The sequence below is a fragment of the Janibacter terrae genome (assembly GCF_039636765.1).
Taxonomy (GTDB): domain Bacteria; phylum Actinomycetota; class Actinomycetes; order Actinomycetales; family Dermatophilaceae; genus Janibacter; species Janibacter terrae.
Window position 1 is genome coordinate 946,756 of record NZ_CP144167.1, and the last position, 910,919, is coordinate 1,857,674.

The window sequence follows — 910,919 nt, forward strand, 5'->3', positions numbered from 1 at the left end:
CTGCAGGCTGGCGGCGGTGGCCGCATCCTCAACGTCGCCTCCGGCGCCGGACTCGACCCCTTCCCCGGCGCTGCCCACTACTCGGCCGCCAAGGCCGGTGTCATGGCGTGGACCCGCTCGGTGGCGCACGAGTGGGGCCGGCACGGCATCAGCCTCAACGCGATCGTCCCGGCCATGTGGACGCCGATGTACCAAGCGACCCGTGACCACTTCACCCCCGAGCAGCTCGCGGCTCACGACGTCTTCATGGCCGGCCGGATCCCTGTGGGGGGCAAGCTGGGCGATCCCACGACCGATCTCGCCCCCGTGATCGTCACCCTCCTCTCGGACGTCACCCACTTCGTCACCGGTCAGATCATCTGCATCGACGGCGGCCTCAGCAGTGTCCGCTGACCCGGATGTCCTCGCACTGCGCGCCTGGCTCGATGCCCAAGGGGTCGAAGGGGGCGCGCTGACCGACGTCCGGACGCTGCGGGGCGGTACGCAGAACCAGATCGTCGCCTTCGTGCGCGGCGGTCGAGCACTGGTCGTGCGACGTCAGCCGGTGCGCGAGGGGAGCGCCGGGGTGGACTCGGCTCGTCGCGAGGCCAGGGTGCTGCGGGCCCTCGCCGGCACCGATGTCCCTCACCCCCGGCTCGTCGGCGTGTGCCTGACGGCGGACGTCCTCGGCACTCCCTTCCAGGTGAGCGAGCTCGTGGAGGGCACCAGCCTCTGGGAGGCGGCCGACCCGAGCGACCGGGAGACTCGCGCGCTGCGCGCCGAGCCGAGCCGGATGCACGAGATCGGGGCCCAGGTCGCGACCGGCTTCGGCGTGCTGGCCCGGCAGGACCCTCGGGCGCTCGGCCTCGACGACCTGGGCCGGGGGCCCGGCTGGGCCGCTCGGCAACCCGAGCGTTGGGACCGCGTGCTGCGGACCCAACGCGCCCAGGTTGGTCTCGCGGCGCGCCTGGAGGGGGCTGACGAGATCCACGACTGGCTCGTCGACCACGTGCCCGCGGACGATCGGCCGGGCGTCGTCCACGGGGACGCGCACCTCGGCAACGTGCTGGTCCACCGTGACGGCAGCGGCGTGAGCATCATCGACTGGGAGCTGGCCACCGTCGGTGACCCGCTCCTCGACCTGGCCGAGCTCCTCGTCACCTGGCCGACCCCAGGGTCCCCCTACGCCTGGAGGGTCCGGGACCACGGGTTGCCCGACGAGTCCGTCGTCATCGACCGGTGGCGTGCGGCCAGCGGGAGGAGCGTCGACCGGCTGCCGTGGTTCCGGGTGCTCGCCGGCTACCGGCTCGCGGTGCTGCTCGAGGGCACGCACGTCCGCGCTCTCCAGGGGAAGGCTCCGCAGGAGATCGGCGCCGACCTCCACCGCCGAGCCCAGGAGCTGATGCGGAACGCCCTCTACACGTCAGCCCTCATCAACATCTCGATCGAACCCGCCGCCGACACCCCGAGGACCACGCATGTGGAGCTTTGAGACCGACCCCGACCACCAGGCCGAGCTCGACTGGGCGGCGGACTTCATCGCCACCGAGGTCGAGCCGCTCGACATGCTCCTGGGGTCCCCCTTCGATCGCTCGGACCCGGCGGTGGCAGCGCACGTCCGCAGCCTGCAGGGCGTCGTGCGCGACCGCGGTCTGTGGGCCTGCCATCTCGGGCCGGAGCTGGGCGGGCAAGGGTACGGGCAGCTGCGCCTGGCGCTGCTCAACGAGGTGCTCGGCGGCTCGATCTGGGCCCCGACGATCTTCGGCTGCCAGGCCCCGGACTCCGGCAACGCCGAGATCCTGGCGCGCTTCGGCACGCCGGAGCAGCGAGAGCGCTATCTGCAACCCCTGCTCGACGGGGAGGTCTGCTCGACCTACGCGATGACCGAGCCGCACGCCGGCGCCGACCCGCTGCTCTTCACGACCACCGCCCGCCGAGACGGCGACGAGTGGGTGATCGACGGGGAGAAGTGGTTTGCCACCAATGCCCGGTTCGCCGCCTTCCTCATCGTCATGTGCGTCACCGACCCTGACGCGCAGGACCCGCACCGACGCATGTCGATGCTTCTCGTCCCGGCCGGGACTCCCGGTGTCGAGGTCGTCCGCAGCGTCGGGGTGGGGACCGACCGGCCCGGGGAGGGGACCCACGGCTATCTGCGCTTCACGGGCGCCCGGGTCCCGGCCGACGCGCTGCTCGGCGAGGAGGGGCAGGCCTTCGTGGTTGCCCAGACCCGCCTCGGCGGTGGCCGGATCCATCATGCGATGCGCACGATCGGGCAGGTGCGTGCCGCCTTCGACATGATGCGCGAGCGGGCGGTGTCACGCTCGACGCGCACCGGGGCCCTCGGCTCGTTGCAGATGGTGCAGGAGCAGATCGCCGACAGCTGGATCGAGATCGAGCAGTTCAGGCTGCTCGTGCTGCGCACCGCCTGGCTCATCGACAAGGAGCAGGACTACCTCAAGGTTCGTAAGGAGATCGCGGCGGTCAAGGCCTTGATGTCCAAGGTCTTCAGCGATGTCGTGAGTCGGGCGATGCACCTGCACGGTGCCCTCGGGGTCTCAGAGGAGATGCCCTTCATGGCGATGCTCAGCCGCGCCGAGGTGATGGCCGTCGCCGACGGGCCCACCGAGGTCCACAAGGTGACGGTGGCCAGGCAGCTGCTGCGCGGGGTCGAGCCGGTCGACGGGCCTTGGCCGAGTGCGCACCTGCCGAGCCGCCGAGCTGCCGCACAGGCGCGACTCGGCGCCACGCTCGAAGCGGGAGTGGTCTCGTGAGCGAGTCGACGGAGCGGTGGACCGGTCGGGTCGCCGTGGTCACCGGCGGCACGCGCGGTCTGGGTCGCGAGATCGCCACGGGACTTGCGAGGAGAGGGGCCGAGGTCGTCGTCGTGGGCCGCGACGAAGCGCGGGCGGTGACCGCGGCCCACGACATCGCCTCTGCAACAGAGGGCCTCGTCACCGGGATGGGATGTCACGTGGGCCGCTGGGCAGAGTGCGACGCGCTGGTCGAGCGGATACGAGAGACTCACGGGCGCCTCGACGTCCTGGTCAACAACGCCGGGATGTCGCCCCACTACGACGAGCTCACCGGCGTGACCGAGGAGTACTTCGACAAGGTTTTCGCGGTGAACCTCAAGGGTCCCTTCCGGCTCAGCGCGCTGGCTGCCGAGCTGATGACACAGGGGGATGGCGGTTCGATCGTCAACATCACCAGCATCGCCGCCGTGCGGCCGAGGCGGGGCCAGGTGCCCTACGCGATGGCCAAGGCCGGACTGGCCACCCTCACCCACGCGATGGCTCATGCGTGCGGCCCGCAGGTGCGGGTCAACGCTGTCATGGCCGGACCCTTCCTCACCGACGTGTCCCGTGCCTGGGACATGGATGCCTTCGAGGCCCGGGCCCGTCGCGAGATCCCACTCCAGCGAGCCGGTCGGCCCGAGGAGATCGTCGGAGCGGTCCTCTATCTCGCGGGCCCCGACTCGACCTACACCAGCGGTGCCGTCGTCAAGGTCGACGGTGGCGAGTCCTGGGCTCCGGCATGAGCACGACGTATCGCACGCTGGGGAGGTCCGGGCTGCGGGTCGCTCCCTTCGGGCTCGGGACGATGACCTTCGGCCAGCCCGGTTGGGGTTGCGACGAGGAGGTCGCCGGCCAGGTCCTCGACACCTATCTGGGCTGGGGCGGCAACCTCATCGACACCGCGGACATCTACGCCGGTGGCGAGTCCGAGCGGATCATCGGGCGCTATCTGGTTGACCGCGGGGCGCGTGCTGACGTCGTCCTCGCGACGAAGTACTCCATGGGCGCACGGCCGGGCCACCCCAATGCCGGCGGCAACGGGAGAGTCGCCATGCGTCGGGCGCTCGAGGGCTCGCTCGAACGACTGGGCACCGACCACGTCGACCTCTACCTCGTCCACGCCTGGGACGGCATCACCCCGGTCGAAGAGGTGATGCGGGCCCTCGACGAGGTCGTGAGGGCAGGCTTGGTCCGACATGTCGCACTCTCGGACGTGCCGGCCTGGTACGCGGCCCGAGCAGCGACGATCGCCCAGTGGCGTGGCTACGAGCCGCCGGTCGCCGTCCAGCTCGAGTACTCGCTCGCCGAGCGGGGTCTCGAGCACGAGTTCCCCGCCCTCTGCCGCGAGATCGGCGTGGGGCTGATGACGTGGGGGCCGCTCGCCAACGGACTGCTGGCCGGTGCCTACTCCTCGGTCGCACATGCCGAGGACCCGGAGGAGGCCGAGCTCCCGGACGGACGGATCAAGGCGACCTCCGCACGGCGCAACCCGGCGACGGACAAGCGAAACGAGCGCACCTGGGCCGTGGTCCGCGCGCTCGAGGAGCTGGCCGCCGACGTCGGCGCGACGCCTGCGCAGGTAGCCATCGCCTGGCTGCGGGGTCGCCCCGAGGTGTCGACGGTGCTCCTCGGTGCCCGGCGTCCCGAGCAGCTGGAGCAGAACCTCAGGGCCGCTGACCTCGAGCTGCCCGCCGAGGCACGGGCCCGGCTCGACGAGCTGAGTGCCCCTCCCCGCACCGTGCCCTACGGCTTCATGCCGTGGGCCCAGTCCCTGATGAACGCCGACCTGGAAGAAGACACCCTGTGAAGATCGCTCGATACCTGGCCGACGACGGACCCACCTGGGGCCTCGTCGAGATCGCCGCGGAGCGGGCGACTGTTCGCCCGATCCGCGGAGCCATCTCCGAGTGGGCGCCGGCCCTCGTCTCGTCCGGCTTCACCGACCTGCCGGTCGAGGACGAGGAGCTGCCGCTGGAGAGCGTGCGGCTCCTCGCGCCGGTCGAGGCCTCCACCAAGGTGCTGGGCGTCGGCGCCAACTTCTGGGAGCACCTGCGGCGCTTGGGCCGCACCGAGCGACCCACCCATCTCGCCTCCTTCATCAAGCCGATCAGCGCGATCATCGGACCGGACGACGAGATCCGCTACCCCCTTCTGACCCAGGAGCTCGACTACGAGGTCGAGCTGGTCGCCGTCATGGGCACTCCGGTGACACCGATGACTGCCGACGCTGTGCCCGCGGTGCTTGGGTACACCGTCGGCAACGACATCAGTGCCCGCGACTTCCGTCACGGCGACAAGGGGCCCGATCTCGTGAGCATGAAGGCCAACGACGCGACGACGCCCCTCGGGCCCTGGATCGTGACCGCCGATGAGCTCGCACCGGCCGACCAGCTCGACCTGACCATCACCTGCCGCGTGGACGGCGAGGTACGCCAAGAGGACTCGACCTCGCAGATGCTCTGGAGGGTGCCCGAGATCCTCGACTTCTTCCGACTGCGGATCTCGCTGGCGCCCGGTGACATGGTCTTCACCGGGACGACCTGCGGGGTAGGGCTCGAGGACGGCCGCTTCCTCACCGAGGGCCAGACCGTCGAGACCGAGGTCCAATCGATCGGCGTCCTGCGCAATGTCGTCGGCGCTCGCGGCGATCGAGGCTAGACGTGCGCGCGGCTGTCGTCACGCAGCTGGGAGGCCCCGAGGCCGTCGTGATCCAGGACGTCGAGCGGCCATCGCTGCGGCCGGGCACGGTGCGGGTCGCAGTCTCCCACGCGGCCCTGAACTTCCCGGATCTGCTGATCATGGCCGGTCGGTACCAGGCCAAGGTCGACCCTCCCTACGTGCCCGGTTGCGAGTTCTCGGGGACGGTCCTCGAGATCGCCGACGGGGTGAGCGAGGTCGCGCCCGGTGACACCGTCTTCGGCCTGGCGACCCACGGCGCTCTCGCCGAGGAGATCGTCATCGACGCCTGGCGGGTCACGCCGGTGCCGACCGGGCACGACCTGGACTTGCCGACCCTCGCGGCCTTCGGTGTCACCTACACGACGGCCTACCACGCCCTGCGGACCTTCGGCCGGGTGGCGCAGGGGGAGTGGGTCACCGTCCTCGGGGCAGCCGGTGGCGTCGGGCTCGCGGCAGTGGACATTGCGGGCGCGCTCGGCGCGCGCACCGTGGCCGTGGCACGCGGCCACGACCGGCTGGAGGTCTGCCGACAGTCGGGCGCCGACGTGCTCGTCGACTACTCGACGAGTGACGTGAAGCAGGTGGTGAAGGACGCCACCGGTGGGGGCGCTGACGTCGTCATCGACCCGGTGGGGGGCGACCTGGCCGAGCCGTCCCTGCGGGCGATGCGGTGGGGCGGTCGTTATGTCGTGGTCGGGTTCGCGTCCGGCGAGATCCCGAAGATCCCGCTCAACCTCGTGCTGCTCAAGGGCGTGTGGGTCGTCGGGTTCGAGAACCGCACCATCCTCGAGCACCTGACCGAGGTCGCCCGGGAGCATCGTCACGAGGTGCTCCAGCTGTTGCTCGAGGAGCGGGTGCATCCGCGCATCGCCGCGGTGCACCCCCTTCGCCAGGTCGTGACCGGACTCCACCAGCTCCAGGACCGCACCATCGCAGGAAAGGTTGTCATCGATGTCCGAGCACAGTGAGCCCACTGGGCAGGTCGCCCTCATCACCGGTGGAGCGAGAGGTTTCGGGGCGGCCTTCGCCGCGTCGTTCGCCGCCGACGGCGTCGCCGTGGTCCTGGTGGACCTCGACGGCGCGGCTGCCGAGGAGACCGCCGCCGGGCTGCGCGCGCAGGGGGCCAGAGCGCTCGCGATCGAGGCCGACGTCACGGACGAGATCGGCATGTCCGCCGCAGTGGCCCGGACGGTGGACACCTTCGGATCCCTCGACCTCCTCGTCAACAACGCCGGCCTGCACCTCGTGCGTTACAACCGACCCTTCGCCGAGCTGGGCGTGGACGAGCTGAGGCGGCTGCTCGACGTCAACGTCGTCGGCCTCGTGGTCACGACCCTGGCGGCGCGCGAGGCGATGCGGGTCGCCGGCGGGGGCTGTGTTGTCAACATCTCTTCGATCGCGGGATACCTGTCGAAGACCCCCTACGGGGTGTCCAAGCTGGCGGTGCGCGGGGTGACGGTGGCGCTGGCGAATGATCTGGCCGCCGACCAGATCCGGGTGAACGCGGTGGCGCCCGGCCTCATGGGGACCGAGAGCGCGCTCGCTGAACTGCCCACGGCGATGGTCGAGGACTTCGTCTCGAACCTGCAGCTCGTGCACCGCCTGGGGGAGCAGGATGACGTCGTCGCCGCGGTCCGGTACCTGTGCAGCCCGGCCGCGTCGTTCATCACCGGGGAGACCATCAAGGTGTCGGGAGGCTACCCGCTCGGCCTGATGTAGCGACGCGTCCCGGTGCGCAGGGACCGAACCGTCAGCTCGCGGCGTCCTTGACCTCGGGTCGGTAGCACACCGCCATGAGCAGAGCAGCCGCCGCAATCCCGCCGACGAGCGAGACGACAGCCCAGACCGGGCCGGCGACGTCCAGCCCCAGGGCGTCATCGAGCGACCAGGCGCCCGGGCCCGTGGCGGCGAGGCCGACCGCCACCATGGCGACCAGCAGCGTGTACTCCCACCCGCCCTTGAAGACGAAGTACCCCTTGCCGCGGTGGTCGGTGAGCGCGGCGACGGCCATCAGACCGACGACCGCAGTCAACGAGAAGCCGGTGAGGAGGCCGAGGGTGATGAGCACTCCCGCGCCCATCTCCGTCGCCGCTGCTACTCGCGCCTGCACCGCAGGGAAGCGGAGGCCGAGGGCGCGGAACCAGCCTGTCGTCCCGTCCAGCCCGCCGCCGCCGAAGACCTTGTTCCAGCCGTGGACGATGAGCATCGGGCCTAGCGCGAGGCGCACGACGAGCAGGCCGAGGTCGAGATCCATCACAGTCCTCCGAAGAGTTGTCGAGCGTTGGTCCGCAGGATGCGGCTGAGCACGTCAGGGGTGAGTCCGCTGGCGTCGTGGTGTGCCATGGTCTGCGCGTAGGTGTTGAAGGGGAGCATCACGGGGTAGTCGCTACCGGCCAGCAGCCGGTCAGCCCCGAAGGCCTCGACGGCGGCGCGCAGGGCTGCCGCCGAACCGTGGGCCACCGTGTCATACCAGAAGCGGCGCGCCGTCTCGCTGGGCCGCTCGGTCAGCCCGGGCACACTCATCGGCAGCTGGTTGTCGAGCCGGTGGAGCAGCATCGGCAGCGCCCCACCGAGGTGGGGGACGATGATGTCGATGCCGGGGAAGCGCTCGGGCACGCGCGCCGTCATGAGGTGCAGCGCTGCGACGGTGTCCTCGAAGACCGTCCCCGCGGTGGGCGCCAGCCCCCAGTCCGTGACCAAGGGCGAGCGGAGCCCGTTGACGCTGGGGTGGAGGAAGAGCGCGCCGCCCCGCCGGTCGAGCTCGGCGAGGACCGGCTCGAAGGCCGGGTCGGCGACCGAGCGTCCACCCACCGAGCAGTGGATGATCACGCCGACCGCGTCGAGGGTGTCGAGCGCGTGCTCGACCTCGTCGAGCGCGGCATCGACGTGGGGGAGCGGCAGGGCGGCGAAGAAGGAGAAGCGATCCGGGTGCGCGGCGACCAGCGCGGCGTGGGTGGTGTTGACCAGCCGGGCAGCACGCCGGGCCGAGTCCTGGTCGGCTGCGTAGGGACCGACTGTCGGCGAGAGGACCTGGCGCGCGACACCGGCCCGGTCCATGTGCTCGAGGCGGCGCTCGATGCTGCTGGGGTCTGCGCCGGAGGGAGCGGGACGCAGGGGCTCGCTCGGGGTCGGGGCCGGGAATACTGCCTGCTCGTAGCCGGGCAGGTCGAGACCGGCCGCGCGCAGCAGCGATGAGTAGTCCGGCAAGGAGACGTGCGCGTGCACATCGATGATCGAGGGGTCCACGTGATCCATGCGGTCAGGCGCCGCGCTCGTCCGCCTTGCACCGGCAGGTCCCGGCCTGGTGCAGCTCGATCATGTTGCCGCTCGGGTCGTGGAGGAAGATCTGCAGCTGCTCGTCGCGCCCGATCCGCCAGTACACGGCCTCGAGGCGGTCGAGCTCGGCGCGCGCCGCGGTGATGTCCGGTACGCCGAAGGCGACGTGAGGGGTGAAGGGGTCGCGATCGGGGGTGCGGGCGTGCTCCGACACCCCTTCGAGTGCGAACAGGTGGACCTGCGACTGGCCGACGTCCATCCAGAGGAGGGGGATGCCGGGCACCTCGCGTGCGCCGGGGTCGGGGTGCAGCCCGAGGACGTCACCGAAGAAGTTGCGGGTCGCCTCCTCCCTGCCGGGCACGATACGAATCGCGTGGTGGTGCAGCTCGAGTCCGTCGAGTGCCATCGGGTCTCCTCGGGGTGTGGGCGGAGGTGGAAGGGAGCGGAGTGCGCGTTATCGGGTGAGCAGGAGCGCGCCGCCGTGCGGGCCTCCGCCCGCGGCCGCCAGCGCGACCTCCGCGCCGTGGACCTGCCGCGCGCCGGCCTCGCCGCGCAGCTGGAGGCAGGCCTCGTAGAAGTGGCCCCACCCGTGGAGACGACCGGCGGACAGCTGACCGCCGCTGGTGTTAAGCGGGAGCGTGCCCGTCAGCGAGATGTTGTCGCCCCCTTCGACGAAGGCGGGAGCCTCGCCGTAGCCGCAGAAACCCAGCGACTCGAGCCACATGATCGTCAGGAAGGTGAAGCCGTCGTAGAGCTGCGCCGTGTCGACGTCGGCGGGGCGCAGGTCGGTCCGGCTCCACAGGTGCTTGGCGGCGTCGGCAGCGGCCATGTCGTGCGGGTGCTGCCACTGGTCCCAGCCCGGGTCGTTGCGCATGGCCGAACCGATGGCCTCGATCCGCACGACCTTGGGGGAGTCGCCGGCGGTCTCGGCGGCAGAGACGACCGCCGCGATGCTGCCGTCGGTCGGGACATCGCAGTCGAGCAGGCAGAAGGGTTCGCTGATCATCCGCGCCGCGAGGTAATCGTCGATGGTGACCGGCTCGGTGAAGACGGCGTCGGGGTTGTCGGCGGCATAGCGGCGCTGGCTCACGGACAGCCAGCCCACCTGGTCGCGGCGGGCTCCCGTCTCGTGGACGTAGCGTTGGTAGTTCATGGCGAGCCAGTTGGCTGCCGAGAGCGCCCCGAAGGGGCGCTGCCACTGCAACGAGCCGGTGACCCCACCCTGGTCGGCGCCGTTGGTGAGGACGCGCCCGCCCGTGCCCTGGGCGGTCGACTCCTCCGTGGTGCGGTAGACGAGGATGTGCCGTGCGACGCCGGCGGACACCGCCATGGCCGCCGCCATGATCGGCGTCAGCTGGGCCGGGCCCTCCTGGCACGCGAGGTGCCACTTCAGGTCGAGGTCGAGCGCCCCCTTCACCCGCCAGGGGCTGGGTCCGTTGAAGCCGGGTGCGGCAGGGTACTCGCCGGGCCACGCGACGACTCCGTCGATGTCGGCCATGGTGAGCCCGGCGTCAGCGACCGCGGCTCGAGCGGCCTGGACGGTGAGGTCGAGGCCGGAGCGCCCGAGCCGTCGGCCGGTGTCGGAGCGGCCGATCCCGGTGATGACGGCGTCGTGCTCGAAGTGGTCGCGGCTCATGCTGGTCCCCTTTCGTCGGTCGTGGTGAGGGGCTCGAAGAAGGGGAGGTATATCTCGCCGTGCTGCTCGAAGGTCACCTGCACCCGCTGGCCGATGTGCACCGACTCGGGGTCGCAGCCGACGATGCGGGTCATCAGCTGCAACCCCTCCTGCTCGTCCAGCTCGACGATCGCGATGGCATACGGCGGCGTGATCGCGGGGAGGAAGGGCTGGCGGTTGATCGTGTAGCTGTAGACCGTGCCGAGTCCCGACACCGGAGTGGGCACCGGGGTGCAGGCGCCGTCGGGAGGGCAGTCGGGCCGTGGTGGGTGGAACCAGCGCCCGGTCTCTGCGCAGCGCTGGATGCGCAACCGGCCGTCCGCGCCGGAGGTCCAGAAGAACTCGGTCTCGGGCGTGAGCCGAGGAAGGGGAGGTTCGAGCGCTGGCACCGTCATGTTTCGAAAGATACACTAGTGACGAATAGTGTTTTATCTGGCACAGTGGCGACATGGTCGCGCCGCGCGGCCCCAGGGGTGAGCATCCTCACCCGGGCAGGCGAGGAGGGCAGATGGGCAACGTTCTCGACGGGGTCCGGGTCATCGAGGTGGCGATGTGGACCTTCGTCCCCTCGGCAGGAGCGGCCCTGGCGGAGTGGGGCGCCGATGTCATCAAGGTCGAGCACCCGGTCACCGGCGATGCGCAGCGGGGGCTGGTCAACTCCAGGTTCCTCCCGCAGCAGACGGGCGGGGCCAACTACATGATGGAGGTGCCCAACCGGGGCAAGCGCTCCATCGGTCTCGACCTCGGCACGGACGAGGGGCGCTCGATCCTCTACCGGCTCTGCGAGGACGCCGACGTCTTCCTGACGAACTTCCTGCCGGATGCCCGGGCCCGCCTGGGCATCGACGTCGCCGACATCCGGGCGCACAACCCCACGATGGTCTACGCCCGAGGCAGCGGCGCCGGGCAGCGCGGCCCGGAGGCGCACAAGGGCGGCTTCGACAGCTCGTCCTACTGGGCGCGCGGCGGCATCGGTTACGCCGTCACCCCGCCCGATGCGTCCTACCCCGTGCGGATGCGCTCGGCCTTCGGCGACGTGATGGGCGGCTTGACGATCGCCGGTGGCCTGACCGCGGCGCTCTTCCACCGCGAACGCACGGGGGAACCCAGCGTCGTCGACGTCTCCTTGCTCAACCTCGCGATGTGGAACCTGTCGGTTGACATCGCGTCGGCGCCGCTCTTCCCCGAGGAAGGGGTGCACCGTTACGACCCCGAGGCGATGATCAACCCGACGGTCGGCATGTACCCCACCCGGGACGGTCGCCACCTCAACCTCACCATGCTGCAGTCGGACCGATACTGGGCCGAGCTCGTCGACGCGATGGGGTGCCCCGAGCTCGCCGACGACCCGCGGTTCATCGATCACGCTGCGAGAGAGCGCAACTCGGCGGCCTGCACGCAGGCGCTCAAGGCGGTCTTCCTCGGCCGGACGCTCGACGAATGGCGCGATGCACTCGCAGCCATCGAAGGGGTCTGGTCGCCGCTCCAGACCCCTCTCGAGGTCCATGACGACCCGATGGTCGCCGCCAACGGCTACCTGCCGGTCGTCGAGACGACGAGCGGCAGGTCCTTGGCCCTCGTGGCCAACCCGGTGCAGTTCGACGAGCAGCCCGCCCAGCCGACCGGCGCGCCGGAGCACGGTCAGCACACCGAGGAGATCCTGCTTGACCACGGCTACGACTGGGACGACCTCATCGGCCTCAAGGAGCGAGGGGTGATCACGTGAGCCGGTCAGTGCCCCCGACGGACCTCACCGCCCCCGCGTCGCGCGTACCCCTGCGGGCCGACGCCGACGGGGACGCGCTGCTGCGGACCATCTACGACAAGGTCACGGCGACCACCGGTCGGGTCCCGACCCTCTACCAGGCGCTCGGCAACGCGCCCGCCCAGCTGCAGGGGTGGATCGACGCGGCCTGGGCGCTCCGAGCGCAGGCGCACAGCGACCGGGCGCTGCGCGAGCTCGCGATCCTGCGCTGCGCCTACCTCGCCCAGAGCGAGTACGTGTGGTGCAGCCATGTCCGCCTCGCCGCCGTCGAGGGGGCTAGCGAGCAGCAGGTGGCCCACATCGCCCAGTGGTCGGCTCACCGGGCGGACTACCCGCCCGCGGTGCAAGCGGTGCTTGCCCTGACCGACGATCTCGCCGGTCAGGGCAAAGTGGCAGAGGCGACCTGGAAGGCCGCGGCCGAGCACCTGGACCCCGAGGCCCTTGTCGAGGTCGTCCTGACGCTCAGCTGGTACCTGCACGTGGCGCGCGTCGTCGACACCCTGCACATCCCGCCCGAGGGCTACCACGCCCGCGTCGCCCCCCTTCCACCACGCCCCGGCACCGGGGCCCCGGACCAGGAGAAATGAACATGCGAGCAGCAGTCCTGCAAAAGCGCGGCGGCACCCCTGTGGTCGTCGAGCACGAGGAGCCCTCGGAGCAGGCGGGTGCCGTTCTCATCGACGTCGACACCGCCGGGCTCGGCGGCTGGGACGTCGTCGGTGCCTATCGCGAGTCCGTTGACTTCCCTTGCGTCGTGCGGGGAGAAGGGGTGGGGCGCGACCAGGACGGACGCCGGGTCTACTTCGGCGAGCGCTCGGTCCTCCCCTTCGGCGCGCTGGCCGAGCGCACAGTCGTGCCAGTGCCCGAGGTCTGGCAGGTGCCGGACGGTGTCGACGATGCGACCGCGATCACCATGGCCATCGCCGGGACAGGTGCGCTGCTGCCCCTCGAAGCGACCAGGATCGAGGCGGGGGACTGCGTGCTCGTCGTCGGCGGCACGGGTGCGCTCGGTCGCATCGCGCTCCCGCTGGCCCGCCACTTCGGCGCGGGCCGGGTCGTGGCGGCCGCTCGGGATGCGGATGCGCTGGCCGACCTCAAGTCGGCCGGCATCGCCGATGAGGTCGTCACCCTGACGGGTGAGGACGATGCCGCGCGGCTGCGCGACGCGAGCGACGGCGATGGTTTCGACGCAGTGCTCGACCTCGTCTACGGGGCGCCGCTGGAGGCGGCGATCGCCGCCACCCGCTGGGGTGCGCGCATCGTCAACGCCGGCACCCTCGCCGGCCGCCAGGTCACGCTCGGGCCGGGTGCGCTGCTCTTCCGCACCCTGACGACCATCGGCACTGGTCAGCGGCCACCCGCCGAGCGCGAGCAGATCTGGCGCCGCCTGCTCCAGCTGTCGACCGAGGTCGACCTGTCGATGCCGACCACGCACTATGCGCTAGAGGACGCTGCGGCCGCTTGGCAGGCGCAGGTGGCGAGCCCCCACGGCAAGGTCATCGTCGACATCCGCTGAGCCGGACGCATCCCTCGGCGGCCGGGGTCAGCCGTCGAAGTGGGCCCGCAAGGCGAAGAGGCTGGCGTCGAGCAGCGCCAGCAGGTCGGAGCCGGGGTGGTCGAGCCACTGGTCATAGGCCGTGACCGCCAGGGCGAGGCTGACCCGGCCGACCAGCCGTGGCTCCAACGACGTCGGATCCACGCCTCGGTCTGTCGCGACGTGATCGGCGATCACCTGGCGCCACTCCGCGTAGCGGAGCGCTGAATGAGCCTGCAGGGCGGGTGTGCGCAGGATCAGCTCGAGGCGTTGGCGGTGGGCGGGGAGGACCTCGTCCGGGTAGGTGTTGAAGGCGAGGACCCCCTGGTGTACCCGTTGCCAGAGAGGCAGGGACGAAGGGAGCGACTCGAGGATCGCGCGGAAATCCTCCAAGGTCTGGTCGAACTGCCCCCACGGGATGTCGTTCTTGGACGGGTAGTAGCGCGCGAGCGTCCGCCGCGCGACGCCTGCCTCGGCGGAGATGGCGTCAAGCGTCGTGGCCTCGAAACCCTGCTGGGCGAAGAGGCGGAAGGCGGCGTCCTCGATCTCGCCATGAGTGATGATCGATGGCCGTCCGCGGGGTGCAGGCGTTCGAGGCATACCCGGAACGTATCAAGGCGGACGACGCCCCTATCATTTCTGCCCTCTGTGCCATAAAGTTCGGGTCACCATCGATCAACGACGATCCCCGAGAGGTCACCATGACGGTCCCGGCCCAGACTCCTGCTCCAGAGCTCGTCGACCAGCAGCGCGACGAGCGCTCCAGCGAGCAGCGCGACGAGCTGACGGTCGAGGACCTCGTCGAAGAGGTCTCCATCGACGGCATGTGCGGCGTGTACTGAGCCGATGTCCAGCATCGATATCGGGGCCTGCCTCGAGGACGACGTCCCGGCAAGGCGCCTGACGGTCACCCTGGACCGCGCATGGTCACTCGCCCCGTCGGTCGCTCTGCGGCCCGAGCCCTTCGGGGCGTTGGCCTACAACTTCGACAACCGACGGCTGACCTTCCTCAAGCGACCCGGGCTCGTCGCTCTGGTGCGTGGCCTGGGCGAGCACGCCGACGTCCGTTCGACGCTCGTCGCCGTCGGTGTCCCCACCCCCCAGCACGCGGCCTATCTCGAGGCACTCGACGCGCTCGCGGCGGCCGGCGTCATCCTTCCGCGGCACGAGGTCGCGACCAGCACGGCCAAGGAGTCGGCATGAAGCTCGTCGAGCACTTCGAGCGTGGGCTCGACGCACCCGTCTGCCTCACCTGGGAGCTCACGTACGCGTGCAACCTTGAGTGCGCGCACTGCCTCTCGAGCAGCGGCCGCCGCGACCCCCGCGAGCTGACCACCGAGCAGTGCGAGGCGGTGATCGACGAGCTGCAGGCCATGCAGGTCTTCTACGTCAACATCGGTGGTGGCGAGCCGACGGTTCGGCCCGACTTCTGGCACCTCGTCGAGTACGCCGTCGCGCACGACGTCGGGGTCAAGTTCTCGACGAACGGCGTGCGCCTGACCCCTGACCGCGCGCGATGGCTGGCCGGCACCGATTACGTCGACGTGCAGATCTCGCTCGACGGCGCGACCCCCGAGGTCAACGACCGGGTCCGGGGCGAGGGCTCCTACGCGATGGCGATCCAGGCGCTCGAGAACCTCGCTGCGGCGGGCTTCCGCGATGCCAAGATCAGCGTCGTCTGCACCCGCGAGAATGTCGGCCAGCTCGACGACCTCAAGGCGCTCGCCGACCGCTACGGCGCCACCCTGCGACTGACCAGGCTACGCCCGAGCGGGCGTGGCGCTGACATCTGGGAAGAGCTGCGGATGCGGCCCGAGCAGCAGCGCGAGCTCTACGACTGGCTCATCGCCCACGGCGAGGGAGTGTTGACTGGGGACTCCTTCTTCCATCTCTCTGCGTTCGGGGAGTCGCTGCCGGGGCTCAACCTCTGCGGCGCAGGCCGAGTCGTCTCCCTCATCGACCCGGTCGGCGACGTCTACGCGTGTCCTTTCGCGATCCACAGCTCCTTCCTCGCCGGCAATGTGCAGGACGAAGGAGGCTTCGCCGGTGTGTGGCACAACTCTCGGCTCTTCGCCGACCTGCGGGCGCCGCAGACCGGCGGCACGTGCGCCAGCTGTGCCCACTACGACTCGTGCCGTGGCGGTTGCATGGCGGCGAAGTTCTTCACCGGGCTGCCGCTCGACGGTCCTGATCCCGAGTGTGTCCAGGGAGGCGGCGAGCTCGCCCTGGCCGGAGAGCGGGCCGTCCCCGCCACCAGCCAGGACCACTCGCGCACCACCCCCAGCAAGCGAGCTCCGGTGCTCCTGGCGCTGGGGCGTCGACCTGACGACGCATCGAGCGTGGTGGCGGTGCGCGCACCGGTCAGCGCCTGCGCCGAGTCGCCGCTGGCTGATTTCGTGCCCCGATGAGCGGGTGACGTCCCCCTTTCGCGCTGCCCCCTTCCCCTGCACGATGAGAGAAACCGAGAACACTTCATGCCCGGTCCCGCTTGGTTGGACAACCCTTGGAAGCAGAACCCGTGGTTCGAGTCCGTCGCCGTCGCCCAGAAGCGCGCTCGTAGACGACTGCCCAAACCCGTCTACGACGCGCTGCTGGCCGGGTCGGAACGCGGGCAGACAGTGGCCGACAACGAGGCAGCCTTCCGAGAGCTCGGCGTCGCGCCGCACGTTGTGGGTCAGCAGGCCGAGCGCACGCTCGCGACCTCGGTCATGGGACAGGCGGTCAGCCTCCCCGTGATCATCAGCCCGACCGGTGTCCAAGCGGTCCACCCCGATGGCGAGGTCGCCGTGGCTCGAGCCGCTGCCGCGCGCGGGACGGCCATGGGCCTGTCCAACTTCGCTTCCAAGTCGGTCGAGGAGGTCGTGGCTGCCAACCCGGCGACCCTCTTCCAGATGTACTGGACCGGCGACCGGGACGTCGTCGTGCAGCGGATGCAGCGTGCGCACGCTGCGGGCGCCCAGGGCCTCATCGCGACGCTCGACTGGTCCTTCTCGATGGGGCGTGACTGGGGTAGCCCGGAGATCCCCGACAAGGTCGATCTGCGCACCATGGTCCGGATGGCGCCGGCCGTCGCGACCAAGCCCCGCTGGCTCGCCTCTTTTGCCCGGTCGGGTGCGATCCCCGACCTCACCGTGCCCAACCTCGCGCCGACCCTGGCCGACGGCACCCGCGGGGAGGCGCCGACCTTCTTCGGGGCGTACTCCGAGTGGATGACGACTGCGCCAGCCACGTGGCAGGACGTCGCGTGGATGGGCCAGACCTGGCGAGAGATCTCCGGAACGCCCTTCATGCTCAAGGGCATCTGCCGGGTCGACGACGCACTGCGGGCCGTCGACGTCGGGGTCGACGCGATCTCGGTCAGCAACCACGGCGGCAACAACCTCGACGGGACCCCGGCGACGATCCGTGTGCTCAACCCCATCGCGGAGGCCGTCGGTGACCAGGTCGAGGTGCTGCTCGACGGTGGCGTGCGACGAGGCTCGGACGTGGTCAAGGCGCTCGCGCTCGGTGCGCGCGCCGTGCTCATCGGCCGGGCCTCTCTCTGGGGACTGGGGGCCAACGGGCAGGCCGGTGTCGAGAACGTGCTCGACATCTTCCGCTCCGGCATCGACTCCTCGCTCATGGGTCTCGGTCTGTCGTCGATCGACGAGCTGCGTCCGGAGCACCTGCTGATCCCTGACGGCTTCCACAGGGCGCTCGGGATGCCGGCCGAGCGCGCGGACGTCAGCTGTCCCGGATGACCCTCGCCGACGCGTGCTGGCCGGAGGTCCCAGAGGGGGGTCTGGTGCTGGTGCCCATCGGGTCGACCGAGCAGCACGGCCCACACCTGCCGCTCGACGTCGACACGGTGGTCGCCGTCGCGGTGGCGCGTGGGCTCGCGCCGGCGCTCGGGGGCCTCGTCGCGCCTGCCGTGGCCTTCGGGGCGAGCGGAGAGCACCAGGACTTCCCCGGAACGGTCTCGATCGGGACGCCAGCGCTCACGACCGTGCTCGTCGAGCTCGGCCGCTCGCTGACCACCTGGGCCGGCCGCGTGGTCCTCGTCAACGGGCACGGCGGCAACCACGAGGCGGTCAGTGCCTCCGTGAGACAGCTGCAGGCCGAAGGGAGAGACGTGGCGTGGGTGCCCTGCGCTCCAGACCCCTGCTGCGGCGCAGGTCTTGATGCTCACGCCGGACGGGTCGAGACCTCTGTGATGCTCCACCTCGATCCGGCGCGGGTGCGGCTGGACCTGGCCGAGGCGGGCGTGACGCACCCCTTGGCCGAGGTGCTGCCCGTCCTGCGCGCCGAGGGTGTCCGGGAGGTCGCCCCCAACGGGGTCCTGGGGGACCCGCACGGGGCGACCTCCGACGAGGGTGCCCGGCTGCTCGACCAGATGGTCGCCCGTGCACTGCAGCGACTTGGCGCAGGGATGCGGTCATGAGGGTCCAGGGTGTGGATGGTGATCGGGTCGCGTTGGTGACTGGTGCCGCCCGGGGGATCGGCGCGGCGACGGTTCGTCAGCTCGTCAGCGACGGCTTCCGGGTGGTTGCCGTCGACTGGTGCGTTGGTGAGCGGTCCCCTGTGGGGTACGCCCAAGCGACCCGTGCAGATCTCGCTCGGCTCGTCGACGACCTCGTCGACGGCGCGGTCCTGCCCCTCGTCGGAGACGTCCGGGACCCGGCCGTGCTCGACGAGGGCGTCCGGGCGGCGTTGGAGACCTGGGGCCGGCTCGACGTGGCCGTCGCCGCGGCCGGAATGGTCGCTGGTGGGGTGCCGCTGTGGGAGGACGAGAGCCTCGCGCTCCAGTGGGAGATCAACGTCACCGGCGTGTGGCACACCGCCGCCGCCAGCGTGCCGGCCATGCTCGCCGGACTCGATCCGGCGAGCTGTCGATTCGTCGCCGTGGCATCAGCGGCCGGTTCTCACGGACTCCACTGCCTCGCCGCCTACACCACCGTCAAGCACGCCGTCGTCGGGCTGGTCAAGGGGCTCGCTGCGGACCTCGTGGGTACGGGTGTCACTGCCTGCGCCGTCTCGCCCGGATCGACTCGCACCGCGATGCTGGGGGCCACAGCAGACCTCTACGGGGTCAGCCCGGAGGATCTCGCCGACCACCAGCTCCTGCGACGAGCCCTTGCACCGGAGGAGGTTGCGGCGACCATCGCCTTCGCCTGCTCATCCGCGGGCGCGGTCCTGAACGGGTCCGTGGTGGCTGCTGACGGCGGCTTCGGAGGATGACGGTGCCGCGGCTGCCGCCGGGGTCCGGGGCTCGGATCCGAGCCGATGTGCGGTGGCTCCCGCGCGCTGACGGGAGCCTCGTGCTCGTCGGTGGGTCCCCCCTTCGGGTACTGACCCTGTCGTCCACAGCTGCCCGGCTGGTGGACGAAGGCCGGGTGACGATCACGGATGCGGCGGGTGGGCCCGCTGCAGTCGTCGCCCAGCGCCTGCTCGACGGCAACCTCGCGGACCCGGTCGGGCTCCGTGCGGCCACCCCTTCCGACATCACCGTGGTCGTACCCGTCAGGGACCGTCTCGAGCAGCTCGACCGCTGTCTGACGGCCCTCGAGGGCCTGGCTGTCGTCGTGGTGGATGACGCGTCGCACGAGCCCCGAGCTGTCGCCGAGGTCGTTGCACGGCACGGGGCGCAGCTCGTCGCGCTGACGTCCAACCGTGGTCCCGCAGCCGCGCGCAACATGGGACTGCTCAGGGTCGAGACCCCCTTCGTCGGCTTCGTCGACTCGGACGTGGTGGTCCGCCCGGACGTGCTGCTCGGGTTGTGCCGTCACTTCTCCGACCAGCAGGTGGCGGCCGTCGGTCCGTTGATCCACGGTGTGGCGCGCAGCGGCCGGCCCAGGTGGTTCGAGCTCTACGACGTGGTGGCCGGGTCCCTGGGTCTGGGGTTGCGCAGCGGCCAGGTCCGACCCGGCGCCGCTGTCGGGTGGCTACCGAGCGCCTGCTTGGTCGTGCGCACTGATGTGCTGCGGGACAAGGTCATCGGTGGCTTTGCGCCCGAGATGAGGCTCGGCGAGGACGTCGATCTCGTGTGGCGACTTCTGGACGTCGGCCACGTCGTCCGCTACGAGCCGTCCCTGGTGGCCCACCACGACGTGCGCGGAACCATCCGGGCTTGGTTGGGTCGCAAGTTCCTCTACGGCACAGGAAGTGCGGAGCTGGGTCGTCGGCACGGCGACGCAGTGGCGCCCGCTGTCCTCAGCCCGGTGAGCGGCCTCGCCGCTGCCGCGCTGCTCAGTCGCCGCTGGTGGTCGGTGCCGCTCGCGATGCTCGCCCTGGTCCTGGGCCAGCGTGCAGTGCGGACAGCCATCCCGGCCGCACCCGGGAGAGAGGTGCTCGCCTGGCGCCTGGCCGGGTCGGGTCTGGTCTGGGCGGTTCGTCAGGAGTCGGCGCTGTTGGTCAGGCACTGGTGGCCGGGTTCCGCCGGGTCGGCCCTCGTGTACCGACCTGTTCGTCGCGCGCTCGTGAGCGCCCTCCTGGTCGATGCAGTCGTCGCCCTCGCCGAGGAGTCACGTCCGGACCCCCTGACCCGTCTCCTGGGACGACGTCTGGACGACCTCGCTTACGGTGCGGGAGTGTGGATCGGTGCGCTGAGAGGCCGCTCCTTGCAGTGCCTGCGACCCCGGATCGTCAGAGGCCGGTATCACGTGCGCCGGAGGTGGTGTGCACGGCCGTGACGCGCGAGAATACGATGTGCACCCATGACCACCCCTGCTGCGCCTCCGGTGGAGGCCTCCGCGATCGAGCGGTACTTCAAGATCCACGAACGAGGTTCGACGGTCGCGCAGGAGGTCCGCGGCGGGTTCGCGACCTTCTTCACGATGGCCTACATCGTCGTCCTCAACCCGCTGATCATCGGCACCCAGGCCGACTCGACGGGTGGCTTCCTCGGCGGGGGTGACGCACCCAACCTCCCGATGGTCGCGGCCGCCACGGCGCTCGTCGCCGGCGTGATGACGCTCCTCATGGGCGTCGTCGCCAACTACCCGCTGGCGCTCGCGGCGGGTCTGGGGCTCAACGCCTTCGTCGCCTTCGGCATCGCCAAGCTGCCGGAGATGACGTGGGCAGACGCGATGGGCCTGGTCGTCCTCGAGGGCCTGATCATCCTGCTGCTCGTCCTCACCGGGTTCCGCAAGGCCGTGCTGCACGCCGTGCCGCCGCAGCTGAAGACCGCGATCTCGGTCGGCATCGGCCTCTTCATCACCATCGTCGGTCTCGTCGACGCCGGCTTCGTGCGCAAGGCCGCGGGCGGTCCCCTCGGTGAGCTGGGCGTCGGCGGCTTCCTCGCCGGCTGGCCGCTGCTCGTCTTCGTCATCGGCCTCTTCATCATCGTCACGCTCCACGTGCGCGGGGTGAAGGGCGCGATCCTCTACGGCATCCTCGGCACGACGGTCCTCGCGATCGTCGTCGAGGCGGTCTTCGACATCGGCTCGCAGACCAACAGCAAGGGCGAGCTGGTCAACCCGACCGGGTGGGGCCTCAACGTCCCGACCATCCCGGGCTCGCTCGTCGCGGCGCCCGACTTCGGCCTGCTCGGTGACTTCAGCCTGCTCGGGTCCTTCGAGAAGATCGGCATCGTCTCGGCGATGCTGCTCGTCTTCACGATCCTGCTCGCGGACTTCTTCGACACGATGGGCACGATGGTCGCCGTCGGTGCCGAGGGCCACCTGCTCGACGAGGAGGGCAACCCGCCCAACTCGCAGCGCATCCTCATCGTCGACTCCCTCGCCGCCGCCGCCGGTGGTGCCGCGTCGGTCAGCTCCAACACGAGCTACATCGAGTCCGCCTCCGGTGTGGGCGAGGGGGCGCGCACGGGCCTGGCCTCGGTCGTGACCGGCGTGCTCTTCCTGCTCGCGACCTTCCTGTCGCCGCTCGTCTCGGTCGTCCCGTACGAGGCCGCCACCCCGGCGCTCGTGCTCGTCGGCTTCCTGATGATGCAGCAGGTCAAGGAGATCGACTGGGACGACCTGGAGATCGCGATCCCGGCCTTCCTCACGATCATCCTCATGCCGTTCACGTACTCGATCACCGCGGGCATCGGCGCCGGGTTCGTCACCTACGTCTTCATCAAGGCCGTGCGTGGCCGGGCCGCGGCGATCCACCCGCTCATGTGGCTCGTGGCCGCGCTGTTCGTCCTCTACTTCGCGATCGACCCGATCAAGGGGATGCTCGGGGTCGGCTGACCTCCCCCCTTCGTCCTCCGCGGGGTCCGACCCGCACCTGAACCCGCATTCCCCTAGGGCAATGCGGGTTCAGGTGTGCATTGCCCTAGGGGAATGCACACAGGGGCGGAATAGTTAGCACGGGTAATGAGTTGTGCTAACTTGTTGCGAGACGAAGGGAGACCCGTGAGCCAGACGACCACGAGGGCGAAGGGAGTGGGCTCGCTCAGCGAGGACCTGCGCCTGGCATGCATGCGCATCAGCCGCCGGATCCGCTTCGAGAGCACCGACGAGGTCGCGCCGCACCACTTCTCCGTGCTGGCCCGGCTCGAGGGCGGCCCGCTCACCCCCCGCGCGCTCGCGGACGTCGAGAAGGTCTCCGCCCCGAGCATGACGCGCACCGTCGGCTGCCTCGTCGACGACGGCCTCGTCGAGCGCCATGACGACCCGCAGGACGGGCGCCGGGTGCTCCTCGAGCTCACCGCCGAGGGCCGCGAGACGCTCGAGCGCACCCGTCGGCGCCGGGACCGCTGGATGTCCGAGCGGGTGGCCGAGCTGACCCGCGAGGAGCGGCAGGCCCTCGAGGTCGCCGCCGAGATCCTCGGCAGGATCGCGGCCCGTTGAGCCCGACCTTCGCCTCCCTCTCGATCCGCAACTACCGCATCTACGCGAGCGGCGGGCTCGTCTCCAACGTCGGCACGTGGATGGGTCGCGTCGCCCAGGACTGGGTCGTGCTCACCGAGCTGACCGACCACTCCGCGAGCGCGCTCGGCATCGTCACGGGACTGCAGTTCCTGCCGATGCTGCTCCTCGCTCCGTGGACCGGCGCGGTCGCCGACCGCTACCCCAAGCGCGTCCTGCTGCTGCTGACGCAGACCCTCCTCGGCCTGAGCGCGCTCGTCGGCGGTGTGCTCGTCGTGACCGGCAGCGCGCAGCTGTGGCACTTCTACGGCCTGGCGCTGCTCACGGGCGTCGCGACCGCCTTCGACAACCCGGCCCGACAGACCTTCGTCGCCGAGATGGTCCCGCGGGAGCGGCTGGCCAATGCCGTGGCGCTCAACTCCGCGTCCTTCAACCTCGGCCGGCTCATCGGTCCGGCCGTCGCCGGCCTCGTCATCGCCTGGGTCGGCTCGGGGCAGGCGCTGCTCGCCAACAGCCTGACCTTCGTCTCCGTGATCATCGCGCTGCTGCTCATGCGGGCGAGCGAGCTGACGCCGGCACCGCGCGCGACCGGGCGCGGCTCGGCGCTCGAGGGCCTGCGCTATGTGCGCGGGCGGCCCGACATCGTCCTTGTCATGGTGCTGATCTTCATGCTCGGCACCTTCGGCATGAACTTCCAGATCACCATCGCGCTCATGGCGACCAAGGTCTTCGACCGCGGGGCGCAGGACTACGGCCTGCTCGGCTCGATCATGGCGGTCGGCTCGTTGAGCGCCGCGCTCATGGCCGCCCGCCGCAGCGAGCCGCGGTTGCGGGTGCTGCTCACCTCGATGGTCGGCTTCACCTTCGCCGCGACGGGCGCCGCGCTGGCGCCGACCTACGTGACCTTCGCCATCGCGCTGGCCGCCTGCGGCCTGACCGCGCTCACGGCGATGACGACGGCCAACGCGATGGTCCAGATGCGCACCGATCCGGTGATGCGCGGTCGGGTCATGGCCCTCTACATGGCCATCTTCTTCGGCGGCACGCCCCTCGGCGCCCCGATCATCGGCTGGGTCGGGGACGTCCTCGGGCCGCGGTGGACGATCGGCATCGGGGCGATCGCGATGGCCATCACCCTGGTCGGTGTGTCGACCTGGCTGGCTCGGCACGAGAATGTGGAGGTGACGTACTCCAGCCAACGCCGCCCGAGGGTCCGGGTCTCCTCCGCACCCACCCACGACATCCCGCAGGCCGCCCAGTGACCCCCCGCTTCCGCCGCACGATGACCTGGCTCGTGCTCGGGTCGCTCGTCCTCGTCGCGGTGCTCTCCGCCTTCCTCTAGCCCCCCGGGCGGCGAAGGGGGCGCGGCCGCGCCCCCCTTCGTCAGTTCGAGGTGACACGGGACGAAGGGCGACCGACCGGATAGCCGGTCGGTATTACCTCGACCCGATGGGGCGGGGGAGCAGGGGGAGGCAGCGCGGCGCTGGCTCGAAGGCCGGGTGCGGGTCGGCCCGGCGCACGAGGAGCAGCAGCTCGCCGATCTCGTGCTCCTCGTAGCCCACCGGTCGGCAGGACCGCCACAGGTCCAGGTCCGTCGCCGCGGAGCCGCGCGCGACGGCGGGGTCGACGAGCAGCGCCCGGGGTGCGAGGGAGCCGGGCATCCGCGTGGTCAGGTGGCGCTCGGGCAGCGCCGTCCTGACCGTCCACGGGTCCGCCCAGACGGTGAGGGTCGTGCCGGCAGGGACCTCGGCGCGCACGACGTCCGGAGCCAGCACGAGGCCGGAGGGCTGGGTCCGGGCCACGACCTCGACCTGCTCGACACCGAGCCGGACGGCGGGCAGCAGCGCCAGCGCAGCCACCACCGTCGCAGCGACGGCCCGTCTGCCCGAGCGCGAGCCCGAGCTCGGGGCCAGACCGGCGCCCGCGAGCGCCACGAGGAGCGGCCACCACACGTACTGGTAGTGCGGCAGCTGCACCGGGGAGAGGGAGAGCGCCAGGACCAGACCCAGCAGGGTCACGCCGACCGGGGTGGCCCGCAGCCCGTGCCGCACCCACCCGACGAGCAGCGCGACGACGAGACCTGCGGCGACCGGCACCCCGAGCCGCTCCACGCTGAACCACAGCGAGGACCAGATCGGCGCGTGCTGGTGGGTCTCGCCGGCCACGACGACGGCGTGGCCGGCCTCGGCGTGCTCGAGCTGGAAGGTCACCGGCGTCGTCATCGCCGCGACGGCGTCGCCGTCCATCGGCACGAAGGGGAAGAGCCAGGCCAGCCCGGCGACGACCGCGGCCCCCACGGCGAAGGGGAGGACCCGCGCCGACCCGCGTGGCCCCCGGAGCGCGACCGCTGCCGGCAGCAGCCCGAGCAGGGCGACCGCGCCGGTCATCTTGCAGGCCGCGGCGAGCCCGGTGAGGGCACCGCCGACGAGCAGCCAGCGGGTCTGCCGTCGCGCGACCGCGTGCAGCCAGGCGAGCTGGGCCGCGGCGATGAAGAACCCCATGACGGCCTCGAGCGTCGCCGTGCGCCCCGGCGCGAAGGGCAGCGCCCACCACACCAGCGCCGTGACCACGCCGGCGACGGTGCTCCAGCGCCCGGGCCGTCCGATCCGCCACACGAGCACGGCGATGACGAGCCCGGTGAGCCACGTCGCGACCGCCGAGGGGAGGCGGTCGGCCACCAGCGTGTCACCGAGCGCCAGGTGTGCCAGGGCCATGAGCTCCTTGACGAGCGGTGGGTGCTGGGCGTTGACGAGCCAGTCGCCCTCGAGCAGCCCGAGCGCGGCCTCGTGGTAGAACAGCTCGTCGCCGCGCAGGTGCACCGCGTCGAGGCGCCACCCGACCGTGAAGGCCCCGAGCCCGCTCGCGGTGAGCAGGGCGAGGTGTCGCGCCCGGGGGCGCAGGGTCAGAGTCGCTCCAGCACGAAGTCGACGCAGGCGAGCAGGGCCGACACGTCCTCCGGGTCGACGGCCGGGAAGGTGGCGATGCGCAGCTGGTTGCGCCCCAGCTTGCGGTAGGGCTCGACGTCGACGATCCCGTTGCGGCGCAGGGTCGCCGCGATCGCGGCCGCGTCCACGTCGTCGACGAAGTCGACCGTCGTGATGACCTGCGACCTGGCGGCCGGGTCGGTCACGAAGAGGCTCGTGGCATCCCCCTTCGTCGCCCAGTCGTGGATCCGCGACGAGCTGTCGGCCGTGCGGCCCGACGTGAAGGCCAGCCCCCCGGACTCGTTCATCCACCGCACCTGCTCCGCCATGAGCGCGAGCGTCGCCACGGCGGGCGTGTTGAGGGTCTGGTCCTTGCGGGAGTTGTCGATCGCCGCGGTGAGGGAGAGGAAGTCCGGGATCCACCGGCCGCTCGCCGCGAGGTCCTCGGCGCGCGCGATGGCTGCGGGGGACAGGACCGCGAACCAGATGCCGCCGTCGGCACCGAAGGACTTCTGCGGGGCGAAGTAGTAGGCGTCGGTCTGGGAGATGTCGACGGGCAGACCGCCGGCGCCGGAGGTCGCGTCGACGAGGACGAGCGCGTCCTCGTCCGCGCCGGCCGGGCGCACGACGGGCGCCATGACACCGGTGGAGGTCTCGTTGTGCGGCCAGGCGTAGGCGTCGACGCCCGGGACGGCCTCGGGGGAGGAGAGCGAGCCCGGGTCGGCCGAGCGCAGGTCGGGATCGGCGAGGAAGGGGGCCTTGCGCGTCACCGCGGCGAACTTGCTCGAGAACTCGCCGAAGACGAGGTGCTGGGAGTGCTCGCGGACGAGGCCGAGCGCGGCGATGTCCCAGAACGCGGTCGACCCGCCGTTGCCGAGCACCACCTCGTAGCCGTCCGGCAGGGACAGGAGCTCGCCGAGTCCCTCGCGCAGCCCGCCGACGATCGCGCGCACGGGCGCCTGGCGGTGGGAGGTCCCGAGGACCGTCGAGGCGATGGAGGTCAGGTACGCGACCTGCTCGGCACGCACGAGGGAGGGACCGGAGCCGAAGCGCCCCTCGCGCGGGCGCAGCTCCTCGGGGATCGTGATGTCGTCAGCCACGACAAGGATCTTGGCGCATGACGGTGGATTCGGCCCAACCGGTCCGACGGGTGGGTCAGCCGCCCCTGGCGATCTGCGAGGGCCTGGGCTCGTCGATCGTCACCGGCTCGCCCCACCTGCTGGCGGTGAGCGTGGCCTCCAGGCCGTTGAGGTCGAAGGACATCTTGCGGATGAGGTCGTCCTCGTCGAGCCACACGTCGTAGACGACCGTCTCGGGCACACCGTCGCCGCGCTCCATGCCGAGCTCGGCGAAGGCCTTGTCGGTGTCGACCTGCGCGGTGTAGTGCGTGGTCGTGGTCCCGTCGACGTCCTCCTCGCCCTTGGTGCCCGCCTTCTCGACCCCCGCGACGAAGGCGTCGAGCTGGCTGCGCATGCTCAGCAGGTTGACCTGGTCGAGGGTCTGCTCGACGAGCGGGTTGCCCGAGCCCTTGGCTACGCGGACCCACTTGGGCGGCTGCTCGAGGTAGTACTGGCCGTCGACGAGCCGGTAGCCGAGCTCCTGACCGCTGAGGTCGACGTCCATGTCGAGGGCGTCGGCCTCGAGGTCCTGCACGCCGGTCGCGGTCGTGGCCTGCTGGCCGCCGAGGGTCGCCTCGACGTCGATGTGCACCGTCGGGTTGGCAGCGACGGCCGCCTCGAGCTTGTCGGCGAACTCCCGGGCGTCGAAGGGCGTGCCGGTGTAGGTCGAGGTCGCCGTCGGGGCCGCCGTCGACGAGCCGGCGGTGGTGCTCGAGGACGTCGACGTGGCCGAGGAGGGGTCGGCGGTCCCGGGGGTGGGCGTCGAGGAGTTCGAGCGCCCCCCGGTGGACGAAGGGGAGTCCCCGGACGATGCCGAGGTGGCCGCGTCGGTCGAGCTCGCCCCGGACCCGGCCGTCGGGCCGGGTCCGCCGTCGCCACCGCAGGCGGCCAGGGCGAGCGCCGCGGATGCAGCGACGATCGTCAGCGAGGTCGTGCGCATGTGTCCCCTTCGTCGCCCGTGGTCAGACGGTCGGCAGCGCGTCGTACCCGGGGACCTCGGTGATGTCGCGGGGGCCGGGGCCGATGTAGTTGCTGCTCGGGCGGATGAGGCGACCGGTGCGCTTCTGCTCGAGCACGTGCGCGGACCAGCCGGCGGTGCGGGCGCAGACGAAGAGCGGGGTCATCATCTCGCCCGGCACATCGGCGAAGTCGAGCAGCACCGCGGCCCAGTAGTCGACGTTGGTCTCCATCTTGCGGTCCGGGTAGCGGTCCGCGAGCTCGGCGATCGCTGCCTTCTCCAGCTCGAGGGCGACCTCGTAGCGGGGGGCGCCGAGGCGCCTGCAGGTCTCGCGCAGGACGGCCGCGCGCGGGTCGTAGGCCCGGTAGACGCGGTGGCCGAAGCCCATGAGGCGCTCCTTGCGGTCGAGCGCGTCCTTGACGTACTTCGTCGCGTCGCCGGTGCGCTCGACGCCCTCGATCATGTGCTGGGCGCGCGAGGGGGCACCGCCGTGGAGCGGGCCGGACATCGCGCCGACCGCGCCGGAGAGGCAGGCCGCGACGTCGGCGCCGGTCGAGGCGATGACGCGGGCGGTGAAGGTCGAGGCGTTCATCCCGTGCTCGGCGGCGGAGATGAAGTACGCGTCGACGGCCTCGACGTGCTTGGGGTCGGGCTCGCCGCGCCAGCGGATCATGAAGCGCTCGACGATCGTCCTGCCCTCGTCGACCCGGGCCTGCGGCACCATCGCCGTGTTCTGGCCGTGGGCCGACTGGGCGATGAAGGACAGCGCCATGACCGAGGCGCGGGCCAGGTCGTCACGGACCTGGGTGTCGTCGATGTCCAGGAGCGGCTTGAAGCCCCACAGCGGCGCGAGCTGTGCGAGGGCGGACTGCACGTCGACCCGGATGTCACCGCTGTGGACGGGGAGCGGGAAGGGCTCCGCCGGCGGCAGGCCGGGGTCGAAGGAGTCGTCCACGAGCAGGCCCCAGACCCGCCCGAAGGAGACCTTGCCCACGAGGTCGTTGATGTCCACCCCGCGGTAGCGCAGGACACCCCCGGCCTTGTCCGGCTCGGCGATCTCCGACTCGAACGCGACGACGCCCTCGAGGCCGTGCTTGACATCGGTGTCGGACATGGATGCTGCCTCCCTTGGTCAACGGCTGTGCTCGTGCTCATTGAAGCACTCTCGTTGGAGAGGACCGGCCGGTAGCATGCCCGGAGCCGCTCCGGCGGCCACCTTCCCACGATCCACGAGGAGCCCGCCGTGGCACGTTCCCGCCTGGGGTACAGCCCCGCGCTCGACGGCGTCCGCGGGCTCTTCATGCTCGGTTTCATGGCCTACCACTTCGGGGTGGACCAGCTCGCGGGCATGTGGGTGTGCATCAACCTCTTCTTCGTCCTCTCTGCCTTCCTCATCGTGCGTCTGCTCGTGGAGGAGAAGGTCACCCGCGGCGACATCGACGCCCTGGCCTTCTACGGGCGGCGGGCCCGGCGCCTGCTGCCGGCGCTCTTCCTCGTCCTCGCCTTCGTCATCACCTACGCCGTCGTGTGGGCCGACGACACCGTGCGGCGCAGGATCGGCGGGGACGTGCTCGCGACCCTCGGCTACGTCATGAACTGGCGACTCGTCGCCGACGGCGACCAGTACTTCGGCACCGCGGGCGGGGCGTCCCCCCTTCGTCATGCCTGGACGCTGGCGATCGAGGAGCAGTTCTACGTCCTCGTCCCCTTCGTCGTCCTCGGGCTCATGGCCGTGGCGCGCTCGCGACGCCTCATCACGCTCGTCCTCCTCCTCGCCGCCGTGGCCTCGGCCGTGTGGACCGCGGTCGTCGGCTTCCACGACGCGAGCGACTACCCCCGCGTGTACTACGGCACCGACACCCGCGCCCAGGCCCTCTTCCTCGGAGCGGCCCTCGGCGTCTGGCTCGCGCCCGGCCGCGGCGGGGCCGTCCCGACCTTCTCCCGGCCCGTCGTCGCGGTCGCGGGGGTCGTCGGTGTGGTCTCGAGCGTCTTCTCCTTCGTCGTCGTCGACCCGTACTCCGGGTGGATGTTCAACCTCGGCGGCATGTTCTTCTTCGCCGTCGGCAGCGTGCTGCTCGTCATCGCCTGCGTCGACGAGCGGCCGAGCTGGGTCCAGACCGTCTTCGGCTGGCGCCCGCTGGCCTACGCCGGGCGCCTGTCCTACGGGCTCTACCTGTGGCACTGGCCGATCTGGCTGGCCGTCGGCGACGGGCGCCTGTCCGACAACGCGATCGTCGACTTCGTCCTGTGCTCCGTGCTCACCGTCGCAATCGCGCACCTGAGCTACCAGCACCTCGAGCGCCCGGTCATCAAGCACGGCGTGCGGGGGATCGCCCCGTCGCTGCGCCGCACGCCCGCCGTCGCCGTCGTCGTGCCGATCGCGCTGCTCGCCGGTGGCGGACTGGCCGTCGCCCAGAGCGCCCCGCAGGACGGCAACGACACCGAGGTCGCCGCGGTCGTCCCCGCCGGCCCGCCGCCGGACATCGTGCGCGGCCAGTCGACGTACGCGCCCGACGAGCCGGCGCGGATCGGCGTCTACGGCGACTCCGTCCCCTTCTTCCTCACCGAGCGCTTCCCGCGGGAGACCTTCCCCGGGGTCGAGCTGCACAACTACTCGCGCGAGGGCTGCGACCTCCTCTCCGAGCCGATGAGCTGGGCCCCCGGGTTCCAGATGGGCAACGAGGAGCTGTGCACGCAGATGAAGCGGGAGTGGCCCGGCCGCTTCGAGAGCGCGCAGGACGACGTGCTCCTCGTCTTCGCCTCGCCGCTGCTCGCCGTGCCGCACGTCGTCGACGGCGAGCGCCTCTGGCTCGACGACCGGGAGTACCGCGCCCTCATCACCGACCGCCTCGACACGGTGCGAAGGGAGGCCCTCGACGCCGGCGCGGAGCAGGTCCAGATCGTCAACGTCCCCTGCCGCAAGCCCAACCGCGAGTCGATCCCCGAGGAGTTCCGCGTCGTCTTCGACTCCAGCCCCGAGGTCGTCAAGGAGTACGAGGACCCCCGCCGGATCAACGCGCTCGTCAAGGGCTGGGCGGCCGGCCACGACGACGTCGAGCTCGTCGACCTGCACGGCGCGCTGTGCTCCGACGGCTACCCGGACCGGATCGAGGGCATCCAGGTCTTCAACGACTACCTGCACTTCTCGCCCGAGGCGACGCCGATGGTCTGGAGCTACCTGCTCGGCGAGGTCAGCGACAACTACGCGAAGGCGCGGCCGTGAGGTGGTCCCGTCTCACCGGTGAGCTCACGACCTCCGCCGGCACGCAGCGCCTCGCCGCCCTCGACGGGTACCGCGGGCTCTTCGTCACCCTCGTGCTGCTCTACCACTTCGGCGTCACGGCGCTCGTCGGCGGCTGGGTCGGCATCAACCACTTCTTCGCCTTCTCCGGGTACCTCATCACCCGGCTGCTGATCTCCGAGCGGGCGCAGACCGGTCGCATCGACGTCGTGCGGTTCTACAGGCGGCGGGCCGAGCGGCTCGTGCCCGCGCTCGTCGTCGTGTGCGGCGCGGTGCTCGTCGCCTCGCTCTTCGGTGGCTCGGCCCACCGGCACCGCGACGCCGGTGACGTGCTGGCCTCGCTCTTCTTCGTGCAGAACTGGCGACTCATCGGCCGGGACGACGCGTACTTCGAGCAGGTCGGCAACCCCTCGCCGCTGCAGCACGCGTGGACCCTCGGCGTGGAGGAGCAGTTCTACCTGCTCGTGCCGCTGCTCGTGCTCGCGCTCTTCGCCCTCTTCCGGACCAGCCGCACCGCGCGCCTGGTCGTCGTCGGCGCGCTCGCCGTCGCGTCGACGGTCTGGACCGCCCACCTGGCCGGTCAGGGCGTCGACTTCGCCCGGCTGTACTACGGCACCGACACCCGCGCGCAGGCGCTGCTCGTCGGTGCCGGGGTGGCGGTGCTCCTCGGGCGGGACCACCGCGGTCGACCGGGGCGGCGCCCTTCGCTCGCCGCGACCCAGGCCATCGGGGTCGTCGGCCTGCTCATCTCGCTCTCGGCCTTCTTCGTCGTCGGGCCGCGCAGCGAGTGGCTCTTCACGAGCGGCGGCATGCTGCTCTTCGCGATCGGCGCCGCGATGATGGGCGTCTCCGCGACCGACCCGCGGCCGATGGCGCTCAACCGGCTCGCGAGCTGGGGGCCCGCGGTCCTGCTCGGCCAGATGACCTACGGCCTGTACCTCTACCACTGGCCGATCCATCTCTGGCTCGGTCCGGTGCTCGACGGGCTGCCGCTCGCGCTGTCGGTGGCCGTGCAGCTCGCCGTGACCGTCGTCGTCGCCTTCGTCTCCTTCCGCTGGCTCGAGGTGCCGGTGCTGCGGCACGGCTTCGGCGTGCTGGTGCCGCGGCGGACCGGGCCGCCGCGGTGGACGGTGCCGGTCGCTGCGGTCGGGGCCGTGGCGCTGCTCGCGGGCTTCGTCTTCACCCGTCCGGTGAGCCGCGACGACCTCGACGTCCCGCCCCTCGTCGCATCCGACGGCGACTTCACCGCGGCCGACCCACCGGTCTCCTTCGCGCTGCTCGGCGACTCGGTCGGCGTCTCGCTCGCCGACGGCTGGCAGGCCGATGCCTACCCCGGCGTGACGATGACCAGCCAGTCGCGCATCGGCTGCGACCTCGTCGACGCCCCGATGCTCTCCGGCGGCCAGCCCGTGCCCGAGGACGCCTCGTGCGACCGGTGGCGCGAGGAGTGGCCCGGCAAGGTGCGCCAGGCGGGGGCGAGCGACCTGCTCGTCCTGCCCGGTGCGCAGCTCATCGGGGACCACGAGGTCGACGGGCAGACCATCGGCTCCCGCACCCCGGAGCACGCGGCGCTCGTCCGCCGCACCCTCACCGACATCGAGCGGCGGGCGCACGAGGCCGGCGTCACGCACGTGCAGGTCACGACGATGCCCTGCCGCGAGGTCGACCCCGACAGGCTCGACCCGTCGCTGCGGCAGTTCGCCGGCCCGGTCTCGGACCCCGTCAACATCGCGTGGGTCAACGAGACCGTCACGCAGTGGGCGAAGGGGGAGGGAGACGGCGCCGAGCCGACCGCCGGCGTCCGGCGCGACGTCCTCGACCTGTGGGAGCCGTTGTGCGCCGACGGCTTCACGCCCGAGATCAACGGTGTGCCGCTCTACAGCGACACCGTGCACTTCTCGCCGGCCGGCGCCGCGTCCGTGTGGACCTGGCTGACGCCGCGGGTCGTCGAGGCATCGCAGTCGTCGTCGTAGTGTGGCGCCCATGAGCGCCTCGCCCGACGGGATCATCCCCCGCACACCGCCGTCGCCGGACCACGTGGACTACTCCGGCGAGGGGCTGTCCGAAGGGGAGGTGCCGGGCGCTCCCTTCGCTCTCGTGACGTCGTGGGTCGAGCAGGCCCGGGCGCGTCAGGTCGATCGCGGCGACGTGCCCGAGCCGCTGTCCTTCGCCGTGGCCACGGTGGACGCAGACGGGCGCCCGGACGTGCGCACGGTGCTCATGCGCTTCCTGGACCCGGTGGGGCCGGGGTTCGTCACGAGCCTGGCGTCGACGAAGAGCCGGCAGCTCGAGGCGACGCCCTTCGTCGCGGCGACGCTGACCTGGCCGGCGATGTTCCGCGCGGTCCGCTTCCGCGGGAGGGCCGAGCGGGTCGACGACGCGCACCTCGACGCGTACTTCGCCGGGCGGCCGCGCGGGTCGCAGCTCAGCGCGTGGGTCTCCCACCAGTCGCAGCCGGTCGAGGGCCGCGAGCCGCTCGAGCGGGCCTGGGCCGAGGTCGAGGCGCGGTACGAGGGGCAGGACGTGCCGCGACCGACGGACTGGGGTGGCTGGCGGATCGTCGTGGACGAGCTCGAGGCCTGGGCGGGGCGCAGCAACCGCCTGCACGACCGCTTCCGCTGGACGCGGGTCGGCGAAGGGGGACTCGACGTGGCGAGCGCGTGGCGGGTGGAGCGGCTGCAGCCCTGACCCCGCCCCGGAGACCGGGTGGGCGCCGAGCCGGCCGCCTCACCAGTGGTGCATCGAGGCCCGCACCACGCCGGCGATGTCCTCCTCGGTGACCTCGCGAGGCGCCGTCGCCAGGAGCCGCTGCTGCTGCATGGTCCCCGACACGATGCCGTCGACGTCCGCCTCGCCGTAACCGAGCTCGGCCAGACCGGACGGCTGGCCGATGTCGCGCATGAGGCGGCGCAGGACCGCCGAGAGGCGCTCCGGCTCGGGCACGTCCGCGTCGAGCCCCCCCGGGTCCAGCCACCCGGCGGCTGCCAGGTGCCGCTGCGGGTCGGCCTCGAAGGTCAGCGCGAAGGCAGCAGGTGCGGTCGACGCGACCGCCATGCCGTGCGGGACCATCGCCTCGTCCACGTCGTACCCGTCTGGTCGGAAGTCCGAGCCCAGGTCGTGGACCCGACCCGCGACGGGGTAGGCATTGGCGTGCGGCACGTGCACCCCCGCGTTGCCGAAGCCCATGCCCGCGAAGGTCGCCGCGAGCGCCATGTCGGTGCGCGCCGCCTCGTCGCCCGAGACGGCCCCGCGGAAGGCGCCGGCCAGGAGGCGCATCGCCTTCTCCGCGTAGAGGTCCGCGATCGGGTTGGACCCGCAGTAGGGCACCCGTTGCCCGGCGCTCTTGTGCTCGTAGCTCGTGTACGGCCGCGCGGTCCACGACTCGAGGGCGTGGCAGAGGATGTCCATGCCGGCCGACGCGGTGACCCCGGGCGGCTGGGTCGCGGTGAGCTCCGGGTCGACGACCGCGAGGACGGGGCGCAGCCGCTCGTGGCTGATGCCCGTCTTGACCTTCGCTGCCAGCACGTCGAGCACGCAGACCGTCGTGGACTCGGCTCCGGTGCCCGTCGTCGTCGGGACCGCGACGACCGGCAGCACCGGCTGCTCGGGCGCACGACCGCCACCGACGGGCGCGTTGACGTAGTCCATGAGCTCGCCCGGGTTGGTGAGGAGCAGGGAGACCACCTTGGCCGTGTCGATGCTCGACCCGCCACCCACGGCGACGACGGCGTCGAAGGGGGCCGCCCCCTTCGCCCGCTCAACAGCGGCAGCCAGCGACGCATCGCTCGGCTCCACGGCGGCGGAGTCGTGGACCTCGACGCGCAACCCGGCCGAGCGCAGGGCCTCGGCGACCCGCTCCGGGTGACCGGTCGCGGCCAGACGCGGGTCGGTGACGACGAGGGCCGAGCGCGCACCGAGCGCACCCACGTCGTGACCGATCTCGGCGATCGCGCCGGGACCGAACTTCAACCTCGGCGCGGCATAGGTGAAGACCGTCTCCGGCGTGCTCGGGGTGGGCAGCATCATCAGGACTCCCGGTGGACCTTGTGCGCAGCGGCCTGCGCGCGTGGCTTGATGACCATGAGGTCGACGTTGACGTGCTTGGGGCGGGTCGCCATCCACGTGATCGCATCGGCGACGTCCTCCGCGACGAGCGGCTCGGCGACGCCCGCGTAGACCTGGTCCGCGCGCTCGGCGTCACCCTTGAACCGCGTCAGCGAGAAGCCCTCCGTGTGCACCATGCCCGGCGCGATCTCGGTGATCCGCACCGGCTGGTCGACGAGCTCCAGGCGCATGGTCTCCGTCATCGTCGCGAGCGCGTGCTTGGCGGCGGTGTACCCGGCGCCGCCCTCGTAGGAGGTGCGTCCAGCGGTCGAGCCGACGTTGACGATGATCCCCTCACCCGCGACGAGCGAAGGGAGCAGCGCCTGCGTCACGCGCAGGGTCCCGATGACGTTGGTCTCGTACATGGCCCGCCAGTCCTCGACGTCCCCGGTGGCGACCGGGTCGAGGCCGTACGCGCCGCCGGCGTTGTTGACGAGGACGTCGAGCCGGTCGCCGACCTCGGCAGCGAGTGCTCCGACCGAGGCGGCGTCCGTGACGTCACAGGTGACCGCGCGGCCGTCGATCTCGGCGGCGAGCTCGATGATCCGCTCGGTGCGCCGGGCTGCGCAGACGACCTCGTGGCCGGCAGCGGCGAGGGCCCGGGCGGTGGCGGCGCCGATGCCGGAGCTGGCACCGGTGACGAGGGCGAGGGGGCGGGTCATGAGGTCTCCTCGGCGGGGGCGATCCAGGTGGCGGCGGCGGAGGCGAGGACGCGCTCGCCGTCGAGCAGGGCGGTGCCGGTGTGGCGCTTGCGGCCCTCGCGCCCGGTCTCCCAGGCGATGACGACGAGCTCACGCCCGAGCGGGACCTCGGCGTGGACCGTCGAGGTGAAGGTCCCGAGCAGCAGCGCCTCCTCGCCGAAGCCGACGGTGAAGGCACCCGGGCAGTCCAGCGCCGCGAGCACCGGCGGCAGTCCCTCCTCGGTGAGGGTCACGGGGGAGGCGAGGACGTCGTCGCGGCCGGTGACCGGTCCGACGAAGACGCCCAGACCCCCTTCGGCGTCGGGCCCGCACACGTAGCACCCGGGGTAGGGGTGGCCGGCCGCGTCGAAGCGACCCCACGCAGCCCGGGCCTCCTCGAGCGACACGGGCGCGGGGATCGTGAGGTCGGGAGCAGCGCTCCGGCGGGCGGTGGCGAGCAGCGTCTCCCCGGCGAGCAGGTGCACGGCCAGGTCGGGGCCGTCCGCGACCGACCCGTCGACCTCCCACCGCAGTGGACGCTCGAGAGGCGTCGGGGCGCTCAGGCGTACCGTCGCCGAGGTCAGGTCCCCCTCGGCGGGGACGAGATCGTCGAGTCGTTCGGTGAGCAGGCCGCTGACCCAGCCGCCGTTGCCGCACCCGGGAGGGCCGGCGTGGCGCGCGGTCACGGTGGTCGTCTCGGCTGTGGTGTGCACCACCCCAACCTAGCGACCCGGGGGCGACGGAGAGGATGAGCGGGTTGGCGGGCACGGAGACCTTCGGCTGGCGGCGGATCGCGATCCCCGCCTACGGCCCCACGCTCCTGTCCGCGTCGGCCACCGGCGCGGTCGTGCCGATCGCTGCCCTGCGCGCCGACGAGCTCGGCGCGAGTCTCGGGACGGCCGCCTTCGTCGTGGCCCTCACCGGGGTCGGCCAGCTCCTCGGGGTCCTGCCTGCCGGGTCGCTCGTGGCCCGCATCGGTGAGCGCCGCACCCTCGTTCGCGCCGGCCTGCTCGACGTCGTCGCGCTCGCCGTCGCGGGCTGGGCGCCGTCGCTGTGGCTCATGGCGCTCGCGCTGCTCACCTCGGGACTGGCCTCGTCCGCCTTCTTCCTCGCCCGGCAGGGCTTCATGATCGACGTCCTGCCGCCGTCGCTCCTCGCCCGTGGCATGTCGCTGCTCGGTGGCGCGATGCGCGCCGGGCTGCTGCTCGGCCCGGTGCTGGGCGCGCTCGCGATCGGCCCGCTCGGCCTGCAGGGTGCCTACGGCGTGGCGGTCGTGCTCGCGGTCGGCTCGGTCGCCACGGTGCTCACGGCGCCCGACCTCACCGCCGACCACGAGCGCGCCCGGGCCGCCGAGCCGCACACCGGGGTGCTGCGGGTCGTGCGCCACCACGCCCACCTCCTGCTCACCCAGGGTGTCGGGGCCGCGGTGATCTCCGCCCTTCGCTCCGCGCGCCTGGTGATCCTGCCGCTGTGGGCCGTGCACATCGGTCTCGACGGGGTCGACGCCTCGCAGGTCTTCGCGGTCGCGGGTGCCGCGGAGCTGCTCTTCGTCTACCCGGGCGGCTGGGTCATGGACCGGCTCGGCCGGGTGTGGGTCGTGACCGCGCTGCTCACGGTCGTCTCGGCGTCCTTCCTCGTCCTGCCGCTCGCGGGGACGAAGGGGGGACTGCTCGCCGTCGCGCTGCTCATGGCCCTCGGCAACGGTCTCGGGTCGGGCATCGTCATGACGCTCGGGGCGGACGCGGCGCCGACGCGCGACCGGGCCCAGTTCCTCAGCGCCTGGCGGTTGTGCGGGGAGCTCGGCCACGCCGGCGGGTCGCTGGGGCTGGGTGCGGTGACGGCCCTGGTATCGCTGCCGGCCGCCGCGGTGGTGCTCGCGGCCACCGGTCTTGCCGGCCTGGCGTGGACGAGCGTGTGGATCGCCCGGGCCGACCGCGAGCGGGTCAGGGCATGATGGTGCCCGTGAAGGACCTCATCGACACCACGGAGATGTACCTGCGGACGATCTTCGAGCTCGAGGAGGAGGACATCCCTCCGATGCGGGCTCGGATCGCGGAGCGTCTGGGCCACTCCGGCCCGACCGTCTCCCAGACGATCGCCCGCATGGAGCGCGACGGCCTCGTGAGCCTCGGCCACGACCGTCGGCTGGTCCTCTCCGACGAGGGGCGGTTGCTCGCCACCCGGGTCATGCGCAAGCACCGGCTCGCCGAGCGCCTGCTCGCCGACGTCATCGGGCTCGAGTGGGAGCACGTCCACGACGAGGCCTGCCGCTGGGAGCACGTCATGAGCGAGCGGGTCGAGCGCAAGATCCTGGCGATGCTCCCCGAGCACCGGGAGTCGCCGTACGGCACGCCGATCCCCGGCCTCGAGGAGCTGCTCTCCGGCGAGGAAGCCACGGTCGACTACCTCTCGGGGCTCTCGAGCCTCACGGACGTCGTCGACGGGGGCCTCGCCGGCCCCTTCCGGGTGCGCCGGATCGGCGAGACCGCGCAGGTCGACCACGAGGCCCTGGCCCTGCTCACCGAGGCGCGGCTGCGCCCCGGCGAGGTCGTCACGGTGGCGGAGGAGGAGGACCGGGTCATCGTCACGCGGGCCGGCTCGGCCGCCGCCGACGGGGTCTCGCTGCCCCGCGAGGTGGCCGAGCACGTCTTCGTGGAGTCCATCTCCTCGTGACACACCGTGACCTTGGTGTGACATTCCCGTGATCTGCAGGTACGGTTCACGGGTCCACCTCCCCTGGGTGGGCCCGTCACGCGGACGCTGAGTCCTGTCACCGCAGCGACGGTTGTGCAACACACCGCATGGCAGGAGCGGGGGACCCACTCATGGGGCATCGCGGATGCTCCTCGGGGTGAAGTCCTGGGACGCAGCGGATCGCAGGGTCGATCCGGTGTCGCAGGACCGGGCCACACCTCTGGCCCGAACCCGACAGCTGACCTCGCAAGCGGGACAGAGGTAACACACGTGTCGCACAATGTCGGACGCCACCGCGCTGCCGGTCGCTACAACCCGGTGACCGAGCTCGGCCAGATCATCCACCAGACGGGCACCCCGATCGCCAAGGGCTCGGCCGTGCTGGCCGCCTCCGGTGGTCTCATCGCCGCGATCGCCATCCCCGCCCAGGCCGCCACGCCGGCCGCCGAGCTGGACCGGACCCCCGTGCAGACCGCCTCGGCGCCGGCCGCGCAGGCCGCCCCCGCGGTGACCGCGCCGAGTGCCCCGGCCTCGCAGTCCCCGGTGGCCTCCGCCTTCGGCAAGATCGCCGTCGAGCCGGTCGCCAAGCCGACCGGCCCCACGCCGTGGCAGCTGCGCATGCGCGCCGAGCGAGAGGCAGCCCGCGAGCAGGCCGCGCAGGAGCGTCGTGAGGCGCAGGAGCAGGCCGCGCAGGAGCGGGCCGCGGAGCAGCAGGCGCAGGAGCAGCAGGAGCAGGAGCAGCAGACGCAGGAGCGCACCGAGAGCGCGCCCAGCCGTTCGCAGGAGCGTCAGGCGCCCGCTCCCGCTCCCGCTCCCGCTCCCGCCGCGCCCGCCGCCCCCGCGGCCTCGAGCAATGTCATCGAGATCGCGAAGCAGTACATCGGCGTCCCGTATGTCTACGGCGGTACGACCCCGTCGGGCTTCGACTGCTCCGGCTTCACGCAGTACGTCTTCGCCAAGGCCGGCAAGTCCCTGCCCCGCACGACGACCGAGCAGCAGGCCGCGACCACCCCGGTCTCCAGCCCGCAGCCCGGCGACCTCGTCTTCTTCGGCTCGCCGGCATGGCACATGGGCATCTACGTCGGCGACGGCATGATGATCGACGCGCCGCGCACCGGCAAGTCGGTCTCGATCCGGCCGATCTTCGACGGTGTCTCTGGCTACGGCCGCGTCTGAGCGGACCACCCGCACGAAGGGGGCCGAGCGAGCTCGTCTCGCTCGGCCCCCTTCGTCGTCCCCGGGCGTGGTGGGGCATGGGCTCAGTCCTGCTGCTCCCGGCGCCGCAGCGCGTCACCGAGCTCGTCGTGGTGCATGAGGTCGTCCTCGGTCACACCGGCGCGGTAGCCGGCCCGTCCGAGCATGTGCGCGGAGACGGGGGCCGTGAGGGCCTGTGCGGCGACGATGATGAGCAGGGTCGCGACCGAGGCCCAGGTCCGCACGGACAGGGCCAGCCCGAGCAGGACGAGCAGGAGCCCCAGGGTCTGCGGCTTGGTCGCCGCGTGCATGCGGGCGTACAGGTCCGGCAGGCGCACGAGGCCGATGGCGCCGACGAGCGCGAGGGCGGCGCCGAGCACGAGGCTGATCGCGCCGGCGATGTCGAGGGCGTGCTCCCAGCTCACTGGTCGTCCTTCCGCGGGGCCATGAAGCGGGCGACCGACACCGAGCCGACGAACCCGGTCAGGCTGAAGACGACGAGCACGGGCAGGGTGCCCGCGTCCTCGCTGCGCACGATCTGGGTGGCGAGGATGCCGGTGACGATGACGATCATGACGTCGACGCTCAGCGCGCGGTCGAGGTTGGTCGGGCCGAGCGTGATGCGCACGAGCACGAGCGCGCCGGCCGCGAAGAGCATGCCCAGGGCCAGTCCGAGGATGATGCTCATGAGGTCACCTCCGTGCACTGCGCGATCTCCGCGCGGCTGCCGATGGCGCGCACCACCCGCAGCTCGAGCGCGAGTACGTCGCGGCGCAGCTCCTCCATCTCCTCGGGCGTCGTGATGTCGAAGCCGTGCACGTAGAGCACGTGCGCGGTGCGGCGTGCCTCGACGACGATCGAGCCGGGGACGAGGGAGACGAGCGCGGAGACGATCGTCAGGTAGAACTCCGAGGGCGTGCGCAGCTGCACCTCGACGATGGAACCACCCTTCGTCGGGACGCGGCTCAGCGTGGCCACGCTGATCTGGACCGCGGCGGCCACGAGGTCCGACAAGAAGCGGGTCCCGAGCACGAGCAGGTGCCACGGGTGGATCCGGCCGAAGTACTGGATGGACGGCAACGGGAAGACCTGCGTGACGACCGCCCCGACGATCAGCCCGTTGACGACGTTGCCGAGCGAGACGCGGTCCCACAGGAGCACCCACACCACGGCGATGGCGATGATCGCTCGTGGCTGGAACCCGCCGCGACGTCGGGCGCTGTCCGGCGGCGGGCCGTCCGGCTCGAGGATCTCGGTGCTCACGGCCCCTCCTGCGGCAGGACGGCCTTGACGTAGCCGTCCCGGGTCACCATCTGGCGCGCGGCCGCGTCGGTGTAGCTGAAGAGCGGCCCGGCGAAGAGCGAGAGGCCGAGGGAGAAGAGGACGACGGTCGTGGTCGCGCCGAGCATGAGCGGCGGCATCGGGCGTTCGACCCGGGTGACCGCCGGCGGCGGCGCGATCGGCGTGGAGGGGTATTGCTCGGCGACGGTCGCACCGATCGCGTCGCTCAGGCGCCCGAAGGACGGGGTGAGCGTCGGGAACTCGAAGGTCTGCTCCTGCCCCTCCTCGGCCCGCGGCCGCCAGAACGCGTGCCCCCACGTCTTGGCGATCGCGTAGAGCGTGAGGATCGAGGTGACGACCGACCCGACGACGAGCGCCCACGCCATCCCGCTCCCTTCGTCCGCGCCGGCCTGCAGCAGGCCGACCTTGCCGACGAACCCGGAGAAGGGCGGGATGCCGGCGAGGTTCATCGCGGGGACGAAGAAGAGGAAGGCGAGGACCGGCGAGCTGGCCGCCAGCCCCCCGAGGCGGCCGATGACCGTGGACCCGCCGACCCGCTCGATGAGGCCGGAGATGAGGAAGAGCGCGGTCTGCACCGTGATGTGGTGGGCGATGTAGAAGATCGCGGCCGACAGCCCCGCCTCCGTGGCCAGCCCGATGCCGAAGAGCATGTAGCCGATGTGGCTCACGAGCGTGAAGGAGAGCATCCGCTTGATGCCCGGCTGGGCGACCGCCCCGAGGATGCCGATGACCATCGTCGCGAGCCCGGCGCCCATGATCAGGCCCTGCAGCGGGGAGTCCGGGAAGAGGAGGAACTGGGTGCGCACGATCGCGTAGACGCCGACCTTGGTGAGCAGGCCGGCGAAGACCGCGGAGACCGGCACCGGCGCGGACGGGTAGCTGTCGGGCAGCCACGCGGACATCGGGAAGACCGCGGCCTTGATGCCGAAGACGGTGAGCAGCATCAGCTGCAGCGCCAGCGCGACCGTCGAGTCGACCTCGGGCAGGCGAAGGGAGAGCTGCGCCAGGTTGACCGTGCCGGCCGCGGCGTAGGTCGCCGCGATGGCGACGAGGAAGAGGAAGGAGGAGACCATCGAGACGATGACGTAGGTCGTCCCCGCGCGGATCCGGGCGCCGCTCCCGCCGAGCGTCAGGAGGACGAAGGAGGCGAAGAGCAGCATCTCGAAGCTGACGAAGAGGTTGAACAGGTCACCGGCGAGGAAAGCGTTGGACACGCCCGCCGAGAGCACGAGGTAGGTCGGGAAGTAGATCGCGAGCGGAGAGTCCCCGTCGCCGTCGGCGACGCCCTGGCCGATGGCGAAGACGAGCACGACGAGGATGACGAAGCTGCTGACGAGCAGCATGAGGGCCGACAGGCGGTCGGCGACGAGCGCGATGCCGAGGGGCTCGGACCACGCGCCGAGCCACAGGACGATCGGGCCCTCGCGGTGGGTGCCCCACATGAGGACGACGGCGATCGCCAGGCAGGCGGCGAGCACGGTGATGCTGATCGCGACCTGGGCCCGCGGGCGGCGGCGCGCGACGAGGGTGAGCGCGGCGCCGAGCAGGGGGAGCAGGACGGGCAGCGGGAGGAGGTTGTGGAGCGTCATGCGGTGGCGTCCTCCTCGTCGGCCTCGGTCGTGGACTGGGTGTCGGGGTCGTAGGTGCTCGAGACCTCGTCGCGCTCGGCGAGCTGCTTGATGAGGTCGTCCTCGGCGTCGTCGGGGACGTCGTCGCTGCCGGTGATGCGCCACTGCCGGTAGGCGAGCGAGAGGACGAAGGCGACCGAGGCGAGCGCGATGACGATCGCGGTGAGCACCATGGCTTGGGGGAGGGGGTCGCTCATGTCCTCGGGAGGGCGGTCGCCGACGAAGGCGGCGCCCTTGGCCGGTCCGGAGACGACGAGGTAGAGCGTGGCCACGCCGTTGGACGCGAGGACGATCCCGAGGAGGAGCCGGGTGAGGGCGCGCTCGAGGAGCAGGTAGACACCGCAGGCGATGAGGAAACCCGCGACGACGACGAGGGTGAGGCTGGGGGCGATGGCGTTCATGCGGTGGCCTCCTCTTCCTCGGACTGGCGGTCGATGCCGGCGCCGAGGGAGCGCACGACGTCGAGGGCGAGGCCGATGACGATGAGGTAGACGCCGATGTCGAAGCCGAGCGCGCTGACGATCTTCACGTGGCCCCAGATCGGCAGGTCGACCTCGAGGACCGCCGACTGCAGGACGGTGCCGCCGAAGGCGAGCGGCGCCAGGGCCGACACCGCGGAGACGACGAGGCCCGCCCCGAGGACGAGGCCGGCGCTCACCGGCGCGGCCCGGTCCAGCTCCTCCCGGCCGCCGGCGAGGTAGCGCACCAGCAGGGCCAGACCGAACACGAGGCCGCCGCTGAAGCCGCCACCGACCTGGTTGTGGCCGGAGAAGAGCAGGTAGACCGACAGCGCGAGCATGACGTGGAAGACGAGGCGGGTCGCGGTCTCGAGGATGACCGAGCGGCGCTCGCGGGCCAGCGGCGTGATTTGCCCCTGGTTGCGGCGGCGGGTCCAGGAGCGATCGACGTCCTGGGTCCGCACGAAGACGAGGGAGGCGATGCCGGTCGCGGCGGCGACGAGGACGCTGATCTCACCCAGGGTGTCCCAGGCGCGGATGTCGACGAGCGTCACGTTGACGACATTGCGGCCGTGGCCGAAGTCGTAGGCCTCCCGGGGGAAGGCGCGCGAGATCGGCTCGTGGATGCGTGCGTTGGCGGCGGCGACGACGAGCGCCGAGATCGCCAGGCCGATGGCGCCGGAGAGTGCGACCTTCCAGTGGCGGCGGTGCGTGCGTGGGCGGCGGCGGAAGTCCTGGGGCAGCTTGCGCAGCACGAGGACGAAGAGCACGAGCGAGAAGGTCTCCACGAGCACCTGGGTCAGGGCGAGGTCGGGCGCGCCGTGCAGGTGGAAGAGGAGCGCGAGGCCGTAGCCGGTCAGGCCGACGAACATCACCGACTGCAGCCGGTTGCGGCCTCGGATCGACAGGATCGCCGAGACGATGACGAAGAGGCCGACGGCCGCCTGGCTGGGGGTGTCCCACAGCCGCACCTGCGACCCCGGGAGCGCCGAGGTGGCGACGACGCCGGGCAGCAGGATGACGACGAGGAAGATCGTGCCGAGGTAGGTCGGCAGGGAGCCGCCCTGCGACAGCGCGGTGACCTCGACGGCGAAGCGGTCCAGCGCCCGCATGAACCGCTGGTAGACCCGCTCGGCGTCGACGACCTGCGGCACCCGCCCCTGGAGCTCCGCGAAGGGCCCGCGGACCGCGAAGAGGGCCAGGCCGCTCGTGATCGCGAGCAGGGACAGGCCGAGGGCCGGCGTCAGCCCGTGCCAGAGCGCCAGGTGCTCCGGCTCCGCGCCCGGCAGGGTCGTCGCGTAGGGCTGGAAGAGCTCGGTGAGCGGGTCGCCGAAAAACCCCGACGCGAGCGTCGTCAGGGAGAGCAGGGCCGGGGCGATGAGCAGGGCCCTGGGCGCGGCGAAGGGGGTGGGGCTCGGCGCGGCGCGGGATGCCCCCTTCGTCACGAAGGCACCCCAGACGAAGCGCGCGGAGTAGGCCACCGTGAGCGTCGAGCCGGCGACGAGGCCCACGACGGTCAGCCACCCCGCCGTCGTCGACAGGGGGCCGTGTGCGGACTCGATGGCCGCGGTGAGCGCCGACTCCTTGGCGACGAAGCCGACGAGGGGTGGCAGGCCGGCCATCGAGGCCGCCGAGAGCGTGGCCGCGACCGCGAGGACCGGGGCGCTGCGCGCGAGGCCGTTCAGCTGGGTGAGGTCACGGGTGCCCGTGCCCTTGTCGATGATGCCGACGGTGAAGAAGAGGACCGACTTGAAGAGCGCGTGGGACAGCACGAGGGCCAGGGCGGCGAGGCCGGCGGACTTGGTGCCGATGCCCGAGAGCACGGTCATGAACCCGAGCTGGCTCACGGTGCCGTAGGCGAGCAGGAGCTTGATGTCGTCCTGGCGCAGGGCACGCCAGCCGCCGAGGACCATCGTCCACAGGCCGAGGACGACCAGGACCGGCCGCCAGCCGGGGGCGTCGGCGAAGATCGGCTCGAGCAGCAGGATGAGGTAGATGCCCGCCTTGACCATCGACGCGGCGTGCAGGTACGCGCTCACGGGCGTCGGGGCGGCCATGGCGCCGGGCAGCCAGAAGTGGAAGGGGATCTGCGCGGACTTGGTGAGCGCGCCGAGGAGCATGAGGAGTGCGGCGGTGGTCGTGAGCGTCCCCGCCGGGGGCGGCGAGACGAGGACCTCGCTGATCGTGTAGCTCGAGGTCTGGCCGATGATCACGGTGCCGACGAGCATCGCGAGCCCGCCGAAGGTCGTGACGAGCAGGGCCTGCATCGCGGCGCGGCGGTTGGCCGAGCGCACCGGGTTGTGCCCGATGAGCGTGTAGGAGAAGACCGTCGTCAGCTCCCAGAAGACGTAGAGCGCGAGCAGGTTGTCGGCGAGGACGAGCCCGAGCATCGCGCCGGCGAAGGCGGTGAACACCCCGGTGAAGCGCCACAGGCTGGGGTCGCCCCGCCGGAAGTACCAGGCGCAGTAGACCAGCGCCAGGGCGCCGACGCCGCTCACCAGCAGACCGAGCAGCCACTGCAGGGTGCCCAGCCGCAGGTCGAAGTCCATGCCGAGGGTCGGGACCCAGGAGACGTGCTCGACGACCGGGTGCCCGTCGGTGATCCTCGCGGTCTGCGCGAGCAACCAGCAGAAGGTCGCCGCCGGGACGAGCGCCAGCACGAGGAAGGAGCGTCGGTCGAGTAACTTGGTGAGCCCGGGCGCAGCTGCGGCCGCCACGAAGTGGGCAAGCAGCAGCAGGGTCACGAGGTCCTCTCGACGGGTCCGGGGACGAGGGGCCAGTTTACCGGCCGCTCGCCCGCCGGCCGTCGGCGGGGCGAGGGTGGCCACCGCGCGCGCCGCCTCCAATTCATCCCCGTCGGGCGTACCGTCATGCTCGTGAGTTCGGTCCGTGTGGACGGTCCCGAGGAGCCAACCGACGAAGATGTCGAGGCCCTCGTCCCTGTGCTGCGCCGTGTCGTCGGGGCCCGGGTGGGCAACCACCCCTCCGCGGAGGACCTCGTCCAGGAGACGATCGTCCGGGTGCTCGCGGCGCGTCATCGGATCGAGCCCGGGATGCTCGAGCCCTACGCGATCACCACCGCGCGCAACGTCGTCGCCTCGATGTGGCGGCAGGGGGCGCGGGCCGACCGCAACGCGCACCGGCTCTTCGACCCCAGCGTGCCCGACGCCGCCGACGAGCTCCTCGTCGCCCAGGAGCAGTCGGACGCGATGTCGACGGCGCTCGGACGGCTCACCGAGCGCGAGCGCCAGCTGCTCCTCGCGCACGAGGTCTCCGGCGAGGACACCCGCTCGCTCGCCCGGGGCACGGGCTCGACCGCCGGTGCGGTCGCCGCCCAGCTCAAGCGCACCCGCGCGCGCCTGCGGGTGGAGTACCTCCTCGCCCTCGACGACGTCGAGCCGCCCACCGACCGATGCCGGCCGGTCCTCGTCGCCCTCTCCAGCTCCGACCGCCGCCGCCAGGAGGAGCTCGACGCCGCACGCCACCTCCTCGAGTGCGAGCTGTGCGAACGGCTGGGTGCGCCCCTGCGCCAGCGCGGGCCGGAGCGCCCCGACGAGGCCCATGTGCCGATCTCGGGCGACCCTGACATCGTCACGGCCCGTCAGGCCGCCCGCGAGCTGGCGGCCCGGGCCGGCTTCACCGGCGTGGACCTCACCCTCCTCGCCACCGCGGTCTCCGAGATCACCCGCAATGTCGTGCGCTTCGCGGGCAGCGGAGAGGTCCGGGTGCAGCTGCTCACCAGTCCTCGTCCCGGCATCCGCGTGGTGGCCCGTGACACCGGTCCGGGGATCCCGGACGTCGAGCGGGCGATGCAGGACGGCTACAGCACCGACGAGGGGCTCGGGCTCGGGCTGCCAGGGGCCCGCCGCCTCATGGACGAGCTCGTCGTCGAGACCGAGATCGGCAGGGGCACCACCGTGACGATGACCAAGTGGATCGAGAAGGGATGACGATGGCACCCGAGGAGATGCAGGACGGGTACGAACCGGACCTCACGAGGGCCGACCAACTGCTGCCGCAGCTCGTCGCGCACCTGCGCGAGCACCGCGCCCGGCTGAGCGAGGAGTGGGCGTCGCGCATCCGCGACGCGCACCTCCTCGAGGCGATGACCCCGCAGGAGATGGTGGCCGAGACGACCGCCGTCTACGACAACTACGTCGAGGTCCTCGAGACCGGCAGCGTCGAGGCGCTGCAGCACTACGCCCGTGACCTCTCCGAGCGGATCATCCCCCGGGGCGTGGAGACCCACGAGGTCGTCGGCATCGTGCTCCTGCTGCGCGACGTCCTCGCCCGCTCGCTCTTCGAGAAGTACGACGGCGACTTCCGGCTGCTCAACCAGGTGCTCGACGCGTACGAGCCCGCGGCCAACCGGATCGCCAACACCGTCGCCGTGAGCTTCGTCGACGAGCGGGAGCGGGTGATCCGTCAGCAGCAGGACTCGATCCGCGAGCTGTCGACACCCGTGCTGCCGGTGCGCGAGCGGCTGCTCGTCCTGCCGATCATCGGCGTCCTCGACAGCGACCGTGCCCGCCAGCTCACCGGTCAGCTCCTCGCCGGCATCCGCACCCACCGGGCGAAGGTCGTGGTCATGGACGTCACCGGCGCACCCGAGGTCGACCAGACCGTCGCCAACCACCTCGTGCAGACCGTCGACGCGTCACGTCTGATGGGCGCGAGCGTCATCATCACCGGGTTGTCACCGACGATCGCGCAGACCCTCGTGACCATCGGCGTCGACCTGAGCAAGATGAACACCATCGGAGACCTCCAGGGAGGTCTCGAGGAGGCCGAGAGGCTGCTCGGCTACTCCGTGATCCGGAAGGAGCCGTCGACCTGACGTGAGCACCGGTCCCGCACTCGTGTCGATCCTGCGACAGGGCAGCACCCTCGTCGCGTCGATCCACACGGCCCTCGACGACACGGAGATGGTCCGCTTCCGCGGTGACCTCGTCCGGCAGATCGGCGTGCACCGGGCCAGCGGGGTCATCATCGACGTGGCCGCGCTCGACGTCCTCGACAGCTTCGCCACCCGGACCCTGCGCGACATCACCGAGATGGCGCGCCTGCGTGGGGCGCGGGTCGTCGTCGTGGGGGTGCAGCCCGACGTCGCCTACGCCATGGCCCAGCTCGGCATGGGTGTCGGCCAGCTGACCACCGCGTTGGACCTCGAGGACGGCCTGGCGAGGCTCGCCGAGGGGTCGGACCGGCTGCGATGAGCGACCGCGAGCCGCTGGTGCGGGACTACCGCGTGGCCTTCTTCCGCTACCTGCCGCACGAGGACGAGGCCGCGCTCGCCCAGGCGTACGACATCGGCCGGCGCGCTCTCGGCGAGGGGACGAGCGTGCTCGAGCTCGCCGAGATCCACCACGTTGTCCTCGCCGAGGTGCTCACGACCGTCCCGTCGCCCGACCTGCCGCGGATCTCGACGGCTGGCGCGGCCTTCCTCATGCAGGTCCTCGCGCCGTTCGCGATGACTCAGCAGGACCACTCGGACCGACCGGACGCCTCCACCCCCGTCGCATGACGCGAGATCCGGCTCCCGGGGCCCACGCCGTCCCCCGGGTTGTCGGGCGGCCGCCCGTGGCGAAGGGGGAGACCGCCGCGTCATCGACGGCGCCCTGACGACTCTTCACTCCTGCACGGTCCGCACACGGGCACCCCTTCGCAAGGAGTCAACGATGACCACTCGACGCACCCTCATCGGCACCGCTACCGCCGTCGCGCTAGCCGGCGCACTCGGCCTGGCTCCCGCGGCGACCGCCGCGCCCCAGGCTGCCGCAGCCCCGACGGTGGCCGCTGCCCAGCCGGCCGCCACGACGCAGGCGGTGACGGGCACCCTGCCGGACGGCAGCGCCTTCACCGGTCAGATCAGCAACCTCACGGCACGCACCGTGGACGGCGTGATCACGCTCACCGGCACCATCACCGGCACGGGTCTGCCCGCCGCCGGCACTCCCTTCACGACGACCGTCACCGATCTCGCCGTGAGCGGTGGTTGCACGATCCTCGACCTCGACCTTGGGCCGTTGAATCTCGACGTCCTCGGTCTCGTCATCGACCTCAACCAGGTCCAGCTGGACATCACGGCCGTCCCCGGAGCAGGCAACCTCGTGGGCAACCTGCTCTGCGCGGTGGCCGGTCTGCTCGACGGTGGCGGCCCCCTGCAGGGCATCGGGGCGCTGCTCAACCGTCTGCTCACCGGTCTGGGTCTCTGACCGACGTCACCACAGTGCCGCGGCCGGTACCGGAACCCCCCGTTCGGTGCCGGCCGCACCTGTGCCTGCAGCTGGGCCGGGCCCCCGCACACCTGACAGGCACGGGGTCTAGCGGTGCCCCCGGCTGGATTCGAACCAGCGACACCTTCTTTAGGAGAGAAGTGCTCTTCCCCTGAGCTACGAGGGCTTGGCACCGCAGCGCCAGAGGACAGGGTACGCGTTCGAGCCGGTGCGGCCACGCTGGTGCCGCCCGAGGGGTCCACGGATTGTTAGCGTGGGTAGGTGACCGAGCCGCCGACGACCCCTGCCCCGGTGCCGGCCTCCCTGACGGCGCTGCGCCGGGAGCTCATGGAGCTCGGCGGTCCCAACACCCTCCTCTGGCCGGCCCGCGACCCCAACGTCGTCGACCTGACGACCGCCCACCCCGGCGGCGTCGCGATGCTCCTGTCCGGGCGCCCGGCGCGGCTGTCCGACCTCGTCCGCGAGCCGGGTGCGCTGCTGCGCGCCCAGCGGCACGCGGCACACCTCGCCGAGCACGTCGAGCGGGTCGCCGAGGAGCACGGTGTCGAGACGTGCTTCCTCGCGATGGGGGCGGCGTCCTGGCAGGTGCCGGGGGAGGACGAGCGTCCGCTCGCCCCCGTGATCCTGCGGCGGGCCTCCCTTCGTCGGCTGCGTCCGGGTCCGGACTTCGCGCTCGACCTCGCCGCGCGGGTCGAGGTCAACCCCGCGCTCCTCACCTACCTGCGGGGCGCGCTCCGCCGCGACATCGACGGCGAGGCGCTCGCCGGCCTCGGCCGCGGCGACGGCCACGGGTTCAACCCGACCCCGGTCCTCGACGCGCTGCGCGAGCAGTGCGCGGACCTGCCCGAGCTCAACATCAGCCCGCGGATCGTCGTCGCGTCCTTCCCCTACGGCAAGGCCGAGGCGCTCGCGGACCTCGCCGCGCTCGACGCGGCGGGCCGCTTCACGCAGGGTCCGGCCGCCGCGCTCCTCGCCGGCGACCCCCTTCCCGAGGACGAAGGGGAGGTCCCGAGCGTCGCCGAGTCGGCCGTCCTCGACGTCACCGCCGACCAGCAGGGCGTCCTCGACCGCGTCGCTGCCGGTCACGACCTCTACGTCGACGCCCCGCCCGGGACGGGCGTCGCGCGGCTCGTCGCCGCGACGATCGCCCAGGCGGCCGGCGAGGGCCGCAGCGTCCTGCTCCTCACCGAGAAGCGTGCGGCCATCGAGAGCGCCCTCGCCGAGCTCGGTCTGGCCGGCCTCGAGGACCTCGTCGCGCACGTCACCGACCCCGCGGCCGAGGTCGACACCGCCCGGATCACCGGCCGCTGGCCGAGCCGCCCGCCGGAGTCCCCGCGCTCCTTCGACCTACCGGGCCAACGGGCCGCCGAGGCCGCCCGCGTCCTCGACGGGCACACGAGGGCGATGCACCAGCCACGCGAGCCGTGGGGCGTCTCGATCGCCGACGCGCAGGACGCGATCGTCGGCCTGGGCGCCCGTCGCCCCGCGCCGCGCTCCCGGGTCCGTCTCGACCGTCGGGTCCTCGCCTCCCTCGACACCGAAGGGAGGGACGCCCTCGTCGGGCAGCTGACCGGCGTCGCCCACCGCCGTGCCTGGCGGCCCGGACGCGACCACGAGCCGTGGGCCGGCGCCGAGCTGCACTCCCAGGACGACGTCGACGAGGTGCTCGCCGCCCTCGAGCGGCTGCGCGGGAAGGGCGGCAGCCTGGCCTCCCTGCGCGCCACCGTGCGCGACGTCTTCCGCGACATCGCCGAGCCGCGGGCCGCGTGCCCCGCCGACCACGGCCGCTTCCTCGCGGGCATCGAGGAGATCCGCGACACCCTCGAGGTCTTCCGGCCCGAGGTCTTCGACACACCGCTCGAGCACCTGCTCGCGGCGACCGGGCCCAAGGGCACCGACCCGGAGGGCGAGCCGCTCGGCGTCATCGAGCGGCGCCGGCTGCGCGCCCAGGCCCGCCGGCTGCTCCGCCCGGGCCGTCCGCCGGAGGACCTCCACGCCGCCCTTCGTCTCGCGGCCGAGCAGCGCCGCAGCTGGTCGCGGCTCACCGGGGGCGGCGGTCGCCCGCGCATCCCGGCCGAGATGGACCGGGCGCACACCGCCTACGAGCGCGTGTACGCCGACCTCACGCACGTCCGATCCGTCGTCGGTGGCGACGACCTGCTCGACGTCCCGTGGGACGACCTCACCGCTCGACTCGACGAGCTGGCCAACGACGTCGCCGGCGCCCGGGTGGTGCCCGAGGTCATCGACGACCTCGACGACCTGCGCAGGCGCGGCCTCGGGCCCCTCGTCGACGACCTCGCCACCCGCACCGTCGAGCCGCGCGCCGTCGCGGACGAGGTGCTCTTCGTCTGGTGGACCTCGGTGCTCGCCGAGGCGGGCCGGGACGAGCGCTTCGCCTCCGTCACCGGTGCGGGCCTCGACGAGGCGCTGCGCACCTTCGTCGAGGCCGACCGGGCGAGCCTGGGAGCCAACGCCGCCCGTGTGGCCACCCGTCAGCGTGAGCGGTTCCACCTCGAGGGCCGCCGGCACCGGCGGGCCGCCCGTGAGGTCGCCGCGTGCGAGCAGGGTCTCGCCGCGCCGCCGTCGTGGACCCAGGCGTTCGCGCAGTGGGGCGGGCTGCTGCGGGCGGCGGCGCCGGCGTGGGCGATGTCCCCCTTCGTCGTCGGTCAGGTGCTGCCCCGGGAGGAGCGGTTCGACCTCGTCGTCGTCGACGACGCCTCCCGCACGACGCTCGCCCGCACGATCGCGGGCATCTCCCGCGGTGGGCAGCTGCTCGTCATCGGCGACCACGGCCAGCTGCCCCCGGACACGTGGACCGCCGACGCCGGGGTCGCGGCGCCCGCCCGCCCGCGGACCTCGCTCGCCGTCCTCGCCGGCACGGTCCTGCCGACCGTCGCTCTCCGCGACAGCGCCTACCCGCGCCCGCGCGTCGCGCGGCTGCTGGGTGCCGACGCGACCGCCGGCGAGGTCGTGCACCCGCCCGAGCCGCTCACCCGCGAGGGCATCCACCACGTCCGCGTCGAGGGCCTCGGGGTGCTCGACGAGCGCACCGGCCTGGTCGAGACGAGCGCCGACGAGGTGGCCGCCGTCATCGAGCGCGTCCGCCACCACCTGACCCGCCACCCGCGCCGCTCGCTCGGCGTCGTGACCTTCGGGCAGCTGCATGCCGAGCGCATCCGCGATGCCGTCGCCGACCTCCTCCAGTCCGACCCCGAGCTCGCCGCGGCCATCGCCGCGCTGCCCGAGCCTCTGGTCATCAAGCCCGTCGACCGCTGGCAGCGCGAGCAGCGCGATGCCGTGGTCGTCAGCCTCGGGTTCGGCCGCACCCCGCAGGGCCGGGCCGTCCAGCGCCTCGGCGCGCTGAGCGGTGACGTCGGCGCCGAGCTCGTGCTCCTCGCCGCGACCCGTGCCCGCCGCACCGCCATCTGGGTGACCGCGCTCGACGCCTCCGACCTCGACGGCGAGCGCGCCGGCCTGCCCGGCCACGCCGCGCTGCGCACCCTCCTCGCCGGTCTCGCCGACACCGCGCCCGCCGAGGAGGGCGACGACGGCGAGCTCACGCCGCTGCTGGCCGGGTTCGTCGAGCGGCTGCGGGCCGCCGACCTGGTCGTGCGCACGCACGTCGGCGTGGGAGAGCACTGCGTCGACATCGCGATCGCCGACCCCAGGGACCGCTCGCGCATGCTCGTCGCGGTCGATGTCGACGGCCCGGGGTACGCCGGGCTGGCGTCGACCCGGCAGCGCGACCGGATCCTCGTCGAGCGCCTCACCGACCTCGGGTGGCACCACCTGCGACTGTGGGCCACCGACATCTTCGCCGACCCCGCCCGCCAGGAGGCCCGGGTCCAGCGCGCCGTCCGAGAAGCCCTGGCGATGGAGGAGTCATGAGCGAAGACCCGCAGGAGCACGAGGACGAGCCCCGGGACGACGAGGCCCGCGCCGAGGAGGCACAACAGCTCGGGCACGAGCAGGCCGAGGAGGACGACCCGCGCTCGCGCCGCCGCCCCGAGCAGACCCGTGACGACACCGACCGGGGCTGGGGCGAGCGCCCCGACGAGTCCGAGCACGACCGCTGGCTGCGCGAGCAGCGCCCGCCCCACTGGGAGTGACGCCGGACGTCGCCACCGAGACTCGGGGGATGGCCGCAATCCACCCCGGATAGGGGCCATCCCCCGAGTCTCGGCGCGGGGGAGCACGCCGAAGGGGGTCGGTCACCGTGACGGTGACCGACCCCCTTCGGGTGTGGCGTGGCGTGACTCAGGCGCGGCCGGCGCGCAGGGAGTCGCGGATCTCGCGGAGCAGCTCGACGGACTCGTCGGTGGTCTCCTCCTCGGCAGCGACGAAGCGCTGACGCATGTGCGTGTAGGGCTTCACGACGAAGAAGTACACGACGAAGGCGAGGATGAGGAAGGCGATGACGGCGGTGATGAAGACACCGACCGGGAGGCCGCCCGGCTTGTAGGCGGAGAAGTCCGGGTTGGCGCCGATGACCTTGGCGATGGCCGCGAGCAGCAGCTCGGTGAACGTCGCGACGACCGCGCCGAACGAGGTCGCCATGATCAGACCGACGGCGATCTCCACGAGGTTGCCGCGCATGAGGAAGTCCTTGAAGCCCGACATGAGGGCCTCCTTTCGGATGGGTTTACAGGGGTCGCGACGGGGTGGGTCCCGCCACTCACGCCCAAGTCTGGACCCTGGACCTCGATCCTGCGGGTTCATCCGGCCTCGCCCGTGTCGGGACGTGCCCTCCCGACGAGCACGAATCCGCCACCTCCCGCGCCATCCGGGGCCATCTGGCGCAGCAGCGGACCGACGTCTTGGTCGCGCAGGGTGATCCGCGCCACGTACCCGCCCGAGGGCGCCTCGGACGTGCCGCCGAACCGGGTGCTGGCGACGACCGGGGACTCCCGGCCCGGCAGGTAGACCCCCACCTCGTCCCCCGCGGACAGGTGGTCAGCGGGCAGGGCGAGCGGCAGCGAGAGCGTCGGGCCCGAGGGGGCGTCGGCCTCCGGCGTCGGGGACGAAGGGGGCGCAGCCGCACCGAGCGTGAGCTGCAGCGCCAGCAGCAGGGCAGCCGCGGCGAGCCCGCGGCGCACGAGCGAGAGCCGCCAGGCGGCCCGGCGTCCCGGGCCGAAGAGCGAGGGCAGGTGCTGGGCGAGCGAGGATGAGGCCATGCCCCGACGCTAGGGACGGGGAGGGCCTGCCGGCGGGGGCCTCAGTCCGCGGTGGACGACGCGGCAGCCGCCGCGGGGGCTGTGGACGAGCCGTCGGACGAGCTCGAGCTGCTCGACGAGCTCGAGCCGTTGCCCGAGGAGCGGGAGTCGTTGCGGTAGAACCCGCCTCCCTTGAAGACGACGCCGACGGCGTTGAACTGCTTGCGCAGGGTGCCCCCGCACTGGGGGCACGACGTCAGCGCGTCGTCGCTGAAGGACTGGACGATGTCGAAGGCGTGGCCGCAGTCGGCGCAGGCGTAGGCATAGGTAGGCATATCGACGCATATCATACGTCGCTTCGCCACCCCGCCAGACGCCCGTGCCGGGAGACGGAACGCAGCCGGGCCTCGACCGCCTCCCGCTCGCTGCCCGGGGTGACGACGAGGAGCCGGTCGTGGGTCCACAACCGCGTCTGCGCGTCGGGGACGAAGGTGGTGTCGCCGCGGACGACGAGCGAGATGTTCGCCCCCTGCGGCAGGCGCAGCTCGTAGACCTCGACGCCGGCGAGCCGCGAGCCGGGCGGGACCGCGACCTCGAGCAGCTCCGCGCCGAGCTCCTCGAGCGGCATCGCCTCGACGATGACACCGGAGGCACGGGCCGGCTCGGTGACCCGGAGCACGCGGGCCACCCACGGCATGAGCGGGCCCTGCACGAGGGTGAAGATCACCACGAGCATGAAGACGAGGTCGAAGACCCACTCGACGCCCGGCACCGAGTTGGTGATCGGGACGGTGGCGAGGACGACGGGCACCGCCCCGCGCAGGCCCGCCCAGGAGATGAAGGCCTGCTCCCGCCACGGCACCCGGAAGGGGGTGAGCGAGACGATCACCGACAGCGGTCGGGCGAGGAGGAGCAGGACGAGCCCCACGAGGACCGCGCGCGGCACCTCGTCGATGAAGCCGGACGGCGTCGCGAGCATGCCGAGCATGACGAAGAGCCCGATCTGCGCCAGCCAGCCGAGCGCCTGGGCGAACCCGGTCACGGCTTGGCGGTGCGGCAGGTGCATGTTGCCCAGCACGAGCGCGGCGAGGTAGCAGGCGATGAACCCCGAGGCGTGCACCGACGCGGCGCTCGCGTAGGCGAGGACGCCGATGGCGACGACGCCGAGCGAGAAGAGCCCCGACGTCCCCGTCGCCAGCCGGCTCATGAGCTTGCCGCCGAGCCACCCGACTGCCAGGCCGACGAGCGCGCCGCTCGCCAGCTCGGCGACGGCGAGCAGCCCGATGCGCCACCACGGCTCGGCCTCGGCCGGCTGGGCGATCTGCAGGGACAGCGCCGTCACGAGGAGCACGACCGGCGCGTCGTTGAACCCGGACTCCGCCTCGAGCATCCCGGACAGCCGCCGCGGCAGGGGCACGACGCGCAGCACGGAGAAGACGGCCGCGGCGTCGGTCGAGGCGAGGATCGCGCCGATGAGCAGGCTGATCTGCCAGTCCGTGTGCAGGATCTCGTGGAGCGCGACGGCGACGACCGCGACGGACACGAGCACGCCGACGGTGGAGAGGGCGAGCGCCGGGGCGACGGAGCTGCGGATCGAGGACCACTTCGTCGTGAGGCCACCCTCGACGAGGATCAGCACGAGCGCGCAGTACCCGAGCACCTGCGCGGCCTGGTCGGAGTCGAAGGGGATGCCCAGCCCCTCCTTGCCGACGGCGAGCCCGATGGCCAGGTAGAGCAGGAGGGTCGGCAACCCCGCCCTGGAGGCGAGGCGCACGGCGGCGACCGAGACGACGATGACGAGCGAGCCGGCGAGCAGCACGAGCGAGAGCTCGGCCAGGCCGAACCCGGTGGCCGCGTCGGCCGCGGTCACGGGGGCCCCGACCCCTCGGACGCGGGGGAGAGCCCGCCCGCCGTGAGGACCCACCGGACCGGCACGTCGTGCGGGTCGCGGGGGAGAGGGGCGTCCGTGTGCTCCCCCGGGTGGAGCAGCACGAGCACCGGCGTGGACGAAGGGAGCGCCGGCAGCACCCGGTCGTAGCAGCCACCGCCCTGCCCGAGGCGCGTGCCGGTCGTGTCGACGGCCAGGGCCGGGACGAGCGCGAGATCAGCGCCCGTCGGGGCGTCGGTGCCGAGCGGGGTGCGGCCCGCGTCGGCGAGGTCGCACCACTCGAGACGCATGTCCGGCAGCGTGATCGGCACGAGGACGCGGAGGCCGAGCTGCTGCAGCCGGGCGTTGAGCGCGGCGGTCGGCGGCTCGTGGGGGAGCGACTCGTAGGACAGGACGGTCGCGCCCGTCGGCAGACCGGCGAGCCGCTCGCCGCCGAGCGCGGACTCGAGGACGGCGGCGAGGGCCGCACCGTCCGCGGCGAGGTCCCGCGCGGCGGCCAGCTCTCGACGCTGGGCGCGCAGGAGCCGACGAGCATCTCCCTTCGCGCTGCTGCCCCGTCCCATGACGGCATCGTAGGGTGACGGGCATGACAGCGAAGGGGCCCGAGTCCGCCGTGCTGAAGATGACCGAGCGTGGGGTCGACCGTCGCGCGATCGCGGTCTTCGAGGACTACTGGCGCCAGCTCGCCGATGGTGCGCAGGGCACGATCCCCGAGGAGACCATCGAGCCGCTCGTCGAGCTGCCGGAGCTCGCCGCCATCGAGGTCTCCGACGACGAGCGTCGACAGGCACTCGCGCAGGTGGCCGTCATCAAGCTCAACGGCGGGCTCGGCACGAGCATGGGCATGTCCGGGCCGAAGTCGGCGCTCGTCGCTCGCGACGGGCTGACCTTCCTCGACGTCATCGCCCGCCAGCTCGTCGGGCTGGAGGAGCGCTACGGCAGCCGGCCGCCGCTCGTGCTGATGAACTCCTTCCGCACCCGCGAGGCCTCCCTCGAGATCCTCGAGCGGTACCCGCAGCTGGCCCGCCAGGCCCTGCCGCTGGACTTCCTGCAGAACATGGAGCCCAAGCTCGACGCCGCGACCCTCGAGCCGGTGCAGTGGCCCGACGACCCCGAGCTCGAGTGGTGCCCGCCGGGGCACGGCGACGTGTACGTGGCCCTCGCCGCCTCCGGCCTCCTGCAGCAGATGCGCGACGCCGGCATCCGCTACGCCTTCATCTCCAACGCCGACAACCTCGGCGCGACCTGCGACCCCGACATCGCGGCCTGGCTGATCGCCGAGGGCATCCCCTTCGCGGCCGAGGTCGCCGAGCGAACCGTCAACGACCGCAAGGGCGGTCACGTCGCGGTCCGCAGGAGCGACGGCCGGCTCATCCTGCGCGAGTCGGCGATGGTCGTCGAGGAGGAGCAGGACCTCTTCCAGGACACCGGCCGCCACCAGTGGTTCAACACCAACAACCTGTGGGTGGGGCTCGACGAGCTCGACGCGCTGCTCACCGCGCGCGACGGCGTCCTCGGCCTGCCGATCATCATCAACCGCAAGACCGTCGACCCGACCCGGCCCGACTCGCCGCGGATCATCCAGATCGAGTCGGCGATGGGTACGGCGGTCGAGGCCTTCGAGGGCAGCGTGGCGCTGCGCGTGCCGCGCTCGCGCTTCCGCCCGGTCAAGACGACCAACGAGCTGCTGCTGCTGCGCAGCGACGTCTTCGAGCTCGACGAGACCTCGCGCATCGTCTCGCGCATCGACCACAAGGAGCCGCGGGTCAGTCTCGACGACGCCTACAAGTTCGTCACCGACTTCGATGCGCGCTTCCCGTCGGGTGTCCCGTCGCTGCGGCAGTGCACCTCCTTCGCCGTCGAGGGTGACGTGACCTTCGGCGCGGACGTGAGCGCCGTCGGGGACGTCGTCGTCGAGGCCACGGAGCCGGCTCAGGTCGCCGACGGCACCCGGCTGGAGGGCCGGGTCCGGTTGTCGGAGTGAGGCGCTCGCGCGAGGTCGTCCTCGTCGGGACCACCCCGTCGGGTGAGTCGATCACCCTTCGTCCCGTGCGAAGGGGGGACCGCGACGAGTTCCTCGGCCTGCGCGCCCGCAACGCGGCCTGGCTCACGCCGTGGGAGCCGACGGTCCCGCCGGGCGGTCCCCCGCGCCGGGACATGGCCGCCGACTGGCGCGGCTACGTGCGGGCGCTGCAGCGCGAGGCGCGCTCCGGCGCCGGCCTGAGCCTCGTCATCGTCGTGGACGAGCGGATCGTCGGGATGGTCTCCGCGAGCAGCATCGTCGAGGGTGCGCTGCGCTCGGCGAGCATTGGCTACTGGGTGGCGCAGGAGGCTGCCGGGCGCGGGTACGCGCCGACCGCGACCGCGCTCCTCGTCGACCACCTCATGGACCCGAACGGCCGTGCGCTGCACCGGGTCCAGCTCGAGATCCGCCCGGAGAACGCAGCGAGCCTGGCGGTCGTCGCCAAGCTCGGCCTGCGCGAGGAGGGGACCAAGCGGGCCTTCCTCCACCTCGACGGGGCGTGGCGCGACTGCCGCTCCTTCGCGGTCGTGCGCGAAGAGGTCGGCCCCGGAGGGCTGCTCGCGCGTTTGTCACACCCACAACACCCGTCACGTGCGCGACACACCGAGTAGCCTGCGCCACGGTTGCGCTCCGACTGCCTAGCGTTGGGTCCGTGCAGCCGAGCAGCCTGATCTTCGTCCTTGTCGTGGCGATCTGGGCTGTCTACCTGCTCCAGTACTGGATCAAGCGCCGCGACCACCTCGCCACCGTCCGATCCGTCGACCGCTTCTCCGCGGCGATGCGCGTCCTGGACGACCACCGCTTGCGGCGCACGGCCGACCCGGTGCCCCGCTCCTACGCCGTGGCGCCCACGCGCGCCGCGCGCCCCCAGGTGACCGTCAAGCACGCCGAGGCGCCGCAGCGCGCCCGGGTCGTCGAGCCGGTCGTCGGTGCCCCGCGCCGGGTGCGGGGCCTGGTCCTGCTCGCGATGGTCGTCCTCCTGCCCGTCGTCGCGCTCGTCGCCGCCCTCGGCCCGCTGCCCTGGTGGGTCGGCGTCGCCTGGCTCGTGGGCACGGTCGCCTCCTTCGGCTGGCTGCGTCAGGCCGTCCAGGCCGAGCGCGCCTCCCGGGCGCACGCCCGCAGCGAGCAGCGCCGCGCCGTCGCCCCCCTTCGCACCGCTGCCCCCCGTCCCGCGCGCGTCGCGCGTCCCGCGGTCCAGGCGCAGGCGCCGGTCGCCACCGACCAGGAGCCCACCCCGGTCCACCGTCGTGCCGAGCGCGTCTACGACGTCGCCGCCACCTCGCGCACCGCGCCGGTCACCGTCGAGGTCGACGAGCCCGTGCAGTCGGCCCCGCCGGCGCCCGGCACCTGGGAGCCGACGCCGGTGCCCCGGCCCATGTACACGATGAAGGCCCGGGCCGAGCGTCCCGCGCCCGCCCCGATGCCCGCTGCCCCCGTCGCCGACGAGGTCCCGCAGGTCATCGAGGTCGAGGACGAGGAGCTGCCGGCGATCGCCGGCTGGCGCTGACCTCCCCTTCGTGCTCCGTCCTCACGGCCGGGTCGAGGTGAGGGCGACCGCCTGCCCGGTCGCTCGCCCTTCGCCCGCTCAGACGTCGAAGGGGGAGTCCCCCGGCTCGAGCCGTGACCGCTCGTCCGCTTCCGCGATGTCCTCGTCGATCTCGGCCTCCTGCGCGGGGGTCGTCAGGTCGTCCGGGTGGTCGACGTCGTCCGGCACCGGCTCGAGCAGGTTGTGGCCCACGGCGTTGAGCACCGCGGCGAGCGGGACGGCGACGAGCGCCCCGATGATCCCGCCGACGATGATCCCGGTGGCGATCGCGAGGATCACCCCGAGCGGGTGGACGCGCACGGCGCGGCCGAGCAGCAGGGGCTGGAGCACGTGCGACTCCAGCTGCTGCACCGCGATGACGACGCCGAGCATGATGAGGGCGGTGATCGGCCCCTTGGCGACGAAGGCGAGCGCCACGGCGACGAACCCGGACAGCAGTGCTCCGACGATCGGGATGAAGGAGCCGACGAAGACGAGCAGGGCGACGCCGGAGGCGAAGGGGACGCCGAGGACGAGCGCGCCGAGCCCGATGCCCAGGGCGTCGGTGCCGGCGACGAGGACGGTCGCGCGGGTGAAGGCCTTGAGCTGGTTCCAGGCGATCGCACCCGAGGAGAGGACCTTGGTGCGGGCGCCGCGGGGGAAGAGACGCACGACCCAGGCCCAGATGCCGGCGCCGTCGTAGAGGAAGAAGAAGAGGGAGAACATCGCGAGGAAGAACCCCGTGAGCATCTGCCCGATCGTCAGGCCGGCCTGCGCGGCCCGGCTCGACCACTGGTCGCCGGCGGACACCTTGCCCCACTGGTCGCTCAGCCAGGTCGTGATCTGGCCCTCGGTGAGGCCGAAGGTGTCGACGATCCAGCGGCGGGACTCGTCGATGCCCTGGGTCACCTGCCGGGTCATGTCGGGCAGCTGGTCGGCGAACTGGTTGCCCACGAAGCTGAAGAGCGCGATGAGGCCCGCGAGCGTCCCGAGCACGGTGACGCCGGCCGCCGCGCCGCGTGGCAGCACGTACCGCAGGTGCTGGAAGGCCGGCTCGAGCAGCGCCGCGAGCAGCAGCGCGACGATGACCGGGAAGACGACGTCGGTGAGCTTGGAGGCGACCCACAGCAGGGCGAGGATCCCGGTGCCGATGACCAACGAGCGCCACACCCACTCGGAGGCCGCGCGGAAGGTCGGCGGCACGGTGGCCGACCCGGTCGGCGGCGGCGGGACGGTCTGGATGATGATCCGTCGATCGTCCGGTGGCGCCGCCGGCAGCTGGGGAAGTCGGCGAGGAATCCGGGGCAGCCGCACCCCTCGCAGGCGACGATCGTCGGTCATGCGACTCCTCACGGTCCAGGGTCTTCGACTCTAACCGTCCGGATTGTGGCGCCGCGTCATCACGGTGTTATGGTTACCGACGTTCTTGGGGCTGTGGCGCAGTTGGTAGCGCGTCTCGTTCGCAATGAGAAGGTCAGGGGTTCGAATCCCCTCAGCTCCACCACTCGGACGCCCCGGCACAGCAGCGAAAACGCTGGTTCTGTGGCCGGGGTTTCTCTTTGTCATTCCGACCTCACCTCCCGATCTGCCCCCCGGGTGCCCCCCGACGGTGCGTTGAGCCGCTCCAGGCCGGCCCGATCGGCACCCGTGCCGAGGAAGTGCAGGTACCGGTTCGTGGTCGCGATCGACTCGTGCCCCATCCACGCCTGGACGGTGCCCGGGTCCACGCCGCGGCTTAGCCAGAGGCAGGCCGCCGTGTGTCGCAGGTCGTGCACCCGACGGCCCTGGCCTGTCCTCGGCCAGTGGAGGCTGCGGAGCACGGCCGAGCGGTGCAGCTGGGCGCCGCGCTCGGTCGTGAAGAGCAGGTCCCGCTGGTTCTTGCCCTCGCTCAGGTGCTGGACGATCGGCAGCACCCGGTTGGCCAGTGGGACGCGTCGGGATCGCCGGCCCTTGGTGCCCTTGATCGCGTGGCCCTCGGGCTGGGAGCGGCGCACCAACAGTCCGGGCGTGGGCACCTGCATGACGTCCTCGATCCGCATCGCCCGGGCCTCGGCCCAGCGCAACCCGGTCCACGCCAGCACGAGCATCAGGTCGGCCAGGTGCGGTGAGATCGCGGTCCACTGGGCGTGGGCCGCCTCCAGCGCCTCCTCGCTGAACGGGTCCATCTCCTCGACCTCGCCGGACTGCTTGGGGACGCGCACCCCCGTCACCGGGTTGGCCACGACGATCTTCTCCCGCACGCACCAGGCGAAGAAGGAGGACAGGCTGGCCCGGAACCGCTGAACGGAGCTCTCCGCGAGACCGTCCGCGAGGAGCGCCTCGAACGAGCGCGCGACCTCCCGCCCGGAGACGGTGGACACGTGCAGCGCCAGCATGCTCGTCGGCATCAGGCGCAGCAGGTCCTGGTCGCTCCGGTAGGTCTTGGCGGCGACGGTCGTGGACCGCACCTTGAGCCACTGGGCGACGAGGACGCGCACGCGTTGCCGGCCGGCGCGGGGGTCGACCCCGCCGGCCAGTGCCGCCCGCTCGCGGGCGAGCCATCCCTTCGCCTCCCGCTGGGTGTCGAAGACCTTGCTCGCCACATCGACCCGGCCGCTCTTCAGCTTCGCGCGGAACCGACCGTTCGGCAGCTTCCGCACGCTCACGCCGCGCTCCGCTTCACCCAGGCGGCCACGTCCTCCCGCTGGTAGCGCGGGCTGAAGGGGGTCAGCCACGTCACCCGTGGCCCGTGGCCCACCTGTCGCCATCGGCACAGTGTCGACGGCGAGATCTGCAGCGCCTCTGCGACCTCCGCGGTGGTCAACAACCGCTCGAGCGCCGGTGTTGGTTGGTCCTGCATCTGTTGCTCCATCATCGTCCCCTCGTGTCTAGCGCATCTCGGTCCCTGCGGCGTTCGGCTTTCCACAGGTCGTACTCGCGGTTGCGGGCTGCGACCGCCAGGGCGAGGGCTTGTTCGAGGTGGTCGCGCCAGCCGGTGCCGACGTAGGTCCAGGTTCCGATCACCTGGGTGGTCTCTTCTGCGTCGTCGGCGAGGAGGCGGGCTTCGAGGTCGCGGGTGTCGAGGGGTTGGCCGGTGCGGCGGGACTCGGCAGCCAGGGCCTGCCACCGCGAGCGGGCACGACGCAGGGCGCCGAGGGTGAGGGAGTAGCGCCGGGACTTGGTGCCGAAGTGGCCACGGAAGCCCAGGCAGTGCACCCACTTGCCCATCCGTTGGTAGTCGTGGTCCTGGTCGTGGAAGGTCGCGGCCCGGGCAGCCATCTCCGCGCATTGCCGCCGCAGGGCGAGGATGTGCGGGCGTTGTTGGCCGTGGCCGTGCAGGCCGGAGGAGTCCTTGGTGGAGTACTTGGCCAGGTATCCGGCGACTTGGTCGGGGGTCAGTGGGCCGGCCGGGTCGTCGGTGCGCGAGCCGGCACGGACGGTGCGCACGTCGACCTGGGTGCCGAAGGCCAGCACGCGTGGGGTGTCCTCGTGGTCGACCGGCTCGGCGACGGTCGTGACGGTCGGGACGACCCGGTGAACGAGGGCCGCGAGGGTGTCGCCGTCCAGTGTTGGGGGAGCGGGCGAACCGGTGCCGCCGGCGGCGGGGCCGTCGAGGCGGATCAGCGCGTGGAAGTGGATCAGGCCCCGGGTCTGGTGCTCGGCGACCTTGGCGTACTGGATCGACGCGTGCTCGCCCAGGCGCGAGTCGGGGACGGCCAGGTGGTGGGCGACGGCCCGGCGGAAGGCGATGGTGAAGCGTCGCCACAGCTCGGGGGCGTGCCACTGCCACATCACCGCCGACGCGGTGTCGTGGCACTGGAAGCACAACGGCGATCCGTTGACCTCGTCGTCGCGATCGTGGAGGCGGGTGCACCACAGCGGCCGGCCGTGGGGGCAGCGGCTGCGGCTGTCGCGTCGTCGTGGCCGGCACGCGCGTCCTTTCCGGTGGCCGTGGACGGGTCCGAAGGATGGGGCGGTGAGGGTGATGAACAGCAGCGGGTTCTCCCGCACCCGCTCGGGGACGGTCTTGCCGCCGGCGACCCCCGCATGGATGAGGGCGTAGGTGTCACGGGCGTAGGTGCGTGAGCAGGCCGGGCACACCGAGGCACGGCGGTTGCCGCACGCGCGGTGCAGTACCCCGAAGGGCAGGTCACTGGCGTCGAAGGACGAGAGGATCTCGCCCGTGGTGGTGTCGACGGTGACCGAGGACCCGGCCAGCCGGACAGGGTGGGCGCAGTTGTGCGTGGTGCCCAGGGCCTGGGAGAAGTCATCCATGCTCCCGTCGCGCATCCGCTGGGCGATCAGCTTGGCGTTCTCGGGGTGGTTGAGATCGGGGATGTCCAGGGGCGCGTCCTCACCGAAGCCGGGGAAGCGGTCCTCGCCCGCGGCAGGGGCGTGGGTGTCTGTGGCGGCCACGGTCCCCTCCCAACCAAAGAGGGTGTGCCACGCGGACCGGAGTGCGGCTCTGGGATCCGCGCGGCACACCCGGACTGTGGGGTGAGCGGCGATGCGTGGTCACCGACGTTCCAGAGCCGCTCAACGCCGGGCACACCCGAAGGGGGTGCGGGTGCGGATCCAGTCAGTGAGTCTCTGTAGCGGCTATCGGTGAGTGCGAGCCGTCAGGCCCGAGAGGGGAGCCGACCCCCGGGGATGCTTCCCGTCCATCGTGTGCGTCTGTGTTGATCCGCACCAGCCACGTTGGCCCCCAAGGGGGCCCAGTTCCACTTTCGCGGAGATCCTTGACGCAAACCTGACTCTTTCCTAACGGTCCCCGAGGCTTGGTCGCGTCTGCCCACGTCGACTGGCTTGATATGTGATCGGAGCGATCGGGTGGCTGCACGAGCGCGGCAAGTCCCCTCAGAGGATCGATCCGAGGTCCGACCCGACGGTGGGGTAGGCGGCGGTCATTGACTTCAGCTGACGGGTGGTCAGCTCGAGCTTTATGGCCAAGCCCAGGAAGTTGATCAGCTCGCCGTATCCCGGGCCAAGTAAGTGCGCCCCGAGGATCTTGTCCGTGGCTCGCTCGACGAGGATCTTGGTGGCTGCAGTGGTCTCGCCGATCCGGTAGTTGGAGAACCAGCTACTCGTGTCGCGGTAGCGGACGTCGACGTCGAGGCCGTGGTGGTGGGCGTCTTGTTCGAGCATCCCCACTCGGGTGAGTTCAGGGATCGTGAAGACCGCAGTGGGCACCCCCGCGTAGTCGGGTGCGGTCGCGGTCCCCTTGAGCATGTTCGACGCGGCAACTTTGCCCTCGAACACCGCTACCGGTGTCAGTGGCATCCCGGGGCTGCTGGCTGCGTCGCCGGCGGCGTAGACCGCCGAGTTGCTGGTGCTCCGCAGATCAGCCCCTACCCGCACTCCACGTTCGTCCCACTCGATCCCAGCGGCCTCGAGGTCAAGTCCGTCCAGATCCGGTACCCGGCCCGCGCCCTGCACGACAAGGTCGAACTCCACCGTCTCGGGCTGGCCAGACCGTTCCATCTCGACCCGGTAAGAGGCAGCGGACTTCTCGATGGCGGTGATGGTGCTGGAGCGCCACAGCCCGACTCCGGCATCAGCGCCGCGGCTGATGAGGAGCTCGACCAGGTCGGGGTCGAAGGCCTTGAGCGGTCGGGGCCCGCGGTCGAGGATGACCGGAGTGCTGCCCGCGCGCGCCGCGATGTGGGCGAACTCGAAGGAGACGAAGCCACCACCGACGAACAGAATCCGCTCTGGCAACTCGGGAAGGTCCATGAAGTCTGTGCTGTCGATCAGGTGCTCATGGCCCGGAAAGGCCAGTGAGCGGGGGCGGGCGCCCGCGGCAATCAGAAAGTGTGCCGCCTCGTACGGAGTGCCGTCGACCGTGAGTGTGTTTCGACCGGTGAACCGTGCCTGTCCGTGCAGTGTGTCGACGCCATTGCCCGCGAGGCCATCCTCTATGCCTGCTGGCACCGGGTCGGTGAACCCGTGCTTGTGCTTCACCAGATCCGCCCAGTTGATCGACAGATTGGCGTCGTCGATACCCTTGCCGCGCATCAGGTGCGCACTGTCGATGATCTCGGCACCCCGGCGGAGGATCTTCTTCGGGTCGCACCCACGCAGAGCGCATGTGCCGCCGTACGGCAGCGCGTCGATGATCGCCACGTTCCACCCCGCCGAGGCGCACTTATTGGCCGCTGCCACGCCGGCCATGCCCGCTCCGATCACCATCAAGTCGTAGCCCCGCATCGTCATGCCACCGCCACGTCGAATTTTGCTCGAAGCTGCTCCATCGTGGGCGCCCCCGCCAAACCGTCCGGTGTGGGGTACAGGCGGCAGGACAAGCCCACTTCCGCACCTGGCCCGGCGAAGACGTCGACCCCGCCGACCAGGATGCTGGGCGACCCGTGGAAGCCCAGCCTTTCGGCCTCATCCACGGTCTCAACGCGGCGCCGGGTCACCACAACATCAGGGCGCTCGACGGCGATCGCGGCAAGCCGCTGATCGGCCAACTTCCAGTTCGGGCAGTCATCGAAGTACAACAAGGCGACGTCCATGCTCCGACGGTAAACGTTGTACTGTACTAGAAGGTCAAGGCTGGAGGTGGACGACATGTTGATCGGTGAGCTCGCCGAGGCTGCCTCAGTGAGCAGCCAGACCATCCGGTTCTACGAACGCAAAGGCCTCTTGCCCCACGCCGAACGGAGCACCAACGGCTACCGCGTCTACGACGAATCCACGCTGGTCAGGTTGCGCTTCATCCGCGTGGCCCAAGGCGCCGGTCTCACGCTCTCCGAGATCCGCAGCATCATCGACCTCCGTGACGACGGCACAGCGCCCTGCGAGCACGTGGGCGGACTCATCAACATAAAACTCTCCGACGTCCGGGAACGGATCCGGCACCTTGCCGGGCTACAAACTGAACTCGAAACACTGCACGAGCGCAGCCGGCAGCTGAATCCCGCTGACTGCACAGACGACCACATCTGCCACGTACTCTCCACAGGGACCTAGCCTCAAACGCTCGGATTCGGCAGCCACAAGGCGCCAATCCCGGGCGTCACTGTGGCGCGCCAGGCGGGGGATGTGAGAACTTTCTCTACTGACTCAAGGCGGCGACTCCGTCGCCGCTGGCCGCCCGCTTCGCGGGCGCCCGCTGCGCATGCGGCCTGGCGGCCGTTCTCGCGGCCGCCCTATCGCGATCGGCCAGGCATGACGAAGGCGCCCCGGTTCAGTACCGAGACGCCCTCACCCTTCGATCCGCCGACCCGTCGCTACACGATCCGTCCTCCACGGTCACGGATCAAGCGGCCAGTGGTTGCACCATCCGGGACGCGCTCCGCGCCTGCGGCCCATGCCTTCCCGAGTCGATCGCCGCTTGATCCGAGCCCGCTCCGGCCGGGGCTGCTCCGCTATCGGGTCGGCGGCTCTTCGTGCCCCCCGGATGCCCCCCGAGCGGATGGCGACCGCCAGTAGGTGCAATGGATTGCAAACAACCGTGCCAGATCCTCGGGGCAGGACAACCCCGGATTGCCTTCGCAATGAGAAGGTCAGGGGTTCGAATCCCCTCAGCTCCACCAGCAAGGCCCCCGGCATCGCCGGGGGCCTTCGTCGTGCTTCACGTGCCACGATGGCCGCCGTGAGCCACCACGCCCTCTCGCCCGGCCAGGCCGAACGCCTGCGGTCGGCTGACCTGACGTACCCGTCGCGCGGCGGGACCCGGGCCGGTGAGGTGCCGGACGGGTACACCGAGCTCAGCCGCAGCCGCCTCGTAGGGACAGGACAGGCGCGCTTCGACCAGGCCGCTCGGGCCTTGCTCACGTGGGACACGCATCGTCGGGCCGGGCTGGGCGTGCGGGCCTCCCCGGACGTCGTGGTGCCGGGCGCGGTGGCCGTCCTGCGGCTGGGAGTCGGTCCGCTGGCGATCTCGGCGCCCGTCCGCGTCGTGTACCTCGTGGACGAGCCGCGGCGCCGGGGCTTCGCCTACGGCACCCTCCCCGGACACCCCGAGAGCGGGGAGGAAGCCTTCGTCCTCGAGCTGCAGGAGGACGATTCGGTCGTCTTCGCCATCACCGCCTTCTCCCGACCCGCGACGTGGCCCGCCTGCGCAGCGGGTCCGGTCGGGCGCCACATCCAGTCACGGGTCACAGACCGGTACCTGCGGTCCGTGGGTGACCTCCGAGCTGAGGGCACGAGCTCAGGGTGAGGCTTGCCGGTGCACGACGCAGGCGCGCACCATGCCCTCATGGACTTCGGTGAGTATCTCGCTGCGCATGAGGACTCCCGCAGGATCCTCGACGCACTGCGCCCCGTCATCCTCCGCCTCGGTCCGGTGACCGAGCGCTACTCCACGAGCCAGGTCGCCTACCGGGGCCGTCGGACCTTCGCCCTCGCCTGGGCGCCAGGGCAGTACCTGGGAGAAGGTCGAGCGCCACTGGTGCTCTCCCTGGTGCTCCCGGAGAGAGACCTCGACCCCCGCTGGAAGGAGGTCGTCGAACCCCGGCGCGGGGTGTTCATACACCACCTCGAGCTCCACGCCGTGCGCGACATCGACGACCAGGTCGAGAGATGGCTGGCGAGGGCATACGCAGCGGCGCGCGGGTCCACTCCGACGCCAACGGCTCCAGCCGCGGAGGGAGACGAGTGATGCCCCGTCGTGCCCGGACCTCAGGTCCTGTGGGCCGAGGTGCGCAGGATCTCGGAGCGGGCCCGGTACTCCGGCTCCTCGATCTCGCCCCGGGCGAAGCGCTGGTCGAGGATGTCGATCGCCTCCTGACCGCGGGACCGTTGGCTCTGGTCGGTCCGGCCGAACCGGAGCAGCGCGACCACCACGTAGACCACGAGCGCCCAGAACGCGATCATGCTGAACGACATCAGGATCCAGCCGAACCAGCCCATCCCGTCGTTGTACCAACCCATCATCACCCTCAGCTCCTTCGTCGTCCTGACACCTCAGCCTCCCGCGACCGTCCGGCACGTCCGGTCGTCGTTCCATGAAGATCCTGTGAAGAAGGCGCGGTGTGCCGGGCCGTCGACGCGATCCACCCGGGGTGCCACGATGAGACATGGAGTCACGCCCACCATCGGGGCTGCGGGCCCTCGTCGTGGAGGACGAGGTGACGATCGCCCAGCTGATCGGCAGCTACCTCGAGCGCGATGGGTTCGACGTGGTGCAGGTCCACGACGGGCTCGAGGCGGTCGACGCGGCCCGGGCGACGGTCCCCGACGTCGTGGTGCTCGATCTGGGACTGCCGGGCCTGGACGGGGTGGAGGTGTGCCGCCGGATCAGGACCTTCTCGGACTGCTACGTCCTCATGCTCACCGCCCGCGTCGACGAGGTCGACACCCTCATCGGGCTGTCCGTCGGTGCCGACGACTACATGACCAAACCCTTCAGCCCGCGCGAGGTCGTCGCCCGGGTCGCCGCGATGCTGCGGCGTCCCCGGGCTCCGTCGGGACCGACCGACGAGGCCCGGGGACACTCCTTCGGGAGCCTGCGGATCGACGCGCTGGGCAGGGAGGTGTGGCTCGACGGGCGGCCGATCGCCCTGACGCGTACCGAGTTCGACGTCCTCGACGCCCTCGCCCGGCACCCGGGGACGGCCTTCTCGCGACGCCAGCTCGTCGAGCGGGTCTGGGGCGGGACCTGGGTGGGCGACGAGCACCTCGTGGACGTGCACGTCGCCCACCTGCGTCGCAAGCTCGGCGACGACGCCGGCCGGGGGAGATACGTGCGCACGGTGCGCGGCATCGGCTACCGGATGGGGACCGGCGAATGAGCGCCGGCACGGTCCGCCGGACGGGGACGACGCGGTGGCAGGGCGGCTTCGCCACCCGTCTGGTGCTGGCCCAGGGACTCGTGCTGGCTGCCGGAGCCCTCACCACGTGGTTGGTCGCCTCGGCGGTCGGGCCGAGCATCTTCCACGACCACCTCGACCGAGCCGGCGTCCCCCACACCGCGTCGGAGACGCAGCACGTCGAGCAGGCCTTCGCGTCGGCGCTGCTCATCTCGATCGGGGTCGCCCTGGCCACTGCGTCGGCTGCGGCCTTCGCCGTCACCTGGTACCTCGGTCGGCGGGTCCGCCGCTCCCTCGCTCGGATCGCCGACGCCTCCACCGAGATCGCCGCAGGTCGCTGCTACGCCCGGATCGCCGACCCCGGCCTGGGCGCGGACTTCGCCGTCCTCGCGGACAGCTACAACGCCCTCGCCGCCAGGCTGGAGTCCACCCGGGCCACCCGACGACGGATGCTCGCCGACCTCGCCCATGAGATGCGCACGCCACTGGCCACCATCGACGCCCACCTGGAGGCGGTGGAGGACGAGGTGCGTGATCTCGACGACGAGACCCTGTCGGTGCTGCGCGATGCCACCCGTCGCCTGCGCCGGCTCGCCGAGGACGTCGGGACCGTCAGCCGCGCCGAGGAGGGCAGCCTCGACCTCCGGCCGCGGCGCGTCGAATCCGGTGCACTCGTCACGGCGGCCGTGGCTGCCGCCGCCGACCGGTACGCGGCGAAGGGGGTGTCGCTGCACGGCGACCTCGGGCCGGCGGGGTCGCTGACGGTCGACCCCGAACGGATGGGGCAGGTCCTCGGCAACCTCCTCGACAACGCCCTGCGCCACACGCCGCGCGGTGGTCGGGTGCTGGTGGCGGCTCGACGGGTCGGCGACTGGGTGGAGTACACGGTGACGGACTCGGGCGCCGGGATCGCCCCCGAGCACCTGCCCCGCCTCTTCGACCGCTTCTACCGCGTCGACCCGGCGCGCAGCCGAGACGGTGGTGGGTCGGGCATCGGTCTGGCCATCGCGCGTGCCCTCGCCGAGGCCCACGGGGGTGGGATCTCGGCGAGCAGCCCCGGCCCCGGTCGCGGCGCGACCTTCACCCTGCGCCTGCCGGTCGACCGGGAGCACCGACAGGGGTGACGGGCGCCCCCCTTCGGCAGTAGCGTCGTGGACCCACGACCTCCGGGAGGCGACGATGCGCCAGGTGACCTACTCGATGGGCTGCTCGCTCGACGGCTATGTCGTCGGGCCGGACGGTGGCTTCGACTGGTCCGAGCCCGACGAGGAGGTCTTCGCCGCGCACATCGAGGAGCTGCGGGGGACCTCCGTGCACCTGCTGGGACGGCGCCTGTACGAGACGATGCTCTACTGGGAGACCGTCGACCAGGAGCCCGGGACGGACCACTCCACGACCGAGTGGGCCCGGATGTGGCGCGAGCTGCCCAAGGTCGTCTTCTCGTCGACGCTCACCGGGGTGACCGGCACCAACACCCGGCTCGCCACCGGCTCGCTCGCGGATGAGATCGGCCGGCTCCGCTCGGAGCCGGGCGAAGGGGAGATCGCCATCGGTGGCGCGGTGCTCGCCGCGGACGCCGCGGACGAGGGCCTCATCGACGAGTACCGGCCCTTCGTGTACCCGGTGCTCCTCGGCGGTGGTCGACCGTACTTCCCCGAGCTGGAGCGACGGGTCGACCTGGAGCTCGTCTCGAGCCGGCCCTTCGCCTGCGGCGTCGTCGCGTGGCGCTACCGCGTGGTGCGCTGAGTCGGCGGCGGGACCAGCCGGCGAGCCGGTCGGTGGTCAGTGATGATGGCCCGTCGAGGGAGCGACCGGTCGCCCGGTGTCCTGCTGGTGCCGCAGCGCGAGCGCGGCCAGGCCGGTCGTGATCGGGACCGCCGCGATGAGCCCGAGCGTGGCCACGATGCTGCGCACGATCTCCTGCGCCACGAACTGGCTCGTGAGGACCGATCCGAAGGACGAGTTGTTCGCCACGACCAGGATGAACAGGGGAAGCGAGGCTCCTGCGTACGCCAGGACGATCGTGTTGACGACCGAGGCGATGTGGGAACGCCCGATCCGGGTCGCCGCCGTGTAGACCTCGCGCGGCCCGGACCCGGGGTTGGCGCGGGCCAGTTCGTCGACCGTGACCGCCTGGGTGACGGTGACGTCGTCGAGGATGCCGAGGGAGCCGATGACGATCCCCGCGAGCAGCAGCCCCGTCATGTCGATGCCGTGGGTCAGCTGGACCGCCATCGTGTCGTCGTCGGTGATGCCGGTCAGGTGCAGGGCCCACACCGCGACCGCGGCGAGGAGCCCGGTGAGGACGAAGCTCATCACCGTGCCGATCACGGCCATCGTCGTCGTCAGGGAGAACCCGTGCGTCAGGTAGAGCACCGTGAGCATGATCGCTGACGAGCCGACGAGGGCGACCAGCAGCGGCGGCTCGCCCGCCAGGATCGCGGGCACCACGAAGGCCAGCAGGACGACGAAGGTCACGGCCAGGCCCGCCAAGGACGTCAGCCCGCGCCACCGTCCGAAGGCGATCAGGGTCAGGGCGAAGGCGAGCCCCAGCACCCACAGCCCCGGGCCGCGCTGGTGGTCGACGATCGCGTAGGCCCAGCCCTCCGGGAGCTGCGAGCCGAGGACCACCACGTCGTCGCCGACGGAGACATCCCGTGCACCGGCCGCACCGGGCATCTGGACGTCCTCCAGGGCCTGCCCGTCCTCCAGCTGCACGGTGGCCGTGCCGCAGCCGGCCGTCTGCGCGAGGGCCTCGTCGGTGCACTCCTCCTGCTGGACCGCGGTGACCCGGCCCTGGTGCTCGGCCGCACCGCCGCCCGGCCCGCCGGGGGTGGTCTCCGCGGGCCAGAGCCAGACCAGTCCGACCACCGTCAGGAGCGCGAGGGGGGTGATGATCAGCAGCGCGAGGCGCCGCAAGCGGTCGTGCTGCGGCGGTGCGGAGTGACTGCCCATGAGTTCTCTCCCGCCGCGCCGCGTGCTCGGCTCAGGCCTGCTGCTCGACCACCAGGCGCCGGACCGGGCCGAAGGTCAGCGCGAGGGTCAGGGCGGCGGTGATCGCGAGCAGCCACAGGCCGATCGCGTAGGAGTCGGTGCGACCGTAGACGTAGCCCATCAGCAGCGGCGGGACGAAGCCGCCCAGGCCGCCGGCAGCGCCGACGATGCCGGTGACGCCACCGACCCGGGTCGGGTCGGTGACCTGCGCGATGAGGGCGAAGACGGCACCGCTGCCGGCACCGAGGGCCGCGGCCATCGCGAGGAAGGCCACGGTGCCACCGGCGTGCAGCGGGGGGTTGCCCGCGGCCATGGCGGCGCACACGGCGGTGACGGCGAAGACCACCCCGAGCACGGGGATGGCGCCGAGCTTGTCGGCCATCGCTCCGCCGACGGGGCGCATGATGACCGCGACGACGACGAACCCGGCCATCCGGTAGGAGGCGTCGGCCGCGTCGAGGTCGTGCGCGGTGATGAGGTACGCGGGCAGGTAGACGGAGAAGGCGACGTACCCGCCGAAGGCCACGGCGTAGAGGATCCCGGCCATCCAGGTGACCGGGAGGGTGACGTTGGCCCGCAGCCGCTGCCCGAGGCTCGTCGTCGGCGCGACCCGGCCGGGGGCGTCCCGCATGATCAGCCACGCGGCGACGGCGTAGACCGCGAGCAGGGCGGCGGTGATGACGAAGGGGAGGGCCGCCCCCTTCTCGAAGAGGCGCACGGTGGTGAGCGCGCTGATCGCCGTCCCGCCCATGCCGGCACCGAAGATGCCGATCGCCAGGCCGCGGCGGGCGGGCGGGAACCAGGCGTTCACGAAGGGCACGCCGACGGCGAAGATCGTGCCGGCGATCCCGAGGAAGAAGCCGGCGAAGATCAGCAGCGAGTAGGAGTCGATCGCGATGAAGGCGATGAAGAGGACCGGGAGGATCGTCAGCGCCGTGATGATGGGGAACATGACCCGACCGCCGTAGCGGTCGGTCATGGCGCCGGCGATGATCCGTCCGAGGGACCCCACGACGACGGGCACGGCGACGAGGAGCGAGACCTGCATCTCGCTCAGCTCCCCGAGGTACCCGGTCTTGCGGAAGAGGGGCCCGAGGGGGCTGATGAGGGCCCACGCCCAGAAGTTGATGGCGAACCCGAGGGTCGCCATGGCGAGCATCACCCAAGGGGTTGCCGCCCCCGCCCGTGCCTCGCCCGATCGAGTCGTCTCTCCGAGAGCAGCCATGGAGCAGACGATGCCGACATTTTGCGGATCCGTCCACTCCGGGCGTGTCAGAGGGACGGTCCGGTGACGAGGCGGCCGGACTGCGAGCGCGGCCACGGGTTGGGGCGGCAGCCGCGCAGGCCGAGCGTCTGCTGGAGCATGACGGGCGCCGTGCGGCCCGCGCCGGTGCAGCCCTGGTGCCCGAGCCCGAGACCGTGACCGACCTCGTGGTTGACGAGGTAGTGGCGGTAACCGGTGAGGCTCGGCACGTGCGGCACGCCGACGTGCCACCGGTCGAGGTTGAGCATGATGAGGTCGCCGGCGCGGCACGACGTGTAGCCGTCGGTGTCGGCGCCGGCGGCGGCGCACGCCTGGTCGACGGTGTCCGGCGTCGCGAGCCGGATCGTCAGGGAGGGGTGGGCGCGCACGACCCGCTGGAAGCGCCAGTGCCCGCCGGCCGTCCAGCCGCGGGGGTGCTGCAGCGTCGCGTCGACGGCGTCCGCGAACTCACGCGTCGTGACGCCTGCGCCCTGCTCGACCTCGACCCGGTAGGTCACGAGCCGGCCGGACGTGCCGCGCACCGGGGTGCCGGTGCGCATCCGCGTGTACCGGCCGGACGAGGCGTACGCCGGCAGCGTCGGGCCGGATCTGGCCGGCGTGGGCGTCGAGGCGGTCGAGGCGGGAGACGGCTGCGCGGAGGTCGTCGCGGTCGGCTCGGCGAGGGGCACCCCCGGGTCGTCGGCCGTGCGGACCCCGAGCAGGACCGCCAGCAGGACGGCCACGGCGACCGTGGCGGCCCCGAGCCGGCGGCGCCGCGCCTGCGCAGGCCCCGAGGGGGCCGACGACCGAAGGGGGGACACGTCACCCAGCGTAGATCGCCCCGGCCTCAGTCCGCGTGGGTCAGCAGCCAGTCGCGCAGGCGGAGCGTCGAGAGGCAGTCGTACTCGTTGTAGGCCCGCAGGGCCTCGAGCCGGGCGGCGGCGTCGGCGTCGTCACCCGCGGCGACGGCCTCCCGGTAGCGCTGGTACTCGATGATCGAGTCGCCGCCGGCGGTCACGCCGTCGGCGTCGCGCAGGTCGTCGCCCATGTAGAGCGGCTCGAGCCGCTTGATGGAGTACGAGGCGCTGCCGACGCGCACGGCGGACTTCACCACGGCGTAGAGGTCGACGAAGACCCCGTCGGCGATCAGCTGCGCGACCTCCGCCTCGAGCACGCCGTGGCGGGCGGCGAGCCTCGTGAGCGCCGACTTCTCGTAGTCCGCGTAGTGGTAGACCCGCAGGGCCGGCCAGCGGCGGCGACGCTCCTGCAGCCACGCGACGAACTCGATGAGCGCCGCGCGCTCCTGCTCCCGGTCGTGCGCCCAGAAGGCGACGAACTCCTCTTGCGGCGTCAGGCAGCCGAAGAGGTACTCCAGCCCGACGTGGTCCGCGGGCCCGTCCCGCCACACGGGGTCGCCCTCGAAGTCGAAGAAGACGTCCCCGTCCGTCGGCGCGGGCATCGCCGCGAGCGCGGCCGGGTCGTGGACCTCGTAGGCGAGCGGCTGGGCGTCCGTGGGCTCCGTGAGCTGCAGTCGCGCCTGGCTCGACAGCGCGACGAGCGTCTCGGGGGCCACGCCCTCGACGGGTTCGGTCCGGGCAGCGAGGTCGGCCATCGAGCGCACGCCGGCGTCGATGAGCAGCAGGCGGGTCGGCGGCCGCACGCCGCGGACGAGCCCGACGTCGCCCCGCGCCTCCATCTCGGCGCGGCAGGCGTCGCAGTGCAGGCACGCCTTCCACCGCGGGTCGCCCCAGACGACGGGGCCCGGTGCGTCCTGGTGGGTGTCGAGGACCTCCCGCAGCCGGCCGGTGACGCGGGCCAGGTGCTCGGCGAGGTCCTCGCGGGGGATCTCGACGACCGACCCGTCCCCGAGGTAGAGCCGGACGAAGGGGGCGACCGCCACCCCGTCGTCGGCGAGGGCTTGCGCGTAGGAGGCCACCTGCAGCTGCGCGAAGAGCTTGGCCGAGGAGGCGAGCTTGGTCTCCGCGACGACCCACCCGGCCTCCTCGCGCAGGAGGTGGTCGGCCCGGCCGGCGAAGCGCTCGCCGCGCACCGGCGCCTGGTGCACGAGGCGGGTCGCCGGGTCGGCGAGGAGCGCGGGCAGGTCCTCGGGTCGCAGTGTGTCGGCGTGGACGACGCCCTCGCCGACCTCACGGCTCAGCACCTCGGTGACCTCGGCCTCGCGCTCGCGCCCCAGGTCGCCGAAGCGCTCGCGCACCGGGTCCGGGGCCGCGAGGACGATCTCGCGACGGCCCAGCAGGACGTCGGCGGTGACGAGCACCCCGAACTCGCAGGTGAGCACCGAGCGCAGGTCACCCGCGGTGGTGATCGCGCGCTGGGTGGTGCCGCCGACGGTGGGGAAGTGCATGGCCCCGACCCTACGAGGTACCCCCGTCAGACCCAGCTCGGGAACCACATGCGCCAGCGCCAGTGGTCGTAGGGGATGACCTGGGCCGTGTAGAGCGGCCAGTAGAAGGCGAAGTTGGCGAGCACGACGAGCAGGTAGACCCCGACGACGAGGTGTCCGACCCGTCGGCGCCGGGCGCTCGCACCCCGGGGCCCGAGCACGAGCCCGATGACGAAGACGACCGCGAGGACCACCCAGGGCTCGAAGGAGATCGTGTAGAAGGTGAAGATCGTGCGGTGCTGCAGGAAGAACCACGGCAGCCACCCGCCGACGAAGCCGGCGAGGATCGCGCCCGCGCGCCAGTCGCGCCGCAGCGCCCAGTGGTAGAGCAGGACGAACAGGGCGGCGGTCGCCACCCACCAGATGGAGACGGAGCCGAGCGACGTGATCGCCTTGGAGCACTTGTCGACCTCGCAGCCGGTCATGCCCCGGGTCGGCGCCTCGTAGAAGAAGGACGTCGGCCGCGACTGGATCATCCACGACCAGGGGTTGGACTGGTACGTGTGCGGCGAGGTCAGGTTGTCGTGGAACTGCAGGACCTGCACGTGGTACTGCCACAACGAGCGCAGGGCGGGTGGCAGCCACTGCACGCCCTCACCGGGGTTGTCCTGCGCCCAGGTGCGGTTGAAGCCGGTGCGGGTGAGGAACCAGCCGGTCCACGACGCGAGGTAGGTCGCGAGGACGACGGCGGTCATCGAGACGCCGGCCCAGACCCCGTCCTTGAAGATCCCGGCGCTCCACCAGTGCCGGGCGCCGGCCGCGCGGCGGGCACCCATGTCCCAGAAGACCGTCATCAGGCCGAAGGCCGCGAAGAAGTACAGGCCGGACCACTTGGTGCCGCATGCCAGACCGAGGCAGAGCGCGGCGACGAGCCGCCATGGCCGCCACCACAGCCACGGCCCGGTCCCGAACCCACCAGCGGGGAGCCCGGCGACCTTGCGCGCCAGGCGAGCTCGTGACCAGTCGCGGTCGACGAGCAGCGCGCCGAAGGCCGCGAGCGCGAAGAACATCAGGATGATGTCGAGCAGCCCGGTGCGGGAGTGGACGAAGTGGTGCCCCTCGAAGGCCATGAGGAAGGCCGCGATCGCCCCGAGCCAGCTCGAGCCGAACATCCGGCGCGCGATCCGCCCGACCATGAGGATCGAGATCGTGCCGAGCAGCGCGACGGAGAAGCGCCAGCCGAAGCTCGAGGTCGAGCCGAAGACCCACTCGCCGAAGGCGATGACCCACTTGCCGACCGGCGGGTGGACGACCATGTCGCCCTCGGTGGTCTTGAAGACGGCGGTCGTGCCGTGGGTGAAGAGCGGGTCGACCTCCTCTCCCTTCCCCTTCCACTGCATCTCGACGCCGTGGTCGAGCATCGAGACGCCCTGCTTGACGTAGTACGTCTCGTCGAAGACCAGCTGGTGCGGGCGGCCCAGGGACCAGAAGCGCAGGATGCCGCCGAGGACGGCGAAGAGGAGGGGGCCGAGCCAGCCCCACAGGACGTCGGTGGGGCGGAAACCGAGCAGGCGCTCGCGCAGCTCGATCCCCCGGTCCATGGGCGCCATCGTAGGTGAGGGGGGTGGGCGCGGCGGACGTGCTGGGATGATGGCAGGCATGCCTCTCGTCCTCGCTGCCACGCCCATCGGAGACCCCCGCGACGCCAGCCAGCGGCTACGGGAGGAGCTCGCGGGAGCCGACGTCGTCGCGGCGGAGGACACCCGTCGCCTGCGGCGCCTCGCCGGCGAGCTCGGCGTCGAGCTCACGGGGCGCGTCGTCAGCTACCACGAGCACAACGAGGCGTCCCGCACCGCAGACCTCCTCGAGGCGGTGACGAAGGGGGAGCGCGTGGTCCTCGTCACGGACGCGGGTATGCCCTCGGTCTCGGACCCCGGGTACCGCCTCGTGCGGGCCTGCATCGACGTCGACCAGCCGGTGACCTGCGTGCCGGGGCCGAGCGCGGTCCTCATGGCGCTCGCGGTCTCGGGGCTGCCCGTGGACCGCTTCTGCTTCGAGGGGTTCCTGCCGCGCAAGGGCGGTGAGCGCCGCTCGGTGCTCCAGGAGCTCGTGACCGAGCGGCGGACCATGGTCTTCTTCGAGGCACCGCACCGCATCGCCACCTCGCTCGAGGCGCTCGCCGAGGCCTTCGGGCCGGAGCGCCCGGCGGCCGTCTGCCGCGAGCTGACGAAGACCTACGAGGAGGTGCGCCGCGGCGGGCTCGCCGAGCTCGCGGCCTGGGCCGCCGACGGGGTGAGGGGCGAGATCACCATCGTCGTCGCGGGAGCGGAGCGCGTCGCGATCCCGATCGAGGACGCGGTCGCCGAGGTCCTCGCGCGCCGCGACCACGGCGGCCGGCTCAAGGACGTGTGCGCCGCGGTCGCCATCTCGACCGGGCACGGCAAGAAGGCGCTGTACGACGCCGTGGTGGCCCACCGCAGGTCCCTCTCAGACTGAGGTGGGACAATCCGCGGCATGACCGAGCCGATGCCCGACTCCGGCACCGACCTGCCCTTCGACCAGGAGTCCGCCGCCCAGGCCGAGGGCGCCGCCAGCGAAGCCGCCGCTGGTGCCCGCGAGGCCCACGCCCAGCACCCCTCGACCGCAGACGGGACCGAGCGGACCGTCGTGCACCTCCTGCGCCACGGCGAGGTGCACAACCCCGACCGGATCCTCTACGGCCGGCTGCCCGACTTCCACCTGTCCGACCTCGGTCGGCAGATGGCGCAGGTCGTCGCCGAGCACCTCGCCGACGCCGACCTCGCGCTCGTCGTGCACAGCCCGCTGGAGCGGACCGCGGAGACCGCGGCCCCGACCCTGAAGCACCACGGCCTCACCGCCGTCGTCGACCCGCGCATCATCGAGGCGGGCAACAAGTTCGAGGGGCGCCGCTTCCGCAAGCGCCTGCTGCTCGACCCGCGCCGCTGGTGGTGGGTCCGCGATCCCACCAAGCCCACGTGGGGCGAGCCGTACCGCGGCATCGGCAAGCGGATGATGGCTGCCGTCGAGGACGCCCGCGACCACGCGCGCGGCCGCGAGGCCCTCGTCGTGAGCCACCAGCTGCCGATCTGGACGCTCCGCAGCGTCCTCGAGCGTCGCCCCCTGTGGCACGACCCTCGTCGCCGGCAGTGCAACCTCGCCTCCCTGACCTCCGTCACCTTCGTCGGCGACCGCGTCACCGACGTCACCTACAGCGAGCCGGCCGCGCACCTCTACGCGCACGCCGCCACGACCCCTGGAGCCTGACCCCCTTCCGATGAAGAGCACCCGCGTGACCCGCACCCTCGTCGCCGCCGTGAGCGCCCTCGCCCTCGCGGGCGGCGTCGCCGCCTGCTCCGGCGAGTCCGCCTCCGAGAGGGCCGCCCAGGAGGTCGGCTCCCGCAACGGCGACGGGTCGGCGCACCTCGTCGCCGCCGAGGATCGTGGCGAGCCGGTCGAGCTCGCCGGCGGCACGATCGACGGCAGGACCTGGGACAGCGCGGACCACCGCGGCAAGGTCGTCGTCGTCAACCTCTGGGCCAGCTGGTGCGGGCCGTGCGCCAAGGAGGCCCCGCACCTCGTCGAGGCCTACGAGGAGACGAAGGGGGAGGACGTCGAGTTCGTCGGCATCGACTACCGCGAGTCCTCCGAGGCGACCGGGCGGGCGCAGGCCAAGGAGTGGGGCTTCGTCTGGCCCTCCGTCTACGACAAGACCGGCACGACCGCCCTCGACATGCAGGGCACCATGACCGCCCAGCCGTCGACCGCCGTGCTCGACCGCGAGGGCCGGATCGCCGCGGTCGTCCTCGGCCCGGTGACGACGACGACGCTGGTGGGGCTCGTCGAGGACACGGCGGCTGAGCAGGAGTGACGCCCGCCGCACTGTCCCCGCTCGCAGCCGTCCCCGCCGCGCTGAGCGACCAGGTCACGGACGGCGCCCTGCCGCTCGCGGTCCTCGTGGCCGCGCTCGCGGGGCTCGTCTCCTTCGCGACGCCGTGCGTGCTGCCGCTCGTGCCCGGCTACCTCGGCTACGTCACCGGCCTGTCCGACGTCGCGCTCGAGCAGCGCTCGCGCGGGCGGATGGTCCTCGGGACCCTGCTCTTCATCCTCGGCTTCAGCGCCGTCTTCGTCCTCGCGTCGATGTTCGTCGCGACGGCCGGCCGGGCGCTCGTCGAGCACCGCGAGCTGCTCATGCGCATCGGCGGCGTCCTCGTCATCCTCATGGCGCTCGTCTTCCTCGGTGCCGGGTCGCAGCGCACGCTCCGCCTGCCCATCAGGCCCGCGACCGGGCTGGCCGGGGCGCCGGTGCTCGGCGCGGTCTTCGGCCTCGGCTGGGCGCCGTGCATGGGCCCGACGCTCGGTGCCGTCCTCGCGCTCAACCTCGCCGGGGACGCGTCGACCACCCGGGCCGTCATCCTGGCCGTCGCGTACTGCCTCGGGCTGGGTCTGCCCTTCCTGCTCATCGCGGCCGCCTACGAGCGGTGGGCGCCGGTCTCCGCGTGGCTGCGCCGGCGGCAGCGCGCCATCCAGGTGCTCGGCGCGGTCCTGCTGATCGCGGTCGGGCTGCTCCTGCTCACGGGCGGCTGGGACGCGATCACCCAGTGGCTGCAGGTCCACCTCATCTCGGACACGGAGGTGGTCCTGTGACGTCCGGCGACGAGGTGACCCAGCCCAGGCTCGGGCCCGTCGGCTACCTGCGGTGGGGCTGGCGGCAGCTGACGAGCATGCGCACGGCGCTCTTCCTGCTCCTGCTGCTGTCCGTCGCGGCCGTCCCCGGCTCGGTGTTCCCGCAGCGCAGCCTCGACCCGGCCCGCACCGCCGACTGGCTCGCGCGGCACGAGACCACCGGGCCGTGGCTCGACCGGCTCGGAGCCTTCGACGTCTACTCCTCGCCGTGGTTCTCGGCGATCTACCTGCTGCTCTTCATCTCGCTCATCGGCTGCATCGTCCCGCGCACGGCAGTGCACTGGCGGGCCATGCGGGGCCGGCCGCCGCGCGCCCCCAGGCGACTGGCCCGGCTCGAGGCGCACGCCGACGGCGTCGTCGAGGGCTCGCTCGAGGACGTGCGCGAGGCCGCGGTCCGGGTGCTGCGCGGACGGCGCTACCGCGTGGCCAGCCACGACGACGTGTCCGTCTCCGCCGAGACCGGGTACCTCAAGGAGACCGGCAACCTCGTCTTCCACTCCGCGCTCGTCACCCTGATCATCGGCGTCGCCATCGGTCACCTGTGGGGGTGGAAGGCCGATGTCATCGTCCCCGCCGGCGACTCCTTCGTGAACACCGTGACGCGCTACGACACCTACGCCCCGGGGCCGCTCGTCGACGAGACGAAGCTGTCCCCCTTCGTCGTGAAGGTCGACGAGATGACCGCCGACTTCAACGACCGCAAGCCGGGCACCCAGACCTTCGGCCAGCCGCGGGACTTCGAGGCCCGCGTCTCGGTCGCCGACGCGGACGGCACGGAGTACACCGACGTCGTCAAGGTCAACCACCCGCTCGAGATGGACGACGCGACGGTCTTCCTCCTCGGCAACGGGTACGCGCCCGTCGTCACGGTCAAGGACGCCGACGGCGAGGTGCTCTACGAGGGGCCGACGCCCTTCCTCGCGCAGGACGGCAACTACCGCTCGACCGGCGCGATCAAGGTCGGCGCGGCGAGCACGCCCGAGCAGTTCGGCTTCGTCGGGCTCTTCCTGCCGACCGCCTACATCGACCCCCAGCAGGGACCGATCTCGCTCTTCCCCGACACCCGGGAGCCGAAGCTCGCCCTGAGCCTCTACACCGGCGAGATCTTCCCCGACGGTCGCCCGCAGTCGGTCTTCACGCTCGACACCGCGTCGATGCAGAAGGTCGAGACCACCGACGGCAAGGACCAGCTGCGGCTGTGGCTCTCCCCGGGCGAGGGCGCCAAGCTGCCCGACGGCCGCGGCACGATCACCTTCGACGGCATGGAGCGGTGGGCCGGGTTCTCGGTCCGCCACGACCCGGGCAAGGAGCTGACGCTCGTCTCCGCGCTCGCGGCGCTCGCCGGCCTCATCGCGACCCTGACGATCAAGCGGCGACGGGTCTTCGTGCGCCTCACCGAGGCCGCGGACGGCGTGCGGATCGACGTCGGCGGGATGAGCCGGGACGACGACGAGGGCCTGGCGGACGTGGTCACGGAGGTCCGGGACGAGCTCGTGGGAGAATCGAGGACATCATGACGAACGAGATGCTGGCCCAGTACGCCAACTACGCGCTGGCCTCGGCCGCGCTGGTGATCACGGTGGCGATGCTCTGCTTCGCCCTCTACCTCGCGCAGGCCGTGCCCGTGCGCGAGCGGGCGGAGGCCGAGACGCGCGCCGGTGCCAAGGTGCCCGCTGGCGTCGGTGCCGGTCCGGCGACGGGGGAGGAGCCCCCTTCGTCCGAGGTCGCGGAGACGCCGGCACGCGCCCGCAAGGCCGCCGGCATCGCCGGGTCGCTCTCGTGGCTCGGCGCGCTGCTGCTCCTCGTCTCCTTCGCCTGCCGCGGCTTCGCGGTCGAGCGCTTCCCGCTCGGCAACCTCTTCGAGTTCAGCGTCGCGGGCGCCTTCTTCGCGATGGCGACCTTCTCCGTCGTCGGGCTGCGGCGCGACGTGCGGTGGCTCGGCGTCTTCGTCACCGCCTTCGTCGTGCTGCTGCTCATGGTCGCCTCGACCGCCTGGTACGTCGAGGCCGACGAGGTCGTGCCCTCGCTGAAGTCCTACTGGCTCCCGATCCACGTGACGGTCGCCACCCTGTCGGTCGGCATCTTCGTCGTCGGCGCGATCATCAGCGCGCTCTACCTCATGAGCGACCGCGGGGTCGGGGGCGAGCGCTTCTGGCGCAAGCTGCCGCCGGCCGCCGCGCTGGAGAAGCTGTCCTACTCCCTGCACATCATCGGTTTCCCGCTGTGGACCTTCACCCTGATCGCCGGCGCGATCTGGGCCCGCGAGGCCTGGGGTGCCTACTGGAACTGGGACCCCAAGGAGGTGTGGACCTTCGTCATCTGGACCGTCTACGCCGCCTACCTGCACGCCCGCGCCACGAAGAACACCTCGCGCCGCACCGCGAACTGGATCGCCATCGCGGGCTTCGCGTGCATCGTCATCAACTACACGGTCGTGAACTTCTACTTCATCGGCCAGCACAGCTACGCGCAGTGAGGCACTGAGTCACCCCATGGTCCGCTACACCCTGCTCCGTTTCCTGATCTTCTTCGGCTGCCTGGCGCTGCTGTGGCTGCTCGGCCTGCGCGACGGCAACGAGCTGCCCTGGCTCGTCGTCATCGCCGCCCTCGCGTCGATGGTCATCTCCGCGATCGTGCTCCGCCCCTTCCGCGTCGAGATGGTCGAGCAGATCCAGGCCCGCCAGGCCGCCAAGGCCCGCGCCCGCTCCGAGCGCACCGACACCGACGAGGCCGTCGAGGACGCCGCGCGCGGGTCCTCGGACGAGGGGCCTGAGTCCTACCGCTGAGGTCGCCTCAGGGGCCTCAGGTTTATCGGGTGACCCGATAAACCTCGCCTTCGCAGGAGTTTCAAACTCTTGCGAAGGCGAGGTTTGTCGTGCAGAGCGAGGGGCGAAGGGGGAGCCGCCTCGCCGTGCGTGCACAGGAGGTCGTCCTGCTGCAGACGGTGGCAGATCCAACCACGAGATGCACGAGCACGACCGGTTGTGCTCGCCCGCGGCAGAGGATCAGCGGGCGAGCGGCGCGAAGAGCCAGACCGCCCACATGACCTCGGCGAAGCCGGTGAGGCCCAGCGCCGGGATGAGTGCCCTGCCGGTCGCGCCGGAGCGGACGGCCTGGATGCCGGGCCAGGCGATGACGAGGCCGAGGAGGCCGATGGGCGCCCACGACCGCCAGAAGGCCATGAGCAGCGTGCACACGATGGCCACGCCGAAGAGACCGACGTAGAGCTGGCGCGTGCGCGCGTCGCCGAGGCGCACGGCGAGGGTCTTCTTGCCGGTGACCGAGTCGGTCGGGATGTCGCGCAGGTTGTTGGCGACGAGGATCGCGGTGGCCAGGGCGCCGACGCCGACCGCGCCGAGGACCCCGACCGGGGTGATCATGTTGAGCTGGGTGTACTGGGTGCCGAGCGTGGCGACCAGGCCGAAGAAGACGAAGACGTAGAGCTCGCCGAGCCCGCGGTAGCCGTACGGGTTGTCGCCGCCGGTGTAGCGCCACGCGGCAATGATCGCGAGGACGCCGACGGGGATGAGGATCCACGTCTGGCTCAGGGCGACCAGGGCGAAGCCGGCGAAGGCCCCGATCCCGAAGAAGGTGAAGGCGGCGATCTTGACGTTGCCGGGCTCCGCCAGGCGCTGCCCGACGAGGCGGACCGGGCCGACCCGGTCCTCGTCCGTGCCGCGGATGCCGTCGCTGTAGTCGTTGGCGTAGTTGACGCCGACCTGCAGGCAGCAGGAGACGATCATCGCGAGGAGCGCGAGACCGAGGTTGGCCCCCTTCGTCCCCTGCTCGAGGTCCCGGTGGGCGGCCGCTGCGGCTGTGCCGACGATGACGGGGGCGATTGCTGCGGGGAGGGTCCGTGGGCGTGCGCCCGCGGCCCACTGCTTGAAGGTGGCCACGACAGGCGATCTTACGAGGCGCTCAGCCTCCCAGCAGACGCGCCACGGCGGCGCGGTCGGGCTTGCCCGGCCCGCGCATCGGCAGCTCGGCGACGACGTGGACCCGTCGGGGGAGCGCGGCCGGCTCGAGGTGGGGGCGGAGCATCTCGCGGATCTCGGCGACGCCGGCATCGGGGACGGGCCCGACCGGCGGGCCGCCGGGGGAGGTGACGGCGGCCAGGGCCACGGACTGCCCCCACTCCGGGTCAGGGAGGCCGACGACGACGGCCTCGGTGACGGCCGGGACGTGCGCGAGCACGGCCTCCTCGACGACGCGCGGCGCGATCTTGAGGCCGCCGGTGTTGATGACGTCGTCGGCGCGGCCGGTGATGCTCACCCGCCCCTGGCCGTCGACCGAGCCGAGGTCGCCGGTGCGGAACCAGCGCTGGCCCCCTTCGCTGCGGAAGGCGTCCGTCTCGAGACCGAGGTACCCGTGCGCGACGACCGGACCGCCGAGCTCGAGCACCCCGTCGGCCCCGGTGCGCGCCGCGACGCCCTTGAGCGGCGCGCCGTTGTAGACACAGCCGCCGGCGGTCTCGGACATCCCGTAGGTCGTCACCACGCGCACACCGAGGGAGCGCGCACGGTCGAGCAGCGTCGCGGGGGTGGCGGCACCGCCGACGAGGATCGCGTCGAAGCGTCGCAACGCCTCCAGCCCGAGCGGGTCCTCGACGAGCCGGCCCAGCTGGGTCGGGACGAGCGAGGTGTACCGGCGGTCGCCGTGCATGCCCGCCGTGGCCTCGACGAAGGCGAAGGCGCCGCCTGCGGCCGGGTCGAGGACGACCGGAGTCGTGCCGGCGGCGATGCTGCGCAGCAGGACCTGCAGGCCGGCGACGTGGTGCGGCGGCAGGGCGAGCAGCCACTGCCCCGGACCGCCGAGCCGCTCGGCGGTCGCCTCCGCGCTCGCGATGAGGTTGGCCGCGGTGAGCAGCGCGAGCTTGGGGGTGCCGGTCGAGCCGGAGGTCGCGATGGCGACGGCGAGGTCAGGCGGCAGGTCGCCCCCGGGCAGGCTCGGGATCTCACCCGGCGCGTGGGGGTGGATCGGCGCGGTGCCGGTCAGCGCGCGCTCGAGCGAAGGGAGTACATCAAGGATCGCTGGTCCGGCGGGGAGGGGCAGGGGTGTGATCGGCACGGGGTCATCGCCCGATCAGAAGTACCAGGGGAAGGGCGACCAGTCCGGGTCCCGCTTCTCCAGGAACTGGTCGCGCCCCTCGACCGCCTCGTCGGTCATGTACGCGAGGCGCGTCGCCTCGCCGGCGAAGACCTGCTGGCCCATGAGCCCGTCGTCGGTGAGGTTGAAGGCGAACTTGAGCATGCGGATCGCGGTCGGGGACTTCGCCATGATCTCGCGGGCCATGGTCAGCGCCTCGGTCTCGAGCTCGGCGTGGTCGACGACCGCGTTCACGGCGCCCATCTCGTACATCTCCTGGCCGGTGTACGCGCGGCCGAGGAAGAAGATCTCCCGGGCGCGCTTCTGCCCCACCATCTTCGCGAGGTAGGCGCTGCCGTACCCGCCGTCGAAGGAGCCCACGTCGGCATCGGTCTGCTTGAACCGCGCGTGCTGGCTGGCGAGCGTCATGTCGCACACGACGTGCAGCGAGTGGCCGCCGCCGGCTGCCCAGCCGTTCACGAGCGCGATGACGACCTTGGGCATGGTGCGGATGAGGCGCTGGACCTCGAGGATGTGGAGGCGCCCCCCTTCGGCCTTGACGCGGCGCTCGTCGATGCCCGCGACGCTGTCGTCGCCGGTCGGGTCCGCCGCGTACTGGTAGCCGGAGCGGCCGCGGATCCGCTGGTCCCCGCCGGTGCAGAAGGCCCAGCCCTCGGTCGTCGCGCTGCTGCCCTCGCGCGGGGTCGGGCCGTTGCCGGTGAGCAGGACGACGCCGACGTCGGGGGTGCGTCGGGCGTGGTCGAGGGTCCGGTAGAGCTCGTCGACGGTGTGCGGGCGGAAGGCGTTGAGGATCTCCGGCCGGTCGAAGGCGATGCGCACGCACCCGACGTCCTTGGCCCGGTGGTACGTGAGGTCGGTGAGGTCCTCGAACCCGGGGACCACCTCCCAGGCCTGCGGGTCGAAGGTCTCGCTGACGTTGTCCAGTGCGCTCACGGGGGCGAGCCTACTGACCGTCGGTTTGGCGAGCGGACCCGATGATGATTAAAGTAACAACTGTTGTAGTTGCAATCAATTGGAAGGACGCGACGCATGCGCCGCACCCAGATCGACCTCGCCCTCGTGATCCTGCGGATCGTCATGGGCCTGACCATGTTCCTGCACGGCTGGCAGAAGCTCACCGCCGCCGGCTTCGGCGGCGTCGGTGAGATGTTCGCCGGGATGGGTGCACCGCTCGCCGGCGTCACCGGTCCGCTGACCCTGCTCGTCGAGCTCGTCGGCGGCGTCCTGATCGTCCTCGGCCTCGGCACCCGCGTCGTCGGTGCCGTCTACGCGCTCGTCATGCTCGGCGCGCTCTTCGTCGTCCACCTGTCGGCGGGCTTCTTCGTCGGGGAGGGCGGCTACGAGCTCGTCCTCCTGCTCGCCGGCATCGGCGCGGCCCTCGCCGTCGCCGGCCCCGGCGCCTGGTCTCTCGACGCGGTCCTCGCCGGTCGTCGCGCCGTCACGCAGGTCGACGCCCCCGAGCGGGAGCGCGTCGCGGCCTGACCGTCGCGCACCGCCGCCGGGGAGCCCCCTTCGTCACGACGACGAAGGGGGCTCCCGCGTCAGGCGACGATGCTCGCCAGGAGCACCAACGGCAACGACACGACCGCGCCGAGCGAGGTCGCGAGCGTCAGCGTCTTGAGCGCGCCCTTGGTCGAGAGACCGAGCAGGCTCTTGAACATCCAGAAGAAGTTGCTGTTGACGTGCAGCGCGAACATCGCGCCGGACGCGATGGCCAGGGCCACGACGACCGGCTCGACACCCGTCGAGGCGACGACCGGGCTGATGATGCCCGACGCGGTGATCGCGCCGACCGAGACCGACCCGATCGCGAAGTGCAGCAGCGCGGCGATGAACCACGCGAGCAGCACGGTGATGAGGACGGGGGCGGTGGCGTCGGCCGAGAAGAGCTTCTTGAGGGACGCGTCGAGCCCGGTCTCGGTGATGACGGCCCCGAGCGAGCCGCCGATGCCGGTGATGAGCAGGATCTCGCCGGTGGTCCGGAAGCCCTGCGAGAGAGCCGCCTCCGTGCCGTCCCCGCCGAGCGCGCCGCGCCCGATGAGGAAGGCGATGAGCAGGCCGATGAACAGCGCCATGTTGGCATTGCCGAGGAAGGCGATCGTCGCGTTGCTCTTGTCGAAGAGGTCCATGAAGGCGCCGAAGGCGATGAGCACGAGCGGCACGAGGATCGGGGACAGGCGCAGCAGCAGCGGCAGGCGCAGCGCGCGGTCCGGCACCGCGTCGGGGTCCTCGAGGTCGGCGTCCACGCCGTCGACCGTCGGTGCTGCGCCGGACCCCGCTGTCGCACCGGACCCGGCGCCGGGACGGGCCGCAGCGGCCTCGGCCGCGGCGCGGGCGAGGTAGGCGCGGTGCCCCGGGTTGTCGGGGTGCTCCTCCTCGTCGGCATCGATGTCGGTGGTCTCGTCCCAGAAGCGGGTCTGCAGGAGCAGCCGGAAGAGGAAGGTCGTGATCAGCGCGGTCGCGACGCCGATCGGGGCGCCGAAGATCAGGTACTCGCCGAGCGGCAGCTTCAGCTGGCCGGCGATGGCCACGGCGGCCAGGCCCGGCACGAAGAAGACGTACCCGGCGAAGATCCCGATGCCGATCGCGCCGGCGAGCCACGGCAGGCCGCGCTTGCGGTCGACGACCGGCGCCGCCTGGCGGGCCATGGGGGAGGCGAGGACGACCTGCACGTCGACGTAGATGGACGGGAAGATCGCCGACAGCGCCGCGGTCATCGCGTACGGCAGCTTGCCGCCGACCCGGCGCGCGATGATCTCGACGAGCGCCCGGAAGGTGCCGGTCGCCTGCAGCAGCGACCCGATGAGCACGCCGAAGCCGATGAGCAGACCGACCTCGCCCATGATCTCGCCGAAGCCGGTGGTGATGGCCGTGACCGTGCCCTCGGCCCCCACCCCCGCGGACAGACCGAGGAAGACCGAGGAGATGATCAGCGAGATCACCGGGTCGACCTTGAAGCGGATGATGAGCACGATCGCGACGGCGATCGCGATGAGAGTCAGGGCGATGTCCACGGGCAGCGACCCTACGCCCGTCCCCAGCCCCCGCCGCGCTCGGCGTCCGTCCACAGCCCGCCGAAGGGGGTCCCCCTCGCCTCCCGCAGCCGGTGGGGTGGACCTGTGGCCGGTCACCCGGACCGTCACGGGCGAGAGGACGCGACATGACGGACCGATGGCTGTACGGGATCGACGGCGGTGGCGGCGGCCCGGTCATGGGCGATGAGTGGGGGCCGGTCCCGCCGCCCGGTGAGGACCTGACGTACGGGCTGCGCGAGCCGGTGCCGCAGCAGACGATGCGTGGCTGGCTCCAGCGGGTCGTCGGTGGGCCGGAGGAGCTCGAGCGACTCGTCGGCGACCCACTGCCGGTCGACGAGCCACTGCACCCGGACGCGCTGGCCGGCCCGGTCCCGCCGGGATGGGTGCGCTCGATCGACGCGGTCCTCATGGCGTCCGGCCCGCCGCCGCTGGCGGCCGCCGAGCTGCCCACGGTCTACCGACGGCTGCTCGCCGCGAGCGCCCGGGCGCGGCTGCTCGAACGGTGGCGGTCCGCCGAGCCGGCCCGGGTCGCGGCGGGGATCATCCACTGCGCGGCCAAGGCCAACGGCCTCGTCGGGGGCGCGGCCGTCTTCAGGGTGCGCGACTACCTCGCGGGGGTCCCCGTGCAGTCCTACCAGGACCGCTCCCGGGCACTCGCGATCACGCTCGGGGGTGACGCCTGGTGCCACGGGCAGCGGCCGCCGGGAGTGCCGGACGTGTACGTCCTGGGTGACACGGCCTTCCTCGTCAGTCGCTTTCGTCTTGACCTGATGAGCCTGCGCGACGTGCTCCTCGAGACCGAGGCGGCCCGGGCGGCGGCGACGGCCGGGTGAGGGCCGAGCGCGGGTTACCGTCCTGTGCATGGCACTGCACTGGTACCAGACGGCGATCGACGCGCGTGACCACCGAGCCCTTGCGCGGTGGTGGGCCGACGTCCTGGGGTGGCGGATCGGCTACGAGGACGAGTACGAGGCCAATGTCGTGCCGCCCGAGCACACCGAGGACCCGGTCGACGACCTGGCGACCTGGCAGGGCCTGCGCACCTCGCTCGTCTTCGTCCCCGTGCCCGAGGGCAAGACGATCAAGAACCGCCTGCACCTCGACCTGGCGCCTCACGTCGAGCAGGAGCGCGACGCCGAGATCGAGACGCTCCTGGCCCAGGGCGCCACCCGCGTCGACGTCGGCCAGGACGAGCAGGAGGTCACCTGGACCGTCCTCGCCGACCCCGAGGGCAATGAGTTCTGCGTGCTCTCGAGCCGGGACCGATGACCGCGCTCGCATCCGTCGAGGAGCTGCTCGACGGCCTGCACGTGGTCACGCTGCCGCTCAACACCCGGTTCCGCGGGGTCACCGAGCGCGAGGTCGCGCTGGTGCGCGGACCCGCCGGGTGGGGGGAGTTCGCGCCCTTCCTCGAGTACGGGCCGACCGAGGCCGCGCGCTGGCTGGACGCGGCGATCGAGGCCGCCTGGGACGGGTGGCCGCAGCCCGTGCGCGACGAGGTCCCGGTCAACGCGACCGTCCCCGCCGTCCCCGCTGCCGACGTGGCGACCGTCCTCGCCCGCTACGACGGCTGCACGACCGCCAAGGTCAAGGTCGCCGAGCGGGGCCAGGACCTGCGCGACGACCTCGACCGGGTTGCCGCCGTCCGCGACGTCATGGGGCCGGACGCGCGCATCCGCGTCGACGCCAACGGCGGCTGGTCCCTGACGCAGGCTGCCGACAGCCTGTCCCTCCTCGCGCAGTACGGCCTCGAGTACGCGGAGCAGCCCTGCGCCGACGTGCGCGACCTCGCTCGGCTGCGCGTCGAGCTCGCGCACCAGGGCGTCGACGTCCGGGTCGCCGCCGACGAGTCCATCCGCAAGGCGGAGGACCCGCTCGAGGTCGCCCGCCTGCGCGCGGCCGACGTCATCGTCGTCAAGGTCGCGCCCCTCGGCGGGGTGGCCTCCGCGCTGCGCGTCGTCGAGCAGTGCGGCCTGCCGGCCGTGGTCTCCTCTGCCATCGACTCGAGCGTCGGCCTGCGCGCCGGTGTCGCCCTCGCCGCCGCGCTGCCCGAGCTCCACCACGCGTGCGGGCTCGGCACCGGCGCCCTGCTCGCCGCCGACGTGACGGGTGAGCCCCTCCTCCCCGTGGCCGGTGCCCTGCCGGTCCGCGACGTCGCCCCCGACCCGCGACTCCTCGCCGCGCACGCCGCGTCGCCGGCCCGGGAGCACTGGTGGCGCGAGCGGGTCCGCGCGGCCTGGGCGGCGCGCGTCTGACCACAGGCCCGGTGGTGGCGCTCCCTTCGTCCACAGGAGCGCGAAGGGGGTCCCGCCCGCCCTGCCCAAGGGGTGGGGTGGACCCATGGACACGGGGATCGACAGGCTGCTCCCGGGGGAGCTGACAGCGGTGGCGGTGCGGCTCGAGCGCCACGCCGACCGGCTGGACGCGTGCGCCGTGCAGGCGCGCAGCGCGACGGCCACGAGCTGGCAGGGGGAGGCGGCTCGGCTGCACCGCGACGTCGTCGGCGAGCACGCCGACGACCTCGCCACCTATGCCCGTCGCGTGCGCCAGGCCGCCGCCGACGTGCGGCACCTGCAGGCCGTCGCCGAGTCGCGCCTGCACATGGTCGGCGCCGTCGACCTCACGGCCCGGGTGCTGCCGTGAGCGGGATCAGCGTCACCGGGGGCGCGGCCGGGCTGTCGGTCGGGCTCGACGAGCTCGAGGAGTCCGCGGGACGCCTGCGGCGGATCGCGCTGGACGTCGGCGAGGTGGGCCTGGCGATCGGCCTCGCCGCGGTGGACCCGGGGCTCGCGCTCGCCGGGCTGCTGGCCCCGGTGGAGGCCGTCACCGCCGAGCTGGCCATCGGCCGGTGCACCGGGGTCGTCGCCGTCGGGGTCGAGGTCGGCACCACCGCGGCCGCGACGACGGCGGCCGTCCACGCCTACCGCGACGCCGAACACAGCGTCCAGGCCCTCACCGACGGCATCGCGACGAGCGCGGGCGCGTGGGTCGGCCGATCGGTGGCCCCGGTCGTCCTCGGGGCCGGGCTGGCGAGTGTGCCGGTGGTCGCGGCCGTGATGACCGTGCCCGGTGCCCGAGCGGCGGCGATCTCGATCGGGCTGGGTCTCGGCCAGGAGGCCGACGAGATCCTCTTCGACCACCCGTGGCTCGTCCCCGCCGCGGCCGACGGCCTCGACGGGCTGCTCCTCGGTCTCGGCGAGGGGGTGCCGGTGCTCGGCCTGTGGCTCGGCTGGCGTAGCGGCCGGGCCGGCGTGCCCTACCCGCCGCGCGACCACGCCGGCGCGCTCGCCGTGGTCGTCGCCGCGACGAAGGGCGCCGTCCTCGACGAGTCGGGCCGCCGGGTCGACCTGCGGCCCCGACCGGCAGGCGTCGGTCGGGCGCCCCGCGGCGTCGCCGACCTCGTCGCGGCCGACGGACCGACGTCGGGTGGGTCGCGGCTGCGCGTGACCGGCATCCCCCAGGCCGACGGCACCTGGGCCTGGGTCGTGGACATCCCGGGGACGCAGACCTTCGACCCGCGGGCCGGCGCCAACCCGTGGGACCTGACGAGCAACGCGTTGCTCCTCGCGGGGGAGACGACCGCCTCGATGCTCGCCGTCGAGCGGGCCGTCACCGACGCCCGCCGCCGCGTCGGGGACACCGGACCGCCGCGCGTCATGGCCGCCGGGCACAGCCACGGCGGGATCACCGCGGCGGCACTCGCCGCGAACCCGCACCTGCGACGGCGGCTCGGGATCACCCACGTCGTGACCTCCGGAGCCCCCGTCGCCTCCCTCGGGGTGCCGGAGGACGTGTCGGTGCTGAGCCTCGAGCACACCGAGGACCTCGTGCCCGGTCTCGAGGGCGCGGCCAACCCCGACCGCGCTGGCTGGGTGACCGTCGAGCGCTCCCTCGCCGACGACCTGGGCCGGGACGCCCGCGCGACCCAGGCGCACGACAGCGGCCGCTACGCCGAGACCGCGCGCCTGGTCGACGCGAGCGAGGACCCCTCCCTCGCGGAGTGGCGGCAGGGGGCAGCCCCCTTCGTCGGGACGGCCGGGACGCCGACCGTGACGATCGACTACGACGTCGAGCGGATCTGAGGGGAGCCCGCCCGCCCGACACCGGCCCTGCGGGGTGGCAGGATCGGGTGGGTGAATCCCTCGACGACCGGTGCTCGTGTGCTCCTCGACGAGCTCGCGCGGCTCGGCGTCCGCGAGGTCGTCCTGTGCCCCGGCTCGCGCTCGGCCCCGCTCGCCTACGCGGCCCACGACCTCGAGCTGGCAGGGCGGCTGCGCCTGCACGTGCGGGTCGACGAGCGGAGCGCGGCCTTCCTCGCGCTGGGCCTGGCCAAGGCCTCCCGCCGGCCGGCCGCCGTCATCACGACGAGCGGGACGGCCGTGGCCAACCTCCACCCCGCAGTCCTCGAGGCCCACCACGGCGCGGTCCCGCTGCTCCTCCTCACCGCCGACCGGCCCCCGGAGCTGCGCGGGGTCGGCGCCAACCAGGCCACGGGCCAGTTCGGCGTCTACGGCGAGCACGTCCGGCTGGCCCTCGAGCTCGAGACGCCCGCCGACCCCGCCCGCCAGGCCGCGGGCTGGCGGACCGCCGCCGCCCGGGCCGTCGCCGCCGCGACCGGCGCCCTCGCCGGGCAGGGGAGTGCCGGGCCCGTCCACCTCGACCTGCCCTACCGCGACCCGCTCGCCCCGACGGCGATCGCCGCCCCCGCGACGGGTCGAGGGCACAACGACCGCCCACCCGGTCGGGGACACCTCGACCCGGTGGTCGGTCGCGAGGGCGACCACCCCTGGGTCGCCGTGACCGGCCCCGCCCCCGTCACCGCCGGGCATGCAGTCCCCCTCGAGCACGACCCCGACACCCTCGTCGTCATCGGTGAGCTGCCCACCGCCGACCACCGGGCCGCCGCGCTCGCCTGGGCGAGCCACCACGGCGCTCCGGTCGTCGCCGAGCCGGGGCCGGGCACGAGCGACCTCGTCCTGCCCCACGGCGACCTCGTCCTCACGGCGACGGACTGGGTGGCGGCGCACCTCCCTTCGCGCCTGCTCGTCGTCGGGCGCCCCACCCTCGGCCGCTCCGTGCCGGCGCTCACGCGCACCCCCGGGGTCCGGGTCGAGGTGGTCACCACCGGAGAGCCGGGCGCCGACGGCTGGGCCGACGCGACCCACGCGGCGGCCGCGGTGCACCCCTTCGCCGCGCTGTCGCTGGAGGGACCCGGGTGGGAGGAGAGCGACCTCGCCCGGACCTGGCGCGAGGCCGGCGAGCGCCTCGCCGCCGCCGTCCCCACCGATGCCGCCGGCCCCGCGGTCGCCCGGGCCCTGCACGACGCACTGCCACCGGACGCCGCCCTCTTCCTGGGCAGCTCGAGCGTCGCCCGTGACCTCGCGCACGGCGTCGCCCACCCGCGCGCCGACGTCGAGGTCCTCGCCAGCCGCGGGCTCGCGGGGATCGACGGCTGCGTCTCGACCGCCGTCGGCATCGCGTTGTCCCGCCCGGGGCCGACCGTGGCGCTGCTCGGCGACCTGACCTTCCTGCACGACGCCAACGGCCTGCTCATCGGGCCCGCCGAGCCCCGCCCGGACCTGACGATCGTCGTGCTCGACGACGACGGGGGCAGCATCTTCGGCACGCTCGAGTACGGCGCGCCGGAGCTGTCCGGGCCGATGACGCGGCTCTTCACGACACCCACGGGCAGTGACATCGGGTTGCTCTGCGCGGCCCACGGGGTGCCCTCGACCACGGCGCACAGCCCGGACGACCTCGCCGGCCTGCTGCATCACGGCAGCCCGGGGATCCGCGTCATCCGGGTGCCGGTCCCCGGCCACGCCCGGCGCGCGGCCGGTCAGCGAGTGCGCGCGGCCGTCGCCGCCGCTCTGGCCTGACCCCGGCAGTCCACGTCACCGAGACTCGGGAATTGGCTCCTGTCCGGCCGAAATTGCGGCCATGACCCGAGTCTCGCGCAGGGTCAGCCGCCGAGCGCCGTCCGCATCGGCAGCAGCTTGGCGACGGACTCGGCGACCTCGTCCCCGGCGACCGACCCGGCCACGATCCCGCAGCCCGCGTACAGGCGCAGCGAGGTCGCGTCCTCGTACCAGCCGCAGCGCAGCGCGATGCCCCACTCGCCGTCGCCCGAGGCATCCATCCAGCCCACCGGCCCGGCGTAGCGCCCGCGGTCCATCTGCTCCAGCTCGGCGATGACCCCGTCGGCGACCGGCGTCGGCGTGCCGCACACGGCGGCCGACGGGTGCAGCGACGCGGCGAGGGCGAGCGAGGTCGAGTCGTCGTCGACGACCCCCGCGACGTCCGTCGCGAGGTGCATGACGTTGTTGAGATGCAGGACGAAGGGGGAGTCCGGCACGTTGATCGAGGACGTGTGGTCGGTCAGGGCGTCCGCGACCGAGCGCACCGCGTACTCGTGCTCCTCGAGGTCCTTGCTGCTGCGGGCCAGCGACCCGGCGAGCGCGAGGTCGTGACTGTCGTCGCCCGTGCGCCGGATCGTGCCGGCGAGCACGCGCGAGGTGACGAGGCCGCGCTCGAGCCGCACGAGCATCTCGGGGGTGGCGCCCACGAGGCCGTCGACCGCGAAGACCCACGTCGTGTCGTAGTCCGCGGCGAGCCGTTGCAGCAGCCACCGCGGGTCGATGCGCTGCTGCGCGGTCGCCTGGACGGCGCGGGCGAGCACGACCTTGTCGAGCGAGCCGGCGTTGATCCGGCGGACCGCCTCCTCCACGGCCTCGGCCCAGCGCTCCGCGGTGAGGTCCCGGTCGGCGAAGTCCACCGGCCCCGGGTCGCGCGGCGCGGGCTGGCGAGCGAGCGCCTGGTCCGCGGCGGGCACCGTGGCATCGGTCGTGATCGTCGTGACCCACGCGAGGTTGCCGCGACGGCCGACGACGACCTCGGGGACGACGAGCACCGACTCGGAGGGGGAGCGGCGCGAGTAGGCCATCGACCCGAAGGCGATCGGCCCGGTCCCCGGCTCGTCGACGTCGTCGCGCACGATCGCCTCGGCGGTGACCTCGCGCCACCACTCCTGCGCCTGCTCGAAACGGTGCGGACCCGTCGCCCGGAAGGTCGCGACCCGGCCCCAGCCGACGAAGCCCTCGCCCTTGCGGACCCAGGAGACGATGTCGCCCGCGTCGTCCGGCTCGGGCAGCAGCCCGAGCAGGTCCGTGACGCGGGGGAGGGGGACGGACACCGTCCGCACGACGAGCGCGGGGTGCGGGACGCCGGAGGTGGAGGGGACGTCGGCGGGCGATGGAGAGGTCATGTCGCGGTCCAGCGTACGACTGCGGGTGCGAGGATGAGCACATGAGCCGCGCCACCCTCCAGAAGGACCCCAAGGACGTCGCCGCGATGTTCGACGAGACCGCCGCGAAGTACGACCTGATGAACGACGTCCTGTCGCTGGGGCAGACGAGGCTGTGGCGTCGGGCCGTGGTCGCCGCCATCGACCCGAGGCCGGGCCAGCGCATCCTCGACATCGCCGCCGGTCCCGGCTCCTCCTCCCTCCCGCTGCGCGCGGCGGGCGCCCACGTGGCCTCCGCCGACTTCTCCCTCGGGATGCTCCGCCAGGGCCTGAAGCAGAGCCCCGAGCTCGACTTCGCCGCCGCGGACGCGACCCGCCTGCCCTTCGCCGACGCGTCCTTCGACGTGGTGACGATGTCCTTCGGGTTCCGCAACGTCGTGCAGCCCGAGGTGGCGCTCGGCGAGTTCCTGCGCGTGACCCGACCGGGTGGGCGCCTGCTCGTCTGCGAGTTCAGCCAGCCGGTCAACAAGACCTTCCGCACGGTCTACAGCGAGTACCTCATGGCAGCCTTCCCGCCCGTCGCCCGCCGGCTGAGCTCCAACCCGGACTCCTACGTCTACCTCGCCGAGTCGATCCAGAGCTGGCCCGCGCAGGAGCCGCTGGCCCGGATGATCGAGGGCGCCGGATGGTCGGGGGTCGAGTGGCGCAACCTCACGGGCGGGATCGTCGCCCTGCACCGCGCCGTCAAGGCGGGCTGAGTCCCCCTTCGTCCGGACGCGCCCGCAGGTTAGGTGAACCTGTGTCCGCCTCGTTGTTCCCAAAGAGTAGGCTTCCCGGCGATCGTGAAATGCTTCACAAGCAGCTGAGGGAAGTTTCGTGACCAGTGCACTGCCGGCGGCCGAGGGTGGCCGCAGCGTCGACGTCATCGTCGTCGGGGCCGGACCGGGTGGCAGCGCCACCGCGGCCTGGTTGGCGAAGGCCGGCAAGGACGTCGTCCTGCTGGAGAAGTCCCGCTTCCCCCGGGACAAGATCTGCGGGGACGGGCTCACCCCCCGAGCGGTCCGCCAGCTGATCAACCTCGGCATCCCGCTGTCGGAGACCGACGGCTGGGCGCGCAACAAGGGCCTGCGGATCATCGGCGGCGGCATGCGGCTGCAGCTCGACTGGCCCGATGTCACCTCCTTCCCCGGGTACGGCATGGTCCGCGCCCGCCAGGACCTCGACGAGGTCCTCGCCCGCCACGCCGCGTCGAGCGGGGCCGAGCTCCTCGAGGGACGCAATGTCTCCGAGCCGCTGCGTGACGAAGGGGGGCGCATCGTCGGCGTCGTCGCGAAGGTCGTCGACGAGCGCGGTCGCGCCACGGGCGAGACCGAGACCTACCGGGCCCCCGTCGTCGTCGCCGCGGACGGCGTCTCCTCCCGCCTGTCGGTGAAGATGGGCCGCGAGAAGCGCGAGGACCGGCCGATGGCCGTCGCGGTGCGCGCGTACTACGAGACCCCGCGCCACGACGACGACTACCTCGAGAGCCACCTCGAGCTGTGGTCCACCACCCCCGACGGCGGCCGGATCCTCATGCCGGGCTACGGCTGGCTCTTCGGCCTGAACGACGGCCGCTCCAACATCGGCCTCGGCGTCCTCAACACCTCCGAGGCCTTCGGCCGCACCGACTACAAGGACGTCATGCGTCGCTGGGTCGAGACGATGCCGGCCGAGTGGGGCATCAACGAGGACACGATCACCGGCGAGATCACCGCGGCGGCGCTGCCGATGGCCTTCAACCGCCAGCCGCTCTACGCCGACGGCCTCATGCTCGTCGGTGACTCCGGCGGCATGGTCAACCCCTTCAACGGCGAGGGCATCGACTACGCCCTCGAGGCCGGTCACGCCGCTGCCGAGACGATCGTGCAGGCGCTCGCCCGGCCGACCGCCGCGGACCGCGAGCGCGTGCTCCAGTCCTACGTCGGCCGGATGAAGGACATGCACGGCGGCTACTTCACCCTCGGCGCGCAGTTCGCCAAGCTCATCGGCAAGCCCGAGATCATGCGCCTGGCGACGAAGTACGGCCTCCCGCGCCAGACCCTCATGAAGTTCATGCTCAAGCTCATGGCCAACCTCCCGGAGGAGAAGGGCGGCGGTCTCGACGACCGGCTCGTCCAGCTCATGACCAAGGTGGCTCCCAATGCGTGAGCCCGGCGTCGGCGTGCTGCCGGCCACCCCTAGGATCGGTGGCGTGCATCACATGTCAGAAAGCGAGGCGCAGCGATGAACCCGTACATCCCGCTGCTCATCCTGTTCCTGCTGGGGCTCGGCTTCGCCATCGTCTCGGTGGGCACGAGCCTGGTCGTGGGCCCGGCCCGCTACAACGCGGCGAAGGCCCAGGCCTACGAGTGCGGCATCCAGCCGACGCCGCAGGCATCCGAGGGTGGTCGCTTCCCGGTGAAGTACTACCTGACCGCGATGCTCTTCATCATCTTCGACATCGAGGCGCTCTTCCTCTACCCCTTCGCTGTCGCGTTCGACGAGCTCGGGGCCTTCACCCTCGGTGCCGTGGTGCTTTTCCTGTTCAACGCGTTCTTCATCGCCGACGCCTACGTGTGGCGTCGCGGTGGGTTCGAGTGGGACTGACGAGGACGGAGACAAGACATGGGACTCGAGGAGAAGCTGCCCGCGGGCATCGCCCTCACGACGGTCGAGCACCTTGCCGGCTACATGCGCAAGGCCTCGATCTGGCCGGCCACCTTCGGCCTGGCCTGCTGCGCCATCGAGATGATGGCCGTCGGCACGCCGCACTACGACCTGGCGCGCTTCGGCATGGAGCGCTTCGCGGCGACGCCGCGCCAGGCCGACCTGATGATCGTCGCCGGCCGGGTGAGCAACAAGATGGCCCCGGTCGTGCGCCAGGTCTACGACCAGATGGCCAACCCCAAGTGGGTCATCTCGATGGGCGTGTGCGCCAGCTCCGGCGGCATGTTCAACAACTACGCGATCGTCCAGGGCGTCGACCACATCATCCCGGTCGACATCTACCTGCCCGGCTGCCCGCCGCGACCGGAGATGCTGCTCAACGCGATCATCACCCTCCACGAGCAGATCCAGAGCACGCCGCTGGGCGTCAACCGGGTCGCCGCGGCCCGTGCCGCGGAGCAGGCGGCGCTCGGCGCCACCCCGACGGAGCTGCAGCCCCCGACGCACGACCACGAGGGCCTGCTCGGAAGGAACCTCCTGGCATGAGCGACGAGAAGAAGGACGTCGGCACGCCGGCGCCCGACGGCGTCCACCCCACGGGTCCGGGCCTCGGCGGCACGGCCAACAAGGGCTTCCCCGACACCTCGGGTCTCGTCGGCGGCAACCGTCCGGTCGAGTACACCAACGTCCGGCCCGAGGGCGAAGGGGAGGTCCCGCCCGAGCGCGCACCCGTCGTCCGGGACGAGCGCCGGGGCATGTTCGGCGCCCGCGAGGGCCAGGACACCTCTGGCTACGGCGGCCTGAAGCGCACGATCGCCTTCCCCGGCGCCGCCCAGCGCCCCTACGGCGGCTGGTACGACGAGGTCGTCGACCGTCTCGCCGACGCGACGGGTGGTGACCTGCTCGAGCGGGTCGTCGTCCACGCCGACGAGCTGACCCTGCACGTGCACCGCGACGACCTGCCGGTCGTCATGCGCGCGCTGCGTGACCGGCCCGACCTGCGCTTCGAGATGTGCATGTCGGTCTCCGGCGTGCACTTCCCTCACGACGAGGGCGCCGAGCTGCACGTCGCCTACCACCTGCTGTCGATCACGCACGGCGGCCGCCGGCTGCGCGTCGAGGTCACCGCACCCGACGCCGACCCGCACGTCCCGAGCGTCGTCGCCACCTACCCGGCGGCCGACTGGCACGAGCGGGAGACGTGGGACATGTTCGGCGTCGTCTTCGACGGGCACCCCGCGCTCACCCGCATCCTCATGCCCGACGACTGGGCCGGGCACCCGCAGCGCAAGGACTACCCGCTGGGTGGCATCCCGGTGGAGTACAAGGGCGGCACCGTCCCGCCGCCCGACGAGCGGAGGTCGTACAGCTGATGGCCACGTACACGCACAGTGCGGGGGTGCACTCGACCCCGGGTGCCGACGACCTCGCCGAGGGCCACGTCGTCAACGTCCAGGGGGGTGACTGGGACCAGGAGATGGGCGAGCTCGGGATGAACCCCGAGGAGCGCATCGTCCTCAACATGGGTCCGCAGCACCCCTCGACCCACGGCGTGCTCCGCCTGATCCTCGAGCTCGACGGCGAGACGGTCACCGAGGCCCGCGCGGGCATCGGCTACCTGCACACCGGCATCGAGAAGAACATGGAGTTCCGCACCTGGACGCAGGGGGTCACCTTCTGCACCCGGATGGACTACCTGACCCCGATGTTCCAGGAGACCGCGTACTGCCTGGCGATCGAGAAGGTCCTGGGCATCACCGCCGACATCCCCGAGCGGGCCAGCGCGATCCGCGTGCTGATGATGGAGCTCACCCGCATCTCGAGCCACCTCATCTGCCTGGGCACCGGCGGCATGGAGATGGGCGCGACGACGATCATGACGATCGGCTTCCGCGAGCGGGAGCGGATCCTCTCGGTCATCGAGAACATCACCGGCCTGCGGATGAACAACGCCTACGTCCGCCCCGGCGGCGTGGCCTCCGACCTGCCGCACGGCGCGATCGACAAGATCCGCGAGACCGTCCCGCAGGTGCGCCGGGGCATCGGCGAGCTGGAGAAGCTGCTCCTCGAGAACCCGATCCTCAAGGGTCGCACCAAGGACGTCGGTGTCCTCTCGCTCACGGGCTGCACCGCCCTGGGCATCACCGGCCCCGTCCTGCGCTCCACAGGGCTCCCGCACGACCTGCGCAAGCTCAGCCCGTACTGCGGCTACGAGAAGTACGACTTCGACGTCGTCACCCGCACCGGCGCCGACGCGTACGACCGCCTCTGCATCCGCCTGGACGAGATGCGCGAGAGCCTGCGGATCGTCGAGCAGGTGACCGACGAGCTGCAGCGCAACCCCGGCCCCGTCATGGTCGCCGACAAGCGGATCGCCTGGCCGGCGCAGCTGGCCGTGGGCGGCGACGGCATGGGCAACAGCCTCGACCACATCCGCGAGATCATGGGCACCTCGATGGAGTCGCTGATCCACCACTTCAAGCTGGTGACGGAGGGCTTCCGCGTCCCGCCGGGCCAGGCCTACGTCGCGGTCGAGTCGCCGAAGGGGGAGCTCGGCTGCCACGTCGTCGCCGACGGCGGCACCCGCCCCTACCGGGCCCACTTCCGGGACCCTAGCTTCAACAACCTGCAGGCCGTCGCGGCCATGTGCGAAGGGGGCAACCTCGCCGACGTCATCGTCGCCGTCGCCTCCATCGACCCGGTGATGGGAGGAGTCGACCGATGAGCTCAGGATTCGGTGAGCAGACCGCCTCGGGGCACCTGCACGTGCCCTCGGAGAGCAAGGAGCCGTACCCCGCCGACGTGCTCGAGCGGCTCTCCGTCGAGGCCGAGCAGGTCATCGCCCGCTACCCGCAGCCGCGCTCGGCGCTGCTGCCGCTGCTGCACCTCGTGCAGAGCGAGGACGGGTACGTCACGGGTCGTGGCATCGACTTCTGCGCGACCACCCTCGGCCTGACGACGGCCGAGGTCTCGGGGGTCGCGACCTTCTACACCCAGTACAAGCGCCACCCCAACGGCGACTACACCGTCGGTGTCTGCACCAACACGCTGTGCGCCGTCATGGGCGGCGACCAGATCTGGGACACGGTGAGCGAGCACCTCGGCATCGGCCACGACGAGACGACCGAGGACGGCAAGATCACCCTCGAGCGCATCGAGTGCAATGCCGCGTGCGACTACGCCCCGGTCGTCATGACCAACTGGGAGTTCTTCGACAACCAGACGCCCGAGTCGACCGTGCGGCTCGTCGACGACCTGCGCTCCGGCGTCCCGGTGGCGCCGACCCGCGGACCGAGCCGGGTGTGCACCTTCACCCAGGTCTCCCGCGTCCTCGCCGGCTTCCCCGACGGCCTGGCCGACGAGGGCGTCGGCGCCGGGCCCGCGTCCCTGCGCGGGGTGGAGCTGGCCAGGCGCGAAGGGTGGACCGCCCCCGGTGACGACGCGGTCGCCACGAGCCCGGACGCCGCCGGCGCCTCCCTCGACGGCATCGCCGTCGGCGAGCAGGGCTCCGTCGACACCCCGGTCAACGAGCCCGACGAGCGTCCCGGTGGCCAGGACGCGCAGGAGCAGGCCAAGGAGGACGACAAGTGACGACGCTGACGCCGATCCTCACGAAGTTCTGGGACCACCCGCAGTCCTGGACCCTCGGGACCTACGAGGACAACGACGGGTACGCCGCCCTCCGGCAGGCGCTGCAGACGGACCCGACGGACCTCGTCCAGTCGATGAAGGACTCCGGCCTGCGCGGCCGCGGCGGCGCCGGCTTCCCGACCGGCATGAAGTGGGGCTTCCTGCCCCCGCCGGACGGCGGCCCCCGCTACCTCGTCGTCAACGCCGACGAGTCCGAGCCGGGCACCTGCAAGGACATCCCGCTGCTCATGGCGGCCCCGCACTTCCTCGTCGAGGGCGTCGCGATCACCTCCTTCGCCATCGGCTGCAACCACGCCTTCATCTACCTGCGCGGCGAGGTCGTGCACGTCTACCGCCGCCTCATGCGCGCGGTCGAGGAGGCCTACGCGGCGGGCTACCTCGGCAAGGACGTCCTGGGCACCGGCTTCGACCTCGACGTCACCGTGCACGCGGGTGCCGGCGCCTACATCTGCGGCGAGGAGACCGCCCTCCTGGACTCCCTCGAGGGGCGACGGGGCCAGCCGCGGCTCAAGCCCCCCTTCCCCGCCGTCGCCGGCCTGTACGCCCGCCCGACGGTCGTCAACAACGTCGAGTCGATCGCCTCCGTGCCACTCATCGTGCGCAAGGGCGCCGAGTGGTTCTCCGACATGGGGACCGAGAAGTCGCAGGGCTTCGGCATCTTCTCCCTGTCCGGCCACGTGAAGCACCCCGGCCAGTACGAGGCGCCGCTCGGCATCACGCTGCGCGAGCTCATCGACATGGCCGGCGGCATGCGCGACCCGGGCCACCCGCTGAAGTTCTGGACGCCCGGTGGCTCGTCGACGCCGATCTTCACCGACCAGCACCTCGACGTCCCCCTGGACTTCGAGTCCGTCGCGGCCCACGGCTCGATGCTCGGCACGCGCGCGCTGCAGATCTTCGACGACACCGTCTCGGTCGTGCGCGCCGTGAGCCGCTGGACCGACTTCTACAAGCACGAGTCCTGCGGCAAGTGCACCCCGTGCCGCGAGGGCACGTGGTGGCTGGCCCAGATCCTCGAGCGCATCGAGCACGGCAAGGGCACCCCCGAGGACATCGACAAGCTCGTCGACATCTGCGACAACATCCTCGGCCGTTCCTTCTGCGCCCTCGGTGACGGTGCCACGAGCCCGATCACCTCCGCCGTCAAGTACTTCCGGGAGGAGTTCGAGGCGGGCTGCCACACGCCGGCCGCGGAGCTCTTCCCGCCCGCCGCCTCGACGCTCTTCGCCAAGGAGCAGGTATCCGCATGACCGCCACGAGCGACCAGGACCAGACCGTGGCCGAGGCCCGGCCCGAATTGATCAACCTCAGCATCGACGGCATCGCCGTCTCGGTGCCCAAGGACACCCTCGTCATCCGCGCCGCGGAGGAGGCGGGGATCGAGATCCCGCGCTTCTGCGACCACCCGCTCCTCGAGCCGGTCGGCGCCTGCCGGCAGTGCCTCGTCGAGGTCGCGACGCCGGACCGCGAGGGCAACGTCAAGGCGATGCCCAAGCCCCAGGCGAGCTGCACCATGACGGTGAGCGAGGGCATGCAGGTGCGCACCCAGCACACCTCGGCCGTGGCCGACAAGGCGCAGCAGGGCGTGATGGAGATGCTCCTGATCAACCACCCGCTCGACTGCCCCGTCTGCGACAAGGGTGGCGAGTGCCCGCTGCAGAACCAGTCGATGAGCAACGGCCGGGCCACCTCGCGCTTCGAGGACGTCAAGCGCACCTACCCCAAGCCGATCAACATCTCCTCGCAGGTCCTCCTCGACCGCGAGCGCTGCGTCCTGTGCGCCCGCTGCACCCGCTTCTCCGACCAGGTCGCCGGCGACCCGTTCATCGCGCTCGTCGAGCGCGGGGCGCTGCAGCAGGTCGGGATCTACGAGGAGCAGCCCTTCGAGTCCTACTTCTCGGGCAACACCGTCCAGATCTGCCCGGTCGGGGCGCTCACCGGGGCGGCCTACCGCTTCCGGTCGCGTCCCTTCGACCTCGTCTCCACCCCCGACGTCTGCGAGCACTGCGCCGACGGCTGCTCCCTTCGCACCGACCACCGCCGGGGCACGGTCCTGCGGCGCATGGCCGGCAACGACCCGCAGGTCAACGAGGAGTGGAACTGCGACAAGGGGCGCTGGGCCTTCGCCTACGCCAACCTGGGTGACCGCTTCGAGCTGCCGATGGTCCGCGACGAAGGGGGCGTGCTGCGCGTCGTCTCGTGGCAGGAGGCCCTCGCCACCGCCGCGGCCGGCCTGCGCGCCGCGCAGGGCCACGGCGTCCTCGTGGGTGGCCGCGTGAGCGTCGAGGACGCCCACGCCTACGCGACCTTCGCCCGCTCGGTCCTGGCGACCGACAACATCGACCACCGCGCCCGCCCGCACTCCGCGGAGGAGCGCGACTTCCTCCTGCGACACGTGGCGGGGACGACGCCCACCAGTGGCGGCGTCACCTACGAACGGCTCGGCCGGGCCGGGTCCGTGCTCCTCGTCGGCCTCGAGCCGGAGGAGGAGAGCCCGATCCTCTTCCTGCGGCTGCGCAAGGCCTACCGCAAGGCCAAGACCTCGATCCACGCGATCGCGCCCCTGGCCACCCGCGGTCTCGACAAGCTGGGCGGCACGCTCATCCCCTCCGCCCCGGGGACCGAGACCGAGGTCCTCACCGCGCTGGCCGGCGCGAGCGCCCCCGGCGCCGAGGGCGACCCGATCGCCACGGCCCACGCCGCGCTGCGCGGCGAGGGTGCCTTCATCCTCGTCGGCGAGCGCATGGCGACCGTCCCCGGCGCCTTGGCCGCGGTCGCCGAGCTGGCCGACGCCACCGGCGCCGAGATCGCCTGGGTCCCGCGCCGCGCGGGCGAGCGCGGAGCCATCGAGGCCGGCTGCCTCCCCGGCGAGCAGGGCCTCGACACGGCTGGCATCGTCCGGGCCGCGGCCGACGGCACGCTCGGCGGACTCGTCGTCGGCGGCGTCGACGCCCACGACCTCGCCGAGCCGCTGGCCGCCCAGGCCTTCGAGCGCGCCTTCGTCGTCTCCCTCGAGATCCGGCCGAGCAGCGTCACCGAGCACGCCGACGTCGTGCTGCCGGTCGCCCCGCACGCGGAGCGCGCGGGTGCCTTCGTCAACTGGGAGGGGCGCGTGCGTCCCTTCGAGGCCTCGCTCGACACGACCGCGCTGCCCGACCACCGGGTGCTGCACATGCTGGCCGACGAGATGGGCGAGTTCCTCGGCACCCGCACCGTCGCCGAGGCCCGCCGCTCCCTGGAGTCCACGAGTGCACCCCGCGCCCAGGGCTACCCGCCGCGGGTGCGCCGTGCGCCGGTGCCGCAGCCGGGGACCGGCGAGCTCGTGCTCGCCACCTGGCGGCTCATGCTCGACAAGGGCACCCTGCAGGACGGCGAGCCCTTCCTGGCCGGGACCGCCCGGGCGCCGCGGGCCCTCGTCTCGCCGGTCACCGCGCAGGGCCTCGGGGTCGCCGAGGGCGACCTCGTCACCGTGAGCGCCGACGACGTGCGGGTCACCGTGCCGGTGCTCGTCCACGACATGGTCGACCACGTCGTGTGGCTGCCGACCAACTCGGAGAGCTGTGACCTGCGCAGCCTCTCCGGCCGAGCCGGAGCGATCGTCTCCGTGACCAAGGGTGGTGCGGCATGACCGGGTTCTCCACGCTCGCCGGGCTGGGCGCGCTGTCCGCCGCGGCGGACAAGCCGGTGGCGGCGGACTTCAGCGACACCCCGCTGTGGCTGTCGGTGGTCAAGGCGCTCCTGCTCTTCGTCTACCTGCTCGTCTCGGTGCTGCTCGTCATCTGGTTCGAGCGCCGCATCATCGGTCGGATGCAGCAGCGTCCCGGCCCCAACCGCAACGGCCCCTTCGGCCTGCTGCAGACGCTCGCCGACGGCATGAAGTCGATGCTCAAGGAGGACGTGCGGCCCAAGGCCGCCGACGCGTTCATCTTCACCATCGCGCCGGTGATCTTCGCGTCGATGGCCTTCGTCGCCTTCTCGATCATGCCGCTCGGCGGCATGGTCTGGATGTTCGGCCACCACACGCCCCTGCAGCTGACCGACCTGCCGGTCGCCGCGCTGCTCGTCCTCGCGGTCGCGGGTGTCGCGGCCTACGGCATCGTGCTCGGCGGCTGGTCGGCCGGCTCGACCTACCCGCTCCTCGGCGGCCTGCGCGCCACGGCCCAGCTGATCTCCTACGAGATCGCCATGGGCCTGGCGCTCGTCGCGGTCTTCATGTACTCGGGCTCGATGAGCACGAGCGAGATCGTCGCCGCCCAGAGCGACCTCTGGTACATCGTCCCGGCCTGCGTCTCCTTCGTGATCTACGTGATCACCATGGTCGGCGAGACCAACCGGCTGCCCTTCGACCTCGCCGAGGGCGAGGGCGAGATCGTCGGTGGCTACTTCACCGAGTACTCGGGCATGCGCTTCGCGATGTTCTTCCTCGGCGAGTACATCAACATGTTCACCGTCTCGGCCCTGGCCACGACGCTCTTCCTCGGCGGCTGGCAGGCGCCTCCCGGCATCGCCGCCATCGGCGACGGCATGCTCAACACCGGCTGGTGGGGTCTGCTGTGGTTCACCGTCAAGCTCTGGCTCTTCATGTTCTTCTTCGTCTGGCTGCGCGGCACGCTCCCGCGCACGCGCTACGACCAGTTCATGCGCTTCGGCTGGAAGTTCCTCATCCCGGTGACCGTCGCCTGGGTCATCGCGGTGGCCTTCATCCGCGGCGCCGACGCCGGCTTCTTCGGGGACGGCACGGTCGGCCTGCTCGGACGTGAGTTCCCGATCTCCTCGCTGATCATCGTCGCCGTCCTCGCGGTCCTCGTCCTCGGCTCGACGTGGATCTGGGAGACCAAGGTCGAGGCCCGCACCCGCGCCCAGGAGGAGGCGGCCGTCGTGCCCGAGGAGATCGACCCGTGGGCCGAGGGCTACCCCGTGCCACCGATGCCCGGTCAGCGCCTCGTCGAGCCGTCCCGTGGCGGCACGGCGATCGCCGACGCGCCCGCGCCCACCGCCCCGTCCAGCCCCCAGGAGGAGCACCGTGGCTGACGAGTCCCAGGGAGGGTTCTTCTCGGACCTCTTCGCCCCTGTCGCCGGATTCGGGGTGACCTTCGCGACGATGTTCCGCAAGGTCGCCACCCAGGAGTACCCCGAGGTCAAGTGGCCCACCCAGCCGCGGTTCCACGGGCGCCACCAGCTCAACCGTCACCCGGACGGGCTGGAGAAGTGCGTCGGTTGCGAGCTGTGCGCCTGGGCCTGCCCCGCGGACGCGATCCTCGTCCAGGGCGGCGACAACGACGACGAGCGGGGGCTGCGCTTCAGCCCCGGCGAGCGGTACGGGCACATCTACCAGATCAACTACCTGCGCTGCATCTTCTGCGGGCTCTGCATCGAGGCCTGCCCGACCCGGGCGCTCACGATGACCAACGAGTACGAGCTCGCCGACAACAACCGCGCCGACCTGATCTTCACCAAGGAGCAGCTGCTCGCCCCGCTGCAGGAGGGCATGCTCCCCGCGCCGCACCCGATGGTCGAGGGCATGGAGGAGCGCGACTACTACCAGGGCAAGGTCGCCACCGCCACGCCCGAGCAGCGCACCTGGGTCGAGCAGCACGCTGCCGCCCGTGCCGAGCAGGACGCCGCCGCGTCCGTGGGCACCGACGAGACGGGGGAGGCCCGATGACCGGCACCGGTGAGGCAGTCGTCTTCTGGATCCTCAGCTGCATCGCCGTCCCCGGGGCGCTCGCGCTGCTCTTCGCCCGCAAGGCGGTGCACGCGGCCATCGGCATGGTGACGACGATGATCGTCCTCGGCGTCTTCTACCTCCTGCAGGAGGCGCCCTTCCTCGGTGTCGTGCACATCTTCGTGTACACGGGCGCCGTGATGATGCTCTTCCTCTTCGTCGTCATGCTCGTCGGCGTCGACGCCGCCGACTCGCTCGTCGAGACGCTCAAGGGCCAGCGCCTGCTGACCGCCCTCGTCTCCGTCGTCGCGCTGCTCGTGCTCTTCGCCGCCATCGGCCGGGTCGCCTGGGACGGGGACCCGAGCCTGGCTGAGGTCAACACCGACCCGGGCAACGTCGAGGGCATCGCCTACCTCGTCTTCGGCAGGTACGTCTGGCTCTTCGAAGTCACCGCCGGTCTGCTGACGGTCGCCGCGCTCGGCGCCATGGTCTTCGCCCACCGCGAGCGGATCATCGCCAAGCCGACGCAGAAGGAGTGGATGGAGCGCCGCTTCCGCGAGGGACGCCACCTCGCCGGCCTCCCCGTGCCCGGTGTCTACGCGCGCCACAACGCGGTCGACACCCCGGCCCTGCTGCCCGACGGCAGCACCTCCGACCTCTCGCTCAACCGCGTGCTCGTCGCCCGGGACCAGGTCACCACGCCGACCCGGTACCGCGAGCTCGAGGACACCGACTCCACGACCGAAGGGGGTGAGCGCCGGTGAGCCCGATGAACTACATCTACCTCGCGACGATCCTCTTCGCGATCGGTGGGTCGACCGTGCTCCTGCGCCGCAACGCGATCGTCGTCTTCATGGGGGTGGAGCTCATGCTCAACGCCGCCTCGCTCGCCTTCGTGACCTTCGCCCGGATGCACGGGTCGCTCGAGGGCCAGGTGATCGCCATGTTCGTCATGGTCGTCGCCGCCGCCGAGGTCGTCGTCGGGCTGGCCATCATCATGGCCGTCTTCCGTGCCCGCCGGTCGGCCTCCGTCGACGACGCCAACCTGCTGAAGCTCTAAGGGGTCATCTTGATCACCGAACTCGCCTGGCTCCTCGTCGCCCTGCCGCTGCTCGGCGCCGTGCTGCTGCTCGTCGGCGGCCGGCTCACCGACTCCTTCGGCCCCCTGCTCGCGACTGCCCTGTCGTGGGGCTCCTTCCTCGTCGGTGCCGCGATCTTCGTGTCGATGCTCGCCTCGGACGCGGGGGAGCGGGCCTCCAGGGTCGAGCTGTACGACTGGGTGCCCGCCGGCTCGATCGACGTCACGGCCGGGCTGCTCGTCGACCCGCTGTCGATGGCCTTCGTCCTGCTCGTCACCTTCGTCGGCTCGCTCATCCACGTGTACTCGCTCGGGTACATGGAGCACGACCCGGACAAGCGGCGCTTCTTCGCCTACCTGAACCTCTTCGTGGCGTCGATGCTCCTGCTCGTCCTCGCCGACTCCTACCTGCTGCTCTTCGTCGGCTGGGAGGGCGTCGGCCTGGCCTCGTGGCTGCTCATCGGGTTCTGGAACCACAACCCGGCCTATGCGACCGCCGCCAACAAGGCCTTCGTCGCCAACCGCATCGGTGACGTCGGGCTGATCCTCGCGATGTCGATCATGTTCGCGACCTTCGGCACCGTGGACTACGCGGCCGTCGACGGCGCCGTCGGCGCCGCGGGCGAGGGCACGCTCACGGCGATCGGCCTGCTGCTCCTGCTCGGCGCCTGCGGCAAGTCCGCGCAGTTCCCCCTGCAGTCCTGGCTCGGGGACGCCATGGCCGGACCGACCCCGGTCTCGGCGCTCATCCACGCCGCGACGATGGTCACCGCCGGCGTCTACCTCGTCGTGCGCAGCCACCACATCTTCGACGCGGCCCCGAACGCGCAGCTCGCGGTCGTCGTCGTCGGCGCGATCACCCTCGTCTACGGGGCGATCGTCGGTTGCGCCAAGGACGACATGAAGAAGGCGCTGGCCGCCTCGACGATGAGCCAGATCGGCTACATGATGCTCGCGGCCGGGCTCGGCCCGGTCGGCTACGCCTTCGCGATCTTCCACCTCGTGACCCACGGCTTCTTCAAGGCCGGGATGTTCCTCGGTGCCGGCTCGGTCATGCACGGGATGGACGACCAGGTCGACATGCGTCGCTTCGGTGGCCTCTCGAGGCTGATGAAGATCACCTGGGTGACCTTCGGCCTGGGCTGGCTCGCGATCCTCGGGGTGCCCCCCTTCGCCGGCTTCTGGAGCAAGGACAAGATCATCGAGGCCGCCTTCGTCGGCGAGGGCTGGCGCCCGTGGGTCTTCGGTCTCACCGCCCTCATCGGCGCCGGCATCACGGCCTTCTACATGTCGCGGCTGTTCTTCATGACCTTCCACGGCAAGCGCCGCTGGACCGATGACGTGCACCCGCACGAGTCGCCGCTGACGATGACCATCCCGATGATGGTCCTCGCCGTCGGCTCGGCCTTCCTCGGTCTGGTCCTCGCGACCGTCGCCCCGATCTCGACCTGGCTCGAGCCGGTCCTCGGCCACGTGGAGCACCACGAGCCCGTCCTGCCGGTCCCGGTCATCATGGCGGGCACGCTGCTCGTCGTCGCCGTCGGCGCCGTGTGGGCCTGGCTGGTCTACGGCCGAGGTGAGGTCCCGCAGGTCGCTCCCGAGGGCAGCGCCCTCACGCGCGCAGCCCGTCGTGACCTCTACCAGGACGAGGCGAACGAGGTGCTCCTGCAGTGGCCCGGCATCGGCCTGACCCGCGGCCTGGTCTCCGTGGACGCCGACGGCGTCGACGGGGCCGGTGTCGGCGGGCTCTCCCGGTCGGTCCAGCGCAGCTCCGCGTGGTTGCGCCGCTCGCAGAACGGCTATGCCCGCTCCTACGCCCTGACGATGCTCTCCGGCGTCGTCGTCTTCCTCGCTGCCATGTGGGTGATGAACTGATGAACGACCTGCCCTGGCTCAGCCTGCTCATGGTGGTGCCGCTCACCGGCGCCGCTGTCGTGGCCGTGCTCCCTGCGAGCAGCGCGGCGCTGGCTCGCCCGATCGCCCTCGGGACATCGCTGCTCACCCTCCTGCTGGGCATCGTCGCTGCCGCGACGAGCTTCACGCGCGGGAGCACCGCGCAGTTCCAGATGGTCGAGCAGCACGAGTGGATCCCGCAGTTCGGCGTCAGCTACGCGCTGGGCGTCGACGGCATCTCGCTCGCGCTCATCCTCATGGCGCTCGTGCTCGTGCCCGTGTGCATCCTGGCCGCGTGGGACGACGTGCCCGAGGGAGGCGCCCGGCACAAGGGGTACTTCGCGCTGCTGCTGTCGCTGCTGCCCTTCATGATCGGCGTCTTCTCGGCGACCGACGTCTTCCTCTTCTACGTCTTCTTCGAGGCCATGCTCGTCCCGGTGTACTTCCTCATCGGGATGTACGGGGGCGCGCACCGCCAGGCCGCCGCGATGAAGTTCCTCCTCTTCTCCCTCGCGGGCGGGCTGATCATGCTCGTCGGTGTCATCGCGCTCTACATCCAGGGGCCCGGGGGTCCCGACGGCTTCCTGGTCGAGAGCCTCACCGGCCTGGGCATCGGCGGCGCCACCGAGCGCTGGCTCTTCGTCGCCTTCTTCATCGCCTTCGCGGTCAAGGCCCCGATGTGGCCGGTCCACACCTGGCTGCCGGACGCCGCGGCCGCCTCGAAGCCCGCCGTCGCGACGCTGCTCGTCGGCGTGCTCGACAAGGTCGGCACCTACGGGATGATCCGCTTCTGCCTCCAGCTCTTCCCGGAGGCCAGCCAGTGGGCGACCCCGGTCGTGGTGACGCTCGCCGTCTTCTCGATCCTCTACGGCGCGATCCTGGCCATCGGCCAGGCGGACATGATGCGCCTCATCGCCTTCACGTCGGTCAGCCACTTCGGCTTCATCGTCCTGGGCATCTTCGCCTTCACGTCCGTCTCCCAGGTCGGGGCCAACTTCTACATGGTCAACCACGGCTTCGCGACGGCTGGCCTCTTCCTCCTCGCCGGCATGCTGATCGCCCGGCGCGGCAGCCAGCGCATCGAGGACTACGGCGGCTGGCAGCGGGTCACCCCGGTGCTCGCCGGTTCCTTCCTCGTCGCGGGGCTCGCGACGCTGTCGCTGCCCGGCCTGTCGACCTTCGTCTCGGAGTTCCTCGTCATCGCCGGGTCGTGGCCGCGCTACCCGGTCGCCACCGCCTTCGCCGTCTGGGGCGTGGTGCTCGCAGCCCTCTACATCCTGCTCATGTACAAGCGGATCTTCACCGGCCCACCTCCCGTCGTGGGCGAGCCCGAGCTCCAGCCGGAGCCCGTCGGGGCCGTGGCGCAGCGGACCACCGGGTCCACGACCGTCGGGTCCCCGGCCGGCGACCTGCCGTACGTCCGGGCCGACCTCGACGAGGGCCGGCCCCCGGGTCGGCTCGCCGTCGCCGTGCGCGACCTCGACTGGCGGGAGAAGGCCGTCGTCGCCCCGCTCGTCGTGGCCCTCGTCGTGCTCGGGTTCTTCCCCAAGCCCGTCCTGGACACCCTCGACCCGGCGGTCGAGCGGACCCTCCAGATCGTCGGCATCACCGACACGGTCCCGTCCGTTCCGGCCGGCCCCACCGACGGCTCGACCTCCGGGAGTGACCACTGATGACCCTGCCCGTCCCCACGGCCTTCGAGGCCGTCGAGATCAGCTACTGGGCCCTCTCGCCGATGATCATCCTCCTCGTCGGGGGTTTCGTCGGGGTGCTCGTCGAGGCCTTCGCGCCGCGGTCCGTGCGGCACCTGACGCAGGTCGGGGTGGCGGTGCTGACGATCCTGCTGTCGTTCGCGGCGCTGCTCCTCATGACCGGTGACGAGATGGGCGTCACCGTCGGCGGGACCGTCGCCGTCGACGGGCCGACCCGCTTCATGCAGGGCACCCTGCTCGTCCTCGGCCTGCTGGGCCTGCTCGTCATGGCCGACCGGCTCGGCGGCGACACCGCCGATGCCTTCACGCCCATGGGTGCGGCCAGCCCGGGGTCGAGCCTCGAGGCGCAGGCCGCCCGCAAGGGGTGGTCGACGACCGAGGTCTTCCCGCTCGCGCTGTTCGCGCTGGCCGGCATGCTCCTCTTCCCGGCGTCCAACGACCTGCTGACGATGTTCGTCGCCCTGGAGCTGCTCTCCCTTCCCCTGTACCTCATGTCGGGCCTGGCCCGTCGCCGTCGGCTGCTCTCCCAGGAGGCGGCGCTCAAGTACTTCCTGCTCGGAGCCTTCTCCTCGGGCTTCTTCCTCTTCGGCGCGGCCCTCCTCTACGGCTACGCGGGCTCGATCGACCTCGCGGCGATCGCGCAGGCCGCGACCACCTCGACCGGCGAGTTCGAGGGGCTGCTGCTCCCGGGTGTCGTCATGGTGCTCGTCGGGCTGCTCTTCAAGGTCGGCGCCGTGCCCTTCCACTCGTGGACCCCGGACGTCTACCAGGGGGCTCCGACCCCGGTCACGGGCTTCATGGCCGCGTGCACCAAGGCGGCTGCCTTCGGCGCGCTGCTCCGCCTGGTGTACGTCGCCCTGGAGACCACCCGCTGGGAGTGGCGCACGGGCGTCATCGTCATCGCCGCCCTGACCATGGTCGTCGGCTCGGTGCTGTCGGTGACCCAGACCGACATCAAGCGGCTGCTGGCCTACAGCTCGATCGCGCACGCGGGGTTCATCATCGTCGCGCTGATCAGCTTCGACCGCTCGGCCGTCGAGGGTGTGCTCTTCTACGTCGTCACCTACGGCATCACGACGATCGCGGCCTTCGCCGTCGTCAACCTCGTCCGGGAGCGCGAGGCCGAGGCCACGCACCTGTCGCAGTGGGCCGGGCTGGGCCGCAACCACCCCTACCTCGCCGGGGCCTTCGCCCTCTTCATGCTCGCCTTCGCCGGGATCCCGCTGACCTCCGGCTTCACCGCCAAGGTCGCGGCCTTCCTCCCGGCGATCGAGCACGGTGGCCTGGCCGGGGTCGTGCTCGTGGTGATCGCGGTGCTCATGTCGGCGATCACTGCCTTCGTCTACATCCGGCTCATCGTCCTGATGTTCTTCACGGAGCCGAGCGGTGACGTGACCGCCGCCGCGCCCGCCACGTTGTCCCTCGTGGTCATCGGCGTCGGGGTGGTCGTTACGATCGTGCTCGGGATCTTCCCCGGGCCGCTCCTCGAGCTGGCCGAGCAGTCCAGCGTCTTCATCCCGAGGTGACCTCCGTGAGCAGCCCGACCCCGCCTGTCCTCGCCCTGCCCGGGGCCAGTGACGACCTGACCGCACGTCTGGGTGTTGGGCTGGAGCAGGTGGAGGCCCTGATCGTCGAGCGCACCCGCAACGAGGACGACTTCATCACCGAGGCCAACCTCCACCTGGCGCGGGCGGGCGGCAAGCGCTTCCGGCCGATGCTCACGATGCTCGTCGCGGAGCTCGGCGAGGGCATCAACGACCGGGTCGTCGCCGCCGCGGCGGGGGTGGAGCTGACCCACCTCGCGAGCCTGTACCACGACGACGTCATGGACGAGGCGGACCTGCGACGCGGGGCGCCGAGCGCCAACGCGCTGTACGACAACTCGACCGCGATCCTCGTCGGCGACCTGCTCTTCGGCACCGCCTCGGACATCATCGCCGACCTGGGCGCCGACGCAGTGAGGATCCAGGCGCGGACCTTCATCCGGCTGTGCTCCGGGCAGATCCGCGACGACCGTCCCTGCCCGCCGGGGCAGGACGCCCGGGAGTACTACCGGGGAGTCCTGGCGGACAAGACCGGCGTCCTCGTGGCCACCGCCGCGCGCTACGGCGCGATGTACAGCGGCTGCACGCCCGAGGTCGTCGAGCTGGTCACCGAGTACGGGGAGCGGCTCGGCATGGCCTTCCAGCTCGCCGACGACCTCATCGACATCTCGAGCGAGTCGGGGGAGACCGGCAAGACGCCCGGGACGGACCTGCGCGAGGGCAAGCGGACCCTGCCGGTCCTCAACGCCCTCGCCTCCGAGGACCCGGCCGACGCCGAGCTGCGCGAGCTGCTGACCTCCGACCTGCGCGAGCCCGAGCGGCTCGAGCGCGCCCTGGAGCTCCTGCGGCCGCACCGGGCGATGGCCGACGCCCGCGAGGAGACCCTCGCCGTCGGCCGGCAGGCCGTCGAGTCCCTCGCCCCGCTGCCCGACTCCGATGCCAAGGCTGCGCTCATCGCGCTCATGGAGGGCGTCGTCCACCGCGTCGGTTAGGCGCGGTCCACCCCCTTCGCCCTCGCCCGACCCTGCATTGCCCTAGGGGAATGCGCACCTGGCCGTGCATTGCCCTAGGGGAATGCGGGGTCAGAGCGGCTCGACGGGCTCCAGGGACTCGCACTCGTCCGGCGCCGGGCGACGCCGTCGGTGCGCGGTGCGCAGCGAGTCGACCGTCAGGCAGGCGAGCGCGACCCAGACGATCGCGAAGCCGACCCAACGCTCCGGGGCGAGGTGCTCGTCGAGCACGGTGACGCTCGTGATGAGCTGCAGCACCGGGGTGATGAACTGGATCAGGCCGATCGTCACGAGCGGGATGCGCCGGGCGGCCTCGGCGAAGAGCAGGAGCGGGACCGCCGTCACGATCCCGGCCGAGACGAGCAGCAGCGGGTGCCAGGGCGCGTCGACGGTGAAGGTCCCCTCGCCGGTCGCCGTCAACCACCACACGAGCCCGACGGCCGGAGGCAGCAGGAAGATCGTCTCGGCGGAGAGCGAGTGCAGCGCCGGCAGGGTGGCGCCCAGGCGCTTCTTGGTCAGGCCGTAGCCGCCGAAGGAGAGCGCCAGCGCGAGCGAGATCCACGGCAGGCCACCACCGGCGAGGGTGAGGTAGAGCGCGGCCACCGCGCCGATGCCGACCGCGACCCACTGGAGCGGGCGCAGGTGCTCGCGCAGCACGAGCACGCCGAGACCGACGGTGACGATCGGGTTGAGGAAGTAGCCGAGCGCCGCCTCGTTGGTGCGGCCGATGCCGACCGCGTAGACGTAGACGAACCAGTTGATGCCGATGAGGTAGGCGGCGATCCCGACGCCCAGGGCGAGGCGTCCCCGCAGCTGCCGCGCGAGCGCGACGAGCTCGTGCCGCAGCACCAGGACGACGAGGCACAGCACGAAGGTCCACAGGATCCGGTGGGCGAGGATCTCGCTGGCACCGGCGGGCAGCAGGGCGTGGAAGTACAGCGGGAAGGCGCCCCAGATGCCATAGGCGAGCCACGCCGCGAGGACGCCGCGGGCGTCGCGTTGAGGGGTCACCCGGCGAGGCTACCCCCGGCCCGGCGTGCGGTCAGGCGGGGATCTCGGCGACCGCGACGAAGTTGGCCCTGCGGTGCCCGTCCTCGCGGAAGCCCAGCTGGTCGTCGCAGGTGATCAGGACGATGCGCCGGGTGTCGGGGTTCGTGCCCCACACGTCCTCGCTCGTCGTCAGCGCCTCCTTGTCGACGATCCTCGTGGACGTGACCTCGAAGCGCAGCCGCACGCCGCCGGGGTAGCCGAGGACGACGCCGTCGCCCTTCGCCAGCTGCTCGAGGGCGGCGAAGGCGTCGGGCCGGCCCGAGGAGATCACGTGACCGGCGATGACCGTCGTGCCCTTCGCGCCGGGCTGCACGCGGTCGTACCCGGTGAACCAGATGACCTCGCCGGGGGAGGGGTTGACCTTGCCGCCGCGCAGGCCCTGGGGCTCGATCCGCGTGGAGAGGCCGACCGCGGGGATGCTCAGGGAGGTCGCGGCGGTCTCGGCGTCCGCGGCCCGGGTGCCCGCACGTGCCTCGGCGGCCGACTGCGGGGCGTCCTCGCCCTGCGTCACCCGCACGCTCGGGTCGGGCGCGACGGTCGCGGACGAGCTGCCCCCGGACGAAGGGGAGGTCCCGGGCCTCGCCGTGCCCTCACCGGCGCCGCCGCAGGCGGCGAGCGCGAGCGTGAGGGCGGCGGCTGCCGCGCTGCGCCCCGGGCGGCGCGGGAGGGTCATGTGGTTCACCTTGTCATGCGCGGTGGGCCGCCCGCGACAGTCGCGGACGGCCCACCCGGTGGTGCGTCGGATCAGGCCTTCGTGGACCGGGCGGCCTTGCCCTTGCCCTTGCCCGCGGAGGGGCTCTGCGGCCAGATCATGATGACCGCGGGGCGCGGCTGGGTGTTGCCCCGGTAGGGGAAGGTGCTCTTGACGTTGGTCGTCGAGGCGCCGTCGTCCTCGCCCGGGTGCTGGACCGCGGCGAAGACGACCCGCTCGTCCCACTCGATGAGCGGGCCGCAGCACTCGGAGAAGGCGGGGACGGAGAGGAACTGCTGCAGGTGCCCCTTGTGCTCGCCCTCGAGCGGCATGAGGTACATGCCGTCGCAGCTGCCGAGGGCGTTGCCGTCGGTCGCGATCCACAGGTTGCCCTCGCCGTCGAAGGCCACGTTGTCCGGGCACGAGATGGCGCTGACCTCGGACTTGTCGTAGCCGTTGAAGTACGTCTGCGGGTCGCTCGGGTCACCGCAGACGAGGACGAGCTTCCAGTCGAAGCCGGCCACGGTGTGGTCGCCACCCCGGGGCGTGATCTCGAGGACCTGGCCGTGCTTGTTGTTGGCCCGGGGGTTCACCTCGTCGACCTGCGCGGGGGCGCGCCTGGAGTTGTTGGTGAGCGCGGCGTAGACGCGGCCGTTGACGGGGTTGACCTCGACGTCCTCGGGGCGGTCCATCTTGGTCGGGCTGACCGCGTCGGCCGCCAGGCGGGTGTGGACGAGGACCTCCTCGAGGGTGAACCCGTCGACGGCGGACCGGCCGTCGACGACGAGCGGCAGCCACTCCCCGTCGCCGTCGTGGATCCCGTCGACCGAGCCGTTGCCGTTGAACTTGGCGACGTAGAGGTCACCCTCGTCCAGGAGGGCGTGGTTGCCCGCAGCATCGCCCTCGACGTAGGTCCTCGAGGAGACGAACTTGTACATGTAGTCGAAGCGCTCGTCGTCACCCATGTAGACGACGACGCGGCCGTCACCCGCGACCGTGACATTGGCGCCCTCGTGCTTGAAGCGGCCCAGCGCGGTCAGCTTGCGCGGGGTGCTCGACGCGTCGAAAGGGTCGACCTCGACGATCCAGCCGTGGCGGTTGGCCTCGTTGGGCTCGCGGGTGAGGTCGAAACGCGGGTCGAGCCGGTCCCAGTCGTGCTGGGCCCGGTTGCCGCTGGCGAGGCCGTAGCGGGCGGCGGCGCGACCGGCGCGGTCGTCGCTCGGGGCGGCCGGCTGGGTGAAGTAGAAGTTGAAGTTCTCCTCGCCGGACAGGACGGTGCCCCACGGCGTCGTGCCCCCGGCGCAGTTGCCGAAGGTGCCCAGCGGCGTCGTGCCGGCGGGGTCGGCCGAGGTCTTGACGAGGTCGTGGCCGCGGACGGGGCCGGCGAAGGTGAACGGCGTCTGGGCCGTGATGCGGCGGTTGAGCGGAGCGCCCTGGGTGTACGTCCACTTGCTGTTGGGGTTCTTGCGGGTGATCTCGACGACCGTCATGCCGTGGGCGTTGAGGGTGATGCCGACCTGGTCGTCGGTGAGTGCGTCGGCGCTGGTGTAGCCGGCGAACATCAGCTCGTTGTTGGTGTACTCGTTGTTGACGACGAGGACGGCCCGGTTGGCGCTGCCGTGGCGCAGGACCCCGACGTAGTCGCAGTTGTAGCCCATCTGGCCGGCCTGGGCGGCGGCGGTCTGGTGGTCGAAGTCGAACGCCGGGGCGCCCTTGAGGATGGGGTCACCCCACGCGATGATCGGGGCCCACTGGAAGCCCTCCGGGACGACGACCTCGTCGACACCCGCGGGGACCGCGTCGATCGGCTCGAAGCCGAAGGGCGCCTTCTTGCCGGTCGGGGCGGCGGTGGCGGCAGCGGCGGGCTGGGCGAACGAGGTCGCGGCGACGGTCGTCAGGCCCGCGACGGCCGCGGTGGCGCCGCCGGCCTTGAGGACGGAGCGGCGCGACGCGGCGACGACGTCGCCGAAGTACGCGTTGTCCGTGGAGTTGGGGACCGGCTGGCTGCAGGCGTCCCCGCACTTCCAGGTGCACGTGGCGGCCGAGCGGCCGCCGTCGCGGTGCCCGCCGGCGAGCGGCAGCATCGTGCGGTCGTTGCGGGGTGGGGTCATGGTGCTCTCTCCTCCTGGGGCCCTGACCGCCTCGCGGGCAGGGGTGGTGCGCGGACCTCCGCAACCTAGGGAGGCCGGGGACCCGCCGGGCGGCATCGACATGACGAGCAGGTGACGGGCAGTCGAACGCTGGTCCCCGCTCGGTGACCCGCGGGTCACGTGGCGGGGTGAGCACCGCCGAGACCCGGCACCGGGTGACGAAGGGGAGGTCCGCCCCCTTCGCCGTCGTCGACCTCGACCCGTGACCCTCCGAGGAGCGACGAGCGGGCCCTCTGCATTGCCCTAGGGGAATGCAGAGGGCCCGCTCGTCGTACCGGGGTCGAAGGGGGAGTGCCGGGTCAGCCCTCGACGGTCCAGGTGTCCTTGCCGTCGAGCAGGGCCTGCAGGTCGTCGTCGGTGGCGGGGCCACCGGCGAGCTCGACCGCGGACTCGACCTGGGCGCGGGTCTGGTCGTCGTAGGTCGGTCGGGAGACCGCGCGGAAGATGCCCATCGGCACGTGGGTCATCGACTCGGAGTCCAGGCGGCTGATGGAGAAGGCCTGGCTGGGGTCGGTCAGCGTGACGTCGTGGACGACCACGTGGTCGGCGAGGCCCTGCTCCGTGACCTCGGCCTCGGCGACGAAGCGCACCGAGCCGCCCTCGCCGCGCACGAGCAGCTCGCGCTCGCCGTCCTCGCCGATGGCCACCGGCTCACCGTCGCGCAGGTGGACCAGACGGGCCTTCTGCTGCTCGACGTCCTTGATGAGCTCGAAGGCGCCGTCGTTGAAGATCGGGCAGTTCTGGTAGATCTCGACGATCGAGGTCCCACGGTGCGCGGCAGCCGCCTTGAGCACCTCGGTGAGGTGCTTGCGGTCGGAGTCCATGGTCCGCGCGACGAAGGTGCCCTCGGCGCCCAGCGCGAGCGAGATCGGGTTGAAGGGGGCGTCGACGCTGCCCATCGGCGAGGACTTGGTGACCAGGCCGGGCTGCGACGTCGGGGAGTACTGCCCCTTGGTCAGGCCGTAGATGCGGTTGTTGAAGAGCAGGATCGTCATGTTGACGTTGCGTCGCATCGCGTGGATCAGGTGGTTGCCGCCGATGGACAGGGCGTCGCCGTCACCCGTGACGACCCACACCGACAGGTCCGGGCGGCTGGTCGCCAGCCCGGTCGCGATCGCCGGCGCGCGGCCGTGGATCGAGTGCATGCCGTAGGTGTCGAGGTAGTACGGGAAGCGTGAGGAGCAGCCGATGCCGGAGACGAAGGTGATGTTCTCCCTGCGCAGGCCGAGCTCGGGCAGGAAGCCCTGGACCGCCGCGAGGATCGCGTAGTCACCGCAGCCGGGGCACCAGCGGACCTCCTGGTCGGAGGCGAAGTCCTTGCGGGTCTGCTTCTCGCCGTCGGGCAGCGTGGGGACACCCTCGGTGCCGGACGCGACCGTGGGGATGCCGAGATCGATGCTCATGCCGAAACCTCCTGGAGGGCTGCGTCGATGACCTCGGCCAGGTCGGCGACCTTGAAGGGCAGGCCGCGGACCGAGGTGTGGGAGCGGACGTCGACGAGGTACTTCGCGCGCAGCAGCATCGCCAGCTGCCCGAGGTTCATCTCGGGGACGATGACGCGGTCGTAGGCACGCAGGACCTCACCGGTGTTCGCCGGGAAGGGGTTGAGGTGGCGCAGGTGCGCGTGGGCGACGGACTGGCCGGCCGCCCGCAGGCGGCGCACCGCGGCGAGGTTGGGGCCGTAGGTCGAGCCCCAGCCGAGGACGAGGACCCTGGCGTCGCCGCTCGGGTCGTCGACGACGAGGTCGCCGATCCCATCGGCAACCTTGGCGACCTTTTCAGCGCGCGTGCGGACCATGAGGTCGTGGTTGTCCGGGTCGTAGGAGATGTTGCCCGTGACCGAGTCCTTCTCGATGCCACCGATGCGGTGCTCCAGCCCGGGGGTGCCCGGCACCGCCCACGGGCGGGCGAGGGTCTCCTCGTCCCGGACGTAGGGGTGGAAGACGGGGTTGCCCTTGGCGTCCTCGCCGTTGGGCTCGGTGGCCAGCTCGACGGGGAAGGAGGGCAGCGAGTCGACGGAGGGGACCTGCCAGGGCTCGGAGCCGTTGGCGAGGTAGCCGTCGGACAGGAGGAAGACCGGCGTGCGGTAGACCGTCGCGATGCGCACGGCCTCCAGGGCCGCGTCGAAGCAGTCGGCGGAGGTCTGCGGCGCGATGATCGGCACCGGCGACTCGCCGTTGCGGCCGAACATCGCCTGGAGCAGGTCGGACTGCTCGGTCTTGGTCGGCAGGCCGGTGCTCGGACCGCCGCGCTGCACGTCGACGATGACGAGCGGCAGCTCCAGGCTCACGGCCAGGCCGATCGTCTCGGACTTCAGGGCGACGCCGGGGCCGGAGGTCGTCGTCACGCCGACGGACCCGCCGAAGGAGGCGCCGAGCGCGATGCCGATGCCGGCGATCTCGTCCTCGGCCTGCAGGGTCGTCACGCCGTGGCGCTTGTACGCCGACAAGGCGTGCAGGATGTCGCTCGCCGGGGTGATCGGGTAGGAGCCGAGCACGAGCGGGCGGCCCGCGCGGTGGGCGCCGGCGACGAGGCCGAGGGACAGCGCGGCGTTGCCGGTGATGTTGCGGTAGGTGCCGGGGGGTGTCGGGGCGGCGGCGACGGTGAAGGGGACGGCGAAGTCCTCGGTCGTCTCCCCGTAGTTCCAGCCGGCACGCAGGGCGGCGAGGTTGGCGGCGAGGATGTCCGGCTTGGCGCCGAACTTGCCCGCGAGGAAGTCCTCGGTGGCCTGCGTCGGGCGGGAGTACATCCACGACAGCAGGCCGAGGGCGAACATGTTCTTCGCCCGCTCCTTCTCCTTGCGCGTCAGCGAGCTGAACTCGGCGAGCGCCTCGACGGTGATCGAGGTGAGCGGCAGCGCGTGCACGTGCCACGACTCGAGCGTGTCGTCATCGAGCGGGCTGGTGCTCCAGCCGACCTTCTTGAGGTTGCGGGTGGAGAACTCGTCGGTGTTGACGATGATCGTCGCGCCGCGGGGGACGTCGGAGAGGTTGGCCTTGAGCGCGGCCGGGTTCATGGCGACCAGCACGTCGGGGGCGTCGCCCGGGGTGAGGATGTCCCAGCTCGCGAAGTGCAGCTGGAAGGAGCTGACCCCCGGGATCGTCCCCTGGGGGGCACGGATCTCGGCCGGGAAGTTCGGCAGCGTCGACAGGTCGTTGCCCAGGGCCGCGCTGTCCGCGGTGAACCGGTCTCCCGTCAGCTGCATCCCGTCGCCCGAGTCACCGGCGAAGCGGATGATGACGCGGTCCTTGGCCTGGGTCGTCGCTGTGCTGCTCATGGTGGGTGGTCGTGCCCCTATGCAGGTCGGTCGTGTCGAGGAGATCCCCCCGGTCTCCTCCCATGGTAAGGCGGACCTGCCCGGTGTCTGTAGTTGGTCACGTTATGAGATGGATAACGCCGCGTTATGCAAAGCGCGCCTGGCCCTCGGCGACCTCGAGCCGCAGCGCATCGCCGGGCGCCAGCCCGCGCAGCCGCGGCAGGAGCAGCTCGACGACGGTCGCGGGCTGGTGGTGCATCGGCTTGGTCTCCGGGTGCGGGTGGTAGACGAGTCCCTCGACCCGCTCGCCCCGGCGCGTCACCGCGCACTCGACGAAGGAGAAGGTCTCCGCCGGGTGCACGTCGGTCCACCGCACGTCCGCGAACGTCCACCGCGGCTCCTCGAGCACGAGCCGCAGCGGGGCGAGGTCGACGTTGACGGTCGCCATGACGAAGGGGGTGAGGTCCAGCCCTCGTGCCGCGAGGTGCGGGGCCTGGAGCTCGATCGTCCCGGCGGCGAAGGGGGAGTCGGCCGCCCGGCCGGAGGCGACCCCGTGACCGGCGACGACGACCCCCTTCGCCCCCGGGCCGCTCACCTGACGAGCTGGGGCGTGAGCGGCGGGGTCCACCACTCGCCGTTGTTGGCCTTGATCGCGCCCACGACGTGGATGACGGTCGCGGCGACGATGACGAGCGGGTAGGTGAGGAAGCCGATGAGCACGAGCATGAGCACGCTCGAGACGATGAGCAGGATCGCGGTGATGATCTGCACGTTGAGGCTGTTGGCGGCGTGCTGGCGCACGAAGGGCCCGCGGTCCTTGTAGATCAGGTAGATGACGAGCGAGCCGACGAAGCCCAGGGTGCCGGCGCTCAGCGGGAGCAGGATCGCCGGCACGAGGTGCGCCAGCATCCCGAGGTTGCGCTCCTCGCTCGGGCCGAGCGCCTGCTGGGCGTACTGCGGGGGGTTCGGGTGCTGCGGGTGCTCGCTCACGGGGTCCTCCTGTGTGGGTCGTTGCCCTCGACTCTGCCCCGTCGGCGCAGCCGGATCCATCCGGGGCGCCGCCGGGCCGAAGGGGGGACATCCCCCCTTCGGCCGGCGGTGGCGCGGTGGTGCGGTGGTGCGGTCAGGCCGCCTCGACGCCGTCCGGCAGGACGGTGGGTCCGGGCTTGCCGGACGTGCCGCGGCTGGTCTTGCCGTTGATGTCCTTCGTCGACTGGGCGAGGGTGATCGTCGCGTGGGCGATCGCGTCGCTCATGATGTCGAGGGCATCCATGTTGACGTTGGTGATGTCGTCGGCGGGGGTGTGGTAGTTCGGGTCGTAGATGACGCCGGCCTCACCGCCGAACATCTCGACCTCCTCCGGGGTCTTGGTCCCGTCGGCGCCGGTGAAGAGGCCGGAGGCCGGGACGCCCGCGGAGATGAAGGCCGAGTAGTCGCTGCGACCGGAGAACTCGGTGTCCACCCACGGCTGGCCGTCGGCGTCGAAGTAGTCGGTGAAGACCTGCTCCGTCGCCGCCGAGCCGGCCGGCACCTCGACCGGGGCCTCGTAGGTCGACTCGTTCGCGTCGTACACACCGATGATGTGGTTGGGCGAGGCGATCATGTCGAAGTTGAGGTACGTCGCGATGTCGTCGAGCGCGGCCGGGTCGTTCTCCTGCAGGTCGGCGACGTAGTGCTCCGACCCCAGCAGACCGAGCTCCTCGGCGCCCCACCAGGCGAAGCGGACCTTGTTGTTGAGCTTGTTGACCTTGCCGAGCTGGACGGCGGTCTCGAGGATGCCGGCCGAGCCGGACCCGTTGTCGTTGATGCCGGGGCCGTCGTGGACGCTGTCGAGGTGCGCGCCGAGCATGACGACGTTGTCGTCGCGGCCGGTCCGGGTCTCGGCGAGGACGTTGAAGGTCTGGCGCTCCTCCAGGGTCTTGGTGAGGACCATCTTCATCGTCACCGGGCCGTTGGCCATCTTGGCCAGGAGCGCCTGGCCCTCCGCCTGCGTCACACCGGTGGCGGGGGCGCCCGCCGGGTCGACACCGCCGAGCGTGCCGTTGAGGGTGCCTGTGGTGTTGTTGTAGATGATCACGGCGTCGGCGCCGGCGGCCTTGGCCGCGACCGCCTTCTGCGCGAAGGAGCACTCACCACGGCTGACGAGCGCGATCTTGTCGACGACGTCGGCGCCGGCGTAGTCGCCGTCGGTGCAGCCGATCGCGGTGGTCGGTGCCGCGAGCTCGGCGGTGACCCCCTCCGCGGGCGTCGGCTGGCTGTAGGACATCGGCACGCCGTCGACGGTGCGCGCGTCGGGGGAGATCTCCTCCAGGCTCGAGGTGTGCACCTCCTCGTAGATGAAGGAGAAGTTCTGCCGCTCCGTCGTGTACCCGGCGTCCCGCAGGGTCTGCTCGACGTAGCGGGCACTCGCCTCGTAGCCGGACGTCCCGGCGCCGCGGTTGCCGTCGTTGGCGTCCGCGATGGCCTGGAGCTGCTCGAGGTGCTCGTGGACGTTGTCCACGGTGACGGCCTGCGTCATCTTCTTGCTGTTGTTCGGGTTGACTGCCTGGGCCGGGCTGCTGGCGAGGGTGGTGATCGCCAGGGCAGCGGTCGCGGCGGCCGCGGTAGCGGCGGCGGTACGTGATCGCACGATGGTGTCCTCCGGTCGGCCGGGAGGCGCCGTTGCCCCCCGGTGTCCGAGTGAACCTAGGGCCCCACGACGCGCAACGGGGCTTTACGCGACGCCATGTCGGCGGGCGGCGCGGATAGGGTGCGGACGTGGATGGTTACCTCGTCGTCGCCGGGACGCTCGCCGTGGGCGTGCTCCTCGTCGTGGCCGCGTACACCGCCCGCCGCCTGCTCGCCCCCTCCGCCCCGACCCGCGCCAAGCTGACGACCTACGAGTCCGGTGTCGACCCGGTCGGGCAGGACTGGGCGCAGACCCGCGTCCGCTACCTCACCTACGCCTTCCTCTACGTGGTCTTCGCCGTCGACGCGGTCTACCTCTTCCCGTGGGCCCTCGTCCTGCGCTCCGACCTCGGCCCGATCAGCCTGCTCGAGGTCGCGATCTTCATCGGCGTCGTCCTGCTCGGTCTCGTGCACGCGCTGCGGCGCGGCCTGCTGCGGTGGACGTGAGGCCATGACGACCGACCTGCCGATGCCGCGCGTGGGGGCCGTGGGCGCCCATGCACCCAAGCCGATGAAGGTCGTCCTCAACTGGGGTCGGCGCTACTCGCTGTGGGTCTTCAACTTCGGGCTCGCCTGCTGCGCCATCGAGTTCATCGCTGCCTCCATGGCCCGGCACGACTTCATCCGGCTGGGGGTCATCCCCTTCGCCCCCGGTCCGCGGCAGGCGGACCTCATGGTCGTCTCCGGCACCGTCACCGACAAGATGGCGCCGGCGATCCGCCGCCTCTACGACCAGATGCCGGAGCCGAAGTACGTCATCTCCTTCGGCGCCTGCTCCAACTCCGGTGGCCCGTACTGGGACAGCTACTCGGTGACCAAGGGCGTCGACCAGCTCGTCCCCGTCGACGTCTACGTCCCGGGCTGCCCGCCGCGCCCGGAGGCGCTGCTCCACGGCATCCTCACCCTCCAGGACCACATCGCCGCCGAGTCGCTCTCGACCGGCGCCCTGCGCGCGCGCTACGCGGGCCACCGCACGGCCGGGGCGGGCGAGGTCCGTCGCGGCCTGCTGCGTCGTCCGACGAAGGGGGGCTGACGTGCCCGAGGAACGCCTCACCGTCGCGCCGCACGAGTGGCGCCGGGCCGTCGGCGACGCCCGGGACCGCGGCTACACCTTCTTCGACTGGCTGAGCGCGGTCGACGAGAGCGACCGCGAGGAGCACCCCGGGCTCGACGTCGTCTGCCACCTCATCGACCCGCGCCCGACGCCCGAGCGCGACCAGCGCACCCTGCTCCTGCGTGCCCGTGTCCCTCTCGGCGAGGCGCTGGCGAGCATCACCGGGGTCTTCGCCGGCGCCGCGTGGCACGAGCGCGAGACCCACGAGATGTTCGGCCAGGAGTTCACCGGCTTCGTCGACGGCACCGGCCTGGGGCTGCGCCCGCTCCTCCTGCCCGACGGCTTCGAGGGGACGCCCCTGCGCAAGTCCTTCGTCCTCGCCGCCCGCGCGACCCGTCCCTGGCCCGGCGGCAAGGAGCCCGGCGAGGGGCACTCCACGAGGTCGCCGAGCCGCCGCCGGGTGGCGGCCCCCGGGGTGCCGGGGCCCGAGTGGGGGCCGCGAGAGCCATGAGCCTGCTCGAGATCTCCCTCCGCTCCCTGGCCGCGCTCGCGGCCCTGCTCGTCCTGCCGCTCGTCGCGGGCCAGGCCGAGCACAAGGTCATGGCGCACATGCAGGGCCGGCTCGGCCCGATGTACGCCGGGGGCTTCCACGGCTGGGCCCAGCTCGTCGCCGACGGGGTGAAGTTCGTCCAGAAGGAGGACATCACCCCCGCCGCCGCCGACCGCGGTGTCTTCCGCCTGGCCCCGGCCGTCGCCCTCGTCCCCTACCTCGTCGCCCTCGCCCTGCTGCCGATCCACCCGGGGGTCTCCGCCGCGGACGTCCCCGGCAGCGTGCTGCTCGTCCTCGCGGTGACGGGCGTCGGTGTCCTCGGCACGCTCATGGCCGGCTGGGCGAGCGCCAACAAGTACGCACTCATCGGCGGGATGCGCTCCGCCGCACAGCTGCTCGCCTACGAGCTGCCGCTCGTGCTGTCCGTCGCGTCCGTCGCCATGGCCGCCGGGACGCTCTCGCTCCCCGGGGTCGTCGACGCCTGGTCGCCGTGGTGGCTCGTGTGGCAGCTGCCCGGGGCGCTCGTCTTCCTCGTGGCCGCGACCGCGGAGCTGCAGCGTCCCCCCTTCGACGCCCCGATCGCCGACAGCGAGGTCGTCATGGGCCCCCTCACCGAGTACACGGGGCTGCGCTTCGCCTTCTTCATGCTCGCCGAGTACGCGGGCATGGTCGTCATGGGGCTGCTCTTCGGCGTGCTCTGGCTCGGCGGCTGGCAGGGCCCGCTGGCCGACCACCTCGGGTGGCTGTGGACCCTGCTCAAGGGCTCGCTCGTCGTCCTGCTCATCATCTGGATCCGCGTCTCCTGGCCACGCATGCGCGAGGACCAGCTGCAGCGGCTCGCGTGGACGGTGCTCGTCCCGCTCGCGCTCGCGCAGCTGGCGCTCACGGCCGTCGGGGTGGTGGTGACCGCGTGAGCAAGGACTTCGTGCCGGGCCTGGCCAAGGGCATGGCGGCCACCGCCAAGCAGCTCTTCGCCACGCCCCACACCGCCGAGTACCCCGACGTCGCCCCCGAGCTGCCGGCTCGCTCCCGCGGCGTCATCGCCCTCGTCGAGAGCAACTGCACCTCGTGCATGCTCTGCGCCCGCGAGTGCCCCGACTGGTGCATCCACATCGACTCGCACAAGGAAGAGGTGCCTCCGGCGAGCGAAGGGGGGCGCGCCCGCCAGCGCAACGTCCTCGACCGTTTCGCCATCGACTACTCGCTGTGCATGTACTGCGGCATCTGCGTCGAGGTCTGCCCCTTCGACGCGCTCTTCTGGAGCCCGCAGTTCGAGTACGCCGAGACCGACATCCGCGACCTGCTCCACGAGAAGGAGCGCCTGGGGCAGTGGGTCGCCGACGTCCCCGCCCCGCCCGAGCTCGACCCGGGGGCCGCCGACGCACCCGAGGTGGGCGCCGCCAGCAAGCCGACCCGCGGGGGCCGGCGTTGACCGGGCTCGACCTCGCCTTCGCCGCGACCGGCCTGGTCACCGCCGGCTCCGCCGCGCTCGCGGTGACGACCCGCCAGGTCGTGCACTCGGCCCTGTGGCTCGTCGTCGCGCTGCTCGGCCTCGCCGGCTGCTACCTCGTCCTCGGCGCCGAGCTCGTCGCGCTCGTCCAGGTCCTCGTCTACGTGGGTGCGGTCGTCGTGCTCGTCATCGTCGCGCTCATGCTCACCCGCGCGCCCATCGGGCCCCGGGCCGAGCACTCGAGCGGCCCGGCCCACCGTGCCCTCGCGGCCGTCGTCGGCGCGGGCACCGCCGGGCTCGTCGCCGCCGTGCTCCTGCCGACCGCCACGCGCACCGAGGTCCGCCCCGGCGGCAGCGCCGAGCTCGCCCGGCAGATCTTCTCGACGTGGGCGTGGCCCTTCGAGCTGCTCTCGCTGCTGCTCCTCGCGGCCCTCGTCGGGGCCTTCGCGGTCTCCGGCCTCACGCGGGAGGACCGTCGATGATCCACGCCGCCGGCCCGTACCTGCTCGCGAGCGTCCTCGTCGGTCTCGGCCTCTACGGGATCCTCGCCCGGCGCAATGCCGTCCTCGTCCTCGTCGGCGCCGAGCTCGTGCTCGCCGGCGGCGGGCTGCTCCTCGTGGCCGCCGGCGCGCTCGGCCACGACGCGACGTGGTCGGGCCAGGTGCTCACCCTCTTCGTCATCACCATCGCCGCCGCCGAGGTCGTCGTCGCCCTGGCCGTGATCGTCGCGGCCTACCGCCGCCGCGGCCACATCGACCTGTCCCAGGACGCCGGCTGATGGCCTGGGCCCTCGTCGCGCTGCCGTGCCTCACCGCCGTGCTCGCACTCCTCGCGGCCCGCAGCGGCCCGTTGGCCGTCCTCGTCTCGCTCGCCGGGTCCGCGGCGACGCTGCTGCTGTGCGTCGTCGCGCTCGCGCGCGCGGTGCCCGGGGTGGGGGGAGCCCCCTTCGTCCCGGTGTCGCCGACCGGGCCGGCCCTCGTGCTCGGCGGTTTCGACCTGCCGCTGACGCTCGGGCTGACGGCGACGAGTGCCTTCATCGCCCTCGTGGTCGTGCTCGTCGCGACGCTCGTGCAGACCTACTCGGCCTGGTACCTCGCCGACGACGACCGGCGCGCGGTCTTCCACGCGACGATCTCGCTCTTCGCCGCCGCGATGCTCCTCGTCGTCCTCTCGAGCGACGTCGTCCTCACGGTCGTCGGCTGGGAGGTCATGGGCTGGTGCTCCTACCTGCTCATCGGGCACTGGTCGCGCCGGCCGGAGCCGCGCCGGGCGGCGCACGGCGCCTTCATGGTCACCCGCATCGCCGACATCGGGCTGCTCCTCGGGACCGCCGTGCTCGTCGCCGGGGCCGGCACCACCGACCGGGCGGAGGTCATCGCCCACTGGACCTCCGCCGCGGGCGACCCGGCGACCCGCTCGACCGCTCTCGTGCTGGTCGTCATCGGCGTGCTCGGCAAGTCGGCCCAGCTGCCCTTCCACCACTGGCTGCTCGACGCGATGGAGGGCCCGACCCCGGCGTCGGCGCTCATCCACGCGGCGACGATGGTCGCCGCGGGCACCGTCGTGCTGAGCCAGCTGCTGCCGCTGCTGCTGCGCGCCGACGCGGCCCGGGCGCTGCTGGCCGTCTCGGTGGCGCTGACGATGCTGCTCGCGGCGCTCTGCGCGCTCGTCGAGCCGGACCTCAAACGGCTGCTCGCCTGGTCGACCGTCAGCCAGGTCGGCGTCATGCTCGCCCCCCTCGCGGCGGCCGGGGCCGGCCCGTCCGCGGGCGCCGCACTCGGCCACCTCTACGGGCACGCGATCTTCAAGTCGCTGCTCTTCCTCGCCGTCGGGTGGCTCGCCACCACGCGCGGGTCGACGGCCGCGAGCGCCCTCGTCGGCAGCGGCCGGGCCCACCCCGTGGCCCTCGGCGCGTGGGCCGCGGGGCTCGTCTCCCTCGCCGGCGTCCCGCTCGTCCTCGGCGGCCTCACCAAGGAGCACGTCGTCGCCGCCGTCGGCGAGGACGTCGGCTCGCGTGGGGCCCTCGCCGGCCTCGTGCTCGTCTCCCTCCTCGCGACCGCCGCCGTCACCGCGGCGTACGCGACCCGGGCGCTGCTCGTCGTCGCGCTCGGGGACGAAGGGAGGGCCCGCTCGCGTGCGGTCATGCCCGCGGCCGTGCTCGCGATCCTGCTCGTCCTGGCCGTCGCGAGCATCGTCGGCGGCCTGGCGCTCGGGCCGCGACTGCCCGACGCCGGGCACGTCCCGGCCGGGCTCTTCGTCATCGTGCTCCTCCTCGTCGTCGTCGGCATCGCCATCGGGTGGCTGCTCCACCGGACCGGTCAGCAGGAGCGTCTCGTCGCCGGCCCCGGACGCCTCGTCGGCGCCGGGCTGGGCGTCGACGCCGTGCAGCGCCTCGCCGTCGTGCGCCCGGTCGCCGCGCTCGCGCGCCTCGTCGCCTTCCTCGACCGCGAGGTCCTCGACACGTACGTGCGGGGCATCGCATGGGGCGCGCTCGGTCTGGCCGACGCCGGGACGACCGCCCACCGCCGGGCGCGGCCGTCCTCCGGCCTCGCGCTGCTCGGTGGCGGACTGCTCGCCCTCGCGGCCGTGACCGGCCTCGTCCTGTGGGGGGTCGCGTGATCGGTCTGGCCTGCGTCCTCCCGCTGCTCGTCGGCACCGTGCTCCTTGGGGCCGGCACCGAGCTGTCGGCCCGCACCGCGGGCCGCGCCGGTCTGCTCGGCGCGCTCCTCACGCTCGCCCTCGTCGCCGTCGCCTGGGGGAGCGGCGCCGTGGTCGACATCCCGTGGCTCCCCGCGCTCGGTCTGCGGATCCACCTCGGGCTCGACGGCATCAGCGGGCCGCTCGCCGTGCTGGCCGCCGCCGTGACCGCCGCGGCGTGCGGCACCACCTTCGGTGAGCGGCCGCGCGGCGGGAGCGCGGCGACCTTCGTCGGGTGCCTGCTGCTCACGCTCGCCGGTGCGGTGGCGACCTTCGCCGCGCGCGACGCGCTGCTCTTCGTCGTCACCTTCGAGCTCGTGCTCGTGCCGATGTGGGTGCTCATCACCCGCTTCGGTGACGACCGCGACCCGGGGGCCCGGCGCGAGGCGGGCGCCCGCTTCGTCCTCTACACCGGGTTCGGCTCGACGCTCATGCTCCTCGGGGTGCTGCTGCTCGTGAGCCGCTCCGGCACCGCCGACCTCGCGGCCCTCGGCGCCGCCCGCGGTGAGGGTCTCGGCCTCGGCGTGCAGGTGACGGTCGCCGTCCTGCTCACCCTCGGGCTGGCCGTCAAGGTGCCGGTGTGGCCGCTCCACTCGTGGCTGCCGCTCGCGCACACGACCGCGCCGACCGCCGGGTCGATGCTGCTCGCCGCCGTCCTGCTGAAGATGGGCACCTACGGCCTCGTCCGGCTGCCGCTGGCGACCGTGCCCGACGGCTTCGCCCGCCTCGCCCCGGTGCTCGCCGTGTGCGGCGTCGTCGGCATCATCTGGGGTGGGCTCGTCTGCCTCGTCGAGCGCGAGCTCAAGCGGCTCATCGCCTGGTCCTCGATCGCCCACATGGGCTTCGTCGCGCTCGCCCTCGCCTCGGGCAGCGACACGGGCGTCACCGCGGCCCTCTACGCCAACATCGCGCACGGGGTGATCTCGGCGCTGCTCTTCCTCGTCGTCGGCGGGCTCAAGCACCACTGGGGCGACGACGACCTCACGATCCCGCGCGCCGCCCTGCGCGACACCTCACCGCTCACCGGGTTCCTCCTCCTCGTCGGGCTCGCCGCGGGGCTGGGGCTGCCCGGGCTCGCCGGCTTCTGGGGCGAGTTCAGCGCGGTCGTGGCGGCGCTCTCGCCCGCCGGGGGGCGCCCCGCTGCGCTCTTCGTCGTCTGCGCCGTCGTCGCGGCCGTCGGCGCCGCGCTCGCCGCCGCCTACTCGCTGCGGGTCGCCCGCCTCGTCTGGCTGGGTGAGGGGAGCGAAGGGAGCGCCCCACCCGGGCGTGAGGTCCTCACCCGGTCCGAGCTCGTCCCGGGTGCGCTCCTCGCGCTCGCCGTCCTCGCCCTCGGCGTCGTCCCCGGGCTGCTGCTCGCCGTCACCGAACCCGCCCTCGTGGGCGTGGTGAGCCGATGAGCGCCCCGCAGCTCGACGTCGTCGTCGCGGCCCCGGTGCTCGCGCCCGCGATCGCCTCCGTCGTGGTGCTGGTGCTCGACGCCGTCGCGCCCCGGCGGCGGCGACCGGCGGTCGCCGTCGGGGTCCTCGCGCTGCTCACCACCCTCGTGGTCGCCATCGGCCTGCGCCTGCGGGCCTCTGCCGGCGGGGAGGTCACGACGCTCTGCCTGCCGGGCGACCCCGCTCTCGCCGTGCGCGATGCGCCCGGCCAGACCGCCAGCGAGTGCCTGCTGCGGGTCAGCCAGTCCGGTGCCCTGCTGCAGGCGGTGGCCGCGGCCGCCGGCCTCGCCGTGCTGCTGCTCCTCTCGCGCCGGCTGGGGAGCGCGCCGGAGCAGCTCGACAGCGAGGCGCCGGCCCGCCCCGACCCCGGCGTCGAGGTCGCGATGCTGCTCGCCACGGTCACCGGGGCCAACGTCGTCGCGGTCGCCCACGACCTCGGGACCTGGCTCGTCGGGCTCGAGCTCGCGACGTTGCCCATCGTCGCGCTCGCCGTGCTGCGCGGCGGGACCCGCGACAGCGGCGCGCTCAACCTCGTCATGACGTCGATCGCCTCCTTCGCGATCGCCGTCGTCGGCGCCGGCCTGTGGGTCACCGCGACGGGCAGCCTGCGCCTCGGCGGGGTGGCCTCGTGGGCCGCCGGCCAGGAGCCCGGTGACCGGGCGGTGCTGGTCCTGGGCATCCTCCTGCTCGTCGTCGCCGTCGGCTTCAAGCTCTCGCTCGTGCCCTTCCACGCGTGGGCCCCGGTGACCTACCCCCGGGCCGGTGTCGAGGTCACGACCCTGCTCGCGTCGGTCTCGACCGTCGCCGCGGTCGGCGGGCTCGTCGCCGTGGTCCGCGGAGCCGCGAGCGTCCACGCCGTGATCCAGCCGGCGTTGTCCGTCGTCGCGGTCGTCTCCATGCTCGGGGGCGCCGTCCTCGCGCTGCGGGCGGACGACCCCCTTCGCCTCATCGCCTGGTCCGGCGTGACGCAGGGAGGGTGGATCCTCGCCCCGCTCGTCGCCGGGGACACCGATGCCGCCGTAGGGTACCTCGCGGTCTACGCCGTCGCGGTCGTCGCGGCCCTGGCCGTCGTCGCCGCCCTCACGCCCGGAGCGCCCCGCCGGCTCGAGGACGACCGGGGGCTGCTGCGGCGGCGCCCCGTCCACGCCGCCGTGCTCACGCTCGCGCTGCTCACCCTCGCCGGGCTGCCGCCGGGGGTCGCGGGACTCCTCGCGAAGTTCATGGCGCTGCGCCCGCTCGCCGACGAGGGGCTGTGGTGGGTGGCCCTGCCCGCCGTCGTCGCCGCCGTCCTCGGGCTGGCGGTCTACCTGCGGTGGGTGGCGCTGCTCCTGCTCCCCGCCGAGGACCACGGGGCTCCCGAGGAGGTCGACCGCACGGCCACCCTCGTCGCCGTCTCGGCCGGTCTGGTGCTCCTCGGCGCCACGTGCGTGCCGGTCCTCCTCCTGGGCGCGGGAACGTCCTGAGCCGTACCGGGCGTTGAGGACGACATGCACAACCACTTCAACGGGCTGAAGACCGCGGCGCTCTTCGGCGCGATCTTCTCGTTGCTCCTGCTCGTCGGCTACGCCATCGGTGGCGCACGCTACATCTGGCTCTTCGCCCTCTTCGGCGTCGCCACGACCGCCTACACCTACTGGAACTCCGACAAGCTCGCGATCCGGGCCATGCGCGCCGTGCCCGCGGACCCGCAGCAGTACCCGCAGATGTACCGCATCGTGCAGGAGCTCAGCCAGCGCGCCGGCCAGCCGATGCCGCGGCTGTTCGTCAGCCCGACCGCCGCCCCCAACGCCTTCGCGACGGGGCGCAACCCCGAGCACGCCGCGGTGTGCTGCACCGAGGGGATCCTGCAGCTCCTCGACGAGCGAGAGCTGCGCGGCGTCCTCGGCCACGAGCTGATGCACGTCTACAACCGCGACATCCTCACCGGGTCGGTCGCGGGTGCCATCGCCGGTGTCGTCTCGTCCGTGGCCTCGATCGCGCTGTGGTTCGGCGGCAGCCGCGACCGCAACCCGCTCGCCGGCATCGCCGTGGCCCTGCTCGCGCCCGTCGCGGCGATGGTCATCCAGATGGCGATCTCACGCACCCGCGAGTACGACGCCGACGAGGACGGTGCCCGGCTGACCGGTGACCCGCTCGCCCTGGCCTCGGCCCTGCGCAAGCTCGAGACGGGCGTGCAGCGGGCACCGCTCGAGCCGACGCCGCAGCTGCAGAACGCCAGCCACATGATGATCGCCAACCCCTTCAGCACGCGCGACCTGTCGAAGATGTTCTCCACCCACCCCCCGATGGGCGAGCGCATCGCCCGCCTCGAGGGGATGGCAGGTGGTCACCACCTGCGGTGACGGGCTCCCTTCGTCCACGATGCGGCACGAGCGGTGACAGGATGCCGAGGTGCCCTCCCTCACCCGTGATGAAGCCCTTGCCCGCGCCGACCTGCTGGCCGTGAACCGGACCGAGGTCGAGATCGACCTCGACCTGGGAGCGGAGACCTTCGGGTCGCTCACCCGGATCCACCTCACGGCGGCCGCCGGCGGGGAGACCTTCGTCGACGTCAAGCCGCGTGAGCTCCTCCGGGCGAGCCTCGACGGCGTCCCGCTCGACGTCGACGCCTGGGCCGAGGGTCGGCTGCCGCTCACGCTGACGCCCGGGGAGCACGTCGTCGAGGTCGAGGCGACGATGGCCTACAGCCACGACGGCGAGGGGCTGCACCGCGCGACCGACCCGGCCGACGGCGAGGACTACGTCTTCAGCCACCTCTTCCTCGACGCGGCGCCGGCGGTGTTCGCCTGCTTCGACCAGCCCGACATCAAGTCGACCTACGCGTTCTGCGTCAAGGCGCCGGCGGAGTGGCGGGTCATCGGCAACGGCTCGGGGGCCGTCGGCGACGGGGGCGTCTGGCACCTCGCCGAGACCCAGCCCCTGTCGACCTACTTCGTCGCGCTGTGCGCCGGCCCGTACGTGTCGGTGACCGACGAGCACGACGGGATCGCGCTCGGCCTGTACGCGCGTCGCTCCATGCAGGAGCAGCTGCGGGAGGCCGCGCCGGAGATGCTGGAGATCACCCGGCGCAGCTTCGACTACTTCCACTCGATCTTCGGCATCCGCTACCCCTTCGACGACTACGACCAGGTCTTCGTCCCGGAGTTCAACGCCGGCGCGATGGAGAACCCGGGGTGCGTCGTGCTGCGCGACAGCTACCTCTTCCGCGGCGCGGTCGGCCGCGACGAGCTGCTCACCCGGGCCAACACGATCAGCCACGAGATGGCACACATGTGGTTCGGCGACCTCGTGAGCCCGCAGTGGTGGGACGACCTGTGGCTCAACGAGTCCTTCGCCGAGTACATGGCCCACCGCTGCCTCGTCGAGGCCACCGAGTACACCGAGGCCTGGGTGGACTCGACGATGTCGCGCAAGTCCTGGGGCTACGGCGCCGAGCGGGCTCCCTCGACCCACCCGGTCGCCGGGTCGCCCGCCCCGGACGCGAAGTCCGCGCTCGCCAACTTCGACGGGATCTCCTACGCCAAGGGCGCCGCGGTCATCCGCCAGCTCATCGAGTTCATCGGGGACGAGGCCTTCCTCGCCGGCATCCGGCAGTACCTGGGTGACCACTCCTTCGGCAACGGCACGCTCGCCGACTTCCTCGGCGCCATGGAGGCGGCGAGCGGCCGGTCCCTGCACGACTGGAGCCGGGGCTGGCTCGAGACGGCCGGCGTGGACACCATCGCCGTCGACCGGGCCGGCGCGGTGACGCGCACCGCCCCGCGGGCCCACCCCGCCGACCGCCCGCACGCCTTCGACATCGCGACCTACTCAGGTGGCCAGGAGACCTCCCGGGTCGCCCTCACCCTCGACGCCGACCGCGCACCCGTCGCCGGCCTCGACCTGGCCGCCGCCCTCGTGCTGCCGAACGCCGGGGACCTCACCTGGGCCACCCCGCTGCTCGACGAGGACTCCCTTCGCGCCCTGCCCGCGGAGCTGCCGCGCCTGTCCGACGCGCAGGCCCGGGCGGTCGTCTGGGTCGGGCTGCGCGACGGCGTGGCCCTCGCGCAGGTCGACCCGCGCCTCATGGTCGACCTCGGCGAGGCCGCGCTCGTCGGCGAGACCAACGACTCGATCTTCTCGCGCGCGGGGATGCACCTGACCAACCGCGTCATCCGGGTGCTCCTGCCCGACGACGAGCAGGACGCCGCGCGCGCCCGCATGGCCGCGGTGGGGGAGCGGGTGCTCGCCGAGGCCGAGCCGGGCTCCTCCCGCGCACTGCACGCCGCCCGGCTGGTCGCCCGCACGACCGACGACGTCGAGGGGCGCCTGCTCCCGTGGGCGCAGGGCCGCGACCTGCCGGCCGGGCTCGAGGGCGACGCCGACTTCCGCTGGATCCTCCTGGGTCAGCTGAGCCGGCGCGGTCTCGTCGGCGAGGCCGAGATCGACGCGGCGCGCGCCGCCGACAACACGATGTCCGGGCAGCTGGGGGCGCTCACCGCCCGCTCGGCGATCCCGACCGCCGAGGGCAAGGCCGCCGCCTGGGCCGACCTCACGACCAACCGCGCGCGCAGCAACCACGAGCTCGTGGCCATCGCGGCCGGGTTCTGGGGCCCGCAGGACCGCTCGCTCGTCGAGCCGTACGTCGCGCGGTACTTCAGCGACATCCCCCCGATGACCGAGTGGCTCGGCGAGGACGCACTCGCCCGGGTGACGTCGATGACCTACCCGTCACGCTTCGTCAGCGAGCGCACGCTCGAGCTCTCCCGGGTGGCGCTCACCGGCGACCTCCAGCAGGGTGTCCGCCGGGCGATCGTCGACGCGCAGTCCGAGCTCGAGGAGGCGCTCGCCTCCCGCCGCGCCTTCCCCCCTTCGCGCGCCTGACCCGGACCCGCATCGCCCTAGGGCAATGCAGACCTGAACCCGCATTGCCCTAGGGCAATGCGGGTTCAGGCGGTGACGACGATCCGGCCCGTGCTCGACCCGCCCGCGAGGCGGGCGAGCGCGGCCGGCGTCTCCTCGAAGGGGAAGGTCTCCGCGACGAGCGGGGTGATCTTCCCGGCGTCGGCGAGGCGGACGAGCTCGTCGTGGCAGGCGGGGACCGACTGCGGGTCCCGCTCCTTGTACAGGCCCCAGTGCAGGCCGAGGATCGAGTAGTTCTTCACCATCGCGTGGTTGAGGCGCGGCTCGGGGATGCGCCCGCTCGCGAACCCGACGACGACGATCCGCCCCTCGAAGGCGATGCACTTCGTGCTCGCCGCGTACGACGGCCCGCCGACCGGGTCGTAGACGACGTCGGCCCCGTGGCCGTCGGTGACCGCCTTGACGGTCTCGACGACGTCCTGCTCGCGACGGTCGATGACGACGTCGCAGCCCATCTCCCGCGCGATGGCGACCTTGTCCGCCCCGCCGACGACGCCGATGACGTGGGCCCCCGCGGCCCTCCCGAGCTGCACCGCAGCCGACCCGACCCCACCGGAGGCGGCGTGGACGAGCAGGTGCTCGCCCGCGCGCAGCCCGGCCCGGCGGTGCAGGCCGAACCACCCGGTCTGGTAGCTGACCATCAGCGACGCGCTCGCCGCGTCGTCGAGCCCTGCGGGAGCGGCGAAGGTGCTCGCGGCCTCCATGAGGCACTCCGTCGCGAAGCCGCCGTGCGGCACCGCGGTCCCGCCGAGCACCCGGTCCCCGACGGCCACGTGGGTCACGCACTCGCCGACCTCGAGGACGTCTCCGCACACCTCGAGCCCGGGGACGAAGGGGGGTTCCGGCCGGACCTGGTACTCGCCACGGCACATGAGGGTGTCGGCGAAGTTCACCGCGCTCGCGCGCACCCGGACGCGGACCTGACCCGGCCCGGGGCGCGGCACCTCGGTGTCGACGAGGGTGAGGACCTCGGTGGGCTCGCCGAGCTGCTGGACCTGCCATGCGCGGATGCTCATGGCGGGAGGCTACCGATCTCACGCGGGCGCACCTCGTCGCGTTCATCGGACATGATCGAGATCATGACCACACGGCACGCCGTCCTCACGACGCCCCTCGGTGAGCTGACGGCCGTCGTCGACGACGTGCCTGACGGGAGCGCGCTCGTCGGCCTGTACTTCCCGGGGCACTGGACGCTGCCCGACCCCGCCGGCTTCGGGCCGCGGGTCCCGTCCGGCAGCGACGAGATCTTCGAGCGACTGCAGGGTGAGCTCGACGAGTACCTCGCGGGGGAGCGGCGTGACTTCGACATCCCGCTGCAGCTGCGCGGTGGCGAGCACCACCGCCGGGTCTGGGACCTGCTCCTGCGCATCCCCTACGGCGAGACGATCACCTACGGCGATCTCGCCCGGGAGACCGGCGGGGCCGCGCAGGCCGTGGGGCGCGCGGTCGGGGCCAACCCGATCTCGATCCTCGTGCCCTGCCACCGGGTCGTCGGGTCCGACGGCTCGATCACCGGCTATGCCGGCGGGCTCGATCGCAAGCGGGCGCTCCTGGCGCTCGAGGAGCCGGCAGCCGAGGAGCGCGATGCCCTCTTCTGAGGCGCTGCCCCCCTTCGAGCAGGTCGTGCGGGAGCACGGGCCGCGGGTCCTCGCGATCTGCCGGGCACGGGTCGATGCCGCCGACGTCGACGACGCGTGGAGCGAGACCTTCCTCGCGGCGCTGCGGGCGTGGCCCGACCTGCCGGGCGACCTCGACGTGCGCGCGTGGCTCGCCACCGTCGCGGCCCGCAAGTGCATCGACGTCCACCGGGCGCGGCAGCGGCGGCGCGCCGAGCCGGTCGCGGACGTCCCGGACGTCGGGTTCGAGGAGACCACCGATGACGAAGGGGTGTGGCGTCACGTCGCCGAGCTGCCCACCAAGCAGCGCCACGTCATCACCTACCGCTACCTCGGCGGGCTGCCCTACGCGCGGATCGTCGAGCTCGTCGGCGGGAGCGAGCCGGCGGCCCGCCGGGCTGCCGCGGACGGACTGAGGACATTGCGGGACAAGGAGATCCGATGAGCACCGCGCACCTGGAGGGACTGCACGCGCGACTCGTCGCGCGCGCCGACGACGAAGGACTGCTCGACATCGCCTACCGGGTGGTCGACTCACCCGTGGGCCGACTGCTGCTCGCGGCGACGGAGCAGGGGGTGGTGCGGGTCGGCTTCGAGAGGGAGGGGCACGACAGGGTCCTCGCCGAGCTCGCCGAGCGGGTCAGCCCGCGGGTGCTGCGCTCGCCCGCCCGCCTGGACGACGCAGCGCGCTGGCTCGAGGCGTACTTCGCCGGGCACGGGCCCGGGCCCGAGGTGCCGCTCGACCTGCGGCTGCTCGCCGGCTACCGGCGCGAGGTGGTCACGGCCCTGCCCCGCATCCCCTTCGGCCGCACCGCGACGTACGCGCAGATGGCCGCGATGACCGGGCGCCCCCGCGCGGTCCGGGCCGTCGGCAGCGCCTGCGCGCACAACCCGGTCCCGCTGCTCCTGCCCTGCCACCGCGTCGTGCGCAGCGACGGGGGCGCGGGGGGCTATCGCGGTGGGCCAGAGGCGAAGGAGCTGCTGCTGCGGCTGGAAGGCTCCGCGGCGGGGCGTACCGTCGCCCCATGAGCTCCACCGGCGCAGGGCCGACCCGTGCGGAACGACTCGGAAGGGTGCCGTACACGCGTCGGCACACCCGGCTCCTCCTCGGGTCGGGCACGGGGTGGGCCCTCGACGCGATGGACGTCGGTCTCATCTCCTTCGTCATCGTCGTCCTGACCCAGCAGTGGGGCCTCACGACGACCGAGCGGTCGTGGATCGTCACGACCGGCTTCGTCGGGATGGCGCTCGGCGCCACCCTCGGCGGACGCCTGGCCGACCGCTTCGGCCGCCGCACGGTCTTCGCCGCCACCCTGGTCGTCTACGGCCTGGCGACCGGCGCCTCGGCGCTCGTCGGAGGCATCGCGGTCTTCCTCGTCCTGCGCTTCCTCGTCGGCCTCGGTCTCGGTGCCGAGCTGCCCGTCGCCTCGACGCTCGTCAGCGAGCTGTCGCCGACGCGCATCCGCGGCCGGCTCGTCGTCGTGCTCGAGTCCTTCTGGGCGGTCGGCTGGATCCTCGCGGCCGTCATCGGCTTCTACGTCGTCCCGCGCGGCGAGGACGGCTGGCGGTGGGCGCTGGTCCTCGGGCTCGTGCCGGCGGTCTACGCCGTCGTGGTGCGCCTCGGCCTGCCCGAGTCGGCGGTCTGGCTGGAGAGCCGCGGCCGGCACGAGGAGGCGGAGGAGGTGGTCCGTGGGTTCGAGCGGTCCGCGGGTCTGCGGCCGGACGCCACGACGAGCGCGAAGGGGGCGACCGGCCCGGCCGGCCCCGACGTCGGGCCCCGGGAGGCCGGGGGTGCGGGCCTGTGGTCGACCGCGCTGCGTCGGCGCACGGCAGGCATCTGGCTCGTGTGGTTCGGGGTGAACTTCGCCTACTACGGGGCCTTCCTGTGGATCCCCTCCCTGCTCGTGGCCCGCGGTCACGACGTGACGACCTCCTTCGGGTACACCCTGGTCATCACGCTCGCCCAGCTGCCGGGCTATGCCCTCGCAGCGGTCCTCGTCGAGGTGTGGGGACGGCGCTCGACGCTCGCTCTCTTCCTGATCGGCTCGGCGCTCGCGGCGTGGTTCTTCGGGCAGTCGGGCTCGGTGGCCTCGATCATCGTCGCGGGCAGCGCGCTCTCCTTCTGCAACCTCGGCGCCTGGGGCGCGCTCTACGCGATCACCCCGGAGATCTACCCCACGGCGGTGCGTGGCTCCGGGGCCGGGGCGGCTGCCGGCTTCGGTCGGCTCGCCTCGATCGCCGCCCCGCTCACCGTGCCCGTCCTCCTCGAGCGCGGCGGGGCGGACGGCGACGTCATCGTCTTCTCGCTCTTCGCCGCCGCCTTCGTGGTGGCCGCGGCAGCAGCCTTCCTGTTGCCGGAGACCAGGGGGCGCGAGCTGCTCGACTGACCGGCCACCTCGAGGGGTGGGTCAACCCACGGCGTCGACGAGCTCCAGCACGCGCCGGGTGAGGATGCGCGCCTCGTCGGGCTGGTACTCCGCGGGCAGCGAGGGGTCGTTGAAGAGGTGGCCGTCGCCCTGGTACTCGACGTAGGTGAACGCGCCGCCGGCGTGCTCGACGTCGTCCTGGAGGTGCTCGTCGACCATCGGGTCGAACTGGCGGTCCTCCTCGTGGAAGGGGTCGCCGGCGCTCACATGCACCTGGCCCGGGACGCCGGGTGGCCACGTCGCCTCGAGGTCGCGCATCGGGATGCCCCCGCCGACCATGACGACGCCGCGCGCGTCGTCGGGACGCTGCGCGGCGACCCACTGGGCCAGGCCGGCTCCGTTGGAGAAGCCGACGGCGACGAAGGGTCCCTCGGTCTGCCGGGAGGCCTGCAACGCCGCGGCCATCTGCGCCGGGAAGCCCATCTCGCGGGAGCGGGCGGCCGCGGGCTCGTAGTCGTCGAAGACCTGCCCGTCGAGCAGGTCGACGACCTGGACGGTGTGGCCGGCGCCGGTCAGCGCATCGGCGAGATCGGTGACGCCCTGACGCACACCGAGGACGGACGGGAAGAGGATGACCTGTGCCATGGACCCAACCTAGGGCCGGCCACCGACAGCGGTCAGCGCGAGAACACCGGGGGCCGCTTCTCGACGAAGGCGCGTGCCGCCTCGACGTGGTCGGCGGCGAGGCCGCACTCCTTGTGGCGGGGCACCTCGGCGGCCATCGACTCCGACAGCGTCTGGTGCGCAGCCTCGAGGAGGTTGCGCTTGATGTGCGCCAGGGTGAGGGCCGGGCCGTCCGCGAGCCGGGTGGCGAGCTCGCGCGTGCGCTCCTCGAGCTCGTCCTCGGTGACGAGCTGCGTGAGCAGACCCAGGTCGAGGCAGGCCTGCCCGTCGAGCCGCGGGCTGAGCAGCATGAGCTCGCGCGCCCGCGCGGGGCCGACGATCCGCTCGAGCAACCACGCCACGCCGAAGTCCCCGGACAGGGCGATCGTCGCAAAGGCGGTCGCGACGAGGGTGCGCGGCGTCCCGATGCGCAGGTCGGTCGCGAGCGCGAGCCCGAGCCCAGCGCCCGCGGCGGCCCCGGGGAGCGCGGCGATCGTCGGCTTGGTGAAGGCGTGGAGGCGACCGACGGTCATCTCCTGGTGACGCAGCTGCTCCGCGACGGCAGCCGGGTCGACCTCGGTGGCGCCACCCCCTTCGCCCCCGTCCGCGTCGAACTGCTGGACGTCACCCCCGGCGCAGAAGGCGCGACCAGCTCCGGTGATGACGAGCGCGCGGACCGCCGGGTCCGCCTCGGTCTCGTCGAGCAGCTCCTCGAGCCGCTCGATCATCGGGCGCGAGAGCGCGTTGCGTCGCTCCGGTCGGTTGAGCGTGATCGTCGCGATGCCGTCGGTGAGGTCGTGCAGGACGTGGTCGGTGTCGGTCATGGGATCTCCTGGGTTCGGGGTCGGGGTGGGTCCGGGGTGGGGGACGAAGGGAGGGGGCGGGCGAAGGCGAGGGCGGCCACCGTGGGCAGGGTGGCGAGCACGAGCAGGGCGCGCGGGAAGCCGATGGCGTCGCCGAGACCGCCGACCGTGGCGGCCCCGAGGCTGCCGCCGAGGAGGAAGACCAGGGTGAGCAGCCCGAGGGCGCCACCCCGGGTGCGCACCGGCACCGAGTCGGCGACGAGGGCCGTCATGGCGGGCTGGCCGAGGCCGAAGGAGATCATCAGCAGCAGGGTCGCGGCGACGAGCACCGCGGGGCGGACCCCGGCTGCCCCCACCGCGGCGAGGACCACCGCGAGCGCCGTCCCCGTCGTGGCGAGCAGCTGCCCGCGGGAGGCGCCGAGACGGATGAGGGCCGGACCGGTGATGCGCGGGGCGACCACCCCGAGGGCGGCGCACGGCACGAGCAGCAGGCCGACCCGGGTCCCCGACCACCCGTGGGCGGTGAGGACGGTGGGGACCGCGACGAGCAGCCCGAACCACGCGGAGGGCAGGCTCGCGGCGGTGAGCAGGCTGAGGCGGGCGGCGCGGTCGCGCACGAGGGCGGCCGGGACGACGCCGTGCGGCCGGGCTCGTGAGCGCAGCACGGCTGCGGGGGCGGCGGCGAGCAGGAGGACCAGGCCCACGAGCGCGGTGCCACCGCCGAGGGTGGCCGCCTGCAGGGACAGGACGGCGCCGATGGCGGCCGCGGCCACGAGCAGGGCGCCGACCGGGTCGAGCGTCGCGCCGGGGTGCCGCCGGGTCGGCAGGTCCCGCCACACGAGGGGTACGACCGCCAGGGTCAGCACGGGGATGGCGACGACCGGACGCCAGCCGAAGGGGTCGACGAGCAGGGCGCCGGCGACCGGGCCGAGGGCGTTGATCGTCGCCCCGATGCCCGAGTAGGTGGCCATCGCCCGCGCCCGGCTGTCACCCGCGAAGAGGGCCTGCACTGCGGCGAGGGTCAGGGCGGGGACGGCGGCGGCGCCCAGCCCCTGGAGGGTGCGTGTGGCGATGAGGGCGGGAAGGGAGTCGACGAGGGCGCCCGCGCAGGCGGCCGTGACCATGACGGACATCCCGACGAACAGCGGCAGGCGGATGCCGAACATGTCACCGAGCCGGCCGAAGACGGCGCTGCCGACCGCGAGGGCGAGCGAGTAGCAGCTGACGACGAGCGCGGCGCGGCCGGTCGTCAGCCCCAGGTCCACGGTGAGGGCGGGGAGGGCCACGGCGACCGCGGCGCTGCCGAGGCCGGTCACCCCGAAGAGCACCGCGATGGCGCTCGCGAGGGCGGCGCGGTGGGGCTGCGGTGGCAGGGCAGCGGCGGAGATGGCGGCTCCTCGGACGGCGTCGTCATTGACTTGAATCTGAATCTAAGTTCAACTATACCTGTCACGACACCGCAGAAGCCATTGGAGTGCTGACATGACGACGACGTCACCCGGCCCGACCGCCGCCGAGGCGCGCGCCACGGCGCTGCTCATCGACTTCGGTGGTGTGCTCACCGCCCCGATCGGCCCGGCCTTCGGCGCGCTCGCCGCCGACGCCGGCCTGGTCCCCGACGCCGCGCTGCGCCTGCTGGCCACCCACGAGGGGGCGCGCACCGCCCTCGCCGAGCACGAGGTCGGACGGCTCGACGACGAGGGCTTCGAGGACGCCTTCGCCGCCGCGATGCTCGAGGCGGGTGGCCGCATCGAGCCCCGCGGTCTGCTCGCCCGCCTCGCCGCGCACCTCCACCTCGACGAGCCGATGATCGACGTCGTCCGGCAGGCGCGCGCCGCGGGTGTCCCGGTCGCGCTCGTCTCCAACTCCCTGGGGCGCGACTGCTACGCCCGCGTCGACCTCGACGAGCTCTTCGACGTCTCGGTGGTCTCCGGCCAGGTCGGGGTGCGCAAGCCCTCGCGCGAGATCTACCGGATCGCCTGCGAGCGCCTGGGCGTCGAGCCGGCGGACTGCGTGCTCGTCGACGACCTCGAGCACAACCTCGTCGGGGCCGCCCGCCTCGGCATCCGCGGCATCCTCCACCGCAGCGCCGACGAGTCCCTGCCCCGCATCCGCGAGGCACTCCGCCTCCCGGCCCCGACCGGCACCCGCTGACCGGTCCCCGAACCCCGACCCCCACCACCCCGAAGGACGGCCACGATGTTCGAACTCAGTGAACGCGGACAGGACTACCGCGAACGACTCCTCACCTTCATGGACGAGCACGTCTACCCGGCGGAGAGCGTCTACCACGAGCAGATGCGCGCCTCCGGCGACGCCAACCACCACCCGCAGGTCCTCGAGGACCTCAAGGCGGAGGCACGCAGCCAGGGCCTGTGGAACCTCTTCCACCCCCACCCGGAGTGGGGCCCGGGTCTGACCAACCTCGAGTACGCGCACCTCGCCGAGATCACCGGGCGCAGCATCGAGATCGCCCCCGAGGCGATCAACTGCAACGCCCCGGACACCGGCAACATGGAGGTGCTCACGCTCTTCGGCACCGACGAGCACAAGGAGAAGTACCTCAAGCCGCTGCTCGCGGGCGAGATGGCCTCCGCGTTCGCCATGACCGAGCCGGCCGTCGCCAGCTCGGACGCGACCAACGTCGAGACGCGCATGGAGCGCGACGGTGACGAGTACGTCATCAACGGCCGCAAGTGGTGGACCTCCAACGCCCTGCACAAGAACTGCAAGGTCATGATCGTCATGGGCAAGACCGACCCGGACGCCCCGACGCACCGCCAGCAGTCGATGATGGTCGTGCCGATCGACGCCCCCGGTGTGACCATCGAGCGCGGGCTGCCGGTCTTCGGCTACATGGACCGCGAGGGCCACGCCGAGGTGACCTTCACCGACGTGCGGGTCCCGCGCGAGGCGCTGCTCGCCGGCGAGGGCGACGGCTTCATGATCAGCCAGGCCCGACTGGGTCCCGGCCGGATCCACCACTGCATGCGCGCGATCGGCGTCGCCGAGCGGGCCCTGGACCTGATGATCGACCGGGCGCAGTCGCGGGTCGCCTTCGGCGAGCCGATCGCCAACCGGGCCAACATCATGGACTGGGTGGCCGAGTCCCGCATCGAGATCGAGATGGCGCGACTGCTCACCCTCAAGGCCGCGCACATGATGGACACGGTGGGCAACAAGGTCGCCCGCACGGAGATCGCCGCCATCAAGGTCGCCGCCCCGGCGGTCGCGCTCAAGGTCATCGACCGCGCCATCCAGGTGCACGGCGGCGGCGGCGTGAGCGACGACTTCCCGCTGGCCATGTGGTACGCGCACATGCGCACCCTGCGGCTGGCCGACGGCCCCGACGAGGTGCACAAGATGACGATCGCCCGTCGCGAGTACCGCCGCCGCAGCCCGCAGTGGGGGAAGTCCCAGTGATCGAGGGAATCGACACGGCCGCGATGGCGGCCTGGATCACCGAGCGGGTGGACGTCGAGCCGCCGCTGGTCCACGAGCGCGTGGGCCTGGGTCAGTCCAACCTCACCTACCTCGTCACGGACGCGAAGGGGGAGCGCCTGGTCCTGCGGCGCCCCCCGATGGGCGAGCTGCTGGCCTCGGCCCACGACGTCGGCCGGGAGCACCGGATCCTCTCCGCGCTCCAGGGGACCGACGTCCCCCTTCCCGTCGTGCACGGGCTGTGCGAGGACCCGGCGGTCGCCGACCGGCCGGTCCTCGTCGTCTCCTTCGTCGACGGGCTCGTCCTCGACGAACGCAGCGACGCGGAGGGCCTGTCACCGGCGGCCCGGCACGCGGTCGGCCTCTCTCTCGTCGAGACCCTGGCCCGCATCCACGCGGTCGACCTGGACCGGGTGGGGCTCGCCGACCTCGCGAGCCACAAGCCCTACGCGGCCCGCCAGCTCAAGCGGTGGGCGGGGCAGTGGGAGCTGTCCCGGACCCGGGACCTGCCCGAGCTGGACCGGCTCACCAGCCGGCTCCACGAGCGCGAGCCCGCCCCGGCGGAGGTCGTGCTCGTCCACGGCGACAGCCACCTGCGCAATGTCATCGTCGACCCCCGCGACGCGCACGTCCGGGCGATCCTCGACTGGGAGCTCGCCACCCTCGGCGACCCGCTCGCCGACCTCGGGACCGTGCTGGCCTACTGGCCCCAGGCGGGCGACCCCCCGACGATGCGCTTCGACGCCTCGACGGTGCCCGGCTTCGCCACCCGGGAGGAGCTCGTGGCGCACTACGCGCAGGTCTCCGGGCGGGATGTCTCGGCCGTGCCCTTCTGGCACGGGCTCGGGCTGTGGAAGGTCGCGATCATCCTCGAGGGCGTCCGGCGCCGGCAGCTGGACGACCCGCGCAACCTCACCGCCATGGGCGAGATCCCCGCAGAGGCCGTCGACCAGCTCGTGTCCGCTGCGCACGTGGTGCTGGACGAAGCGGTTTAGCATGGCGGCCATGCCCAGCGACAGCGAGACCACGAGCGAGGTGCCCGACCTCGTCGACGCCGCCAAGCTCGGCACCCGGCCGCAGACCGCGCGCGGCCAGCGCACCCGGGACGCGCTCATCGCCGCCGCCCGCACCGTCTTCGAGCGCGACGGCTTCGTCGACTCCCGCCTGGTCGACATCGCCGCCGAGGCGAAGTGCTCGATCGGCAGCTTCTACACGTGGTTCGACAGCAAGGACGAGGTCTTCGCGGCGGTCCTGCACCAGGCGCAGAGCGAGATGCTGCACCCCGGGACCCACCGGATGGAGGCGACCGACGACCCGGTCGCGATCATCGCCGCGAGCAACCGCGCCTACTTCGAGGCATACCGGCGCAACGCGCGGCTCAACCAGCTGCTCCTCCAGGTCGCCGCGGTCGACCCGCGGTTCCGGCGGCTGCGCCAGGCCAGGGCCCAGGCCTTCGTGGTCCGCAACGGCAAGGCCATCGCCGACCTGCAGTCCCGCGGGCTCGCGGACCGCGGGATCGACGCGATGACCGCGGCCATGGCGCTCTCGGGCATGGTCTCGCGCTTGGCCCAGGACGCCTTCGTCAACGACTTCCTCCTCGTCCCCGTCGAAGAGCTCGTCGAGGGCGCCACGCGTCTGTGGACCAACGCGCTCGGGCTCACCACGCCCGAGCTGCGCGCGGACTGAGGTCTCCTCGCCGGCGCACGAAGGGAGAGGCCAGCGGCCCCTCCCTTCGTCACGTGGTGCGGCTCAGCGCGCGATGTTGACCCCGCCGTCGACGGTCAGGGTGCTGCCGACGACGTAGTCGCCGGCGTCGGATGCCAGGTAGACCGCGGCGGCGGCCATGTCCTCGGGGCGCCCGATGCGACCCGAGGGGATGTGGCCGGAGATCTCTTCCCCGTGGTCGCGCGCCTCCTTGTTCATGCTCGAGGCGAAGGCGCCCGGCGCGATCGCGCTGACGACGATGCCCTCGGGCGCGAGCGTGACGGCCATCCGCTTCGTGAGGTGGACGACCCCCGCCTTGCTCGCGTGGTACGAGTACGTCTCGAGCGGGTTGAGGGAGAGCCCGTCGATGGAGGCGATGTTGATGACCTTGGCCAGGTGGCCGCTGCGCTCACGGCCGGCGAGCAGCAGGCCCTTGGCCGCCTGGGTGAGGAAGAAGGGCGCCTTGACGTTGAGGTCCATGACCTTGTCCCAGCCGCTCTCGGGGAAGCTGTCGAAGGGCTCGGCCCACGCCGCGCCGGCGTTGTTGACGAGCACGTCGAGGTGGTCCTCGTGCTCGGCCAGGGCGGCGAGCAGGTCGGCGATGCCGGCGGTCGTCGACACGTCACCGGGCAGCGCCGTGCAGCGACCCTCGCCGTGCTCCTGCGACAGCTCTGCGGCCGTGGCCAGGCAGGCCTCCGCCTTGCGGGCGGTGATGTAGACCGTCGCGCCCTGGCTGAGCAGGCCCTCGGTGATCATCCGGCCGATGCCGCGGGAGCCGCCGGTCACGAGGGCGACGCGGCCCTCGAGGGAGAAGAGGGAGGGGATGTCCATGGTGGTCCTTCGCTCGGGGGTGGTGGCTCGACCGTAGTCGCACTTGAATCGTGGTTCAAGAGTAGTTGAACGCAGATTCATGTTGTGGCAGGGTGGCCGTGTCACCGTCGACCCGACCCAGGAGCCACCCAATGTCCCGGACCTCGCAGGAGATCCGCCTCGCCGCCCGCCCGCACGGCCGCCCCGACGCGAGCACCTGGGAGCTGGCCACGACCGACGTCCCCGACCCCGGTCCGGGGGAGTTCCTCGTCGAGCTGCAGCAGATCTCGCTCGACCCCGCGATGCGCGGCTGGCTCAACGACGTGCGCTCGTACCTGCCTCCGGTGCAGATCGGCGCCGTCATGCGGGCCTTCGGTGCCGGCACGGTCGTCGCCTCGCAGCACGAGGACTTCGCCGTCGGTGACGTCGTGAGCGGCACCTTCGGGGTGCGCGAGTACGCGATCTCCAGCGGGAAGGGGGTCGCCCGCCTCGACCTGGACCTCGCCCCGATGAGCACCTGGCTGGGCGCGCTCGGCATGCCGGGCATGACCGCATGGTTCGGCCTGGAGGACATCGGACGGGCGCAGCCCGGCGACACCGTCCTCGTGTCGGCTGCGGCCGGTGCCGTCGGCAGCACCGTCGCCCAGCTCGCCAAGGCCAAGGGGTGCCGGGTCATCGGCGTCGCCGGGGGCCCGGACAAGGTCGCCTGGCTGCGCGAGCTCGGGCTCGACGAGGTCATCGACCGCCGCGAGGGGGACCTGCTGCGCCAGGTGCGCCGGGCCGCACCCGACGGCGTGGACGTCTACTTCGACAACGTCGGCGGGGAGCTGCTCGACGCCGCCTTGGCCAACCTGGCGCACGGTGCCCGCGTCGTCGTCTGCGGGGCCATCTCGACCTACAACGACGAGACGCTCGCCGAGGGGCCCCGGCGGTACATGGCGCTGCTCGTCTTCCGCGCGAGCATGCAGGGCTTCGTCGTCATGGACTACGCCGACCGCTACGGCGAGGCCATCGCAGGCATCGGCGAGCTCATCCGCGACGGCCGTCTCGTCGCGACCGAGACCGTCCTCGAGGGCGGCGTCGCCGCCTTCCCCGACGCCCTGCTCGGCCTCTTCGACGGGGTCAACACCGGCAAGCTCCTCCTCCAGGTCTGAAAGGTCTCCCACATGCGCGCAGTCCACATCTCCTCGCTCGACGGCCCCGAGGCGGTCGAGCTCGTCGACCTTCCGGAGCCCGGTGACCCGCGGCTCGTGACGATCGACGTCAAGGCGGCCGGGGTCGCCTTCCCCGAGCTGCTCCAGACCCGGGGCCTGTACCAGGTCAAGCCGGACCTCCCCTTCGTCCCCGGCGCCGAGGTCGCCGGGGTCGTCGTCGCCGCCCCCGAGGGCAGCGGGTTGTCCGTCGGTGACCGCGTCGCCGCGCTCACCCTGCTCGGTGGCTTCGCCGAGCAGGCACTGGCCCGGCCGGACCTGACCTTCGCCCTGCCCGACGAGGTCTCCTTCGAGGAGGCCGCGTCCTTCACCTTCAACTACGCGACGGTCTACTTCGCGCTCCTCGAGCGCGGTGGCCTGACCGAGGGCGAGACCGTGCTCGTCCACGGCGCCGCCGGCGGCATCGGCACCGCGGCCATACAGATGGCCAAGGCCTTCGGTGCCGGGCGGGTCATCGGGGTCGTCTCCACCGAGGCGAAGGGGGAGATCGCCCGGGCCGCCGGTGCGGACGAGGTCGTCCCGGCCGACGGGTTCCTCGCGGCGGTCGGCAAGGGGAGCGTCGACATCGTCGTCGACCCCGTCGGCGGGGACCGCTTCACCGACTCCCTGCGCGCCCTGCGCGAGCACGGGCGGCTCCTCGTCATCGGCTTCACGGCCGGTGGGATCCCCGAGGTCAAGGTCAACCGGCTGCTCCTCAACAACGTCTCGGTCGTCGGCGTCGGGTGGGGTGCCTACGCGATGTCGCGCCCGGGCCACGTGCGCCGGGAGTGGGACGCCATGCTCCCGCACCTGCGCAGCGGTGCCCTGCGCCCCGTCGTCGGTGCGGTCCACCCGCTGGAGGAGGCCGCGACCGCGCTCTCCTCCCTCGAGGGGCGCACCGTGACCGGCAAGGTGGTCCTGGTGCCGTGACCGTCGACCAGCTGCCCACCGTCGCCGAGGTCGCGCGGATCCCCGAGGCCTGCCGCGTCGTCGCCGGGCCGGAGTGGGAGGACGGCAACGGCCACGTCAACGTGGCCCACTTCTACGGCTTCCACATCCGCGCGGCGCACGAGTCGCTGCTGCGCATCGGCGTCGACGACGCCTACCGCTCCGGTCGTCGGCTCGGCGTGTTCAGCATGGAGCAGCACCTGCGCTTCCTGCACGAGGTGCACATCGGCGAGGAGATCTCCGCGCACGTGCGCTGGCTCGACCGGGGCGACAAGGTCTTCCACGGGATCTCGGTCGTCGTCAACCACACCACCGGTCGGATCGCCAACACGCTCGAGGTGCTCGAGGGGCACGTCGACCTCGTGACCCGCCGGGCCACCCCCTTCCCGGCGGACCTGGCCCGGCGCATCGATGCGGAGATCGCCGCCCACCGGGCCCTGCCCTGGCAGCTGCCCCTGTCGGGCACGATCGGCGTGCGTCGCTGAACCCGAGCCCGCCGACAGGAGAACCGCATCCGCCACGGCGGATGCGGTTCTCTCGTCCGGCTGGGTCAGGAGCTGAAGCGGCCGATCGACTCCGCGACGAGGATCGGCTTGTCGATCCCGTCGGCCTCGACCGTGAGGGTCGTGACGACCTTGACGGCGCCGGGGGCGGTCTCCTCGACCGAGCTCAGCATCGCGCGCAGGCGGATGCGCGAGTCCACCGGCAGCGGGTGGATGAAGCGCACCTTGTCGTAGCCGTAGTTCAGGCTGTGGGCGAACCCGTCGAAGGCCATGAGCTCCTCGAGGAAGGCCGGCGTGCGCGAGAGGCTGTAGAGGCCGTGCGCGATCGTCGAGCCGAAGGGGGAGTCCGCGGCCCTGGCAGGGTCGACGTGGATCCACTGGTGGTCGCCGGTGAGGTCGGCGAAGCCGTCGATCTTGGCCTGGTCGACGACGTGCCACTCGGTGGGGCCGAGCTCGACCCCCACGAGGTCCTTGAGGTCCTGGACCGAGGTCGGGCGGTGCTGGGCTGTCTGCGTCATGGTGAGCTCCTTCGATCACGAACGGGATGCCCCGAACCTAGTTGAACTTGAAGCCGGGTTCAAGTATGTTCGAGACGTTCCGCAGTCGAGACCACAGGAGTTCTCAGATGACCACTGACCAGCAGCGCGTCGCCGTCGTCACCGGCGCGGCCCGAGGGATCGGGGCGGGCGTCGCCCGCCGCCTCGCCGCGGACGGGATGGCCGTCGCCGTCCTCGACCTCGACGAGTCGGCCTGCGTGCCCGTCGTCGAGGAGATCACCGCGGCCGGGGGGCGGGCGCTCGCCGTCGGCGCCGACGTCTCGGACCCCGAGCAGGTCGAGGCCGCCGTGCGGCGGATCGCCGACGAGCTCGGTGGGCCGACCGTGCTGGTCAACAACGCCGGCATCATCCGCGACAACCTGCTCTTCAAGATGTCCGTCGAGGACTGGGACTCCGTCATGGCGGTCCACCTGCGCGGCGCCTTCCTCATGACCAAGGCCTGCCAGGCGTTCATGACGCAGGAGCGGTACGGGCGCATCGTCAACCTCTCCTCGACCTCCGCCCAGGGCAACCGCGGCCAGACCAACTACTCCGCGGCCAAGGCCGGCGTGCAGGGGTTCACCAAGACCCTGGCCATCGAGCTGGGCAGGTTCGGCGTGACCGCCAACGCCATCGCGCCCGGCTTCATCGAGACCGAGATGACCCAGGCGACTGCGGAGCGGGTCGGTGTCCCGTTCGAGGACTTCGTGACCCACGCGGCCCAGCAGGTCCCCGTCGGGCGGACCGGCCAGCCCGAGGACATCGCCCACGCCGTCTCCTTCTTCGCCAGCGAGGGGGCCGGCTTCACCACCGGTCAGGTCCTCTACGTCGCCGGCTCCCCCTGCGACTGATGCCCGGGATGCGGATCCAGGGCAAGGTCGCCGTCGTCACCGGCGCGGCCGGTGGCATCGGGGCGGCCCTCGCGGAGGCGCTGATCGCCCGCGGCGCCCGAGTCGTCATCGCGGATCTCGACGCGCAGCGCCTCACCGCCACCGCCGAGCGGCTCACCGCCTCGGTCGGTCCAGACGCGGTGCTGGCCGTGCCGGGTGACGCCTCGAGCGAGGCGGACATCACCCGCACGATCGCCGCCGCCCGGGAGCACTTCGGCGAGGTCGATCTCTACTTCGCCAACGCCGGCGTCGGTGACGGCAGCGGTCTCGGGGCCACCGACGACCAGTGGCAGCTCGCGCTCGACGTCAACCTGCTCGCGCACGTGCGTGCCGCCCGGCAGCTCGTGCCGGGCTGGGTCGAGCGGGGCAGCGGCTACTTCGTCTCCACGGCGTCGGCCGCAGGACTGCTCACCCAGATCGGCTCGGCCACCTACTCGGTGTCCAAGCACGGCGCCGTCGCGTTCGCCGAATGGCTCGCCGTGACCTACGGCGACGACGGGATCGGGGTCAGCTGCCTGTGCCCGATGGGCGTCGACACCGACATGCTGCGCTCCGGCATGACCTCCGGCGGGGGCGAAGGGGGCCGGGTCGCCGCCGCCGCGGTGACCGGTGCGGGCGAGGTGCTCGCCCCGCGAGACGTCGCCGACCAGGTCCTCGCCGCGGTCGCCGAGGGTCGCTTCCTCATCACGCCGCACGAGGACGTCCGCGAGTTCGCACAGCGCAAGGCCGCCGACCACGACCGGTGGATCCACGGCATGCAGCGCTACCAGCGCCACCTGAGGGGAGACGCGTCATGACCAACGGAGCCAGCCTCATCTGGCGGTGGGCGCAGGAGACGCCGGACGCGCCCGCGCTGCGCGATGACGGGCGCTCGTGGAGCTTCGCCGAGCTGCGCACCGCCGTGCGCGGCGCGATGGAGGCGCTCGCCGAGCGTGGCGTGCGCCCGCAGGACCGGGTCCTCCTCGTCGTCCCGACGAGTGCGGAGTTCGTCATCACCTACCACGCGGTCCTCGCCCTCGGCGCGACCGCGGTGACGGTCAACCCCTTGTGCACCCAGCGCGAGCTCACCCACTTCGTCGAGGACGCCGGATGCACCCTCGCGCTCGGCTGGCACGAGTCGCCGGAGGCGGTCGCCGCCACCGCTGCCGCGCTCGAGCTGCCCCTGTGGCTGCTCGAGCCGGACTGCGTCCCGGCGCCCCGGGGCACGCTCGACCCGGTCGACGCGGGCTCCGACGGCCCGGCGGTCCTGCTCTACACCTCGGGCACGACCGGTGCGCCCAAGGGCGCGATCCTCACCCACGGCAACCTCCTGTCCTGCGGCGAGTCCCTCGCCGAGGCGCTCGCCCTCGGCTCCGGGGAGAGCATGGGCACCGCCCTGCCGCTCTTCCACGTCTTCGGGCAGTCGTCGTCGATGTTCACCGTCTACACCGCCGGGGGGTGCATGTCGCTGCTGCGGCCCTTCGACCCGGCCAAGCTGCTGCGGATGGCCGCTGACCAGCGGCTCACCTCCGTCGCCGGTGTCCCGACGATGTGGAATGCCATGCTCCACGCCGAGACGGACGTGACGCGGGAGGACCTCGCCTCCCTCCGCCTCGCGTGCTCCGGCGGGGCCGCGCTGCCGCTCGAGGTGGGCAAGGCCTTCCACGACCGCTTCGGCGCCGTCGTCCTCGACGGCTACGGCCTGAGCGAGACCGCGGGTGCCGCGACCTTCAACCGTGACGACTGCCCGCGCAAGGAGATGAGCGTCGGCCGGGCACTGCCCGGCGGAGCGCTCGCGATCCTCGACGAGGACCACCAGGAGCTGCCGCCCGGCGAGACGGGTGAGGTCGGCATCCGGGGGCCGTACGTCATGAGCGGCTACTGGAACCGTCCGGAGGCCACCGAGGCGGCCTTCGCGAACGGCTGGTTCCTCACCGGCGACATCGGTCGCATGGACGAGGACGGCGACCTGTGGATCGTCGACCGCAAGAAGGACCTCGTCATCCGCGGTGGGTACAACGTCTACCCGCGGGAGATCGAGGAGGTCCTCTACGGGCACCCCGACATCCTCGAGGCCGCCGTCGTCGGGGTCCCCGACGAGCGCCTCGGCGAGGAGATCGCCGCCGTCATCACCCCGCAGCCGGGAGCGAGCATCGACCCGACGCGGCTGCGCGCCTGGCTCGAGGAGCGCCTCGCGGCCTACAAGGTGCCGCGCATCTACGAGGTCGTCGACGAGCTCCCCAAGGGGGCGACCGGCAAGATCCTCAAGCGGGCGATCGACCGCCCGACCATCGCGATCACCGGTGAGCGGCCCGCTCGGGTCACCACCCCCACACGCTGAGCGAAGGGAGCGGACCGTGGACTTCACGACGGACGCCAGGACCACCGAGCTGCAGGAGCGGCTCACCGCCTTCATGGACGAGCACGTCTACCCCATCGAGGCGACCTACCAGGAGCAGCTCGACGCGGCCCCGGACCGCTGGTCGCCGCCGCCGGTCGTCGAGCAGGCCAAGGAGGCCGCCCGCAGCCTGGGGCTGTGGAACCTCTTCCTGCCCGGTGAGTCCGGCGCCGGCCTGACCAACCTCCAGTACGCGCCCCTGTGCGAGACCCTCGGCCGGAGCCTGCACATCGCCCCGGTCGCGACCAACTGCGCGGCACCGGACACCGGCAACATGGAGGTGCTGCACATGTTCGGCACCCCCGAGCAGCAGGAGCAGTGGCTCACCCCCCTCCTCGCCGGCGAGATCCGCTCGGCCTTCGCGATGACCGAGCCGCGCGTGGCCAGCTCCGACGCGACCAACATCGAGACCTCGATCGTGCGCGACGGGGACGAGTACGTCATCAACGGCCGCAAGTGGTACATCTCCGGCGCGATGAACCCCGACGCCAAGATCTTCATCCTCATGGGCAAGACCGACCCGTCGGCCGACCGTCACCGGCAGCAGTCGATGATCCTCGTGCCGCGCGACACCCCCGGCGTCGACGTGCGCCGCGGCATGAAGGTCTTCGGCTACGACGACCGCGACCACGGCGGCCACGCCGAGATCGACTTCACCGACGTGCGCGTGCCGGCCGCCAACCTCATCGGCGAGGAGGGCTCCGGGTTCGCGATCGCCCAGGCCCGCCTCGGCCCGGGCCGGATCCACCACTGCATGCGGCTCATCGGCATCGCCGAGCGGTCGCTGGAGCTGATGATCGACCGCGCCGCGAGCCGGGTCGCCTTCGGCAAGGCGCTGTCCGAGCAGGGCGTCATCCGCGACTGGATCGCCGAGTCCCGGGTGCGCATCGAGCAGCTGCGGCTGCTCACCCTCAAGGCCGCGTGGCTCATGGACACGGCGGGCAACAAGGGCGCCCACACCGAGATCCAGGCGATCAAGATCGCCGCGCCCGCCACCGTCGAGTGGATCCTCGACAAGGCCGTCCAGGTGCACGGCGCCGGCGGCCTGAGCCAGGACTTCCCCGTCGCCGAGTGGTACGCCCAGGTGCGCACCCTGCGCTTCGCCGACGGCCCCGACGAGGTGCACAAGAACGCCCTCGCCCGACACGAGATCCGCAGGAGGACCGCACATGCCTGATCTGCAGCAGCGGGTCGAGGAGCTCCTCGCGAGCCACGACCCGCAGACGAGCGACCCCGCGCAGTTCCTCGGCGCCCAGTTCGACGCCGGCCTCGCCTGGGTCCACTTCCCGCAGGGGAAGGGAGGCCTCGGCCTCTCGCGTGGACGCCAGCTCGAGGTCGACGCCCTCCTCGAGGAGGCCGGCGCGCCCCGTCCGGACTTCGCGAAGAACAGCATCGGCCTGGGCATGGCCGCTCCGACGCTGCTGGCCTTCGGCACGGAGGAGCTGCAGCAGCGATTCCTGCGCCCGCTCTTCACGTGCACCGAGATCTGGTGCCAGCTCTTCAGCGAGCCCGGTGCCGGCTCCGACCTCGCGGGTGTCGCGACCCGTGCCGTCCCCGACGGTGACGAGTGGGTCGTCGACGGGCAGAAGGTGTGGACCTCCGGGGCGCACAACGCCCAGTTCGCGATCCTCGTGGCCCGCACCGACCCGACGGTCCCCAAGCACGCGGGGATGACCTACTTCGTCGTGGACATGTCCGACCCCGGGATCGAGGTGCGGCCGCTGCGCCAGCTCACCGGCGAGGCGGAGTTCAACGAGGTCTTCCTCACCGGGGTGCGGGTGCCCGACACCCACCGGGTCGGCGCCGTGGGTGCCGGCTGGAAGGTCGCGACGACGACGCTGAACAACGAGCGCGTGGCGATCTCCGCCGGCAACGAGCGCGAGGCCGGCCAGATCGGCGTCGTCACCCAGCGGTGGCGCACCGACCCGTCGGTGCGCACCCCCGGCCACCACACCGAGCTCATGCAGTGGTGGGTCGAGACCGAGGTCACCCGCCTCGCCGGGGAGCGCCTGCGGCAGGGCCTGGAGGTCGGTCAGCCCGGCCCCGAGAGCTCGGCGATGAAGCTCGCCTTCGCCCACCAGGCGCAGCAGGTGAGCGGGTTCGCCCTCGAGGTCGCCCCCGAGGAGGGGCTCGAGTACCACGACTGGACGATGGTCCGCCCCGAGGGCGGCTCCTTCCTCGGTCACGGCCCCGGCTTCCGCTATCTGCGCGCCAAGGGCAACTCGATCGAGGGCGGCACGAGCGAGATCATGCGCAATGTCATCGCCGAGCGCGTGCTCGGCCTGCCACCGGACCACCGCCCCGACAAGGGGATCGCCTTCAAGGATGTGCCGCGATGACCGACCTGCTCTACACCGACGTCGAGGAGGCGCTGCGGGACAGCGTCCGCTCGACCCTGCGCCGCGCGCTGGACGAGACGCTGCCCACCCATCTCGCCGACGAACCCGACACCGACGTGTCCGGCCTGTGGCGCTCGCTGGCCGAGCAGCTCGGCCTCGCCGGCCTGCTCGTCCCCGAGTCGCTCGGCGGCGCGGGAGCCAGCGCCCGAGAGGCGGCCGTGGTCCTCGAGGAGCTCGGCGGGGCCGTCGCGCCCGTCCCCTTCCTCACCAGTGCCGTCATCGCGACGACCGCCCTCCTCGAGGCCGGCGACGAGACCCGTCTGCCGACCCTCGCCTCGGGGGAGCGCACCGCGGCGCTCGTGCTGCCGTGGACCGCGCGCCGTGGGGCGTGGACGGCCGTCGACCCGAGCGCGGGGCCGGTCGCACCGGTCGCCGGTGCGCTCGGTGCCGACCTCTTCCTCGTGCCGACCCGGGGCGAGGGGGGCGTGACCTCCCTTCGTGCTCTCGATCGCGACGAGGTCGAGCTGGAGCCCATCACGTCGCTCGACATGACCCGCCCGCTCGCCCGCGTGAGCGTGACCGGTCAGGGGAACGAGATCGCCTCCGGGACCGCCGCCGACGAGGCCGTCGACGCCGCGCTCGCCGCCGGCGCCGCGCTGCTCGCCTCCGAGCAGCTGGGCGTGGCGCAGTGGTGCCTCGACACGACGGTGGAGTACGCGAAGACGCGGGTGCAGTTCGCCCGACCGATCGGCTCCTTCCAGGCGATCAAGCACCGCCTCGCCGACCTCTACCTGGAACTCGTCGGCACCCGGGCCGCCGCCCGCCACGCCGCCGGCACGCTCGCGGACGGCGACCCCGACCAGCTGGTCTCGCAGGCCGTGGCCCAGTCGTACTGCTCGGACGCCGCGGTGCGGGCGGCCGAGGAGGCCCTGCAGCTGCACGGCGGCATCGGCATGACGTGGGAGGCGTCGGTGCACACCCGGCTCAAGCGGGCCAAGTCCGACCAGCTGGCCCTCGGCACCCCGGACCGGCACCGCAGCGATCTGGCCGAGCTCGTGGACCTCCCGGCGAGCTGACCGAACCCCCTTCGACCCACCCCCTTCGACCTCCCCTCACCCACAGGAGTGACCCCCATGCGCGAAGCAGTCATCGTCTCCACCGCCCGCACCCCGATCGGCCGCGCCTACCGCGGCGCCTTCAACGACACCCAGGCCCAGGAGCTCATCGGCCACGCCGTGCGCCATGCCGTCGAGCGCTCCGGCGTCGAGGGCGAGCGGATCGAGGACGTCGTCATCGGCGCCGCCCTCCAACAGGGCTCGACCGCGATGAACATCGGCCGGCAGGCGGCGCTGCGCGCCGGCCTGCCCGTCACGGTCGCCGGCATGTCCGTCGACCGCCAGTGCGCGAGCGGGCTCATGGCCATCGCCACCGCCGCCAAGCAGGTCGTCCTCGACGGCATGGACGTGGCCGTCGGTGGCGGGGTCGACTCGATCTCGCTGGTGCAGAACGAGCACATGAACACCTACCGCGCGCAGGACCCCTGGCTCGTCGAGCACGTGCCGGCGACCTACATGTCCATGCTCGAGACCGCCGAGATCGTCGCGCAGCGCTACGGCGTCGGCCGGGATGCCCAGGACGAGTACGCCCTCGAGTCCCAGCGACGCACGGCAGCCGGCCAGGAGGCCGGCGCCTTCGACGACGAGATCGTGGCGCTGCCCTCGACGATGCTCAGCAAGGACAAGGCGACGGGTGAGGTCTCCTCGCAGGAGGTCACGCTCGCCAAGGACGAGGGCAACCGCCCCAGCACGACCATCGAGGACCTGGCCAAGCTGAACCCGGTGCTCGCCAAGGACGGCACCGAGGGCTTCTCGATCACCGCGGGCAATGCCTCGCAGCTGTCCGACGGCGCGTCCGCGGCAGTCGTCATGGAGGCCGCCGAGGCCTCCCGCCGCGGGCTGACCCCGCTCGGCGCCTTCCGCGGCATGGCCGTCGCGGGCTGCGAGCCGGACGAGATGGGCATCGGCCCGGTCTTCGCCGTGCCGAAGCTGCTCGCCCAGCACGGGCTCACGGTGGACGACATCGACCTGTGGGAGCTCAACGAGGCCTTCGCCGTCCAGGCGCTCTACTGCCGCGACACGCTCGGCATCGACCCGGCGAAGTACAACGTCAACGGCGGGGCCATCTCGATCGGCCACCCGTACGGCATGAGCGGTGCGCGCATGGCCGGTCACCTCCTCATCGAGGGCCGGCGCCGAGGCGCGCGCTACGGCGTCGTGACGATGTGCGTCGGTGGCGGCATGGGCGCGGCGGGGCTCTTCGAGATCTTCTGACCCGCGCACCCCTTCGCCCCACCCCGTCACGTCCCCGAGGAGCAGCCGTGCCCGTCTTCGTCGCCAACCGTGGCGAGATCGCCGTCCGGATCGTCCGAGCCGCCAGGGAGGCCGGTCTGGACGTCGTGGCGGCCGTGACCCGGGCGGAGGCCGACTCGCTGGCCGCCCGGCTCGCGACGGCGGTCCACGTGCTGCCGGGGGAGGGTGCGGCCGCCTACCTCGATGCGTCCTCCCTCGTCGCCGGGGCGATCGAGCACGGGTGCACGATGCTGCACCCGGGGTACGGCTTCCTCAGCGAGAGTCCGGCGCTCGCACGGGCGTGCGTCGAGGCCGGCGTGGTCTTCGTCGGGCCGGACGCCGAGCTGCTCGAGCTCTTCGGGGACAAGGGCAGCGCCCGGGCGGTGGCGGAGCAGGCCGGGGTCCCGGTCCTGCCCGCCACCCCCGTCGGCGTCACCGAGGCGCAGGCGGAGGCCTTCGCCCTGGCGCAGCGCCCCGCAGGCGTCATGGTCAAGGCGGCGGCGGGCGGCGGCGGCCGCGGCATGCGGGCGGTGCCGGCCGGCGAGCCCCTCGGCGAGGCCTGGGAGCGCGCGCGCTCCGAGGCGGAGCGCAGCTTCGGCTCCGGCGAGCTCTTCGTCGAGCTGTACGTCGAGCGGGCCCGGCACGTCGAGGTCCAGGTCGTGGCCGACGGCGAAGGGGGAGCCACCCACCTCGGCGAGCGGGACTGCACCCTGCAACGCCGCTTCCAGAAGGTCGTCGAGGTCGCGCCCGCACCGGCGCTGCCCGACGACGTCCGGGCGGACCTGCACGCCGCCGCCGTGCGGCTGGTCTCCGGCCGCGGCTACCGCGGGCTGGCCACGGTCGAGTTCCTGCTCGACGCCGACGACCCGAGCCGCTGGTGGTTCATCGAGGTCAACCCGCGTCTGCAGGTCGAGCACCCGGTGACCGAGATGGTCACGGGCGTCGACCTCGTGCTCGCCCAGCTGCGGCTGGCTGCGGGGGAGGGCCTCGCCGACCTCGGCCTGGCGACCCCACCGGCGGTCACCGGCGCCGCCGTCGAGCTGCGGGTCGCCGCAGAGCGCACCGGCAGCCACGGCGAGGCGCTGCCCGCCCACGGCGTCGTCTCCCGACTCGCCCTGCCGACCGGGCCCGGGGTGCGGGTGGACACGCACCTCGTCGAGGGGACCCGCGTCGACGGCTCCTTCGACTCGCTCGTCGCGAAGGTCGTCACCCACAGCCACAGCGGCCTGGCCGCGGCGCTCGGCAAGGCGCGACAGGCGGTCGCGGAGTGCACCGTCGACGGGGTCGAGACCAACCTGCCGCTCCTGCGCGAGGTCCTCGACCACGAGGACGTCGCCGCGTGGGACGTCACGACCCGGTGGTTCGACGAGACCGGCCCGATCCGTGCTCTCGACCGCCCGGACGTGAGCGACGGCGAGGTCCTCGCGGAGATGGCCGGCACCGTCCTCGCCGTCCTCGTCGAGCCCGGCCAGGAGGTCGCCGTCGGGACGCCCCTCGTCGTCGTCGAGGCGATGAAGATGGAGCACCTGGTGCCCGCCCCCGCCACCGGGACGGTCACCGCCGTCCGGGTCCGGGCCGGTGCGACGACCGCGGCCGGTGACCTCCTGGTGCGGCTGCTCCCTTCCTCCGACCAGTCGTCGACCGGCGCGCTCGACGAGGGACCCGACCTCGACGCCGAGCGGGCCGACCTGTCGAGGCTGCTCGAGCGCCGCGACCGGCGCCTGGACGCGGCTCGCCCCGAGGCGGTCGCCAAGCGCCATGCGCGCGACCGACGCACGGCCCGGGAGAACATCGCCGACCTCGTCGAGGAGGGCAGCTTCATCGAGTACGGCGGTCTCGCCGTCGCGGCCCAGCGCGCGCGGCGCAGCGAGGAGGACCTCATCGCGAGCACCCCGGCCGACGGGATCGTCACGGGGATCGGTCGCATCGGCAGCACCCCCGCCGGAGACTCCCGCTGCGCGGTCCTGGCCTACGACTACACCGTGCTGGCTGGCACCCAGGGCTACCTCAACCACAAGAAGACCGACCGCCTCCTCGAGATCGCCGAGCAGCAGCGCCTGCCCGTCGTCCTCTTCGCCGAAGGGGGCGGGGGCCGTCCCGGGGACACCGACACCACGGTCGCCAGCGGTCTCGACGTGCCGACCTTCGCGACGATGGGCCGGCTCAGCGGGCTCGTCCCGACCATCGGCATCGCGGCCGGTCGCTGCTTCGCCGGCAATGCCGCGCTCCTCGGCTGCTGCGACGTCATCATCGCCACGCGTGACTCGACGATCGGCATGGGCGGTCCCGCGATGATCGAAGGGGGTGGCCTGGGCGTCTTCGCGCCCGAGGAGGTCGGCCCGATCGAGGTGCAGGGCGGCAACGGCGTCGTCGACGTGGTCGTCGACGACGAGGCGGAGGCGGTCGAGGTGGCCCAGCGCTACCTCGGCTACTTCCAGGGGGCGCGCGAGGAGTGGACCGCCGCCGACCAGCGGGCGCTGCGCCACGTCGTCCCGGAGAACAGGGTGCGCGCCTACGACATCCACGCCGCGATCCGCACCCTCGCCGACGAGGGCTCGGTCCTCGAGCTGCGCGCCGGCTTCGCCCCCGGCGTCGTCACCGCGCTCGTGCGCATCGAGGGTCGTCCCATGGGGCTGGTCGCCAACAACCCGCGCCACCTCGGCGGGGCGATCGACACCCCGGCCGCGGACAAGCTCGCGCGCTTCCTCCAGCTCTGCGACGCGCACGGGCTGCCCGTCGTCTCCCTCTGCGACACCCCGGGGTTCATGGTCGGGCCGGAGCACGAGCGCACCGCGACGGTGCGCCACTTCGCCCGCCTCTTCGTCATCGGGTCGCACCTGCGGGTGCCGATGGTGACGGTCGTCCTGCGCAAGGCCTACGGCCTGGGCGCGCAGGCGATGGCCGCGGGCAGCTTCCACCGCCCGGCGGCGACGCTGGCGTGGCCGACGGGTGAGGTCGGCGGCATGGGCCTCGAGGGTGCGGTCCGCCTGGGCTTCCGCCGCGAGCTCGAGGCGGTCGCGGACCCCACGGAGCGCCGGGCGCTGGAGCAGCGGCTCGTCGACGACCTCTACGAACGCGGCCGCGCGGTCAACTCTGCGGCGGTCGTCGAGCTCGACGACGTCATCGACCCGGTCGACACCCGCCGGTGGATCCGCACGGCGATGGCGTCCGTCGTCCCCGACGAGCGGCCGACCCGCTACGTCGACACCTGGTGACCCGAAGGAGCCCCCATGGACTACACGCAGCACCTGCAGGACCTGCGGCAGCGTCAGGAGCGGGTCCGTCCCGCCGGCACCCCCCGCGACGTCGTCCACCCGCTCGGTGACCTCACGGTCCCCGGGTACGTCGACGCGTGGGCGCAGCGGCAGCCGGAAGAGGCCGCGATCGTCCACGACGAGGTCGTCATGGACTACCGCGAGCTCGCCGACCGGCACGCGCGCTGGGCCGGCTGGTTGCGGGCGAAGGGGGTGGCCCCCGGCGAGCGGGTCGGCGTCCACCTGGGCAATGTCCCCGAGTTCGTCATCGCCTTCCTCGGCACGCTGCGGGCCGGGTGCGTGCACGTACCGGTGAACCCGATGTTCCAGCACGCCGAGCTCGTCCACGAGCTGCGCGACTCCGGGGCGAGCGTGGTCGTCACGAGCGCCGCACTCGCGGAGCGGCTCTGCGCGGCCGCCGCCGCGACCGACGTGCACACGGTGGTCGTCCTCGCCACCGGCGGGGACCCCCTTCCCGCCGTCGAGGGGCTCGAGGTCGTGCGCTGGAGCGACACCGAGGCGACGGCGCCGCTGCGCGAGGTGGCCGGGGACCTCGACGCCCTCGCGGCGCTCAACTACACCGGCGGCACGACCGGTCTGCCCAAGGGGTGCGAGCACACCCAGCGGCACATGGTCTACACGGCCGTGAGTGCCTCGGGGGCCAACGGCTTCGACGGGACACGGGTCGTCTCGCTGTGCTTCATCCCCGTCTTCTGGATCGCGGGGGAGGACCTGGGCATCCTCATCCCCCTCGTCACGGGCGGGACCACCGTGCTGCTGGAGCGCTGGGACGCCGCCACCGTCGTGGACCTCGTCGAGAGGTGCCGCGTGACGACGACCGCGGCCACCGTGGAGAGCTACCTCGACCTGCTGCGGGTGCCCGGCGTCGCCGAGCGCGACCTGTCCTGCTTCACCGCGCCGATGACGATGTCCTTCATCCGCAAGCTCACCCCGGAGGTGCGCCGGCAGTGGTCCGAGGTCGTCGGACCCGGCTCGGTCCTGCGCGAGGGCTCCTACGGCATGACGGAGAGCCACACCGTCGACGTCGTGCCGTACGGGTTCCACGAGGGCGACCACGACCTGCTCACCGAGCCGGTGTTCTGCGGGCTGCCCGTGCCGGGCACGGACGTCGTCGTCGTCGACCCCGCGACGGCGGAGCCGATGCCCCTCGGAGAGGCGGGGGAGATCCTCCTGCGCAGCCCCTCGATCATGACCGGATACTGGCGCAACCCGCAGGCGTCGGCGCAGCAGCTGCGGGACGGCTGGCTGCACACGGGCGACACCGGCTACCTCGACGACGACGGGTGCCTGCACTACCTCGCGCGCAGCAAGGACATGATCAAGGTCAACGGCATGAGCGTCTTCCCGGCCGAGGTCGAGATGCTGCTCGCCGGCCACCCCGACGTCGCCTCCGTCGCCGTGGTGCCGGCGGACGACGCGTCCACCGGGCAGCGGCCCGTGGCCTTCGTCAGCCTGGTCCCCGGGTCCTCCGTCACCGCGACCGGGGTGGAGGAGTGGGCTCGCGACCAGATGGCGACGTACAAGCTGCCGCTCGTCGAGGTCGTCGAGGCCTTCCCGCTCACCGACACGGGCAAGATCCGCAAGCCCGAGCTGCTGGGTCGCGCGCAGGACCTCGTCGCCGCCCTCGCCTGACCGTCACCGAGCAGTCGAGGCGACCCTTGACTCGAACTTGAATCCCGATTCAACATATACCTGAATCATCCTTCACCTACAGGAGATCACACATGACTTCACCGACAACGACGTCGGACCAGGTGCATGCGCGGGCCACGCGGAAGGCCTTCGTGCGTCTGGTGCCCCTGCTCATGGCCGCGTACTTCATGGCCTTCGTCGACCGCACCAACGTCGGCCTCGCCAAGACCTCCCTCGAGGTCGACGTCGGGATCGACGCCGCGGCGTACGGCCTGGGCGCCGGGCTGTTCTTCATCACCTATGCCGTCCTCGAGGTGCCGAGCAACCTGCTCCTGCACCGGATCGGGGCGAAGGTGTGGATCAGCCGCATCGCCGTCACCTGGGGCCTGATCACCATGGCGATGATGTTCATCTCCAGCCCGACGGTGTTCTACGTCCTGCGCCTGCTCCTCGGCGCCGCCGAGGCCGGTCTCTACCCGGGGATCATGTACCTCATCACGACCTGGTTCGCGCAGAAGGACCGCGCGACGGTCGTCGGCCTCATCCTCACCGCATCCTCGGTCGCCTTCATCGTGGCCAACCCCATCGGTGGCGCGCTGATGAAGCTGGACGGCCTGGGCGGCCTCCACGGCTGGCAGTGGCTCTTCGTGCTCGAGGGCATCCCCACCGTCCTGCTCGGCATCTACATCTTCTTCACCCTGCCCAGCTCGCCGGCCACGGCGAAGTGGCTCGAGCCCGAGGAGGCCCGGGAGCTCACCCGGCGGGCCGTCGGCGAGGAGCCGGAGGAGACGCGTCCGGGAGCGATCATCCGCAACGCGATGTCCAAGCCCTTCCTGCTGACCATCGCGGCGATCTACTTCATGAACCAGATCGCCACCTACGGCGTCATCTTCTTCGTCCCCTCGATCGTGGAGGCGATGAACGTCTCGGACAGCTTCATGATCGGGTTGATCTCCGGTGTCGTCGGTATCGGTGCCGTCATCGGCGTGCTCGTCGTGCCGCGGGTGCTCCGGCGCGACCCCGGCTCGGAGGTGCGGCTCATCGGCATCACCACCGCCGGCGCGATCGTCTTCGCCCTGATCTTCATCGCCGTCGGCAACCCGGTGGCCAAGATGATCGTCCTCAGCGCCACGATGCTCTTCATCGTCGGGGTGCAGCCGCTCTACTGGTCGGTCCTCATGGCCCGGCTCGGTGGGGTCGCGGCCGCGGCCGGGCTGGCCTTCGTCAACACGATCGGCCTGACCGGGGCCTTCGTCGGCCCGTACGCGTTCGGCCTGACCGAGAAGGCCACCGGCTCGCCCTCCTCGGGCCTGTGGGTCCTCGTCGGCGCGACGCTGCTCGGACTCCTGCTCGTCCCTCTCCTGGGACGTCTGCTGGGTCGCCACGACCGGGCGCACCCCGCCGTGGCGGAGCCGGCCACCGCGTCGATGGTGCCCGACCCCGTCTGACCGACGCGCCCCCGCACGCACCTGAACCCGCATTCCCCTAGGGCAATGCGGGTTCAGGTGCGTCCGCGCTGGCTGCGCGAAGGGGTGGTCAGCGGTAGTTCGTGAACTGCAGTGCGACGTCGAGGTCCTTGCCCTTCAGCAGCGCGATGACCTCCTGCAGCTCGTCGCGCGACTTGCCGGTGACCCGCAGCTCGTCGCCCTGGATCTGCGGCTTGATCCCCTTCGGGCCCTCGTCGCGGATGATCTTGGAGATCTTCTTCGCGTTGTCCTGGTCGATGCCCTCCTTGGTCGGGCCCGAGAGGACGTACTCCTTGCCCGAGGCCTGCGGGTCCTTGTCGCCGAAGTCGATGTTCTTCAGCGAGACCCCGCGGCGCACGAGCTTGGACTCGAAGACGTCGAGCACGGCGAGCACGCGCTCGGCGCTGTTGGCCTTGATGACGACGTTGTCGCCGCTCCACTCGATCGAGGCGCCCACGCCCTTGAAGTCGTACCGCTGGGAGACCTCCTTGGCGGCCTGGTTGAGCGCGTTGTCGACCTCTTGGCGGTCGACCTTGCTCACGATGTCGAAGCTGCTGCTGGCCATGGGTCCTCGTCACTCCTTCGGCGGTGGATCTGCCCGGATTTGCGTCCTCGGGCGGTCAACTTGCTATCCTTCCAGACGCACACGGCAGGTTGTCCGAGCGGCCAATGGAAACGGACTGTAAATCCGTCGGGTTATCCCTACGAAGGTTCGAATCCTTCACCTGCCACCCACGTGCACGCAGGCCCCCGCGGAGCGATCCCGGGGGCCTGCGTCGTGCCCGTGGCAGCATGCTCGCCATGGACGTGGTCATCGGTGAGGACGGGCTCGCGCGGCCGGCGTGGGCGCAGGGGAGCGGAGCCCACGGCGAGCTCCTGCGGCACTACTACGACACCGAGTGGGGCATGCCCGTGCGCGACGAGCGCGGGCTCTTCGAGCGGTTGAGCCTCGAGGCCTTCCAGTCCGGCCTGTCCTGGGCCACGATCCTGGCCAAGCGGGAGTCCTTCCGCGCGGCCTTCGCCGGTTTCGACCCGGACGTCGTCGCGACCTGGGGCGAAGGGGAGGTCGCCCACCTCATGCAGGACGCCGGGATCGTGCGCAACCGCGCGAAGATCGTGGCGACGATCCGCAACGCCGGCGCGACGGTCTCCCTTCGCGCGGACGGGGGCCTGGTCGACCTCGTCTGGTCCCACCGCCCCGAGCGCACCCCGATGCCGCGGACCTTCGCCGAGGTGCCGACGACCTCCGACGAGTCACGTGCCCTGGCCAAGGAGCTGAAGCGGCAGGGCTTCACCTTCGTCGGGCCGACGACGGCCTTCGCGCTCATGGAGGCCGTCGGCATCGTCGACACCCATCTGCTCGACAGCCACCGCCGCGGCACCTCCGGGCTGTGGCGGGCCGACGGGACGCCGGTGCAGGATGACTGACGTGAGCGACACCTTCGACCGCGCCCGATACCCGCACTGGGTCACGATCCCGACCCGCTGGAGCGACAACGACCAGTTCGGCCACGTCAACAACGCCGTGCACTACTCGGTGATGGACACGGCGATCAACGACTGGCTCAAGGCGCACGGCTTCGACGTCGCCGCGGGCGGGGACACGATCAACCTCATCCCCGAGACGGGCTGCCGCTACCTCGCGGAGATCTCCTACCCCGACGCCTTCGAGGTCGGCCTGCGGGCGCTGTCCGTCGGCCGCTCGAGCGTGCGCTGGGAGTGCGCGCTCGCCCGATCGGGCGACGGCGAGCTCGTCGCCCTGGCGACGTCCGCGCACGTCTTCGTCGACGCGACGAGCCGCCGTCCGACGGCGGTCCCGCAGGTCCTCCGGCCCGCCCTGGAGGCGCTCCTCGGCGAGGCAGCGGCGCCGGTCGAACCCCCGATTTCATGACCACGGCCCCGGGCGTGTAATCTCTCCCGAGGTCGTCCACCGGATCGCTCCTCGAAGCACTCGGTGGTCCTGCCCCCTTAGCTCAGTCGGCAGAGCGTTTCCATGGTAAGGAAAAGGTCGTCGGTTCGATTCCGACAGGGGGCTCTGGTCCGGCCCGCGCGCAGCGCAGGTCGACCGCCAAGGCGGGGTAGCTCAGCTGGTTAGAGCGCACGACTCATAATCGTGAGGTCGCGGGATCGAGCCCCGCTCCCGCTACGCAGTACCACGGTGCGCAGCCACCACCGATTTCCGGTGGTGGTCGTCCGTGGACTATTCTTGTGCGTCGCCGTGTTGAGCCGTGTGGGTCAGCAGGCCCGCACCTCCCGCCCAGCGCAGACCGGCGCCAGGCGAGTACCACCCCGAAGTGTCTGAGAGCAGGTTCTTACCGTGGCCACCAAGAGCGCCGACGTCCGCCCCAAGATCACCCTGGCGTGCACGGAGTGCAAGGAGCGGAACTACATCACCAAGAAGAACCGCCGCAACACGCCCGACCGCATCGAGCTGGCGAAGTTCTGCAACCGGTGCCGCAAGCACACCCCGCACCGCGAGACCCGCTGAGGTCCTGCACCCGCGAACCCACGACGCGGCCGTCGAGCACCTGCTCGGCGGCCGCGTCGTCGTGCTGGGGGCACCTGCCTAGACTGTCGGCATGGCCGTGAACGAGGACTTCCTGGGTCGGACCTATGATCCGACGCCCCCCTTCTGCGTCGGGCGGGAGCACATCCGCGACTTCGCGGAGGCCGTCGGTGCGACCGACCCGGTGCACCACGACCTCGAGGCCGCCCGCGCCGCCGGGTACCCCGACCTCGTCGCCCCGCCGACCTTCGCGGTCATCCCCGGCCAGCGCACGGACGCGCAGTTCGTCGCCGACCCGGAGGCCGGCGTCGACTACTCGCGCGTCGTCCACGGCGAGCAGCGCTTCACCCACCACCGTCCGATCGTCGCCGGCGACGAGCTGCGCGGCGTGCTGCACATCGACGCGATCCGGGCGGCCGGCGGCCACCAGATGGTGACGATGCGCAGCGAGATCATCGATGTCGACGACGCACCGGTCGCGACGAGCCTGTCGACGATCGTCGTGCGGGGAGGGGAGTGAGCATGGCCGTGCGCCGCTTCGACGACGTGAGCGAAGGGGAGTCCCTCCCCTCCCGCACCCTGCCCGTGACCCGGGCCCGGCTCGTGCACTACGCGGGCGCCTCCGGCGACCGCAACGTCATCCACTGGGACGAGCGGACCGCTCAGGCGGTCGGCCTGCCCGATGTCATCGCCCACGGCATGTGGACGATGGGCGCGGCCGTCCAGGTCGTCACCGACTGGGTCGGGGACGCCGGCCGCGTCGTCGACTACGGCACCCGCTTCACCAAGCCGGTCGTCGTCCCGCACGGCGAGGGCACGAGCCTCGACGTCACGGGCGTCGTCCGCTCGCTCGACGCCGACGCTCGTCGGGCGACGGTCGAGCTGACCGTCACGTGCCGCGGCGACAAGGTGCTCGGCCGCTGCCGCGCCGTCGTCCAGCTCGACTGATGCCGGTGACGGAGCACGGCGCCCCGCTGGCGCCGCTCACGACCATGCACGTCGGCGGGCCGGCCGACACGCTGGTCACCGCCACGACGAGCGACGAGGTCATCGAGGCCGTCCGCGCCGCCGACGACGCGGGGACACCCCTCCTGCTCCTGTCCGGCGGGTCCAACCTCGTCATCGCCGACGCGGGCTTCGCAGGCACCGTCGTGCGCATCGCGAGCCGCGGGATCGAGGTCGTCCCCGTCGACGACGCGCACGTCGACGTGACCGTCGCCGCCGGCGAGGTCTGGGACGAGGTCGTCGCCCGCGCCGTCGCCGAGGGCTGGTCCGGCATCGAGGCGCTCTCGGGCATCCCCGGCCTGACCGGGGCGACCCCGGTGCAGAACGTCGGCGCCTACGGCCAGGAGGTCGCCCAGACGATCACGAACGTGCTCGTCTGGGACCGCGAGGCGCAGCGCCACACGACCTTCGGCGCCGCCGACTGCGCCTTCACCTACCGCCACTCCGTCTTCAAGGCCACGAGCCGCTTCGTCGTCCTCGAGGTGACCTTCCGTCTCGGCCGCGGCGGGCTGTCCGCACCGGTGGCGTACGCGGACCTCGCCCGACAGCTCGGCGTGGAGCAGGGCGAGCGGGTCCCGCTCGCCGCCGCCCGCGAGGCGGTCCTCGTCCAGCGCGGCAACCGGGGCATGGTCCTCGACGCGTCCGACCACGACACGTGGAGCTGCGGCTCCTTCTTCACCAACCCGATCCTGCCGAGCGCGCAGATGGACCAGCTCCGCGCGCGCGCCGCGCAGCGTCTCGGCCCGGACGGGCCGGTGCCGCCCGTCTTCCCTGCGGGAGAGGGGCTGGCCAAGACGAGCGCCGCGTGGCTCATCGACCGGGCGGGGTTCGGCAAGGGCCACGGCATGCCCGGCCCGGCCGCGCTCTCGACCAAGCACACGCTGGCGATCACCAACCGTGGCGAGGCCACCGCGGCCGATGTCGCCGCCCTCGCCCGCGAGGTGCGCGACGGGGTGCGCGAGGCCTTCGGCGTCACCCTCGTCAACGAGCCGGTCTTCGTCGGCCACGAGCTCTAGGCGGCCAGCCAGGCGTCGATGTCGTCGAGGGCACGGTCGACGACCTCTCGCGGCGCCCGGCTCGCCCGGAAGGAGCCGCGGGCGAGGTCGGCGAGCTCCGCGTCGTCGAGCCCGTGCACCCGGCGCGCGGTCTCGTACTGCGCCAGCAGGCGCGAGTCGAAGAGGAGGGGGTCGTCGGCCCCCAGGGCGATGGTCGCGCCCGCGTCGACGAGCGCGCGCAGCGGCACGTCCTCGTGCTCGCGGTAGACGCCGAGCGAGACATTGGACCCGGGGCAGACCTCGAGCGCCACGCCCGCCGCGACGACGGCCTCGAGGACCCGGGGGTCCTCGGTGCTGCGGATCCCGTGGCCGAGGCGGTCGGGGCGCAGCGACTCCAGCGTCTGCGCGATCGACTCCGGGCCGAGCAGCTCGCCCGAGTGCGGCACCAGGGCCAGCCCGGCGCGGTCGGCGATGCGGAACGCCGGGGCGAAGTCGAGCGTGTCCCCCCTTCGCTCGTCGTTGGACAGGCCGAACCCGAGGACGCCCTCCGGCCCGCGCCCCGCGTACTGCGCCGCGAGACGGGCGAGCGTGCGGGCCTCGAGCGGATGGCGGATGCGGCTGGCCGCCATGAGCACGCCGACACGGGCCGACCCGGTCGCGTCGGCCGTCGTGTTCACGGAGCGCGCCTCGTCGAGGACGATCTCCATCGCCGGGGTGATGCCCCCGACGAAGGGGGCGTAGGACGTGGGGTCGACCTGGATCTCCAGCCAGCGCGAGCCCTCGGCCCCGTCGTCGAGCGCTGCCTCACGCACGATCCGCCGCATGTCCGCCTCGCCGCGCACGCAGTGGCGCGCCGCGTCGTACAGGCGCTGGAAGCGGAACCACCCGCGCTCGTCCGCCGCGGACAGGTGCGGCGGGTACTGCGAGCGAAGGGAGTCCGGCAGCCGCATGCCGTGGCCCACCGCCATGTCACGGACGGTCTCGACGCGCATCGAACCGGTGAAGTGCAGGTGGAGGTGCGCCTTGGGCAGGGCGCGGAGGTCGCGGCCGGAGGTGCTCAGTCGCGGGGCCCGTCACCGTCGATGATGTGCACCGCGGCCTCCTCGGCGGAGGCCGCGCCGCCGTCGACGCCGACGTCCCGGCCCCAGGCCTGGTCGTCGGTGTCCTCGTGGCTGCCCTCGTCCGGGCTCACCAGCCGACCGGCGCGGGCGTCGCCGACCTCCTGGTCGCCGAGCCAGTCGTCCTCGGCGGCGATCGCGTCCGGGTCGTCACCGCCGACGCGGTCGGCTCCGCGTCGACGGTCGTCATCGGTCACCGCGGCGAAGGGATCGGGCTCCTCCTGCTTCAGCCGCTCGTCGATCGTCTCGTCGACGGCCTGCTCCGCGGCGGTCACCCCGTGCGCGTAGGAGCCGCGCGCCGAGTCGGGAGGGGAGTAGCCCACGTCGAGCGCGTCCTCGTCCCCGGAGCCGGTGCCCATGAGGCTGTCCTCGGGCTGCAGCTGGTCTTCGTCGTCGAGGCTGTAGCTCGTGAGGTCGGTGTCGAGGTCCTCGCGCTCTGACATGGTCACTCCTTCGTTGCGCCCAGCTGCTCCGCCGCCGCGATCAGGACGCAGGTCGCGACCGTCTCCATGGCCTCGGTGAGCTCCGACATGGGCGGCATCGTCGGAGCCAGGCGGATGTTGGTGTCCTCGGGGTCCTCGCCGTGGGGGAAGGAGGCTCCGGCCGGCGTGAGGGACAGGCCGGCCTCCTTGGCCAGGGCGACGACCCGCGAGGCGGTGCCGGGGAGCACGTCGAGGTTGACGAAGTACCCCCCGGTCGGGGTGTTCCAGGTGGCCACCCCGAGACCACCGAGGCGCTCGGAGAGCACCCGGTCGACCTCGGCGAACTTGGGGCCGAGGATCTCGGCGTGCTTGCGCATGTGGGCTCGCACGCCCTCGGCGTCGCCGAAGAACTCGACGTGGCGCAGCTGGTTGACCTTGTCCGGGCCGATCGAGCCCTTGCCGAGGTGCTCGAGGTACCAGCGGACCTGCTCCACGGACGAGGCGAGGAAGGCGACGCCCGCGCCTGCCCAGGTGATCTTGGAGGTGGAGGCGAACATCACCGCGCGGTGCGGGTGCCCGGCGCCGGAGCACAGGGTGATGATGTCGGCGCTCTTGACCTCATCCTGCGTGAGGTGGTGGACCGCATACGCGTTGTCCCAGAAGATCTTGAAGTCGGGCGCGGCGGTCTCCATGCCGGCCAGGCGGCTGGCGATCTCCTGGCTCACGACCGCGCCGGTCGGGTTGGAGTAGGTCGGGACGACCCACATGCCCTTGATCGAGGGGTCGGACGCCGCCAGCCGGGCGACCTCGTCCGCGTCCGGGCCGTCCTCGCGCATCGGGACGGTGACCATCTTGATGCCGAGGTCCTCGAGGAGGGCGAAGTGGCGGTCGTACCCGGGCACCGGGCAGATGAAGGTGATCTCCTCCTCCCGGGCCCACGGGCGCGGGGAGTCGATCGCCCCGAAGAGGAGCAGGTCGACGAGCACATCGCGCATCATCGTCAGCGACGAGTTGCCGCCGGCGACGATCTGGTCGGTCTCGACCCACAGCAGCTCGGCGAAGATCTCGCGCAGCTCGGTCAGGCCCGCGAGCCCGCCGTAGTTGCGCACGTCGGTGCCCGCCCGGTCCGTGGTCGCCGAGGGGAGGGAGAGCATCGGGTCGGCGAGGTCGAGCTGCGCGGCGCTCGGCTTGCCGCGGGTGACGTCGAGCTTGGTGCCCTTGGCGGCCTGGGCGGCGTGCGCCGCGCGCTGGGTCGTCGCGAGGGCGTTGAGCTCCTCGGCGGAGAGGTCGGACAGGGGGCGGCTGCTCTGCTCGGTCACGCGCCCAGTGTTCCACCTCGCGCGCGCGTGGCGACAGGGAGGCCGCCCCGGCGTGTGCTCGGTTCGCGGTGTGCGCCCTGCGTGACGTAGAGTGGCCCCTCGGTTGACTTCGACCAGACTCTCCGGCGTGCCCGTATGCGTCGAGACGAAGGGGGAGTCGACCCGGGAGACCGGCCCCATCGCGGTCCCCCGAAGGGCAGTGGCTCAATTGGTAGAGCACCGGTCTCCAAAACCGGCGGTTGGGGGTTCGAGTCCCTCCTGCCCTGCGTTGCACGACACCCGTTGCGCAGCCATGTGTGAACCCGGACGAGAAGAGACGATGTGAGCCAGCTCGGAGCGCAGCCGACCAAGGCGCGGCGCGACCCGAAGGGTGGCAATCCCATCTCCCGCTTCTTCGGATCGATCGGCCTCTTCCTGGCCCAGGTCCTCGACGAGCTGCGCAAGGTCGTCCGGCCGACCCGGTCCGAGCTGATCAACTACACGCTCGTCGTCATCGTCTTCGTCGCGATCATGATGCTCATCGTGTCCGGTCTGGACGCGGTGTTCACGCGGGTCGTGCTCTGGGTGTTCGGCGGCTGACGCCGCCGCAGATGCCGCAGTCCGGGCGCACCACCGCGCCGTCGATCGAAGTGTGAAGTGAGGAAACAGGTCATGTCCGAGCAGGCCGGGACCCCCGAGCCCCAGGAGACCGAGACCGAGGGCACCTCGAGCATCGTCGCCGCCGAGCAGGCCGAGCGCGCTGCCCAGCCGCCGGCCGACCTCCCTTCGGCCCAGGACGTCGACGACGCCCGCGCCGCCGACGAGGCCCTCGAGGAGGCCGCCTCCGAGGAGGTTGAGGACGACGGAGCCGAGGCAGGCACCGCTGAGCACGACACCGCCGGCGTCGACGAGGACGGTGACGTGCTCCCCGAGGAGGCCGCCGACCCCGTGCAGGCCTTCAAGGACGACCTCGCCTCGAAGTTCGGTGACTGGTACGTCATCCACACCTATGCGGGCTACGAGAACCGTGTGAAGCACAACCTCGAGACGCGTGTCGCCAACCTCGACATGGAGGACTACATCTTCGAGGTGGCCGTCACGATCGACGAGGTCACCGAGATCAAGTCCGGCCAGAAGAAGGTGCGCAAGCAGCCGCGCATGCCCGGCTACGTCCTGGTGCGCATGGACCTGACGGACGAGTCCTGGGGCGCCGTCCGGCACACCCCGGGCGTCACCGGCTTCGTCGGCAACGCGCACGACCCCGTGCCGCTGAGCCTCGACGAGGTCTTCACCATGATCAAGCCCGCCGACCTCGACAAGCCCGCCGCGCCCAGCGCGGGCGGCGCCCCCTCCCACGACGGGCTCACCCCCGCCACCGCGGTGGACGTCGACTTCGAGATCGGCGAGTCGGTCACCGTCATGGACGGCCCCTTCGAGACCATGCCCGCGACGATCTCCGAGATCCTCCCGGAGAGCCAGAAGCTCAAGGTCCTCGTCTCCATCTTCGGCCGGGAGACCCCGGTCGAGCTCGGCTTCCACCAGGTCGCCAAGCTGTAAGGGACGTGCGGGAGCGACCTGCTCCCGTACGTCGTGCAACCGGGTCATCGCCCACGGCGTGGGCCCACAACACGAAAGCAGGAACACCGCATGCCTCCCAAGAAGAAGGTCTCCGGCTACATCAAGCTGCAGATCCAGGCGGGTGCCGCCACCCCGGCCCCGCCCGTCGGCCCGGCCCTCGGTCAGCACGGCGTCAACATCATGGAGTTCGTCAAGGCGTACAACGACGCCACGGCGGACATGCGCGGCAACGTCGTGCCGGTCGAGATCACGGTCTACGAAGACCGCTCCTTCACCTTCATCACGAAGACGCCGCCGGCCGCCGAGCTGATCAAGAAGGCCGCGGGCGTCAAGAAGGCCTCGGGCGAGCCGCACAAGGTCAAGGTCGCCTCCCTGACCGCCGACCAGGTCCGCGAGATCGCAGAGACCAAGATGCCCGACCTCAACGCCAACGACATCGACGCCGCGATGAAGATCATCGCCGGCACCGCCCGTCAGATGGGCATCGAGACCCCGGGCGTCTGACGCCCGACCCCGTGGGAGGGCCAGCGCTGGCCCGGACCACACCTCCACCACCATCCAAGGAGCAGCACATGAAGCGCAGCAAGAGCTACCGCGCCGCGGCCGAGAAGATCGACCGCGACGTCGCCTACGGCCCTCTCGAGGCGGTCCGCCTCGCCAAGGAGAGCGCCAAGACGTCCTACGACGAGACCGTCGAGGTCGTCTTCCGTCTCGGCATCGACCCGCGCAAGGCCGACCAGATGGTCCGCGGCACGGTCAACCTGCCGCACGGCACGGGCAAGACCGCCCGCGTCCTCGTCTTCGCCAACGGTGACAAGGCCGACGCCGCCCGCGAGGCCGGCGCCGACTACGTCGGGTCCGACGACATGCTCGAGAAGGTCCAGGGCGGCTGGATGGACTTCGACGCCGTCGTCGCCACCCCGGACCTCATGGGCAAGGTCGGTCGTCTCGGCAAGGTCCTCGGTCCCCGCGGCCTCATGCCGAACCCGAAGACCGGCACGGTCACGATGGACACGGCCAAGGCCGTGACCGACATCAAGGGCGGCAAGATCGAGTTCCGCAACGACAAGCACGCCAACCTGCACTTCATCATCGGCAAGGCGAGCTTCGACGAGACCAAGCTGGTGGAGAACTACCAGAGCGCGCTCGAGGAGATCCTGCGCCTCAAGCCCTCCGCCTCCAAGGGCCGCTACATCACCAAGGCCGTGCTCAGCACGACCATGGGCCCGGGCATCCTGATCGACAGCTCGCGGACCAAGAACCTGCTCGAGGAGGCCGCCCCGGTGGCCGCCGACGAGGTTCCCGCCGGCGAGTGATCCACTGCCCCGGCGAGAGCGAAGGGGGCCGCTTCCCGACAGGGGGGCGGCCCCCTTCGTCGTCGATTTGGCCGGTGCCCCGCCCTGCCGTACGCTGATCCACGACCATTGACCGTCGGTTGCCGCCCTCTGGGTGGCTGAAGGTTCCGCGAGAGCGGGCGACCCACGCAGGCCACCCGATTGCTGCACACCTCGGTGTGCGTGGAGTCCCGTGCCTGCGCCGGGGCTCCTTTTCTCGTTCCGGGCCCCGACGGCACCACACGAGAAGGGAGGCCCGCATGGCGACTGCCGAGAAGAACGCCGCCATCGCCGAGATGGCGGACAAGCTCCGCACCTCGAGCGCGGCGGTTCTCACGGAGTACCGCGGTCTGACCGTGGCCCAGCTCGCCGAGCTGCGCAACAACCTCCGTGGCAACGCCACCTACTCCGTGGTGAAGAACACGCTGGCCGAGCGCGCTGCCAAGGAGGCGGGCGTCGAGTCCGCCTTCGAGGGTCAGCTCGTCGGCCCGAACGCGATCGTCTTCGTCGAGGGTGACCCCGTCGAGGCGGCCAAGGGCCTGCGTGACTTCGCCAAGGACAACCCCCTCCTGGTGATCAAGGGTGGGCTCCTCGACGGGAACCCGCTCACGCCGGAGGACATCGAGAAGCTCGCGAAGCTTGAGTCGCGCGAGGTTCTCCTGGGCAAGCTTGCTGGGGCCATGAAGGCCAAGCTCACCCAGGCCGCATACCTCTTCAACGCGCCGCTGTCGCAGACCGCTCGGGTCGTCGACGCGCTGCGCGCGAAGGTGGAGGAGCAGGGTCCGGTCTCGACCGACGCTGCTGCGGACACCGAGGAGCCGGCTGCGGCCGACGCCTCCACCGAGACCACCCCCGAGGGTGGCGACGAGGCCTGAGGCATCCGCCTCGAGCCACAGCACATCCCCGCCACTCACGGCACAGACGTTTGACAAGAAAGGACGCCCATCATGGCGAAGCTCAGCACCGACGAGCTCCTTGAGGCCTTCAAGGAGATGACCCTCATCGAGCTCTCCGAGTTCGTGAAGCAGTTCGAGGAGACCTTCGAGGTCACCGCCGCCGCCCCGGTCGCCGTCGCGGGTGCCGCCCCGGCCGCCGCCGGTGGCGACGCTGGTGCCGAGGCCGAGGAGCAGGACGAGTTCGACGTCATCCTCACCGCGGCCGGCGACAAGAAGATCCAGGTCATCAAGGAGGTCCGCGCGCTCACGAGCCTCGGCCTCAAGGAGGCCAAGGACCTCGTCGACGGCGCCCCCAAGCCCGTCCTGGAGAAGGTCGACAAGGAGGCCGCCGAGAAGGCCAAGGAGGCCCTCGAGGGCGCCGGCGCCTCCGTCGAGCTCAAGTGATCTCGGCCCGTCACTGACGGGCACTGATCTGCGCGAAGGGCGGGTCGCACCTCACGGTGCGGCCCGCCCTTCGCGCTGCCCCGGCGCCTACAGCAGCGGACGCCAGGGGGAGAGGACGCCCTCGGAGACCCGGGCGATGAGCGGCCTGCGGACCCACTCGGCGAGCGTGAGCTCGGTGCAGTTGCCCGAGTCCAGCTCGAAGATCTCCTCCATCCGCCGGGCGACGTCGGCGTCGAGGATCTCCATGTTGACCTCGTAGTTGCCGGCGAGGCTCAGCCGGTCGATGTTGGCGGTGCCGATCGTCGACCAGATCCCGTCGATGGTCGCGGTCTTGGCGTGCACCATCGCGTTCTCGAAGCGCAGCAGCCGCACCCCGCCCCGCAGCAGGCGCTCGTAGGTGACCCGGCTCAGCCAGTCGGCGACGATGTGGTTGCTGAAGTGCGGGACGATCACGCGCACGTCGACCCCGCGCCCGGCCGCCTGCACGAGGCTGCGGACGAAGGCGTCGTCGGGGATGAGGTAGGCGGTCGTGAGCCAGACCCGCGTGTCGGCGCGGTCGATCGCCTCGAGGTACATGTTGCGGATCGGGTAGACCATGTCGGTCGGCAGGTTGCGGTGGACCCGCATCTCCCGGCTCCACGTGCGGCGGGCCGGCTGGGGGAGCGGGGGCCTGCCGTCGTAGTTGTTCCAGTAGTCGACGAAGGCGTTCTCGAGCTCGACGACCATGTCGCCCGAGAAGCGGGCGTGCGTGTCGCGCCAGCGGTTGGCGTAGTCCTGACCGATGTTGTAGCCGCCGACGTAGGCGGCGGTCCGGTCGACCACGAGCAGCTTGCGGTGGTTGCGGCCCCAGTGGCTGGGGAAGAAGAACTTCGCGCCCCCGGTCATGAGCGGGTGGCGCTTGACGTGGATGCCCTCGGGCAGGTCCCTGTAGAACGCTGGTGGGACGACGAGGTTGGCGAAGGCGTCGAAGACGACGTAGACCTCGACGCCCCGCGCGTGGGCGTCGACCAGCGCCTGGCGGAAGCGGCGCCCGACGGCGTCGTCCTTCCAGATGTAGGTCTCGAAGAGGACACGGGTGCTCGCCGCCTCGATGTCCGCCAGCATGTCCTCGAAGAGGTTCTCCCCGAAGGTGTAGATGCGCACCTCACCGCCGTCGACGGGCACCGGGTCACCGTGGCGGTGGGGGAACTCGTGGTCGGGGCGGTCCTTGCGCCGGGCGCTGTCGAAGACGAGCAGGCCTGCGACAGTGGCGACCTGGGTGCCCAGGGTGGCCAGCGCGGCCCGTCGGACGACGCGCCGCACGTGCTGGCGCCGGCGACGTCGGCGAGTGGCGCGGAGCTCCATGGGCCCCACCCTAGGGCGAGGCCGAAGGGGGTGCCCCCCGCCCTCGTCCGCGGCGCGCCGCGGGTCGGCGCTGCGCGACCCGCCGGGACGAGTCTTGACGTCGCTCGCTTCGTCGTCCATCCTCATGGCGTCGAATGATTCGGTCGCCCCGCCACCGCGGGTGTGTGGCCGATGACCACCGTCGCGCCGTCGGCTCGCTCGGGTTGGACACACGTGTGTTGATGCGTCTATGCTGTCGCTTTGCGCTGACTTGTTCCTGTCGTGCTGTCGTCGGGTCGCTCCAATCCCCTCACCGCTGAGGTGTGTCGAGCCCCTGGCGGGACGCGCGCACAGGATGCCCGAGCGCGCCGCCCGACTCTCAAGGCCCGTGGAAGGATCCATCCTTGGCTGCCTCGCGCACCGCTTCCCCGATGTCCACCGCACGGACGGCCAGTGGCCGTCTGTCCTTCGCCAAGATCCGCGAGCCCCTCGAGGTCCCCGACCTCCTGGCACTGCAGACCGAGAGCTTTGACTGGCTCCTCGGCAACGAAAAGTGGCAGGAGCGCGTCGCGGAGGCCCTCGACGCCGGCCGTCGTGACGTCCCGGAGCACCCGGGTCTGGAGGAGATCTTCGAGGAGATCTCCCCGATCGAGGACTTCTCCGGCTCGATGAGCCTCTCCTTCCGGGAGAGCCGCTTCGAGGAGCCGAAGTACTCCGTCGACGAGTGCAAGGAGCGCGACCAGACCTACTCCGCGCCCCTCTTCGTCACCGCCGAGTTCATGAACGCCGAGACCGGGGAGATCAAGAGCCAGACGGTCTTCATGGGCGACTTCCCGCTCATGACCGAGCGTGGCACCTTCATCATCAACGGCACCGAGCGCGTCGTCGTCTCGCAGCTCGTGCGCAGCCCCGGCGTCTACTTCGAGCGCACGGCCGACAAGACGTCCGACAAGGACATCTACTCGTCCAAGATCATCCCGAGCCGTGGTGCCTGGCTCGAGTTCGAGGTCGACAAGCGCGACATGGTCGGCGTGCGCGTCGACCGCAAGCGCAAGCAGTCCGTCACGGTCCTGCTCAAGGCCCTCGGCATGACCTCCGCCGAGATCCTCGAGGAGTTCGGTGACTACGAGTCCATGCGCGCCACCCTCGAGAAGGACACGGTCGAGGACCAGGACGCCGCGCTGCTCGACATCTACCGCAAGCTGCGCCCCGGCGAGCCGCCGACCCGTGAGGCCGCGCAGAACCTGCTCGACAACCTGTACTTCAACCCCAAGCGCTACGACCTGGCCAAGGTCGGTCGCTACAAGGTCAACCGCAAGCTCGGTCTCGAGGCCGAGCTGCGCTCCTCCGTGCTCACGCTCGAGGACATCGTCGCGACGCTCAAGTACCTCGTCGCGCTGCACGCCGACCAGGCGACCCTGCCGGGCACGCGTGACGGCGAGGCCATCGAGGTCCCCGTCGAGACCGACGACATCGACCACTTCGGCAACCGTCGCGTCCGCAGCGTCGGGGAGCTGATCCAGAACCAGGTCCGTACCGGTCTCTCCCGCATGGAGCGCGTCGTCCGCGAGCGCATGACCACGCAGGACGTCGAGGCCATCACGCCGCAGACCCTGATCAACATCCGGCCGGTCGTCGCCTCCATCAAGGAGTTCTTCGGCACCAGCCAGCTGTCGCAGTTCATGGACCAGAACAACCCGCTGTCGGGTCTGACGCACAAGCGTCGCCTGAACGCGCTGGGCCCGGGCGGTATCTCCCGTGACCGCGCGCAGATGGAGGTCCGTGACGTCCACCCGTCGCACTACGGCCGCATGTGCCCGATCGAGACCCCTGAGGGTCCCAACATCGGTCTGATCGGCTCGCTCGCCAGCTACGGGCGGATCAACGCCTTCGGCTTCATCGAGACCCCCTACCGCAAGGTCGTCGACGGCCGCGTCACGGACGAGATCGTCTACATCTCCGCGGACGAGGAGGACAAGGTCGTCGTCGCGCAGGCCAACGCGGTGCTGCTCGACGACGGCAACTTCGCCGAGGAGCGGGTGCTCGCGCGCACCAAGGGTGGCGAGGTCGACCAGATCCCGGCCGAGGACGTCGACTTCATGGACGTCTCGCCGCGGCAGATGGTCTCCGCCGCCACCGCGATGATCCCCTTCCTCGAGCACGACGACGCCAACCGCGCGCTCATGGGCGCCAACATGCAGCGTCAGGCCGTGCCGCTCGTGCAGTCCGAGGCCCCCTACGTGGGCACCGGCATGGAGCACCGCGCCGCGCTCGACTCCGGTGACGTGGTCCGTGCGCTCAAGGCCGGCGTCGTCACGGAGGTCTCCGCGGACCTCGTGACGGTCACGCAGGACGAGGGTGGCTCGCACACCTACAAGATGATGAAGTTCTCCCGGTCCAACCAGGGCAACAGCTACAACCAGCGCGTCATGGTCACCGAGGGTGACCGCGTCGAGGCCGGCCAGCTGATCGCCGACGGTCCGGCGACCGACGGTGGGGAGATGGCCCTGGGCCGCAACCTCCTCGTCGCCTTCATGCCGTGGGAGGGCTACAACTACGAGGACGCGATCATCCTCAGCCAGCGTCTGGTGCAGGACGACGTCCTCTCCTCGATCCACATCGAGGAGCACGAGGTCGACGCCCGTGACACCAAGCTCGGCCCGGAGGAGATCACCCGGGACATCCCCAACGTCTCCGAGGACGTCCTCGCCGACCTGGACGAGCGCGGCATCATCCGCATCGGTGCCGAGGTCCGCGACGGCGACCTGCTCGTCGGCAAGGTCACGCCCAAGGGCGAGACCGAGCTGACCCCGGAAGAGCGCCTGCTGCGCGCCATCTTCGGCGAGAAGGCCCGTGAGGTCCGCGACACGTCGATGAAGGTCCCGCACGGCGAGACCGGCACGGTCATCGCGGTCAAGGTCTTCGACAAGGACGAGGGCGACGAGCTGCCCCCGGGCGTCAACCAGCTCGTCCGCGTCTACGTGGCCAACAAGCGCAAGATCACCGACGGTGACAAGCTCGCCGGCCGCCACGGCAACAAGGGCGTCATCTCCAAGATCCTCCCGGTCGAGGACATGCCCTTCCTCGAGGACGGCACGCCGGTCGACGTCGTGCTCAACCCGCTCGGTGTCCCCGGTCGCATGAACATCGGGCAGATCATGGAGCTGCACCTCGGGTGGGCCGCCAGCCGCGGCTGGGACATCGAGGGCTCGCCCGAGTGGGCCCAGATGATCCCCGACGACGCGCGCCAGGCCCCGGCCGACACGCGTGTCGCCAGCCCCGTCTTCGACGGTGCCCGCGAGGAGGAGATCGCCGGTCTGCTCGACTCGACGACCCCGACCCGCGACGGTGTTCGCTTGATCGACAGCAGCGGCAAGGCGCAGCTCTTCGACGGCCGCACCGGCGACCCCTACCCGGCCCCGACCTCCGTCGGGTACATGTACATCCTCAAGCTGCACCACCTCGTGGACGACAAGATCCACGCGCGCAGCACGGGGCCGTACTCGATGATCACCCAGCAGCCGCTCGGTGGTAAGGCCCAGTTCGGCGGCCAGCGCTTCGGCGAGATGGAGGTGTGGGCCCTCGAGGCCTACGGCGCCTCCTACGCGCTCCAGGAGCTGCTGACGATCAAGTCCGACGACGTCACCGGTCGCGTCAAGGTCTACGAGGCCATCGTCAAGGGCGACAACATCCCGGAACCCGGTATCCCGGAGTCCTTCAAGGTGCTCATCAAGGAGATGCAGAGCCTCTGCCTCAACGTGGAGGTCCTCAACTCCGAGGGCGGCACCATCGAGATGCGCGACAACGAGGACGACGTCTTCCGCGCGGCCGAGGAGCTCGGCATCGACCTGTCCCGGCGCGAGCCGAGCAGCGTCGAGGAGGTCTGACCCTCCGGGGGGTCCACGGCCCAGCGGGCCATGGACCCCTCGGACCCCCTCGACAGCCCGCACGGTCACCCTCACGGTGACCCAGGGCCACAGAACTTATCGAGTCATCCTCGACAACGAGAGAAGGAAGCACGAAGTGCTGGACGTCAACTTCTTCGACGAGCTGCGCATCGGTCTGGCCTCCGCGGAGGACATCCGTAACTGGAGCCACGGCGAGGTCAAGAAGCCCGAGACCATCAACTACCGCACCCTCAAGCCTGAGAAGGAGGGCCTCTTCTGCGAACGGATCTTCGGTCCGACGCGGGACTGGGAGTGCTCCTGCGGCAAGTACAAGCGGGTCCGCTTCAAGGGCATCATCTGCGAGCGCTGCGGCGTCGAGGTCACTCGCGCCGGCGTGCGTCGTGAGCGGATGGGCCACATCGAGCTCGCCGCCCCCGTCACCCACATCTGGTACTTCAAGGGCGTCCCCTCGCGCCTGGGGTACCTGCTCGACCTGGCCCCGAAGGACCTCGAGAAGGTCATCTACTTCGCGGCCTACATGATCACGAGCGTCGACGTGGACCAGCGCCACACCGACCTGCCCTCGCTCGAGGCCCAGATCGAGGCCGAGAAGAAGGAGCTCGAGAACCGCCGCGACGCGGACGTCGAGACCCGCGCGCAGAAGCTCGAGAAGGACATCGCCGAGCTCGAGGCCGAGGGCGCCAAGTCCGACGCCAAGCGCAAGGTCCGCGACTCCGCCGAGCGCGAGATGAACCAGATCCGCAAGCGTGCCGACCAGCAGGTCGAGCGCCTCTCCCAGGTCTGGGACCGGTTCAAGAACCTCAAGGTCCAGGACCTCGAGGGCGACGAGGTCCTCTACCGCGAGATGCGCGACCGCTTCGGTCTGTACTTCGAGGGCGGCATGGGTGCCGCGGCGATCCAGAAGCGTCTGGAGACCTTCGACCTCGAGGCCGAGTCCGACAAGCTGCGCGAGATCATCGCCACCGGCAAGGGGCAGAAGAAGACCCGTGCGCTCAAGCGCCTCAAGGTCGTCACCGCCTTCCTCACCACCGACAACAAGCCCGCGGGCATGGTCCTGGATGCCGTCCCGGTCATCCCCCCGGACCTGCGCCCGATGGTCCAGCTCGACGGTGGCCGGTTCGCCACGTCCGACCTGAACGACCTGTACCGCCGGGTCATCAACCGCAACAACCGCCTCAAGCGCCTGCTCGACCTCGGTGCGCCCGAGATCATCGTCAACAACGAGAAGCGGATGCTGCAGGAGGCCGTCGACAACCTCTTCGACAACGGTCGTCGTGGTCGCGCGGTCACCGGCCCGGGCAACCGGCCGCTGAAGTCCCTGTCCGACATGCTCAAGGGCAAGCAGGGTCGCTTCCGTCAGAACCTCCTCGGCAAGCGCGTCGACTACTCCGGCCGTTCGGTCATCGTCGTCGGCCCGCAGCTGAAGCTGCACCAGTGCGGTCTGCCGAAGGCCATGGCGCTCGAGCTCTTCAAGCCCTTCGTCATGAAGCGGCTCGTGGACCTCGACCACGCCCAGAACATCAAGTCGGCCAAGCGCATGGTCGAGCGGCACCGTTCCGTGGTCTGGGACGTCCTCGAAGAGGTCATCACCGAGCACCCGGTCCTGCTCAACCGCGCGCCCACGCTGCACCGTCTGGGCATCCAGGCCTTCGAGCCGCAGCTCATCGAGGGCAAGGCCATCCAGATCCACCCGCTCGTCTGCACCGCCTTCAACGCGGACTTCGACGGTGACCAGATGGCCGTCCACCTCCCGCTGAGCGCCGAGGCGCAGGCCGAGGCCCGGATCCTGATGCTCTCGAGCAACAACATCCTCAAGCCGGCCGACGGTCGACCCGTCACGATGCCGACCCAGGACATGATCATCGGGCTCTTCCACCTCACCTCCGAGGTGGACCTGGAGACCGAGCACCCTCGCGCCTTCTCCTCGACGGCCGAGGCCCGCATGGCCTACGACGCCGGGGCGATCAAGATCGGCACGCCGATCCGGGTCCGCCTGCACGACATCGTCCCCACGGCCGGTCAGCTCCCCGAGGGCGCCGAGACCGACGAGCAGGGTCGCGTCACCAGCTGGACCGCGGAGACCACCCTCGGCCGCGCCCTGTTCAACGGGACGCTGCCGGAGGACTACCCCTTCGTCAACGAGCCGGTGGACCGCAAGCGCCTGTCGACGATCGTCAACGACCTCGCCGAGCGCTACACCAAGGTGCAGGTCGCGGCCTCCCTGGACGCCCTCAAGGAGGCCGGCTTCCACTGGGCCTCCCGCTCGGGCACCACGGTCGCGCTGTCCGACGTCGTCACGCCGCCGCGCAAGCCCGAGATCCTCGCGGCCTACGAGGAGAAGGCGACCAAGGTCCAGAAGCAGTACGAGCGCGGTCTGATCACCGACGACGAGCGTCGCCAGGAGCAGATCGAGATCTGGACCCAGGCCACCAACGAGGTCTCCGCAGAGATGCAGGAGAACTTCCCGAAGGACAACCCGATCTACCGGATGGTCTCCTCGGGTGCCCGTGGTAACTGGTTCCAGCTGCGTCAGATCGCCGGTATGCGCGGCCTCATGGCCAACCCGAAGGGCGAGATCATCCCGCGCCCGATCCGCACGAACTTCCGTGAGGGTCTGTCCGTCGTCGAGTTCTTCATCTCGACGCACGGTGCGCGCAAGGGACTGGCCGACACCGCCCTTCGTACCGCCGACTCCGGGTACCTCACCCGTCGTCTCGTCGACGTCTCCCAGGACGTCATCGTCCGCGAGGACGACTGCGGGACCGAGCGCGGCCTGACGATGCCGATCGCGCAGTTCGACGAGCTCACCGGCACCCGTCGCCTCCACGACGACGTCGAGTTCACCGTCTACGCGCGCTGCGTCGCCAGTGACGTGGAGCACGAGGGCCAGGTCCTGGCGCCGGCCGGGTCCGACCTCGGTGACGTCGTCATCGACCGCCTCTACAAGGCGGGTGTCGACGAGGTCAAGATCCGCTCGGTCCTCACCTGCGAGTCCAAGGTCGGTACGTGCGCCAAGTGCTACGGCCGCAGCCTGGCCACCGGCCAGCTCGTCGACATCGGCGAGGCCGTCGGCATCATCGCGGCCCAGTCGATCGGTGAGCCCGGCACCCAGCTGACGATGCGGACCTTCCACACCGGTGGTGTGGCAGGTGACGACATCACGCAGGGTCTGCCGCGTGTCGTCGAGCTCTTCGAGGCGCGCACCCCCAAGGGTGTGGCCCCGATCGCCGAGGCCGACGGCAAGGTCACGATCGAGGAGACCGACAAGGGTCGTCGTCTCCTGCTCGTCGCGGACCGCGACGGCGAGGAGCACGCCTACCCCGTGAGCAAGCGTTCACGCCTGCTCATCGAGGACGGTCAGCGCGTCGAGGTCGGCACCCAGCTCGTCCAGGGCGCCATCGACCCGAAGCAGGTCCTGCGCATCCTGGGCCCGCGCCAGGCGCAGAAGCACCTGGTCGACGAGGTGCAGAACGTCTACCGCCAGCAGGGTGTGTCGATCCACGACAAGCACATCGAGGTCATCGTCCGGCAGATGCTGCGCCGGATCACGATCCTCGAGTCGGGGGACACCGGTCTGCTCCCAGGCATGCTCGCCGAGCGGGGTCGCTTCGAGACCGAGAATCGTCGCGTCGTCTCCGAGGGCGGGCGCCCGGCCTCGGGTCGTCCGGAGCTCATGGGGATCACCAAGGCCTCGCTGGCCACGGACTCCTGGCTCTCCGCCGCCTCCTTCCAGGAGACGACCCGCGTCCTCACCGAGGCCGCGATGGAGGGTCGCTCCGACCCGCTGCTGGGTCTGAAGGAGAACGTCATCCTCGGCAAGCTCATCCCCGCCGGTACGGGCCTGCCCCGCTACCGCAACGTGGACGTCGAGCCCACCGAGGAGGCCAAGGCGGCGATGTACTCGCTGCCCAGCTACGACGAGTACGCCTACCCGGTCTTCGGTCCCGGTTCGGGCGAGGCGATCCGCCTCGACGACCTCGACCTGGACGTCTGAGTCGACGCACCTCCCACGAAGGGCGTCCCACCGCGGTCGCGGTGGGACCCCCTTCGTCGTGGGGCTGTCGGGACGGGTGGGGCTGCGATGCCCGGATCTGGCGGAAAATCAAGGGAAACACGCCGTAGGGCAAGTCGACGAGGCCCGCGTTTTCGTGGTTGATTGGTCTCTGTTCGATTCACGAACTTCAAGGATGGAGATCCACATGAACAAGTCTGAGCTCGCCAGCGCCGTCGCCGAGAAGGCGGGCGTGTCCGCCTCCGCGGCGTCCGAGGTCATCACCGCCCTCCAGGCGGTCCTGTCCGAGTCCGTCGGCAAGGGCGAGAAGGTCACCGTCCCCGGCTTCTTCAGCCTCGAGCGCGTCGAGCGCGCCGAGCGCAAGGGTCGCAACCCGCAGACCGGTGCCGAGATGACGATCCCCGGTGGCTACGCCGCCAAGCTCACCGCCGGCAGCGCCCTCAAGGCCGCCGCGAAGGGCTGATCCCAGCCGCTGCACGAAGGGGGCCGGTCACCGTCGAGGTGACCGGCCCCCTTCGTGCTGCCCGCAGTGCCGTGGGGGAGGATGAGCGCATGACCGAACCCGACCGCCGCCACCCGATGTCGGTGCGCGCCACCGCGGCCCGCTGGGGTCTGGGGGCCGTGCTCGTGGTGGGCGCCCTCGTGCTCCTGGTCAAGCCCGGGGGAGTGAGCAAGCTGCTCGGCCTCGCCCTGGCCGGCGCCGCCGTCGTCACCTTCACCCGCCGCTCACGCAGCGACGCGACGATCGTGACGGTCGTGCTGCTCCTGGTCGCCGCGGTCTACGTCGGCGCCTTCGTCAGCGGCAACAGCCACTGGATCACGGACCGGTACTGATGCGCGACGACCTGGTGATCCGCCGGGAGACCCCGGCCGACGCCCTCCCGACGGAGCTCCTCCACGACGCGGCCTTCGGCATCCCGCACGGACGAAGGGAGACCATCGAGCGCGAGCTGCTGCGCTGCCTGCGCGCCGACGGCTCGGTCCTCGACGAGCTGACCTTCGTCGCCGAGCTGGACGGCGAGGTGGTCGGGCACGTCGTGTGCAGCCGGGCCGCGCTGGGTGGGTCACCCTCCGTCGCGCTGGGGCCCCTCTCGGTCCGTCCCGACCTGCAGGGGCAGGGGATCGGCGCCGCGCTCGTCATGGCCGTCGTCGCCAGCGCCGAGCGGATCGCGGTCCCGGTCATCGTGCTCCTGGGGGACCCGGGGTACTACGGCTTCTTCGGCTTCGTCCCGGCCGCCGGGCACGGCATCGGGTCCCCGGGGCCGTGGGGGGAGCAGTACTTCCAGGCGCTGACGCTGCGCGCCTGGCGGCCGCAGATGGCCGGCGACTTCCGCTACGCGCCCGCCTTCGACCGTCTCGGCTGACATCCCGCGACGGGCGCGGCCGGATCGGATTTGTGGCGCTCGGGACCCGCCGGTATCGTTGATCAGCGTGCGTGGCACGGCTGTGCCGTGAAGCGCGCCGGGAGCGGTCGGTGACGACCGCCTCCGCCCTCTTGCCGGGCGCCCGGGCGCGGTCCATCCGGACCGTGGTGGGGAGTGCAGGGAAGAGCACCATCGACGACACACCCGAGTGCGGGGGTCGTGGATGGCATCCAAGGAGCGTCGCCCGGGTCCACCCGGTCGGCGCAGACAACATCACCAACGTACGGAGATCAGGTTGCCTACCATCAACCAGCTGGTGCGCAAGGGTCGGCAGGACAAGCCGTCCAAGGCCGCCACGCCCGCCCTCAAGGGCTCGCCGCAGCGCCGTGGCGTGTGCACGCGTGTGTACACCACCACCCCCAAGAAGCCGAACTCTGCCCTTCGCAAGGTCGCCCGCGTGCGCCTGACGAGCGGCATCGAGGTCACCGCCTACATCCCGGGTGTCGGTCACAACCTGCAGGAGCACTCCATCGTGCTCGTGCGCGGTGGCCGAGTGAAGGACCTCCCCGGTGTCCGTTACAAGATCGTCCGCGGGTCCCTCGACACCCAGGGCGTCAAGGGTCGTCAGCAGGCCCGCAGCCGTTACGGCGCCAAGAAGGAGAAGAAGTAATGCCTCGCAAGGGTCCCGCCCCGAAGCGCCCGCTCGTCGTCGACCCGGTCTTCCAGTCCCCGCTGGTGACCCAGCTGGTCAACAAGATCCTCCTCGACGGCAAGAAGTCCATCGCCGAGTCGATCGTGTACGACGCCCTCGAGGGTTGCCGTGAGAAGACCGGCACCGACCCGGTCCAGACGCTCAAGCGCGCGCTCGACAACGTCAAGCCCTCCTTGGAGGTCAAGTCCCGCCGTGTCGGTGGCGCGACCTACCAGGTCCCGATCGAGGTCAAGCCCGGCCGCGCCACGACCCTGTCGCTGCGCTGGCTCGTCGGCTACGCCCGTCAGCGTCGCGAGAAGACGATGACCGAGCGCCTCATGAACGAGATCCTGGACGCCAGCAACGGCCTCGGTGCCGCGGTGAAGCGTCGCGAGGACACCCACAAGATGGCCGAGTCCAACAAGGCCTTCGCGCACTACCGCTGGTGACAGCAGGTCGGGGCCGGCACCCGTCGGCCCCGACCACCAGCCCGCACGGGCAGACACGACCGCAACGAGCGAGATGAGATAACGAGTGGCACAGGACGTCCTGACGGACCTGACCAAGGTCCGCAACATCGGCATCATGGCGCACATCGACGCCGGCAAGACGACGACGACTGAGCGCATCCTTTTCTACACCGGCGTCAACCACAAGCTGGGCGAGACGCACGACGGTGCCTCCACCACGGACTGGATGGAGCAGGAGAAGGAGCGCGGCATCACCATCACGTCCGCCGCGGTCACCTCCTTCTGGGACGACACCCAGATCAACATCATCGACACCCCCGGCCACGTCGACTTCACCGTCGAGGTCGAGCGGTCGCTGCGCGTGCTCGACGGCGCGGTCGCGGTCTTCGACGGCAAGGAAGGGGTCGAGCCCCAGTCCGAGACCGTGTGGCGCCAGGCCGACAAGTACGACGTCCCCCGCATCGCGTTCGTCAACAAGATGGACAAGCTCGGCGCGGACTTCTACTTCACCGTGCAGACGATCAAGGACCGCCTCGGTGCGGAGCCGCTCGTCATGCAGCTGCCGATCGGCGCCGAGAACGACTTCGTCGGCGTCGTCGACCTGATCAAGATGAAGGCGCTCGTGTGGCCCGGCGACGCCAAGGGTGACGTCACCCTGGGTGCCTCGTACGAGACCCAGGAGATCCCGGCGGACCTGCAGGCCAAGGCGGAGGAGTACCGCAACCACATCGTCGAGCGCGTCGCCGAGGCTGACGACGAGCTCATGGAGAAGTACCTCGGTGGCGAGGAGCTGACCGACGAGGAGCTCAAGGCGGGCATCCGCAAGCTCACGGTCAACTCGGAGCTGTACCCGATCTTCTGCGGCTCGGCGTTCAAGAACCGTGGCGTCCAGCCGGTGCTCGACGCCGTGCGCGACTACCTGCCCAGCCCCCTCGACGTCGCCGCCATGGAGGGCCACGCCCCCGGTAACGAGGACGAGGTCGTGCTGCGCCGGCCGAGCGTCGACGAGCCCTTCTCGGCGCTCGCCTTCAAGATCGCGGCGCACCCCTTCTTCGGCACGCTGACCTTCATCCGCGTGTACTCGGGCAAGCTCGTCCCCGGCACCCAGGTCATCAACTCGACCAAGGGCAAGAAGGAGCGCATCGGCAAGCTCTTCCAGATGCACGCCAACAAGGAGAACCCGGTCGACGAGGCGATGGCGGGCCACATCTACGCCGTCATCGGTCTGAAGGAGACCACCACGGGTGACACCCTGAGCGACATCCAGGCGCCGGTCATCCTCGAGTCGATGTCCTTCCCCGCCCCGGTCATCCAGGTGGCCATCGAGCCCAAGACCAAGGGCGACCAGGAGAAGCTCGGCTCCGCGATCCAGCGTCTCGTCGCCGAGGACCCGACCTTCCAGGTCTCCCTCGACGAGGAGACGGGCCAGACCATCATCGCCGGCATGGGCGAGCTCCACCTCGACGTCTTCGTCGACCGGATGCGGCGTGAGTTCAAGGTCGAGGCCAACATCGGCAAGCCGCAGGTGGCCTACCGCGAGACCATCCGTCGCGCGGTCGAGAAGTACGACTACACGCACAAGAAGCAGACCGGTGGGTCCGGCCAGTTCGCCAAGGTGCAGATCACCTTCGAGCCCCTCGTCACGGACGAGGAGAACGAGGGCGAGATGTACGAGTTCAAGAACGCCGTCACCGGTGGTCGCATCCCGCGCGAGTACATCCCGAGCGTCGACGCCGGCATCCAGGACGCGATGCAGTACGGCGTCCTCGCCGGGTACCCGGTCGTCGGTGTCAAGGCCACCCTGATCGACGGCGCCTACCACGACGTCGACTCCTCGGAGATGGCCTTCAAGATCGCCGGCTCGATGGCCTTCAAGGAGGCCGCCCGCAAGGCCGACCCGGTGCTCATGGAGCCGATGATGAAGGTCGAGGTGCGCACCCCCGAGGACTACATGGGTGATGTCATCGGCGACATCAACTCGCGCCGTGGCCAGATCCAGTCCATGGAGGACGTCAGCGGCGCCAAGGTGGTCACCGGTCTGGTCCCCCTGTCCGAGATGTTCGGCTACGTCGGCGACCTGCGGTCGAAGACCCAGGGCCGGGCGAACTACTCGATGGAGTTCGACTCGTACGCAGAGGTCCCCAAGGCCGTTGCCGAGGAGATCATCAAGAAGACCCGAGGCGAGTGACCGGTAGCATTACCGGGATCCCGACGCGGAACATCCACACACACCCCCAATCGACGCCACCCTGCCGGGATAAGGCGTAACCAAAGAAGACGTCCTGAGGAGGACACACAGTGGCGAAGGCAAAGTTCGAGCGGAGCAAGCCGCACGTCAACATCGGCACCATCGGTCACATCGACCATGGCAAGACGACGCTGACGGCCGCGATCTCCCGCGTGCTGCACGACAAGCTCCCCGACCTCAACGAGGCATCGGCGTTCGACACGATCGACAAGGCTCCTGAGGAGAAGCAGCGCGGTATCACCATCTCGATCTCGCACATCGAGTACCAGACGGAGTCGCGTCACTACGCGCACGTCGACTGCCCGGGTCACGCCGACTACGTCAAGAACATGATCACCGGTGCGGCTCAGATGGACGGCGCGATCCTCGTGGTCGCCGCCACCGACGGCCCCATGCCGCAGACGAAGGAGCACGTCCTCCTGGCCCGCCAGGTCGGCGTCCCCTACATCGTCGTGGCGCTCAACAAGGCCGACATGGTCGACGACGAGGAGATCCTGGAGCTCGTCGAGATGGAGGTCCGCGAACTGCTGTCCTCCTACGAGTTCCCGGGCGACGACGTCCCGGTCGTCAAGGTCTCGGCGCTCAAGGCGCTCGAGGGCGACGCCACGTGGGGCGAGTCGATCATGGAGCTCATGGACGCTGTCGACTCCTACATCCCCGAGCCGGAGCGTGACCTCGACAAGCCGTTCATGATGCCCGTCGAGGACGTCTTCACGATCACCGGTCGTGGCACCGTCGTCACCGGTCGCATCGAGCGCGGCATCCTCAACGTCAACGAGGAGGTCGAGATCGTCGGTATCCGCGAGGAGAAGACGACCACGACCGTCACCGGCATCGAGATGTTCCGCAAGCTCCTCGACGAGGGTCGCGCGGGCGAGAACGTCGGTCTGCTCCTCCGCGGCACCAAGCGCGAGGACGTCGAGCGCGGGCAGGTCATCTGCAAGCCGGGCTCGATCACCCCGCACACCGAGTTCGAGGCGCAGGTCTACATCCTGTCGAAGGAGGAGGGTGGCCGGCACACGCCGTTCTACGACTCCTACCGTCCGCAGTTCTACTTCCGGACCACCGACGTCACCGGCGTCGTCTCCCTGCCCGAGGGCACCGAGATGGTCATGCCCGGTGACAACACCGACATGAAGGTCGAGCTCATCCAGCCGATCGCCATGGAGGAGGGCCTGAAGTTCAACATCCGCGAGGGTGGCCGCACCGTCGGCGCCGGTCGCGTCACCAAGATCCTCAAGTGATCCTGGGCTGACCCCGGTCAGCGACCACGCAGGGCCCGTCTCCCCGTCAGGGGGAGGCGGGCCCTGCGTCGTGCCTCGGCCGTACCGTCGTGTCGGGAGGGCGGAGACGCTCCCTTCGGCCTAGGGTTGGGTCGACCGCTGTACCCGAGCACGGAGAGGCCGCGCCATGGCCACCGCCGAGACCACAGGCGCCGACAGGCGCACCGAGCACGACGGGTTCGACGAGGACGTCAAGCCGTCCCTGCGCGAGCTCAAGGGACGCAGCTGGCGCTTCGCGGCCAAGCGGGCCCTCAAGGAGTTCAGCGCCGACGGGTGCACGGACCTCGCAGCGGCGCTGACCTACTTCTCCGTGCTCTCGATCTTCCCCGCGCTCCTCGCGCTGGTCTCCATCCTCGGTCTGGTGGGGGAGCCCGAGCAGACCAAGACGACGATCCTCGACGTGCTCGACCAGCTCGGCACCGGCAGCGTGAGCGACACGCTCGAGGGGCCGCTGGAGCAGATGGTCACGTCGTCCGCAGCCGGGCTCGGCCTCGTCGTGGGTCTGGCCGGTGCGTTGTGGTCGGCCTCCGGCTACGTCGGGGCCTTCGGCCGGGCACTCAACAAGATCTACGAGGTGCCGGAGGGCCGCAAGTTCATCAAGCTGCGCCCGATGCAGCTCGTCGTCACCGCCGTGCTCCTCGTGCTGGCGGCCGCGATCATCCTCTCGGTCGCGGTGAGCGGCGACCTCGCCCGCGTCATCGGCGACACGATCGGCCTCGGCGACGCGGCGGTGATGGCCTGGAACATCGCCAAGTGGCCGGTCATCCTGCTCGTCGTGGTCTTCATGGTCGGCCTGCTCTACTGGGCGACCCCAAATGTCCGTCAGCCCAAGTTCCGCTGGCTCAGCCCGGGCGCAGCGGTGGCGATCGTCGTCGCGATCCTCGCCTCGGTCGTCTTCGGCTTCTACGTCTCCAACTTCGGCTCGTACAACAAGACCTACGGGTCGCTCGCCGGCGTGATCGTCACACTCCTGTGGCTGTGGATCATCAACAACGTCCTGCTCCTGGGTGCCGAGCTCGACTCCGAGATCGAGCGCTCCCGGCAGCTGCAGGCGGGTCTGCCCGCCGAGGACGAGCTGCCGCTCCCGTTGCGCGACACGACGAAGTCCGATGCGGCCGCCGAGGCCCAGGTCGAGATCGTCGAGGAGGCCCGTTCGCTGCGCATCGAGGGCCTGCACGACCAGGGTCGTTCGGCCGCCGATCTCGCCGACCGGGACCGCCCGGAGTAACCCCCTTCGCCTCCGATTTGGACCAGGCGCGCAGCCTCTGGCACACTTGTCAGGTTGCTTGTTGAGCGGTGGTGCCGCGACCAGCCCTGTGCTGTGGTCGCCGGCGTCCTCGCCAGCCCGATGACAACGCATCGCACCGCGCAGCGGGGCGACACATCGGAGCCAGAGCACGATCCGGTTCGTCCGGGTCGACGACCAGGCGCACGATCTGCCCTTCGGCATGTCGTCGCGCTGCGGAGCGGGTGCGACACACCCGACCGCGGGGGTCGGAGACCGGGCCGGGCCCACACAGACCACAGCACGACGGCGAGAGAGAGACGGACACACAGATGGCGGGACAGAAGATCCGCATCCGGTTGAAGTCGTATGACCACGAGGTCATCGACAACTCGGCGCGAAAGATCGTCGACACCGTGACCCGTGCCGGCGCAACGGTGGTCGGCCCCGTGCCGCTGCCGACGGAGAAGAACGTGTTCTGCGTCATCCGTTCGCCGCACAAGTACAAGGACAGCCGCGAGCACTTCGAGATGCGCACCCACAAGCGCCTCATCGACATCATCGACCCGACGCCCAAGGCCGTCGACTCGCTGATGCGTCTCGACCTCCCGGCTGACGTCAACATCGAGATCAAGCTCTGATCCGGGGAAGACGAGACATGACCACCACTGCCACCAAGACCGTCAAGGGCGTGCTCGGCGAGAAGCTCGGCATGACGCAGGTCTGGGACGAGGAGAACCGCCTCGTCCCGGTCACCGTCATCCAGGCCGGCCCGTGCGTCGTCACCCAGGTCCGCAATGTCGAGACCGACGGGTACGACGCCGTGCAGATCGCCTACGGCGCCATCGACCCCCGCAAGGTGAACCAGCCCACGAGCGGCCACTTCGCCAAGGCCGGCGCCACCCCGCGCCGCCACCTCATCGAGCTGCGCACCGCCGACGCCGCCGAGTACACCCTCGGCCAGGAGGTGACGGTCGAGCTGTTCGAGAACGGGCAGGCCATCGACGTCACCGGCACCACCAAGGGCAAGGGCTTCGCCGGCGTCATGAAGCGTCACGGCTTCGCCGGCGTCAGCGCCTCCCACGGTGCCCACCGCAACCACCGCAAGCCCGGCTCGATCGGTGGCTGCGCCACCCCGGGTCGCGTCTTCAAGGGGATGCGCATGGCCGGCCGCATGGGCGGCGTGCGCCAGACCACCCAGAACCTGACGATCCACGCCGTGGACGCCGAGAAGGGCCTGCTGCTCGTCAAGGGCGCCGTCCCCGGCCCCCGCGGTGGCGTCGTCCTCGTCCGCACCTCGGTGAAGGGAGCCTGACGTGCCGAGCATCGACATCATCAACCCGGCCGGAACCGCTGCCGGGACCGTGGAGCTGCCCGCCGAGATCTTCGACGTGCAGGTCAACGTCCCGCTCATCCACCAGGTCGTCGTCGCCCAGCTCGCCGCAGCGCGCCAGGGCACGCACTCGACCAAGACCCGCGCAGAGGTGCGCGGTGGTGGCCGCAAGCCGTACCGGCAGAAGGGCACCGGCCGGGCCCGTCAGGGCTCGACCCGCGCCCCGCAGTTCGCCGGCGGTGGCGTCGTCCACGGCCCGCAGCCGCGTGAGTACAGCCAGCGCACCCCCAAGAAGATGAAGGCCGCCGCCCTGCGCGGTGCCCTCTCCGACCGGGCGCGCCACGGCCGCATCCACGTGCTGAGCGCGCTCCTCGAGGGGGAGACCCCCTCCACCAAGAGCGTCGCCGCGATCCTCGGTGGCCTGAGCGAGCGCAAGAACCTGCTCGTCGTCATCGAGCGCGGCAACGACGCGGCGTGGAAGTCGGTCCGCAACCTCGTGGACGTCCACGTGCTCGCGGCCGACCAGCTCAACACCTACGACGTGCTGTGCTCCGACGACGTCGTCTTCACCCAGGCGGCTCTCGAGGCCTTCCTCGCCGGGCCCGCGCCCAAGAACGCAGAGGAGACGGACAAGTGAGCGAGTCCATCACGAGCGCGTCCCAGATCAAGGACCCGCGCGACATCCTGATCCGTCCCGTCGTCTCGGAGAAGTCCTACGGTCTCCTCGACGAGGGCAAGTACACCTTCATCGTCGACCCGCGGTCCAACAAGACCGAGATCAAGATCGCCGTCGAGCAGATCTTCGGCGTCAAGGTCGACTCCGTGCACACCATGAACCGAGTCGGCAAGGCCCGACGCACCCGGTTCGGCACCGGTAAGCGCAAGGACACGAAGCGCGCGATCGTCACCCTCCGCGAGGGCACGATCGACATCTTCGGCGGCCAGGGCTGACGGAGAGGACAAGGAAGAACCAATGGGTATCCGTAAGTACAAGCCGACCACCCCGGGTCGTCGCGGCAGCTCTGTCGCCGACTTCGTCGAGGTCACGCGCTCCACGCCTGAGAAGTCGCTGGTCCGTCCGCTGAGCAAGACCGGTGGCCGCAACTCCACCGGCCGCATCACCACCCGTCACATCGGTGGTGGCCACAAGCGTGCCTACCGCGTCATCGACTTCCGTCGCCACGACAAGGACGGCGTGCCGGCCAAGGTCGCTCACATCGAGTACGACCCCAACCGCACCGCCCGCATCGCGCTGCTGCACTACGCCGACGGCGAGAAGCGCTACATCCTGGCGCCGAACAAGCTCGCGCAGGGCACGGTCATCGAGAACGGCCCGTCCGCCGACATCAAGGTGGGCAACAACCTGCCGCTGCGCAACATCCCCAACGGCACGACGATCCACGCCGTGGAGCTGCGTCCGGGTGGCGGTGCCAAGCTGGCCCGCTCCGCGGGTGTCAGCATCCAGCTGCTCGCCAAGGAAGGGCCGTACGCCACGCTGCGCATGCCCTCCGGTGAGGTCCGTCGCGTCGACGTGCGCTGCCGCGCCACCGTCGGTGAGGTCGGCAACGCCGAGCAGTCGAACATCAACTGGGGCAAGGCCGGCCGCATGCGGTGGAAGGGCAAGCGCCCGACCGTCCGTGGTGTCGTCATGAACCCGGTCGACCACCCGCACGGTGGTGGCGAGGGCCGTACTTCCGGTGGCCGTCACCCCGTCTCGCCCTGGGGTAAGCCCGAGGGCCGTACCCGGCGTCCCGGCAAGGCGAGCGACAAGCTCATCGTCCGTCGCCGCCGCACCGGCAAGAAGCGCTGATAGGAGCCTTTGGACATGCCTCGTAGTTTGAAGAAGGGCCCCTTCATCGACGACCACCTTCAGAAGAAGGTCGACGTCCAGAACGAAGCGGGCACCAAGAACGTCATCAAGACCTGGTCGCGCCGTTCGGTGATCTCGCCGGACATGCTCGGCCACACCTTCGCCGTGCACGACGGCCGCAAGCACGTCCCGGTGTTCGTCACCGAGGCGATGGTCGGCCACAAGCTCGGCGAGTTCGCACCGACCCGCACCTTCCGCGGTCACGTGAAGGACGACAAGAAGGGACGTCGTCGCTGATGCCTGCCACCGAGACCACCGAGCAGGAGACGCTGTTCGCCCGTGCCTCCGCACGTCACGTCCGCGTGACGCCGCAGAAGGCGCGTCGTGTCGTGGACATGATCCGCGGCAAGGACACCATGACCGCGATCGCGACCCTGCAGTTCGCGCCGCAGACCGCGTCCGAGCCGACCCTCAAGGTCCTGCAGAGCGCCATCGCCAACCTGCGCGTCAAGGCCGACGAGGCGGGGGAGCCCTTCGACGAGCGCAACCTCGTCATCTCCTCGGCCTTCGTCGACGAGGGCCCGACGATGAAGCGTTTCCGTCCGCGGGCCCAGGGCCGCGCCGGCCGGATCAACAAGCGCACCAGCCACATCACCGTCCTCGTGACGAGCAAGCCTGAGAAGGCCGCGAAGGGAGGGACCCGCTGATGGGTCAGAAGATCAACCCGCACGGCTTCCGTCTGGGCATCACCACCGACCACAAGAGCCGCTGGTTCGCCGACTCCAACAAGGAGGGCCAGCGCTACCGCGACTACGTCAAGGAAGACGTCGCGATCCGCAAGCTCATGTCCACGGGCATGGAGCGCGCCGGCATCGCCCGCGTCGAGATCGAGCGCACCCGTGACCGCGTGCGTGTGGACATCCACACCGCGCGCCCGGGCATCGTCATCGGTCGCCGTGGCGCCGAGGCCGACCGCATCCGCGGCGAGCTCGAGAAGCTCACCGGCAAGCAGGTGCAGCTGAACATCCTCGAGGTCAAGAACCCCGAGATCGAGGCCCAGCTCGTCGCCCAGGGCATCGCCGAGCAGCTCGCTGCTCGCGTCACCTTCCGTCGCGCCATGCGCAAGGGGATGCAGTCCTCCCTCCGCGCCGGTGCGAAGGGCATCCGGATCCAGTGCTCCGGCCGCCTCGGTGGTGCCGAGATGTCCCGCTCCGAGTTCTACCGCGAGGGTCGCGTGCCGCTGCACACCCTCCGCGCGAACATCGACTACGGCTTCTACGAGGCCCGCACGACCTTCGGCCGCATCGGCGTCAAGGTCTGGATCTACAAGGGCGACATGACCGAGAAGGAGTTCGCGGCGCAGCAGGCGACCGCAGCTCCCCGTGGTCGTGGCCCGCGTCGCGACCGCGACGACCGCCCCGCCCGCGCCCGTCGCGGTGGCGACCGCAACGAGGGTCAGGCCCAGGCCGCCCCCGCTGAGGCTCCCGCCGCCGAGGCTCCGGCCAAGACCGAGGGAGAGTCCTGAGATGTTGATCCCCCGACGGGTCAAGCACCGCAAGCAGCACCACCCCAAGCGCTCCGGCATGGCGAAGGGCGGCACGGCCGTCACCTTCGGTGACTACGGGCTCCAGGCGCTCTCGCCGGCGTACGTCACCAACCGGCAGATCGAGGCCGCTCGTATCGCCATGACGCGCTACATGAAGCGTGGTGGCAAGGTCTGGATCAACATCTACCCGGACCGTCCGCTCACCAAGAAGCCGGCTGAGACCCGCATGGGTTCCGGCAAGGGCTCGCCCGAGTGGTGGGTCGCCAACGTCAAGCCCGGCCGGATCATGTTCGAGATCTCCGGCGTGGACGAGGAGACCGCTCGCGAGGCCATGCGCCTGGCGATGCACAAGCTGCCGATGAAGTGCCGCTTCGTCGCGCGTGAGGGTGGTGACATCTGATGGCAGTCGGATCGAAGGACCTGACCCCCACGGACCTGCGTGAGCTGACCGACGAGCGTCTGGTCGACGAGCTGCGCAAGGCCAAGGAGGAGCTCTTCAACCTCCGTTTCCAGTCGGCCACCGGCCAGCTGGACAACCATGGCCGCCTCCGCGCGGTCCGCAAGGACATCGCTCGGATCTACACCGAGATGCGCGAGCGCGAGCTCGGGATCGGTGGGTCCAAGTGAGCGAAAACGTGAAAGGACCCGTGAGCTCCACCGTGCGAAACGACCGCAAGACGCGCCGCGGCTACGTCGTCTCCGACAAGATGGACAAGACCGTTGTCGTCGAGGTCGAGGACCGCGTCAAGCACGCGCTGTACGGCAAGGTCATGCGCAAGACCTCCAAGGTCAAGGCGCACGACGAGCAGAACAGCGCCGGCGTCGGCGACCACGTCGTCATCATGGAGACCCGACCGCTGTCCGCCACCAAGCGCTGGCGCATCGTCGAGATCCTCGAAAAGGCCAAGTAAGGCCACCCCGGACGCGAAGGGGGCACACGCCCCCTTCGCCCGGACGAAGACCACATCAGTTCGGCCAGGCTCGCCGCGGCGAGAACCAGCACGACGACAGGAGTGAGAAGTGATCCAGCAGGAGTCGCGACTTCGCGTCGCCGACAACACCGGTGCCAAGGAGATCCTGTGCATCCGTGTGCTCGGCGGCTCCGGTCGCCGGTACGCCGGCATCGGCGACACGATCGTCGCCACCGTCAAGGACGCCATCCCCGGTGGCAATGTCAAGAAGGGTGACGTCGTCAAGGCGGTCATCGTTCGTACCACCAAGGAGCGTCGCCGCAACGACGGTTCCTACATCAAGTTCGACGAGAACGCCGCCGTCATCCTCAAGGCCGACGGCGAGCCGCGCGGGACGCGCATCTTCGGCCCGGTCGGTCGCGAGCTGCGCGACAAGAAGTTCATGAAGATCGTCTCGCTCGCACCGGAGGTGATCTGATCATGGCAAAGCTCAAGATCAAGAAGGGCGACCTCGTCCAGGTCCTGTCCGGCAAGGACAAGGGCCTGCAGGGCAAGGTCATCTCGGTCGACACCGAGACCCAGCGCGTCGTGGTCGAGGGTGTCCAGCGGGTCACCCGCCACACCAAGGCCGGCATGGGTGGCCAGGCCGGTGGCCTGGTCGTCTCCGAGGCGCCGATCCACGTGAGCAACGTGGCCGTCGTCGACCCCGAGGACAACAAGCCGACCCGCATCAGGACCCGCGTCGAGACCGTCGAGCGTGACGGTCGCACCAAGGCGAGCCGCACCCGCGTCGCGGGCCGCTCGGGCAAGGACCTCTGAGATGACTGACACCATCGAGACCCAGGCCGTCGAGGCCCCGCGCCTCAAGGGCAAGTACGCCGACCAGGTCGTGCCGGCCCTCCAGGAGCAGTTCGGCTACGGCAACGCGATGCAGGTTCCCCGCGTCGTCAAGGTCGTCGTCAACATGGGCGTCGGCGACGCCGCCAAGGACAGCAAGCTGATCGAGGGCGCCATCCGCGACCTGACCGCCATCACCGGTCAGAAGCCGCAGGTGACCAAGGCCCGCAAGTCCATCGCGCAGTTCAAGCTCCGCGAGGGCATGCCGATCGGTGCGCACGTCACGCTGCGCGGCGCCCGCATGTGGGAGTTCCTCGACCGCCTCACGGCGATCGCGCTCCCGCGCATCCGTGACTTCCGTGGCCTGAACCCCAAGCAGTTCGACGGCAACGGCAACTACACCTTCGGTCTCACCGAGCAGTCCATGTTCCACGAGATCGACCAGGACAAGATCGACCGCGTCCGGGGCATGGACATCACGGTGGTCACCACCGCGACGAACGACGACGAGGGCCGCGCGCTGCTCAAGCAGCTGGGCTTCCCCTTCAAGGAGAACTGACATGGCGAAGACCGCCCTGATCAACAAGGCGAACAAGAAGCCGAAGTTCAAGGTCCGCGGTTACACGCGGTGCCAGCGCTGCGGCCGGCCGCACTCGGTCTACCGCAAGTTCGGCCTGTGCCGTGTGTGCCTTCGTGAGATGGCGCACCGCGGCGAGCTCCCCGGCGTGACCAAGTCCAGCTGGTGACCCACCCGGGCCGACCGACCCCGGCCGGCCCACTGCGACCCCAGGTCGCACCACCCCCCACGAACCGTTCTACATCGAAGGTCGCTCCGGTCCCCGGAGGGAAACCGCGATGAGAGAGGGCAGGCAGAGCCCATGACCATGACCGACCCGATTGCGGACATGCTGACCCGCGTCCGGAACGCCAACTCGGCGCACCACGACGAGGTCTCCATGCCGTACTCCAAGCTCAAGTCGCACATCGCGGAGATCCTCCAGGCGGAGGGTTTCATCGCGGGTTGGACCGTCGAGGAGGCGACCGTCGGCAAGACGCTGACCGTCTCCCTCAAGTACGGCCCCAACCGTGAGCGCTCCATCGCGGGCGTGCGCCGGGTGTCCAAGCCCGGTCTGCGCGTGTACGCGAAGTCCACCAACCTGCCGAAGGTGCTCGGCGGCCTGGGCGTGGCGATCATCTCCACGTCCTCCGGCCTCCTCACCGACAAGCAGGCCGCAACCAAGGGTGTGGGTGGGGAAGTCCTCGCCTACGTCTGGTAAGGGGAAGCAGACATGTCGCGTATTGGACGACTCCCGGTCGCCATCCCCAGCGGTGTCGACATCGCCATCGAGGGCCAGACCGTCAAGGTCAAGGGCCCCAAGGGCGAGCTGCAGGTCAACGTGACCGAGCCGATCACGGTCGAGAAGACCGAGGCCGGCGTCGAGGTCAGCCGCCCGAACGACGAGCGCGAGTCGCGTTCGCTGCACGGCCTGACCCGCAGCCTCATCCACAACATGGTCATCGGTGTCACCGAGGGCTACGAGAAGAAGCTCGAGATCCACGGCACCGGTTACCGCGTGGTCAACAAGGGCGGTTCCCTGGAGTTCGCTCTGGGCTACAGCCACCCGATCACGATCGAGGCCCCCGAGGGCATCAGCTTCAACGTCGAGAACCCGACGCGCTTCAGCGTGCAGGGCATCGACAAGCAGCTCGTCGGCGAGACCGCTGCCGTCATCCGCAAGCTCCGCCGTCCCGACCCGTACAAGGGCAAGGGTGTCCGGTACGAGGGCGAGCACATCCGTCGCAAGGTCGGAAAGGCTGGTAAGTAAGCCATGGCCAAGATCATCAAGCGTGCCAAGGGCAAGAGCGCTGCTCGTGGCCGTCGCCACCTGCGCCTGCGCAAGAAGGTCAGCGGGACCGCCACGCGCCCCCGTCTGGTCGTGACGCGCAGCAGCCGCCACGTCTTCGTCCAGGTCGTCGACGACACCGTCGGCAAGACCGTCGCGTCCGCGTCGACCATGGAGGCCGACGTGCGCGCCCTCGATGCCGACAAGACCGAGCGGGCCAAGAAGGTCGGTGAGCTCGTCGCCGAGCGCGCGAAGTCCGCTGGCGTCGAGGCCGTCGTCTTCGACCGCGGTGGCAACCGCTACCACGGTCGCGTCGCCGCCATCGCGGACGGCGCCCGCGAAGGGGGTCTGACCCTGTGATGCAGGCCCAGAACGTCGAGAAGAGGAACATCTGATGCCCGGACCCCAGCGTCGAGGCGCCGGTGCCGCCGCAGGCACCAACGAGCGCTCCAGCAACGACCGTCGTGACAACCGTGGCGGTGGCCGCGACCGTCGTGACGGTGGCCGTGACCGCACCGAGAGCCAGTTCCTCGAGCGCGTCGTGACCATCAACCGTGTCTCCAAGGTCGTCAAGGGTGGTCGTCGCTTCAGCTTCACCGCCCTGGTCGTCGTCGGTGACGGCGACGGCACCGTGGGTGTCGGCTACGGCAAGGCCAAGGAGGTGCCCGCGGCGATCGCCAAGGGTGTCGAGGAGGCGAAGAAGAGCTTCTTCACCGTCCCGCGCATCCAGGGCACCATCCCTCACCCCGTCCAGGGTGAGGCCGCGGCCGGTGTCGTCATGCTCCGTCCGGCCTCCCCGGGTACCGGTGTCATCGCCGGTGGTCCGGTGCGCGCCGTGCTCGAGTGCGCCGGCATCCACGACGTGCTGTCCAAGAGCCTCGGCTCGGACAACGCGATCAACATCGTCCACGCGGCGGTCGCGGCCCTGAAGGGTCTCGAGCGTCCGGAGGCCGTCGCGGCTCGCCGCGGTCTGCCCCTGGACCAGGTCGCCCCGGCAGCCATGCTGCGTGCCCAGGCCGCTGGTCGCGCCGAGGCCGCCGACAAGGCGAAGGCGGGTGCATGATGGCACGTCTGAAGGTGACCCAGACCCGTTCCGAGATCGGTGGCAAGCAGAACCAGCGCGACACCCTGCGCAGCCTCGGTCTGAAGCGCATCGGCGACGTCGTCGTCAAGGAGGACCGCCCGGAGATCCGTGGCATGGTCCAGACGGTTCGCCACCTGGTGACCGTCGAGGAGGTTGACTGATCATGGCTGACTCCAAGGCCACCCCGAACCCGGAGCAGGGTTCCACCCACGCGCTGAAGGTGCACCACCTTCGTCCCGCCCCCGGTGCCAAGACCGCGAAGACCCGTGTGGGTCGCGGTGAGGGCTCCAAGGGCAAGACGGCCGGTCGCGGTACCAAGGGCACCAAGGCCCGGTACCAGGTGCCGGAGCGCTTCGAGGGTGGTCAGACGCCGCTGCACATGCGTCTGCCCAAGCTCCGTGGCTTCAAGAACCCGTTCAAGACCGAGTACCAGGTCGTGAACCTCGACCGCATCTCCGCGCTCTTCCCCGAGGGCGGCAGCGTGGGCGTCGAGGAGCTCGTGGCGAAGGGGGCCGTCCGCGACGGCCACCTCGTCAAGGTGCTCGGCTCCGGCGACATCACGGTGAAGGTCGACCTCACGGTCGACGCCTTCTCCGCGAGTGCCAAGGACAAGATCGAGGCGGCCGGCGGCAGCATCACCGCTCGCTGACCCCCTTCGGTCCCGCGTGAGGCCGCCCCGTGCTCGGGGCGGCCTCGACGCGTCTTCTTGACCCGTGCCGGCGCACCCGGGCGAGCGGGTCATGTCGCGGCCTCCCGGACGCGGCAGGTATCGTCTGACAGGTTGCGCCGCCGCCGGTGGCCACCTGCCCGCAGCACACCCACTGCACCCACGGCACCGTCCCTGGAGGAACCCACGTGCTCTCCGTCTTCACCCGGGCGTTCAAGACGCCCGACCTGCGGCGCAAGCTGCTCTTCACGTTGGGCATCATCGTGCTCTTCCGCCTCGGCTCCCACGTGCCGACGCCGAACGTGAACTACACGGCCGTGCAGGCGTGCATCGCCGGTGCCCGGGACGACGCCAGCAACAACTTCCTCGGCATGGCCAACCTCTTCAGCGGGGGTGCCCTCCTGCAGCTGTCGATCTTCGCGCTCGGGATCATGCCGTACATCACGGCGAGCATCATCGTGCAGCTGCTGACGGTCGTCATCCCCCGCTTCGAGCAGCTGAAGAAGGAGGGGCAGCAGGGCCAGGCGAAGATGACGCAGTACACGCGGTACCTCACCATCGCGCTGGCCGTCCTGCAGTCGGCCACCTTCATCACTTTCGCGCGCAACCCCGCGAGCCTGTTCAACAACGCGGACTGCGGACCGATCCTCTACCGCGAGTCGATGTTCTCGATCATCCTCATGGTGCTGACGATGACCGCCGGCACGGGCCTGATCATGTGGCTCGGCGAGCTCGTCACGGACAAGGGTGTCGGCAACGGCATGTCCCTGCTGATCTTCACCTCGATCACCGCGACCTTCCCCGGCTCCCTGTGGGCCATCCAGCAGAAGGACGGCCGCTGGGACATCTTCTTCCTCGTCATCGCCATCGGCCTGGTGATCATCGCCGCGGTCGTCTTCGTCGAGCAGAGCCAGCGCCGCATCCCGGTGCAGTACGCGAAGAAGATGGTCGGGCGCCAGATGTACGGCGGGACCTCCACGTACATCCCGATCAAGGTCAACATGGCCAACGTCATCCCGGTCATCTTCGCCAGCTCCATGCTCGCGCTGCCGCAGATGATCGCCCAGTTCCAGACCGACCCGGCGGGCAACAACCCCGGGTGGGTGGACTGGATCAACACCTACCTCGTGCGGGGTGACCACCCCATCTACATGGCGGTCTTCACCGCGATGATCCTCTTCTTCACCTTCTTCTACGTCTCGATCACCTTCAACCCCACGGAGGTCGCGGACAACATGAAGAAGTACGGGGGGTTCATCCCCGGTATCCGCGCCGGGCGACCCACGGCCGAGTACCTCCAGTACGTGCTCACCCGCATCACCGTGCCGGGAGCCATCTACCTCGCTCTGGTCTCGTTGATCCCGCTGATCGCCCTCGTGCTCGTCGGCGCCAACCAGAACTTCCCCTTCGGCGGTACGTCTATCCTCATCATGGTGGGCGTCGGTCTGGAGACGGTGAAGCAGATCGAGTCCCAGCTCCAGCAACGCCACTACGAAGGATTCCTCCGCTGATGCGTCTCATCATCCTCGGCCCGCCCGGCGCCGGCAAGGGCACCCAGGCCACCGCGATCGCCCGGCACTACGGCATCCCGGCTGTCTCCACCGGTGACATCTTCCGGGCCAACATCAAGAACGAGACCGAGCTCGGGCTCCAGGTCAAGGAGATCCTCGCGACGGGTGGCTACGTCTCCGACGACATCACCAACGCGATCGTCGAGGCCCGCCTCGACGAGGCCGACGCCGAGCCCGGCTTCCTCCTCGACGGCTACCCGCGCACGACCGCGCAGGTGACCGCCCTGGACGCCATGCTCGCCAAGAGCGACCACTCCATCGACAAGGTGCTCGAGCTCGTCGTCGACGACGAGGTCGTCGTCCAGCGGCTCCTCAAGCGCGCCGAGCTCGAGGGGCGCGTCGACGACACCGAGGACGTCATCCGCGAGCGGATGGCCATCTACCACCGCGAGACCGAGCCGCTGTCCGACGCGTACGAGGCCCGTGGGCTCCTCGTCACCGTCGACGGCGAGGGCGAGGTCGAGGACGTGGCGCGGCGGATCTTCGCCGCCCTCGACGCCTGAGCCTTGTCGTTCTTCGGCCGCGAGCGGTTCCGCGCGCGCACCCCGGACGAGCTCCGGGCCATGCGCGTGGCGGGGCTGCTCACCGGCCGCACCCTGGAGATGCTGCGGGGGGAGGTCCGCGCGGGCACCACGACCGGGCACCTCGACGCGCTCGCGGAGGAGTTCATCCGCAGCGGCGGGGGAGTGCCCAACTTCCAGCTCGTGCCCGGCTACGCGCACACCCTCTGCACGTCGGTCAACGACGAGATCGTCCACGGGATCCCCGGTGACCGCGTGCTGCGCGAGGGTGACCTGCTGAGCATCGACTGCGGTGCCGAGGTCGACGGGTGGAACGGCGACAGCGCCATCACCGTCGTCGTCGGCGGGGACGACGCGGCGCACCCGGCCGCGGCGCGCCTGTCCGAGATCACCCGACGCTCCCTGTGGGCCGGGATCGCCGCCCTTCGTCCCGGTGGGGACCTGAACGACGTCGGGGGCGCGATCGAGGACTCGATCCGCGACGACGGCCGGGCCGACGGCGTGGCCTACGGCATCGTCGAGGACTACACGGGGCACGGCATCGGCGAGCACATGCACCTGCCGCCCAACATCCCCAACTACCGCGTCCGGGGCCGCACCCCGCAGACGCCCGTCGGCACCACGATGGCGATCGAGCCCATGGTCACCCTCGGCGACCAGGCCAACCACGTCCTCGACGACGACTGGACCGTGGTCACCGACGACGGCGGGCCCGCGGCGCACTGGGAGCACTCCGTCGCCCTCACCGCGCGCGGCATCTGGGTGCTCACGGCTCTCGACGGCGGCGAGGCCGAGCTCACGGCCCGCGGCGCCCCCTTCGCCCCCCTGGACTGACCCCGACGAGGACCGGCGGATGTGGCGCACGCGACGTCGGGTGCCGGTTCGTGGGCCGTCGTCGCTCGGTAGGGTGCGAGTCAGTCATGCCATCGGCGGCGCGCCGGTGCCTGCGTCGATGAGGAGAGCTGCCCGGATGTCCCTTCCCCCTGCACACGACGACGTGATGGGGCTGGCTGCCGGCTTCCCGAGCACGGGCCCCGATGCGTGGGCCGAGCTCGCCGCCGCGGTGGTCAACAGGTCCCGTCCCGAGGACCGTCGGGTCGACGGCGCCGGCGCCCGTGAGGCGCTGACGAGCCACCTGCCCGGTGGGCTCGACATCGACCCGATCTACTGGCCGGAGCCGGGGCGCGCGCTCGGTCTGCCGGGGGCGATGCCCTTCACCCGCGGCCGCGGCCCGCGCCACCCCGACCTGCCGTGGGACGTGCGCCAGCTCCACGACGACCCGGACGCCGCGACGAGCCGCGCCGCCGTCCTCGACGACCTCGAGCGCGGCGTCAGCTCGGTCTGGTTGCACGTCGGCGCCGACGGCATCGCCGCCGGTGACGTCGCCGAGGTCCTCACCGACGTCATGGTCGACCTCGCCCCGGTCGTCGTCAGCTCGAGCGACGACCAGCCCGCCGCCGCCGCCGCGCTCGTCGCCGCCTGGGAGACGAAGGGGGTCGACCCGGCCCTCGTCGCCGGCAGCCTCGGTCACGACCCGATCGGCCAGGTCGCCGCCCGTGGTGGCACCCCAGACCTCGCTCCGCTGGCGGACGCCGTCGCCACCTGCCGCGACCGGTTCACCGGGGTCCGCGCGATCACCGTCGACGCCCGCGTCCACCACGACGCCGGCGCGAGCGACCAGGACGAGATCGCCCTCGCCCTGGCCACCGCGCTCGACTACGTGCGCCACCTGTCGCAGGCGGGCGTCGATCCGGCCGAGGCCTTCCGCCGCATCGACTTCCGCGTGGCGGCCACCGCCGACCAGTTCGCGACCATCGCCAAGCTGCGCGCGCTGCGCCGCACGTGGGCGCGCGTCGGCGAGGTCCTCGAGGTCCCCGAGCCCGACCGGGGTGCATGGGTCCACGCCGTCACGTCCTGGCGCATGCAGACCCGCACCGACCCCTGGGTCAACCTCCTGCGGGACACGATCGCGTGCTTCGCCGCCGCTGCGGGCGGCGCCGACGCGATCACCGTGCTGCCGTACGACCACGCCCTGGGCCTGCCGACGGCCTTCTCCCGCAGGGTCGCCCGCAACACCCAGTCGCTGCTGTCGTCCGAGTCCAATGTCGCCCGGGTGGCCGACCCCGCGGGTGGCTCGGCCTATGTCGAGTCGCTGACCGACGAGCTGGCCCGCGCCGCCTGGGCCTGGTTCGGCCAGCTGGACGCCGCTGGTGGTGCCGCCGCCGGCCTGGCGTCCGGCGCGGTCGCCGAGCGCCTCGCCGCGACCCGGGCCGATCGCGACGCCGCCCTGGCCACGCGGACCCTGCCGCTCACCGGCACCTCGACCTTCCCGCTGGCGGGGGAGCAGCTGCTCCAGCGCACCGCCCGGGTGCGGCTGCCCGGCGAGGGCCTGCCCCGCCGTCGTGACGGTGAGGTCTTCGAGGCGCTGCGCGAGCGCACCGCCACCGGGGACGTCAGCGTCCCGGTGCTGGCCCTCGGCCCCGCCCGCGAGCACACCGCCCGCCTGACCTTCGTCGCCAACCTCCTCGGCGTCGCCGGCATCCGGCCCGACGTCGTGGAGGTCACCGACGCCGCCGACATCGCGGCCGCCGACGCCCCGGTCGTGATCATCGCCTCCTCCCGGACCGGCTACGAGGCGCTCGCCGAGGCGAGCGTCGCCTCCCTTCGCTCCGCCGGCGTGCAGCGCGTCCTCGTCGCCGGCTCGGCCACGGAGCTCGGCGGGACCACCGTCGACGGCGAGATCCGCGACGGCATGGACGTCGTCGCCTTCCTCACGGAGCTCTTGGACCTCCTCGACACCCCCCGCGCCCCGCAGGCAGGAGCAGACGCATGAGCGCGCAGATCCCCACCTTCGACACCGTCGACCTCGGCGAGGGCACCCCGTCCCCGGACGCCGCCGCCCGCTGGCAGGAGGCGCTCGACGCGACCCCCGGTGCGGCCGACGGCTGGGAGACGCCCGAGAAGATCGCGGTCGCCCCGGTCTACACCGAGGCCGACACCGCGGACCTCGACTTCCTCGAGACCGCCCCGGGCGCGGCCCCCTTCCTCCGCGGCCCGTACCCCACGATGTACGTGAACCAGCCGTGGACGATTCGGCAGTACGCGGGCTTCTCCACGGCCGAGGAGTCCAACGCGTTCTACCGGCGCAACCTCGCTGCCGGGCAGAAGGGCCTGTCCGTCGCCTTCGACCTGGCGACGCACCGCGGGTACGACAGCGACCACCCGCGCGTCTCCGGTGACGTCGGCATGGCGGGTGTCGCGATCGACTCGATCTACGACATGCGCACCCTCTTCGACGGCATCCCGCTGGACCGGATGAGCGTGTCGATGACGATGAACGGCGCGGTCCTGCCGATCCTCGCCCTCTACGTCGTCGCGGCCGAGGAGCAGGGGGTGAGCCCGGAGCAGCTGAGCGGCACCATCCAGAACGACATCCTCAAGGAGTTCATGGTCCGCAACACCTACATCTACCCGCCGACGCCGTCGATGCGGATCATCTCCGACATCTTCGCGTACACGAGCCAGCGGATGCCGCGGTTCAACTCGATCTCCATCTCCGGCTACCACATGCAGGAGGCCGGGGCGACGCAGGACCTCGAGCTCGGCTACACGCTCGCCGACGGCATCGAGTACATCCGGGCCGGCAGGGCGGCCGGCATGGACGTCGACGCCTTCGCGCCGCGGCTGTCCTTCTTCTGGGCCATCGGGATGAACTTCTACATGGAGGTCGCCAAGCTGCGCGCTGCGCGGCTGCTGTGGGCGCGCCTGGTCAAGGAGAACTTCGAGCCGACCAACGCCAAGTCGCTCTCGCTGCGCACCCACTCTCAGACCTCCGGCTGGAGCCTCACCGCGCAGGACGTCTACAACAACGTCGTGCGCACGTGCGTCGAGGCGATGGCCTCGACGCAGGGCCACACGCAGAGCCTGCACACCAACGCGCTCGACGAGGCGATCGCCCTGCCGACGGACTTCTCCGCGCGCATCGCCCGCAACACCCAGCTCGTCCTCCAGCAGGAGTCGGGCACGACGCGCGTCATCGACCCGTGGGGCGGCAGCGCCTACGTCGAGCGCCTGACGCACGACCTCGCGCAGCGCGCCTGGGCCCACATCGAGGAGGTCGAGGCGGCCGGCGGCATGGCCAGGGCCATCGAGGCCGGCATCCCCAAGATGCGGATCGAGGAGGCGGCCGCCCGCACGCAGGCGCGCATCGACTCCGGCCAGCAGCCCGTCATCGGTGTCAACACCTACCCGGTCACCGAGAGCAGCGTCGACGAGGCCATCGAGATCCTCAAGGTGGACAACGCCGCGGTCCGTGCCTCGCAGATCGCCAAGCTCGAGCGCCTGCGTGCCGAGCGGGACGAAGGGGAGGCCCGCGCCGCCCTCGCAGCGCTCACCGAGGCGGCACGTGCCGAGGGCGGCACGATGGAGACCAACCTCCTGGCGCTCGCGATCGACGCGGCCCGCGCCAAGGCGACCGTCGGCGAGATCTCCTCCGCGCTGGAGGAGGTCTACGGCCGCTACACCGCGCAGATCCGTACGATCTCGGGTGTGTACCGGGACGAGGCAGGCAAGGGCGGGGCCGTCGACGAGGTCCTGGCCAAGGTCGAGGAGTTCGAGCAGGCCGAGGGCCGGCGCCCCCGGATCCTCGTCGCCAAGATGGGCCAGGACGGCCACGACCGCGGGCAGAAGGTCATCGCGACCGCCTTCGCCGACCTCGGCTTCGACGTCGACGTGGGCCCGCTCTTCCAGACGCCCGCGGAGGTGGCCCGTCAGGCCGTCGAGGGCGACGTGCACGTCGTCGGGGTGTCCTCGTTGGCCGCGGGGCACCTCACCCTGGTGCCCGCGCTGCGGGCCGAGCTCGACGAGCTCGGGCGCGAGGACCTGATGATCGTCGTGGGCGGTGTCATCCCCGACCAGGACTTCGAGGAGTTGCGCGCCGCCGGTGCCGACGACATCTACCCGCCGGGGACCGTCATCGCCACGGCGGCCGGTCGCCTCGTCGACCGGCTGCGGGAGCGGGCCGCCGGCACCGATGCCTGAGTCGGTCGCCGACCTCGCCCAAGGGGTGCGCGATCGCTCCCGGGCGCACATCGCCCGGGCGATCACGCTCGTCGAGTCCTCGCGCCCGGACCACCGGGAGCGAGCCCGCGAGCTGCTCGCGCTGATCGCCCCGCACACCGGTCAGGGCATGCGCGTGGGCGTCTCGGGGATCCCGGGCGCCGGCAAGTCGACCTTCATCGACGCCCTCGGCACGCGGCTCATCGAACGCGGCCACCGGGTCGCCGTCGTCGCGGTCGACCCGAGCAGCGCGCGCACCGGCGGCTCGGTCCTCGGTGACCGCACCCGGATGGCGTCGCTGACCGCGAGCGAGGACGCCTTCGTCCGGCCGTCGCCGTCGGGTGCGCACCTGGGTGGCGTCGCGCGGGCGACCCGTGAGGGGATGCTCGTGCTCGAGGCAGCCGGGTACGACGTCGTGCTCGTCGAGACCGTCGGTGTCGGCCAGTCCGAGGTCGCGGTCGCGGAGATGGTCGACACCTTCCTCATGCTCGCCCTGGCCCGCGGCGGCGACCAGCTCCAGGGCATCAAGCGCGGCATCCTCGAGATGGCCGACGTCATCGCCGTCAACAAGGCCGACGGCGAGCACGCGGGCGATGCCCGCGTCGCCGCGCGCGAGCTGGCCGGCGCGATGCGCCTGATGAACTCCGACCCCGACGCCCGCCGTCCCCCGGTCCTCACCTGCAGCGCGCACACCGGCGACGGTCTCGACGAGGTGTGGGAGGCCGTGCTCGAGCACCGTGCCTACCTCGAGGAGCAGGGCTCGCTCCTGGGCCGGCGCGCGGAGCAGCAGCGCGAGTGGATGTGGGCGATGGTCGACGCCGAGCTGCGTGACGCCGTGCGCCGCTCGCCGCGGGTGCGGGAGCTCCTCGGGGCGCTCACGAGCGGGGTGCGCTCCGGCGAGGTGAGCGCCGTCGACGGTGCCGCGCGCATCATCGAGGCCTTCTCCGCCGACCTCGCCGAGCGATCCGGCGACTGACGCGTCCCCGGAGTCCGCGTCCCGGAGCCCGCGTCCCGGAGCCCGCATTCCCCTAGGGCAATGCACATCCCGTGTGCATTGCCCTAGGGGAATGCAGCTTCAGGCGAGTGGGTCGGCAGGCGCGGGGGAGCTCGTGGCCGGGGCGCCGAGCTTCTTCGGGGCGACGCCGGCGCGGCGCGCCTGCCACAGCAGGATCGCCGTCATGACGAAGGTCGCGAGCACCCCGAGCCCGGCGGTCCCCGCGGTGCTCGTCGTCTGCTCGGTGACGTACGCGTCCTGGAGCCCGCCGAGCAGGGTCAGGCCGATGGTGATGACGAGGTTGTTGACGACGTGGAGCACGATCGCGGCCTCGAGCCCACCGGTGCGCCACGTGAGGTAGCAGCAGGCGATCGCCATGCCGCTGAGGTCGAGGAGCACCCACGGGTCGAGCGAGGTGTGCGCGAGCGCGAAGAGCGCGGCCGACAGGACCGTCGTCACGACGAGGGCGATCACGGGGCGCCGGATCCACGCGCCGACGCCCTGCATGAGCCCGCCCCGGAAGGCGACCTCCTCACCCGCTGCCTGCAGGGGAGTGGTGAGCACCGTGATGACGAGCAGCCAGGGCCAGTGCTCGGGGCGCGCGCTGGTCTCCTCGCCGCCGGCGAACCACATGACCGCGAGGTAGGCGCCCCACACGATCGTCGTGACGAGCGCCGCGCGCAGCAGCCACCGCCAGCGGATGCGGCCCGCGACGGAGAAGAGCTTGCCGACGGGCCGCCAGTGGCCCACCCGCGTCGCGACCATCGTGGCCGGGATGAGCCCGGCGAGGATGAGGTTGCCGATGAGCATCGTCACCGGGGCGGCGGGGTCGACGTCCGCGCTCCCGGTGGCGTCGAGCATCGACGGGTCGAGGACGAACCACAGGATGCTGAGCGCGACCGCGATGACGACGAAGGTCGCGATCCCCGCGGCGAGCGCGAGCAGGGGCCGCCACCAGCGGTAGCCGGTGGTGCGCATCTGGTGGACGTAGCTGCGCGGCTCGTCGTCGGGCAGTGGGGCGAAGGGAGATCGCGCGGCGGTCGTCGGACCGGCGTGCCGGCGGGCGGCCTCGACGAAGGCCACCGCCACCGGGTGGATCCCCGCCTCCGCTGCCAGCGGCAGGGCCGAGAGGGTCGCGAAGGGAGCTCCGCCGGACCGCACGGTCGCCGGAGCGGCCGGCCCCGCGGGCTCGTCCGTCGTCCAGGTCGTCCCGGGAGCGGTGAGGTAGTCGCCGGCCGGGCGGGCGCCCCCTTCGTCCCCGCCGAGCGGACCGACGACCGGCAGGCCGAGGTGGAGAGCCCAGGAGATCGTCGGGTCGTGCGCCGTCGGATCCGTCTCGGGCGAAGGGAGGACCCACACCCCGTCGAGGTCGGGCGTGGGCGCGGCGCCGGTCGGCAGGCTCACCACCTGCGCGTCCGGGGCCAGGACGGACAGCGCGCGCCGCGCGTGGAGTGCGTCGGGCCGGTCCGTCGGTCCGACGAGGGCGATCCTGGGGCCGGTCATGGCTCGACCCTACGTGGGGGTGAGGATTTCCCTCTGGGTGGCCCCATGCCGTAATCTTGACTGTCGGTCACGTCTGTCATGCCTTCCCGGTCCCCGGGGAGGCGTTGCACGCGTGCCGCCCAGGCCACTCCCACCCAGGGATCGGCCACCAACGGATTGAGAGGGTATGGCCAAGAAGGACGGTGTCATCGAGGTCGAGGGCACGATCGTCGAAGCTCTCCCGAACGCAATGTTCCGGGTCGAGCTCACGAACGGTCACAAGGTTCTCGCCCACATCTCGGGCAAGATGCGGCAGCACTACATCCGGATCCTCCCCGAGGACAAGGTTGTCGTGGAGCTCAGCCCGTACGACCTGACCCGCGGCCGGATCGTCTTCCGTTACCGCTGATCGAGGCGGTCGTCGGCCTGCCGACGACCGACGAGTGAAGCACCACGAGCACGACCCGTCACCACATCCTGGGGCGGGACAGATCGAGAAAGATGCGAGACGGCAATGAAGGTTCAGCCGAGCGTCAAGAAGATCTGCGACAAGTGCAAGGTGATCCGCCGCAACGGTCGGGTCATGGTGATCTGCGAGAACCTGCGCCACAAGCAGCGCCAGGGCTGATCGCGTCCACCAGGACCCCCGTACGGCGGGGACCACGGCTTGTCGCCGGATCCTCGAGCAACGCCCAGTGAAGAAGCACGCACCACCCGGCCCCTTCCCCTTCGCGGGGCAGGACGTCACCCCCGGCTCGGAGGCCGGGGACCGATGGCCCGCTGACAGCAGCGGGAGACACCGTCGGACCGGTGGTGTACCAGACCTCCGAGAGAAGCAAAGGAAGCCAGCACATGGCACGACTTGTTGGAGTCGACCTCCCGCGTGAGAAGCGCGCCGAGGTCGCCCTGACCTACATCTTCGGTGTGGGACGCACGACCGCGCAGAAGGCCCTCGCCGCCACCGGCGTCGACCCGAGCATCCGGGTCAAGGACCTGGACGACGAGCAGCTCGTCGCCCTCCGTGACTACCTCGAGGCGAACGTCCAGCTCGAGGGTGACCTCCGCCGCGAGGTCGCTGCCGACATCCGCCGCAAGGTCGAGATCGGCACCTACGAGGGTCTGCGGCACCGCCGCGGTCTCCCCGTCCGCGGTCAGCGCACCAAGACCAACGCCCGGACCCGCAAGGGCCCGAAGCGCACCGTCGCGGGCAAGAAGAAGGCCTAAGACACCCCGCGTCGCCGCCCTGGGCCAGCCCACGGAGCGGTGACGACCCCACCGAAGAACCTCGTAGGAGAAACATGCCCCCCAAGACCCGCTCCGGCGCCAAGGTGCGCCGCAAGGTCAAGAAGAACGTGGCCGTGGGCCAGGCCCACATCAAGAGCACGTTCAACAACACGATCATCTCGATCACCGACCCCACCGGCGCCGTGATCTCCTGGGCCTCCGCCGGCCAGGTCGGCTTCAAGGGTTCGCGCAAGTCCACCCCGTACGCCGCCCAGATGGCCGCCGAGGCCGCCGCGCGCCGCGCCATGGAGCACGGCATGAAGAAGGTCGACGTCTTCGTCAAGGGCCCGGGGTCCGGTCGCGAGACCGCCATCCGCTCCCTGACCGCCGCCGGCCTCGAGGTCGGCGCGATCTCGGACGTCACGCCCAGCCCGCACAACGGTGTCCGCCCGCCCAAGCGCCGTCGCGTCTGAGCAGCAGAGATACGGGAGACAGATAAGACATGGCTCGTTACACCGGCCCCATCACCAAGAAGTCCCGCCGCCTCAAGCTCGACCTCGTCGGCGGCGACAAGAACTTCGAGCTCCGTCCCTTCCCGCCCGGCCAGCACGGCCGTCGGCGGATCCAGGAGAAGGAGTACCTCACCCAGCTGCAGGAGAAGCAGAAGGCCCGCTTCACCTACGGCGTCATGGAGAAGCAGTTCGTCCGGTACTACAAGGAGGCGGCCAACCGCCCCGGCCAGACCGGTCACAACCTGCTGATCATCCTCGAGTCACGCCTCGACAACGTGATCTACCGCGCGGGCCTGGCCCGCACGCGTCGTCAGGCCCGTCAGCTCGTCACGCACGGCCACTTCGAGGTCAACGGCGTGCGCACCGACGTGCCCAGCCAGCGGGTCGAGCAGTACGACATCATCACCGTCCGCAAGCAGTCGGTCGAGGCCTTCCCGATCCAGCTCGCTCGCGAGACCTTCGGTGAGCGTCCGATCCCGGCGTGGCTGCACGTCATCCCCGGCAGCCTCAAGGTGCTCGTGCACCAGCTGCCGACGCGCGAGCAGATCGACACCCCGCTCACCGAGCAGCTCATCGTCGAGCTCTACTCGAAGAACTGATCCAGCTGCACTGAGGGTGGCTCCCGCGGACCGATGCGGGAGCCACCGTCCGGCTCACGACCGGACACCTTCACGAGGCGTCATATAGCGGTCGCCCGTGGGAAGGAAGAATCACCGTGCTCATCGCACAGCGCCCCAACCTCAGCGAAGAGGTCATCGCCGACAACCGCTCGCGGTTCGTCATCGAGCCCCTCGAGCCCGGCTTCGGGTACACCATCGGCAACTCGCTGCGTCGCACCCTGCTCTCGAGCATCCCGGGTGCCTCGCTCACCTCGATCCGCATCGACGGGGTCCTCCACGAGTTCTCCACGATCCCCGGGGTCAAGGAGGACGTCACCGAGATCATCCTCAACATCAAGTCCCTCGTCGTCTCCAGCGAGAACGACGAGCCGGTCGTGATGTACCTGCGCAAGTCGGGTGCCGGTGCGGTCACCGCCGCCGACATCAACCCGCCCGCGGGTGTCGAGGTGCACAACCCCGACCTGCACATCGCCACGCTCAACGACAAGGGCTCCATCGAGATGGAGCTGACGGTCGAGCGCGGTCGCGGCTACGTCTCGGCGCAGCAGAACAAGTCCGGCGACCAGGAGATCGGCCGCATCCCGGTCGACTCCATCTACTCGCCGGTCCTCGCGGTGACCTACAAGGTCGAGGCGACCCGTGTCGAGCAGCGCACCGACTTCGACCGCCTCGTCGTCGACGTCGAGACCAAGAACTCGATCGCCCCCCGGGACGCGCTGGCCTCCGCCGGCAAGACCCTGGTCGAGCTCTTCGGCCTGGCCCGCGAGCTCAACGTCGAGGCCGAGGGCATCGACATGGGCCCGTCGCCGACCGACGCCGCGATCGCGGCCGACCTGGCGCTGCCGATCGAGGACCTCGACCTCACCGTCCGCTCGTACAACTGCCTCAAGCGCGAGGGCATCCACACCGTGGGTGAGCTCGTCGGGCGCAGCGAGGCCGACCTGCTCGACATCCGCAACTTCGGTGCGAAGTCGATCGACGAGGTCAAGGCCAAGCTGCACGAGATGGACCTGGCCCTGAAGGACAGCCCGCCCGGGTTCGACCCGACGTCCATCCCCGGCTACGGCGAGGACGACGACGAGTCGGTGGACGAGGATGCCTCGTTCGCCGAGGACGAGCAGCTCTGACCCACCGCCCTGTTGACCACCGCTGACGCGCGGTAGGTCAGAAACCAAGGAGAACCACATGCCCACCCCCACCAAGGGTCCCCGTATCGGTGGCGGCCCGGCTCACGAGCGGCTCATCCTCGCGAACCTCGCCACCGCGCTCTTCGAGCACGACCAGATCACGACGACGCAGGCCAAGGCCAAGCGTCTGCGTCCCCTGGCCGAGCGCCTCATCACCTTCGCCAAGCGTGGTGACCTCCACGCCCGCCGCAAGGTCATGACGGTCGTCAAGGACAAGAGCGTCGTCCACCGCCTCTTCGTCGAGATCGCGCCCGACGTGGCCGACCGCCCGGGTGGCTACACCCGGATCACGAAGATCGCCGCCCGCAAGGGTGACAACGCCCCCATGTGCGTCATCGAGCTCGTCCGCGAGCCCGTCGACGCCAAGCCCCGGCGAGCGGTCGTCGCCGAGGCGGAGGCCGCCACGCAGCGCTCCGCCCGTGACGAGGCGGCCGAGACCGAGGCCGAGACCGCTGCCCCCGCCGCGCTCGTGGACCTGCCCGAGGGTGCCGTTGCGCCGCTCGAGGACGGTGCCGCGCCGAGCGACGAGTACACGGTCAAGGGCAACCTCGACTCGATGAAGTACCATGTCGCGGGCTCGCAGTGGTACGACCAGACCACCGCCGAGGTCTGGTTCAAGAACGCCGACGAGGCCAAGGCGGCCGGCTTCGAGCCGGCCGGCGGCGAGGCCAAGCAGCAGGAGTCCGACGAGGAGGCCTGAGCCGCCTGAGTCCTCGGACACCCCGGCGAAGGGGGCCGCACCCGTGACGGGTGCGGCCCCCTTCGTCGTCGGCTCGCCTACGCTGGCCCGCATGCGGCTGCGCCTCGACCTCGCCTACGACGGGACCGACTTCCACGGGTGGGCGGCGCAGCCCGGACTGCGGACCGTCGAGGCCGAGCTGTCGGCGGCGATCACGACGGTGCTGCGTCTGGCCGAGCCGGCGCGGCTGACCGTCGCCGGGCGCACCGACGCCGGCGTCCACGCGGCCGGGCAGGTCGTGCACGTCGACATCGAGCCGGATGAGTTGGAGCGCGCGGTCGGGCACTCGGGCCGTCGCCCCGAGGAAGCCCTGGCGACCCGCCTGCGCGGCGTCCTGCCGCCCGACGCCGTCGTGCACCGCGTACGGGTCGCGCCCGAGGGCTTCGACGCGCGCTTCTCGGCCGTGAGCCGGCGCTACCGCTACCTCGTGTGCGACGACCCGGCGCGGGTGGACCCCCTTCGTCGGCGCGAGGTCGTCAGCCTGCGCACGCCGCTCGACGTGGACGCCATGAACTCCGCCACCCGGCAGCTGCTCGGGCTGCGCAACTTCGCGGCCTTCTGCAAGAAGCGCGAGGGGGCGAGCACCACCCGCACGCTGCTGCGCTACGACTGGACCCGCCGCGAGGACGGGCTGCTCGAGGCGAGCGTGCTCGCCGACGCCTTCTGCCACTCGATGGTGCGCGCGCTCATCGGCGCGCTCGTGCCGGTGGGGACGGGGGCGCGCGGGACGGACTTCCCCGCCGAGGTCCTCACCACGGGTGTGCGCGACCCGCGCGTGAAGGTGATGCCGGCGCACGGGCTCTGCCTCGTCGAGGTCGGGTACCCGGCCGACGACGCGCTGGCGGCCCGGGCGCTCGAGGCCCGGGCCCGACGCGAGGAGTGACCTGGTCGCGCTCGGCGGACCCGGGTGGCAGCGGCCACCCTACGGGCGCCGGGGGAGCGGGGTGAGCGCCACGGTGGCCGTGACCCGTCGCGCTCCGGGTGTGCCCGCGCCACGCCGTCGGTAGCGGTCGAGGACGGCGCCGAGCTCGGCGCGCAGTGCGGCCAGCTGGGTCTCGTCGACGAGCACCTCGCGGTCCTCGATGCCGCACTCCTCCTGCCACACGAGCGGCCACGAGACCTGGGAGTCGATCCACGCGTGCTGTCGCTGGGCGTGGTGGTCGACGAGGTCGTGGGCGAGCCAGAGCGCGTCGGCGAGCTCCTCCGCGTCGTCGATCGTGCTCACGGCGACCGTCTCGAGGTCCTCCTCCTCGTCGCTCTCGGCGGCGGCCCACACCCGCGAGCGCCCGTCACCCAGCCCGGTGTCCTCGAGCAGCCCGGCCTGGGCGAGCACGCGGGCGTGGTAGCTCGTGGCGCCGGTGTTGGTGCCGAGGGCGCGGGCCAGCTCCGCGGCCGTCGCGCCGCCGTGCAGCCGCAGGTGGGCGAGGATCCGGGAGCGCAGCGGGTGCGCCAGCAGGCGCCAAGGAGCGGCGGACGGGGTCTCGGTCACCGCCCAAGAATTGCACAAGTATTGTGCAGTTGTCCGGCGCAGATCCTGCACGCAGCGGTCGAAGGGGGCGAAAAGCCCTGTCCTGCAAGGGTTGTGACCCGTCCGCACGGATTTCGGCAGGCCGCACGGCCCCCGTAGAATTGATCGAAGCGGCGCCGCGTCCCTGCGGGGACGAGCGGCGCCTCCCCTTCGCTCAACCACGAGGGGGACGGACGAGCAGAAGGCATGAACATGCGCACGTACACCCCCAAGGGCGGTGAGATCACCCGTCAGTGGCACGTCATCGACGCCACGGACGTCGTGCTCGGCCGCCTCGCGAGCCAGGCCGCCATCCTGCTGCGCGGCAAGCACAAGACGACCTTCGCCCCCCACGTGGACACCGGCGACTTCGTCATCATCATCAACGCCGACAAGATCGCGCTCACCGGCGCCAAGGCCGAGCAGAAGCGCGCCTACCGCCACTCCGGTCACCCGGGCGGCCTGTCGTCGATGAACTACACCGAGATGCTCGAGAAGCACCCGACCCGCGCCGTGGAGAAGGCCGTCCGCGGCATGCTCCCGCGCAACAGCCTCGGCCGCCAGCAGCTGGACAAGCTCAAGGTCTACGCGGGTGCCGAGCACCCGCACGCCGCCCAGCAGCCCACCCCCTACACGATCTCGCAGGTCGCGCAGTAAGCGCGCCCGATCAGGAACTGAGGATTACCCGTGGCTGAGACCACCGAAAACACCGAGGTGCTCGAGGGCGACGAGCCCGAGCTGAGCTCCTACACCTCCGAGTCCGAGGGCCCCGTCGCCGGCGGCTCCGACGAGCCCGTGCGCCGTCCCTCGGCCTCCGCTCCCGGCGCGGCCACCGGTCGCCGCAAGCAGGCCATCGCCCGCGTCCGGATCGTCCCGGGCACCGGCGAGTGGAAGGTCAACGGGCGCACGCTCGAGGAGTACTTCCCGAACAAGGTCCACCAGCAGATCGTCAACGAGCCGCTCGTCGCGCTCGAGCTCGACGGCGCCTACGACGTGCTCGTGCGCGTCCACGGCGGTGGCCCCTCCGGCCAGGCCGGTGCCGTGCGGCTCGGCGTCGCGCGCTCGCTCAACGGGGTCGACCCCGAGCTCAACCGCGCCACGCTGAAGAAGGCCGGCTACCTCACCCGTGACGCCCGCGTCCCGGAGCGCAAGAAGGCCGGTCTCAAGAAGGCCCGCAAGGCCCCGCAGTACAGCAAGCGCTGATCCACCGATCACCCGCTGTCGAGGAGCGTGCGCAGCACGCACCCGGAGACCACGAAGGGCGCCACTCACCTCACGGTGGGGGGCGCCCTTCGCCGTGCGCGGGGCCTAGGCGGGCAGCGGCCGCCCGGCCCGCATCTCGGCCGCGAGCGAGCGCGCCACCTCGACGAGGTCACCGTCGTGCGCCTGGGCCACGGCGAGCTGGCGCTGGTAGCTGGCGCCGCTGCGGATGATGTCCTCGACCCCGGCGAGCTCGGCCTCGCAGCCGAGGCGGCGGGCGATGGGGGAGAGGCGCTCGAGCAGGTCGTGCAGCTCGTCGGTGACGAGGCGCTCGCGGTTGCGCGAGTCGAGGATGATGATCGCGTCCATGCCGTAGCGGGCGGCGCGCCACTTGTTCTCCTGGACGTGCCACGGCGGCAGGACCGGGATCGTGCCGCCGTCGGTCAGCCGGTCGTCGAGGTGGACCATCAGGCACTGGGTGAGGGCCGTGATGGCGGCGATCTCGTGGATCGTCGGGACACCGTCGCAGACCCGCACCTCGAGGGTGCCGAGGCGCGGTGAGGGCCGCAGGTCCCACCGGATCTCCTTGATCTCGTCGATGACGCCGGTGACGAGCAGGTCGTCGACGTAGCGCTCGTACTCGGCCCAGGTGTCGAACTGGAAGGGCAGGCCGGCCGTCGGCAGCTGCTGGAACATCTGGGCCCGGTTGCTCGCGTAGTCGGTCGGGACCCCGCCCCACCACGGCGACGACGCGGAGAGCGCCTGCAGGTGCGGGGCGTAGGTGAGCATGCCGCCGAGGAGGGGCAGCACCTTGTCGCGGTGGGTCACGCCGACGTGCGTGTGCACCCCGTAGATGAGCATCTGCCGGCCCCACCACCGGGTGCGGTCGATGAGAGTCGCGTAGCGCGCGCCCTCGCTGACCTGCTGGGACTCCCACCGAGCGAAGGGGTGCGTGCCCGCGCAGAGCATCTCCAGACCCAGGTCGTCGGTGAGCGAGCGCAGCCGGGTGAGGCTCGCGGAGAGGTCGGCGACCACCTCGGGCACGGTCCGGCACTTGTCCGTGACGATCTCGACGGTGTTGGTCAGCAGCTCGCGGTGCAGCTTGGGCGCGAGGCCGTCCTCGGCGGCGAGCGGCTCGACGACGCTGTCCGCCAGCGGGACGAGGTCGAAGGTCTCGCCGTCGACGAGCGCGATCTCCCACTCGACCCCGAGGGTGGGGCCGTCGGACGGCGTGAACTCGATCATCGTGCTCTCTCTCGACACCCTGGACCTGCGGTCCTCCAGCGTAACCAGCGGGTATCGTCGATCAGGCCCGCTGCCCCTGCGACATGCGGCGGTCCCCCCACGAGAGGTAGTTCCATCCATGTCCCGACTCTTCGGTACCGACGGTGTGCGCGGTCTGGCCAACGGCGAGGTCATCACGGCCGACCTCGCCCTGCGACTGGCCCAGGCGGCGGCACTCGTGCTGCGCGACCCCGAGGGCACGGAGGGGCGGCGACCCCTCGCCGTCGTGGGGCGGGACCCACGGGCCTCGGGTGAGTTCCTCTCCGCGGCGGTCATCGCGGGCCTCGCGAGCAGCGGCGTCGACGTCCTCGACGCGGGCGTGGTCCCCACCCCGACCGTCGCCTACCTGACGGCCGACACGCGCGCCGACTTCGGCGTCATGCTCTCCGCCTCGCACAACGCCATGCCGGACAACGGGATCAAGTTCTTCGCCCTCGGTGGGCACAAGCTGCCCGACGCCGTCGAGGACGCCATCGAGGCCGCGATGGGCGAGGAGCCGGAGCGTCCGACCGGTGTCGACGTGGGCCGCGTGACCCGCATGGAGGACGGGGGCACCCGCTACGTGCGCCACCTGCTCCAGGCCGTGCCGCAGCGCCTCGACGGGTTGACGATCGTCCTCGACACCGCCCACGGCGCCGCGAGCGAGGTCTCGCCGGAGGTCTTCCGCCTCGCCGGGGCCACCGTGCACGTCATCGGCGCCCACCCCGACGGGCTCAACATCAACGACGGGGTCGGCTCCACCCACCTCGAGCCGCTGCAGGAGGCGGTCCTGCGCCACGGCGCCGACCTGGGCATCGCCCACGACGGCGACGCCGACCGCTGCCTCGCGGTCGACGCCGCGGGCCAGCCGATCGACGGCGACCAGATCATGGCGATCCTCGCGATCGACCTCAAAGAGCGCGGGCAGCTCGTCGACGACACCCTCGTCGCGACGGTCATGAGCAACCTCGGGCTCATCCGGGCCATGGAGCGGGCCGGCATCACCGTCGTCCAGGCAGGCGTCGGCGACCGCTACGTCCTCGAGGAGATGCGCAGGGGCGGCTACTCGCTCGGTGGCGAGCAGTCCGGCCACGTCATCATGCTCGAGCACGCCACGACCGGCGACGGCGTCCTCACCGGCCTTATGCTCGCCGCCCGGGTCGCCGCCACCGGGCGGCCGATGTCCGAGCTCGCCGCTGCGATGACCCGCATGCCCCAGGTCCTCATCAACGTCAAGGGCGTCGACAAGCACCGCGTCGACGGGGACGAAGGGGTGCGCGCCGCCGTCGTCGAGGAGGAGACCTCGCTCGCCGAAGAGGGTCGCGTCCTGCTGCGCAAGTCCGGCACCGAGCCGGTCGTGCGGGTCATGGTCGAGGCCGCGACCCACGAGCGGGCCCTCGCCACCGCCGAACGGCTCTCCGGCGTCGTCAGGGAGCGCCTGGCGCTCTGACGCCGCTCAGACGATGCTGCCCGTGGTGACAGGGGACGTGCGACCCCTGTCGCCACGGGCGGGTCCGACTCAGAAGTGCTGGGCGAGCAGGCCGGTGTCGACGTCGTAGACGAAGCCGCCGACCTTGGCGCGCCCGGCGATGAGCGGGTGCGTGCGCACGGCGGCGACATCCTGGCGCAGGGCGTCGAGCTGGTCGTGGACGACGTGGAAGCCCTGCCACGAGGCGTCCTGGCCGGCGGAGGCGCCGACCTTGGCCCGGAACTCGTCCTCCGTGGCGCTGCCCATGGCGCACCGGGTGTGCGGGATGACGAGGATGCGCTCGACCTTGAGCAGGTGCACGCCGAGGACGAGGGCCTCGAGCGCGGCAGAGGTGACGCGACCGCCGGGGTTGCGGAAGATCTTGGCGTCGCCCGGGGCGAGGCCGAGCATGCCGAGCGGGTCGATCCGGCTGTCCATGCAGGTGACGATCGCGACGCCCGCGTGGGCGATCCCGTCGAAGCCGCTCAGCGCGAAGCTCTCGGAGAAGGTCTGGTTGGCCGCCATCAGGTCGGCGAAGTCCTCAGGGGCGGACGGGGTTGCGGGCATCGGGTTCCTTTCGACGTGGTCCTTGCACACTAGACCCGGCGCCGGACCCCACTTGACCCCTGTCATCACAAACACGTCGCGACCCGAGATCGTGGCCGCGGGAACGTGGTGCGGACCACGTCCGGGGTGTAGACAAGGGCGCAGGGAGGCGACGTCGTGTGTCCTTGTCGCGCCCGGGACGAGAGGAGTGACGTGGTGACACGACGACGGCGTCGGATCGCCTTCATGGCGGCCGCGGCCACCGCCGCCAGCCTCGGGCTGGCCGCGTGCGGCGACGACAGCAGTGGCGGGGGTACCGCCCATCTCACCTGGTACATCAATCCCGATGGTGGTGGTTCCGACCCCGCCGGTGGCGGCCAGGCCCAGCTGGCCAAGGAGTGCTCGGACGCCTCCGACGGCGCCTACACGATCGGCGTCCAGCTCCTGCCCAACAGCGCGAGCGACCAGCGCCAGCAGCTCCTGCGGCGCCTCGCCTCGCAGGACAAGGGCGTCGACCTCATGTCGATCGACCCGGTCTTCGTCGCTGAGTTCGCCGAGGCCGGCTTCCTCGCGCCGGTGCCGCAGGACAAGAAGGAGGAGTTCACCGGCGACGCGGTGGACCCCTCCGTCACCAACGCGACGTGGAAGGACGAGCTGTACGCCGCTCCCTTCTGGGCCAACACCCAGCTCCTCTGGTACCGCAAGTCGGTCGCCAAGAAGGCCGGACTCGACATGACCAAGCCGGTCACCTGGGACCAGGTGATCAAGGCTGCCAAGGAGACCGACAGCGAGATCGGTGTGCAGGCCTCGCGCTACGAGGGCTACATGGTGTGGATCAACGCGCTCGTCGAGGGCGGCGGTGACCACATCGTCGAGAACCCCGGTGCCGACGGCGGCCAGCTGAAGTTCGGCCTCGAGTCCGAGGGGGGCAAGAAGGCCGCGGAGATCATCCGCTCCGTCTCCTCCGAGGGCGTCGGTGGACCGGCCCTCAGCTCGACCAACGAGACGACGACGCTGGACATGTTCCAGAACGAGCAGGCCGGTTTCATGGTCAACTGGCCCTACGTCTACGCCGCGCTCTCGGGCGCGAAGGTCGACTGGATGAAGGACCTCGCCTGGGCGCGCTACCCGCAGACGGTCGAGGGCACCAAGTCCAAGCCCCCGCTCGGCGGCATCGAGATGGCCGTCGCCTCCTCCTCGGAGAAGCAGGAGCAGGCGTGGGACGCCGTCGAGTGCCTGACCTCCGAGGAGAGCCAGAAGAAGTACATGGTCGGCACCGGCAACCCGGCCGCCCGCAAGGCGGTCTACGACGACCCGGAGGTGAAGAAGGCCTTCCCCATGGCGGCCCTGATCCGCCAGTCCCTCGACTCCAGCGGACCGCGTCCGCTGACGCAGTACTACGGCGATGTCTCCAGCGGGATCCAGCGTGAGTACAGCCCACCGGGGTCGGTCGACCCGGGGAGCACGCCGCAGCAGACGACTACCTTGCTCCAGGACGTGCTGAAGGGAGATGCGTTGCTGTGAGTACCGTGACCGACCCGTCGCCGGAGGTGACGAGGACGAGGAGGGCCAAGCCCCGCCTGTCCGACCGCTCCCGGGCCGAGGAGCGACTGGGCTGGAAGCTCGCCATGCCGGCCTTCGTCGTCATGCTGCTCGTCACGGCCTACCCGATCCTGCAGGCCGTGTGGAACAGCTTCTTCGCTTACCGGCTCACCGACCCCGCGAACCGCGAGTTCGTCGGGCTCAACAACTACATCGTCTCCTTCAGCGACTCCGTCTTCTGGAGCGCGATGTGGGCGACGGTACTCATCACCGTCATCACCGTCGTCGTCGAGCTGATCCTCGGCTTCATCATCGCCCTGGTGATGCACCGGATCGTGCTCCCGCGGCGCACCTTGCGGACCATCGTGCTCATCCCGTACTCGATCATCACGGTGGTCTCCGGCTTCACCTGGCTCTTCATGTACCGCACCGACACGGGCTTCGTGAACAGGTGGACGAGCTGGGTCCCGGGCGTCAGCGAGAACTACGACTGGTTCGGCAGCTTCTGGCCCTCGATCTTCGTCATCTGCCTCTCGGAGATCTGGAAGACCACGCCGTTCATGTCGCTGCTGCTCCTGGCTGGCCTCGCCCAGGTCGACACCTCGATGGAGGAGGCGGCCAAGGTCGACGGCGCCTCGTGGCTGCAGGTGCTGGTCAAGGTGATCCTGCCGAACATGAAGCCGGCGATCATGGTGGCGGTGCTCTTCCGCACCCTCGACGCCTTCCGCATCTTCGACAACATCTTCATCATGACCGGAGGTGCCAACGGGACGAACTCCCTCTCCGGCCTGATCTACCGGCAGACGATCGACCGGACGGAGATCGGCCTCGGGTCGGCGCTGTCGGTGATCCTCTTCCTCTGCGTGCTCGCCATCGCGGCGCTCTTCGTCCGCGGCTTCAAGGTCGACCTGACCCAGGGGAGGAACTGACATGGCCAAGGAGCCGATCAAGGGGTCGGGACTGTGGACCGCCCTCGCCGTGCCGATCATGATCTGGACCGCGCTGCCGCTGCTGTGGATGCTCTCGCTCTCGCTCAAGAGTGCCGACACCCTCGCGGACCCGGAGTCGAGCTATCTCGGCAACTTCTGGCCGAAGGACCCGACGCTCGACAACTACCGGCTGATCTTCACCGGGGGAGCGAGCGACCTCTTCATGCCGGCGTTGCGCAACTCGCTCATCGTCTGCCTGCTCGCGACCCTCATCTCGGTCGTGCTCGCGATGTTCTGCGCGTACGCGATCTCGCGGCTGGAGTTCAAGGGCAAGAAGATGATCCTCACGACCGCGCTCGCGGTCAGCTTCTTCCCCGTCGTCGCGATGGTCACGCCCCTGTTCGACGTGTGGCGGCGGGTCGGGCTCTTCGACACGATCCCGGGCCTGATCATCCCCTACCTCGCACTCACCCTGCCGCTGTCGATCTGGACGATGTCGGCCTTCTTCACGCAGATCCCGTGGGAGATGGAGCAGGCCGCCCAGGTCGACGGCGCGAGCAGCTGGCAGGCCTTCCGCAAGGTGATCATCCCGCTCGCCGCACCCGGCGTCTTCACCACGGCGATCATCACCTTCTTCACCGCGTGGAACGACTTCGTCTTCGCGATCTCGCTGACCTCCGACCAGGCCCGCACGGTCCCCGCCGCGCTGGCCTTCTTCACCGGGGCCAGCCAGTTCGAGCAGCCGACGGGCGCCATCATGGCGGCCTCCGTCGTCGTCACCATCCCCGTCGTCATCCTCGTGCTGATCTTCCAGCGCCGGATCGTCGCCGGCCTGACCTCGGGCGCCGTCAAGGGCTGACCCCCGCCTTCAAGAACTGGAGAATCCCATGGCTGAGATCACCCTCAACAACCTCGTCAAGAAGTACGGCGACGGCTTCCCGGCGGTCAACGACGTGAGCCTGGACATCAAGGACGGCGAGTTCATGATCTTCGTCGGCCCGTCCGGGTGCGGGAAGTCGACGCTGCTGCGCATGGTCGTCGGGCTCGAGGACATCACGAGCGGCGACCTGCTCATCGACGGCGAGCGGGTCAACGACAAGTCCCCGAAGGACCGCAACCTGTCGATGGTCTTCCAGAACTACGCGCTCTACCCGCACCTGAGCGTGTTCGAGAACATCGCCTTTCCCCTTCGTCTGGCGAAGGGGGCGCACAGCGAGGAGGAGGTCCGGCAGAAGGTCACCGCCGCGAGCGCCATGCTCGAGCTCGACGAGCACCTCGAGCGCAAGCCGGCCAACCTCTCCGGCGGCCAGCGGCAACGAGTCGCGATGGGGCGGGCGATCGTGCGTGACGCGGACGGCTTCCTCTTCGACGAGCCGCTGTCCAACCTCGACGCCAAGCTGCGCGGGCAGATGCGCACCGAGATCGCACGCATGCAGCGGCGTCTCGGTGTCACGACGATCTACGTCACCCACGACCAGACCGAGGCCCTGACCCTCGGTGACCGGGTCGCAGTGCTCAAGAAGGGCGTCCTGCAGCAGTGCGCCAGCCCCCGCGAGCTCTACGACCAGCCGGTCAACCTCTTCGTCGCGGGCTTCATCGGCACCCCGCCGATGAACTTCCTGCCCGCGGAGATCGAGGGCGACGAGCTCGTCCTGCCCTTCTGCCGGGTGCCGTTGCCGGCGGCCGTGCGCGAGCGGGCCGGCGGCACGGGCCTGCTCATCGTCGGCATCCGACCCGAGCACATCAAGGACTCCGACCTGGGCGACGTCCCGAGCCAGGGCGTGCACTTCGATGCGCCCGTCGACCAGACGGAGTGGCTGGGCAACGAGCAGTACGCCTACGTGCCCTTCTCGGTCGAGGGTGACGTCAAGGCCAAGCTCGACGAGCTGGACAAGGAGCTCGACGGCGAGGGCATGCGCACCCAGATGGTCATCAACCTCGACCCGCGTTCGCGGGTGCGTGAGGGCGACGACGGGCACTTCGTCTTCGACCCGGCCCTCATGCACGTCTTCGACCCGGAGTCGGGGGACTGCCTCACCCGCGACGAGGAGCGGGCAGCGGACCTCGCCCGGCAGTCGGAGGAGGACCGCACCCGCGCGCTCGAGCGGGCCAAGGCACGCGAGGCGCAGCCCACCGCCTGACGGGACACCCGACCGCCCCCGGCCGCATCAGCGGTCGGGGGCGTCGCCGTCCCGGGTGTACTCGGCGACCCACAGCGGGCCGGGGACCTCGTCGAGGGAGACCAGGCGCAGTCCCTGGCCGAGGGCGAGCATCGCGTCGCGGGTCTGCGCGAAGGGCGGTCCGTCCTGCGGGGACCCGCTCCCGTCGTGCCGGTACTGGATCGCGAGGAGCCGCCCGCCGGGCGCGAGGAGGCTGCGCACACCAGTGGCCAGGGTCGGACGCACGCGGGCCTCGACGGCCTGGAGGGTGAAGATCTCGACGACGAGGTCGAAGGCCCCGGCCCACTCCCGCGGCAGGTCGGTGAGGTCGGCGACGTGCAGGTCGAGCGCGGGGTGCCGGCGCCGCGCCTCGGCGATGGCCGAGGGGGACAGGTCGAACCCGGTGGTCGTCCAGCCCTGAGCAGCCAGGAAGGCGACGTCGGCCGCGAGCCCGCAGCCCACGACGACGGCGCGCCCGTCGAGGGTCGGTCCGCGCGTGGCCGCCCAATGAGCCAGCTCGGGGTGGGGGTCGGTGCGTGACCACGGCATGCCGATCGTGCCGGAGCTCGCCTCGGCGTAGAGCCGTTCGAACCACGCCGTGGGCTCGCCCGCGGCGATGGCCTCGTCGCTGAGCTCCCCGGCCCGGCGGCCCCAGTCGCTCACCGGGCGAGGTCGGCGCGGGTGGGCGGCTGTGCTCCCGGGCGCTGCACGGTGAGCGCCGACGCGTCGATGCCGCGCTGCACCGCGGGCACCACGACGGAACCGCGCGCCTTGCGCAGGCGCCTGCGCGCGTCCGCGCCACCGAGCAGGCCGGCGTCGAGGAGCCCGGAGACCAGCCCGGCCATGAAGGAGTCCCCGGCACCCACGGTGTCGGCGACCACCACCTGACGACCCGGCAGGTCCACGCGGCGACCCGAAGGGAGGATGACCATGGCCCCCTTCGCCCCCAGGGTGGCGACGGCGAGGGTGGGTCCGAGCGCCCGCCAGGCGCGGAGCCGGTCGGCGACGGCGTCGCCGTCGAGCGGGCCGCCGGCGAGCCACTCGAGGTCCTCGTCGCTCACCTTGACGACATCGCTCACGGCGACGCGGCGCTCGATCTCCGCGAGCGCGACCTCGCGATCGGGCAGGAGCGCGGGGCGCACGTTGGGGTCGTAGGAGACGGTGGTGGTGCGTGCCGCGCCCGACATGGCAGCGAGCACGTCGACGCCGCCGCGACCGAGCAGCGCGCCGATCGAGCCGGTGTGCAGGTGCCCGGTGACCTGTGGCAGCTGCGGCATCCGCCAGGTGAGGTCGAAGTCGTAGGTCGCGGCGCCGGTGGTGTCGATCGTCGCGGTCGCGACCGAGGTCTCCTCGGCGCTGTCGCTGCCGGGCAGGAGGTGGACGTCGGCATCGGCGAGGTGGGCACCGATCGTCGCGCCGCGGGCGTCCCGGCCGAAGCACGTCGCCAGGCTGACCCGGTGGTCCAACCGGGCCAGCCCCACCGCGACGTTGAGCGGACTGCCTCCGACGTGCTCGTCCCGGCTCCCGTCCGCGCCGACGACGACGTCGACGAGCGACTCGCCGACGACGAGGGTGGGGGCCGGGGCGGGAGTGCGGCGGAGGCTGGGCACGGCTAGGAGGTGAGCGCGGGGGAGAGCCGCTGCACCTTGGTCAGGTTGTGGTGGGCCTCGACGAGGCGGGTCGTCCCGGACTTGCTGCGCATGACGAGGGAGTGGGTCGTCGCGCCGCCGGCGCGGTAGCGCACCCCACGGAGCAGCTCGCCGTCGGTGATGCCGGTGGCGACGAAGTAGCAGTTGTCGGTCTGCACGAGGTCGTCGGTCGTGAGGACCCGGTCGAGGTCGTGGCCCTCGTCGATCGCGTGCTGCTGCTCCTCGTCGTCGCGGGGCCACAGCTTGCCCTGGATGACGCCGCCGAGGCACTTGATCGCGCAGGCGGTGATGATCCCCTCGGGGGTGCCGCCGACACCGAGGAGCAGGTCGATGCCGGTGTCGGGGCGCGCGGCCATGATCGCGCCGGCGACGTCACCGTCGGAGATGAAGCGGATCCGCGCCCCGGCAGCCCGGACCTGCTCGGCCAGCTCGGCGTGACGGGGACGGTCGAGCATGACGACCGTGACGTCCTCGGGCTGGGTGCGCTTGGCCTTGGCGATGCGACGGATGTTCTCCGCGACGGGCAGGCGGATGTCGACGGTGTCGGCGGCGTCGGGACCGGTGACGAGCTTGTCCATGTAGAACACGGCGCTCGGGTCGTACATGGTCCCGCGGTCGGCGACGGCCATGACGGAGACCGCGTTGGTCATCCCCTTCGCGGTGAGGGTCGTGCCGTCGATCGGGTCGACCGCGACGTCACAGGCGGGGCCGGTGCCGTCGCCGACCTTCTCGCCGTTGTAGAGCATCGGGGCCTCGTCCTTCTCGCCTTCGCCGATGATCACGGTGCCGTCCATCTGGATGCTCGAGATCATCTCGCGCATGGCGTCGACGGCGGCGCCGTCGGCGGTGTTCTTGTCACCACGACCGACCCACCGCCCGCCGGCGAGGGCGGCGGCCTCGGTGACGCGCACGAGCTCCATCGCGAGGTTGCGGTCGGGGTGCATCACCGCGGCGCTCTGGGTGGGCTTGGACTCGCTCATCGTTCTCCTCGGGTGGCGTGGTGCTCGTCGCCTCCGAGCCTATCTGCCGCTCCCATGCGCGCGTGCGACCATGTCATCCATGAGTTCGACCCCCGGCGAGCCCGCCGAGACCGCCCCCGCCGACGCGCCGCAGCGCGATCTGACCCCGACCGAGCTGGCCGCGCAGCAGGGGGTGCCCGCGCGTGGCGCCAGCCACTACGCCAAGGGCACGACCGCCAACATGGTGCGCTCGATGGCCGTCATCGTCGCGATCACCCTGGCCCTGTTCTTCATGACCGGCCGGGCCAACAACCGCACGCCCGAGTCCGTCGACGTCGCCGGTACCGCGCAGTACCGCGCGCAGCAGGCCGGGCAGCCCTTCGCCCACGCGAAGGGCCTGCCGGACGGCTGGGTCGCCACGAACGTGCGCTACGTCCGCTCCAAGGACGGGGTCATGGTCTGGAACGCGGGTTACACCACGCCCGACGGCGAGTACGTGTCGGTGCAGCAGGCCCTCGACCCCGGCAAGGCCTGGGTCGACACCCAGACCAACAACGGCGCCCGCGTCGGTGTGCTCGAGACCAAGGACGGGACCAGCTGGGTCAAGCGGGACCGTGAGGGCAAGATCCAGCGCAGCCTCGTCCACGTCCCCGAGGACAAGGGCGAGCTGACCACGCTCGTGACCGGTACCGGGAGCTGGGAGCAGCTCGAGCTCTTCGCCGATCACCTGGAGCCCGCGAAGGTCACCAACCCCACACCCTCCGCGAGCAGCTGAGGACCTGCATTTCCCTAGGGCAATGCGGACCTGAACCTGCATTGCCCTAGGGGAATGCGGGCGAGCGGTCAGTCGTCGGTGGGGCTGTCGGTCGGTGCGGGCGTGGTGGCCGACGAAGGGGGAGCGGCCGCGTCCGGCGACAGGCTCGCCTCGGCCTTGTCGAGCCACGCCTCGCAGTGCGCGGCCAGCGCCTCGCCGCGCTGCCACAGCCGCATCGACTCCTCGAGGCCGGCCTGACCCCCTTCGAGCCGGGCGACGAGGTCGATCAGCTCCTGCCGCGCCTCCTCGTAGCTGAGGTCGGCGACGTCGGTCTGCTCCTGCTCGGTCTGCTGCGGATCGATGGCCATGGACGCCACCCTATGCGTGGCATCCGACGTCGGTCCCGGCTCGTGACCCGCGGGTACGACGACATGCTGGCGGGATCTGCGGTGGCCGAATCCCGAGATCTCGGGGTTCGTGCGCGCTTCTGCTCCTGTAGTGCACGTCGTACCCGCAAGTAACTTTCCGGCGACGAAGGGCGGTCAGGATCCGGTGACCCGCACGGCGAAGTCGCCGTCCGCCACCGTCACGCGCAGCAGCTCGTCGACGGCGAGGGGCTCACGTGAGGTGATGACCTCCCCTTCGGGCCGTTGGACGATCGCGTACCCGCGCTCGAGGGTGGACGCGGGGGAGAGCACCCGGGCCTGGGCGCGCAGGTGGATGATGCGGTCGCGCTCGCGGTGCAGGCGCGCCTCGACCCGGCCGTGGGCGCGCCGCCGCAGCGACTCGACGACCTCGCGCTGGCCGCGGACGAAGGCCGTCCGGTCGGTGAGCACCGGCCGGCTCGTGAGGTGCACCAGGCCGCGGCGCTCCCGCTCGACCAACCCGGCCAGGGCCGCCCGGGCGCGACCCCGGGCGTCGAGGACCCCGGCGCGCTCGGCGGCGGCGTCGGGGCACACGAGCTTGGCGGCATCGGTCGGGGTGGAGGCACGCACGTCGGCGACGAGGTCGAGCAGCGGGGCGTCGACGTCGTGCCCGATCGCGCTCACGACGGGGGTGCGCGCCTCGGCGACGGCCCGCACCATCGTCTCGTTGCTGAAGGGCAGCAGGTCCTCGACCGACCCGCCGCCGCGGGTGACGATGATGACGTCGACGTCGTCCATGGCGTCGAGCTCGGCGATCGCCGCCACGACCTCGGTCACCGCGGTGGGTCCCTGCACCGCGACCTGCTTGACGGCGAAGGGGAGGCCCGGCCAGCGGCGACGGGCGTTCTCCACGACGTCGCGCTCGGCGGCGCTCGCGCGCCCGCAGACGAGCCCGACGCGGCGGGGCAGGAAGGGGAGGGACCGCTTGCGGGAGGCGTCGAAGAGCCCCTCCGAGCGCAGGTGCTGCTTGAGGTACTCGATGCGGGCGAGCAGCTCACCGACGCCGACCGGACGGATCTGGCGCACGTCCATCGACAGCGAGCCGCGCTGGGTCCAGTAGCTCGGCTTGGCCTGGACGACGACGCGGGCCCCCTCGCCGAGCGGCGTGGGCATGGCGTCCAGGGCCGTCGTGCGGACCATGCACGACAGGGACATGTCGACGTCGGGGTCACGCAGGGTCAGCCACGCGGTGCGCGCGCCGGGCCGGCGAGTCAGCTGGACGACCTGCCCCTCGACCCAGGTGACCGACATGCGATCGACGTACTCGGCGATCTTCATGCTGAGCAGGCGCACCGGCCAGGGTTGCTCGGCCGTGGTGTCGGCGGCCTTGTCCGGCAGGGGTGCGCTCACGGGGCCAGCGTACGAGGCCCCCGACGGCGGCGCTCGGTCCCGGGGCCCTACGGTCAGGGCCCGCTCAGGGCCCTCACCTACGATGGGGCCATGACCACCAGTGCGACCCAGCCCATCGCCGGCGCGGCCCCGCAGGACGCCAAGCGCGTCCTGCTCGCGGCCCCCCGTGGGTACTGCGCCGGCGTCGACCGCGCCGTCGTCACCGTCGAGAAGGCCCTCGAGCTCTACGGGCCGCCGGTATTCGTCCGCAAGGAGATCGTCCACAACAAGCACGTCGTCACCACGCTGGAGAAGCGCGGCGCGATCTTCGTCGAGGAGACCGACGAGGTCCCCGAGGGCGCGACCGTCGTCTTCTCCGCGCACGGCGTCGCCCCGGTCGTCCACGAGGAGGCCAAGGCGCTCAGCCTCAAGACGATCGACGCGACCTGCCCGCTCGTGACCAAGGTCCACCGCGAGGCCGTGCGCTTCGCCGACGACGACTTCGACATCCTGCTCATCGGTCACGAGGGCCACGAGGAGGTCGTCGGCACCTCCGGGGAGGCGCCCGAGCACATCACGCTCGTCGAGGGCCCCGACGACGTCGCCAACGTCGAGGTCCGCGACCCCGACAAGGTCGTCTGGCTCTCCCAGACCACCCTGTCCGTCGACGAGACGATGGAGACCGTGCGGCGCCTGCGGGAGAAGTTCCCCCAGCTGCAGGACCCGCCGAGCGACGACATCTGCTACGCGACGCAGAACCGCCAGCTCGCCGTGAAGCAGATGGCCCAGGAGTGCGACCTGATGATCGTCGTCGGCTCGCGCAACTCCTCCAACTCGGTGCGTCTCGTCGAGGTCGCGATCGAGCACGGCTCGCGCGACGGGCACCTCGTCGACTACGCCGAGGAGATCGACGAGGCCTGGCTCGAGGGGGTGCGCACCGTCGGCGTCACCTCCGGTGCGTCCGTCCCCGAGATCCTCGTGCGCGGGGTCCTCGACTTCCTCGCGGCGCGTGGTTACGGCGAGCCGCAGCCGATCGTCGCCGCCGAGGAGTCGCTCCTCTTCGCCCTGCCCAAGGAGCTGCGTCGCGACCTCAAGGCCGCGGGCATGAGCGACCAGATGAAGCACGACGCCGGCGCGCTCGGCGACGCCGGCCAGCTGCACTGACACAGCACCCACGGCGAGCGCCGACTGACCCGTCCTCGGCGAGCTACCCGTCCACGACGCGGTAGTCCCCGCACTGGCCAGCTCCCCGTCGATCTGCTCCGGTGAGGGCTGCACGTCCGGCGCGGTGCCTGACCGGGGCGCCCACGACGATGCGCATGACCGCCCAGCCCTTCTTCGACGACGACGTCCCGTCGCACTCTGGCACAGGGGGGCGCTGCGTGGCGTCAGAGGCGGGCGCTGATCCGGCCGGCCGTCTCCCGGGCGCTCGCGGCGAGGCCGGCGGCACCCCCTTCGTCCACCTCATCGCTGCGGTAGGTGAGCGCCACCGCGGCGACCGGGTGGCCGTCGCGGTCGAGGACCGCCGCGGCGACGGACGAGAGCCCGGGGGAGACGGAGCCGACCTCCACCGCGAAGCCCCGTGCCCGCACGTCGACGAGCTCGCGTCGCAACGCCGACGGGGTCAAGGGGCCCTCGCTCACCATGACCGTGGCCGACGGGTACAGCGCGGTCACCTGGCGCCGCGGCAGCGCCGCGAGCATCGCCAGACCGCTGGCGGTCACCGTCGCGGGCAGGCGCACGCCCACGTCCGTGACGAGCGAAGGGCGTCCCGCCGCACGTTCCTCGATGACGTAGAGGACGTCGCGCCCCGAGAGCACCGCGAGGTGGGCGTTGTGCGTCGTGGAGTCGACGAGGCGCTCGACGAGCGGGCGGGCGAGGCGCTGGAGCGGGTCCTGGCGCTGGTAGCCGGCGCCGAGCTCGTGGACGGCAGCACCGATGCCGTAGGTGCGCTCCTCCTCGTAGTGGACGACGTAGCCGTGCTCCACGAGCACGCTGAGCAGATGGTAGGTGCTGCTGCGCGGCAGGCCGAGGGCCCGGGCGAGGTGGGCCGCCGGGATCGGCTCGGCGCGACTGGCCAGGTGGGTCAGGGCACGCAGGGCATGGCCTGCGGCGGAGGCATTGGGCATGAGGCTCCTGTCTCGTATCCGAGACACTATCCGGTCTGGTCGGTGCCCGGGCAGGGGCGGGGAGGAGTTGCATGGACGCATGAGCACCGACACCAGCGCCGTCATCCTCGGCGACCGGCCCCTCACCATCGACGAGGTCGTCGCCGTCGCCCGGCACGGCGCGCCGGTCACCATCAGCGACGCCGCCTGGGAGCGCGTGCGCGCCGCCCGCACGGTCATCGAGGGCCTGGCGCAGGACACCGAGGCGCACTACGGCGTCTCCACGGGGTTCGGTGCGCTCGCCACGACCCACATCCCGCACGAGAAGCGCACGCAGCTGCAGCGCTCGCTCGTGCGCAGCCACGCCGCCGGGGCCGGCGCGGAGGTCGAGGCGGAGGTCGTCCGCGCGCTCATGCTCCTGCGCGTGCAGACCCTCGCGACCGGCCGTACCGGCATCCGCGAGGAGACCCTGCGCCTCTACCTCGCACTCATCCAGCAGCGGATCACGCCCGTGGTCCACGAGTACGGCTCACTCGGCTGCTCCGGTGACCTCTCGCCGCTCAGCCACTGCGCCCTCGTCCTCATGGGCGAAGGGGAGGTCGTCGCGGACGGTGAGCACCTCCCCGCCGCCGACGCGATGGCCGCCGCGGGACTGACCCCGGTCGAGCTCCACGAGAAGGAGGGCCTCGCCCTCATCAACGGCACCGACGGCATGCTCGGCATGCTCTGCCTCGCCGTCCACGACCTGCGTCGGCTGCTCACCACGGCCGACATCGCCGCCGGGATGAGCATCGAGGGCCTCCTCGGCACCGACGACGTCTTCGCCGCCGACCTGCACGCCCTGCGCCCCCAGCCGGGCCAAGCGCTCTCCGCGGCCAACCTGCGAGCAGTGCTGCGGGACAGCCCGATCCGCGACAGCCATCGCGACCCGACGGCGTGCACTCGTGTCCAGGACGCCTACTCGCTGCGCTGCGCACCGCAGGTCCACGGCGGTGCCCGCGACACCGTCGAGCACGCCGCGACGGTTGCCGGGTACGAGCTCGCCTCGGCCATCGACAACCCGGTCGTCACGCTCGACGGCCGGGTCGAGTCCAACGGCAACTTCCACGGGGCGCCGATCGCCTACGTCCTCGACTTCCTCGCGATCGTCGCCGCGGACGTCGCGAGCATGAGCGAGCGACGTACCGACCGCTTCCTCGACGTCGCGCGCAACCACGGCCTCCCGCCCTTCCTCGCGGACGACCCCGGCACCGACTCCGGGCTGATGATCGCCCAGTACACGGCGGCGGGCATGGTCTCGGAGATGAAGCGCCTCGCCGCCCCCGCGAGCGTCGACTCGATCCCGAGCAGCGCGATGCAGGAGGACCACGTGTCGATGGGCTGGGGCGCGGCGCGCAAGCTGCGTCGCTCGGTCGACGCGCTCGCGCGGGTCGTGGCCGTCGAGCTGCACACCGCGGCGCGGGGGATCGCGTTGCGGGCCCCCCTTCGCCCCGGTCCGGCGTCGGGCGCCGTCATCGAGGCCCTCGCCGCGCACGGCCGGGTCACCCCCGGACCCGACCGCTTCACCTCACCGGACCTGGCGGCCGCCCACGCGGCCGTCGTCGACGGGTCCGTCCTCGCCGCCGCTCAGTCCGCGACCGGCCCACTCAGCTAGTCCATCCCAGCACGACCCCTTCGAGACGGTTGCTCCGCAACCTCCTCAGGGAGCGTGCTCCTCACGAAGGAGTGATCACCATGGACGGAGCCCGTCCCGTGCGTGCCGCCCGCGGCACCGAGCTCACCGCCCGCAGCTGGCAGACCGAGGCGCCGCTGCGCATGCTCATGAACAACCTCGACCCCGAGGTCGCCGAGCGGCCCGACGACCTCGTCGTCTACGGCGGCACCGGCCGTGCCGCGCGGTCGTGGGAGGCCTTCGACGCGATCGTCGAGACGCTCACCGACCTCGCCGACGACGAGACCCTCCTCGTGCAGTCCGGCAAGCCGGTCGGTGTGCTGCGCACCCACCCGTGGGCGCCGCGCGTGCTCCTCGCCAACTCCAACCTCGTCGGCGACTGGGCGACGTGGCCGCAGTTCCGCAGGCTCGAGGCGGAGGGCCTGATGATGTACGGCCAGATGACGGCCGGCTCGTGGATCTACATCGCGACCCAGGGGATCCTGCAGGGCACCTACGAGACCTTCGCGGCCGTGGCCCGCAAGCGGTTCGACGGCACCCTCGCGGGCACGATCACGCTCACCGGCGGCTGCGGCGGCATGGGCGGCGCGCAGCCCCTCGCCGTGACCCTCAACGGCGGTGTCGCGCTCGTCGTCGACGTCGACCGCACCCGCCTCGAGCGTCGCGTCGCCAAGCGCTACCTCCACGAGATCGCCGACTCCGTGGACGACGCGATCGCCCGCGCCACCCAGGCGAAGGGGGAGCGTCGCGCGGTGTCCATCGGCATCGTCGGCAACGCCGCGGACGTCTTCCCCGAGCTGCTCGCCCGGCACCGTGCCGGTGACCTGACGATCGACGTCGTCACGGACCAGACGAGCGCGCACGACCCCCTGAGCTACCTTCCCTCGGAGGTGTCGTTGGAGGAGTGGCAGCGCGAGGCCGCGGCCGACCCCGAGGGATTCACGAAGAAGGCGCGGGAGTCGATGGCCCGGCAGGTGCAGGCGATGGTCGAGCTCCAGGACGAGGGGGCCGAGGTCTTCGACTACGGCAACAGCATCCGCGACGAGGCCCGGCAGGCGGGGTACGCGCGGGCCTTCGAGTTCCCGGGGTTCGTCCCGGCGTACGTCCGGCCGCTCTTCTGCGAGGGCCTCGGCCCCTTCCGCTGGGTGGCGCTGTCAGGGGACCCGGAGGACATCGCCGTCACCGACGCCGCACTCAAGGAGCTCTTCCCGGACAACGAGCACCTGCACCGGTGGCTCGACGCCGCGGCCGAGTTCGTCGAGTTCGAGGGCCTGCCCGCCCGCATCTGCTGGCTCGGCTACGGCGAGCGCCACAGGGCCGGCCTGCTCTTCAACGAGCTCGTCCGCGACGGCAAGGTCAAGGCGCCCATCGTCATCGGTCGTGACCACCTCGACTCAGGCTCCGTCGCCTCGCCCTACCGCGAGACCGAGTCGATGCTCGACGGCTCCGACGCGATCGCCGACTGGCCGCTGCTCAACGCGCTCACCGCAGCCTCGTCCGGCGCGACCTGGGTCTCGATCCACCACGGCGGGGGCGTCGGGATCGGGCGCTCGATCCACGCCGGCCAGGTGGGCGTCGCCGACGGCACCGAGCTGGCCGCGCAGAAGCTCGAGCGCCTGCTCACCAACGACCCCGGCATGGGCGTCCTGCGGCACGTCGACGCCGGCTACGCGCGGGCGGCGGCGGTCGCGGCCGAGCGCGGCGTGCGGGTGCCGATGGCGCCGACGATCCGCGACGCGGAGACCACGGGCTGATGGCCCCCTTCGCGTGGGAGGGCCGGAGCGACGGCGACGGACCGCAGCACCGTCGCTTCTGGAACGCGGTCGTCGAGCCGGGTGCCCGTGCGGACGTCGCGCTCGTCGGCTTCGCGAGCGACGCGGGGGTGGCGCGCAACGGCGGCCGGGTCGGTGCCGCGGAGGGGCCGACCGCACTGCGGCAGGCGCTCGCCTCGCTCGCCGTGCACGACGACCTCGTCGTCGCGGACCACGGTGACGTCGAGGTGACCGACGACGACCTCGAAGGGGGGCACGCCCGCCTCGGCCGGGCCGTCGCCACCGCCCGGGAAGGCGCACCGCTCACCGTCGTCCTCGGCGGCGGGCACGAGACGGCGTACGGCAGCCACCTGGGACTGGGGCTGCGGCCCCGGCTCGGGGTGCTCAACCTCGACGCGCACTTCGACCTGCGGGAGGCCGACCGACCCACGTCGGGGACGCCCTTCCTGCAGATGGCACGCGAGCGGCAGGCCGCCGGCCTCGACGTGCACTACGGCGTCGTCGGCATCAGCCGGACGAGCAACACGAGCGCGCTCTTCGACACCGCCCACGCGATCGGTGCGTCCTGGGTGCTCGACGACCACTGCCAGACGGAGGCCGGGCCGCTCGCGTACGTTCGGCGCTTCCTCGCCGGTGTCGACGAGGTGCACCTGTCGATCGACCTGGACGTGCTGCCCGCGGCGGTCGCCCCGGGCGTGAGCGCGCCTGCGGCACTGGGGGCCCCCCCCTTCGTCATCCAGCGCGTGTGCGACGCGGTCGTCGCGAGCGGCAAGCTCGTGCACCTCGACGTCACCGAGCTCAACCCGCGGTACGACGTCGACGCGCGCACGGCCCGCGTCGCCGCCCGGCTCGTCCACCGCGTCATCACCGGTCAGACCGCACGGCAGAAGGGCTGAGCACATGTCCACCCTCGTCACCGGCATCGGTGAGCTCGTCACCTGCGACGGGAGCGGCGAAGGGGGCGCCGGCCCCCGCGCCGACCACGCCCTCGTCGTCGAGGAGGGCCGCATCGCGTGGCTCGGTCCGGCGTCGTCTGCACCCGCGGCGGACACCGTCATCGACGTCGAGGGGCGGTGCGTCACACCGGGGTTCGTCGACAGCCACGCGCACCTGGTCTTCGCGGGGGACCGGTCCGCGGAGTTCGCCGCCCGGATGGCCGGGGAGGCCTACGACGGAGGCGGCATCGGCGTCTCGGTCGCGGCGACCCGCGCGGCCGGCGACGAGGTCCTGCGGGCGGCGCTCGCGGCCCGCGTGGCCGAGATGCGCGCCCAGGGGACGAGCACCGTCGAGGTGAAGTCCGGCTACGGGCTGACCGTCGCCGACGAGGAACGGGCCCTGCGGCTGGCCGCGGAGGTCACCGACGAGGTGACCTACCTCGGCGCCCACGTGGTGCCCGCCGAGATGCGCGAGGACCGGGCCGGCTACCTCGAGCTCGTGACGGGGGAGATGCTCGCGGCCTGCGCGCCGCACGCGCGCTGGGTCGACGTCTTCTGCGAGCCCCACTCGCCGCACGCCTTCACGGGCGAGGAGTCGCGGGTCGTCCTCGAGGCGGGGCGTGACGCCGGGCTCGGGCTGCGCGTCCACGGCAACCAGCTCGGCCACGGGCCGGGCGTGCAGCTCGCCTGCGAGCTCGGCGCCGCGAGCGTCGACCACTGCACCTACCTCTCGGACGCCGACGTCGACGCCCTCGTCGGCTCGGCCGGGACCACGACCGCGACCCTGCTGCCGGGCGTCGAGTTCTCCACCCGTTCGCCCTACCCGGACGCGCGGGCGTTGCTCGACGCCGGGGTCTCGGTCGCGCTCGCCAGCGACTGCAACCCGGGCACCTGCTACTCGAGCTCGATCCCCTTCGTCATCGCGCTCGCGGTGCGGGAGATGGGCTTGACCCCGAGCGAGGCGCTCGTCGCCGCCACGCGCGGGGGGGCGCGGGCGCTGCACCGGGAGGACATCGGCCGCATCGAGGTCGGCACGCGCGCCGACCTGGCGGTGCTCGACGCGCCCAACCACCTGCACCTGAGCTACCGCGCGGGCGTGCCGATCGCTCGGGTGCTGGAGGTGTGACGCCTCACCACGGAGGCACCGGACCGGCGTTTTCCACGGGACGGAACTCGTGCTTGGTCGGTCCGCATCGCCTCCGTACGTTCGGCCCTCAAGACATGGGGCAACGGGGCCCCATGCCGGCGAGAGGCACCCTGCATGTCCGCAACCACCGCTCCAACGGCCGAGCCCCAGGGGCTCAAGCGCGTCGTCGCTGCCGGCTTCATGGGCACGACGATCGAGTACTTCGACTTCTTCATCTACGGGACGGCCGCCGCGCTCGTCTTCCCGAAGCTCTTCTTCCCAGCCCTCGGGACGGCAGCCGGCACGGCCGCGTCCTTCGCGACCTTCGGCGTCGCCTTCCTGGCGCGCCCGGTCGGCGGCCTGGTCTTCGGCCAGATGGGCGACCGCGTCGGTCGCAAGGCCACGCTCATCACGACGATGCTCCTCATGGGTGCGGCCACCGTGCTCATCGGCCTGCTGCCCTCGGGCAACACGATCGGCCTGGCCGCGCCCATCCTCCTCATCGTCCTGCGTTTCCTCCAGGGCCTGGCCGTCGGCGGTGAGTGGAGCAGCGCCGCCCTCTTCGTCGTCGAGCACGCCCCACCCGGCAAGCGTGGTCTGTACTCCCTCGCGCAGACGCTGGGCACGACCTTCGGCCTGCTCCTCGCGACGCTGACCTTCCTCGTCATCGGCCTGAGCATCTCCGAGGCCGCCTTCGCCTCGTGGGGCTGGCGCATCCCCTTCCTGCTGAGCGCGATCCTCGTCGCGGTCGGCATGTGGGTCCGGCTCGGGGTGACCGACACCCCGGTCTTCAAGGACGCGATGGCACAGGCCGAGCACGCCAAGGCGGCCAAGGCGCCGGTCCGTGAGCTCTTCGCCAACCAGCGCAAGGAGGTCTTCCTCGCCTCCGGGTCGGTGCTGATGTGGCTGTCCTTCTTCTACATGGGGGCCGTCTACCTGACGAACTACGGCACCAAGGTCCTCGGCATCCCCAAGAACACGATGCTGACCATCCAGTTCATCGCGATCGCCGGCTGCATCCTCGGCCAGGTGATCGGCGCACGGATGTCGGACAAGGTCGGGCGCCGCGCCATCCTCCTCGCCGGCAACGGTGCCGCCGTGGTGTGGGCCTTCGTCCTCTTCCCGATGGTCGACACGGGCAAGCCGGTCATCATCGGCATCGCGCTGACCGTCACCCTCTTCGTCGTCGGTCTGTCCAACGCGTCGACGACGGTCTTCCTCCCGGAGACCTTCCGTACCGCGTACCGCAGCACGGGCACGGGCGTCTCCTTCAACATCGGCAGCGTCGTCGCCGGTGCGCTCCCGCCGATCCTCGCGGCCCCGATCCTCGCGGGCTACGGGAGCATCGGTCTGTCGATCATGCTCGCGGTCCTCGCGGCCGTGGCCGTCGTCTCCGTCGTCCTCATGCGGGAGACGAGCAAGGAGTCGCTCTACGACCACGACCACCGCGAGATCGAGGGGGGCACGGAGAGCACGGACGCCGCGCCTGCCGTGACCGCCTAGGTCCGCGACCACGACGAAGGGGGTGTGTCCCGGCTCGACCGGGATCCACCCCCTTCGTCGTGCGTGGGCTCACGGCGGCCCAGTGGGTTCCGGGCGCCGGAACCTCCTCTCGGGCGCGCGCACGCGCGTGGCTAGCGTCACGCACACACCAGTTCCACCACTGCCCAGGAGGCATCCCCCATGAGCGCACAACTCACCGTCGAGCAGAGCGCCGAGCTCACCGCCGAGAGCACCAGCCGCTTCGTGCAGACGGCCACCCACCGGATCCACTACAACGAGGCCGGCTCGGGGCATCCCGTGATCATGCTGCACGGGAGCGGCCCCGGCTCGACCGGGTGGAGCAACTTCCGCACCAACATCGCGACCCTCGCCGAGGACTTCCACGTCTACGCGGTGGACATGCCCGGGTGGGGCGACAGCGACACGCAGACCGCCGAGACGGGCTACGACCACGTGGCCGCGCTCATCGCCTTCATGGACGCGCTGGACATCGACAAGGCGGCGCTCGTCGGCAACTCGATGGGCGGCATCACCTCGATCTCGACCGCGATCCTCCACCCGGAGCGGGTCAGCCACCTCATCTCGATGGGCGCTCCCGTGCCCGGCCAGAACACCTGGGCCGCGGGCGGTCTGAGCGAGGGCCTCAAGGTGCTCTTCCGCACCTACCAGGACCCCACGATCGAGAACATGCGGCAGGTCACCGAGGTCATGGCCTTCGACGCGTCGTCGACCTCCGGCGACCTCGCCGCGCTGCGCCTCGAGGCTGCCCTCGCCCACCCCGAGCACCTCGACAGCTGGAACAACGCCCCGGGTGGCAACCCGCTGAGCACCGAGTACTTCACCTACGGCCCGCGCCTGGCCGAGATCACCGCCCCGACCCTGGCCATCCACGGCCGGGACGACCGGGTGGTCAGCTACGAGCAGAGCCTGCGCCTCGTCGCCGCGGTCGGCAACTCGCGCCTGCTCCTGCTCAACCGCTGCGGCCACTGGGCGCAGATCGAGCACGCGGTCGAGTTCAACCGCGTCGTCCGCGACTTCATCCAGAACAACTGAGCAGGAGACCCGTCATGACCCTTGCAGCGTCGCAGGTGCGTTCCGATGCCGACCTCGTCCGTGCGGTCGAGGACTTCCTCTACCGCGAGGCCACCCTCCTCGACGAGTGGCGGCTCCACGAGTGGCTGGCCCTCTTCACGCCCACCGGCCGCTACCTCGTGCCGTCCACCGACAAGCCGGACGGCGACCCGACCAAGGACCTCTTCCTGGTCCAGGACGACCGCTTCCTCCTCGAGCAGCGCGTCAACTCGCTGCTGACCCGCGCCGCGCACGCGGAGTACCCGCACTCGCGCACCCGCCACCTCGTGACCAACACCCAGGTCGCCGAGACCGAGGACGGGCAGGTCGAGGTGCGGGCCAACTTCGCGGTCTTCCGCTCCCGCAACGGGGCGGTCGACACGTACTTCGGGCGCTACGTCCACGTGCTCGAGCGCGATGGTGACAACTTCCGCTTCGTCACCCGCAAGGCGATCCTCGACCTGGACGCCCTGCGGCCGCACGGCAAGGTCAGCATCATCCTGTGAGCAGGCTCGAGGACCGCGTCGCCATCGTCACCGGTGCCAGCCCCAACATCGGCGGAGTGCTCGCCGCGGGGCTGGCCCGTGAGAGGGCCAGGGTCGTGTGCGCCGACATCAGCGCGGACACGGCCCACCTGGCCGCCGAGCGGATCACCGCCGCCGGCGGCCAGGCCGTCGCCGCCGTCGGCGACGTCACCGACCCCGCGCACGCGGACGAGGTGGTGCAGCTCGCGCTCGAGCGGTGGGGGCGGGTCGACGTGCTCGTCAACAACGCCGTGAAGTTCGACCAGCGCGGCCTGCTCGACATGCCCGTCGAGGACTACCGGCGCCAGACCGACATCATCCTCGGGGGCTCCTTCCTCTTCACCCGGGCGGCCGCCCGGGCGATGATCGACGGGGGCCGGGGCGGCAGCATCATCAACGTGCTGTCGACCGCCGCGTGGCAGGGGCAGCCCGGCAACATCGGCTACTCCACGGCCAAGAGCGGGATGATCAACTTCACCCGCTCGGTCGCCATGGAGCTGGCCGAGCACGACATCCGGGTCAACGGCTTCACGCCGACGGCCACCCAGCCGCAGGACCCGGAGCTGGTGCGCCAGGTGGGTCAGCTCGGTCGGATGGAGGGCCGGTTCACGATGGACTTCGCCGCGCAGTTCCCCATGCGGCGCCTGCCCACGCCCGACGACTACGTCGGTGCCGTCGTCTTCCTCGCGAGCGACGACTCGGCCATGGTCACGGGCAGCAACATCACCGTCGACGGGGGCGCGACCGCCAAGTACTGGCCCTGGCAGCCGCACCCGGTCTGACCGGTCCTACGACGAAGGGAGCCCGCCACCGGTGATCCGGTGGCGGGCTCCCTTCGTGCTGGTCCAGGCGGTGCTGCTCTCAGGCGTCGACGGTGGCGGGGGAGAGCGGGGGCTCGAGGTCGGCCGCAGCGAGACCCTTGGTGACCGCCTTGCGCAGCTTCATGAAGGTGCGCGAGTCGTCGACGACGACGCCCCCGACGACGGTGCCAGACGCGTCCGCGTAGACGGCCACGAGGTCCTGCGGGCCGTCGCCACCGAGGTGGACGAGCTCCCCGCGCGCGGGGAGGCCGACGATCTGGATCCTGCTGCCGTACTGGTCGGACCACACGTAGGGCAACTGTGCGCGGGGAGCGGGGGAGCCCATGATCGTCGCCGCGGCGAGGGCCCCGTGCTCGTTGGCGTTGGTCCAGTGCTCGATGCGGACGGGGTCGCCGTAGTGGGCGTGCGGCCAGCGGGCGACGTCGCCCGCGGCGAGGACCTCCGGGTGGCCGACGACGCGCAGGTCCTCACCGCACTCGAGACCGTTGTCGATCGGCAGCCCCGAGTCCGCGAGCCAGTCGGTGGCGGGGGTGGCGCCGATGCCGACGACGACGAGGTCGGCGGGCAGGACCTCTCCGTCCGCGAGGGCGACGCCCTCGACGGCGTCCTCCCCGACGAAGTGGTCGAAGCGGGCGGAGGTGCGCACGGTGACACCGTGGTCGGTGTGGAAGCGGGCCAGCCGCTCGCCGACGCGGTCGCCGAGGATGTGGGCCATCGGCGTGGCCTGCGCCTCGACGATGGTCACCTCGCACCCGCGGGCGCTCGCGGCTGCGGCGAACTCCGCGCCGATGAAGCCGGCGCCGATGACGACGACCCGAGGTCGGGACGCGAGCTGCTCACGCAGCCACGTCGCGTCGTCCGCGGTGCGCACCGTCCGCACGCCGGCCAGGTCCGACCCGGGAAGGGTCCGTGGGGTGACGCCGGTGGCGATCACGAGGTGGTCGTAGGGGTGCTCCCCGGCGCCGGTGTGCACGACCTGCGCCGAGGTGTCTACGCCGGTCGCCCGCACGCCGAGGTGGAGGTCGACGTCGAGCCGGTCGAGCTCGTCGACGCTCAGCAACGGGGTCGGCTCACCGCTCTCGAGCTGCTCCTTCGACAGGGGCGGCTTGTCATAGGGGTGGTGCGGCTCCTCGCCGATGAGGGTGAGGGGACCCTCGAAGCCTTGCTGGCGCAAGGCCTGGGCGGTCCGGATGCCGGCGACCGAGGCGCCCACGATGACGACACGAGCCATCGCTCAGGCCACCGCGCAGTCGGCCGCGGAGCCTTCGGCGACCTCGACACCCGGGCCGTCTGCCACGGTCTCGGAGAGGACGACGTGGACCTCCTCGCCCTCGACGACGACCTCGTGCATCCGCAGCGCGATGGTCGCGGGGAAGCACAGGGCCTTGCCCGTCCGCAGGTCGAAGCGGGCCATGTGCAGGGGGCAGACGACCTCGTCGTCCTCGAGGTCGCTCTCGGTCCCGAGGGAGAACTGCTCGTGGGTGCACGAGTCGTCGCTGGCGAACCAGTCACCGTCCTCCGTGCGGTACAGGGCGACCGGGACGGGGCCGTCCACGGTCATGGTGCTCCCGGGCTCGAGCTCGTCGACCCGGCAGGCGAAGATGCGCTCCATCGTGTGTCCTTCCTCGACGGTGAGGGGTGTGGGGACGGGACGTCCCGCGCTGTGTCCCACCGAGTGTGCGGCCGCCTCGGGTACCGCTCCAGACCCGGTTTCAGCCACCGGAATCTTCAGCGGCCCGCCCAGCCGGTCGCGCGTAGCGTCGGGGTGATGAGGACTCCCACGATGCTCGCGGTCCGCACGGACGGGGCGGCGGTCACGGTCGAGGAGGTGCGCCGCGTGCGCCCCGCCACGGGCGAGGTCCTCGTGCGCGTCGGGGCCGTGGCGGTCGACCGTCGCGACGGTGAGCACTGTGACGGGCACTTTCCCCTTCGCCTCGACCCGCGAGGGGGCCGCACGCTCGGGCGGCATGTCACGGGGACCGTCGCGGCCCCCGGCGCCGGGGTGGACGGGTGGCCGCTCGGACGACCCGTCGCGCTCCAGCCGGAGACCGCCGTGCGGCGGGGGTGGCACGTGCCGGGCGTGACGGACGACGGCGGTCTGGCCGAGTACGTCGTCGCCCCGGCGGCGGGCCTGGTGCCCCTGCCGCGCGACCTGCCCCTCGCCGACGCTGCGCAGCTGCCCCTGGCCGCTCGGGCCCACAGCATGCTCGTGCACGCGCGGCTGGCGCCGGGGGAGGGCGTGGGTGTCTGGGGTGCTGGGTCGCTGGGTGCCTGCGCGGTCGCCGTGGCGCGCTCCATGGGCGCGGCCCCGGTGGTCGTGGTCGACCCCGACCCGGTCGCGCGCGCCACCTCGCTCGACCTCGGTGCCGACCTGGCGTTGGACCCGGACGACCCCGAGCTCGACGCGCTCCTCCGCTCGGCAACCGCCGGAAGGGGGCTCGACGTCGCCCTGCACGCCGCGCCCGACCCGGGCGTCGCGCGAGCGGCGGTCGACGCGCTGGCCGCCGACGGGCGGGCCGTCCTGGCGGGCCCGGTGACCTCGGTCGGAGACGGCAGCCGGTGGGACGGCCGCACGCTCTCGGGGCCACCCCGGACGTCGCCCGGGTCGCTGGCCCTCCTCGCCCACCTCGTGGACGCCGGGCGGCTGCGCCTGCCGGTCCTCGCGCAGTCCCGCGGTGGGCTCGTCGCCGCGGCAACCGCTCTCGACCTCGCGGTCCGCGAGCAGCGATCCCTCGGTCGGCACCTCGTCGTGCCCTGACGGTCCCGAGGGATCGGAGGTTCCGGCGGTCGGAACCACCTCTGTCACCCGGCTCACATGGTCCCGACAGTGGGGCCAGCCGTCGCCCCCGTGGCCCGGCAGGTGTCGAACATGGAGGTTTGATGACCGCGCAGCCAGTGATCCCCCGGTCGCAGAGCACGCACGCCCCACCCGGCGGTGAGCAGCAGTCCTCGGCGTCGAAGGTCCTCAGCGTGCTCACCACGATGCTGCGTGGCGGCCGGCGCGCGGTGAGCCTCACCGAGATCGCCGTGGCCGTGGGCCTGCCCAAGAGCACGACGCACCGTCTGCTCAAGGTCCTCGAGGACCAGGGTTTCGTGGACCGTTCGGGTCCGCTGTACCGCCTCGGCGACACCTTCCTCGACCTCGCCGAGACGGCGCGCTGGTCCCCCTTCGCCGACCTGCGCGATGCGGCCTACCCGCTGCTGGCCCCCCTGTTCGCGCGGTCCGACGCCGTCGCCGTGCACCTGGCCGTGCTGCGCGGCTCGTCGATCCACTACGTCGACAAGCTCATGCGGCCCGAGGGGGTCCGGGTGCCCTCGCGCGTCGGAGGGCGCTTCCCCGCCGCCTGCACCGGGCTGGGCAAGGCGATGCTCGCCGTGGCGCCGGCGGAGGTCGTCGAGCAGGTGCTCGATGACCCGCTGCCGCGTGCGACTCCCTACTCGGTCACCGCCCGCGGACAGCTCCTGGGCCAGCTGTGCGCGGTGCGCGACACGGGGTTCGTCGTCGAGCGCGAGGAGGCCTGCCACGGCTTCGTCTGCGTCGCCGCGCCCATCCGCTCCGGCGGTCGTGCCGTGGCTGCGCTCTCCGTGGTCGTGCCGACGCTCGAGGTCACCCGTGCCGGCTCCGGGCGCCTGGAGGCGCTCGGTCGGATGGTGTCCGGGACGGCCCGCGCGGTCGACCGCGTGCTCCCGCTCGAGGAGGACCCGCGGGAAGTTCCGGCGGCCGGGACCGTGCATTCCCTGCGCGGTCGGCGCGGGGTTGACTCCCCGTCATCCAGCCCGAAGACGAGCCAGGAGTAACGACGTGTCCACCGATGTGCGCATCGAACCAGAGGTGTCGACGACCCCCCTCGACGGGGCCCCGGTCCGGGTCCTCTCCCTCCTCCTCGGCGGGGTCCCACGCGGTGCCGTGGCCCTCGTCGCGGGACCGGACGGCCTGGGCGAGATCGCTGCCGTCGAGACGATGAACGCCTTGGCGCAGCACGGCTACGAGTCGGTGCTCGCCTCCGGCGAGAGCCCGGACGGCACCGTCGTCGTCGACCACCTCGTCGCCGTCCTCGCCGAGCGCGGCTGGGAGGACGAGCAGATCGCCGTCGTCGGGTACGGGCGAGGCGCCCGCACGGCGCTCGTGGCCGCGGCCGGCCGCGCCTTCGGGGCGGCCGTCAGCATCCCCCGGGAGTCGCGCCACCTCCTCGTGCCGGAGCCGGTGACGCAGCTGCGCACCGCGTGGCTCGGCCTGGTGGGTCTGGGTGGGCAGCGAGCCCTCTCCGGCGATCTCGCCGCCTACCGCGAGGACCTCGACGCGCGGGCGCTCGAGCACACCCGCATCGTCGGGTACCCGGGAGCCGAGCACTGCCTGCGCGACTCGACCGACCCGCGCGAGCACGCTGCCGCCTTCGACGCCTGGCAGCGCACCGCGGAGTGGCTCAACACGCACGTCGCCCCGCGACCGACCCCCTTCGCCCTGGCCTGGCGTGAGCGCCTGCGCTCCCTCCAGCCCACGACCTGACCACTCCCGATCTCCTGCACAGAAACGAAGGTGTTTCCCATGTCCCAGTACATCGATGACGACCGCCAGATGCCGCGCTTCCGGGTCAACCGCAATGTCATGACCGACCCCGAGGTCTTCGCCCAGGAGAAGGAGAAGATCTTCGACACCACGTGGCTCTACCTGGGTCACGAGTCGGAGCTGAAGAAGCCCAACGACTTCAAGACGCGCAGCGTCGGTGGTCGGCCGCTGATCTTCGCCAAGGACAAGAAGGGCACCGTCCGCGTGTGGGTCAACTCCTGCCCGCACCGCGGCGCCATGCTCTGCCGTGAGGACGGTGGCAACGCCCGCTTCATGACCTGCGCCTACCACGGGTGGAGCTTCAGCACGAGCGGCGACCTCGTCTCGATGCCCGGCGACCAGGCCTACGGTCCGGAGTTCGAGCGCCCCGGGCTCGCGGCGCCCGCGCAGGTCGACTCCTACCGCGGCTTCGTCTTCGTGACCTTCAACCCCGACGCTCCCGACCTGCTCACCCACCTGGCCGGTGCCGCCGAGTACCTCGACCTCGTCTCGGACATGTCCGAGGAGGGCATGGAGGTCCTCGAGGGGACCCACCACTACTCGGTCAAGGCCAACTGGAAGCTGCTCGTGGAGAACAGCTTCGACGGGTACCACGCGATGTCGACCCACCAGCGGTACTTCGAGATGATCGTCGCCGCCCGTGGCCCGATCGACGCCGGCGCGTCTCTGAAGAACTCGCGCTCGATCAACCTCGGCAACGGCCACGCCGTGACCGTCGGCGGTCCCGGCAGCGGTGACATCTTCGGTCGCGAGCTGTCCGCGGAGGCACGCGCGGAGAAGGAGGCACGCTACGAGCGGCTGCGCGCCAAGCACGGTGACGGCTGGGTCAAGCGCCTGGACGGCATCCGCAACATGGTGATCTTCCCCAACCTCGTGATCATCGACCTCGTCATGGGCGTCGTCATCCGCAAGATCGACCCGGTGACGCCGGACTACATGGAGGTCACCGCGTGGGAGCTCGCCCCGCCGGAGGAGGGCGCGGAGCTGAAGCGCCAGCGCCTGGACAACTTCCTCACCTTCTGGGGCCCCGGCGGCCTGGCCTCCCCGGATGACGTGGAGATGCTCGAGAGTGCGCAGCGCGCGTACGCCTCGGTCAAGGAGCTGCAGTGGTCCGACATCTCGCGCGGCATGCACTCGGACGTCCCCGTCCAGTCGGACGAGTACCAGATGCGCACCTTCTGGCGGCAGTGGAACGAGATCGTCACCGGCGAGGTGCTGCCCCCCGAGGACTACGAGGAGCTGCCGGAGTACTGGACGGCGCCGCGCCTGGACCGGGACGCGGACTCGACCGTGTCCGCGTCCTGAGTCCGACGAGTCGACGAGGAGATACCCCATGGGTGACGTGATCGGGCTGGGCATGACCCACTACCCGCTGCTGCTCGGACCGGACGAGACGATGGCCGCGCTGCTGTCGTCGACGCTCAAGGACCCGGACATCCCCGCGGAGGAGAAGGACCCCGCCAACTGGTCCGAGATGGCTCGACGGGAGTGGTCCGACGACAACGGGACCGCTGCGGCGGCCGAGCACCGGGCGACCCTGCGCGCCCACCTGGACCGCGTGCGGGCGGAGCTCGACGAGTTCCAGCCGGACGTCGTCCTCGTGTGGGGCGACGACCAGTACGAGAACTTCCGCGAGGAGGTCATCCCCAGCTTCTGCGTCCTGGCCTACGACGACACCGAGGTCGACCCCTTCGGCGTCATCACCAAGCTCGGCCTGCCCAACGCGTGGGGGCTGCCCAACGACCAGTCCTTCACGATGCGGGGCGCGCCGGACTTCGGCAAGCAGGTCGCGACGGCGGTGCTGAACGACGGCGTCGACATCGCCTACTCGTACATGCCGCGGCCGGGGACCAACTTCCCGCACGCCTTCGCGAACACGCAGATCTTCCTCGACTACGACAACGTCGGGAAGGAGTTCCCGTACCCGATCCTGCCGATCGCGGTGAACTGCTACGGCGAGCACGTCATCGCCCGGCGCGGTGGCATCGCCCGCTTCGCGGAGATCCAGGCGGGCGAGGACCTCGACCCGCCGGGCCCCACGCCGGCACGCTGCTACGAGCTGGGGCGCGCCGTCGGCCGCATGGTGCGCGAGAGCGACCTGCGGGTCGCCCTCGTGGCGTCGTCGAGCTGGTCGCACGCCTTCCTCTACGACGAGGGCTGGCATCTGCGTCCCGACACCGAGTCCGACCGCGCGCTGTACGAGGCGATGGTCGCGGACGACCACGAGCCGTGGGTGGGCCGCACGAGCCAGGAGGTCGTCCACTCCGGCCAGCACGAGATCCTCAACTGGCACTGCCTGCTCGGTGCCACCCGGGAGCTCGGCCTCCAGCTGGAGTGGAGCGAGCTCGTCGAGACGGAGATCTTCAACTCCAACAAGGCCTTCGCGGTCTACAAGTGATCTCGTGGCGTCCTCAGGTGGGATCGTGATCCTCGTCCGCCGGCTCGGGAGCGGCGAACTCCCGGGCCGGCATCCAGCGCTTCTCCTGGCCGAGTGCGCTGAGCCGGTCGGCGATCTCGGTCGACAGCCGCGCCACGGTGCTCAGCAGCGCCTGCGGGGCCTGGGCGGGCAGCTGCACCGACGAGGGGTGGACGATGCCCAGCGCGCCGACCGCCTCACCCTTGATGATGATCGCCGACGCGATGCCGGCGATGCCCTCGAGGCTCTCGTCGAGCTGGTGGGCCACGTTGGTCGCGCGGATCTGGCGCAGCTGGGCCATGAGCACGTCACGGTCGGTGATCGTCGCCGGGGTCACGGCGGGAAGCGGGTTGGGGAGCAGCGTCTCGAGGGCCTCGCGCGGGTCCCACGCGAGCAGGGCCTTGCCCAGCACCGAGCAGTGGGCCGGGATACGAGCACCCGCCTGGTACGCCTCGGGATGCCAGGCCGTGGAGCCGACCTGATCGAGGATCACCGTGTCGAACCCGCGCAGGACACCGAGGGTCACCGTGTGCCCCGACCAGTGGTGCAGCCGCGCCATGTGGGGCAGCGCGAGATCCCGCATGAGGTTCGCCGGCGACAGGGAGGCCAGCCGCGCCATGCTCAGGCTGATGCGGTAGCCCTCGTCCGTGGGCTCGACGACATCGAGCTCGACGAGGCGGGCGAGCAGGCGGTGGACGGTCGACTTGGGCAGGTCCGCGGCGCGCGCCAGCTCGGTGAGGGTCATGACCCGGTTGGTCACGTCGAAGGCGCGCAGCAGGTCGAAGGCCTTCGCGAGGATCGAGGGCGACTCCCCCTGGGGCGCGCCGCTGTGGCTGCTGATACCGCACCTCCTCGTCCGTCTGCCTGGGCGCGAGGGCGTTCTCGCCCGGGCCGCGCGAAGTGTTCAGCCTATCGACAGGAGGACGACCAGTGAGCATCTCGGTCTGGCCGGGTGGGGTCGTCGACACCCACGCCCACTTCTTCCCCGGGGGGCTGCGCTCACCGGACGCGGGCGCCGACCCGCGCTGGCCGGTCCTGCGACCGGACCCGCAGGAACCCGCCCGAGGTGGCATCCACCTCGGTGACAGGCTCTTCCGTGCCGTCGACAGCCGGCTGTGGGACGTCCCCGACCGCCTCGCCTCGATGGACACCTTCGGCATCGAGCAGCAGCTGATCTCGCCGGTGCCGGTCATGCTGACGACCTGGGCCGACGCCGGGCCCGCGGCCGACTTCGCACGGGAGGTCAACGACGGCATCGCCGCCGCGGTGTCGGCCTCCGGCGGCAGGCTCGTCGGCCTGGCCGGTGCCCCCCTCCAGGACGTCGATGCCGCGATCACCGAGCTCGAGCGGGCGGTCGTGGAGCTGGGCCTGGCCGGTGTGGAGATCGGTACCCGCGTCGAGGACAGGGAGCTCGACGACCCGCAGCTCGCCCCCTTCTTCGCCGCCGCTGCGGACCTCGACGCCACGATCTTCGTGCACCCGATGGACGGGGGTACCGGAGCGGTCCGTCGCGCCGGTCAGCCCTACGACTTCGGGCTCGGGATGCTCACCGACACCGCGCTCGCAGCGACCGCGCTGCTCACCGGCGGGGTCCTGGACCGCCACCCCGACCTGCGCATCGGCTTCGCCCACGGGTGCGGCACCCTCGCCTGGGCCGCGCCCCGCCTCGCTCTCGCGCTGTCCATCTGGGGGGAGGAAGGGCGCAGCGCCGCCTTCGACGACCTGCTGCGCCACCTGTGGGTGGACACCCTCGTCCTCGACCCGGCGCACCTGCCCCTGCTCGTCCACCGCTTCGGCGCCGACCACGTGATGGTCGGGACGGACGCCCCCTTCATCCCCGGCCAGCTGACCGGGCTCGCCGGTCTCCTCGCCGGCGGCCTCGAGCACGGACTGGCCCGAGGAGACGTCGACGCCATCGCCCGGTCGAACGGCCGGGCGTTCTTCACCCGAGAGGACCGCCCATGAGCACCCACCGGACCACTGCAGAGTCCCCGGCGACCATCGCCTACCGCGCGGCACGGGACCAGCTGCTGCAGCTGCGCGGCGACCAGGCCCGGGCCGTCCGTGAGTTCCGCTACCCCGACGTGGGGGACACCTTCAACTGGGGTGTCGACTGGTTCGACGCGATCGCGCGGGGCAACGACCGGCCGGCCCTGACGGTCGTGGCCGAGGACGGGTCGAGCGAGAGTGTGAGCTTCGACGAGATGGCCCGGCGCTCCGACCGGGTCGCCGCGTGGCTCGCGGGTCTCGGCGTCGAGAGGGGGCAGGCGGTCCTCGTCATGCTCGGCAACCAGGTCGAGATGTGGGAGGCCCTGCTCGGCATCATGAAGCTCGGTGCGGTCGTCATGCCGACCGCGACCGCCGTGGGTCCTGAGGAGCTGGCCGACCGCATCCGTCGGGGACGTGCCGTCGCCGTCATCACCAACGCGGTCGACACCCGGACCGTCGACGAGGTGGAGGGCGACTTCCTGCGCATCGCCGTCGGCGGCAGCGAGGACGGCACCTGGCTCGACCTCGCGGACTCGGGATCCGTCGTGACGGGGCCGGCGCCCCACCCGGGGACCGCGTCGGACGACCCCTTCCTCTACTACTTCACGTCCGGCACGACGTCACGACCCAAGCTCGTGCAGCACAGCCAGGTCTCCTACCCGGTGGGGCACCTGTCGACGACGTACTGGCTGGGTCTGCGTCCCGGGGACGTGCACCTCAACATCTCCAGCCCGGGCTGGGCGAAGCACGCCTGGTCCTCGGTCTTCGCCCCGTGGATCGCCGAGGCGACGATCTTCGTGCTCAGCTACGCGCGCTTCGACGCGGACTCCCTCATGCGCACGCTGCGCACCCACGAGGTCACCTCGCTGTGCGCCCCGCCGACCGTGTGGCGGATGCTCATCAACGGTGACCTCTCGGGCGGACCCGGTGCGCTGCAGGAGGTCGTGGGCGCGGGCGAGCCGCTCAACCCCGAGGTCATCGACCAGGTCCAGCGGGCCTGGGGCCTGACGATCCGCGACGGCTTCGGGCAGACGGAGACCACCGCGTCCGTGGGCAACGCCCCGGGGTCGGCGCTCAAGCCCGGCTCGATGGGCCGACCCCTGCCCGGTGTGCCGGTCGCCATCGTCGACCCGAGCACCGACGAGGTCGTCGACGGGGCGGGCGAGGGCGAGATCTGCATCGACCGGCACGCTCGCCCGGTCTCGCTCATGTCCGGCTACGTCACGGACGACCGCGGTCTGGTCGAAGGGAGCACCGCCGAGGGCCGGTGGTACCGCACCGGTGACGTGGCGTCCGTCGACGAGGACGGGTACATCACGTACATCGGCCGCACCGACGACGTCTTCAAGGCGAGCGACTACAAGATCTCGCCCTTCGAGCTGGAGTCGGTGCTCATCGAGCACCCGGCCGTCGCAGAGGCAGCGGTCGTCCCGGCGCCCGACGCGGTACGCCTCGCGGTGCCGAAGGCCTACGTCTCCCTGCGGGCAGGTCACGAGGCCGGGCCGGAGGTCGCCAAGGACATCCTGGCCCATGCGCGGGCCCGGCTGGCTCCCTGGCAGCGGCTGCGGCGGATCGAGTTCGCAGACCTGCCGAAGACCATCTCGGGCAAGATCCGTCGGGTCGAGCTGCGGGGTCGCGAGGAGACCTTCGACCGGGCCGACGGCGGCCGGCCGGACCTCGAGTGGCGGGACGAGGACTTCCCGGAGCTCAAGGGCTGAGGCCGCTCCTCCGGGGGCCGACCGGTCAGGCGGGGCGGCGCGCGACCATCAGGCCGATCGCGCCGCGCTGCACGACGACGTCGTCCTGGTTGGAGAGGACGAACTCGCGCTCGAGGATGCCGGCGCGGCCGGTGCTCGTCGCGCGCGCCCCCGTGATGTGGATGGTGCACGTCACGGTGTCGCCCACGAGGACCGGCGCCTCGAAGCGCCAGCCGTCGATGCCGAGCAGGGCGATCGAGCAGGCCTCGAAGATCCCCAGGCGGGAGGCCAGGCCCATGGCGACCGACAGGCCGAGCACGCCGTGGGCGATGGGCCGGCCGAAGCGTCCGTCCGCCGTGCGCACCGCGTCGGTGTGCACCGGGTTGGTGTCCCAGCTCCACCCCGCGAAGCCCACGAGGTCGGCCTCGGTGATGGTGCGGCCCTGGGTGCGGAAGACCTGCCCGACGGCGAAGTCCTCGAAGTACCAGTCGGCCGGTGATCCCGTCGCAGTGGTCATGGGGCCATCATCGCCCGGGACGAAGAGGGTGCCTCCGAGCGGTTCCGAGGCGTGGAAAGAGCAGTGCGGGTCGATCGTCGGCGCGGGCGAGGATGCGGGCAACCCATCGTCAGCGCGGCATCGCGCAGGAGGCATGAGCATGAGCGACAACGACGTCATCATCGTCGGTGCGGGCCCGGTCGGGCTCATCACCGCACTGGGACTGGCCCAGCAGGGGGTGTCCGTGACGCTGCTCGACGCGGCCGAGGACATCCTGGACGAACCCCGGGGCATGACCTACCACTGGGCGGTGCTGGCCGGGCTCGAGCGGCTCGGGGTCCTCGACGACGCCATGGCCGCCGGGTGGCTGAACCACGACTGGAGTGCGCAGGTGCTCCGCACGGGCGAGCGGCTGTCGATGGACATCGGGCTGCTCGCGGACGACGTGCGTCACCCCTACAGCCTCATCCTCGGGCAGGACGCCCTCGCCGGTGTCGTGCGCAGCCACCTGGAGCGGCTGCCTGACGCGCAGATCCGCTGGGGGCACGTCGTCACGGGCTTCGAGCAGGACGACACCGGCGTCACGGTGCAGGTCGAGACCGCCGACGGGACCCACGACCTGCGCGCCGGCTGGCTCATCGGCGCAGACGGCGCCCGCAGCGTGGTGCGCAGGGGACTCGGCCTCGACTTCGCGGGCATGACCTGGGGTGAGCGCTTCGTCGCGACCAACTGCCGCGGTCGGTACGAGGACCACTTCGTCTCGGGGTACCTCATCGACCACGAGCACGGAGCCGTGATCCACAAGATCACCACCGACGGCCTGTGGCGCCACACCTTCTCCGAGTCCCTCGACCTGCCCGAGGAGGGGATCGAGCAGCGGATGGTCGAGCACTTCCGGGCCGTGCTGCCGGCGGAGGACTTCGAGCACGAGATGATCCTGTGGAGGCACTACCGGATGCACCAGCGTTCGGCCGAGACCTACCGCGTCGGACGGGTCCTGCTCGCGGGAGATGCCGCCCACGTGACCAACCCGACCCGCGGCTTCGGCCTCGTCGGCGGCATGTTCGACGCCTTCACGCTGACGGAGGCGCTCGGCGCCGTGATCGACGGGGCCGACCTCGAGCTCCTCGACCGGTACGCGCAGGAGCGCCAGCGCGTCTTCTGGGACTATACGACGCCGATCTCGAGCGACAGCAAGCGGCTGGTCTTCGAGCCCACCGAGGAGCGGCTCAACGGTTTCCGCAGTGTTGCAGCCGACCCCGCGAAGACCCGCAGCTACCTGCTGAGTGGCGTCGCGCTCGCCACGCCCTCGCTGCTCGGGACGATGGACGTGTGGGAGACGGTCGGCGCCGAGCCGGGACTCGGGGCGGCGCTCGGCGGGTGAGCGCACGGGTCCGGGTCGGCCGTCGTCAGGCCGGGGGCCAGGCCCAGTCGTCCGGCGGGTCCTCGCCCGTGCGTCCGTCAACGGACTCGCGGATCAGGTCGGCATGGCCGGTGTGCCGGCCGTACTCCTCGAGCAGGTCGAGCAGGAGGCGGCGCAGGTTGGCACTGCCGCGGTCGGGGTCCTCGACCTCGACCCTCTGGTCGAGCCCACCGGCCGCGACCGCCTCGGCGATGCGGGTGCGCGCCCGGGCCACCGCGTCGTCATAGCGGGCGTACAGCTCTTCGGCCGACTCGCTCGGCGCGAAGATCGCCGACCACCGGTCCGGCTCCCTCGGGTCACCCCAGTGCTCGGGGATCTCGGTGCCGTCCAGCGAGTGCGTCGAGGCGAGGTCCTCGATGAAGGCCAGGTGGTTGAGCAGGCCGCCGAGCGAGAGCTCGGAGACGCCGACCCGGTGGGCCAGGCCCGTCTCGTCGAGACCGTCGGCCTTCCACCGGAAGGTGGCGCGCTGCCGGTCGAGGGCGGCGACGACCTGCTCGGCGTCGGTGCCGGCGACCGGCGGCTCCCACGGCGGGATGTCCGGGTGCGCCTGCGGTGACTGCGTCATGAGGCCTCCTCCTGCGCGGTGCTCGTCCGGCCACCCTCCCACCGACCCTGCGTGCTGTCGACGTCCAGCTCGGGGCGTGCGTCCTCGACGGCCACCGCATCGAGGAGCTCGGGGGCGGTGAGCGGCCGCGGGGCCACGGTCACCGGCTGGACCTCGGCGATCGTGTCCGTCGCCAGGCCGAGCTCCTGCATGCGGCGGGCGCTCACGAGGACCCGGCTCTCGAGCGAACCGACGAGGCGGTTGTAGTCCTCGACCGACCGCTGGAGCGAGCGACCCATGCGGGTCGCGTGCTCGCCGAGGTTGCCGAGCCGCGCGTACAGCTCCCGTCCGACCGCCAGCAGCTCACGGGCCTCGCTCGTGACGGTGTCCTGCTGCCAGGTGAAGGCCACGGTGCGCAGCAGCGCCAGCAGGGTGCTGGGTGAGACGAGCACGACCTTGCTCGCCATCGCCTCCTCGTGGAGTCCGGGCACCCGGGCCAGCGCGGCGGCCAGCGTCGCGTCCGACGGCACGAAGCACACGACCATCTCCGGCGACGGGTCGAAGGCGGTCCAGTACCCCTTGCCCGAGAGCGTGTCGACGTGCGCGCGAAGTGAGTCCGCGTGCCCCTCGAGCAGACGCTCGCGCTCACCCGGGTCGATGTCCTCGGCCTGGGCCTGCAGCCAGTGCGACATGGGGGCCTTCGCGTCGACGACGAGGTGCTTGCCGCCGGGCAGGCGGACCACGACGTCGGGCCGCACGTCACGTCCGGCGGAGGTCACCCCCTTCGCCTGCTCGTCGAAGTCGCTGCGCGCCAGCATCCCGGAGACCTCGAGCACCCGACGCAGCTGCACCTCGCCCCACGCACCCCGCACGGAGGACACGCGCAGCGAGGAGGCGAGCGAGGACGCCTCGTGCCCGACGCGCGTCGTCGTCTGCTCGACCCGGCCCAGCGCCTCACGGACGGAGGCGAACTGGTCGACCCGGTCGCGCTCGAGCTCCTCGACCTTGCGCGAGACGCGCCGCAGCACCTCACCCATCGGGGCCAGCGCGGCCGCCGTGCGCGAGTCGTCGTCGTGCGCCGAGGTGAGCTCGTCGACCCGCTCGCGCAGGCCGTCACGTTCGGTGCGTGCAGTGGCCACCCGGGCCTGTGCGGCCAGGTGCGCGACGAGTGCCCCCACCAGCGCGCCGATCACCAGTCCGGTCAGCAGCGTCGTGATCTCCATGGCCCCAGCCAACCAGCGGCCGCCGACAACGCGGGTCAGAAGGGTGGCGCGTCGTAGCTCCGGGGCGCCGACCCGGCCGCCTCGTTGGTCCCCGTGGGTGGGGACGAGGTCCCGGCCTGCGCGTCTGCGTCCACGGCGTGCGCCGGGAAGGTGAAGGCGGTCGTGCCGCCGGGGGTGACCCACTCGGTGGACCCGTCAGCCCGCAACCGGTGGGTCCAGCGCGGGGCGTGCTTGACCCGGTGGTGGTGCCGGCGGCACAGCACCGAGAGGTTGCCGGGCGTGGTCCCGCCCCGCGGCCACGGGGGCGCGTGGTCCACGTCGGCCTGCCAGCCGAGTCGCGTGGACTCCACCGGGCGACCGCAGCCCCACATGCGGCACGTGCCGTCACGCGTCGCGACGAACTCGCGCTGGGCCCTGGGGACGACGTATCGGTCGGTGGACGTCTCGAGGAGGGTGCCGGTGCGGGCGTCCAGGAGCGCTCTGCCCACCCGGGTGTCCAGGCGCCCGACGATGGCGGCGACGACGTCCGGCGGGACGAACCCGACACCCGGGATGGTCGTGCCGGAGATCCACGGCGACTGGTCCGAGTCGCCGAGCCGGACCTGGGTGGTGACGTCCGCCATCCACTCCTCGGCGAGGACCTCGACCGCGTCCGTGCCCGACCCGGTGACGAGGCGCACCCTCCCCGTCGTGGCTCCGCAGCACCCGCGCGGCGGAGCGAAGGTCAGGCGGGACACGGCGGAGGCGATGACGGGGATCCCCAGGCGTACCTGTGCCTCCACCTCGACCCCGCGCAGGACCAGGTCCGCGAGACCGAGGGCTCGCGCGCTCCCGGCGGTCAGCGTCGGGTCGCTCTCCCGCCGGACCCGCCCGGCGGCGTCGACCGCAGCCTTGATCGCGGCCCCCACCTCGGTGGGCAGGGTCGCCGTCAGGCACGTCGTGCCGACCGGCCCCGGGTCGGTGCGCACGTCGAGCCGGTCCCGGCGGTTGGCCTCGGCCCGTGCCTGCATGAGGTCGGGGTCGAGCCGGCTGATCAGCCGTCGGCAGGTCTTGGCGATCTCGTGCGGCTCCATCCCGCAGATCCGGACGGAGCCAGGCTGACCTCGTCGGGCCCCGAGGAGGTGCTCGACGATCGTCTGCGTCGTCTCCGCGCTCGTGTCCTGCGTGTGCCGGTGCACCTGCTCCAGCGCCCGGCGGCTCACCTGGCCGCTGGCAAGCAGGGGAACGATGCCGGCCAGGTCGGTCGCAGCGCGGGCAGCGAGCTCGCAGCGGCGCCCGGCCTCCGTCGGCCCCACCGCGACCGCGAGGGGGAGGACGTCCGGTGCCATGTCGGCGACCCGGTCGGCCGGCAGCCGGAGCTCGCGGAAGAGCCCGTCGGGGCCCCGCTCCTCGCCCCGCCGGTTGAGCTCCGCCACGAGCGTGAGCATCGAGGGCATCGAGGGCATCGAGGGCATCGATGGTGCGGCGTGCCGCCTCGGTGCTCCGGAGTGCCGCCTCGAGGTCCCGGTCGTCCATGCCCGGTGCCGCGGTGCGGGCACCCGCGTGGGCCCGGGCCACGCCTGAGATCACCGCGGCGATCGCCCCCGGTGGCCCCTCCCCACCTCCTGCGGACCCCGCGCCCCTCGCGTCCATCGGATCTGTCTCGACGACTGCCACGTCATCCCCCTTCGTCCGTGTCGACGACCCCATGACTGATCCTCTCGTCGACCACCGACAACGGTGCCGACCCGTTGACCACCGGCAGGCGCCGCAGGATCGTGGAGCCATGAGCGACACCCAGCGCGCCGAAGGCCTCGTCGACGCGAGCGGACGCGACCCCCGCTCGCCCCAGGACCCCGCGGGCGACGAGCGCACGATGCTCACCGGTTTCCTGCGGCGGCAGCGCGAGACGCTCGAGGCCAAGTGCGCCGGGCTGGGCCCAGAGCAGCTCGCCGAGCGCGCGGTGGAGCCGTCGACGATCTCCCTCCTCGGGCTCGTCCGCCACATGGCGCGCGTCGAGCGCGGGTGGTTCCGCCAGTGCGTCGAAGGGGAGGACGTCGCCACCCTCTTCCGCGGTCCGGGCAACATGGACGGCGAGTGGGACGACGCGGTCGGGACGCGGGAGTGCGTCGACGAGGCCTTCGCGGCGTGGCGGGCCGAGTGCCGCTCGTCGGACGCGATCATCGCCGCGCGCGGGCTCGAGGACACCTTCGTCGACCACAGCGGGTGGCCGTGGAACCTGCGCTCCCTGCTCGGGCACATGATCGAGGAGTACGCCCGGCACCTCGGCCACGCGGACCTGCTGCGTGAGCGCATCGACGGCCGTCTGGGGGAGTAGCGCGGGTAGCCTCGGGGCCATGACGCACGACGAGCCCACCGAGGAGCAGGTCAAGGCCTCGACGGCTCGTCCCGACCTCGGGACCGAGGCCGGGCGCCTCGCCTTCAACACGGTCCTCAACGCCCGCCTGCCCAAGAAGCGCCTCATCGCCCAAGGGGTCCTGCGCACGGACGGCGGTCGCGTCGCCCTGTGCGAGCTGGTCTACAAGCAGGACTGGGACCTGCCCGGCGGCATCGTCGACCCGGGGGAGTCGCCGGCCCACTGCGTCGTGCGCGAGGTCAGGGAGGAGCTCGGCCTCGACGTCACCGTCCGGGGACTGCTCGCTGTCAACTGGCTGCCGCCCTACCGCGGCTGGGACGACGCTCTGCTGTGCCTCTTCGACCTCGGCCACGTCCCGGAGGAGGTCCTCGCCGACGCCCGGCTCCAGGCACACGAGATCAAGGCGGTCCACTGGGCCGACGCGCAGACCGTCGCCGAGCGGGTGGCCCCGTACACCGCGGCCATGGTCGCGGAGGTCGCCATGGGCGCCGTCGACGCCACCGCCTACCTCGAGAACTCCATCCCGCCGGAGGACGCGTGAGCGACCCCCTGGAGGGCCTGCACCTGCCGCGGCGGACGACGCGCCTGCCGTTCTGGTCCATGTGGGGGCGGGAGACCGCCAAGGACTTCGTGCTGCTCCTCGCGGCGATCCCCGTGGTCTGCGTCCTGCTCTACGTGCCCGTCCTCGCGACCTCCGGCGGGTCGTGGCCGCGGCTGGTCGGCCTGCTCCTCCTCTTCGTCGCGATCTGGTGCGTCCTGCGGGTCGTGCTCCACCGCTGGGTGGCCGCGGGGACGGGTGAGGCCGGGGATCCCCCTTCGCGCGGTTAGACTCCTGTCCCCGTGGCACTCTCCATCGGAATCGTCGGTCTCCCCAACGTCGGCAAGTCGACGATGTTCAACGCCCTGACGAAGAACAACGTCCTCGCCGCGAACTACCCCTTCGCGACCATCGAGCCGAACGTCGGCGTCGTCCCGCTGCCGGACGCACGCCTGAAGCGGCTCGCCGAGATCCACGGGAGCGAGAAGATCCTCCCCGCGACGGTCTCCTTCGTCGACATCGCCGGCATCGTCCGTGGCGCGAGCGAAGGGGAGGGCCTCGGCAACAAGTTCCTCGCGAACATCCGCGAGTCGGACGCCATCTGCCAGGTGGTGCGCGCCTTCGTCGACGACGACGTGACCCACGTGGACGGCAAGATCGACCCGGCCTCCGACATGGAGACGATCAACACCGAGCTCGTCCTCGCCGACCTCCAGACCCTCGAGTCCGCGATCCCGCGGATCGAGAAGGAGGTCAAGGGCAAGAAGACCGACAAGGACGTCCTCGACACCGCGCTCGCCGCCCGCGAGGTGCTCGAGGCGGGCGACACGCTCTTCGCGAAGGGGGCCGCCGCCGGGGTCGACATGAAGATCGCCTCCCAGCTCGGTCTCCTCACGACCAAGCCCTTCCTCTACGTCTTCAACGTCGACGAGGACCAGCTGACCGACACCGAGCTGCAGGCGCAGATGCAGGCGCTCGTCGAGCCGGCCGAGGCGATCTTCCTCAACGCCAAGCTCGAGTCCGAGGTCGCGGAGCTCGACGACGAGGACGCGCGTGAGCTCCTCGAGAGCGTCGGCATCGACGAGCCGGGTCTGGACCAGCTGGCGCGCAAGGGGTTCAACACCCTCGGCCTGCAGACCTACCTCACGGCCGGCCCCAAGGAGTCGCGCGCGTGGACGATCCACCGCGGTGACACCGCCCCCAAGGCGGCTGGCGTCATCCACACCGACTTCGAGCGCGGGTTCATCAAGGCCGAGGTCGTCTCCTTCGAGGACCTCGACCGGCTCGGGTCCATGGCCGAGGCCAAGGCCGCCGGCAAGGTCCGCATGGAGGGCAAGGACTACGTCATGGTCGACGGCGACGTCGTGGAGTTCCGCTTCAACGTCTGACCCGCACCCGCTCAGCGCGCGGCGAGCGCCAGCTCGGCCGCCAGGGCCACCTCGGCGACGCGGGCATCGGTGCCGCGGGGTCCCGCGACCATGAGGCCGACCGGCAGCTCGCCGGGCGCGTGGCAGGGCAGCGAGAAGGCGCAGCCGTCGAGCCAGCTGACGACGAAGGGGTTGCGCAGGAGCAGCCGGTTCGCGGCGAAGTAGGCCTCGTCGGAGGCCTCCAGCTCGGCGATCGCCGGCGCCACGATCGGCACCGTCGGGCACAGCACGGCGTCGAAGGGAGCGAGCGCCCGCTCGGTCTCGGCGATCCACCGCGCGCGGCGGTCCTGGATGGCGAGGTAGTCGGCCGCGCTGATCCCGTGCCCCGGCGCCATCCGCTGCCAGACGCGGGGGTCGACCTCGTCGTGACGGGAGCGGACCAGCTCTCCGTGCGCGGCGTAGCACTCGATCGGTGACAGGCCGGCCGGTTGGTTGAGCTCCGCGATCCGGCCGAGCTGCGGCAGCGGCACCTCCTCGACGCTCGCCCCCGCATCGGCGAGGATCCGCAGGGCCCGCTCGTAGGCCGTGGCGACCGCCGGCTCGAGGTCGTCGAGGACGAGCGTCGTGGCAGCCGCGAGCCGCATGCCCGACAACGGACGCGCGGCCACGTCGAGCGGGTCGTCGGCCAGGACGGCGTCCAGGGTGAGGCAGTCGGCGACCGAGTGGGCGATCGGCCCGACCGAGTCCAGCGAGCGGGACAGCTCGACCGCCCCGGTCAGGGGCACCCGCCGCTGGGTGGGCTTGAACCCCACCAGTCCGCACAGGGCTGCGGGGATCCGCACCGACCCGGCGGTGTCCGAGCCCACGGCAGCGACCGCCAGCCCCAGCCCCACCGACACCGCGGCCCCGGACGACGAGCCGCCCGGGACGCGCGCCACGTCGGGGTCCGCGGGGTTGCGCGGGGTGCCCAAGTGCGGGTTCAGGCCCACCCCGCCGAAGGCGTACTCGACCATGTTGGTCAGTCCGGTGATCGCTGCGCCGGACCGGCGCAGGCGCGCCACGACGACGGCATCAGCCTCGGCGGCGGGCAGCCCCCGGCGCACGGACGTGCCGGACAGCGTGGTCTCACCAGCGACGTCGAAGAGGTCCTTGATCGTGACCGGCAGGCCGGCCAGGGGCCGCTCGGGCCCCGGGGCGGCAGCGTCCGCCGCGCGAGCCGCGGCCAGGGCATCCGCGGCATACGTGCGCGTGAAGACGTGCGCCGCCGCCGGGTCCGTCTGCCCGCGCTCCAGGACCTCCGCGACGGTCACCTCGGCCCCGTGGCCGCCCCCGCTCACCCTTCGTGCCGGAAGCCCAGCTTGATCGTCACCTGCCAGTCGGCGACCTGGTCGCCCTCGACGTGACCGCGGACGGACTGCACCTCGAACCAGTCGAGGTTGCGCAGCGTCTGCGATGCCTCGGAGATCGCGTTCCTCACGGCCGCGTCCACCCCGTCGGGGGACGTGCCGACGATCTCGCTGATGTTGTACGTCCGGTTCGCCATGACTGCCTCCAGGTCGGCCCCGGCGCCGTTGCCGAGGATCGGTCCCGTCACGCTAGTGGAGGTCGCGGCCCTACGCTCGACCCGTGAGCACGTGGAGCGGTGAGCGGCTGAGCCTGCGGTACGACCCGGGTCGCGCCGGCCGGCAGCTCGTGGGCTTCGGCCTCGCCACGCTCCTGATGATCGCCCTGGGCGCCCTCGGGGTCTGGATGGTCATCGGCTCCCTCGAGCAGCTGGACCTCGCCGGCAAGATCGTCGGCTGTGGGTTCGGGATCTTCTTCTTCCTGCTGGCCCTCGCGACAGTGGTCAGTGCCGTCGAGGTGCTCACCAAGGTCCTGCGGCAGTCCCGGCAGGCCGACGCCCTGGTCGTCGTCGACGACCGCGGTCTGGACGGGCTCGTCGTCCTCGACGGGATGGTCAGCGTCGGCCAGCCCCACATCGACTGGGACGAGATCTCCTCGCTCACCCTCGGGAGCCATCTGCCGGGAGCTCGCCGCACCAACGCGCTCGCCCGGCTCGATCCCGGGTACCGCCTGCGAGCCGCGGTCCAGGGCGGCCTCGACCGCACGGCCGGCACCGGGCTCGGCATGCGTGACGGGCGGCGGTCCATCGAGCTCGAGCTCGTCGACGGTCGCAGCGCCCTGCGCGACCTCACGCTCCCGCTGTCACCGCAGTCCTTCGCCGACATCGCTCCGCGGCTCGTCGACCTCGCGCACGCCCACGACGTGGAGGTCCACCTGAGCGGGAACCTCCTGGCCTGAGGGAGCCGGCGCGGTCGGGTCAGCCCAGCTCTTCGGCCAGGCCGATGAGGATGCCCTCGGGACCACGGATGTAGCAGAGCCGGTAGGCGTCCTCGTACCGCTCGACCTCTCCCACGAGCTCGGCGCCCTTGGCCCGCAACCGCTCCAACGTCGCGTCGAGGTCGTCCACCGCGAACATCACCCGCAGGTAGCCCAGCGCGTTGACCGGCGCGGTGCGGTGGTCGGCGATGACGGCCGGCTCGACGAAGCGGCTGAGCTCGAGGCGGCCATGGCCGTCCGGTGTGCGCATCATCGCGATCTCGACGCGTTGGTCGCCCAGACCGGTGACGCGACCGGCCCACTCGCCCGCGACCTCCCCTTCGCCCTCAAGCTCGAGACCGAGCTCACGGAAGAACTCCACCGTCGCGGCGAGGTCCTCGACGACGATGCCGACGTTGTCCATCCTCAGGGCCATGACCTCAGGCTAGAGTCCGGACCCATGAGCGACCAGCTGCCGGCGTGCCCCGAGTGCGCGGGCGAGTTCACCTACGCGTCCGGCGCACTCCTCACCTGCCCGATGTGCGCCCACGAGTGGTCGCCCGACGACGCGTCGCAGCCGGGCCCGGACGCGGCCGAGCCGGTGACCAAGGACGCCGTCGGCAACGTCCTCGTCGACGGCGACAGCGTCACCGTGGTCCGGGGCCTGAAGGTCAAGGGATCCGGCGGCGGCGTGCTCAAGATCGGGACGAAGGTCCGCAGCATCCGGATCATCCCCGACCGCGGTGACGGGCACGACCTCGAGGCCAAGGTGGCTCCCTTCGGCGAGATCCTCCTCAAGTCCAGCGTCGTGAAGAAGGCGGACTGAGCCCCGCGCGGAATGCGCACGCGCCATCGGGCCGTTGACCCCACCATGCGAGCGATGACCTATGACCGGTACGGCGACGACGACGAGCTGCGGATGGCCGACCTGCCCGTCCCCAAGGTCGGGCCCGGTGAGGTCCGCATCCGCGTGACCCGCGCCGCGGTCAACCCGGTGGACTGGAAGGTCATGTCCGGCGGGCTCGACGCCCTCATGGACGCAAGCTTCCCCGTCATCCCCGGGTGGGACGTGGCCGGCGTCGTCGACGCGGTGGGCCCGGACACCCCGGAGCTCGCCGAGGGCGACCGGGTGGCTTCCTACGCGCGCAAGCAGATCGTCTCCGCCGGGACCTTCGCCGAGTACGTGACGGTCATGGCCGACGACGTCGCGGCCGTCCCGGACGAGGTGGGCGACGACGTCGCCGCCGCCCTGCCGCTCACCGGGCTCACCGCGCTGCGCGTCCTCGAGACGCTCGCCGTGACGAAGGGGGACACCCTCCTGGTCCACGCCGCGTCCGGAGGCGTCGGGTACCTGGCCTCGCAGCTGGCCGTGGCCGCCGGCGCGACCGTGCTGGGCACCGCGTCGCCCGCCAACCACGACCGCCTGACGGCGATCGGGGTGACGCCGGTGGCCTACGGGGAGGGGCTGCGCGAGCGCCTCGCGCAGGCGGCGCCGGACGGGGTCGACGCCGTGGCCGACCTCGTGGGCGGCGTCCTCAAGGTCTCCCTCGACGTGCTGCGCGAAGGGGGGCGCCTCGCCTCGGTCGCCGACCCCACCGTCGAGGAGCACGGCGGCCGGTGGGTGTGGGTGCGGCCCGACGGCGAGCGTCTGGCACAGCTGCTGCAGGAGGTCGCCGCCGGGCGGCTCGCGGTCGAGATCGACCGCTCCTTCGCCCTCGAGCAGGTGGCCGACGCCTTCGCCCTGAGCCGCAGCGGCTCCGCCAACGGCAAGATCGTCATCGCGGTCACCGACTGACGTCGCACCCTAGGGTGGGTGCCATGGACGAGACCAGGGTCGTCAGTGCCACCGCCGTCGTCGACGCGCCCCCGGAGGCGGTCTTCGAGCAGATCGCCGACCCCGCCCGCCAGCCCGCGTGGGACGGCAACGACAACCTCGCCGAGGCGCCGTCGGGGCAGCGCGTCCGGGCCGTCGGTGACGTCTTCGTCATGGTCCTCACCAAGGACGGCATGCGACGCGACAACCACGTCGTCGAGTTCGAGGAGGGGCGGCGGATCGCCTGGCGACCCGCCGAACCCGGCAGCGTGCCCCCCGGCCACCTGTGGCGCTGGGAGCTCACCCCGACCGACGACGGCCGCACCGAGGTCACCCACACCTACGACTGGAGCGAGCTGACCGACGAGCGGCGCCTCGCCCGCGCCCGCCGCACCACGAGCGATAGGTTGCAGGCCTCGCTCGACCGGCTCGCCGCGCTCTTCGCCTGACGGTCTCCCGGATCCGCGTCAGGAGTCACAGGATGCAGCGTCCGGACCGGGTCGAGGCCGCGATGCGCGCCTGCCCACGTGAGCGGTTCCTCCCCCCGGCACGTCGAGCGTCGGCCCACCTCGACGCCCCCCTGGCCATCGGGTACGAGCAGACCAACTCCCAGCCTCGTACGGTCCTGGCCATGCTGCGCCTGCTCGACGTGCGCCCGGGCCTGAGCGTCCTGGACGTGGGCAGCGGCTCGGGCTGGACGGCGGCGATCCTCGGCGAGCTCGTCGGCCCCTCCGGCAGCGTCCTGGGGGTCGAGCGCATCCCGCAGCTGGTGGCAGCAGCGCGGGATGCGCTCGCCCTCGACCCCCGACCCTGGGTGCACGTCGAGCGGGCCGAGGCCGGCGTCCTCGGGGCCCCGGACCGGGCCCCCTTCGACCGTGTACTCGTCTCGGCCGAGCCCGCCGCGCTGCCCGACGCGCTGGTCGAGCAGCTGCGCCCGGGAGGAGTGATGGTCATCCCCGTCGCCGGCGAGATGCTGCGCGTGGTGCGGGGGTCGGGCGGCACGACCGTGACCCGTCACGGTCGCTACCGGTTCGTCCCCCTCGTCGAGGACTGATCCCGACCGCCCGACCACCCCACCCGATCAGGCCTGGTCGGCCATACACTGCTCGATCGCCATCCCGAGGCCCTCCTCGAGGATCGCGAAGTCGGCGTCCCCGAGGTAGGCGAAGGGCTTGACGGTCTTGCCCTGGTGGGCGGCGCCGCCCCCGACGGTCGCCTTGGTGTGGATGAGCGGCTCGGTGGTGGTGCCGGTCTCGGTCATCCAGTGATGGACGGCGATGTGGGCGTAGCCGGAGCACTCCGGCAGGCCGATGTCCTCGGCGATGATCATCGCCCCGAGGTTGGTCAGCGGCATCCACGGCGAGCCGTTCGTGGACTGCTGGGCGTAGGCCTTCTCGTTCCAGTCGACCTTGTAGCAGTGGTGGGCGCTGGCCGTGCTGGCGACGCCGAAGGTGAGTGCGGCCGTGCCGGCCGTGACGGCCAGGGCCCTGCGCAGGATCGTGCGTGACATCGGATGGTTCCTCTCCCCGGGCCACCGGCCCGTCCGGTGGTCACGGGTCCAAGCACACCGCTGCGCCGCAGGGCCTCGCCATGGGTACATCTACCCATGGCGCGGGGGTGGGCGACCGGTCAGCGCTTCCCGTGGTCGGAGGGCTCGAGCTCGAAGGCCGGCCCCTCCGCGAGCAGGCCGAGCTGCTGGGCCCGGGTCACCGCCGTCAGCCGGTCGCCCACGTCGAGCTTGCCGTACACGTTGGACAGGTGCCGGTGCACCGTCCGCTGGGAGCACCCGATCCGGCGCGCGATGGAGCTGGCCTTGTGCCCGCCGGCAAGCAGCCGCAACACCTCCTCCTCGCGCGCCGTGAGACGGGCGACCCGCAGACTCGGGACGATCAGGTGCTCGGGCTCGAGGAGCTGTGCCAGACCGGCGACGACCGGTTGGACCGACCGCAGCAGGTCCAGGTCGTCGTCGTCGTAGTCCTCCCCGTACCGCCCGATGAGGAAGGCCACGAACTCCACGCCACCCCTCACCGGCAGGGCTGCGACCTGGTTGATGCCCCAGATCTCGATGCTGCCGATGCACTTGGCACTCGCCTGCCAGGCCTCTTGGCCGCCGTGGGCGCGAGCCGCGGTGGTCGGCTCGATGGAGCCGCGGCGGAAGGGGTCGAGCAGCGGGTCGGGGGCGCCGGTGATGCGCATCTCCTCGCCCATCCGACGTCGCGCGTCCGGCGTGGCGGCACGACCCACCGCCCGCACGGCAAAACCGTCGGGCGCGCCGTGGACCATGAGGCCCACGTCGGAGTGCAGACGCTCGGACAACAGGTCGACGATGACCTCGAGTCGTTGGTCCGGCTCCTGCGAGGCACTCCCCACCCGGGTCACGAGCTCGACCACCGTCGCGAGGGTTTCGGTGGTGGGATCGTTCGCCACGCCCACCAGTGTGGTGGACGTTAAGCATTCAGTAAAGAGCCCGAGTGGCACCATGGCGGTCATGGACGCCACGCCTCCTCCCGCCACGCCCGACGCCCGCGACTGGACCTTCGTCGTGGACGACGGGTGCCGGGAGTGCGGGTACGCCCCCCACGACCCCGTGCTGACCGGCGAGCGTCTGCAGACCGCAGCCCGCCGCTTCGCGACGGCGCTGCAGCGCCCGGACGCCGGCGAGCGACCGGCCCCCGGCGTCTGGTCGACCGTCGAGTACGCCGGCCACTCCCGTGACCTCGTCCGGGTCCTGCGTGAGCGGGTCGAGGCGATGCTCGCGACGCAGGGCGCTGCCTTCGCCGACTACGACGGGGAGGCCGAGGCGGTCCGTCGTCGGTTCTGGGCCGCAGACCCGGCGCAGGTCGAGCGCGAGATCGCCGACGAGACGCAGCGCACCGTTGCCGTCCTGGCCCGGGTGCGCGGCGACGACTGGGAGCGGACGGGTCTGCGCGGAGACGGCCGGCCCTTCACCGTCACCCAGCTCGCCCGCTACCTCCTGCACGACGTCGAGCACCACCTGCACGACGTCGACGCCTGACATGGACCACGTGCGCTCGGCCGTCGCGGGTCTGCCACCCGGAGCCTTCGCCTTCGTCATGGCGACCGGCATCGTCTCGGTCGGGATGGACCAGCAGGGGCGGGCCCTCCCTTCGACCGTCCTGCTCGTCGTCGCCGCGACCGCGTGGGTCGCCCTGGTGCTCGCGCTCGTCGTCCGACTCGTGGGCCACCGCGAGCGGGCGCTCGCCGACCTGCACGACCCGCGGCTCGCCTTCGGCTACTTCACGGTCGTGGCCGGGACGGGCGTGCTCGCCGTCCGGCTCATCGAGATCGCGCCCGGCGTGAGCGCCGTCCTCCTCGTCGCTGCCACGACCGCCTGGGTCCTCCTCGGCTACGGGGTGCCGTGGGCCGCCGTCCTCTCCCGGGCGGAGCGACCCGTGCTCACGGAGGCCAACGGCACCTGGTTCATCTGGGTCGTCGGCAGCCAGTCGGTCGCCGCGGCCGCCGCGGGGCTCGAGCCCGTCGTCACCTCCGGGAGGCAGGCGCTCGCCGTCCTCGCGGTCCTCGCGTGGTCTGTCGGGGTCGTCCTCTACGCCGCCTGTGCCGTCTTCGTCGCGCTGCGGCTCGTGCTCTACCCGCTCAGCCCGCAGGACCTCAACCCCCCGTACTGGGTCTCGATGGGTGCGGTCGCGATCACCGTCGTCGCGGGCGCCAAGATCGTCGAGATGGACTCGACGCCGATGGTGGACGCGACCTCGGGGCTCATCGCCGGTCTCGTCGTCCTGTGCTGGGCCTGGGCGACGTGGCTGATCCCCGTGCTCTTCGCGGTCGGCGTCTGGCGCCACCTCGTGCACCGCATCCCCCTGCGGTACGAGTCCACGTGGTGGAGCATCGTCTTCCCGCTCGGCATGTACGCGGTCGCCGGGATGTACCTCGGGCGGGCCGACGCCCTGCCGCTCGTCGAGGCCATCGGGGCGGCGTGGCTGTGGGTCGCCGTCACGGCGTGGCTGCTCGCGGCAGGGGCCATGGCGGTCAGCTGGGTGCGGGCCGGGCGCCGCGAGCGGTAGGGCCGGCCCCGGGGACGCGGCTCACCCGCCGACCGGCGCCCGCCACCGCTCGTGCTCGTGGAAGTGGTGCACCGGCCCCGGCCCCCGGCCGATGTCGAGGGCCTCACCGTGACGCAGTGCCTCGGTGAGCCACGCCTTGGCCTCGATGACCGCGGGCAGCCACTCGTCGTGTCGGGGACGAAGGGCGGCGATCGCCGAGCTCAGCGTGCAGCCGGTACCGTGCGTCGCCCCCGTCGTGATGCGAGGAGCCTTGAGCGGCAACGGGTCCGAGGCGTCGAGCCAGATGTCGACGGACGCGTCGCCGGCGAGGTGCCCTCCCTTGGCCAGCACCCTGCGTGCGCCGAGCTCGCGCAGGCGCCGGGCCTGGTCCGCGAGCTCGTCCGGTGACCCAGCGACCGGCTCGTCGAGCAGGACCGCGGCCTCCGGGACGTTGGGCGTGATGACGTCGGCCCGGGGGAGCAGCTCGCGCACCGCGGCGACGGCGCCCTCGGCGAGCAGACGCGACCCGGAGGTGGACACCATGACCGGGTCGAGCACGACGGGCACGTCGCCCAGGGCACCGTGGGAGAGGAGCTCGTGCACGGTCTCGACGAGCGCCCGCGAGGCCAGCATCCCGACCTTGACCACGTCGATGCGCACGTCCTCCACGAGGGTCTCGACCTGGGCCCGGACGACGTCGACCGGTACGTCGTGGACGAGCGTGACCCCACGAGTCGACTGGGCGGTCAGGGCGGTGATCACGCAGGTGCCGTAGGCGCCCAGTGCGCTGAAGGTCTTCAGGTCCGCTTGGATGCCGGCGCCTCCCGACGGGTCGGATCCGGCGATGGACAACGCGATCGGCGGCCGAGGGAGGGGGGCGCTCATGCGAGCACAGTAGCGATGTGGTTAGTGTGGTGGCACCCCCACGGGAGCTCGGGCACGAGCTGAGATCGGACTACCGCCGTCCGGACCGTCTGAACCTGTCCGGATCATGCCGGCGAAGGAAGAGGAGGCGCTGCATGCGCACACCCCTTGAGTCCGAAGTCCACCCCCAGCACCGTCGGGTCGAGGTCGTCGACCCGCACGACGAGAGCATCCGCGTGCCGGTCACCGCGATCTCCTTGGCGCCGGCTCCGGACGGCACCCCCCACGAGGACGTGCACGTCTACCGGACCCGTGGGCCGGGCTCGGACCCGCAGGTCGGTCTGCCCGACCTGCGCACCGAGTGGATCCGGGCCCGCGGTGACGTCGAGGTCTATGAGGGTCGCCCGCGCGATCTGGCCGACGACGGACGCTCGGCCATGCGCCGCGGCGAGGCCTCGCTGGCCTGGCGCGGACGCGAGCGGACCCCCCTTCGCTCCGAGGGCGGCCGCACGGTCACGCAGATGCACTACGCGAGGCGCGGTGAGATCACCGCGGAGATGCGCTTTGTCGCTCTGCGAGAAGGCTGCTCACCCGAGCTCGTCCGTGACGAGGTCGCTGCCGGTCGGGCGATCATCCCCAACAACGTCAACCACCCCGAGTCCGAGCCGATGATCATCGGGCGGGCCTTCCTGACGAAGATCAACGCCAACATCGGCAACTCCGCGGTCACCTCCTCGATCGCCGAGGAGGTCGAGAAGCTGACCTGGGCCACCCGCTGGGGCGCCGACACGGTGATGGACCTGTCGACCGGCGACGACATCCACACCACCCGTGAGTGGTTGATCCGCAACAGCCCGGTGCCGATCGGGACCGTGCCGATCTACCAGGCGCTGGAGAAGGTCGATGGGCAGGCGGAGGCGCTCACCTGGGAGATCTTCCGCGACACGGTCATCGAGCAGTGCGAGCAGGGTGTTGACTACATGACCATCCACGCGGGCGTGCGGCTGCCGTTCGTCCCCATGACGGCCGACCGCGTCACCGGGATCGTCTCGCGCGGCGGCTCGATCATGGCCGGTTGGTGCCTGGCCCACCACGAGGAGTCCTTCCTGTGGACCCACTTCGACGAGCTGTGCGAGATCTTCGCGCGCTACGACGTCGCCTTCTCCCTCGGCGACGGTCTCCGTCCCGGATCGATCGCCGACGCCAACGACGAGGCCCAGCTCGCCGAGCTGCGCACCCTCGGCGAGCTGACGCAGCGGGCGTGGGAACACGACGTGCAGGTCATGGTCGAGGGCCCCGGCCACGTGCCGATGCACCTGGTCAAGGACAACATCGACCTCGAGCAGGACTGGTGCCACGGTGCGCCCTTCTACACGCTCGGCCCGCTCGTCACCGACATCGCACCCGGCTACGACCACATCACCTCCGCGATCGGTGCCGCCGAGATCGCCCGCCACGGGACGGCGATGCTCTGCTATGTCACGCCCAAGGAGCACCTCGGCCTGCCCAACCGAGATGACGTCAAGGTCGGCGTCATCACCTACAAGATCGCGGCACACGCGGCCGACCTGGCCAAGGGCCACCCGGGCGCCCGGGTGCGCGACGACGCGCTGAGCAAGGCCCGCTTCGAGTTCCGCTGGCACGACCAGTTCGCGCTCTCCCTCGACCCGGAGACGGCGATGGCCTTCCACGACGAGACCCTGCCGGCCGAACCGGCGAAGACCGCGCACTTCTGCTCGATGTGCGGCCCGAAGTTCTGCTCGATGCGGATCAGCCAGGACATCCGGGACGCCTACGGCTCGGCCGCGGAGCAGCGTGCCGTCGTCGAGGCGGGCATGGCGGCGAAGTCCCGCCAGTTCGTCGAGCTCGGCGCCAGCGTCTACGTCGCCGGCGAGCCCGGCCGATGAGCCTCGTCCCGGGCCTGCCGCCGGCCGGGCGGGCCGCCGTGCGTGCCGGCGTCGTCGGCAACTACGTCGACCAGGTCCACATCTTCCTCCCGGTGCTCGCCCTCGCCCCCGCGCTGACGACCCTCGCCGGCCCGGACGCCGGCGTCACCACCGGGGCAGTCGTCGTCGTCGCCACCCTGCTCGGTCGTCCGATCGGGTCGATGGTCTTCGGTCGCGTCGCCGACCGGGTGGGCCGCACCCGCACGACCCAGGTCGCCATCGCGGGCACCGCCGCGTGCACCCTCGCCATCGCGGCGGTCCCCTCGCACGAGAGCATCGGGACCGCCGCGATCGCGCTCGTCGTGCTGCTGCGCTTCGTCGGGGGCGTCTTCATCGCGGGGGAGTACACCTCGGCCATCCCGCTCGCCATGGAGTGGTCGCCCCCGCGCCGCCGTGGCCTCGTCTCCGGCCTGATCATGTCGATGGCCCCGTGGGCGCAGTCGACGATCGCCTTCGCGACCGCCGGACTGATCGCGCTCCTCGGTCCGGCCGCGTACGCCGGGTGGGGCTGGCGCCTCTCCTTCGTCGCCGGGGGGCTGGCTAGCCTGGCGCTCCTCGCCTACTACTCGGCGCGCGTCGCCGACGCGCCGGGCGTCGTGCGGGAGCGCGAGCTCGCGGGCGAAGGGAGGGCCCGCACCTCCCTCGGGCTGCGCGCCGTCCTCGGCGGTGCGTACGCAGGCGCCTTCTGGCAGATGTTCGGGCTGATGAGCGGGCTGTGGCTCATGACCAACATGGTCGTCATCCTGGCCACCGGTCGACTCGACGCGGACGCCGGTCTCGACGGCGGTGCCGTCGCCGTCGTCATGGGCGTCGCCGCAGTCACCCAGGCCCTCGTCATGTCGACGACCGGCCACCTCTCGACGCTCGTCGGCCGCCGCCGGTTCCTCGTCGGCTGGGGACTGACGGCCGCCCTGCTCGCGCCGGCCCTGTGGGTCGCCACGATGACCGCGGGCGTCCTCCCCTTCGTCGTCGGCATCGCGCTCCTGCAGGTCATCACGGTCTGCGGTTACGGACCGGTGGGCGCGTACCTGTGCGAACGGCTCCCCGCCCACGTGCGCTCGACCGGCTACGGCACGGCGTACTCGCTCTCGATCGTGGGACCGGCGCTGTGGCCGTGGTGGATGCCGCAGCTCGAGCGGGTCCTCGGCCACGACGGCTCGGTGGCCGCCGTCCTCGTCGTCGCGGGCCTGCTCGTCGCCGGGTGCGGTGCGCTCGGCCCACGGCTCGCGCCCGCGGACCTCGACCGCGACCTCGCCCGGGTCGCGGGTGAGCGCGTCGACGCGCGGGCCGCGGTGGGGGTCGGCAGATGAGCGACGTGGACGACCTGCGGCCCCGGGTCGCCGCCGCGGTCGGGGCGCTGCGCGAGCGAGCGCCCCTCGTGCACGGCGCGACCGGATCCGTGACCCGGGCACTCGTCGCCGACGGGCTCCTCGCGGCCGGCGCGCGGCCCATGCTCACCGAGAGCGCCGCGGAGGCTCCGACCCTCGTCACCGTCGCGGATGCCCTCCTGGTCAACCTCGGGTCGCTGAGCACGGACGGCATGGTCGGATTCCTCCCGACGGCGCGGACCGCGGCCGAGCGCGGCGTGCCGTGGGTCCTGGACCCGACGGCGATCGGCGTCGCGCCCGTGCGCACGCCCCTCGCCCGCGAGCTGCTCGCCCTGCGACCGTCCGTGGTCCGCGGCAACGCCTCCGAGGTCCTCGTGCTCGCCGGCGGGACGACGGGGGGTCGCGGCGCCGACAGCACCGCCTGCCCCGAAGCGGCCGCCCGCGCGGCCCGGGCGCTCGCCCTCGACCACGCCTGCGTCGTCGCCGTCTCCGGTGAGGTCGACCTCGTGACCGATGGCCGGCGCTCCGCCCGGATCTCATCGGGGACACCGCTGCTCACCCGGGTCACCGGGACGGGTTGCCTCCTGGGGGCGCTGACGGCGGCGCACCTGGCGGTGGCGACCCCCTTCGTCGCAGCGGTGGCCGCCACCGCCCTGCTCACCGTGGCGTCGGAGCGGGTGGCACACCTGCGGCCCGGGAGCTTTCGCGTCGGCCTCCTCGACGCGCTCGACGAGGTGGGCGCGGACGAGGTCGCGGGGGAGGTGCGGCTGGCATGGGGCTGATCGACTGGCGCGCGTACCTCGTGACCTCGGGCGACGGGCCGGCCACGGTGGCCGCCGCAGCGGCGGCGGCCGCTGCAGGAGCCGGTGTCATCCAGGTGCGGGCCAAGCACCTGCTCGCCGGTGAGCTGCTCGACCTCGTCATCGACGTGGCCGGGGCGGTCGCCGCGGTGGCGCCGGCCACCCGCGTCCTCGTCGACGACCGCGCCGACGTCGCCCACGCCGCCCGCCGCCACGGTGCCCCCGTGCACGGGGTCCACCTCGGGCAGGCCGACCTGCCCGTCGCCGCGGCCCGGGCACTCCTCGGGAGCGATGCGCTCGTCGGGCTCACGGCGGGCACCCTCGAGCACGTCCGCGAGGCGGAGTCCCGCAGGGGCGCCGCGCGACCCGACTACCTCGGCAGCGGGCCCTTCCGCCCCACGCCGACCAAGGACGTCGGTCGCCCACCGGTGGGGCTGGCGGGCTACCCCCTGCGCGTGGCGGCGACGCGCCTGCCGGTCATCGCGATCGGCGACGTCACGCTCGCCGACGTCCCGGCGCTGTCGGCGACCGGTGTCGCCGGGGTCGCCGTCGTGCGCGAGGTCATGGGTGCCGCCGACCCGGGCGCCGCCGCAGCAGCGGTGCTCGCCGCGTGGGGCTGAGTCAGGTCCCCTCCGCCACCTCGTCGTCGACGAAGACCGGACGCGCGACACGCAGACCGGAGAGGGTGATGCCGACGCCCGTGGCCATGAGGAGCAGGAGCGCCGCCGTCCACCCTCCGGTCGCCTCGTGGAGGACACCGACGACGAAGGGCCCCACCCCCGCCACGAGGTACCCGATGGGCTGGACGAAGCCGGACAGCTGGGCCGTGACGTGCGGGTCACGGGTGCGCGCCGTGATGAGCGAGATGGCCGTGGGGAAGGCGAAGCCGGACAGGCCGAGCAGCGTCGCCCACAGCCACGGCGCGGCGGCCGGTGCGACGAGCAGACCGAGGTACCCGGCCACCGCGAGCACACCGAAGCCGACCATCCAGGCCGACAGGTCCCGGCTGCGCGCGATGACCGTCGGCATCATCAGGCCGCCGACGATGCCGAGCCCCGCGACGATCGAGGTGTACGCGCCCGCGGACCCGGCCGAGAGCCCTGCGTCGCGGTAGATCTGCGGCAGCCAGCCGAACTGCACGTACGCGTTGGTGGACTGCACGCCGAAGAGGACCGTCAACGCGATCGCGGTCGGGGAGTGGCGGATCCGCGACGTGGGGTTCTCGCCGGCCGAGCGGCGGTGCACCCGGTCCCTGAGGCTGATGACGACCCACGGCACCAGCGCGGTGAGCGCGACGAGCCCCCACATGCCGAGGGCGCCGCGCCACTCGCCGGGCGCGACGGCCGCGACCGGGGCCGCGAGCAGCGGACCGAGCGTGCCGCCGACGGTCAGGCCCATGCCGTAGACCGTCATCAGCCGCACCCCGCCGTCCCTCGAGTGCCTCTTGATCCACGCGGGCACGAGGACATTGCCCAGGCCCATGCCCGCGAGGCCGATCGCGGTGAGGACGAGGAAGACCGCGGCGGAGTCGGTGAGCACGCGGGTGACGAGCGTGACGACGACCGCGAGGACCCCGAGGGTGATGCCGGCCGAGACACCGACGCGACGGGCGAGCCCGACGGCCGCGCCCCCGGCGACCGCGAAGGCGAACCCGGGCAGGGCCGTGAGCACGCCGGCGAGCGTCGACCCGAGGCCGAGCGTGGCCCGCACCTCCTGCAGCAGGGGTCCGAGGGAGGTCGCGCCCGGGCGGAGGTTGACGGAGACGAGCGCCACCGCGGCGACGACCAGGACGGGGCCGAAGGGGGGAGTCCGGTGGATCTTCCCCGTCACCGGGGTCTCGTGGCTGCTCACCACCGTGGTCTACCACCGGTGGTGCCCGGTCGCCGCATCGGTCCCACCCCGCGCCCTGCCTAGGATCACCCTCATGCCCGACCTGACGACGCCCGAGCGGACCGTACCGAGCTGGGACGAGTACTTCCTCGGCATCGCCGGCGCGGTCGCGGCGCGCGCCAAGTGCACGCGGCGGCGGGTCGGTGCCGTGCTGACGATCGACCACCGGATCATCGCGACCGGGTACAACGGCGCGGCCCCCGGCGAGGCGGACTGCCTCGAGGGGGCGTGCCCGAGGGGGCGGCTCGACTACGACGCCGTGCCCGGCTTGGGGGACTACGACCGCCCGGGCACGCCAGGGTTCTGCATCGCGATCCACGCGGAGGTCAACGCGCTGCTCTTCGCCACCCGGGACACCAAGGGGGCGACGGCGTACATCACCGACCCGCCCTGCCCGGGCTGCCGCAAGGCCCTCGCCGCGGCCGGCATCGTCCGGGCCGTGTGGCCCGAGGGCTCGCACGACCGGCAGGGACTCACCGACTGGGGGTGACCCCCCTTCCCGCGGCGACGCGGCATGGGGACAATGGGGCATGAGCAACGACGCGAGCCCCCACGACACCCCGACCCCAGCCGCCGCCGTGGTGGCGGCGCTCGACGGCAGCCACCGGGACGCCGCAGTCCTCGCCTGGGCCGCCGCCGAGGCCACGGCCATCGACGCGCCCCTCCACCTCGTCCACGCCGTCGACCTCGGCACGCCGCTCTCCGCGTACGGCGAGCTGCTCACCAGCCCCGAGATCGTCGAGCGGGTCGAGGAGGAGTCCGAGCGGGTCGTCGCGCAGGCCCGCGCCCAGGTCGTCGCCGAGCACCCCGACCTGTCGGTCACGACAGCGCTGCCCACGGGTGCCCCGGCCGGTGCCCTGCTCAACGCCGCCAGCGGTGCCCGCGTCCTCGTCGTCGGCTCGGCCCGCAAGAACCGCGCCCAGCGCATCGTCCTCGGCACGACCTCGCTGAGCGTCGTCGCCCACGCCCCGTGCCCGGTCGTGCTGGTGCCCGAGGGCAGCTCGACGAAGGGGGACGGGCGCGTCGTCGTCGGCGTCGACGGCAGCGACCACAGCCGCCTGGCCTTCCGGCACGCGCTCGACGCCGCCCAGGTGCGCGGCAAGCAGGTCACGACGGTCACGACGTGGAACGTCGAGGTCGAGCACGGCGTCGTCGTCACCGAGCCCGGCACCCCGGCGTGGGAGGCGGTGGATGCTCGCTACCGCACGATGGCCGAGCGCACCATCGCCGAGGACCGTGCGGCGCACCCCGAGATCGACGTCACCGTGGAGGTCCACCACGGCCGGGCCGCCGACACCCTCGTCGAGGTGTCCGAGGGCGCGGACATGCTGCTCGTCGGCTCGCGGGGTCGTGGCGGGTTCCGCGGGATGCTCCTGGGCTCGGTCTCGCAGCGCGTCCTGGCGCTCGCGACCTGCCCCGTGGCGGTCCTGCACCGGCACTGAGCCACCGTGCGCGGGGCCCGGCGACGGGCGTCAGGCCCCGTGCGCGTCCCAGAACTCGTGCATCGCGGCCAGGCCCTCCGGGGTGTCCTGGGGGCGGTGGCCGCAGCCCGGGACGACGCGGTGGGTCGCCCCCTTCGCCTCGAGCGCGGCGGCGACCTCCGCGTACATCGGGTCGACGCCTCCGGTGATCACGAGCGTCGGCACGAGGGCCGGGGTGTCCGTGCGCAGCGACACCTGCCAGGGCGCCGGGGTCGCCCGGATGCGGGCCGCGACGTCGGCGCAGGTCTCGTCGTCGAGGGCGGGTGCCGGCGCCCCCATGCCCTCGGCGAACCGGGTGATGAACTCGCGCCCGTCGACGCTCGGGTCGTCGGCGACGGCGAAGACCGGGGCCATCGCGCTGATGTGCCGCTCCACCTGTCGGCCGCCGCGGGCCACGTCGTAGCAGGCCGGCTCGATGAGGACCAGGCTGCGCAGGCAGTCGGGTCGGCGCTGCGCGGCGAGCATCGCGGTCACCGCGCCGTAGGAGTGCCCCACGAGGTGCCCGCGACCCTCGAGGGCAGCCAGGGCACGGTCGGCGTCGCGCTCGGGCTGGTCCGCCTGGCAGGTGCGCTCGAGGAAGACGTGGGTCGGGTCGTGCTCCGCCGCCACGAGGGGCCAGGCGGCGGCGCCGGTGCGGCCGCGGCCGTGGACGAAGACGGTGCGCACGGTGGGGGTGGCCCAGACGCCCATGTCAGCCACGCGCCCGGAGTCGGCCGCCCGGCAACGCCGGGGCGGGCAGCGGGGCGGGCTGGTCCGGGGCGAAGGGACCGAAGCGGCCCTCGACCTGAGGTCTCTCCGCGATCTCGGCCATCCACGCGTCGCGTGCGGCGACGACGTCCTCGTGGGAGCGACCGACGAAGTTCCACCACATGACGATCTGCTCCCCGAGGGGCTCGCCGCCGACGAGCACCAACCGGGCGCCCGTCGCCGAGCGCAGCGTGATCCTCGTGCGGCCGGGCGCGACGTAGCCGAGCTCGGACTGCTCGAGCGCGGTGCCCTCGACGGTGATGTCGCCGTCGTCGAGCAGGATCGCGTGCTCGTGGTCGGCCGGGACCTCGATGACGGTCTCGGCGTCGGCGTCGAGGAGGATCTCCGCGCCCGTGAGCGCCCCGTCGGTGACGACCGGGGAGCGCTCGCCGAAGAGCTCGCCGAGGAAGACCCGGGCGATGCCGCCGGGCACGTAGACGGGCTCGGGCACGTGGTGCTCGAAGGTCGGCTCGCGGTCGACCGAGGCGGCGGGCAGGGCGAACCACAGCTGCACGCCGTGGAGGGTGGTCGTGCCGTCGGTGGAGAACTCCGAGTGGCTCACCCCACGGCCGGCGGTCATGAGGTTGAGCTCGCCGGGTCGGACGATCGCGTGCGCGCCAGTGGAGTCACGGTGCTCGATCTCGCCGGTGAAGAGCCACGAGACCGTGGCGAGCGCGGTGTGCGGGTGCCGCGGGACGACCATGCCGCCGGTGCTCGCGACGTCGTCGGGGCCGTAGTGGTCGAGGAAGCACCATCCGCCGACGAGGGAGCGCTGCCGCGACGGCAGCGTCCGCCGCACCGGCATGGCACGCGGTCCACCGAGGGGTACCTCACGGGGCTGCAGGATCTGTACGTCGTCCACCTGATCACGCTACCCCGCGCCCGTTGGACACGGCCCGGTCGACTGCTGGAGGGTGGGCCCGTGACGGATGCGACCTCCTTGATCGTCCACCTGGCTGCTGCGCGGGGGGTCGACACCCAGTGGTGGGACTGGCGCGGCGAGCACCGCGACGTCCCCGAGGACACCCTGCGGGCGGTGCTCGAGGCCATGGGCGAGGACGTCGGCAGCGAGGCCGAGGTCGCCGCGGGCCTCGAGCGGGCCCGGACCGCGCCCTGGCGCCGGACGCTGCCCCCGACCGTCGTGCAGCGTGAGGGGGACCCCCTTCGCCTCCTCGTGCACGTGCCGCACGGGAGCGAGGTGGCGGTCCACGTCCTGCTCGAAGGGGGGTCCCGCCGCGACCTCGATCAGCTCGAGCACGTCGTGGAGCCGGTCGACGTCGACGGCGCGCTCGTGGGCGAGGCCGCGTTCGCGGTGCCGGCGGACCTGCCGCTCGGCTGGCACGAGCTCGTGGCCCGGACCGACGCGTCGCCGGACCCGGGGAGCCGGGCGGTGCTCGTCACCGTCCCGCAGCGGCTGGAGCTGCCCCCCGTGCTCGCGGAGGAGCCGAGGACCGGGCTCATGACGCAGCTGTACCAGGTGCGGGGCTCCGGCAGCCAGGGCATCGGGGACCTCGGCGACCTGGCGACGTTGGGGGAGTGGGCCGCTCGCGCGCACGACGCGCACTTCGTGCTCGTCAACCCGCTGCACGCGGCCGAGCCGGTCGCGCCGATGGAGCCCTCGCCCTACCTGCCGACCTCGCGCCGGTTCCTCAACCCCGTCTACACCGACCTGCGGCAGGTACCCGGGCTCGACGCGCTGCCGACCACGGCACGCACGGAGTACGACGCGCTCGTGGCCGAGGCGGCGGCTCTCAACGCCGCGGACACGATCGACCGCGACGCAGCCTGGGCCCTCAAGCAGGCCGCCCTGCGGATCGCCTACCGGCACCTCGCCGAGGACCACGCGTCCGGGGTCGCGGCGCTGCACGCCAGCGAGGGCCAGGCGCTCGTCGACTTCGCGACGTGGTGCAGCCTCGCGACCGAGCACGGGACGCTGTGGGAGACGCAGTGGCCGCAGGAGCTGCACGACCCGGCATCGGACGCCGTGGCGGCCCACCGGGACGCGCACCGCGCGGAGATCTCCTTCCACGTGTGGCTGCAGTGGGTCGTGCGCGGGCAGCTCACGGCCGCGCAGGCGCGGCTGCGGGCCGCCGGGATGGGGATCGGCGTGGTCGCAGACCTCGCGGTCGGCATCCACCCCGAGGGGGCCGACGCCTGGGCGCTCGGCGACGCGCTCGCGCGCGGCATCGACGTCGGAGCCCCGCCGGACCAGTTCAACCAGCTGGGGCAGAACTGGTCCCAACCGCCGTGGCGCCCGGACCGGCTCGCCGAGCTCGGCTACGCCCCCTTCCGCGACATGCTGCACGCGGTGCTGGCCGACGCCGGTGGGCTGCGCATCGACCACATCATCGGCCTGTTCCGCCTGTGGTGGGTGCCGGAGGGCCACGCGCCGGGCGAGGGCGCCTACGTGCGCTACGACCACGAGGCCCTCGTCGGCATCCTGGCGCTCGAGGCCCACCGGGCCGGGTGCCTCGTCGTCGGTGAGGACCTCGGGGTCGTCGAGCCGTGGGTGCGCGAGCACCTGCTCGAGCGCGGCGTGCTCGGCACGAGCGTCGCGTGGTTCGAGTGGGGCGAGGACGGCCGCCCGCTGCCGCCCGAGGACTACCGGGAGCTGTGCCTGGCCACCGTCACGACGCACGACCTCCCGCCGAGCGCGGGCTACCTCGCGCTGGAGCACGTGGCGATCCGCGAGCGGCTGGGCCTGCTGACCCGGCCCGTGGAGGAGGAGCGCGCGGCGGAGGAAGGGAGTGTCCGCGCCGTGCGCGAGGCCCTGCGGGAGCGGGGCCTGATCGAGGACGTCGACGCCCCGGTCGCTGCGGTCGTGGCGGCGCTGCACGCGTGGATCGGCCAGACCCCTTCGCGGATGCGTGGGGTGGCGCTCACCGACCTCGTCGGCGACGTGCGTGCGATCAACCAGCCCGGGACCGACGAGGAGTACCCCAACTGGCGCCTGCCGCTGGCCGGGCCGGACCGCCGGCCGGTGCTGCTCGACGACCTCGTCGAGGGATAACCCTGCATCTCCCGCGCGGGGTGCCGGAGCGGTCACCGAAGAGTCACAGTTGTGTCTCACCCCACACCGGTTCGTGGTCTGGGCCCGCCGCGTGGTTTTTGATGTGCGGAGCAGTCGCGACAGCGCTGCTCCCAGGGGTGGACCCGTACCGTCGGGAACGCCGTATGAACCCGCCTTCCCGGCGGCATGACGTAGGAGGACATCCATGCGAGTCAAGTCTCGCGCGATGGCTGTTGCCAGCATCTCCGCGGTCGCGCTCCTCGCGACCGCCTGTGGCGGCGGCAGCGACGACGAAAGCACTTCGGGCGGTGGCGAGGGCGGCACCATCACCGCGTCCGGCTGCAACCCGGAGAACCCGCTCGTCGCGGGTAACACCGCTGAGACCTGTGGCGGTGACGTCCTCGACGTCCTGACCGCGAAGCTGGTCCACTACAACCCGGAGACGGCCGAGCCCGAGAACGACATCGCCGAGTCCATCGAGACCGACGACAACCAGACCTTCACGGTCAAGCTGAAGAAGGGCTACAAGTTCCACGACGGGAGCGAGGTCCTGGCCAAGAACTTCGTCGACGCGTGGAACTACACCGCCAACGGCGAGAACGGTCAGCAGGGCAGCTACTTCTACGAGCCCATCGAGGGCTTCGCGGACCTGCAGTGCACCGGTGACGACGAGAAGAAGCCGTGCGCCGGCAAGGGTGCGCCGAAGGCCAAGGAGCTCACGGGCCTCAAGGTCGTCGACGACCACACCTTCACGATCAAGACCACGGAGAAGGTCTCCAACCTCCCGCTGCGCCTGGGCTACACCGCCTTCGCGCCGCAGCCCGACTCCTTCTTCGACGACCCGGAGAAGTTCGGCGACAAGCCGATCGCGGCCGGGCCGTACAAGCTCGACTCCTGGGAGAAGAACCAGGCGATCACCCTGAGCAAGTTCGCCGACTACTCCGGTGACTTCGGGGGCAACGCCGACAAGATCATCTTCCAGAACTACCAGGACTCCGACGCCGCCTACGTGGCCCTGCAGTCCGGTGACCTCGACGTCGTCCGCGAGATCCCCGCGAGCGCCCTCGTCGACAACAAGTTCAAGGACGACCTCGGTGAGGGTCGTTACCTGGAGAAGGAGAACTCCACCCTCCAGTTCATCGGCATGAACTACCACGTCGACCCGAAGCTGAAGGACGTCAAGGTCCGTCAGGCCCTCTCCATGGCGATCGACCGCAAGACGATCGTCAAGCAGATCTTCAACGACGCCTTCACCCCCGCCACCGGCTGGGTCTCCCCGGTCGTCGACGGCTACAAGGAGGGCACCTGCGGCGAGTTCTGCGAGTTCAACCCGGAGAAGGCCAAGCAGCTGCTCAAGGAGGGTGGCGGCTACGAGGGCAAGCTGACCCTGACGTACAACGGTGACGCCAGCCACAAGGGCTGGACCGAGGCCGTGTGCAACTCGATCAACAAGACCCTCGGCATCGACTGCGTCGCGACCCCCACGGTCGACTTCGCGACCATGCTGACCAAGCTCGGCAACGACGAGCTCAAGGGCATGTTCCGCATGGGCTGGGTCATGGACTACCCGTCGATCGAGAACTACCTCTCGCCGATCTACGGCAAGGGTGCGAGCTCGAACTACTACGGCTACGCCAACGACGACTTCCAGAAGAAGATGCGTGAGGCCGGTGCCGCCGAGACGCCCGAGGAGGCCAACAAGCTGTACCAGGAGGCCGAGGGCATGATCGCCAAGGAGTTCACGACCATCCCGACGTGGTACGGCAAGACCATCATCGGCTGGTCCGAGAACGTCTCCGACGTCCAGGCCACCCCGTTCGGCAACCCCGACCTGGCCGCGATGAAGGTCAAGAGCTGACCCTGATCCAGGGTTGACGACGCACGACCGCCGGCCGGCCATCGCACTCGAGATGGCCGGCCGGTAGTCGTGCCGACCGGCGCCCGCACGGCGTAGCGTCGGCCACATGCACATGAGTTAGCCTCGCCCGGCACCCCGGGTCGAGGTGCATCCCAGATCCGAAGGAGGTGCCGTGGGCAAGTACATCGTCCGTCGATTGCTCCAGATGATCCCGGTGATCATCTTCTCCACGTTCCTGATCTACGCCATGGTCTTCGCCATGCCGGGTGACCCCACGGCTGGCAAGTGTGGTGAGCGGCCCTGCCCGCCGGCCTACATCGCCGCGTTCAACGAGAAGTACCACCTGAACGAGCCGTTGCCGATCCAGTACTACGAGTACGCCAAGGACGTCGCCCAGGGTGACCTCGGTGAGAACCAGTTCGGCCGCCCCGTCTCCGAGGAGCTCGCCGAGCGCTTCCAGGTCACGGCCAAGCTCGGTGTCATGGCCCTCGCCTTCGAGGGTGTGCTCGGCATCGCCGCCGGAGTCCTCGCCGGCCTGCGCAAGGGCGGGTTCATCGACAACCTCGTCCTCGTCAGCACCCTCTTCGTCATCTCGGTGCCGGTCTTCGTCATCGGTACCGTCCTGCAGTACACGATCGGCCTCAACCTCGAGCTCCTGCCGCCGCTCGCCCGCGGCAAGAACCCGGAGTTCACGGCGCTCATCCTGCCGGCGATCGTGCTCGGCTCGACCTCCCTGGCGTACATCGCACGCCTCATGCGGACCAACATCGCCGAGAACGTGAAGTCCGACTACGTGCGCACGGCCAAGGCCAAGGGGCTGACCCCGCGCCGGATCATCGGTGTGCACACGCTGCGCAACTCGATGATCCCCGTCATCACCTTCATGGGCTACGACTTCGGTGCCCTGCTCGGTGGCGCGATCGTCACCGAGGGCATCTTCAGCATCCAGGGTGTCGGTGGGTACATCTTCGAGGGCATCCGCCACCGGGACGGCGTCGCCGTCGTCGGTGCGGTCACGGCGCTGGTCATCGTGTACCTCCTCGTGAACCTGCTCGTCGACCTGCTCTACGGCGCCCTCGACCCGAGGATCAGCAATGACTGACGACCACGCGACGCGCGACGTCGCCACCCAGCCCGGACCCGGCGAGGACGAGGTCGGCGCCACGACGACCCGCGGCGGGGCCCTCGCCGCGGACACGACGCAGGACACCGGTCAGGCGCGCTCGCTCACCTCGGACGCGTTCCAGTCCTTGAAGCGCAACCCGCTCTTCTGGATCTCCAGCGTGCTGATCATCGTCCTCATGCTGATGGCCGCGTTCCCGTCGATCTTCACGCCCTACGACCTGAAGTTCAACGACCTGAGCATCGCCCGTCAGGGACCGAGCGCAGACCACTGGTTCGGCACCGACATCCAGGGCGCCGACATCTACACGCGCACCGTCTACGGCGCCCGGGCCTCGATCCTCGTCGGCGTCCTCGCGACGCTCGGCGTGCTGCTCCTCGGCTCCTTCCTCGGGCTCGTGGCCGGCTACGTCGGTGGCACCGTCGACACCCTGATCAGCCGCATCGGCGACATCTTCTTCGCCATCCCGCTGCTGCTCTCGGGCATCATCTTCCTGTCCTCGCTGCAGGACACCGAGAAGCTGCTGGGCATCCCGATCCAGGGCTACCTCGGCGTGATCATCCAGGTCGTGCTCGTCTTCGTGATCTTCGGCTGGCCGAGCCTCATGCGCCTCATGCGCTCCTCGGTCATCCAGGTCAAGCCCAACGACTACGTCCAGGCGGCCCGGGCCCTCGGCGCCTCGCCGATGCGGATCATCCGCCGGCACGTCCTGCCGAACGCGATGGCACCGGCGATCGTCGTCTCGACGATCAACCTCGGTGCCTACATCGCGGCCGAGGCGACGCTGTCCTTCCTCGGTATCGGTCTGCGTCCGCCGACCGTCTCGTGGGGCGTCATGATCAGCGACTCGCTGCAGACGGTGCGGGCCTCGCCGCACATCCTCTTCTTCCCCGCCCTCTTCCTCAGCCTGGCGGTCCTGGCGTTCATCATGCTCGGCGACGCCGTGCGTGACGCCTTCGACCCCAAGAGCCGCTGAGAGTCAGGTGAACCAGTACATGAGCACGACGACACCAGCGGGCGAGCACCTCCTCGAGGTGGACGACCTGTACGTCGAGTTCCACACCCATGAGGGCGTGGCCAAGGCGATCAACGGCGTGAACTTCAGCCTCGACGAGGGCGAGACCCTCGCGATCCTCGGCGAGTCGGGGTCGGGCAAGTCGGTGACCGCCCAGGCGATCATGGGCATCCTCGACATGCCGCCCGCCAAGATCCCCGGCGGACGGATCCTCTACAAGGGTCGCGACATCCTGACGATGCCCGAGGAGGAGCGGCGCAAGATGCGCGGCCCGGAGATCTCGATGGTCTTCCAGGACGCGCTGAGCTCCCTCAACCCCGTCTTCCCCGTCGGGTGGCAGATCGGCGAGATGTTCCGCGTCCACCAGAAGATGAACCGCTCGGACGCCTACGCCAACGCGGTCCGCCTCATGGAGCGGGTCAACATCCCCGGCGCCAAGGACCGCGTCAAGGCCTACCCGCACCAGTTCTCCGGCGGCATGCGCCAGCGCATCATGATCGCGATGGCCATCGCCCTCAACCCCAAGATCCTCATCGCGGACGAGCCGACGACGGCACTCGACGTGACGGTCCAGGCCCAGATCATGGCCCTCCTGCAGGAGCTGCAGGAGGAGTTCAGGATGGGTCTGATCCTCATCACGCACGACCTCGGCGTCGTCGCCGACGTCGCCGACCGGATCGCCGTCATGTACGCGGGGCGGATCGTCGAGCGCGCCGAGGTGAACGACATCTACGCGAAGCCCGCGCACCCGTACACCAAGGGGCTGCTCGAGTCGATCCCGCGTCTGGACCAGAAGGGCCAGAAGCTCTCGGCCATCGGCGGTCTGCCGCCGAACCTCACCCGCATCCCGCCCGGCTGCGCCTTCCACCCGCGCTGCGTCATGGCGCAGGACATCTGCCGCACCGAGCGCCCCGAGCTGCTCGACGTCGGTCCGATGCGCCAGTCGGCCTGCCACTTCAGCCAGGAGGTGCTCGATGCCTGATGTGATCCTCAAGGCCCAGGGCCTGAAGAAGCACTACCCGATCAAGGGTGGTGTGCTCCGCACGACCGTCGGCCACGTCAAGGCCGTCGACGGTGTCGACTTCGAGCTCTACAAGGGCGAGACGCTCGGCATCGTCGGTGAGTCCGGGTGCGGCAAGTCCACCCTGGGTCGCCTGCTGATGCGGCTCGAGGAGCCGACGGAGGGCACCGTCACCTTCGACGGCACCGACATGTACTCCCAGTCGGGCAGCGACATGCGCAAGCTGCGTCGCGACATCCAGATCGTCTTCCAGGACCCCTACACCTCGCTCAACCCGCGACGCACCGTCGGTGAGATCGTGGCCGAGCCCCTGGAGATCCACACGGACGTCGTGCCCAAGGGCAAGCGCAAGCAGCGGGTCCAGGAGCTCCTCGAGCTCGTGGGCCTCAACCCCGAGCACATCAACCGCTACCCGCACCAGTTCTCCGGTGGCCAGCGGCAGCGTATCGGGATCGCGCGCGGCATCGCGCTCAACCCCAAGGTGCTCATCTGCGACGAGCCGGTCTCCGCACTCGACGTGTCGGTTCAGGCACAGGTCATCAACCTGATGGAAAAGCTGCAGGACGAGCTCGGGCTGTCCTACATCTTCATCGCCCACGACCTGTCCGTCGTGCGCCACATCTCCGACCGGGTCGGGGTCATGTACCTCGGCCGCATCGTCGAGATCGGCGACGAGGACGACATCTACTCGCGGCCGACGCACCCGTACACGCAGGCGCTGCTGTCCGCGGTGCCGGTGCCGGACCCGACGCTGCGTGGGCAGCGTGACCAGATCGTCCTCTCGGGCGATGTCCCGTCACCCGCCAACCCGCCCTCGGCCTGCCACTTCCACACCCGCTGCTGGAAGGCGCAGGACATCTGCACGACGGAGACCCCGCTGCTTGAGCTGCGCAGCGACGGTGACGGAGAGCACCTCTCGCGCTGTCACTTCGCCGAGCCGCGGGTCATCGTCCGGACCGAGGACGTCAGCGACCAGCAGGGCGGTGGTCTCTTCGCCGGGCAGGGCCTCGTGGACCAGTCCGACGCGGTGGTCGCCGGCCAGGCCGGTGGTGCCACCGGCACTGCCTCGCCGGACACCTCGACGGCCGGCGCCTGAGGCCGACCGCAGGACGCGCGAAGGGGGCGCCCCGCCGGATCACCGGTGGGGCGCCCCCTTCGTCGTGGTGCGGGGTGGTGACGGTCAGGCGAAGGGGATGTCCCCGGTGATGCGCTCGGCCTCGGCCTCCGCGGCCAGGCGCGCCCCGGTCTCGTCCACCGACCCGGTCACCGCGTGCGGCTGCAGCTCGCCGGAGGCGATCTGCTCGGCCCAGTGGCAGGCGACCTTGTGCTCCGGACCGGCGTCGTCCCCGAGGGCGCCGCGGATCTCGACCACGCGCAGCTGAGGCCGGTCGGTGTCGCACATCGTCTCCTGCCGCCAGGGGCAGCGGGTGTGGAAGCGGCAGCCGGTGGGTGGGTTGGCCGGCGAGGGGAGGTCGCCCGTGAGGAGGATCTGCTCCCGCGTGTCCTCGACGACCGGGTCCGGGACGGGGACGGCCGACAGCAGCGCCCGCGTGTAGGGGTGCAGGGGAGCGGCGTACAGGCCGTCGGCCGGGGCCTCCTCGACGATCCCGCCGAGGTACATGACGCCGACCCGGTCGGAGATGTGGCGCACGACGGCGAGGTCGTGGGCGATGACGAGGTAGGTCAGCTCGTACTCGTCCTGCAGGTCCGACATGAGGTTGATGACCTGCGCCTGCACGGACACGTCCAGGGCCGAGACCGGCTCGTCGGCGACGATGAGCTCGGGGTTGACGCTCAGGGCCCGGGCGATGCCGATGCGCTGGCGCTGGCCCCCCGAGAACTCGTGGGGGTACTTCTTGAGCGCGGCCGGGGGCAGGCCGACGTCGGCGAGGAGCTGGCGCAGCCGCGGCTGCGCCTCCTTGGCGTTGCTGACGATGCCGTGGGCCTTCATGCCCTCGACGAGCAGCGCCTCGACGCTCTGCCGCGGGTCGAGGCTGCCCATCGGGTCCTGGAAGACCATCTGCAGGTCCTTGCGCCGGCGGCGCAGGTCCTCGCCCGTGAGCGTGCTGATCGGCTCGCCGTCGAAGGTCACGGTGCCGTCGGTCGTCGGCTCCAGATGCAGGATCGCCCGGCCGAGCGTGGACTTGCCGCAGCCGGACTCGCCGACGAGGCCGTAGGTCTCGCCACGGCGGATCTGCAGGTCGACGCCGTCGACCGCGTAGACGTGGCCGACCACCTTGTCGAAGACGACGCCCTTGGTGATCGGGTAGTGCACCTTGAGCCCGCGCACGTCGACGAGGACGTCGTGGGCCGCGGTGCCGGACGGGGTCTGCGGCTCGGTCGTGGTCGTCATCGGACCTCCTGGGTCGTCGCGCCCTCGGCGGGCGAGGGCTCGCCGGCGAGGGGGTTGAAGCAGCGCAGGGCGCGGGACCCGCTCAGGGCGAGCGCCGGCGTCGCCTCCCGGCAGTGGTCGGTCGCGCTCGAGCAGCGCGGGGCGAAGGCGCAGGCGCTCGTCCACGGCAGGTTGTCGGCCACCGACCCCGGGACCGGCTCTAGCCGTGCTCCGCGCTCGCCGTCCAGGCTCGGCACGCTGGCGAGCAGCCCACCGGTGTAGGGGTGCCGGGGCTCGCCGAAGAGCGCGTGGCGCTCCGCGCGCTCGACGATCCGACCGCCGTAGAGGACGTTGATCTCGTCGCAGAGCCCCGCCACGACGCCGAGGTCGTGCGTGATCATGATCAGGGCCGTGCCGGTGTCCTCGACGAGCTCGCGCAGCAGCGCGAGGATCTGCGCCTGGATCGTCACGTCGAGCGCGGTCGTCGGCTCGTCGGCGATGAGCAGCCGCGGCTCGCAGGACAGCGCCATGGCGATGAGCGCCCGCTGCCGCATCCCGCCGGAGAGCTGGTGCGGGTAGTCCCGCAGCCGGCGGTCCGGGTCGGGGATGCCGACCTTGGCGAGCATGTCGCGGGCGTGCGGCGTCGCCTCCTTGCGGGACATGCCCTTGTGCCGCTCGAGGACCTCGGTGACCTGCCGACCGATGGGGACGACGGGGTTGAGGGAGGACTGCGGGTCCTGGAAGATCATGCCGACGTCACGACCCCGGCGCGCGCGCATCTCCTTGTCGGACAGGCCCAGCAGGTCGGTCCCCTCGAGCTCGACGGTGCCGGTGACCTGGTTGCCGCGGGTGGGCAGCAGGCCCATGATCGCGAGCGAGGTCACGGACTTGCCGCAGCCGGACTCGCCGACGAGGCCGATGGTCTGGCCGGGTTGGACGTCGAAGCTCACGCCGTCGACGGCGACGAAGGGTTCGGCCCCCTGCCGGGTGAAGGTCACCGACAGGTCGCGCACGGACAGCAGGGGAGAGGCCGCGTCGGCGGCCCGGTGGGTCGAGGCGGTCGCCATGCCGCTCACCTCCGGCTCTTGGGGTCGAGGGCCTCGCGCAGCGACTCACCCATGAGGGTGAACCCGAGCGCGACGACGATGATGCACAGCGCGGGGTAGACGGCGAGGTGCGGGTGGTCCTGGAAGTAGGTCTCGGAGGTGCCGAGCATCTGCCCCCACTCGGGGACACGGTCGTCGGGCAGCCCGAGGCCCAGGTAGGACAGCGCTGCGGCATCGATGATGGCGGTCGCGAGCACGAGCGTCGTCTGCACGATGACCGGCCCGAGCGAGTTGGGCAGCATGTGCCGCAGCACGATCGCCGACCGCCTGACGCCGAGGGCCCGGGCCGCGAGGACGTGGTCCTTGCTGCGTTGCGCGAGCATCGAGCCCCGCAGGAGCCGGGCGAAGATCGGCACCTGCACGACCGCGATGGCGATGATGACCGTCCACTGGCTCGGCCGCGCGGCGATGGCCGCGATGGAGAAGGCGAGCAGCAGGCTCGGGATGGAGAGCATGACGTCGACGACGCGCATGATGACGGCGTCGACCGCCCCGCCGAAGGCCCCCGAGAGGGTGCCGAGGACGAGCCCGCCGCCGAGCCCGCCGATGGTCGCGGCGACCCCGACGATCAGCGTCTGGCGGCTGCCGACGATGAGCCGGGAGAGGAAGTCGCGGCCGGAGCTGTCGGCGCCCAGGGGGTAGCCGGGTTCCGGGCCGGGGATGGGGTTGGACTGCGGGCTCACCTTGTCGATGAGCGGGTTGTCGGCCGGGTCGTGCGGTGCGATCCACGGCGCGATGACCGCCAGGACGATGAAGGCGATCGTGATGGCCAGGCCGATGAGGAAGATCGGGTTGCGGCGCAGCCGTCGCCACGCCGAGGCGACCAGGCCGACCCCGCCGGTGTCCTTGATGTGCCCGGCCTCGGCGACGGTCGTCGTACCGCTGCTCGCGGCGAGCGCGTCGATGCGTTGCTTGCGACGGGAGTTCATCGGGTCCTCACTCGGGGGTCGACGACGGCGTAGAGGATGTCCACGAGCAGGTTGACGAGCACGTACGTGCACGCGGCCGCGAGGATGAGCACCTGCAGGACCGGGTAGTCGCGCAGGCTGAAGGCCTGTCGCAGGGCGTCCCCGATGCCGGCGAGGTTGAAGACCGACTCGGTGAGGACGGCGCCGGCGAGCAGCCCACCCATCTGCAGACCGATGGCCGTGATGACCGGCAGCAGCGCGTTGCGCATGACGTGGCGGCCGCGCACGACCCGCTGGGTGAGGCCCTTGGACTCGGCGGTGCGCACGTAGTCCTCGTCGAGGACCTCGAGCACGCTGGCCCGGGTGATCCGGAAGATCATGGCGAAGGGGATGGAGGCCAGGGCGATCGCCGGCAGCAGCAGGTGCTTGAGCGCGTCCCACGCGGCGTCCCACTCTCGGGTGAGCAACCCGTCGAGGACGAAGAAGCCCGTGACGCGTGTGGCGTCGACCTCCTGCCGGCCGGAGACCGGGAGCCAGTGCAGCTCCTGCGCGAAGAGGTAGCGCAGCAGGAAGGCGAGGAAGAAGACGGGGACCGCGACGCCGACGAGCGACCCGACGACGCTGAGGTTGTCGAGCATGCTGCCGTGCCGCTTGGCGGCGAGGTAGCCGAGGGGGAGGGCCAGGCCGATCGCGATGACGAGGGCCAGCACGCTCAGCTCGATCGTCGCGGGGAAGCGGTCGAGGAGCAGCTCCATCGCGGGCTTGCCCGGCTGGACGCCGTTGGAGACGCCGAAGTCCCCGGTGACCGCCCGCTTGAGGAAGGTCCAGTACTGGACCCAGATGGGTTCGTCGAGCCCGAGCTCGTGGGTGAGGCGGGCGCGGCTCTCCGGGGTGGCGCGCTCGCCGAGCATCGCGGAGACGATGCCGCCGGGCAGGGCCCGCAGCCACAGGAAGAGCAGCAGCGAGAGGACGAAGACGACGAGCACCAGCTGCATGAGCCGGCGGAAGATGAATCTCAGCACGGATGCGCTCCTGACGTGGATCGCGGACGGGGGCCGCCTCGACCGGGTGGTCGAGGCGGCCCCGTCACGTGGTCACCTGCGGTTGGGCGTCACTTGCCGCCGACGGAGACCGTGGAGAAGCGCTCGGCGGTCAGCGGGCTGGCGACCAGGCCCTCGACGTCCTCGTTGACGACGATGGCCGGCGGGGAGTGCGAGATCGGCAGACCGGGGACGTACTCGTCGTGGATCTTCTTGTTGAGGTCCTCGTACATCGAGGTCCGCTCACCCTCGTCCACCGTCGAGTCGGCGGCCTTGAGCTCCTTGCTCAGGTCGGCACCGAAGTCCGTCGCCGAGGTGTGGAAGTCGTTGGACTTGAGGTTGCCGAAGAAGGTGCCGATGAAGTTGTCCGCGGTGTTGTAGTCACCGGTCCACCCGAGCAGCCACGCGTCGAACTGGCCGTTGTCGACGCCGTCGAGGTAGCCGCCGTTCCACGGCTTGGTGACGACCTTGACCTTCACGCCCACGGCCTCGAAGTCCTTGCGGATGGCCTCGTGGATCTTCTGCGGGTTGGGCATGTACGGGCGGGTGACCTCGCTCGGGTAGGCGAAGGTCAGCTCGAGGTTCTCCTCGCCGGCCTCCTTGAGCAGCTTCTTGGCGCCCTCGGGGTCGTACTCGGTGACCGCGACGTCCTTGTTGTAGCCCTCGACGGTGTCGGGGATGAACTGGGACGCGGCGGACGCGCCCTCGGGCAGCTGCGACTTCACGAGCTGCTCGCGGTTCACGGCCATGTCGAGCGCCTGGCGGACCTTGAGGTCCTTCAGCGCCGGGTTCTTCTCCGGGTTGAAGGCGACGTAGAGGATGTTGAAGGGGTCGCGGATCTCGACCTTGTTGCCGTCGTCCTCGAGGCCCTTCCAGTCCACCGGGTTGGGCAGGTCGTAGCCGTTGATGCTGTCGGCCTCGAGCTCCTGCCGGCGGGTGCTCTCGTTGGGGATGATGTTGAAGACGACCTTGGCGTTCTTCGCCTTCTCGCCCCAGTAGTCGTCGTTGCGCTCGAGGGTGACGGTCTTGTTCGCCTCGTCGTACGTGCCGAAGGTGTACGGGCCGGTGCCGACGGGGTTCTTCGAGTTCGCCGGGTAGGCGAACCCCTCGCCCTGCTTCTTGACGTCGTTGGCCTTGCCCTCCTCCAGCGCCTTCGGCGACTGCATGGCGAAGGCGGACAGCGAGAGCATCGCGGGGAACTTCGAGGTCGCGCGGGCGATCTTCAGCTCGACGGTCTGCGCGTCCTTGGCGGAGCAGCTGCGGTAGAGGGCGTCCTTGCCGAAGCCCTCCATCGTGTAGGCCCAGTACTCGGCCGGGCCGGCCTGGGCGGTCGCGTTCTGGTCGGCCATGCGCTCGAAGTTGGCGCAGACGGCCTCGGCGTCGAAGGTCTCCCCGTCGGTGAACTTCACGCCGTCGCGCAGGGTGAAGGTCCAGGTCGTGCCGTCCGCGGACGGCTCCCACTCGGTGGCGAGGCCGGGCCCGATCTCGGAGCCGCCCTCCTTGACCTCGACGAGGCCCTCGAAGATCTGGCGGGTCACGCGGAAGGTCTCGCCGTCGCTGGCGTAGAAGGGGTCGAAGACCTCGGGCGCGCCGGCGGCGCCGAAGGTGAAGGTGCCGTCCGTGCTGCCGCCGCCGCCACCGCCGTCGCCCGACTCGTCGCGGTCGCTCTGCGCGCACGCGCTCAGGGTGAGTGCGGTGGCGGCGAGAGCGGCCAGCGGGGCTGCTTTCCTCATCGACATGGTGTTCCTCGCTCCGTGTCCGGCCCGGGCAGGGTTCCCGGGGGTTGGCCCGGGCACGGGGACGCGGCCCACGACACACCGGGTAGAGCGGAACCTAACCCCATCCTGCGGCCGATGTGGGTCTGCGCCCTCACCTTTACCGGAGTGAGACCACGGGGGCGCAGATCGTGCGGTGACAGCGGGAAAACCCTCGGCGCCACCGACGAAGGGAAGGTCACCCCCCTTCCATTTGGGGCATGGGGAGGTCGGCTGAGAGAATCGCGGACATGCCCATGACTTCCCGCAGCGACATCCGCAATGTCGCCATCGTCGCCCACGTCGACCACGGCAAGACCACCCTCGTCGACAAGATGCTCTGGCAGGGGGGTGCCTTCGGCGAGCACGACCACGTCGACGAGCGGGCGATGGACAGCGGTGACCTCGAGCGTGAGAAGGGCATCACCATCCTCGCCAAGAACACGGCGATCCACTACAACGGCCCCTCCGCGGCCGCCCACGACGCCCCCGACGGCGTCACGATCAACATCATCGACACCCCCGGTCACGCCGACTTCGGCGGCGAGGTCGAGCGCGGCCTGTCGATGGTCGACGGGGTCGTCCTGCTCGTCGACGCCTCCGAGGGCCCGCTGCCCCAGACCCGCTTCGTCCTGCGCAAGGCGCTCGCGGCGAAGATGCCCGTCATCCTCGCGATCAACAAGGTCGACCGTCCCGACAGCCGCATCGCCGAGGTCGTCGACGAGGCCTACGAGCTCTTCATGGACCTCGACGCCGACGAGGAGCAGATCGACTTCCCGATCGTCTACACCTCCGGCAAGAACGGCGCCGCGAGCCTCAACCGTCCCGAGGACGGCACCCTGCCGGACAACGACGACCTCGAGCCGCTCTTCAAGACGATCATGGAGACGATCCCGGCGCCCTCCTACGACGACGACGCGCCGCTCCAGGCGCACGTCACCAACCTCGACTCGAGCAACTTCCTGGGTCGGCTCGCCCTCCTGCGCGTCCACAACGGTGAGCTGCGCAAGGGCCAGCAGGTCACGTGGTGCCGCCACGACGGCACGACCGAGAAGGTCAAGATCACCGAGCTGCTCATCACCGAGGGCCTCGAGCGCAAGCCGCTCGACCAGGGGTCCGCGCGCCCCGGCGACATCATCGCCATCGCCGGCATCCCGGAGATCATGATCGGCGACACGATCGCCGACGCCGACAACCCGATCCCGCTGCCGGTCATCACCGTCGACGAGCCCGCCATCTCGCTGACCCTCGGCACCAACACCTCGCCGCTCGTCGGCCGCGGACCGACCAAGGGCACCAAGGTCACCGCCCGCATGGTCAAGGACCGCCTCGACAAGGAGCTCGTCGGCAATGTCTCGCTCCGCGTGCTGCCGACCGAGCGCCCGGACGCCTGGGAGGTCCAGGGCCGTGGTGAGCTCGCGCTGGCCATCCTCGTCGAGCAGATGCGTCGCGAGGGCTTCGAGCTGACCGTCGGCAAGCCGCAGGTCGTCACCAAGGAGGTCGACGGCAAGGTCCACGAGCCCGTCGAGCGCCTGACGATCGACACGCCGGAGGAGTACCTCGGCGCCATCACCCAGGTCCTCGCCGCACGCAAGGGCCGCATGGAGCAGATGACCAACCACGGCACCGGCTGGATCCGCATGGAATTCCTCGTGCCCTCGCGCGGTCTCATCGGCTTCCGCACCGAGTTCCTCACCGAGACCCGCGGCGCGGGCATCGCCCACCACATCTTCGAGGGCTATGAGCCGTGGTTCGGCGCCATCACCACGCGCGTTTCCGGCTCGCTCGTCGCCGACCGCTCCGGGCCGGTCACCGCGTACGCGATGGTCAACCTGCAGGAGCGCGGCTCGCTCTTCACCGAGCCGGGCACGGAGGTGTACGAGGGGATGATCGTCGGTGAGAACTCCCGCGCCGACGACATGGACGTCAACATCACCAAGGAGAAGAAGCTGACGAACGTGCGCGCGTCGTCGGCCGACAACTTCGAGAAGGTCGTCCCCGCCCGCAAGCTCAGCCTCGAGCAGTCGCTCGAGTTCTGCCGCGAGGACGAGTGCGTCGAGGTCACCCCGGACGCGATCCGCATCCGCAAGGTCGAGCTCGCCGCCAACCTGCGCGCACGCGCGGCCTCCAAGGCCCGCAACTCCTGAGAGGAGCGCCGATGAGGCGCAGCAGAGGACTCACCGCCGTCGCGGTCGCACTCACCCTCGTGGTGGGTGCGACCGCGTGCACGGACGACGAAGGGGGTGCCCCCCGGGCCAGCACCACGTCCACCGAGGGCAGGGTGAGCGGCGCGAAGGACCAGCTGACCGTCGTCGCCGCCGGGCCGGTGGACGCCTGGGACCCGCAGCGCATCACCTCGCGCCAGGCCGCGGGTTTCGCCTCGCGCACCTGGATGCGCACGCTCACCGCCTACGAGCCCGCGACCGACCTCGCCGGGCAGCGCACGCTCACGGGCGACCTCGCCCGCAGCACCGGCCTGCCCAACAAGGACGCGTCGGCGTGGACCTTCACCCTGCGCAAGGGCGTGACCTGGCAGGACGGCTCACCCATCACCTGCCAGGACGTCCGGTACGGGGTCGCCCGCTCCTTCGACGCCAAGATCTCCTCCAGCGGCTACGCACTGAACTACCTCGACATCCCCAAGAAGCCGGACGGCACGTCGACCTACCGCGGGCCGATCGCGGCGGGCGGGACCTCGGCGAGGTCCAAGGAGCTGATCCAGGACGCCGTGGAGTGCAAGGACGCGCGCACGGTCGTCTTCCACCTCGCCGAGCCGGTCGGCAACTTCGACGAGGTCGTCTCGCTGCCCGAGTTCGCGCCGTACAAGCGCTCGCGCGAGGGCAAGGGCGGCTACGACGCCTTCTCCTCGGGCCCCTACGAGCTCGAGGACGGCTGGACCCCGAGCTCCGGCGGCACGTGGGTGCGCAACCGCGAGTGGGACGGCGCGAGCGACCCCCTGCGTCGTGTCGGACCGGCAACGATCCTGCACAAGGAGGGCGTCGAGCCCAAGGACGCGCTCGAGACGATCGTCGAGGGCGACGACGGCGGGCGCACGCTCATGCTCGACCCGCTCCCGAGCGCCCTCACCCCGGCCCTCGACGAGGCCGGCGAGACGGCCCAGTCGGTCGACGTCGACGGCCAGCTCGTCGACTACCTCGCGGTGAGCGCCACGAGCACGTCGCTGAAGAAGCAGGCCGTCCGCCGGGCCCTCGCCACCGCGACCGACCGGGAGGCCTACACGCAGGAGCGCGGAGCCGCGACCGGTACGCCGACGTGGTCACTGCTCGGCGCGGCGCTGCCGTCCGCCCACGAGACCGTGCTCGATCGCGGGCCCGCCGGCGACGCCGCCGAGGCCCGCCGGATGCTCAGGAAGGCCAAGGTCAAGGTGCCCGTCAGGATCAGCGTCGCCCACCGCGGCGGCGACCTCGACGCCGCCATGAAGCGCCTCGAGGGTCAGTGGGAGGACGCCGGCTTCGACGTCACCCTCAAGGCCCTCGACGACGACTACTTCACGCAGATCGGTCAGCGCAAGGTCGCGCAGGAGCATGACGTCATCTGGGCCAACTGGGGTCCCGACTTCCCGTCCGCGGGCACCGTGCTGCCGCCGCTCTTCGACGACCGGATCAACCTGTCCAGGACCTCGGTCGGTCGCGACTACGGCGCCTTCGCCGACAAGGACGTCAACCGGGCCATGGACAAGGCTGCCCGCACCCGCGACCCCGCGGACCGCGCCGACGCGTGGGCGAAGATCGACACCGGGCTCCTCGAGGACGGGGCGTACATCCCCCTTCGCCAGAGCCGTCTGACGTACGCGGCCGGCTCTGAGGTCACCGCGCTCATCGGCAACCCCGTGTACGGAGGTGTCCCCGAGATCGGGGTCATCGGGGTCTCCGAGTGACCGCCGCCGAGCCCGTCGTGGTGACCGGGCGGCCGGCGCGGCTGCTCTTCGTCCACGCGCACCCCGACGACGAGTCCCTCGCGACCGGCGTCGCCATCGCCCACCACCTCGCCGTCGGCGACGACGTCCACGTGCTCACCTGCACGCTCGGCGAGCAGGGCGAGATCATCCCGCCGGAGCTGGCCCACCTGGATGCCGACCACGAGGACACGCTCGGCGAGTTCCGCAGGGACGAGCTGCGTGGGGCCATGACGGCGATCGGCGCCGGCAGCACCGTCCTCGGGGAGGACCAGGAGGCCGGTCGCCTCTCCCGCTGGCGCGACTCCGGCATGGCCGGGACCCCGAGCGCCGACGACCCGCGCGCCTGGGTCCGCTCCGACGACGCGGAGGCCCTCGCGGCCGTCGGCGAGGTCATCGCCCGGGTCGCCCCGGACGTCGTCGTCACCTACGACGCGCACGGCGGCTACGCGCATCCGGACCACATCCGCACCCACGAGGTGACCCGACGGGCCGTCGCCACGATGGACGCGGGGGAGCGACCGGCCCTCTTCGGGACCTTCACCCCGCGCTCGTGGGCGCAGGAGGACCGTCGCCTCCTCGCCGACCTCCTCGTCGGGGTCCCGCAGCTCGCCGACCTCGGGTGGACGCAGCCGACGGGGGACTTCCCCCCTTCGGTCGTCGACGACGCGGTCGTGACCCACGCGGTGGTCGACGCGGACGCCGTCGCCGGGCAGGTCGCCGCCCTGCGGCACCACCGCACGCAGGTGACGCTCGGCCCCGCGCGCACCTACGCGCTGTCCAACGACATCGCCGCGCTGCTGCCCGGGCGCGAGGGCTACGCCCGCCTCGACCTGCGCACCGGCGAACCGGTGCCCGCGGACCCCGACGCGCGCCCGGGGCTGGTGGTCCGCCGATGAGCGGGCTGGCACCGACGGGCCTGCGGCACGCGATGGCGCACTTCGCGACCGGGGTGACCGTCGTGACGACCGTGCAGGACGGTCACGACCACGCGATGACGGCCAACTCCGTCACCTCCGTCTCGCTCGAGCCGCCGCTCGTGCTCGTCTGCGTCCAGAAGGACACCGGCTGGCACGAGGCCGTGACCGAGGCCGGGATCTGGGGCGTGTCGATCATGCCGCGCGACGGGCGACCGGCCGCGAGCTGGCTGAGCACCGGCGGGCGGCCGCTCCACGGCCAGCTGACCCGCATCTCGCACCACCGCGGCGAGCTCGGGGTCGCGCTCGTCGACGACGCACTCGCCACCCTGGAGTGCCGCACGAGCGGCCTGCACGACGCCGGGGACCACACGATCGTCGTGGGGGAGGTCGTCGCGAGCCGCGCCGACGCCCACCGGGATGACCCACTGATCTACTACCGCAGCCGCTACACGACCACGAGGTGACCACATGACGCAGGACGCGAACTGGACGGACGAGGACGTGCTCGACCGTCCCGGGCGGGGCCGTGGGCTGCTCGCCGGCGCCTTCGTGCTCGTCGTCATCGCCGCGCTGTACGCGGCGGCGGCGCTGTACCTCGGCGACAAGGTTCCGGCCGACACCCGCGTCGGCGGGGTCGCCATCGGCGGCCGGACCCCGAGCGAGGCGCAGCAGACCCTCGAGGCCGAGCTGGCCGACGAGGAGGCCGAGCCGGTCGTGGTCGACGTCGCGGGGACCGAGGTCGAGCTCGCGCCCGCGGACTCGGGCCTGTCCTACGACTACGAGGGGTCCGTCGCCGGGCTCACCGGGTTCAGCCTCAACCCTGCCGACCTGCTCGCCCACGTGCGCGGCGGCATCGAGCGTGAGGTCGAGGTCGAGGTCGACGAGGACGCGCTCTCCGCGGCCGTCGAGGACAAGACCAAGGCCCTGGACAAGAAGCCGGTCGAGGGCAGGGTGCGCCTCCAGGGCACGAAGATCGTCAAGACCGCTTCCAGGCCCGGTCTGACCGTCCGGCGCGAGGAGCTCGTGCAGGCGATCGCCGACGGCTGGCCGCGGACCCGCACCCACGAGGCGCCGACGAGCGCGCCGGCGCCTGAGCTCTCCCAGGACGAGATCGACCGGTTCGCCGAGGACGACCTCGCCCCGCTCGTCTCCGGCCCGGTGACCGTGCGCACGACCGACCCGCAGGGCAAGGGCGCCGACAAGGACATCTCCTTCGGCGTCCCGGCCGAGTCGCTCGCCGCCGCGGTCTCGATCAAGGACACCGACGGCACGCTCTCCGCGAGCGTGGACGAGAAGAAGGTCGCCGAGAGCACGCTCGCCGCCGGCTCGGCCTCCGGGCACTTCCGCGAGGCCGTCGACGCGGGAGTCGTGCACCGCGGCGGCTCGCAGTTCGCGGTCACCCCCTCGCGCACCGGCCTGGCCCTGCGCGAGGACGGCCTGGGTGCGAAGGTCGCCGGGGCGATGACGAAGTCCGGCGACCAGCGCGCGGTCACGGTCGACTCGCAGGAGTCCGAGCCCGAGCTCACGACCGCCGAGGCCAAGAAGACGCTCCCGAAGGAGCAGATCTCCACCTTCACCACGTACCTGCCCGACAACCCCGTGCGCACCAGCAACATCAAGATCGCCGCCCGCCGGCTCAACGGCGCCTACGTCGCACCCGGCGAGACCTTCTCGATGAATCAGCGGCTCGGTGAGCGCACGCCCGGCAGGGGCTACCAGAAGGCGGGCGTCATCAACGCCGGGCGGCTGACCAACGACTACGGCGGCGGCATCTCGCAGCTGTCCACGACGCTCTTCAACGCGGTCTTCTTCTCGGGCGCGCGGATCGAGGAGTTCCACCCGCACTCCTTCTACATCTCGCGCTACCCCGAGGGTCGCGAGGCGACGATCTCCTGGCCGGACGTCGACAACCGCTTCACCAACGACACGGGCGCGGGCATCCTCATCACGGCGCAGGTCAACGGGGACGAGGTGACGGTGACCTTCCACGGACGCAAGCCCTACGACGAGGTCACGGCCGACAAGAGCGCCCGTCGCAACATCACCCCACCGAAGAAGATCACCGACGACAGCAAGGGCTGCGTGCCCCAGTCGCCGGCGCCGGGGTTCACCGTCGACATCAAGCGCAGCTTCGTCGAGGGCGGCAGGACGGTCAAGACCTCGACCTTCACCACGACCTACATCCCGCAGGACGACGTGACCTGCACCAGGTCCTGACGCCCGCGGCTCGCCCGCGTCAGTCCCGCGCGTAGACGAGCACCGGGCCGTCGACGCTCACCGGGACCTGCTCGCCCGGCTCGGGGGCGCGTCGGCCGGGCACGCGCACGCTGACGAGCGTGCCGTCGGCCAGCGCGACCCGCACGAGAGCGTGGGCCCCGTGGTAGCCGATGTCCTGGACGGTGCCGTGCGGGCAGCGCGGGGAGTCGGTGAGCGTGAGGTCCTCGGGCCGCACGACGACGTCGACCTCGGGAGCAGCCGGGACCTCGCCCCGCGCGGTGACGACGCCGAGGGCGCACGTGACACCACCGGTGCCCGGGTGGCCCGGCAGGCGCATGACGTCGCCGAGGAAGCCGGCCTCACGGGCGTCGACGGGCGCCTCGTACACCTCCCGAGGTGTCCCGATCTGGCTGAACCGTCCGTCGCGCATGATCGCGACCCGGTCGGCGAAGGACAGCGCCTCCTGCTGGTCGTGCGTCACGAGGATCGTGGTCGCCGAGGTCTCGGCGAGCGCGGTGGCCACCGCCTCGCGCGTGCTGGCGCGCAGTGCCGTGTCGAGCGAGGAGAAGGGCTCGTCGAGCAGGACGACGGCCGGGGACAGGGCCAGGGCCCGGGCGAGCGCCACGCGCTGCTGCTGGCCACCGGAGAGCTGGTCGGGGCGACGGGTCGCGGTGCTCGCGGGCAGTCCGACGAGCTCGAGCAGCTCCTCGACGCGGTCGCCGCGTCGCCGGGCCGGTCGGTCCATGCCGAAGGTGATGTTGCCGGCGACGTCGAGGTGTGGGAAGAGCCCGCCGTCCTGGCGCACGTAGCCGATGCCGCGGCGCTCGGGCGGCACCGAGCGACCCTGGCCGTGGACGACCCGGTCGCCGATGCGCACGGTGCCCGCGTCCGGGGTGAGGAAGCCGGCGATGACGCGCAGCAGCGTCGTCTTGCCGCCGCCGGAGGCGCCGAGGACGGCGGTGGTCGTGCCGGTCGGCACGGTGAGGTCGACCCCGTGCAGGATCGGCTCGGAGCCGTACCCGACGGTGATGCCGGCGATGTCGACGGTGCTCATTCTTCGATCCCACTCTGTCGGAGCATCAGGATGGTCAGGGGGGCGGACAGCAGGATCATCATCGCTGCGAAGGGGGCCGCCCCGGCGTAGTCGAACTCGTCGCTCGCGGCCCAGAAGGCGGTGGCGAGGGTCGAGGTGCCGGTGGGTGACAGCAGCAGCGTCGCGGTGAGCTCGGTGGCGGTCGCGATGGCGACGAGCGCGGCGCCGGTGAGGACGGACGGCAGGATGAGTGGCAGCACGACGCGGCGGAAGGCCGCCGCGGGGCTGCAGCCGAGCGAGCGGGCGGCCTCGCCGAGCTCCGGCGGCGCGGCGGCCAGGCCCGCGCGCAGCGAGACCATCGCGCGCGGGATGAACAGGATCGTGTAGCCGAGGACGAGGAGCAGCGGGCTCTGGTAGATCCCCGGCACGTAGCTCACCGACACGGTGATCAGGGCCAGGGCGATGACGACGCCCGGGAGGGAGCTGGCGACGTAGGTGACCCGCTCGAGGACGAGTGTCCAGCCGGAGCGGCGGCGGCTCAGCAGCCACGCGCCGGGCAGGGCCATGACCGTCGTGAGCACCGCGGCGGCGAGCGCGAGGGAGATCGTCGAGCCGGTGGTGAGCAGGAGCGAGGGCCGGATGCCGAGGTCGTCGGCGGGTGCCGCGAGGTGGGCGAGCAGCCACCTGCCGACGAGAGTGACCGGCACGACGAGGGCGACCAGGACGAGCCCGGCGAGGACGACGCAGGCCAGCGGCGCCCAGCGTCCGAGGCGCACCTGGGTGCCGCGACGGTGCACCCCGCGCCCGACGCGCGAGGTGCGGGCGGAGCCGCGCACGAGGTGCTCGAGGGTGAGCACGGTGACGCACAGCAGGGCGAGGACGAGCGCGAGCAGGCTGCCCTGGTTGCTGCTGAAGCTCACCTGGTACTGGACGAGGATCGCGGTGGTGAAGGTCGGGTAGCGCATCATCTCGAGCACGCCGAACTCCGCGAGGAGGTGCAGCCCGACGAGGAGGCCGCCACCGCTGATGGCCGGGCGCAGCCGCGGCAGGACGGTGCGTCGCCAGGCGGCCAGCGGGCTCGCGCCGAGCGCGCGGGCGTCCTCCTCGGGCGCGGCGTCGAGGTCGCGCAGGATCGCGGCGACGGGCAGGTAGACGAAGGGGAAGTACGCGGCGGTCGTCACCAGGGCGGCCCCCGCGAGCCCGTCGAGCCCCGGGCGGAAGGAGACCCAGGCGTACGCGGCGACGAAGGCAGGCACGGCGAGCGGGGCGCCGAGCAGGACCCGCCACACCCCGGCGAAGGGGAGGTCGGTCCGCTCGACGAGCCATGCGGCCCCGACCCCGATGAGGATGCACGCGGGGACGGTGACCAGGACGAGCAGGAGGGTGTTGCTGAGCAGCTCGGCCGTGCGGGGCCGCAGCAGGTAGTCGATGGCGCCCGCGGGCGAGCTCCCGAGACCGTCGACGGCGACGACGGCGATCGGGAGCAGGGTGATGGCCGCGACGATGATCGCCGCGGCCATCATCGGGTGCCTAGAGGAGGCCGGCATCGGTCATCAGCTGGGTCACCTTTTCGGAGTCGAGGTCGAAGGGGTCGACGGCGGGTGCCTGGAGCGACTCAAGCGTGGGCAGGTCGGGGTCGGAGTCGGCGCCCTCGGCGACGGCGTACTCCTTGGACCCGCTCGTCTCGAGAACCTGCTGGCCCTCGTCCGAGAGAATGTAGTCGACGAACTGCTGCGCCTCGTCGGGGTGCTTGGCGCCCTTGAGCACGCCGGCCGCGGACAGGCTGACGAAGGCGCCCGGGTCCTCGTGCTTGAAGTAGTGCAGCTTGGTGTTGGCCGTGCCCTCCTTGGTCTCGGCCTGGTCGCGGTACCAGTAGTAGTGGTAGATGACGCCCATCGGGACCTCGCCGGCGTTGACCGCCTTCATCGTCGCGATGTTGTTCTCGTAGATCCGGGCATTGGTCTTCATGCCCTCGAGCCAGCTCTTCGTCTTGTCCTCGCCCTGGTCGGCGAGCATCCCCGCGACGATGGCCTGGAAGTCGGCGCCGGTGGCGCCCGCGCCCCACTGGTCCTTGTACCTCGGGTCCTGCAGGTCCATGAGGGAGGCCGGCAGGTCCTTCTCCGAGACCTTGTCCGGGTTGTAGACGAGGACCGTGGAGCGGGCGGCGACACTGGTCCAGTCGCCGCTCGAGGGGCGCCGGTTCTCCGGGACCTGCTCCAGGGTCTTGGCGTCGATCGGGGCGAGCAGCTTGCTGTCCTCCACGAGGGTCATCGCGGGGCTGTTCTCGGTGAGGAAGACGTCGGCGGGGGACTTCGCGCCCTCTCGCACGATCTGGTGGCCCATCGAGGAGTCCTTGCCGGGGCGGACCTGGGTCTTGATGCCGGTCTTCTGCGTGAAGCCGTCCGCCCACGCCTTGGTGAGGTTGTCGTGCTGGCTGGAGTAGATCTGCAGCGCGTCCGGGTCGGTCGCCGGGCCGTCCGCGCCGCCGCAGGCGGCGAGGGCGAGGACGGACGCGCCGAGGGCGCTCACCATGAGGGTGCGTCGGGTCATCATCGAGGGGTCTCCGATCGATCAGGCGGTCCCGGCCCGGGGGCCGGTCGGGGCGGGGGTGGGACGTCGGTGCCGGGTGGCCAGGTCGGCCAGGGCGAGGGTCGGGCGCTGCAGGAGCCACCACAGGGCGACTCCCAGCGCGAGGGAGGCGATGAGGGCGGCCCACGGGTCGTCGACGACCCGGAAGACCTGCCACTGGACCAGGTAGATGTGCAGCGACGCGGCGGCGACGAGCCCGAGGGGCAGCACGAGCGGTCGCGGCAGCGGGACGCGCGGGACGAGGGCGAGGACGACGATCGCGACGAGCACCGTGAGGCCGCGGCTGGGCTCGACGAAGAAGTCCCACATCCCGACCGCGGTGAGCGCCAGGGTCGCCAGCCGCTGGCGGTGGGTGCGGGCCGCGCCGAGGGCCATGCCGAGGGCGAAGAGCCACAGGACGGACCCGGGCAGGCCGCGCGTCGCGCCGGTCGACTCCGGGACGAGGATCCATCGGGGGACCAGGGCGATCGCCGCGAGGGCCATGCTCCACGCCCACGGGTGGCGCACGTGGAGGCGGCCGAGCCCGGGCACGGCGACGAGCGCGAGCGCGAGGACGGTGCAGGCGAGCAGGGCCTCGATGAACCACAGGTTGATCCGCGCACCCCACTCGACCTCGCCGACGAGCCAGTTGACGAGCAGCACGTTCTCCCAGCCGTAGCCGGAGGCGGTGGCCAGCCCGAAGAGCGCGACGGCCATCGACGGCACCGCGAAGGTGGCGATCGAGCGCAGCCCGCGGCGGCGCCGCTCGGCGGGTCGGGGGTCGTCGAGGGTGAACCGGGTGAGCGACCAGCCGGCGAGCGCGAGGAGCGTGTGCGCGCCGCCGGGGACGGCGACGATCCCGAGGTGGCTGGCGCAGATCGCGAGGGCGGCGACCGCGCGCAGCACGACCGGGGTCTCCGCCCAGCGCACGATGTCGCCGGGGGTGCGCGCCTGCGCCGCGAGAGCACGAAGGGGGACCCGGTGCCAGCCGTCGGGGAGGGGGCCGAGGACCCGCTCGAGCGCCACCGACGTCTGCACGAGGCTGTAGGAGTCGCCGCCGAGGTCGGCGAAGGAGCGGTCCGGGTCGACCTCGTCGCGCCGCAGGGCGCTCGCGACCACGGCCACGGTGGCGGCGAGGAGGTCACCCGTCGGCACGGCCTCGCCTCCCGTCGCCGCAAGCGCGCGCTCGCGGCAGGCGGCCCGGTCGGTCTTGCCGTTGGGGAGGCGGGGCAGGTCGCTCACTGTGTCGACGACGACGGCCCCGGGGGCCAGGCCGGCGGCCCGGACCGCGGTCTCGCGGACGGAGCGGACGAGGTCCGGGGTGCCCCCTTCGTCCGTGACCAGGGTGACGAGCAGGTGGCGGGCGTCGGCGGTGACGACCACCTCGTGGCCGGCGTCGGTGAGGGCGGCGGCGACCCGTCCGAGGTCGATGCGCAGCCCGAGGACCTTGGCGATCTCGTCGCGGCGGCCGACGACCCGCACGCGACCGCCGTCGAGCCGGCCGAGGTCGCCGGTGCGCAGCTCCGCGACCATGCGGCCGAGGGCGAGCTCGTCGGGGTGCTCGGCATAGCCGAGCATGACGCCGGGCCCGGTGAAGACGAGCTCGCCGACGTCCGGTCCGCCGCCCGGGACGTCGCGGTCGAGACGGAAGTCCGACCCGGCGATCGCCCGCCCGACGGCGTCCGGGTGCTCGAGGACCTCGGCGCCGCGCTGGATCGCCATGCGCGCGGTCGCCTCGGTCTGGCCGTACATGACCGCGAGCTCCCAGCCCTGCCGGCGGCCGAGCGTCGCGAGCTCGCGCACCCGCTCGGCGCCCAGCGCACCGCCGGCCTGGGTGACGAGACGCAGCCCGGGCGTCCCGGCGCGCAGGCGCGCGTCGACGAGGTCGAAGGTGTGCGGCACCCCCGCGAGGACGCTGACGCCGTGCTCGGCCTGCAGCCGCCAGAACTCGTCGTCCGTCACGGAGCGCTCGGTGACGACGAGGCTGCCGCCGGCGAGCAGCGTGCTGTGCAGGACCGACAGGCCGTAGCAGTAGTGCAGGGGGAGCGAGGTGATCGCGCGGTCGTCCGCCCGCAGGCCAAGGCCCTCGGCGATCGCGGCCGCGTTGCTCGTGAGGTTGTCGTGCGAGAGGCGCACGAGCTTGGGGCTGCCGGTGCTGCCGGACGTCGACAGCAGCAGCGCGAGGTCGGGGTGCAGCAGGTGCTGGGGCTCGGTCGAGAGGGCCTCGACGTACTCGCCGACGAGCCGCACGTCCGGGGCGAACCGCTCGGTCACCGACTCCCCGCCCGGCCCGGTGACGAGCGCGACGTGGCCGGCCGCGAGCACCGCCAGGTGGGCGACGACGCCCGGGACGTCGCGGGTCGGGTGGAGGTGGACGAGGCGCCGGCCGGTGGCGACGTCGGGCAGCCGGTCGGCGAGCGCCTGGACGCGCGCGGCGAGGTCGCCGTGCGTCAGCACCCGGTCGCCGTCGAGCAGCGCCGGACGGGTCGATCCGGGGTGGACGAAGGGAGCCGCCGACCGGCCCCGGACGCGCTCGGGAGCCGGGGCGGCCGTCTCGGTGAGCGTCGCTGTGAGGGTCATGTTGGTGTGCCTATCCTTAGTACTCAGGGCGAGCGTACAACCGTCGACGGCAGGACCTCACATGCACACCCACGTCGTGGACACCTGGTGGTCGGACCTGCGGGCGATGGACCTGGACCTCTTGCCGCTCCTCGACCCGCTCGAGGCGTCCCGGGCCGCCGGCATCGCCCGGCCCGCGGACCTGGGGCGCTTCGTCGTCGGGGCCTGGCTGCTGCGGGTCGCGGTGGGGGCGGCGGCCGGGACCGACCCGCGCGCCGTGGTCGTCGACCGCACCTGCACCGACTGCGGCGGGCCGCACGGCCGGCCGATCGTCGACGGGGTGCACGTGAGCGTCGCGCACGCCGGGCCGCTCGTCCTCGTCGCCACCGCGCCCGTGCCGGTGGGCGTCGACGTCGAGTCCGGCTCCCGCGGAGGGGACATCGCCGCGTGGGTCGTGCAGGAGGCGACCTTCAAGGCCACGGGCGCACGCTCCCCGGCCGGCGTCCGGGTGGTCGGCCTGCAGCCGCCCCTGCCCGGCTACCACGCAGCGCTCGCGGTCGGTGGCGAGGCAGTCGCCGGCGACGCGGTGGACGTGCGCGCGCACGGGCCGGAGGAGTCGGCGCTCGCTCAGCGCCGGGCGAGGTAGACGTACTCGTGGTGCGTCGTCAGGCCGAGGCCGCGGTAGAGGTGCTGGGCGGGCTCGTTGCCCGGCTCGACCTGGAGGTAGGTCAGGCTCGCGCCGGCGTCGAGGGCCGCCCGGGCGGCGGCGACCGTGAGCCAGCGGCCGATGCCGCGACCGCGGCGCGAAGGGGGGACGTGCAGTCCGTGGAGACCCGCCCAGCCGTCGTCGAGCGAGACCCGCACGACCCCGGCCGGTCCGTCGGCGTCGCGCGCGGTGAGGAAGACCTGTCGTGGCGGCCGCGCGAGGACCGCGCGCGCCGCGTCGAGGTGGTCGCGCAGGCGGGGTGACCCGCCGGCGAACCAGTCCGCGTCCGGGTGGTCGCTCGTGCTGAGCGTGAGCCCGGCGGGTGCGGGCTCGACGCCCACCAGGGTCTGCGTCCGGCCGGTCAGGACGTCGGTCCGGTGGCCCTCGAGCCAGCCGCGCTCGAGGAGCAGCGCGCCGAGCGGGTCCTCCCTCGTCGCCAGGCCCGTCGGCCGGGGCAGCATGACGAGCGGCGTGAGGTCCCGCTCGCGGTACCAGTCCTCGACGGCGTCGACGGCCCGCGGCAGCGGCAGGCCGGGGTCGCCCGCGGGCAGGGTCGAGTTGGAGCGGCCCGTCCAGCCGGCGCCGGCGCGCAGGAGCCAGCCGACGCCCTTCGTCCCGAGCCACGACTCCTCGAGCCCCGGCTGGCCCTTGGTCATGACGAGGTGGAGGTCCTCGATGGTGACGGCGCGGTGCGGGGCGCCGCGGCGCCCGGGCCTGGGCGGGATGGCCCGGGCGGCGACGACGAGCTCGCGCCGGAGCGTCACCTCCCCGCGGCGGGTGGCGATGAGCACCCGGTCGTCGTCGAGCGAGAGGAGCTCGCCGACGGTGTCCGTGAGCGTGGGGCCGTGCTCGGGGACGGGGTCGATCCGGGTGCGGACCGCGACGCGCGTCCCTGTGGTGAGACCCACCATGAGATCGCTCATGGGGCGACATAGTATGTCGGGCATGACGTACGTGATCGCGCAGCCGTGTGTGGACCTCAAGGACAAGGCCTGCATCGAGGAGTGCCCCGTCGACTGCATCTACGAGGGCAAGCGCAGTCTCTACATCCACCCCGACGAGTGCGTCGACTGCGGCGCCTGCGAGCCGGTGTGCCCCGTCGAGGCCATCTACTACGAGGACGACACCCCCGAGGAGTGGGCCGACTTCTACAAGGCCAACGTCGAGTTCTTCGACGACCTCGGCAGCCCGGGTGGCGCGGCCAAGATGGGCATGATCGACAAGGACCACCCGATCGTCGCGGCGCTGCCTCCGCAGGAGCACTCCGAATGACGCAGCGTGAGGACTCGTGAAGTCCCTGCCCGACTTCCCCTGGGACTCGCTCGCTCCTGCCAAGGAGCGGGCGAGAGCCTTTTCCTCCGACGACCCCGCGCAGGGCGAGGGCATCGTCGACCTGTCGGTGGGCACGCCCGTCGACCCCACGCCGCAGGTCGTCCAGCAGGCCCTGCGCGACGCCGCCGACGCCCCCGGCTACCCCCAGACCTGGGGCACGCCCGACCTGCGTGAGGGCATCGCGGCCTGGTTCGAGCGACGCCGGGGCGCACCGGACGTCGACCCGGACGGGGTGCTGCCGACGGTCGGCTCCAAGGAGCTCGTCGCGTGGCTGCCGACCCTCCTCGGGCTGGGGCAGGGGGACGTCGTCGGCTTCCCCCGCGTCGCCTACCCCACGTACGACGTGGGCGCGCGGATCGCAGGGGCGACCCCCTTCGCCGCGGACGCCACGACAGCCTTCGGGCCCACGACGCCGGCCACCGCGCCCCGGCTGCTGTGGCTCAACTCCCCGAGCAACCCGACCGGCAAGGTCCTCGGCGTCGAGCACCTGGCCAAGGTCGTCGCGTGGGCCCGCGAGCGCGGGGTCGTCGTCGGCTCCGACGAGTGCTACGCCGAGCTCGACTGGCGCTCCGAGGCCGAGCGCGGGCAGTCCTACGCGCAGCTGCCGACGACGCCCAGCCTGCTCGACCCGCGCGTCACGGGCGGCTCCCACGAGGGGCTGCTCACCGTGTACTCGACCTCCAAGCAGTCCAACCTCGCGGGCTACCGGGCGGCCTTCGTCGCCGGCGACCCGATGCTGGTGCGCCAGCTCACCGAGGTGCGCAAGCACGCCGGCATGATCGTGCCCTGGCCCGTGCAGCGGGCCCTGCTCGCCGCGGTCCGCGACGACGAGCACGTGGCGCAGCAGCGGGAGCGCTACCGGGCCCGGCGCGCGGTCCTGCGGCCGGCGCTGGAGGCCGCCGGCCTGCGCATCGACGACTCCCAGGCCGGCCTCTACCTCTGGGCGACCGCTGGGGAGCCGAGCCGCACGACCGTCGACCGGCTCGCGGCGCGCGGGATCCTCGTCGCCCCCGGCGACTTCTACGGCGCCGCCGGCGCCGAGCACGTGCGCGTGGCCCTCTCCGCGAGCGACGAGCGCATCGCCGCCGCCGCGGCGCGGCTCTCCGCCTGACCCCGCACCCGCGTGGTGGCGCGTGCCGTCGCTGGGGTAGTTTCGGACGTGAAACCGCATGCCCGGGGCCATCGCCTCCGCGGCACGGCACGACCGAAGGGCAGATACCTCATGACCGCTGATGCCACCTTCTCCGCCGCGGGCAAGGACCTGACGTTCCCGCTCGTCGAGGCCTCCGAGGGCAACGACGGCTACAACATCTCCAGCCTGCTCAAGGAGACCGGCAACGTCACCCTCGACGTGGGGTTCGTCAACACCGCCTCCTGCAAGAGCGACATCACCTACATCGACGGCGACGCCGGCATCCTGCGCTACCGCGGGTACCCGATCGACCAGCTCGCCGCGTCCTCCACCTTCGTCGAGGTCGCCTACCTGCTGATCTACGGCGAGCTGCCGACGGCCGACCAGCTGGGTGCCTTCGAGGAGCGCATCTCGCGCCACACGATGCTCCACGAGGACCTCAAGGCCTTCTTCAACGGCTTCCCGCGCGACGCGCACCCGATGCCGGTCCTGTCCTCCGCGGTCTCCGCGCTGGGCACCTTCTACCAGGACAGCCTCGACCCCTTCGACCCCGAGCAGGTCGAGATCTCCACGATCCGCCTCCTCGCGAAGCTGCCGACGATCGCCGCGTACGCGCACAAGAAGAGCGTCGGGCAGCCCTTCCTGTACCCGGACAACTCGCTGAGCCTCACCGAGAACTTCCTGCGGATGACCTTCGGCTTCCCGGCAGAGCCCTACGAGCTCGACCCCGAGCTCGTGCGCGCGCTCGACCAGCTGTTCATCCTGCACGCCGACCACGAGCAGAACTGCTCGACCTCGACCGTGCGCCTCGTCGGCTCGGCCCACGCCAACCTCTTCAACTCCGTCTCCGCCGGCATCCACGCCCTCTCCGGGCCGCTGCACGGTGGCGCCAACCAAGCCGTCCTCGAGATGCTCCAGCAGATCCAGGCGGCCGACCACGGCGCCGAGGACTTCATGAAGAAGGTGAAGAACAAGGAGGACGGCGTCCGCCTCATGGGCTTCGGCCACCGGGTCTACAAGAGCTACGACCCGCGCGCGGCCATCGTCAAGGACACCGCGCACACCATCCTCGAGAAGATGGGCGGCAACGAGCAGCTCGAGATCGCCATGAAGCTCGAGGAGATCGCCCTCGCGGACGACTACTTCGTCGAGCGCAAGCTCTACCCGAACGTGGACTTCTACACCGGCCTGATCTACACGGCCATGGGCTTCCAGCCGAAGATGTTCACCGTCCTCTTCGCCATCGGCCGCCTCCCGGGCTGGATCGCCCAGTGGCGCGAGATGATCGAGGACAAGGACACCAAGATCGGCCGTCCGCGCCAGATCTACACCGGCCCCACCGAGCGCGACTACCTCGGCATCGACAAGCGCTGACCTGTGTCGACGGCCGTCGGCCCCCTTCGTCCTCGGGCGAAGGGGGCCGACGCGCGTGCGGACCCGCTCAGCCCTCGTGGAGGCGGACGACGACCCGCCCGGCGGGGACGGGCTCGTCGGCGTCCGACCACCCCATGGCGTCCTCGCCGGCACCTCGGGTCCACGTGCGGGCACCGACCTGCACGCTCACGACGTTGCGGGCCTTGGCCTGACCGACCGACCAGGCGCCGACCGCCCAGGCATGGCGCTCGTCGGTCGCGGCGATCGTGACCGTCCGGCCGTCGGCGGTGCCGCTCTGGCCGGTCTCCTCGGACAGGGCCCGGATGAAGGTGTCGGGACGCCCCGCGGCCGTCGGTCCGTCGAGGCGGCAGACGAAGCCCTCGGGGGAGTGGCCGCTCATCGCCGAGGCGATGGTGCGGCCCTCGTGCTCGTGGTCCGCGTAGGCGTGCGGGTACCCGCTGCGCTGGACCTCCTGGGCGATCTCGGTGATGACCATGCCCTCCCAGCCGTCGACCTTGACGAGCGCGTCGTAGAAGGCGTTGGTGGCGTACACCGGGTCCTGCAGCTGCTCCGGTGTGCCCCAGCCCTGGCTCGGCCGCTGCTGGAAGAGGCCGACCGAGTCACGGTCGCCGTAGGAGAGGTTGCGCAGCTTGCTCTCCTGGATCGCGGTCGCGACGCCGATCGTGCCGGCGCGCGCGGGCAGGCCGCGCTTGACGCCGAGCAGCACGATCGTGCTCGCGTGGTGCATCTGGTCCGGCGCGAAGCTCACGCTCTGCTCGAGCGCGGTCGCCCGGCACTGCTCACCGAGGAAGAGGCCGATCCGGTCCCGGGCGTACCAGGCGCCGACCCCGCCGAGCAGGGCGAGGACGCACACGGCCGCGACGACGACCGGCCACCGGGTGGCGCGGTCCTCGTCCAACGGCGGGTGCGCGGTCCGGGGCATCGTCAGTCGTTGGCGTGCAGCGCGTCGTTGAGCGCGATGCCGTGGCCCGTGCGGTCACGTGCCTCGACGGTGCCGGTGACCGAGTTGCGCACGAAGAGCAGGCCGTCGCGGCCGGAGAGCTCGGCGGCCTTGACGACCGAGCCGTCGGGCAGCGTGACCTTGGTACCCGCGGTGACGTACAGGCCGGCCTCGACGACGCAGTCGTCGCCGAGGGCGATGCCCACGCCGGCCTCGGCGCCGACGAGGCAGCGCTCGCCGATCGAGACGCGCTGGGTGCCGCCGCCGGAGAGGGTGCCCATCGTCGAGGCGCCGCCACCGATGTCGGAGCCGTCGCCGACGACGACGCCCTGGCTGATCCGCCCCTCGACCATCGAGGTGCCGAGCGTGCCGGCGTTGAAGTTGACGAAGCCCTCGTGCATGACGGTCGTGCCGGACGCGAGGTGCGCGCCGAGGCGGACCCGGTCGGCGTCGCCGATGCGCACGCCCGAGGGGGTGACGTAGTCGGTGAGCCGGGGGAACTTGTCGATGCTGCTCACCTGGACCGGGCCCCGCGTCCGCAGCCGGGCTCGGGTGGACTCGAAGCCCTCGACCGCGCACGGGCCGTGGTTGGTCCACACGACGTTGCTCAGCTGGCCGAAGAGACCGTCGAGGTTGATCGTGTTGGGCGCGACGAGCCGGTGCGAGAGCAGGTGCAGGCGCAGGTAGGCGTCGGACGCACCCTCGGGGGCGGCGTCGAGGTCGATGGCGACGGTGACGACCTCGGTGCGCACACCGCGGGCCTCGTCCTCGCCGACGAGGGCGAGCAGCTCTGGCGGGACCTGCGTCGCCTCCGGTGCCTCCCCGAGGACCGGCTCGGGGTACCACGTGTCGAGGATGGTGCCGTCGGTCGTCACGGTGGCCACTCCGTGGCCCCAGGCTGCGCGCGTCGTCGTCATGGCCGAATACTACGAAACCCTCACCGCGGCCGCCGCCAGGTCCACTCGGCCTCCTCACGCCCGTCGCCGAAGACCAGCCTGCGGTCGCTCTCGCGGTTCCAGGTGACCTCGCCGTGGGGAGGGAGCCGCCGGCCCTGGGCGTCGCGGGCCAAGAGCTCCACGGTGCCCCACGTCTCGTCGGGGTCCTCGCCGGGCCCCGGCTCGGTGCCGGTGCCGACCCGCACGATCGCCAGACGGAACCCGGCGTGCCGCAGCAGGCACTCGATCTTGTGCACGCTCAGACTGGCGCCGTGTCGCTCCGCTCGGTTGAGGCTCGGCTGGCTCCAGCCCAGGTCGTCGGCCAGCGCGCGCTGGCTCAGGCGCTGCAGCCGCCGGTGCCGTCGGCTGACGAGACCGATCCGGGCCCCGATGTCGAGTGCGGACCGTCGGGCCTGCAGGGCCTGCGTGCGCAGGGGCGACGTGCGGCCGGGCAGGTCTGGGTAGGACCGATCTCGAGGTGGAGGCAGCTCTGGCCACAGGAGGCAGTCAAGGCAGTCCTCGCACCCGCCCGGGCCGAGCTCGTCGCAGGTCGCGCACGGCACGGGGCAGATGACCTGGTCGCCGGAGTCATCGATGATCAGAGGGTCGTCGATGCGCTCTTCGTCCATGGCCCCATCGTGGGTCCGATGCCGAGCGCCGGACATCGCCGTCGTGGACCTGTGGGCAGCACATCGCCGGGGCCGGCCCTGTGGACGGCCACTGGTATCGAGGTTCTCCCGGCACTTCACCCCTGACTCGTGCTCTGGATCGCTGATCGGCCCCGGAGCTGGGTCGCCCGGACGCCGTGGTGTGGGCGCCACGTGATTCACAGGACGAGTCAGGACCGAAGGGACGGAGTCGGCCCCCGGGTGCCTAGGCTGGCGACCATGCCGAGCCTGGACCTCACCGCCGACGTCGTCACCCTCACCCAGCAGCTGTGCGACATCGAGTCCGTCAGCCACGACGAGGCCGCGATCGCCGACGCGATCGAGACGGCGCTGGCCCCCCTTCGTCATCTCGAGGTGATCCGCCGGGGCAACACCGTCATCGCACGCACCGAGCTCGGCCGTGACGAGCGGGTCGTGCTCGCCGGTCACATCGACACCGTGCCGCTGACGAGCGACCCGGCGAACCTGCCGACCCGGCGCGAGAGCGTCGGCGGTGTCGACGTCCTCTGGGGCCGCGGGACCGTGGACATGAAGGGCGGCGTCGCCGTCCAGCTCAAGGCCGCCCTCGTCGAGGAGCCGAGCCGCGACGTCACCTTCCTCTTCTACGAGGCCGAGGAGGTCGACGCGGTGTACAACGGCCTGCAGCTGCTCGCGGAGTCCGACCCGCAGCTGCTCTCCGCCGACTTCGCCGTCCTCCTCGAGCCGACCAACGCCATGGTCGAGGGAGGGTGCAAGGGAACCATGCGGGTCGAGGTCGTCACCAAGGGGATCGCCGCGCACTCGGCCCGCCCGTGGAACGGCCACAACGCGATCCACGACGCCCACGAGGTCCTCGCCGCGCTCGCCGCGCACGAGGAGCAGACCGTGAGCGTCGACGGCCTCGACTACCACGAGGCCCTGCAGGCGGTCGGGATCTCCGGTGGCATCGCCGGCAACGTCATCCCGGACTCGTGCAGCGTCCTGGTCAACTACCGCTTCTCGCCCGACAAGGACGCCGAGGCCGCGCTCGCCTACGTGCAGACCGTCCTGCCCGGGCGCGAGCTGCACCTGCGCGACGTCGCGGAGGGCGCGCGTCCCGGCCTCGACCTGCCGGCCGCGCAGGCCTTCGTCGCCGCGCTCGAGGTGCCCGTCGGGCCCAAGGAGGGCTGGACCGACGTCGCGCGGTTCAGCGCGCTCGGCATCCCGGCGGTCAACTTCGGGCCGGGCGACCCCAACCTCGCGCACCACGACGAGGAGCGCTGCCCGGTCGAGCAGATCACGACGGCGGAGGCGGCCGTGCTCCGCTGGCTCGCGTAGGGTCGCGACCGTGACGGATCAGGGGAAGCAGCCCGCCAGCGACCGGTGGTACCACAAGGGGCCCGTGGTCATGCGCGGCCGTCAGGTGCCCAAGTCGACGACCGACCAGAGGCTGCTGGACGACCGCGGTCATGCCGACTGGCTGCACACCGACCCCTGGCGCGTCATGCGCATCCAGGCCGAGTTCGTCGAGGGTTTCGGCGCGCTCGCCGAGCTCGGGCCGGCCGTGAGCATCTTCGGCAGCGCCCGCACTGCGCCGGGCTCCGAGGAGTACGCCCGGGGCGTCGAGCTCGGTCGCCTCGTGGCCGAGGCCGGCTACGCCGTCATCACCGGTGGCGGTCCCGGCGCCATGGAGGCCGCCAACCGGGGGGCCCGCGAGGCGGGCGGCACGAGCGTGGGCCTGGGCATCGAGCTGCCCTTCGAGGCCGGTCTGAACCCCTACTGCGACCTCGGCATCAACTTCCGCTACTTCTTCGCCCGCAAGACGATGTTCGTCAAGTACAGCGAGGGCTTCGTCGTGCTCCCGGGCGGCTTCGGCACCCTCGACGAGGTCTTCGAGGCCGTGACGCTCGCGCAGACGGGCAAGGTGACGAGCTTTCCGATCATCCTCGTCGGCAGCGGGTACTGGGGCGGGCTCATCGACTGGCTGCGCGGCTCCGTCCTCGACGGGGGCATGATCAGCGCCGAGGACATCGACCGCCTCCACGTGACCGACGACCTCGCCGAGGCCGTCGAGTACCTCGTGCGCGAGTCCGCCCGGGTACGTCCCGAGCCGGCGAAGCAGCCGGAGTAGCCGTGGTCTGGATCTTCTTCATCCTCGTCGCGCTCCTCGTCGTCGTCGCCCTCGCGGCCGTCGTCACGGGTCGCTTCACCCCGGACCCGATGGCCGAGCCGGTCCGCTCGACCCCGCACCACGGTCTGCCGTCGGACCCGGTCTCCGCGCCCGACATCGACCTCGTCCGTTTCGACACGGCACTGCGGGGTTACCGGATGGACCAGGTGGACGACGTCCTGGACCGGCTCCAGCAGCGCCTCGCCGAGCTCGAGGACGTCCAGCGCCGTCATGACGACCCGCCCCGCGACTGACCCCGCCACCACGGGCGAAGGGGGCGCCCCCCGCCCCGCCCGGTGGCGCACCTCCGCGGGCCGCTCCGAGCTGGCCCGGGTCGCCCTGGCCCACCCGGTCCGCTCGCTGCTCGTCATCTACGCCCTGAGCCGGGCCGTCGCGCTGCTCGGCATCTGGGTCGCGGCGAGCTACTACCAGTCGCCCGCCGGCGTCGGCCACCTCGACCCGGGCCTGGCCGACATGTTCCGCCTGTGGGACACCGAGTGGTACCGACGGATCGTCACCGACGGCTACCCGATCCCGCTGCCGGCCGACCCGGAGACGGGCTCGATCACCTACAGCGCCTGGGCCTTCTTCCCGCTCTTCCCGGCGCTCGTGCGCCTGGTCATGCTCACGGGACTGGGCTTCACCGCGTCGGCCGTCGTGCTCAACCTCGCTCTCGGCGCCGCCGCGACGGTGCTGGTGTGGAAGGTCCTGAGCTTCCCCGGGCACGCCGCGAGCCAGCCGGCCCGCGAACGGCTCGCCTTCGTCGCGACCGCCCTCTGGTGCTTCTACCCGGCCACGGGCGTCATGCTCCTGCCGTACACCGAGGCCCTCGCGGCCGCGCTCATCGCCGGCGCCCTCCTCATGCTCATGCGCGGCCGCTACCTCACCGTGGCCGCCATCGCCCTGCTGCTCGGCTTCACCCGCGGCGTCGCCGCGCCGCTCGGGCTCGCGGTCCTCGCCCACCTGTGGCTGCGCTGGCGCGAGGACCGGGAGAGCGGCTCGGCCCCCTTCGCCCACGACCGCACCCGGATCGCGGTCATGGTGCTGGCGACCGGGATCTCCGGCGTCGCCTGGCCGCTCACGGTCGGGTACCTGTCGGGGCTGCCGGACGCCTTCTTCCAGGTGCAGGCCGCGTGGGGGCAGCGCCCGGACCAGGGCCCCTTCGTCCTCTGGTTCAGCTGGGCCTGGGAGCAGCGTGGGCTCCTCGCGGTGATCGTCATGGTCGCGCTCGTCGGGACGTACCTCGCGCTCGTCGTCGGTCGCCACGGCGCGTGGATCCCGATCGAGGTGCGGATGTGGGCGCTCGTCTACCCGCTCTACCTCTTCGCGGTCGTGCGGCCGATCACGAGCATGTGGCGCTTCCTCCTGCTGGACTTCCCCCTCGCCGCCCTGCTCGCCTCGGTGGTCGTGCGCACCTCGTCCGGCGGCCGGGTCGTGCGGCACTGGCGCCGCCGGGCCGCGCTGGTCGTCGTGGTGCTCGCGGCCGGTGTCCTCGCCTGGTCCAGCGGTCTGCTGCCGTACGTGCCGTGGCACGTCACCCCGCCGTGACCCGTGGCGGGCCGCGGTGTGCTGCAAGGGACCTGATTAGGAGCCCGGCAGCCCACAGGTGGATAATGGCGCTCAGCGTCGACGCGAGGGCGTCGTCCGGTCGGGGTGAGGCTCCGACCGGTGGAGATCGAAGGGAACGCACATGGCGGCAATGAAGCCACGCACGGGGGACGGTCCTCTCGAGGTCGTCAAGGAGGGCCGCGGGATCGTCCTGCGCATGCCGCTCGAGGGCGGTGGCCGGCTCGTCGTCGAGATGAAGCCGGACGAGGTGCTCGCCCTCGGCGAGGCCATCGACAACTGCGAGGGCCTGCAGAAGTAGTCCCGACGAGGAGCCCCCGGGCGTCGAGCGCCCGGGGGCTCCCGCATGCCCGGGTGGGTAGGGTCGGGGGGTGCCCGAGACCGATCTGCTGTCCCCGCCCACGACCGACCTGACGACCGCGCCGGACCTCGCCGCAGCGCTCGCCGACGCCACGGGCGAAGGGGGGATCGACCTCCTCGTCGTCGACGCGGCCCACCTGTCCGCCCTCGCCGACGCGGGCGTCGCGCTGCCGGACGGCGCAGCGGGCCTGCTCGTCGACGCCGACGACCTCGTCGAGCTCACCCGACCGGACGCCTCGCGCTCCATCGCCCGGGTGGCCGGGGTGACGACCCCCGCGGACCGGGACGCGCTGCGACGCCTGGGTGCCCGCACCGGGCGGGCCGGTGCCGACCTCGGCCGGGTCGTCGTCGCGGTCGCCGCCGACGACCTGCGCCCGCTGGTCGAGGGCCTCGTCCTCGGCGGGTACCGCTCCGCCAGACGGGGACCGGAGGGACCCGTGCCGGGCCTGCAGCCCGCGGCCGCGACGGTGCTCGTCACCGACGGCGCCGCGCTCGACGTCGACCATGTCGTGGCCGTGACCTCCGCGAGCCTCGTCGCGCGCAACCTCGCCAACACGCCGTCCAACCTCAAGGACCCGCAGTGGATGGTCGAGCGGGCCCGTGAGGTGGCCGAGCGGCGTGGCCTCGAGATCGAGGTGTGGGACGAACAGCGGCTCGCCGCAGAGGGTTTCGGCGGCCTGCTGGCCGTGGGCGGCGGCTCGGTGCGTCCGCCGCGCCTGGTGCGCCTCACCCACGGGGCGAAGGGGGAGTCGCCGCACGTCGTCCTCGTCGGCAAGGGCATCACGTTCGACACCGGTGGCATCAACGTCAAGCCCGCTGCGGGCATGGTCTCGATGCGCACCGACATGTCCGGCTCGGCGGTCGTCCTGTCGGTCATCGACGCGGTCGCCCGCCTCGACCTGCCGGTGCACCTGAGCGTCCTGCTGCCCTTGGCGGAGAACGCCTTCGGTGAGACCTCCTACCGGCCGAGCGATGTCATCGCCCCGTACGGCGGGCGCCGCACGGTCGAGGTGACCAACACCGACGCCGAGGGCCGCATCGTGCTGGCCGACGCGCTCGCCTACGCGGACGATCACCTCGAGCCCGACGTGCTCGTCGACGTCGCGACGCTCACCGGCGCGGCGCGCGTGGCGCTTGCGCGGAGCATGGCCGCCCTCTTCACCCCGGACGACGCGCTCGCCGAGGAGCTGTCGGTCGCCGGCGCGGCGACCGGCGAACCGTACTGGCGACTGCCGCTGCACGAGGAGTACCGCGCGTACCTGCGCAGCGACGTCGCCGACCTCGACAACGCGCCGGGCAAGGTCGGTGCGGTCACCGCGGCCCTCTTCCTCCAGGAGTTCGTGGGGGAGCGCCGCTGGGCCCACCTCGACATCGCCGGTCCCGGGCGTTCGGATGATGACACGGGCCTGCTGAGCGTCGGCGCCACTGGTTACGGTGCCCGGACACTGTTGACCTGGCTGGAGCAGCCTGAGGGGATCTGATGAACGCTGGATACGGACTCGCCGTGCGCTGGTCGCTGACCGAGGCGCCCGGTGACGTCGCCGAGCAGCTGCGGGAGTATGTCGTCGGGACCTCGATGGCCAGCTTCATGTTCCTCGACGGGCTGGCCTTCAAGACCTGGCGCATGCGCGAGGGCGAGTGGTTCGAGGGCACCTACGTCTTCGACGCCGCCAAGGACCGCGACGACTTCTGCGCGGAGTTCACGGCCACCGCCCGGGACTCGGCCGGCACCAGGATCATCGGCTCCGCGCCGATCGAGATCACGCCCTTCGAGGTCGTGGCCATCGCGGAGGGCCCGGCCCAGTTCCGCCGCGGGCCCGGCCCCGGCAGCGTCTGAGCCGTCAGCCCGCGCGCTTGACGGCCGTCAGCAGGCCGTCGCCCACCGGCAGCAGGCTGACGACGAGCCGGTCGTCGTCGCGCAGCTGCTTGCCGAGGTCCCGCAGCAGCACCGTCGTCGCGTCCCGGGCGGCCGGGTCGGCCACCTTGTCGTGCCAGAGCATGTTGTCCATCGCGAGGACCCCGCCGGGGCGCAGCAGCCGCACGGCGTGCTCGACGTAGGCCGGGTAGCCCTCCTTGTCGGCGTCGATGTGCACGAGGTCGTAGGACGCGTCGTTCATCCGCGGCAGCACGTCGAGCGCACGGCCGGTGATGACGCGGGTGCGGTGCGCGGCGTAGCCGGCGGCGGTGAAGGAGCGCTTGGCCCGCATGACGTGCTCGGGCTCGATCTCGATCGAGGTGAGCACCCCGTCCTCGGGCATCCCGTCGAGGAGCCACAGACCGGACGTGCCCGCGCCGGTCCCGATCTCGACCACGTGCCGCGCCCCGGACGCGGCCGCGAGGAGGCGAAGGGCGGCGCCCCCGCCCGTGCCGATCGGCACCGCGCCGAGCTCGGTCCCCGTGCGACGGGCGGACTCGAGGGTCTCGTCCTCGGGGACGAACTGCTCGGCATAGGCAAGGCTGGTGAGCTGGGCAGCGGTCATGGGAGTCCACCCTAGTCGCGGACGACGTCACAGACTTCCTTCAGGTTGGGCGCCCAGAGTGGTGTGGGTGACCAGCGAAGCGACCGCCAGCACCGCGCCCGCGCCCGTCGAGGGATGGGTCCCGCCGACGTGGGGCGAGGTGGTCGAGCAGCACAGCGAGCGGGTCTACCGCCTCGCGTACCGCCTCACCGGCGACGTCCACGACGCCGAGGACCTCACCCACGACGTCTTCCTCCGGGTCTTCCGCTCGCTTGACGGCTACACACCCGGCACCTTCGAGGGCTGGCTGCACCGCATCACGACCAACCTCTTCCTCGACAAGGCCCGGCGCAAGCAGCGCATCCGCTTCGACGCCCTGACCGACGAGTTCGCGGCCCGGCTCCACAGCGGCACGGCCAGCCCCGAGCAGATCGTGCTCGCCCACCACCTCGACGGCGACGTGCAGCGCGCCCTGGACGCCCTGCCGCCGCAGTTCCGCGCCGCGGTCGTGCTGTGCGACATCGAGGGGCTGACCTACGACGAGGTCGCCGAGGCGCTCGACATCAAGCTCGGCACCGTCCGCTCCCGCATCCACCGCGGCCGCGCCCTGCTGCGGGAGAGCCTCGAGCACCGCGCCCCGAAGCCCACGACGCGGACCGAGAGCCGTCGTCGTGGCGGGTCCGGCTTCCCGATGGCCCGACCGGTCACCGGGACCCTGTGACGCCCCCTTCGTCCGACAAGGCACAATCAAGGCCATGAGCTCTCCGCAGCCCGGCGAGGAGCCGCGTCCCGACGGCCAGCCTCCCACCGAACCCGTGCCGGTCGCCGGCGCGGGGGAGCCGGGGCCCCGCACGCAGCCCGTCGAGCCGGGTCCGTACCTGCCGTACGAGAGCTTCGCGTCCCATCAGCAGCCCGCGCCGGCCCCGTTCGCGTCCCCGCAGCAGGCGCCCGCAACCCCTCGCCGCGGACCCGGCTGGGGTGGCGCGCTCGCGATGACTGCGGCAGCCGCGCTGCTCGCCGGCGGCGTCGGGGGCATCGGCGGCGGACTCGTCGCGGCTGAGGGCGGCGGTGGACCGACGATCGTCACGCGCGGGGACGACCCGACCCGACGCGCCGACGGCTCGGTTGCCGACATCGCGGCCGACGCGGTGCCGAGCGTCGCGACCGTGCGCGTCAGCGGTGCGGGCGGCGGCGGGACCGGCTCGGGCTGGGTCTACGACGACCGCGGGCACGTCGTCACCAACAACCACGTCGTCGCTGCGGCCGGCGACTCCGGCAAGGTGAGCATCGAGCTGCCCGACGGCAGCCGCCGGGCGGCCGAGGTGGTCGGTCGCGACAGCTCCTACGACCTGGCCGTCCTCGAGGTCGACCCCGACGGGCTGGAGGCCCTCGAGATCGGCACATCCGAGGACGTGGTCGTCGGCGACGAGGTCGTCGCCGTGGGCTCCCCGCTGGGTCTGGGGTCGACGGTCACCGCCGGCATCGTCTCCGCGCTCGAGCGGCCGGTGACCGCGGGGGAGGCGGGGGACGAGTCCTTCATCTCCGCGATCCAGACCGACGCCGCGATCAACCCCGGCAACTCCGGCGGGCCGCTCCTGGACGACCGGGGACATGTCATCGGGGTGAACACCGCCATCGCCCAGGTGCCCGGCCAGCAGCAGGCCACCGGGTCGATCGGCGTCGGTTTCGCGATCCCCTCCGACGTCGTCGTGCGCACCGTCGACCAGCTGATCGCGACCGGCAGGGCCGAGCACCCGATCATCGGGGTCAGCCTCGACCGTCGCTACACGGGCCAGGGGGCCAAGGTCCTCGAGGACGCCGACGTCGACTCCGGCGCGGCCGTCGTCCCCGACGGGCCCGCCGACCGCGCGGGCATCGAGCCGGGCGACGTCATCACCGAGCTTGACGGTCGCCGCATCACGGACCTCGAGCAGCTGATCGTGCGGATCAGGGCCAAGGCCGTCGGCGACGAGGTCACCCTCAAGGTCCTCAGGGACGGCTCCGAGCAGGAGCTGTCGATGACGCTCGAAGCCGCGAAGGAGAACTAGCGATGCCCGTGCACGGGACCGAGTTCCTCGTCCTCATCCTGCTCGCCTTCATCATCCTCGGACCCAAGCAGCTGCCGGAGTACGCGGCCAAGCTGGCCCGCCTCGTCGTCAGGGCCCGGCGCATGGCCAACGACGCCAAGGTCCAGCTCAAGGAGCAGATGGGGCCCGAGTACGAGGACCTCGACTGGCGCCAGTACGACCCGCGCCAGTACGACCCCCGACGCATCGTCAAGCAGGCCCTCCTCGAGCCGCTCGACGACGCCTTCTCGACCCGCGACGCCTTCTCGGTCGACGACGAGCCCGCGGCGACCGCCGAACCGCGCGCGGGGCTGGCCGCGCCCCTCGCCACCGGCACCCCCTGGGACCGCGACGCGACCTGATCGACCGTTCGTCTGCATTCCCCTAGGGCAATGCAGGGTTCTCGACCGTTCGTCTGCATTCCCCTAGGGCAATGCAGAGGGAAGGGGGCGAGGAGACCCGGTCTCCTCGCCCCCTTCGTCGTGCTGCCGGGTGTCAGCGACCCATCGGGGTCAGGCCGAGGCTGCGGCCGGCGAGGCCGCGGGAGCGGGTCGCCAGACCGCGGGCGATCCCGCGCAGCGCCACCGCCGCGGGGCCGTCGGGGTTGGACAGCACGGCCGGCTCGCCGTTGTCGGAGCCCTCGCGCAGCGAGACGTCGAGGGGGATCTGGCCGAGGAGGGGGACGTCGGCGCCGACGGTCCGGGTCAGCGAGTCGGCGACGGCCTGGCCGCCACCGGAGCCGAAGAGCTCCTGGCGCGAGCCGTCGGGCAGCTCGAGCCAGGACATGTTCTCGATGACGCCGACGAGGCGCTGGTGGGTCTGCATGGCGATGGACCCGGCGCGCTCGGCGACCTCGGCGGCGGCCTGCTGCGGGGTCGTCACGACGAGGATCTCGCTGTTGGGGATGAGCTGCGCGATCGAGATGGCGATGTCACCCGTGCCCGGCGGCAGGTCGAGCAGGAGGACGTCGAGGTCGCCCCAGAAGACGTCGCCGAGGAACTGCTGCAGCGCGCGGTGCAGCATCGGGCCGCGCCAGACGACCGGCTGGTTGCCGGGGACGAACATGCCGATCGAGATGACCTTCACGTCCGAGGCGATGGGCGGCAGGATCATGTCGTCGACCTGCGTCGGCGCGTGCGTCACGCCGAGCATGCGCGGGATGGAGAACCCGTAGATGTCCGCATCGACGACACCCACCTTGAGGCCCTCGGCGGCGAGCGCGGCGGCGAGGTTGGCGGTGATCGAGGACTTGCCGACGCCGCCCTTGCCGGAGGCGATCGCGTAGACGCGCGTCAGCGAGCCGGGCTTGGCGAAGGGGATCTCCTTCTCCGCCTGGCCACCGCGCAGGTGGGTCTTGAGCTCGCCACGCTGCTCGTCGTTCATCACCCCGAGCGTGACCTTGACGTCGGTGACGCCCTCGATGGCGGCGAGCGCCGTGGTCGTGTCGGTCGTCAGGGTGTCCTTCATCGGGCACCCGGAGACGGTCAGCAGGATGGTCGCGGAGGCGAGGCCGTCGGCGTCGACCGCGGCCGTCTCGACCATGCCGAGCTCGGTGATCGGGCGACGGATCTCGGGGTCGATGACGGTGCTCAGCGCGTCGCGCAGCTGCTCGTCGGTGATCGTGGGGTGGGTCGAGGCCATTGGCCCATGGTAGATCGGCCGTGGCACGGCTCCGAATGCGGTACCCCGCCGGGTGTGCGCCGCGCTCAGCGCTCGCGCGGGGAGTCGAGCCGTCCGTCCGGGCCGTCGTCATGTCGCTCGACGCCCTTGCGCTCCAGCTCCTCTAGCAGGTCGCGCAGCTCGCCGCGGATGAAGTCGCGGGTCGCGGCGTCGCGGAGGGCGATGCGCAGGGCCGCGACCTCGCGCGTCAGGTACTCGGTGTCGGCGAGCGCCCGCTCGGCCTGCACCCGGTCCTGCTCCAGCGCCACCCGGTCGCGGTCGTCCTGCCGGTTCTGCGCGAGGAGGATCAGCGGCGCCGCGTAGGAGGCCTGGAGCGACAGGATGAGCGTGAGCAGCGTGTAGTTGAGCGCCCGGGGGTCGAACTGCGCGGCCTGCGGGGCGAAGGTGTTCCAGGCCAGCCAGACGACGACGAAGAGCGACATCCAGATGAGGAAGCGCGGCGTGCCCATGAACCGCGCGAACTTCTCCGAGATGACGCCGAAGGACTCGCTCGAGAAGGCCGACGGTCGCTGGATGAGCCGGCGCCGCACCTCCTGCGGGGTGTCGACGCGGCTCTGGCGGCGCTCGTTGCGCTCAGTCATCGGTCACCTCGTGCCGCTCCTCACGCCAGTCGTCGGGGAGGATGTGGTCGAGGACGTCGTCGACCGTCACCGCGCCGAGCAGGTGCTCGCCCTCGTCCACGACGGGCGCCGAGATGAGGTTGTACGTCGCGAGCGTGCGGGTCACCTGACCGAGCGGGGCCTCGGGGCGAAGGGGGTCGATCGCCTTGTCGAGGTAGCGCCCGATGCTCTCGTGGGGCGGCTCGCGCAGCAGGCGCTGGATGTGGATCATGCCGAGGTACTTGCCGGTCGGCGTCTCGAGCGGGGGGCGGCAGACGTACACGGTCGCCGCCAGCGCCGCGGTGGTCTCCTCGCGTCGCACGACGGCGAGCGCCTCGGCGACGGTGTCCTCGGGCGCGAGCACGACCGGCTCGGTCGTCATGAGACCACCGGCGGTGTTCTCGTCGTAGCTGAGCAGGCGCCGCAGCGGCTCGGCGTCGTCGGGCTGCATGAGCTGCAGCAGCGTCTCCATGCGCTCCGGCGGCAGGACCGAGAGCAGGTCCGCCGCGTCGTCGGGGTCCATGGCCTCGAGGACGTCCGCGGCGCGGGACTGGGTGAGCAGCCGGAGGATCTCGGCCTGGTCGTCGTCGCCCATCTCCTGCAGGACGTCGGCGAGCCGGTCGTTGTCGAGCGCGGCGATGACCGCCTCGCGCCGCTCGGGCGCCAGGTCGGCGATGACCTCGGCGAGGTCGGCGACCTTGAGGTCCTCCACCGACTCCAGGAGCTTGACGGCCGAGTGCTCCGCGGCGCTCACCGACGCGGACAGGCCGGTGACGTCCTCGACCGGCACGGTGAAGGTCTCGCCACGACGGCGCACGAGCAGCCCCCGGCGGGCCTGCCGACCGGCCCGCACGAAGACCTTGGTGACCGACCAGCTGCGGCTCGCCGACTGCTCGACACCGATGTCCTCGACCGTCGCCTCGACCTCGCCGTCGTCGGTGCGCACCGTGACCGGCCGCTCGAGCAGGTCGGCGAGCACGAGGGTCTCGGTGGCCCGCTGCTCGAAGCGGCGCATGTTGACCAGGCCGGTCGTGATGACCTGGCCGCCCTCGACGGAGGTCACCCGGGTCATGGGCACGAAGACGCGCCGGCGACCGGGCACCTCGACGACGAGGCCGATGACCCTGGGTCGGCGCGAGGGGGAGAAGCTGACGACGACGTCGCGCACCCGGCCGACCTGGTCACCGAGGGGGTCGAAGACGTTGAGGCTCGCCAGTCGCGCGACGTAGAAACGGGTGGGAGCACTCACGACCCACAGCCTAACGGCGCGTCCCGCGCCCGCCCGTCAGCCGCGACGCGCGCCGCGACCGCCGAGGTGCCACGGTCGGCGCACCCGCGTGGCGGCCTCGCCGGCGGTGACGGGAGCGGCGGCGCGACCCCCTTCGCCCGGCTGGCCGGGGGCCTGCACCGGGGCGCCGAAGGGGGAGAGGAGCCACACCGTGGACGCCTCCCGCCAGCGGTCGAGCAGGTCGGCCGGGGCGTTGAGGCGCTCACCGAGGAGGGCGGTCGTCGCGGGCTCCCACCACGGGTTGTCGGGCGGGAGGGTCTGCGCGCGGGCGCGCAGCGTGAGCAGGCGGCCGCCGTCGCCCTTGCTGCGCAGGACGACCTCGACCTGCTCCGGGATCGGGCCGAGGTCGGCCTCGGCGCCGCCGGAGACGAGCAGGACGTGACCGTCGAGGTCGTCGGACCCCGTCGCGAACCACGTCAGGCGCTCGCCGCCGGCGAGGCGCAGCCAGAGGACGCCGGACTTCGACAGCGCCTCGGTCGTGAGCGCGGAGAGGTTGACCTCGGACATGCCCCACACCCTAGGCGCGTCCGGGTGACGTGCGTCATGAACCGCGGCCCGGGTGCGCTGCTAGGTTGCGCGGGATCCCCCTTCGCCACCCTGAGAGGACTCGAGCCAGCCCATGCGCAGCGCCAAGGACTTCTTCGCCCCCCTCGCCGTCGGGGCGCCCGCCCCGGTCCGCGAGGTCCCGGCGCGACCCAGCCGGATGATCCACTTCTTCGACCCGAGCAACGAGAAGATGGCCGCCAAGATCCCGGCCATGGTCGGCGTCTCGGATGTGCTCCTCGGCAACCTCGAGGACGCCGTCGTCGCGGAGAAGAAGGAGGCGGCCCGCCTCGGTCTCGTGAGGATCGCCCGGGACACCGACTTCGGCGAGCACACGCAGCTGTGGACCCGCGTCAACTCCCTCGACAGCCCGTGGGTCCTCGACGACCTCACGACGCTCGTCACCGAGATCGGCGACAAGCTCGACGTCATCATGGTCCCCAAGGTCCAGGGCCCCGAGGACATCCACTACGTCGACCGTCTCCTCGCGCAGCTCGAGGCGAAGGGGGGCGTCCAGCGCCCGATCCTCGTCCACGCGATCCTCGAGACCGCGCGCGGCGTCGCCAACGTCGAGGCGATCGCGGGCGCGAGCCCGCGCATGCAGGGCATCTCGCTCGGTCCGGCCGACCTCGCCGCCGACCGCCGGATGAAGACCACCCGCGTCGGTGGCGGCCACCCCGGCTACCTCGTCCGCCAGGACCCGACGCGTGGTGACGACGGGACGCCCGACTACCAGGGCCAGCGCGCCGTCTTCCAGCAGGACCTGTGGCACTACACGATCGCGCGGATGGTCGACGCCTGCGCGACGCACGGGATCTTCCCCTTCTACGGCCCCTTCGGCGACATCAAGGACGTCGTGGCCTGCGAGGACCAGTTCCGCAACGCCTTTCTCCTCGGCTGCGTCGGCGCGTGGAGCCTGCACCCGGTGCAGATCGACATCGCCAAGAAGGTCTTCAGCCCCTCCGCGGAGGACGTCGCGCACGCACGCCGGGTCAAGGAGGCCATGCCGAGCGGCGGCGGCGCCGTGATGCTCGACGGCAAGATGGAGGACGACGCCAGCTACAAGCAGTGCATGGTGATCCTCGAGCTCGCCGAGCGACTGTCCGCCAACGACCCGGAGCTCGCGAAGCTCTACGCGGAGGCCTGAGCCGTGGCCGACAGCGCCTACACCCCCCGCCGCTCGGTCCTCTACATGCCGAGCTCCAACGCCCGCGCGCTGGACAAGGCCAAGACCCTGCCCGTCGACGCGCTGATCCTCGACCTGGAGGACGCGGTCGGTCCCGACGACAAGCCGGCCGCGCGCGAGGCCGCCTGCGCCGCGGTGCAGTCCGGTGAGTACGGCGACCGGGAGCTGACGATCCGGGTCAACGGGATCGGTACCCAGTGGCACGACGAGGACATCGCCGCCGCGTCGAAGGCCGGCCCGCACGGCATCGTCGTGCCCAAGGTCGACAGCGCGGACCAGGTGCGACAGCTCGTCGCCGCGATGGAGGCCGCCGGCGCCCCCGAGCACACCAAGCTCTGGGCGATGATCGAGACCCCCGCGGCCATCTTCAACGCCCGCGAGATCGCGCACGCCTCGGACCGCCTCGTCGCCTTCGTCCTCGGCACCAACGACCTGGTCAAGGAGCTGCAGGCGGCGCACGTGCCCGGGCGCACGCCCCTGGTCACCTCGCTGTCGCTGGCGCTGCTCGCCGGTCGCGAGGCCGGCATCGCCGTCCTCGACGGCGTGTACAACGCGGTCAAGGACATCGAGGGCTTCACCGCGGAGTGCGAGCAGGGCCGCGACATGGGCTTCGACGGCAAGACGCTGATCCACCCCGGTCAGGTCGAGGTCTGCAATGCCACCTTCGCGCCGAGCCAGGAGGCCGTCGAGGAGGCGCAGGGCATCCTGCAGGCCTGGGAGGACGGCGCCGGCTCCGGTGTCGTGACCTTCAACGGCAAGATGATCGAGAACCTGCACGTCGACATCGCCCACCGCGTCCTCGCGACGCACGAGGCCATCGTCGCCCGCGGCTGATCCTGCGACGGGTCCGTCACGGCTCGGACACGACACGCGCTCGCCGGTGTGGAAACCCTGTGGTTCCCACGCCGGCGAGCGCTATGTTTTCCTCCACCACCGCGCAACCGAGCGGACGTCCCGGGCGTCTGAGCCGGTACCAGCGCCCACTTCATCCAGGGGGAAACCATGGACAGCATCTCGCTCGATCGCCGCGACCTCTTCCGCGCCGCTGCCGCCACCGCCGTCGCCGGCGGGCTCGTCGTCACCGCCGGGGAGGACGCCCGCGCCGCTCGGCCCAGGACGCTGCGCCAGGGTGACACCGGCTGGTGGGTCCAGAACATCCAGCGACGCCTGCTCGCCGCGCGCTTCTGGCTGCGCCGGGCGAACGGCGCCTTCGACGACACGACCCAGCAGGCCGTCATGGCCCTGCAGAAGGCGCACGGCCTGAGCCGTGACGGCATCGTCGGCCCCGACACGTGGGCGGCGATCTACAACCCGAGGACCCCCCGCCCGCGCACCCGCTCGGCCTGGGAGATCGACAAGACCCGCCAGCTGCAGATCGTCGCCCGCTGGGGCTGGGCCCAGTGGGTCTTCAACACGAGCACCGGCAACGGCGAGCGCTACTGGTCCTCCGCCTCCGGCCGCTACCTCTACGCGACCACGCCGTCGGGTACCTTCCGCTTCTACCGTCGGGTCAACGGCATGCGCATCGCCCCGCTCGGCGAGCTGTGGCGCCCGATCTACTTCAACGGCGGCATCGCCATCCATGGGTCCCCGTCCATCCCGGGCTACCCGGCCTCGCACGGCTGTGCCCGCCTGAGCAACCGCGCCATCAACTACATCTGGTGGAAGAACCTCGCCCCGAACGGGCGCGTGGTCAAGGTCTACTGACCCCGCACGGGCGAAGGGGGGAGAGCCGCGACTCTCCCCCCTTCGTCGTCCTCGGGGGCGGCGACCGACGTGGCCCAGCCCACCATGGACACCACGGCGTCCCGGGCGAGGTGCTGGGATACTGGCGCAGATCCCTGTTCCCCCGACGCAACGAGGTAGCACGCGCATGTCACGACTGCAGACGACCGACGGACTGACCGAGGAGCAGGTCGACCTGCTGGGCCTGGTCAAGGAGTTCGTCGACGAGCAGATCATCCCGGTGGCCCAGGAGCTGGAGCACGCCGACGAGTACCCGCAGAAGATCGTCGACCAGATGAAGGAGATGGGGATCTTCGGCCTGATGATCCCCGAGGAGTTCGGTGGCCTCGGCGAGTCCCTGCTGACCTACGCGCTGTGCGTCGAGGAGATCGCGCGCGGCTGGATGCCCGTCTCCGGCATCATCAACACCCACTTCATCGTGGCGTACATGATCCTCAAGCACGGCACCGAGGAGCAGAAGCAGCACTACCTGCCCAAGATGGCCACCGGCGAGATCCGCGGCGCCTTCTCGATGAGCGAGCCGGGCCTGGGGTCCGACGTCGCCGGCATCAAGACCAAGGCCGTGCCGGGCGAGGGTGACGAGTGGACCATCACCGGCCAGAAGATGTGGCTGACCAACGGCTCCACGGCCAACCTCGTCGCGGTGCTCGTCAAGACCGACCTCGGTCACGACGGTGCGCACAAGAACATGACGACCTTCCTCATCGACAAGACCGAGGGCTTCGGCGAGACCGCCCAGGGCGTCACCGTCCCCGGCAAGATCGAGAAGATGGGCTACAAGGGCGTCGACACGACCGAGCTCATCCTCGAGGGCCACAAGACCTCGACCGGCCAGATCCTCGGTGGCGAGCCGGGCAAGGGCTTCTACCAGATGATGGACGGCGTCGAGGTCGGCCGCGTCAACGTCGCCGCCCGCGCCTGCGGCCTGGCGATGCGCGCCTTCGAGCTCGGTGTCGCCTACGCGCAGCAGCGCGAGACCTTCGGCAAGAAGATCGTCGACCACCAGGCGATCCTCTTCCGCATCGCCGACATGGCGAGCAAGGTCGAGGCCGCGCACCAGCTGATGGTCAAGGCCGCCCGCCTGAAGGACAAGGGCGAGCGCAACGACCTCGAGGCCGGCATCGCCAAGTACATGGCGGCCGAGTACTGCGCCGACGTCGTGGGCCAGTCCTTCCGCATCCACGGTGGCTTCGGGTACTCCAAGGAGTACGAGATCGAGCGGATCTACCGTGAGGCCCCGATGCTGCTCATCGGTGAGGGCACCGCCGAGATCCAGAAGATGATCATCGGCAAGAGCATCCTCAAGGACTACCCCGTCAAGGGCTGAGTCCGCACGCCCAACGGCCGGTCACCCCTCAGGGTGGCCGGCCGTGACGCGTCTCAGGCGATCGGGCCAGCCGCCCGCGTCCATCCCTCCGGCGATCACGGCGCCGGGGGAGGCAGCAGCTGCGGGCCGGTCATGCCTCGACACCCTGCCAGACCCCCTTCGTCCCGTCGTGGGCCATTATGCCGCCGCGCGCCGGGGTGGGACAATCGGGGCATGAGCACCCAGCCGCAGATGTCCGCCCTCCTCGAGAACCAGCTCGGCCTCGACTACCCGATGTCGCTGGGGACGTACGACAGCTACCGCGAGGCGCAGCGGGCCGTCGACTACCTGGCCGACAACGAGTTCCCGGTGCAGGACGTCATGATCGTCGGCACCGACCTGAAGCAGGTCGAGCGCGTGCGCGGGCGGCTCACATCGGGCAAGGTCGTGCTCGGCGGCGTCCTCTCCGGCATCTGGATCGGTGTCTTCGTCGGCCTGATCTTCGCGATGTTCGAAGGGGGCGAAGGCCTCCTCGTGCGCATGCTCTCGACGATGGCCATGGGCGCCGTCTTCGGGGCCGTGTGGGCGTGGCTGGGGTACCGCTCGACAGGTGGCCAGCGGGACTTCACCTCGGTCAGCCAGGTCGTCGCCTCCCGCTACGAGGTGCTCACCGAGCACAAGCACGCGCACGCCGGCCGCGAGCTGATGACGAAGCTGGACCCGATGCGCGCCGCGCAGGAGCAGCTGCGCCGCAACCAGGAGCAGGCGCGCGCCGAGCACGAGCGACAGCAGCAGCGCGGGGGTACCGACCCGGTGGCCTGACCCGTTAGCGTCAGTGCCATGAGCACGCAGCCCGAACTGGCCGTCCTCGACGAAGACACCTTCGACTCCGTCCTGTGCGTCGTCGCGCATCCCGACGACATCGAGTACGGCACCGCCGCCGCGGTCGCCAGGTGGACGGCGGCGGGCAAGCGGGTGCGCTACTTCCTCCTGACCCGCGGTGAGGCGGGCATCGACACCATGGACCCGGTCGACGCCGCCCCCGCGCGCGCCGACGAGGAGCGCGCGAGCGCCGCGGTCGTCGGCGTCGAGCAGGTCGAGTTCGGCGACCACCAGGACGGGGTTGTCGAGTACGGTCTGCCGCTGCGCCGCGACATCGCCGCGGCGATCCGGCGCGCCCGGCCCGACCTCGTCATCGGCACGACCTTCGACATCGCCTTCGCCGGCGGGTTCCTCAACCAGGCCGACCACCGCGCGGTCGGTCTCGCGACCGTCGACGCCGTCGCCGATGCCGGCAACCGCTGGATCTTCCCCGAGCTCGTCGCCGACGGGCTCGAGCCGTGGAACGTCAAGATGCTCGCGATCGGCGGCAGCCAGCGGCCCACCCACTACGTCGACGTCACCGGCCACCTCGACGACGCGATCGAGTCCCTCGAGGAGCACCGTCTCTACAACTCGGCGCTGCCCGACGAGTTCCCCAAGCCGCCCGAGCTGCTCGGCCGCATCCTCGGCGGTGGTGGCCAGGCCGTGGCCGACCCCGCGGTCGAGCACGCCCTCCTGCTCGAGGTCTACCCGAGGTAGCGGAACCCGTGCTCCCCGCGCTGCGTCCAAGGACCATGACGAAGGGAGCGACGGTGCGAGGTGTCGTGTGGGCGGGTGCGGTCGCCCGGGTCCGGACACGGGGCTGCGGCACCGACCTGCTGGCGGCTTGGAGGTCCGGCCGGTGGGAGGGGGTGACGCGATGAACGGGATGGGGACCGGGCGGGCGCTGCTGCTCGGCGCCGTGATCGCCGCGGGACTGGCCGTCGTCGTCCCGGCCGGGTCGCGAGGGGACCCATCGCCCGTGCCGCTCACGTGCCCGGCGGCGTACACGGGCGATGAGCACGTGCCGAGCGGGTGGACGGGGCTGCTCGGACGCACGGGTGACCCGGACCTGCCGAGGGTCCACGGCCCGTCGGGCTTCGACCCCCACGACGCGCTGGCCCCGCGCCGCCCGCCGACCCGGGTGCTGGTCTGCAGCTACGCAGCCGGCCCCAACAGCGACATCACCCCGGCACCCAACCCGCTGACGAGCACGTGGGAGGTGCCGGACGGGCTCGCCCAGGTGGCCACGGACCTCTCGTCGGTCCACGCGGAGGATGCGGAAGGGTGCACCGACGCCGGCGGCGACGTCACCCGGCAGCTCGTCGGTCTCGAGTACGACGAGACCGCGGTGTGGGTCTCCGTGACCGACGAGCCCAACGGGTGCATCCTGGCCTCCAACGGCAGCTTCCGCGGCAGGGGCGGGATCGGGCACCTCGTTGCGGAGGCGGTCGACCACCGGGCCTGGGTGCAGCCGACGCACGGACGCCGCCGGGTGTGCGGCGAGCCCATCGCCGACGGTCGGGACGAAGGGCGGACCGCACTCGTCCCCGGGACGCCGAGCCGGGTGGCGATCTGTCGGTCCGACGACGAGGCTGCCGGGACCTTCGGCGTCCAGAGCGGGCTGCGGGCGCAGCTGCTGACGGAGCTCGCCACGCTCGACACCCGACCTGCCTCGGGCGAGGTCCCTGACTGTGGCGAGGGCTCACGGCAGTACGACCTCGTGCTGCGGTACGGCCGCGGCGCCGACGTGGTGATCCGGGCGAGCATCGGGTGCGACCGCGACGAGGTGGGCAACGGTGACCTCGTGGCGACGGCGACCCCCGAGCTCGCTGCGCTGCTGAAGACCGCGACCACGCACCCGTGAGGCGGGGCAGATGACCGTCTGGGCAGGAGGCGGGCATGCCTGTGGCCCGGCCTGTGGGGGCCGGGTGCGGAGCGTGGCAGCTAGAGGTGCCAGGTGACGCCGCGGGGGGTGGTGGTGGCGGTGAGGTCGTGTTGGTGGACGTGGGTGTGGTGGCGTTCGCAGAGGAGGGCGGCGTTGGACAGGTCGGTGGTGCCGCCGTGGGCCCAGTGGGTGATGTGGTGGGCGTCGGTCCATTGCGGGGGCATGGTGCAGCCGGGGTAGGTGCAGCCGCCGTCGCGCAGCCACAGGGCTTTGCGTTGGCCGGGGGTGAACAGTCGGGTGGTGCGGCCGAGCTCGAGGGGTTCGTGGTTGGTACCCAGGATCGCGGGGATGATCCCGGCGGTGCAGGCCAGCTTGCGCACGGTGGTGGGGGTGAGGACCTGCCCGGTGGCGGTCAGGCCACCGGCGTGGCCCCCGCTGGGAGGGTCGAAGGCTGCCCCGCCGAACACTTGACCGGTGGCGCCGGGGGCGTGGCCGGGCAGGTCCTGCCCGCAGGCGACGCAGCAACCGTCGGTGACCGCACTGGCGAGGGCGTGGAGGCTGATGGTCACCAGGATCTGGGCCTTGTCGGCCCGTGGGACGCCTTCGGGGGCGGCGACGCCGCGGCTGATGATCGACAGCAGCGCGTCGGCGCGGCGCCGGGCGGGGGTCCGCTCGTCCGGGGCGCCGTCGGGCCCCTTGACGGGTGCGGACAACGCGGCCAGCGCGGCGTCGACGATCGCGGCGCCCTCGGGGTCGAGGTCGACGCGGTAGCGGGTCATCCCGCAGGGTCCGGGGGCCTTGGTCAACGAGCGGGAGGCCCTGGCCGCGGCGTCCTCGTCGTCCAGGTCCTGCTCCGGGCGCAGCATCCGCCCGGTCTGGGTGATCGCGGCCGCGAGCTTCTTCTCGTCCAACCCGCCGACCCGGTCGGTGACCCGGGCCCCGTCGGCCGAGGTCAGCACCTCGTCCCGGGCGACCCCCAGCAGGATCCCCAGGTCCTCCTGCAGCAGGTCCGGGTCGGCGACCCGGCGCACCGACTCGTGGAAGCGCATCAGCTGGTCGGCCTTGCCCAACGGCAGACGGCCCTCGGACACCGCGGCCCGCACCTCCTGCGTGGCCGGGCCGGCCGATGCCACCCGCACCACCCGCGCGACGTGCTGGGTCGAGGGGCGGGGCGCGCGGCGCCCTTCGCTGACCCCGACCCAGTCGTGCGCCGACCACGACGACTCGCCCGGCAGGCCCCGGCAGATGCCCTCGGCGACCAGCGCGACCTCGGCCGACTCCAGCAACTGACGCGCCTGCCCGATCGCCGACAACGCGTCCGCGATCTGCCCGTCAGCGGCCTGCCAGGCCGTGGACTCATCCGTGTACAGCAGCGCGCGCACCGCGTCCCGCAGGCCCGTCACGAGGCCCCGATCGCGGTACTGCACGTCCCCCACTGACATGACTCGATCATACGTTCGATGACCTGCGTCACACGAGACTGACACGCGGTGTGGACAAGAACCTGCGATCGCGGGGTCTGTGGACCTGACCTGGGCCGCGCCACGCATGTGGCGGTGCGGCCGCGGCAACCGAACCGTCGGCCCAACCGGTATACCTCGTGGAGGAGGTGACCGACGTGCGCGAGCCAGAGGGTCTGCGCGAGTTCGTCGAGGCGAGCTCGCCCTCGCTGCTGCGCACGGCGCGTCGTCTCACCGGCGACGAGCACCTGGCCCACGACCTCGTCCAGGCGGCGCTGGCGCGGTGCTGGCCGAAGTGGGAGCAGATCCGCGACCGCTCGCCCGAGGCCTACGTGCGCACGACGATGGTGCGGCTGCAGGCGTCGTGGTGGCAGCGCCGATGGCGCGGCGAGGTGCCGACCGAGGTCCTCCCGGACGCCGGTTCGCCCGGTGGCGAGGAGGCCGTCGCCGACCGGGACCTGCTGGGTCGAGCGCTGCAGCACCTGCCGGTCGGGCAGCGCCAGGTCGTCGTGCTTCGCTACGTCGAGGACCGCTCCGTCGACGAGGTCGCGGCCCTGTGCGGGATCGCGCCCGGCACCGTCAAGAGCCAGTCGGCCAAGGGCCTGGCCGCGCTGCGCCTGCTCCTCGACGACGAGGGACGACCGGCCCACGACGACGAGGAGGTCGCGCGATGAGCGAGCACGAGCTGGAGGAGCAGCTGCACCGATGGGGCGAAGGGGGGTCCGCCCACCGCGACGAGCCGGTCTCCTTCGCCGGGGTGCGGGCGCGCGTGCAGCGCCGTCGGCGCCAGCGCCTGGTGGGTGTGGCCGCCGCGGCTGCTGTCGCCGTCGCGGTGCCCCTGGGCTGGGCGGCCATCGCCGGCACCGGAGGGGCGTCGACCGCTCCTGCGACGGAGCTCGACCGGCCGGCGTGCCCGCAGAAGCTTCCGCAGGGCGCGGACGCGGAGCAGGTGGCGCGGATGCTGCCGTCGACGGTCAAAGCGGGGACGGGCCGGCTCGTGCCGGAGGGGGACGTCGTCGCGGTGACGGTGTGCCGATATGACAGCCCATACCGGGGCGAGGCCTTGGCGGGGCAGCGCGCGCTGGGCGGCGATCTGGAGGCGATGGTCGCCGACCTGCGTGAGGTTTCTCCGAGGCTGGGTGCGGCCCCGACGGGTTGTCTCACCCGAGGCTCCTCCGGGTCGCACCTCGTCAGGGTCGACTACGAGGGGGGATCTGCCTGGCTGGTGACCAAGGACGGCCGGTGTTGGGACACCGCACGGCTGGGGAAGATCGGCGTCGAGAGCTTCGACCCCGTGAATCCAGAGATCATGAAGGCCTACGACGACTCCACGTGGCCGGGCATGACGGTCACCGGGTGCGATGGGCGGTTGCCGATGAGGCGGGGCGCGGCCGACGAGCTCGTCCCGGGCGACCCGGTCGGCGCGGTGATCTGCCCGTGGCCGGGGGGCGGCACCCCTCGAGCTGTGCAGGACCTACCTGCACTCGTGACCGCGCTGCGCGCGGCGCCGATCAGCGCGGTCACCGACGCCGGGGCAAGGCCGGTGCCACCTGGCAGCGCTGTTTGCGGGTTCTCCGGGGACGAGCAGCGGGTCATCCTCCGGTACACAGCCGGGCCGGATCTCCAGATCATGGTCGATCCGGGGTGCCACACCAGCCTGTACACCCAAGGCATCGGGGCGCAGCTGACTCCAGAGCTGGCGACGATCCTCGGCGTCGACATCGACTGAGACCGGGCTCAGCGACGCGGCATGAGCACCGTGTAGTCGAGGTCGAGCACGACCTCGGGCAGGTATTTGCCGTCCTCACCCTTGTACGGGAACTCCGCGCACGGGGTGTCCTTGGTCGCGACGGTGCGCAGGCGCAGCGCGCCGACGTCGGTGCGGCCGGGGATCTCGATGCGCTCGAGGACCTCGGACCAGGCGTAGACCGTGTCGCCGGCGAAGGTCGGGTTGGCGTGCGCGCCGGCGTTGATCGCGGCGATCATCTGCCCATTGGCCAGGCCGTTGAAGGACAGGCCGCGGGCGAGGCTGATGATGTGGCCCCCGTAGATGAGCCGGCGCCCGATCCTGGACGAGGACTGGGCGTGCTGGTTGAAGTGGACCTTCGCGGTGTTCTGGTACAGCCGCGTGGCGAGCATGTGGTCCGACTCCTCGATGGTCATGCCGTCGATGTGGTCGATCCGCTCACCCACCTCGTAGTCGTCCCAGACGAAGGGGGAGCCGGCCAGCTCGACGTCGTAGTCGCGCCCGGTGAGGTCGAAGGGGACGAGCAGGTCCTCCGCCGCGACCGCACCCGGCAGGTCGGGGACGACGGTCTCGGGGGCGGGGGAGGACGGGTCCTGCTTGTGGACCATGACCCAGCGGACGTAGTCGACGACCATCTCGTCGTGCTGGTTGACGCCGACGGAGTTGACGTAGACGACGCCGGTCCTGCCGTTCGAGTTCTCCTTGAGCCCGATGACCGTCGAGGTCGTCGTCACCGTGTCACCGACGTGCAGCGCCGCCCCGAAGCGCCCGCCCGCGTAGCCGAGGTTGGCCACCGCGTTGAGCGAGATGTCGGGGACGGACTTGCCGAAGACGAGGTGGAAGGCGAGCAGGCTGTCCACGGGCATCCGCTCGAAGCCCATCGACTCCGCGAAGGTCGACGCGCTCGTCGCCGCGAAGCGCGAGCCGTAGAGACCTGTGTACAGCGCGATGTCGCCGTCGGTCACCGTCCGCGGCGTGGCGTGCCGGATCTGCTGACCGATCGAGAAGTCCTCGAAGTAGTTGCCGGGGACCGTCTTGGTGGACATGCTCGGGGCCTTTCGGTCGACGAAGGGGGATGCTGCGGTCATCCTCCCCCGTCGTCCCGGGCCGCGACGGCCGGTCCGGCTGTTGGCCCGGCCACACCCCTCAGCGGGCCTGGACGTCCTTGATCCAGGCCTCGATCTCGTCGGCGGCGTGCGGCCAGCCACCGGAGAGGTTCAGGTGGCCGTCCGGCGTGACGACGACATCGTCCTCGAGGCGCACGCCGATGCCCCGGAAGCGCTCGGGGACCTTGAGGTCGTCGGCCTTGAAGTAGAGGCCGGGCTCGACGGTCAGGACCATGCCGGGCAGCAGCTCGGCGTCCGAGTACTCCTCGCGGGTGGCGAGCGCGCAGTCGTGGACGTCGATTCCGAGGTGGTGGCTCGTGCCGTGGACCATCCACCGGCGGTGGTACTGGCCGTGCTCGGTGTCGAGGGTGTCCTCGACGGTGACGCCCTCGGGGAGCAGGCCCCACGCGTGCAGGTGCTCGGCGATGACGCGGATGGACGCGGCGTGGATGTCGGAGAACTTCGCGCCGGGCCGGACCGCCGCGATGCCGGCCGCCTGGGCCGCGACGACGGCCTCGTGGATCTCGCGCTGGGCGTCGGTGAAGGTACCGCTCACCGGCAGCGTGCGGGTGATGTCGGCGGTGAAGAGCGAGTCCATCTCGACGCCGGCATCGAGGAGCAGGAGGTCGCCGTCCCGGACGTCGCCGTCGTTCTTGATCCAGTGCAGCGTGTTGGCGTGGTCGCCGGCGGCGCAGATCGAGTCGTAGCCGACCCCGTTGCCCTGGTGGCGGGCGTGCAGGCCGAACATCCCCTCGACCCACCGCTCCCCGCGCCCCCGCTCGGCGAGCGTCGGCAGCTCACGGATCACGGCCTCGAAGCCGACGCGGGTCGCGTCGACCGCGGCCTGCATCTGCTCGATCTCCCAGTCGTCCTTGACCATGCGCAGGTGCGACAGCGCGTGGGCGAGGGCGGCGTCGCCCTCGGCGAGCGTCTCCTGCTCCGCACCGCCCTGGGTGCGCACGGTGTCGAGGCGGGCGGTCAGGTCGCGGTCGGCGTCGCGGACGAGACGCACGGTGACCTGCCCCGCGTCCTTGCCGACGGCGTCCTCGAGCTGGTCGACGTGGCGGCCGGTGAGGCCGAGCTCGTCCTCGACGTCCTCGATCGAGGGGCGCGCGCCGACCCAAAACTCGCCGTAGCGGCTGTCGGCGAAGAACTCGTCGGAGTCGCGGGGCGCGAGCGGACGGAAGTAGAGGACCGACTCGTGGCCGGCGTCGTCGTCGGGCCCCCCGAGGGGCTCCATGACCAGGACGGCGTCGGGCTCGCGGTCGGCGCCCAGCCCGGTGAGGTGGGCGAAGGCGGAGTGCGGCCGGAAGACGTAGTCGCTGTCGTTGCTGCGGACCTTGAGCCCGCCCGCGGGGATGACGAGGCGCTCGCCGCGGTGGGCGGCGGAGACGGCCTCGCGACGCACGGCCGCGCGGGCAGCGGCCTCGGTCAGCCCGGCCCGGTCCTGCGAGCGCGGCGCCCAGTCCTCGGCGACGAAGGCCCGGAACTCGTCCGTCGTCGGCCGCTTGCGGTTCTCTGCCTGCTGCTGCTCCTCGCTCATCGGGACATCGTCTCACCACGCGCGACGCAGGACGGGGACGGGGCGCGGCCCCCTTCGCCGGCGGAAGTTCTACACGACTACTAGCGTCGCGACATCGATGTGTGGCATGTTGGTCGACGACGAAGGGAGTCGACGATGACCACTGCCCTGGTGCTGGGCGGAGCCGGCGGGATCGGCGCCGCCGTGACCCGCCGCCTCGCGGCCGACCACGACGTGACGATCACCCACCACGGCCACCCCGAGCGCGCGGACGCGCTCGTCGCGGAGCTGGGGGAGCGGGTGCGCTCGATCGCAGCCGATGCGACGACCGAGGAGGGTGTGGTCGCCGCCTTCGACGCGGCGCAGGAGCGTGGCGAGCTCACCGTCGTCGTCGACTGCGTCGGCGGCTGGGACTACCCGCGGATCACCGAGCTGACCCGCGAGCAGATCGACGCCTCGCTCTCCCTCAACCTCGTCTCGGCCCTCCTCGTCCTGCGCGAGGCGACCGCCCGGGTGGCCGACGGCGGACGCATCGTCATGGTCTCCAGCGCCGCCGCCCGGGTCGCCCCGGCACGGCAGAGCACCTACGCCGCGGCCAAGGCGGGGCTCGAGGCCGCGAGCCGGGTCGCCGCGAAGGAGGTCGCCAGGCGCGGGGTGACGGTCAACGTCGTGCGCCCCGGCGCCACCGACACCGAGTACCTGCGCTCGATCACGAGCGACAAGGCCATCGACGCGATGGCCGCGAGCAACGCGATGCGCCGTCTCGGCACCCCCGAGGACATCGCGGGGGCGATCGCGCTCCTGCTCTCCCCGGACGCCGGGTGGATCACCGGCGACATCATCGACGCCACGGGAGGCCTGGCATGACCGACGGACACATCCCCGACCGGACCGGGGTGGTGGGCGGTGGCCAGATGGGCGCCGGCATCGTCCACGGGCTGCTGCTCGCCGGCAGCGAGGTCGTCCTGCTCGAGCGCGACGACGCGGCGCAGGGGGCGGTGGCGCGGGTCCAGCGCTCCTGCGACAAGAGCGTGGAGCGGGGCAAGATCACCGACGCGGCCGAGCCCATGGGGCGCCTCACGACGACGACCGATGCCGCCGACCTCGCCGGCTGCGGCCTCGTCATCGAGGCCGTCCCCGAGGACGAGCAGCTCAAGCGCGACACCCTCCAGCGCGTCGAGGCGGTCATCGCCGACGACGCGGCGCTGGCCACCAACACCTCGAGCATCTCGCTCGACGCGCTGGCGACCTCCCTGCGCCACCCCGAGCGACTCCTCGGGCTGCACTTCTTCAACCCCGTGCCCGCGAGCCGTCTCGTCGAGATCGTCATCGCGACGGCGACCGACGAGGTCTGGCGCGAGCGGGCGGTCGAGTGGGTGCGCGAGGGCCTGGGCAAGACGCCGGTCGTCGTCGCGGACTCGCCGGGCTTCGCCAGCAGCCGTCTCGGTGTCGCGATCGGCCTCGAGGCGATCCGCATGCTCGAGGCCGGCGTCGCGTCGGCGGAGGACATCGACGCGGCCATGTCGCTCGGCTACGGCCACCCGATGGGCCCCCTTCGCCTCACCGACCTGGTCGGCCTCGACGTGCGCCTGGGCATCGCCCGCTACCTCGAGCGCGAGCTCGGTCCCCGATTCGCCCCGCCGCAGCTGCTCATCGACCTCGTCGAGCAGGGCCACCACGGCCGCAAGACCGGACGCGGCTTCTACGACTGGAACGACCCCAAGGAGCAGACAGCATGAGCGAGACCCTGCAGAGCTATGTCGCCGGCCGATGGGTCGCCGGCAGCGGTGAGGGCCGCGAGGTCCGTGACGCCGTGACCGGCGAGACCGTCACCCGGGTGACGAGCGAGGGCATCGACCTCGGCGCCGCCGTGGCCCACGCCAGGACGAAGGGGGGTCCCGCCCTGCGTGCGATGACCTTCCACGAGCGGGCCGCCGCGCTCAAGGCCGCCGCGGCCGCGGTGCAGGAGGGCAAGGACCGGCTCTACGAGCTGTCCGCCCGCGCCGGCTGCACGGCCCGCGACGCGGCCGTCGACGTCGACGGCGGCATCGGGACCGCGATGGTCTACTCCTCGCTCGGCCGCAAGGGCCTGCCGGAGGGCACCGTCATCGTCGAGGACGACTTCATCCAGCTCGGCAAGGAGGGCGTCTTCGGCGGGCGGCACGTGCTGACGAGCCCGCACGGGATCTCGCTGCAGATCAACGCCTTCAACTTCCCGGTGTGGGGCATGCTCGAGAAGCTGGCGCCCGCGCTCCTCGCCGGCGTGCCGACGATCGTCAAGCCCGCGACGCCGACGGCCTACATCGCCGTCGAGGCGGTGCGGATGATGGTCGAGTCCGAGGCGCTGCCCGAGGGGGCGCTGCAGGTCGTCGCCGGCTCGATCCCCGGGCTCTTCGACGAGCTCGGCGGCCAGGACCACATCGGCTTCACCGGCTCCGCCGACACGGCCGCGAGCCTGCGCGCGGACGCCGCGGTGACCCGTCGCTCCGCGCACTTCAACGCCGAGGCCGACAGCCTCAACGCCTCCGTCCTCGGCCCCGACGCGGCGCCGGGCGAGCCGGAGTTCGACCTCTTCGTCAAGGCGCTCGTCACCGAGATGACGGTCAAGGCGGGGCAGAAGTGCACGGCCATCCGCCGCGCCCTCGTCCCCGCCGAGCGGGTCGACGCCGTCGCGGAGGCCGTCGCGCAGCGGCTGGGCGGCATCGGCATCGGTGCGCCCGGTGCAGAGGGCGTCCGGATGGGCGCGCTCGTCGGCACCGCCCAGCGTGACGACGTGCGCGATGCCGCCCGTCGCATCGCCGGGGCCGGCACCGTCGTCTTCGGCGACGTCGACCGCGTCGACGTCATCGGCGCCGACGCCGAGCGGGGCGCCTTCATGTCGCCCGTCCTCGTGCGGGTGGACGACGCCGACCGCAGCGAGCCGCACGAGGTCGAGGCCTTCGGCCCGGTCAGCGCGCTCATGGGTTACCGCGACCCCGAGCACGCCGTCGCGCTGCTCGCCCGGGGCGAAGGGAGCCTCGCCGGCTCCGTCGTGTCGGCCGACGCCGACTTCGTGACCCAGGTGGTCACCGGTGCGGCCCCCTTCCACGGCCGCGTCCTGGTGCTCGACCGCGACAGCGCCCCGGAGTCCACCGGCCACGGCACGCCCATGCCGCAGCTCGTCCACGGCGGTCCCGGCCGCGCCGGCGGCGGCCAGGAGGAGGGCGGCCTGCGCGCCGTCCACGCCCACCTGCAGCGCACCGCCGTGCAGGGCAGCCCGGCCGTCCTGGGCCGGCTCGGCTGAGGCGCGGGGGACCCCCTTCGTCCCCCGCTCGGCGAAAAACGTTCGACAAACTCTTGTCGTACCGACAGATAGCCTGTAGAACATAAGTGACCTCGCAGTGACGCGACCCAAGGAGATGGCATGACGACCACCGACGACCGCATCGGCTCCGCTCCCGACCCCTCGGGGCCGACGAGCCCGATCGACTACAGCCAGCGGATCCCCAACAACGTCAACCTCAACGACAACCGTCGCCTGCAGCGCGCGCTCGAGGGCTGGCAGCCGAAGTTCCTCGACTGGTGGCGCAACCTCGGCCCCGAGCTGCCGACCAAGGACGTCTACCTGCGCACCGCGGTCGCGGTCGGCCGCGACGGCTGGGCGCACTTCGAGCACGTGCCGATGGAGGAGTACCGGTGGGGCATCTTCCTCGCCGAGGGCGACCCGGACCGCACGGTCAACTTCGGCAAGCACAAGGGGGAGAAGGCCTGGCAGGAGGTCCCCGGTGAGTACCGGGCCGACCTGATGCGCCTCATCGTCATCCAGGGCGACACCGAGCCGGCCTCCGTCGAGCAGCAGCGGGTCCTCGCCAACACGGCGCCCTCGATCTACGACATGCGCAACCTCTTCCAGGTCAACGTCGAGGAGGGCCGTCACCTCTGGGCGATGGTCTACCTGCTCCACGCGTACTTCGGTCGTGAGGGACGCGAGGAGGCCGAGCAGCTCCTCAAGCGCAACTCGGGTGACTACGACAACCCGCGCATCCTCGGTGCCTTCAACGAGGAGACCACCGACTGGCTGCAGTTCTTCATGTTCACGTACTTCACCGACCGGGACGGCAAGTACCAGCTCGGCACCCTCAAGGAGAGCGGCTTCGACCCGCTGGCCCGCACCTGCGAGTTCATGCTCAAGGAGGAGGCCCACCACATGTTCGTCGGCACCACCGGCGTGCAGCGCACGGTGGAGCGCACCGCCGAGGAGATGGCCAAGCACGGCACCGACGACGTGTGGGAGCACGGCGTCATCCCGCTGAGCGTCATCCAGAAGTACCTGAACTTCCAGTTCTCCGTCTCCATGGACCTCTTCGGGTCGGAGCAGTCGACCAACGCGGGCAACTACTACACCTCCGGCCTCAAGGGCCGCTGGCAGGAGACCCGCCGCAAGGACGACCACACGCTGCTCGACGGCGAGCGGGAGATGTCCTACGTCGAGGACGGCGAGATCCGCACGAAGACGGTCCCGATGATCTCGGCGCTCAACCTCGACCTGCGCGACGAGTACGTCGCCGACTGCGCCAACGGCGTCAACCGGTGGAACCAGGCGCTCGAGGACGCCGGTCTGGACGAGCGCCTGTATCTGCCGCACGAGGGCTTCCACCGCCAGGTCGGCGTCTACGCCGGTCACCACGTGAGCCCCGACGGCGAGGTCCTGGACGACGCGACGTGGGAGACCCGCAAGGACGAGTGGATCCCGAGCGAGGAGGACCGCGCCAAGGTCGCCGCCCTCATGGTCCCGGAGTACGAGCTCGGCAAGTTCGCCAGCTGGATCGCCGAGCCCCCGACGGGCATCAACGGCCAGCCGGTCGAGTACGACTACGTCCACCTCTACGAGCAGGGACTGCGCGAGGAAGGCCTGTCGTGACCTCTCTGACCTGGGAGCACGAGGCCCGACCCGTCTGGGACGCGGACAAGGCGCGCATCGCCGCCTCCGCCCCGGACGGTGCCCTCGTCCTCGACTTCGCGGACGGGGCCGAGCTCCCGGGCGACTGGTTCGTCGCCCGGGACGGCGCCGAGGTCGTCGGCCTGGGCGTCCTGGACACCACGTGGGGCGGTGACGCCGAGATCACCCTGGCCGTCGACGCCGCACGCCAGGGGCAGGGCGTCGGCTCCTGGGTCATGGAGCACCTCGAGCAGGAGGCCCGCTCGCGCGGGATCAACTACGTCTACAACACCGTCCCCGACGCCCACCCGCAGCGCGACGACGTGCACGACTGGCTCCTCGTCCGCGGCTACCGCGGCAACGAGGGCGACGCGTCGCTGCGCAAGCGGGTCGGTGCCGTGGAGGAGGAGGCCACGGCCGCGCCACGGTCCGTGCCGGCCACGACGGCGCCGCCGGCCGACTCGCGTTCGCAGGGTGAGGAGGAGAGCGGCGACTACGTCGACGTGGAGAAGCATCGCTACTGAGACGGCGCAGTACGAGCGCAGGTGTCGATCACCCGCGCACCTGCGGGTCGAAGGTCACCTCGGGAGCCTTCGTCGCGGCATGTCGGCGAGCGGGCAGCGCTATCCGGTCGCGCAGCTCGAAGAAGATGTCGGCGGCTTCGACCCCACGCCAGTCATCGGGTAGCAGGTCTCTCGGAAGTCCCGGATCGAGGTACGGGAGTCTGCGCCAGCTGGTGAGCAGCCCGACGTAGTCGACGAAGGCGGTGGCGTCGTCCTGGGTCGAATCCCTCCACGCATCCAGGGTCGATCGGTACGTCCCCACGATCTCCGAGTGCATCAGGTTCAAGGTCTCCAGGTCCCACCAGCGAGCCACCTGCTCGGGCAACGGGCGGAAGCCCAGGTGCTCGGACCGAAAGAGGTCGAGGTACTCCGCCAGGCCGGCCTCGTCGAGGGTCTCGCGGGTGAGACCCTCGACGTGAGCCGGCGCGATCCACGCGCCTGCCGAGACGGTGCCGAACCCCAGCTGGGTCAGCAGGCTGCGCAGCTTGTGTCGCTGGTCGCGCTCGGACTCGGGCACGCTGAAGACTGCGAGGAGCCACTGGTGGTCGCCCTCGGCTCGCGGCCGAGCGAAGATGCGCCGGTCCCCTTCGAGCAACACGTCGCGGGCCCGCTCGGAGAGTGTGTAGCCCGCGAGACCGTCCCACTTCTCGGGGACCAGGAGGCCGCGCTGCTTCAGCCGTGAGACTGCCGAGCGGACTGCCTGGCCGTCGACGCCCACCTCACCGAGCAGCTGGATCAACGACCGGACGCTCAGCCAGCCGCCGGTCTCTCGGGCGTAGAGACCGTAGAGGGTGAAGATCAGGGCGCGTGGGGGACTCGTCCCGAGGGTGCGCGTCACCTGCACCAGCCCCTACTCACCGGATCGGTCGGGCAGCTGGGCCACGCCCTGCACCTCCACGAGCGCTTCGACATCCCAGAGTCGGGCCACACCGATGCCAGCCATCGCGGGGTAGTGGGCTCCCACGAGACGCTTCCACACCCGACCGATGTCACGGGATCGTGCCTTGTAGTCGTCCATGTCGACGATGTAGACGGTCATCGACACGAGGTGCTCAGGTGTCCCGCCAGCGGCCTCCAGTGCGGCGAGGAGGTTGGTCAGGGCCCGCTCGAACTGCTCCACGACGTCGTCGCCGACGATCATCCCGTCCGCGTCGAGCGCGGTCTGGCCGGCGAGGTGGACCGTGGCCCCACCGGTCACGCGGACCGCGTGGGAGAACCCCGCGGCCGGCGCGAGGTGGGATGGGTTGATCCGCTCGGGACTCATGACTGGACTGCTCCTCCGTCGACGTTGATGCCTTGGGCGTTGATCGCGCCGTTGGCCACGCAGAGCGCCACGACGTCGGCTACTTCCTGGGTCGTCACCAGCCGCCGGATCGGCTGCTTGCGCTCCAGCAGCCGCCGGACCTCCTCCTGGGACCGGGCGCTCCGCTCGGCGATGTCGGCCACCGACTGGTCGGTCATCGGGGTGTCGACGTAGCCGGGGCACACCGCATTGACCGTCACCCCGGTGCTGGCGAGCTCGGCCGCGGCCGACCGGACGAGGCCGAGGACACCGTGCTTGCTGGCGGTGTAGGCCGCGACCTGCTTGTCGCCGACCTTGGCCGCGATCGAGGCGACCACGACGACCCGGCCCCACCCGCGCTCGAGCATGCCGGGCAGCGCTCGCCGCAGGCACCGGAAGGGTGCGGTGAGGTTCAGGTCGAGCATGCGCTGCCAGTCCTCGTCGGTGGTCTCGGCCAACGGGGCGCCGATGCCGTTGCCGGCGCTGAGCACCAGCACCTCCACCGGCCCCCAGGTCTGCTCGACGGTCCGGTAGGCCGCGTCCAGCTGCTCGCTGTCGGTGACGTCGGTGGGCAGGACCAGCGATTCCCCGGGCAGGGTGGCCGCGGCGTCGGTCAGGGCTGCCTCGTCCCGGGCGAGCAGCGCGACCCGCATCCCGTCGCGAGAGAGCCGCTGGGCAGCCGCGAGGCCGATCCCCGTGCTGGCCCCGGTGACCAGGGCGACCCGGCCGCTGAGCGGCCTGGTGGCGGTCTCGACTGCGCCGTTGCTCATCAGCGTCCCGTCCACTTCGGGGGGCGACGTGCGTTGAAGGCGGCGTGGAACTCGGTGTGGTCCTGCGTGGTCATCAGCAGTGCCTGCGTCGAGGCATCGAGCTCGACGGCCGCAGCGAGGCTCATGTCGAGCTCCCGGGTGATCAGCGACTTGGTCTCGGCGTAGGCCAACGTCGGACCGTCGGCCAGGCGTCGGGACAGGTCCTGGACGGCGTCGTCGAGCTCGGGGTCCTCGACCAGCCGGCTGACCAGTCCGTACCGGTCTGCGGTCTCGGCATCGATGGTCTCGCCCAGCATGAGCAGCTCGGTGGCGCGGCCCGCGCCCACGATCCGGGGGAGCAGGTAGGCGGCGCCCATGTCTCCCCCGGAGAGTCCGACCTTGGTGAACAGGAAGGCGAACTTGCCCGACCGGGCCACGACTCTGAAGTCGGCGGCCAGTGCCAGCACCGCACCCGCTCCGGCGGCGATGCCCTGGACGCCGACGACGATCGGGATCGGGCACTCGCGCATGGCCCTGATGACGTCGCCGGTCATCCGCGTGAAACCGATCAGGTCACGGGCGTCCATCTGGATGAGCTCGCCGATGATCTCGTTGACGTCCCCGCCGCCGCAGAAGCCCCTCCCTTCACCACGGATGACGAGTACCGACACGTCCTCACGGGTGGGCAGCTCGTGGAGCAGGTCACGCAGGTCGGCGTAGCTCTCGAAGGTCAGCGCATTCATCTTCTCCGGACGGTCGAGGGTCACGGTGGCGACGCCGTCGGCGACCTCGAAGCGGAAGTGTCGCCACTCCTGGGTGAACTCGGCTGATGCGCGGAATCGGGTCATCGCGTGCTCCTCATGGGCGCTCGTCGGTGGTGGTGGTCCGAGCCTCTCGGACGAGAGCTCGGCCGATGATGGTGCGTTGGACCTCCGAGGCGCCTTCGTAGATCCGGGGCGCGCGGACCTCGCGGTAGAGGTGCTCCAGCAGATGGCCTCGCTGCAGGGCGCGGGCACCGTGCAGCTGCACTGCCTGGTCGACGACCCGCTGAGCGGATTCGGTGGCGTACAGCTTGGCCATGGCGGCCGCCTTGGTGACATCCGCGGCGGGGGCCCCTGAGTCGTAGGCGGAGGCCGCCGCGCGGACCAGCAGTCGCGAGGCCTGGACCTGCGTGGCCATCTCAGCGAGTGCGTGGGACACCGCCTGCTGCTCGTGCAGCGGGCCGCCGTGGACCTCACGCTCGATCGACCAGCGGACTGCGCTCTCCAGCGCTGCCTGGGCCATACCGACGGCGAAGGCGCCGACGCTCGGGCGGAAGAGGTCGAGGGTGCGCATGGCTACCCGGAAGCCCGCGTCGACCTCGCCCAGCACGTCCGCACGCTCCACCCGGACACCCTCGAAGGTGAGCCGACCGATCGCGTGGGGTGTCAGCAGGTCGAGGTGCTCGCCCCCGAGACCTTCGGCGTCGCCCGACACCGCGAAGGCGGTGACCCCCCTGGCGCCTGCATCGGAGGTGGTCCGGGCGAAGACGGTGTAGACGTCGGCCTCTGGCGCGTTGGAGATCCAGGTCTTCTCCCCGAACAGCCGCCAGCCGTCGCCATCCGGCTGGGCGCGCAGCGCAAGAGCCGCGGCATCGGACCCTGCGCCCGGCTCGGAGAGGGCGAATCCGGCCACCACCTCGCCGGTGATGACACCGGGGAGCCAACGCTCGGCCGTCTCGCGGGCGCCGGACTGGAGGATCGGGTAGCTGCCGAGCCCCTGCAGGGCGAGGGCGGTCTCGGCCGCGGTGTCCACGCCGGCGAGGGTCTCGCGCAAGAGGCACAGCTGCATCGCTGCCGCATCGTGCGGGGCTTCCTCCGGCTCGCCTCCGAAGAGACCGCGGAGGAGGCCGAGGTCACCGAGCCGGCGGAGCAGTCGTCGGTCCACATGTCCCTGCTCGCCCGGCTCGTGGCTCTGCCGGAGGTCGCGGCCGGAGAAATGGGTGCGCGCGAGGTCACGAACGCGGTCGGCGTACTCCTGCTGATCAGCAGTCAGACCGAAAGACGTCATGACGGCGACGCTATAACGCATTGACAACGACCGTCAACGTTCCAATACACTGACGTTCGATCACACGAAGGGACATCGCATGCGCATCGCTGTCGTCGGTGGCGGGCCGGGTGGGCTCTACTTCGCCCTGCTGGCCAAGCAGCTGGGGCCGGACCACGAGATCACCGTCTGGGAGCGCAATGCCGCCGATGACACCTTCGGGTTCGGCGTGGTCTTCTCCGACGAGACGCTGGGTGGCATCGAGCACGCCGACCCGGTGATCCACGAGGCGATGAAGGCCGAGTTCGCGCTCTGGGACGACATCGACGTCCACTACCGCGACGAGGTCATCACCAGTGGTGGGCACGGCTTCGCGGCGCTCTCCCGCAAGCGGCTGCTGCAGATCATGCAGGCGCGCGCAGCCGCGGTCGGTGTCGCCGTCCACTTCGAGACCGCGGCCCCCGACGTCGAGGAGCTGTCGCGCACCCACGACCTCGTGGTGGCCGCCGACGGACTCAACTCGCCGATCCGGGAACGTTACTCGGACACGTTCGGCCCGACACGGGACGTGCGGGACTGCAAGTACATGTGGTTGGCGACCGACAAGGTCTTCGACGCCTTCAAGTTCTACATCCGCCAGACACCCCACGGGGTGATGCAGATCCACGGCTACCCCTTCGACGCCACCGGCAGCACGTTCATCGTGGAGATGAACTCGCGGGTGTGGGAGCGGGCGGGGTTCAGCCACGGCGACTTCGGGCCGGGCGAGTCCGACCTGGCCTCTATCGAACGGGTGCGCGAGCTCTTCGCCGAGGAGCTCGAGGGTCATCAGGTCATGTCCAACAACTCCAAGTGGATCACCTTCACCACGATCCGCAACGAGCAGTGGCGCCATCGCAACATCGTCCTGCTCGGCGATGCCGCCCACACCGCTCACTTCTCCATCGGGTCCGGCACCAAGCTGGCGATGGAGGACGCGCTCGCCCTCGCGGCCTGCCTGCACGAGCAGACCGACCTCGACGCGGCCCTGACGGCGTACGAGGCGGAGCGCAAGCCGGTGGTGCAGTCGACCCAACGAGCAGCGCAGGCGAGCCTGGAGTGGTTCGAGAACCTCGGGCAGTACACCCACCAGGAGCCGCTGCAGTTCGCGTTCAACATCCTCACCCGCAGCCGCCGGGTCACCCACGACAACCTTCGGGTGCGTGACCCGGAGTTCGTCCAGCGGCTGGACGAGTGGTTCGCCGAGCACGAGCAGCGGCGCGGCCACGGCTGCGGGGACCACCGGCCGCCGATGTTCCAGCCCTTCGTGCTCGGCGGGCCGGGCAAGGGCGAGCTCGAGCTGCCCAACCGCGTCGTCGTCTCACCGATGGACATGTACAAGGCCGTCGACGGGATGCCGACGGACTTCCACTTCGCGCACCTCACCGGCAAGGCGCTCGGTGGTGCGGGACTGGTCATGACCGAGATGGTCTGCGTGTCCCCGGAGGGGCGGATCACCCCCGGCTGCACCGGCTTGTGGTCTGACGCGCAGGCTGCCCGGTGGCGCCGGATCACCGACTTCGTCCACGCAGAGACGCCGACGAAGGTGGGCCTGCAGCTCGGGCACTCCGGGGCCAAGGGGTCGACGAAGCTGATGTGGGAAGGAATCGACGAGCCGCTGGACGTCGGTAACTGGGACGTCGTCGCGGCCTCCCCGCTCGCCTACGACCCGGACCGCAACCAGGTCCCGCGCGAGCTCGACCGAGCGGGTATGGACGAGATCCGCCAGCAGTTCGTCTCGGCGGCCCGGCGCGGGGCCGAGGCCGGCTTTGATCTGCTGGAGCTGCACTGTGCGCACGGCTACCTGCTCTCCGGTTTCCTGTCGCCGTACACCAACCGGCGCACCGACGAGTACGGCGGCGACGTCGACGGCCGGCTGCGGTTCCCCCTCGAGGTCTTCACCGCGATGCGCGAGACATGGCCCGAGGACCGGCCGATGACGGTGCGGATCTCGGCGACCGACTGGGTCGAGGGTGGGATCTCGACGGAGGACACGATTGCCATTGCCGAGGCCTTCTCCGCTGCCGGCGCCGCGGCCATCGATGTCTCCACCGGCCAGGTCACCTCCGCGGAGAAGCCGGCCTTCGGCCGCTCGTACCAGACTCCCTACGCCGACGCGATCCGCAACCGTGTGGACATCCCCACCATCGCCGTCGGGGTGATCTCGTCGTGGGACGACGTGAACTCGCTCGTGCTGGCCGGGCGGACCGACCTGTGCGCCATCGGCCGAGCGCACCTCTACGACCCCAGCTGGACCCTGCATGCGGCCGTCGAGCAGGACTACGACGGCCCGGGGGCGAGCTGGCCGGACCCGTGGCGGGCCGGCCGCCGCAAGCCGCAGACCGGACGCTCCGACGGACCGAAGCCCCGTCTGGAGCTCGTCAGGCAGGGCGGTCCGGCGACCGCCCACCGCAGGTGGCGACCGTGACCTCCCGTCGCGCAGCCACACGCATCTCGCCACGTCCCTGCGAGTGAGGAGACCCCGTGCCCACGTCAACGACCCCGTCCCCGGAGACGCTGTCCCCGTCGGCCCACACCGACACCTTCTGCCGCGACAACCTGCCCGATCCTGCCGACTGGCCCGAGATCGTGCTCGGACCCGACACCAGCTACCCCGATCGGTTGAACTGCGCCACCGCCCTGCTGGACGACGTCATCCGAGAGCACGGTGGGGACCGTCCGTGCCTGCTCAGCCCCGATGGTGAGGAGTGGTCCTACGAGGAGCTGCGCACCACGGCCAACCGGATCGCCAACCTGCTGGTCGAGGATCTCGGTCTCGTGCCCGGCAACCGGGTGCTGCTGCGCGGCCCGAACAACCCGTGGACGGTGGCCTGCTGGTTCGGCGTCCTCAAGGCCGGCGGTGTCGTCGTCGCCACGATGCCGTTGCTGCGCGCGGGAGAGCTCGCCGCCGTGGACGAGATCGCTCGGATCGACCTGTCACTGTGCGACCACCGGTTCCTCGACGAGCTGCAGGCGGCGGGGACTTCGGCGCCCGTCGTCGCCTACGGCGGGTCGTCGGCCGACGACCTGTGCCAGAGGATCGCCGAGGCATCCACCGAGCACGACGACGTGGTCACCGCTGCCGACGACGTCGCCCTGCTGGCCTTCACCTCCGGGACAACCGGCCGGCCGAAGGCCACGATGCACTTCCACCGCGACGTGCTGGCGATCGCCGACACCTTCTCGCGCCACGTGCTGCAGCCCACCCCCGAGGACCGGTTCACGGGGACACCCCCGATCGCCTTCACCTTCGGCCTCGGTGGGGCAGTGGTCTTCCCCCTGAGAGTCGGCGCGAGCACGCTGCTGGTGGAGAAGGCGACCCCGGCGGAGCTGGCGGGCCACATCGAGACCCACGGCGTCACGATCTGCTTCACGGCACCGACGGCCTACCGGGCGATGGTCTCCGGAGGGCACACCGGGTCGCTCGGTTCGCTGCGCCGGGCCGTGTCCGCGGGCGAGCACCTGGACGAGGCGACGTGGCGGACCTTCCACGAAGGCACGGGGATCCGCATCATCGACGGCATCGGGTCCACCGAGATGCTGCACGTCTTCATCGCGGCGGCCGACGACGACATCCATCCGGGCTCGACCGGTGTCGAGGTGCCGGGGTACACCGCCAGGGTCGTCGACGAGGACGGCCGGACGGTCCCCGACGGCACCCCCGGCCGGCTCGCCGTCAAGGGCCCGACCGGGTGCCGCTACCTGGCCGATCCCCGCCAGCAGGTGTACGTGGAGAACGGCTGGAACATCACCGGCGACACCTTTGTCCGCGACGACGAGGGGTACTTCTGGTACCGGGCCCGCAACGACGACATGATCATCTCCTCCGGGTACAACATCGCCGGACCCGAGGTGGAGGAGGCGGTGCTCTCGCACCCGGACGTCTCCGACTGCGCCGTGGTCGGGCAGGCCGACCCGAGCCGGGGCCAGCTGGTCGTCGCCTACGTCGTGCTCCGGGACGGGGCGCAGGCCGGCCCGGAGCTGGCTGCCGCCATCCAGGACCACGTCAAGAGCCGAATCGCTCCCTACAAGTACCCGCGCCGGGTGGAGTTCATCGACGCGCTGCCCCGCACGGCCACCGGCAAGGTGCAGCGGTACAGGTTGCGCGACCAGACCGCATGACGTGTCGCCCTCGTCGTGGCGGGGTTCGGGACCACCTCCACCCGCGGCGGGTCAGGTGCGTTCGCCGGCCGCGGTCTCCATGCGCTCCCACTCGCGCTGGGCGAGCCGGTGCCAGCGGTCCCGACGGGTGTGGAAGAGGGTCGCGGCCTGCGGTCCGGGCCAGTCCGGCGGGAGCAGCTCGGCCGGGAGGTCCGGGTCGACGAAGGGGAAGGCGCGCCAGGCCTGGATGAGCTCCACCTGCGCGACGAAGGCCGCGTCGTCGCCGGCGACCTCCCGCTCGCCGAAGTCGTCGGCGAAGTCCCGGTAGCGGGCGCGCACCTCGTCGAGGTCCCAGGCCGCGTCGATGAGCGCGGTCGGGTCGGTGCCGGCGGCCCGGCGGCCGACCCACGCGAAGGCCCGGTCGCCGAGGTCGAGGTCGGCGAGGGTGTGCTGGACCTCGGTCTCCTTGTCGGCGTCGGGGATGATCCACAGGCCCGGGGTCGGGCAGCCCAGGCCCAGCCAGGTCATCCGGGTGCGCAACCGGTGCCGCGTGCTGCGTTGCGACTCGGGGACGGCGGCGGCGACCACGAGCCACTGGCCGTCCCAGGCGCGCGGGCGACGCAGGAAGCCGTAGATCCGGTCGGTGCCCTCGGCGAGCAGGGCGCGTCCGTGCTCGGTCAGCTGCCACCGCACCCGGCGGCCGTGCCGTTCCGACTCGATGATCCCCTGGCTCGCCGTGCGGGCGATCGTCTGCCGCGCGGACTTCTCCTCGACGCCCAGGGCGCCGAGCGCGGACACGAGTGTGCCCGTCCACGCCGCCCCGTCGCGGGGGTGGACGAACTCGCCGAGGATCGTCAGCAGGAGCGAGCGAGCGCTTGCCGGGGTCGATCGATCGCCCACCTCGGTGGGGGCCTGCAGATTGGTCGTCACTCGTCCTCCTCGGGGTGAAGCAGACCCTAACCCAATTTGCTACGAAATTGTTTCGAGGCGCCTATTGACTGTAGAACAATTCCCCACCATTCTCGGTGTCACCGACGACGGGGTCGGATCCCACCGACCCGTCGTGCCCTCAATGACGAGACCGCACCCCTGGAGTCCCGATGCGCGCCACCCGTACCCTCCCGCTGGCCCTCACCATGACCTTCGCCCTCACCGCCTGCGGTGGGTCGGCCCTCTCCGGCGGAGGGGGTGACGAAGGCGGCGACGACGACAAGGTCAAGATCGCCCTCCTCGTGCCGCAGTCCGGCGTCTACGCGCCCCTCGGCAAGGACATGGAGGCCGGCTTCCGCCTCTATCTCGACGAGAACGACAACAAGCTCGGCGGCAAGGAGGTCGAGCTGACCGTCGTCGACGAGGGGTCCGGTCCCGAGGACGGCGTCCCCGCCGGCACCAAGCTGGCCCAGGACGAGTCCGTCGACGCCGTGGTCGGCATCGTCAACTCCGCCGTGGCGCTCGGCCTGACCGACTCCTTCACCGAGGCGAAGAAGCCGCTCATCATCACCAACGCCGGCGCCAACGACATCACCGGCAAGTCCTCCTCCCCGTACGTGTGGCGGACCAGCTTCTCCAACGGTGAGGTCAGCGAGGCCATCGGTGCCCACGTCGCCAAGGAGGTCGGTGACGGCAAGGTCTACCTCGTCGGTCCCGACTACGCGGCGGGCCAGGAGTTCCTCGCCAGCTTCAAGAAGTCCTTCGAGGGCGCGGGCGGCAAGGTCGCCGGGACCCAGATGACCCCCTTCGGCAAGACGACGAACTTCCAGCCGTACCTGCAGAAGGTCCGCAACGCCAAGCCCAAGGCGGTCTTCGCGTTCTACGCCGGCGCCGAGGCGGTCACCTTCGTCAAGCAGTACGACCAGCTCGGTCTGCACAAGGACATCCCCTTCTACGCCACCGGCTTCCTCACCGAGGGCGGCGCCCTCACGGCGCAGGGCAAGTCCGCGGAGGGCATCTTCACCTCGCTGCACTACTCCTCGGAGCTGGACAACCCGAAGAACAAGACCTTCGTCAAGGCCTACACAGCCGCCAACAAGGTGCCGCCGACGGTCTACGCGATGCAGACGTACGACGCCGGCGCCGTCCTGGACAAGGCGCTCGACAAGGGCACCAGCGGCGACCAGATCGTCGAGGGCCTGAAGGCGACCGGTGAGGTCGACAGCCCCCGCGGCCCGTGGTCCTTCTCCGACACGCAGGGCCCGGACCAGACCTACTACCTGCGCAAGGTCGAGAAGAAGGGTGACGCCTGGACCAATGTCATCGAGAGCGAGCTCACCAAGCCCTCTTCCTGACCCGTCCGCCCCACCCACTGCTGGGAGATCCACGTGACCGCACTGACGGCCAACTTCATCACCGACAACGGGGTGACGATGATCGACGGGCTCGCCACCGGCGTCCTGCTCTTCGTCATCGCCCTCGGGCTCTCGCTCGTCTTCGGCGTCATGGACGTGCTCAACCTCGCCCACGGAGCGATCTACCTCGTCGGCGCCTACGTCGCCGTCGCGCTGATCGGCGGGGGATCGACCATGACGCTGGTCGCCTTCGGCGGCGCCGTGCTGCTCGCGGCACTCATCGGCGGCATCGGCGGGTGGGGGCTGTCGGCGATGGTCCGACCGGTGGCCCACCGCGGCCACCTGGACCAGGCCCTGCTCACGCTGGGCATCGCGCTCGTCGTCTCCGACCTCGTCTCGATGCGGTTCGGCAACGACGTGCGCTCCATCCCGGCGCCGCAGGGCCTGGACGGGAGCGTGACGATCTTCGGGCAGTCCTACCCGCTCTACCGGTTGGTCGTCATCGTCGTCGGCGCCCTCCTGGCAGTGGCGGCGCTCTACGTCATCGAGCGCACCCGCGTCGGCTCGCTCGTGCGGGCCTCGGTCGTCGACCCCCAGATGGTCTCCGCCCTGGGGGTCGACACCAAGCGCCTCGTGACCGGCGTCTTCGCCGTCGGTGCGGCACTGGCCGCGGCCGGCGGCGTCATCGGCGGGCCGATCCTCTCGGCCTACCCGGGCCTGGACAACCGGATCCTGCTGCTCGGTCTCGTGGTCGTCGTCATCGGTGGCCTCGGCTCCGTGAGCGGGGCCCTCGTCGGGGCCCTCGTCATCGGCCAGATCGAGACCCTCGGCGTCTCGCTCCTGCCGGACCACGCGTCCTTCCTCGTCTTCGGCGCGATGGGCCTGGTCCTGCTCCTGCGACCCCAGGGCCTGCTCGGCACCAAGGAGGCGGCGGCATGAGGGACAAGCTCCCCGCGCTCCTCGCGGTCATCGTCGTCCTGCTCCTCGCGGCCGTCCCGCTGATCTTCCCGGCCGACACGGCCAACACGCTGAGCAGGGTGCTCGCGCTGGCTCTTCTTGCCGTGAGCCTGGACCTGCTCGTCGGGGTCTCCGGCATGCCCTCGCTCGGGCACGCGGCCCCCTTCGGCGTCGGTGCCTACACGGCCGCGCTCGTGGCCCGTGACATCGATGCCTTCGCCCCCGTGGCGCTGCTCGCGGCCGTGGTGACCGGAGGCGTCTTCGCCCTCGTCACCGGGGTGCTCATGGTGCGCACCAAGGGCACCTACTTCCTCATGCTCACCCTCGCGATCGCCGAGCTCGTGCACGTCCTCGCGCAGCGCTGGAGCGGCCTGACCGGCGGGACCAACGGGCTCTACGGGATCCCGTCGATCACCCTCGCCCCCGGCGGTGAGCCGGTGACGCTCGCCGGCGTCCGGTACTGGTGGGTGCTGCTCGTCTTCCTCGTCGGCTTCGCCGTCGTCTGGTGGACGTCGCGCTCGACCCTGGGTCGCTCCCTTCGCGGCCTGCGGGACAACGAGGAGCGGATGGGCTCGCTCGGCTACTCCACCTTCCGGCTCAAGCTCGTCGTCTACGGCATCGCCGGGGCGGTCGCGGGCGCGGCCGGGTCCCTGTGGGTCGCGCAGAACCGCTTCGTCTCCCCGGAGGACCTCGCCTTCGAGGTCTCGGCCATGGCGCTGCTCGCGGTCGTCGTCGGCGGCCGCGGCCGCCTCTGGGGCGCCGTGCTCGGCGCGGCCCTGGTGACGATCGTGCGCGACGACATCGGCGCCTCCCTCGGGGGTCGCGGACCGCTGCTGCTCGGTCTCGTCTTCATCGCCGTCGTCTACCTCCTGCCGCACGGTTTCGCCGGCACCAGCTGGCGCCGGCTGCTCGTCCGACGATTCCAGGAGAAGAAGGCATGACCGTGCCGACCACCGATGTCCCGGCCCTCTCCCTGCGCGGCGTCACGAAGAAGTACGGCGCGCTCGTCGCCGTCGACGACGTGAGCCTCGACGTGGCGAAGGGGGGACGCCACGCCCTCATCGGCCCCAACGGAGCCGGCAAGTCGACCCTCTTCAACCTCGTGGCCGGCGGGCTGCCCGTCACCTCCGGCCAGGTCCTCCTCGCCGGGGAGGACGTCACCCGCCGCTCCGCGGCCTGGCGGGCGCGCCGCGGGCTGGGCAAGACCTTCCAGCACAGCTCGCTCTTCCTGTCGATGAACCCGCTCGACAACGTCGCCCTCGCGGCCCAGCGGGTCGCCGGCAAGGGGATGTCGTGGCTGACCTCGTCCCACCGACGCAACAGCGAGATCGACGACCTCGCCGAGCAGTGCGTCGCCGACGTCGGGCTCGCCGACCGGTCGCACATCATGACCGGCAACCTCAGCCACGGCGAGCGACGCCAGCTCGAGGTCGCGGTGGCCCTGGCCACGCGGCCGCAGCTGCTCCTGCTCGACGAGCCGGCCGCCGGCATGTCGCCCGCGGAGAGCCAGCGCTTCGCCGAGCTGGTCCACTCGCTGCCCGAAGACCTGACGGTCGTCATCATCGAGCACGACCTCGAGCTCGTCTTCCGGCTCGCCGACCGGGTGAGCGTGCTGCACCTCGGCGCACTCATCGCCGACGGCCCCGCGGACGAGGTGCGCGAGGACCCCACCGTCCAGCAGGCCTACCTGGGGGAGGACTCCCTCGAGGAGCTCTTCCACGAGGCACCCACCACCGAGGAGGCGGCCCGATGAGCGGCACCGGAGCAGACCTGAGGATCGCGGGCGTCGAGTCCGGCTACGGGGGCAGCACCGTCCTCACCGGGGTCGACCTGCACGTGGCGGCCGGCGAGACCGTGGCGCTGCTCGGGCGCAACGGCGTGGGCAAGACGACCCTCATGTCGACGATCATGGGGTTCGTCCCGACCCTCGCCGGCAGCATCCACGTCGGCGACGAGGACATCACCCGGATGCCGACGCACCGCAGGGCGGGTGTCGGGCTGGCGATCGTGCCCCAGGGGCGGCGGGTCTTCGCGCCGCTCACGGTGCACAACAACCTGCGCATCGCCGAGGGCAAGCACTCGGGGGAGTGGACGCTCGAGCGCGTCTACGAGCTCATGCCGCGGCTGCGCGAGCGACGCGGCAACCGGGGCGACCAGCTCTCCGGCGGCGAGCAGCAGATGCTCGCGATCGGGCGGGCGCTGCTGCTCGGCCCACGCGTGCTCCTGCTCGACGAGCCCTCCGACGGGCTCGCGCCGGCCATCGTGCAGCAGGTCATGGGCATCGTCTCCGAGCTCGCCCAGGAGGGCATCACGGTCCTCGTCGTCGAGCAGGACCTGCGTGCGGCCTTCTCCGTCGCCGACCGCGTCGTCGTCATGGAGAAGGGCCGCATCGTCCACGACAGCACCACCCACGAGTTCCGCGGGGACGCGGCGCGGGCGCGGCGGCTGCTCGGCGTCGGGTGAAAAAAGTGCTACACGCTCTTGACGTAGCGTGGGTGCGATGTAGAAGATAGGGACGTACCCCGACGTCGTGGTTCCTTCCGCGACGTCCGATCGGCACCGACGGAAGGTTTGACCGTGAGCGAGACCACCATCGACCAGGCCGCGGCCCCCGGGACGAGCGCGGAGCCCGCGTCCGCCCCGCCGGTCGTCGAGTTCCGCACCTCCCCGGAGCGCTACCGCCACTTCACCGTGGAGTACGACGGCGACGTCGCCACGGTGAAGCTGGCCGTCGACGAGCAGGGCGGCCTCGTCCCCGGCTACGAGCTGAAGATGAACAGCTACGACCTGGGCGTCGACATCGAGCTCTACGACGTCGTCCAGCGGATGCGCTTCGAGCACCCGGAGGTCAAGGCGGTCGTCATGACCGGTGGCCTGGAGCGGATGTTCTGCGCCGGCGCCAACATCCGGATGCTCGCGGCCTCGCCGCACAGCTGGAAGGTGAACTTCTGCAAGTTCACCAACGAGACCCGCAACGGCATCGAGGACGCGACCGCCAGCTCCGGCCAGAAGTGGATCGCGGCCCTCAACGGCACCGCGGCCGGTGGCGGCTACGAGCTCGCCCTGGCCTGCGACGACATCGTCCTCGTCGACGACAACAGCTCGACGGTCTCCCTGCCCGAGGTCCCGCTCCTGGGTGTCCTCCCCGGCACCGGCGGCCTGACCCGGGTCGTGGACAAGCGGCACGTGCGCAAGGACCGCGCCGACCTCTTCGCGACGAAGTCCGAGGGCTACCGCGGCAGCACCGCCGTCGAGTGGGGCCTCATCGACGCGACGATCCCGCGCGGTGCCTGGGACGAGGAGATCAGCAAGCGGGCCCACGCCGCGGCCGCCGAGTCCACCCGTGGTGGGCAGGCGGGCGAGGGTGTCGAGCTCCCCGAGCTGGAGCGCACGATCGACGGCGACGTCATCTCCTACAGCCACGTCGCCGCGACCCTGGACCGCGCCGGCCGACGGGTCGACATCACCGTCTCCGCACCGACCGAGGCGCCGCCGGCGGACGCCGAGGCCGCCCGGGCGCAGGGGGTCGACTACTACCCGCTCGCCCTGGCCCGCGAGCTCGACGACCTCATCCTGCACCTGCGCACCAACGAGCTGCAGCTGGGCACCTGGGTCCTGCGCACGAGCGGTGACCAGGAGCTCGTCCTCGCCCACGACGCCAAGCTCGAGGAGTGGTCCGAGCACTGGTTCGTCAACGAGGTGGTGCACTACCTCAAGCGCACGCTGAAGCGTCTCGACGTCACCTCGCGCAGCCTCATCGCGGTCATCGAGCCCGGCTCGGCCTTCGTCGGCACGCTCCTGGAGCTCGCGCTCGCCGCGGACCGCCAGTACATGCTCGAGGGTGTCTACGAGGACGTCGACCCCGACGCGACCCCGGCGACCATCCGCCTGACCGACGTCAACGACGGCCGCTACCCGATGGGCAACGGGCTCACCCGCCTCGAGTCGCGCTTCTTCGGTCGCGAGCAGGACCTCGAGACCGCGCGCGCCGCCAAGGGCACCGACCTCGACGCCGCCGCCGCCGACGCCGCCGGGCTCGTCACCACCGCCCTCGACGACATCGACTTCGAGGACGAGCTGCGCATCGTCCTCGAGGAGCGGGCCGCCCTCAGCCCCGACGCCCTGACCGGCATGGAGGCCAACCACCGCTTCGTCGGCCCCGAGACGATGGAGACCAAGATCTTCGGTCGGCTCACCGCCTGGCAGAACTGGATCTTCATCCGCCCCAACGCCTCCGGCCCGGAAGGCGCCCTGCGGCGCTACGGGTCCGGCCAAAAGGGCGAGTACAACCTGGAGAGGGTCTGAGGCGCATGTCGGACGCCGGCTTCAACGCTGCAGCCTGGCTCGTCGACCGGGTCGCCGTGGAACGCGGTGACCACCCGGCCGTCGAGACGCCCTCGCAGACGGTGACGTACACCGAGCTCGTCGAGCTCACCGGCCGCGTGGCCGCGGGACTGCGGTCCCTCGGCCTGCGCCGGGACGACCGGGTCGTCTTCGTCGCCAACGACGACATCGCCCTCTTCACGGGCATCCTCGGGGCCATCCGCGGCGGATTCGTCGCGGTCCCGGTCTCGACGATGTACGGCCCCGCCGAGCTGGCCGAGATCATCGGCGACTCGGGCGCCGTCGCCCTCGTCGCGAGCGACACCTTCGCCGAGCCGGCGGCCCGGGCCGCGGCCGCGTGCCCGGAGCTGCGCCAGGTCATCTGGGACGGCGACCCCGGCGAGGCCGCCGCTGCGGCCCAGGGCGTCGAGCAGCTCTCGTTCGATCAGCTGCTCGAGCGCGGGGCGGCCGCCGACGCGGCCGGGCGCGAGCCCGTGCCCGCCGGACCGGACGCCTGGGCCCTGTGGCTCTACACATCCGGCACGACGGGCAAGCCCAAGGGCGCGATGCACCGGCACGACAACATCCGCATCGTCACGCAGACCTACGGGACCCAGGTCCTGGGCATCACCGAGGACGACCGCTGCCTGTCCGTGGCCAAGCTGTTCTTCGCCTACGGCATCGGCAACTCGATGTTCTTCCCGCTCTCGGTGGGGGCGACCGCCGTCCTCAACCCCGAGCGCCCCACCCCGACCGGCATGGCCGAGCGGGTCGTGCAGGGCCGGGCGACGCTCTTCTTCGGGGTGCCGACCTTCTACGCCGGGCTGCTGGTCAGCGACATCCCCGACGACACCTTCGCCGGTGTCCGCCTCGGGGCCTCGGCGGGCGAGCCGCTGCCGCCCGGGGTTCAGGAGCGGATGCTCGCGCGCTTCGGTCTCGAGATCCTCGACGGGATCGGCTCGACCGAGTGCCTGCACATCTTCCTGTCCAACCGCCCGGGAGAGATCCGCATGGGCACGACCGGCCGGGCCGTGCCGGGCTACGACCTCGAGATCCGTGACCTCGACGGCACGCTCGTCGAGGACGGCGAGCCGGGCACGCTCTTCGTGCGCGGCGCCTCCTCGGCGCTGGGGTACTGGCGCCGGGCGGAGGCCACGCGCACCGTCTTCCAGGGCGAGTGGGTCAACACGGGTGACACCTACGTGCGCGACGCCGACGGCTACTACACGTGCATGGGCCGGGCCACCGACCTGCTCAAGGCCGGTGGCATCTGGGTCAGCCCGACCGAGGTCGAGGACCGACTGCTCGCCCACGACGCCGTGCTCGAGTGCGCCGTCGTCGGCCAGGAGGACGCCGACGGTCTCGTCAAGCCGGTCGCCGCGGTCGTCACGCGCTCCGCGGTGAGCGCGGAGGACCTCGACGCCTGGTGCCGCGAGGGGCTGGCGCCCTTCAAGCGGCCCCGTCACGTCTACTTCGTCGACGAGCTGCCCAAGACCGCGACCGGCAAGATGCAGCGGTTCAAGGTGCGTGCCCTCGTCAAGGAGCTGCAGGCCAAGGAGGCCGTCTCATGACCACCACGACCGTCGACCTGCTCATCGTGGGCGCGGGACCCGTCGGGCTCTTCGGGGCCTACTACGCGGGCGTCCGCGGCCTGAGCACCGCCGTCATCGACAGCCTGAGCCAGGTCGGTGGGCAGGTGAGCGCGATGTACCCGGAGAAGCAGATCTTCGACATCGCCGGCTTCCCGGCCGTGTCCGGACGCCAGCTCATCACCAACCTCGTCGAGCAGGCCGCGCCGTACGCCCCGACGTACCTGCTGGGGCAGGAGGCCCAGCAGCTCGAGCACGTGCCGGGCGAGGACGGCCGCGAGCGTCTCGTCGTCACGACGAGCACCGGGGACCGCATCGACGCGGGTGCGGTCGTCGTCACCGGCGGCATCGGCACCTTCACGCCGCGCACGCTGCCCGCGGGCGAGGACTTCCTCGGCCGTGGCCTCGAGTACTTCGTGCCGAGCTCGGCGGAGTACGCCGGCCAGGACGTCGTCATCGTCGGCGGCGGCGACTCCGCGGTCGACTGGGCCAACATGCTGCACCCGATCGCGCGTAGCGTGACCCTCGTGCACCGCCGGGACCAGTTCCGTGCCCACCACGCGTCGGTCGAGCAGATGCAGGCCGCGCCGGTCGAGGTCGTGCTCAACGCCCAGGTCACCGAGACCGTCGGCGACGGGACGCTCCAGTCGGTGACGATCACGCCGAAGGGGGAGGAGCCCCGGTCCCTCCCGTGCACCCGCCTCGTCGCGGCCCTCGGGTTCACCGCGAACCTCGGCCCGCTGCGCGAGTGGGGAGTCGAGCTGCACGACAACCGGCACCTCGTCGTCGACCCGGCCATGCGCACCAACGTCGCGGGCGTCTTCGCCGCCGGTGACATCACCGACTACGACGGCAAGGTGCGGCTCATCGCCGTCGGCTTCGGCGAGGTGGCCACGGCGGTCAACAACGCGGCCGTGCACATCGACCCCGACGCGCAGCTCTTCCCCGGTCACTCGACCGACAACCAGCCCGCGGTCCCGCAGCCCGCCTGACACACCGCAGAGAGGACATCGACATGCCGTACGTCATCGCCGGCCACTGCCTCGACGTCATGGACACCTCGTGCACCGAGGAGTGCCCCGTCGACTGCATCTACGAAGGGGAGCGCAAGCTCTACATCAACCCCAAGGAGTGCATCGACTGCGGCGCCTGCGAGCCCGTGTGCCCGGTCGAGGCGATCAGCCAGGACCGTCGGGTGCCCGAGGACATGGCCGAGCACATCGAGGACAACCGACGCTTCTTCACCGAGGTCCTGCCGGGCCGTGACGAGCCGCTCGGCGCCCCCGGTGGCTCGCACAAGACCGGTGCCATCGGGGTCGACACCCCGATGGTCGCCGACCTGTAGAGCGCGCCGTGCTCGACGGTCACGTCCTCGTGGACGCCCACATCCACCTGCCCGTGCTCTCGACGCTGTCGTCGTCGTGGATCGACTGGGCTCGCCAGTTCGGCCCCGACGGGGTGCTCGAGCGGGCCTGGGACGGCGAAGGGATACCCCGTCCCGCCGCCGTCGACGAGCTCTTCGCCGAGCAGGGGGTCGACATCGCGATCCTCTTCTGCGAGTACAGCCCCAAGGCCACCGGGATGCAGCTCTTCGACGACCTGCTGCCGGTCGTCGAGCACAACCCGGCGCGCTTCCGGCCGATGGCCAATGTCAACCCGCACCTGCACCACCCGATCGGCGACGAGGTGCGGCGCCAGCTCGGCCACGGTGCGGCGGGCCTGAAGCTGCACCCCGTGCACGGCGGCTTCACCTGCGACGACCCGATGCTCTACCCCGCCTACCAGGTCCTCGTCGAGGAGGGGGCGCCGCTCGTCGTCCACTGCGGCACCTCGACCTTCGCCGGGTCGTCCAACCAGTACGCGGACCCGAGCCATCTGCTCGCCGTGACCCGGGACTTCCCGGAGCTGGACATCGTGCTCGCCCACGGCGGTCGAGGCTGGTGGTACGAGCAGGCCGCCTTCATGGCGATGAGCAACCCCCGCGTGTGGATCGAGCTGTCCGGGCTGCCGCCCAAGCGGCTGCCGCAGTACTACGCCGCGGCGGGACTGGAGCGGCTCGCCAAGAAGATGATCTTCGCGACCGACTGGCCCGGCGTGCCCGGCGCCGACGTCAACGCCCGCGCCGTCGCGGACCTGGTGCCCGAGGCAGACGTCGCTGCGGTCCTCGGGGGCAACGCCCTTCGTCTCTACCGTGGGCTGGAGGTGCAGTGAGGTGGCGGTCTACGCGCTCGGTGAGCTCACCCCGCACATCCCCGACTCCGCCTTCATCCACCCGGACGCCGTCGTCATCGGCGCGGTGACGCTCGGCGAGCAGGCCTCCGTGTGGCCGACCGCGGTGCTGCGGGCCGACTTCGGCCGGATCGTCGTCGGCGACCGGACCTCGGTGCAGGACGGCACCGTCGTGCACTGCATCGAGGAGCAGGCCACCTCCATCGGCGCCGACTGCGTCGTCGGGCACAACGTCCACCTCGAGGGCTGCACCGTCGGCGACCGGTGCCTCGTCGGCTCCGGGTCCGTGGTGCTCAACCACGCGAGCGTCGGCGACGGGTCGGTCATCGGGGCCGGTGCCGTCGTCACCCAGCACACGGTCGTCCCGGCCGGGTCGATGGCCGTCGGCGTCCCGGCCCGGACCCGACCCGTCCCCGCCGAGGCCACCGAGTGGGTCCGCTTCGGGGTCGGCGAGTACCTGACCAACTCCGCCCGCTACCGCGACCAGCTGCGCCGGCTCGACTGACGCACCGCCCGACCGACACACCACGAAGGGATCGATCATGAACGACGCAACCCAGGGTGTCCCTGCCGCCGAGCTGAGCGACGAGGAGCTCGAGGCCCAGGGCACCCGAGCCCACGAGACCCGCAACTGGGTCTTCCTGCACGGCAGCGCCGAGCAGTTCGCCCATCACACGGCCCGCATGCTCGAGCTCGAGCGCGAGTACGTGCGCCGTTTCCCCAAGCGCACCTGGCAGGGCAGCGGCGGCGCGCCGACCGACCTCGCCCAGACCGCCGCGTCGTGGCGCGAGACGGTGCGCGGCGTCATCGCCCAGCTCGAGGCGCTCGTCGAGCTGCCCGACCCGCAGACCCCCGCGGGGTCCGGCGACGGCGACCCGGTCCGGGCCTTCCTGCAGCGGCTCGCCGACAACGGCGGTCGGCTCAACAAGCTCGAGGCGCACCAGGCCGCCCGCGAGGTCGGGCTCGACCCCGCCGTGCGCGCCGACCTCTACAAGGCCGACCCCCAGCTCGTCGCCACCGAGGGCACCGACCGCGTCCTCACCGACGCCGGCCGTGCCCGGCTGGCGGGGGAGGCATGAGCCGGACCCGGCACGCCTACCTCGTCGACGGGGTCCGCACGCCGATCGGACGCTACGGCGGCGCGCTGTCGGGCGTGCGCCCCGACGACCTCGCGGCGCACGTCGTGGCCGAGCTGCTGGACCGGCACGTGGGCCTCGACCCCGCCCGTATCGACGACGTGGTCCTCGGCAACGCCAACCAGGCGGGCGAGGACAACCGCAACATCGCGCGCATGGCCGCGCTGCTCGCCGGTCTGCCCGTCAGCGTGCCGGGGACGACGATCAACCGGTTGTGCGGCTCGGGCCTCGACGCCGTGGGCTACGCCGCCCGGGCCGTCGTCGCCGGTGACGCCGACCTCGTCGTCGCCGGCGGTGTCGAGAGCATGAGCCGGGCCCCCTTCGTCCTGCCCAAGGCCGAGACCCCCTTCGCCCGCGGCATGACGGTGGAGGACACGACGATCGGCTGGCGCTTCGTCAACCCGCACATGGAGCGGATGTACGGCACCGACCCGATGCCGCGGACGGCGGAGAACGTCGCGGTCGACCACAAGATCTCCCGCGAGGACCAGGACGCCTTCGCGCTGCGCTCGCAGGAGCGGGCCGCGGCCGCGATCGCCTCGGGCCGGCTGGCGCGCGAGATCGCGCCGGTGAGCGTCCCGCGGCGCAAGGCCGACCCGGTCCTCGTCGACACCGACGAGCACCCGCGCTCCACGTCGCTGGAGGCCCTCGGCGGGTTGCGCCCCCTCTTCGAGGGCGGCACCGTCACCGCCGGCAACTCGTCGGGGGTCAACGACGGCGCCGCCGCCCTCCTCGTCGCCTCGGAGGCCGCCGTCGAGGAGCACGGGCTCACGCCGCTCGCCCGCGTCGACGCGGTGACGGCGATCGGCGTCGAGCCGAGGGTCATGGGCATCGGTCCGGCCCCGGCCGTGCAGCGCCTGCTGGCGCGCACCGGTGTCGCGCTCGAGGACGTGGGTGTCATCGAGCTCAACGAGGCCTTCGCGTCGCAGGGCCTGGCGGTCCTGCGCGAGCTCGGGATCGCCGATGACGACCCGCGGGTCAACCCGCACGGCGGCGCGATCGCCCTCGGCCACCCGCTCGGCATGAGCGGCGCGCGGATCGCGCTCTCGGCGGCGATCTCGCTGGCCGACGACGACCTCGACCACGCGATCGCGACGATGTGCATCGGGGTGGGCCAGGGGATCGCGGCGCTCATCTCCCGCCCGTGACCCCTGATTGGATGACCCCATGACCGACTCACCGCTCATCACCACCGTCCGCCACGACGCCGGCGTCGTCGAGGTCGTCCTCGACCGTCCGGAGGCGATGAACGCCGTCTCCACCGCGATGGCCGGTGCGCTGACGACGACCGGCGCCGTGCTGCGCGACGACACCTCGGTGCGCGCGGTCGTCGTGACGTCGAGCCACCCCAAGGCCTTCTGCGTCGGCGCGGACCTGAAGGAGCGCAACGGGTTCAGCGACGACGACCTGCGGGCCCAGCGCCCCGGCAACCGCCGGGCCTACCGTGCCCTGCTCGACCTGCCGGTGCCGACGATCGCGGCCGTCGACGGTCACGCCCTCGGCGGCGGCTGCGAGATCGCGCTCGCGTGCGACCTCGTCGTCGCCGGTCCGCGGGCGAGCTTCGCGTTGCCCGAGGTGGGCGTCGGGGTCATCCCGGGTGGCGGCGGGACGCAGCTGCTGACCCGTCGCATCGGCTGGTCGCGCGCCGCGGACCTGATCTTCACCGCACGCCGGGTCGACGGCCACGAGGCGCTGCGCCTGGGCCTGGCGGACCGGTGCGTCGACGACGCGCGCGCTGAGGCGCTCGCCCTGGCCGCCACGATCGCCGAGCACTCGCCGGTGGGCGTGCGCAACGCGAAGGCGGCGATGCGCGGCGGGCTCGACCTCACCCTCGACGAGGGCTTCGACCTCGAGGACGCCCGCTGGCACGACACCGCCTTCAGCGCCGACCGGGCCGAGGGAGTGCGCGCCTTCGCCGAGAAGCGCAAGCCGCGGTGGCCCGGCCTCGACTGACCGCAGGGGGCGGTCCGCTCAGTCCTGCTCGGTGAGCCCCGGGGCGGCCTCGCGCCACTGGGCGTGGGTGCGCGCCACGAACGCCTCGCCGCGGTGGGTCGCGTGGTCGTCGGCGATGAGCCGGCAGGTCGGGTCGTCCTGCGGCAGCAGGCTGACCACGGCGTCGGCCGTGTCGGCCAGTCGGCACTCGCCGTGCTCGAGGGCCGGGCAGGTGCGTCCGGCGTCGTTGACCGGGCCCTGGCACTTGCGCACCTCCACGCCCGCCTCCCACAGCGCCTCGACCTCGGGGGTGTCGAACAGGGTGCGGGTCTCGATGAGCACCTTGCGCGCGGCGCGCCCGGTCGGCCACGGGGGCATGAGGTCGTCGGTCGCGAGGTCGAAGACGACCTCGCCCTGCTCCACCGGCGCGGCGATCGCCGCGCTCGTCGTCCGCAGCAGGCGCAGCATCCCGCGGTTGTCCGTGCGCACGACGGCCCGGAGCGTGAGGAGGCCGTCGGCGGCCGCCCGTTCCCGCAGCGCGCCGAGCATCCGGGTGCCCAGACCGCGGCCCTGCTGGCTGTCGGCCACGGCCATCGCGAGCTCCGGTGGCTCGTCCTCGCTCGTCCGCTCGTACCGGGCCTCGGCGACGACGACCCCCGCGCGCAGCGCGACGAGGGAGGTGGTGCCCGGGCGCAGCACCGCGAGGTCGGCGATCTCGTCGGGTGCGACGGCGTGGGAGAAACGCAGTCGGGCAGACGTGGGCGAGAGCTCCGCGAGGAGACGCGCGATGCCCCCTTCGTCCCGGGGTGTGGCCGCCCGGATCATGAGCTCGTCCTGCGCCATGGCTCCTCCTGCGAGCAGTCTACGACCGGCGCCGCAGCCGAACCGGGTGTCGGTGCCCGGGCATAGGCTGACGGCGTGATCGACCTCCACGCGCACTCCTCCCAAAGCGACGGCACCGACGCGCCCGCCGACCTGCTCGCGCAGGCCGCAGAGGCGGGTCTGACGACCCTCGCGATCACCGACCACGACACCACCGCCGGGTGGGACGAGGCGGCTGCAGCCGCCGCTCGCCGCGGGGTCGCGCTGGTGCGCGGGGCCGAGCTCTCGACCCGGCACCGGGGCAAGTCCGTGCACCTGCTCGCGTACCTCTTCGACCCGGCCGACGAGCCCTTGTCCGAGGAGATGCGCCGGATGCGCGAGGACCGCGTGCCGCGGCTGCGGCGGATCGTCGAGCACATGGCCGACGACGGCTTCGGCGTCACCTGGGAGGACGTCCTCGAGCAGGTCGAGCCGGGCGCGGCGCTCGGGCGACCGCACCTGGCCGACGCGCTCGTCGCCAACGGGGTCGCGGCCGACCGCAACGAGGTCTTCACCCGTTGGCTGCACAACGGCTCGGTCTACTACGAGCCGCACTACGCCGTCGAGACCGCCGAGGCCGTGCGGCTGGTCCTGGCCGCCGGTGGGGTGCCCGTGGTGGCGCACCCCTTCGCCACCAAGCGGCAGCGCTCGCTCGACGCCGACGACGTCGCCGGGCTCGCCGCGGCCGGGCTCGTGGGCATCGAGGCCGACCACCGCGACCACGACGACGCCGGTCGCGCGCTCGCGCACGAGCTCGCCCGGCGCCACGAGCTCGTCGTCACGGGGAGCAGCGACTTCCACGGTGACGGCAAGGACAACCGCCTGGGGGAGAACACCACCGCGCCCGAGTCCCTCGAGCGCATCGTGGCGGCGTCCTCCGGCACCGTCCCCGTCCTCGCCTGAGGCAGCAGATCCCCAGCAGGAGGGCATAGCGTCGCGGCATGACCGATCAGCAGCGTCAGCAGCTCGTCATCGACACCCTCGAGGCGGCCTTCGCCGACCTCATGGAGGCCTCTCCCGCCGCGTTCCGGGTGAAGTTCCGCAAGATGGCCGACCACCCCTTCGCCTTCTACCGGGGGACCGCCTGCCTCTTCCACCGCGACCTCGCCGGCACGGAGGAGCCCTGGGCCGACGAGCGGACCGGACGGGTGTGGATCCACGGTGACCTGCACGTCGAGAACTTCGGGACGTACATCAACTCTCACGGCGAGCTGGTCTTCGACGTCAACGACTTCGACGAGGCCTACATCGGCCCCTTCACCTGGGACCTGCGCCGCTTCGTCGCCGGGCTGGCCGTCATGGGGTGGCGCAAGGCGCTGCCCGAGCAGGCGGTGCGTGACCTGGCCACCACCTACCTCACCAGCTACATCGAGCGCGTCCACCAGTTCGTCGGCAAGAGCGACGACTCCGAGTTCGCCCTGCGGCTGGGCAACACGCAGGGCGCGATCCACGCCACCCTGCAGCTGGCCCGCCGCAGCAGCCGCGTCGGGATGCTCGACTCGATGACCGAGGTGCACGACGCCGGCCGGCGGTTCCTCGACGGGCCCGGCGTGCGCCGCCTCGAGGAGGACGAGCGCGAGCTGGTCCTCGAGGCCTTCGCGGGCTACCTCGGCACCATCCCCGAGGCCAAGAGGATGGAGCGGGAGAACTTCTACGCCGTCAAGGACGTCGTGGGCCGCTCCGGGTTCGGCATCGGCAGCGCGGGTCTGCCCGCCTACAGCGTGCTGATCGAGGGGTTCAACGAGGCCCACGAGAACGACATCGTCCTGTCGATGAAGCAGGCCAACCACCCGGCGCTGGCCGACGTGGTCGACGAGCCGCGCATGCGTGACCTCTTCGCCCACGAGGGTGAACGCACCGTGGTCAGCCAGCGGGCGCTGCAGGTCCACGCCGACCCGCTCCTGGGGTTCACGAGCGTGCGGGGTGTGGGCTACGTCGTCGACGAGGTCTCGCCCTACGAGCTCGACCTGTCCTGGTCCGACCTGCACGAGCCCGACGACATCGCGATGGTCGTCGCCGACCTCGGCCGGGCCACGGCCAAGATCCACTGCGTCTCGGACGCCGACAGCGACCACACCGTCGTCGACTTCCAGACGGAGGAGGCGATCGCCCGGGTCATCGAGGGCCGCGAGGAGGATCTGGTCCGGGACCTCGTGGACTTCGGCATCGACTACGCGGCGCGGGTGCGCTCCGACCACGCCCTCTTCGTCGAGGCCTTCCGGGAGGGACGGATCGGCTCGGTGCAGGCCGTCTGAGGCCCCATTGGCGCGTCGCGGTGGCGCCGCGGCGGAGCCCGGGTGAGAGGATGAGCGCGGCATCGACTCCCATCGAAAGGCGTCACACGTGGCACGGGCGAAGAAGGCAGCCATCATCGCTGTCGCGAACCAGAAGGGCGGCGTCGCCAAGACGACGTCGGTCGCGTCCATCGGTGCCGCGATGGCCGAGCTCGGTCAGCGGGTCCTGCTCGTCGACCTCGACCCGCAGGCGAGCCTGACCTTCAGCCTCGGGGTCGATCCGGACGCCGTGGAGCTGTCCGTCAACGAGGTCGTCCTCGGCCAGGCCGAGATCGGCGACGCGATCCTCGAGGCGGGGGAGGGCATCGACCTGCTGCCCTCGACGATCGAGCTCGCCGGCTCCGAGGCCCAGCTGCTGACCCGCCCCGGGCGCGAGTTCGTCCTCCAGTCCGTGCTCGAGGACGTGCGCGGGGACTACGACGTCATCCTGCTCGACTGCAGCCCGAGCCTGGGTGTCCTCACCCTCTCGGCGCTGACCGCCGCGACCGGCCTGATCATCCCCATGCAGGCCGAGATGCTCAGCCACCGCGGCGTCGGCCAGCTGCTCGATACCGTCAAGGACGTCAAGAAGCTGCTCAACAAGAAGCTCAAGACCATCGGGATCCTGCCGACGATGTACGACGGGCGCTCCAACCACGCCCGCGAGGTCCTCGACGACCTCGGGACGCGGTACAAGCTGCCGGTCCTGTCGCCGCCGATCCCGCGCACCGTCCGTTTCGCCGAAGCCCCCGCCGCCGGTCGGTCCATCCTCGACACTGCGCGCAGCAGCAAGGGCGCCGCCGCCTACCGCGAGGTCACCGAAGCGATCCTCGCCGCGATCTGAGCCGCCCGTGCCCACCCTGCAACGCGCCCGTAGCCTCGCCGTCGGTGGCCTCCGCGCCGTCCTCACCGGGGACCCCGCCGCCCGCCGGCGGGTGATCGACCCCCTTCGCGCCCGCGTCCGACCGACCCCGCTGCGCGGGCTCGACCCGCTCGTCGCCGGCTACGCCCGCGGCGCCGAGCAGATCGGCGTCGACGACCTCGTCGCCACCGGGCTGCGCACCCGCTCGACCCTGCTGCGTGAGGTCGCACGGACCCTCGCGGAGCGGACCGGAGCGCCGACCTGGCGTGCAGGCTACGCGGAGCTGCTGACGACGAGCGGGGACGAGGAGCTCGTGCGGGAGGGCTCGGCGATCCTCCGCGAGCTGATCGAGCAGGGGCACGCTGCGAGCCTCACGACCCGCCAGGCGCTCCTGCACGCCCACACCCTCCTGCTGCGCCAGACCGCTGCCGGTGAGGGGGCCGACGTGCTGCGCGCCCACCTGCCGCTGCTCACCCAGCTCTCCGAGGACGAGCGGCTGGACCTCGAGACCGACCTCGCGCACCCGTCGATCACCGGCGACGAGGCCGCGTGGTGGCGCCTGCTCACCCGCCGCTGGCGGGACGCCGGTGCGCTCGTGCCGCGCCTGCTGGACCAGGCCGAGCTCGCTGCGGTCATCGGCGAGGAGACGGCCGCGCAGTTCCCCGGCGGCGCTCCTGCCTACGACCGTGTCGGGGCCGACCCGGACGAGCTCGCGACGCTGAGGGCCGGTGTGGCACAGCGGGTCTCGGCAGCGGTGGGCCGCACGGTCACCGAGGACGAGCTGCCGACCGTCAGCGTCATCGTCACGGCGCACCGGCCGGGCCCGTGGCTCGCGACCGCGATCCGCGCCCTGCGCGACCAGACCTGGCCGCACCTCGACGTCGTCGTCGTCGACGACGCCTCCGGCCCCGAGCACACGGCCGAGATCGCCCGCATCGCCGGCCTGCACCCGACGGCGCGCATCATCACCCGCGAGCGCAACGGTGGCGCCTACCGTGCCCGCAACCTCGGCATCCGGAAGGCGAAGGGGGAGTACCTCGCCTTCCTCGACGCCGACGACTGGAGCCACCCCGAGCGCATCGAGCGCCAGGTGACCCCACTGCTCGCCGACCCGGACCTGCCCGCGACGCACGGCATGACCATCCGGCCGAGCGACGACCTGACGCTCGTGTGGCTCGGCTACCCGTCGACGCGGCTCAACGCCTCGGGGCTCGTCATGCCGCGTGCGACGATCGACCGGGTCGGCTCCTTCGACGACGTGCGCAAGAGCGCCGACAGCGAGTACGACGCGCGCATCGCCGCCGTGACCGGCATCGAGCCGCTCCTCGTCGAGCCCCCGCTGCAGCTGACCAGGCTGCGCGCAGGGTCCTTGTCCCGCAGCGACTTCGGCGTCGGGTGGGGCGTCGGCGCACGCATGGCCTACCGCTCGGCCTACAAGGTCTGGCACCGCCGCCTCGCGGTGGAGCGCGAGCGCGGCAGGCCCCTCACCGACCTCGACTGGGCGACCCGGCACGGCGAGTCCGACCCGGCGCGGGAGCGCGCCGAGGGGCGTCCCTTCGCGGCGCCCCACGTGTGGGTGTCGACGAGGCCCCACGCCCCCTTCGACGTCCTCGTCGTCGACGACGCGGCGGACCCGATGGCCGACGCCGGCGACCTCGTGGGCGCGATCGAGCGCCTGCGCGAGCTCGACGTGCGGATCGCCCTGCTGCACCGCGAGAACCCGGCGCGCCTGCGCCTGTACCGCAAGCCGCTGCTCGCCCCGGTCCGCCGGCTGCTCGACACGTGCGACGACGTGCTGCAGGTGCACCCCGAGGAGCGCGTCGAGGCGGCGGTGACCTGGGTGCGCCGCGCCGAGTCGCTGTCCGTGGGGCGCCCGGCGCCCGACGTCGTGACCGGTGACGTGGTCGTCACCGAGCCCGTCGGCACGCGGACGCACCGCGTGGACCCGGCGTGGACCCGGGTGGCCGTCGAGACCGAGCTCGCGACGTGGGGTGTGCCGGAGGGCGCGGCGACGTGGCTGCCCGAGCACGCGGGCGAGGCCCGGGTGCACCACCTGCTGCGGGAGCGGCGATGAGCGCGCTCGGCGGCTCCGCCAAGGCTGTGCGCGCCGCCGTCCGGGACGCCACGGCCGGGCCGCGGGCCCGTCGCGAGGCGGTCCGGCGCCTGTCCCGGGTCAACGCCCCTGCTGCCGGGACGGCACCGAGCCGGGCCACCCTGCGCGTCGACGTGCACGCCTCCGAGCGGGTGCGTGCGGGCCTCGCGGACGAGTGGACCCTCACCGCCGTCGACCCCGACGCCGTGCTCGTCGAGGTGGACGCGCGGTCGGCGGTGACCCTCGAGGCCCCCTTCGCCGGGCAGCGCGCCGCCGTCCTCGCGGCCACCGTCCCGGTGCTCGTGTGGGTCACCGGGAGCGCGCGGGTCGCGGCCGACGCGGTCGAGCGGCTCGTCGCCGGTGCCACCGTCCCCGTGCACGTCTGCGTGGACGACGAAGGGAGCCTCCCGGACTGGGCGGCCCGGCTCGGTCGCGAGGTCCACCTCCTGCCGCCCGCCGCCGCCACGCGCATCCACTCGCCGGCAGCCGTCGGCGCGACCCGACGTCGCGAGCAGGTCGTCGCGCTGGTCGGCGACGCCGGCTACGACCGGGGGCGGCTGGCCCCGGTGCAGCCGCAGCGGCTCGACCTGCTCGGCGGGGACGACGCCGCCACCGAGATCCCCGGGGACCGTCCGGTGCTCGGCCGGTACCGGGCGGCGGCCTTCGTCGCCGACCGTCCCGCGACGCCGTGGCAGGTGCTCGAGGCCGCAGCCGCGGGCACCGCCCCCATCGCGACCCCCGCGGTGCTCGACCGGTTGCCGGACGCCGTGGCGGCCGAGACCGCCCGCGTCGAGGACGACACCCAGCTGGCCCTGCACGCCCGCGCCCACCTGTGGCAGGACGAGCTCGTCGACCGGGCCGGCCTGCGGGCCGGTCGCGAGGTGCGGGCCGCGCACGGCTTCGTCCACCGCGCTGCCGACCTGGAGGCCCTGCTCGAGCGGCCTCGCCCCCTGCGCGGGGTGCGGGGGACCCCCTTCGACCGCAGCGTGAGCGCCGTGATCTCGACCAACCGCGCCCACGAGCTCGGCACCGTCGCCGACAACATGGCCCGCCAGTCGCTCCTGCACTCCGGCGAGGTCCAGGTCGTCCTCGTCCTGCACGGGCTCGACGTCGACGAGGCAGAGGTGCGCGCACGCTTCCGCGACAAGGGGATCGACGAGATGACGGTCGTGGCCGCGGATGCCTCGCTCACCCTCGGCGCCTGCCTCAACCTCGGCATCGACGCCTCCGACGGTGCCCACGTCGCCAAGATCGACGACGACAACTTCTACGGCCGGCACTACCTGGTCGACCTCGTCGACGCGCTCGAGTACTCCGGCGCGGGGATCGCGGGCAAGTGGGCGCACTACACGTGGCTGCGCAGCACGGGTGCGGTGATCCTGCGGTTCCCGGCGAGCGAGCACCGCTTCGAGCGGCTGGTCCAGGGCGGGTCGATCCTCATGCGCGGCGACGTGGCCCGCGACCTGCGCTTCTCGGACCTGCCACGGGCGGTCGACACCGACCTGCTCGACCGGGCACAAGCCGCCGGCGTGCGGACCTACTCCTCGGACCGCTTCGGCTATGTCAGCATTCGCGGCACCGATCGGCACGCGCACACGTGGACGGTCGAGGACGCGTCCTTCATGAACAAGTCGAGCACAGTCGTCTTCTACGGCGACCCGCGCGAGCACGTCGACGTCTGAGCCCGCCCGCGACACTCGGGTGATGGCTCCAACAGGGGCTCGATAGGCGCCATCGCCCGAGTCTCGGCGGGCTCAGCCCCGGTGGGAGCCCAGCACCTGCTCGTAGATCTCGCGGTAGCGAACGCCGTTGGCCTCCCAGGAGCGCTCGGTCTCGACCCAGGCCCGCCCGGCCGCGGCCAGCTCGGCCCGGCGCGCCGGGTCCCCGGCCAGGCGCACGAGGGCCTCGGTGAGCGCCTCGGCGTCCCCGACGGCGAAGGACTCGCCGCGCTCGCCGTCACCGGTGATCTCAGTCAGGGCCGGCAGGTCGGACACGAGCACCGGCAGGCCGGCGGCCATGGCCTCGAAGGGCTTGAGCGGCGTGACCAGCCGCGCCGCCCGCTCGTCCACGCGGGGGACGACGAAGACGTCGACGAGGGCGTAGTGGTCGAGGACCTCCTCGTGGGGGACGCGGCCGGTGAGGACGACCGCGTCGCCCGCGCCGACCGCCGCGGCGTGCGCCTCGATCTCGGCCCGGCGGGTGCCGTCGCCGACGATGAGCGCGACCGCGTCGACGCCCCGCTCGCGCAGCGCGACGGCGGCGTCGACGAGCAGCTCCTGCCCCTCTCGGTAGTGGTCGAGGTTGGAGACGTAGCCGAAGACGAACCGCCCTGCGAGGCCGTACTGCTCGACGAGGTCGTCACGACGCGGCCGGGGGGCGAAGGCGCTCGCGTCGACGCCGTTGGGCACGACGTGCACCCGCTCGGCGGGGATCCCGCGGCCGACGATGTCCGAGCGCATCGACTCGCTGAGCGTGATGACCGCGTCGGCCGCTGCCATGCAGCGGGTGTCGGTGTCGCGCCGGCGACGGTAGGTCTCGGCCGACTCCGCCCGGTCGAGATCTTGGCTCCAGATCGCCTCGAAGAACCCGCGCACCTCGTAGACCCAGGGGATGTCGAGCGCGTCGGCGACGGCCCCGCCGACGAGGGCCGCGTCGTAGCCGCGCGAGCCGGAGTGCACGTGCAGCAGGTCGGGGGCCTCCTCGGCGACGACCGGCAGCAGGTGTGCCGCGTAGGCCTCGAGGTGGGCGTCGACGGTCTCCGCGCCCGGGACGTCGGCCCGCAGCAGGTGGCGGTGCCGGATCCCGTGGACCTCCTCGGCCGCGGGCGTGCCGGCGTCGCCGGGGAAGTCGAGCGCGGTGATCGCCACCGGCTCGACCCCGGACGCGACCTGCGCGGCGAGGTTGTATCGGGTGCGCACTGAGTAGCCCGACTGCCGGTGGGGCAGAGCGATCTTCAGCAGGTGGGCGACGCGGAGGGAGGGTTCCCTCCCTTCGCGCTCCTGCACGGTGCGCGCGGCGCGCACGGCGGTCGGGTCGAGGTGCGGTGACCAGTCGGGGTCGGTCTCCCGGAGGCGACCGGTCACCTGGGCCAGGGCGGCCTCGAGCCGGGTGCGCGCCGGCCCCGCGAAGCGCGGGGTCACCGTGAGCTGCTGCCGCGTGATCGTCTGCTGCAGGCTCGGCTCGCCGGCGCGCGAGGCACTGCGGCGGGCCTGGTCGAGGAAGGCGGAGTCCGTGCCGAGTGCCGGCAGCTCGCTGCGGACGAGCTCGACGGCCGCCGCGTGGTCGCGGGCCTCGGTCAGCGTCGCGACGCGCGCCGTGACGTCAGCGGCGCTCGACCCGTCGGACGCCGTCGGCCGGGGCCGCAGGCGCTGCAGGGTCGAGTAGGCACGGCGGGCGGCGCCTCGGGCGAGTGTCTTGGGGTCACGCACCCGGGCAGCCTAGTTCGCCGGGGCGAAGGGGGACGGGAAGGCGTCCCCCTTCGCCATCAGCCTGCGTCCTGGGCCTGGCCCGACTGGCCGCCGTGCGTGCGACGACGGTTGCGGCGACGGCGCGGACCGCCCTCGCCGTCGGCCTTGGCCTCGCTGCGGCCGCCGTCACGGGAGCCGTCACGGGAGCCGCTGCGGCCACCGCCAGAGCCACCGCGACCGCCACCGGAGCGGCGCCCGCCGGACTTGCCGGTCTCGCCGAGGTCCTCGATGCGCTCCGCGTCCAGGCCCTCTCGGGTGCGCTGGGCGCGCGGCAGGCGGCCCTTGGTGCCCTCGGGGATGTCGAGGTCGCTGAAGAGGTGCGGGCTCGAGGAGTAGGTCTCGACGGCCTCGGGGATGCCGAGGTCGAGCTGGCGGTTGATGACCGCCCACTTGGTCTCGTCGTCCCAGTCGACGAAGGTCACTGCGATGCCGGTGTTGCCGGCGCGGCCGGTGCGGCCGATGCGGTGGACGTAGGTCTTCTCGTCGTCGGGGCACTGGTAGTTGATGACGTGGGTGACGTCGGTGACGTCGATGCCGCGGGCGGCGACGTCGGTGGCGACGAGGACGTCGACCTTGCCGTTGCGGAAGGCGCGCAGCGCCTGCTCGCGGGCACCCTGCCCGAGGTCACCGTGGATCGAGGCGGCCGCGAAACCGCGGTCGGTGAGCTCGTCGGCGACCTTGGCGGCGGTGCGCTTGGTGCGGGAGAAGATGATCGTCAGGCCGCGGTCCCTCGCCTGCAGGATGCGGGCGATCATCTCGACCTTGTCCATCGCGTGCGCGCGGTAGACGAACTGCTCGGTCGCCTTGACGGTGTGGCTGTCGGCCTCGCCGTCCTCGCTCATCGCGCGGATGTGCGTCGGCTGGGTCATGTAGCGGCGGGCGAGCGCGACGATCGCGCCGGGCATCGTCGCGGAGAAGAGCATCGTGTGCCGGGCCGGCGAGGTCATCGCCATGATCTTCTCGACGTCGGGCAGGAAGCCGAGGTCGAGCATCTCGTCGGCCTCGTCGAGCACGACCGTCTTGGTGTTGGACAGGTCGAGGTGCTTCTGCTGGGCCAGGTCGATGAGGCGACCGGGGGTGCCGACGACGACGTGGACACCCTTCTTGAGCGCCTCGATCTGCGGCTCGTACGCGCGGCCGCCGTAGACGGTGAGGACCTTGATGCCGCGGCGCTTGCCGGCGCGCTCGAGGTCGGCGGCGACCTGGCTGGCGAGCTCACGGGTCGGCGCGACCGCCAGGGCCTGCGGGCGGGGGTCGTCGGTCTCGGTGTCGACGCGGTCGAGCATCGGGACGCCGAAGCCGAGCGTCTTGCCGGTACCCGTCTTGGCCTGACCGATGATGTCGTGCCCGCCGAGCGCGACCGGGAGGGTCATCGCCTGGATCGGGAAGGGGTGGATGATCCCCGCGTCGGCCAGCGAGGCGACGATGTCGGGGTGGACGTCGAAGTCGCCGAAGGTCTGCTGCGCGGCCTCGGGGGCCGTGCCCTCGATGTCGGGCGTCGCCTGGACGTCCTCGGGCGTGGTGGTCTCGGACATGGGGTCTCTCGATCAGCGTGGGACGGCGAGATGCGCCGCTCAGGTGGCACGGGCCGATCGGAGGTCTTCAGTGCGATCCGCCACGAAGGGGGCGACCGCGCCGGACGTCTCGTCCGGGCAAGAGGTGGATGCCGACCGGGCACCGCTGGTCCCGATCATGCTACCCGCCGGTGGGCCGCGGAGCCGAAAAGCACCCGGCCGCGCACTAGGCTGGCCGGATGAGCGAGCCGGTCCTCCCTTCCTCCTCCGCCGAGCCGTCGCACCGTGAGGGGGCGGGGACGATCGACCTCCTCGGCGTGATCGCCTACGGCGCGATCTCCGGTTTCACCCGCATCGCCGCCGACTCCGAGATGGCCGACGACCTCGCCCTCAAGCGCGCGCTGGCCGGCATCGCGGTCAAGGAGTTCCGCAACCACGAGCTGCTCAGCGACCACATCGTCGCGCTCGGCGGCGACCCGATCGCGGCGATGGAGCCCTTCCGCGAGGCCTTCGACGCCTACCACGCACGCACCCATCCGCAGGACCTGCTCGAGGGCCTGGTCAAGGCCTACATCGGTGACGGGATCGCGTCGGACTTCTTCCTCGAGGTGGCCCGCTACGTCGACCCGACGTCGCGCGCGATCATCGAGCAGGCGGGCGGCAGCCACCGGGACGTCGACGTCATCGTCTCGGCCGTGCGCCGCGGCATCGCGCAGGACCCGAGGCGGGGCGGGCCGCTCGCGCTGTGGGGGCGCCGTCTCGTCGGCGAGGCCCTCACCCAGGGGCAGGTCGTCGCCGCCCAGCACGAGTCGCTCAGCGACCTCGTGCTCGGTCTGGGCCCCGATCGCCCGGGCGCCTCCCTCGAGGAGGTCGGGCGCCTGATGCAGCGGCTCACCGACCGCCACCAGCTGCGCATGGGGCGGCTCGGCCTCGCGTCCTGAGGCGCGCGCCCGGAGCACGCGAAGGGGCCCCGCCTGGATGGCGGGGCCCCTTCGGTGCCGGCGTCCTTCGAGACGGTTGCCGAGCAACCTCCTCAGGACGGCGCGTCAGACCTGCTTGCGACCGACGACCATGCCGTAGATGACGATCAGGATCGCGGCGGCGATGACGCCGAGGATGAACGCGATCCAGTCGATGCCACTCGTGTTGTCGTTGCCCGACAGCGCGGTGTAGGCCCACGAGCCGATCAGGGCACCCACGATGCCGAGGATCACGGTGACGAGGGTGGAGATGTTCTGCCGCCCCGGCAGGACGAGACGGGCCAAGGCGCCGATGATGGCACCGACGATGATCGTGACGATGATGGTCCACAACATGCTGATCAGCTCCTTCTTGCGCCCGACAGGGGTGAGCGGGCGCGCTCAGGTAGCCCCGTGTGGGCTCTCCGTGACCAACATAGACTCCTGAGGCTGCTGGGGCGACTGTCAGGAAGTGACGATCTCGCTGCGGTGGATGCTCACCGCGTGACAATCAGGCCCCGAAACCGACCCGGCCACGGGTGGGCTCACCGACGTCGACGTACCCGAGCGCACCGGCGGGGACCATGACGCGACGGCCCTTGTCGTCGGTGAGCACGAGCGGTCCGCCGTCGAGCGCGGCGCGCACGGCGGTCTCGATCTCGGTCTCGGAGCCCTCGGCCTCGATGACGACCTCACGGGCCACGTTCTGGATGCCGATCTTGACCTCCACGGTCACTCCTTCGGTGTCGGGGGATGACGGTGACATCGTGTCACCCGGGGATGTCAGCGGCCCTGTCGGGGTCGCCCATGCGGTTGATCGGGAAGGACCCCATGCCGCGCCACGCGAGGTGGCCCGCGGCCTGCTGGGCGACCTCCCTCGGGAACTGGCTGCCGTGCGCCAGCCACGTGCGGGCCATGACCTGCGCGGCACCGGCCATCGCCAGACCGAGCATCTCGGCGAGCTCCTGCGGCAGCGGGGTGTCCTCGGTGATGCGCTCGGCGATCGCCTCGCCGAGCTGGGCCTCGAGGGCGTCGATGCGGTGCCGCACCTGGGGCTCGTTGGTCAGGTCCGACTCGTAGATGAGGCGGAAGGCGCCGCCCTGGTCGGCGACGAAGCTGAAGAAGGCGGCGACGGTCGCGTAGACGCGCTCCTCGTGGTCGGTGCTGGAGCCCAGGGCCTCGAGCACCAGCGCCTCGAGCGTGTCGCACTGGACGTCGAGGAGGGCCAGGTAGAGCTCGAGCTTGCCGGGGAAGTGCTGGTAGAGCACCGGCTTGGAGACGCCCGCCTGGTCGGCGATGTCCTCCATCGCAGCCGCGTGGTAGCCCCGCGAGACGAAGACGGTGAGCGCGGCCTCGAGCAGCTGGGCACGGCGCTGCGCTCGGGGCATGCGCTGCACTCGCGTGCCGGGCGCGTGGGAGCTCATGGGTCCTCCGGGTGTCGATGACCGCCACGTGGCGGGGCTCACCAGCCTACCTGCGGGTAGTGCCGACCCCGGCCCCGGATGCGCCACCGGTCGTTGTCGGCCCGGGGTGGTGGGATGGGGGCGTGACCGAGCAGCTCCCCACCGTGCACCTGCGACCGCCGACGACGAAGGGCGGTGCCGTCGCCCCATCGCTCGACGCCGACCAGACGTCCGCGGTCGGCGCGCGCGGTGACGTCGTGCGGGTCCTCGGTGCGCCCGGGACGGGCAAGACGAGCGTCGCCGTCGCCGCCGTGCTCGACCGGGTCGCGCAGGGGGAGTGCGCCCCCGACGAGGTCCTCCTCGTCGCCGCGACCCGGCTGGCCGCGGCCGAGGCCCGTGACGCCGTGACGGCGGGCCTCTCCGGGGCGACGACCGAGCCGATGGCGCGCACGATGCAGTCGCTCGGCTTCGCGGTGCTGCGCCAGCACGCGGTCCTCGCCGGTGCCCCGGCGCCGCGGCTCCTCTCCGGCGCGGACCAGGACCTCGTGCTCGGCGAGCTGCTCGACGGGCACCGCGAGTCCGGCGCCGGTCCACGGTGGCCGGAGGACCTCGCCGAGGCACTCACGACGCGCGGGTTCCGCGAGGAGCTGCGCGACCTGCTCATGCGCGCGATCGAGCACGGCGTCTCCCCGCACGACCTCGCGCGGCTCGGCGTCGAGCACGACCGCCCCGAGTGGGTCGCCGCCGCGCAGGTCGCCCGGGAGTACGACGAGGTCACGGCGCTGTCCAGGCCGGGCGCCTTCGACCCGGCCTGGGTGCTCACCGCGTCTGCCGAGCTCCTCGAGGACGACCCGGAGGCGCGCGAACGGGTGCGCTCGGGCCTGCGGCTCGTCGTCGTCGACGACGCCCACGAGCTCACCGCGCCTGCGGCTCGACTGCTGCGGGTGCTCACCGGGGACGGCGTCGACCTCGTCCTCGTCGGTGACCCGGACGCGACCGTGCAGGGCTTCCGCGGCGCCGACCCGCACCACCTCGTCGGCGATTGGGGCGGGCGGACGGTCATCGACCTCGTCCTGCGCCGGGGGTACCGGATGCCCGAGGCGGTGCACGCGGCCGCGGCCCGCGTCACGCCCAAGATCGCGGCGCTCGGCGGAGGCCGGCAGCGCGCAGCGGCCGCTGCCCGGCCCGGCGGCAGCGTCGAGGCCCACGTGCTCCACTCCAGCGCGCAGGAGGCGGCCTTCATCGCCCACGAGCTGCGCCGGGCCCACCTGCTCCACGGCGTGCCGTGGTCCGAGCTGGCGGTCGTCGTGCGCGGCTCCGCGCGCCAGGCGACGCTGCGCCGGGTGCTCGCCGCCCGCGGGGTGCCGGTCCTGGCCGACGCGCACCGGGTGCCGGTGCGCGACGAGCCGGCGGCACGCCCGCTGCTCCACCTGCTCTCCCTCGTCGTCGACCTCGCCCGGGGGCGCCTCGACGCGCTCCCGGCGACCGACGTCGTCGACCTGCTCGCCAGCCCGCTCGTCGCCGCGGACACCGTCGCCATCCGTCGGCTGCGTCGCGTGCTGCGGCGGGAGGAGCTCGCTGTCGAGGGCACCCGCACGAGCGACGAGCTGCTCGGGGAGCTGGTCCTCGACCCCGAACGGTTGGCCCACCTCGGTGAGGATGCGGCTCCGCTCCTGCGGCTCGCCACCGTCCTCGCGGCCGGGCGGGCCGCGGCGCCGACCTCCGATGACGGCCGTGGGTGGGCGAAGGGGGTGACCGCCGAGTCCGTCCTGTGGCAGCTGTGGCAGGCCACCGGCCTCGCCGAGCCCTGGCGCGCCACCGCGCTCGCCGGGGGACCCGCGGGCGCGCGCGCCGACCGCTCGCTCGACGCGGTCGTGGCGCTCTTCGACGCGGCAGCCGCGCACCAGGACGCCCTGCCGGCCTCCGGCCCGGACGCCTTCCTCGACGCCGTGGCCGGTCGGTCGGTCGCGGCGGACTCGCTCGCCGCGCGCAGCCCCGACCCGGACGCGGTCGCGCTCGTCACCCCGCAGACGGCGGCCGGCAACCAGTGGCACACCGTCGTCCTCGCCGGCGTCCAGGAGGGCGTGTGGCCCGACCTGCGCCTGCGCGGCTCCCTGCTCGGCTCGGAGCGCCTCGTCGACGTCGTCACCGGGCGCGACCGCGCCGGAGCCGGGGCGGCCGCCGCGGTGCGGCACGACGAGACGCGGCTCTTCCACGTCGCCCTCACGCGGGCGAGCGAACGGGTGCTCGTCACCGCCGTGGCCGCCGAGGACGAGCAGCCCTCGGTCTACCTCGACCTCGTCGACCCCCTGCCCGACGACGGACGTCGTCGTGAGCCGACCGACGTGCCCCCGCCGCTCGACCTCACCGGTCTGGTCGCCCGGCTGCGCCAGCAGCTCGTGGGCACCGAGGGCCACCCGCGCTCGCCCGAGGAGGTGGCCCGTGCCGTCGCCCGGCTCTCCTACCTCGCGGCGGCGGGTGTCCCCGGCGCGGACCCGTCCTCGTGGTGGGCGCTGCGCGACCTCACCGACGCCCGCCCCGTGCGGGCGGAGGGCGTGCCGGTCGGCGTGAGCCCGTCCAAGGTCGCCCAGTTCTCCGAGTGCGGCCTGCGGTGGCTGCTGCAGTCGGCCGGTGGGCAAGGGCCGAGCAGCACCTCGATGGAGGTGGGCACCCTCGTCCACGACATCGCCCACGAGCTCGGCGACGCGGGCGAGGAGGCCTTCCGCGCGGAGCTCGAGCGTCGGTGGCCCCAGCTGGGCATGGCTCCGGGGTGGGTCACCGAGCAGAAGTACGAGCGCGCGCAGCAGATGATCCACTGGTTGGCCGAGTACCACCGGCGCTCCGCCGCCGAGGGGTGGCGGCCGGTGGCGACGGAGGAGCGCTTCCGCGTGGAGCTCGGTCGGGCCGTGCTGAGCGGCAGCGTCGACCGGCTCGAGGCCGATGCCGACGGGCGCCTGCGCGTCATCGACTACAAGACCGGCAGCTCTGCGCCGACGGCGGCGGAGGTCGCCGAGCACCCACAGCTCGGGGCCTACCAGGTCGCCGTGGCCGAGGGCGGCTTCGGGCAGCACGGCAGCGAGGTGGCCGGGGCTGCGCTCGTCCAGCTCGGTCGCGGGCACTCCTCGGGCAAGGCCGTGCAGCAGCAGGACGCCATCACGGGGTCGGCGGAGCCGCGCCGCTTCCACGACCTCGTCACCGACACCGCGGAGGGAATGGCCGCGGCCACCTTCGTCGCGACGCCGAGCGAGAAGCAGTGCCGGATCTGCCCGGTCCGCTCCTCCTGCCCGGCCCACGAGGAAGGGGGGCGGCTGCGATGACGCCACCGCCGAAGATCTCCGCCGTCGACCTCGCCCGTGCGCTCGGTCAGGAGCACCCGCCGACCGACGAGCAGCGCCGGATCATCGAGGCGCCGCTCGCCCCGTTGCTCGTCGTCGCTGGCGCCGGGTCCGGCAAGACCGAGACGATGACCGCCCGCGTGGTCTGGCTCGTCGCCAACGACCTCGTGACGCCCGAGCAGGTGCTCGGTCTGACCTTCACCCGCAAGGCAGCCGGGGAGCTCGCGGAGCGGGTCGCGCGACGGCTCGCGACGCTCGAGCGGGTCGGCCTCTGGAGCCCGGCGCAGGACGCCGACGCCGACGGGCTCGGCGGCACGCCCACCGTCTCGACGTACCATGCGTACGCGGGTCGGCTCGTGCGCGAGGGCGCGCTGCGCCTGGGCTACGAGAAGGACTCGCGGATGCTCTCCGAAGCGGCCACCTGGCAGCTCGCCCACGAGGTCGTCATGGCCTGGGACGGGCCGATGGAGGACCTCGACAAGGTCGAGTCGACGGTGACCAGCGCCGTCGTGTCGCTCGCCGGTGAGCTCGCCGAGCACCTGCGCACCCCCGGCGACATCGAGTCGCTCACCGCGCGGACCCTCGCCCACCTCGAGGCGGTCGAGGCGAGCGACAAGGCGCTGACCAAGGACTACCGCAAGCAGGTCATCACGCCGATGAGCGAGCAGCGGCTCATCCTGCCGATCGTCGAGCGCTACCTCGAGGTCAAGCGGGAGCGCTCGGTCATGGACTTCTCGGACCAGATGGCGCTCGCGGCGGCGCTGGCGACCCGCTTCCCCGACCTCGGTCGCGCGGAGCGGGAGCGGTTCCGTGTCGTCCTGCTCGACGAGTTCCAGGACACCTCCGAGGCACAGATGGTCCTCATGCGCCGGCTGTTCGCACCGGACGGGCAGGTCCCGGCTGCGGTGACGGCGGTCGGCGACCCGCACCAGTCGATCTACGCCTGGCGCGGCGCGAGCTCGACCACCCTGTCGACCTTCCCCGAGTACTTCGCCACCGAGGGGCGACCTGCGCCCGTCGAGCACCTGTCGATCAGCTGGCGCAACGACGAGACCATCCTGGAGGTCGCCAACGCCGTGGCCGGTGAGCTGGCCGCGACGACCACGGTGCCGGTCGCCCCCCTTCGTCCTCGGCCGGGGGCGGGGCGTGGCCAGGTGGAGGCGCTGCGCTCGCTCACCGCCCACGACGAGGCGGCGGCCATCGCCGCGTGGATCAAGCCCCGGCACGAAGGGGGTCTGCGCACCGCCGCGGTCCTGTGCCGCAAGCGCTCGCAGTTCACGGCCGTCGTCGACGCCCTCGCGCTCGCCGGGATCCCCTACGAGGTCGTCGGTCTCGGCGGCCTGCTCCTCACCGCCGAGGTCGCCGACGTCATCGCGCTGCTCACCGTCGTGCAGGACCCCGCCCGCGGCGACCGGCTGATGCGTCTGCTCACCGGACCGCCTGGCCTGCTCGGCCCGGCCGACCTCGACGGTCTCGGCGCGTGGGCACGCCACCTCGGTCGGCAGGCCGCGGCCGAGGTCGCCGACGGGGCGCCGACGCCCGGTCCCGAGGACGCGGTGACGATCATCGACGCGCTCGACCAGCTGCCGGAGCCGGGGTGGGCGGGCGACGGCGGCCAGTCCATCTCCGCGGAGGGGTTGGCCCGGCTGCACCGTCTCGCCGGGATGGTGGCTCGGCTGCGGCGGCACGCCGGCATGCCGCTGCCCGACCTCGTCGGCGAGGCCGAGCGCGAGCTGGGCGTCGACGTCGAGGTGCTCGCCCGGCCCGGCTGGTCGCCGGGTGCGGCGCGCGCCCACCTCGACGCCTTCGCCGACGTGGCAGCGCAGTTCTCCTCGAGCGCGGACCGGCCGACGCTCGGCGGGTTCATCGACTGGATCGAGGCCGCCGTCGCCGAGGAGCGCGGCCTGGAGAAGCCCGTCGTCGAGCCGACCAAGGACGCCGTCCAGGTCCTCACGTGCCACGCGGCCAAGGGGCTGGAGTGGGACGTCGTCGCGGTGCCCGGGCTCGTCGAGGGCGGCTTCCCGGCCCACGCGTCGCGGGCCTCGTACCGGGACGGGGACTGGGTCCTCGGCCAGGTCAACGAGTCCGGGTGGATCTCGGGCCTCGACGGCGTGCCCTACCCGCTGCGCGGCGACCGCGGCGGGCTGCCCGTCCTCGACCTCTCGCTCGGTCAGGCCAAGGCGCTGCAGGACGAGCTCAAGCGCTACCGGGCCGAGGGCGGCGAGCACGCGCTGCTCGAGGAGCGCCGGCTGGCGTACGTCGCGTGCACCCGCGCGCGCAGCCAGCTGCTGCTCGGGTCCTGGGTCTGGGGGCCGACGGGCGCGACGCCGCGGCTGCCCTCGCGGTTCATCGAGGAGGCCCGGGCGACGGGCGTGGTCCGCACGATCGAGTGGGCGGCCATGCCGCAGACCAAGGACGAGCCCAACCCCGCGCTCGCCGTCGGCCGCCAGGTCGTGTGGCCCGGGGACGACGTCGCGCCCGAGCGGCCGGGACTGGCCGCCGCTGCCGTCGCGATGGTCGACGGGAGCGACCCCGGCACCGACCTGGGTGCCGACCCCCTCGACGACGAGCTGCGCATCCTGCTCGAGGAGCGCGAGCGACGGCGGCGGGCGCGTGGGGCCGATGTCGCGGTCGAGCTGCCGGCGCACCTGTCGACCTCGCAGCTGGTCGGGCTGGCGCGGGACGCGCAGGCCTTCGCGCTGGACCTGCGCCGGCCGATGCCCCAGGCACCGCAGGTCGCGGGGCGGCGGGGGACGGCCTTCCACGCGTGGGTCGAGGAGCACTACTCGCGGGCCGGGCTGGTCGACATCCTCGAGCTGCCCGGCAGCGCGGACGAGTCACTCGGCGACGAGGACCTCGCGCTCATGCAGGAGCACTTCCTCGCCAGCGAGTGGGCCGAGCGCGTGCCCCTCGACGTCGAGCTGTCGCTCGAGACCGTGATCGGGGACCACGCGATCCGTGGTCGCGTCGACGCGGTCTTCGCCGACGACGACGGCGGGGTGACGGTCGTGGACTGGAAGACCGGTCGCCCGCCGCGGGGCGAGGAGATGGCCGTGCGTGCGGTGCAGCTGTCGGCCTACCGGATCGCCTACGCGCGCTGGCGCGGGATCGACCCGGAGCGGGTGCGCGGAGCCTTCTTCCACGCCGCGACCGGCGAGACGACGCGCCCCGAGCTGCTCGACGAGGACCGCGTGGCGGCCCTGCTCACCGCCTCTGCCTGAGGAGCGCGGCTCAGGACCGCTGGGTGTCCGGGGAGACGACGTCGTCCTCGTCGTCGTGGCCGAGCGGGGTGATCTCCGCGGTCTCGTGCTCGCCGTCCCCGGGCGAAGGGGGTCGCTCGGCGTCCGCCACCGGCAGGGTGACCGGGGTCGGGGCGCCGGCCCCCTCGACGACGACCGCGTCCTCCTCGGAGTCGGCGGAGGCGTCCTCCGGCTCAGGTCGGGCCCCGGTGGGCTGCATCTCGATCGGCTGGGTCTCGGCCGGCTGGGTCTCGGCCGGCTGGGTCTCGGTCGGCTGGGTCTCGGCCGGCTGGGGCGGCACGGTCGGTGCCGCGGCGGCAGCGCGCTCCTCCTCGGCGGCCAGCTCGTCGTCGAGCCGGCGCAGGCGGGAGGCGTGGCCCTCGGCGGCGACGTCGTCCCCCGCGGCGACCGCGTGCATCATCGAGCGCACGAGCTGCATCTCGTGGACGAGCCGCGCGCGGCGCTGCAGGTGGCGGTCGGGGCGCTCGACGCGGGCGTGGGCGTAGGCCTCCAGGACGGTGTCGAGGGTCTCGGGGTGCAGCGCGCCGACGAGGGCGGCCAGGTCGTCGGCGGGGTCGGCGACCTGGGCGTGCTCCCAGCCGAGGAAGCCCTTGACGTCCGGCTCCTCGCCGTCGTCGGGGGTCGCGAGGATCGTGCTCGGCCCGATCGCGCCGTGCGTCGGGGTCGTCGTGAAGCGCCACAGCGAGACGTCCTCGAGGGTGCGCTCCCACCGGGTGAGCAGGCCCGTCGGCACCCGACCGGTGGCTGCCGCGCGGTCGAGCTCGGCGAGCCGGCGGGCGCGGTAGGCGTCCGCGTCGTAGACGGGGACGCCGGCCTCCTCGTAGATGCGCCGGTCGAGGCTGTGCAGGTGGGCGAGCGCCCGGCCGAGGCCGGCGGCGAGCTTGGTGCCCGGGGCGATCGACTCCAGGTCGACCATGCGCCCGGTGAGGTACGTCGTGACGGCGGCGCGTCCCCCTTCGGGCAGCGCGACCCAGCCCTTGACGGCCGGGACCGGCATCGTCAGGCGACGGGCCAGCAGCGCGAGGAGCGCCGCGGACTGCTCGAGCTGCGCCGACGCGGCGGGCGTGCGCGGCGAGCGGATGACCCACCGCCGGTGCTCGTCGTCCTGGACGAAGGCGACCTCGAAGGGGTGCGACGCGTCGGTGACGACCCCCTCGACGGAGTCGGGGTCGAGGCCCGGCACGGCGGCGCTGGCCAGGGCGGCGAGTTGCAGCGGTCCACGTGAGGTCACCCGCCCACCGTACGAGTCGGGCGGCCCGGATGCCGGGAGCGACGCCCTCCGGACCACGAATCGGGCCCGGGCCTAGGGTGGGCGACGTGGACCACGACCCGATGCGCGACCTGCCCATGACGGATCCGATCCTCGACCGCGACGGGCCCGCGCGCAGCGAGCCGGGACTCCTCCGCGGACTCCTGGAGGACCCGGCCACCCGGGTCGTGGAGCTCGTCGGTGACCGGGTCCCCCTTCGCCCGGACCGCTCGTTGGCGCTGCGCCCGCCGGCCCCGGAGGACGCCGACACCCTCCTGCTCTACCTCGGCCGGCACGAGGGCGTCGCGCACCTCGCCGCGTGCCGGCCCACCCCGCCCGGCAACCCGGTGCCGCGCGAGGAGCGGCTGGACGCCGCCCCCTTCGCCGGTCTGCGCGAGGTCGCGGTCGACCTGAGCCCGGCGCAGGCCTCGCTCTTCGCCACCGCGCTCGGCCTGGCCAACTGGCACGTGCGCCACCCGCGCTGCCCGCGCTGCGGCGAGCCGACCGAGGTCGTGCAGGCCGGGTGGGTGCGCCGCTGCACGCGCGACGGATCCGAGCACTACCCGCGCACCGACCCGGCCGTGATCATGGCCGTGACCGACGCGGACGACCGCCTGCTCCTCGCGCGCAACATCGGCTGGCCCGAGGGCAGGTTCTCGGTGCTCGCCGGGTTCGTCGAGCCGGGGGAGACCATCGCCGGCGCGGTCGTCCGCGAGGTCGGCGAGGAGGTGGGGGTGACGGTGACCGACGTGCGGTTCGTCGGTGACCAGCCGTGGCCCTTCCCCGCGTCGCTGATGATCGGCTGCACCGCGCGGGCCACGACGAGCGAGCTGACCTGCCAGCCCGACGAGATCGCCGAGGCGCGGTGGTTCACCCGCGAGGAGTTCCGCGAGGAGCTGCTCGCCGGGTACGTCAGGGCGGCGGGGCGGCTGTCGATCTCCGGGCGGCTCATCGAGGGCTGGCTCGGCGGGCGGCTCGACGAGGTCGGCTGAGCGGGTCGTCAGGCCCGGGTGAGAGAGTGCCGGGGTGATCGACGTGACCGGCCCGCAGTCCGCCGACGACGTCCTCGCCGCGCTCGACCCCGAGCAGCGCGAGGTCGCCGCCAACCCGAGCGGCCCGATGGCCGTGCTCGCGGGTGCCGGGACCGGCAAGACGCGGGCGATCACCCACCGCATCGCCTACGGCGTGAGCGCCGGCGCGTACCAGCCGCAGCGGGTGCTCGCGGTGACCTTCACCGCCCGGGCGGCCGGCGAGATGCGCACCCGGCTGCGCGACCTGGGTGTGATCGGTGTGCAGGCGCGGACCTTCCACGCGGCGGCGCTGCGCCAGCTCCACTACTTCTGGCCGCAGGCGATCGGCGGGGCGGCGCCCGAGGTCATGGCCCACAAGGCGCCGGCGGTCGCCGAGGCCGCGTCGCGGATGGGCATGCGGCTCGACCGCAGCGAGCTGCGGGACGTCGCCGCCGAGGTGGAGTGGTCCAAGGTCTCGCTCCTCACCCCGGAGACCTACGCCGCAGCGGCCCGACGGGCCCGCCGCGAGCCTCCGGGCATGGACCTCACCGCGATGGCCCGCCTCATCTCGACCTACGAGGACGTCAAGGGGGAGCGGGGCGTCATCGACTTCGAGGACGTGCTGCTCCTCACCGTCGGCATCCTCGAGGAGCGCGAGGACATCGCGCGCACGGTTCGCGACCAGTACCGGCACTTCGTCGTCGACGAGTACCAGGACGTCAACGCCCTGCAGCAGCGGCTGCTCGACCTGTGGCTCGGCGGGCGTGGCGACATCTGCGTCGTCGGCGACCCCGCGCAGACGATCTACTCCTTCACCGGCGCCACGCCGCAGCACCTGCTGCGCTTCACCGACACCCACCCCCAGGCGTCGACCGTGCGCCTCGTGCGCAACTACCGCTCCACGCCGCCGGTCCTCGCGCTCGCCAACAAGCTCCTGACGGACCCGAGCGGCCAGCGTCGCGGTGGGGCCGTCGAGCTCGTGGCCCAGCGCGAAGGGGGAGATCCACCGCGCCTGACCGCGCTCGACGACGACCCGGCCGAGGCCGCGTGGGTCGCCGACCGGGTCAAGGAGCTCGTCGCCGCCGGGCGGCCGCTTCGGGAGATCGCGGTGCTCTTCCGGACCAACGGGCAGTCCGAGGCCTTCGAGTCCGCCCTCGCCGACGCCGAGATCCCCTACCTCGTGAAGGGCGGGGAGCGCTTCTTCTCCCGCAAGGAGGTCCGCGAGGCGATCCTGCTCCTGCGCGGGGCCGCCCGCACCGACGACGGCAGCAAGCCACTCCCTTCGCTCGTCGGGGACGTGCTCGGCGGCATGGGCTGGCACGAGGACGCGCCCGCGAGCACCGGGGCGGTGCGCTCGCGGTGGGAGTCGCTCAAGGCGCTCGTCGACCTGTCCGCGCGACTGGCCGCCACCAGCCCGCAGGCGCGGCTGCCCGAGCTCGTCCGCGACCTCGACGAGCGGATCGCCGCGCAGCACGCCCCGGACGTCGAGGGCGTGACGCTGGCGTCGCTGCACGCCGCGAAGGGCCTGGAGTGGGACGTCGTCTTCCTCGTCGGCTGCTCCGACGGGCTGCTGCCGATCATGATGGCGGAGGGCGCGGACGAGATCGAGGAGGAGCGACGCCTCATGTACGTCGGCGTCACCCGCGCCCGCGAGGTGCTGCACCTGTCGTGGGCGCGCGCCCGGACGCCAGGGGCCCGGGGGACACGGCGGGTCAGCCGCTTCCTCGACCAGACGGCCGGCATCCTCGGCGAGGGCGCGCGGTCGACGCCGAAGAAGTCGTCGGCGCCCCGCGGGAGCAAGCTCAAGGCGGCGCGCCCGAAGGTGTGCAAGGTGTGCGGCACCGAGCTCGGCACCGCGACCGAGCGGGCCTCCGGCCGCTGCCCCGACTGCCCGCCGTCGTACGACGAGGCGACCTTCGAGCGGCTGCGGTCGTGGCGCCTCGCGGTCTCGCGGGCGGCGTCGGTGCCAGCCTTCGTCGTCTTCACCGATGCCACGCTCGAGGCGATCGCCGAGGCGGCGCCGACGCACCAGCGGGACCTCTCCGCGATCAGCGGTGTGGGCCCCCGCAAGCTCTCCCTCTACGCCGACCAGGTGCTCGCCGTCATCGGTGGGGCGGACCCCGACGAGGTCGCGACGGCCGCCGCCGAAGATCCTGCGGACTGACCGGGGAACATCCGCAGATTTAATGGGTTGGCGCGCTCCCACCGGGTGGTCTACGTTTGATCCTGTCAGTCGGGACGTGCGCGAGCGTGTGGCCCGAAGAGCGCAACCGACGAGAGGAGGGCAGCACCCATGGACACGATCACCACGATGATCCTCGCTCCGATGACGGCTGCCCTCGTGCCGTCCGCCGACCTCCTCGGCGGCGCCACCGGCGTCTTCATCGATCGCGACCGCACGGTCGCCGAGCCGAAGACCCCCTTCGTCGTGGACCCGCGCCCTGCAGGACTCTCCGTCTAGTCGAGACGGACCCAGGTCCTCCCTCTCAGGCCGCGGCATCCCACACACCGGGAACCGCGGCCTTCGTCGTGCTCGGACGTCGCCGCCCCACCCCTCGAACAGCACAGCACCGCACGCTCGCCACAGGAGACCCCGTCGTGACCGCACTGACCACCCACCCACCGATACAGCGGCTGAGCATCCTCACGCCCTGCCAGGTCGAGGATCCGGAGATCTGGTTCGCCGAGACCCCCGCCGGCGTCGAGTACGCCAAGGCCCTCTGCCGGGACTGCCCCTTCCGGGAGCTGTGCCTGGACGGCGCCCTCGAGCGCCGCGAGCCCTGGGGCGTCTGGGGCGGAGAGCTCTTCGACTCCGGCCGCATCATCCCCCGCAAGCGGCCCCGCGGCCGCCCGCGCAAGCACCCCGTCCCCGCGTGAACGACCCCTCGAGAGGAGGTACCGCGATGAAGTTCCTCAAGCTGCCCCGGCTGCGTCCCCTCGACCAGCCCTTGTCCTACGTCCCCGACGTGGAGCGTCGCCTCGCCGAGGCCCGCCGCCACGACCGTCCCGTTCACCTGAGCTTCCGATGATCGGATCTCCCGTCGCCGAGACTCGGGCGATGGCTGCTATTACGAGTGAATAGCAGCCATCACCCGAGTCTCGGCGCGCGGCGAGTGCCGTGGGAGGCTGGAGCGCATGGCACCCTCCCTTCGCATCGCCCAGGACGAGACGGCCGACGAGCTGCTCTCGAGCGACCCCTTCGCCCTGCTGCTCGGGATGCTGCTCGACCAGCAGTTCCCGATGGAGCGCGCGTTCGCCGGGCCGGCGAAGGTCAAGGAGCGCTTCGGCACGCTCGACCCCGCGGCGCTGGCGGAGGCGGAGCCGGAGGCCTTCGCGGACCTGTGCGCGACGCCGCCCGCGGTGCACCGCTACGGGCGCTCGATGGCCGGCCGCATCCAGGCCGTCGCCGCCGTCGTGCGCGACGAGTACGACGGTGACGTGACGCGGATCTGGACCGGTGTCGAGACCGCCGAGGTCGTGCGACGGCTCAAGGCGCTGCCCGGCTTCGGTGACCAGAAGGCGCGCATCTTCGCCGCGCTGCTCGGCAAGCAGCTCGGTGTGCAGCCCGCGGGCTGGCGCGAGGCGATCGGCCCGTACGCCGAGGACGGCTCCCGCCGCTCGGTCGCCGACGTGACCGACGAGACCTCGCTGCAGGAGGTCCGGGACCACAAGAAGGCCGCGAAGGCCAAGGCAAAGGCCGACAAGACCAGCGGGGCCTAGACCGCGGCGAACCCGGGGAGGTGGCGCTCCATCGCCCCGCGCGCCGCGACCGTCGCTCCCAGCTGGCACAGGACCCCGGTGGAGCCGAGGAAGACGCGGTGGATCATCGCGTACTCGCGCGGCATGTTGATCCGCAGCCCGGTGGCGAACTCCGGCGCGCGCAGGTCGGTCACCCCGCGGGTCACCGAGCGCAGCCACTCGCGGGTGAAGGCGTGCTCGGGCTCGCGGAGCGGCTCGATGAAGGGGAGCAGGTAGCGCAGCAGCTCGTCCGCGTCGAGCTCGATGCCGGGCAGGACGAAGCCCTCGGCGCGCAGCCCCTCCAGGACAGCGGCGCTGTCACCGGCGAGTGCGTGACGCGCGAGGGCGCCGATGACCGGCGGGAAGCCCTGGGGCAGGCGGGCGACCGCGCCGTAGTCGACGACCCCGAGGCGCCCGTCGGGGGTGAGGCGGAAGTTGCCGGGGTGCGGGTCGGCGTGGAGGAGCCCCGCGCGCGCCGGGCCCGACAGCATGAACCCGAGGTACAGCTGCCCGACCCGGTCGCGCACGTCCTGGTCGGCCTCCCGGATCACCTGTCCGAGGGGCGCGCCGTCGAGCCACTCGCTGACGAGCACGTGCCGGGTCTGCAGGACGACGTCGGGGACCGCGTAGTGCGGGTCGTCGCGGAAGGCCTCGGCGAAGGCGCGCTGGTTGGCGGCCTCGAGCGCGTAGTCGAGCTCCTCGTCGGCGGCAGCGAGCAGCTCCTCGGTCACCGGCTTGACGTCGAGCGCCGGCATCCACGTCGTCGCGACCCGGGCGAGGCGGGCGATCTGCTGCAGGTCGGACCGGAGCGCCTTGTCGGCGCCGGGGTACTGCACCTTGACCGCGACCCGTCGCCCGTCGGGCATCGTGCCCCGGTGGACCTGCCCGATCGAGGCGGCGGCGACGGGCGTGTCCTCGATCTCGAACTGCTCGCGCCACCGCGGACCGAGGTCTCGGACGAGCACACCGTGCACCTCCTGCGTCGTCATCGGGGGAGCGGCGTCCTGCAGGCGCACGAGCATCTCGCGGTAGGGCTCGACGAGGTCCTCGGGCATGGCGGCCTCGAGGACGGAGAGGGCCTGCCCGACCTTCATCGCGCCGCCCTTGAGCTGGCCGAGCACGGCGAAGAGCTGCTCCGCGGTGCGGCGCTGGATCTCCTCGTTGACGACGTCGGCCGGCGTGCCGGTGAGGCGTCGGCCGATGCCGCGGGCGCTGCGCCCGGCATGGCCGAGCGGGAGCGAGGCGAGGCGCGCGGCCCGGCCGGCGGCTCCGCGTGGGATCTGGGTCACCCGGCCATTGTGTCGCCCCATCCTGAGCGCGGGGCGGAACCCCCTTCGTCCGTGGGTGTCGCGACCGGACGCGCGCTCGGTTGGCCGCACTCGGGGCAGCCCGGCTGGGCCGGCCACCGGTGGCGCTCGAGGGTCGGGCCGGGCGTCGCGACCTCGAAGGACCACTCGGGCCACTCGACCCGCCCCGCGGCGTGGTCGAGGACGAGCGCGGCCGCCAGCCCGGCCGCGAGGAGGCGAAGGGCGGGACGCCCGTCGGCCGGTTCGGGCCCGGTGACCCGCGGCCGGGTCAGCTGGGCGCGCAGGGTCGGCCACCCCGGGTCGAAGCCCGCCCGGGTCAGGTCGAGGCAGTGCAGGCACGGCCGGCCTGCCGGCGCCAGGACCGGGCCGATGCTGGCGTGCTCGGGCTGGCACCACAGCGGCAGGACCGCGGTGCCCCGGGCGAGCCACGGCTGGACGGCGAGCGGGTCTGCCGGCGCGGGGCTCACGACGACGGCCAGGTCGGCGCTCCCTTCGCCTCCGGGACGCACCCGCGCGGCGTCCACCTGCTCGCCCTGCCGCAGGACGTCGACGAGGAGGGCGGGCAGCGCCCCGGCCCCGACGACCGCGACCCGGGGCGTGCGCCCGGCGTCGACGGGAGAGAGGACGCCGCGCCCGACGAGCCGGTCGAGGACCTCGGTGGCGCGGGCAGGGTCGATGCCCTCGAGCGCCGCGGTCGTCACGGCCTCGGTGAGCGCGCGGGCGGGGTCGAGCGAGGCGAGCCAGCGGCACTCCGCGTCGGTGAGCCCGACGAGCCGCACCGAGCGTGGTCCGACCCCGAGCTGGACGCTCCCGTCAGGCCGACGAAGGGGACGCAGGCGCGCCCCGCGCAGGTGGGGAGATGGGTGCATGGCGACTCGCTCGACTCGGGTGCGTGGTGCTCTGGGGCACCACTCTGGCCGAGTCCGCGATCGCGCGGCCGCCGTCATCCACAGGCCCCACCCGAACCCGCATTCCCTTGGGGCAATGCACGATCGAGGCTGCATTGCCCTAGGGGAATGCGACCTCGGTGGCGTCGGCGGCGAGGGTGAGGACGGAGGCGTCCGTGTCCGGCGGGAGGGCGTCGACGGGCCACCACGCGACGTCGAGCGACTCGTCGGAGACGACCGGGTCGACCCCGGCCGCGGCCACGGCGACCCAGCGCAGGTCGAGGTGCTCGGTGCACCGGCGAAAGCCCGACCCGAGCGCGTGCCGGTCGAGCTGGGCCAGCCCCGGCAGCAGGGTCAGCGCACCGGCAGGCAGGCCCGACTCCTCGACGGCCTCGCGCAGCGCGGCGTCGGCGACCGACGCGTCGCCGGGCTCGATGTGCCCGCCGAACTGCAGCCACCGTCCGACCTTGCGGTGCAGCGTCAGCAGCACCCGCTCACGAGCCTCGTCGACGACGAGGCAGGAGGCGGTGAAGTGGGCGGGGGGTCCCCCCTTCGCCAGGACGTCGGGGGAGGCACCGGCGTGCGCGTCCAGGTGCGCGAGGTACTCGGCGCGCAGCGCCTCCTGGGCGGCGTCCGGCGCCGACCACGAGGTGAGCAGCGCCCGGAGGTCGTCCTCCCGGGTCACTCCTCGTCCGCCTCGCGCAGGATCGACTCCAGCGCGGCGTCGAGGTCGCTCGTGTCGGCCCCGCCGGCGGCCGTGCGATCGACGAAACCGAGCACGTCGTCGAGGTCGGCGCCCGTGGGCGCGACGTCCGGGTGCGCCCACACGCCGTCGCGACCGGTCGCGCCGAGCCGCTCCTCGAGCGCGGCGAAGAGGTTGGCGGCGTCGCGCAGCCGGCGCGGCCGCAGCTCGAGCCCGACGAGCCCGGCGAAGGTCCGCTCGGCCGGCCCACCCGTGGCCCGGCGCCGCCGGATCGTCTCGGTCATCGCGGCCGTGTGCGGCAGGTGCTCGCGGGTCGCCTGCGCGGCGACGTGGTCGACCCAGCCCTCGACGAGCGCGAGCAGCGTCTCGAGCTGCACGAGCGCCTGCCGTTGTGCGGCCGTCGGGCTCGGGTGCAGGAACCCGCCGGTGAGCGCCTCCTGCAAGGCCTCTGCGTCGGTCGGGTCGGCGTCGCGCACCGCGGCGTCGATCGCGTCGGTGTCGATGGCGATGCCGCGGGCGTAGGACTGGATCGCCGCGAGGATCTGCGGGCCGATCCACGGCACGGCGGTGAAGAGGCGCATCCGCGCCGCCTCGCGCGCCGCGAGGTGCAGCCACACCTCGTCGAGGCTCACGTCGAGCCCGTCGGCGAACCGCGCGACATTGCCCGGGAGCAGCGCCACCCGCGTCGTGAGCAGCGGCACGCCGGCCTCGGTCGCGGTGAGGGTGTCGGCCGACAGCGTCCCCACGGCCTCGGCCGTCTGCGCGGTCATCAGCTGCGAGGCCATCGTGTCGACGAAGGGAGCCAGCTGCTGCGTGAGTGCCGACAGGTCCATCCCGGGCGGCAGGCCCATCGCCTGCAGGTCGGGGGCCTCGGGGCCCTGCAGGCGTGAGGTCATCGACTTCCGGATCGCGGCGGACAGGCCGTCGGCGACGGGGTCCACGAGCGAGGCCCACACGGGCATCGTCGCCTCGATCCACTCGGAGCGGGAGAGCGCGGCGCCCGTGAGCGAGGGCGCCTCGAGCTCGGTCACCTGGTCGAGCCACATCGAGGCGACGTGCACGGCCTGCTCGGCGAGGACGGCCTCCCTGGCGCCCATCTCGTGGTCCTCTGACTCGGCGACCTCCTGGGCGGTCGTGGTCGCGGAGGTGACGTCGACCCCCTTCGTCATGGCCCCGGGGGTGAACATCGACCTGACCTGCGAGGTCATCGCGGCCACCTGCGCGGGGTCGGCGTCGGCGATGCCCATGGCCTTGAGCTGCTCGACGACCTGGGGTGGCAGGTCGCGGCCGCCGTTGAGGTCACGGAAGATCTTGGCGATCTCCGGTGGCAGACCGTCGTCCCCGGGGGAACCGGACGGGGTGCTGGGGTCGTTGCTCACGCTGGCGTCTCGTCTCTTCCTGAGAGGATGTGCTGTCCCCCAACCCAACCACGAGCGGTCCCGGATGGTTCCCACCCGGGCAGGAGGCCCTGTGAGCGATCCGACCCACACCACGTCGCGCAGCGAACGCGTCGCCACGTGGCTGATCGTGGTCTCGTTGGTCCTCCTCATCGTCGTCCTCGCGGGCACCTTCATCAAGGTCCCGTACGCGGTGGAGAAGCCCGGGCCGGCCACCGACACCCTGGGTCGCCTCGACGACGGCAGCCCGCTCGTCCGGGTCGAGGGCGCCAAGACGTACCCGACGGACGGCGCGCTGTTCTTCACGACGGTCCGCGTCCTCGGTGGCCCCGAGCGGCACATCAGCGGCTGGGAGTGGGTCGCCGGGCACCTCAACCCCGACGCGCGCGTGGTGCCCGAGGAGCAGATCTTCCCGAAGGACACGAGCGAGCAGGAGATCGAGCAGCTCAACGAGGCCCAGATGCAGGGCTCGCAGAAGAACTCGATCGCCGTCGGCATGCGCAGCACGGGTACCAAGGTCCCGCAGCGCAATGTCGTCGCCTCGATTGCCACGGGCCTGCCCGCCGACGGGGTGGTCAGGCTGCGTGACCGGGTCACCGCGGTCGACGGCAAGCCGGTCGCGCACGTCGCCGACATCGTCGCGGCGATCTCCGACCGCCAGCCGGGCGACGACGTCGAGCTGGGCATCACCCGCGGGGGCACGGCGCGCGAGGTCACGGTCAGGACGGCGGACCTCGGCGGCGGCCGCGCCGGCGTCGGGATCGGCGTCGAGGCGACGTACGACTACCCCTACGAGGTGCGCATCGACGCGGGCGACGTCGGCGGGCCGAGCGCGGGCCTGATGTTCGCCCTCGCCGTGCGTGACCGCCTCACCCCGGGCGCGATGACCGGCGGTCAGCAGATCGCCGGCACCGGCACCATCGACGACGCCGGCACGGTCGGCCCGATCGGCGGCATCGCGCAGAAGATGGTCGGCGCGCAGGACAGCGGGGCCACGTGGTTCCTCGCGCCCGACAGCAACTGCGCGGACGTCGTCGGCCATGTCCCGGACGGCCTGCACGTGGTCCCCGTCGGGGACTTCGAGGAGGCGTCCTCGACCGTCGAGGCCATCGCGAAGGGGGAGACCGCGGACTTCCCGACGTGCGAGGACGTCGTCAGGCAGTAGCGACCGTCTCCGCTCCCTGAGGAGGTCGCGAAGCGACCGTCTCCGCTCCCTGAGGAGGTCGCGAAGCGACCGTCTCCGCTCCCTGAGGAGGTCGCGAAGCGACCGTCTCGAAGGGTCAGTCCTCGAGCGTCGCCCGCAGCGCGTGCACCAGGCCGGGGGCGATGTCCTCGCCGGTGGCGACGCGGTCGTCGCGGTCGTTGGCCCGCTGGCGCAGCAGGCACACGGCGCGACCATCGCGGTGCACGGCGACGAGCAGGCGCACGTCCTCGCGCTGCGGGTGGGCCGCGAGCGCGGTCATGGCATCCGCCGGGTCCTCCGGCAGGTCGCGCTCGGCGCCCGGCGGGATGACGATGCGCTCGACGGCGAGGGCGACGCCGTGGACGGTGTCGGGCCAGGCCATCCGCCCGAGGAGCGACTCGATGTCGGCGGTGCGGGGCAGGTCCTCCTGCTCGATCGCCGTCAGCGCACCCGGCGCCCGGTCGGCGGGGGAGCCGAACTGCGCGGCCAGGCCCGGCTCGGCCGCGACGAGCTCGGCGGTGTCGACGAGGGCGAAGACGCGCGGGTTCTGGTCCCACCCGGCCGAGGCGACGTGGCGCTCGGTCTCGAGGGCGGTGACGGCCAGGGGCTCCGTGGTGGACCCGGCCGGGGGCTCGGGGGACGTGTGGTCAGGTGACGAGTCGGGCACGGGGACCATGCTGCCCCATCGGCTCCCGGGTGGGCTGGGTACGGTAGCCCCACCATGAGCAGCGCGAGTTGGCCGGACGACGACAGAGGGGCGCCGCCGCCCCGGGACGAGGGTCCTCCACCCTCCCGACGCGTGCCCCGACGGCGGTTGGTCCGGGTGGCGGTCGCCATCGGTGTCGCCCTCGTGCTCGTGACGCTCGCGGCGAGCCTGTGGACGGAGTCCCTGTGGTTCGGCTCGCTCGGCTACTCCGGGATGTGGTGGTCGCGCCTGCGCACCCAGCTCGTCCTCTTCGTCGTCGGCGCGCTGGTCACCGCCGTGCCGATCGGGGTGAGCCTGTGGCTGGCCTTCCGCACCCGGCCGCTCTCGGTCCCGATGACGCCCGGCGAGCAGGCGCTCGCCCAGTACCGACGGGCCATCGAGCCCTTCCGCAGGGTGACGGTCCTCGCCCTTCCCGCCGTGCTCGGCATCCTCGGCGGTCTGGCCGCCGCCGGTCAGTGGCAGACCTGGCTGCTGTGGCGCAACGGCAGCGGCACCGGGGTCTCGGACCCCGAGTTCGGTCGCGACGTCAGCTACTACCTCTTCGCGCTGCCGTGGTGGAGCTTCGTCGTCGGCTTCCTCACCGTGGCCGCGATCTCCTCGCTGCTCGCGGCGGTCTTCGCGCACTACGTCTACGGCGGCATCGTGCCGCCCGGTCGCGGACGCTCGACCCGCGCCGCCTTCCTCCACCTGGCGATCATCGCCTCGGTCCTCGCGCTGCTGCGGGCGTGGAGCTACCTCCTCGACGCCCACGGCCTCACGACGCGCGAAGGGGAGGTCCTCACCGGCGTCGGGTACACGGGCGCGAACGCCATCATCCCGACGAAGTACATCCTCGCCGTCGCCGCGGCCGTGTGCGCCGGGCTCTTCCTCGCGTCCGTCCGGTCACGCTCGTGGCGGCTGCCGCTCATCGCCGTGGGCACGCTCGTCGTCCTCTCGGTCGTCGTGGGCGCGATCTACCCGGCGCTGGTCGAGACGTACAAGGTCTCCCCGTCGCGCAACTCGCTCGAGGAGCCGTACCTCCAACGCAACATCGACGCCACCCGCGCGGCGTACGGCGTGACCGGGGTGTCCACGTCGACCTACGACGCGGTCTCCGACGTCTCCTCGGGGCAGCTGCGCGAGGACGCGGCGTCGATCCCGGGCATCCGCCTGCTCGACCCCTCGGTGATGAGCGCGACCTACCAGGAGCTGCAGGCGCAGCAGCCGTACTACACCTTCCAGGACGACCTCGACGTCGACCGCTACGACGTCGACGGCGAGACGACCGACGTCGTCGTCGGCGCCCGGGAGCTCGACCTCGCGAAGGTCCCCGCCGACCGGCGGGACTGGGTCAACGACCACACGGTGTACACGCACGGCTACGGCCTCGTGATGGCCCGCGGCACCCAGGCCCGCGCCGGCAACCCGCAGTGGATCTCGCCGGAGAGCGAGATCGGGGAGTACGAGCCGCGCATCTACTTCGGTGAGGAGATGGACCACTTCTCGATCGTCGGGGAGGGCGACACGTCGACGCCGCGGGAGGTCGACCGCCCGACCGGCGGTGAGGAGTCGCGCTACACCTACCAGGGCAAGGGTGGCGTCTCGATCGGCTCGTGGCCACGCCAGCTGGCGTACGCGATCACCCACCGCGACACCAAGTTCATCCTCTCCGACGCCGTCGGCTCGGACTCGCGGATGCTCGAGCACCGCACGCCCAGGGAGCGCGTCCAGCGCGTCGCGCCGTGGCTGACCCTCGACGACGACATCTACCCGACGATCGTCGACGGCCGCATCCAGTGGGTCGTCGACGGCTACACGACCTCGCAGAACTACCCGTACTCGACGGCCTTCTCGCTCTCGGGCGTGCAGACGGGCCAGGTCTCCTCGGTCCAGACGCAGCAGCAGAGCTCGCTCGTGGGTGACCGGGTCAACTACATGCGCAACTCGGTCAAGGCCACGGTCGACGCCTACGACGGGACGGTCAACCTCTACAGGTGGGACGAGACCGACCCGATCGTCGACGCCTGGGACAAGGCCTTCCCGGGGACCCTGAAGAGCAAGAGCGAGATCAGCGGCGACCTCATGTCGCACCTGCGCTACCCGGAGGACATCTTCCGGATGCAGCGGGCGGTCCTCGCCGACTTCCACGTGACCTCCGCGGCCGACTTCCGCGCCGGCCAGGACCGCTGGCGGGTGCCGGACGACCCGTCCCGCGGGGACGACGGCGTGGCCCAGCCGCCCTACTTCCTGTCCCTGGCGATGCCGGACCAGTCCTCCCCTTCGTGGTCGCTCACGTCGACGTACATCCCCCGGGGGTCGCGCAACGTCATGGCCGGCTACCTCGCCGTGGACGCCGACGCCGGTGACGTCAAGGGCAAGCCTGCGTCCGGCTACGGCGACCTGCGCCTGCTGTCGGTGCCGCGCAACACGACCGTGCCCGGCGTGGGCCAGGTGCAAAATGACATCGTCTCGTCCAACGCGACGTCGGGCGAAGGGGGGCAGACCCTCACCGACTACCTCAACAACGCCAACCGCGGCGGGTCGCAGGTCTCCTTCGGCAATCAGCTCGCGCTGCCGGTCGGGGAGGGCTTCCTCCACGTCGAGCCGATCTATCTCTCGTCGGCCTCCGGCACGAGCTACCCGCAGCTGCGGATCGTCGTCGTGACCTTCGGGGGCAAGGTGGCCTGGGCCCAGGACCTGGAGACGGCGCTCGACGAGCTCTTCGGCGGTGACGCCGGCGTCACGGGCGGCGGCGATCCGACCCAGCCGCCGAAGGAGCCGACGAAGCCGCCGAAGGAGCCCAAGAACCTCACGGCGGACGAGAAGAAGCTGCGCGAGGCGATCGCCGGGATGCAGAAGGCCTACAAGGACGGCCAGGACGCGCTGAAGGAGGGCGACTTCGCCGCCTACGACGAGGCGCAGAAGGAGCTGAAGGAGCAGCTCGAGGAGGCCGCGGAGGCCCAGCCCGGTGGGGGATCGGCGGACCTCGAAGGGAGCTGATTTGGTCTGCTCCGTCCGTTCACGTAGAGTTTCATCTTGCAAGGCAACGACGCGGGGTGGAGCAGTTCGGTAGCTCGCCGGGCTCATAACCCGGAGGTCGCAGGTTCAAATCCTGCCCCCGCTACCAAGGTCCTGAGGCTCGGCACCGTTCACACGGTGCCGAGCCTCAGGTCTTTTCGTGATGCGGGTCCTCAGACGACGGTGCCCTCGACGACCTCGGAGATGCCGGGGATGCCGTCCCGCACGACCGCGGTGGCGCGGGTGAAGACCGGGGCGTCCGGGCGGGTGACGTAGGGCAGCACCTTGATCTCCTGGCGCAGCTCCGACTTCGTGCAGATCGTCTTGTGGTAGCCGCGGCGGGTGTTGCCCACCTTCAGCCAGGGGCTGGCCGCCATGCGGTCCCTGGCCTTCGCGTTCTGGTCCGAGCCGTCGCCTCCGGAGGTGATCGAGGTGGCCATGAAGTCGGCCCCGACGACCGCAGAGCCGGGCTCGTCGAAGTTGACCAGCAGGTCGGAGGCCATGTTCCAGTGGCCGTTGCCGGCCATGTGCACGAAGTTGCGCACACCCAGGTCGTGGATCCGGCTGAGCAGCTGGGTCCGGTACCACGCGTACCCGTCCCACGGGTCGTTGGGGACGTCCATCGCGGGGCCGACGGCTGCGTCCTGCTGGGCCATCTGGACCGGGTCGGCCATGACGCGCCAGCGCACCGACCGGTCCGCCAGGCCGTCGAGCAGCCACTTCTCCTGGGTGTCGCCCAGCATCGTGCGGTCCGGGGTCCATCGATCGGTGGCATTGGTCGCCCCGGGGTTCTGGAAGGAGCGGTACTGGCGGGTGTCGACCATGTGCACGTCGGCGAGGCGCCCGAACCGGAGGCGCCGGTAGGCCTGGATGTCGTTGCCGACCGGACGCTGGGCCTTGCGCAGGGGGAGGTTCTCGTACCAGGCCTGGAGCGCCCGGGCGCGGCGCGCCAGCCACACGTCACGATCCTGGTCGGGTTCGCTGTCGATCTGGGACCTGTCCGCCGCCCAGTTGTTCTCGACCTCGTGGTCGTCGAAGACGCAGAAGAAGGGAGCCGACCCGCGGGCGGCCATCAGGTCGGGGTCGGCGTTGTACTGGCCGAAGCGCACGCGGTAGTCGGCCAGGTCCCAGATCTCCTTGCTGGGAGCATGCGCGCGACCGATGGAGCCGGCCCCCGCGCCTTCGTAGATGTAGTCCCCCACGTGCATGACCAGGTCGACGTCCTCGTCGGCGATGTGGCCGAGCGCCGTGAAGTAGCCGGCGGGGTAGCTCTGGCAGGTCGCCAGGACCGAGGTGAACGACTGGATGTCGGCTCCGGGGGCGGGGGCCGTCTTGGTCCGCCCCACCTGGCTGATCTCGGTGCCGACGCGGAAGCGGTACCAGTACTCGCGGCCGGGCTCGAGGCCGTCGACCTCGGCGTGCACGGAGTGGCCCCACTCCGGGGTTGCCAGCTCGACACCGCGACGCACGATCGCCCGCGCGGCGAAGGACGGGTCGGACGACACCTGCCACTCCACCGGGATCAGCTGGCGCGGATCGCGCAGCCCGCCGAGTCCGTCCAGGGCTGTGGGTTCGGGCGCGAGTCGCGTCCAGAGCACGACGCTCGTAGGCCACGGGTCGCCGGACGCGACACCGCAGGCGAAGGGGTTTGATCCGACCCGAGGGTCGGCCGCGGCCACCATTGGCGGGGCCAGGACTGCGGAGCCGGCGGCGGCGCCGGCGACGAGGAGCGAACGGCGTGACAGCGTCATGTGAGAGAACCTCCAGGGGGGGAACAGGCCATGACGGAACCTAGGCAGCGCCGGTGGCCCCTCCCTGAATGGCAGACGACGGCCAGCGGGCCCCGTGACGACGAACGGGGGCCGGGCGACGGACGGGGGGTCCGCTCAGCCGGTGAACCCCTGCAGCCACCCGATGATCGCCTGCAGCGTCGCCTGCGAGATGCCGTGCCCACCCGGGTCGCGGTGGCCGGTCACGGTGGCGCCCGACTCGTCGTGCAGGTAGCTCCACGTGCGGTCGAGCAGCTCGCGCGGGATGACGTGGTCGGCGTCGCCCTGGGTGACGACCACCGGCAGGCCGGCGAGGCGCTGCGGCGTCACGGGCACGCCCGCGTCGAAGGGCAGTGTCGCGTGGAGGATCCCGGCGCCCGCGTAGCGCTGCGGTTCGTCGAGGACGAGCCCGCCGGCGAAGGCCCCGCCGCCGCTGAAGCCGATGACCACGACGGCCCGCCCGGCCGGGGCCGCCTCGTCGAGCCACTCGCGGAACCACGCCATCGTCGCGGTGAGCGACTCGGCGACGGGTCGGCCGATGCCGCGGTTGGCGAACCAGGCGAAGCCACCCCCTTCGGCGATCGGCGCCCGCACGGCGGCGTAGGAGAGCCCGCTCGGGAGGTGGGGTGCCAGGGTGAGGATCTCGCGCTCGTCGGAGCCACGACCGTGCAGCAGCACGACGAGCGGCTGGGTCGGGTCGTCCTCGCCGTGGTGGGCGACGACCGCCGGGGCGAAGGCCGCGCTCATGCGTCCACCTCGCGCGGGACGAGCTCACCGGCGGTGGCCACGCCGGCCCACCGCTCGATCTCGCCGGGCAGGTCCAGCGCCTCGACCGGGGCGGCGTTGTCGTACGCGCCCCACTCGCTGCGCGGCAGCATCCACATGACCTCGAACTCGTTGCCGTCGGGGTCGTGGGCGTAGATGCTCTTCGTCGCGCCGTGGCTGGACTCGCCGGCGTACGCGCCGAGCTCGATGAGGGTGGTGCGCGCCTCGTCGAGGTCCTCGATCGTGTCGACCTGCCACGCGAGGTGGTACAGCCCGATCGAGCCGCGCGGGCGGGGCGGCTGGGCGCCGACCCCGAAGAGGCCGAGGTCGTGGTGGTTGGTCGAGCGCGGCATCCGCAGGAAGGCGGCGTGCATCCGCGGCTCGTACGCAATGGTCTCCGCGCCGAAGGCGGCCCGGTAGAAGGCGATGCTGCGCTCGACGTCGGCGACGAAGAGCACGGCGTGGTTGAGGCGGACGGCTGGGATGGGCACAGGTGGTTCCTTCCGTTGGAGGGGGAGCGAAGGGGGCGTCAGGAGACGATGCCGAAGCCGTCGAGAGCGGCCTGGATCGCGCTGCCCATGTTGCCCGTGCCGAGGATGGAGATGCTGGTCATGGTGACTCCCTAGAAGTTGTCGGATCAACTAACTGATTGGAATCAACGTACTCCGGTGTACTTGTAGCGTCAAGTAATGTGCGTTGAGCGGTCGCCCGGCGCTCACCCGCGGGTGGAGACCCCGACCAGCTCCCGCAGCGCATCCGCCTCGACGTTCGCCCCGAACGCCGGCGCCCCAGGCTCGAGGCGGCGACCGTCGGCGAGCGACCCGATGGCCACCGGGTCGAAGCCGAGGCCGTCGACGAGCTCCGCCACCGCGGCCACGTCCTGCGCGGAGTCCCCGGCGATCGCGATCGCGCGGCGGCCCGCCGCGCCGGCGGGCCGGGCCCCGTCCTCGAGGTCGTGGTAGCCCATGTGGTTGAGCCCCTTGACGACGCGCGAGCCCGGCAGGTGGGCCGCGACGATCTCGCTGGTCGTCGTGCGCGGGTCGGTCAGGTCGTCGCGGATGCCGTCGACCTCCCACCAGTAGTTCATCGCGTCGACGACGAGCTTTCCGGCGAGCGCGTCGGCCGGGATGTCCGCGTACTTCCCGAGGGGAAGGGCGAGGACCACGACATCCGCTCGGGTGGCCACCTCCTGCGCCGTCGTCGCCACGGCACCGGGTGCCAGGACCTCGACGGTGAGCGCGATCCGCTCGGGGTCGCCGGAGCCGGCGACGAGCACCTCGTGGCCGGCGGCGACCGCGAGCCGGGCGAGGACGGTACCGAGCTTCCCGGCGCCGAGGATGCCGACGGTGCTCATGCGTCGCCCCCTTCGTCCGTCGTGCCCGCGAGCAGCTCCCGCACCCGCGGCGCGACCTCGCGGCCGTAGAGCTCGACGGCCCGCAGGCGGGCGTCGACCGGCGTGCTCCCGCTCGTGTAGACCATGTCGAAGCGGCGCGCGTCGATCGCGCGCATGGCGCCGGCGATGCGCTGGGCGACCGTCTCGGGGGAGCCGATGTACAGCGAGCCGTGGGCGATCTCGTCCTCGAAGGACTCGCGGGTCACCGGCGGCCACCCGCGCTCCGCCCCGAGCCGGTCGCGGTTGCGCTTGTAGTGCGGCCAGACGATGTCCGCGGCCTCCTGGTCGGAGTCGGCGACGAAGCCGTGCGAGTGCATCCCGACCGGGTGGGCCGTCGTGCCGAGCTGCGCGGCCGCCCTGCGGTAGAGGTCGACGTAGGGCGCGAAGCGCCCGGGAGCACCGCCGATGATCGCCAGCATGAGCGGGAAGTCGTAGCGGGCGGCGCGGATGACCGACTGCGGCGAGCCGCCGACCCCCACCCAGGTGTCGAGGTGGCCGGACTCGGTCCGGGGGTGGATATCGGCGCCCTGCAAGGGTGCTCGCGTCGTCCCCTGCCACGTCACGGGCTGCTCCTTGAGCACCTCGGCGAAGAGCTCGATCTTCTCCTCGAAGAGGGTGTCGTAGTCGGCGAGGTCGTAGCCGAAGAGCGGGAAGGACTCGGTGAAGGAGCCACGTCCCAGGATGACCTGCGCGCGACCGCCCGACATCGCGTCGACGGTGGAGAAGCGCTGGAAGACGCGCACCGGGTCGTCGGAGGAGAGGACGGTGACGCCGGACGCGAGCTTGATGCGCTCTGTGCGCGTCGCGAGCCCGGCGAGGACGGTCTCGGGGGAGGAGATCGCGTAGTCGGAGCGGTGGTGCTCACCGAGCGCGATGACGTCCACCCCCACCTGGTCGGCGAGGACGCCCTCCTCGACGACCCGGCGGATCGCCTCCGCCTCGGAGACGAGGTTGCCGCGGCCGTCCTCCGGGATGTCGCCGAAGGTGTCGAGCCCGAGCTCGATCTGGGTGATGGGCGTGGTCATCGTGACCTTCCGGGAAGAGGGTTGTTGTCGAATCAATCAACTGGTGGCGTCGACAGGCTATTCCGTCGGGCGGCTACCTGCTGCCCCGCCGGGTGTTCACCTCGGTGCGGGATCATGCGCCGGTGACCTCCCTTTCGCCCCTCCTCCCGTCGCTCCTCGCGGGTGACCGCGCGCCGGCGCCGCGCACCCTCGTCGACATCTTCACGGGTGTCGTGGCCGCGCACCCGGACGCGCCGGCCGTCGACAGCGGGCAGGAGATGCTCACCTACGCCGAGCTCGCGGAGGCCGCGTCCGCGCTCGCCGAGCAGCTCGCGGAGCTCGGCATCGGGCCAGGGGACAAGGTCGGCGTGCGGATCCGCTCGGGGTCGACCGACCTCTACGTCGCGATCATCGGGATCATCCTCGCCGGCGCCGCCTACGTCCCGGTCGACGCCGACGACCCTGACGAGCGGGCGCGGGTGGTCTTCGAGGAGTCGGCGACCGTGGCGATCGTCGGCAACGACCTCGTCGTCACGACCACCGCTGTGGGACAAGGCCGCCCGCCGATCGAGCCGACGCCGCCGACGACCGGTGACGACGCCTGGGTGATCTTCACGTCCGGCTCCACCGGCAAGCCGAAGGGGGTCGCCGTCACCCACCGCAACGCGGCCGCCTTCGTCGACGCCGAGGCACAGATGTTCCTGCGGGAGGACCCGATCGCGCCGGGGGACCGGGTCATGGCCGGGCTGTCGGTCGCCTTCGACGCGAGCTGCGAGGAGATGTGGCTCGCGTGGGCGTACGGCGCCTGCCTCGTGCCGGCCCCGCGCTCGCTCGTGCGCTCCGGCGTCGACGTCGGGCCGTGGCTCGTCGCCAACGAGATCACCATCGTCTCGACCGTCCCGACGCTCGTCGCGCTGTGGCCGCCGAGCTCGCTCACGCGGGTGCGGCTGCTCATCATGGGCGGCGAGGCCTGCCCGCCGGAGCTCGCCGCCCGGCTCCAGGCGCCGGGCCGCGAGGTGTGGAACACCTACGGCCCCACCGAGGCCACCGTCGTCGCGTGCGGCGCGATGCTCGACGGCAGCGCCCCCGTGCGCATCGGCCTGCCGCTGGCCGGCTGGGACCTCGCGGTCGTCGACAAGGAGGGCGTGCCGGTCCCCGAGGGCGCCTCCGGCGAGCTGATCATCGGCGGCGTCGGCCTGGCCCGCTACCTCGACCCCGTCAAGGACGCCGAGAAGTACGCCCCCATGCCCACCCTCGGCTGGGAGCGCGCGTACCGCTCCGGCGACGTCGTGCGCAACGACCCGCTCGGCCTCGTCTTCGCCGGCCGGGCCGACGACCAGATCAAGCTCGGCGGTCGCCGCATCGAGCTCGGCGAGATCGACGAGCAGCTGCTGCGCGTCCCGGGGGTCGTCTCCGCGGCCGCCGCGGTCCGCTCCACCCGGGCGGGCAACAAGCTCCTCGTCGGGTACCTCACCGTCGCCGACGACTACGACGCCGCCCTGGCCCGTGACCTCCTGCGCGAGCGGATGCCCGCGGCCCTCGTCCCGCGCCTCGCGGTCGTCGACGAGCTGCCGACCCGCACCTCCGGCAAGGTGGACCGCGACGCGCTGCCGTGGCCCCTCCCTTCCTCCGGGACGAAGGGGGAGCCCCCCACCTCCTCGCTCAGCCCGACCGCGCAGTGGATCTCCGCGATCTGGGCCGAGGTCATCGGGGCGCCGGCGAGCAGCCCGACCGATGACTTCTTCGACCTCGGCGGCGGCTCGCTCACCGCGGCGCAGGTCGTGAGCCGGCTGCGCGACAAGCACCCCGAGACCACCGTCGGCGACGTCTACGAGCACTCGAGGATCGGCGATCTCGCGGCGTGGCTCGACGAGGCGTCGGCGAGCTCGACGATGGTGCGGTCCGACCGTCGCGTGCAGCCGATCCGCACGGGGACCCAGGTCGCCCAGCTCGTCGGGATGGTCCCGCTGCGGGCGCTCGCCGGCCTGCGCTGGCTCGCCTGGCTGGCGCTCGGCTCGACGGTGGCGGCCGCGCTCGGCGGGCCCGACTGGCTGCCGACGACCTCCCCGTGGCTGCTCGTCGTCTCGACCCTGCTCCTGCTCACCGCTCCCGGGCGGATGACCCTCGCCGCCCTGCTCGCCCGCGCGGTGCTGCACGGCGTCGAGCCCGGCTCGCACCCGCGCGGCGGGGCGGTGCACCTGCGGCTGTGGTTCGCCGCGCGCATCCAGGACGAGCTCGCGGCCGCGGGCCTGTCCGGCGCACTCTTCTTCCGGTGGTACGCCCGGCTGCTCGGGGCGCGCGTCGGCACGGGCGTCGACCTGCACAGCCTGCCCCCGGTGACCGGGTGGCTCACCGTCGGCCGGGGCGCGGCGATCGAGCCCGAGGTCGACCTGCAGGGCCACTGGATCGACGGTGACGTCGTCCACGTCGGTCCCATCAGCATCGGCCCACGCGCGCGCGTCGGTGCCCGCAGCACCCTCTCGCCCGGCGCGGTCGTCGGCGAGGGCTCCGAGATCGCGCCCGGCTCCCACGTGCTCGGCGCGGTCGCCGCGGGCGAGTTCTGGTCCGGGTCGCCTGCGGAGCGTCAGGCAGCGGCCCGTGGGCCCTGGTCGTCCGAGGAGGCGCCCGCGCCGCGCGGGTGGCTGGCCGGGTACGGCGTGCTCGCGCTGCTGGTCTCCGCCCTGCCAGGTCTGGGCGTGCTCGCGGGGGCCGCGCTCGTGTGGCCGGCCGTCTCCGACAGCACCGGTCTCGGTGACGCGCTCGTCGCGGCCCTGCCGTTGCTGCCGCTCGCCGTGGTCGTCGGCTTCGTCGTCCTCGCGCTGCTCGTCGTCGTGCTCACCCGCGTGCTCGCGACCGCGATCGAGCCGGGGCACTACCCCGTCCGCTCGCGGCAGGGTCTGGCCATCTGGGGCACGGTCCGCCTCCTCGACGAGGCCCGCGACTGGCTCTTCCCGATCTACTCCAGCGCCTTCACGCCCGTGTGGCTGCGGCTCCTCGGCGCGCGGATCGGCACCGGCGTCGAGGCCTCGACCGTGCTGATGATCCCCAAGCTCGTGCGGGTGAACGACCACGCCTTCCTCGCCGACGACACCCTCGTCGGCTCCTACGAGCTCGGCGGTGGCTGGATCCGCGTCGAGCGGGTCAAGGTCGGCAAGCGATCCTTCGTCGGCAACTCCGGCATGCTCGCGCCGGGTCGGCGGGTGCCCAAGCGCTCGCTCGTCGCCGTGCTCTCCGCGGCTCCCGGTCGCTCGGTCGCCAGGGCCGGCCAGTCCTGGCTCGGCTCGCCCCCGCGCAGGCTGCGCCGCACCGCCGCGGAGCAGGACTCGAGCCGGACCTACGACCCGCCGACCCGGCTGAAGGTCCTGCGCTCGCTCGTCGAGCTGGGCCGGGTCGTGCCGCTCTGGTGCACGATCGCGCTCGACGTGCTCGTCGCCGCCGCGCTCCTGCGGCTGCTCGCGGTCTCGCCCTGGCTCGCGCTGCTCCTCGCCGGACCGGTGATGATCCTCGGCAGCCACGTCGCGGCCGGCACCACGGTCGCCGCCAAGTGGCTGCTCGTCGGTCGGCACCGCCCGGGCGAGCACGAGCTGTGGACCTCCTTCGTCTGGCGCAACGAGCTCGCCGACACCTTCACCGAGATGCTCGCGGCGCCGTGGTTCGCGCGGATCACCGCCGGCACACCGGCGCTCAACGCGTGGCTGCGGCTCATGGGGAGCAAGGTCGGGCAGGGTGTCTGGTGCGACACCTACTGGCTGCCCGAGAGCGACCTCATCGAGCTCGGCGACGGCGCGACCGTCAACCAGGGCTGCGTCGTGCAGACGCACCTCTTCCACGACCGCGTGCTCAGCATGGACACCGTCACCCTCGGCGCCGGGGCGACCCTCGGCCCCAACAGCGTGATCCTCCCGGCCGCCAGCGTCGGCAGGCACGCGACCGTCGGACCCGTCTCGCTGGTCATGCGCGGCGAGGGCGTACCCTCGCGGACACGCTGGATCGGCAACCCGATCGGCCCGTGGGAAGGAGAGGACGCATGATGCGGCGAGGGAGCGACCCCTACGTCCCCGGGCACGGCGACTCGTCCTACGACGTCGAGCACTACGACCTCGAGATCGGCTACCGCGTCGACGGCAACCGGCTCGACGGCGAGGCGACCCTGCGGTGCCGGGCCAACGAGCCGATCGACCGGATCGACCTCGACCTCCACTCCCTTCGCACGGTCAAGGTCCACGTCGACGGTGCGGTCGCCAGGCACCGGGCCCACCTCGGCCGCGTCACCGTGCAGCTCGGGCGGACGGTCCCCGAGGGAGAGGACTTCGAGGTCCGGGTGCGCTACTCCGGCAACCCCGGGCCGATCCGCAGCCGCAAGCTCGGCGAGGCCGGCTGGGAGGAGCTCGAGGACGGGGTCATCGTCGCGGCCCAGCCGCACGGCGCCCCCTCGTGGTTCCCGTGCAACGACCGCCCGGACGACAAGGCGACCTACGACATCGCGCTCACCGTGCCCAAGGGCTACCACGTGGCCGTCGCCGGTGAGCCCGCCGGGCAGACCCACGGCCGCTCGGTCACGTGGCGCTACACGCAGCAGGCGCCGATGCCCACCTACCTCGCCACGGTGCAGATCGGCCGCTACGAGGTCATCGAGCAGACCGGCGCCCCCGTGCCGGTGCGCGTCGTCGCGCCCAAGGACCGTCCGCGCGAGGGCTTCGAGGCCGCCTTCGGCATGCAGCCGCAGATGCTCGGCTTCTTCGCCGAGACCTTCGGCGACTACCCCTTCGAGTCGTACACCGCGGTGATCACCGACGACGACCTGGAGATCCCGCTCGAGTCGCAGGGGCTGTCGACCTTCGGCCGCAACTTCATGTGCGACGACTGGGAGTGCATCCGCCTCGTCGCCCACGAGCTGAGCCACCAGTGGTGGGGCAACTCGGTGACGCTCACGCACTGGCGCGACATCTGGCTGCACGAGGGGTTCGCCTGCTACTCCGAGTGGCTGTGGTCCGAGCGCATCGGCCTGATGACCGTCGGCGAGCGCGCCGAGGTGCACCACGCCAAGGTCCGTGACGACGACGGGCCCGACCTGCTCCTCGGGGACCCGGGCCCCGAGCTGATGTTCGACGACCGCGTCTACAAGCGCGGCGCGCTCACCCTGCACGCGCTGCGGGCGAGGGTGGGGGACGCGAGGTTCTTCGACGCGCTGCGCACCTGGGCCGATACGCACCGCCACGGCAATGTCACGACGGCGATGTTCGTCGAGCACGCCGAGAGGGTGACGGGTGAGGACCTCGGCGGGCTCTTCGAGGAGTGGCTCTACTCCGTCGAGCTGCCGCCGCTGCCCGTCTGAGACCCGAGCACGGCCACCGCGGCCACGAGCCCGGCGGGGGCCTCGAGGTCGACGAGCTGCCAGTCGGCACAGCGGATCTCGCTCATCGGTGTGCGCATGCCCGCGCCGAGCGCCTTGAGCACCGCCTCCTTGCGGCACCACATCGCCGCGCGCTCGGCGGGGGCGTCGGCGCGCTCGTCGGGGTGGAGCACGAGAGCCGGGTCCCAGCGGGCCGCGACCGCCTCGAGCGACTCGACGTCGACGCCGACGGGGCTCGCGGCGACGGCGGTGAGCACGTGGTCGCCGCAGCGGGAGAGGCTCACGTGCGGCGAGCTGCCGTCCGCCAGGCGCACCCACGGGCGGCCGTGGGAGCCCGAGCCGCAGGCCGGGCAGTGGTGACCCGTGGTGACCGGCAGGGGGTGGTCGACGTGCGCGCGGAGGGCGTCGTGGGTCGAGGCGCGGTGGTGCCACATGACGTCCGGTCGGTCCACGGCCGTGAGTCTAGGAGCAGGCAAGTACTTGACGCGACAACTACTCTCTTCGTATCTTGGTTGTACTGACAACCGAAGGGCTTCACCATGCGCACCTCCACGACCCCCGTCGTCGCGACCGCCGGTTCCACCGACCCGACCGCGCCGCTCGTCGTGCTCCTGCACGGCCGCGGCTCGGACGAGCAGCAGATCATCGGGCTCGCGGACCACCTGCCCGTCGGCCCCGCGTACGCCGCCGTGCGCGCGCCCATCGCCGAGGGCGGTGGCTACGCGTGGTTCGCCAACCGCGGCATCGGCCGGCCGGTCGCGGAGTCGCTCGCCGAGCACATGACGTGGTTCCGCGGGTGGCTCGACGAGGTCGCGCCGGCCGGTCGACCCGTGCTGCTCATCGGGTTCAGCGGGGGAGCGGCCTTCGCCGGCGGCCTCGTGCTCGGCGACCCGTCGCGGTACGCCGGTGCCGCGATCCTCTACGGCACGCTGCCCTTCGACGCGGGCGTGCCGGTCGAGGCCGGCGCGCTGGCGCACCTGCCGGTCTTCGTCGCGCAGGGGGAGGGTGACCACGTCATCCCGCGTGAGCTGCTCGAGCGCACCTGGGAGCACCTGACCCGCGACTCCGGCGCGCCCGTCACGGCGATCCGCGAGCCCGGCGGACACCATCTGACCGGCACCGGGGTGCACCGCCTCGCGCAGTGGGTCGCGGCCCGCGTGCACCACCTGGGGGCCTTCGGTGCCGCCCCCGTCGGTGCGCCCCAGGACGTCGCGTGGCCGACCCTCGCCGGTGGTCGCCTCGACCCGCGCGAAGGGGGTCGCCCCGACGTCGCGTGGTCCATCCCGCAGCAGCAGCTGAGCGACAACGCGCCGGTCGAGCTGCAGGGCGCGCTCTTCGAGCGGGTGCGCGGCCTCGCGGGCGTCACCGTCGTGGACTCGCAGATCTCGGTCCCGGGCGCGCGCGCCCTCGTCCTCGACGCCCCCGAGGGGCCGGAGCCGGCCTTCCTCGTGCCGCAGGTCGGGGAGTTCGCCCACCTGCACCCGGCCGAGGACGGCTCGATGCACCTCGCGCTGCCGCCGGAGCAGGCCGCCGACCTCGTGGCCCGCGGCTGGGGCACCTTCCACCACTGGGCCGGTACGCGCCTGTCCGCCGGCTTCGTCATGGTCTTCGGCCCGCGCACCCCCCATGAGGTCGACGTCGTCGAGGGCATCGTGCGCGCCAGCCACGCCTACGCGACGGGGCGCTGACGTGGCGGGTGTCTCGTCCGTCACACCGGGCCTCTCGGGGGCCGCGGGGATTTCTCCCTTCGTCAGGGCTGGGTCACAATGGGACGTGTGAGCGCTAACTCTGGCAAGCACCGCGTCGTCATCATCGGGTCCGGCTTCGGCGGTCTGTTCTCCGCCAAGGCCCTGAGTGGCAAGGACGTCGAGGTGACCCTCGTCTCGCGCACCGGCCACCACCTCTTCCAGCCGCTGCTGTACCAGGTGGCCACCGGCATCCTCTCCGAGGGCGACATCGCCCCCGCGACGCGCGACATCCTCGCCCGGGACAAGAACGTGCGCACGATCCTCGGCGACGTCGAGGACATCGACATCGAGGCGCGCACCGTCACCTCCCGCTCGCTGGGCCAGCAGACGGTCACCCCGTACGACAGCCTGATCATCGCCGCCGGCGCCGGGCAGTCGTACTTCGGCAACGACCACTTCGCCCGCTACGCCCCCGGCATGAAGGACATCGACAACGCGCTCGAGCTGCGCGGGCGCATCTTCGGCGCCTTCGAGCTCGCCGAGACCACGACCGACCCGCAGGACCGCGAGCGGTTGCTCACCTTCGTCGTCGTCGGCGCGGGCCCGACGGGCGTCGAGATGGCCGGCCAGATCGCCGAGCTGTCGCACAAGACGCTCCGCCACGAGTTCCGCCACATCAACCCGCGCGACGCCCGCGTCGTGCTCCTCGACGGCGCCGACCAGGTGCTGCCCACCTTCGGTGACCACCTCGGCGGCAAGGCCCGCGCGAGCCTCGAGAAGCGCGGGGTCGAGGTCCAGCTCGGCGCGATGGTCACCGACGTCGACGGCACCGGGCTCGACGTGAAGTACAAGGACGGCTCGACGCGGCGCATCGAGGCCGTGACCAAGGTCTGGGCCGCCGGTGTCGCCGCCTCCGGGCTCGGCACCATGGTCGCCGACCAGGCCGGTGCCGAGACCGACCGCGCCGGGCGCGTCCTGGTCGAGGAGAACCTGACCCTCAAGGGCCACCCCGAGGTCTTCCTCCTCGGCGACATGATCAACCTCAAGGGCTACCCGGGCGTCGCGCAGCTCGCGATCCAGGGCGGTCGCTACGCGGCCAGGGAGATCCTCGGCCGGCTCGAGGGCAAGGAGCCGCAGGCCCCCTTCGTCTACAAGGACAAGGGCTCGATGGCGACGATCTCGAAGTACTCCGCCGTCGCGAGCATCGGCAAGATCAGCTTCTCCGGCTTCGTCGCCTGGCTGGCGTGGCTCGCCGTGCACCTCATGGCGATGGTCGGCTTCAAGAACCGCATCTCGACGCTGCTCAACTGGATGATCACCTTCCTGGGCAACAACCGCAACGAGCGCGTGACGACGATGCAGCAGGTCTTCGCGCGGCGGGCGATGGAGGACCTCGGTCCCGACGCCTACCCGGAGCTGCCGCGCCGCGGTCACGAGGAGCAGCGCGACGCGACGTAGGGTGCCTGCATGCCCCTGGACTTCACCATCGAGGACCACACCCTCGCCAACGGGCTGCGCGTGGTCGTGCAGCCCGACGCCACGACGCCGACCGTCACGGTCAACCTGTGGGTCGGGGTCGGCTCCCGCCACGAGGAACCGGGGAGGACGGGCTTCGCGCACCTCTTCGAGCACCTGATGTTCCAGGGGAGCGAGCACGTCGACAACGGCGAGCACTTCCAGGCGCTCATGGGCGTGGGCGGGCGGCTCAACGCGACGACGTGGTTCGACCGGACCAACTACTTCGAGACGATCCCCTCGGGGGCGCTCGAGCTGGCGCTGTGGCTCGAGGCCGACCGGCACGCCAACCTCCTCGCTGCCGTCAACCAGGCCAACCTCGACAACCAGCGCGACGTGGTCAAGGAGGAGAAGCGCCAGCGGTACGACAACCAGCCCTACGGCCAGGCGCTCACCACCGTCTACGCCACGGTCTTCCCGGAGGGGCACCCCTACCACCACCCGACGATCGGGTCCATGGAGGACCTCGACGCCGCGTCCGTGCAGGACGTGCACGACTTCTTCACTGCCCACTACGCGCCGGACAACACGGTCCTGACGATCGTCGGTGACGTCACGGCGGAGCGGGCGGTCGAGCTGGCCGAGCGCTACTTCGGGCACATCACGCACCGGGCCGCTCCGCGCCGCGCGCCGGTCGACGCGCTGCCGCCGCTCGACGAGCCGGTGCGGGTCGAGGTGGCCGACGAGGTCCCCAACGACCGCATCCACCTTGCCTTCCGGCTCCCCGCCGAAGGGGGCGACACCCGGGACGAGTTCCTCGCCGCCTCGATGGCCCTGGACTGCCTGGGCGGGCTGAGCTTCTCCCCGCTCGAGCAGACGCTCGTGCGGGAGGAGCAGCTGGCCAACAGCGTCGACGTCGGGGCGATGGGGTTCGTCGACGGCGTCTCGCTCGGGCTCGTCGTCGCGGACGTGGCGGAGGGCGTCGACACCGACATGCTCGAGGAGCGGATCTGCGCCGAGCTGACGGCCTTCGCCGATGCCGGGCCGACAACTGAGCAGATGGAGGCGGTCAAGGCGCAGGCCGAGCGCGGGTGGCTCTCGGCGCTGGCCGCCAAGGACGAGCGGGCCGACGTCATCGGGCACTACACCTGCCTCCACGACGACCCCGGCTACGTCAACACCTTCCTCGACCATCTCGCGGAGGTGACGCCCGAGCAGGTGCGCGCCGCCGCGGACCGCTGGCTGCGTCCGCACTCCCGAGCCGCCGTCGTCTACCGCGTCGCCCAGGAGGTGGCCGCATGAGCACCACGATCGTGCCCCGTCCGCAGGTCGCTCCTCCGGCCGACTGGTCCTTCCCGCAGCCGCGCGAGATCGAGCTGCCCAACGGCATCCGGGCGCTCGTCCACGACGTGCCGGGGCAGTACGTCGTCTCGGTGCGGGTGACGATCCCGGCCGCGCTGCGGCACGAGCCGCGCGAGGTCGAGGGGGTCGCGTGGATCATGGCGCGGCTGCTCGACGAGGGCACCCGCACGCACGGGCAGCGCGAGCTGTCTGAGTTGCTCGAGCGCCGTGGCGTGGCCATCGGTGCCGGGATGAGCGAGGCCACGCTCGGCGTCGACATGGACGTCCCGCAGCGCAACCTCGCCGCGGCGCTGGACCTGCTCACCGAGTGCATCACCGAGCCGGCCTTCGCCGAGGAGGAGGTCGCGCGGCTGCGGCGCACCCGCCTGGCCGAGATCGAGCAGGAGCGCGCCTCCGCCAGTCGTCGGGCGCTCAAGGAGTGGGCCGCGACGTACTACGCCGCGGACAGCCGGGCCAGCCGTCCCGGGTCGGGGACCCCCGAGAGCGTCGCCGCGATCACGCGCCAGGACGTCGTCGACTTCCACGCGACGCACGTGCACCCCGAGGGCGCGACCATCGTCGTCGCCGGCGACCTCACCGGGATCGACATCGAGGAGCTCCTCACGGGGTCGCTCGGTGCGTGGACGACCGGTGGTCGCAGGGTGTCGGTCGATCGCACGCCGGCGCCCCGGGCCGCCGACGCGGCGCGCGTCGTGCTCGTCGACCGGCCGGGCTCCGTGCAGTCCGAGATCCTCATCGGCGGGCCGGGCCCGGACCGACGGGTCGACTCGGGCTGGGCCCCCTTCCCGGTCATCGCCTATGTCGTCGGTGGTGCACCCAACGCCCGCATCGACCAGGTGCTGCGCGAGGACAAGGGCTACACCTACGGCATCCGAGCCGGCTTCCGGCCGCGCCAGGTCGGGTCCGCCTTCGCCATCTCGGGGTCGGTGCGCGCCGACGCGACGGTCGACTCGCTCCGCCTGCTGCGCGAGATCCTCGACGGCGTCGGCGAAGGCTTCTCCGAGGCCGAGACCCGCGCCGGGATCGACTTCCTGACCCTCACCGCACCCGGCCGCTACGACACCGCCGACGCCATCGCCGACGAGACGGTCGGGCTGGCGGGCGACGAGCTGCCGCTCACCTTCACCAGCGACGTCATCGCCGCCATGCGCGAGCTGACCCCGGCCGACCTCGACGCAGCCTGGCGCTCGCACGTCGACCACAGCTGGACGATCGTCGTCGTGGGTGACGCGTCGACGTACCGGGACGAGGTCGAGGCCCTCGGTCTGGGCCCGGTGACCGTCGTCCCCACCTGATGGTTGTGTGTTGAAGCGGTAGTCCTGCGAGCCGGGGACCCGGTATCCAGGAGTGCCGGCTCCCGGGACTACCTCTTCAACACACCACCTTGACCTGGGCCGGCTGTCCACAGGTCCGCATATCCCCTGCGCGGCGGGCCGCTCGGCGGCTGTGCTGGTCCGATGATCAGGACACGGGACCAGTGGCGGGGGACTGCGCGCGAGCTGGCCGCGGCCGTGGCACGAGGCGAGGTACTGAGGGTCGGTCGGTACTATGTCGCGCCCGACGCGCCGCAGGAGATTCGGGCGGCGCTGGCCGAGGGACTGCGGCCGACCTGCGCCACGGCGGCCGAGCAGCACGGGCTGTGGGTCCCCCCGGTTGCGGGCGTGCACGTCTACTCGCGTCGAGGGAGCACGCACCCCGGGTTCGTGGGGCACGGGTGGCACCACCGATGGCCCGAGGACTCTGCTGTCGCCTCACCCCAGCTCGCGCTGAGGCACGCGATGGGCTGCCTGGACCCGCTGGATGTCGGGATCATCGTGGACTCCGCGCTCCACCAGGGTCTACTCGGCGCACAGCAGGTGAGGGACCTGGCCGAGGGCGCACCGCGGGGGGTGGCCCGCGTCTTGGCGCGCGCCTCCGGCCAGGCGCAGTCCGGGACCGAGAGCAAGGCCAGGCTCTTCATGCAGCTGCACAACGTGACGGTCACCCCGCAGGTGGAGATCGACGGTGTGGGGAGGGTGGACAACCTGGCCGGGCGCCGGTGGATCCTCGAGTGCGACAGCCGGGCGCACCACACCGGTGTGACGACCTACGCCACTGACCGTGCGCGGGACCTGCGGGCTCTCGAGCTCGGGTACTTCACGACGCGCCTGACGCACTGGATGGTCTTCACCGGGTGGCGCCGGACGTCGGCCACCCTGCTCCGGGTGATCCGCAGCGGTCGGCACCTGGATCCACCCGAGCGGTGGGCTCTCTGAGCCGATGGTTGTGTGTTGAACCGGTAGTCCTGCGAGCCAGCAACCTCGTGGACATGGGTGCCGGCGCTGCCAGCTACCACTTCAACACACAACCACACCCCCTCAGGCGTCGGGCGACAACCGGGCCAGCACCTCGTCGTGCAGCAACCCGTTGGAGGCCACGGCGTTGCCGCCCCAGGGGCCCGGTGCGCCCTCGAGCGAGGTGAACCGGCCGCCGGCCTCCTCGACGATGGCGACGAGCGCGGCCATGTCGTAGACCTCGAGGTCGGGCTCGGCGGCGATGTCGACCGCGCCCTCGGCGACGAGCATGTACGACCAGAAGTCCCCGTACGCACGCGTGCGCCACAGGTCCGAGGTGAGGTTGAGGAAGGCCCTGCCGCGGCCGCGCTCGCGCCAGCCCTCCAGCGAGCTGTACGACAGGGAGGCGTCCTGGAGCCGCGAGACCCGGGAGGCCCTGATCTGCTTGGCCTGGGAGAGCGAGCGGCCGGTCCACGCCCCCGCGCCCTTGGCGGCCCACCAGCGGCGACCGAGCGCCGGCGCGGCGACGAGGCCGACGACGCAGTCCTCGCCGTCGACGAGGCCGATGAGCGTGGCCCAGACGGGCACGCCGCGGACGTAGTTCTTGGTGCCGTCGATCGGGTCGATGATCCAGCGACGCTGGGAGGTGCCGGTGCTGCCGAACTCCTCCCCGAGGATCGCGTCGCGGCCGCGGGCACGGCTCAGCTGGGCGCGGATGGCTTCCTCGCAGCTGCGGTCGGCGTCGCTGACCGGGGTCAGGTCCGGCTTGGACTCGACGACGAGGTCGGAGGCCTGGAACCGTGCCATCGTGATCCGCTCGACCTGGTCGGCCAGCACGTGGGCGAGGCGCAGGTCATCGGCGTAGTCGGAGGGGAGCATGCCGCCAAAGTACCTGTCCGCCAGCGTCAGCCGTGGCCCTCCTCGCCGGAGCGTGCCCGCAGCAGCCGACGAAGGGAGTCCAGCCGCAGCTCCCCGCCCGACCCCGCGTGGCCCTCGGCGACCCACGCGTCCAGGGCGCAGTCGGGCTCGTCGTGGGTGCAGCCGCGGGGGCAGCCGGCGTCGGCGCCCTCGGCGAGCTCGGGGAAGTGCCCGATGATCGTGTCGGCCTCGACGTGCGCGAGGCCGAAGGACCGGATCCCCGGGGTGTCGATGATCCACCCCGCCGCGTCCGGGTCGGATCGGGACTCCTCGGTCGAGGCCCCGTCGACCAGCGGCAGACGCAGCGCGAGGGCGCTCGTCGAGGTGTGGCGGCCCCTGCCCGTGACATCGTTGACATGGCCCGTCGCTCGGTGCGCGGCCGGGCACAGCGCGTTGACGAGCGTCGACTTGCCCACGCCCGAGTGCCCCACGAGCACGGACACCCGGCCGGCGAGGCGGCGGCGCAGCTCTGCCAGGCCCTCGCTGCCCTCGGTGAGGACGGAGGTGACGACGTGCGGGACGTCGAGCGGCGCGTACTGGGCCAGGAAGTCCTCCGCCGAGGCCAGGTCGGACTTGGTGAGCACGAGCAGCGGGTCCATGCCGGCGTCGTAGGCCGCGACGAGGCAGCGGTCGATGAGCCGGGGCCGCGGCTCGGGGTCGGCGAGCGCCGAGACGACGACGAGCTGGTCGGCGTTGGCGACGATGACGCGCTCCACCGGGTCGGTGTCGTCGGCGGTGCGGCGCAGCACCGTGGAGCGCTCCTGGATCCGCACGATGCGGGCGAGGCCGTCGGGCCGACCGCTGGTGTCGCCGACCATCGCGACGTCGTCACCGACGACGACCGGTGAGCGCCCGAGCTCACGGGCGCGCATGGCGATGACGACCCGCTCGGGCTCGGAGCCGGTGGCCGGCACGAGGGTGGTCCAGCGACCGCGGTCGACCGCCGTCACGCGTCCCACGACGGCGTCCTCGTGCTTGGGCCGGTCCTTGGTGCGCGGCCGGGAGCCACGACGGTTGGGGCGCACCCGCACGTCCGACTCGTCCCAGCTGCGCGCCGACCGGCCCATCAGCCGCCCGTCTCCACCGCGGACTCCCAGAGCTGCACGAAGTCGGGCAGCGTCTTGCCGACCGTCGCCGGGTCCTCGATGACCGTGCCCGGCGCCCGCAGCGCCAGCAGCGCTCCCGCCATCACCATGCGGTGGTCGGCGTAGGTGTGGAAGGTGCTCGGCCGCAAGGGTGCCGGGTCGATCCGGAGCCCGTCCTCGAGCTCGGTGACCCCGACCCCCAGACCACCCAGCTCGCGCGAGAGGGCGCTGATCCGGTCGGTCTCGTGGCCGCGGATGTGCGCGACGCCGCGGATGATCGACGGGCCGTCCGCGCACGCGGCGAGGGCCGCGACGACCGGGGTCAGCTCGGCCGCGTCGTGGAGGTCGACGTCGATGCCGCCGGGGCGCCCTTCGCCGGTGACGGTGAGGCGCCGCGAGTCCAGGGTGACGTCGGCACCCATCTCGTCGAGCACGTTGCGGATCATGTCGCCGGCCTGCGTCGTGTGCTGCGGCCAGTCGGGCACCGACACCGAGCCGCCGGCGACGAGCGCGGCGGCGAGGAAGGGGGCCGCGTTGGACAGGTCCGGCTCGACGGTGACGTCGAGCGGGAGCAGCTCACCGGGCTCGACCCGCCAGGTGTTGGCCTCGGAGTCGTCGACCGCGGCGCCGGCGTCGCGCAGCGTCTCGACGGTCATCTCGATGTGGGGGAGCGAGGGGACCGGCTTGCCGTCGTGGACGACCGTGATCCCCTCCTCGAAGCGAGACCCGACGAGCAGCAGCGCCGAGATGAACTGCGAGGACGCGGAGGCGTCGAGCACGACCCGGCCTCCGCGCACGGACCCCTCACCCTGCACGACGAAGGGGAGGGTCCCTCGCCCTTCGTCCTCGACGCCCACCCCGAGGTCCCGGAGGGCGTCGATGATCGCGGCCATGGGCCGCACCCGAGCGTGCTCGTCGCCGTCGAAGGTCACCGGCCCCGACGCGAGCGCCGCGACGGGCGGGAGGAAGCGCATCACCGTCCCCGCGAGGCCGCAGTCGACGGTCCGGCCGCCGCGCAGCGTCGCCGGCGTGATGATCCAGTCGGGGGAGCCGCCGAGGGAGGTGGCGTCGTCGACGCCGGCGCCGAGCTGGCGCAGCGCCTGGGCCATGAGCTCGGTGTCCCGGGAGCGAAGGGGGCGGCGCAGCCGGGAGGTGTCGGTCGCCAGTGCGGCGAGGACGAGGTAACGGTTGGTGAGGGACTTGCTCCCCGGCAGCGTCACGGTCGCGTCGAGGCGGCCGGACGCCGCCGGGGCATGCCAATCAGGACTGGTCATCGCGGGTCAGGACACCGCGTTCTTCGCCTGGAGGGCGGCCAGCTTGGCCTCGCGACGAGCGGCCTGGCGGGCGTGGCGCGCGGTGCGCCCGACGTTCTCGCTAGCGAGCTTGGCGCGGTAGGTGACGCCGGGCTTGCCTGCGGTGTCGACGGCGGCGAGCATCAGGCCGCCCATGAGCGACAGGTCCTTGATGAACTGCGTCATCTTGCCCTGCTTGGCCTGCGGGTCCGACTCGGCCCAGAAGTCGTGCGTGGCGGCGGTCGGCACGAGCGTGCCCATGAGGACGGTCGAGGCGAGGCGCGGGGCCTTGCCCGTGGCGAGGAGGGCGCCACCGAGGACCATCGCGGCGCCGTTGGCGCGCACGAGCATCTCGGTGTCGTCCGGGAGCTGGGTCTTGGCCGCGAGGGGCTTGGTGACCTTCTCGGCGGCGGGGGCGTGGGCCGAGGGGTAGCGCAGGGCGTTGATGCCACCCCACACGAAGATGCCGGCCAGCAGCGGGCGGGCGATGCGACGAACGATCATGGTGGTGCCTCCTTGTCGTCGTGGACGTCGCCGGGGAGGTCCCGACGGGTACGTGACTACCGTAGTCGCGATCCCGGTGGGCCTACGCTCGGAGGGTGTGCGGACGCTATGCGGCAACGGCCGGCCCCGATGACCTCGTCGAGGAGTTCGAGATCGACGTGGACCGGACGGGCGACCCGGCCCGCTCGCTCCTGAAGTCGCCCCAGGACCCGCCGCCCGGCCGGCCGGACCACAACATGGCGCCGACCAAGCAGGCGCCCGTGGTGCTCACCCGCGCGTCGAAGGACGAGCCGGGCGACCCCCTTCGCCAGCTGCGGCTGCTCACGTGGGGCCTCGTGCCGTCGTGGGCGAAGGAGACGAAGGTCGGCCTGCGGATGACCAACGCCCGCGCGGAGACCGTGCTGGAGAAGTCGAGCTTCGCCAAGGCCGCGGCGAGCCGACGCTGCCTCGTGCCGGCCGCGGGTTGGTACGAGTGGCAGGTCTCGCCCGTCGCGACAGATGAGAAGGGGAAGCCGCGCAAGCAGCCCTTCTTCGTCCACCGCGGCGACGGGGCGGACCTCGCCTTCGCGGGGCTGTACGAGTTCTGGCGGGACCGGGCCGTGGCGGACAACGACGACCCGGACGCGTGGCTGACGACCTTCACGATCATCACGACGGCAGCCGACCCCGGCATGGACCGCATCCACGACCGGCAGCCGCTCGTGCTCGAGCCGCGGGACTGGGCGCGCTGGCTCGACCCGACCCTCACCGACCTCGCCGAGGTGGGGGAGATGCTCGCCTTCGCGCAGCCGGGGCGGTTCGCCGCGTACCCGATCTCGACGGCGGTCAACGCCACGCGCAACAACGGCCCCGGGCTGCTCACGCCGCTCCCGGAGTCGGAGCTCGTCGGCGTCGTCGACCCGGAGACCGGGGAGATCCACGGGGGCCAGGATGGGTGAGGTGCCCACCACCCAGGGCCCGGCGCGCCTCCACGTCACCGAGGCGAAGGGGGACCCCCGCGGCACCCTGCTCCTCACCCACGGCGCGGGCGGGGGCGTCGACGCCAAGGACCTCGTGGCGATCGCGGCGACCCTGCCGGAGCACGGCTGGCAGGTCGCGCTCGTGGAGATGCCGTGGAAGGTCGCCGGCAAGAAGGTCGCGCCCATGCCACCGAAGCTCGACGCCGCCTGGCGGGAGATCGTCGCGGGAGCAGGGGACTCGCTCCCCGGCCCGGTGGTCTTCGGTGGGCGCAGCGCCGGGGCCAGGGTGGCCTGCCGGCTCGCGTCGGAGCTCGGCGCCGGCGGCGTGCTCGCGCTGTCCTTCCCGCTCGTGCCGCCCGGCAAGGGACCGGACCGGTCCCGCATCGGTGAGCTCGTCCTCCCCATCGAGGCGGGCCTGCCGGTGCACGTCGTACAGGGGGCTCGGGACCCCTTCGGCTCCCCGGACGACGTGCGCACGGCGCTCGCCGCCGCAGGGATCGCCCCGGGGGTGGTCGGCGTCGACGAGGCCCCCGGCACCCACTCCTTCACCGGCGGTGGCGCCGTCGCCGAGTCCGTCGTCCGCTGGGTGGAGTCTGCATTCCCCTAGGGCAATGCAGACTCTCGACGTCAAGATGTGCCATTGCCCTAGGGGAATGCAGGTCAGCGGTCACCGCCCGCGGCCGAGGGCCAGCAGGATCGTCAGCACCTCGTCGGGGTCGTCGAGGCGCTCGCCGAAGAGGTCGCGCACCTGGTTCATGCGGTACCGCACGGTCTGCGGGTGCACGTGCAGGCTCTCGGCGACGAGCTCGCGGCGGCCCTGCAGGAGCAGCCACGCGCGCAGCGTCTCCGAGAGCCGGTCGGCCGCGCCCTCACCCACCTCCGCGAAGGGGGCCAACGCGGCCTCGCGCAGGTCGGCCAGCGCGGCCGGGTCGGCCTGCAGCACCAGCTCGGGGAGCACGGAGTCGGTGTCGACCACCCCCGGGCCGAGGTCGACGGCGCGGGCGGCACGCTCGTAGGACTCGTGGGCTCGCTTCCACGGACGGGCGGGGCCGACGACGGCTTCGTGTCCCTCCAGGAGGGCGAGCAGCCGCTGCCGGGAGGGCCCCCCGCTGTCGGGGACGAGCAGCACCGAGCGGGTCACGACCCCGTCGGCGACGGGCAGGTCCTCGCCGAGGGTGAGGGTGCGCGGGTCGAGCAGGCCGGCCGTCGCGGGCAGTCGGCCGCGGGGGACGAGGACGGCGGTGAGCGTGCGGGGCGGGGTCCAGCGCGCAGCGGCCGCCGCACCGTCGAGCTCGACCTCCCCGAGGCCGGTGAGGAGCCCGCGGGTGAGCCGGTCGAGGTGGACGATGCGGTCGCGCTCGGCACTGCTCGTCTCCTGGTTGTGCCCGGCGACGGAGGCGGCGGACAGCTCGTCGATGTAGGTGAAGACGAGCTCGGCGAAGCGCCCCAGCGTCGGGGCGTCCACACCGGCGGCCAGGGCCTCGACGGACAGCTCGCGCCACGCGGCCCGGGCGCCGACGCGGTAGGCGGCGAGCAGCGCCTCGACGGGCCGGCCGTTGCGGGCCTCGGCCCGGCCCAGCTCACTGGCGGCGGCGGCGCCGACCCCGACGGGCGCGCCCTGGGGTGCGGACCCGGAGGCCAGCGCGACGAAGCTCTCGAGCGAGACCTGCACCGCCTTCTCGATGACCCGCCCCATCCGCCCCTGGAAGGGCACGTCGTAGGCCGGCACCTGCTCCATGACCTCGGCGACGACGAGCTTGGCGACCCGCGGCAGGTGGGAGCGGACGGCCGTGACGGTCGTCTCGTCGAGCGCGAGATCCGGGGTGCTCATGGGCGTCCTTTGTCCTCAGCGAACAATTCCTTGCACCAAAGCCTACTCGCGAGAGACATGGTGCCGCACTCGTTGAGGCGGGAGGATGGACACATGACAACTTTCGCGACCCGTGACGCCGTCCGGACCCAGCCCTTGCTGAAGGCCCGCGACACGGCTGTCCGCATCGCGCGCGGCCTGGCCACGCCGGTCGTGCCCGAGGAGTACCTCGACCTCTTCGCCCCCCTTCGCTCCGGGGCCGACCTGCGCGGCCGCATCGTCGCGGTCGTGCCCGAGACCCGCGACGCCGCCACCATCACGATCCGCCCCGGCCGGGACTGGCAGGGCCACGCGCCCGGTCAGTACATCCGCCTGGGTGTCGACGTCGACGGCCGCCGCCACTGGCGGGCGTACTCGCTGACCTCCGACACGAGCGCCCGTGACGGCCTCATCTCGATCACCGTCAAGGCGATGCCCGACGGTCTCGTCTCCCGGTACCTCGTGCACCACGCCCGACCGGGCACGATCGTCCAGCTCGACCAGGCGACCGGCGACTTCATGCTCCCGCAGACCGTCCCCGCCAAGGTCCTCTTCCTCACCGGTGGCTCCGGCATCACGCCGGTCATGGGCATGCTGCGCAACCACGACTTCGACGGGCTCGACGTCGTCCACGCGCACTCCGCGCCGACGGCCGACGACGTGATCTTCGCCAAGGAGCTCGCCAGCCCGGCGCCGGGCGTCCGCGTCATGGTCCGCCACACCGACGACGAGGGCATGTTCACGCCGGACCTGCTCGACGAGCTCGTCCCCGACTGGCGCGACCGCGAGACCTGGATCTGCGGGCCCGCCCCGATGCTCGACGCCTTCGAGACCCACTACGAGGCCGCTGGCCACAGCGACCTGCTCCACGTGGAGCGCTTCCGCCCGACGATCGTCGAGGCCGGCGAAGGGGGGACCGCCTCCCTTCGTACCGGGGCGGACACGACCACCCTCGAGCTCGACGGCGCCACGACCATCCTCGACGCCGCCGAGGACGCCGGCGTCCTCATGCCGAGCGGGTGCCGGATGGGCATCTGCTTCAGCTGCGTCCTGCCCATGACCGACGGCGCCGTGCGCGACCTGCGCACCGGCGACCTGACCACGACGACCCCCGACGACCCGCCGGTGAAGGTGCAGACCTGCATCTCCGCCGTCGCGGGTTCCTGCACCATCGAGACCCAGGAGAAGTGACCATGACTGCCACTCTCGAGCGCCCCCGCGCGACCGATGCCCGCATCACCGGCGGCAAGGCCGACGTCGTCCACACGACCGTCAACCTCGCCGACTCGCCCATCGCCCACCTCACCCCCGAGCGGATCGAGGAGCTCGGCCGCGAGCTCGACGAGATCCGCGCGTCCGTCATGGACTCGTTGGGGGAGAAGGACGCCCAGTACATCCGTCGGGTGATCAAGGCCCAGCGCTACCTCGAGATCGGTGGCCGTGCGGCCCTGCTGTTCTCGGGCAACCCGATCGCCTGGGTCGCCGGTACCGCCGCGCTCAGCGCGTCGAAGATCCTCGACAACATGGAGGTCGGGCACAACATCATCCACGGCCAGTGGGACTGGATGCGTGACCCCGCGATCCACTCCTCGACGTGGGAGTGGGACAACGTCACCCCGGCGGACCACTGGAAGAACAGCCACAACCAGGTGCACCACACGTACACCAATGTCGTCGGCCACGACAACGACCTCGGCTACGGGATCATGCGCGTCGACGACGCCCAGAAGTGGTACCCGGGATACCTGATCCAGCCGATCACGCAGTTCATCAACGCGACCTTCTTCGAGTACGGCATCGCCGCGTACGACCTGGAGCTCGGCAAGCACTGGGCGACCCGCAAGGACAACCCGGAGTGGATGGCCGAGGCGAACAAGGTCGTCAACAAGATCAAGAAGCAGGCCGCGAAGGACTACCTGCTCTTCCCGCTGCTCTCCGGGCCGAACTTCCTCTCGACCCTCGGCGCGAACGTGGTCGCCAACCTCGTGCGCAACTACTGGACGCACTCGGTCATCATGTGCGGTCACTTCCCGGCCGGCGTGAAGACCTTCACCAAGGACTCGATCGACGGGGAGACCCGCGGCGAGTGGTACCTGCGCCAGATGCTCGGCTCGGCCAACATCTCCGGCTCGACGCCGATGCACATCGCCACCGGTCACCTGAGCTACCAGATCGAGCACCACCTCTTCCCCGACATGCCCAGCCGCCGCTACCCGGAGATCGCGCCGCGCATCCGGGCGCTCTTCGCGGAGTACGGGCTGGAGTACCTGACCGGCCCGCTGCACAAGCAGGTCGGCTCGGCGTGGAGCGAGATCATCCGCCTCTCCCTGCCCAACGACACCTCGCTGCGGCAGGCCGTGGGCATCCTGCGCACGTCCGGCATGAAGGGCCTGAAGGCGCGCGCCCGCCAGACGCGCTTCCGCCTCGCCGGCTGACCACGAGACTCGGCTGATGGCCGCTATCCACCCCGGATAGCGGCCATTGCCCGCGTCTGGGCGGGTCTAGGCCGGGTAGCCCTGCGGGTTGGCCGACTGCCAGCGCCACGTGTCGGCACACATCTGCTCGATCGTGCGCGTCGCGCGCCAGCCGAGCTCGGCCTCGGCGCGGCTCGGGTCCGCGTAGCAGGCGGCGAGGTCCCCGGCCCGGCGAGGGGCCAGCTCGTACGGGACCGGGCGCCCGCTCGCGGCGGCGAAGGCGGCGACCATCTCGAGCACCGACGTGCCGTGGCCGGTCCCGAGGTTCCACTCGCGCACCGGGGTCTCGGGGTGCCGCTCGAGGTACTGCAACGCCGCGACGTGGCCGGCGGCGAGGTCTTCGACGTGGATGTAGTCGCGAAGGGGGGTCCCGTCCGGCGTGGGGTAGTCACCGCCGAAGACCCGGAGCCGCTCCCTCCGCCCGACCGCCACCTGCGCGATGAAGGGCATGAGGTTGTTGGGGGTGCCCTGGGGGTCCTCGCCGATCCGCCCCGAGGCGTGCGCACCCACCGGGTTGAAGTACCGCAGCAGCGCGACCTGGACGGCTCCGGTCGCCGCGACGTCCCGCAGGATCTGCTCCTGCATGACCTTCGTCCACCCGTAGGGGTTGGTCGCGCTCGTCGGGAGCTCTTCGGGCATGGGCACGGTCTCGGTCTCGCCGTACACCGTGGCGGACGAGGAGAAGACGAGCTTGCGCACTCCCTGCCGGTCCATGGCCCGCAGGAGCGAGAAGGTCGTGCCGAGGTTGTTCTCGTAGTACTCGAGCGGGATCCGGCTCGACTCGCCCACCGCCTTGAGGCCGGCGAAGTGGATGACGGCGTCGAACCCCCCTTCGCCCAGGAGCGCGGAGGTCTTGTCCGCGTCCCGCAGGTCGAAGCCGTGCGTCTCGACCCGCCGGCCCGTCAGCTCCTCGAGCCGGCCGATGACCGACGGGCGCGAGTTGACGAAGCTGTCGACGACCACCGGCTCATGGCCGGCGGCGACGAGCTGGACGACGGTGTGGGAGCCGATGTACCCGGCTCCGCCGGTGACGAGGACGCGCATGGCGTCAGGGTACGGCTCAGCCCTCGGTGGAGATCTGCCGGATCTGGGTCACTTCGGTCCACGACCCGTCGTTGCAGATCGTGGTGATCTTCTGCATGATCGTCGCGCGCAGCTGCGGCGGGGCCTGCTCCCGCGCGCAGGAGCGCTGGAGGACCTGGCGCATGACCTGGTCGAGGTCGTGCTCGGCCAGGCACGGGCCGCACTGCGCGAGGTGCTCGGCGATCCCCTGGGCGTCCTCGCGCGACATCTCGCCGTCGAGGTACTCCATCATCCGGTGGAGCGCCTGGGAGCAGTCCATGTGCTCGGGGTCGTGGCTCATGCCTGACCCTCCTTGGCGGATGCGATGCCGCGGTCGGCGGCGTAGTCGGTGAGCTTTTCGCGGAGCTGGCGACGTCCCCGGTGCAGGCGCGACATCACGGTGCCGATGGGCGTGCCCATGATGTCGGCGATCTCCTTGTAGGCGAAGCCCTCGACGTCGGCGAGGTAGACCGCCATGCGGAAGTCCTCGGGCAGCTCCTGCAGCGCGCGCTTGACCTCGGTGTCGGGCATGCGGTCGAGCGCCTCGACCTCGGCGGAGCGCAGCCCCTTGGAGGTGTGCTGCTCGGCCTTGTGGAGTTGGTAGTCCTCGATCTCGGGGGAGTCGGACTGCTTCGGCTCGCGCTGCTTCTTGCGGTAGCTGTTGATGTAGGTGTTGGTGAGGATGCGGTACATCCACGCCTTGAGGTTGGTGCCCGGCCGGTACTGGTGGAAGGCGGCGAAGGCCTTGGCGAAGGTCTCCTGGACGAGGTCCTCGGCGTCGGTCGGGTTGCGCGTGGTGCGAAGGGCGGCCGAGTACAGCTGGTCGAGCAGCGGCATCGCCTCGCGCTCGAAGCGCGCGCGCCGCTCCTCCGTCGTCTCCTGGGAGACGTCGACGGAGGCATCCGCTGCGGCCATCGCCTCCAGCTCGTCAATCGTGGGATCAGTCATCGCGCTCCACCCTAGCGGGGCGGCGGTGCGCTCTCCGGCGTGCAGTACCAGCACGTGCACTCCTGTCCTTCGTGGCCGTTGTGCTGGTGGGTCCAACGCCCTCGCCCGGCCCCTCATTCCCCCTCGCCGAGACTCGGCTCATGGCCGCAATGTCGCCACTTTTGAGGCCATGGCCCGAGTGTCGATGAGTCCACAGGCGAAGGGGGCGGACCCGCACCGTCCACAGAAGGCCGGTGGGGGTGTGCCCGAGGCGCTGGGGAGGGTGGGGTCGGTACATGGGAAGACGACCGCAGCAGCTGCCGGGGGACCTGTCCGGTGCCGGCTTCACGATGGCCGACGCGCGGGACCTGGGCGTCCGGGGGCGTCTGCGCACGGGCTTCGAGATCCCGTCGCACGGACTGCGGTTCCGCCCGGGTGAGCAGGGGCCGTCCGACGTCGGGGAGCTGGCGAGGCTGGTCCGCTCGGTGGTGCCCGAGGACGCGGTCATCAGTCATCTCACGGCGGCCAGGTTGCTCGGGCTGCCGACGCCTCGGCCATGGGGCCGCGACGAGCCGGTCCACGTCAGTCGCGACAGCGGCCGGCCGTGGCTCGAGCGGCGCGGCGTGCTCAGCCACAACGGCCTCGAGGCGCGCGCCGTGACGCAGGTGCATGGGTTGCCGGTCGTCGCCGCCCTGCACACCTGGTCGGACCTGGCCGGCAGCTGGACGCGCCCACAGCTCGTGGCCGCCGGTGACGCCCTGCTCCGCGACCATGACGTGACGCCGGCCCAGGTCCTGCGCCACCTCGAGACGCTGTCCGGCCGACGCGGCATCCGCACGCTGCGGGAGGTCGCCCCCTTCCTCGACCCGGGATCCGCCTCCCCGAAGGAGTCCGAGGCCCGACTGCTGTTCCGGGACCACGGTCTGCCCACGCCGGAGCTCAACGTCAGGGTCTGCGACGACTGGGGCGTCCTCATCGGCGTCGCGGACTTCCTGTGGCGCGAGCCCAAGGTCGTGGCGGAGTACGACGGCGACCAGCACCGCACCGATCGGAGCGCGTGGCAGTACGAGCGGGACCGTCGGGCGCGGTTCGAAGCCGCGGGGTGGACGTACGTGGAGATGACCAACATCCACCTGGTCAGGGCGGCCTACACCCGGCGGCTCATCACCCGGCTCGGCGATCTCCTCCTCTGACCGGCCACCCAGACTCGGCGCATGGTCGCAAAGAGCGGGGTTTTGTGGCCATCGCCCGAGTCTCGGCGAGGCATGACGAAGGGGGCCGGCCCGGGTGGGCGGCCCCCTTCAGTGCACGAGGTGCGGATGCTCAGGCGTTGGGCTTCTTGCCGTGGTTCGCGGACTTGCCCTTGCGCGAGCGACGCTTGCGGGCGCGCTTGCTCATGAGGTGACTCCTTGCTGGATGCCCCCGGCGACGTGCCGGAGCGGTGATCGACGAGTCATTGTGTCATAGCGTTATCAATGACCCTTCCTCTTTGGCCCACATTGATGGCATCATGAGGATCGTGAAGAAAATCACCGTAGCCCTCGCCGTTGCCGGCCTCGTGACCGCCCTCTCTGGTTTCACCACCATGCGCAGCGTCGACTGGGCGGGCGCCCAGGCTGACAGCGTCGACTGGGCGGGCTCCAAGGCCGCCAGCGTCGACTGGGCGCTGCCGTCGCCTGACGCACCGTCCACCGACGCCTGAGCTTGACCACGGCGTCGACCGGGGTACCCCCTCGCTCGACGCACGCTTACGTCGCGACGACTGCCATCCTGGCGGTGGTCGCGACAGGTGTGTCCGCAGCCCTCGCGGGCCCCCCTCGAGAGCTGAGCTGGGTCGTGGCGCTGCTCGTCGTGGCCAGCCTCGCCTCGATCAGCAAGCCCCAGGCGGTCGGGCCCTTCCAGCTGTCGGTCGCCGGCATGATCCACATCGCCTCCATCCCCCTCGTGGGACCGGTCGGGGCGATCGTCGTCGCGGTCCTACCCGTCCTCCTCGACCGCAACAACACGGTCAAGCGGGTCTTCAACGCTTCGCAACGTGTGCTCCTCGTCATCGCCGGCTCGGCCGCCTACGCCGCGGCAGGAGGCTGGCAGCTGGGCATGACGGACACGATGCCGACCCCCCAGAACCTCGCCCTGCGCGTCGCCGTCACCGCGGTCGCGGCGAGCCTCATCAACGCGTTCCTCCTCGCCGGGGTCCTGCAGCTCAGCACCAACGCCCCGTGGCGCGTCGTCCTCGTCGACGTCCTGAAGCAGACCAGCTCCGCCTACGCGCTGTCCATCGTCGGGGCCTACCTCCTCGTCGTCCTCTGGGCCCCCGCCGGCCTGGGGTGGGTCGCCGCCCTGTTCTTTCTCCCTTCGCTCCTCGTCATCCAGTGGGGTCTGCGTCAGCACGCGGAGGAGTGGGCGACGCGCCACGACGTGCTCGCCCCCTTCGTCGGCGCGCTCGAGCTGCGCCACCCGGGGGCCGCCGAGGACGCGCGGGTCGTCGCCGCCGCAGCGGGCGCCATCGCGACCACCATGGGTCTGTCCGCGCGGGTCGTCGACCAGGTCACGGCCGCCGCGCGCCTGCGTGATGTCGGCAAGCTCGCGCTCGAGGACGCGCCGCCGGCCATCCGCCGCCGGGACCACGCCGACGCCTCGCGCCGCGTCTTCGGGTCGATCGCCTTCCTCGACGAGTCGATGGAGATCATCACCGCGCACCAGGAGCGCTACGACGGCGAAGGTCGCCCGCACGGGCTCATCGGCCGCAGCATCCCGGTCGGCGCCAGGGTCCTCGCGACCGCCGACGCATGGGGCACGTGCGTGCTCGAAGGGGTGTCCCCGGAGGAAGCGGTCACGTCCTGCGAGCGCATGGCCGGGCACGCCCTCGACCCGAAGTGCGTCATGGCCCTGAGGCGGGCACTCGAGCGGGACCAGCTGCCGAAGGCCGTGGTGTGACCGAGCGTCCCGGCCGATCCGGCCTGATCCTCTTCGTCGGCGCGATCCTCATCGGGTCCTACGCCGCGATCAACGCCAACTTCAGCGCAGACGTCCTCACCGGCTTCACCGTGGTGGCCGTCATCGCGATCATCATCGGTGAGCAGGTGCCGCTCGTCGTCGCCGGTCGCGCCATCGCGCCGCTCACGACCGCGCCCGCGCTGGGGCTCGTCCTCGCAGCGTCCACCGGCACCGTGGTCGACGGCTGGACCGTCCTGGCCGTCGTGTGGCTGAGCATCCTCATCGGTGGCCTCCTCGTCCGGGCCCGGGGCGGTTCGGTCATCGAGGGCTCGCTCGGTGCGCGCTTCCTGGGGGTGGCCGTCACGACCTACCTCTCCCATTCCCCGGCGGTCCGGGGGGAAAACCTCGTCGAGTGGACGTTCGACCCCGCCCACTCGTCCACCCTGGGCGCGCTCGGCATGCTCGCGGCCGCTCTCGCGGGTGGTCTCGTCGAGCGCGCGCTCGAGACGCTCGTGCTGTGGCTGGGGGAGGAGCGGCCGCTGGCACGAGTGCTCGCGGTCGAGGTCGGGCCGCTGGCCGGGATCGGGGGCGCGACGATCGCGACCGGACCGCTCATCGCCTTGTCGAGCCCCTACCTCGAGTGGGCCGCGATCCCGCTGCTCATCATCCCCGTCGTCCTGACGTACGTGGCCGTGCGGCGCGTCATCGGCATCCGCGATGCCCTCGAGCAGTCGATGCTCGCCATGTCCCGGCTCAGCGAGGTCGCCGGCCTCACCCGTCCCGGCCACTCCCAGCGGGTCGCTCGGCTCGCGGTCGCGATCGGTCGCTCGCTCGAGATGGACCTCGCTGCCCTGCGCCTCGTCGAGCGCACGGCGCTGCTCCACGACTTGGGCCAGCTGGGTCTGGCGGAGCCGCTGCGCGGTGGCGCGACGATCCACGCCACCGCGATCCAGGAGGCCCAGATCGCGTACTCGACCCGGCGCCTGGTGGCCGGGACCCCGCAGCTCGCGGAGCTCCTCCCGCTGCTGGACCAGGTCCGTACCCCCTTCCGCCGCACGCGCGAGTTCGGCGAGCACATCCCGATCGCCTCGCGCATCGTGCGGGTCGCCAATGCCTGGGACGACATCACCGAGGGCGCCCGGTCCCCGCGTGCGCAGGCGGTGGCGCTCGAACGACTGCACCTCGGCCTGGGGTACGACTACGACCCGGAGGTCGTCGCCGCACTCGAGCAGGCCGTGATGGAGCGCGCGGTCTGACGACGACAACGTCTGACGACGACAACGTGGCCGCCACCCCGGAGGGTGACGGCCACGCAGGAGGACGAAGGGGGGTCAGCCCTGCTTGGTCTCCTTGAAGATCTTGTCGATCTCGGCGATCTTCTCGAGCAGCTCCTCGGCCTTGGCCTGGTCGAGCTCACCCTTGGTGCCGCCGGCGCCGGCGAGCTTGGTGGCCTCGTTGACGAGGGTGTGCAGCTGCGGGTACTTCTCGAAGTGCGGCGGCTTGAAGTAGTCCGTCCACAGCACCCACAGGTGCTCCTTGACGAGCTGGCTGCGCTGCTCCTTGATGAGGATCGCGCGGGTGCGGAAGTCGGGGTCGTCGTTGTCGGCGACCTTCTTGATGATGGCGAGGACCGACTCGGCCTCGATGCGGGCCTGGGCGGGGTCGTAGACGCCGCAGGGGAGGTCGCAGTGGGCGCTGGCCTGGGTGATGCGGAAGATGTCACGAAGTCGCATGGAGTGCCTTCCTCTCGTGGGGGCTGGATCGCCCGCGGTGCGGACGACGCTGGTTTCAACGTACCCAACGCACGTCGCTGCGTCACGCAAAGGGCCTTCTCCTGCAAGGGAGTCGCAACAGGACGCGGGCGAGCACGGCGTCCTCGGCGAGCGAGCCGACCGACCACGAGTCGACGCCCTCGCGGGGGTTGTCCCGCTCGACCCACCACCGGGTGGGGTCGGCGGGGTCGCGCCCCGTCACGCGCTTGACCGCGACCGGGCGCGCGAGCCCGGCGTCGTCGTCCGGGAGGCGCACGAGCGCGAGGCCGCCGGTGCGCGGTCGTGCGCCCCACAGCACGAGCAGCAGGTCGCCGTCACGCAGCGTCGGCTCCATCGAGCGTCCGACGACGCGGGTCAGGCCGGGCAGGAGCATGCGCGCATCCTCGCAGCCCTTCGAGACGCTTGCTGCGCAAGCTCCTCAGGGAGCGTGGGCCGGGAGCGGGGTCGCGTGCTGCGCAAGCTCCGCAGGGAGCGGGGTCAGCGCGCGATCGTCTTGCTGTACGTGTAGATCGAGCCGCTCGAGTAGCCGGTGCGGCGGGCGACGACCTTGGCCTTGACCAGCTGGCCGCGGTCGATCGATCGCACCACGTAGGTCTTGCTCGTGGCCCCCGAGATGGCCACGCCGTTGCGGTACCACTGGTAGGCGTACGTGCTCGGCGTCGGCGTCCAGCTCCCGTTCGTCACCGCGATCGTGCTGCCGGCGCGGAGGGTGCCGGAGATGCTCGGTCGCGTCGTGTTGTAGATCGGGATGCCGACGCGGGCCGAGGTCGCGGACTTCGAGGTGTAGCCCGAACGCCGTGCGGTCACGGTGACGGTGAGGTAGCGGCCGGCGTCCGAGCGGGTCGGCGTGTACGTCTTGGCCGTGGCGCCGTAGATGCTCGTCCCGTTGCGCTTCCACCGGTACGAGTACGACGTCGGCGTCGGCGACCACGTGCCGTTGGACGCGGTGAGGAGCCTGCCGACCCCCTTCGTCCCGGTGATCCTGGGGGCCGTCACGAGCGTGAAGGGGGAGAGGGTCGCCGAGTTGGTGACTCGCACCGTCGCCCCGGTCGACGTCGCCGAGAGCGTCGTGATCGTGATGCGGCCGTCGTAGCTCCTGAGGGTGCGCCCGACGGTCAGCACCGAGTTGTCGTCCGGACTGCCGGTCGGAGACGCGTCGAGCAGGACGCTCGAGCCCTCGTAGGGGTTGTGGCGCAGGACCTTCACGCCGGGCGGGACCCACGTCGAGGCGAACGTGTCCTGGCCCGCAGCGGTGCGGTACTCGACGAGGTACACGGCGCGGGTGATCGCATTGGTGATCTGCGCGACGCGGACACCGCTCGTCCCCGCCATCGGCTTGAGCGTGACGGTGGTCGTGCCGGTGCCGACGAGCACGCGCGCGGCCGACTCGAGGGTGCTGTAGTGGCGGGCCTGCGGGCTGGAGAGCATCGCCGGGGGTCCGCCGAGGTCGGGTCCCATGACGTCCATGTAGTCCGCGTACTCGTACTCGCCGCAGCCGCTGAAGGCGCCGGTGGAGTACGCTCCGTCGCTCTTGCCGCCGGCGCAGGCGATCGCGTTGGCGTGCCCGAGACCCATGTTGTGGCCGACCTCGTGGGCCAGCACGCTGGTCGTGTACGACCCGAAGTACACGTAGCCCCCGCTGTTGGGGTCCATGCCGACCGAGCCCAGGCCGTAGGAGCAGCCTCCGCTCACGTACGACGCCTCGGGGAACTTCAGGGCCAGGGTGGAGTCCTGCTCCGCGACCCACCCGCGCGCGTTGGCCACGTCCTCCCACAGGGCGAAGGGGTTGTCCGCGCAGCGGTAGGGGGAGGCGTAGTGCGAGCGCATGATCGGCGTGCCGAGCCGCAGGGTGCTGCGCGAGTTGAGCCGCCAGTAGGCGTCCGACGAGGACACCTGCGTGCTCGCCTGCGAGCTGCTGAGCGGCTCACGGGTGATCCCCCTCGGCGTCACCTCGATGTAGGTGATCTTGCGCGTCGCCGGCGTGTACGCGGCGGCGGTGCGCGGGGTGCTGGAGACGAGACGCTTCACCGGCAGCGGGTCGGCGCCGGGAGCCAGCGGCACCGTCGTCGTCGCCCGCCCGATGGCGCTGTCGGCGCTCGCCGGCGTCGCGTCGGAAGCCGCCCGCAGGTCCGCGGGGGAGAGGTCGTGCTGGCGGGCGCGACCGCCCAGGCCCGGGATCGAGATCGTCCGGTCCGCGGCTGCCGCGCTGCTCACCGTGGCGGGCACCTCGACGTCGACGGTCACGGTGCTGCCGGGCCTCACCCGCCCGAGGACCGCGCCCCGCACCGGCACGAGCCGGTCACCGTCGCGCACCGCGTACCAGGCCGTGGGCGAGCCGCGCTCGACCGAGGTCGCGAGCAGCGTGCCCGATACCCGGACCAGCGCGTCGGGCGCCGAGGCGGTCGAAGGGGGTTGGGCCGAGCTCGTCGTCGACGCCGCGGCGAACGCGACTCCGGCGGCGAGGATGGCGGGCAGGACTCGACGTGCGCGCATGGCAGCCCCCGTGGCGTGGGATCGGCGTCGTGGCGGGGAGTCCCGCTCGGCGATGAGCACACGCTAGGACCGGCGGATCTGCGGCACGTATGGGTAGTTGGTGCCACCCCTTCGAGACGCTTGCTGCGCAAGCTCCTCAGGGGGCGGGGCGCGCTTGCTGCGCAAGCTCCTCAGGGGGCGGGGCGCGCTTGCTGCGCAAGCTCCTCAGGGGGCAGGGCGTCGGGTCAGGGGCGGATGGTCGTGCTGTACGTCAGCTGCATCCCGGTGGAGTAGCCGGTGCGGCGGGCGATGACCTTGGCCTGGATGCGGTGGCCGCGGTCGATCGAGCGGACCGTGTAGGTCTTGGCGGTCGCGCCGCTGATGGCGCGGCCGTCGCGGTACCAGCGGTAGGCGTAGGAGGTCGGCTTCGGCGTCCACGACCCGACGTAGACGGTGAGGCGGGACCAGGCCCGAGGGGTGCCGACCAGGTACGGGCGCTGGGTGGCGTGGATCGGGATCCCGACGCGGGGGGAGACCGAGGACTTCGAGGTGTAGCCGGTGCGACGGGCGGTGACCGTGACGGTCAGGTAGCGGCCGGCGTCCCAGCGGGTCGGGGTGTAGGTGCGCCCGGTCGCGCCGCTGATCGCGACGCCGTTGCGCCGCCACCGGTAGCCGTACGACGACGGGGTCGGCGACCACGACCCGTTCGTGGCGGTCAGGGTGCGGCCGACCCCCTTCGTCCCGGTGATGCGGGGCCCGGCGACGAGCGCGAAGGACTTGGGCGTCGAGGTGTTGGCGATCCGCACGACGGCCTGGGTGGAGGAGACCGACTCCGTCGTGATCGCGATCGTGCCGTCGTAGCTGGTGAGGGTGCGGCCGGCGGCGAGCGACATGGAGTTGTCGCGGGTCCCGGTGGGGGTGGGGTCGAGGAGCACGCTGGTGCGCTCCTTGGAGTTCAGCCGCAGCACGCGCACGCCGGTGGTCTGGCCGAGCGGGTTGGTCGCGTCGCGGCCGGTGGCGGCGCGCAGCTCGACCCAGTACTTCACGCCGGAGCCGCGGTTGGTGACCACGGCCGCGCGGGTGCCGGCCATGCCGGAGACCGGCCGGAGCGTGACGCTGGTGGTCCCGGAGCCGACGGCGGTCGCGGCGGAGGAGGGCATGAGGCCCTTGGCGAGGGCCTGCGGCGAGGAGAGCATCGGCGCGGTCGAGCCGGAGATGCCCATGACGTCGAGCGAGTCGCCGTAGTCGGCCTCGCGGCAGCCGTTGTCCCACCAGCCGTCGCTGAGGTTGCGCGTGTCGCTGCGGCCGGAGCACACGAGCGAGTTGGCGTGGTCGAGCGAGATGTTGTGGCCGAGCTCGTGGGCGAGCACGGGGTACTTGGTGTCGGCGACATGCAGGAGCCCGGGTGACGAGGTGGTTTCGCCGAGGGTCCCGAGGCCGTAGCCGCAGGTGCGCTCGGTGGAGCGCGGCAGCGCGAGCACGAGGCTCGAGTTGTCCTCGACCCGCCAACCGGTCTCGACGAGCGCCTCGTCGAAGCGCGCCATCGGGTCATCGCGGCACGTGTAGATCGAGGTGTAGTGCGGCTTCATCGTCGGCGCGCCCATCCGGATCCGACCACCGGACTGGTCGCTCCAGTACGCGTCCGCGGCCGAGACCTGCCGCGCCGCGACGGTACTGGTGACCGGGTCGCGGGTCACTCCCTTCGGCGTGACCTCGACGTAGGTGATCTTGCGGGTGCTCGTCGCGGCCTGCGGTGCGGCCTCGGCGGAGAGGACCTCGGTGACGGGCAGGGGGTCGCCGCCGGGGGCGAGGGCGGTGTCCCGGCTCGCGGCACGCAGCGTCGCCGTGGGCGCGGTGGGGGAGGAGCGGCGCAGGACGGCCCGCGGGACGGCGACGTCGATGCTCACCCGGGAGCCGGGCGCGGTGTGCTCCAGCCCGGCGCCGTCGACGGGGACGACCCGGTCCTCGCTCAGCACGCCGAAGTGCTGCCGGCCACCTGCCTCCTCGACCGCGGTGCGCACGAGCGTGCCCGTGACACGGACCTGCGGGTCGGGAGAGGTCGTCGGTTGCGCCTGGGCGGTGAGCGCGGTGCCGCTCAGGGCTGCGGTGAGCAGGGCGGCGAGCAGGGTGCGCGAGCGCATGGACGACTCCGGTGGCGAAGGGGGTGGTTCGCCGAGCGTAGTGGCTGGATGTGCGAGGATGGGCGCGGCTCACCAGCCGCCCGCTGCGACCCACCAGGTCGCCCAGGGCGCTCCGTCTCCTGTGTCTGGTATCGATTCATCCGAGGTCTGTCTGCCGTGTCTGCGCCCGAGCCCACCACCACCTACGACCTGACTGCCCCGCAGTTCGTCGCCCACGAGGGCGGCAAGGTCGAGGTACGGGCCACGAAGCCGCTGCGCGACCAGGACGACCTGTCCCTGCTCTACACCCCGGGCGTCGCCGACGTGTGCCTGGCCATCGAGCAGGACCCGTCGCTCTCGCGCACCTACACCGCCCGCAACAACACGGTCGCCGTCATCACCGACGGCACCGCGGTGCTCGGCCTGGGGGACATCGGGCCGCTCGCGGCGATGCCGGTCATGGAGGGCAAGGCGGTGCTCTTCAAGCACTTCGCCGGCGTCGACGCGATCCCGGTGTGCCTCGAGTCCGGCTCGATCGACGAGCTCGTCGACGCGATCGCCCGGATGGCGCCGAGCTTCGGCGGGATCAACCTCGAGGACATCTCGGCCCCGCGCTGCTTCGACCTCGAGCGTCGGCTGCGCGAGCGCCTGGACATCCCCGTCTTCCACGACGACCAGCACGGCACGGCGATCGTCGTGCTCGCCGGGCTGATCAACGCCTGCCGCGTCGTCGACCGCACCATCAGCTCGCTCAAGGTCGTCGTCGGCGGTGCCGGCGCGGCCGGTGTCGCCGTGACCCAGCTGCTGCAGCTCGCCGGCGTCGTCGACATCGTCGTCTGCGACTCGCGCGGCATCATCGGCAAGCACCGCAACGACCTCGTCGCGCACAAGGAGATGCTGGCCGCCACGACCAATGTCTCGGGCCGGACCGGCTCGATGGGCGACGCGCTCAAGGGCGCCGACGTCTACATCGGCGTTTCCGGCGGCACTGTGCCGGAGGAGCAGATCGCGACGATGGCGAAGGGGCCGATGATCTTCGCACTGGCCAACCCCACGCCCGAGGTGCACCCCGACATCGCGCACAAGTACGCGTCGATCGTCGCGACCGGCCGCAGCGACTTCCCCAACCAGATCAACAACGTCCTGGCCTTCCCCGGCATCTTTCGCGGGGCGCTCGACGCCGGTGGGGTGCAGATCAGCGAGGAGATGAAGCTCGCCGCCGCGCGCGCCATCGCCGACCTCGTCGAGGAGCCCACGGCCGACTGCATCGTCCCGCCGGTCTTCCAGGAGGGCGTGGCCGAGGCCGTCGCAGCTGCCGTGGCGGCCCACGCGGGCTGACCCCATGAGTGACCAGCGATCGAGCGGGCGCGTCCGCGCCGACGCGCTCGGCGTGCTGGGAGAGCTCGTCATCACTGCGGGGGTGCTCGTCCTGCTCTTCGTCGGGTGGCAGCTGTGGTGGACCGATGTCACCGCCGAACGGGAGCAGGCGCACGTCGTGGACCAGCTCGAGCGGCGGTTTGCGGATGGGCCAGCCGCACGCCGGGGCGGCGCGCACCCCGAGACCGACGAGGGAGGCGCCGAGGTGGCCAGCGGCGCGGACGCGGACGCCATCCTGCGGATACCTCGGTTCGGCTCGGACTATGCCCGCCCGATCTACTCCGGGACGGACGAGGGCACACTCCGCAGGGGTGTCGGTCACTACCCCCGCACCGCGGAGCCGGGTGCTGTCGGCAACTTCGCCCTGGCGGGGCACCGGACGACCTACGGCCGCCCCTTCAGCGACGTCGAGCGTCTGGTCGTCGGTGACCGCGTCCTCGTGGAGACAGCACGGGAGTACCACGTCTATCGGGTGACGTCCTCCACGATCGTCGACCCGAGCGAGTCGTCGGTCATCGCGCCTGTGCCGGGTCGGGTCGGGTCGGTGCCGACCGAGGCGCGACTGACCCTGACCACGTGCCATCCCCGCTACAGCGCCCGGCAGCGATACATCGTCCACGCCGATCTCGTCCACACCTATCCTCGGGCGGCGGGGCTGCCACCGGAGGTCCTCGCCGCACCCACCCAGGAGGCCTGACATGTACGCAGCCATCTGGCGTCGGCTCCCCGGGCCGACCGCGGTCAAGGTCGTCGAGGCGCTCGTGCTGCTGGTGTCGCTCCTCGTGGTGCTGGCGCAGTGGGTCTTCCCGTGGGTCGCGTCGCTCCTGCCGCCCGACGCCACCACCGTCGGCTGAGACGGCGCCCGACGACGAAGGGAGGCGCTGCGTCCGATCTCGGACGCAGCGCCTCCTCTCGGTCAGGTGGAGCGGTGAACCCGCTCAGCCCTCCTGGACTGCTCGGTGGGCGCCTCGGACCCGACGTCCGCCGGCGGCCCGGCGAGTCAGCAGCAGGCCCGTCCCACCCAGGAGGAGCAGGGTCGCCAGGACCAACTGTGGGAGGACACTGGCGCCGGTGAACGCCAGCCCCGGCCCCGCCGTCGGGGCCCCGTCGTCGCCCATTCCATCGTCGCCCATGGCGTTGTCGTCGCCGGCGCCGCCGCCGGTCGAGTCGTCAGGGGTCGTGCCCGGGTCAGAGCCGTCCTCGCACGTCAGCGTGAAGGACACGGTGGCGCTGGTGGAACCGCCGTCGTCGGTCGCCGTGGCGATGACCTCGTGCTCACCGCAGGCGAGCTCATCCGTCGGGGTGTAGGTGAAGTTGCCGTCGCCGTCGGTGGGCACGGTGACGGGGTCGCCGTCGTCGATGGTCAGGGTGATCTCGCCGTCGATGACGTCGGAGGTGCCGGTGATGGTGGGGGTGGTGTCGGTGGTGGTCGAGCCGTCGGTGGGCTCGGTGATCTCGATGACCGGCGGCGTGGTGTCGACCGGGGCGATGGTGAAGTCGGCCTGGTCGGTGGCGGTGTTGCCGGCCTCGTCGGTGGCGCTGGCCTCGACGGTGTGCGCGCCCTCGTCCAGGGGAGTGGTGGGTGTGTAGGTGAAGTTGCCGTCGCCGTCGGTGGGCACGGTGACGGGGTCGCCGTCGTCGATGGTCAGGGTGATCTCGCCGTCGATGACGTCGGAGGTGCCGGTGATGGTGGGGGTGGTGTCGGTGGTGGTCGAGCCGTCGGTGGGCTCGGTGATCTCGATGACCGGCGGCGTGGTGTCGACCGGGGCGATGGTGAAGTCGGCCTGGTCGGTGGCGGTGTTGCCGGCCTCGTCGGTGGCGCTGGCCTCGACGGTGTGCGCGCCCTCGTCCAGGGGAGTGGTGGGTGTGTAGGTGAAGTTGCCGTCGCCGTCGGTGGGCACGGTGATGGGGTCGCCGTCGTCGATGGTCAGGGTGATCTCGCCGTCGATGACGTCGGAGGTGCCGGTGATGGTGGGGGTGGTGTCGGTGGTGGTCGAGCCGTCGGTGGGCTCGGTGATCTCGATGACCGGCGGCGTGGTGTCGACCGGGGCGATGGTGAAGTCGGCCTGGTCGGTGGCGGTGTTGCCGGCCTCGTCGGTGGCGCTGGCCTCGACGGTGTGCGCGCCCTCGTCCAGGGGAGTGGTGGGTGTGTAGGTGAAGTTGCCGTCGCCGTCGGTGGGCACGGTGATGGGGTCGCCGTCGTCGATGGTCAGGGTGATCTCGCCGTCGATGACGTCGGAGGTGCCGGTGATGGTGGGGGTGGTGTCGGTGGTGGTCGAGCCGTCGGTGGGCTCGGTGATCTCGATGACCGGCGGCGTGGTGTCGACCGGGGCGATGGTGAAGTCGGCCTGGTCGGTGGCGGTGTTGCCGGCCTCGTCGGTGGCGCTGGCCTCGACGGTGTGCGCGCCCTCGTCCAGGGGAGTGGTGGGTGTGTAGGTGAAGTTGCCGTCGCCGTCGGTGGGCACGGTGATGGGGTCGCCGTCGTCGATGGTCAGGGTGATCTCGCCGTCGATGACGTCGGAGGTGCCGGTGATGGAGGGGGTGGTGTCGGTGGTGGTCGAGCCGTCGGTGGGCTCGGTGATCTCGATGACCGGAGGCGTGGTGTCGGCGCACTCGACCCCACCGAGGGGAGCGGTGGCGTCCGCGTGCAGCGCCAAGAGGTCCACGTCCACGGATCCGAGCAACGGGGTTCCGGTGGGATCGAGCAGGGAGATGGTCGCGGTCAGCGCGACGGCGTCGCCGCTGGCACTGGTCCCGTCCGCTGCCACCGTCTCGTTGGTGAGCTCGTCACCGGATGTCAGGTGCAGGGTGACCGATCCCAAGCCGTCAGGGAGGTCCAGGACGGTGTCGGCACCCGCCACCAGTGTTGTGGTCACACCGCCGACGGTCACCGTGGCCTCGGCGGGGGTGAACTCCACGCCGGAGCCGGTCGGTGTGCCGGTGGCCGTGGCGACGAGGCTGGGGCTGTTGAGCACCGACACGGTCACGAGGTCGTTGAGGAGCGTGAGACCGGTCAGGAAGCCTGTGCTCGTGGCGACGACCGCACGGGTGTCGTTAGTGGCCGTGGTGGGGACCAAGGAGGTGGTCCCGGTGGTGGAAGAGACGCCTGTCGCGAGGATCTGCTGGTTGAGCAGGGTGAGGTCGGCTCCAGCTGTGCGGGTGGTCGCGGACGAGATCGGGGTCCCGGCGGCGACGCACGCGTCGGCTCCTGCCCAGTTGACCGTGTCGGTGTAGGTCACGACGCCGGTGCTCAGACCCAAGGCTGACGCCGTGAGCAGAGTGCCGTCCTCGGTGTGGCTCGGCGGGGCGGTCTCGGTGTTGGTGGCGGTGAGTCCGACGAGGCCACCGACGCGCACGCCGAGGTTGGACGAGGTGGCGGTCGCGGGGGTCGCTGCATCGGTGCTGTCCACGCCGGCCTCCGAGTGCACCACGTCGACATTCGCCAACGGTGCGCCGAGCACGGTGCTGCTGACCCGCAGGACGTCGCCGGAGCCGGTTGCCGTGTAGGCGGTCGGGACGGGTGCGGCTTGGGCCTGCGGGGCCATCGAGACGGCCACGCCGGCGGTGGCGAGGACGATCGCCAGGATGGCTGCAGCGAATGCGACACCCCGCTCGCGTAGCCCTGTCGTCATGAGATGTGCGTTCGCCATGTAGATGCTCTCCCCGTGAGACCCAAGAGTTTCCGCACGGGCCCTGGGCTCCGGCGGCACTGCCGATCCTTACTATGGAGAGCGGTTGGTTCGCCTTACAACCAGACATTGGTAATGAACACGTAAGGTGCGATGCCGTTCGGTGGTCAGGACGTCAGCATGGACGAGCGTGGACGGTGTCGCCCGTGGCGGGTCGATGAGGATGAAGGACTCGGCCGCTCCTCCAGAGAAGAGTCGCCGGGCGCGAGGGACACCGCGACGAGGTCGGCCGCGACAGCGAGGTCGGTGGAGTGCTCGTCGTACTCGCTCTTGCGCGTCAGCACCAGGGACTCCCCGTCGCGGTGGGTCACCTCGACGGGCGACTCCTCCGCCGAGCGGCAGACCCTGGCGCTGCGACCGAGCGGCTCTCTCAGATCGAGTACTCGACTCCGTGCGTGCCCGAGATCATCCCGGCGCCCACGGTGTTGCCCGTGGCCGGGTCGATGAGGATGAAGGACCCCGTCGCCCGGTGGGTCGCGTAGGCGTCGACCGCGAGCGGCTGCGACAGGCGAAGGGAGACGGTCCCGACCTCGTTGAGCCCCAGCTCGCTGGCCTCGCCGTCTCGCTCGAGGGTGTTGACGTCCAGGCGCGCTCCGAGGCCGTCGACGATCGCCTTGACCGTGCGGGTCGTGTGCTTGAGCAGCAGCTTCTGCCGGCTGTGGAGCGTGCCGGTCGTCATCCAGCAGACCGTCGCGGTGATCTCGCGGGTCACCTCGGGGGCGTGCTCGGCGTCGGCGATGAGGTCGCCGCGGGAGACGTCGACGTCGTCACCGAGGCGCAGCGTGACGGATTGGCCGGTGACGGCCTGCTCGTGCGTGGCGTCGAGGGTGTCGATGCCGGCGATCGTCGTGCGCACGCCGCTCGCCAGGACGACGACCTCCTGGCCGACGTGGAAGGTGCCCGCATCGACGCGGCCGGCGTAGCCGCGGTAGTCGCGGTGCTCGCCCTGCTGCGGCCGGATGACGTACTGGACGGGGAAGCGGTCCCCCTTCGTCTCGAAGAGGTCGGCACTCTCCGCCGTCTCGAGGTGCTCGAGCAGGCTCGTACCCGAGTACCAGGGCATCGTGTCGCTCGTCTCGACGACGTTGTCGCCGACGAGGGCCGAGATGGGGAAGGTCGCGACCGCGGGCACCTGCAGCTGCTCGGTGAAGGCGAGGAACTCGTCACGGATGCGCGTGTAGACGGACTCGTCGTAGCCGACGAGGTCCATCTTGTTGACCACGAGGGTGATGTGGGGGACCTGCAGCAGGGACAGCAGGACGGTGTGCCGGCGGGACTGCTCGGTCAGCCCGTGGCGGGCGTCGACGAGGACGAGCCCCAGGTCGGCGGTGGAGGCACCGGTGACCATGTTGCGCGTGTACTGCGCGTGGCCCGGGGTGTCGGCGAGGATGAACTTGCGCCGCGGGGTGGCGAAGTAGCGGTAGGCGACATCGATGGTGATGCCCTGCTCCCGCTCGCTGCGCAGGCCGTCGGTCAGCAGCGCGAGGTCGGTGTGGTCGTGGCCCTTGGCCTTGCTCGTGGCCTCGACGGCCTCGAGCTGGTCCTCGAAGATCGCCTTGCTGTCGAGCAGCAGGCGCCCGATGAGCGTCGACTTGCCGTCGTCCACGGAGCCCGCGGTGGCCACGCGCAGCAGCCCGAGGTCCAGGTCGGTCCCCGTCACGCCCCCTGAGGTGCGAGGAGCGCCAGCGACGAGCCTCGAAGGGTCGGTCACGTTCTCAACATCAATACTCATCAGAAGTACCCCTCCTTCTTGCGGTCCTCCATGGCGGCCTCGCTGAACCGGTCATCGCCCCGGGTCGCGCCGCGCTCGGTGAGGCGGGCGATGGAGATCTCGTCGATGATCTCCTCGACGGTGCCGGCCGAGGACTCCACGCAGCCGGTCAGCGTCAGGTCACCGACGGTGCGGAAGCGCACGGTGCGCTCCTGCGCCTCTTCGCCGGGACGAAGGCGGTTGTGCTCGCTCTCGGTGAGCAGCATCCCGTCGCGCTCGAAGACGCGACGCTGGTGCGAGAAGTAGATCTCGGGGATGTCGAGCTGCTCCCGGCCGATGTACTGCCAGATGTCGAGCTCGGTCCAGTTGGAGAGCGGGAAGACCCGCATGTGCTCGCCCTCGTGGATGCGCCCGTTGTACAGCGACCACAGCTCGGGGCGCTGGTTCTTGGGGTCCCACTGGCCGAAGTCGTCGCGGTGGGAGTAGATGCGCTCCTTGGCGCGCGCCTTTTCCTCGTCGCGGCGTCCGCCGCCGAAGGCTGCGGTGTACCCGCGCTCCTCGATGGCGTTGAGCAGCGTGCCGATCTGCAGCCGGTTGCGCGAGGTCTTGCCGTCGTCGATGACGATGCCGTCGGCGATCGCCTGCTCGACGGACGCGACGTGCAGTTCGATGCCGAGCCGGTCGACCCAGCGGTCGCGGGTGGCGAGGACCTCGGGGAAGTCGAACCCGGTGTCGACCTGGAGCAGGCCGAACGGGATCTTGGCGGGCGCGAAGGCCCGCTCCGCCAGCCGGAGCATGACGATCGAGTCCTTGCCGCCGGAGAACATCAGGACGGGGCGCTCGAACTCCGCGGCGACCTCACGGATGATGTGGATCGACTCGGACTCGAGGACGTCGAGGTGCGTCAGGGCAGCCTGTGGGGCAGCAGTGGGCACGAGGGAACCTCTCTTCGGATGGACCCCCGGAGCATAACGTCTCGTTATGGATGTCCAAACTGGTGTTCAGGTGTTGGGCACCGCGTCCGGCGACGACAGGAACGAGCCATGGCAAGCGATGCGCGAGGTCGGAGCAAGGCCGGAAGTTAGAGCCCTGTCCAGAGTGGCGCAGGTCAACGCGCGAGGTGGGTGCCCGTCGAAGGCATCGGCTCCTCAGTGAAGTGCCCCAGCTTGGCACATCCGAAAAGATCGCCCACGACGACAAACACTCTGTGCGAGGTCAATTCTTGCCAGCGACACCTCGCGCCACGACCAACCCCATACTCAGAGCCAGAGACTCAACCCAACGTCTCCGAAAGTGCTTCGTGTGAACCACCAACCAGATTCGTCCCGACCAGCTAGAGGCAAGAAGATGCTTCATCGGTCGTGAATCGCGGGCACCGACCGAGACGGCGATCAGTCGAACCTGGTCCAAATACCAGCCTCTGCGAATCTGGCGGAGGCGGCCAGCGGCCGCCCTCAGGCCAATGTTGGCCCCCAGCTGATTACGCCCGTGCTGACGATACAAAATTCCGGGAATCGAGTCGATAAACCACCCATGGCCACGCTCGCGGGCGAAAGCGTAAAGGAGCCAATCGTGGTAATCGATGTTACGCACGCTGGACCAAGAACCAATTAGAAACTCTTGGAAGCTGACCGCCAACTCAGACGAAAATACTTGAGTACATCCGGGGCCAGGAGCCGAAAACAAATGGTCCCAGGTTCGTTCACAACCTACCTTATCCAATAACCTCGTCCGGCCATTCGGATACCAAGCCAGGACGCTGCTGGAGTACCCTGAGTACGGCCCATGCAAAACTGCCTGAGCGGCGCGCCACAACTTATCCGGGTACCAGTAGTCGTCTTGGTCACAGAAAGCCGCGAGATCCACATTTCCAAAATCTGCCTCCTTAACGAGACGGAAGAAGTTCGCTGACGCTGAGCCATATCGCTCACCGTACGGCAAGACCTGCACGCGCGGATCGACCTGAGCAACCTTCGATATCCACTCGAATGACCTGTCCGCGCTCAGGTCAACGCTGACTATGACCGAGACGTCAACATGTTGTTGATTCAATACCGAGGCCAACTGCATCGGTAGAAAATCCATTCCCTCGTAAACGGCGACTAGAACGCAAACTCGCGGAAAGGGGAGCCCATCTCCCCCACTGACTGTCGATGCCTGCGAAATTCCGAAGTCGCGTCGGCGACCACTAAGTCTGGCCGTGCGGCGCAATACGCTACTCATACTGACCTCCTGATAACCCTCGCGGGTACCCCACCAACTACATCACCAGGAGCGACATCGCTCAAGACCACGGCATTGGCTCCCACAGACGCCCCCGCGCCGATAAATACATCGCCCAGGATGCACGCGCCCGCACCAACGGCTACACCCTCGCCCAGAACCGGCACGCCCGGACCGCCGCGCCCACCGATCGTGACGTTCTGCAAAAGCGTGCATCCCGGACCAATTACTACCCCGTCACCGACAACGACGCCGAGTCCCTTATGGGGCAAACGCGTAGAGCGGTCAATGTCAGCCAGGTAACTAATTTCGCAGCCGTAGACCAAGCGGACCAGGCGACCGATGATAGAAGGAACAATAGGAACCCCAGCATCGCGAAAAGTTCGTGCGATCCGCAACAGACGAAGTATCAATTCAACAGCCTCCTTGAAACGACAGCAACTGGGCTCGAAAATCCCATTTTCAACAATTGGAGGGACGTCAATTCAACCTCGCGCGCCGCACGGCGAAGCCAAAACCAAGCATTGAAACTCAATGACGCTGCGAGGGTCGGTATAGCCAGCCCCCACAGACCCCAGCCGAGCCATTGAATGGAGATCACTTGTCCGACGATAGCAGCCACGGCGGTGCCCAAGTAGGCCCAGTGCATGGGAATCCGATTCCCGGTCGCCAAGAACCCGGTCGTAAGCGCATACTGATTTATAACCAGTTCGCTGAGAAGAAACGCGAAACCCGGCGCTATAGGCATCAGCCCCACATCGGAGCCGACGAGTTTGAGTAGTGGGTCTCCCAATGTAAGGGCCATCGCGCCGACGCCAGCGATCGAGTATGTCGCCACGCCTAAAGACAGAGACAAGCGGTACTTCAGAGCACGAACGTCCCCAGTCATTCTTGCCTGACCGAAATATGGCTGAAAGACGTTGAATAGGGTGTTTCCGAATACCTTGATCAGTCCCAGCACCTGCACGGTCAGCCCTACGACAGCAACTGTGGGTAGGGCAAGGAATGCCGAGGCCACAAACACCGGCCCCGACGACAGAACAAACTGAGACACACTGACGAGCCCCTGTCTTAGAGAGTTTGGCCAAACGATCCTAAGGGTTATAGCTCGCTCCTTGAGTGAAGCCCGGTTCTCAACGCGAAGACCGACACCCGCTCGCGAGTAGAAGAACCGTTTAGACAGGGCCCTGAATACGAGAGAGGACAACAAGAAGGAAGCGCACACGCCTGCAAGTCCGAAGCCAGCTACTAATGCTGCGGAGGTGAGGGCCAGTTGAGTAACCTTCCCCGCTACGTTCGCCTTACCGCTCGCCGCTACTTCACCAATCCCCCGAAGCAGCGGATTCCAAAACGAAAAGGCAACATTCCACCAGATAGACACCGCGTAGATTAACCAACACGCGATGATGTATCCGGCAGCATCGGATCCTCCGACCACTCTATCGATATGCCACGTCCCGAAACCGATGCATAGACAAAATATTGTAAGTCCAAGAATGTGGTAGACGAGCTTGGCCGCGCCAAGAATGCTAGATAGGAGCGAGTAGTTCGGAGCTCCAACCGAGGAGGGCCGATAGCCTGTAGCAACGAGTTCTTCGGCGCCACACCATACGAAAGTCACGTGTCGCGCGAGGGTTGTCATGAGACCCATGTCAAGTACGAGAGCCAGGCCGCCAATGGCCGTGAATAGATACCAAGCCCCTACTTCATCCGGCGTCAGGGCCCAAAGAATAAGTGGCATTAGAGCCAAGTTCACGCCGCTAGTAAGAAGAAGGTTGGCGTAGCTCCACCTGACGTCTTGGGCCCCGACGACAATTTTGCTCATGAGCTATATCCAGTTTGAGTCTGGCGTCTAGACTTCCTCGGCGACGTCGCTAAAGACTGCCCCAGTCTTCGGTCTAGCGAACCAACCACCAGAAGGGGTATGAGGGGGAAGCTAACTAGCGCCAGAAGATTAGACACAGCGTTCGTGTAGTAAATGGTGCCCGTCACGATCGCAAAAAAAGCCAAGTAGAGACCTGCTGCAGTCGCTGTCCCCTCTTGCAACTGTCGCTCGCCCAAGAGCGCGAGCGCTAACCCTAGAGTTGCTGCTAGCGGCCCAAGCAGTACCCCTATATAGAACGCACCCTGAACCGACGCCGGCACAATGAACCCGCCACCCTCGAATGAACTCGAGCCCAGGTAACTCCAATTGTAGAACTGGCTGGTCCGGTTGCTGAGTTCGGCCATAGCGGATAATACGGGCACATTGCCCAACACATCAGAAAGGAGAGTGGAGCGATCTGCGAGGGTCCCATAGGCGGCAATGCTGCGCAACCCGACAGCATATTCCTGAGGACCCATTAGGTAGATCGACAAGTAGTCCGCTAGCCAGGCAGCAGTGGATCCATTGCCGCCCCCTCCGGCCTTTCGAAGCGTAACGACCGACGTGGTCACGATCAGCGCCCCCCCCACTAACCTAGTTAGCATCCGTTTCTCACGCGGCAGAGCAACTCGCAACGCCAAAACTGATGCGACAAGAGGTATGAAGAAAGATGCCCTACTCGTGGAGATGTAGAACATGTTCACGAAGATGATGGCGAAACTCGCCAAGACAGGGATCCCAGCCCGGGGGCTTTTTCGGTAGGCGGCTATAGCCCATGCGATGAATGCGATGGGAGCGGCAAATCGGGCGAGGTTCGCTAGAGCGGCGAGGCCGTCGAATGCGGGGGAGTAACCCGACACTATCTCACGTGCGGTACCTTCAATCGCGGTCGTAAAGAACGAAAAGCGCTCTCGAACTTGGGGAAACATGACCGCACCGAGGCCTACGGCCATTAGCAATAGGTATGGCACGAAGTTGCCGGGTTGAACAAGCCAACTGCCGTCATCACTACCCTTTGAAACTAGTTTCCTCGTTCCAATCAGGCGGCTCCGTAGCAGTATAAATGCAGCCGTAGTAAAAATGGTCTCATAGGCTAAGTACTGAGTCCCAGCCTCCATGTCACTACTGGAAAGACTCGAAATCCCGGTGTAGAACTCGGAACCAGCACTCTGCATAACTGCTGGAATCAAAACTAGCCGAGCGAAGAGCAGACCAACGAGTAGAATTTCGGTTACGGTACACCCAAAGTTTCCCGGTACCGTCAGGACAACTAGTCCTGTGCAACCCAAGTAGACCAAGGGTAGCCAAGAAAGGCTGGGAAAGATCGTGCTTCCAGCGGTGGCAAGCCAGAGGCTCGTGGCCATCGCCGGAACGATTGACAAAAGCCAGAGAGAACGCAATTTAGACATTTGCACCCAAACTTGCGAAGAACAAGTTGACAGACAGATGGTCGCCTTCGCGCTGGGGCGTGAGTGCGAACTCGGTCTCCAGTGCTCGGTGGACGCTACTGGCAATGTCGGCGGGCGAGAAATCACAAATAAGGCCGCTGACCCCATGAGAAACTTGGGAGGGTGCAGTCCGGTAATTTGTGACTACGGCAGGGGTACCCATTGCAATGGCTTCGTCAACAGCGATCGATCGCCCCTCGCTCAGAGAGGAATGCACCAGGATGTCGGCCTCCTGGAGATACTGCGCGACGTTATTGCGGAATCCGAGGAGAAAGAACTCCCCGCCCACCCCTAGGTCGGAAATCAAACGCTCCAATCGCGGGCGCTCTTTGCCGTCCCCTAGTACCACCCAACAGACATTGATATTCCGCTGCTTCAATTCGGCACAGGCGCGGACCGCCAAATCAATTCCCTTCCCCGGGTCCAATCGGCTAACCGTGACGATCTTATGGGCACGTGGAGCATGGGAGAACTCGAGCGCTTCTTCCGATCGCTGACCCGCGTAGAACTTCCACGGCACTCGGTGCGTGAAAACTGTTGGAGAGTAGGCGATCTCAGGAAACATGCCCGTGAAAATTTCAGCGCATTGTTCAGAAACGGATATCGCGCCGTGCGTTGATTGAAAGTAGCTCAGGTCGACATTGTGATTGATGACAGTCTGGCTATAATCGCCCACGATCCAGTGATACTTGCGTGACGCCGTCACGCCATCGACCAAGAAGTACGTTGCCGGTCCTGGACTCATGGAGATGGCCAAGTCAAAGGGTCGGCCTGTCTTGGGCACGTGCCCAGAACCAAGCTTCCATAGGCGCTGTCTATGCGGGTTCAACGGTTGCCTGCGGAGCGCCGCCCACAGCGTTCGAATGCCAGCGCAGGACGCTTTCGGTCCCACTGTCCAAGTGATGTCCGCGAGGTCCTTGAGGGCCCGACCGCGGTTGATCTGTAGTGATCGCGCTAACCGGGGCGCGTCAATGACAGTCGCATACTTTTCAATCTCGCGCCTGAGTTGTCCGCGAGGTTGCAACGAAATCACCGTGGCGTCGAATATATTTGGGTCCAACACTTCCAAGATGGCCAAGAGCCCCTTTTGCGGTCCACCGATGTCAAGATTGTTCACGATGAATGCTAGACGGGAATTCATCCGATCGGCTCCGTAGTGCGGGCGCGGCGAGAGGCCGAATGTATCTGACTGCGAGCAAACATCATTAGGTGGATCACTCGGAAGTGGCGGAAGCGGTAGATTGCGCAGACTAGGCGTTTACCAAGTGAGAGCTCCCTCCAAGCAAGCGACTCGAATGCCTCAGAACGATCTGTGCGAGAGAGGTGGGCCAACATGTATCGGTAGGACGATTGCCACTCGCTGACCCGCAAGCCTCTATACATGTAGGTGAGCGATGACAGGTCTCCATGGAGCTCGGCGAACTTCAACTGCTCGTTCAGAAAGGGATGACGAGCCGCGATTCTGACGAACTCCGCATCTTGCGCGCGATAGTTTTCCCAAGCCCTTGGTAGAGGCGTCCTCGTTCGGGACCGGTCATTCCAACCGTAGTGATAAGCGCCATGCCCCTTGAGATAGTAGAAATCTTTCGCAACGAGCGTGGCTTCAACAGCGAATACGAAGTCCTGTGCCGCCCTAAGGCCATTGACGAAAGTCACGCCGTTGTCGGAGAGCGTCTTCCGGCGATACAGTTTCGCGACAGCACGATACGGCCACGGCCTCGTCAGCCTATCTGAGGATATGATGTTCGGGAAGATGCGCTCATGCATCGACTGGCGACTATAGGCGCCGCCATCGAGCGGGTGTGACTCTATGTACATACCCTTAGGCGTGTGTACGATTAGGTCCGCGGCTACAATGTCGAAACCTCCATTTTCCGCCAATTCTGCCAGCGGGCGCAACATGTTTGGATCTAACCAGTCGTCAGCGTCGACAAAGGTCACATAATCACCGTTCGCCGCTTGAAGGCCGGAGTTCCTGGCTGATGAGACGCCGCCGTTCTCGGTTGCGATTAGTTTAATGCGGTCGTCGTCCCGCATCAGATGCCGCACAATCGCGCCGGTATTGTCGGTTGATCCATCATCAATCACGACGATTTCCAGAGTCCCAAACGTCTGCAACTGCAAACTGCGGACGCAGCGTTCGATGTGGGCCTCGGCGTTGTAGGCGGGAATGACAGCCGTGATGGTGGGGCGCATCAGGTGACGTCCTTCGGAACTTTCCAGGTGTTGCGAAGAGTCGATGCCAAACGCAACCACTCATCGATCCCATACCTGGGCTGCCAACCAGATTCCGTCAGAGAAGAGACCGATTGCTGCTGCCCATACCACATCATTTCCAGCCTCCGTTTATTGGATACCACCCGCGGATGGGCAGGTAGGTAGCTCCAGAATGCTAATGTCCGCTCGGCTAGACGTTGTGGAATCAGTACTGGCTCCTTGCCGCCCAAGGTAGTAAGTATGGAGGCCGTCGTGTGTCCTTCGCTCGGGTGTAGGACAATGCGCGGGAGGCGGTCGTGTTGCTCGACAATGAAACGTGTCGCATCCGCGACATTCTGTACTAGAACTTGGGGAGTGAAATTAGTCCCGGGCGCGACTACGGCGGCGTATGGTGACCGCGCAAAGCGAGCCAAGGACTTAGAGACCCTACGTGTTGGCCCGTGAACCGACGTTGGACGATAGATAATCGTGGCTGGGGCATCGTTTAGCAGTACCTCGCCGAGTGCCTTGCTTCTTGTGTAGGGAGAAATTGGCGAATACTGTGAAGTCTCGTCGAGGCGCTTACTTCCCGCCTGCACGCCTGCTGACGACAGATGGATGTACATCGAAGCACCGGTGGCTGCTGACGCATTCTGTAAGAGTGACGGTAGGAGTGAGTTCGCCCCGTAGATCGCCCTACCGCTGGCACCGGCGTCAGCCAGTCCAGCGGCGTTGATTACGACGTCGCACCCTTCGAGTTCGCGAAGTAGATGCGACGTCACCTTCAGGTGCCTGACTTGGTCCCGGAGGGCCAGCAAGGATGAGGCACCCGCCTCGAGCCGAGGTGCACGGATGGCCTTGACCCGATGCCCGTGCGTCGCCAAGGCCTCGGCAATTTGCTTGCCTACGAATCCCGTGCTCCCCGCCAACGCGACAATCGCGGTCATGAAATCTCACACTTAAAGTTGGTTAGATTCTGTAACCTACTGGAAGCTCGCCGTATGAGGCCTTGCTTAGTCCTGGTCGGTGATCCGATGAGGTGTGGAGATAGAACGTAGCCGGCCGAGGTGGCGGCGGCACCAAGCAGGGACACCCAGGGGCTCTTGTGTCTGGCAAAGAGAGTAACTAAGCTCGCTGCAGCGGCATGAAGTAGCGTCACCTGAGTGTGGCTTAACCCACATCTATGCACCAGTTGCTGATAGACGTGCTCTCGATGGGCGGCCATCAGTGGCTGGCGGCGTAGGGCTCGCTGAACCAAGCATGAGCCCGTGTCGGTGACGTAAAGCAGAAGGGGGGCGTTGAGGCGAGTAAGGCCTCGCAAGCTCTGATTGCGTTGGACGCTCGCCGTAGCGAAAATGGCACCAAACAGATAACTTCCTACGTCTCCCAAAAATAGGGTGGCATCTGGAAAGTTATAGGGAAGAAAGCCAATGCCACCTCCAACGGCTAGTGCACCTAGACTTCGCATAGATTGCGTGCCGGTTCCGAGTGATATTGCGTTTATGCCCCAGATGGTGGACGTGGTCCCTGTGATCCCATTGATTCCGTCCATAAAGTTTACGGCGTTGACTAGGGCAGGCAGTATCAACACGCTTGTTAAACCCAGGTCCGGGGAGTGGTGCAACGTGAGTGCCGTACCCCCCAAGAACTGCGACGCTAGTCGCAGGCTTGCTGGGACGTTGAACAGGTCGTCGAGGAAGCCAACTGACGCCATGGTTGCCACGGCTGCCACATCAAAATGCGAAGGGCGTTCGCTAGTCGTGCAAGTAGCGATTGCCATCCCAATAACGCAACTTAGGCCGCCACCTCTGACGACGGCTTGCTGATGTGACGAGCGGCTATTAGGGACGTCGAGGGAGCCTATAGCGAGCAGCCCCCGACGGATCAACGGCGCAACGAGGAAGGTTGTAGTTGCGCTCGTCAAAGCCATTAGCGCAACAGTGTGCAGTGGGCTCTTCCGGCAATCGCTCATGTCTCGTTTACCTCCTGCGCTCAGGCTTCGCGGGGACGGTTTGCCTGAATGACGTTCCGCAGCTCAGCCACCCGCGTCCTCTGCTCTTGCGTCCAATCGTCTTCAGGGATTAGCGTGCCTGTTCCGCTTGCAAGACCGATGATCTTCCTAGGCCCCTTGATAGCGTCAACTACAACTTCCCCTCTCATGCCGATGAGGCCGCCTGCCACTAGGTCGCTCTCACCAATGCGTGTACGGCCCGCAACGTCGCTGAAGAACGAGTTCGGGTGAGAGGGCAATGGGTTACCAGCGGAGCGTACGTCCAAACGAACGCAGGTATGCCCATGACGTGTGGCTTCACGGATGAAGGTGGGTGCGAGATTCCCGATTCCGACGTCGATACACAAGGCACCTTCAGGCGCAAGTATGGCGATGTGGTCTTGGGTGATGATGTCCGCGGCGGCGACGGCGCTGATCAACACGTTGGAATTAGGTATGGGACGATTGGCGACCTTGTGGGGAGTGAATCGTGGGAGAGCTGTGTTAGCCGCATCTACCAGCCGATACACGCGGGCCGGGTCTCGGCCTGTAAGGCCGACTTTCGCGCCGACTTCAGCTAGCCTGAGAGCGAGTTTGAATCCGATGTTTCCTGCTCCGACCACAGTGACCGTTGCATTGGTGATCCCGTGGCCAATGTGGTGGTCAAGAAGGGCAAAGCATGCGTCTACCGTAATGTCGTTGGGTTTGATTATGTGGATGCGAGCATTCTTGACAGTAGCCCGAGCGAGCTTTATGAGGTCGAGGTTCTGCTTGCGTTCTACATCGACATAGAGTGAGTACCGCGTGGCATCGAATCGTCTAAATACGTCTCTGGCTTGATCTGGCGTCTGAACCTGATATGCGGCGACTGGGGTGCCTGACTGATCCCTGTCGGGTAGGCGCTGTATTCCTTTATAGTGTTGGTTTGCAGTGGACAAGATCATGATGTCAGTTGCAGGGCCGACATCGTAGAGATCGTATGTGTTCATTTGTCTGAAATGGTGGCTGAGTTCGTGTCTCGCGGATTACGACGGGATTGGTGGTCGGGGATGACGTCGTTCGTAGTCACTTGCTCCATCCATGCCCGTCGCGCTTGTCCGCTGAAGTTGCGGAGCTTCTGAACGTCGGAGACGTGGAGCGGAGGTACCGGGACGCTCGATACCAAGCCATGGCCCGTCTCTTGGATCTCCTCACCTGGGGTGAATAGTTCTTCTGACATTTTCTCGCCTGGCCGGAGGCCCGTGTAGACGATGCTGATGTCCTTTCGACCAGACAATTCGATCAAGGTCCTTGCCACGTCGTCGATCTTGGCTGGTTCTCCCATATCGAGCACCATGACGTCGCCGTCGCGGCCGATTGCCGCTGCCTGCAGAACGAGCTGACAAGCTTCGGGGATCAACATGAAGTAGCGCTCGACGTCTGGGTGGGTGACGGTCACCGGTCCGCCTTGCTCAATCTGGGCGGTAAAGGCGCTAATGACGGAACCACGGGAGCCCAGGACATTGCCAAAGCGGACGCTGACGTACGTGTGCTCGCCCTTGGCTGCAAAGTCTGCGGTAAGGCGTTCGGTGATGCGCTTGCTATAGCCCAAGACGCAAGAAGGATTGGCCGCCTTGTCCGTTGAAACGTTGACGAAGGTAGATACCCTTGTGTGGCTCGCCGCTCGCAACACGTTCAGTGTTCCGATGACGTTCGTTTTCCATGCCTCATCGGGGTACATTTCCAAGAGGGGGAGGTGCTTCAGCGCGGCCGCGTGGAAGACCACGCTTGGCTGGTGGTACTCGAAGACCTCGAGCATTCGATCCGGATCGCGGATGTCTGCGAGGACGACGTCGTCGGACTCAAAAAGACCTTGCCCAGTTACCGATAGCAGTGTGCCATGCAGGGCGGACTCGTCACGGTCCAACATGACGAGGTGCTTCGGTCCAAATTTGCTGATTTGTCGACATAGTTCGGACCCGATGGATCCGCCTGCCCCCGTGACCAGGACGGTTTGTCCAGAGATCGTGTTGGCGATGGCAGCCGCGTCGAGTTCGATTGGCCGGCGTCCCAGGAAGTCGGCGAGGTCGAGACTGCGAAGGTCGCCGCCGCCGATACGCCCCAGAATCTCGTGGGCTGGCGGGAGTATGAGCGTCTCGAGTCCCGCGACTTGTGCCGCCTGCCGCAAGTTCTTAACGAGGTCGGGCTGGGCGCTGGGGACCGCGATCGCAAGTGTGGTGGCCTCGGTCTGCTCCGCCGCGCGGAGAACGTCCTGCCTGGTGCCGAGCACCCTAACTCCGTCGATTCGCATGCGGCGCTTCGACCGGTCGTCATCGAGAAGCCCGACGGGCTTTATCGAGGACAACTGGTCGCGAACAAGTGCACGGACTAACTGTCGGCCACCCTCGCCGGCGCCGAAGATGAGAACACGGGACTCGGCCGTGCCGCCCGGGTCGATATAGCTGCGCGTCGCGCGCAATACATACCGGGCGCCAAACATGCCCAGAAGTGAAGCGGCAGCAGCCGCGAGCGGAAGCGACCGGGGGCCTATGTCGACTAGTCCTGCGAGCGAGAACGCGAGGAGCGGCAGCGACCACAGCACTACGGTTTTCATGAGGTCGACGATCTCTTCGTACGAGCCTCGGTGATGGCCGACGGCATAGGGTCCTACTGTGGCCCCAATGAGCAGGTGCAGCGCACCAGCAAGCACCGCTAGCCATAGGATGGGGAACGTTACCGCCTGGTTTAGATCAAAGTCGTAGCGGAGGACCGCGGCGAAGAGAACCGCCATGCCGATCACTACCAAATCAACCGAGGCCCACAGCCAGCGATTGTTCCCCGGCTTACTTCCGGGCAGGAGGGGGCGAACCATCAGAGACAAAACCGATGTGGCATGTGCGGAACCTTTTCGTGGAGCGGGCAGACGCGACTAGTTTGGCATATGCTGTGGCGCAATCGTGGACCTGGCTGGCTAATGTCAGTGCCTCTGTCCCACGCGGAGGACACCGCGCTTTGGATCGCCTTTGCGTCGAGCCGAGCGTGAGGTCGGATGCGTCTCGGGGTCGTAATAGCCGTAGTAGCCCGCACCCTTACCGCCCGCCGACTTGTGCCCTACTCGGTTGAGCACCAGCCCAAGCAGGGTGTTGTTCACCGCGCCGAGGGCCTCGAGGGTGGCGCTGAGCTGCTCCTTGCGCACGATGGTGGTGCCGACGAGGACGATCACCCCGTCGACCTTGGTGCTCAGCACGACCGCGTCCGTCACGGGGAGGACGGGTGGGGTGTCGATGAGGACATAGTCAAACCGTGACGCCAAGCGCATCAGAACCAAGCTCATCGCTTCGGAGGCCAAAAGCTCACTTGGGTTCGGAGGGATAGCTCCGGCCCCGATAACCTCAAGCCGATCTGCGCCGTAGGGTTGGAGCACGTCGTCCAGGTCGGCCCGCTCGATGAGGACATCCGTCAGGCCGGCGCTGCCCTCCAGGCCGAGGTAGTCGAGTAGCCGCGGCCGGCGCAGGTCGCCCTCGATGAGGCAGACGCTTGAGCCCGACTTGGCCAGGGTAAGTGCGAGGTTGGCGATGGTTGTCGACTTGCCCTCGCCCGGGATGGACGATGTGAGCAGGATCGTCTTCGGGTGGTTGGCTGCGTCGACGAACATCAGGTTGGTCCGCACCGCCCGGAAGGCCTCCGAACGCGGAGACGAGGGATCTGATTCGACGATGAGTGGCTCCTTGCCGGCCCTGGGGTCGAAGTGGACCGCGCCGATTACTGGCTCATCGGTGATCTCCTCGATGTCGTCGTCGGTGCGAACGGTCGTGTCGAGCAGGTGACGCACGATTGCCAAGCCGAAGCCCAGCAGTAGTCCCAGCACGATGCCGAGGCCAAGGTTTCGTGCGGGTACGGGGCTCGTCGGTGACGAGTCGGTCGAGGCGGGCTCGACGAGAGAGACCTTGATCGGGGAGGCGCGGCGGGAGCCCTCCGGGCGCTCGATCTCGGAGACGACCTCGGGGAAGGTCTCGCCGATGGCTGTGGCCACCTGCTGAGCGTGCTCGGGGGAGGCGTCCGACACCGAGACCTCGAGGAGGACCGTCTCGGGCGGGGTGGTCACCGCGATGGCACTCGCCAGGTCGTCGACCTTCGTCCCGTCGCCTAGCTCCTCGACGACAGGATCCAGCGCTCGCGGGGTCTTGAGCAGCTGGGCGTAGGACTTCACCCGCTCCTGGGTGAAGGTGCTGCCCTGTTGGAGCGCGGTCGTGTCAGCACCGGAGACGGAGACGAAGAACTGCGTCTTCGAGGTGTACTGCTTCGTCTGCAGTCCGGTCAGCAGGGCCGCGAGGCCGGTGACGACGAGGGTGGTGATGACGATGGTGATCCACCGCTTCTTGAGGATCCTCAAGTAGTCCTGCAGCTCCACGAGCCCTGGCCTTCCGCACGCGATCTGGGGTGAGCAAACACCGGGGAGTCTTCCACAGCCCCACGCTCCGGGCATGATGGGCCGCATGAGCGTGCGCCTCCTGACCGTGTGCACCGGCAACATCTGCCGGTCGCCCTACGCCCACCTCGCCCTCCAGCACGGGCTCGACGAGGTCCGTCCGGGAGCCTTCGAGGTCTCGAGCGCCGGCACCATGGCGCTCATCGGCAATGCCGTCGACCCGGGCAGTGCGAGCATCCTCACCTCGCGGGGTGTCTCCAGCGAGACCTTCGCCGCCCGACAGATCTCCGAGCAGATCCTGGAGGACACCGACATCGCCCTGCCGCTCGAGGTCGAGCACCGCAAGGCGGTGCTCCGCTACTCGCCGCGCCACCTCAAGCGGACCTTCACGCTCAAGGAGTTCGTCCGACTCCTCGACGCGGCCGACGCACGCGAACCCTGGACGGAGCGACTCGCCGGGCTCGCCACCGTCGAAGAGAGGTGGGGGGCGCTCCCTTCGCACCTGGCGCGCGAGCGCGGACTCAGCCGCGTCGCCGAGGGCGCGGACAACATCGCTGATCCTTATCGTCAGCCGCAGGAGGTCTTCGACCGGATGGCGGCGGAGGTGGACGCGGCGGTCGAGCGGATCGTGGCCTTCGAGCGGCAGTTCGCCTAGAGGGTGCAGATACTGTCGGGCCATGGTTCGTAAGGCGCTGAGTTCAACGATCGGTTCTGCGGCAACGGTCGTGGTGCTTCTGCTCGTCGTCGGTGGGCTGTGGGCGTACGTGTTCGCCGAGCAGGGTGGCGCCGACGCGACCGTGACGCCCGCGACATCGTCGTCCTCCCCTTCGTCCGAGTCCTCCCCGGGCGCCTCCGCGCCTGTCGAACAGACGTGGTCGATGGGTGACGCCCGCGATGCACTCGCCCTGGAGGACTCCAAGGTGCTCGTGCTGGGCGACTCGACCGGCAACGGCAAGGACGAGTGGACCAGCCTGTGGGCCCAGTCGATGGAGACACCGGTGGCGCGCTGGGACACCGACACCGAGTCGGGGTATCTCGGTGAGAGCGCCCGGACGCGCGTCTGGTCAGGTGCGATGTTCAAGGCCACCGCCGACTACCCGGCCGAGCACGAGGAGATCTGGCCCGCTCAGGACCCGGACCTCGTGCTGCTGAGCTACGGGCACTTCCACGAGTCCGGCGAGGAGGCCACCGCTGCACTCGAGGAGCTGCGCACCGACCTCGCCAAGCGCTACCCCGACGCCCCGATCGTCGTCGTGCTCCAGAACCCCGAGGTCGACGACGCCAACGCGGACACGCGGACCGCGATCGGCGACTGGGCTGAGCGCGCTGGTCTGCCGACGATCGACGTGGCCAAGGAGTTCGAGGGGGCTGAGTCGCCGGATGGACTGCTCGCGGACGACATCAACCCCTCGCCCGAGGGTTCGCAGCTGTGGGCCGAGACCGTGGAGCTGGCGCTGGTGGGGTGAGGCTCCCCTTCGAGACGCTCGCTGCGCGAGCTCCTCAGGGAGCGAGGGGTGGCCAGTCGCTCAGGAACGTGTAGGCGGCGAGCACCGGATGCAGGCCACGCGGGGGATGTGGTTCTGTATGTGGCGTCTGGTTACTCCTGTGGCCGGTGTTGCTCGTGAAGGAGGAGGCACATGATCGAGGTCGCGGAGCGCGCGTCCCTCTGGTGGTGCTCACGTTGCTACCAGGTCAACGGAGTTGCGTCCTTGGCTCCCGCCCCCATCTTCGAGGGCTACCACTCGTGCCCGTGGTGTCCAGGCGTGTGCCTGGTGCTGCCGGCCCGGTTTCGTGAGTATGCGAGGTCGGCCTTGGTCGTCCTTGCCTGGGACGAGCGCACCGACCCTGCTCCGCTGGTCGAGCTGGGCCGCGTCATCGGGTACGCACGTACTCAGCACGCCAGCCGGTCAGCGGCGAGCCGGGTGGCTGCTGTGGTCGACGCCGAGCCGGGGCTGCGGGATCTGCTGGTGAGCGCTCAGGGGTGTGGCGAGCTCGACGACGCCCTGCTCACCCTGTGGATCGTGGTCGGCGAGCTGCGCATCGCCGCCCAGGATCCGTCCGTCATCGAGATCGCCGGGACAGGCGATGGCCGCGACCGGCTGGGGTCGCTGTTTCGGGTGGTCTTCGGGGCCGGGTGAGGGTGGGGGCGTCCCTTCGAGACGCTCGCTTCAGCTCCTCAGGGAGGGGTGAAGGGGTGGGCGAGTTCCTCGGAAGACGGGGATGGGTCAGGAGAGCAGGTCGAGTAGGTACTGCCCGTATCCGCTCTTGACGAGCGGCTCTGCGCGCTCACGCAGTCCGTCGTCATCGATATAGCCCATTCGCCATGCAACTTCTTCGGGCGCTCCGATCTTGGTGTCCTGCCGGTTCTCCAAGGTACGGACGAAATTGCTCGCGTCATTCAGCGAATCGAACGTGCCAGTGTCCAGCCATGCCGTGCCTCTTGGGAGTACCTGGACCTGCAGCTTGCCGTCATCGAGGTAGGAGCCGTTGAGGTCGGTGATCTCAAGCTCGCCCCGCGCGGAGGGTTGAACCTGTTTTGCCCGCTCCACCACTGTGTCGTCGTAGAAGTAGAGGCCGGGCACGGCGAACCGACTCCTCGGGGCCTTGGGCTTCTCCTCGAGCGACAGGACCCGCCCATCAGCATCGAACTCGACGATGCCGTAGGCGCGCGGGTCGGCGACTTGGTATCCGAAGACGGCTGCCCCGTCGATGTCAGCGAAGCGTCGGAGCTGGGTGCCCAGACTCGGGCCGTAGAAGATGTTGTCACCGAGAACGAGCGCGGCTGGCCCACCTGCGAGGTGCTCTTCGCCGATGATGAAGGCCTGGGCCAATCCATCTGGGCTCTTTTGTTGAGCGAAGGTGATGGAGATCCCAAACTGAGACCCGTTGCCAAGCAGGTTCTGGAACTGCGGCGCGTCATGGGGTGTCGTGATGACCAAGATGTCGCGGAGGCCGGCGAGCATAAGGGTGGTTAGCGGGTAGTAGATCATCGGCTTGTCGTACACGGGGACCAGTTGTTTCGAGATGCCCAAAGTGATCGGGTGCAGCCGGGATCCAGTTCCCCCGGCGAGAATGATGCCGCGCATGCGAGCCACCATATGGGACTGGTTAGCCTCGCTGCACGGACCTGTCCGTCGAGCAGGCCCCAGTCCCTGGCCTTCTCGTGGTGCGCACCGCGGTGCACCGCGATCCTCGGGGGTGATTCGAGGAGGCGTGGCAGCGGGCGAAGATGGTCGCGGCGGGGTTGCCGGACTTCGGGCCTGCCGTCCGGCTCAGTGCCGTCGTCGCAGCTCGCGGATCACGGCGCGCTGCTCGGCGAGCAGGTGACCGACCTGGCCGGCGCCGTCCGCGCGGTCCTGCAGCCGCGCGAGGTTGAGCTGGTCCTCGGTGCGGGCGAGCCGCGCGATCAGCTCCCGCACGGTGAGGGAGTCCAGCGGTGTCGCGGGCGTGCCGATGTCCCGCGTGGCGTGCCGGTCCGCGCCACGGGCCGGCGGGAAGGGGAGCGCTCGGGTGTCCACATCCGTGTCCTTCCAGGGGGTGTCAGGGCTGTCGTGCTCGGGTGAGCTCCTCGTTCAGGTCGTCGATCTCGTCCTGCAGCTCGATGACCATCGCGACGCCGGCGGTGTTGAGCCCGGCGTCCAGGAGCGCGTCGATGCGGCGCAGGCGCGTCAGGTCGTCGTCGCTGTAGCGCCGGGTGCCTCCGGGCGTGCGGTCGGGGCTCAGCAGCCCCTGCGTCTCGTACCAGCGCAGCTGCTGCGAGCCCATCCCCACCAGGTCCGCCGCCACCGAGATCCCGTACACCCCACGTGTCGGATCAGCCGCCGTCATCTCGCTCCTCGGGTCTTGTGTGTCTTGCTCGATCTTGCTATAAAAAATCTATCACCGCCACCACAGATCAGGTGGTGGCCCAGCACGAGGGAAGGAGTTGGACACGATGGCACAGATGCTGATGCGCACCGATCCGTTCCGGGAGCTCGACCGCGTCACTCAGCAGCTGTTTCGCGGTGACGGGAGCCTGGCTCCCACGGCGATGCCCATGGATGCGTGGCGTGAGGGCGAGACCTTCATCGTCGAGTTCGACCTGCCCGGACTCGCCTCGCAGGACATCGACCTCGACGTCGAGCGCAATGTCGTCACCGTGACGGCCGAGCGGCCGGCGAGGAGCGGGGACCAGGAGATGATCGCGGCGGAGCGCCGCAGGGGGACCTTCAGCCGGCAGCTCGTCCTCGGCGACAACCTCGACACCCAGCACATCGAGGCCTCGTACGACGCCGGCGTGCTCACCCTGCGGATCCCGGTCGCCGAGCAGGCCAAGCCCCGCAAGATCGAGATCGCTGCCGGCCGTGGTGAGGGCCGGCAGGCGATCGACGCCTGAGCGAGGTGCGCCGTGCTCGCCGGCACGATCCCGCCGGACGACCTCACCGAGGCAGCCGTTGAGCGGTTCCTGGAGGTCCTCGGCGATGACGAGCTGCTGCTCCTGGAGCTCGACGCGGTCATCGACTCCGACCCTCCAGCCGAGACCGCCTGCGCCAGGGGTGGACGCGACCGCGATCGGGTGGCACTGACCCCCGAGGACGACGTCCCCGGACCGACGCTCCACCCGCCGCCCATCGAGCCCTGGGCTCGGGAGCGCTCACCTCCGCGCAGCTGAGGCCGGTCTGCCGGAGGCCGCCGCCCCGCCCCCGTCCTTCACCCTGCCCACGCCGGTCGGCACGACGGCGTCCCGGGTCACGACGACACCACGGTCGAAGGGGGCCGGGCCCGGCCTTCGGCAGACCGCGCCGATAGCCTGTGCCCATGGACGTGTCCGTCGAGCAGACCCCAATCGCTGGCCTTCTCGTGGTGCGCACCCCGGTGCACCGCGATCCTCGGGGGTGGTTCGAGGAGACGTGGCAGCGGGCGAAGATGGTCGCGGCGGGGCTGCCGGACTTCGGGCCGGTCCAGCACAACATCAGCCACAACGACGCGCGGGGCGCGACCCGCGGCATCCACGCGGAGCCGTGGGACAAGTACGTCACGGTCGTCCACGGGCGGATCTTCGGTGCGTGGGTGGACCTGCGCGCGGGGGAGGGCTTCGGGACGAGCTTCACCCTCGAGGTCGAGCCGGGCACGGCGGTCTTCGTGCCGCGTGGCGTCGGCAACTCCTACCAGGCGCTCGCCGACGAGACCGTCTACAGCTATCTCGTCAACGCCCACTGGCGCCCCGGCCTGACCTATCCAGCGCTCGCGCTGGACGACCCGAGCGTCGCGATCGACTGGCCGATCCCGTTGTCGCAGAGCGAGATCAGCGACAAGGACCGGGCGAACCCGCAGCTGGGGGAGATCACCCCCTTCGCCCCGAGGCCGGCGCTCGTCCTCGGCGGCACCGGGCAGATCGGCCGGGCCCTGCGCGCGCTCCTGCCCGACGCGGTCGCGCCGACGCGCGCCGAGCTCGACCTCACCGACCCCGCCGCGCTCGACGACTACGACCTCACCCGGCACGACCTCGTGATCAACGCCGCCGCGATGACCGCCGTCGACGACGCCGAGACTCCCGAGGGCTCCCGGCTCGCCTGGCGCCTGAACGCGCAGCTGCCGGCGCAGCTGGCCCGGTGCGCGGTGAGTGACGGCTTCACGCTCGTGCACTACTCCTCGGACTACGTCTTCGACGGGCAGGTCGAGACACACGACGAGGGCGAGGCGCTCGCCCCGCTCGGCGAGTACGGCCGCACCAAGGCCGCCGGTGACCTCGCCGTCGCCGTCGCGCCGCGGCACTACCTGCTGCGCACGTCGTGGGTCGTGGGGGAGGGTGGCAACTTCGTGCGGACCATGGCCCGACTCGCCGACGAAGGGAGGTCCCCCTCCGTCGTCGACGACCAGACCGGGAGGCTGGCCTTCGCGGACGAGATCGCCGCGGCGACGCTGCACCTGGTGGCGCGCTCGGCCCCCTTCGGCACGTACAACGTCACGCAGGACGGGCCCCCGCTCACCTGGGCCGGGATCGCGCGGGAGGTCTTCGCGCTGCGCGGCCGCGCCCGAGAGAACGTCGTGGCGGTGACGACGGCCGAGTACGTCGCCGGGCGGACGATGGCGCCGCGGCCGACGCACTCGACGCTGGCGCTCGACAAGCTGCGGGCGGCCGGGTACGAGCCGGTCGACCAAATGGATGCGCTGCGGCGCTACGTGGAGGGGATCTGACATGCGCGTACTCGTCACCGGGGGAGCCGGGTTCATCGGGAGCAACTTCGTCCACCAGACCCTGGCGACGCGGCCGGACGCTGAGGTGACGGTGCTCGACGCGCTGACCTACGCGGGCCACCCGGCCTCGCTCGAGGGGACCGGCGTGCGGCTCGTCGAGGGCAGCGTCGGTGACGGCGAGCTCGTCGACGCGCTGGTGCGGGAGTCGGATGTCGTCGTGCACTTCGCCGCGGAGTCGCACAACGACAACTCGCTGGCCTCGCCGGGGATCTTCGTCGAGACCAATGTCATGGGCACCTACCAGCTGCTCGAGGCCGTGCGCCGCCACGACGTGCGCTACCACCACATCTCCACCGACGAGGTCTACGGCGACCTCGAGCTCGATGCGCCGGAGCGGTTCACCGAGGAGACCCCGTACAACCCGTCCAGTCCCTACTCGTCGACGAAGGGGGCGTCCGACCTGCTGGTGCGGGCGTGGGTGCGGTCTTTCGGTGTGGCCGCGACGATCTCCAACTGCTCCAACAACTACGGACCGCGCCAGCACGTGGAGAAGTTCATCCCGCGCCAGGTCACCGAGATCATCGACGGGCGCCGTCCGCGGCTCTACGGTGACGGGCTCAACGTGCGCGACTGGATCCACGTCGACGACCACAACAGCGCGGTGTGGACGATCATCGACCGCGGCCGGCTGGGGGAGACCTACCTCATCGGCGCCGACGGCGAGGTCGACAACCGTCGGGTCGTGGAGGCCGTGCTGCGGCTGATGGGGCGGTCCGCGGACGACTTCGACCACGTGACCGACCGGCCGGGCCACGACCGGCGCTACGCCATCGACGCCTCGCGGCTGCGGTCCGAGCTCGGGTGGGAGCCAGCGTACGGGGACTTCGAGGCCGGGCTGGCGGCGACGATCGAGTGGTACCGGGACAACGAGGCGTGGTGGCGGCCGCAGAAGGCCGCCGCCGAGGAGAGGTACTTGGCGACCGAGCGGGTGCTGGGCGCCTGAGCCCTCGGCGTGGCGGTTGAGCCTCTGCTGCTGAGCGCCGAGTGGGGGTGTGCGGGGCGGAGGAGGACCTCTAGCCCAGCCACTCGCCCCAGCCGTGGTGCAGCACGAGCCAGGCGATGAGGCCGTAGCCGGCCTGGCCGGGGTGCGTGCCGTCCACGGAGGCGGCGAGGTCGGACTCCCACTGGTCGTGCCCGACGAGCGGGGTGAAGGTGTCGACGAAGGTCACGCCGCGGCGGTCGCAGACATCGCGCTGGGCCTCAACGACGTGCCGCAGCGCGTCGTTGGTCTCGGGGTCGGCGGACGGCGGGGGACCGACGACGAAGGTCGCGACGCCCTGGCTCGAGGCCTCGTCGAGGATGTTGGCCAGGTTGAGCCGCAGCCGGGCGATCGAGGTGCCCGCCTGCACGTCGGCGTGACCGACCTGCACGACGAGCCGACGCTCGGTGACGCCGTCGAAGCGACGCACGCCCTCCGTGAGCCACCGCTCGGCGACCCCACCGGCGGTCTCGCCGCGCACACCGAGGTTGTACTGCGCGACGACGGCCTCGGGGACCGAGGTGCGGGCCATGACCCGACCGGTCCAGCCGAGGGCCTTGTCGTCACCGACACCGGCGACGAAGCTGTCGCCGATGAAGACCAGCGCGATCTCCCGTCGTCCGTCCTCCGTGGTGAAGGTGGCGCTCGGGGTGAACTCGTTGCCGGCAGCGTCGGTCATCGGGTGGCCGCTCACGTCGGGGGTGCTCCTGGGGTCGGTACGGAAGTGGACTGGCCCCTGACGTTACTCGTCGTCGAGCTCATCGTCGTCGAGGCGTGCCAGCCACGACGCGAGTCTCTCGATCGGCGTCTCGAACTCGGGGTGGAGGTCGACGAAGGTGCGGAGCTGGTCACTCACCCACTCGAGAGTGACCTGCTCCTCACCACGCCGGTCCGCGAGCTCCTCGATCCCGCGGTCGGTGAAGTACATCAGCGATCGAAGGCGGTGCGGATGATCTCCGCCTGCTCCGCTGCGTGCTTCTTCGCCGTGCCGGCCGCCGGGGAGGCGCTCGCCGGGCGGGTGACCGCACGCAGGGTGCGGGTCTCGCCGTGGGCGGCGAGGTCACCCGGCAGGTTCATGGCGAGGAAGGGCCATGCACCCTGGTTCTGCGGCTCCTCCTGCACGAGCACGAGCTCGGCATTCGGGTAGTGCTTCAGCTCGGCCGCGAGCTCCTCGCCCGGCAGCGGGTAGAAGCGCTCGAGGTGCAGGATCGCGGTGGTCTCGTCGCCCCGCTTCTTGCGCTCGGCCTCGAGGTCCCACGTCACCTTGCCGGCGGCGATGAGCACGCGGGTGACCTGGTCCCCCTTCGGCTGGACCAGGTCCGGCAGGACCGCGCGGAAGGTGCCCGTCGTGAAGTCCTCCGGCTGGCTGCTCGCGGCCTTGAGGCGCAGCATCGACTTCGGCGTGAAGACGATGAGCGGACGACGCGGACGGTGGTAGGCCTGACGACGCAGCAGGTGGAAGTAGCTCGCCGGCGTCGACGGGAAGGCCACGGTCATGTTGTTCTGCGCGCACAGAGCGAGGAAGCGCTCGATGCGGGCGGACGAGTGGTCCGGCCCCTGGCCCTCGTAGCCGTGCGGCAGGAGGAGGACGACCGAGGAGTTCTGGCCCCACTTCTGCTCCGAGGAGGAGATGAACTCGTCGATGATCGTGGCCGCGCCGTTGACGAAGTCACCGAACTGGGCCTCCCACAGCACGAGCGCGTCGGGACGCTCGACGGAGTAGCCGTACTCGAAGCCGAGGGCCGCGAACTCCGACAGCAGCGAGTCGTACACCCAGAAGCGGGCCTGGTCGCCACCGAGGTAGTTCAGCGGCGTCCACTCCTCACCGGTGTTCTTGTCGATGAGGACGGCGTGACGCTGCACGAAGGTGCCGCGACGCGAGTCCTGACCGGCCAGACGCACCGGGGTGCCGTCCATGAGGAGCGAGCCGTAGGCGATCATCTCGCCGGTGCCCCAGTCGATCCCGCCCTCGCTGACCGAGGCGGCGCGCTTCTGCATCGCCTGCTGCAGCTTCGGGTGGATCGTGAAGTCGGCCGGGGGGGAGTCGAAGACGTCACCGATGTGCTTGAGGTCGGTCTCCGAGATCGCCGTGTCGACCGCCGAGTGCTTCGTGCGGTCGCTCGTCTGCGCCGCAGGGCGCTCGAGGCCGGCGTTGTCGGGGGCGTCGCTCGACCCGGGCCCGGCCTTGTCGGCGGGGGAGTCGGGACCCCGCTTGAGGGCCTCCTTGGTCTCGACGAAGACCCGCTCGAGCTGGGCCTGGTAGTCGCGCAGCGCGGCGTCGGCCTCCTCCGGCGTGATGTCCTTGCGGCCGATGAGGTTCTCCGTGTACAGCTTGCGGACCGAGCGCTTGGACTCGATGAGCTTGTACATGAGCGGCTGGGTCATCGACGGGTCGTCGCCCTCGTTGTGGCCGCGGCGGCGGTAGCACACGACGTCGATGACGACGTCCTTGTGGAACTTCTGGCGGAACTCGAAGGCGAGCTCGGCGACCCGCACGCAGGCCTCCGGGTCGTCACCGTTGACGTGGAAGATCGGCGCCTGGATCATCCGCGCGACGTCGGTCGAGTAGACCGAGGAGCGGCTCGCCGACGGCGAGGTGGTGAAGCCGACCTGGTTGTTGACGACGACGTGGATCGTGCCGCCGGTGCGGTAGCCGCGCAGCTGGCTCTGCTGCAGGGTCTCCGCGACGACGCCCTGCCCGGCGAAGGCCGCGTCGCCGTGCATGAGGATCGGCAGCACGGGGAAGTCCTCGCCGCCGTGGTTGAGCCGGTCCTGCTTGGCGCGCACGATGCCCTCGAGCACCGGGTTGACCGCCTCGAGGTGGCTCGGGTTGGCCGCGAGGTAGACCTTGGTCGTCTCGCCGTCCTCGCCGGTGAACTCGCCCTCGGTGCCGAGGTGGTACTTGACGTCGCCGGAGCCCTGGACGGACCTGGGGTCGAGCTGCCCCTCGAACTCGCGGAAGATCTGCCCGTAGGACTTGCCGGCGATGTTGGCCAGCACGTTGAGGCGACCGCGGTGCGGCATGCCGATGCAGACCTCGTCCAGGCCCTCGCTCGCGGCGCGGGTGAGGATGCGGTCGAGCACCGCGATGACGGACTCGCCGCCCTCGAGGGAGAAGCGCTTCTGCCCGACGAACTTCGTCTGCAGGAAGGTCTCGAAGGCCTCGGCAGCGTTGAGGCGGCGCAGGATCCGCAGCTGCTCGTCGCTCGTGGTCTTGGCGTAGCCGACCTCGACGCGCTCCTGCATCCAGCGACGCTGGTCGGGGTCCTGGATGTGCATGTACTCGATGCCCGTGGTGCGGCAGTAGGAGTCCCGCAGGATGCCCAAGATGTGGCGCAGCTTGAGGAAGGGCTCGCCGCCGAAGCCGCCGGTGGCGAAGTGGCGGTCGAGGTCCCACAGCGTCAGGCCGTGGCTCGTGATGTCGAGGTCCTCGTGGCGACGCTGCTTGTACTCCAGCGGGTCGATGTCGGCCATGAGGTGGCCGCGGACCCGGTAGGAGTGGATGAGCTCCTGCACACGAGCGACCTTGTTGATGTCGTCGTCGTGGGTCGTGGAGATGTCCTGGACCCAGCGCACCGGCTCGTAGGGGATGCGCAGGCTGGCGAAGATCTCGTCGTAGAAGTCCTCCGCGCCGAGGAGCAGCTGGTGGACGACCCGCAGGAACTCACCGGACTGCGCGCCCTGGATGATGCGGTGGTCGTACGTCGAGGTGAGCGTCACCAGCTTGGAGACCGCGTTGCGGTTGAGCGTCTCGGTGCTCGCGCCCTGCCACTCGGCCGGGTAGTCGAGGGCGCCGACGCCGATGATGGCGCCCTGGCCCTTCATGAGGCGGGGGATCGAGTGGACCGTGCCGATGCCGCCGGGGTTGGTCAGCGACATCGTCGTGCCCTGGAAGTCCTCGACGGCCAGCTTGCCGTCGCGGGCCTTCTTGACGACGGCCTCGTAGGCCCGCCAGAAGCCGGTGAAGTCCATCGTCTCCGCGGGCTTGACCGCGGGGACCATGAGCTGGCGGGAGCCGTCGTCCTTCTGCAGGTCGATGGCGATGCCCAGGCCGATGTGCGCGGGCTGGACGACGACGGGCTTGCCCTTCTCGTTCGTCGTGTAGCCGACGTTCATCTCCGGCATCATCCGCAGCGCCTTGATGAGCGCGTAGCCGATGAGGTGGGTGAAGGAGACCTTGCCGCCACGGCTGCGCCCGAGGTGGTTGTTGATGACGATGCGGTTGTCGATGAGCAGCTTCGCGGGGATCGCGCGCACGCTCGTCGCGACCGGGACCTCGAGCGAGGCCTCCATGTTGGTGACGACCCGGGCGGCAGCGCCACGAAGGGGGGTGTGCACGTCCTCGGCGACCGGCGCCTCCGACTTCGCGGGCTTCTGCTCCTCGCGAGGGGTGGGCTCGGCCTTCTTCGTCTCGGCCTTCTTCGTCTCGGCCTTGGCCGGGGCGGCCTTGGCGGGCTCGGCCTGCTTGGCCTCAGCCTTCTTGGGCTCGGCCTTGGCGGCGGGCGCGCTCGCGGCGGGGGCATCCCCCTTCGCCGTGGTGCCGTTGGAGCTCCCGCCAGCCTGTCCCGGCGTGTAGTTCTCGAAGAACTCCCACCACGCCTTGTCTACGCTGTTCCGATCCTGCGTGAACTGCTGGTAGAGCTCGTCCACCAGCCACTCGTTGGGGCCGAAGTCGTCCATGGACACGGAGCCATCCTGGGGGTCAGGCACGGCGCATACGCCTCTTTCGTCACAGTCGCGATCAGGGCCCGAAGTCAGCGCGGACCCACCGGGTCAGCCTAACGTGACGAACACCATGCCCGGCCACCGGGCACACCAGACGAGACTCGGGCGATGGCCGCGATCCGCGAGGGATACGAGCCACCACCCGAGTCTCGCTCAGGGCGAAGGGGGAACCCCCTCAGCTGATGTCCTTGCGGTTGCTCAGGAACGAGCCGACGACCGTGAGTGCGGCCGCGTACCCGATGAGGATGAGCGCGCACACCCACCAGGTGAAGTACGGGCTCTCCGCGCCTGCGGTCATCGTGCCGTTGGTCGGGTCGCCCGTGACGAGCATCCCCGTCGTGAGGTTGCCCGGGATGAACTTGCTCGCGGTGGTCCACCCCAGCAGGCCGAAGGCGATGTTGAGGATCAGCTGGCCGAGGAAGCCGAAGGCCACCGCGAGCAGCACGGCCGCGATCTGGTTGCGCACGAGCATGCCGAAGCCGAAGCCGATGAGCGTCCAGACGATCGTCGCGACGACCGAGGTGCCGAGCGAGGAGAGCACCTCGCTGTTGCCGAGGAGCAGGGGAGCGCCGTCCTTGAAGAGGGTCAGCACGAGCGCGCCGCCGCCGACCGAGGCGATGACGTGGACGAGCCCGAGGACGGCACCGACGACCACGACCGCGAGGGTCTTGGCCACGGCGACGACCCACCGGCGCGGGGTGGCCAGGTAGGTCGCGGTCGCGGTCTTGTGCCGGTACTCCGTCGTGATGAGCAGGACACCGAGCGCCAGCGGGAAGAGCGCCGAGAGGCTGCCGAAGTTCCCCAGCAGGCCGGCGGTGTAGATCATCTGGCCCAGCGCCGGGGTCATCTCGTCGAAGCCGGCGCTGGAGCCGTCCGGGTTGGTCAGGCCGAGGAAGGAGGCGCCGGCCATCGACAGGAGGAAGGCGGCGACCGCCATCCCGATGCCCATGCCCCACCAGAGCTTGGTCGTGAAGATCTTGCGGATCTCGGAGGTGATGGAACCCCACATCAGCCGTTCACCCCTTCCTTGCCCTCGATCGTGGCGGCCGTGACCGGGGCGGAGGGCCCCCCGGTGGCGAGATTGCGGTTGGTGCCCTCGGTGAGGGAGAAGAACAGTTGCTCGAGGTCGGCGCCGAGGGAGCGCAGCTCGTGCACCGGGACGCCGGCGCGCAGCGCGACGTCGCCGATGAGGCGCAGGTCCTCGGTCTGGGCGATGATGCAGCCGTCCTCCTGGCGGGAGGCGACGACGTCGGCGACCCGAAGGGCGCCGAGCAGGGAATCGGGGTCGGTCGTGCGCACGAGGGTGGTCGCGCCGCCACGCAGGTCGTCGACCGTGCCCTCCTTCACGAGCTTGCCGTTGGCGAGGATGACGACGTCGTCGACGGTCTGCTCGATCTCCTGCAGCATGTGGCTGGAGATGAGGATCGTGCGCCCCTCGACGTCGGCGAGGTGGCGCAGGAACCCCCGCAGCCACCGGATGCCCTCGGGGTCGAGACCGTTGGCCGGCTCGTCGAGGACGAGCAGCCGGGGGTCGCCGAGCAGGGCCGCGGCCAGCCCGAGGCGTTGGCGCATGCCCATGCTGTAGCCGCCCGCGTTCTTGCGGGCGGCGGCCGGGATGCCGGTGAGCTCGAGGAGCTCGTCGACACGGCTGTTCGGCGCGCCGATCGTCGCGGCGAGCACCCGCAGGTGGTCGCGGCCCGAGCGGCCGGGGTGGAAGTTGGTCGCCTCCAGCGCGGCACCGACGACCCGCAGCGGCTGGTCGAGCTCGCGGTAGGTCTTGCCGTCGATGGTCGCCGTGCCGTGGTTCTGGCGCACGAGGCCGAGCAGCATGCGCAGGGTCGTCGTCTTGCCGGCGCCGTTCGGGCCGAGGAAGCCGGTGACCCGGCCAGGCTCGACCGAGAAGGTCAGGTCGTCGACAGCGGTGAAGCTGCCGAACCTCTTGGTCAGGTTGCGCACCTCTACGCGCGCGCCCTCTTTCGTCATGGGGTCCCCTTCGTCTGGAAATGCTGGCCCCATGCAACCACGCGGGCCGTGGTGCCCCCCAATAGGTTTCGTCCGCGTCCCCTCCCCACCGCTCCCTGAGGAGGTCCACCCCACCGCTTCCTGAGGAGGTCGCGCAGCGACCGTCTCGAAGGGGGGCGCCCCACCGCACTCTCCATCCACCGCTCCCTGAGGAGGTCGCGCAGCGACCGTCTCGAAGGGGGCGCCGCCGCGCACTCTCCACCCACCGCTCCCTGAGGAGGTCCCACCCCACCGCTCCCTGAGGAGGTCGCGCAGCGACCGTCTCGAAGGGGGCGCCGCCGCCGACAACTGTGGATAACTCCCTTCGTCCCCTCGCCGACCCTGCTGGGATCGAGCGATGGCACACGTCTACATGCTCAGGTGCGCCGACGGGAGCTACTACGTCGGCAGCACGCACCACCTGGAGTCGCGCCTGCGCCAGCACAGCGCAGGCAGGGGAGCGCAGTACACGAGTACCCGCACACCCGTGGAGCTCGTCTGGTCGCTGGAGACCGAGCGCGTCGTCGAGGCGTATGCGCTGGAGCGGAAGCTGCACGGCTGGTCGCGCGCGAAGAAGGAGGCGCTCATCCGGGGGGACTTCGGCGCGATCCAGGCGGCGGCCAGGCGGCGGAGCTGAGGACGGCGCCCCCTTCGAGACGGTCGCTGCGCGACCTCCTCAGGGAGCGGTGGGGCGGGCGCCCCCTTCGAGACGGTCGCTGCGCGACCTCCTCAGGGAGCGGTGGGTGGAGCGTGCGCGGGGCCGGCGCCCCCTTCGAGACGGTCGCTGCGCGACCTCCTCAGGGAGCGGTGGGGCGGGGAGCCTCAGGGAGCGGTGGGGGACGCCCCGTAGAATCCGACGGACCATGACCATCGGTCTCTTAGTCCTCGCCCTCGTCCTGACCCTCGGTACCGCCCTCTTCGTCGCCGCCGAGTTCTCGCTCGTGGCCCTCGACCGCCCCTCCGTGCAGCGGGCCGTCGACCAGGGGGACGCCGGAGCCAAGCCGGTCCTCACCTCCCTTCGCACCCTCTCCACCCTGCTGTCCGCGTGCCAGATCGGCATCACGGTCACCACGCTCGCCCTCGGTTTCATCGCGAACCCGGCGATCGGCGCGCTCATCTCGCCCGGGCTGGAGGCGGCGGGCATGTCCGAGGCCGTCGCCGACTCCACGGCGTCCGGGCTCGCGCTGGTCATCGCCACCGCGTTCTCGATGATCCTCGGCGAGATGGTGCCCAAGACCCTCGCCGTCTCGGCACCGCTCGCCACGGCCAAGGTCGTCGCGCTGCCGATGCGCATCATCGGTGTGCTCTTCAGGCCGCTGATCTTCATCCTCAACGGCAGCGCCAACTGGGTGCTGCACCGCCTGGGCGTCGAGCCGCAGGAGGAGCTGTCCGCCGCCCGCAGCCCCGCCGAGCTCGCCTCGCTCGTGCGCACCTCCGTCGAGGCCGGCACGCTCGACTCCGGGACGGCGCGCCTGGTGACCCGCTCGCTCGGCTTCGGCGACCAGACCGCCGCCGACGTCATGACTCCGCGCAACCGTGCCACCTCGATCGACCGCACCGCCTCCGCCGAGGACCTCGTCGCGCTCGCGCGCAGCACGGGCCACTCGCGCTTCCCCGTCACGGGTGAGGACTGGGACGACGTCGACGGCGTCGTCCACGTCAAACGCGCCATCGCTGTGCCGCACGAGCGTCGCGCGTCCGTGCCGATCTCCGCGCTGATGATCGACGCCGTCGTCGTCCCCGAGACCCTGCGCCTGGACCCGCTGCTCATCCAGCTGCGCGACTCGGGTCTGCAGATGGGCGTCGTCGTCGACGAGTACGGCGGCACCGCGGGCGTGGTGACGCTCGAGGACCTCGTCGAGGAGATCGTCGGCGAGGTCAACGACGAGCACGACAAGGCGCAGACGACCGGCCGCGCGCTCGGCGACGGTGTCTGGACCGTGCCCGGCCTGTGGCGCCCCGACGAGGTGCGTGACCGCATCGGCGCGCCCGTGCCCGAAGGCTCGTCCTACGAGACCGTCGGCGGCTGGGTCATGGCCGAGCTGGGCCGGGTCCCCGAGGTCGGCGACGTCGTCGAGCTCGAGGGCTGGCAGGTCACGGTGGCCGACATGGACACCCGACGTGTGGACCGGTTGCGGTTCGTCGAGACGGACGCCACGAGCGACGAAGGGGGTGAGCCGGCATGACCACCGTGCTCATCACCGCGGCGCTCTTGCTGGCCAATGCCTTCTTCGTGGGCGCCGAGTTCGCCGCGATGTCCGCGCGGCGCTCGCAGCTCGAACCCCTCGCCGACGCCGGCAACAAGCGGGCGGCCATCGCCGTCGAGGCCCTGCAGCACACCGGCGTCCTGCTGGCCACCTGCCAGCTCGGCATCACCATCTGCTCGGTGCTCCTGGGTGCCATCTCCGAGGCGGCGCTGCACCACGCGCTGCACCCCGTCATGGAGCGCATCGGTGTGCCGGACGCCTTCACCGACGCGACCTCGCTCGTCCTGGCGATCCTCGTCGTCGTCTACCTGCACGTCGTGGTCGGCGAGATGGTCCCCAAGAACCTCGCGATCGCCGGCCCGGAGAAGTCGGCGACGATCCTCGTGCCCCCGCTCATGCAGGTCATGAAGGTCGCCAAGCCGATCATCCTCGCGATGGACTGGGTGTCCAAGGCCTTCGTCCGGGCGATGGGCATCGACCCCAAGGACGAGGTCGGTGCGGCCTTCACCGCCGAGGAGGTCCAGCACATCGTCACCGAGTCCCACCGGGAGGGGCTCGTCGAGACGGAGAAGTACGGGCTCGTCGGCGCCGCCCTCGAGTTCTCCGACAAGGACGCCGCCGACGTGGGCGTGCCGGTCGCCGACCTCGTGACCGTCCCGCGCGACGCCACCCCGGACGACATCGAGCGGCTCGTCGCCAAGCACGGCTTCTCGCGCTACCCGACGGTCGACGAAGGGGGAGAGCTCACCGGATACCTCCACCTCAAGGACGTCCTCTACGCCGACGAGACCGAGCGCAGCGAGCCGGTGCCCCGCAAGCGCCTGCGCCGCATGGCCACGGTCCGCCCGAGCGACGAGGTCGAGGACGTGCTCGCGACCATGCAGCGCACGGGCACCCACCTGGCCCGGGTCAGCGACGAGGAGGGTGTCGTCCTCGGTGTCGTCTTCCTCGAGGACGTCATCGAGGAGCTCGTGGGAGAGGTGACGGACTCCACGCAGCGGGGGTGACCCCCTTCGCCCGCGGACCGTGGACCCACCCCCCACCCCGGTAGAGGGTCACGTCATGCACCAAGATCTCGGTTTTCGTGCATGACGTGACCCTCTGCGGGGCTGAGGGAAGGGGGGGATGTGGAGAACTCAGCGGCCGCACCCCGTGAGCTCGGCACCCTGTGGGGATGCCCAGACCCCTCGACCTGCCCGAGCCGTACACGGCCGGGACCTTCGCGGTGGCGGCCGCCACCCGTGACGGCGCCAAGATGAGCAGCCTGCGGGCGCTCCCCAACCCCTACCGCGGGGTGCGCAGCCACGTCCTGCCGACCACGCTGACGGAGCGGGCCGAGGCGCTGAGGCTCGTGCGCTCGGACGGGTTCGCGCTGTCGCACTGCTCGGCCGCGGTGCTGCACGGCCTGCCGGTGCCGCTGCAGTGCGGGCACGACGAGATCCACGTCATGAGCGCAGGGTCGCGGGTGCGCAGACCGGGACTGATCGGTCATCGCGGGCTCGAGCTGCGGGAGACCACCGAGGTCGGCGGACAGCGGGCCACCACCCTCGTCGACACCTGGCTCGACCTCGTCCCGCTCCTCACCCTCGACGAGCTGGTCGTCGCGGGGGACGCGGTGGCCCGACGACTCGAGTCGGTGGCGCCGCTGGTCGCGGGGTCGCCCCGGGCCAGGACCCACCGCCAACGGGTGCGTGAGGCCCTGCGCTGGGTCCGGGTCGGCTCGGCCTCGCCGATGGAGACGCGCTCGCGGGTCCTCTTCGTGCGTGGCGGGCTGCCGGAGCCGGAGCTCAATGTCCCGATCTTCGACGCCCGGGGCGGGTGGCTCGCCGAGGGTGACCTCGTGTGGCGCGAGGCCAGGACCGTGGGGGAGTACCAGGGGGCCGTCCACTTCCAGGGGTACCGGCGCGGCGACAAGGACCTCGTCCGCCGTCGCTCGCTCGAGGCGGAGGGCTGGGTGTACGTCGACTTCACCAAGGACGACTACTACCGCCGGGCCCGCCGCGTCCGGCTCGTCGAACGCATGGCTGCAGCCGTGGGGGTCCAGCCGACACGGGCGCAGCTGGCCGAGGTCGCGCGGGCGCCCGGGCTGTTGGGGCCCGCTCCCTCACGGTGCGCGACCGCCCGAGGTGGGTCACCTGATGCACCATGACCGAGGTTTTGCTGCACGACGTGACCCACCGCGCAGGACTTGACCGGAGCGGGCCAGATAGGGGGACAGCACCGGGGTCCTGCGTCCCCTGCGGATGGGCCCCCGGTGCTGCTCCCACCAGCATCCGTCGTCGCGGCCCGGCACGCATCTGCTCGAGGAGGCGAAGGGGGGCCAGGCGATTAGCACGACGTGACAGGGGCGGTGGGATTCGTCATCGCGGATAATCAGCGCACCCGGTCACCCGGCCGGTGGAGGGCGTGAGGGAGGCGCGAGGGGATGGGCCAGGTCGACGAGCGGGTGCAGGGCACCGGCGAGCTGCTCGATCTCGTGGGTCTGGTGGACCTGGGGGAGCTCACGAGTGTGCTCATCGAACGGGTCGGTGAGGAGCTCGGCATCCACCCGCTGCCGGCGCGCCACCAGTGGCCCGGCGACGTGCACGAGCTCGCCCGCCGGTTCCTGCAGTACGTGGCGCAGGGACAGGTCGCGCGGATCAGCGAGCCGGGCAGCATCTGGGTGGGCGTCGGCGCCGAGTGCGCCCGGGCCGGTCTGGACTTCGAGACCCTGGCCGCGGGCATCCGCCTGTCGACGCGCCTGACGCACGGCCACGTGCACCGCTCGCTGCTCGCCCAGGGCCCGGGCGTGGACCACGAGGCCCTGCTCGACCTCCTCGACCGCATCTTCGTCGGGGGCGAAGAGGTCGTCGCGGCCGCACGCGCCGGGTACGCGACCGCCGGCACCCCGCCGAGCGCGGAGGACGAGGCCGCCCGCCGGCTCGGGGGAGTGCTCCTCCACGGTGACGACGGCGCGCTCGTCCTGGCCCACGAGTGCGGGTGGGACGACGACGCGGTCGTGTGCGCGATCATCACCTCGCCCGAGTCCGCGGCGCAGATCCGCCGCGAGTCCGAGTGCCAGGTCGCCTACTACCCGCGCAGCCGCGACGTCGTGCTGCTCCACCCGGTGGCCGAGGACCAGCTGGCGACCACCCTTCGTCCCCTCCTGCGCGGGCACCGGTGCGCCGTCGGACCCGCCGTGCCGATGCTCGACGCGGCCGCCTCGCTCGACCTGGCCTTCCGGGCGCAGCAGCTGGGCCTGGGCTCGGCGGAGGCGACCTTCGCCGACGACCTGATGCTCGAGATCGCCTGCAGCGCCGACCAGGTCGTCTGCGACTCGCTGCGGCGGACCTACCTCAGCGAGCTCGACGACCTCCCGAGCGACCAGCGGGCCATGCTCCTGGCGACGCTCCTGTCATGGCTGCGGCACTGGGGCCATCGGCCGAGCGTCGCCGAGGCCCTCGGCGTGCACCCGCAGACCGTGAGCCACCGGATCAACCGGCTCAAGGACCTGCTCGCCGACGAGCTCGACGAGCCGCACGTGCGTGCCGAGCTGCTCGTCCTGCTGACCGCGATGTCCGTGAGCGAGGCCTGGCAGGTCCCCTGAGGCGCGATCGGCGTGGCGCCCGCCACATCTGGCCGCGATGCTGGAGCATGCTGGGGTTCTCCGCATCGACCAGGAGTGTGAGCATGTCCAGCACAGAGACCACAGAGGTGAAGCCCAGAGAGGGCTTCTCATCACGCAGGGTCTTCATCTTCGCCGCGATCGGATCAGCCGTCGGGCTGGGCAACATCTGGCGCTTCCCCTACGTGGCCTACGAAGGGGGCGGCGGCGCCTTCATCATCCCGTACCTGTGCGCGCTGCTCTTCGCAGGCATCCCGCTGCTCTACCTCGACTACGCGATCGGCCACCGCTTCCGCGGGTCGGCCCCCCTCTCCCTTCGCCGGCTGCACCGTGGCGCGGAGTGGCTCGGTTGGTGGCAGGTGCTCATCTGCACCGTCATCGCCGTCTACTACGCCGCGATCCTCGCCTGGGCCGCGAAGTACACGCTGCTGTCCTTCACCAAGGGCTGGGGCGCCGACCCGGAGGCCTACTTCTTCGGTGACTACCTCCAGGCCGCGCCCGAGCCCGGGCCGACCTTCGACTTCGTCCCCGGCATCCTCATCACGATGGTGCTCGTCTGGGTCGTGACGATCGGCGTCCTCGCGCTGGGTGTCCAGACCGGCATCGGCCGCACCGCCGTCATCTTCATCCCCGTGCTCATCCTCGCCTTCATCGTGCTCGTCGCCCAGGCGCTCACGCTCGACGGGGCCATGGACGGGCTCAACGCCTTCTTCACCCCCGACTGGGGCGCGCTGACGCACGGCAGCGTGTGGATCTCGGCCGTCGGGCAGATCTTCTTCAGCCTCTCCGTCGGCTTCGGCATCATGATCACGTACTCCAGCTACGTCGACCGCAAGACCGACATGACCGGCTCCGGCGCGGTCGTCGGCTTCTCCAACTCCGGCTTCGAGCTGCTCGCCGGCATCGGTGTCTTCGCCGCGCTGGGCTTCATGGCGCAGGCCGCGGGCAAGGAGGTCAGCGAGGTCGTCGCCAACGGCATCGGCCTGGCCTTCGTCGCCTTCCCGACGATCATCAACGAGGCGCCCGGTGGCCTCGTCATCGGCGTGCTCTTCTTCGGCGCACTGCTGCTGGCCGGCCTGACCTCGCTCATCTCGATCGTCGAGGTCGTCATCGGCGCCGTCCGCGACAAGGTCGGCATCTCGCGCCGGGCGGCGACCTTCGTCGTCGGTGTGCCGATGGCTGCCGTGAGCATCCTGATGTTCTCGACCACCGGCGGCATCTACGTGCTCGACACGATGGACGCCTTCGTCAACAGCTTCGGCATCATCGCCGTCGCGGCCGTGATGATGCTGGCCGTGACCTACGCCTTCCGCAAGCTCGGTCTGCTGCGCGCCCACCTCGACGCGCGCAGCTCGATCAAGCTCAAGGGCTGGTGGCCGGCCCTCATCGCCGTGGTCATCCCGCTGCTGCTCGTCGTCATGCTGTGGCAGGAGCTCACGGCGAAGCTCGACGCGCCCTACGAGAAGTACCCGGCCGACCTGCTGGGCGTCTTCGGCTGGGGCATGGTCATCGCCCTGCCGATCCTGGCGATCCTGCTCTCGCTGCTGCCGTGGCGGGGCGACGTGTCGCTCGACGACGCACCCGACGTCCTCGTCGACGGGGGTGAAAACCCATGACCACGACGGCCATCATCATGATGATCATCTCGATCCTCGTCATCTGGGGCGGCCTCGTCCTCGCGATCGTCAACCTGCTCAAGCGGGGTGACTCCGCGGTGGACGACATCCGCGAGTTCGAGATCCACCGCGACCTCTGACGAGACCTCCCCACGAGGGAGCGAAGGGGGGCCGGACGACACCACGTCGTCCGACCCCCCTTCGTCATGGCGCGCCCGGGCATGACGAAGGGCCGCCAGCTGGTGCTGGCGGCCCCTCGGAAGAACGCGCCCCCGGCAGGATTCGAACCTGCGGCCCCTGGTACCGGAAACCAGTGCTCTATCCCCTGAGCTACGGAGGCGGGATTGTGCCCGGTGAGGTTAGCACCGGGCAGGCCCGTCCCGAGAATCGACCGGCGCACCGGGCACGGACACCGCGCACCTAGACTGGGCGACCGTGACCCCCGAAGAGCTTTCCGCAGCGATCCGTGCCGCCCTGACCGCCGCCGTCGAGACCGGCGAGCTGAGCGTCGAGGTGCCCGCCGAGATCCGCGTGGAGCGACCCAAGCAGAAGGGCCACGGCGACTGGACGAGCAACCTGTCCATGCAGCTGGCCAAGCCCGCCGGCATGAAGCCCCGCGACGTCGCTGCGGTCCTCGCCGAGCGGCTGCGCGCCCACCCCGGCATCGCCGACCTCGAGATCGCCGGGCCGGGGTTCATCAACATCACCCTCGACGCGGCGTCCGCGGGGGAGCTCGCCCGCAGCATCGTCGAGGCCGGCGCGGTCTACGGGCACAACGAGGCCATGGCCGGGCACACGATCAACATCGAGTTCATCTCCGCCAACCCCACCGGCCCGCTGCACATCGGCCACACCCGCTGGGCCGCGCTCGGTGACGCGATGCGCCGGCTCCTCGCGGCCTCCGGGGCCGACGTCACCGCCGAGTACTACATCAACGACGCGGGCGCGCAGATGGACAACTTCGGCGCCTCGATCGTCGCCCGGGCGAAGGGGGAGCCCACCCCCGAGGGCGGGTACCCGGGTCCCTACGTCGACGACCTGGCGGCGACCGCCCTTCGTGCTCGTCCCGACCTGCTGCAGCTGCCCGCCGACGAGCAGCTGGCCACCGCCCGCCGGCTCGGCTACGAGGCCCAGCTCGCCGACATCCGCTCGACCCTCGAGGACTTCGGCGTGCACTTCGACGTCTGGTTCTCCGAGCAGACCCTGCACGAAGGGGGAGCGGTCGAGTCCGCGATCGCGCGGCTGCGCGAGCAGGGGCACGTCGACGACCGGGACGGCGCCGTGTGGCTGCGCACGACCGACTTCGGCGACGACAAGGACCGCGTGCTCATCCGGGCCGACGGGGTGCCGACCTACTTCGCCGCCGACGCCGCGTACTACCTGAGCAAGAAGGACCGCGGGTTCCCCGAGAAGATCTACCTGCTCGGCGCCGACCACCACGGCTACGTCAGCCGGCTCAAGGCGATCGCCGCCTGCGCCGGCGACGACCCGGCGACCAACATCGAGATCCGCATCGGCCAGCTGGTCAACCTGGGTGGGGCCAAGCTGTCCAAGCGCGCCGGCAACATCATCGAGCTGCGCGACCTCGTCTCGTGGATCGGCACCGACGCGGTGCGCTACTCGCTCGCCCGGTACCCCGCGGACTCGCCGCTCAGCCTGGACGGCGAGGAGCTGCGCAAGCAGACCAACGACAACCCGGTCTTCTACGTGCAGTACGCCCACGCCCGCACCTCCAACGTCGCCCGCCTCGCGGCCGAGGACGGCGTCGACCGCCTGGCCGGCTTCGACCCGAGCCTGCTGTCCGACCCGACCGAGGCGACGCTGCTCGCGGCGCTCGGCGACTTCCCGCGGGTCGTCGCGCACGCCGCCGAGCTGCGCGAGCCGCACCGGGTCGCGCGCTACCTCGAGGACCTCGCCGGCCACTTCCACAAGTGGTACGACACCTGCCGCGTGCGCCCGCGCTCGGACGAGGAGATCACGGACACCCACCGCACCCGCCTGTGGCTCAACGACGCGACCCGCCAGGTGCTCGCCAACGGCCTCGACCTGCTCGGCGTCTCCGCGCCCGAGCGGATGTGAGGTCGGCATGGCGACCAACATGAGGGCCCACGAGGCCGGCATCCTCCATGCCGAGGGCTACGGCGCGGCACCGCAGTGGCTGCCCTTCCCGCAGGACGTCATGGAGCTGCTCCCGCAGCTGTGGCCGGTCAACATCGGGCGCGACGGCAGCGGTGTGCTCACCGTCGCGGGCGTGCCCGTGACCGACCTCGCCCGGGACTTCGGCACCGCGGCGTACGTCGTCGACGAGGACGACTTCCGGGCGCGGGCCCGGGCCTTCCGCGACGACTTCACCGCCCCCTTCGAGGCCGTGGCCGGCGCGGACGTCTACTACGCCGGCAAGGCCTTCCTGTGCTCCGCGGTCGCCCGCTGGGTCATGGACGAGGGCCTGAACCTCGACACCTGCAGCGGCGGCGAGCTCGCCGTGGCGCAGCGCGTCGGCTTCCCGCCCGAGCGGATCGCGCTGCACGGCAACAACAAGAGCGTCGCCGAGCTGCGCCGCGCGCTCGAGTACGGCGTCGGTCGCATCGTCGTCGACTCCTTCGAGGAGATCGACCGGGTCGCGGCGCTCGCCGCCGAGCTCGGTGTCGTCGCCCCGGTCATGGTGCGCGTCACCGTCGGCGTCGAGGCGCACACCCACGAGTTCATCGCCACCGCCCACGAGGACCAGAAGTTCGGCTTCTCCCTCGCCGGCGGCCAGGCCCGGGCCGCGATCGACGCGATCGTGGCGAAGGGGGAGCACCTGCGCCTCCTCGGCCTGCACAGTCACATCGGCAGCCAGATCTTCGACGTCTCCGGCTTCGAGATCGCCGCCCGCCGCCTCGTCGCCCTGCACACCGAGGTCGCCGACGAGCACGGCATCGCGATGCCGGAGATGGACCTCGGCGGCGGCTACGGCATCGCCTACACGTCCGAGCACGAGCCCCTCACGCCCGGGCAGCTCGGCACCCAGATGGCCGAGCTCGTCGACCGCGAGCTCAAGGAGTTCCGCGACGGCCACCCCGACGCGGCGCTGCCCCGCATCTCCATCGAGCCCGGCCGCGCGATCGCCGGCCCGAGCGCCTTCACGCTCTACGAGGTCGGCACCGTCAAGGACGTCGAGCTCGGCCACGGCGCCGTGCGCTCCTACGTGAGCGTCGACGGCGGCATGAGCGACAACGTGCGCACGGCCCTCTACGGCGCCGACTACTCGTGCACGCTTGCCGGACGCTCCTCGAGCGCGCCGCCGCGGCTCGTGCGCGTCGTCGGCCGGCACTGCGAGAGCGGCGACATCGTGGTCATGGACGAGTACCTCCCGGCCGACATCGTCCCCGGCGACCTCATCGCCGTGCCCGGCACCGGCGCGTACTGCCGCAGCCTGTCCAACCAGTACAACCACACCCCGCGTCCACCGGTCCTCGCCGTGCGCGAGGGGCAGGCGCGGGTCATCGTGCGTCGCGAGACGATCGATGACCTGCTCGCCCTCGACGTCGACGAGCCCAGTCCGTCCCAGGAGGTCCGATGACCACCGCGCCCGCCCCCCTTCGTGTCGCTCTCCTCGGTGGAGGCGTCGTCGGCGGCGCCGTCGCCCGCCAGCTGGCGCTGCAGGCCGACGACCTGGCCCACCGGGTCGGCCGGCCGCTCGAGCTCGTCGGCATCGCGGTGCGCCGCCCCGGCCGCGACCGCTCCGAGCTCGGCGTCGACCCGGCGCTCTTCACGACCGACGCCGAGGAGCTGGTGACCCGCGCCGACATCGTCGTCGAGGTCATCGGCGGCATCGAGCCGGCCCGCAGCCTGATCCTGTCGGCCATGGAGCACGGCGCGTCCGTCGTCACGGCCAACAAGTCCCTGCTCGCCGAGGACGGCCCGACGCTCTACGCCGCGGCGGCCGAGCACGGCGTCGACCTGTACTACGAGGCGGCCGTCGCCGGCGCGATCCCGATCCTGCGGCCGATCCGCGACTCGCTCGCGGGCGACTCCATCCGCCGCGTCATCGGCATCGTCAACGGCACGACCAACTTCGTCCTCGACGCGATGGACACCAGCGGCGCCGGGTTCACCGAGACGGTCGAGCGCGCCCAGGCGCTCGGCTACGCCGAGGCCGACCCCACGGCCGACGTCGAGGGCTTCGACGCGGCCGCCAAGGCCGCGATCCTGTCCTCGCTCGCCTTCCACACACGGGTCTCCAGCGCAGACGTGCACCGCGAGGGCATCACCGAGGTGAGCGCCCGCGACATCGCCGCTGCGCGCGAGATGGGCTGCGTCGTCAAGCTGCTCGCGATCTGCGAGCGGGTCGACGGCCCGGACGGACCGGGCATCTCGGCCCGCGTCCACCCCGCGCTCATCCCGCTCTCGCACCCGCTCGCCTCGGTGCGCGAGGCGTACAACGCCGTCTTCGTCGAGGCGGAGGGTGCCGGTGACCTGATGTTCTACGGCCAGGGCGCCGGTGGCGACCCGACCGCCAGCGCGGTCCTCGGCGACATCGTCGCCGTCGCCCGCACGCGGGTCCTCGGCGGTCGCGGGCCGGGGGAGAGCGCCTACGCGGAGCTGCCCGTCCTGCCCATCGGCCAGGCGATCACGCGCTACCACGTGAGCCTCGAGGTCGCCGACAAGCCGGGCGTGCTCGCCGCCGTGGCCACCGTCTTCGCCCGCCAGGGCGTGTCCATCGAGACCGTCCGCCAGCAGGTCGTCGCCGACGACCAGGACGTATCGCGGGCGATGCTCATCATCGTCACGCACGCGGCGACCGACGCCGCGCTCTCCGCGACCGTCGACGAGCTCGCCGGGCTCGACACGGTCAACGAGGTCACCTCCGTCATGCGTGTTGAAGGGAACTGATCCATGGCAGCCCACCAGTGGCGCGGCGTCATCACCGAGTACGCAGACCGGCTCCCCATGCTGGCCGGGGCCCCGGTCATCACCCTGCGCGAAGGGGGGACCCCCCTCATCCCCGCCGAGCACCTCAGCGAACTCGTCGGCGCGCAGGTGCACGTGAAGTACGAGGGCCTGAACCCGACCGGCTCCTTCAAGGACCGCGGGATGACGGCCGCGATGACGATGGCGGCGGGCAAGGGCGCCAAGGCGGTCATCTGCGCCTCGACCGGCAACACCTCTGCCTCGGCCGCGGCCTACGCCACCAAGGCCGGGATGACCTGCGCCGTCCTCGTCCCCGAGGGCAAGATCGCGATGGGCAAGCTCTCGCAGGCCATCGCCCACGGCGCGACCCTGCTGCAGGTCGACGGCAACTTCGACCACTGCCTCGACGTCGCCCGCAAGCTCGCCGAGGCCTACCCGGTCGAGCTGGTCAACTCGGTCAACCCGGCCCGGATCGAGGGGCAGAAGACCGCCTCCTTCGAGATCGTCGACGCCCTGGGCGATGCCCCGGACATCCACTGCCTGCCGGTCGGCAACGCCGGCAACATCACCGCGTACTGGCGCGGCTACCGCGAGTACGCGAGCGAGACCGAAGGGGTGTCCGGCCTGCTCGCGCCCGTCGCGACGCGTCTGCCGCAGATGTGGGGCTTCCAGGCCGCCGGCTCCGCGCCGATCGTCCTCGGTCACCCGGTCGACGAGCCCGACACGATCGCCACCGCGATCCGCATCGGCAACCCGGCCTCGTGGCAGCAGGCCGTGGAGGCCCGCGACGACTCCGGCGGCCGCATCGAGGCGGTCACCGACGAGGAGATCCTGGCGGCGCACCGTCTCCTGTCCTCGCGCGAGGGGATCTTCGTCGAGCCGGCCTCCGCGGCGTCCGTCGCCGGCCTGCTCAAGGCCTCGGCCGCCGGCCTCGTCCCGGCCGACGCGACGATCGTCTGCACGGTGACCGGCCACGGCCTGAAGGACCCGCAGTGGGCGCTGAAGAACGCCGACGGCAGCGACATCGCCCCGGTCAGCGTGCCGGCGGAGGCCTACGCGATCGCCAGCGAGCTCGGTCTGCAGGGCTGAGGGTGACGATCGCTCCGGGGACCGCGGTCAGCCTCAGGGTGCCCGCGTCCAGCGCCAACCTCGGACCGGGCTTCGACTGCGTCGGCATGGCGCTCGGCGTCTGGGACGAGTGCACCGTCACCGTCACGCAGGAGCCCGGGCTCGTCGTCGAGGTCGCCGGGTCGGGGTCCGAGTCGGTCCCACGCGACGAGAGCCACCTCGTCGTGCGCACGCTCATCACCGCGTGGCAGCACCTCGACGTGCCGGTCCCGACCGGGCTGCGGCTGAGCGCGACCAACACCGTGCCGCACGGTCGCGGGCTCGGCTCGTCGGCGACCGCGATCGTCACCGGCGTCGCCGCGGCGCACGCGCTCGCGGTCCGCGGGGGCGCCCTCGCGGGGGAGGAGATCGACCTCGAGGTCGTCAACACCATCGCCGCCGCGCTCGAGGGCCACCCGGACAACAGCTCCGCCAGCGTCTACGGCGGTGCGACCCTCTCCGTGACCACCGCGGGCTCGCCGATGCCGCGGACCCGGACCGTCCCCCTTCGCCTGCACGAGGACATCGTCCCCGTCGTGCTCGTGCCGGACGCGACGCTTAGCACGCACACGGCCCGCTCGGTCCTGCCCGAGGTCGTGCCGCTCGGCACCGCCGCGGCCAACTCGGCGCGCACGGGCCTGCTCGTGCACGCGCTCACCGCCGCACCCGAGCTGCTCGTCGAGGCGACGACCGACCTGCTCCACCAAGAGGCGCGGCGCCCGAGCTACCCGACGAGCATGGCGCTCGTCGACACGCTGCGCGGCGCCGGGTACGCCGCGACGATCTCCGGCGCCGGCCCCTCCGTCCTCGTCCTCACCACCCACGAGCGGGTCGACGGGGTGGCCCCGCTCGTCCCCGCCGGCTGGCAGGTCCTCACGCCCGGCGTCCCCACCGAGGGCGTCCACCTCGTCTGACGCGCGGCGCGATGCGGCTGCAGGCAGGTGCAGTGATACATTGGCCATGCTCCTTCGAGGTCCGGTGCATCGACGAACCAGTCGAGTCGCACAGGAGGGCCCGGAGCTCCCCCCACGTGAGTGCCCTCGGCCTCCGGGCCCGGCACACAGCCGTGGGGATCTCACCACACATCCCGCTCTTGACGGGACTCATCAGGCCCGCCCTGTGCGGCTGGCCCTACGAGGGAAAGGGTCCTTCGTGACCGACACCACCACCGGCGCCAGCGCCGAGACCGCTGAGCAGCCCCGCCGCTCCGGCGCTCTCAGCGCGATGCGCCTCGCCCAGCTCCAGCAGCTCGCCTCGAGCATGGGGATCACCGGCACCGCCAAGATGCGCAAGAGCGACCTGCTCGCGGCCATCCGCGAGCGGCAGTCCGGCTCGTCCGCCCCGGCGCGTACGTCTGCCCCGGCCGGCGACGCCCCGCGCGCCGACAGGGCTCCCGCCGAGACGGCGCGTGCCGCTGAGGTGCCCGTCGACACGGCCCCGGCGACCCAGGCGTCGGCCGCCCAGGCGCCTGCCGTCGAGGCCCCGGCCACCACGGCGCCTGCCGAGGCCCCGAGCGCCCGGCAGACCGACTCCGGGCAGCAGGAGGGCGAGCGCGAGCAGGCCGACCGCGGCCGCGAGCGCTCCGCCGACCGCGACCGCGGTGGCAACGACCGCCAGCAGGGTGAGCGCACCGACCGCCAGCAGGGTGGCAACCGCGACCGCAACCAGGGCGGCAACGACCGCCAGCAGGGTGGCAACCGCGACCGTCAGCAGGGCGGCAACCGCGACCGCAACCAGGGCGGCAACGACCGCCAGCAGGGCGGCAACGACCAGGGCGGCAACCGCGACCGCAACCAGGGCGACCGCAACCAGGACGACCGCAACCAGCAGGGTCGCCACGACCAGGGTGGCGACGACGAGCGCGGCGGCCGTCGCAGCCGCAACCGCAACCGCAACCGCAACCGGGACAAGCGTCGCGGCGGCGGCCAGCAGTTCGACGAGACCGAGCCGCAGATCTCCGAGGACGACGTGCTCGTCCCCGTCGCGGGCATCCTCGACGTCCTCGACAACTACGCCTTCGTGCGCACCTCGGGGTACCTGCCCGGCCCGGGCGACGTCTACGTACCGCTCGGCATGGTCAAGCGCAACGGCCTGCGCAAGGGGGACGCCGTCACCGGTCAGGTCAAGGCGACCCGCGAGGGCGAGGAGCTGCAGCAGCCGACCGTCGGCACCAAGGGCAACCGCGGGAAGTACAACCCGCTGGCCAAGCTCGAGACGATCAACGGGATGACGCCCGAGGACGCGAAGCGTCGGGTGGAGTTCGGCAAGCTCACGCCGCTGTACCCACAGGAGCGGCTGCGCCTGGAGACCGAGTCCAACATCCTCACCACCCGGATGATCGACCTCGTCGCCCCCATCGGCAAGGGCCAGCGCGGCCTCATCGTCGCCCCGGCCAAGGCCGGCAAGACGATGGTCATGCAGTCGCTCGCCAACGCCATCACGACCAACAACCCGGAGTGCCACCTCATGGTCGTCCTCGTGGACGAGCGTCCCGAGGAGGTCACCGACATGCAGCGCGCGGTCAAGGGTGAGGTCATCGCCTCCACCTTCGACCGCCCGGCCGACGACCACACGACGGTCGCCGAGCTCGCGATCGAGCGCGCCAAGCGCCTCGTCGAGATGGGCCACGACGTCGTCGTGCTCCTCGACTCGATCACCAAGCTGGGTCGCGCCTACAACCTCGCCGCCCCGGCGAGCGGGCGCATCATGTCCGGTGGTGTCGACTCCGCGGCGCTCTACCCGCCGAAGAAGTTCTTCGGTGCCGCCCGCAACATCGAGAACGGCGGCTCGCTGACGATCCTGGCGACCGCACTCGTCGAGACCGGCTCGCGCATGGACGAGGTGATCTTCGAGGAGTTCAAGGGCACGGGCAACATGGAGCTCAAGCTCGACCGTGGCCTGGCGAACCGGCGCATCTTCCCGGCCGTCGACGTCAACGGCTCCGGCACCCGGCGTGAGGAGATCCTCCTCGCGCCCGAGGAGCTGCGGATCATGTGGAAGCTGCGTCGGGTCCTCGCGGCCCTCGACACCCAGCAGGGTGTCGAGCTGCTCCTGGACCGGCTGCGCAAGACCAAGACGAACTACGAGTTCCTCTCCCAGGTCGCGGCGACCAGCTCCATCAAGCTCGGCGACGAGGACGAGACCGCCTGACGGTCAACGCGATTCGTCGACCCGGCCGGCGTCCCTGAGGGGCGCCGGCCGAGTCGTGCCGCCACCACGCAGAGCCCCTAGGATGACGACCACCATGCCTCTCGACCTCTCCGACCCCGTGCTGCGTGCGGCCCTGTGGCTCACCGTGGGACCGGTCGTCCTCGGCCTCGTCGTGTGGATCCTGCGACGGATCGCGACCCGCTGGGTGCGCCGTCGTGCCCGGCGGGACGGCCGCTGAGCCTCAGTCCTCTGTCGCGGCCGGCCGCTCGACCCGTCGACGCATCTCGGGGAAGGGCGAGGGCTCGAAGCCGAAGTTCTCGTAGATGTCCCGCCCCGCCTCGGTGGCGTTGAGCGTGATGACCTCGACGTCGGTCTCCTCCTCGAACCACTCGAGCAGCGCCCCGAGGACGGCGTGGGTGAAGCCCAGCCGACGGTGGCGGGGGAAGGTCGCGATGTTGGTGACCAGGCCCCCTGCGCCGGCGCGGGTCGGCGAGGGCATGAGGTCGAGGACCTGGCCGATGGCGCACGAGACGACCGTGCCGTTGGCCTCGGTGACGACGACGTGGGTGCTCCCGTCGGCGAGGCGACGCTGTAGCCAGCGGGAGGAGTCCTGCTGCCACCGGATGTCGGACACCTCCTCGGTGGAGGTGCCCATGGCCTCGAACATCAGGGCCCGCAGCGCCACGATCGTCGCGATGTCCCCGACGACCGCCGGGCGGATCACCGAGCCCTCGACGGGGCCGGGGGTGGACCCCCTTCGTCGATCGCGTGCGGGGCGACGGGGCAGGCGGGGGCGGGGTGGAGCCATGGGCCCATCCTGCCAGCGCGGCGACGGGCTGCCAGCGGGAACATCCGCGCCCACCCCCGTGTTTTGACCACCGTGCCACCACTGCGGCACAATTCATGGTTGGTCCGGTTCACGGCACGCGGCACAGAGCCCGCAGCTGTTCGGCCCCGAGCAGGGGCGCAGCGTCGACCCGGATGACATCGACCCGAGGAGCACCACGTGAAGAAGGACATCCACCCCACCTACGAGATGACGACCGTCTCGTGCACCTGCGGCAACACCTTCACCACCCGCAGCACCAAGGGCGACGGCCAGATCCGCGCCGAGGTCTGCAGCCAGTGCCACCCGTTCTACACGGGCAAGCAGAAGATCATGGACACCGGTGGTCGCGTGGCCCGCTTCCAGAAGCGCTACGGCCAGAAGGCTCCGGCCAACTGACCCGCACGATGCGCCGGCCAACCCTCGGGGGTGGCCGGCGCATTCGTGTCCCCACCTGCTGTCCCACCCGTGACCCGCCAGGAGGCACCGTGCTCGAGTCCGTCGAGGCACTGATCGCCGAGCACGCCGAGCTCGAGCGCTCGCTCGCCGACCCCGCGGTCATCGGTGACCCCGACCGGCTGCGCACCGTCAACCGCCGCTACGCGGAGCTCACGCCGGTCGTGACCGCTCAGCACGAGCTCGACCTGGCGACCGGGGACCTCGAGGCGGCGCGCGAGCTGGCCGCCGAGGACGCGGCCTTCGCCGTGGAGGTCCCGGCCCTGGAGGAGACGGTCACCGCCCTCGAGGACCGGCTGCGCCGGCTGCTCGTCCCCCGCGACCCCGACGACGACCGCGACGTGATCCTCGAGATCAAGGCGGGCGAAGGGGGAGAGGAGTCGGCCCTCTTCGCCGGCGACCTGCTGCGCATGTACCTGCGGCACGCGGAGAAGCGCGGGTGGAAGACCCAGATCCTCGACTCCACCGACTCCGACCTCGGTGGGTACAAGGACGTGCGCGTCGCGATCAGTGCCAAGGGCGCGGTCGAGCCGGGCAGCGCCCCGTGGGCCCGCCTCAAGTACGAAGGGGGAGTCCACCGCGTCCAGCGCGTCCCCGTCACCGAGAGCCAGGGCCGCATCCACACGTCCGCGGCGGGCGTGTGGGTCATGCCGGAGGTCGAGGAGGCGACCGACACGGACCTCCTGCACCCCAACGACCTGAAGATCGACGTCTACCGCAGCTCCGGCCCGGGCGGCCAGTCGGTCAACACGACCGACTCGGCCGTGCGGATCACCCACCTGCCGACCGGCACGGTCGTCAGCTGCCAGAACGAGAAGTCCCAGCTGCAGAACAAGGAGTCGGCGATGCGCGTCCTGCGCGCCCGGCTGCACCAGATGGCGATGGACGAGGCGGCCGCCGAGGCCAAGGAGGCGCGCGCCTCGCAGGTGCGCACCGTCGACCGGTCCGAGCGGATCCGCACGTACAACTTCCCGGAGAACCGGATCAGCGACCACCGGACCGGCTTCAAGGCCAACCGTCTCGACGCCGTCCTCGACGGCGACCTCGACGCCGTCGTCGACTCCGCCGTGCAGGCCGACGAGGACGCGCAGCTGGCGGCCCTCGCGGGGGACGGGGAGTGACGCTGCGCGGTGAGGTGGACCTGGCGGTCGCCTCGCTGGCGGAGGCGGGTGTCCCCTCGCCGCGCACCGACGCCCTGCTCCTCGCCGCCCACGCCCTCGGCTGCGACCGGGGTGAGGTGGAGCGCCGCCTGCTCATGGGGTGGGAGCCGGACGAGGGCTTCCTCCAGCGCTTCGGCGGCCTCGTCGAGGAGCGCGCCACCCGGCTGCCGCTGCAGCACCTCACCGGCACCGCCCCCTTCCGCCGCCTGGAGCTGCACGTCGGGCCGGGCGTCTTCGTCCCGCGACCCGAGACCGAGCAGGCCGTCGACCACGTGCTCGCGGCGCTCGTCGGGCTCGACGCCCCTCTCGTCGTCGACCTGTGCACCGGCTCGGGCGCGCTCGCGCTGGCCGTCGCCGACGAGGCGCCGACCGCGTCGGTGACCGCCGTCGAGGTGAGCGACCTCGCGCTGGCCTGGGCCGCGCGCAACATCGAGTCGACCGGCCTGCCGGTGGAGCTCGTCGCCGCCGATGCCACAGCCGACCCGGTCGGCGTCCCCAGGCTCGCGGACGTCGTCGGTCGGGTCGACGTGGTCGTGAGCAACCCTCCGTACATCCCGACGGGCATGGTGCCGCTCGAGCCGGAGGTCGCCGAGCACGACCCCGACATCGCGCTCTACGGGGGCAGCGAGGACGGTCTCGCGATCCCGCTGGCGGTCGCTGCCGCCGCTGCGCGGCTGCTGCGCCCCGGCGGGCTGCTCGTCATGGAGCACGCGGACAGCCAGGGGCGGTCGCTGCCGCGTGCGCTCGCGGCCACCGGTGCCTGGCTCGACGCGGTCGACCACGCCGACCTCGCCGGTCGGCCGCGCACGACGACGGCCCGGCGGGCCTGAGCGCCCCGGGCACGACGACGGGGCCCGGCCGGTCGGCCGAGCCCCGTCGTGTCCCGAGGGCTGTCAGAGGATGTAGATGAGCAGGGCGATGATCAGCAGCACGCCGACGATCGTCCAGATGAGACTGGATCCACGCATGTGTTCCTCCTTGTCGTGACGGGGTACATCAGGCGCCAACATACCCAGCCCGTGGCCCGGACATGCGTGAACGGGCGGGAGCAGTGTCCGGCCGCGTCATAGGGTGGACCCATGAGTCCTGTCGTCGATGCCACCACCGCCGACCGCGAAGGGAGCATCGCCACCTGCGTCGATGCCGTCCGCCGGGGCGAGGTCGTCGTCATCCCCACCGACACGGTCTACGGGATCGGGGCGGACGCGTTCGACCCGGCGGCCGTCGCGAGCGTCCTCGCGGCGAAGGGGAGGGGCCGGGACATGCCGCCGCCCGTCCTCGTGCCCGACGTGCGCACGCTCGACGGGCTCGCCCGCGCCGTGCCCGAGTGGGCCCGCCGGCTCGTCGACGAGCTGTGGCCCGGACCGCTGACCCTCGTCCTGTGGGCGCAGCCCTCCCTCCACTGGGACCTCGGCGAGACCGCCGGCACCGTCGCGCTGCGCATGCCGCACGACGAGATCGCCCTCGAGGTGCTGCGCGAGACCGGCCCCCTGGCCGTGACGAGCGCCAACCGCACCGGAGAGCCCGCCGCGACGACCGTCACCGAGGCCGCCGTCCAGCTTGGCCCCGCCGTGAGCGTCTACCTCGACGGCGGACCGCGGGCCACCCAGCAGGCCTCGACGATCATCGACTGCACCGGCGAGCACCCCGTCGTGCTGCGCGACGGCGCGGTGGACCGGGCCCGCCTCGAGGCGCTCCTCGGGCCCGGCTTCGACACGCCGGACGTCGCCGACCCGACCGGCCCGACCGATCCGCCGGAGTGGGAGGATCTCCCTTCGGACGCCACGTCCATCCCCGGACCCAGCACAGACACACCCCACACGGAGGCCCCGCGATGACCGACGACACCTTCTACGGCTCTGACTTCGGCGCCCTGAGCGCCTTCGACCCGGAGATCGCCGCCGTGCTCACCGGCGAGCTCGACCGCATCCGCGGTGGTCTGCAGCTCATCGCCAGCGAGAACATCTCCTCGCCCGAGGTGCTCACCCCGCTCGGCTCGACGCTGAGCAACAAGTACGCCGAGGGCTATCCCGGGCGTCGGTACTACGGCGGGTGCTCCGAGGTCGACAAGGCGGAGAACCTCGCGATCGAGCGCGCCAAGAGCCTCCTCGACGCCGAGCACGCCAATGTCCAGGCGCACTCCGGGGCCAGCGCCAACCAGGCCGTCTACGGCGCCTTCCTGCAGCCGGGGGAAAAGATCCTCGCGATGTCGCTGCCGCACGGTGGCCACCTCACCCACGGCACCAAGGTCTCCTTCTCCGGCAAGTGGTTCGACGCCGTCCACTACGGGGTCCACCCCGAGACCGAGGACGTCGACTACGACGAGATGGAGCGCCTGGCCAAGGAGCACCGCCCCAAGGTCATCTGCTCCGGCGGGTCCGCGATCCCGCGCCTGATCGACTTCGAGCGCATCCGCGCCATCTGCGACGAGGTCGGCGCGATCATGTGGGTCGACGCCGCGCACTTCATCGGCCTCGTCGCCGGCAAGGCGATCCCGAGCCCGGTGCCGTACGCCGACGTCGTCACCTTCACGACGCACAAGGTGCTGCGCGGCCCCCGCTCCGGCGCGCTCGTGTGCAAGGAGGAGCACGCCAAGGCGCTCGACAAGGCGATCTTCCCGATGATGCAGGGCGGGCCGCAGATGCACACGATCGCGGCCAAGGCCGTGAACTTCAAGGAGTGCGCGACCCCCGAGTACCAGCAGTACGCCCGCGACGTCATCGCCAACTCCAAGGTGCTGGCCGAGGAGCTCCTGCAGCGCGGCATCCGCCCGACGACCGGCGGCACGGACACGCACCTCGCGCTGCTCGACCTCCAGGGCGTCGGCGTCACCGGCGTCGACGCCGAGGCCCGCTGCGACGCGGCCGGCATCACGCTCAACAAGAACGCCATCCCCAACGACCCGCAGAAGCCGTCGATCGCCTCGGGCATCCGCGTCGGCACGCCCTGCGTCACGACGCAGGGCATGGGCACCGACGAGATGGTCAAGATCGCGGAGCTCATCCACACCGCCGTGACGACGGGCGACGCGGACCCCGAGCACGAGGTCTCCCGCGAGGTCCGTGCGCAGGTGACCGACCTGGTCACCCGCTTCCCGGCCTACCCTCGCTGATCCGATCCGCGTCGGACGGGACGGAGGCGACGGGTGAGGGAGTACGTCTACGTCTTCCTCGTCGCCCTCGTCACGACGTACCTGCTCGTCCCGCTCATGCGGACCCTGGCGGCCCGCGTCGGGGCCTTCACCGAGGTCCGCGAGCGGGACGTGCACGTCGTGCCGATCCCGAGGCTCGGCGGCGTGGCGATGTTCCTCGGCTACGCCGCCGCGACCCTCGTGGCGTGGCGGATGCCCTTCCTGCGGCAGGTCTTCGAGTCGGGTGAGCTGCTCGGCATCCTCCTGGGCGCCGGTGTCGTCTGCCTCGTCGGCGCGATCGACGACGTGCGCGAGCTCGACGCCCTGACCAAGCTCGGCGGGCAGCTCGTGGCCGCGGCGATCATCGCCTTCTCGGGCGTGCAGTTCTTCTCGCTCCCGCTCGGCGTCGTCACGGTGCTGCCCGCACCGCTGCTCGTGCTCATGACGATCTTCATCGTCATCCTGTGCATCAACGCGGTGAACTTCATCGACGGCCTCGACGGCCTCGCGGCCGGTCTGGTGGCCATTGCCGCGGTGGCCTTCTTCATCTACAGCTACCTGATCTCCGCGAGCTACGCCCCGCCCAATGTCTTCTCCTCGGCGACCTTCGTCTCGGCGGCGCTCGCCGGGGCCTGCCTCGGCTTCCTCCCGCACAACGTCTTCCCCGCGCGCCTGTTCATGGGCGACTCCGGGGCGCTGACGCTCGGGCTGCTCCTCGCGGCCGCGACGATCCTCAACGTCGGGCAGATCGACCCCGCGCAGGTGAGCCGCAACCGTCTGGCCGCGACGATCCTGCCGCTGCTCATCCCGATCTCGATCATGCTGCTGCCGCTGCTCGACGTCGTGTGGGCCGTCGCGCGCCGCACCGCGCGCGGCCAGCGCCCGTGGCACGCGGACAGCCAGCACCTGCACCACCGCATGCTCCAGATCGGTCACGGCCACCGCCGCGCGGTGCTCCTGCTGTGGCTGTGGGCCCTCGTCGTCGCGATGGGCTCGGTGAGCTTCGTCTTCGTGCCGCCGCTGCTCGCCGCAGCCGGGGGAGTGGTCATGCTCGCCGTCGCAGCCGGCCTGACGGCGTGGCTCCCGAAGTTCTCCGCGCCGGGCCACCGGCCCAAGGAGTTCGACAGCCGCGGACGGCGTCTGGACGCCTGAGCAGCCGGTCGATTGTCGGCATCCGGGGCGCTTGTGTAAACTTTCACAAGCGCCCACGGACCGTTCGGTCCGACCCGTCGAGCACCTCGTGCTCCCGTCCCGAAGTGAGCCGATGCCGACGACTCCCCGCAGCCCCGTGCAGGGCATGCGTCGTGGTGTCCTCGTCTCCGGAGTCGTCGGGACCGCGCTGACCGTGCTCGTCGCCGCCATCGCGAAGGGGGTCGACGGCGCCCTGAGCGCGCTCGCCGGATCGCTCCTCGCCTTCTTCGTCGTCCTCACGGGGTTGCTGGCGATCACGCTCATCGTCGCCGGTGACGTGGGCACCTCCACGGCCGGGGCCGGGGTCGTCTACCTCGGGCAGCTGATCATCCTCGTCGCCGCGATCGCCGTGCTGCGCGAGATGCCCTGGCTCGACGGGCGCACCGCCGCACTCTCGGCCGTCGCCGCGACCGTCGTCCTCCAGGTCGGCGTCGTCGCGGGCTACGTCCGCGGCCGCCACCTGATCCACCCGTCCGGAGCCGGCGCATGAGCGCGCTCGCCCGACGGCCGAAGGGGGAGACCCCCCGACTCGTGACCAAGGCGCTCCCGAGCGTCGAGGAGTCCGCGGCCCAGACCGCGCGCTACCGGCATGACCCGACCGCGCCCCATCCCGTCGCAGCGTCGGACGCGATGGCGGCGACGGTGCTCGCACACCTGATCACCGGGCCCATCCTGTACGGCGCCATCGGCTGGCTGCTCGACCGATGGCTGGGGACCTCGTTCCTCGTCGTCATCGGAGTCCTCGGCGGCATGGCCCTGTCCCTGTACGTGATCTGGCTCCGGTACGGTACGTCCCAGGCACCCCACCCCGACAGCGTCACGACGTCGCTTGATGGTGCCCAGCCACACAACGAGGAGAACCAGTGATCCTGACTGCGCCCGCGCTGCCTGCTGCCGGTGGAGGAGAGGGCTTCGAGTCCCCCACGCCGGAGATCTTCTGGCAGCCGCTCTTCGAGGTCGGCGGCATCGTCGTCACCAACCAGATGGCGTGGGCCGCCATCGTCACCGCGGTCGTCTCGATCGTCCTGGTCGTGCTGAGCCGCAAGGCCGCGGTCGTCCCGAGCAAGGGCCAGTGGCTCCTCGAGGGCTTCTACAACTTCCCGCGCAACAGCGTGGCCCGCGACATGATCGGGACCAAGGAGTTCCGCCGGTTCGTGCCGCTCATCGTCACCCTCTTCACGATGGTGCTCTTCTACAACCTGATGGGCATCTTCCCCTTCGCGATGAACCCGGTCACGGGCAAGATCGGGTTCCCGATCGCCCTCGTCGCCGTCGTCTACGTGGTCTACCACTGGATCGGCTTCCAGAAGATGGGCTTCATCGGGTACTTCAAGCACATGATCCCGCCGGGCCTGCCGGGCTGGATCGTGCCGGTCGTCTTCCTGCTCGAGCTGATCACCTACTTCGTCACCCGCCCGCTGACGCTGGCCCTGCGACTCTTCGGCAACATGTTCGCCGGCCACATGGTGATCTTCCTGTTCGTCTCGGCCGGTGCCTACTTCCTGCTCGACGGCGGGGCCCTGCTGAAGCTGCTCTCCCTGCCGACCTTCCTCATGGCCGGCGTCATGGTCCTCTTCGAGGCCCTGGTCCAGTTCCTCCAGGCCTTCGTCTTCGTCCTGCTGACCTCCAGCTACATCGCAGGCGCCCTGGCCGACGACCACTGAGTCGGCCGCACGCACGTACAACTGAACATCGACCCAGCACTTCCTCAGGACACAAGTCCCGGGGTCTCACGAAACACACGAAAGAGGAATCATCGTGGAAGGCAACCTTTCGCTCGTTGGCTACGGCCTGTCCGCCATCGGCCCGGCCATCGCCGTCGGTCTGATCTTCGCCGCCTACATCAACGGTGTGGCTCGCCAGCCCGAGGCCCGTGGCCTCCTGCAGCCGATCGCGATCCTCGGCTTCGCCCTCGCCGAGGCCCTCGCCATCTTCGGTCTGGTGCTCTTCTTCCTCTGAGCCTGCCGGCAACGGCCATCCGTCATCGGCACCAGTAACTAGGAGTACCCGTGCACATCACCGCAACCGCCTCGTCGGTCGTGGGTCTCGCCGCGGCCACGGGAGAGAGCATGCCGCTCATCCCGCACATCCCGGAGCTCGTCTTCGGTCTCGTCATGTTCGCGATCCTCTACTTCGTCGTCGCGAAGTACGTCGTGCCGAACATCGAGAAGGCCTACGCCGAGCGCCACGCCGCGATCGAGGGTGGCATCGCCCAGGCCGAGAACGCCCAGGCCGAGGCCGAGGCCGCCAAGGCCCAGTACGAGGCCCAGCTCGCCGAGGCCCGTGCCGAGGCCGCCAAGATCCGCGAGGACGCCCGCGCCGAGGGCGCGGCCATCGTCGCGGAGATGCGTGGCCAGGCGCAGGAGGAAGCCACCCGGATCACGGACTCGGCGCACAAGCAGATCGAGGCGGAGCGTCAGCAGGCGGCTGTCTCGCTGCGCGGTGAGGTGGGTCGTCTCTCGACCGACCTGGCCGGTCGCATCGTCGGCCAGGAGCTCCAGGACTCCTCGAGCCGTCAGGGCCTCATCGACCGGTTCCTCGCGGAGCTGGAGTCGGGTCAGGTCCAGCCGGAGAAGGTCGGCTCGTCGGGGCGTGACGCCTGATGCGAGGCTCTTCCCGCGCCGCCGTCCTCGAAGGACGCGCGTCCTTCGAGACGGCGCTGACGTCCGGGGACCCGGCCGTCATGGCGGACGAGCTCTTCGCCGTGGCGGAGCTGCTCGACGGCACCCCGACCCTGCGTCGCGGCGCCGCCGACCCCTCCCGCGAGGGCAAGGACAAGTCCGACCTCATCACCCGGCTGCTCCACGGCAAGGTGTCCAACGAGACCGTGGCGGTCGCCTCGGTGCTCGTCGGGCAGCGCTGGGCGCAGGAGCGCGACCTCACCGACACCATCGAGCGGTTCGCCGTCGAGTCCCTCCTCAAGGGGGCCGAGGACGGCGGGGCGATCGACCAGGTCGAGGACGAGCTCTTCCGCTTCGAGCGCGTCGTGGCCGGCAACCCCGAGCTGCGCGACGCCCTGGCCAACCGTCTGGGTGACCCCGCCGGCAAGGCCGAGCTCGTCGGTGGCCTGCTGCAGGGCAAGGCGCGACCCGAGACGATCCGGCTGGCCCGACAGTCGGTGCTCGCACCGCGCGGTCGTCGCTTCGACCGGGCGATCGAGAGCTACCTCGATGTGGCCGCCGACCGTCGGCAGCAGCTGACCGCCGTCGTCACCACCGCCGTCGACCTCACGGACGAGCAGCGCACCCGCCTCGCGGGCGCCCTGCAGCAGATCTACAGCAAGCCCGTGCTGCTGCAGGTCGTCCTCGACGAGGAGGTCATCGGCGGGATCCGCGTCCAGATCGGCGACGAGGTCGTCGACGGGACCGTCCTGCGACGCCTCGACGAGGCCAAGCGCCACCTGGCCGGCTGAGCCGTGCTCACCCACTTCATGCAGACCACCCACTCGGCCGTCACCGCGGCCGGCAACGAGGAGAAGACATCATGACGGAGCTTTCGATCCGTCCGGAGGAGATCCGGGACGCCCTGGATGGCTACGTCCGGTCGTACAACCCGGGCGCGGCCTCCCGCGAAGAGGTCGGTCGCGTGACCGACGCCGGTGACGGCATCGCGCACGTCGAGGGACTCCCTTCGGCCATGACCAACGAGCTGCTGGAGTTCGAGGACGGCACCCTCGGCCTCGCGCTCAACCTCGACGTCCACGAGATCGGTGTCGTCGTCCTCGGCGACTTCTCCAAGATCGAGGAGGGGCAGGAGGTCAAGCGCACCGGCGAGGTCCTCTCCGTCCCCGTGGGTGACAACTTCCTCGGCCGCGTCGTCAACCCGCTCGGCCAGCCGATCGACGGCCTGGGCGACATCGAGACCACCGAGCGCCGCGCGCTCGAGCTGCAGGCCCCGAGCGTCGTCGACCGCAAGTCGGTCCACGAGCCGCTCCAGACCGGCCTGAAGTCGGTCGACGCCATGACCCCGATCGGCCGTGGCCAGCGTCAGCTGATCATCGGTGACCGCCAGACCGGCAAGACCACGGTCGCGGTCGACACGATCATCAACCAGAAGCAGTTCTGGGAGACCGGCGACCCGCAGAAGCAGGTCCGCTGCATCTACGTCGCCATCGGCCAGAAGGGCTCGACGATCGCGTCCGTCAAGGGCACGCTCGAGGAGGCCGGCGCCATGGAGTACACGACGATCGTCGCGGCTCCCGCCTCCGACGCCGCGGGCTTCAAGTACCTCGCCCCCTTCACCGGCTCGGCCATCGGCCAGCACTGGATGTACCAGGGCAAGCACGTCCTCATCGTCTTCGACGACCTGAGCAAGCAGGCCGAGGCCTACCGCTCGATGTCGCTGCTGCTCCGCCGCCCGCCGGGCCGCGAGGCCTACCCGGGTGACGTCTTCTACCTGCACTCGCGCATGCTCGAGCGCTGCGCCAAGCTCTCCGACGAGCTGGGCGCCGGCTCGATGACCGGTCTGCCGATCATCGAGACCAAGGCCGGTGACGTCTCGGCGTACATCCCGACCAACGTCATCTCGATCACCGACGGCCAGATCTACCTGCAGGCCGACCTGTTCAACTCCGACGTCCGTCCGGCCATCGACGTGGGTGTCTCCGTCTCCCGCGTCGGCTCGGCCGCGCAGACCAAGGCGATGAAGTCGGTCTCCGGTCGACTCAAGCTGGACCTCGCGCAGTACCGCTCGCTCGAGGCCTTCGCGATGTTCGCCTCGGACCTGGACCCGGCGTCCAAGCAGCAGCTGGCGCGAGGTGCTCGCCTCGTCGAGGTCCTGAAGCAGAAGCAGGCCGACCCGTACCCCGTCCCGGAGCAGGTCGTCGCGATCTGGGCCGGCACGACCGGTGAGCTCGACCCGATCGCCGTCGAGGACGTCAAGCGCTTCGAGGCCGAGTTCCTCGACCACCTGCGTCGCAACAAGCAGGACCTGCTCGACGGCATCCAGGAGACCGGCAAGTTCGAGGACTCCACGATCTCGGCGCTCGAGGCCGAGATCGCCTCCTTCCGCGACACCTTCGTCCCCTCCAACCAGGACAACGTCCCGGTCGGCAGCGCGGAGGAGTCCGGTGAGGACGCGCAGGAGTCCGAGCAGGTCCAGATCGTCAAGCAGAAGCGCTGAGCACCACCGGTCGGGCGCCCTCATCGGCGCCCGACCGGGGCAGCACCACCCCACGGCCACCGGCCGTGAGCCGACCACAGACCACAGGAGAGGCGGAAGCACATGGGAGCGCAGATCCGGGAGTACCGGCAGCGCATCCGGTCCGTCAGTGCGACCAAGAAGATCACGCGGGCCATGGAGCTCATGGCGGCCTCGCGTGTCGTCAAGGCCCAGCAGGCCGTGCGTGAGTCCACGCCGTACGCCCGCGCGCTGACGCGCGCGGCCTCGGCCGTCGCCACGTACTCGGACGAGGACCACCCCCTGACCACCGAGCCGGAGGACGTCAAGCGCGCGGCGCTCGTCGTCATCGCGGCCGACCGTGGGCTCGCCGGCGGGTACAACTCGAACGTCCTCAAGGAGGGGGAGCGTGTCGCTGCCGCCCTCCGCGACGAGGGCAAGGAGGTCGTGCCCTACCTCGTCGGTCGTCGGGCCGTCTCCTTCTACTCCTTCCGCAAGCGTGAGTACGCGGCCGAGTGGACGGGCAGCTCCGAGAAGCCGACCTTCGACAACGCCCGCGAGATCGGCGAGCGGCTCGTGGCCGACTTCGTCCGGGACACGCAGGACGGGGGCGTGGACGAGGTGCACATCGTCTTCACCCGCTTCATCTCGATGGTGGCCCAGGAGGCCGAGGTCATCCGGCTGCTGCCGCTCGAGGTCGTCGAGGGCGTCGAGGATCCGGGTGAGGAGTCCGAGCTCTACCCGCTCTACGAGTTCGAGCCGAACCCCGAGGAGCTGCTCGACACGCTGCTGCCGCGCTACGTCAACGCGCGCATCTTCAACTGCCTCCTCCAGGCGGCGGCCTCCGAGCTCGCGGCTCGTCAGCGCGCGATGAAGTCGGCGACCGACAACGCCGAGGAGCTCATCAAGAAGTACACCCGGCTGGCCAACCAGGCCCGCCAGGCCGAGATCACCCAGGAAATCTCCGAGATCGTCGGCGGCGCCAGCGCCCTCGCCGATTCCAAGTGAGAAGGTAGAGAGAACCCATGACTGCCACCGTCACCGAAGAGAACACCACCACTGCAGGCGGGGTCGGGCGCATCTCGCGCGTCATCGGCCCGGTCGTCGATGTCGAGTTCGGCGTCGACACCATGCCTGAGCAGTACAACCTGCTCACCACCGAGGTCACCCTCGACGACAACACCCGCACGCTGAACCTCGAGGTCGCCCAGCACATCGGCGACAACATGGTCCGCGCCATCTCGCTGCAGCCCACCGACGGCCTCGTCCGCGGTGCCGCGGTCCAGGACACCGGTGGCCCGATCACCGTCCCGGTCGGCGACGTCACCCTCGGCAAGGTCTTCAACGCGACCGGTGCCTGCCTCAACCTCGCGGAGGGCGAGACCCTCGACATCACCGAGCGCTGGGGCATCCACCGCCAGGCCCCCGCCTTCGACCAGCTCGAGTCCAAGACCGAGATGTTCGAGACGGGCATCAAGGTCATCGACCTCCTGACGCCCTACGTCCTCGGAGGCAAGATCGGCCTCTTCGGTGGCGCCGGCGTCGGCAAGACCGTGCTCATCCAGGAGATGATCGCGCGTGTGGCCCGCAACCACGGTGGTGTGTCCGTCTTCGCCGGTGTCGGCGAGCGCACCCGTGAGGGCAACGACCTCATGGTCGAGATGGAGGAGGCCGGAGTCCTCGGCCAGACCGCCCTGGTGTTCGGCCAGATGGACGAGCCGCCGGGCACGCGTCTGCGGGTGGCGCTGTCTGCTCTGACGATGGCGGAGTACTTCCGCGACGTGCAGAAGCAGGACGTGCTGCTCTTCATCGACAACATCTTCCGCTTCACCCAGGCCGGCTCCGAGGTCTCCACGCTGCTGGGCCGCATGCCCTCCGCCGTGGGGTACCAGCCGACCCTCGCCGACGAGATGGGCACCCTCCAGGAGCGCATCACCTCCACGCGTGGTCACTCCATCACCTCGATGCAGGCCATCTACGTCCCCGCCGACGACTACACCGACCCGGCCCCGGCGACCACCTTCGCCCACCTCGACGCGACGACCGAGCTCAACCGTGAGATCGCGTCGATGGGCATCTACCCGGCCGTGGACCCGCTCACCTCGACGAGCCGGATCCTCGACCGCCGCTACATCGCGGAGGACCACTACACCACCGCGGTGCGCGTCAAGCAGATCCTCCAGAAGAACAAGGAGCTGCAGGACATCATCGCGATCCTCGGTATCGACGAGCTGTCCGAGGAGGACAAGATCCTCGTCAACCGCGCGCGTCGCATCCAGCGGTTCCTCTCGCAGAACACCTACGTCGCCAAGCAGTTCACCGGCATCGAGGGCTCGACCGTGTCCCTGCCGGACACCATCGAGGCCTTCACCAAGATCTGCGACGGCGAGTACGACCACGTCGCCGAGCAGGCCTTCTTCATGTGCGGTGGCCTCGACGACGTCGAGCGCCAGTGGGCGGAGATCCAGAAGAACCTCTGACCCGACCCACGGTCGACGTGACGGCCGCCCCCCTTCGTCCTGGCGAAGGGGGGCGGCCGTCCGCTGTCCCGGACCCGGTCCGGCACGGGTGACGCGGGCACCTACACTGGCCGCATGACGACCCCCGGTGAGCAGTCCGACCAGCCCGGCCCCGGCGGCCCCCCGTACCCCGGGCCCCCCGCCCCGCAGGGTCCGCCCGCGCCGCCCCAGGGCTACCAGCCGCCGGCGCCCGGGTACACCCCGCAGCCGCAGCTCGGTGCGGGTCCCGCCGGCCGCTACCACCTCAACGTCATGGGGCAGGAGTACGGCCCGTACGGCCTCCAGGAGCTGCTCGGCATGGCGCTGGGCGGCCAGCTCAAGGGCGACTCGCCGGTGCGGGCCGAGGGCCAGCAGAGCTGGTTCCCGGCCTCGCAGGTCCCGGGCCTGTTCTCGAGCCGCGAGTGGATGACCACCCTGCTGCTGTCGATCTTCGTCGGCGGTTTCGGCGTGGACCGCTTCTACCTCGGCCAGACCGGCCTCGGCGTGCTCAAGCTCGTCACCTGCGGCGGCATGGGCATCTGGTCGCTCATCGACATCATCCTCGTCGTCATGCGCAAGCTGCCCGACGTGGACGGCCGGCCGCTGCGATGACCCACCCGGTGAGCCCGGCAGGCCGGACCGTGTACCTCTCGAAGGGGGTCCGCGTCACCGAGCGCATGATCGTGCCCGTCCTCGCGGCGATCAGTTTCGTCGGGCTCGTCGTGGCGCGGGTCTGGCCGGTGCCGTCCGTCGACGGCGGCCAGCCGACGTGCATCCTGCGGATCCTCACCGGCATGCCGTGCCCCGGGTGCGGCATGACCCGCTCGTGGGTGCACCTCGCGCACGGTGACGTCGCGACCGCCTTCGAGTACAACCTCTTCGGGCCGATCGGGATGGCGGCGGCCGCGGGCCTCGTCGTCTACACGGCCGTCTCCCTCGTGCGCCGACGACCACCCCAACGGCTGCTCGACCAGCTCAACCCCCGCTTCCTCATGGTGCTCGTCGGCGTGTGGCTCGCCTACTCCGCGGTGCGCATCGTGAGCCTGTCCCTGGGCCAGGACTACTTCGCCCTCGTCGTCGCCTGACGCGGCGTCGGACCATCTCCCACCGCGGGCTAGGATGAACCCCTCAGCCGCACCGACACGAAGGACCCCCCACGTGAGCTCCCTCAACGTTGAACTCGTCGCCGCGGACCGCAAGGTCTGGTCCGGTGAGGCCACCATGGTGCGTGCGCGCAGCACCGAGGGCGAGATCGGCATCATGCCCGGCCACACCCCCCTGCTGGGTGTGCTCGTGGAGGGCGACGTCGTCATCCACACCGAGGGTGGCGACCAGACCGCGACCGTCGACGGTGGTTTCCTCTCGGTCGACCACGACAACGTGACGATCGTCGCCGAGACCGTCCAGGCCCCGGCCAAGGCCTGACCCTGTGACGGCCCTGCAGGTGGTGGAGGTCCTCCTCCTCGCAGGGTGTCTCGTCGTCGCGCTGTGGCTGGTCCTCCTCTGGCTGCGGCGACGCTCCATCGCCGCGCACGGACCCGTGAGCCCGTGCGCCATCCGCCTGCCCGAGTCGCACCGCTGGCGGCTCGGTCTGCTGCGCATGGGGTCCGTGGACCTCGAGTGGTTCAGCGTCGGCGGCCTCACGACGACCCCCACCATGGCCTGGGTCCGGGAGGGCCTGGAGATCTCCACGCCCGACTCCGACGTGGTCTCCGTGCCCGGTCTCGTCGACGCCGTCTCGGTGACGCTCACCGGGCCCGACGGCCGACCGCTGGTCCACCTCGCCCTCGAGCAGAAGATCTACCCGGCGGTGCGCTCCTGGCTGGAGTCGGCGCCCCCGGGACGGGGCGTCAACGTCACCTGACCGGTCGCTCCTCGCGGCCGCCGCCCGGCTGCCACAGGACGTCGCCGCCGATCGGCAGGTTGGCCACGCGGGCGAGGATGAAGAGCAGGTCGGACAGTCGGTTGAGGTAGGTCGCCGTGAGCGGGTTGACGCCGCCGCTCCCGCGCTCCTGCGCCGTGTCGGTGCCGTACTGCTCGATCGCCGCCCAGGCCGAGCGCTCGGCGCGGCGCACGACGGTCGTCGCGTGGTGCAGGTGGGCCGAGCCCGCGGTGCCGCCGGGGAGGATGAAGGAGCGCAGCTTGTCCACGCGTCCCAGGTAGGTGTCGCAGTCGGCCTCGAGCTCGTCGATCCAGACCTGCTTGACCCGCAGCGGGGGGTACTCCGGCGCCTCCTGCAGCGGCGTCGACAGGTCGGCGCCGAGGTCGAAGAGGTCGTTCTGCACCCGCGTCAGCGTCGTGACGACCTCCTCCTCGAGACCGCCGGTCGCGACCGCGACCCCGATGACGGCGTTCGCCTCGTTGGCGTCGGCGTAGGCCTGCAGGCGCGGGTCGGTCTTGCTGGTGCGACTGAAGTCCCCGAGCGCGGTCGTGCCGCCGTCTCCGGTGCGGGTGTAGATCTTCGTCAGGTTCACCATGGGCCCATCGTGGCAGACCCCCGTGACCGGCGAACGGGGAGCGCCTGACCAGACGCTGGTGTGCGCGTGATCACATCGTTGCCCGAGGGTGCAACCCCCGTCGTGGGTCGCGCGTCACACTGGGTGCACGGTCTCAGCAGGGGAAGGCAGGTGCCGTGATGAGCGCAATGGTCGCGCTGACGCCAGTGGGTGGCGAGGGCAGCACCCGGGTCCGGGTCGTCGTGCCCTTCGACCTGCGCCACAGCGCGGATCTGCGGCAGGGCTTCGTCGAGGCGATCCGGGCCGGGCGGGACCCGATCGTCGTCGACCTCGCCGGGTCGACCGTCGTCGACCAGGTGGGCTTCGCGACGCTCCTGGGTGCGCACGCCCGCGCCGCCCGGGCCGGACGCCGGCTGCGCTTCGCCAACGCCGACGAGCGGACCGAGCGTCTGCTGCGCCGGGCCGGGCTCGTCCGGCTCCTCCACGACGTGCCCGCGCCGCGGATCGCCGTCCGCCGCCGCGCCGCCGTCTGACCTCCCCTTCGTCCCCGGCCGGCTGCGGCCACCCGGTGTGGCGTCATTCACCGTCGCCGGGCCTGTGGTGAGCCGCGGGGCGCGGGTACCTTGCCCTCATGGCCGACCGCACTGATGCCCCGACCCCTGCCGCCGAGGCTGCTCGCCCCGAGCGCGACCGCCCCTGGGTGATGCGCACCTACGCCGGGCACTCCAGTGCCGCGGCGTCCAACGAGCTCTACCGCCGCAACCTCGCCAAGGGCCAGACCGGGCTGTCGGTCGCCTTCGACCTGCCGACGCAGACGGGCTACGACCCCGACCACGTGCTCAGCCGCGGTGAGGTCGGCAAGGTCGGCGTGCCGATCAGCCACATCGGTGACATGCGCCGGCTCTTCGACCAGATCCCGCTCGGCGAGATGAACACGTCGATGACGATCAACGCGGTCGCGATGTACATGCTCGCGATGTACCAGGTCGCCGCCGAGGAGCAGGCCGAGGCGGCGGGTCAGGACCCCGCCGAGGTCCGGGCGCGCCTGGCCGGCACGACGCAGAACGACATCATCAAGGAGTACCTGAGCCGCGGGACGTACGTCTTCCCGCCCGGCCCCTCGATGCGCCTGATCACCGACATGGTGACGTACACCGTCGGCGAGATCCCCAGATGGAACCCGATCAACATCTGCAGCTACCACCTGCAGGAGGCCGGGGCCACCCCCGTGCAGGAGATCGCCTACTCGATGTCGACCGCCCTCGCGGTGCTCGACGCCGTGCGCGAGTCGGGCCGCGTGCCCGAGGACGAGTTCGGCACGGTCGTCGCCCGCATCTCCTTCTTCGTCAACGCCGGCGTGCGCTTCGTCGAGGAGATGTGCAAGATGCGCGCCTTCGTCCAGCTGTGGGACGAGATCACCCGCGAGCGCTACGGCGTCACCGACGCCAAGCAGCGCCGCTTCCGCTACGGCGTCCAGGTCAACTCCCTGGGCCTGACGGAGGCGCAGCCGGAGAACAACGTCCAGCGCATCGTCCTCGAGATGCTCGCGGTCACACTGAGCAAGGACGCGCGCGCCCGGGCCGTGCAGCTGCCGGCGTGGAACGAGGCCCTCGGCCTGCCGCGTCCGTGGGACCAGCAGTGGGCGCTGCGCCTGCAGCAGGTCCTCGCCTTCGAGTCAGACCTGCTCGAGTACGACGACCTCTTCGCCGGCTCGCCCGTCGTCGAGGCCAAGGTCACGGAGCTCGTGACCGGGGCCAAGGCCGAGATCGAGCGCATCCAGGCGATGGGGGGCGCTGTGCCGGCCGTCGAGTCGGGCTACATGAAGTCCGCCCTCGTCGCGAGCCACTCGCTGCGCCGCCAGCGGATCGAGGCCGGCGAGGACATCGTCGTGGGCGTCAACAAGTTCGAGACCACCGAGCCCAACCCGCTGACCGCCGACCTCGACACCGCGATCCAGACCGTCGACGCCGACGTCGAGGCCAAGGCCATCGAGGCCGTGCGTGCCTGGCGTGCCGAGCGCGACGCCGACCCGCAGCAGGCCGAGGCGGCCAAGGCGGCGCTCGCCACCCTGCAGGAGACCGCGAGGACGAGCGACAACCTCATGGAGGCCTCGCTCGACTGCGCCCGGGCCGGGGTGACGGTCGGGGAGTGGGCCCAGGCCCTGCGCGAGGTCTTCGGCGAGTTCCGTGCTCCCACCGGCGTCTCGGGCTCCGTGGGGATCGCCGACGCCGGGTCCACCGACCTGCTCGCCGTGCGCGACCGCGTACGTGCCACGAGCGAGGAGCTCGGCGAGCAGCTGCGCGTCCTCGTCGGCAAGCCCGGCCTCGACGGTCACTCCAACGGGGCCGAGCAGATCGCCGTGCGGGCGCGCGACGCGGGCTTCGAGGTCGTCTACCAGGGCATCCGCCTCACCCCCGAGCAGATCGTGTCCGCGGCCGTGGCCGAGGACGTCGACCTGGTCGGGGTCTCGATCCTCTCCGGCTCGCACATGGAGCTCGTCCCCGACGTGCTCGAGGGCCTGCGGGCCGAGGGCGCCGGGGACATCCCCGTGGTCGTCGGCGGGATCATCCCCGAGTCGGACGCGGCGAGGCTGCGCGAGCTGGGCGTCGCGGCCGTCTTCACCCCCAAGGACTTCGGCCTCAACGAGATCATGGGTCGCTTCCTCGACATCATCCGCGAGAGTCGCGGCCTGTCGGCCGTGCAGGCCGAGGACGCGACCTCGCAGGTCTAGCCTTCGAGGTATGTCCTTGCACTGCCCGGCGACACTCCTCGTCACCGCACCGCCCACGGACGAAGGGGGTCTGGCCCACCTCGTCGGGGCGCTGCGCGGCGTGGGGATCCTCGCCGTCGTCACGGGGTCGGAGGACGGCGTCGGTGCGCGCCTGGCCGACGCGCTGGACGTGCCGCTCGAGGTCGACGCGGCCCTGTCGGGCGCCGAGGGCGACCCGCTGGCCGGGGTCGCCGACCTGCACCGCGGCGAGACCGTGGCCGTGCTCCTGCCGTCCGCCGCACAGGGGGTGGAGCGGCTCGAGCTCGGCGACTAGAAGAGGCGATGCATGCTCGTGTCGATGCCCTTGAGCTCGTCGTAGTCGAGGGTGACGCAGCGGATGCCTCGGTCCTCGGCGAGGGTGCGGGCCTGCGGCCTGATGACCTGGGCGGCGAAGACCCCCGTGACCGGGCGCAGCGCGGGGTCGCGGTTCATCAGCTCGAGGTAGCGGGTCAGCTGCTCGACACCGTCGATCTCGCCGCGGCGCTTGATCTCGATGGCGACGGAGACCCCCTTCGCGTCCCTGGCGAGGATGTCGACGGGACCGATCGCCGTCATGTACTCGCGACGCACGAGCGTGTAGCCGTCGCCGAGGGTCTGGATGTGCTCGGCGAGCAGCCGCTGCAGATGGGCCTCGACGCCGTCCTTGACCAGGCCGGGGTCGAGGCCCAGCTCGTGCGCCGAGTCGTGGTGCACCTCGTGCAGCCTGACCCGCAGCCGGTCCTCGGTCTTGGCGTGCTGGACGTTCCAGACGGCGGTCACCCCCTCTGTGGCCTCGGTCTCGTCCGGCTCGACCTCCGCCATCGAGCACGGGGGAGCCATCCAGTTCAGCGGCTTGTAGGAGCCGCCGTCGCTGTGGACGAGCACCGACCCGTCCGCCTTGACGATGAGCAGACGGGTCGCCAGGGGCAGGTGGGCGTTGAGCCGCCCCTCGTAGTCGACGCTGCAGGTCGCAATCACCACTCGCACGGCGACGACCCTACGCGCACAAGGTTTCCCCTGTGCGGACCGTCACGCCGCGGGCCCCTGTCCCGGGGTCACCACGGCTGCGATAGTGCCACTCATGTCAGACTCCCGCGCTCTTGCAGACGCCCTGGTCTTCCCGTACCTGAACCACGCCGCCTCGATGTTCGAGGAGCAGTACGCCTCCCGTGAGGACGTCGACAACGGCATGCGCTTCGGTTGCGGCCTGCCCGCCGGCCCCCTCGCGGTCCTCGACGAGATCGGTCTCGAGACCGTCCGGGACGCACTCGCCGCGCGCTTCGCCGAGAGCGGGGACCCGCGCCACCGGCCGGACCCTGCCATCGAGCGGCTGATCGCCGAGGGGCGCACGGGCAAGGCGGCCGGCAAGGGCTTCTACACCTACGACGGGGACGAGGTCGTCGCCGACGAGCTCACCCCCTCCCAGGTCGGCCAGGGGGCGGCTCGCCCGGTCAAGACCGTCGGCGTCGTCGGCTCCGGCACGATGGCCAGCGGCATCGTCGAGGTCTTCGCGGTGAACGGGTTCCCCGTCACCTACGTGGCCCGCACCGGCGACAAGGTCGACGCGGTGCGCGCGCAGATCGCCAAGAACCTGGCCCGTCAGGTCGACAAGGGTCGGATCGACCAGGGTCAGGCGGACGCCGTCCTCGGCCGCCTCACCGGCGCGACCGAGCGCGAGGCCCTCGGTGACGTCGACATCGTGGTCGAGGCGATCGCCGAGGAGATCGGCATCAAGAATCAACTGTTCGCCGACCTGGACCGCATCTGCAAGCCGGGTGCCGTCCTGGCGACGACCACCTCGTCGCTGTCCATCGCCGACCTCGCCGCGCAGACCAGGCGTCCGCAGGACGTCGTCGGGATGCACTTCTTCAACCCGGCCCCGGTCATGAAGCTGGTCGAGGTCATCAACCACGCGACGACCGGCCAGGACGTGCTCGACACCGTCCAGGACCTGTGCCGCAGCACCCGCAAGGTCGCCGTCAGCTGCGCCGACCGCTCCGGCTTCATCGTCAACGCGCTGCTCTTCCCGTACCTCAACGACGCCATCAGGGCGCACGAGGAGGGTGCCGAGCTCGACGCCGTCGACGGGGCGATCACCGAGCACTACGGCTACCCGATGGGCCCCTTCGCGCTCCTCGACGTCGTCGGCAACGACGTGGCCCTGGCCATCGAGGAGGAGCTGCTCGCCGAGTTCGAGCACGAGTCGCTCACCCCGGCCCCGCTCCTGCGCGAGCTCGTCGGCGCCGGCAAGCTCGGCCGCAAGACAGGTGAGGGCTTCCGCACGTACTGAGCCCGAGCACACGAGGTCGTCCTGGTGCATCTGGTGGCGGATCCAGCCACTGCGTGCACCAGGACGACCTTTTGTGTCCGCTCGCGTCACGGGAGACCATGAGCCCATGCCCCGCAGCAACCGTCGACGCCGTGACGAGCACCGTCCGCTCGCGCTCGAGGGTTCGCCGCAGACGCGGGAGACGTGGATGGGCCGCGCCTGGATCGTTCGTCGGCTGAGCGGGCAGACCTCGACGCGGGTGTACACCTGCCCGGGCTGCACCCACGAGATCCAGCCGGGCACGCCGCACGTCGTCGTCTGGCCGGACGACGGGCTCGGGGGAGCGGACGACCGCCGGCACTGGCACTCCGCCTGCTGGAAGGCCCGCAACCACGGGCGCTACGGGCGCTGACCGCAGGACAGCCCGGTTGGTGGAGTACCTGCACGGTGCAACAATCGTCGGGTGCTCCTCCGCCTCGTCCGCCGCCACCTGGACGGCACGGGCGGCCGGGTCGCGACGCTGCTGCTCCTCCAGCTCGCCGCCACCCTCGCCTCCCTCTACCTGCCCAGCCTCAACGGCGAGATCATCGACAACGGCGTGGCCACGGGCGACACCGGTTACATCGTCCGCCACGGCGGGCTGATGCTGGCCGTCTCGGTGCTGCAGATCGTCGCGACGATCGCGGCGACGTGGCTCGGTGCGGGCCTGTCGGCGACGATGGCCGCCCGGCTGCGGGCCGCGGTCTTCTCGCGTGTCGGCAGCTTCAGCGCCCAGGAGGTCGCGCGCTTCGGCGCTCCGACGCTCATCTCGCGCACGACCAACGACGTCACGCAGGTCCAGACCGTCACCAACATGGCGCTGACGATGATGGTCACCGCGCCCCTGATGATGGTCGGCGGCGTGGTCATGGCGCTGCGCGAGGACGTCGGGCTGTCGTGGCTCGTGGCCGTCGCCGTTCCGCTGCTCGCGGTCTCGGTGGGCCTGGTGATCCGCCAGATGGTCCCCAGCTTCCGCCGGATGCAGACGAGCGTCGACACGGTCAACCGCATCCTGCGCGAGCAGATCACCGGCGTGCGTGTGGTCCGGGCCTTCGTGCGCGAAGGGAGCGAGCGCGAGCGGTTCGAGGTGGCCAACACCGAGTACACCGGGTCGGCGATCGCGGTCGGGCGGCTGATGGCGCTCGCCTTCCCGATCGTCATGGTCATCCTCAACGCGTCGACGGTGGCGGTGCTGTGGTTCGGCGCCCAGCGCGTGGGGAGCGGTGAGATGCAGATCGGTGCCCTCACCGCGTTCATGACCTACCTGATGCAGATCCTCATGTCGGTGATGATGGCGACCTTCATGTCGATGATGCTCCCCCGCGCAGCCGTCTCCGCCGGACGCATCGACGAGGTCCTCTCGACCGAGTCCTCCGTGGTGCCGGCGCTCGCGCCGCGCCCGATGACACAGGCCCGGCCCTCCGTCGTGCTCGACGCCGTCGAGTTCGCCTACCCCGGCGCCGACGCGCCCGTCCTCTGCGACGTCAGCCTGCGCGCCGAGCCGGGTCGCACGACGGCGATCATCGGCTCGACCGGCGCCGGCAAGACCACGCTGCTCGACCTCGTGGCGCGCCTGCACGACGCGACCGGTGGGCGGGTCCTCGTCGGAGGCACCGACGTGCGCGAGCTCGAACCGGCGGAGCTGTGGAGCCACCTGGCCGTCGTGCCGCAGCGCGCCTTCCTCTTCAGCGGGACGATCGCCAGCAACCTGCGCCAGGCCAAGCCCGACGCCACCGACGAGGAGCTGTGGGAGGCCCTGCGCATCGCCCAGGCCGAGGACTTCGTGCGCGACCTCGAGCAGGGGCTCGGGGCACCGGTCGCGCAGGGAGGGACCAACCTCTCGGGCGGCCAGCGCCAGCGGGTGTCGATCGCCCGGGCGCTCGTGCGCCGACCCGACATCTACCTCTTCGACGACGCCTTCTCCGCGCTCGACCTGACGACCGACGCGCGGCTGCGCGCCGCCCTTCGTCCCGTCGTCGCCGACAGCGTCGTCCTCGTGGTCGCCCAGCGCGTCTCCTCGATCATCGACGCCGACCACATCGTCGTCCTCGACGACGGCCGGGTCGTCGGCGACGGGACCCACGAGGAGCTGCTCGCGGGCTGCCCGACCTACGTCGAGATCGTCGAGAGCCAGGCGGCGCGGGAGGAGGCGGCGTGAGCGAGGTCCCCACCGCTGAGGAGAAGGCCGCCCAGGCGCGCCGCGGGCCCGGGTCCGTCATGCGCCGTGGCCCGATGCAGATGGGCACGCCGGGGGAGAGGTCGAAGAACTTCCTGCCCTCGGCGCGGCGCCTCGTGGGGCGGCTGCGACCGCAGCGCGCCCGGGTGCTCACGGCCATCTCCCTGACGGTGGTCTCCGTCGGCATGAGCGCCCTCGGGCCGCTCATCCTCGCGCGGGCCACCGACCACATCTTCGCCGGGTGGATCGGCTCGAAGCTGCCCGCCGGCGTCCCGCTCGAGTCCGTCGTCGAGCAGCTGCGCGCGTCGGGCGAAGGGCGCCGGGCCGACATGATCGAGGCGATGCCCTACGTCGTGCCGGGGCAGGGCATGGACCTCGGCGCGATCGGGCGCATCCTCCTGCTCGCGCTCGCGCTGTACGTCGTCGCCGCCGTCCTCTCGTGGCTCCAGGGGCGCGTCATCGTCCATGCGGTCAACCAGGTCGTCTTCGACCTGCGTGCCCAGGTCGAGGCCAAGCTGCACCGGCTGCCGCTGCCGTACTTCGACCAGCAGCCGCGCGGAGAGCTGCTCAGCCGCGTCACCAACGACATCGACAACGTCGCGCAGTCGCTGCAGCAGACGCTCAGCCAGCTGCTCACCAGCCTCATCACGGTCGTCGCGATGGTCTCGATGATGGTGTGGGTCTCGCCGCTCCTCTCGCTCATCGCGCTCGTGACGATCCCGATCTCCATCGTGCTCACCGGGGTGATCGGCAAGCGCTCGCAGCGGCACTTCATCCAGCAGTGGAAGTCCACCGGCGAGCTCAGCGCGGTCGTCGAGGAGACGTACACCGGCCACTCGCTCGTCAAGGTCTTCGGCCGGCAGGCGGAGGTCGACGCGGCCTTCGCCGAGCGCAACGAGGAGCTGCGCGGGGCGGGCTTCGGGGCGCAGTTCGTCAGCGGCATCATCATGCCGGCGATGATGTTCGTCGGGAACCTCAACTACGTCGTCATCGCCGTCGTCGGGGGCCTGCGGGTCGCCTCCGGCCAGATGACGCTCGGCGACGTGCAGGCCTTCATCCAGTACTCGCGCCAGTTCACCCAGCCGCTGACGCAGGTCGCCTCGATGGCCAACCTCATGCAGTCCGGTGTCGCCTCCGCGGAGCGCGTCTTCGACGTGCTCGACGCGCCGGAGCAGGTCGAGGACCCGAGCACGCCGGTGGCGCGCGGCGACGGCCACGGGCGGGTGGCCTTCGAGGGAGTGAGCTTCAGCTACGACCCGACCCGGCCGCTCATCGAGGACCTCGACCTCGTCGTCGAGCCGGGCCAGACGGTCGCGATCGTCGGCCCGACCGGCGCCGGCAAGACGACGCTCGTCAACCTCGTCATGCGCTTCTACGAGCTCGACTCGGGACGGATCACCATCGACGGCATCGACATCACCGACATGTCGCGCGCCGAACTGCGCTCGCGCACCGGCATGGTCCTGCAGGACACGTGGCTCTTCTCCGGGACGATCGGCGACAACATCGCCTACGGGCGCCCGGGTGCCACCCGCGAGGAGGTCCGGGCGGCGGCCGAGGCGACCTACGTCGACCGCTTCGTCCACTCCCTTCCTCAGGGGTACGACACGCACCTCGACGACGAAGGGGGGAACATCTCGGCCGGCGAGAAGCAGCTGGTGACGATCGCCCGCGCCTTCCTCGCCGACCCGAGCCTGCTCATCCTCGACGAGGCGACGAGCTCGGTCGACACCCGTACCGAGCGGCTCGTGCAGCAGGCGATGGCGGCGCTGCGCGGGGACCGGACGAGCTTCGTCATCGCCCACCGGCTCTCGACGATCCGCGACGCCGACCTCATCGTCGTCATGGAGGAGGGGCACATCGTCGAGCAGGGCACGCACGAGAGCCTGCTCGCCGCCGATAGTGCCTACGCGCGCCTCTACCGCAGCCAGTTCGCGGCCGCGGTGACGGAGCTGGACACCTCGGTCAACCTGGCCTGAGCCCCCTTCGCCCCACCGGGCAGGCACCCGCTCAACAAGAGAAACCTCGCCTTCGCAAGGGTTTGAAACCCTTGCGAAGGCGAGGTTTCTCGGGTGACCCGAGAATCTTGGGGCAGGAGGCGGGCTCAGACCGCCTGGAAGCGGTTGATCTCCTTCTCGAACTTCGCGCGCTTGTCGGTGTCGGTGACACCCAGGCCCGGCTCGGGGGCGAGGGTGAGCACGCCGACCTTGCCCTGGTGCTTGTTGTGGTGCACGTCGAGGGTGGCCTGGCCGACCTCCTCGAGCGTGTAGGTCCGGCTGAGGGTCGGGTGGACGAGACCGCGGTTGATGAGCTCGTTGGCCTCCCAGGACTCGCGGTAGTTCGCGAAGTGGCTGGAGATGATGCTCTTGAGGTTCATCCACAGGTAGCGGTTGTCGTACTCGTGCATGTAGCCCGAGGTCGACGCGCAGGTGACGATCTTGCCGCCCTTGCGGGTGACGTAGACCGAGGCGCCGAAGGTCTCGCGGCCGGGGTGCTCGAAGACGATGTCGACGTCGTGGCCGCCGGTGAGCTCACGGATCTTCTTGCCCAGGCGCTGCCACTCCTTGGGGTTCTGCTCCGTGTTGTCCTCGTTCCAGAACCTGTAGCCCTCGGCGTTGCGGTCGATGATCAGCTCGGCGCCCATGTCGCGGCAGATCTGCGCCTTCTCGGGGGAGGAGACGACGCAGATCGGGGTCGCCCCGGCGGCGAGCGCCATCTGGGTCGCGTAGGAGCCGAGGCCGCCGGAGGCGCCCCAGATCAGGACGCGGTCACCGAGCTTCAGCGCGGCGCCGTTCTTGGAGATCAGCTGCCGGTATGCGGTGGAGTTGACCAGACCGGGGGAGGCGGACTCCTCCCAGGTGAGGTGGCCGGGCTTCGGCATGAGCTGGTTGGCCTTGACGATGGCCAACTCGGCGAGACCGCCGAAGTTGGTCTCGAAGCCCCAGATGCGCTGCTGCGGGTCCATCATCGTGTCGTCGTGGCCGTCGGCGTCCTCGAGCTCGACGGACAGGCAGTGGGCGACGACCTCGGTGCCGGGCTTCCACTTCGAGACGTGCTCGCCGACGCGCAGGACGACGCCGGAGAGGTCGGAGCCGACGATGTGGTACGGCAGGTCGTGGCGCTTGGAGTACTTGTTCAGGCGGCCGTAGCGCTCGAGGAAGCCGAAGGTCGAGACGGGCTCGAAGATCGAGGTCCACACGGTGTTGAAGTTGATCGCGCTGGCCATGACGGCGACGAGCGCCTCGTCGGGGGCCAGCTCCGGGATCGGCACGTCGTCGATGTGCAGCGACTTGCGCGGGTCCTTGTCGCGGCTCTTCAGGCCCTTGAACATCTCCACCTCGTCCTTGTGGACGGTCGCGGCACGGTAGGTGTCGGGCAGGGGGAGGTTGGCGTAGGTCTCTTCGCTGCGGTCACCGGAGAGGATCGCGTCGCGGATCTGGTCGATTGCCATGAGTGGGGGCTCCTCGGCCTCAGGGGGAATGGTCGGGGGTCGTGCGTTGCGTGAAACCTAGGTGGTCGCGGCGGCCGCGGGTATGGGGTCATGACCCAGTTCACACGCGGATCCGTGTCGTCCCGATCGGTCTCGGCGGGACGAAGGGGTGGGCTCAGTGGGCGTCGGCCGCCGGCTCGACGAGCTCGACGAGGATACCGCCGGCGTCCTTGGGGTGGATGAAGTTGACGCGGGAGTTGCTCGTGCCCCGCTTCGGGGTGTCGTAGAGCAGGCGGAGGCCGCGCTCGCGCAGGGTCGCGCCCACGGCATCGATGTCCTCGACGCGGTAGGCGAGCTGCTGGATGCCCTGGCCGTTGCGGTCGAGGAACTTCGCGATCGTGGACTCGGGGGAGAGCGGCGCGAGCAGCTGGATGCACGAGCCGGACTCGCCGACGCGCATCATCGCCTCGCGCACGCCCTGCTCCTCGTTGGTCTCCTCGTGGGCGAGCTCCATGCCGTAGGTGTCACGGTAGAAGGCGATGGCCTCGTCGAGGTCGGGCACGGCGACACCGACGTGGTCGATGGCAGTGAAGAGATCGTTCATGTGCGGCAGCCTAGGGACGCGAAGGGGGGCGGCGCGCCCCCTTCGCGTGTGGTCTGGCCCACCGTCCCGGGGCTCGTGGCACGGGTCACCGGTCGTTCCCCTCGGCACCCCGCCCGCCGCTGCGTAGAGTCGACCCATCCACGCACCCACTGCACCCGGAGGCCAACGCATGTCCACCGACCCCACTGTCATCGTCGCGGGGGCCCGCACCCCGATGGGCCGCATGAGCGGCTCGCTCAAGGGCTTCTCCGGCTCCGACCTCGGCGGCTTCGCCATCAAGGGCGCCCTCGAGAAGGCCGGCGTCAAGGGCGAGGACGTCGACTACGTCATCATGGGCCAGGTCCTCACCGCGGGCGAGGGCCAGATCCCCGCCCGCCAGGCCGCGATCAAGGGCGGGATCCCGAAGAACGTCCCCGCCCTCACGGTCAACAAGGTCTGCCTCTCGGGCATCGACGCGATCGCCCTCGCCGACCAGCTGATCCGCGCCGGCGAGTTCGAGATCGTCGTCGCCGGGGGCCAGGAGTCGATGACCAACGCGCCGCACCTGCTCCCCAAGAGCCGCGAGGGCATCAAGTACGGCGACACCAAGCTCAAGGACTCGATGGCCTACGACGGCCTGCACGACATCATCACCGACCAGGCGATGGGCGCGCTCACCGAGGCCAAGAACGCGGAGAACTCCGACTTCACCCGTGAGCAGCAGGACGAGTTCGCGGCCGCGAGCCACCAGAAGGCTGCCAGGGCCTGGGCCGAGGGCACCTTCGCCGACGAGGTCGTGCCGGTCGAGATCCCGCAGCGCAAGGGCGACCCGGTCCTCTTCGACACCGACGAGGGCGTGCGTGCCGACACGACCGTCGAGTCCCTGGGCAAGCTGCGTCCGGCCTTCGCCAAGGACGGCACCATCACCGCCGGCTCTGCCTCGCAGATCTCCGACGGCGCGGCCGCGGTCGTCGTCATGAAGAAGTCCAAGGCCGAGGAGCTGGGCCTGTCCTGGCTCGCCGAGATCGGCGCCCACGGTGTCGTCGCCGGTCCTGACTCGACCCTGCAGTCGCAGCCGGCCAACGCCATCGAGGTCGCCGTCGCCAAGGAGGGCATCGCGGTCTCCGACCTCGACGTCGTCGAGATCAACGAGGCCTTCGCGGCCGTCGGCCTGGCCTCGGCCCAGCAGCTCGGCCTCAAGGACGAGCAGGTCAACCCCAACGGCGGCGCGATCGCCATGGGCCACCCGCTCGGCATGTCCGGCGCGCGCATCACCCTCGCGCTCGCCCACGAGCTCAAGCGCCGCGGCGGCGGTGTCGGCGCGGCCGCCCTCTGCGGCGGTGGCGGTCAGGGTGACGCCCTGATCATCCGCGTCCCGAACGCCTGAGCTTGAGCCGCAGCATCGACGTCCCCGTCCTGGTCGAGGAGGCCAGGGCGGGGACGACCCGCGCCGTCGGGCGGCTCATCTCGCTCGTCGACGACCAGCACCCCGCGCTGCCGGAGGCGATGGCGCTGCTCGCGCCGCACACGGGTCGGGCCCACGTCATCGGCCTGACCGGCGCCCCCGGTGTCGGCAAGTCCACGACGACCGACGCCCTCGTCCGCGCGCTGCGCGAGCAGGGCGCGCGGGTCGGCGTCCTCGCGATCGACCCCTCCTCGCCCTTCAGCGGCGGCGCGCTCCTGGGTGACCGCATCCGCATGAGCGCGTCCGCGAGCGACCCGGGCGTCTACATCCGTTCGCTCGCCAGCCGCGGCCACCTGGGCGGCCTGTCGGTCTCGACGCCCCAGGCCATCCGCGTGCTCGACGCCTCCGGGTTCGACGTCGTGCTCGTCGAGACCGTCGGCGTCGGTCAGTCCGAGGTCGAGATCGCGGGCGCCGCGGACACGACCCTCGTCCTCCTGGCGCCCGGCATGGGCGACGGGATCCAGGCGGCCAAGGCGGGGATCCTCGAGGTGGGCGACGTCTTCGTCGTCAACAAGGCCGACCGCGAGGGTGCGGACGCGACCGTCCGCGACCTGCGGCACATGATCCAGCTCGGTGAGGGGACGCGGCCCGGCGGTTGGCGACGCCCGGTCGTCAAGGCCTCCGCGACCGACGGCACAGGCGTGGGCGACATCGTCACCGCGATCGGGGACCACCTCTCGTGGCTGGCCGCGAGCGGCACCCTGCGCCAGCGCCGCACCGGGCGCGCCCGTGCCGAGATCACCGCTCTCGCGCTGGCCCGGCTGCAGGCCCGCATGGGTGACCTCGGTTCCGGCGGCACGCTCGACGGGCTCGCCGAGCGGGTCGTCGACGGGGCCACGGACCCGCACGCGGCGGCCGACGAGCTGCTCGTCGGGCTCGGCGCGGACTGAGCCGGGTCAGAAACCCTCGCCCACGCGGATCTCGTCGTGGTCGTCGATGTCGAAGATCGCCGACACGCACGTGGGGGCGGCGTCGGTCGCGCCGGCGTCGAGGAAGTCGGTGTTGCAGGTGACGTCGTCGATGACGTTGCCGTCCTTCATGAAGTAGAAGGTCAGGAAGAACGAGTTGCTGCTGCCGCTGTCGTTGCGCACACTCAGGCCGGAGATGTCGTCGGTCGAGGTCAGCACCGACCAGCCGGGCTGGATGGCGGCACCGTCCACGGTGACCGAGGAGCCCTCGGAGACGGGCGTGGCGCCGGCCGCGTCGGCGTTCTTGGACGAGTTGGCCGAGGAGCTGTAGCTCGAGATCCCTTCGCTCGCCTCGTTGGCGACGAAGATGAAGAACCCGGCGACACCGCAGCAGCACAGGAGGATGACGCCGCCGATGATGCCGAGGATCCACCAGAGGGTGTTGTCCTTCTTGGGGGCGCTGCCGGGGGGCGGGTAGGCGCCCGGGGTGCCGTAGGCCGGGGCCTGGTACGGGTTCGGGTTGCCGGAGCCTCCGGGCGGTGGCGGCGCTGGGTAGGACACGGTGATTTCCCCCTGATACTTCGTGGCGTGCGACGCGGACGACGTCCGCGGCGGCAGTCTACGTGCCGGTAGCCGAGCCCGAGCACTACGCTGGCCCGGACATGACTGACGACACGACGCCCGAGCTGATCGGCGGCCGCTACGAGACCGTGCGACCCATCGGTCGCGGTGGGATGGGGACCGTCTGGCTCGCCCGCGACACCGTCCTCGGCCGCCAGGTCGCGGCCAAGCAGATCGGCGACTTCCCCGGGGAGAGCGAAGGGGAGACCCGCCGGGCTATGCGCGAGGCCCGGGCGGCGGCCGCGCTCAACCACCCCAACGTCGTCGCGGTCTACGACGTCACCGAGCACCACGGCACCCCGTGGCTCGTCATGGAGTACGTGGCCGGCCCGACGCTCGCCTCGGCCATCCGCGAGCGCGGTCCGATGACGCCGAAGGGGGCTGCCGACCTCGGCGCACAGCTCGCGGGAGCGCTCGCCGCGGCGCACCGTGCCGGCATCGTCCACCGCGACGTCAAGCCTGCCAACGTCCTCATCGGCGGCGGTCGACCCAAGCTGGGCGACTTCGGCATCGCCCGCTCCGGTGCCGACGACCAGCTGACCCAGACCGGTCTGGTGACCGGCACCCCGAGCTACATGGCCCCGGAGGTCGCCATCGGTGGCGACCACGGCCCTGCGGCCGACGTGTGGGCGCTCGGCGCGACGATCTACTTCGCGGTCGAGGGCACCGACGCCTACCCCTCGCAGGGCAACGCCCTGGCCACCCTGCGCAGCATCTCCTCGCAGCCGCCGCGGCGACCCGAGCGGGCAGGACCCCTCGAGCCGGTGCTCGCCGACATGCTCTCCCGCGACCCGGCGCGACGCGGGACGATGGACGAGGTGCTCCGTCGCCTCGAGAGCGTCGCCGCGGGCGGCTCGGGTGGCGCCTCCCGCGCGGGCGAGGCCTTCGCGCCCACGCCGACGCCCACGCCGACGCCGCCGCGACGCCGAGGCGGCTGGCCGTGGATCCTCCTCCTCGCCGGGCTGGCCGTGCTGCTCGCGGCCGGGATCGCCTGGGCCGCGTCGCGCGACGACGAGCCGACCACAGGGTCCTCGACGAGCTCGACGAGCACCTCGTCGAGCACCACCTCGACGGCCACGAGCAGCGAGCCCCAGCCGCCCGTGACGACCACGACGACGGCCACGGTGACCTCCAGCCCGAGCGAGACGTCGACGAGCAGCTCCACCTCGAGCTCCACCTCGAGCTCGTCCTCGAGCTCCACTTCGCGTGGCATGCAGGACATCACGCAGGCCGAGGCCACGACCTTCATCACCGACTACTTCTCGACGGTGACGAGCGACCGCGACGCCGCCTGGGCGATGCTCGCTCCCTCCCGGCAGAAGGACCGGGGCGGCTTCGACGGGTTCTGGTCGGGGATCGAGTCCGTCGACACCCAGGTGCTCTCCTTCGACACCAGGACCGACACCGTGACGGTGCGCCTCACCTACCACCCCAAGGACCGCGCGGAAGAGGTCGAGGAGCACGAGTACCGGCTGCGGCGCATCGACGGCGTCGTCCGGATGACCCAGTAACCCACCAGCTCCCGACCCCGGAGGTCCCCGTGCTGCTCGCGTTCTCCATCGCCCCGTCCTCCCCGGACGCCGACGGCTCCTACGCCGAGGCGGTCGCCGCCGCGCTGCGCGTCGTGCGCGACAGCGGGCTGCCGCACGACCTCGGCTCGATGTTCACGACGATCGAGGGGGAGTGGGACGAGGTCATGGCCGTCGTCAAGGCCTGCGTCGATGCCATGGAGCCCTTCGGCGACCGCGTCGGGCTGGTCATGAAGGCCGACATCCGGGCCGGTCGCACCGGCCAGATGAGCGCGAAGGTCGAGCGCGTGGCGGGCCTCCTCGCCGAGGACTGAGCCGTCCCGGCTCCGTGACCGATTTGTGACCTTCTGCAGGATTTGTCATGGTTGATCGTCCGCCCGAGCGGCAGACGGCCCCTGAACCCTGACCGAAAGCACCCACGTGAGCACGCTCATCCAGCGCGTCGCCGGCGTCGTCCTGGCCCTCGTCGGCCTCGTCGCCGCGATCGTCGGGGGTTGGTTCCTCGCCAACCTCGGCACCTCCGGCACGGCCACCTTCACCGCCGACCCCGGCCAGCGGGTCGTCGTCCTCGACCCCGACGTGCTCAACCGCGTCGACCACCCCGTCGAGGTCACCGCCGCCGGCTCCGGCGAGCTGTGGGCCGGCACCGCCCGGCCCTCCGACGCCGAGGCCGTCCTGGGTGACGCCACGCGCGCCGAGGTCTCGGGCGTCGCGGTGTCGGACTGGGCGCTCACGAGCGCCGAGGTCGGGTCCACGGACCCCGTCGACCCCGCGGGCCTCGACGTGTGGCAGGAGTCCGGCACCGCGTCCGGCGAGATCAGCCGCACGATCGAGCAGTCGCAGGCGCCGCAGACCCTCGTGGTCGCCGCTGCCGACGGCGCCGAGATCGACTCCGTGACCATGACCGTCGAGGACAGCGGCTGGGGGACCACGGCCGTCGTCACCCTCGTCGTCGGTCTCGTCCTCCTCCTCGCCGGGCTGGCCCTGCTCGTCCGCAGCGGGCTCGTGGGGATGATCCGCCACCGGGCCGCGCGCCCCGATCCTGAGGAGGCCGCATGAGCCGGCGCACCACCCTCGTCGCCGCCCTCGTCGCGGCACCCCTGACCCTCGGCGGCTGCGGCCTGGGGACCTCGATCGCCGGGATCCGCGACGCCCCGGCCGAGCAGTCCTCGGGCGCGTCCGTGACCTCCACCACGGCACGGCAGGTGGCCGACCGCGTCGTCACCGAGGCCGTCGACGTCAGCCGCAAGAGCGGCAAGGCCGCCGAGACCGCGCGTGAGGAGGTCCTCTCCGGGCCGGCCCTGCGCGAGGTGCGGGCGGCCGTCGCCAGCAAGGACAGGACCACACGCACCTCGACGCAGGTCGAGGGGCTCAAGGTCCTCGCGGTGAGCCGCGGCGCCACGTGGCCGCGCGCCGTCCTGGCCACCTCGCGCTCGGGCGACGTGCAGTACCTGCACGTCCTCGTCGCCGAGCAGGCCGACCAGCCCTTCACCCTCTTCGCCGACGTGCCGATGGCCGCGGGTGCCAGCGTGCCCGCGCTCGCCCCGCTCGACGAGGGGACCAAGGTCACCGTCGCGGCGCCCGGCAAGGACGTCCGGGACGCGGCGACCGCCTGGGCGAAGGGTGTCGCCTTCCCTTCGTCGTCGACGAAGGCACCCGAGGACGTCTCGGTGAGCGATGCCTTCTCCGCGGCCCTGCGCAAGAACGCCCGGTCGACGAAGGCCGACCTGGGTGACCTCGCGTACTACCGGCAGCGCCAGGCGGTCGCGGAGGGCGACGCGGTCTCCTTCGCGCTGGCCGACGGCGGAGCGATCACCTTCCTGCCGATGACGCGCACCGACACGATCACCGCGACGAAGAAGCTCAAGGAGCTCAAGCTCGAGCAGGCCGCGCTCAAGGACGTGCTCGACACCTCGACCGTCGAGCGCGCCCTCTCGATCAAGCATGCCGAGACCCTGGCGCTCGTCACGCCGGCCGAGGGCAAGGCCCGCGTCGTCGGCGCCAGCGACGTGCTCGAGTCGGCGAAGGGCTCCTGACCGGGGGGTCGACGCGCGGCCCCGGCCGTGGGAGACAATGGCTGGCATGAGCGACCCGACCCGAGCCCTGCGCGGCGCCGTCGACCTGTCCCGTCTCACCGGATCGGCCCCCGGTGCCGGCCCGGGGGCTCCCGCAGCCCCCGCTGCCGGTGGCGCCGCTGGCGCCGCTGGTGCCGCTGGTGCACCTGCCGACGGTCTCCTCGTCGAGGCGACCGACGCGACCTTCAACACCATCGTCGGTCGGACCTCGGTGGTCCCGGCCGTGGCCGTCGTGTGGTCCTCCGAGCACCCGCAGAGCCGTGTGCTGCTCGACGACGCGCTCGCGATCGCCGGCACCCTCGAGGGACGCGTACAGGTCGTCGGGATCGACGTGGCGACCAACCCCGGCATCATGCAGGCGGTCCAGCCGCCGGAGGTGCCGCTCGCGCTCGGTCTCGTGGCCGGGCAGCCGGTGCCGCTCTTCAGCGGGATCGTCGACCCGGAGCAGTTCCGCCAGGTGGTCGACCAGCTGCTCCAGGTGGCGGTGCAGCACGGCGTCACCGGGCGCGTCAGCGCGCAGCCCGCCGAGGCCGACACGCAGGACGACCTGCCGCCGCTGCACCAGGAGGCCTACGACGCGATCGAGCGCGACGACCTGGACGCCGCGGCCGCCGCCTACGAGCAGGCGATCGCCGCTGACCCCAAGGACACCGACGCGCAGCTCGGGCTCGCCCAGGTCGGCCTGATGAAGCGCACCCGCGGGGTGGACCTCCACGCCGCCCGGGCGGCCGCGGCCGGTGACCCGCACGACGTCGACGCCGCCCTCGTCGTCGCCGACCTCGACGTGCTCGGTGGTCATGTCGAGGACGCCTTCACGCGCCTGATCGACCTCGTCCGCGTCACCGCGGGGGAGGACCGCGACCGGGTCAAGGCGCACCTGCTGGACCTCTTCGCCGTCGTCGGCAACCAGGACGAGCGCGTCCGCAAGGGCCGTACGACGCTCATGAGTGCCCTCTTCTGACGCCTCTTCCTACGCTCCGAGACCCTGCATTCCCCTAGGGCAATGCAGGGTCTCGCGCTCCCGGGGCGTGCATTCCCCTAGGGCAATGCAGGGTCCCGGGCGGTTCAGGAGGGCGTCAGGGGCGAGTCGGGGGCGAAGGGGGACGGCTGCATCGTCGACGCCCCGTCCTCCGGCCGCACGGTCTCCACGCGCAGGATGTGGTCCGGCACCCGGACCTACGGCACCCTGCGCCCGGCTTGATGGTCGACTACCCCGCAGGGGTGAGGTAGACCGCCGAGAGCGCGGCCACCCGCACCTCGAGCGACCACGGCTGGTCCTGCCAGGGTCGCTCCTGCGCCTCGATGACGACACCCGCCTGGCTCGGTGAGCCGGCGGCGTCGTAGCCCGAGGTGTCGAGACCGACCACCCAGCGACCCCCCTTCGGCACACCGATGCGAAGGGGGGCACGGTCGGACCCGCCGAAGTTCACGACCACGGCGACCACGTCGCCGGAGCCGTCCGCCTGCCCGAAGCGCAGGAAGGAGACGGTGTTGCCCTGGTTGTCGTCGGCGTCGAGCCAGCGGAACCCCGCCGGCTCCGCGTCGAGCGCCCACATCGCGGGGTGCTGCTCCGCGAAGGCGTTGAGCCCCCCGACGAGGTCGAGCAGCCGCCGGTGCGGCGCGTGCTCGAGCAGGTACCAGTCGAGCGACCGGCTCTCGGACCACTCGCTCGTCTGGCCGAACTCGGTGCCCATGAAGAGCAGCTGCTTGCCCGGGAAGGCCCACTGGTAGGCGTAGAAGGCGCGCAGGGTCGCGAAGCGCTGGTCGTCCTCGCCCGGGATCTTGTAGGGCATCGACCCCTTGCCGTGCACGACCTCGTCGTGGCTGATCGGCAGCAGGTAGCTCTCGGCGTACGCGTACATCATCGCGAAGCTCAGCAGCTGGTGGTGGTGCTGCCGGTTGACCGGGTCCTCGCCCAGGTAGCGCAGGGCGTCGTTCATCCAGCCCATGTTCCACTTCAGCCCGAAGCCCAGACCGCCCTCGTGCGTCGGGGCCGTCACGCCCGGCCAGGCGGTCGACTCCTCGGCGACGGTGACGATGCCGGGGGAGCGGCGGTAGGCGGTGGCGTTGACCTCCTGGAGGAGGGCGACGGCCTCGAGGTTCTCCCGGCCACCGTGGTGGTTGGGGATCCACTCGCCGTCCCTGCGCGAGTAGTCGAGGTAGAGCATCGAGGCGACGCCGTCCACGCGCAGCCCGTCGACGTGGAACTCCTCGAGCCAGTACAGCGCGTTGGCCACGAGGAAGTTGCGCACCTCGGGTCGCCCGAAGTCGAACACGTAGCTGCCCCAGTCGGGCTGCCACCCGCGCCGCGGGTCCGGGTGCTCGTACAGCGGCAGCCCGTCGAAGCGCACGAGCGCCCACTCGTCGGTGGCGAAGTGCCCCGGCACCCAGTCGAGGATGACCCCGATGCCGGCCGCGTGCAGCTCGTCGACGAGGTGGCGCAGGTCGTCCGGGGAGCCGAAGCGCGAGTTGGGCGCGAAGTAGCTCGTCACGTGGTAGCCCCACGACGGCGGGTACGGGTGGTCCATGACCGGCATGAGCTCGACGTGCGTGAAGCCGTGCTCGCGCACGTACTCGACGAGTTCGTCGGCCAGGCCGCGCCACCCGAGGCCGGGGCGCCAGGACCCGGGGTGCACCTCGTAGATGCTCATCCGCTGGTCGTGCGGGTCGCGCTGGGCGCGCTCGGCCAGCCACGCGTCGTCGCGCCAGGTGTACGTCGAGCCGGTGACCACCGAGCCGGTCGCGGGGGCGGTCTCGGCGAGGCGGGCCATCGGGTCGGCCTTGTGCCGCAGCACGTCGTCGGCGCCGCGCACGGCGAACTTGTAGACGTCGCCGAGGTCCACCCCCGGGACGAAGAGCTCCCAGACGCCGGAGTCGCCGAGCAGCCTCATGGGCAGCAGCGACTCGTCCCAGCCGTTGAAGTCACCGATGACGTGCACGGCCTTGGCCCGCGGCGCCCACACGGCGAAGGAGACACCGGTGACCGTGCCCATCGGCCCGTCGTAGGAGCGCAGGTGCGCACCGAGCACGGTCCACAGCTGCTCGTGGCGACCCTCGCCGACGAGGTGCAGGTCGACCTCGCCGAGCGTCGGGGCGAAGCGGTACGGGTCGTCGCCGAGGTGCTCGACGCCGTCCTCCCACGTGGTGAGCACGCGGTAGTCCATCGTGCGGCTCGCATCGGTACGCACGCCGGAGAAGATCCCGTCCCGCTCGTGCTCGAGGTCGACCACGACGTCGTCCTCGAAGCGCACCCGCACGCGGGTGGCGAGCGGTCGCCGGACCCGCACGCGCAGGCCGGCGGCCTCGACGTGCTGGCCGAGGACGTCGTGAGGCTGGGCGCTGCGGCCGTTGGCCACGGCCCACAGGGCGCCCGGCAGGGCGGACTCGGGGACGGGTGTCATGACGGGACCTCCCGGACCAGTGCTTCGACGGCGGCCGTGGGCAGCGCGAGCCACCCCGGCCGATGGTGGGCCTCGTAGACGACCTCGTAGAGGGCCTTGTCGAGGACGTGGGCGGTGAGCAGCGCGCCGTGCGTGCGGGGATCGGTGCCGACCTCGGCGTAGCCGTCGAGGAAGGCCGTCTGCGCGGCCCGGCCCCACGGCCCGGCGTCGACGCCGGGGTGGGTCCGGGCGACCGTGCCGACGACGTAGTCGATGGAGCGCAGGACACCGGCGACATCGCGAAGGGGGGAGTCCACGTCGTTGCGCTCGGCCAGCGGCCGCAAGGGCTCACCCTCGAAGTCGATGAGCACCCACCCGCGGCCGGGGACGTCGAGCACCTGGCCCAGGTGCAGGTCGCCGTGGATGCGTTGCAGCGCGGGCCAGTCCGCCTCGAGCGCGCGGTCGAGCACGTGCTCGACCGCGGCCTGGTGGGCAGCGAGCGCGGGCACCTCGCTCATGGCCCGCGCGGAGCGGCGGCGCATCGAGCCCACGTGCTGCTCGACGACGTCGCGGTCGGCGGGCACGCACGGCAGGGCCCGCGCGAGGTCCTCGTGGACGCGCGCCAGCACCCGGCCGAGCTCGCGGGCCCGCGGTGAGAAGTCCTCGCCCTCGGCGGCCTGCCGCAGCGCCACGCGCCACGCGTCGGTCGCGCCCTCGAGGTACTCCTGCGCGAAGACGACCTGGCCGAGGTCGCGCCCGCTGCCGTCGGGGCGCTGCCACGCGCCGGCCACGTGGCCCACGCTCGCCGGGACGAAGGGGGAGTGGCTCGCCGCGAGCGCGCCCTGCAGCGTGATGTCGGGGTTCTCGCCGGGGGAGAGGGTGCGGAAGACCTTGATGATCACCGGGGCGCCGGTGCCGGGCTCCGGGGTGACGATGATCGAGGTGTTGCTCTGCTCGCCGACGAGCACCCGGCTCGTCGCGACGACCGGGTCGTCCTGCCACGCCGGGTGCGGCGCCCCGACGACGTCGGGGTCGACGGTGTCGGAGACCGAGCCCGCCTGGGCGGCGACCTGGCCGCGGACGAGCCGGAGCAGCTGGGCGACGTACACCGGGTCGTGCGGTGCGTCGTAGACCCAGCGGTGGCCGAGGACCGAGTGCTCCATCTCGCCGACGAGGGCCGCCTCGGCACCCTCGAGCGGGGCACCGCGGTAGGTGAGGGGGACCTGGTAGACGACCGGCGTCGTGCCGGACTCGTCGAGGAAGGCGATCGTCTCGATGCCCACCTCGCCGGCCGGGTCGTCCAGGCGCCACGAGTCGAGCCGGGTGAGCCGGGGACGCCGTCCGGCGCCGACGTACCAGCGCTGGCCACCCATCCACGCGGTGACGAGCTCGACCTTGTCCGGGCGCAGCACCGCGTCGTGGATCGTCGCCATCAGCTGCTCACCACCGAGACGATGTGGACCGGCTCGGCCTCGGCGCCGACGCGCACGTAGTTCGCCTCGCCCCAGTGCCAGCGCTCGCCGGTCACGTGGTCCTCGACCTCGAAGCGGTCGGCCCAGTCCATGCCGAGCGCCGCCATGTCGAGGCGCAGCGTGGACTCGCGGGTCGAGTGCGGGTCGACGTTGGCCACGACGATGACGGTGTCGGTGCGACCGTCGGGCAGCGTGCGCGACTTGGAGAAGGCCAGCAGGTTCTCGTCGTCGACGTGGTGGAAGGTGAGGTTGCGCAGCAGCTGGAGGCCGGGGTGCTCGCGCCGCACCCGGTTGAGCATCGTCAGCCAGCCCGCGAGCGAGCCGCCGGACGCGGCGACCTCGTCCCAGCGACGGTCCTTGAACTCGTACTTCTCGTTGTCGATCTGCTCCTCGGCGCCCGGGCGGGCGACGTGCTCCATGAGCTCGTACCCGGCGTAGACGCCCCACGTCGGGACCATCGTCGCGGCGAGCGCGGCGCGCACCTTCCACGCGGCCGGTCCGCCGAACTGCAGGTACGGCGTGAGGATGTCGTGCGTCGTCGGCCAGAAGCTCGGGCGCATGTACGCCGCGGCCTCGCCGGCGACCTCGGTGCCGTACTCGACGAGCTCGGGCACCGTGTTGCGCCACGCGTAGTACGTGTAGCTCTGCTGGAACCCGACCTTGGCGAGCGTGTGCATCATCGCCGGCTTGGTGAAGGCCTCCGACAGCCAGATGACCTCGGGGTGCTCCCGCGCCACGTCCTGGATCAGCCACTGCCAGAACTCGACCGGCTTGGTGTGCGGGTTGTCGACGCGGAAGAGCGTCACCCCGTGGTCGATCCACACCTGCACGACCCGGCGCACCTCGGCGTAGACGCCGGCGGGGTCCCTGTCGAAGTTCACCGGGTAGATGTCCTGGTACTTCTTCGGCGGGTTCTCGGCGTAGGCGATCGTGCCGTCGGCCCGTGTGGTGAACCACTCGGGGTGCTCGGTGACCCACGGGTGGTCGGGCGAGCACTGCAGCGCGAGGTCGAGCGCGACCTCCAGCCCCAGCCTCCTCGCGTCGGCGACGAAGGCGTCGAAGTCGGCGAAGGTCCCGAGGTCGGGGTGGATCGCGTCGTGCCCACCGTCCGGGGAGCCGATGGCGTACGGCGAACCCGGGTCGTCGGGGCCGGCGCCGAGCGTGTTGTTGGGTCCCTTGCGTGCGGTCGTGCCGATCGGGTGGATCGGCGTCAGGTAGACGACGTCGAAGCCCATCTCGGCGATCGCGGGCAGGCGCTGCGCGGCGGTGCGCAGGGTCCCGGAGACCCACCGGCCGGTGTCCGGGTCGAGCCGGGCGCCCTCGCTGCGCGGGAAGATCTCGTACCAGGAGCCGAAGAGCGCCAGCTCGCGCTCGACGAGCAGCGACAGGTCGGTGCCGGGCGTCACGAGCTCGCGCAGGGGACGCGCGGCGAGCTCGGCGGCGGCGGACCCGGTCGTCACGAGGTGCAGGGCGGCGCTGGCGTGGTGACCGTCGAGGTCGCGCAGGATCGCGGCGGCGGAGCGAAGGGTGGAGCGCCCCCCTTCGTCCCTCGTCCGCTCCGCGGCGGCCCGGTCGAGGACGAGGGCACCCTCGGCGCGCATCAGGTCGGTGTCGATCGCGGCGGCGATCTTGATCGTCGCGTCGTGCACCCAGGTCCCCCACGGGTCCGACCAGCCCTCGACCCGGTAGGCCCACAGGCCCTCGCGGTCGGCGACCACCTCACCCTCCCAGATGCTTAGACCCGGGTTGGTGCACGTCATGGGCAGGTGGCGCTCGACGCCGTCCGGGTCGGTGAGGACGATCGTCGCGCCGACCGCGTCGTGGCCCTCGCGGAAGACCTCGGCGGAGACGGTGAAGGGCTCGCCGACGACGGACTTCGCCGGCCGGGCGCCGTGGTCGACGCACGGGCGCACGTCGCTCACGGGGATGCGGCCGAGCGGCTGCTGGGGTGGCGTCGAGGTGGGGACGCGGGTCGGGGCGGACGGGACGACGGTGAAGTCGGTGCTCACCTCGGCCACGTTACCCGCGAGGTCACCGCTCGGCAGTTGGCGTGCCGCCGCGATAACCCCCAAGATGGTCTGGGTGAAGGCCATCCGACGTTTCAGTGTCCGCACCGCCCTGCCCGAACCGATCTCCGCCCTCGGCGACCTCGCGATGAACCTGAGGTGGAGCTGGCACTCGCCCACCCGCCGGCTCTTCGCCGAGCTCGACCCGCAGCGGTGGACGGAGGTCAACCGCGACCCCGTCCGCCTCCTTTCCACCTACTCCTCGACCGAGCTCGAGGAGCTCGCCACCGACCGCGACCTCGTCGCGCGGGTGGCGGCCGCCAAGGCCGACCTCGACGAGTACCTCTCCTCGCGACGCTGGTACCAGGACGCGGGCGACGGGCTGCCGGCCTCCATCGCCTACTTCAGCCCCGAGTACGGCATCACCGAGGTGCTGCCGCAGTACTCCGGCGGTCTCGGGATCCTCGCCGGCGACCACCTCAAGGCGGCCTCGGACCTCGGGGTGCCGATCGTCGGCGTCGGCCTGTTCTACAAGACCGGTTACTTCAAGCAGAGCCTCAACCACGAGGGCTGGCAGCAGGAGACCTACCCGGTCCTGGACCCGCAGGGCCTGCCCCTGCACCTGCTGCGCGAGGAGGACGACACCCCCTGCGTCGTGACGGTCGCGATGCCCGGGGGCGGCTCCCTTCGCGCGCACGTGTGGCGGGCCCAGGTCGGCCGCGTGCCGCTGCTCCTCCTCGACTCCGACGTGCCCGGCAACGACGACTCGATGCGGGCGGTCACCGAGCGCCTCTACGGCGGTGGCGGCGAGCAGCGGCTGCAGCAGGAGATGCTCCTCGGCATCGGCGGCGTGCGCGCACTGCGCCTGTGGTCGCGGCTCACCGGGGCGCCCGAGCCCGAGGTCTTCCACACCAACGAGGGCCACGCCGGATTCCTGGGGATCGAGCGGATCAGCGAGTTCACCCAGTCCGCCGGCATGACCTTCGACGAGGCGACCGAGGCCTCCCGCGCCGGGACCGTGTTCACGACTCACACGCCCGTGCCCGCCGGCATCGACCGCTTCGGCACGGACCTGCTCGAGCGCTACTTCGGCGGGTCGCAGGAGCTGCCCGGCGTGCCGCTGGACAAGCTGCGCGAGCTCGGCGCCGAGACCTACGAGGGCGGTTCGCCCGACATGTTCAACATGGCCGTCATGGGGCTGCGGCTCGCCGTGCGCGCCAACGGCGTCTCCCAGCTGCACGGCCACGTCTCCCGCGAGATGTTTGACGGGCTGTGGCCGGGCTTCGACGACGACGAGGTGCCGATCACCTCGATCACCAACGGCGTCCACGCCCCCACCTGGGTCGACGACACCGTCTACGACATCGCCGCGCAGCACCTCGGCGGCCGCGACGTCGAGGCCTCCGACCGCTGGGACTCGATCCCGGCCGTGCCGGGCGCGGACATCTGGGCGGCCAAGGCGCAGATGCGCGCGCGGCTCGTCGAGGACGCCCGGGCACGCCTGCGCTCCAGCTGGGCCAAGCGCGGGGCGACCGACGCCGAGCTCGGCTGGACCGACGGCGTGCTCGACCCCGAGGTGCTGACGATCGGCTTCGCCCGACGGGTGCCGACCTACAAGCGCCTCACCCTCATGCTGCGCGACCCCGAGCGGCTCAAGGCGCTGCTGCTCCACCCCGAGCGGCCGATCCAGCTCGTCATCGCCGGCAAGTCGCACCCCGCCGACGAGACCGGCAAGCAGCTCATCCAGCAGATGGTGCACTTCGCCGACCAGCACGACGTGCGCCACCGCATCGTCTTCCTGCCCAACTACGACATCGCCATGGCCCGCACGCTGTACCCCGGCTGCGACGTCTGGCTCAACAACCCGCTGCGTCCCTTCGAGGCGTGCGGCACCTCGGGCATGAAGGCCGCCCTCAACGGCGGGCTCAACCTCTCCATCCTCGACGGGTGGTGGGACGAGTGGTTCGACGGCGAGAACGGCTGGGCCATCCCGACGGCCGACGGCGTGGCCGACGAGGGCCGTCGCGACGACATCGAGGCCGCGGCCCTCTACGACCTCATCGAGCACGAGGTCGCGCCGCGGTTCTACGACGTCGACGAGCAGGGCCTCCCGCAGCACTGGCTCTCGATGCTGCGGCACACGCTCACCACGCTCGGACCCAAGGTCCTGGCCACCCGCATGGTGCGTGACTACACCGAGCAGCTCTACGCCCCGGCCGCCAGGCACAACGCGCGCGTCAACGCCGAGGACCACGCGGGGGCCAAGGCGCTCGCCGACTACAAGGCGCGCGTGCGGGCCGGCTGGCCCGCGGTCCGGGTCGACCACGTCGAGGGCTCCGGGGTCTCCGACAGCCCCCTCGTCGGCGAGCTGCTGAGCGTCGACGCCTACGTCGCGCTCGACGGCCTGGCCCCGCACGAGGTCGACGTCCAGGTGATCGCCGGCCGCGTCGCCCTCGGCACGGACGACCTCGTCGAGTGGGACGCAACCTCGCTCGACGTCGTCGAGTCCTACGAGGACGGCAAGGCCAAGTTCTCCGGCCGGGTCCCCATCGAGCGCACCGGCCAGTTCGGCTGGACCGTGCGCGTCCTGCCCCGGCACGAGCTCATCGCCTTCCCCGCCAGCATGGGGCTGGTGGCCAACGCCTGACCCCTCGTCCCCCTTCGCAGAGGGTCACGTCGTGCACCAAGAGCGCTCCGGTGCTGCACGACGTGACCCTCTGCCGGTCAGCGCGTGTACAGGCGCAGGCTGAGCGGGGTGAGGGTCTCGGGCTCGGCGCCGCGGCCCTCGGACTGCGACTCGCGTCCGTCCTCGGGTCGTTCCCAGGCGCTGTCCCAGCGCAGGGTCCAGCCGGGCTCGCCGGGGAGGGTCACCTCGATCTCGTCGAGGCCCCCGTGCAGGACGAGCAGGGCGGAGGGCTCGCCCTCGAGGGTGAGCTGGAGGGTGCGGCGCTCGTCCTGGGCCCAGGTCTCCTCCGTCATCGGCTCGCCCGTCTCGTCCCACCAGCCGAGGACCGACTCGTCGTGGTCGCGCAGGACGGGCACCTCGCGACGCAGCGCCGTGAGGTGCGCGACGGTCGCGAGCAGGTCCGTGCGCTCCTCGTCGAGGTCCCAGTGCAGCCAGCTCATCTCGTTGTCCTGGCAGTACGGGTTGTTGTTGCCCCCGTGGGTGCGGCCGATCTCGTCGCCCGAGGAGATCATCGGGACGCCGGCCGACAGGAGCAGCGTCCCGATGACGTTGCGCGAGGAGCGTCGGCGCGCGATGCCGATGACGACGTCGTCGGTCGGTCCCTCCGCCCCGTGGTTCCACGAGCGGTTGTGGTCGTTGCCGTCACGGTTGTCCTCGCCGTTCGCCTCGTTGTGCTTCTGGTCGTAGGCGACGAGGTCGGCGAGGGTGAACCCGTCGTGGGCGGTGACGAAGCCCATCGACGACAGCGGCGTCCGGTCGCCGAAGAGGTCCCGGCTGCCGACGAGCCGGGTCGCGATCTCGCGCACGCCCGGCCCGGGCTCCTCGCCGCGGGAGAGCGCGCCCGACCCGGCGACCCAGAAGTCGCGCGCGGTGTCGCGGAACCGGTCGTTCCACTCCGCCCACGCCCCGGGGAACTGCCCGGTGCGCCAGCCGTCGGGCCCGAGGTCCCACGGCTCGGCGACGTGCAGCACCTGCGAGAGCACGGGGTCCTCGCGCAGCGCGACGAGGAAGGGGTGGTCGGGCGTGTACCCGAGGTCCTCGCCGCGGGCGAGCGCCACCGCGAGGTCGTAGCGGAACCCGTCGACGTGGCACTCGGTGACCCAGTAGCGCAGCGAGTCGAGGACCATGTCGAGCACGAGCGGCTCGGTGAGGTCGAGCGTGTTGCCGCAGCCGGTGACGTCGACGTCGTGACCGTCCTCGTCGAGGCGGTACCAGGTCGGTGCCTCCAGGCCGCGCCAGCACAGCGTGGCGCCGTCGGTGCTCTGCTCGGCGGTGTGGTTGTAGACGACGTCGAGGAGTACCTCGATGCCGGCGGCGTGGAGCTCCTTGACCATGCCCTTGAACTCGCGCAGCACCTCGTGCGGGTCCTCGCTGCTCGCGTACGGGGCGTGGGGGGCGAAGAAGCCCATCGTGTTGTAGCCCCAGTGGTTGGTCAGCCCCAGGTCGACGAGGTGCGGCTCGTCGGCGAAGGCGTGCACGGGCAGCAGCTCGACCGTCGTCACGCCGGTGCGCCTCAGGTGCTCGACGGTCGCCGGGTGGCACACGCCGGCGTACGTCCCGCGCAGGTGCTCGGGGACGTCCTCGAGCAGCATCGTCAGCTCGCGGACGTGTGCCTCGTAGACGACGCGCTCGTCACGGGGGACCGCCGGGGGAGCGTCGTCGCCCCAGTCGAAGCTCGTGTCGAGCACGACGCTGCGCGGGACGAAGGGGGCGGAGTCGGCCTCCGAGCGCGTCGGCACCTCGGCGTCGCCCTCGAGGACGTGCCCGAAGACCTCGGGCCGGTAGTCCACGGCGCCCTCGATCGCGCGGGCCCACGGGTCGAGGAGCAGCTTGGCGGGGTTGTAGCGCAGGCCCGCCGGCGGGTCCCACGGGCCGTCGGCGCGCAGCCCGTAGCGCGTCCCGGGGGTGACGTCCGGGACCAGCCCGGCCCACCACCCGTCCCCGGTGGCCGGCAGCGCGTGGCGGGTCTCACCCCCTTCGTCGTCGAAGGTGCACAGCCACACGGCGGTCGCGGAGGCGGCGTGGACCGCGACCTCGACGCCGCCCTCCACGGGCCGGACGCCGGGCTGCGGGAGATGGGGGAGTGCCTGGACGGCAGTGGTCGACATGGCCCACAGCGTAAGCAGTTGGGTAGCGTGGCGGCATGAGCGATCCCACCGCCCTCCCCAACTTCGGCCCCACACCCACCAACGACGCCGACCAGCCGGAGCCCGAGGCCCCGCTGCGCGACCGCGTCGTCGACGCCCTGGGTGACCTGGGTCTGGAGACCCGCATCGACGACGAGGGCGACGTGGCCTTCATCTTCTCCGAGCAGCAGATGTTCATCCGCTGCGCGGACGACGAGTCCAACGTGCTGCGCGTCTTCGGCCAGTGGGCCCTCGAGGACCCCGTGCCCACCGACCCGATGGAGCGCCTGCAGGTCAGCAACGACCTCAACGTCGCCTTCAACCTCGTCAAGGCCGCCGTCGCCGGCGACACCCTGCTCGTGACGAGCGAGCACATCCTCCCGCGCGGCGCCGACATCCGCGGGCTGCTCGGCCTGGCCCTCCCGCTCGTCCTGCAGGGTGTGCAGCTGTGGCACCAGCGCGCCACGGGCCAGGAGCTCGAGGACGGGACCGCCGCCGACGGCGAGCCGCAGGCATGAGCGAGGTCGTCCGCCTCGAGGTCGCCGACGGCATCGCCACGATCGTCCTCGACCGGCCGAAGATGAACGCCCTCGACGCGCAGATGCAGCAGCGTCTCGTCGAGGTCGCCGAGGAGGTCTCCACCCGCACCGACGTCGCGGCGGTCGTCGTCTGGGGCGGCGAGCGCGTCTTCGCCGCCGGCGCCGACATCAAGGAGATGGCGGAGATGTCCTACCCGGACATGGCCGCCCACGTCCGCCTGCTGCAGCGCTTCTCGCAGGCGCTCGCCGCGATCCCCAAGCCGACCGTCGCCGCGATCACCGGGTTCGCGCTCGGTGGCGGTCTCGAGACGGCGCTGTGCTGCGACTTCCGCGTCGTCGCCGACAACGCCAAGCTCGGCCTGCCGGAGATCACCCTCGGCATCATCCCCGGCGCCGGCGGCACCCAGCGCCTGCCGCGCCTCGTCGGCCCGGCCCGGGCCAAGGAGCTGATCTTCACCGGTCGGATGGTCTCCGCCGCCGAGGCCCTCGAGATCGGTCTCGTCGACGAGGTCGTCCCCGCCGCCGAGGTCCTCGAGGCCGCCCGGCGCAAGGTCGCCCCCTTCGTCGGCGGTCCCGCCCAGGCGCTCCGCGCGGCCAAGGAGGCCGTCGACAGGGGGCTCGAGGTCGACCTCGGCACGGGCCTGGGCATCGAGGCGCAGCTCTTCAGCGCGCTCTTCGCGACGCAGGACCAGAAGTCCGGCATGCGCAGCTTCATGGACCACGGTCCCGGCAAGGCCACCTTCGAGGGGGTCTGATGGGTCCGAGCCCGAGCGGGACGGCCAGCGCGGAGCAGGTCGAGGCCGCTTGGCAGGACAACAAGCTCGCCCAGGTGCTCTACCACGACTGGGAGGCGCAGACCTACGACGAGAAGTGGTCGATCAGCTTCGACGAGCGGTGCACGAGCATCGTGCGTGACCGCTTCCTGCACGTGCTGACCTCGTCCCCGGCGCAGGGGGAGGCCATCCCCTTCGGGCGCACGCTCGAGCTCGGCGCCGGTACCGGGTTCTTCTCGCTCAACCTCAAGCTCGCCGGCCTCGTCGACGAGGTGCACGTCTGCGACCTGTCCCCGGGCATGGTCGCCGCGGCCGAGCAGAACGCGCAGCGGCTCGGCTTCACGATCGGGGGGCGCGTCGCCGACGCGGAGGCGCTGCCCCACGCGGACGACACCTTCGACCTCGTGGTCGGCCACGCGGTCCTGCACCACGTCCCCGACGTCGAGGCGGCGCTGCGCGAGGTCGTGCGCGTGCTCAAGCCCGGCGGGCGCTTCGTCGTCGCGGGCGAGCCGACGACGATCGGGCACTGGTACGCGCGGCACCTCTCCCGCGCGACGTGGGAGGCGGCGACGCGGGCCAGCAGGCTGCCGCCGTTGCGCCGCAAGTGGGCCCGCGACCGCGCCGAGCTCGACGAGTCCTCCCGCGCCGCGGCCCTCGAGGCCGTCGTCGACCTGCACACCTTCGACCCGCGCGAGCTGGCTGCGACCGCGCGCCGGGCCGGGGCGGACCATGTCGGCACGGCGACGGAGGAGCTGCTGTCCGCCTTCGTCGGCTGGCCCGTGCGCACCTTCGAGTACGCGGTCGCCGAGGACGCCCTCGGCCTCGGCTGGGCCTCCTTCGCGTACCGCTCGTGGAGGCGCCTGATGCGCGTCGACGCCGCCCTCGGGCGGGTCGTGCCGCAGCGCTTCTTCTACAACGTGGGCGTCACGGGCACCAAGCCCGCGGCGTGACCGGCCCGCACTGATGGCGCAGGACCGCCTCACGTGGTGGCACTGGACCCGGTGGGTGGTCGCCAACCGGGCCTGGAGCCACCACCACGTCCTCGGCTACCTGCGCATGGTCCGGGCCCGCGCCCGCACCCCGGGCCTCGTCTTCGAGGGGCCGTGCTTCATCGGCCCGGACGTGCAGCTCCAGGTCGCGCCGGGGACCGCGCGCCTCATCATCGGCGCGTACACGCACATCGGCGGGGGGTCCGCGCTGCGCGCCCACGAGGGCACGCTGCGCATCGGCGCCAAGACGGTCATCGGGATCCGCAACACCTTCAACACCTGGCTCGACATCGAGGTGGGGGAGGCCTGCCTCTTCGCCGACGACGTGTACGTCTGCGACTTCGACCACGTCACCACCGACCTGACGACCCCGATCAAGGACCAGGGCATCGTCAAGTCCCCGGTCCGCGTCGGCGACGACGTGTGGGTCGGGACCAAGTGCGTCATCACCCGCGGCACCGACATCGGCGACCACAGCGTCGTCGGGGCCGGCGCCGTCGTCCGCGGGGCGCATCCCCCCTTCGTCGTCCTCGGCGGGGTGCCCGCCCGCGTCCTCCGGCGCCGTCGGCCCGTCCCCGTGGCCGCCGGCGAGCTCGACCTGCCGGAGGGCTGGTGACATGGCGCGCGAACCCCTCGACGTCCTCGTCGTGCACATCCCGGTCGACGCGACCGAGGAGGTCCTCGCCGCGCTCTTCGCCGTCGGCGCGGGTGCGGTGGGGGAGTACCGCGAGTGCGCCTTCGTCGTGAGGGGCGAAGGGAGGTTCCGCCCCGTGGGAACGGCGAACCCGACCATCGGTGCCGTCGGCCGCCCAGAGCGCGTCGTCGAGGACCGCGCAGAGGTCACCTTCCCGAGGTCGCTGCGCGCGGATGTCGTTGCGGCACTGCGCTCCTCGCACCCGTACGAGGAGCCCTCCTTCCACGTCCTGGAGAACGCCGCAGGCTGATCCTCCCGGGGACATGTGGCGAAGGGCACCCTGCCCCGCGTTGGTGGTCGGTCACCCCGCTGGATAGCGTGAGCGGACTGGGACTCTCCCCGCACCGCCGGCTGCACGCAGCGGGACCGGTGGGAGCATCGCCCGGTATCCAGCCCCCTCACCCAGGAAGAGGACGATCGCCGATGAACATCGTCGTCTGCGTGAAGTACGTTCCGGACGCACAGTCCGACCGCGGATTCAACGAGGACAACACGACCGACCGCGAGGGCGTGGACGGTCTGCTGTCCGAGCTCGACGAGTACGCCGTCGAGCAGGCCCTGCAGCTGGTGGAGGCCGGCGAGGGCGAGGTCACGGTGCTGACCGTCGGCCCGGCCAACGCCGCCGAGGCCGTCAAGAAGTCCCTCCAGATGGGTGCGGACAAGGGCGTGCACGTCTCCGACGACGCGATCGCCGGATCCGACGCCCTGGCCACCTCGCTGATCCTCGCCGAGGCGATCAAGAAGATCGGTACGCCGGACATCGTCCTCACCGGCATGGCCTCCACCGACGGCACCATGGGCGTCGTCCCGGCGATGCTCGCCGAGCGCCTCGGCCTGCCGCAGGTCACCTACGCCTCCGAGCTGACCGTGGACGGCGGCGTCGCCCGCATGCGGCGCGACGGCGACACCGCGAGCGAGACCGTCGAGGCCACGCTCCCGGCGCTGATCTCGGTCACCGACCAGATCAACGAGCCGCGCTACCCCTCCTTCAAGGGGATCATGGCCGCGAAGAAGAAGCCGGTCGAGCAGTGGGGTCTCGCCGACCTCGGCGTCGACGCCGGCCAGGTCGGCCTCGCCAACGCCTGGACCGCCGTGGAGTCCACGACCAAGCGTCCCCCGCGCGAGCAGGGCACGATCGTCACCGACGAGGGTGACGGCGGCACGAAGCTCGCCGAGTTCCTGACCACCAACAAGTTCGTCTGATCGACGACCCGGACATCAAGGAGCAATAGACATGGCTGAAGTCCTCGTCCTCGTCGACCACGCAAACGGTGAGGTGAAGAAGCCCGCCGCGGAGATGCTGACCATCGCCCGCCGGCTGGGTGAGCCCTCCGCCGTCTTCATCGGCCCCGGCGCCGAGACCGCCACGGACCTCCTCGCGCGCTACGGCGCCGAGAAGATCTACGCCGTCTCCGACCCGGCCGCGGTCGAGCACCTCGTCGCCCCCCAGGCCGAGATCCTCGCGCAGCTGGTCCAGGAGAAGCAGCCCGCCGCGGTGCTCATCCCGAGCAGCGCCTCCGGCAAGGAGATCGGTGCGCGTCTGGCCGTCAAGACCGAGTCGGGTCTGATCACCGACGCCGTCGACGTCCAGGCCGGTCCCGACGGGCCGGTCACCACCCAGTCGGTCTTCGCCGGCAGCTACACCGTCCAGGCGAAGGTCACCAAGGGCACCCCGATCATCTGCGTCAAGCCCAACTCCGCCGCCCCGGAGCAGGCCAACGGCGCGGGTGCCTTCGAGGAGCTCTCCGTCACCATCTCCGACGGCGCGAAGGCCGCCAAGGTCACGGCCGCCGAGCCGAAGAAGGCCACCGGTCGCCCCGAGCTCACCGAGGCGGCCATCGTCGTCTCCGGTGGTCGTGGCACGGGCGGTGACTTCGCCCCGGTCGAGACCTTCGCGGACGCCCTCGGTGCCGCCGTCGGCGCCTCGCGCGCCGCGGTCGACGCCGGCTGGTACCCGCACACCTCGCAGGTCGGCCAGACCGGCAAGCAGGTCTCCCCGCAGCTGTACGTCGCCGCGGGCATCTCCGGTGCGATCCAGCACCGCGCCGGCATGCAGACGTCCAAGACGATCGTCGCGATCAACAAGGACGAGGAGGCCCCGATCTTCGAGCTCGTCGACTTCGGTGTCGTGGGCGACCTCTTCCAGGTCCTCCCGCAGGCCACGGAGGCCGTCAAGGGCAAGTGACCTCCCGTCACTCCCGACGAAGGGGGCCGCGCACCGTCGGGTGCGCGGCCCCCTTCGTCGTGGGTTTACCAAATCGTGACATTTGCCGTTACAGTTGCCGACGATCGCTTGGTCATCCACTGATCCCCACCCAGAGGTCCCCTGTGAGCACCACCCGATACGTCAGCCGGCACGGCAGCCCCCGCCGCGGACCGCTGACCCGTCTGAGCACCCTGCCCTCGTCGGTCGGCAGCAGCGGCGCCCGCGCCGCCGCGAAGGCCGTCGCCGGGGTCGGCATCGTCCTGGGCTCCGGCGCCTTCGTCATCGCGCCGAGCTCCGCCCAGGGCACCGGCCCGCAGGCGTCTGCGGCCGCACCTGCCGACGCCACCGCCGCGCAGGTCCGGGCCCTCCTTAACGGACGGGGCGACGAGTCGGCCCCCTCCCGCTCCGCGTCGCGCACGACGGCTGCCGTCACGGCCCCCACGTCCGGCGACGCCGGCGAGGTCCACGACGCCTCCGGCGCCCTCGCGGTCGACGCCGTCGTCAAGCCGGCACCGAAGCCCGAGCCGAAGCCGAAGCCGAAGCCGGAGCCTGTCGCGCAGACCGCGACGGACACCGAGGAGACGGCGCAGGAGCCCCCCGCCGAGGAGGCGCCGGTCGAGGAGGCCCCGCAGGAGCAGCCCGAGGCCGACCCGGAGACGCAGACCGCCGACGAGGAGTCGCAGGCCCCGCAGACGGGGTCGGTCACCACGAGCAACTACGCCTCGGAGGCCGCCGGGCTGGGGCTGGGTCCCAACGCGCAGAAGGTCTACTCGGCCGTGCGCACGCAGTTCCCCGACATGACCGACATCGGTGGCTACCGCGCCGGCGACCCCGGCGACCACGGCAGCGGCCGCGCCGTCGACATCATGGTGACCGGTGCCCGCGGCGACCAGGTCAACGCCTGGCTGCAGCAGCACGCCGGCGAGCTCAACATCACGTACATCATCTGGCAGCAGCGCATCTGGTACCCCAACGGCAGCTCCAACATGATGGAGGACCGGGGCGACCCGACGCAGAACCACTACGACCACGTGCACGTCTCGGTCGGCTAGGACGCGCGAGGACCCGTCTCGGGACGGCGGCCACGCAGGTCGCCCACCGCGAAGGCCAGGGCCACGAGCACGACGACCGCGACCAGACCCAGTGCGGCGCTCATCGCGGTCGTCCAGCTGCCGCTCGCACCGAGCACGGCGAAGGCCGCGGAGGTGATCACCGCGATGCCGATGGAGGTGCCGATCCGCTGCCCGGTCTGCATGACGGCCCCGGAGCTGCCGGCGTACTCGAGCGGCACCTCGGCCAGGGCGAGGGTCTGGTTGGGGCTGATGACGGAGCCCTGCGCGGCGCCGACGAGGACGAGGCTGGCGACCAGCCACCACTCGCTGAGGTGCCCACCCGCCCGCAGCTGGACGACGACGATGCTCGTCAGGACACCGAGCAGCGCCAGGACCAGGCCTGCGATGACGACTCGGTGGCCGTGGAGCGCCACCCGCCGCCCGGCCCAGCCCGAGGCCACCGCGGCCGTCAGTGCCGCCGGCACGCCCACCAGGGCGGTCTGCAGCGCGGACCTGCCCGTGCCGACCTGGAAGTAGAGGGCGACGAGCACCCAGATGCTCGTCATGCCGAGGAAGTAGAGCAGCGCGATGATGCTGCCCCGGGTGAAGCTGCGGATGGTGAAGATCTGCAGGTCGACCATCGGGCTGCGCCCGCGGTCGCGGTGGTGGCGCTCCCACCGCACCCAGCCCCAGCCCAGGACCAGACCCGCCGGCAGGGTGAGCCAGAACCAGGGCGAGGAACCCCCTTCGACGAAGGGGAGCATCGTCGCCAGGACGGCGAGGCCGAGGAGCAGCGACCCGACCGGGTCGAGCGAGCGCCAGACCCCTTCCGCGCGGGTCGTGCCGGTCGGACGGTGGAGCAGGGGCCTCGGGAACCACAGGAAGGCCAGCACGAGGCAGAGCAGGCCGGCCGGCAGGTTGATGAGGAAGGTCAGGCGCCACCCGATCTCCGGACCGCCAGCGCCGATGAGCAGCCCGCCGATCACGGGGCCGATGCCGACGGCCACGCCGACGGTGCTGCCGAAGAGCCCGAAGGCCCGCCCCCGCTCGTCGCCGCGGAAGTACTGCTGGATCATGCCGATGCCCTGGGGGTTGATCAGGCCCGACCCGACTCCTTGGACGAAGCGCGCGATGTTGAGCCATGTCGCGTCCGGCGCGAGGCCTGCGGCGACCGAGGCCAGGGTGAAGGTCGCGACGCCGATCATGAAGACCCCGCCGCGCCCGAGGAGGTCGCCGGCCCGTCCGGCGGCGACGAGGACGACGCCGAAGGTGAGCGCGTAGCCGGACAGGACCCACTGGACGTCGGAGTCGGTGGCTCCCAGACCTGACTGGATGGAGGGGACGGAGACGTTGACGATGCTCACCCCGACGAGCGACATGAAGATCGCCACGAGGAGCACTGCGAGGACGCGTCGTCGCTGGGCGTCGGAGAGGACGTGCCCAGGGTCCGCGACCGCGGTGGTCCCACCCGTCACCTGACCTCCTCGGCTCGACCCGTGCACCCTGGGGGGCAACCTCGGTCCGGTGGCGTTCATTCCCGGTGTCCGGGCTTCCGTAGACTCTCTGTGATGACCACCTACCTCGACCATGCGGCGACCACGCCGATGACCCCCGCGGCGCGCGAGGCGATGGTCGAGCAGCTCGCGATCACCGGCAATGCCTCGAGCCTGCACGGGCCCGGGCGCGACGCGCGTCGGGTCGTCGAGGAGTCCCGCGAACGCATCGCCGCCGCCCTCGGCGCGCGCCCGAGCGAGATCGTCTTCACCTCAGGCGGTACCGAGGCCGACAACCTCGCCATCACCGGCAGCCTGCGCGCGGCCCGTGCGGTGGACCCCCTTCGCTCCCGCATCGTCGTGAGCGCCGTCGAGCACCACGCGGTGCTCGACCCCGTCGACCACGCGGTCGAGCACGAGGGCGCGAGCGCGACCTTCGTCGCGCCGGGGGAGTGCGGCACGGTGCACCCGGACGCCGTGCGCGCCGCGATCGAGGAGTCCGCGGAGACCGTCGGCCTGGCGACCGTCATGTGGGCCAACAACGAGGTCGGGACCGTCCAGGACGTCGCCGCGATGGCGGCGATCGCCCACGAGCACGGCATCGCCTTCCACACCGACGCGGTCCAGGCGACCGGGCACCTGCCGGTCGACTTCGCCGCGAGCGGCGTGGACCTCATGAGCGTCAGCGCGCACAAGCTCGGTGGCCCGATCGGCATCGGAGCGCTCGTCGCCAAACGCGACGCCCGGCTCGTCGCCCTGAGCCACGGTGGGGGCCAGGAGCGCGGCGTGCGCTCGGGCACGCTCGACGTCGCCTCGATCCGCGCCTTCGCGGTCGCCGTCACCGATGCCGTGGACCGGCGGGAGGCCGAGGCCGCCCGGATCGGCGCCCTGCGCGACCGCTTCCTCGCCGGCACCCAGGCGCTCGACCTCGGCATCCGGGTCACCGGCTGCTGGGAGGTCGGTGACGTCACCACGCGACTGCCCGGCAACGCCCACATCACCATCCCCGGGTGCGAGGGCGACTCGATGCTCTACTTGCTCGACGCGGCCGGGGTGGCCGTCTCGACCGGGTCGGCCTGCCAGGCGGGCATCCCGCAGCCCTCCCACGTCGTCCTCGCGATGGGGCGCTCGGAGGAGGAGGCGCGCGGCTCCCTTCGCGTCTCCTTCGGCTGGACCTCCACCGACGCGGACGTCGACGCGGTCCTCGCCGCCCTGCCCGAGGCCGTCGCCCGAGCCCGGCGGGCCAGCGGGGCCGCCTGATGCGTGTCGTCGCCGCGATGAGCGGGGGCGTCGACTCCGCGGTCGCCGCCTCGCGGATGATCGAGGCGGGGCACGAGGTCGTCGGCGTGCACCTCGCCCTGGCCAAGGAGGCCAAGACGCTGCGCGAGGGGGCCCGAGGCTGCTGCACCATCGAGGACGCCGGCGACGCCCGCCGGGTCGCTGACCGGCTCGGCATCCCCTTCTACGTGTGGGACATGGCCACCCCCTTCGCCCGGGACGTCGTCGAGGACTTCGTCGCCGAGTACGAGGCCGGGCGCACCCCCAACCCCTGCCTGCGCTGCAACGAGAAGATCAAGTTCGCCGCCCTGCTCGACAAGGCGCTGGCGCTCGGCTTCGACGCCGTGGCGACCGGTCACTACGCGCAGGTCGTCGACGGGTCCCAGGGGCGCGAGCTGCACCGCGCGGTCGACACGGCCAAGGACCAGTCCTACGTGCTGGGTGTCCTCGACGAGGAGCAGCTGGCGCACGCCTTCTTCCCGCTCGGCGACACGACCAAGCCGCAGGTTCGCGAGGAGGCGGCCGAGCGCGGCTTCGCCGTGGCCAAGAAGCCCGACAGCCACGACATCTGCTTCATCCCCGACGGCGACACCCGCGGGTGGCTGACCCGGCGCCTCGGCGAGCAGGAGGGCGAGATCGTCGACGAGGGCTCCGGCGAGGTCGTCGGTGGGCACCGCGGGGCCTACGGGTTCACCGTCGGCCAGCGCCGCGGGCTCGGGCTCGACCGCTCCGGCCTCGACGGCGAGCCCCGCTACGTGACGAGGGTCGAGGCCTCCACCAACCGCGTCTTCATCGGGACGGCCGACCTGCTCGGCGCCGACGAGATCGAGGCCGACCACGTGCGCTGGTGCGGTCCCGCAGCCTCCGGTCGGCACCGGCTCGGCGCGCAGATCCGGGCGCACGGCGAGGAGATCCCCGCCACCGCCGAGGTGCTGGGCGAAGGGGACGACGCGCGCCTGGTCGTGCGGCTCGACACCGCCGTGCGGGGCGCCGCCCCGGGGCAGTCGATCGTCCTCTACGACGGCACGCGAGTCGTCGGGTCCGGCACCATCGCTCGGGCCGGCCGGAGCGCGGCGGTCACCCGATGACGCTCGCCTCCGGTATCGGCTCGTGGCCCGGGCAGTCCCCGCGGGAGGCCGTCGTCGCCGTCCGGGACCTGCTCGGGGACGGCATCGCGCACCTGCCCGAGCTGCCCGCCCGCGGCGTCGGCGCCGACATGGTCGGTCGCGCCGCCGCACTCCTCACCGACCTGCACGTCGAGACCCAGCCCTACGGGTGGCGGTTCGTCGACCGCCCCGGTGCGGACGAAGGGAGGGCCCGCGCCCTCCTCCGCGAGGACCTCGACGAGCTCGCCGAGGCGTACGACGGCTGGACCGGCCCGCTCAAGGTCCAGGTGACCGGGCCGTGGACCCTCGCCGCGAGCATCGAGCTGACCCGGGGCGAGCGCGCGGTCGGCGACCGCGGTGCCCGCCGCGACATCGCCGAGGCGCTCGCGGACGGCGTGGCGAGCCACCTCGGTGACGTGCAGCGCCTCGTGCCGGGCGCGCAGCTGGTCGTCCAGGTCGACGAGCCCGGCCTGCCGGCCGTGCTCGAGGGCCGGCTGCCGACCCAGTCCGGGTACGGGCGGCTGCGTGCCGTCGAGCGCAACGAGGTGCGGGACGGGGTGCGGACCGTGCTCGCCGCGGCCGGTGAGCTCGAGACGGTCGTCCACTGCTGTGCCGGCGATGTGCCCGTGGAGCTGCTGCGGCAGACCGGCGCGCGTGGTCTCTCGCTCGACCTGTCCCTGCTCGGTGGGCGTGGCTGGGAGCAGCTGGCCGAGGGGGTGGAGTCGGGCACGCGGCTGTGGGCCGGCGCCGTGCCGACGTCGGGCCCCACGGACTGGCGCACCGCGAGCGAGCGACTCGTCGGTGCCTGGCAGCGGATCGGCCTGCCCGTCGCGTCGCTCAGTGACGTCGTGGTCACGCCGACCTGCGGGCTGGCGGGGACGGCGCCCTCGTCCGCCGTGTCGATCCTGCGCACGACGACTGATCTGGCCGCCGCCCTCACCGACCTGGCGGCCGGCTGAAGCGCGTGCACAAAAGGTCGTCCTGGTGCATCAGGTGGCTGGATCGACCACGAGATGCACCAGGACGACCTCGAGTGCACGGGACCCGTCAGGCGGGGGCGTGGATCTCCCGCTTGAGGATCTTGCCGGTCGGGCCCTTGGGCAGCTCGTCGAGGATCCAGATCGTGCGGGGGTACTTGTAGGCCGCGATCCGGTCCTTGACGTACTGCTTGATCTCCTCGGTGTCGCCCGTGGCGCCCTCGCGCAGCGAGACGGCGGCGCCGACGTCCTCGCCGAGCTCGGGGTGCGGGACGCCGACGACGGCGCACTCGAGCACGTCGGGGTGCGTGTAGAGCACCTCCTCGACCTCGCGCGGGTAGATGTTCATGCCGCCACGGATGATGAGGTCCTTCTTGCGGTCGACGATCGTGTAGTAGCCGTCCTCGTCGACGCTCGCGATGTCGCCGCTGCGGAACCACCCGTCGGGGATCGCCTCGGCGGTCGCCTCGGGCTTGCCCCAGTAGCCCTTCATGATGTTGTCGCCGCGGATCGCGATCTCGCCGACACCCTCGCCGGGGCCGACGTCCTGGCCGTCGGTGCCGATGAGCTTCATCTCGCAGCCGGGGATCGCGCGACCGATGGTGCCCGGCTTGGTCGGCTGGTCGAGCATGTTGAAGGAGGCGACGGGCGAGGTCTCCGAGAGGCCGTAGCCCTCGAGGAGCTGCACGCCGAAGGTCTCCTCGAACTCGCGCAGCGTCTCGCCCGGCAGCGAGGAGCCGCCGGAGACGCAGGTGCGCAGGCTGCTCTTGTCGGTGTCCTGGACCGCGGGGTGGTGCAGCATCGCGCCGTACATCGTCGGCACGCCCTCGAAGATCGTCACCCGGTCGCGCTCGATGACCTCGAGGGCCTTGCCGGGGTCGAAGCGCGGGATGAGGGTCAGCGTCGCGCCCTGGCGGACCGCGGTGTTGAGGCCGCACGTCAGGCCGAAGACGTGGAAGAGCGGCAGGCAGCCCATGATGACGTCGTCGGGGCGGATGCCGATGATGTCTTCGGCGGAGCGCTTGGCGTTGAGGTCGAGGTTGTCGTGGGTGAGCTCGGCGCCCTTGGGCCGTCCGGTCGTGCCGGAGGTGTAGAGGATGACCGCGGTGTCGTCGCCGGCGCGCTCGACGGGCGTGGCGATCGGCTCCCCGGCCGGCAGGTCCTCCTCGCTCGGGCCGACCGGGCCGGAGGCGATGACCCGGGTCGAGGTGCCCTCGGCGCCGGCCTGCGCCTCGGCGGCGAAGTCGTCCCAGACGAAGGAGAACTTCGCGTCGGAGTCGGTGTAGAAGTACTCGATCTCCTGCGCCTTGAGCAGCGGGTTCATCGGGACGACGATGCCGCCCGCGAGCAGCGTGCCGTAGAAGAGCACGGGGAAGGCCGGGACGTTCGGCAGGATCAGCGAGACGCGGTCACCGGGCTCGAGGCCGGCCGCGCGCAGCGCCCCGGCGGTCTGGGCGGCGAGGCCGTGCAGCTGGGCCCACGTGAGTTCCGCGTCGTCGAGCTTGATGGCCACCCTGTCGGGGTGGGCCTGGGCGGTCGCGACGAGGTTGCTCGCGAGATTGGTCATTTGTTGGCTCCTGAATGAGGGTTCGGGTGACCCATCCAACCTTGTCGTCGTGTCGGATGGAAGGGGGTGTCGGTGCCCTGCGGCAGGATGGTCGGGTGAGCGAGATCCCCGAGGACGCCCGGCACGAGTGGGCCGACCTGGCCGAGCAGGCGAGCGCTGCCCAGTTCGCCTACCACGTCAAGGACGCGCCGACGATCAGCGATGCGGAGTACGACCGCCTGATCCGGCGGCTGCAGGAGCTCGAGGAGGCGCACCCCTCCCTGCGCACCCCCGACTCGCCGACGCAGACGGTCGGCGGCGCGATCTTCTCGACCGACTTCACCGCCGTCGACCACCTCGAGCGGATGCTCAGCCTCGACAACGCCTTCGAGGGCGACGAGCTGCTCGACTGGGCGCGCCGGGTCGAGCAGGAGGTCTCCGGGTTCCACTACCTCTGCGAGCTCAAGATCGACGGCCTGGCCATCAACCTCCTGTACGAAGGGGGTCGGCTCACCCGCGCGCTGACGCGCGGTGACGGGCGCACCGGTGAGGACGTGACGATGAACGTCCGGACCATCGAGGGCATCCCGACCCGGCTCGACGACAGCGTCCACCCGGTGCCCGACCTCGTCGAGGTCCGGGGCGAGGTCTTCTTCCGGCTCGAGGACTTCGCCGAGCTCAACGCGGGCCTCGTCGAGGCGGGCAAGCCCCCCTTCGCCAACCCGCGCAACTCGGCCGCCGGATCCTTGCGGCAGAAGGACCCGCGCGTCACCGCCCGCCGGCCGCTGCACATGCTCGTGCACGGGATGGGGCGGCGCGAGGGCTTCGAGGTCGACAGCCAGAGCCACGCCTACGAGCTGATGGCGTCGTGGGGGCTGCCCACCTCGCCGCACTACCAGGTCTTCGACTCGATGACCCAGGTGCGCAGCTTCATCACGCGCGTCGAGCAGCAGCGCCACGACTACGACCACGAGATCGACGGCGTGGTCGTCAAGGTCGACGAGATCGCCGTGCAGCGTCGGCTCGGCACGACCTCGCGCTCCCCGCGGTGGGCGATCGCGTGGAAGTACCCGCCCGAGGAGGTCAACACCAAGCTCCTCGACATCCGGGTCAACGTCGGACGCACGGGGCGGGTCACCCCCTTCGGCGTCATGGAGCCCGTCACGGTCGCCGGCTCGACGGTCTCCCTCGCGACCCTGCACAACGCCCACGAGGTCAGGCGCAAGGGCGTGCTCATCGGCGACACCGTCGTCCTGCGCAAGGCAGGCGACGTCATCCCCGAGATCCTCGGCCCGGTCGTCGACCTGCGCGACGGGAGCGAGCACGAGTTCGTCATGCCGACCCACTGCCCGGCGTGCGGCACCGAGCTCGCCCCGCAGAAGGAGGGCGACAAGGACATCCGCTGCCCCAACTCGCGGACCTGCCCCAGCCAGCTGCGCGAGCGGCTCTCCTCGCTGGCCGGCCGGGGCGCCTTCGACATCGAGGCGCTCGGCTGGGAGGGTGCGGTCGGGCTGCTCGACTCCGGCGTGCTCACCGACGAGTCCGGGCTCTTCGGGCTGGACGCCGAGGACATCGCCAAGGTGCCGCTCTTCACCCGGGCGGCGAAGAAGAGCGACCCGGAGGAGCTCGTCCACGACGGGCGGGTGCTCTCGGCCAACGGCGCCAAGCTCGTCGACAACCTGCAGCAGGCCAAGGAGCAGCCGCTATGGCGCGTGCTCGTGGCGCTGTCGATCCGGCACGTCGGGCCGACGGCCGCGCGGGCGCTCGCCCAGCACTTCGGGTCGATGACCGCGATCCGCGAGGCCGACGAGGCGGCGCTCGCCGACGTCGAGGGCGTCGGTCCGACGATCGCCGCGTCGGTGCGCGAGTGGTTCGACGGCGAGGGCAACGAGTGGCACGGCGGCATCGTCGACCAGTGGGCCGCCGACGGCGTGCGCATGGAGGACGAGCGCGACGAGTCCATCACCCAGACGCTCGAGGGCGTCACGGTCGTCGTCACGGGCTCGCTCGAGCGGTACTCCCGCGACAGCGCCAAGGAGGCGATCCTCGAGCGCGGCGGCAAGGCCTCGGGCTCGGTGAGCAAGAAGACCGACTGGGTCGTCGTCGGCGACAACGCCGGCACCAAGGAGGCCAAGGCGCGCGAGCTCGGCCGGCCGATCCTCACCGAGGACGAGTTCACCGAGCTGCTCGAGACCGGCAGCGTGGCGCGCTTCTCGGAGAGCGAGGGGGAGGAGAGCTCGTGAGCGCGGACCTCGCCACGATCCAGTGGTACGTCGACTCGGCGCTGGCCAAGCTGCTGGCGCGGGCCGACGACCTCGTCCTGGAGCGCTGATCCCGGCGGCTCGACTACCGTCGTCCTGTGAGCACCGACAGCACGCCCCCTCCCGAGCCCGACCAGCCGACCTTCGCCGACCTCGGCCTCGACGACCGCGTGGTCCGGGCGCTCAAGGACATCGGCTACGAGACCCCCTCGCCGATCCAGGCCGCGACGATCCCCGCGCTCCTCCAGGGACGCCACGTCGTCGGGCTCGCGCAGACCGGCACGGGCAAGACCGCGGCCTTCGCGCTGCCGGTCCTCAGCCAGCTGGACCCCAAGCAGAAGTCGCCCCAGGCACTCGTCCTCGCGCCCACCCGCGAGCTGGCGCTGCAGGTCTGCGAGGCCTTCGAGAAGTACGCCTCGCGGATCCCCGGCGTGCGCGTGCTGCCCGTCTACGGCGGGCAGGGCTACGGGGTGCAGCTGAGCGCCCTTCGCCGTGGTGTGCACGTCGTCGTGGGCACCCCCGGCCGGATCATGGACCACCTCGAGAAGGGCACGCTCGACCTGTCGCAGCTGCGCTTCCTCGTCCTCGACGAGGCCGACGAGATGCTCAAGATGGGGTTCGCCGAGGACGTCGAGACGATCCTCGCCGAGACACCCGAGGACAAGCACGTCGCGCTGTTCTCCGCGACGATGCCCGCCCAGATCCGCCGCATCTCCAAGAAGCACCTGACCGACGCGCTCGAGATCACCGTCGAGCGCAAGACTGCGACGGCGCCCAACATCACCCAGCGCTACCTCGTCGTGTCCTACCCGCAGAAGGTGGACGCGCTCACCCGCATCCTCGAGGTGGAGAACTTCGAGGCGATGATCGTCTTCGTGCGGACCAAGCACGAGACGGAGACGCTCGCCGAGCGGCTGCGAGCCCGAGGCTTCTCGGCCGCAGCGATCAACGGCGACGTCGCCCAGGCCCAGCGCGAGCGGACCGTGGCCCAGCTCAAGTCCGGCCGGCTCGACATCCTCGTGGCCACCGACGTCGCCGCCCGCGGTCTCGACGTCGAGCGGATCAGCCACGTCGTCAACTACGACATCCCCACGGACACCGAGTCCTACGTGCACCGCATCGGTCGCACGGGTCGGGCCGGGCGCTCCGGTGACGCGATCTCCTTCGTCACCCCCCGCGAGCGCCACCTGCTGAAGTCGATCGAGAAGGCGACCCGCACGACCCTGGCCGAGATGCCGATGCCGTCCCCCGAGGACGTCAACGCCACACGGCTGGGCCGGTTCGACGACCGGATCACGGCCGCGCTCGCCTCGTCCGACCTCGCGACCTTCCGCGACGTCATCGCGCACTACGTCGAGGAGCACGACGTGCCGGAGGGCGACGTCGCCGCCGCCCTGGCGATCGTCCTGCAGGGCGACGAGCCGATGCTTATGGGTCCCGACCCCGTGCGTCCGCCCAAGCGCGAGCGGACCGAGCGCCCACCGCGTCGTGACGACCGTGGCGACAACCCGGACCGGGCGAAGGGGGGCAAGCGCGGCCCACGCGGTGCCTCCGGCCCGATGGGCACCTACCGGATCGCCGTGGGGCGCCGGCACAAGGTCGAGCCGCGTCAGATCGTCGGCGCGCTCGCCAACGAGGGCGGCCTGAGCCGTCAGGACTTCGGGCACATCGACATCCGCGGGGACCACTCGATCGTCGAGCTGCCGTCGCCGCTGCCGCCCGGCACGGCCGACCGCCTGCAGAGCACCCGCATCTCCGGCCAGCTCATCGAGCTCAGCGAGTCCGGGGAGCCCGGCGGACGACGTGACCGGAAGCCGCACCGCAAGGGTCCGCGCACCTGATGGCTCCCGAGCTCGACCCCGTCGACCGGCTCCTGGTCGACGAGCTCGGTGACCTCCCGTCGGGCCGTGTCGCGGTCGTCGGTGACGATCACGGTGCGCTCACCTCGGCGGTCGCGGACCTGGCCGGGGGCGATGTCATCGCGCACAGCGACAGCATCGTCAGCGAGCAGCGGGTCGCCGCGGCGGGAGGCACGGTCGTCCCCGACCTGGCCGAGGCGCTCACGGGGGCCCGGCTCGTCGTGCTGCGCCTGCCCGGCTCGCTCGACGCCCTCGACGAGATCGCCCGCACCGCGGCGGTGGTCGGCGCGGACGACGTCCGCGTCGTCGCCGGCGGCCGGGTCAAGCACATGACCCGGTCGATGAACGAGGTGCTCGCGGCGAGCTTCACGGACGTGACGGCCAGCCTCGGCCGCCAGAAGTCACGCGTCCTCCACGCCTCCGGCGCCCGTGCGGTCGAGCAGACCTGGCCGCGCTCACGCCACCACGACGACCTCGACCTGACCGTCCACGCGCACGGGGCGGTCTTCGCCGGAACGCGGCTGGACGCGGGGACGGCACTGCTCGTCGCTCAGCTCGACCGGGTCGGTGGCACGGAGGGCACCGTCGTCGACCTGGGCTGCGGCACGGGGATCCTCGCCGCGCTGCTCGCGCGGCGGTTCGACGACGTGGTGGCGGTGGACGTGTCCGCCGCGGCGGTGGCGTCGACGCGCCTGACGACGGCCGGTGCGGTCGAGGTGCGCCGCGGGGAGGGGCTGGTCGGCTTCGACGACGTGTCGGTCGCCGCGATCGTCAGCAACCCGCCCTTCCACGTCGGCACGGCCAAGGACTCCACCCCGACGCTCGAGATGATCGACGACGCCGCCCGCGTCCTCGTGCCCGGGGGTGAGCTGGTGCTCGTCTACAACGCGCACCTGCCGTACCTGCCGCGCCTGCGCGGGGTCGGCGAGACCGAGATCCTCGTCCGCGACCGCAGCTACCTCGTCACCCGGACCTTCCGCGCCTGACATGACGAAGGGGGGAGCCGCCCACCCGGGCGGCTCCCCCCTTCGTCATGGGGTCGGTGGGCGGTCAGCCGAGGGCCTTGACGGCCGCGTCGTAGTCGGGCTCCTGGGTGATCTCCGGGACGAGCTCGGTGTGCAGGACCTTGCCGTCGGCGTCGAGGACGACGACCGAACGGGCGAGGAGACCGGCCATCGGGCCGTCGGTCATCGTCACGCCGTAGTCCTCGCCGAAGGAGGAGCGGAAGGCCGAGCCGACCTTGACCTTGTCGATGCCCTCGGCGCCGCAGAAGCGGGCCTGGGCGAAGGGGAGGTCCTTGGAGACGTTGACGACGGTCGTGTCGTCGAGGGAGGCGGCGAGCTCGTTGAACTTGCGCACGCTCGCGGCGCAGACGCCGGTGTCGATACTCGGGAAGATGTTGAGCACGACGCGACCGGGGACGTCGGCGGAGGTCAGCGCGGAGAGACCGTCACCGACGAGGTCGAAGGCCGGGGCGCTCGCGCCGGCGGCCGGCAGCTCGCCGGCGGTGTTGACGGGGTTGCCCTTGAATGCAGTGGTAGCCATGCCCCATGCCTACACCCCGGACGAGGCCATCGCCACCACGGGTCTGCAGTGCGGTCAGTCGAGCAGGGCCTGGACGACGAGCACGGCGGGCACGACGACGGCGGCCGAGAGGCCGAGGCCGCCCATGACGAGCGCGCCCCTGGCCTCCGCGTCGAGCGTCGCCCGCCAGCCGGCCATCCGCATGATCTCCCGGACCGGCTCGTTGATCTCGTCGGTGGAAAACTCGTAGTCGACCCGCCGCCTGAAGCCGTCGAGGCCGAGGCCGTACTCGATCCGCCGCGTGTACCCCCACTGCCGTCCGGAGGCGACCCCCAGCTGGGCGCCGAGCCGGGTCGGTCCCGCCGAGGTCTCCAACCGGCGCGACTCGTCGGTCCGCCGGATCACCCCCGGCCGGCCCGTGGGGACGAACCGGGTGACGAAGGTGTGCCGCAACCGGTGGGTCGTGGCGACGTGCTGCCACCGGGTGTCGACGAGGTCGGCCCGCACGAGGATCGAGCTGCCGTTGCTCATCACGACGTAGGGCGTGCCCTCGAAGGCCTGGGCGAGTGCCGGGGCCAGCCACTCGTAGGGCCAGGGGTCCTTGCGGTCGGTCGCCGGGGGAAGGGGGCGGGACGGCGCCTCGACGACGACGTGACCCCCTTCGTCCACGAGGTCCGGGTCGGTCTCCCGCAGGAAGCCGACGAGTCCCGCGGACGTCACGATGGTCCCCACCGCCAGGAGGAGGGTCCACGCGAGCGCGGCCCACGGCTGCCCGTCGGCGACGAAGAGGACGGCGCCGCCGAGGAGCATCACGGTGAAGGCCGCGATGAGGGCGGCGAACATCGCGGCCTTCGTGCGGCGGGACATCATGCGGGAAGCGCCCCCGGGCCCGGGACGTGGGCGGCGTGGCCATCGGCGCGCAGCCGGGCGCGCAGCCGCTCGGCTGCCTCCTCGAAGCGCTCGTCGCTGACGTCGCGCATCGGCGCGTGCGGGTCGAAGTCGTCGGGCGAGAAGGCCGGCCACGTGTGGATGTGCAGGTGCGGCACGAGGAAGCCCTCGAGCAGCATCCCGATCCGCGGCGCCGCCCACTCCGCCTGCTGCGCGCGGCCGATGGTCATCGCGACCCGCTGCAGGTGCGCCCACGTCTGCTCGTCGGCGTCGGTCCACTGCTCGAGCTCGGCACGCGGCACGACCATGGCGTGACCGTCGGTGAGCGGCTCGATGGTCAGGAAGGCCACGCAGGTCTCGTCGGACCACACGAACCGACCCGGGATCTCGCCGTCGATGATCTTGGTGAAGAGAGTCGCCATGGCCCTCACCCTAGGGTGGAGGCATGCCACAGGTCAGCGCCGACGTGCACGTCCCCATCAGCCCCGACCTCGCCTTCGCCGTGTCGCAGACGACCGGCGCGGTCCGCCGCCGCTGGGACCCCTTCATCCGCGAGCAGCGCTTCCTCGACGGGGCGAGCGAGCCCGGGGTGGGGGTGCGCATGTACACGCGGTCCTCCTTCGCCGGGCCGGTCTCACCGAGCATGGTCAGCGAGTACGTCTCGTGGCGACCGCCGACCTCCGTCGGGATGACGATGGTCAGCGGACCGTGGTTCTTCGCCCGCTTCGGCGGCGGGTGGCGCTTCCAGCCAGACGGCGACGGCACGCTCGCGGTGTGGAAGTACACGTACGACGTGCGTCCCGCCCGGCTGCAGCGCATCGCCCACCCGATCGGCCAGTGGTTGCTCGGCCGCGAGATCGCGGCGCGCATCGAGGGGTTCGCCCGCGGGTGCCGTGACGAGCAGGTGCTCGCCGCGGCCCGGGCCGACATGGCGCGGCGCGAGGAGGCGGCATGAGCCCCCTTCGCCTCGCGGGCTGCCAGTGGACCGCCACGGCGGACCCGGCCGACAACCTGCGACGCATCGACGAGCTCACCGGCCGCGCGGCCGGTCGGGGTGCGCGGCTCGTCGTCCACCCGGAGGCGGCGATGGCTCCCTTCTCCCGGCGGCTCGACACGGCCGCCGAGCCGCTCGACGGACCCTTCGCCGACGGGGTGCGCGCGCTCGCCGAGCGGCACGGGGTGACGGTCGTCGTCGGGATGTTCACGCCGGCGGACGCGATCACGACCGGTGCGGGCCAGCAGCGCTCGCGGGTGCACAACACCCTGCTCGTCACCGGTCCCGGCACCACCGAGACGACCTACCGCAAGATCCACCTCTACGACGCCTTCGGCAGCACGGAGTCCGAGACGGTGGCACCCGGCGACGAGGTGGTGACCGTCGACGTCGACGGGTGGCGGGTCGGCCTGGCCACCTGCTACGACGTGCGCTTCGCCGACCAGTTCACCGAGCTCGGCCGCGCCGGCGCCGAGCTCGTCGTGCTGCCCGCCTCGTGGGGCGACGGTCCCGGCAAGGCCTCGCAGTGGGACCTGCTCACCCGTGCCCGGGCGCACGACGCGCAGGCCTGGCTGCTCGCCGTCGGCCAGGCGTGGACGCGCGAGTCGGTCGACGGGCCCTACGGCATCGGCCGGTCCGTCCTCGCCGACCCGACCGGCGAGGTGCGCGCGCGGTTGGGCGGGGGAGAGGACGTGCTCGTGGCCGAGATCGACGGGGAAGCGGTGGCCGCCGCCCGCCGGAACGTCCCCCTGCTGGACTGACTCACGGGTACGACGTGCACTGGTGGCCGACGGCGAGTCCTGGCGTTCGGGATCTCGGGGTTCCCGGCTCGTGGGCGCTCGCGAGTGCACGTCGTACCCGCGGGTCACGCAGGGCCACGGTCCGCGCGACGAGGTCGCGCACCCGCTCCGGGTGGTTCATCACCATGTCCCAGGTGAACCGGAGGACCACCCAGCCGTCCGCAACGAGCCGGTCGTAGCGGATGCAGTCGCGCTCGAGGGACTCCCGCTGACCGTGCCACTCGAAGGAGTCCGCCTCGAGCACCAGCCGTAGATCCTCGTCGGCCAGGTCGACGATGCCTACGAGACCCGCGTCGTCGTCGATGCGCACCTGGGGTCGCACCGTCAGACCGGGGACGTCCGAGACGATCCAGCGCAGGACCGACTCGAAGGGGTTGGCTGCGAGGGGATGAGCGGCGCGGATCAACCCGTCGACCCTGCGCCGGTGGCGGAGCGGCAGGCCCGGGGCGGCCGAGAGCAGCTCGTCCCGCGTGACCACGCCCTCGCGCAGGGCCGAGTCGGCGACGGCGAGTGCCTCGTCCGGTGGCAGCAGGCTGGCGCAGTCGAGGACGGTCCGCACGCGGGAGGTCACCCAGCCCCCTTCGCGGTCGTCCGGCGATACGTCACGGAAGCGCACGTCGAAGCGACGCCGGACCGCCGGCGGCACCTTGCGATTGCGGGGGAGCGCGATCTGGGGCCTGGTCGGCACCCACTTCGTCGGCCAGTCCCAGTGCGCGGCAGCGCTCAGCAGGATGGCCGTGCCGGTGACCTCGTGCGCCGCCCGGCGTCCGGCGCGGGCCAGGTCGCTGCGGTCGACCCGTTCTGTCGTCGGCGGCGGGGACGGCACGGCATAGCGGCCACGCGCGGGGCGATCCACGGACCCGGCAGCCAGGGCTCGGCGCAGCTCGTGCTCGCTCACGCGCTGGAGCAGCTCGGCGCGGGAGGCGCACCCGCCGAGCTCGGCGAGGACCTCCTCCACCTGCATGGGATGCATCCTCGCGCCCACCGCCCGGGCGCGCCGGCAGTTGTCCACAGGTTCGTGACGCGCGAGTACGACGTGCTCTCGTGAGGGTCCTTGGCGGCGCGGTCCCGCGGCGTCAGGGGCCGCGGACTCCGCGGGAAGCCGAGTGCACGTCGTACCCGCGGATCGACCGGGGGCGGCGCCCCCTTCGCCGGCTCCTAGACTGTCCCGCATGGCTGACCTCTCCCGCGACGACGTGGCGCACCTGGCCTCGTTGGCCCGCATCGACCTCTCCGACGCCGAGCTCGACCGCATGGTCGGCGAGCTCGCGACCATCATCTCCTCCGTCGAGGCCGTCTCGCAGGCCCCGATCGAGGGCGTCGAGCCGATGAGTCACCCGATGCCGATCGTCAACGTCACCCGCCCCGACGAGGTGCGTCCCTCGTTGACCCCCGAGCAGGCCCTCGCGATGGCGCCGGCCTCCGAGGTCGAGCGCTTCGCCGTGCCGCGCATCCTCACCGAAGACTGAGCCAGAAGGACCTTGATGAGCGACCCCACCCGCATGACCGCTGCCGCGCTCGCCGACGCGCTGGCCTCCGGCGACCTCTCCTCCGAGCAGGTCACCCGCGCCCACCTCGACCGCATCGAGGGGGTCGACGAGCAGGTCGGCGCGTACCTCCACGTCGCGGGCGAGTCCGCGCTCGCCGAGGCCCGCGCGGTCGACGAGCGCCGGGCGAAGGGGGAGACCCTCCACCGTCTCGCCGGCGTCCCGATCGCCGTCAAGGACGTCATGACGACGACCGGCATCCCGACGACCGCCGGGTCCCGGATCCTCGAGGGCTGGATCCCGCCGTACGACTCCACGGTGGTCACCCGGCTCAAGGCGGCCGGACTGCCGATCCTCGGCAAGACCAACATGGACGAGTTCGCCATGGGGTCCTCGACCGAGCACTCGGCCTACGGCCTGACCCGCAACCCGTGGGACCTCGAGCGCATCCCCGGCGGCTCCGGCGGTGGCTCGAGCGCTGTCGTCGCGTCCTGGCAGGCGCCGCTCGCGACCGGTACCGACACCGGCGGCTCGATCCGCCAGCCCGCCGCCGTCACCGGCTCGGTCGGCGTCAAGCCGACCTACGGCGGCGTCTCCCGCTACGGCCTCATCGCGATGGCCTCCTCGCTCGACCAGGCCGGCCCGTGCGCCCGCACGGTCCTGGACACCGCGCTGCTCCACGAGGTCATGGCCGGGCACGACCCGCTCGACTCGACGTCCATCGACCAGCCGGTCCCCGACGTCGTCGGCGCCGCCCGGCGCGCGGACGTCACGGGCATGCGCATCGGCATCGTCAAGGAGCTCACCGGCGAGGGCTTCTCGCCGCTCGTCCAGGCGCGCTTCGACGAGTCGGTGCAGCACCTCGTCGACGCCGGCGCCGAGGTCGTCGAGGTCTCCTGCCCCAACTTCGTGCACGCCCTCGGCGCGTACTACCTGATCATGCCGAGCGAGGCGAGCAGCAACCTCGCCCGCTTCGACGCGATGCGCTACGGTCTGCGCGTCTCCCCGCAGGGTGTCGAGGACCCGAGCGCCGAGCAGGTCATGGCCGCCTCGCGCGACGCGGGCTTCGGTGACGAGGTCAAGCGCCGCATCATCCTCGGCACCTACGCCCTGTCGTCGGGCTACTACGACGCCTACTACGGCAGCGCGCAGAAGGTACGTCGCCTCATCGCCGACGACTTCGCGAAGGCCTTCGAGATCGCCGACGTCCTCGTCAGCCCGACGGCCCCGACGACGGCCTTCCGCTTCGGCGACAAGACCGACGACCCGATGGCCATGTACCGCGGCGACATCGCGACGATCCCGGCCAACCTCGCCGGTGTACCCGGCATGTCGCTGCCGAGCGGCCTCGCCGAGGACGGGCTGCCCGCAGGCTTCCAGGTCCTCGCGCCCGCCATGGCCGACGACCGCCTCTACACCGTCGGCGCCGCCCTCGAGCAGCGCCTCGTCTCCGCCTGGGGCGGGCACCTGCTCGAGCAGGCCCCCGAGCTGGCCATCACGAAGGGAGCCTGAGACATGGCGACGACCACCACCGACGAGGTCCTCGGGTACGACGGGGCCCTGGCCACCTTCGACCCCGTCATGGGTCTCGAGGTGCACGTCGAGCTCGGGACGAGCACCAAGATGTTCTGCGGGTGCGCGACCGGCTTCGGCGCCGAGCCCAACACCCAGGTCTGCCCGGTCTGCCTCGGTCTGCCCGGCGCCCTCCCGGTCGTCAACGCGACCGCTGTCGAGTCCGCGATCCGCATCGGCCTGGCGCTCAACTGCGAGATCGCGCAGTGGTGCCGCTTCGCCCGGAAGAACTACTTCTACCCGGACATGCCGAAGAACTTCCAGACCTCGCAGTACGACGAGCCGATCGCCTTCGACGGGTACCTCGACGTCGACATCCCGGCTGCCTCCGGCGAGGGCACCGAGACCTTCCGGGTCGAGATCGAGCGCGCCCACATGGAGGAGGACACCGGCAAGAGCCTGCACGTGGGTGGGTCCACCGGTCGCATCCACGGCGCCGAGTACTCGCTCGTCGACTTCAACCGTGCCGGCATCCCGCTCATCGAGATCGTCACCCGGCCGATCGTCGGTGCGGGGGAGCGCGCCCCCGAGGTCGCCAAGGCCTACGTCGCCGCGCTGCGCGACCTGCTGCGTGCCCTGGACGTCTCGGACGTGAAGATGGAGCAGGGGTCGATGCGCTGCGACGTCAACCTCTCCCTTCGTCCCAAGGCGGGCGAGGACCCGGCCGGGCCCGCCCAGCTCGAGGTCCCGCTCGGCACCCGCACCGAGACCAAGAACGTCAACAGCCTGCGCTCGGTCGAGCGGGCGGTGCGCTACGAGGTCTGCCGCCACGCCGCGGTGCTCACCGGTGGCGGCTCGATCCTGCAGGAGACCCGCCACTGGCACGAGGACACCGGCGCCACGACGAGCGGCCGTCCGAAGTCCGACGCCGACGACTACCGCTACTTCCCCGAGCCCGACCTCGTCCCCGTCGCCCCGAGCCGTGAGTGGGTCGAGGAGCTGCGCGCCACCCTGCCCGAGCCGCCGGCCGAGCGCCGCAAGCGGCTACAGGACGACTGGGGCTACTCCGACCTCGAGATGCGCGACGTGCTCAACGCCGGCGCCGTCGAGCTGATCGAGGCCACCGTCGCCGCGGGCGCCAAGCCGCAGGCCGCTCGCAAGTGGTGGCTCGGTGAGCCCTCACGCCGCGCCAACACGCAGGGCGTGGACCTCGTGACCTACGCGGAGCAGGTCGGGGTCACCCCGCAGCACGTCGCCGAGCTCGAGTCGATGGTCGGCGCGGGCCGGCTCAACGACAAGATGGCCCGTCAGGTCCTCGAGGGCGTCCTCGACGGCGAGGGCACGCCGACGGCCGTCGCCGACGCGCGCGGGCTGGAGCTCGTCCAGGACGACGGTGCCCTCGAGGCGGCCGTCGACAAGGTCATCGAGGCCAACCCCGACGTCGCGGACAAGATCCGCGGCGGCAAGGTGCAGGCCGCGGGCGCCCTCATCGGCCAGGTGATGAAGGAGATGCGCGGTCAGGCCGACGCCGGCAAGGCGCGCGAGATCATCCTCGCCAGGCTCGGCGCCGAGGGCTGAGGTCAGGCGGGTCCGTACCCGCCGATCGTGCCGTAGCGCTTGGTGCCGGAGAGGATCGGCTTGCCGGCGAAGGACCCGTGCGGGGTGGCGTCGCGCCACCACGAGTAGAAGGTCCCGTCACCGTCGTCGGTCACCGCGGACGACGCGTACAGCCGGAAGTCGGCGTCGAAAGGCCACGCCCTCGACCCGCTGACCCCCATGAGGTAGTCGCGCTGGGTCGCCCGGGTGCCGCTGCTGCTGACCCAGCCGACCCACGGGTTGTCGGGGGTGTTCTTCAGCCAGATCGTCTGCCGGTGCGTGCACCGCGCGGAGGCCCAGCGGGGTGAGACGCTCGCGCCGCTCGGGCAGTAGAACGAGCGGATGAAGCCGCTCACCCGACCGTTGTCGGTGCGCAGCCTGACCTGGTGCCGGTTGCCGCGGATCGGCGAGCCGAACTCGACGGTCCACGCGCCGCCGAGCACCACCTCGGACTGCGCGTACCGGTGGTGGGTCGTCGGCGGGTCCTCGATGGTGGGTGCGGCCTGGGCGGTGCTCGTGAGCGCGAGGCCCGCGGTGCAGAGGCCGGACGTGACGATGGTGCTGAGCATCCGCTTCATGGCGGTGTCCTCTCGGGGTGCGGGGACGTCTCCCCACGGGACATCCCTGACCTCCATGGACCCACCGCGGTCGCACCGCGTCCATGGGTAGTTGTACCCATGCCGGATGGCCCCGGCCTACCATCGGCGCATGGTCACCGTCTCCTTCCCCGACCGCAGCTGGCTCGACGACGTCGGTCCCGTCGACGGCATGACGCCCGTCGTCTGGGACCCGCGCACCGGACCCCCCGGTGAGGCGGTCGACCTCTACATCGCCCCGTACATGACCCGGCCCGACGGCGTCGCCGTCGTCGCCGAGCAGCCCTCGGTGCGGCTCGTGCAGCTGCTGTCCGCAGGCTTCGACAACATCGTGCCGGTGCTGCCGGACGGCGTCGCCCTCGCCAACGCGAAGGGGGTCCACGACGCGGCCACCGCCGAGCTCGCGCTCGCCCTCGTCCTCGCCTCGCAGCGCGGCTTCGACGAGTTCGCGCGGGCACAGGCGAAGGGGGAGTGGCTGCCCCGGCAGTTCCGGCCCGGTCTGGCCGACAAGCGCGTCCTCGTCCTCGGCTACGGCTCCGTGGGGCGGGCGATCGCCGAGCGGCTCGCCCCCTTCGAGGTCACGACGACGGCGGTCGCCGCGCGCGCCCGCGCCGGCGACGACCTCGTCGACGCGGTCCACGGCACCGACGAGCTGCTCGACCTGCTCCCCGAGCACGACATCGTCATCTCGGTCCTGCCCGGATCGGACGCCACCGCGCAGATGCTCGGTGAGGAGGCCCTGTCCGCCCTCGCCGACGGCTCGCTCGTCGTCAACGTCGGGCGCGGGACGGCCCTCGACACGGAGGCGGCGCTGCGGCACGCGGGCCGGTTGCGCTTCGCGCTCGACGTCACCGACCCCGAGCCCCTGCCCGAGGGCCACCCCCTCTGGTCGGCGCCGGGCGTCATCATCAGCCCCCACGTCGGTGGCGTGACCGAGGCCTTCCGGCCGCGTGCGGTGACGATGCTGCGCCGTCAGATCGCCGCGATGGTCGCGGGTGAGCAGCCGATCAACCTCGTCCACGCAGGCTGAGCGCCCCCGCCACGGTCACGGACGCAGGCGGAGCACCCGGTCGTCCCCGTCGCGGGGCTCCCCGCGGAAGGTGTTGCTGGTGAGCACCCACAGGCTCCCGTCGGGCGCGCGCTCGACGTCCCGCAGCCGCCCGTACTCGCCCTGCAGCAGCCGCTCCGGGGTGCCGACCCGCAGGTCGTCACCGCTGCCGGTGACCGGCACGCGCCACAGGCTCTCGCCGCGCAGCGCGGCCATGACGATCGACCCGTCCCGCTCGACGGCGATGCCGCTCGGGGAGGCGTCGGCGGTGGACCACGTGGCGACGGGGTCGACGAACGCCTCGCGGCCCCCTTCGCCCTCGACCTGCGGCCAGCCGTAGCTGCCGCCGCGGGTGATGCGGTTGAGCTCGTCCCAGGTGTCCTGACCGAACTCGCTGGCCCACATCGTCCCGTCCTCCCGCCACGCCAGCCCCTGGACGTTGCGGTGGCCCGAGGTCCACACGGGGGAGCTCGCGACCGGGTTGCCCGGTGCCGGCTCGCCGTCGGGCGTGATCCGCAGGATCTTGCCGCCGAGGCTCGCCGGGTCCTGCGCGGAGTCGGTGTCGCCGGCATCACCGGTCGCGACGTAGAGGTAACCGTCGGGACCGAAGGCGATGCGCCCGCCGTTGTGGTTGCCCGCCTTGGGGATACCCGTGAGCACCGGCTCGACGTCACCGATCCCGCTGGCGCCCAACGTCATCCGCAGCACGCGGTTGTCCTCGGCGGTGGTCGCGTAGACGAAGAGCGTGTCGTCCTGGGCGAAGTCGGGGGAGACGGCGAGCCCCAGGAGACCCCCTTCGCCCTCGGCCACGACACCCGGGACGGTCCCGACCGCCTGCTGCTCGCCGTCGGAGATCCGCACGACGTCACCGCTGTCGCGCAGCGTCACCAGCGCGTCACCGCCGGGGAGGAAGGCGAGGTCCCACGGCACCTGGAGATCGGTCGTCACCACCGTGACAGCGCCCTCCACGGTGGTGCCCGACGAGCCCGACGAGCCGGACGAGGACGGGGCGGACGAGGACGTCCGGGACGACGAAGGGGAGGTCCCGCCTCCTTCGTCCACGGAGCCGCAGGCCACCAGCCCGAGCGTCAGGCCCAGGGCGAGGGTGGTGCGGACGGCGCGGCGCGTCATGTCCCGACGCTACCGCTGCGCAGGGGTGGCGCGCAGGTGTGTCGCGGGCCACACTCGGGGCATGACGACGTCAGCAGAGGACCGGACCCTGATCCTGCTGCGGCACGCCGAGCCCGAGCCGGGCCGTGCCGGTCAGGACGACCGCGAGCGCCCCCTGTCCGAGCCGGGCCGCGCCCAGGCGCAGGAGGTGGGCCGCTGGCTGCGCGAGCGGGGTCTGGGCTGCGACGAGGTCATGTGCTCGCCCGCCCTGCGCACCCGGGAGACGATGCAGGAGGTCGCCGAGGCCGGGTGCGCGGAGGCCGAGGTCCGGATCGAGCACCGGTTGTACAACGCCGACGCCGAGGACGTGCTCTCCGTGGTGCGCGAGTCGACGGACGACGCGAGCGTGCTCCTCGTCATCGGCCACGCGCCCGGGCTCCCCGCGGCCGCGAGCCTGCTCGCCGACGGCGAGGGCCGGGCGCACGCGCACGAGTGCCTGGGTCAGGGGTTCCCGCCGGCCGCGGCAGCGGTGCTGCGCTTCTCGGGGCACTGGGAGGACCTCGCCTTCGGGGCGGCGCAGCTGGACGACTTCCGCCTGCCCTGAGCGCCCGCCTGCGGGGGAGGACTCCCCATGGCGCGCGCCCGGCGCGGGCGCCAAGATGTCCACCGGGGCGGCCACCGGGGCCGCCACCACCACACCAGGGGAGTCATCCATGAAGTCCGTCATCACCCGTGCCGCCGTGGCGTCCGCCGCCGTCGCGCTCACCGCCACGACCCTCGCCACCGCGCCCGCCGGCGCGGCCGTCACCCAGGACTCCTCGTCCGCGGCGACGAACTACTACGGCGCCATCGCCCTCAACACCCGCACCCTCGCCGTCGGCACGTCGGTCAACGCCAAGTACCGCAGCAGCGCCCAGAGCGCGGCCCTGAAGCGCTGCAAGCAGTACAGCTATTCCTCCTACTGCACGAACGTCGTGTGGGTCAGCAACGGGTGCGCCGCCGTCGCGGTCAAGTACGACTCCAAGAACCGCCCGGTCCGCTACGGCAGCGCGTACGGCAAGTACAAGTGGCCCACCGTGCGCCTGGCCAAGAAGCGCGCCATGGGCACCTCGACGGCCGGCACGGTGAAGACCCGCGTGTACCTCTGCACGACCCGGTACTACTGATCGGTCGTCCCTCGTCGTCCCTCACACCGGGATCGCGAGGTGGCGGAAGGTCGCGGTGACCTCCATGCCGACGTGCTCGTACAGGCCGAGCGCACCGGTGCGCGAGTCGGTCGACAGCCCCGCACGGGCCAGCCCGCGCCGACGTCCTTCCGCGAAGGAGTCCGCGAGCAGGGCACGGCCCAGGCCGAGGCCGCGGTGCGGGGCGGCGACGGCGAGCTGGTCGACCCAGAGCATCCCGTCCTCGCTGCCGATGACCATCGCCATGGCCACGACGCGGCCCTCGCGGTCGCGCACGACGCGGCAGCGCCACGGCGCGGCCTCCTCGCCCTCGAGGAAGTCGGCCGCCCACTCCTCGTAGCTCGTCGGGCGCCGGCCGGGCCACTCGTCGAAGGCGGCCTCCTTGACCAGGTGCACGGAGTGCATCTCCTCGGGCCGCCCCTCGCCGAGCGTGAAGCCGTCGGGGAGCGCCTGCTCGGGCAGGCGGCGGTCGGCCGGCAGCTCGAGGATCCAGGAGTCCCAGGTCGCGGTGCCGCCGGCCGCGTCGAGGAAGCGGTGGGCGGGACTGCCGACGGGCACCGTCTGCGAGACCTCCGGGTCACCTTGGTTGCGGGCCACGACCATGGCGTGGTCGAGCAGGGCGCGCCCGATGCCGCGGCCGCGGTGCGAGGCCGCGACGACCGCGTCGAGGCGACCGTGCGCCCCGACGACGAGGTAGCCGACGAGGCGGGTGCCGTCGAGGAGGGCCAGCGAGCGGTGGTCGAGGTCGGTGGTCGGCAGCCGCCAGGCCCGCTGCACGTCGACCAGCTCCGTGATCGGCTCCGCCAGCGACTCGGCCTCGTCGGCGCGGGCGAGCGCGACGACCGCCTCGGCGTCCGTGGCCCGGAGCGGGCGGACGGTGAGGTCCACGCCTGCCGGCAGGGCGAAGGGGGTCGACGCTGCGGTGCTCATGGAAGGGAGGATCCTCCACTTCCCGGGCGGTGTCACGGGGATTGTCGGCGGCACTCCCTTCGCCTGCGTCCGGATGGTGGACGCTGCCGTCTCATTCATTGACACGGGGGAGGCGGCGGGGGAGAGTAACGACATGGTCCTCCTCCTCGTACTTCCCCGGCGCGCTGCCTGAGCGACGACGTCGTCGACGCAGCGCGCGCCCTTCATGTCCGTACCCGGACTGAGGGGCTTTTTCATGCCAGGAGAAGATGTGAGGAGCAGGACGGATGGCACGACTGACCGAAGGACACACGGTGACTGACACGACCAGCAGCGCCCCGAGCCCGGCCGCGATGGCGCGCCGGGCGGAGGCTCGACCGACCCCCGAGCAGGTGACGGGAGCGAAGAGCCTCGTCCTCTCCCTCGAGCACGTCGGCGCGGAGGTCGTCTTCGGCATCCCCGGCGGCGCCATCCTGCCCGCCTACGACCCGCTCATGGACTCGACGAAGGTGCGCCACATCCTCGTGCGGCACGAGCAGGGCGCCGGCCACGCCGCCGAGGGCTACGCCTCCGCCACGGGCAAGGTCGGGGTGTGCATGGCCACCTCCGGGCCCGGGGCCACCAACCTCGTCACCGCCATCGCCGACGCGCACATGGACTCCGTCCCGATGGTCGCGATCACCGGCCAGGTGGCCTCCGCCGCCATCGGTACCGACGCCTTCCAGGAGGCGGACATCCGCGGCATCACCATGCCGATCACCAAGCACAACTACCTCGTGACCGACGCGGCGCAGATCCCGCGCGTCATCGCCGAGGCCTTCCACATCGCCGGTACCGGTCGCCCCGGTCCCGTGCTCGTGGACATCTCCAAGGACGCGCTGCAGGCCACCACCACCTTCGCGTGGCCGCCGCAGATCGCCCTGCCGGGTTACCACCCGGTGACGCGTCCGCACGCCAAGCAGATCCGCGAGGCCGTGCGCCTCATGGCCGCCGCCCGCCGGCCGGTGCTCTACGTCGGCGGCGGCGTGATCCGCTCCGGCGCGCACGTCGAGCTGCTCCGCTTCGCCGAGCTCACCGGCATCCCGGTGGTCACGACCCTCATGGCGCGGGGCGCCTTCCCCGACGGGCACCGCCTGCACCTCGGCATGCCCGGGATGCACGGGTCCGTCGCGGCCGTGACCGGCCTGCAGCGCAGTGACCTGCTCATCACGATCGGTGCCCGCTTCGACGACCGGGTGACCGGTCACCTGCCGTCCTTCGCCCCGGGGGCCAAGGTCATCCACGCCGACATCGACCCGGCGGAGATCTCGAAGAACCGCACCGCCGACGTGCCGATCGTCGGCGACGCCAAGGCGATCCTTGGTGAGCTCATCGCCGCCGTCGAGTCCGGCTCCGGTGACGCGGCAGACGTCAACCCGCACACCTACGCGGTCTGGGCAGCGGAGACCGCGGGCTGGTCCCAGACCTACCCGGTCGGCTACCAGTCGCACGGCGAGGGCGCGCTCATGCCGCAGGAGGTCATCGAGGCCATCGGCCGGGCCGCCGGTCCCGAGGCGATCTACGCGGCGGGCGTCGGCCAGCACCAGATGTGGGCCGCGCAGTTCATCGACTACGAGCGCCCCAACTCCTGGCTCAACTCCGGCGGCGCCGGGACGATGGGCTACTCCGTGCCGGCGGCCATGGGCGCCAAGGTCGGCGAGCCCGACCGTGTCGTGTGGTCCATCGACGGCGACGGCTGCTTCCAGATGACCAACCAGGAGCTGGCGACCTGCGTCATCAACGACATCCCGATCAAGGTCGCGATCATCAACAACTCGAGCCTGGGCATGGTCCGCCAGTGGCAGTCGCTCTTCTACAACGAGCGCTACTCCAACACCGACCTGCACACCTCGGTCGGCAGCCGCATCCCCGACTTCGTCAAGCTCGCCGAGGCCTACGGCTGCGTCGGCTTGCGCTGCGAGCGTCCCGAGGACCTCGAGGCGACGATCGCCGAGGCGATGTCGATCAACGACCGCCCCGTCGTCGTCGACTTCGTCGTCGAGCGCGACGCCATGGTGTGGCCGATGGTGGCCGCCGGCGTGAGCAACGACGAGATCCAGATCGCCCGGGACTCCGCGCCCCAGTGGGACCGCGAGGAGTCAGAGGCCATCGAGCAGCCGACCGACGCCGACCACAGCGACTCCCAGGGAAAGTGAGCGCAGGCCACCCATGAGCACGAAGCACACCCTGTCCGTCCTCGTCGAGAACAAGCCCGGCGTCCTCGCCCGGATCTCGGCGCTGTTCTCCCGTCGCGGGTTCAACATCGACTCGCTGGCCGTCGGCCCCACGGAGCACCCCGAGGTCTCCCGGATGACCGTCGTCGTCGAGGTCGACCTGCTCCCGCTCGAGCAGGTGACCAAGCAGCTCAACAAGCTCGTCGAGGTGCTCAAGGTCGTCGAGCTCGACCCGCTGGCCTCGGTCACGAGCCAGGTCGTCCTCGTCAAGGTGCGCGCCGACGCGACCAACCGCAGCGCCATCCTCGAGACCGCGCAGATGTTCAAGGCCAAGATCGTCGACACGACGCCCGAGGCGATGACCCTGCACGTGTACGGCAACTCCGACAAGATCGCCGCGATGCTCGAGATCCTCGAGCCCCACGGCGTCAAGGAGCTCGTCCAGTCCGGCGTCGTGGCCATCGGCCGCGGCCCCCGGTCCATCACGGACCGGTCCAGACACTGATCCCTTGCGTCGTCGGCTCGCCGGACGCGAGACGATGACGCCCAGACTCGACTGCAGTATCGACACCACAAGGAGAAGAGCCACATGGCCGCTGAAGTGATCTACGACGACGACGCCGACCTGTCCATCATCCAGGGCCGCAAGGTCGCCGTCATCGGCTATGGCTCGCAGGGCCACGCCCACGCGCTCAACCTGCGCGACAGCGGCGTCGACGTGCGCGTCGGCCTGCGCGAGGGCAGCTCGTCCCGGGCCAAGGCCGAGGCCGAGGGCCTGAAGGTCCTCACCCCGAACGCCGCCGCCGCCGAGGCGGACGTCATCGTCATCCTCGCCCCCGACCAGGTGCAGCGCCACCTCTACGCCGACGAGATCGCCTCCGCGCTGGGCGAGGGCGACGTCCTCGTCTTCGGTCACGGCTTCAACATCCGCTACGGCTACATCCAGCCGCCGGCCGGCGTCGACGTCATCCTCGTCGCGCCGAAGGCCCCCGGCCACACCGTGCGCCGTGAGTTCGTCGACGGCCGTGGCATCCCCGACATCATCGCGGTCGAGCAGGACGCGTCGGGCCGGGCGTGGGAGATCGCCAAGTCCTACGCCAAGGGCATCGGTGGCACCCGTGCGGGCGTCATCACCACGACCTTCACCGAGGAGACCGAGACCGACCTCTTCGGCGAGCAGGCCGTCCTCTGCGGTGGTGTCTCGCACCTCGTCCAGGCGGGCTTCGAGACCCTGACCGAGGCGGGCTACCAGCCGGAGATCGCCTACTTCGAGGTCCTCCACGAGCTCAAGCTCATCGTCGACCTCATGTGGGAGGGCGGCATCGCCAAGCAGCGCTGGTCCTGCTCCGACACGGCGGAGTACGGCGACTACGTCTCCGGCCCGCGCCTGATCGACCAGGGCGTCAAGGACCGCATGCAGGGCGTCCTCAAGGACATCCAGGACGGCACCTTCGCCACCCGCTTCATCGAGGACCAGGACAACGGGGCCGTCGAGTTCACGCAGCTGCGCGAGAAGGAGGCCGGCCACCCGATCGAGGCCACCGGCAAGGCGCTGCGCGCGCACTTCGCGTGGAAGTCGGGCGACGACGACTACGTCGAGGGCTCGGCCGCTCGCTGACGCGAGCACCCAGGACTCCCGTCGCGGCGACCCCGCGCGGGCCCCGAAGGGGGCGCCCACCGGCTCACCGGCCGGGGGCGCCCCCTTCGTCATGCCCTGGACCCACCGTCCCGCGGGACGAAGGGGATCAGCCGGCCAGGTGCCCCCACGTCGGGGAGAGGTCGGACCAGGCACCGACCGCGACCGCCCGGCCACCGTCGAGGACGACGACGCGGTCGGCCTGCTCGAGCGCCGCCCGCTTGGAGGTCGCACCGATGACCGTCGCTCCCCGCTCGCGCAGACCGCGCCACAGGTCGATCTCGGTCGTCGCGTCGAGTGCGGACGAGACGTCGTCGGCGAGGAGCAGCTCGGCCTCGGTCGCAAGTGCCCGGGCGAGCGCCAGACGCTGGACCTGGCCGCCCGACAGACGCACGCCGCGGTGGCCGACGAGCGAGTCGGGCCCGCCTGCGGCAGAGACGTCCTCGGTCAGCCGGGCGAGCGCGACCGGCGCGTCGAGGGGTCGCTCGTGCCCGAGCCGCACGTTGTCGGTGAAGGTCCCCGACAACACCCGGGGCACCTGGGCGACGTGCGCGACGCGACCCGGCCGCAGGGTCCGCTGGGGGTCGGTGACGGGGGAGCCGTTCCACAGCAGGTCGCCGCGGTGGTCGACGAGCCCGGCGAGCGAGGCGAGCAGGCTCGACTTGCCCGACCCGACCTGGCCGACGAGCAGGACGAGCTCACCGGCGTCGACGGTGAGGTCGATGTCGCTCGCGCCGACGGTGCCGTCGTCGTGGACGACGCTCAGCCCGCGCAGCTCGAGGCGCCGCAGGGGCTCGCGCTCCCCGGTGACCGGCAGGGGAGCGGTGCCCTCGACGAGGTCGACGCCCGCGGGTAGGTCCATGAGGTCGACGCCGCCGGCGAAGCGGGCCGTCTCGACCTGCCAGGCCCGGGTGCCGGGTGCCTCGGTGACGACCATGCTGGCGACGCGGCCGAACCAGTCGAAGCCGGCCACGGCGCCGGACACGAGGATCGCCGTCCCGAGGCCCCAGCCGCCGGCGACGTGGATCCACCACGTCGCGACGATGCCGCCCTGGACCATGACGAGCGGCACGGCGTCCAGCACGGCCTGGACCCGGTGCTCCTTGACGGCGGCCTCGACGCGTCCGCCGTCGACCTCGCGCAGGTGGCGACGGACGAAGGGGGTGGCCGCCGCCAGCTTGACCGTGCGGACCGACTCCAGGGCAGAGACGACCGCGCGGCCGAAGCGGGCGCGGGCCAGTGACGCCGCCGCGGCGGAGCGGCCGGCGACCGGACGGCCGAGGCTCGCGGCCAGCGCCGAGCTGATCATGACGGTCAGCAGGACGGCGCCGGCGACCCACGTGCCGGCGAGCACGGCCGTGACGGCCGCGATGACCAGGCCGTTGATGAAGTCGACCCACCGGTCGGCGTAGCGCGCGTACCGGTCGGCGTCCATCGACCGGGCGACGACCTCACCCGGGGGTATGCGCGGCAGCCGCTCCGCGCGCGTCTGACCGACGAGCACCGCCATGCGGGTGCGGAGCATGACCTCGATCCACCACAGCGGGTAGCGGTAGAAGGCCTGCGCGGTGATGAAGGGGACGACGAGCAGGCAGGCGACGAGCACGGCGGCGAGCAGGGTCGGCGTCCGACCGGCCTGCAGCTCCTCGATCGCGCGGCCCCACACGAGCCCGGTGATCGCACCCTGCGCCCCGAGCAGCGACAGCAGGAGGAAGCAGGCCGCCCCGGCGATGCCCCACGCCGGCTTGACCAGCAGTGCGTGCGTGATGCCCCGGGCCAGCGACGGACCGTCGCCGACCTCGGGCAGGTCCGGCGGGGTGGTGGTGCGCCGTCGGCCGCCGACGGGGTCGAGGTCGGCGTGGTCGACGTCGTGGTCGCCGGCGGACCCCGCGGCCGGAGGGAGGTCGGTCGCCGACTCCGCCCGGCTGTCGACGAGGAGGGTGCGGAAGGGGCCGGGTGCCTGCGCCAGGTCGGTGCGCCGGCCCTGCTGGATGACCCGGCCGCGGTCGAGGACGACGACGTGCGGTGCCCGCTCGATGGTGTTGAGCCGGTGGGCGATGAGGATGCCGGTGCGGCCGAGCAGCAGCCGGTCGGCGGCGGAGACCACCCGCCGCTCGGTGAGCGGGTCCATGCGGGCGGTGGCCTCGTCGAGCACGACGACGCGCACGTCGCGCACGAGCAGCCGGGCGAAGGCGACGAGCTGCTCCTCGCCGGCGGACAGGGTCGTGCCGCCGGGGCCGAGGAGGGTGTCGAGACCGTCGGGCAGCCCGTCGACCCAGTCACCGAGCCCGAGCTCGACGACGGCCGCCCGGAGGTCCGAGCGCGGGGTGTCGTCGAAGAGGGCGATGTTGTCCGCGAGGGTCCCGGAGATGATCTCGGTGCGCTGGGTGACGACGCCGACCTCGGTCCGCAGCAGCTGCAGGTCGATGTCGCGCACGTCGACGCCGCCGACGAAGACGCTGCCGCGGGGCGGCTCGATGGCCCGGGAGACGAAGGACGCGAGCGTCGACTTGCCGGACCCGGTGCGCCCGACGAGGGCGACGGTCTCGCCGGCCGGGCAGCTGAAGGTCACGTCGCGCAGCGCGAAGCTGCCCTCCGCGTAGGAGAAGTCCAGGCCGCGCACCTCGACCGTGAGCTCGGCCCCCTCGGGCACGGGCGCGCCACCCTGCGGCTCGGGCTCGACGGCGAGCATCTGCCGCAGGCGGATCACCGCACCCAGTCCCGCCTGCAGGTCGGGGAGCTGGTGAGAGAGCATCGTGATCAGCCCGACGAAGCTCGAGGTGACGATGAAGAGCGTGACGAGCTCGCCGACCGACAGGGAGCCGCGGACCGAGAGGGCGATGCCGGCGACGCCGATGCCCGCGAGGAGCCCGTGCAGGAGCAGGCCGGCGCGGCGGGCGAGCCGGCTCTCGATCTCGAGGACGCTGGCGAAGCGCGCGTGGACGGCCGCGGTCAGCGTCGCGAGCCGCTGGACCATGTGCGCCTGCCCGAGGCTCGTGCGCAGGTCGTCGCGACCCGCGATGCCCTCCTCGAGCGCGCTCGCGTGGTCCGTCCAGGCCATCTCCTCGACGACCTTGCGACGGGAGATCTCGCCGAGCAGCGGGCGCACCGCGGCGCCCGTCACGAGCCCCAGCAGGGGGAAGAGCAGCCACGCGGGCCACCACGTGAGGCCCGCGACGACCCACATCGGGATGACGGAGAAGGCGGTCCGCGCGAACATCCACACCTGCCACCTCATGAGGTTGCCGACCTCGTGGGTGTCGTCGTCGACCCGGTCGAGGATCTCGCCGGCCGCCTGCTCCGAGAGGGTCGCGACGGGCTGGGCGAGCGCGGCGTCGAGCAGGTCGTCGCGCAGCACCCCCTCGGCCCGGTCGGACAGGCCGACCCAGACGACCTTGCCGATGTTGTCGACGAGCGCGCCACCGACGACGAGGAGCGCGAGCAGCTGCACGAGGCCGGTCGTCGGGTCCTCGGCGAGGCGACCGATGACGACCGTGCCGAGGGTGATGAGGACGGCGGCGGTCGCCGAGCAGGCCAGGGCGAAGCCGGCGGCGGGCGAGCTCATGCGTCGCCAGTCGACGGTGCGCTCCGGCGGGGTCGACTCGGTGGTCGTGGGGGGCGGCGTGGCGGTCCGCTCGAGGGTCTGCGTCATGACCTGTCAAGGCTATGTCCACCCACCGACACGCGCCTCCGATTTTCCCTGGGACCCGGTGACGACGACCCACGTCTGCCAGCCGAACCTCGAGACGCGCGTCCAGGTGGTGGACATGGCGTATCGGTACGGGACCCGGGCGGCGTACCGTCGCACGATCGGTGCCACACCCGGCGCCACCCCCTTCGCACCACCGGCACCCCACCCACGTCGTGCCCGACCGGACCCACCCGCACGTACGAGGAGCCGACATGAGCGACGACGCAGCCGAGGCCCGCCGGGCCCTGCAGGAGAGCCTGGACCGCCGCGACAGCGGCGAGTGAGCCAGCCCACGAACCACTGACCGCCCCTCCCGCGCCGTGCGGGCAGGGGCGGTCTGCATGTGAGACGCGGTATCACTGCCCGGACCGGCGAACTACCGTGGGGTCATGCCTGAGCTGCGTTCCCGAACCACCACCCACGGTCGCAACATGGCCGGTGCCCGTGCCCTCTGGCGCGCGACCGGCATGGGCGAAGGGGACTTCGGCAAGCCGATCGTCGCGATCGCCAACTCCTTCACCCAGTTCGTCCCGGGGCACGTCCACCTCAAGGACATGGGCCAGCTCGTCGCCGGCGCCATCGAGGAGGCCGGGGGAGTGGGCAAGGAGTTCAACACCATCGCCGTCGACGACGGCATCGCGATGGGCCACCACGGCATGCTCTACTCGCTGCCGAGCCGCGAGGTCATCGCCGACTCGATCGAGTACATGGTGAACGCGCACTGCGCCGACGCGCTCGTGTGCATCTCCAACTGCGACAAGATCACGCCGGGCATGCTCCTGGCCGCGCTGCGCCTGAACATCCCGACGGTCTTCGTCTCCGGCGGCCCGATGGAGGCCGGCAAGGCGATCATCGGTGACGACGGCGAGACGTACACCCGGCTCGACCTCGTCGACGCGATGGTCAAGGCCGTGGACGACAACGTCTCCGACGAGGAGATCACCGCGATCGAGCAGGCCGCCTGCCCGACGTGCGGGTCCTGCTCGGGCATGTTCACCGCCAACTCGATGAACTGCCTCACCGAGGCGCTCGGTCTCTCCCTCCCCGGCAACGGCTCGACGCTCGCCACGGCCAGCGCCCGGCGGGACCTCTTCCTCGACGCGGGCAAGCTCGTCGTCGACCTGTGCCGCGACTACTACGACGGCGACGACGAGTCGGTCCTGCCGCGCTCGATCGCGACCAAGCCGGCCTTCGCCAACGCGATGCGCCTGGACATCGCCATGGGCGGCTCGACCAACACGATCCTCCACCTGCTCGCAGCGGCGCAGGAGGCGGAGGTCGACTTCGACCAGCACGACATCGACGCGCTCTCGCGGGTCACCCCGTGCCTGGTCAAGGTCGCGCCCAACAGCGGCGACTACTACATGGAGGACGTGCACCGTGCCGGCGGCATCCCTGCGATCCTCGGCGAGCTGCACCGCGGCGGCATGCTCGACGCGGGCGTGCGCTCGGTGCACAGCCGCGACCTCGACTCCTGGCTGTCCGACTGGGACATCCGCTCCGGCGCGACGTCGGCCAAGGCCACCGAGCTCTTCCACGCGGCGCCCGGCGGCGTGCGCACGACCCAGGCCTTCTCGTCGACCAACCGGTGGTCCTCCCTCGACCGGGATGCGGAGACCGGGTGCATCCGCTCCGTCGAGCACGCCTACACGAGCGAAGGGGGACTGGCCGTCCTCCACGGCAACCTCGCGCCCGACGGCTGCATCGTCAAGACCGCCGGCGTGCCCGAGCACCAGTGGAACTTCGCCGGCCCGGCACGCGTCGCCGAGTCGCAGGAGGCGGCGGTCGAGATGATCCTGTCCAAGCAGGTGCAGGAGGGCGAGGTCGTCGTCATCCGCTACGAGGGCCCCAAGGGCGGCCCCGGCATGCAGGAGATGCTCTACCCGACCTCCTACCTCAAGGGCACCGGCCTCGGCCCGAAGTGCGCCCTGATCACCGACGGGCGCTTCTCCGGCGGCTCGTCCGGCCTGTCCATCGGCCACGTCTCCCCGGAGGCCGCCTCCGGTGGCGCGATCGGCCTGGTCAAGGACGGCGATGTCATCGAGTTCGACATCCCGGGTCGTCGGGTCAACCTCCTCGTCGACGACGAGGAGCTCGCCCGCCGCCGCACCGAGCAGGACGCGAAGGGGTGGGCCCCGGTCGACCGCGAACGTCCCGTCTCCCCGGCGCTGAAGATCTTCGCGAAGTTCGCTCAGTCCGCCGACAAGGGCGCCGCGCGCAAGGTCGACTGAGACGTCCGCATGGCGGGACGTGAGGTTCACATGTCGGGACGGCCGCATAGCCTGACCGCATGACCGACGCGCAGACCAAGAGCTTTGACATCGCCGTCATCGGCGGCGACGGGATCGGCCCCGAGGTGGTCGCGGAGGGCTTGAAGGTTCTCGGCGCCACCGGGGTCGACATCTGCACCACGGAGTACGACCTGGGCGCCGCCCGCTGGCACCGCACCGGCGAGACCCTGCCCGACTCCGTCGTGGACGAGCTGCGCGGCCACGACGGCATCCTGCTCGGCGCCATCGGCGACCCGACCGTCCCCTCCGGTGTCCTCGAGCGCGGCGTGCTGCTCCCCCTTCGTTTTGCGCTCGACCACTACGTCAACCTGCGCCCGGCCAAGCTCTTCCCGGGTGTGCAGAGCCCGCTCGCGGAGCACGTGACGAGCAAGGGGCTCGACTTCGTCGTCGTCCGCGAGGGCACCGAGGGCCCGTACGTCGGCAACGGCGGCGCGCTGCGCGTCGGCACCCCGCACGAGATCGCGACCGAGGTCAGCGTCAACACCCGCTTCGGCGTGGAGCGGGTCGTCCGCGACGCCTTTGCCCGCGCCCAGGCCCGGCCGCGCAAGCACCTGACGCTCGTCCACAAGCACAACGTGCTCGTCAACGCCGGCCACCTGTGGCGCCGCACCGTCGACGAGGTCGGCGCGGAGTTCCCCGATGTCGAGACCGCCTACCAGCACGTCGACGCCGCGACGATCTTCCTCGCGACCGACCCGGCGCGCTTCGACGTCATCGTCACCGACAACCTCTTCGGCGACATCATCACCGACATCGCCGCGGCCGTCGCCGGCGGCATCGGCCTGGCCGCGAGCGGCAACATCAACCCCACCCGCGAGGCCCCGAGCATGTTCGAGCCGGTCCACGGCTCGGCCCCGGACATCGCCGGCCAGGGCAAGGCCGACCCCACCGCCGCGATCCTCTCCGCCGCGATGCTGCTCGACCACCTCGGTCTCGCCGAGGACGCCCAGCGGCTCGAGGCGGCCGTGGCCGCCGACCTCGCCGAGCGCTCGGGCGAGCGGTCGACCAGCGCGATCGGTGACGCGGTGGCCGGCCGGCTCTGAGGCCTCCCTCCCGGGGGGTAGCCTGCAACACACCAGACCCCCGAGGAGACGTGCCACCGATGACCGCTGAGCTGACCTTCACGACCACCCGCAGCGAAGCCCCCCTTCCCGACGCCGAGCGCGAGGCGGTCCTCGCGAACCCGGGGTTCGGGTCCACCTTCACCGACCACATGGTCACCGCGACGTGGACGAAGGGGGAGGGCTGGCACACCGGTGAGGTGCGGCCCTTCGGGCCCCTCCGGATCAGCCCGGCCGCGGCCGTCCTGCACTACGCGCAGGAGGTCTTCGAGGGCATGAAGGCCTACCGTCACGCGGACGGCTCTGTGTGGACCTTCCGGCCCGACCGCAACGCCGCGCGCATGGCGCGCAGCTGCGAGCGCCTCGCGCTGCCCGTGCTGCCGCAGGAGGACTTCATCGGGGCCATCACGGCGCTCGTCGAGATCGACGAGGCGTGGGTGCCGGCCGCCGACAGCGGCGAGATGAGCCTCTACCTGCGCCCCTTCATGTTCGCCTCCGAGGCCTTCCTCGGCGTGCGCCCCGCCAACGAGGTGACCTTCTCGGTCATCGCCAGCCCCGCGGGTGCCTACTTCGCGGGCGGCCTCAAGCCGGTCAACCTCTGGCTGAGTCGTGACTACGCGCGCGCCGGCGCGGGCGGCACCGGCGCCGCCAAGTGCGGGGGCAACTACGCCTCCTCGCTCGCCGGCCAGCTCGAGGGCCAGGCGCAGGGCTGCGACCAGGTCGTCTTCCTCGACTCCTCGACGCAGACGTACATCGAGGAGCTCGGCGGGATGAACCTCTTCTTCGTCACCCGGGACGGCCGTCTGCGCACCCCCGCGCTCACCGGCTCGATCCTCGAGGGCGTCACCCGCGACTCGATCCTGGCGATCGCTCCCGACCTCGGCCTGACCCCCGAGGAGGCGCGCATCGGCATCGACGAGTGGACCGAGGGCGTCGCCTCCGGCGAGATCACCGAGGTCTTCGCGTGCGGCACCGCCGCGGTCATCACCCCCGTGGGCGAGCTGCGCTGGGCCGGTGGCTCGGCCCCGTCCACGGCCGGCGAAGGGGGCGGGGAGTACACCCGCAGGATCCGCCAGGCCCTCCTCGACATCCAGTACGGCCGCGCGGAGGACACGCGTGGCTGGATGACCCGGCTGGTCTGAGCGGCACGCTCGCCGACCCCCCTCGGCCACCGATCCCCGTGACCCCGCGCCTCATCGCCACCGACCTCGACGGCACCCTGCTGCGCAGTGACGGGAGCGTGTCGGCACGCTCGGTCGACGCCCTTCGTGCCGTCGCCGACGCGGGCCTCGAGACGGTCCTGGTCACCGCCCGGCCGCCGCGCTGGCTCGACGAGCTCGCGCACGTCGTCGGGGCTCGGGGCGTGGCGCTCTGCGGCAATGGCGCCTTCCGCTACGACGTCGCGGAGCGGCGGATCTTCGGGGTGCGCTCGATCCCGCGGGATGTCGTCACCGAGATCGTGCACGACCTGCGCGAGCAGCTGCCCGGGACCGGCTTCGCCGCCGAGCGGCACACGGGGCTGGCCGCCGAGAGCATGTTCGCCGCGATCCACGACCACCCCGAGGACCTCGTGACGACGCCCTCGATCGAGCTGCTCACGGACGCCTCCGTCGGCAAGCTGCTCGCGCGCAACCCGCACCTCAGCGACGAGGAGTTCATCGCCGTCGTCACCGAGGTCGTGGGGGACCGGGCGATCGTCGCCTTCTCCGGGGCAGGCGGGCTCGCCGAGATCTCCGCGGCGGGGGTGACCAAGGCGGCTGCGCTCGCCGGGTGGTGCGCCGAGCTCGGGATCGACGCGGCCGACGTCTGGGCCTTCGGCGACATGCCCAACGACCTGCCGATGCTCACGTGGGCGGGGCGCTCCTTCGCCGTGGCCAACGCGCACGAGGAGGTGCTGGCCGTCGCGACCGATCGCGTGCCGACCAACGACGAGGACGGCGTCGCGGTCACCCTCGAAGGGCTCCTCGCCCGGCTCGCCTGACGGCACCGCGATCCCATCATGCGGACGTCGGGTGATGCCTCGCGGCGGTGGTGCCAAGGTGATCGGGTGATGCTGCAGATGACGACCCGGGCTGCCACCGCGGCCGAGCTCATTATCTAGGCGCGACGAGCCACCTGCTCGTCGCGCGGACCTCCCACACCCGGGGGGTCTTTTGCATTTGTCGGGCAGGGAACGGCAGACGCAGACGGGTCCGGAGCACACCCCAGCCACGGACGGGCGCGACGAGCAGGTGTCACACTGCCGCGGGAGGCGAGTGCCTCCCCTTCGTCCCGAGCGAGAGACCCACCATGCACGGCTTCCACGTCTACGACACGACCATGCGCGACGGTGCCCAGCAGGAGGGCATCAACCTGTCCGTCGTCGACAAGCTGGCGATCGCCCGTCACCTCGACGACCTCGGCGTCACCCACATCGAAGGGGGTTGGCCCGGCGCCAACCCCAACGACACCGAGTTCTTCGCCCGCGCGCGCACCGAGCTGCAGCTGCACACCGCGACCCTCGCGGCCTTCGGCGCCACCCGTCGGGCCGGCGGGTCCGCCGCCAGCGACCCGCAGGTGCAGGCGCTGCTCGACTCGGGCGCCGAGGTCATCACCCTCGTGGCCAAGATGCACCCCGGCCACGTCGAGCGTGCGCTGCGGACCACCCGCGAGGAGAACCTCGCGATGATCACCGACACCGTGACCCACCTGCGCGAGCAGGGCCGCACGGTGATCGTCGACGGCGAGCACTTCTTCGACGGCTACCACCTCGACCGCGACTACGCGCTGGCCTGCGTGCGCGCCGCCCACGAGGCCGGGGCCGAGGTCGTCGCGGTGTGCGACACCAACGGCGGGATGCTGCCCGGGCAGGTCCGCGACGCGGTCGCGGACGTCATCGCCGCCACCGGCGCGCGCCTCGGGGTCCACTGCCACAACGACACCGGCTGCGCCGTCGCCAACACCATGGCCGCCGTCGAGGCGGGCGCCGACCACGTGCAGGGCACGGTCAACGCCTACGGCGAGCGGACCGGCAACGCCGACCTCATCACCGTCGTCGCCAACCTCCAGCTCAAGCTCGGCATGGACCTCGTCGAGCCGCACCGCCTCCAGGACGCGACCCGCATCGCGCACGCGGTGAGCGAGGTGACCAACTTCCCGCACTTCTCCCGGCAGCCGTACGTGGGGTCGGGAGCCTTCGCGCACAAGGCCGGGCTGCACGCGAGCGCGATCAAGGTCGACCCCGACCTCTACCAGCACATCGAGCCCAAGGACGTCGGCAACGACATGCGCATGCTCGTCTCCGACATGGCCGGGCGCGCGACCGTGGAGCTGAAGAGCCGCGAGTTCGGCGTCGACCTCTCCGGTGACGACGACGCCCTGACCCGGGTCCTGGCGCGGGTCAAGGCACTCGAGCAGCAGGGGTACACCTTCGACGCGGCCGACGCGAGCTTCGAGCTGCTGCTGCGCCGCGAGCTCGAGGAGGACGCCCCGGAGTACGCGCAGATCGAGTCCTGGCGGATCATGATCGACGCCCGTGGCGGCGCCGACGCGCTGTCCGAGGCGACGGTCAAGGCCGTCGCCGGTGGGCAGCGGCTCGTGGCGACGGGGGAGGGCAACGGCCCGGTCAACGCGCTCGACCAGGGACTGCGGCAGGCCCTCTCGGTCGTCTACCCGGAGCTCGAGGGCATCGAGCTCATCGACTACAAGGTGCGCATCCTCGACGCCGCGCACGGCACCGACGCCACGACCCGCGTGCTCATCGAGCACAGCGACGAGCACACCTCGTGGACGACCGTCGGCGTCGCGCCCAACATCGTCGAGGCCTCGTGGTCGGCGCTCCTCGACGGCGTCACCTACGGGCTGATGCGGGCCGGGGTGCCCGTGCGCTGACGCGCTCGAGACTCGGGTGATGGCCGCTATCCACGTCGGATAGGGCCCATCACCCGAGTCTCGCGGGCGCTCAGGCGCCGGCCACGTGACCGAAGCGGTGACGGGTGGTGCTCACCGCCTGCTCCCGGACGAAGGGGAGGAGCTCGCGTCGTCCCGTCGCCAGGACCTCGCCGGTGATGACGTCGACGCCCGCGGCGACGAGCTCGTCGACGAGCGTGGCCGGCACGCCGCCGACCGCCCGGACCCGGGCGTCCGCGGCGCGGGAGGCACGGGCGAGGTGGGCAGCGTCGGTCTCGGTGACGACCTGCACGTGCCCGATGCTGCTCGGCAGCCCGGCGGCGGTGTCCGCCGAGACGAGGACGTGGGCGCCGGTCAGGGTGGCCGCGGCGACGAGGCGCAGGACCTCGACGACGCGGGTCTGCGCGCCGGCGCGCACGAGCACCTGCGGGTGCGGCCGGTAGCGGAAGACATTGCTCTCGACGACGAGGGCGCTCTCGTCGTGCTCGACGCCGAGCTCCTGGGCCCACGCGGCCGCGTCGCTCGCGACCGCCGCCTCGAGCCAGGTCCGCTCGACCTCGGTGACCCGCTCGCCGAGCGAGGCCAGCTGCGCGTCGACGGTCGCACGGACCGCGGAGGTGACGGCGCCTCCCTTCGTCGGCAGGCCGTGGGCCGACCACGTCCCGAGCTGGGCGACGTAGTTGGGGCCACCCGCCTTGGCGCCGGGGCCGATCGAGCTGGCCTTCCAGCCGCCGAAGGACTGGCGACGCACGATGGCGCCGGTGATGTGCCGGTTGACGTAGGCGTTGCCCACGGCGACCGCGTCGGTCCAGTGCGCGATCTCCCCCTCGTCGAGGCTGTGCAGACCGCCGGTGAGACCGAAGTCCGTCGCGTTCTGCAGCTCGATCGCCTCGTCGAGCGAGTCGGCGCGCATGAGGCCGAGCACCGGGCCGAAGACCTCGGTGAGGTGGAAGAAGGAGCCGGGGCGCACGCCGTCCTTGACGCCGGGCGACCACAGGCGACCGGTGTCGTCGAGCTGCCGGGGCTCGACGAGCCAGCTCTCGCCGGGCTCGAGCGTGGTGAGCGCGCGGCGCAGCTTGCCGCTCGGCTCCTCGATGACCGGGCCCATGCGGGTGCCGAGGTCGACCGGCCAGCCGACGGCGATCGACTCGACGGCGTCGACGAGCTGGCGGCGGAAGCGCTCGGAGGTGGCCACCGACCCGACGAGGATGCCGAGCGAGGCGGCGGAGCACTTCTGGCCGGCGTGGCCGAAGGCGGACGAGACGAGATCCGCGACGGCGAGGTCGAGGTCGGCGGACGGGGTGACGACGAGCGCGTTCTTGCCCGAGGTCTCACCCAGGACACGGGCGCCGTGCTCGCGGCCGGCGCGCCACCCGGCGAAGAGCCGCGCGGTCTCGCTGGCCCCGGTGAGGACGACCGCGTCGACCCCCGGGTGGGAGACGAGGTGCTGGCCGACCTCGTCCTCCTCGGTGCGCACGACCTGCAGGACGTCGCGGGGGATGCCGGCGGCGTGGAGCGCGTCGACGGTCGCCTCCACGCAGACCGGGGTCTGCGGGGCGGGCTTGATGACGACGGCGGACCCGGCGGCGAGCGCGGCGAGGACGCCGCCGATCGGGATGGCGACGGGGAAGTTCCACGGCGGCGTGACGAGCGTCAGCGCGAAGGGGGTGAAGCGCGCGCCGTCCGCCATCGCCCCGTCGGCCAGCTCGAGCGCGCGGTCGGCGTAGTAGCGGGCGAAGTCGGCGGCCTCGGAGATCTCCGGGTCGGCCTCGGCGACCGTCTTGCCGGCCTCGGCGGCCATGACGGCGAGCAGCTCCTCGCGCCGGGCGTCGATCTCCCGAGCGGCACGGCGCAGGAGGTCTGCCCGCTCGGCGGCCGGGCGGGCGGCCCAGGCAGCGTGCGCGTCCCGGCCGGTGGCGACGACCTCGTCGACGGCGGCGACGCTGCCGAGGTGCGGGGAGGTCGGCTCGGGGCGCGAGGCGGCGACGGCGCGGGCGGCCCACTCGCGGTTGGCGGGCAGCGCCGGGTCGGAGTCGGGGGTGTTGGCGAAGACGTCGCCGATCGGCCGGCGCTCGGCGGAGCGACGCGGCCCGACGGGTGTGGACCCGATGGCCTCGACGCTGGCCCGGAAGCGCGCCTCCTGGTCGGGCATGGCCCCCGGGTCGTCCGCGAAGGAGGCGTGGAGGTAGTTCTCCGGCGAGGCGGTCTCCTCGAGGCGGCGCACGAGGTAGGACACGGCGGCGTCGAAGTCCTTGGGGGCGACGACCGGCGTGTAGAGGACCACGGTGCCGACCTCGTCGCGGACCGCGCGGGCCTGCGCGGGGGACATGCCCTGGAGCATCTCCACGTCGAGCGCGTCCTGGACGCCGCGGTGCTGCGCGAGCAGGTGCGCCGCGGCGACGTCGTAGAGGTTGTGCGAGGCGACACCCAGGCGCAGGGCGCCGGCGAGCTCGGGGCGCAACGCCCGCTCGATGCAGCGCAGGTAGTTGGCGTCGACGTCGGCCTTGGTCGTGTAGGGCGCCTGCTTCCAGCCGTGCAGGACGGCCTCGACGCGCTCCATGGCGAGGTTGGCACCCTTGACGAGCCGGACCTTGATCGGGGCGCCGCCGGCGTCGCGGCGCGCGGTCGCGAACTCGATGAGGCGCTCGAGCGCGGGGAGGGCATCTGGCAGGTACGCCTGCAGGACGATGCCGGCCTCGAGGTCGTGGAACTGCGGCTCGGACAGGAGGGCCATGAAGACCTCCATCGTCATCTCGAGGTCGCGGTACTCCTCCATGTCGAGGTTGACGAAGGCGTGCGGCGTCGACGCGCGGGCGGTCTCGTAGAGGGGGCGCAGGCGCGTCAGGCAGCGCTCGACGGTGCCGGCGGTGTCCCAGGTGCTGATCTGGCTGACGAGCGAGGAGACCTTGATCGAGGCGTAGTCGACGTCGGGACGCTGGAGGATCTCGCGGGTGCGCTCGGTGCGGGACGCGGCCTCGCCCTCACCGAGGACGGCCTCCCCGAGCAGGTTGATGTTGAGGCGGAACCCGTCCTCGCGGGCGGCCGCGAGGTGCTTGCCCAGCTTGGGGTCGCGGGCGTCGACGATGAGGTGGCCGACCATCTGCTTCATGCGGGCGCGGGCGGCGGGGACGACGACCTGGGGCGCGATCCTGGCCGCGCGGGCGCCGAGGCCGAGGAGGCTGCGGTCGAGGGTGCCGAGGAAGGACGACGCGTCGGACGCGGTGATCCGGTTGAGCGCGGTCGCGGCGACCGTGTTGTCCTCGGGGCGGGCGACGCGGTCGACGAAGAAGACGGCCAGGTCGAGGCCGGCGTGGTCGGAGAGCAGGGCGGCCAGCTGGCCGGTCGTCTGCGCCTCGCGCCGGGTCTCCCCGGCCTCCGCGGCGGCGGACCAGCGCTCGGCGAGCGTGATGGCGTCCTCGACGAAGGGGGCGAAGGCGGCGGTGGCCGGGTCGGTCTGCGCAGGGGTGGTCTTCATGCTCTCGACGGTAGGACGCGCGTGGGGTCGTCGCCACCGACGGATGTCTGTGCAGCAGTCCGCTCCGTCATACATCTGTCTGATCGGCACCGGCGGGGCATGAGCGGGCGGTCGGCGGGTAGGGCCGGGGCATGGTCCCACCCACACGACAGGTCGCCCTCGTCGCCGGAGCCTCGCGCGGGCTCGGCCTGCTCATCAGCGCCGAGCTGGCCGCCCGCGGGTACCGCGTCCACGGCTGCGCCCGCGACCGAGTCGAGCTCGACCGGGCCGAGCGGCTCGTCGCGCAGGGCCGGGTCGGACCGTCGGCACAGGGCACCGGGTCCTTCGTAGGTGAGGTCTGCGACGTGACCGACGCCGAGGCCGTCGAGGCCTGGGTGGGGCGGGTGCTCCGCGACGAGGGCCGCGTCGACGTCGCCATCCACGTGGCCGGCATCATCCAGGTGGGTCCGCTCGAGTCGACGACGCTCGGCCACTTCCGGGCCGCGATCGACACCATGCTCATGGGCCCGGTGCACCTGTGCCTCGCCGTCGTGCCCACGATGCTCTCGGCGGGATCGGGCCGGATCGGGGTGGTGAGCTCCGTCGGCGGTGTCGTCGCGGTGCCCCACCTGCTGCCGTACTCCGTCGCGAAGTTCGGCGCGACCGCCCTCACCGAGGGACTTCGGTCGGAGCTCAGCGGCACCGGCGTCACGGCCACGACGATCGTCCCGGGCCTGATGCGCACGGGTGGCCACGTGCACGCGCAGTTCGTCGGGGACGCGGCCAAGGACTACGCGTGGTTCGCCCCGGGCGCCTCGATGCCGCTGCTCTCGGTCTCCGGGCCACGAGCCGCCCGACGGATCGTCGACGCCGTGCTCGCCGGGCGCTCGCAGGTCGAGCTGACGCCCCTCACCTGGGTGGGCCGGCGGGTCCACGGGGTCGCGCCGGGGACGACCTCCCGCCTGCTCGGCCTCGTGGCGCGGCTGCTCCCGCACGGTCGGCAGGACGGCCCGTCGATGAGCCGGGACGCGGACCACGTGGTCGGTGCCCGCGCCCGACTCGAGCTGGGGTCGAGGGTCGTCGACGCGCTCAGCGTCCTCGGTGACCGCGCGGCCCGCCGGCACAACGAGGTCCCGCCGCACGAGGCGGACCGGGCCGGCTGACGGCCGCCGGTGCCGGGGCCCCCGCGGGCATACATTTGTCTGATGGCCGATGTGCAGGACCTCGTCGACGAGGCGTCCGCGATCCTCCTCGCCCCCGTGACCCTGGAGGACCGGCGCTTCCGGCTGCTCGCCTTCGCCGCCCACGCCGACGACGCCGACAGCGTGCGGGTGGAGACCGTGATGTCGCGCGGGGCGCACCCCCGCACGCGCGAGTGGTTCGAGAGCTTCGGCATCGCCCGGGCCACCGGGCCGGTGCGCATCCCCGCCGACGCCGAGCGGGGCACGGCCGCCCGCCTGTGCCTGCCGGCCCGCTGGCACGGGGTCGTCCAGGGCTACCTCTGGGCGGTCGAGCCGCCGGACGGGCTGTCGCCCGAGCGGGTGCGGGCCGCGGAGGTCGTCGCCGACCGCGCGGGGGAGCAGCTCGCCCGGCTGGCCTCCCGCCGTCGGGAGACCGAGCGACTGGTCCTCGACCTGCTCGACGCGGGCCCCAAGGCCCGCAGCGGTCCCGCGCGCGAGCTCGCCGACGAGCTGGCCGTCGACCCGGGCACCCACGCCTCCGTCGTCGTCCTCGGCGCGGCGCCCGGGGTGCGGCTGCGCGCCGACGAGGTCCACGGACCCGGCGGGTTGCCCCGCCGCATCGGCGTCGCCGAGCGCTCCGGCGACCTCGTCCTCGTCGTCCCCGCCGTCACGGAGACCGAGGTGCACGACGCGGCCGAGTCGGCCCTGACCGCGCTCGGCCGCATCACCGACGCGCACGTGGTGGCGGGGGTGGGGGAGCTCGTCCCGCTCACCGCCGTGTCCGGCTCGCTGCGGGAGGCGCGCGCCGCCCTTCGCGTCGTGCGTCCGATGTCCCCCGAGGGCGATCGTCCGCCAGCAGGCGCGCGCGTGCACCCGTGGGCCTCGCTCGGCATCGAGCGGCTGCTCGGCACCACGGCCGGCGACGACCTGCTGGACGCCGCCCGCACCCCCGCCGTGGCCGAGCTCCTCGCCGCAGCACCGGAGCTCGTCGAGACCGCGTGGATTCACCTCGAGGAGGCGGGGTCGATCGCGGCGACGTCACGCAGGCTCGGGCTGCACCGGCAGAGCGTCTACGCCCGGCTGCGCCGGGTCGAGGCAGTGACCGGGCTCGACCTCTCCCGGGGCCGGGACCGGCTCGAGCTGCACCTCGGTCTGCTCGTGCTGGGGCGCGGTGCTCAGTCCTCCCGCACCGGGCGCGTCACGACCCGTTCGGCCAGCTGGTAGGCGGCGGTGAGTGCCGCGACGGCGATCGTGACGTGGAGCAGCAGGGCCAGCGCGACGCCGGCGATCATGCCCGCGGCGCGGAACCGGCCCCACAGCAGCCCGAGCAGCAGCGGGACGACGACCGCGCCGATCGCACCCGTGACCAGTTCGACCCACCACGGGCGGTCGCCCATCCAGGGGACGCCGCCGATGACCGGGACCCTGAGGTCGAAGAGGTCCAGGGTCGCGACGACCCCGAGCAGGGCGGTGAGCAGGAGCGTGCCCGCGGCGGTGATCCGCCAGCGCCAGAGCTCGCCCGCGGGCCAGCGCGTGTGCCTGTCCTGGAAGAAGGTGCCGAGCGTCACCGCGGTCCACATGAGCCACCGTCGGATGAGACCGGTCCCGGTGTCCGCCATGGCCGACCGGAAGACGAGGTCCGCGTGCTCGCGGTCGATGTCGACGCCAGGAGCGGCCGCGTACTCGCCGCGGACGAGGCCGTCGTGCAGCAGTGCAGCGGGCAGATGCCGGCCGGTCCGCGGCACGAGCCAGAGGAAGATCGAGGGCACCGACGTCAGGTCGGTGGTGAAGCCTGCCGTGTCGACCGGCACGAGCAGCTGCCCGAGCTCGCGGTCGCGGTAGCCGAGCCGACGGACCATGCGGAACTCGTCGACCGCCATGTCGAGCGTGCGCTCGAGGACGATGAGCGGGGGAGACGTGGGGTCCGGGGGCCCACCGGGGACCCCGCCGTCGTAGAACCGCCGAGGCTGGGTCTGCAAGGGCGTGTCCATGCCCCCAGCGTGGCAGCCACCGGGGCCAGGAGGCGGCATTCCCCTAGGGCAATGCAGGGTCCAGCAGGTCCGTGACGGCCAGCAGCCGCCGGCGAAGGGAGTTCGAGGTCACCATCAGCTCCCGCTGGCGGGCGACGTACTGCGCCTTGCCCTCGGTCGTCTCGATGGCGACCGGGTCGAGCCCGAGGCCGGACAGGTCGTAGGGGGAGGCCTGCATGTCCAGGCGCCGCACCCGCAGGGCGTGCCGGAAGGCGTCGAGCGTCAGCCCGGACGGCACCGCCGGTGCGAGCTTGAAGCACCACTTGTAGAGGTCCATCCCCGCGTGCAGGCAGGCCGGCTGCTCGTGGTCGGCCTGGTCCTCCCGTGTCGGACGAAGGGAGTTGCGCCCCACCGCGTCCGGGGTGAAGAAGCGGTACGCGTCGTGGTGGCTGCACCGGATCCGGTGGCCCTCGACGACGGCGTCCGTCTCCGCCTGACCGAGGCGAAGGGGGAGCTGCTCGTGCCGTTGCTCGCCCGGCTGCAGCCGGTAGACCATCGCCCACTCGTGCAACCCGAAGCAGTCGTGGGTGCCCGGACGCGACAAGGTCGCGCCGACCAGGTCCCGGACGAAGGCGAGGGTCCGCCCCCTTCGCGCGACGAGGTCGTCGACGTCCAGGCGCACCGACCCTCTCTCGTCGACGACGTAGCCGGACCTGCCCGCGTACGCCTCCGCGGCGTCCTCGAGGAGCACACCCGGCCCGGGGTGCCACCGCCGCAGCTGCGCCGGACGGTGCGCGTAGTACTCGAAGAGGAAGTCGTCGACGGCGTGCCGCTCGCCGCGGCCGCGGCGCTCGCGGTGGCCGGCGGTCAGCTCGTCGACCGCTGCCTCGTGGGCGCGGGCGCGGGCGGTCCACTCCGCGCGCGCCAGGGTCGTCTCGATCACCGGGACAGGGTAGGTCCCGGCGGTGCCACCTGCCTGCGGGTGCTGTGCTCGGGCTCCCGGCCCCGGTGCCCCCGCGCGTCGTCGTCGCCTAGGGTGGCCCCGTGCGCATCGCGAGATACACCGAAGGTGACGACCCCGTCTACGGGCTCGTCGACGCAGACGGCCAGAAGATCGCCGAGGTGAGCGGCGACCCGCTCTACCAGCGGATCGAGCTGACCGGGAAGACCACGACGGTCGACGAGGTGCGCCTGCTCGCGCCCGTCATCCCGCGCAGCAAGATCATCGGTATCGGGCGCAACTACGCCGACCACGCCGCCGAGATGGGCAACGCGGTGCCCGACGAGCCGATGATGTTCCTCGTGCCCAACACCGCCGTCGTGGGCCCGGGCGACCCGGTCGTCATCCCGACGGAGCTCACCTCGGAGGTCTCCTTCGAGGGCGAGCTCGCGGTGATCATCGGGCGGATGTGCAAGGACATCGAGCCCGAGGAGGCCAAGAAGGTCATCTTCGGCTACACGATCGCCAACGACGTGACCGCGCGCGACCTGCAGCGCGGCGACGGGCAGTGGGCCCGGGCCAAGGGCATGGACACCTTCTGCCCGCTCGGCCCGTGGATCGAGACCGACCTCGACCCGCAGGACGTCTCGATCACCACCCTGCGTGACGGCGAGGTCGCCCAGGACGGGCACAGCTCCGACATGGTCCACGGGGTGGCGGCGCTCATCAGCCACTGCTCCAAGTCCTTCACGCTGCTGCCCGGCGACGTCATCCTCACCGGCACCCCGGCCGGCGTCGGTCGGGTCACCCCCGGCCAGCGGATCGACATCGAGATCGACGCCATCGGCACGCTGTCCAACCCCTTCGTCGCCTCCGAGTGACTCGGGCCTGACGTGGACGTCGCCCGGTCGGTCCCGCTCTTCGTCCTCGCGGCGCTGCTCGAGATCGGCGGGGCCTGGCTGGTCTGGCAGGGCCTGCGCGAGCACCGTGGGTGGGTGTGGGTCGGCGCCGGCGTCGTCGCGCTCGGCCTCTACGGGGCCGTCGCGACCCTGCAGCCGGACGCCGCCTTCGGGCGGATCCTCGCCGCGTACGGCGGGGTCTTCGTCGCCGGCTCGCTGCTCTGGGGCATGGTCGTCGACGGCTTCCGCCCGGACCGCTTCGACGTCGCCGGCGCCCTGCTCTGCCTCGTCGGCGTCGCCGTGATCATGTACGCCCCGCGCTCCGCCTGAGCTGCACCGCCTGAGCCGCACCGCACCGCCCGGCGGCGCCCCCTTCGTCCTGGCCGGTCGCACGCCGACGTGACGGCGATACGATCGGCCCATCATGAGCACCCCCGCAGACACCCCCACGCCCGCCTCCGCCCCACGCCTGCGCGTCGCCCCGTCGCCGACCGGCGACCCGCACGTCGGCACCGCCTACATGGCGCTGTTCAACCTCGCCTTCGCGCGGCGGCAGGGCGGTTCCTTCGTCCTGCGCATCGAGGACACCGACCGGGCGCGGTTCAACGAGACGAGCGAGCAGCAGCTCTACGACACCCTCGGGTGGCTCGACCTGCGCTGGGACGAGGGGCCGGACGTCGGCGGCCCGTACGCGCCGTACCGGCAGAGCGAGCGGCTGGAGACCTACCGGCCGTACGTCGACAGGCTCGTCGAGGACGGCCACGCCTACCACTGCTGGTGCTCCACCGAGCGCCTCACCGCGATGCGCGAGAAGCAGCAGAAGCTCAAGCTGCCCACCGGCTACGACCGTCTCTGCGTCGGCAAGACCAAGGAGGAGCGGGCCGAGCTCGAGGGCTTCAACGACACGCCCGTCGTTCGCATGCTCGTGCCCGACGACGCACCCACCACCTTCGAGGACGTCATCCGCGGGACCGTGTCCGCGCCGCGGCCGGACGACCAGGTGATCCTCAAGGCCGACGGCTTCCCGACGTACCACCTGGCCGTCGTCGTCGACGACCACGAGATGGGCATCACCCACGTCGTGCGCGGCGAGGAGTGGATCTCCTCCACGCCCAAGCACGTGCTGCTGTACCGGTGGCTCGGCCTGGAGCCGCCGAAGTTCGCGCACATGCCGCTGCTGCGCAACACCAACAAGTCGAAGATCTCCAAGCGCAAGAACCCCGAGGCGCGCCTCACGTGGTTCCAGGAGCAGGGTTACCTGCCCGAGGCAGTCGTCAACTTCCTCGGCCTGCTGGCCTACCCGCCGGCGAAGGGGGAGGACGGCCAGGACGTCGAGAAGTTCACCTTCGAGGAGTTCGCCCGCGACTTCGCCTGGAGCAAGGTCAACACGGTCGGCCCGATCTTCGACCTCAAGAAGCTCGAGTGGCTGAACGGCGCGTGGATCCGCGACCTCGAGCTCGGTGACTTCACCTCGCGACTGCTGCCGTACCTGCAGGCCGACGGCGTGCTCGGCGACAACCCGTCGCTGGGGGAGCTCGCCCGGCTGAAGTCCGTCGCCGAGCTCATCCAGACGCGCATCGCGCTGCTCACCGAGGCATCCGCGCTCGTACGGCCCTTCTACACCGCCGACGACGAGCTGCAGATCGACGAGGACGCGCGCGCCGGCCTCAAGGGCGACGCCGGCCAGGTGCTCGAGGCTGCCATCACGGCGCTGCAGGGCCTGCACGTGCCCGCGGGCGTCCTCTCGCAGGAGAACCGCGACGCGAACGAGTGGCACGCCGAGCGGATCGAGGCCACGCTGCGCGAGGCGATCGTCGAGGGCATGGGCATCAAGCCGCGCCTCGCCTTCGGCCCGCTGCGCACGGCCGTCTCGGGTGCGCGGATCAGCCCGCCGCTCTTCGAGTCGATGGAGATCCTGGGCCAGTCCTCGACGCTGGCGCGGCTGCGCTCGCTGCGGGATGCGCTGGCCTGAGTGACGATTTGGGGTCACACGGGTTGACGGGTAACATCGTCACTCGGTTCACAGGCCGCGCGGAGTTCGCTCCGAAGGGTCAGTGATACCCCCTTGGGGTATGGTGTAATTGGCAACACGGCTGATTCTGGTTCAGTTGTTCTAGGTTCGAGTCCTGGTACCCCAGCGCTGAGAGCGGTCCGCCGCTCGATTTCGGAAAGAGCCCCCTTCGGGTTAAGGTTCTCTCCGTTGCCCAGCCGGCCCGCCGGTCCGGGAAGCACACATGGCCCCGTTGTGTAGTGGCCTAGCACGCCGCCCTCTCAAGGCGGTAGCGCGGGTTCGAATCCCGTCGGGGCTACATCGGTCGAAGGCCCCCGCTCGTCAGAGCGGGGGCCTTCGTCGTGCCCGGGGGCAGGGACGAGGACGAAGGGGGGCGCTCCCCCCTTCGTCACTCGGTGTCGCGGTCGGCGGCCTCGGCGGCCCGGGCGTGCTTCTCGAGAACCTCGGTCAGCTTGTTGGCGCCGGCGATGACGGTCGCGGCGTGCAGGCGGCCGGGCTGGCGCGAGAGGCGCTCGATCGGGCCGGAGATGGACACGGCGGCGATGACGCGGCCGCTGGGGGAGCGGACGGGGGCCGAGACGGAGGCCACGCCGGGCTCGCGCTCGCCCACGCTCTGCGCCCAACCCCGGCGGCGCACGGCCGAGAGCATCGTCGCGGTGAAGGCGGCGTCCTGCAGGCCCCGGTGGAGCCGGTCGGGCTCCTCCCACGCGAGCAGGACCTGGGCGGCCGAGCCGGCGTGCATCGACAGGGTGGCACCGACGGGGATGGAGTCACGCAGGCCGACCGGGCGCTCGGCGGCGAAGACGCAGACCCGGTGCTCGCCCTGGCGGCGGAAGAGCTGCGCCGACTCGTTGGTGTGGTCGCGCAGGGCGCCGAGGACCGGGTTGGCGGCGACGAGGAGCTTGTCCTCGCCGGCGGAGGCGGCCAGCTCACCCAGGCGCGGGCCGAGGACGAAGCGTCCCTGCATGTCGCGTGCGACGAGTCGGTGGTGCTCGAGGGCGACCGCGAGCCGATGTGCCGTGGGGCGTGCCAGACCGGTGGCCGCGACGAGCTGGGCGAGGGTCGAGGGACCCGCTTCGAGAGCGCCCAGCACGACGGCGGCCTTGTCCAGAACGCCAACTCCGCTACCGTTGTCCATGGAGTGATACTGACATCTCATGTCGTGAGACGCAAGATCCGGGCAGCCCACGACGTGGAAATGTCGTCGTCAACACACCGTGCACACACCGTGGCACCACGCATGGATGGGAATGAGACAGATGGCAGGAACGCTGGCCGAGAAGGTCTGGGACGCGCACGTCGTCCGCCGCGCCGAGGGGGAGCCCGACCTCCTCTACATCGACCTGCACCTCCTCCACGAGGTGACGAGCCCGCAGGCCTTCGAGGGTCTGCGCCTGGCCGGCCGGCCCGTCCGTCGCCCCGACCTCACCCTCGCGACCGAGGACCACAACGTCCCGACGACGCCCGGACCGATCACCGACCCGGTGAGCAAGATCCAGGTCGAGACGCTGCGTGACAACTGCGCCGAGTTCGGCGTGCGCCTCTACCCGATGGGCGACGCCGAGCAGGGCATCGTCCACGTCGTCGGCCCCCAGCTGGGCCTGACCCAGCCCGGCACGACGGTCGTCTGCGGCGACAGTCACACGAGCACCCACGGTGCCTTCGGCGCGCTCGCCTTCGGCATCGGCACGAGCGAGGTCGAGCACGTCCTCGCCACGCAGACGCTCTCGCTCAACCCCTTCAAGACCATGGCGATCAACGTGCGCGGGCACCTCCAGCCCGGCGTGACGGCCAAGGACGTCATCCTCGCCGTCATCGCGAAGATCGGCACCGGCGGCGGTCAGGGCTACGTGCTCGAGTACCGCGGCGAGGCCATCGAGGCGCTCTCGATGGAGGCGCGCATGACGGTGTGCAACATGTCGATCGAGGCCGGCGCCCGCGCCGGCATGATCGCCCCGGACGAGACCACCTTCGAGTACCTCAGGGGTCGCGACCACGCGCCGACCGGCGCCGACTGGGACGCCGCCGTCGAGGCCTGGCGCGCGCTGCGCAGCGACGACGACGCGGTCTTCGACGCCGAGGTCGACATCGACGCCTCGACGCTCACCCCCTTCGTCACCTGGGGCACCAACCCCGGCCAGGGCTCCCCGCTGGCCGAGGCCGTGCCGGACCCGGCAGCGATGGCCGACGAGAACGAGCGCGCCACCGCCACCAAGGCGCTCGAGTACATGGGCCTCACCGCCGGCACCCCGCTGCGCGAGGTCGCCGTCGACACCGTCTTCGTCGGCTCCTGCACCAACGGCCGCATCGAGGACCTGCGCGCCGCCGCCGAGGTCATCAAGGGCCGGCACGTCGCCGAGTCCGTGCGCATGCTCGTCGTGCCCGGCTCCGCCCGCGTGCGCCTGCAGGCCGAGGCCGAGGGCCTGGACAAGGTCTTCACCGACGCCGGTGCCGAGTGGCGCCTGCCCGGCTGCTCGATGTGCCTCGGCATGAACCCCGACACCCTCGCCCCCGGCGAGCGCTCCGCGTCGACGAGCAACCGCAACTTCGAGGGCCGGCAGGGCAAGGGCGGACGCACCCACCTCGTCAGCCCGCTCGTCGCGGCGGCGACCGCCGTGCGCGGCACGCTCTCCAGCCCCGCGGACCTGACGTCCGCGCCCGCGACCGACCAGCTCGAGACGGCCTGAGGAGCAGCCATGGAAGCCTTCACCACCCACACCGGCACCGGCGTCCCGCTGCGCCGCAGCAATGTCGACACCGACCAGATCATCCCCGCCGTCTACCTCAAGCGGGTCTCGCGCACCGGCTTCGAGGACGGCCTCTTCGCCGCCTGGCGGGGCGACGACACCTTCGTGCTCAACCAGCCGGCCTACCGCGACGGCTCCGTCCTCGTCGTCGGTCCCGACTTCGGCACGGGCTCCTCCCGCGAGCACGCCGTCTGGGCGCTCAAGGACTACGGGTTCCGCGTCGTCATCTCCTCGCGCTTCGCCGACATCTTCCGCGGCAACTCCGGCAAGCAGGGCCTGCTCGCCGCGCAGGTCAGCCAGGACGACGTCGAGCTGCTGTGGAAGTACCTCGAGAACACCCCCGGCGCCGAGATCACCGTCGACCTCACCGCCCGCACGGTCACCGCAGGTGACATCGTCTGCGCCTTCCACGTCGACGACTACACGCGCTGGCGCCTGCTCGAGGGCCTCGACGACATCGGCCTCACCCTGCGCCACGAGCAGGACATCACCGAGTACGAGTCCACGCGCCCGAGCTGGAAGCCGGTCACCCAGCCGAGCTGACCTCCCTTCGCGATCTCGTTGTCGCGCAAAGGTGCTCGCTCCGCGCCTCCCTCCCGCGCTCGTGACGGCCCGCGAACTCCCCTGTGCAGCATGCAAAGTGGCGAGGTCCAAAGGCTGCACCTGCACACCCGGCGCCTCTACCGTCGGAACAGGTCGGGTGTTTCGGCTTGGCCTCCCTGCCGGGGGACGACCGGTGACGGATCACTACGGGAGTGACACGTGAACAAGGCAGAACTGGTCAAGGCTCTCGAAGAGAGACTCGGTAGCCGCAAGGCCGCCCAGGAGGCACTCGAGGTCGTGCTCGACACGATCGTGCGGGAGGTCGCCAAGGGGGGCCGCGTCGCCATCACGGGATTCGGCACCTTCGAGAAGGCGGCCCGCGCGGCCCGTACCGGCCGCAACCCGCGCACCGGTGAGGTCGTCAAGATCAAGAAGACGTCCGTGCCGCGCTTCAAGGCCGGGACGAGCTTCAAGGGATATGTCGCCGACCCGCGCTCGCTCCCCAAGGCGGCGCCGGCCGCCGCCCGGGCCGCCGCCGGGACCGTCACCTCCGTCGCCGGCGCGATCGCGGACACCGCGATCCCGGGCCGGAAGCCGGCGAGGAAGACCACGACGACCACCGCCAAGAAGTCCGGCCCGGCGAAGAAGTCGACTCCGGCGAAGAAGACCGCGACGAAGTCCACGGCGAAGAAGGCCGCGCCGGCGAAGAAGTCCGCGGCGGCGAAGAAGGCCGCGACGAAGTCCACGGCGAAGAAGGCCGCGACGAAGTCGACGGCCACCAGCTCCACGCCCGCCAAGAAGACGACGGCGAAGAAGGCCACCGCCAAGAAGACGACGGCCAAGAAGACGACGTCGAGCGGCAGCTGACGCCACCACGGACGAAGGGGGGTCCCGCCACGTCGGCGGGGACCCCCTTCGCCCGTCCCCGGGTCAGGCGATCGTCTCGTCCTCGCCGATCCCGACGATCCACAGCCGGGTCACCTCGTCGGCCTCGACGGTGATGCTCACCCGCTGCCCGGCACGCAGCCACCGCAGTCCGCTGCGCGCGAAGACGGCCGCGTCGGCGTGGAGCCGGACGCCGTCGTCGGTGACCACGCTCGTGCCGTGGTCCGGGTCGTGGGAGAAGACAGTCGCTTGCACGGGGTCGAGGGTATCCGTGGCCTAGGGTGAGCACGGCTCACGAGAGACGCAGAATGAGGTGACATGGTCGTCCACCGCACACCGACCCCCGTGGCGTACCGGGTGGCAGCCGGTGTGCTGCGCCTCGGGATGCGTGCCCTCGCCCGCTACGAGGTGTGCGGGCTGGAGCACGTCCCCACCCGCGGTGGGTTCATCGTCACGCCCAACCACGTCTCGCACGTCGATCCCTTCCCGTGGGCGCACGTGCTGTACGACCGCGGCCACAGCCCCGTGTACCTCGCCAAGAGCACCCTCTTCGACACCCCGGTCGTCGGCTGGGTGCTGCGCCACGCCAAGCAGGTGCGGGTCGACCGGGAGACGACGCACGCGGCCGACGCCCTGGCGCCCGCGGTCCGCGCCCTCGCAGCGGGGGAGTGCGTCGTCGTCTACCCCGAGGGTTCCCTGACGCGGGACCCCGACCTGTGGCCGATGCGCGGCAAGACCGGCGCCGCCCGGCTCGCGCTGCAGTCCGGCGTCCCGGTCATCCCGATCGCCCAGTGGGGTCCGCAGGACCTGCTGCCCCGGTACTCCAAGCGACTGCGACTGCGGCTGGGGCGCCGCCGCACCCTCATCCGGGTGCGCTTCGGCCCACCGGTCGACCTGTCCGACCTCCACGGCCGGCCGGTCACCGGCCCGCTCCTCGTCGCCGCGACCGACCGGATCATGGCCGCCATCACCCACGAGCTCGAGGAGCTGCGCGGCGAGCGCGCTCCGACGCAGCGCTTCGACCCCAGGGCCCACGGCATGCGGGTCACGGGCAACTACACGTCAGGAGACGACCAATGAGCCACATCGCGGTCTTCGGTGCCGGCAGCTGGGGCACCGCCTTCGCCACGATCCTCGCGGCCGGCGGCAACGACGTGCGGGTGTGGGGGCGCCGCGCCGAGCTCGTCGCCCAGATCAACGCCGGGTCCAACGACGACTACCTCCCCGGGGTGCGTCTCTCCCCGAGGATCAGCGCCTCCACCGACCCGGCCGAGGTCGCCGACGGTGCCGAGATCGTCATCCTGTCCGTGCCCTCGCAGTCCTTGCGCGCCAACCTCTCCGACTGGGGCTCGCTGCTCGCCGGTGACCGGATCGTCGTGTCGCTGATGAAGGGCATCGAGCTCGGCACGACCCGGCGGATGAGCGAGGTCATCCACGAGGTCGCGGGTGTCCCCGTCGAGCGCATCGGTGTCGTGAGCGGGCCCAACCTCGCCAAGGAGATCGTCCAGCAGCAGCCGGCGGCCAGCGTCGTCGCCTGCCCGGACCTCGAGGCGGCCAACCGGGTGGCGGCAGCGTGCTCGACCTCGTTCTTCCGGCCGTACACGTCCACGGACGTCATCGGGGCCGAGCTCGGCGGTGCGGTGAAGAACGTCATCGCGCTCGCCGTCGGCATGGCCGCGGGCCTGGGCTTCGGCGACAACACGAAGGCGACGATCATCACCCGCGGCCTCGCCGAGACCACGCGCCTGGCGATGGCGCTCGGCGCCGACCCGCGCACGATGTCGGGCCTCGCGGGCGTCGGCGACCTCATCGCCACGTGCATGTCGCCGCTCTCGCGCAACCACTCCTTCGGCGTCAAGCTCGGCGAGGGCCTGTCCGTCGCCGACGTCACCGAGCAGACGAAGCAGACCGCCGAGGGCGTGAAGTCCTGCGCCTCGATCCTCGACCTCGCCCGCGCGCACGGGGTCGACGTCCCGATCACCGAGCAGGTCACCCGCGTGGTGCACGAGGGGGTCTCGCCGCAGGACATGGTCGGCGTCCTGCTGGGCCGCGCCCGCAAGCACGAGACCGACTGACGTCAGGCCAGCGCGTCGAGCGCCCTGCGCAGGTCCGTCCACAGGTCCTCGACGTCCTCGACGCCGACGGACAGTCGCACGAGGTTGACCGGGACGGCCTCCGGCTCGCCGGGCTGACGGCGGCGCCGCTCGAGCTGGGACTCCACGCCGCCGAGGCTCGTCGACGGCGACCAGATCCGCGTGCCGGTCGTCAGGGCCTCCGCGGCCTCGGTCCCGTCGCCGTCGCCCGTGACCTCGACGGAGACGATCGCGCCCCAGCCGGGGTAGCGCACGCGGGAGATCCGCGGGTGGGAGCGCAGGCGCTCGGCGAGGTCCGCGGCGTTGGCGCAGGCCCGCTCCAGGCGCAGGGAGAGCGTCCGCAGCCCGCGCAGGGCGAGCCAGGCCTCCATGGGGCCGGCGATCGCGCCGCCGAGGGTGCGCTGCCGGGCCAGTCGGGTGTGCAGCCCGCGGCCGTGCTCGGTGTCGGCGGTGACCGTCAGGCCGAGGATGACGTCGGAGTGGCCGGCGAGGTACTTCGTCGCCGAGTGCACGACGGCGTCGACGCCGTCCTCGAGCGGGCGCTGCAGCAGCGGGGTGGCGAAGGTGTTGTCGACGACGACAAGGGTGCCCGCCTCGTGGGCGGCGGCGGTGAGGGCGGAGATGTCCGCGAGCTCGAGCAGTGGGTTGGACGGCGACTCGAGCCACAGCAGGTCCGCGCCGGGCAGGGCGGCGACGGTCGCGTCCGTGTCGGTGACGTCGACCCAGCGCACGCTGAGCCGGCCCTCCTGCTCGGCCTCGGTGAGGGAGACGACGACGCCGTTGTACGCGGCCGCCGGGGCGACGACGGTGCCGCCGGTCGGGACGAGCGAGAGGGCGGCGTGCACCGCGGCCATGCCGGAGGAGAAGAGGAGCGCGCGCCCCCCTTCGAGCTCACCGACGGCCTCCTCGAAGGGGGTCCACGTCGGGTTGTCCACGCGTGCGTAGTTGATCGGCCCGTCCTGGATGTACGTGGACGTGAAGGTGACCGGGGGGTTGAGCGCGGCGCCGGCCGTGCGCTCGGGACGGCCCAGGGCCACGACCTTGGTGCGGTGGGAGAGGTCGGCGTGCGCGTCGTCGTTCGGGTGCTCCATGAGCGTGAGGCTAGACGTTAGTCTTCCCCCGATGAGCAGCCATCCCAGCCGCAAGCCCCGCGTCGCCGTCGTCTTCGGCGGGCGCTCCTCCGAGCACGCCGTCTCCTGCGCGACCGCCGCCGGTGTCCTGCGGGCGATCGACCGCGAGGCCTACGACGTCGTGCCCGTGGGCATCACCCGCGAGGGTGCCTGGGTCCTGGCCGCCGACGACCCGGACGCGCTCGCGCTCACCCCGGGCCACACCCCCGAGGTGACCGACACCGGCACCGAGGTCATCCTCCCCACCCGGGTGGGCGAGACGACGCTCACGGTGCACCGGCCCGGCGAGGCGCTCGAGGCCCTCGGCGAGGTCGACGTCGTCTTCCCGCTGCTCCACGGCCCCTACGGCGAGGACGGCACCCTGCAGGGGCTGCTCGAGCTGACCGACATCCGCTACGTCGGCTCGGGCGTGCTCGCCTCTGCTGCGGGCATGGACAAGCACTACATGAAGGTCGTCTTCGCGGGCGCCGGACTGCCCGTCGGCCCGTACACCGTCATCACCGATGCCCAGTGGCGCCGCGACCGGGCCGCCGCGATGGACGCCGTCGGTGCCCTGACCTACCCGGTCTTCGTCAAGCCCTGCCGCGCCGGCTCGTCGATGGGCGTGTCCAAGGTCGACACCCCCGACGGGCTCGAGGCCGCGATCGAGGCCGCCCGCGAGCACGACCTCAAGGTCATCGTCGAGTCCGGCATCGTCGGCCGGGAGATCGAGTGCGCCGTCCTGCAGGGGCGTGGCCTCGACGCCCCGCGCACCTCGCAGCCCGGCGAGATCGTCGTCGAGACGGGCCACGGGCACGACTTCTACGACTTCGAGGCCAAGTACCTCGACGAGGCCTCCGTCGTCCTCTCCTGCCCGGCGGACCTGCCGCGGGGCGCGGCCGACGAGGTGCGCCGGCTCGCTGCGGCGGCCTTCGAGTCGCTGGCCTGCGAGGGCCTGGCGCGCGTGGACTGCTTCGTCACCGAGGGCGGCCGCGTGGTCATCAACGAGATCAACACCATGCCCGGCTTCACCCCGCACTCGATGTACCCGCGCATGTGGCAGGAGAGCGGGGTCACCTACCCCGAGCTCGTCGACGAGCTGATCCAGCTCGCGCTCGAGCGTCCGGTCGGCCTGCGCTGAGCCTCAGCTGCACTCGCGGCCGTTGGTCGGCAGCTCGCGCACCGCGTCGGAGAAGGCGGGCAGCAGCAGCGGGCCCGGCCCGTGCTCCTGCGGCACGATGACCTCGATCGCGGGGTCGTGACCGAAGGTCGTCAGCCGCGTCCCGTCACCGAGGTCCTCCGCGACCCAGCCGATCCCGTCGACGACGACGCACTGGTCCTGCGTCGGCGGCATCGCCGGGAGGCCGCAGCGCGCGACGACCGCGGGGTCTCCCCAGGCCCGCACGGCCGGGTCGCTCGGGTCGGTCTCGCGCGAGGTCTCCCCGTCGACCTCCTCGGGCCAGTGGGTGCTCGCGGCGGCACACGCGGGATCGTCCGCCTTCAGCGGGATGCCGACCTCCGCCGGGCGGCCGGTCACGGCCGTGCCGAGCACGCCCGCGCCCACGACGGCGAGCAGCAGCAGGGTCGCGGGGACGAGTCCCTCGTGACGCCGGGGTGAGGAGGTCACGGCCGGGAGGCTACCGTGCCGTCCTGACCCCCCTTCGTCCGACGGGAGACCCCTGATGCCCGGCACCCGCCTGCGTGACCTCTCCGAGGGAGAGCTGCTGGCGCGCATCTTCCCGCTGCTCCACGGGACGACCGGACCCGCGCACGTCCACCTCGGGCCCGGCGACGACGCCGCCGTGCTCGCCGCGCCCTCGGGCGCCGTCGTGCTCACGACCGACTCGATGGTGCGGGAGCGTGACTGGCGCGACGACTGGTCCAGCGGCCACGAGATCGGCCGCAAGGTCGTCGCGCAGAACCTGGCCGACATCGCCGCGATGGGCGCCGTCCCGACCGGGCTGCTCATCGCGCTCGCCGCCGACCCCCGGACCGAGGTCGAGTGGGCGGTCGACCTCACCGCGGGCATCGCGCAGGCGGCGCGCGCGGCCGGGACCCCGGTCCTCGGCGGTGACCTCTCCTCCGCCGGTCCCGGCACGATCATCGTCGCCATCACGGCGGTCGGTGACCTGGCCGGTCGTCCTCCCGTGCGGCGTGACGGCGCCCGACCCGGCGACGTCGTGGCGGTCGCCGGAACCCTCGGCCGGTCGGGGGGCGGCCTGCAGCTGCTGCTCGCCGGGCGCGGTCGCACGTACCTCGACCCGCAGCCGGACGCGGCGGCGTCACCCCTGGAGCGCGCCGTCGACGAGCTGTGCCGGGTGCACCGCACGGCGGGGGAACCCCCCTTCGCCGAGGGCCCGAGGGCCGCGGACGCCGGCGCCACCGCGATGATCGACGTCTCCGACGGGCTCGTGCGCGACCTGGGTCGGCTGGCCCGGGCGAGCGGGCTGCGGGTGGAGCTGTCCGGCCGGGCGCTGACCGCGGAGGCCGCGGGAGCGCTCACCGACGCGCTCGGCGCCGACGAGGCGCTGCGCCAGGTGCTCTCGGGCGGCGAGGAGCACTCGCTCGTCGCGACCTTCCCACCGGGCGGGGTGCCGGCCGGCTGGCGGGTCCTCGGGGCGTGCGTCGTGGGGGAGCCGGGCGTGCTCGTCGACGGTGTGGAGCCGGACGTCCTGGGGTGGGACCACTTCCGTCCCTGACCGCGTCGGGGGACGAAAGAAGCCGCCGTCCCGGGGAGGGAACGGCGGCTCGTCTCGTGTCAGGCGAGGGTCAGCGCTGGACCTTGCCGGCCTTGAGGCAGGAGGTGCAGACGTTGAGACGCTTCGGGGTCGCACCCGCGACGCCCACCTTCGCACGCACGCGCTGGATGTTGGGGTTCCAGCGACGCTTCGTACGGCGGTGCGAGTGCGAGATGGAGTGGCCGAAGGACGGGCCCTTGCCGCAGACGTCGCAGTTGGCAGCCACGGGGAATCTCCTGTGTTCGTCAGTAACGTGAGTGATGCGCTCCGGCAGCCCACCTCGGAGAGGGGACACGGCGCCGGGCAACCGGTACAGAGTAGCCGAGGGCGCCCCGCGGGACCAAAACGGCCCGGCGGCCCTCCCCGTACCGCACGGTGCGACGCCGCTCCACTAACGTGACGCACGTGCTGGAGGTCCTGGACGCGAACTCGGTGCGCAGGTGGGTCGTCGTGACGCGCGCCGCGCTCGCGGCCCGTCGTGCCGAGATCGACGCGCTCAACGTCTACCCCGTGCCCGACGGCGACACCGGCACCAACATGTACCTGACCCTCGACCAGGCGCTCGACGTCGCCCGCTCGGAGCAGGAGGCCGCCGGGCTCACGGGGCAGCTGCCGCTCGCCGTCGAGTCCGCCGCCATCTCCCGCGCCGCGCTCATGTCCGCGCGCGGCAACTCCGGCGTCATCCTCAGCCAGCTCATCCGGGGCGTGAGCGAGGTCGTCGTCGCCGAGGGCCTCGACGAGGTCGACGTCGCCGCCGTCGCCCGTGCCGTCTGCCAGGGCGCCCGGCGCGCCCGCGAGAGCGTCGTGAGGCCGCAGGAGGGGACGATCCTCAGCGTCGCGGACGCGACCGCCGCGGAGGTCACGCGGGTCGTCGAGGCCGGCGGCTCCCTCGGCGACCTGACCCGGGCCGCGGTCGAGGCCGCGCGCACCGCGCTCGCCCGCACCCCGGACCAGCTGCCGGTCCTGGCCGACGCGGGCGTCGTGGACGCCGGGGGCGCCGGGTACCTCCTCTTCGTCGAGGCGCTCGACCAGGTGGTGCGCGAGCAGGGCCCCGACAACCACTACGCGGTCGACGAGTTCACCCTCAACATCTCGCTCGAGCGGCGCGCCGAGTGGTCCCGCGAGCGCACCGAGGCCGTGACGGCGCCGGGCGGGTGCGAGGGCCCGGCCTACGAGGTCATGTACCTCGTGCACGACGTGGACGAAGGGGGCGTCGCCGCCCTTCGCGCCCGTCTCGACGGTCTCGGCGAGAGCGTCGTCGTCTCCACCGCCGAGGACGTCACCCACGTGCACGTCCACACGGACGACATCGGGGCCGTGCTCGAGGCGGGCCTGGCGCACGCCGCCCCGCAGCGCGTCGTCGTCACCCTGCTCGAGCCCGGCCACGGGCCGCCGCGCGCAGGGGTCTCGATCGTGGCCTGCGCCGCCGGCCCGGGCATCGCCGAGCTGCTCGAGCAGGCCGGCGCCGCGACCCTGCCGTCGGGCCCCGGTCGCCGGGCGTCGGCCGGCGAGATCGTCGCCGCGGTCCGCGCGGCGGGCACGGCCGAGGTCATCCTGCTGCCCAACGACCGCGACACCCGCATGGCCGCCGAGGCCGCCGCCCACGCCGCCTCGCAGGAGGGGCAGACCGTCCACGTCATCCCCTCCGCCACGGCGGTGCAGGGGCTCGCCGCGCTGGCCGTCTTCGACCCGGGGCTGCCGGCGCGGGCCAACGTGCTCGCCATGACGCACAGCGCTGCCGCCACCCGGCACGGCGCGGTGACGATCGCGGTCAAGGCCGGGCTGACCTCGGGTGGCCCGTGCGAGGTCGGCGACGTGCTCGGGGTGGTGAGCGGCGACATCACGATCGTCGGCTCCGACGTCGAGGAGGTCGCCACCCGGGTGCTGGAGACCCTGACCGGCCCCGGCGCCGACCTCGTGACGATGGTCACCGGCGAGGGCGCGCCCGAGGGCCTCACCGGCCGGCTCGAGCAGTGGCTGGTGGAGCACCGCGCCGGCGTCGAGGTCGAGCTCGTCGACGGGCGCCAGCCGCACTACCTGCTCCTCCTCGGGGCCGAGTAGTGGCGTCGGAGACCACCCGGCTCAAGGGGCTGCTCGGCGGCCAGGCCGCGAGCAAGCTGGCCAAGCACCGCGGGATCGAGACCGTGGGCGAGCTGCTCGACTTCTGGCCGCGCCGGTACCGCACCGCCGAGGCCGACCTCGGGCAGCCGCGCGTCGGGGACTTCCTCGTCGCGGTGGCCCGCGTCGAGCACGCCGAGACCCGCACGATGAAGTCGCGTCGGGGACGCATGCTCGAGGCGACGATCACGGACGGGCGCTCGCGCCTGCGGGTGACCTTCTTCGACGCCCGCGGCCACGAGCACAAGCTCGTCGCGGGGCGCGAGCTGCTCTTCGCGGGCACCGTCTCGGAGTACCGCAACGTGCGCCAGCTGGCCCACCCCGGCTACGCGACGCTCGAGGAGGCCGCGGCCCTGGGTGAGCTCGGCGACGCCGAGCACACCGGCCTCATCCCCATCTACCGGCACGTACCAGGTGTCCACCCATGGACGATCACGCGCTGCGTGCGGCTCGTCCTGGGCCAGCTCGACGACGTCGTCGACGCCGTCCCCGAGCCCGTGCGGACCCGCCGCGGCCTGCTCGACCGGGGCGCCGCCCTTCGTGCCATCCACGCCCCCCGTGACCACGCCGAGGTCGCCGCCGGCAAGGCCCGGCTGCGCTACGAGGAGGCGCTCGTCCTGCAGTGCATCCTCGGGCAGCGTCGGCTCGCCGCGGCGGCCGTCGTCACCCGGGGACGGACGCCGCGCGAGGGCGGTCTCCTCGCCGCGTTCGACGACCGGCTGCCCTTCGAGCTCACCGAGGGCCAGCAGCAGGTCGGTCGCGAGATCCTCGACGAGATGGCCCGCCCCACCCCGATGCACCGCCTGCTGCAGGGCGAGGTCGGCTCCGGCAAGACGATCGTCGCCCTGCGCGCGATGCTCGCAGCGGTCGACGCCGGGGGACAGGCGGTGCTGCTCGCCCCCACCGAGGTCCTCGCGTCCCAGCACGCCACGTCGATCCGCGCGATGCTCGGTGACCTGGCCGACGGGGGGATGCTCGGAGGCGACGAGCACGCCACCCGCGTCGCGCTGCTCACCGGGTCGATGTCCACGGCCCGCCGCAAGCAGGCGATGCTCGAGATCGCCTCCGGGCAGGCGGGCATCGTCATCGGGACCCACGCGCTCCTCGAGGACAGGGTGACCTTCGCCGACCTCGCGCTCGTCGTCGTCGACGAGCAGCACCGCTTCGGCGTCGAGCAGCGTGATGCCCTGCGGGCGAAGGGGGTCACGCCCCCGCACCTGCTCGTCATGACCGCGACGCCGATCCCGAGGACGGTGGCGATGACCGTCTTCGGCGACATGGAGACCTCGACCCTGCGCGAGCTGCCGCGCGGCCGCCAGCCGATCACCACGCACGTCGTACCGACGCACAAGCCGGGGTGGGTCGAGCGCACCTGGCAGCGGGTGGCCGAGGAGGTCGCGGCCGGGCGGCAGGCCTACGTCGTCTGCCCCCGCATCGGCGGCGACGAGGGCGAGGAGGCCGACGGCGCGGACCTCGTCGCGGAGGAGTCGGTCGTCGACGACGAGCACGACGACGGCGAGCGCCTCGAGGGCCAGCGGCCCGAGCAGCGTCCGCTCGCCGCGGTCGAGGAGGTCATCGAGACGCTCCGGGCGACCCCGGCGCTGCAGGGGCTCCGGCTCGAGATGCTCCACGGCCGCATGGCACCGGAGGACAAGGACCGGGTCATGGCGCGCTTCCACGCGGGAGAGGTCGACGCCCTCGTCTCGACGACGGTCATCGAGGTCGGCGTCGACGTCCCCAACGCCTCGACGATGGTCATCCTCGACGCCGACCGCTTCGGCGTCTCCCAGCTGCACCAGCTGCGCGGCCGGGTCGGTCGTGGCGGGCACCCGGGCGTCTGCCTGCTCATGACGGGCTCGGACAGCGACTCCGCGATGGAACGGCTCACGGCCGTGGCCGGCTCGACCGACGGCTTCGAGCTCGCGCGCCTCGACCTCACCCAGCGCCGCGAGGGAGATGTCCTCGGGACCGCCCAGCACGGGGTGCGCAGCCAGCTGCAGCACCTGTCCGTCCTGCGCGACGAGACGATCATCGAGGAAGCCCGCGAGGACGCCCAGGAGCTGCTCGCCGAGGACCGCGACCTGGCCGGCCACCCCGACCTGCGGGCGACGATCGCGGACTGGCTGGACGCGGAGCAGGCGGCCTACCTCGAGAAGGGCTGAGGCCCGCCGTCGTGCTGGTTGGGCCGGGGCCGCGCCCATGGCGCATCATGGACCCGTGACTCGGATCATCAGCGGTGAGGCCGGCGGGCGACGACTGCGCACGCCCACGGGCGACGGCACCCGGCCCACGACCGACCGCGTGCGTGAGGCGCTCTTCAGCTCGCTCGAGGCGCGCGGCGTCATCGACGGCGCGCACGTCATGGACCTCTACGCCGGCTCCGGCGCCCTCGGTCTCGAGGCGGCCAGCAGGGGGGCGGCGAGCGTGCTGCTCGTCGAGTCCGACCGTGGCGCCTCGGCCACGATCCGGGCCAACATCTCCGACCTCGGGGTCGCGGGGGCGCGCCTGCAGTCGAGCACCGTCGAGCAGGCGCTCGACCGCCCGGCCTCGCTCCACTACGACCTCGTGCTCGCCGACCCGCCGTACGACGTCACCGAGGAGTCGCTGGCCGCGGTCCTCGAGATGCTGCTGACCCACCAGTGGCTCGCCCAGGAGCCGCTGATCGTCGTCGAGCGCTCCTCGCGCTCGCCCGAGCCGACGTGGCCGGACGGGATCGTCGCCGAGGACTCGAAGTCCTACGGTGAGACCGTCCTGTGGTTCGCGACGAGGGTCGCCCCCGACTACCAGATCTGAGCCGTCGCGCCGCCGGTGTGCCGGCACCCGGATCGGGTAGGAATGGTCCCATGAGTGACTACACCATCCCGCAGCCCACGTCCGGCGACATCGTCGACCTCATCTCGCAGGACCACCGCCTCCTCGAGGACCTCATGCGGGCCATGCGCGACGAGAGCGCGGACCGTGACGCCGCCCGCGTGGCCTTCTCCGACCTCCTCGTCGCGCACAGCGAGGCGGAGGAGGAGGCGGTCTACCCCAAGCTGAAGTCGAAGAAGGTCATCGACGGCGAGGAGGAGGAGCACGGCGAGGAGGAGCACGCCGCCACCAACGAGGCCCTGCTGAAGCTGCTCCAGGCCAAGGGCACGGACACGCAGAAGTTCGAGGACGCCCTCGAGGCCGTGGCCGAGGTGCTCAACCACCACATCGGCGAGGAGGAGCTGTCGATCCTCAACCCCGCCCGTGAGGATGCGTCGGAGGACCTGCGCCAGCAGCTGGCGGAGACGTGGCTCGCCAAGCGCAACACCCTGCTCGAGTCCGGCGCCGGTTCGCTCGACAACGTCGAGAAGATCGTCAAGAAGGCTTACGACGACGGCCTGCTCCCGAACGACGAGCAGCCCTCCGAGTGACGCGGGCGGTCTGCCCCGGGTCCTACGACCCCGTCACCGTCGGTCACCTGGACGTCTTCGCGCGGGCCTCGACACTCTTCGACGAGGTCGTCGTCGCGATCCTGCACAACCCGGCCAAGCAGGGGACCTTCACCGTCGACGAGCGGGTGGGCCTCATCCGTGACGAGGTGGCCCACCTGGGCAACGTGCGCGTGGAGGCCTTCGCCGACATGCTCGTCGTCGACGTGTGCACCCAGCTCGACGCCGGCGTCATGGTCAAGGGCCTGCGCGGCGAGATCGACTTCTCGTACGAGTGGCCGATGGCGCTGATGAACCGGCACCTCACCGAGGTCGAGACGCTCTTCCTGCCGGGCAACCCCCGGCACGAGCACATCTCGAGCTCGTTGGTGAAGGAGGTCGCGCGCTTCGGCGGGGACATCACCGGCCTCGTCCCCGAGGCCGTGCGCACCGGCCTCCTGGAGCGCCTGGCGCGGTCCTGAGGTCCCTCCCTTCGCGCCCGGACCACCGATGATCCGCCGGTTTGGGACGAAGGGGGATCCCCCGGTACTCTGGTGCGTCGGTCTACGTCGTCGTGTCGTGGGCCGTTCTCACGGAAACTGGAGCCATGAACCGCAACGCCCCCGCCTCGCCCTTGGTGCTCGACGCCAAGAACGTGGGCCGTCGTCCCGGGTCGATGCACGAAGTGGACCTCCAGGCCGAGGCGCCAGCCGATTTCGGCACGGACGTGCTGTCCATCCCGCAGGGCCAGCCGATGGACCTGCAGGTGCGGATGGAGTCGGTGCACGAGGGTGTCCTGGTGACGGGGACGGTCTCTGCCACGGCGGTCGGAGCCTGCGTGCGGTGCCTGGACGAGCTCGACCTGCGGGTCGACAACCACTTCCAGGAGCTGTTCGTCTGGCCGGATCGGGCGAAGCACCACCGCGAGGTGGATGCCGAGGCCGATGAGCAGGAAGAGCACCAGATCGAGGACGACCAGATCGACCTCGAACCGGTGCTGAGGGACGCGGTTCTGCCGAACCTGCCGTTCCAACCGGTGTGCCGGGACGACTGCCCGGGACTGTGCTCCGAGTGCGGAGCCAGGCTCGAGGACGACCCGGACCACCACCACGAGCTGATCGACCCCCGGTGGGCGTCCTTGGAGGCGCTCGCGCCTCTGGCCGCCCGGCCGGGGGATGAGGACAACGAAGAGAAGAGGAACTGACGTGGCCGTCCCGAAGCGGAAGCTGTCGCGCTCCAACACCCGTAGCCGCCGCGCGAACTGGAAGGCAACGCCCACCGCGCTGTCGACCTGCCCGCAGTGCAAGTCCCCGGCGCCGGCCCACCAGGCCTGCCCGTCGTGCGGTACCTACAAGGGTCGCTACTACGCGACCGCGGACCGTACCGAGCACCAGGCCTGAGTCCCCTGTCGCAATGAGCGACAGGACCTCGTCGCAGCAGCGGCCCGTCGAGGAGCTCTCCCAGTACCTCACCGAGGTGACCGGGGAGCCCGTCGACGAGCCGCTGCTCACGCGTGCCCTCACCCATCGGTCGTACTCGTACGAGCACGGCGGCCTGCCGCACAACGAGCGGCTGGAGTTTCTCGGGGACTCCGTGCTCGGGCTCGTCGTCACCGACCACCTGCACGAGAGCCATCCCGACCTCAGCGAGGGGGAGCTGGCCAAGCTGCGGGCGGCGGTCGTCAACATGCGGGCACTCGCCGACGTCGCGCGTGCCATCGACCTGGGTGACTACATCCTGCTCGGCCGCGGCGAGACGACCACCGGTGGGCGGGACAAGAACTCGATCCTCGCCGACACCGTCGAGGCGGTCATCGGCGCGGTCTACCTCTCGACCCCCAAGCCGGGCGGGCTCGACGCCGCCGGGCTGCTCGTGCACTCCCTGCTCGGCCCTCTCATGAAGCGCTCGGCCACCCTCGGCGCCGGGCTGGACTGGAAGACCTCGCTCCAGGAGGTCGCCGCCGGCCAAGGACTCGGCGGGGTCCTCTACCGCACGCGCGACGAGGGCCCGGACCACGACAAGACCTTCACCGCAGAGGCGGTCGTCGGCGACGAGGTCCGCGGTCACGGGACCGGCCGGACGAAGAAGGTCGCGGAGCAGCAGGCCGCGGCCGACGCCTACGCCACCCTGGTCGTGCACGAGCCGATGAATCCCGCCTGACGTGACCCGACGTGCCTGAGCTGCCCGAGGTCGAGGTCGTGCGACGAGGCCTCGCCGACCACGTGACGGGCCGGACCATCTCGACCGTCGTCCTGCACGGCCACCGGGTCGCGCGTCGTCACGCCCCCGGGCCGCAGGACCTGTCGGACCGGCTCGCGGGACGCACGGTCACCGGGGCGCACCGCCGCGGCAAGTACCTGTGGCTGTCCCTGGCGGACGCGCCGGACGCGGTGGCCGACGAGGCCCTGATCGTCCACCTCGGGATGAGCGGGCAGCTCCTCGTCACCGACCCGGCGGACGCGGAGGCCAGGCACACCCACGCGCGGGTCTCCTTCACCGACGGCGGTCGCGAGCTGCGCTTCGTCGACCAGCGGACCTTCGGCGGCTTCGCGCTCGCCGACCTCGTCGACGGGGTGCCGACGAGCGTCGCGCACATCGCGCGCGACCCTTTCGACCCCGGCTACGACCGGGACGCCGTCGTGCGCGACATCAAGGCACGCCGCAGCGGGATCAAGCGGGTCCTGCTCAACCAGACCGTCGTCTCGGGGATCGGCAACATCTACGCCGACGAGGCCCTGTGGCGCGCGCAGGTCCACGGGGAGCGCCTTGCCTCCGCGCTCACCAAGCCGACGATCGGCCGGCTGCTCGACCACGCCCGCGACGTGATGGCCGAGGCGCTGGGCCAGGGCGGGACGAGCTTCGACGCGCTCTACGTCAACGTGAACGGTGCCTCGGGGTACTTCGACCGCTCCCTCGCCGCCTACGGCCAGGAAGGCCGGCCGTGCCCGCGCTGCGGGAGCACCATGCGGCGGGAGCAGTTCATGAACCGCAGCTCGACGAGCTGCCCGCGCTGCCAGGTCCGGCCCCGCGGGCTCTGAGGCCGCTCAGGGGCGGGGGAGCTCCTTGAGCCGCACGGCCTTGCCGGTGTGCTTCTCGGACAGGTCGGCGAAGGCCTGGCGGATGGTCGCCGCGTAGGTGTGCGCGCCGCCGAGCGAGGGGTGGATGCCGTCGGCCTGCAGGTCCTGCGCGACGACCGCGGCGTCCCAGTCGGCGAGGGCGACGTTGGGGTGGGCGTCGGCGACCTCCTTCAGGGCGGCGTTGTCGTCGTCGATGCGCGAGAGCCGGTCGGCGTGCAGGTTGACGATGACGACCATGCGGTCCTCGCCGACCCGGTCGAGGATCCGCTCCAGGGTGGCGGTGTCGGTGCCGGCGTTGGTGCCGAAGGCGAGGACGACCGCGCGCCGCAGCGAGCTGCCGGCGGCGTCCACGGCCCTCAGGCCGTCGGTCCAGCGGCGGTTGGACCTGGCGTCGATCTGGATGCCGGGGAAGTAGTACTCCAGCGCCGGGACCGAGCCGACGACCATCGAGTCGCCGAAGACGTCGATCTCGTCCCCCTTCGGCATCGTGAAGCTCTTGGTCCCGCTGAAGGTCTTGACCGGCGCGGTCTGGCGCGGTGCGGAGGCCCGGGCCTGGTTGCGCTCGATCGTCTGCTGCGTCGTCGTGGTCTCCGGCGCGGTCACCAGGACGATCCCGAAGACCATCGCGGCCACGACCGCGACGCCGAGGACGACCTTGCGGCTGCGGGCGGAGCGGAGGGAGAAGGCGCGCCCGATGCGACGGGCGGTGCCGCGGAAGCCGAGGCGGCGCACCGGCGTCTCGACGAAGCGGAAGGACAGGTCCGCGATCGCGAGCGTCACGACGACCGCCCACACGCGGGTCCAGACGAACTCCGAGGTGCCGGCGTTGGTCGGGATGTCCTGGGCGACGATGAGGATGACCGGCCAGTGCCACAGGTAGATGCCGTACGACCGCTGACCGATCCACGTCAGCGGCGGCAGCTCGAGCACGGTCCGCAGTCGGCCCGGTCGCTCGACGGCGGCGAGCAGCAGGATGGCACTGGCCACCGAGACGAGGGGGATGCCCAGGCGGAAGGTCCACGCGTGGTCCTCCCCGGCCACGGCGAGGAGCAGCGCGATCGTCGCGAACGACGCGCCCACGAGCCAGCCGCGACGGGCCCGCCACAGGGACGTCGTCGTGTAGGCGCGCAGGGGGCCGGTCCAGACGATCGCGAGCGCCGCCCCGAGCATGAGCCCGAAGAGGTGGGTGTGCGTGCCGTAGTACGCGACGGTCGGTGCCGCGGGGTCGAAGGTCACGGCCATGAGCAGCGCGGAGACCAGGCCGATACCGAGCACGAGGGTGGCCACGGCGCCCTCGGTGACGGCGAAGCGTCGGTGCACCCACATCAGGCCGAGCATGACGAGCGGCCAGAAGAGGTAGAACTGCTCCTCGACCGCGAGGCTCCAGAAGTTCATGAACAGCTGCGGTGAGGTCGCGGCGAAGTAGTTGCTGCCGCTCGCGATCTCGAGCCAGTTGGTCGAGAAGGTCAGGGCGCCGAGGGCCTGGCGGCGGATGCCGACGAGCAGGTCGGCCTCGACCGTGCGGGCGATGAGGATCGCGGCCGGCACGACGACGAGCAGGGCGGGGAGCAGGCGTCGGGCCCGGCGGGTCCAGAACCCGCGCAGGTCGACCCCGCCTGTGCTGCGGCGCTCGCGCACGAGGAGCGTCGTGATGAGGAAGCCCGAGATGACGAAGAAGATGTCGACGCCGAGGAAGCCGCCGGGCAGCCACGCGGGGTCGAGGTGGAAGACGAGCACGGAGATGATCGCCAGCGCCCGGAGGCCGTCCAGGCCCGCCAGGTGGCCACGCCGGGACCGTCCCGGGGCCGTCGGTGCGGCGGGGAGGAGCGCGGCGGGTGCCGAATCGCGTGGCGCGTCGGTGGCAGTTGGCTGACCCACGGGGTCGACGCTAGGCACTCCGGGGCCTCCGGTGGGGGAGGCGCACCGTGGACGGGTAGGTTTCGCGCCCATGAGTGGTGTGGCGCGTGCGACGTGGTTCGTCCGGGGACGGGTGCAGGGAGTGGGCTTCCGCTGGTGGACCCGCGCCCGGGCGCTCGAGCTGGGGCTGGTCGGTCACGCCCGCAACACCGACGACGGGCGGGTCGAGGTGGTGGCGGAGGGGCCCCCTTCGTCCCTCGACGCGTTGGACGCGCTGCTGCGCGAGGAGCCCTCGACCGCCCGCCGACCCGGCGCCGTCACCTCCGTCGTGCGGCAGGAGGGAGCGGCGAAGGGGGACATCGCCGGCTTCGTCGAGAAGTGAGATCGCCTCGGGGCCACCACGCCGCGTGACCTAGCCTTGACCCGGTGAGCGAGACACCCCCCGAGCTGCTGCGGCTGCGCCAGTCCATCGACAACATCGACGCGGCGCTGGTCCACCTGCTGGCCGAGAGGTTCAAGGCGACGCAGCGGGTCGGCGTCCTCAAGGCCGAGCTGGCCCTGCCGCCGGCCGACCCGGCGCGCGAGGAGCGCCAGATCGCCCGCCTGCGTGACCTCGCGGACGACGCCGGGCTCGACCCGGTCTTCGCGGAGAAGTTCCTCAACTTCGTCATCGCCGAGGTCATCCACCACCACGAGCAGATCGCCAGCCAGCAGGCGACGAGCGGGCAGGAGCCCCGATGATCGAGCTGAAGACCCCTGACGAGGTCGAGGCGATGCGCCCGGCCGGTCGCCTGGTGCGCGACGTGCTCCAGCGGCTCACCGAGGTCGCCGAGGTCGGCACCAACCTGCTCGAGCTCGACGCGGTCGCGCACGAGATGATCCGCGCCGCCGGCGGCACCTCCTGCTACATCGACTACCACCCCTCCTTCGGCGCGTCCCCCTTCGGCAAGGTGCTGTGCACGTCGGTCAACGACGCGGTCCTCCACGGCCTGCCCCACGACTACCGGCTGCGCGACGGCGACCTGCTGTCCGTCGACTTCGCCGTCTCCGTGGACAACTGGGTGTGCGACGCGGCCCGCTCCTTCGTCGTCGGGACGCCCGACCCGGAGGACCTGCGCCTCATCGACACCACCGAGCGCGCGCTCGCCGCAGCCATCGAGGTCGCCCGGCCCGGCCACAAGATCGGTGACATCAGCGCCGCCATCGCGGCCGTCGCTCGGGCCGAGGGCTACTCGATCAACACGCAGTTCGGCGGCCACGGCGTCGGCCGCGAGATGCACGGTGACCCGCACGTGAGCAACGACGGCCGCCCGGGACGCGGCATCCCCCTTCGTCCCGGCCTGACGATCGCCATCGAGCCGTGGTTCCTCGCCACGACCGACGAGATCTACACCGACCCCGACGGCTGGACCCTCCGCAGCGCGGACGGTTCCCGCGGCGCGCACAGCGAGCACACCGTCGCCATCACCGACGGGGACCCGATCGTCCTCACCGCCTGAGTCATGACCCGCGCGTGAGCACCGGCGCCGGTCCGAGCCGGAGCCGACCCCGCGGGGAGCCGGCGAAGTAGAGTGGCCCGAATCCACCCGTCGGCCCGAGGAGCGCCTCGCTCGTGTACGTCAAGAGCCTCACCCTCAAGGGCTTCAAGTCGTTCGCCTCGGCGACGCACCTGCGGCTCGAGCCGGGGATCACGTGCATCGTCGGGCCGAACGGGTCCGGCAAGTCCAATGTCGTGGACGCGCTCGCCTGGGTGATGGGGGAGCAGGGGGCGAAGTCGCTGCGCGGCGGCAAGATGGAGGACGTCATCTTCGCCGGGACGACCGGCCGGGCGGCGCTGGGTCGCGCCGAGGTGACGATGACGATCGACAACACCGACGGTGCGCTGCCGATCGACTACACCGAGGTGACGATCAGCCGGACGATGTTCCGCAACGGCGGCTCGGAGTACGCGATCAACGGCACGTCGTGCCGACTGCTCGACGTCCAGGAGCTGCTCTCCGACTCGGGCATCGGTCGTGAGATGCACGTCATCGTCGGCCAGGGCCAGCTCGACGCGGTGCTGCGCGCGACGCCGGAGGAACGCCGGGGGTTCATCGAGGAGGCCGCCGGGGTCCTCAAGCACCGCAAGCGCAAGGAAAAGGCGATCCGCAAGCTCGAGGGGATGGAGGCCAACCTCTCCCGGGTCGCCGACCTGACGACCGAGATCCGCCGCCAGCTCGGGCCGCTCGGGCGCCAGGCCGAGACCGCCCGCAAGGCGGCCGTCATCCAGGCCGACGCCCGGGACGCCCGGCACCGCTTGCTCGCCGACGACCTCGTGCGGATGACCTCGGCCCTGCAGCAGGAGGTCGCCGACGAGCAGGCGATGCTCGAGCGCCGCAAGGGCCTCGAGCAGGCCGTGCTCGCCGCCCGCGCCCGGATCACCGAGCACGAGGAGGCCGGTGCCTCCGCCGCCGCCGAGCTCGCTGCCGCGCAGCAGCGCGCCGTGCGCCTCGCCTCGCTCACCGACCGACTCTCCGCCACCGCCTCCCTGGCCGCCGAGCGGGTGCGCCTGCTCGGGCAGGACGAGCAGGAGGAGACGACGAGCGGGCGCGACCCCGAGGCCCTGCGCGCCCAGGCCGCCCAGGCCCGCGGCGACGAGGAGGCGCTGCGCGCCGAGGTCGCCGCGATCACCGAGCAGCTCGCCGCGGCCGTCGCCGCGCGCGAGGCCGCCGAGCAGGCCCACGCCGCGGAGCAGCGGCGGATCGCCACCCTCGCCCAGCGGGCGGCCGACCGCCGCGAGGGCCTCGCCCGGCTCGCCGGCCAGGTGGGCGCCCGGCGCTCCCGCGTCGAGGCCCGCGAGGCAGAGGTCGGGCGCCTCGAGGAGGTCGTCGCGACCGCCCTGGCCCGGGCCGACGAGGCCGAGCGCGAGTTCACCCGCCTCGAGGGCACGATCGCCGACGAGGAAGGGAGCGAGGAGGGCCTGGACGAGGTCTACGAGCGCGCCGCCGACGCCCACGACGCGGCCGCCCAGGAGGTCGAGCGCATCGTCGAGGCCGGCCGGGCCGCCGAGCGCGAGCGCGACTCCGCCCGTGCCCGTCTCGAGGCCCTCGAGATGAGTCTGCGTCGCAAGGACGGCGTGGAGTCGCTGCGCGAGGCCGCGGACGCCGACCACGAGATCATCGGCTCGGTCGCCGAGCTCGTCACCGTGACCGGGGGCCACGAGGCGGCCGTCGCCGCGGCCCTCGACCAGGCCGGCAACGCGCTCGCGGTCGGCAGCGTCGACGCCGCCGCCCGCGCGGTCGAGCGCCTGCGCACCGACGACGCGGGTCGCGCGACGCTCGTCGTCGGTGCGACCGCCCGCCCCTCCGACCGGGCCGGCTGGCCGGCCCTGCCGGACCACGCCGTCTGGGCGCTCGACGTCGTCGAGGCCCCCGACGGGGTCCGCCCCGCCGTCGAGCAGGTGCTCGAGCGTGTCGCCCTCGTGCCCGACACCCCGAGCGCCCTCGCGCTCGTCGATGAGCTGGGCCACCTCACCGCGGTCACCAGCGACGGGGACGTCTACGGGCCGGGGTTCGTCCGCGGGGGGTCGAGCGCCGCGCCGAGCCTGCTCGAGCTGCAGGCCGCCGTCGACGAGACGCGCGCGACGCTCGAGGACGCCACCCGCCGCAGCGAGGAGGCGACCTTCGCCCTCACCACCGCGCGGGCCGTGCTCGCCGAACGAGTCGAGGGGCGCGACGCGGCGATGGAGGCCCTCCACGAGTCCGACGCGCGCATGGCCGCGGTCGCCGAGCAGCTCGGTGGGCTCGGCACGACGACCCGTACCGCTCGGGCCGAGGCCGAGCGCACCCGCACGAAGATCGCCGAGGTCACCACGGCCCTGGAGGCCGACCGCACCGAGCTCGCCGAGCTCGAGCAGCGCCTCGAGGACGCGTCCGCCGCGCCCGTCGAGGACGACGCCGAGGAGGTCACCGACGACCGTGAGCGTCTCGAGCTCGAGGCCCGCGCGGCCCGGGCCGCCGAGACCGAGGTGCGTCTCGCCCTTCGCACCAAGGAGGAGCGCGCCCGCTCGCTCCACGGCCGGGCCGAGTCGCTCGAGGGCGCCGCCCGCAACGAGATCGCCGCCCGTGAGCGCCTGCGGGCGCGAAGGGAGCGTCGCCGCCGGGAGGCCGAGGTCGCCGCCGCCGTCGAGACCGCCGCGCGCTGGTCCGGCGAGCGCATCGCGGCCGCCGCCCGGGTCGCGGCCGAGCAGCGCGACGCGGGGGAGTCCGCCCGCACCGAGCGCGACGAGGCCCTGCGGGTGCTGCGGACAGAGCTGGCCGAGCAGCAGGACGCGCTGCGCGAGCTGACCGACGAGGTCCACCGCGACGAGGTCGCGCGGGCCCAGCAGATCGCGCGGATCGAGCAGCTGCAGGCCAAGGCGATCGAGGAGCTCGGCGTCGACCCCGACGTGCTCATGGAGGAGTTCGGCCCGCACCGCCTGGTCCCGCACGTCGCGGGACCCGACGAGGACCCGGAGTCAGAGGACTTCCCCGACCCGCAGCCCTACGTCCGCGAGGTCCAGGAGAAGCGCCTGCGCACCGCCGAGCGCGGCCTGAAGGCCCTGGGCAAGGTCAACCCGCTGGCGCTCGAGGAGTTCGCGGCGCTCGAGGAGCGGCACACCTTCCTCTCGACCCAGCTGGAGGACCTGCGCCAGTCCAGGAAGGACCTCCTGGACATCGTCGCGGAGATCGACGAGCGGGTGGAGCAGGTCTTCTCCGAGGCCTTCGCCGACACCGCCGAGCAGTTCGAGGGCGTCTTCTCCCGCCTCTTCCCCGGGGGCGAGGGGAGGCTGCTCCTCACGGACCCGGCCAACATGCTCACGACGGGCATCGAGGTCGAGGCCCGCCCGCCGGGCAAGAAGGTCAAGCGCCTGTCGCTGCTCTCCGGTGGTGAGCGCTCCCTCGTCGCCGTCGCCCTGCTCGTGTCGATCTTCAAGGCCCGGCCCTCGCCCTTCTACATCATGGACGAGGTCGAGGCCGCCCTCGACGACACCAACCTCGGGCGCCTGATCATGCTCTTCGAGGAGCTGCGCGACTCCAGCCAGCTGATCGTCATCACCCACCAGAAGAAGACGATGGAGGTCGCCGACGCCCTCTACGGCGTCTCGATGCGCGGCGACGGGATCACCACTGTCGTGAGCCAGCGCCTGCGCGACGTGGCCCCCGCGGGCGAGCAGCAGCCGGCCTGACCCCCTTCGCCCCGGTCCGTCCGGCGGGTCGGGTTGAGACGCCGCGCCGCCCGGGAGACGATGGGCCCCATGACCGCCATGATCGTGGGCCTGCTGATCTGCCTCGCCCTGTCCCTCGCCGTGATGGCGATCGTCGCCCTGCCCGCCCGACGCGAGGGCCGCGAGATCCTCACGGCGCGCGGGGAGCGGGTCGTGGTCAAGGTCCGCGAGAGCGCCGACGGGGCCGCGAGCAGCGCCTCGAGCCTCATCTCCAGCGCCGCGCCCGGCAAGCGCAAGGCCTCATGAGCGCCGCACCCGAGGACGTCCCGGCCTTCCGCGGGCCGGTGGACCCACGGGTGCGTCCGCAGGACGACCTCTTCGGGCACGTCAACAACCACTGGCTGCAGGCCGTGCAGATCCCGTCCGACCGCGGTCGGTACGGGGTCTTCGACGTGCTGCGCGAGCAGGCCGAGGAGGACGTCCGCGTGCTCATCGAGGAGGTGAGCGCCGGCGTCGAGTCCGGCGAGCTGGCCGCCGACGACGTCGCGGGCAAGGTCGGTGCGCTCTACCGCTCCTTCCTCGACGAGGCGCGCGCCGACGAGCTCGGGGTCGAGCCGATCCGCGACCTGCTCGAGAGCGTCGACACCGCCACGAGCATCCCGGACCTCGTCGCCCTCACCGGGCGCCTCGGGCGCGAGGGCGTGAGCGGGTTCGTCCTCCCCTTCGTCAACACCGACGACAAGGACTCCTCGCGCTACGTCGTCTACCTCGAGCAGGGCGGCCTGGGCCTGCCCGACGAGTCCTACTACCGCGAGGAGCAGCACGCGCCGATCCTCGCGGCCTACCGTGACCACGTCGCGCGGCTCCTCACCCTCGCGACCGGTCTCGACGACGAGACCGCGGCACGGACCGCCGAGCGGGTCGTCGACCTCGAGACCCGGCTCGCCGAGAGCCACTGGGACCGCGTCGCCAACCGCGACCCGGTGAAGACCTACACGCTCGTCGACGCGGCCGGCCTCACCGAGCTCGCGCCCGCCGTCGACTGGGCTGCGTGGGCGCGCGGCCTGGGGGCAGGCGCCCCCTTCGACGAGGTCGTCGTGCGCCAGCCCGACTTCCTCCGCGGCCTCACCGCGGCCCTCGACGGCGTCGACCTGGCCACCTGGCAGGACTGGCTGCGGGTACGCATCGTCCAGTCCCACGCCGCCTACCTCGACGCGCGGATCGTCGAGGCGGAGTTCGACTTCGTCGGCCGGACCCTCTCCGGCATCCCGGAGCAGCGCGCCCGTTGGAAGCGCGGGGTCTCGCTCGTCGACGCCTCCCTCGGCGAGGCCGTCGGCGAGCTCTACGTCGCCCGCCACTTCCCGCCGGCCGCCCGCGAGCGGATGGCCGAGCTCGTCGACCACCTCGTCGAGGCCTTCCGTCGCTCCTTCGAGGCGTCGACGTGGATGGGCGAGGGGACGAAGGGGGAGGCCCGCGCCAAGCTCGACGCCTTCACCCCCAAGGTCGGTCACCCGCAGCGGTGGCGCGACTACTCCGCGCTCGAGATCCGCGAGGACGACCTGGTGGGCAACGTGCGACGCGTCGCGGCCTTCGAGGTCGACCGCCAGCTCGCCAAGCTCGGCGGTCCGGTCGACCGGGACGAGTGGTTCCTCACGCCCCAGACGGTCAACGCGTACTACAACCCCGGCCTCAACGAGATCGTCTTCCCCGCGGCGATCCTCCAGCCGCCCTTCTTCGACGCCGAGGGCGAGGACGCCGACAACTACGGCGGCATCGGTGCGGTCATCGGCCACGAGATCGGGCACGGCTTCGACGACGCCGGCTCGACCTTCGACGGGCAGGGCAACCTGCGTGACTGGTGGACCGCGTCCGACCGCGAGGCCTTCGACGAGCGTCGCGAGGCGCTCATCGCGCAGTTCGACGCGTACACGACCCGCCACGCGCCGGGCCACACCGTCAACGGCGCCCTGACCGTCGGCGAGAACATCGGCGACATCGGCGGGCTGGCCATCGGGCACGCGGCCTACCGCATCGCGGTCGGTGACGAGGTCGCGCAGCAGGTGGGCGAGGACGGACTGACCGGCGACCAACGCTTCTTCAACAACTGGGCCCGCGTGTGGTGCGGCGACGCCCGCACCGAGGAGGCCGTGCGCCTGCTCGCCGTGGACCCGCACAGCCCGCAGGACGTGCGGGGCAACGCCGTGCGCAACATCGACGCCTTCCACGAGGCCTACGGCACCCGTGAGGGCGACGGCATGTGGCTCGCGCCCGAGCAGCGGGTGACGCTCTTCTGACCGGGCCCCGCGACCGCAACGCCGAGGGACGGGCCGAGCAGGCCCGTCCCCGAGACGGGCTGGGGCGACCGCTCCCGTACGGCAGCCCCGGCGCCGAGCGGGTCGAGGCGCGCGAGCGCACGCCCGACGAGGCGCTCGCCGAGGCCCAGGAGTGGCTCGACCGGGGCATGCCCTTCCACGCCCACGAGGTCCTCGAGGAGCAGTGGAAGTCCGCGCCCGAGCCGGAGCGCGCCCTCTGGCAGGGCCTGGCCCAGCTCGCCGTCGGCCTGACGCACCAGCGCCGCGGCAACCGGCGCGGCGCCACCACCGTCACGACGCGAGGCGCTGACGCCATCGAGCGCTACGTCGCCATCGCCCCGCACGGGATCGACGTCGCCGGGCTGCTCGTCTGGGCACGCGCCCTCGCGGCCCGTCCGGAGGAGACGGTGCCGGTGCCCTCCCTTCGCTCCTGACGGGTTCTGCGCGACCGGCCGAGGCTGCGAAGATGTCCCCGTGATGGGTATCGACACACTGACCGAGTACATCGCCGTCGCCGTCGGCCTGCTGGTCGTCCTCGGCGGGCTGATCGCCGCCTTCCTGCGCGGTGGCGGCGGCAGGACCAAGGAGCTGCCGCCGGAGCAGCGTCCGCCGGAGCGGCCGAAGGGCAGCGCGGACCACCGCAGCGGGTCGATCGTCCTCGACCGCCCGAGCGAGCACGCCAAGGCGCAGGCACCCCCCACGAAGGGGGACGAGGCGCCCGTCGACGAGCCCGCCGAGGCACCCGCCCCCGAGCCGGCTGCGGACGAGCCGGCCGCCGCCGAGCCGGCCGCGGACGAGGACTTCACCCCCCTGCGCCCCGACGCCGACGTCGAGCGGGCCCGCACGGCCCCGCCGGCCGCGACCCCCGAGCCGACGCTGGAGCCGGAGGTCACGGTCCCGGAGCCGGAGGCCGCCGCGGTCGAGCCCGAGATCGAGACCCCGGCGCCGACCCGCGACCGGATGCGGGCGCTGCGCTCGCGACTGGCCCGCTCCAACGGTGCCATCGGCAAGGGCCTGCTCGCGCTGCTGTCGCAGGGCCGGCTCAGCGAGGAGGACTGGGAGGAGGTCGAGGACACGCTGCTGGCGGCGGACCTCGGTCTGGAGCCGACCACCGAGCTCGTCGACTCGCTGCGCGAGCACGTCTCCGTCGACGGGACGACCGACCCCGAGATCGCCAAGGACTGGCTCTACCAGGACCTCCTCGCGCTCGTCGACCCGAGCATGGACCGGGGTCTCGCGGCCTCACGCGTCGACGGCCGCCCCGCGTGCATCCTCGTCGTCGGCGTCAACGGCACGGGCAAGACGACGACCGTCGGCAAGCTCGCCCGCGTGCTGGTCGCCAACGACCGGGACGTGATCCTCGGGGCGGCGGACACCTTCCGCGCGGCCGCCGCCGACCAGCTCGAGACCTGGGGTGCCCGCGTCGGGGTCCCCACCGTGCGCAGCGACCGGGAGGGCGCCGACCCCGCGGCGGTCGCCTTCGACGCCGTCAAGGCCGCGGCCGACACCGAGGTGGACGTCGTGATCATCGACACCGCCGGTCGGCTGCACAACAAGGTCGGCCTCATGGACGAGCTGGCCAAGGTCAAGCGCGTCATCGAGAAGCAGACCCCGATCGACGAGGTCCTGCTCGTCCTCGACGCGACCACCGGCCAGAACGGCCTGGCCCAGGCCAAGGTCTTCTCCGAGGCCGTCGACGTCACCGGCGTCGTGCTCACCAAGCTCGACGGCACCGCCAAGGGCGGCATCGTCGTCGCCGTGCAGCGCACCCTCGGGGTGCCGGTCAAGCTCGTCGGGCTCGGTGAGGGACCGGACGACCTGGCGCCCTTCGTGCCGGAGGCCTTCGTCGACGCGATCGTCGGCTGACCCCTCCCGCGCACGACGCAGGCCCCGACCGTCACGGTCGGGGCCTGCGTCGTGCCGCGCTCAGCCCAGCGTCTGGTTGAAGGTCAGGTAGTAGCGCAGCTGCGTGCTCGTGCTGACCGCCCACGCGGTCTCGACGGTGACGGTCGAGCGGCGAGTGCTGCTGCCGGGGACGGGCGCGGTGCAGGAGGTCGTGCGGCCCGCGACGAGCACGAGCGGGGACGAGCAGGAGATCTCGGACCGGGTGTGCCCGTACTGGCTCATGCCCCGGGCGATCTGCCCCTCGAGGTCGTCCGCCGAGAGCGTCCGGCTCGTGTCGGTGTTGGCGGTGGAGCCGGCCGGTGTGGGCGGGATCGACTGCGTCGGGGCGCTCGTCGGACCCGTCGTGGCCGTGCTCGACGGGTCCGTCGTCGACGGCACGGTGGGCGTGGTCGTGCTCGACGGGTCCGTCGTGGGCGGCTCCGTCGTGGGCGGCTCGGTCGTCGGCGTCTCGGTCACGGTCTGCGCCGTCGAGGTCACGTCGCGGTCGGACAGCGTGTACAGGCCGATGCCGCCGCACAGGCAGAAGACGAGGAGGAGGGCGATGCCACCCACGATCCACGCCCAGAGGGGGACCCCGCCCTTCTTCGGCGGTCCGTAGCCGGGCGGTCCGTAGCCGGGCGGCCCGTAGCCGGGGGGCCCGTAGCCGGTCGGGCCCTGACCGGGAGTGCCGTACGGGTAGCCACCGGGCCGTCCGGGGCCGGGAGGTGGTGTCGTCATGGGTGCCCCTGCTCGGGTGACGGGAGGGCGCACGCCGGCGTGCCCCCGGGGAACATGTGTCGGTGTGCCGCGACCCACCGGTAGGCCCGGGCCGACAGGCGGCGCAGCCCGGGAGCGTCGACGAGGTGCCCGAGCGGCCGGCCCCACCAGCGTCCCGCGCGCAGCAGCGCGGCGACGGCCGCGTGGCCGGAGACGACACGTCCCTCGGCGTCGACCCACTGCAGGGCCTCCACGCACTGCTGCCGGGTCAGCCCGAGGGCCGCGAGGTCGAGGTGCTGGCTGGCGGCGATGTCGAAGTCCGCGGGGGAGCGGCGCACGTGGCGCTCGGCGAAGGCGGCCGACGTCGTGCACATCCCGCAGTCACCATCGAAGACGAGGACCGGACGCATGGGCCTCACCCTAGACCGGTACCCGGCGCCTCCCTCCGCCGAAGACGACCGGGGCGGTGTTTACATGACCGTCACGACCGTGAGCCGGTCGCAACATGATCGAAACGCTCGTCCGCGCCTGTTGAAACATCGGGGCACGACGCTGTCGCCCATGACCACAGCACTCGTGCCGCTCGCGGCCGACCCCCCTGCCATCGACTCGTCCGCGACGGCCTTCATGATCATCTGCGCAGCCCTCGTGCTGCTGATGACCCCCGGCCTCGCCCTCTTCTACGGCGGCATGACCCGCGCCAAGTCCGTGCTCAACATGATGATGATGAGCTTCGGCGCCATGGGCGCCGCAGGCGTCGTCTACGTCCTGTGGGGCTACTCGATGTCCTTCGGCGGCTCCGACATCGGCGGCGTCCTGGCCGACCCCTTCGAGAAGTTCGGGCTCCGCGGCGTCGCGAGCACCCTCGAGGGCGTGACCGGCACGGTCGGCGCCGACGGGATGCCCGTCATCGACGTCTTCGGTGCCGACGTGTGGATCCCCGAGGTCCTCTTCGCCGGCTTCCAGCTGACCTTCGCGATCATCACCGTCGCGCTCATCAGCGGCGCCGTCGCCGACCGCGTGAAGTTCTCGACGTGGATGGTCTTCGTGCCCGTGTGGCTCACGGTCGTCTACTTCCCGATCGCCCACATGGTGTGGGGCGGCGGGCTGCTCTCCGCGGCAGAGCACAGCCTGTCCTCATGGCTCTTCGGGGTCGCTGACGGCGCCGCCGCGGTCGCTCCCATCGACTTCGCCGGCGGCACGGTCGTCCACATCAACGCCGGCACCGCCGGTCTCGTCCTGGCCCTCGTCGTCGGCAAGCGGCTCGGCTTCGGCCGGACCGCGATGCGCCCGCACAACGTGCCGCTCGTCATGATCGGCGCCGGCCTGCTGTGGTTCGGCTGGTTCGGCTTCAACGCCGGCTCCGAGCTCGCGGCCGACGGCGTCGCCAGCCTCGTCTGGGTCAATACCACCGCCGCGACCGCGGCCGCCATCCTCGGCTGGATGCTCGTGGAGAAGATCCGCGACGGGCACGCCACCTCCATCGGTGCCGCCTCCGGGGTCGTCGCCGGGCTCGTCGCCATCACCCCCGCGTGCGGCGCCCTCTCGCCCGTCGGCTCGCTCGTCCTCGGCGCCGTCGCCGGCGGGCTCGCCGCCCTCGCCGTCGGGCTGAAGTACCGCTTCGGCTACGACGACTCGCTCGACGTCGTGGGTGTCCACCTCGTCGCCGGCCTGTGGGGCACCGTCGGTGCCGGCCTGCTCGCCACCGGCTCCGGCCTCTTCTACGGGGGCGGCGTGCAGCAGACCGTCCTCCAGGTCGTCGTCGCCCTCGTCAGCCTCGTCGTCTCGGCGGTCCTGACCTGGGTCATCGCCATGGCGCTCAAGCTCACGATGGGCTGGCGCGTCGACGAGGAGGACGAGGTCGCCGGCATCGACGCCGCCGAGCACGCCGAGTCCGCCTACGACCTCGTCGCCCGGGGAGGTCGCCTGGGCGTCACGTCCAGCGGTGCCCAGCACGATGCCCGTCACCACGAGGAGACCACCGAAGGAGCCCGAGCATGAAGCTCGTCACCGCCATCATCAAGCCCCACCAGATCGACGACGTGAAGGAGTCGCTCGAGGCCTTCGGCATCACCGGGATGACGGTGAGCGAGGCGAGCGGCTACGGCCGCCAGCGTGGGCACAGCGAGGTCTTCCGCGGTGCGGAGTACACGGTCGACTTCGTGCCGAAGATCCGCCTCGAGGTCCTCGTCGAGGACGTCGACGTCCAGTCGGTCGTCTCCGTCGTCGTCGCCGCCGCCCGCACCGGTCGCATCGGTGACGGCAAGGTCTGGGTGACCCCGGTCGAGGACGTCGTGCGCGTGCGCACCGGGGAGAAGGGCGTCGAGGCCATCTGAGCCTCGTCACCCCATGACCCGCCCCGTGCCCGACATGCGCGCCGTGCGCCTCGACCTCGCCGGCACCCGGGAGTTCACCGCTCCCGGGGCCGGCGCGGTCCGGCGTGCGGCCATCACCGCCGCCACCCGCACGTGGCTCGCCGAGCTCCACGCGGCCGCCGTCGGCGACCGCGAGGGGATCGCCCTGGCTGCCGTCGGGTCCCTAGGCCGTGGCTGGTCGGGTCCCCTGAGCGACCTCGACCTCGTGCTCGTGCACGACGGGCGCAGCGTCGCCGCCGGGGACCTCGCCGGCGCGGCCGAGCGGCTCTGGTACCCGATCTGGGACTCCGGCCTGGCCCTCGACCACTCCGTCCGCTCAGCCGCCCAGTGCCGCGCCGTCGCCCGCGACGACCTCTCGGCCGCCGTCGGCCTCCTCGACATCACGCACGTCGCCGGCGACGAGGACCTCGTCGCCGGCGTGCGCTCCACCGTCGCCCACGACTGGCGGGCTGGTGCCCGCACCCGGCTGCCGCAGTTCCTCGAGTCGGTGCGGGCCCGGCACCATCGCCACGGGGACCTCGGCCAGCAGATCGAACCCGACCTCAAGGAGGCCCTCGGCGGGATCCGCGACGTCACCGTGCTCCACGCCCTGACCCGGGCCTGGCTCACCGACCGCCCCCACGGCGCGGTCGACCCGGCGCTCGGGCGGCTGCTCGACGTGCGCGACGCCCTGCACGTCGTGAGCGGCCGGGGTCGCGACCGGCTGCTGCGCGAGGAGCACGACGCCGTCGCCGCGCTGCTCGGCCTGCCGGACGCCGACGAGCTGCTCACCCTCGTCTCGACCTCGGCCCGCACCATCGCGTGGGCCCTCGGGTCGACGATGCGGCGGGCCGGCCAGAGCCAGCGGGCCCGCACCCTGCGGGTCGGGCCACGACGTCCCGCGATGTCACCGCTCGGGCACGGGCTCTTCGCCCACGACGGCGAGGCCGTCCTCGGCTCGACCCGCCTGGTCGCCAGCGACCCCACACTGCCGCTGCGCGCCGGCGTCGCCGCCGCCCGCAACCGGCTGCCCCTGGCGCCGCAGACCCTCACCAACCTCGCCACCTGCCCCGACCTGCCGAGCCCGTGGGACCGGCACGCGCTGGACCTGCTCACCGACCTGCTCGCCGCCGGGCCGGGCCTCGAGACCGTCTGGGAGGGGCTCGACCAGGCCGGCGTGGTCGAGCGGTGGCTGCCCGAGTGGACCGCCGTGCGCTCCCGGCCCCAGCGCAACCCGGTGCACCGGCACACCGTCGACCGGCACCTGCTCGAGACCGTGGCGCAGGCGGCCGCGCTCACCCGCGACGTCGCCCGGCCCGACGTGCTGCTCCTGGCCGCCCTCCTGCACGACATCGGCAAGGTCGCCGGCGCGAGGGACCACTCGCGCACCGGCGCCGGGATCGCCGAGCGCGTGCTCGCGCGGTGGGGCCTGCCCGACCCCGACCGGGAGGTCGTCGTGCTGCTCGTGCGCGAGCACCTCACCCTCGTCGAGACCGCGACGCGCCGGGACCTCGCCGAGCCGGCCACCGCGGCGAGCGTGTGCGAGCTCGTCGGGCAGGACGCGTCGACCTTCGAGCTGCTGCGGGCCCTCACCATCGCCGACGCCCGCGCCGCCGGCCCCAAGGCGTGGACCGACTGGCGCGCCAGCCTGCTCGACACCCTCACCGGCCAGGTGCGGGCCCTGCTCACAGGCAACGCGCCGCCCGTCCCGCCCCTCGCGCCCGCGCCGCAGGTCGATGACGCTGCCCTCGGGGACGTCGTCGCCGGGCGACCGCACGTGCGGGTCGAGCCGGGGCCCGGGGGATGGACCGTCACCGTGCACGCACAGGACCGGGTGGGCCTCTTCGCCGACACCGCAGGCCTCCTCGCCGCCCACGGCATGACGGTGCGACGGGCCCGGCTGGCGACCGTCGACGGCATCGCCGTGGACGAGTGGTTCGTCGAGTCACCGGGCGGCGACCCCCCCGAACCCCTGCGCGTCACCGCGGGACTGCTCCGGCTGGGCGCCGGCGACCGCGCCGCGCTCGGCTCGCTCGCACGCCGCCGGGCGGCCGGCGGCGCGACCGCCGCCGGCGGGACGCGGGCCTTCGTGCTCCCGGGCGTCGGCGGCGGGGCCACCGTCATCGAGGTGCGTTCGCAGGACCGCCCCGGGCTGCTCCACGACATCGGCGTCGCGCTCGCAGGCCAGGACGTGGCCGTGCGGTCGGCGCACATCTCCACCTTCGCCGGCCAGACCCTGGACACCTTCTACGTGACCGGCCGCGACGGACGGGCGCTCGGCCCGGCGGCCGTGGCCCGCCTCCTCGCGACGGTGATCGACGCCTGCGACGGCGCGTGATCCTCCCTTCGCCGGGCGAGGACGAAGGGAGGGGACGCGGGCAAGTACCCTAGGCCGGGTGTTCACCAGCCTGTCCGACCGCCTGACCGCGACGTTCAAGAACCTCCGCGGCAAGGGGCGCCTGTCCGAGTCCGACGTCAACAAGACCGTCCGGGACATCCGGATGGCGCTCATCGACGCCGACGTGGCCCTGCCCGTCGTCAAGGAGTTCACCTCCGCGGTGCGCGAGCGCGCGACCGGCGCGGAGGTGAGCGGGGCGCTCAACCCGGCCCAGCAGGTCATCAAGATCGTCAACGAGGAGCTCGTGACGATCCTCGGCGGCAACACCCGCACGATCCAGTTCGCCAAGCGCCCGCCGACGGTCATCATGCTCGCCGGCCTCCAGGGCTCCGGCAAGACGACCTTCGCGGGCAAGCTCGGCGCCTGGCTCAAGGAGCAGGGGCACACCCCGATCCTCGTCGCGGCCGACCTGCAGCGACCCAATGCCGTCACCCAGCTCGAGGTCACCGGCCAGCGCGCCGGGGTCCCGGTCTTCGCCCCGGAGCGCGGCAACACCGGCGGCCACGACGCCGTCCTCGAGTCGGGGGAGGGCACCCGATCCTTCGGTGACCCGGTCGTCGTCAGCCGCGCGGGCATCGCCCATGCCCAGAGCCAGCAGCACGACGTCGTCATCGTCGACACCGCCGGCCGTCTCGCCGTCGACGCCGAGCTGATGCAGCAGGCCGCGGACATCCGCGCCGCGGTCCAGCCCGACGAGGTCCTCTTCGTCATCGACGCGATGATCGGCCAGGCCGCGGTCGAGACCGCCCGCGCCTTCGCCGAGGGCGTCGACTTCACCGGTGTCGTCCTGTCCAAGCTCGACGGTGACGCCCGCGGTGGCGCCGCCCTGTCGGTGGCCGGCACGACCGGCCGACCGATCATGTTCGCCTCGACCGGCGAGCAGACCCGCGACATCGAGGTCTTCCACCCCGACCGCATGGCCAGCCGCATCCTCGACATGGGTGACGTCCTCACCCTCATCGAGCAGGCCGAGCGCGCCTTCGACCAGGGCCAGGCCGAGGAGATGCAGCGCAAGTTCCTCGCCGAGGAGGACTTCACCTTCAACGACTTCCTCGAGCAGATGTCGGCCATCAAGCGCATGGGCTCGCTGAAGTCGATGCTCAAGATGATGCCGGGCATGGGCCAGATGTCCGCCCAGCTCGACGCGCTCGACGAGCGCGAGTTCGACCGGGTCGAGGCCATGGTCCGCTCGATGACCCCCTTCGAGCGGACGCACCCCAAGCAGATCAACGGCTCGCGCCGCTCGCGCATCGCCAAGGGCTCCGGCGTCACCGTCTCCGAGGTCAACCAGCTGCTCGAGCGCTTCACCCAGGCGCAGAAGATGATGAAGCAGCTCGCCCGCGGCGGCGGCATGCCGGGGATGCCCGGCATGCCCGGTGGCGGTGGCGGCGCCCGCAAGAAGCAGGCCAAGCAGGTCAAGAAGAAGGGCAAGTCGGGCAACCCCGCCAAGCGCGCCCAGCAGGAGCGCGAGGCGGCCGAGCGCTCGGCCAGCCGTCCGGCCGGCTCCGCCTTCGGCGGGCAGGGCGGTCAGGACCCCGTCGACCCGGCGAACCTCGACCCCAACCAGCTGCCCAAGGGCTTCGAGAAGTTCCTCGGCGGCCAGTGACCACGATGCGCCTCCCGGAGCTGCACGCGACCACGTCGGGCGAGTCCGGTCCTCGGGTCGCCTTCTGCCACGGGCTCTTCGGGCAGGGGCGCAACTGGACCCAGGTCGCCAAGGGCCTGTCCGACATCAGCCGGCCGACGCTCCTCGACATGCCCGACCACGGCCGCTCGCCGTGGACCGATGAGTTCACCTACACCGGTGCCGCCCGGATGGTGGGGGAGACCCTGCGCTCCATCGACGCGGACGAGCCGTGGATCGTCGTCGGCCACTCCATGGGCGGCAAGATCGCGATGCTGCTCGCCCTCCTCGAGCCCGAGCTCGTCGACCGCCTCGCCGTCGTCGACATCTCGCCCGCGGCGACGAGCAGCTTCACCGAGTTCGAGACCTACATCGCCGGCATGCAGGCCATGGACCTCGACGCCATCGCGACCCGTGCGGACGCCGACAAGGCGCTCGCACCGGCCGCACCGGACCCCGGCGTGCGCGCCTTCCTCCTGCAGAACCTGCGCCGCGAGGGCAGCGGCTGGCGGTGGCAGCCCAACCTCGAGGTCATCGGGCGGGACATCGCGACCATCGGCGGGTGGCCGGCCGACGAGATCGCCGGGCTGCCCCCCTTCGACCAGCCGGTGCTGTGGCTCTCCGGCGAGCGCTCGCAGTACGTCACCGACGACAACCTGGCGGAGATGCGCCGGCTCTTCCCGCGGATGCGGCACGTGGTGGTCAAGGGCGCCGGGCACTGGGTGCACTCCGAGCAGCCCGAGGTGACGATCGAGTCCCTCCGGGCGCTGGTGCTCAGCAGACGCTGACCCACCGGTGTGATGGACTGGCCGGACCCGACGAAAGGTCCTCCCATGTCCCGCATCGTCCTCATCGGCGGCCACGGCAAGGTCGCCCTCCTGCTCGCCCCGATCCTCGTCGAGCAGGGTCACGAGGTCACCTCCGTGATCCGCAACCCCGACCACGCCGCCGACATCGAGGCGACCGGCGCCACCGCCCGGGTCGCTGACGTCGAGCAGCTCGACGTCCCAGGGCTGGCCGAGGTGCTCGAGGGCCACGACGCGGTCGTCTGGTCCGCCGGGGCCGGCGGCGGGGACCCGGAGCGCACCTACGCCGTCGATCGCGACGCCGCCATCCGCTCGATCGATGCGGCCGGCTCCGCGGGGGTCCGCCGCTACGTGATGGTCAGCTATGCCGGCGCCGGACCGGACCACGGCGTCGCCCCGGACAACCCCTTCTTCGCCTACGCCGAGGCCAAGGCGGCCGCCGATGAGCACCTGCGCGGCACCGACCTCGACTGGACCGTCCTCGGCCCGAGCGGTCTCACCCTCGAGCCGGCGAGCGGCTCGATCGACGTCGGGGAGGGCGGTGGCACGGTGTCGCGCGCCAACGTCGCCCGGGTGGTGGCCGCGACCCTCGCCGACAGCGGCACGGTGCGCCGGACCATCGAGTTCCACGACGGGGCCACGCCGATCGCCGAGGCACTGCGCTGACGCGCGCGCTCGGGGGGATAGCCTCGGCGGCATGGCTGATGTGCTGCGCGTCACGGGCGAGGTCCTCATCTCGGCGACCGAGAGCGTCCCCGAGCTGTGGGTGATCGACGGCAAGATCTCCTTCACCGCACCGACGTCCGGTGACGTCGAGACCGTCAGCGGGTACGTCCTGCCGGGGTTCGTCGATGCGCACTGCCACGTGGGGCTCGACGCCCACGGGGCCGTCGACGACGCGACGAGCGAGGCCCAGGCGGTGACCGACCGCGACGCCGGCACGCTGCTCATCCGCGATGCCGGGTCCCCGGCCGACACCCGGTGGATCGACGAGCGCGACGACCTGCCCAAGATCATCCGCGCCGGTCGCCACATCGCGCGGACCAAGCGCTACATCCGCAACTTCGCCCACGAGGTCGAGCCGGAGCAGCTCGTCTCCCGGGTGCGGGCCGAGGCCCGCGCCGGCGACGGCTGGGTCAAGCTCGTCGGGGACTGGATCGAGCGCGGCGTCGGGGACCTCGCCCCCTGCTGGCCACGCGAGGTGCTCGTGGAGGCGATCGCCGCCGCGCACGAGGAGGGGGCCCGGGTCACGGCGCACTGCTTCGGCGAGGAGTCGCTCGCCGACTTCGCGGCCGCCGGGACCGACTGCATCGAGCACGCGACCGGCCTCGTCCCCGAGACGATCTCGGCCTTCGCCGAGCAGGGCATCGCCATCGTGCCCACGCTCGTCAACATCGAGACCTTCCCCAAGATCGCGGCACCCGCCGCGGAGAAGTTCCCCGACTACCACCGCCACATGCTGCAGCTGCACGAGCGGCGCTTCGAGACGATCGCCGCGGCCCGGGACGCGGGCATCGACATCTACGTGGGCACGGACGCGGGCGGCTCGTTGCCGCACGGGCTCGTCGCCCAGGAGATGGAGCTGTTGACGCGCGCCGGCTTCTCGACGACCGAGGCGCTCGCCGCCGGCACCTGGGCCTCCCGCGAGTGGCTCGGCCGCCCCGCCATCACCGAAGGGGAGGACGCCGACCTCGTCGTCCTCGCCGAGGACCCGCGCGAGGACGTGCGGGCCTGCGGCACACCGGAGCACGTGATCCTGCGAGGCGCGCGGGTCGGCGGTCGCTGACGTCTGGCCGAGGCACCCCCTTCGCCCCATGAATATCGGGTCACCCGATAAACCACGGGTTCGCATGAGTTTCAAACTCCTGCTAACCCGGTGAATATCGGGTGACCCGATAAACGTGTGGCTGGTGTGACTCAGGCCGGCTCGCCCACCAGCTCGCGCTCATCCTGAGGCGTGGCCTCGGCGGCGGACTCGGCGCGGTGGGCGCGCAGGCTGTAGGCGACGGCGGCGATCCAGGCCGCCCAGACGAGGCCGTAGACGACCCACGTGGTGGGACCGTCGAGGGCGAGGCCGTCCTTGCCCATGATCGTGCGGGCGTTGGTCAGGACGATGATCCCGCCGACGAGCGAGCCGAGGATGCGCGGCGGGATGGTGCGCACGAGCCAGGCGGCGATGGGCGCGGCGATGGCGCCACCGATGAAGAGCATGGCGACCCACGAGAACCTGATCCCCTGCGAGCCGAGCGCGGCGAGGAACCCGAGGCTGGCGGCGACGGAGACGAGGAACTCGCTGGTGTCGATCGAGCCGATGACCTTGCGCGGCTCCAGGCGTCCGCTCGCGAGGATCGCGGGCGTGCCGACCGGGCCCCAGCCGCCGCCGCCGGTCGCGTCGACGAATCCGCCGAAGAGGCCCAGCGGGGCGAGGAAGCGCTTGCGCAACCGGGTGCCGAGGCGGTCCTTGCGCAGCCCCTTGAAGGTGAAGCGCAGCAGGACGTAGAGGCCCAGCGCGAGCAGGATGCCGGACATGACGGGCTTGGCCGTCGAGGTGTCGAGGCTCGAGAGGAAGGTCGCCCCCGCAAAGGCGCCGAAGGCCCCGGGCACGCCGATCTTGAGCACGACCGGCCAGTCGACGTTGCCGAAGCGCCAGTGCGAGGCACCCGAGACGAGCGTCGTGCCGATCTCGGCGAGGTGGACCGTGGCGGACGCGGCGACTGGGTTGGTGCCGATGGCCAGCAGGAGCGTGGTGGTCGTGACGCCGTAGGCCATGCCGAGCGAGCCGTCGACGAGCTGGGCGAGCAGGCCGACGATGGCCAGGAGGACGAGCTTGCGCATACGGAGGACTCTTTCCGTGAGGAGTGTGCGGCGCTCCGTGGCGATCGGTTGATCTCCCACGAGACAAGCAGGAGTTTCACCCAACGTCTGCTTATCGGTCAAGTAACGCGGAGTTATGTCTCAGGGAGTGGTCGAGGTCGGATGCCACCCGCCCGCGATACTGGCGGCATGGACATCTCCGCCCGGTCGGACTACGCGGTCCGCGCGATGCTCACCCTCGCTGCCAACGGCGAAGGGGGGACCCCGGTCTCGGTCGTGCGGCTCGCCGCGGAGCAGGAGCTGCCCCGCAAGTTCCTCGAGGCGATCCTCGCGGACCTGCGTCGCGCCGAGCTCGTCGTGAGCCGGATGGGCGCCAACGGGGGCTACCTCCTCGCCCGGCCCGCGTCGCAGATCTCGGTCGGCGCGGTCATCCGGGCGGTCGACGGCCCGCTGGCCGAGGTGCGCGGGGAGCGCCCCCAGACGACGAGCTACGACGGCGCCGCGACCCACCTGCGCACGGTGTGGGTGGCGGTCCGCTCCAGCGTCCGCTCCGTCCTCGACGGCACGAGCCTGGCCGACGTGCTGAGCGGGGACTTCCCCGCGGCCGTGCAGGACGCGGTCGCCGCGCCCGGCGCCTGGGAGAACCGCTGACCGACGACGAAGGGGAGGTCGCAGCGATCGCTGCGACCTCCCCTTCGTCGGGCCGTCCTCAGAGGGCGCCCTTGCGCCACGGGCCGGTGATGGCGAAGGTGATGCCCGGGCTCTGCGCGTTGGCGAAGAGCCAGTTGCCGTTCTTCGGCTCGAAGGTCGAGCCGCACCACTCCGACCCCGTGTAGCTGCCGGCGCGCACCGTGCTGCCCGCCAGGCCGTTGCTCGGCAGGACCACGGTGTTCTGCGCGAAGGGGAAGATCTCGCCCGTCGCGGTCAGGCCGTGGAGGTACTCGCTGCCGCTGCCGTCCTCGCACAGGACGATGCCGCCGCGGGGCGAGACGCAGATGTTGTCGGGGTTGTTGAGCGTCTGGGCGCTCGGGGAGGCGATGAGGACGGTGAGCGTCCCGGCCTTCGGGTCGTACTCGAAGACCTGGCCCTGCTTGGCCGGGCCGCCGCTCGTGGAGACGATGTAGGCGCGGTCGTTGCCCCACCAGGCCCCCTCGAGCCGGGCGAACTGGGCGCCGCCCTTGGCGATGCCCTGGCGCACGGTGCTCGTCTCGCCCGGACCCGGGTCGGGCTGGTCGATGGTGACCCACGACAGGTCGCTGTAGGTGACGCCCGTGCCGTCGCCGTACGTCTGGTACGTCGCGGACCCGATGGCGAGCATCTGCAGCTGTCCGCCGTCGGCGAGCCGGCCCGGGGTCGTCGGGACGAAGCGGTAGAGGCCGGACGGGGTCGCGTCCTCGGTGAGGTAGACGATGCCGGTCGAGGGGTCGACGCAGGTCGCCTCGTGCGAGAACCGGCCCATCTCCTTGATCGGCGCGGCGTCGCTCATGCCCTTCGCCGGCACCTCGAAGACGTAGCCGTGGCGCGTGCCGTCGGCGGCGATGTGCGTGGTCTCCTCGCAGGAGAGCCAGGTGCCCCAGGGGGTCGGGCCGCCCGCGCAGTTGCGCACGGTGCCGGCGAGGGAGGCGTAGGACTCGACGAGCTCACCGGCGTCAGGGTCGAAGACGAGGGTGGTCGTGCCACCTGCGCCCTCGAGGGCGTCGTAGGCGGGGGTGGCGTAGGCGCTGCCCGTGCCGTTCTCGTGGTTGCGGACGAGGCGCACGAAGTCACCGTCGCGGAAGGCGGCCATGCCGTCGTGCATCGCCGGGGTGGGGCGGCCGTCGGACATCATCGAGCCGGTCCACCCGAAGGTGAGGTACTCGAAGCCCCTGGGCAGCGAGATGAGCTCGAGGCCGGTGGTCTGGTCCTTGGTCGGACGCAGCGGGCCGTAGTCGGGGCCGAAGGGCTGTCGGGCCATCGGGGCCGCACCGGCGGTGCGCGCGCCGAGGGCGCCGAGCGGGCCGAGGGCAGCGAGGGCGGCCGCGCCCTGGATGATCGTGCGACGCTGGACGAAGGGGGACTGCTCGGTGCTCACGAAGATGTTCTCCTTGATCAGGGGCTCGGTCGCCGGACGAGGGCCGGGACGTGAGCCAGCCAACGGCCGGTGGGCGACGTGACGGTGACCGGGAGAGCAACTGGCGGGGGCCGCAGGGTGACGCTTCGGGGCCGGTTTTGGCCGGGCGCTGCCCCGCGTGGAAGAATCCCCCTTCGTACCCGTCCGCGCCGGGGATCCCTCCTGCGCGCCGGATGCCTACACCCCGAGCCCGATACCCCGTGCGAACCGCGCACGGTCTCGCCGTGCTCACGAAACGAAGGGACCACACACGTGGCCGTCAAGATCCGTCTGAAGCGCATGGGCAAGATCCGCGCTCCGTTCTACCGCGTCGTCGTCATGGACTCGCGCGCCAAGCGCGATGGCCGGGCCATCGAGGAGATCGGCAAGTACCACCCCACCGAGGAGCCCTCGGTCATCGACATCGACAGCGAGCGCGCCCAGTACTGGCTCTCCCAGGGCGCCCAGCCCACCGAGGCCGTCGCCGCGCTGCTCAAGATCACCGGTGACTGGCAGAAGTACAAGGGCGAGCCCGGTGCCGAGGGCACGCTGAAGGTCAAGGAGCCCAAGACCTCCAAGAAGGACCTCTACGAGGCCGCCCTCGCCAACTCCGACAAGGACGCCTCCGAGCACGAGGCCATCACGGCGAAGAAGAAGGCCGACAAGGAGGCCGCCGACAAGAAGGCTGCCGCCGAGGCCAAGGCCGCCGAGGCCAAGGCCGCCGAGGAGGCCGCTGCCGAGGCTCCCGCCGAGGAGGCCCCGGCCGAGGCCGAGACCACCGAGGCCTGAGATGCTCGACGAGGCGCTCGAGCACCTGGTCACCGGCATCGTCGACCACAAGGACGACGTCGTCGTCCGGAGCAAGAACCTGCGTCGCGGGCAGATCCTCGAGGTGCGCGTGCACCCCGACGACCTCGGCCGCGTCATCGGTCGCTCCGGCCGGACCGCCTCCGCGCTCCGCACCGTCCTCACCGCTCTCTCGGGCGGGGAGAACGTGCGGATCGACATCGTCGACACCGACCGCGAGCGCTGATCCAGCGCGGGCCGTCAGCACGCGCGCATGGCCGTCACCCCCACCGGGGTGGCGGCCATTCGCCATGTCGGGGCGCGGAATCGTAGGTTGTCCCGCATGACTGACACCGACGGCCACGTCGTCGCTCGCATCGGCAAGCCCCACGCGCTGCGTGGCGAGGTAACCGTGCAGCTGCACACCGACGACCCGGAGTCACGGCTCGTGCCGGGTACCGTCTTCGACACCCGCGCCGAGCCCGGGTCGGGCGTGCCGCGCCGGCTGACCCTGGCGACGACCCGCGTCCACCGCGGGATCTGGCTCCTCGGGTTCGAGGAGGTCCAGGACCGCACCGGCGCGGAGTCCCTGCGCGGCACGCGCCTGGTCCTCGCGGCGGAGGCCTTCGAGGACGAGGACGACGACGAGGGCTGGTACGAGGCGGACCTCGTCGGCCTCACCGCCCGGACCCCGGACGGCGAGGTCGTCGGCGAGGTCGTCGCCCTCGAGCTCGGCGCCGCCCAGGACCGGCTCGTGCTGCGGCGACCGGACGGCACGCGGGCTCTCGTCCCCTTCGTCGAGGCGATCGTGCCGGAGGTCGACCCCGAGGCCGGCCGGCTCGTCGTCGACGCGCCTCCCGGCCTGCTCGACCTCGACTCGTCGGGGGAGTGAGCCGTGCGCATCGACGCCGTCTCGATCTTCCCGGAGTACCTCGCCGCGCTCGACATCTCGCTCATCGGCAAGGCCCGGCGGGACGGGATCATCGACCTGCGCGTGCACGACCTGCGCGACTTCGCGCACGACCGGCACCGCACGGTCGACGACACCCCGTACGGCGGGGGTGCGGGCATGGTGATGAAGCCCCAGCCCTGGAGCGAGGCGCTCACCCACGTGCTCGACTCGGCGGACGAGGGCACCGGCGCGGCACCGGTCCTCGTCGTCCCGGGCCCGGGCGGCGAGCGGTTCACCCAGGGGACGGCCCGCGAGCTCGCCCGGGCGCCGTGGATCGCCTTCGCCTGCGGCCGCTACGAGGGCATCGACGAGCGCGTCTACGAGTGGGCCGCCGAGCGCATGCCGGTGCGGGTCGTCTCGCTCGGCGACTACGTCCTCAACGGCGGCGAGGTGGCCGTCCTGGCGATGGTCGAGGCGATCGGCCGGCTGCTGCCGGGCGTCGTCGGCAACGCCGAGTCGCTCGTCGAGGAGTCGCACGAAGGGGGTCTGCTCGAGTACCCGATCTACACCAAGCCGTCGGTGTGGGACGGGGGTGACGGCGTCGCACGGGCCGTGCCCGAGGTGCTCCTCGGGGGCAACCACGGGGCGATCGCGCGGTGGCGGCACGAGCAGCGGCTCGAGCGGACGGCAGCGCGCCGACCGGACCTGCTCCACGTCGCGGCGACCACCGAGGAGCTCGCCGGGCTCGAGCACTCCGTCGCCACCCGCGCCGACGCGCCGGAGCTCACCGTGCTGCAGAAGGCCTGCTGGATCGAGATGGTGACCCCGCCGGAGCTCTGGCGGGGTGCGCCCGCGGAGGACGCAGCGACCGTGGCCGAGGGCCTCCGGCACTGGACGACCCACCTCTTCCGCGCGGGGGACCGGCTCGTGGGCTCGGTGCGCGTGCGACGCGACCCGCGGGATCCCACGACCTGGCAGATCGGCCGGCTCATGGTCGTCCCCGACCTGCAGGGCAGGGGACTCGGGCGGGCCCTGCTCGCGCACGCCGAGGCCCTCGCCCCGACCGACACGAGCACCCTGTGGCTCGACACCGCCGCGGACCAGCCGCGCCTGCTGCGGTTCTGCACCAAGGCCGGCTACCGGGTCGTCGGCCCGGGGGAGGAGCCCGGCACCGTCGACCTGCGTCGGCCGCGCCGCCGCTGAGGGCGCCCCACCCCACGATTTCTGGTCACCCGCCCACCTCTGGCAGAATCGGACATCGCGCTCATGGACACCGCCCCTGCCACAGGGGGAGTGCCCGGGACGAGGCCCCGGCCCCGACCCGACGGCACGCGGCGGTGGGCGCGACTCCTCATACATCACTGACGAGGGCGGACGGCCTGTGGCGTCCGCAGGAAAGCGACAGCGCCATGCAGCGTTTCGACGAGATCGACAAGGCGTCCCTGCGGGACGACATCCCCGAGTTCCGGGCCGGTGACACACTCAAGGTGCACGTGAAGGTCATCGAGGGCAGCCGCTCCCGTGTCCAGGTCTTCCAGGGCGTCGTGATCCGTCGTCACGGCGGCGGCATCGGTGAGACCTTCACCGTCCGCAAGGTCTCCTTCGGTGTCGGCGTGGAGCGGACCTTCCCGATCCACACCCCGGTCATCGAGAAGATCGAGGTCGCCACCCGCGGTGACGTCCGCCGCGCCAAGCTCTACTACCTGCGCAACCTCCGCGGCAAGGCCGCTCGCATCCGCGAGCGTCGCGACACCCCCGCGAGCTGATCTGCCGCAGATCGCGACCCGCGCGGGTCGTAGGCTGACCCCGATGTCGACCGATCCCGCCCCGGACGCAGCTGCGTCGACCCCCGCCGGTGACCCGGCGGGGGTCGATGTGCGTCCGGCCCGGCGGCTGATGCTGGAGATCGCGGTCGCGGTCCTGCTCGTCATGCTGGTGCGGGCCTTCGTCATGCAGTCCTTCCATGTCCCGAGCTCCTCGATGGAGCCGACGATCGCCCCCGGCGACCGGGTCGTGGTCACCAAGATCGGTGCCTCGCGCGTCGAGCGCGGCGACGTCATCGTCTTCGACGGCACCGACACCTTCGCGGCCGCCGACCGCACCCCCTTCGTCTCCGACGGGTTCGTCGGGCGCACGCTCTCCGCGGTCGCCTCCACCCTCTCGATCGACCTGGGGGAGCAGGACTTCCTCAAGCGCGTCGCCGGGGTCGGCGGCGACCGGGTCGCGTGCACCCCGGAGCGGGGGCTCGTGGTCAACGGCGAGGTCGTGCGCGAGCCGTACCTGGCGCCGGGGACGAGGGCGTGCGGGACCCCCTTCGACGTCGAGGTCCCCCCGGGTCGGCTCTTCGTGCTCGGCGACAACCGGGGCGACTCGGTCGACTCGCGCAGCCACCTCGGCGACCCCGGCGGTGGCATGGTGCCGGTCGACGACGTCGTCGGGCACGTCGCCTGGCGCTACTGGCCGATGGACCGCATCGGCGGCACCGGGTCCTGAGCGACCCGACCCCGACATGGCCGGGGTGCTTGGCGCCGATGGGTCGCCCGAGCAGCGATACTGGAGAGCGATGTCGCCCGAGCGGTTTGGGCGCGGAGTAGAGATGAGACCTGTGGCACACGATCCTGACTCGGCCCATGCGGAGGCCGAGGACGCCGAGCGCGAGAGCGCCCGCACCGACCGCGAACGTCGCGGTGCCGGCGCCCGACTCGGGGCCGCGGTCCGTGAGGTCGTGGTGGTCCTGGCGATGGCCCTGGCCCTGTCCTTCGTCGTCAAGACCTTCTTCGTGCAGGCCTTCTTCATCCCGAGCCAGTCGATGGAGGACACCCTGCTCGTCGGCGACCGGATCGTCGTCTCCAAGCTCACGCCCGGGCCCTTCGAGATCAAGCGCGGCGACATCGTCGTCTTCGAGGACCCGGGTGACTGGCTGAGCCCCACGCCCGAGGCCAACCGCGGGGCGGTGCTCAACGGCCTGCGCGACGCCCTGATGTTCGTCGGGCTGCTCCCCGACACCTCCGAGGGCCACCTCATCAAGCGCGTCATCGGCATGCCGGGCGACCACGTCCAGTGCTGCGACGCCGAGGGGCGCCTGCTCGTCAACGGCGAGCCGATCGAGGAGGCGGCGTACCTCAAGCAGGGCGCCGAGCCGAGCCAGCAGGAGTTCGACATCACCGTGCCGAGCGGTCGCCTCTGGGTCATGGGCGACAACCGCGGCGACTCCTCCGACTCCCGCTTCCACGACCCCAGCAGCGACGGGCGGACGGGGTCGGTGCCCGAGGACCTCGTCGTCGGCAAGGCGGTGGTCACCGTGTGGCCCTTCGACCGGATGGGTGGGCTGTCCGGTCACCACGACGTCTTCTCCCAGGTCCCTGAGGCGGGGAGCAACCGCTCGCTCGGCCCGCCGCCGGGCGAGCCGCACACGTCGTGACCGCACCCGGCCGCGCACCCCGGTCCGGGCGGCCCAGCCTGCGCGTCGAGCGTGAGCTGCAGCGGGCGGGTCACCGCGTGCTCGCGGGCATGGACGAGGTCGGTCGCGGTGCGCTCGCGGGCCCGGTGAGCGTCGGCGTCGTCGTCATCGACGAGACCTGCCGCAGCGCCCCCGCCGGCGTGCGCGACTCCAAGCTGCTGACCCCTGCGGCGCGGGGCGCGATGGTCCCCCGGCTGCAGCGGTGGGCGCTGGCGCACGCGGTGGGCCACGCCCTGCCGGCCGAGATCGACCGAGTCGGGATCATCGCGGCCCTGCGCCTGGCCGGACGCCGCGCCCTGGCGCAGCTGCCGGTCGTGCCCGACCTCGTCCTGCTCGACGGCAACCACGACTGGCTGACCGACCCCGAGGAGGTCGGGCTGCTCGCCGAGATCTCCGGTGGGCCGTCGACGCCGCCGGTGCGCACGATGATCAAGGCCGACCTGCGGTGCAGCTCGGTCGCGGCCGCGAGCGTGCTCGCCAAGGTCGAGCGGGACGCCCGGATGGTCGAGCTGGACCGCGAGCACCCGCAGTACGGGTGGGCCGACAACAAGGGGTACTCCGCGTCGGCGCACCTCGACGCGCTGACGGCCCACGGGGCCTGCGTGCAGCACCGCCGCTCGTGGTCGCTGCCGGGGGTGGGCATCATCGCGCCCCGGCTCGTGGGAGATGATGGTGGGGCCTGCGGCGACGACGCGCTCGTGGCCGGCACGACGAGCGGAGGGAGGCCCCGGTGAGCTCGGAGGACCTGGAGAAGTACGAGACCGAGATGGAGCTCGCGCTCTACCGCGAGTACCGCGACGTGGTGCACCTCTTCAGCCACGTCGTCGAGACCGAGCGTCGCTTCTACCTCGCCAACAGCGTCGACGTGAAGGTCCGCGGCGAGGGGGCCGAGGTCTACTTCGAGGTGACGATGCAGGACGCGTGGGTGTGGGACATCTACCGTCCGGCGCGCTTCGCCAAGCAGGTGCGTGTCGTGACCTTCAAGGACGTCAACGTCGAGGAGCTGGCCAAGTCGGAGCTGGCGATGCCGCAGGACGGCTTCTAGCCGTATCCGCAGACCCCTCTCGCCCCGCGCGTCGATCCACAGGTCGGTGAGGACCGGGGCGAAGGGGGACCACCCACCGTTGACTGGCGGTGGAGGTGGTCGTCATGACCCAGCAGAGACCCGCACGTGTGCGCGTGGGAGCAGCGGGCGAGGAGTTCGCAGAGGAGTACCTGACCGGCCGGGGGATGCAGGTCCTGGACCGCAACTGGCGCTGTCGCGAGGGGGAGATCGACCTCGTCCTGCGCGACGGCGACGTGATCGTCGTGTGCGAGGTGAAGACCCGCCGCACGACCACCTACGGGTACCCGGTCGAGGCGATCACCCGGGCCAAGCTGGGACGCCTGCGCCGGCTCGCCGGGCGGTGGCTCGCCGAGCACGAGGTCGACCACCACGGGGTCCGCCTGGACGTCGTGGGGCTGCTCGGAGAGCCGGGTCGCTACGAGGTGCAGCACATCCCGGGGGTCGGGCGATGAGCATCGCCGTGACGCGCGGCGTGGCGCTGCGCGGGGTCACCGGGCACCTCGTCGAGATCGAGTGCCATGCCGGGCAGGGGCTGCCGACCTTCGACGTGGGCGGCCTGCCCGACCGGGCGCTGCGCCAAGCGCCGCAGCGGGTGCGCTCTGCGGCCATCTCCGCCGGCGTCTCGCTCAACACGGCCCACCTGTCGGTGAACCTCTCCCCGGCATCGATCCCCAAGCACGGCACCGGGTTCGACCTCGGCATCGCCGTCGTCGCGCTCGCCGCCTGCGGCGAGCTGCCGGCGGCGAGCGCTCGGCCGGTCGTGCACCTGGCCGAGCTCGGGCTCGACGGTCGCCTGCGGCACGTCGCCGGGGTCCTGCCCGCGGTGCTGGCCGCCCAGGCTGCCGGGTGCGAGCAGGTCGTCGTGGCACCCGAGGACGTCGCCGAGGCCCGGCTGGTCGAGGGCATGCGGGTGTCCACCGCCGCGACCCTCGAGGACCTCGTCATGGCCTACCGCCGGTTGCCCCGCGGAGGCGTCCTGCCGCTCGCGGAGGACCCGCCCGTCCCGGAGTCGACGGAGCGCGAGCGACCGATCGACCTCGCCGACGTGTCCGGGCAGCACGAGGCGCGCACCGCGCTGCTCCTCGCCGCGGCCGGTGGTCACCACCTCCTGCTCAACGGACCGCCCGGCTCGGGCAAGACGATGCTCGCCGAGCGGCTGGTGACGATCCTGCCGCCCCTCACCCGCGACCAGGCGCTCGAGACGCTCGCGATCAGGTCGCTCGTCGGGGCCGTGCCGGACTCGGGGATCGACCTCGTCCCGCCCTTCGTCGCCCCGCACCACTCGGCGAGCGTCGCCGCCCTCGTCGGTGGTGGGTCCGGGGCCGTCCTGCCGGGCGCGGTGTCCCAGGCGCACCACGGCGTCCTCTTCCTCGACGAGGCCGCCGAGTTCGGTGGGGCGGTCCTCCAAGCACTGCGCCAACCCCTGGAGTCCGGTGAGGTCGTCATCGCCCGCGCCCGGGAACGTGTCTCGTACCCGGCGCGCGTGCAGCTCGTGCTCGCCGCCAACCCCTGCCCCTGCGGGGAGGGGCACGGCAAGGGGCTCAGCTGCCGCTGCCGACCCACCGAGCGACGCGCCTATGCCGCACGCCTCAGCGGGCCGCTGCTCGACCGGGTCGACATCCAGGTGCAGGTGCCCAAGGTGAGCCTGGCCGACCTCAACGAGGCCGCGCCCGACACGAGCGCGGCCGTCGCCACCCGCGTCGTCGAGGCGCGCTCGGCGCAGGCACGCCGCTGGTCGACCCACGGGTGGGTGCTCAACAGCCAGGTGCCCGGACCGGTGCTGCGGCGGCGCCCCTTCCGCCTGTCGTCCCAGACGACCTCCACCCTGGACCGGGCTCTGGACCTGGGGCAGGTCACGCTCCGCGGCTACGACCGCGTCCTGCGGCTGGCGTGGACCTCGGCCGACCTCAACGGCCGGACCACACCGAGCCGCGTCGACGTCGGGCTGGCGCTGATGTACCGCACGCAGGGCGCGGTGGCGGCATGAGCCGGACGGGAGGCAGCGCCCCGACGCGGGCGGAGACGGCTCGAGCCCACGCCCAGGTCGGCACGGACGAGCGGCGTGCGCGCATCGCCTGGTCACGGGTGCTGGAGAGCCGGCGGGAGCGGCCGAGCGACTCGCGACCGGCGCTCTTCGACGACATCTGGTCGCTGGGCCACGTCGAGGCGTGGCACCGGCTCGTCGACGGTGACCTGCCCCGCTGCGCCAGCGCCCGGGTGCACGTCGCCGGTGTCGACGTCGACGCCGAGCTCGACCGGGTGGCGAGGACCCGGTCCCGGGTGGTCGTCCCCGGGGACGCGGACTGGCCAGCGGCCCTGTCCGACACCGACATCCAGCCGCACCTGCTGCACGTGCGGGGCGGGGGCTGCCTCGCCGACCTCACCCGCAGGGCCGTGGCCGTCGTCGGGTCGCGTGCCAGCACCGGCTACGGCGAGGCGGTCTCGCGCGAGCTGGGGGCCGGCCTCGCCGGTCGTGGCTGGACGGTCGTGTCGGGGGCGGCGTTCGGCATCGACGCCGCCTCCCACCAGGGATCGCTCGCGGTCGACGGTCCGTGCGTCGCCGTGCTCCCGTGCGGGCCCGAGCGGGTCTACCCCGAGGGCAACCGCCGGCTCGTCGAGGCGGTCGCCGAGGGCGGCGCGGTCGTCACCGAGCTGGCGACGGGGACCGTGGCCATGCGACACCGCTTCCTCGCTCGCAACCGGATCATCGCGGCGCTGTCCTCGGTGACCGTCGTCGTCGAGGCGGGGCTGCGGTCGGGCTCGCTCAACACCGCCAACTGGGCGCAGCACCTCGGGCGACAGGTCGGGGCAGTGCCCGGCCCCGTCACGCAGATGTCCTCGGCGGGGTGCCACGAGTCGATCCGCAAGGGCCAGGCCGGGATCGTCACCGACACCGATGACGTCCTCGCCCTGGCCCGCCCCATCGGCGAGGGGCTCGACGAGGAGGAGGTCGAGCTGCTCGGCCCGGCCCGCGCGCTCGACGTCCTGACGTCGACGCAGCGCCGGGTCCACGACCTGCTCCAGGTGCGCCGGGCCACCCGGGTCGACGAGATCGCGACCGAGCTCGTGGTGCCCCTCGAGGAGGTCTTCGCCGACCTCGCGGCCATGGAGCTCGACGCGTGGGCCGTCCAGGACGGCGTCGGCGGCTGGCGGCGCGGCCCCGGACCCGAGCGCGGGGGGTGAGGGCGCGGGCTGCCGCAGCCTCCGCGCCGGCGCCGCCCCGTCGTGGCACCGTGGGGGAGTGAGCCCGACACCGACACCCCAGCCGACCCCCTCGTGGGTGGCCGACGCGGTCGAGGCCTTCGTCGCGCACCTCGAGCGCGAGCGCGACCGGTCGGGGCACACCGTGCGGGCCTACGCCGGCGACGTGCGGGGCTGCCTGGCCTGGTGCGCCGCCGACGGGGCGGGCGCACCGGCCGACGTCACGCTGGCCCAGCTGCGGGCCTGGCTCGGCACCCTCGCGGCCGAGGGGGCCGCCCGGTCGACGCTGTCGCGGCGCTCGGCGGCCGTCCGCACCTTCTTCGCCTGGGCCCGGCGCACCGGTCGCGTCGACGTCGACCCGGCGCTGCGACTCGCCTCGCCGAAGCGGCAGCGCACCCTGCCCGACGTGCTCAGCCGGGAGAGCGCCACCGCGGTCCTCGACATCGCCGCGGTGGCCGCGGACGACGACGACCCGATCCATCTGCGCAACCGAGCCGTACTGGAGCTGCTGTACGCGACCGGCATCCGGGTCAGCGAGCTCACGGGCCTCGACGTCGACGACGCCGACCGGGACCGGCGCGTCGTCCGCGTGCTCGGCAAGGGCCGCAAGGAGCGGGTCGTGCCCTTCGGGCTCCCCGCCGACGAGGCGCTGGGCGAGTGGCTCGTGCGCGGCCGTCCCCGGGTGGCGACGGCCGCGTCCGGGCCGGCGCTCTTCCTCGGCCGCCGGGGTCGCCGGGTCGACCCCCGGCAGGTGCGCGAGGTCGTCCACGCGCTGCTCGCGCACGTGCCCGACGCCCCCGACGTGGGCCCGCACGGCCTGCGCCACTCCGCGGCCACCCACCTCCTCGAGGGCGGCGCCGACCTGCGGATGGTGCAGGAGCTGCTCGGCCACTCGTCCCTGGCGACGACGCAGATCTACACCCACGTCTCCCTCGACCGGCTGCGGCGCAGCTACGAGCAGGCCCACCCGCGCGCCTGAGCGATCACCTGGCGTCGAGGGGGAGGAGCACGACCCGGCGGGCGCCGAAGAAGGTCATCGGGTCGAGGTAGTCGTCCCCGCGCCTGGCGCCCAGGTGCAGGCAGGCGGCAGGCACGCAGTGGCCCGGCTCCGCGCCGAGCCGCCCGAGGCCGTGACCGCGACGGACCCGCTGGCCCACCCTCAGGGCCGAGTCGACGGGCTCGTAGGTGCTGCGCACGCCGTCGGCGTGGGTGACGCTCACCGTCCCGCGCCCGGCGATCCGTCCGCGGTGCGACACGACGCCGTCCGTCACCGCGGTGACCCGGTCGCCACGGCGCGCGGCCAGGTCGATGCCGCGATGGCCCGCCCCCCACCGCTGCGCAGGGGCATCGAAGGCAGCGACGACCGCTGGTCGCGCACCACCCCCCACCGGCCAGGACCACCGGGCAGCCGCCGGGGGCGGGGGAGGTCCGACGAGGGCTCCGGCGAGGGCCAGGGCGACGAGGGGGACGGTGCTCATGGTCCGAGGGTGGCCCCCTTCGCCCGACGCGCGCGGGGCCGGGCGCGGGCTGGGGACGGGCGCGCGGGCCGCGACCGGTCTGTGGATCAGGCGGTGTGGGCGACGAGGCGCCGGCAGGCCTCCTCGAGCACCGGCTCCTGCTTGCAGAACGCGAAGCGCACGAGGGAGGCGGTCGGGCCAGGGTCGTCGCAGAAGACGGACACCGGCACGGCGGCCACACCCGCGGCGGCAGGCAGCCCCAGGCACCACGTGGCCGCGTCGGTGACGCCGAGCGGCGCGGCGTCGGCGACGACGAAGTAGGTGCCGTCGCTGGGCCGCACGTCGAAGCCCGCCTCGCGCAGGCCGCCCACGAGCAGGTCGCGGCGCGACCGGAGCGAGAGCGTCAGCTCGTCGAGGAGCGCGGGGCCGAGGTCGAGGGCGTGGGCGACCGCGTGCTGCAGGGGGGAGGCCGTCGTGAAGGTGAGGAACTGCTTGACGACGCGCGCCGCCCGCACGAGGGGTGCCGGGCCGCTCACCCAGCCGACCTTCCACCCGGTGACGGAGAAGAACTTGCCCGCCGAGCCGATCGTGAGCGTCCGCTCGGCCATGCCCGGCAGGGCCGCGATCGGCACGTGCGGGACGTCGTAGGTCAGGTGCTCGTACACCTCGTCGCTGATGACGACCACGTCGTGGCGCCGGGCGAGCTCGGCGACGACCTCGAGCTCGGCGCGGGTGAAGACCTTGCCGGTCGGGTTGTGCGGGGAGTTGAGCAGGACCGCACGGGTCCGGTCGGAGAAGGCGGCGGCCAGCCCGGCCGGGTCGAAGGAGAGGTCCGGGACGTCCAGCGGGACCGCCCGCTTGACCCCGCCGGCGAGGGCGATGCCCGCCGAGTAGCAGTCGTACGAGGGCTCGAAGGTCACGACCTCGTCGCCCGGCTCGACCAGCCCGAGCAGGCACGCGACGATCGCCTCGGTCGCGCCCGAGGTCACGAGCACCTCGCTGCCCGGATCGGGGCGGAGGGAGTGGTGCCGCTCCTGGTGTCGGGCGATCGCCTCCCGCAGGGCAGGGATCCCGATCGAGGGCGGGTACTGGTTGTGGCCGGCGGCGATCGCCGCGCGGGCGGCCTCGAGGACCTGGGGAGGGCCGTCGGTGTCGGGGAAGCCCTGCCCGAGGTTGACCGCGTCGTGCTCGAGGGCGAGCGCCGACATCGTCGCGAAGATCGTCTCGGCGTGCGGGCGCATCCGGGCCACGAGGGGGTCGCTCATGCGTTACTCCTATGTCAAGCGGCGGCCGCGAGTCCAGTCGCGGTCGTTGCTTGGTCGGTGGTCAGGTGGTGGAAGACGACGCGAGCGAGGCGTCGTTTGAGGCAGCGCAGGGCTTCGCGGTTGGACATGCCTTCGGCCTTCTTCTTCTCGTAGTAGGCCTTGCCCAAAGAGCCCTGCAGACGTACTTGGGTGATGGCGATGCGGTGCAGTGCGGCGTTGAGCTGTCGGTTGCCGGAGCGGGTCATCCGCACTCGGCCGGCGGTGTTGCCCGACCAGACCGGGATCGGCGCGACCCCGGCATGGCGGGCGAACGCGGCCTCGCTGTGGAACCGTGACGCGCCCGCGGACTCACCAATCAGCTTGGCCGCGGTCAACGCCCCGACCCCGGGCATCGCCAGCAGCGTCGGTGCCGCCTCCTCGGCCAGGAGCGCGATGCGCTTCTCGTACGTCTTGGCTCGCGCGGTCAGCGCAACGATGTCGTCGAGCTCCTCCAACGCCAGCTCGGCCACGATTCCTTCGAGGGTTACCAGCCACGCACGCAGCTGCTGCTGGTGCTTGGCCAGGTCCAACGAGCGAGCTTTGGGGGCCCGGGCCGGGTCGAGCTCGTGCACCCGCCACAGCAGCGAGTTGATCGTCGCTGTGCGTTGCGCGACAAGGGTTTCGCGGCGATCGACCAGCAACTTCAGCTCCCGGGACGTCTCGTCGTGCGAGGCCACCGGCAGCGACGGTTCGCGTAGGTACGCGCGAGCCACGGCCAACGCGTCGATCGGGTCGGACTTGCCACGGGTACGCGCGACCCGGCGCTGCTCGGCCATCATCTTCGGCGGAACCCGGACCACCTGCTGCCCACTGGTGAGCAGGTCTCGCTCCAGGCGGGCGGACAGGTGGCGGCAGTCCTCGATGGCCCACACGAGCTCGTCGCCGAAGCGCTCCCGAGCCCACGCCAAGGCCTTGCGGTGCCCGGCCGTGACCGCCTCGACCGTGATCTGCCCGACCTGCTTGCCGACCTGATCGACCGCGACGAATGTGTGCGTGCGCTTGTGGACATCGGCTCCAACAACAACCATGGTGGTTGCCTCCTTCACCTGATCAGTGACTGGACGGTTGGGGCCGGTCGGCGGACACATCTCAGTGGGGGCGATGCCACGCTCCTATCAAGTCACGCCGGCCGGTCCTTCACACCAGGCGTCGGCATAACGCATGCTGATCAGCCCGAAGGCGACAGCGACTCTATGAGCCAGACACCCGGCGCTCAGGATCCAACCACCGCGTGAGCGGTGCAATCACCCTGACACTGAACCCGACCCTAGGGGAGCGGGCGATTTCTCCCCTTCGTCCGGCGGCCGTAGGATGAGGGGCACATCCAGTCTGTCTGGATGAATTCGCGTGTTCCTCACCGTGTGACGAGATCTCTCTCCGAACCCGGGGCGCACCACGGCAGTCCCCTCCGACCACCCGGTCGGATCGGGCGGGGTGGGTCGGGACACCAGGCACATAACTGACAACCCTTCGACGAGAGGACTTCGGCATGGCCGTCGTCACCATGCGCCAGCTCCTGGAGAGCGGCGTCCACTTCGGGCACCAGACCCGACGCTGGAACCCCAAGATGAAGCGCTTCATCATGACCGAGCGCAACGGCATCTACATCATCGACCTGCAGCAGTCGCTGACCTACATCAACGACGCCTACGAGTTCGTCAAGCAGACGGTGTCCCACGGCGGGACCATCCTGTTCGTCGGCACCAAGAAGCAGGCGCAGGAGCCGATCGCCGAGCAGGCGACGCGCGTCGGGATGCCCTACGTCAACCACCGCTGGCTCGGTGGCATGCTCACGAACTTCCAGACGATCTCCAAGCGCCTCACGCGTCTGAAGGAGCTCGAGGAGCTCGACTTCGACACCGTGGCCGGCTCCGGCTACACCAAGAAGGAGCTCCTCATCCTTCGCCGTGAGAAGGACAAGCTGGAGAAGACCCTCGGTGGCATCCGCAACATGGCCAAGGTCCCCTCGGCCGTGTGGATCGTCGACACCAAGAAGGAGCACCTCGCCGTCGACGAGGCGCGCAAGCTGGGCCTGCCGGTCATCGCGATCCTCGACACCAACTGCGACCCCGACGAGGTCGACTACAAGATCCCCGGCAACGACGACGCCATCCGCTCCGTCACCCTGCTGACCCGCGTCGTCGCCGACGCGGTCGCCGACGGCCTGATGTCGCGTGGTGGCGGCAACGCCAACGCCGGTGCTGCCGCCGAGGCCGAGCCGATGGCCGAGTGGGAGCGTGAGCTCCTGGCCGGTGAGGCCGCGACCGCCGAGGCCCCCGCCGAGGCGGCCCCCGCCGAGGCCGCGACCGAGACCGCGATCGCCGAGGCCCCCGCCGAGACCGCGACCGAGGGCGTCGACGCCCCGGCCGCCACCGAGGCGCCGGCCGTGGACGTGCCGTCCGCCGAGCCGACCCCCGAGGCCTGAGCACCACCTCACCGACCACCGTCACACCTCACATAGGAGAACGGGACACACATGGCGAACTACACCGCCGCTGACATCAAGGAGCTGCGCGAGCGCACCGGCGCCGGCATGCTCGACGTGAAGAAGGCGCTCGACGAGGCCGATGGCGACAAGTCCAAGGCGCAGGAGCTGCTCCGGATCAAGGGCCTGAAGGGCGTCACCAAGCGCGAGGGTCGCACGACCTCCAACGGGCTCGTCGTCGCCCAGGCCGAGGCCGGCGTCGGCACCCTCGTCGAGGTCCTCTGCGAGACCGACTTCGTCGCCAAGGGCGAGAAGTTCGGCGCCCTCGCGGACGAGGTCCTCGCCGCGGCCGTCGCGGCCAAGGCCACCGACGCGGACAGCCTGCTGGCTGCCCCCGCCGGCGACAAGACCGTCAAGGACCTCCTCGACGACGCCAACGCCACCATCGGCGAGAAGATCGAGGTCAAGCGGGTCGCCCGCGTCGAGGCCCCCCGGGTCTCGGCCTACCTGCACAAGACCAGCCCCGACCTGCCGGCCCAGATCGGTGTCCTGGTGGGCACCGAGGGCGGCGACGACAAGGTGGCGCGGGACGTCGCGATGCACATCGCGGCCTTCAGCCCCACCGTCCTCACCCGCGACGAGATCGACGCCGACGTCGTCGCCAACGAGCGTCGCATCGCCGAGGAGACGGCCAAGGAGGAGGGCAAGCCCGAGGCGGCCCTGCCCAAGATCGTCGAGGGTCGCGTGGGGGGCTTCTTCAAGGAGAACGTCCTGCTCGACCAGCCCTTCGCCAAGGACTCCAAGAAGTCCGTCGGCAAGGTCCTCGAGGAGGCCGGCGCGAGCGCCACGCAGTTCGCGCGCTTCCGCGTCGGTTCCTGACCGCGCAGCACCCCACGAAGGGGGCCGCACCCGATCACCGGGTGCGGCCCCCTTCGTCGTGGGTGGTCATGGGCACCATCTCGACTGTGGAAGGATCGGGTGACCCAGCACGCGATCCACCAGGGAGCAGCACGTGACCGACCAGACGACCCCCCCGGCCTATCGCAGGGTCCTCCTCAAGCTCTCGGGTGAGGTCTTCGGAGGCGGCAAGGTGGGCGTGGCCCCGGACGTCGTCCGCGGGGTGGCCGACCAGATCGCCGCCGCGGTGCACGAGGGCGTCCAGGTCGCCATCGTCGTGGGCGGCGGCAACTTCTTCCGCGGCGCCCAGCTCCAGGAGCAGGGCATGGACCGCACCCGCGCCGACTACATGGGGATGCTCGGCACGGTCATGAACTGCCTCGCGCTGCAGGACTTCCTCGAGGACGCCGGCGTCGACACCCGCGTCCAGACGGCCATCACCATGGGCCAGGTGGCCGAGCCGTACATCCCGCGTCGCGCGATCCGCCACCTCGAGAAGGGCCGCGTCGTGATCTTCGGCGCCGGCGCCGGCATGCCCTTCTTCTCCACCGACACCGTGAGCGCCCAGCGCGCCCTCGAGATCAAGTGCGATGTCGTGCTGATGTCCAAGAACGGCGTCGACGGCGTCTACGACTCCGACCCGCGCACCAACCCCGAGGCCCGCAAGCTCCACTCGGTGACCTTCGAGCAGGCGCTGCAGCAGGACCTCAAGGTCGTCGACGCGGCTGCCTTCAGCCTCTGCCGCGAGAACGGCCTGCCGATGGTCGTCTTCGGCATGGAGGGCGAGGGCAATGTCACCCGGGCGCTGCTCGGCGAGCCCATCGGCACCTTCGTCCACGCCTGAGTGACAGACTGACCCCCAGACCCAACTCGCGGCGAGAGCCGCAGCCGTGACGGCCGTGAGGCCGAGGAGGAGAGCCATGATCGAGGACGCACTGCTCGAGGCCGAGGACAAGATGGACAAGGCCGTCGAGGTGGCGAAGGAGAACTTCGCCGGGATCCGCACCGGCCGGGTCAACCCCGGCCTCTTCAGCAAGGTGACGGTCGACTACTACGGCTCGCCGACCCCTCTGCAGCAGCTGGCCTCCTTCCAGTCGCCCGAGGCCCGCACGCTGCTCATCAGCCCCTTCGACAAGTCGTCGCTGCAGGCCATCGAGAGCGCGCTGCGCGAGTCCGACCTCGGTGCCAACCCGAGCAACGACGGCAACGTCATCCGCGTGACGATGCCCGAGCTGACCGCCGAGCGTCGCAAGGAGTACATCAAGCTGGCGCACACGCAGGGTGAGGACGCCAAGGTCTCCATCCGCCACATCCGTCGCGCCGCCAAGGACACGATCGACAAGCTCGTCAAGGACGGCGAGGTCGGCGAGGACGACGGCACCCGCGGTGAGAAGGAGCTCGACGCCCTCACGAAGAAGTACGTCGACAACGTGGACACGATCCTCAAGGCCAAGGAAGCAGAGCTCTCCGAGGTCTGACATGTCCGAGCCCGAGTTCGCGTCCCGCCGGGCGATCCGGGCGGCCGCGCCCGCGCCCGCCGGGCCCTCGAGCCGGGCGGGCCGCAACCTGCCGGTCGCCATCGCGACGGGGGTCGCCCTGGCCGGCCTCGCCGTCGCCTCGCTCGTGGCGCACCCCGTCGTCTTCGTCGTCCTCATCTGCCTCGCCATGGTCGTGGCGGTGTGGGAGATGCGTCAGGCCCTGAGCGAAGGGGGGCTGTACGCCCCCTTCGTCCCGGTCGCCGTCGGCGCGGTGAGCATGACGGTCGCGGCCTACCTGCGCGGTGCCGAGGGCCTCGTCTTCGCCGCGTCGCTCACCCTCGTGGCCACCCTCGTCTGGCGCGTCGCGGACGGGCTGGGCGGCGCCCTGCCGGACATCGGCGCCGGTGCGCTGATCCTGCTCTACCCGTGCCTGCTCGCGGGTTTCGCGGCGATGATGCTCGCCGAGCCGCAGGGCCAGTGGCGCATCTTCGTCTTCATCATCGTCACGGTCTTCTCCGACATCGGCGGCTATGCCTTCGGGGTGGTCCTCGGCAAGCACCCGATGGCACCACGGCTCTCGCCCAAGAAGTCCTGGGAGGGCTTCGCCGGCTCGGTCCTGTCCTGCGCGGTCGTGGGCGCGATCGTCATCCCGCTCACCCTCGACGGCCAGTGGTGGCAGGGCGCGGTCCTCGGCGTGCTCGTCGCCCCGGTCGCGACGATCGGTGACCTCATCGAGTCCAGCCTCAAGCGCAACCTCGGGATCAAGGACATGTCCAACATCATCCCGGGGCACGGGGGCCTGATGGACCGCCTCGACTCGCTCGTCCTGGTCGTCCCGCTCGCGTGGGTGGCGCTGCGCATCATCGCACCGGTGTGACCCCCGGGGTCGCCGACGACCCCGCCGCGGGCGGCTCTGGCGTCAGCGCGCTCCTGACCTGAGACACTGGGGGTGATGACCGACCTGCCCACGCCCTCGACCACCCGCCCGGTGCCCGGCCAGCTGACGATGACCGCGCCCCGGCGCGGCAAGCCGCCGCGCCACCTCGCCGACCTCGACCTCGCCGGTCGCGTCGAGTGGGCCAAGGAGCTCGGCCTGCCGGGCTTCCGCGCCAAGCAGCTGTCGACGCACTACTTCACCCACCACACCGACGACCCCGAGCAGATGTCGGACCTGCCAAAGGCGGCCCGCGAGGAGCTCGTCACGGCGATGCTCCCGCGCCTGCTCACCCCGGTGCGCACCATCACCGCCGACCGGGGCGCGACGTTGAAGTCCGTGTGGCGCCTGCACGACGGCGCGCTCGTGGAGTCCGTCCTCATGCGCTACCCGCGCCGCGCGACGATCTGCGTCTCCAGCCAGGCCGGCTGCGGCATGAACTGCCCCTTCTGCGCCACCGGCCAGGAGGGCCTGACGCGCAACATGTCGACCGGCGAGATCGTCGACCAGGTCGTCGCCGCCAACCGCCTGCTCGCGCAGGCCGGTGAGCTGGCGCTCGGGGACGACACGGGCGTCGCGCTGGGCGCCGAGGCCGACGACGAAGGGGAGTCCCTCCCTTCGTCGGGGGGCCGGCGCGTCACCAACGTCGTCTTCATGGGCATGGGGGAGGCCCTGGCCAACTACACGGCGGCGATCGGCGCGATCCGCCGCATGGTCGACCCCTCGCCCGAGGGGCTCGGGATGAGCGCGCGGGGGATCACGATGTCCTCCGTCGGGCTCGTGACGGGCATCGACAGGCTCACCGAGGAGGGCATCCCGGTGACCCTCGCGCTGTCGCTCCACGCGCCCGACGACGAGCTGCGCGACGAGCTGGTGCCGATCAACACCCGCTTCAAGGTCGACGAGGCGATCGACGCGGCCCACCGCTACTACCTGAGGACCGGGCGCCGGGTGAGCATCGAGTACGCGCTCATCAAGGACGTCAACGACCAGGCCTGGCGGGCGGACCTGCTCGGCAAGAAGCTCACCCAGCGCGGCAGGGGCTGGGTGCACGTCAACCCGATCCCGCTCAACCCGACCCCCGGCTCGAGGTGGACGGCCTCGCGGCCCGGCGTCGAGCAGCAGTTCGTCGAGCGCCTGCGCGCCCACGGCATCCCGACGACCGTGCGCGACACCCGGGGCAGCGACATCGACGGGGCCTGCGGGCAGCTCGCCGCGGCCACCTCGGGCGCAGCGTGAGCGCGGCCGTCCCGGGCGGCCTCGGCCGCGAGGTCGTCCTGACCCTGAGCGGTCCCGACCGGCGGGGCATCGTCCACGCGGTGACCGGGGCGATGGTGGGCCTGGACCTCAACATCCTCGACAGCCAGCAGTTCGGCGACGACTCGACCGGCGAGTTCCACCTGCGGATGCACCTGCAGGGGCAGGGCCCGATCGACACGGAGCGCCTGGAGGTCGCGCGCGCCCAGCTGGCGGCCGAGCTCGGAGCCGACGTCGAGATCCACGACCCGCACGAGCCGCACCGCCTGCTCATCATGGTGAGCCGCCAGGGCCACGTGCTCAACGACCTGCTCTTCCGGGTGCGCACCGGTCAGCTCAACGTCGTCGTCCCCGCGGTCGTCTCCAACCACGAGGACTTCCGGGCGGAGGTCGAGTGGCACGGCATCCCCTTCCACCACGTCCCGGTGACCGCAGCGACCAAACCGCAGGCCGAGGCCAGGCTCCGCGAGATCATCGCGGCCGAGCGGGTCGAGACCGTGGCGCTGGCGCGCTACATGCAGGTGCTCTCCGAGCGGATGTGCGCGGACTTCCCCGGGCGGGTCATCAACATCCACCACTCGCTGCTGCCCTCGTTCAAGGGCGCGCGTCCCTACTCCCAGGCGCACGACCGCGGCGTCAAGGTCATCGGCGCGACCGCGCACTACGTGACGGCCGACCTCGACGAGGGACCGATCATCGAGCAGGACTTCCGCCGCGTCGACCACCGGATGAGCCCCGCGCAGCTCGCCGCCACCGGCGCGGAGCTCGAGGCGATGGCCTTCGGCCGCGCCCTGCGCTGGCACGTCGAGCGACGGGTGGTCCTGCGCGGACGACGCACGATCGTCTTCGACTGACCCCCGGGGCCGACCCCCTTCGTCAGGCCAGGACGATCGCGGCGGCCTCCTCGGGGGTCGCCACGAGGTGGAGGACGTCGGCGAGCGGGCGCCCCGTGGCCAGGGCCCGCAGGGCCGGCCACACGGGCACGGTCTCGGTCCAGTGCTCGAGACCGACCAGCACGAGTGGGGGCAGGGGGTCGCCCGGCGGCGCGTAGTACAGCGGCGTGCACGCCTGGAAGACCTCCTGCACAGTGCCGGCCGCGCCCGGCAGGACGACGAGGCCGCCGGTGCTCCGCGCGAGCAGCACGTCCTCGCGCAGCGCGTTGGAGAAGTACTTGGCGATGCCTCCGCAGAAGACATTGGGCGGCTCGTGCCCGTAGAACCACGTCGGGATGCCGAAGCTGCGCGCCCCGCCGTCCGCGACGTCGAGGTCCGCCCGCACCGACAGCGCCAGGCTCGCCCAGGCGTCGATCGACGGGCGGAAGGAGGGCACCTGCGCCAGGCGCTCCAGGGCGGCCTCCACGGCCTCGGGCGAGGAGGCGATCGCCCCGAGGTTGGCCGCCTCCATCGCGCCCGGGCCGCCGCCGGTGAGCACCGCCCGGCCGGCGCCCGCGAGGGCCTGGCCGAGTCGGGCCGCGTCGGCGTAGTCGCTGCTGCCGCGCCCGAGGGCGTGCCCGCCCATCACGCCGACGACGTCGAGTCCGTGGAGGGCCTCGACCAGGGCGTCGTTCACCGCGTCGTCGTGCACGGCCCGCAGGAGCGTGGCGTAGGCGTCGTGCTGCGTGCGGGTCTCCCGGCTCCACGCGTACGCCCGGGCGTCGACCGTGCTCGGGTAGCCGTCGACCTCGAGCCCGCCGTACAGGTCGAAGGGGGAGTACAGCCGGGCGCGGAAGGTCTCGACCGGGCACGTCGGGTCGGGCGGGATGATCACCGCGCCGCGGGCGACGAGGCTCTGCGCCAGCGCGTCGGGGACCGTACCGCCGAGGACGACGAGCCCGCGGACGTCGCTGCGGGAGAGCGGCTCGGCGTGCGGCTCCAGGTCGAGGCCCTGCAGCCGCCAGCCGGCGAGCGACCCGCCGGTGGCGGTCAGCCGGCGCAGCTCGTCGGCGTCGTGGACCTCGTGGTAGGTCGGGTCGCTGCGGCGGCGACCGAGCAGGTCGCGCAGGGGGTGCAGCCGGATCTCTCTCGTCACGCGGCCAACCTAGCCTCAGAGGTGGTTCTCGGCCTCCGTCAGCACCGAGCGCAGGCGCGACTCGATCTCGTCGAACTCGGGCTGGCCGATGGTGAGCGGCGGGGCGAGCTGGACCACCGGGTCGCCGCGGTCGTCGGCGCGGCAGTACAGGCCCGCGTCGAAGAGCGCCTTGGACAGGAACCCGCGCAGCATCGACTCGGACTCGGCGGCGTCGAAGGTCTCGCGCGTCGCCTTGTCCTTGACCAGCTCGATCCCGTAGAAGTACCCCTCGCCGCGGACGTCCCCGACGAGGGGGAGGTCGAGCAGCTTCTCCAGCGTGGCGCGGAAGGCGGGGGCATTCGTCTTGACGTGCTCGTTGAGGCCCTCGCGCTCGAAGATGTCGAGGTTGGCCAGCGCCACCGCCGAGCTCACCGGGTGCCCACCGAAGGTGTAGCCGTGGGTGAAGCTCGTCGCCCCCTTCTTGTAGGGCTCGAAGAGGCGGTCGCTCGCGATCATCGCTCCGATGGGGGAGTAGCCGGAGGTCATCCCCTTCGCGCAGGTGATGATGTCGGGGACGTACCCGAAGTCCTGGCACGCGAACATCGAGCCGATCCGGCCGAAGGCGCAGATGACCTCGTCGGAGACGAGCAGGACGTCGTACTCGTCGCAGATCTCGCGGACTCGCTCGAAGTAGCCCGGGGGCGGCGGGAAGCAGCCGCCGGCGTTCTGCACCGGCTCGAGGAAGACGGCCGCGACGGTGTCGGGGCCCTCGAACTCGATGGCCTCGGCGATCCGGTCGGCGGCCCAGCGGCCGAAGGCCTTGGGGTCCTCGCGCAGCTCGTCGGAGGCGCGGTAGATGTTGGTGTTGGGGACCTTGTGGGCCCCGGGGACCAGCGGCTCGAAGTCCTCCTTGAGCGGCGGCAGCCCGGTGATCGACAGGGCGCCGTGCGGGGTGCCGTGGTAGGCGATCGCGCGCGAGATGACCTTGTGCTTCTTCGGTTTGCCGGTGAGCTTGAAGTACTGCTTGGCCAGCTTCCACGCGGACTCGACGGCCTCGCCGCCACCGGTGGTGAAGAAGACGCGGTTGAGGTCGCCGGGGGCGCCCTGGGCGAGCCGCTCGGCGAGCTCGATCGCGGCGGGGTGCGCGTAGGACCAGATGGGGAAGAAGGCGAGCTTCTCCGCCTGCCGCATCGCGGTCTCGGCGAGCTCGGTGCGGCCGTGCCCGACCTGGACGACGAAGAGGCCGGACAGGCCGTCGATGTACTCGCGGCCGGCGTCGTCCCAGATCTTGTGGCCCTCGCCGCGCACAATCGTCGGGATGTGCCCGCCCTGCTCGTAGACGGAGTGGCGGGTGAAGTGCATCCACAGGTGGTCGCGGGCCGCCTGCTGCATGTCGGTGCCGAGGGCGGTGGTGGGCGGTCGGGTCATCTGGTCCCCCAGTTGTAGTGCTGCTTGTTGAGCTTGAGATAGACGAAGGTCTCGGTCGAGCGCACGCCCGGCAGGGTGCGGATGCGCTCGGTGAGCAGGACGAGCAGCTCCTCGTCGTCCTCGCAGACGATCTCGGCGAGGACGTCGAAGCTGCCCGCCGTGGTGACCACGTAGGACACCTCGTGCATGTCCGTCAGGGCGTCGGCGACGGGTCGCAGGTCGCCCTCGACGGTGATCCCGATCATCGCCTGCCGGTGGAAGCCCACCTGGAGCGGATCGGTGACCGCGACGATCTGCATGACCTCTGCGTCGAGCAGACGCTGGACGCGCTGGCGCACGGCGGCCTCGGAGAGACCCACGGAACGCCCGATCGTCGCGTAGGACTGACGGCCGTCCTCCTGCAGGTGCTCGATGATCTGCTTGCTCATCTCGTCGAGCTGGACGGCGGCGGACATGTCGCCATCGTGACGCGATCCAGGACGGATGGCAAGCCGAGAGCGACGAAATCCGTGTCTATGTGAGCCATGGGCTGATGTTTTCCGAATTGATGTCGCCGGGACCTGTCGATATCGACACGACAAGCACTATGGTCGGGGTCACATTCCCGATCGGAAGGACCCTGTCGTGACCCAGCCCCGGACCCTGCGCAACTTCGTCGGTGGCGCGTACGTCGACGCCTCGGGCGACGCGAGCACCGAGCTGGTCAACCCGGCCACCGGCCAGGTCGTCGCCCACGCGCCCGTCTCGACGCAGGCCGATGTCGACGCCGCGTACGCGAGTGCCGAGTCCGCCTTCGCGCGGTGGGGCGAGACGACGCCGGGGGAGCGCCAGACAGCGCTGCTGAAGTTCGCCGACGCCCTCGAGGCGCGCGCCGAGGACCTCATCCGGCTCGAAGGGGAGAACACCGGCAAGCCGCACGCCCTCACCGCCTCCGAGGAGGTGCCCGTGATGTGCGACCAGATCCGCTTCTTCGCCGGTGCCGCCCGGGTGCTCGAGGGGAGGGCCTCGGCCGAGTACATGCAGGGGCACACGAGCTGGATCCGTCGCGAGCCGATCGGTGTCGTCGGCCAGGTCACCCCGTGGAACTACCCGATGATGATGGCCGCGTGGAAGATCGCCCCCGCCCTGGCCGCCGGCAACACGGTCGTCCTCAAGCCGAGCGACACCACGCCCGAGACGACGCTGCTCATGGCCGAGATCGCCGCCGAGTTCCTGCCCGCCGGCACCTTCAACGTCATCACGGGTGACCGCGACACCGGCCGCGCCCTCGTCGAGCACCTGACCCCCGGGCTCGTCGCGATCACCGGCTCGGTCCGCGCGGGCCTCGAGGTCGCCGCCTCCGCGGCCAAGAACCTCAAGCGCGCCCACCTCGAGCTCGGGGGCAAGGCGCCCGTCGTCGTCTTCGACGACGCCGACATCGAGGCCGCGGTCGAGGGCATTGCCACGGCCGGCTACTTCAACGCCGGCCAGGACTGCACCGCCGCGACCCGGGTCCTCGCCGCCCCCGGCATCCACGACGACTTCGTCGCCGCGCTCGCCGAGTACGCCCGCGACAACGCCAAGGTCGGCATGCCCGACGACGACGACGCGCTGCTCGGCCCGGTCAACAACAAGGACCAGCTGGCCAAGGTCGCCGGCTTCATCGACCGGCTGCCCGACCACGCCCACCTCGCGCAGGGCGGCGAGCGGCTGAGCGCGATGGGTGAGGGCTTCTTCTACGCACCGACCGTCGTCTCCGGGCTCCACCAGGACGACGAGGCGATCCAGGACGAGATCTTCGGCCCGGTCATCACGGTCCAGCGGTTCACCGACGAGGACCAGGCCGTCGCCTGGGCCAACGGCGTGGAGTACGGCCTCGCCTCCTCGGTGTGGACCAAGGACTTCGGGCGGGCGATGCGCATGAGCAAGCGCCTGGACTTCGGTTGCGTGTGGATCAACACCCACATCCCGCTCGTCGCCGAGATGCCGCACGGCGGGTTCAAGCACTCGGGCTACGGCAAGGACCTGTCCATGTACGGCTTCGAGGACTACACCCGCATCAAGCACGTCATGGCCAACATCGAGAGCTGACGCTCACCCCCTTCGTCCCTCCTCACGGAAGCGAGGTCCGCGATGGACCCCTTTCGGCAGCCAGCCGATCCCGAAATCGCTGCTCTCGTGCGCGCCGCGCAGGCCTCGGCCCGTGGCCGTCGCCGGCACGGACCGAGCCGGCGGGACGTCCTGGGCCTCGCGGCGCTGGGGATCGGCGGCGGCGCGCTCGCCGCGTGCGCCCCGCCGGAGCCCCCGACCGCGGGCGTGGCCGCGGTCGAGCTCCCGCAGGACCGCTCGGACACCGAGAAGACCGTCGGGTGGGCCAACTGGACGGCCTACCTCGACATGGACGACGCCGGCAAGACGTACCCGACGCTGACCGCCTTCGAGAAGCAGACCGGCATCAAGGTCAGCTACACCGAGGACATCGACGACAACGACACGTACTTCAACAAGATCGCCCCGCAGCTGCGGGCCAAGCAGGACATCAACCGCGACATCTTCACCTTCACCGACTGGATGGCCAACCGGATCATCCGGGAGGGGCTGTGCCAGCCGCTGGAGCTGATCCAGATGGCCAATGCCGGCAACCTGCTCGCCCCGCTGCGCGAGGTCTCCTTCGACCCGGGACGCCAGCACTCGCTCACCTGGCAGTCCGGTTTCGCCGGGATCGGCTACCACAAGAAGAAGGTGGGTCGGGAGCTGAAGTCGCTCGAGGACCTGTGGGCCGACGACCTCAAGGGCCGCATCTCGGTGCTCAGCGAGTTCCGCGACACGCTCGGCCTGATCATGCAGCAGCAGGGGGTCGACCCCTCCGGTGACTTCACCCGGGAGCAGTTCGAGGCCGCGATCGGCGAGCTCGACAAGCGCGTGAACGACGGCTACATCCGCCGGATCAAGGGCAACAGCTACCTCAACGACCTCAAGAGCGGCAACGCCGTCGCGGGCATCGTGTGGTCAGGCGACCTGTTCATCCTGCGCGCCGAGACCGAGGACGAGGACTGGGAGTTCGTCATCCCCGAGAGCGGCGGGATGCTCTGGAGCGACAACCTCATGGTCCCGATCACGAGCCACCACCGCCGCAACGCGCAGCGCGTCATGGACTACTACTACGAGCCGAAGGTGGCCGCCGAGGTCGCCGCCTGGGTCAACTACATCTGCCCCGTGGAGGGTGCCCGCGAGGAGATGGAGAAGATCGACCCGGACCTCGCGGAGTCGCCCTTCATCTTCCCCGGCGAGGACTACATCGCCGAGCACGACATCGTCGGATTCCGGGCGCTCTCGGCCCAGGAGGACGCGGACTACTCGGCCCTGTGGGCGAAGGCGGTGGGCAACTGATGGGCATCTTCTCGCGCACCTCGTCCGGCGGTTTCCGGGAGGCGAAGGGGGACCTGCGCCTGGACGCGGTGACCAAGACCTTCGGGGACTTCACCGCCGTCGACGACCTGCACCTGCAGGTGCCGCAGGGCTCCTTCTTCGCCCTGCTCGGTCCCTCCGGGTGCGGCAAGACGACGACGCTGCGGATGGTCGCGGGTCTCGAGCAGCCGACCGGCGGCCGGGTGCTCATCGGCGACACCGACCTCACCGGTTCGCGCCCCTACGAGCGGCCGGTCAACACCGTCTTCCAGAGCTACGCGCTCTTCCCGCACCTGAGCGTCCGCGACAACGTGGCCTTCGGCCCCAGGCGACGCGGCCTCTCGGACGCGCCGCAGCTCGCCGAGGACGCCCTCGAGCTCGTCCAGATGGGGCACCTGGCGGGGCGTCGCCCCGGGCAGCTCTCCGGTGGTCAGCAGCAACGCGTCGCCCTCGCCCGGGCCATCGTCAACCGGCCGGAGGTGCTGCTGCTCGACGAGCCGCTCGGTGCCCTCGACCTCAAGCTGCGCCGCCAGATGCAGGTGGAGCTCAAGCGGATCCAGACCGAGGTCGGGCTGACCTTCATCCACGTCACCCACGACCAGGAGGAGGCCATGACGATGGCCGACACGGTCGCGGTGATGAACAAGGGGCACATCGAGCAGATGGGCGCTCCCGAGGCCCTGTACGACCTGCCCGGCACGGCCTTCGTCGCCGGCTTCGTCGGCCAGTCCAACCTCGTCCCGGCGACGATCACCGGCAGCGACGGCGACCACCTCGTGGCCGACGCGGCGGGCACGACGGTGCGGGTGCCGCGCTCGCGCGCCGCGGTCACCGAGGGCAAGGTGCTCTTCGGCGTGCGGCCCGAGAAGGTGCGGCTGCACCCCCTTCGTCACGGGGGTACGGGGGGCGAGGTGCGGGCGACGGTGGCCGACGTCTCCTTCACCGGTGTCGCGACGCAGTACCTCGTCACCGTGCCCTCGGGCGGCCAGTGGCAGGTCTACGAGCAGAACCTCGACGTCGAGCCGCAGGCCACCCGCCCGGGCGACGAGGTGTCGATCTCGTGGGACCCGGCGCACGCCTTCGTCGTCGCCGCCGACGGACTCCCCGAGGGAGCGCAGGACAAGGCCTTCGTCGCCACGGGGGAGGCGTCGTGACCACCACCACGGCGACGCGGGGAGTGGAACCCGACCCCGACGTCGTCGTCGCCCGCCGTTCGCAGCGGTACGCCTACCTGCTCCTGCTGCCCGGCATCCTCTGGCTCGTCGTCTTCTTCGTCGTGCCCGTCGTGCAGCTGTTCACCGTCTCGCTGCAGAGCGACTACCCCGGAGCCCCGGGCTACTACTACCGCGACGTCAACGTCGGCAACTACGTCGACGCGCTCACCGAGTTCTGGCCGCACATGGTCCGCTCGCTCGTCTTCGGGGCGCTCGCGACCTTCTTCGCCTTCGTCCTGGCCTACCCGCTCGCCTACGCCATGGCCTTCAAGGCGGGGTCGTGGCGACCGGTCATGCTCATCTGCGTCATCGCCCCCTTCTTCACCTCCTTCATCCTGCGCACGATCGCGTGGCGCCAGATCCTCGCCGACGACGGCATCGTCGCCAACGTGCTCACCACCCTGCACCTGCTGCCGGGCGGACGGATCACCGAGACCTGGGTGGCCGTCGTCGCGGGCCTGACGTACAACTTCCTGCCATTCATGGTCCTGCCGATCTACGCCTCGCTCGAGCGCGCCGACGCCCGGGTCATCGAGGCCGGTGGGGACCTCTACGGCAACGGCCTGACGACCTTCGCGCGGGTGACCCTCCCGATCTCCATGCCGGGCGTGCTCGCGGGGACGCTGCTCACCTTCATCCCCGCCTCCGGCGACTACGTCAACGCCGAGCTCCTCGGGTCCGACCGCAGCACCAAGATGGTCGGCAACGTCATCGAGAGCCAGTTCTTCCGGGTGCCGGGCGGCTACGACACGGCCGCGGCGCTGAGCTTCACGCTCATGGCGATGATCCTCGTGCTCGTCTTCCTCTACGTGCGCCGCTTCGGCACCGAGGAGCTGGTCTGAGATGCGCCCCGTGACCCGCTGGGTCGGCGACCGCTTCGCGATGATCGCGGCGATCCTCGTGCTCTTCTACCTCTTCCTGCCGGTGCTCTACACCTTCATCTTCAGCTTCAACGACTACCGCAAGTCCAACATCACGTGGAACTCCAACGCCGGGCCGACGCTCAAGCACTGGCAGAACCCCTGCGGCGCGCCCGGCATCTGCGACTCGCTCGTCACCTCGCTCCAGGTGGGGCTGCTCGCGACCTTCGTCGCGACCGTCCTGGGGACGATGATCGCCTTCGCCCTCGTGCGGCACCGGTTCCGCGGGAGGTCCGCCGGCAACCTGCTCGTCTTCGTGCCGATGGCCACGCCCGAGATCGTCCTCGGCGCGAGCCTGCTGACGATCTTCGTCCAGGGCTTCTCCCGGATCGGCCTGCAGCTGGGCTTCTGGACGATCGTCATCGCGCACATCATGTTCTGCCTGAGCTTCGTCGTCGTCACCGTGCGCGCGCGCCTGGAGAGCCTCGACCCCCGGATGGAGGAGGCCGCCCAGGACCTCTACGCCGGGACGGCCGGGACCTTCTGGCGGGTGACGCTGCCGCTCGTCATGCCGGGCGTCGTCGGCGCCGCGATGCTCGCCTTCAGCCTGAGCTTCGATGACTTCATCATCACCAACTTCGTCTCGGGCGACACGAGCACCTTCCCCAAGTTCGTCTACGTCAGCTACCTGCGCGGCATCCCCGCACAGGCCAATGTCATCGGCTTCTCACTGTTCGTCATCGCCGTCCTGCTCGTCGTGGTCGGTCAGCGCGTGGTGAGCAGCCGCACCTCGAAGTGAGTCAGGAGAGTCGGATGCGCGTGCTGATGATCGGCGCCGGGGGCGTCGGTGACGCCGCGGCCAAGATCGCCGCCGAGCGGGACTTCTACGAGCTGTGGGTGGTCGCGGACTACTCGCTCGAGCGGGCGCAGGCCAGCGTCGCGGCCGCCGAGGCGCGAAGGGAGGGGCGCCCGGGCCGTCATGGCACCGCAGTCTTCGCCGCCGCCCAGGTGGACGCGTCGGACGCGGCAGCGGTCACCACCCTGGCGCAGCAGCACCGTGCCACCCACGTCTTCAACGCGGTCGACCCGCGCTTCGTCATGCCGATCTTCGAGGGCGCGCTCGCGGCCGGCGCTGACTACCTCGACATGGCGATGTCGCTGTCGACGCCGCACCCGGTGCGGCCGCACGAGCTGCCGGGGGTCAAGCTCGGGGACCTGCAGCTCGCCAGGGCGGGGGAGTGGGAGGCCGCGGGCCGGCTGGCGTTGCTCGGCATCGGTGTGGAGCCGGGGCTGTCCGACGTCTTCGCCCGGTACGCGACCGACGAGCTCTTCGACGAGATCGACGAGCTCGGCACCCGCGACGGGGCCGACCTCGTCGTCCACGACGAGCACGGCAACGAGGTCTTCGCCCCCGGCTTCTCGATGTGGACGATCATCGAGGAGTGCCTCAACCCGCCCGTCGTGTGGGAGAGCGAGCGGGCCGGCGGGGACGTGGAGGCGGGCTTCGCGACGATGCTGCCCTTCGCCGAGCCGGAGGTCTTCGACTTCCCCGAGGGGATCGGTCCGGTCGAGTGCGTGCACGTCGAGCACGAGGAGGTGCTCCTCATGCCGCGGTGGGTCGACGCGCGGCGGGTGACCTTCAAGTACGGGCTCGGCGAGCAGATGATCTCGATGCTGAGGAACCTCCACGAGCTCGGCCTGGACTCGACCGAGCCGGTCGACGTCAAGGGCGTGCGGGTCAGCCCGCGCGACGTGGTCGCTGCCGTGCTGCCGGACCCGGCGACGATCGGTCCGCGGATGGTCGGCCGGACGTGCGCCGGCCTGCTCGTCACCGGCACCAAGGACGGCGCGCCGCGGGCGGTGTACCTCTACCACGTCGCCGACAACGAGGTCTCGATGCGTGAGTACGACGCCCAGGCGGTCGTGTGGCAGACCGCGCTCAACCCGGTCATCGCACTGGAGCTGCTCGGGAGCGGGGTGTGGTCCGGCTCGGGCGCCAAGGGGCCGGAGGCCTTCGACGCCCGCCCCTTCCTGGAGCTGCTCGCCGCGCCGGCGCCGTACGGCTACGGCTCGCCGTGGGGGATGGAGGAGCGCGACCCGGCGGCCCCCAACCGCGCGGGAAGACCTGCATTGCCCTAGGGCAATGCACTCTCTCGACGTCGAGACGCTGCATTGCCCTAGGGCAATGCAGCGTCTCAGTGGAGCTGGAGCTCCCGGTCGGGTCGCGGGCGGGTGTGCTGGGCGCCGGGGATGGGGACCGACCAGGCGGCCGTGAGCGGCCGGATCGAGTGGACCGGGCGGGGCAGCGGCGCGCGCAGCCAGACCGCGGCGGGCACGGGCACGGGCTGGGGGCGTTGGGCCGGCTCGGGCTCGGGGCGCCGGATCTCGTGGCTCCAGCCGAAGGGGAGGCCCCGCCGCGCGAGCGCCCGGTCGCCGTCGACGAGCAGGCGCAGGACGAGCCCGCCGGCGAGCAGACCGGCGACGAGGTCCGTGGGCCAGTGGAACCCGAGGTAGAAGGCGACGATGATCGCGTTGAGCGCGATGAGCCCGACGAGCCAGGTCAGACGGCGCCGCAGACGGTGGTCGGGACCGGCGTAGGTGAGCACCAGGTAGGCGGCCGCCCCGTAGATCAGCACGGCCTCGGCGGCGTGCCCCGAGGGGTAGGCGATGCCGTACCACCCGTGGGCGAGCGGACCCCCCTGCCAGAACCCCCCTTCGCCGGCCGCGGGCGCGGTGCGCCCGAGCAGCACCTTCATCCCCCCGATGCCGACGTAGAACCCGGCCTCTGCCGCCGCGACGACGGCGAGAGGGTGCCACGTGCGGTGGCGCCAGGCGAGACGGATCGCCACTGCCGCGAGGACCGGCAGGCAGACCGCCTGACCGGCGACGGCGTTGGGCACCTTGTCGAGGAAGGTCGCCCAGTTGGGGGTGTAGTGCTTGGCCCAGTAGCCCTGGAACATCTCGTCGTAGGGCTGCAGGGGACCGGCCGCCAGGAGGGTGAACACGACGAGCGCACCGGCGAGAACCGGCGCGCTGGTCAGTCGGGGAAGGCGGGCCACCCTTCAGGTCTAGTCGACGAGGCTGGGTACCGCCTGAATGAACACACCTTTGTGAGGGATCCCACAGGCGGGATCAGCCCAGCTCGGCCCGCACCGCCTCGACGAAACGGTCGACGTCACCCTCCGTCGTGTCCCACGCGCACATCCACCGGACCTGCCCGCTCGCCTCGTCCCAGAAGTAGAACCGGAAGCTCTCCATGAGCCGCTCGCTGGACTCCCGCGGCAGGATCGGGAAGACCGCGTTGGCCTCGACCTCGTGCGGCAGCTCCAGGCCCTCGATGCCCGCGACGCCGTCAGCGAGTCGCCGAGCCATCGCGTTGGCGTGCTCGGCGTTGCGCCGCCACAGGTCACCCTCGAAGAGCGCGAGCAGCTGGGCGGAGACGAAACGCATCTTGCTCGCGAGCTGCATCGACTGCTTGCGCAGGAAGGTGGTGCCGTGGACCCGCTCGGGGGAGAGGACGACGACAGCCTCGGCGAGCATCGCGCCGCACTTGGTCCCGCCGAGGGAGAGGATGTCGACGCCCGCGTCGGTCGTCAGCTCCCGCAGCCCGACGCCGAGCGCGGCCGCTGCGTTGGACAGGCGGGAGCCGTCCAGGTGCAGGACCCAGCCGAGGTCGTGGACGAGGTCGGCGATCGCCCGGATCTCGGCGGGGGTGTAGACCGTCCCGACCTCGGTCGAGTTGGTGATGGAGACGACCCCGACCTGGGCGAAGTGCTCGTCCTCGACCCGGGCTGGGTAGGCGCGGATGAGCTCGGGCGTCAGCTTGCCGTCCGGGGTGTCGATGACGTTGACCTTGAACCCGCCGACCCGCTCGGGGGCGGCGGCCTCGTCGACGTGGATGTGGGCGCTGCTCGTCGTGAGCACCGAGGACCAGCGCGGCGTGCAGGCCTGCAGCGCCAGGACATTGGCCCCCGTGCCGTTGAAGACCGGGAAGACCCCGACCCCGGTCCCGAAGACCTCACCGAGCACCTCGGTGAGCCGTGCGGTGTAGACGTCCTCGCCGTAGGCGACCTGATGTCCGCCGTTGGCCGCGACGAGCGCCGCGAGGACCTCGGGGTGGATGCCGGCGTAGTTGTCGCTGGCGAAGCCCCGGGTCGACGGGTCGTGGAGCGGTGCGAAGGGGGTGGCGGCGCCGGTCTGGGTGCTCGTGTCGGTCACGCGGGGATCCTCTCAACCGCGGCGGCGTCCTCGGCGCGCGGGTCGCGGCTACCGGTGATCCCGCGGGTCGACTCGATGACGGGCGCCAGCTTCTTGCGCAGCGCCTCGTAGAAGACGTTGAGCGGGAACTCGTCCTGCTGGACGAGGTCGGTCAGGCCCCTGGGCGGGCCGTCGAGGGGGAGGTGCTCGGCCCCCTTCGCCCACACCGAGGCGGGGTGCGGCGCGACGTAGCCGGCGATGAAGTCGTGCGCGGCCATCCAGTGCCCGACGCGGGAGCGGTCGATGCCCTCGCGGTAGAGCGTCTCGACCTCGTCGGCGAGGGCGAGCACCGCGGCGGGCACCTGCGACCAGTCGAGGGTCAGCGTGTTGTCCGTCCACCGCAGGACGCCGCGCTTGTGCAGCCAGGCGAAGAGGAGCTGACCGCCGAGGCCGTCGTAGTTGCGCACGCGGTCGCCCGTGACGGGGAAGCGGAAGAGCCGGTCGAAGAGGATCGCCAGCTGGACGGAGCGGGCGTACGGGTGGCCCTGCTCCGCCAGCCGCACGCACTGCCGGAAGGTGCCCAGGTCGCAGCGCAACTCTTCGAGCGCGTACATCCAGAAGGGCATCCGCTGCTTGATCATGAAGGGGTCGAAGGGGAGGTCCCCGTGGCTGTGCGTGCGGTCGTGGATGAGGTCCCACATCGCGAAGGTCGCCTGCGCGACCTCCTGGGAGGCGAGCAGCCGCTCGCCCTCCGGCGGCAGGTCGAGCCCGAGCACCTCGGCCGACGCGGCGCTCACACGACGGAACCGGGCGGCCTCGCGGTCGCAGAAGATCGCGCCCCAGCTGAACTTCGGGACCTCGCGCACCGCGACGGTCTCGGGGAAGAGCACGGCCGAGTTGGTGTCGTAGCCGGGGGTGAAGTCGAGGAAGCGGACCGGCAGGAACATCGGGTTGTCGTAGGTCGCCTCGACGTCGGCGAGCCACTGCGGCCACATGACGTCCAGGAGGACGGCCTCGAAGACGCGGTCGAGGTTGCCGTTCTGCGTGTACATCGGGAAGACGACGAGGTGCTCGGCGCCGTCGACGCGGTGCCGGTCGGGGCGGAAGGCGAGCAGCGAGTCGAGGAAGTCGGGCACGCCGAAGCCGCCGTCGACCCAGCGCTGCAGGTCCACGCGCAGCGCGGCCAGGTAGTCCGCGTCGTGCGGGAACCGCGGCGCCAGCTCGGCGAGCCGCGCGATCATCGCGGCGACGAGCGCGGTGGCGCGCCCGCGATCGGCGTCCTCACGCAGCGACCCGTCCGTGACCTGCATGAGGCGCAGCTCCTCGACCGCTGCCTTGAGCCCGAGCCAGGCCGTGCTCGTGGCCACCGACCCTCCGAGGCTCGGCGCCAGGGCGCCTGGCACCTCGGGGAGCGTGTGGCCGGCCCGGTTCCCCGCCCAGGTCACGACATTGACCCAGAGCTCCTCGTGGTCGAGCTCGCCGATCGAGTCGTCCCCGACGAGGTCGGAGTCGGCGAGGACGACGACGCGCCCCCGCCCGTGCTCGACGGTGACGGCCAGCGGCTGGCCGGCGGGGTGCGCGGTCGCCGAGGTGCGGGCGAGGACCCGGGCGCCGGGGGCGCGGGAGACGTCGATCGTGCCGGCGCGGTAGAAGCACAGCTCGCCGATGCCGGCCATGACGCCCTGCCCGGGACCCGTGCCCATCTCGCCGAGGACCCAGGTCGCGTTGCCGAGGTGGCGGCGGCCGCCGTCGGCGCGTTCGTGCACGAGCGTGGAGACGACCGCCAGGCCGAAGGGGGCGAGCAGCTCGTTCAGGTTGTTGCCGTGGGCGTCGTGGTCGCACTCGGCGAGGACGACGAGGCCGCCCCCCTTCGTCACGTGGTCGGTGACGGCGGAGATCTCGGCGGGGGTGAGGATCGGTGGGAGGTCGCCGGCGACCCGTTCACTGGCGGTGGCTGCGGGGTGGGCGATGACGAGGACGTCGACACCCTCGAGGGCCGCGCCCGTCAGCTCGCCGTGGGCGTGGGCGAGGACCTCGGTGCCGCGCTCGCGCAGGACCGCTGCGGCCCGGGCGAGGCTCGCGTCACCGGGGTTGGCGGGGTTCATCCGGGCGGCGACGTCGGCGTCGAGGGACCACGCGCTGCTGTGCGCCTGGTCGAGCAGGACCCGGGCGAAGGGGGTGGTGGCAGTCATGGCGCTCTCCGGGGGCTAGGACGGGAAGTTCATCGGTACAAGCGTGTCAAAGCCGGAGGATTTTCGCCAGTCGCTCGACGGGGCCGTTGGTCGTAACGTAATGCCCATGGCAGCCGTGACGCAGAAGTCAGCCCTCGAGTACGCCCCCACCCAGCTGTGGATCGCCGGTGCGTGGCGCGACGCCGGCGACGGGGCCACCTTCGCCGTCTCCGACCCCGCCACCGCCGCGACCCTCGTCGAGGTCGCCGACGCGACCGTCGCCGACGGGCGGGCCGCGCTCGACGCCGCCGTGGCCGCGCAGGCCGAGTGGGCTGCGACCGACCCGCGGGTGCGCTCGGAGATCCTGCGCTCGGCCTTCGAGCTGCTCACCGAGCGGGCCGACACCTTCGCCATGCTGATGACCCTCGAGATGGGCAAGCCGTTGGCCGAGGCGCGCGGCGAGGTCACCTACGGGGCCGAGTTCTTCCGGTGGTTCGCCGAGGAGGCCGTGCGCATCCACGGCCGCTACGCCGTCGCGCCCTCGGGCGGAACCCGCCTGATGACGATGAAGCAGCCCGTCGGCCCGGTCTTCGCCATCACCCCGTGGAACTTCCCGCTCGCCATGGGCACGCGCAAGATCGGCCCCGCGATCGCCGCCGGCTGCACGACCGTCGTCAAGCCCGCCCACGAGACGCCGCTCACGATGCTCGCGCTCGCCCGCCTGCTCGACGAGGTCGGCCTGCCCGCCGGCGTGCTCAACGTCGTGCCGACGACCTCCTCCGGCGAGGTGAGCGAGCCGATCATCCGGGACCCGCGCCTGCGCAAGCTGACCTTCACCGGCTCCACCCCGGTCGGCAAGAAGCTCGTCGAGCAGTCCTCCGCGCAGCTCCTGCGCACGTCGATGGAGCTCGGCGGCAACGCCCCCTTCGTCGTCTTCGAGGACGCCGACCTCGAGCGCGCCGTCGAGGGCGCGATGCTCGCCAAGATGCGCAACATCGGCGAGGCGTGCACGGCCGCCAACCGGTTCATCGTCCACGAGTCGGTCGCCGAGGACTTCGCCGCCGCGCTCGCCGACCGGATGGGCGCGCTGACCATGGGCAAGGGCACGACGAAGGGGGTCGACGTCGGCCCGCTCATCACGGAGAAGGCACGCACGGGAGTCGCCGAGCTCGTCGACGACGCGCTCGCGCAGGGCGCCCGCGCCCTCGTCGGGGGCGAGGTCCCCTCCGGCAAGGGCTGGTTCTACCCGCCGACGGTCCTCACCGATGTCCCCGCGGACGCGCGCGTGCTCACCGAGGAGATCTTCGGACCGGTCGCGCCGATCACGACCTTCCGCACCGAGGAGGAGGCGGTCGGCCTGGCCAACTCCACCGAGTACGGCCTCGTCGCGTACGTCTTCACCGAGCACACCGCGCGGACCATTCGGGTGGCCGAGGCGCTGGAGTTCGGCATGGTCGGCATCAACCAGGGCATCGTCTCCAACCCGTCCGCCCCCTTCGGCGGGGTCAAGCACTCCGGCTTCGGGCGCGAAGGGGGCTTCGAGGGCATCGAGGAGTACCTCGAGACCAAGTACGTCGGCCTGGCCCTCTGACATGACCGGCGTCCTGCGATGACCCGGACCTGGCGCACCCGGCTGCAGCTGGTCGGGGGAGTGCTGCTGATCCTGCTCGCGCTGTGGATCGTCGTCCAGGGCGGCGCCGAGGGCACGAAGGGGGCGCCGTCGTCGACCCCGCCGTCGACCCCGGCGGCGACCTCGACCCCCGACTCGGGCCTGGAGACGGTCGCGGAGTCCGCGCTGCCGCCGCAGGGTCGCGAGACGCTGGAGCTGGTCCGCTCAGGCGGGCCCTTCCCGTACGCCCGCGACGGGATCACCTTCTCCAACCGGGAGGGGATCCTCCCGTCGCAGCGCCGTGGCTACTACCGCGAGTACACGGTGCCCACGCCCGACGAGGACGACCGCGGCGCCCGCCGCATCGTCGGCGGCGAGCGGGGCGACCGGTACTACACGGACGACCACTACGACAGCTTCCGCCAGATCGAGGAGGGCCGATGATCCACATCGAGGCCGCGGGGGTCGACGGGCTGCTCGCCCGCGCCGTCGCCGGGACCGACCACGTGCACCTCGTCGACGGGGGAGCCGACCGTGAGGAGATCTACGACCGGTTCGCCGAGAGCCTGCTCTTCCCGGAGCACTTCGGGCGCAACCTCGACGCGCTCATGGACTGCCTGCGCGACGTCGCCGACAGGCACGACCACCCGTGGACGCTCGTGTGGCGACCGGACCACCACGACGCCCCCGACCCGCACCTGGCGACGGAGAGCACCGGCACCGACGCCGGGGTGCTCGCGGTCCTCGCCGACCTCGACGCCGAGTACCCCGACCTGAGCATCGTCGTCGCCGACCGGTGACGAGCTGCACTGCCGCAGAGCAGTGCGGCGAGGACGCCCCACATGAGTGCCGTGGTCACGCTGCCATGATGGCCCCGTGACGACTCCCACCGACACCCGCATCACCCTCTCGCGCGTCATGTCGCAGGCCGAGGCCAACCTCCTGGGCAATGTGCACGGCGGCAACATCATGAAGATGGTCGACGACACCGCCGGTGTCTCCGCCAACCGCTTCGCGCAGGGCCCGGCGGTGACGGCCGCGATGGACGAGATGGCCTTCCACAACCCGGTCCGCGTCGGCGACGTCCTGCACGTCAGCGCGCAGGTCAACTGGGCGGGCACCTCGTCGATGGAGGTCGGCGTGCGGGCGGAGGTCGACCGCTGGGACGCCGTCACCGACCGCGTCCACGTCGCGAGCGCCTACCTCGTCTTCGTCGCCGTCGATGCCGAAGGGGGGACCCGTCACGTCCCGACGCTGACGATCGAGACGCCCGAGGAGCGGCGCCGGTTCCGCGAGGCGGAGATCCGCCGGGCCAACCGGCTCGCCCGGCGCCAGGCCATCGACTCCAGCCGCCGGGCGGGGACCGGCGCATGACCCGCACGCGCGTCACCCTCATCGGCTCGACCGGGTCGATCGGCACGCAGGGGCTGCAGGTCATCGAGGCCCACCCGGGGCGCTTCGAGGTGACGGCCATCGCGGGCGGGGCCAACATCGGGCTGCTCGCCACGCAGGCCGCGCGTCATCTCCCTTCGCTCGTGGGGGCTGCGGCCGGGAGCCGCGAGGAGCTCACCGCCGCCATCGCGGTCGCCGCGCAGGAGGCCGGCGTCACCGGCTACGCGCCCGAGGTCGTCGTGGGGGAGGAGGCGGCCACCGAGGTCGCCGGTGCCCCCACCGACGTCGTGCTCAACGGCATCACCGGGGCGATCGGCCTGCGGCCGACCCTGGCGGCCCTGCGATCGGGTGCCCGCCTCGCCCTGGCCAACAAGGAGTCGCTGATCGTCGGCGGCCCGATCGTGCGGGACGTCGCGGCGCCCGACCAGATCGTGCCCGTCGACTCCGAGCACTCGGCGATCGCGCAGGCGCTGCGGGCCGGCCGGGCCGAGGAGGTCCGCAGGCTCGTCGTCACCGCGAGCGGCGGGCCCTTCCGCGGGATGGACCGGGCCGCGCTGCACGAGGTGACGCCGGCGCAGGCGCTCAAGCACCCCAACTTCGCGATGGGGCGGGTCATCACGACCAACAGCGCGACGCTCGTCAACAAGGGCCTCGAGCTCATCGAGGCCCACCTGCTCTTCGACGTGCCGATGGACCGGATCGAGGCGGTCGTCCACCCGCAGCAGATCATCCACTCGATGGTGGAGTTCCACGACGGCGCGGTCATCGCCCAGCTCGGGCTGCCGACGATGCTCGCCCCGATCGCCCTGGGGCTCTCGTGGCCCGAGCGGCTCACCGACGTCGAGACACCCGTCGACTGGACGCAGGCGCAGGACTGGCGCTTCGAGCCCCTCGACGACGAGGCCTTCCCCGCCGTGCGGCTGGCCCAGCAGGTCGGCGCGGCCGGCGGGACCCACCCGGCCGTGTACAACGCGGCCAACGAGGTGGGGGTCGACGTCTTCCACGAGGGGGGCTGCCGGTTCACCGACATCGTCGACACGATCGGCGAGGTCGTGGGGCGCCACGACGACAGCCGCTTCGACGCCCACACGGTCGAGGGCGTGCTCGCCGCGGACGCCTGGGCGCGTGCCGAAGCCAGGTCGGTCCTGCGGCTGGCGTGAGACGATCAGGGCATGCTCTACGTCCTGGGGATCGTCCTTGCCGTGCTCGGCATCGGCCTGTCGATCGCGCTGCACGAGATCGGCCACCTCGTCCCCGCCAAGAAGTTCGGTGTCCGCGTGCCGCAGTACATGGTCGGCTTCGGCCCGACCGTCTGGTCGCGACGTCGCGGCGAGACCGAGTACGGCGTCAAGGCGATCCCCCTCGGTGGCTACATCCGGATGATCGGCATGTTCCCGCCGGCCAAGGGGCAGGCGCCCGGGACGATGCGCACCGCGAGCACGGGGCGCGTGAGCCAGCTCGTCGACGAGGCGCGCCAGCAGAGCTTCGAGGAGGTCCAGCCCGGCGACGACGGCCGCATGTTCTACCAGCTGCCGATCTGGAAGCGGGTCGTCATCATGATGGGCGGCCCGGTGATGAACCTCGTCATCGCGCTCGTGCTCTTCACCGGCATCTTCACCCTCAACGGCGTGGCCGTCACGACGACGACGATCTCGTCGGTCAACGAGTGCGTCGACATCCAGCAGTCCGGACGGAGCGCCGCGAGCGAGTGCACCTCCGACATGCCGGTCGCGCCGGCCAACGCCGCCGGCGTCAAGCCCGGCGACACGATCACCGCGATCAACGGCACCCCGGTGAGCACGTGGGACGACGTGCGCGGCTCGATCCGCGCCAACCTCGACAAGCCCCTCGCGGTGACCGTCGACCGCGACGGCACGAGCCGGACCCTCACGGCCGACCCGATCGTCCTCGACCTGCCGGTATACACGCCGGACGGTCGCGTCGAGCGGGACGCGAAGGGGGAGATCGTCACCGAGCGCGCCGGGTTCCTCGGGGCCACCGGCAGCCAGGAGATGCAGAAGCAGCCGATCACCGCGGTGCCCGGTCTCTTCGGCGGCATGCTCGGCGACACCTACGGCCTGCTCGTGAAGATCCCGCAGAAGCTCGTCGGCGTGGCCGAGGCGGCCTTCGCCGGGGGCGAGCGCGACCCCGAGGGGCCGATGTCCGTCGTCGGCGTCGGCCGCGTAGCCGGCGAGGTCGCGAGCTCCGACATCTTCGGTGACGCCCGGGACAAGTCGATCCTGCTGCTCAGCCTGCTCGGCTCGCTCAACCTCGTCCTCTTCGCCTTCAACACCATCCCGCTGCTGCCGCTCGACGGCGGCCACGTCGCCGGCGCCCTGTGGGAGGCGGTCAAGAAGGGCTGGGCGAGGGTACGCGGTCTGCCCGACCCCGGTCCGGTCGACGTGGCCAAGGCGCTCCCGCTCGCGTACGGCGTCGCCATCGCCTTCATCGCGATGACCTTGCTGCTCGTCTACGCGGACCTCGTCAACCCGATCCGCCTGACCTAGCGGGTCCCACAGGGGACACCCAGAGACCAGGTCGCATAATGGGTGCATGAGCGTCTCCCTCGGCATGCCCAAGGCCCCGGCCCCCGTGCTCGCCCCCCGCCGCCCGACCCGCCAGATCAAGGTCGGCTCGGTCGGCGTCGGCAGCGAGTCGCCGATCTCGGTGCAGTCGATGACGACGACGCTGACCTCCGACGTCAACACGACCCTGCAGCAGATCGCCGAGCTGACGGCCGCGGGCTGCGACATCGTGCGCGTGGCCTGCCCCAGCCAGGACGACGCCGACGCGCTCGCCGAGATCGCCCGGCACAGCCAGATCCCGGTCATCGCCGACATCCACTTCCAGCCGAAGTACGTCTTCCAGGCCATCGAGGCCGGGTGCGCCGCCGTGCGGGTCAACCCGGGCAACATCCGCAAGTTCGACGACCAGGTCAAGGAGATCGCCAGGGCGGCCAAGGACCACGGCACCTCGATCCGCATCGGCGTCAACGCCGGCAGCCTCGACAAGCGGCTGCTCGAGAAGTACGGCCGGGCCACCCCCGAGGCGCTCGTCGAGTCGGCGGTCTGGGAGGCGGGCCTCTTCGAGGAGCACGACTTCCACGACTTCAAGATCTCGGTCAAGCACAACGACCCGGTGACGATGGTGCGCGCCTACGAGCTGCTCGCCGAGGCCGGTGACTGGCCGCTGCACCTCGGCGTCACCGAGGCCGGCCCCGCCTTCCAGGGCACGATCAAGTCCGCGACCGCCTTCGGTGCGTTGCTCTCCCGGGGCATCGGCGACACCATCCGCGTCTCCCTCTCGGCCCCCCCGGTCGAGGAGGTCAAGGTCGGCCAGCAGATCCTGCAGTCCCTGGGCCTGCGCCCGCGCAAGCTCGAGATCGTCTCCTGCCCGAGCTGCGGCCGCGCGCAGGTCGACGTCTACAAGCTCGCCGACGAGGTGACCGCCGGCCTCGAGGGCATGACGGTCCCCCTGCGGGTGGCCGTCATGGGCTGCGTCGTCAACGGCCCGGGGGAGGCCCGTGAGGCCGACCTGGGCGTCGCCTCCGGCAACGGCAAGGGCCAGATCTTCGTCAAGGGCGAGGTCATCAAGACCGTCCCCGAGAGCCAGATCGTCGAGACCCTCATCGAGGAGGCCATGCGCATCGCCGAGGAGATGGGCGAGCCCCTCGACGGCGAGGAGTCGGGCGCGACCGTGACGGTCAGCTGACCTCTCCGCCACGCACGGCGCCCGCGGGATCACTAGGCTGACGAGGTGCTGCGCACCCGCCAACCCACCCGGCTCCTCGGCCCCGACGACGTCGATGCGGCCCTGGACCTGTGCGCGCGGGACCCCGCGTCGCACGTCTTCGTGGCCAGCCGCATCCTCGACGGTGGCCTCGGCTCCGGCTCGACCTCCGCGTACGGCTGGTTCGACGAAGGGCGTCTGTCCGCCCTCGTGTGGAGCGTCGCCAATGTCGTGCCCGTCGGCACGAGCGCGCAGAGCTGGCCCGCGCTGGCCGCCCACGTGCGCAAGGTGCGGCGCCGCTGCGCCTCCTTCCTCGGACCGCGCGACGAGGTGGCCGGCCTGTGGCGCGAGGCCGGTGCGGCCTTCCCCCAGCCCCGCGCCATCCGGGGCGAGCAGCCGCTCATGGCGACGCGGACACCCCCTTCGTCCCTCGGCGTGGAGCTGGACCCTCGGGTGCGGCCGGCCCGCGTCGACGAGGTCGACCTCGTGCTGCCCGCAGCCGAGCACATGTTCACCCAGGAGATCGGCTACCGGCCCTACACGGGCAGCCCCGCGTTCTACCGCGACTCGATCTGGCGCCTGGTCCGCGCGGGCCGGACCTATGTGGTCGTCGAGGGCGGACGGGTGATCTTCAAGGCCGACGTCGGCTCGGTGGCGCTCGGGGCCAGCCAGATCCAGGGCGTGTGGCTCGCGCCCGAGCTGCGCGGGCAGGGGCTCGCCGCCCCCATGATGGCTGCCGCCCTCGAGCAGGCGATGAGCGACCACGCGCCCCTGGGCACGCTCTACGTCAACGACTACAACGCCCCGGCGATCGCCACCTACCGACGGATCGGCATGGAGCGGATCGGGACCTTCTCGACGATCCTCTTCTGAGGCGGCGGTCAGAGGGTGAAGACGATCTTGCCCATGATCTCGCCGGACTCCATCGCGGCGAACCCGTCGCGGGCCTGCTCGAGCGGCAGCTCGGAGTGGATGAGCGGACGCGAGCCGGTGGACTCCAGCAGCTGCACGAGCTGACCCAGCTCGTCACGGGTGCCCATGGTGGAGCCGATGACGCTCAGCTGCAGGAAGAAGATGCGGGTCAGCTCCGCGTCGTCGGGCCGCGGCCCGCTCGTCGTGCCCGAGATGACGATGCGGCCACCCGGACGCAGCGAGCGGATCGAGTGCGACCACGTCGCCCGCCCGACCGTCTCCATGACCGCATCGACCTTGACCGGTAGCCGCTCGCCTGACGCGAAGACCTCGTGGGCGCCGATCTGCAGGGCGTGCGCCCGCTTGGCCTCGTCGCGCGAGGTGGCGTACACGCGCAGCCCGGCCGCGCGGGCGAGGATGATCAGCGCCGTCGCGACGCCACCACCGCTGCCCTGGACCAGCACGCTCTCACCGGGGCGCAGGCCGCCACGGACGAAGAGCATGCGGTAGGCGGTCAGCCATGCCGTGGGCAGGCAGGCGGCCTCGGTCATCGACAGCCCGGCCGGCTTCGGCACGAGGTTGCGACGCGGGACGACGACGGTGTCGGCGAAGGTGCCCTGATGGCGCTCGGAGAGCAGCGAGCGGCGCGGGTCGGTCGTCTCGTCGGCGCCGGTGAAGTGCGGGTCGTTGATGATCGCGTGGACGACGACCTCGTTGCCCTCCTCGTCGGTGCCCGCGGCGTCGCAGCCGAGGATCATCGGCAGCGCGTCCTCCTTCAGCCCCACCCCGCGCAGCGACCACAGGTCGTGGTGGTTGAGCGCGGCCGCCTTGACGGCGACCCGCGTCCAGCCCTCGGGGACCTGCGGGTCGGGGCGCTCGCCGACCACCAGTCCGGACAGCGGGTCGGCGGTGCTGAAGCTCTCGGCGTACACGGCGCGCATCGGTGCGCTCCTCTCGGGTCGGGTCGCTCGTCCCCACTCTGTCACTGCGGGTGGTCGGGGTCCACGGGGGTGCAGGTCGCGCAGCGACCGTGAGCCCCCGTGCGTCGGGATAGCGTGGTGGCCACGATCCTCGTCGAGCACAGGAGGCGCCATGGGCACCATCGCCGACAACGTCATCGCGACCCTGCGGGCCAACGGCGTCACCCGCGCCTACGGGGTGCCGGGTGACTCCCTCAACGGGTTCACCGAGGCGATGCGACGGGACGGGGGGATGGACTGGCGGCTGGTGCGCCACGAGGAGGCCGGCGCCTTCGCCGCGGCCGCCGACGCCGAGCTGACCGGGGAGCTCGCGGTCGTCCTCGGCTCCTGCGGCCCGGGCAACCTCCACCTCGTCAACGGACTCTTCGACGCCCACCGCAGCCGGGTCCCGGTCCTGGCGATCGCCGCGCAGATCCCGAGCGCCGAGATCGGCAGCGGGTACTTCCAGGAGACCCACCCGCAGCACCTCTTCCAGGAGTGCAGCGTCTGGTGCGAGATGGTCTCCGAGCCCTCGCAGATGCCCCGGATGCTCGAGACCGCGATGCGCGCGGCGATCCAGGAGCGCGGGGTCGCCGTGCTCGTGGTCCCCGGCGACGTCGCCCAGGCCGAGGCCACCGACGAGCGCGTGACGGTCCTCGAGCGCGCCCGCGCGCAGGTCGTCCCCGACGCGGCCCAGCTGCAGCGCGCCGCCGACCTCCTCGGGGGCTCCCGGCGCACGACCCTGCTCGTCGGCGCCGGCGCGGCCGGCGCCAAGGACGACGTCCTCGCACTCGCGGACCTGCTCGCGGCCCCGGTGGTGCACACCCTTCGCTCCAAGCAGGACATCGAGGGGGACAACCCCTTCGACGTCGGGCTCACCGGGCTCCTCGGGTTCGCCTCGGGGTACCGGGCGATGGAGGAGGCCGAGACCGTGCTCATGCTCGGGACGGACTTCCCGTACCGGCAGTTCTACCCGCAGGGCGCGCGGTTCATCCAGGTCGACCTGCGCGGCGAGCGCCTCGGTCGCCGCGTCCCGCTCGAGCTGGGTCTCGTCGGGGACGTCGGCGACACGGTCCGCGCGCTGCTGCCGCTGCTCGACCGCGCCACCGACCGACGCCACCTCGAGGACTCGCTCGAGCACTACGGCAGGACCCGCGACAAGCTCGACGAGCTCGCCGAGCCGCCCAGGAAGGGGCTCTTCGGCAAGAGGTCCCAGCCGATCCACCCCCAGTACCTCGCCCGGCTCGTCGACGAGATCGCCGCGGACGACGCGGTCTTCATCCCCGACGTCGGCTCGCCCGTCGTCTACGCGGCCCGGTACCTCCAGTGCCGAGGCGACCGCCGGCTCATCGGTTCCTTCATCCACGGGTCGATGGCCAACGCGGTGCCGCACGCGATCGGCGCGCAGCTGGCCTGCCCCGGGCGCCAGGTCGTCACCCTGAGCGGCGACGGGGGCCTGGCGATGATGCTCGGCGAGCTGCTCACGGTGCGCCAGCACGACCTGCCGATCAAGATCGTCGTGCTCAACAACTCCTCGCTCAACTTCGTCGAGCTCGAGATGAAGGCCGCCGGGCTCCCCGGCTTCGGGACCGACCTGGACAACCCCGACTTCGCCCAGGTCGCGCAAGCCTGCGGGATCAGGGGCTGGCGGGTCACCGAGGCGAGCGACCTCGAGACCAGCCTGCGCGAGGCCTTCGCGCACGACGGTCCCGCGCTCGTCGACGTGGTCACCGAGCGGCAGGAGCTGACGATCCCGCCGGCGATCTCCGCCGAGCAGGTCAAGGGCTTCACCCTGTACGCGCTGCGGACCGTCATGTCCGGGCGTGGCGACGAGCTGCTCGACCTCTCCCGTGCCAACCTGCGTCAGATCTTCTGAGGGGGCCCGGGTCCATGGGCACGCTGCAGTGGTCGCCGACCACGGAGGCCGACCTCGACGCGCTCGTGCGGCTGGGCACGGCCTGCCTCGCGAGGGACGGCGGGTTGCCCGACCTCGCGGACCGCGACCACCTGCGCGACAGCCTCGTCACCGACGTCGCGATCTGCGGGCGGGACGAGCTCGGTGACGTCGTCGCCGCGGCGGCGATCGGCCTGAGCGCCGCCGACGGACGCACGGCCACGGGGTTGGTCGACCCGGCGGTGATGGGCCAGGGGATCGGAGCAGAGATCGCCGAGTGGGTCCTCGCCCACTCGGTCGGCCCGGTCCGGTTCGTCCTCGACTCGGTGAGCCCCGAGGCCGAGACGCTCTTCGCCGACCTCGGCCTGCACCGCGTCTTCGCGGAGACGATCATGCGGCACAGCCTCCGCAGCATCCCCGTCGTCCGCCGACCCGACGACGTCGTGACGCTGCCCTTCACCGACGACACCTCAGCGGCCTTCCGGCACGCGTACGCGGCGTCCTTCGCCGACCAGCCCGGGTACGACGAGGGCAGCTCGCGGGCCTGGGGCCGCTGGCTGCGCGAGCAGCGGGGGTTCCAGCCCGAGGACTCCCGGGTCGCCATGGACCGAGCGGGCCACGTCGCCGGCTTCGTCACCCTCTCCGACGGGTGGATCGAGGAGGTCGGCGTCGTGCCCGAGTGGCGCGGCAAGGGCCTGGGTGCCCACCTCGTCGCGCGCTCCCTGACCGCCGTGCAGCGCCGCGGGGCCGAGGTGGTCTGGTTGGCCGTCGGCTGCCAGAACCCGGCGCGCGCCCTGTACGAACGCCTCGGCTTCCGTCACCGCGGCACCCGCGCCCTCTACGAGCAACCCGCGATCCCGGAGGACTCATGACCGACACCGACCCGCACCAGGTCCCTGACGCCGTGGTCGAGGCCGTGCGCGGCGCCCGCCGCGTCCTCGTGCTCTCCGGGGCCGGGATGAGCGCCGAGTCCGGCGTGCCGACCTTCCGCGATGCGCAGACCGGGCTGTGGGAGGCCTTCGACCCGAGCCAGCTGGCGACGGCCGAGGCCTTCCGGCTGGATCCTCCCTTCGTCTGGGCCTGGTACGCGTGGCGGATGCGGCTCGTGCGCGACGTCGAGCCCAACGCCGGCCACCGCGCGCTCGCCGAGCTCGCCGGGCTGCGCGAGGTGACGATCTCGACGCAGAACGTCGACGACCTGCACGAGCGCGCCGGGTCGCCGGTGGCGGCGCACCTCCACGGCTCGCTGCTCGCGCTGCGGTGCGCGGACTGCGAGAGCCCGTACCCGGGGGAGCCGGCGCTGCCGTCGGAGCCGACCGAGCGGATCGACCCGCCGACCTGCCCCGAGTGCGCAGGGGACGTGCGTCCCGGCGTCGTGTGGTTCGGCGAGCTGCTGCCGCCCGAGGCGGTCGAGGCGACCGAGGCGGCGATCGAGGCCCTCGAGCCGGGCGACGTCGTCCTCGTCGTCGGCACCTCGGGCATCGTCTACCCGGCCGCGGGCTACCCCGCCATGGCGCGGGCCGAGGGGGCGACCGTCATCGAGATCAACCCGCTCGAGACCGAGATCAGCGACATGTGCCACCACCACGTGCGCGGCCCGGCCGCGCAGGTCCTGCCCGATATCGTCAGCGCGCTCCGCTGACCTGTCGTGCTCGGCGGCTCGTCACGGCACGGCTGGTCACTGCCGGGACGACGCTCACGGGCGAGCGGATACCCTGAGCGGGCACACCCCCTTCGTCCCACCAGGAGCATCTCTCGTGGTCACCCGCATGTCGTCCTTCTTCCTGCGCACCCTCCGGGAGGACCCGGCGGACGCGGAGCTGCCGGGCCACAAGCTGCTCGTCCGGGCCGGCTACATCCGTCGCGCAGCGCCGGGCGTCTACACGTGGCTGCCGCTCGGTCTGCGGGTCCTGCGCAAGGTCGAGGCGGTCGTCCGCGAGGAGATGGAGGCCATCGGCGGCCAGGAGCTCTCGTTCCCGGCGCTGCTGCCCAAGGAGCCCTACGAGGCGACCAACCGCTGGACCGAGTACGGCGACAACCTCTTCCGGCTCGTGGACCGCAAGGACGCGCAGATGCTCCTCGGCCCGACGCACGAGGAGATGTTCTGCCTCGCGGTCAAGGACATGTACACCTCGTACAAGGACCTGCCGCTCACCCTCTTCCAGATCCAGACGAAGTACCGCGACGAGGCCCGCCCGCGCGCCGGCGTGCTGCGCGGGCGCGAGTTCATCATGAAGGACAGCTACTCCTTCGACATCGACCAGGCCGGGCTGCAGAAGGCCTATGACGCGCACCGTGACGCGTACATCAAGATCTTCGACCGGCTCGGGTTCGAGTACGTCATCGTCCACGCCGACTCCGGCGCCATGGGCGGCAGCGCGAGCGAGGAGTTCCTCGCGGTGAGCCCGAACGGCGAGGACACCTTCGTGCGGGACGACTCCGGCTACGCGGCCAACGTCGAGGCCGTCGAGGTCCCGCAGGCGCCGCCCGTCGAGGTGACCGCCGGTCCCGCCCACGTCGAGGACACCCCCGACACCCCCACCATCGAGACGCTCGTCGCGGCGCTCAACGCGAACCACCCCCGCACCGACGGGCGCGCGTGGACGGCCGCGGACACGCTCAAGAACGTCATCGTCATGCTGGTCCACCCGGCCGACGCCGAGCACGACGAGCCGTGGCGCGAGCCGCTGGCGATCGGTGTCCCCGGCGACCGGGAGGTCGACGCCAAACGGCTCGAGGCGCAGGTCTCCCCGGCGGAGGTCGAGCCCTTCGAGGAGAAGGACTTCGCCGACCACCCGATGCTCGCCAAGGGCTACATCGGGCCCGGCGTGCTCGGCTCCGAGCGCCCGAGCGGCATCCGGTACCTCCTCGACCCGTCGATCGCCGAGGGCTCGGCCTGGGTCACCGGCGCGGACGAGCACGGCCGGCACGTCATCGACCTGGTCCACGGTCGCGACTTCACCGCCGACGGCACGATCCAGGCCGCCGAGATCCGGGAGGGCGACCCGAGCCCCACGGGGACGGGGACACTGACCCTCGCGCGGGGCGTCGAGATGGGTCACATCTTCCAGCTCGGCACCAAGTACGCCGAGGCGCTGGGTCTGAAGGTCCTCGACGAGAACGGCAAGCTCGTCACCGTCACGATGGGCTCGTACGGCGTCGGCGTCACGCGCGCCGTCGGTGTCATCGCCGAGGACAACCACGACGAGTCCGGTCTCGTGTGGCCGCGGGCGCTGGCCCCCTTCGACGTGCACGTGGTCGCCGCAGGCAAGACGGACGAGATCTTCACCACGGCCGCCGACCTGTCCGCCCGGCTCGAGGCGCAGGGGGTCAGCGTCCTGTACGACGACCGCGCCGGCAAGGTGAGCCCCGGCGTGAAGTTCAAGGACGCCGAGCTCGTCGGGGTCCCGACGATCCTCGTCGTCGGCAAGGGGCTGGCCGAGGGCGTCGTCGAGATCAAGGACCGTCGCAGCGGCGACCGACGTGAGGTGGCGGTGGCCGAGGCCGTCGAGGCCCTGGTCGCCGAGGTCCGGGGCGCCGGCGCGTGAACGTGGGGGACATGCGTCACCCCCTCACCGTCCACGAGCGCCCCGAGGCGGGGCCGGTCGAGGCGGTGATCTTCGACTGGGGCGGCACGCTCACGCCGTGGCACACCATCGACCTGGGCCAGCAGTGGCGGGTCTTCGCCCGGGAGGTGCACGGCATCCCGATCGACTCGGCGGACGTGCCCCAGGAGGACCTCGACCGGGCGCAGGAGCTCGCGGACCGGATCCACGCCGTGGAGGACCAGGCCTGGCGGCGCGGTCGGGCCGAGGACCGCTCGAGCGCGCACCTGGACGGGATCCTGCGCGAGGCCGGCATCGACCCGCGCGAGGACCGGCACCACGTCGCCCTGGCGGCCTACCGACGGTTCTGGGAGCCGCACACCCACACGGACCGGCAGGTGCGACCGCTGTGGCAGGGGCTGCGCGACCGCGGGCTGAAGGTCGGCGTGCTCTCCAACACCATCTGGAGCGGTGAGTACCACCGCGAGATCTTCGAGCGGGACGGCGTGCTCGAGCTCATCGACGGGGACGTCTACTCGTCCGAGATCAACGTGGTCAAGCCGCACCCCGAGGCGTTCGAGGCCGCGTGCACGGCCATCGGGGTAGCCGCTACCTCGTCCGTCTACGTCGGTGACCGGCTCTTCGAGGACGTGCTCGGCTCGCAGGAGGTCGGCATGCGGGCGATCTGGGTGCCGCACAGCGACATCCCCACCGACCAGCAGGTGACGGTCGACGCCGAGCCGGACGGCGTCGCGCACGAGCTGCTCGACGTGCTGACGATCGTCGACGGGTGGCTCGCGGGCTAGGCCCGACGACGCCTCCACCAGCCGACGGCGTCGGTGCACCACAGCGCCCACACGACGAGGACGGGCTGGAAGAGCAGGCGCACCGCCCGGCTCGTGTCGCTCGTGAGGCCGAAGGCATCACGGTGCTCGGTCCATTGGGCGATGTTGCCCGGGAAGACGGCGACGAAGAGGAGGGCCACGGCGGTCCCAGCGACGGCCCGGGGCGGCTGTCGCCACGCGAGCAGCAGCGCTGCGCCGCAGCAGATCTCGACGACACCCGACGCCAGGACGACGAGGTCGACGTCCAGCGGCACCCACGGCGGCACCTGGGCCCGGAACTCGGTGCGCGCGAAGGTCAGGTGGGCGGTGCCGGCGAGCACGAGGAAGGCGCCGAGCAGGACCTGGGCGAGGGCACGCAGGGGAGTCGTCATGCCCCACCGTCCCACGTGACAGGCTGGCCGCATGATGCACGTCCTGATCCTCGGCGGCACCGCCGAGGCCCGTGACCTCGCCGCCCGCCTCGAGACGAGGGGGGTGCCCCTCACGTCCTCGCTCGCCGGTCGCGTCTCCCGGCCGCGCCTGCCGGTCGGACCGGTGCGGGTCGGGGGATTCGGCGGGGCCGAGGGGCTGGCGCGGTGGCTGGCCGAGCACCGGGTGTCGGCCGTCGTCGATGCCACGCACCCCTTCGCGACGACGATGGGCGCGCATGCGGCGCAGGCCTGCTCGTCGCTGGACCTACCGCTGCTGCGCCTCGCGCGGCCCGGCTGGGGTGACCACCCCGATGCCGGGTCGTGGACGTGGGTCGACACGCACCCGGCCGCGCGGGAGGCGGCCGACGAGGTGGGGGGCGTCCCCTTCGTCACGACCGGTCGGCAGACCCTCCACCACCACGTCGACGCCTGGCGGGACCGCCCCGCCGTCGTGCGGCTCGTGGAGCCACCGGCCGAGCCGCTGCCGCCCGCGTGGACGGTCCTGCGCTCGCGCGGTCCCTACGACCTGGCCGGTGAGGAGTCGCTCGTGCGCGAGCACGGGATCACCGTGCTCATGACCAAGGACTCCGGAGGCAGCTACACCGTGGCCAAGCTCGACGCCGCCCGGAGCCTCGGCGTCCCGGTGGTCGTCGTCGCCCGCCCGCCGCGCGCGGAGGGGGTCGAGCAGGTGTCGACGCCCGAGGCGGCCGCGGACTGGATCGCTGGGTGAGGGTCCGTCGAAGCACGGCCTGGCGCACGAGGACGGCCGCGGCCAGCGCGATGACACCGACGCGACGCGCGAGGGCGACGGCGCGGGGCAGGTCGGCGGTCGTCGGGGCGGGTCCGTGGCCCATGACGACGCGGTCCTCCGCCCCGCTGGCGTAGACGGTGCGGCCCCCGAGCCGCACCCCCAGCGCGGCGGCGAAGCCCGCCTCCACCGGCCCGGCGTTGGGGCTCGGGTGCGCCCGCCCGTCGCGGACGGCGGTGACCACCACCGCACCGGGGCGAAGGGGGACCGCCGCGGCGGTCGCGAGGACGGTCGCCCGCGCCGGCAGCCAGCCCAGCACGTCGTCGAGTCGCGCGGCGGCCCAGCCGAACCGGGCATAGCGGGGTGTCCGGTGACCGTGCATCGCGTCGAGGGTGTTGGCCGCACGGTGCAGGACGATGCCGAGGGGGCCGAGTGCGGCGCCCCAGACGAGGGTGCCCACGACGGCGTCCGAGGTGTTCTCCGCGACCGACTCGAGCGCGGCGCGGGCGACCTCGTCCTCGGTGAGGTCGTCGGTGATCCGCCCCACGAGGTTGCGCACGCGGGTGCGCGCGCCCGGCAGGTCACCTGACGCGAGCAGCGCGTGGACGGCGAGGCCCTCGCGGCCGAGGCTGGTGCCGCCGAGCGCGGCCCAGGTGAGCGCGGCGGTGGCACCGGCCCGGGCACGCGGGGGCAGCTGCTGGGCAACGGCCCCGAGCGCGAGGGCGGGGGCGAGGACGACGACCTCGGTCAGGACGCCTGCCGCGCGGGAGTCGCGGTGGGTGCGGGCCTCGACCCAGCCGGCCCAGCTGCCGAGGAGGGCGACCGGGTGGCCCCGACGAGGGTCGCCGAGGGCTGCGTCGGCCACCCAGCCGAGGGCGAGCCCGACGATCACCGGGTCGGTCCTCACACCTGACCCCTGATCGTCAGCACCTGCCCGGCGACGACGAGGTCGACCCGGTCGGCCGAGGCCGCGATCCGCTGGTTGAGCCACCCGAGCCGGTCGGCGAAGATCCGACCGGACCGGTGCTCGGAGACCAGCCCCCACCCGACCTCGTTGGTCACCGCGATGACGAAGGGGGATGCGCGCCAGGCGGACTCGAGGTCAGCGACTCGGTGCTCGAGGGCAGGGACCCAGTCCTCCTCCGGCGCCTCCCAGGCCGCGAGCTCGTCGAGCTGGGCGGTCAGCCACGTCCCGAGGCAGTCGAGGAGCACGGGCCCGCTCGCCGCCCGCAGGGCCGTGGCCGCGTCGGACGCCTCGACGGTGCCCCAGGTCGCCGGTCGGCGGCGCTGGTGGGCCGCGACCCGGGCCCCCCAGTCGGCGTCGTCGCGCCGCGGGCCGGTCGCGAGGTAGGTGACCGTGGCCCCGTCGGGCAGGTGGGGCGGCAGGAGCAGCGACTCCGCGTGCCGGGACTTGCCGGAGCGGACGCCTCCGGTGACGAGAACCCTCACCACGTCACCGACCCGACCACGAGGGATGCGGCCAGCGAGATCTCCACGCCCGCCCCCAGGACGTCCCCGTTGACGCCGCCGAGGACGCGTCGCGCCCGGCCGGCCAGCGCCAGGACCGCGAGCGCCCCGACGGCGGTGGTGCTCCCGCCCAGGAGCAGCGCGCCCGGTCCGTCCACGAGCGGCCATGCCGCCGCGAGCACGACGAGCGCGGTGACGACCTGCAGGCCGACGGCGGCGGCCACCGGCACCGCCCCGACGAAGACCCTCCCCAGGCTCGAGCCCTCGGACGGCCGGCTCCCCGCGGCGCACAGCAGCGCGCACGTCGCTCGCGACGCCACGACGAGTGCGGCGACGACGAGCCCGCCGCGCCACCCGGCGGTGAAGAGCTCGGCCATCGCGGCTGCCTGGAGCAGGAGCGCGAGGACGAGGGCGACGGCACCCATGGGGCCGAGGTCCCCCCTTCGCATGACCTCGAGCGCCCGCTCACGGTCCCAGCCGGCACCCAGCCCGTCGACCGTGTCGGCCAGACCGTCGAGGTGCATGGCCCTGGTGCCGTACGCGAGGAGGGCGAGGGCGAGGCCGGCCGCGACCCACGGGGGGACGCCGGCCGCGACGCTCCACCCGAGGAGCCCGACCCCGACGGCGAGCGGGAGCACGGCCAGCGGGGCGAGGAGCAGGGCCGCCCGGGCGACCGCGCGCTCGGTCGAGACCTCGCCGCTCGGGATGCGGGTGAAGGTCCCGAGCGCGAGCCGGTACCCCTCGCCGAGGGCGCTCACGAGACCCCGTGCAACGCCTCGACGACCTGGCCGATGACCGTGATGGCCGGGGGGGCGAAGCCGCCTGCGTCCGCCTCGGTCGCGATCTGCGACACCGGCGCCCGCACGACCCGCTGCTGCGGGCTGGCCCCGTCCGCGACGCAGGCAGCCGGGGTGTCGGCGGGCAGCCCGGCGGCCATGAGCGCCTCGGCGATCGAGCCGAGGGTGGCGACCCCCATGAGCACGACGATGGTCAGGCGGGACGTGGCGAGCGCGGCCCAGTCGACCTCGCTGCGCGGGTCGTCCGGGGAGACGTGCCCGGAGACCACCGCGACGCCCTGCGACAGGCCGCGGTGGGTCACCGGGATCCCGGCGAGCGCCGGGACGGAGAAGGCGGAGGAGACGCCCGGCACGATCTCGACGGGGATCCCGGCGTCGGTGCAGGCATTCCACTCCTCACCTCCACGTCCGAAGAGGTAGCCGTCCCCGCCCTTGAGCCGCACGACGGTCCGGCCGGCGCGGGCGTGCTCCAGGAGCAGCTCGTTGATGCGCTCCTGCGGGGTGAACGCGCCGCGCGGGATCTTGCCGACGTGGACGACCTCGGCCTGCGGGGCGTGCTCGGCGATCGCCGCGAGAGGGGCGAGCCGGTCGGTGACGACGACGTCCGCGGCAGCGAGCGCGTCGCACCCGGCGACCGTGAGCAGACCGGGGGCGCCGGGGCCGCCGCCGACGAGGATGACCCGCCCGGCGGGGGTGGTGGTGGCGTCGGTCATGCGGTCCTCCGGTGCTGCAGGGTGTGGCCGAGCTCGCGCAGGAGCCCGTCGATGGTGTGCGGGTCACGGACGGCGATCCGCACCCAGGTGGGGTCGAGCCCCGGGAAAGTATCGCCCCGGCGCACGGCCCAGCCCGCACCGCGCAGCGTCTCGTGGACGCCGTCACCCACCTGCGCGAGGACGAAGGGGGCCGCCTCGCCCCCCGTCGGGACGTCCAGGTCCCGCAGCCCGGCGAGCAGGTGGGCGCGCCAGCGACCGGTCTCCTCGACGGCCCGCGCGGCCTCGCCGAGCGCCTGCGGCGTGACCGTCTCGGTCATGACCCGCAGCGCGAGGGACCCGACGGACCAGTGCGGCTGGTGGATAGCGAGGGCCGCGACGAGGTCCCGGTCACCGGCGACGTACCCGGCCCGCAGGCCCGCGACGGCCCACGTCTTGGTGAGCGACCGGACGACGACGATGCCGGCGAGGTCCCCGGGCAGGAGCGACTCGGCCTCGTCGGGGACGGCGTCCATGAAGGCCTCGTCGATGAGGAGGACCCGGCCCGGCCGGGCCAGGGCGCGCAGGGTGCGCGCCGGGTGGAGGGCCCCGGTCGGGTTGGTCGGGTTGCCGATGACGACGAGGTCGGCGTCACCGACCTGCTCGACGGCTGCCGGGGTGAGGGCGAAGCGGTCCTGCTGCCGCAGCAGCACGTGGCGCACGTCGTGCCCGGCCGCTCGCAGTGCCGCCTCCGGCTCGGTGAACTGCGGGTGCACGACCACCGCGTCACGCGGGTCGAAGGCCCGAGCGACCAGGGTGAAGGCCTCCGCCCCGCCGCTCGTCGGCAGCACCTGCTCCCGCGCGAGCCCGTGCCGCGCGGCGACCGCGTCGCGGGCACGGGTCGGGTCCGGGTAGGCCGCGACGTGGGTCAGCTCGTCGGCGAGGGCGCGCGCCAGCCACTCGGGGGGATGCCCCGTCCGCACGTTGACGGCCAGGTCGATGAGGTCCTCGCCCACCTCGGCGTCCCCGTGGTGGCGCAGGGGGTCTACAGCCTCGACCGACGCTCCCTGAGGTGCGAGCCCGCTCTGCGGGCGAGCCTCGAAGGGCAGCCCCGGCCGGGCACCGTGCCAGCGCGCCGCCGCGTCGACGAAGGACGCAGCGACCCGGGGTGAGCCGGCCCAGTGGGTGTGGAGGTAGGAGGCGACGAGGGTGGCGTGGCCGGTGCGTCCGGGGTCGAGGGCGAATCCTTCGGGGCGGTCGTCCAGCAGCCACGCCGCGTCGGGTCCGGCAGCGGGGGTGGTGACGGTCCGGTGGAACTCGTGGCCGGTCACGCGGGTGCCCGCGGGGCCGAGGACCGAGTCGACCCGGGACGTCGCCTCGCGGTACCCCAGGGTCAGGCGCCGGCCCATCGCGGCGGTCGCCGGCACGGCCCCGACCATCGGGTGTGCGTCGAGGCTCTCGGCGAGGTAGAGCAGGCCCGCACACTCGGCCACGGTCGGCATGCCGGCGTCGATCGCGGCCCGCACCCGTTGCACGAGGACGCGGTTGGTCGCCAGCGCACGGGCGTGCACCTCGGGGAAACCACCGCCGAGGTAGAGCGCCGAGGTCCCGCTCGGCAGGGCGGTGTCGCGTGCGGGGTCGAGCTCGACGACGCGGGCGCCGGCGGCCTCGAGCAGCTCGACCGTCTCGGGGTAGCGGAAGGTGAAGGCCCGGCCCCCGGCCACGGCGACGACGGGCCGCTGGCTCGCTCCCTGCGAGAGGCCCCCACCCACCGCTCCCTGAGGAGCTTGCGCAGCAAGCGTCTCGAAGGGCGCGAGCGCCGCAACCGGGTCCCACGGCTGGGCACCGAGGTCGGGCGCGGTGCGGGCGGCGGCGAGCAGGGCGTCGAGGTCGAGGTGCTCCTCGGCCACGGTGGCGATGTGGTCGAGGGTCGCGGCGGCCTCGCCGCGCTCGGCGGCGGGGACGAGCCCCAGGTGGCGGGAGGGGACGTGCATGGCGGCGTCGCGGGGCAGCACACCCCAGACGGGGATGCCGACGCCCTGGACGGCGCGACGCGCCTCGTCGCCGTGGCGCGGCGTGCCCGCCTTGTTGAGCACGACCCCGACGACGTCGAGCACGGGGTCGATGGTCGCCAGTCCGTGGACCGTCGCGGCGACGGTGCGCGAGGTCGAGCTGATGTCGACGACGAGGACGACGGGGGTGCGCGTGAGCGTCGCGACGTGGGCGCTCGAGGCGAAGCCGTCGGCGCCCAGCCGCCCGTCCATGAGCCCCATGACGCCCTCGAGCACGGCGACGTCGGCCGGCGTCGGGTGGGTGGCTCCGCGGGCGAGGAGGGGGGCGACCCTCCCTTCGCCGACGAGCCAGGGGTCGAGGGTGCGGCTCGGACGCCCGGTCGCGAGGGCGTGGTACCCGGGGTCGATGTAGTCCGGCCCGACCTTGGCCGGCGCGACGACCAGGCCGCGCCGGGCGAGGGCGGCCATGATCCCCACGGCGATCGTCGTCTTGCCGTGGCCCGACGCCGGCGCCGCGACGAGCACCCGGGGCAGGGTCACCACTCGATGCCCTTCTGGCCCTTCTGGCCGGCGTCGAAGGGATGCTTGATCTTCGTCATCTCGGTCGCGACGTCGGCGATCTCGAGCAGGCGCGGGTGCGGGTCACGCCCGGTGATGACGACGTGCTGGTACCCGGGGCGGCCCACCAGGGTGTCGATGACGTCGTCGAGCTCGACCCAGCCCCACTTCATGACGTAGGTGAACTCGTCGAGGACGTAGACGGTGTGGGACTCGGCGGCCAGGCGACGCTTGATCTCGGCCCAGCCCTCACGGGCGTCGGCGGCGTGGTCCTCCTCGCTGCCCGCCCGGCGTGACCACGACCAGCCGGAGCCCATCTTGTGCCACTCGACCGGGCCCCCTTCGCCCGTCTCCTCGTGGACCCGGCCGAGGGTCCTGTAGACCTCTTCCTCGCCGATGCGCCACTTGGCGGACTTGACGAACTGGAAGACGCCGATGGACCAGCCCTGGTTCCAGCCGCGCAGCGCGAGCCCGAAGGCGGCGGTCGACTTGCCCTTGCCCGTGCCGCCGTGGACGACGACGAGCGGGCGGTTGCGGCGCTGGCGCGTCGTCAGTCCGTCCTGCGGGGTGACGGGGGTCTGTCCCTGGGCCATCAGGCAGCGCTCCTACGGGGTCCGGTGCGGTCGGTGACGATCTCGACGAGACCGCTCGCGGCGACCTGCTCGAGGGGGACGTGCTCGGCGCCCATGCGGCGGGCGAGGTCGCCGGCCAGCCCCATGCGAAACCGGCCGGACTCGCAGTCGACGACGACGGTCTCCGCCGTCCCCGCCCACGCGTCCGCGATGCGCTGCGCGCGGACGAGCGCGTCGGGCCCGGCGGTGGCCCGCCCGTCGGTGACGAGGACGACGAGCGCACGCTGGTGGCGGTCGCGGATCCGTTCTCTCGCAACGACCTTGGCGACCTCGGTCAGGCCCTCGGCGAGCGGCGTGCGGCCACCGTGCGGCATCTCGGCGAGGCGGGCGGCGGCTGCTTCCACGGAGGAGGTGGGCGGCAGGGCCAGCTCGGCGCAGCCCCCCCGGAAGGTCACCAGTCCCACCCGGTCGCGCCGCTGGTAGGCGTCGAGGAGCAGCGAGAGCACGGCGGTCTTGACCTCGGTCATCCGCTTGCGTGCGGCCATCGAGCCGGAGGCGTCGACGGCGAGCAGCACGAGGTTGGCCTCGCGCCCCCGGGTCACGGCGTGGCGCAGGTCGTCTCCGGTCACCCGGGCGGGTCCACGGGCGCTCGCCCGACGGGACGCGGAGGCACGAAGGGTGGCGGTCAGGTGGATCGCCGCTCCCGCCGGTTCCTGCCCGGCCGGGTGGGTGCCGACGGTGCGGCCGCGCGGCGTGAGCGCGGGGGAGCGGCGGCCGGTCGGGCCGGAGCCGACCCCGGTGAGCTCGAGCCGGCGGGCCCGGTAGGGCGCGGCGGCGGCCGCGGTGCCCGTCGGGCTGGGGGTGGATCCTGCCGCCGGCTCGGTGGGGGTGTCGTCGCCCTTCGCCGCTGACTCGTCCGGTGAATCATGTGCCGCGTCGGGGGCCGGCGGGCGGTGTGATCCATCTGGCGAGTCAGGGCCGGAGTCGGCTGGCCCCCCCTGCGGGGAGTCATCGGGCCCGTCCCCGCCGCCCGGGGGCTCGGGTTCGGGTTCCTCGTCGAGGAGGCGGTCGAGCAGGTCCTCGTCGAGGCCCGGCGCGTCGAAGGGGGCACGACGGCGGCGGTGGGGCAGGGAGAGCAGCGCTGCGGCGCGGATGTCCTCGCGGGTCACGTGGTCGCGGCCCTGCCAGGCCGCGTGGGCGAGGGCGGTGCGCGCGGTGACGATGTCGGCGCGCATGCCGTCGACGTCGAACCCCGCGCAGACGCGGGCGATGGTGCGCAGCGTGCGTTCCTCGAGCCGGATGCCGCGGACGGCGGCGCGGGCCGCGGCGAGCCGGGCGGTGAGCTCGACCTCGGAGCCGGCGTACCGGGCGGCGAAGGCCACCGGGTCGAGGTCGGCCTCGAGGCGACGCTTCACGACCTCGGCGCGCACGTGCGGGTCGCGGCTGGCGGCGACGTGCACGGTCAGGCCGAAGCGGTCGAGCAGCTGGGGACGCAGCTCACCCTCCTCGGGGTTCATGGTGCCGACGAGGGTGATGCGCGCCGGGTGCGAGATCGAGACGCCGTCGCGCTCGACCGTGTTGCGTCCCATGGCCGCTGCGTCGAGGAGCACGTCGACGAGGTGGTCGTGGAGGAGGTTGACCTCGTCGACGTAGAGGATCCCCCGGTGGGCCTCGGCGAGCAGACCGGGCTGGTAGGCGGCCTCGCCGTCCCCGAGGGCACGGCGCAGGTCGAGGGAGCCGACGACGCGGTCCTCGGTGGCGCCGACGGGCAGCTCGACGAGACGTGCCGGCCGGGTGGTCGCGGTGCCCTCGTGGGGACCGTCGGGGCAGTCCTCGGACCGGTCCGGGTCGCAGCCGAAGCGGCACTCCCGCGCGACGTGCTGCTCGGGCAGGACCGCGGCGAGGGCGCGCACGGCGGTCGACTTGGCGGTGCCCTTCTCGCCGCGCACGAGCACGCCGCCGATCTCGGGGGAGATGGCGCTCAGCAGCAGCGCGGTCGTCAGCTCGTCGGAGCCGACGAGGGCCGTGAAGGGAAAGGTCGGAGCAGTCACTCGTGCCTCCTGGCGAGTGTCCACGCTCGCCGTACGACGGACGTCGGGAGCGGGTCGCCCCGACGGACGGCCGACCGATGCCCTGGCTGGCCCGTGCAGGGCATCACAGTGGCGGGACCGCTCCGGATTCTCACCGGATTCCTCGGTGCAGCGTCGGGCGCCAGCATGCCACAAGGGCGCGGGGGCCTAGGGTGGGCGTCCGTGATCGACGTCGTGGGCCTCGGGGACGACGGCTGGGCCGGCCTGGACGAAGGGCGGCGCAGCCGCATCCGCCGATCCACCACCCTCGTGGGCGGCCGGCGCCACCTCGACCTCGTCGGTGCGCACGTCGCCGACGACGTGCGGCTCGTGCCGTGGCCGAGCCCCCTGCGTCCGGCCCTGCGTGAGTTCCTCGACGGCCTCCTCGCCGCCTCCGACGACGTCGTCGTCCTCGCGAGCGGAGACCCGCTCCGCTCGGGCATCGCGAGCACCCTCATCGAGGTGCTCGGCGAGGACGCCGTGAGCATCCAGCCCCACGTCGGCAGCGACGCCCTCGCCCGGGCCCGGCAGGGCTGGTCGGCCGAGGAGAGTGTCGTCGTGACGACCGTCGGGCGCGACCTGCGCGTCGTGCTGCCGCACCTGGCGCCCGGTGCCCGTCTCGTGGTGCTGTGCTCGACCGGTGCGGACCCGGCACGCCTCGGGGTGCTCCTGACCGAGCACGGCTGGGGCGCCAGCACGCTCACCGCTCGGTGGCACCTGGGCGGCCCGCTGGAAGGCGCCCGCTCGGGGCGGGCGGACGACTTCACCGGGACGACGCCCGACCTCGTCCTGTGCTGCCTCGAGACGCGGGCGAGCGACCCGGCCGCAGCCGCCGCCACCGCCGGACCGGTGCCCGGACGTCCCGAGGACTTCATCGACCACGACGGCCAGCTCACCAAGCGCGACGTCCGGGCGTCGGGGCTCGCGCGGCTGCGCCCGACGGCCGGCGCCCACCTGTGGGACCTCGGCGCGGGCAACGGCTCGGTCGCCCTCGAGTGGTGCCTCGCCGCCGACCGCGCCACCGCGACCTGCGTCGAGCGGGACGCCACGCGGGCCGCACGCATCACCGCCAACGCCGAGACGCTCGGCCTCGCCGGCCGCGTCGCGGTGCTCGTCGGCGACACGACGACCACCGACCTGACCTCTCTCCCTCCCGCTGACGCGGTCTTCGTCGGCGGGGGGCTCGACCCGGACCTGCTCGACCGCGCATGGGCCACCCTTCGTCCCGGTGGTCGGCTGGTCGCGCACGCGGTGACGCTCGAGGGGGAGTCGGCCCTCCTGGCCACCCACGCCCGCACCGGTGGGGAGCTGACCCGCCTGGCCGTCGAGCGCGCCGTCCCGCTCGGCCGCTACCTGTCGTGGACGCCCGCCCGCGCCGTCGTCCAGCTCGCCGCCACCCGACCCACCGAGGACCCGACATGACCGTCCACTTCATCGGCGCCGGCCCCGGGGCCGCGGACCTGCTCACCGTCCGCGCCACGCGCCTGCTCGCGGCGAGCCCGGTGTGCCTCTACGCCGGGACCTACCTCGACGCCGCCGTCCTCGAGCACTGCCCGCCCGGCGCGCGCCTGGTCGACACCCAGCAGCTCGACCTCGACGGCATCACGAGCGAGCTGGTCGCCGCCCACGAGCGGGGTCAGGACGTCGCCCGGCTCTGCTCGGGCGACCCCTCCGTCTACTCCGCGATCGCCGAGCAGACCCGGCGGCTCGACGCGGCCGGCATCCCCTGGGACATCACGCCCGGAGTCCCCGCCTACGCGGCGACCGCCGCGCGCCTCGGCCGCGAGCTCACCGTGCCCGAGGTCGCCCAGTCCGTGGTCCTCACCCGCGCGCAGCGCGACTCGACCGCGATGCCGAGTGGCGAGTCGCTCGAGGCCTTCGCCGCGACGGGCGCGACGCTCGTGCTGCACCTCGCGGTCCGCCGTGCCCGCGAGCTCGCCGCCCGCCTCGCCGGGCACTACGGCGCCGACTGCCCCGTCGCCGTCGCCTACCGCGTCGAGCAGCCGGAGGAGATCGTCCTGCGCGGCACGCTCGCCGACATCGCCGACCAGGTCGAGGCCCACGACCTGCGGCAGGCCGCGATCATCGTCGTCGGCTGGGCGCTGCGCGCCGAGGACTTCGTCGAGTCGCACCTCTACTCGTGCCGTCGCGTGGCCGCCCTCGACGGCCACCGTCAGGGCCCGCCCTCGGCGTAGACCGCCGCCGCGCCGTCCACGTCCCCGACGCGTCGAGGCTCTGGACCGACGACGTCGAAGAGCATCGCGGTGAACTGGCCGTCGCGCCTGATCTCGAGCCGCTGCAGGCGCAGCCGGCGCGGGAGGAGCGGCGCGCCGGCCCCGAGCGTCACGGGCGTCTGGTGGACCCAGACACGGTCGAGCAGCCCGGCGTCGGCGAACTGGCCCGCGAGGTCACCGCCCCCGACGATCCACACGTCCCGCCCGGCGGCCGCCTGCGTCGCGGTCGCGTGCAGCTCCCGGACGTCGCCGGCGAAGGAGGTCACCCCCTTCGGCAGGTCGAGGGCGCGGTGGGTGACGACCCACGAGGGCTGCTCGTAGGGCCAGACGAGGTCGGACCCGTCGTGCGTCAGCTCCCGGTGCAGCCACGCGTACGTGTTGGCCCCGCAGACCACCGCCCCGACCGTCGGCAGGAACCGGTCGAAGTCGAGGGCGTCGTCGTCGCCGTACCGTCCCTGCGGGTCCCGGTCGTGGCCAGCCGTCGCGAAGAGCCACGACAGGCTCTCGTCGTCGTCGGCGAGGTAGCCGTCCAGGCTCGTCGAGGTGCAGTAGGTCGTGGCCATCCTCACAGCGTGGCACCCCGTACCGACACCCGTCGAGACCCCGTGCGCGGGAGAGGATGTCCCGGTGAACCGCTCCCTCCGCGTCATCTGGACCGCCGCCACCGCCCGTCGTCGAGGTCCGGTCGCCGCCGGTGAGCACGCCGTCCTGCCGCTGCGGGTCCTGCCCAACGACATCGACTTCGCCGGGCACATGAACAACGGCGTCTACTTCACGATCGCCGACCTCGGTCGCATCGACCTCGCCGTCCGCTCCGGCTGGGGACGCGCCCAGCTGCGCCACCGCCTCTCGCCGGTCGTCATGCAGGAGACGATGACCTTCCGCACCTCGCTGCAGCCGCTCCAGGCGTACGAGCTGCACAGCGCGGTGGCCGGCTGGGACCGGGTGAGCGTGTACTTCGAGCAGCGCTTCGTCGTCGACGGCCAGGTGTGCGCGCAGGCGCTGGTGCGGATGCGGTTCCTCCAGCGCGGCCGCGGCGTCGACACCGACCGCCTGTGGCAGCTGCTGCGGACCACCCCGCCGACGGCGTCCGTCCCGGAGTGGGCGAAGGGGTGGGGAGACGGAGCCCGGCTCCCGTCGCCCCGGGCGGACGCGCCGGCAGGACCGCCACCGTTCTGGTCCTGACGTCGATCCGCGCACCTGTGTCACGAAACTTCGTCACACGGGTGCGCTGAAGGACGACAGGCGCCGCCGGGTCGCCGCGTCAGCCGACCGAGCGGGGCGTCCAGACCCAGCCGTCGTCGGTGACCCGTGTGCTCGACGCGCCGATGACGACGAGGCACCCCATGTCGACGGAGGCGACGTCGAGGTCGCCCAGGGTGGTGACCGTCACGGACTCCTGCTCGCGCCCCACCCGGCGGGCCACGACGACGACGCGCCCGGGGCCGACGGCGCCGACGAGCAGGTCGCGGGCGGCGCCGAGGGTGTCGGGTCGCGAGGCGGAGCGCGGGTTGTACAGCGCGATGGTGATGTCGTACGTCGCCAGGGCGGTGAGCCGGTCGGCGAGCACCTCCCACGGCTTGAGGTTGTCGCTGAGGTTGACCAGCGCATGGTCGCCGCCGAGGACCGCGCCGACGAGGGCGCTGGCCGCGTGCGCGGCGGTCACGCCGGGCACGATGCGCACCGGCACGTCCGCGTACGAGCGGTCCTGCGCCACGGCGCTCTCGCGTGACTCGAAGAGTGCCGTCGCCATCCCGAAGACGCCCGCGTCCCCGCCGGAGACGATCGCGACGTCGTCGCCACCGCGCGCGAGGTCGAGGGCGAGCCGGCCCCGGTCCAGCTCGACGGTGTTGCCGGACGCGTGCCGGGTGAGGCCCTCGCGCTGGGGCACGCGGGCGACGTACGGGGCGTAGCCGACGACGTGGTCCACGCTCGCCAGGACCTGCGACGCCTCCGGCGTGAGCCATCGGTCCGGGCCCGGTCCGAGGCCGACGACGTGGACGGTGCCCTGACCCGGTGCGTCGCTCCCTTCGTCCACCTCGTCCCCGGCCGTGATCCGTGCGAAGTCCGCCGCCCGCCCCGCGGCGTCGTCGCGCACGTCCGCCCCGGGCACGACGACGATGGACATGTAGGGGACGCGACCCTCCTCGACCTCGGCGGCGGGCAGGACGACCTCGCCCGCGCCGGAGGCGCGCTCGACGTAGACGGCCCGGTCGAGGACCCCGGCCTGGCGCAGCGCCTCGCGGACGCCGGCGAAGGTGCGGCCGAGCTTCATGATGACGGCCGCGTCGGTGTCGGCCAGCCGGCGGGCGAGCTCGGGCACGCCGAGCGTGCCGGGCAGGACCGTGAGGGTGTCCTCGTGGCGGCACAGCCCCGTGGCGACGGCGGCGGTCGCGGCGGACATCGAGGTGATGCCGGGGACGACCTCGGTGGGGTAGCGGGGGCTCAGCCGGTCGTGGACGTACATGAAGGACCCGAAGAAGAGCGGGTCGCCCACTGCCAGCACGACGACGGTGCGGCCCCGCGAGAGGTGGGCCTCGAGCCGCTCGCAGCACTCGTCGTAGAAGTCGGCGAGCGCCCCGTAGTAGCCACCCGGGTGGTCTGTCGTCCCCGTCGTCACGGGGTAGCGCAGGTCGATCTCGACGACGCCGTCGGGGATGAGGTCGGCCGCGATGCCACGGGCCATCGACTGCTTGCCGACGCCCGAGTGGTAGGCGATGACGTCCGCCTCACGGATGAGCCGGGCGGCCTTGAGGGTGATGAGCTCTGGGTCGCCGGGGCCGACGCCGACGCCGTAGAAGTGCCCGGGGCCGGTGTCGCTCATGCCAGCTCGTCCGGGTCGGCGAGGGCGTTGAGCGCGGCGGCGGCCATCGCGGAGCCGCCGCGGCGGCCGTGGACGACGAGCCAGGGGACCGGGCCACCGGGCAGGTCGTGCTCGGCCAGGGCGACCTTGGACTCCGCCGAGCCGACGAACCCGACGGGCATCCCGACGATCGCCGCCGGGCGCGGCGCGCCCTCGTGGAGCATCTCGAGCAGGTGGAAGAGCGCGGTCGGCGCGTTGCCGATCGCGACGACGGAGCCCTCGAGCCGGTCGGCCCACAGGGAGACCGCCGCGGCGGCTCGCGTGGTGCCCCACGCGGCGGCGAGACCCGGGACGCGCTCGTCGCGCAGGGTGCAGACGACCTCGTTGTCCGCGGGCAGGCGCCGGCGGGTGACCCCGGACGCGAGCATGTTGCTGTCGGTGAGGACCGGGGCGCCGGCGACGAGGGCGTCGCGGGCGGCGGTGGCCACCTCCGGGTGGCCGGCGATCGCGCTCGTGATCGCCACGTCACCGGCGGCGTGGATGATCCGCACCGCGGCACCGCGCAACCGCTCGGGCAGACCGGACAGGTCGGCCTCGTCGCGGATCATGCCGAACGAGCGGCGGTAGATCTCCTGGCCGTCGGTGACGTAGTCGTACCGGCGGGGTGGCTGGCGAAGGGAGGAGGTCATGCGTCCTTCTCGTCTCGTGGGTGGTGTTGTGCCGCAACGATGTCCGCGGCGGAGGTGGGGTCGAGCGAGGTCGCGTGCCCGCCTGCGGGATGGCCGCAGGCCCGCTCGCACCCGATGACGTGGACGGGTGGTCCGGTGGGGTCGAGCAGGGGTGCCGCGGCCCGGGCGAGGTCGCGGGTGGGCGTCGTGGTCCGGGCGCAGGCGGGTGCGCCCGCGCACGCGGTGAGGACGGTCCAGGGGGAGTCGGGACCGGTGACGAAGCCGGCCGCCTCGAGCGCGTCGGCCCGGGTGGCCCCGCCGGTGACGACGAGCGAGCGCCACGGAGTGATCCGCAGCGACCCGGCGAGGGTACGGACCATCGCCGGCGTCAGCAGCCCCAGCGGGACGAGCGCCACCAGGTCCTCGCCGGCAGGTCCCGGCGCGGGTGGGGCGGCCGACTCGACGACGAAGGGAGCGCCGCCGGGCAGCAGCCCGGCGCGGGTGCCGGCGGGCAGGTCGCGGATGTTCCACGTCCTGGCGTCCCCACGCGCGGCGAGGAAGCGTCCTGCGACGTCCAGCGCAACCCGGGCCGCCTCGTCGCGAGCGACCACCACGGACCGGCCGCCGGCCACGACCCGGGCAGGTCCGCCCTCGTCCACGACGGCCACGTCCCAGGGCTCACCGAGGACGGGCCCGCGGGGCCCCGCGACGGCCAGGAGGAACCGCCCCGGCAGGCCCGCCAGCACGGGGTCGGCGAGCAGGCCGGCGTCGAGCGCGATCACGAGGTCGTCCAGGCCCGCGTGCGGGTCGGCGACGATGTTGCGTGCCTTGTCGTGCTCGCCCGAGGGGACGAGCCCGAGGTCGCCGACCGCGGCGACCAGCTCGCGGGGGAGCGGGTCGGGCAGCCCTCGCAGCTGGAGGCTCCCACGTGTGGTCAGCGTGATGTCCGGTTTGCCGAAACGTGTTGCGAGAGAAGAGATCTCGGCCAGCACCGTGGCGTCCACGCGCCCGCCCGGCAGCCGCAGCCGCACCATCGCCCCGTCCGCCGAGACGAAGGGGGTGAGCAGCCCCGGGCAGCGGTCGGCGCCGCTGCGGGAGGGCGAGGGGGTGGTCACGGCCGTGCAGCCTACGCGGACCCACCGGACCCGCAGGTAGAGTGCGAGCCAGCCAGATCGAGCGGAACCCGGTGCGAGTCCGGGACGGTCCCGCCACTGTGAGCGAATCCCCTTCGCGAGTCAGACACGCCCGATCGGCCGGCCCGGACGCCACCGTGCGGGTCCCTCCCTTCGACCGCGGGGCGCGGAACCCCGCCTGAGGAGCTGCACGACCCGTGCCACAGATCGCCCTGCTGTCCACGTCCGACACCGACCTGCTGAGCGCCCGGGCCGCGGCCCGGGACCATGGCATCGACATCGTCGTGGCCAACCCCGCACGTCCCGGGCACACCGACATGGGCGAGCTCTTCGCGTCCGCCGACGTCGTCGTGGCCCGCATCCTCGGTACCCCGGACGACCTGTGCAGCGGGTTTCGCCGCCTCGCCGACCGGGGCGCGCGGCTCGTCGTCGTCGGTGGCACCCAGGAGCCGGACGCCGCGCTCATGGAGATGTCGACCGTGCCCGCGGGCGTGGTCGCCGAGACCCACCGCTACCTCGCCGAGGGCGGCCCGGCCAACATCGCCCAGCTGCACGCCTTCCTCGGGGACACGCTCCTGCTGACCGGTGAGGGCTTCGAGGCGCCGCAGCCGTTGCCGCAGTGGGGGGTCCTCGAGCGCGAGGAGCCGGCGCCGCTGGCCGACGGCCGCACCCGGCCGCGCGTCGGGGTCCTCATCTACCGGGCCCAGTACGCGGCCGGCAACACCGACTACGCGCACGCGCTCGCCGACGCGATCGACGCGGCCGGCGGCCAGGGGGTCGTCATCCACTCCGCCTCGCTGCGCGACGCGCCGAGCGGCCTCCTCGAGCACCTCGGCTCCCTCGACGCACTCGTCACGACCGTGCTCGCGGCGGGGGGCACCAAGCCCGCCACCGCCTCCGCCGGCGAGGACGACGAGGCCTGGGACGTCGAGGCGCTCGCCGCGCTCGACATCCCGATCCTCCAGGGCCTGTGCCTCACCTGGGGCAGGGCCGAGTGGCAGGAGTCCGACGACGGCATGAGCCCTCTCGACGTCGCGACCCAGGTCGCCGTGCCCGAGTTCGACGGGCGCCTGATCACGGTGGCCTTCTCCTTCAAGGAGTTCGACGACGAGGGCCTGCCGCACTACGTCGCCGACCCCGAGCGGGCCGCCCGCGTGGCCGGGATCGCGGTCAACCACGCCCGTCTGCGCTCCACCCCGGCGGCAGAGCGCAGGATCGCTGTCGTCCTCTCGGCCTACCCGACGAAGCACTCCCGCCTCGGCAACGCCGTCGGCCTCGACACCCCGGTCTCGACGATCCGCCTGCTCCGCGCGATGCGCGACGCGGGCTACGACCTCGGGCCGGGTTTCGTCGGGATGGACCCGCTCCCACCGGTCGGGGGCGAGGCACCCGACACGACCTGCGGCAATGCCCTCATCCACGAGCTCATCGCCGCCGGCGGGCAGGACGAGGAGTGGCTCACCCAGCAGCAGGTCGAGGGCGCGCAGGTGCGCATCCCCGCCGACCGCTACCGCGAGTGGTTCGACCGCTTCCCGGCCGACCTGCGCGAGGCGATGACCGAGCACTGGGGCGAGGCACCGGGGGAGGTCTTCGTCGACACGTCCACCGACGCGCAGGGCGAGATCGTCACCGCCGCCCTCGTGCGCGGCAACGTCGCGCTGCTCGTCCAGCCGCCGCGCGGCTTCGGGGAGAACCCGATCGCCATCTACCACGACCCCGACCTGCCGCCGACGCACCACTACCTCGCGACCTACCGATGGATCGAGGAGGAGTTCGGCGCGCACGCCGTCGTCCACGTCGGCAAGCACGGCAACCTCGAGTGGCTCTCCGGCAAGAACCTCGCGATGTCCGCCTCGTGCGGCACCGACGCGGCCCTCGGCAACCTGCCGCTCGTCTACCCCTTCCTCGTCAACGACCCCGGCGAGGGCACGCAGGCCAAGCGCCGCGCCCACGCGACGATCGTCGACCACCTGGTCCCGCCGATGGCCCGCGCCGAGTCCTACGGCGACATCGCCCGGCTCGAGCAGCTGCTCGACGAGTACGGCAACGTCTCGGTCATGGACCCGGCCAAGGCGCCGGCCCTGCGCGGGGAGATCTGGCAGCTCATCCACGCCGCGCAGATGCACGTCGACCTCGGTCTCGAGGACGTCGACCTCGACGACGCAGACGGCTTCGACGACCTCGTCATGCACGTCGACGGGTGGCTCTGCGAGATCAAGGACGTGCAGATCCGCGACGGCCTGCACGTGCTCGGCCAGGCACCGCAGGGGGAGGAGCTGGTCAACCTCGTGCTCGCCGTCCTGCGTGCCGCCCAGGTCTTCTCCGGGCAGGTCGGGTCGGTCCCCGGCCTGCGCGCCGCGCTCGGCCTCGTCGAGGACGCCTCCTCGACCGAGACCGACGAGGTCGAAGGGAGGGCCCGTCGCCTCGTCGAGGCGCTCGCCGCCCGTGGCTGGCAGGCCTGCGCCGCAACGGATCTGGTCGCCGAGCTCGAGCCGGGCCTGTCGGCGGACGCGGCCGCCGGGGTGGCCGCGGTGCTCGAGTTCGCCGCCACCCAGGTCGTGCCGCGCCTCGCCGCGACCGAGCGCGAGCTGCCGATGGTCCTGCACGCCCTCGACGGCGGGTACGTGCCCGCGGGGCCGAGCGGGTCCCCCCTTCGTGGCCTGGTCAACGTGCTGCCGACCGGGCGCAACTTCTACTCGGTCGACCCCAAGGCGATCCCGTCGCGGCTGGCCTACCAGACCGGCACCGCGATGGCCGACTCCCTGCTCGAGCGCTACCGCGAGGAGACCGGCGAGCTGCCGACCTCCGTCGGGCTGTCGATGTGGGGCACCTCCGCGATGCGCACCTCCGGCGACGACATCGGCGAGGTGCTCGCCCTGCTCGGCGTCACGCCGGTGTGGGACGAGCAGTCGCGCCGCGTGGTCGGCCTCGAGCCGATACCGCTCGCCGAGCTCGGCCGCCCGCGGATCGACGTCACCGTGCGCATCTCGGGATTCTTCCGCGACGCGTTCCCGCACGTCATCGCGCTCATCGACGACGCGGTCGCCCTCGTCGCCGGCCTGGACGAGCGCGAGGAGGACAACCACGTCCGCGCCCACGCGAGCGCCGACCTCGCCGACCACGGTGACGAGCGCCGTTCCCGCACGAGGATCTTCGGCTCCAAGCCCGGGTCCTACGGCGCGGGCATCCTGCAGGTCGTGGAGTCCGGCAGCTGGCGCAGCGACGACGACCTCGCGCAGGTCTACACGGCCTGGGGCGGCTACGCCTACGGCCGCGACCTCGACGGCCGGCCCGCTGCGGAGGACATGGAGCGCACCTACCGCCGCATCCAGGTCGCCGCGAAGAACGTCGACAACCGCGAGTCCGACATCCTCGACTCCGACGACTACTTCCAGTACCACGGCGGCATGGTCGCGACCGTGCGCGCGCTCACCGGGAGCGAGCCGAAGGCCTACGTCGGCGACTCGACCTCACCCGACGCGGTGCGCACCCGGACGCTGCAGGAGGAGACCAACCGCGTCTTCCGCTCGCGCGTGGTCAACCCCAGGTGGATCTCGGCGATGCAGCGCCACGGGTACAAGGGCGCCTTCGAGCTGGCGGCCACGGTCGACTACCTCTTCGGCTTCGACGCGACCGCCGGCGTCGTCCACGACTGGATGTACGACCGCATCGCCCAGGACTACGTCCTCGACGCGACCAACCAGGAGTTCATGCGCCGGGCCAACCCCTGGGCCCTGCGCGGCATCGTCGAGAAGCTCACCGAGGCCGCCGACCGCGGCCTGTGGGAGGAGCCGGACCCGCAGGTCGTGGCCGCGATGCAGCAGGTCTACCTCGACGTCGAGGGTGACATGGAGGACGAGTGAGCGACGCAAGGGAGTCCCCCCGCTACGCCCGGCCCGTCCCGACCATCGGCGACGCCAGCAGTGCCGCGCAGCGGCGCGAGGACCCCGCCGGGTGGGCGATGGGCGAGACCGTGACGCAGGCCCTGGCCGCGGTCGTCGCCGGCAGGCGCGACATCCGCCGCTTCCGGCCCGACGCCGTGCCGGAGGACCTCGTCACCGCGGTGCTCGAGGCCGGTCACCGCGCACCGAGCGTCGGCCACTCCCAGCCCTGGCGGTTCCTCGTCGTCACCGACCCCACGACCCGTGACCGGGCCGCGGCGCTGGCTGACCGGGCGCGGGTCGAGCAGGCCGCGCACCTGGCCTCGGAGCGCGCAGCGCGCATGCTCGACCTCAAGCTGGAGGGCCTGCGCGAGGCGCCCGTCGGCGTCGTCGTCGCATGCGATCGGCGCACTCCCGCGGTGGGGGTGCTCGGGCGCGCGACCTTCCCCGACGCCGACCTGTGGTCCTGCGCCGCGGCGATCGAGAACATGTGGCTCACCGCCCGCGCCCACGGGCTCGGGATGGGCTGGGTGACGCTCTTCGACCCGGACGAGCTCGCCGGCCTGCTCGGCTTGCCCGAGGACGTCGTCACGCTCGGGTGGCTGTGCCTCGGCTGGCCCGACGAGCGGCCTCCGTCGCCGGGTCTCGAGCGCGCCGCGTGGTCGCGGAAGGCACCTCTCGAGGAGGTCGTCCTGCGCGACCGCTGGCCTGCTGACGAGTCGGCCCCGCAGCAGCCGGTCTCGCACCTGCGCGGACCCGAGCCGGAGCGCCTCGTCGGGGCCACCGACGCGGCCGACGAGCTGCTCTCGCCCCCGGACTCCCTCGGTGTCCTCGACCGCACGCTCAACCGGGTGCTCGCCGTCGGCGCCCAGGACATCACCGGTGGCACGCTGGTGCTCGCCGGCGCCGACCACCCCGTGACCGACCTCGGGGTCAGTGCCTTCCCGGGCTCGACGACCGCGGACGTGCTGTCCGCCACGGTGGCCGGGACCTCGCTCGGCGCGGCCACGGCCAAGGGCGCCGGTCTGGCCGTCATCGCCGTGGACGCCGGTGTGGCGCAGCCGGTCCCGGACGCGCGCGCCGCGCGTGCGAGGGGGGAGCGGGGCGACCTGGCGACCACCGACGCGATGTCTCCGGCCGACGTCGAGGCCCTCGTGGCAGCCGGGCACGACATCGGTCGTGAGGCCTCGCGCGGGGGTCTCGTCTGCCTCGGCGAGGTCGGCGTCGGCAACACGACCGTCGCCGCCGCCCTGGCCTGTGCCCTCCTCGACCTCGAGCCCCAGGACGCGGTCGGCCTCGGCTCGGGGTCCGACGCGGACATGGTCGCGCGCAAGCGCGAGGTCGTCGCGGCGGCGCTCGCCCGGACGAAGGGGGAGTCGGACCCCCTTCGCCTCCTCGCGGCCGTGGGTGGTCCGGAGATCGCGTTGCTCACGGGGGTCGTGCTCGGGGCCGCGGCCGCGGGTGCGCCGGTCGTCCTCGACGGACTCGCGGGGTCCCTGCCGGGCCTCGTCGCGAGCCGCATCGAGCCGGCGGTGCAGGCCTACCTCCTCGCCGGCCAGGTCTCCCGCGAGCGGGCCCACGCGCTCGTGCTGCGCGAGCTCGGCCTCGAGCCGCTGCTCGACCTGCGCCTGCGTGCCGGCGAGGGTGTCGGCGCCTGCCTCGCGGCGTCGATGGTCCTGCAGGGCCTGGCCGTCCGCCGCGCCGCGGCCCGCACCCGGTGACCCTCAGGCGGGCGTCAGCGCGTAGACGTCCATGACCCAGCCGTGCTCCGCGCGCAGCCGCGCGCGCAGCTCGACGATCTCGTCGATGACATCGGCCAGGCGACCGGACCGCAGCGCCTGCTGGGGCATGCCGACGTAGGCGCCCCAGTGGATGACGGTGTCCGGGTGCGTGGCCGCGAGCTCGCGGCAGTGCAGGTGCCCGTCGAGCATGACGACGACGGTCCCGAGCTCCAGCCCCGCGTCGTCGGCACGTGCCCACTCCTCGACGAGCCGCCGGCCGGTCGTGACGTGGACCGGCTCGCCGACGCGGTGCAGCACGATCCCGTGCGCAGCGGCCAGGGTCTGGAAGGCCGAGATCCCCGGCAGCACCCGGACCGTCGTCGGGATCCGCTCGCCGATCGCGTCGACGACGCGGATCGTGCTGTCGTAGAACGCGGGGTCTCCCCACACGAGGAAGCCCACGACCGCGTCCTCCGGCAGCCCCTCGATGATCCGCACGTACGCGTCGGTCCGCGCGGCGTGCCAGTCGCGCACCCCTCGCGCGTACTCGGCGGGGTCGCGCTCGGCGTCGGGTCCGCGCTGCGGGTCGGGCACCGTGACGAGCTCGTAGGCGTGGTCGGCCGGGATGAAGCGCTCGCAGATCGCGCGCCGCACCGCGACCAGCTCGTCCTTGGCGCCACCCTTGTCGGCGACGAGGAAGACGTCGACCTCGCCCAGCGCGGCGGCGGCCTCGGCGGTCACGTGCTCGGGGGACCCGGCGCCGATGCCGATGACGTGGATGCGACGGGCAGCGCTGGGGCTCAACGGGAGTCCTTCGTCAGGGCGAGCAGGGCGTCGATGTCGACGTGGGTCTCGAGGGCGTCGGCGAGGGTGTCGATCATCCGCTCCCGTCGTGAGGCGAAGGGGGTCCCGCCCGCCTCCGCGGACCAGGCCGCGCCGCTCGCCCGCGCGACGTCGGCCAGGAGGGCGCGCCGGAAGCCGTCGCCCTCGAGCGTCCCGTGCCAGATCGACCCACGCACCGGGCCCACCGCGTGGCCGCCGGGGAAGTCCTCGCCGCCGGTCGGCTCGACGACGCCGTGGTGGATCTCGTACCCCTCCACCGGCACGCCCCGCCACGACCCGCTCGGTCTCGCGAGCACCTTGTCGTGGTGGAAGACGACGCGTCCGGGGAGCAGTCCGAGACCGGGGACCGTTGGGGGAGAGGGGGATTCGCTCCCTTCGTCGTCGTCGCCGCCGGACTCGACGTCGTCGACGACCTCGTCGAGCAGCATCTGGTACCCGCCGCAGATCCCGAGGACCGGTGCACCGCGGCGCGCGCGGTCCACCACGACCTCGGCCAAGCCGGACCGGCGCAACCACGCGAGGTCGGACACCGTGGCCCGAGAGCCCGGCAGCACGACGAGGTCGGCCTCTCGCACGTGGTCCGCGTCCACCGTGACGCGCACGTCGACACCTGGCTCGGCGGCCAGCGCGTCGACGTCGGTGCCGTTGGACGTCCGCGGCAGTCGGACGACGGCCACGGACAGGCGGCGGTCGGCCGGGACGTCGTCCTCGGCCTCACCCCAGGCGCCCATCGACAGCGAGTCCTCGGAGTCGAGCCACACGTCGGTGAGCCACGGCAGCACCCCGAGGGAGGGCAGCCCGGTGCGGCGGGTGACCTCGTCGAGCCCCGGCTCGAGGACCGACGCGTCGCCGCGGAACTTGTTGATCAGGTAGGCGCGCAGCAACGGCCGGTCCTCGTCCGCGACGAGCGCCCACGTCCCGTACAGCGCCGCGAGCACGCCGCCACGGTCGATGTCGCCGACGAGCACGGTGGGCAGCGAGAACCGTTGGGCCAGGCCGAGGTTGACGTAGTCGCCCGCACGCAGGTTGACCTCGGCCGGGGAGCCCGCGCCCTCGCAGACGATGACGTCGTGCGCCGCGGCCAGGTCCTCGTACGCGGCGAACGCGGCGTCTGCCAGGTGCCCCCGCCCGGTGGCGTACTCACCCGCCCGCAGCTCGCCCGCCGGCCGCCCCCGCACGACGACGTGGGCGCGCCGGTCGCTGCCCGGCTTGAGCAGCACCGGGTTCATCGCCGACGTCGCCTCGACCCCGGCGGCCTGCGCCTGCAGGTACTGGGCACGGCCGATCTCGGACCCGTCGCGGCAGACCATCGAGTGGTTGGACATGTTCTGCGCCTTGTACGGGGCGACGGACACGCCCCGCCGGGCGAGGACGCGGCACAGTCCCGTCACGACGAGGGACTTGCCCGCGTCGGAGGAGGTACCGGTGATGAGGAGTCCGCTCACGAGCCGCCACTCTACGGAGCACCGATAGCGTGGCCTCGTGAGCCCTACGCGCGTGCACCTCGTCCGTCACGGGGAGTCCACGTGGAACCGTGACGGCCTCGTCCAGGGTGCCCACCGGGGGCCCGGCCAGTCCGTGCTCACCGACGCGGGACGCGCCGACGCCGCCCGGGCCGGGCTCGCCCTGGGCGCGGTGCTGGGTCCGCCCCGCTCGGAGCGCGCCCTCGCCCTGTGGTCCAGCGACCTCATGCGTGCCCTGCAGACCGCCGAGATCATCTCGGTGGCCCTGCGCCCCGCCGGGTGGCACGCCTCGGTCCGCAACGAGGCCGGCCTGCGCGAGCAGGCCCTCGGCCGGCTCGAGGGGGAGCGCAGCGACCTCCTGCGTGCCGAGGAGGTCCCGCAGGACCGCCACATCAGCGAGGTCCGCTGGGGCGGGGGCGAGTCCATGCAGGACGTCTTCGAGCGGGTCGGCGAGTGGTTCGCCCCAGCCCTCATCGAGCAGCCCGAGCACCTCGTCGTCGTCAGCCACGAGCACACGATCCGGGCCGCTCTGGCGTGGTTGCGGTCGCACTCGCACCGCGACATCGACTGGGACGAGCCGATCGATCCCGGGTCCGTCACGAGCGTCGACGTCGTCGACTGATCACAGCAGTCGGCGCAGCGCCTCGGGGTCGGTCACCGGCGCGTCGCAGACGAAGCCGCGGCACACGTACGCGGTCGCCCGCCCGTCGACGAGTGGCCGGTCCGCGAGCAGCGGCTCGCCGGGGGCATCGGGCTCGCCGCTGACGATGACGAGCCCCGGTGCGGGGGAGGCCTCCGCCACGGCACGAAGGGGGCCGCCCGGGCCCTCGCCGACGATCGCCACCTGGAGCGGTCCGGCGAGCATCGCCTCGGCCACCGCCAGCGCCCAGCCGGCGAAGCGCGGGTCGTGGGTGATGATCCGCGACTGCGCGGCGACGGCCTCCTCGGCGAGCGCTCGGTGGTCGGTGCGACCGGTGAGGGCCGAGTGGGTGAGCAGGGCGCCCGCGATGGCCGAGACACCCGCCGGCTCGGCGTTGTCGGTGCGCCCGCGCGGACGGGTGATGAGGGCCTCGCCGTCATGGGCCGTGTCGTGCCAGCCGTCCTCGTCGTGGAAGAGGCTCGTCGCGAGCTCCAGAACCTCGCCGGCGCGCGTCAGCCAGGTCGTCTCGCCGGTGGCGCGGTGGAGCGAGAGCAGCCCCTCGGCGAGGTTGCCGTGGTCGTCGAGCACTGCCGGCGCCGGGCCGACCACGGCACCGAGCGAGGTGCGGCGCAGGCGCCCGTCGACGAGGTGGTGCTCCAGGACGAGCCGCGCCGCGGCAGCGGCGGCCTCGACGAGGTCGGGGCGGCGCAGGATGACGCCGGCGTCGGCGAGGGCGGCGATGGCCAGGCCGTTCCAGCTCGTGACCACCTTGGCATCGAGCGCGGGCTGGGGGCGCTCGTCGCGGGCGGTGAGGAGGCGGACTCGCACCGACTCCCACCACCCCGCGTCGGCTGAGTCCTCGACGTCGTGGAGCAGCTGCAGCGTCGAGGTCCCGTGCTCGAAGGTCCCCTCGGGGGTCACCTCGAGCAGCTCGGCGGCCCGGCGCCCGTCCTCCTCGCCGAGGACCTCGACGAGCTGCGCCGGGGTCCACACGTAGGTGGCGCCCTCGACGGACCGGCCGTCGATGATCGTGTCGGCGTCGAGGGCCGAGGCGAACCCCCCTTCGTCCGTGCGCAGGTCGCGCACGAGGAAGTCGGCGGTCGACCCGGCCACCCGACCCGCGAGCTCGTCGCCCGTCGCGCGGTGCCAGTGCGCGTACACGCGCAGCAGCTGGGCGTTGTCGTAGAGCATCTTCTCGAAGTGGGGCACGACCCACTCCGCGTCGACGCTGTACCGCGCGAAGCCGCCCGCGAGCTGGTCGTGGATGCCGCCGCGGGCCATCGCCTCGAGGGTCCGCTCGGCCATGGCGAGCGCGTCGGCGTCACCGGTGCGCGCGTGGTGCCGCAGCAGGTGCTCGAGGGTCATCGACGGGGGGAACTTCGGCGCCCCGCCGAAACCCGCCCGGGCGTCGTCGAAGACCTTGCGCAGCGTGTGGACCGCCAGCGCGACCTGCTCGTCCTCGATCGGTGAGCCCGGACCCGGGTCGGCGATGCCGGCCAGCTGCGCGGCGATGCTCGTCGCGCTCGCGGTGAGCCGCTCACGGTCCTCCCGCCACGCGGTGCCGGCGGCATCGAGCAGCTGCAGCAGCTGCGGCCTGGGCAGGTAGGTCCCGGCGAAGAAGGGCTCGCCGTCCGGCGTGATGAGCACGGTCATCGGCCACCCGCCGTGACCCGTCATCGCCTGCGTGGCGAGCATGTAGACCGCGTCGACGTCGGGCCGCTCCTCGCGGTCGACCTTGACGCTCACCCACCCGGCGGACAGGGCCGCGGCCACCCCTTCGTCCTCGAAGCTCTCGTGCGCCATGACGTGGCACCAGTGGCAGGCCGCGTACCCGACGCTCAGGAAGATCGGGACGTCCCGTCGCCGCGCCTCCGTGAAGGCCTCCTCGCCCCACTCCCACCAGTCGACGGGGTTGTCGGCGTGCTGGCGCAGGTAGGGGGAGAGGCTGGCGGCGAGTCGGTGGCCCATGCCCCCACCGTCTCACCCCCAGGAAGGCCGGGGCAGCCCTGTGGATGACCATCCACCTCGGACCGCGATCCGGAGCACCATCGACGTATGGACACACGTCTCGCAGTGGCGCTCGAGCGTACCCACGGGACCACCACCTCCACCGCCCTGCTGGCCCAGGGTGTCAGCAGCAGGGAGATCACCGCGGCGGTGCGCTCGGGGCAGCTCGTGAGGGTCCGTCGCGGGGCCTTCGTCGACGGGGACCTGTGGCGGTCGGCCACACCTTGGGACCGGCACGGTCTCCGCGCGCTCGCTGTCTACCGCAGCCGCCCCGACGACGTCAGCGCCCTGAGCCACCACAGCGCCCTCGCCATCCGGCTGATCGCGGTGCACGGCGTCGACGACCGGGTGCACCTGGTGCACACCGATGGTCGCAGGGGGCGCACCGATGCCGTCCTGCGCGTGCACCGGCAGGTACCCGCAGAGCTCATCGAGGTGCATCGGTCGGTGCGGACGGTGACCCCGGCCACCGCCTGCCTCCAGGTAGCGGTGCAGTTCGGGGCCGAGGCCGGGCTGGTGAGCGCCGACAACGCTCTCCACCGCGCGGTGATGACCCGGGAGGACCTTGTCGGCGCGATGACGCTGCTTCGACCGGACAGGTGGTCCCGAGAGCCGGCTCGGGTCGTGGCGCTGGCCGACCCACGGATCGAGTCGGCCGCCGAGTCGCGGGCGCGGTGGGCCTTCCACCTCGCCGGCATCCCGCAGCCGACGCCGCAGGTCGAGCTGCGTGACGAGCGGGGCGAGGTCTGGGCGCGGCTCGACTTCCTGATGGAGCTCGAGGGCGTCATCATCGAGGTCGACGGGATGGGCAAGTACCAGGACCCTCGAGCCCTACGGGCCGAGAAGGTCCGGGAGGACCGGCTGCGGGAGCTCGGGTACGAGGTCGTGAGGCTCGTCTGGGCGGATCTCTCGGACCCGATGGTGGTGCTGCGCAAGGTGACGGCAGCCGTGGACCGGGCGCGCCGTCGTCGGTCTGTCCCCGGGTTGACGTCGTTGGTCCCACCCGTGTGACGAAATTGCGTGACACAGGTGCGCGTCAGGACGACAGGGACCGCGACCCGGCCCCCCTTCGCTCAGTCGCCGAGCGCCTTGACGAGCGCGACCGCCCGGGACACTCGTTCGGCGTCGCCGTCCTCGAGCGCCCGGACGGCGCCCACCAGCTCGCGCAGCGCGCTCACCGAGCGCACGAGTCCCTCGTCCAGGCCGGCCACGTCGCACACGACCTCCACGCGGCGTCGCACGGACCAGCGCAGCGACGCGCCCGTGCCCATCTCCGCCCAGCGGTTGCAGAGCAGCGGAGCGACCTCCCAGGCGGGGTGCCCGACGACCGGCTCGGGGTCGATCGCGACCCAGTCGGTGCCGTCGGACAGCACGTTGCCGTAGTGCAGGTCGCCGTGGAGGAGCCGGTGCCCGTCGAGCGTCGAGAGCGCGCGAAGGGAGCCCCGCGCCTGCTCGACGTACCTGCGCGGCAGCCCCGCGGCCGCCGGCCGCGACAGGACCTCCCGGACCCACGGCTCGAGCTGCGGCAGCTGCGGCAGGGGAGCGACGTGCAGGTCCGCGTAGAGACCCGCGACGACCGCCACGGCTTCCTCGTCCCACACCCCCGTGAGGTCCTCGGTCGTGAGGCGTTCGAGCAGCAGGACCGAACGGCGCGGGTCGGCCCGCAGCAGCCGCACGGCCCCGCGACCGTCCCACGTCCGCAGCGCCAGGTGCTCGCCGTCGGCGTCCGTGTGCGGCCAGCCGAGCTTGAGCACGGCGCGCCCCTCGGGCCCGCGCACGGGCAGCACGAGCGCGCAGCGGCCGGTCATCGCCGGCCCGTCGACGGCCAGGTCCCACGCGTCGAGCACGTCGGCGACCAGGTGGGGGAGGGCGGCCACCCAGTCGGCGCCCGAGGGACCTCCGTCGGCCTCGAGCGAGGAGACGTGCGTGACGAAGGCCGACGGGACGAGCGCCGCCGCGTCCGCGACCCTCACGTCGTGGGCTGGGCGTCGCCGTAGAGCTCGGGGACCGGCCGGCCGAACCGCGGTCGGGAGATCCGCTCGGCCGCGACCATCCACTGCACGAGCTCGAGGGCCGCGTCGCGGTCGTCGGCGAGCCCGTCGAAGCCCGCGGCGTGGACGGCGAGCAGCCGCTCGCACGCGTCCTTGCCCCACTCCAGCGCCTTGGACCCGGTGAGGCCGGCGGGGCGCTCGTAGCCGAGGGTGACCTCGTCCGCCTGCTCGCCGGCCGCAGTGGTCTGCCGGATCTCCAGGCGCTGCAGGGCCCGGGCTGCGGTCAGCGCGTCCTCGGCGACCGCGCCGGTGGCCTTGGCGGCGATGACGTCGAGGGCGTAGACCGCGGCCCGGGTGCCCGCGAGGACATCCGCGGCGACGGAGCCCGCGGTCCACGGCTGCGTGCCGGCCGGCGTCCACAGCCCGCTCCTCCGGCCGAGGGGGGTGGCGATGCGGTGGGTCGCCGTGAGCTGCCCGACGAGCCGCAGCATCCCGGGCGCGCACTCGCGCACCGCCGCCTCGAAGGCCGCGGCCGTCTCGCCGTCGGACGTCGGCGCGGTCGCGTCGTCGAGCACGGTGGCCGGGACCTGGGCCCCCTCGAGCGCCGTCCGCAGCCGCTCGGCGCGGGCCGCGGCGTGCTCGGCGTCGGAGTCACGCAGGGTCCCGAGGACCGCGAGCAGCGCGGACTCGGCGGGGACCGGCTCCCGCCGCGGGACGAAGGGGAGGTCGGGCGCGTCGTCCTCGAGCCGCACCCCGCAGCCGGTCACGACGGCGGCGGCGAGTGTCGCGGCACCGGCGAGCACGAGACGACGGCTGGGCGGGACGGGCACCGGTCGATCTTCGCATGTCTCGCGGGGCGCGGATCATGACTAGAGTGTCGGGCCAGCACGTCAACTCCACACGGAAGGCACTCCCATGGCTCTCGACCAGGACATCCACACCCAGGTGTCCGGCGCGTTGGGTGGTGACTTCAGCGTGGCCGGGGTGGTCGTGACACCCGCCGGCAAGCGCCGGGTCGCCCGGATCACCGTCGAGCGGACGCTCGTCGACGCGGTCGGGGACACGCCGGTGGAGCAGCTCACCCTCGACGAGATCGCCGATGCAACCCGTCTGGTGAGCGATGCCCTGGACACCTCCGACGTCATGGGCAGCCAGCCGTACACCCTCGAGGTGAGCACCCCCGGCACGGACCGACCGCTCACCGAGCCGATGCACTTCCGCCGCACCGTCGGCCGCCTCGTCGAGCTCACGCTCGCCGAGGGCAGGAGCGAGGGCACGGTCACCGGCCGCGTCCTCGCGACGACGGCCGACGGCGTCGAGCTGCACCTCGCCGGCACCAAGCGGCAGGCGCCCCGCACCGAGCACTTCCCCTTCGCCGACATCACCAAGGGCGTCGCCCAGGTGGAGTTCACCCGACCGAGCGCGCCCGACGGCGACGACGACAAGGACTGACATGGACATCGACATCCACGCCCTGAAGGCTCTCGAGCGCGAGCGGGAGATCCCCTTCGACATCCTCGTCGACGCCATCGAGGCGGCGCTCCTCGGCGCGTACCACCGCACCGAGGGCGCGTACAAGAACGCGCGCGCCGAGCTCGGTCGCAAGGACGGGCACGTCGTCGTGTGGGCCCGCGAGGAGCACGTCCTCGAGGAGGAGGTCCCGGTCGAGGCGGTCGAGGGCGAGCCCGCCCCCGTCGACGACGAGGGCAACCCCCTCATGCGTACCCGCACCCGGCGCGAGCTGGGGCCCGAGTTCGACGACACCCCCGACAACTTCGGTCGGGTCGCGGCCGCCACCGCTCGTCAGGTCATCACCCAGCGCATGCGCGACCTCGAGGACGAGGCGATCATGGGCGACTTCCGCGGCCGCGAGGGCGACATCGTCGCCGGGGTCATCCAGCAGAGCTCCAACCCGCGCAACGTCCTGGTCGACTTCGGCACGGTGGAGGGCGTCCTCCCTTCGGCCGAGCAGGTCCCCGGCGAGGTCTACAAGCACGGCGACCGCATCCGCGTCTACGTCGTCTCGGTGAAGCGCGGCATGCGTGGACCCGAGATCGGTCTCTCGCGCACCCACCCCAACCTCGTGCGCAAGCTCTTCGCCATGGAGGTCCCGGAGATCGCCGACGGGTCCGTCGAGATCGCGGCGCTGGCCCGCGAGGCCGGCCACCGCACCAAGATCGCCGTGCACTCCAAGATCCCCGGCCTCAACGCCAAGGGGGCGTGCATCGGCGCCATGGGTGCCCGCGTCCGCGCGGTCATGGCCCACCTGCAGGGCGAGAAGATCGACATCGTCGACTACTCGGAGGACCCGCAGAAGTTCATCGCCGCTGCCCTCTCGCCCTCCAAGGTGCAGTCGGTGACGATCGTCGACCCGAGGCTGCGCTCGGCGCGCGTCGTCGTCCCCGACTACCAGCTCTCCTTGGCCATCGGCAAGGAGGGCCAGAACGCCCGGCTGGCGGCCAAGCTCACCGGCTGGCGCATCGACATCCGTCCCGACACCGCGGCCGACCCGAGCGGGGACGCCTCCGCCCCCGGTCCGTCGGCCGGGTGACGGACGGGACGCGGCAGGGGCTAGACTGATGGAGGTCGATCGGTCTGGACTCCAGTCCGGCCCACCCGTCGCGGGTCCCATCCGGACCTGCATCGGGTGTCGAGGACGGGATAGCCGGTCGACCCTGCTGCGCATCGTCGTGGAGACGGATGACCTGGGTCGCACCACGGTCGTGCCGGACCCGCGTCGGCGGCTGCCGGGTCGTGGGGCATGGCTCCACGCCGACATCGCCTGCTTGGACCTCGCCGTCCGGCGGCGGGCCTTCTCCCGCGCCTTCCGGCGCCGGGTGGATGGCTCCGACGCCGTCCGCCGCTGGCTCGAGCACCTGGGCAGCAACCTGTCATGACCAACACAGTTCAGCACCGAGAGCGGGTTTGACGCTGATGAGCACCCGATGAGTACTCAGCAATGAGCATTCACCTCAACTGACGACGGTCCGCGCCTCCTTCCGGTACGGACCAGAGAAGGAGAAACGTGGCCAAGGTCCGTGTCCACGAGCTCGCGAAGGAGCTCGGGGTTTCCAGCAAGACCCTCCTCGCCCACCTGGGTGACATGGGGGAGTTCGTGAAGTCTGCGAGCTCGACGATCGAGGCGCCTGTCGTGCGCCGGGTGAAGAACAACCCCCCGCCGACCGAGGGTGGCGCCAAGAAGGCGGCCGCCAAGCCCGCGGCGAAGCCCGGCCCCAAGGCTCCCGCCCCCACCACCCCTGAGCAGGCTGCCCCCAAGGCACCGGCGGCGACGCCGGGTCCCAAGGCGCCCACCCCCGGTCCCGCACCCGCGGCGCCTGCCCCCGCGACACCCGCGCCGGCTGCTCCGACCCCTGCCGCTCCGGCGGCTCCCCAGGCACCTGCGGCCAGGGCCGCGGAGGCTCCCGCCGCTGCAGCTCCGGCGGCCCCGACCGCCGAGCAGCCCGCGACGCAGGACAAGCCGGCCGCGGCGACCCCCGGTCCCAAGGCCCCGGCTCCCGGCCCGCGTCCCGCGCCGGCCAAGCCGGCCGGTCGTCCGGGTCCGCGTCCCGGCAACAACCCCTTCGCCTCCAGCCAGGGCATGGGCACCCGTCGCGAAGGGGGTGGCTCCGGCGCCCCGCGCCCGGGCAACAACCCCTTCGCCTCCAGCCAGGGCATGCCGCGCCCCGGCGGCCAGCGTCCCGGTGGGCAGCGCCCCGCCGCGGGTGCCGGTGCCGGTGGCCCTCGTCCGGCCGGTGCCGGTGCGGGTGCCGCTGGTCCCCGTCCCGGTGGTCCGCGTCCGTCGCCCGGCATGATGCCGGCCAGCTCGGCCGTCCCGCGGCCGGGTGAGCGTCCCGGTGGACGTGGTGGCGCCGGTGGTCGCGGTCGTCCCGGGGCCGGTGGCCCCGGCGCCCGTCCCGGCGGCGGCGGTCCCGGTGGGTACCGCGGTGGCCCCGGTGGCCGTGGCGGCACCCAGGGTGCCTTCGGTCGCGGTGGCGGCCGGAGCAAGCAGCGCAAGTCCAAGCGCGCGAAGCGGGCCGAGTTCGAGCAGATGTCCGCGCCGTCGATCGGCGGTGTGGTCGTCCCCCGTGGTGACGGCACGACCGTCATCCGCATCCGTCAGGGTGCCTCGATGAGCGACTTCGCCGACAAGATCAACGCCAACCCGGCGTCGCTCGTCACCGTGCTGTTCAACCTCGGCGAGATGGCCACGGCGACCCAGTCCCTGGACGAGGTCACCTTCCAGCTGCTCGGGGCCGAGCTCGGCTACGACATCCAGATGGTCTCGCCCGAGGAGGAGGAGCGCGCGCTCTTCGACGCCTACAACGTGAACCTCGACATCGGCCTCGAGCACGAGGACGACGAGGACCTGGTGGCTCGTCCGCCGGTCATCACCGTCATGGGTCACGTCGACCACGGCAAGACGCGTCTGCTCGACGCGATCCGCCAGGCCGACGTGGGCTCGGGGGAGACCGGTGGCATCACCCAGCACATCGGTGCCTACCAGATCCGCACCGAGCACGAGGGCGTCGAGCGGGCGCTGACCTTCATCGACACCCCGGGTCACGAGGCGTTCACCGCCATGCGTGCCCGTGGTGCCAAGGTCACCGACATCGCGGTCCTCGTGGTCGCTGCCGACGACGGCGTCATGCCGCAGACCATCGAGGCGCTCAACCACGCCCAGGCTGCGGACGTGCCGATCGTCGTCGCGGTCAACAAGATCGACGTCGAGGGCGCCGACCCGGCCAAGATCCGCGGTCAGCTCACCGAGTACAACCTCGTGGCCGAGGAGTACGGCGGCGACACGATGTTCGTCGACGTCTCCGCCAAGCAGGGTCAGAACATCGACTCCCTGCTCGACGCCGTCCTGCTCACGGTCGACGCCGAGCTGGACATGCGGGCCAACCCCGAGCGCGATGCCCGCGGTGTCGCGATCGAGGCCAACCTCGACAAGGGCCGCGGTGCGACCGCGACCGTCCTCGTCCAGTCCGGCACGCTGCGCGTCGGTGACGCGATCGTCACCGGCTCGGCCTTCGGTCGCGTCCGCGCCATGCTCGACGAGCACGGCAACAACCTCGACGAGGCGGGCCCGTCCCGTCCCGTGCAGGTGCTCGGGCTGTCGTCCGTGCCCCGCGCCGGTGACACCTTCGTGGTGGCCCCGGACGACCGCACCGCGCGCCAGATCGCCGAGAAGCGTGAGGCGGCGGACCGTCAGGCCAGCCTGGCCAAGGCCCGCAAGCGGATCAGCCTCGAGGACCTCGACCAGGTCATCGCGGCCGGCAAGATCGACACCCTCAACCTCATCCTCAAGGGTGACGTGTCCGGTTCCGTCGAGGCCCTGGAGGATGCGCTCCTGCAGATCGACGTCGGCGACGACGTGGACCTGCGGATCATCGACCGTGGCGTCGGCGCGATCACGCTGAACAACATCAACCTGGCCATGGCCTCGGACGCGATCATCATCGGCTTCAACGTCCGCGCCGAGGGCCAGAACGCCGAGGTCGCCGAGCGCGAGGGCGTGGAGATCCGCTACTACGGCGTGATCTACCAGGCCATCGAGGAGATCGAGCAGGCGCTCAAGGGCATGCTCAAGCCGGAGTACGAGGAGGTCGAGCTCGGCTCGGCGGAGATCCGCGAGATCTTCCGCTCCAGCAAGTTCGGCAACATCGCCGGTTCCATCGTCCGCAGCGGCGTCATCAAGCGCGGCTCCAAGGCGCGGATCACCCGCAACGGCGTGGTCGTCACCGAGGGCCTCGAGCTCACCGGTCTGCGTCGCTTCAAGGACGACGTCACCGAGGTCCGCGAGGGCTTCGAGTGCGGCATCAACCTCGGCAGCTTCAACGACGTGCAGGACGGTGACCTCATCACCACGTACGAGATGCAGGAGAAGCCCCGCAGCTGATCCTCGCCCGTGCGAGCGAAGGGGGGAGGCCCGGCGAGAGCCGGACCTCCCCCCTTCGTCGTGCCCGCTGGGAGCAGGGGAGTCCTCCCCACCGACATGCCCGCCCCAATGCCGCGGCGGGCCGGGCCCGGACACTAGGGTGTGCCTGACCGCATGACATCTATCAGGGGAGCGACATGACGACGCCACCTCCTCCGCCCGGCAGCGGGGACAACCAGCCCTACGACCCCACGGGGAGCAACCCGTACCCCTCCTCCGAGGGCTCCGGCTCCACCCCCTCCGGCTCCACCCCGGCGGGCTCCTTCCCGGGCGCCACCCCGCCCCCGCCCCCCGGCGCACCGAGCTACGGCTCGCCGTCCGGCGGCATGCCCCCGCAGGCGCCCCCGCCGGGCGGTGGCTTCCCGCAGCAGGGCCAGAGCAACAACGGCAAGATCATGTCGATCATCTCGATCGTCACCGGCGTCATCGGCCTGTGCTGCTGCTCGTGGTTCGTCTTCTCCATCGCGGCCGTCGTCCTCGGCTACCTCGGTGGCAAGGAGTTCGACAAGACCGGCGAGAAGAAGACCCTCGCGCAGGTCGGCCTCGGTCTCGGTGTCCTGGGCATCGTCCTGGGCATCATCGTGTGGATCCTCACCGCCACCGGTGTGATCGACGCGAACTTCTACAGCGACCTCTCCTGAGAGACCGCTCGGTGACGCCCTCGGCCCTCTCGGGCCGGGGGCGTCCGTGTCTCCCGGGCACACCGACCGCGTCACGACCTCGAGGAGGACCATGAGCACGCCCCCTCCGCCCCCCGGCTACGGGACCCTGCCGCCGCCTCCCGGCGGGCACGGACCGCCGCCCCCGATGCCCTACCCGCAGGGCGGCCCCCCGCGGGGTGGTGGCTCGACCAGGACGCTCGGGATCATCGCGCTCGTCGCGGGCATCATCGCGCTCCCGGCCTCGTGCTGCTGGTTCCTCGGGTGGATCCCGGCGCTCACCGCGATCGCCTGCGGTGGCGTCGGCCTGACCCAGCTGCGGCACGAGCCCGGCAGCGACGCCAAGCCGTACCTGGTGAGCGGGCTCGTCCTCGGTCTCCTCGCCCTCGCCCTCGTGGCGCTCTGGTTCTTCCTGGGCATCGCCTCCTCCCTCGTGGACAACCAGTACTACTGATCGACCGTGGTTCGCATACCGTGGACCCGTCCCCACCCAGCCCCTCACGGAGGTGTGCCATGGCCGACCCGGCCCGCGCCCGCAAGATCGCCGACCGCATCCAGGAGCTCATCGCGGCCAACCTGCAGCAGGTCGTCAAGGACCCCGACCTCGGGTTCGTGACGATCACCGACGTGCGGGTGACCGGCGACCTGCAGCACGCCTCCGTCTTCTACACCGTCTTCGGTGACGACGCGCAGCGCGAGCGCAGCGCGGCGGTCCTCGAGGCCAACCGCGGCAAGCTGCGTTCCTTCGTCGGCAAGCAGCTGGGCATCCGGCTGACCCCGACGCTCGAGATCATCCCGGACGCAGTCCCCGAGAACGCCTCCCACATCGACGACCTGCTGCGCTCCGCGCGCGAGCGTGACGCGGACCTCGCGCGTTCCCGCAGCGACGCCCGCCCCGCCGGCGAGGCCGACCCCTACCGCTCCAAGGACGGCGAAGGGGAGGACACGCCCCCTCCGTCCCGGGCGTGAGCGAGGGCCTGGTCGTCGTCGACAAGCCGTCCGGCTGGTCGAGCCACGACGTCGTCGCGCGGTGCCGGCGGCTGTACCGGACCAAGAAGGTCGGCCACGCGGGCACCCTCGACCCGATGGCCACCGGTGTCCTCGTCCTCGGGGTCGGTCGCGGCACCAAGCTGCTCACCTTCCTCGTCGGCGCGGACAAGGAGTACACGGCGACCATCCGCCTCGGCCAGGCGACGGTCACCGATGACGCCGAAGGGGAGGTCACGAGCGTCGGCGAGGTGGCCGGCATCGACCGGGCCGCCCTCGACGCGGCGGTCGGGCGCCTCACCGGCGACATCGAGCAGGTCCCGAGCTCGGTGAGCGCGATCAAGGTCAAGGGGGAGCGCTCCTACGCCCGCGTGCGCGCCGGCGAGGACGTGCAGCTCCCGGCCCGCCCGGTGACGGTCTCGCGCTTCGACGTCCTCGACGTGCGCCAGGGCGAGGCCGACGGTCACCCGGTGCTCGACGTCGACGTCGTCGTCGAGGTCTCCTCGGGGACCTACGTGCGCGCGCTGGCCCGCGACCTCGGTGAGGACCTCGGCAGCCGGGGCCATCTCACGGCCCTGCGGCGCACCCGCGTCGGCGGGCTCACGCTGGAGCACGGCCACTCGCTCGACGCGCTGACGGCGCTGCGCGAGGCGGGCGGCGACGACGCGATCATGCCGCTCACCCCGCTGGAGGAGGCGGCCCGCGCGGCACTCGTGGCGCGTGAGCTCACCGAGGGCGAGGCCCGCGCCCTCGGCTACGGGCAACGCATCGAGAGCGCCGAGCCGGGCCGCTCGCAGCCCGTCGCGGCCTTCTCCCCGGCGGGCGTCCTCGTGGCCGTCCTGGACGAGAGTCGCGCCACAGCGCGTGCCCACGTCGTCTTCGCGCCGGCCAGTTCGTAGAGTGTCGCCCGTGCAGCAATGGTCATCCCCGAGTGCCACCCCGCCGCAGCTGCGGCCGTGCGTGGCGACCTTCGGCAACTTCGACGGTGTGCACCGCGGGCACCGCGCGATCCTCGACGAGCTCGCCCGGCAGGCGCGCGCGCGTGACGTGCCGGCCGTGGCGGTGACGTTCGACCCGCACCCGGTGGAGGTCATGCACCCCGAGCGGGCCCCGCAGATCATCTCCCCCGGGGTCCTGCGCGACGACCTGCTCGAGCAGGCGGGCGTCGACGGGTTGCTCGTGCTGCCGTACACGCTCGAGTTCGCCCGCACGAGCGCCGTGGACTACATCGTCGACACCTTCGTCACCGGGCTGCACGCCGAGGCCCTCGTCGTCGGCGCCGACACCCGCGGCTTCGGTGCCGGGTACACCGGTGACGTGGACCTCCTGCGCGAGCTGGGGGAGCAGCACGGCTTCGAGGTCGTCGTCATCGAGGACCAGGGGGACACCGCGCGGTGGTCCTCCTCGGCGGTGCGCAACCACCTCGCCATCGGCGAGGTCGAGGACGCCGCCGCGATCCTCGGTCGGCCGCACCGCGTGACCGGCACCGTCGTCCACGGCCACCACCGCGGCCGCGAGCTCGGCTACCCGACCGCCAACCTCGGCACCGACAGCCTCGGGCTCATCCCCGCCGACGGTGTCTACGCCGGGTGGCTCACCCGGCTCGACCTCGACACCGACGGCACCGACCGGCGCCTGCCCGCGGCGATCTCGGTCGGGACCAACCCGACCTTCGACGGGCAGGTGCGCGTCGTCGAGTCCTACGTCCTCGACCGCACGGACCTCGACCTCTACGGTGAGCAGGTCGCGGTCGACTTCGTCGGGCACGTGCGCCCGACCCTGCGCTTCGACACCATCGACGAGCTCCTCGAGGCCATGGCCGACGACGTCCGGCAGACCCGGGCGGTCCTCGGCCTACCGCCGTCCGCACCCGCCTAGTCCGTGCACCGGCTGCTGCGGTCCGACCTCGTCCTCGTCGCGGCCGCCCTCACCGCCTCCGGGCTCGGTGCGCTGCTCGTCCACTCGGCGACCCGTGCGGAGGCCGGGTCGGTCTACCTCGTGCGGCACCTGCTCAACCTGGGCATCGGGCTCGTCCTGGCGCTCCTGGTGCTCCGGCTCGACCGCGCGGTGCTGCGGGCGCTCGCCCCCTTCGTCTACGCCGTGGGCATCCTCGGGCTGGCGCTCGTGCTCACCCCGCTCGGGTCCGAGATCAACGGCTCGCGCTCGTGGATCCAGCTGCCCGGCGGGTTCTCGATCCAACCGAGCGAGCTGGCCAAGGTCGGGCTGTGCGTCGCCCTACCCATGCTGCTCGCGCCGGCCGCCGAGCGCCGCCAGCGGCCACGTCCCCGTGAGGTCCTGCTCGCCGGCGTCGTCACCGCCGTCCCGGTGCTGCTCGTCATGGCCCAGCCCGACCTCGGGTCCGCGCTGGTCCTCGTGGCCCTCGCGCTCGGGGTGCTCGTCGTCTCCGGCGCCGCGTGGCCCTGGCTCGTCGGTGTCCTCGTCGCCGTCGTGACGGCGGTGACCGCTGCCTTCACCACGCCCCTCCTCAGCCCGTACCAGCGCGACCGGCTCACCGCCTTCCTCGACCCGTCGGCCGACCCGCTCGGGATCGGCTACCAGACGCAGCAGGTGCGGGCCGCGATCGCGGGTGGCGGCTGGGGCGGGCAGGGGCTGCACGCCGGCGAGCTCACCGGGTCCGGCGCGATCCCCTTCCAGGAGACCGACTTCGTCTTCTCCGTCGCGGGGGAGGAGCTCGGCTTCGTCGGCGCGGCCTTCGTCGTCGTCCTGCTCGGGCTCGTCGTCGCCCGCGTCGCCCTCGCCGGGACCCGGACCGATGACCCCTTCGTGCGGCTCGTCTGCTGGGCGGTCGCGGCCTGGTTCGCCGTGCAGTCGGTGGAGAACATCGGGATGAACCTCGGGCTGCTGCCCGTCACCGGCCTGCCGCTGCCCTTCCTCTCGTACGGCGGGTCCTCGATGTTCGCCTGCTGGGCCGCGATGGGGCTCGTGGTCGCGGTGAGCCACGAGGGCCCCCGGGGCGTTCATTACCGATCGGTCACCTTGTGGACCACCCGGTGACAGCCGAGCCTTCCGTGGGGGATGATGCGCGCATCACCCGCAGCCCACGAAGGAGTGGACTCACGTGCCCGACCCTCGCCCCACCCGCGCCTCCGACGAGGTCTTCGACGCCAGCGTCTTCGAGGACCGTGCTCCATCCGTCGGCCACCTGCTCCGGCAGCGCATCGCCGACACGCCCGACAACATCGCCTACTCCTACCCCGCCGGCATCGCCTGGGACGAGCTGACCTGGGCCCAGCTGGGGGAACGGGTGTGGACCCTGGCCGCCGGACTCGTCGACCTCGGGATCCAGCCCGAGGACCGGGTCGCGCTGGCCTCGAGCACCCGCATCGAGTGGGTCCTCGCGGACTACGCGATCATGGCCGCCGGTGCCGCCACGACGACGATCTACCCGACGTCGATCAGCGACGACGTCGCCTTCATCACCGATGACTCCGGGTCCAAGGTCGTCGTCGCCGAGGACGCCGAGCAGGTGGCCAAGCTGCGCGAGGTCCGCGACGCGATCCCGGGGGTCACGACGGTCGTCGTCATGGACACCGAGGGCGTCGACCTCGACGACTGGGTCGTCTCCCTCGAGGACGTCGAGGAGCGCGGCCGCGCGCTCCTCGCCTCGGAGCCGGGGGTCGTCGACTCCCGCATCGACGGCACCGGGCCGAGCTCGCTCGCCACGATCATCTACACCTCCGGCACCACCGGGCGGCCCAAGGGCGTGCGCCTGCGGCACGCGACGTGGACCTACCAGGGCGCGGCCACCCGGGCGACCGGGATGCTCTCCGAGGACGACGTCCACTACCTGTGGCTGCCCCTGTCGCACGTCTTCGCCAAGGTGCTGCTGCTCATCAGCACCGACGTCGGCATGCAGACGGCCGTCGACGGCCGGATCGACAAGATCGTCGACAACCTCGGTGAGGTCCGCCCGACCTTCATGGCCGCGGCCCCGCGCATCTTCGAGAAGGTCTACGGCCGCATCTCGCTCGGGATGGAGGAGGAAGGGGGAGCGAAGGCCAAGATCTTCGCCTTCGCCTCCGAGGCCGCCCGGGAGTACTCGCGGACGCTGTCCGACAACCGCCGGCCCGGGCTGCTCCTGGGCCTGAAGCACACGATCGGCGACAAGCTCGTCTTCGGCAAGGTGCGTGAGCGCTTCGGCGGCCGCGTCCGGTTCTTCATCTCCGGCTCCGCGGCCCTCAACCAGGACATCGCCCACTGGTTCAACGGCGCCGGCCTGCCGATCCTCGAGGGCTACGGCCTCACCGAGACCTCGGCGGCCGCGACGGTCAACCGGCCCTACGCCCTGCGGGTCGGCTCCGTCGGCTGGCCCACGCCGCAGACGGACATCAAGATCGCCGAGGACGGAGAGATCCTCATCCGCGGCGAGCACGTCATGGAGGGCTACCACAACAACCCCGAGGCCACCGCCGAGGTGCTCTCCGAGGACGGGTGGTTCCACTCCGGGGACATCGGCGAGATCGACGCCGACGGGTTCGTCAAGGTCACCGACCGCAAGAAGGACCTGTTCAAGACGAGCAACGGCAAGTACGTGGCGCCCTCGCTCATCGAGTCGACCTTCAAGGGGCTGTGCCCCTACGTCGGGCAGCTGCTCGTCCACGGTGAGAGCCGGCAGTTCGTCACGGCTCTCATCACCCTCGACGAGGAGGCCATCAAGCCGTGGGCGGAGGCCAACGGGCTCGAGGGCGCGAGCTACACCGAGATCGTCTCCTCGCTGCAGGCGCGCGAGATGGTCCAGGGCTACGTCGACCAGCTCAACGCAGGGCTCAACCGGCACGAGCAGATCAAGAAGTTCCACATCCTGGGCCGGGACCTCACCGTCGAGGACGGCGAGCTGACCCCCAGCCTGAAGCTGCGCCGCAAGGTCGTCGCGGAGAAGTTCAAGGGCGACATCGAGGAGATGTACCCGAGCTGACAGCGGGGTCCGGTGCGCGGCGTTTGGGTACCCCGCGCACCGGACCTACCCTTGTCCCATGTCCGGTGAGTCGATCTTCCCTGCCCTCGAGCCCCTGCTCGAGCAGGTCAGCAAGCCCATCCAGTACGTCGGGGGCGAGCTCAACTCGACCGTCAAGGACTGGGACGTCGGTGGCCACGGGCCCCAGGGCGAGGACCTGACGGTGCGGTGGGCCCTCATGTACCCCGACGCGTACGAGGTCGGCGTGCCCAACCAGGGCGTCATGATCCTCTACGAGGTGCTCAACGAGCGCCCCGACGCGCTGGCCGAGCGCACCTACGCCGTGTGGCCCGACATGGAGGCCCTGCTCCGCGACGCCGGCCTGCCGCAGTTCACCGTCGACGGGCACCGCCCCGTGGGTGACTTCGACGTCCTCGGCCTGAGCCTGTCCACCGAGCTCGGCTACACCAACGTGCTCACGGCGCTCGACCTCGCCGGCATCCCGCTGCACGCCGCCGACCGCACCGACGAGCACCCGATCGTCGTCATGGGCGGCCACGCCTCCTTCAACCCCGAGCCGGTCGCCGACTTCATCGACGCCGCCATCATCGGTGACGGCGAGGAGGCGGTGCTCACCGCGACCGACATCATCGGGGAGTGGAAGGCCCAGGGCCGCCCGGGCGGCCGCATCGAGGTCCTGAGGCGCCTCGCCGCGACCGGTGGCGTCTACGTCCCGGCCTTCTACGACGTCCACTACCTGCCCGACGGGCGCATCCAGCGCGTCGTGCCCGCCGAGTCCGGCGTGCCCTGGCGCGTGGACAAGCACACCGTCATGGACCTCGACGCGTGGCCCTACCCCAAGAAGCCGCTCGTCCCGCTCGCCGAGTCCGTCCACGAGCGGATGAGCGTCGAGATCTTCCGCGGCTGCACCCGCGGCTGCCGCTTCTGCCAGGCCGGCATGATCACCCGCCCCGTGCGCGAGCGCTCGATCACCGGCATCGGCGAGATGGTCGAGGCGGGCCTGGCGGCGACCGGCTTCGAGGAGGTCGGCCTGCTCTCCCTGAGCAGCGCCGACCACAGCGAGATCGGGGACATCGCCAAGGGCCTGGCCGACCGCTACGAGGGCACCAACACGGGCCTGTCGCTGCCGAGCACCCGCGTCGACGCCTTCAACATCGACCTGGCCAACGAGCTGACCCGCAACGGTCGCCGCTCCGGGCTGACCTTCGCCCCCGAGGGCGGCTCCGAGCGGATCCGCAAGGTCATCAACAAGATGGTGACCGAGGAGGACCTCATCCGCACCGTCTCGGCGGCGTACGGCGCCGGCTGGCGGCAGGTCAAGCTCTACTTCATGTGCGGCCTGCCGACCGAGACCGACGACGACGTCCTCCAGATCGCCGAGGTCGCCAAGCGGGTCATCGAGACCGGCCGCCAGGTCGCCGGCCACAACGACATCCGCTGCACCGTCTCCATCGGCGGCTTCGTGCCCAAGCCGCACACCCCCTTCCAGTGGGCCGGCCAGCTCGGCGCGGAGGAGACCGACGCGCGCCTGCACAAGCTGCGTGAGGCGATCCGCTCCGACAAGCGCTACGGCCGCTCGATCGGCTTCCGCTACCACGACGGCAAGCCCGGCATCGTCGAGGGACTGCTCTCGCGCGGCGACCGCCGCGTGGGCCGGGTCATCGAGCAGGTCTGGCGCGAGGGTGGCCGCTTCGACGGCTGGAGCGAGCACTTCTCCTACGACCGCTGGATGACCGCGGCGCAGACCGCGTTGGCGGGCACCGGCGTCGACGTCGCCTGGTACACCACCCGCGAGCGCGAGGAGGCCGAGGTCCTGCCCTGGGACCACATCGACTCCGGCCTCGACAAGGAGTGGCTGTGGCAGGACTGGCTCGACGCGGTCGACGAGACCGAGGTCGAGGACTGCCGCTGGACCCCGTGCTTCGACTGCGGCGTCTGCCCGCAGATGGGCACCGACATCGAGATCGGCCCCACCGGCAAGACACTGCTCCCCCTCACCGTGCTCGGGGCCGGCAAGCAGGACATGGTGAGCGGCTGACCCGCCTCTGGCACACGTCGGCCCGTCCGTGGCAGGCTGACCGGGTCACCACGGTCCAGCGGGGGAGCAGGGACATGTCGATCGAGCTCGGGGCAGTCATCGTCGGGCTCGTGGCCGTGGCGTACGGCCTCGGGTTCGCCGTCGTGCCGGATGACGGATGGAGCCCGTCGGCCCGGTCGCGGTACGTCCTGGGCGGGGCCGGACTCGTCGCCCTCCTCTTCTTCGTCCTCGTCGTCGTGCCCTGGTTCATCGGCCGGGGCTGAGCCCGCAGCGCGGACCCGTCGACGGCACGGCGGGACGAAGGGGGACAATCGCGCCATGACCGCGACCTCCTCCGAGCTGACCCGGGCCCTGCGTCACGCCGGCATCGCCGACGCCCGCGACGACGCGCTCACCGTGGGCATGTACGCCACGGACGCCGGCCTCTACCGGGTGCCGCCGCGTGCGGTCGTCTTCCCGCGGCACACCGACGAGATCGACGCCACCCTCGAGGTGGCCCGCGGGCTCGGGGTGCCGATCACCGCCCGAGGCGCGGGCACCTCGTGCGCCGGCAACGCGGTGGGGCCGGGCATCGTCATCGACACCGCCCGTCACCTGGGCCGGGTGCTCGAGGTCGACCGGGACAGCGCCACCGCCCTCGTCGAGGCGGGCACGGTGCACGCCACGCTGCAGGCCCGCGCTCGTGAGGTCGGCCTGCGCTTCGGTCCCGACCCCAGCAGCCACACCCGGTGCACGATCGGCGGGATGATCGGCAACAACGCCTGCGGCAACCGGGCGCTCGGGTACGGCCGCACGAGCGACAACGTCGTGGCCATGGACCTGCTCACCGCCGCGGGCCGACGGCTGTCCGCGACCACCTCGGTGGCGGGGGGCCCCCCTTCGCTCACGGGTGACGACGCCCTCGTCGGCGAGCTGACGCGCCTGGCCGACGACCACCTCGGGACCCTGCGCACGGAGTTCGCCACCTTCGGCCGGCAGGTCTCCGGCTACGCGCTCGAGCACCTCGCGCCAGAGCGCGGCCGCGACATCGGCCGCATGCTCGTCGGCTCCGAGGGCACGCTGGCGATCGTGACGCAGGCGCGCGTGCGCCTCGTCACCGACCCGCCGGCCACCTGCCTCGCGGTCCTGGGCTTCGAGGACATCTACGCCGCCGGTGACGTCGCCCACCTGCTCAAGGGCCTGGGTGCCGTCGCGGCCGAGGGGATCGACTCGCGCATCGTCGACGTCGTGCGCACCCGACGCGGGCCGCGCGCCGTGCCCGACCTGCCACGGGGGGCCGCGTGGATGCTCGTCGAGGTGCCCGGTGAGGACGCCGCGACCGCCCGCGCCGCCGCGGAGCGGGTCTGCCGCGAGATCGCGAGCACCGACTCCCTGGTCGTCACCGACCCCGCCCACGCCCGGGCGCTGTGGAAGATCCGCGAGGACGGTGCCGGTCTCTCGGCGCGCTCGCAGCGGGACCGGCCGGCCCACGCCGGCTGGGAGGACGCCGCGGTCCCGCCGGCGCGGCTCGGTGACTACCTGCGTGCCTTCGACGCGCTGCTCGAGGAGCACGACGTCCAGGGCCTGCCGTACGGCCACTTCGGCGACGGCTGCCTGCACATCCGGCTCGACATCGACCTCACCGCCCCCGACGCGACCGAGCGCTACCGCCGGCTCGTCGAGGAGGCCGCCGACCTCGTCGCGGCCCACGGCGGCTCGCTCTCCGGTGAGCACGGGGACGGGCGGGCCCGCTCGGCCCTGCTGCCGCGCATGTACCGCCCGGAGACGATGGCCCTCTTCGGGGCCGTCAAGCACGCCTTCGACCCCGACAACCTGCTCAACCCCGGCGTGCTCGTCGACCCCGCGCCCGTCGAGGCCGACCTGCGCATCCCCGCCGCCCGGCGCGTCGCCGTGCCGCTGGCCTTCGGCTACCCCGAGGACGGCGGTGACTTCGGCCAAGCCGTGCACCGCTGCACCGGCGTCGGCAAGTGCCGTGCCGCGGGCACCTCGAGCACCGTCATGTGCCCGAGCTACCTCGCGACGGGGGAGGAGAAGGACTCCACCCGCGGCCGCGCCCGCGCCCTGCAGGAGATGCTCAACGGCACGACGATCACCGGCGGGTGGGCCGCGCCGGAGGTCCACGACGCCCTCGACCTGTGCCTGTCGTGCAAGGGCTGCTCGAGCGACTGCCCGACCGGTGTCGACATGGCGACCTACAAGTCCGAGGCGCTGCACCAGACCTACCGGGGCCGGTTGCGTCCGCGCAGCCACTACTCGCTGGGTCGCCTGCCGCAGATGGCCCGACTGGCCTCGCGGGCACCGCGGCTCGTCAACGCGATGACCTCGTTGCCGGGGCTGAAGCGGATCACCCTGCCCGCGGCCGGGGTCGACCCGCGCCGGAGCATCCCGAGCTTCGCGCGGCAGACCTTCCGCACGTGGGCGCAGGGCGAAGGGATGATCGCCTCCGCCGCGCAGGCCGCCGGCACCGACCACCCGGTCGCGATCTTCGTCGACTCCTTCACCGACCACTTCTCGCCCCAGGTCGGGCGGTCCACGGTGGCGCTGCTGCGGGAGGCGGGGTTCACCCCCTTCGTCCCGGCGGAGGCGCTGTGCTGCGGCCTGACCTTCATCTCCACCGGCCAGCTCGACGCGGCGAAGAAGACCCTCGCCGACGCCGCCCACGTCCTCGCCCCCGTCGTCGCCGCCGGGATCCCGGTCCTCGGCATCGAGCCGAGCTGCACCGCAGCCCTGCGCCACGACCTGCCGCGGCTCGTCGACTCCGGCGCGGCGCGGCAGGTGGCCGGGGGAGTGCGCACGGTCGCCGAGCTGCTCGCCGTGGCCATCGACGAGGGCCGCTGGGCCGCCCCCGACCTCACCGGCACCGAGGTCGTCGCGCAGCCGCACTGCCACCACCACGCGGTGATGAGCTGGGCCGCCGACGAGGCGCTGCTCGCCCGCACCGGCGCGAGCGTGACGCGCCTCGGCGGCTGCTGCGGCCTCGCCGGCAACTTCGGCGTCGAGCTCGGCCACTACGAGGTGTCGGTCAAGGTCGCCGAGCAGCAGCTGCTGCCGGCCATCGAGGCGGCCTCGCCCGACGCGGTCGTGCTCGCCGACGGCTTCTCCTGCCAGACGCAGATCGCCGACCTGTCCGAGCGCACGGGCGTGCACCTGGTCGAGCTGCTCGCGCGCGGCACCTAGGCTTGACCCCCATGGCCAAGCAACGCACCCCCGACGGTCCGCCACCACCCCCGGCGGTCCAGAAGCTGCGCATCCAGTACGCCCGGCGCGGGCGGCTGCGCTACTCCTCGACCCGTGACTTCGGGCGGGCGCTCGAGCGGGCCCTGCGTCGCTCGGGTGTGCCGATGGCCTACTCCGCGGGGTTCCACCCGCACCCGAAGATCTCCTACGCCAACGGTGCGCCGACCGGTGCGGCGAGCGAGGCGGAGTACTTCGAGATCTCGGTGACCGAGCGGGTCGACCCCGCCGCGGTGGCGCGCGCGCTCGACGAGGCGCTGCCCGACGGGCTGGACATCGTGTCCGTCGTCGAGGCGCAGCCGGGGGCCCTCGCCGACCGGCTCGAGGCGAGCCACTGGCGGCTCACCTTCCCCGGCGTCGCCCCGGCCGACCTCGAGCGCGCCGTGGCCGGATTCCTCGCGGAGGAGTCGGTCGAGGTCTCGCGGATGTTCAAGCGGGGCATGAAGTCCTTCGACGCGCGCGGACCCGTGCTGTCGGCGCGGACCGACGTCCATGCGCAGGGCTGTGCGATACTGACGATGGTCGTGCGGCACACCACACCTGCCGTTCGCCCCGACGACGTCCTCAGCGCGATCACCGCTGCCACATCGTTCGCGCCGCCGCGATCGCCCCAGGCGACCCGGCTGGCGCAGGGCCTGTGGAGCAGCGAGACCGAGAGCGTGGCCGACCCACTGGCCACCGACTGAGTCGCCGCCGGCCCCGAGGGGGTGCCGCGCTCAGCGCGAGCTCCCACGAGGCAACACGGACCTTTCCGCGGGCGAGTGCCCGCCACGCCGCACAGCGGTCGGACTGCACCCCAGGGTGCCGGTGTCGGGGTCGGGCCCTCGTGCAGGAGGTGCCACATGGCCACCGACGACATGCCGTTCGACGAGACCGTCGAGACCACCGAGGACGAGACCCTGCTGCGCGCCCAGGAGGCGGCTCCCGAGCCGGCTGCGGTCGTGCCGAGCTTCGGTCTGCTCTTCCAGCCGCCGGCGCCCGTCGCCGCCCCGACCCGTCGCCGGGCTCCCGAGCCGGAGCCCGAGGACGTCGACGAGGACGAGGACGAGCAGGGCACCGAGGACCAGGGCCGGAGGGACACCTCCGGCTCCACGGACTCCCTGGACTCCACGGACTCCACGGATGCGTCCGACGCCGACGACGACGGCCGGGGCGAAGGGGGCCGACGTCGCCGCCGTCGTGGCGGCCGTGGCCGCAACAACCGCTCGGGCGAGGGCTCCGACGCGAACGACTCCTCGGGTGATGACGCCCAGGACGAGGCCGGGGACGTGTCCGACGCCTCCGACGACGCGGACGACTCCGCCAGGGACGAGCGCACCAGGGGCCGTGGCCGCGGTCGTGGTCGTGGCCGCGGCAAGCCCCAGCAGGACGACTCCACCGACGGCGACGACTCCGACGAGTCCGACGACAGCGCCTCCGAGGACGACTCCTCGGACGACTCCGACGACGACGGCTCGGGCAGCTCCCGCCGGCGTCGTCGCCGTCGCCGCGGGGGCGGTGGCAACGGCGGCCAGGAGGACCCGCCCGGCACCGTGACCAAGGTCCGCGAGTCCCGGCGCGACGAGCCGCAGGCCATCAAGGGCAGCACGCGCCTGGAGGCCAAGAAGCAGCGTCGCCGCGAGGGCCGCGAGGCCGGTCGTCGCCGCACGATCATCACCGAGGCCGAGTTCCTCGCCCGCCGCGAGAGCGTCGAGCGGGTCATGGTCGTGCGCCAGCAGGGCGATCGCACGCAGATCGGTGTCCTCGAGGACGGGGTGCTCGCGGAGCACTACGTCTCCCGCGAGACCACCTCGACGATGGTCGGCAACGTCTACCTCGGCCGTGTGCAGAACGTGCTGCCGAGCATGGAGGCGGCCTTCATCGACATCGGCAAGGGCCGCAACGCGGTGCTCTACGCCGGAGAGGTCAACTGGGAGGCACAGGGCGTCGGCAACGGCCAGGCCCGCCGCATCGAGAACGCGCTGAGCTCCGGCGACTCCGTCCTCGTCCAGGTCACCAAGGACCCGGTGGGCCACAAGGGCGCGCGCCTCACCTCGCAGATCTCGCTGCCCGGCCGCTACGTCGTCTACGTGCCCGAGGGCAGCATGACGGGCATCTCGCGCAAGCTGCCCGACACCGAGCGCGCCCGCCTCAAGGGCATCCTCAAGCAGGTCGTGCCGGACAGCGCCGGCGTCATCGTGCGCACCGCCGCCGAGGGCGCCTCGGAGGCCGAGCTGACCGCCGACGTCGAGCGCCTCACCAAGGCGTGGGACAAGGTCGCCGACAAGGCCGAGGCCAAGAAGGGCAAGAAGGGCTCCGCCGGCGGCGCCCCCGTCCTCCTGCACGCCGAGCCCGACATGACCGTGCGCGTCATCCGCGACATCTTCAACGAGGACTTCGCGCGGATGGTCGTCTCCGGCGAGGACGCCTGGCGCGAGATCAAGGGCTACGTCGACGACGTGGCGCCCGACCTGTCCGAGCGCCTCGAGCAGTGGACCGGTGAGGGCGACGTCTTCGCCGCGCACCGCATCGACGAGGCGATCGCCAAGGCGATGGACCGCAAGGTCTGGCTGCCCTCCGGCGGTTCGCTCGTCATCGACCGCACCGAGGCGATGACCGTCGTCGACGTCAACACCGGCAAGTTCACCGGCTCCGGGGGCAACCTCGAGGAGACGGTCACCAAGAACAACCTCGAGGCCGCCGAGGAGATCGTCCGCCAGCTGCGCCTGCGCGACATCGGCGGCATCATCGTCGTCGACTTCATCGACATGGTCCTGGAGTCCAACCGCGACCTCGTCGTGCGCCGGCTCCTCGAGTGCCTCGGCCGGGACCGCACCAAGCACCAGGTCGCCGAGGTCACCTCGCTCGGCCTGGTCCAGATGACCCGCAAGCGGGTCGGTGCCGGTCTCATCGAGGTCTTCTCGCAGGAGTGCGAGCACTGCCACGGCCGCGGGATCATCGTCCACAGCGAGCCGGTCGCGCACGACCCGGGCGGTCACGCCGGGGGCAACCACGGTGGCGGCAGCGGCGGCTCGTCGCGTCGCGGTCGCTCGAAGGGGGAGAAGGACTCCTCCGTGCAGCGGCACGAGCCGGTCGAGGAGCCGACCGACGCCCACGGCCGCACCCCGGCCCAGATCGCGGCGGCCGCCCACGCCGCGGCGATCAAGAACATCGCCGGTGAGCCCGGCGAGGACGACGTCGCGGAGCTCGCGCCCGAGCAGTCGGCGCCCGAGGTCCAGGCCGAGCAGGCCGAGCAGGCCGAGCAGCCCGAGCAGCCCGAGCAGCCCGAGCCGAAGCGTCGCCGCGGTGGCCGCCGCGCCGCCTCCAGCGCCGGGGCACCCGTGGCCCTCGAGCCGGTGGACCTCACCGGTGCCGGCTCCTCGAGCCCGGACGAGCAGTCCTCGGCTCCCGAGGTGCTCGCCGTCGAGCCCGTCGACGACGTGCAGCCCGTGCCGGCCGTCGAGCCCGAGCCCGAGTCCGAGCCCGCCGACGAGCCCGCCGACGAGCCGAAGCGCCGCCGCGGTGGCCGCCGTGCAGCCTCCAGCGCCGGTGCGCCCGTTGCGCTGCAGCCCGTCGACCTGACCGCCCCGGTCGACTCGGCGCCGATCACCAAGATCGCGGGGGAGAGCGGCGAGCCGCCGACCACCCCGGTCGCCGACCCTGAGCCGGCCGCCCCGGCCCGTCGCAAGCGCAAGCGGGTCACCTCGGAGGCCGGGCCGCCCAAGGCCTGACCCGCCCCGCGCGCGGACCCGGGTGCCCCCCTTCGCCGGTTTGTCGGTCGGAGGGGGGCACGGGTAGTCTTGACCCTTGGTGCGCCCACCGAGCGGACGCTCCGCGCTTGCGCGTGGGGACTGTTGGCCGGTCAGACAGAGCGAGTGCGCCATGACGAAAGTGAGTTCCACTGATGTACGCGATCGTTCGCGCGGGTGGCCGCCAGGAGAAGGTCTCCGTCGGCGACACCATCCTCATCAACTCGATCAAGGGTGAGGCCGGCGACAGCATCGACCTCCAGCCGATCCTCGTCGTCGACGGGTCCACCGTGACCAGCGACGCCGACAAGCTGGCCAAGGTCAGCGTCACGGCCGAGATCCTGGGTGCCGCCAAGGGCCCCAAGATCACGATCATGAAGTACAAGAACAAGACCGGCTACCGCAAGCGCCAGGGTCACCGCCAGCCGCTCACGCAGCTGAAGATCACCGACATCAAGGCCTGAGCCTTCTTCTTCAACAGTTAGGAACCCACTGACATGTCTTCCAAGAAGGGTGTGTCCTCGTCCAAGAACGGACGCGACTCCAACTCCCAGCGCCTCGGCGTCAAGCGGTACGGCGGCGAGATCGTCGGCACCGGCCAGATCATCGTGCGCCAGCGCGGCACCCACTTCCACCCCGGTGACAACGTCGGCCGTGGCGGCGACGACACGCTGTTCGCCCTCGCGGACGGCGCGGTGACCTTCGGCGCCAAGCGCGGCCGCAAGGTCGTCAGCGTCCTGCCGGTGGACTCCGCCAGCTGACGCGGTACCACGCATGAGCGAAGGGGGCGGGTCACCTGGACCGGCCCCCTTCGCCGTACCTGCACCACCACGAGACATCAAGAAGAGGTGAGGTCGTGACGACCTTCGTCGATCGCGTCACCCTGCACGTCGAGGCCGGCAAGGGCGGCCACGGCGTCGCCTCCGTGCACCGCGAGAAGTTCAAGCCGCTCGGCGGACCCGACGGCGGCAACGGCGGCAACGGCGGCGACGTCGTGCTGCTCGTCGACCCGCAGGTCACGACCCTCCTCGACTACCACCGCAGTCCCCACCGGCGCGCCACCAACGGCGCGCCCGGAGCCGGCGACGAGAAGAACGGCGCGAACGGCGAGGACCTCGTCCTGCCCGTGCCCGCGGGCACGGTCGTCACCGACCGCCACGGCGACGTCCTCGCCGACCTCGTCACCCCCGGCACGCGCTTCGTCGCGGCGCAGGGCGGTCGCGGCGGACTGGGCAACAAGGCCCTGTCGAGCCAGCGGCGCCGCGCGCCCGGCTTCGCCCTGCTCGGCGAGCCGGGGGAGTCCACGGAGGTCGTCCTGGAGCTGAAGTCGCTCGCCGACGTCGCGCTCATCGGCTTCCCGAGCGCCGGCAAGTCCTCGCTCGTCTCGGTCCTCTCGGCGGCCCGCCCGAAGATCGCCGACTACCCCTTCACCACCCTCGTGCCCAACCTCGGTGTCGTCACCGCCGGCGACGCGCGCTTCACCGTCGCCGACGTCCCGGGCCTGATCCCCGGCGCGAGCGAGGGGAAGGGGCTGGGCCTGGAGTTCCTCCGCCACGTCGAGCGCTGCTCCGTCCTCGTCCACGTCATCGACTGCGCGACCCTCGAGCCCGGTCGCGACCCGATGAGCGACCTCGAGGCGATCGAGGCCGAGCTGTCGGCGTACGTCGCCGACGACACCCTCGGCGGCAAGCCGCTGTCCGAGCGCACCCGCATCGTCGTGCTCAACAAGTCCGACGTGCCGGACGCCCTCGACCTCGCCGAGATGGTCAAGAGCGACCTGCAGGAGCGCGGCCTGGAGGTCTTCATCGTCTCCGCCGTCGCGCACACCGGGCTCAAGGAGCTGACCTTCGCGATGGCCCGCCACGTGCAGGCCGCCCGCGCCGAGATCGCGGTCGAGCTCGTCCCCCAGCGGGTCGTGCTGCGCCCCAAGGGCGTCGACGACGCGGGCTTCGTCGTGCGCCGCGAGAGCACCGCCGACGGCGAGGTCTTCCGGGTGCTCGGCGACAAGATCACCCGCTGGGTGCACCAGACCGACTTCTCCAACGACGAGGCCGTCGGCTACCTCGCCGACCGGCTGAACCGGGCCGGGGTCGAGGAGCAGCTGACCAAGGTCGGCGCGGTCGGCGGCTCGACCGTGCTCATCGGCCCCGAGGAGGACGCGGTCGTCTTCGACTGGGAGCCGACCCTCGTCGGTGGCGCCGAGCTGCTCGGCCACCGCGGCCAGGACCTGCGCTTCGACGACAACTCGCGTCGCACGACCAAGGAGCGCCGCGAGGAGTTCCACGCGCGCAAGGACGCCCAGACCGCCGCCCGCGAGGGGCTGTGGACCGAGCGCAAGGCGGGCCACTGGACCGAGGACGACTGATGGCCGGTGGCCGTCGGGCCGTCGCCGATGCGCGCCGCGTCGTCGTCAAGGTCGGGTCCTCGTCCCTGACGAGCGCCGCCGGCGGGGAGCTCGACGTCGCCCGGCTCACCGCCCTGGTCAACGCGCTGTCGGTGCGCCGCAGCGCAGGGACCGAGATCGTCCTCGTCTCCTCGGGTGCCATCGCCGCGGGGATCGGTCCCCTGGGCATGGAGACCCGTCCGCGTGACCTGGCCCGCCAGCAGGCGGCCGCGAGCGTGGGCCAGGGCGTGCTGCTCTCGGCCTACGACGCAGCCTTCGGCAGGCACGGCCACACCATCGGGCAGGTGCTGCTCACCGTCGACGACGTCACCCGGCGCACCCACTACACCAACGCCAAGCGCACCCTGGACTCCCTGCTCGACCTCGGCGTCATCCCGATCGTCAACGAGAACGACACCGTCGCCACGGACGAGATCCGCTTCGGCGACAACGACCGCCTCGCGGCGCTCGTCGCCCACCTCGTGCGCGCCGACGCGCTCGTGCTGCTCACGGACGTCGACGCCCTCTACACGGCGGCCCCCGGCACGGCCGGCGCCGAGCGGGTCCCGGTCGTCGGCGACGCCGCCGAGCTGGCGGAGATCTCGATCGGCGGCACCGGCTCGGCCGTCGGCTCCGGCGGCATGACGACCAAGGTCGAGGCCGCGACGATCGCCGGCGCCGCCGGCATCCCCACCGTGCTCACCTCGTCCGACCGTGTCGTGGACGCGCTCGCGGGGGCGGACGTCGGCACGTGGTTCGTGCCGCAGGAGCGCAGCCGCGGCTCGCGCGCGCTCTGGCTGGCGCACGCCACCACCCCCCGCGGCTCGGTCCAGATCGACGCCGGTGCCGTGACCGCGCTGCGCGACCGCGGCCGCTCGCTGCTGCCTGCCGGGATCACCGGCGTGAGCGGGTCCTTCGTCGACGGCGACCCCGTCGACGTCATCGGTCCCGACGGCGTCGTCATCGCCCGCGGGCTCGTCAACTACACCTCCGGCGAGCTGCCTCACCTCATGGGGCGCAGCACCAAGGACCTCGAGCAGGAGATCGGCCCGCGGTACGAGCGCGAGGTCATCCACCGGGACCACCTCGCGCTGCTCTGACGCGGCTCAGCGCACCCGGGTGACCTCGAACTGCAGCTGCGGGTGGGCGTAGGCCTCCTGCGCCTGGACGAGCTGCAGCTCGCGCTGGCCGGACTCGTGGGTGAGCTGCAGCAGGTCGAAGACGGAGGAGACGGTGCGCCCGAGCGACTCCTGCAGCGAGCGGGTACGCAGCCAGTGGCTCGTGAAGAGCGCGGCGGTCACGTCGCCGGAGCCGTTGGCCTTGAGCGGCAGGTGCGGGGTCTGCACGATCCACGCCTCGTCGTCGTGGGCGGCGATCATCTCGATCGTCCCCTCGGGGCGGTCGGGTCGCAGGACCGAGGTGACGAGCACGGTGCTCGGGCCCATCGCGCGGGCGGCGTCGATCGAGGCGAGCGTCTCCTCGAGGGTCCGCGGCTCGGTACCGGTGAGGAAGCCGAGCTCGAACTGGTTGGGCGTGATGAGGTCGGCGTGCGGGACGACCTGCTCGCGCAGCAGCACCGGGATCGACTCGTGGACGAAGCACCCGGACGCGGCATTGCCCATGACCGGGTCGCACGCGTAGATGGCCCCGGGGTTGGCCGCCTTGACCTGCTCCACCGCCCCCAGGATCGTCGCGCCGATGCCCTCGCCGCCCTGGTAGCCCGAGAGGACCGCGTCGACCTGCGCGAAGGCGTCGCGCTCGCCGATGCCCGTCACGACGTCGGCGACGTCCGCGGGGTCCATGAGCGGGCCGCGCCAGGCGCCGTAGCCGGTGTGGTTGGAGAAGTTCACCGTGTGCACGGGCCACACCTCGACCCCGAGGCGCTGCATCGGGAAGACGGAGGCGGAGTTGCCGACGTGGCCGTAGGCGACGTGGGACTGGATGGAGAGGATCGTGGTCACCACGGCATCCTGCCACTGCCCGCCCCCCGGACCGCATCGGACGGGGCGCCGCCGGGCTCCTAGTCTGGAGGCATGACCGACAGCACCGCCGTGGTCCGGGAGCTCGCGGAGCGCGCCCGGGTCGCCTCGCGCCGCCTCGCCCTGCTGACCCGCGCCGAGAAGGACTCCGCCCTCCTCGCGCTCGCCGACGCCGTGGACGCGGCCTCGGAGCGCATCGTCGCCGCCAACGCCGAGGACCTGCGACGCGGACGCGAAGGGGGGATGGCCCCCGGCCTGCTCGACCGCCTGTCCCTCGACGCGGCCCGCGTGGCCGCGGTCGCGCAGGCACTGCGGGACCTCGCGGCCCTGCCCGACCCTGTCGGCGAGGTCGTGCGCGGCTCGACCCTGGCCAACGGCCTGCAGATCCGTCAGGTGCGGGTGCCGATGGGTGTCATCGGGATGATCTACGAGGCCCGGCCCAATGTCACGGTGGACGCCGCCGGCCTGGGGCTGAAGTCCGGCAACGCGATGATCCTGCGCGGCGGCTCGGCCGCTGCGAGCACCAACCGGGCCCTCGTCGACTCCCTTCGCTCGGCGCTGGCCGACCACGGGCTGCCGCAGGACGCCGTGCAGCTCCTCGAGGGCGACCACGACGCGGTCCGGGCGCTGATGACCGCGCGCGGGCTCGTCGACCTGCTCATCCCGCGCGGGGGAGCAGGCCTGATCCAGACCGTCGTCCTCGAGTCCACCGTGCCCGTCATCGAGACCGGCGTCGGCAACTGCCACGTCTACGTCGACGCGGCCGCCGACCTCGGCAAGGCCCTGGCGATCACCCTCAACGCCAAGACGCACCGGCCGAGCGTGTGCAACGCGGCCGAGTCCCTGCTCGTCCACCGCGAGATCGCCGGCGAGTTCCTCCCCAAGGCGCTCGCCGACCTCGCCGGCGCCGGCGTCGTCCTGCACGGTGACGCGGCGACGCGCGAGCTCGCCCCGGCTGGCGTCGACGTGCTGGCGGCGACCGACGAGGACTTCGCGCAGGAGTACCTCGCGCTGGAGATGTCGGTCGCGGTCGTCGACGACGTCGACGCGGCGATGGAGCACGTGCGGCGCCACGGCTCCGGCCACACCGAGGCGATCGTCACCGAGGACCGGGCCGCCGCCCGCCGCTGGACCGCCGAGGTGGACGCCGCGGCGGTGCTCGTCAACGCGTCGACGCGGTTCACCGACGGTGGCGAGTTCGGCTTCGGTGCGGAGATCGGCATCTCGACGCAGAAGCTGCACGCCCGCGGGCCGATGGCCCTGCCCGAGCTGACGACGACCAAGTGGGTCGTCGAGGGTGACGGCCAGGTCCGCGGCTGACCCCGCAGTCACCTGACGCAGGTCGAGGGCCCCCTCCACTCCCGTGGAAGGGGCCCCTCGACCGCTGTCCGTGCACGCACCCTCTCGGGCCCTGCGGCGACTGCAGCACGTCGTCGGGGCAGGGGCCACGACGACGTGGTGACACGTGGACCAGGAGGCGCCGACGCCGCTCGCGTCGCCGATGACCCCCACGGTGGCGCCGTGATGGTCGTGCGTGCGTCGTTATCCCTGTGGTCCTGACGGCCGTCGTGCGGCCGCGGTGTGAGGACTGTTCTACGCGTCTTCGGGCACCCGGGGCAACAGGAGAGCGGATCCATCGCCGAGCGGACACCGCCCACAGGCGTGTCCACAGGCGCAGGGCGCTCCCCACGTCCTCGCCCACAGGGCTGTGGACGACGCCCGTGGACAACCCACCGCTCGGCTGCGGCGCCCCCGCGGCCTTGTAGCATGGCCCCATGCTGAGCACCCTTGCCTCCCTCGCCGCCGAGAGCGAGCACCACGTCGAGCTGCCGATCCCGCCCTCCGCGTACGGCCTGATCGCCCTCCTCTTCTTCGCCATCATGCTGGGCGCCCTCTTCGCCTTCCGCCAGGCCGCCACCAAGGTCGCCACCGCGGACAACACCGTGGTGCACGAGGACCACGGGCATCACGGCGCCGGGGACCACCACTGAGCAAGCGCCTCGGCGTGATGGGTGGGACCTTCGACCCGATCCACCACGGGCACCTCGTCGCTGCGAGCGAGGTGCAGTCCCTCTTCGACCTCGACGAGGTCGTCTTCGTGCCCACGGGGGAGCCCTGGCAGAAGGCGGACAAGCAGGTCAGCCCGGCCGAGCACCGCTACCTCATGACGGTCGTCGCGACGGCGTCCAACCCGCGCTTCACCGTCAGCCGCGTGGACATCGACCGCAAGGGCCCGACGTTCACCAGTGACACCCTGCGCGACCTGCGGGCCCAGCGTCCCGACGACGAGCTCTTCTTCATCACCGGCGCCGACGCCCTCGCGCAGATCCTGTCGTGGAAGGACGTCGACGAGCTGTGGGGCCTCGCCCACTTCATCGGCGTCACCCGGCCCGGCTACGTGCTCAGCGAGTCGGGCCTGCCGCAGGACAACGTGACGCTCCAGGAGGTGCCCGCCATGGCGATCTCCTCCACGGACTGCCGCGAGCGGGTCGCCGACGGCGAACCCGTCTGGTACCTCGTCCCCGACGGCGTCGTCCAGTACATCAACAAGTACGAGCTCTACACCGACCCCCGGGAGTGACCCAGACCGTGGCAGCCACCCAGCACGCCCTCGACCTCGCGAAGATCGCCGCCCGCGCGGCGGCCGACAAGCTCGCGACCACCATCACCGGGCTCGACGTGTCCGGCCAGATGCCCCTCACCGACATCTTCGTCATCGTCTCGGCGGACAACGAGCGCCAGGTCCAGGCGGTCTCCGAGGCGATCGAGGACACCCTGCGCGAGGAGGCCGGCGTCAAGACGCTGCGCCGAGAGGGCCACGGCCCCGGGCGCTGGGTCCTCCTCGACTTCGGCGACATCGTCGTGCACGCCCAGCACGACGACGAGCTGGACTTCTACGACCTCGAGCGCCTGTGGCGCGACTGCCCCCACCTGGACCTCGGGGTGGTGGGCTCCCAGCAGACCGCCGGCGAGCAGTGACCGAGGCCACCCGCCGCGTCTCCGCGGAGGCCGCAGGGGGGACGAAGGGGGACCCCCGTCGCCTCGTCGTCCTGCGGCACGGCCAGACCGGCTCCAACCTCAAGGGCATCTGGCAGGGACAGCTCGACCACGAGCTGACCGACCTGGGCCGTGAGCAGGCCCGCGCTGCGGCGGCGGCGATCGCCTCCCTTCGTCCCACGCGGGTCGTCTCCTCCGACCTCGTGCGGGCCCGGGACACGGCCGAGGAGGTCGCCGCGGCCTGCGGTGGCCTCCCGGTGAGCACCGACGAGCGCTGGCGCGAGATCCACGCCGGTGGCTGGCAGGGCCTCACGGCCGCCCAGGTGTACTCGCAGTACCCGCAGGACGCCGACAAGCTCATCTCCGGCGAGGACTTCAAGCGGGGCGGTCACGGCGAGTCGCTCGCCGACGTCGGCGAGCGCACGCGCGCTGCCCTCGACGACCTGCTCGCGTCCATGGACGCGGCCGAGTGCGTCGTCATCGCCACCCACGGGGTCACCGGTCGCTCGCTCGTCGCCGAGCTCGTCGGTCTGGACCAGACCACCGCGTGGCGGGTGCTCGGCGGCTTCGGCAACTGCCACTGGGCGAGCCTCGAGGAGGGGCGCGCCGGCTGGCGGATCACCCAGTGGAACGCGTCCGCGGCCGGCCTCTGACCCCTCCGGCGCCGCCGATTTGGTGAGGAAGGGGGGCATGTGGGTATGCTTCCGCAGTCCCCTTCACGGGGAACCCACTCGGGGCTGTAGCGCAGTTGGTAGCGCACCTCCATGGCATGGAGGGGGTCAGGGGTTCGAATCCCCTCAGCTCCACCCAGTGGCACGAAGGCCCGGACCGTCAGGTCCGGGCCTTCGGACGTTCCCGTACCGTGACGCCATGCGCGAGCCGACCCTCCAACCCGTGGGTGCAGGGGTGGTCACGGCACTCGTCGGGTTCACGAGCGCGTTCGTCATCGTCCTCGCGGGTCTGGAGGCGGTCGGCGCCAGCCGGGCGCAGGCGGCCAGCGGGCTCATGGCCCTCACGGTGCTCATGGCCCTGGGCTCGATCGTCCTGTCGCTCTCCACGCGGCTGCCGGTGACCATCGCGTGGTCGACGCCGGGGGCCGCACTGCTCGCCTCCACCGGCGCGGTCGCCGGTGGGTGGTCGGCAGCGGTCGGCGCCTTCGTCGTCACCGGTGCCCTCGTCGTGCTCACCGGGCTCGTCCCGGCGCTCGGTGCCCTCATCGCCAGGATCCCTGCCTCCGTCGCCCAGGCGATGCTCGCGGGCATCGTCCTGCAGCTGTGCCTCGGGGCGGTGACCGGGATGGCGGCCAACCCGTGGGCGGTCGGACCCGTCGTCCTGGTCTGGCTGCTCACGCTGCGCCTCCTGCCCCGCTGGGCCTCGCCGCTCGCCTTCGTCGCGGCCGCGGTCGTCATCGGGGTCCACCTCCCGCGCTCGGGCACGCCCATCGAGGCGTCGGCGCTCGTGCCGCGGCTGGAGCTGACGACGCCGACCTTCACCATCGGCGGGCTCGTCGGCATCGCCCTGCCGCTGTACCTCGTGACGATGGCCTCGCAGAACGTCCCGGGCCTGGCGGTGATGCGTGGCTACGGCTACGAGGTCCCGTGGCAGCGCGCGATGCTCGTCACCGGGGCCGGCACGCTGCTCGGCGCCCCGGCCGGCGGCCACGGGATCAACCTGGCCGCGATCAGCGCCGCGCTCGCGGCCGGCCCGGAGGCGGGGGAGGACCGCTCCCGACGGTGGATCGCCAGCGTGACCTCGGGCACGCTCCTCCTCCCGATCGGCATCGCCTCGGCCGCCCTGGCCGCCCTCGTCGCGCTGGCCCCCGAGGGCGTCGTCCCGGCGGTGGCCGGGCTCGCCCTGGTGGGCACCCTCGCCGGCTCGCTGCGGGCGGCCCTCGCCGACCCGGCGGACCACGTCCCCGCCGTCACCACCTTCGTCGTCGCGGCCTCCGGTGTCGCCGTCGCCGGGATCAGCGCCGCCTTCTGGGCCATCGTCGTCGGGGTCGGGATGAGGCTCCTGCTGGTGAGGGTCCGCGTGCAGGCATGATGGGCCGATGAGCACCATCCACACGATCGGCCACTCGACCCGGCCCGTCGAGGAGTTCATCGAGATGCTGACCGCCCGGGGCGTGACCCGGGTCGTCGACATCCGCACGGTGCCCAAGTCGCGTCGCAACCCGCAGTACTGGGGGGACGCACTCGCGGACTCCCTGGCCGGGGTCGGGCTCGGGTACTCCTACGTCGCCGAGCTCGGCGGGCTGCGCAAGCGCCGTCCCGACTCACCCAACGGCGCCTGGCGCAATGCCTCCTTCCAGGGCTACGCGGATCACATGCTCACCGAGGAGTTCGAGCGGGGGCTGGAGACGCTGCTGGAACTCGCGGAGGAGGACTCCTGCGCGATCATGTGCGCCGAGGCGGTGCCGTGGCGCTGTCACCGGCGACTCGTCGCCGACGCCCTCGTGGTGCGCGGTCACACCGCCCTGGAGATCATCTCGGCCGCAGCGCCCAAGGCGCACGAGCTGACCCCCTTCGCCGTCGTCGACGGCACGACCGTGACCTACCCGCCGACGGGCGACGAGGACGCGGACGAGGACTGAGCGTCAGCGCGCCTGCCCGTGGTACTCGTGGTTGGGCACCAGGCCGATCGCGCTGGAGACGCGGTTGGTCATGTTGAACATCCCGATGACCTGGACGGCCTCGAGGATCTCGTGCTCGTCGAGGCCGGCGGCCCGCAGCGGCTCCAGGTCGCCCTCCTCCACCGACCCGGACGAGACCGTGAGCAGCTCGGCATACTCCGCGATCGCCCGCTGGCGCTCGGTCAGCTCCGCCTGTCGCCAGTTGACCGCGACGAGGTCGGCCATGACCGGGTCACCGGAGTGCTCGCGCAGGGCCGCGCCGTGGGAGACGGCGCAGTAGGTGCACTGGTTGATCCACGTCCTCGACGTCCGGGACACGGAGGCAGGAGATCCGGCGCTGCTGCTCACCCATGGGGGCACCGTACCGGCTGCCGGTGGAGCAGGATGGGGGGACATGTCACCGCACGGAGGAGTCGTCATGGAGTCGATGTCACTGACTGCGCTCGCGCAGGAGCACCTGGCCAAGGCCCGGGAGGGATCGGCCGGGCGCAGCGCCGTGACGGTCCACGGCCGCCACGACTACGTCCTGCGCCAGACCCTCATCGCCCTGCTGCAGGGCCAGGAGCTCGGCGAGCACGAGAGCCCGCCGGAGGCGACGCTGCAGGTGCTGCAGGGCAGGGTGCGCCTGGCCGCGGGCGAGGAGACGTGGGAGGGCGGCGCCGGTGAGCTGCTCGTCGTCCCCGGCGTGCGCCACGACCTGCAGGCCCTCGAGGACGCGGTCGTGCTGCTCAGCGTTGGGACGGCGGGCTAGGCACGTCCGACCCCCCGGGCCTCAGCCCAGGTGCGCCAGGGCGGCCACGACGAGCGCCCGCACACCGACGTCGAGGGTCGGGCGGATCACGGGCGCGAAGGCGGGGGAGTGGTTGGCCGGGATGTCCTCGTCGACCCGGCCGGCCGCCTCCGCCGCGGCGTACCGCTGCCGGTCGATGCCACCGATGGCCCAGTAGGTGTACGGGACGCCGAGCGCGGTCGGGATGTCGCTGAAGTCCTCGCTCGCGGACTGCAGCGGCAGCTCGCGCGAGTCCGCGCCGAAGTGCTCGTCGAAGGCCGCGCGCACCCTCGCCGTCGTCGCCTCGTCGTTGACCGTCGCCGGGAAGCGGTCGTACAGCTCCAGCTGCGGCTCGTGGGGGCTGCCCGAGGCCTGGCACTCGGCCCGCACGATGCGTTCGATCGCCTCGAGCACGCGCCGGCGGGTCCCGTCGGAGTAGGTCCGCGTGTTGACCTCGAGCACGGCGTGGTCGCCGATGACATTGCTCTTGGTGCCGGCGTGGATCGAGCCCACGGTGACGACCGCCGGGTCGGTCGGGCCGATCTCGCGGGAGACGATCGTCTGCAGCCGCAGCACGATCATCGCGGCGAGGACGACGGGGTCGACGGCGGTCTGCGGCATGGACCCGTGCGACCCGCGGCCGTGGACGGTGATCCGGATGCTGTCGGCGGCCGAGAGCACCGGTCCGGGGCGCGTGGCCACCGTGCCGGCGGGGAAGGCGAGCACGTGCTGCGCCATCGCGACGTCCACCGGCCCGACGACCTCGGCCAGACCGTCCTCGACCATGCGTCCGGCTCCGTCGCCCCGCTCCTCGCCCGGCTGGAAGAGGGCGATCACCGTGCCGCTCCACGCGCCCTCGGGGGCGGAGGCGAGCAGGTCCGCCGCCTCGAGCAGGCACGTGACGTGCACGTCGTGGCCGCAGGCGTGCGCGACCGGGACCTCTTCCCCCTTCGTGTCCCGGGTGGTGACGGTGCTCGCGTAGTCCAGCCGGGTGGCCTCGGGCACGGGGAGTGCGTCCATGTCGGCGCGCAGCAGCACGCGCCCGCCCTCGCCCCGGGTGAGGACGCCGACGACCCCGGTCCCGCCGATCCCGGTGCGCACGTCGTACCCGGACCCCGTGAGGCGCTGCGCGACGAGCGCGGCCGTCTCGCTCTCCTCGTGCGACAGCTCGGGGTGGGAGTGGAGGTGGCGGTAGAGCTCCTCGCGGCGTTCTCGCGTCTCGTCGAGCCGGGCCAGGACGTCGGTGGTGCGCTCGTCGTCGCTCATGGTCCACACTCTCGCAGAGGGATGGTCGACTGTCAGGGGGCACGGATGAGGCGCAGGTGGCGCTGGCTGGTCGGCGGCGTGGTGCTGTTCGTGGTCCTCGTGGTCGCCGGCCCCAACATGTGGGTGGCCCGGGCGAGCGAGGACCACGTGTACACGGCCGAGGACGCACCGCACCGCTCGGTGGCGATCGTCCTCGGGGCGGGCCTGGACGCGGAGGGTGAGCCCACCCCCTTCCTCGCCGCGCGGCTGGACATCGCCCGTGACCTCTACCTCGACGGCACGGTGGACGCGATCCTCGTGAGCGGCGACAACCGCACGCACTCCTACGACGAGCCCACCGCGATGCGTGACCACCTCGTCGACGCCGGGGTGCCGCGGGAGCGGGTCGTGCGGGACTTCGCCGGGCGCGACACCTACGACACGTGCGTGCGGGCCCGGCGGATCTTCGAGGTGCCCGACGCGGTCATCGTCTCGCAGGGCTACCACGTGCCCCGGGCCGTCGCGGTCTGCCGGGCCGTCGGCCTGGCCACCGTCGGTGTCGGCGACGAGACGATGCGCCGGTACTCCGGACCGTGGCGGTCGGGGCAGCAGCGCGAGTACCTCGCCAACGTCAAGGCGGCCCTCGACGTCGTCACCGGCCGCGACCCCGTGCTCGGCCCCGTCGAGCCCGGGATCACCGAGGCGCTGGAGCAGGCGGCGGTGGACGACAAGTAGTCTGGCTCCCGACCTCAACACCCCGGGAGACCTGCACTGATGAGCGAGACGCCGTACCGCTACACCGCGGAGATGGCCGGCCGGATCGAGACCGGCTGGCAGGACCGCTGGGAGGAGCTCGGGACCTTCCGCGCGCCCAACCCGGCCGGTCCGTGGGCCGAGCCCGAGCGGGTGCGGCAGCACGACGGCCACATGCTCGTCCTCGACATGTTCCCCTACCCCTCCGGCGCGGGGCTGCACGTCGGCCACCCCCTGGGGTACATCGCGACGGACGTCTACGCCCGCTACCAGCGGATGCTCGGCAAGAACGTCCTGCACTGCCTCGGCTACGACGCCTTCGGCCTGCCGGCGGAGCAGTTCGCCGTGCAGACCGGGCAGCACCCGCGGGTGACGACTGAGGCCAACATGGACGTCATGCGACGCCAGCTGCGGCGCCTCGGCCTCGGCCACGACGACCGCCGCGCCTTCGCGACGATCGACCCGGACTACTACCGCTGGACGCAGTGGATCTTCCTGCAGATCTTCAATGCCTGGTACGACGAGGACGCCGAGCGGCCCGACGGCGGGCGTGGGCGCGCCCGGCCGATCAGCGAGCTCGTCGAGTCCTTCGCCTCCGGTGCCCGCGAGCTGCCGAAGGGGGAGACCCGCGCCTGGGCGGACCTGTCGCCCAAGGAGCGCTCCGACGTCCTCGACGGCTACCGCCTGGCCTACTCCGCCGAGGCACCGGTCAACTGGGCGCCCGGTCTGGGCTCGGTCGTGGCCAACGAGGAGGTCACCGCCGACGGTCGCTCCGAGCGGGGCAACTACCCGGTCTTCAAGACCAACCTGCGCCAGTGGATGATGCGCATCACCGCCTACGCCGACCGCCTGGCCGACGACCTCGACCGCGTCGAGTGGCCGGCCAAGGTCAAGGCCATGCAGCGCAACTGGATCGGCCGCAGCGAGGGCGCGCAGGTCACCTTCACCGCGACCGGCGCGGACGGCTCCGAGCACCCGGTCGAGGTCTTCACGACCCGGCCGGACACGCTCTTCGGTGCCACCTTCATGGTCCTGGCGCCCGAGCACCCGCTCGTGGACTCCCTCGTCCCGCAGGGCGGTTGGCCCGAGGGGACCAAGTCCATGTGGACGGGCGGGGCGGAGACCCCCTTCGCCGCGGTCGCGGGGTACCGGGCCGCCGCGGGCCGCAAGAGCGACGTCGAGCGCCAGATCGAGACCAAGGACAAGACCGGCGTCTTCACCGGAGGCTGGGCGACCAACCCGGTGAGCGGCGAGCGCATCCCGGTCTTCGTCGCCGACTACGTCCTCATGGGCTACGGCACCGGCGCGATCATGGCCGTGCCGTCCGGCGACCAGCGTGACTTCGAGTACGCGACCGCCTTCGACCTGCCGATCATCCCCACGGTCACCGCGCCCGAGGGGCACGAGGGCGCGTGGTCCGGCGACGGCACGATCATCAACTCCACGAGCGCGTCGGTCTCGCTCGACGGCCTGTCCGTCGCCGAGGGCAAGGCCGCGATCACCGCGTGGCTGGAGGAGCAGGGGGTCGGCCGCGGCACGGTCAACTACAAGCTGCGCGACTGGCTCTTCTCCCGCCAGCGCTACTGGGGCGAGCCCTTCCCGATCCTCTTCGACGAGGACGGCGTCGCGCACGCCGTGCCCGAGTCGATGCTGCCGGTCGAGCTGCCCGAGGTCGACGACTACAGCCCGCGCACCTTCGACCCCGACGACGCCGGCAGCACGCCCGAGCCGCCGCTCGGCCGCGCGACGGAGTGGGTCGAGGTCGAGCTCGACCTCGGCGACGGACCCAGGCGGTACCGCCGCGAGACCAACACGATGCCCAACTGGGCCGGGTCGTGCTGGTACTACCTGCGCTATCTCGACCCGGCCAACGACGAGGCGCTCGTCGACCCGGCCAACGAGGCCTACTGGGTCGGGCCGCGCGAGACGCCGGTCCCCGGCGCACCCGCCGGCACCCGCGACCCGGGCGGCGTCGACCTGTACATCGGCGGCGTCGAGCACGCCGTGCTGCACCTGCTCTACGCGCGTTTCTGGCACAAGGTCCTCTTCGACCTGGGCCACGTGAGCAGCGAGGAGCCCTTCCGCCGGTACTTCTCGCAGGGCTACATCCAGGCCCACGCCTACCGCGACCACCGCGGCCAGCCGGTGCCGGCCGCCGAGGTCGAGGAGGACGCGAGCGTTGCGACGGGGTTCACCTGGCAGGGCCGGCCGGTCACGCAGGAGTACGGCAAGATCGGCAAGTCGCTGAAGAACGCCGTCAGCCCCGACGAGATGTACGAGCAGTTCGGCGCCGACACCTTCCGCGTCTACGAGATGTCGCTCGGCCCGCTCGACCAGTCGAAGCCCTGGGAGACGCGCGCGGTCGTCGGCAGCCAGCGGTTCCTGCAGCGGCTGTGGCGCAACGTCGTCGACGAGGAGAGCGGTGAGGTGCACGTCACCGACGACGCCCTCGACGCGGACACCGAGCGCCTGCTGCACCAGACGATCGCCGCCGTCACCGAGGACTACGCGACCCTGGGCTTCAACACCGCCATCGCACGCCTCATCGAGCTCAACAACGCGCTGACCAAGCTGGCCTCCGTGCCGCGCGCAGCGATCGAGCCGCTCGTGCTCATGGCCGCGCCGGTCGCCCCCCACCTCGCCGAGGAGCTGTGGTCGCAGCTGGGGCACTCCGCCTCCCTCAGCGCGGAGCCCTTCCCCGTGGCCGACCCGAGCAAGATGGTCGAGTCGAGCGTCACCTGCGTCATCCAGGTCAAGGGCAAGGTGCGCGACCGCGTCGAGGTCCCGGCCGACATCTCCGAGGACGAGCTGCGCGAGCTGGCGCTGGGGCGCGACAAGATCAAGGCGACGACGGAGGGCGGCATCCGCACGGTCATCGTGCGGGCACCCAAGCTCGTCAACGTCGTCCCGCTCTAGTCCCGCCGGCGGACCGGGTGCTCGGAGAGGATCGAGACCCGGTTGAAGGCATTCATCGTCACGGCCGCCCACTCGACCGCGGCGAAGGTCTCGTCGCCGAGCAGGCGCCGGGCGGCGACGAGGGCCTCGCCGCGCTGCTGCGGGTCGGGCAGGGTGGTCGTCACCTCGGCGACGTCGAGCACGGCGCACTCGACGCTGTCGAAGAGCGTGGACTCGCGCCAGGCCGGCAGCAGCGCGAGGCGCTGCTGGCTCGCGCCGGCATCGAGCGCCTTGCGCGTGTGCAGGTCGAGGCAGAACGCGCAGCCGTTGATCTGCGAGATGCGCACGTTCATCAGCTCGAGGGTCTCGCGCTCGAGGCCGGCAGCCTCCGCGGCGGCGGAGACCTTGAGCGCGAGGGCGTTGAGGGACTTCCACGCCTCCGGCAGGGACGCGTCGAGGTAGGGCAGTCGCTCGCTGGTGGACATGGGGCGAGGCTAGCCGCGGACGGACGCTCGTGCCCGTGACGGGTCTCGGTACGCTTCGACCCGTGAGCACCGTCGTCGTCACCGACTCCACCTCGGGCCTGTCGGCCGCGGAGCGGACCGAGCACGGCATCCGCGTCGTGCCGCTCGTCCTCGTCGTCGACGGCCGGGAGCGGATCGAGGGCGACGAGGTCGACTCGCGCGCGGTCGTCGACGCCCTGCGGCGCAAGGCCGAGATCAGCACCTCGCGCCCTGCTCCCGCGACCTTCCTGCGTGCTTACGAGGCGGCGGCGAAGGGGGGAGCCACCCAGATCGTCTCCGTCCACCTGAGCGGTGACCTGTCGGGGACGGTCGAGGCGGCCCGCTCGGCCGCCCCCGAGTCGCCGGTGCCGGTGCACGTCGTCGACTCGCGACTCATCGGCATGGCCCTGGGCTTCGCCGCGATCGGCGCGGCGCGGGACGGGGCGCGCGGCCTGCCGGTCGAGGAGGTCGTCGCCCGGCTGGAGCAGTGCTGCGCCGCGTCGACCGTGCGCATGGTCGTGCACAGCCTGGAGCAGCTGCGCCGGGGCGGACGGATCGGTGGTGCCCGGGCGCTGCTCGGCTCGGCGCTGGCCCTCAAGCCGGTGCTCCACATCGTCGACGGCCACGTCGAGCCGCTCGAGCGGGTCCGCACGGCCGGCAAGGCGATCGCGCGCCTGCAGGCCCTGACCCTCCAGGACTGCCGCGACCTGCCGGAGTGGGCCGGTGGCGTCGACGTCGCCGTGCACCACCTGGACGCCGAGGAGCGGGCGAGCGCGCTCGCCACGGCCCTGCGCGAGGAGCTGGACGTCCCCGTCTCCCTGTCGCCGCTCACCGCGGTCATCGGCGCGCACGTCGGGCTCGGCACCATCGGCGTCGGCGTGACCCCCCGCCAGCGCGACTGACCGGGTCGCTGCTCGTCCCCAGCCCCGGTGGCGCCGCTCTGACGGTCCACAGGAGAGCGCGACGCGACCGCGGCGGGGACAGGCCTGCCTAGCGTCGTCGGCATGAGCCCACGCACGAGCGAGCCCTCCGAGCGCGTCGCCCGGATCCTCGAGGAGGACCGCGAGCCGCGGCCCCTCGAGCTGCCCTCCACGCTGGCGCGGGGACGCTACGGGGTGAGCCGGCAGGCGGTGATCGGGGTGGCGCTCGTCGTCGCGGTCGCCGTCGCCATGCTCGTCGGTCGGTACGTCATGGCGCGCGAGGACGCGGCACCCCAGCCCGCCGTCGTGCAGGAGGAGGGCGCGGCGGCGGAGCCGGACGGGACGGAGTCGCCCTTCGCCCCGGCCACGGGTCCGGCGACGACGGTGACCGTGCACGTCGTCGGCCGGGTCGAGCGCCCCGGCGTGGTCACCCTGCCGGGGGGCTCGCGAGTCGGCGAGGCCCTCGACGAGGCGGGCGGCACCACCGGTCGCGCGGACCTCACGAGCGTCAACCTCGCCCGACCACTCGTGGACGGCGAGCAGGTGGTCGTGCCGGGGCGGGGGGAGGCCCCGGCCGCTGCGCCTGCTCCGGCGGGTGCCCCGGCGGCGGGCGCTCCGGCCCCCGGTGGCGCAGCTGCTCCCGGGGCGGCCGCGGCACCGGTCGACCTCAACACCGCCGACCTCGCCACCCTCGAGACGCTGCCGGGCGTCGGGCCGGTGCTCGCGCAGCGCATCCTCGAGTGGCGCACCGAGCACGGGCGGTTCACCGCGGTCGAGGAGCTCGGCGAGGTGAGCGGGATCGGCGACAAGATCTACGCCCAGCTCTCGACCAGGGTCACGGTCTGAGCTCGTGGCCGAGGAGCCCGCGGGCGCACCGCTGCTCGACCTGCGGTTGCTCCTGCCGTGCCTCGCCGCGTGGGCCCTCGGCGCGTGGGCGTTGTCGTGGTCCGGGGCGGTGCGTGCCCAGGTCGCGACGCTCGCGCTCCTGCTCGTGCTGGGCCTGTGGGTGGGGGGTGTGCGCTACCGGGGCCGGCACGCCCGGGCGTCGTGGCGACGCGACGGGCCGGCGGTGCTCGGTCTCGCCCTCGTCGCCGCGGGGCTCGTCCTCGGGTCGTCGGCCGTGCACGAGGCGACCCGTCGGGTCGGGCCCGTGGACCGCCTCGTCGCCGAGCGCGCGATGGTGCGGGCGGAGGGCGTCGTGCTCACCGAGCCGATCGTCCGCGCCGGCCGTGCCTCGGGGGACGAAGGGAGCCCCGCCCCCGACCAGGTCCTGCTGCGGGTGCGGCTGGAGTCGGTCACCGCCCGCGGGGTGACGACGCGGGTGCGCGCACCGGTCTTCGTCCGGGCGGGGCAGCCCTGGGGCGAGGTCGGCTGGCACGACCGGATCGCCCTGACGGGCCGGCTCGCCCCCGCCGAGCCCGCCGACCCGGAGATCGCCGTGCTCAGCCCCCGCGGCCCACCCCGGCCGCTGGGCGAGCGCTCCCCGGTGCGGGCTGCCGCCGAGCACCTGCGGTCGGGGATGCGCGAGGCGATGGAGCCGCTGCCGGCCGACGCCCGCGGCCTGCTGCCGGCGCTCGTCATCGGCGACACCTCGATGACCCCCCAGGACCTCACCGACGACATGCTCCTCGTCGGCATGTCGCACCTCAGCGCGGTCAGCGGGTCCAATGTCGCCGTCGTGCTGGCCGCGCTCATCGGCGCCGCCCGCCTGGGTGGCCTCCCGCGCCGGTGGCGGCCCTGGGCGGCGGGCGCCGGGCTGGCCTTCTTCGTCGTGCTCGCCCGGCCGGAGCCGAGCGTCATCCGGGCGGCGACGATGGGCGCGATCGGGCTGCTCGGCATGAGCGCCTCGCGACGGGGCGCCGGCACCCCCGCCCTGTGTACCGCCGTCCTCGCGCTGCTCACCTACGACCCGTGGCTCGCGCGCTCGTACGGGTTCGTCCTCTCCACGCTCGCGACCCTCGGCCTGCTGCTCTTCGTCCGCCCGTGGTCCGACGCGATCAACGCCCACCTGCCGCGACGCCTGCACCTCGTCGGGCCGGCCGTGGCGATCCCCGTCGCCGCCCAGCTCGTCTGCGGACCGGTCATCGTGCTGCTGCAGGGCGACGTCAGCCTCATCGCCGTCGTCGCCAACCTGGCGGCCGCTCCCTTCGTCGCCCCGGCCACGGTCCTCGGGGTGAGCGCCGCCCTCGTCGCCGTGGCGAGCACGACCCTGGCGAGCCTCGTCGGCTGGTGCGGTGCTCCCTTCGCCCTCGCCATCGCCTGGACCGCGCGGATCGCCGCCGACGTGCCCGGCGGGGCGCTCCCGTGGCCCGACGGGCCCCCCGGTGCGGTGCTGCTCACCGTGGTCACCGCGCTCGGCATCCTCTCCGGTCCGTGGGCGGTCCGGCGCTCGCGCGCCAGCCCGCTCGTCGCGCTGGGCCTCGTCGTCGTCATCGTCGTCGGGTCCCTCCCGGCGCGCACGCTCAGCTGGCCGCCACCTGACTGGCGGCTCGTCGCCTGCGACGTCGGGCAGGGCGACGGTCTGGTCCTCGCCTCTGGTCCGGGGCGGGCGGTCCTCGTGGACGTCGGTCCCGAGGACGGGGGCATCGACGCCTGCCTGCGGCGGCTGCGGGTGCGCACCCTCGACGCGGTGGTGCTCACGCACTTCCACGACGACCACGTCGGCGCCCTCGAGGCGGCCCTCGACGGGCGCGCGGTCGGCCGCATCCTCGTCACGCCGGTCGAGGACCCGCAGTGGGCGGCCCGGCAGGTCCGGCGCATCGCGGGGGAGCACGGCGTGCCCGTGGAGGCGCTCGTCGCGGGGCGGCAGCTGACGATCGGCGAGGTGAGGGCGGACGTGTGGTGGCCGGCCCAGGTGGTCGCCGGCGGCTCGGCCGCCAACAACGCGAGCATCGTCCTCCACGTCCGGGTCGGTGAGGTCAGCATGCTGCTCCTCGGCGACATCGAGAGGGAGGTCGGCCACGCGCTGCTGCTGGCGCTGCGACGCGATCCCGCGATGGCCGCTGCTGCCGCCGACCTCGACGTCGTCAAGATGCCGCACCACGGGTCGGGCAATGTCGACGAGGACTTCATGGACGAGGTGGCCGCGCCCACGGCGATCATCAGCGTCGGTGCCGACAACACCTACGGCCACCCCACGCCCACCGCGCTGCAGTGGGCCGCCCGCCACGGGACGCGGGTGCTGCGGACCGACGAGGACGGCGATGTCGCCGTCGTCGAGGGCGCCGCGACGGTCACCGCTCGCTGACCTGCGACGCGGCCCTGCGCCGCAGATGAACGCACCTTCATCCGGGCCTCATCCGCCGCTCACCCTCGCTTGGTGTGATCTGGGCATGACGACGATGACGATGACCCAGACCGCCCCCACCGCCCTGACCGCGACCGACCTGACCACCACCGGGACGAGGGCCCCCGACGAGGTGACCCCGGCCATCCGGCCCGGTCACCACACGGCGATCCTCGACCCGGTCCGGCTGCGTCGCGCGCTCAAGGCCTACACGACGCGCTTCGTCGCCGCGGCGATCGAGTCCTCCGCCGACGGCTACCACCTCCAGTACGGCGCGGACGTCGCGCCGCGCGCCGGCGACGTGGTCCTCGCCCGGGTCACCGAGATCGGCAAGCACACCCGGCTGGAGAGCCCCGTCTCGCGGCGCCAGCTGCTCTTCCCCGGCCAGGAGGTCCTCGTCGCCTACGGCGACCGCTACGCCCCGGACCAGTTCCTCGCCCACGTGCCGTCCTCGCTCGCCCCCGCGGACCTCGTCGCCGGCGGAGGCCTCGCCTCGAGGGTCGTCGAGATGCACGCGAGCATCGACGGGGCGACCCGCATCGAGCCGATCGGCCTGCTCGCCGACCACGCCGGGCGCGTGACCCTCGACCGCTTCGCCCCGCTGGGGTCGACCGCGACGACCGGCAGCACGAGCACGAGCACGAGCAAGGTGCCGGTCGTCGCCGTCTTCGGCTCGTCGATGAACTCCGGCAAGTCCACGGTCCTCGGCTCGATCGTCAACGGCCTGACCAATGCCGGTCTGCGCGTCGCCGCGGGCAAGTCCACCGGCACCGGCGCGGGCAACGACCCCAACCACTTCCGGGACGCCGGTGCGACGACGGTCCTGGACTTCACCGACTTCGGCCACCCCGCGACCTACCGCCTCGGGCACGAGCGCATCCGCGAGATCTTCGTCGACATGGTCGACGAGCTCGCCGCCACCGCGCCCGACGTCGTCATCATCGAGGTCGCCGACGGCGTCTACCAGGAGGAGACGCGCCGCCTGCTCGAGGACCCCGAGTTCCACGCGCGCGTCGACCGGGTCGTCTTCGCGTCCCAGGACGCGCTCGGCGCCGTCGCCGGCCTGCAGGTCCTCGACGCGGCGGGTGCCCCGACCGCTGCCGTCTCCGGCGTGGTCACCTCCTCGCCGCTCGCGACGCGCGAGGCGAGCGAGGTCCTCTCCGTGCCGGTCATCGGCACCTTCGAGCTGCGTGAGCCGGAGGTGGCCCTGGGTCTCCTCCGGGACCGGTCGGTCCGCGCGCAGGCATCATGAGCCGCACCGCGTCGCCCGAGGACACGGAGCAGCACGAGGCGCAGGCCGTCCCACCCATGCCCGCGCTGCTGCGGGGCAGCCGCCGGTTGCTCATGGCGCTGCTCGTCGCGACGGCGGTCGCCCACACTGCCTGCGCCATCGCGGCGGGGCTGCTCGTCGGCGTGCTCCTCGGCGACGTCGGCCAGCCCCCGAGCGCGGTGCTCGCCGATCTCGGGGTCCTCGTGGTCACCGTCGTGGGCCTCGGCGTCACGCGCTACGTCGAGCGGGTCGTCGCCGAGCGCCTCGGCCAGGACTACGTCCAGCAGATCCGGCGCGGTCTCGTCCAGCACGCGATGACCTCCGCCGAGGCGCCCTCCCTCGGCATCACGATCGCCCGCTCGACCAACGACCTCGCGAGCGTGCGCAACTGGGTCTCACTCGGGATCGCCCCGCTCGTCGCGCTCGGGCCGCTCGTGCTCGGCTCGGTCCTCGCGCTCGCGACGCTCGGCTGGCAGCTCGCACTCGTCGTCGCCGTGCCGCTCGTGGTGCTCGGCCTGGTGCTGGCCCGCGTCTCGGGCTCGGCCTTCGAGCGGGCGCGGCTCCTGCGGCGCCGACGCGGCTCGCTCGCGGCCCGCGTCGCCGACACCGTCACCGCCGCCCCCGGCATCGCCGCCGCCGGCGGTGTCGAGCGGGAGCTGCGCGCGATCGACACCTCGGGCTCCCGGGTCGTCGACGCGGCGGTGCACCGGGCCCGCACCTCCGGCCTGCTGCGCGCCTGCGCCCTCGTCGCCCCGCTCGCCGGGTCGGCCGGCGCGGCGACCCTCGGCGCCTTCGGCGTCGTCTCCGCCGCCTCGGTCGCCGTCGCCCTGACGATCGTCGGCATCCTCGCCGGCCCGGTCGCCGACGCCGGCCGCATCGTCGAGTACCGGCAGAACCACAAGGCCGCTCGCCGGATCATCGCGCCCCTGCTCCTGGAGCCCGTCGACGCCCGCCCGGCGCCCGTCTTCGACCCGGACGTCTCCAGCGGTGGTCGGGTCGTCGTGCGCGGCCTGACCGTCGACGGCGTCGCGATGCCCGGACTGCTCGCCGAGCCGGGGGAGCGCATCGTCCTCCGCGGGGGCGCGCCCTGGCACGCCCGCGAGGTCTTCACCGCGCTCGCGCTGCCGGGTCGCGACGGCTGCGTCTCGGTGTGCGTCGACGGCAAGGACCTGGCGCACACCGGCCCCAGGAGCCGCCGTCGGCGCGTCGGCTACGCACCCGTCGGTGGCCGCCTCGAGCGGGGGAGCGTCTCGCGCGCCGTGCGCTACCGCCAGCCCGACCTGGACGAAGGGGAGGGCAGCGCGGCCCTGGCAGCCGTCGGCCTGGCCGACCGGGTGGCGAGCCTGCCGGAAGGTGAGCGGACCCCCCTTCGCCGTGGCGGTGAACCGCTCACGCGCCAGGAGATCGCTCGACTGTGGGTCGCCCGCGCGACCATCGGCGCGCCGGCACTGCTCCTGCTCGAGCACGTCGACGACGACCTGGGTCCGCAGGGTCGGGAGATGCTGCGGGGGATCCTCCAGGACTACCCGGGGGTGGTGATCATGGCCTCCGACCGGCCGGAGGCGCTGCTCAACGACTGGCAGGAGTGGGCGGTGCCGGTCAGCTGACGGCCGAGGGTGTGGCCGCGGCGGCCGAGGCGACGAGCGCCTCGAGGGTCGTCGCGACCGCGGGGACCTTCAGCAGGTCCTCGGTCGTCACGACGTGGATCCGGCGTCGGCTCTTCGGGTCGAGCGGGCGGATGACGACGTCGTCGTTGGACGTCGCCGCGCGGATGAGGTCGGGGATGAGCGCGACACCCAGACCGGCGGCGACGAAGCCCTGGACAGCGACGTAGTCCTCGGTCTCGAAGGCCACCTTGGGCGCGAACCCCGCGTCGTGCGCGATCTTCAGCAGGTGGCCCCGGCAGCGCGCGCAGCCGGCGATCCAGTCCTCATCGGTGAGGTCGGTCATCGAGACCGTCTCCTTGACGGCCAGCGGGTGGTCACGGGGGAGGGCGACCCGGACCTCCTCGTCGATGAGGGGGTGCACGACGAAGCCCTCGAGGTCCTCGCCACGGGCCAGGTCGCTGCCCTCGTAGCTGAAGGCCACCGCGAGGTCGACGTCGCCGGCGCGCAGCGCGGCGATCGACTCGGGCGGCTCCGCCTCGGCGAACTGCACCGACAGGTCCGGGTGCTCGGCCCGCACCGCGGCCAGCGCGCGGGGGACGAGGGTGACCGACGACGAGGGGAAGGCCATGAGCCGCACCCGGCCGGAGCGCAGCCCGGCGATCGCGGCGACCTCCTCCTCGGCGGCGTCGAGCGCCGCGAGGACCGGCGTCGCGTGGCGCGCGAGCACCGCACCGGCCTCGGTGAGCCGCACGGAGCGGCCGACCTTCTCCACGAGGACGGTCCCGGTCCGTTGCTCGAGGCGCTTGACCATCTGGGAGACCGCCGGCTGCGAGTAGCCGAGAGCGAGGGCGGCGGCGGTGAAGCTGCCCTCCTCGGCGATGGCCCGCATCACGCGGAGCCCGGCGGCGTCGATCATGGAGCCATGGTAGGTCGTCCGGCTCGGCCGGTGCCGCTCCCGCTCACCCGAGGGCGCCGAGCACCTCATACTGGTGCGGTGATCGAGGACATCGCCCGGGTGCTGTCGGCCGGTCCGGCCCTCGTGCTCACCGGCGCCGGCATGTCGACCGACTCCGGCATCCCGGACTACCGCGGGCCGGACGGCACACGGCGGGTGTCGCCCATGCACTACTCCGAGTTCGTTGGGAGCAGCGAGGCGCGCCAGCGGTACTGGGCCCGCAGCTATGTCGGCTGGCGGCGGTTCCACGCGGCGCGCCCCAACGACGCCCACCACCTGGTCACCCGGCTGCAGCAGATCGGGGCGGCCGGCCCCGTCATCACGCAGAACGTCGACGGCCTGCACCAGGCGGCCGACACCCGCGACGTCGTCGAGCTGCACGGCAACCTCGTCGAAGCGGTCTGCCTGACCTGCGGCACACGGGTGGACCGGCAGGTCCTCGATGCGCGGATGGCCGCCGCCAACCCCGGCTTCGACGCCGACAGCGACGAGATCCGACCCGACGGCGACGTGCGGCTGGAGTCGGTCGACGTCGGCCGTTTCGTCGCCCCGTGCTGCGAGGAGTGCGGCGCCGACACGCTCAAGCCCGACGTCGTCTTCTTCGGCGGATCGGTCGCCAAGCCGCTCGTGCAGCGCTGCTACGACCTCGTCGACGCCGCGCCGAGCCTGCTCGTGCTGGGCAGCTCGCTGCAGGTGATGTCGGGGCTGCGGTTCGTGCGGCACGCGGCCAAGCGCGGGATCCCGGTCTCGCTGATCACCCGCGGACCCACGCGGGGGGACGACCTCGTCGACCACCGCGTGGACGGGGAGCTGCGGGACTCCCTTCGCTCCCTCGTCGACGCGGTCCTCGAGCTGTCGGTCACAGGCGGCGCAGCACCGCGGTGACCTTGCCGAGGATCGTCGCGTGGTCGCCGTCGATCGGGTCGAAGGCGGGGTTGTGGGGGAGCAGCCACACGTGGCCGTCCTTGCGCTTGAAGGTCTTGACCGTCGCTTCGTTGTCGAGCATGGCCGCGACGATGTCGCCGTTGTCCGCCTGCGGCTGCTGACGCACGACGACCCAGTCGCCGTCGCAGATGGCGGCGTCGATCATCGAGTCGCCGACGACCTTCAGCAGAAACAGCGAGCCCTCGCCGACGATCTGCTTGGGCAGGGGGAAGACGTCGTCGACGACCTCCTCGGCGGTGATCGGGACACCGGCGGCGATCTGGCCGAGGACGGGGACGTAGCTGGCCTCGGGACGCGCGTCGCCGGAGCCGGTCGGGTCGACGACGGCATCGCCGTGGTCGGCGCCGCCCCGCATGGAGGCCAGGTCGGTGACCTCGCCCGCCGGGGCGTCGTGGCCGTCGGGGGAGATGACCTCGATGGCCCGCGGGCGGTTGGGGTCGCGGCGCAGGTAGCCCTTGCGCTCGAGGGAGGAGAGCTGGTGGGCGACGGAGCTGGGGGAGGTGAGGCCGACGAGCTCGCCGATCTCGCGCAGGCTCGGCGGGTAGCCGCGCGTCGCGACGGCATTGCGGATGACCTCGAGGACCTTGCGCTGCCGTGCGGTCAACCCGTCCCCGGTGTCGCGCTCGGGGAGCTGGTGGATGTTGCCCTCGCCCGTGTCCTCGCCCTGTCCGCTCATCGATCGACCCTTCGTCCGTGTCCGCGAGGCACCGTTGTCGGTGGTCGCTGGTCAACTACTCCGTGTCGACGACAGTAGGCCGATCGAACAGGTATTTCAAACATCTGTTCGAGCGTGTCCTTGATTTTCTTCGAACACCCGTGCTAGACATCGTACAGACGTTCTATCGAACACCGGTTCGAGAGAACCGCCACCGCCAGGAGGACCGCATGACCGCTCTCACCGCCGCCCCCGCCCCCCTTCGCGGCGCGCGCCCGGCGCCCTCGCGTCATCTCGTCTCGGTGCCCACGGGCGATGCAGCCCTCGCCCGCCCCGCCACCCGGCTGCGCATGACCCGCCGCGGTCGGCTGGCCGTCACGACCTCGATGCTCCTGGTCGCGAGCGTCGCCGGTGCCGCGATGGCCTTCGGTGGGCCCGCGACCCAGCCCGAGCAGGTCACCGTCCGGTCGGGGCAGACTCTCGGTCAGATCGCCGCCGCCGAGCTGCCCGAGCTGCCGGTCCAGCAGGGCGTCGCCCGCCTCCAGGTGGCCAACGGGCTGTCGACCTCGTACGTGCACGCGGGGCAGACGCTGACCATCCCGACCCCCTGAGTCGCACCTGATCTCCCGGACCCATCGACCCGGGTCCGGGCCGGCCGAGGGCCACCTCCGCAGCACGTGGAGGTGGCCCTCGTGCCGTTCGTCGACGGGTGTGGATCAGGACTTGCGTCACGCGCTCCGGGGGCGTCTAATGGTCACTACATCTAGTGGTTACACCGTTGTCATTCGTCCACATCTAGTGCACAGGATGAGGTCGGTTCTCCACAGAAATCCGGGGTTCGTCCCCACGCCATCCACCGCACCATCCACAGACCAGCCGTTCTTTCGGCCACGACGAAGGGAGTCCGACGTGCACTGCCCGTTCTGCCGCCACAACGACTCCCGCGTCATCGACAGCCGCACCACGGACGACGGCAGCGCCATCCGGCGTCGCCGCCAGTGCCCGGAGTGCAGCCGCCGCTTCACCACCCTCGAGAGCGCGAGCCTCACGGTGACCAAGCGGTCTGGTGCGGCCGAGCCCTTCAGCCGGGCCAAGGTCCTGGCCGGTGTCCGCAAGGCCTGCCAGGGCCGACCGGTCACCGAGGACCAGCTCGCCCTCCTCGCCCAGCGCGTCGAGGAGAGCATCCGGGCGCAGGGCAGCGCCGAGATCGACGCGCACGAGGTGGGCATGGCGATCCTCCCGCCGCTGCGCGAGCTCGACGAGGTCGCCTACCTACGTTTTGCGTCCGTCTACCAGTCCTTCGATTCCCTGGACGACTTCGAGGCGGCCATCACCGCCCTTCGCCGCGAGCACACCGCGGCCACCTGACCCAGCACGAACCCACTCGCACCACCCGAGCAGCACAGCCGTCACCACACGGACCAGGAGAGAGAGCATGACCGAGACCGCCGGCAAGCCCAGCGCCCGTCGCGGGTCCCGCACCAAGGGCCTGACGATCAACCGCATCCACACGACCGAGGGCGTCCACCCCTATGACGAGGTCACGTGGGAGAAGCGCGACGTCGTCCAGCAGAACTGGAAGACCGGCGAGACGATCTTCGAGCAGCGCGGGGTCGAGTTCCCCGACTTCTGGTCGGTGAACGCCTCCACGATCGTCACGACGAAGTACTTCCGCGGCGCCGTCGGCTCGCCCGAGCGTGAGGCCGGGCTCAAGCAGCTCATCGACCGGGTCGTGCTCACCTACGTCAAGGCGGGCAAGGACCACGGTTACTTCGCGACCGACGCCGACGCGGAGGTCTTCGAGCACGAGCTGACCTACGCGCTCCTGCACCAGATCTTCAGCTTCAACTCGCCCGTGTGGTTCAACGTCGGCACCAAGAGCCCGCAGCAGGTCAGTGCCTGCTTCATCCTCTCGGTCGACGACTCGATGGACTCGATCCTCAACTGGTACAAGGAGGAGGGCTTCATCTTCAAGGGCGGCTCCGGTGCCGGCCTGAACCTCTCCCGCATCCGCTCCTCCAAGGAGCTGCTCTCCTCCGGCGGCACCGCCTCCGGCCCGGTCTCCTTCATGCGCGGGGCCGACGCCTCCGCGGGCACCATCAAGTCCGGTGGCGCCACCCGTCGCGCGGCGAAGATGGTCGTGCTGGACGTCGACCACCCGGACATCGAGGAGTTCGTCGAGACCAAGGCGCGCGAGGAGCACAAGATCCGCGCGCTGCGCGACGCCGGCTTCGACATGGACCTCGGCGGTGCCGACATCACCTCCGTGCAGTACCAGAACGCCAACAACTCGGTGCGTGTCACCGACGAGTTCATGCGCGCCGTCGAGGAGGGCACGGACTTCGGTCTGACCTCCCGCATGGACGGCTCGGTCATCGAGACCGTCGACGCCCGCGAGCTCATGGGCAAGATCGCCCAGGCCGCGTGGGAGTGCGCCGACCCGGGCATCCAGTACGACGGCACGATCAACGACTGGCACACCAACCCCGAGACCGGTCGCATCACCGCCTCCAACCCCTGCAGCGAGTACATGTCGCTCGACAACTCCTCGTGCAACCTCGCCTCGCTCAACCTGCTGAAGTTCCTCAAGGACGACGACACCTTCGACGCGGCCCGCTTCCAGGCGGTCGCCGAGCTCGTCATCACCGCGATGGACATCTCCATCTGCTTCGCGGACTTCCCGACCGAGTCGATCGGCGAGACGACCCGTGACTACCGCCAGCTGGGCATCGGCTACGCCAACCTCGGCGCGCTGCTCATGGCGACCGGCCACGGCTACGACTCCGACGGTGGCCGTGCGCTCGCCGGCGCGATCACCTCGCTGCTCACCGGTGCGTCCTACAAGCGCTCGGCGGAGCTCGCCGGGATCGTCGGCCCGTACAACGGCTACGCCCGCAACGCGGACGCCCACAAGCGCGTCATGCGCAAGCACCAGGCGGCCAACGACCAGATCCGCACGCTGCACACGATGGACAAGGACATCCACGCCTACGCCACCAAGGCGTGGGACGCGGTCGTCAAGGTCGGCGAGAAGAACGGCTACCGCAACGCCCAGGCGTCGGTGCTCGCCCCGACCGGGACCATCGGCTTCATGATGGACTGCGACACCACCGGCATCGAGCCCGACTTCTCGCTCGTGAAGTTCAAGAAGCTCGTCGGCGGCGGCTCGATGCAGATCGTCAACCTGACGATCCCGCGCGCGCTGAAGAAGCTCGGCTACACCGAGGAGACCATCGAGGCGATCGTCGAGTTCATCGCCGACAAGGGTCACGTCATCGACGCCCCCGGCCTCAAGCTCGAGCACTACGAGATCTTCGACACCGCCATGGGTGCGCGCGCCATCGCCCCGATGGGTCACGTGCGGATGATGGCTGCGGTCCAGCCCTTCCTCTCGGGTGCCATCTCCAAGACGGTCAACCTGCCGGAGACGGCCACGGTCGAGGAGATCGAGGACGTCTACATGCAGGGCTGGAAGCTCGGCCTCAAGGCGCTCGCGGTCTACCGCGACAACTGCAAGGTCGGTCAGCCGCTCTCCGACGGTGGCTCCACCGCCAAGGACGCGAAGGCCTCGGCCGACGCCGCTGCCGCCGCGCCGGTGGAGAAGGTCGTCGAGTACCGCCCGCTGCGTCGCCGCCTGCCCAAGCGCCGCACCTCGCAGACGACGAGCTTCGCCGTCGGTGGGGCCGAGGGGTACCTGACCTCCGGCACGTACGACGACGGCGAGCTCGGCGAGATCTTCCTGAAGTTCGGCAAGCAGGGCTCGACCCTGGCCGGTCTCATGGATGCCTTCTCGATCGCGATCTCCATCGCGCTGCAGCACGGTGTGCCGCTGGAGACCTACGTCGAGAAGTTCACCAACCTGCGCTTCGAGCCGGCCGGCATGACGGACGACCCGGACGTGCGGATGGCGCAGTCGATCATGGACTACGTCTTCCGTCGCCTCGCGCTGGACTACCTGGACTTCGACACGCGGTCCTTCATGGGGATCCACACCGCTGAGGAGCGTGCCCGCCAGCTCGAGACCGGCTCGTACGAGGCCCCGTCCTCGGACGACGAGAGCTACGACGACGACAGCTACTCCCAGGGCGTCCCCACCACCGAGGCCAAGGAGGCCAAGCCGGCTGCCAAGGAAGAGGTGGAGGTCACCGACCAGTCCGGTGCCGGTGCCGCCTCGGCCCGCCAGGTCGACGCGACGATCCACTCCTCGGCCGAGCTCCTGGAGAAGTTCCAGGGCAAGACCGCGGACGCACCGATGTGCATGACCTGTGGGACCAAGATGCGTCCCGCCGGCTCGTGCTACGTCTGCGAAGGGTGTGGCTCGACCAGCGGTTGCAGCTGATCTGAGTTGATGACGAAGGGGGCCCCGCCGGCTTTGCCGGTGGGGCCCCCTTCCTCCTGGGGCCTAGGGAGATAGCCCCGCTCGGTCACCCTTCTGTCAGCGACTTGGCCCTGGACGCAGTGGAACCCCTACAGGGATGTCGTTCAGCTTCGACCTGGGGAGCGGCGCCCCCATGCGGAAGTGGGGCGCCACACCTATGAGGCGAGGAACCGCTCGAAACGGAGTTCCAGTCGGTCGCGGTCCGGCTTGTCGGCGGGTCGAGTCGGCTGAGTGATCTGGCGTCCGTGCATCTCTTGAAGGCCGTGCCGCAGCATTGGTCCGTCTACCTCCTCGAGGAGCCGCTGATTGATGTGAACGCCGCCCGTGGGATCGATGCCAAGGAAATGCCTGTCGTACGAGGCGTGGTGGATCTTGCACAGACTGAGGCCGTTCGACACCTCCGGTGTCCCGTCTTCTTCTGAGTCGGCAGAGATGTGAGCGGCATCCAGGAGGGGTGGGTGACCGAGTGAGCACACACAGCATCGGTTGCGGTACGCCAGCATGACCCGGGCCCGAAACCGAGGCTGATGGACCCGCTGCTGGACCAGTCTCTCGGCGTACTGCCGCTCGATGGGTGACAGCTGGCTCAGGTCAGGCACCGCCCGCAACCCTTCATCCAGACTAAGGACGAATTCGCGGGCTATCGGATTCACATCTACGACGTAGACGGGAAATATGGGCTGGTAGAGGCCCTTGCCGATCTTGTGGAGCCGCAGCACCGGCACGCCAAGATCGCGGGCAGCGGCAAGTTTGAGGTTCTTGCCGCCCTCAGGTCCCTTTTGGAAGCTGTAGTGGAGAAACCCGCCTTCTTCACGGTCGGCGTACGGTCCATTGGGATTGGTAAGGATCGACAGCGTCGCTGCCATGGCCTTGGGATTCCAGATGCCGCCGCGGCCAGGATCGACGAGACGTTCATGAGTTCCATCTGGCAACGGGAAGTCGCAGAGAGTCGGCCAGTCGATAACGCCGCCGTGGTCTTCGGCGTGGCGCATTACAGCGGCTGCAATCAGTTCCCTGCGAAGTTTCTCTTCCCCAGCGCTGTCCACTCGTGGAGCTTAGCCCTCAGAGGCCAGGAAAGGTCTCGCGCAAGATGTCGATCAGTTCCGCAGCACGAGCCCGATCGATCTCGATGGTCTGGCTAGCCTTGCCGAGCATCTTTCGCTCATCTGATCCGTATGTCTCGAGCTGCACGGCCGGAGATCCGTCGGCCATGTGAACGCGTCGGTACCCGCAACTCGAGGATGACGTGCTCCTGGACGTCCCACCTGGGGTCTTCGGCTCGAAGTCGCTGATACGCACCATGCTCAATGACTACCAAGCTTTTTCCGCTCGATGTGGTGATAGCCCCGCACTGACCGACTGTGTGGCCCGACCGCGTGGACGGACACCCCAGCGTTGTCACACCTCACTGAAATCATGGACACATGTTCGACGACGAGCTGGCCATGTTGGGGGAGTCCTTCACGAGACTGGGACATGTGCGGACGGGGGTGACCCAGCGAGGCGGCCGTGCCGACGAGCCCACGCTCACAGCGGTGCTCACCGCCACCGAACGACTCAGACGCGCGGCCGACGCGCTCGAGCTCGCCGTCATCGGGCATGCCGTGCGCTGGGGGGAGGAGCGAGGGCCGGACGGCATCTTCAGACCGGTCCACCTCCCGTCCGGACACGTCGCGGAGTTCGCCGCGGAAGCGGTCGCGCTGGTGACGCGCGACAGCCTCCACGAGACGGACCGCCGGTGCGATCTCGGCGCCCGGGCCCTGACCGATCTGCGCCCCATCGCCGACCTCGTCGCGGCGGGCGAGATCACGACGAACGCGTTGGCCATCGTCGCGAAGGAGACGCGCGACGCGTGCCCCGAGGCTGTCGCGGCGGTCATCGAGCACCTGCTCGGCCCCCTTCGCGGCAAGCCCGGCACGCGACGCATCATCGAGCTCGACCACCGTGAGCTGCGCAAGGCCACCCGCCGGATCCTCGAGCGCGTCGAGCCCGAGCTCCTGGGCGAGCGCGCCGCCCGCAACCGTCGCGACAAGCTCGACGTCCGCTTCAGCCCCGGCCCCGTCGGTTGTGCCGACATGTACGCGACCCTCCCCACCGAGCTGGCCGTCGTCCTCAAGGAAGCGATCGAGCAGGCGGCCGCCCGTCGGCGTGCGCTCGACCCCGGGATGACCGTCGGCGCCTCCCGCGCCCACGGTCTCGCCGACCTCGCCCTGCGCGGCGTCGACGTGGTCGCCAACGTCCGCCTGGGCATCCCGATCATCACGTCCGCAGCGTCCCGCCTGACCTTCGCCCCCTTCGGAGGGGGCGAAGGCGGCAGCACCGTCGGGCAGGACCTGCACGGTCCGACGTCCCGGGCCGGCCGCTTCGTCACCGGTGAGGGCGCGGACGCCGTCGACGTCATCCCCGAGGAATGGGCCGGCGATGCGGTCACCTCGCAGGTGCCGACGACCCTGGGCCCCGGTGGGCAGCAGTCGTGGATCAGCGGCTGCGAGATCCCGGGCGTCGGTTTCATCCCCGCAGACGCGGTGGCGGCGATCGTCAGCAACGTCGAGACGAGGGTCTCCCGTGCGCTGATCGACGCCCGCACAGGAGTGCTCGTCGAGACCAGCAACCCGCGGTACGTCGTCCCCGACTCCATGCGGGAGTTCGTCGGTGCCCGCGACGGCACCTGCCGCATGTGGGCATGCAACCGCCGGGTGCTGGGCGGGCGCCCCGAGGGCAACGCGGACCTCGACCACGCCCTCCCGTACCCCGAGGGCACCTCGTCCCCGAGCAACCTCTCCGGCCTCTGCCGGCACCACCACCGCCTCAAGCACTCCGCCCGGTGGACGCACACCCTCCACCCGGACGGCCGCACCGAGTGGATCAGCCCGAGCGGGGTCTCCGCTGACACCTTCCCCACGATGTGGGTCCACGCCGAGGACGAAGGGGAGGAGAGCTCGCCCCCCGCAGAGGGGGCGAAGAGTCATGACCTCGCAGAAGACCTGGTCATGGCACCGCCCTTCTGATCCCCTGGCGCCACAGGCGCCGCGACCCGCTACCTTGACGGCAAGCAGCCACGTGCGAGGGGAGTCGCAGGAGATGCAGATGGATGGCACACCGGTGCCCAAGACGACAGGGCCCCCCGAGCCCACCTCCCGCGCCGGTGCCTCCGCGCGCCGCGAGTACGAGCGGCGCAGGGCCCAGGACGAGCAGCGCCTGCGGCAGAAGTGGGGACGTCTCGGCCATGTCGCCGTCGCCCTGTCGGACGAGAAGCAGAGCACCAGGGCGTGGGCCACCGGAGCCGTCGGCGAGGAGCGGCTCGGCGCCCACCTCGACCGGTTGGCGTCACCGTCGCTCGCGGTGCTCCACGACCGCCGCATCCCTGGCAGCCGCGCCAACATCGACCACCTCGCGATCACGCCCAGCGGCATCTGGGTGATCGACGCCAAGAAGTACACCGGCCGCCCGCAGCTCAAGATCGAAGGGGGGATCCTGCGTCCCCGCGTCGAGACCCTCCTCGTCGGCCGCCGCAACTGCACCCGGCTCGTCGACGGCCTCCTCAGGCAGATCGACGTCGTGCGAGGGGTCGCCGGCGAGGCCCCCGTGACCGGCGCGCTGTGCTTCGTCGACGCCGACTGGCCGCTCGTCGGGGGCTCCTTCACCACCCGCGGCGTCCACGTCCTGTGGCCGCGGCGATTGACCAAGCTGCTCCAACGCGACGGGCCGGTCGCCCTCGACGTCGAGGCGACGCGGGCGGTCCTCGCCGCGCGCCTGCGGCCTGCGTGAGATGGATACGGTGAGCCCATGCCACGCCTGATCCCGGGGGACCCGCGGTTCGTCAACGACTCCGAACGTGCCGTGTGGGAGCGGCTGCGCGACTCCCTTCGTCCGCAGGACACCGTCATCGCCAACTACCGCCTGACCGACACCCGCAAGGACCACGAGGCCGACATCGTCCTCGTCATGCCCGACGTGGGCGTGGTCGTCGTCGAGGTCAAGGGCAGCGGGGTGCGGATCGCCGACGGGCAGTGGACGATCAAGCGGCACGGCAAGCGGGTGCCGATCGACCCCGTCGCGCAGGTGCGGGACGCGCGGTACGCGATCCGGCAGTACGTCGAGTCCGACCGGCGGTGGGCCGACTCCTCCCGCGGCAAGGTGCGTTTCGCGCACGCGGTCGTGACTCCCTTCGTCGGTCTCGGCCTGGACTTCGACCTGCCCGACTGCCCGCGCTGGATGGTCCACGACCGGGAGGACATGGCCGACCTCGCCCGGCGCATCGCCGACATCCCGCTCGGGTTCGACACCCACCGGCGGATCCCGACCGAGGACGACTGCGAGGTCATCGTCGACATCCTCACCGCGCGCGGCACCGATGCCGTCCCGAGCGTCGTCGACGAGGCCGACGAGCGGCAGGCCCGCGCCGACCGGCTCACCCAGGAGCAGGGTCTCGTCCTCGGTGTCACCCGGCTGCTGCGCCGCGTCGAGATCCGCGGTGGCGCGGGCAGCGGCAAGACCGTCCTCGCCCTCACCCAGGCGCGCCAGCTCTCCGCCGGACGCAGCGGCCAGGCGCCCGAGCGGGTCGCGCTGCTGTGTTACTCGATCGGCCTCGCCACGCACCTCAAGCGGGAGACCGCGACGTGGCCGCACCGGCACCGTCCCGCCTTCGTCGGGACCTTCGAGGAGCTCGGCAACCGCTGGGGCGTGCCCTCGGGCACCCGCGACGACCCGCGCTTCTGGGAGGAGGAGATGCCGCTGCTCATGGCCGAGCGCGCCGCCGAGCTACCGCCGGGGGAGCGCTACGACAGCTTCGTCGTCGACGAGGCGCAGGACTTCGCCGAGTCGTGGTGGCGACCGCTCCTCGGGGCGCTCACCGACGAGCAGGAGGGCGGCCTGTTCATCTACTCCGACGAGAACCAGCGCCTCTTCAAGCGCTTCGGCCGGCCACCGGTCCCGCTCGTGCCCCTCGTCCTCGACCACAACCTGCGCAACACCAAGCAGATCGCCGAGGTCTTCCGCACGCTCACCCCGATGAAGATGCGGCTGGAGGGCGGCGACGGCCCGGACGTCGCCTTCGTCGCGACGTCGCTTCACGAGGCGCTCGACGTCGCCGACGACCAGGTCGACCTCCTCCTGGACGAAGGGTGGACGCCGGGGCACGTCGCGCTGCTCACCACCGGCCGACGCCACCCCGTGCAGGTCGAACGCCAGGACGAGCTCGGGCAGCCGGGCTACTGGCGGACCTTCTGGGAGGCCGATGACGTGTTCTACGGGCACGTCCTCGGGGCGAAGGGGATGGAACGTCGCGCCGTCGTGCTCTGCGTCAACGAGGACGGGAGCACGCAGCGGTTCCGCGAGCGGCTGTACGTCGGGCTCTCCCGCGCCACCGACCGGCTGGTCGTGGTCGGCGACCCGGGGGCCATCGCGCACGCCGGTGAGGAGGTCGTCCGGGCGCTGTCCCCGGGCTGAGCGACACGCGCAGGCATGGGGAGTCCTCCCCATGCCGGAGGCGACGAATCCGCAGGTAGTCTGACCCGCGACACCGTGCACACGTGCACCACCAGACACCACAAGAGATACGGGGAGGCCTGTCATGAGCAACTGGGCTGCCGGTTGGTACCAGGACCCTGACAACCAGGGACAGATCCGCTACTGGGACGGCAACGGATGGACCGAGCACCGGCAGGGGACCCCGGAGGGCTTTGGCGTGGGCCAGCCCGGCCCGGACTCCTCGGGCACCGGGACGCGACAGGACCACGCGGGCACCACGAGTGAGGTCGACGACGCGACGCGCGTGCGCCCCAGCTCCGACCGCGCCCCGGAGACGGAGGCCATCTCCACCGACAGCACCGGCTACGGCGCCTCGTCGTACGACCAGTCGAGCGCGTACGGCCAGCAGGGTGGCTACGACCAGTCGGGTGCCTACGGGCAGCAGGGGTACGGCCAGCAGGGGTACGGCCAGCAGGGCTACGGGCAGCAGGGCGGCTACGACCAGTCCAACCCGTACGGGCAGCAGGGCTACGGCCAGCAGCCGCAGCAGGGCTACGGCCAGGCGCCCTACGCCACCGGTCAGCCCAGCGGCTCGGGCAAGAGCAAGCTCCCGCTGATCATCGGTCTCGGTGTCGTCGGCCTGCTGCTCATCGGAGCCCTCGGATTCCTCGGCATCAAGCTCGTCAGCGGTGGCGACGACGAGCCCGTCGCCACCCCGACGACGCCGACGTCGACGCAGCCGACGGACCCTTCGACGAGCACCGACAGCCCGACCACGACGGACACCACCACGTCCGACCCGACCACCTCGTCGCCGACCACGGACGACGGCCCGGGCAAGGACGTCATCGGCCAGAAGGGCAAGGCCGCCGAGTGGGAGCAGAAGTACAAGGGCAGCGGCAAGGGCTACATCGCCGTCCCCCCGGGTGACGGTGCCGGCCTCGTCGAGTTCACCTACACCGGTGACAAGTACCAGACGCTGACGGTCAAGGGTGTCGACGGCCAGGGCAAGAGCGCCGAGTACCTCGTGACCGCGAGCGACGCCAAGAAGGGCATCTTCGCCTACAACCTCACCAACTACAGCTCCTCGACCTCGAAGCTCGAGTTCGACACCGAGGGCGACTGGACCGTGAAGTTCTCGCGCATCAGCAAGGCGCCGGCCTTCGGCACCTCGCAGAAGGGCAACGGCTCGGCCATCTTCACATGGGACGGCAAGAAGGCCGACCTCGGCGCGAAGTACACCGAGGACAAGGACTCCTTCCTCGGCACCTTCCGCGTCCAGGCCGTCGGCGCCGAGGACTACCCGGACCGCCTGATCTCCGAGTACGACGCGTACGAGGGCACCACGACGGTCCAGGAGGGCACGAAGTACCTCGTCGTCGAGGCCCGTGGCGACTGGGAGCTCACCAAGAAGTGACGTCCCGGACGTCGCACTGACGAAGGGGGTCGGACCACGGGTCCGACCCCCTTCGTCATGCCGTGGTGGGGGCGGTCAGCACTCGATGACGTTGACGGCGAGGCCGCCGCGGGCGGTCTCCTTGTACTTGACCTTCATGTCCCGACCGGTCTCGCGCATCGTCTTGACGACCTTGTCGAGGGAGACGACGTGCGAGCCGTCGCCGCGCAGGGCGGTGCGCGCGGCGGTGATCGCCTTGACCGAGGCGACCGCGTTGCGCTCGATGCACGGGATCTGCACGAGCCCCCCGACGGGGTCGCAGGTGAGGCCGAGGTTGTGCTCCATGCCGATCTCGGCAGCGTTCTCGACCTGGGCCGGGCTGCCGCCCATGACCGCGGCCATCGCGCCGGCCGCCATCGAGCAGGCCGAGCCGACCTCGCCCTGGCAGCCGACCTCGGCGCCGGAGATCGAGGCGTTCTCCTTGTAGATCACCCCGATCGCGGCGGCGGTGAGCAGGAACCGGCAGATGCCGTCGTCGTCCGCGCCCGGCACGAAGTCGACGTAGTAGCGCAGGACCGCGGGGATGATGCCGGCGGCGCCGTTGGTCGGCGCGGTGACCACGCGACCACCGGCGGCGTTCTCCTCGTTGACGGCCAGCGCGTAGAGCGTCAGCCAGTCCATGCCGCGAAGGGGGTCGGTGCTCGCCCCCTCGGAGCGCAGCCGCTGGTGCAGCTGCGGGGCGCGACGGCGCACCTTGAGCCCGCCGGGCAGGACGCCCTCGGTGCGCACGCCGTTGTCGATGCACTCGCGCATGACCGACCAGATGTGCAGCAGCTCGCTGCGCACCTCGTCCTCGGAGCGCCACGAGGTCTCGTTGTCGAGCATGACCTGGGAGATCGACAGGCCGGTCTCGGCGCAGATCGCGAGCAGCTGGTCGCCGGTGGTGAAGGGGTGCGCCACGGGGGTGGTGTCGGCGACGATGCGGGTCGAGCCGGACGCGTCCTCCCCGACGACGAAGCCGCCGCCGACGGAGTAGTAGGTGTGCGTGCTGAGCGGCGCCTCGCCCTCGCCCGCTCCCTCGCCCCAGGCGGTGAAGGTCATGCCGTTGGGGTGCAGGGGGAGGGACTTGCGTCGGTGGAGCACGAGGTCCTCGTCCTCGTGGAAGTCGATCTCGTGCTCGCCGAGCAGGTTCACCCGGTGCGCCGCGCGGATCTGCTCGAGGCGACCGCTGACCGACCTCGGGTCGCACAGCTCGGGCCGCTCGCCGGAGAGCCCGAGGAGCACCGCGGTGTTGGACCCGTGGCCGTGCCCGGTCGCGCCGAGCGAGCCGAAGAGCTCGGCCTTGACCCGGCGCACCTGCGGCAGCAGGCCGTCGTCGCGCAGCCCCTCGGCGAACATCACCGCCGCTCGCATGGGGCCGACGGTGTGCGAGCTCGAGGGGCCGATGCCGATCGAGAAGAGGTCGAAGACGCTCAGTGCCACGGGGGGGCGCTCCTGGGTGCTCGGGGTGGGGGCACGGTGACCGGTCGCGCGTGGGTGGCACGACCCGCCGTGGGTCCCAGTATCCACCCCGCGGCCGGAGGCGGCTTGTGGAAAAGTCCGCGGCGCGTCGGGTCGATCCCTGCAGGATGACGGGCATGAGCTTCGACGACCTGCCCCAGGGGTGGCACACCCGACCCCTCACCGACAGCACGCTCGCCGCCGACGTCGTCGACCTCGTCGTGCGGGACTCCGAGCGGGAGCTGGGTTGCATCAGCCTGCTCCTCTGCGACACCGGCGGCCGCATGGTCCAGCCGGTGACGATCACCGAGATGGACCTCCACCCCGGCGCGGAGGAGGACGCCGTCTTCGACACGATCATCGGCGGCCTCGCCGACAGCATCGGTGGTTTCGTCGCTGCCATCGGGCGCCCGCGCGGCCTCGCCCCGGACGACCGGGCGCGCGACCTGCACGAGGAGGCGCTCGCCGCGAGCCGTCGGCACGGCGTGCCGCTCCTCGGCACCTACCTCGCGACCCCGCAGGGCGTCGTCGAGATGCCGGTGTGGGAGGAGCTGCGTGCGACGGGGTGAGCGTCTGGCTGGCCCGAGCCGGCGTGTCGTACTGCAGTTCAGCTGACCGGTCCCCGTGAGGTCCCGGAAAGCCGGGCCCTGTCATCGCCCCCGATGACGAACTGCAGTACGACACTCCCAGACTCCAGCTCGCCCACCCACCGTCACAGCAGTGCCTCGACCTGCGCAGCGACCGCCGCGCCGATCGCGCGGGCGAAGGCCTGCGGGTCGACGTGCGCCGCCGGTTCCTCGGGGACGAGGACATCGACGAGCCCGTCCTCGTGCATCTGCGGCGCGCCGACGCGTTGGCGGGCGGCGAGGAGGGGGGCGTGCTCGGTGTCCTTGAAGACGATGGCGCTCGCGCCCTCGGGTGGCAGCGGGGAGAGCCAGGCATTGCCCGCGGCGACGACCCGTCGCGCGGGCAGCAGCGCGAGCGCGCCGCCGCCGGTGCCCTCGCCGAGCAGCACCGACACGCTCGGCACGGTGAGGGCCGTCATGTCGGAGATGCACCGGGCGATCTCGCCGGCCAGGGCCCCCTCCTCGGCACGCGGGGAGAGGTCGGCGCCGGGGGTGTCGATGACGGTGACGAGGGGCAGACCGAGCTCGGTCGCCATCCGCATGCCGCGGCGCGCCTCGCGCAGGGCGGCCGGACCCATCGACTCCGAGACCTGGTAGCGGCGGTCCTGGCCGACGAGGACGCACGACCGCCCGCCGAAGCTCGCCAGCGCGAGCATCACGCCCTTGTCCGACTCGCCGTAGCCGGTGCCGTTGAGCGGGATGACGTCGTCCGCGGCGTACCGCAGCAGCTCTCGGACGCCGGGGCGGTCCCCCCTTCGCGTCGTCTCGATGGCGGTCCACAGCCGCGCGATCTCCTCCTCGCTCGGCTCCGGCCGGGAGACGAAGGGGGCGATCCGCCGGACCGGCGCGCCGTCCTCCGCCGCGGGTGAGCGGGCGTGGCCCCCGGTCGTGGCGGAGAGCAGCGTGAGCGCCCGGGCGGCGATGTCGGCGAGCTCGTCGGTCGGCACGACCGCGTCGACGATGCCCTTGTCGACGAGGTTCTCGGCGACCTGCACGCCGGAGGGGAAGGGGGCGCCGTTCAGCGTCTCGTAGACGACCGGGCCGAGGAAGCCGATGAGCGCGCCCGGCTCGGCGATGGTCATGTGGCCGAGCGAGCCCCACGACGCGAAGACCCCGCCGGTCGTCGGGTGCCGCAGGTAGACGAGGTAGGGCAGGCCGGCGGCCTTGTGCGCGACGACGGCCGCGGAGATGTCGACCATCGTCATGAAGGCGGGCGTGCCCTCCTGCATCCGGGTGCCTCCGCTCGCCGTCGCCGCGACGAGGGGGAGGCGCTCGGTCGTCGCCCGGCGCACCGCCGCGACGATGCGTCCGGCGGCCGCGCGCCCGATCGAGCCGCCGAGGAAGCGGAACTCGCCGACGACGAGCGCGACCTCGTGCCCGCGGATGCTCGCCCGGCCGGTGACCACCGACTCGTCGGTGCCGGACCGCGCGGCTGCCGCCTCCAGGGTCGCGAGGTAGCCGTCGCTCAGGCCGGAGCGGTCGATCGGCTCGTCCCAGGAGACGAAGCTGCCGGCATCGACGACGGCGGCGAGCAGGTCGTGGGCTCCGGGGCGTGGCGCGCTCATGCCGTGATCGTGCCAGCAGCGGGGCCGCGTACGCTTGCCGCCGTGCTTGTGCCGCTGACCACTCTCGTGCTCGTCGCGGTCGGCGTGCTCGGCGTCCTGGCCCTGGCCTACCTGATCATCGACCGGCTCGTCGACGACCTCATGCTGCTCACGACCGCCGTCGTCGAGCTGCTCCTGCTCGCTCTCGTCGTCGGGTCCGCGATCGCGATGGGGCAGGTCGAGGGGGAGGGGGAGGGGGCGACGATGCTCGCCTACGCCCTCACCCTGCCGATCCTGCCCCCGATCGTCGTCTTCATCGCCCTGAAGGAGAAGACCCGGTGGGCCATGGGGGTCGTCCTCGCCGGTGCCTTCACCGTCGGTGTCATGACCTACCGCATCCTGCAGATCTGGCAGACCCATGGCTCCGCCTGAGCTGCGCACGGGCACCGGGCCGGGTCGGGTCGTCGTCGCCGTCTACGCCGTGCTCGCGCTCGCCGCGACCGGCCGCTCGGTCCTGCAGGTCACCCAGTACCTCGACCGGGCGCCGCTGGCGTACGCGCTCTCGGCGCTCGCGGCCGTGGTCTACGTCGTCGCGACCGTGGCCCTGGCGAAGGGGGGAACCACCGGCGCGCGGGTCGCGACCGGGGCGATCCTCGTCGAGGCCGTCGGCGTGCTCACCGTGGGCACGCTGTCGTACGTCCTGCCGGACCTCTTCCCGGACAAGACCGTCTGGTCGCACTTCGGGTCCGGGTACGGGTTCCTGCCGCTCGTCCTCCCCTTCGTCGGCCTGTGGTGGGTCCACCGCGTGAGACGGGCCTGACCAGATGCTGGTCACCCTCCTAGTCTCCGGGTAGGTCTTGAGTGCCAGCGCCAGGCCCCGGCTCGCTGGCCGGCAACCCTCCATCCGCGGTGGGGTGCCCCGGGAGACGACCTGGTCCGTGGCGACCGCCACGGTCAAGCGCGCACGATCAGGAGCAAAACTCATGAGCGACCCGTCCACGTGGAACTTCGAGACGAAGCAGATCCACGCCGGCCAGGCGCCCGACCCGACCACGGGTTCGCGGGCACTGCCGATCCACCTGACGACCTCCTACCAGTTCAAGGACACCGAGCACGCGGCGAACCTGTTCGCGCTCAAGGAGCTCGGCAACATCTACACGCGGATCATGAACCCCACGCAGGACGCGGTGGAGCAGAAGATCGCGGCCCTCGAGGGCGGCGTGGGCGCGCTCCTCACCGCCTCCGGCATGTCCGCGACGCACCTGGCCCTGGTCAACCTCGCCGAGGCCGGTGACCACATCGTCGCCAGCACCGCCCTCTACGGCGGCACGATCAACCTGCTGAAGTTTACCCTGCCGAAGTTCGGCATCGAGGTGAGCTTCGTCGATGACCCGAGCGACCTCGAGCAGTGGCGCGCGGCGGTCAAGCCCAACACCAAGGCCTTCTTCGGCGAGACCATCGGCAACCCCAAGGACATCGTCCTGGACATCGCCGGCATCTCCGAGGTCGCGCACGCGGCCGGCGTGCCGCTCGTCGTGGACAACACGATCGCGACGCCCTACGTGCTCCGTCCGATCGAGCACGGTGCGGACGTCGTCGTGCACTCCGCGACGAAGTACCTCGGCGGCCACGGCACCGCGATCGCCGGCGTGATCGTCGACGCCGGCCGGTTCGACTACGCGGCGGACCCGGAGAAGTTCCCCAACTACAACCAGCCCGACCCGAGCTACCACGGGCTGCGCTTCGGCCCGGACCTCGGCGTGGACGGTGCCATGGGTGCCAACCTCTCCTTCATCCTCAAGGCCCGGGTGCAGCTGCTGCGCGACATCGGCCCGGCGATCTCCCCCTTCAACGCCTTCCTCATCGGGCAGGGCATCGAGACGCTCAGCCTGCGCATGGAGCGGCACCTGGCCAACACGGCCAAGGTCGCCGAGTTCCTCGGTCAGCACGCGCAGGTCGACAAGGTCACGTGGGCCTCGCTGCCGAGCAGCCCCAGCCACGAGCTCGCGCAGCGGTACACGCCCCAGGGTGCCGGCGCCGTCATCTCCTTCGAGATCTCCGGCGGCCTCGAGGCGGGCAAGAAGTTCGTCGAGGGCCTGAGCCTGCACAGCCACCTGGCCAACATCGGTGACGTGCGCTCGCTCGTCATCCACCCCGCGTCGACGACCCACTCGCAGGGCCCCGACGAGGACCGGCTCGCCGCTGGCGTCACCCCCGGCCTCGTGCGCCTCGCAGTGGGCCTCGAGGCGATCGAGGACATCGTCGCCGACCTCGAGCAGGGCTTCGCCGCCGCGAAGGCCTGACGACCACCCCGAGGGGCCTGTGGAGAACTCCACGGGCCCCTCGGCGTTCTTCCCTAGCGTGGGTGCATGGGCGGACAGGAACGCATCTCCATCGACAGCGAGGGCATCGAGGGCCTCGGTCGCCAGCTCAAGGCCATCGCCGACTTCCTCGAGGAGAAGGCGGCCAAGGCCAACAACGAGGCCGTCGAGACCTTCGGGTTCCCGAGCTGGTACGGCACCGACGCGTACGAGGCGGCGATCGGGGACTTCGAGCGGGAGCGGATCAGGGTGGGCAAGCAGCTGCGCGAGCTGGCGCGGCTGGCCCGGGACGCGGGGTCCTGGTACGTGCTCACCGAGGACCTCGTCGACCGGCGCAACCAAGGGATCCTCTGATGGCGCTCCACGACCCCGGGACCATCGAGGAGGGCGACCCCAGCACGATCCGGGCCGAGGCGGACGAGCTGCGGACGGTCGCCGCCAACATCCACACCGTGGCCGAGATGCTGCGCATGGTCTCGACGAAGGGGGTGTGGGACTCGTGCGCGGGGACGATCTTCGAGGACGAGGTGGGCAGCACCCCGGATGACCTCTTCGCGATCGCCAACCGCCTCGCGGACACCGAGCGGATCATCCGTCCCTACGCGGACCGGCTCGAGGAGAGCCAGGCCACCCTCGAGCGACTCCGTGGACGGTACGAGGAGAACGTCCGCATCTCGGAGGAGCGCAAGGCGAAGCTCGCGACGCTGACCCCGCAGGACCCCGAGTACGCCATCGTCGAGCGGGAGTACCGGGCCGCCGCCAACTCGCGGGAGATGAACAAGAGGGGCTTCGAGCGCGAGGCGGAGGAGGCGAGCGCCGACGAGCGGACCATGGCGACGAGCCTGGCCGCGGTGGGGTCCGAGCTCTCCGACGAGAAGGGGTACAACGGTTTCGAGATGGCGAGCCGGACGGGCCGGAGCCGCCTGTTCAACAACGACGTCGTCGACCTCACGCCCTGGGGCAAGCCTGCGGCCGTCGTCACGGCAGCCGACCCGCTGGGCAGGCTGGGGCGCCGCGCCGTGTACGGGGAGGGCAGCTACCGGGACGTCGGCCTGACGACGGTGCTCACGGCGGCCGACATCCTCGTGCCCGGCAGTCGGCGCATCGAGGCCAGGGACGCGACCCGGGCCAGCCGCCGGGCCGACGAGCTCAAGGGCATCAGGGCCGCCGACAGGTCGACCAACCCCATCGCCCATCGACGGCTCGCGACCAACACGAGGATCTGGGCGCAGCACCAGGTCGCCACGGGCAAGGTCCGGGCGAAGCACAAGGTGACGGACACCCTCGCCGACAAGACCGGCATCCGGCTCGTGGACGACATGGTCACCGACTGGTCGGCCGTGGCCGGCGCCGGGCGCGTGCGAAGGAGCGGGTATGCGCTCAAGTACTCGGTCAAGGTCACCAACAAGACCACGGCGCAGGTGAGCTCGGTCCAGTCGGCCGCGGACAAGGTCGGCGCCGCGACCGAGTCCGACGAGGCCCGGCGCGAGCGCCGGGCGCGGGAGGAGGCCGAGGAGCGACGGCAGGAGACCGAGCGCCGGCGGCGAGAGTCCCGCGTGGAGGGCATCACGTCGCGACCGATCACCTCACCGGTGCCGTAGCCGAGAAAAGTGCGTTGCACCCCCTTCGCCGGGGTGCGAGCGTGGCGGCATGGCCTCCGACATCCACGTCACCCGGATCGACCCCGACGACGACGCAGCCGCTGCGCTCGTCCTCGACGGGCCGGCTTCGTCGCCACCCGCGACGGGGAGGTCGTCGGCATCGCCGGGTCCTGGGACGTCGAGCTCTCGGTCCCGGCGAAGGGGGGCGCCTCCCTTCGTCCTGCCGAGGGCCTGACGCAGGAGACGATCTACGGCCGCTTCGGGTACGGCGTCGCGAGCTCGGCGCTGCGCTCGCGCTTCGCGGCCGGCACGACCTTCACCGCGCCCGCTGCCGTGCGCACGCAGGCGGACGCGACGGCGACCCGCACGACCACCGCGAGCGCCGAGCAGGGCGCCCGCTGGCACGCCCTCGCCAGGGCGTGCGGCGAGCAGGCGCCGGGGCAGGTCGTGCGCAGCCTCGAGGACTGCGAGCGGATCCTGCGCGACGTCCCGGAGAGCCGCGGCGACCGGGAGCCGGCCCGGCTGCTGTGGGCGACCCGCGAGGGCCGCGACGTCGGGTGCGCGTACTTCCACCGCAGCCCCACGTGGTCCGACGGGCAGCCGCGGGGCGAGGTCGGGGTCTTCTTCCTCATCTCCGTCGACCCCGGTGCGCGGCTGGCGCTCGCCGAGCGGCTGACGACGATCGACCTCATGGGCAGCACGGAGTACTGGGTCACCCCGACGACGCCCTGGCGCTGTGGCTGCCCTCGCACCGCTCCATCGGTGGCGGTGGTCTGAGCGACAGCCTGTGGTTGCGCCTCGTCGACCTGCCGACCGCGGTCGCCGAGCGTGGTCACGCCGCGGACCTCGACGTCGTCGTGCTGGTGCACGACGACGTCCTCGAGGACACGGCCGGCACCTGGCGCTGGACCGCCCGCGACGGCGTCGGCGCACTCACCCGGACCGACGAGCCGGCCGAGGTCACCCTGGGCATCGGCGACCTCGGGGCCGTCTGGCTCGGCGGCCAGACGCTCGGCGCACGACACGCGGCCGGCTACGTCACGCAGCAGCGTCCCGGCGCGGTGGCCGAGCTCGACGCCGCGCTGCGCACGCCGGTCGGGCCGACCACGACGATCGACTTCTGAGGGCGCGGATATCCTGAACCCCATGCCCACCACCCTTCGCGACGCCGTCCCCGCGGAGGAGCTGCACTACAACGAGGACCTGCCGGTCGTCGCCCGCAAGGACGACATCGCCGAGGCGATGCGCGAGCACCAGGTCGTCATCGTCGCGGGGGAGACCGGCTCCGGCAAGACGACCCAGCTGCCCAAGATCGCCCTGGAGATCGGGCGCGGCACGACCGGGCAGATCGGGCACACCCAGCCCCGGCGGATCGCCGCGCGCTCCGTCGCCGAGCGGATCGCCGAGGAGATGCAGGTCGAGCTCGGCGGGCTCGTCGGCTACCAGGTGCGCTTCGCCGACCACAGCAGCGACCAGACCGCGGTCAAGGTCATGACCGACGGCATCCTGCTCAACGAGATGCAGCGCGACCGGGACCTGCGCCGCTACGACACGATCATCATCGACGAGGCCCACGAGCGTTCGCTCAACATCGACTTCATCCTCGGCTACCTCAAGCAGCTGCTGCCCCGGCGTCCCGACCTCAAGGTCATCATCACCTCCGCGACGATCGACCCGGAGCGCTTCGCCCAGCACTTCGGTGACGCCGCGGGCGAGCCCGCCCCGATCATCGAGGTCTCCGGCCGCACCTACCCCGTCGAGGTCCGCTACCGCCCGCTGGGCGACGACGAGGCAGACGACGGGGACGGGGACCAGGTCACCGGCATCTGCCGCGCGGTCGAGGAGCTGTGGACCGAGTCGACGAGCACGGCGCCCGATGTCCGGGACGTCCTGGTCTTCCTCTCCGGTGAGCGCGAGATCCGCGACGCGCAGGACGCGCTGACGTCGATGGACCTCCCGGACACCGAGGTCATCCCGCTCTACGCGCGCCTGTCCGCGGCCGAGCAGCACCGCGTCTTCGCACCGCACCGCGGCCGCCGGGTCGTGCTGTCCACCAACGTCGCCGAGACCTCGCTGACCGTCCCCGGCATCCGCTACGTCATCGACACCGGCACCGCGCGCATCTCCCGCTACAGCCAGCGGACCAAGGTGCAGCGCCTGCCCATCGAGCGCGTCTCGCAGGCCTCGGCCAACCAGCGCGCCGGCCGCTGCGGTCGCGTCGCCGAGGGCGTGTGCATCCGCCTGTACTCGGAGGAGGACTTCGAGTCGCGGCCCGAGTTCACCGACCCCGAGATCCTGCGGACCAACCTCGCCAGCGTCATCCTCCAGATGACCTCGCTCGGCCTCGGCGACGTCGCGCGCTTCCCCTTCATCGAGCCGCCGGACTCCCGCCAGATCACCGACGGCGTCCGGCTGCTGCAGGAGCTGCAGGCCTTCGACACGGAGACCGCGGCCGCGCGCGAGGCCCAGCAGGCGAAGGGGGGACGACGCGGCGGTGGTCGTCGCCTCACCCCCGAGGGCAGGACCCTCGCCCGGCTGCCCGTCGACCCGAGGCTCGGCCGCATGCTCATCGAGGCCGACCGGCTCGGCTGCACGACCGAGGTCCTCGTCATCGTCGCCGCGATGTCGATCCAGGACCCGCGCGAGCGGCCGACGGAGCAGCGCGCGCAGGCGGACCAGCAGCACGCGCGGTTCCGCAGGGAGGGCTCGGACTTCGCCAGCTGGTGGAACCTGTGGGTCTACCTCAAGGAGCAGCAGAAGTCCTTGTCCGGCAGCGCCTTCCGCCGGATGTGCAAGCGCGAGTACCTGCACTTCCTGCGGATCCGGGAGTGGCAGGACCTGCACTCCCAGCTCGTGCGCGCCGCCAAGCAGCAGCGCCTCGACACCCGGCAGCGCACGGCAGCAGAGGACGCCGAGCCGGACTGGGACCGCATCCACCAGGCCCTGCTCACCGGCCTGCTCAGCCACATCGGCCTGCGCGACGAGGAGAAGCGCGACTACCTGGGCGCCCGCGGTGCCCGGTTCTCCATCCAGCCCGGCACGACGAACTTCAAGCGGCAACCCCCCTTCGTCATGGCCGGCGAGCTCGTCGAGACGAGTCGGCTGTGGGCTCGCTCGTCCGCCCGCATCGACCCGGTGTGGGCAGAGCGCGCGGGCGCGCACCTGGTCAAGCGCACCTACTCCGAGCCGCGCTGGTCCAAGAAGGCCGCGAGCGTCATGGCGACGGAGCGGGTCACCCTCTTCGGCGTGCCGCTCGTCGTCGGGCGGCCGGTCTCCTACGGCAGGATCGACCCGGTCGTGAGCCGCGAGCTGTTCATCCGGCACGCGCTCGTCGAGGGGGAGTGGGACGCGCGGCACGAGTTCCTCGCCGCCAACCGCAAGCTCACCCGTCGGCTCGAGCAGCTCGAGGAGCGCGCTCGGCGCCGGGACCTGCTCGTCGACGACGAGGACGTCCTCGCCTTCTACGACGAGCGCATCCCCGCGGACGTCGTCTCGGGCGCGCACTTCGATGCCTGGTGGAAGACGGCGCGCCGCGAGCAGCCCGACCTGCTGACCCTCACCGAGGAGCTGCTGACCCGCGACGACGCCGAGGCGGTCAGCGGGCGCGACTACCCGCGCCGCTGGCGCACCGACGGGCTCGAGCTCGCCGTGAGCTACCAGTTCGAGCCCGGCACCGAGGACGACGGCGTCACCGTCCACGTGCCCGTCGCCGTGCTCAACCGGCTCACCGCCGGTGGCTTCGACTGGCAGGTCCCTGGCCTGCGCGCCGACCTCGTCACCGCGCTCATCAAGTCCCTACCCAAGGCCACCCGGCGTCACCTCGTGCCCGCCCCCGACCACGCCCGCGCGGCCCTCGCCGAGCTGGACCCCGACGCCGGCACGTCGATCACCTCGCAGCTGTCGACCGTCCTCGGGCGCCGCGGCGGGATCCGCATCGAGGAGGGGGAGTGGGACTGGGCCAAGGTCCCCGACCACCTGCGGGTCACCTTCGCCGTCGAGGACGGCCGGCGCCGCCGGCTCGGTCGCGGCAAGGACCTCGAGGCCCTGCGGGAGAGCCTCGCCGGGCACGTCCAGCAGGGCATGTCGCGTGCCGGGGCCTCCATCGAGCGGACCGGCCTGACGACGTGGGACCTGGACGAGCTCCCGGGCACCTTCACGACCAGGACCGGCAAGCACACCGTCATCGGGTACCCGGCGCTCGTCGACGAAGGGAGCACCGTCGCCATCCGGGTGCTCCCGGATGAGCAGCAGGCCGTCGCCGCCCACCGCGCGGGCGTGCGTCGCCTGCTCCTGCTCGGCACGACCCCGCCGTGGAAGCGCGTGCTCGCCCGCCTCACCAACGCGCAGAAGCTCGCGCTCGCCGACAACCCGCACGGGTCGGTCCCGAAGCTCCTCGACGACGCCCTGGCCGCGGCCGTCGACGACATCGTCGCCCAGCACGTGCGCGGACCGGTGCGCTCGCGCGCCGCCTTCGAGGAGGCGCTCGCCGCCACCCGCACCCACGTCGCGCAGCGCGTGCTCACGGCCGTCTCCGAGGTCGAGCCCGTCCTCGCCCAGCGCAGCGAGATCTCGGCCCTGCTCGCTCGCCTGACCGCTCCGGCCCTCGCGAGCACCGTCGCCGACGTGCGCGCCCAGCTCGACGGCCTCGTCCGTCCGGGGTTCATCGCCGACACCGGTCTGGAGCGCCTGCCGGACCTGCGGCGCTACCTGCGCGGGATCTCCCTCCGCCTGGAGCGCGCCGCGGAGAACCCCCGCCGCGACGCCACCCACCAGGAGAGCATCGACGCGGTCGAGGCCGCCTACGCCGACCTGCTCGACGCGCTCCCGCCGCTGCGCCGTCGCTCCCGCGACGTCGTGGACATCGGGTGGATGATCGAGGAGCTGCGCATCTCCCTCTTCGCGCAGTCGATCGGCACCGCACGCTCGGTCTCGGCCAAGCGGGTCCGCTCGGCCATCGCCGCGATCGAGGTCTGACCGAGGGGGGGAATGGTGGGCGCGCCACGACCGTTGCCACAATGAGTGCTTCACCGCCTGGGTGATCCGTGATGATCGAGAGGATCTGACGTGACCGAGCGCCTCTACCGCTACGAGGTCGACGCCGACCCCGCGCTGCTCCAGCCGGGGCCGATGATCGTGGCCTTCGACGGCTTCTTCGACGCCGGCATGGCCCAGCGCCTGCTCGTGGACCACCTGCTCGAGGCGAGCAGCCCGACCGTCGTGGCCTCCTTCGACGTGGACTCGCTCATCGACTACCGCAGCCGGCGTCCCGTCATCACCTTCGACGCCAACCGGTACACCGACTACGCCGACCCCACGCTCCTGCTCTACCACCTCACCGACCGGGACGGGCAGACCTACTACCTCCTCACCGGGCCCGAGCCGGACTACCGCTGGGAGGCCGTCGTCGAGGCGGTCACCTCGCTCATGGACGAGATCGGCATCTCGCTCGTCGTCCACGCGCACGGCATCCCGATGGCCGTGCCGCACAGCCGCCCGGTCGGCATGACCGTCCACGGCTCCGACGAGCGGCTCATCGGTGACCACAAGCCGGTCTTCGGCACCGTGCAGGTCCCCGCGTCCCTCGCGGCGCTCCTCGAGATGCGGCTGGGGGAGTCCTCGCGCGACGCCGTCGGCTTCAGCATCCACGTGCCGCACTACCTCGCCCAGTCGACCTTCCACGACGGCGCGCTCACCGCGCTCAACGCGATCGTCGACTGCACCGGGCTCAACCTGCCCAACGACGCCCTCGCCGAGGCCGCCCGCGAGGGCCTGATGCAGATCGAGCGCGAGATCGACGAGAACGACGAGGTCAAGGAGGCCGTGCAGGCGCTGGAGCGCCAGTACGACGTCCACCTGCGTGGTCTCGAGCGGCCGAGCCTGCTCGCGGGCGAGGGGCAGGACCTGCCCTCCGCGGACGAGCTGGGCGCGGAGTTCGAGGACTTCCTGCGCACCGTCGACGACGCCGACTAGCCCTTCGCGTCGGACCAGCGCCGCACCACGGAGGTGTCGGCGACGAAGCGCACCTGCTCACCGCCCAGCCATCGCCGGGCGGCGTCGGTGAGGGCGGCGTCGACCGCGGCCGCGGCGGCGTCCGCATGCTCCTGCGGCACGTGCACGAGCAGCTCGTCGTGCAGGCAGAGCACGATCCGGCCGCCGAGGGGGCGCACGGCCACGCGCACCGTGGCCGCCCACGCCTTGAACAGCTCGGCTGCCGAGCCCTGGATCACCGCGTTGCGGGCGAACCGGCCACGGGCGCCGGTGAGGCCCTCGACGTCGTCGCCGCCCCCGCCGAGGTCCGTGCGCACGAGGCGCCCCCCGTACGTGCGCACCGGCTCACCCCGCCGCCCCCGCTCCTGGGCACGCTGCAGGTGCGCCATCGCGACGGGGTACTCGCGCTCGAGCCCCTTGAGGGCCTCGGCGGCCGGCCCGGACCGCTGCCCGTACATCGCGGCCAGCACGGCGACCTTGGCGACCGGGCGCTCCACCCCGAGCCGCTCGGCGACGGGGGCGTAGAGGTCCGCGGCGCGCGTCGCCGCAGCGAAGGCCTCGTCCCGCGAGACCGCCGCGAGGACGCGCGGCTCGACCTGTCCGAGGTCCGCGCGGACGAAGACGTGACCCGGTGCCGCGACCACCGCCGGGCGCAGCTCGGCGGGCAGGTTGTGCAGGCCGGCCTGGGCGGTCATCCGCCCGGCCGCGCCGTCGCACGCCGCCCACGCGCCCCGCAGCCGGTCGTCCGGACCGACGTGCTCGCGCAACCACCGCCACCCGTAGGTCGTCGCGATGCGCTCACGCCTGCGCCACTCGAGCAGCGCGGGCACGACCGGGTGGGTGGCCGCGTGTGCCTCGAGGACCCACTTGCGGGTCGAGGGGACGTCGATCCCTGCGCGGGCGAGCAGCGCCTTGACCTGGGCCGGGTTGCGCAGGTCGACCGACCCGGTGCCCGGGACGGCCGCGAGGACCGGCGCGTCGCGTCTCGTGCGGGCGGCGAGCTCCTCCTCGAGGGTCTGCGGCTCCGGGCCGGCAGCGTCGGTCACGAGCCGTCGGGCCGTCTCCCGGTCGATCGGCAGGCCGTCGCGCTCGAGCTCGACGCACAGCACCGCCGCGGCGGACTCGGCGTGCGAGGTGGCGAGGGCACGAGGGCCACGGGAGCCCATCCCTTCGCGCTGGATCGCGGCGACCCGCCGGGCCGCCTCGGCGAAGGCCGCGCAGCGCTCCGGCGTCGTGAGCCAGGCGCCCGTGACCGCGTCGGCGCGCAGGTACCCGTCGTCGAGGACGAGCTGCTCCGAGGGCACCTCGTCGGCGAGGAGGTCGAAGAGGTCTCCCGTCGGCGCGCTCGGAGCCGCCTGCGGGTCCAACCCGTGCGCCGCGGCCCACACCCGCTCGGGCCCGGCCGACCACCCGCCGTGCGCGAGGCGGTGGACCTCGGCGAGGTCCCACGTGCGGTCCAGCTCGGCACCGGCGGCGACGAGCGGGGCGACCGCCCTGGCCGACCACGTGACCCAGCGCGTGCCGGGGGAGAGCACCGCCAGGAGCGAAGGGAGGTCCCTCGCGAGCACCGCCGGGCCGTCCGGGGGCAGCACGGCGCCCACGCCGTCGACCCCGACGACGAGCGCTCCCGGCTGCTCCGCTCCCACGAGGCGTGAGGCTACCCGCGGCATGACAGGATCGGTCCAGGACAGAGCACCGCTGCACCCGCAGAGAGGACGTCACATGGGATTCATCTCCGACCGCCTGGGCCTCGGCCGCACCAAGGTCAAGGACACCCGCACCGCGATCGAGCAGGCGCACGACCCCGCGAGCCAGGACGCGCTGGGCGGCTCGACCCTCAAGCTCGTCGAGAACCTGCTCGACACCGGCATCGACGGACGCGGGCCCTTCGACTCCGCCGCCACGGTCGCCGACCGGGCCCTGGCCGAGCACGGCGGCGACGCCGACAAGGCCGTCGACGAGATCGTCGGCGACACGCTCAAGCTGGCTGCCGCCAGCGGCTTCCTCACCAACCTCGGCGGGTTCGCGACGATGTGGGTCGCCCTGCCGGCCAACATCTTCGGCTTCTACGTCCTCGCCACCCGCATGTCCGCGGCCGTGGCCAGGGTGCGCGGCTACGACCTGACCCAGCCCGAGATCCGCTCGGCCGTCCTGCTCAGCCTGGTCGGTGCCGACGCGCAGGACCTGCTCGCCAAGGCCGGCATGGTCGCGCCGACCGGGCGCCTCGCCGGCCTGGCCGCGCAGCGACTGCCCGGACCGGCGCTCATGGTCGTCAACAAGGCCGTCGGCTTCCGCATCCTCTCGCGGGCCGGCAAGGGCGTCTTCTCGCGCTTCGGCAAGATGGTCCCCCTCGTCGGCGGTGGCGTCGGCGCCGGCATGGACGTGTGGCTGATGCGTCAGCTGGCCCAGCACGTGCGCACGGAGTTCCCGCCGCGCGGCTGACCGACCTCGAGGTGCGCGCGCAGGGGGCCCGGCGGTATCGTCCGCCGGGCCCCTGACCCGCTCAACGGAGAGTTGCCCCCATGTCCTTCGCCGAACTCGTGGACGGCGCCAACGGCTTCATCTGGTCGATCCCGCTCGTCGGGCTCTGCCTCGTGGCCGGCCTGTACTTCACCATCCGCACCCGCCTCGTCCAGGTCCTCGGGATCCCGGACATGGTCAAGCAGCTGCGGGAGGGAGAGGACTCGGTCGACGGGACCTCGTCCTTCCAGTCGCTGATGATGTCCCTCGCCAACCGCGTCGGCATGGGCAACATCGGTGGCGTCGCCACCGCCATCGCCTTCGGCGGCCCGGGTGCCGTCTTCTGGATGTGGACGGTCGCCTTCCTCGGTGCGGCGACCTCCTTCATCGAGTGCACCCTCGGCCAGATCTACAAGGAGAAGGACCCCGACACCGGTGAGTACCGGGGTGGTCCGGCGTACTACTTCGAGAAGGCCTACGCCCACCGGTGGCGCACGCTCTCGCTCGTCTACGCGGTCACCTTCGCCGTCGTCACCGTCTTCGCCATGAGCTTCTTCCTGCCCGGCGTGCAGGCCAACGGCATGTCCTCGGCGCTCGATGCAGCGTGGGGCGTCCCGACGTGGGTGACGGCCATCGGCATCGTCATCGCGCTGGCCTTCATCGTCATCGGCGGCGTCAAGCGCATCGCGACCTTCGCCGCCTTCGTCGTGCCGCCGATGGCGATCCTCTACATCCTCTTCGCCCTCGTCGTCTTCTTCGTCAACGCCGACCAGATCGGTCACGTCTTCAGCGAGATCTTCTCGGGTGCCTTCGGCGGCCACGCGGTCTACGGCGCGATCATCGGCCAGGCGGTCAAGTGGGGCGTCCAGCGCGGCATCTACTCCAACGAGGCGGGCCAGGGCACCGGCCCGCACCACGCCGCCGCCGCCGAGGTCTCGCACCCGGCGAAGCAGGGCTTCGTCCAGGCCTTCGCCGTCTACATCGACACCCTCTTCGTGTGCACCGCGACGGCCTTCATCATCATCTCGACCGACATGTACTCGGTCTTCAGGGGCGAGAGCTACCCCGGACCGACGCTCTACGAGGGAGCGATCGGGACCGACGTCGAGCCCGGCCCGGGCTTCGTGCAGGCGGGCCTGGACAGCTTCGCGCCCGGTATCGGCTCGAGCTTCGTGGCCCTGGCGCTCGTCTTCTTCGCCTTCACGACGATGGTCGCGTACTACTACATGGCCGAGGTCAACCTCGCCTACCTCACCCGCAAGATCCGCAGCGCCACCGTGCGCCGCGGGATGATCCGGGCGCTGCAGGGGTTGATCCTCGTCTCGGCCGCCTACGGGGCGACGACGACGGCCGGCTCCGCGTGGGGCCTCGGCGACATCGGCGTCGGCACGATGGCCTGGCTCAACATCCTGGGCATCCTGCTGCTCCAGGTCCCGGCCCTGAAGGCGCTCAAGGACTACCGCGCGCAGAAGGCCCGGGGCATCGACCCGCAGTTCGACCCGCGTGAGCTCGGGATCGAGGGTGCGCAGTTCTGGGAGCTGCGTGCCGACGGCCAGATCACCCAGGGCGCCCCCCGGGAGACGGTCGGCGCACGCGAGTGAGCCCGCGCACCTGAGGGAATCCGGACCGGGCGCGCTACGTTGGATCCAGCGGAGCGCGCCCGGACCGGGCACGCCTGAGCGTCAGGAGACCGACATGGCCACGACCAGCCGCGTCCGCAACGCCACCCACCTCGCTTCCGCCGTCCGCAGCGCGGCGCGGCCCGGCGGGCCCAGCCTCTGGACCCGCCTGCGGGCCGTCCCCCGGATGATCCGCGCGGTCCGCGCGGGGCAGTACACCGGTCTGTCGTCCAGTCGCCTGATGCTCCTGCTCGCCGGTGTCGGCTACGTCGTCTCGCCGATCGACGTGGTCCCGGAGGGCCTCCTCCTCGCCCTCGGCCTGCTCGACGACGTCATGGTCATCGGCTGGGTCGCCACGACCCTGGTGCGGGAGACCGAGGACTTCATCGCCTGGGAGCAGGCGGTGGCCGCAGGTGCGTCCGGGCGCCAGCAGTGGACCCCGCAGCAGCAGTGGGAGCCCGGCCCGACGGTCCGCTCGCACGTCGTGCGCGACTGACCGTCCGCAGACCACCTGCCTGACGTCCGGGTTCCCACAGGATCCGCCCGGTCGCTGCTGGCACCCTCTGCAGGCGCCAGATTCGTCGGCATGGACCACATCGCCCGACCTCGCGACGCCGCCGAGCTCGCCGTCATCCTCCCGTACCAGCTCGGGTACCACCCGGGCCCCTCCCTCTGCCTGACCGTGATGCGCGGCCGCCGGCTCGGCCTGCTGCAGCGGCACGACCTCGTGCCCGAGCCCGCGGCCTGCCGGGCCGTCGCGGAGCACGCCATCGCCATCGCGGTGCGGGAGGGGGCCACCGCAGTCCTGCTCATGGCCTTCGAGGAGGACGAAGGGGAGTCCCGCCACCTCCGCGCGGCGATGACCGCCGCGGCCCGCGAGGCCGGGCTGCGGGTGCAGGAGCACCTCGTGGTCCGCGACGGGCGCTGCTACCCCGCAGGCGGGCCCCGGGCCAGGCGTCGCCTCGGCATCCCGCTGCCCCGACCCGAGGACGTGCCCGCCGTCGCCACCTTCGTCGAGGCAGGGGTCTGCCCGCTGCCGAGCCGTGCGCACCTGGTCGACGCCGTGCTGCCGGAGCGCGACGAGGCCAGGGCCCGTCGGGTCGCGCTCGCCGTGAACCCGCTCGAGGAGGAGTTCGCGCACCAGCAGGTGGCCCGGACCTGGGCGCGGCTGCTCGACCCCTCCGCCGACGCGACCCCGGTCGCCGAGCTCAGCGACGCAGAGCTCCTCGTCCTCTCCGCGTCGCTGCAAGACGTCGACTGGCGTGACGCGCTCCTCGGCGGCCTCTGCCCCGGAGCCGTGCCCTTCGCCACCTTCGGCGACCCCCTCGTCGAGCACGCCCGCACGGCGCTGGCGCGCTGCCCGTGGGCCCTCGTGGACCCGGACGCCGGGTCCGTGCCCGATGCTGCCGTCGACGTCGGTCGCCACCAGGAGGACGTCCTCGCGGTCCGCGCCCGCATCGCCGAGCTCGGGCGGCTCGTGCCCGAGGAGCTCACGCCCCCGCTGCTCACCTGCACGGCGCACATCGCGTGGTGGATGGGGGACGGCACGATCGCCGGCAGCTGCCTCGAGCGCGCGCTGCAGATCGAGCCCGGCTACCGGCTCGCCGGTCTCATGCTCGACCTGCTGTCCGCCGGGCTGCGGCCCTGGGACCTCGGGCCCGACGCGCGCGCGGGGCGCCACCCGGCGGCCTAGTCCGGACACCGGACCGGACTCGATCCCGTGGGGCCGCTGTGGTTAAGGTTGTCGCCAGGTCATGAGTGCCAGCGTCAAGCCCCGGCTTGCTGGCCGGCAACCCTCCTCGTGACGGGGTGCCCCGGGTGATGACCGGGTCGCATCGCAGTGGTGCGGCAAGGCGAGACCCCGGGAGCACCGTCGATGAGCGTCACCACCACACCCCCCAGCAACACCGCGCTGTGGCGCGACGGCGACGAGCCGGGGGACCGGCACTTCCTGCGCATCGGGGACCTCACGCTCGAGTCCGGCGAACGCCTGCCCGACGTGGTGCTCGCCTACGAGACCTGGGGCGAGCTCGACCCGGCCCGGGACAACGCGGTCCTCGTCGAGCACGCCCTCACCGGCGACAGTCACGTCGTGGGCCAGGCCGGTCCGGGACACCCGACCGACGGGTGGTGGCCGGGCCTGATCGGGTCCGGCGCACCCCTGGACAGCGACGAGTACTTCGTCGTCGCGATCAACGTCCTCGGCGGTTGCCAGGGCAGCACCGGTCCCGGGACGCTCGCGGCGGACGGCCGGCCGTGGGGCGGGCGCTTCCCCCGGCTGACGATCCGCGACCAGGTCGCGGCAGAGGCGGCGCTCGCCGACGCGCTGGGCATCGAGCGCTGGCACACGGTCATCGGCGGCTCGATGGGCGGCATGCGCACCCTCGAGTGGGCGGCCGGTCACCCCGACCGGGTCGGTACCGCCATCGCCCTGGCCACGAGCGGCTACGCGACTGCGGAGCAGATCGGCTGGAGCCAGGCCCAGATCCTCGCGATCCGCAACGACCCCTGGTTCGCCGACGGCGACTACTACGACCACCCGCAGGGTCCTGAGGTCGGTCTCGGCATCGCCCGCCGCATCGCCCACGTGACCTACCGCAGCGAGATCGAGCTGCACGAGCGCTTCGGTCGCCGGGAGCAGGACGAGCCGGCGGGGGAGTGCGGTCGTCCGCGCTATGCCGTGGAGAGCTACCTCGACCACCACGGCGGCAAGCTCGCGCGTCGCTTCGACGCCAACTCGTACGCGGTGCTCTCCGAGGCGATGAACTCGCACGACCTGGGTCGCGGGCGCGGCGGGGTCGAGGCGGCGCTCGCCCCCTTCGCCGGTCGCCTGGTCCTCGCGCCGGTGGACTCCGACCGTCTCTACCCGCCCCGCCTCTCGGAGGAGCTCGCGCGACTGCACCCACGGGCGCAGCTGACGACGATCTCCTCCCGGGTGGGCCACGACGGGTTCCTCACCGAGGTCGACCAGGTCGCTGGGCTGCTCCGCCGCGTGCTCGCCGGGGACACGGCCGCGTGTGAGTGAGACACGTCACGCGCCGCCGGTGTAGCGTCTGGCACAGGTCATTCAGGAACCCAGTATCTGTTGAGGAGCATCGATGACGATCGTCGTGGGGTATGTGTCCACCAAGGAGGGCGAGGCCGCTCTCGAGCGGGCCTTCGAGGAGTGCCACCTGCGCAAGGAGCCGCTCGTCGTCATCCACTCCGACCGTGGGGGTGTGGGGATGAGCGGCGACACCGCACGCAAGAACGAGCAGGACCTCAAGCAGGTCCGGACCCGTCTCGAGGAGGCCGGCGTCGAGGGTGAGGTCCGCGGGCTCGTCCGTGGCAAGGAGCCGGCCGAGGACCTCATCGTCGTCGCCGAGGAGACCGACGCCAGCCTGATCATCATCGGCCTGCGCAAGCGCACGCCGGTCGGCAAGCTGATCCTCGGCTCCAACGCCCAGCGGGTGCTGCTCGACGCGCCGTGCGACGTGCTCGCCGTCAAGGCGCGCTGAGCCGCCACGCACGGCACCAACCGACCCAGCGGGCGTCCTTCGGGGCGCCCGCTGCGGCATTTCGGCGCACCGCGTTTTATAATGGTGACGAGCCCAGCGCGCAGCGACCGGGCGAGTCGGAGCCCGAGGGACGAACGCCACCCCTTGGAGGTCCCGGCGGATTCTTCCGTGACGAAAGGTTGTTGGTGACTGCTGTGTCCCCACGGTCCGACGGGGCGCAGGGCTCCCTCCCCAAGGAGTTCTCGCACCCATCGCTCCAGGAGCTGGTCCGCAAGGGCCACACCACCGGATCCATCACCAGTGACGAGCTGCAGGCCGCCTTCGGCGACGCGCAGATCAGCCCCAGCCGGGGGCGGGTCGTCCTGCGGGCGCTCGACGACCAAGGAATCGAGGTTCAGGTGCCACAGTCCACGTCCGCCAAGAAGACGACGGCGAAGAAGGCCCCCGCGAAGCAGGCGGTGACCAAGAAAGCCGCTGCACCCGTGAAGAAGACCGCGGCGCCCGTGAAGAAGACCGCGGCGAAGAAGGCGACCACCAAGACCGCCGCCCCCAAGGCGGCTGCTGCCGCGGCGGCGGCCCCGGTGAAGAAGGCCGCCGCCAAGAAGACCGCTGCGAAGAAGACCGCCGCCAACAAGGCCGCCAACCCGACGACGACCACGGCCGAGGAGCCGGATCCCGACGAGGACGAGGTCATCGGCGAGGACCCGGCGCAGGCGAAGGCCAAGCCCGAGACCGAGCAGGACGAGAAGTCCGGTTTCACGATCAGCAACGACGACGAGGACGACGCTCCCGCGCAGCAGGTCGTGACGGCCGGTGCCACCGCAGACCCGGTCAAGGACTACCTCAAGCAGATCGGCAAGGTCGCCCTCCTCAACGCCGAGCAGGAGGTCGAGCTCGCCAAGCGCATCGAGGCCGGCCTGTTCGCGGAGGAGAAGCTCGCCTCGGGCGAGAAGATCGACATGAAGTTCAAGCGCGAGCTGTGGTGGATCGCTCAGGACGGCAAGAACGCCAAGAACCACCTGCTCGAGGCCAACCTGCGACTCGTCGTCTCGCTCGCCAAGCGCTACACCGGTCGCGGCATGCTCTTCCTCGACCTCATCCAGGAGGGCAACCTCGGCCTGATCCGTGCGGTCGAGAAGTTCGACTACACCAAGGGCTACAAGTTCTCGACGTACGCGACGTGGTGGATCCGCCAGGCCATCACGCGCGCCATGGCCGACCAGGCCCGCACCATCCGCATCCCGGTGCACATGGTCGAGGTCATCAACAAGCTCGCCCGTGTGCAGCGCCAGATGCTCCAGGACCTGGGCCGTGAGCCCACCCCGGAGGAGCTGGCCAAGGAGCTGGACATGACGCCGGAGAAGGTCGTCGAGGTCCAGAAGTACGGTCGCGAGCCCATCTCGCTGCACACCCCGCTCGGCGAGGACGGTGACTCCGAGTTCGGTGACCTCATCGAGGACTCCGAGGCGGTCGTACCGGCCGACGCCGTGAGCTTCACGCTCCTGCAGGAGCAGCTGCACTCGGTCCTGGACACGCTCAGCGAGCGGGAGGCCGGCGTCGTCTCCATGCGCTTCGGCCTGACCGACGGCCAGCCCAAGACGCTCGACGAGATCGGCAAGGTCTACGGCGTGACGCGTGAGCGCATCCGCCAGATCGAGTCCAAGACCATGAGCAAGCTGCGTCACCCGAGCCGCTCGCAGGTCCTGCGCGACTACCTCGACTGACCGCCACCCCTCAGCGGCGCCGGGTCAGGCGCCGCGAGAGGGCGCGGCCGAGCGCGCGCCAGGTGTCGACGCCGTCCTGGGGCCACAGCAGCGAGCGCACCTGGGCCGAGCGCTGACGGCTGGAGCGGACCCGTCCGACGACCGCGTCGACCTCGTGGGACACATCGGGCAGCTGGCTGCGGGCCGGGGCGTAGCGCGCGGTCTCCAGGGTCCTCACGACGAGGTCCAGCTGGTCCTGCACGTGTGGCTCGAGGGACATGCGGTGGCCGAGCCAGGCACCGGCCTGCCGCGGGGTGGACCCCACGGGTGCCCGGATGCCGAGGTCGTCGAGCTGGCTGACCAGCTCCTGCCACTCCCGCTCGACCCGGGCGGCGTCGTCCTCGGCGCGCGAGCGCCCGCGACGTCGGGAGAGCCGCGCCGTGACCGGCACGATCGCGAGCAGCAGCGCGAGTCCGGCGAGACCGAGCAGCCACCACACCCACCGGGGGGTGCCCTCGTCCGCGACCGCCGTGGGGTCGACGGACGTCGCCTCCTCGCCGGGCTGGGCCGCGGCGGACGAGCTGCTCGTCGTCGACGAGCTGGACGTCGCGCTGTCCGTCGAGTCGCCTGTCTCGGAGGTCTGGATCGTGTAGCCGGGGACGGAGGCCGCGCGCGCCCCGGGCGTTGGCTCGAACCGCACCCAGCCCACGCCTTCGAAGTACAGCTCCGGCCACGCGTGGGCGTCGCTGGCGCGCACGACCCGCTGCCGGCCGTCGGGGGAGGAGCCGGGGAGGAAGCCGACGACGACGCGCGCGGGGATGCCGCGGGCGCGGGCGAGCAGGGTCATCGTCGTGGCGAACTGCTGGCAGTAGCCCACCTTGGTCCGTAGGAAGTGCACGACCGGGTCCCGGCCCGGGGGCGAAGGGGGGAGCTCCAGGTCGTAGTCGAAATCGGGCCCGCGCAGGTACTCCTGGATCGCCCGGGCGGCCCGGATCTCGCTCTCACCCGGCGTCGTCAGCGAGTCGGCGAGCTCGGTGATCTCGACGGAGGACCCGGGGTCGAGGGTGAGGTACTCGTCCCGGTAGGCCGTCGGGTCGACGGGGTCGGCGAGCTGGGTGCTGCCCGCGGGGAAGTCCTCGTCCTGGGGGTCGAGCTCGGTGAAGGACGCGGAGTAGGTGCCGGGGGTGCGCTGCACGCGAGCGGTGCCGTCGCGCCCCAGCGACCACGCGATGCCGCCGAGGTCGGCGGAGTCGACGAGCGCGGGCAGGGGCAGCTGCGGCGCGGACACGCTGTTGTCCTCGACGATGACATTGCGACGGTCGCGGGCGACGCCCTCGGGCAGGTCGGCCAGGGGATCGCGCGGGACGAAGCCCTCCTGCGGCTGGCGGGTGCGCGAGGTCATCCGGCCGAACCCGTCGGTGAAGTCCTCCACGACCGCCACCCGCAGCGGCTGCGGGGTCGGGTCGTCGGTCGTGTAGCGCAGGACCGGGACCTGGCTGGGCGACTCGAGGCTGCGCTTGAGGTCGAGCTGGGTGGACAGGCGGATGCCGGTGCCGTCGCCGACGCCCGTCCCGCGCCGACCGAGCCCGTCGAGCACGAAGCGCGTGGGCATGTGCGGCACGACCGTGGTGACGGCGACGGCGCCGGCGATGGCGATCGCGCCGAGGCGGACCGCCTGCCAGCGGTGGGCGCGGGTCGCGGACTGCTGGCCGTCGCCCTCAGCGAGGAGCGGGATCGAGGTGGCCCAGCTCCGCAGGTCGAGGTCGGACTGGTGCACGACCATCGCGAGCCAGAGGCCGGCGCCCCCGAGGAACCAGCCCCAGTGCAGCGACCCGCCGGAGTTCGCGGCGGAGACGAGGAAGAGGGACAGGAGCGGGAGCCCCGCGACCGTCGGCGACCCGGCGGTGGCGCTCGACATGTCGACCGCCAGGGTCACGACCACGACGATGACGACGAGCATGACGACGATGCCCGGGGTGGACGGGGCCGGCGCGGCGTAGGTCGTGACCGTCCGCTGCGCGTCGGCGACGTGGTCGGTCAGGGCGGCGAGCGTCTCGGGGGTGGGCAGGAGCCCGGCGTAGAGGGTGTCGCGCAGCTGGGTCAGCAGGACGTAGAGCGTCGCGGCGAGCGTCTGGCCGACGATGACCAGACCCGCGTTGGGGGTGAGGGCGCGCAGCAGCATCCCGCTGCCCGCGACGGCCAGTACCCCGGCGACGGCCGGCGGCATCCACGTGGCCTCCTCGAAGAGCGCGCCGAGCGGGAGCGTGACCGCGACGACGGCCGCCGCGCCGAGGAGGCCGGCGACGACGCGCGGGTCGCCCCTCATGCCCGGACCCCCAGCCCGACGGTCACGCGGGCCCACTGGTCCTGGAGGCCGTCGCCGGGGCGGACGACCTCGGCGTGCCAGCCCCCGCCGGCGAGGATGCGCACAGTCGAGACCGCAGCTCCCTCAGCGCGAGCACCGGAGTGGAACCCACCGCGGTCGATGACGAGCGCGAGCCCGTGGCGCGAGCGGGCCGTGCACAGGTCGGCGATGTCGTCGCCGAGGTCGCCGACGACCCCGATGACGAGCCCGCCCCCGTGCTGCATGAAGTCGTCGAGGGACTCGACGAGCCCCCGTGGGCTGGTCGTCGCCCGCGGCTCCACGGCGGCGAGCTCGTCGAGCGCGTGGTCGAGCCCCTCGAGGGGGCGCACCGCGCCGGCCTCGTCGGAGGCCAGGCACAGGTGGACCTCGAAGCGCTCGGACAGCAGGAGCGTGACGATGGACGCGACCGCGGTGACCGACCACTCGAAGGACCCGCCATTGCCCGTACCGGCGTGCGCGACCGCACGGTCGTCGAGCAGGACGAGCGCCCTCCGCCGCGAGGGCTGCTCGTCCTGGCGGACCATCGTCTCCCCGGTCCGGGCCGTCGAGCGCCAGTGGATGCGCCGCAGGTCGTCACCGATGCGGTACTCCCGCACGCCCACGTCGTCCTCGCCCTGGAGCGAGACGCGTGAGGCGGCGGAGGTCTCGCCGCCACCGCCCGCGCGCACCCCGCGCACGGGCGTGAGCGGCAGCACCCGGGGGAGCACGACGAGCGAGGTCGTGCCCGGCACCGTCACGGCCCGGGTCACGAGGCCGAAGGGGTCGGCGAGCCGGAAGGTGAGCGGCCCGATCTGGTGGCGTCCGCGCACGTGCGAGCGGACGCGGTAGCCCACCCGGCGGGAGCCACCCCCTTCGAGCAGGGCGATGAGCAGGCGGGGACGGTCGCCGAGCGCGTAGGCCAGGTGCTCCTCGCCGCGCAGGAGGGGGGTCGGGAGCCGGCCGGCGTTGCGCACCTCCACCGTGACGTCGGCGTGGCCGTCGGTGGTGATCCGGGTCGGCTCGACGGTGCGGGTCACCTCGAGCTCGTGGTCACGTCGGTCGAGGAGCAGCGCGAGCGCGGGGAGCAGGGCCAGCAGGACGCCGATCTTGGTCAGGTCGTGCAGCCCGAGCACGAGCCCGCACAGTCCGACGACCACGCCGGCCCCGAGGAAGCCCTTGCCCCGCGCGGTCACCGGTGCCCACTCACCGAGAGGCGGGCACGCGGGTGCGTTGCACGAGCTCGGTGACGATGTCGGCGGGCTCCCGTCGGGCGAGCTGCGCCTCGCTGCTCAGCAGCAGCCGGTGCGCGAGGACGACCGGCGCCAGGGCCTGGATGTCGTCGGGCAGCACGTGGTGGCGCCCGCTGAGCGCCGCGCGCGCCCGGCCGGCGCGCAGGAGGTGGAGGGTGGCGCGCGGGGAGGCGCCGAGGCGCACGAGCGAGCTGGTGCGTGTGGCCGTCGCGATGTCGACGACGTACTGGCGCACCGCGCTCGAGGCGTGGACCGTGCGCACCGCGGCGACGAGGCGGCTGATGGTCGCGGCATCGGTCACCGGACGCAGGTCCTGCAGCGGCGAGCGCGCGCCGTGGTGGTCGAGCATCGCGACCTCGGAGCCGGCGGTGGGGTAGCCCATCGACAGCCGGGCCATGAACCGGTCGCGCTGCGCCTCCGGGAGGGGGTAGGTGCCCTCCATCTCCACGGGGTTCTGCGTCGCCATGATGATGAAGGGGTGGGGCAGCGCGTAGGTGTGCCCGTCGACGGTCACCTGCGCCTCCTCCATGCACTCCAGGAGGGCCGACTGCGCCTTGGGTGAGGCGCGGTTGATCTCGTCACCGACGACCACGTTGGCGAAGACCGCGCCGGGACGGAACTCGAACTCGCGCTGGTCCTGGTTGAAGATGCTCACGCCGGTGATGTCGCTCGGCAGCAGGTCCGGCGTGAACTGCACCCGGCGCACCGACGCGTCGATGCTGCGGGCCAGGGTCTTCGCCAGCATCGTCTTGCCGACCCCGGGCACGTCCTCGATGAGCAGGTGGCCCTCGGCCAGCAGCACGGTGACGGCGGTGTCGACGACCTCCGGCTTGCCCTCGATGACGGCGTTCATCGCCTCGGCGAGCTCGCGGCCGACCGCGCGGACCTGGTCGAGTGCGCTCGGGGGCGCAGGCGCCGAGGGGACGCCTTCCCTGCTGAGTGTCACCACGACTCCGATCCGGGACGACGTCCGCCGCCCCACGCCACTCCGATGTGCTCCCGACCCTACGTCGCGCGGTGCCCCCGACTCCACGATCCGGCGGCACGACGCTCCTCGAGGACGAAGGGGGGCCGGGAGGGACGCCCTTCGCCGGTACCTGGCGTGAAAATCGCCCCACTTTGCACCACCCCCTATTTCTCAGGCAAAACCCAGGGTCCAGCTCGCGATCCACGGCCCGTGGAGGGTGTGTTTTCGGTCCCAGTGGAGTAAAGTGGTGGAACAAGGAAGGGCAGGGAGCCATGAGGGTCGACACGAAGGGGAGGTGGCCGCGTTGTTTCTCGGTACCCACACCCCGAAGCTCGACGACAAGGGCCGGCTCTTCCTCCCGGCGAAGTTCCGCGACAAGCTCGCCGGCGGTCTCGTCATGACCCGTGGCCAGGAGCGGTGCCTCTACGTCTTCCCGATGGACGAGTTCACGAAGATCACGCAGAAGTTCCAAGAGGCGCCCACCTCCAGCAAGGCCGCGCGGGACTACATGCGCGTCTTCCTCTCCGGCGCCAGCGACGAGATCCCCGACAAGCAGGGCCGCGTCACCGTGCCGGCCGCGCTGCGCCAGTACGCCGGCCTCGACCGCGACTGCACGGTCATCGGCACCGGGTCCCGCGTCGAGGTCTGGGACACCGCCGCGTGGAACGACTACCTCGCCAGCACCGAGCAGGCCTTCGCCGACCAGTCCGAGGAAGTGATCCCCGGACTCATGTGACGCAGCTGCCACCCGGCCTCCAGCCGTGACGGCGCCGACCCGACTTCCCCCGGGCCGGAACGTCCCGGATGGGGACCAGGTGGCAGCAGCACACCGGACCGGGGACCACCCACCACCCACCACCAGCACGAAGGGAGCACCGTGGAGCACCCCGGCACCGAGCCCGACCGCGACGCGGCCTCCCGCCACGTCCCCGTCATGCTCGACGAGGTCCTCGAGCTCCTCGCGCCCGCGCTCTCGCAGCCGGGCGCGATCCACGTCGACGGCACCCTCGGCATGGGCGGCCACGCTGAGGCGGTCCTGCAGGCCGACCCGCAGGTGCGCCTCATCGGCATCGACCGCGACCCGCAGGCGCTGCGCCTCGCGGGGGAGCGGCTCGCGCGGTTCGGTGAGCGGGCCACGCTCGTGCACGCCGTCAACGACGAGATCGGCGAGGTGCTCGACGACCTCGGGATCGGAGGCGTCACCTCGGCCTTCTTCGACCTCGGGGTCTCCTCGCTCCAGCTGGACGAGACCGAGCGCGGCTTCGCCTACGCGCACGACGCACCGCTCGACATGCGGATGGACCCGACGACCGGCATCACCGCGGCCGAGGTGCTCAACACGTACGACGCGCGGGAGCTGTCGCGGGTGCTCTCCGAGTTCGGCGAGGAGCGCTTCGCCCGCAAGATCGCCGGGGCGATCGTCCGGGAGCGGGAGGCCGCTCCCTTCGACCGGTCCGGACGGCTCGTCGAGCTGCTCCGCGCGACGATCCCCATGGCCTCGCAGCGCGGCGGCGGGCACCCGGCCAAGCGGACCTTCCAGGCGCTGCGCATCGAGGTCAACCAGGAGCTCGCCGGCTGGGCCGCGGCGCTGCCGGTCGCCCTCGAGCGGCTCGCGGTCGGCGGTCGCCTCGTCGTCCTGTCCTTCCACTCCCTCGAGGACCGGATCACCAAGCGCGGGCTCGCCGCCGGAGCCACCTCGAGCGCACCCGCCGACCTGCCGATCGAGCCGCCCGAGCACGCGCCCGAGCTGCGCCTGCTGACGCGCGGCGCGCTCACCCCCGGCGAGCAGGAGCTCGCCACCAACCCCCGCTCCGCCTCGGTCCGCCTGCGCGGCGCCGAGCGCATCAGACCTCCACGCCGACCGAAAGGCACCCACAGATGAGCCAGTCGTCCGTCGCCACGACCGTCGCGCGCCGCGCGCCCGCCCGCCGCGAGCGCGCCTCCCTCCACGTCGTCACCCCGGCTGACCGGGCCGGGTCGCCGTGGTTCCCCGTCGCCTGCGTCGCCCTGCTCCTCGCCGGGCTCGGCGCGGTCCTCGGCCTCAACACGCTCATGGCGCAGGACTCCTTCGAGGTGTCCGCCATGGAGGCCCGCTCCGCCGCGCTCGCCGACACCGAGGACTCCCTCGCGCAGACGGTCAACGACCGCTCGGCGCCCCAGCGCCTCGCGACCCGCGCCGGTGAGCTCGGGATGGTGCCGGCCGGCAGCGCCGCCTTCATCGACCCCGACAAGGGGCAGATCCTCGGCGTGGCGTCGGTCGCCAAGAAGCCCGACGGTTTTACCGTGGACGCAGCGGCGACGGTGACCGCGGACGAGCGCTCGAAGGAGACGGTCTCCGCACCGACCAGTCGCTGACCGGGGCGTCGCTGACCGCACGACCGCACGCACGACCGCACGACGAGGAGAGGGGCCAGAGGTGAGCCGACGCCGACCCCCGGCCCAGCGTCCCCCCGCGAAGAAGACGGTCGCGAAGAAGACCGCCGCCAAGCAGACGGCTGCCAAGAAGACGGCGACGAGGCGACCGGCGAGCTCCCCGGCCCGGCGCCCCGGCTCCGCCCCGCCCCCGCGTCCACCCCGCCCCCCGCGCGCTCCACGCCCTTCGTCCGCGGCAGCGGTCCCGCCCGGCGGCAACCCGCGCGCCCGCATGCGCGCTCTCACCCTCGGCACCCTCGTCGTACTCAGCCTCTTCGCGGCCCAGCTGCTGCGCATCCAGGGCTTCGACTCCGATGCCGTCGCGGCCGCCGCCCTGCGTCAGCGCACCCAGACCGAGGCGATCCCCGCGCACCGCGGCACGATCTACGACGCCAACGACACCGTCCTCGCGCAGAGCCAGGAGCGACGCACGGTCATCGTCGACCAGACGGCCGTGCCCGAGTACGAGAAGAGGGTCGACGGCTCGCTCACCACCGTCGGCGTCCAGGGTGCGGCCGAGGACCTCGCCGGGCCCCTCGGCAGCGACGTCGCCGAGCTCACGCCCAAGCTCACCGGTGACCTGCGCTACCGGGTGCTCGCCAAGAACATCTCGCCGCTCGCCTGGCGCAAGATCAACGCCCTGGGCATCCCCGGCATCTACTCCGAGCGCTCCTCGCAGCGGACCTACCCGCAGTCGACGACGGTCGCCTCGCTCGTCGGGTTCGTCCAGCCGCAGGACCAGACGGCCGGCGGCGGCCTCGAGCTGCAGCTCGACGACCTGCTCAAGGGCACGCCCGGCCAGTCGACCTACGAGATCGCCCAGGACGGCTCCCGCCTGCCCAACGCCTCCGACGAGGTCAGCTCGGCCACGTCCGGCAAGGACGTGCGGCTGACGATCGACAACGACGTGCAGTGGTACGCGCAGAACGCGCTGGCGGACAAGGTCAAGGAGACCAACGCCCTCTCCGGCACCGTCGTCGTGCAGCGCGTCGACTCCGGCGAGCTCGTCGCGCTGGCGTCGTACCCGACCTTCGACCCCAACAACATCAGTGACGGCAAGGGCGTCTACTCCAACCTCGCCTTCAGCGACGTCTTCGAGCCCGGGTCGACCTCCAAGATCATCACCGTCGCGGCGGGGCTGGAGGAGGGCGAGATCACCCCGGAGACGCCGATGATCTTGCCGTACTCGCTCGAGCGCGGTAACCGGACGCTGAGCGACAGCCACCCCCACCCCGACGAGTACCGCACGGTCGCCGGCGCCCTCGCCGAGTCGAGCAACACCGGGACGATGCTCATCGGCGAGACGATGTCGCCGAGGACGCTCGAGGAGTACCTGCGCAAGTTCGGCTACGGGCGCACGAGCGGCTCCGGGTTCCCCGGGGAGTCCGCCGGCCTCCTGCCCAAGGCCGAGACGTGGAACGGCTCGCAGCGCTACACGATCACCTACGGCCAGGGCGTCTCGACGACCGCCGTGCAGGTGACCAACGTCTTCCAGGCCATCGCCAACGACGGCGTGCGGATCAACCCCACCTTCGTCAAGGAGGTCGGTGACGGGCAGGGCGGCTGGGACCCCGCCCCGGCCGGCAAGCGCACCCGCGCGGTCTCGGAGAAGACCGCTGACCAGGTCTCGCGGATGCTCGAGGGCGTGGTCTCCGACCAGGGCACCGCCCCCCAGGCGAAGATCAAGGGCTACCGCGTCGCGGGCAAGACCGGCACCGCCGACCGCTACGACTCCCAGGTCGGCGGGTACTCGGGCAAGACCGCGAGCTTCATCGGGTTCGCGCCCGCCGACGACCCCCAGCTCGTCGTCTCGGTGATCCTCCAGCGCCCGATCAAGGGGTACTACGGCGGCGTCGTGGCCGCCCCGGTCTTCAAGGACGTCATGACCTACGCCCTGCAGAAGGAGCAGGTCCCCCCGACGCCCCAGGACGCAAAGGCACCCAAGGTGCGCACCACGCTGGCCAAGAAGCCGAGCGCCGACACCCCGGGCCTGCTGCGCGACCGTGGTGCACCGAGCGGCGGGTAGGGTCGCAGACCGTGTCTTTCCCTCGCCCCGCGCGGGTCACCCCGCTGAGCCTGCACGCAGTCGCCGACGTCATCGGTGACCGCGTGGCCCGCCCTGCCCACGGGGACATGGGCACTCTCGTCACCGGGGTCTCCCTCGACACCGCCACCGTGCGGCCGGGCGACCTGTGGGCGGCCCTGCCGGGGGCCCGCGCGCACGGCGCCGACTTCGTCGACCGGGCGGTCGCGGCGGGGGCGGTCGCCGTCCTCACCGACCCCGACGGCGTGGCGCGCATCCAGGCGAAGGGGGTCGACCTGCCCGTCCTCGAGACGGCTCGGCCCCGCGAGGTCCTCGGCCGGGTCGCCGCGGCGGTCTACGAGAGCGCGCAGCGTCGACCCACGATGTACGGCATCACCGGCACCAACGGCAAGACGACGACGGCCTACCTCGCGGTCTCCGCGCTCGAGGTCCTCGGCCGCACGACCGGGCTCATCGGGACCATCGAGACCCGCGTGGGCCAGGAGCGGATCACGTCCGTGCGCACCACGCCCGAGACCACCGACCTGCACGCGCTGCTCGCGGTCATGGGGGAGCGGGGAGTCGACGACTGCGTCATGGAGGTCTCGAGCCACGCCCTGACCCTCCACCGCGTCGACGAGGTCGTCTACGACGTCGCGGTCTTCACCAACCTCAGCCAGGACCACCTCGACTTCCACGGGACGATGGAGGAGTACTTCCTGGCCAAGGCCGGCCTCTTCACCCCCGCCCGCTCACGGCACGGGGTCATCTGCATCGACGACGAGTGGGGGCAGCGCCTGGCCGGCATCGCCGCGGTCCCCGTCACGACCGTCACCTCCCGCCTGGACGTCGAGGCCGACTGGGTCGTCGGCGGGGACCCACGCCAGCCGCAGATGACGCTCACGGGACCCGTCGGTGAGCTGCACCTGGAGTCCGCGCTCCCGGGGGACTTCAACCGCGTCAACACCGCCATGGCGGCGATCGCGATGATCACCGCCGGGCTCGAGCCCCACGACGTCGCCCGCGCCGTCCTCACCCGCCCCGAGGTGCCCGGCCGGATGGAGATCGTCGTCCCCGACACGGAGCGCGAGGACCTGCCGCTCGCGGTCGTCGACTTCGCGCACACCCCCGACGCCGTGGGGGCCGCCCTGGCCGCCCTGCGTCCGCAGACCAACGGCCAGCTCGTCGTCGTCCTCGGAGCCGGAGGCAGCCGTGACCCGGGCAAGCGTCCCGGGATGGGGGCTGCCGCGGCCGCGCACGCCGACGTCGTCATCGTCACCGACGACAACCCCCGGGACGAGGACCCCGCCCTCATCCGGGAGGCCGTCGCCGCCGGCGTGTGGCCACGCGCCCGCGCCCGCCTCGAGGTCATCGAGGGGCGGGTCGCCGCGATCCGGCGGGCCGTCGAGATCGCCCACGAGTCGGGTCCCGGCGCCACCGTCGCCGTCCTCGGCAAGGGGCACGAGCAGGGCCAGGAGGTCCGCGGCGAGGTCCGCGACCACGACGACCGGGCGGTCCTGCGGGCCGCCCTCGAGAGCCGGAGCGCCACCGGATGATCCCCATGACCCTAGGCGCCGTCGCCGACACCACCGGCGGGCGCCTCCACGGATGCGCGCCCGAGGCGGCCCGCACCCTCATCGTCGACGGCCCCGTCGTCACCGACTCGCGCGAGGCCGGTCCCGGCAGCCTCTACGTCGCGCGGGTGGGTGAGAGCGCCGACGGGCACGACTTCGTGGCCGGTGCCGCCGAGCGCGGCGCGGTCGCGGCGCTCACGACCCGGGAGGTGGCCGGCCTGCCGTGCGTCGTCGTGCAGGACGAGCAGGCGGCCTTCGTGGCCCTCGCCCGGCACCTCGTCGACTCCCGCCCCGACCTCACGGTCATCGGGATCACCGGCTCCTCGGGCAAGACGAGCACCAAGGACCTCCTCGGGAGCGTCCTGGCCGCCGACGGCGAGACCGTCGCGCCGGTCGGCTCCTACAACTCCGAGGTCGGCGTGCCCCTCACGGTCTGCCGGATCACCCCGAGCACCCGCCACCTCGTCGTCGAGATGGGCGCCCGGGGGATCGGTCACGTGGAGTACCTCACCCGCATCGCTCCGCCGCGCATCGGCATCGTCCTCAACGTCGGCCACGCGCACGTCGGCGAGTTCGGCTCCGTCGAGGCGATCGCGCAGGCGAAGGGAGAGCTGCCCGCCTCCCTTCCCGACGACGGCGTCGCGGTGCTCAACGCCGACGACCCCCTCGTCGCGGCGATGGCCTCGCGGACCTCGGCCCGGGTCCTCCTCGTCGGCGAGTCCGAGCGGGCCGAGGTCCGGGCCACCGACGTCTCCGTCGACGACGCCGGAGCGGCCTCGTTCACCGTCACCGCCCCCTTCGGCACCGCCCGCGTGGAGCTCGCGCTCGTCGGGCGCCACCACGTCGGCAACGCGCTGGCCGTCATCGCCGCCGCGCACGCCGCCGGGATGACGCTCGAGCAGATCGTGCCCGCGCTGGCGGCCGCCCGGCCGATGAGCCGCTGGCGCATGGAGGTGACCCGTCGCGAGGACGGGGTCGTCGTCGTCAACGACGCCTACAACGCCAACCCCGACTCGATGGCCGCCGCGCTCGGCAGCCTGGCCACCATGGCGACGACCGGGCGCCGGTGGGCCGTGCTCGGCGCGATGCTCGAGCTCGGCGAGGCCTCCGACGAGCTGCACGCGCGCGTCGGTCGTGAGGCCGCCGCCCTCGGCATCGACGAGATCCTCGTCGTCGGCGCGTCCGCTGCTGCGATCGCGACCGGCGCGGAGGACAATGCTGACCGGGACATCCGCGTGCGGGTCGTGCCCGACGCCGGCGCCGCGGAGGCGGTGCTGGCCGAGGAGCTCGTCGCGCCCGACGTCGTCCTCTTCAAATCGAGTCGAGATGCCGGGCTACGGTGGCTCGGAGACCGGATCGTCCAGAGGGAGGCCCGCACGTGAAGGCGGTGGTGATCGCTTCTGTCGTGTCACTCGTCGTCGCCCTCCTGGGGACGCCGATGTTCATCAAGTACCTCGTCAAGCAGGGGTACGGCCAGTTCATCCGGGACGACGGTCCGACGTCGCACCACACCAAGCGGGGCACGCCGACGATGGGTGGCGCCATCATCATCCTGGCGACCGTCGCGGCGTACGCCGTCGCGCACCTCGCCGTGTGGGAGTCCCCGACGGCCAGCGGCGTCCTCGTGCTCTACCTCATGGTGGGTCTGGGCGCGGTCGGTTTCGCGGACGACTACATCAAGATCAGCAAGCAGCGCAGCCTCGGGCTGAAGTCGCGGGAAAAGCTGCTCGGCCAGACCTTCGTCGGCGTCTCCTTCGCCGTGCTCGCCATGCAGTTCCCCAACGAGGCCAAGCGCTACCCGGCGTCGGAGCACATCTCCTTCGTGCGCGACACCAACCTCGACCTGTACTTCGCCGGACCGATCGTCGGGCTGATCCTGTTCATCCTGTGGAGCAACCTGATGATCGCCGGCACCTCCAACGGCGTGAACCTCACCGACGGGCTCGACGGCCTCGCGACCGGCTCCTCCGTCATGGTCTTCGCGGCCTACGTCGTCATCTCGATCTGGCAGTTCAACCAGAACTGCCAGGTCGACCCGGTCAGCAAGTGCTACGACGTGCGCGACCCGCTCGACCTCGCGGTCGTCGCCGCCGCCGCGACGGGAGCCTGCTTCGGCTTCCTCTGGTGGAACGCCTCGCCGGCCAAGATCTTCATGGGGGACACCGGCTCGCTCGCCCTCGGCGGCGCCCTCGCCGGGCTGGCGATCCTCTCGCGCACCCAGCTGCTCATCATCATCCTCGGCGGTCTCTTCGTCACGATCACCCTCTCGGTGATCATCCAGGTCGCCTCCTTCAAGTCCACCGGCAAGCGTGTCTTCCGGATGGCGCCGCTGCAGCACCACTTCGAGCTGCTCGGCTGGCAGGAGGTCACGATCGTCATCCGCTTCTGGATCATCGCGGGCCTCTTCGTGGCCATCGGCCTGGCGATCTTCTACGCCGAGTGGGTCGTGGGGGCACCGTGACCGCTGGTCGTGCCGAGCGGCTGGCGACGCTGACCTGCGCCGAGGCCGACTGGGCCGGGCTGCGCGTGCTCGTCACCGGGCTCGGCGTCTCCGGGTTCGCCGCCGCCGACGCGTTGCTCCAGCACGGCGCGCACGTGCGGGTCGTCGACGGCACGGCGCCCGTCGAGGGCACGCCCATGGGGCAGCGCGCGCAGATCCTCGAGGTCCTGGACGCCGAGCTGCACCTCGGCGAGGGCGCCGAGCAGTCCCTGCCCGTCCCTGCGGACGAGATCGACCTCGTCGTCACCTCACCGGGGTGGCCGCCGCACCAGCCGCTCCTCGCGGCGGCGGCGGCAGACGGCATCCCGATCTGGGGCGACGTCGAGCTGGCGTGGCGCATGCGTCCGCGCGAAGGGGGAGCCCCCTGGCTGCTCGTCACCGGCACCAACGGCAAGACGACGACCGTGCAGATGCTCACCTCGATGCTGCGGGCTGCCGGCCTGCGCGCCGCGAGCGCCGGCAACGTCGGTACGCCCGTCCTCGACCTCGTGCAGGACCCGCAGCCCTACGACGTCATCGCCGTCGAGCTGTCGAGCTTCCAGCTGCACTGGAGCGACTCCCTGCGTCCGCAGGCCGCGGCGTGCCTCAACATCGCGCCGGACCACCTCGACTGGCACGGGTCGCTCGAGGAGTACACGCGGGCCAAGGGCAAGGTCTACGCCAACGCCGAGGTCGCCTGCGTCTACAACGAGCAGGACCCGGTCACCCGACGGCTCGTCGAGGAGGCCGACGTCGTCGAAGGCTGCCGGGCCATCGGGTTCACCCTCGGCACCCCCGGCCCGTCGATGCTCGGGCTCGTCGAGGACGTCCTCGCCGACCGGGCCTTCGTCGAGGACCGGGCCACCTCCGCCGCCGAGCTCGGCAGCCTCGCCGACGTGCAGGGGGACGCCCCGAGCGTCGCGCCGCACCTCGTCGCCAACGCCCTGGCCGCCGCCGCGCTGGCCCGCGCCCACGGCGTCCCGGCCGTCGCCGTGCGCGACGGGCTGCGCCGGTGGCGACCCGAGCCGCACCGCATCGCGCACGTGGCGACGGCCGGCGGGGTCCACTGGGTCGACGACTCCAAGGCGACCAACCCGCACGCCGCCCGGGCCAGCCTGACCTCGTACGAGCGGGTGGTCTGGGTCGCCGGCGGACTGCTCAAGGGGGCCGACGTCGACGAGCTCGTCGCCGCCGCGGCCGATCGGCTGCGGGCCGTCGTGCTCATCGGTCGCGACCGCGACCAGATCGCCGAGGCGCTCGCCCGACACGCGCCGGATGTCCCGGTGATCGACATCGCCGCGGCCGACACTGGGGCGATGGACCTCGTGGTCCGGCACGCGGGAGAGCTCGCGCAGCCCGGCGACGTGGTGCTGCTGGCTCCGGCGGCCGCGTCCATGGACATGTTCGACAACTACGGAGCACGCGGCGACGCCTTCGCCGCGGCGGTGGACCGGTACCTGCAGGGAGAGTGAGCGCGTGAGCAGCAGTGCAGCGACCGGACGCGGTCGCGCCGGCACGCGCGCGACCCGCACCACCTGGCTCGACCAGTGGGCGGCGCGCTTCGAGTCGCCCATGACGACCTACTACCTCGTGCTCGGGGTCGTCGGCGTCCTCGTCGGCATCGGCCTGGTCATGGTCCTGTCGGCCTCCATGATCATCTCGCTGAAGGAGAACGACTCCTCCTTCACGATCTTCCTCAAGCAGTTCGTCTTCGCGGTGATCGGCGGCGCGGCCCTGTGGTGGGCCTCGCGCCGCAGCGTCCTCTTCTGGAAGCGAACCGCGCTGCCCGCCGCGCTCGTGTCGGTCGTGCTCCTCGGCCTCGTGCTCACCCCGCTCGGCTTCGGCTTCCAGGGCAATCGCAACTGGATCGGTGTCGGCTCGCTGTCGATCCAGCCGAGCGAGGTCGCCAAGATCGGTCTCGTCCTCGCCGGCGCGCTGGTCCTGGAACGCAAGCGCGCGCTGCTCGGCTCGATCAAGCACGCGCTCGTCCCCTTCGTCCTGCCGGGCGCACTGGTCGTCGTCGGGCTCGTCATGGCGGGGCACGACATGGGCACCGCGATGGTGATCTGCGCGATCGTCATCGGCATGCTCTTCACCGCGGGCGTGCGCAAGCGCTGGTTCGCGGCCGGTCTGGGCGTCGCGCTCGGCCTCGGCGCGCTGGCCGCCCAGATCGGCAACAACCGGATGGAGCGCATCCAGATCTGGCTCGACCCCTCGCAGTGCGCGCCCGGGACCGACCTCTTCTACGGCATCTGCCGGCAGTCGGTCCACGGCCGCTACGCCCTCGCCGACGGTGGCTGGCTGGGCGTGAGCCTCGGCGCCAGCCGCGAGAAGTGGGGCTGGCTCTCCGAGCCGTACAACGACTTCATCTTCGCGATCATCGGCGAGGAGCTCGGGCTGCTCGGCACCCTGACGGTGCTCGCCCTGTTCGCGGCCTTCGCCCTGGCCGCGCTGCGGCTCGTGACCCGCACGGACGACTTCTTCGTCCGCATCGCCACGGCCGGCATCTGCACGTGGGTGCTCACCCAGGCGATCATCAACATCGGCGCCGTCACCGGGATGCTCCCGGTCATCGGTGTCCCGCTGCCCTTCGTCTCCTCCGGTGGCTCGTCGCTCGTCACGACGATGCTCGCCGTCGGCATCCTGCTCAGCTTCGCGCGGAGCGAGCCCGGATGCTCTGAGATGATCGCGGCGAAGCCGTCCCGGGCGCGCGCCCTGCTCGCCCGGATCCCGAGCAGGAGGACCTCGCAGCGATGACTCCCACCCGCCCCTCACGCATCCTGCTGGCGGGAGGTGGCACGGCGGGTCACGTCTCCCCGCTGCTCGCCCTCGCCGACTGCCTGCGCCGCCGCGACCCCGGGGTGCAGATCCTCGCCCTCGGGACGAGCGAGGGCCTGGAGGCGCGGCTCGTGCCCGAGCGCGGGTACGAGTTCACGACGATCCCCAAGGTGCCGCTGCCCCGCAGGCCCTCCGGCGACCTCGTCCGCCTGCCGGTCAACCTGCGGCGCGCCGTCGCCGCCGCCGGCAAGGCCATCGAGCGGGTTGACGCCCAGGTCGTCGTCGGCTTCGGCGGGTACGTCTCGACACCCGCCTACCTGGCCGCGCGCAAGGCCGGCATCCCGATCGTCATCCACGAGCAGAACGCCCGCGCCGGTGTCGCCAACAAGGTCGGCGCCCGGTTCACCGACCACATCGCCATGACCTTCCCCGGGACGAAGCTCCCGGGTGGCCGGGTCATCGGCATGCCGCTGCGGCCGGAGATCGTCACCCTCGACCGGGCCGCGGTCCGCCCCGAGGCACGCGCGGGACTCGGGCTGCGCGACGACCTGCCCGTCCTCCTCGTCACCGGCGGCTCGCTCGGCGCGAAGCGGCTCAACGACGCCTTCGCGGCGAGCGTGGCCACGCTGCGCGACGCCGGGGTGCAGGTCCTCCACGCGACGGGTGCCGGCAAGGACTTCGTCGCCATGGGCGGGGACGAGACGGTGCCGTACGTCGTGCTGCCCTACGTCGACCGGATGGACCTCGCCTACGCCGCGGCCGACGCCGTCGTGTGCCGCGCCGGGGCCAACACCGTCTGCGAGCTGACCGCCGTCGGCCTGCCGGCCGTCTACGTGCCCCTGCCGATCGGCAACGGCGAGCAGCGGCTCAACGCCGCCGGCGTCGTCGCCGCCGGCGGTGGCCTGCTCGTCGAGGACGCCGACGTCGACCCCGCCTGGATCGAGCGTGAGGTCGTGCCGCTGCTGCGTGACGCCGACCGGCTCACGGCGATGTCCGCCGCGGCGGCGTCCGTGGGGCACCGCGACGCCGACGAGACCCTGGCCGACATGGTCACCGCGGCGTGGGAGCAGGGCGGCAGCCGTGGCTGAGCTGCCCATGGTCCCGCGCAACGCACGCTTCGACGTCCTGGCCCCGACCGTCCCGCTCGCCGACCTCGGCGTCGTCCACGTGCTGGCCGCCGGCGGCGCCGGCATGTCCGCCATCGTGCGCCTGCTGCTCGATGCGGACGTCGAGGTCCGGGGGAGCGATGCCCACGACTCGCCGCTGCTGGAGCGGCTGCGCGAGCGCGGCGCGAGGATCTGGGTGGGCCACGACCCCGCCCACCTCGACGGCGCCGACACCGTCGTCGTGTCCTCGGCGATCCGTGAGGACAACCCCGAGCTCGCGGCCGCGCGGGAGCGCGGGCTGCGGGTGCTGCACCGCAGCCAGGCCCTCGCCTCCGCGATGGGTGAGCAGATCCGGGTGGCCGTCGCCGGCGCCAACGGAAAGACGACGACGAGCTCGATGCTCACCGTCGCGCTGCTCGAGGCCGGGCAGCAACCCTCGTTCGCGCTCGGCGGCGAGCTGTCCACGCAGGGCGTCAACGCCGCGCTCGGCGAGGGGCGGTCCTTCGTGGCCGAGGCCGACGAGTCGGACGGCTCCTTCCTCGCCTACCGGCCCGACGTCGCCGTCGTGACCAATGTCCAGCCCGACCACCTCGACTTCTACGGGGACTACGCCACGGTCGAGGCGGCCTACCTCGAGTTCGCCGGCACCGTGACCACGGGTGGGCTGCTCGTCGCGTGCGCGGACGACCCCGGGTCGCAGCGCCTCGCCGAGCGTGCCGAGGTCGCCGGTGTGCGCGTCCTGCGGTACGGCTTCTCCGAGGGGGCGCAGGTGCGCCTCGTCGACCCCGTGCTCGACGGGACGAGCGCCACGGTGACCCTCGAGGACGGCGCCGAAAGGCATCGGCTGGCGATCACGGTCCCCGGTCGCCACAACCTGCTCAACGCCGCCGCCGCGTACACCGCGGCCGTCCACGGCCTGCTCGTGCACCCGGCCGCCGTGCTCGAGGGGCTCGCGGCCTACGGGGGCACCCGACGTCGCTTCGAGACGAAGGGGGAGGCCCGCGGCGTCACCGTCGTCGACGACTACGCGCACAACCCCGGCAAGGTCGAGGCCGTGGTGCGCACCGCCAAGGAGATCGCCGGCGGGCACCGGCTCTTCGTAGTTTTCCAGCCCCACCTGTACTCGCGCACGCGCGACTTCGCGCAGGGCTTCGCCGACGGGCTCGCCCCTGCCGACGAGGTGCTGCTCCTCGACGTCTACGGGGCGCGCGAGGACCCGCTCGAGGGCGTCGGCTCGCACCTCATCGCCGACCCGCTCGTCGCGGCCGGTCGCTCGGCCCGGGTCGTGAGCGAGGCGGACGCGGTCGGGTCGATCGCCTCGAGCGCCGAGCCCGGCGACCTCGTGCTCACGGTCGGGGCCGGTGACGTCACGCACGTGGGTCCGAGGATCCTGCGGGCCCTCGCCGCCTCGGGCGGTGACGGGACCTGATGACCCGGGGGAGCGGGACGCGGGAGGCGACCGAGCAGCGCTTCGCCGAGCGGGCGGCCCAGGCCCGGGGGCAGCGGCTGCGCCGCTGGCTCGTCGTCATGCTGTGCATCGCGGTCGTGCTGGGCCTGGGTTGGCTCTTCGGCTTCTCGGCGTTGCTCGGGACCAAGCGGGTCGAGGTGACTGGCGCCGACCCGGCCGACCGTCCGCGCATCGAGGCGATCGCCGAGACCGAGATCGGGACCCCGCTGGCCCGCGTGGACGCCGACGCCCTGTCCCGCACGATCACCGACGACGTCGCCGGTGCCGCGCACGCCGACGTGGAGCGGGGCTGGCCGCACACCCTGAAGGTCAACGTGACGTCGAGGGTTCCGGCGCTGGCGGTCCGTCGGGACGGCGGCTACCGGCTCCTCGATCTCGAGGGCGTGGAGATCCGCACCGTCTCGTCCCCGCCAAAGGGGGTGCCCGCGGTGACCGCCGAGGGCCAGGAGGGCGTCTCCGGCCACGGGGTGCGGGCCGCCCAGGGGATGCTGGCCGCGCTGCCGCAGGCACTGCGCTCCAGGGTCAAGGACGTCACCGTGGACTCGGCCGACCAGATCACCTTCCGGCTCGGGGGCACGGAGGTCGTCTGGGGTGACGGGAGCGACCCCGAGCTCAAGGTCAAGGTGATCCCGATACTCCTGCAGAAGAAGCCCGACGTCATCGACGTGTCCGCCCCCGAGACGCCGGTCACGAGGGGATAGTCTTGCGACACGCTGGCGCGAGCGTTTGCCCCGGCGGCCCGCGGGACATACCGTCATCCGCACACCGAGCGTGACCAAACTGTAACCCTGAAGTTCACCTTGAGCCTTCAGGCGGTGAGGCACCACCGAGCAGCAGCAACAGGAGTCCCCCGTGGCATCAGCCCAGAACTATCTGGCCGTTATCAAGGTCGTCGGCATCGGCGGCGGTGGCGTCAACGCCATCAACCGGATGATCGAGGTCGGCCTCAAGGGTGTCGAGTTCATCGCGATCAACACCGACGCCCAGGCGCTGCTGATGTCCGACGCGGACGTCAAGCTCGACGTGGGCCGCGAGCTCACCCGCGGCCTCGGTGCCGGCGCGGACCCCGAGGTCGGCAAGCGGGCCGCCGAGGACCACGCGGAGGAGATCGAGGAGGTCCTCAAGGGGGCCGACATGGTCTTCGTCACCGCGGGCGAGGGTGGCGGCACGGGCACCGGCGGTGCCCCCGTCGTCGCCAAGATCGCCAAGGGCCTGGGTGCGCTCACCATCGGTGTCGTGACGCGTCCGTTCACCTTCGAGGGGCGTCGGCGCGCCAACCAGGCCGAGTCCGGCATCGGTGCGCTGCGCGACGAGGTCGACACCCTCATCGTCATCCCCAACGACCGGCTGCTCTCGATCAGCGACCGCGCGGTCAGCATGCTCGACGCCTTCCGCAGCGCGGACCAGGTGCTCCTCTCCGGTGTCCAGGGCATCACGGACCTCATCACCACGCCGGGCCTGATCAACCTCGACTTCGCCGACGTCAAGTCGGTCATGCAGGGTGCCGGCTCGGCACTCATGGGCATCGGCTCCGCCCGCGGCGAGGACCGCGCCGTCCAGGCCGCGGAGCTGGCGATCTCCTCGCCCCTGCTCGAGGCGAGCATCGACGGTGCGCACGGTGTGCTCCTGTCGATCCAGGGTGGCAGCGACCTCGGTCTCTTCGAGATCAACGAGGCCGCCCGCCTCGTCCAGGAGGCCGCGCACCCCGAGGCCAACATCATCTTCGGTGCGGTCATCGACGACGCCCTCGGCGACGAGGTGCGAGTGACGGTCATCGCGGCCGGCTTCGACGGTGGGTCCCCGACGCAGCGCCCGGACGACCGGGCCCTCGGCCAGGTCCAGTCCGGCGGACAGGGGCGACCGGCCCCGGCTCAGCAGGCCCCCGCGCAGCAGCAGCGCCCGGCCCAGCCGCAGCAGGGTCGTCCCCAGCAGGTCCCGGCCCAGCAGGTTCCGGCGCAGGCCCAGCCGCAGCAGGTCCCGGCCCAGCAGCAGGCGCCCGCCCAGCAGCAGGCGCCCGCCCCGGCGCAGCCCCAGCCGGTCCCCGCGCAGGCCCCGGCTCAGGCCGCGCCGGCGACGCCTCCGCGGCAGGTGACCTTCGACGACGGTGACGACCTGGACGTCCCCGACTTCCTGAAGTGACCTGACCGGACCCAGTGTTTGCCTGGAGAGACGACACCGCCGGACTCGTGCGGGCGTTCACCGATCGGCACGGGGGGCGCAGTGTCGCCCCCTTCGCCGGTCTCAACCTCGGCGCCCACGTCGGCGACGACGCCGCAGCGGTCGCGGGCAACAGGGCCCTCGTCGAGGAGGCCACCGGTCTGCGGACCGTCTGGGCGGACCAGGTGCACGGCGCCGACGTCATCCACGTGACCCCGGAGCTGCTCGCGGCGGACCGCTCCGGGACCGGTGCGGTCGGGACCGGTGACGCGATGGTCAGCGCCGTGCCCGGCGTCGCCCTCGGCGTGCTCGTGGCCGACTGCACCCCCGTCCTCGTCCACGACGCCGCGGGTCCGCTCGTCGGGGTCGCCCACGCGGGCCGCCCGGGCATGGTGGCCGGGGTCGCGCTCCGCCTCGTCGAGGCGATGCGCGACCTCGGCGCCACCGACCTGCTCGCGACCGTCGGCCCGTCGGTCTGCGGTCGCTGCTACGAGGTCCCCGACGAGATGCGCGCGGACGCGGCACAGGTCGCGCCCGTCTCCGCCGCGATCACGTGGACCGGCACGCCCGCCATCGACGTCGCGAGCGGCGTCGTCGACCAGCTGCGCCGAGCCGATGTGCCCGTCGAGTGGGTCCCCGGGTGCGCGCGCGAGGACCAGGCGCTCTACTCCTACCGGCGCGACGGACGGACCGGGCGCTTCGCCGGGATCATCGGGAGGACGGCATGAGCGGGCGAAGGGAGGAGCTCGCCGCCAACCTCGAGCGCGTCGAGGAGCGCATCGCCCGCGCGTGCGAGGCGGCCGGCCGGCCGCGCGAGGACGTCCGGCTCGTCGTCGTGACGAAGTTCTTCCCCCGCAGCGACCTCGACCTGCTCGCCGACCTCGGCGTGACGGACATCGGCGAGAACCGGGAGCAGGAGGCCGCGGCCAAGCTCGCTGAGGGTGGCACTCCCGAGGGCGTGCGCACCCACTTCATCGGCCAGCTGCAGTCGAAGAAGGCCGGTGCCGTCGCCCGCTGGGCCGACGTCGTCCAGTCCGTCGACCGGGCGAAGCTCGTCGGCGCGCTCACCCGCGGCGCCGAGGCGGCCGGGCGCGAACTGACGGTGCTCATCCAGGTCGACCTCGACGCGGAGCCCGACGGCCACCGCGGGGGAGCGGTCCCCGGCGACGTGCCGGCCCTCGCCGACGAGATCGCGGGGTCCCCCCTTCGTCTCGCGGGCCTCATGGCGGTCGCGCCGCTCGGCGAGGACCCCGACCCCGCCTTCGCCCGCCTCGCGGAGCTGTCCGCGCGCCTGCGGGTCGACCACCCGGACGCCGACTGGATCTCCGCCGGCATGAGCGGTGACCTGGAGTCCGCGGTCCGCCACGGTGCGACACACCTGCGTGTCGGGACGGCAATCCTCGGAGATCGGACGTCCCACCGGTAACTTCGGTGACACCGAAGGCAACAGGTGTGTGACGAAGGATGAGGACATGACGGCACTGCGCAACGCGATGGTCTACCTCGGGCTCGCGGAGGACGACAAGCGCTACGACGAGTACGACGACCAGTACGTCGACGAGTACGAGGCCGGTCACGACCTCGTCGAGGAGGAGCACGCCGCCGAGGTCACGCCGCTGCGCCGTGTCCCGAGCGCTCCTGCCGTCCGCGAGGTGGAGGTCACCGCGATGAACCGCATCACCACGATCCACCCGAGCACGTACAACGACGCCCGCGCCATCGGCGAGAGCTTCCGCAGCAACACGCCGGTGATCATGAACCTCACCGACATGGACGACTCCGACGCCAAGCGTCTCGTCGACTTCGCCGCCGGCCTGGTCTTCGGTCTGCACGGGTCCATCGAGCGGGTCACCAACAAGGTCTTCCTGCTCTCCCCGGAGCACATCGAGGTCGACGCAGAGGGTGGCGAGCCGGCGCAGCCGCGCGCGCTGTTCAACCAGAGCTGACCCTCCCAGCGGGCCCCAGACCCCCGACCTAGGCTGGATCCATGTCGATCGTCCGCGGCGTGCTGAACCTCGTTCTGTACGTCTACCTCCTCGTCCTCTTCGGGCGCCTCGTCCTCGACTGGATCCAGGTCTTCGCCCGTGAGTGGCGACCCCGTGGCGTGATCCTCCTCGTGGCCGAGGCGATCTACTCGCTCACCGACCCGCCCCTGAGGGCTCTGCGCAAGGTCTTCAAGCCCCTGCGCATCGGCGGTGTCGCCATCGACATCGCCTTCCTCATCCTGATCCTCGCGGTCTACATCCTCCTGGGCATCGTCTAGGCTGAGCGGGATGCCCGTGCGCGCTCCGCGTGACATGGGCGTGCACACTGTCCGATCGCTTACGGAGGAACAATGGCGCTCACGCCCGAGGACGTCCTCAACAAGACCTTCACCCAGACCCAGTTCCGTCGTGGGTACGACGAGCGCGAGGTGGACGACTTCCTCGACGAGGTCGTGGCCGAGATGCGCCGCATGGTCAAGGACTCGGAGGACCTGCGGGCCCGGGCCCAGGACGGGAGCGCTCCCGCAGCCGCTGCCGCCCCGGTCGCCGAGGGGTCCGGCAAGGCCGACGAGGCACTGGCCCGCGAGAACCGCGACCTGCGCGCCCGGCTGGACGACCTGCGCAGCCGGTTCGAGAAGGAGACGGCCGCCCGCGCGGCGGCCGAGAAGCGCGCCACCGAGCTCGAGCGCGCCAAGGGCGACGAGAGCGAGCGGGCCAAGGGCGACGCCTCGGTGAGCCGTGCGCAGCAGGGCGCCGACGAGCGCATCGCGACCGTCACCGCCCGCGCCGAGGAGGCGGAGAAGCGCGCCCAGGAGCGCATCGCCGCCGCCAACGCGGCCGCCGACAAGGCCGAGGCCGAGGCGAAGTCCCGCCAGGACAAGGCTGCCGCCGCCCCGGTGGCCGCCGCTGCCGGGACCGACGGTGGCGCCGGCCAGATGGCCGCTGCCGCCGGTGGCGGCGCCGGTGCCTCCGGGCTCATCGCCCTCGCGCAGCGCCTGCACGACGAGCACGTCGCCGAGGGCCAGAGCCAGCGGGACAAGCTCATCGCCGAGGCACAGCGCCGCCACGACGAGCTGATCAGCACCGGACAGGCCAAGCACGACGAGCTGCTCTCCACGGGGCAGGCGAAGTACGACGACTTCGTCAAGACCGGTCAGGGCAAGCGCGACCAGTTCATCGGCGAGGGCACGACGCAGCGCGACAAGCTCATCTCGGACGCGCAGACCAAGAGCACCACGATGGTCAGCGAGGCCGAGGCCCAGCGCAAGAAGATCCTCGACGACCTCAACGCGCAGAAGACGCGCATCGAGGGCCAGATCGCGGAGCTGACGACCTACGAGCGTGACTACCGTCGCAAGCTCAAGGACTTCATCAGCAGCCAGCTGAAGGGCCTCGACAGCAGCGCCACCGTGGCGCCGGAAGCCTCCGCCAAGCACTGACCTCAGCCACTCGGTCGCCCCGCGGGCGGCGTCCACCCGATGTCGGGAGGGCGCCGCCCGCGGCGTGTCCCGGAGCGGTGCGGCGAGGTCGTCGTCCCGCGGGTCGAGACCGACACCAAGTTGTCACGTGGCGAGTGCGACCGGGCGACGAAAACGTCGTACCCTGCGTTGACTCTGATCCGTGCTCTCGGCCCGGATCCACGATCTGAGGACGGTCATGGCCGCGAAGAAGACCACGACGAAGACCGCCACCGCGGCCGCGACGAAGAAGAGCGCGACGGCCAAGGGGGCCACGAAGAAGACCGCTGCCAAGAACGGCACGGCCACCACGTTCGCCGTCCGCGAGGACGAGAGCCCCTGGACCGCCAAGGAGCTCAAGGAGGTCAGGGCCGAGCTCGACGCCGAGATCGCCCGCCTGACCGCGGAGATCGACACGGCCGAGGCGGGGCTGACCGAGTTCCTCAAGGAGCCGGTCGACGGCGCGGGCGACGACCAGGCCGACGCGGGCGCCAAGTCCTTCGAGCGCGAGCACGAGCTGAGCCTCGTCGCGGGCGCCCGTACGGGCCTGGAGCAGAACCAGCACGCCCTCGACCGGCTCGAGGACGGCACCTACGGGATCTGCGAGTCCTGCGGCAACCCGATCGGCAAGCTTCGACTCCAGGCCTATCCTCGTGCGACCCTGTGCATGACATGCAAGAGTCGACAGGAGCGGCGCTGAGCGCCCCATACACCCCAGACCACGACGACGACACCCCGGCGGCGGGTTCCCGCTCCGGGGTGCTGCGGTGGTACGCCGTCGCGGCCGTCGTCACCCTCGTCCTCGACCAGGCCACCAAGGTCTGGGCGCTCGACGCCCTGACCGACGGGAGGGTGGTCCCCGTGCTCGGTGACCTCCTCTCCCTTCGCGTCATCCGCAACTCGGGCGCCGCGTTCTCCATCGGCGACGACATGACGTGGGTCATGACGATCATCGCCGTCGCGGTGACCGCGGCGATCGTGTGGGTGACCCCGCGCATCCGCTCGACCCACTGGGCCGTCTCGCTCGGGTTGCTGCTCGGCGGGTCCCTCGGCAACCTCTACGACCGGTTCTTCCGTGAGCCGGGCCCGCTGCGCGGGCACGTCATCGACTTCATCGACTACGCCGGGTACTTCGTCGGCAACGTCGCGGACATCGCGATCGTCGGTGGGGCCGGGCTGCTCATCTGGCTCGTCCTCACCAACGTCGGGATCGACGGCTCGCGCCCGAAGCACACGGAGGAGTCCCATGGGTGACACCCGCAACGTCCTCGTCCCCGACGGCCTCGAGGGGGAGCGGGTCGATGCCGCCGTGGCGCGGCTCTTCGGCCTCTCCCGCACCCGGGTCGCCGAGCTCGCCGCCGACGGCCAGGTCCTCGTCGAGGGCGCGACCGTCGTGAAGTCCTCCCGGGTGAGCGCCGGCGACCGCATCGAGATCACCCTGCCCTCGGTCGACGAGAGCCCGGGCGTCGCGATCGTCGCCGAGCCCGTGCCGGGGATGCGGATCATCCACGACGACGACGACATCGTCGTCGTGGACAAGCCGGTCGGCGTCGCAGCCCACCCCAGCGTGGGCTGGAGCGGGCCGACCGTCCTCGGCGGTCTCGCAGCGGCGGGGTACCGGATCACGACGAGCGGGGCGAGCGAGCGCCAGGGCATCGTCTCCCGGCTCGACGTCGGCACGTCCGGCCTCATGGTCGTGTGCAAGAGCGAGTACGCGTACTCCGTGCTCAAGCGCGCCTTCAAGCAGCGCACGGTCGACAAGACCTACCACGCACTCGTCCAGGGCCTGCCGGACCCGCACGTCGGCACGATCGACGCCCCCATCGGCCGGCACCCGAGCGGCGACTACAAGTTCGCCGTCATGGACTCCGGCAAGCACGCGATCACTCACTACGAGCTCATCGAGGCCTTCCGCCACGCCTCGCTGCTCGAGATCAAGCTCGAGACCGGCCGCACGCACCAGATCAGGGTGCACATGGCCGCCCTTCGTCACCCGTGCGTCGGGGACCCGACGTACGGCGCCGACCCGACGCTGAGCGCGAAGCTCGGCCTCGAGCGCCAGTGGCTGCACGCGATGGGCCTGGGCTTCATCCACCCGGGCACCGGCGACTACGTGCACTTCGAGAGCACCTACCCCGACGACCTGCAGACCGCCCTGGACCGGCTCGCCGGCATGCACTGAGGCCGTACGGCTAGTTGACGAGGCGGTCGCGGCCCTCCCAGTACGGGGCGCGGAGCTTGAACTTCTGCAGCTTGCCGGTCGCCGTGCGGGCCAGCTCGTCGCGGAACTCGATGGAGGTCGGCGCCTTGTAGCCGGCCGCCTTGGACTTGCACCACGCGATGAGGTCGGCCTCGGTGGTCGTGGACCCCTCGGTGAGGACGACGAGGGCCTTGATCGTCTCGCCCCACTTGGCGTCCGGGACGCCGATCACGGCGACCTCGGTGACGTCCGGGTGGGAGAAGAGGACGTCCTCGACCTCGATCGAGGAGACGTTCTCCCCGCCGGTGATGATGACGTCCTTCTTGCGGTCGCTGATCGTCACGTAGCCGTCGTCGGTGATCGTGCCGCCGTCACCGGTGTGGAACCACCCGCCGGCGAAGGTGCGCTCCGTCTCCTCCGGGAGGTTCCAGTAGCCCTCCATGACGACATTGCTGCGGGCGAGCACCTCGCCGGTCTCCTCGTCGACCTTCATCCGGCAGCCCAGGGCGGGGGAGCCGGCGCGCACGAGCTTGCCGGCGCGCTCCTGCGCGGACAGGTCGTCCCACTCGGCGCGGGTGCGGTTGATCGTGAGGAGGGGGGAGGTCTCGGTGAGGCCGTAGATCTGGATGAACTCCCAACCCAGCTCCTCCTCGACCCGGGCGATCGTCTGCGTGGGCGGCGGCGCGCCCGCGACGATGATGCGGACCCGGTCACGGCCGGGGACCTCGCCCTGCCACTCCGCGGCCGCGGCCAGCACGGAGTTGACCACTGCCGGGGCCGCGCACATGACGGTGACGCCGTGGCGCTCGACGCGCCGCAGGATCTCCGCGCCGTCGATCTTGCGGATGACGACGTGCTGGGCCCCCACGCCCGTCATGGCGAAGGGCATGCCCCACCCGTTGGCGTGGAACATCGGCAGCGTGTGCAGGTAGACGTCGCGGTCGCTGATGCCCGCGTGCAGGCCGAAGGTCACGGCGTTGGTCCAGATGTTGCGGTGGGTGATCTCCACGCCCTTGGGGCGAGCGGTGGTGCCAGAGGTGTAGTTGATCGTCGCGACCGCCGACTCGTCCGCCTCCCAGGCACGAGGAGTGGCGTCCTCCGTGTCGCCGAAGAGGTGCTCGTCCTCGCCGAGGACGAAGGTGTGCTCCGCCGAGACCTCGTCGACGAGGGAGGTCAGCTCGGGGTCGATGTAGAGGACGCGGGCGCCGGAGTGCTCGACGATGAACCGCACCTCCTCGGGGGCCAGGCGGAAGTTGACGGGCACGAGGACCCGGCCGGAGCCGGAGACCCCGAAGAAGCTCGTCAGGAGGCGCGCCGAGTTGTGGCTCACCACGGCGACCCGGTCGCCGACCTCGATGCCGAGCGAGTCCAGGTGGGCCGCCTGGGCGAGGGCGAGCCGGCGCATCCGCGCGTAGGTCACGTCCTCCAGGGGCGCAGCCGGCTGGTCGGGCTCGTCGACGACGGCGATGCGCTCGCCGTAGACCGCGGCGGCGCGGTCGATGAAGTCGTTGACGGACATGGGGACGAACATCCCGGGGCCTCCTGTGAGGTGGTTGACGGCGGTGTCGGTCCCGACGGTAGACCCCCTTCGTCCGGCGCGGTAGCGGGCGTCCCACCGCGACGCGCCGAGTGGCGGTGACGGAGCGACCGACGGCGTGCTCGGCTGTCGGGGGCGCGATCTAGACTCGGGTCGATGTCCGAGCTGCCGCGTCCCGAGAACTTCGTCCACCTGCACAACCACACCGAGTACTCCATGCTCGACGGTGCCGCGCGGATCAAGGACATGTTCTCGACCGCCCAGGAGATGGGCATGCCGGCGATCGCGATGACCGACCACGGCTACCTCTTCGGGGCACACGAGTTCTGGAAGACCGCGCAGTCCTACGACGTCAAGCCGATCATCGGCCTCGAGGCCTATGTCGCCCCCGGGACGCACCGCAGCGACAAGACCAGGGTGAAGTGGGGCGACGAGCGCACCCGGCCCGGCGACGATGTCTCCGGTGGTGGCGCGTACACCCACATGACGCTGCTGGCCCGCAACAACACCGGCATGCACAACCTGTTCAAGATGGGCTCGCGGGCCTCCCTCGACTCCGTCTTCGCCAAGTGGCCGCGACTCGACCGCGAGCTGCTCTCCCAGTACGGCGAGGGGCTCGTCGCGACGACAGGCTGCCCCTCCGGCGAGATCCAGACGCGGCTGCGGCTGGGCCAGTACGACCTCGCGGTCCAGGCCGCGTCGGAGTTCCGGGACATCTTCGGCCGCGAGCACTACTTCCTCGAGCTGATGGACCACGGCAACCAGATCGAGCGCCGGGTGCGCGAGGACCTGATGCGCCTGGCCAAGGACCTGCAGCTGCCGCTCCTGGCGACCAACGACCTGCACTACGTCAAGCAGGAGGACGCGATCGCCCAGGACGCGCTCCTGTGCATCAACTCCGGGTCCAAGCTGCACGACCCCGACCGCTTCAAGTTCGACGGGGAGGGCTACTACCTCAAGTCGCCCGAGGAGATGCGTCGGCTGTGGCGCGAGCTGCCCGAGGCGTGCGACAACACCCTGCTCGTCGCGGACATGTGCGAGGTCTCCTTCGTCGAGGGCGAAGGGCGGTACATGCCGAAGTTCGACTGCCCGCCTGGGGAGTCGGAGCAGTCGTGGTTCGTCAAGGAGATCCAGACCGGCCTCGGTCGCCGCTTCCCGGACGGCATCCCGGAGTACGCGCAGAAGCAGGCCGACTACGAGATCGACGTCATCGTCGGCAAGGGCTACCCCGGGTACTTCCTCGTCGTCGCCGACTTCATCAACTGGGCCAAGCGCAACGGCATCCGCGTCGGGCCGGGCCGTGGCTCCGGTGCCGGCTCCATGTGCGCCTACGCGATGGGCATCACCGACCTCGACCCCGTGCCGCACGGCCTGATCTTCGAGCGCTTCCTCAACCCCGAGCGCAAGTCGATGCCCGACTTCGACGTGGACTTCGACGAGCGCCGGCGGGCCGAGGTCATCAAGTACGTCTCCGACAAGTACGGCGACGAGCGCGTGGCGATGATCGCCACCTACGGCACGATCAAGGCGAAGCAAGCGGTCAAGGACGCCGCCCGCGTCATGGGCCACCCCTTCAACGTCGGCGAGCAGCTGACCAAGGCGATGCCCGCCGACGTCATGGGCAAGGGCGTGCCGCTGGCGAAGATGTGGGACAAGGAGCACGACCGCTTCGGGGAGGGGCAGGAGTTCCGCCAGCTCGTCGAGTCCGAGAAGCACCTCGGTGAGGTCGTCGACCTGGCCAAGGGCCTCGAGGGTCTGAAGCGCCAGTGGGGCGTGCACGCCGCCGGCGTCATCATGTCGAGCGAGCCGCTCATCGACGTCATCCCGATCATGCGCCGCCTGCAGGACGGTCAGGTCCTCACGCAGTTCGATTACCCGACGTGCGAGACGCTCGGCCTGGTCAAGATGGACTTCCTCGGCCTGCGCAACCTGACGATCCTCGACGACGCCCTGGTCAACATCAAGGACAACCGCGACGAGGAGATCGACCTCGACGCGCTGAGCAAGGACATGACCGACAAGGCGACCTACCGCCTGCTGAGCCGTGGTGACACGCTCGGGGTCTTCCAGCTCGACGGCGGCGGCATGCGCACCCTGCTGCGCCTGATGCAGCCGGACAACTTCGAGGACATCTCCGCCGCCCTCGCGCTCTACCGCCCCGGCCCGATGGGCGTCAACGCGCACACCAACTTCGCCCTGCGCAAGAACGGCCGCCAGGAGGTCGTGCCGCTCGACCCGCAGCTGAAGGGGAAGCTCCAGCCGCAGATGGAGGAGGCGCTCGGCCCGATCCTCGGCACGACGTACGGCCTGTGCATCTACCAGGAACAGGTCATGGAGATCGCGCAGAAGCTGGCGGGCTACACGCTCGGCAACGCCGACCTCCTGCGCCGCGCCATGGGCAAGAAGAAGAAGGAGGTCCTCGACAAGGAGTACGTGCCCTTCTCCGAGGGCATGAAGGCCAACGGCTACAACGAGGCGTCGATCGCCGCGCTGTGGGGCGTGCTCGTCCCCTTCTCCGACTACGCGTTCAACAAGGCGCACACCGCCGCGTACGGCCTGGTCTCCTACTGGACCGCCTACCTCAAGGCCAACTACCCGGCCGAGTACATGGCCGCCCTGCTCACCTCGGTCGGCGACGACAAGGACAAGTCGGCGCTGTACCTCAACGAGTGCCGCCGCATGGGCATCAAGGTGCTGCCGCCCTCGGTCAACGAGTCCCAGGCCCGCTTCTCGGCCGTCGGCACCGACATCCGCTTCGGCCTCAACGCCATCCGCAACGTCGGCCGCAACGTCGTCGACGGGATCATCGCGGCCCGCGAGGAGAAGGGGGCCTTCACCTCCTTCGACGACTTCCTCGCCAAGTGCCCGGCCGTCGTGTGCAACAAGCGGACCATCGAGTCGCTCATCATGGGCGGCGCCTTCGACGACCTCGGCCACCCGCGGCAGGGGCTGGTCATGGTCCACGAGGAGTACGTCGACGCCTTCGTCGGCGTCAAGCGGCAGGAGGCCGTCGGCCAGGACTCGCTCTGGGACATGTTCGGCGGCGGCGACGAGGAGGCCGACGTGCCCGGCGCCGGCATCGAGGGCATGGGCCTGCGGCCGATCCCGCAGGTGGAGTGGGACAAGCGGGCCAAGCTCGCCAACGAGCGCGAGATGCTCGGCCTCTACGTCTCCGACCACCCCCTCTTCGGCGTCGAGCACGTGCTGCAACGCGCCGCTGACACCTCGATCGCGACCCTCACGCAGCCCGACTCCGGGGTGAAGGAGAACAGCAATGTCACCGTTGCGGGGTTGGTCACCGGGCTGAGCGTCAAGCGCACCAAGAAGGGCGATCTCTGGGCGATCGCGACCGTGGAGGACCTCGAGGGGGCCATCGAGTGCCTCTTCTTCCCCAAGACCTACCTCACGGTCCAGACGATGCTCACCCAGGACATCGTCGCGGTCGTCCGCGGGCGGGTGAACGCCCGCGACGACACGGTCTCGATCTACGCCGAGGACCTGACGATCCCGGAGCTCACCGACGGTCCCCGCGGACCGGTCGTCCTCACGCTCGACTACGCGCGGGCGACCACCGGCCGCATCGAGGAGGTCAAGCAGGTGCTCTCCCAGCACCCGGGCAGCACCGACGTGCAGATCAAGCTCGTCCAGCCCGGACGATCCGTGACGATGTCGGTCGACCCGTCCTACCGGGTCGAGCCGACCGAGGCGCTCATCGGTGACCTCAAGGTGATCCTCGGCGCCCGGGCGGTGTCGGCATGAGCGAGCACGCGAAGGGGGAGGCCCCCACCCCTCCCGTGGCGGCGCAGAAGCCGTGGACCCGCACCCACCACGGCGAGGACGTCGCCGACCCCTACGAGTGGCTCCGTGACGGCGAGGACCCCGAGGTCCTCGCCCACCTCGAGGCGGAGAACGCTTACGCCGAGGCCACGACGGCGCACCTGGCCCCCCTTCGCCAGCGCCTGTTCGACGAGATCAGGAGCCGCACGCTCGAGACCGACCTGAGCGTCCCCGTCGCCTCCGGCGACTGGTGGTACTACGCGCGGACCGTCGAGGGCAGCCAGTACGCGATCCAGTGCCGCGCGCCGCTCACCGACCGCACGACCGTGCCCGAGCTCGACCCGTCGCAGCCGCTGCCGGGCGAGGTCGTGCTGCTCGACGGCAACGCGCTCGCGCAGGGCCACGAGTTCTTCTCGCTGGGTGCCTTCGAGGTGAGCGCCGACCACAGCCGCATGGCGTACGCCGTCGACGTGACCGGTGACGAGCGCTTCGACGTCACGGTGCTCGACATCGCCACCGGGGAGGTCCTCGACGAGGCGGTCACCGGGGCGGGGTACGGGCTGGCCTTCTCCCGGGACGCCCGGCACCTCTTCCACGTCGCCGTCGACGACGCGTGGCGGCCGCACGAGGTGTGGCGGCACGAGATCGGCACCGCCCGGGACGCCGACGCGCTGGTGCACCGCGAGGACGACGAGCGCTTCTGGATGGGCATCGGCACCAGTCGCGACGAGCGCTGGGTGGTCATCGGCCTCGGCAGCAAGACGACCTCCGAGGTCCACCTCGTCGACGCCGATGACCCGACCGCTGCGCCGCGGTGCGTCGCCCCCCGACGGGAGGGCGTCGAGTACGACGTCGAGCCCGCCGCCGACCACCTGCTCATCGTGCACAACGAGCGCCAGCCCGAGGGCGACCTCGCCTGGGCACCGCTGGAGGCCACGAGCGCCGAGCAGTGGCAGCCGCTCCTGATGCGCGCCGAGGGCGAACGCTTCGTCGGGGTCGACGCCTTCGACGACTTCGCGGTCCTGTCGCTGCGTGCCGACGGGCTGCCGGCGCTGCGCCTCCTGCCGCGACGGGCGAGGTCCACCCCCTTCGTCGGCTCGGACTACGGACCACCGACGGAGGTGGCCTTCGACGACGAGCTGCACTCGGTCCACCTCGGCCCGGTCGCCGACACCGACACCGACCGCATCCGGGTCGTCCACGAGTCCTGGGTCTCGCCGCGGTCGGTGCTCGACCTCGTCGTCGCGACGGGGGAGCGGACGGTCCTCAAGCGCCAGCCGGTGCTCGGGGTCGACCTCGCGGACTACGAGCAGCAGCGCACCTGGGCGACCGCGCCCGACGGCACCCGCGTGCCGGTCTCGCTCGTCATGCGCCGCGGGACGGTTGCCGACGGCACCCACCCCGGCCTGCTGTACGGCTACGGCAGCTACGAGATCAGCATGGACCCGTACTTCTCCATCGCCCGGCTGTCGCTGCTCGACCGCGGGGTGGTCTGGGCCGTCGCCCACGTGCGCGGCGGCGGCGAGCTCGGGCGGCACTGGTACGACGACGGCAAGATGCTCGCCAAGCGGCAGACCTTCACCGACTTCGTCGCGGTCGCCGAGCACCTCCACGAGACCGGCTGGGTCGCCCGGGACCGCCTGGCGATCGAAGGGGGGTCCGCCGGCGGTCTCCTCGTCGGTGCCGCGGCCAACCTGGCGCCCGACCGCTTCGCCGCGGTCCTGGCGGCCGTCCCCTTCGTCGACGCGCTGACGACGATCCTGCGGCCGGACCTGCCGCTCACGGTCGGCGAGTGGGAGGAGTGGGGCAACCCGCTCGAGGACCCCGAGGTCTACCGTTACATGCGCGGCTACAGCCCCTACGAGAACCTCGCGGACGTCGAGTACCCCGCCATCCTCGCGACGACCTCGCTGCACGACACGCGCGTCTACTTCACCGAGCCGGCCAAGTGGGTGGCGCGGCTGCGCGAGGTGACCCGGCACTCGCCCGAGCGCCCGGTGCTGCTGCGCACCGAGATGAGCGCCGGGCACGGCGGACGCTCGGGTCGCTACGACGCCTGGGAACAGACCGCGTGGGAGTGGGCGTGGGTGCTCGACCAGATCGGCGCGACCGAGCTCAGCCCAGGTCGAGGGTGATGAACTTCGGCCGGTAGAGCGTCGGGTCGCGGGTCAGCTCACCGAAGTCGAAGGTGTTGACGTTGTACGAGATGAGCAGCTGCTCGTCGTCGGACAGCGTGGGGTGGCCGTGCGCGTTGTACGTGAAGTGCTGCCCGCGTCCCGACTCGGGGGTCTCGTAGATCCGCTGCGGGTCCGCCCACGGGCCCTGCGGCGAGCACGCCGTCCACGCGTTGATCCCGGGGCTGAAGGGCTGCGAGGTGTCCGAGGAGATCATCAGGTAGCCGTCGCGGTAGGGCGTGACGCTCAGCTCGTTGGCCACGCCGTCGGTGAGCCGCGCGCTCCGCGTCGGGTCGCTCGTCCACCCGTCGGCGCCCCGGTACTCCCAGCGGGTGCGGTCGGTGAGGTTGCCGGCGGGCACGCGCGCCAGGTGCAGGTGCTTGGTCTGCTCGAGGTCCTCGATGCCGTAGACGTAGGTGTACGTCGGTGTTGGCATCACCCCGGCGCCCCAGGCGACGTGGTCGGTGCCGGAGCTGCCGGGGTCGATGATCTCCTCCACCTCGAGGCCCGGCAGCGAGACCCGCGCCATGGCGTTGCGGTCCCACGCGAAGCCCTGCTCGCCGACCCGGCGGGTCAGGGAGAGGAAGACGACGAGCTCCTCGCCCTGCACGAGCGCGTCCTGCACCCAGTAGTAGGTGTCCTCGCTCGGGTCGGGGAAGAAGGACTCGGGCCCCTCGGACGTGTGCGTGCTCAGGCGCCCGGAGTCGTCCTCGGCCACGAGCGCGTTGTGGACCATCGCCATGCCCGGTCGCGGTGTGCCCCCGGCGGTGACCTCACCGATGAAGGAGTCGGAGAACAGCCACAGCGTGCGACCGTCGGGCAGCCCCACGGAGTACGTCGAGTCGCCACCGACCCACCCTGGTCCGGTGAGCTCGAAGCGCCGGTCGTCCTCGCGTGACGGCGTCGCCCAGTCGAACTCCGCCGTCACCGCGTCGCAGCCCGCCCCGGGTGCCTCGTCCGTGCAGGCCGCGAGCATCCCCCCGCCGAGCGCGAGCGCGACGAGGCCCGCGGTGACACCGGTGCGGCGCATGCGGGCTCCTCGGACGAAGGGGGTCGCCCCCATTGTGACCGACGGGTCACCTCGGGTAGGTGGCTGCGGCGCGTCCCCGATGTCACGACTGCGCAATGACAGGTGTCATGGGGAGACATCTCGCAGCCCGGGGAGCATCATGGGGGTGAGGGCCCGGCCGCCCGACCGTGCCCACCGAGACCAGGAGGTGCCCGATGGGCGCAGCAGTCGAGATCAGCACCGGTGACATCGCGCCGGAGCACCTGGCAGGCAAGCACGTGATGCTCGGGTCCACCGAGCTCGGGGTCCTCGGGGGGTCCGAGTCGTCGGTCCGCTACGACATCCCGTCGGGCAAGCACGTGCTCTACCTCAAGGACGGGCTGACGACCTCGGGTGCGGTGGCCTTCCGGGTCCAGGCGGGGCACTGCGCGCAGATCGTCGTCAAGGACACCGAGGCGGGGATCTTCAGCGCCTTCTTCGGCGGCTGGTTCGCCCTGCAGCGCGCGGGCGATCATCGCCTCGAGCCCGGGGTGCCCGGCGCCGAGGAGATCTCCGAGGACGAGGTGCCCGTCGGGGCATGAGACCCGTGGGGGAGCATGTCCCCCATGAGCACCGACGACGCCGCCCGGCTGGCCCGCGGCGAAGAGCTGGAGTACCGGGCCGCGCGCGTGGGCATGGTCTTCGTCCTGATGTTCTGCCTCGGCTTCACCGTCATCGGCCTGTGCCTTCTCGGCGGCGAGGGACTGCTGCGGATGCTCGGGGTGGCGCTCATCGTCTTCTTCGGTGCCGTCGGCATCCCCGTCGCGGTGTGGAGGCTCGCGCGTCCCGGCGTCCACGTGCGCGTCTCGGCCGCCGAGGGCGTGTGGATCCGCGAGCTCGGCGCGTGGATCCCGTGGTCGCACATCGTCTCGGTCGGTCGCGGACGGGTGGCGGCACGTCCCGTCGTCGAGCTGCACCTGCGGGACGGTCGGACGGTGGAGATCCCGCAGACGATCAGCGCCTCCCCGGTCGACGTCCACCCGGTCCTCGCCGCCGAGCACGCCCGCCGGTCCTGACGGCGCCGGCCCGCTCACTACGATCGGGGAGCATGCGCGTCACCCAGCTGCGGATCTACCCGGTCAAGTCGCTCGGGGGCACCGACGTCGACTCGGCGCAGGTCGAGCCGTGGGGCCTGGCCGGGGACCGACGATGGGCGCTCGTCGACCCGGCGGGGGAAAAGGTCACCGCCCGCGAGGAGCACGCCCTGCTGCGCCTGTGGGCCGAGCAGGTCGACGAGGAGACCATCCGCATCCACGACGAAGGGGAGAGCATCCTCGTCGACGTCCCGCTCGGTCTCCCACCGGTCCCGGTGAGCCACTCCCGTCAGGGATTCGCCCCGCCCGCGGACCAGGACGTCAGCGAGTGGATCAGCGACCGGGTGGGTCGCCCGCTGCGCCTCGTGTGGCAGGAGGACCCGCGGGTCCGGCGGATGTCCGGCGCGCACGGGGGCCTCGAGGGCGACACCCTCTCGCTCGCGGACGCCGGGCCGCTGCTGCTCACCTCCGAGGTCTCGCTCGCCCGGCTGCAGGAGTGGGTGGGCGCGGACGAGGAGCCGCTCAGCATGCTGCGCTTCCGCCCCAACGTCGTCATCGACGGCGAGGAGGCCTTCGTCGAGGACGCGTGGCCGACGGTGCGCATCGGTGACGTCCGGTACCGGACGGCCGAGGTGTGCGACCGCTGCGTCATGACGACGATCGACCCGGTCACGCTGGCCACGGGCCCGGAGCCGATCCGCACGCTCTCGCAGTACCGCAGGTGGGAGGGCAAGACGTGGTTCGGCACGCGTCTGGTCCCGCTCGGCGCGGGCGGGCTGCGGCTGGGCGACGAGGTCGTCCCCGGACCCTGAGGGGCCCTGCGACACGCGGGTCGCACGCCAGCCGTTGACAACTGTGAGGAGCACCACTACGTTCGCAAACTGAATCTGAACACAGATTCATTTCAGAGGTTCTCAACGAGGAGATTCCCGATGGCGCTTGTTCCTTCGTCCCGAGTCCGCCGTTCGTTCGCCCTGGCCGCGAGCGGAAGCCTGGTGCTCGCTCTCGCTGCCTGTGGCGGGGAGGGGAGCGACGGAGGGGCCGGTTCGGGTGGCGACACCCTCGTCATCGGCTACTCCGCCGGGATCAGCGGTGGCGCCGCCGAGTACGGCCGCAACGTGCAGAACGGCCTCCAGATGGCGATCGACGACCTCAACGAGGAGGGCGTCGAGATCGACGGCAAGCAGTACACGCTGAAGCTCGAGAGCCTCGACGACCAGTACCAGCCGAGCACCACCGGGACCAACGCCCAGCGCCTCGTGCAGAAGGAGGGCGCGAAGATCGTCTTCGTCCCCCACGCTGGTGGCATCAAGGCGGCCCAGGAGCTCAACACCTCGCGCGACAAGTTCCTCATCGGCGCCTACAGCTCCGACCCGGACATCCTCTCCAGCGGCAACGAGCTCACCGTGATGATCCCGCCGTCCTTCACCAGCTACATCGACCCCTTCATCGACAAGGTCGACACCAAGGGCAAGGGCAAGCTCGGCCTCCTCACGACCTCGAGCGAGTTCGGCCAGGAGTGGACCAAGGCGGCGACCAAGAGCTGGAAGGACGCCGGCGGCCAGGTGCTCTCCAACAACAACATCGACTACGGCACCGTCTCCGACTTCGCGGGACCCGTGTCCAAGACGCTCTCCGGCAAGCCCGACGTCATCCTCGTCGGCGGCCCCTCGCAGCCGACAGCGCTGATCATCGAGGAGGCCCGCAAGCAGGGCTACGACGGTGCCTTCATGATCATCGACCAGGCGAAGTTCGAGGAGATGGAGGAGTTCACCGAGCCGGAGAACCTCGACAACTCCGTGGGCATCGCCCCGGTCAAGGAGTTCGAGGGGACCGAGGACTTCATCTCCCGGTACCAGGAGAAGTTCTCCTCCGACAAGCCGGTCAACGCCGACATCGCGCTGAACTACCAGTCGCTCCCCGTCTTCGTCGAGGCGATGAAGACGGCCGGCAGCACCGACGACCCGGAGGCCATCCGCGAGGCCATGCCCGAGGCCGTCGGCGAGGTCGACGACAAGTTCAAGGTCGCCTTCGCGCCCGACAGCATCACCGACAAGGGCCACTTCGTCTCCGACGGACTCAAGGCGGCCTACCGCAACGACAAGGGCGAGTACGAGATCTTCGACATCGACCAGCCGAAGGAATGAGCCCGGTGACCAGCGACCCCCACGGAGGTGACGGATGACCCTGTTCATCCAGCAGCTCATCAACGGTCTGGCGCTCGGCGGCATCTACTGCCTGGCCGCCATCGGCCTGACCCTCGTCTTCGGCGTGCTCGGGTTCCCCAACCTCGCCCACGGCGCGCTCTTCATGGTCGGCGGGTACCTGACCTACACCCTGCTCGTCGACGTGGGGCTGCCCTACGTCGTTGCCATCGTGCTGGCGGCGGTGCTGCTGGCGGCCATCGGTGTCGTCTTCGAGCGGCTGATCTTCCACCCGCTGCGCAACGCGCCGCACACCCACCACATGATCGCGACGGTGGGCGTGATGTTCTTCCTGACGTCCGTCGTCCAAGAGGTCTGGGGGACCGGGTTCCTGCGGATGGAGTCCCCCTTCGACGGGCGGCTGACCGTGGCCGGCGCGCAGATCTCCTGGCAGCGGATCATCATCATCGTCACCGCGATGGTCGTCCTGATCGCCCTGACCTTCTTCCTCAAGAGGTCCGTGCACGGTCAGGCGATCGAGGCGATCGAGCAGGACCGGACCGGTGCCGCTCTGGTGGGCATCAACCCCAACGTCGTCTCGATGCTGACCTTCGCCGTCTCGTTCGCCCTCGTGGCGATCTCGGCGGGGCTCGTCGCCCCGATCCAGCTGCTGTCGCCCGGGATGGGGGAGTCCCTGAGCCTCATCGTCTTCGCGATCATCATCCTCGGCGGGCTCGGCTCCCTCCCCGGAGCCATCATCGGTGGGTTCGTCATCGCGATGGCAGAGGTCATGGCCTCGACCTACATCTCCGTCGGCGCCGGGCAGGCGGCGGTCTTCGTCGTCCTGATGGCCGTGCTCGCGATCAAGCCGACCGGGCTCTTCGGGATGGTGGAGCAGCGATGACCACGATGCTCAAGCCACGGCTCCTCGGCGTCGCCGTCGTCCTCATCGCCTTCCTCGTGGCGCCGTTCCTCGTCGAGGGCCAGCCCTACCTGCTGCGCATCGTCACCACGGCGGCGGTCTACGCGATCGCGGCCTACGGGATGAACATCATCCTCGGCCTGACCGGGCAGCTGTCCCTGGCCCACGGTGCCTTCTTCGGTGTCGGTGCCTACGTCGTGGGACTGGCCACGACCGACCACGACTGGTCCTTCTGGACCGCGTTCCTGGTCGCCGTCCTCGTCACCACGGTGCTCGGCTACGCCTCGGGGCTGATCGCCCTGCGGACCCAGGGGGCCTACTTCGCCATCTTCACCATGGCGCTCGGGTTCCTGATCTACATCATCATCATCCGGTGGGAGTCGGTGACGCACGCGCACTCGGGTGTCAGCGGGATCAAGCTGCCCGAGGGCATCGGTCCGATCGACTTCGAGGACCCGGTGGCCCTCTACTACCTCGTGCTGCTCTTCCTCGCCGGAGCGGCGTACACGACGCACGCGATCCTCGGCTCCAACGCGGGACGCTCGCTCGTGGCCATCCGCACCTCTGAGGACCTGGCGAAGTCCATCGGGGTCAACGTCGGCGTGAGCAAGCAGCTGGCCTACACCGCCTCGGCGGGCACGGCCGGTCTGGCGGGCGGGCTCTTCGCCACGCTCAACGGCTTCATCGGCGCCGACTCCGCGTCGATCGACTTGACCTTCCAGTTCCTCCTCTTCCTGCTCATCGGCGGGATGGGGACGGTCATGGGACCGATCGTCGGCAGCGTCCTCGTGGCCTTCCTCTTCGAGATGCTGCAGGATCTCGAGGCCTACCGCTTCATCGTGCTCGGCCCGATCATCGTCCTGCTCGTCATCTTCGCCCCGCGTGGGATCGTCGGGTACCTCAACGAGTTCATCGCGGGACGACGGCGCAGGTCCTCCCCACCCGAGGCCGCCGTCGCCTCGACCACGACGGAGAGGGGACTGTGATGTTGCTCGAGGTACGTGGGCTCGGCAAGGCCTTCGGTGGCCTGGACGCGGTCAAGGACGTCGACTTCGACGTCCCGGAGGGCTGCGTCACGGCGATCATCGGACCCAACGGCGCCGGCAAGTCGACCTTGTTCAACCTGCTCGCGGGGTTCTACCGGCCGACCTCCGGCACCGTGACCTTCCGGGGCAAGGACATCACTGGCATGCACCCGCACCAGACGGTGCGGGAGGGCATCGCCCGGACCTTCCAGACGACGCACCTCTTCGAGGGTGCCACCGTCCTGGACAACGTGCGGGCCGCCAGCGTCGTGCGCTCGACGTCCAACGCGCTCGACGCGGTGCTGCACACGCCGCGGCACCGGCGGGACGAGCGGCGCAGCCTCGCGAAGTCGATGAGCGAGCTCGAGTTCGTCGGCGCGGCGCACCTGAGGGATGAGATCGCCTCCACGCTCCCGCAGGAGGCGCAGAAGCGGATCTCGATCGCCCAGGCGCTCGCCACCGAGCCGGTCCTGCTGCTCCTCGACGAGCCCGCCGCCGGGACCACCGACGAGGAGACGGAGTCCTTCGGGATGCTCATCCGGCAGATCGTCGCCCGCGGGATCACCGTCTGCCTCGTCGAGCACAAGATGTCGATGGTGATGAACCTGGCCGACCAGATCGTCGTCCTGGACCACGGTCAACGCATCGCCATGGGCACCCCGGAGGAGATCAGGAACGATCCGCTCGTCATCGAGGCCTACCTCGGTGCCGACGCGGGCGCGGCAGGAGCAGCATCATGATGAGCATCACCGGCCTGAGCGCCGGGTACGGCGCGGGCAACGTCCTGCACTCGGTCGACATCACCGCACCGGCGGGTGAGCTGACGGTCATCCTGGGCGCCAACGGGTCAGGGAAGTCGACGCTCTTCCGCACGGTGAGCGGCATCCTGCGGCCGACCAGCGGACGCGTGGAGTTCGACGGAGAGGAGACCACCCGGGCCCGACCGGCGACGATCGTGCGCAGGGGGCTCGCGCACTGCCCCGAGGGACGCCACCTCTTCCCACGGATGTCGGTGGAGAAGAACCTCACGCTCGGTGCCTACGTCGGTCGACGGGACAGGAAGCGCGTGCGGGAGCTCCTCGAGCGCACCTACGAGCTCTTCCCCGTCCTGCGCGACAAGAGCCACCAGAACGCGGGCTCCCTCTCGGGCGGACAGCAGCAGATGGTGGCCATCGGTCGTGCGCTGATGTCGGACCCGAAGATGCTCATCCTCGACGAGCCGTCGATGGGGCTGGCACCGCTCATCACGCAGCAGGTCTTCGACGCCATCGTCGGGATCAACCGGGAGGGCATCGGTGTCCTGCTCGCAGAGCAGAACGCGCGATCCGCGCTGAGGATCGCGACCACCGGGTACGTCCTCGCGGAGGGCAGGGTGGTCCTCTCCGGTCCCGCCGCCGACCTGGCTGACGACCCTGCGGTGCAGCAGGCCTACCTCGGGGTCTGACCGGTGAGCACCGAGGACGAGACCCTGCGCCGCCTCCAGAGTGACGGAGGCGGCGCAGGCCGCGCCGCCACGGCGTACGGGCCAGGGCCCGACCAGCTCGTCGAGGTCCTCGCACCGGCCACCGCCGACCCGGCCCCGCGCACCCTCGTCGTCGTCCACGGGGGCTACTTCCGCCCCGGAGTGGACCGGGCGCACGCCCGACCCATGGCCGCGGCACTGGCGAGCGCCGGGTGGCGCGTCGCCCTGGCCGAGTACCGTCGGGTGCCCGGCGACCCCGAGGCCACGACGACCGACCTCGCTGCCCTCGACGCCCACCTGCGCGGCGCGGGTCACGACGTCGCCGCGTGGGTCGGCCACAGTGCCGGCGGGGCGCTCGTCATGTGGCGGGTGCTGCAGGCGCACCTGCCCGCGACGCGGGCCGTCGCCCTGGCGCCCGTCGCCGACTTCGACGCCGCCGTCGCGGAGCACCTGGGCAGCGACGCCGTCCTCGACTGGGTCGGCGCGTCGCCCGAGGAGGCCCCCGCGCTCTACGCGCGCCTCGACCCCACGCGGCTGCGCACCGCCGATCCCGTTGCGGTGCAACGGATCCACGTCCTCCACGGCGACGCGGACGGGACCGTCCCCCTTCGTCAGTCGCAGGGGTGGGAGCGCACGGTGCTGCCAGGGGCCGACCACTTCGACCCGGTCGACCCGACCTCGCCGCACTGGCCGGCGGTGCTCGACGCCGTCAGCGGCTGAGCGCCTCGCCGATCCGCAGCAGCGCCTCGGCGACCTCGCCGTACGACGTGCTGAGCGGTGAGAGCCCGAGCCGGATCCCGTCGGGCTCGCGGAAGTCCGGCACGACGTCGGCCGCCCACAGCTCGCGGTAGACCTCGCGGAACCGCGGGTGGCCGATCGTCACGTGCCCGCCGCGGTCGGCGTCCTCCCGCGGCGAGACGACCCGCACCCCGTGCTCGGCGAGGGTGTCGTCGACGGCGTCGATGACGAAGCGTCCGAGACGGGTCGCCTTGTCCCGCACCGCATCCAGCCCCACCGACGCGATGAGGTCGACCGTGTCCTCGATCCCGACCATCCCGAGCACCGGCGGGGTGCCGGAGATGAACCCGCGCATCCCCGCCCCGGCCTCGTAGCCCGGCCCCATGACGAAGGGCTCGGCGTGCCCCATCCACCCCTGGATCGGCTGCCGCAGCGTGCGCTGGTGCCGGGCCGCGACGTAGCCGAAGGCCGGGGCGCCGGGCCCGCCGCCGAGGAACTTGTAGGTGCACCCCACGGCGAGGTCGACGCCCTGCGCGTCGAGGTCGCACGGCAGCACGCCGACGGAGTGGCAGAGGTCCCACAGGACCAGGGCGCCCGCGTCGTGCGCGAGGGCGGTGATCGCCGGCAGGTCGGCGACCCAGGCCGACTTGTACGCGACGTGCGAGAGCAGGACGACGCCGGTGCGCTCGGTGAGCGCGCCGGCCACGAGGTCGGGTGTGACCCCCTTCGCCGGGTCCGGCTCGAGCCACACGAGACGTGCCCCGGTCTCGGCCGCGATGCCTTGCGCCACATAGCGATCGGTGGGGAAGTTCTCCGAGTCGAGCACGATCTCCGGTCGGTCGGGGCCGGCAGCGGCGACGGCCGCGCGCAGGAGCTTGTAGAGCATGACGGTCGTGGAGTCACCGACGACGGTCTGGCCAGGTGCGGCGCCGAGGCAGACCTCGCCGATGCGGTCGCCGAGCCGCAGCGGCAGCTCCATCCACCGCTCGTCCCAGGAGCGGATGAGTCGGTCGGCCCACTCGTGCTCGACGAGGTGCGTGATCCGCTCCGCGGTGGCCCTCAGCGGCCGACCGAGCGAGTTGCCGTCGAGGTAGGCGACGAGGCCCGCGGACGGCAGGTACAGGTCACGGCAGTGCCGAAGGGGGTCGGCCGCGTCGAGCGCGGCGGCCCGGTCGCGCAGCGCGCTCGCGCTCACGAACCGATCTCCGTGCGCACCGCGAAGAGCTCGGGGAAGAAGGTCAGCTCGAGCGCCCGCTGCAGGAAGCCCACGCCGGAGGAGCCTCCGGTGCCGGTCTTCATGCCGATGGTGCGCTGCACGGTCTTGAGGTGCCGGAAGCGCCACAGCTGGAAGTTGTCCTCGAGGTCGACGAGCTCCTCGCAGGCCTCGTAGACGTCCCAGTGGGCCTCGGCGTGCGAGTAGATCTCGGTGAAGACGGCGGTGAGCTCGGGGTCGATCTCGTGGGCGCGCGTGACGTCGCGCGTCAGGACGCGCTCGGGGATCGGGTAGCCGCGGCGGGCGAGGTACCTGAGGAACTCGTCGTAGAGGCTCGGGGCCTCGAGGAGCTCGGTCAGCGCGGCGTGTGCCGCGGGGTCGGCCTCGTGGACCTGGAGCATGCCGGGGTGCTTGTTGCCGAGCGCGAACTCGACGCCCCGGTACTGCCACGACTGGAAGCCCGACGCGTGGCCGAGGTAGGGCCGGAACTCCTGGTACTCCGTCGGCGTGAGCGTCGCGAGCACGGACCACTGGTCGGTGAGCGTGCGCTGGATGTGCTTGACCCGGGCGATGCGCTTGAGGGCGATGCGCATCTCGTCGGCGGCGAGCAGCGCCATCGCCGAGCGGGTCTCGTGCAGCACGAGCTTGAGCCACAGCTCCGAGGTCTGGTGCTGGATGATGAAGAGCATCTCGTCGTGGTGCTCGCTCAGCGGCCGCTGGGCGTCCAGCAACGTCTCGAGCGCCAGGTAGGACCCGTAGGACATCTCCTCCCGGAAGTCGCGGTGGACGCCGTCCTCGATGTCTCGTGTGTTGCCGCTCACCCGACCCACACTAGGGTCTGTCGGCCTCCGTCCCCGTCCCGGTGCCGGACCCCAGGAGCGCGCCGGCGAGCACGCCCCCTGCGGCGATGATGGCCGCCGAGACGAGCATCGCGGTGCGGTAGCCGTCGGTGAAGGCCGCCGGGTCCTCGACGACGCGGCCGGTGAGCCCGGCGAGCGGCGGGATGGCTGCCACCCCGAGGAGCCCACCCGTGCGCGCCACCGCGTTGTTGACCCCGGAGGCGAGCCCGGCGGCCTCGTCCGGGGCGGTCGAGAGCGCGGTCGCGGTGAGCGGCGCGACCATGGCCGAGAGCCCGAGGCCGAAGAGCACCACGCCCGGCAGCACGTCGCGCACGTAGTCGGCGTCGGCTCCCACGCGCAGCAGGAGCAGCACGCCACCGGCCATGACGAGCGGGCCGAGCGCGAGCTGCACGCGCGGCCCGGTGCGGGCCGCGAGCGCCCCCGACCGGGCGGACAGGAGCATCATGAGCACCGTCGTCGGCAGGCTCGCGACGCCGGCCGCGACCGGGCCCCAGCCCGCGACGACCTGCAGCTGCAGCACGAGCAGGAGGAAGACGACGCCCATCGCCCCGTAGACGACGAAGGTCACCGCGTTGACCGTCGAGAAGCTGCTCGAGCGGAAGATCCCGAGGGGGAGCATGGGGGCGGGGGTCCTCCCTTCGTGCAGGACGAAGGCGATGCCGGCGACGACCCCGACGACGGCCGCGGTCGTCGTGCTGCGGTCGAGGCCCCCGTCACCGCTGCTCGTGAGGGCCCATGTGACCGTGGCCAGGGCGGTCACGCCGAGTGCTGCGCCGATGACGTCGAGACGGCCGGGGCGTGCCGTCCCGTGGTCGGCGGGGGCGTGTCGCGCCGCGATGAGCAGGACGAGCACGGCGAGCGGCAGGTTGATGAGGAAGACCCAGCGCCACGACGCGACGTCGATGAGCCAGCCACCGACGAAGGGGCCGATGACGGTCGCCACGCCGCCGTACCCTGCCCAGGCGCCGATGGCGCGCGGGCGGTCCAGCGGGACGAAGGCGGTCTGCAGCATGGCGAGGCTGCCCGGGGTGAGCAGCGCGGCACCGATGCCCTGCAGGGCCCGCGCGCCCACGAGCCACCCCGAGTCCGGCGCGAGCCCGCAGGCGGCCGAGGCGAGCGCGAACCACACGGTCCCGACGACGAAGACCCGCCGACGGCCGTACCGGTCGCCGAGCACGCCACCGAGGAGGATGAAGGCCGCGAGGGTGAGCGCGTAGCCCGTCACGACCCATTGCAGGGTGGCGAAGGGGGCGTCGAAGGTGCGGCCGATGTCCGGCAGGGCGACGTTGACGATCGTCGCGTCGATCATCGCCATGCCGGACCCGAGGATCGTCATGACCAGGATCCAGCGGCCCCGGGCGGAGTCGAGTCGCAGACGTCCGGCAGGCGTGCTCACCGCTCCAGCCTAGGGACCGCAGCCGTGCGATCGTGGGGGCATGGACCTCCACGACCTCATGGCAGAGCTCGACGCCGGGCGCACGATCCCGGGAGGTTCGCCCCTCCACGCCGTCATGCACGAGGCGAGCCAGGCGGCGATGCGCGTGACCGGTGAGCTCAACGGCGGCTACCACGAGCCGGACCGCGTCCGCGAGCTCCTCTCGCAGCTCACCGGTCGACCGGTCGACGAGACGGTCACGCTCTTCCCGCCCTTCACCGCGGACCTGGGACGCAAGGGCGTGGTCATCGGTGACGGCGCGATCGTCGCGGCCGGTGCCGTGGTGACCAAGGACGTCCCCGCCGAGACGATCGTCGGCGGCGTCCCGGCGCGTGTGCTCCGCCGCGTCCCCGGTTGAGGACGGGACGCGGCTGGAGGTACCCGCGAGCTGTGCGGCGAAGGGGGTGTCAGGTGCCTCGTGAGACCTCGGGCAGCCGCGCCGACGAGACGACCCCGAGCACGCCGAGCCCCGCGAGGAACAGGAGCGCCCACTCGACGCCCAGGCCGGCGATCGCCGAGCTGATCCCGCCGACGACGAGGAGCACCAGGCCCATCGCCGAGTTGGAGACGGCCACGTAGGTCGTGCGCCGGTCGCCCTCGGCCATGTCGACGACGTAGGTCTTGCGCCCGACGCGCACGCCCGTGTGCAGCATCGTCACGAGGAAGTAGCTGCCGACGAAGATCGCGTAGGTGAGCCGGCCGTCGCCCTCGAGGTCGAGCAGCGTGACGAGCAGGACGAGTGCCACCAGGACGAGGGAGGCCAGGGCCGCGCCGGCCGTCATCAGCCGACGGCTCGACCGGTCGGCCATCCGTCCGAAGACGCGTCCGCCGAGGAGCGCGGCGAGGCCCGAGGCGATGATGAACCCGCCCAGGCCGGTGAGCGCCGGGGCGCCGGCCTGCACCGCGAGCGCGACGATGAAGGGCGGGCTGAGCGAGGACACGAGCAGGAAGCTGCGGACCGTGACGAAGGAACGGAAGGTGCGGTCCTCGCGCAGCAGGGTGATGGTCTCGACGAACCACCCCTGGCCCGTCGCTCCCTGAGGAGGCCGCTCGCGGCCGTCTCGAAGGGATCCCGGCTCCCGCACGCTCGCCCAGACGGCGGCGACGAGGACCCAGAGCACGGCACCGGCACCGAGGATCGCCGCGAGGGTCCGGGCATCGAGGCCCTCGCCGAGGGCCCGGACCCCGAGACCGAGGGTGATCGCGACGAACCCGGAGGCGGTCGTGGCGAGCCCGTTGATCTGGCCGCGCTCTCCCTTCGGCACGGTCCTGGCCTGGACGTCCTTGGAGGCGATGGAGGTCAGGCAGCGACCGAGGGAGAAGACGGCCAGCGCCGCGACGATGACGAGGCCGGCGACCAGGCCGTGGCCGAGCGCCGCCGTGCCGGCCATGACCGCGACGGCCGCGGCCTGGACCACTGCGCCGGCCGCGACGACGAGCTTGCGCTGCCGGACCCGGACGACGAGCGGTGTGAGGAAGGCCTGGGGGAGCATCGACCCGGACTCGCGGATGGGGACCAGCACGCCGGTGAGAGCGGCGGGCACGCCGAGCGCGTGGAAGAGCCACGGCAGGACCGTGGACGCGTTGACGGCCTGGTCGCCCGAGCTCTGGAGCGCGTTGGCCCCGACGAGGCGAAGGGTGTTGCCCGCCACGTGGCGACGCGCCGCCCCGGGCATCTCGGCCTCGGCCTTGAGGTCCCGCTTGATGAGGCGCGCGTGGAGGCGCTCGGTCGTGGTCACGGGGTCAATGTACGTAGGCCGGTCAGACCTCCTGGTCCGCAGGGCTGGACACCTTCGCGAAGACCCGCGGCTCCCCCTTCGTGATGAGCATGACGGAGTAGGGGTCGAACCGGTCGCCCTGCTCCATCCCGGGCGTCCCGACGGGCATGGCGGGCACGCTCAGGCCGCGAGCCCCCTTCGGCGGGTCGGCGAGGTACTCGAGCACGTGCCGGACCGGGACGTGCCCGACGAAGAGGTGGCCCTCGCGGTGGCGGGCGAGGTGGCAGGACTGGAGGTCGAGCGGGATGTCGTGCTCCGTCCACACCGTCGCGAGGTTGTCGGGGAGCTCGGTGGTGATGGCGAAGCCGTGCTCCTCGGCGTGGGTGACCCAGCCGCTGCAGCAGCCGCAGGAGGCGTCCTTGTAGACGGTCATCGCGAGGCGGTCGACGGGGGTGGTCGGGCCCGAGCAGGCGGCGAGGAGGCCGCCGAGGGGGAGGGCGAGGAGGGACCGGCGGGTGATGGTGGACATGTCGGACCTTTCGGATGACGAAGGGGGTGGGCCCGGCCGGCCGGGCGACCGGCCGGGCCGCGGTGGGGAGAGCAGGTCAGAGGGCGGTGCGCATCTTGCGCATCTTCGTGATCTCGGCCTTCTGGTCGGTGATGACGTCCTGCGACAGCTCGAGAGCAGCGGGGTTCTTCCCGTCCTTGCGGTGCTGCTCCGCCATGTCGACGGCGCCCTCGTGGTGCTCGATCATCTGGTCGAGGAAGAGCCGCGAGGCGCTCGCCCCGTCGGAGTCCTCGAGCCTGGTGATGTCCTGCTCGCTCACCATGCCGTCCATGTGCCCGCCCTCCATGGGCATGCCGGACCCGTGATCCATGGGGTGGCCCCAGTCCTTCAGCCAGCCCTCCATCGTGGTGATCTCGGGGCCCTGGGCCTTCTTGATCTCCCGGGCCAGCTGCTCGACGTCCGGGTCGACGCCCTCCTTGTCGAGGACGATGTCGGACATCTCCACGGCCTGCTGGTGGTGCATGGTCATGCCCTGGGCGTAGGTGACGTCGGCCTGGTTGAACTGTGCGGTCGTGCTGCTGCTCGAGGCGGTCCCGGTGTCGGGACCCTCGTCGGACGAGGCGCAGCCGGTGAGGACGAGAGCGGCCGTGGCCGCGCTCGCCAAGGACGTGATGAAGGTGTGCTTGCGCATGGGTGATCGCTTCCTGACGTGGGGTGTGTGGTCGGTGACGGACGCGTCGATCACGTCCGGCTGATGCACAACCTCGTCAGGGAGACGCCGGGGATGTCACCTGGGGCGGCGACGGGGGAGAGGGACTGCGGGGACCGCAGCCACGGCGGCTGCCAGGGCCACGCAGCGCGACCACGTCCGGGCACGAGGAGGACCAGGGACAGGAGGACGAAGAGGCACATGGCCGTGGCGGCCGTGCACGTGTCGCTCCCGTCCGGCGCGTGGCAGCCGGGCTGGTCCACACCGACGTGGGCGTGGACGTGGGTGGCGCTCGTCCCGGCCGGCGCGGTCGGGGAGTGGTGGCCGACCGAGAAGCCGTGCATCGCGAGGATGCCGGCGATGACGGCCACGGCGAGCCCGAGCAGGAGGCGCCGGTCCGTGTTCACGCCTCCCAACTTACCCCCCGAGGGTATCGGCGGTGCGAGGGCCCCCGTCAGGTCACCGACCACCCAGCCAGCGCCCACCGGTCCACGATCGGGCGTAGACGCCGTCGTCGACGGCGATGCCGGCCTCGCCGAGCTCGAGCGGGCGGAAGGTGTCGACCATGACCGCCGTCTCGTCGAAGTAGTCCGCCCCGAGCGATGCCTCGACGGCACCCGGCTGGGGGCCGTGCGCGTGGCCACCGGGGTGCACGGAGATCGAGCCCTTGCCGATGCCTGATCCCTTGCGGGCCTCGTAGTCCCCGTCGACGTAGAACATGATCTCGTCGCTGTCGACGTTGGAGTGGTAGTACGGCACCGGCACCGCGAGCTCGTGGTAGTCGACCTTGCGCGGGACGAAGTTGCAGATGACGAAGCCCTGCCCCTCGAAGACCTGGTGCGCCGGCGGCGGCTGGTGCACCTTGCCCGTGATCGGCATGTAGTCGCGGATGTTGAAGGTGTACGGGTAGAGGCACCCGTCCCAGCCGACGACGTCGAAGGGGTGCTCCGGCACCGTGTGGATCGTGCCCGACATGCCACTCGGCCCGCGCCCACGGTGCTTGATGTGGACGTCGACGTCCTGCTCCTCGACGAGCAGCGGCTCCGTCGGGCCGTGCAGGTCGCGCTCGCAGTAGGGAGCGTGCTCGAGGAGCTGGCCGTAGCGGGAGAGGTAGCGCCTGGGCGGGGCGATGTGGCTGCTCGCCTCGATCGCGTAGAGCCGAGCGGTCTCGCCGGTGCGCAGGACCCAGCGGTGGATCGTGGCGCGCGGGATGACGACGTAGTCGCCCTCGGTGGCCTCGAGCGCACCGAACTGGGTCTCGAGCAGCGCCGACCCTCGCTCGACGTAGACGCACTCGTCGCCGATGGCGTTCTTGTACAGGGGAGAGGTCGCGCCGACGTGGGCGTAGGAGAGGCGCACGTCGGCGTTGCCGAGGACGAGGCGACGGCCGGTCACCGCGTCGGTCGTCGCGACCGCCTCGTCGGCGAAGAGGTCGTGGAGCCTCAGGTGCCGGGGGAGGAGGGGCTCGTTGGGCACGAGGGTCTGGTCGGGCAGCTCCCACGGGCGGGCGTCGACGATGCCCGAGGGGATGTGGCGGTGGTAGAGCAGCGAGCTGTCGGAGGAGAAGCCCTCCTCGCCCATGAGCTCCTCGGACAGGATCCTGCCGTCCGTGTCCTTGAAGAGGGTGTGCCGCTTGCCCGGCACGGGTCCGACCTGGCGGTAGTGGGCCATGGTCACTCCTAGTGCGTATATCGCACACAGTTGTGCGCTCAGCGCACACGCTATCCCGTGGAGGATGTCCGGTCAAGGCTCGAGCCGGTCAGAAGAGGCGCGTGATCGCGGCCCGGGACTCCTGCAGCAGGGGCACGAGCATCGCGACGTCGAGGTCGTCGGGGTGGCCGAGGGCGATGAGGCCGATGGCGCTCTCCACCTCGGTGGCCGAACCGTGGCCGGTGCCGAGCGCGAGGCCGGCGGTGCCGGGCTGCACCTCGCCGCGGGAGATGGAGTACCCGTCCTCGCGGGCCGTGCGCACGGCCGCGGGGTCGTCGTCCCTCGGCGGCCGCTGGGCGAGGATGGCCAACCCGTCGGCGCCGAGGTCGAGGGGGTGGCGCGTGCCCACCCGGTAGCTGATGCCGATGGATCCTCGGGCAGACGGCTCCGCCACCGCGATCGCGACCGACTCGTCCCCGTCGGCGATGGAGACGAAGGCGGTGAGGCCGCTGCGGTCGGCGAGCTCCTGGACGACGGGTTGCGCCGCCGAGCGGTACTGCGCCATGAACCTGCCGGCCACCACGAGGGCGCCGCTGCCGAGGCGGTAGAGGCCGTCGCCCCCCTTCGTCACGAGGTGGCGGTGCTCGAGCGTGGCGAGGATGCGGTAGGCGCCGGCGCGGTGCACCCCGAGCTCGTCGGCGAGGGCGGCCGGCGAGACGCCACCCGTGCGTCGCGAGACGATGTCGATCGCCTCGAGGCCGCGGTCGAGCGTCTGGAGGGTGCTCATGGCACCGGGAGTCTACGCAGGCGAAGGGAGTGGGTCCTGCGTCGTGGGGCGTTGTCGGTGGTCGCTGTCAGTGTGTGAGGAGTCCACACAGGACACCGCAGGGGAGCGAGGGACGCTCGTACCGGCAGACGGGGAGGTCTGCCGGTCGAGTCCTCGCCAGCCCCACCAACACATCCGGGGGGATGACTTTGTTCTTCAAATCCTTCATCAGGTCTGCCGTCGTGGCATTCGTGGCCGCTCTCGTCGGCGGGGTCGCCGTCCTGTCGACCCAGGTGGTGCAGGAGACGCCCGCGGTGGAGTTCACCACGGCCGGACCGAGCACGGTGGCGCCTGCCGTGCCGGCGGGCGCACTCGAGGCGGCCCACGCCCACGCCGAGGCGCACGGCCTCACCGACTGCGTCGACCCGGCGCACGCCCGCCTCGACGACGTGATCCTCACGGTCCCGGCTGACCCGGGCGCCGAGGTGGTCATCACGCCGGTGGGCTTCGACGAGGCGCTGGACTCTGGTGCTCTGGGCCGGTGGAACCTGTTGGCCTGCAGCGCCGGGGAGGGTCGCTAGTCGGTGAGCGAGGCCACCACGCGGGTGGCGGCGGCCGCGATGTCGTGCCCGAGCGCGGTGGCCTGCGCGTCGTCGAGCTCGGCCTGGGCACCGCCCCCGACGAAGACGACGAGCCCGGCATCGACTCCGCGCAGCGCCTGGATCACCTCGCGCGCGGCGGGCACGTCCTGGGCCCTCGGCACGGCGAGGACCGCGCACTCGGCCCCGTGGGCGTCGAGGGCCGCCCGCCAGGCCGGGGCCGGCAGGTTGGGGCCGAGGTAGGCGACGTCGACGCCGAGACGCCGCAGGGTGACGGCGAAGGCGAAGATGCCCAGCTCGTGGTGCACGCCCGCCGGCAGCCCGACGAGGACGCGCGGACCACCCGGGCGGCTGGCGGCGGCGTCGAAGGCGGCGGCCAGCCGACGCAGCACGGCGTGGGCGACGAGGTGCTCGCCGGCGACGGAGATCCGCCGGTCCGCCCAGGCCCCGCCGACCGCCTCGAGCGTCGGCATGAGCCAGTCGTCGACGACGGACTCGAAGGAGGCCACGGCGAAGCGCTCGTCGAGGACCCGGGCGACCGCAGCCGGGTCCATCGCGGCCGCAGCGTCGAGGAGGTCGCTCGTGGCATCGGCCGGCGTCCGCGAGGGGGCGGGGAGTGCGGGCGACGACGGCGCGACCTCACCGGCGTGGCGCCGCCCGACCTCTGCCGCTGCGGTGCTCGCGGTCCAGCCGTCGGCGACGAGGGCTGCCATCTCACGGATCCGGTCGACGGTCTGCTCGTCGTAGAGGCGGTAGCCGGACTCGGTGCGCTGAGGATCGACGAGGTCGTAGCGGCGCTCCCAGGCGCGTAGGGTCGCCGCCGGGATACCGGTCAGCTCCGCGGCGCGCTTGATCGTGTACATCGGCGAAGTCCCTACTGCAGCCGGGGCAGGATGCGGGCGAGCGCCTCCTCGGCGTCGTCCCCGAGGCCCTCGAGCGAGCCGCGCAGGAAGGGGGTGGCCAGCCGGGCCAGTCCCTTGAAGGTGAAGTCCGCCTCGTAGACGAGCACGCTCCCCGAGCCGTCGGCCGTGGGGCTGATCGACATCGTGTCGCGCGCGACGACGGTCGAGTTCTCCCCGCGCATGACGACGAGGCGGTCCGGTTGCAGGTCGACCGTGACGTAGGTCAGCTCGGTCTCGCGGCCGCGGAAGACCGAGCGGTTGTGGTACCGGCTGCCGATCCCGCCGTCGCCCTCGACGAGGGTCGTCGTCACCGTGCCGGGGTCCCACTCCTCGCTCGTGGTGAAGTCGGAGAGGTAGGCGTAGACGGTCGACGGGGCGGTGCCGGGGACCTCGATGGTGCGGGTGATCTTCATGGTGACCTCATCCTTGGACAAACATTTGACAGTGGCTCGAGAGCGATCCTAACCTTTGGACAAAGGTTGAACAATCCTTTGGCGGGGTCAGCACCGAACACGTCCTGCCCCGTCGTCCTCGTCCACTCCCGGGAGAGCCCCATGACCGACCTGCGCGACCGACCCACCCGGCCCACCGTCGCCGTCATCGGCGCCGGCGTCTCCGGCCTCACCGCGGCGCACGTGCTGTCGCAGACCCACGAGGTCACCCTCTTCGAGGCCGACTCCCGGCTCGGCGGGCACGCCCACACCCACACCGTCCCGACGAGCGACGGGGGCCGGGCCCGCGTCGACAGCGGCTTCATCGTCCACAACGAGCGCACCTACCCGCACCTGCTGCGGCTCTTCCGCGAGCTCGACGTGCCGACCCGACCGACCGAGATGAGCATGTCGATCACCTGCGACGGCTGCGGCCTGTCGTGGGCCGGCGGCCGCGGGGCGGGTGCGGTGCTCGCGCAGCCGCGGCGGCTCGCCGACCCGCGGTTCCTGCGGATGCTCGTCGAGATCCCGCGCTTCCACCGGGCCGCCCGGGCGCTCCTCGCCCAGGACGAAGGGGGGAGTGCCGGCGGCCCGACGTGGGGCCAGTTCCTCGAGCAGCACCGCTTCTCGCCGTACTTCGTCGCCCACTTCGCCCTGCCGCTCGTCTCGTGCGTGTGGTCCTCCGGTGACGAGGACTCGCTCGACTACCCGGCCCGCCACCTCTTCGCCTTCCTCGAGCACCACGGGATGCTCAGCGTCACGGGGTCGCCCACCTGGCGCACGGTCGTCGGCGGCTCGGCGACGTACGTGGACGCACTGACCGCGCGGCTCGGTGACGTGCGCACGAGCGCACCCGTCACCTCCCTCACCCGGCATGCTGACGGGGTGGACGTCCGTACGGCCGCCGGGGCGGCCCCCTTCGACAAGGTCATCGTCGCGACGCACGCCGACCAGGCGCTCGCGCTGCTCGCCGACGCGACGCCGCAGGAGAAGGAGGACCTCGCCGCCATCCGCTACACGCGCAACGAGACCGTCCTGCACCGCGACACCCGGCACCTGCCGAGCGCACCGCGGGCCCGTGCGTCGTGGAACTACCGCAGCGCCACGTGCGGCGGCGCCGTCCAGCCGCGGGTCAGCTACTGGATGAACCGGCTGCACGGGTACGACGAGGGCGGCGACCAGTTCCTCGTCACGCTCAACTCGCCCACCCCCTTCGCCGAGTCGGACGTCATCGCGCGGATGGACTACGCGCACCCGGTCTTCACGCGCGAGGCCGTCGCCGCGGCCGCGCGGCTGCGGACCGCCGGCGGTGACCGGCTCGCCTTCGCCGGGGCCCACCTCGGCTGGGGGTTCCACGAGGACGGGTGCCGGTCCGGCGTCGAGGCGGCGCAACGCCTGGGGGTGCGGTGGTGAGCGCCGCGACCGCGGAGCTGCCGACCCTGCCGAGCCTCGTCGTCGGGACGGTCGCCCACACGCGCCGCACCCCCCTCGAGCACGCCTTCACCCACCGGCAGTACCAGTGGCTCGTCGACGTCGACGACCTACCGCGCTACCGCGGACCGCTGCGCGCCCTGACCCGGATCGAGGCGCGCGACCACCTCGACGGCGGGCGGCTCGGCGGCGGGATCCGCGGGGACCTGAAGCGATTCCTCACCCACCGCGGCAGGACCCTGGAGGCGAGCGACCGGGTCGTCATGCTCGCCAACGCGCGGGTGCTCGGGCACGTCTTCGACCCGCTCACGGTCTTCTGGTGCCTCACCGCCGACGGCGACCTGCGTGCCTGCGTCTTCGAGGTGCACAACACCTACGGCGAACGCCACGCCTACCTGCTCGACGTCGACGAGCGCGGGCACGCACGCACGGACAAGGCCTTCTACGTCTCGCCGTTCAACGACACGAGCGGCGAGTACGCGGTAAGCCTGCGGCTCGACCCCGAGCGGGTCACCGTCACGGTCGGCCTCGACCGGGAGAGCCGACGCGTGCTCACCGCGACGACCACCGGGGTGCCCCGACCGGCGACGCCGACCGCGGTGTGGCGCACCGCCGGCCGCCACCTCCTCATGACCTGGCGCGTCAGCGCCCTCATCCGCGTCCACGGCATCCGGCTGTGGCTGCGCCGCCTCCCCATCCAGCCCCGTCGTCCCCACTCCCAGGAGAACGTCCGATGACCGCCGCAGCCCCCACCCTCGACCAACCGATCTGCCTGAGCCGCCCCGCACTTCGTCCGTGGTGCGTGCGGGCCCACCTCGCCCGCCCGATCGTCACCAAGGTCCTCGAGCGGGCGCCCGTGCGGGTGACGATGCCCGACGGCACGACCCTCGGCGGGGGACGCGACATCGACGCCCCGACGCTGCGGATCGTGCGCCCGACCGCGCTCTTCGAGCGGATGGCGCACCACCCCAAGATCGGCTTCGGCGAGGGCTACATGGCCGGCGACTGGGAGGCCGCGCCCGGCACCGACCTCGCGGACGCGCTCGTGCCCTTCGCCGAGCGGATCACGACGCTCGTGCCGCCCGGGCTGGCCCGGCTGCGCCGCGTCGTCGACCGACGCATCCCGAGCGCCACCCGCAACACGCTGCTCGGCTCGCGCAAGAACATCGAGGCCCACTACGACCTGAGCAACGACCTCTTCGAGGCCTTCCTCGACGAGACCCTGAGCTACAGCTCGGCGCTCTTCGACCGCTCGCGGACGCTCACCGAGCAGAGCCTCGAGGAGGCGCAGCACGCGAAGATCGAGGCGATCCTCGACACCGCCGACGTGCGTGCCGGCTCGCGGGTGCTCGAGATCGGCACCGGGTGGGGCTCGCTCGCGATCGCCGCAGCGCGCCGCGGGGCGCTCGTCACGACGATCACGCTCTCCCAGGAGCAGGCCGCCCTGGCCCGGGAGCGCATCGCCGCGGCCGATGTCGACGAACCGGGGCTCGCCGGGCGGGTCGAGGTGCGGCTGCAGGACTACCGCGAGGTGACGGGGCAGTTCGACGCCATCGTCAGCGTCGAGATGATCGAAGCGGTCGGCGAGGAGTACTGGCCGACGTACTTCGGTGCGATCGACGACCTGCTCGCGCCTGGCGGCGTCGTCGCGATCCAGGCGATCCTCATGTCGCACGAGCGCTACCTCGCGACCCGCCGCTCGTACGGCTGGATCCAGAAGCACATCTTCCCCGGCGGGCTCATCCCCTCCGAGGAGGCCATCGAGGAGACGACCGCACGGCACACGTCGCTGCGGGTGACCTCGACCCACCGCTTCGGCCGGGACTACGCCGAGACATTGCGGCGCTGGCGGCGTACGTTCGACCAGGAGTGGTCGACGATCGCCGCGGCGGGCTTCGACGAGACCTTCCGCCGCAAGTGGGAGTTCTACCTCGCGTACTGCGAGGCGGGGTTCGCCGCCGACTACCTCGACGTCGCCCAGATCCGGTTCGAGAGGCAGGAGCAGGCATGAGCAGCATTGTCGGACAGCGCATCTGGTTGGTCGGCGCCTCGAGCGGCATCGGTGCCGCCCTCGCCGAGGAGCTGCACCGACGGGGGGCGATCCTGGCGATCAGCGCCCGCCGGGAGGAGCGCCTCGAGGAGGTCGCGCAGGGCCGCTTCGCCACGGTCGCGCTCGACGCGACCGACGCCGCCGCGACCCGGGAGGCGGCCGCGCAGGTGCGCCGCGAGATCGGCCCCATCGACATGGTCATCTGGTCGGTGGGCTACTGGCACACCTTCACCGCCGACGAGTGGCTGGCCGACGAGTACGAGACGCACATCCGGGTCAACCTCCTCGGGCTCGGCAATGTCATCGCCGCGACCGTGCCCGAGATGGTCGCCGCCCGCCACGGGCACCTCGTCGGCATCGCGTCCGTCGCCGGATACCGCGGGCTGTCCGGGTCGGAGGCCTACGGCGCGACCAAGGCCGCGCAGATCAACCTGCTGCAGTCGATGCGCGCCTCCTTGTCGACGAAGGACGTCCGCGTCACGACCGTCTGCCCGGGGTTCGTGCGCACGGACATGACGGAGACCAACTCCTTCCCCATGCCCTTCATCATCGAGCCCGAGGAGGCGGCCACGGAGATCGCCGACGGGCTCGAAGGGGGCAAGGTCGAGATCGTCTTCCCCCGCCGGATGGCCGCGACGATGAAGGTCGCCCGCGTGCTGCCCGAGCGGGTGTGGGCGATGATCACGGCCCGTCTGGCCCGCGCTTCGTGATCAACCCCGTCGGCGAGCTGCGCGCCTTCGTCGCCGCGGCGCTGGTCGCCCCGGTGCCGCGCGACCACACCGAGCCGGACGCCCTCGTGCGCCGGCGCCGGGTGGTCACGGTCGCGACGCTCCTCGTCGGCACGGTCGTCCTCGCGGTCACCCTGCGCATCCCGCCGGGTGACGACGCGTTCTACCTCGGCGGGCTCGCGCTGGCCCTGGTGTGGATCATCGGGGGGACCGCCGCAGGGCGCTTGCACGTGGGGTGGGCTCACACGCGCGAGTCGGACCTCGCCCGGCCGGTCGTGCAGCCGATCGCCCTGGCCCTGCTCGCCGTCGCGATCTTCCTCGCCGGCGCGCTCGTCGTCGGCCGGGTGCCGTGGCTGGCCGAGCTCGTCGACGACGTCCTCGACCACGCCCGCTACGGGTCGCTGCCGCTCGTCTGGGCGATCACCGTCATCACCGGCATCGGCGAGGAGCTCTTCTTCCGCGGTGCGCTCTTCGCCTCCGTCGGGCGCAGGCACCCGATCGCCATCACCACTGCCGTCTACGTCCTCGTCACCGCCGCGACCGGCAACCTGCTGCTCACCTTCGCCGCGCTCCTCCTCGGTCTGCTGACCGGCGCACAGCGGCGGGTCACCGGCGGGATCCTCGCCCCGATCCTCACGCACGTCATCTGGTCCAGCTCGATGCTCTTCCTCCTCCCACCCGTCCTCGACCTCCTGAGGTGACCGACCCATGAACTCGACCTCTGCTCCCTTCGTCCCCGGCACGGTGCTCGTCACCGGCGCGACCGGCTACATCGGGGGCCTGCTCGTGCCCCGCCTGCTCGACGACGGCTGGAGCGTGCGGGTGCTCACCCGATCCGCGGGCAAGCTGCGCAGCCACGACTGGGCCGACCGGGTCGAGGTCGTCGAGGGCGACGCGACGTCCGGCGAGGACCTGCGGCGGGCGCTCGCGGGTGTCGATGTCGCCTACTACCTCGTGCACTCGATGGACGGCGGCGGTGACCTCGCCCGGCGGGACCGTGAGCTCGCCGAGGGCTTCGCGTCCGCCGCCGCGGACGAAGGGGTCGGGCGGATCGTCTACCTCGGCGGTCTGCACCCCGAGGGTGCGGACCTGTCGGTGCACCTGGCCTCCCGGGTCGAGGTCGGGGAGGTCTTCCTCGACAGCCCCGTGCCAGCGGCCGTGCTCCAGGCCGCGGTCGTGCTGGGGGACGGGTCGGTCTCCTTCGACATGCTGCGCTACCTCACCGAGCGGCTGCCGGCGATGGTCGCGCCGCAGTGGCTGCGCAACCGGATCCAGCCGATCGCCGTCGACGACGCCCTGCACTACCTCGCCGGGGCTGCGCGGCTGCCCGCGGACGTCAACCGCACCTTCGACATCGGCGGGCCGGAGGTGCTCACGTACGAGGAGATGATCCAGCGCTTCGCGCGGGTCAACGGGCTGCGGCGGCGGGTGATCGTGGGCGTCCCGGTGCTCACGCCGTGGCTGGCCAGCCACTGGGTCGGGCTCATCACGCCGGTCGAGGCGGATGTCGCCAAGCCGCTCGTCGGCAGCCTCGTGCACGAGGTCGTGCGCCGCGAGCAGGACCTCGACGACCTCGTCGGCCTCCCCGAGGGCGGACTCACCGGGTTCGACGACGCGGTGCGCCGGGCGATGCGCGGCACCCGGCCCGACCACGCACTGCGGGATGCGCTGACGGTGACGGCGGCGACGGTCGCCAGCGCGGCCGTCGGTGCGGCGGCGACCCAGCCGGACAGCCGCTGGTACCGCTCGCTCGACCTGCCCTCGTGGCAGCCGCCGAAGCTCGCCTTCCCCCTCGTGTGGACCCCGCTCTACGCCGACATCGCCGTCACCTCGGTCGCGACGCTCGTCCGGCTCGAGGAGGAGGGGCGCTTCGACGAGGCGGCTCGCTACCGGCGGGCGCTGTGGACCAACCTCGTGCTCAACACGGGGTGGAGCGTCGTCTTCTGGCGGGTGCGCCGCCCGGCGCTCGCGGCCGTCGAGGCCGGGGTGCTGGCGGCGAGCTCGGCCGACCTGGCTCGGCGTGCCTCCGCCGCCGGTGGGCGCACCCGCTGGACGCTCGTGCCGTACGCGGCCTGGACGGGGTTCGCCGCGGTGCTGTCGACGGCGATCGCGCGGCGCAACCGGTAGCGCGCCGCGTCAGTTGGTGTCGGGATGCTGGGGCCCCTCCGCACCAAGAGGGCAGAGTCGGCTGATCAAGACGGTGTGCAGGGTGGCGGAGACTTCAGTCCTGACTCGTGCGATGAATCACGGACCGGCCTCCCACTGCACGGCGCGTCGCGCGGCAGTTCGAGCGACGAAGGGGGTCTGCGCCCCGGGATCTCGTTGGTCCGGACGCGAACTGCCGTACGACGCGCGGGTCAGTGGGTGTCGTCGGCGTCGAGCTGGGTCTTGGTGCCGAAGACCTGGAGGGTGTCGAGTGGTTCGTCCTGGAGGTCGGCGACGGTGGCGATGTCCTGCCACTGACCGCCGTTGACGCGGTACTGGCCGGTGAGGCGGGCGTCGACCTTGACCTGCTTGTCGCCGGTGCCGGCGTACTGGTGCGTGATGTCGCCGTCGGGGTAGGTGCCGCCGGTGCTGCTGGTCCAGACGGAGGTCTGTCCGTCGCCGAAGTGGTAGCGGTAGTCGCGGGCGGCGACCTTGAACTCGATGTTCCAGGAGAGCAGCTTGATCGTCCTGCTCGTCTCGCCGGGTTGCAGGCCGGTGTCGTCGGGCCATGAGGCGGCGTAGAAGTTCGTGAAGTTCTTCAGGGTGCGCAGGCCCTTGGGCTGGATGGTGACGCTGGGCTTGCTGAAGGGCAGCTCGCGGAAGGCGGTCTGGATCTGGGCCAGGGTCGGGACGGGCGGCGCTGCCGGGGCCGGGATGGTGACGGGCGGCTGCCCGGGGCCGCCGGGGATGGTGACGGCGTCGGGTGGCCCGCACGTGACCCGACCCGTGGACTGCCACGGCCCGTCATTGACCCGGACGTGGGTGGTGACGGGAAGGTCGAAGTTGTTGGGGTTGCCCGACTCGGTGATGCACCCGGCGCGGGTGCCGTCGCACTGGGACGTCGAGTTGTCACAGGGGAGGTACTTGACCTCGACCCTGTCCTTGACTGCGGGGCCCTTGACGTTCGTCCCTGTGATGTGGGCCGAACGCGGTCTGCTGGGGTCGATGGCTGGTGCTGTGCCGCCCTCAGCACCCTTCTGTGTTCCTGGGTCGACGCCGTGCTCTTTCGCTGAGAAGGTTGCGCCCGCGTCCGAGATCTCAGCGCCAGGCTCGGAAGCCGACGCTCCACCCGCGGTCCCGATAGCGAGGGAGAGGGTAAGCAAGAGGGTCGCGGCCCATCGCCCCGGCGTCACGTCACTATCCAATCCTGCATTTCCCACCGGCCCTCGCGCCACACGATGTGCTCCGTGAGCGTGTAAGTGGTCGCGTTCACGTGAGCGTTGGACTTGCCCTTGGCATCCACCCGCGTGTGGGCAGCGACCTTGACCGACATGGCCACCTTGTACCCCGAGTCGGGACGCTTCGATGCCCGAACGTTCGTAATCGTGTAGGGATTTTCGCTGCGCGTCCAGCCCTTGCCCTTGTCTTCTTTGATTCCCTCAACAGCGGTGTTGCACACGCCGCAGTCATCAGCGTGAAGCGCCTCGATCACGCTCGTGTTTCCAGTATCGGTGGCGTCGCCGAAAGCCTCGTAGTAGTACTTCCCGAAAGCTGCAGCGCCCTCCTTGGTCTCCTCTCGTGCAGCCGCCGGCATGTCCTTCGGCATCTCGGCGCCGGCTCCGGTCGAGGACGGCGACACACTCGGGCCGGACGAGGTGCTCGAGCTCGGGTCGACCTCGATGGGCGAGGCCGTCGTGGTGGGCTCGGTCGGCTCGTCCTCACCGCAGGCGGCCAGGCCGCCGGTCAGGACGGCCGTGGCGGCCAGGGCTGCCGCTCCACGCGAGAACTGCACGGGATCTCCCCTTCGTCGACGATCGGGGCAGCGCCGAGGGCCCCCGAAGAACTGACTCCAACGGTAGTGAAATCCGCGCAGGCCGCATCTCGAGTTTCCACAGGAGGCCACGGTCACAGGGTCGTCAGGTGCCCGTCAGAGGCCGGTCACGATCCACGGAGGGCGGCGCCGCCGAGCGTGCGGAGGGGACCGTTCGCCTCACTACCGAGCGGTCACCCTTGGCCCTCGGGGACGTCGCCGCTTGCCTGTGCGGACCACCGACAAAGGAGTCGTCCATGGCACACGAACCACACGAGACCACCGGCACCCAGGTGCCCCGCCGCGTCTTCCTCGGCGGCGTCGGCGCCGCCGTCATCGGGGCGGCCGCAGCCGGAGGGGCGGGCGCCTTCGCGCGCGGCGCCGGCGGACAGGCCGTCACGGCCGCGGCCATCCCCGTGGCCGACCTGGACCCCGTCGACCTGCTCAAGCGGATGCTGTCCTACGACACGCAGAACTTCGGGACCGGGGCCAAGACCCGTGCGCACGCCGAGTGGCTCAAGGGCGTGTGGGAACGAGCCGGCGTCGCCGCCGAGATCATCGACACCCCGCAGCGCGACAACGTCCACCTCATCGCCCGCATCAAGGGCACCGGCACCGAGGAGCCCCTGCTCTTCCTCGGCCACTCCGACGTCGTGCCGGTCGAGGAGGAGAACTGGGACGTCGACCCCTTCGCGGGTGAGGTCATCGACGGTGAGATCTACGGGCGCGGAGCTCTCGACATGAAGGGGGCCAACGCGGCCGGCATCGCCGCGCTGCTGCGCCACCTCGACGAGGGAGCCACGTTCGACCGTGACCTGATCATCCTCACCGACTGCGACGAGGAGGCCGGGGACTACGGCTCCCGCTGGCTGGCGGCGAACCACTGGGACAAGATCGACGCCGGGTCCGTGCTGACCGAGGGCGGCTGGTTCCTCGCACAGAGCGACAGGACCACCCCGATGCTCATCACGGCCACCCGCCAGGACAAGGTCTACTTCAACCTCGACCTCACGGCGACGGGCACTGCGACCCACTCCAGCAAGCCCATGCCCGACGACTCCGCGATCGTCGCCCTCTCGCGGGCGATCAGCGAGCTCGGGGACTGGGAGGCGCCGGTGCACCTCACCGACGTGACACGCGAGTACTTCGAGGCTGTCGCCGAGGCGACGAGCGACCGGCGCTTCGCCAAGGCGATCCGCCTGATGCTGCGGGCCAAGAGCGACCGGTCGCGCGAGCGCGCGGCCCGGCTCGTCGTCAAGCTGTCGGACTACCCGTACCTGCACCGCGCGCTGCTGCGCACGACCCATGCCTTCGTCATCCAGGAGTCGGGCTACAAGGAGAACGTCATCCCGAGCGAGGGCACGACCCGGGTCAACTGCCGCGCCGTCCCCGGCGGGCAGAAGCCCCGCGAGTTCCTCGCGCAGGTGCGCGAGCTGCTCAAGGACCGTGATGTCGAGGTCAAGCTCATCGGTAACCCGGGGGAGAGCGAGGAGCAGGCGCTCGCCCGGCTCGACGGCACGTGGGCGACGAAGCCGGCCGACCTCGACACCGACCTCTGGCGTGCCCTCGAGGACGCATCGAGGACGACGTACGAGGACACCCCCTTCGCCCCGGCGTTGTTCGAGGCCGGCACCAGCCTCGGCCCGTGGCGCACTCAGGGCGTGCCCGGCTACGGCGTCTACCCGTACGTCCTGAGCAACGAGCAGCTCATCGGGATGCACGGCAACAACGAGCGCATCTTCGTCGAGGCCCTCGAGCAGGGGACGGACTTCATGTACGAGGTCTGGGGCGCCTTCCGCACCGACGCGACCGCCACCGGGACGAAGGGGGGCTGACGCACCCCGGCGGCCACTGTCACGTCCGACAGGGTGTCGGAACGCACAGGCGCCAGTTGCGCCTCTCCGCCCGATGACGGCGACCCGGCGCTTCCGTAGCGTCTCGTGCATGAGCTCGACACCCCACGACGACGTGGTCATCATCGGCGCCGGCATCGGCGGACTCACCCTGGCCCTCGCGCTGCGCGAGCGCGGCATCGACGCGACGCTCGTCGAGCGCACCGCGGAGCTGCGGGAGGTCGGCGCGGCCGTCGCGCTGTCGGCGAACGCGACCAACCTCCTGCGGCGCTACGGCGTCTACGAGGCGCTCGAGGAGGTCTCGTGGCCGCAGACGGACCTGATCTTCCGTGACGGCCGGAGCGGGGCGACGCTCGGCCGGACGCCCGTGGGGGAGTCCTACCGGGCTCGCTTCGGCGCCGACTACTGGGGCGTGCACCGCGCGGACCTCCAACGCGTCCTGTCCGAGGCCGTGGGTGCCGACCGGATCCTCCTGTCCAGCGAGGTGACCGGCCTGCGCGAGGACGGTGACCGCGTCGTCGTCGAGATCGCGGACGGCGACCACCTGGACGCGGCGGTCGTCGTGGGCGCCGACGGCGCCCGGTCCACCGTGCGCCGGTGGGTCGTCGGGCACGACGACGCGATCTACTCGGGGCGCAGCGGGTTCCGCGGGATCATCCCCACCGAGCAGCTCACCGAGCTGCCGGACCCGCACGCCATCCAGTTCTGGATCGGGCCGACCGGGCACCTCCTGCACTACGCGATGGGCGGCGACGGCAGCCACGTCAACTTCCTCGCGGTGAGCCGCGAGCCCCGGGAGTGGACCGCGGACGGCTGGGTCGTGCCGGCCCGCGACGAGGAAAAGCTCGCCCCCTTCGCCGGCTGGCACCCCGCGGTGACGCAGATGCTCGAGTCCGTCGAGGTCTCGCAGCGCTGGGCGCTCATGCGGCGTCCGCCGATCCGGACCTGGCACCGCGGTCGCGTCGTGCTGCTCGGCGACGCGGCGCACGCCCTCGTGCCGCACCACGGGCAGGGCGCCAACCAGTCGATCGAGGACACGTGGGCGCTCGCCGAGGAGCTCGCCTCGGTGGGCGGCGGTGACCCGACGGCGGCCTTCGAGGCGTACGAAGGGAGGCGCCGGCCGCGCACCCGCGCCGTCCAGTTCGCCTCCGCCCAGGTCGCCGAGGTCCTCCACCTGCCCGACGGGCCGGAGGCCGACGCGCGCAACGCGCAGATGGCGACGGCGGACTGGTTCGAGGACAAGCTCGCCTGGGTGCACGGCTACGACCCGACGGTCGACCGGGGGATCCGTCCCGGCGTCAGGGTCTGAGCAGCCCGGCGAGCCGGGCGACGCGCAGCCCGGTGTGCAGGTCCCGTCGGACGAGGCCGTCGCCGAGGTCGACCTCGGTGGTCGTGCGGATGCGACCCAGCCGGTAGTAGAGGGTCGAGCGGTGGATGCCGAGGGCGGTCGCGGTGGCCCGCCCGTCGCCGCCGGTGGCGAGGTAGGTCTCGAGGGTCGGCACGTCGACCGCGCGGTGGTCGCTGGCCAGCAGCCGCGCCACGGGGGCGGGCAGGTCGTCGGCCCGGAGCCGCTCCAGGGGCAGGTCGAGGAGCAGCCGGTCCAGCCCGAGGTCGTCCCAGGTCGTCACGCGCCCGTAGGTCGTGGGGTCGAGGCAGGTGGCCCGCCAGGCCCGACGCGCGCGTGCGTGGGATGTGCCGGCCGAGGTCAGGTCCGCGACGACGTCACCGATGCCGGCGCGCAGCCCCGCGAGGCCGGGCGCGGCGAGCACCCGCTCGAGCCGGTCGCGGACGACGGGCCGCGGGAAGACGAGGACGCCCAGCCCCTCCACGAGCCCGCCGACGACCGTGGCCGTCGACGTCCGGGCGACGAAGTCGAGCGTCGCCTGCACGCCGGCGAGGGCGGTGCGGGTGGCCTCGGGGGTGTCGTCCGGCTCGGCGATGACGACGACGCAGTACCGGTCCGCGGCCCCGACGAGACCCTCGTCCACGAGTGCCGTTGCGGCAGAGTCGCGCTCGCCGGGTGACGTACTCGCGCCGAGGAGGAGGCCGAGCAGGTCCGTGGCCCGGGCGGCATTGCGCTGCTCGCCGAGCGCCCGCAGCGACAGGAGCGCGCCGAGGTGGGCCGCGCCGTCGGTGAGGACGTCGGGCGAAGGGGAGGGGACCCCCTTCGTGCGGACGTACAGGAGGTGGCCGACGCGGTGACGGTCGTCGCGGAGGGGGTGCAGCACCCACACGGTCCCGTCGCGGGCGGTCCGGGTCGTGGGGCGCGTCTGGCCGGCGGGCGGCGGCTCCCAGGTGTCGCTGTGGGCGAGCACGTGAGAGAGGCGCGCGCGGTCCTCGTCGCTCTCGTGGATCGAGTAGGCCAGGACGCGCATGCCCTCGTCGAGCACGACGAGCCGCCGCTGCAGGGCCTCGGAGAGGTCCTGCAGGGCGTCGTCGAGGCTGGCGCTGCGGTGCACGAGGTCACCGTAGCGGCGGCACCGCCCGGATCAGCGGGGCGGTTGCTCGACGTGCGTCGGTCCGGTCATGAGCGCCTGCTCCACCCACGCCATGGCGAAGGGGAGGGACGCGACCGAGACCATCCCGGCCACCGTGAGGATGGCACCAGTGAGGTTCATGCCCCAACGGTGGCACCCAACCCGCCGACACGCCGGACAAATCGCCGCGGTCGTGGCGTCGTCACCGGATCTTGACCTGGTGCTCGTGGGCGGTGGGTCCCTTGCGAGGATGGCGGGATGACCTCCCTCCACGACCGTCTCGAGCTCGCCCACGGACCGGCCTGGGCCAACCGCTTCGCCCTCGCCCCGCTCACCAACACGCAGAGCCATGCGGACGGGACGCTCTCCGAGGACGAGTACCGGTGGCTCGTGGCGCGAGCCGCCGGGGGCTTCGGCCTGACGATGACCTGCGCGACCTACGTGGCGCGCGCCGGCCAGGCGTGGGCCGGGCAGCTCGGCATCAGCGACGACCGGCACCTCGCCGGCCTCACCCGCCTCGCCGACGGCATCCGCGCCGCCGGCAGCGTCTCATCCGTGCAGCTGCACCACGCCGGTCGGCGCTCCGACCCGTCCGTCACCGGCGTGCCGAACGTCGCGCCGTGGGACGACCCGGACAAGGACACCCGGGCCCTGTCGACCGGTGAGGTGCAGCAGGCGGTCGAGGACTTCGTCGTCGCGGCGGAGCGGGCCGAGCGCGCCGGCTTCGACGGCGTCGAGGTCCACGGAGCCCACGGCTACCTGATCTGCCAGTTCCTCGACGGACGCCACAACCAGCGCACCGACGGCTACGGCGGGTCGCTCGAGGACCGGTCCCGGATGCTCTTCGAGGTCCTCCGCGGGATCCGCGAGCGGACCCGGGCCGACTTCCAGGTCGGGCTGCGGCTCACCCCGCAGGGCAACGGCATCGTTCTCGACGAAGGCGTCGCCGTCGCCCAGCGGGTCCTCGACTCCGGCCTCGTCGACTACCTCGACATGTCGCTGTGGGACGCCTTCATGACCGTCGACGAGGAGGGCAGCCTGCTCATCGACGCCTTCGTCGGCCTCGAGCGCGGTGGCACGCGGCTCGGCGTCGCGGGCAGGATCCGCAGCGCGCAGCAGGCCCGCTGGTGCATGTCGAAGGGGGCGGACTTCGTCGACCTCGGCCGCGCGGCGATCGTGCACCACGACTTCCCGACGCGGGCAGGAGCCGACTCCACCTTCGCCATGGCCCCGCTGCCGGTGACCCGCGAGCACCTGCACGCCGAGCGGGTCAGCGAGACCTTCGTGGAGTACCTCGACGCGGGGTGGCCGGACTTCGTCGCCGGCTGAGGGGACGACCGCGACGAGGGCCGGGTCATACTTGCGGCAGATCGACGACGAGCGCGGGGAGTCTCACATGGTCCAGGACGGGCTCTGGCACGACGACGTCGTCCGGCTGGCCGAGGAGGGGGAGCCCTCGGACCTGCTGGGGCCGATCGGGGCGTCGGTGCCGACGACCCGGCGCACTCAGCCGCTGCTGACGTGGGCGCAGGACCTGGGGTACAGCACCCCGGACCCGGGCGCAGGCGGCACGCGGGTCCGCTGGGAGGTGCTGGCCACCGTCGCCGCGCGCGACCTCGTGGCGGCGCGCGTCCTCGAGCCGCACCTCGACGCCCTGGCCATCCTCCGCGAGGCCGGCGACGTCGAGGGCCCGGCCGGCGCCACCTGGGGCGTGTGGGCCGCGGAAGGTCCCGGAGTGCGGCTGGAGGCCTCGCAGGACGACGACGGCTGGGTCCTGGACGGGGTCAAGCCGTGGTGCTCCCTGGCCGGTGACGTCAGCGCAGGACTGGTCACCGCCTGGGTCGACGAGCGGCGACGAGGGCTGTTCGCGGTGGGGACGCGCGATCCCGGCTTCAGCGCCGACGCCAGTGCATGGCGTCCGTCCGGGCTCGCGGAGGTCGCCACCGCGACCGTCACCATGCGTGGCGTCGCGGCGCGTCCCGTCGGCGGCCCCGGGTGGTACCTCGCCCGGCCGGGTTTCGCGTGGGGTGGGATCGGGGTGGCCGCCGTCTGGTTCGGCGCCTCCGTCGCCCTCGCCCGCCGACTGCTGCTCGAGACCACCCGCCGAGCACCTGACGACATCGCCCTGCTCCACCTGGGCGAGCTCGACGCGCGTCTCACCGCAGCACGGGTGCTGCTGGCGCACGCCGCCCAGCTGGTGGACGCCGGGCGGGCCGAGGGCGCTGCAGGGGCGCACCTGGCCGCCCGGGTACGGCACGTGGTGGCCGATGCGGCCGAGGAGGTCCTGACGCGCACGGCGCACGGGCTGGGCCCGGGTCCCCTGAGCCAGGAACCCGAGCACGCCTGGCGGGTGGCGGACCTCTCGCTCTACCTGCGGCAGCACCACGCCGAGCGCGACGCGGTGGCGCTCGGCCGCATGGTCGTGCCGGCTCGCTCCCGGTGACGTCGTGGTGACCTTCAGCCACAGGGACGCGGGCACGAGTGCGCACGCCTGGAGATCCGATCCGCGCTGGCCGCAGCCCACCGATGTCGAACAGCTCCTCGTGGGCCGCTCGCGCGTCGTCGTGGTCGCGGCACACCCCGACGACGAGACGCTCGGCGCTGGGGCCCTCGTGGCCGCAGCCGCCGCCCGCGGGGCGCGGGTCGAGCTCGTCGTGCTCACCGACGGGGAGGGCTCCCACCCGGAGTCGACGACGTGCCCGCCGGTCGAGTTGGCGGCCCGTCGTCGTGACGAGGCGCGGGCCGCGGCAGCCGCGCTCGGGCCGGATGTCGAGCTGACCCTGCTGGGGCTGCCCGACGGCGGGCTCGCCGGTGACCACGAGGAGCAGGTGACGCGCCTGCTCGTCGAGCGGCTCGGCGACGCCCGTGAGGTCTTGCTCCTTTCGCCCTGGCGGCGCGACGGGCACCCGGACCACGAGGCTGCCGGGCGTGCGAGCGCCGCAGCCGCGGTGCGCACCGGTGCCCGTCTGCTGGAGTACCCCGTGTGGTTCTGGCACTGGGCGGCCACCGAGGACGCGCCGTGGGACCGGCTGCTGGTCCTCGGGCACGGCGAGGCCGCCGCGGAGCGCAAGGCGGCGGCGGTGGCGGCCCACCGTACCCAGGTCGAGCCCCTGTCCGACGCGCCCGGTGACGAGGCGCTCCTGTCGGCGCAGCTGCTCGAGCACTTCACCGGTCGGGTCGAGGCCTTCGTCGACGAACCGCCCGCCGATCCCGCCCTCGAGGCCCTGCACACCGCGGAGAGCGACCCGTGGGGCACGACGCACCGCTGGTACGAGCGCCGCAAGCGCGACCTCGTCCTGGCGTGCCTGCCCCGTCCGCGGTTCGTCCGGGCGCTCGAGCTCGGGTGCTCCCGCGGTGAGCTGGCCGCGGACCTCGCGCGCCGGTGCCAGGACGTGCTCGCCGTCGACCGCAGCCCAGCGGCCGTCGCACGGGCCCGCACGGTCGTACCGACCAACGTCGAGACCGCGGTGCTGGATGCGCCCACCGAGTGGCCCGACGGCGCCTTCGACCTCGTGGTGCTCTCCGAGGTCGGGTACTTCCTCAGCCCCGTCGATCTCGAGCGCCTGATCGCGCGGGTCCGGTCGAGCCTGGCCGACCACGGGGTCGTGGTGCTGTGCCACTGGCGCCACCCGGTCGAGGGGTGGGTGCTCGACGGTGCGGACGTCCACCAGGCGGCACTCGCCGCGGACCTGCCGCCACTCATGTCGACCTACCGCGACGACGACGTCGAGATCATCGTGCTGGCCGAGTCGGCGGACCGACCGGACCCCCGTGGATGAGCAGCCGGATCTCGTCACGGGCATCTCGGCGGTGGCCGTCGTCGTGCCGGCGAACGACGAAGAAGTGCTCCTACCGCGGTGCCTGACGGCGCTCGCGCACGCCGTCGCGACACTGCGCGCGGCTCGACCCGACGTGCGGGTGGAGGTCGTGGTCGCCCTGGACGCCTGCACGGACGGCACCGCCGCCGTCGCGGCCCGTCACGGCGTGCGCACGACGACGGTGGCTGCACGATGCGTGGGAGCGGCGCGGGCGGCTGGTGCCGCGGCCGCGCACGAGCTCCTCGAGCTCGGTGCCACGTACCGGGCAGCCGGTGCGTGGATGGCCTGCACCGATGCCGACTCCGTCGTCCCGGCGGACTGGCTGACCGGGCAGGTGGCTGCAGCCGACGGGGGTGCAGACCTCGTCCTCGGCCGTGTGCGGCCGGACCCCCTCGACCTCGACGGTGACACGTACCAGGAGTGGTCGAGGCGGCACACGTCCGCCCACCCGACGCGACACGTGCACGGGGCCAACCTGGGGGTGCGCTGGTCGGCCTTCGCAGCGGTCGGCGGGTTCGCGCAGGTGCCCGAGCACGAGGACGTGCTCCTCGTCGAGGCTCTGCTGGCCGCTGGAGCGAGCGTGGCAGCCGGTCCGCCGATCCTCACCTCGGGGCGGCGCGCCGGCCGGGTGCCTGATGGGTTCTCCGGCTACCTGCGGGACCTGGACGCCACGCTCGGCCGATGACCTGCCGGCGTCAACGAGGGGCGTGGTCCAGGGCTCGCTCCAGTGCCTCGCCGATCGGCACGTAGTCGAAGCCCGGCTCCAGGAGCTCGTCCCGCACCGAGTAGTCCTCGCACACCATGTCGTGGCGCAGGCTCTCGACGAGCGCGTTGACCTCGGTCGACTGCATCCCGGAGATCAGGGCGCTGACGCGACCGACGACCCCGCTCGGCAGGCCGGGGACGTCGACCTGCACGCGGGCCAGGCCGGCGACCTGCGCGTAGAGCCGCAACAGCTCCACGTACTCCAGGACGTCCTCGCCGCCGACGTCGTAGTGGGCATTGGGGGCGGGTTCCACGGTCAGGGCGCGTCGGACGAGGTGCAGGACGTCGGCCAGATCGATGGGCTGGATCCGGGTGTGCATCCAGGTGGGGACCGGGGTGAAGAGGGGGACCCGCTCGCTCAACCGGTGCAGCAGCTCGTACGAGGTCGAGCCCGCACCGATGATCATCGCTGCGCGCAGCACCGTCGTGGGGACCGAGGAGTCGAGGAAGACCTGCTCGACCTCGTAGCGGGAGCGCAGGTGGGGGGACAGCTCGACGTCGGGGACCAGCCCGGAGAGGTAGACGAGCCGCTGCACCCCGGCGCGCTCGCAGGCGCGGGCCATCCGCCGCGCGGCCTCGCGGTCCTTGCGCTCGAAGTCCTCGGACTCCAGCGAGTGCACCAGGTAGACGACGGCATCGACGCCGTCGACGGCCCTCGCGACGAGCTCGTCGTCGTCGATGTCGAGCTCACGGCTCTCGACGTCGTCGTGCCACGGGAACCTGTCCGTCCCCGAACGGCTGGCCGCCACGACCGTGTGACCGGCCTCGAGGAGCTCGGGCACGAGGTGGGAGCCGACGTAGCCGGTCGCCCCGGTGACAAGGACTCGCTGCATGTCCGTCACAGTAGCTGCGGCATGGTCGGTACCACCGTGCGCGACAGGGCCGATCTCGACAGGTTGCACCACCCCAGACCCGTGGTGAGACTGGACGGGTCGAGACCCGCCAACCCGCAGGAGCAGGGTATGAGTGAGAACACCACGGTCATCAACGCCTCGACCGAGGACGTCTGGTCGGTGCTGAGCGACGGCTGGCTCTACCCGCTCTGGGTCGTCGGCGCCTCGCGCATGCGCGACGTCGACGAGGACTGGCCTGCCGTCGGCAGCCGCATCCACCACTCGGTCGGTGTCTGGCCCGGGCTGATCGACGACCACACTCGGGTGCTCGCCCAGGAGCCGCAGCAGTCGATCACCCTGTGCGCTCGCGCGTGGCCGATGGGTGAGGCCGAGGTCCGGATCACGCTGACCCCGGCCGGCGACCGGACCGAGGTGACCATCGTGGAGGACGCGGTCTCCGGGCCGGCGCTCCTCGTGCCCGGGATCGCACGACAGCCCGGCCTGAAGTGGCGCAACTCCGAGACGCTGCGCCGTCTGCGCCTGCTCGTGGAGGGTCGCTCCGGCAGGGCGCAGACGGCCTGACGGGGGACTCCGGCGTCAGTGGGCGACGGTGAACCGCTGGCGCGGGTGCCGCCGCTGCTCGATCTCGTCGACGTAGGCCAGGGCGAAGTCGGTGCCGGAGATCTCCGACATCCCGTCCTCGGTCGTCACGAGCTCGTCGCCGCCGAGGCGGTAGCTGCCCGTGGTCTCGCCGGGCGCGAAGGACCCGAAGAGCGCGGCCGGGGAGACGTAGAACCAGTCCAGCTCCTGCGGGCCCGCGCGGAGGGCGTCGAGGACCTGGGCGTGGGAGAGGGCCTCGGGCTTCCAGTCGTCGAGGAAGTCCGGGGTGTCGACGAGGCGGGGACCCCCCTTCGCCACGTGGAGCGAACCGGCGCCACCGACGAAGGACAGGCGCGCGCCGTGCTCGATCGCGGCGGAGGTGAGGCGCTCGACGTGGTCCACGAGGGGCGAGCCGCCGACGTCCGCGCCGTGGGTCGCGACGACCAGGTCGTCCGCCTCGGTCGCCGCCTGCGCGAGGACGGCGTCATCGGTGAGCGAGCCGGTGCGGTACTCGACGCCCGCGGTGGTCTGCGCGGGGGCGGTGCGGCTGTAGGAGATGACCTGGTGGCCGCGGGAGACGGCCTCGGCGGCGATGCTGCCGCCGGCGTACCCGGTGCCGCCGAAGATGACGATCGTGGACATGCGTGGATCTCGCTCTCAGTTGGTGGTTGACACGTCGAAGGGGGCGACGCGCCCCTCGGAGTTGCGGCGCCACCCGAGCTCGGGGGCGACGTGCTGGGCGAAGCTGTCGAGGATGTGCAGGTTGTAGTCGACGCCGAGCTGGCTGGGGATGGTGAGCATGACGGTGTCGGCGGAGGCGATGGCGGGGTCGGCCCTGAGCTGCTCGACGAGGACGTCGGGCTCGGCGGCGTAGGTCTTGCCGAAGGTCGAGCGGAGGCCGTCGATGACGCCGACCTGGTCGCTGCTGCCCTGGCCCTGCAGACCGAAGAAGTGCCGGTCGAGGTCGCTGACGATCGGGAAGATGCTGCGGGAGACCGACACCCGCGGCGCCCAGTCGTGCCCGGCCTCGCGCCAGGCCGCCCGGTAGAGCTCGATCTGCTCGGCCTGCAGCTCGCCGAAGGAGGCTCCGGTGGCCTCGGTGAGCAGGGTCGAGCTCATGAGGTTGACGCCCTGGCGGGCGGTCCACTCGGCCGTCTCCCGGCTGCCGGCGCCCCACCAGATGCGGCGGTCGAGGCCGGGGGAGTGCGGCTCGAGGTGCAGCCGACCCGCCGGACCCGTGGTCGGGTCGGCGTCGACGAGCTGGTCGCCGCGGATCGCGGACATGAAGGTCGCGAAGTGCTCGTGTGCGATGTCGCTGCCGCGTGGGTCGGTGGACCCGGTGTGGCCGAAGGCCTCCCAGCCGCGCAGGGCCGGCTCCGGTGACCCGCGGCTCACGCCGAGGGCCACGCGACCGTCCGAGATCAGGTCGAGCGCTGCGGCCTCCTCGGCGAGCTGGAGCGGGGTCTCGTAGCGCATGTCGATGACCCCGGTGCCGACCTCGATGTGCCGGGTGCGCGCAGCGACGGCCGACAGGACCGGCATGGGCGCCGCGCCCTGCCGAGCGAAGTGGTGGACGCGGAAGTACGCCCCGTTGACCCCGATCTGGTCGGCGCCGACGCCGATCTCGACGGCGTCGCGCAGGGCCTGCCCGGCGTCGGGGTCACCCGGTCCGTTGCCGTGCCCGTAGTGGCCGAAGCTGAGGAATCCGAAGGCGTGCATGTCCGCGACAACATCTTGACGCGACAATCAATTCCGCACGGACCTCACTCCAGACCCGGGACCACGACCTCCACGAGGTAGGAGCGAAGGGAGGGCACGTCCCGGGTCAGCGTGGTCCAGACCCGCCCCGGGTCGAGGTCGTCGTACTGGTGAGCGGCGAAGTTGCGCATGGCGACGATCTGTCGCCACGGTTGCGCGGGGAAGCGCTCGAGGACCTCGACGGGGACGCGGTTGACGCCCTCGCCGATGCGGATGAGTCCCATCTCGACGGCCCACTGGGTACGTCGGTCGGCGGCGAAGGCGTCGTAGCCACCCTCGGACATGGTCCGGAGCACGTCACAGACGGTGATCACCCCGCGGACCGCATCCAGGGCCTTGGCCGCGGCGGCGCTCACAGGGGCGTCGCCTCACGGAGAATGCGCTCGCGGACCTCGCCGCGCAACGTGTCGGCCCCGACGACGTCCACCTCGGCGTCGAGGAGGTCACGCAGGGCCAGGCGCAGTCCGACCTCGTCGAGGAGCGACGCCGTGTCCGTGAACTCGACGAGGAGGTCGAGGTCGGAGCCGGGCGCGGCGTCGCCGCGGGCCACCGAGCCGAAGATCCGCGGCGAGCGGGCGTGGTGCTGAGCCACGAGACCGAGGATCGCGCCCCGGTGACGCTCCACGCGATGTGCCAACGGGGTCTCGAGCGCGGCCTCCAGCCTGGCGAGCACGGCTTGGCTGGGGGACCGGCGGCCGTTCTCGTAGGCCGACAGGTTGGGCTGCGAGACCTGTGCGGCGTGCGCGAGCTGGGCCTGGCTCATGCCAGCCGCCCGCCGCCGTGCCCGGATGTCCATCTCCCCACCGTACCCCCGTGGGTTATCGACCGCGATATGTCGGGGTCAGGCCCAGGGGCGCGCCGCGAGGCCGTGGTCCTGGGCGTAGCCGGCCCGCTGCGGCGGGGTCCACCCTTCGAGCGCGGCATCGGGGACCTTGTAGACCTCGATGCCGAGCGGACGGCAGACCGCCTCCGTGTCGCCGGCCTCCGGGCCGAACATCGGGACCGACAGGTCACCGCCGGGGCAGGTCGACAGGGCCGCGAGGATGTCGATCTCGGCGAAGAACTCGAAGTAGTCGCCCTGCGTCGCCGGGCACGTCTTCATGAAGTACTCGTCGCGCTCGTTCAGGCCGGTGCACTGGAAGACATTGAGCACGTCGTGCACGTCGAACTCGGTGAGGTGCCACGGCCGCACGGCCCGGGTGAGGTTGGAGTGGCAGTGGTAGTCGAAGGGCGCGTCGTTGAGCATCTGGTTGACGTACGGGTCGCAGCGGGTGCCGAGCAGGTCGTGGACGCGCCCCCCTTCGTCGTCGACGCCGTAGTCGGCCAGCGAGTCGCCGGTGATCGTCACGAGCGGACGGAGGAAGGGGAGGGTCGACCACAGCCGGTCGTTGACGGAGACGTGCGCGGCCTGCAGCTGGCGGGTGCGTGCGGCCCACAGGCGCTCGCGGGGGTCGTGAAGGTTCCACAGGTTGAGGTCCGCGACCTGCGGGCCCTCGATGGTGACGATCCGGCAGACGTGCCCGGCGGGCACCTCCCAGGCCCGGCCGCTGCGGATCGGGATGGTGAAGGAGTCGACGAGCTCACGCCCTTCGGTCATCGAGCCGATCCGGCCGTAGAGCTCACGGTCGACGTCGAGAGGGCCGCCGGGGTCGGCCTGGTAGGCAGCAGCGGTGAGGTCCATGGGGGTCTCCTATCGGTGGGTGGTCTGGCGGCGGACCATGTCGAGGACGGCCAGCTCGGAGTCGTGGAGGTAGCCGCGCAGGAGGTGCTCGGCGCCGGCGCGGTCCCCGTCGGCGAGGCGCTCCCAGATCGCGCGGTCACGGGGGCCCCACGGGCGGTGGAAGGAGCCGGTGTCGCCGGCGGCGTGGAAGGCCAGGCGCAGGCGGCCGAGGATCGTGTCGAAGAACTGGTCGAGCAGGGGGCTGCCGAGCAGCCGCACCAGGGCGGAGTGGAAGTGCAGGCTCGAGCTGGCGTAGTCCTCCCACCGCTCGGCACGCTCCGCGGTCTCGGTCGTCTCCAGCGCGCGGTGGACCTCCTCGAGCGCCTCGTCCGGGGCGAAGGCCGCGTCCTGCACGGCTCGTACCTCGAGGGCCACGCGGGCCGCGTAGATGTCGCGCACGTCGGCCGTCGTCAGGGTCCGCACGACGAAGCCCTGGTGGTTGCGGTGGTCGAGCAGGCCCTCGTGGCGCAGCAGGCTGAGCGCCTCGCGGGCGGTGTTGCGGGAGACGCCGAGCTCGGCGGCGACGGCGGAGTCGCGCACGGGCGCGCCGGGGACGAGCGCGCCGGTGATGATGCGTGAGCGCAGGGTGGCGGCGATCTGGGAGGTCGCGCCGCCCGGCTGGTCCTGGGTCATGGGGAGACAGTAACGACCTGCTGGTGATTGCTCAACAAAGTGCGGTCGAAAATCGCGTGTCGGTCCGCATGTCGGGACCAACCGTTGACCGATTGCTCAACAATCCCTAGCGTGTGCACCCTGAACCACCCCTGACATCGAACGAGACGGAGCACGTGGTGGCACGCAACAGACTCAACGGAGAGTCCCCCCGGACACAGCAGGGCGACGCGTCGGCGCGCAAGGGGTTCTGGGAGCGCATGGGCCCGGGGCTGATCATCAGCGCCTCGTTCATCGGTCCCGGCACGATCACGACGGCGACGGTGACCGGCTCGTCCTACGGGTACGCGCTGGCGTGGGCCATCGCCTTCTCCATCGTGGCGACGATCATCCTGCAGGAGATGTCTGCCCGCCTCGGCATCGCGACCGGGCAGGGGCTGGGCGAGGCGCTGCGGACGACCTTCCAGCACCCGGTGCCGCGCATCGGGATGATCGTGCTCATCGTCGCGGCCATCGGCATCGGTGGCGCGAGCTACGCCGGCGGCGACACCACCGGCACCGCGCTCGGCCTCTCCGGCCTGACCGGTCTGCCGCCCAAGCTGCTCGTCGTGGTCGTCGGCCTGATCATCTTCGGCCTGCTCATCACCGGCAGCTACAAGGTGCTCGAGCGCGCGCTCGTCGTCATGGTCGCCGTGCTCGCCGCGGTCTTCTTCCTCACGATGATCGTCGTCAAGCCCGACATCGCCGCCATCCTGCGCGGCACCTTCACCCCGTCGATCCCGGACGGCGCGCTGCTCACGACGATCGCGCTCATTGGGACGACGGTCGTGCCGTACAACCTCTTCCTCCACGCCAACCTCGCGCAGGAGAAGTGGGGCGGCCTGCCCAAGGACCGGGCGATCCGCGACGCCAAGGCGGACACGATCGTCTCCATCGCCATCGGCGGCGTCATCACCCTGGCGATCATGATCACCGCGGCTGCCGCGATGTGGACGAAGGGAGTGACCGCCGAGTCGGGCGCGGACATGGCCGCGCAGCTCGAGCCGCTGCTGGGGGACGCCGCGCCGTACGTCTTCGCCCTGGGCCTCTTCGCCGCCGGTATGACGAGCGCGGTCGCGGGGCCGCTGGGTGCCGCGTACGCGATCTGCGGCGTCATGGGCTGGGGGAGCGACCTGAAGTCGCCCCGGTTCCGCGCGGTGTGGATCGCGGTCATGGGCATCGGCATGGTCATCGCGCTGACCGGGATCAACCCGATCCAGGTGATCATCCTCGCGCAGGCCGCCAACGGGCTGCTCCTGCCGATCGTGGCCGGGTTCCTGCTCGTCGTCATGAGCCGCTCGTCGGTCCTCGGGAAGTACAAGAACGGCCCCATCGCCACCACCCTCGGGGTGCTGATCTTCCTCGTCGTGACGGGCCTGGCGGTCTACCAGTTCGCCGACATCCTCGGGATGCTGCCGGAGTGAGCGGCCGCCCACCGATGAGTGGGCGGCCACCCGCTCATCAGTGGGCGACGGTGAACCGCTGCCGCGGGTGCCGACCCTGCTCGATCTCGTCGACGTAGGCCTTCGCGAAGTCGGTGCCGGAGATCTCGGAGGTGCCGTCCTGCGTCGTCACGAGCTCGTCACCGCCGAGTCGGTAGCTGCCGGTGGTCTCGCCGGGGGCGAAGGAGCCGAAGAGCGCAGCGGGCGAGACGTAGAACCAGTCCAGCTCCTGCGGGCCGGAGCGAAGGGCGTCGAGCACCCGTGCGTGGGAGAGCGCCTCGGGCTTCCAGTCCTCGTGGAAGTCCGGGGTGTCGACGAGGCGGGGACCCCCCTTCGCCACGTTGAGCGAACCGGCGCCACCGACGAAGGACAGGCGCGCGCCGTGCTCGATCGCGGCCCGGGTCAGGCGGTCGACATGGTCGACGAGCGGGGAGCCCCCGACGTCGGCGCCGTGGGTGGCGACGACGAGGTCGTCGGCGTCGGCCGCGGCCTGCGCGAGGACGGCGTCGTCGGTGAGGGAGCCGGTGCGGTACTCGACGCCCTCGGCGGTCTCGGTGGGTGCGGTGCGGCTGTACGAGACGACCCGGTGGCCGCGGGAGACGGCCTCGCGGGCGATGTTGCCGCCGGCGTAGCCGGTGCCGCCGAAGATGACGATGGTGCTCATGGGTTTCCTTCTCTCATGTGGTGGGAAAACGTTGGTCGAGGTGCGCAGGCCGCCCGCGGCCGAGGCCTCGAGACCCGGCAGACCGAGACCTCAGACGGGCATGGCCTCGACGGGGCCCTCGCGGTTGCTCCGCCACCCGAGCTCGGGGGCGACGTGCTGGGCGAAGCTGTCGAGGATGTGCAGGTTGTAGTCGACGCCGAGCTGGCTCGGGATGGTGAGCATGACGGTGTCGGCGGCAGCGATCGCCGGGTCGGCCCTGAGCTGCTCGACGAGCACGTCGGGCTCGGCGGCGTAGGTCTTGCCGAAGGTCGAGCGGAACCCGTCGATGACGCCGATCTGGTCGCTGCTGCCCTGACCCTGCAGCCCGAAGAAGTGCCGGTCGAGGTCGCTGACGATCGGGAAGATGCTGCGGGAGACCGACACCCGCGGCGCCCAGTCGTGCCCGGCCTCGCGCCACGCCGCGCGGTAGAGCTCGATCTGCTCGGCCTGCAGCTCGCCGAAGGAGGCTCCGGTCGCCTCGGTCAGCAGGGTCGAGCTCATGAGGTTGACGCCCTGGCGGGCGGTCCACTCGGCGGTCTCGCGGCTGCCGGCGCCCCACCAGATGCGGCGGTCGAGGCCGGGGGAGTGCGGCTCGACCCGCAGCCGTCCCGCCGGTCCCTGGGTCGGGTCCGCGTCGACGACCTGGTCGCCACGGATCGCGGACATGAAGGTCTCGAAGTGCTCGCGGGCGAGGTCGGCCCCGCGTGGGTCCGTGGCGCCGGTGTGGCCGAAGGCCTCCCACCCGCGCAGCGCGGGCTCCGGTGACCCGCGGCTCACGCCGAGCGCGACCCTGCCGTCGGAGATCAGGTCGAGGGCCGCGGCCTCCTCAGCGAGCTGAAGGGGGGTCTCGTACCGCATGTCGATGACGCCGGTGCCCACCTCGATGTGCTGGGTGCGGGCGGCGATGGCGGACAGGACGGGCATCGGCGCCGCGCCCTGCCGGGCGAAGTGGTGGACGCGGAAGTAGGCGCCGTTGACGCCGATCTGGTCCGCGCCGACACCGATCTCGACGGCGTCACGCAGGGCCTGCCCGGCGTCCGGGTCACCCGGCCCGTTGCCGTGGCCGTAGTGCCCGAAGCTCAAGAATCCGAAGGCTCGCATGGTCGGGTCAACTGCTTGTCGGTGCAAGTAATTCCCGGTGGAGTGGGGGCGTCTCGAGGTTCCTCGCCGGCACTCGTCGCACCTCGACGAACGGGGCTACTTCGCGAGCACGTAGCTGCCGGGGGCGGCCATGATCGGGGGGAACTCCTTGCTGCCCACGTCGGTCGGCGCCGGGACCTCCTCGCCGGAACGCTCCTGCAGCCAGGCGGCGTAGTCGGGCCACCACGAGCCCTTGACCATCTCGGCCTGGTCCATCCACGCACTCGGCTCGAGGGACAGGTCCTCGGACGCGCGGAAGCTCGCCTTGGGGTTGGTCGGTGGGTTGACGAGCGCTGCGATGTGCCCGTTGGTCGACAGCACGAACCGTGTGGTGCCACCGAGCAGCTGGGCGCTGCGATAGCAGTTGACCCACGGGCAGATGTGGTCGGCGATCCCGGCGACGACGTACGAGTCGACCTTGACCATGCTCAGGTCGACCTCGGTGTCGAGGACGGTGATGCCGCGGGGCTGGGCGAGCTTGTTGCCCAGGCCCGCCTCGACGAAGTCGCGGTGCAGCTTGGCGCTCATCCGGGTCGCGTCGGCGTTCCAGTAGAGGATGTCGAACTTCGCCGGCCGCTTGCCCTCGATGTAGTTGTTGACCCAGTAGTTCCAGATGAGGTCGTTGGGTCGCAACCAGGCGAAGAGCTCGGAGAGCTGCTTGCCGTCGAGATAGCCCTTGCGGGCCGAGCGCGCGATCGCCGTGCGGGCGACGGCCTCGTTGACCATGGCCGAAGGGAGCCCCGCCTGGCTCTGGTCGATCATCGTCACGAGCAGGCTGAGGCTGGCCAGGCGGTCGATCTTGCCGACCGCGGCGCGGTGCGCCGCGAGCAGGGCGGCGAGCATCCCGCCCGAGCAGGCGGCGACGATGTGCGCCTTCTGGATCCCGGTCACCTCGGCGACGGCGTCGAAGGACTCGAGGATGGCCTCGGCGTACTCGTCGATGCCCCAGTCGCGGTGGCGGGCGTCGGGGTTGCGCCACGAGATGACGAAGACCTGCTGTCCCTGCTGGACGAGGTACTCGACGAGGCTGCGGCCGGGCGCGAGGTCGAGGATGTAGTACTTGTTGATCGTCGGCGGGACGATGAGCAGCGGCACCTCGTGGACCGTCTCCGTCTGGGGCACGTAGTGGATGAGCTCGAGCACGGGGGTGCGCAGGATGACCGAGCCCGGCGTCACCGCCAGGTCCGTGCCGACGGCGAAGGCGTCCGCGTCGACCATCGTCGGGATGCGAGGTGCGCTCGACAGCTCCTTGACGAGGTTGACCGGACCCTTGATGAGGTTGGCGCCGCCGGAGTCGATGACGGCCTTCCACGCGACGGGGGAGATGAAGGGGTTGTTGCTCGGGGCGAGGGCGTCGATGACATTGGTGACCGCGAAGTTGAGCCGCTCGGCGTCCTCCCAGCTCATCGGCACGTCGCTGACGATGCCGTTGATCGTCGTGCCACCGACGAGATAGGTCTGGACGGCTCGGCGCAGCATCGGGTTCTGCATCCACGCCGGGTCGGCGAAGCGGCGGTCCTTCTTGAGGGGAGCGACCTCGGAGGTGCCCAGGGCGATGCGCCCCAGCTCGGCGGCGAGGGTCCCGATGTGACCGACGACCTTCGCGGGCTGCGTCGAGGCCTTGGCGACGAAGCGCAGTCCCGGGCCGATCGGGAGGAACCTCTGGAGCACCCCGCTCGAGGCCTGCGTCAGCATCTCGTCGAGCGACACGACGGGGGTGTCAGGTGCGTCCTTGGCCATGGCGGCCTCCCACGTCAGGCGGGTCACGTCATCGTCTCCCGCGAGTGACCTCATGGTGTCCATTCCGGCGGGAGAAGACAAGGGGTGTCCTACGCTCCCGTCATGATGGCGACGACGCCCAGCGAGCAGATCCACCAGGTCCTGGTCCACGGACGACGCATGAGGGTCTGCGTGCGACCGGGCGAGGGGACCCCCCTTCTCCTGTGCAACGGCATCGGGGCGAGCCTGGAGCTGCTGCAGGCCTTCGTCGACGCGCTCGACCCCTCGATCCCGGTCGTGCGCTTCGACGTCCCCGGCATCGGCGGGTCGCAGCTGCCGCGCCGCCCCTACAACCTCGCGACGCTCGCGCGCTCGCTGGGCCGCGTGCTCACCGAGCTCGGCTTCGACCGGGTCGACGTGCTCGGCATCTCGTGGGGCGGGGCGCTCGCGCAGCAGTTCGCCGCGCAGCACCCCAGACGGTGCCGCCGACTGGTCCTCGTGAGCACCTCGGCCGGCTGGATGATGGTGCCGGGCAGCCCGCACGTGCTGCGGACCATGTCGACCCCCAGGCGCTACCGCGACCCCGAGTACGGAGCGTCCGTGGCCGGGTCGATCTACGGCGGGGCGATCCGTGATGACCCGGGCCTGGGACGCCGCTTCTACGCCGGGCAGAAGACGTCGGTCACGAGCCGGCGCGCCTACTTCCTCCAGCTCGCCGCCGGTGCCGGGTGGACGAGCCTGCCCTTCCTCAAGCTGATCCGCCAGCCGACCCTCGTCCTCGCCGGCGACGACGACCCGATCATCCCGCTGGCCAACGCCAGGATGCTGCATCGCGGTCTGCCCCACTCCACGCTGCACGTCTTCCGCGACGGGCACCTCGGCCTGCTCGTGCTCGCCGACGAGCTGGCGCCGGTCATCGCGGACTTCCTCCGGCCCGACAAGGCCGACGCCGGCTGAGGTGCGCGGTCCGCCCGCGGCCGGAGCCTCGAAGCCCTGCGGGTTGGGTGCGGAGGACCTGGAGGGTGTCGACGGGTTCGTTCTGCAGGTCGCCGATGGTGGCGGTGTGGTGCCACTGGCCGCCGTTGACGCGGAAGTGGCCGGTGAGGCGGGCATCGACCTTGATCCTCATGTCGCCGGTGTCGTCGAGGGCCGGGATATGTCCCGGCCGCGACGAGCGGCCCCGGCCCTGGCTGCGGTTCCCGGTCAGGCAGCCGCCTCGGGCAGCGGAGATGGCCCTTCGAGGCTCGCGCGCGGGGACGCTCACACCTCAGAGACCGCAGGGCCGGGGTCAGGCCTGCTGCTCGAGCGATGTCACCTTCGCGAAGGTCCTCGCCTTGCCCTCACGCAGCAACAGCACCTCGTAGGGCTGGAACTCCTCGCCCTGCTCCATGCCGGGGGAGCCGATCGGCATGGCCGGCACGGTGAGGCCGCGCGACCCGGGCGCCGGGTTGGCCAGGTAGGAGCGGATGAACCTCGCCGGTACGTGTCCGACGAAGATCGCGCCGGCCTCGGTCGTGGCCAGATGGCACGACTGCAGCTCGGCGGGGATGTCATGCCGAGCGAAGAGGCCGTCCAGATCGTCGGTCAGCTCGGTCGTGGTCGGGAAGCCAGCGGCTACGGCGTGCTCGACCCAGCCACCACAGCACCCACAGGTCGGGTCCTTGTAGACCGTCAGCTCGGGCGCCGACGCCGAGCCTGACGTCGGCGACGTGGGCTCCGGCGTGGACGCCTCCACCACCGGCGTGGACGTCGCGGACGGGCTCGACTGCGCACACGCGGCCAGCAGGGCAACAGATCCCACACCGAGCAGACCGAAGGTGGACCGGCGGCTCATCGTTGCACTCATGGAGCCCAGCCTACGAGGTACCCCCTGGGGGCATGACGTTGTATCCGGCCCGGCGTTGGACGGACGCCTCGGTCTGCTCCTCGCGCGGGTCGCGGATGGAGTCGGCGACGCAGGCCCGGGCTCAGCTGACCCCCTTCGTCAGCTGCTTGCCGATGATCACCCGCTGGATCTCGCTCGTGCCCTCGTAGAGCCGGAAGAGACGCGCGTCGCGGTAGAAGCGCGCGACGGGCACGTCGTTCATGTAGCCCATGCCACCGTGGACCTGCACGGCGCGGTCGGCCACGCGGCCGACCATCTCCGTGCAGTACAGCTTCGCGGCGGAGGTGGCGAGACGGCGGTCGCTGCCCTCGTCGTAGCGTCGGGCGGCGTCGAGGACCATGGTCTCGCCGGCGTAGGTCTCGGTGTGGTTGTCGGCGAGCATCGCCTGCACGAGCTGGAAGGAGGCGAGCGTCGTGCCGCCCTGGGTGGCGGTCGTCGCGTAGGTCAGGCTCTCGTGGGTGAGGCGCTGGGCGAGTCCGACGCACAGGGAGGCGATGTGCAGCCGGCCCTTGGCCAGCGACTTCATCGCGGTGGCGAAGCCCTGGCCCTCGACACCGCCGACGAGGTTGGCCGCGGGGACGCGGGCACCTTCTAAGAAGATCTCGGAGGTGGTCGTGCCGCGCTGGCCCATCTTGTCGTCCTTGGGGCCGATCGTGACGCCGGCGGTGTCGGTGGGGACGATGAAGGCGGAGATGCTCTGGTGGGCGGGCCCATCGGGGTCGGTGCGGGCGAAGACCATGAGCACGTCGGCGTCGAGGGCGTTGGTGATGAAGCGATTCTGGCCGTCGAGCACGTAGTCGTCGCCGTCGCGCACGGCCCGCGTGCGCAGAGCGGCGACGTCGGAGCCGGCGTCGGGTTCGGTCAGGGCGAAGGAGCCGATGATCTCGCCAGTGGCCATGCCCGGCAGGTAGCGCTGCTGCTGCTCCCGCGTGCCCGTGTTGACCAGGACCTGGCCGGCGATGCCGTTGTTGGTGCCGAGCATGGAGCGGAAGGCTGGGGTGGTCCACCCCAGCTCCATGGCCAGGCGCACCTCCTCGCTCATCGACAGTCCCAGACCGCCGTACTCCTCGGGCAGGGCGTAGCCGAAGAGGCCCATCTCGGCGGCCTTGCGCCGCAGGTGGTCGGGGATGCGGTCGGTGGCCTCGATCTCGGCCTCGGCCGCGACGACGTCCTTGCGGACGAGGGTGCGGACAGCGTCGAGGGCGGACTCGAAGACGTCGGCGTCCATGGTGCTCACTTCCTGGGGATGACGAAGGGGGGAGCCGCCGACCCGCGCAGTGCGGGCCGGCGGCGAAGGGTGGGGCGAGGGGTCAGGACAGGCGCTCGACGACCATGGCCATGCCCTGGCCACCGCCGACGCACATCGTCTCGACACCGAACTGCTTGTCGTGGAACTGCAGCGAGTTCAACAGTGTGGTCGTGATCCGCGCGCCGGTCATGCCGAAGGGGTGTCCGACGGCGATCGCGCCGCCGTTGACGTTGAGCTTGTCCATCGGGATGCCGAGCTCGCGGGCCGACCCGAGGACCTGCACGGCGAAGGCCTCGTTGATCTCGAACAGGTCGATGTCGTCGATCGTCATGCCCGCGTGGGCGAGTGCCTGACGGGTGGCAGCGATCGGGCCCAGGCCCATGATCTCGGGGGAGAGACCGGTGACGCCGGTCGAGACGATCCGGGCGAGCGGGGTCAGGCCGAGCTCCTTGGCCTTGGTGTCGCTCATGATGACCACGGCGGCGGCGCCATCGTTGAGCGGGCAGGCGTTGCCGGCGGTGACGGTCCCGTCGGGGCGGAAGACCGGCTTGAGACCCTGCACCGCCTCGAGGGTCGTGCCCGGGCGGGGCCCGTCGTCCTGGGTCATCACCGTGCCGTCGGGCAGCTGGACGGGCACGATCTCGCGGTCCCAGAAGCCATTGGCCTGGGCGGCCTCGGTGAGGTTCTGCGAGCGCACGGCGAACTCGTCCTGCTCCAACCGTGAGATGCCGGTGTGCTGCGCGACGTTCTCGGCCGTGTGGCCCATGCCGATGTAGACATCGGGCAGCTGCCCCTGCAGCAGCGGGTTGGTCCACGTGTCCGCGCCGCCCTCGGCGCGGCGGTCGGTGCGAGCCAGTGCCTCGGCGAAGCGCGGGTTCTTCGTGTCGGGGAGGCCGTCGGAGCGACCGGTGGCCATCGAGCGGCTGACCGACTCCACACCCGCGGAGATGAAGACGTCGCCCTCACCGGCGCGGATGGCGTGCAACGCCATCCGGGTGGTCTGCAGGCTCGAGGAGCAGTACCGGTTGACCGTCGTACCGGGGGTCTCCGACAGCCCGGAGAGCAGGGCGACGACCCGGGCCATGTTGTACCCGGACTCGCCGGCGGGCTGGCCGACGCCGAGCATGAGGTCGTTGATCTGGGTGCGGTCGAGCTCGGGGACCTTGTCGAGCGCGGTGGTCACGGCGTGGGCGGCCAGGTCGTCGGGGCGCACCTCACGCAGCGACCCCTTCATGGCCCGACCGATCGGGGTCCGGGCGGTGGCGACGATGACGGCTTCAGGCATGGGTCTTCCTCTTCATGGCGGACTTCGCGGCTCCGATGAGCGCGCTGGGGTTGGCGTGCTCGGGGTGGGACTCGAGCAGCGGGGTGATGACGTCACGAGCGCTCTCGGCGCCCTCGACGAGGCGGATGAACTCCTCGATGTAGGCCCGCGTCTCGGCGACGCAGGCGGGGTCGTCGGGCAGACCGGGGCGCTTGTGCCCGGCGACGACGGTCCGTGGCCGGAGGGCGGCGACCTCGTCGAGGCTGGCGATCCACTGCGGCCAGTCCTCGGGCCCGGACGCGCCGAGGAAGGGGTGCACACCGTTGTAGACGATGTCGCCGGCGACGACGGCGCCGATCGAGGGGACGTGCACGATGCAGTTGTCGGCGATGTCGCCCTGACCGACGACGCGGAGGATGACCTCCTCGCCGTCCACGGTCAGTCGGCCGTCCGACAGCGGCTCGGGAGCGCTCGCCGTGTCGAGCACCTGCCCGGGGAACCGGTCGCGCCACTGGTCCCGGACGGTCTCGAGGCCGGCGGCGATCCGCTCCGCGACCACCGGTGCGGCGACGGCGCGCAGCCCGGGAAATCGCTCGCGGAGGGCGTCGAGCCCGAGATAGTGGTCGGGGTGCGCGTGGGTGATGCAGACCGCGGTCAGCCGTGCGCCGGACGCCTCGACCAGCGCAACGACTGCGTCGAGGTCGTCGCGCGTGTAGCCGGTGTCGACGAGCAGGGCCTCGGTGGGGCCGGTGATGAGCGTCGCGGTCGTGGGGGAGAAGGCACCGCCTCCTGCCAGCTCGCGCAGCGGAGCGGTGTGCACGCTCAGGGTCAGCTCGCTCATGTCGATCACTCCTTGGGGTGTGCTCGGCGAGCACTGATCGTGTGGTGGATGGTCAGGGTGGCCAGGGCGGTGCGCGCGACCTCGGTGTCGGCCTCGTCGTCCATGAGGACCTCGACGGTCACGCCCTGGGCGCCACGGTCGCGGGTCACGACGTCGTGCGAGCCCTCGAGCCCGGCCGCGTCGAGGAGCTCACGCACGGCCGTGCCGATGGCGTCGAGCCGCAGCTGGTTCTTCACCACCTTGCCCACGGCCGATCGGGGCAGCTCGTCGATGACGATGTACTCCCGTGGGAGAGAGGCGCGCTCGCGGACCGTACGGCGCATGTGGGCGATGAGGTCGTCCAGGTCGAAGGGGGCATCGCCCGCCACGACGATGTAGGCCACGGGCACCTCACCGGTGTCCACGTCGGGCTTGGCGACGACCGAGGCCTCGAGCACGCCCGGGTGGGCGAAGAGGGCCTCCTCGACCGGGGCGGGGTCGATGTTGTGACCGCCGCGGATGATGACGTCCTTGGCCCGGCCGGTGATCGAGAGGTACCCGCGTTCGTCCATCGACGCCATGTCGCCGGTGCGCAGCCAGCCGTCAGCGAGCAGGACCCCTTCGTCCTGGCGCGGGTCGAGGTAGCCGGGGAAGACCCCGGGACCCCGCAGGAGCAGCTCGCCCGCCTCCCCGGGCCCGCAGTCGTCGGTGGTGCCCGGCTGCACGACCTTCGCGTGGTGGTAGGGCGCCGGCACACCGATGATGCCGGGGACCGGGGTGACCGAGCGCGGGCACGAGACGATCGCCCCCGAGGTCTCGGTGAGGCCGTAACCCTCGGCGATGGCCACACCGGTCAGCTCCCGGAATCGGCGCGCGGTGTCGGCCGACAGCGGTGCCGACCCGCTCGACACCCAGCGCACGGTGTGCTCGTCCGGGATCTCCTCCGGCTTCTGGACGATGCGGTTGGCGATCGTCGGCAGCAGCGGCACGCTCTCGATGGACAAGCGGGTGACCATCGACCACAGGTTGTCGATGACCCCAGGGCCGCGCCAACCTCCGGACGTCGGCAGGACGGCCGTGCCGCCTAGGGCGTACGTGGTGAGCTGGCTGATCGAGACCCCGTGCACGTGGAAGAACGGGGACGCGCACACGCGGACGATCCCCGGCGCCACCTGGTGGGCGATCGCGGCAGCCCAGCTGGCGATGATCTGCCCGCCGTGGGTGATCTTCGCCAGCTTGGGCGAGCCGGTCGTGCCGCCCGTGCCGAAGATGCCGGCGACGGTCTCCCAGGTGATCTCACGAGGGTGCGTGAGGTGGTCGCCGGGGTGGTCGAGGATCGCCTCCTCCAGCTCGAGGAAGCGCACCCCCTCGGGGACCGCGCCGTCGCGTCGGCCGCCGGCTCGGATCACCGTGTCGACGCCCGGAGAGTGCTCGAGGACCTCGGGCAGCTTGCCCCACGGGTCGCTGACGTCGTCACCGCCGGCGCACACGAGGATCCGCGCGCCGACCGCGGTGATCATCTCGCCGAGGAGCTCGGGCTCGAGCATCCAGTTGAGTGGGTTGGCGATCCCGGCGGTCTGCGCGCCCCACAGGGCGTACTGCGGCTCGGGCGCCCCGGTCGTGAGGATCGAGACGACGTCGTCGCCGCGGACCCCGAGCGCGGCCAGGAGGTTGGTCGTGCGGATGATCGTCTCCACGAGCTGGCCGTGGCTGATGAGCTCGACGCTGTCGAGGTCACGGGCGTCCGGGACCCACGCGATCGCCGCCCGGTCCGGGTCGATGGCCGCGCCGCTGCGGATGTAGTCGAGGACGTTGGTCGGCAGGCCCCGGTCGGTGAGGGGCGTGCGCTCGAAGTCCTCGATCTGCTCGCGGGTGGCGAGGTCGACGGTCGCCAGGTACTCCGGGATGGTGCCGGTGCTGCTCACTTCGACCCTCCGACCGGCGCGCCGACGAGCCGCTCACGGTCGGCGTCGGGACGCATGAAGACGAGCGCGAGGAGCGCGAAGAGGAGCGCCACGCCACCGAGGATCTGGAAGGAGGTCGCGAAGCCCACGGCCTCGCTCGAGGCGTTGTCGACGATGACGCCGGCCGCGTAGGGCGCGACGAGACCGCCGATGGACATGATCGCCAGGAAGACGCCGAGCGTGCCGGCGAGCTGCTGGGGCGGGCAGATCGCCGACACCGCGGTGTTGAGCAGCGGGGCGGCGAGGCTGGCGATCCCGTACGCGAAGGAGACGAGGGCGACGACGAGCACGGGCGTCTGGACGTACGGCACGAGGGCGAAGAGAGCGCCGCCGATCACGACGGCGCCCGCAGCGAGGTACACCCGCGAGCTGCGCACGCTCGCCCCCTTCGACATCAGGCGGTCGCTGATCTTGGAGCCACCGAGCATCACCACGAGGGCGACCATGCTCGGCAGGGCGAACATCGACCCGGCCTCCTGCGCCGAGTAGCCGAGGCCGAGCTCGAAGTAGGAGGGGAGCCAGGTGAGGATCACGGTCTGCAGAGCGTAGTAGGACGCGAAGAGCAGGCCGCCGAAGACGAAGCTCGGCGAGAGCAGGATCCGGCTCCAGGGCACGCGGTCGATCGAGGTGTCTCCGGCAGCGTTCGCCACCTTGGGTGCCGAGTGCGACCCCTCACGCCACGTGGTGAGCCACAGCACGGACCAGACGATCGCGAAGATCGACATGACGATGAGCGCTGCGCGCCAGCCGTGCTGGATCGTGACCCAGGTCAGGAGCGGGGCGAAGATGATCTTCGCGAGCGAGATCGCGCCGAGCAGCATCGCGCTGGGGAAGCCGCGCTTGTCCGGCGCGTGCCAGCTGTAGACGGCGGTGTGCATGAGCGCCGAGCTGGGGCCCTCGGCGACGCCGAGGATCGCGCGGCTGACGATCAGCGTGGCGAAGCCGGCGGCGAGGACGACCGGCAGTACCGAGGCGGCCCAGACGATCGCCAGCCCGGCGAGGGCCCAGCGCAGTCCGGCGACCCGCTTGATCAGCCCTGCGCTGAAGCCTCCGAGGGTGAAGAGGAGGAAGAAGATGCTGCCGACCAGGCCGATCTCGGCGGAGGTCAGGCCGAGCTCGCGGGCGAGCGGCTGGGCGATGATGCCGTAGACCGCTTTGTCCGCGTAGTTGACCATGTAGAGCAGGATCACCAGGCCGGTCATCGACCAGGCCATCACGCCACTGGTCGAGGGCTCGGTGCTCTGGGGGCGTTGGGTGACGGTTTCGTTGGACACGTGCTGGTCCTTTCGGAGGGTGGGACGCCCTTGTCCCGGTGTCAGGATCGCGGCTCGCCGGGGGCGGTGACGAGCGCGAAGGGGGTCACTCCCAGGTGGAGTGCCCGTCGGCCACGCGGCGCTCGGGCAGCGGGGCGGGAGCCCAGGTGAGTGAGCCGTGGGTGGACTCGAGCTCCTGGATGCGGCGAAGGGAGTCGGCCAGGCCCCGCGACTGCGCCCAGTGCATCGGGCCGCCGCGGTAGGCGGGGAAGCCGTAGCCGTCGACGTAGACGACGTCGATGTCGGAGGCGCGCTGCGCGACGTCCTCGTCGAGGATGCGCGCGCCCTCGTTGACCAGGGCGAGCATGCAGCGGTCGACGATCTCCTCGTCGGTGATCTCGCGGGTGGTGATCCCGTTCTCCTCGGCGCAGCGGCGGATGACTGCCTCGACCTCGGGGTCGGGTACGGGGGTGCGACTGCCGTCCTCGTAGCGGTAGTACCCGGCGCCGGTCTTCTGCCCGAAGCGCCCGGCCTCGCACAGGACGTCGGCGACGCGTGAGTAGCGCATCTGGGGGTCGCGCGTGGGTGCCAGTCGCTTGCGCGCGGCCCACCCGATGTCGAGACCGGCGAGGTCGGACATCCGGAAGGGCCCCATCGCCAGGCCGAAGGCCTCGAGGGCCCGGTCGACCTGCTGCGGGGTCGCGCCCTCCTCGACGAGGAAGTCGGCCTCACGGCGGTACGGCGTGAGCATCCGGTTGCCGATGAAGCCGTCGCACACGGCGGACAGGACGGGCACCTTGCCGATGCGCTGGGCCATGGTCAGGCTGGTCACGACGACGTCGTCGGCGCTGGCGGCGCCGCGCACGACCTCCAGCAGCTTCATGACGTTGGCCGGGCTGAAGAAGTGCAGCCCGATGACGTCGGCGGGACGGGAGGTGCTCGCGGCGATCTCGTCGACGTCGAGACGGGAGGTGTTGGTGGCCAGGACGGCGCCGGCGCGAGCGTGCTCGTCGATGCGGGCGAAGACCTGCTTCTTGACGTCCATGTCCTCGAAGACGGCCTCGACGACGAGGTCGGCGGCGGCGATCTGGGCCATGTCCAGGCTCGGGGTGACGAGCTCGGTCCGTCGCTGAGCCTCATCGGCCGACAGGCGGCCCTTGGCCGCAGAGGCCTCGTAGGTGCGGCGGATCGTCGCGGTGCCGCGCTCGAGGGCAGCCTCGTCCTGCTCGACGAGGACGACGGGGATGCCCGCGTTGGCGTAGGCCATCGCGATGCCCGAGCCCATGGTCCCGGCACCGATGACGGCCACGGACTCGACGGGGCGGGCCGGGACCGACGCGTCGATGTCGGCGGCCTTGGCGGCCTTCTTCTCGGCGAGGAAGACGTGGCGCAGGGCGACCGCGTCGGGGCCGGTGACGAGCTCCTGGAAGGAGGCGCGCTCGGCCTTGAGGCCCTCGGCGATCGGGAGTCGGGTCGAGACCTCGACGGCGTCGACGGCCCGGCTCTGCGCCAGCTTGTTGGGCGCGTTGCGCTTGATGCCCGCACGGGCGGCGTCGAAGTCGACGCCGTCGGCCGAGGCCGGGGGCAGGTCGTCGATGCGTGGCTGCGGGCCGCGCAGGTCCAGCTCGGTGACCAGGGCGATGGCCGCCTCGACGACGTCGCCGTCGACCACGCGGTCGACCATGCCGAGCTCACCGGCGCGCGGCGCCGGGACACGCGCGGCGGTCTGGATCGCCTCGAGCGCCGGGGCCGTGCCGATGAGCCGCGGCAGGCGCTGGGTGCCGCCGGCACCGGGGAAGAGGCCGACGCTCACCTCGGTGAGGCCGAGGATCGCGTCACGGTGGGCGACGCGGTGGCTGCACACGAGCGCGAGCTCGTAGCCGCCGCCGAGGGAGAAGCCATGGATCGCGGCGACGACCGGCTTGGGCAGCGCGAGGATCTGGGCGAACACCTCGGGGACGGTCGGCCGGGCCTTGGCGGCCTCGGTGCCGAACTGGCGCAGGTCGGCGCCGCCGCAGAAGCCTTTGCCTCCCCCGGTGAGGACGACGGCGCGCACGTCGTCGTCCTGCTCGGCGCGGGTGAGGGCCTCACCGAGTGCCTTGCGGAGGGTGTCGCGCAGCCCGTTGACGGGCGGGTTGCTCAGGGTGATGACGGCGATGCCGTCGCGCGTGGTGTAGTCGACCTCGCTCGTCACGGCGGTGTCCTGGATGGTCTCGGTCATGTCTGCCTCGGGGCTCGTCGGGTCGAAGGGGGTCAGCGTCCGGTGAAGACGGCCTCGCGCCGCTCCACGAAGGACTGGATGCCCTCGCGGGCGTCGTCGGAGTCCATGACCTTGTCCCGGATCTGGGGGATGTGGTCGATGGCGGCCTGCTCGGCGGCGGCGACGAAGGCCTGGGCGCCGATCTTGGTGGCGCGGATGCCGAGCGGGGCGTTGGTGCAGATCTGTCGGGCCAGCTCGAGCGCGCGGTCGAGCTGGGTGCCGACGGGGACGACCTCCTGGACGAAGCCGAGACGCAGGGCCTCCTGTGCGTCGAACTTGTCGCAGAGGAAGAGGTGGTACATCGCGTTGCCCCAGCCGGTGCTGGTGAGGTAACGGAAGTGGGCGCCGCCGAGGGGCGCGATGCCCCGCTTGGACTCCAGCTGCTGGAAGACCGCGGTGTCGGCAGCGATGACGATGTCGGCGGCGAGCATCATCTCGATGCCGACGGTGAAGGTGATGCCCTGGACGACGGCGATGACCGGCTTGGTGCAGTGGCGTCCGAGGCCGAAGGGGTCCACCTTGTCCGGGTGACGCGGCTTGACGGTGGCCTTGGGGCCGAAGAACTTCGGCATGTCGAGGCCGGCGGTGGTGTGGTCGCCGGCGCTGCAGAAGACGGCGACCCACAGCTCGTCGTCCTCCTCGAAGGCGGTGAGGTGATCGCTCAGCTGCTCCATCATCTCGGGGGAGTAGGAGTTCTTCTTCGCCTCGTTCTCCAGCGTGATCACGGCGACGTGGCCGTCGGTCCGCATCGTCACGCGGCCTTCGGTAGGCGTGGTCTGCTCGGTCTGCTCGGTCTGCTGCGTCATCGTCGTGCCTCTCGTCGCGGGTCGGTGGGTGTCGGGGCCGGTCACCAGGTCGTCGCGCCGCCGTCGACGGCCAGGACCTGGCCGGTGACGTGGGCGCCGGCGTCGCTGGCCAGCAGGAGGAGGGGACCGACGAGGTCGTCGGCTGCACCGATGCGGCCCTGGGGGACCCGTGCGGTGATCGCGTCGCCGTGGGCCTGCAACGTCCCCTTCGTCATGTCGGAGGGGAAGAAGCCGGGGGCGATGGCGTTGACGTTGACCCCACGGCCCGCCCACTCGGCGGCGAGCGAACGGGTGAAGTGGATGACCGCGGCCTTGCTCGTGTTGTAGGCGAGCGTCTTGGTCGACGTGGCGCCGTTGGCCTTCATGCCGGCGATGGAGGCGAGGTTGATGACCCGGCCCGTCCCACGCGGCAGCATCGACAGGCTGCCGATGAGCTGGGTGAGGTGGAAGGTCGCGGTGACGTTGGTCGTCATGACCTTGTTCCAGGCCTTCAGGGGGTGCTCCTCGGCCGGCGCGCCCCAGGTCGCGCCGGCGTTGTTGACGAGGATGTCGACGGAACCGAGGCGCTCGACGCTCTCGTGGGCGAGGCGCTCGGCGTCCTCCTCCTTGCTCGCGTCGGCGGCGACCCACTCCACGTCGATGCCGCGGCCGGCGAGGTCCTGCTGGGCCTGCTGGAGCGAGTCGGACTTGCGCGAGCTGATGAGCACGCGGGCTCCCTGGCGGGAGAGGATCTCGGCGAACTGCAGGCCGAGTCCACGGGACCCGCCCGTGACGAGGGCCGTGCGGCCGGAGAGATCGAAGAGGTCGGCGGCGGACTGCATCGTCAGCGCTCCTTGGTGGTCGTGGTGGGCAGGGCTGCGGGGTCCATGAGGACCTGGGGGGAGGTCTGGGTGCGGGCCAGGAGGGAGTCCGTCGCCGGCAGCAGCGTGTCGAAGTAGAAGCGGGCCAGCGCCAGCTGACGACGCTGGGTCGGCGAGGCAGCATCGCCCAGCCCCACGACGACCGCCGCGGCCTGCGCCCAGAACCAGGCGATAACGTAGTGGCCGACGAGCTCCTGGTAGGCGACGGCGCTGGTGCCGAGCCGCAGCTCGTCCTGGGGCACCTCGGCCAGCAGCTCCGTGGTCGCCTCGTCGACCTGGTGGCCGACGGTGCGCAGCCCTTCGGCGAAGGGGGTCAGCTCGGGCGAGGTGAGCCCGTCGGCGAAGGTCTGGATGGTCTCGGTGAGCAGCTTGAGCCGGGCGCCGCCGTCGCCGACGACCTTGCGGCCGAGGAGGTCGTGGGCCTGCACGCCGTTGGTGCCCTCGTAGATCGGGAGCACCCGGGCGTCGCGCAGGTGCTGCTCGACGCCGGTCTCGGTGATGTAGCCCGCGCCGCCGTGGATCTGCATGCCGAGCGAGGTGACGTCGACGCCGCGGTCGGTGACGAAGGCCTTGGCGATCGGGGTGAGCAGGGCGAGCAGCTCGTCGGCGCGCTCGATGGCGGCGGTGTCGGCGCTCGCCCGGCGGACGTCGGTCTGCAGGGCGAGCCAGTACAGGAACATCCGCGCGCCACCGATCCACGCCTGCTGGGTGAGCAGCATCCGGCGCACGTCGGGCTGGTGGAGGATCGGGTCGGCGGGGAGCGACGGGTCACGCAGCGCGCCCGGCGCCTTGGACTGCAGACGCTCGCGGGCATAGCCGAGGGAGGCCTGGGCGGAGGCCTCGGAGATTCCCAGGGCCATGGTGCCGGTGCCGACGCGGGCGCCGTTCATCATGACGAACATCGCGGGCAGACCGCGGTTGACCTCACCGACGAGTCGGCCGACGGCACCCTCGAAGCGCATGGTGCACGTCGCGCTGCCGTGCAGGCCCATCTTCGACTCGACGCCGTCGCAGGTGACGCCGTTGGACCCACCGACGCTGCCGTCCTCGAGGACCTGCTGGCGGGGGACGACGAAGAGGCTGATGCCGCGGACGCCGCTCGGGGCGTCGGGGACGCGGGCGAGGACGAGGTGGACGATGTTGTCCGTCAGGTCGTGGTCGCCGGACGAGATGAAGATCTTGGTGCCGGTGATCGACCAGGTGCCGTCGTCGTTGGGGACCGCACGGGTGGTGAGCATGCCGAGGTCGGTGCCGCAGTGCGGCTCGGTGAGGCACATCGTGCCGGTCCACTGGCCGGAGGCCAAGCGGGTCAGGTAGGTGTCCTTGACCTCGTCGCTGGCGTTGGCATTGAGGCAGCGGTAGACGCCCGCGGACAGGCTCGTGTAGAGCGCCCACGACGGGTTGGCCCCGGCGATCATCTCCTTGACGACCATGCCGAGCAGGTGCGGCATCCCACCCCCGCCGTGCTCCTCGAGGGCGTCGATGCCGGGCCAGCCGCCCGCGGCGTACTTGTCGTACGCGGCCTTGAACCCCGCGGGGGTCCGGACGCCCTCCGGGGTCCACGTGACGCCCTCCGCGTCCCCCTTCGCATTGAGGGGCGCGATCTCCGCGGCCGCCAGACCGGCGATGCCCTCGAGGACCTCGTCGATCGTCTCGCGGTCGATGTCGATGCCGGCGGAGCGAAGGGAGGGCTCCGCGCCGATCACCTCGTGGAGGGCGAAGCGGGTGTCGGCCAGGGGCGGGACGTAGGTCATGGGGGAGTGCCTTTCTGCGGGATGACTCCATGGTTCGACACGGGGGTCGGTCGGCGCTGTCAGAAGTGCGGCGGGGTTCGTGTCAGAAGATTCCGACGCGGGGCGCGGCTAGGGTGCTCGCACACGAGGGCTGGCAGGAGCGGGCATGGACGAGCTGATCGGTGGCGACGCGGACGTCGCGCACCTCTTCCACGGAGTCGTCGGGCAGTCGGGGGCCGGGATCTACCTCGTGCAGGACGGGATGATGGTCTACACCAACCCGAGCTTCGCAGCCTTCTTCGGGACGACGCCTGATCGCTTCATCGGTCGCTCGCTGGCTGACGTCGCACCACGGCAGCAGCGGGAGAGCCTCGTCGCCCAGTTCGAGCGACGGATCGCCGGCACCGAGCCGGACGACCACTTCGTCATCCGGACCGACCTCCCGGGGCTCGGGGACCGCACGATCGAGCTGCACGGCACCCGGATCGAGTACCGCGGGCGACCGGCCGTGGTCGGCGTGGGTCTCGACGTGACGGACCGGGTGCGGGCCCACGCCGATCTCGTGGAGTCGCGCGCCCAGCTGCGTCAGCTCATGGTGGCGATCGAGACGATCCAGGACGAGGAGCGCAACCGGATGTCGCTCGAGCTGCACGACGTCATCGGCGGCATGCTCACGGCCCTCAAGTTCGACATCGCCCGGATGCGCAAACGCATCCAGCGCGAGGCGGGAGCGGTCGACGAGGCAGGGCTGGTCGCAATGACGGAGGAGCTCTCGCATCGGACGCAGGAAGCGATCGACGTCGTGCGCAGGCTCTCGGACGAGCTGCGGCCGGCGCTGCTCGAGCACCTCGGGCTCGTGGCCTCCGTAGAGGACGAGGTGCGGCGCTTCGCCTCGCGCTTCGACATCGACGCGGAGGTGACCGTGCCCGATGAGGGGCTGGCACTTGATGGCGAGGTGGAGCTCGCCGCCTTCCGCATCGTGCAGGAGGCGTTGACCAATGTCGCGCGGCACGCGCAGGCGAACCGGGTGACCGTGGCTATCGCGCGGGAGCCGGATGGCTTGCGGATCACGGTGCAGGACAACGGGACCGGGATCGACCGGGCCTCGGTGCCGGAGGGGCGGATCGGCCTGATCGGGATGGGGGAGCGGGCCCGGCGCATCGGCGCGAGCGTGACGGTGGAGCCCGTGGCTGGCGGCGGGACCCTCGTGGACCTGCGCGTGCCCCACGCCCCCTGATCGCATCTCCCCGGGGTCGTACCGCTTCGGGTCGCATCTCCCCGGGGTCGTACCCTTGCGCGTCAGTCGATCAGCCGATGCGTCAGCGCGTACCGCACGAGGTCGGCGTTGCTGTCGAGGCCGAGCTTGGTCAGGGTGCGCGCGCGGTAGGTGCTCACCGTCTTGACGCTCAGGTGCAGGTCCTCGCCGATGCGGGTGAGGGTGTGGCCGGAGGCGAGGCGGACGAGCACGTCGAGCTCGCGGTCGGAGAGGTGCTCGTGGGGCGCGTCGCCCGGCACCGCGTCGAGCTTCTGCAGCATCTGCTCGGCGACCGCGGGGGTGACGTAGCGCCCGCCGCCGGCGACCTTGCGGATCGCGGTCGTCAGCTCGTCGGCGTCCATGTCCTTGGAGACGTAGCCGCGGGCGCCGGCTTCGAAGGCGCGCAACGCGTACTGCTCGGCCGAGTACATGCTCAGCATGAGCACCGGCACGTGGGGTGCGCGCTTGCGCAGGGTGGGCAGGAGGTCGAGGCCGCTCTTGACCGGCAGGTTGATGTCGAGCAGGACGAGGTCGAAGGGGGTCTCCCGCACCGCGTCGAGGGCGCTCGCCGCGTCGGTCGCCTCGGTGACCGACGCGATGTCGGGCTCCTCCTCGAGCAGTCGTGCCAGGCCGGCACGGAAGATCGTGTGGTCGTCGACGATGAGCAGTTTGAGCACCGGTGGCTCCCTTCGGGTGGCAGGGCCAACCTAGCGGTGAGAACTCGTGACCTCGCGTCGCGACCTCACAACGGGTGTCCCGGAGTCGATAGAAAAAGAAGTGAAGTCACTTCTTGAAAGGAGGAGTGGGTGCGCGGTGGACTTGCGTCATGGCCCAGACACCAGACTTCGAGACCATCCTCTACACGACGCAGGGCAAGATCGCGACGATCACGCTCAATCGTCCCGAGCAGCTCAACACGATCGTCCCGCCGCTGCCCTAGGAGGTGGAGCGCGCCGTGACACTGGCGACAGGGGACCCCGAGGTATCGGTCATCGTCCTGCGGGGAGCCGGACGCGCGTTCTGCGCCGGCTACAACTTCGGTGACGGCTTCCACCAGTGGGACGAGCACATCACGACCGATGGGCAGTGGGACCCCGGCAAGGACTTCGCCCTGGCGACCTCACGGATCAACTCGCCGACCCACCAGCTGTTCTCCATCTGGCGCACGCACAAGCCGGTCATCGCACAGGTCCACGGCTGGTGCGTCGGTGGCGGGAGCGACTTCGCTCTCGGCGCCGACATCGTCATCGCCAGTGACGACGCGGTCATCGGCACGCCCTACAGTCGGATGTGGGGCTCCTACCTGTCCGGAATGTGGCTCTACCGCTTGGGGCTGACCCGCGCGAAGGAGTACGCCCTGACCGGCAAGGCCCTTACCGGCACCGAGGCGGCCGAGATGGAGCTGATCAACGCCTCCGTCCCCTTCGCCGAGCTCGAGTCCACCGTGGCCGACATGGCCAGCCAGTTGGCCGCGATCCCGCTCTCGCAGCTCGCGGCGATGAAGCTCGTCGTCAACCAGGCGTACGAGAACATGGGTCTGTCGAACACGCAGACGCTCGGCCCCATCCTCGACGGCCTCATGCGCAACACTCCCGACGCGCACCGCTTCATCGACCTCGCCGAGAACGAGGGCGTCCGCGCGGTCATCCGGGAGCGCGACGGAGGCTTCGCCGACTACAGCCAAGCACCGCGAGACCGCCAGCCCATCCCGGAGCATGTGATCATCCCTTGATGTGACTCCTTCCACTGCTGAACCCGCAACCACCAAGGGCCGCGAGACCAAGGCCCGGCTGATGCGTGCGGCCCAGACCGAGCTGCGCAAGCACGGCCGGTTGGAGATTGCCGACGTCGGCCGTGCCGCCGGAGTGGCGCCGAGCGTCATCCACCGATACTTCGGCAACCGCGCCGGTCTGGTCGCGGCAGTCGTCGAGGCCTTCTACGACGACTACGACGCGGCCGTCTTCCTCGTGCCCCGCGCGGAGGACGTCTCGTGGCAGGAAGGGGAGGCCCTGCGGATCACGCAGGAGGTCGGCTTCCTCTATAGCCATCCGCTCGGCCGTCGGGTAGCGGCGGGTCTGCTCCACGACCCCGCGGCGACTCAGGTCGATGCCGAGCGGCAACGGCGGCACGCCGCGCTCGCGGCGCGCAACATCCGTCTGGGGCAAGCCAGCGGTGAACTCCCTTCATCTGTCAACGCAGACCTGGCGGGCGCCGCGATCATCGGCGCCCTCCGCTCGGTCCTGACCGTCGCGTTGGGGCTCGACGATCCACCCGATCAGGCCGAGGTGATCGACACGATCATCCGGCTTTCGGCCGCACTGATTCACCCCGAGTAGATAGGGACAAGCCATGACCGGGCCCGCTGCAGCGAACATGGCCACATCGTGGCAGGACGAGTGGTCCGTCGCTCAGCGGGACTCGCGCCGTCGAGCCGCACGAGCCGCACGAGCCGCACGAGCCGCACGAGCCGCACGAGCCTCCTTGAGCAGCTCCTGCACCTGCTCCTCGTCGAGCTCGTCATCCATCTCGGCAGCAGTGGCCGCCACTGCAGCGAGTTGTCGCTCACGACGCGCCGACTGATACGCAAGGACGTCCTCGAGGGCGACCGTGCGACGGTTGCTGATCCGCTCGCACGCGAGCTCGCCCGACTCGATGACCTTGACCACGGTCGGACGATTCTCGATCAGTGGCGAGTTCCGCGAGAACCGGTGCGGCGGCGGCCTTGACGCCGATGCCGTCCGGGTGTGGTGTGGAGGGGACGAAGGGAGATCCGGTGCAGGACTTCGAGATCACCTCGCAAGGTGATGGTGAGTGCGCGGTGCGTGTCCAGACCGACGAGGGTGCGGTGACGCTGGACCTGCTGCTCGGCGAGGCCGAGTCGGTGAGCGGAGGAGCGCTCGACCCCGGCGGGGGCACGGCCCGAGCGACGATCCGGTACCTGCTGGAGCACCAGGGTGCCGAGGACCTGCCCCAGCTGGTCGACATCGAAGAGGTCCTCGCGGCCTACCCGGACGCGGCCCAGCGGATCGCCGCCCTGAGGGCGGAGACGGACGAGACGAGGAGCAGCTGATGAGCGCGAGGTACAAGGTCGGGGACCACGTCGGGTGGAACTCCGAGGCCGGCCAGGTGAGCGGCACGATCACCAAGGTGCACACAGAGGATTTCGCCTACAAGGGCCACACGCGCCGAGCGAGCAAGGACGAGCCCCAGTACGAGATCAGGAGCGACAAGACGGACCACGTCGCGGCGCACAAGGGGTCGGCCCTGCACAAGGTGGACTGAGGGCACTCGACTGCGTTCCGCGAGGGCGAACGCAGCGTCACCCGGCGGGTGCGGGTGCTTGGATGCCGTGACCGCGTCGACGCGCAGGAGAGAGGGCGTGAGTGGCATGGCGGAGAGCGCTGGCGAGGCAACTGTCACCCGGATCGCGCGCCGGCGCGCCCGGCCCGGGCACGCGGGGGAGTACGAGGAGCTCGTACGGGAGATGTTCGTGCTGATGCGTCAGCACCGGGGCTTCCTCGGGGCGGAGCTCATCCCGCCGGAGCGCGAGGGCGGGCTGCACCAGGTGGTCGTCAACTTCGCCTCCGAGGACGACCTCGCCCGGTGGGACGGGTCGGCCGAGCGGCGCGAGATCTTCACGCGGATGCGCCCGCACGCGGAGGGTGAGCCCGAGCACCGGCGCCTCAGCGCGATCGACGAGTGGTTCCTCGGGCCGGACGTGCCCGCCCGCACCGTCGTCCCGAGGTGGAAGACGGCCGTCGTCACGTGGATGGGCATCTGGCCGCTCGCCTCGATCGTCCTGTGGTTCATCGCGCCGATCTGGAAGGACCTCGGTCTGCCCTTCCTGCTGTCGACCGCCATCAACGTCGTGATCATCGTGGTGGGCATGGTCTTCCTCGTCTCGCCGGTGCTGACCAAGGCGATGCGGTGGTTCCTGGTGCCGCAGCGGCGCTGACGAAGCACCCGATCCACGCCCCCTGACGTGCGAGGCCGCCCGCCCAACGCTCCCTGAGGAGGCCGCCCGCCCCACGCTCCCTGAGGAGGCCGCCTGCGGCCGTCTCGAAGGGGGCAGGCGTGAGGTGCGCTCAGCAGACCCCGTCGCCCGGGGCCGGGGTCGCCAGTCCCATCCGGCGGCGGACCTTCAGGCCGAGCCACGTGCCGACGAGGGCGACGACCGCCCACACCCAGCCCGAGAGGCTGAAGCTGGCGATGCCGGCGAGGTAGGCGCCGATGTTGCAGCCGAAGGACAGACGGGCGCCGTAGCCCATGAGGAATCCACCGAGGATCCCGGCGGCGACGACGCGGCCGGGGATGCGGCGCTGGATGACGAACTGGCCACCGATGGCGGCGGCGAGGGCGGCGCCGACGATGATGCCGAGGTTGTTCAGGGTCGTCGCCTGGTCGAGCAGCGAGCCGTTGAGGTCGGCTGCGGGGCCGGGCTGCTGCCAGTAGGCCCACGTCTCGGGGTGCATGCCGAGTGCCTGAGCGACCTTGGCGCCCCACACGGCGAAGGCGCTCGTGACACCCCAGGCGCTCCCCTTCGTCATCAGGACGAGGGCGCTGAGGACGGCGAGGACGAGTCCCCCGACCCACATCGGCCAGGAGCCGCGCACGATCCGTGCCAGACCCTGTGCCGTGGGGACCGGCGCGACGGGCGGGGGAGTCCGGCGGCGCTCGACGAGCAGGCTCACGGCGGCGATGGCGGCGAGGACGAGCAGGGTGACCACGAGGGCGCCGCCGTAGCCGATGTCCTCGGCGAGGGAGTAGGAACCGAAGCTCGGCAGCGTCTCGTGCCAGAAGTCGTAGCGCCAGGTGGCGGCGAAGGAGCCGACGACGAAGCTGAGGAGCGTGATCACGGTGGCGCTCTGCCCGCTGCCGACGTGGTAGAGCACGCCGGACGCGCACCCGCCGCCGAGCTGCATGCCGATGCCGAAGAGCAGCGCGCCGACCATCGTGCCGACACCGATCGGGTCGACGCTCGGCTCGGGCGTGACGCCGAAGCCGATGCCGGTGGTGAAGATGATCGCGAAGAAGGTCGCGGTCGTGCCGAGCAGCACCGTGTGGGCACGCAGGCCCCGGCCCTGGCCGACGGACATGAGCTGGCGCCAGGCGGAGGTGAAGCCGAAACGGGCGTGGAAGAGCGCGATACCCAAACCGATGCCGAGCGCGAGGAGACCGGCCTGCTTCACGCCGTGGGTGGCGGCGAGGTAGCTGACGCCGAGGGCACCGATGACGAGTGCCGTGGTTGCCGCCAGGGACTTGGGACGGTCCATGGGGGGCGGAGTCGTGACACCGGCCTGCTGCACATCAGCATCAGGCGAAGGGGGCCGGTCCGGGTTGATCGTCGCAGTCACGGCGGCGAGACTACGCCCCAACTTATTTATTGCATAACGTGACGTTATGCGTCCCAGGATGTGGGAGGGCGTCGGGGGTGCCGAATCCGTCGACCATGGCTCGATGGGCGGCCCGAGCGATCAGCAGGCGATGGGCTTCCACCAGTAGACGCCGTTGATCCTGCCGCCCGGGTAGCCCTGGCGGCAGCCGGTGTAGCCGGGCGTCAGCGAGTCGTTCGTCCACCCGGGGCCGGGGGCGGCAGGCGGAGCGGGCGGCGGGGGAACCGGCGCGGGCTTCGGCTGGGGCGCGGGCTTGGGTGCAGGCGCGGGCGCCTGCGAGGTGGGCGCAGCCGACGTCGGAATCGGGGCAGGGGCCTGCGTGGCCGTGGCCCGGGTGCACTGACCCCAGATCCCGCGGTCGGCCGAGCTGGCCTGCCGTTCGGCGGCACGATAGGCGGCCTGGCGCCGGTACGGCGCGGCGTAGGTGAACTCCTCGGCGTGCCCTTGCCGCAGCATGATTTTGCCGAAGTCGCCCGTGCTGGGGATCTCGACGTACGCGAGCAGCCGGTCGTAGCGGTCGCGGTGAGCTTGGGTGGAGTCGTAGACGAGGGAGACACGCTTGCCGCTCAGCAGTCGCTTGGCCGCGTCCGAGGCTGCGGGCCCGCCGCACTCGACCGGCCGGTTCGGGTCGACACTCTCGGGGGCGTCGATACCGATGATGCGGATTCGCTCGCGCCCGTTGAGGTCGACGTCGACGGTGTCCCCGTCGACGACACGGATGACGCGGTAGAGGCGACGGTGCGACGTCGTGCTCTTGGCTGCGCTCGTCGTCGAAGAGCTCTTCGCCGTGGACGCTGTCTTCTTCGTGACAGCGCCGGATGATGAAGCGCTGGCGGTCGCTGCCGGCGCCTCCGACCCCGTCACGGCGGTGCCGCTAGCAACCGCGGTCGCAGCAGGCTCATCTGCATCGACCGATCCCTCCGGGATGCAACCTGACAGCACGAGTGCGACGGCACCGGCGAAGATGAAGTCGACGCGCCCCCTTCGCCCGCGTGCCGACCCCGGACCCGATGACTTCAGCATGACCCTCCCTCGCTCCTGCGTTGCGTGCCTTGAGAGTAGGGCGAAGGGGGGACAGTCCGGATCCTCCGTTCGGCTTGGGGCTGCGACGCTCTGGATGACCAAAGGGAGGACCCCCTTCGAGGTGCGCGCGGCCGGTGACCAGTGAGTTGCTCTCGTGGCGCAGCTAGACCCCTGGACGTCGGCGGTCGTCATCGACCACTCGGGCGTGAGAACGAGGCCAGCCAGGGTCGGAACGACTCGGTTGGCCGCGTGCCCTTCCGGCTCATCGACGAGGCCGCGTCGGAAGCAAACCGAACCTCGAGAGTTCGTCATTATTGACGAGGCTTGCACGGTGGCCGACCTGCGGGCCCAAGGGCACCGCTTGCTTGTCTACCGTGTGGCCGCCCAGTCCAGATCCGCGCTCAGTCGCATTATGACCGAGTCACCAAACCCCCCGTCGCTGCTGGAACATCGTCCGTACCGTAGATTCCCCAGCCGCATCGGTGACGCCGCTTCGTCGAACCACGTGGGACCGCGGACCCACCTGCAGACGATCTTGGGGCAAGATGCGAAAGCGTGGAGACCTTCAAGCGCACCCCGCTCGAGATGCTTGGCCTGCCGCAGCATTTCGTCATCCCGCTCTTCCAGCGACCGTATGTCTGGAAGAAGGACGAACAGTGGGATCCGCTGTGGAAGGATATCCAGCGGGTCACTGAGTTGCGCATGACGCAACCCCACCTCGCCCCTCAGCACTTCCTCGGTGCCGTGGTCCTGCAGAGCCAGCCACCCCAGGGCAACAAGATCCCGGCCTGGAACGTCGTCGACGGTCAGCAACGCATCACTACGCTCCAGCTTCTGATGGACGCGACCCACTCGATCTTGTCCAGCGCGGGTCTGACGCGACTGGCCAACCAACTCGAGTCCTTGACGCACAATTCTGCTGACTTCATGCGCGAGGGGGAGAGCCTGCTGAAGTTACGTCACCTCAACGATGACCGGTCCGCGTTTGACGAGGTGATGACGGCCGAGGCGCCTATCGACCACGAGTCGCTCGATCATGCTGACAGCTTGATCGTCAAGGCCCATCACTACTTCGTCACGGTGGTTTCACAGTGGCTGGGTGAACCGGACACGGACGAGTTCCCCGCACGCGCAGAGGAGTTGACTGATGTTCTCAAGGGTGGGCTGACCCTCGTATCGATCGAGCTCCTGGCGTCGGAGAACTCGCAGGAGATTTTCGAGACACTCAACGCGCGGGGCACACCGTTGACGGCTGCCGACCTGGTTCGCAACTACGTCTTCCAGCGCGTTGAAGCGGAAGGAGGCGATGCGCAAAAGGTGTACAAGGAGGACTGGCCCTTCGAGAAGAAGTTCTGGACGAAGGAGGTGAGCGTCGGACGCTACTTCGTGAGTCGTAGCTCGCTCTTCCTCAACCAGTGGCTGATGTCCCAACTGGGGGAGGAGATTAGCCCTCAAGCGACCTTCGCAAGGTTCAAGTCGTATGTCGAGCACCACACCGATCACCAGATGACCGACCTCCTCCCACTCATCAAGGAGCAGGCGGGGCAGTACCAGGCGTGGACGGAGGCCGCGTCGCGGCCGAGTGGCGTCCTGAGTGTGGTCGAGATGTCGACATACCGCATGCAAGCGGGTGGCATCGAGTTGCTTAAGCCTCTCCTGCTGTGGCTGCACGCGCCAGGGCGCAATGTGCCGCAGGACGTCATCGACGAGGTGGTCTCGGTTGCGGAGAGCTGGATCGTACGTCGGCAGTTCCTGCGGATGACGACTTCGGATCTCGGGCGCATCATCGCGGACATCATCCAAGCCAACCAGGGAACGCCTCCCGACGAGCTGGGCGAGAGAGTGACCGCTCATCTCGCGCGACTCAATGTCACCAGCACTTACTGGCCAGGCGACGACGAGATCCGTCAGGCGCTGTCCACGGAGGCGGTGTACCGGCGCTTTCCCCGGGCGCGGCTGCGAACGTTCCTCGAAGCGATCGAGAACCACTACCGAGCTGAGACGGGGCAACCGCAGGTGGAACGGATCGGGTACCCGATCGAGCACATCCTGCCGCGCAAGTGGCAGGACTCATGGCCCGTCGACACGCCTGAGGGAGAACTCGAGCGACAGGAGCGTGTCAACCGCCTGGGCAACTTGACGTTGCTCACCACATCGTTGAACTCCAAGGTGTCCAACGGGCCCTGGGCCAGCAAGCGCACCGCTCTGCTGAAGCACAACACGCTGAAGATCACCGGTCGACTCGTCGATAGTGTCGGTGAGTCGGACTGGGACGAGGATCGGATCGATGCCCGGACCAGTGACCTCATCGATGTCCTCCTGCGCGTCTGGCCGGTCCCGAGCGGTCACATCGGCAAGGTTGTCGATCCCCAGACGAAGGCCGGAGACTGGGTGGAGCTGAAGCATCTGGTCGAAGGGGGGCTGCTCGAGGTGGGTGACACTCTTGCCGCAACTCATCGAGACTTCGTTGGTCGGGAGGCTGTCATCGGCGAAGACTGCTTGATCCACCTAAATGGCAAGGTCTTCGACACCCCGTCCGGAGCTGCGAGACATCTGCGGCAACGGGCCACGAACGGCTGGTACTTCTGGTCTGTTGCGGATGGTCGTCGGCTCCGCGACGTGCGGCAAGAGTTCCTCGGGGGCGCACAACCGGTCGGCACCGTCGCTAGGGCCAACCTCTATCGGGAGTTCTGGGAACTGACGCTGGAACGCATGCGAGCCGAGCACCCCACGTGGACGCGCGGAACTACGTCGAACGCGTCGTGGATCGACGCTTCGGTGGGGACGTCCGGGGTGGTGGTCTCGAGCGCGTGGACCACGTCGGGGCTGGAGGCGCAGCTCTACCTCAACTCGCCGGATGCCGACCTGAACTCCGAGCGCTACCAGACACTTTTCGCGCGACGGGACGAGTTCGAGGCCCAACTCGACTTGATCCCGAGGTGGGACCCGATGGAAGGCCGCAAGGCGTCGCGGGTCGCCCTGACTTCCTCGTTCTCCGCGGTTGAGGACAGAGACTCGTGGGAGGACGCCGTGGACTGGTTGATCTCAGCCCAGGCGCAGCTCAGGAAGGCCTACTACACCGTGACGAACTGAGGGTTCCCGAGCACGACACTCCCCTGAGAGGTGCCTGCATGGCCTCGTGCTTTCACCCTTGGGGCCCGAGAGCGGGCACAGCACCCTCAATACGCCCACTTACGGAGCGCTCTGCAGTTCGTCCACATCGATGGAGGTGCCTCGCAACCCGATATTGCGGCCAACGCGATCCTCGGTGCCTGGCGGGTCTCGGGGCACGATCGCACCTACGCCGACCACTACGTTGAGCAGATCGCCGACACCTTCGCCGCCGCGTCGCAGCAGGAGCGGGCGCACCGTCATGGCGTGCGGTCCGACGTCGAGAGACTCGTGCGCGGCACCCCGCCCGAGGAGACCGTGCAGACGCTGCGTCCCTCCTCCGTCGCCGTCCAGCTCCATCGACGACCGCGAGCAGTGGGAGGACGCGATTGACTGGATGATCGGCGCTCAGGCGCAGCTAAGGGCTGCGTTGGCAGCAGTGGGTGGGGCTGCTGCCGTGGCTGAGGGCTCGTCCACCAGGGGTCCCTGACACCTTGAAAGGCGCTCATCCGTGGAACGTGGGAGACATGTCCTTGCGGTCGTGCACCTCAGTTGTTGTCTCCGATGTCGTCCGATCCCTCGTCGGGGATACCGCGCCACGACTTCATGCGAGTGGAGACTCGATCGGACGCTCGGCCCGATGCCCACCTGGCCTTGCCAAGGGTCTCCGCGCTGGCTCGCCTGGCGGTGTCGAGGTGATCAGCGCCCACCCCTATGGCCCTGTCCTTGGCCTCGGATGCCGCGCTCTTCCAGCGGCGCGCCTCAACTGCCTCCCAACCGCGCTCGACGCCCAGTAGACCGTGGAAGACGACGATGGACTCGGACACGTTGTTGCTTGCCGCGACGAGCGTTGGACCGTCAAAGGGATTGACGAGCACCGTGCTGTTCGCGCGATTCGCTGCCACGTGCATGCGGCTGAGGAGACGCTCGGTGCTGGTCGAGATCAGCGCCAGTCGATCTTGGCGGGCCGCCTTCAGGCCCCGTCGGTGCCGATCTAGGTCTTCGGGTGCCGCATTGAGCACTCGATCCAACTCCAGGACGGCGATGGCGTCCTGGAGTTTAAAGCAGCGTGCAAGGACGGCAAGCCACTGATGTACCTGCAGCTCAGCTTCCTTTGTCGCGTCGACGAGATCTCCAACCTTGTCGATCCGCTCCATCTTCTCAGCGAGGTCCCCCAGCTGGCGGAGAGCGTAGGCCTGCGTGTCGAGAACGGTCGTGGAGGTCGCTTGGACCTTGGACCAGGTGATGTCCGAGACGCCGCCTACCGACTCGCGTATGGACATCGCTTCGCGGATGGCGAGGTCGGCTCCATCCATCCTTGCCAGGACTTGGTTGGTCTGTGCCCGCATGACGTTGTCGAGTTTCTCGTCAATCTCAGCGAGATAGTCAGTGATCTCATCCATCGTCTGCTGCATGGCCAACTGCGCCATGACCCCAGCAGCTCCGGCAAGAATAGCTGGGTTGGTGAGTGCGCTTCCAGGCCCTTTGGAGAACTCGACGAACCCCTTGATCTGGCCCTTGGTGCCTTTGACCACTCCTGTGCTCAGGCCCGACGTGGAACTCTCCCGCAGCCCGTGCTTCTTCGCGATCGCGACAGATTCCTTCGTCAACTTCACCCAGCGTCCGGAGCTTGCCGCGATCTCGGAACTGGCTTGCCCAATTGCCCCTCCGGCGCTCAAGGCAGCACTCAACCGAGGCAGAGATAGATCTCTGGACTGAAGTCTCTCGGCTGCGAGGAACTGCTCTACCGCCTTCGAGCTTCCGATGACGGCGAGTCCGTCGCCATCGCTGAGGAGTTGAATCTCGAATTCCATCTACTACCCCCGATTCGAGCGATTTCGCATGACACTACCGACAGCCAGTGCGCTGGGGGGCCCCGCGGTCACCGCTTCGTCCAGTCACTGCATCCACTCGACTCGAAGAACTTGTCCGTGGCGGCGATGGTCACCAGGGACTGACCGCTGGAGTTGTTGTTGGCGATGATGTCGTCCCAGCTGTCGCTGCCGCTCAAGCGGGCCCAGTAGCAGTTTCCGCTCGCTGCAGGTGCTGAGACATAGGTGCCGGGCTGGATGTCCACACCGACCGCGAACGTCCCATCGCCGGGAATGGCGGCTTCCGGCGCAGGCGGCTGCGCCGTGACCGTCTTGGTCGACGTCTTCGTCTGGGTCTTCGTCACCGGAGGTTCGGTCGTGGTCTCCGTGACCGCGGGGCCGGTCACCGTGGAGGTGGCCGTCGTGGTGACGGTGGATGCCGTAGGCGAGACCCGAGAGGCTGCGGTGTCGTTCGTGTCACTGCTGCCGATCACGGCCCCGAGCAAGAGGGCGAGGAGTGCGGTGGTGGCGTAGCCAGCCAGGTGCAGGATGGTCTTCATGGTGTCTCCTTCAGGGGTGGGTTGATGGGTGCTGGGTCGTGCCCATCCCTCCAGGGCACGACCCAGCCGACCGGGGTCAGGCGACGCCGGTCCTCGCGTCGGCGTCGGTGACGGACGCGAGCTTGGTTCCGGCCAGCGCGGTCTGTGCCTGCAGCAGGAGCCGGTTCAGGGTGGTCTGCAGGCCGTCGGCCTGGCTGGCGACCTTGTCGCTGTGCTTGCGGATCTGACCGGCGGCCTTCTGGATCTCGTCCAGGCGCCCCAGTGCCTCCACCGCCTCATCGATCCGCTCGCGAGCGATCTCGATCTCGCCGCCGTTGTCGCGCGTGGTCGCGGCGAGCGACGCTGCGCGCAGGAGGCAGATCACGGTGTGCAGCAGGGACACGTCGTCGTTCTCCGGGTCGAAGGCCATGACGATCCGGCGACCGCCGATCGTCCTGACCCTGTGCCCGTCGTTCTCGTCGACCGAGGGCACGAGCCCGAGGGAAGCGGCGGCACCGCGATTGCGCTCGGCCTCATCGAGGTAGTCACCCCACACGCGCTTCTGCCCGGAGAATGACGTGTGCATCTCCATGACCACCTTCGCCGTGGTGTCCGCAATGCTCAGCACGCCATCACCCTTCTTGCAGTAGGGGATCGCGCCGGTCGTGGTCCCGGTGGCGACGTACTCGTCGCCGAACCCGTTGGCCAGCGCGGCGATCGCAGCACCCGCGTTGTCCTCGTAGCTCGCGCCCTTGATCGGGGTGACGTTGGCAACCGCCCTCGTCGCGGCGGAGGCAGCCTTCTGCACCTCGAACGCTTGGGTGAGCTCGACGACCTTCGCCTTCAGCTCATCGTTCTGCTTGGCCGACTGCTCGACGAGCTGGACGTGCCGCTTGTCGAAGGCCGCCATCTGCTTGGCGATCGGCGACGTGGGGTCGTCAGGGTTGAGAGCCTTGGTCGCCTTCTCGAACATCGACGACGTGTGCTCGTCCGTGCGCTTGGTCAGCTTCGTGGTGAAGTCGTCGAGGACGGGCTGGAGGCGTGCGACGAACTCGGGGTCCTCGCCTCCGAAGAGCCGCGTCAGCTCCTCGCGCAGGTCCTTGCGAGCTGCGGTCACGGTGTCACCGATGGACTTCCTGGATGCATCGCTCGACTCCGCCAGGGACTTGCGGACCGTGGTGGTGGCCTTCTCCATGGCCTCGGCGGCGTCGCTCGTCATCTTCTTGGTGGACTCTGCAGCGTGCCGGGCGGTTTCGGTCGTCCGGTGACCCACGTCGTGGATCAGCTGCTCGAGGTTGTAGGTGTCCTGCGCCCCGCCGGCGGCGCTGATGGCCGTCGCGCCCACGGTGAGTGCCTGGATGACGAAGGGAGTGAGGTCGCAGTCCGCGAGGTCATCACCCTGCACGGGAGCGCCGCGAGTTCCGGTCGACCAGCGGAGGGCTTCCTGGGTCACTGCAGGCTGGTTCACCTTGAGCTCGGACACGAAGATCGTGGAGGTGGCCGGGTCGTATGTGGCTGTCTGGGGCGTCGAGTCGGTCGTCATGAACTTGCCTTTCGCTGGGTTCCGTGTCGTGCCTCCAGCGTCAACTCCGCGCTCAGTCCTTGGCGAGCAGGCTTCCTGATAAGGGGGCTTATCGGCACCGTCGCTCGTGCTTGTCGGTCGTTCCGTCTACGTTGGGTTCTGCCAGTACGACGCCCATCCAAGGATCAGCAGGTGGACCGATGCCCCAGCGCCGCGTGATGACTGCAGAAGTCATGTCGCTGTCGGACATCGCAGCTCTGGCCCACGTCCAGCGTGCCGTCGTGTCGACCTGGCGGCGGCGGCCGGTCATTCGTGGCGCGGTCGTCCCCTTCCCGGAGCCGGTGGAGATTCGCGCCGGCGTAGAGCTCTTCTCGATGGCCGAAGTGGTCGCGTGGCTCGGGGCGACGAAGAGGGGCAACAATCCGGAGGCTGCAGCTGACGCCCTGGCTCATGCTCGACCGATCGTACGACTGGACGACGACGTGGTGCGCGCGGCATTGGAGGCACTCCTCTGCCTCAAGGCGCGCACAGGTCTGGACCTGTGTGACACCTCGCCGGCCGAGATCGTGAGCACGGCAGATGAGGTCGATCCGGAGGACAACCACCTCGTGCGAGAGCTCGTGGCCGCAGGCGATGAGCTAGCGGAGCTCGCCGAGTACGCGGAGCGGCTCGCTGACGCCTTGTGGGACGCAACGACGGCCTACGCGCGTGTCCGAGCGAGGAAGCCGGTCACCCAGGCCGACCTGACCCCGGAGGCTCTTGACCTCCTGGGCACGATCGGTGCCGCGGTGGCCTTGGACGCTGAGCGCGACATCGCCATCACGGGGGTCGGGGAGTCCGACCCCGACCTCGTGGACTCTGTCCTGACCCACTTGGGCGAAGGAGCCATCGCTCACGTCCTCATCGCGGGTGACTCTCCTGCGGACCGGTCGGCGCGTCGACTCCACGCGACCCGGGGTCGGAGCGTCGTGGGCGTAGCGCCCGAGGGCGCGCTTCCGCTTGTCATCACGCGCATCCCGCGGCCGAGCGGTGCGACCGACGCGGCGTCGATCCTCGCCGCAGCCGACGACATCCAGCTGGACCTGCATGAGCAGCAGCGCGCCCTCGTCATCGGTCCGGCATCCGTCCTGTGCGACGGGTTGGGCAGTGTTGACCTGGATCAGCAGCGTGATCACTTCATCCGATTGGGACGCCTGAGGTGCGCTCTGCGCCTGCCGCACGGGTTGGTGTCGGACGGCTCGCGGATGGTGCTTGGTCTGTGGGTACTGGGCGGGGAACCGGCCTCGGTCAAGGTCGAGGCTCGGCGGATGGCGACCGCCGACCTGACGAACGAGACCCTGCGGCCCGACGTCGTGGACGACATCGCCACCGACGTCGTCGCGTCGCTGAGCGAGGTCGCGCGAGCGACACACGCCTTCCGGTTTGCGCGCCTCCACGCGACGTCGAACTTGCTGGCTGGTCAGGGCGCCATCGTTGCGCCGGGCGCCGGACCCGACCGCGTCCCAGCGCGTTCGGGGGCCGCCAGTGCCGTCTCGGTCCGCCAGCGCATGACTGAACTCCGTGTTGAGCTCACGTCCAGCGACCTCCTTGACGGGTTCACGGTCGAGCCAAGCGAGGGGTCAGCGCCTCACGCCGACCTGAGCATCGACGAAGCAGTCCGTGCAGGTCTTGCCTACGTGCAGGGCGGATCGCGCCTGGACCCGGCGCCCCAGTCGTCAACCGGAGTGCGAGTCATCGACGCCGATGCGGTACGCGATCCGCCGCGGCCCCGTCGCGGTCTCGATCCTCTGGACCTTGAGATCGTGGCGCCTCGTGCTCGTCGCACGGAGCCGGGTGACGTCGTCTTCTGCGTCTCGCCGACACCAGCAGCGATGGTCGATGACGTGGGCCTGTCGGTGGTGGCCTATCCCGCGAAGGTTCTGCGGTGCACCCGTGGTGGCGGGCTCGTGCCCGAGGCGGTCGCACAAGCGATCAACGATCTGCCGCCTCGCTCGCCGCACTGGCGGGCGTGGCGTATCCCTCGGGTTCCCACCCACGAGGCCGACGCCCTCAGCTCCGCCCTACGACAGCTGGCCGTCGAGGAAGCCAGCGCCAGGGACCGGATTGCTCGCCTCTCCGAACTTGCTCACGAGTTGTCCCATGGCGTCGCCACGGGCGCACTGACCATCTCCACAGACCCCACCGAGGAAGGACATTGATATGCCACCGAGGACGAAGAAGGACCCGAACGCTCCGTCAACGATGAAGGAGCTCAAGGACACCCTGTGGAAGGCGGCCGACAAGCTGCGTGGCTCGATGGACGCCGCGCAGTACAAGGACGTCATCCTCGGGCTGATCTTCCTCAAGTACGTCTCCGATGCCTACGAGGAGCGTCGGGAGGCAATCCGCGCGGAGCTGACCGAGCAGGGGATGGACGACGAGCAGGTCGAGATGCTCATCGACGACCCGGAGGAGTACCAGGGGTACGGGGTCTTCGTCGTCCCGCCGCGGGCGCGCTGGACCTACCTCGCGCAGAACGCCAAGGGTCTGCCAGCCGCGGGTGGCGAGCCGCCGAAGACCATCGGCCAGCTCGTCGACGAGGCGATGGACTACGTCATGGGCACCAACCCGAGCCTGGCGGGGACCTTGCCGCGGATCTTCAACCGCGACAACGTCGACCAGCGCCGGCTGGGGGAGCTGCTCGACCTCTTCAACAGTGCCCGCTTCTCGCGGCAGGGCGAAGGGAGGGCCCGTGACCTGCTCGGTGAGGTCTACGAGTACTTCCTGGAGAAGTTCGCCCGGGCCGAGGGCAAGCGCGGTGGCGAGTTCTACACGCCGGCGAGCGTGGTCAAGGTACTTGTCGAGGTACTCCAGCCGAGCAGTGGCCGGGTCTACGACCCGTGCTGCGGCTCGGGCGGCATGTTCGTGCAAACGGAGAAGTTCGTCTACGAGCACGACGGCGACCCGAAAGACGTGTCGATCTACGGCCAGGAGCACAACGAGCGCACCTGGCGGATGGCGAAGATGAACCTCGCGATCCACGGCATCGGCAACAAGGGTCTGGCCAACCGATGGGGCGACACCTTCGTGCGTGAC

At 71.8% G+C, this 910,919-nt stretch carries 863 protein-coding genes, 11 tRNA genes, 2 pseudogenes and 6 riboswitches (2 of these 882 only partly in view); of the genes and pseudogenes, 592 read left to right on the plus strand and 284 right to left on the minus strand.

Annotated elements, in window-relative coordinates; all coding sequences use genetic code 11:
• The 8 genes in view from V3C34_RS04755 to V3C34_RS04790 are tightly spaced (at most 2 nt apart) and all read left to right on the plus strand, a layout consistent with a single transcriptional unit that may run on beyond the window.
• Positions 1-393 carry the 3' portion of an SDR family NAD(P)-dependent oxidoreductase gene (locus tag V3C34_RS04755; RefSeq protein WP_068424700.1) on the plus strand. Its footprint begins 390 nt before the window's first position, so 393 of the gene's 783 nt are visible here — the last part of the coding sequence; its start codon lies off the left edge, out of view; its stop codon occupies positions 391-393.
• Positions 383-1,471 carry a phosphotransferase family protein gene (locus tag V3C34_RS04760; RefSeq protein WP_068424703.1) on the plus strand — a complete coding sequence of 363 codons (1,089 nt, stop codon included), beginning with the start codon at positions 383-385 and terminating at the stop codon, positions 1,469-1,471. Before V3C34_RS04755 ends, V3C34_RS04760 begins: the two co-directional genes overlap by 11 nt.
• Entirely contained in the window at positions 1,458-2,753 is a 1,296-nt protein-coding gene (locus V3C34_RS04765) for an acyl-CoA dehydrogenase family protein (protein WP_068424706.1), read from the plus strand. Before V3C34_RS04760 ends, V3C34_RS04765 begins: the two co-directional genes overlap by 14 nt.
• Positions 2,750-3,520, plus strand: coding sequence for a glucose 1-dehydrogenase (locus V3C34_RS04770; RefSeq protein WP_346008219.1), 771 nt, complete (start codon positions 2,750-2,752; stop codon positions 3,518-3,520). Before V3C34_RS04765 ends, V3C34_RS04770 begins: the two co-directional genes overlap by 4 nt.
• The gene (locus V3C34_RS04775) at positions 3,517-4,584 is read left to right on the plus strand and encodes an aldo/keto reductase (protein WP_068424712.1); all 1,068 of its coding nucleotides are present in this window, start codon (positions 3,517-3,519) and stop codon (positions 4,582-4,584) included. The genes V3C34_RS04770 and V3C34_RS04775 overlap by 4 nt, the downstream gene beginning before the upstream one ends.
• A complete protein-coding gene (locus V3C34_RS04780; RefSeq protein WP_338538822.1) occupies positions 4,581-5,435 on the plus strand; it encodes a fumarylacetoacetate hydrolase family protein in 855 nt (284 codons plus the stop codon). Before V3C34_RS04775 ends, V3C34_RS04780 begins: the two co-directional genes overlap by 4 nt.
• 2 nt (positions 5,436-5,437) lie before the next feature.
• Positions 5,438-6,424, plus strand: coding sequence for an NADPH:quinone oxidoreductase family protein (locus V3C34_RS04785; protein ID WP_068424718.1), 987 nt, complete (start codon positions 5,438-5,440; stop codon positions 6,422-6,424).
• On the plus strand, positions 6,408-7,175 hold the full coding sequence (locus V3C34_RS04790) for an SDR family NAD(P)-dependent oxidoreductase (RefSeq protein WP_338538821.1): 768 nt from the start codon (positions 6,408-6,410) through the stop codon (positions 7,173-7,175). Before V3C34_RS04785 ends, V3C34_RS04790 begins: the two co-directional genes overlap by 17 nt.
• Positions 7,176-7,206: 31 nt before the next feature.
• Here the strand turns inward: V3C34_RS04790 and V3C34_RS04795 are convergent, their stop codons facing one another.
• Genes V3C34_RS04795 through V3C34_RS04815 form a run of 5 tightly spaced genes read right to left on the minus strand, consistent with a single transcriptional unit; the run spans position 7,207 to position 10,802 of the window.
• Positions 7,207-7,710, minus strand: a complete 504-nt coding sequence (locus V3C34_RS04795) for a DoxX family protein (RefSeq protein ID WP_338538820.1) — start codon at positions 7,708-7,710, stop codon at positions 7,207-7,209.
• Positions 7,710-8,711, minus strand: coding sequence for an amidohydrolase family protein (locus V3C34_RS04800; protein WP_082817202.1), 1,002 nt, complete (start codon positions 8,709-8,711; stop codon positions 7,710-7,712). Before V3C34_RS04800 ends, V3C34_RS04795 begins: the two co-directional genes overlap by 1 nt.
• Positions 8,712-8,715: 4 nt before the next feature.
• On the minus strand, positions 8,716-9,138 hold the full coding sequence (locus V3C34_RS04805; protein ID WP_068424730.1) for a VOC family protein: 423 nt from the start codon (positions 9,136-9,138) through the stop codon (positions 8,716-8,718).
• A gap of 48 nt (positions 9,139-9,186) precedes the next feature.
• Positions 9,187-10,368: a thiolase C-terminal domain-containing protein gene (locus V3C34_RS04810; RefSeq protein WP_346008220.1), complete on the minus strand. Its 1,182-nt coding sequence runs from the start codon at positions 10,366-10,368 to the stop codon at positions 9,187-9,189.
• The gene (locus V3C34_RS04815) at positions 10,365-10,802 is read right to left on the minus strand and encodes a Zn-ribbon domain-containing OB-fold protein (protein ID WP_068424736.1); all 438 of its coding nucleotides are present in this window, start codon (positions 10,800-10,802) and stop codon (positions 10,365-10,367) included. The genes V3C34_RS04810 and V3C34_RS04815 overlap by 4 nt, the downstream gene beginning before the upstream one ends.
• Positions 10,803-10,915: 113 nt before the next feature.
• On the opposite strand from V3C34_RS04815, the gene V3C34_RS04820 reads away from it, so the two are divergent.
• The 3 genes from V3C34_RS04820 to V3C34_RS04830 are packed head-to-tail and all read left to right on the plus strand — an operon-like array spanning position 10,916 to position 13,688.
• Entirely contained in the window at positions 10,916-12,133 is a 1,218-nt protein-coding gene (locus tag V3C34_RS04820) for a CoA transferase (RefSeq protein ID WP_346008221.1), read from the plus strand.
• On the plus strand, positions 12,130-12,759 hold the full coding sequence (locus V3C34_RS04825; protein ID WP_170307589.1) for a carboxymuconolactone decarboxylase family protein: 630 nt from the start codon (positions 12,130-12,132) through the stop codon (positions 12,757-12,759). Before V3C34_RS04820 ends, V3C34_RS04825 begins: the two co-directional genes overlap by 4 nt.
• Positions 12,760-12,761: 2 nt before the next feature.
• Complete coding sequence (locus V3C34_RS04830) at positions 12,762-13,688, plus strand: zinc-binding alcohol dehydrogenase family protein (RefSeq protein WP_346008222.1); 927 nt, start codon at positions 12,762-12,764, stop codon at positions 13,686-13,688.
• 27 nt (positions 13,689-13,715) lie between these two features.
• Here the strand turns inward: V3C34_RS04830 and mftR are convergent, their stop codons facing one another.
• Complete coding sequence (mftR, locus tag V3C34_RS04835; RefSeq protein WP_346008223.1) at positions 13,716-14,306, minus strand: mycofactocin system transcriptional regulator; 591 nt, start codon at positions 14,304-14,306, stop codon at positions 13,716-13,718.
• 101 nt (positions 14,307-14,407) lie between these two features.
• Between mftR and mftA the strand changes: the two genes are divergently transcribed.
• The 10 genes from mftA to V3C34_RS04885 all read left to right on the plus strand — a co-directional run bounded on the left by mftA (position 14,408) and on the right by V3C34_RS04885 (position 23,763).
• Positions 14,408-14,548 carry a mycofactocin precursor MftA gene (mftA, locus tag V3C34_RS04840; protein ID WP_346008224.1) on the plus strand — a complete coding sequence of 47 codons (141 nt, stop codon included), beginning with the start codon at positions 14,408-14,410 and terminating at the stop codon, positions 14,546-14,548.
• A 4-nt stretch (positions 14,549-14,552) separates the two neighbouring features.
• Positions 14,553-14,909 carry a mycofactocin biosynthesis chaperone MftB gene (gene mftB, locus V3C34_RS04845; protein ID WP_338538812.1) on the plus strand — a complete coding sequence of 119 codons (357 nt, stop codon included), beginning with the start codon at positions 14,553-14,555 and terminating at the stop codon, positions 14,907-14,909.
• The gene (gene mftC / locus V3C34_RS04850) at positions 14,906-16,114 is read left to right on the plus strand and encodes a mycofactocin radical SAM maturase (protein WP_346008225.1); all 1,209 of its coding nucleotides are present in this window, start codon (positions 14,906-14,908) and stop codon (positions 16,112-16,114) included. Before mftB ends, mftC begins: the two co-directional genes overlap by 4 nt.
• Before the next feature lie 66 nt (positions 16,115-16,180).
• Positions 16,181-17,446, plus strand: coding sequence for a pre-mycofactocin synthase MftD (gene mftD, locus V3C34_RS04855; protein ID WP_346008226.1), 1,266 nt, complete (start codon positions 16,181-16,183; stop codon positions 17,444-17,446).
• Complete coding sequence (mftE, locus tag V3C34_RS04860; protein WP_338538809.1) at positions 17,443-18,126, plus strand: mycofactocin biosynthesis peptidyl-dipeptidase MftE; 684 nt, start codon at positions 17,443-17,445, stop codon at positions 18,124-18,126. The genes mftD and mftE overlap by 4 nt, the downstream gene beginning before the upstream one ends.
• 35 nt (positions 18,127-18,161) lie before the next feature.
• Positions 18,162-18,923, plus strand: a complete 762-nt coding sequence (locus V3C34_RS04865) for a mycofactocin-coupled SDR family oxidoreductase (protein ID WP_245634803.1) — start codon at positions 18,162-18,164, stop codon at positions 18,921-18,923.
• On the plus strand, positions 18,920-20,374 hold the full coding sequence (gene mftF / locus V3C34_RS04870; protein ID WP_346008227.1) for a mycofactocin biosynthesis glycosyltransferase MftF: 1,455 nt from the start codon (positions 18,920-18,922) through the stop codon (positions 20,372-20,374). Before V3C34_RS04865 ends, mftF begins: the two co-directional genes overlap by 4 nt.
• A gap of 24 nt (positions 20,375-20,398) precedes the next feature.
• Positions 20,399-21,880 (plus strand): NCS2 family permease, encoded by a 1,482-nt coding sequence (locus V3C34_RS04875; protein ID WP_169701973.1) that lies wholly within the window; start codon positions 20,399-20,401, stop codon positions 21,878-21,880.
• Positions 21,881-22,045: 165 nt separating this feature from the next.
• On the plus strand, positions 22,046-22,483 hold the full coding sequence (locus V3C34_RS04880) for a MarR family winged helix-turn-helix transcriptional regulator (RefSeq protein WP_346008228.1): 438 nt from the start codon (positions 22,046-22,048) through the stop codon (positions 22,481-22,483).
• On the plus strand, positions 22,480-23,763 hold the full coding sequence (locus V3C34_RS04885) for an MFS transporter (RefSeq protein ID WP_346008229.1): 1,284 nt from the start codon (positions 22,480-22,482) through the stop codon (positions 23,761-23,763). The genes V3C34_RS04880 and V3C34_RS04885 overlap by 4 nt, the downstream gene beginning before the upstream one ends.
• Before the next feature lie 174 nt (positions 23,764-23,937).
• Here the strand turns inward: V3C34_RS04885 and V3C34_RS04890 are convergent, their stop codons facing one another.
• The 4 genes from V3C34_RS04890 to V3C34_RS04905 form a co-directional block, all read right to left on the minus strand.
• Positions 23,938-25,320: an ArnT family glycosyltransferase gene (locus V3C34_RS04890; RefSeq protein WP_346008230.1), complete on the minus strand. Its 1,383-nt coding sequence runs from the start codon at positions 25,318-25,320 to the stop codon at positions 23,938-23,940.
• Positions 25,321-25,403: 83 nt separating this feature from the next.
• Positions 25,404-26,525 (minus strand): phosphoserine transaminase, encoded by a 1,122-nt coding sequence (gene serC / locus V3C34_RS04895; protein WP_346008231.1) that lies wholly within the window; start codon positions 26,523-26,525, stop codon positions 25,404-25,406.
• A 55-nt stretch (positions 26,526-26,580) separates the two neighbouring features.
• Positions 26,581-27,483, minus strand: coding sequence for an LppX_LprAFG lipoprotein (locus tag V3C34_RS04900; RefSeq protein ID WP_346008232.1), 903 nt, complete (start codon positions 27,481-27,483; stop codon positions 26,581-26,583).
• Between the two features lie 22 nt (positions 27,484-27,505).
• Complete coding sequence (locus tag V3C34_RS04905) at positions 27,506-28,615, minus strand: citrate synthase 2 (protein WP_068326662.1); 1,110 nt, start codon at positions 28,613-28,615, stop codon at positions 27,506-27,508.
• A gap of 129 nt (positions 28,616-28,744) precedes the next feature.
• On the opposite strand from V3C34_RS04905, the gene V3C34_RS04910 reads away from it, so the two are divergent.
• Genes V3C34_RS04910 through pdxH form a run of 3 tightly spaced genes read left to right on the plus strand, consistent with a single transcriptional unit; the run spans position 28,745 to position 33,430 of the window.
• The gene (locus tag V3C34_RS04910) at positions 28,745-30,724 is read left to right on the plus strand and encodes an acyltransferase family protein (RefSeq protein WP_346008233.1); all 1,980 of its coding nucleotides are present in this window, start codon (positions 28,745-28,747) and stop codon (positions 30,722-30,724) included.
• Positions 30,721-32,715, plus strand: coding sequence for an acyltransferase family protein (locus tag V3C34_RS04915; RefSeq protein WP_346008234.1), 1,995 nt, complete (start codon positions 30,721-30,723; stop codon positions 32,713-32,715). The genes V3C34_RS04910 and V3C34_RS04915 overlap by 4 nt, the downstream gene beginning before the upstream one ends.
• A 10-nt stretch (positions 32,716-32,725) precedes the next feature.
• Complete coding sequence (gene pdxH, locus V3C34_RS04920; protein WP_068329134.1) at positions 32,726-33,430, plus strand: pyridoxamine 5'-phosphate oxidase; 705 nt, start codon at positions 32,726-32,728, stop codon at positions 33,428-33,430.
• A gap of 39 nt (positions 33,431-33,469) precedes the next feature.
• Here pdxH and V3C34_RS04925 read toward each other — a convergent pair whose 3' ends face one another.
• From V3C34_RS04925 to V3C34_RS04935, 3 genes are read right to left on the minus strand one after another with little or no spacing between them, the layout of a single operon-like run.
• The gene (locus V3C34_RS04925; protein WP_346008235.1) at positions 33,470-34,768 is read right to left on the minus strand and encodes a hydroxyacid-oxoacid transhydrogenase; all 1,299 of its coding nucleotides are present in this window, start codon (positions 34,766-34,768) and stop codon (positions 33,470-33,472) included.
• Complete coding sequence (locus tag V3C34_RS04930; RefSeq protein WP_346008236.1) at positions 34,768-35,508, minus strand: SDR family NAD(P)-dependent oxidoreductase; 741 nt, start codon at positions 35,506-35,508, stop codon at positions 34,768-34,770. The genes V3C34_RS04925 and V3C34_RS04930 overlap by 1 nt, the downstream gene beginning before the upstream one ends.
• Positions 35,505-36,239, minus strand: coding sequence for a hypothetical protein (locus V3C34_RS04935; protein WP_346008237.1), 735 nt, complete (start codon positions 36,237-36,239; stop codon positions 35,505-35,507). Before V3C34_RS04935 ends, V3C34_RS04930 begins: the two co-directional genes overlap by 4 nt.
• A gap of 44 nt (positions 36,240-36,283) precedes the next feature.
• Here V3C34_RS04935 and V3C34_RS04940 point away from each other — a divergent pair, with 44 nt between their 5' ends.
• The 3 genes from V3C34_RS04940 (at position 36,284) to V3C34_RS04950 (ending at position 39,396) form a co-directional block, all read left to right on the plus strand.
• Complete coding sequence (locus V3C34_RS04940) at positions 36,284-37,480, plus strand: MFS transporter (protein WP_169701970.1); 1,197 nt, start codon at positions 36,284-36,286, stop codon at positions 37,478-37,480.
• The gene (locus V3C34_RS04945) at positions 37,477-38,199 is read left to right on the plus strand and encodes a metal-dependent transcriptional regulator (protein ID WP_371836287.1); all 723 of its coding nucleotides are present in this window, start codon (positions 37,477-37,479) and stop codon (positions 38,197-38,199) included. The genes V3C34_RS04940 and V3C34_RS04945 overlap by 4 nt, the downstream gene beginning before the upstream one ends.
• Positions 38,200-38,311: 112 nt before the next feature.
• A riboswitch (cyclic di-AMP (ydaO/yuaA leader) is annotated at positions 38,312-38,488 on the plus strand.
• A gap of 2 nt (positions 38,489-38,490) precedes the next feature.
• Positions 38,491-39,396, plus strand: a complete 906-nt coding sequence (locus V3C34_RS04950; RefSeq protein ID WP_346008238.1) for a C40 family peptidase — start codon at positions 38,491-38,493, stop codon at positions 39,394-39,396.
• Positions 39,397-39,479: 83 nt separating this feature from the next.
• Here V3C34_RS04950 and mnhG read toward each other — a convergent pair whose 3' ends face one another.
• From mnhG to V3C34_RS04980, 6 genes are read right to left on the minus strand one after another with little or no spacing between them, the layout of a single operon-like run.
• Complete coding sequence (mnhG, locus tag V3C34_RS04955; RefSeq protein ID WP_338538798.1) at positions 39,480-39,839, minus strand: monovalent cation/H(+) antiporter subunit G; 360 nt, start codon at positions 39,837-39,839, stop codon at positions 39,480-39,482.
• Entirely contained in the window at positions 39,836-40,102 is a 267-nt protein-coding gene (locus V3C34_RS04960; RefSeq protein WP_068326632.1) for a monovalent cation/H+ antiporter complex subunit F, read from the minus strand. Before V3C34_RS04960 ends, mnhG begins: the two co-directional genes overlap by 4 nt.
• Positions 40,099-40,677 carry a Na+/H+ antiporter subunit E gene (locus V3C34_RS04965; protein ID WP_346008239.1) on the minus strand — a complete coding sequence of 193 codons (579 nt, stop codon included), beginning with the start codon at positions 40,675-40,677 and terminating at the stop codon, positions 40,099-40,101. Before V3C34_RS04965 ends, V3C34_RS04960 begins: the two co-directional genes overlap by 4 nt.
• Positions 40,674-42,305: a Na+/H+ antiporter subunit D gene (locus tag V3C34_RS04970; RefSeq protein WP_068326626.1), complete on the minus strand. Its 1,632-nt coding sequence runs from the start codon at positions 42,303-42,305 to the stop codon at positions 40,674-40,676. The genes V3C34_RS04965 and V3C34_RS04970 overlap by 4 nt, the downstream gene beginning before the upstream one ends.
• The gene (locus tag V3C34_RS04975) at positions 42,302-42,745 is read right to left on the minus strand and encodes a Na(+)/H(+) antiporter subunit C (RefSeq protein ID WP_068326623.1); all 444 of its coding nucleotides are present in this window, start codon (positions 42,743-42,745) and stop codon (positions 42,302-42,304) included. Before V3C34_RS04975 ends, V3C34_RS04970 begins: the two co-directional genes overlap by 4 nt.
• The gene (locus tag V3C34_RS04980; RefSeq protein WP_068326620.1) at positions 42,742-45,546 is read right to left on the minus strand and encodes a Na+/H+ antiporter subunit A; all 2,805 of its coding nucleotides are present in this window, start codon (positions 45,544-45,546) and stop codon (positions 42,742-42,744) included. The genes V3C34_RS04975 and V3C34_RS04980 overlap by 4 nt, the downstream gene beginning before the upstream one ends.
• Before the next feature lie 132 nt (positions 45,547-45,678).
• Between V3C34_RS04980 and V3C34_RS04985 the strand changes: the two genes are divergently transcribed.
• The 5 genes from V3C34_RS04985 to V3C34_RS05005 all read left to right on the plus strand — a co-directional run bounded on the left by V3C34_RS04985 (position 45,679) and on the right by V3C34_RS05005 (position 49,017).
• Positions 45,679-46,752, plus strand: coding sequence for a sigma-70 family RNA polymerase sigma factor (locus V3C34_RS04985; protein ID WP_245634805.1), 1,074 nt, complete (start codon positions 45,679-45,681; stop codon positions 46,750-46,752).
• Positions 46,749-47,639 carry an STAS domain-containing protein gene (locus V3C34_RS04990; protein ID WP_068326617.1) on the plus strand — a complete coding sequence of 297 codons (891 nt, stop codon included), beginning with the start codon at positions 46,749-46,751 and terminating at the stop codon, positions 47,637-47,639. The genes V3C34_RS04985 and V3C34_RS04990 overlap by 4 nt, the downstream gene beginning before the upstream one ends.
• A gap of 1 nt (position 47,640) precedes the next feature.
• A complete protein-coding gene (locus V3C34_RS04995) occupies positions 47,641-48,018 on the plus strand; it encodes an STAS domain-containing protein (RefSeq protein WP_082807640.1) in 378 nt (125 codons plus the stop codon).
• A complete protein-coding gene (locus V3C34_RS05000) occupies positions 48,015-48,326 on the plus strand; it encodes a phosphatase RsbU N-terminal domain-containing protein (RefSeq protein WP_068326614.1) in 312 nt (103 codons plus the stop codon). Before V3C34_RS04995 ends, V3C34_RS05000 begins: the two co-directional genes overlap by 4 nt.
• A 154-nt stretch (positions 48,327-48,480) precedes the next feature.
• Positions 48,481-49,017: a hypothetical protein gene (locus V3C34_RS05005; RefSeq protein WP_068326611.1), complete on the plus strand. Its 537-nt coding sequence runs from the start codon at positions 48,481-48,483 to the stop codon at positions 49,015-49,017.
• A gap of 115 nt (positions 49,018-49,132) precedes the next feature.
• Here V3C34_RS05005 and V3C34_RS05010 read toward each other — a convergent pair.
• A tRNA-Arg gene (locus V3C34_RS05010) sits at positions 49,133-49,204 on the minus strand.
• Between the two features lie 95 nt (positions 49,205-49,299).
• On the opposite strand from V3C34_RS05010, the gene V3C34_RS05015 reads away from it, so the two are divergent.
• Entirely contained in the window at positions 49,300-52,929 is a 3,630-nt protein-coding gene (locus V3C34_RS05015; RefSeq protein WP_346008240.1) for a DUF4011 domain-containing protein, read from the plus strand.
• Entirely contained in the window at positions 52,926-53,150 is a 225-nt protein-coding gene (locus V3C34_RS05020; RefSeq protein ID WP_346008241.1) for a hypothetical protein, read from the plus strand. Before V3C34_RS05015 ends, V3C34_RS05020 begins: the two co-directional genes overlap by 4 nt.
• Before the next feature lie 148 nt (positions 53,151-53,298).
• On the opposite strand, the gene mscL is transcribed toward V3C34_RS05020, so the two are convergent.
• From mscL to V3C34_RS05045, 5 genes are all read right to left on the minus strand, one after another.
• Positions 53,299-53,661, minus strand: coding sequence for a large conductance mechanosensitive channel protein MscL (gene mscL, locus V3C34_RS05025; protein WP_068326424.1), 363 nt, complete (start codon positions 53,659-53,661; stop codon positions 53,299-53,301).
• 95 nt (positions 53,662-53,756) lie between these two features.
• Positions 53,757-54,215 (minus strand): hypothetical protein, encoded by a 459-nt coding sequence (locus V3C34_RS05030; RefSeq protein WP_068425704.1) that lies wholly within the window; start codon positions 54,213-54,215, stop codon positions 53,757-53,759.
• Between the two features lie 41 nt (positions 54,216-54,256).
• Positions 54,257-54,529 (minus strand): FmdB family zinc ribbon protein, encoded by a 273-nt coding sequence (locus tag V3C34_RS05035; RefSeq protein ID WP_068326418.1) that lies wholly within the window; start codon positions 54,527-54,529, stop codon positions 54,257-54,259.
• An 11-nt stretch (positions 54,530-54,540) separates the two neighbouring features.
• Positions 54,541-56,064: a potassium/proton antiporter gene (locus V3C34_RS05040; protein ID WP_346008242.1), complete on the minus strand. Its 1,524-nt coding sequence runs from the start codon at positions 56,062-56,064 to the stop codon at positions 54,541-54,543.
• A complete protein-coding gene (locus V3C34_RS05045; protein ID WP_346008243.1) occupies positions 56,061-56,645 on the minus strand; it encodes a 5-formyltetrahydrofolate cyclo-ligase in 585 nt (194 codons plus the stop codon). The genes V3C34_RS05040 and V3C34_RS05045 overlap by 4 nt, the downstream gene beginning before the upstream one ends.
• Before the next feature lie 23 nt (positions 56,646-56,668).
• On the opposite strand from V3C34_RS05045, the gene V3C34_RS05050 reads away from it, so the two are divergent.
• The 3 genes from V3C34_RS05050 to V3C34_RS05060 are packed head-to-tail and all read left to right on the plus strand — an operon-like array spanning position 56,669 to position 59,612.
• Positions 56,669-58,066: a UTP--glucose-1-phosphate uridylyltransferase gene (locus V3C34_RS05050; protein WP_068326410.1), complete on the plus strand. Its 1,398-nt coding sequence runs from the start codon at positions 56,669-56,671 to the stop codon at positions 58,064-58,066.
• Positions 58,063-58,716, plus strand: a complete 654-nt coding sequence (locus V3C34_RS05055; RefSeq protein WP_346008244.1) for a GNAT family protein — start codon at positions 58,063-58,065, stop codon at positions 58,714-58,716. The genes V3C34_RS05050 and V3C34_RS05055 overlap by 4 nt, the downstream gene beginning before the upstream one ends.
• A 41-nt stretch (positions 58,717-58,757) precedes the next feature.
• Positions 58,758-59,612 carry a hypothetical protein gene (locus tag V3C34_RS05060; RefSeq protein WP_346008245.1) on the plus strand — a complete coding sequence of 285 codons (855 nt, stop codon included), beginning with the start codon at positions 58,758-58,760 and terminating at the stop codon, positions 59,610-59,612.
• Between the two features lie 78 nt (positions 59,613-59,690).
• On the opposite strand, the gene V3C34_RS05065 is transcribed toward V3C34_RS05060, so the two are convergent.
• The gene (locus V3C34_RS05065) at positions 59,691-60,971 is read right to left on the minus strand and encodes an AI-2E family transporter (protein WP_068425695.1); all 1,281 of its coding nucleotides are present in this window, start codon (positions 60,969-60,971) and stop codon (positions 59,691-59,693) included.
• Between the two features lie 87 nt (positions 60,972-61,058).
• On the opposite strand from V3C34_RS05065, the gene V3C34_RS05070 reads away from it, so the two are divergent.
• Positions 61,059-61,134, plus strand: a tRNA-Ala gene (locus V3C34_RS05070).
• Positions 61,135-61,192: 58 nt separating this feature from the next.
• Here the strand turns inward: V3C34_RS05070 and V3C34_RS05075 are convergent.
• From V3C34_RS05075 to V3C34_RS05095, 5 genes are all read right to left on the minus strand, one after another.
• Positions 61,193-62,275, minus strand: a complete 1,083-nt coding sequence (locus V3C34_RS05075; RefSeq protein WP_346008246.1) for a tyrosine-type recombinase/integrase — start codon at positions 62,273-62,275, stop codon at positions 61,193-61,195.
• Positions 62,272-62,484, minus strand: a complete 213-nt coding sequence (locus tag V3C34_RS05080) for a helix-turn-helix domain-containing protein (RefSeq protein ID WP_346008247.1) — start codon at positions 62,482-62,484, stop codon at positions 62,272-62,274. Before V3C34_RS05080 ends, V3C34_RS05075 begins: the two co-directional genes overlap by 4 nt.
• Positions 62,481-64,025, minus strand: coding sequence for a replication initiator (locus V3C34_RS05085; RefSeq protein WP_346008248.1), 1,545 nt, complete (start codon positions 64,023-64,025; stop codon positions 62,481-62,483). Before V3C34_RS05085 ends, V3C34_RS05080 begins: the two co-directional genes overlap by 4 nt.
• Before the next feature lie 441 nt (positions 64,026-64,466).
• The gene (locus V3C34_RS05090) at positions 64,467-65,822 is read right to left on the minus strand and encodes an NAD(P)/FAD-dependent oxidoreductase (RefSeq protein WP_346008249.1); all 1,356 of its coding nucleotides are present in this window, start codon (positions 65,820-65,822) and stop codon (positions 64,467-64,469) included.
• Positions 65,819-66,124, minus strand: a complete 306-nt coding sequence (locus tag V3C34_RS05095; protein ID WP_185220908.1) for a thioredoxin family protein — start codon at positions 66,122-66,124, stop codon at positions 65,819-65,821. The genes V3C34_RS05090 and V3C34_RS05095 overlap by 4 nt, the downstream gene beginning before the upstream one ends.
• A 55-nt stretch (positions 66,125-66,179) precedes the next feature.
• Here V3C34_RS05095 and V3C34_RS05100 point away from each other — a divergent pair, with 55 nt between their 5' ends.
• The 3 genes from V3C34_RS05100 to V3C34_RS05110 all read left to right on the plus strand — a co-directional run bounded on the left by V3C34_RS05100 (position 66,180) and on the right by V3C34_RS05110 (position 68,214).
• Positions 66,180-66,581: a heavy metal-responsive transcriptional regulator gene (locus V3C34_RS05100; RefSeq protein ID WP_346008250.1), complete on the plus strand. Its 402-nt coding sequence runs from the start codon at positions 66,180-66,182 to the stop codon at positions 66,579-66,581.
• A gap of 625 nt (positions 66,582-67,206) precedes the next feature.
• Positions 67,207-67,773: a DUF1990 family protein gene (locus V3C34_RS05105; protein ID WP_170307629.1), complete on the plus strand. Its 567-nt coding sequence runs from the start codon at positions 67,207-67,209 to the stop codon at positions 67,771-67,773.
• A gap of 39 nt (positions 67,774-67,812) precedes the next feature.
• Positions 67,813-68,214 (plus strand): DUF5655 domain-containing protein, encoded by a 402-nt coding sequence (locus V3C34_RS05110; protein ID WP_346008251.1) that lies wholly within the window; start codon positions 67,813-67,815, stop codon positions 68,212-68,214.
• Between the two features lie 20 nt (positions 68,215-68,234).
• Here the strand turns inward: V3C34_RS05110 and V3C34_RS05115 are convergent, their stop codons facing one another.
• Positions 68,235-68,489 (minus strand): SHOCT domain-containing protein, encoded by a 255-nt coding sequence (locus V3C34_RS05115; protein WP_082807628.1) that lies wholly within the window; start codon positions 68,487-68,489, stop codon positions 68,235-68,237.
• 143 nt (positions 68,490-68,632) lie between these two features.
• On the opposite strand from V3C34_RS05115, the gene V3C34_RS05120 reads away from it, so the two are divergent.
• Genes V3C34_RS05120 through V3C34_RS05130 form a run of 3 tightly spaced genes read left to right on the plus strand, consistent with a single transcriptional unit; the run spans position 68,633 to position 71,110 of the window.
• Positions 68,633-69,346 (plus strand): response regulator transcription factor, encoded by a 714-nt coding sequence (locus tag V3C34_RS05120; RefSeq protein WP_346008252.1) that lies wholly within the window; start codon positions 68,633-68,635, stop codon positions 69,344-69,346.
• Complete coding sequence (locus tag V3C34_RS05125; protein WP_338538720.1) at positions 69,343-70,488, plus strand: HAMP domain-containing sensor histidine kinase; 1,146 nt, start codon at positions 69,343-69,345, stop codon at positions 70,486-70,488. The genes V3C34_RS05120 and V3C34_RS05125 overlap by 4 nt, the downstream gene beginning before the upstream one ends.
• A gap of 55 nt (positions 70,489-70,543) precedes the next feature.
• The gene (locus tag V3C34_RS05130; protein WP_346008253.1) at positions 70,544-71,110 is read left to right on the plus strand and encodes a dihydrofolate reductase family protein; all 567 of its coding nucleotides are present in this window, start codon (positions 70,544-70,546) and stop codon (positions 71,108-71,110) included.
• Positions 71,111-71,146: 36 nt separating this feature from the next.
• Here the strand turns inward: V3C34_RS05130 and V3C34_RS05135 are convergent, their stop codons facing one another.
• From V3C34_RS05135 to V3C34_RS05155, 5 genes are all read right to left on the minus strand, one after another.
• Complete coding sequence (locus V3C34_RS05135; RefSeq protein WP_338538719.1) at positions 71,147-72,319, minus strand: YibE/F family protein; 1,173 nt, start codon at positions 72,317-72,319, stop codon at positions 71,147-71,149.
• A gap of 31 nt (positions 72,320-72,350) precedes the next feature.
• Entirely contained in the window at positions 72,351-73,508 is a 1,158-nt protein-coding gene (locus V3C34_RS05140) for an MFS transporter (protein WP_346008254.1), read from the minus strand.
• Between the two features lie 122 nt (positions 73,509-73,630).
• On the minus strand, positions 73,631-74,422 hold the full coding sequence (locus V3C34_RS05145) for a DUF3152 domain-containing protein (RefSeq protein ID WP_346008255.1): 792 nt from the start codon (positions 74,420-74,422) through the stop codon (positions 73,631-73,633).
• A gap of 26 nt (positions 74,423-74,448) precedes the next feature.
• Entirely contained in the window at positions 74,449-75,966 is a 1,518-nt protein-coding gene (locus tag V3C34_RS05150) for a TM0106 family RecB-like putative nuclease (RefSeq protein ID WP_346008256.1), read from the minus strand.
• A gap of 26 nt (positions 75,967-75,992) precedes the next feature.
• Positions 75,993-77,546: a dolichyl-phosphate-mannose--protein mannosyltransferase gene (locus tag V3C34_RS05155; RefSeq protein ID WP_068326371.1), complete on the minus strand. Its 1,554-nt coding sequence runs from the start codon at positions 77,544-77,546 to the stop codon at positions 75,993-75,995.
• A gap of 58 nt (positions 77,547-77,604) precedes the next feature.
• Between V3C34_RS05155 and rsmI the strand changes: the two genes are divergently transcribed.
• Genes rsmI through V3C34_RS05190 form a run of 7 tightly spaced genes read left to right on the plus strand, consistent with a single transcriptional unit; the run spans position 77,605 to position 83,435 of the window.
• Positions 77,605-78,441, plus strand: a complete 837-nt coding sequence (gene rsmI, locus V3C34_RS05160) for a 16S rRNA (cytidine(1402)-2'-O)-methyltransferase (RefSeq protein ID WP_245634824.1) — start codon at positions 77,605-77,607, stop codon at positions 78,439-78,441.
• An 18-nt stretch (positions 78,442-78,459) separates the two neighbouring features.
• The gene (locus V3C34_RS05165; RefSeq protein WP_082817257.1) at positions 78,460-79,230 is read left to right on the plus strand and encodes a histidine phosphatase family protein; all 771 of its coding nucleotides are present in this window, start codon (positions 78,460-78,462) and stop codon (positions 79,228-79,230) included.
• 10 nt (positions 79,231-79,240) lie between these two features.
• Positions 79,241-79,834, plus strand: coding sequence for a TlpA disulfide reductase family protein (locus V3C34_RS05170; protein WP_068425678.1), 594 nt, complete (start codon positions 79,241-79,243; stop codon positions 79,832-79,834).
• Positions 79,835-79,875: 41 nt separating this feature from the next.
• A complete protein-coding gene (locus V3C34_RS05175; RefSeq protein ID WP_068329093.1) occupies positions 79,876-80,610 on the plus strand; it encodes a cytochrome c biogenesis CcdA family protein in 735 nt (244 codons plus the stop codon).
• Positions 80,607-82,166, plus strand: coding sequence for a cytochrome c biogenesis protein ResB (gene resB, locus V3C34_RS05180; protein WP_068425675.1), 1,560 nt, complete (start codon positions 80,607-80,609; stop codon positions 82,164-82,166). Before V3C34_RS05175 ends, resB begins: the two co-directional genes overlap by 4 nt.
• Positions 82,163-83,125, plus strand: a complete 963-nt coding sequence (gene ccsB / locus V3C34_RS05185) for a c-type cytochrome biogenesis protein CcsB (protein WP_068425672.1) — start codon at positions 82,163-82,165, stop codon at positions 83,123-83,125. The genes resB and ccsB overlap by 4 nt, the downstream gene beginning before the upstream one ends.
• Positions 83,126-83,141: 16 nt before the next feature.
• Entirely contained in the window at positions 83,142-83,435 is a 294-nt protein-coding gene (locus V3C34_RS05190; RefSeq protein ID WP_068326358.1) for a DUF4229 domain-containing protein, read from the plus strand.
• 219 nt (positions 83,436-83,654) lie between these two features.
• Here the strand turns inward: V3C34_RS05190 and V3C34_RS05195 are convergent, their stop codons facing one another.
• Genes V3C34_RS05195 through V3C34_RS05205 form a run of 3 tightly spaced genes read right to left on the minus strand, consistent with a single transcriptional unit; the run spans position 83,655 to position 86,688 of the window.
• Positions 83,655-84,545: a 1,4-dihydroxy-2-naphthoate polyprenyltransferase gene (locus V3C34_RS05195; protein WP_346008257.1), complete on the minus strand. Its 891-nt coding sequence runs from the start codon at positions 84,543-84,545 to the stop codon at positions 83,655-83,657.
• Positions 84,546-84,567: 22 nt separating this feature from the next.
• Positions 84,568-85,716 (minus strand): o-succinylbenzoate--CoA ligase, encoded by a 1,149-nt coding sequence (menE, locus tag V3C34_RS05200; protein WP_346008258.1) that lies wholly within the window; start codon positions 85,714-85,716, stop codon positions 84,568-84,570.
• Between the two features lie 15 nt (positions 85,717-85,731).
• Positions 85,732-86,688: a 1,4-dihydroxy-2-naphthoyl-CoA synthase gene (locus V3C34_RS05205; protein ID WP_068326349.1), complete on the minus strand. Its 957-nt coding sequence runs from the start codon at positions 86,686-86,688 to the stop codon at positions 85,732-85,734.
• Positions 86,689-86,784: 96 nt separating this feature from the next.
• On the opposite strand from V3C34_RS05205, the gene V3C34_RS05210 reads away from it, so the two are divergent.
• Entirely contained in the window at positions 86,785-87,237 is a 453-nt protein-coding gene (locus V3C34_RS05210; RefSeq protein WP_068326346.1) for a DoxX family protein, read from the plus strand.
• A gap of 59 nt (positions 87,238-87,296) precedes the next feature.
• Here V3C34_RS05210 and V3C34_RS05215 read toward each other — a convergent pair whose 3' ends face one another.
• Complete coding sequence (locus V3C34_RS05215) at positions 87,297-88,769, minus strand: GntP family permease (RefSeq protein WP_346008259.1); 1,473 nt, start codon at positions 88,767-88,769, stop codon at positions 87,297-87,299.
• A gap of 146 nt (positions 88,770-88,915) precedes the next feature.
• Between V3C34_RS05215 and V3C34_RS05220 the strand changes: the two genes are divergently transcribed.
• From V3C34_RS05220 to menD, 6 genes are all read left to right on the plus strand, one after another.
• Positions 88,916-89,623 (plus strand): hypothetical protein, encoded by a 708-nt coding sequence (locus tag V3C34_RS05220; protein ID WP_068326341.1) that lies wholly within the window; start codon positions 88,916-88,918, stop codon positions 89,621-89,623.
• A 28-nt stretch (positions 89,624-89,651) separates the two neighbouring features.
• Positions 89,652-90,059 (plus strand): VOC family protein, encoded by a 408-nt coding sequence (locus V3C34_RS05225; protein ID WP_068326338.1) that lies wholly within the window; start codon positions 89,652-89,654, stop codon positions 90,057-90,059.
• Positions 90,056-91,045 (plus strand): o-succinylbenzoate synthase, encoded by a 990-nt coding sequence (locus V3C34_RS05230; RefSeq protein WP_338538711.1) that lies wholly within the window; start codon positions 90,056-90,058, stop codon positions 91,043-91,045. The genes V3C34_RS05225 and V3C34_RS05230 overlap by 4 nt, the downstream gene beginning before the upstream one ends.
• Positions 91,046-91,130: 85 nt before the next feature.
• Complete coding sequence (locus tag V3C34_RS05235; protein ID WP_068425651.1) at positions 91,131-91,433, plus strand: hypothetical protein; 303 nt, start codon at positions 91,131-91,133, stop codon at positions 91,431-91,433.
• Positions 91,430-92,872, plus strand: coding sequence for a hypothetical protein (locus V3C34_RS05240; protein WP_346008260.1), 1,443 nt, complete (start codon positions 91,430-91,432; stop codon positions 92,870-92,872). The genes V3C34_RS05235 and V3C34_RS05240 overlap by 4 nt, the downstream gene beginning before the upstream one ends.
• A 51-nt stretch (positions 92,873-92,923) precedes the next feature.
• Positions 92,924-94,669, plus strand: a complete 1,746-nt coding sequence (gene menD, locus V3C34_RS05245) for a 2-succinyl-5-enolpyruvyl-6-hydroxy-3-cyclohexene-1-carboxylic-acid synthase (RefSeq protein WP_346008261.1) — start codon at positions 92,924-92,926, stop codon at positions 94,667-94,669.
• Positions 94,670-94,752: 83 nt separating this feature from the next.
• On the opposite strand, the gene V3C34_RS05250 is transcribed toward menD, so the two are convergent.
• Positions 94,753-96,054 (minus strand): isochorismate synthase, encoded by a 1,302-nt coding sequence (locus tag V3C34_RS05250; protein ID WP_346008262.1) that lies wholly within the window; start codon positions 96,052-96,054, stop codon positions 94,753-94,755.
• A 41-nt stretch (positions 96,055-96,095) separates the two neighbouring features.
• Here V3C34_RS05250 and V3C34_RS05255 point away from each other — a divergent pair, with 41 nt between their 5' ends.
• The 17 genes from V3C34_RS05255 (at position 96,096) to V3C34_RS05335 (ending at position 115,253) form a co-directional block, all read left to right on the plus strand.
• On the plus strand, positions 96,096-96,791 hold the full coding sequence (locus V3C34_RS05255; RefSeq protein WP_338538707.1) for a demethylmenaquinone methyltransferase: 696 nt from the start codon (positions 96,096-96,098) through the stop codon (positions 96,789-96,791).
• A 118-nt stretch (positions 96,792-96,909) separates the two neighbouring features.
• Positions 96,910-98,220 (plus strand): geranylgeranyl reductase family protein, encoded by a 1,311-nt coding sequence (locus V3C34_RS05260; RefSeq protein ID WP_068326317.1) that lies wholly within the window; start codon positions 96,910-96,912, stop codon positions 98,218-98,220.
• A gap of 75 nt (positions 98,221-98,295) precedes the next feature.
• Positions 98,296-98,658, plus strand: coding sequence for an NADH-quinone oxidoreductase subunit A (locus tag V3C34_RS05265; RefSeq protein WP_068326314.1), 363 nt, complete (start codon positions 98,296-98,298; stop codon positions 98,656-98,658).
• 18 nt (positions 98,659-98,676) lie between these two features.
• A complete protein-coding gene (locus V3C34_RS05270; protein WP_068326311.1) occupies positions 98,677-99,264 on the plus strand; it encodes a NuoB/complex I 20 kDa subunit family protein in 588 nt (195 codons plus the stop codon).
• On the plus strand, positions 99,261-100,091 hold the full coding sequence (locus V3C34_RS05275; protein ID WP_082807624.1) for an NADH-quinone oxidoreductase subunit C: 831 nt from the start codon (positions 99,261-99,263) through the stop codon (positions 100,089-100,091). The genes V3C34_RS05270 and V3C34_RS05275 overlap by 4 nt, the downstream gene beginning before the upstream one ends.
• Positions 100,091-101,443 carry an NADH-quinone oxidoreductase subunit D gene (locus V3C34_RS05280; RefSeq protein ID WP_068425635.1) on the plus strand — a complete coding sequence of 451 codons (1,353 nt, stop codon included), beginning with the start codon at positions 100,091-100,093 and terminating at the stop codon, positions 101,441-101,443. The genes V3C34_RS05275 and V3C34_RS05280 overlap by 1 nt, the downstream gene beginning before the upstream one ends.
• The gene (nuoE, locus tag V3C34_RS05285; protein ID WP_068326305.1) at positions 101,440-102,309 is read left to right on the plus strand and encodes an NADH-quinone oxidoreductase subunit NuoE; all 870 of its coding nucleotides are present in this window, start codon (positions 101,440-101,442) and stop codon (positions 102,307-102,309) included. The genes V3C34_RS05280 and nuoE overlap by 4 nt, the downstream gene beginning before the upstream one ends.
• Positions 102,306-103,619, plus strand: coding sequence for an NADH-quinone oxidoreductase subunit NuoF (nuoF, locus tag V3C34_RS05290; protein ID WP_068425632.1), 1,314 nt, complete (start codon positions 102,306-102,308; stop codon positions 103,617-103,619). Before nuoE ends, nuoF begins: the two co-directional genes overlap by 4 nt.
• The gene (locus V3C34_RS05295) at positions 103,616-105,997 is read left to right on the plus strand and encodes an NADH-quinone oxidoreductase subunit G (protein WP_346008263.1); all 2,382 of its coding nucleotides are present in this window, start codon (positions 103,616-103,618) and stop codon (positions 105,995-105,997) included. The genes nuoF and V3C34_RS05295 overlap by 4 nt, the downstream gene beginning before the upstream one ends.
• Positions 105,994-107,400 (plus strand): NADH-quinone oxidoreductase subunit NuoH, encoded by a 1,407-nt coding sequence (nuoH, locus tag V3C34_RS05300; RefSeq protein WP_068326297.1) that lies wholly within the window; start codon positions 105,994-105,996, stop codon positions 107,398-107,400. The genes V3C34_RS05295 and nuoH (V3C34_RS05300) overlap by 4 nt, the downstream gene beginning before the upstream one ends.
• Positions 107,393-108,034, plus strand: a complete 642-nt coding sequence (nuoI, locus tag V3C34_RS05305) for an NADH-quinone oxidoreductase subunit NuoI (RefSeq protein ID WP_068326293.1) — start codon at positions 107,393-107,395, stop codon at positions 108,032-108,034. Before nuoH (V3C34_RS05300) ends, nuoI begins: the two co-directional genes overlap by 8 nt.
• Complete coding sequence (locus V3C34_RS05310; RefSeq protein WP_068326289.1) at positions 108,031-108,798, plus strand: NADH-quinone oxidoreductase subunit J; 768 nt, start codon at positions 108,031-108,033, stop codon at positions 108,796-108,798. Before nuoI ends, V3C34_RS05310 begins: the two co-directional genes overlap by 4 nt.
• Positions 108,795-109,094, plus strand: coding sequence for an NADH-quinone oxidoreductase subunit NuoK (gene nuoK, locus V3C34_RS05315; RefSeq protein ID WP_068326286.1), 300 nt, complete (start codon positions 108,795-108,797; stop codon positions 109,092-109,094). The genes V3C34_RS05310 and nuoK (V3C34_RS05315) overlap by 4 nt, the downstream gene beginning before the upstream one ends.
• Positions 109,095-109,103: 9 nt before the next feature.
• Positions 109,104-110,987, plus strand: coding sequence for an NADH-quinone oxidoreductase subunit L (gene nuoL, locus V3C34_RS05320; RefSeq protein WP_068326283.1), 1,884 nt, complete (start codon positions 109,104-109,106; stop codon positions 110,985-110,987).
• A complete protein-coding gene (locus V3C34_RS05325; protein ID WP_346008264.1) occupies positions 110,987-112,678 on the plus strand; it encodes an NADH-quinone oxidoreductase subunit M in 1,692 nt (563 codons plus the stop codon). The genes nuoL and V3C34_RS05325 overlap by 1 nt, the downstream gene beginning before the upstream one ends.
• Complete coding sequence (nuoN, locus tag V3C34_RS05330; protein ID WP_068326278.1) at positions 112,678-114,243, plus strand: NADH-quinone oxidoreductase subunit NuoN; 1,566 nt, start codon at positions 112,678-112,680, stop codon at positions 114,241-114,243. Before V3C34_RS05325 ends, nuoN begins: the two co-directional genes overlap by 1 nt.
• A 5-nt stretch (positions 114,244-114,248) precedes the next feature.
• Positions 114,249-115,253 (plus strand): polyprenyl synthetase family protein, encoded by a 1,005-nt coding sequence (locus tag V3C34_RS05335; RefSeq protein WP_068329087.1) that lies wholly within the window; start codon positions 114,249-114,251, stop codon positions 115,251-115,253.
• Between the two features lie 90 nt (positions 115,254-115,343).
• Here the strand turns inward: V3C34_RS05335 and rarD are convergent, their stop codons facing one another.
• The 8 genes from rarD to V3C34_RS05375 form a co-directional block, all read right to left on the minus strand.
• A complete protein-coding gene (gene rarD, locus V3C34_RS05340; RefSeq protein WP_068326275.1) occupies positions 115,344-116,282 on the minus strand; it encodes an EamA family transporter RarD in 939 nt (312 codons plus the stop codon).
• Between the two features lie 31 nt (positions 116,283-116,313).
• Positions 116,314-116,994: a class F sortase gene (locus V3C34_RS05345; protein WP_346008265.1), complete on the minus strand. Its 681-nt coding sequence runs from the start codon at positions 116,992-116,994 to the stop codon at positions 116,314-116,316.
• A 71-nt stretch (positions 116,995-117,065) separates the two neighbouring features.
• Positions 117,066-119,123 carry a PhoX family phosphatase gene (locus tag V3C34_RS05350; RefSeq protein WP_346008266.1) on the minus strand — a complete coding sequence of 686 codons (2,058 nt, stop codon included), beginning with the start codon at positions 119,121-119,123 and terminating at the stop codon, positions 117,066-117,068.
• A gap of 338 nt (positions 119,124-119,461) precedes the next feature.
• On the minus strand, positions 119,462-120,565 hold the full coding sequence (locus tag V3C34_RS05355; protein ID WP_068326251.1) for a 2-oxoacid:ferredoxin oxidoreductase subunit beta: 1,104 nt from the start codon (positions 120,563-120,565) through the stop codon (positions 119,462-119,464).
• A complete protein-coding gene (locus V3C34_RS05360; protein ID WP_068425607.1) occupies positions 120,562-122,439 on the minus strand; it encodes a 2-oxoacid:acceptor oxidoreductase subunit alpha in 1,878 nt (625 codons plus the stop codon). Before V3C34_RS05360 ends, V3C34_RS05355 begins: the two co-directional genes overlap by 4 nt.
• Before the next feature lie 124 nt (positions 122,440-122,563).
• Positions 122,564-123,013 (minus strand): hypothetical protein, encoded by a 450-nt coding sequence (locus V3C34_RS05365; protein ID WP_068425604.1) that lies wholly within the window; start codon positions 123,011-123,013, stop codon positions 122,564-122,566.
• Positions 123,010-123,408 (minus strand): DUF4870 domain-containing protein, encoded by a 399-nt coding sequence (locus V3C34_RS05370; RefSeq protein ID WP_346008267.1) that lies wholly within the window; start codon positions 123,406-123,408, stop codon positions 123,010-123,012. Before V3C34_RS05370 ends, V3C34_RS05365 begins: the two co-directional genes overlap by 4 nt.
• A gap of 133 nt (positions 123,409-123,541) precedes the next feature.
• On the minus strand, positions 123,542-125,047 hold the full coding sequence (locus tag V3C34_RS05375) for a M28 family metallopeptidase (protein WP_245634822.1): 1,506 nt from the start codon (positions 125,045-125,047) through the stop codon (positions 123,542-123,544).
• A 128-nt stretch (positions 125,048-125,175) separates the two neighbouring features.
• Between V3C34_RS05375 and V3C34_RS05380 the strand changes: the two genes are divergently transcribed.
• Genes V3C34_RS05380 through pepN form a run of 12 tightly spaced genes read left to right on the plus strand, consistent with a single transcriptional unit; the run spans position 125,176 to position 137,135 of the window.
• Positions 125,176-125,532, plus strand: a complete 357-nt coding sequence (locus tag V3C34_RS05380) for an NADH-quinone oxidoreductase subunit A (protein ID WP_068425597.1) — start codon at positions 125,176-125,178, stop codon at positions 125,530-125,532.
• Between the two features lie 4 nt (positions 125,533-125,536).
• Positions 125,537-126,118, plus strand: coding sequence for an NADH-quinone oxidoreductase subunit B (locus V3C34_RS05385; RefSeq protein WP_068425593.1), 582 nt, complete (start codon positions 125,537-125,539; stop codon positions 126,116-126,118).
• 1 nt (position 126,119) lies between these two features.
• A complete protein-coding gene (locus tag V3C34_RS05390) occupies positions 126,120-126,650 on the plus strand; it encodes an NADH-quinone oxidoreductase subunit C (protein ID WP_346008268.1) in 531 nt (176 codons plus the stop codon).
• Positions 126,647-127,603 (plus strand): NADH-quinone oxidoreductase subunit NuoH, encoded by a 957-nt coding sequence (nuoH, locus tag V3C34_RS05395; RefSeq protein WP_068425588.1) that lies wholly within the window; start codon positions 126,647-126,649, stop codon positions 127,601-127,603. The genes V3C34_RS05390 and nuoH (V3C34_RS05395) overlap by 4 nt, the downstream gene beginning before the upstream one ends.
• Entirely contained in the window at positions 127,600-128,121 is a 522-nt protein-coding gene (locus tag V3C34_RS05400) for a 4Fe-4S binding protein (protein ID WP_345913018.1), read from the plus strand. Before nuoH (V3C34_RS05395) ends, V3C34_RS05400 begins: the two co-directional genes overlap by 4 nt.
• A complete protein-coding gene (locus tag V3C34_RS05405) occupies positions 128,118-128,621 on the plus strand; it encodes an NADH-quinone oxidoreductase subunit J family protein (RefSeq protein WP_346008269.1) in 504 nt (167 codons plus the stop codon). Before V3C34_RS05400 ends, V3C34_RS05405 begins: the two co-directional genes overlap by 4 nt.
• On the plus strand, positions 128,618-128,917 hold the full coding sequence (gene nuoK, locus V3C34_RS05410) for an NADH-quinone oxidoreductase subunit NuoK (RefSeq protein ID WP_068425584.1): 300 nt from the start codon (positions 128,618-128,620) through the stop codon (positions 128,915-128,917). The genes V3C34_RS05405 and nuoK (V3C34_RS05410) overlap by 4 nt, the downstream gene beginning before the upstream one ends.
• The gene (locus tag V3C34_RS05415; RefSeq protein ID WP_345913019.1) at positions 128,917-130,758 is read left to right on the plus strand and encodes an NADH-quinone oxidoreductase subunit L; all 1,842 of its coding nucleotides are present in this window, start codon (positions 128,917-128,919) and stop codon (positions 130,756-130,758) included. The genes nuoK (V3C34_RS05410) and V3C34_RS05415 overlap by 1 nt, the downstream gene beginning before the upstream one ends.
• The gene (locus tag V3C34_RS05420; protein ID WP_338538689.1) at positions 130,755-132,233 is read left to right on the plus strand and encodes an NADH-quinone oxidoreductase subunit M; all 1,479 of its coding nucleotides are present in this window, start codon (positions 130,755-130,757) and stop codon (positions 132,231-132,233) included. The genes V3C34_RS05415 and V3C34_RS05420 overlap by 4 nt, the downstream gene beginning before the upstream one ends.
• Positions 132,230-133,735 (plus strand): proton-conducting transporter membrane subunit, encoded by a 1,506-nt coding sequence (locus tag V3C34_RS05425; RefSeq protein ID WP_068425578.1) that lies wholly within the window; start codon positions 132,230-132,232, stop codon positions 133,733-133,735. Before V3C34_RS05420 ends, V3C34_RS05425 begins: the two co-directional genes overlap by 4 nt.
• A gap of 24 nt (positions 133,736-133,759) precedes the next feature.
• The gene (htpX, locus tag V3C34_RS05430) at positions 133,760-134,614 is read left to right on the plus strand and encodes a zinc metalloprotease HtpX (RefSeq protein WP_068425575.1); all 855 of its coding nucleotides are present in this window, start codon (positions 133,760-133,762) and stop codon (positions 134,612-134,614) included.
• Between the two features lie 49 nt (positions 134,615-134,663).
• Positions 134,664-137,135 (plus strand): aminopeptidase N, encoded by a 2,472-nt coding sequence (gene pepN, locus V3C34_RS05435; RefSeq protein WP_068425572.1) that lies wholly within the window; start codon positions 134,664-134,666, stop codon positions 137,133-137,135.
• 65 nt (positions 137,136-137,200) lie between these two features.
• On the opposite strand, the gene V3C34_RS05440 is transcribed toward pepN, so the two are convergent.
• On the minus strand, positions 137,201-138,190 hold the full coding sequence (locus tag V3C34_RS05440) for an NADPH:quinone oxidoreductase family protein (RefSeq protein WP_346008270.1): 990 nt from the start codon (positions 138,188-138,190) through the stop codon (positions 137,201-137,203).
• Between the two features lie 63 nt (positions 138,191-138,253).
• Between V3C34_RS05440 and V3C34_RS05445 the strand changes: the two genes are divergently transcribed.
• From V3C34_RS05445 to V3C34_RS05460, 4 genes are read left to right on the plus strand one after another with little or no spacing between them, the layout of a single operon-like run.
• Positions 138,254-138,772, plus strand: a complete 519-nt coding sequence (locus V3C34_RS05445; protein WP_346008271.1) for a methylated-DNA--[protein]-cysteine S-methyltransferase — start codon at positions 138,254-138,256, stop codon at positions 138,770-138,772.
• Positions 138,759-139,235: an RNA polymerase sigma factor gene (locus V3C34_RS05450; protein WP_068425566.1), complete on the plus strand. Its 477-nt coding sequence runs from the start codon at positions 138,759-138,761 to the stop codon at positions 139,233-139,235. The genes V3C34_RS05445 and V3C34_RS05450 overlap by 14 nt, the downstream gene beginning before the upstream one ends.
• On the plus strand, positions 139,232-139,819 hold the full coding sequence (locus V3C34_RS05455; protein ID WP_346008272.1) for a methylated-DNA--[protein]-cysteine S-methyltransferase: 588 nt from the start codon (positions 139,232-139,234) through the stop codon (positions 139,817-139,819). The genes V3C34_RS05450 and V3C34_RS05455 overlap by 4 nt, the downstream gene beginning before the upstream one ends.
• Positions 139,816-141,177, plus strand: coding sequence for an MFS transporter (locus tag V3C34_RS05460; protein ID WP_346008273.1), 1,362 nt, complete (start codon positions 139,816-139,818; stop codon positions 141,175-141,177). Before V3C34_RS05455 ends, V3C34_RS05460 begins: the two co-directional genes overlap by 4 nt.
• A 21-nt stretch (positions 141,178-141,198) precedes the next feature.
• Here the strand turns inward: V3C34_RS05460 and V3C34_RS05465 are convergent, their stop codons facing one another.
• The 3 genes from V3C34_RS05465 to V3C34_RS05475 are packed head-to-tail and all read right to left on the minus strand — an operon-like array spanning position 141,199 to position 143,950.
• The gene (locus V3C34_RS05465) at positions 141,199-141,801 is read right to left on the minus strand and encodes a dienelactone hydrolase family protein (protein WP_346008274.1); all 603 of its coding nucleotides are present in this window, start codon (positions 141,799-141,801) and stop codon (positions 141,199-141,201) included.
• A 32-nt stretch (positions 141,802-141,833) separates the two neighbouring features.
• Entirely contained in the window at positions 141,834-142,643 is an 810-nt protein-coding gene (locus tag V3C34_RS05470; RefSeq protein WP_068425555.1) for an enoyl-CoA hydratase-related protein, read from the minus strand.
• Positions 142,640-143,950 carry an MFS transporter gene (locus V3C34_RS05475; protein WP_211596834.1) on the minus strand — a complete coding sequence of 437 codons (1,311 nt, stop codon included), beginning with the start codon at positions 143,948-143,950 and terminating at the stop codon, positions 142,640-142,642. The genes V3C34_RS05470 and V3C34_RS05475 overlap by 4 nt, the downstream gene beginning before the upstream one ends.
• A 154-nt stretch (positions 143,951-144,104) precedes the next feature.
• On the opposite strand from V3C34_RS05475, the gene V3C34_RS05480 reads away from it, so the two are divergent.
• From V3C34_RS05480 to V3C34_RS05495, 4 genes are read left to right on the plus strand one after another with little or no spacing between them, the layout of a single operon-like run.
• Positions 144,105-144,776 carry an HAD-IA family hydrolase gene (locus tag V3C34_RS05480; RefSeq protein ID WP_346008275.1) on the plus strand — a complete coding sequence of 224 codons (672 nt, stop codon included), beginning with the start codon at positions 144,105-144,107 and terminating at the stop codon, positions 144,774-144,776.
• Between the two features lie 45 nt (positions 144,777-144,821).
• Entirely contained in the window at positions 144,822-146,045 is a 1,224-nt protein-coding gene (locus V3C34_RS05485; protein ID WP_346008276.1) for an acyl-CoA dehydrogenase family protein, read from the plus strand.
• Entirely contained in the window at positions 146,042-147,058 is a 1,017-nt protein-coding gene (locus V3C34_RS05490) for a phosphotransferase family protein (protein WP_346008277.1), read from the plus strand. The genes V3C34_RS05485 and V3C34_RS05490 overlap by 4 nt, the downstream gene beginning before the upstream one ends.
• A 10-nt stretch (positions 147,059-147,068) precedes the next feature.
• On the plus strand, positions 147,069-147,749 hold the full coding sequence (locus V3C34_RS05495; protein WP_346008278.1) for a TetR/AcrR family transcriptional regulator: 681 nt from the start codon (positions 147,069-147,071) through the stop codon (positions 147,747-147,749).
• Between the two features lie 63 nt (positions 147,750-147,812).
• On the opposite strand, the gene V3C34_RS05500 is transcribed toward V3C34_RS05495, so the two are convergent.
• Complete coding sequence (locus V3C34_RS05500; RefSeq protein ID WP_346008279.1) at positions 147,813-148,598, minus strand: SDR family oxidoreductase; 786 nt, start codon at positions 148,596-148,598, stop codon at positions 147,813-147,815.
• 131 nt (positions 148,599-148,729) lie between these two features.
• Here V3C34_RS05500 and V3C34_RS05505 point away from each other — a divergent pair, with 131 nt between their 5' ends.
• From V3C34_RS05505 to V3C34_RS05515, 3 genes are read left to right on the plus strand one after another with little or no spacing between them, the layout of a single operon-like run.
• Complete coding sequence (locus V3C34_RS05505; protein ID WP_068326171.1) at positions 148,730-149,731, plus strand: NADP-dependent oxidoreductase; 1,002 nt, start codon at positions 148,730-148,732, stop codon at positions 149,729-149,731.
• 12 nt (positions 149,732-149,743) lie between these two features.
• The gene (locus V3C34_RS05510; RefSeq protein WP_346008280.1) at positions 149,744-150,697 is read left to right on the plus strand and encodes an NADPH:quinone oxidoreductase family protein; all 954 of its coding nucleotides are present in this window, start codon (positions 149,744-149,746) and stop codon (positions 150,695-150,697) included.
• On the plus strand, positions 150,694-151,200 hold the full coding sequence (locus V3C34_RS05515; protein ID WP_068326166.1) for a thioesterase family protein: 507 nt from the start codon (positions 150,694-150,696) through the stop codon (positions 151,198-151,200). Before V3C34_RS05510 ends, V3C34_RS05515 begins: the two co-directional genes overlap by 4 nt.
• A gap of 65 nt (positions 151,201-151,265) precedes the next feature.
• On the opposite strand, the gene V3C34_RS05520 is transcribed toward V3C34_RS05515, so the two are convergent.
• A complete protein-coding gene (locus tag V3C34_RS05520) occupies positions 151,266-151,736 on the minus strand; it encodes a MaoC family dehydratase (RefSeq protein WP_068326162.1) in 471 nt (156 codons plus the stop codon).
• A gap of 107 nt (positions 151,737-151,843) precedes the next feature.
• On the opposite strand from V3C34_RS05520, the gene fabG reads away from it, so the two are divergent.
• The 10 genes from fabG (at position 151,844) to V3C34_RS05570 (ending at position 166,063) form a co-directional block, all read left to right on the plus strand.
• Positions 151,844-152,605: a 3-oxoacyl-ACP reductase FabG gene (fabG, locus tag V3C34_RS05525; protein ID WP_346008281.1), complete on the plus strand. Its 762-nt coding sequence runs from the start codon at positions 151,844-151,846 to the stop codon at positions 152,603-152,605.
• Positions 152,605-153,441, plus strand: coding sequence for an SDR family oxidoreductase (locus V3C34_RS05530; protein ID WP_346008282.1), 837 nt, complete (start codon positions 152,605-152,607; stop codon positions 153,439-153,441). The genes fabG and V3C34_RS05530 overlap by 1 nt, the downstream gene beginning before the upstream one ends.
• Complete coding sequence (locus tag V3C34_RS05535) at positions 153,438-154,964, plus strand: class I adenylate-forming enzyme family protein (protein ID WP_068425539.1); 1,527 nt, start codon at positions 153,438-153,440, stop codon at positions 154,962-154,964. Before V3C34_RS05530 ends, V3C34_RS05535 begins: the two co-directional genes overlap by 4 nt.
• Before the next feature lie 16 nt (positions 154,965-154,980).
• On the plus strand, positions 154,981-156,198 hold the full coding sequence (locus V3C34_RS05540; protein WP_068326153.1) for an acyl-CoA dehydrogenase family protein: 1,218 nt from the start codon (positions 154,981-154,983) through the stop codon (positions 156,196-156,198).
• Positions 156,191-157,360 (plus strand): acyl-CoA dehydrogenase family protein, encoded by a 1,170-nt coding sequence (locus tag V3C34_RS05545; protein WP_068326151.1) that lies wholly within the window; start codon positions 156,191-156,193, stop codon positions 157,358-157,360. Before V3C34_RS05540 ends, V3C34_RS05545 begins: the two co-directional genes overlap by 8 nt.
• Positions 157,357-158,436: an acyl-CoA dehydrogenase family protein gene (locus tag V3C34_RS05550; RefSeq protein WP_068425536.1), complete on the plus strand. Its 1,080-nt coding sequence runs from the start codon at positions 157,357-157,359 to the stop codon at positions 158,434-158,436. The genes V3C34_RS05545 and V3C34_RS05550 overlap by 4 nt, the downstream gene beginning before the upstream one ends.
• Before the next feature lie 57 nt (positions 158,437-158,493).
• A complete protein-coding gene (locus tag V3C34_RS05555; protein WP_068326147.1) occupies positions 158,494-159,690 on the plus strand; it encodes an acetyl-CoA C-acyltransferase in 1,197 nt (398 codons plus the stop codon).
• 47 nt (positions 159,691-159,737) lie between these two features.
• Positions 159,738-162,923 (plus strand): carboxyl transferase domain-containing protein, encoded by a 3,186-nt coding sequence (locus V3C34_RS05560; protein ID WP_346008283.1) that lies wholly within the window; start codon positions 159,738-159,740, stop codon positions 162,921-162,923.
• 15 nt (positions 162,924-162,938) lie between these two features.
• A complete protein-coding gene (locus tag V3C34_RS05565) occupies positions 162,939-164,615 on the plus strand; it encodes an AMP-binding protein (protein WP_068326142.1) in 1,677 nt (558 codons plus the stop codon).
• Between the two features lie 92 nt (positions 164,616-164,707).
• Positions 164,708-166,063 (plus strand): MFS transporter, encoded by a 1,356-nt coding sequence (locus V3C34_RS05570; RefSeq protein ID WP_068326139.1) that lies wholly within the window; start codon positions 164,708-164,710, stop codon positions 166,061-166,063.
• Positions 166,064-166,151: 88 nt separating this feature from the next.
• Here V3C34_RS05570 and V3C34_RS05575 read toward each other — a convergent pair whose 3' ends face one another.
• Positions 166,152-166,646, minus strand: coding sequence for a YajQ family cyclic di-GMP-binding protein (locus tag V3C34_RS05575; RefSeq protein ID WP_068326134.1), 495 nt, complete (start codon positions 166,644-166,646; stop codon positions 166,152-166,154).
• An 83-nt stretch (positions 166,647-166,729) separates the two neighbouring features.
• Between V3C34_RS05575 and V3C34_RS05580 the strand changes: the two genes are divergently transcribed.
• From V3C34_RS05580 to V3C34_RS05620, 9 genes are all read left to right on the plus strand, one after another.
• Positions 166,730-166,812: transfer RNA gene (locus V3C34_RS05580), tRNA-Tyr, on the plus strand.
• A gap of 70 nt (positions 166,813-166,882) precedes the next feature.
• Positions 166,883-167,509 carry a DNA-3-methyladenine glycosylase I gene (locus tag V3C34_RS05585; protein WP_346008284.1) on the plus strand — a complete coding sequence of 209 codons (627 nt, stop codon included), beginning with the start codon at positions 166,883-166,885 and terminating at the stop codon, positions 167,507-167,509.
• 1 nt (position 167,510) lies between these two features.
• Positions 167,511-167,972: a thioesterase family protein gene (locus tag V3C34_RS05590; RefSeq protein WP_346008285.1), complete on the plus strand. Its 462-nt coding sequence runs from the start codon at positions 167,511-167,513 to the stop codon at positions 167,970-167,972.
• A 71-nt stretch (positions 167,973-168,043) separates the two neighbouring features.
• Positions 168,044-168,116, plus strand: a tRNA-Thr gene (locus tag V3C34_RS05595).
• A 37-nt stretch (positions 168,117-168,153) separates the two neighbouring features.
• Positions 168,154-168,227: transfer RNA gene (locus V3C34_RS05600), tRNA-Met, on the plus strand.
• A 171-nt stretch (positions 168,228-168,398) separates the two neighbouring features.
• Positions 168,399-168,569 carry a 50S ribosomal protein L33 gene (gene rpmG, locus V3C34_RS05605; protein ID WP_068326124.1) on the plus strand — a complete coding sequence of 57 codons (171 nt, stop codon included), beginning with the start codon at positions 168,399-168,401 and terminating at the stop codon, positions 168,567-168,569.
• Positions 168,570-168,660: 91 nt separating this feature from the next.
• On the plus strand, positions 168,661-169,107 hold the full coding sequence (locus tag V3C34_RS05610) for an FAS1-like dehydratase domain-containing protein (RefSeq protein WP_346008286.1): 447 nt from the start codon (positions 168,661-168,663) through the stop codon (positions 169,105-169,107).
• A 2-nt stretch (positions 169,108-169,109) separates the two neighbouring features.
• Complete coding sequence (locus V3C34_RS05615; protein WP_346008287.1) at positions 169,110-169,535, plus strand: MaoC family dehydratase; 426 nt, start codon at positions 169,110-169,112, stop codon at positions 169,533-169,535.
• Positions 169,535-170,608, plus strand: coding sequence for a UDP-N-acetylmuramate dehydrogenase (locus V3C34_RS05620; protein WP_346008288.1), 1,074 nt, complete (start codon positions 169,535-169,537; stop codon positions 170,606-170,608). Before V3C34_RS05615 ends, V3C34_RS05620 begins: the two co-directional genes overlap by 1 nt.
• Here V3C34_RS05620 and V3C34_RS05625 read toward each other — a convergent pair.
• Genes V3C34_RS05625 through V3C34_RS05635 form a run of 3 tightly spaced genes read right to left on the minus strand, consistent with a single transcriptional unit; the run spans position 170,605 to position 173,446 of the window.
• Positions 170,605-171,648 carry an adenosine deaminase gene (locus tag V3C34_RS05625; protein ID WP_068326115.1) on the minus strand — a complete coding sequence of 348 codons (1,044 nt, stop codon included), beginning with the start codon at positions 171,646-171,648 and terminating at the stop codon, positions 170,605-170,607. The genes V3C34_RS05620 and V3C34_RS05625 overlap by 4 nt on opposite strands.
• Positions 171,645-172,148 carry a DUF5709 domain-containing protein gene (locus V3C34_RS05630; protein WP_068326113.1) on the minus strand — a complete coding sequence of 168 codons (504 nt, stop codon included), beginning with the start codon at positions 172,146-172,148 and terminating at the stop codon, positions 171,645-171,647. The genes V3C34_RS05625 and V3C34_RS05630 overlap by 4 nt, the downstream gene beginning before the upstream one ends.
• A gap of 2 nt (positions 172,149-172,150) precedes the next feature.
• Entirely contained in the window at positions 172,151-173,446 is a 1,296-nt protein-coding gene (locus tag V3C34_RS05635; protein ID WP_338538656.1) for an aminotransferase, read from the minus strand.
• A gap of 193 nt (positions 173,447-173,639) precedes the next feature.
• Between V3C34_RS05635 and V3C34_RS05640 the strand changes: the two genes are divergently transcribed.
• The 7 genes from V3C34_RS05640 (at position 173,640) to rplL (ending at position 177,677) form a co-directional block, all read left to right on the plus strand.
• Positions 173,640-173,712, plus strand: a tRNA-Trp gene (locus tag V3C34_RS05640).
• Positions 173,713-173,767: 55 nt separating this feature from the next.
• A complete protein-coding gene (gene secE, locus V3C34_RS05645) occupies positions 173,768-174,025 on the plus strand; it encodes a preprotein translocase subunit SecE (RefSeq protein WP_068326108.1) in 258 nt (85 codons plus the stop codon).
• A 72-nt stretch (positions 174,026-174,097) separates the two neighbouring features.
• A complete protein-coding gene (gene nusG / locus V3C34_RS05650; RefSeq protein WP_338538655.1) occupies positions 174,098-174,982 on the plus strand; it encodes a transcription termination/antitermination protein NusG in 885 nt (294 codons plus the stop codon).
• Between the two features lie 90 nt (positions 174,983-175,072).
• Positions 175,073-175,507, plus strand: a complete 435-nt coding sequence (rplK, locus tag V3C34_RS05655; RefSeq protein ID WP_068326103.1) for a 50S ribosomal protein L11 — start codon at positions 175,073-175,075, stop codon at positions 175,505-175,507.
• Between the two features lie 68 nt (positions 175,508-175,575).
• Positions 175,576-176,319 (plus strand): 50S ribosomal protein L1, encoded by a 744-nt coding sequence (gene rplA / locus V3C34_RS05660; RefSeq protein WP_068326100.1) that lies wholly within the window; start codon positions 175,576-175,578, stop codon positions 176,317-176,319.
• Positions 176,320-176,597: 278 nt separating this feature from the next.
• Positions 176,598-177,212 (plus strand): 50S ribosomal protein L10, encoded by a 615-nt coding sequence (rplJ, locus tag V3C34_RS05665; RefSeq protein ID WP_068326097.1) that lies wholly within the window; start codon positions 176,598-176,600, stop codon positions 177,210-177,212.
• Positions 177,213-177,284: 72 nt separating this feature from the next.
• A complete protein-coding gene (gene rplL, locus V3C34_RS05670) occupies positions 177,285-177,677 on the plus strand; it encodes a 50S ribosomal protein L7/L12 (RefSeq protein WP_338538654.1) in 393 nt (130 codons plus the stop codon).
• A gap of 87 nt (positions 177,678-177,764) precedes the next feature.
• Here rplL and V3C34_RS05675 read toward each other — a convergent pair whose 3' ends face one another.
• On the minus strand, positions 177,765-179,021 hold the full coding sequence (locus V3C34_RS05675; protein ID WP_068326085.1) for a phospholipase D-like domain-containing protein: 1,257 nt from the start codon (positions 179,019-179,021) through the stop codon (positions 177,765-177,767).
• Positions 179,022-179,404: 383 nt separating this feature from the next.
• Between V3C34_RS05675 and rpoB the strand changes: the two genes are divergently transcribed.
• The 37 genes from rpoB to meaB (V3C34_RS05860) all read left to right on the plus strand — a co-directional run bounded on the left by rpoB (position 179,405) and on the right by meaB (V3C34_RS05860) (position 212,359).
• Entirely contained in the window at positions 179,405-182,887 is a 3,483-nt protein-coding gene (gene rpoB, locus V3C34_RS05680) for a DNA-directed RNA polymerase subunit beta (protein WP_338538653.1), read from the plus strand.
• A 136-nt stretch (positions 182,888-183,023) separates the two neighbouring features.
• The gene (locus V3C34_RS05685; RefSeq protein WP_338538652.1) at positions 183,024-186,902 is read left to right on the plus strand and encodes a DNA-directed RNA polymerase subunit beta'; all 3,879 of its coding nucleotides are present in this window, start codon (positions 183,024-183,026) and stop codon (positions 186,900-186,902) included.
• A gap of 205 nt (positions 186,903-187,107) precedes the next feature.
• Complete coding sequence (locus V3C34_RS05690) at positions 187,108-187,383, plus strand: HU family DNA-binding protein (RefSeq protein WP_169701955.1); 276 nt, start codon at positions 187,108-187,110, stop codon at positions 187,381-187,383.
• Between the two features lie 89 nt (positions 187,384-187,472).
• Positions 187,473-187,754, plus strand: coding sequence for a hypothetical protein (locus V3C34_RS05695; protein ID WP_068326080.1), 282 nt, complete (start codon positions 187,473-187,475; stop codon positions 187,752-187,754).
• Positions 187,754-188,284, plus strand: a complete 531-nt coding sequence (locus V3C34_RS05700) for an N-acetyltransferase (RefSeq protein ID WP_338538651.1) — start codon at positions 187,754-187,756, stop codon at positions 188,282-188,284. The genes V3C34_RS05695 and V3C34_RS05700 overlap by 1 nt, the downstream gene beginning before the upstream one ends.
• Before the next feature lie 295 nt (positions 188,285-188,579).
• Positions 188,580-188,954 carry a 30S ribosomal protein S12 gene (gene rpsL / locus V3C34_RS05705; protein WP_007930014.1) on the plus strand — a complete coding sequence of 125 codons (375 nt, stop codon included), beginning with the start codon at positions 188,580-188,582 and terminating at the stop codon, positions 188,952-188,954.
• A complete protein-coding gene (rpsG, locus tag V3C34_RS05710; RefSeq protein ID WP_068326069.1) occupies positions 188,954-189,424 on the plus strand; it encodes a 30S ribosomal protein S7 in 471 nt (156 codons plus the stop codon). Before rpsL ends, rpsG begins: the two co-directional genes overlap by 1 nt.
• 85 nt (positions 189,425-189,509) lie before the next feature.
• Positions 189,510-191,633, plus strand: a complete 2,124-nt coding sequence (gene fusA / locus V3C34_RS05715) for an elongation factor G (protein ID WP_068326066.1) — start codon at positions 189,510-189,512, stop codon at positions 191,631-191,633.
• 110 nt (positions 191,634-191,743) lie between these two features.
• On the plus strand, positions 191,744-192,937 hold the full coding sequence (gene tuf / locus V3C34_RS05720; protein ID WP_068326060.1) for an elongation factor Tu: 1,194 nt from the start codon (positions 191,744-191,746) through the stop codon (positions 192,935-192,937).
• A 166-nt stretch (positions 192,938-193,103) separates the two neighbouring features.
• Positions 193,104-194,204: a YihY/virulence factor BrkB family protein gene (locus tag V3C34_RS05725; RefSeq protein WP_338538650.1), complete on the plus strand. Its 1,101-nt coding sequence runs from the start codon at positions 193,104-193,106 to the stop codon at positions 194,202-194,204.
• A 329-nt stretch (positions 194,205-194,533) separates the two neighbouring features.
• Complete coding sequence (gene rpsJ, locus V3C34_RS05730; protein WP_007924661.1) at positions 194,534-194,842, plus strand: 30S ribosomal protein S10; 309 nt, start codon at positions 194,534-194,536, stop codon at positions 194,840-194,842.
• Between the two features lie 17 nt (positions 194,843-194,859).
• Complete coding sequence (gene rplC, locus V3C34_RS05735; protein ID WP_068326054.1) at positions 194,860-195,516, plus strand: 50S ribosomal protein L3; 657 nt, start codon at positions 194,860-194,862, stop codon at positions 195,514-195,516.
• Position 195,517: 1 nt separating this feature from the next.
• On the plus strand, positions 195,518-196,171 hold the full coding sequence (gene rplD, locus V3C34_RS05740) for a 50S ribosomal protein L4 (RefSeq protein ID WP_068326048.1): 654 nt from the start codon (positions 195,518-195,520) through the stop codon (positions 196,169-196,171).
• Positions 196,168-196,485, plus strand: a complete 318-nt coding sequence (rplW, locus tag V3C34_RS05745; protein WP_281178012.1) for a 50S ribosomal protein L23 — start codon at positions 196,168-196,170, stop codon at positions 196,483-196,485. Before rplD ends, rplW begins: the two co-directional genes overlap by 4 nt.
• Positions 196,486-196,507: 22 nt before the next feature.
• Positions 196,508-197,344 (plus strand): 50S ribosomal protein L2, encoded by an 837-nt coding sequence (rplB, locus tag V3C34_RS05750; RefSeq protein ID WP_068326045.1) that lies wholly within the window; start codon positions 196,508-196,510, stop codon positions 197,342-197,344.
• A gap of 15 nt (positions 197,345-197,359) precedes the next feature.
• Positions 197,360-197,641 (plus strand): 30S ribosomal protein S19, encoded by a 282-nt coding sequence (gene rpsS / locus V3C34_RS05755; RefSeq protein WP_007924678.1) that lies wholly within the window; start codon positions 197,360-197,362, stop codon positions 197,639-197,641.
• Positions 197,641-198,051, plus strand: coding sequence for a 50S ribosomal protein L22 (rplV, locus tag V3C34_RS05760; protein WP_082807617.1), 411 nt, complete (start codon positions 197,641-197,643; stop codon positions 198,049-198,051). The genes rpsS and rplV overlap by 1 nt, the downstream gene beginning before the upstream one ends.
• The gene (gene rpsC / locus V3C34_RS05765) at positions 198,051-198,869 is read left to right on the plus strand and encodes a 30S ribosomal protein S3 (protein ID WP_068326042.1); all 819 of its coding nucleotides are present in this window, start codon (positions 198,051-198,053) and stop codon (positions 198,867-198,869) included. The genes rplV and rpsC overlap by 1 nt, the downstream gene beginning before the upstream one ends.
• Before the next feature lies 1 nt (position 198,870).
• Positions 198,871-199,290, plus strand: coding sequence for a 50S ribosomal protein L16 (gene rplP / locus V3C34_RS05770; protein ID WP_068326038.1), 420 nt, complete (start codon positions 198,871-198,873; stop codon positions 199,288-199,290).
• Positions 199,290-199,517, plus strand: a complete 228-nt coding sequence (gene rpmC / locus V3C34_RS05775; RefSeq protein WP_068326035.1) for a 50S ribosomal protein L29 — start codon at positions 199,290-199,292, stop codon at positions 199,515-199,517. Before rplP ends, rpmC begins: the two co-directional genes overlap by 1 nt.
• Before the next feature lie 20 nt (positions 199,518-199,537).
• Complete coding sequence (gene rpsQ, locus V3C34_RS05780; protein WP_255218309.1) at positions 199,538-199,801, plus strand: 30S ribosomal protein S17; 264 nt, start codon at positions 199,538-199,540, stop codon at positions 199,799-199,801.
• 109 nt (positions 199,802-199,910) lie between these two features.
• Positions 199,911-200,279 (plus strand): 50S ribosomal protein L14, encoded by a 369-nt coding sequence (gene rplN / locus V3C34_RS05785; protein WP_007924689.1) that lies wholly within the window; start codon positions 199,911-199,913, stop codon positions 200,277-200,279.
• A 2-nt stretch (positions 200,280-200,281) separates the two neighbouring features.
• Complete coding sequence (gene rplX / locus V3C34_RS05790; protein ID WP_068326030.1) at positions 200,282-200,620, plus strand: 50S ribosomal protein L24; 339 nt, start codon at positions 200,282-200,284, stop codon at positions 200,618-200,620.
• Between the two features lies 1 nt (position 200,621).
• Positions 200,622-201,197: a 50S ribosomal protein L5 gene (gene rplE / locus V3C34_RS05795; RefSeq protein ID WP_068326028.1), complete on the plus strand. Its 576-nt coding sequence runs from the start codon at positions 200,622-200,624 to the stop codon at positions 201,195-201,197.
• Between the two features lies 1 nt (position 201,198).
• Positions 201,199-201,384 (plus strand): type Z 30S ribosomal protein S14, encoded by a 186-nt coding sequence (locus V3C34_RS05800; protein ID WP_007924699.1) that lies wholly within the window; start codon positions 201,199-201,201, stop codon positions 201,382-201,384.
• Positions 201,385-201,516: 132 nt separating this feature from the next.
• Positions 201,517-201,915, plus strand: a complete 399-nt coding sequence (rpsH, locus tag V3C34_RS05805) for a 30S ribosomal protein S8 (RefSeq protein ID WP_068326025.1) — start codon at positions 201,517-201,519, stop codon at positions 201,913-201,915.
• Positions 201,916-201,927: 12 nt separating this feature from the next.
• Positions 201,928-202,464 carry a 50S ribosomal protein L6 gene (gene rplF, locus V3C34_RS05810; protein WP_068326022.1) on the plus strand — a complete coding sequence of 179 codons (537 nt, stop codon included), beginning with the start codon at positions 201,928-201,930 and terminating at the stop codon, positions 202,462-202,464.
• Between the two features lie 3 nt (positions 202,465-202,467).
• Complete coding sequence (rplR, locus tag V3C34_RS05815) at positions 202,468-202,842, plus strand: 50S ribosomal protein L18 (protein WP_068326019.1); 375 nt, start codon at positions 202,468-202,470, stop codon at positions 202,840-202,842.
• Positions 202,843-202,876: 34 nt separating this feature from the next.
• The gene (gene rpsE / locus V3C34_RS05820) at positions 202,877-203,545 is read left to right on the plus strand and encodes a 30S ribosomal protein S5 (protein WP_068326006.1); all 669 of its coding nucleotides are present in this window, start codon (positions 202,877-202,879) and stop codon (positions 203,543-203,545) included.
• Complete coding sequence (gene rpmD, locus V3C34_RS05825) at positions 203,545-203,727, plus strand: 50S ribosomal protein L30 (protein ID WP_007924709.1); 183 nt, start codon at positions 203,545-203,547, stop codon at positions 203,725-203,727. The genes rpsE and rpmD overlap by 1 nt, the downstream gene beginning before the upstream one ends.
• A gap of 2 nt (positions 203,728-203,729) precedes the next feature.
• A complete protein-coding gene (rplO, locus tag V3C34_RS05830) occupies positions 203,730-204,215 on the plus strand; it encodes a 50S ribosomal protein L15 (RefSeq protein ID WP_068326004.1) in 486 nt (161 codons plus the stop codon).
• Positions 204,216-204,421: 206 nt separating this feature from the next.
• On the plus strand, positions 204,422-205,744 hold the full coding sequence (secY, locus tag V3C34_RS05835) for a preprotein translocase subunit SecY (RefSeq protein WP_068326002.1): 1,323 nt from the start codon (positions 204,422-204,424) through the stop codon (positions 205,742-205,744).
• A complete protein-coding gene (locus V3C34_RS05840) occupies positions 205,744-206,307 on the plus strand; it encodes an adenylate kinase (RefSeq protein WP_068326000.1) in 564 nt (187 codons plus the stop codon). The genes secY and V3C34_RS05840 overlap by 1 nt, the downstream gene beginning before the upstream one ends.
• 3 nt (positions 206,308-206,310) lie before the next feature.
• Entirely contained in the window at positions 206,311-207,159 is an 849-nt protein-coding gene (gene map / locus V3C34_RS05845; protein ID WP_082807616.1) for a type I methionyl aminopeptidase, read from the plus strand.
• A gap of 136 nt (positions 207,160-207,295) precedes the next feature.
• Positions 207,296-209,158, plus strand: a complete 1,863-nt coding sequence (locus tag V3C34_RS05850) for a methylmalonyl-CoA mutase family protein (protein WP_346008289.1) — start codon at positions 207,296-207,298, stop codon at positions 209,156-209,158.
• A complete protein-coding gene (gene scpA / locus V3C34_RS05855; protein WP_346008290.1) occupies positions 209,155-211,365 on the plus strand; it encodes a methylmalonyl-CoA mutase in 2,211 nt (736 codons plus the stop codon). The genes V3C34_RS05850 and scpA overlap by 4 nt, the downstream gene beginning before the upstream one ends.
• Positions 211,358-212,359 (plus strand): methylmalonyl Co-A mutase-associated GTPase MeaB, encoded by a 1,002-nt coding sequence (gene meaB, locus V3C34_RS05860; RefSeq protein WP_068325994.1) that lies wholly within the window; start codon positions 211,358-211,360, stop codon positions 212,357-212,359. The genes scpA and meaB (V3C34_RS05860) overlap by 8 nt, the downstream gene beginning before the upstream one ends.
• Positions 212,360-212,458: 99 nt before the next feature.
• Here meaB (V3C34_RS05860) and V3C34_RS05865 read toward each other — a convergent pair whose 3' ends face one another.
• Positions 212,459-213,880 carry a type II CAAX endopeptidase family protein gene (locus V3C34_RS05865; protein WP_346008291.1) on the minus strand — a complete coding sequence of 474 codons (1,422 nt, stop codon included), beginning with the start codon at positions 213,878-213,880 and terminating at the stop codon, positions 212,459-212,461.
• Between the two features lie 166 nt (positions 213,881-214,046).
• Here V3C34_RS05865 and infA point away from each other — a divergent pair, with 166 nt between their 5' ends.
• From infA to truA, 8 genes are all read left to right on the plus strand, one after another.
• Entirely contained in the window at positions 214,047-214,268 is a 222-nt protein-coding gene (infA, locus tag V3C34_RS05870; RefSeq protein WP_007928045.1) for a translation initiation factor IF-1, read from the plus strand.
• A 105-nt stretch (positions 214,269-214,373) separates the two neighbouring features.
• Positions 214,374-214,487 carry a 50S ribosomal protein L36 gene (gene rpmJ, locus V3C34_RS05875; RefSeq protein ID WP_006592630.1) on the plus strand — a complete coding sequence of 38 codons (114 nt, stop codon included), beginning with the start codon at positions 214,374-214,376 and terminating at the stop codon, positions 214,485-214,487.
• A 224-nt stretch (positions 214,488-214,711) separates the two neighbouring features.
• Positions 214,712-215,083, plus strand: a complete 372-nt coding sequence (gene rpsM / locus V3C34_RS05880) for a 30S ribosomal protein S13 (RefSeq protein ID WP_068325988.1) — start codon at positions 214,712-214,714, stop codon at positions 215,081-215,083.
• A gap of 74 nt (positions 215,084-215,157) precedes the next feature.
• A complete protein-coding gene (gene rpsK, locus V3C34_RS05885) occupies positions 215,158-215,556 on the plus strand; it encodes a 30S ribosomal protein S11 (protein WP_068325987.1) in 399 nt (132 codons plus the stop codon).
• Between the two features lie 29 nt (positions 215,557-215,585).
• Positions 215,586-216,194 carry a 30S ribosomal protein S4 gene (gene rpsD / locus V3C34_RS05890; protein ID WP_068325985.1) on the plus strand — a complete coding sequence of 203 codons (609 nt, stop codon included), beginning with the start codon at positions 215,586-215,588 and terminating at the stop codon, positions 216,192-216,194.
• A gap of 116 nt (positions 216,195-216,310) precedes the next feature.
• Positions 216,311-217,342: a DNA-directed RNA polymerase subunit alpha gene (locus V3C34_RS05895; protein WP_068425485.1), complete on the plus strand. Its 1,032-nt coding sequence runs from the start codon at positions 216,311-216,313 to the stop codon at positions 217,340-217,342.
• Between the two features lie 58 nt (positions 217,343-217,400).
• Positions 217,401-218,102, plus strand: coding sequence for a 50S ribosomal protein L17 (gene rplQ / locus V3C34_RS05900; protein ID WP_068325981.1), 702 nt, complete (start codon positions 217,401-217,403; stop codon positions 218,100-218,102).
• 91 nt (positions 218,103-218,193) lie between these two features.
• Entirely contained in the window at positions 218,194-219,024 is an 831-nt protein-coding gene (truA, locus tag V3C34_RS05905) for a tRNA pseudouridine(38-40) synthase TruA (RefSeq protein WP_068329047.1), read from the plus strand.
• A gap of 39 nt (positions 219,025-219,063) precedes the next feature.
• On the opposite strand, the gene V3C34_RS05910 is transcribed toward truA, so the two are convergent.
• Positions 219,064-219,630: an ArsR/SmtB family transcription factor gene (locus tag V3C34_RS05910; protein WP_068325978.1), complete on the minus strand. Its 567-nt coding sequence runs from the start codon at positions 219,628-219,630 to the stop codon at positions 219,064-219,066.
• A gap of 231 nt (positions 219,631-219,861) precedes the next feature.
• Between V3C34_RS05910 and rplM the strand changes: the two genes are divergently transcribed.
• Positions 219,862-220,305 (plus strand): 50S ribosomal protein L13, encoded by a 444-nt coding sequence (gene rplM / locus V3C34_RS05915; protein WP_068329044.1) that lies wholly within the window; start codon positions 219,862-219,864, stop codon positions 220,303-220,305.
• A 30-nt stretch (positions 220,306-220,335) separates the two neighbouring features.
• A complete protein-coding gene (gene rpsI / locus V3C34_RS05920) occupies positions 220,336-220,851 on the plus strand; it encodes a 30S ribosomal protein S9 (protein ID WP_068325975.1) in 516 nt (171 codons plus the stop codon).
• Positions 220,852-220,956: 105 nt separating this feature from the next.
• Here the strand turns inward: rpsI and V3C34_RS05925 are convergent, their stop codons facing one another.
• The gene (locus tag V3C34_RS05925; protein ID WP_068325970.1) at positions 220,957-222,093 is read right to left on the minus strand and encodes a glutamate--cysteine ligase; all 1,137 of its coding nucleotides are present in this window, start codon (positions 222,091-222,093) and stop codon (positions 220,957-220,959) included.
• A gap of 118 nt (positions 222,094-222,211) precedes the next feature.
• Here V3C34_RS05925 and glmM point away from each other — a divergent pair, with 118 nt between their 5' ends.
• Complete coding sequence (glmM, locus tag V3C34_RS05930) at positions 222,212-223,561, plus strand: phosphoglucosamine mutase (RefSeq protein ID WP_068425479.1); 1,350 nt, start codon at positions 222,212-222,214, stop codon at positions 223,559-223,561.
• Between the two features lie 69 nt (positions 223,562-223,630).
• Here glmM and V3C34_RS05935 read toward each other — a convergent pair whose 3' ends face one another.
• Positions 223,631-224,146, minus strand: a complete 516-nt coding sequence (locus V3C34_RS05935) for a beta-class carbonic anhydrase (RefSeq protein ID WP_068325965.1) — start codon at positions 224,144-224,146, stop codon at positions 223,631-223,633.
• Between the two features lie 195 nt (positions 224,147-224,341).
• Between V3C34_RS05935 and V3C34_RS05940 the strand changes: the two genes are divergently transcribed.
• The 4 genes from V3C34_RS05940 to V3C34_RS05955 are packed head-to-tail and all read left to right on the plus strand — an operon-like array spanning position 224,342 to position 228,737.
• Positions 224,342-225,649 carry an extracellular solute-binding protein gene (locus tag V3C34_RS05940; protein ID WP_169701953.1) on the plus strand — a complete coding sequence of 436 codons (1,308 nt, stop codon included), beginning with the start codon at positions 224,342-224,344 and terminating at the stop codon, positions 225,647-225,649.
• Entirely contained in the window at positions 225,646-226,596 is a 951-nt protein-coding gene (locus V3C34_RS05945; protein ID WP_068425471.1) for a carbohydrate ABC transporter permease, read from the plus strand. The genes V3C34_RS05940 and V3C34_RS05945 overlap by 4 nt, the downstream gene beginning before the upstream one ends.
• Before the next feature lies 1 nt (position 226,597).
• Positions 226,598-227,455, plus strand: coding sequence for a carbohydrate ABC transporter permease (locus V3C34_RS05950; RefSeq protein WP_068325960.1), 858 nt, complete (start codon positions 226,598-226,600; stop codon positions 227,453-227,455).
• A 28-nt stretch (positions 227,456-227,483) separates the two neighbouring features.
• Positions 227,484-228,737: an ABC transporter ATP-binding protein gene (locus V3C34_RS05955; protein ID WP_068325959.1), complete on the plus strand. Its 1,254-nt coding sequence runs from the start codon at positions 227,484-227,486 to the stop codon at positions 228,735-228,737.
• Positions 228,738-228,764: 27 nt separating this feature from the next.
• On the opposite strand, the gene V3C34_RS05960 is transcribed toward V3C34_RS05955, so the two are convergent.
• From V3C34_RS05960 to glpX, 3 genes are read right to left on the minus strand one after another with little or no spacing between them, the layout of a single operon-like run.
• Positions 228,765-229,418, minus strand: coding sequence for a class I SAM-dependent methyltransferase (locus tag V3C34_RS05960; protein WP_346008292.1), 654 nt, complete (start codon positions 229,416-229,418; stop codon positions 228,765-228,767).
• The gene (locus V3C34_RS05965; protein WP_068325944.1) at positions 229,415-230,365 is read right to left on the minus strand and encodes a PfkB family carbohydrate kinase; all 951 of its coding nucleotides are present in this window, start codon (positions 230,363-230,365) and stop codon (positions 229,415-229,417) included. Before V3C34_RS05965 ends, V3C34_RS05960 begins: the two co-directional genes overlap by 4 nt.
• Before the next feature lie 2 nt (positions 230,366-230,367).
• Positions 230,368-231,384, minus strand: coding sequence for a class II fructose-bisphosphatase (gene glpX, locus V3C34_RS05970; RefSeq protein ID WP_068325941.1), 1,017 nt, complete (start codon positions 231,382-231,384; stop codon positions 230,368-230,370).
• Between the two features lie 79 nt (positions 231,385-231,463).
• Between glpX and V3C34_RS05975 the strand changes: the two genes are divergently transcribed.
• Positions 231,464-232,138, plus strand: coding sequence for a DUF4245 domain-containing protein (locus V3C34_RS05975; protein WP_345913067.1), 675 nt, complete (start codon positions 231,464-231,466; stop codon positions 232,136-232,138).
• 68 nt (positions 232,139-232,206) lie between these two features.
• On the opposite strand, the gene V3C34_RS05980 is transcribed toward V3C34_RS05975, so the two are convergent.
• Together V3C34_RS05980 and xseA are read right to left on the minus strand one after the other, a co-directional pair.
• Positions 232,207-232,485, minus strand: a complete 279-nt coding sequence (locus V3C34_RS05980) for an exodeoxyribonuclease VII small subunit (protein WP_346008293.1) — start codon at positions 232,483-232,485, stop codon at positions 232,207-232,209.
• Between the two features lie 174 nt (positions 232,486-232,659).
• Positions 232,660-233,892 (minus strand): exodeoxyribonuclease VII large subunit, encoded by a 1,233-nt coding sequence (gene xseA, locus V3C34_RS05985; protein WP_346008294.1) that lies wholly within the window; start codon positions 233,890-233,892, stop codon positions 232,660-232,662.
• Positions 233,893-233,982: 90 nt separating this feature from the next.
• Here xseA and V3C34_RS05990 point away from each other — a divergent pair, with 90 nt between their 5' ends.
• A complete protein-coding gene (locus V3C34_RS05990) occupies positions 233,983-235,035 on the plus strand; it encodes a 4-hydroxy-3-methylbut-2-enyl diphosphate reductase (RefSeq protein ID WP_346008295.1) in 1,053 nt (350 codons plus the stop codon).
• A 224-nt stretch (positions 235,036-235,259) separates the two neighbouring features.
• Here the strand turns inward: V3C34_RS05990 and V3C34_RS05995 are convergent, their stop codons facing one another.
• Positions 235,260-236,000 (minus strand): IclR family transcriptional regulator, encoded by a 741-nt coding sequence (locus V3C34_RS05995; RefSeq protein WP_068325931.1) that lies wholly within the window; start codon positions 235,998-236,000, stop codon positions 235,260-235,262.
• A 79-nt stretch (positions 236,001-236,079) separates the two neighbouring features.
• On the opposite strand from V3C34_RS05995, the gene hutH reads away from it, so the two are divergent.
• The 8 genes from hutH to V3C34_RS06035 all read left to right on the plus strand — a co-directional run bounded on the left by hutH (position 236,080) and on the right by V3C34_RS06035 (position 245,364).
• Complete coding sequence (gene hutH / locus V3C34_RS06000) at positions 236,080-237,633, plus strand: histidine ammonia-lyase (RefSeq protein WP_346008296.1); 1,554 nt, start codon at positions 236,080-236,082, stop codon at positions 237,631-237,633.
• 80 nt (positions 237,634-237,713) lie between these two features.
• On the plus strand, positions 237,714-239,405 hold the full coding sequence (hutU, locus tag V3C34_RS06005; protein WP_346008297.1) for a urocanate hydratase: 1,692 nt from the start codon (positions 237,714-237,716) through the stop codon (positions 239,403-239,405).
• Complete coding sequence (gene hutG / locus V3C34_RS06010; protein ID WP_346008298.1) at positions 239,405-240,319, plus strand: formimidoylglutamase; 915 nt, start codon at positions 239,405-239,407, stop codon at positions 240,317-240,319. The genes hutU and hutG overlap by 1 nt, the downstream gene beginning before the upstream one ends.
• A gap of 4 nt (positions 240,320-240,323) precedes the next feature.
• Entirely contained in the window at positions 240,324-241,484 is a 1,161-nt protein-coding gene (gene hutI, locus V3C34_RS06015) for an imidazolonepropionase (protein WP_068325910.1), read from the plus strand.
• A gap of 135 nt (positions 241,485-241,619) precedes the next feature.
• Complete coding sequence (locus tag V3C34_RS06020) at positions 241,620-242,987, plus strand: MFS transporter (protein WP_082807614.1); 1,368 nt, start codon at positions 241,620-241,622, stop codon at positions 242,985-242,987.
• Between the two features lie 180 nt (positions 242,988-243,167).
• Positions 243,168-244,040 carry an alpha/beta fold hydrolase gene (locus V3C34_RS06025; RefSeq protein ID WP_068425440.1) on the plus strand — a complete coding sequence of 291 codons (873 nt, stop codon included), beginning with the start codon at positions 243,168-243,170 and terminating at the stop codon, positions 244,038-244,040.
• Between the two features lie 14 nt (positions 244,041-244,054).
• Positions 244,055-244,564: an aromatic-ring-hydroxylating dioxygenase subunit beta gene (locus V3C34_RS06030; RefSeq protein WP_346008299.1), complete on the plus strand. Its 510-nt coding sequence runs from the start codon at positions 244,055-244,057 to the stop codon at positions 244,562-244,564.
• The gene (locus V3C34_RS06035; RefSeq protein ID WP_346008300.1) at positions 244,561-245,364 is read left to right on the plus strand and encodes an SDR family NAD(P)-dependent oxidoreductase; all 804 of its coding nucleotides are present in this window, start codon (positions 244,561-244,563) and stop codon (positions 245,362-245,364) included. Before V3C34_RS06030 ends, V3C34_RS06035 begins: the two co-directional genes overlap by 4 nt.
• A gap of 79 nt (positions 245,365-245,443) precedes the next feature.
• Here the strand turns inward: V3C34_RS06035 and V3C34_RS06040 are convergent, their stop codons facing one another.
• The gene (locus tag V3C34_RS06040; protein ID WP_346008301.1) at positions 245,444-246,634 is read right to left on the minus strand and encodes an FAD-dependent oxidoreductase; all 1,191 of its coding nucleotides are present in this window, start codon (positions 246,632-246,634) and stop codon (positions 245,444-245,446) included.
• 3 nt (positions 246,635-246,637) lie between these two features.
• Complete coding sequence (locus V3C34_RS06045) at positions 246,638-247,015, minus strand: non-heme iron oxygenase ferredoxin subunit (protein ID WP_082817247.1); 378 nt, start codon at positions 247,013-247,015, stop codon at positions 246,638-246,640.
• A 156-nt stretch (positions 247,016-247,171) separates the two neighbouring features.
• On the opposite strand from V3C34_RS06045, the gene V3C34_RS06050 reads away from it, so the two are divergent.
• From V3C34_RS06050 to V3C34_RS06070, 5 genes are all read left to right on the plus strand, one after another.
• A complete protein-coding gene (locus tag V3C34_RS06050) occupies positions 247,172-248,161 on the plus strand; it encodes a zinc-binding dehydrogenase (RefSeq protein ID WP_346008302.1) in 990 nt (329 codons plus the stop codon).
• Positions 248,162-248,283: 122 nt separating this feature from the next.
• A complete protein-coding gene (locus V3C34_RS06055) occupies positions 248,284-249,201 on the plus strand; it encodes an IclR family transcriptional regulator (RefSeq protein ID WP_346008303.1) in 918 nt (305 codons plus the stop codon).
• 4 nt (positions 249,202-249,205) lie between these two features.
• On the plus strand, positions 249,206-249,910 hold the full coding sequence (locus V3C34_RS06060) for a dienelactone hydrolase family protein (protein ID WP_346008304.1): 705 nt from the start codon (positions 249,206-249,208) through the stop codon (positions 249,908-249,910).
• A 39-nt stretch (positions 249,911-249,949) separates the two neighbouring features.
• On the plus strand, positions 249,950-251,275 hold the full coding sequence (locus tag V3C34_RS06065) for an aromatic ring-hydroxylating dioxygenase subunit alpha (protein WP_346008305.1): 1,326 nt from the start codon (positions 249,950-249,952) through the stop codon (positions 251,273-251,275).
• Positions 251,276-251,303: 28 nt separating this feature from the next.
• Positions 251,304-252,368, plus strand: a complete 1,065-nt coding sequence (locus V3C34_RS06070) for a hypothetical protein (RefSeq protein WP_338538626.1) — start codon at positions 251,304-251,306, stop codon at positions 252,366-252,368.
• Between the two features lie 13 nt (positions 252,369-252,381).
• Here V3C34_RS06070 and V3C34_RS06075 read toward each other — a convergent pair whose 3' ends face one another.
• Positions 252,382-253,227 (minus strand): IclR family transcriptional regulator, encoded by an 846-nt coding sequence (locus V3C34_RS06075; protein WP_346008549.1) that lies wholly within the window; start codon positions 253,225-253,227, stop codon positions 252,382-252,384.
• Between the two features lie 89 nt (positions 253,228-253,316).
• On the opposite strand from V3C34_RS06075, the gene V3C34_RS06080 reads away from it, so the two are divergent.
• On the plus strand, positions 253,317-254,351 hold the full coding sequence (locus V3C34_RS06080) for an amidohydrolase family protein (RefSeq protein WP_346008306.1): 1,035 nt from the start codon (positions 253,317-253,319) through the stop codon (positions 254,349-254,351).
• Positions 254,348-256,093 carry an AMP-binding protein gene (locus V3C34_RS06085; RefSeq protein WP_346008307.1) on the plus strand — a complete coding sequence of 582 codons (1,746 nt, stop codon included), beginning with the start codon at positions 254,348-254,350 and terminating at the stop codon, positions 256,091-256,093. The genes V3C34_RS06080 and V3C34_RS06085 overlap by 4 nt, the downstream gene beginning before the upstream one ends.
• A 25-nt stretch (positions 256,094-256,118) precedes the next feature.
• Here V3C34_RS06085 and V3C34_RS06090 read toward each other — a convergent pair whose 3' ends face one another.
• Positions 256,119-256,589: a MaoC/PaaZ C-terminal domain-containing protein gene (locus V3C34_RS06090; RefSeq protein WP_346008308.1), complete on the minus strand. Its 471-nt coding sequence runs from the start codon at positions 256,587-256,589 to the stop codon at positions 256,119-256,121.
• A gap of 139 nt (positions 256,590-256,728) precedes the next feature.
• On the opposite strand from V3C34_RS06090, the gene V3C34_RS06095 reads away from it, so the two are divergent.
• Complete coding sequence (locus tag V3C34_RS06095; protein ID WP_346008309.1) at positions 256,729-257,952, plus strand: FAD-dependent oxidoreductase; 1,224 nt, start codon at positions 256,729-256,731, stop codon at positions 257,950-257,952.
• Positions 257,953-257,977: 25 nt separating this feature from the next.
• On the opposite strand, the gene V3C34_RS06100 is transcribed toward V3C34_RS06095, so the two are convergent.
• From V3C34_RS06100 to V3C34_RS06110, 3 genes are read right to left on the minus strand one after another with little or no spacing between them, the layout of a single operon-like run.
• Positions 257,978-258,556 (minus strand): DUF664 domain-containing protein, encoded by a 579-nt coding sequence (locus V3C34_RS06100; RefSeq protein WP_346008310.1) that lies wholly within the window; start codon positions 258,554-258,556, stop codon positions 257,978-257,980.
• Positions 258,553-259,758 (minus strand): DNA recombination protein RmuC, encoded by a 1,206-nt coding sequence (locus tag V3C34_RS06105; RefSeq protein ID WP_346008311.1) that lies wholly within the window; start codon positions 259,756-259,758, stop codon positions 258,553-258,555. The genes V3C34_RS06100 and V3C34_RS06105 overlap by 4 nt, the downstream gene beginning before the upstream one ends.
• A 35-nt stretch (positions 259,759-259,793) precedes the next feature.
• The gene (locus tag V3C34_RS06110) at positions 259,794-261,203 is read right to left on the minus strand and encodes an HNH endonuclease signature motif containing protein (RefSeq protein WP_346008312.1); all 1,410 of its coding nucleotides are present in this window, start codon (positions 261,201-261,203) and stop codon (positions 259,794-259,796) included.
• Positions 261,204-261,523: 320 nt separating this feature from the next.
• Here V3C34_RS06110 and V3C34_RS06115 point away from each other — a divergent pair, with 320 nt between their 5' ends.
• Genes V3C34_RS06115 through ychF form a run of 4 tightly spaced genes read left to right on the plus strand, consistent with a single transcriptional unit; the run spans position 261,524 to position 264,040 of the window.
• Entirely contained in the window at positions 261,524-262,075 is a 552-nt protein-coding gene (locus V3C34_RS06115) for a DinB family protein (protein WP_346008313.1), read from the plus strand.
• Positions 262,076-262,094: 19 nt separating this feature from the next.
• Positions 262,095-262,655, plus strand: a complete 561-nt coding sequence (locus V3C34_RS06120) for an NUDIX hydrolase (protein ID WP_346008314.1) — start codon at positions 262,095-262,097, stop codon at positions 262,653-262,655.
• Positions 262,652-262,942, plus strand: coding sequence for a hypothetical protein (locus tag V3C34_RS06125; RefSeq protein ID WP_346008315.1), 291 nt, complete (start codon positions 262,652-262,654; stop codon positions 262,940-262,942). Before V3C34_RS06120 ends, V3C34_RS06125 begins: the two co-directional genes overlap by 4 nt.
• A 12-nt stretch (positions 262,943-262,954) precedes the next feature.
• On the plus strand, positions 262,955-264,040 hold the full coding sequence (ychF, locus tag V3C34_RS06130) for a redox-regulated ATPase YchF (protein ID WP_068325886.1): 1,086 nt from the start codon (positions 262,955-262,957) through the stop codon (positions 264,038-264,040).
• Positions 264,041-264,051: 11 nt separating this feature from the next.
• Here ychF and V3C34_RS06135 read toward each other — a convergent pair whose 3' ends face one another.
• A complete protein-coding gene (locus tag V3C34_RS06135; protein ID WP_346008316.1) occupies positions 264,052-265,329 on the minus strand; it encodes an amidase in 1,278 nt (425 codons plus the stop codon).
• Positions 265,330-265,352: 23 nt separating this feature from the next.
• On the minus strand, positions 265,353-265,562 hold the full coding sequence (locus V3C34_RS06140; protein ID WP_338539276.1) for a dodecin: 210 nt from the start codon (positions 265,560-265,562) through the stop codon (positions 265,353-265,355).
• A gap of 83 nt (positions 265,563-265,645) precedes the next feature.
• On the opposite strand from V3C34_RS06140, the gene V3C34_RS06145 reads away from it, so the two are divergent.
• Positions 265,646-266,320, plus strand: coding sequence for a hypothetical protein (locus V3C34_RS06145; protein ID WP_068325883.1), 675 nt, complete (start codon positions 265,646-265,648; stop codon positions 266,318-266,320).
• Between the two features lie 19 nt (positions 266,321-266,339).
• On the opposite strand, the gene V3C34_RS06150 is transcribed toward V3C34_RS06145, so the two are convergent.
• Entirely contained in the window at positions 266,340-266,774 is a 435-nt protein-coding gene (locus tag V3C34_RS06150; RefSeq protein WP_346008317.1) for a VOC family protein, read from the minus strand.
• 24 nt (positions 266,775-266,798) lie between these two features.
• On the opposite strand from V3C34_RS06150, the gene V3C34_RS06155 reads away from it, so the two are divergent.
• From V3C34_RS06155 to V3C34_RS06170, 4 genes are read left to right on the plus strand one after another with little or no spacing between them, the layout of a single operon-like run.
• Positions 266,799-267,164, plus strand: coding sequence for a zinc ribbon domain-containing protein YjdM (locus V3C34_RS06155; RefSeq protein ID WP_068325878.1), 366 nt, complete (start codon positions 266,799-266,801; stop codon positions 267,162-267,164).
• A 45-nt stretch (positions 267,165-267,209) separates the two neighbouring features.
• On the plus strand, positions 267,210-268,133 hold the full coding sequence (locus V3C34_RS06160; RefSeq protein WP_346008318.1) for an NADP-dependent oxidoreductase: 924 nt from the start codon (positions 267,210-267,212) through the stop codon (positions 268,131-268,133).
• Between the two features lie 23 nt (positions 268,134-268,156).
• Positions 268,157-268,600, plus strand: coding sequence for an SRPBCC family protein (locus tag V3C34_RS06165; protein ID WP_346008319.1), 444 nt, complete (start codon positions 268,157-268,159; stop codon positions 268,598-268,600).
• A gap of 11 nt (positions 268,601-268,611) precedes the next feature.
• On the plus strand, positions 268,612-269,205 hold the full coding sequence (locus V3C34_RS06170) for a protein-L-isoaspartate O-methyltransferase (RefSeq protein ID WP_346008550.1): 594 nt from the start codon (positions 268,612-268,614) through the stop codon (positions 269,203-269,205).
• 27 nt (positions 269,206-269,232) lie between these two features.
• On the opposite strand, the gene V3C34_RS06175 is transcribed toward V3C34_RS06170, so the two are convergent.
• Together V3C34_RS06175 and V3C34_RS06180 are read right to left on the minus strand one after the other, a co-directional pair.
• Positions 269,233-269,661, minus strand: a complete 429-nt coding sequence (locus V3C34_RS06175; protein WP_338538608.1) for a hypothetical protein — start codon at positions 269,659-269,661, stop codon at positions 269,233-269,235.
• A 119-nt stretch (positions 269,662-269,780) separates the two neighbouring features.
• The gene (locus tag V3C34_RS06180; RefSeq protein WP_346008320.1) at positions 269,781-270,578 is read right to left on the minus strand and encodes a helix-turn-helix transcriptional regulator; all 798 of its coding nucleotides are present in this window, start codon (positions 270,576-270,578) and stop codon (positions 269,781-269,783) included.
• Positions 270,579-270,639: 61 nt separating this feature from the next.
• Between V3C34_RS06180 and V3C34_RS06185 the strand changes: the two genes are divergently transcribed.
• Positions 270,640-271,167, plus strand: coding sequence for a DinB family protein (locus tag V3C34_RS06185; RefSeq protein WP_346008321.1), 528 nt, complete (start codon positions 270,640-270,642; stop codon positions 271,165-271,167).
• 1 nt (position 271,168) lies between these two features.
• Complete coding sequence (locus V3C34_RS06190; RefSeq protein ID WP_068325857.1) at positions 271,169-272,194, plus strand: tellurite resistance/C4-dicarboxylate transporter family protein; 1,026 nt, start codon at positions 271,169-271,171, stop codon at positions 272,192-272,194.
• A 21-nt stretch (positions 272,195-272,215) separates the two neighbouring features.
• Here V3C34_RS06190 and thiD read toward each other — a convergent pair whose 3' ends face one another.
• Positions 272,216-273,058 (minus strand): bifunctional hydroxymethylpyrimidine kinase/phosphomethylpyrimidine kinase, encoded by an 843-nt coding sequence (gene thiD, locus V3C34_RS06195; RefSeq protein WP_346008322.1) that lies wholly within the window; start codon positions 273,056-273,058, stop codon positions 272,216-272,218.
• Between the two features lie 30 nt (positions 273,059-273,088).
• Positions 273,089-273,198, plus strand: a riboswitch (TPP riboswitch).
• On the opposite strand from thiD, the gene thiC reads away from it, so the two are divergent.
• From thiC to V3C34_RS06215, 4 genes are all read left to right on the plus strand, one after another.
• Entirely contained in the window at positions 273,193-274,944 is a 1,752-nt protein-coding gene (gene thiC, locus V3C34_RS06200; protein ID WP_082807612.1) for a phosphomethylpyrimidine synthase ThiC, read from the plus strand. Its footprint overlaps the riboswitch before it by 6 nt.
• Complete coding sequence (locus V3C34_RS06205) at positions 274,941-276,293, plus strand: MFS transporter (RefSeq protein ID WP_346008323.1); 1,353 nt, start codon at positions 274,941-274,943, stop codon at positions 276,291-276,293. The genes thiC and V3C34_RS06205 overlap by 4 nt, the downstream gene beginning before the upstream one ends.
• Positions 276,290-277,093 (plus strand): hydroxyethylthiazole kinase, encoded by an 804-nt coding sequence (gene thiM / locus V3C34_RS06210; RefSeq protein ID WP_338538604.1) that lies wholly within the window; start codon positions 276,290-276,292, stop codon positions 277,091-277,093. Before V3C34_RS06205 ends, thiM begins: the two co-directional genes overlap by 4 nt.
• On the plus strand, positions 277,084-277,731 hold the full coding sequence (locus V3C34_RS06215; RefSeq protein WP_338538603.1) for a thiamine phosphate synthase: 648 nt from the start codon (positions 277,084-277,086) through the stop codon (positions 277,729-277,731). The genes thiM and V3C34_RS06215 overlap by 10 nt, the downstream gene beginning before the upstream one ends.
• 1 nt (position 277,732) lies before the next feature.
• On the opposite strand, the gene V3C34_RS06220 is transcribed toward V3C34_RS06215, so the two are convergent.
• The gene (locus V3C34_RS06220) at positions 277,733-278,962 is read right to left on the minus strand and encodes a CynX/NimT family MFS transporter (RefSeq protein WP_346008324.1); all 1,230 of its coding nucleotides are present in this window, start codon (positions 278,960-278,962) and stop codon (positions 277,733-277,735) included.
• A 73-nt stretch (positions 278,963-279,035) separates the two neighbouring features.
• On the opposite strand from V3C34_RS06220, the gene V3C34_RS06225 reads away from it, so the two are divergent.
• Entirely contained in the window at positions 279,036-279,491 is a 456-nt protein-coding gene (locus V3C34_RS06225) for a deoxycytidylate deaminase (protein WP_068325843.1), read from the plus strand.
• 40 nt (positions 279,492-279,531) lie between these two features.
• On the plus strand, positions 279,532-280,443 hold the full coding sequence (locus V3C34_RS06230; RefSeq protein ID WP_068325842.1) for a universal stress protein: 912 nt from the start codon (positions 279,532-279,534) through the stop codon (positions 280,441-280,443).
• A gap of 30 nt (positions 280,444-280,473) precedes the next feature.
• Here the strand turns inward: V3C34_RS06230 and V3C34_RS06235 are convergent, their stop codons facing one another.
• Both V3C34_RS06235 and V3C34_RS06240 read right to left on the minus strand, forming a co-directional pair.
• Positions 280,474-281,172 carry an alpha/beta fold hydrolase gene (locus V3C34_RS06235; RefSeq protein ID WP_068325841.1) on the minus strand — a complete coding sequence of 233 codons (699 nt, stop codon included), beginning with the start codon at positions 281,170-281,172 and terminating at the stop codon, positions 280,474-280,476.
• 1 nt (position 281,173) lies between these two features.
• Positions 281,174-282,091 carry a pirin family protein gene (locus tag V3C34_RS06240; protein ID WP_068422967.1) on the minus strand — a complete coding sequence of 306 codons (918 nt, stop codon included), beginning with the start codon at positions 282,089-282,091 and terminating at the stop codon, positions 281,174-281,176.
• Between the two features lie 60 nt (positions 282,092-282,151).
• Between V3C34_RS06240 and malQ the strand changes: the two genes are divergently transcribed.
• From malQ to V3C34_RS06270, 6 genes are all read left to right on the plus strand, one after another.
• Positions 282,152-284,239 carry a 4-alpha-glucanotransferase gene (malQ, locus tag V3C34_RS06245; protein WP_346008325.1) on the plus strand — a complete coding sequence of 696 codons (2,088 nt, stop codon included), beginning with the start codon at positions 282,152-282,154 and terminating at the stop codon, positions 284,237-284,239.
• A 226-nt stretch (positions 284,240-284,465) separates the two neighbouring features.
• Complete coding sequence (locus V3C34_RS06250; RefSeq protein ID WP_346008326.1) at positions 284,466-286,097, plus strand: ABC transporter substrate-binding protein; 1,632 nt, start codon at positions 284,466-284,468, stop codon at positions 286,095-286,097.
• 172 nt (positions 286,098-286,269) lie between these two features.
• A complete protein-coding gene (locus V3C34_RS06255; protein WP_068325836.1) occupies positions 286,270-287,199 on the plus strand; it encodes an ABC transporter permease in 930 nt (309 codons plus the stop codon).
• Positions 287,192-288,196: an ABC transporter permease gene (locus V3C34_RS06260; RefSeq protein WP_068325820.1), complete on the plus strand. Its 1,005-nt coding sequence runs from the start codon at positions 287,192-287,194 to the stop codon at positions 288,194-288,196. The genes V3C34_RS06255 and V3C34_RS06260 overlap by 8 nt, the downstream gene beginning before the upstream one ends.
• A gap of 19 nt (positions 288,197-288,215) precedes the next feature.
• Positions 288,216-289,217 (plus strand): ABC transporter ATP-binding protein, encoded by a 1,002-nt coding sequence (locus tag V3C34_RS06265; protein ID WP_068329025.1) that lies wholly within the window; start codon positions 288,216-288,218, stop codon positions 289,215-289,217.
• Positions 289,210-290,352 (plus strand): dipeptide ABC transporter ATP-binding protein, encoded by a 1,143-nt coding sequence (locus V3C34_RS06270; protein ID WP_338538598.1) that lies wholly within the window; start codon positions 289,210-289,212, stop codon positions 290,350-290,352. Before V3C34_RS06265 ends, V3C34_RS06270 begins: the two co-directional genes overlap by 8 nt.
• Before the next feature lie 84 nt (positions 290,353-290,436).
• Here V3C34_RS06270 and V3C34_RS06275 read toward each other — a convergent pair whose 3' ends face one another.
• From V3C34_RS06275 to V3C34_RS06295, 5 genes are all read right to left on the minus strand, one after another.
• A complete protein-coding gene (locus V3C34_RS06275) occupies positions 290,437-291,609 on the minus strand; it encodes an ABC transporter ATP-binding protein (RefSeq protein WP_068325807.1) in 1,173 nt (390 codons plus the stop codon).
• Positions 291,606-292,655: an ABC transporter ATP-binding protein gene (locus V3C34_RS06280; RefSeq protein ID WP_068422955.1), complete on the minus strand. Its 1,050-nt coding sequence runs from the start codon at positions 292,653-292,655 to the stop codon at positions 291,606-291,608. The genes V3C34_RS06275 and V3C34_RS06280 overlap by 4 nt, the downstream gene beginning before the upstream one ends.
• A gap of 5 nt (positions 292,656-292,660) precedes the next feature.
• Positions 292,661-293,623: an ABC transporter permease gene (locus V3C34_RS06285; protein WP_068422952.1), complete on the minus strand. Its 963-nt coding sequence runs from the start codon at positions 293,621-293,623 to the stop codon at positions 292,661-292,663.
• Positions 293,620-294,624 (minus strand): ABC transporter permease, encoded by a 1,005-nt coding sequence (locus V3C34_RS06290; RefSeq protein WP_068325799.1) that lies wholly within the window; start codon positions 294,622-294,624, stop codon positions 293,620-293,622. Before V3C34_RS06290 ends, V3C34_RS06285 begins: the two co-directional genes overlap by 4 nt.
• Before the next feature lie 89 nt (positions 294,625-294,713).
• The gene (locus tag V3C34_RS06295; RefSeq protein ID WP_346008327.1) at positions 294,714-296,381 is read right to left on the minus strand and encodes an ABC transporter substrate-binding protein; all 1,668 of its coding nucleotides are present in this window, start codon (positions 296,379-296,381) and stop codon (positions 294,714-294,716) included.
• A 266-nt stretch (positions 296,382-296,647) separates the two neighbouring features.
• Here V3C34_RS06295 and typA point away from each other — a divergent pair, with 266 nt between their 5' ends.
• Genes typA through V3C34_RS06320 form a run of 5 tightly spaced genes read left to right on the plus strand, consistent with a single transcriptional unit; the run spans position 296,648 to position 303,449 of the window.
• Positions 296,648-298,543 carry a translational GTPase TypA gene (typA, locus tag V3C34_RS06300; RefSeq protein WP_068325797.1) on the plus strand — a complete coding sequence of 632 codons (1,896 nt, stop codon included), beginning with the start codon at positions 296,648-296,650 and terminating at the stop codon, positions 298,541-298,543.
• An 11-nt stretch (positions 298,544-298,554) separates the two neighbouring features.
• Positions 298,555-300,294, plus strand: coding sequence for an ABC transporter substrate-binding protein (locus tag V3C34_RS06305; protein ID WP_338538595.1), 1,740 nt, complete (start codon positions 298,555-298,557; stop codon positions 300,292-300,294).
• On the plus strand, positions 300,291-301,211 hold the full coding sequence (gene mshB, locus V3C34_RS06310) for an N-acetyl-1-D-myo-inositol-2-amino-2-deoxy-alpha-D-glucopyranoside deacetylase (RefSeq protein ID WP_068325791.1): 921 nt from the start codon (positions 300,291-300,293) through the stop codon (positions 301,209-301,211). Before V3C34_RS06305 ends, mshB begins: the two co-directional genes overlap by 4 nt.
• Positions 301,208-301,696, plus strand: coding sequence for a flavin reductase family protein (locus V3C34_RS06315; protein WP_346008328.1), 489 nt, complete (start codon positions 301,208-301,210; stop codon positions 301,694-301,696). Before mshB ends, V3C34_RS06315 begins: the two co-directional genes overlap by 4 nt.
• Positions 301,697-301,700: 4 nt before the next feature.
• Positions 301,701-303,449, plus strand: coding sequence for a VanW family protein (locus V3C34_RS06320; protein WP_346008329.1), 1,749 nt, complete (start codon positions 301,701-301,703; stop codon positions 303,447-303,449).
• 19 nt (positions 303,450-303,468) lie between these two features.
• On the opposite strand, the gene V3C34_RS06325 is transcribed toward V3C34_RS06320, so the two are convergent.
• The 4 genes from V3C34_RS06325 to V3C34_RS06340 are packed head-to-tail and all read right to left on the minus strand — an operon-like array spanning position 303,469 to position 309,630.
• On the minus strand, positions 303,469-304,503 hold the full coding sequence (locus V3C34_RS06325) for an ABC transporter ATP-binding protein (protein ID WP_068325783.1): 1,035 nt from the start codon (positions 304,501-304,503) through the stop codon (positions 303,469-303,471).
• On the minus strand, positions 304,500-306,002 hold the full coding sequence (locus tag V3C34_RS06330; RefSeq protein ID WP_245634727.1) for an ABC transporter permease: 1,503 nt from the start codon (positions 306,000-306,002) through the stop codon (positions 304,500-304,502). Before V3C34_RS06330 ends, V3C34_RS06325 begins: the two co-directional genes overlap by 4 nt.
• A 10-nt stretch (positions 306,003-306,012) precedes the next feature.
• Positions 306,013-307,032 carry an iron ABC transporter substrate-binding protein gene (locus V3C34_RS06335; protein ID WP_068423234.1) on the minus strand — a complete coding sequence of 340 codons (1,020 nt, stop codon included), beginning with the start codon at positions 307,030-307,032 and terminating at the stop codon, positions 306,013-306,015.
• Positions 307,033-307,053: 21 nt separating this feature from the next.
• Positions 307,054-309,630: an AMP-binding protein gene (locus V3C34_RS06340; RefSeq protein ID WP_346008330.1), complete on the minus strand. Its 2,577-nt coding sequence runs from the start codon at positions 309,628-309,630 to the stop codon at positions 307,054-307,056.
• A 61-nt stretch (positions 309,631-309,691) separates the two neighbouring features.
• Here V3C34_RS06340 and V3C34_RS06345 point away from each other — a divergent pair, with 61 nt between their 5' ends.
• Positions 309,692-310,255, plus strand: a complete 564-nt coding sequence (locus V3C34_RS06345; protein WP_346008331.1) for a hypothetical protein — start codon at positions 309,692-309,694, stop codon at positions 310,253-310,255.
• Here V3C34_RS06345 and V3C34_RS06350 read toward each other — a convergent pair.
• Positions 310,237-311,238 carry a GNAT family N-acetyltransferase gene (locus V3C34_RS06350; protein ID WP_346008332.1) on the minus strand — a complete coding sequence of 334 codons (1,002 nt, stop codon included), beginning with the start codon at positions 311,236-311,238 and terminating at the stop codon, positions 310,237-310,239. The two genes, V3C34_RS06345 and V3C34_RS06350, sit on opposite strands and share 19 nt — an antisense overlap.
• 22 nt (positions 311,239-311,260) lie before the next feature.
• Between V3C34_RS06350 and fdxA (V3C34_RS06355) the strand changes: the two genes are divergently transcribed.
• From fdxA (V3C34_RS06355) to V3C34_RS06365, 3 genes are all read left to right on the plus strand, one after another.
• Positions 311,261-311,587, plus strand: coding sequence for a ferredoxin (gene fdxA / locus V3C34_RS06355; RefSeq protein WP_068262057.1), 327 nt, complete (start codon positions 311,261-311,263; stop codon positions 311,585-311,587).
• Between the two features lie 16 nt (positions 311,588-311,603).
• Positions 311,604-312,758 (plus strand): succinyldiaminopimelate transaminase, encoded by a 1,155-nt coding sequence (gene dapC, locus V3C34_RS06360; RefSeq protein WP_346008333.1) that lies wholly within the window; start codon positions 311,604-311,606, stop codon positions 312,756-312,758.
• Between the two features lie 111 nt (positions 312,759-312,869).
• On the plus strand, positions 312,870-314,153 hold the full coding sequence (locus V3C34_RS06365) for a citrate synthase (protein ID WP_068325750.1): 1,284 nt from the start codon (positions 312,870-312,872) through the stop codon (positions 314,151-314,153).
• Positions 314,154-314,220: 67 nt separating this feature from the next.
• Here the strand turns inward: V3C34_RS06365 and V3C34_RS06370 are convergent, their stop codons facing one another.
• From V3C34_RS06370 to V3C34_RS06380, 3 genes are read right to left on the minus strand one after another with little or no spacing between them, the layout of a single operon-like run.
• Complete coding sequence (locus V3C34_RS06370) at positions 314,221-315,096, minus strand: hypothetical protein (protein ID WP_346008334.1); 876 nt, start codon at positions 315,094-315,096, stop codon at positions 314,221-314,223.
• Between the two features lie 2 nt (positions 315,097-315,098).
• Positions 315,099-316,031 (minus strand): 2,3,4,5-tetrahydropyridine-2,6-dicarboxylate N-succinyltransferase, encoded by a 933-nt coding sequence (gene dapD / locus V3C34_RS06375; protein WP_346008335.1) that lies wholly within the window; start codon positions 316,029-316,031, stop codon positions 315,099-315,101.
• A 20-nt stretch (positions 316,032-316,051) separates the two neighbouring features.
• Complete coding sequence (locus V3C34_RS06380; RefSeq protein WP_346008336.1) at positions 316,052-316,678, minus strand: helix-turn-helix transcriptional regulator; 627 nt, start codon at positions 316,676-316,678, stop codon at positions 316,052-316,054.
• 258 nt (positions 316,679-316,936) lie between these two features.
• Here V3C34_RS06380 and dapE point away from each other — a divergent pair, with 258 nt between their 5' ends.
• The 7 genes from dapE (at position 316,937) to V3C34_RS06415 (ending at position 322,608) form a co-directional block, all read left to right on the plus strand.
• Complete coding sequence (gene dapE, locus V3C34_RS06385; RefSeq protein WP_346008337.1) at positions 316,937-318,013, plus strand: succinyl-diaminopimelate desuccinylase; 1,077 nt, start codon at positions 316,937-316,939, stop codon at positions 318,011-318,013.
• 10 nt (positions 318,014-318,023) lie between these two features.
• A complete protein-coding gene (locus V3C34_RS06390) occupies positions 318,024-318,806 on the plus strand; it encodes a TIGR00730 family Rossman fold protein (protein WP_346008338.1) in 783 nt (260 codons plus the stop codon).
• Between the two features lie 2 nt (positions 318,807-318,808).
• Positions 318,809-319,099: a DivIVA domain-containing protein gene (locus V3C34_RS06395; protein ID WP_068325737.1), complete on the plus strand. Its 291-nt coding sequence runs from the start codon at positions 318,809-318,811 to the stop codon at positions 319,097-319,099.
• The gene (locus V3C34_RS06400; protein WP_338538588.1) at positions 319,077-320,393 is read left to right on the plus strand and encodes a hypothetical protein; all 1,317 of its coding nucleotides are present in this window, start codon (positions 319,077-319,079) and stop codon (positions 320,391-320,393) included. Before V3C34_RS06395 ends, V3C34_RS06400 begins: the two co-directional genes overlap by 23 nt.
• A 142-nt stretch (positions 320,394-320,535) precedes the next feature.
• Positions 320,536-320,712, plus strand: a complete 177-nt coding sequence (locus V3C34_RS06405) for a DUF3117 domain-containing protein (RefSeq protein ID WP_007923758.1) — start codon at positions 320,536-320,538, stop codon at positions 320,710-320,712.
• A 70-nt stretch (positions 320,713-320,782) separates the two neighbouring features.
• A complete protein-coding gene (locus tag V3C34_RS06410; protein ID WP_346008339.1) occupies positions 320,783-322,252 on the plus strand; it encodes a leucyl aminopeptidase family protein in 1,470 nt (489 codons plus the stop codon).
• Positions 322,252-322,608 carry a hypothetical protein gene (locus V3C34_RS06415; protein WP_346008340.1) on the plus strand — a complete coding sequence of 119 codons (357 nt, stop codon included), beginning with the start codon at positions 322,252-322,254 and terminating at the stop codon, positions 322,606-322,608. Before V3C34_RS06410 ends, V3C34_RS06415 begins: the two co-directional genes overlap by 1 nt.
• A 4-nt stretch (positions 322,609-322,612) precedes the next feature.
• Here the strand turns inward: V3C34_RS06415 and V3C34_RS06420 are convergent, their stop codons facing one another.
• Positions 322,613-323,251, minus strand: a complete 639-nt coding sequence (locus V3C34_RS06420; RefSeq protein ID WP_338538587.1) for an O-methyltransferase — start codon at positions 323,249-323,251, stop codon at positions 322,613-322,615.
• A 67-nt stretch (positions 323,252-323,318) separates the two neighbouring features.
• Between V3C34_RS06420 and sigE the strand changes: the two genes are divergently transcribed.
• Genes sigE through V3C34_RS06435 form a run of 3 tightly spaced genes read left to right on the plus strand, consistent with a single transcriptional unit; the run spans position 323,319 to position 325,658 of the window.
• Positions 323,319-323,951: an RNA polymerase sigma factor SigE gene (gene sigE / locus V3C34_RS06425; protein ID WP_338538586.1), complete on the plus strand. Its 633-nt coding sequence runs from the start codon at positions 323,319-323,321 to the stop codon at positions 323,949-323,951.
• Positions 323,952-323,985: 34 nt separating this feature from the next.
• A complete protein-coding gene (locus tag V3C34_RS06430; RefSeq protein ID WP_346008341.1) occupies positions 323,986-325,278 on the plus strand; it encodes a S1C family serine protease in 1,293 nt (430 codons plus the stop codon).
• A gap of 2 nt (positions 325,279-325,280) precedes the next feature.
• On the plus strand, positions 325,281-325,658 hold the full coding sequence (locus V3C34_RS06435; protein WP_338538584.1) for a hypothetical protein: 378 nt from the start codon (positions 325,281-325,283) through the stop codon (positions 325,656-325,658).
• 133 nt (positions 325,659-325,791) lie between these two features.
• Here V3C34_RS06435 and V3C34_RS06440 read toward each other — a convergent pair whose 3' ends face one another.
• From V3C34_RS06440 to V3C34_RS06455, 4 genes are all read right to left on the minus strand, one after another.
• Positions 325,792-326,937 (minus strand): Mrp/NBP35 family ATP-binding protein, encoded by a 1,146-nt coding sequence (locus V3C34_RS06440; protein WP_346008342.1) that lies wholly within the window; start codon positions 326,935-326,937, stop codon positions 325,792-325,794.
• A 65-nt stretch (positions 326,938-327,002) separates the two neighbouring features.
• Complete coding sequence (locus V3C34_RS06445; RefSeq protein ID WP_068422916.1) at positions 327,003-327,557, minus strand: DUF1003 domain-containing protein; 555 nt, start codon at positions 327,555-327,557, stop codon at positions 327,003-327,005.
• On the minus strand, positions 327,550-328,824 hold the full coding sequence (locus V3C34_RS06450; protein ID WP_068422913.1) for a magnesium transporter MgtE N-terminal domain-containing protein: 1,275 nt from the start codon (positions 328,822-328,824) through the stop codon (positions 327,550-327,552). Before V3C34_RS06450 ends, V3C34_RS06445 begins: the two co-directional genes overlap by 8 nt.
• Positions 328,825-328,860: 36 nt before the next feature.
• The gene (locus tag V3C34_RS06455; protein WP_346008343.1) at positions 328,861-329,370 is read right to left on the minus strand and encodes a hypothetical protein; all 510 of its coding nucleotides are present in this window, start codon (positions 329,368-329,370) and stop codon (positions 328,861-328,863) included.
• 112 nt (positions 329,371-329,482) lie between these two features.
• On the opposite strand from V3C34_RS06455, the gene V3C34_RS06460 reads away from it, so the two are divergent.
• The 7 genes from V3C34_RS06460 to V3C34_RS06490 all read left to right on the plus strand — a co-directional run bounded on the left by V3C34_RS06460 (position 329,483) and on the right by V3C34_RS06490 (position 336,372).
• Positions 329,483-330,553 (plus strand): HpcH/HpaI aldolase/citrate lyase family protein, encoded by a 1,071-nt coding sequence (locus tag V3C34_RS06460; RefSeq protein WP_068325717.1) that lies wholly within the window; start codon positions 329,483-329,485, stop codon positions 330,551-330,553.
• A 3-nt stretch (positions 330,554-330,556) separates the two neighbouring features.
• A complete protein-coding gene (locus V3C34_RS06465) occupies positions 330,557-331,426 on the plus strand; it encodes a CoA ester lyase (protein WP_346008344.1) in 870 nt (289 codons plus the stop codon).
• Between the two features lie 168 nt (positions 331,427-331,594).
• Positions 331,595-332,299 (plus strand): L,D-transpeptidase family protein, encoded by a 705-nt coding sequence (locus V3C34_RS06470; RefSeq protein WP_068325715.1) that lies wholly within the window; start codon positions 331,595-331,597, stop codon positions 332,297-332,299.
• Between the two features lie 166 nt (positions 332,300-332,465).
• Positions 332,466-333,665, plus strand: a complete 1,200-nt coding sequence (locus tag V3C34_RS06475; RefSeq protein WP_068325713.1) for an acyl-CoA dehydrogenase family protein — start codon at positions 332,466-332,468, stop codon at positions 333,663-333,665.
• Between the two features lie 213 nt (positions 333,666-333,878).
• Positions 333,879-334,466, plus strand: a complete 588-nt coding sequence (locus V3C34_RS06480) for a general stress protein (RefSeq protein WP_345913108.1) — start codon at positions 333,879-333,881, stop codon at positions 334,464-334,466.
• A gap of 18 nt (positions 334,467-334,484) precedes the next feature.
• Positions 334,485-335,225, plus strand: coding sequence for a PIG-L deacetylase family protein (locus V3C34_RS06485; RefSeq protein WP_068422896.1), 741 nt, complete (start codon positions 334,485-334,487; stop codon positions 335,223-335,225).
• Between the two features lie 160 nt (positions 335,226-335,385).
• On the plus strand, positions 335,386-336,372 hold the full coding sequence (locus V3C34_RS06490) for a hypothetical protein (protein ID WP_346008345.1): 987 nt from the start codon (positions 335,386-335,388) through the stop codon (positions 336,370-336,372).
• 80 nt (positions 336,373-336,452) lie between these two features.
• On the opposite strand, the gene V3C34_RS06495 is transcribed toward V3C34_RS06490, so the two are convergent.
• Positions 336,453-337,835 carry an HNH endonuclease signature motif containing protein gene (locus tag V3C34_RS06495; protein ID WP_346008346.1) on the minus strand — a complete coding sequence of 461 codons (1,383 nt, stop codon included), beginning with the start codon at positions 337,833-337,835 and terminating at the stop codon, positions 336,453-336,455.
• Between the two features lie 176 nt (positions 337,836-338,011).
• On the opposite strand from V3C34_RS06495, the gene V3C34_RS06500 reads away from it, so the two are divergent.
• Together V3C34_RS06500 and V3C34_RS06505 are read left to right on the plus strand one after the other, a co-directional pair.
• Positions 338,012-338,527 carry a SigE family RNA polymerase sigma factor gene (locus tag V3C34_RS06500; protein WP_346008347.1) on the plus strand — a complete coding sequence of 172 codons (516 nt, stop codon included), beginning with the start codon at positions 338,012-338,014 and terminating at the stop codon, positions 338,525-338,527.
• Complete coding sequence (locus V3C34_RS06505; protein ID WP_346008348.1) at positions 338,524-339,582, plus strand: hypothetical protein; 1,059 nt, start codon at positions 338,524-338,526, stop codon at positions 339,580-339,582. The genes V3C34_RS06500 and V3C34_RS06505 overlap by 4 nt, the downstream gene beginning before the upstream one ends.
• An 8-nt stretch (positions 339,583-339,590) precedes the next feature.
• Here the strand turns inward: V3C34_RS06505 and V3C34_RS06510 are convergent, their stop codons facing one another.
• Positions 339,591-340,646: a MaoC family dehydratase gene (locus tag V3C34_RS06510; protein WP_346008349.1), complete on the minus strand. Its 1,056-nt coding sequence runs from the start codon at positions 340,644-340,646 to the stop codon at positions 339,591-339,593.
• A gap of 100 nt (positions 340,647-340,746) precedes the next feature.
• A complete protein-coding gene (locus V3C34_RS06515; protein WP_068422885.1) occupies positions 340,747-342,249 on the minus strand; it encodes an aminopeptidase P family protein in 1,503 nt (500 codons plus the stop codon).
• Between the two features lie 135 nt (positions 342,250-342,384).
• Between V3C34_RS06515 and V3C34_RS06520 the strand changes: the two genes are divergently transcribed.
• The 5 genes from V3C34_RS06520 (at position 342,385) to V3C34_RS06540 (ending at position 347,670) form a co-directional block, all read left to right on the plus strand.
• Entirely contained in the window at positions 342,385-343,095 is a 711-nt protein-coding gene (locus V3C34_RS06520) for an SDR family NAD(P)-dependent oxidoreductase (RefSeq protein ID WP_338538572.1), read from the plus strand.
• Positions 343,092-343,967 (plus strand): 3-hydroxyacyl-CoA dehydrogenase family protein, encoded by an 876-nt coding sequence (locus V3C34_RS06525; RefSeq protein ID WP_338538571.1) that lies wholly within the window; start codon positions 343,092-343,094, stop codon positions 343,965-343,967. Before V3C34_RS06520 ends, V3C34_RS06525 begins: the two co-directional genes overlap by 4 nt.
• Positions 343,964-345,511, plus strand: coding sequence for a phenylacetic acid degradation bifunctional protein PaaZ (gene paaZ, locus V3C34_RS06530; protein WP_338538570.1), 1,548 nt, complete (start codon positions 343,964-343,966; stop codon positions 345,509-345,511). The genes V3C34_RS06525 and paaZ overlap by 4 nt, the downstream gene beginning before the upstream one ends.
• A 120-nt stretch (positions 345,512-345,631) precedes the next feature.
• Entirely contained in the window at positions 345,632-347,128 is a 1,497-nt protein-coding gene (gene boxB / locus V3C34_RS06535; protein WP_346008350.1) for a benzoyl-CoA 2,3-epoxidase subunit BoxB, read from the plus strand.
• Positions 347,125-347,670, plus strand: coding sequence for a GNAT family N-acetyltransferase (locus V3C34_RS06540; RefSeq protein ID WP_068325688.1), 546 nt, complete (start codon positions 347,125-347,127; stop codon positions 347,668-347,670). Before boxB ends, V3C34_RS06540 begins: the two co-directional genes overlap by 4 nt.
• A gap of 28 nt (positions 347,671-347,698) precedes the next feature.
• Here the strand turns inward: V3C34_RS06540 and V3C34_RS06545 are convergent, their stop codons facing one another.
• The 5 genes from V3C34_RS06545 to V3C34_RS06565 are packed head-to-tail and all read right to left on the minus strand — an operon-like array spanning position 347,699 to position 351,789.
• Positions 347,699-348,547, minus strand: a complete 849-nt coding sequence (locus V3C34_RS06545; protein WP_346008351.1) for a PaaX family transcriptional regulator — start codon at positions 348,545-348,547, stop codon at positions 347,699-347,701.
• 12 nt (positions 348,548-348,559) lie between these two features.
• Positions 348,560-348,973 carry a RidA family protein gene (locus V3C34_RS06550; RefSeq protein ID WP_068325684.1) on the minus strand — a complete coding sequence of 138 codons (414 nt, stop codon included), beginning with the start codon at positions 348,971-348,973 and terminating at the stop codon, positions 348,560-348,562.
• Positions 348,970-349,761 carry an SDR family NAD(P)-dependent oxidoreductase gene (locus V3C34_RS06555; protein WP_346008352.1) on the minus strand — a complete coding sequence of 264 codons (792 nt, stop codon included), beginning with the start codon at positions 349,759-349,761 and terminating at the stop codon, positions 348,970-348,972. The genes V3C34_RS06550 and V3C34_RS06555 overlap by 4 nt, the downstream gene beginning before the upstream one ends.
• On the minus strand, positions 349,761-350,588 hold the full coding sequence (locus V3C34_RS06560) for an enoyl-CoA hydratase family protein (protein ID WP_346008353.1): 828 nt from the start codon (positions 350,586-350,588) through the stop codon (positions 349,761-349,763). Before V3C34_RS06560 ends, V3C34_RS06555 begins: the two co-directional genes overlap by 1 nt.
• Before the next feature lie 10 nt (positions 350,589-350,598).
• Positions 350,599-351,789, minus strand: coding sequence for an acyl-CoA dehydrogenase family protein (locus V3C34_RS06565; protein ID WP_346008354.1), 1,191 nt, complete (start codon positions 351,787-351,789; stop codon positions 350,599-350,601).
• A 79-nt stretch (positions 351,790-351,868) separates the two neighbouring features.
• On the opposite strand from V3C34_RS06565, the gene V3C34_RS06570 reads away from it, so the two are divergent.
• Complete coding sequence (locus tag V3C34_RS06570; RefSeq protein ID WP_346008355.1) at positions 351,869-354,235, plus strand: bifunctional salicylyl-CoA 5-hydroxylase/oxidoreductase; 2,367 nt, start codon at positions 351,869-351,871, stop codon at positions 354,233-354,235.
• A 56-nt stretch (positions 354,236-354,291) separates the two neighbouring features.
• Positions 354,292-355,929, plus strand: coding sequence for an AMP-binding protein (locus V3C34_RS06575; protein WP_338538565.1), 1,638 nt, complete (start codon positions 354,292-354,294; stop codon positions 355,927-355,929).
• Positions 355,930-355,980: 51 nt separating this feature from the next.
• Here the strand turns inward: V3C34_RS06575 and V3C34_RS06580 are convergent, their stop codons facing one another.
• Complete coding sequence (locus V3C34_RS06580; protein WP_211596776.1) at positions 355,981-356,838, minus strand: PaaX family transcriptional regulator; 858 nt, start codon at positions 356,836-356,838, stop codon at positions 355,981-355,983.
• A 170-nt stretch (positions 356,839-357,008) separates the two neighbouring features.
• Between V3C34_RS06580 and V3C34_RS06585 the strand changes: the two genes are divergently transcribed.
• The 14 genes from V3C34_RS06585 to V3C34_RS06650 all read left to right on the plus strand — a co-directional run bounded on the left by V3C34_RS06585 (position 357,009) and on the right by V3C34_RS06650 (position 370,380).
• Complete coding sequence (locus V3C34_RS06585) at positions 357,009-358,193, plus strand: ABC transporter substrate-binding protein (RefSeq protein ID WP_068325674.1); 1,185 nt, start codon at positions 357,009-357,011, stop codon at positions 358,191-358,193.
• A gap of 33 nt (positions 358,194-358,226) precedes the next feature.
• A complete protein-coding gene (locus V3C34_RS06590) occupies positions 358,227-359,132 on the plus strand; it encodes a branched-chain amino acid ABC transporter permease (RefSeq protein WP_068325672.1) in 906 nt (301 codons plus the stop codon).
• Complete coding sequence (locus V3C34_RS06595; RefSeq protein ID WP_068325670.1) at positions 359,129-360,091, plus strand: branched-chain amino acid ABC transporter permease; 963 nt, start codon at positions 359,129-359,131, stop codon at positions 360,089-360,091. Before V3C34_RS06590 ends, V3C34_RS06595 begins: the two co-directional genes overlap by 4 nt.
• Positions 360,088-360,903, plus strand: coding sequence for an ABC transporter ATP-binding protein (locus V3C34_RS06600; RefSeq protein WP_338538564.1), 816 nt, complete (start codon positions 360,088-360,090; stop codon positions 360,901-360,903). Before V3C34_RS06595 ends, V3C34_RS06600 begins: the two co-directional genes overlap by 4 nt.
• Entirely contained in the window at positions 360,900-361,613 is a 714-nt protein-coding gene (locus V3C34_RS06605; protein ID WP_068325665.1) for an ABC transporter ATP-binding protein, read from the plus strand. Before V3C34_RS06600 ends, V3C34_RS06605 begins: the two co-directional genes overlap by 4 nt.
• Before the next feature lie 114 nt (positions 361,614-361,727).
• Positions 361,728-363,455 carry a 2,3-epoxybenzoyl-CoA dihydrolase gene (boxC, locus tag V3C34_RS06610; RefSeq protein ID WP_082807604.1) on the plus strand — a complete coding sequence of 576 codons (1,728 nt, stop codon included), beginning with the start codon at positions 361,728-361,730 and terminating at the stop codon, positions 363,453-363,455.
• A gap of 5 nt (positions 363,456-363,460) precedes the next feature.
• Positions 363,461-365,044, plus strand: coding sequence for a benzoate-CoA ligase family protein (locus tag V3C34_RS06615; protein WP_068325664.1), 1,584 nt, complete (start codon positions 363,461-363,463; stop codon positions 365,042-365,044).
• Positions 365,041-366,054: an NAD(P)/FAD-dependent oxidoreductase gene (locus tag V3C34_RS06620; protein WP_068325662.1), complete on the plus strand. Its 1,014-nt coding sequence runs from the start codon at positions 365,041-365,043 to the stop codon at positions 366,052-366,054. Before V3C34_RS06615 ends, V3C34_RS06620 begins: the two co-directional genes overlap by 4 nt.
• 23 nt (positions 366,055-366,077) lie before the next feature.
• Positions 366,078-366,407, plus strand: a complete 330-nt coding sequence (fdxA, locus tag V3C34_RS06625) for a ferredoxin (protein ID WP_068325660.1) — start codon at positions 366,078-366,080, stop codon at positions 366,405-366,407.
• Positions 366,408-366,415: 8 nt separating this feature from the next.
• Entirely contained in the window at positions 366,416-367,273 is an 858-nt protein-coding gene (locus V3C34_RS06630) for an amidohydrolase family protein (RefSeq protein WP_346008356.1), read from the plus strand.
• 1 nt (position 367,274) lies between these two features.
• Positions 367,275-367,796 carry a gamma carbonic anhydrase family protein gene (locus V3C34_RS06635; protein ID WP_338538561.1) on the plus strand — a complete coding sequence of 174 codons (522 nt, stop codon included), beginning with the start codon at positions 367,275-367,277 and terminating at the stop codon, positions 367,794-367,796.
• Positions 367,797-367,833: 37 nt separating this feature from the next.
• Complete coding sequence (locus V3C34_RS06640; protein WP_068422848.1) at positions 367,834-368,370, plus strand: DUF6158 family protein; 537 nt, start codon at positions 367,834-367,836, stop codon at positions 368,368-368,370.
• Positions 368,367-369,575 carry a 3-oxoadipyl-CoA thiolase gene (gene pcaF / locus V3C34_RS06645; protein WP_345914238.1) on the plus strand — a complete coding sequence of 403 codons (1,209 nt, stop codon included), beginning with the start codon at positions 368,367-368,369 and terminating at the stop codon, positions 369,573-369,575. Before V3C34_RS06640 ends, pcaF begins: the two co-directional genes overlap by 4 nt.
• Before the next feature lie 19 nt (positions 369,576-369,594).
• Positions 369,595-370,380, plus strand: a complete 786-nt coding sequence (locus V3C34_RS06650) for an enoyl-CoA hydratase/isomerase family protein (protein ID WP_068325652.1) — start codon at positions 369,595-369,597, stop codon at positions 370,378-370,380.
• Positions 370,381-370,398: 18 nt separating this feature from the next.
• Here the strand turns inward: V3C34_RS06650 and V3C34_RS06655 are convergent, their stop codons facing one another.
• On the minus strand, positions 370,399-371,202 hold the full coding sequence (locus V3C34_RS06655) for a GNAT family N-acetyltransferase (protein ID WP_068325651.1): 804 nt from the start codon (positions 371,200-371,202) through the stop codon (positions 370,399-370,401).
• Between the two features lie 75 nt (positions 371,203-371,277).
• Between V3C34_RS06655 and V3C34_RS06660 the strand changes: the two genes are divergently transcribed.
• The 5 genes from V3C34_RS06660 to V3C34_RS06680 all read left to right on the plus strand — a co-directional run bounded on the left by V3C34_RS06660 (position 371,278) and on the right by V3C34_RS06680 (position 378,129).
• Entirely contained in the window at positions 371,278-372,123 is an 846-nt protein-coding gene (locus tag V3C34_RS06660) for a PHP domain-containing protein (RefSeq protein WP_068325650.1), read from the plus strand.
• Between the two features lie 38 nt (positions 372,124-372,161).
• Positions 372,162-373,475: a DUF2252 domain-containing protein gene (locus tag V3C34_RS06665; protein WP_068325647.1), complete on the plus strand. Its 1,314-nt coding sequence runs from the start codon at positions 372,162-372,164 to the stop codon at positions 373,473-373,475.
• A gap of 88 nt (positions 373,476-373,563) precedes the next feature.
• Positions 373,564-374,337, plus strand: coding sequence for a ParA family protein (locus V3C34_RS06670; RefSeq protein WP_068325645.1), 774 nt, complete (start codon positions 373,564-373,566; stop codon positions 374,335-374,337).
• Between the two features lie 7 nt (positions 374,338-374,344).
• The gene (locus V3C34_RS06675) at positions 374,345-376,429 is read left to right on the plus strand and encodes a glycosyltransferase family A protein (protein ID WP_346008357.1); all 2,085 of its coding nucleotides are present in this window, start codon (positions 374,345-374,347) and stop codon (positions 376,427-376,429) included.
• Positions 376,426-378,129, plus strand: coding sequence for a hypothetical protein (locus V3C34_RS06680; protein ID WP_338538554.1), 1,704 nt, complete (start codon positions 376,426-376,428; stop codon positions 378,127-378,129). Before V3C34_RS06675 ends, V3C34_RS06680 begins: the two co-directional genes overlap by 4 nt.
• Positions 378,130-378,201: 72 nt before the next feature.
• Here V3C34_RS06680 and V3C34_RS06685 read toward each other — a convergent pair whose 3' ends face one another.
• Positions 378,202-379,875: a glycosyltransferase family 4 protein gene (locus V3C34_RS06685; RefSeq protein ID WP_346008358.1), complete on the minus strand. Its 1,674-nt coding sequence runs from the start codon at positions 379,873-379,875 to the stop codon at positions 378,202-378,204.
• Between the two features lie 56 nt (positions 379,876-379,931).
• Positions 379,932-381,449, minus strand: a complete 1,518-nt coding sequence (locus V3C34_RS06690; RefSeq protein ID WP_068422824.1) for a DEAD/DEAH box helicase — start codon at positions 381,447-381,449, stop codon at positions 379,932-379,934.
• Positions 381,450-381,667: 218 nt separating this feature from the next.
• Between V3C34_RS06690 and V3C34_RS06695 the strand changes: the two genes are divergently transcribed.
• On the plus strand, positions 381,668-382,369 hold the full coding sequence (locus V3C34_RS06695) for a ferritin-like fold-containing protein (protein ID WP_346008359.1): 702 nt from the start codon (positions 381,668-381,670) through the stop codon (positions 382,367-382,369).
• A gap of 105 nt (positions 382,370-382,474) precedes the next feature.
• On the opposite strand, the gene V3C34_RS06700 is transcribed toward V3C34_RS06695, so the two are convergent.
• From V3C34_RS06700 to V3C34_RS06710, 3 genes are all read right to left on the minus strand, one after another.
• Entirely contained in the window at positions 382,475-382,744 is a 270-nt protein-coding gene (locus V3C34_RS06700; RefSeq protein ID WP_346008360.1) for a GlsB/YeaQ/YmgE family stress response membrane protein, read from the minus strand.
• 154 nt (positions 382,745-382,898) lie between these two features.
• On the minus strand, positions 382,899-383,117 hold the full coding sequence (locus V3C34_RS06705) for a DUF3107 domain-containing protein (RefSeq protein WP_068325632.1): 219 nt from the start codon (positions 383,115-383,117) through the stop codon (positions 382,899-382,901).
• Between the two features lie 40 nt (positions 383,118-383,157).
• On the minus strand, positions 383,158-383,811 hold the full coding sequence (locus V3C34_RS06710; protein WP_346008361.1) for a TetR/AcrR family transcriptional regulator: 654 nt from the start codon (positions 383,809-383,811) through the stop codon (positions 383,158-383,160).
• 122 nt (positions 383,812-383,933) lie between these two features.
• Between V3C34_RS06710 and V3C34_RS06715 the strand changes: the two genes are divergently transcribed.
• On the plus strand, positions 383,934-387,107 hold the full coding sequence (locus V3C34_RS06715) for an ATP-dependent DNA helicase (protein ID WP_346008362.1): 3,174 nt from the start codon (positions 383,934-383,936) through the stop codon (positions 387,105-387,107).
• Positions 387,104-390,346: an ATP-dependent DNA helicase gene (locus tag V3C34_RS06720; RefSeq protein ID WP_346008363.1), complete on the plus strand. Its 3,243-nt coding sequence runs from the start codon at positions 387,104-387,106 to the stop codon at positions 390,344-390,346. Before V3C34_RS06715 ends, V3C34_RS06720 begins: the two co-directional genes overlap by 4 nt.
• Positions 390,347-390,356: 10 nt before the next feature.
• On the opposite strand, the gene V3C34_RS06725 is transcribed toward V3C34_RS06720, so the two are convergent.
• Complete coding sequence (locus tag V3C34_RS06725; RefSeq protein WP_346008364.1) at positions 390,357-391,616, minus strand: phosphotransferase; 1,260 nt, start codon at positions 391,614-391,616, stop codon at positions 390,357-390,359.
• A gap of 86 nt (positions 391,617-391,702) precedes the next feature.
• Between V3C34_RS06725 and nudC the strand changes: the two genes are divergently transcribed.
• The 6 genes from nudC to V3C34_RS06755 all read left to right on the plus strand — a co-directional run bounded on the left by nudC (position 391,703) and on the right by V3C34_RS06755 (position 396,364).
• Positions 391,703-392,626, plus strand: a complete 924-nt coding sequence (nudC, locus tag V3C34_RS06730) for an NAD(+) diphosphatase (protein ID WP_068328990.1) — start codon at positions 391,703-391,705, stop codon at positions 392,624-392,626.
• Between the two features lie 34 nt (positions 392,627-392,660).
• A complete protein-coding gene (locus tag V3C34_RS06735; RefSeq protein WP_068325624.1) occupies positions 392,661-394,808 on the plus strand; it encodes an ATP-dependent DNA helicase UvrD2 in 2,148 nt (715 codons plus the stop codon).
• Positions 394,809-394,937: 129 nt separating this feature from the next.
• The gene (locus V3C34_RS06740; RefSeq protein WP_169701948.1) at positions 394,938-395,105 is read left to right on the plus strand and encodes a hypothetical protein; all 168 of its coding nucleotides are present in this window, start codon (positions 394,938-394,940) and stop codon (positions 395,103-395,105) included.
• 137 nt (positions 395,106-395,242) lie between these two features.
• A complete protein-coding gene (locus tag V3C34_RS06745; RefSeq protein ID WP_068325622.1) occupies positions 395,243-395,521 on the plus strand; it encodes a WhiB family transcriptional regulator in 279 nt (92 codons plus the stop codon).
• Between the two features lie 26 nt (positions 395,522-395,547).
• Entirely contained in the window at positions 395,548-395,673 is a 126-nt protein-coding gene (locus tag V3C34_RS06750) for a hypothetical protein (RefSeq protein ID WP_255218300.1), read from the plus strand.
• A gap of 106 nt (positions 395,674-395,779) precedes the next feature.
• Positions 395,780-396,364, plus strand: a complete 585-nt coding sequence (locus V3C34_RS06755; RefSeq protein ID WP_068325620.1) for an HhH-GPD-type base excision DNA repair protein — start codon at positions 395,780-395,782, stop codon at positions 396,362-396,364.
• Here the strand turns inward: V3C34_RS06755 and V3C34_RS06760 are convergent.
• The 4 genes from V3C34_RS06760 to V3C34_RS06775 all read right to left on the minus strand — a co-directional run bounded on the left by V3C34_RS06760 (position 396,361) and on the right by V3C34_RS06775 (position 400,658).
• A complete protein-coding gene (locus tag V3C34_RS06760; protein ID WP_068325618.1) occupies positions 396,361-397,671 on the minus strand; it encodes an ABC1 kinase family protein in 1,311 nt (436 codons plus the stop codon). The two genes, V3C34_RS06755 and V3C34_RS06760, sit on opposite strands and share 4 nt — an antisense overlap.
• Complete coding sequence (locus V3C34_RS06765; RefSeq protein ID WP_345914248.1) at positions 397,668-398,558, minus strand: TOMM precursor leader peptide-binding protein; 891 nt, start codon at positions 398,556-398,558, stop codon at positions 397,668-397,670. The genes V3C34_RS06760 and V3C34_RS06765 overlap by 4 nt, the downstream gene beginning before the upstream one ends.
• 139 nt (positions 398,559-398,697) lie before the next feature.
• Entirely contained in the window at positions 398,698-399,261 is a 564-nt protein-coding gene (locus tag V3C34_RS06770; protein ID WP_346008365.1) for an NUDIX hydrolase, read from the minus strand.
• The gene (locus tag V3C34_RS06775; RefSeq protein WP_346008366.1) at positions 399,258-400,658 is read right to left on the minus strand and encodes a zinc-dependent metalloprotease; all 1,401 of its coding nucleotides are present in this window, start codon (positions 400,656-400,658) and stop codon (positions 399,258-399,260) included. Before V3C34_RS06775 ends, V3C34_RS06770 begins: the two co-directional genes overlap by 4 nt.
• Before the next feature lie 91 nt (positions 400,659-400,749).
• On the opposite strand from V3C34_RS06775, the gene V3C34_RS06780 reads away from it, so the two are divergent.
• Entirely contained in the window at positions 400,750-401,841 is a 1,092-nt protein-coding gene (locus tag V3C34_RS06780) for a YlbL family protein (protein WP_346008367.1), read from the plus strand.
• 115 nt (positions 401,842-401,956) lie between these two features.
• Here the strand turns inward: V3C34_RS06780 and V3C34_RS06785 are convergent, their stop codons facing one another.
• The gene (locus V3C34_RS06785) at positions 401,957-402,535 is read right to left on the minus strand and encodes a PPA1309 family protein (RefSeq protein ID WP_082817065.1); all 579 of its coding nucleotides are present in this window, start codon (positions 402,533-402,535) and stop codon (positions 401,957-401,959) included.
• Between the two features lie 123 nt (positions 402,536-402,658).
• On the opposite strand from V3C34_RS06785, the gene V3C34_RS06790 reads away from it, so the two are divergent.
• Together V3C34_RS06790 and V3C34_RS06795 are read left to right on the plus strand one after the other, a co-directional pair.
• Positions 402,659-405,544, plus strand: coding sequence for a UPF0182 family protein (locus V3C34_RS06790; RefSeq protein WP_068325606.1), 2,886 nt, complete (start codon positions 402,659-402,661; stop codon positions 405,542-405,544).
• Positions 405,545-405,594: 50 nt separating this feature from the next.
• A tRNA-Met gene (locus V3C34_RS06795) sits at positions 405,595-405,671 on the plus strand.
• Between the two features lie 64 nt (positions 405,672-405,735).
• Here the strand turns inward: V3C34_RS06795 and V3C34_RS06800 are convergent.
• From V3C34_RS06800 to V3C34_RS06820, 5 genes are all read right to left on the minus strand, one after another.
• Entirely contained in the window at positions 405,736-407,313 is a 1,578-nt protein-coding gene (locus V3C34_RS06800; protein ID WP_346008368.1) for an alkaline phosphatase D family protein, read from the minus strand.
• 135 nt (positions 407,314-407,448) lie between these two features.
• Positions 407,449-408,078, minus strand: coding sequence for a serine esterase (locus tag V3C34_RS06805; RefSeq protein ID WP_346008369.1), 630 nt, complete (start codon positions 408,076-408,078; stop codon positions 407,449-407,451).
• Positions 408,075-408,587, minus strand: a complete 513-nt coding sequence (locus tag V3C34_RS06810; protein ID WP_346008370.1) for a VOC family protein — start codon at positions 408,585-408,587, stop codon at positions 408,075-408,077. The genes V3C34_RS06805 and V3C34_RS06810 overlap by 4 nt, the downstream gene beginning before the upstream one ends.
• A gap of 224 nt (positions 408,588-408,811) precedes the next feature.
• The gene (locus V3C34_RS06815; RefSeq protein ID WP_346008371.1) at positions 408,812-409,450 is read right to left on the minus strand and encodes an NADPH-dependent F420 reductase; all 639 of its coding nucleotides are present in this window, start codon (positions 409,448-409,450) and stop codon (positions 408,812-408,814) included.
• Positions 409,447-410,514 (minus strand): LLM class flavin-dependent oxidoreductase, encoded by a 1,068-nt coding sequence (locus tag V3C34_RS06820; protein ID WP_346008372.1) that lies wholly within the window; start codon positions 410,512-410,514, stop codon positions 409,447-409,449. The genes V3C34_RS06815 and V3C34_RS06820 overlap by 4 nt, the downstream gene beginning before the upstream one ends.
• 122 nt (positions 410,515-410,636) lie before the next feature.
• On the opposite strand from V3C34_RS06820, the gene V3C34_RS06825 reads away from it, so the two are divergent.
• Positions 410,637-414,524 carry a Pls/PosA family non-ribosomal peptide synthetase gene (locus V3C34_RS06825; RefSeq protein ID WP_346008373.1) on the plus strand — a complete coding sequence of 1,296 codons (3,888 nt, stop codon included), beginning with the start codon at positions 410,637-410,639 and terminating at the stop codon, positions 414,522-414,524.
• Positions 414,521-415,828 carry a M1 family metallopeptidase gene (locus tag V3C34_RS06830; RefSeq protein ID WP_346008374.1) on the plus strand — a complete coding sequence of 436 codons (1,308 nt, stop codon included), beginning with the start codon at positions 414,521-414,523 and terminating at the stop codon, positions 415,826-415,828. The genes V3C34_RS06825 and V3C34_RS06830 overlap by 4 nt, the downstream gene beginning before the upstream one ends.
• Here V3C34_RS06830 and V3C34_RS06835 read toward each other — a convergent pair.
• Positions 415,795-416,298 (minus strand): 4'-phosphopantetheinyl transferase family protein, encoded by a 504-nt coding sequence (locus V3C34_RS06835; protein ID WP_346008375.1) that lies wholly within the window; start codon positions 416,296-416,298, stop codon positions 415,795-415,797. The genes V3C34_RS06830 and V3C34_RS06835 overlap by 34 nt on opposite strands.
• A gap of 87 nt (positions 416,299-416,385) precedes the next feature.
• On the opposite strand from V3C34_RS06835, the gene V3C34_RS06840 reads away from it, so the two are divergent.
• From V3C34_RS06840 to V3C34_RS06860, 5 genes are all read left to right on the plus strand, one after another.
• Positions 416,386-417,534 carry a phospholipase gene (locus V3C34_RS06840; protein WP_346008376.1) on the plus strand — a complete coding sequence of 383 codons (1,149 nt, stop codon included), beginning with the start codon at positions 416,386-416,388 and terminating at the stop codon, positions 417,532-417,534.
• Between the two features lie 78 nt (positions 417,535-417,612).
• The gene (locus V3C34_RS06845; RefSeq protein WP_346008377.1) at positions 417,613-418,992 is read left to right on the plus strand and encodes an NAD(P)/FAD-dependent oxidoreductase; all 1,380 of its coding nucleotides are present in this window, start codon (positions 417,613-417,615) and stop codon (positions 418,990-418,992) included.
• A 9-nt stretch (positions 418,993-419,001) separates the two neighbouring features.
• Positions 419,002-420,291 carry a pitrilysin family protein gene (locus V3C34_RS06850; protein ID WP_346008378.1) on the plus strand — a complete coding sequence of 430 codons (1,290 nt, stop codon included), beginning with the start codon at positions 419,002-419,004 and terminating at the stop codon, positions 420,289-420,291.
• Positions 420,288-421,646, plus strand: a complete 1,359-nt coding sequence (locus V3C34_RS06855; RefSeq protein ID WP_346008379.1) for a pitrilysin family protein — start codon at positions 420,288-420,290, stop codon at positions 421,644-421,646. The genes V3C34_RS06850 and V3C34_RS06855 overlap by 4 nt, the downstream gene beginning before the upstream one ends.
• Before the next feature lie 162 nt (positions 421,647-421,808).
• Positions 421,809-422,606, plus strand: a complete 798-nt coding sequence (locus tag V3C34_RS06860) for a hypothetical protein (RefSeq protein WP_346008380.1) — start codon at positions 421,809-421,811, stop codon at positions 422,604-422,606.
• 102 nt (positions 422,607-422,708) lie between these two features.
• Here V3C34_RS06860 and hisN read toward each other — a convergent pair whose 3' ends face one another.
• The 4 genes from hisN to V3C34_RS06880 are packed head-to-tail and all read right to left on the minus strand — an operon-like array spanning position 422,709 to position 426,423.
• The gene (gene hisN / locus V3C34_RS06865) at positions 422,709-423,503 is read right to left on the minus strand and encodes a histidinol-phosphatase (protein WP_068422766.1); all 795 of its coding nucleotides are present in this window, start codon (positions 423,501-423,503) and stop codon (positions 422,709-422,711) included.
• Positions 423,504-423,529: 26 nt separating this feature from the next.
• Positions 423,530-424,609 (minus strand): ribosome small subunit-dependent GTPase A, encoded by a 1,080-nt coding sequence (gene rsgA, locus V3C34_RS06870; RefSeq protein ID WP_068422764.1) that lies wholly within the window; start codon positions 424,607-424,609, stop codon positions 423,530-423,532.
• The gene (gene aroA / locus V3C34_RS06875) at positions 424,609-425,901 is read right to left on the minus strand and encodes a 3-phosphoshikimate 1-carboxyvinyltransferase (RefSeq protein ID WP_338538526.1); all 1,293 of its coding nucleotides are present in this window, start codon (positions 425,899-425,901) and stop codon (positions 424,609-424,611) included. The genes rsgA and aroA overlap by 1 nt, the downstream gene beginning before the upstream one ends.
• Positions 425,902-425,907: 6 nt before the next feature.
• Positions 425,908-426,423, minus strand: a complete 516-nt coding sequence (locus tag V3C34_RS06880; RefSeq protein ID WP_346008381.1) for a DoxX family protein — start codon at positions 426,421-426,423, stop codon at positions 425,908-425,910.
• A 95-nt stretch (positions 426,424-426,518) separates the two neighbouring features.
• On the opposite strand from V3C34_RS06880, the gene V3C34_RS06885 reads away from it, so the two are divergent.
• Positions 426,519-427,361 (plus strand): SOS response-associated peptidase, encoded by an 843-nt coding sequence (locus V3C34_RS06885; RefSeq protein WP_346008382.1) that lies wholly within the window; start codon positions 426,519-426,521, stop codon positions 427,359-427,361.
• Entirely contained in the window at positions 427,354-427,989 is a 636-nt protein-coding gene (locus V3C34_RS06890; RefSeq protein WP_346008383.1) for an alpha/beta hydrolase family protein, read from the plus strand. The genes V3C34_RS06885 and V3C34_RS06890 overlap by 8 nt, the downstream gene beginning before the upstream one ends.
• Before the next feature lie 60 nt (positions 427,990-428,049).
• On the opposite strand, the gene V3C34_RS06895 is transcribed toward V3C34_RS06890, so the two are convergent.
• Positions 428,050-429,213 (minus strand): helix-turn-helix domain-containing protein, encoded by a 1,164-nt coding sequence (locus tag V3C34_RS06895; RefSeq protein ID WP_346008384.1) that lies wholly within the window; start codon positions 429,211-429,213, stop codon positions 428,050-428,052.
• A 93-nt stretch (positions 429,214-429,306) separates the two neighbouring features.
• Here V3C34_RS06895 and V3C34_RS06900 point away from each other — a divergent pair, with 93 nt between their 5' ends.
• On the plus strand, positions 429,307-430,422 hold the full coding sequence (locus V3C34_RS06900; RefSeq protein ID WP_068325565.1) for a ferredoxin reductase: 1,116 nt from the start codon (positions 429,307-429,309) through the stop codon (positions 430,420-430,422).
• Positions 430,423-430,424: 2 nt separating this feature from the next.
• Positions 430,425-431,666, plus strand: a complete 1,242-nt coding sequence (locus V3C34_RS06905) for a fatty acid desaturase family protein (RefSeq protein WP_082807596.1) — start codon at positions 430,425-430,427, stop codon at positions 431,664-431,666.
• 66 nt (positions 431,667-431,732) lie between these two features.
• On the opposite strand, the gene galE is transcribed toward V3C34_RS06905, so the two are convergent.
• From galE to V3C34_RS06920, 3 genes are read right to left on the minus strand one after another with little or no spacing between them, the layout of a single operon-like run.
• Entirely contained in the window at positions 431,733-432,749 is a 1,017-nt protein-coding gene (gene galE, locus V3C34_RS06910) for a UDP-glucose 4-epimerase GalE (RefSeq protein ID WP_346008385.1), read from the minus strand.
• A 16-nt stretch (positions 432,750-432,765) separates the two neighbouring features.
• Positions 432,766-433,068 carry a mycothiol system anti-sigma-R factor gene (gene rsrA / locus V3C34_RS06915; RefSeq protein WP_068325561.1) on the minus strand — a complete coding sequence of 101 codons (303 nt, stop codon included), beginning with the start codon at positions 433,066-433,068 and terminating at the stop codon, positions 432,766-432,768.
• Positions 433,065-433,715, minus strand: coding sequence for a sigma-70 family RNA polymerase sigma factor (locus tag V3C34_RS06920; RefSeq protein ID WP_068325559.1), 651 nt, complete (start codon positions 433,713-433,715; stop codon positions 433,065-433,067). The genes rsrA and V3C34_RS06920 overlap by 4 nt, the downstream gene beginning before the upstream one ends.
• A gap of 275 nt (positions 433,716-433,990) precedes the next feature.
• Between V3C34_RS06920 and V3C34_RS06925 the strand changes: the two genes are divergently transcribed.
• Positions 433,991-434,887 carry a hypothetical protein gene (locus V3C34_RS06925; protein ID WP_346008386.1) on the plus strand — a complete coding sequence of 299 codons (897 nt, stop codon included), beginning with the start codon at positions 433,991-433,993 and terminating at the stop codon, positions 434,885-434,887.
• Positions 434,888-435,017: 130 nt separating this feature from the next.
• Here V3C34_RS06925 and V3C34_RS17715 read toward each other — a convergent pair whose 3' ends face one another.
• Positions 435,018-435,092 (minus strand): 50S ribosomal protein bL37, encoded by a 75-nt coding sequence (locus tag V3C34_RS17715; RefSeq protein WP_370639715.1) that lies wholly within the window; start codon positions 435,090-435,092, stop codon positions 435,018-435,020.
• A 43-nt stretch (positions 435,093-435,135) separates the two neighbouring features.
• Between V3C34_RS17715 and V3C34_RS06930 the strand changes: the two genes are divergently transcribed.
• The 3 genes from V3C34_RS06930 (at position 435,136) to V3C34_RS06940 (ending at position 437,887) form a co-directional block, all read left to right on the plus strand.
• The gene (locus tag V3C34_RS06930) at positions 435,136-435,396 is read left to right on the plus strand and encodes a hypothetical protein (protein ID WP_346008387.1); all 261 of its coding nucleotides are present in this window, start codon (positions 435,136-435,138) and stop codon (positions 435,394-435,396) included.
• A 74-nt stretch (positions 435,397-435,470) separates the two neighbouring features.
• Positions 435,471-436,631, plus strand: coding sequence for an HD-GYP domain-containing protein (locus V3C34_RS06935; RefSeq protein WP_068325553.1), 1,161 nt, complete (start codon positions 435,471-435,473; stop codon positions 436,629-436,631).
• On the plus strand, positions 436,628-437,887 hold the full coding sequence (locus V3C34_RS06940; RefSeq protein WP_068325551.1) for an HD-GYP domain-containing protein: 1,260 nt from the start codon (positions 436,628-436,630) through the stop codon (positions 437,885-437,887). The genes V3C34_RS06935 and V3C34_RS06940 overlap by 4 nt, the downstream gene beginning before the upstream one ends.
• Before the next feature lie 75 nt (positions 437,888-437,962).
• On the opposite strand, the gene sodN is transcribed toward V3C34_RS06940, so the two are convergent.
• From sodN to V3C34_RS06960, 4 genes are all read right to left on the minus strand, one after another.
• A complete protein-coding gene (sodN, locus tag V3C34_RS06945; protein WP_068325549.1) occupies positions 437,963-438,364 on the minus strand; it encodes a superoxide dismutase, Ni in 402 nt (133 codons plus the stop codon).
• A gap of 82 nt (positions 438,365-438,446) precedes the next feature.
• The gene (locus V3C34_RS06950) at positions 438,447-438,776 is read right to left on the minus strand and encodes a S24/S26 family peptidase (protein ID WP_068325547.1); all 330 of its coding nucleotides are present in this window, start codon (positions 438,774-438,776) and stop codon (positions 438,447-438,449) included.
• 104 nt (positions 438,777-438,880) lie between these two features.
• Positions 438,881-440,896, minus strand: coding sequence for a hypothetical protein (locus tag V3C34_RS06955; RefSeq protein ID WP_346008388.1), 2,016 nt, complete (start codon positions 440,894-440,896; stop codon positions 438,881-438,883).
• A gap of 224 nt (positions 440,897-441,120) precedes the next feature.
• Positions 441,121-443,016 (minus strand): hypothetical protein, encoded by a 1,896-nt coding sequence (locus tag V3C34_RS06960; protein ID WP_346008389.1) that lies wholly within the window; start codon positions 443,014-443,016, stop codon positions 441,121-441,123.
• A 156-nt stretch (positions 443,017-443,172) separates the two neighbouring features.
• Between V3C34_RS06960 and V3C34_RS06965 the strand changes: the two genes are divergently transcribed.
• From V3C34_RS06965 to V3C34_RS06975, 3 genes are read left to right on the plus strand one after another with little or no spacing between them, the layout of a single operon-like run.
• Positions 443,173-444,333, plus strand: a complete 1,161-nt coding sequence (locus V3C34_RS06965) for an NAD(P)-dependent malic enzyme (protein ID WP_169701933.1) — start codon at positions 443,173-443,175, stop codon at positions 444,331-444,333.
• Positions 444,334-444,337: 4 nt separating this feature from the next.
• Entirely contained in the window at positions 444,338-445,069 is a 732-nt protein-coding gene (locus tag V3C34_RS06970) for a class E sortase (RefSeq protein WP_346008390.1), read from the plus strand.
• Between the two features lies 1 nt (position 445,070).
• Entirely contained in the window at positions 445,071-445,226 is a 156-nt protein-coding gene (locus V3C34_RS06975; RefSeq protein WP_346008391.1) for a hypothetical protein, read from the plus strand.
• 84 nt (positions 445,227-445,310) lie between these two features.
• Here the strand turns inward: V3C34_RS06975 and V3C34_RS06980 are convergent, their stop codons facing one another.
• The 13 genes from V3C34_RS06980 to V3C34_RS07025 form a co-directional block, all read right to left on the minus strand.
• Complete coding sequence (locus V3C34_RS06980; protein WP_346008392.1) at positions 445,311-448,022, minus strand: Ig-like domain-containing protein; 2,712 nt, start codon at positions 448,020-448,022, stop codon at positions 445,311-445,313.
• Between the two features lie 409 nt (positions 448,023-448,431).
• A complete protein-coding gene (locus tag V3C34_RS06985; protein WP_346008393.1) occupies positions 448,432-449,721 on the minus strand; it encodes a sulfate adenylyltransferase subunit 1 in 1,290 nt (429 codons plus the stop codon).
• Positions 449,722-449,792: 71 nt separating this feature from the next.
• The gene (cysD, locus tag V3C34_RS06990; protein ID WP_346008394.1) at positions 449,793-450,707 is read right to left on the minus strand and encodes a sulfate adenylyltransferase subunit CysD; all 915 of its coding nucleotides are present in this window, start codon (positions 450,705-450,707) and stop codon (positions 449,793-449,795) included.
• A 280-nt stretch (positions 450,708-450,987) separates the two neighbouring features.
• The gene (locus V3C34_RS17720; protein ID WP_428832214.1) at positions 450,988-451,995 is read right to left on the minus strand and encodes a glycosyltransferase; all 1,008 of its coding nucleotides are present in this window, start codon (positions 451,993-451,995) and stop codon (positions 450,988-450,990) included.
• Positions 451,996-452,404: 409 nt separating this feature from the next.
• Positions 452,405-453,820: an O-unit flippase-like protein gene (gene wzx / locus V3C34_RS06995; protein WP_346008395.1), complete on the minus strand. Its 1,416-nt coding sequence runs from the start codon at positions 453,818-453,820 to the stop codon at positions 452,405-452,407.
• A complete protein-coding gene (locus V3C34_RS07000) occupies positions 453,817-455,223 on the minus strand; it encodes a hypothetical protein (RefSeq protein ID WP_346008396.1) in 1,407 nt (468 codons plus the stop codon). The genes wzx and V3C34_RS07000 overlap by 4 nt, the downstream gene beginning before the upstream one ends.
• Before the next feature lie 37 nt (positions 455,224-455,260).
• On the minus strand, positions 455,261-456,424 hold the full coding sequence (locus V3C34_RS07005) for a glycosyltransferase (RefSeq protein WP_346008397.1): 1,164 nt from the start codon (positions 456,422-456,424) through the stop codon (positions 455,261-455,263).
• A 20-nt stretch (positions 456,425-456,444) separates the two neighbouring features.
• Entirely contained in the window at positions 456,445-457,503 is a 1,059-nt protein-coding gene (locus V3C34_RS07010) for a glycosyltransferase family 2 protein (RefSeq protein WP_346008398.1), read from the minus strand.
• A complete protein-coding gene (locus V3C34_RS17725) occupies positions 457,503-458,450 on the minus strand; it encodes an NAD-dependent epimerase/dehydratase family protein (protein WP_428832215.1) in 948 nt (315 codons plus the stop codon). Before V3C34_RS17725 ends, V3C34_RS07010 begins: the two co-directional genes overlap by 1 nt.
• Positions 458,447-459,475, minus strand: a complete 1,029-nt coding sequence (locus tag V3C34_RS17730; protein WP_428832216.1) for a glycosyltransferase family 4 protein — start codon at positions 459,473-459,475, stop codon at positions 458,447-458,449. Before V3C34_RS17730 ends, V3C34_RS17725 begins: the two co-directional genes overlap by 4 nt.
• A 20-nt stretch (positions 459,476-459,495) precedes the next feature.
• Positions 459,496-460,482, minus strand: coding sequence for a hypothetical protein (locus tag V3C34_RS07015; protein WP_346008399.1), 987 nt, complete (start codon positions 460,480-460,482; stop codon positions 459,496-459,498).
• Positions 460,479-462,263, minus strand: coding sequence for a nucleoside-diphosphate sugar epimerase/dehydratase (locus V3C34_RS07020; RefSeq protein ID WP_346008400.1), 1,785 nt, complete (start codon positions 462,261-462,263; stop codon positions 460,479-460,481). The genes V3C34_RS07015 and V3C34_RS07020 overlap by 4 nt, the downstream gene beginning before the upstream one ends.
• 186 nt (positions 462,264-462,449) lie before the next feature.
• Complete coding sequence (locus tag V3C34_RS07025) at positions 462,450-463,883, minus strand: polysaccharide biosynthesis tyrosine autokinase (protein ID WP_346008401.1); 1,434 nt, start codon at positions 463,881-463,883, stop codon at positions 462,450-462,452.
• A gap of 85 nt (positions 463,884-463,968) precedes the next feature.
• Between V3C34_RS07025 and V3C34_RS07030 the strand changes: the two genes are divergently transcribed.
• The 3 genes from V3C34_RS07030 to V3C34_RS07040 all read left to right on the plus strand — a co-directional run bounded on the left by V3C34_RS07030 (position 463,969) and on the right by V3C34_RS07040 (position 466,039).
• Positions 463,969-464,556, plus strand: a complete 588-nt coding sequence (locus tag V3C34_RS07030; protein ID WP_346008402.1) for a low molecular weight phosphatase family protein — start codon at positions 463,969-463,971, stop codon at positions 464,554-464,556.
• A gap of 70 nt (positions 464,557-464,626) precedes the next feature.
• On the plus strand, positions 464,627-465,367 hold the full coding sequence (locus V3C34_RS07035; protein ID WP_346008403.1) for an SGNH/GDSL hydrolase family protein: 741 nt from the start codon (positions 464,627-464,629) through the stop codon (positions 465,365-465,367).
• 171 nt (positions 465,368-465,538) lie between these two features.
• A complete protein-coding gene (locus V3C34_RS07040; protein WP_346008404.1) occupies positions 465,539-466,039 on the plus strand; it encodes a hypothetical protein in 501 nt (166 codons plus the stop codon).
• An 87-nt stretch (positions 466,040-466,126) separates the two neighbouring features.
• On the opposite strand, the gene rfbA is transcribed toward V3C34_RS07040, so the two are convergent.
• The 3 genes from rfbA to V3C34_RS07055 all read right to left on the minus strand — a co-directional run bounded on the left by rfbA (position 466,127) and on the right by V3C34_RS07055 (position 467,687).
• Positions 466,127-466,987, minus strand: coding sequence for a glucose-1-phosphate thymidylyltransferase RfbA (gene rfbA / locus V3C34_RS07045; RefSeq protein WP_346008405.1), 861 nt, complete (start codon positions 466,985-466,987; stop codon positions 466,127-466,129).
• Positions 466,988-467,173: 186 nt separating this feature from the next.
• The gene (locus tag V3C34_RS07050) at positions 467,174-467,419 is read right to left on the minus strand and encodes a hypothetical protein (protein ID WP_346008406.1); all 246 of its coding nucleotides are present in this window, start codon (positions 467,417-467,419) and stop codon (positions 467,174-467,176) included.
• Between the two features lie 22 nt (positions 467,420-467,441).
• Entirely contained in the window at positions 467,442-467,687 is a 246-nt protein-coding gene (locus V3C34_RS07055) for a MerR family transcriptional regulator (protein WP_346008407.1), read from the minus strand.
• 157 nt (positions 467,688-467,844) lie between these two features.
• On the opposite strand from V3C34_RS07055, the gene V3C34_RS07060 reads away from it, so the two are divergent.
• The 4 genes from V3C34_RS07060 (at position 467,845) to rfbB (ending at position 471,081) form a co-directional block, all read left to right on the plus strand.
• Positions 467,845-468,276, plus strand: coding sequence for an Hsp20/alpha crystallin family protein (locus tag V3C34_RS07060; protein WP_068423186.1), 432 nt, complete (start codon positions 467,845-467,847; stop codon positions 468,274-468,276).
• 12 nt (positions 468,277-468,288) lie between these two features.
• Entirely contained in the window at positions 468,289-468,552 is a 264-nt protein-coding gene (locus V3C34_RS07065; protein WP_346008408.1) for a hypothetical protein, read from the plus strand.
• A gap of 146 nt (positions 468,553-468,698) precedes the next feature.
• Complete coding sequence (locus V3C34_RS07070; RefSeq protein WP_346008409.1) at positions 468,699-470,078, plus strand: bifunctional dTDP-4-dehydrorhamnose 3,5-epimerase family protein/NAD(P)-dependent oxidoreductase; 1,380 nt, start codon at positions 468,699-468,701, stop codon at positions 470,076-470,078.
• 1 nt (position 470,079) lies between these two features.
• Entirely contained in the window at positions 470,080-471,081 is a 1,002-nt protein-coding gene (gene rfbB, locus V3C34_RS07075; RefSeq protein ID WP_346008410.1) for a dTDP-glucose 4,6-dehydratase, read from the plus strand.
• Between the two features lie 70 nt (positions 471,082-471,151).
• Here the strand turns inward: rfbB and V3C34_RS07080 are convergent, their stop codons facing one another.
• The 5 genes from V3C34_RS07080 to V3C34_RS07100 all read right to left on the minus strand — a co-directional run bounded on the left by V3C34_RS07080 (position 471,152) and on the right by V3C34_RS07100 (position 477,825).
• Positions 471,152-471,811 (minus strand): GDSL-type esterase/lipase family protein, encoded by a 660-nt coding sequence (locus V3C34_RS07080; RefSeq protein ID WP_346008411.1) that lies wholly within the window; start codon positions 471,809-471,811, stop codon positions 471,152-471,154.
• A gap of 48 nt (positions 471,812-471,859) precedes the next feature.
• Positions 471,860-472,045 carry a DUF6104 family protein gene (locus V3C34_RS07085; RefSeq protein ID WP_068325322.1) on the minus strand — a complete coding sequence of 62 codons (186 nt, stop codon included), beginning with the start codon at positions 472,043-472,045 and terminating at the stop codon, positions 471,860-471,862.
• Entirely contained in the window at positions 472,045-475,797 is a 3,753-nt protein-coding gene (locus V3C34_RS07090; RefSeq protein WP_346008551.1) for a multifunctional oxoglutarate decarboxylase/oxoglutarate dehydrogenase thiamine pyrophosphate-binding subunit/dihydrolipoyllysine-residue succinyltransferase subunit, read from the minus strand. The genes V3C34_RS07085 and V3C34_RS07090 overlap by 1 nt, the downstream gene beginning before the upstream one ends.
• A 220-nt stretch (positions 475,798-476,017) precedes the next feature.
• Positions 476,018-476,851: a hypothetical protein gene (locus V3C34_RS07095; RefSeq protein WP_346008412.1), complete on the minus strand. Its 834-nt coding sequence runs from the start codon at positions 476,849-476,851 to the stop codon at positions 476,018-476,020.
• Complete coding sequence (locus tag V3C34_RS07100) at positions 476,851-477,825, minus strand: ABC transporter ATP-binding protein (RefSeq protein WP_346008413.1); 975 nt, start codon at positions 477,823-477,825, stop codon at positions 476,851-476,853. Before V3C34_RS07100 ends, V3C34_RS07095 begins: the two co-directional genes overlap by 1 nt.
• 376 nt (positions 477,826-478,201) lie before the next feature.
• Here V3C34_RS07100 and V3C34_RS07105 point away from each other — a divergent pair, with 376 nt between their 5' ends.
• The 7 genes from V3C34_RS07105 (at position 478,202) to V3C34_RS07135 (ending at position 485,410) form a co-directional block, all read left to right on the plus strand.
• Positions 478,202-478,480, plus strand: a complete 279-nt coding sequence (locus V3C34_RS07105; RefSeq protein WP_068325314.1) for a GIY-YIG nuclease family protein — start codon at positions 478,202-478,204, stop codon at positions 478,478-478,480.
• A gap of 226 nt (positions 478,481-478,706) precedes the next feature.
• Complete coding sequence (locus V3C34_RS07110) at positions 478,707-480,029, plus strand: hemolysin family protein (RefSeq protein WP_346008414.1); 1,323 nt, start codon at positions 478,707-478,709, stop codon at positions 480,027-480,029.
• Positions 480,026-481,057: a hemolysin family protein gene (locus V3C34_RS07115; RefSeq protein ID WP_068422637.1), complete on the plus strand. Its 1,032-nt coding sequence runs from the start codon at positions 480,026-480,028 to the stop codon at positions 481,055-481,057. Before V3C34_RS07110 ends, V3C34_RS07115 begins: the two co-directional genes overlap by 4 nt.
• A 167-nt stretch (positions 481,058-481,224) precedes the next feature.
• A complete protein-coding gene (locus V3C34_RS07120) occupies positions 481,225-482,199 on the plus strand; it encodes a hypothetical protein (protein WP_346008415.1) in 975 nt (324 codons plus the stop codon).
• Between the two features lie 276 nt (positions 482,200-482,475).
• On the plus strand, positions 482,476-483,636 hold the full coding sequence (locus tag V3C34_RS07125) for a helix-turn-helix domain-containing protein (protein ID WP_068422631.1): 1,161 nt from the start codon (positions 482,476-482,478) through the stop codon (positions 483,634-483,636).
• A gap of 83 nt (positions 483,637-483,719) precedes the next feature.
• A complete protein-coding gene (locus V3C34_RS07130; RefSeq protein ID WP_068325304.1) occupies positions 483,720-485,270 on the plus strand; it encodes a sodium-dependent transporter in 1,551 nt (516 codons plus the stop codon).
• Positions 485,267-485,410 carry a methionine/alanine import family NSS transporter small subunit gene (locus V3C34_RS07135; RefSeq protein WP_082807564.1) on the plus strand — a complete coding sequence of 48 codons (144 nt, stop codon included), beginning with the start codon at positions 485,267-485,269 and terminating at the stop codon, positions 485,408-485,410. Before V3C34_RS07130 ends, V3C34_RS07135 begins: the two co-directional genes overlap by 4 nt.
• A gap of 127 nt (positions 485,411-485,537) precedes the next feature.
• Here the strand turns inward: V3C34_RS07135 and V3C34_RS07140 are convergent.
• Positions 485,538-485,610 (minus strand) — tRNA-Arg (locus V3C34_RS07140).
• Between the two features lie 95 nt (positions 485,611-485,705).
• Here V3C34_RS07140 and argS point away from each other — a divergent pair.
• The 7 genes from argS (at position 485,706) to V3C34_RS07175 (ending at position 494,658) form a co-directional block, all read left to right on the plus strand.
• On the plus strand, positions 485,706-487,349 hold the full coding sequence (gene argS, locus V3C34_RS07145; protein WP_345912384.1) for an arginine--tRNA ligase: 1,644 nt from the start codon (positions 485,706-485,708) through the stop codon (positions 487,347-487,349).
• 19 nt (positions 487,350-487,368) lie between these two features.
• Positions 487,369-488,832, plus strand: coding sequence for a diaminopimelate decarboxylase (lysA, locus tag V3C34_RS07150; protein WP_338539271.1), 1,464 nt, complete (start codon positions 487,369-487,371; stop codon positions 488,830-488,832).
• Positions 488,829-490,145 carry a homoserine dehydrogenase gene (locus V3C34_RS07155; RefSeq protein ID WP_346008416.1) on the plus strand — a complete coding sequence of 439 codons (1,317 nt, stop codon included), beginning with the start codon at positions 488,829-488,831 and terminating at the stop codon, positions 490,143-490,145. Before lysA ends, V3C34_RS07155 begins: the two co-directional genes overlap by 4 nt.
• Positions 490,146-490,148: 3 nt before the next feature.
• Positions 490,149-491,252, plus strand: coding sequence for a threonine synthase (gene thrC, locus V3C34_RS07160; protein WP_068422621.1), 1,104 nt, complete (start codon positions 490,149-490,151; stop codon positions 491,250-491,252).
• A 2-nt stretch (positions 491,253-491,254) separates the two neighbouring features.
• Entirely contained in the window at positions 491,255-492,184 is a 930-nt protein-coding gene (gene thrB / locus V3C34_RS07165) for a homoserine kinase (protein ID WP_346008417.1), read from the plus strand.
• A 238-nt stretch (positions 492,185-492,422) separates the two neighbouring features.
• Entirely contained in the window at positions 492,423-494,420 is a 1,998-nt protein-coding gene (rho, locus tag V3C34_RS07170) for a transcription termination factor Rho (protein ID WP_428832217.1), read from the plus strand.
• 94 nt (positions 494,421-494,514) lie between these two features.
• A complete protein-coding gene (locus tag V3C34_RS07175) occupies positions 494,515-494,658 on the plus strand; it encodes a hypothetical protein (protein WP_338538481.1) in 144 nt (47 codons plus the stop codon).
• Between the two features lie 3 nt (positions 494,659-494,661).
• Here V3C34_RS07175 and V3C34_RS07180 read toward each other — a convergent pair whose 3' ends face one another.
• Entirely contained in the window at positions 494,662-495,228 is a 567-nt protein-coding gene (locus V3C34_RS07180; RefSeq protein WP_346008418.1) for a GNAT family N-acetyltransferase, read from the minus strand.
• Between the two features lie 198 nt (positions 495,229-495,426).
• Here V3C34_RS07180 and rpmE point away from each other — a divergent pair, with 198 nt between their 5' ends.
• From rpmE to V3C34_RS07275, 19 genes are all read left to right on the plus strand, one after another.
• The gene (gene rpmE / locus V3C34_RS07185) at positions 495,427-495,645 is read left to right on the plus strand and encodes a 50S ribosomal protein L31 (RefSeq protein WP_068325290.1); all 219 of its coding nucleotides are present in this window, start codon (positions 495,427-495,429) and stop codon (positions 495,643-495,645) included.
• Between the two features lie 89 nt (positions 495,646-495,734).
• On the plus strand, positions 495,735-496,823 hold the full coding sequence (gene prfA, locus V3C34_RS07190; RefSeq protein ID WP_068325288.1) for a peptide chain release factor 1: 1,089 nt from the start codon (positions 495,735-495,737) through the stop codon (positions 496,821-496,823).
• On the plus strand, positions 496,820-497,692 hold the full coding sequence (prmC, locus tag V3C34_RS07195; protein ID WP_346008419.1) for a peptide chain release factor N(5)-glutamine methyltransferase: 873 nt from the start codon (positions 496,820-496,822) through the stop codon (positions 497,690-497,692). Before prfA ends, prmC begins: the two co-directional genes overlap by 4 nt.
• A 249-nt stretch (positions 497,693-497,941) precedes the next feature.
• A complete protein-coding gene (locus tag V3C34_RS07200; protein WP_346008420.1) occupies positions 497,942-498,700 on the plus strand; it encodes an L-threonylcarbamoyladenylate synthase in 759 nt (252 codons plus the stop codon).
• The gene (gene glyA, locus V3C34_RS07205; protein WP_068325282.1) at positions 498,697-499,974 is read left to right on the plus strand and encodes a serine hydroxymethyltransferase; all 1,278 of its coding nucleotides are present in this window, start codon (positions 498,697-498,699) and stop codon (positions 499,972-499,974) included. Before V3C34_RS07200 ends, glyA begins: the two co-directional genes overlap by 4 nt.
• A 33-nt stretch (positions 499,975-500,007) precedes the next feature.
• Positions 500,008-501,144 (plus strand): MraY family glycosyltransferase, encoded by a 1,137-nt coding sequence (locus V3C34_RS07210; RefSeq protein WP_338538478.1) that lies wholly within the window; start codon positions 500,008-500,010, stop codon positions 501,142-501,144.
• A gap of 112 nt (positions 501,145-501,256) precedes the next feature.
• The gene (locus V3C34_RS07215) at positions 501,257-501,673 is read left to right on the plus strand and encodes a hypothetical protein (RefSeq protein WP_170307492.1); all 417 of its coding nucleotides are present in this window, start codon (positions 501,257-501,259) and stop codon (positions 501,671-501,673) included.
• Positions 501,670-502,050 carry an AtpZ/AtpI family protein gene (locus tag V3C34_RS07220; RefSeq protein ID WP_068325276.1) on the plus strand — a complete coding sequence of 127 codons (381 nt, stop codon included), beginning with the start codon at positions 501,670-501,672 and terminating at the stop codon, positions 502,048-502,050. The genes V3C34_RS07215 and V3C34_RS07220 overlap by 4 nt, the downstream gene beginning before the upstream one ends.
• Complete coding sequence (gene atpB / locus V3C34_RS07225) at positions 502,047-502,847, plus strand: F0F1 ATP synthase subunit A (RefSeq protein WP_068325274.1); 801 nt, start codon at positions 502,047-502,049, stop codon at positions 502,845-502,847. Before V3C34_RS07220 ends, atpB begins: the two co-directional genes overlap by 4 nt.
• 94 nt (positions 502,848-502,941) lie before the next feature.
• Positions 502,942-503,142 carry an ATP synthase F0 subunit C gene (locus tag V3C34_RS07230; RefSeq protein ID WP_068325273.1) on the plus strand — a complete coding sequence of 67 codons (201 nt, stop codon included), beginning with the start codon at positions 502,942-502,944 and terminating at the stop codon, positions 503,140-503,142.
• A 50-nt stretch (positions 503,143-503,192) separates the two neighbouring features.
• Positions 503,193-503,786: a F0F1 ATP synthase subunit B gene (locus tag V3C34_RS07235; protein WP_082817055.1), complete on the plus strand. Its 594-nt coding sequence runs from the start codon at positions 503,193-503,195 to the stop codon at positions 503,784-503,786.
• The gene (locus V3C34_RS07240; RefSeq protein ID WP_338538477.1) at positions 503,786-504,595 is read left to right on the plus strand and encodes a F0F1 ATP synthase subunit delta; all 810 of its coding nucleotides are present in this window, start codon (positions 503,786-503,788) and stop codon (positions 504,593-504,595) included. The genes V3C34_RS07235 and V3C34_RS07240 overlap by 1 nt, the downstream gene beginning before the upstream one ends.
• A 71-nt stretch (positions 504,596-504,666) precedes the next feature.
• The gene (gene atpA, locus V3C34_RS07245) at positions 504,667-506,304 is read left to right on the plus strand and encodes a F0F1 ATP synthase subunit alpha (protein WP_346008421.1); all 1,638 of its coding nucleotides are present in this window, start codon (positions 504,667-504,669) and stop codon (positions 506,302-506,304) included.
• A 102-nt stretch (positions 506,305-506,406) separates the two neighbouring features.
• Positions 506,407-507,309, plus strand: a complete 903-nt coding sequence (locus tag V3C34_RS07250) for a F0F1 ATP synthase subunit gamma (protein ID WP_068422586.1) — start codon at positions 506,407-506,409, stop codon at positions 507,307-507,309.
• 17 nt (positions 507,310-507,326) lie between these two features.
• Positions 507,327-508,781, plus strand: a complete 1,455-nt coding sequence (gene atpD, locus V3C34_RS07255) for a F0F1 ATP synthase subunit beta (RefSeq protein ID WP_068422583.1) — start codon at positions 507,327-507,329, stop codon at positions 508,779-508,781.
• Positions 508,782-508,895: 114 nt separating this feature from the next.
• Positions 508,896-509,411 (plus strand): NINE protein, encoded by a 516-nt coding sequence (locus V3C34_RS07260; RefSeq protein ID WP_338538476.1) that lies wholly within the window; start codon positions 508,896-508,898, stop codon positions 509,409-509,411.
• A gap of 8 nt (positions 509,412-509,419) precedes the next feature.
• Complete coding sequence (locus V3C34_RS07265; RefSeq protein ID WP_338538475.1) at positions 509,420-509,884, plus strand: DUF2752 domain-containing protein; 465 nt, start codon at positions 509,420-509,422, stop codon at positions 509,882-509,884.
• A 73-nt stretch (positions 509,885-509,957) separates the two neighbouring features.
• Entirely contained in the window at positions 509,958-510,224 is a 267-nt protein-coding gene (locus V3C34_RS07270) for a F0F1 ATP synthase subunit epsilon (RefSeq protein ID WP_068325264.1), read from the plus strand.
• 4 nt (positions 510,225-510,228) lie between these two features.
• On the plus strand, positions 510,229-510,663 hold the full coding sequence (locus tag V3C34_RS07275) for a DUF2550 family protein (RefSeq protein ID WP_338538474.1): 435 nt from the start codon (positions 510,229-510,231) through the stop codon (positions 510,661-510,663).
• On the opposite strand, the gene V3C34_RS07280 is transcribed toward V3C34_RS07275, so the two are convergent.
• Positions 510,656-511,276: a cob(I)yrinic acid a,c-diamide adenosyltransferase gene (locus V3C34_RS07280; RefSeq protein WP_346008422.1), complete on the minus strand. Its 621-nt coding sequence runs from the start codon at positions 511,274-511,276 to the stop codon at positions 510,656-510,658. The genes V3C34_RS07275 and V3C34_RS07280 overlap by 8 nt on opposite strands.
• 158 nt (positions 511,277-511,434) lie before the next feature.
• Between V3C34_RS07280 and V3C34_RS07285 the strand changes: the two genes are divergently transcribed.
• The 3 genes from V3C34_RS07285 (at position 511,435) to V3C34_RS07295 (ending at position 514,299) form a co-directional block, all read left to right on the plus strand.
• Positions 511,435-511,788 carry an STAS domain-containing protein gene (locus tag V3C34_RS07285; protein ID WP_346008423.1) on the plus strand — a complete coding sequence of 118 codons (354 nt, stop codon included), beginning with the start codon at positions 511,435-511,437 and terminating at the stop codon, positions 511,786-511,788.
• A gap of 98 nt (positions 511,789-511,886) precedes the next feature.
• Positions 511,887-513,986 carry a protein meaA gene (locus V3C34_RS07290; RefSeq protein ID WP_345912391.1) on the plus strand — a complete coding sequence of 700 codons (2,100 nt, stop codon included), beginning with the start codon at positions 511,887-511,889 and terminating at the stop codon, positions 513,984-513,986.
• Positions 513,987-513,996: 10 nt separating this feature from the next.
• Positions 513,997-514,299: a hypothetical protein gene (locus V3C34_RS07295; protein ID WP_338538472.1), complete on the plus strand. Its 303-nt coding sequence runs from the start codon at positions 513,997-513,999 to the stop codon at positions 514,297-514,299.
• Here the strand turns inward: V3C34_RS07295 and nucS are convergent.
• Positions 514,296-514,991: an endonuclease NucS gene (nucS, locus tag V3C34_RS07300; RefSeq protein WP_068325259.1), complete on the minus strand. Its 696-nt coding sequence runs from the start codon at positions 514,989-514,991 to the stop codon at positions 514,296-514,298. The genes V3C34_RS07295 and nucS overlap by 4 nt on opposite strands.
• Positions 514,992-515,085: 94 nt before the next feature.
• Between nucS and V3C34_RS07305 the strand changes: the two genes are divergently transcribed.
• The 4 genes from V3C34_RS07305 (at position 515,086) to V3C34_RS07320 (ending at position 520,467) form a co-directional block, all read left to right on the plus strand.
• Positions 515,086-516,294: a 3-hydroxyacyl-CoA dehydrogenase NAD-binding domain-containing protein gene (locus tag V3C34_RS07305; protein ID WP_068422564.1), complete on the plus strand. Its 1,209-nt coding sequence runs from the start codon at positions 515,086-515,088 to the stop codon at positions 516,292-516,294.
• 106 nt (positions 516,295-516,400) lie between these two features.
• Entirely contained in the window at positions 516,401-516,685 is a 285-nt protein-coding gene (locus V3C34_RS07310) for a hypothetical protein (RefSeq protein ID WP_346008424.1), read from the plus strand.
• Positions 516,686-516,736: 51 nt separating this feature from the next.
• Positions 516,737-518,470: an ABC transporter ATP-binding protein gene (locus V3C34_RS07315; protein WP_068422561.1), complete on the plus strand. Its 1,734-nt coding sequence runs from the start codon at positions 516,737-516,739 to the stop codon at positions 518,468-518,470.
• Positions 518,467-520,467 carry an ABC transporter ATP-binding protein gene (locus tag V3C34_RS07320; protein WP_428832218.1) on the plus strand — a complete coding sequence of 667 codons (2,001 nt, stop codon included), beginning with the start codon at positions 518,467-518,469 and terminating at the stop codon, positions 520,465-520,467. The genes V3C34_RS07315 and V3C34_RS07320 overlap by 4 nt, the downstream gene beginning before the upstream one ends.
• A gap of 125 nt (positions 520,468-520,592) precedes the next feature.
• On the opposite strand, the gene ccrA is transcribed toward V3C34_RS07320, so the two are convergent.
• Both ccrA and mce read right to left on the minus strand, forming a co-directional pair.
• The gene (ccrA, locus tag V3C34_RS07325) at positions 520,593-521,933 is read right to left on the minus strand and encodes a crotonyl-CoA carboxylase/reductase (protein WP_068325523.1); all 1,341 of its coding nucleotides are present in this window, start codon (positions 521,931-521,933) and stop codon (positions 520,593-520,595) included.
• Positions 521,934-522,093: 160 nt separating this feature from the next.
• Entirely contained in the window at positions 522,094-522,522 is a 429-nt protein-coding gene (gene mce / locus V3C34_RS07330; RefSeq protein WP_338538469.1) for a methylmalonyl-CoA epimerase, read from the minus strand.
• Positions 522,523-522,691: 169 nt separating this feature from the next.
• Here mce and V3C34_RS07335 point away from each other — a divergent pair, with 169 nt between their 5' ends.
• Together V3C34_RS07335 and meaB (V3C34_RS07340) are read left to right on the plus strand one after the other, a co-directional pair.
• Positions 522,692-523,888: an acetyl-CoA C-acetyltransferase gene (locus V3C34_RS07335; protein WP_068325252.1), complete on the plus strand. Its 1,197-nt coding sequence runs from the start codon at positions 522,692-522,694 to the stop codon at positions 523,886-523,888.
• 2 nt (positions 523,889-523,890) lie between these two features.
• Complete coding sequence (gene meaB, locus V3C34_RS07340; protein WP_338538468.1) at positions 523,891-524,856, plus strand: methylmalonyl Co-A mutase-associated GTPase MeaB; 966 nt, start codon at positions 523,891-523,893, stop codon at positions 524,854-524,856.
• A gap of 6 nt (positions 524,857-524,862) precedes the next feature.
• On the opposite strand, the gene V3C34_RS07345 is transcribed toward meaB (V3C34_RS07340), so the two are convergent.
• A complete protein-coding gene (locus tag V3C34_RS07345; protein WP_068325251.1) occupies positions 524,863-525,435 on the minus strand; it encodes a hypothetical protein in 573 nt (190 codons plus the stop codon).
• A gap of 101 nt (positions 525,436-525,536) precedes the next feature.
• On the opposite strand from V3C34_RS07345, the gene V3C34_RS07350 reads away from it, so the two are divergent.
• From V3C34_RS07350 to V3C34_RS07370, 5 genes are all read left to right on the plus strand, one after another.
• A complete protein-coding gene (locus V3C34_RS07350) occupies positions 525,537-527,006 on the plus strand; it encodes a serine/threonine-protein kinase (protein ID WP_346008425.1) in 1,470 nt (489 codons plus the stop codon).
• 29 nt (positions 527,007-527,035) lie between these two features.
• Positions 527,036-527,338: a thiamine-binding protein gene (locus tag V3C34_RS07355; protein WP_068325249.1), complete on the plus strand. Its 303-nt coding sequence runs from the start codon at positions 527,036-527,038 to the stop codon at positions 527,336-527,338.
• A 106-nt stretch (positions 527,339-527,444) separates the two neighbouring features.
• A complete protein-coding gene (locus tag V3C34_RS07360; protein ID WP_346008426.1) occupies positions 527,445-528,083 on the plus strand; it encodes a hypothetical protein in 639 nt (212 codons plus the stop codon).
• On the plus strand, positions 528,080-529,060 hold the full coding sequence (locus V3C34_RS07365; RefSeq protein WP_346008427.1) for a hypothetical protein: 981 nt from the start codon (positions 528,080-528,082) through the stop codon (positions 529,058-529,060). Before V3C34_RS07360 ends, V3C34_RS07365 begins: the two co-directional genes overlap by 4 nt.
• A 46-nt stretch (positions 529,061-529,106) precedes the next feature.
• Positions 529,107-530,060, plus strand: a complete 954-nt coding sequence (locus tag V3C34_RS07370; protein WP_346008428.1) for a tetratricopeptide repeat protein — start codon at positions 529,107-529,109, stop codon at positions 530,058-530,060.
• Positions 530,061-530,307: 247 nt separating this feature from the next.
• Here the strand turns inward: V3C34_RS07370 and glgB are convergent, their stop codons facing one another.
• From glgB to V3C34_RS07385, 3 genes are read right to left on the minus strand one after another with little or no spacing between them, the layout of a single operon-like run.
• Complete coding sequence (gene glgB, locus V3C34_RS07375) at positions 530,308-532,500, minus strand: 1,4-alpha-glucan branching protein GlgB (protein WP_346008429.1); 2,193 nt, start codon at positions 532,498-532,500, stop codon at positions 530,308-530,310.
• Positions 532,497-533,912, minus strand: a complete 1,416-nt coding sequence (locus V3C34_RS07380; protein ID WP_346008430.1) for a maltokinase N-terminal cap-like domain-containing protein — start codon at positions 533,910-533,912, stop codon at positions 532,497-532,499. Before V3C34_RS07380 ends, glgB begins: the two co-directional genes overlap by 4 nt.
• The gene (locus V3C34_RS07385; protein ID WP_068325243.1) at positions 533,912-535,960 is read right to left on the minus strand and encodes an alpha-1,4-glucan--maltose-1-phosphate maltosyltransferase; all 2,049 of its coding nucleotides are present in this window, start codon (positions 535,958-535,960) and stop codon (positions 533,912-533,914) included. Before V3C34_RS07385 ends, V3C34_RS07380 begins: the two co-directional genes overlap by 1 nt.
• Positions 535,961-536,033: 73 nt before the next feature.
• Here V3C34_RS07385 and glgP point away from each other — a divergent pair, with 73 nt between their 5' ends.
• Positions 536,034-538,604 (plus strand): alpha-glucan family phosphorylase, encoded by a 2,571-nt coding sequence (gene glgP / locus V3C34_RS07390; protein WP_068325519.1) that lies wholly within the window; start codon positions 536,034-536,036, stop codon positions 538,602-538,604.
• 77 nt (positions 538,605-538,681) lie between these two features.
• On the opposite strand, the gene glgX is transcribed toward glgP, so the two are convergent.
• Complete coding sequence (glgX, locus tag V3C34_RS07395; protein WP_346008431.1) at positions 538,682-540,751, minus strand: glycogen debranching protein GlgX; 2,070 nt, start codon at positions 540,749-540,751, stop codon at positions 538,682-538,684.
• Positions 540,752-540,786: 35 nt separating this feature from the next.
• Between glgX and V3C34_RS07400 the strand changes: the two genes are divergently transcribed.
• From V3C34_RS07400 to V3C34_RS07435, 8 genes are all read left to right on the plus strand, one after another.
• Positions 540,787-541,287, plus strand: a complete 501-nt coding sequence (locus V3C34_RS07400; RefSeq protein ID WP_346008432.1) for a T3SS (YopN, CesT) and YbjN peptide-binding chaperone 1 — start codon at positions 540,787-540,789, stop codon at positions 541,285-541,287.
• Positions 541,284-542,063 carry an enoyl-CoA hydratase/isomerase family protein gene (locus V3C34_RS07405; protein WP_068422532.1) on the plus strand — a complete coding sequence of 260 codons (780 nt, stop codon included), beginning with the start codon at positions 541,284-541,286 and terminating at the stop codon, positions 542,061-542,063. Before V3C34_RS07400 ends, V3C34_RS07405 begins: the two co-directional genes overlap by 4 nt.
• Positions 542,063-543,031: a class I SAM-dependent methyltransferase gene (locus V3C34_RS07410; RefSeq protein WP_346008433.1), complete on the plus strand. Its 969-nt coding sequence runs from the start codon at positions 542,063-542,065 to the stop codon at positions 543,029-543,031. The genes V3C34_RS07405 and V3C34_RS07410 overlap by 1 nt, the downstream gene beginning before the upstream one ends.
• 13 nt (positions 543,032-543,044) lie before the next feature.
• On the plus strand, positions 543,045-543,686 hold the full coding sequence (locus V3C34_RS07415) for an acyltransferase (RefSeq protein WP_346008434.1): 642 nt from the start codon (positions 543,045-543,047) through the stop codon (positions 543,684-543,686).
• A 1-nt stretch (position 543,687) separates the two neighbouring features.
• Entirely contained in the window at positions 543,688-544,014 is a 327-nt protein-coding gene (locus V3C34_RS07420) for a hypothetical protein (RefSeq protein WP_068325237.1), read from the plus strand.
• A 173-nt stretch (positions 544,015-544,187) separates the two neighbouring features.
• On the plus strand, positions 544,188-544,967 hold the full coding sequence (locus V3C34_RS07425) for an electron transfer flavoprotein subunit beta/FixA family protein (protein ID WP_068325236.1): 780 nt from the start codon (positions 544,188-544,190) through the stop codon (positions 544,965-544,967).
• Between the two features lie 31 nt (positions 544,968-544,998).
• Positions 544,999-545,949 carry an electron transfer flavoprotein subunit alpha/FixB family protein gene (locus tag V3C34_RS07430; protein WP_068325235.1) on the plus strand — a complete coding sequence of 317 codons (951 nt, stop codon included), beginning with the start codon at positions 544,999-545,001 and terminating at the stop codon, positions 545,947-545,949.
• 143 nt (positions 545,950-546,092) lie between these two features.
• Positions 546,093-547,022 (plus strand): hypothetical protein, encoded by a 930-nt coding sequence (locus V3C34_RS07435; protein WP_346008435.1) that lies wholly within the window; start codon positions 546,093-546,095, stop codon positions 547,020-547,022.
• Here V3C34_RS07435 and V3C34_RS07440 read toward each other — a convergent pair.
• Positions 547,019-548,497 carry an MFS transporter gene (locus tag V3C34_RS07440; protein ID WP_338538453.1) on the minus strand — a complete coding sequence of 493 codons (1,479 nt, stop codon included), beginning with the start codon at positions 548,495-548,497 and terminating at the stop codon, positions 547,019-547,021. The two genes, V3C34_RS07435 and V3C34_RS07440, sit on opposite strands and share 4 nt — an antisense overlap.
• 93 nt (positions 548,498-548,590) lie before the next feature.
• Between V3C34_RS07440 and V3C34_RS07445 the strand changes: the two genes are divergently transcribed.
• Genes V3C34_RS07445 through V3C34_RS07455 form a run of 3 tightly spaced genes read left to right on the plus strand, consistent with a single transcriptional unit; the run spans position 548,591 to position 551,858 of the window.
• Complete coding sequence (locus tag V3C34_RS07445) at positions 548,591-549,775, plus strand: cysteine desulfurase family protein (protein WP_068422518.1); 1,185 nt, start codon at positions 548,591-548,593, stop codon at positions 549,773-549,775.
• Positions 549,775-550,881, plus strand: a complete 1,107-nt coding sequence (gene mnmA / locus V3C34_RS07450; RefSeq protein ID WP_338538452.1) for a tRNA 2-thiouridine(34) synthase MnmA — start codon at positions 549,775-549,777, stop codon at positions 550,879-550,881. Before V3C34_RS07445 ends, mnmA begins: the two co-directional genes overlap by 1 nt.
• Positions 550,878-551,858, plus strand: a complete 981-nt coding sequence (locus V3C34_RS07455) for a methionine synthase (RefSeq protein WP_346008436.1) — start codon at positions 550,878-550,880, stop codon at positions 551,856-551,858. Before mnmA ends, V3C34_RS07455 begins: the two co-directional genes overlap by 4 nt.
• Positions 551,859-551,946: 88 nt before the next feature.
• Here V3C34_RS07455 and V3C34_RS07460 read toward each other — a convergent pair whose 3' ends face one another.
• The gene (locus tag V3C34_RS07460; RefSeq protein WP_346008437.1) at positions 551,947-553,443 is read right to left on the minus strand and encodes a long-chain fatty acid--CoA ligase; all 1,497 of its coding nucleotides are present in this window, start codon (positions 553,441-553,443) and stop codon (positions 551,947-551,949) included.
• A 56-nt stretch (positions 553,444-553,499) separates the two neighbouring features.
• On the opposite strand from V3C34_RS07460, the gene ligA reads away from it, so the two are divergent.
• From ligA to V3C34_RS07475, 3 genes are all read left to right on the plus strand, one after another.
• Positions 553,500-555,665, plus strand: a complete 2,166-nt coding sequence (gene ligA, locus V3C34_RS07465) for an NAD-dependent DNA ligase LigA (protein ID WP_346008438.1) — start codon at positions 553,500-553,502, stop codon at positions 555,663-555,665.
• A gap of 116 nt (positions 555,666-555,781) precedes the next feature.
• Positions 555,782-557,524 carry a DEAD/DEAH box helicase gene (locus V3C34_RS07470; protein ID WP_338538447.1) on the plus strand — a complete coding sequence of 581 codons (1,743 nt, stop codon included), beginning with the start codon at positions 555,782-555,784 and terminating at the stop codon, positions 557,522-557,524.
• A complete protein-coding gene (locus V3C34_RS07475) occupies positions 557,524-558,528 on the plus strand; it encodes a class I SAM-dependent methyltransferase (protein ID WP_346008439.1) in 1,005 nt (334 codons plus the stop codon). The genes V3C34_RS07470 and V3C34_RS07475 overlap by 1 nt, the downstream gene beginning before the upstream one ends.
• 64 nt (positions 558,529-558,592) lie before the next feature.
• Here the strand turns inward: V3C34_RS07475 and tpx are convergent, their stop codons facing one another.
• Genes tpx through V3C34_RS07490 form a run of 3 tightly spaced genes read right to left on the minus strand, consistent with a single transcriptional unit; the run spans position 558,593 to position 560,376 of the window.
• Positions 558,593-559,087: a thiol peroxidase gene (gene tpx / locus V3C34_RS07480; protein ID WP_068325226.1), complete on the minus strand. Its 495-nt coding sequence runs from the start codon at positions 559,085-559,087 to the stop codon at positions 558,593-558,595.
• Positions 559,088-559,141: 54 nt separating this feature from the next.
• Positions 559,142-559,936, minus strand: a complete 795-nt coding sequence (locus V3C34_RS07485) for a hypothetical protein (RefSeq protein ID WP_169701924.1) — start codon at positions 559,934-559,936, stop codon at positions 559,142-559,144.
• Positions 559,933-560,376, minus strand: a complete 444-nt coding sequence (locus tag V3C34_RS07490; RefSeq protein WP_068325224.1) for an HIT family protein — start codon at positions 560,374-560,376, stop codon at positions 559,933-559,935. Before V3C34_RS07490 ends, V3C34_RS07485 begins: the two co-directional genes overlap by 4 nt.
• A 23-nt stretch (positions 560,377-560,399) precedes the next feature.
• On the opposite strand from V3C34_RS07490, the gene V3C34_RS07495 reads away from it, so the two are divergent.
• Together V3C34_RS07495 and V3C34_RS07500 are read left to right on the plus strand one after the other, a co-directional pair.
• Positions 560,400-560,909: an SRPBCC family protein gene (locus tag V3C34_RS07495; RefSeq protein ID WP_346008440.1), complete on the plus strand. Its 510-nt coding sequence runs from the start codon at positions 560,400-560,402 to the stop codon at positions 560,907-560,909.
• Complete coding sequence (locus V3C34_RS07500) at positions 560,906-561,709, plus strand: carbon-nitrogen hydrolase family protein (protein ID WP_338538442.1); 804 nt, start codon at positions 560,906-560,908, stop codon at positions 561,707-561,709. Before V3C34_RS07495 ends, V3C34_RS07500 begins: the two co-directional genes overlap by 4 nt.
• Position 561,710: 1 nt before the next feature.
• On the opposite strand, the gene V3C34_RS07505 is transcribed toward V3C34_RS07500, so the two are convergent.
• Complete coding sequence (locus V3C34_RS07505) at positions 561,711-562,712, minus strand: type IV toxin-antitoxin system AbiEi family antitoxin domain-containing protein (protein WP_346008441.1); 1,002 nt, start codon at positions 562,710-562,712, stop codon at positions 561,711-561,713.
• Between the two features lie 208 nt (positions 562,713-562,920).
• On the opposite strand from V3C34_RS07505, the gene gatC reads away from it, so the two are divergent.
• Genes gatC through gatB form a run of 3 tightly spaced genes read left to right on the plus strand, consistent with a single transcriptional unit; the run spans position 562,921 to position 566,325 of the window.
• Entirely contained in the window at positions 562,921-563,217 is a 297-nt protein-coding gene (gatC, locus tag V3C34_RS07510; protein ID WP_068325220.1) for an Asp-tRNA(Asn)/Glu-tRNA(Gln) amidotransferase subunit GatC, read from the plus strand.
• A 15-nt stretch (positions 563,218-563,232) separates the two neighbouring features.
• On the plus strand, positions 563,233-564,747 hold the full coding sequence (gene gatA / locus V3C34_RS07515) for an Asp-tRNA(Asn)/Glu-tRNA(Gln) amidotransferase subunit GatA (RefSeq protein WP_068325219.1): 1,515 nt from the start codon (positions 563,233-563,235) through the stop codon (positions 564,745-564,747).
• Between the two features lie 3 nt (positions 564,748-564,750).
• Positions 564,751-566,325: an Asp-tRNA(Asn)/Glu-tRNA(Gln) amidotransferase subunit GatB gene (gene gatB / locus V3C34_RS07520; protein WP_346008442.1), complete on the plus strand. Its 1,575-nt coding sequence runs from the start codon at positions 564,751-564,753 to the stop codon at positions 566,323-566,325.
• A gap of 2 nt (positions 566,326-566,327) precedes the next feature.
• Here gatB and V3C34_RS07525 read toward each other — a convergent pair whose 3' ends face one another.
• Positions 566,328-566,921 carry a hypothetical protein gene (locus V3C34_RS07525; RefSeq protein ID WP_068325217.1) on the minus strand — a complete coding sequence of 198 codons (594 nt, stop codon included), beginning with the start codon at positions 566,919-566,921 and terminating at the stop codon, positions 566,328-566,330.
• A gap of 130 nt (positions 566,922-567,051) precedes the next feature.
• Here V3C34_RS07525 and V3C34_RS07530 point away from each other — a divergent pair, with 130 nt between their 5' ends.
• Complete coding sequence (locus V3C34_RS07530; RefSeq protein WP_068422478.1) at positions 567,052-567,969, plus strand: NAD(P)-dependent oxidoreductase; 918 nt, start codon at positions 567,052-567,054, stop codon at positions 567,967-567,969.
• A 15-nt stretch (positions 567,970-567,984) separates the two neighbouring features.
• On the opposite strand, the gene V3C34_RS07535 is transcribed toward V3C34_RS07530, so the two are convergent.
• Positions 567,985-569,118, minus strand: a complete 1,134-nt coding sequence (locus V3C34_RS07535) for a PQQ-dependent sugar dehydrogenase (protein ID WP_338538437.1) — start codon at positions 569,116-569,118, stop codon at positions 567,985-567,987.
• 61 nt (positions 569,119-569,179) lie between these two features.
• Here V3C34_RS07535 and V3C34_RS07540 point away from each other — a divergent pair, with 61 nt between their 5' ends.
• Positions 569,180-569,701 carry a SixA phosphatase family protein gene (locus tag V3C34_RS07540; protein WP_068325214.1) on the plus strand — a complete coding sequence of 174 codons (522 nt, stop codon included), beginning with the start codon at positions 569,180-569,182 and terminating at the stop codon, positions 569,699-569,701.
• A gap of 109 nt (positions 569,702-569,810) precedes the next feature.
• Positions 569,811-570,263, plus strand: a complete 453-nt coding sequence (locus tag V3C34_RS07545) for a DUF4189 domain-containing protein (protein ID WP_068422472.1) — start codon at positions 569,811-569,813, stop codon at positions 570,261-570,263.
• A 21-nt stretch (positions 570,264-570,284) separates the two neighbouring features.
• Here the strand turns inward: V3C34_RS07545 and V3C34_RS07550 are convergent, their stop codons facing one another.
• The gene (locus tag V3C34_RS07550) at positions 570,285-571,211 is read right to left on the minus strand and encodes a GNAT family N-acetyltransferase (RefSeq protein ID WP_346008443.1); all 927 of its coding nucleotides are present in this window, start codon (positions 571,209-571,211) and stop codon (positions 570,285-570,287) included.
• 332 nt (positions 571,212-571,543) lie between these two features.
• Between V3C34_RS07550 and V3C34_RS07555 the strand changes: the two genes are divergently transcribed.
• From V3C34_RS07555 to ilvC, 3 genes are all read left to right on the plus strand, one after another.
• Positions 571,544-573,385: an acetolactate synthase large subunit gene (locus V3C34_RS07555; protein WP_068325515.1), complete on the plus strand. Its 1,842-nt coding sequence runs from the start codon at positions 571,544-571,546 to the stop codon at positions 573,383-573,385.
• 13 nt (positions 573,386-573,398) lie between these two features.
• Positions 573,399-573,908, plus strand: coding sequence for an acetolactate synthase small subunit (ilvN, locus tag V3C34_RS07560; protein ID WP_068325211.1), 510 nt, complete (start codon positions 573,399-573,401; stop codon positions 573,906-573,908).
• Positions 573,909-573,992: 84 nt separating this feature from the next.
• On the plus strand, positions 573,993-575,021 hold the full coding sequence (ilvC, locus tag V3C34_RS07565) for a ketol-acid reductoisomerase (RefSeq protein WP_068325210.1): 1,029 nt from the start codon (positions 573,993-573,995) through the stop codon (positions 575,019-575,021).
• 127 nt (positions 575,022-575,148) lie between these two features.
• Here ilvC and V3C34_RS07570 read toward each other — a convergent pair whose 3' ends face one another.
• The gene (locus tag V3C34_RS07570; protein WP_346008444.1) at positions 575,149-578,691 is read right to left on the minus strand and encodes an ABC transporter ATP-binding protein; all 3,543 of its coding nucleotides are present in this window, start codon (positions 578,689-578,691) and stop codon (positions 575,149-575,151) included.
• Between the two features lie 161 nt (positions 578,692-578,852).
• On the opposite strand from V3C34_RS07570, the gene V3C34_RS07575 reads away from it, so the two are divergent.
• The 6 genes from V3C34_RS07575 to cimA all read left to right on the plus strand — a co-directional run bounded on the left by V3C34_RS07575 (position 578,853) and on the right by cimA (position 585,952).
• Entirely contained in the window at positions 578,853-579,014 is a 162-nt protein-coding gene (locus tag V3C34_RS07575; RefSeq protein ID WP_169701922.1) for a hypothetical protein, read from the plus strand.
• Between the two features lie 105 nt (positions 579,015-579,119).
• Positions 579,120-580,961: a dihydroxy-acid dehydratase gene (gene ilvD, locus V3C34_RS07580; protein WP_082807553.1), complete on the plus strand. Its 1,842-nt coding sequence runs from the start codon at positions 579,120-579,122 to the stop codon at positions 580,959-580,961.
• Positions 580,962-581,020: 59 nt separating this feature from the next.
• Positions 581,021-582,064: a 3-isopropylmalate dehydrogenase gene (locus V3C34_RS07585; protein ID WP_346008445.1), complete on the plus strand. Its 1,044-nt coding sequence runs from the start codon at positions 581,021-581,023 to the stop codon at positions 582,062-582,064.
• A 59-nt stretch (positions 582,065-582,123) separates the two neighbouring features.
• Positions 582,124-583,224 carry a branched-chain amino acid aminotransferase gene (locus V3C34_RS07590; protein WP_346008446.1) on the plus strand — a complete coding sequence of 367 codons (1,101 nt, stop codon included), beginning with the start codon at positions 582,124-582,126 and terminating at the stop codon, positions 583,222-583,224.
• Between the two features lie 38 nt (positions 583,225-583,262).
• On the plus strand, positions 583,263-584,063 hold the full coding sequence (locus V3C34_RS07595; protein ID WP_068422457.1) for an HAD family hydrolase: 801 nt from the start codon (positions 583,263-583,265) through the stop codon (positions 584,061-584,063).
• Between the two features lie 308 nt (positions 584,064-584,371).
• Positions 584,372-585,952: a citramalate synthase gene (gene cimA / locus V3C34_RS07600; RefSeq protein WP_068422454.1), complete on the plus strand. Its 1,581-nt coding sequence runs from the start codon at positions 584,372-584,374 to the stop codon at positions 585,950-585,952.
• Positions 585,953-586,022: 70 nt separating this feature from the next.
• Here cimA and V3C34_RS07605 read toward each other — a convergent pair whose 3' ends face one another.
• Positions 586,023-589,445: a bifunctional proline dehydrogenase/L-glutamate gamma-semialdehyde dehydrogenase gene (locus V3C34_RS07605; protein WP_346008447.1), complete on the minus strand. Its 3,423-nt coding sequence runs from the start codon at positions 589,443-589,445 to the stop codon at positions 586,023-586,025.
• Between the two features lie 131 nt (positions 589,446-589,576).
• Between V3C34_RS07605 and V3C34_RS07610 the strand changes: the two genes are divergently transcribed.
• Both V3C34_RS07610 and V3C34_RS07615 read left to right on the plus strand, forming a co-directional pair.
• Positions 589,577-590,587 (plus strand): SDR family NAD(P)-dependent oxidoreductase, encoded by a 1,011-nt coding sequence (locus tag V3C34_RS07610; RefSeq protein ID WP_346008448.1) that lies wholly within the window; start codon positions 589,577-589,579, stop codon positions 590,585-590,587.
• Positions 590,588-590,629: 42 nt separating this feature from the next.
• Positions 590,630-591,829, plus strand: coding sequence for a helix-turn-helix domain-containing protein (locus V3C34_RS07615; RefSeq protein ID WP_346008449.1), 1,200 nt, complete (start codon positions 590,630-590,632; stop codon positions 591,827-591,829).
• On the opposite strand, the gene V3C34_RS07620 is transcribed toward V3C34_RS07615, so the two are convergent.
• Together V3C34_RS07620 and V3C34_RS07625 are read right to left on the minus strand one after the other, a co-directional pair.
• The gene (locus V3C34_RS07620; protein WP_346008450.1) at positions 591,781-592,596 is read right to left on the minus strand and encodes a DUF1353 domain-containing protein; all 816 of its coding nucleotides are present in this window, start codon (positions 592,594-592,596) and stop codon (positions 591,781-591,783) included. The two genes, V3C34_RS07615 and V3C34_RS07620, sit on opposite strands and share 49 nt — an antisense overlap.
• A 43-nt stretch (positions 592,597-592,639) precedes the next feature.
• Positions 592,640-593,518: a 3-methyladenine DNA glycosylase gene (locus tag V3C34_RS07625; RefSeq protein WP_346008451.1), complete on the minus strand. Its 879-nt coding sequence runs from the start codon at positions 593,516-593,518 to the stop codon at positions 592,640-592,642.
• A gap of 101 nt (positions 593,519-593,619) precedes the next feature.
• On the opposite strand from V3C34_RS07625, the gene V3C34_RS07630 reads away from it, so the two are divergent.
• The 5 genes from V3C34_RS07630 (at position 593,620) to V3C34_RS07650 (ending at position 596,723) form a co-directional block, all read left to right on the plus strand.
• Positions 593,620-594,396, plus strand: a complete 777-nt coding sequence (locus V3C34_RS07630; RefSeq protein WP_068325198.1) for a fumarylacetoacetate hydrolase family protein — start codon at positions 593,620-593,622, stop codon at positions 594,394-594,396.
• A gap of 12 nt (positions 594,397-594,408) precedes the next feature.
• Positions 594,409-594,744: a YnfA family protein gene (locus tag V3C34_RS07635; RefSeq protein WP_346008452.1), complete on the plus strand. Its 336-nt coding sequence runs from the start codon at positions 594,409-594,411 to the stop codon at positions 594,742-594,744.
• A 94-nt stretch (positions 594,745-594,838) separates the two neighbouring features.
• On the plus strand, positions 594,839-596,386 hold the full coding sequence (gene gltX, locus V3C34_RS07640; protein ID WP_346008453.1) for a glutamate--tRNA ligase: 1,548 nt from the start codon (positions 594,839-594,841) through the stop codon (positions 596,384-596,386).
• A gap of 94 nt (positions 596,387-596,480) precedes the next feature.
• Positions 596,481-596,552: transfer RNA gene (locus V3C34_RS07645), tRNA-Gln, on the plus strand.
• A gap of 98 nt (positions 596,553-596,650) precedes the next feature.
• Positions 596,651-596,723 (plus strand) — tRNA-Glu (locus tag V3C34_RS07650).
• A 90-nt stretch (positions 596,724-596,813) separates the two neighbouring features.
• Here the strand turns inward: V3C34_RS07650 and V3C34_RS07655 are convergent.
• The gene (locus V3C34_RS07655) at positions 596,814-597,563 is read right to left on the minus strand and encodes an IclR family transcriptional regulator (protein WP_346008454.1); all 750 of its coding nucleotides are present in this window, start codon (positions 597,561-597,563) and stop codon (positions 596,814-596,816) included.
• 121 nt (positions 597,564-597,684) lie between these two features.
• Between V3C34_RS07655 and leuC the strand changes: the two genes are divergently transcribed.
• The 3 genes from leuC (at position 597,685) to V3C34_RS07670 (ending at position 600,582) form a co-directional block, all read left to right on the plus strand.
• Complete coding sequence (gene leuC / locus V3C34_RS07660) at positions 597,685-599,112, plus strand: 3-isopropylmalate dehydratase large subunit (RefSeq protein WP_169701921.1); 1,428 nt, start codon at positions 597,685-597,687, stop codon at positions 599,110-599,112.
• A gap of 9 nt (positions 599,113-599,121) precedes the next feature.
• Positions 599,122-599,715, plus strand: coding sequence for a 3-isopropylmalate dehydratase small subunit (leuD, locus tag V3C34_RS07665; protein WP_068325193.1), 594 nt, complete (start codon positions 599,122-599,124; stop codon positions 599,713-599,715).
• Positions 599,716-599,934: 219 nt separating this feature from the next.
• Entirely contained in the window at positions 599,935-600,582 is a 648-nt protein-coding gene (locus V3C34_RS07670; protein WP_338538423.1) for an HU family DNA-binding protein, read from the plus strand.
• Positions 600,583-600,645: 63 nt separating this feature from the next.
• On the opposite strand, the gene V3C34_RS07675 is transcribed toward V3C34_RS07670, so the two are convergent.
• Positions 600,646-600,855: a hypothetical protein gene (locus tag V3C34_RS07675; protein WP_068325191.1), complete on the minus strand. Its 210-nt coding sequence runs from the start codon at positions 600,853-600,855 to the stop codon at positions 600,646-600,648.
• A gap of 63 nt (positions 600,856-600,918) precedes the next feature.
• Between V3C34_RS07675 and V3C34_RS07680 the strand changes: the two genes are divergently transcribed.
• Positions 600,919-601,680: a lysophospholipid acyltransferase family protein gene (locus tag V3C34_RS07680; RefSeq protein WP_346008455.1), complete on the plus strand. Its 762-nt coding sequence runs from the start codon at positions 600,919-600,921 to the stop codon at positions 601,678-601,680.
• Complete coding sequence (locus V3C34_RS07685) at positions 601,677-602,675, plus strand: NAD(P)H-dependent glycerol-3-phosphate dehydrogenase (protein WP_068422430.1); 999 nt, start codon at positions 601,677-601,679, stop codon at positions 602,673-602,675. Before V3C34_RS07680 ends, V3C34_RS07685 begins: the two co-directional genes overlap by 4 nt.
• A 2-nt stretch (positions 602,676-602,677) precedes the next feature.
• On the opposite strand, the gene V3C34_RS07690 is transcribed toward V3C34_RS07685, so the two are convergent.
• Positions 602,678-603,784: a PLP-dependent aspartate aminotransferase family protein gene (locus tag V3C34_RS07690; protein WP_346008456.1), complete on the minus strand. Its 1,107-nt coding sequence runs from the start codon at positions 603,782-603,784 to the stop codon at positions 602,678-602,680.
• 31 nt (positions 603,785-603,815) lie between these two features.
• Here V3C34_RS07690 and V3C34_RS07695 point away from each other — a divergent pair, with 31 nt between their 5' ends.
• Positions 603,816-604,943 (plus strand): D-alanine--D-alanine ligase family protein, encoded by a 1,128-nt coding sequence (locus tag V3C34_RS07695; protein ID WP_068422425.1) that lies wholly within the window; start codon positions 603,816-603,818, stop codon positions 604,941-604,943.
• Positions 604,944-604,946: 3 nt separating this feature from the next.
• Here V3C34_RS07695 and V3C34_RS07700 read toward each other — a convergent pair whose 3' ends face one another.
• The gene (locus tag V3C34_RS07700) at positions 604,947-605,429 is read right to left on the minus strand and encodes a DUF3515 family protein (RefSeq protein ID WP_346008457.1); all 483 of its coding nucleotides are present in this window, start codon (positions 605,427-605,429) and stop codon (positions 604,947-604,949) included.
• 55 nt (positions 605,430-605,484) lie between these two features.
• On the opposite strand from V3C34_RS07700, the gene thiL reads away from it, so the two are divergent.
• Entirely contained in the window at positions 605,485-606,501 is a 1,017-nt protein-coding gene (gene thiL / locus V3C34_RS07705) for a thiamine-phosphate kinase (protein WP_346008458.1), read from the plus strand.
• Positions 606,502-606,571: 70 nt separating this feature from the next.
• Here the strand turns inward: thiL and rpmB are convergent, their stop codons facing one another.
• Complete coding sequence (gene rpmB / locus V3C34_RS07710) at positions 606,572-606,766, minus strand: 50S ribosomal protein L28 (protein ID WP_068325185.1); 195 nt, start codon at positions 606,764-606,766, stop codon at positions 606,572-606,574.
• A gap of 179 nt (positions 606,767-606,945) precedes the next feature.
• Here rpmB and V3C34_RS07715 point away from each other — a divergent pair, with 179 nt between their 5' ends.
• The 9 genes from V3C34_RS07715 to mutM all read left to right on the plus strand — a co-directional run bounded on the left by V3C34_RS07715 (position 606,946) and on the right by mutM (position 615,094).
• Positions 606,946-608,601, plus strand: coding sequence for a DAK2 domain-containing protein (locus tag V3C34_RS07715; RefSeq protein ID WP_346008459.1), 1,656 nt, complete (start codon positions 606,946-606,948; stop codon positions 608,599-608,601).
• Complete coding sequence (locus V3C34_RS07720) at positions 608,601-610,820, plus strand: ATP-dependent DNA helicase RecG (protein WP_346008460.1); 2,220 nt, start codon at positions 608,601-608,603, stop codon at positions 610,818-610,820. Before V3C34_RS07715 ends, V3C34_RS07720 begins: the two co-directional genes overlap by 1 nt.
• Before the next feature lie 55 nt (positions 610,821-610,875).
• Positions 610,876-611,451, plus strand: coding sequence for a 16S rRNA (guanine(966)-N(2))-methyltransferase RsmD (gene rsmD / locus V3C34_RS07725; protein ID WP_068325182.1), 576 nt, complete (start codon positions 610,876-610,878; stop codon positions 611,449-611,451).
• A 50-nt stretch (positions 611,452-611,501) separates the two neighbouring features.
• On the plus strand, positions 611,502-612,059 hold the full coding sequence (locus tag V3C34_RS07730) for a hemerythrin domain-containing protein (RefSeq protein ID WP_338538417.1): 558 nt from the start codon (positions 611,502-611,504) through the stop codon (positions 612,057-612,059).
• Positions 612,056-612,538, plus strand: coding sequence for a pantetheine-phosphate adenylyltransferase (coaD, locus tag V3C34_RS07735; RefSeq protein ID WP_068325180.1), 483 nt, complete (start codon positions 612,056-612,058; stop codon positions 612,536-612,538). Before V3C34_RS07730 ends, coaD begins: the two co-directional genes overlap by 4 nt.
• Positions 612,539-612,663: 125 nt before the next feature.
• Positions 612,664-613,260 carry a YceD family protein gene (locus V3C34_RS07740; protein WP_068325179.1) on the plus strand — a complete coding sequence of 199 codons (597 nt, stop codon included), beginning with the start codon at positions 612,664-612,666 and terminating at the stop codon, positions 613,258-613,260.
• Between the two features lies 1 nt (position 613,261).
• On the plus strand, positions 613,262-613,456 hold the full coding sequence (rpmF, locus tag V3C34_RS07745) for a 50S ribosomal protein L32 (protein ID WP_068325178.1): 195 nt from the start codon (positions 613,262-613,264) through the stop codon (positions 613,454-613,456).
• Between the two features lie 13 nt (positions 613,457-613,469).
• Positions 613,470-614,216, plus strand: a complete 747-nt coding sequence (rnc, locus tag V3C34_RS07750; RefSeq protein ID WP_338538416.1) for a ribonuclease III — start codon at positions 613,470-613,472, stop codon at positions 614,214-614,216.
• Positions 614,217-614,227: 11 nt separating this feature from the next.
• A complete protein-coding gene (gene mutM / locus V3C34_RS07755) occupies positions 614,228-615,094 on the plus strand; it encodes a bifunctional DNA-formamidopyrimidine glycosylase/DNA-(apurinic or apyrimidinic site) lyase (RefSeq protein ID WP_068325176.1) in 867 nt (288 codons plus the stop codon).
• Between the two features lie 6 nt (positions 615,095-615,100).
• Here mutM and V3C34_RS07760 read toward each other — a convergent pair whose 3' ends face one another.
• Entirely contained in the window at positions 615,101-617,011 is a 1,911-nt protein-coding gene (locus V3C34_RS07760) for an acyltransferase family protein (RefSeq protein WP_346008461.1), read from the minus strand.
• A gap of 70 nt (positions 617,012-617,081) precedes the next feature.
• On the opposite strand from V3C34_RS07760, the gene V3C34_RS07765 reads away from it, so the two are divergent.
• The 8 genes from V3C34_RS07765 (at position 617,082) to ftsY (ending at position 626,353) form a co-directional block, all read left to right on the plus strand.
• A complete protein-coding gene (locus V3C34_RS07765) occupies positions 617,082-617,372 on the plus strand; it encodes an acylphosphatase (protein WP_068325174.1) in 291 nt (96 codons plus the stop codon).
• 44 nt (positions 617,373-617,416) lie between these two features.
• A complete protein-coding gene (locus V3C34_RS07770) occupies positions 617,417-617,731 on the plus strand; it encodes a chorismate mutase (protein ID WP_068325173.1) in 315 nt (104 codons plus the stop codon).
• The gene (gene map, locus V3C34_RS07775; RefSeq protein WP_068325172.1) at positions 617,728-618,489 is read left to right on the plus strand and encodes a type I methionyl aminopeptidase; all 762 of its coding nucleotides are present in this window, start codon (positions 617,728-617,730) and stop codon (positions 618,487-618,489) included. The genes V3C34_RS07770 and map (V3C34_RS07775) overlap by 4 nt, the downstream gene beginning before the upstream one ends.
• A 113-nt stretch (positions 618,490-618,602) precedes the next feature.
• Complete coding sequence (smc, locus tag V3C34_RS07780) at positions 618,603-622,196, plus strand: chromosome segregation protein SMC (protein WP_346008462.1); 3,594 nt, start codon at positions 618,603-618,605, stop codon at positions 622,194-622,196.
• A gap of 69 nt (positions 622,197-622,265) precedes the next feature.
• Positions 622,266-622,481, plus strand: coding sequence for a hypothetical protein (locus tag V3C34_RS07785; protein WP_170307463.1), 216 nt, complete (start codon positions 622,266-622,268; stop codon positions 622,479-622,481).
• Positions 622,478-624,469, plus strand: a complete 1,992-nt coding sequence (locus V3C34_RS07790) for a M13 family metallopeptidase (RefSeq protein ID WP_338538412.1) — start codon at positions 622,478-622,480, stop codon at positions 624,467-624,469. Before V3C34_RS07785 ends, V3C34_RS07790 begins: the two co-directional genes overlap by 4 nt.
• The gene (locus V3C34_RS07795) at positions 624,433-624,921 is read left to right on the plus strand and encodes a DUF309 domain-containing protein (protein ID WP_082807551.1); all 489 of its coding nucleotides are present in this window, start codon (positions 624,433-624,435) and stop codon (positions 624,919-624,921) included. The genes V3C34_RS07790 and V3C34_RS07795 overlap by 37 nt, the downstream gene beginning before the upstream one ends.
• Positions 624,922-624,964: 43 nt before the next feature.
• Complete coding sequence (gene ftsY, locus V3C34_RS07800; RefSeq protein WP_068422404.1) at positions 624,965-626,353, plus strand: signal recognition particle-docking protein FtsY; 1,389 nt, start codon at positions 624,965-624,967, stop codon at positions 626,351-626,353.
• A 60-nt stretch (positions 626,354-626,413) separates the two neighbouring features.
• Here ftsY and V3C34_RS07805 read toward each other — a convergent pair whose 3' ends face one another.
• Complete coding sequence (locus V3C34_RS07805) at positions 626,414-627,109, minus strand: DUF4333 domain-containing protein (RefSeq protein WP_346008463.1); 696 nt, start codon at positions 627,107-627,109, stop codon at positions 626,414-626,416.
• Positions 627,106-627,498 (minus strand): thiol-disulfide oxidoreductase DCC family protein, encoded by a 393-nt coding sequence (locus V3C34_RS07810; protein ID WP_068325167.1) that lies wholly within the window; start codon positions 627,496-627,498, stop codon positions 627,106-627,108. The genes V3C34_RS07805 and V3C34_RS07810 overlap by 4 nt, the downstream gene beginning before the upstream one ends.
• Before the next feature lie 151 nt (positions 627,499-627,649).
• Between V3C34_RS07810 and V3C34_RS07815 the strand changes: the two genes are divergently transcribed.
• Genes V3C34_RS07815 through V3C34_RS07845 form a run of 7 tightly spaced genes read left to right on the plus strand, consistent with a single transcriptional unit; the run spans position 627,650 to position 636,056 of the window.
• Positions 627,650-629,089 carry an ammonium transporter gene (locus V3C34_RS07815; RefSeq protein ID WP_346008464.1) on the plus strand — a complete coding sequence of 480 codons (1,440 nt, stop codon included), beginning with the start codon at positions 627,650-627,652 and terminating at the stop codon, positions 629,087-629,089.
• Positions 629,086-629,424, plus strand: coding sequence for a P-II family nitrogen regulator (locus tag V3C34_RS07820; protein WP_068325165.1), 339 nt, complete (start codon positions 629,086-629,088; stop codon positions 629,422-629,424). Before V3C34_RS07815 ends, V3C34_RS07820 begins: the two co-directional genes overlap by 4 nt.
• A gap of 13 nt (positions 629,425-629,437) precedes the next feature.
• Positions 629,438-631,780: a [protein-PII] uridylyltransferase gene (locus V3C34_RS07825; protein WP_346008465.1), complete on the plus strand. Its 2,343-nt coding sequence runs from the start codon at positions 629,438-629,440 to the stop codon at positions 631,778-631,780.
• 58 nt (positions 631,781-631,838) lie between these two features.
• Positions 631,839-633,446, plus strand: a complete 1,608-nt coding sequence (gene ffh / locus V3C34_RS07830) for a signal recognition particle protein (protein ID WP_338538408.1) — start codon at positions 631,839-631,841, stop codon at positions 633,444-633,446.
• A gap of 5 nt (positions 633,447-633,451) precedes the next feature.
• Entirely contained in the window at positions 633,452-634,252 is an 801-nt protein-coding gene (locus tag V3C34_RS07835; RefSeq protein ID WP_068325508.1) for an alpha/beta fold hydrolase, read from the plus strand.
• 45 nt (positions 634,253-634,297) lie between these two features.
• The gene (locus V3C34_RS07840; RefSeq protein WP_338538407.1) at positions 634,298-634,936 is read left to right on the plus strand and encodes an SDR family oxidoreductase; all 639 of its coding nucleotides are present in this window, start codon (positions 634,298-634,300) and stop codon (positions 634,934-634,936) included.
• Between the two features lie 31 nt (positions 634,937-634,967).
• Positions 634,968-636,056: an amidohydrolase family protein gene (locus V3C34_RS07845; RefSeq protein WP_338538406.1), complete on the plus strand. Its 1,089-nt coding sequence runs from the start codon at positions 634,968-634,970 to the stop codon at positions 636,054-636,056.
• A gap of 131 nt (positions 636,057-636,187) precedes the next feature.
• Here the strand turns inward: V3C34_RS07845 and V3C34_RS07850 are convergent, their stop codons facing one another.
• A complete protein-coding gene (locus V3C34_RS07850) occupies positions 636,188-637,105 on the minus strand; it encodes a sulfite exporter TauE/SafE family protein (RefSeq protein ID WP_068325160.1) in 918 nt (305 codons plus the stop codon).
• Between the two features lie 168 nt (positions 637,106-637,273).
• Here V3C34_RS07850 and V3C34_RS07855 point away from each other — a divergent pair, with 168 nt between their 5' ends.
• Positions 637,274-637,735, plus strand: a complete 462-nt coding sequence (locus V3C34_RS07855) for an RrF2 family transcriptional regulator (RefSeq protein ID WP_068325159.1) — start codon at positions 637,274-637,276, stop codon at positions 637,733-637,735.
• A gap of 58 nt (positions 637,736-637,793) precedes the next feature.
• Here V3C34_RS07855 and V3C34_RS07860 read toward each other — a convergent pair whose 3' ends face one another.
• Positions 637,794-639,155: an alkaline phosphatase PhoX gene (locus V3C34_RS07860; protein ID WP_346008466.1), complete on the minus strand. Its 1,362-nt coding sequence runs from the start codon at positions 639,153-639,155 to the stop codon at positions 637,794-637,796.
• A gap of 291 nt (positions 639,156-639,446) precedes the next feature.
• Here V3C34_RS07860 and rpsP point away from each other — a divergent pair, with 291 nt between their 5' ends.
• The 13 genes from rpsP to V3C34_RS07925 all read left to right on the plus strand — a co-directional run bounded on the left by rpsP (position 639,447) and on the right by V3C34_RS07925 (position 649,557).
• Positions 639,447-639,962, plus strand: coding sequence for a 30S ribosomal protein S16 (gene rpsP, locus V3C34_RS07865; protein WP_346008467.1), 516 nt, complete (start codon positions 639,447-639,449; stop codon positions 639,960-639,962).
• A gap of 1 nt (position 639,963) precedes the next feature.
• Positions 639,964-640,206 carry an RNA-binding protein gene (locus tag V3C34_RS07870; RefSeq protein ID WP_068325156.1) on the plus strand — a complete coding sequence of 81 codons (243 nt, stop codon included), beginning with the start codon at positions 639,964-639,966 and terminating at the stop codon, positions 640,204-640,206.
• A 96-nt stretch (positions 640,207-640,302) separates the two neighbouring features.
• Positions 640,303-640,851, plus strand: coding sequence for a ribosome maturation factor RimM (gene rimM, locus V3C34_RS07875; RefSeq protein ID WP_068422371.1), 549 nt, complete (start codon positions 640,303-640,305; stop codon positions 640,849-640,851).
• Between the two features lie 3 nt (positions 640,852-640,854).
• Entirely contained in the window at positions 640,855-642,054 is a 1,200-nt protein-coding gene (trmD, locus tag V3C34_RS07880; protein WP_346008468.1) for a tRNA (guanosine(37)-N1)-methyltransferase TrmD, read from the plus strand.
• A gap of 206 nt (positions 642,055-642,260) precedes the next feature.
• Entirely contained in the window at positions 642,261-642,617 is a 357-nt protein-coding gene (rplS, locus tag V3C34_RS07885; RefSeq protein ID WP_068325153.1) for a 50S ribosomal protein L19, read from the plus strand.
• Between the two features lie 43 nt (positions 642,618-642,660).
• On the plus strand, positions 642,661-643,344 hold the full coding sequence (lepB, locus tag V3C34_RS07890) for a signal peptidase I (protein WP_346008469.1): 684 nt from the start codon (positions 642,661-642,663) through the stop codon (positions 643,342-643,344).
• A gap of 103 nt (positions 643,345-643,447) precedes the next feature.
• Positions 643,448-644,272, plus strand: coding sequence for a signal peptidase I (gene lepB / locus V3C34_RS07895; RefSeq protein WP_346008470.1), 825 nt, complete (start codon positions 643,448-643,450; stop codon positions 644,270-644,272).
• Positions 644,269-645,045 (plus strand): ribonuclease HII, encoded by a 777-nt coding sequence (locus tag V3C34_RS07900; protein WP_346008471.1) that lies wholly within the window; start codon positions 644,269-644,271, stop codon positions 645,043-645,045. The genes lepB (V3C34_RS07895) and V3C34_RS07900 overlap by 4 nt, the downstream gene beginning before the upstream one ends.
• Positions 645,042-645,356 carry a DUF2469 domain-containing protein gene (locus V3C34_RS07905; protein WP_068325151.1) on the plus strand — a complete coding sequence of 105 codons (315 nt, stop codon included), beginning with the start codon at positions 645,042-645,044 and terminating at the stop codon, positions 645,354-645,356. The genes V3C34_RS07900 and V3C34_RS07905 overlap by 4 nt, the downstream gene beginning before the upstream one ends.
• A 104-nt stretch (positions 645,357-645,460) precedes the next feature.
• On the plus strand, positions 645,461-645,829 hold the full coding sequence (locus V3C34_RS07910; protein ID WP_068423155.1) for a YraN family protein: 369 nt from the start codon (positions 645,461-645,463) through the stop codon (positions 645,827-645,829).
• Positions 645,826-647,364: a YifB family Mg chelatase-like AAA ATPase gene (locus V3C34_RS07915; protein WP_068325150.1), complete on the plus strand. Its 1,539-nt coding sequence runs from the start codon at positions 645,826-645,828 to the stop codon at positions 647,362-647,364. The genes V3C34_RS07910 and V3C34_RS07915 overlap by 4 nt, the downstream gene beginning before the upstream one ends.
• A complete protein-coding gene (gene dprA / locus V3C34_RS07920; RefSeq protein WP_346008472.1) occupies positions 647,361-648,560 on the plus strand; it encodes a DNA-processing protein DprA in 1,200 nt (399 codons plus the stop codon). The genes V3C34_RS07915 and dprA overlap by 4 nt, the downstream gene beginning before the upstream one ends.
• Before the next feature lie 58 nt (positions 648,561-648,618).
• Positions 648,619-649,557, plus strand: coding sequence for a tyrosine recombinase XerC (locus V3C34_RS07925; protein ID WP_082807547.1), 939 nt, complete (start codon positions 648,619-648,621; stop codon positions 649,555-649,557).
• Between the two features lie 4 nt (positions 649,558-649,561).
• On the opposite strand, the gene V3C34_RS07930 is transcribed toward V3C34_RS07925, so the two are convergent.
• The 3 genes from V3C34_RS07930 to V3C34_RS07940 form a co-directional block, all read right to left on the minus strand.
• The gene (locus V3C34_RS07930; protein ID WP_346008473.1) at positions 649,562-650,056 is read right to left on the minus strand and encodes a M23 family metallopeptidase; all 495 of its coding nucleotides are present in this window, start codon (positions 650,054-650,056) and stop codon (positions 649,562-649,564) included.
• 86 nt (positions 650,057-650,142) lie between these two features.
• Entirely contained in the window at positions 650,143-651,300 is a 1,158-nt protein-coding gene (locus V3C34_RS07935) for a pyridoxal phosphate-dependent aminotransferase (RefSeq protein ID WP_346008474.1), read from the minus strand.
• Positions 651,301-651,314: 14 nt separating this feature from the next.
• Positions 651,315-652,385 carry an IS110 family transposase gene (locus V3C34_RS07940; protein ID WP_245634664.1) on the minus strand — a complete coding sequence of 357 codons (1,071 nt, stop codon included), beginning with the start codon at positions 652,383-652,385 and terminating at the stop codon, positions 651,315-651,317.
• A gap of 443 nt (positions 652,386-652,828) precedes the next feature.
• Between V3C34_RS07940 and rpsB the strand changes: the two genes are divergently transcribed.
• The 7 genes from rpsB to purU all read left to right on the plus strand — a co-directional run bounded on the left by rpsB (position 652,829) and on the right by purU (position 659,184).
• Entirely contained in the window at positions 652,829-653,764 is a 936-nt protein-coding gene (rpsB, locus tag V3C34_RS07945) for a 30S ribosomal protein S2 (protein ID WP_068325145.1), read from the plus strand.
• Positions 653,765-653,815: 51 nt separating this feature from the next.
• The gene (gene tsf / locus V3C34_RS07950; RefSeq protein ID WP_068325144.1) at positions 653,816-654,643 is read left to right on the plus strand and encodes a translation elongation factor Ts; all 828 of its coding nucleotides are present in this window, start codon (positions 653,816-653,818) and stop codon (positions 654,641-654,643) included.
• 133 nt (positions 654,644-654,776) lie between these two features.
• A complete protein-coding gene (gene pyrH / locus V3C34_RS07955) occupies positions 654,777-655,505 on the plus strand; it encodes a UMP kinase (RefSeq protein ID WP_068325143.1) in 729 nt (242 codons plus the stop codon).
• 76 nt (positions 655,506-655,581) lie between these two features.
• Positions 655,582-656,139: a ribosome recycling factor gene (gene frr, locus V3C34_RS07960; RefSeq protein ID WP_068325142.1), complete on the plus strand. Its 558-nt coding sequence runs from the start codon at positions 655,582-655,584 to the stop codon at positions 656,137-656,139.
• A 1-nt stretch (position 656,140) separates the two neighbouring features.
• Positions 656,141-657,016: a phosphatidate cytidylyltransferase gene (locus tag V3C34_RS07965; RefSeq protein ID WP_346008475.1), complete on the plus strand. Its 876-nt coding sequence runs from the start codon at positions 656,141-656,143 to the stop codon at positions 657,014-657,016.
• A gap of 75 nt (positions 657,017-657,091) precedes the next feature.
• A complete protein-coding gene (gene rlmN, locus V3C34_RS07970) occupies positions 657,092-658,312 on the plus strand; it encodes a 23S rRNA (adenine(2503)-C(2))-methyltransferase RlmN (protein WP_346008476.1) in 1,221 nt (406 codons plus the stop codon).
• Complete coding sequence (gene purU / locus V3C34_RS07975) at positions 658,309-659,184, plus strand: formyltetrahydrofolate deformylase (RefSeq protein ID WP_346008477.1); 876 nt, start codon at positions 658,309-658,311, stop codon at positions 659,182-659,184. The genes rlmN and purU overlap by 4 nt, the downstream gene beginning before the upstream one ends.
• A gap of 22 nt (positions 659,185-659,206) precedes the next feature.
• On the opposite strand, the gene V3C34_RS07980 is transcribed toward purU, so the two are convergent.
• From V3C34_RS07980 to V3C34_RS07990, 3 genes are read right to left on the minus strand one after another with little or no spacing between them, the layout of a single operon-like run.
• Complete coding sequence (locus V3C34_RS07980; protein ID WP_346008478.1) at positions 659,207-660,358, minus strand: Rossmann fold nucleotide-binding protein; 1,152 nt, start codon at positions 660,356-660,358, stop codon at positions 659,207-659,209.
• Between the two features lie 15 nt (positions 660,359-660,373).
• Positions 660,374-661,765, minus strand: coding sequence for an aspartate aminotransferase family protein (locus V3C34_RS07985; protein WP_068325138.1), 1,392 nt, complete (start codon positions 661,763-661,765; stop codon positions 660,374-660,376).
• Positions 661,762-662,220 carry an Lrp/AsnC family transcriptional regulator gene (locus tag V3C34_RS07990; RefSeq protein ID WP_068325137.1) on the minus strand — a complete coding sequence of 153 codons (459 nt, stop codon included), beginning with the start codon at positions 662,218-662,220 and terminating at the stop codon, positions 661,762-661,764. The genes V3C34_RS07985 and V3C34_RS07990 overlap by 4 nt, the downstream gene beginning before the upstream one ends.
• A gap of 169 nt (positions 662,221-662,389) precedes the next feature.
• On the opposite strand from V3C34_RS07990, the gene V3C34_RS07995 reads away from it, so the two are divergent.
• From V3C34_RS07995 to V3C34_RS08020, 6 genes are all read left to right on the plus strand, one after another.
• Positions 662,390-663,835 (plus strand): gamma-aminobutyraldehyde dehydrogenase, encoded by a 1,446-nt coding sequence (locus V3C34_RS07995; RefSeq protein WP_068325136.1) that lies wholly within the window; start codon positions 662,390-662,392, stop codon positions 663,833-663,835.
• Positions 663,836-663,922: 87 nt separating this feature from the next.
• Positions 663,923-665,134 (plus strand): spermidine/putrescine ABC transporter substrate-binding protein, encoded by a 1,212-nt coding sequence (locus tag V3C34_RS08000; RefSeq protein WP_346008479.1) that lies wholly within the window; start codon positions 663,923-663,925, stop codon positions 665,132-665,134.
• Positions 665,134-666,306 carry an ABC transporter ATP-binding protein gene (locus V3C34_RS08005; RefSeq protein WP_346008480.1) on the plus strand — a complete coding sequence of 391 codons (1,173 nt, stop codon included), beginning with the start codon at positions 665,134-665,136 and terminating at the stop codon, positions 666,304-666,306. Before V3C34_RS08000 ends, V3C34_RS08005 begins: the two co-directional genes overlap by 1 nt.
• A complete protein-coding gene (locus tag V3C34_RS08010) occupies positions 666,303-667,208 on the plus strand; it encodes an ABC transporter permease (RefSeq protein WP_346008481.1) in 906 nt (301 codons plus the stop codon). The genes V3C34_RS08005 and V3C34_RS08010 overlap by 4 nt, the downstream gene beginning before the upstream one ends.
• Position 667,209: 1 nt before the next feature.
• A complete protein-coding gene (locus V3C34_RS08015; protein WP_346008482.1) occupies positions 667,210-668,025 on the plus strand; it encodes an ABC transporter permease in 816 nt (271 codons plus the stop codon).
• A gap of 14 nt (positions 668,026-668,039) precedes the next feature.
• Positions 668,040-669,365, plus strand: coding sequence for a saccharopine dehydrogenase family protein (locus V3C34_RS08020; protein WP_346008483.1), 1,326 nt, complete (start codon positions 668,040-668,042; stop codon positions 669,363-669,365).
• Positions 669,366-669,421: 56 nt separating this feature from the next.
• On the opposite strand, the gene V3C34_RS08025 is transcribed toward V3C34_RS08020, so the two are convergent.
• From V3C34_RS08025 to V3C34_RS08035, 3 genes are all read right to left on the minus strand, one after another.
• A complete protein-coding gene (locus V3C34_RS08025; RefSeq protein WP_345912457.1) occupies positions 669,422-670,285 on the minus strand; it encodes a phosphatase PAP2 family protein in 864 nt (287 codons plus the stop codon).
• Between the two features lie 73 nt (positions 670,286-670,358).
• Positions 670,359-671,444: a threonine aldolase family protein gene (locus tag V3C34_RS08030; RefSeq protein WP_068422345.1), complete on the minus strand. Its 1,086-nt coding sequence runs from the start codon at positions 671,442-671,444 to the stop codon at positions 670,359-670,361.
• Complete coding sequence (locus V3C34_RS08035) at positions 671,441-673,615, minus strand: DUF6421 family protein (protein WP_346008484.1); 2,175 nt, start codon at positions 673,613-673,615, stop codon at positions 671,441-671,443. Before V3C34_RS08035 ends, V3C34_RS08030 begins: the two co-directional genes overlap by 4 nt.
• Positions 673,616-673,721: 106 nt before the next feature.
• Between V3C34_RS08035 and V3C34_RS08040 the strand changes: the two genes are divergently transcribed.
• The 8 genes from V3C34_RS08040 to V3C34_RS08075 all read left to right on the plus strand — a co-directional run bounded on the left by V3C34_RS08040 (position 673,722) and on the right by V3C34_RS08075 (position 681,197).
• Complete coding sequence (locus V3C34_RS08040) at positions 673,722-675,185, plus strand: NAD-dependent succinate-semialdehyde dehydrogenase (protein WP_338538391.1); 1,464 nt, start codon at positions 673,722-673,724, stop codon at positions 675,183-675,185.
• Positions 675,186-675,203: 18 nt separating this feature from the next.
• Positions 675,204-675,647 carry a ribonuclease domain-containing protein gene (locus tag V3C34_RS08045; protein WP_068422340.1) on the plus strand — a complete coding sequence of 148 codons (444 nt, stop codon included), beginning with the start codon at positions 675,204-675,206 and terminating at the stop codon, positions 675,645-675,647.
• A complete protein-coding gene (locus tag V3C34_RS08050; protein WP_068325126.1) occupies positions 675,644-676,003 on the plus strand; it encodes a barstar family protein in 360 nt (119 codons plus the stop codon). Before V3C34_RS08045 ends, V3C34_RS08050 begins: the two co-directional genes overlap by 4 nt.
• 76 nt (positions 676,004-676,079) lie before the next feature.
• Positions 676,080-676,577 carry an acyl-CoA thioesterase gene (locus tag V3C34_RS08055; protein WP_211596773.1) on the plus strand — a complete coding sequence of 166 codons (498 nt, stop codon included), beginning with the start codon at positions 676,080-676,082 and terminating at the stop codon, positions 676,575-676,577.
• Positions 676,574-677,755 (plus strand): 1-deoxy-D-xylulose-5-phosphate reductoisomerase, encoded by a 1,182-nt coding sequence (gene dxr, locus V3C34_RS08060; protein WP_346008485.1) that lies wholly within the window; start codon positions 676,574-676,576, stop codon positions 677,753-677,755. Before V3C34_RS08055 ends, dxr begins: the two co-directional genes overlap by 4 nt.
• A gap of 12 nt (positions 677,756-677,767) precedes the next feature.
• Positions 677,768-679,102 (plus strand): M50 family metallopeptidase, encoded by a 1,335-nt coding sequence (locus tag V3C34_RS08065; protein ID WP_068325124.1) that lies wholly within the window; start codon positions 677,768-677,770, stop codon positions 679,100-679,102.
• Positions 679,103-679,148: 46 nt separating this feature from the next.
• Positions 679,149-680,306: a flavodoxin-dependent (E)-4-hydroxy-3-methylbut-2-enyl-diphosphate synthase gene (ispG, locus tag V3C34_RS08070; protein ID WP_068325123.1), complete on the plus strand. Its 1,158-nt coding sequence runs from the start codon at positions 679,149-679,151 to the stop codon at positions 680,304-680,306.
• Between the two features lie 45 nt (positions 680,307-680,351).
• Positions 680,352-681,197: a GNAT family N-acetyltransferase gene (locus tag V3C34_RS08075; RefSeq protein ID WP_068325122.1), complete on the plus strand. Its 846-nt coding sequence runs from the start codon at positions 680,352-680,354 to the stop codon at positions 681,195-681,197.
• An 8-nt stretch (positions 681,198-681,205) separates the two neighbouring features.
• Here the strand turns inward: V3C34_RS08075 and V3C34_RS08080 are convergent, their stop codons facing one another.
• The gene (locus V3C34_RS08080; RefSeq protein ID WP_346008486.1) at positions 681,206-682,177 is read right to left on the minus strand and encodes a zinc-binding dehydrogenase; all 972 of its coding nucleotides are present in this window, start codon (positions 682,175-682,177) and stop codon (positions 681,206-681,208) included.
• 151 nt (positions 682,178-682,328) lie between these two features.
• On the opposite strand from V3C34_RS08080, the gene poxB reads away from it, so the two are divergent.
• The 5 genes from poxB (at position 682,329) to V3C34_RS08105 (ending at position 688,440) form a co-directional block, all read left to right on the plus strand.
• Positions 682,329-684,071 (plus strand): ubiquinone-dependent pyruvate dehydrogenase, encoded by a 1,743-nt coding sequence (gene poxB / locus V3C34_RS08085; RefSeq protein WP_346008487.1) that lies wholly within the window; start codon positions 682,329-682,331, stop codon positions 684,069-684,071.
• 14 nt (positions 684,072-684,085) lie between these two features.
• Complete coding sequence (locus V3C34_RS08090) at positions 684,086-684,961, plus strand: GNAT family N-acetyltransferase (protein ID WP_346008488.1); 876 nt, start codon at positions 684,086-684,088, stop codon at positions 684,959-684,961.
• The gene (locus tag V3C34_RS08095; protein ID WP_346008489.1) at positions 684,958-685,731 is read left to right on the plus strand and encodes an NAD-dependent deacylase; all 774 of its coding nucleotides are present in this window, start codon (positions 684,958-684,960) and stop codon (positions 685,729-685,731) included. Before V3C34_RS08090 ends, V3C34_RS08095 begins: the two co-directional genes overlap by 4 nt.
• A 115-nt stretch (positions 685,732-685,846) precedes the next feature.
• The gene (locus V3C34_RS08100) at positions 685,847-687,637 is read left to right on the plus strand and encodes a proline--tRNA ligase (RefSeq protein ID WP_211596772.1); all 1,791 of its coding nucleotides are present in this window, start codon (positions 685,847-685,849) and stop codon (positions 687,635-687,637) included.
• An 11-nt stretch (positions 687,638-687,648) separates the two neighbouring features.
• The gene (locus V3C34_RS08105) at positions 687,649-688,440 is read left to right on the plus strand and encodes an HAD family hydrolase (protein ID WP_346008490.1); all 792 of its coding nucleotides are present in this window, start codon (positions 687,649-687,651) and stop codon (positions 688,438-688,440) included.
• On the opposite strand, the gene V3C34_RS08110 is transcribed toward V3C34_RS08105, so the two are convergent.
• Positions 688,437-688,850: a hypothetical protein gene (locus V3C34_RS08110; RefSeq protein WP_346008491.1), complete on the minus strand. Its 414-nt coding sequence runs from the start codon at positions 688,848-688,850 to the stop codon at positions 688,437-688,439. The two genes, V3C34_RS08105 and V3C34_RS08110, sit on opposite strands and share 4 nt — an antisense overlap.
• Before the next feature lie 31 nt (positions 688,851-688,881).
• Here V3C34_RS08110 and V3C34_RS08115 point away from each other — a divergent pair, with 31 nt between their 5' ends.
• Entirely contained in the window at positions 688,882-689,619 is a 738-nt protein-coding gene (locus V3C34_RS08115) for a cobalt-precorrin-6A reductase (RefSeq protein ID WP_346008492.1), read from the plus strand.
• A gap of 82 nt (positions 689,620-689,701) precedes the next feature.
• Here the strand turns inward: V3C34_RS08115 and V3C34_RS08120 are convergent.
• The 7 genes and pseudogenes from V3C34_RS08120 to V3C34_RS08150 all read right to left on the minus strand — a co-directional run.
• Positions 689,702-690,628, minus strand: a pseudogene (locus tag V3C34_RS08120) (cobalamin biosynthesis protein CobD/CbiB); the annotation flags it as partial.
• Positions 690,541-691,086 carry a bifunctional adenosylcobinamide kinase/adenosylcobinamide-phosphate guanylyltransferase gene (locus V3C34_RS08125; RefSeq protein WP_345912471.1) on the minus strand — a complete coding sequence of 182 codons (546 nt, stop codon included), beginning with the start codon at positions 691,084-691,086 and terminating at the stop codon, positions 690,541-690,543. The gene V3C34_RS08125 and the pseudogene V3C34_RS08120, both read right to left, overlap by 88 nt.
• Positions 691,083-691,862, minus strand: a complete 780-nt coding sequence (locus V3C34_RS08130; RefSeq protein WP_346008493.1) for an adenosylcobinamide-GDP ribazoletransferase — start codon at positions 691,860-691,862, stop codon at positions 691,083-691,085. Before V3C34_RS08130 ends, V3C34_RS08125 begins: the two co-directional genes overlap by 4 nt.
• Positions 691,859-692,614 carry a uroporphyrinogen-III C-methyltransferase gene (gene cobA, locus V3C34_RS08135; protein ID WP_346008494.1) on the minus strand — a complete coding sequence of 252 codons (756 nt, stop codon included), beginning with the start codon at positions 692,612-692,614 and terminating at the stop codon, positions 691,859-691,861. Before cobA ends, V3C34_RS08130 begins: the two co-directional genes overlap by 4 nt.
• Positions 692,611-695,145, minus strand: a complete 2,535-nt coding sequence (locus tag V3C34_RS08140) for a cobyrinate a,c-diamide synthase (protein WP_346008495.1) — start codon at positions 695,143-695,145, stop codon at positions 692,611-692,613. The genes cobA and V3C34_RS08140 overlap by 4 nt, the downstream gene beginning before the upstream one ends.
• Entirely contained in the window at positions 695,139-695,753 is a 615-nt protein-coding gene (cobO, locus tag V3C34_RS08145) for a cob(I)yrinic acid a,c-diamide adenosyltransferase (RefSeq protein ID WP_345912475.1), read from the minus strand. The genes V3C34_RS08140 and cobO overlap by 7 nt, the downstream gene beginning before the upstream one ends.
• Positions 695,753-697,783 (minus strand): magnesium chelatase subunit D family protein, encoded by a 2,031-nt coding sequence (locus tag V3C34_RS08150; RefSeq protein WP_346008496.1) that lies wholly within the window; start codon positions 697,781-697,783, stop codon positions 695,753-695,755. The genes cobO and V3C34_RS08150 overlap by 1 nt, the downstream gene beginning before the upstream one ends.
• Positions 697,784-697,861: 78 nt before the next feature.
• A riboswitch (cobalamin riboswitch) is annotated at positions 697,862-697,924 on the minus strand.
• Between the two features lie 60 nt (positions 697,925-697,984).
• Between V3C34_RS08150 and cbiE the strand changes: the two genes are divergently transcribed.
• Both cbiE and cobM read left to right on the plus strand, forming a co-directional pair.
• Entirely contained in the window at positions 697,985-699,223 is a 1,239-nt protein-coding gene (cbiE, locus tag V3C34_RS08155) for a precorrin-6y C5,15-methyltransferase (decarboxylating) subunit CbiE (protein WP_346008497.1), read from the plus strand.
• Positions 699,220-699,996 carry a precorrin-4 C(11)-methyltransferase gene (gene cobM, locus V3C34_RS08160; RefSeq protein ID WP_345912478.1) on the plus strand — a complete coding sequence of 259 codons (777 nt, stop codon included), beginning with the start codon at positions 699,220-699,222 and terminating at the stop codon, positions 699,994-699,996. The genes cbiE and cobM overlap by 4 nt, the downstream gene beginning before the upstream one ends.
• Here the strand turns inward: cobM and V3C34_RS08165 are convergent.
• Entirely contained in the window at positions 699,975-700,598 is a 624-nt protein-coding gene (locus V3C34_RS08165; protein WP_346008498.1) for a dihydrofolate reductase family protein, read from the minus strand. The two genes, cobM and V3C34_RS08165, sit on opposite strands and share 22 nt — an antisense overlap.
• Positions 700,599-700,662: 64 nt before the next feature.
• On the opposite strand from V3C34_RS08165, the gene V3C34_RS08170 reads away from it, so the two are divergent.
• Positions 700,663-701,220, plus strand: coding sequence for an acyl-CoA thioesterase (locus V3C34_RS08170; protein WP_346008499.1), 558 nt, complete (start codon positions 700,663-700,665; stop codon positions 701,218-701,220).
• A 79-nt stretch (positions 701,221-701,299) separates the two neighbouring features.
• Here V3C34_RS08170 and V3C34_RS08175 read toward each other — a convergent pair whose 3' ends face one another.
• The 3 genes from V3C34_RS08175 to V3C34_RS08185 are packed head-to-tail and all read right to left on the minus strand — an operon-like array spanning position 701,300 to position 704,621.
• Positions 701,300-702,859 (minus strand): precorrin-2 C(20)-methyltransferase, encoded by a 1,560-nt coding sequence (locus V3C34_RS08175; protein ID WP_346008500.1) that lies wholly within the window; start codon positions 702,857-702,859, stop codon positions 701,300-701,302.
• On the minus strand, positions 702,856-703,527 hold the full coding sequence (locus V3C34_RS08180; protein WP_346008501.1) for a precorrin-8X methylmutase: 672 nt from the start codon (positions 703,525-703,527) through the stop codon (positions 702,856-702,858). The genes V3C34_RS08175 and V3C34_RS08180 overlap by 4 nt, the downstream gene beginning before the upstream one ends.
• The gene (locus V3C34_RS08185; RefSeq protein WP_346008502.1) at positions 703,524-704,621 is read right to left on the minus strand and encodes a cobalamin biosynthesis protein CobG; all 1,098 of its coding nucleotides are present in this window, start codon (positions 704,619-704,621) and stop codon (positions 703,524-703,526) included. Before V3C34_RS08185 ends, V3C34_RS08180 begins: the two co-directional genes overlap by 4 nt.
• Before the next feature lie 63 nt (positions 704,622-704,684).
• A riboswitch (cobalamin riboswitch) is annotated at positions 704,685-704,749 on the plus strand.
• A gap of 87 nt (positions 704,750-704,836) precedes the next feature.
• Here V3C34_RS08185 and cobN point away from each other — a divergent pair.
• A complete protein-coding gene (gene cobN / locus V3C34_RS08190) occupies positions 704,837-708,502 on the plus strand; it encodes a cobaltochelatase subunit CobN (protein WP_346008503.1) in 3,666 nt (1,221 codons plus the stop codon).
• On the plus strand, positions 708,499-710,241 hold the full coding sequence (bluB, locus tag V3C34_RS08195; protein WP_346008504.1) for a 5,6-dimethylbenzimidazole synthase: 1,743 nt from the start codon (positions 708,499-708,501) through the stop codon (positions 710,239-710,241). Before cobN ends, bluB begins: the two co-directional genes overlap by 4 nt.
• A 3-nt stretch (positions 710,242-710,244) precedes the next feature.
• Here the strand turns inward: bluB and cobF are convergent, their stop codons facing one another.
• Positions 710,245-711,045, minus strand: a complete 801-nt coding sequence (cobF, locus tag V3C34_RS08200) for a precorrin-6A synthase (deacetylating) (protein WP_068422292.1) — start codon at positions 711,043-711,045, stop codon at positions 710,245-710,247.
• The gene (locus V3C34_RS08205) at positions 711,042-712,529 is read right to left on the minus strand and encodes a cobyric acid synthase (protein WP_346008505.1); all 1,488 of its coding nucleotides are present in this window, start codon (positions 712,527-712,529) and stop codon (positions 711,042-711,044) included. The genes cobF and V3C34_RS08205 overlap by 4 nt, the downstream gene beginning before the upstream one ends.
• 37 nt (positions 712,530-712,566) lie before the next feature.
• On the opposite strand from V3C34_RS08205, the gene V3C34_RS08210 reads away from it, so the two are divergent.
• Positions 712,567-713,169, plus strand: coding sequence for a histidine phosphatase family protein (locus V3C34_RS08210; RefSeq protein WP_068325090.1), 603 nt, complete (start codon positions 712,567-712,569; stop codon positions 713,167-713,169).
• Here V3C34_RS08210 and V3C34_RS08215 read toward each other — a convergent pair whose 3' ends face one another.
• Positions 713,170-715,155, minus strand: coding sequence for a thioredoxin domain-containing protein (locus tag V3C34_RS08215; RefSeq protein ID WP_346008506.1), 1,986 nt, complete (start codon positions 715,153-715,155; stop codon positions 713,170-713,172).
• 87 nt (positions 715,156-715,242) lie between these two features.
• On the opposite strand from V3C34_RS08215, the gene V3C34_RS08220 reads away from it, so the two are divergent.
• On the plus strand, positions 715,243-716,205 hold the full coding sequence (locus V3C34_RS08220; RefSeq protein ID WP_169701918.1) for a type IV toxin-antitoxin system AbiEi family antitoxin domain-containing protein: 963 nt from the start codon (positions 715,243-715,245) through the stop codon (positions 716,203-716,205).
• A gap of 62 nt (positions 716,206-716,267) precedes the next feature.
• Here the strand turns inward: V3C34_RS08220 and V3C34_RS08225 are convergent, their stop codons facing one another.
• The gene (locus tag V3C34_RS08225) at positions 716,268-717,167 is read right to left on the minus strand and encodes an aminoglycoside phosphotransferase family protein (RefSeq protein WP_346008507.1); all 900 of its coding nucleotides are present in this window, start codon (positions 717,165-717,167) and stop codon (positions 716,268-716,270) included.
• The gene (locus V3C34_RS08230; RefSeq protein ID WP_346008508.1) at positions 717,164-718,015 is read right to left on the minus strand and encodes a hypothetical protein; all 852 of its coding nucleotides are present in this window, start codon (positions 718,013-718,015) and stop codon (positions 717,164-717,166) included. The genes V3C34_RS08225 and V3C34_RS08230 overlap by 4 nt, the downstream gene beginning before the upstream one ends.
• Before the next feature lie 85 nt (positions 718,016-718,100).
• On the opposite strand from V3C34_RS08230, the gene rimP reads away from it, so the two are divergent.
• The 20 genes from rimP (at position 718,101) to proB (ending at position 742,188) form a co-directional block, all read left to right on the plus strand.
• Complete coding sequence (rimP, locus tag V3C34_RS08235; protein WP_346008509.1) at positions 718,101-718,637, plus strand: ribosome maturation factor RimP; 537 nt, start codon at positions 718,101-718,103, stop codon at positions 718,635-718,637.
• A gap of 1 nt (position 718,638) precedes the next feature.
• Positions 718,639-719,736, plus strand: a complete 1,098-nt coding sequence (gene nusA, locus V3C34_RS08240; protein WP_068325084.1) for a transcription termination factor NusA — start codon at positions 718,639-718,641, stop codon at positions 719,734-719,736.
• A 28-nt stretch (positions 719,737-719,764) separates the two neighbouring features.
• The gene (locus V3C34_RS08245) at positions 719,765-720,082 is read left to right on the plus strand and encodes a YlxR family protein (protein WP_068325083.1); all 318 of its coding nucleotides are present in this window, start codon (positions 719,765-719,767) and stop codon (positions 720,080-720,082) included.
• A 128-nt stretch (positions 720,083-720,210) separates the two neighbouring features.
• Positions 720,211-723,084, plus strand: coding sequence for a translation initiation factor IF-2 (infB, locus tag V3C34_RS08250; RefSeq protein WP_346008510.1), 2,874 nt, complete (start codon positions 720,211-720,213; stop codon positions 723,082-723,084).
• A gap of 176 nt (positions 723,085-723,260) precedes the next feature.
• On the plus strand, positions 723,261-723,764 hold the full coding sequence (locus V3C34_RS08255) for a DUF4190 domain-containing protein (protein ID WP_346008511.1): 504 nt from the start codon (positions 723,261-723,263) through the stop codon (positions 723,762-723,764).
• A 91-nt stretch (positions 723,765-723,855) separates the two neighbouring features.
• Entirely contained in the window at positions 723,856-724,236 is a 381-nt protein-coding gene (locus V3C34_RS08260) for a hypothetical protein (RefSeq protein ID WP_082807542.1), read from the plus strand.
• 59 nt (positions 724,237-724,295) lie between these two features.
• Complete coding sequence (rbfA, locus tag V3C34_RS08265; protein ID WP_345912491.1) at positions 724,296-724,751, plus strand: 30S ribosome-binding factor RbfA; 456 nt, start codon at positions 724,296-724,298, stop codon at positions 724,749-724,751.
• Positions 724,748-725,668, plus strand: coding sequence for a tRNA pseudouridine(55) synthase TruB (gene truB / locus V3C34_RS08270; RefSeq protein ID WP_345912492.1), 921 nt, complete (start codon positions 724,748-724,750; stop codon positions 725,666-725,668). The genes rbfA and truB overlap by 4 nt, the downstream gene beginning before the upstream one ends.
• A gap of 10 nt (positions 725,669-725,678) precedes the next feature.
• Positions 725,679-726,647: a bifunctional riboflavin kinase/FAD synthetase gene (locus V3C34_RS08275; protein WP_345912493.1), complete on the plus strand. Its 969-nt coding sequence runs from the start codon at positions 725,679-725,681 to the stop codon at positions 726,645-726,647.
• Positions 726,648-726,650: 3 nt separating this feature from the next.
• The gene (locus V3C34_RS08280) at positions 726,651-727,784 is read left to right on the plus strand and encodes an FtsW/RodA/SpoVE family cell cycle protein (RefSeq protein ID WP_345912494.1); all 1,134 of its coding nucleotides are present in this window, start codon (positions 726,651-726,653) and stop codon (positions 727,782-727,784) included.
• A gap of 64 nt (positions 727,785-727,848) precedes the next feature.
• Entirely contained in the window at positions 727,849-729,705 is a 1,857-nt protein-coding gene (locus V3C34_RS08285; protein ID WP_068325076.1) for an AMP-dependent synthetase/ligase, read from the plus strand.
• Positions 729,706-729,763: 58 nt separating this feature from the next.
• Entirely contained in the window at positions 729,764-731,743 is a 1,980-nt protein-coding gene (locus V3C34_RS08290) for a TIGR03960 family B12-binding radical SAM protein (RefSeq protein ID WP_346008512.1), read from the plus strand.
• A 74-nt stretch (positions 731,744-731,817) separates the two neighbouring features.
• Positions 731,818-732,006, plus strand: coding sequence for a hypothetical protein (locus V3C34_RS08295; RefSeq protein ID WP_338538375.1), 189 nt, complete (start codon positions 731,818-731,820; stop codon positions 732,004-732,006).
• A gap of 55 nt (positions 732,007-732,061) precedes the next feature.
• A complete protein-coding gene (locus tag V3C34_RS08300) occupies positions 732,062-734,920 on the plus strand; it encodes an FAD-binding and (Fe-S)-binding domain-containing protein (RefSeq protein ID WP_346008513.1) in 2,859 nt (952 codons plus the stop codon).
• A gap of 11 nt (positions 734,921-734,931) precedes the next feature.
• Positions 734,932-735,663 (plus strand): TIGR03936 family radical SAM-associated protein, encoded by a 732-nt coding sequence (locus V3C34_RS08305; protein ID WP_346008514.1) that lies wholly within the window; start codon positions 734,932-734,934, stop codon positions 735,661-735,663.
• A gap of 156 nt (positions 735,664-735,819) precedes the next feature.
• Positions 735,820-738,687: an Rne/Rng family ribonuclease gene (locus tag V3C34_RS08310; protein WP_346008515.1), complete on the plus strand. Its 2,868-nt coding sequence runs from the start codon at positions 735,820-735,822 to the stop codon at positions 738,685-738,687.
• Positions 738,688-738,860: 173 nt separating this feature from the next.
• Positions 738,861-739,169 (plus strand): 50S ribosomal protein L21, encoded by a 309-nt coding sequence (gene rplU / locus V3C34_RS08315; RefSeq protein WP_068325070.1) that lies wholly within the window; start codon positions 738,861-738,863, stop codon positions 739,167-739,169.
• A gap of 33 nt (positions 739,170-739,202) precedes the next feature.
• Positions 739,203-739,466 carry a 50S ribosomal protein L27 gene (gene rpmA, locus V3C34_RS08320; protein WP_068325069.1) on the plus strand — a complete coding sequence of 88 codons (264 nt, stop codon included), beginning with the start codon at positions 739,203-739,205 and terminating at the stop codon, positions 739,464-739,466.
• 95 nt (positions 739,467-739,561) lie between these two features.
• Positions 739,562-741,070 carry a GTPase ObgE gene (gene obgE, locus V3C34_RS08325; RefSeq protein ID WP_068422245.1) on the plus strand — a complete coding sequence of 503 codons (1,509 nt, stop codon included), beginning with the start codon at positions 739,562-739,564 and terminating at the stop codon, positions 741,068-741,070.
• The gene (gene proB, locus V3C34_RS08330; protein ID WP_068325067.1) at positions 741,070-742,188 is read left to right on the plus strand and encodes a glutamate 5-kinase; all 1,119 of its coding nucleotides are present in this window, start codon (positions 741,070-741,072) and stop codon (positions 742,186-742,188) included. Before obgE ends, proB begins: the two co-directional genes overlap by 1 nt.
• A gap of 6 nt (positions 742,189-742,194) precedes the next feature.
• Here the strand turns inward: proB and pdxY are convergent, their stop codons facing one another.
• Complete coding sequence (pdxY, locus tag V3C34_RS08335; RefSeq protein ID WP_068325066.1) at positions 742,195-743,049, minus strand: pyridoxal kinase PdxY; 855 nt, start codon at positions 743,047-743,049, stop codon at positions 742,195-742,197.
• A gap of 72 nt (positions 743,050-743,121) precedes the next feature.
• Here pdxY and V3C34_RS08340 point away from each other — a divergent pair, with 72 nt between their 5' ends.
• From V3C34_RS08340 to V3C34_RS08375, 8 genes are all read left to right on the plus strand, one after another.
• Positions 743,122-744,387 (plus strand): glutamate-5-semialdehyde dehydrogenase, encoded by a 1,266-nt coding sequence (locus V3C34_RS08340; protein ID WP_338538373.1) that lies wholly within the window; start codon positions 743,122-743,124, stop codon positions 744,385-744,387.
• Positions 744,388-744,842: 455 nt separating this feature from the next.
• On the plus strand, positions 744,843-745,058 hold the full coding sequence (locus tag V3C34_RS08345) for a hypothetical protein (protein WP_068325064.1): 216 nt from the start codon (positions 744,843-744,845) through the stop codon (positions 745,056-745,058).
• Between the two features lie 14 nt (positions 745,059-745,072).
• The gene (nadD, locus tag V3C34_RS08350) at positions 745,073-745,648 is read left to right on the plus strand and encodes a nicotinate-nucleotide adenylyltransferase (RefSeq protein ID WP_255218288.1); all 576 of its coding nucleotides are present in this window, start codon (positions 745,073-745,075) and stop codon (positions 745,646-745,648) included.
• A gap of 8 nt (positions 745,649-745,656) precedes the next feature.
• Positions 745,657-746,046: a ribosome silencing factor gene (rsfS, locus tag V3C34_RS08355; RefSeq protein WP_068325487.1), complete on the plus strand. Its 390-nt coding sequence runs from the start codon at positions 745,657-745,659 to the stop codon at positions 746,044-746,046.
• Positions 746,043-746,717 (plus strand): histidine phosphatase family protein, encoded by a 675-nt coding sequence (locus V3C34_RS08360; RefSeq protein ID WP_068422239.1) that lies wholly within the window; start codon positions 746,043-746,045, stop codon positions 746,715-746,717. Before rsfS ends, V3C34_RS08360 begins: the two co-directional genes overlap by 4 nt.
• 80 nt (positions 746,718-746,797) lie before the next feature.
• Positions 746,798-746,870: transfer RNA gene (locus tag V3C34_RS08365), tRNA-Ala, on the plus strand.
• Between the two features lie 64 nt (positions 746,871-746,934).
• Positions 746,935-748,107, plus strand: coding sequence for a benzoate/H(+) symporter BenE family transporter (locus V3C34_RS08370; protein WP_346008516.1), 1,173 nt, complete (start codon positions 746,935-746,937; stop codon positions 748,105-748,107).
• Positions 748,108-748,114: 7 nt separating this feature from the next.
• Positions 748,115-748,657, plus strand: coding sequence for a DUF488 domain-containing protein (locus tag V3C34_RS08375; protein ID WP_346008517.1), 543 nt, complete (start codon positions 748,115-748,117; stop codon positions 748,655-748,657).
• A 3-nt stretch (positions 748,658-748,660) separates the two neighbouring features.
• On the opposite strand, the gene V3C34_RS08380 is transcribed toward V3C34_RS08375, so the two are convergent.
• The gene (locus V3C34_RS08380; protein ID WP_068422231.1) at positions 748,661-749,014 is read right to left on the minus strand and encodes a peroxidase-related enzyme; all 354 of its coding nucleotides are present in this window, start codon (positions 749,012-749,014) and stop codon (positions 748,661-748,663) included.
• Positions 749,015-749,114: 100 nt separating this feature from the next.
• Here V3C34_RS08380 and V3C34_RS08385 point away from each other — a divergent pair, with 100 nt between their 5' ends.
• Positions 749,115-749,447: a cupin domain-containing protein gene (locus tag V3C34_RS08385; protein WP_068325058.1), complete on the plus strand. Its 333-nt coding sequence runs from the start codon at positions 749,115-749,117 to the stop codon at positions 749,445-749,447.
• 21 nt (positions 749,448-749,468) lie between these two features.
• Here V3C34_RS08385 and V3C34_RS08390 read toward each other — a convergent pair whose 3' ends face one another.
• Positions 749,469-750,731, minus strand: coding sequence for an amidohydrolase (locus tag V3C34_RS08390; protein ID WP_346008518.1), 1,263 nt, complete (start codon positions 750,729-750,731; stop codon positions 749,469-749,471).
• A gap of 45 nt (positions 750,732-750,776) precedes the next feature.
• Between V3C34_RS08390 and V3C34_RS08395 the strand changes: the two genes are divergently transcribed.
• The gene (locus V3C34_RS08395) at positions 750,777-751,445 is read left to right on the plus strand and encodes a SanA/YdcF family protein (protein WP_346008519.1); all 669 of its coding nucleotides are present in this window, start codon (positions 750,777-750,779) and stop codon (positions 751,443-751,445) included.
• A gap of 39 nt (positions 751,446-751,484) precedes the next feature.
• Entirely contained in the window at positions 751,485-754,379 is a 2,895-nt protein-coding gene (leuS, locus tag V3C34_RS08400; RefSeq protein WP_346008520.1) for a leucine--tRNA ligase, read from the plus strand.
• On the opposite strand, the gene V3C34_RS08405 is transcribed toward leuS, so the two are convergent.
• On the minus strand, positions 754,376-754,843 hold the full coding sequence (locus V3C34_RS08405; RefSeq protein ID WP_068325054.1) for a carboxymuconolactone decarboxylase family protein: 468 nt from the start codon (positions 754,841-754,843) through the stop codon (positions 754,376-754,378). The two genes, leuS and V3C34_RS08405, sit on opposite strands and share 4 nt — an antisense overlap.
• 62 nt (positions 754,844-754,905) lie before the next feature.
• Here V3C34_RS08405 and V3C34_RS08410 point away from each other — a divergent pair, with 62 nt between their 5' ends.
• From V3C34_RS08410 to V3C34_RS08430, 5 genes are all read left to right on the plus strand, one after another.
• Positions 754,906-755,763 carry a DegV family protein gene (locus V3C34_RS08410; protein ID WP_338538369.1) on the plus strand — a complete coding sequence of 286 codons (858 nt, stop codon included), beginning with the start codon at positions 754,906-754,908 and terminating at the stop codon, positions 755,761-755,763.
• Between the two features lie 102 nt (positions 755,764-755,865).
• Positions 755,866-756,627, plus strand: a complete 762-nt coding sequence (locus tag V3C34_RS08415) for a ComEA family DNA-binding protein (RefSeq protein ID WP_346008521.1) — start codon at positions 755,866-755,868, stop codon at positions 756,625-756,627.
• 4 nt (positions 756,628-756,631) lie between these two features.
• The gene (locus V3C34_RS08420) at positions 756,632-759,028 is read left to right on the plus strand and encodes a ComEC/Rec2 family competence protein (RefSeq protein ID WP_346008522.1); all 2,397 of its coding nucleotides are present in this window, start codon (positions 756,632-756,634) and stop codon (positions 759,026-759,028) included.
• A gap of 85 nt (positions 759,029-759,113) precedes the next feature.
• Positions 759,114-760,319: a DUF1611 domain-containing protein gene (locus V3C34_RS08425; RefSeq protein WP_346008523.1), complete on the plus strand. Its 1,206-nt coding sequence runs from the start codon at positions 759,114-759,116 to the stop codon at positions 760,317-760,319.
• Positions 760,316-761,944 carry an ABC transporter ATP-binding protein gene (locus V3C34_RS08430; RefSeq protein ID WP_346008524.1) on the plus strand — a complete coding sequence of 543 codons (1,629 nt, stop codon included), beginning with the start codon at positions 760,316-760,318 and terminating at the stop codon, positions 761,942-761,944. The genes V3C34_RS08425 and V3C34_RS08430 overlap by 4 nt, the downstream gene beginning before the upstream one ends.
• On the opposite strand, the gene V3C34_RS08435 is transcribed toward V3C34_RS08430, so the two are convergent.
• Positions 761,937-762,860 carry a LysR family transcriptional regulator gene (locus V3C34_RS08435; protein ID WP_338538364.1) on the minus strand — a complete coding sequence of 308 codons (924 nt, stop codon included), beginning with the start codon at positions 762,858-762,860 and terminating at the stop codon, positions 761,937-761,939. The two genes, V3C34_RS08430 and V3C34_RS08435, sit on opposite strands and share 8 nt — an antisense overlap.
• 78 nt (positions 762,861-762,938) lie before the next feature.
• Between V3C34_RS08435 and V3C34_RS08440 the strand changes: the two genes are divergently transcribed.
• Positions 762,939-763,784 (plus strand): Sir2 family NAD-dependent protein deacetylase, encoded by an 846-nt coding sequence (locus V3C34_RS08440; protein ID WP_068324994.1) that lies wholly within the window; start codon positions 762,939-762,941, stop codon positions 763,782-763,784.
• Here V3C34_RS08440 and lexA read toward each other — a convergent pair.
• The gene (gene lexA, locus V3C34_RS08445) at positions 763,759-764,520 is read right to left on the minus strand and encodes a transcriptional repressor LexA (protein ID WP_068324993.1); all 762 of its coding nucleotides are present in this window, start codon (positions 764,518-764,520) and stop codon (positions 763,759-763,761) included. The genes V3C34_RS08440 and lexA overlap by 26 nt on opposite strands.
• Before the next feature lie 209 nt (positions 764,521-764,729).
• Here lexA and V3C34_RS08450 point away from each other — a divergent pair, with 209 nt between their 5' ends.
• The 3 genes from V3C34_RS08450 to V3C34_RS08460 all read left to right on the plus strand — a co-directional run bounded on the left by V3C34_RS08450 (position 764,730) and on the right by V3C34_RS08460 (position 768,838).
• Positions 764,730-765,110, plus strand: a complete 381-nt coding sequence (locus V3C34_RS08450) for a LysM peptidoglycan-binding domain-containing protein (protein ID WP_346008525.1) — start codon at positions 764,730-764,732, stop codon at positions 765,108-765,110.
• A 298-nt stretch (positions 765,111-765,408) separates the two neighbouring features.
• Positions 765,409-765,867: a transcriptional regulator NrdR gene (gene nrdR / locus V3C34_RS08455; protein ID WP_346008526.1), complete on the plus strand. Its 459-nt coding sequence runs from the start codon at positions 765,409-765,411 to the stop codon at positions 765,865-765,867.
• Positions 765,868-765,934: 67 nt separating this feature from the next.
• A complete protein-coding gene (locus V3C34_RS08460; RefSeq protein ID WP_068324990.1) occupies positions 765,935-768,838 on the plus strand; it encodes a vitamin B12-dependent ribonucleotide reductase in 2,904 nt (967 codons plus the stop codon).
• Between the two features lie 194 nt (positions 768,839-769,032).
• Here the strand turns inward: V3C34_RS08460 and V3C34_RS08465 are convergent, their stop codons facing one another.
• Positions 769,033-769,923, minus strand: coding sequence for an HNH endonuclease (locus V3C34_RS08465; RefSeq protein WP_346008527.1), 891 nt, complete (start codon positions 769,921-769,923; stop codon positions 769,033-769,035).
• Positions 769,924-770,301: 378 nt separating this feature from the next.
• Between V3C34_RS08465 and V3C34_RS08470 the strand changes: the two genes are divergently transcribed.
• The 4 genes from V3C34_RS08470 to V3C34_RS08485 all read left to right on the plus strand — a co-directional run bounded on the left by V3C34_RS08470 (position 770,302) and on the right by V3C34_RS08485 (position 775,763).
• A complete protein-coding gene (locus tag V3C34_RS08470) occupies positions 770,302-771,885 on the plus strand; it encodes an HNH endonuclease signature motif containing protein (RefSeq protein ID WP_346008528.1) in 1,584 nt (527 codons plus the stop codon).
• A gap of 79 nt (positions 771,886-771,964) precedes the next feature.
• On the plus strand, positions 771,965-772,645 hold the full coding sequence (locus V3C34_RS08475; RefSeq protein ID WP_346008529.1) for a nuclease-related domain-containing protein: 681 nt from the start codon (positions 771,965-771,967) through the stop codon (positions 772,643-772,645).
• 18 nt (positions 772,646-772,663) lie between these two features.
• Positions 772,664-774,325 carry an NERD domain-containing protein gene (locus V3C34_RS08480; protein ID WP_346008530.1) on the plus strand — a complete coding sequence of 554 codons (1,662 nt, stop codon included), beginning with the start codon at positions 772,664-772,666 and terminating at the stop codon, positions 774,323-774,325.
• A gap of 124 nt (positions 774,326-774,449) precedes the next feature.
• Entirely contained in the window at positions 774,450-775,763 is a 1,314-nt protein-coding gene (locus V3C34_RS08485) for a DUF2510 domain-containing protein (protein WP_338538350.1), read from the plus strand.
• A gap of 75 nt (positions 775,764-775,838) precedes the next feature.
• Here V3C34_RS08485 and V3C34_RS08490 read toward each other — a convergent pair whose 3' ends face one another.
• A complete protein-coding gene (locus V3C34_RS08490) occupies positions 775,839-777,224 on the minus strand; it encodes an L-serine ammonia-lyase (RefSeq protein ID WP_346008531.1) in 1,386 nt (461 codons plus the stop codon).
• 155 nt (positions 777,225-777,379) lie between these two features.
• Here V3C34_RS08490 and V3C34_RS08495 point away from each other — a divergent pair, with 155 nt between their 5' ends.
• On the plus strand, positions 777,380-777,811 hold the full coding sequence (locus V3C34_RS08495) for a hypothetical protein (protein WP_338538348.1): 432 nt from the start codon (positions 777,380-777,382) through the stop codon (positions 777,809-777,811).
• Between the two features lie 143 nt (positions 777,812-777,954).
• Here the strand turns inward: V3C34_RS08495 and V3C34_RS08500 are convergent, their stop codons facing one another.
• Complete coding sequence (locus V3C34_RS08500; protein ID WP_346008532.1) at positions 777,955-779,433, minus strand: carboxyl transferase domain-containing protein; 1,479 nt, start codon at positions 779,431-779,433, stop codon at positions 777,955-777,957.
• 42 nt (positions 779,434-779,475) lie between these two features.
• On the opposite strand from V3C34_RS08500, the gene V3C34_RS08505 reads away from it, so the two are divergent.
• The 9 genes from V3C34_RS08505 (at position 779,476) to V3C34_RS08545 (ending at position 789,304) form a co-directional block, all read left to right on the plus strand.
• Positions 779,476-779,844, plus strand: a complete 369-nt coding sequence (locus V3C34_RS08505; protein WP_338538346.1) for a hypothetical protein — start codon at positions 779,476-779,478, stop codon at positions 779,842-779,844.
• On the plus strand, positions 779,831-780,232 hold the full coding sequence (locus V3C34_RS08510) for a hypothetical protein (RefSeq protein WP_068422179.1): 402 nt from the start codon (positions 779,831-779,833) through the stop codon (positions 780,230-780,232). The genes V3C34_RS08505 and V3C34_RS08510 overlap by 14 nt, the downstream gene beginning before the upstream one ends.
• A 33-nt stretch (positions 780,233-780,265) precedes the next feature.
• Positions 780,266-780,379, plus strand: a riboswitch (SAM riboswitch).
• A gap of 16 nt (positions 780,380-780,395) precedes the next feature.
• Positions 780,396-781,715, plus strand: coding sequence for a bifunctional o-acetylhomoserine/o-acetylserine sulfhydrylase (locus tag V3C34_RS08515; protein ID WP_338538345.1), 1,320 nt, complete (start codon positions 780,396-780,398; stop codon positions 781,713-781,715).
• Positions 781,716-781,781: 66 nt separating this feature from the next.
• Positions 781,782-782,087 (plus strand): hypothetical protein, encoded by a 306-nt coding sequence (locus V3C34_RS08520; RefSeq protein ID WP_068324974.1) that lies wholly within the window; start codon positions 781,782-781,784, stop codon positions 782,085-782,087.
• The gene (locus tag V3C34_RS08525) at positions 782,087-783,334 is read left to right on the plus strand and encodes a hypothetical protein (RefSeq protein WP_346008533.1); all 1,248 of its coding nucleotides are present in this window, start codon (positions 782,087-782,089) and stop codon (positions 783,332-783,334) included. The genes V3C34_RS08520 and V3C34_RS08525 overlap by 1 nt, the downstream gene beginning before the upstream one ends.
• A gap of 9 nt (positions 783,335-783,343) precedes the next feature.
• The gene (locus V3C34_RS08530) at positions 783,344-784,111 is read left to right on the plus strand and encodes a hypothetical protein (protein ID WP_346008534.1); all 768 of its coding nucleotides are present in this window, start codon (positions 783,344-783,346) and stop codon (positions 784,109-784,111) included.
• 14 nt (positions 784,112-784,125) lie between these two features.
• Positions 784,126-784,458, plus strand: a complete 333-nt coding sequence (locus V3C34_RS08535) for a sterol carrier protein domain-containing protein (RefSeq protein ID WP_068422167.1) — start codon at positions 784,126-784,128, stop codon at positions 784,456-784,458.
• A gap of 22 nt (positions 784,459-784,480) precedes the next feature.
• Positions 784,481-788,308, plus strand: coding sequence for an ATP-dependent RNA helicase HrpA (gene hrpA / locus V3C34_RS08540; RefSeq protein ID WP_346008535.1), 3,828 nt, complete (start codon positions 784,481-784,483; stop codon positions 788,306-788,308).
• A gap of 90 nt (positions 788,309-788,398) precedes the next feature.
• The gene (locus V3C34_RS08545; protein WP_068422160.1) at positions 788,399-789,304 is read left to right on the plus strand and encodes a PAC2 family protein; all 906 of its coding nucleotides are present in this window, start codon (positions 788,399-788,401) and stop codon (positions 789,302-789,304) included.
• On the opposite strand, the gene V3C34_RS08550 is transcribed toward V3C34_RS08545, so the two are convergent.
• Positions 789,301-790,968: a DNA polymerase gene (locus tag V3C34_RS08550; protein ID WP_346008536.1), complete on the minus strand. Its 1,668-nt coding sequence runs from the start codon at positions 790,966-790,968 to the stop codon at positions 789,301-789,303. The two genes, V3C34_RS08545 and V3C34_RS08550, sit on opposite strands and share 4 nt — an antisense overlap.
• A gap of 76 nt (positions 790,969-791,044) precedes the next feature.
• On the opposite strand from V3C34_RS08550, the gene V3C34_RS08555 reads away from it, so the two are divergent.
• From V3C34_RS08555 to V3C34_RS08585, 7 genes are all read left to right on the plus strand, one after another.
• Positions 791,045-791,764 (plus strand): hypothetical protein, encoded by a 720-nt coding sequence (locus V3C34_RS08555; RefSeq protein ID WP_068324968.1) that lies wholly within the window; start codon positions 791,045-791,047, stop codon positions 791,762-791,764.
• Between the two features lie 80 nt (positions 791,765-791,844).
• Complete coding sequence (locus V3C34_RS08560; protein WP_346008537.1) at positions 791,845-793,383, plus strand: alanine/glycine:cation symporter family protein; 1,539 nt, start codon at positions 791,845-791,847, stop codon at positions 793,381-793,383.
• A 94-nt stretch (positions 793,384-793,477) separates the two neighbouring features.
• Positions 793,478-793,897: a YkvA family protein gene (locus V3C34_RS08565; RefSeq protein ID WP_068422152.1), complete on the plus strand. Its 420-nt coding sequence runs from the start codon at positions 793,478-793,480 to the stop codon at positions 793,895-793,897.
• A 90-nt stretch (positions 793,898-793,987) separates the two neighbouring features.
• Positions 793,988-795,094 (plus strand): DUF4192 domain-containing protein, encoded by a 1,107-nt coding sequence (locus V3C34_RS08570; protein ID WP_346008538.1) that lies wholly within the window; start codon positions 793,988-793,990, stop codon positions 795,092-795,094.
• Positions 795,095-795,151: 57 nt separating this feature from the next.
• Positions 795,152-795,262, plus strand: a riboswitch (SAM riboswitch).
• 15 nt (positions 795,263-795,277) lie between these two features.
• Positions 795,278-796,426: a homoserine O-acetyltransferase MetX gene (gene metX, locus V3C34_RS08575; protein ID WP_346008539.1), complete on the plus strand. Its 1,149-nt coding sequence runs from the start codon at positions 795,278-795,280 to the stop codon at positions 796,424-796,426.
• Between the two features lie 73 nt (positions 796,427-796,499).
• Positions 796,500-796,898, plus strand: coding sequence for a universal stress protein (locus V3C34_RS08580; RefSeq protein WP_068422147.1), 399 nt, complete (start codon positions 796,500-796,502; stop codon positions 796,896-796,898).
• 194 nt (positions 796,899-797,092) lie between these two features.
• A complete protein-coding gene (locus tag V3C34_RS08585) occupies positions 797,093-798,622 on the plus strand; it encodes an RNA polymerase sigma factor (RefSeq protein WP_346008540.1) in 1,530 nt (509 codons plus the stop codon).
• Between the two features lie 10 nt (positions 798,623-798,632).
• Here V3C34_RS08585 and V3C34_RS08590 read toward each other — a convergent pair whose 3' ends face one another.
• From V3C34_RS08590 to V3C34_RS08600, 3 genes are read right to left on the minus strand one after another with little or no spacing between them, the layout of a single operon-like run.
• The gene (locus V3C34_RS08590) at positions 798,633-800,927 is read right to left on the minus strand and encodes a DUF3488 and transglutaminase-like domain-containing protein (protein ID WP_346008541.1); all 2,295 of its coding nucleotides are present in this window, start codon (positions 800,925-800,927) and stop codon (positions 798,633-798,635) included.
• The gene (locus tag V3C34_RS08595; protein ID WP_346006748.1) at positions 800,924-802,138 is read right to left on the minus strand and encodes a DUF58 domain-containing protein; all 1,215 of its coding nucleotides are present in this window, start codon (positions 802,136-802,138) and stop codon (positions 800,924-800,926) included. The genes V3C34_RS08590 and V3C34_RS08595 overlap by 4 nt, the downstream gene beginning before the upstream one ends.
• Positions 802,139-802,148: 10 nt before the next feature.
• Positions 802,149-803,141, minus strand: a complete 993-nt coding sequence (locus V3C34_RS08600) for an AAA family ATPase (RefSeq protein ID WP_068325478.1) — start codon at positions 803,139-803,141, stop codon at positions 802,149-802,151.
• Positions 803,142-803,466: 325 nt separating this feature from the next.
• Between V3C34_RS08600 and mraZ the strand changes: the two genes are divergently transcribed.
• The 21 genes from mraZ (at position 803,467) to V3C34_RS08705 (ending at position 824,783) form a co-directional block, all read left to right on the plus strand.
• A complete protein-coding gene (gene mraZ, locus V3C34_RS08605; RefSeq protein WP_068324960.1) occupies positions 803,467-803,898 on the plus strand; it encodes a division/cell wall cluster transcriptional repressor MraZ in 432 nt (143 codons plus the stop codon).
• A gap of 198 nt (positions 803,899-804,096) precedes the next feature.
• A complete protein-coding gene (rsmH, locus tag V3C34_RS08610; RefSeq protein WP_068325476.1) occupies positions 804,097-805,044 on the plus strand; it encodes a 16S rRNA (cytosine(1402)-N(4))-methyltransferase RsmH in 948 nt (315 codons plus the stop codon).
• Complete coding sequence (locus tag V3C34_RS08615) at positions 805,041-805,517, plus strand: hypothetical protein (RefSeq protein WP_068324959.1); 477 nt, start codon at positions 805,041-805,043, stop codon at positions 805,515-805,517. The genes rsmH and V3C34_RS08615 overlap by 4 nt, the downstream gene beginning before the upstream one ends.
• A 61-nt stretch (positions 805,518-805,578) precedes the next feature.
• Positions 805,579-807,600: a penicillin-binding protein 2 gene (locus tag V3C34_RS08620; RefSeq protein ID WP_346006749.1), complete on the plus strand. Its 2,022-nt coding sequence runs from the start codon at positions 805,579-805,581 to the stop codon at positions 807,598-807,600.
• A gap of 11 nt (positions 807,601-807,611) precedes the next feature.
• Positions 807,612-809,153 (plus strand): UDP-N-acetylmuramoyl-L-alanyl-D-glutamate--2,6-diaminopimelate ligase, encoded by a 1,542-nt coding sequence (locus V3C34_RS08625; protein WP_346006750.1) that lies wholly within the window; start codon positions 807,612-807,614, stop codon positions 809,151-809,153.
• Entirely contained in the window at positions 809,150-810,553 is a 1,404-nt protein-coding gene (locus V3C34_RS08630) for a UDP-N-acetylmuramoyl-tripeptide--D-alanyl-D-alanine ligase (protein WP_346006751.1), read from the plus strand. Before V3C34_RS08625 ends, V3C34_RS08630 begins: the two co-directional genes overlap by 4 nt.
• Complete coding sequence (mraY, locus tag V3C34_RS08635; RefSeq protein ID WP_338538330.1) at positions 810,550-811,632, plus strand: phospho-N-acetylmuramoyl-pentapeptide-transferase; 1,083 nt, start codon at positions 810,550-810,552, stop codon at positions 811,630-811,632. Before V3C34_RS08630 ends, mraY begins: the two co-directional genes overlap by 4 nt.
• On the plus strand, positions 811,629-813,122 hold the full coding sequence (murD, locus tag V3C34_RS08640) for a UDP-N-acetylmuramoyl-L-alanine--D-glutamate ligase (RefSeq protein WP_346006752.1): 1,494 nt from the start codon (positions 811,629-811,631) through the stop codon (positions 813,120-813,122). Before mraY ends, murD begins: the two co-directional genes overlap by 4 nt.
• A gap of 4 nt (positions 813,123-813,126) precedes the next feature.
• Entirely contained in the window at positions 813,127-814,407 is a 1,281-nt protein-coding gene (gene ftsW / locus V3C34_RS08645; RefSeq protein ID WP_068324953.1) for a putative lipid II flippase FtsW, read from the plus strand.
• On the plus strand, positions 814,404-815,516 hold the full coding sequence (gene murG / locus V3C34_RS08650) for an undecaprenyldiphospho-muramoylpentapeptide beta-N-acetylglucosaminyltransferase (protein ID WP_068324952.1): 1,113 nt from the start codon (positions 814,404-814,406) through the stop codon (positions 815,514-815,516). Before ftsW ends, murG begins: the two co-directional genes overlap by 4 nt.
• A 7-nt stretch (positions 815,517-815,523) precedes the next feature.
• Complete coding sequence (murC, locus tag V3C34_RS08655) at positions 815,524-816,963, plus strand: UDP-N-acetylmuramate--L-alanine ligase (protein WP_068325474.1); 1,440 nt, start codon at positions 815,524-815,526, stop codon at positions 816,961-816,963.
• Positions 816,963-817,703 carry a cell division protein FtsQ/DivIB gene (locus tag V3C34_RS08660; protein WP_346006753.1) on the plus strand — a complete coding sequence of 247 codons (741 nt, stop codon included), beginning with the start codon at positions 816,963-816,965 and terminating at the stop codon, positions 817,701-817,703. The genes murC and V3C34_RS08660 overlap by 1 nt, the downstream gene beginning before the upstream one ends.
• Before the next feature lie 151 nt (positions 817,704-817,854).
• Positions 817,855-819,141, plus strand: coding sequence for a cell division protein FtsZ (gene ftsZ / locus V3C34_RS08665; RefSeq protein WP_068324950.1), 1,287 nt, complete (start codon positions 817,855-817,857; stop codon positions 819,139-819,141).
• Between the two features lie 14 nt (positions 819,142-819,155).
• Entirely contained in the window at positions 819,156-819,887 is a 732-nt protein-coding gene (locus V3C34_RS08670) for a polyphenol oxidase family protein (protein ID WP_345912528.1), read from the plus strand.
• Positions 819,884-820,585 (plus strand): YggS family pyridoxal phosphate-dependent enzyme, encoded by a 702-nt coding sequence (locus V3C34_RS08675; RefSeq protein WP_068324948.1) that lies wholly within the window; start codon positions 819,884-819,886, stop codon positions 820,583-820,585. Before V3C34_RS08670 ends, V3C34_RS08675 begins: the two co-directional genes overlap by 4 nt.
• 46 nt (positions 820,586-820,631) lie before the next feature.
• Entirely contained in the window at positions 820,632-821,105 is a 474-nt protein-coding gene (locus tag V3C34_RS08680) for a cell division protein SepF (protein WP_068324947.1), read from the plus strand.
• Positions 821,106-821,146: 41 nt separating this feature from the next.
• On the plus strand, positions 821,147-821,422 hold the full coding sequence (locus V3C34_RS08685; RefSeq protein WP_068324946.1) for a YggT family protein: 276 nt from the start codon (positions 821,147-821,149) through the stop codon (positions 821,420-821,422).
• Between the two features lie 72 nt (positions 821,423-821,494).
• Positions 821,495-822,583, plus strand: a complete 1,089-nt coding sequence (locus V3C34_RS08690; protein WP_346006754.1) for a DivIVA domain-containing protein — start codon at positions 821,495-821,497, stop codon at positions 822,581-822,583.
• 217 nt (positions 822,584-822,800) lie between these two features.
• Positions 822,801-823,301 carry a TraR/DksA family transcriptional regulator gene (locus tag V3C34_RS08695; protein WP_068324944.1) on the plus strand — a complete coding sequence of 167 codons (501 nt, stop codon included), beginning with the start codon at positions 822,801-822,803 and terminating at the stop codon, positions 823,299-823,301.
• Complete coding sequence (gene lspA, locus V3C34_RS08700) at positions 823,274-823,855, plus strand: signal peptidase II (protein WP_346006755.1); 582 nt, start codon at positions 823,274-823,276, stop codon at positions 823,853-823,855. The genes V3C34_RS08695 and lspA overlap by 28 nt, the downstream gene beginning before the upstream one ends.
• Complete coding sequence (locus V3C34_RS08705; RefSeq protein ID WP_068324942.1) at positions 823,848-824,783, plus strand: RluA family pseudouridine synthase; 936 nt, start codon at positions 823,848-823,850, stop codon at positions 824,781-824,783. Before lspA ends, V3C34_RS08705 begins: the two co-directional genes overlap by 8 nt.
• A gap of 10 nt (positions 824,784-824,793) precedes the next feature.
• Here the strand turns inward: V3C34_RS08705 and V3C34_RS08710 are convergent, their stop codons facing one another.
• Positions 824,794-826,320 (minus strand): AMP-binding protein, encoded by a 1,527-nt coding sequence (locus V3C34_RS08710; protein WP_255218282.1) that lies wholly within the window; start codon positions 826,318-826,320, stop codon positions 824,794-824,796.
• 174 nt (positions 826,321-826,494) lie between these two features.
• Here V3C34_RS08710 and dnaE point away from each other — a divergent pair, with 174 nt between their 5' ends.
• Both dnaE and V3C34_RS08720 read left to right on the plus strand, forming a co-directional pair.
• Positions 826,495-830,097 (plus strand): DNA polymerase III subunit alpha, encoded by a 3,603-nt coding sequence (dnaE, locus tag V3C34_RS08715; RefSeq protein WP_068422117.1) that lies wholly within the window; start codon positions 826,495-826,497, stop codon positions 830,095-830,097.
• A complete protein-coding gene (locus V3C34_RS08720) occupies positions 830,094-832,250 on the plus strand; it encodes a S9 family peptidase (protein ID WP_346006756.1) in 2,157 nt (718 codons plus the stop codon). Before dnaE ends, V3C34_RS08720 begins: the two co-directional genes overlap by 4 nt.
• Here the strand turns inward: V3C34_RS08720 and V3C34_RS08725 are convergent.
• Positions 832,231-833,319: a DUF4185 domain-containing protein gene (locus V3C34_RS08725; RefSeq protein WP_068324938.1), complete on the minus strand. Its 1,089-nt coding sequence runs from the start codon at positions 833,317-833,319 to the stop codon at positions 832,231-832,233. The genes V3C34_RS08720 and V3C34_RS08725 overlap by 20 nt on opposite strands.
• Positions 833,320-833,513: 194 nt before the next feature.
• On the opposite strand from V3C34_RS08725, the gene V3C34_RS08730 reads away from it, so the two are divergent.
• The 9 genes from V3C34_RS08730 to V3C34_RS08770 all read left to right on the plus strand — a co-directional run bounded on the left by V3C34_RS08730 (position 833,514) and on the right by V3C34_RS08770 (position 840,644).
• A complete protein-coding gene (locus tag V3C34_RS08730; protein ID WP_068324937.1) occupies positions 833,514-833,879 on the plus strand; it encodes a hypothetical protein in 366 nt (121 codons plus the stop codon).
• Between the two features lie 24 nt (positions 833,880-833,903).
• Positions 833,904-834,353 carry a hypothetical protein gene (locus V3C34_RS08735; RefSeq protein ID WP_346006757.1) on the plus strand — a complete coding sequence of 150 codons (450 nt, stop codon included), beginning with the start codon at positions 833,904-833,906 and terminating at the stop codon, positions 834,351-834,353.
• Positions 834,354-834,385: 32 nt separating this feature from the next.
• A complete protein-coding gene (locus V3C34_RS08740; protein WP_346006758.1) occupies positions 834,386-835,183 on the plus strand; it encodes an MOSC domain-containing protein in 798 nt (265 codons plus the stop codon).
• Between the two features lie 183 nt (positions 835,184-835,366).
• Entirely contained in the window at positions 835,367-836,518 is a 1,152-nt protein-coding gene (locus V3C34_RS08745; RefSeq protein ID WP_346006759.1) for an ABC transporter substrate-binding protein, read from the plus strand.
• A 34-nt stretch (positions 836,519-836,552) separates the two neighbouring features.
• The gene (locus V3C34_RS08750; protein ID WP_068324934.1) at positions 836,553-837,419 is read left to right on the plus strand and encodes a branched-chain amino acid ABC transporter permease; all 867 of its coding nucleotides are present in this window, start codon (positions 836,553-836,555) and stop codon (positions 837,417-837,419) included.
• Complete coding sequence (locus V3C34_RS08755) at positions 837,416-838,423, plus strand: branched-chain amino acid ABC transporter permease (RefSeq protein ID WP_068324933.1); 1,008 nt, start codon at positions 837,416-837,418, stop codon at positions 838,421-838,423. The genes V3C34_RS08750 and V3C34_RS08755 overlap by 4 nt, the downstream gene beginning before the upstream one ends.
• A complete protein-coding gene (locus V3C34_RS08760) occupies positions 838,423-839,202 on the plus strand; it encodes an ABC transporter ATP-binding protein (protein WP_346008554.1) in 780 nt (259 codons plus the stop codon). The genes V3C34_RS08755 and V3C34_RS08760 overlap by 1 nt, the downstream gene beginning before the upstream one ends.
• Positions 839,199-839,906 carry an ABC transporter ATP-binding protein gene (locus tag V3C34_RS08765; RefSeq protein WP_068422100.1) on the plus strand — a complete coding sequence of 236 codons (708 nt, stop codon included), beginning with the start codon at positions 839,199-839,201 and terminating at the stop codon, positions 839,904-839,906. Before V3C34_RS08760 ends, V3C34_RS08765 begins: the two co-directional genes overlap by 4 nt.
• A gap of 3 nt (positions 839,907-839,909) precedes the next feature.
• Positions 839,910-840,644, plus strand: coding sequence for a prolyl oligopeptidase family serine peptidase (locus V3C34_RS08770; RefSeq protein ID WP_346006760.1), 735 nt, complete (start codon positions 839,910-839,912; stop codon positions 840,642-840,644).
• On the opposite strand, the gene V3C34_RS08775 is transcribed toward V3C34_RS08770, so the two are convergent.
• The 3 genes from V3C34_RS08775 to V3C34_RS08785 all read right to left on the minus strand — a co-directional run bounded on the left by V3C34_RS08775 (position 840,634) and on the right by V3C34_RS08785 (position 844,131).
• On the minus strand, positions 840,634-841,857 hold the full coding sequence (locus tag V3C34_RS08775; RefSeq protein ID WP_338538322.1) for a kynureninase: 1,224 nt from the start codon (positions 841,855-841,857) through the stop codon (positions 840,634-840,636). The two genes, V3C34_RS08770 and V3C34_RS08775, sit on opposite strands and share 11 nt — an antisense overlap.
• Complete coding sequence (gene kynA, locus V3C34_RS08780) at positions 841,854-842,639, minus strand: tryptophan 2,3-dioxygenase (RefSeq protein WP_211596787.1); 786 nt, start codon at positions 842,637-842,639, stop codon at positions 841,854-841,856. The genes V3C34_RS08775 and kynA overlap by 4 nt, the downstream gene beginning before the upstream one ends.
• Positions 842,640-842,706: 67 nt before the next feature.
• Complete coding sequence (locus V3C34_RS08785; RefSeq protein WP_245634701.1) at positions 842,707-844,131, minus strand: MFS transporter; 1,425 nt, start codon at positions 844,129-844,131, stop codon at positions 842,707-842,709.
• 277 nt (positions 844,132-844,408) lie between these two features.
• Here V3C34_RS08785 and V3C34_RS17735 point away from each other — a divergent pair.
• Positions 844,409-844,516 (plus strand): annotated as a pseudogene (locus tag V3C34_RS17735) (sugar O-acetyltransferase); the annotation flags it as partial.
• Between the two features lie 61 nt (positions 844,517-844,577).
• On the opposite strand, the gene V3C34_RS08795 reads toward V3C34_RS17735, so the two are convergent.
• From V3C34_RS08795 to V3C34_RS08820, 6 genes are all read right to left on the minus strand, one after another.
• Positions 844,578-845,909 carry an MFS transporter gene (locus tag V3C34_RS08795; RefSeq protein ID WP_346006763.1) on the minus strand — a complete coding sequence of 444 codons (1,332 nt, stop codon included), beginning with the start codon at positions 845,907-845,909 and terminating at the stop codon, positions 844,578-844,580.
• Positions 845,910-845,931: 22 nt separating this feature from the next.
• Positions 845,932-846,417 carry a DUF411 domain-containing protein gene (locus V3C34_RS08800; RefSeq protein WP_346006764.1) on the minus strand — a complete coding sequence of 162 codons (486 nt, stop codon included), beginning with the start codon at positions 846,415-846,417 and terminating at the stop codon, positions 845,932-845,934.
• A gap of 76 nt (positions 846,418-846,493) precedes the next feature.
• A complete protein-coding gene (locus tag V3C34_RS08805) occupies positions 846,494-847,087 on the minus strand; it encodes a DUF305 domain-containing protein (RefSeq protein ID WP_068423119.1) in 594 nt (197 codons plus the stop codon).
• Between the two features lie 50 nt (positions 847,088-847,137).
• A complete protein-coding gene (locus V3C34_RS08810) occupies positions 847,138-847,512 on the minus strand; it encodes a DUF6153 family protein (protein ID WP_346006765.1) in 375 nt (124 codons plus the stop codon).
• 52 nt (positions 847,513-847,564) lie between these two features.
• Positions 847,565-848,776: a homogentisate 1,2-dioxygenase gene (locus tag V3C34_RS08815; protein WP_338538316.1), complete on the minus strand. Its 1,212-nt coding sequence runs from the start codon at positions 848,774-848,776 to the stop codon at positions 847,565-847,567.
• Positions 848,777-848,864: 88 nt separating this feature from the next.
• Positions 848,865-849,542, minus strand: a complete 678-nt coding sequence (locus V3C34_RS08820; protein WP_068422079.1) for an IclR family transcriptional regulator — start codon at positions 849,540-849,542, stop codon at positions 848,865-848,867.
• A 221-nt stretch (positions 849,543-849,763) separates the two neighbouring features.
• Here V3C34_RS08820 and V3C34_RS08825 point away from each other — a divergent pair, with 221 nt between their 5' ends.
• A complete protein-coding gene (locus tag V3C34_RS08825) occupies positions 849,764-850,102 on the plus strand; it encodes a hypothetical protein (RefSeq protein ID WP_346006766.1) in 339 nt (112 codons plus the stop codon).
• Here the strand turns inward: V3C34_RS08825 and V3C34_RS08830 are convergent.
• Positions 850,099-850,983, minus strand: coding sequence for a MerR family transcriptional regulator (locus tag V3C34_RS08830; RefSeq protein WP_346006767.1), 885 nt, complete (start codon positions 850,981-850,983; stop codon positions 850,099-850,101). The genes V3C34_RS08825 and V3C34_RS08830 overlap by 4 nt on opposite strands.
• A gap of 11 nt (positions 850,984-850,994) precedes the next feature.
• Positions 850,995-851,435, minus strand: a complete 441-nt coding sequence (locus V3C34_RS08835; RefSeq protein WP_338538314.1) for an SRPBCC family protein — start codon at positions 851,433-851,435, stop codon at positions 850,995-850,997.
• A gap of 141 nt (positions 851,436-851,576) precedes the next feature.
• On the opposite strand from V3C34_RS08835, the gene V3C34_RS08840 reads away from it, so the two are divergent.
• Genes V3C34_RS08840 through V3C34_RS08865 form a run of 6 tightly spaced genes read left to right on the plus strand, consistent with a single transcriptional unit; the run spans position 851,577 to position 857,789 of the window.
• Entirely contained in the window at positions 851,577-852,866 is a 1,290-nt protein-coding gene (locus V3C34_RS08840) for an NAD(P)/FAD-dependent oxidoreductase (RefSeq protein WP_346006768.1), read from the plus strand.
• On the plus strand, positions 852,863-853,621 hold the full coding sequence (locus V3C34_RS08845; protein ID WP_346006769.1) for a DUF1365 domain-containing protein: 759 nt from the start codon (positions 852,863-852,865) through the stop codon (positions 853,619-853,621). Before V3C34_RS08840 ends, V3C34_RS08845 begins: the two co-directional genes overlap by 4 nt.
• Positions 853,618-854,895: a cyclopropane-fatty-acyl-phospholipid synthase family protein gene (locus V3C34_RS08850; RefSeq protein WP_345912545.1), complete on the plus strand. Its 1,278-nt coding sequence runs from the start codon at positions 853,618-853,620 to the stop codon at positions 854,893-854,895. Before V3C34_RS08845 ends, V3C34_RS08850 begins: the two co-directional genes overlap by 4 nt.
• Positions 854,892-855,644 (plus strand): SDR family NAD(P)-dependent oxidoreductase, encoded by a 753-nt coding sequence (locus V3C34_RS08855; RefSeq protein ID WP_068324918.1) that lies wholly within the window; start codon positions 854,892-854,894, stop codon positions 855,642-855,644. Before V3C34_RS08850 ends, V3C34_RS08855 begins: the two co-directional genes overlap by 4 nt.
• Entirely contained in the window at positions 855,641-856,363 is a 723-nt protein-coding gene (locus tag V3C34_RS08860) for a CPBP family glutamic-type intramembrane protease (RefSeq protein ID WP_346006770.1), read from the plus strand. Before V3C34_RS08855 ends, V3C34_RS08860 begins: the two co-directional genes overlap by 4 nt.
• A gap of 7 nt (positions 856,364-856,370) precedes the next feature.
• Positions 856,371-857,789 carry a tryptophan-rich sensory protein gene (locus V3C34_RS08865; protein ID WP_346006771.1) on the plus strand — a complete coding sequence of 473 codons (1,419 nt, stop codon included), beginning with the start codon at positions 856,371-856,373 and terminating at the stop codon, positions 857,787-857,789.
• Positions 857,790-858,019: 230 nt separating this feature from the next.
• Here the strand turns inward: V3C34_RS08865 and V3C34_RS08870 are convergent, their stop codons facing one another.
• Both V3C34_RS08870 and V3C34_RS08875 read right to left on the minus strand, forming a co-directional pair.
• Positions 858,020-858,970, minus strand: a complete 951-nt coding sequence (locus V3C34_RS08870) for a hypothetical protein (RefSeq protein WP_346006772.1) — start codon at positions 858,968-858,970, stop codon at positions 858,020-858,022.
• Positions 858,971-858,996: 26 nt separating this feature from the next.
• Entirely contained in the window at positions 858,997-859,599 is a 603-nt protein-coding gene (locus V3C34_RS08875; RefSeq protein WP_346006773.1) for a DUF6318 family protein, read from the minus strand.
• Positions 859,600-859,874: 275 nt separating this feature from the next.
• On the opposite strand from V3C34_RS08875, the gene V3C34_RS08880 reads away from it, so the two are divergent.
• Both V3C34_RS08880 and V3C34_RS08885 read left to right on the plus strand, forming a co-directional pair.
• A complete protein-coding gene (locus V3C34_RS08880; RefSeq protein ID WP_068324913.1) occupies positions 859,875-861,452 on the plus strand; it encodes a M20/M25/M40 family metallo-hydrolase in 1,578 nt (525 codons plus the stop codon).
• 109 nt (positions 861,453-861,561) lie between these two features.
• A complete protein-coding gene (locus V3C34_RS08885; protein WP_346006774.1) occupies positions 861,562-862,779 on the plus strand; it encodes an FAD-dependent monooxygenase in 1,218 nt (405 codons plus the stop codon).
• Here the strand turns inward: V3C34_RS08885 and V3C34_RS08890 are convergent.
• Both V3C34_RS08890 and V3C34_RS08895 read right to left on the minus strand, forming a co-directional pair.
• The gene (locus V3C34_RS08890) at positions 862,769-863,929 is read right to left on the minus strand and encodes a helix-turn-helix domain-containing protein (RefSeq protein WP_346006775.1); all 1,161 of its coding nucleotides are present in this window, start codon (positions 863,927-863,929) and stop codon (positions 862,769-862,771) included. The two genes, V3C34_RS08885 and V3C34_RS08890, sit on opposite strands and share 11 nt — an antisense overlap.
• A gap of 30 nt (positions 863,930-863,959) precedes the next feature.
• The gene (locus V3C34_RS08895; RefSeq protein WP_255218278.1) at positions 863,960-864,088 is read right to left on the minus strand and encodes a hypothetical protein; all 129 of its coding nucleotides are present in this window, start codon (positions 864,086-864,088) and stop codon (positions 863,960-863,962) included.
• A 117-nt stretch (positions 864,089-864,205) separates the two neighbouring features.
• Between V3C34_RS08895 and V3C34_RS08900 the strand changes: the two genes are divergently transcribed.
• The 4 genes from V3C34_RS08900 to V3C34_RS08915 all read left to right on the plus strand — a co-directional run bounded on the left by V3C34_RS08900 (position 864,206) and on the right by V3C34_RS08915 (position 868,450).
• The gene (locus V3C34_RS08900; RefSeq protein ID WP_068422046.1) at positions 864,206-865,276 is read left to right on the plus strand and encodes an NADH:flavin oxidoreductase; all 1,071 of its coding nucleotides are present in this window, start codon (positions 864,206-864,208) and stop codon (positions 865,274-865,276) included.
• A gap of 67 nt (positions 865,277-865,343) precedes the next feature.
• The gene (locus V3C34_RS08905) at positions 865,344-866,390 is read left to right on the plus strand and encodes an acyl-CoA dehydrogenase family protein (RefSeq protein WP_346006776.1); all 1,047 of its coding nucleotides are present in this window, start codon (positions 865,344-865,346) and stop codon (positions 866,388-866,390) included.
• Between the two features lie 100 nt (positions 866,391-866,490).
• Complete coding sequence (locus V3C34_RS08910) at positions 866,491-867,726, plus strand: bifunctional PIG-L family deacetylase/class I SAM-dependent methyltransferase (RefSeq protein ID WP_346006777.1); 1,236 nt, start codon at positions 866,491-866,493, stop codon at positions 867,724-867,726.
• Positions 867,719-868,450 carry a glycosyltransferase gene (locus V3C34_RS08915; protein ID WP_346006778.1) on the plus strand — a complete coding sequence of 244 codons (732 nt, stop codon included), beginning with the start codon at positions 867,719-867,721 and terminating at the stop codon, positions 868,448-868,450. Before V3C34_RS08910 ends, V3C34_RS08915 begins: the two co-directional genes overlap by 8 nt.
• A 10-nt stretch (positions 868,451-868,460) precedes the next feature.
• On the opposite strand, the gene V3C34_RS08920 is transcribed toward V3C34_RS08915, so the two are convergent.
• Positions 868,461-869,363: an NAD(P)H-binding protein gene (locus V3C34_RS08920; RefSeq protein WP_068422037.1), complete on the minus strand. Its 903-nt coding sequence runs from the start codon at positions 869,361-869,363 to the stop codon at positions 868,461-868,463.
• Between the two features lie 129 nt (positions 869,364-869,492).
• On the opposite strand from V3C34_RS08920, the gene V3C34_RS08925 reads away from it, so the two are divergent.
• Positions 869,493-869,945 carry an SRPBCC family protein gene (locus tag V3C34_RS08925; RefSeq protein WP_068422035.1) on the plus strand — a complete coding sequence of 151 codons (453 nt, stop codon included), beginning with the start codon at positions 869,493-869,495 and terminating at the stop codon, positions 869,943-869,945.
• Between the two features lie 15 nt (positions 869,946-869,960).
• Here the strand turns inward: V3C34_RS08925 and V3C34_RS08930 are convergent, their stop codons facing one another.
• From V3C34_RS08930 to V3C34_RS08955, 6 genes are read right to left on the minus strand one after another with little or no spacing between them, the layout of a single operon-like run.
• Positions 869,961-870,605, minus strand: a complete 645-nt coding sequence (locus V3C34_RS08930; protein WP_346006779.1) for an NAD(P)-dependent oxidoreductase — start codon at positions 870,603-870,605, stop codon at positions 869,961-869,963.
• Positions 870,606-870,620: 15 nt separating this feature from the next.
• On the minus strand, positions 870,621-871,682 hold the full coding sequence (locus tag V3C34_RS08935) for an LLM class flavin-dependent oxidoreductase (protein ID WP_346006780.1): 1,062 nt from the start codon (positions 871,680-871,682) through the stop codon (positions 870,621-870,623).
• Between the two features lie 44 nt (positions 871,683-871,726).
• A complete protein-coding gene (locus tag V3C34_RS08940) occupies positions 871,727-872,077 on the minus strand; it encodes a HepT-like ribonuclease domain-containing protein (protein WP_068324903.1) in 351 nt (116 codons plus the stop codon).
• Positions 872,074-872,517, minus strand: coding sequence for a helix-turn-helix domain-containing protein (locus tag V3C34_RS08945; protein ID WP_346006781.1), 444 nt, complete (start codon positions 872,515-872,517; stop codon positions 872,074-872,076). Before V3C34_RS08945 ends, V3C34_RS08940 begins: the two co-directional genes overlap by 4 nt.
• A 45-nt stretch (positions 872,518-872,562) precedes the next feature.
• A complete protein-coding gene (locus V3C34_RS08950; protein WP_346006782.1) occupies positions 872,563-873,402 on the minus strand; it encodes an urea carboxylase-associated family protein in 840 nt (279 codons plus the stop codon).
• A 9-nt stretch (positions 873,403-873,411) separates the two neighbouring features.
• On the minus strand, positions 873,412-874,074 hold the full coding sequence (locus tag V3C34_RS08955) for a GntR family transcriptional regulator (RefSeq protein ID WP_068324901.1): 663 nt from the start codon (positions 874,072-874,074) through the stop codon (positions 873,412-873,414).
• A 158-nt stretch (positions 874,075-874,232) separates the two neighbouring features.
• Between V3C34_RS08955 and V3C34_RS08960 the strand changes: the two genes are divergently transcribed.
• Positions 874,233-875,516: an Nramp family divalent metal transporter gene (locus tag V3C34_RS08960; RefSeq protein WP_346006783.1), complete on the plus strand. Its 1,284-nt coding sequence runs from the start codon at positions 874,233-874,235 to the stop codon at positions 875,514-875,516.
• Positions 875,517-875,553: 37 nt separating this feature from the next.
• On the opposite strand, the gene V3C34_RS08965 is transcribed toward V3C34_RS08960, so the two are convergent.
• From V3C34_RS08965 to V3C34_RS08975, 3 genes are all read right to left on the minus strand, one after another.
• Positions 875,554-876,198 carry an NAD(P)-dependent oxidoreductase gene (locus V3C34_RS08965; protein WP_346006784.1) on the minus strand — a complete coding sequence of 215 codons (645 nt, stop codon included), beginning with the start codon at positions 876,196-876,198 and terminating at the stop codon, positions 875,554-875,556.
• A gap of 90 nt (positions 876,199-876,288) precedes the next feature.
• Complete coding sequence (locus V3C34_RS08970) at positions 876,289-877,338, minus strand: LLM class flavin-dependent oxidoreductase (RefSeq protein WP_346006785.1); 1,050 nt, start codon at positions 877,336-877,338, stop codon at positions 876,289-876,291.
• 96 nt (positions 877,339-877,434) lie between these two features.
• Positions 877,435-879,144 carry a PHA/PHB synthase family protein gene (locus tag V3C34_RS08975; protein ID WP_346006786.1) on the minus strand — a complete coding sequence of 570 codons (1,710 nt, stop codon included), beginning with the start codon at positions 879,142-879,144 and terminating at the stop codon, positions 877,435-877,437.
• A gap of 75 nt (positions 879,145-879,219) precedes the next feature.
• On the opposite strand from V3C34_RS08975, the gene phaZ reads away from it, so the two are divergent.
• A complete protein-coding gene (phaZ, locus tag V3C34_RS08980; RefSeq protein ID WP_346006787.1) occupies positions 879,220-880,053 on the plus strand; it encodes a poly(3-hydroxyalkanoate) depolymerase in 834 nt (277 codons plus the stop codon).
• Positions 880,054-880,384: 331 nt separating this feature from the next.
• Here the strand turns inward: phaZ and V3C34_RS08985 are convergent, their stop codons facing one another.
• The 10 genes from V3C34_RS08985 to V3C34_RS09030 all read right to left on the minus strand — a co-directional run bounded on the left by V3C34_RS08985 (position 880,385) and on the right by V3C34_RS09030 (position 893,211).
• The gene (locus V3C34_RS08985) at positions 880,385-880,942 is read right to left on the minus strand and encodes a DUF411 domain-containing protein (protein WP_346006788.1); all 558 of its coding nucleotides are present in this window, start codon (positions 880,940-880,942) and stop codon (positions 880,385-880,387) included.
• 121 nt (positions 880,943-881,063) lie between these two features.
• A complete protein-coding gene (locus V3C34_RS08990) occupies positions 881,064-882,209 on the minus strand; it encodes an acyl-CoA dehydrogenase family protein (RefSeq protein WP_346006789.1) in 1,146 nt (381 codons plus the stop codon).
• Positions 882,210-882,291: 82 nt separating this feature from the next.
• Positions 882,292-883,515, minus strand: a complete 1,224-nt coding sequence (locus tag V3C34_RS08995) for an acetyl-CoA C-acetyltransferase (protein ID WP_346006790.1) — start codon at positions 883,513-883,515, stop codon at positions 882,292-882,294.
• On the minus strand, positions 883,508-884,335 hold the full coding sequence (locus V3C34_RS09000; RefSeq protein ID WP_346006791.1) for an MBL fold metallo-hydrolase: 828 nt from the start codon (positions 884,333-884,335) through the stop codon (positions 883,508-883,510). Before V3C34_RS09000 ends, V3C34_RS08995 begins: the two co-directional genes overlap by 8 nt.
• A 5-nt stretch (positions 884,336-884,340) precedes the next feature.
• Positions 884,341-886,239 (minus strand): AMP-binding protein, encoded by a 1,899-nt coding sequence (locus V3C34_RS09005; protein ID WP_346006792.1) that lies wholly within the window; start codon positions 886,237-886,239, stop codon positions 884,341-884,343.
• On the minus strand, positions 886,236-887,552 hold the full coding sequence (locus V3C34_RS09010; RefSeq protein ID WP_346006793.1) for an MFS transporter: 1,317 nt from the start codon (positions 887,550-887,552) through the stop codon (positions 886,236-886,238). The genes V3C34_RS09005 and V3C34_RS09010 overlap by 4 nt, the downstream gene beginning before the upstream one ends.
• Positions 887,553-887,637: 85 nt before the next feature.
• The gene (locus V3C34_RS09015; RefSeq protein WP_346006794.1) at positions 887,638-889,752 is read right to left on the minus strand and encodes a 3-hydroxyacyl-CoA dehydrogenase NAD-binding domain-containing protein; all 2,115 of its coding nucleotides are present in this window, start codon (positions 889,750-889,752) and stop codon (positions 887,638-887,640) included.
• A gap of 32 nt (positions 889,753-889,784) precedes the next feature.
• Positions 889,785-890,597 (minus strand): crotonase/enoyl-CoA hydratase family protein, encoded by an 813-nt coding sequence (locus V3C34_RS09020; protein ID WP_346006795.1) that lies wholly within the window; start codon positions 890,595-890,597, stop codon positions 889,785-889,787.
• Positions 890,598-890,638: 41 nt separating this feature from the next.
• Entirely contained in the window at positions 890,639-891,418 is a 780-nt protein-coding gene (locus tag V3C34_RS09025) for an SDR family oxidoreductase (RefSeq protein WP_346006796.1), read from the minus strand.
• A gap of 2 nt (positions 891,419-891,420) precedes the next feature.
• Positions 891,421-893,211 carry an acyl-CoA dehydrogenase C-terminal domain-containing protein gene (locus V3C34_RS09030; RefSeq protein WP_346006797.1) on the minus strand — a complete coding sequence of 597 codons (1,791 nt, stop codon included), beginning with the start codon at positions 893,209-893,211 and terminating at the stop codon, positions 891,421-891,423.
• A 145-nt stretch (positions 893,212-893,356) separates the two neighbouring features.
• Here V3C34_RS09030 and V3C34_RS09035 point away from each other — a divergent pair, with 145 nt between their 5' ends.
• Positions 893,357-894,427 carry a PAS domain-containing sensor histidine kinase gene (locus V3C34_RS09035; RefSeq protein ID WP_346006798.1) on the plus strand — a complete coding sequence of 357 codons (1,071 nt, stop codon included), beginning with the start codon at positions 893,357-893,359 and terminating at the stop codon, positions 894,425-894,427.
• Positions 894,428-894,489: 62 nt separating this feature from the next.
• Here the strand turns inward: V3C34_RS09035 and V3C34_RS09040 are convergent, their stop codons facing one another.
• Positions 894,490-895,122, minus strand: coding sequence for a response regulator transcription factor (locus tag V3C34_RS09040; RefSeq protein ID WP_346006799.1), 633 nt, complete (start codon positions 895,120-895,122; stop codon positions 894,490-894,492).
• A gap of 266 nt (positions 895,123-895,388) precedes the next feature.
• Here V3C34_RS09040 and V3C34_RS09045 point away from each other — a divergent pair, with 266 nt between their 5' ends.
• Both V3C34_RS09045 and V3C34_RS09050 read left to right on the plus strand, forming a co-directional pair.
• On the plus strand, positions 895,389-896,177 hold the full coding sequence (locus V3C34_RS09045) for a crotonase/enoyl-CoA hydratase family protein (RefSeq protein ID WP_346006800.1): 789 nt from the start codon (positions 895,389-895,391) through the stop codon (positions 896,175-896,177).
• Position 896,178: 1 nt separating this feature from the next.
• Entirely contained in the window at positions 896,179-896,781 is a 603-nt protein-coding gene (locus V3C34_RS09050) for a TetR/AcrR family transcriptional regulator (protein ID WP_346006801.1), read from the plus strand.
• Between the two features lie 72 nt (positions 896,782-896,853).
• On the opposite strand, the gene V3C34_RS09055 is transcribed toward V3C34_RS09050, so the two are convergent.
• The gene (locus tag V3C34_RS09055) at positions 896,854-897,111 is read right to left on the minus strand and encodes a hypothetical protein (RefSeq protein ID WP_346006802.1); all 258 of its coding nucleotides are present in this window, start codon (positions 897,109-897,111) and stop codon (positions 896,854-896,856) included.
• Positions 897,112-897,218: 107 nt separating this feature from the next.
• Here V3C34_RS09055 and V3C34_RS09060 point away from each other — a divergent pair, with 107 nt between their 5' ends.
• From V3C34_RS09060 to V3C34_RS09070, 3 genes are all read left to right on the plus strand, one after another.
• Positions 897,219-897,515: a hypothetical protein gene (locus tag V3C34_RS09060; protein ID WP_346006803.1), complete on the plus strand. Its 297-nt coding sequence runs from the start codon at positions 897,219-897,221 to the stop codon at positions 897,513-897,515.
• Positions 897,515-897,727 (plus strand): DUF2945 domain-containing protein, encoded by a 213-nt coding sequence (locus tag V3C34_RS09065; RefSeq protein WP_346006804.1) that lies wholly within the window; start codon positions 897,515-897,517, stop codon positions 897,725-897,727. The genes V3C34_RS09060 and V3C34_RS09065 overlap by 1 nt, the downstream gene beginning before the upstream one ends.
• Before the next feature lie 106 nt (positions 897,728-897,833).
• Positions 897,834-898,400 carry an antibiotic biosynthesis monooxygenase gene (locus V3C34_RS09070; RefSeq protein WP_346006805.1) on the plus strand — a complete coding sequence of 189 codons (567 nt, stop codon included), beginning with the start codon at positions 897,834-897,836 and terminating at the stop codon, positions 898,398-898,400.
• Between the two features lie 130 nt (positions 898,401-898,530).
• Here the strand turns inward: V3C34_RS09070 and V3C34_RS09075 are convergent, their stop codons facing one another.
• Together V3C34_RS09075 and V3C34_RS09080 are read right to left on the minus strand one after the other, a co-directional pair.
• Positions 898,531-899,799 (minus strand): YeeE/YedE family protein, encoded by a 1,269-nt coding sequence (locus tag V3C34_RS09075; protein ID WP_346006806.1) that lies wholly within the window; start codon positions 899,797-899,799, stop codon positions 898,531-898,533.
• A 120-nt stretch (positions 899,800-899,919) separates the two neighbouring features.
• Positions 899,920-900,861 carry a thermonuclease family protein gene (locus V3C34_RS09080; RefSeq protein WP_346006807.1) on the minus strand — a complete coding sequence of 314 codons (942 nt, stop codon included), beginning with the start codon at positions 900,859-900,861 and terminating at the stop codon, positions 899,920-899,922.
• A gap of 555 nt (positions 900,862-901,416) precedes the next feature.
• Between V3C34_RS09080 and V3C34_RS09085 the strand changes: the two genes are divergently transcribed.
• Complete coding sequence (locus V3C34_RS09085) at positions 901,417-903,954, plus strand: DUF4268 domain-containing protein (protein WP_346006808.1); 2,538 nt, start codon at positions 901,417-901,419, stop codon at positions 903,952-903,954.
• Between the two features lie 566 nt (positions 903,955-904,520).
• Here V3C34_RS09085 and V3C34_RS09090 read toward each other — a convergent pair.
• From V3C34_RS09090 to V3C34_RS09100, 3 genes are all read right to left on the minus strand, one after another.
• The gene (locus V3C34_RS09090) at positions 904,521-905,786 is read right to left on the minus strand and encodes a hypothetical protein (RefSeq protein ID WP_346006809.1); all 1,266 of its coding nucleotides are present in this window, start codon (positions 905,784-905,786) and stop codon (positions 904,521-904,523) included.
• Positions 905,787-905,854: 68 nt separating this feature from the next.
• Positions 905,855-906,343: a hypothetical protein gene (locus tag V3C34_RS09095; protein ID WP_346006810.1), complete on the minus strand. Its 489-nt coding sequence runs from the start codon at positions 906,341-906,343 to the stop codon at positions 905,855-905,857.
• Between the two features lie 76 nt (positions 906,344-906,419).
• Positions 906,420-907,865 (minus strand): hypothetical protein, encoded by a 1,446-nt coding sequence (locus V3C34_RS09100; RefSeq protein WP_346006811.1) that lies wholly within the window; start codon positions 907,863-907,865, stop codon positions 906,420-906,422.
• A gap of 179 nt (positions 907,866-908,044) precedes the next feature.
• Here V3C34_RS09100 and V3C34_RS09105 point away from each other — a divergent pair, with 179 nt between their 5' ends.
• Positions 908,045-910,042 carry a hypothetical protein gene (locus V3C34_RS09105; protein ID WP_346006812.1) on the plus strand — a complete coding sequence of 666 codons (1,998 nt, stop codon included), beginning with the start codon at positions 908,045-908,047 and terminating at the stop codon, positions 910,040-910,042.
• Position 910,043: 1 nt separating this feature from the next.
• Positions 910,044-910,919 carry the 5' portion of a class I SAM-dependent DNA methyltransferase gene (locus V3C34_RS09110; protein ID WP_346006813.1) on the plus strand. 744 nt of this gene lie beyond the right edge of the window, so only the first 876 of its 1,620 coding nucleotides appear in the window; the start codon lies at positions 910,044-910,046; the stop codon falls past the right edge of the window.

Coding starts and splice junctions, on each gene's coding strand:
- lysA (WP_338539271.1), top strand. CDS start 487,369: ATGAGGGCCCACGAGGCCGGCATCCTCCATGCCGAGGGCTACGGCGCG.
- V3C34_RS06185 (WP_346008321.1), top strand. CDS start 270,640: ATGGACGCCACGCCTCCTCCCGCCACGCCCGACGCCCGCGACTGGACC.
- rpsE (WP_068326006.1), top strand. CDS start 202,877: ATGCCCGGACCCCAGCGTCGAGGCGCCGGTGCCGCCGCAGGCACCAAC.
- V3C34_RS05050 (WP_068326410.1), top strand. CDS start 56,669: ATGACAGCGAAGGGGCCCGAGTCCGCCGTGCTGAAGATGACCGAGCGT.
- V3C34_RS08835 (WP_338538314.1), bottom strand. CDS start 851,435: ATGAAGATCACCCGCACCATCGAGGTCCCCGGCACCGCCCCGTCGACC.
- V3C34_RS07290 (WP_345912391.1), top strand. CDS start 511,887: ATGGCCGACCGCACTGATGCCCCGACCCCTGCCGCCGAGGCTGCTCGC.
- V3C34_RS08885 (WP_346006774.1), top strand. CDS start 861,562: ATGAGCTCGACACCCCACGACGACGTGGTCATCATCGGCGCCGGCATC.
- V3C34_RS06605 (WP_068325665.1), top strand. CDS start 360,900: ATGAGCGGCACCGGAGCAGACCTGAGGATCGCGGGCGTCGAGTCCGGC.
- murC (WP_068325474.1), top strand. CDS start 815,524: ATGGTCCCGCGCAACGCACGCTTCGACGTCCTGGCCCCGACCGTCCCG.
- V3C34_RS05045 (WP_346008243.1), bottom strand. CDS start 56,645: ATGGGACGGGGCAGCAGCGCGAAGGGAGATGCTCGTCGGCTCCTGCGC.
- V3C34_RS08515 (WP_338538345.1), top strand. CDS start 780,396: ATGAGCGACCCGTCCACGTGGAACTTCGAGACGAAGCAGATCCACGCC.
- V3C34_RS07415 (WP_346008434.1), top strand. CDS start 543,045: ATGGCGCAGGACCGCCTCACGTGGTGGCACTGGACCCGGTGGGTGGTC.
- V3C34_RS09080 (WP_346006807.1), bottom strand. CDS start 900,861: ATGCTGAAGTCATCGGGTCCGGGGTCGGCACGCGGGCGAAGGGGGCGC.
- V3C34_RS06285 (WP_068422952.1), bottom strand. CDS start 293,623: ATGAACTCCCGTCGCAAGCAACGCATCGACGCGCTCGCCGCGAGCAGC.
- V3C34_RS07070 (WP_346008409.1), top strand. CDS start 468,699: ATGGACGTGTCCGTCGAGCAGACCCCAATCGCTGGCCTTCTCGTGGTG.
- rplM (WP_068329044.1), top strand. CDS start 219,862: ATGCGCACGTACACCCCCAAGGGCGGTGAGATCACCCGTCAGTGGCAC.
- rplV (WP_082807617.1), top strand. CDS start 197,641: ATGCCTGCCACCGAGACCACCGAGCAGGAGACGCTGTTCGCCCGTGCC.
- V3C34_RS06140 (WP_338539276.1), bottom strand. CDS start 265,562: ATGGCGAACCGGACGTACAACATCAGCGAGATCGTCGGCACGTCCCCC.
- wzx (WP_346008395.1), bottom strand. CDS start 453,820: ATGAGCAAAATTGTCGTCGGGGCCCAAGACGTCAGGTGGAGCTACGCC.
- V3C34_RS06595 (WP_068325670.1), top strand. CDS start 359,129: ATGAGGGACAAGCTCCCCGCGCTCCTCGCGGTCATCGTCGTCCTGCTC.
- pcaF (WP_345914238.1), top strand. CDS start 368,367: ATGAGCCGGACCCGGCACGCCTACCTCGTCGACGGGGTCCGCACGCCG.
- V3C34_RS08090 (WP_346008488.1), top strand. CDS start 684,086: ATGGGCACGCTGCAGTGGTCGCCGACCACGGAGGCCGACCTCGACGCG.
- infA (WP_007928045.1), top strand. CDS start 214,047: ATGGCCAAGAAGGACGGTGTCATCGAGGTCGAGGGCACGATCGTCGAA.
- V3C34_RS07200 (WP_346008420.1), top strand. CDS start 497,942: ATGAGTCCTGTCGTCGATGCCACCACCGCCGACCGCGAAGGGAGCATC.
- V3C34_RS04800 (WP_082817202.1), bottom strand. CDS start 8,711: ATGGATCACGTGGACCCCTCGATCATCGATGTGCACGCGCACGTCTCC.
- V3C34_RS08675 (WP_068324948.1), top strand. CDS start 819,884: ATGAGCGGGCGAAGGGAGGAGCTCGCCGCCAACCTCGAGCGCGTCGAG.
- V3C34_RS07985 (WP_068325138.1), bottom strand. CDS start 661,765: ATGACCCGACCGCCCACCACCGCCCTCGGCACCGACATGCAGCAGGCG.
- V3C34_RS05155 (WP_068326371.1), bottom strand. CDS start 77,546: ATGGACCGGGGGATCGAGCTGCGCGAGCGCCTGCTCGGTTTCCGCCCC.
- V3C34_RS06490 (WP_346008345.1), top strand. CDS start 335,386: ATGAACGGGATGGGGACCGGGCGGGCGCTGCTGCTCGGCGCCGTGATC.
- V3C34_RS08850 (WP_345912545.1), top strand. CDS start 853,618: ATGACCGCCGCAGCCCCCACCCTCGACCAACCGATCTGCCTGAGCCGC.
- thrC (WP_068422621.1), top strand. CDS start 490,149: ATGGCAGCCCACCAGTGGCGCGGCGTCATCACCGAGTACGCAGACCGG.
- tsf (WP_068325144.1), top strand. CDS start 653,816: ATGGCGAACTACACCGCCGCTGACATCAAGGAGCTGCGCGAGCGCACC.
- V3C34_RS05220 (WP_068326341.1), top strand. CDS start 88,916: ATGACGGACCGATGGCTGTACGGGATCGACGGCGGTGGCGGCGGCCCG.
- V3C34_RS07585 (WP_346008445.1), top strand. CDS start 581,021: ATGACCGACGCGCAGACCAAGAGCTTTGACATCGCCGTCATCGGCGGC.
- ilvD (WP_082807553.1), top strand. CDS start 579,120: ATGCCTGAGCTGCGTTCCCGAACCACCACCCACGGTCGCAACATGGCC.
- V3C34_RS06525 (WP_338538571.1), top strand. CDS start 343,092: ATGACCGACGGACACATCCCCGACCGGACCGGGGTGGTGGGCGGTGGC.
- rplU (WP_068325070.1), top strand. CDS start 738,861: ATGTACGCGATCGTTCGCGCGGGTGGCCGCCAGGAGAAGGTCTCCGTC.
- glpX (WP_068325941.1), bottom strand. CDS start 231,384: ATGAGCGAGTCCAAGCCCACCCAGAGCGCCGCGGTGATGCACCCCGAC.
- boxB (WP_346008350.1), top strand. CDS start 345,632: ATGACGACCACCGACGACCGCATCGGCTCCGCTCCCGACCCCTCGGGG.
- rpsD (WP_068325985.1), top strand. CDS start 215,586: ATGGCTCGTTACACCGGCCCCATCACCAAGAAGTCCCGCCGCCTCAAG.
- V3C34_RS06230 (WP_068325842.1), top strand. CDS start 279,532: ATGAGCAACGACGCGAGCCCCCACGACACCCCGACCCCAGCCGCCGCC.
- V3C34_RS07805 (WP_346008463.1), bottom strand. CDS start 627,109: ATGACGACACCACCTCCCGGCCCCGGACGGCCCGGTGGCTACCCGTAC.
- V3C34_RS06280 (WP_068422955.1), bottom strand. CDS start 292,655: ATGGCGACCGCCTCGACCCACCGGGCCGCCGACGCGGCCTCTCCCCTG.
- V3C34_RS07835 (WP_068325508.1), top strand. CDS start 633,452: ATGCGCCTCCCGGAGCTGCACGCGACCACGTCGGGCGAGTCCGGTCCT.
- V3C34_RS06505 (WP_346008348.1), top strand. CDS start 338,524: ATGAGCGAGCACGAGCTGGAGGAGCAGCTGCACCGATGGGGCGAAGGG.
- V3C34_RS08680 (WP_068324947.1), top strand. CDS start 820,632: ATGACGGCACTGCGCAACGCGATGGTCTACCTCGGGCTCGCGGAGGAC.
- V3C34_RS07115 (WP_068422637.1), top strand. CDS start 480,026: ATGACCACCGTGCTCATCACCGCGGCGCTCTTGCTGGCCAATGCCTTC.
- V3C34_RS05510 (WP_346008280.1), top strand. CDS start 149,744: ATGCGCGCAGTCCACATCTCCTCGCTCGACGGCCCCGAGGCGGTCGAG.
- V3C34_RS05480 (WP_346008275.1), top strand. CDS start 144,105: ATGACGACGACGTCACCCGGCCCGACCGCCGCCGAGGCGCGCGCCACG.
- cimA (WP_068422454.1), top strand. CDS start 584,372: ATGCACGGCTTCCACGTCTACGACACGACCATGCGCGACGGTGCCCAG.
- V3C34_RS08720 (WP_346006756.1), top strand. CDS start 830,094: ATGAGCGAGCACGCGAAGGGGGAGGCCCCCACCCCTCCCGTGGCGGCG.
- V3C34_RS08245 (WP_068325083.1), top strand. CDS start 719,765: ATGGAGGTCGATCGGTCTGGACTCCAGTCCGGCCCACCCGTCGCGGGT.
- V3C34_RS05725 (WP_338538650.1), top strand. CDS start 193,104: ATGGCCACCGCCGAGACCACAGGCGCCGACAGGCGCACCGAGCACGAC.
- rpsJ (WP_007924661.1), top strand. CDS start 194,534: ATGGCGGGACAGAAGATCCGCATCCGGTTGAAGTCGTATGACCACGAG.
- V3C34_RS05445 (WP_346008271.1), top strand. CDS start 138,254: ATGACCACACGGCACGCCGTCCTCACGACGCCCCTCGGTGAGCTGACG.
- V3C34_RS04765 (WP_068424706.1), top strand. CDS start 1,458: ATGTGGAGCTTTGAGACCGACCCCGACCACCAGGCCGAGCTCGACTGG.
- V3C34_RS06710 (WP_346008361.1), bottom strand. CDS start 383,811: ATGAGCTCCCACGCGCCCGGCACGCGAGTGCAGCGCATGCCCCGAGCG.
- glmM (WP_068425479.1), top strand. CDS start 222,212: ATGTCCCGACTCTTCGGTACCGACGGTGTGCGCGGTCTGGCCAACGGC.
- rplX (WP_068326030.1), top strand. CDS start 200,282: ATGGCAAAGCTCAAGATCAAGAAGGGCGACCTCGTCCAGGTCCTGTCC.
- V3C34_RS06510 (WP_346008349.1), bottom strand. CDS start 340,646: ATGTCCACCAAGACGGTCCCCGGCAACTACTTCGAGGACTTCTCGATC.
- rplC (WP_068326054.1), top strand. CDS start 194,860: ATGACCACCACTGCCACCAAGACCGTCAAGGGCGTGCTCGGCGAGAAG.
- nuoK (WP_068425584.1), top strand. CDS start 128,618: ATGATCCACGCCGCCGGCCCGTACCTGCTCGCGAGCGTCCTCGTCGGT.
- V3C34_RS07220 (WP_068325276.1), top strand. CDS start 501,670: ATGAGCGCGCTCGCCCGACGGCCGAAGGGGGAGACCCCCCGACTCGTG.
- V3C34_RS08475 (WP_346008529.1), top strand. CDS start 771,965: ATGGATGGCACACCGGTGCCCAAGACGACAGGGCCCCCCGAGCCCACC.
- V3C34_RS07530 (WP_068422478.1), top strand. CDS start 567,052: ATGGTCACCGTCTCCTTCCCCGACCGCAGCTGGCTCGACGACGTCGGT.
- V3C34_RS07500 (WP_338538442.1), top strand. CDS start 560,906: ATGAGCCCCCTTCGCCTCGCGGGCTGCCAGTGGACCGCCACGGCGGAC.
- V3C34_RS04875 (WP_169701973.1), top strand. CDS start 20,399: ATGACCACCCCTGCTGCGCCTCCGGTGGAGGCCTCCGCGATCGAGCGG.
- V3C34_RS08840 (WP_346006768.1), top strand. CDS start 851,577: ATGACCGACCTGCGCGACCGACCCACCCGGCCCACCGTCGCCGTCATC.
- V3C34_RS07110 (WP_346008414.1), top strand. CDS start 478,707: ATGACCATCGGTCTCTTAGTCCTCGCCCTCGTCCTGACCCTCGGTACC.
- V3C34_RS08215 (WP_346008506.1), bottom strand. CDS start 715,155: ATGGGCCACCGACTCGCCGCCAGCCTCTCCCCCTACCTGCGCCAGCAC.
- V3C34_RS06400 (WP_338538588.1), top strand. CDS start 319,077: ATGACGACCCGCCCCGCGACTGACCCCGCCACCACGGGCGAAGGGGGC.
- V3C34_RS08180 (WP_346008501.1), bottom strand. CDS start 703,527: ATGACCTCCTCCCTTCGCCAGCCACCCCGCCGGTACGACTACGTCACC.
- V3C34_RS05675 (WP_068326085.1), bottom strand. CDS start 179,021: ATGGAGCTCCGCGCCACTCGCCGACGTCGCCGGCGCCAGCACGTGCGG.
- V3C34_RS05125 (WP_338538720.1), top strand. CDS start 69,343: ATGAGCGCCGGCACGGTCCGCCGGACGGGGACGACGCGGTGGCAGGGC.
- nusG (WP_338538655.1), top strand. CDS start 174,098: ATGTCCGAGCAGGCCGGGACCCCCGAGCCCCAGGAGACCGAGACCGAG.
- V3C34_RS04905 (WP_068326662.1), bottom strand. CDS start 28,615: ATGTCCGACACCGATGTCAAGCACGGCCTCGAGGGCGTCGTCGCGTTC.
- scpA (WP_346008290.1), top strand. CDS start 209,155: ATGAGCGCGCAGATCCCCACCTTCGACACCGTCGACCTCGGCGAGGGC.
- V3C34_RS08855 (WP_068324918.1), top strand. CDS start 854,892: ATGAGCAGCATTGTCGGACAGCGCATCTGGTTGGTCGGCGCCTCGAGC.
- V3C34_RS07090 (WP_346008551.1), bottom strand. CDS start 475,797: ATGGACGACTTCGGCCCCAACGAGTGGCTGGTGGACGAGCTCTACCAG.
- V3C34_RS05020 (WP_346008241.1), top strand. CDS start 52,926: ATGAGCGAAGACCCGCAGGAGCACGAGGACGAGCCCCGGGACGACGAG.
- galE (WP_346008385.1), bottom strand. CDS start 432,749: ATGCGCGTCCTCGTCACCGGCGGAGCCGGGTACATCGGCTCCCACACC.
- lexA (WP_068324993.1), bottom strand. CDS start 764,520: ATGAGCGGACAGGGCGAGGACACGGGCGAGGGCAACATCCACCAGCTC.
- V3C34_RS07855 (WP_068325159.1), top strand. CDS start 637,274: ATGGACATCTCCGCCCGGTCGGACTACGCGGTCCGCGCGATGCTCACC.
- V3C34_RS09030 (WP_346006797.1), bottom strand. CDS start 893,211: ATGACCTACGTCCCGCCCCTGGCCGACACCCGCTTCGCCCTCCACGAG.
- nuoH (WP_068425588.1), top strand. CDS start 126,647: ATGAGCCTGCTCGAGATCTCCCTCCGCTCCCTGGCCGCGCTCGCGGCC.
- cobM (WP_345912478.1), top strand. CDS start 699,220: ATGACCGTCCACTTCATCGGCGCCGGCCCCGGGGCCGCGGACCTGCTC.
- V3C34_RS07180 (WP_346008418.1), bottom strand. CDS start 495,228: ATGGCTCCACCCCGCCCCCGCCTGCCCCGTCGCCCCGCACGCGATCGA.
- V3C34_RS09025 (WP_346006796.1), bottom strand. CDS start 891,418: ATGCAGTCCGCCGCCGACCTCTTCGATCTCTCCGGCCGCACGGCCCTC.
- V3C34_RS06515 (WP_068422885.1), bottom strand. CDS start 342,249: ATGAGCGAGGAGCAGCAGCAGGCAGAGAACCGCAAGCGGCCGACGACG.
- V3C34_RS08050 (WP_068325126.1), top strand. CDS start 675,644: ATGATCCACATCGAGGCCGCGGGGGTCGACGGGCTGCTCGCCCGCGCC.
- rplA (WP_068326100.1), top strand. CDS start 175,576: ATGAAGCGCAGCAAGAGCTACCGCGCCGCGGCCGAGAAGATCGACCGC.
- rpmA (WP_068325069.1), top strand. CDS start 739,203: ATGTCTTCCAAGAAGGGTGTGTCCTCGTCCAAGAACGGACGCGACTCC.
- V3C34_RS06905 (WP_082807596.1), top strand. CDS start 430,425: ATGACTGCCACTCTCGAGCGCCCCCGCGCGACCGATGCCCGCATCACC.
- rpsG (WP_068326069.1), top strand. CDS start 188,954: ATGCCTCGCAAGGGTCCCGCCCCGAAGCGCCCGCTCGTCGTCGACCCG.
- V3C34_RS09070 (WP_346006805.1), top strand. CDS start 897,834: ATGGCGGAGAGCGCTGGCGAGGCAACTGTCACCCGGATCGCGCGCCGG.
- V3C34_RS06440 (WP_346008342.1), bottom strand. CDS start 326,937: ATGGCCTCGACCCACCCCACGATCACCGACGAGCAGCTGCGCGACGCG.
- metX (WP_346008539.1), top strand. CDS start 795,278: ATGAGCGTCACCACCACACCCCCCAGCAACACCGCGCTGTGGCGCGAC.
- V3C34_RS05255 (WP_338538707.1), top strand. CDS start 96,096: ATGAGCCGCGCCACCCTCCAGAAGGACCCCAAGGACGTCGCCGCGATG.
- V3C34_RS07260 (WP_338538476.1), top strand. CDS start 508,896: ATGACGACCCCCGGTGAGCAGTCCGACCAGCCCGGCCCCGGCGGCCCC.
- V3C34_RS08525 (WP_346008533.1), top strand. CDS start 782,087: ATGGCGCTCCACGACCCCGGGACCATCGAGGAGGGCGACCCCAGCACG.
- V3C34_RS07135 (WP_082807564.1), top strand. CDS start 485,267: ATGACCACGACGGCCATCATCATGATGATCATCTCGATCCTCGTCATC.
- V3C34_RS08735 (WP_346006757.1), top strand. CDS start 833,904: ATGAGCACCGACGACGCCGCCCGGCTGGCCCGCGGCGAAGAGCTGGAG.
- V3C34_RS08930 (WP_346006779.1), bottom strand. CDS start 870,605: ATGTCCACGATCGTCATCTTCGGCGGCACCGGGTACGCCGGCGGCAGC.
- thiM (WP_338538604.1), top strand. CDS start 276,290: ATGAGCGACGTGGACGACCTGCGGCCCCGGGTCGCCGCCGCGGTCGGG.
- V3C34_RS07495 (WP_346008440.1), top strand. CDS start 560,400: ATGCCACAGGTCAGCGCCGACGTGCACGTCCCCATCAGCCCCGACCTC.
- rimP (WP_346008509.1), top strand. CDS start 718,101: ATGGCTCTCGACCAGGACATCCACACCCAGGTGTCCGGCGCGTTGGGT.
- mftD (WP_346008226.1), top strand. CDS start 16,181: ATGCCCGGTCCCGCTTGGTTGGACAACCCTTGGAAGCAGAACCCGTGG.
- V3C34_RS06690 (WP_068422824.1), bottom strand. CDS start 381,449: ATGTCCGAGACCACCACGCCCGAGGACGTCCAGGCGACGCCCGACATC.
- V3C34_RS06065 (WP_346008305.1), top strand. CDS start 249,950: ATGTCCCAGTACATCGATGACGACCGCCAGATGCCGCGCTTCCGGGTC.
- V3C34_RS07965 (WP_346008475.1), top strand. CDS start 656,141: ATGTCCGAGCCCGAGTTCGCGTCCCGCCGGGCGATCCGGGCGGCCGCG.
- V3C34_RS06880 (WP_346008381.1), bottom strand. CDS start 426,423: ATGATCGTTCGTCGCATCGCCCGCCCGCTGCTGGCCGGCATCTTCGTG.
- V3C34_RS04815 (WP_068424736.1), bottom strand. CDS start 10,802: ATGACGGTGCCAGCGCTCGAACCTCCCCTTCCTCGGCTCACGCCCGAG.
- atpA (WP_346008421.1), top strand. CDS start 504,667: ATGACGGAGCTTTCGATCCGTCCGGAGGAGATCCGGGACGCCCTGGAT.
- V3C34_RS07175 (WP_338538481.1), top strand. CDS start 494,515: ATGCCTCTCGACCTCTCCGACCCCGTGCTGCGTGCGGCCCTGTGGCTC.
- V3C34_RS08800 (WP_346006764.1), bottom strand. CDS start 846,417: ATGTCCACCATCACCCGCCGGTCCCTCCTCGCCCTCCCCCTCGGCGGC.
- V3C34_RS05935 (WP_068325965.1), bottom strand. CDS start 224,146: ATGCCCGCAACCCCGTCCGCCCCTGAGGACTTCGCCGACCTGATGGCG.
- V3C34_RS05545 (WP_068326151.1), top strand. CDS start 156,191: ATGCCTGATCTGCAGCAGCGGGTCGAGGAGCTCCTCGCGAGCCACGAC.
- V3C34_RS08555 (WP_068324968.1), top strand. CDS start 791,045: ATGGGATTCATCTCCGACCGCCTGGGCCTCGGCCGCACCAAGGTCAAG.
- V3C34_RS08660 (WP_346006753.1), top strand. CDS start 816,963: ATGACCCGGGGGAGCGGGACGCGGGAGGCGACCGAGCAGCGCTTCGCC.
- hutG (WP_346008298.1), top strand. CDS start 239,405: ATGGCCCCCTTCGCGTGGGAGGGCCGGAGCGACGGCGACGGACCGCAG.
- V3C34_RS06495 (WP_346008346.1), bottom strand. CDS start 337,835: ATGTCAGTGGGGGACGTGCAGTACCGCGATCGGGGCCTCGTGACGGGC.
- V3C34_RS09000 (WP_346006791.1), bottom strand. CDS start 884,335: ATGAGCGAGCTGACCCTGAGCGTGCACACCGCTCCGCTGCGCGAGCTG.
- V3C34_RS06600 (WP_338538564.1), top strand. CDS start 360,088: ATGACCGTGCCGACCACCGATGTCCCGGCCCTCTCCCTGCGCGGCGTC.
- rplQ (WP_068325981.1), top strand. CDS start 217,401: ATGCCCACCCCCACCAAGGGTCCCCGTATCGGTGGCGGCCCGGCTCAC.
- V3C34_RS07240 (WP_338538477.1), top strand. CDS start 503,786: ATGCGAGGCTCTTCCCGCGCCGCCGTCCTCGAAGGACGCGCGTCCTTC.
- nuoE (WP_068326305.1), top strand. CDS start 101,440: ATGAGCTCAGGATTCGGTGAGCAGACCGCCTCGGGGCACCTGCACGTG.
- nusA (WP_068325084.1), top strand. CDS start 718,639: ATGGACATCGACATCCACGCCCTGAAGGCTCTCGAGCGCGAGCGGGAG.
- V3C34_RS07690 (WP_346008456.1), bottom strand. CDS start 603,784: ATGGAGCACCCGAACGACGACGCGCACGCCGACCTCTCCCACCGCACC.
- V3C34_RS08895 (WP_255218278.1), bottom strand. CDS start 864,088: ATGAACCTCACTGGTGCCATCCTCACGGTGGCCGGGATGGTCTCGGTC.
- V3C34_RS06555 (WP_346008352.1), bottom strand. CDS start 349,761: ATGAGCAACGGCGCAGTCGAGACCGCCACCAGGCCGCTCAGCGGCCGG.
- V3C34_RS05030 (WP_068425704.1), bottom strand. CDS start 54,215: ATGGCCTCATCCTCGCTCGCCCAGCACCTGCCCTCGCTCTTCGGCCCG.
- V3C34_RS08395 (WP_346008519.1), top strand. CDS start 750,777: ATGAGGCGCAGGTGGCGCTGGCTGGTCGGCGGCGTGGTGCTGTTCGTG.
- V3C34_RS08495 (WP_338538348.1), top strand. CDS start 777,380: ATGAGCTTCGACGACCTGCCCCAGGGGTGGCACACCCGACCCCTCACC.
- rsgA (WP_068422764.1), bottom strand. CDS start 424,609: ATGGGCCGGTCGGCGCGCAGCTGGGACGAGTCGGACGTGCGGGTGCGC.
- V3C34_RS06260 (WP_068325820.1), top strand. CDS start 287,192: ATGACTGACGACCACGCGACGCGCGACGTCGCCACCCAGCCCGGACCC.
- V3C34_RS07120 (WP_346008415.1), top strand. CDS start 481,225: ATGCCCAGACCCCTCGACCTGCCCGAGCCGTACACGGCCGGGACCTTC.
- V3C34_RS06700 (WP_346008360.1), bottom strand. CDS start 382,744: ATGTTGTGGACCATCATCGTCACGATCATCGTCGGTGCCATCATCGGC.
- V3C34_RS06070 (WP_338538626.1), top strand. CDS start 251,304: ATGGGTGACGTGATCGGGCTGGGCATGACCCACTACCCGCTGCTGCTC.
- V3C34_RS07485 (WP_169701924.1), bottom strand. CDS start 559,936: ATGATGTCCCGCCGCACGAAGGCCGCGATGTTCGCCGCCCTCATCGCG.
- V3C34_RS17725 (WP_428832215.1), bottom strand. CDS start 458,450: ATGACCGCGATTGTCGCGTTGGCGGGGAGCACGGGATTCGTAGGCAAG.
- V3C34_RS07590 (WP_346008446.1), top strand. CDS start 582,124: ATGACCGCTGAGCTGACCTTCACGACCACCCGCAGCGAAGCCCCCCTT.
- V3C34_RS05925 (WP_068325970.1), bottom strand. CDS start 222,093: ATGATCGAGTTCACGCCGTCCGACGGCCCCACCCTCGGGGTCGAGTGG.
- V3C34_RS06975 (WP_346008391.1), top strand. CDS start 445,071: ATGTACGCAGCCATCTGGCGTCGGCTCCCCGGGCCGACCGCGGTCAAG.
- V3C34_RS05995 (WP_068325931.1), bottom strand. CDS start 236,000: ATGCCCAATGCCTCCGCCGCAGGCCATGCCCTGCGTGCCCTGACCCAC.
- V3C34_RS07130 (WP_068325304.1), top strand. CDS start 483,720: ATGTCCAGCACAGAGACCACAGAGGTGAAGCCCAGAGAGGGCTTCTCA.
- V3C34_RS06570 (WP_346008355.1), top strand. CDS start 351,869: ATGCGCATCGCTGTCGTCGGTGGCGGGCCGGGTGGGCTCTACTTCGCC.
- V3C34_RS08005 (WP_346008480.1), top strand. CDS start 665,134: ATGGGCATCTTCTCGCGCACCTCGTCCGGCGGTTTCCGGGAGGCGAAG.
- V3C34_RS06455 (WP_346008343.1), bottom strand. CDS start 329,370: ATGTCCGAGGTCAACCTCTCCGCGCTCACGACCGAGGCGCTGTCGAAG.
- V3C34_RS05990 (WP_346008295.1), top strand. CDS start 233,983: ATGACCACCAGTGCGACCCAGCCCATCGCCGGCGCGGCCCCGCAGGAC.
- V3C34_RS05565 (WP_068326142.1), top strand. CDS start 162,939: ATGGACTACACGCAGCACCTGCAGGACCTGCGGCAGCGTCAGGAGCGG.
- V3C34_RS06485 (WP_068422896.1), top strand. CDS start 334,485: ATGAGCACGCAGCCCGAACTGGCCGTCCTCGACGAAGACACCTTCGAC.
- V3C34_RS08815 (WP_338538316.1), bottom strand. CDS start 848,776: ATGGCCCACTACCGCCAGGTCGGACCCGTGCCGGGCAAGCGGCACACC.
- V3C34_RS06720 (WP_346008363.1), top strand. CDS start 387,104: ATGACGCCACCGCCGAAGATCTCCGCCGTCGACCTCGCCCGTGCGCTC.
- V3C34_RS05450 (WP_068425566.1), top strand. CDS start 138,759: ATGCCCTCTTCTGAGGCGCTGCCCCCCTTCGAGCAGGTCGTGCGGGAG.
- V3C34_RS08880 (WP_068324913.1), top strand. CDS start 859,875: ATGGCACACGAACCACACGAGACCACCGGCACCCAGGTGCCCCGCCGC.
- mftR (WP_346008223.1), bottom strand. CDS start 14,306: ATGCCTCGAACGCCTGCACCCCGCGGACGGCCATCGATCATCACTCAT.
- nuoN (WP_068326278.1), top strand. CDS start 112,678: ATGACCCTGCCCGTCCCCACGGCCTTCGAGGCCGTCGAGATCAGCTAC.
- rnc (WP_338538416.1), top strand. CDS start 613,470: ATGAGCGACAGGACCTCGTCGCAGCAGCGGCCCGTCGAGGAGCTCTCC.
- V3C34_RS06040 (WP_346008301.1), bottom strand. CDS start 246,634: ATGGCTCGTGTCGTCATCGTGGGCGCCTCGGTCGCCGGCATCCGGACC.
- V3C34_RS08710 (WP_255218282.1), bottom strand. CDS start 826,320: ATGTCCGTCAACGACTTCATCGACCGCGCCGCCGCGGTCTACGGCGAG.
- V3C34_RS05620 (WP_346008288.1), top strand. CDS start 169,535: ATGCCGGTGACGGAGCACGGCGCCCCGCTGGCGCCGCTCACGACCATG.
- V3C34_RS05850 (WP_346008289.1), top strand. CDS start 207,296: ATGTCCCTTCCCCCTGCACACGACGACGTGATGGGGCTGGCTGCCGGC.
- thiD (WP_346008322.1), bottom strand. CDS start 273,058: ATGAGCGCCCCCCTCCCTCGGCCGCCGATCGCGTTGTCCATCGCCGGA.
- V3C34_RS07380 (WP_346008430.1), bottom strand. CDS start 533,912: ATGGCGACGATCCACGACGCGGTGCTGCGCCCGGACAAGGTCGAGCTC.
- lepB (WP_346008469.1), top strand. CDS start 642,661: ATGTCGACCGATCCCGCCCCGGACGCAGCTGCGTCGACCCCCGCCGGT.
- V3C34_RS08500 (WP_346008532.1), bottom strand. CDS start 779,433: ATGAGCGCGCCACGCCCCGGAGCCCACGACCTGCTCGCCGCCGTCGTC.
- V3C34_RS06110 (WP_346008312.1), bottom strand. CDS start 261,203: ATGCCCTCGATGCCCTCGATGCTCACGCTCGTGGCGGAGCTCAACCGG.
- V3C34_RS05425 (WP_068425578.1), top strand. CDS start 132,230: ATGAGCGCCCCGCAGCTCGACGTCGTCGTCGCGGCCCCGGTGCTCGCG.
- V3C34_RS05190 (WP_068326358.1), top strand. CDS start 83,142: ATGGTCCGCTACACCCTGCTCCGTTTCCTGATCTTCTTCGGCTGCCTG.
- V3C34_RS08900 (WP_068422046.1), top strand. CDS start 864,206: ATGACCTCCCTCCACGACCGTCTCGAGCTCGCCCACGGACCGGCCTGG.
- pdxH (WP_068329134.1), top strand. CDS start 32,726: ATGAGCGCCTCGCCCGACGGGATCATCCCCCGCACACCGCCGTCGCCG.
- V3C34_RS08300 (WP_346008513.1), top strand. CDS start 732,062: ATGACCGCGACCTCCTCCGAGCTGACCCGGGCCCTGCGTCACGCCGGC.
- rpsC (WP_068326042.1), top strand. CDS start 198,051: ATGGGTCAGAAGATCAACCCGCACGGCTTCCGTCTGGGCATCACCACC.
- V3C34_RS08040 (WP_338538391.1), top strand. CDS start 673,722: ATGGCAGCCGTGACGCAGAAGTCAGCCCTCGAGTACGCCCCCACCCAG.
- V3C34_RS05140 (WP_346008254.1), bottom strand. CDS start 73,508: ATGGCGACCCTCGGGTTCGCCATCAACTTCTGGGCGTGGGCCCTCATC.
- V3C34_RS06165 (WP_346008319.1), top strand. CDS start 268,157: ATGGACGAGACCAGGGTCGTCAGTGCCACCGCCGTCGTCGACGCGCCC.
- V3C34_RS08690 (WP_346006754.1), top strand. CDS start 821,495: ATGGCGCTCACGCCCGAGGACGTCCTCAACAAGACCTTCACCCAGACC.
- V3C34_RS04930 (WP_346008236.1), bottom strand. CDS start 35,508: ATGACCCGCCCCCTCGCCCTCGTCACCGGTGCCAGCTCCGGCATCGGC.
- V3C34_RS06475 (WP_068325713.1), top strand. CDS start 332,466: ATGTCACGACTGCAGACGACCGACGGACTGACCGAGGAGCAGGTCGAC.
- V3C34_RS17720 (WP_428832214.1), bottom strand. CDS start 451,995: ATGAGTAGCGTATTGCGCCGCACGGCCAGACTTAGTGGTCGCCGACGC.
- V3C34_RS07785 (WP_170307463.1), top strand. CDS start 622,266: ATGACCGCCATGATCGTGGGCCTGCTGATCTGCCTCGCCCTGTCCCTC.
- V3C34_RS07030 (WP_346008402.1), top strand. CDS start 463,969: ATGAGCGTGCGCCTCCTGACCGTGTGCACCGGCAACATCTGCCGGTCG.
- V3C34_RS08750 (WP_068324934.1), top strand. CDS start 836,553: ATGACCCTGTTCATCCAGCAGCTCATCAACGGTCTGGCGCTCGGCGGC.
- V3C34_RS08095 (WP_346008489.1), top strand. CDS start 684,958: ATGACCGACACCGACCCGCACCAGGTCCCTGACGCCGTGGTCGAGGCC.
- rsmH (WP_068325476.1), top strand. CDS start 804,097: ATGCTCGACGAGGTCCTCGAGCTCCTCGCGCCCGCGCTCTCGCAGCCG.
- rplB (WP_068326045.1), top strand. CDS start 196,508: ATGGGTATCCGTAAGTACAAGCCGACCACCCCGGGTCGTCGCGGCAGC.
- rplR (WP_068326019.1), top strand. CDS start 202,468: ATGGCCAAGATCATCAAGCGTGCCAAGGGCAAGAGCGCTGCTCGTGGC.
- lspA (WP_346006755.1), top strand. CDS start 823,274: ATGCAAGAGTCGACAGGAGCGGCGCTGAGCGCCCCATACACCCCAGAC.
- V3C34_RS06480 (WP_345913108.1), top strand. CDS start 333,879: ATGAGCACCCAGCCGCAGATGTCCGCCCTCCTCGAGAACCAGCTCGGC.
- V3C34_RS07845 (WP_338538406.1), top strand. CDS start 634,968: ATGGCTGATGTGCTGCGCGTCACGGGCGAGGTCCTCATCTCGGCGACC.
- V3C34_RS07570 (WP_346008444.1), bottom strand. CDS start 578,691: ATGACGCAGACCCTCGAGCGGACCGCCACGCCGCCCCCCACGACCACC.
- V3C34_RS08450 (WP_346008525.1), top strand. CDS start 764,730: ATGACCGCTCTCACCGCCGCCCCCGCCCCCCTTCGCGGCGCGCGCCCG.
- ligA (WP_346008438.1), top strand. CDS start 553,500: ATGGAAGGGGGTGTCGGTGCCCTGCGGCAGGATGGTCGGGTGAGCGAG.
- V3C34_RS04960 (WP_068326632.1), bottom strand. CDS start 40,102: ATGAGCATCATCCTCGGACTGGCCCTGGGCATGCTCTTCGCGGCCGGC.
- htpX (WP_068425575.1), top strand. CDS start 133,760: ATGCACAACCACTTCAACGGGCTGAAGACCGCGGCGCTCTTCGGCGCG.
- V3C34_RS06320 (WP_346008329.1), top strand. CDS start 301,701: ATGACGCAGGACGCGAACTGGACGGACGAGGACGTGCTCGACCGTCCC.
- V3C34_RS05250 (WP_346008262.1), bottom strand. CDS start 96,054: ATGACCTCTCCATCGCCCGCCGACGTCCCCTCCACCTCCGGCGTCCCG.
- V3C34_RS06045 (WP_082817247.1), bottom strand. CDS start 247,015: ATGGAGCGCATCTTCGCCTGCCGGGTCGACGAGCTCGAGCCCGGGAGC.
- V3C34_RS05950 (WP_068325960.1), top strand. CDS start 226,598: ATGGCCAAGGAGCCGATCAAGGGGTCGGGACTGTGGACCGCCCTCGCC.
- V3C34_RS09035 (WP_346006798.1), top strand. CDS start 893,357: ATGGACGAGCTGATCGGTGGCGACGCGGACGTCGCGCACCTCTTCCAC.
- V3C34_RS04925 (WP_346008235.1), bottom strand. CDS start 34,768: ATGATGCTGCCCACCCCGAGCACGCCGGAGACGGTCTTCACCTATGCC.
- V3C34_RS08015 (WP_346008482.1), top strand. CDS start 667,210: ATGCGCCCCGTGACCCGCTGGGTCGGCGACCGCTTCGCGATGATCGCG.
- V3C34_RS05265 (WP_068326314.1), top strand. CDS start 98,296: ATGAACCCGTACATCCCGCTGCTCATCCTGTTCCTGCTGGGGCTCGGC.
- V3C34_RS07400 (WP_346008432.1), top strand. CDS start 540,787: ATGAGCGATCCCACCGCCCTCCCCAACTTCGGCCCCACACCCACCAAC.
- V3C34_RS06305 (WP_338538595.1), top strand. CDS start 298,555: ATGAGGCGCAGCAGAGGACTCACCGCCGTCGCGGTCGCACTCACCCTC.
- hrpA (WP_346008535.1), top strand. CDS start 784,481: ATGCCCACCACCCTTCGCGACGCCGTCCCCGCGGAGGAGCTGCACTAC.
- V3C34_RS06970 (WP_346008390.1), top strand. CDS start 444,338: ATGAGTGACCAGCGATCGAGCGGGCGCGTCCGCGCCGACGCGCTCGGC.
- thiC (WP_082807612.1), top strand. CDS start 273,193: ATGCGCACACCCCTTGAGTCCGAAGTCCACCCCCAGCACCGTCGGGTC.
- V3C34_RS07620 (WP_346008450.1), bottom strand. CDS start 592,596: ATGGACACGCCCTTGCAGACCCAGCCTCGGCGGTTCTACGACGGCGGG.
- V3C34_RS05700 (WP_338538651.1), top strand. CDS start 187,754: ATGCGCGACGACCTGGTGATCCGCCGGGAGACCCCGGCCGACGCCCTC.
- V3C34_RS04790 (WP_338538821.1), top strand. CDS start 6,408: ATGTCCGAGCACAGTGAGCCCACTGGGCAGGTCGCCCTCATCACCGGT.
- V3C34_RS04900 (WP_346008232.1), bottom strand. CDS start 27,483: ATGCGCACGACCTCGCTGACGATCGTCGCTGCATCCGCGGCGCTCGCC.
- V3C34_RS08945 (WP_346006781.1), bottom strand. CDS start 872,517: ATGGACATCCGGGCACGGCGGCGGGCGGCTGGCATGAGCCAGGCCCAG.
- V3C34_RS06445 (WP_068422916.1), bottom strand. CDS start 327,557: ATGACTGAGCGCAACGAGCGCCGCCAGAGCCGCGTCGACACCCCGCAG.
- V3C34_RS05225 (WP_068326338.1), top strand. CDS start 89,652: ATGGCACTGCACTGGTACCAGACGGCGATCGACGCGCGTGACCACCGA.
- V3C34_RS08990 (WP_346006789.1), bottom strand. CDS start 882,209: ATGGACGCCGACGTCTTCGAGTCCGCCCTCGACGCTGTCCGCACCCTC.
- V3C34_RS05295 (WP_346008263.1), top strand. CDS start 103,616: ATGACCGCCACGAGCGACCAGGACCAGACCGTGGCCGAGGCCCGGCCC.
- V3C34_RS06895 (WP_346008384.1), bottom strand. CDS start 429,213: ATGAGCACCCCGGATCTCGCGCTCGACGAGACGACCGTCACGGCCGTC.
- V3C34_RS07365 (WP_346008427.1), top strand. CDS start 528,080: ATGAGCCGGCGCACCACCCTCGTCGCCGCCCTCGTCGCGGCACCCCTG.
- V3C34_RS04820 (WP_346008221.1), top strand. CDS start 10,916: ATGGGCAACGTTCTCGACGGGGTCCGGGTCATCGAGGTGGCGATGTGG.
- V3C34_RS05585 (WP_346008284.1), top strand. CDS start 166,883: ATGGACGTGGTCATCGGTGAGGACGGGCTCGCGCGGCCGGCGTGGGCG.
- V3C34_RS06430 (WP_346008341.1), top strand. CDS start 323,986: ATGAGCTCTCCGCAGCCCGGCGAGGAGCCGCGTCCCGACGGCCAGCCT.
- V3C34_RS06025 (WP_068425440.1), top strand. CDS start 243,168: ATGAGCGCACAACTCACCGTCGAGCAGAGCGCCGAGCTCACCGCCGAG.
- V3C34_RS07490 (WP_068325224.1), bottom strand. CDS start 560,376: ATGGCGACTCTCTTCACCAAGATCATCGACGGCGAGATCCCGGGTCGG.
- V3C34_RS06020 (WP_082807614.1), top strand. CDS start 241,620: ATGTCCGCAACCACCGCTCCAACGGCCGAGCCCCAGGGGCTCAAGCGC.
- dapE (WP_346008337.1), top strand. CDS start 316,937: ATGCCGAGCCTGGACCTCACCGCCGACGTCGTCACCCTCACCCAGCAG.
- V3C34_RS05275 (WP_082807624.1), top strand. CDS start 99,261: ATGAGCGACGAGAAGAAGGACGTCGGCACGCCGGCGCCCGACGGCGTC.
- mftE (WP_338538809.1), top strand. CDS start 17,443: ATGACCCTCGCCGACGCGTGCTGGCCGGAGGTCCCAGAGGGGGGTCTG.
- V3C34_RS06680 (WP_338538554.1), top strand. CDS start 376,426: ATGAGCGCGCTCGGCGGCTCCGCCAAGGCTGTGCGCGCCGCCGTCCGG.
- V3C34_RS08415 (WP_346008521.1), top strand. CDS start 755,866: ATGAGCCCACGCACGAGCGAGCCCTCCGAGCGCGTCGCCCGGATCCTC.
- hutH (WP_346008296.1), top strand. CDS start 236,080: ATGAGCACCGACACCAGCGCCGTCATCCTCGGCGACCGGCCCCTCACC.
- V3C34_RS06225 (WP_068325843.1), top strand. CDS start 279,036: ATGCCCGACCTGACGACGCCCGAGCGGACCGTACCGAGCTGGGACGAG.
- V3C34_RS07910 (WP_068423155.1), top strand. CDS start 645,461: ATGACCCAGCAGAGACCCGCACGTGTGCGCGTGGGAGCAGCGGGCGAG.
- V3C34_RS05345 (WP_346008265.1), bottom strand. CDS start 116,994: ATGACCCTCCCGCGCCGCCCGGGGCGCAGCGCGGCAGCCGCCGCCCTC.
- rpsS (WP_007924678.1), top strand. CDS start 197,360: ATGCCTCGTAGTTTGAAGAAGGGCCCCTTCATCGACGACCACCTTCAG.
- V3C34_RS05840 (WP_068326000.1), top strand. CDS start 205,744: ATGCGTCTCATCATCCTCGGCCCGCCCGGCGCCGGCAAGGGCACCCAG.
- V3C34_RS08255 (WP_346008511.1), top strand. CDS start 723,261: ATGACGACGCCACCTCCTCCGCCCGGCAGCGGGGACAACCAGCCCTAC.
- V3C34_RS06785 (WP_082817065.1), bottom strand. CDS start 402,535: ATGGTCCCCGTGCCCGACTCGTCACCTGACCACACGTCCCCCGAGCCC.
- meaB (WP_068325994.1), top strand. CDS start 211,358: ATGCCTGAGTCGGTCGCCGACCTCGCCCAAGGGGTGCGCGATCGCTCC.
- V3C34_RS06120 (WP_346008314.1), top strand. CDS start 262,095: ATGACGCACGACGAGCCCACCGAGGAGCAGGTCAAGGCCTCGACGGCT.
- V3C34_RS07250 (WP_068422586.1), top strand. CDS start 506,407: ATGGGAGCGCAGATCCGGGAGTACCGGCAGCGCATCCGGTCCGTCAGT.
- gatA (WP_068325219.1), top strand. CDS start 563,233: ATGAGCGACCCCACCCGCATGACCGCTGCCGCGCTCGCCGACGCGCTG.
- V3C34_RS08430 (WP_346008524.1), top strand. CDS start 760,316: ATGAGCCGCACCGCGTCGCCCGAGGACACGGAGCAGCACGAGGCGCAG.
- V3C34_RS06550 (WP_068325684.1), bottom strand. CDS start 348,973: ATGAGTCCCGAGCGGATCAACCCATCCCACCTCGCGCCGGCCGCGGGG.
- V3C34_RS06335 (WP_068423234.1), bottom strand. CDS start 307,032: ATGACCCGACGCACCCTCATGGTGAGCGCCCTCGGCGCGTCCGTCCTC.
- V3C34_RS08920 (WP_068422037.1), bottom strand. CDS start 869,363: ATGCAGCGAGTCCTTGTCACCGGGGCGACCGGCTACGTCGGCTCCCAC.
- V3C34_RS08820 (WP_068422079.1), bottom strand. CDS start 849,542: ATGAGCACCCTCCAGACGCTCGACCGCGGCCTCGAGGCGATCGACATC.
- V3C34_RS06695 (WP_346008359.1), top strand. CDS start 381,668: ATGAGCGAGCCGGTCCTCCCTTCCTCCTCCGCCGAGCCGTCGCACCGT.
- leuD (WP_068325193.1), top strand. CDS start 599,122: ATGGAAGCCTTCACCACCCACACCGGCACCGGCGTCCCGCTGCGCCGC.
- V3C34_RS04990 (WP_068326617.1), top strand. CDS start 46,749: ATGACGATGGCACCCGAGGAGATGCAGGACGGGTACGAACCGGACCTC.
- V3C34_RS05955 (WP_068325959.1), top strand. CDS start 227,484: ATGGCTGAGATCACCCTCAACAACCTCGTCAAGAAGTACGGCGACGGC.
- V3C34_RS07655 (WP_346008454.1), bottom strand. CDS start 597,563: ATGGACAACGGTAGCGGAGTTGGCGTTCTGGACAAGGCCGCCGTCGTG.
- V3C34_RS06565 (WP_346008354.1), bottom strand. CDS start 351,789: ATGACGTCTTTCGGTCTGACTGCTGATCAGCAGGAGTACGCCGACCGC.
- V3C34_RS06115 (WP_346008313.1), top strand. CDS start 261,524: ATGAGCGACACCCAGCGCGCCGAAGGCCTCGTCGACGCGAGCGGACGC.
- V3C34_RS06265 (WP_068329025.1), top strand. CDS start 288,216: ATGAGCACGACGACACCAGCGGGCGAGCACCTCCTCGAGGTGGACGAC.
- V3C34_RS06325 (WP_068325783.1), bottom strand. CDS start 304,503: ATGAGCACCGTCGACATCGCCGGCATCACCGTCGGGTACGGCTCCGAG.
- V3C34_RS07280 (WP_346008422.1), bottom strand. CDS start 511,276: ATGGTGAACCTGACGAAGATCTACACCCGCACCGGAGACGGCGGCACG.
- V3C34_RS08390 (WP_346008518.1), bottom strand. CDS start 750,731: ATGAGCGACGACGAGCGCACCACCGACGTCCTGGCCCGGCTCGACGAG.
- ftsY (WP_068422404.1), top strand. CDS start 624,965: ATGGGTATCGACACACTGACCGAGTACATCGCCGTCGCCGTCGGCCTG.
- V3C34_RS07100 (WP_346008413.1), bottom strand. CDS start 477,825: ATGACGAAAGAGGGCGCGCGCGTAGAGGTGCGCAACCTGACCAAGAGG.
- V3C34_RS07215 (WP_170307492.1), top strand. CDS start 501,257: ATGCCGACGACTCCCCGCAGCCCCGTGCAGGGCATGCGTCGTGGTGTC.
- V3C34_RS07820 (WP_068325165.1), top strand. CDS start 629,086: ATGAAGCTCGTCACCGCCATCATCAAGCCCCACCAGATCGACGACGTG.
- V3C34_RS05455 (WP_346008272.1), top strand. CDS start 139,232: ATGAGCACCGCGCACCTGGAGGGACTGCACGCGCGACTCGTCGCGCGC.
- V3C34_RS06820 (WP_346008372.1), bottom strand. CDS start 410,514: ATGACCACGCCCATCACCCAGATCGAGCTCGGGCTCGACACCTTCGGC.
- V3C34_RS06920 (WP_068325559.1), bottom strand. CDS start 433,715: ATGACTGATCCCACGATTGACGAGCTGGAGGCGATGGCCGCAGCGGAT.
- ccsB (WP_068425672.1), top strand. CDS start 82,163: ATGACGAACGAGATGCTGGCCCAGTACGCCAACTACGCGCTGGCCTCG.
- V3C34_RS07540 (WP_068325214.1), top strand. CDS start 569,180: ATGACGACGTCAGCAGAGGACCGGACCCTGATCCTGCTGCGGCACGCC.
- V3C34_RS08290 (WP_346008512.1), top strand. CDS start 729,764: ATGTCCGGTGAGTCGATCTTCCCTGCCCTCGAGCCCCTGCTCGAGCAG.
- rpsH (WP_068326025.1), top strand. CDS start 201,517: ATGACCATGACCGACCCGATTGCGGACATGCTGACCCGCGTCCGGAAC.
- V3C34_RS08220 (WP_169701918.1), top strand. CDS start 715,243: ATGGACACACGTCTCGCAGTGGCGCTCGAGCGTACCCACGGGACCACC.
- V3C34_RS05360 (WP_068425607.1), bottom strand. CDS start 122,439: ATGAGCAGCACAGCGACGACCCAGGCCAAGGACCGCGTCATCATCCGC.
- V3C34_RS05460 (WP_346008273.1), top strand. CDS start 139,816: ATGAGCTCCACCGGCGCAGGGCCGACCCGTGCGGAACGACTCGGAAGG.
- glyA (WP_068325282.1), top strand. CDS start 498,697: ATGACCGACGACACCTTCTACGGCTCTGACTTCGGCGCCCTGAGCGCC.
- V3C34_RS06055 (WP_346008303.1), top strand. CDS start 248,284: ATGACCGCGCAGCCAGTGATCCCCCGGTCGCAGAGCACGCACGCCCCA.
- V3C34_RS08865 (WP_346006771.1), top strand. CDS start 856,371: ATGAACTCGACCTCTGCTCCCTTCGTCCCCGGCACGGTGCTCGTCACC.
- V3C34_RS08755 (WP_068324933.1), top strand. CDS start 837,416: ATGACCACGATGCTCAAGCCACGGCTCCTCGGCGTCGCCGTCGTCCTC.
- V3C34_RS06205 (WP_346008323.1), top strand. CDS start 274,941: ATGAGCCTCGTCCCGGGCCTGCCGCCGGCCGGGCGGGCCGCCGTGCGT.
- V3C34_RS08905 (WP_346006776.1), top strand. CDS start 865,344: ATGGTCCAGGACGGGCTCTGGCACGACGACGTCGTCCGGCTGGCCGAG.
- V3C34_RS07105 (WP_068325314.1), top strand. CDS start 478,202: ATGGCACACGTCTACATGCTCAGGTGCGCCGACGGGAGCTACTACGTC.
- V3C34_RS06100 (WP_346008310.1), bottom strand. CDS start 258,556: ATGACGCAGTCACCGCAGGCGCACCCGGACATCCCGCCGTGGGAGCCG.
- V3C34_RS08460 (WP_068324990.1), top strand. CDS start 765,935: ATGACCGAGACCGCCGGCAAGCCCAGCGCCCGTCGCGGGTCCCGCACC.
- gatC (WP_068325220.1), top strand. CDS start 562,921: ATGGCTGACCTCTCCCGCGACGACGTGGCGCACCTGGCCTCGTTGGCC.
- V3C34_RS07765 (WP_068325174.1), top strand. CDS start 617,082: ATGAGTGGTGTGGCGCGTGCGACGTGGTTCGTCCGGGGACGGGTGCAG.
- V3C34_RS05150 (WP_346008256.1), bottom strand. CDS start 75,966: ATGCACTTCCCCACCGTCGGCGGCACCACCCAGCGCGCGATCACCACC.
- V3C34_RS07010 (WP_346008398.1), bottom strand. CDS start 457,503: ATGCGCCCCACCATCACGGCTGTCATTCCCGCCTACAACGCCGAGGCC.
- V3C34_RS09090 (WP_346006809.1), bottom strand. CDS start 905,786: ATGGAATTCGAGATTCAACTCCTCAGCGATGGCGACGGACTCGCCGTC.
- V3C34_RS06295 (WP_346008327.1), bottom strand. CDS start 296,381: ATGTCGATGAGGAAAGCAGCCCCGCTGGCCGCTCTCGCCGCCACCGCA.
- V3C34_RS08950 (WP_346006782.1), bottom strand. CDS start 873,402: ATGGACCTCACCGCTGCTGCCTACCAGGCCGACCCCGGCGGCCCTCTC.
- glgX (WP_346008431.1), bottom strand. CDS start 540,751: ATGTCGACCACTGCCGTCCAGGCACTCCCCCATCTCCCGCAGCCCGGC.
- V3C34_RS08115 (WP_346008492.1), top strand. CDS start 688,882: ATGATGCACGTCCTGATCCTCGGCGGCACCGCCGAGGCCCGTGACCTC.
- V3C34_RS06585 (WP_068325674.1), top strand. CDS start 357,009: ATGCGCGCCACCCGTACCCTCCCGCTGGCCCTCACCATGACCTTCGCC.
- V3C34_RS07870 (WP_068325156.1), top strand. CDS start 639,964: ATGCTCGACGAGGCGCTCGAGCACCTGGTCACCGGCATCGTCGACCAC.
- gltX (WP_346008453.1), top strand. CDS start 594,839: ATGAGCACCCCCGCAGACACCCCCACGCCCGCCTCCGCCCCACGCCTG.
- V3C34_RS06275 (WP_068325807.1), bottom strand. CDS start 291,609: ATGACGACCACGACCGAGCCGCAGACCCCGTCCGGCACCGCGGCCCAC.
- V3C34_RS07155 (WP_346008416.1), top strand. CDS start 488,829: ATGACCACCGCGCCCGCCCCCCTTCGTGTCGCTCTCCTCGGTGGAGGC.
- V3C34_RS08510 (WP_068422179.1), top strand. CDS start 779,831: ATGGCTCCGCCTGAGCTGCGCACGGGCACCGGGCCGGGTCGGGTCGTC.
- rplS (WP_068325153.1), top strand. CDS start 642,261: ATGCAGCGTTTCGACGAGATCGACAAGGCGTCCCTGCGGGACGACATC.
- V3C34_RS06665 (WP_068325647.1), top strand. CDS start 372,162: ATGACCGATCAGCAGCGTCAGCAGCTCGTCATCGACACCCTCGAGGCG.
- V3C34_RS08925 (WP_068422035.1), top strand. CDS start 869,493: ATGAGTGAGAACACCACGGTCATCAACGCCTCGACCGAGGACGTCTGG.
- V3C34_RS07685 (WP_068422430.1), top strand. CDS start 601,677: ATGAGCCACATCGCGGTCTTCGGTGCCGGCAGCTGGGGCACCGCCTTC.
- V3C34_RS05110 (WP_346008251.1), top strand. CDS start 67,813: ATGGACTTCGGTGAGTATCTCGCTGCGCATGAGGACTCCCGCAGGATC.
- V3C34_RS08760 (WP_346008554.1), top strand. CDS start 838,423: ATGTTGCTCGAGGTACGTGGGCTCGGCAAGGCCTTCGGTGGCCTGGAC.
- V3C34_RS05270 (WP_068326311.1), top strand. CDS start 98,677: ATGGGACTCGAGGAGAAGCTGCCCGCGGGCATCGCCCTCACGACGGTC.
- V3C34_RS06415 (WP_346008340.1), top strand. CDS start 322,252: ATGAACGCTGGATACGGACTCGCCGTGCGCTGGTCGCTGACCGAGGCG.
- rpmD (WP_007924709.1), top strand. CDS start 203,545: ATGGCACGTCTGAAGGTGACCCAGACCCGTTCCGAGATCGGTGGCAAG.
- V3C34_RS06855 (WP_346008379.1), top strand. CDS start 420,288: ATGAGCACCACGATCGTGCCCCGTCCGCAGGTCGCTCCTCCGGCCGAC.
- mftF (WP_346008227.1), top strand. CDS start 18,920: ATGACGGTGCCGCGGCTGCCGCCGGGGTCCGGGGCTCGGATCCGAGCC.
- mftB (WP_338538812.1), top strand. CDS start 14,553: ATGTCCAGCATCGATATCGGGGCCTGCCTCGAGGACGACGTCCCGGCA.
- V3C34_RS07475 (WP_346008439.1), top strand. CDS start 557,524: ATGGCTCCCGAGCTCGACCCCGTCGACCGGCTCCTGGTCGACGAGCTC.
- V3C34_RS08035 (WP_346008484.1), bottom strand. CDS start 673,615: ATGACTGCCACCACCCCCTTCGCCCGGGTCCTGCTCGACCAGGCGCAC.
- dprA (WP_346008472.1), top strand. CDS start 647,361: ATGAGCCGGACGGGAGGCAGCGCCCCGACGCGGGCGGAGACGGCTCGA.
- V3C34_RS08435 (WP_338538364.1), bottom strand. CDS start 762,860: ATGATCGACGCCGCCGGGCTCCGCGTGATGCGGGCCATCGCCGAGGAG.
- V3C34_RS06315 (WP_346008328.1), top strand. CDS start 301,208: ATGAGCGGGCTGGCACCGACGGGCCTGCGGCACGCGATGGCGCACTTC.
- mftA (WP_346008224.1), top strand. CDS start 14,408: ATGACGGTCCCGGCCCAGACTCCTGCTCCAGAGCTCGTCGACCAGCAG.
- V3C34_RS05575 (WP_068326134.1), bottom strand. CDS start 166,646: ATGGCCAGCAGCAGCTTCGACATCGTGAGCAAGGTCGACCGCCAAGAG.
- rplP (WP_068326038.1), top strand. CDS start 198,871: ATGTTGATCCCCCGACGGGTCAAGCACCGCAAGCAGCACCACCCCAAG.
- V3C34_RS07370 (WP_346008428.1), top strand. CDS start 529,107: ATGAGCGACCCGACCCGAGCCCTGCGCGGCGCCGTCGACCTGTCCCGT.
- ilvC (WP_068325210.1), top strand. CDS start 573,993: ATGGCCGCTGAAGTGATCTACGACGACGACGCCGACCTGTCCATCATC.
- V3C34_RS07000 (WP_346008396.1), bottom strand. CDS start 455,223: ATGGCCACGAGCCTCTGGCTTGCCACCGCTGGAAGCACGATCTTTCCC.
- V3C34_RS09105 (WP_346006812.1), top strand. CDS start 908,045: ATGCCCCAGCGCCGCGTGATGACTGCAGAAGTCATGTCGCTGTCGGAC.
- V3C34_RS07990 (WP_068325137.1), bottom strand. CDS start 662,220: ATGTCCGCCGCCGTCCAGCTCGACGAGATGAGCAAGCAGATCATCGAG.
- ispG (WP_068325123.1), top strand. CDS start 679,149: ATGAGCGTCTCCCTCGGCATGCCCAAGGCCCCGGCCCCCGTGCTCGCC.
- V3C34_RS07810 (WP_068325167.1), bottom strand. CDS start 627,498: ATGCGTCCGGTCCTCGTCTTCGATGGTGACTGCGGGATGTGCACGACG.
- V3C34_RS06050 (WP_346008302.1), top strand. CDS start 247,172: ATGAGGACTCCCACGATGCTCGCGGTCCGCACGGACGGGGCGGCGGTC.
- rplF (WP_068326022.1), top strand. CDS start 201,928: ATGTCGCGTATTGGACGACTCCCGGTCGCCATCCCCAGCGGTGTCGAC.
- V3C34_RS07680 (WP_346008455.1), top strand. CDS start 600,919: ATGGTCGTCCACCGCACACCGACCCCCGTGGCGTACCGGGTGGCAGCC.
- V3C34_RS05535 (WP_068425539.1), top strand. CDS start 153,438: ATGACCAACGGAGCCAGCCTCATCTGGCGGTGGGCGCAGGAGACGCCG.
- V3C34_RS06150 (WP_346008317.1), bottom strand. CDS start 266,774: ATGGCCCTGAGGATGGACAACGTCGGCATCGTCGTCGAGGACCTCGCC.
- rsmI (WP_245634824.1), top strand. CDS start 77,605: ATGCCTCTCGTCCTCGCTGCCACGCCCATCGGAGACCCCCGCGACGCC.
- V3C34_RS06640 (WP_068422848.1), top strand. CDS start 367,834: ATGAACGACGCAACCCAGGGTGTCCCTGCCGCCGAGCTGAGCGACGAG.
- thiL (WP_346008458.1), top strand. CDS start 605,485: ATGCCCGGCACCCGCCTGCGTGACCTCTCCGAGGGAGAGCTGCTGGCG.
- V3C34_RS05210 (WP_068326346.1), top strand. CDS start 86,785: ATGCGCCGCACCCAGATCGACCTCGCCCTCGTGATCCTGCGGATCGTC.
- V3C34_RS06090 (WP_346008308.1), bottom strand. CDS start 256,589: ATGACCACTGCGACGGGATCACCGGCCGACTGGTACTTCGAGGACTTC.
- V3C34_RS06370 (WP_346008334.1), bottom strand. CDS start 315,096: ATGCCCCGGACCGCGCACCCGCCGTTGGACGAGGACCGCGCCACCCGG.
- V3C34_RS08705 (WP_068324942.1), top strand. CDS start 823,848: ATGGGTGACACCCGCAACGTCCTCGTCCCCGACGGCCTCGAGGGGGAG.
- V3C34_RS08305 (WP_346008514.1), top strand. CDS start 734,932: ATGGCCAAGCAACGCACCCCCGACGGTCCGCCACCACCCCCGGCGGTC.
- V3C34_RS06925 (WP_346008386.1), top strand. CDS start 433,991: ATGGGAAGACGACCGCAGCAGCTGCCGGGGGACCTGTCCGGTGCCGGC.
- V3C34_RS07730 (WP_338538417.1), top strand. CDS start 611,502: ATGAGTGACTACACCATCCCGCAGCCCACGTCCGGCGACATCGTCGAC.
- V3C34_RS05310 (WP_068326289.1), top strand. CDS start 108,031: ATGACCGGCACCGGTGAGGCAGTCGTCTTCTGGATCCTCAGCTGCATC.
- map (WP_068325172.1), top strand. CDS start 617,728: ATGATCGAGCTGAAGACCCCTGACGAGGTCGAGGCGATGCGCCCGGCC.
- kynA (WP_211596787.1), bottom strand. CDS start 842,639: ATGTCCTACGGGTCCTACCTGGCGCTCGAGACGTTGCTGGACGCCCAG.
- V3C34_RS07040 (WP_346008404.1), top strand. CDS start 465,539: ATGATCGAGGTCGCGGAGCGCGCGTCCCTCTGGTGGTGCTCACGTTGC.
- rpmC (WP_068326035.1), top strand. CDS start 199,290: ATGGCAGTCGGATCGAAGGACCTGACCCCCACGGACCTGCGTGAGCTG.
- V3C34_RS07060 (WP_068423186.1), top strand. CDS start 467,845: ATGCTGATGCGCACCGATCCGTTCCGGGAGCTCGACCGCGTCACTCAG.
- V3C34_RS08485 (WP_338538350.1), top strand. CDS start 774,450: ATGAGCAACTGGGCTGCCGGTTGGTACCAGGACCCTGACAACCAGGGA.
- V3C34_RS06765 (WP_345914248.1), bottom strand. CDS start 398,558: ATGCACCCATCTCCCCACCTGCGCGGGGCGCGCCTGCGTCCCCTTCGT.
- ilvN (WP_068325211.1), top strand. CDS start 573,399: ATGAGCACGAAGCACACCCTGTCCGTCCTCGTCGAGAACAAGCCCGGC.
- V3C34_RS05500 (WP_346008279.1), bottom strand. CDS start 148,598: ATGGACATCCCCTCCCTCTTCTCCCTCGAGGGCCGCGTCGCCCTCGTG.
- V3C34_RS08955 (WP_068324901.1), bottom strand. CDS start 874,074: ATGACCCAGGACCAGCCGGGCGGCGCGACCTCCCAGATCGCCGCCACC.
- V3C34_RS08165 (WP_346008498.1), bottom strand. CDS start 700,598: ATGGCCACGACCTACTGCACCTCGACGAGCCTGGACGGCTACCTCGCC.
- V3C34_RS08310 (WP_346008515.1), top strand. CDS start 735,820: ATGGCCACCGACGACATGCCGTTCGACGAGACCGTCGAGACCACCGAG.
- V3C34_RS06980 (WP_346008392.1), bottom strand. CDS start 448,022: ATGGCGAACGCACATCTCATGACGACAGGGCTACGCGAGCGGGGTGTC.
- V3C34_RS05470 (WP_068425555.1), bottom strand. CDS start 142,643: ATGACCGACACCGACCACGTCCTGCACGACCTCACCGACGGCATCGCG.
- V3C34_RS05980 (WP_346008293.1), bottom strand. CDS start 232,485: ATGGCCATCGATCCGCAGCAGACCGAGCAGGAGCAGACCGACGTCGCC.
- V3C34_RS05325 (WP_346008264.1), top strand. CDS start 110,987: ATGAACGACCTGCCCTGGCTCAGCCTGCTCATGGTGGTGCCGCTCACC.
- V3C34_RS05080 (WP_346008247.1), bottom strand. CDS start 62,484: ATGATGGAGCAACAGATGCAGGACCAACCAACACCGGCGCTCGAGCGG.
- V3C34_RS08830 (WP_346006767.1), bottom strand. CDS start 850,983: ATGTACACGATCAAGCGCGCCGCGGAGCTGACCGGTATCCCGGCGGCG.
- V3C34_RS07410 (WP_346008433.1), top strand. CDS start 542,063: ATGGGTCCGAGCCCGAGCGGGACGGCCAGCGCGGAGCAGGTCGAGGCC.
- rpsM (WP_068325988.1), top strand. CDS start 214,712: ATGGCACGACTTGTTGGAGTCGACCTCCCGCGTGAGAAGCGCGCCGAG.
- V3C34_RS07850 (WP_068325160.1), bottom strand. CDS start 637,105: ATGCGCAAGCTCGTCCTCCTGGCCATCGTCGGCCTGCTCGCCCAGCTC.
- V3C34_RS06405 (WP_007923758.1), top strand. CDS start 320,536: ATGGCGGCAATGAAGCCACGCACGGGGGACGGTCCTCTCGAGGTCGTC.
- V3C34_RS05485 (WP_346008276.1), top strand. CDS start 144,822: ATGTTCGAACTCAGTGAACGCGGACAGGACTACCGCGAACGACTCCTC.
- cobA (WP_346008494.1), bottom strand. CDS start 692,614: ATGACCGACGCCACCACCACCCCCGCCGGGCGGGTCATCCTCGTCGGC.
- V3C34_RS08110 (WP_346008491.1), bottom strand. CDS start 688,850: ATGACGACTCCCCTGCGTGCCCTCGCCCAGGTCCTGCTCGGCGCCTTC.
- V3C34_RS08740 (WP_346006758.1), top strand. CDS start 834,386: ATGCGCGTCACCCAGCTGCGGATCTACCCGGTCAAGTCGCTCGGGGGC.
- paaZ (WP_338538570.1), top strand. CDS start 343,964: ATGAGCGAGACCCTGCAGAGCTATGTCGCCGGCCGATGGGTCGCCGGC.
- V3C34_RS06800 (WP_346008368.1), bottom strand. CDS start 407,313: ATGACGCTGTCACGCCGTTCGCTCCTCGTCGCCGGCGCCGCCGCCGGC.
- V3C34_RS07085 (WP_068325322.1), bottom strand. CDS start 472,045: ATGTACTTCACCGACCGCGGGATCGAGGAGCTCGCGGACCGGCGTGGT.
- V3C34_RS08995 (WP_346006790.1), bottom strand. CDS start 883,515: ATGCCTGAAGCCGTCATCGTCGCCACCGCCCGGACCCCGATCGGTCGG.
- V3C34_RS06215 (WP_338538603.1), top strand. CDS start 277,084: ATGGGGCTGATCGACTGGCGCGCGTACCTCGTGACCTCGGGCGACGGG.
- V3C34_RS08045 (WP_068422340.1), top strand. CDS start 675,204: ATGACCCGGACCTGGCGCACCCGGCTGCAGCTGGTCGGGGGAGTGCTG.
- rplL (WP_338538654.1), top strand. CDS start 177,285: ATGGCGAAGCTCAGCACCGACGAGCTCCTTGAGGCCTTCAAGGAGATG.
- V3C34_RS07310 (WP_346008424.1), top strand. CDS start 516,401: ATGCCCCGCAGCAACCGTCGACGCCGTGACGAGCACCGTCCGCTCGCG.
- V3C34_RS07815 (WP_346008464.1), top strand. CDS start 627,650: ATGACCACAGCACTCGTGCCGCTCGCGGCCGACCCCCCTGCCATCGAC.
- V3C34_RS06435 (WP_338538584.1), top strand. CDS start 325,281: ATGCCCGTGCACGGGACCGAGTTCCTCGTCCTCATCCTGCTCGCCTTC.
- V3C34_RS05005 (WP_068326611.1), top strand. CDS start 48,481: ATGACCACTCGACGCACCCTCATCGGCACCGCTACCGCCGTCGCGCTA.
- V3C34_RS09020 (WP_346006795.1), bottom strand. CDS start 890,597: ATGACGCAGCAGACCGAGCAGACCGAGCAGACCACGCCTACCGAAGGC.
- V3C34_RS05505 (WP_068326171.1), top strand. CDS start 148,730: ATGTCCCGGACCTCGCAGGAGATCCGCCTCGCCGCCCGCCCGCACGGC.
- V3C34_RS07610 (WP_346008448.1), top strand. CDS start 589,577: ATGGTCCCACCCACACGACAGGTCGCCCTCGTCGCCGGAGCCTCGCGC.
- V3C34_RS06900 (WP_068325565.1), top strand. CDS start 429,307: ATGACAACTTTCGCGACCCGTGACGCCGTCCGGACCCAGCCCTTGCTG.
- dxr (WP_346008485.1), top strand. CDS start 676,574: ATGACCCGCACGCGCGTCACCCTCATCGGCTCGACCGGGTCGATCGGC.
- hutU (WP_346008297.1), top strand. CDS start 237,714: ATGGACGGAGCCCGTCCCGTGCGTGCCGCCCGCGGCACCGAGCTCACC.
- V3C34_RS07545 (WP_068422472.1), top strand. CDS start 569,811: ATGAAGTCCGTCATCACCCGTGCCGCCGTGGCGTCCGCCGCCGTCGCG.
- V3C34_RS08425 (WP_346008523.1), top strand. CDS start 759,114: ATGACGACGATGACGATGACCCAGACCGCCCCCACCGCCCTGACCGCG.
- cobO (WP_345912475.1), bottom strand. CDS start 695,753: ATGGCCCAGGGACAGACCCCCGTCACCCCGCAGGACGGACTGACGACG.
- V3C34_RS08370 (WP_346008516.1), top strand. CDS start 746,935: ATGCGCGAGCCGACCCTCCAACCCGTGGGTGCAGGGGTGGTCACGGCA.
- V3C34_RS05695 (WP_068326080.1), top strand. CDS start 187,473: ATGACCGAACCCGACCGCCGCCACCCGATGTCGGTGCGCGCCACCGCG.
- V3C34_RS08080 (WP_346008486.1), bottom strand. CDS start 682,177: ATGCGCGCCGTGTACGCCGAGAGCTTCAGCACCGCCGACCCGCTGTCC.
- V3C34_RS05530 (WP_346008282.1), top strand. CDS start 152,605: ATGCCCGGGATGCGGATCCAGGGCAAGGTCGCCGTCGTCACCGGCGCG.
- rplO (WP_068326004.1), top strand. CDS start 203,730: ATGGCTGACTCCAAGGCCACCCCGAACCCGGAGCAGGGTTCCACCCAC.
- rbfA (WP_345912491.1), top strand. CDS start 724,296: ATGGCCGACCCGGCCCGCGCCCGCAAGATCGCCGACCGCATCCAGGAG.
- frr (WP_068325142.1), top strand. CDS start 655,582: ATGATCGAGGACGCACTGCTCGAGGCCGAGGACAAGATGGACAAGGCC.
- V3C34_RS06615 (WP_068325664.1), top strand. CDS start 363,461: ATGTCGGACGCCGGCTTCAACGCTGCAGCCTGGCTCGTCGACCGGGTC.
- V3C34_RS08375 (WP_346008517.1), top strand. CDS start 748,115: ATGAGCACCATCCACACGATCGGCCACTCGACCCGGCCCGTCGAGGAG.
- V3C34_RS05115 (WP_082807628.1), bottom strand. CDS start 68,489: ATGATGGGTTGGTACAACGACGGGATGGGCTGGTTCGGCTGGATCCTG.
- typA (WP_068325797.1), top strand. CDS start 296,648: ATGCCCATGACTTCCCGCAGCGACATCCGCAATGTCGCCATCGTCGCC.
- V3C34_RS05280 (WP_068425635.1), top strand. CDS start 100,091: ATGGCCACGTACACGCACAGTGCGGGGGTGCACTCGACCCCGGGTGCC.
- V3C34_RS07285 (WP_346008423.1), top strand. CDS start 511,435: ATGAGCGCAATGGTCGCGCTGACGCCAGTGGGTGGCGAGGGCAGCACC.
- V3C34_RS07555 (WP_068325515.1), top strand. CDS start 571,544: ATGGCGCGCCGGGCGGAGGCTCGACCGACCCCCGAGCAGGTGACGGGA.
- mftC (WP_346008225.1), top strand. CDS start 14,906: ATGAAGCTCGTCGAGCACTTCGAGCGTGGGCTCGACGCACCCGTCTGC.
- V3C34_RS05495 (WP_346008278.1), top strand. CDS start 147,069: ATGCCCAGCGACAGCGAGACCACGAGCGAGGTGCCCGACCTCGTCGAC.
- V3C34_RS06190 (WP_068325857.1), top strand. CDS start 271,169: ATGGACCACGTGCGCTCGGCCGTCGCGGGTCTGCCACCCGGAGCCTTC.
- V3C34_RS05610 (WP_346008286.1), top strand. CDS start 168,661: ATGGCCGTGAACGAGGACTTCCTGGGTCGGACCTATGATCCGACGCCC.
- V3C34_RS06850 (WP_346008378.1), top strand. CDS start 419,002: ATGCCCCTGGACTTCACCATCGAGGACCACACCCTCGCCAACGGGCTG.
- aroA (WP_338538526.1), bottom strand. CDS start 425,901: ATGACCAGTCCTGATTGGCATGCCCCGGCGGCGTCCGGCCGCCTCGAC.
- nuoH (WP_068326297.1), top strand. CDS start 105,994: ATGACCGGGTTCTCCACGCTCGCCGGGCTGGGCGCGCTGTCCGCCGCG.
- V3C34_RS07825 (WP_346008465.1), top strand. CDS start 629,438: ATGACCCGCCCCGTGCCCGACATGCGCGCCGTGCGCCTCGACCTCGCC.
- lepB (WP_346008470.1), top strand. CDS start 643,448: ATGAGACCTGTGGCACACGATCCTGACTCGGCCCATGCGGAGGCCGAG.
- V3C34_RS06860 (WP_346008380.1), top strand. CDS start 421,809: ATGATCAGGACACGGGACCAGTGGCGGGGGACTGCGCGCGAGCTGGCC.
- V3C34_RS06620 (WP_068325662.1), top strand. CDS start 365,041: ATGACCACCACGACCGTCGACCTGCTCATCGTGGGCGCGGGACCCGTC.
- V3C34_RS06460 (WP_068325717.1), top strand. CDS start 329,483: ATGCGCAGCGCCAAGGACTTCTTCGCCCCCCTCGCCGTCGGGGCGCCC.
- rimM (WP_068422371.1), top strand. CDS start 640,303: ATGACTGACACCGACGGCCACGTCGTCGCTCGCATCGGCAAGCCCCAC.
- V3C34_RS08565 (WP_068422152.1), top strand. CDS start 793,478: ATGGCCACGACCAGCCGCGTCCGCAACGCCACCCACCTCGCTTCCGCC.
- V3C34_RS07935 (WP_346008474.1), bottom strand. CDS start 651,300: ATGAGCGACCCCCTCGTGGCCCGGATGCGCCCGCACGCCGAGACGATC.
- hisN (WP_068422766.1), bottom strand. CDS start 423,503: ATGCTCCCCTCCGACTACGCCGATGACCTGCGCCTCGCCCACGTGCTG.
- V3C34_RS07840 (WP_338538407.1), top strand. CDS start 634,298: ATGTCCCGCATCGTCCTCATCGGCGGCCACGGCAAGGTCGCCCTCCTG.
- rsrA (WP_068325561.1), bottom strand. CDS start 433,068: ATGAGCCACGACCCCGAGCACATGGACTGCTCCCAGGCGCTCCACCGG.
- V3C34_RS06740 (WP_169701948.1), top strand. CDS start 394,938: ATGGACACGATCACCACGATGATCCTCGCTCCGATGACGGCTGCCCTC.
- V3C34_RS05035 (WP_068326418.1), bottom strand. CDS start 54,529: ATGCCTACCTATGCCTACGCCTGCGCCGACTGCGGCCACGCCTTCGAC.
- V3C34_RS05520 (WP_068326162.1), bottom strand. CDS start 151,736: ATGACGCAGACAGCCCAGCACCGCCCGACCTCGGTCCAGGACCTCAAG.
- V3C34_RS06655 (WP_068325651.1), bottom strand. CDS start 371,202: ATGGCGCAGGACGAGCTCATGATCCGGGCGGCCACACCCCGGGACGAA.
- V3C34_RS05355 (WP_068326251.1), bottom strand. CDS start 120,565: ATGAGCATCGATCTCGGCATCCCCACGGTCGCGTCCGGCACCGAGGGT.
- V3C34_RS08260 (WP_082807542.1), top strand. CDS start 723,856: ATGAGCACGCCCCCTCCGCCCCCCGGCTACGGGACCCTGCCGCCGCCT.
- V3C34_RS06650 (WP_068325652.1), top strand. CDS start 369,595: ATGACCGACTCACCGCTCATCACCACCGTCCGCCACGACGCCGGCGTC.
- V3C34_RS06755 (WP_068325620.1), top strand. CDS start 395,780: ATGGCACCCTCCCTTCGCATCGCCCAGGACGAGACGGCCGACGAGCTG.
- V3C34_RS08590 (WP_346008541.1), bottom strand. CDS start 800,927: ATGAGGGGCGACCCGCGCGTCGTCGCCGGCCTCCTCGGCGCGGCGGCC.
- V3C34_RS06345 (WP_346008331.1), top strand. CDS start 309,692: ATGCACACCCACGTCGTGGACACCTGGTGGTCGGACCTGCGGGCGATG.
- V3C34_RS06235 (WP_068325841.1), bottom strand. CDS start 281,172: ATGGGCGTCTGGGCCACCCCCACCGTGCGCACCGTCTTCGTCCACGGC.
- V3C34_RS08765 (WP_068422100.1), top strand. CDS start 839,199: ATGATGAGCATCACCGGCCTGAGCGCCGGGTACGGCGCGGGCAACGTC.
- V3C34_RS05350 (WP_346008266.1), bottom strand. CDS start 119,123: ATGACCCCACCCCGCAACGACCGCACGATGCTGCCGCTCGCCGGCGGG.
- V3C34_RS04945 (WP_371836287.1), top strand. CDS start 37,477: ATGATGGTGCCCGTGAAGGACCTCATCGACACCACGGAGATGTACCTG.
- V3C34_RS05130 (WP_346008253.1), top strand. CDS start 70,544: ATGCGCCAGGTGACCTACTCGATGGGCTGCTCGCTCGACGGCTATGTC.
- V3C34_RS08615 (WP_068324959.1), top strand. CDS start 805,041: ATGAGCCAGTCGTCCGTCGCCACGACCGTCGCGCGCCGCGCGCCCGCC.
- V3C34_RS06840 (WP_346008376.1), top strand. CDS start 416,386: ATGCGCACCTCCACGACCCCCGTCGTCGCGACCGCCGGTTCCACCGAC.
- rplJ (WP_068326097.1), top strand. CDS start 176,598: ATGGCGACTGCCGAGAAGAACGCCGCCATCGCCGAGATGGCGGACAAG.
- rplE (WP_068326028.1), top strand. CDS start 200,622: ATGACTGACACCATCGAGACCCAGGCCGTCGAGGCCCCGCGCCTCAAG.
- V3C34_RS07015 (WP_346008399.1), bottom strand. CDS start 460,482: ATGAACACATACGATCTCTACGATGTCGGCCCTGCAACTGACATCATG.
- V3C34_RS06105 (WP_346008311.1), bottom strand. CDS start 259,758: ATGGAGATCACGACGCTGCTGACCGGACTGGTGATCGGCGCGCTGGTG.
- truA (WP_068329047.1), top strand. CDS start 218,194: ATGCGGCTGCGCCTCGACCTCGCCTACGACGGGACCGACTTCCACGGG.
- V3C34_RS06085 (WP_346008307.1), top strand. CDS start 254,348: ATGAGCACCCACCGGACCACTGCAGAGTCCCCGGCGACCATCGCCTAC.
- V3C34_RS17730 (WP_428832216.1), bottom strand. CDS start 459,475: ATGAGCGATTGCCGGAAGAGCCCACTGCACACTGTTGCGCTAATGGCT.
- V3C34_RS08935 (WP_346006780.1), bottom strand. CDS start 871,682: ATGCACGCCTTCGGATTCCTCAGCTTCGGCCACTACGGGCACGGCAAC.
- V3C34_RS08580 (WP_068422147.1), top strand. CDS start 796,500: ATGACGATCGTCGTGGGGTATGTGTCCACCAAGGAGGGCGAGGCCGCT.
- hutI (WP_068325910.1), top strand. CDS start 240,324: ATGTCCACCCTCGTCACCGGCATCGGTGAGCTCGTCACCTGCGACGGG.
- V3C34_RS08065 (WP_068325124.1), top strand. CDS start 677,768: ATGCTCTACGTCCTGGGGATCGTCCTTGCCGTGCTCGGCATCGGCCTG.
- V3C34_RS07915 (WP_068325150.1), top strand. CDS start 645,826: ATGAGCATCGCCGTGACGCGCGGCGTGGCGCTGCGCGGGGTCACCGGG.
- V3C34_RS09100 (WP_346006811.1), bottom strand. CDS start 907,865: ATGACGACCGACTCGACGCCCCAGACAGCCACATACGACCCGGCCACC.
- rpmJ (WP_006592630.1), top strand. CDS start 214,374: ATGAAGGTTCAGCCGAGCGTCAAGAAGATCTGCGACAAGTGCAAGGTG.
- V3C34_RS08520 (WP_068324974.1), top strand. CDS start 781,782: ATGGGCGGACAGGAACGCATCTCCATCGACAGCGAGGGCATCGAGGGC.
- V3C34_RS05165 (WP_082817257.1), top strand. CDS start 78,460: ATGACCGAGCCGATGCCCGACTCCGGCACCGACCTGCCCTTCGACCAG.
- V3C34_RS07505 (WP_346008441.1), bottom strand. CDS start 562,712: ATGCAGGTGGAGGAGGTCCTCGCCGAGCTCGGCGGGTGCGCCTCCCGC.
- tpx (WP_068325226.1), bottom strand. CDS start 559,087: ATGGCTACCACTGCATTCAAGGGCAACCCCGTCAACACCGCCGGCGAG.
- V3C34_RS08630 (WP_346006751.1), top strand. CDS start 809,150: ATGATCCCCATGACCCTAGGCGCCGTCGCCGACACCACCGGCGGGCGC.
- V3C34_RS05615 (WP_346008287.1), top strand. CDS start 169,110: ATGGCCGTGCGCCGCTTCGACGACGTGAGCGAAGGGGAGTCCCTCCCC.
- V3C34_RS07790 (WP_338538412.1), top strand. CDS start 622,478: ATGAGCGCCGCACCCGAGGACGTCCCGGCCTTCCGCGGGCCGGTGGAC.
- V3C34_RS07295 (WP_338538472.1), top strand. CDS start 513,997: ATGTCCTTGCACTGCCCGGCGACACTCCTCGTCACCGCACCGCCCACG.
- V3C34_RS05095 (WP_185220908.1), bottom strand. CDS start 66,124: ATGGACGTCGCCTTGTTGTACTTCGATGACTGCCCGAACTGGAAGTTG.
- V3C34_RS04795 (WP_338538820.1), bottom strand. CDS start 7,710: ATGGATCTCGACCTCGGCCTGCTCGTCGTGCGCCTCGCGCTAGGCCCG.
- fabG (WP_346008281.1), top strand. CDS start 151,844: ATGACCACTGACCAGCAGCGCGTCGCCGTCGTCACCGGCGCGGCCCGA.
- V3C34_RS07550 (WP_346008443.1), bottom strand. CDS start 571,211: ATGAGCACCGCAGCGTCGACCCCCTTCGCCCTGCCGGCAGGCGTGGAC.
- V3C34_RS05465 (WP_346008274.1), bottom strand. CDS start 141,801: ATGGCACAGGTCATCCTCTTCCCGTCCGTCCTCGGTGTGCGTCAGGGC.
- phaZ (WP_346006787.1), top strand. CDS start 879,220: ATGATGGCGACGACGCCCAGCGAGCAGATCCACCAGGTCCTGGTCCAC.
- V3C34_RS06520 (WP_338538572.1), top strand. CDS start 342,385: ATGACCACTGCCCTGGTGCTGGGCGGAGCCGGCGGGATCGGCGCCGCC.
- V3C34_RS06955 (WP_346008388.1), bottom strand. CDS start 440,896: ATGCGCGCACGTCGAGTCCTGCCCGCCATCCTCGCCGCCGGAGTCGCG.
- V3C34_RS07095 (WP_346008412.1), bottom strand. CDS start 476,851: ATGTGGGGTTCCATCACCTCCGAGATCCGCAAGATCTTCACGACCAAG.
- glgB (WP_346008429.1), bottom strand. CDS start 532,500: ATGACACCCGTCCCCGAGTCCGCCCTGCCGGGCGCCCTGTGGGCCGTG.
- leuS (WP_346008520.1), top strand. CDS start 751,485: ATGAGCGAGACGCCGTACCGCTACACCGCGGAGATGGCCGGCCGGATC.
- V3C34_RS07455 (WP_346008436.1), top strand. CDS start 550,878: ATGACGCTCGCCTCCGGTATCGGCTCGTGGCCCGGGCAGTCCCCGCGG.
- V3C34_RS08985 (WP_346006788.1), bottom strand. CDS start 880,942: ATGAGTGCAACGATGAGCCGCCGGTCCACCTTCGGTCTGCTCGGTGTG.
- V3C34_RS06470 (WP_068325715.1), top strand. CDS start 331,595: ATGGACAGCATCTCGCTCGATCGCCGCGACCTCTTCCGCGCCGCTGCC.
- V3C34_RS06350 (WP_346008332.1), bottom strand. CDS start 311,238: ATGAGCGATCTCATGGTGGGTCTCACCACAGGGACGCGCGTCGCGGTC.
- V3C34_RS06380 (WP_346008336.1), bottom strand. CDS start 316,678: ATGGACGAAGAGCGCATCGACGACCCTCTGATCATCGATGACTCCGGC.
- V3C34_RS08480 (WP_346008530.1), top strand. CDS start 772,664: ATGCCACGCCTGATCCCGGGGGACCCGCGGTTCGTCAACGACTCCGAA.
- mscL (WP_068326424.1), bottom strand. CDS start 53,661: ATGTCGGGCTTCAAGGACTTCCTCATGCGCGGCAACCTCGTGGAGATC.
- V3C34_RS06175 (WP_338538608.1), bottom strand. CDS start 269,661: ATGTCACGCACGATCCTGCGCAGGGCCCTGGCCGTCACGGCCGGCACG.
- V3C34_RS07460 (WP_346008437.1), bottom strand. CDS start 553,443: ATGACCAATCTCGCGAGCAACCTCGTCGCGACCGCCCAGGCCCACCCC.
- rfbA (WP_346008405.1), bottom strand. CDS start 466,987: ATGCGCGGCATCATTCTCGCCGGGGGAACTGGATCCCGGCTGCACCCG.
- V3C34_RS06815 (WP_346008371.1), bottom strand. CDS start 409,450: ATGAGCACCGTCGGCATCCTCGGCGCCGGGAAGCTCGGTACCGTCCTC.
- V3C34_RS08340 (WP_338538373.1), top strand. CDS start 743,122: ATGACCGACAGCACCGCCGTGGTCCGGGAGCTCGCGGAGCGCGCCCGG.
- V3C34_RS06845 (WP_346008377.1), top strand. CDS start 417,613: ATGGGACGTGTGAGCGCTAACTCTGGCAAGCACCGCGTCGTCATCATC.
- V3C34_RS05065 (WP_068425695.1), bottom strand. CDS start 60,971: ATGACCGACGATCGTCGCCTGCGAGGGGTGCGGCTGCCCCGGATTCCT.
- mnmA (WP_338538452.1), top strand. CDS start 549,775: ATGCGTGTCGTCGCCGCGATGAGCGGGGGCGTCGACTCCGCGGTCGCC.
- V3C34_RS04805 (WP_068424730.1), bottom strand. CDS start 9,138: ATGGCACTCGACGGACTCGAGCTGCACCACCACGCGATTCGTATCGTG.
- fdxA (WP_068325660.1), top strand. CDS start 366,078: ATGCCGTACGTCATCGCCGGCCACTGCCTCGACGTCATGGACACCTCG.
- V3C34_RS06250 (WP_346008326.1), top strand. CDS start 284,466: ATGGCTGTTGCCAGCATCTCCGCGGTCGCGCTCCTCGCGACCGCCTGT.
- V3C34_RS04775 (WP_068424712.1), top strand. CDS start 3,517: ATGAGCACGACGTATCGCACGCTGGGGAGGTCCGGGCTGCGGGTCGCT.
- V3C34_RS06160 (WP_346008318.1), top strand. CDS start 267,210: ATGCGAGCGATGACCTATGACCGGTACGGCGACGACGACGAGCTGCGG.
- V3C34_RS06750 (WP_255218300.1), top strand. CDS start 395,548: ATGAAGTTCCTCAAGCTGCCCCGGCTGCGTCCCCTCGACCAGCCCTTG.
- V3C34_RS08405 (WP_068325054.1), bottom strand. CDS start 754,843: ATGTCCACCAGCGAGCGACTGCCCTACCTCGACGCGTCCCTGCCGGAG.
- V3C34_RS08685 (WP_068324946.1), top strand. CDS start 821,147: ATGTCGATCGTCCGCGGCGTGCTGAACCTCGTTCTGTACGTCTACCTC.
- V3C34_RS08345 (WP_068325064.1), top strand. CDS start 744,843: ATGCTGAGCACCCTTGCCTCCCTCGCCGCCGAGAGCGAGCACCACGTC.
- V3C34_RS09065 (WP_346006804.1), top strand. CDS start 897,515: ATGAGCGCGAGGTACAAGGTCGGGGACCACGTCGGGTGGAACTCCGAG.
- V3C34_RS05000 (WP_068326614.1), top strand. CDS start 48,015: ATGAGCGACCGCGAGCCGCTGGTGCGGGACTACCGCGTGGCCTTCTTC.
- V3C34_RS05865 (WP_346008291.1), bottom strand. CDS start 213,880: ATGACCGGCCCCAGGATCGCCCTCGTCGGACCGACGGACCGGCCCGAC.
- murG (WP_068324952.1), top strand. CDS start 814,404: ATGACTCCCACCCGCCCCTCACGCATCCTGCTGGCGGGAGGTGGCACG.
- V3C34_RS07425 (WP_068325236.1), top strand. CDS start 544,188: ATGAACATCGTCGTCTGCGTGAAGTACGTTCCGGACGCACAGTCCGAC.
- sodN (WP_068325549.1), bottom strand. CDS start 438,364: ATGCGACTTCGTGACATCTTCCGCATCACCCAGGCCAGCGCCCACTGC.
- V3C34_RS04810 (WP_346008220.1), bottom strand. CDS start 10,368: ATGAGCCGCGACCACTTCGAGCACGACGCCGTCATCACCGGGATCGGC.
- V3C34_RS05120 (WP_346008252.1), top strand. CDS start 68,633: ATGGAGTCACGCCCACCATCGGGGCTGCGGGCCCTCGTCGTGGAGGAC.
- V3C34_RS08970 (WP_346006785.1), bottom strand. CDS start 877,338: ATGCGAGCCTTCGGATTCTTGAGCTTCGGGCACTACGGCCACGGCAAC.
- V3C34_RS09095 (WP_346006810.1), bottom strand. CDS start 906,343: ATGAAGACCATCCTGCACCTGGCTGGCTACGCCACCACCGCACTCCTC.
- gatB (WP_346008442.1), top strand. CDS start 564,751: ATGGCGACGACCACCACCGACGAGGTCCTCGGGTACGACGGGGCCCTG.
- rpsB (WP_068325145.1), top strand. CDS start 652,829: ATGGCCGTCGTCACCATGCGCCAGCTCCTGGAGAGCGGCGTCCACTTC.
- dapD (WP_346008335.1), bottom strand. CDS start 316,031: ATGACGACGACGCGCGCAGCCTGGGGCCACGGAGTGGCCACCGTGACG.
- V3C34_RS07535 (WP_338538437.1), bottom strand. CDS start 569,118: ATGACGCGCCGCGCCGTCCGCACCACCCTCGCCCTGGGCCTGACGCTC.
- V3C34_RS05235 (WP_068425651.1), top strand. CDS start 91,131: ATGGACACGGGGATCGACAGGCTGCTCCCGGGGGAGCTGACAGCGGTG.
- V3C34_RS08175 (WP_346008500.1), bottom strand. CDS start 702,859: ATGAGCGACACCGGCCCCGGGCACTTCTACGGCGTCGGCGTCGGCCCC.
- V3C34_RS06365 (WP_068325750.1), top strand. CDS start 312,870: ATGACCGCTGATGCCACCTTCTCCGCCGCGGGCAAGGACCTGACGTTC.
- V3C34_RS06830 (WP_346008374.1), top strand. CDS start 414,521: ATGATGCGGCGAGGGAGCGACCCCTACGTCCCCGGGCACGGCGACTCG.
- V3C34_RS04975 (WP_068326623.1), bottom strand. CDS start 42,745: ATGAACGCCATCGCCCCCAGCCTCACCCTCGTCGTCGTCGCGGGTTTC.
- V3C34_RS05550 (WP_068425536.1), top strand. CDS start 157,357: ATGACCGACCTGCTCTACACCGACGTCGAGGAGGCGCTGCGGGACAGC.
- V3C34_RS07020 (WP_346008400.1), bottom strand. CDS start 462,263: ATGGCGGTTCTCTTCGCCGCGGTCCTCCGCTACGACTTTGATCTAAAC.
- V3C34_RS07420 (WP_068325237.1), top strand. CDS start 543,688: ATGGCGCGCGAACCCCTCGACGTCCTCGTCGTGCACATCCCGGTCGAC.
- V3C34_RS08560 (WP_346008537.1), top strand. CDS start 791,845: ATGTCCTTCGCCGAACTCGTGGACGGCGCCAACGGCTTCATCTGGTCG.
- V3C34_RS08965 (WP_346006784.1), bottom strand. CDS start 876,198: ATGAGCACCATCGTCATCTTCGGCGGCACCGGCTACGCCGGCGGCAAC.
- V3C34_RS05800 (WP_007924699.1), top strand. CDS start 201,199: ATGGCGAAGACCGCCCTGATCAACAAGGCGAACAAGAAGCCGAAGTTC.
- V3C34_RS06805 (WP_346008369.1), bottom strand. CDS start 408,078: ATGAGCGCGGCCTTCGCCCCGGCGGTCGTCGCCCACCACGGCGAGGAC.
- poxB (WP_346008487.1), top strand. CDS start 682,329: ATGGGCACCATCGCCGACAACGTCATCGCGACCCTGCGGGCCAACGGC.
- V3C34_RS04970 (WP_068326626.1), bottom strand. CDS start 42,305: ATGACGCTCCACAACCTCCTCCCGCTGCCCGTCCTGCTCCCCCTGCTC.
- V3C34_RS05385 (WP_068425593.1), top strand. CDS start 125,537: ATGACGACCGACCTGCCGATGCCGCGCGTGGGGGCCGTGGGCGCCCAT.
- V3C34_RS06890 (WP_346008383.1), top strand. CDS start 427,354: ATGGGTGAGGTGCCCACCACCCAGGGCCCGGCGCGCCTCCACGTCACC.
- V3C34_RS05570 (WP_068326139.1), top strand. CDS start 164,708: ATGACTTCACCGACAACGACGTCGGACCAGGTGCATGCGCGGGCCACG.
- V3C34_RS06270 (WP_338538598.1), top strand. CDS start 289,210: ATGCCTGATGTGATCCTCAAGGCCCAGGGCCTGAAGAAGCACTACCCG.
- V3C34_RS08695 (WP_068324944.1), top strand. CDS start 822,801: ATGGCCGCGAAGAAGACCACGACGAAGACCGCCACCGCGGCCGCGACG.
- V3C34_RS08295 (WP_338538375.1), top strand. CDS start 731,818: ATGTCGATCGAGCTCGGGGCAGTCATCGTCGGGCTCGTGGCCGTGGCG.
- V3C34_RS05690 (WP_169701955.1), top strand. CDS start 187,108: ATGAACAAGTCTGAGCTCGCCAGCGCCGTCGCCGAGAAGGCGGGCGTG.
- V3C34_RS08105 (WP_346008490.1), top strand. CDS start 687,649: ATGCGTCACCCCCTCACCGTCCACGAGCGCCCCGAGGCGGGGCCGGTC.
- V3C34_RS07405 (WP_068422532.1), top strand. CDS start 541,284: ATGAGCGAGGTCGTCCGCCTCGAGGTCGCCGACGGCATCGCCACGATC.
- rplK (WP_068326103.1), top strand. CDS start 175,073: ATGCCTCCCAAGAAGAAGGTCTCCGGCTACATCAAGCTGCAGATCCAG.
- V3C34_RS07695 (WP_068422425.1), top strand. CDS start 603,816: ATGAGCAGCCATCCCAGCCGCAAGCCCCGCGTCGCCGTCGTCTTCGGC.
- V3C34_RS08570 (WP_346008538.1), top strand. CDS start 793,988: ATGGACCACATCGCCCGACCTCGCGACGCCGCCGAGCTCGCCGTCATC.
- V3C34_RS08730 (WP_068324937.1), top strand. CDS start 833,514: ATGGGCGCAGCAGTCGAGATCAGCACCGGTGACATCGCGCCGGAGCAC.
- V3C34_RS05555 (WP_068326147.1), top strand. CDS start 158,494: ATGCGCGAAGCAGTCATCGTCTCCACCGCCCGCACCCCGATCGGCCGC.
- V3C34_RS09015 (WP_346006794.1), bottom strand. CDS start 889,752: ATGACCGAGACCATCCAGGACACCGCCGTGACGAGCGAGGTCGACTAC.
- proB (WP_068325067.1), top strand. CDS start 741,070: ATGGCCGGTGGCCGTCGGGCCGTCGCCGATGCGCGCCGCGTCGTCGTC.
- V3C34_RS07605 (WP_346008447.1), bottom strand. CDS start 589,445: ATGAAGACCACCCCTGCGCAGACCGACCCGGCCACCGCCGCCTTCGCC.
- V3C34_RS08470 (WP_346008528.1), top strand. CDS start 770,302: ATGTTCGACGACGAGCTGGCCATGTTGGGGGAGTCCTTCACGAGACTG.
- V3C34_RS06960 (WP_346008389.1), bottom strand. CDS start 443,016: ATGCGCTCGCGCACCCTGCTCGCCGCCCTGCTCACCGCAGCCCTGAGC.
- V3C34_RS08020 (WP_346008483.1), top strand. CDS start 668,040: ATGCGCGTGCTGATGATCGGCGCCGGGGGCGTCGGTGACGCCGCGGCC.
- V3C34_RS05415 (WP_345913019.1), top strand. CDS start 128,917: ATGGCCTGGGCCCTCGTCGCGCTGCCGTGCCTCACCGCCGTGCTCGCA.
- V3C34_RS05100 (WP_346008250.1), top strand. CDS start 66,180: ATGTTGATCGGTGAGCTCGCCGAGGCTGCCTCAGTGAGCAGCCAGACC.
- V3C34_RS05090 (WP_346008249.1), bottom strand. CDS start 65,822: ATGACGATGCGGGGCTACGACTTGATGGTGATCGGAGCGGGCATGGCC.
- V3C34_RS06155 (WP_068325878.1), top strand. CDS start 266,799: ATGAGCGACCAGCTGCCGGCGTGCCCCGAGTGCGCGGGCGAGTTCACC.
- V3C34_RS07125 (WP_068422631.1), top strand. CDS start 482,476: ATGGGCCAGGTCGACGAGCGGGTGCAGGGCACCGGCGAGCTGCTCGAT.
- leuC (WP_169701921.1), top strand. CDS start 597,685: ATGGCAGGAACGCTGGCCGAGAAGGTCTGGGACGCGCACGTCGTCCGC.
- V3C34_RS05440 (WP_346008270.1), bottom strand. CDS start 138,190: ATGAGCATCCGCGCATGGCAGGTCCAGCAGCTCGGCGAGCCCACCGAG.
- V3C34_RS06030 (WP_346008299.1), top strand. CDS start 244,055: ATGACCCTTGCAGCGTCGCAGGTGCGTTCCGATGCCGACCTCGTCCGT.
- V3C34_RS07615 (WP_346008449.1), top strand. CDS start 590,630: ATGGCCGATGTGCAGGACCTCGTCGACGAGGCGTCCGCGATCCTCCTC.
- rfbB (WP_346008410.1), top strand. CDS start 470,080: ATGCGCGTACTCGTCACCGGGGGAGCCGGGTTCATCGGGAGCAACTTC.
- V3C34_RS07930 (WP_346008473.1), bottom strand. CDS start 650,056: ATGAGCACCGTCCCCCTCGTCGCCCTGGCCCTCGCCGGAGCCCTCGTC.
- rlmN (WP_346008476.1), top strand. CDS start 657,092: ATGACCGACCTGCCCACGCCCTCGACCACCCGCCCGGTGCCCGGCCAG.
- V3C34_RS05170 (WP_068425678.1), top strand. CDS start 79,241: ATGAAGAGCACCCGCGTGACCCGCACCCTCGTCGCCGCCGTGAGCGCC.
- V3C34_RS07525 (WP_068325217.1), bottom strand. CDS start 566,921: ATGAAGCGGATGCTCAGCACCATCGTCACGTCCGGCCTCTGCACCGCG.
- V3C34_RS05135 (WP_338538719.1), bottom strand. CDS start 72,319: ATGGGCAGTCACTCCGCACCGCCGCAGCACGACCGCTTGCGGCGCCTC.
- V3C34_RS05630 (WP_068326113.1), bottom strand. CDS start 172,148: ATGTCAGAGCGCGAGGACCTCGACACCGACCTCACGAGCTACAGCCTC.
- mce (WP_338538469.1), bottom strand. CDS start 522,522: ATGAACGATCTCTTCACTGCCATCGACCACGTCGGTGTCGCCGTGCCC.
- V3C34_RS07350 (WP_346008425.1), top strand. CDS start 525,537: ATGACTGACGACACGACGCCCGAGCTGATCGGCGGCCGCTACGAGACC.
- V3C34_RS06560 (WP_346008353.1), bottom strand. CDS start 350,588: ATGACCCGATTCCGCGCATCAGCCGAGTTCACCCAGGAGTGGCGACAC.
- atpD (WP_068422583.1), top strand. CDS start 507,327: ATGACTGCCACCGTCACCGAAGAGAACACCACCACTGCAGGCGGGGTC.
- V3C34_RS07740 (WP_068325179.1), top strand. CDS start 612,664: ATGAACCGCAACGCCCCCGCCTCGCCCTTGGTGCTCGACGCCAAGAAC.
- V3C34_RS05975 (WP_345913067.1), top strand. CDS start 231,464: ATGAGTTCGACCCCCGGCGAGCCCGCCGAGACCGCCCCCGCCGACGCG.
- fdxA (WP_068262057.1), top strand. CDS start 311,261: ATGACGTACGTGATCGCGCAGCCGTGTGTGGACCTCAAGGACAAGGCC.
- V3C34_RS07335 (WP_068325252.1), top strand. CDS start 522,692: ATGTCCACCGACCCCACTGTCATCGTCGCGGGGGCCCGCACCCCGATG.
- V3C34_RS06950 (WP_068325547.1), bottom strand. CDS start 438,776: ATGCTCCTGCCCGGCCTGACCCGCGTCGTCGGACGCTCGATGGAGCCG.
- V3C34_RS06330 (WP_245634727.1), bottom strand. CDS start 306,002: ATGGCCGCGGCGATCATCGTCGCGGCCATCACCCTGCTCCCGATCGCC.
- V3C34_RS08385 (WP_068325058.1), top strand. CDS start 749,115: ATGGAGTCGATGTCACTGACTGCGCTCGCGCAGGAGCACCTGGCCAAG.
- V3C34_RS08725 (WP_068324938.1), bottom strand. CDS start 833,319: ATGCGCCGCACCGGTGTCACCGCGGGCCTCGTCGCGCTCGCGCTCGGC.
- rpsK (WP_068325987.1), top strand. CDS start 215,158: ATGCCCCCCAAGACCCGCTCCGGCGCCAAGGTGCGCCGCAAGGTCAAG.
- V3C34_RS06095 (WP_346008309.1), top strand. CDS start 256,729: ATGAGCGACAACGACGTCATCATCGTCGGTGCGGGCCCGGTCGGGCTC.
- dnaE (WP_068422117.1), top strand. CDS start 826,495: ATGTCCGAGCTGCCGCGTCCCGAGAACTTCGTCCACCTGCACAACCAC.
- V3C34_RS06420 (WP_338538587.1), bottom strand. CDS start 323,251: ATGACCGCTGCCCAGCTCACCAGCCTTGCCTATGCCGAGCAGTTCGTC.
- V3C34_RS08805 (WP_068423119.1), bottom strand. CDS start 847,087: ATGCGCAAGCACACCTTCATCACGTCCTTGGCGAGCGCGGCCACGGCC.
- V3C34_RS06340 (WP_346008330.1), bottom strand. CDS start 309,630: ATGACCCTCACAGCGACGCTCACCGAGACGGCCGCCCCGGCTCCCGAG.
- V3C34_RS07430 (WP_068325235.1), top strand. CDS start 544,999: ATGGCTGAAGTCCTCGTCCTCGTCGACCACGCAAACGGTGAGGTGAAG.
- V3C34_RS04830 (WP_346008222.1), top strand. CDS start 12,762: ATGCGAGCAGCAGTCCTGCAAAAGCGCGGCGGCACCCCTGTGGTCGTC.
- V3C34_RS05230 (WP_338538711.1), top strand. CDS start 90,056: ATGACCGCGCTCGCATCCGTCGAGGAGCTGCTCGACGGCCTGCACGTG.
- V3C34_RS07445 (WP_068422518.1), top strand. CDS start 548,591: ATGACCACCTACCTCGACCATGCGGCGACCACGCCGATGACCCCCGCG.
- V3C34_RS07305 (WP_068422564.1), top strand. CDS start 515,086: ATGTCAGACTCCCGCGCTCTTGCAGACGCCCTGGTCTTCCCGTACCTG.